This window comes from Mucilaginibacter sp. PAMC 26640, assembly GCA_001596135.1.
Taxonomy (GTDB): Bacteria; Bacteroidota; Bacteroidia; order Sphingobacteriales; family Sphingobacteriaceae; genus Mucilaginibacter.
On record CP014773.1, the window covers coordinates 692,058 to 1,614,803 of the forward strand.

Genomic DNA, 922,746 nt, shown 5'->3' on the forward strand with positions numbered 1-922,746 from the left:
AGTGGTTACACCGGTGGCTATCACATAGTCTTCTGCCTGCTCCTGCTGCAGCATCAGCCACATAGCAGCAACGTAATCCTTAGCATGCCCCCAATCCCGCTCAGCAGATAAGTTCCCCAGGTAAAGCACCTTTTGCATACCCAGTGCAATTCTGGTTACCGCGCGGGTAATTTTGCGGGTAACAAAGGTTTCACCGCGTACCGGGCTTTCGTGATTAAACAGAATGCCGTTGCAGGCATATATACCATATGCTTCGCGATAGTTGACGATGATCCAGTAGCCGTATAATTTAGCAACTGCATAGGGTGAGCGTGGATAAAAAGGGGTGGTCTCGCTTTGCGGCACAGCCTGCACCAATCCGTATAATTCTGAGGTTGATGCTTGGTAAAGGCGTGTTTTTTGGCTGAGGCCCAACAAACGGATAGCTTCCAGGATGCGCAGTACGCCAACGCCATCGGCATTCGCAGTATACTCGGGCATCTCAAAACTTACTTTTACATGGCTTTGTGCACCCAGATTGTATATTTCATCAGGCTGAGTTTCCTGGATGATGCGGATAAGATTGGTAGAATCGGACAGGTCACCGTAATGCAGATGAAAGTTTACTCCCTGCTTATGCGGATCGTGATAAAGATGATCTATTCTATCGGTATTGAATAATGATGACCGGCGCTTAACACCATGCACCTCGTACCCTTTTTTAAGCAAAAATTCAGCTAAGTATGCGCCGTCCTGCCCGGTTATACCTGTGATTAAAGCCTTTTTCATTAAGGAAAATTAGGGTGAAGATGATTTACCTGCAATATTACCAAAATAATCTAAATAGCGGCTACGGACTCCAAACCAGATTAAACTATTCTCAAATGCCGGCTACGGTATCTTCCAGTTCGCGGTACCATTCCTCGCCGTATTTACGGATCAGCGGTCCCTTTAAAAATTCATGTACCGATACTTTCAATTCGTTACCAAAACTACAAGCGGGGCTGCAAATGCTCCACCTGTCGTAATTCAACACATCGAACTCGGGGTACGCCGTGATACGGATAGGGTATAAATGGCAAGAGATGGGCTTTTGCCAGGTAATTTCGCCCTGCTCGTACGCTTTTTCGATAGCACATTTAGTGATGCCGTTCTCCCAGGTAACGTAGGCGCACTCTTTATTGGTATCAACACAGGGAGTGGTGTAGTCGCCTTCAAAATCGGTAACGTGGGTACCTTCGCGCTCTATGGTAGCAATGCCTTTAGCAGTCATAAAAGGTTTTACCTTGGGATAGATCTCCGCCAGGATCTCCAGCTCATCATGATTCAGCGGCGCGCCGGAATCACCTTCCAGGCAGCATGCGCCTTTGCACTTATTTAAATTGCAAACAAAATTTTCGTTAACCACGTCTTCGTGCACAAGCACGCTGCCTACTTCTATCATAATTATTTTTTTACAGGGTTTAACGGATATTTCAAGCCGCTTGCCTGTGTAAGATCCATCACTAAACTCCCCACAATCAGTTCAACATGCGCTTTTACGGGGATCCGGTTCTTATCGTCGGTAATCCACAAATATAGCTTACTATTCTTTTTGAAAATGCGGCCCGGGATAATTGTTGGGTTAAATTTTAAACAGTTAAAAGTACCCAACCCGCAACTAATCTTTTCCTTACCCAGGTAAGTTATGGTAAGGGTATGAATACCATCCTCGAGGAAATAACGCAGATCCAGCGTTTGATTTATCTTGAGGTTGGCTACATCTATATTGCGGGCAAAATAATACGCCGATAGAAAATCAAATACATTCCCCTTGAAAGGGTATTTACCATTATTGGCGGTAATAATATTCTTTTCATGATCAAAGGTTACCTTATCGGTGTGCTTATAGCCCCCCTCCTTCCTGTCCTCAGCATAATAATAAGGTAGCAGCGTATGCGGATCAATAAAGGTTTGATACAGGTTACGTACCTTAAAAAGCAGATTAAAGGTGCCGGAAGTATTGGCGGTGGAGTAAATGCGCAAAGCCGGCTTACCTTCAAAATTCTGCGCGCTGTTTTCTACCTTTATAACGGCTTCGGCGGCGGTAAAAATACCGTACCTCAGTTTGTAAGTGATCTGCTCCCCCGGTTGAAAAACCACCTCTTCCTTTTTGGTTACCTCCTGGCTGTAGGCGCAGTTGAAACTTACAAGCGACAATAATAGTAAAAGGTATTTTCTCATTTATTTAATGGTACGCTCCATAGACTGTAAACCGGCAAGCCGGTTTAGTCCCTGCGTTTATATATCGGAACAGTAGAGCAAGGTTCGCCAAACATCAGGCTTTTGGTAACTGGTGTAAGCCTCTTGGTAAGCTCTACATAGGCTGATACCGGTACAGGGATATCTCCACAACCTTTTAAAACGATGCGCTGATCGCGATATTGCTCTACATCCATACCCGCTATTTGCTTAATGAATAAAACAGTTTCCAACACCTCCGCATCGCCAAAAACAACCTCTTTGGCATAAGGTGCCAGCTTATTGGAAAGCAACATATAGGCCCACGCCGGAACGATAGCATCTGCGGTGCAGGTTAGTGCTACAAATTTATCCTGATACTGTGCCCAATCGTGGGCTTTTACAAAATCTCTAAAGTCCTTCTCGCGCAGCATTAGTCCATGAAATAAATTATCTTTTATGTCATAAACCACGCGTTCGCCCTGCGGATAAAACGAAGCAGGATCAAGCGTAACCAAGCCGCTTTGGGCTACTTTATTCACAATATTTTCCTGTATTTCCATGGTGTGGTAAAACCCTTTAAAATAAAAAAATCCGGCAAAAGCTTTAACGCTGTTGCCGGATGTAAAATTACTTTAAATTTAGCTTATAAGAACTTGGCTCTGTTATCTTTTACATTCGCCTTATCTTTCAGCGCATCAAGCACCTGGCCTTCCGCACGCTGAGCCAATGCCTGGCCAAGGGTTTGTTTCTCTCTAACAGAATTTGTAAGCGCCGCAGGATTTACAAAGCTATCTAATGAGAAAACATAAACGCCTTGTACACCTGCAATAGGCTTAGATATTTTATTTGGCTGCGAACCAAAAACAGTACCTATAACTTTATACTCCGCATTGGCGCCTGGTATAACAGGGTTAGCAAAAACAATGTTCTGAACCGGCACTACCTTGCTGCCTGCTTTTGCAGCAACCTGGTCAATTGAAGATGCACCATTCAATGCAGCCTGGAATTTCTCGGTCAACTGTTTGCCTTTTACAACAACTTTCACAGCCGGCTCAATTTGCTTTTTAACCGCATCCAAGCTTAAGAAACCAATCGGTTTAATTTCCTGAAGGCGGGCTATAACATATTGATTTCCTACCGGATAAACTTCTTCAGAGAAATCACCTTTCTCGGCTTTGAAAGCCCATTTAACCACAGTGCGTGCATTGTCTAGACCTTGAACCGCTGCTGCTGTTCCATTTACATCCTCTGCTTTTTTAACAGTTAAACCTGCTTTTTTTGCTTCGGCATCAAAGTTATCTTTATTTAAAGAGGTAAGGAAAGCTTGTGCTTTACTGTAAACTGAGGTTTGAGTAGTCTGGCTTGCATCTAAAGGCTTATCAACCATCGCAACCTTAACCACTTTAGAAGTGCCTTTTTGATCCTGGATCTCTATCAGGTGTACACCGAATTGAGTTGTGATAATTTTTACATCACCTTTCTTGCCTTCAAAAACTGCATCGTCAAAAGCAGGCACCATAGCACCACGTGCAAATGTGCCCAAGTCTCCGCCTTTTGCGCCTGAAGCCTTATCTATTGAAAAAGTTTGTGCTAGGTCTGCAAATGATTTTCCACCTTCAATCAGCTTCTTTAATGAATCTGCCTTAGCACGTGCCTTATCGATTCCGCCTGCTGTTGCAGGGTCAATTAAAATGTGGCGTGCTTTAACCGAATCAGGGCCTACCTTAGCATCTACCAGTTTAGCTAATTTATAGCTTCCGTTTGACAAGTATGGACCAAATACAAAACCTTTTTCTGCATTGAACATTACCGAATCAAGCTTAGGCTCTAACTGACCTTTGTGCAGGTAGGTAATTGGCGATTTGGTTTCTGAATTCACCTGTACAAACAATGAATCGTTTGTAGAAGCTTTAAAGTCGACAGCCAGTTTATCAACCTGCGTTTTTATAGCGGCTGAATCTGCGGCAGATGGTGCAGCGTTAAAACTTACATAATCAAAGCTGCGTAACTCCTCTTTATTTTTAAACTCGCTTTTGTGCTCGTTATAGTAGGTGCTGTAATCATCGTCCGTTAAAGTAACCTTACTATCAGGGATAGATGCATAATCAAGCACGGTATACTTAAAGTTGGCCAGCTTGTTTTTTGCCTGATAATCATCCTGCGCATCAAGCGAGTTCACATACAGGCCATTAGCGATTAACGTAGTATATTTTTGCTCTTTTTTAGCTTTTATCAATTCCTTTACAAAGGTACCCCACGCGTTTGACTGCGCCGTATCTTTGCTGGTTTGCAAATAAGTTAAAAACTGGTTCAGCCTCGCCCTATCAAACTGGCCGGTTTGCTGGTTGCTAAACTGGCGCATGATCTGCGGATCAGGGTTAGCACCGCTAATCATCGACTGGCTTTCTGCTTCGCCCACAACTATCCCGAGTTTTTCAACTTCTTTAGTTAAAAGCCTGTCTCTCAAAAACTGGTTCCAGGTTGTTTCCTGCAGATAGTTAGTTATTTGAGGCGTTATGCTCTGGCCCGACTGCTGTTTGAACTGCGCCGTAGTTTGATCTAACCTTTGGCTAAAATCAGCATAGCTAATGGCATTGCCATTCACTTCGCCAACTTCGCTTGCGTTGTCCTTAAAAAAAGAACTACCCGACTTTAAAACTTCGCCCGCCACGAAGGCAACCAGCGCAAAACCAATAACAATTGCGAGAATTCTTCCCATCCGGTCCCGCAAATAACCCATTATGCCCATATAACTCTATATATTTTATATTCCTCAAAAAGAGGCGCAAGATACAACTTTTACTAAAATTCTCTAATACAATTTTTTGCGCGATAGGTTTGCGTTATTGTTGCGAAAAATTACTCCCGTTTACGTGTATTACCGCGGTGGAATTTTGAAATATCGGGTGCTGCAATTTATCATCGCTGGTAAAACTACTTCCGCGCATGATATCGCCCCCTACCTTAGTCATCTCTACCGGCTTATTTGAATAGTAGATCTTCTTGATCTGATCCCAGATCAATTCTTCAGATTTATACACAGTTCCCTCAGCGTTCTGAGCAACCACATTCCTATGGAATTCGATGAACTTATCGTCCTTCAGCATAATGGCCGAGTCTGCCACTATCTGCCCTGCGGGCTTCACATCTTTATCTAAAAATACAATTTTGACGCCTTTTGGGAGTACCTTATAAGGATTTTTGATCGCATACTCCAGCATGAGAGGTGATTGCATCTGGAATTTAACAAAGCCCGAATCGCTAAAAATAACATCGAGCCCTGTGGTGCGCTGTACCGGCTTGGTGGCATCGGCGGCGGCAATAGCTTTAATTTTATTAATATCGTTTTCGCAGGCTGTCAGGAACGCCATGGCGAGGATTGCCACAGCGACAGGAACAAAGGAGAACTGCCTGCCGACGGTATGCATAAAGTTGCTATTAATCATACTTGTACTTCACAAACCAAAGATCGTTCAGTGTGAAGGATAAGTGCAGGTTAAGATAGTTTTCTTTTACCAGGCTGTTGGTTAGCGTACCGCGTACGCCGTATTCTGCTGCAAGGTTTATCTTGTAAAAAGCAGTGTTGTTACGCGGCAATGGTAAGCCGATACCAAAAGTACCTGCGTACTTTTTAATGTTAACGCTGTTAAGATTTAAATACGTTTGATCGTAAATGAAACCAAAGCGGTAATCCACACGGGCAAAGTAATTGGATAACGAGTTGGCATTTGGTGTAATTTGGCCACCCACGTTAAATGTTTTGCTGTTTTGCAAGCCTTGGTTCACACCTGCAATTGTCAGGGTAGACCAGTTGCCGATGCTGTAATCGGCACCTATTAAATATTTACCATCATACTGGTAACTTAAACCAAACCGGTTGATCTGCGGAAGTTGAATTTTACCTTTTGGCGTTTGCCTGTTAATTATACTATCAGTAGCTATATCCTGGTTACCACTGGCATCTGTAAAATATTGGCTAACTATATAGCTGTTCTGTGTATTGATCTTGGTATTTGCAGATCCTGAATAGCCCAAAACAAGGTGTTTACGATCTGTAAAATCGATGCTGTATTGCACACCGTAATCATAATTTAAACCCCTAACGCTGTTGCTTTCTTCAACTCTGGAGTTTAACAGACCAAATAAATTTGGTACTTCTGTTGATTGGGTTTCTTTGAGATTACCAAATATATATGAACCGTTAGCACCCACCGAAAGATGTTTGCCTATCCTTACACCGTAACCAAGGCTAAATTTAGTTAACCCGCCGTCGCCGCCATATACGTAATTAACGGCATTTGTATCTGCAGGTAAACCAGTACCGAAATTCGTTAGTTTTTGCCTGTAATCATAACCCAGCTCTGTATACGGCCTTAAACCGAATGTAAGCGCGGAGTGCTTGGTAAGTGGAATACCGAATGCGATGTGGCTAAGTCTGAAATTTGAATTGGTTTGATTGGTTTGACCTGTCTTGCTAAGGGTATTGATATTGCTGGAGATCCCCGCATCGATAACGGTGTAGTTTATCGAAGAATAAGAAGCCGGGTTTAAAAAGTTCACATAGTTAAAACTATTGATTTTGTTGATGGCAGTACCTATCCCTCCCATACCGATACTTTGCGGCAACACGGGTGAAGTAAGATCACCAAGGCCATATCTTGAGTAAGGCGAGCTTGTAGTTGCAGTAGACTGCGCATTGGCGCCAATTGCCGTTACCGTAATAGAAAGTATGAGTAAGAAGAACCTTATATATCTAATCATTATGCTTTTGTATAGCTGCGTTTAAACCTTTGAGAACCAGATAAGGCTCATTTTTTATATAGGGGGCAAAGATGCTATTTTTTAATAGCGTATCAAAAAAAATACTATCCCCCCCGTGTAGTATGATATTGTACGCTTTTTGTGTTTTTATGTACTCGTTTATGAAGCCCGTAAGCTCGTATTTTATACCATTTTGTACGCCGGATATAATGGCCGACGTGGTATCATTACCATAGGCTTCGTTAAATTTATTATCAGCCGAAATCAGCGGTAAACCGCCTGTATAATAATTTAAGGCTTTATAACGCATATTCAACCCCGGCGATATGCTGCCGCCGAAATAATTTGCAAAGGCGTCAACATAATCGTAAGTGATGGTAGTGCCCCCGCCGATGATCATGTTTGCTACATCGGGGTATAAATAACTGGCACCTATAACTGCTGCCAGCCGGTCGGGCCCTAAGGTTTTTGGCGTTTTGTAATGGTTTTTAATCCCGGTAGCTACGCTGCTGTTAAAATGTAACACTTCAAACTGAGCTTGCAGCAAACGCTGCCAGGGCTGCTGTTCGTTTCTAACCGATGACAATATCACTTTGCTGATCGTATATTTATCCAGCAACACGGATAGTTCATCAATGGTTGGTTGTTGATACTGCTGCACTTCGGCCAAATCGTCATTTGTAAAAACGGCAAATTTGGTAAGGGTATTACCAATATCAATAACCAGGTTTGCCATTAAGCTTTCGCCAGCGCTAATATCGATTCGAATATTGTAAGGCCATCTTCATTGCCAACCAATGATTCTGACGCTCTTTCGGGATGTGGCATAAATCCAAACACGTTACGTTCCGCGTTACAAACACCGGCAATATTCTCTACCGAACCATTAGGGTTGCTGTCGTCGGTGATATTACCTGCCTCGTCGCAATAACGGAATAACACCTGGTCGTTATCATTAAGCGCTTTAATTACATCGGCATCAGCAAAATAGTTGCCTTCGCCATGTGCAATCGGGATCTTTAACGCGCGCTCCGGATCCAGCTGACGGGTAACCAATGAATTGGCCGTTTGTGGTTTGAGGTAAATGTTGCGGCAAATAAATTTGCGGTTTTTGTTATGCAGCAAAGCGCCCGGTACCAAGCCTGCTTCTGCCAGGATCTGGAAACCGTTGCAGATGCCCAGCACCTTGCCACCTTTAGCGGCAAACTGGATAACTTCCTGCATGATTGGTGAAAAACGGGCTATCGCGCCAGAGCGCAAATAATCGCCAAAAGAAAAACCGCCCGGCAAAACAATGAACTCTGCACCCTGCAGGTCGTGGTCTTTATGCCACAACCTAACCACTTGCTGGCCCATTACATTTTGCAGAACGTGGATGATATCTTCATCACAATTGGAGCCGGGAAATATTACTACGCCAAATTTCATGCTACAAAACTAATATATAAGCCGAAACTTGAACGAATGTAAAAGTTAAAAAGTGTTAAACTGGAAATATATTATACTGATCAGCAGTAATAAATACAGGCTTTCATAAAACCATTTGGTAGTGGCATTGATGAAATAATAAGAGAAAAACACCGCTGCGGGTACTGCACACAATAAAAAATGATTTAAATTGAACTCTGCACGTACATAAAACGACAATCCCGCAATTAAAAACATAATGAATAATAGCTGGAACGATTTACGCACGTGCACATAACTTTTATAGAAATTCTGCTGCAGTTTTACAAAATATAGGGCGATGATAACGATGACAGGAATCAAAACCAGGTAATCCAGGTATTCGATATGGATGCGGTTTGGAAACTTGCTGCCCAACGGCGCCCAGATCTCATAAAAGCCCGCAAACCGGCCGTTCAGATAATAGAACACCGCTAAAAAGAAGAATACAGTAAGGTAGCCCAACACGCCGGAGATCCACTCGCGCCAGTTGAATGGCTTAAATATGATAAGCGCCACCCAGATAGCCAGGAACAAATAAATGAAAGGGAAGTAAATAAGTGATCCCAAGGCTACGATCATCCCCAGGTCATAGGCGATAGACTTGGCATCCTCGCTTTTATAAAAGCTCAGCAGTTTAAACAGCATCCAAATGAGCAGGAAATTGCAGATGAGCGGTGCGCTCAACACCATGAACGGGGCAAAAAGGGCCGTAAGTGTAACATACATCAGCGCAGGCAAAAAACTGGGTTTGCCCAACAGATTATGATGGTTTACCAGGTAATTAAGCAAAACCGCCTGCCCCAACACCAGCACACCGGCTAAAAACATATTTAAAACAGGCGAAAATGCGTACTCATAAGCCACAGGTACCAGCAGGCGGGCAAATGGCTCAACAAAAACAAATTCCAGTTTATCCGGCACCTGTACCAGGTAACCTATGCGCAGCGCAAACAACAAAATGGCAAGCCATAAAACATTGAGCGGATTATACACCTTAAAAATATTTACCATAGCGGCTTGCTTGTTGCGGCAAAATTAGCAGAAAAAGCGTTTAGGTTGTAATTGATTATTTGAAGGTAAAATATACTGTCCTTTTGGCTATTTTACTCACCCCGACATCGCTGCCGCTCGTCACCCCTCTCTGCTTCGCAAAGAAGGGTTGGCAAAAAAATCCGTCATATCAGACCGGCCTACCGCGCGTATTTTCTCACCATATCATCCACAATTTTTGCGGTTTCATCGGGGAAGTTCACTTCGATGCGTTTTGGGTCGGACAGCCAGCTGTTAATGTGGGTGGGGAAATCATCATTAATGGTGCTCACCACTTTTACCCCCAGCCGCGAAGCGGCCAGCGCATTACATTGCTGTTCGTATTGTCCCCGCATGGGGATCATCATCACCTTTTTGCCAAGGAATAAAGCTTCAGCGGGTCCTTCAAAACCGCCGCCGGTAAGCAGGCCCGTACAACTTGCCAGGCTGGCATTAAAACCTTCGTTATTAATGGGCGAAACCAGCACATTGCCTTCGCGATAACCGGTTTTGGTTCGCTTACTAAAGATCTGCCATTCGGCATCTTTTGCCTGGCCCAGGTATTTTACCAATGTTTTGTCGCTGTAAGCCGGAAGGTAGACACTGTAGTGGCCCAAATTAGAGGTTTCCATCCGTCGGATGTCGCTGCGGATCACAGGAGTATGGATAAAATCATCGTAGCGCTCAAAATGAAATCCGATATGATGTGTGGTTGGCGAATAATATTTAAAAAGCCACTCGGCCCAGTTCCATTTATTGGGGCGGGGCGTTTTCGGGGAAACAAACGAGCACTGGTGACTTAACGATACCGACGGTACACCCTGCAGACGGCACGCCCAGGCACTCACAGGTTCAAAATCGTTAATGATCAGATCGTATTGTTTCAGGGGTAAACTATGCATATCCTTCCACAGTTGCGGCAGGTTCATGATCTTAAAGGTGGCCCAGTTGTCAACTCCTCCTTTTTTACCGAAGACAAAGCTAAAGCCGTGGAATTTATGCGCAAGCGGCTGACTCAGGCTTACTTCAGCCTCGGTACCGCTTACTACAATATCCACTTCGCCATATTGCTGCAGCAGGGGCACAATTTCACGGGCACGGCTAATATGGCCATTCCCTGTACCCTGGATCCCGAACAATATTTTCATAGGCGTAGAATTGCGGGCAATTTAGCAAAGAAAAGTTTATCGGGTGTTATTAAATGATGAAATGGGCGTAAAGTATGGGGAGCATAAACGGTTTGGAATTTTTACAACCGTAGCAAGCACACCACTTCTACTAGCTGCTTACGGATTTAAAATAAAGTTGATGGCCGTTGTGGTACCCACATTTACCGGGCCAACCTTTACTACTTTATCATATTTATCAACTACACCATCCCTGTTAATATCAAGGTGTATATCATCGCCTAAATTGGCAAGGGGCGTTTGGCGTGGAGAGCCATTAATTTGCTCTTGTGTGGTAAACTTGCCGGTAACGATAAATATTGAGGTAGAATTATCCGGTGATCTTTGATCGGATCCGTAGTGATACAGGTAATAGGTGGTAGCGGGTTGTACTATAAACGTTATTTTACCATCCGCACCAGCCACCTCAGTTGCAACGGCATTGATCGATTTTTCGGGCAATAACTTAACCGATACATCACTTAAGGCCTGACCACTAACCGACCGGACATTTACGGTTATGATGGTTGGTTTATTTTCTTCTTTTTTACATGCGGCTACTAATAAAATTCCGCAAATGATAAGGCTGGCTCTGGTAGTCATACCCAAATGTACAATTTGCTGGTAATCCGACTCTTTGATTCAAACAAAAAATTCGCTTCCTACCCCGCTTCCTGCTTAAACCGTTCCAGCAGTTTGTTTACATCCAGCTTGGCATCCAGGTCTTCGGCATCGCTGATGTCGTCTTCGTCGTTGTCGGTATGGAAATTTTCGGGGAGATATTTAAACACCGTCCATTGTTTATCATGGTACTCCAGCGAAGTTAGGCTTTCCACCCAGTCTCCGCTGTTGAGGTATAACACGCTACCGGTTTGCTCTGTAGACTGAATGGTGCGGATCTCGGCGTGGTGGATATGCCCGCAAATTACATAGCTATACTCTTTTTCAATGGCCAGGTCGGCAGCGGTTTGCTCAAATGCGTTGATGAACTTTACAGCATCTTTAAACTTAGCTTTCACCTTTTGCGAAAAACTCATCTTGGGCCTGCCCATTGCGGTAAGGAACCAGTTAGTCATGCTATTGATGAGGATCAGCGTATCATAACCGATCGCACCCATTTTGGCCAGCCATTTAGAGTGCTGCATGGTTACATCAAACACGTCGCCGTGGAAAATCCAGGCTTTTTTGCCATCTATATTGAGGACTATTTTATTAAGGAGTTGGAAGGTACCCAGATCGAAATCGGTAAACTTACGCAGCATTTCATCGTGGTTGCCGGTGAGGTAGTAAACAGGAATACCTTCGGTAACAAATTTAAGGATGCGGCGCACCACTTTCATGTGTGTTTCGGGCCAGTAAGATTTGCTGAACTGCCAGATATCGATGATATCGCCATTCAGGATCAGCATTTTCGGCTTGATACTTTTTAAATATTTAAGCAATTCTTTGGCGTGGCAGCCATATGTGCCTAAATGCACATCAGATATGATAACGATATCAACTTCTCTTTTAGCCATTCCTACTGGGTACAATTGTGCAGCCCGGTATCAAATACCGGTATAAAACAAGAGCGTTGCTATATGCCGGCCGGCTATTCGTCGTCCTCGTCCTCATTAACTTTGAGTTCGTAAGGGCTCAGATAGAATGCGCCAAGCAACACCAGCAAACCTACAACAAACAAATAGGTAAATTCAAAATTCATCTTTCCTTGTTTTTACAAATGTCAGATAATCAGATTATATATTTGTTAAGACTATGTTAAATGTCAAAGGTTACTTTTTCGCGAAATTATTTTTAGATTTCGATATTCTTTACCGAATCAAAATTGTAAAAGTGGCTGTAATGTTGATGATATTGGTTGCTTTTACTTTTGATGTGAGCAACGTTTTTATTTTCATCAACTGAAACTATTATTGGATTAAATATCTCCATGCCGTTTTCACCCAACGTAATTTCTTTACCGAACAACTTAATTTTTACCGTTTCCCCAGTTTTAATAAATAGTGAAGTTATATTATCGGGAATTTTCGTAAACGCAGGACTTCCTAAGCTTTCTTTTCGATGCAGTAATACACCTTTGGCAAGGTTTAAATTGAGAAATCCGATATCAATTAAATTCGAAATTTTATTTACTTTATTTATGTTTTCTTCAGAAAAATCAAATCTTTCTCCTGAAAAGGTTACCGAAAATTTATTTTCAATTTTTTTCAACGCCAAAAAAAAATTCAATGTGGCCGTCGTAGGGCCTAAATCGAAATTTAAATGTTGACTAGTTATATCCAGAATATCTCCATTAAGATATATCAAAACTTTCCTTCCATTACCAATATTTAAAATTGCATTTTGGAATTGAATACATTTTAGAACCGAAGGTAGTATTTTGGGAAATAAATAATTGACTTTAAATATAGATCCATCTTTACTTAGGATTTGATCTATTTTAACTTCGAATCCTCGGACATTTGAACTTATTTTAATTAGGTTTTTACTAGCTCTATAAATTTCAAATTCAATATTTTCTAAAATTAAATTATCATCAGGGAACTCAATTGAACAACTATGCTTTTTTGGCAATCGAGCGATAAACAATTCGTCAATGACATCTGTGTTCAAATTAAAACCATCTACTGAACGCTTAAATGACATTAAATGTTCCTTGGGAATCTTAATTGATTTACCATATCCTTGGGTGAATTGATCTAATTTCTTAATCAGTTTTTTATCCGCAATTTCAAAATTGATTGTCGAAACTGATTTATTACCAGATTTAAACAAGGATTCAAGTTTTGTCTTCCCATCCTTATAAATTATATTCGAGTTTAAATCATGAAATGAAACATATTCGTTAAAAGTGGTTTGCGAAACTATACCATTTTCCAAATCACTAACAATATTATCTTTAAAATACTGATTCAATTCTTCTAAAAAACATTCTGCTGTCATATCAAAATATTTGATATGTCTTTCTTCTAACTGTTTAACCTTTAATAACGGCCAGTCCGGGGCAACCAAAAATCTTTCTTTGCGGTCAGCGCCAATTGCGTTGTCAATCAAATCCAGCCATGACCAAACGTTTTCATCTTCAAATCCATAGCCCAAAAAAAGAATATTTTTTTTAATCACTATATCTAAAACTGAAATCCAAAAAGGTTGATCTCGTTTTATGTTATGAAAACTTGCATAGTCATTTTCAGTAATTACTATTTTATCAGGAGACTCTAAATCACCATGTGGTTTATAGATCGTTACACCCAGGGATTCGATGTAAGGAACGTCTCTATCATATTTAATAACATTAGCTCTGCGCGTGTAACTTCTTTCTATCAAAGAGTCATAATTAGTAGTTATTATGGATCTAAAATGCGGTATCCTACTTAATAAGTCATGATTATGAGTATCTAAAGGTTTCTGCCCAAATTCCCTTCTTAAAATCCGATTAAGTTCATTCCTTGATCCATTTCTAAGTGTTACAAAAGCACCGGCGGTCTTACGCAAAGAAGAGTTTTTATCTAATTGTTCTTTTTCCTCAGTTGACAATTCATTATAAATAATTTGTTGCAATTTAACCCCTGAGGGATATCCCGCATATAATGAAAATCCAGCACCAACCCAAACGGCAGCGTCTTCTCTACTTATAATTTTAAATAGATTGTTTAAACTCATTTTAGGAAATTATTTTTTATCCGTTCCAATTGCTTTAGGTGATGCTGCAGATGGATGCGGATAAATTTAAACCACTGTGCGGCATTCAGCATGCCCATACGCGGGTGCTGCCAGCGGGCGTTGGGTGGCGCCTGGTTAACCAATCCGGCATTTGCCTCTACCCGCTTACGTATTTTTATGATGAGATTTTTAGCTTCTTCCTTTTCGATTTTTTTAGGAGTCATTTTTTCGGCCACCGATTCGGGCACTTTCAATTTTACGGGCGGGAAGGTGCCCAATAGCAAAACATACCAGCCGGCCAGGGTTACCCTTTTTTTTGATGGCGGGCAGTTGTTATTGGTGCAACGCTCCAATGCAATAGACGAGCCGAGACTGGCTTTCATAATATGATCGTAAACTTCCGCATAACTCCAGCCACCCATGGGCGGGGTGGTAGTAAAAGCATCGTCGGTAAAAGTATCCAGCAATTTCCGGTAGCTATCTAATGCTTCCTCTATGGCACGGCGTTCTTTGGTTACGTTCATAGCATTAAAGTTAGCTCTTTTAAATGATTGATCTGTACCGGCACATCGGCTGGTTTATCGATATTGGCTGGATTAAAATAAATGGCATCCATACCAAAGCCCAGGGCACCGCGTACGTCAGCCTCTATACTGTCGCCAATCATCAGGCTTTCCCGTTTGGTAGTCCCGGCCAGGTTAACCGCGTGCTGAAAAATTAAAGGATCGGGCTTGTTAGCGCCTACAACCTCCGAGATGATCACGTTTTTAAAATATTTGCCTATCCCGGTACCGCTTACTTTGATCTCGGTAGATTCTTTAAATCCGTTAGAGATCAAATGCAGTGTATACTTGCTTTGCAGGTAGGTTAATGTTTCGTGTGCGTGCGGAAACAGGTTGGTTTTATAGGGACCAAGCTTTACATAGTCGTCTTCAAACGCATCCGGCACCGCATCGGGGTGAACGCCCAAATCTAAAAAGGTTTTTTTGAACCGCGTTTCGCGCAGCGTTTCTTTATTGATCTTACCTAAATGGTAATCGGCCCAAAGCTGGTGGTTGTTACGGGTATAGGTTTCAATGAACAAATCGGCCGAGTGCAAACCAAGATCGGCCAGTCTATATTCGCTGTAAAGCTCAGTAAGTGTTTCTTCAGCATTGCGGTCAAAATCCCAAATAGTATGGTCGAGATCGAAAAATATGTGTTTGTATTTAAGTTCAGTTGGCGAAGGTTCTATTTCGGAATTTGACATGGAGCAAAGTTATTACTTTATGATTGCTGGCTTTAACAGGAGTTACGCAATTATTGTTTAAAGATTGAGCGGGATGCAATAACCTTGCCTGGCGATCAATCCAAAATCACAGATCTCAAATCTGGATCCCCTCCTACACCTTCTTTCCAAATGCCAGATCGCCGGCATCGCCCAGCCCCGGTACAATATAGCTTTTGCTGGTCATTTCCTCGTCTATGGCACAAACCCAAACATTGGCATTAGGCAGGTTGGCCCGCACATGCGTAACACCTTCGGTACTGGCAATTACTGCTGCAATGTGCAATTCTGCAATTTTATATTGCGCCAATAATTCCTTGCATACATTTACCACGCTTTGCCCGGTGGCCAGCATAGTATCTATCATGATCAATACTTTTCCATCGAGGTCGGTATTGGAAATGTGATCTACCTGGATAGTAAAACTGCCGCTCTTTTTGGTTTTACGGCAGGCCGTTATAAAGGCCGATTCCGATTGTTCAAAAAAGTTCATAAAACCCTGGTGAAAGGGCAGCCCCGCCCGCAGGATGGTAGCTAAAACCGGCTGGGCCACGGGCAGGCTGATATCGCAAATACCCAACGGCGTCTGCACATCATGATTTTGGTAATGCAGTGTTTTGCTGATCTCGTACGCCATTATGGCCCCCAGCTTTTCCTGGTTCCGGCGAAAACGCGCCTTATCCTGCTGAATGTTTATATCGCGCATTTCGGCAAGGTAAAGGTTAGCGATCGAGTTGGTTTTATTGAGGATGAAAGTCATATTTTAAATAGGAGATTTGAGATGCTTGCTTTGAGCGAATAATTATTAAAAAGACCAATGCGGTAAAATCAAAGTCGCGAATCGCCCAAAAAGGTGCGTTCGCGGCGTGTTCGGGCTTGTTCGGGCTGCCCGCGAGTGTTGGAAATCGCGAACGCGAACAAAAACACCTGGCGCTACAGCCTTAAATACGCGTATCAATCTTTTGTTAAAGGTTGGTAAATCAACTGAAAATAGCAATGGCTCTTTAAGAAATTCTTAAAACTAAACCTGCTGACATAGGGTTGTCATCACCAGGGTGTAGCTTTGATCTAATAACACGAAATGGCATTGTATTTTTTAACTACTATGGAAGCTCATCTCCAATCTCATATCTAACATCACAAATCTATACCTTTGTATAAATGGATTTTAAAATAACTTCCCAATACGTTCCTTCCGGCGATCAGCCAACGGCGATCAAGCAATTGGTGGATGGTGTAAACAATGCCGATCCGTTTCAGACCCTTTTGGGGGTCACCGGCTCGGGCAAAACTTTTACCATTGCCAACGTTATCGAGCAAACGCAAAAACCCACACTGATCTTAAGCCATAACAAAACGCTCGCGGCGCAGCTGTACGGCGAGTTTAAGCAGTTCTTCCCGGATAACGCGGTAAACTATTTTGTATCCTACTACGATTACTACCAGCCGGAGGCTTTTATCCCCTCCTCTAATACCTATATCGAAAAAGACCTCCAGATAAACGAGGAGATTGAAAAGCTGCGTTTGCGCACCACATCGGCCCTCATGAGCGGCCGCAGGGATGTGATTGTGGTATCCTCTATATCCTGCATTTATGGTATGGGTAATCCGGAAGATTTTGCCAACTCGGTTTTTAAGTTTGCCGTGGGCACGCGCATCAGCCGCAACGCTTTTCTGCACCGCCTGGTAGAGATTCTGTACGCCCGCACCACTGCCGATTTTAAGCGTGGTACCTTTAGGGTAAAGGGCGATACAGTGGATATTTTTCCAGCCTATATGGATTATGCCTACCGCATTTCCTTTTTCGGCGATGACATTGAGGAACTCAGCACCTTTGATATCACCACCGGTAAAACCATTGAGAAGATGACCCATATGGTGGTTTACCCGGCGAACCTTTATGTTGCTCCGCGCGAGCGTTTTCAGCAATCGGTTTGGGCCATACAGGAAGAACTGGAAACCCGTAAAAAGCAGTTTATTGATGACGGCCGCTTTATAGAAGCCAAGCGACTGGAAGAACGGGTTAATTACGATCTGGAAATGATTCGCGAGTTGGGCTATTGCAGCGGCATCGAGAACTATTCGCGCTTTTTTGATGGCCGGCAACCGGGCATGCGCCCCTTTTGCCTGCTGGATTATTTCCCGGACGATTACCTGATGGTGATTGATGAGAGCCACGTAACGGTACCGCAGATTCGTGCCATGTATGGCGGCGACAGGTCGCGGAAGATCTCACTGGTGGATTATGGCTTCCGCTTGCCTGCAGCGATGGACAACCGCCCGCTTAATTTCCAGGAGTTTGAGCGTTTGGCACCGCAAACCATTTATGTAAGCGCTACCCCTGCCGATTTCGAACTGGAAAAATCCGGAGGAGTGGTGGTGGAGCAGGTGATCAGGCCAACAGGGTTGCTGGATCCGGTTATCGAGATTCGCCCGGTGATAAACCAGGTGGATGACCTGCTGGATGAGGTAGATAAAACCATTAAAATGGGCGACCGCATCCTGGTAACCACACTTACGAAGCGCATGGCCGAAGAACTGGCCAAATACATGGACCGCCTCGGTATCAAATGCCGCTATATCCACTCGGAAGTGAAAACGCTGGAAAGGGTGGAGATTTTACGCGGATTAAGGCTCGGTGAATTTGATGTGCTGATAGGTATTAACTTGCTGCGGGAAGGACTGGATCTTCCGGAAGTTTCTTTGGTAGCTATATTAGATGCGGATAAAGAGGGGTTCCTGCGTTCCGAGCGATCGTTGATCCAAACGATAGGCAGAGCTGCGCGGAACGACCGTGGACGGGTAATTATGTATGCCGACAAGATCACCGATTCCATGGCCATAACCATGTCTGAAACCAACCGCCGCCGCGACTTGCAAATTAAATATAATACCGAACACGGCATTGTGCCGAAAACGGTAGGTAAATCTAAGGAGGAGATCATGGAGCAAACGTCCGTGGTTGACTTTAAGGGCGGTGTACAAAAGGCTTATGTGGAAAACGACGTAATGACCCTGGCTGCCGACCCGATTGTACAATACATGACCAAGCCCGATCTGAAAAAATCCATCGAAAGTACACGCAAGGATATGGTTGCCGCCGCCAAGAATATGGATTTCCTGCTGGCTGCCAAGTTGCGCGATGAAATGTTTGCGCTGGAAAAGATGATGGAGGAGAAATTTAGTTAGAGCTGATCAATGAGGTGTTTTTAAATATGCACGCCTGAATTCTCTGCAACCATTCTACTCGCCATTGAACATACTGTATCGTCGACAAGTGGCAATTGATTAAGTTTAAGTGAAGAGAATTATAACATAATAAAGGCCCTCCGGATCCGGAGGGCCTTTATTATGTTATAACTTAGTTTAACTATACAGCATCTATCGCTTCGCGCAGTGCCTTTGCAGCTGCCGCCGGGTCTTCAGCTCCATAAATGGCCGCACCTGCAACCGCTACCTGAGCGCCCGCTTTAATAACTGAAGCAACGTTGCTCAGGTTTACACCGCCCGCTATTGAAACAGGTACACCTGCTCTCGCTGCCTCATCAATCAGCACCTGGATAGAATAACCTGCAGTCCATTGCTCGTCCAGTCCGGCGTGCAGTTCCACAAATTCAACACCTAATTCAGTTACTTCCTGCGCACGTTTAACACGATCCGGGTAACCTATGGTATCTACCACTACCCCCTTACCATGTGCTTTCGCTGCTTTAACGGCACCAATAATGGTGGCGTTACCTGCGGCTCCCATTACGGTAACCAGGTCTGCCCCTGCTTTAAAAGCGATATCTGCTTCCAACTCTCCGGCATCAGCCGTTTTCAGATCAGCAAACACCAGTTTATCAGGATGCGCTTTCTTCATAGCTGTAATAACGGCGGATCCCATGTTCTTGATCAGCGGGGTACCCAGTTCGATAATGTCCACGTAAGGTGCAACTTTTGCGGCAAGCGCTAATGCTTCCTCTGTTGTTAATAAGTCTATTGCTACTTGTAATTTTGCCATTACTTGATTTATTGATTTGAATTGATATGATTAACTATTTTATTATTCCATGTTTGCGTGACGTTTCCAGAGCTCTTCAGCAGGTGTGCCGTCAATTTTCCATAACTGCATAAATACCGCATCGCCTACCAAAAGGACGGCTTGCTCAAATAGGCTCCCGGCATATTGCTTTGATATACCCCCGTTATGATCTTCTTTCTCAGCAGCAGGTATCAGAATGTTAATATCTGCAATCCCGGCCAGTAAAGAGGATGAATTGGTAGTCATCGCAGCTACACGTGCGCCAACCTTTTTAGCCTTTTCGGCTGCTTTAACAATAGTACTGGTAGTTCCCGAGCCTGACGCGGCCCATAACAAATCTCCCGCTTTAATAGCGGGCGTTGTAGTATCACCTATAAAATAAACTTTTAATCCCAGGTGCATCAAACGCATAGCTATGGAGCGCATAGAAAAGCCCGAACGGCCGGAAGCGATCAGGAAAATAGCAGATGCCTCGTTTATACTACTAATCAGTTCTCCGAAATTGCGGTAGTCGATTTTCTCTGCTAAGTCGGTATTCTCATACAACACCTGTATCATGTCTGCTTTAATGGCAGCGGCGGTTTCTTGATTGTATTGCTTTGTTAACTCCATTTCAAAGATTTTAATTCATCGGCAAAAGTATGCTCATACTCGTCGATAAGGTTATACAAATAGCCACATTAGGTGGACTATTTGGAAATAACATCAATTAAAAGTCATAATAGGGCAGCTCCATAGAGATCAGTTCAGAATAGTCCACCTAACTACTTGATTATTTAATTCGTTAATGCCTCAGTAGCTATCTTTACAGGATGGCAAATGATACAAAAGACAATCGCCTTGCAACAGCAATGATCTATATCAGAAACTTAAATAACTGCCCGCCCAGTTATTTAAATGATCCCGGCAGAAAAGACTTTTTTGAGATTGTATGGTTGAAAAACGAAGATCCTTTACATGCTTTAAAAACAAACGATTTTGACACTAAAGGAGATTGGATCTACCTGATCCCCCCGTATCGGGTACACCAGTTAAATAAAGCCGGCAAGAACGGGGAGTTGATATCCTTTAAAAGAGAGATCCTCGAAGAAGAAGATAAAGAGTTCTTACTTGATATTTTCAAGATATTTAACGTACAAGGGGAGTTCTCCTGCCTGCGATTAGACAAGGCTGCCGCAGATGATCTGAGTGGTATTTATACTTTGTTGATTGGTGAATACCAGAAATCACCAGAGGACCTCGTAATCTTAAAAACGCTATTGAAAGTGTTTCTGCTAAAGCTGATAAAGGTAAAAGAGGAAGAGTTTACCACTCATGATATCCAACAGAAACGAGTTTACGAGTTTTTAATGCTGCTGGAAGGAAACTACCTACTTGTACGCAACATTGACTTCTACGCCGGCAAACTGGACGTTAGCTCCAAGCGACTGAATCAAATACTGAAAGAGAAATTAGGCAAGACCGGAACGCAGATCATCCATGACCGGATCATACTGGAGGCCAAACGGCTGATCATACACAGCGAACACACTATTAAAGAAATTGCCTTTGAACTTGGATTTTCTGACCGCCCTTATTTTAGTCGTTTCTTTAAAAAGCAAACAGCACAAACGCCGGATGAATTTCAGAAACAGGCACAGAATCATTTAAAACTAAAGTCTAATACCTTAATTTAAGCCTACCCTAGAAATACTTAAGCCAAAAACATACTGCTAAAACCACAATCCGGATAAATATTTCGGCATTTATAAAATATGCCCTCTCCATTTTGCTGCCCATCAGTTTGCATCTTTCCTTACGCAAACTTTACCTAAGTTGAACCGATCATAGAACCAACGGCTATAAATGCCCGGCACCTATTTTTGATCCGCTTTACAAAATCACCGACTATCCTACATGAAAAGCATTTGTGGTGTTAAAGACCCGTGTCAAATAGTCTGTAAATAAATAAACGGGAATTAGTTACGGTTTATTTATTGGCGGTGTCTAATTAATATAAAGTAAATAGCGGTTAGCACATAACAATACTAACACAGTATCGATGATAAATTTTATTGATACAATCTTGAATAAATTATTAGTTTGAAATTTTACTTAGAAAGGCGATTTAATTTGCTTCAGGGTGAAATTATCTAAATGAAGCAACTCAAACTTGTTTAAACACGTAATTAACTGCAACTTGAGAGTCGATTCCCCGATCACACAATAACCTTAACATTCAAAATGTCTAAACATCACGGTCAGATAATAGAATATGCCGTTCGCAGGGCTGGTTACAACCTAAGTGAGCTTGCAAAGGCACTCGGTGTAAATCGCAGAACTTTATATAATTGGTTTCAAATGCCTAGATTAAGACCAGACCTTATCTATCGCATCGGAAAAATCGTAAGACACGATTTCTCAACAGATTTCCCTGAATTGCTAACTTCAGATCTGGTAGCCAGCGCCTCCCCCAGAATACAAGAATCTATACTTAACGATGAGATATGGAAAGACAAATACATTTCCTTACTCGAAAAGTACAATCATCATTTGAGCCAAAAAATCAAAACCGATATTAATAGTTTTAAATTTCCGGATTGAAGGCTAAATTTTTTTATTTGAAGGATAAGGGCCAGAATTGGCGTCAAGCATAGCTAATCTGACATTTATGATCTTTGAAATTTCGTCATTTGACTGAATCTTTTCGCTTAAGGAAATAATACTTATTTCTTCGTTGGTCAACATCCTCCGTGCTATCGCAACTTTTAAATTCTCAAGAAATTGGTTCATAATATGGTATTTGACTATTTATACGTTAACATTAACTAATTGTTACAACTAATTTGAGTAATGCAATATTTCTTATCGAATTGCAAAAGTTTTTTAACTTCATTCAATTCGGCAAAAATCAAATAGACTTTTATGGAGAAAAATATGCTAGAGTGCATTTATCGGATGCCGGATATTGGCATATTAATTTAATGTCTTAACGGTTAAAAACGAAATGACAAAATTTGAATTTGTGAATGGCTTAGGCAGGGAATTTAATTCACTGATAAGTAAAAGTTTATATTGTTAATAAATACCTGGAAACCTTATTTAGCAAAGTGATTGGTTAAGCATTTACGAAATTTCCGTGCAATGCAATAGGACCGGGTATATCGTTGAAATTAACCATACTTCGTAAACTATTTTCACATTTGGGTATACAATTAACAGGAATAAATCCAGACTCAGCCTGGTTTGAGTAGATTTGATATAGGGCACATCCCCAGATGCTTAACCAATTTTACAGCATGAAATATGAACCTGTCTACATTGCTTGGCATCAGTTGCCATCTTTTTAAACAATTGTAAAGGGGTTGACGGTTTAAGGCTCACCAATGCCCTTTAGCATAGCGTACTCATCTATCCAGTAATAAGTTCAGTTAGGAGTCTCCGAAGAGCGAGTCTAAGGAGACTTTATTTCGTGGTGAGCGAAACGCTGTTCCTTAATAACCTAAGAAGCTACTAATTGCTGATCATTAAGTTTTTTCGATATTCTAATTCTCAAAGCTTCATTGTAGTCTTCAAGTAACTGGATATATTTATCCTTCCACTGCTCAGCATCGCCATCTGTTTTAGTGACAGAGTCAAAACTTTGATTTTGCGGCTTTTTAACCTCAAACTGTTCGCTGGTAAATAATTCAGGAAATTCTTTTGAAAAGTCATGGCGTACGGTGATACCAATTTTGTAGATGATATCGTACTTTAAATTAGGGTTTTGAAAGTAGTTATATATGGACCTTCTATTGACATTTAATTCAGAAGCCAAATCGGTAATACTGTAACCGTTTCTCCTCACTATATACTCTACAATCTGCCCGTGATGATTTCCCATTGCTATTAATTGAGTGATCGCCTAAACAATTTGCGAGCCAAATTAGGGAAATACAACCTAAGGGGGTAGGTTACTCTTATTTTTCCAGAAAACCGTATAAATTTTCAAGATTTGAGAGATCATGTGCTTCTAAAGCAATAACACCCTTGCTGCAGGCAAAGAAATTTTGATCAAATTAAAGGACAGTGTGTGTAAAAACTACACATTTACGATTCTCAAAAATTTCACGGTCGGGGAACGGTCTATTATGTATTGCTTTAGCTTAAAAATAACATCATAATTTGATAACTGAGAAGTGCTAAATTTCAATCGCGAAAGGAACGATTCAGCAGCGACTTAAATTTTAAAATGCATATTTAAATCATATGCATTATGCCATATCACAGCAAGTGGCCCTGCCGGTCGTATTAAATTAAGCAAGCGGAGAAAAGTGCGCGTTCACTGACTGACGAACGACTAATCAATTGTTTTGAGCAAAATTTGAAAATGCGAATACATCTGTGATTGATAGTTGATCCATTCCATAAGACATCTTTTCCATTCGGACCAACTTCAAGATACGCACATTTCTATGATACCTGATGATTGCTAACATTCTTTTTCTTGATCTCCTCATTTGCTTAGTAACATTTATCTATTGGTTTCCATTTATACAGGCTGGTTGTATAAATCAATTGGTTCAATTAATAAAGTTGGTTAAACGCGCCAACTCAACTTCGGGTTACAAGTTAACGCATTTATTATTTAAATAAGTTGTTGAACCGAATCACGTTCCGCTTTTGAGAAATAAGCTATCCCAAAATGGTATAACTGGACATTCAAGGGGACATGTTTTAAATCAGTATTGGCTACTGTTTTTTTAGAATATTTTTACCTGATAAATTAAAAGTTAAAAAATGTCCGATAAAAAACCAATTATTTGGGTCATAGACGATGTGCAGCTCGATAGATTGATTTGCAAGATGGTAATAGACAATGTATTAGAAAACACCATCATAGAAACACTTGAAAACGGCCAGGAAGCAATTGACAGACTCGTTAAAATTGGCTTAACTCAGCCTGATATTTTGCCGGATTACATTTTTCTAGATATCTACATGCCGGTTATGAACGGGTGGCAATTGCTTGCTGAACTGGAACGGTTAGACATATTTTGCGACAAGCAGGTTCATATTTTCATGCTTTCATCATCAATTATGGCAAAAGATATCCAAAATGCCCGTGCAAATTTATTAGTTGAAGATTTCATCAGTAAACCGATTACTCCGAAACTGGTCGAGAAAATTTTTTGTGCGGCCTAGCGCTAAACAAATCGTTTCAACCCTATTAGCTCGAAAGTCGAGCTACATTTCAACACTTTCTTTCATACGAGTTTCACTAAGCAACGTTTCGGTATACTTTTCCAACAGATTAATATATTTTTCCTTCCAGGCATTTGCTTCATCATCTGCGGGATCGGCAGCGAAAGCTTTAGTCTTCGTTCCCGGATTTTTAAAAGGAAAATCATTTTCGGTAAAGTGTTCGGGAAATTCAGTGGAAAAATCATGTCTGATCGTTTGACCCACAACTTGAATAAACACCCTTTTTAAATGCTTTTGTCGAAACAAATTATAAATCGTTCTTCTGTTTACGTTCGCTGCCGTGGCTAAATCAGTTATACTGAAACCGTTCTTTCTTACCACATATTCTACAATATTTCCGTCGTGTTTTTCCATATAAATTATGTTATTCGTATTAATATATCACTCGAACGTTGCTATTAAACGTAGTGTAGAGCGTTTCTAATTCAAATGGTTTAAGCAAAAAATCGTCAAACTTAAATTTGCTGTGGCGTGTCAGGAAATAAACATGTGTAGAATAAGTGATGAGGTTTAGGTCATTTATTGAAATTTAAGTGGTTTCAGCGCAAGGACACAGTCAATCCCTGCTTAATTATCATGCAATAACATGAAATCAGGCTTAATAAAATCAACCCTGATTTCAATATATTTTTACATTCTTTAAAGGAGCAAATTTTACAGTCAGCTTCTTTTTACCATATCACTAAGGATACAAACTTCTTCATCGGCATCCTGAACAGATATCGTATTTACAGCCCTGGGGCTGTAAAATGTAGGACAATTTGATGGGCTCATGTTTGCGGGCAGCTATCTCAGGATGTAAAACTCCGCCAGTCATTAATATTTTAGCCTTCATTGGCTATTTTAGAAGCCGCTATCATCCAACGCAAATGTATTTTTACGCTCTTTCCATTTTCCTTTTGTGAAATCAGGGAACTTTTGCGGCATGTTACCGTCTGCTATTGATTTTTCTGAGAGCGGGGTAATTACGCTCATAGTTAACGAATCGTAAATATCTATCGGAGTTTGTTTCTTTTGTTTAACGGCTTCAACAAAACCATTAAATACAAACCAGTCCATACCGCCGTGACCTGCGCCTTCGGCAAATTTTTCAAATTTCTTCCAAAGTGGGTGGTCGTATTTCTCAAACCAAAGGCTCGCTTTGTCCCACTGGTCATAACTTTTTGATTTGCCCTCAATATAAACTGATTCATTTACATCCATCCAGATCCCCTCGGTACCCTGTACCCTAAAGCCTAGTGAGTACGGGCGCGGCAAGTGGGTGTCATGGCTTAGGGTCACCGTTTCGCCATTTGCACAGTTGATCATGGTAGTGGTTACATCCCCGTTCTTAAATTTGATCTTTGAATTTTTATTGCCGGGAGATACTTTGTCGATATACTTATTCAACCCGATTGATTTTGATGAAAACGACACCAGGTTATTAAAGCTGTTGCCGCGGTTGATATCAATATAATTCATCAGGGGGCCGGCCCCGTGGGTAGGATAAATATCGCCATCGCGGTCAACATTCCACTGCGTGCGCCATTGGGCTTCGCCAACAGTACCGGGGCCAAACTCGGCTCCCTTACCGCTAAAGTTTTTGCCATCATTAAATAATACGCCGCGCAGGTCATGCTGGTATCCCCCCTCCAGGTGCACCAGTTCGCCAAATACATTCTGGCGTGCCATATTTAAAGCAGCCATTACATCGCGGCGATAGCAAACGTTTTCCAGCGTCATGTATGGTACTTTGGTCGTTTCGTAAACCTTTAAAATATCCCAATGATCTTCTTCGGTTATTCCGGCAATAACTTCGCATCCTACATATTTACCAGCAAGCATAGCATCTATTGACTGCTGTTTGTGGAACTGCCACGGGGTAGCTATGATAACGCCATCTATATCCTTACGATCTAGCAGTTTTTTGTAGGCATCCAGCCCACCGGTATATTCTGCAGGGAGTTTCTTTTTTGCTTTTACAAATTGCTCGCGGCAGTATTTCAGGGAGCTTTCCTGTATATCACAAATGGCTATAATCTCCACATCATCGCGAAGCAAACCCTCACCTATATGGTTGCGGCCACGCAAGCCTACACCTATATAACCCAACCTTACCTTACTAGCACTACTTGCAAATAATGACTTTGAAGGCAAAATTGTTAAACCCGCTAATCCAACAGCAGTGTTCCAAACAAATTGTCTGCGATCCATAATTTTTATTTTTTATTTATTGATGTTTTGTAATTGTATTTGTGCCGAAGTTTTTGTTGCCATCCCGTTCCGGCTGACGGCAGTATATAAAATAATGAGGCAAGCTGGTATAAGATTGCTGCTTTGGCTTTTGTTGCTTAGTTCGGTTGTAATATCTGACATATTCGGGGGATCAGGAGTGGTTTATAAAGCTTCCGGACTAAAATTGATCTCTTTAAAAAACTGGCTCAAATGAAACTCGGGCTCAGGTGCCTCTATATTGCTCCAGCACAGATAGTGCGGTTCGGGCAGGCCGTCGCCGCATTTAAAAAAGTTAACCCGTGCCCTACTGTTTTCGAACGATAATGCCGGATGAAACTTAAATATTGTTTTGGGGATGCATAAAGTAAGCTCCCAATGTACATTGCCAATAGTAGTGTTCCTGATCAGCGTTTGATGAGCGATTGTTTTTAATAAGTTCACCGGTATAAAGGTACGCCCTGTTTTGTGTTGCCCGTATTGCACTCTGCTGTTGCCCATACAGTTAAACTCCAGGTTGTAATAGTTGGGATCATCGTCAAACGCAATAAAAAATTCCACGCAGCTATCCTCGAAAACCGGATCATTAAACTTATTGTACTCGGCTTTAAGTGTGTGTTCGGTAACGTAGTATTTTAAATAGATACCATTTGCGTTATGGGTCAACACAAATGATGCCTGCGGCTGCTTTGCCCCTGCCGACCAAGGCGCATATTGAATCTGCCTACGCTCATAGGTATCCAATCTGGCTGAGATATGCTCAACCGCGTGCTGGTCATCGACACCATTAAGCGACAAAATGTTTACTATCAGAGCGGTCTCCATTAGTGTTGCGTGGTCTTGTAACTGTCCATTTCGTTCAAGATGGTCTGGTGCATTTGTGCTGCATTGGCGTCCAGCATCTTCAATAACTGGAACTGCGCTCTTGCCCTTTGTAAATTATGACCATCAAACTTTACTTTAAAATAGGTATCGCCATTAATATGATCTGTTAAGAAACGTACTGCCTGCATGTAGGGTAACAGTAAGGCACCTTTCATCAGCGAATTCACTTCGGCATCCGTCAGGAACTGGTAGGCTTCTTTTAAATATCCTTGCACATAGGCATTAAACAGCGGCATATTCAGCAGAATTTTGCTCAGGTCAGCTTCATCTTCGGTTGTCGTGTTAATGATGGTACGGATGGCATCACCAAAATCGTACGCTACATAACCGTCCATTACGGTTTCCAGGTCTATAACGCACTGGGCTTCGTCGTTACTATTCAGCAATACGTTATTGAACTTGGTATCGTTATGGATAACCCGTTTTGGCAATGCAGCCATTTGCGCAGGCTGCTGAAAATATTGCATGCTATCTTTGTATTGCTTTACAATAGCTAATTCCGCGGCAACCGATACCACCCTGCCCTGCACATCGTGCTGTACGGCTTCGTCCAGCTGTTTAAGCCTTACCTGTATGTTGTGAAAGTTTGGAATCACCTCGTATATTTCACCGGCCGGAATATCTGATAGCATCGCTTGAAATTTACCGAATGCCTTGCCGCCCTCGTAAGCCTGCTTTGGGGTTTCAACTACATTGTAGCTTTTAGTATTACTTAAAAAGTAAAACATGCGCCAGTAGTCACCAGCGCTGTCCTGATAAAAAAAACGATTGCTATCCGTCGGGATTAGGGTCATTACCTCTGTAAAAGGATCTCCCGTACCCAGATCCTTCATTTTGCTTTTAAGATGCTCAGTTACCCTTTGCATGTTATCAGTAAGCTTTTCTACATTAGTAAAAATATGTTGATTTATACGCTGCAACAGGTAGTCGGTTCCACCGGCTGATAGATTTTTTAACTTAAACGTATCGTTTATATGCCCCGAGCCGTAAGGGACTTGTGAACTTACATCAGCCGCACATTTAAAGTGGGATACAACCTCAGCTATGTTTTTAGAACTTTGCACTATTTTTTAGAATTTTATGTAAAATATATCAATCCACACCAGGTAAGGATCATTCACTAAATTATTGAGAACCTACCAATAAACAGAATCATCTGCCCCAATATCGATCCTTAAATTTACATGCCTCACCGCTTTATCATTACCAAATGAACCGGTTTGCCATGTATATGCCGGCATATAGCTCCGTTAAAAGTAAGTTGCCCATCGTAGTAGCTTAAGGTTTTTGTTACTATTTAATTAACTCAAACACCGGCAACCTGTCGGCCGCTACATCCATCTCTATTCTGGAGGGACCCTTAACCGTTTTGCCCAAATCACTTTTCCATTTTCCTTTTGGCAGGTATATCGTTTTTTTATTGCCATTGGCTAGCATAGGTGCCACCAAGTATTTATCGCCCAACATAAATTGGCCTTGCACACCGGCTAAACCCTGGTTGGGGAACTCATACTCCATGCTACGGGCAATAGGCTCGCCTGTTTTGGCGGCTTGCTTTACCAGCTGCATAATGTAAGGCGTGTATTTGGCCCTAACATCCACTGCCTTTTTTACTGCTGCAAGGTTTTGTTTTGATAACACCCTCCAGGGCGCTACCGAGAACTGCATCATGGGCATCAGCGCCGAGCATTGCGCCGAACGCACTACCAGTTGTTCATCCAATTTATCCCTGCCAATGAATGATCCATACTCGCCGCCGCCAATCATATCCGGGCAGGTGAACTGATAACCCAGCAGGCCGGCAGTTGTCAGATCCGGGATCAGCTTTTGCAGATCTTCCCAGTTGTGTTTTTTATCGCGCAGCCGTTGTACCAATGGCTCACCTCCCATTTTCCACATCGCACGATATTCATTCAGCGGGTAATACAAGCCTAATTCACCCCAAAGCCGGCTTTGCTCGTTTGGTGTTGCCGGTTTAAACGATACCGCGTTTGGCGGGTAAAAATCAGCGTCGCCGGCATCAAACTTAAAGCCATCCAAATGATAGGTGGTCACCATGTGATCTAAGCGGCCTTTAAACCATTTTACAGCTTCAGGGTTGGTAAAATCAAGCACCACGCTGTAACCGTTCCACCAGGAGATTATTGCTGGCTCATCCGCATTTTTTTCCGGGTCACCGGTTTTCACTTTGCCAGCCACCAGCAATAGTTTTTTTGCAAGTAATTCTCTTGCAACTTCGGTATCGGGCGATACAAACGGACTAATCCAAAGCATTACTTTAAAACCCATGGCATGCAGGGTATCAACCATAGCCGCGGCGTTGCTGAACCTATCCGACCGGAAATCAAACCTGCCATAGTAATCAGCCCAGTTGTCATCTATCATGATCACTCCTGGAGGGAAACCATTATCGATAATTGAGTGGGCATACTTTAAAATATCCTTTTGATTTTGGTTATAAACCAACTCAATCCAGCTATTGTACTGCGGCTTGCTGAACAACAGCGTATCCGGCAGTTTACCCTTAGCCGGGAAAAAACGCTTAGAAGCGTTGCTGAATGCCTCGCGTAAATTTTTACCTGCCGAATCTATAGTTACTACGCCTTTTGCATTGCTGATGATCAGTTTAGCATCAGCGATCGTAAATTTAAAAGGTTCCTCGCTCCAAATAAAACGGCCTTTGGTAGATAGCAATAGCGGCGCAGCCTGGTTGCCTTTGGTATCGCCGTACATGTCGTAACTGTAACCATCTTTAAAAGGGGCCAGGTGCGCTTCATTGGAAGCACCGCCGAACCATTTTTCCCCATCTTTAATAGTTATGCTTGTTTGTGCGTATAGCAAGGCACCGTGGGTGCATAGCATCGCGGTAAACAAATATATTTTAATGCCCTTAATCATTTAGCTGGACGTATATTTAGTTAACTTTTATTGTGTGGTTTAACTTGTTGTAACCTGTTGCAGCTTCCCATGTATCGTTGTTGGCTAAACGGATACTGAACTCGGGTTTGGCAGCTATACTTGCGTAAGCATCCGGCAGGTTCAACAACATTTCATAATCGCCGGCAGGAAAGTCTGAAGGGATCTTCACCGTTTCGGTAATGGTGTTTGCGCCGCTGTACCATCTTCTGATATCGGTGGCCAGGTCTAACGATTTCACTTCGTTTGTTTTAGTGTTACGCAGTAATAACTTCACTGTACGCTTATTGTATGGCGATGCATAACCCGCGTTTTTAATATTTAAAGTGATATTGAGATCAGTGCCTTTAACAACGTTATCCGGTAATACGGCGCTTTGTAATACAAAACGGTAACCCAGGTTGCGTTTGATGTTATCCATACAGCCACCATCCTGCCAGTCGTTGGTAACATCGGTATTGTAGTGGGCGTTTATAAAGCTATAGTGCAATGCAGCAAACTCTGCCTGGATCTTTCCTGCAGGCTCACAATCATTGGTTGGGCTGTACCCATCAGAACAGGTTTCTCCACCTACTACTACAAATTTGCTATCGGCTTTAAAGTAATCTTTCAGGGTACTCAAAGCTGCGCCACCAGATTCGCGCAAACTTGAGCTATTTCCATAATCGGTATACGTACCAAAATCATCTGCACTAGCCATAAAGCAATCGTTATGATAGCCTAACCGGGCAATATCAGTCGCGGTGAAAGCTCCGCTTTCCGTTAATGGCGCCGAAGTTACCGGGGCGTTAACACCGTAGATATAACGTTGTTTTAGCTGCGGATAACGCAGCTGGATCATTCTATCAGCAGGTACTGCATCAAGCATGGCTTTAATCACTTCTATCCTGTCTTTCCAGTTTTGGTCAAGCAGCTTTCCCTGGGTAGCATTTGATGAAGCATCGCCAAAAAAGTCGCTGTAATATTGCTCGCCCCAGGTACCTATGAAGCCTAATTGCACACAGGCTACAACATCTGCATTATCATGCAACACCGGTTTTAGCTGCGCGATATGGCTTAGTATGATCGCTTTTGGCGCATCGCCGTAAAGCGGACAAATAAAACCTTCAGGACAGTTACCCGGCTTAGCAGTTGCGGTATAAACAAAGCGTGGAATCAATTTAACCCCAGCGGTACGCGCAGCCTCAAAATCCTTTTTAATGTTGGTAATGAAACTGGCGGAGATAGCCGTGTTGACTACGTCATCCAAAACATAGTATCTGAAAACAAGCGTACTGGCAACCTGATAGTTAGCCGACTGGATAGATTGCGGCGAACGGTAGCCTTTTAATTCATCGGCCGTTAATACCGTATAGTTACTTGAGTGCACCTCCGAGTACCGGTAGAAACCACGCTCGGGGTTAGGAAAATCTTCAGCACTTTCGGGGTAAGTAACATTTACCTTTTCAATCTGGACCAGGTTTGCAACTTTATCTGCACACGATAATGAAAGCAAAAGTGCTGCTAAACAGGTGCATAGGACATAGCCTTTAAATTTTTTGATCATGATCTCTTATTTTAAGAGGAGTTTTATAGTTTAAAAAAGATTCTCTGTTTATAAAGCCAGTAGCATAGGCCCCATTCCAAAACCAGCGCTGCAATAGCTGATATTACTGCCGCGATACTGAGCGGTAGATGGAAGAATAGGTGTAGCAGGTCGCCGGTAAAAATGGCCACCCTGGCATTTACCCATTGTGCACCAACGGTTTCGAAGAATAAGTAAATAAATATGGCGTTCATGCCTACCACCGTAAAGATCCATGCGTATTTAGTGTTGCGTTTCACATCCACTAGCCAATAAACTGCGGCCAGTATCAGCAATACCCATCCTGCTGACGCAAATGCGAACGAACTTGTACTGATGCGTTTAATGATCGGCGTAACTCCCAACCAATCTAACCCAAAGCCGATTACCAGTGCTAATATGCCTGTAATTACCAGCGCCTTTATTTTATAGCTGCTAGTTTTGTTAGATATTAGGAGTTTCCCGGCCAATACACCCCAAATGGTATGTGCTGATGTAGGGATACAGTTAATGGTGACCCAACCATCGCTGTTTATTTTGCCCATGAGCAGCGTATCCGCATAGGCCCCAAAATTTTTCCCTTCTACGAATGGCTGGTCGAAACCAGGCACTAATATGATGCGGTACATAACCTCGGTGAGTAATAACAGACCGAGCGTAAATACAAGCTGCCAACGATATGACCTTTCAATTATCAAATAAGCTACGATAGTGGTAAATGATAATTGAGTAAGCACATTCCAAAGCTCCCAAACGGGCTTGCCGGCATAAAAGCAATGCAGGCCAACACCGCATACCAATAGTTTGAGGCTGCGGATAAGCACATGTTTGAGGTTGTGTCCCCAGCTTTCACCTTTAGCAAGTTTCCGGCTGTAAGAAATATACATCGCAGCGCCCGCCATAAACATAAACGCGGGCTGCACCAGATCCCAGAAACGTAGTCCGTTCCAAGGATGATGAAAAAATTGCATGATCAATCCGCCCATGGGCCGGGCCGGATTGATCTGTTTGATTGCTTCGTAAAGCATGCAACTTTCGCCGCAAAGCAGTATCATAATCAGGCCACGCATCACATCTAACGATACTAAACGACCATTAGCTAATTGATGAGTATTCGAATCATTAACCATAAAACACCATGATATAAATACTTATTTACCGCCTCTACTAATTAATTATCCCGCTATTCACTCATGTCTAAGAAGTAGCTTGATGTACCTGTGTCAGGCGCGCTACCGAATAGTACCGAGTAATCATTTTTAGTTATTTGTATCGCCAAACGTGTACCGGAACCTGTTAAGCCTTTTAACTTGCCACGGGCAATACGCATCTCAAATTTGGTTATGCCGCTTGCCTCTTGCACCGTACCCACGGTTATCGCATCAGCTATTGATTGTTGGGCAAACGAGAAAGCATTCTGATCTGTGCTGTTGTGATAAAATATATCAATGCCGGTTGTAAGCAACTGGCCTTCCAGTAATATATCATACCCACCATCAGGATAGGTCCCGGTAAGTAGCCCTGTAGCCGGGTTGTTATCAGCATCAATATAAAAATCGAAAATATCTGCATCGCTTACTTTCCTGGCCATTTCCACATATGCGTAAATGTAATTACCATCATAATCAAACTTAACCTTGTTAAAAACACCTTTATTAGGGCCCAGGGCTATTACATCTTTGGTAACCGCATCCCAATCAGCCAGCGAATTATCGTTTATTTTAACCGGGGTTATTTTAGCAATACGCAATACGGTTGAGGCTTCGGCACTTTTGCCGTTCACCGATGCAGTAAGCGTAGGCACATATTTTCCTTTACCCGGGTATACATGAGTTGGTTTGGCATCGGTAGATGAAGTCCCATCGCCGAAATCCCATTTATAATTTGTAACACCTTCTGTTTTTACGGTAAAGGTTGCCTTGGCACCGTCAACCTCTACCTCGTAAAGCAAATCAGTTTTAGGAGTGTAATTATCTTTTTTACATGAGCTGATCACCGAACTTGCCACGGCTAGCAACAGCATCAACCGGTAAGCTTTAAATTTTTTCATATCCAATTGTATGTTAATGTGTGATAGGTAATTATGGATTTTGGGTTGCTAAGGGGTTACTTAGTGTTTCATCCACCGGGATATAGTAAATAGTGCGCGGGCTGGTGTACGGCACAGTTAGGTTTGGATAACCTGCCGGCGTTTTTGAAAGGTCTACATCGCTTTCTTTCAAACCTGCAATATGATAGCCCCAGTATGCTTTGTTCAGGGGGCGTTTGTTACGGAAAACATCATAAGTACGGTGGCCTTCAAAAGCCATTTCTATGCGTTTTTCATCTAACACCACATCTAAAGCGGTTTTACCGGCAGGCACTATTTTATTGTAAAGTGAGGCTTCCAAACCTCGGTTTTTGCGAATTTCGTCAACATCATCAAGAGCGGCGGCGGTAGCACTGGTTTTTGCTTCAGCTTCGGCACGTATCAGGTACATTTCTGCCAGCCTGAACATAATTGGCGAACTCAGATTTGGCAGCCCGCCCTGGAAAGAGAACTTACTAATGTAATAAACCTCAATTCCATTCCTCTTTTGAACATTGCCGCTGCCATCTTTTGACGGAACTATGTACGACCAGCGTACATCCTCAGGATGGGCTGACATTAAACCCCGTAATGATGATGAAGCATATTCTTCGCCCCAACCCGAATTACCATCTGAGTAAATCATAGAGGCTATAGAGCCGAATTTCCCATAATCATCTACCGGGGTAAATGCTACACACCAAATGGTTTCACTGGCCGTTTGCGCGTTGGCAAACATAGTTGGGTAGGTAGCTTTGGTAGTTAACGTATACGTGCCGGAATTGATGACCTTATTAGCATACTCAATAGCTTTCGCATTGTCCTCTTTGTAAAGGCTAACCCGCGCCAGCAGTGCATTTGCAGCAGCTTGTGAAGCATATTGAACGCCCCGCGGCTGTGTCATTAAACCTGCAGCTTTCTCCGCATCGGCCAATACAGCGTCGTAAACTTCACTAACCGTTGAACGTGCCTTTTTTGAATCATCTGTAAGGTTTGTACGTAATATGATGCCCGGCGAACCTGGGTCGGTTGTGTACGCCTTACCAAATATCCTAACCAGGTTAAAGTGGCAAAATGCGCGTAAAAAGTAGCACTCGCCCAGTAGCTGGTTAGTAGTCGCATCTGTTTTTCCCGATTTTTCTACCGCGGCTATTACGGTGTTGGCGCCGGTGATTATTTTGTAGGATATATACCAAAAATAACGGGTGTTACCCTGTGCCGGTGAATGATCTAAACTAAAGCTATAATACAATGGATCTGTTGTTACCTGGCCACAAACAATATCATCGCTGGCAAAATCGCTCAGGTGATAAAATTGACGCAAGTACATATTATTTTGATCTACTGACCCACCAAATTCAATATGATCTTTTAATAAAGCGTAAGCCCCGTTTAGCGCATTTGTTAAACCATCAGTTGTGGTAACAATTGTGCCTGTGCTAATGGCATCGCTTGGGTTTACATTAAGGTTTTTACAGCTGCTTGCTGCAACAACCATAAGGGTAATGAAGGTGAATATTTTCTTTTTCATATACTTAATTTTGAAAGGCTGCAGCCTGCTTAAAAGTTAAAATTAACTGTTAATAGATATTGACGGTTGTTAGGATATTTAAAATCGGATATGCCGGGCATTGCAAAACTGCCTGGTGTAATGGTAGTTTGCGGATCCTGCCCTAAAAATTTAGAGAAGGTAGCCACGTTATCAGCAGTTACACCCACGCTTACTCCCTTCATTGCTATTTTTTTAGCCCACACAATAGGGAGGCTGTACGAGAAAGCGATGTTCCGGATGGTAAAGTAGCTGCCATCCTTTAAGTAACGGGTGGACGTTTCTGTAGAATTTGCATTATTTTGCGGGCTGGGCTCGGTGGCTTGGGTATCACCCGGGCCTGTCCAAACGCTGGCACCGTCAGGTAGTTTAATTTGGTTATAATAAGGTTCATGCCCATCGTTCATCATATACCTTAAGTTATTACTAAACACCTTATTACCTACACTAAAATAAGTGCTTACCCGCAAATTAAAGTTTTGGTATCTAAAGCTGTTGTTAAAACCACCCTGAAATTTAGGTAAGGCCGAACCCACTTCCTGGTTAGTAGCTTCTGCATAGTTAAAGGTGCGTTCTTTGGCAACTGCCTTACCATCCGTATTGTAAATTACCTTTTCCCAGGTAGGTGCGCCTGTCTGCGCATCAACACCTGTCCACTTTTTCATGTAAAACTCAAACAGATTACCGCCATTGCGATAAATCTGCGATACGTTTGTAGTACTTGGGCTGGTTTTTACGATATCTGAAGGGAAGGCCGCCAGTGTGTTTTTATTATAGTTGATGGTGAAATCGGTAGTCCACTCAAAGTTTTTGGATTTTAGGTTCGTCGAGTTAATGCCCAATTCGATACCCTTATTGATGACTGTACCGGCGTTTTCCCATTTGGTTTCGAAACCAACGGAAAGCGGTTGCGATACCTGTAGTAACAGATCTTTGGTATCATTGCGATAAACATCTATTGTCAGGTTTACACGCTTAAATAAACCGATGTCGATACCGGCATTAATCTGGCGTTTACTTTCCCAGGTAAGGTTAGGGCTCTCTAACTGATAAGGGATAGCGCCAACCAAACCATTGTATTGCGTGGTTAATGAGAACAAGCCAAGAAAACGTGATGCACCTATATCCTGTGTACCGGTTATACCGTAGCTACCGCGGATCTTTAAATTGTTTATTACACTATTATCCTTCAGGAACTCTTCGCTGCTGGCTAACCATGCAGCAGATACTGATGGAAAACCACCGTAATGCTTACTTGGTGCAAAGTTTGATGAACCATCGTATCTGTACGAGCCCGAAAGAAAGTATTTGTCTTTATAGCTATAGTTAACCTGTGAGATTAATGACTGCAACAAGTATTTGTTATTAGCGCCATTAACCAGCTGGTTATTAGATACTACGTTCAGCACGCTGAGGCCTTCAGGTAATCCCTTACCAGAACCGCCGGAATATTCGTTCTTACTGCTTTCGAACGCGCCACCAACCAAACCACTAATATTGTGATCACCGAGCCTGAAATCGAATTTAAACAACTGGTTACTTACAAGGCCGTAGTTTAGGGTGTTCAACTCATCAAGGTAACCTGTGCCGTGGTAGGTACCAGCGGCCAATGGCGATACAAAGTTTCTGCTTTTATCAAATGATGCTGCCACCCTATTGGTACTTGCAAAGGTTAACCAATTGGTGATGTGGAGATTGATACCCAAATCGCAATTAAGATTAAATCCTTTGTAAGAGTGATCGGAATTTTGAACGGTATTGATCGGATTAATTTTGTCTCTTGACCACCATATGAATTTTGAATTACCGTCTACATAAATTGCGTTACCTGCGGCATCGTAGGGGTTATCCCAGGGCAAATTCAGGAACGAGTAATACACGTCCATATAATCATAGCTTTTGCCTTGCGATGCGCTTAAGTTAATATTATTGGTAACATTCAAAATTTTAGAGAAATGGTAAGTTGAATTACCGCGTAAGTTAACCCGCTCAAAATTGGTGTTGATGAACGTACCCATTTCTTTATAGTAGGACGCTCCTACATAATAATCGTTCTTTTCGGTTTTGCCACTGGCCGACAGGTAGAAGTTATACACCGGTGCTTTTTTGAATGACTCTTTGGACCAGTTATAATCCTGGTTGCGTAAGGACAAAGGGCGCTCTGTGTAAAACTTTGCTAAGTCGATCTTATAGGAGTTGTCAGTAGCGCCTACAATATAATCACGGTAGAACTCCTTTTGGTAGTCGTAAAGTTCATTACTGTTCATCACGTTGAGCTTACCAAAATCCGCAGTCCTGAAACCGGTAGAAACTTTGGCCTCAAACCTGGTTTCGCCAGATTTTGCAGTTTTAGTGGTAACGATAATTACCCCTGCGTTGGCCTGCGAACCGTACAAAGCCGTAGCACCTGCATCTTTCAATACCGTAACGCTTTCCACATCATTAGGATCGTAGTTACCGCCAATGATACCATCAACCACAAAAAGCGGGCTTTGGCTGGCGTTAACAGACGACACTCCACGCAGCCTGATCTCAGCAACGGCACCCGGCGCACCAGAGCTGTTCACCACGTTTAAACCTGCTACTTTACCTTGCAGCATTGTACCAATGTCATTTGAAGTAACGTCCTTAAGTTTGCTGGCCGATACCACGCTTACCGCACTCGTTAGTTCGTTTTGCTTTTTGCTGGTATAACCTACTACAACAACATCGTTTAGTTGCTGTACATCTTCTGTTAACTGAACCTGGATACCGGTTTGGCCACCGGTCACCGGAATTTCTTTAGGCAGGTAGCCTACAAAGCGTACCACTAAAGTTGCTTTGCCCGCCGGTACGTTTACAGTAAAATCTCCGTTAACATTTGTTATAACGGCGGTGTTTGTGCCTTTAAGCGAAACGGTTACGCCTGCCATAGGTAGCTTGTCCAGCGCAGATACTACACGCCCCGTAACCGGCAAAGATTGCGAGAAACCATGCAGGCAAAACATGATAGCGCAAGAACAGATAAGTAAAATTTTCCTGGTCATATTTGTGTGGTTTAGTTTAAAAGTTGATCTTCAGATTGTTGCATATTGTAAAAGTGATGTAAAATTATTGTTAACGAAAGGGTGCCATAAGATGCAAAAGCACTACAAAGACTACGCAAACGGTTGCGCCGGGTACGCAACCGTTTGCGCTATTTTACGCACCCGATTGCGTAAAATACATTTAAGCGCACATTAGCAGATTATTATTGGCTGTTTAACACCAATCACGCCATTTAATATATGGCAAACAGGAAGTAGAGGATTAATTATTTGGCAGAAGTGTAATCGATCATTTCTGAATCGATAATGTGTTGCAAAAATGGAAGTTCGCGGGCATTTGGTCGCGTCGCGTTATTTATCATCTCGAAAAGAAAGCCAGCTGCCATAGTGGCCTGCTTGTTTGCAAATTGTTCGATAGAAGCCAAAGGCACACTGTCCATATATTCCCAAATAGGTAAGTTGGCAAAACTGATAAAGCTTATGTCTTTATTTACCACCAGGCCTGCAGACTTTACGGCGGCTATGCAATCCAGCAAAACATAATCATTAAATACTATAACTGCGGTTGGTGGCTCGTCCAGCCCAAGAAGTTTATCAATTGCCTTAACATTATCGGCTTTGGCCAGGGTTGTGGATACAATAATATCCTGGTCTATCGGCAGGTGGTTCTCTTTCAAACACCTAAAATAAATCTCCAGTCTTTGCAGCGTGGCAGCAAGTTTAGCGGGGCCATTGATCAAGCCTATCCGGCTATGGTTCATTTGCACCAGCTTGGTTATGGCCTGCAGCATACCTGATACGAGGTTGCAAGCCACGTAATTAATATCTTTGCGGTTGGGCACCCTATCAAAAAACACCACAGGGATATTGTATTTCTTTAGGCTGTCGAAATGCTCGTAGGTGGACGTTTCTTTGGTGAGCGATACCAGCACGCCATCAACGCGGTGGTGTTTCATATTTTCCACTATCTTTTTCTCACGCTCAAAGTTATTAAGCGATTGCCCGATGATCACATTGTAATTGCTGGCTTCGGCGGCATCCTCTACACCTGTTAGTGCTGCCGAAAAAAATGGTTCAGAGAGATCAGGGATAATAACACCGATAGTATAGGTTTTACGCTCTTTAAAGTTAATGGCCATTTTGTTAGCCTCGTAACCCAGCTCTTTGGCCACTTTATGCACCCGCATGGTAGTTACCAACCCAATGCTCGGATGGTCATGCAGCGCCCGCGACACGGTAGATGCAGCTACATTGAGCCTTTTAGCTATCTCTTTAATAGTAGGTAACTTGTTGTTCAACATAGGTTTCTGGCGGTGCATTACTTATAGTTTGGTAAAGCTAACAATTTACTTTAATGAATATAGTTTTGCAGTCCTTACTTATGGCCGTAATACATGCTATAAGCGGTCATCGAACACATTAGCTGTTTACCATTACCGGAAAGCGCTACCGGCCCCCTTGGTGAGCTATTGTTTAATCCAGAATAACTTGGTCTCCCTGATGATAATAAGGTGTGAATCATGTAATTAATTAAAAAAATTGTGTAATAGATCGGCTGCTGAAATGGCGCAGATTTGTTAGGTTCTGTATAAAGAATGATGCAGAGCCTATTGACTGGAATGCCCCCCCAGCGATTGCTATTACAAACGTATACTTAGTTCTACACAACGCGCAAATACGGCGTATAAATAACATCTATTATTCAAGAGTAATTACACATGATTAAAACTTCTACCAATGATTAAAAAAAACCTCGCAAGCACTATGGCCCTTTTATGTGCTGTTGGCTTAACAATCGGATCGTGTAAAAAAGACTCAGCAATTCTGTCGGAAGCTTCTTCCGCAAATCTAACGGCCCAGGCGTTAGCAGCAACAGGAAACATTTCAATGGCTGGTTTATCACCTGGTTTTACATTAGGTATAAATGGCCACCCTCTTGGGGACGCTGCTTACCTAAGTGTATCTGCAGCAGATCAAATTAATTTGATCAAGAAAATGGGCATGGGCATTTATCGTATAAACGTTATGTCAACAAGTGATGGTACGGTCACCGTTCCAGAAAGGTTGCAGCCATTGCTGGATGCAGCTGTAGCAGCTGATATTACCTTACTACCTATGCTGTATACAAGTACGCTTGATTTCGACGATACAGAAGCGATTGCATATACAAAGGGTAATAACGTTGGTGGTAACTTTGCTGCCAAATACGCATCGGTATTTAAGTATTACGATATGGGTAACGATTTAGATATTGGCATTATCAATGATGGCAAGGATGGCCGTGTTGCGGAGGACTATGACCAAAAAAAATTATTGATTACTGCGTCCTATCTTAAAGGTATGAATGATGGTATTCACGCCAACGACCCAGATGCGCAAACCATGATGTCGTCCAGTTGGGTGCATTGGGGCTTCATCAAATTCTGTGAGAATTATGGTGTTAACTTTAATATTTTGGCTTACCACTGGTATTCTGACATGGAAGTTGAGATTCAGAATTCAAATAATTTAAACATCACAGATATTACCCTTACTTTGAACGACCTATTCCCCGGTAAACCCATTTGGATCACCGAAGTTAATTTAAGGCCGGGCAACATGAGCGTTTTTGAAGCTGACCAAAACTCGTTCTTAACCAGCTTTATTGCTAAATGTAAAGCTAACCCCACCGTTAAAGCATTTTTAATATACGAGCTGTTTGATGAACCTTACAAAACCGGGGGCGAAGAATACTATGGAATAACTAAATGGGCAACGCCGTTTACCGAGTGGATCAACAGACCTGCCGCTAAAAATTTCATCAAGGTAGCCACGCCTGAACTAATAACTGATATAACCACAGCTACAGGCGCTAAACCGAAGCTAAACAACTTTATTGCAGGCGCTACCTATTATACTGACAGGCTTTATAGAATAACGAAAAAAACACCTGGTTATTTACTTAAAAACCCAATAATTGAAACAGTTAATGATGATAAACTAAACACATTAAGCTCTTACCTATCTTTTAATCTTAACCGTGCATCTACCATATATATTGCATACGATCCGCGTGCCAAAAAAATTCCTACATGGCTGCAAAGCTGGACTAAAACTACAGATAAAGTAGGAATTACTGACCCTAAGGTGTCCTCCTTGGATTTATATGCTAAAGAGTATGCAGCCGGACAAGTCACATTAGGCGGAAATCTTTCAAATTCTGCCACGGGCGCTCAAACCCATTATTTGGTCATAGTGAAGGAAAAATAGGTTCAGCTTTTGCTATAAACCAACAAATTTCAATTTAAGGGTGAGCATTATGTTCACCCTTTTAATATTATCATTCCAGAGTGCTTATTTTATAATTGATCTGCATCAGGTAATATAACCGTACGAATACTTCTATCAAATGTAAACATCGGTCACATACTGGTACTCCTAAAATACCAAGCTGGTTCCGCAGCGCAGTCTACAACCCTCTTTAAACCTCAATAACAGGCCATAATTACAGGATAAATTATGCCAGGGAGAGATCATCAATTGTTGTAGCAACACCCACCCATATCACAACTTATTTACAAACCAGTTGTTGTGATTTAAGCTCTTCAGGGTTTGGATAGTGGATGATGTTTTAAATCAACTGTTATCTCAATCCCTGTTTTGATGAGTTTAAAATAATCGTAAAATCAAAATTTATAATAGATGGTTAAGCGCGGATTGGTTTGGTTTAAAAATGATTTGAGGCTCCATGATAATGAGGCTTTGACAAAAGCGCACGAAGAATGCAGTGAATTGTTACTCTGTTATTGTATCGAGCGGACAGACTTTGAAATGCTGGATCTCGGATTTCGGAAAATGGATATCAACAGGTTCAAATTTTTGGAACAATCTGTAGTCGATTTACAACATCAATTAGAGTTGTTGGATGGTCACCTGTTTATCGGTTTAGCATCTGCATCCCTCACATTGCCCGAACTCGTTGAAAAGTATGGCATTACAGACATTTATGCAGAAGAGCAGTATGCCAGCTACGAACATGAGCTTGTTAAAGTAGTTATCGCTGCTTTGCCTGAAACGAGATTTCATTTTTTTTGGGGCAAGACGCTATACCACAAAGACGATATACCATTCAAAATTGACAATATCCCCCTAACAAGCAAAGCTTATCGTATTCCTGCCGCGAATGAGGCAGAGCCACGTGATACTTTTGACGCCCCCACCAAAATCAATTCAGTAAAAAAAATAAAAAGTGTCCGTTTTCCCTCCTGTACCGACTATGGTTTCGACAAAGAGGAGTACAAGCAAGCAACCCCATTTATAAAGGGCGGCGAATCTGCGGCTTTGGAAAGACTGGAATACTACACATTCAAATCGGAACTTTTAACCGGGTACAGATGGAGCAGAAACCGGTCTGACGGAATGGACTATAGTTCAAAATTCTCACCATACCTGGCATTGGGCTGTATATCTCCCAGAGAAATTTACAAAAAGGTGAAAGCTTACGAAAAGGATGTCAAAAAGAATCAGAGTACCTGGTGGCTTATTTTTGAATTAGTTTGGAGAGACTATTTTACTTTTAAAGGAATGCGTTTTGGAAACCAGATTTTTAAAACGTCTGGCTACAAAAACAAAGAGATTGTTTGGGAGAATGATCCCGTAAAGTTTGAGCGATGGTGCTCGGGAACTACCGGCATTCCGTTTATAGATGCACATATGCGCCAGTTGAATCAAACCGGATTTATGAGCAACAGAGGCAGGGTAAACTGTGCAAGTTATTTCGTACATGATCTTAGGTTAGACTGGACCTGGGGTGCCGCTTATTTCGAATCAAAATTGATAGACTATGATGTAAGCTCAAATTGGATGAACTGGCATATGCAGGCTTTCGAGATCTGGTATACAAACCCGGTTCACCAATCCAACAAATACAAGGCGCAGGACTTTATACGCCATTGGATTCCCGAGCTGTCGTCCTGTAATAATATGGAAGTGCTTATTCCGTGGGAATTGGAAACACCCGCATATATTGAGCCAATAGCAGTATATGGTAAATGGAGCCGGGCTATCAACCTGATCAAAAAACTTAAGCCTTGAGTATAAAAATTTCAAACAAGCGCTACAAAAACTAAGCCTTAGCAGCATAGCAAAGTGCAGTATTTACGTATATAGTTTTTATGCTAATACAGTAACAATCAATCTTGGAAAAAAAATGAATTTTGGGTTACAATATTTACATTAGCGGATACTAATGAAAAAATGCCATCGTTGCGTTTGTTTACCCGTAATTTATGCAAAAATACTTCTGTGTTGTTATTGTAATTTGCCTGTCGAGCATCTGGCTCTCCTGCAAAAAAACGCACCAGCCTGCGCCTGATGTGCCTGATACACCTGGTGGAGGCGGCGAACCTGTTGTTGACAAGGGCATCTACGCCGACTCCGTATTTTACGTACAAGCCAACCGCAATACGGTTGAACCCCTAATAACAGATGCCGGGACCTATTCCAGTGCACCAGATGGCATGAAACTGGACGAGCGTACCGGCGAGATAGATGTAAATGCGAGCGAAACAGGGCTGAAATATAAAGTAACCTTTTCCCCGGCAAACGGTGGTGACGCCATTACTACAACGGTAATTATATCCGGCATAAATTACGAGGATAAGATTTACAACCTTGCCAAGGGCGACAGTATTGCCGCGCCTATTTATAACGCAGACCCAAAATTACAGCTGCCGGCAGGGAGTAACAACACCTTTGACCAGGGCGGTGGGTGCAAAAAAGCAGGCATTGATGTAAACAGGGGTAATGCGCTCATCAACCTTGCATCATCTGTTCGTTCGCAAGGGATTGATACCGGCGCTACCGAACAAGTGAAACTTGAATATCGCCTTGGCGATGGCAGCAAAAGCTCCTTAAACGGGTTGGATGTTAAAATATACTTTTACCGTACCGCAAGCGAAATACCTAAGTATCTTACAGAGCTGCTGGCCACAAGGAAAGCACAGGGACTTAGTGTGGCCAGTCAGCAAACAGGCTTAATTCCAGGGAATTTTTCGTTAGCAAGCTTAACGCGGGTTAACAGGAACGTTGTTAGAGCAAGGCCGCCCTGTATTATTGTTGTAAGCCGCTAAGCCGGCCATTTTAATTACCTTTAAACATGTTTTTGAGGCGTGTTTTTTACTGGTATATTTCTATTTTGGGCCTTGTGCTGCCTACGACAAATGCATTTTGCCAGCAATTTGATTACAAAAAAGTATTTAAACTTACCGAAAATCGTTCGCTGGTAGATGACCCAAATAATGCTTTAACCCATGAGGTTTTGCAGGGGTATGACGACGTAATTGCTTTTTTAGCTAAAACTAAAAAAGACCCTCCTCTGTTATTAAAAGCTTGTGTTAACGCAGGTGCCTACCTACAGGTATTGGGACAGGAAAAAAGTGCCGCGATTTACTACCGGAAAGCCTTTGCCGTCCAGGCTGCCATTCCTGCTATACCCGATTCGGCCATTTTTAAACCCCTGGTTTATTGCGGTAACAGTTATTACCGTTTGGACAGGCTCGACTCAGCAGCATATTTTTATGATCGCGCAAAAACAATAGCTGAGAAGTATCCGCAATTGGAAGAATTAGAACGGCTGTATAATACTTTAGGTGTTATGGCTTACGCAAGTGGCAACTATAGCAAAAGTATTATTTACTACGAAAAAGCGCTTGCGGTACTCAATAGCCATAAGATAGCAGACCAAACGCTATTGGTGCCTTACAAAAGCAACCTTGCTTCGGCTTATCGCAGGTTAAAAAAATACCCACAGGCCCTAAGTCTTTACAAAAGCATTTTGCCCGCCCATATCGAAAGCGACAAGATCAATCACAATATTGGGTCGCTTTACCTGGCAATGGGTAACTATAAAGAAGCGCTACTTTACCTGAACAAAGTGGGCTACCAGGACATTCGCAAACTAAACGACCTGGGCAACGCCTATCTGCAACAGAACGACACGCCTGGCTCTTTGCTTTATCTTACAAAGGCAATTGAACGCAATAAAAAAATGAACGGGCAACAAAAAAGCAGCGATCACGGCATTACGCTAAAGTATCTCGGCGACCTTTACCTGCGGCAAAACCAATTTGCTAAAAGCCTGAATTATTATCAACAGGCCATTCAAAACTTATTGAGCGATTTTAATTCAGCTGATATTTATACTAACCCAAGTAATTTTAATACGGTTTTTAATATCACCGAGTTGTTGGGCGTTTTACAAGCTAAAGCCGAAGCATTTGGCAAAATGTACCGGCATGAAGGCCAGCTAAAATCACTCGAAGCATCCCTTGCTGCATATTTGTCCTTTTACAAATTGGCTGGCCATATTGAACGATTTTACGAAAGCGACGAAGCGCGGCTTGAAATTGGTGAACGAAAATTCCTCGCAAGGTTACGCCCGATAACTATTTGCTTAGAACTATTCAAGCTTACCCATAATAAAGCATTTATTCAGAAAGCCTTTTTCCTCGACGAACAAAATAAAGCAAACACCTTGTTCCTCAGTCTAAAAGATGCCGCCTTGAGGTTAAACAGCCACATACCCCTAACTCTGCTAAAAACAGAAACAGAGTTGAAGCAAGCCATTACCCGGGCCTCGTTACGGGCCGCCCAGGAAACAGACAGTAAAGCTGTTACCCGCCTTAAACGAGAGGTGAATGATCTGTCGGTTAAATTGATTGCGGTTCAGCAAAAAATCAATCACACGATAGGAGCCGGTCAATTTAATAACGCTGAACAGCAGGTGGATTTAAAATCTCTTCAAAACATGATACCGGCCACAGCGGCACTGCTTTCCTATCACATCGGCGAAAAAGAGTTAGTTTGCTTTATAATCACCAATAATAATTTTGAATTTGCAACCGCACCTTTAACGGGAAATTATCAAACACTCATTAAAAATTTCTACGAAAACGCGCAAACCCGTGGGCGTAACAATACGGCAATACTGCAGGCCGAAGGGGAAAAACTGTACCGGCAATGGATAGCCCCGATAAGCAGCTTTATAGCCGGCAAAAAAAGTTTAATGATCATCCCTGATGGTGAATTAAACTACCTGCCCTTTGAAGTTTTACCTGATGAGCGCGGGGAGCTATTGCTCAAACAATATAATATCAGCTATAACTACTCATGCGCTATTTTGCGAAACAACCAGGCTGGTCCGGCTGCGCGTCACGAGGCAAGGCTGAGCATGGCGCCATTTACAGCAGAACAAGGCGAAAATGGTAAAAAACTTGGCCTGGTGCAATTAAGAGCATCGGCGGATGAAGTCCGCGTGGTTGGCGGAACAGTTTTAACCGGGCGCATGGCTACCAAACAACGATTTTTAGACTTGGCGGGGAAGTATAATATCATTCACCTGGCCACACATGCATCCGCTAACGATGCCGACCCTAAACATTCTTACATCAGTTTTTACCCAACACAACCAGATTCAGCCTTAAGTTATCAGCTTTTTGAACCGGAAATATATAATCTGAAACTAAGTAAAGCAAAATTGATTGTATTAAGCGCCTGTGAAAGCGGCGCCGGGAGATTAAAACAAGGGGAAGGCATAATGAGCTTATCACGCGCATTTTCATTTGCAGGCTGTGCCAATATTATTCCGGCCATGTGGAAAGCAGATGATGCGGCAACCGCCTACATTTCTGAAAGGCTACACCACTATATTGCTGAAGGTTTTACCCAAAGCCGTGCACTGCAGCAAGCTAAAATAGACTATCTGGATGATGATTCGGTATCACCGGCAAAAAAGCAACCCGGCTATTGGGCAAATATGAGGCTGATAGGAAATTTTGAGGAGCCTAAAAATGAATACGGTTTATGGTATTTGATCATTGGAGGAATAGTGGTTGCCGGAATCATCCTGCTGGCATCAAAAAAAATGGGGCTCTTTTGAGCCCCACACCTATCCCACTTATCCCTATCCTTAATATTTTTTATTTATGGTCATCGCTGCCGTTATCGTCATCAGATCCATCGTGCCCATGGTGTTCTCCCTCTATTTCGTGCCCGCCTATGTTTGCCACATTTGCTTTGATCTTATTGAACAGCGCGGTGTTGGAAGTACTTGATATAATAACGGTACCTGATGTGGCGGTGGCCATTGCAAGGTCTGCAGAGGTTATACCGCTGAGTAATTTATTAAGGTGAAGCGTAAAAGTGGTTTTCAAATCGGTGTTGGCATCAATAACCACATTTTTTATCTCCGTTTTTAAAACCATCGCTTCGTTAACATCCAATTCAACAGGCATAACCGTTCCGTCGGTTTTCATAAACGAACCTTTCAGCTGAAGCGGGATATTATTGCCGGACGGTGCAGCCAAGGCAAGTTTAACTTCGATTTCGCTGTAAGTGCCGGTATCTATTTTTGCAGGAAACAATGACGGTGATACAGCAAACAGGTCGACTGTACTTGCGCCTTTTACTTCGAGTTCAGTTTTTACGCCTGCCTTTTTAGCTTCAAATTGAAACTTACTTACATTAGCCATGCCTGATGTCCAGGTAATTACCGATCCTGTAGCATTGGTACCAACGCTGTTAATTACCGGGCCTGATGTAGAGGCAAGTGCTATTGAAGCATTATCCGCTTTAAGCCCAAATGATATCTGCGCAGCTGCTAACGGTGTTACACCACTATCTTTTTTGCAGCTAAATAATCCGGTAACAACCGTTATTGCAACTAATGCAACATATACCTTACGTGTTTTTAAGTGTTTCATATCTTATCGATTTTTATATTTAGTATCCGCTGCGAATAAGATTGTAACCAGATTTTAATTTTTTTATAAAAAAAGTCCCGGCTAATTTCCGGGACTTTTTAAGATGAGTAATTTGAGCCGGAGCATAGTCCAATAACTTACTTTACTGTGGTATAAATGGTTTTTGTTATGGTAAATGCGTTCAAATATTGTTTCTGCATTTGCGGGTTGGCGGTTAGCCAGGTAGCTCAGGGCTAAATAATATTCTGCATCTTCAACATTGGCGTAGCTGCCGGGCCTGGCTGCCAGCACCATATTAAAAGCCTTGATGGCTTCAGGCGCATTACCTGCATTCAAATAAGCCTGTGCGGCAATAAAACGATCATTCGTTGTAGGCGATTTGATGCTTTTGTACACACGTATTGTTTTGCCGTAATCACGATCGGCAAAAGCTTGTTCTACAGGGGCCATTGCGTTACTCCCTCTTTCCACACTCGTGCTGTACGATATGTACTTATCTTTAAATACACCCTGCGATGATACAGAAGCGAATTCATAACCGGCAAACGCAATTACTGCTATTAACAATACGGCAGCAATGCGCATAAAATTACGAACCATAGGGTAAATTAACGTGGCGGCAGGTTTAGTCCGGCTTACTCTTAATTCTTCCATGATCGTCTGGTGCACTTCGGCAACCTGGTTTGTTAAGCCATAATGCGCAATTGCTGACCGGGCTATTGATAAGTTTTCCAGTTCGGTTTGCAGTTCTATATCGTTTGCAAGCAATTGCTCAAAAGCTACTTGCTCCTCCCCGGCTAGTTCCCCGTCCAGGTACAGCATCATCCGGCTGTTCATTTCTTCATTATTGTCCATATGCCAATGCACTTTTGAAACGCTTTGCAAGCCCGGGGTTAGCAGACAGCATTTGTTCCAGGTTTTTTAAACATTTATATTTTTTGTTACGCAGTACTTGCTCGTTATCATAATCCACCAAAGGTAAAATCTCCTTCATCGGCAACCCTTCGTAATAATAAGCCGTCAGTATCCTTTTGCAGATGTCGCCCAGCTTTTCAATTAAACTATTCACCAGGTTTTTAGCATCGCGCTCAATTAAAAAGCTACTTACATCGCGTTCATCTTCATCCCGTTCGCTTTCATACTTCTCTTCGCGTAGCGAAGCCCGGGTTCGCTTCTTCAATTCGTTTAGCCATGCGTACTTATTTAAAGTGAACAGGAAAGTTTTAATGCTTGATTCGCCCCTGAATTTCTCTTTCCTTACAATCTCAATAAACGTTACGATCACTTCCTGAAAAATATCCTCCGCATCCTGTTCGCTTCCCTGGTTTTGGCGGATATGGTTACTCAGCACAGCAAAATAACTGCGGTACATAAAGCTGATGGTTTGGTTACTTATATGCTGATTTTTAAGCGTTTCAATCAACTCCTTATCGGAGAAATTTAATACGGCTTTCTTCATATCGATATACGGTTATTTGTAAAAGCTGGGGTTATTAATGTAACCAAAGTAACCAATATTTTTAGGAACTGTACAATCGGGAGCCAAGGAAAAAACATAAAGTAAAAGCCCCCAGGGAAATTAAACCTGCGGGCTTTTACTTAACTGAAGTATTGTGCTTAGTTGGACACTTTTACAAATATGAAGTGGGTGTCCTCCGCCGGGTTAATACTATCCATATAAACGTTGGTGGTGGTTTTTTTGCTGACGAATAAATTTTTAGACAGTAAGCTCAATGGTTTTTTAGTTCCGAGAAAAATCTTAAATCCATTAGGCGAATATCCGTAGCTCGGGATGCCGTAATAAAAAATCGCCGTTAAAAAAAGCCATGTACCACTTGTGATTTGCCCGTTGTTATCAACAGTTATAGCGCCCGATTTATCAAATACAAACGTGTAACCATTGAATTTTGATGTGCTAGCAGAGGTTCCTTCCCTGTATAGCGCTATCTTCCATTTGCCTTTAGTTACAATAGAGGCAACAGGGAGCGGAGACGTAACGGTATCGGTTACCGGAGCTGGAGAAGCTGGCGTTGGTGTTGTTACGGGTACTCCGACAGGCTTTTTTTTGTTGCTTTCTAATACGCTAACGGATGCGGAAGGGTTTACTTTGGCATCTTTTTGGCAGCTAAAAAGTGCGCACGCAACCATAAATGCAGAGATGATAAATAGATTTTTCATGTTACTGGTTTTTTAGTTTATTTATTTTCACTCATTTGTAATTCCCGGTAGCGGAAATGTAACCGGATAAATAAACTTGGCCAGCCTTGTGCAACAACTTGGTCGTAAAAAGGCACCAGATGATCCTTCCTAAATATATTTTAAACTTGGATAGATGTTAAAATATCATCCTGCAATCTTTTATGGGCTTAACTACCTTTTCTATAAGGGCTAAAAATCGATCATAAATCAATAAAATTTATTAGCTTTAAATATCGTAAACAAGCACTTATGACATCCGCCAAATTAACCAATGATCTATCCGATAAGCTGCAAGGCATGGGAAAGACCAGCGATACGCTCCGGGTGGTGCTTGAGCTTTACCCTAACCCTGATGAGACGTCACCAAACGCCGCCTCCCGCCAGGAAAAGATCCGGTACCAAAAGCAGCAGTTCCAGGCAGGCCTCGATGCGGTCTCCGAAGTGATTCACCAGGATGGCGGCAAATTACTGGACTCCGCCTGGATCAACCGCACGGTATTGGCAGAAGTGCCGGTTTCCGCGCTGGGCCGGATCACCGATATGCCAGAGGTTGCTTCGGTCGATACGCCGCGCCCCCTCACCACCGACTGATCAGACCACGCCGGTCTTGAGCAGTTCCGCCAAAGAGACAAATCCGTACCCCTGATCGTCCAAACCGGCTGTCGGCAATTGCTGGCAAAGCTTGATCATGAAATTTCGCTGTTCGTCCGGAGACAGGTCCTGGGCTTCGAGGATGAGCGCCAGCAGGCCCGTGACATGTGGGGCGGCGAAACTGGTACCGTAACCGACCTGACCGAGCGCCCCAGCGACATTAGCGGTAAATATCTTTTCGTTAGACGCTGCGCCCGGGGCCACCATATGCGGGCGGTAGGGCCGGCCGGCGATGGGTCCGCGGCTGCTATAGTCGCACACGAAACTGCCCGCACGGTTTGTTGCCCCTACCACGATCACGCCCTGGGCATCCGCAGGTGCGGTCAAGGTGCTTCTCCCTTTTTTACCCTCGTTACCGGCGCTTTTCACCAGGGTTAGGCCAAGGTTCCAGGCATTATCAAAGGCCAGGGCCCCGCGGGAGCTACCGTTGCCTGCCGGGCCTGTCCCCCAGGAGCAATTGGCGATATTTGCACCGTCCTCCAGCGCGTCCTGGATGGCTTTAAAACCCTGAAAATCGTTCGCATTCAGTGTGGAGACCGGGGTAAGCACTTTATAATTATAAATGGTTGCCCCTGGGGCCATCCCGGGATATTGCGGGTCATCAGCGGCAATGATGCCTGCCACAGCAGTTCCATGGTAATGAGGGTTACCCCAGGCTTCCAGCGTATAATTCTTTCTTTGGATCACGCGGCCCCCGAAAGCCGGGTGCGCGGCAAATACCTCAGAATCGATAACAGCCACGACGATACCTTTGCCGGTTTTTGAAAATCTGCTGCGGTAATCCGGGGCTTTAACCGCCGGTCCGGTAACGTCAACCTCAGCGACCAGCTGTCGCGGCAGGTCGAGCGCTACCACTTGCTCGTCGGCCGCCAAGTCGGCCAGAATGTCCGGCGAGGCAATCGAGCGGATGGTTTGGTTCAGCCAGCACAGTTCGTTGGCTTCGGGGGCTTCAAGCAGTGAACGGTTCTTCAGTGCGTAGCTGTTCGCTACGCTTTTGCCCAGGAAAGCGACCAGTTCATTGGTCCTTTTAAGCACACGGTCCCGGTGATGGGTCAGGTGCTGCTGCCGGACGATCTGACGGGCGTTCAACACCAAGTCGATGGGCGAGTCATTCACGCCCTTGATGGCCTGCAGAAGTTGCGCCCAGGCGTTCGGGTCCTTCAGTCCGGCCTCCGCCGGTTCAAAGCTTTCACCATTTAATTCGATGACGCTCGAGGCGGCGCGGTCGGGCTGGTTGGACACGGCGGCGGCATCTTCCAGGAAATCGGCCGCAGACTGGCGCAAGAGTGAAAGGTTGGCGTACAGGGAGACACAAAACTCGTCTGTAGCTTTTTGATGAAAGCTTTCGCCGTATTTGTTTTGTACGAAAGCGCGGGCTTTTTGACGGAACAACTGTTCTGGGTTTAAGGTAGGCATACGCGGATAAGTTAAGGTAAAAACGGCCGCCCCGGGCCAGGGCTAATGAAGGCGGCAGCAGGCTAAAAATAAGATTAAATATTTAAAAAAATAATCTTTTAATCGTTTGTTTTCAATAACTTAGGCATTAATATCGGCTCATATTACGAACCTAATATTATCACATGACCTATTCGTTGTCACCTTCGGAATCAGCCACCGTTTTGGTGGATTCCGCAGCTTACTATTCTGCAGATGAGCTGGCCGTTACGGCTGGTGAACCCTATGAATTTTCCTGTGATCCGGGCGAGACCTGGACCGACTGGTGGGTGAAAACCAATGCCGATGGCTATTGCAATCCCCTGGCCTCCCTTTGGGGCCAGCGCCTGCGCGGTACCAAGTGCTTTTGTATGTGCGGGGTTTATGACGAGGATGACCAAACGGCCTTTGCTATCGGCAGCCGCTTGCAGCTAACCGCCGGGCAGACCGGTAAGATCCGGTTCTTTGCCAACGACGCCCGGCATTTCTATTTCAACAACACGGGTGCGCTGCACCTGACCATCAAACGCATTTAAACCCTTCACGAAATATGAAAAATGCATTTTTTATTCAGCAAAGCGATGGCACGGCCAGGTATACCGATACGGCCGGTTTTTTAGAGGATGCCTCCAACCCCTGGGATCAGGCGCACCAGCTGCGCGTTGACGACCCGACGATCCGGTATGCAGAGCCAAACCTGGCCGACAATAACCCGCTGTTGAGGCAGGTTCAACAATTGCCCAATGAACCCGGGCTGGAAAGCGATCTGCCGGCCGATGAATACGACCAGGTATGGCCGTTCCCTTCTAAGCCTGGCCGGCCCTCGCAGCCGGATAAGATGATTTGGCACCTGCAGGATGCCTTCGCGCAATTGCGGTCGGCTTGGGTTAAGGAGGATACGAGCAACCAGTTGATTCGGGTGGCACACTTTGATACCGGTTACGATCCTAAGCATATTAGTTTTCCTAAGGATAATATCGAGTTCGACCTGCAATGGAACTTTATTGAAGATCAGCAATCCGCCGAGGACCTGGGTTCTGAAGGCTGGCTGAACCAGACTGGACACGGAACGGGGACATTGTCAATCCTGGCCGGCAAAGAGGTCGACCTCCCGAATTATGGGGAATTTAAAGGTTTTTTAGGAATTCATCACAATATTAAGATCGTGCCGTTCCGCATCTCGCGCAGTGTAATCCTCTGGAAGAATGATGCTTTCGCGGAGGCCCTGAATAAGGTGATCGATTATTACGACGATGAAAGCAAGCGCTGCCATGTGGTGACAATGAGCATGGGAGGGCTGCCGTCCAAAGCCTGGGCCGATGCGGTAAACCGCGCCTATGAGAAAGGAATATTTATCGTGACCGCGGCGGGCAATAATATCAACCGCATGACGCCCAGCACGCTGGTCTATCCGGCGCGTTTTCCAAGGGTAACGGCTGCTTGCGGGGTAACCTATGATTATTCGCCCTATTATAAACCATTTGGTGTATCCACGCTCAAAGTAATGGAGGGCAATTTCGGGCCCCGGGCGGCAATGGGTAAGGCCATGGCAGCGTTTACGCCAAATGTGCCCTGGGCCGAATGGCACCAGGAGGCAACGGTACGCATTAATGGCGCAGGCACTTCTTCAGCTACCCCCCAAATCGCTGCGGCGGCCGCGCTGTATTACCAACGCTATTATACCGAGCTAATGGCTATGCCAAAGGGCTGGCAGCGGGTGGAGACGATCCGCGGGGCAATGTATGGTTCGGCCGCCAAAAAGATCAAGGCGGGTTACCAGAATGATGTAGAACTTTACTTCGGTAATGGTATTCTACAAGCCAGCGCCATGCTGGAGGTCAAGCCGGCAGATGTCAATATTCAGGAAACGCCGCCAGTGGAGGTATCCTGGGCCTTTCTCAAGCTGATCACAGGGACAGGTTTGCTGTAGGATGCGGGGGATGAAATGGCCCTGGAGATGTTTGGCGTGGAGATCCTGCAACTAATTGCCAAATCCATGTCACTGCAAAACTTACTGGAGAATGAGGAAAAGGACTATACTGACCTGACACCCAAAGAGCAGCAGACTTTATGGGCAATTATCCTGGAACTGCCGGACAGTTCGCAGGCATTGAAGCAGTTCATCCTGAAAAACGGCCTGGTATCGGTGGTGCCGGTGAAAAAGTAGCCAGGTGACGATAAGTTACATTAAATAAAAAATCTAGTCACGTAACAACATCATCACCCAAATAGAATCGACGTTAGTTGAGTTACGGATCAGCGCCCCCCCCCCGCGGGGGGGCGCTGATTGTTGCTATTGTAGGATTTTTGCCAAACGCTATGCATAATCTAGTACTTAATTAGATTATGCAAGCTGGTTGATGCCACTTGGCCAATTTTAAACTGAACCCCTTTAATGTTTAAGTTCTGAATGCTTATTGATACCCTGGCAATTCAGGTGCCATTGACTACCTCGTTCCGAGGAGGCAATAAATCGATTCCGTAATATTTTGATCAGCCTGATTAATTGATTTAAAAAACGATTTGAAGAACCAACCACACAAATCGGCGCTTTAGCGCCTACAGAATTGCATGGTCAAGCCTTCCGGAATCTCCAACCATATGCTTATGCTCCGCTAAACATGACGTATGTTATTAGGCCAAATGCGGGCTTCTACTTTAATATTAGCTTTCTAACCATTCTGCTGTCGGTAAAATAGATCGTGCTTTCGTCTTTTGAAAGTGCAAGATAAAGTGCATGCACATCAGCACTGCTTCCAACGCCATCGCGGCCATCACTTACGGTACGCGGGCCTACCAGAAGGGTTACCTTATTGTTTGTGATGCTGTAGATTTTACCGCCACTGGTTAAATAGAGCGTACGACTATCTCTATTGGCTATGATATCTTCTACCCCGCCCTCAAAAGCAGGTGCAACTCTTGATAGCTGGCCGGAAGGCGTATACTTATACAAATGCGAATTGTTGACTACAAGATATTTTACACCGTTGTATGCCGAAAATATTTTTGAAACCACCGGGAAATTGCGATCATAGCTATCCAAACTATCAAGAGGTAGATAATATGTATTTACGCCTTGCTTACCATTCGGCAAAAACTGCTCAATAAATCCCTTAATGCCTTTGGCGGTATACTCCAGCCCGCAAGTCCAATAATAGTTGTGGTAAGGATCATCAGAAAACCCTCCATAATTCGCGTTCTTGCTTGCTTTCACTGCAATGGTTGCCCCACCTGGTTTCCAAATCCAAAACTTATATTTATAATCATAGTGCGATTGGAAGGCAAAAATAGCCACGGTGCCATCCTCAGCCTGTTCTACATCATAGGGGTTTAATAATTTTGAACCATCCCTTGCGCTGGGCACACCAAGTGTTGATACCAACCCCTCCTGCGTAACCACCCTGATTTTATTGTTCCTTACATCAGCTACAAAAAGTTTGTTGTCGTTTGTTAAAGTGATCCCGAACAAGCCTGTAAACAGCGCTTGTTGCCCGGGGCCATCCCGGTACCCGTCGATATTCCATTTACCTGCCATTGTTACAACAGTAAGTGGTTTTACCCCTGTGGATGATAAGGGTTGGGCTGCCTGCAATGCCATCAACCTCTCCGGTTCAGCAACCTTTGGAGCATCTTTTTTACAAGCGCTTAATGCGATGAGCAACAGGCTAAAAATTGTATAGGTAACATTTTTTTTCATGGGTTTACTTATTGGTAATGTAAGTTACCGCGAATAGAACCACCTTACAAGATGCAGGAAGATAATGTATACCAGATGACCGTTTTGTGTAAACAAATGTTCCGCCACTATGGGCAGATAAAAAGAGGAGATTAAAAAAAGATCTGCAATAAGCAGGCCTTTAGAAGACTTTAGCGGATGCCTATAAACAAGCTGCTCCAGCGAATCTACCGTTAGCAGTTGAACCCATCCAATTACCGAACCTTACAGCACAGGCCTTAATTGAAGAATTTACTTGCAATTTTGGTAGTTATTCCTGTGCAGACCTATTGAACGTGTCAGACTATGAAATAAATCCTATAATAACGGTTATTTTTCGGGCTACCATCCGTTCAGGAAAGGATATAACCTTCAATTTACCTTAGAACCTGCGATAAGCCGTGTGCCCAAATTTAAAATACTAATTGCAAAAACTTTGTTCACAGGACATCGAACTATATGGAAATTGTATGTAAATAAAAAAAGCACCTACAATTTTCATTGTAAGTGCTTCAAAATGTGTGGGAGTTACTGGGTTCGAACCAGTTCCTGTATATCATTGATTATCAAAACCCTTTGAAGAAATCCTTCGAGCAGGTAGTCGATTAGGTGAACCATTTATTGACAATAGCAAATATAGGCAAAATGAATTAAATTGAATTGTTAAGTAAAATAATTTAATACGGGGTGGACGTGTCCATAATTTTCGACAATAACTTTACAAGGAAGAATTTTGCCAAGGTGTTACTTGTTTCCCAGTTTCCGGCCAATATGATATACATGCTTAAGTATAAGCTTCCGATTGTTGTTTATGATCGCTCAATTTACTTCATAAACCAATTTTATGAAACCAAATATTTACACACTGCTTTTCTGCGGATTACTGGCGCTAAGCGCCTGCCGGAAAGATGCGTTCAAACAACCATCGATCACACAAAATGTTAACGGCTCTGACGACCAGTCGATAATAGCGGCTGTAAACGAAAATTACCTGCCGTTAACCGTTAAAACCATCGCCGGGAATGCCGGAACTAAAGGTTATGTGGACGGAACGGGTAAAAATGCATTGTTTAACCCGTTGTGGGGCATTGAGCTTACCGATGACGGCAACCTGTATGTGGCCGACATATTTAATAATAAGATACGTAAGGTTACCCAGGAGGGTGTCGTAACTACTGTAAAGATACCGCTGCGGCCCGACCGTACATCATTGCGAAACCCGGCTGTGATTAAAATCTCGAAGGATGGAACGATGAACATTTTGGCATTGGAATACACCCATCAATTTAAATATAAGATATGGATTGTAAAGCCTGACGGCAAGCTTTTTAACCCAGAGGTACGAAGTAACGAATTTTTTTGCGATATGTCTAAAGATCCCTATAACGACTTTTACTGGATATGCGGCGGAATTGCAGATTTCGGCGGGACGCATGGCGGAACTAAAGGGGTGATAGCGAAGTTTTTGCTCGATGCTAAAGACAGTTTGGGTACAGACCCTTATAGCCCGGATAAAGATAAGCTTGTGCAATATTACGACCAGCAATACCCTGACATTACAAGCATTTTTTGCGGATATAATGGCGTTAAGTACTTAGTTGTAAATCAAAAGCATATCTACAAGCTTACAAAGTCGGGAGAATTTACGCAGTTATTTAAAAATTATAATTTTGAGGGTATTTACAGCATCGTGGCGAATAAGGATAGCCGTACCTTATATGTTGCAGACGGCGGGCGTATAGTGGCCATCAGCAACAATAAGGTTCAATACCTTGTAGGTCCGCACCCGGACTATAAGGGTCGCGACGGCGTGGGCAGCAGCGCAGACATCAGGGCTCACCACATGGTTTTATCCCCGGATGAAAGAACCCTTTATTTTACCGACTATGCCTATTGCACCGTCCGCAAGCTACTGTTAAGATAAAAACCCCAGTCAAATGGCTGTTCGAATATCTTTAATAAAATGTAACAGCACTTTAAACGATTACTTAAGCATTATCTTACGGATAGTGTTTGTCACGTTGTCGGAAAAATAAAGGCTGTTTTCATGATCTCCCAACGCCAGGCTGAAAGCATGCACGTCTGCTTTAAGGCCCACACCATCTCGTCCATCAGGTGTAGCACTGTTCGGCCTTGCAAGTAGTGTTAACTTACCATTCTCGATCTTAAAGATTTGTCCTTCGGATGCTAGGTACATACTACGGCTATCGGCGTTTAAAACAAGACTGGTAATGCGTTTAAATTTAAAGTCGGGATAAAGCTGTGCGGTTACTCCCCCGGGTGTGTATTTAAAAATGCGGGAATCTGTAGCAAAATATATTACTTTATTTCTGCCAACGAATAATCCTCTGAAGCTTGACCCTCTTCCTCGTTCATTTGAGTTCAGCAAACTACTGTTAAACGGAACAATATCCCGTCCGGTTGAACCATTGGTATTGGCTATATGTTTTTCAATTATAACGTATTCCGAAAACCAAAAAAAGTCTTCGTAAGGGTCTTTTGCCAATGCACCAAGACCCGTATAAGTGTTCCCATCTCCTGCTACAAAAACACCATTTTTATCGAAAATGTAAGATAAGCCTGCCTGATCAACGAGATAACTGAGAATATGTACACTACCAGCATTATCTATGCCAACAGACGTCGGACCTTGAACTGGAAAATTTTCTGGGGCTTTCAAATTCAGTGTTGTAACGTTGCCATCTGATGTTAATTTACGGATAGCATTATTGTTTTTGTCAGCAATGTAAAGAGTTCCATCAGTAATCATTTGTATACCGAGGGGTGTGTTGAAATGAGCAGTTCTTGCAGTCCCATCCGCGAAGCCAGGACTGTTAGGCACGCCCGCTACCGTACTTACCATATTTGATGCCGTTAATTCGCTTATTGATAATATACCCGACTTAGTTGTCTTTTCTAAAGGGCCCGATAACTGGTCTTCTTTTTTACAGCTTTGTGTGATAAATAACCCACAAGTAAATGAGGTTAGAACTGCTATTTTAATAAATGTGTATTTCATATTAAATTTAACTGGTAGGTAAATTTAACTGCAAAATTGCTAGTTTTTTTGGCACATCATCGAGTGTGCAAATTATGTACTTATTGGTCTATTTATGTGATAAGCTTGAGTTTAAATGTAAATTATTAAGCTTCAATAACATTTTCTTTTATGGGCAATCAAGAATATGGAATACAAGCAATGAGCTTCAGGAAGTCAATCTTACAAGTTAAAGATAAAGTTACAATCAAAATAACGGATAGAAGCAAGAAAAATATTGCAGAAAAGGGTTCGCAAGAAGACAATCATATATCAAATCAATACTGGCAAGCAAAATTAACCAGTTTAGCCAGAAACGGTATTTAACACTCACGTACCTCTCCCTCTAAGGTAGTATCAAAAACTTTAGAGCTTTCACGGCATAAATCCGCGATGCCTACGCTCCCCCCCTTTGTTCCATGTCCCTAAAAGTTTGTTAATCGCCAAATTACCGTTATTCCAGCAACTCTGCGTGAAAGACAATAGAACATTATTATTTTAAGAGGGCGAAGTAAAATCCGCTGAAGGGTTGAGTAACGGATTCAAAACCCTGCTTAGGTTTAATATTTTCATCACAACATTATATATAATTATGTATTAAATAGTAACAAGCCACTAAGTAAGGAAGTAAGCAAGCCATGTTTTCGCCATGCGAAAACTAAGCTTGTCGGGACACCCGAACCCGAATACTTCACTTTGTTCAGCATTTAAAAGGCGGTTAGGCGACATCAATCGACATGTTCTAGAAACACGAATTGAGTCGGCATGTGTAAAACCGTCTCGGCTGTAGTAATTCTCCGGGAACAATAAGGCCATTAATGGAAGCCTGTGCGGAATGGTGTCGCAGTAATTTGAGGTTACTGCGACCAGCCATCGCAGGGGGCTGCAAATCTTTTTATTATCCAAATACAATTATAAAAAGCGGATTGGAACGATAGGTATTAACTGATCTCACCGTCTCCGATACCGCTTTGAGGGGCGTGCCAACCAGCTCAGCTTGTAATGATGCAGCAAAAGCCTATGATTGCGGGATAATTTTTTACAATTAATGTCTTTTTTGGAAAGGGCGGGGGCAGATCCAAGACACTCCTATAAATTTGAGTGTTATTCTGGCATTGTTTTGTTGCAGGGAAAGAAAGTAATGGCAGATATCGGTCAGAATTCCAAGAAAATATATGAAATTGTCGCGGAGCAATTCAAAGGCTAGTTATTACAAATGCATAAGAGAGATGATGGAAACCGGCTTCATTATTTGGACTTAGTTACGATTCTTTAAAGGGAAGTACTTTTCAGTTGCTTTTTAATAAGCCCTTAAAGTGGGCCGGTTTATTTATTTGAAGGCTTATTACAAAGAGCAAACCGGCGCTTCTGGCAATCCAGTCAGTAAAATTGTAATTGGCCTGGAACCTATGATTTTACCGTTTTCTCTAACAGTCAAGGTTGGTTTAAAAATGGACCTGCTTCTTAAATAACAACTCTCAAATACGAAAGGTTAATTTCTGTAAATTACTCTCCTAAATCTTAAGCTGATGGAGAAATTTGCAATCCAACTAAATAATGCCCGTAACGGAGAGATTATCCTCGAAAAAGTAATGCATACCGATGCACTTGATCATCGCCAGGAATATCTGCGTGATTTTTCACGCATTACCTGCCATTACCTCAGCTGACTGCCGGGGATAAAAAGACTTGTGCAGCCGTTGTACTAAAAGCTATTGGACCGAACGGGGACCTGATATATGATATGCATCTGCTTTATAAATACTGCAGCATGGGCGGCTTCAAATTCCTGAAAAATTGTACCATAAAAGTAACGCCTCCGAACAAATTTACGACCCGCTTGAATTTGCCGTGCATTCTAAAGGTAGGGTTAGTTTAGAATTTATCAGGCGGGTGGTTTTGGCATTGGAAGAACGATTTGACCAGTCAGAAGGTAGTATTGAATTTTTTGCTTTTAAAGTCGAACAGGCTGCATTGCTGGAAGATAAGGTCTGGTTTGGGAATACAATTGAACAGGTCACTGCACTTCATGAGGAATGGGCTGAAGGCTTTGTCGACCAGGTCAGCAAAAAAGGCGGTAGTGTATGTTTGACCCTGGATAAGGCAAATATATTGGTCTCATATGCTGATAACAAAGAAGATATAATGATCAGATTTGACGTGGACCGCCTTGCGTGCCTTCATGGCTCCGGAACGTACGATCAGGCTCCCTTTTAAATAAGACATGTTGGTTGCCACGTACATCACACCCAGGTTAAAACAAAAAACCCTGGTACAAGTACCAAGGTTATTAATCCAATCTAACTTAACTAATTTCGCATTTTCTTTTACGCAAATGTTAATGGAAAGTTACATCTTAGTTTATTTTATTAATTCTAGCTTGTCAGTTTTGACATGACATAAAATTCCATTGCGCAGGGTCAACTTTTTATAAATCAGCTAAGAAGTGTTACACTTTATACAGAATATATTCTGCTACAGTATATATGAATTTTATTGATTGAAAAAGAGATTCTACCATTCTTTGGCATGAAAGTGTGCACATTTCACAATATTGTTTCTGTTAAGGAAAATCCATCCGTGATATTTGTTGAATGCGTATGTTTACTTTAACCAAAACGATATCAAATGAACCTCAAGAATTATGTCCTCCTTATCTATGGATTAGTAATAATAAGCGCAGGTTGTAAAAAAAATGACGAGAGGTCAAATACCAAGGAATCTGCGTCTGAATTAATGGGAGTTGATGATGGATTTCAGGCCAAGCTAACAAGTATAAATACTGGTTATCAAGCAAAGCAAGTTATAACAATAGCCGGCAGAGCGTTTGAACGTGGCTTTCAGGATGGCAAGGGTAGTCAAGCCTTATTTGAATCACCATGGGGTATAGAAATGACGCAGGAAGGAACCTTATTGGTCTGCGATCCCGCAAATGACAAGATACGAAAAGTAACAACTAAAGGGGTTGTTACACCTTTAAATATTCCATCAGCCGCAGATGGTTCTAATCTTTTATCACCCCAATATATAAGACAGGGAAAAGATGGAACATTGGCTATAAAGGCTTCTGAATTTAAGGCTAGATATTGGATAGTGAAACCAAGCGGACGATCAACTGTAACCACCGGTACACGGAATGGCTATTATGGGTCATTGGCAAAGGATCCTTACACTGATTATTACTATACCTTTGGCTTAAATATCGGCACTAATAACGTTCTTACGGGATTTTTAGAAAAGGTATTACCATCTGGTCAAATTGGTGTTGATGCTCAGGATTTTCCAGCTTCATCTCTAAATGGCGACGAAAATACAAGAAATCCTACTATAACACCTTTATATGTAGGCTACAATAAAGTTAAGTATATGGTTGTCAACGGCAACCATATCTATAAATTAACCCCAACGGGTGAACTGAAGCAGTTATTTACAAACTTCAATTTTGAATCGTCAATAGATGATCTTATCGCTAACAAAGATAGTCGTACACTCTATATCGCATCGGGTGGGAGCATATACAGCATATCAAATAATAAATTAATGCGTTTGGTCGGTCCTAATATTGCATTCGATGGACGTGATGGAATCGGGAAGGACGCTGATGTTCGGGCATTTAACCTAGCCTTGTCGAACGATGAAAATTCCCTATATTTCACTGATGCTCGCTATACGGTAAGGAAACTAATATTAAAATGATCAGAATTTAAAGGAATCCAGCTTTAATAATTTAAATGGGCGCTGCTTAATTATTCCTATGAGGATCTAGTAATTGAACTGAGGGCTAAATTACACAGATTTCGTAGGGACTTAGAACAAGACAGCGACCTCAAAACTGCAATCAAAACAATTGATTTGACATGAGATTTAATGAATTTTGGTTTAATCATAAGATCATGAAATTTTGCTGTAGGGATTTAATAGAAGTTCTAAGCGTAATATAAGACCCAAACTATAAACCATCTCCTATAACTCGAAGACCCAACTCTGATGTAATTAAATACACCTCCCCATCTTCAAATTACAAACTCTTCCAACCTCTAAAATTTTCATATAATATTTTTTTTAAAGGCTTGAAAGCGGTCTTGGAGCTTAGACTTTAGCCCTGGCCTTTTGACGATGTAAAAGAGGATATATATATGTTAATGTTCATCCTGACAGGCAGGAACGAACACGCCAATATTCATCCTCTCGGAAGAAATCAACAAGTGCTGCGCACGTTGCTAAGAATGCTGCCTATCTACCTTTCCTCAAACCTTTTCAATCCCAAAACTTATCCATAAACGACCATTAAAATCACTCAAAACGCATGAAAGAGATCTCAGAAACACCCAAATCCCACAAACGACTATTATAACACCTCGACGAAACACTATGGGAAAACGTTGGAAAATGGTTAAGTCCAATACACACGCTAATAATCATAAACAGTACATTGCAACCAAGATGTTGCAATTTCAATTCGTAATTAAGGAAATCATACAACAGGGACTAACCAGTGACCAGCCTTACTTCAATCGTGATTACAAGGACGAAGGCAGTGAGCCATTCCTGATACATTATTTCCTGACGGAAACATTTCTATTGCGGATCGAATGCACCCTTAATTTTGATACTGTAGTTGAATACTCGTTCGAGAACTGTCCTCATGAGGAGGCAATACGGGCAATCATCAAATCAACCGGCTGAATGACATTGCTACATCAATTATCAAAAAGCCATCATTAGCTGCTCATTACAAAGGCGTGGTAGCTTATCAGGATCCGAAGCATTTCTATAGCATTTAGAGGCCATTTCCTTATTTATTTAAAAGTTACTACACTTCAGTGCCACCTACAACTAAATTAAAATGCTTGGTCTATTCGACCAGGCATTCTTCATTTAAACATAAATTACTTAAAAACGCATAAGATGAAAACAGACAGACAAACAGAAACAGGGCGAAGAGCCTACAATGAGGCTGTCAACAAAGCCTATTTAAGAATTGTTGAAACCTTTAAACAAATGATCGGTAGCCTGCCGAGGTACGAAGCAAAGTGCGTAGTTGATTAGAGGAACAGCTCAACTTGTCCGGCTTTAAAACCCATCAGTTTGTTTCACCGTTACTTTTTCTAGGCCTGGAATTGAGCGTTGATCTTTTACAAATTCAATTTGGTTACGAGAATTTGATGTGAACAGCGATCTTGCTGATTTTTCATCTCAGTTTGTTAGGCAGCTTTACAAATTTACATCTCGATAGTATGCGAAGGTCGACATAGAGGATTGTGTCCACACCAACCATTTGATGCATGACTGTTCTAAATTATATATAGTTATTAAGGAAAGTAAGTACAAGCGGCATGTCTTTAAAGAAATACCTTTTCAGGCACCAAAGACCAAAAAAAAGTGCTGCTTGAGGTAGCATAACTAAGTGGGAGATTCGGATCTCACTTCAAAGGGTCATCAGGGAGGGAATGTTTTCACTGAGCAATTAAATATGACTGCCAATGTTTTGAAATAATTAATTTTATATTACGAGCATCACGCATAAAAATCAAATTGACAGTCAAAGTATTATGACCATAATTAAATATTTGAATAAAATATTTAATTAACCTATTATAAATTAATATTATTAATAGCTTTAAGGATTCGAAATATATACGATCGTATGATTAGTAATAAATTCCTCGTATTGCTATTGGTTTTGAACCAATTGGCAGGTTTCAAAAGCGTAAAGGCCTCCACCTCTTCGAGAGATACTTTAATCGTAATAGCTTTGAACAAACTGGCCTACGATAATCGTTTCGATAATCCAGAGCAAACTATAAATAATGCTAATAAAGCCCTTACCATTGCTAAGAAAATAGCATTTAATAGTGGGGTTGGCGAAGCTTACCGGCTATTAGGGATAGGCCACTATTATCTTAACCAATCGAATAAAGCCATTGATGATTACTTAAAAGCTTTACATATTTTCGAAAACCTCAAAGACTTTCACAGCCAGGCCAAGGTTTTGAATAACATTAGTAATCTTTATATAGATGATGATAACAACAAAGCCCTTGATTATCTTAAACAAGCCTTAGTAATAATCCAAAGTACACCAGACACTAAATTACGTGCGGTGTTGTATATGAACATTGGAAATTTGTATTATAGAAAGAAAAGCTTTCACGAAGCAATAAAATATTATGACAAAAGCACGAGTATGTTTTCCCAGCTTCAAGACTCGATTAATCTTGTAACCGGGTTACAAAATAGTGGTCTGATATATCTTAACCTCAAGCAATATGACATAGCCGAAAAACGTTTGATCGCAGCCAACAACGCTGGTAAAAAACGCGATTTGAATAAGCCTGTTGCCAGTAGTAGCCTTGCTTTAGCTGCATTATATAATTTAACTGGTAAATTTGATTATGCTTGCCGCGCAGCTCGAGAAGGTGAGGCTTACGCTATTGCGGTAAACGATGATAAGCTAACAACTGACTACAATTATACTATTTATCAAATAGAGTCTAAGCGTAAGAATTACAAACGCGCACTTCAATATTTTCAACGTATTGTTCAGCAGGATAGTGCTGGTCGGATCAAAAACGAAATTGCCCACATAAAAATGGCGCAACGGAAATTTAGTTTGGGTGCTACTCAATTCAATAAAGATTTAATTATTGAGAAACAGCGAACAGATCGGATTAAATTTGTTTCAATTACTATAGTTAGTGGAGTTTCCCTAATTGTGATAATTATGCTGTTTTTTGAAGTTGTGGGTATTATTAAGTCGCGATCTCCTTTTCAAAGAGATCACTAACTTGCGAAAACGCTAGCATATTTATCCTCTATAAACAAATTCCAGAGCAGAGTAAGTATTCCATACTTTAAGATAAGGTCACAGGTCTTATTGAAGTTATACATGATTTTAGATCGATGCACATTTGCGACACCATTGAAAAGGTGATCGATTTCAACTTTTCTTATCCGCATCAGTTTGAATCTTCATTTGCAGCTTACTTGACACCATCTGATCTACAGGCTTATGAAACTTTTTTGGTAAGTGATCTGATAGAAGATGTGGTTAGCGGCAATTGGAACCAAGGAGATTGCTACCGTTTGAAAGAAAGTGAAGCAATTTGGGACGGAAAGGAGTTCTATTAACTTACAATTCAAAAAGTGATAAAATGTCGATAATAGGATAAATGTTTTATACTTTGCGTTTAGATACAAGTATATAATATTGTACCCCTCTTAAAAACTGGACTGGTTGAAGGACGAAAAGTCTTAACTTTAACCAGTCAAACGATGAAGAACTCGATTATTACCGAAGCACAGATTGTCAAGGCCATCAAAGATTATGAAGGAGGCCGAGAGCTAAACGATGTATGCCGTGAACTGGGCGTACACAAATCCACCTTTTATAACTGGCGTAAAAAGTATGCCGGTATGGACAGCCAGGAGTTGAAGCGTCTGAAAGAGCTGGAGGATGAGAACCGCAAACTGAAGCATATGTATGCGGAGCTGGCCTTAGATCATAGCCTTTTAAAAGACGTACTCTCAAAAAAGTTCTAAAGCCCTGCCAGCGCAAGGAGTATCAGCAGGGCTTGCCGGGTGGTAAAGCTGCCCAAATCCATGTATTATTATAAGAACGTCAGAGACGATTCAGAAACGATCGATAAACTGCTTGAACTATCGGAACGGCATCCTACTGAAGAGCAGGATCTATTACAGTAGAATCCTCCAGCAGGGCCTCATGTGGAACTACAAACGTGTAAGAAGTGTTTACCTGTTGCTGGGCATGAATCGCCGCAGAAAGGTCCGCAGACGTGTACCTGCCAGGATAAAAGTGCCGTTGATGGTGCCTGAACGTGCTGGACATATGTGGTCTATGGATTTCATGAGTGATGTATTAACCAGCAAAAGGAAGTTCAGGACGCTGAATATTATAGATGATTATAACCGGGAAGCAATTACGGTAGACGCTGCGTATACCATGCCGGCCACCAGAGTAACCCAAATCTTGGAGCGAACCATTCATGAGCAAGGCAAACCAAGCTGTATCTGGGTAGATAATGGCCCTGAGTTTATCAGTAAGGAGTTCAGGGATTGGTGTGAAAGCAAAGGTATCACAGTACAATATACGCAACCAGGCAAGCCAATGCAGAACGGCTACATTGAGCGGTTCAACAGAACGTTCCGCGAGAATATACTTGACGCCTACCTTTTCGAAGATATTTATCAGGTACAAATCTTAGCCGATGAGTGGATGGAAGATTACAATTACAGCAGGCCGCATGAAGCACTGGGAGGTACAACGCCAGACCTGTACAAGCGGCTAAACTGTGGAAATATTGAAAACTCTATCGAGTTTCCAACATCTCCACAGTTACAACAACAATAATTATATTTTTGAATTAAATAAGTCTATAAAACACCAGTCCGAACTAAGGGAGGGTTACAGTTATTCCAAAATACGCTCTCAATATCAATAATACAATGGCATCTTAAAACGAAACAAAAAGTAATAAGACTAATAAATATTACGATTATTGCCCGACTCACAATTGGGAAGGTTATAGGAGAGATGAGTATAATGAAGCACAAAAAGATTTGTCGGGCCATATTGAGCTGTATGCAGTCGAAAGTCATGTTGTAAATACCTATCCTAAATCAAGTTGATAAAAATTAAACGCTAGATCTACTTAGCCTGCCGTTTATCCTTAATGGACATTCTCCATTTTATACTCAACTTGGGCGTTTGATAAATTTCTTAACTCAAGATATTACATACTTCATTAGCACAGTCAGTAATGAGTACGATGTTGAAGCAAAGTTTGCATGCAGAGCAGTGTGTATCGCGACCGTATGTCTAAAATCAAAATACAAGCACTAGTCGATTTGGTAATGATTTATTAAAAGGTCACAAAGATAATTAAACCCTGTCTAGCCATCTGGCTGAGTGCAGTCTAACTTTTAAATACATTAGATAAGATTGCAACACCCAATCCTTCCCCATAGGATAACAGATAAGGACTTGATGCCATATCAACATCCTTTCCAGAAATTTACAATTTTTGTAAAACTTCTATACTGAATACAATTTATCATTTTTGGGAAAATGAAATTAGTCAATTCAGGATTCAGACGACCTGTGTAAACATGAAATTTTCAATTTTTCTTAATTGAAGAGAAAGGACTATTGTTCTTGCACCTTTTCATACAATCCAATGATCTGACGTTGCAATTTCAGTACTAAAAGATCTTGCTCTTTCAATTTACTTTTAGCAATTTCTAAACTATCAAGTAAATCACTAGCCGGTAGATATTCCTTAAACGTTAAGAGATCACTTAACCTTACCCCAAAGGCTTCTGAAATTTTGTCCAAACTAGCGGAATCGATGATAGTTCTACCTGCTTCCATATTCGAAATCGCAAAGATGGAAACACCAATAATTTTTGCAAGAGTTGTTTGGCTCATTTTACGTTGATTACGCAATTTGCAAATATTCAAACCCACTACGTTATTGCTCTTACTTGTCATAATATTCATTTGCAATGCCTTTCAAGTAATATAGCAATAATATTTAATTTTTAATCTATAATATGGAGATTTTAAGTGGATATGCAAACTAAATTATCAATCATCGAATGATCATAAATAATATTAGGAGTTGCTATCCCTAAACCGACAACAGCCAGCATATGTCAAAATAAGATAGAATAATCCCCGGCTTCAAAACCGGGGCTGAAAGTTTTTACTATTGACTAAAGACCACCCGGCTACTATTCCGCTATCTTCATACACACAATTCATTAAAAATTAGTTTAACGAGCAAAATAATTAATAATTAAGCAACGGACTTTACTGTATCCCAAATTCGCGCTCTCAACGCTTCATTATAATCCTCAAGTAACTGGACGTATTTGTCCTTCCATTGTTCAGCGTTAGCCTTCATCTCGTCAACAGTTATAAGACTTTGGGTTTGACGGTTTTTAATCTCAAACTCATTACACGTCAAGACCTCAGGAAATTCTTTTGAAAAATCATATCTAATGATCAGACCAATTTTGTAGATAACGTCATATTTAAGATTTGAGTTTTGAAAGTAATTATAGACTGTTCTTCTATTAACATTCAACTCGGTAGCTAGATCGGTTATACTATAACCATTTCTTCGTACTATATATTCTACTACTTGCCCTTTATGATTATCCATTCACTTTGATTGAATATTGTTGTATGCAATTTGTTGGCCAGTAGTCAATTTAGCAGGGAATGAGTAAAAATACCTTATTTGTTGAGCTTATATTTAATTAGATTTAATGCAAGTGGTGCATTTGTTTAATTTGCTGTAATGATCACTGTAGATATATTTGCCCAATAGGTGGTATTATGCGTAGCAATCGCACAGTTTTATGCGGCTGGAATCTGAGCATGCGATAATATTTTGAAAGTCGAACATTGAATTCTAGTTTCGTGTCGTTTAACGTTTAACTCGTCTACAAAATTTATAGTATTTACAGAGCCTTCCAAATATACCAGCATGCCATCCAAGAGAACAGTATGGGCAGAAAAACCAACGTAGTTGTACATTATTATATGATGAGTTTCGGCATGTTGTAAGTCATTTCTATACTTCTCTATTGTTGTAAGTTCGAATGAAAGCTTACATCGATTGTTTTGACCTGCCTCAAACAGCGGTTTACCTTTTATGTGACCGAATAGAATAACTTTATTAACTCCTGACATATTAAATTGATATAGTTGCGTAACCGTGATTTGGGACGATTTAGTTAGTGGTGTAGTTGAAATGCTTAGTTTAGGAGAAACAGATTGTAAGCCTCCAACAGAGCAATATACTTATCCTTCCAACTATTAGCATCGTCGACCAGTGGATTCTCAATAATAATCACAGTTTTATCATCCCAAGCGTTAAATGTAAAATCACTCCTGGTAAAGTGTTCTGGAAACTCATTGGAAAAATCATGCCTTATTGTCTGACCTACTCTGTGAATAAATACCTTTTTTAAAATCCTTTGTTGAAACAAATTGTAAATTGTTCTTCTGTTTACATTTGCGGCTACGGCTAGTTCAGTTATACTAAATCCGTTCTTTCTTACAACATATTCAACAATATTGCCATCGTGTTTTTCCATATTGTTTATGCCGTTAATTGTTAGTTTATTACTTGAAGATTTCGGATTATCGTGCTGTAAAGTGTTTCTAAGTCGAATGGTTTTAGCAGATAATCGTCGAATCCGAATTGACTGCATAGGTCCTGGATATCATAATTAGTAGAGATAGCTATTACAGGGATTTCACTATTGGAGGTTTTAATTTCTCTAAGGGCATCTATGCAATCGAGTCCACTTAACTTAAAATCCAGTAGGATTAGATCAGGTTTGTGAAGAGATATCAAGCTGAAAAATGTTTTATTACACTCTTCAAAGGAGTAAACTTTGTAATTAGCGTCTTCTAAAATGGCAGTAAGAATATACAAAATCTCCTCATCGGAGTCTTGAACAAATATCGTTTTCATAAAAATCAACCGTAATTACATTTGACGATAACACCAGATATCTAATAAGTCACAGACGAATTACTGTATAATAGTAAAACCAAGAACATTATAATATGATTGGAAACGAAGCGTCAATAGCTTCAACGTAGTATCGGCGGGAAGTATAGAATAGTGTAATTGTATCTTGACAAATCTATAGTAAACTGAATACAAAGAAGCTAATATCTAAACTTGGTTCTATTCTGCTGCAAATAGCTAAAAATACACATAAAATAACCAATACTGGCAAGTAAAGTTAGCCATTTCAGCCGGAAACGGTGTCCAGCCCTCCTGTACTCATCCTCCAAGATAGTACCAAAACTTTAGAGCCTTCACGGCATAAACCTACTATGCCCAAGCTTTGCCCATTTATTTTATGTCCTAAAAGTTTGTTCATCTCCACCTTGCACTTATTCCGTCTTCCAGGCTGCAGTGGCTGCCATAACTAATTATTTATCAACTAAATCATTAAGAACATGGTACTACTACAGTAAAGTCAACAGACAAAGCATCATTTAAGGACACCTACCAATAGGTAACAGATGCAGTAATCGAAGCATTAGAAGAAGGCACAATCATCTGGCAGTGTCCCTGGAACGGAGTCAGACTACCTAAGAACATCACCACCAACGTAAATTACAGAGGCTGGAACATCTTCTTACTTAACTTTCATTCGATGATTAAAGGTTATCCTAGTCCCTACTACATCACGTTCAAGCAAGCTGCACATCTTAAAGGAGCTATCAAGAAAGGTGAGAAAGGTATTAGGATCATCTACTGGGCAACAATCAATTCTAAAATTTCCGGAACAGACAGCCCTCAACCAATTGTTGACGAACCATCAAAGGCTCATACCATCATGGTTCCTAAAGTCTACACAGTGTTTAACATTGCACAAACAGAAGGAATTGATTTCCCTTACATCGAGTTTGAACAACGAAGTGAATACGAAAAGATCGAAGCATGTGAAAATGTCATTGCTGAAATGCCTAATAAGCCGACTATCAACACCAATGGTATAAATGCATACTACCGACCATCTACTGATACCGTTGTCGTACCAAGCCTTAAATTATCAAAATCTAATGAGGAATATTACAACACATTATTCCATGAACTGGCACACAGTACCGGCCATACAAACAGATTGAACAGAAAAGAGCTTATGCAATCAGATGGCTTTGGTAAAAGTGACTATGCTAAGGTAGAACTTATCGCTGAAATGACTGCAGCATTCCTGTCTGCCATAACTGGCATTGGTTAACCGACATTTGATAATAGTGCAGCCTACATTCAGGGTTGGTTAAAAGCATTGAAGAATGACAAAACATTAATCATTAAAGCAGCTTCACAAGCTCAATGTGCCGCTGAATATATCATATCAGTTAAATAAAATAGCAAGGCTCTTTTCTGGGTTTCCTTTTAAGTAGTCAGAGTACCTTTTAAAACTGAGATGACTTTACAGGAGATGAAACCTTCATTTAAATACTTAAAGTGCAAAATCAATCTGGTATGGTTCGATCTACAAAAGATTTGCTATTTAAATAGCGTCAACGTATTTATTTAAGCATGATCTTTCGAATAGTATTTGTGCTATAATCCGAGAAATAAAGGCTATTTTCATTATCACCTAAAGCTAAGCTGTTGGCATGAACGTCAGCGTTTGCACCTTTGCCATCACGACCGTCAGGTGTTAGAGTGTTGGGACCCGCTAATACACTCAATTTGCCATTTTCAATCTTAACAATTTTACCACCACTGGCAAGATACATTGTACGACAATCTGCATTTAAGACAATACTACTGATATTACTTAAAGCGAGATTTGGAAACAATTGGGCAGTTGTTCCTGAAGGTGTATATTTAAATAAGCGAGGTCCAATAGCAAAATATATTACACGGTTCCTGCCAACAAACAAACCACGGAAACTTTGACCTCTTCCTTGCTCATCATCAGTAAGTAGATTGTTGTTATAAGGGATATAATCTTTACCTGTAGAGCCATCAGCGTTGATTACATGTTTTCCTATACTGTTGTGGATGGAAAACCAAAGAAAATTTTCATAAGGGTCTTTAGCCAGTGCGCCAAATGCTATATACTGGAGGCCATAGCCAGTTAAAAGGTTGCCTTTATTGTTAAATATATAGAACAGCCCTTCCTGATCTACAAGGTAACTTAGTACATGTACGTTTCCTATATTATCTACCCCTACGGAAGTAGGGCTTTGCAGAGGGTAATCTCCTGTAGTCTTAAGCGGAAGCGTTGAGACAATACCTCCAGCAGTCAGTTTCCGGATTGCGTTGTTGTTTTTATCTGCAATGTATAACGTTCCATCAGATGTTAACTGAATGCCTGATACTCCATTGAACATTGCAGTTTGAGCCGGACCATCGGCGTAACCTGGAGTATTTCTAACACCTGCTAACGTAGTAACCAAATTAATGGTTGATAATGCGCTTGTTGCTAAAGGTGTTGTCTCGTTCGTAGTCTGTGTTAAGGATTTAGGTAATTCAACATCTTTTTTACAGCTTGGACACAAGAGAACAACTAACAAAACCGAATTTAAGATTACTAGTTTGAAAATGTCTGATTTCATAAAGATGTATTTGGTTGATCAAACTTAACTACAAATAACATCATCTTTCGTTTCTGTTGAAAACGGTCCTTCGATTGTGAAAATAATAGTAAAAGTTGTGACTTAGTTGTGGTTTAAAGAAATAATCAGATTAACGAATAAGTTTGATGTAAATACTAGTATTGGCAGCATGATTAAACCTAACTGATTCTATTACTTGATAGTTACTCAGCTTGGTTGCCTTTTGAGAAGTCATAAGGTAGTTATCTAATAGTAAACTACAAAGAATAACACATAAGCTCAACGAGCTGCTTATTACATTATAGCTGCAGTTACGAATCGGCATAGTTCTAAAGCCCTAGTGGGCTTTTTAGTTAATAATATTGGTTTAAAATCGTAATTTTCACTGATTTCATGAGTGATGACTGAAACGAAAAATGTAAAGATTACATTTGTGCCTACCATTCCAGCAGCAATTGCTTTTATTTTAATTGAGCTTGTAACGTTCTACTTATTTTTTGGACGCAATGTGCCTTCTCTACGGCTACCTTTTTTTTTAACCATTGCTCCGGAGTTTTATACTCATGTGTCCAACTTCTCACTTAGCTTAAGTACTCTAGTAATATTTTCGTTTATATGGCTGTCTTTAGGTGTCCCATTTCGCTATATAATAGCATTGGCTGGTATGATCTTGGGGCTTAACTTTCTTGTTGAAACCTGGGTGTTCGTTCTGAACATTCCTGACCTAATTGATGCTTATTATGGAGCAAGTGGTGTCACCATTGGAGTTTTATTTTTAGTATGGGTCAAATTTTATGGATTGAAACTCTTCCAACCGTAGAACAAACTAACCGGTTCAAGAAACAGGCGTTGTTCATAAATATACCATAATTGCGATAGTTCAATTTCTTAAAAGGTATCTAGGCAATTCACTCACTGAAGGTTCACTTATCATACTCAATTTATTCCTTAAAAGTAGGTATTGCAAAGATCTAATTAAAGAAGGTTGATTAGATCTTTGCAATAGGATAGCCAATTAATTGACAAGATGCTCACTAACAAGATGTTAAAAGACTTCTGTCAGAATAATGTGGCTGAACTTCATTTACTATTTCGGCGGCAAAAACCTGATATTCGCATCTATTTTAGGAGTTATATTAAAGTTGGGTAAATTAGCAAATACTATAGTTGTATCCTTCAATTTATACCAGCCATTACGTTTTAACGAGGCATCTGCATAACGTCAAATTGCATTCAATAAGCCAGGATACTTATTTCCATAGACATTATAGATTGAAGCTTTATCCTTACCATAATAAACTATAGCATTAAATGACAGCGCGTCTTGTATATGAGTATCTTCATATTTCTTGTGAACTGTTGATTCACTTAATTTACCTATAATTTCTTCTAAGTCTTTCGTATTTATCTGATTGTTAATGTAGAGACTGTTAACCCCTGATACACTTTTAATCAAATAAGCTCTATGATTGGCATAAACTTTTAGGGAATATGAATGCGTCCAACCGCTATGGAATGAATAATCCAATAGGAGCCTATTATCATCTGCAATTTTATTGCAGCCATAACAGAATACGTTTGTAATAAACAATAAAATATAGTTATTGAGCCTTGCCATTTAGATTTAATTGAACGCCCCCAGATTAATTCCACAATTGTTTCATAACCTGTGCCGGTGTTCTGCCTGCATTACCGAGTAACCGATAGTATAGCGGCAAAATCGGTGAAAAAAGCAAAAAAGCTAGGCGAGGGTTATTCAATATAGACAATCAAAAACCTATTGTGGCGACTTTTCTAAAAAAATGTAACCGACTACCTTCAAAATCTATTTTTTTATTATTTCTGAGAAGCATTGACACCAAATATAAAGCCAGCAAGTGGCAATAGTGCCTTAGTGGTTACAGAAATGCCTAAAGTCACACCCAGTTCTATGTGGTGTAATCAAATCATTTGATAATCAATAATTTCGAGCTTGTCGGTTTCATTCTGCCATGAAGCACACTATCTGCTGTTGAACATTTTTGTTTGTTTTATTTTGGCAGCAACTTTAGCTTCAAGGCTTGCATATCAGCACTAATTTTATTCTCTAAAACTTTAGCATATATCTGCGTTGTGGCAATTTTTGTGTGTCCTAAAATTTTGCTAACGGTTTCTATGGGCACACCATTAGATAGGGTTATGGTTGTAGCAAAGGTATGCCGAGCAAGATGGAACGATATTGTTTTACTTATGTCACAGAGGTCAGCGATTTCTTTTAAATAGCTGTTAACCTTTTGGTTTGAGATTATTGGGAATAATTTACCGGAAATTAGGGCACGTTGGTTGGTGCGATATTTTAGAAGAATTTCCATAGCCTTCGGCAATAATGGTGTACTCACTGGTGTATCAGTTTTTTGCCTGCTTGTCTTGATCCAATATTCGCCATCATTACCTTTTACCAAGTGCACCGCTGATAGGCTGGCCAAATCGATATATGCCAGGCCGGTATAACAACTAAAAATAAATAAATCTCTAACCAAGTTTAAACGATCTAAATAGAAGACTTTATTTTCAATAATTGAAAGTTCGTGTTGAGATAAACACTCCCGATTGACCTTTTGTGCTTTAATAGAGTATCTGGCAAAAGGATCTTTTTCTATCCATTCCAACTTGACCGCCAAGCCAATCATCTTCTTTATCCTTACCATGTGTTTTACCACGCCATTAGTATGGATTGGCTTCTGATGGTCAACTGGTTTATGATTGTATAGAAATGTTTCGAAATCATGAATGAATTTATAATTCAACTCATGTAAATAGATATCCTCTTTTTTAAAGTGCTGCTTTATAAATTGTAAAAGATAACGCTGCGTAACAAAATAATGCTTTAATGTTGTTGGCTTAATTACTGCAAGAGCTGTTTCATTGTGGTAATTGAATAAATCTGAGAGTTTGTGAATCTGAACATCCGTATTAAAATAAACATCTTTTATAGACTCAGCGGTCACGTACAGGCCCTTTAGCTGCATCTGTTGATATATATTACCAAGCGACCGCTTAAGTGTTTCAAGGTAGCTATTAATAGCTTTAATTTCTTCTTTGCTTCCTTTTGCTGCGCCTTTACGAGCATCCCAACTTTTTGACTCGACAGTTTGCTTGACGGCAAAAAAGCATTTTTTACCGTTTACTGTTATGCAGGCGTAAATGGGAGATTTTCCTCCTTTTTCTTTGTCGGTACGAGCTGTGAAATGGATACCGAATGACTGTGTTGCTTTCATGTAATTTTTGATTATTAATAAAATACAGCAAAATGATCCGTTCTCAGGTATCAATTTGAGATCCTAAAGGAGCTTTAACTCAGTCAAAAACACTCGTTTTAAACCGTAATTTTTAATTTGTAAATACATGATTTACAGACTAATAAGCCACTTTTAAATACCTCAAAGTTAAAAACTAAAAACAGGTAGTCGAATAGGTATCCTAAATTTTGACTTTCCTCGGTTGGATTTGGGAGGGCTAAAAACATAAAAGCCTGTAAATCATACGATTTACAGGCTTTTGGAGAACTTTGAATTCCCATTTTGTGGGAGTTACTGGGTTCGAACCAGTGACCCTCTGCTTGTAAGGCAGATGCTCTGAACCAGCTGAGCTAAACTCCCCTTTTTTGTTTCCCTTTAAACTTCCGAATATCTCCGTCGTTTTGGGATTGCAAATATAGAGTTTACTCTCAAATCTTCAAAAATTATTTTAAATTAATTTTAAGGCTCTGTAAAACAGCTAAATAAAATTACGCTCTTCATATTTCAGGCACATGCTTAAGCTTATCGGTAGGTATATCGCCCCGCAGTCGAACTAACCGTACCCTCTCGGCAGCAAATATTGCCAATCAGGATTACGAAAGCAATTTCACTATTACGAACGGAAAAATATTACCGAAGGCGGCCACTGCCCCTGGTACCAAATTAAAAACCGACTCTACTATCTCGAGATCCAATTTAGCGATGACCCGGTTCCGGGTGCTATTCAAAAAATTGGCGGCTATGCACGCACCCGGTTTGATGCGGATGACCATTATTAACGATCGGGTTTAAATAAACATTAATGCCGGGTAAAGCCGGCATTAATGTTTATTCTTATTTTGGTGAATATGGCATATCGCCAATAGCTTTTAAGGGGTAAATTTGCAGCTTATTATAATCGTTTGTCGAATTATAACATCAGTTAACAGTTAGTTTAAAGGGTCATTCGCGCGAGGTGAGTAAGTCTTTGCATTATTACGAATTAGTAGCAGATAATTATTTACAAATAGCTTCGAGCAGTAAAATCATATTAAGCACTTCGAATAAATGCAAGATATCGGCTTTTTAAGATCACATCGCTATTTCCTGCCCGGCACGCGGGTCTTCCGGTAAAATTTCCATTTCCGGGAAATCTATATAATCAGCGTACCATTGAATTGCACCCACTACATCCAGTGCATCGTCTGCCGATATATTTATAGTTTCAAATGCATATAGTTTTTCGTGGGCGTATCCATAAAGTTGTATCTCGCTTTCCTTCGGGTTAAAGCGATCATGATTTAAGCAATAAACGCGTATCTTCAAACGGGTGTCTCTTGAATGAATAACGTCCCGGCACGGATCACCAGGATCTGTTGCCAATAAATATACGTTGTAATCCATACCGGCTAATATTGGGGAGTTATAATATAGTAGTTCACAATTTTCATATGGATAACTATTGAGCAGGCATTGTGTTTTTTTTTAATTTATAAGCCATGGGGAAGTTTCCCCAATTAATGAGCATTACTTTCCACGACTGAAATCTAATAAAACTAAAAAAGCCTCATTACCTATTAATTAAGCGCATTTTGACAAAGGCACGTAATTTGAATAGGTATTGATACCCTTCTCATAGGGTGTTTTTCATAGGTAGATGTAAGGCCGAAATACTGCGAGAGCATTTCGGCCTTTTTTTATTTTGTTTTAAATTTTTCACTCTTTTTTTAGCTACTCCGTTTTCAGCTAATAACTTTTTCAACAGATTCAATCCAATTGCCCTTCTACGTCGTTTATCTCTATAATTAATTATCTACAAGCAAAATATCTTAAGTACTTATGAAAACAGAAACTAACTTAATTACAGGCGGAGCGAATATGGCCAGAAGGTCATTCCTGCGTTATGCCGGGGCCAGCGCGGCAGCGGTGGCTGTGCTTGGTGCATCTTCTTGCAGTAAAGACTATATCAAAAATCCGGATGGTTCTTACATTGACATCGGTACAGGTGATATTGGTATCCTAAATTATGCTTACGCATTGGAGCAATTAGAAGCGGCATTTTACTTACAAGTAATCGCTACACCTTACAGTGGTATCAGCGCGGCAGAAACTGCTTACCTGACCGACATTAAAGATCACGAGGTTTTACACCGCGATTTCTTTAAAGCTGCGATTGGTTCAGCAGCGATTGGTACATTAACCACAGACTTTTCGTCTATCAATTTTAGCGACCGTACTTCGGTACTTGGTGCAGCGAAATTATTGGAAGACACAGGTGTTAGAGCGTACGACGGAGCAGGTTACCTGATCAAAAGTGCTGATTACCTAACGATAGCAGGTAAAATTGTATCGGTAGAAGCCAGACATGCCGCATTAATATCAAATTTGATCACGCCGGGTAGTTTTGCCTCAACAGATCAGCTTGATGAAAATGGTATAAATAAGTCAAATACTATTGCTGAAATTTTGGCGGCTGCAAATGGCTTCCTTAAAACCAAAGTGTACGCAACCAACTTTAATTACCCAATCCAATAATACCACATCGCCATGAATTTATTCGAAATAATAGACGAAATAGAAAAAGTTGATCCGGAAATACACGAAAGATTAAACCCTCGTCGTGCCGCTATCAAAAATATAACCAGCTTTGGTTCAAAAGTGGCTTTAGCCGCAATGCCATTTGCCTTAGGTACCATGTTTAAAAAAGCTTACGGCCAAACATCTTCATCGGTTGTTGATGTGTTGAACTTTGCGCTTACACTGGAATATCTGGAGGCTGGCTTTTATAACCAAGGTACTGCCACAAGCGGCTTAATTCCGGCTGCTAACAGCACTTACATTGCAGAAATTACCGGTGATGAAAACGCCCACGTAACTTTTCTTCAAACCGTAATTAAATCTTTGGGTGCAACCCCGGTTACTGCTCCAACAGTAGATTTTACAGGTGGTAACAACAAAGGTAACGGCCCTTTCGCGAATGTATTCAGCAGCTATGACACCTTTTTAGCAGTAGCCCAGGTATTTGAAGATACCGGTGTACGTGCTTACAAAGGCCAGGCACCTGCATTATTGGGTAACCAGGTTGTATTAACAGCAGCTTTAGGTATCCATGCAGTTGAAGCGCGCCACGCATCTGCTATCCGTAAATTGCGTAATGACCGTGCCGTTGGTACAACCGCTACACCTACCATTAAACCATATATTGTTAGTACTGCTTCATTGGGTAATGATACCGGTGTTGCTGCAGCTAATGGTAACTATGCAGGTGAAGAAAATGTTACACAGGGTGGTGTTAACTTAGTTAGCGCATTAGGTGTATCTGTAGGAGTTGCTACAGCATCTTTTGACGAACCATTAACTAAAGACCAGGTGTTGGCTCTTTTAGTAGGCTCGTTCATTGTAAACTAATTCCAAAAATCAACAATAAGAAGAGGTCCGGATTTCCGGGCCTTTTTTTGTGCAATAAAGGTTTTTGAATGACTTCTTCTTACCGGGATAGCCAATAAGCCACAAACTTGCAGGGAAATCGTCTCAAGAAACCTTCCGGCACACGATGTAATAGCTACAAGTTTTATACTCATAATTAGGCGATGAGTAACTCACCCCCTGCCCCCTCTCTACAAGTAGAGAGGGGAAACAAATCCGTAGTTATTATTTCAACCTTCTTTCCGCGGAGCGGAGAGAGGGTCGGGCAGCGATAGCGAACCCGGGGTGAGTTTACGCTGCGAGCGATAAGTAGGCGAAGAGTAACTCACCCCCTGCCCCCTCTCTACAAGTAGAGAGGGGAAACAAATCCGTAGTTATTATTTCAACCTTCTTTCCGCGGAGCGGAGAGAGGGTCGGGCAGCGATAGCGAACCCGGGGTGAGTTTACACTGCGAGCGATAATTTGGCATCCTTTCTAACGCAAACACGGATGTGGGTTTCCTTCCCGCATCCGTGTTGCTATTAATCTTGTACCGAAATATAATTACGGCCTGGCAGGTCTGCCAGACTGTTGTTGGCGTTGCTGTTGTTGCTGCTGGCGTTGTTGATCTTGCTGTTGTCGTTGCTGCTCTTGCTGCTGCTGTTGTTGCTGGCGCTGTTGCTCCTGCTGCTGCTGGCGTTGCTGCTCTTGCTGCTGGCGCTGCTGATCCTGTTGCTGCTGGCGGGCCTGCTGCTGTTGTTGGCGCTGTTGCTCTTGCTGCTGCTGTTGTTGCTGGCGTTGCTGATCCTGTTGTTGCTGGCGGGCCTGCTGCTGTTGTTGGCGTTGCTGCTCTTGCTGCTGCTGACTGGCCTGTTGCTGCTGTTGGCGTTGTTGCTCTTGCTGCTGCTGATTTTGCTGTACACGCTGTTGCTGCATTTGCTGGCGCTGCTGTTCGCGGGCTTGTTGTTGCTGCTGTCTTTGTGCATCAGTTTGCTGCTGATTTTCCTGCATTCGCTGTTGCTGCATCTGCTGGCGTTGTTGTTCCCGGGCTTGTTGCTGCTGTTGTCTTTGCTCATTAGACTGCTGCTGATTTTGCTGGCCCCGTTGCTGCTGCATTTGCTGGCGTTGCTGTTCACGCGCCTGTTGCTGCTGTTGTCTTTGCGCATCAGTCTGCTGCTGGTTTTGCTGGCCCCGTTGCTGCTGCATTTGCTGGCGTTGCTGTTCAAGCGCCTGTTGTTGCTGTTGTCTTTGCTCATCAGTCTGCTGCTGATTTTGCTGACCACGTTGCTGTTGCATTTGCTGGCGTTGCTGTTCGCGGGCTTGTTGCTGCTGTTGTCTTTGCTCATCAGTCTGCTGCTGATTTTGATTACGATCATTCCTGTTGGAACGATCTGAACCATTTTGCTGCGCTGGCTGTGCAGGATTCACATTTTCCGCCGGCCTGCCGTTATTACGTCCGCGGCCTGTTTGCTGATTGCCCTGATTTGGTTGCCCGGGTCGATTATTTTGCGCCGGATTGTTTACACCTGCACCATTGTTAACCCTTACATATCTGCTATCGGGATTATTGGAGCGGGCTTCATTTGACAGATTCCTGATATTATCACGTTGTGTAACCCTACCGTTACGGCGATCTATCCCACCAATGCGCTGGTTTGGGTTTTGTTGCTGATATGCGGCTCCGTCTATTACCCTGCTTGGGCGGGCTCCGGCAGATCTGCGAACATCCGGCCGGTAAAAATTAACCGTATTCCGGTTGACCGTATTGCGACTTGGCCGGTTCACATTATTGATATTATAAACCGTAACCGGGCGGTTGGTATAGCGTTGAATTTCTTCGCGCCTTGGGCCGGTTATGTAAGTGCGGTTATTAAAATTATACGTGTTACGGATAAAATTACTGCGGCCATAAATGCTCCTTACCCTGGCGTATGGAACGCAATAGTTATAAATACCAGGTGAATTGATGTATGCATAGGGGGCAAATGACCAATAGGTATCCGGTAAATAATAGTCGCTGCCGAAAGATACATCAAAGCTGATCCCCGGAGTTAAGGGAGCCCAGCCATAATAACCATCGCCCTGGCGCCAGTCTACCCAGGCTGGCGCCCATTCGTTACCGGGCACCCATTCCCAGCCATAATAATCATCAAAGGCCCAGCGGCCATAGTGGAAAGCCGCCCAGCCCCACTCATAGTCGGATACCCAGGTATTGCCATATGTGGTGTACACCCAGTGGCCGTTCGTTACGTAGGGGCGAAAATTCTGATCTACATCCGGGATCCATACATCTCCATATTTGGCATCGGATACCCAGGTACCATATTGTGATAACTCATCATAAAAATCCTGGGTGGAGATATATTGCCCTTCGCCCTGGGCAAAGGTGGCTTTAGGGGCGGATGCTACCAGCATAAATGCCAGCAATGCCACGCCGTATATTTTGGTTAAGAGTTTCATAATATTGATACTTATCTTAGGTTTATATGTATATGACTTGGAGTACTATAAAACGTTTAAACAATAAATAGTTTTATAGCTTATTTAATAGCGCATTGGCCAAACAAGAATTTTTGGCCCGGTACTATCACATCTACCCGATCTTTTAATAATTTTGAAAGCATTTTGAATAAAGCATATGAGCACTATAAACATCCCACGCCTCGATTTAGATACTTATATAAACGGCACGGCCGAAGATAAAAAACAATTTTCTGACAGCATAGGTAAGGCGTTTAACGAAACCGGCTTCGCTACCATCACCAACCATGGTTTAAGTAAGGATTTGATGGACAAGCTATATCAACAGGTTAAAGCCCTTTTTGCATTACCTGAAGATGTTAAAAGCAAATATGAGCTTCCTGAACTGGCGGGACAGCGTGGCTATACCGGTAAAAACAAAGAAACTGCTAAGGGCTTTAAAGTGCCGGATCTGAAAGAGTTTTGGCAAATTGGCCAGGTAGATCCTGAAACCACCGCAACCAAGGCAGATTACCCGGACAACATTGCTGTAGCGGAATTGCCCGAATTTAATACTACTACCGAAGAAGTTTACCAAAAGCTGGAAGCAGCCGGAAAACATCTTTTACGCGCAATTGCCGTGTACCTTGAACTGCCGGAGAATTACTTCGACGATAAAGTAGCGCATGGTAATTCTATCTTACGCACGCTTCACTATTTCCCTATAGACAACCCAGATGCTTTACCTGATGACGCGGTGCGGGCAGGTGCGCACGAGGACATTAACCTGATCACCTTATTGATAGGTGCCAGTGCCGACGGGCTGGAGCTGCTAACCCGAGAAAATAAATGGTTCCCGGTTACTGCATTCGGCGAGGACCTGGTAGTAAACGTAGGCGATATGCTGCAACGCTTAACCAATAACCAGCTAAAATCTACCACGCATCGTGTAGTGAACCCACCGCGCGAGCAGATGAAGAATTCCCGTTTTTCGGTGCCGTTTTTCCTTCATCCCAAATCAGACATGGATCTGACCAGCTTGCCATCCACCATTGATGCCGAACACCCTAAACTTTACACGGATATTACTGCCGGCGAATACCTTGATGAAAGGTTGAGAGAAATTGGTTTGAAGAAGTAATGATAAAGTGATTGCCTGCGGTAAAAAAGATAAGGCCAAATTCGTACTAATCAATAAAAGTGTAAACTTTTTTCAATCAGACATACTATACGAGGTGATTCACTCCAGGTGATTCACCTTTTTTTATATTTAATTTTTATTGAAACAACTCACTGATAAACAATACTTTGCAAAAGCAAAACCGAAACCCGGGTGTTTCACCAAAAACTGCAAAGTATTGATTTTTAGTATTTTAGGTGTTTCACCCGATTCACATTTGCGGAGTGAAACACCCTGTTTAAAATCGGTAGTTTAGACCCTGATAGCAGCGGGAATGGTTTGTAGTGCAGGAAGGAAATGTATCGATAATATCCGAATGTAAACAAGAGATTAGTCATTGGTGCGCCGATGCACGAGCCAATACCAGCTCATATTAAAAGCGATGACAGCATGATTAAAGATAGTGGGGAACAGGCCATAATGTTTCTTCATAATATCAAAACGCTCTAAGAGGCTCTGCTTGTGTTTGGCTTTAGACATGCCCCCAACCAGGTATTTGGCCACATAACCGTGTACCCTAACTACTTTTTTTGCTTTTTTTGCTGCCCGGATGATCCAATCAATATCTGCGCTCAATTGATACGCCGGATCGTATGGCTCAACCAATGCACGTTTGATGTATATGGCCTGATGACTTACGCTCATTCCATAATTAAAGCTGCGCCAGCTGAAGTTGTCGGGTGCTTTATGCCGGCGTTGCCCAAGGCTTTCACGCTTGTCATTCACCATTTCGGTTTCACCGTAATAAATGTCGGCGTTACTAGCCGTTACAAAAACCTTTTCTACAGTGGTACTTTCATAAAATTCATCGCCCGAATTCATAAAGATGACGTAATCGCCGGTGGCTAAAGCCAGGCCCTTATTCATTGCATCGTAAATGCCCCGGTCCTTTTCGCTGATGAATTTGCTTATGCGGCTCTGGTATTTGCTGATGATATCCACCGTCCCATCGTTCGAAAGGCCGTCGACAACGATGTATTCAATTTCGGCATACGTTTGCCCCAATACCGATAACATTGTTCGTTCAATATCCCGTACGTTGTTGTAAACAATGGTAACTACCGAAAGCTTGGGGTTCATATCCGCTCCCTCCCTAACATCGATCGATAAACTTCCAGGTACTGCCCTGCGACCTTTTCGAAATTGAATTCCCGCAAAACCTTTTCGCGCGCTGCGCTTGCCAGCCTGGCGTGCTCATTTAAAACATAGTTTACCCCCGCCGCCAGGTCGGCGGCAGATTTAAATGCAGCCAGATATCCGTTTACCTGGTGATCAATCAGATCGGGCAGGCCACCGGTATCAAATGCAATTACCGGTGTACCGCATGCCATGGCTTCCATCACCGTATTGGGTAAATTATCTTCAACCGATGGCAATAAAAAAACATCTGCCAAACTGTATAGCTCCGCCATTTCAGCCGGCGACGTAATCAAATTGAGCTGGTGTACTGGGAACGGCAATGTTGAGGTGTCAAATCTTTTGTTTTTGCCAAAGATCATCACTTCCAGATCCTGCATTCCGGCATAATTTTTCAGGTACTGCAGCGCATTAATTAAATAACTGAGACCCTTACGGCGATCGGCAATATTGGCCGCCCCAAATAGAATAATTTTTTTCGAAGGGCCGATCCCGCGTTTCATCCTGGCAGCAGCTTTATCTTTTGGCGAGAAGATCGCGGTATCTACCGGATTGGGAATAGCCTGGATATTTGCCCCTTTTAGCAGTGAGCTTTCTTTTGCCACGGCACCAAGCCAATTGCTGCAGGTTACAAATTTTAGGTTACGATTATCGGCCAGCATTTTGCTTTTACGCAGCCATCCACTGTGCGATATATCATCCGGTTTGGGCTTGCGCAGGAAATAACAATTACCGCACTCGTTTTTAAAATGGCTGCAATCACCTGCGTAATGGCAGCCGCCGGTAAATACCCACATATCGTGCAAGGTCCATACAATGGGTTTATTTAAACCAATAAGTTTCTTGAGATCAGAAATGGATAGAAAACCGGAGTTAGTCCAATGGATGTGCAGAATATCTGCCTCTTTGATCACCTGCTCATCGCTGATATCAGTACCTGCACCGGCAGTTGAAAATGCAAACCGAACAGATCTGTCATTTGCCTGAAAGGCGATAAATGGCAGTCGCTCGTACAAAAAAGTAAAGCTGGAGTGCGCCTTATCCAGTTTGGTTCTATCAACAGCGTAAACATTTGGGTCATTCCGGTTTTTATTTTGCACCACCATGGTTGCATCCACCTGCTGTTGCTGCAACGCTTTTAACAAGCGAATGCAAGCTTCGGCGGCACCTCCGCCCGAGTCAGATGTATTGATCAGGGCTACCTTCATCCGGAAATTCATTTATCGGGGCAAGTATAATGATATCAAAATTAAAAATTTTACTTTTGAACGCTAAATTCATACAGTGAAGAATTGATCTGGCAAATGCATAAAAATAATGCAGAAGCTGAAATTGATGAGCAAGCATAGCTAGATAACTTATTTTTAAACATGAACCCTTTAGCTTATATATTCCAGGATTGGAAAGTCAACAGGGGAAATGTAAAGGCACGTATAGTGCTTACCATGTTTAGGCTGGTAAATGCTATTAACCATAATATGGTGGCCAAGATCATCCTTTTCCCTTACCTGATGTTCTACCGTTTTTTTGTAGAGTGGAGCCTGGGGATCGAGCTCCCGCGAAAATTAAGGGTTGGCAAAAACCTGGTTTTTTATCATGGACAGGGGCTGGTAGTAAATTTCGGCACTATCATTGGCGAAAGTTGCGTATTGCGTAACGGAGTGACTATTGGGCACAAGAAACTGGCAGATGGCACCCTGAGTCGTTGCCCGCAAATTGGCAACTATGTAGATATAGGCGCAAATGTATGTATCATTGGCGATATAACCATAGGTGATCATGTAACCATAGGTGCCGGGGCCGTGGTTGTAAAAAGCATCCCGGCTAATAGTGTAGCTGTGGGCAACCCGGCAAGAGTGTTAAACAGCAAAACCGCAACCGCGCAAAGCGGAGCAAATAATAATGGAGAATAACTTAACTGACCGGTCCTTCTGGAAATCTTTTTGGGAATCAAGGATCGGATTGATATTTAAAATTAAGCCTAATTATGTTTTTGGGGATCTCCTCGGAAAGATCATTACCGAAACAAAAGCCCAAACAGCTATTGAACTTGGTGGTTTCCCGGGTTATTATGCCATCTACCTCAAAAAATACAAAGGGCTAACCACTACCTTGCTGGATTACTTTATACACCAGGAGCTGGTAAATAAACTACTTACCGCCAATGAATTGAAAGAGGGCGATATTAAAATCATAGAGGCGGATCTTTTTAAATTTATTCCTGCAGAAAAGTATGATATGGTGCTTTCCTTTGGGTTGATAGAGCACTTTAACGATACCAAATTTATCATTGGCGAGCACTTGAAGTTTTTAAAACCCGGCGGCACCTTATTTATTACACTGCCTAACTTTAAAAGCGTAAATGGCTGGGTGCAGCGCAATTTTGATAAAGAGAACTACGACAAGCACAATATCAACAGCATGGACCTGGGCCTGCTTAAAAGCAGTTGCGAAGCTTTGGGCTTAAAAAAGGTTGAGGCTTATTATCATGGAAAGTTTTCCGTTTGGCTGGAGAACAAATCTGAGCAAACCGCAATAGCTAAATTACTCATGAAAACCATCTGGCTTGCGGGTAAAGTAGCCACTAAACTGGTACCGGTAGAGAGCAAGGCACTATCTCCTTATATTGTAGTTAAGGCGAGTTTGTAAAAAAGCGGCGGCAGATCTTGCATCCACCGCCGGCAGGTTTATAACTAACTTTGTAAGTTAAATCGCTTTTAGGCCTCTCCCTCAAATAAGAGAGTTTTAATAAAAAATTTTATTTTGCCTTTTTCAAGGTAACTAATATTACCCCATTTTTGCCTTTATCCCCGTAGATCGTTGTGGCACCGGCATCCTTCAGTACATTGATACTTTCAATATCATCTGGCTTCAGCGTTTCCAGGCCGTCCACTTCCTTGCCATCAACAATGTATAAGGGTTTATTTTTACCTTTCAATTCAATAAAGGTTTTGCCGCCATCCGTTTTTATGGTGTTCACCTTTACGGTTTGATCAACAGGCTGAATTAGGTTCCTGTCTGTTTTACCTAATAGGTTCAATTGCTTTCCGCTCAGCGCAAAATTGATCGGTACTGTATATTTTACGTTAACAGGGTGGCCGTTTTGCATGCCAGGGTACCATTTGGGCATGGCTTTAACAACCCTTATGGCTTCTTCGTCGGCACCATGGCCAATTCCATTTAACACCTGTACATCGCTGATACTGCCATCTTCGCGCACAATAAAGCTGGTGATCACCCGGCCCTGAATTTTATTTCTGCGTGCATCAGCCGGGTACCTGATGGTTTTGGTTAGGTATTTGGCAAAGGCCGCATTACCGCCCGGAAAACCAGGTAGCTGCTCTACTTCGCTGAAGACTATTTTTTGAACAGCCTTACCGGATTGATCTGCTTTTCCAGTTTTCTTCGCTTTATCGCCCGGCTCATCACTCAGCGCAAAGTTTATAGGAATGGCATATTGCACACGTACCTTGCTGCCTTTTTCCGAGCCTGCAACCCATTTTGGTGAACCCTTTAATACGCGTATTGCTTCAGCATCAACGCTATGCTCCACAGACCTGATCACTTTAATACCAGACAGCGTACCGTCTTTCTCTACAACGAAACCCATTACTACGCGCCCCTGGATCTTATTGTCGCGTGCTGCTTTTGGATACCTGATATTTTTGGCAAGATAGGCAGCGAAGCCTGCTTCTCCCCCCGGGAACGTAGGTTGCGTGTCAACCGCGCTGTAAACTTTACCTTTTGTTGAATCACCAACACTTGAGTCCTTTTCCAGAGCAATAAGCCTGTTAGCATTAGGATAAGTTTCCGGTGATGCCGTCGTACCGATTGAATCGGCAGGTGTCAAAAATAACTCTTCAGCGTTTCGATTGATGCTGGTTACCGCCTTGCTGTTGCTGATGGTAGCAGATGATAATACCAGCATTAAAATAAATAAGGGTGCAGATAAGCCATACTTTAACAGCTTGATGCGCTGCGATTTGTTTTTTTGTAACATCATGATGCGTTGTTTCAGTAAACTATGGTTGTAGAATGGATTAACCAGTTGATGCGCGGGTGTGTTAAAAGTATGGCTAAGCAACAACAGGGCATATTCTGCCTTATTATTACCCGCCTGGATAGCCTGCCGGTCGGCTATATATTCATGAATATGCCTGATAGAAAAGCGGTATAAATAAACCACCGGGTTAAACCAGTTGAGAATCATTACCGCCTCTATGATCAAGACATCGGCGGAATGCCATTGCTGTGCGTGGACTTCTTCGTGCGCCAAAATAACGTCTTTAGCTTCCGTATCGTCATCCACATTAATTTTGTTGAAGAATGAATATGGAACCGAAGGCCCTGTTTGCTTAATTACCCTGCGCAGCTGAACAAATTGCCACATTAACCGCAGGGCCAAAACAACTACCCCAGCCAGGTAAAGCATAACCAGGATTTCGCCAAACGTATAAGCGCTGTTTTCGATAGGTGCGAATGCTGTGATATTAATTTCGCTCCCTGTGCCGTAAACGGCATACTGCACCTTTTTTGTAATAAAAAGATCCTTTATCCAATCGGATTGTACCAATGGGATAAAAAAGGACAGCAAAGCCGCACCTACCAGGTAAATGCGGTTTAGCTGAAAAAATGTTTCGCGGCGTAAAAGCAACGCATAAAAACCATAAAACAGGGTGAGGTAAATATTTACCAGCAATAAATAATTCCACCAGGTCATCGTTATTTGTCTTTAAGTTTTTCAATCAGTTTCATGATCTCATCGGCCTCCTTTAAGTCAATTTTCTCTTTCTTCACAAAAAAGGATAGCATCCGGTTGACCGAATTATCAAAGTAGCCGCTAAGCAGCTTATCGGCGGCAAAATTTTGGTATTGATCCTTGCTTACCACCGGGTGATATTCGTGGCTTTTGCCATACGCTGTATGGCCAACAAAACCTTTCGTTTCCAAAATCCTAATAATGGTTGATACCGTGTTGTATGCCGGCTTAGGCTCGGGCAAAACATCTAAAACATCTTTTACAAACCCCTTTTTCAGTTGCCAAAGCACCTGCATAATTTGCTCTTCAGCACGGGTCAAATCTTTAATTTCCATAACAATAAAATAAACTAACTTACTAGTTGAACGAAGTTATAATTTTAAAACAAAATTTCCAACTAAATGTTTAGTTTTTTAATATCTAAGGCATTTTGAGAGTGACATGCTATAATTCCGAGCAAAGAGCTTGCATATTAAGTGTGGCTAAATCTTGGATATCGCTCTTAGAGCTGACTCACCCCGACATCGCTATGCGTATCCATTGCGCCACATCTACCAATTATCTAAACTTTTATGCGCATGTTTGGTTGTAATAGCCACAACCAATTACCATGGAAATAACCTTTCACGGCGCCGCCCGTAATGTAACCGGCAGCAAGCATTTACTCAGATTAGCAGACGGTACAAGCGTTTTATTAGACTGCGGTATGTTCCAGGGACTTGGAGAGCAAACCGATGATATGAACGAGCATTTTGGCTTTAATCCTACCAAACTGGATTACCTTATTTTGTCGCACGCACACATTGATCATTGTGGACTTGTCCCACGGCTGGTTGCTGAAGGATTTGAAGGTCAGATCTTTTGTACCGCCGCCACTATGGACCTGTGCCGGATTTTGCTGATGGATTCTGCCAAGATACAGATGCAGGATGTGGAATACAGTAATAAGCACCGCGCAAAAAAGAATGAGCCGCTTTTAGATGCGTTGTATACAGAAGATGATGTGACCAAAGCCCTTGCCTTATTTAAAATAGTGGACTATCATCAAGAATATGCTATTACACCCAGTATAAAATTTCAGTTTACAGATGCCGGGCATGTGCTGGGCAGTGCTGCCGTACATGTCACCGTATTGGAGAATGGCAAAGAAACCCAAATTACTTTTAGCGGGGATGTTGGCCGCTATGGCGATTTGCTGCTGAAAAACCCGCAAACCTTTCCGCAGGCCGACTATATTTTATTGGAGTCGACCTACGGCGACAGCCTGCATAAAGATATTGGTCCTATTGAAGATGCATTGCTGGAAATTATAAAACACACCTGCGAGGAAAAAAAAGGAAAAGTTATTATCCCGGCATTTAGCGTTGGCCGTACCCAGGAACTATTGTATGCGCTTAATTCGCTGGAATTAAAAGGCGAACTGCCCGATCTAAGCTATTATGTGGATAGCCCACTTTCTGAAAAGGCAACGCAGGTACTGAAAGACCACCCGGAAGTATATAATAAAGATGTAAAGGAAGTGCTGAAGGTAGATGCTGATCCATTTGCCTTCAAAGGGTTAAAATTTATTCAGTCCACGCAAGAATCAATAGCGTTAAATGACGATGCAAGACCCTGCGTGATCATTTCTTCGTCGGGCATGGCAGAAGCCGGCCGCGTTAAGCACCATATCAAAAACAACATCAGCGAACAAAAGAACACCATTTTAATGGTGGGTTATGCCGAACCAAATTCTTTAGGTGGCAGGTTAACAAGAGGTGAAAAAGAAGTCTATATTTTTGGGGACCAATACCAGGTAAATGCCGAGGTACAATCTATCAAAAGCATGAGTGCCCATGGGGATTACGAAGACTTACTGCATTTTTTGTCCTGCCAGGATCCTAATTTGGTTAAACAAGTGTTTTTGGTACATGGCGAATACGAGGTACAGCAACACTTTGCCGAAAAATTAAAAGAGAACGGTTTCCCAAACATTGAAATACCTTATCAGCACGAAAAAATAGTATTGGAATAGCTATGGCCATGGCTACCGTATCCATAAAAAAAAGCGATGAGCGTAATGCTCATCGCTTTTTTTGTATCAGTAGATATCTATTAAGCTTTCTTAAAAGCAACCTCTGGTTTTCTCTTTTTAAATTCAACAAATAAGGCACCGCCCAGGGCAAGCACCAGTAAAACCGAACCCGCCATTGAAATTCCTTCACCGGTATAATAAGATGCCGGGTGGAAATCAAACTGAATAGTATGGTTACCTACGGGGATCGTGGCTGCACGCAGCAAGTAATCTGCACGGTAATAAGGTTGCTCTACACCGTCGATGCTCATTTTCCATCCCTTGTTGTAGTAGATTTCCGAAAACACGGCAACCTGATTGGCAGCAGAGCTGGATTGGTAGGTTAAATGGTCCGGATTATATTTGGTTAATTTGATGGTAGCGTTTGTATCGATACCAAGGGTTTTAGCCTCCACAACACTTTTGTATTTGCCATCTATCATGGCTTCGTTTTTTGGGGAGAAGCTACTGATAGCCAACATTTCTTCATCCGCATCTTTCACATACTTAACACTCTTTACAAACCAGGCATGGCCGCACGCTGTAGGGTTAACACGCATGTTAGAGGTGCCTGTTTTTTGATCGGCAGTAATAATGTATTTGGTGTTGAGCATATCCAGCACGTCCTGGTTAATACTTTTAGTAAATTGATTATCCATCAATTCCTCATATCTTTTTAGGCGGGCAGCAGAGTAACCACTGATAGATTTATGGAAGAACGGATTAAAAAGATCGTATTTAATTGAGGCTCCATTATCATAAACACGGAAATTTGGATCGGTATCCTTCATAATAAAGGTATCAACCTCACGAGGTGCTATCGCCTGCGCCGCCTCTACTTTATCCTGAAAGCTCGCTTCCTTTAAATAGCGTTTATCAACCTGCCAAAGATCTACCAAAATAACGACAAGAAAAGCAACCGATAAAATGGTAGCATTAATTTTTTGTTTGGTAAATGCCCATAACAACCCAAAAGCAATAGCCACAAATACTAGCGATCGCCACGCATCGGCTTGCTCTAAATTTGTCCTGTCTTTAATTATAGCGCTGCTTACAGCGTTAGCGGTGCCTTCGTCGCCTTTCATGGCGTTGGCAAGCGTGCTGATACCTTCTGTTTGATCAAAGGCCCTGAAGCTGAGGATCAATGAAGGGACAAGTGCAAGTATCAATGTGATCCCACCGGTAATAAAAAACGCGATCTTTAATTTCTTAAATAAATCTGCCTTGTTTGGGTTGGTAATAAATTCGTTTACCGCTAATAAGGCCAGGATAGGGAAGCATAAGCCGGTTACTGCCAAAATAGATTCGGTAGCACGGAACTTATTGTATAATGGCACATATTTGAAGAAAATATCTGACAGGAACGGGAAGTTGCCGCCCCATGATAACAGCACGGTTAAAATAACGGTACCCAACAGCCACCATTTTAAGCGGCTGCGTACAACAAATAAGCCAAGCACAAACAAGAAAAATATTGCGGCTCCAAAATAATAAGGACCATAGGTAGAAGGGCGCTTTGGTCCCCAATACATGCCGAGCCCCGGAAAGTTGGAGATTTGACCGGCAATGTTTACGGCCTGATCGGCAGGTACGTCTTTAGCAGAAAATACTTTAACAATCTCTTTATCCTGGTCTATGCTCTCGCCACCAGAACCACCGCCCGCTGCATTTGGAACCAGAAAGGTAACCGACTCTGCAACACCCTGACTGTACTGGTAAGCATACTCTCTATCAAGCCCGTCCACAGGTTCTTTAGCGCTGGCTTTTAAGTTTGATTTACCACGGATAGTTTCTGTACCGTAATCATAAGTACTCCATAATAAAGAAGCATTTACAGCTAAGGCAAGCAAAGTAGCAACCGCTAAAAAGCCTATAGCTTTAAAAAAAGGAGCAGTAGCTTTAGCTTTCACCGCATGGTATAACTCGATGCAAACCAATATGATGATGGCCATCATCAGGTAGTAGGTCATTTGCACGTGGTTGGAGCGAATTTCCATAGCAAGGAAAAAAGCCGTTAGTGCAGAGCCGCCAATGTAGTTGCCGCGCAGTGTAAGGATAATACTGGCAATAATAGGCGCAAAAAAAGCTATCGCAAAGGCTTGGTTAGAGTGCCCCGCTACCAGCAATATCATATTATAGGATGAAAAAGTAAAGGCCACGGCACCTGCTGCTGCCAGCCATGGGTTCATTTTAAGCACGATAAATAAAAAGTAGGTACCCAATAAAAGAATCAGGATCGTATCAACCGGGTTTGGGAATGTGGCTTTTACAGCAGATACCACATGCGTGGTGATATTATTTGGATAAGGGGCCCAGATCTGGAAAGCGGGCATCCCGCCGAAGATTTGGTTGGTCCATAAAACGGTAGTGTCTTTAGCGCGGTAATCATTGATCTCCTTTTGGGTAGATTGTGCACCAATTACATCACTCTGCCCTAATGTTTTACCTTGAAATGCAGGCGTAACGAAGAAAAAGCATATTGCTAAGAAAATTCCTATAACGGCCAGGTGCGTACCGTTACGTTTAAACCAATTGTTCATTTAAATTATTTAAAGGGAAATTTATAATAATCTCCAAAAATAGAAAATTGAACGACAATACTAAGGATATGTTAGCCGAAACAATTTAATTAACAGTTGTGGGGTTGGCTGTTAACATAGAAAAACACTAAACCCATGCCTACGATGCTTACGATATAGATAATGGTGTTTAACTTATTGTATTCTTCGCGATTGCGACGGATGGTGTATGCGTTGTATAAAGCCAGCAGCGCAATGGCTGCCCAGAAGAAGTTATTGATTTTATCGCAGGAGGTAAACATTTGTATCAGCACGGCCAGCACAATGCAATTGGTAAAGATCAGCAACACAGATGGCGGGGTGTTGTTATGTCCTTTTCTGCGCTTATACAAATTCTCCGGAATCATGGATTTTGTTTTATTTCTTCGTAGTCAACAAATTCACCTTCCGTATCAGGCACCTTGCCTTTTTGCCCGTCGGGTATATAATCCACCTTCACGCGGCCATCCGGGCGTTTTTGCTGCTGATAGTTTTGCTGCTGACCAGCCTGCTGCTGCGCATTGTTGATCACGGTTCTGAATATCGCGGGCAGCAACATCTTAAAGAGGTAGCGCACGATATACAGGATACAAATTATTATAATTAAAACACGTAGCATCTTTTAATATTTTGGCTTACAAATATAAGTAGTATAACGTATTAATTGTTTGCTTAGTTTGCTGAAGTGAGGCGCTAATAATAATTCGAGTCAAACAATTCAGAGTTCATTATTGTAAAAAAGCACCTACGGCCCAAGCCATAAGTGCTATAATTCCAGCCTGTACATAGTGCCGAAATTTACAGATCAACGATCAATATACTGGTGATAATCATTCCAGCTTGAGTACCGTAAATTCTGTACGGCGGTTCAGCTGCCTACCATCGGGATTGTCTTGTCCGTTGGGTAAGGTATTTGGAGCAATGGGCCTCCGCTTGCCGTAACCTTTGGCGTAAACCCGGCTCTCGTCAATGCCGCTGGCTATAATGTAATCCACACAGGCTTGCGCACGGGCTTGCGACAGTTGATTATTGTATTTGTCGCTGCCAATAGCATCCGTGTGCGCGGCCAGCTCAATCTTGATCTTTGGGTTATCCTGTAAAATTTTCACTACCCCGTTCAATACCATTTTCGATTCGGCACGCAGGCTTGCCTTGCCGTAATCATATAATACATTTTTGATGACCATGGGCTTATCTACCTTGAAAGCCTGCAGGCAAATCTCCGGGTTAATTAAGGTATCACTGTGCATTTCTCCGGTTGCGGGTGCCGGCACAACTTTGGTGAAGTAACCGGCTTTTTCGAATACCAAATTATGAGGCCGCCGGGTGGTTACATCAAAACTATACCGGGCGGATTGCCCCAGCACCATCTGCTTAACGGTTTGCTTTGTTAGCGAATCCACAAAGCTTACTTTAACACCGCTTAAAGCTTTATGGGTATCGCAATCCGTGATTAATCCGCTCAGCACATGCCGTTTGTCGACAACCTCAAAAAGGTTCAAGCAGCAGTCCGATTCCCGGTCAGAGCTGATATAGAACTTATTATTGTTGGCCGGATCCGGCATGTAATATAAATCATCTTTTGCGGAGTTCATGGGGTAGCCCATGTTTATCGGAGCAGTCCATTTCGTGCCATCAAAATTCGATTCATAAAAATCAAATCCGCCTAAACCTAAAAAACCTTTTGAGCTATAAATCAGGCGCTTATCGCCAATACTATAATATGGTGCCTGTTCGTTTAACGGTGTATTAATTATTTTGCCCGGGTTAATAGAGTTTACCGGCATGCCGCTGCTATCCAAATCGCTGTACCAGATATCGTCGCCTCCCTGGCCACCCGGTTTATTGGATACGAAATACATACGTTTGCCATCGGCCGTAATAAACGGCTGGATACTGTTGAACCCTTCAGCATTGATATTCGCGTTTAATTTCACCGGCTGCTGCCACTCGTTATTAGCAAGCTCGCTGTAGTAAATACCATGGATAATTTTACTGCCAACTTTATACCAGCGAGTAAAATATATCCGCTGCCCGTTAGGGCTCAGAGCCGGCGTGCCATACTCTACATCCTTATCCTTCACATCACTCTTAAAAGTTAGCACGGCCGGCTCTGACGTTTTCCCCCCTGTTAAAGTGTACACACGGTTGCGGTGTATTTTCTCATTTTTTACAATCCGCGAGGAGGTAAAATAGCTATTCGCGTCCCGTTTGATCAGCGCATAGTCAGACCCATCCGAATACCAGGCACCCTTCATTTTGACTATATCCATCAGCAGTGGATATTGATATTGCTCTTTGGCAAACCGGCAATTGGCAATTTCTTTTATTGCGGTAGTTTTGTACCTCCCATCGACTTTATAAGCAGCAATAAACTGTTCCAATTGAATAATGGCCTCATCAAAATGCTGATTGGCTCGCAGGCACACACCATACCACAAACGGGTAAGCGGATATTGCGCTTCATAGTTCTCGTTCAGTACTTTAAAATACCAGGGCTCGGCCTCCAGGTAATTTTCATACAACCGGTACGATTCCGCCAGCTGGAAAGCCACATAGGCCCGATCTTCCGGTTTCCCTTTCTTCCCTCCCTTGGAGGAAGCATTGTACGGGATGGCCTCGTTAGTTACTAAACTTAGCCCTTCTGCTGCTTTGCGGTAGTAAAATGCGGCTTCATAATAATCCTTATTGGCAAATGCCTTATCACCAAGCCCTCTCGGATTTTCTTTGTACTGGGCATTCACCACGCTGGTGATCAGCAATAATGCGGCTATGACAGCTGTTATTTTCATCATGGTGGTACGTGTTAAAGGCGTGGACAGATGGGCTCCGGCTCGTCTACATGTTTGCGGAACACATAGCTGATAGAAAGCTCCAGCCCGCCCTGCCCGAATGTTGCACGATTGAGAGAAGAGGTGTTGAAATCATAACTCGCACCGATGATGAGGCTTTTTACGTGATAGCCCACATTAGCAATTGCTGCATCTTTGAAGCGATACATGGCTCCCAGTATCAAGCCCTTATCATCCGGTAATTTAAATTCGGTGTAGGCGCCCACCGCTTTCTCCTCTGCCTTTTGCTGCTTCATATAAATAGCATGCGGAATGATATCAAAGTAGTCTGACGCCTTGATCCGTACGCCCGCATGGGCGGTCCACCTCACGGGGATCTTACTCCGTACCCCATCTACCGCGAAGGGGTCTTTCGATCGCGATAAATGCGCGGCACTCACACCACCAAAAACATTTGCAGTATGCAGCGGATCTCCGTCATAATAAAACACACCAGCACCGGCATCAAAAACTGTGGCGTTTGTATTCAGGAAATTCTCGTTACTCGGCAAAGAAGGATCGAACCCGCTGCCGGGATTAAACTGACTGCCAAATTGCGCTTTGGTGGCATTGAAACTGCGGTTGATTAGACCCGCATTAATCCCGAAGCTTAGCTTCTTATAACCATCGTTAGAGATCGGCACTGCGTAGCCGAATGACCCATAAGCGGCAAAATAATTATAGCCAATATCTCCGGCTGCCTGGTTGATCACATTAAAGCCAAGTCCCACTTTTTCCGACGGACGATAATCTACCGAAAGCGCCCCGGTTTGATACGCATTATTGATGTTGGCATATTGATTTTTAAAATTTCCGTTAACCCGCAGGTCTCCATTGACAACTCCGGTTAAGGCCGGGTTTAAATAGATAGGATAGGCATAATATTGCGAAAAATGCGGATCGATCTGCGCCTGCAGCTTGCATACCGCCCCTAACTGGAGCAGTATGCTTATGGTGATGATGAGTAGTTTTTTCATTGGAAGATGATTTATAGGTTGCTGGATCTTACTATTACCTTAACAGGGTTACGGTGCCTCTCTTTTTAATTACCTGCCCGCCATTTAAGGTTACCTCGGCATAATAAACGTATACCCCGGCAGGCTGTGCCCGGCCTTTATAGGTACCATCCCATCCGTTTGATTTGTTGACAGACCTGAATTGCTGCTCGCCCCACTGATCGTACACAGAGAATGTGGCACTCTGAATGTTTGATCCATAGATGTAAAGCACATCATTATTGCCATCTCCGTTTGGCGTAAAGGCATTAGGAATAAACAAACCTGCATCCAGTAGATTAACGGTGGCAGTTGCGCGTTGGGTTGATTTTAACTGGCTCACCGGATCGGTAGCCTCAGCATAATAAATAACATTAGCGGTTGCTGCCGGGGTTGTAAATGTAGCCCCTGTGAAGATAGGAGTGCCACCGGTTGCTTCGGTATACCAATTAAACGTTGCATTGGCAGTAGTGCTGGTTGCCGTAAAAGTGGTGGTTTGACCAGCAATAACATCGCGCGATGGTGGCGTTACGGCTACATCCGGCGGACTAACCGGCGCAGCTAAAAGCACTGTTCCGGTAGCCCTTGGCGATATCAAGCCGCTCACCGGATCGGTTGCCTCAGCATAATAGATAACGCCGGCACTTATTGGCGGCGTGGTGAACGTTGCCCCGGTAAATATCGGCGTACCTCCGGTTGGGGTGGTGTACCAATTAAAGGTTACGTTAGGCGTGGTGGACGATGCCGTGAACGTAGTGGTTTGTCCCGATGCTACCGTGCGGGTTGGCGGGGTTACCGCTACATCCGGCGCAATTGCAGGTGTTCCAAGAATCACTGTTCCGGTGGCCCTTGGCGATGTTAAGCCGCTTACCGGATCGGTTGCATCTGCGTAATAAGTTACCCCTGCAGTTACCGGCGGCGTGGTGAATGTTGCCCCGGTAAATATCGGCGTACCACCGGTTGGCGTTGTATACCAATTAAAGGTTACGTTAGGCGTGGTGGACGATGCCGTGAACGTTGTGGTTTGTCCTGCTGCAACGGTGCGTGTCGGCGGTGTAACGGCTACATCCGGCGCAGTTGCGGGAGTACCAAGGATCACTGTTCCGGTAGCCCTCGGCGATGTTGAGCCGCTCACCGGATCGGTCGCCTCGGCATAATAGATTACATTAGCCGTTACTGGCGGCGTGGTGAACGTTGCCCCTGTAAATATCGGCGTGCCACCGGTTGGGGTGGTGTACCAATTGAAGGTTACGTTAGGCGTGGTCGACGATGCCGTGAACGTTGTGGTTTGTCCCGGTGCGACGGTGCGTGTCGGCGGTGTAACCGCTACATCCGGCGCAGTTGCGGGAGTACCAAGGATCACTGTACCGGTAGCCCTTGGCGATATCAAGCCGCTCACCGGATCGGTTGCTTCAGCATAATAGGTTACATTAGCCGTTACCGGCGGCGTGGTGAACGTTGCCCCTGTAAATATCGGCGTGCCTCCGGTTGGGGTGGTGTACCAATTAAAGGTTACGTTAGGCGTGGTCGACGATGCCGTGAACGTTGTGGTTTGTCCTGCTGCAATGTTGCGTGTCGGCGGTGTAACCGCTACATCCGGCGCAGTGGCAGCGTTCACCATAATGGTAACCTCGCCACGGGTCGGCGATGCACAGGCAGCACCAACTGCTTCAACATAATAGGATGTTGTTGTAAATAGTGGTGGTGTAGTGTACGAATTACCGGTAAATACAATTGCTCCACCTGTAGCCACCGTATACCAGTTATAAGTTACACCATTTTGCGCATTAATTATTGTTATAGTAGCAGTTTGGCCAGTGGTAAGGGTAGTTTGCGGCGCAGTTAAAACCGGCGTAACCGGCGGAGGGGTAACCGAAATGCTCACCGCAGTGCGCGCGGCAGATACACACCCGCCATCACTTACAGCCGCTACATAATAGGTGGTGTTTGCACTGATATTACCAGTAGTAAAAGCGGTGCCGGTAAATACAGGTGTACCACCTGTTGCCGCAGTAAACCAGTTATAAGTAAAACCGATTTGCGGGTTGTCAACAGTAAGGGTTATCTGTGTACCTGTACATGCGGCAACTGCATTGCCGTTAGCAACAGCCGGAGCATCCGGTGCTTGGCTGACAGTAACCTGCACCTGTGTAAGATTATTGCTGCTGCAACCGCTGGCATTTAACGCAGACACATAGAAATTAGTAGCCGCAGATATTGGGCCTGTTGTATAGGTAGTGCCCGTAAACAATAAGTTATTCATAGTGGGAGAATCGTACCAGCGGTAAGTAATACCTGCAACCGGGTTACTTACGCTTAAAGTGGCACCATTACCAATACAAACCGAAATGTTGGCAGCATTTACGGTAGGATCGGCGGGCAAAGCATTTACAGTAACCGGCACAGCGGTGCGTGCAGATGGATTACAGTTGCCGGCACTTGCAGCCTCTACATAATAAGTGGTATTAGCAGTTATTGCAGGGGTGGTAAATTCGGTACCGGTAAACAGCAGCGTGCCGTTTGTTGCGGCATCATACCAGCGGTAAACCAGGTCTGCCTTTGGGTTGCTGATGTTTAAGGTGATTGTGGCTCCATTACAAGCGTTTAATCCTACGGCAGGAGTTCGTACCACCGGCGCTACGGGAACTGGAATTACCGTAATATCAGCTTGTGTGCGGGTAGCGCTGGCACAGCCACTTGCAATTGCTTCCACAAAGTAGGATACACTGGCGGTTAAGTTATTTATTGTAAAGCTGGTACCTGTAAATACAGGCGTGCCACCTGTTGCTGCAGTATAGAAGTTATATTGCAAGCCCGCCACAGGATTGTTTATACTGATGGTAGCGGCGCCGCCATTACAAACTTGTGTTGCTGTGGCGTTTAGGGTTGGCGCAGCAACGGCGCCGTTTACCGTAACAGCTACCGGTGTACGGCCCCCGTTATTGATACAACCCGAGCTGATAATGGTTGCCTCTACATAATAAGTAATATTAGCGGTAATTGCTCCTGTAGTAACCGTAGCGCCTGTAAATGCCACAGTGCCGCCTGTTGCTGTGGTGTACCAGCTATAGGTTACACCCGTAACCGGGTTGGCTACCGCGAGGGTGGCTGTACTGCCCTGGCAAACCTGCACGGCGGCAGCTTGTACGCCAGGTTTAGCCGGCCCAGGGTTTACTACCACGGTACCTAAAGTGCGGGCAGGGCCGCTACAATTTCCGTTAGTTATTTCGGCATAGTAGTTCATGGTAGTAACCGGGGTTACAGTGATGCTTGGGCCGGTAAACAGCAGGTTGCCGTTCGTTGGTGCGTCGTACCAATTTACGGTAGCTCCCGCGGCGTTGCTAACCGTTAAGGTGGCATTTTCGCCGGAGCATATCTGCACATTGTTTGCTGCCAGCACAGGGTTAACCGGTGCCGGTGTAACGTTAGCCGTAGCTGACTGCCGGTTAGGGTTGGCGCAACCGTTGGCTGTGCGGCTGGCCTCTACGAAATAAATAGTGTTAGCTGTAAGTGCGGCGGTGCTAAAAGTTGCACCTGCAAAGATGGGTGAGCCACCGGTTGGAATGGTATACCATTTATAGGTTACGCCTGCCCGGGCATTGGCAACCGTAAAGGCAGCAGTGTTGTTAGCGCAAATATTTACGGTGCTTGCAGCCAGTACGGGTAACTCCACCTGTTTACTGGCAAAAAATACATTGAGCGAACTTAAGGCAGATGTTACGGTACTGTTCAAGCGGACCTCCACCCTATCGTAAACTGTTCCGGGAGCAAATTTTACAATTGCGGTAGTCCCCCCGGCCAATAATTGGATCCCGATGATGCTGTTTGATAAATTAACCCGATCATTATTATAGTTTGTACCATTGTAAGATGCGATCTGGATCTGGTCTAAAACAGCGGCAGAAAGCAATCCCGAAGAGACCCCTATTTTAACTTTTACAGTATCGCCAACAATACCACCATCACCAAATATGATCGTTTGCGATGCATTTGCACCCACCAAACTTAATGGCACATTGATCTGGCTGGCGGTAGTCGTATCTGTATCAACTGCACTGTTTGGTGCAGTAACATTACAACCGGCACACAGTCCGTTGATATCGATCGTTTGCGTAGACCCAAAATCGCAGGATGTAGAAAAGATCGGGTTTACGGTTATTGTTACCGGCGTGCGGGTGGTACTTATACATCCTGTTGCGGCTATAGCACTTTCAACATAGTAAGTGGTATTTGATGAAAGTACCGGGGTAGTAAATATTGAGCCGGTAAATATCGGTGTGCCACCACTTGCAGATGTATACCAGTTAAAGGAGGCACCAATAGTTGTAGAAGTTGCGGTTAATGTTGCGGTTTGGCCGGAATTTATTGTTGCATTAGCCGGTGTAACGGCAATTGCTGGCGCAACTGGTGTTGGGTTTACGGTAACATTGGCCTGTGCCCTTGTTGGGCTGACGCAGCTGCCAGCTGATGCTTCTACAAAGTAAGAGGTGCTGGCGGTGAGTGCAGGTGTGGTAAATTGCGCGCCCGTAAATACCGGGGTACCGCCGGCTGCAGTGGTATACCAGTTAAAAATAACGCCCGGCTGGATTGATGTCGCATTTAAAGTAGCCGAAGAGCCCAAGCAGGTTTGAACGGGCGTTTGTGATACTACCGGAACTAATGGGGTGGCTGAGACGTTAGCTGTAACCTGTGTACGGGTTGAACTTCCGCAGGCACCTGCGCCTGTAGCTTCTACATAGTAAATTGCAGTTGCGGTGAGCGGGCCAGTAGTGAACGAATTACCGGTGAATAAGGGGGTGCCGCCGGTTGCAGTTGTGTACCAGTTAAAAGTAACGCCAGGTATAGCAGAGGCAGTGAATGTAGCGGGCGCGCCTGTGCATACGGTTACTGCTGGTACGGCAACCACAGGGGCTGCAGGTACCGGGGTAACGTTTACCTGGATTGGTGTACGCACGGTTTGGCTGCAACCATCAGCTGTGCGGCTGGCTTCGGCATAGTACGTGGTACTGGCCGTTAATACTGGGGTGTTAAAGGTTGCTCCTGTAAATACCGGGGTACCACCTGTAACACTGTTGTACCAGTTTACAGTAACATGATCCGGTACGGTAGCAAATAATGTAGCCTGCGTGCCTGCACAGGCAGAAACTACCGCTGCAGCTACAACCGGTGCGGCAACTCCCTGGGAGGCATCATAAATGTTAAGCTGACTCAATACACCGGCAACGCCCGAATTTAACCGGATCTGCACCCTGTCAAAATCGGCCGTTGCCTTGAAAGCTACCCGGAAACGGTTGGTACCGCTAATGGCGCTGATGTTAAGTAGCGAACCGTTTAAGGCAAAACTATCGTTGTTGAAAGTTGCACCGTTATAAGTTGAGAGGCTTATTTGGGATAATGCTGAAACACTGGCAAGCGTTCCTGGTACACCCAGCTCCACTATTACGCTATCGCCTGCCCGGCCCGTGCCTGCAAAACGCAGCGTTTGTTCGGAATACCCTCCCAATAATCCTACCGGAGTATTTAATTGTGAGAAACTATCCCGGTTGCCATCTACCGAACCAGCGGCATTGTTTATCCCGCACAATACGCAAAGCGTGCCACTTACCGTACTGGTTTGAGCAATCGCCGCATCGCAAGGCACAGGGCTATTATTGATCGCGTTTACCGTAACAGCGCCCGCTGCCCTTATTGCCGATACGGCCCCGGTAGCCGGAATACTGGCTTCAGCAAAATAGGTTGTATTCGCCAATATAGCTGGCGAAGTGAATGTTGGCCCGGAAAATATGCTGGCGCCGCCCGTTGCGGTGGTAAACCAGTTAAAAACAGCACCCGGCGTGGCTGAAGAGGCTGTTAACGTTGCCGAAGCACCCGGGTTTACGGCTTGGGTAGGCGGATTAACAGCTACATCCGGAACAACTATAGCGGTTACGGTAACCGGGGCGGGCGTTCTGTCAACAGATAAACAATTGCCTATGGATGATTCTGCATAATACGTTTGATTAGCCGATAGCGGCGCGGTGGTAAATGTGGTTCCGGTGAAGACCAGGTTGCCGGCAGTTGGCGCATCATACCAGCGTACTGTAACGTTATTGGCCACCTGGGATGTGAAGGTGACTGTTTGCCCGCTGAATATTGTTGCCGTTGCAGGAGCAATAACCGGGCGAACAGGCGGGTCGTTAACCAAAATATCCACCGGATACCTTACCGGGCTAACGCATGTACCACGGGTGTAATCTACATAGTAAGTAGTGTTGGCAGTGGCCGATGTAGAAAAAGCTGCGCCTGTAAATACCGCAGTGCCACCAGTTGGCGCAGTGTACCATTTATATGTGCCGCCATTTGCCGGGGTAGTAATGTTAAGCGTAGCTGTACTCCCTTTGCAAATTTCGGCTCCAGCCGGATCGAATACGATTTTTGGATATTGTTGAACTGCGTAGTAAAGCTGTAACGAGGTAAGCAAGCCGGCCGCACCTGAATTAAGGCGAACGACTACCCTATCGTAATTTCCCGTTGCCGGTACATAAACTGCATACCGGGTTCCTCCACCTAAAAGCCTCAACTTTATCAAAGCGTTATCCAGCGGGTAGCGGGCTACCAATGTTGTGCCGTTATATAAAGCAACCGAGATCTGCCCCAGGAGGTTCACATCTGCCAAACTCACAGGTGTGCGTAGTACTACTTTAACTGTATCACCACTAAAACCGGGCTGCTGAAACTGCAATTGCTGCTCCGCATAGCCGCCGATTAACCCAGCGGTTACGGTAATAGTTGATGCGGTGGTTGTATCCGCATCGATAGCAAGGGCATCATTATTCACCAAACATCCGATGCATATCCCGTTCACCGCACTTGTTTGCGTACTGGCAAAAGTACAGGGTGAATTATTATTTATGGCAACACTGATAGTAATAGATATACGGTTAGCCGACAAACATCCGGTACTGTTTACCGCTGCTATATAATAGGTTGCAGTAGTAAATAGTGCAGGCGTAGTATAATTAACGCCGGTAAATATAGGGGTGCTGGCAGTGGCCGATGTATACCAGTTATAACTGATGCCGGTTTGTGCATTACTCACTTGGATAGTAGCAGTTTGGCCGGCGTTAATAGTAGTGGTATTCACAGCCAAAACAGGATCGGCTGGTTTGGGTACTACAGTAACGGTAGCCTGGGTACGGGTTCCGCTTAGGCAGCCTGTTGCATTAATAGCCTCGGCGTAATAAATGGTATTGGCATGCAAAACCGGAGTGGTAAAACTAACACCGCTAAATACAGGAGAACCACCGGTTGGCGTAGTAAACCAATTATAAAGGATGCCTGCACCGGGTGTGCCTATTGAAAGCACAGCAACATCACCATCGCAAACAGTCACACTGGCGGCGGCTAAAACGGGTGCGGCAGGCAACGCGCTAACAGTAGCGGTGACCTGTGTACGGGCCGGGCTAATGCAGGTACCGCCAACTATAGCTTCAGCAAAATAATTGGTAGTTTGAGTTAACGCACCGGTTGTAAAATTATTTCCGATAAAAATTGGTGTGCCACCCGTTGGGGTTGTATACCAATTTACAGATACACCGGTTACCGCTGTCGCGCTGAAGGTGGCTGGCGAGCCTGGGCATACCGTAATATTATTGTTAGTTATTAATGGTGCAACCGGGATTGGGTTCACAGTTACGGTGACCGGTGCACGCTCAGATTCATCGGTACAATTCGGCCGCATGGCAGCTACATAATAAGTAGTAGTTGCATTTATTGTGGGGCTAAAGGCTGCACCGGTAAATACTGGCGCACCTCCCGTTGCTGCATTGTACCAGTTAAAGGTAGTATTTGCCACAGATGCCGATGCGGTAAGCGTTACCGGGCTGCCGACGCAGATATTTGTATTGCTAACCGCTAAGTTGTTTATTTTTATAGTGGGCCGTGGAATTAACTTTTCGGCTTCAAATAAATTAAGGGTTGATAAAACGCTTGCAATGCCTCCGCCAAGGCGTAGCTGCACCCTGTCAAAAACCATGGAAGGGGCGTACGTTACGGTAACTTTGCGACGGTTATTGGTAAGGTCTAACAAACGCAACCTTAGCAATGCATCGTTAAAAGAATGCGTATCGTTATTGCTGGTATTGCCATTATATGTAGATAGCCCGATATTGGCCAGCACACCCGCATCGATAAGTGTCTGCGGGATAGACAAGGTTAACCTAACCGAATCGCCAATGATGGATGGGGATTGAAATATTACGGTTTGCTGGGCATAAGCACCAACGACAGCAACACCCGCGTTCAAAGTAGAGGCGGTGTTAAAGTCGCCGTCGATAGCATTTTGCGGATTTGCTACACCACCAACGTTTACACCCAGCCCTAATAATGTGGAGGAGATCCCATGTAACTCGTCAAACGCTGCATTACAGGCCAGCGGACTGGGTCCGTTATAAAATGCTCCATAGACATAAATACTGCTTAATGCACCAACTAGTCCACCGTTAAGTGTTACCCTTATCCTGTCATAAGTCTGGCTTGGGCTTATGGTAAGCTGCAACTGGTTATTATTGCTTAAAGCACTCACCAGCGTTGCGGCTGAAATGGATGCTCCTGCCGCCGAACTGCCATTATATGGCCGAATCGAGATCCCTCCCAGTGCGGTAAGGTCCAGCAGGTTATCACCACTGCCCAACTTGATAGTAACCGGAGTGCCTGCGGCTACTTTTCCTGCTGCCGGGAAAATAAGTTCCTGATAAGTTTGAGCGATCACCCCGGTAGTGACATTTAAAACCGAAGCAGTTTGCAAACTCCCGTCAACTGCGGCGGCCTGGTTGGTAACTAAGCACCCTACGCAAAGTAAGCCACCGTTGCTGCTTACCTGGGTTGTTGCAAAATTGCGTTGTGCAAAAAGATTACTTGCAAAGATCAACAGGAAGCATATTAGGAGAATAAGCCACCTATGAAAGGTAAAGGTTTTCATCATGCTGTTAGTTAAAGTAGATGTATCGTGTTAGTAAACACCTAATCTACGGGGCATGATCACCAATCGATTTAAGCAGTTCGTTCAGTAAAAATCTTACAAAAACCTACGTTCATAAGTGAATGAGCTGTTCATCTTATTCATAAAATAAATTACATAAAACAATCAGATAGTGAAACGACATTAAAATTCGCGATCGTTATTTAGCTCTTTTCAAAGACCTTCAAACGTTGCACAAAGCCAAATATTAATTGCAATAAGAAAAAAAAAAATGATGCAAACTCCAGGGCCATGCCCCAGATATGTGCAATAAACCAGAAGATGAAGGGGGAAATTACCCGGAATAATGAACAGGCCATTATTCCGGGCATATTTTAAATCTGGAAACAGTCTCTGTCTATACCGCTCCGGGTAAGGATCATGTTGTAATCGTAGCCCGCCTGCTTTTTAAAGCTGGGGTTTTCTGAAAGAAAAGTATCGTTTTTGAGCAATATCATTAAAATGTACACGCGGCTAAACTTATTTCCACAGTCTTCGGCTACAGTATTTACGCTTTTGAGGTCGTTTAATATTGAGTTGCTGGTGTTTTTATTTATAAAAAGCTTTATTTTTAAACTAAAAAACAGCGCTTTCATATAAGGGGTCATGCTGCCATCACCACTCTCATAAACACGGCAAATTGAATCGTACCAGCTTTTTACTTGGCTTTTATTTTCCAGCTTGAAGTAGGCATCCGCTTTTAAAATAGATGTAAAAAAAGCAAAATTGGAGCCCGTAGCGAGGTTTTCATTATGGTAAACCCTATCTATGCTCTTTGCAAACCGGATGACTTTTTTGGGATTATCAGCCAGCCACAACGTGTATATACCTAATATGAACAGCAAATCATTTATGGCACATTTTTTAAACGGTGCGTTTGCCGATTGGCCCATAGCGAAGGCCGTTTTTGTTAACTCAACCAGCGCTTCGCGTTTTATAAACCCAAATTTAAAATAGTGAAAGATAGCATCCAGGCAATTAAGCGGATCTATAGGGAATGAATAATAGTCTGCAACCTGCATACCCGACATTTGATCGAGCGTATGCTCAAGCTCTTTCATATCCAGCTGAATAACTGCAATAATGGCCAGAGATGTATACACGACTATTTTTTGCTGTGGCGATAATTTAAACATCAGCAAGGTTTGCAGGGTAGCTTTGTATTCCGAACAAATAAATTCAAGGCCGAAAAAGAAATTGAATATTGTGTCACCCGCGTCACCTTTAAAGATTTTGATCAGATCAGATTGCGCTGGGTACATTGTCATTTCCTGTTTAAGCAAATCGCTTATAAAGGTTATCAATTCCGCTTTTTGTACTGTTGTAATTCCGGCAGCCGGCAAACACTGCAAATCCTGAAACCGTCCGCTTTTTACAGCATCTAAAACACACCATTTCAAAACGGTCAATTTATCTTTACCATTTTTTAGCAATCGGTTAATTTTATTAATAGCTTCAGAATCAAATACGCCTCCACTTTCTTCAATGATAGACTGGGCAATAAAATGACTTAAAATTTTAGGATCAGCAAATCGGATGTAGTTTTGATAGCGGGTAGTGCTGCTGCTATTAATTTCTTTCAAAATGCCGATGCTTAGCAGCTCATGGTACGTACAGCTACTTTGTTTGATCAAACTATTCACTTTAAGCTTATCTATATGAAAAGCGTCCTGCTGAAAGTCCAACTCATTGATCAGCGCATAAATTAAGCTCACGGTTTCAGCAGAATTTGCACTGTTGTAGATCTTTGCGGAGATAAAGGCGGATAGAATCTCAAATAAGGTGTTACTGTTCACTCGCTTAAGAGAAAAATCGACCTTATTCAATTTATAAAAATATTGAAAATAGAGCGGATGGTGAACTACCTGCGAAGCTTTAAGGCTAATTGCACCTGCATCTGCAGGATTAATTTTATTGCGTAGTTCGGTCACCTCGCGAGGTGTTAAAACGGGTATATTTATGTAATCATTTTCGTTGGTTAAAGTATTAAACCAAGAGTACTTCTCATCCTCCCACTCAAGCCGGTTGTTTATCCAGGTAGCAGAACGCATAGTTAAAACCACCCTAAAAAAATCTAATCCCTTGCTCAAAAGTAATATGTCGCACAGTTGGCTCATCAAAATATTGAAATCATCTTTCTTCAGAAAAAATGGATCAAATCCATCGATGATAAGGTAGAACTTATGCTCCTGTTGCTGAATTAAATTCTTAAGCCCTATTACACCTGTATCGCCCCCATAACCTAATAAAGCCAAAAACCAGTCCATCAGGTTTTTTCCGCTATGCAAAACGCTCATCAACGCATGGCTGCTAAAAAAAAGCAAAATATCGTCGTTGCCAGTTGCATAGTTTAATTGCTGTTGCTTTTGTACCCAGTGGCACAAAGCAAGCGTTTTACCATAACCTGCCGGTGCCGCAAAGATGGTCCCGACATAGTCCGACACCTTAAAGTCATCCATATGGTTATCAAAAAAAGACCTGCTTATGGTCTGATTGAATGGGATTCCGGATCGGTTTCGTAATGCCTGAAGTGTAAAGTCGGTTATCTTGCCGGCTTCGTTTTTCAAATTTTGCCAGTCAGTATCAACCTTCATTCCTGCTGAACTAAGAACGTTTACTGCCTCTGTTTCACAAAAATTTCTCCAGCCAGTATAGCCACAGTATTTTGCCAGCACGTCTACGGTGTATTGAGATGGGTTAAATTTACTCAGCGCAAATCCAAAGATGCGTTTAATAGTGGTTTCGCTGGTAACCTGTTGGGTTGCATGGCTAATCTTCAATGAAATTATCCTACAGTCAGAAGGAATGATATCTACTATCCCTGCCTGTTCCAGAATTTTGGCTTTTAGCAACTTGAAATGCGGTGAAGAAAACGAATTCATAGTGATGTCATTTTAGGTTTTTTGTCAACAAAATGTTTCGCAAGGGGTAAGCTTCAAGCAATTAATTAAAGCTTGGAACTATTACGTATACATAGGTACGCATAGTCTTCGGATATTGTTTTTAATTACAAAGTAAAGTATTCTCATAAGTTTTAAATTCACCTAAATGAATGAAATGAACAGAAGTGTTTAAAAGACAGCAATTTCTTCTGGGGAGGGCATTTATACCAAGGGGCTGTTAACGCCTATGCAGAATAAAGAGACATTAATTCATCATTCAGCACATTGTCGCCGTCTTCGCAAATTTGGTTTATCAAAATTGTTATTTCCGGACGGTATAATTTTTCAGATAATAATCTCAACAAACGACAAGAGTTCATTCGCGTGCTTTTTACGTTTTGCAGGTAAGATAAAATGAGCATATAGGATAAGTAAGGCATATCGGTATATTGACGAAATGATGTAAAAGAGTCTTCCAGAAAACTTATTAAGCCGGCGCAATTATCAAAGTTGTAGGTAACATCTAATGCAGCGAAGATCTGATCTAATAATTTACTCTTTCTTTCCGAAGAAATTATCGCGTTTTTAATTGTAGAAGTAAGTGCAGCAAAAGCAGGTTCGTCATTAATTTCTTCCAGGCGTTCAACCAAGTGCGCCTCAGCACAATAAAGGCTATTTAACTGTTCTATAAAAAAAGCTTGAACTTGCTGGGATGATGTTTCCATAAATATAAACGCAGACAGAATTGATTGATAAATAGACTAATAACGCCCGTCGCACTTTTAATTGTATAAAAATAATTGTTAGCCAAGTATAAAATATACGCAAAGGCAATATTTATTATTCCAGTCCATTTTCGCGATGCCTCATGTAAGCGAAACTAGTGCCAAACAATACGATTTTATGATAACCAATGCAATTTAAATTCAAATTTTGCAACATAAAACGATTTAGCATTATTTTCATACTTTAGCCTTATAGTAGAGATCGATTTAGCATTGTTAAATTTTACTTACTCATGAAAAGAGGTATACTGTTAATTACATTAATACTTGTAAGCAAGCTTGCATTAACGCAAGGGCTGGAGCCCAAATTAAATTGGCAACTATCGCCAATGGAAGATAATATCAATACTGCGGCCCAAATTTCCACGCCGGGTGCCAGCAAAGGCAGCTGGATAAAAGCTGTGGTACCCGGCACAGTCTTTCATTCGTACGTTGTAGCCGGGGCGGAGAAAAACCCGGATTATGCCGACAATATATACCTGGTAGATAAAGCGAAATACAACCGGCCCTACTGGTACCGAACCGAGTTCGCTACCAAGCGAATGCCTGCCGGTAAGCGAACCTGGCTTAAATTTAATGGTGTTAATAAAATGGCCGAAATCTGGTTTAATGGACATCATATCGGCACATTAAAAGGTTTGATGCAACGGGGCAGATACGATCTGACAGATCTGCTGCAAAAAACAGGAAATAATGCCCTGGCCGTATTGGTCACTCCGCCTCATGAAGGAGATCTGGCAAACAGGCAGGCGCCTACCTATTTAAGTAGTGGCAGTTGGGATTGGATGCCAGCTGTACCCGGCCTCAATAGCGGCATTACCGATACGGTAGGTATTACCACAACAGGACCTGTGACCGTTGAAGACCCATGGATCAAGTCAAACCTGGTCAATAAAAAGCTGGCTGAACTAAATGTTAACATAACGCTGCACAATGCTTCGGCTTTACCGGTATCCGGCAGACTCAGGATCCATATCCAACCTGGCAATATCTTGTTCAGCGGCCCGCAAATAACGCTTGCTGCTAAAAGCGAACGGGTTGAAAATTATAACAAAACTCAATTTCAACAACTCAGCATTGCCAACCCAAGACTCTGGTGGCCAAACGGCTATGGAGGCAACGCCAATGGTACACAAATACTTTACACCTGCACTGTAAATTTTGTTGCCGATGGAATAGGTGTTACCGATAAAGCGACGAAAACCTTCGGCATCCGAAAAATCACCTCAGATACCACCTCGCTTGGCGGCCCGCTGCGGCTTTTTGTAAATGACGTACCCATTTTGGTGAAAGGCGGCAACTGGGGCATGAGCGATTACATGTTAAAAGCACGCGGCAAAGACTATGATACCCGCATCAGGTTTCACCAGGACATGAACTTTAACATGATAAGAAACTGGACCGGCGAAGTTACCGACGAAGCCTTTTACGCTTACTGTGATAAATACGGCATTATGGTTTGGGACGATTTTTGGCTAAACAATTTTGGCCCCATAGATAGCCTTGCCATATTTAAAGCGAACGCCATAGAAAAGGTAAAAAAGCTTAGGAATCACCCGTCCATCGTAATCTGGTGCGGGGCAAATGAAGGCCTACCCGGAGGTGATGTGAATGGCCCGCTAAACCAAGCCATAGCAAACGCGATCAAAGACAACGATGGTGACGACAGGCTGAACCTGCCACGTTCAAACGCCGGGGTAAACAATCCCAATTTCTCCATCCATGGTGGCAGCCGCAATCTGTCGGGCAGCGGCATTTGGGGCAATGTGGATCCTAAAACCTATTTCACAGACCCTCATAACGGCTACCTTTTCTCAACAAATAGTTACGGTATGCGAAGCGAACTTGGCACAGCAACTTTTGTAAACATCGAAAGTTTTAAAAAATTTATGCCGATAGACTATTGGGTTGCGCCAACCGCCGCATCGGTAGATAGCAAAACAAATATGTGGGCAAGGCACTATTTTAGTACAGATGGCGCCCTGGGTGGCGGTTCTGCCCCTGTCAACTATATCAAATCTATTAACAACAGTTATGGGGAGGCTACCTCACTGGCAGACTTTTGCAGGAAGGCCCAGCTCCTCAACGTAGAAACCACAAAAGCCATGTATGAAGCCTGGAACGATCATATGTGGAAAGATGCATCCGGATTGCTGATGTGGATGAGCCAATCGGCCTATCCATCTATGATCTGGCAAACTTATGATTACTATTACGACCTCACCGGCGCCTACTTTGGTGTAAAAAAAGCCTGCGAACCCATCCATATTCAATGGAACGCAGCAACTAATTCAGTTAAGGTCATAAATAACAAACCTTACGCTATTGAAAACCTAACTGCAGAAGCTATGGTTTATAATGCTGATGGCAAATTGGTTTTGGCCTACACACAGCGCAAAAAAATAAGCGTGAGTGCCACTTCCGCGTGCGAAGCTTTTATTGCGTTTGAAGCTGAACAAAACCGCCCGGCACTATCCGATGTTCATTTCTTAAAGTTAAAACTAAGCAACCAGGCAGGACAAGTGCTATCAGATAATTTTTACTGGGTAGGCAATACCTACCTCAACTATACCGCATTAAACAAATTAGCCCCCGTTGGAAAAGATTTGTCCACTGGACGACCGGTGATCACAACAGCCGCCAATGGTGTTAATAAAATTCTGACGTATCACTTAACCAACAAATCAAATAAAACGGCGGCCTTTGGTGTAAGGGCACAGTTATTAAATGGTTCCGGCAAGCAGATTTTACCCGCTATTTACAGCGACGGTTATTTCTCGCTTATGCAGGGCGAATCAAAATCATTGGCAGTTGAAGTGGATCCAAAACTGTTGGGCACAAAGTACACACTTTCGCTAAAGGCTTATAATGAATAGCGGATAAATATTGATAGCGGATGTTTAAAAGAAAAAAATATTTTGATATAACAAATGTCTGCGCATTCTTGTCCATTATGGGCTAATGGTTATCCAAATTGTATAACCACAGAGAGATTTCATTATTATCTGCTTTCAGGATCAGCCTTCGGTCGACACAAAGCTGGTATTCATCGATAGTATTTGTCTCAAAAAATCAAAGCATGTAGTTTAGCCTTCATATTATCAGGGCTACAGCCCACGTAATGTGATATGGTTTAGGTTTGAAAGCCTCTGAGCAGCGAGTGCAAAGAGGCTTTTATTTTTTTATTAAAAATATTGTCGGAAAGAATTGTCGACAGATTTTATTCGCTGTAGAATAGCAGCAGTTCTTTTTTGTCTTCGGTTAAATAAGTCCCAGCCTGTTTAAGCCCAAGCTTCTCTATTAGTTTAATGGATGACAGATTTGTTGGCATTACTATCGCACAGATTTTCGGAATATTCCATTTAGATTTGGTTCGTGCAAGCAGGGCGCTTGCTATTTCATACGCGTAACCCTTGCCGTCAAAACCGGGCAATAAAGCAAAGCCTATATCAGGCATTTGTAATGTAGGTCGCTTGAGCAGGCCACATAAACCTATGGGTTTATCATCTGCCCTGGTTGACACTAGCGACAAGCCAAAACCGTTTTCATGGTAGCTCTTGATGGGGCCATTCAATAGATAATCAGTAGCTTCTTGGTTAGTGCGCACATTACGGTCGCCGATAAAATTTAGCCAGCCCGGAGAGTTTAATAATTCAATGATGAACGCGGTATCACCAGTTGTGAGTTCCCTTAACGTTAACCGCTCTGTATGCAAAATCTCATCCATTGCCCGCGAACGTTAAAGTGCTAATCTACACTTACGGTTAGCCCCTCCTGCTGAAGAATTTTACGGTAAATCTCCATTTCGGTGAAAGAACCTTCCAGTACGGCGCATTTGCCTTCATTGTGGACTTTCCAGGCAATTTTTTCACCTTGCGCTTCGGTATAATCCAGATACTTTATCATACAATGAATAACATGTTCAAACGAATTATGATCATCGTTCCACAAAATAAGGCGGTGCATTTCCTTGAGCCCGGCCAGAATCTCTTCAAGAGTAAGCGTTTCTTCCTGTATTTCAGTTGGCATATATAACGGCAAATTTACTCAAAAAAGCTTAAAACTACATCGTTAGCTACAATTATTCAACCTGGTAGCGGTACACTTTGCGACCAAGGTTTCCTTCCCCATCCACCCCTTCCACAGTTATGCGGTAAGTACCTTTAGTATCTGCATTAAAATAATCAAACGAAACTTTACCATCTTTGCCAGTAATTACATCGGGTTTCCAATAGATGCCGGAGCGAAGATCGAGCGTGCTGTTGTTGATATTTGCCGAAGTATACTTAGGTGTATAGTAAACCCTTGCATTATAGAAACCTTTAAACGGATAAGTAATTAAGCCCGATGGGGAAGCGCTGGTTACAAAACTACGCTCACTGCCATTCTTCATGGTAATTACCAAAGCCCCCCCTTCTATACTACTACCATAAATTGATTTTGCAAAGGTACTGCGCAATACTTCAATACTAAGCACGTCGTTAGCATTTACATTATTCAATTCACTGCCCTGCAATTGATTACCATCTACAATGATCACCATATCCTGGCCACTGCCTCGGCTTATATTCACTGGCGTGCCATCAGTTTTAAAAGATATTCCAAATAACTTGCCTCTCAAACAATCAGCCAGTGAAGCGCAGTTTACTAACTTTTCACCCAGTAATACTTGGTCAGCATTTCCGGGCCCATGTAAATTGGAAGATCTCGTAACCTCATTTTTCCTTACTTTTTTACCTACTACCGTAACCTCTTTCAATATTGTTGTGTCTGTACCTGCGAGTCTTTTAGTGGTAATAACCATATAACTTCCTAACTTTTCTCCTCCCTGAATATCGCCGGAGGCTCCAAGTTTTAAATTATCGACTTCTGACGGCAAATAAGCAGTTAAATTATCGAGGGTAACAAATGTTCCGTCAAGTAAAATATCTGTTGGGGCACCTGTCCGGTCTTTAGTGTAAAACCCACCGGGCGGCTCTTTAAAACCTGGGTTAATACTCAAGACCACCTCCCTCATAGATGGGAATCCCAAATATTTAGTCATCTTAAATGTTCGCTCAGGAACGGCGCGATTATCCCTGAAAGGGTCTCCCTTACTTGTTCTTTTTCCTTTAACGGTTATCTGCAACAGCTGCCGCCCGTATTTTAAAGAGTCGTCGACTAATTGCTTTTGGTAAAGTGCATAATTTTTAATCAGCGTTGCTTCCGGCAAATCATTGCTAGCCAGGTCGCCGGCTACACTTTTAATGATATTCGGATGGTCAGGTTGTTTTACAAAAATAGCAACCCGTTTGCCATCGTTTTTTTTGCGCGCCTGCAGTACGATCTTGGCTGTATCGGACAAGCCCAAATTCACGAATTTAAAATTACCAAGGGCATCGGTAACAGTATCTAAAATTGTATTCTCCCGGCTAGCCGTTAGCGTAAGCTTTCCATTTGGCACTATATCCCCGCCGTTAGTCTTGATCGTCCCTTCAAGGGTGAGCCCTTTTTCCGGTTGATTCACAATCCGGGTATCCGGCGCGTTCAGGATTTGCTTCCATTCAAACCGGCGGTAACCTTGCGTAAGCATCAGCACGTCTAATTCGCCCCGCTTTGAAGCTGTGGGATCAACAAAATAGTAATTTGGCTTTTCGATGTATCCTTTCAAATCTGACGTTAACAACAAATGACTAAATATAGATCCTTCATTAATTTCATCAGCACCAACCCGGCTTTCGTTAATAACCGATATAGAGAAACTTCCCTCCACCGGAGCGTTAGCATCATTTCTAACATTAAGATCCAGCTTCACTATGCCCCGCTTAGGATAGATTTTGTTTAAAGAATTAATACTCATTTTTAAGGTATCATCAGCCATGATGAAAGCAATTCGTTCACAAACCGGCTTACCGTCGGCAAATAGCGTGAATTGCACAATACCGGACGGAAACCGATTCCTAGCTATAGCTGCGCCAAACACCAGGCTTTTGAAATTCCCCCCGGCACTATAGTATACCTCACCTGCAGCCTGCCCAACTATAAAAAAGCTGCTGTTTTGTTTAGTTTGTAACGTTTGGCTGTTAGTAGTCACTTTTAAAACAATGCTGTCCTTACGCGAATTGTTTATGGATAAAGTATAGCCCTCCTCCTGTACTTTCGGCATGGCCACCGGGAAAGTACTCCCGTCTTTAAGTGTAATTTTTGCAGTATAGGTTTCACCCAGCTGCGGCAATAAGGCAAATATGCCCATACCTGCATGTGTAGCTTGAAATTCAGCTGCTACATTGCCTAGTTTATCTAATACCGTACCTTTTATAAATTCGCCGGCACCGCTGGTTGCAACTGCTTTAAACGCCACCTTAGAGCGAACGCCGGCCAACAGATCGCCCCCTTCCGGAAAGAATTGTACGTCCGGGTTAGCTTTTGCTACCGGGAGCACCAAGTCAGCGGGTGATATACCACCAATATTTACGCGCTGATCATAAAAATAATCGGGCCCGGCGTTCCGCATCCATGCGGTGTAGGCACGCACATGATAGTTGCCTGGTTTAATTTTGCCTGGCAAGGCAAAATCTCCCCAGGCCACGCCGGCAATCAGTTCCAGATTTATTCTCCGGATCAATGAATCCTGCGGACTTAATAACTCAACATATAAAACACCGCTTAGGGCCGAAAGCCCATGGGTATACCCTACAACGGTGTAAGCTTTAAACCAAAGGGTATCGCCGGGTATGTAGTTGGGTTTATCTAAATGCAGGTAAACCTTTTCAACAGGCTTCGCCGCGTAAGTGGCCTTGAGATTCCCGACTGCCGTTGCCAGCAACGAACTATCCTTTTGGGCATAAACCGTAGGCCCTGATAAAAAACCAAATAAGAGGAATAAAAGAACTAATATTTTCATGATCGACGGGGCTTTCTGAGTTTGTACAATTTTTTGAGAGGTTTAATTATCAAATTACTCCACCTTATACCGATACACTTGCCTGCCAAGGTTACCATCGTCATCAATACCTTCTACTACTACCCGGTAGGTGCCCTTTGTATCCGCATTAAAATAAGTAAACGAGGCTTTACCATCTTTACCCGTTAACACATCCGGATTCCAGTAAATGCCGGAACGCAGGTCTGCATTCCCGCCGGTTTGATTGGCTGCTGTATATTTAGGCGTGTAATAAGTGCGGGCTTTGTGATAACCTTTGAACGGATAAGTAATTAAGCCGGTAGGCGAATCGCTGGAGGCATACGTTTTTTCGCTGCCGTTTTTTAAAGTGATAATCAAAGCGCCACCGCCAATGCTGCTACCGTAGATAGATTTGGCAAAATTCGTTCTTATCACTTCTATACTTACCACATCGCTTGCATTAATATTATTGAGTTCGCTGCCCTGAAGCTGAACACCTTCAACGATAATAACCATATCCTGGCTGCTTCCCCTGGAAATGTTTACAGGGGTACCATCAGCCTTAAAGCTTACGCCAAAAACTTTACCACGAAGGCAATCTGCAAGGCTGGCACAGTTACCCAATTTATCATCAAAAATCACCTGGTCGGCGTTACCGGCACCGTGCAGGTTGGCAGAACGGGTAGGCACAGTTCTCTTAAGTTTTTTAGCAATAACCGTTACCTGTTTTAATACGGTTGTATCAGTGCCGGCTATGCGCTTGGTAGTAACAACTATATAGCCGCCTGAAGGCCGCCCGCCCGGCGTACCTCTCTTCTCTCCATCTACAATATCACCCGGCAAGCCTATGGTAAGGCTTTCTACTTCCGACGGAAGGTAACCTATCAATGCATCTAATGAAGATATCCCCCCATCAAGGTAAATATCAACCGGCCCCCCTTGCTTGCCGGTTTTCACTAACTCCCCCTCAACTTCCCGGTAAAATGGTTGCTGTAAAACAAGCGCCTTTAAAGAGGCTATACCATCGGCTCTTTTCATATCAACATTGCGCTGTGGCATTACACGCCCTGCCGCATACGGGTCACCCTTATTTATCCTTTTAGCAGTAACGGTTACCCCGTTTAACTGTGATCCGTTTTTCAATGAGTCCTGATTTAGCTGTTCTGTGTAAACGTCAAATTTCTTTTTCATCTCTTCTGCAGGCAGATCATTTGAAGATGAAAAACCTCGGCTACTTTTTATTATTTTAGGATAAGCAGGCTGCTGAATAAAGATAGATACCCGCCGGCCATTATTTTGCTTGCGGGCCTGTAAAACAATTTTTGAGGTATCTGATAATTCCAGCTTACTAAACTTAAAATTCCCTTGTGTATCGGTTACTGTGTCAAGCACTACGTTTTCCCGGGGAGCAGTGAGCATCAGTTTGCCTTTTGCAATCATGTCCCCTCCGGTAGTCTTTACGGTTCCTTCCAGGCTCAGGCCTTTTTCGGGCATATCGGTAATCCGGCTATCCGGGGCAGTGATCACTTGCTTCCATTCAAATCTCCGATAGCCCTGTGTAAGCATCAGCACATCCAGCTCAGCGCGTTTTTGATCATTAGGATCGACAAAATAATAATTTGGCTTTTCAATGTATCCCTTTATATCAGAGGTCAGCAACAGGTGGCTCAGAATGGAACCTTCGGCCTGCTCGTCTACATCTAACCGGCTCTCATTTATTACAGCGATAGAAAATGTACCGGCAACAGGTTCATCAAGAGCATTTTTCACCAAAACATCCAGCTTTACGCCACTCCGGGCACCATAGGTTTTTGCAGCAGAAGCAAGATCTATTTTTAACCCATCATTGTTTTGGATGAATGCCACCCGTTCACAAACCGGTTGGCCTCCTGCAAAAAGTGTAAACTGCACTACCCCTGTCGGGAAACGTTTTTTATCTATTGCCATGCCTAAAACAGGGTTTTTCAACAAGCCTTCGGCCGTAAAATAACTTTTACCACCGCTTTGCGCGATAATAAAAAATGGAGTGTTCAATTTGGATTGAAGGAACTTACCGTTTACAGCTACCTTTATAAATAAGCTGTCTTTGCGACTGTTGTTAACCGAAAACGTGTACCCTTCATCCAGTATTTTTTGAATTGGAACCGTGAATGTACTGCCATCTTTCTGAATGATTTTTGCTGTATAAATTTTCCCGGGCTGGGGCACCAGGGCAAAAACCCCCATCCCTGCATGGCTGCTTTCAAATTCGGCAGCTACATTGTTGTCATTATCTAAAATACTACCTTTAACGCTCTGGCCGGCTCCATTCTGTCCGATGGCCTTAAATGCTACTTTGGACCTGATACCTGCAACCAAATCGCCCCCTTCCGGAAAAAACTGAACATCAGGATTTATTAGAGTAGCAGCAGGTGCAATTGCGTTGGGAGCAAGACGGCCAATATTGATGCGCTGGGTATAAAAATAATCGGCGCCTGCATTTTTCATCCAATTGGTGTAGGCTCTTAATTGATAGATACCGGCTTTAAGATTGTTAGCTAATGTAAATTCCCCTTTGGAAATGCCGGAAGTTAGCCTTAAAACCAATCTCCGCATAACGGAATCTTTAGGATTGATCAATTCCACATACAATACTCCGCTTAATGCAGAAAGATTGTGTGTTTCACCTACAACGGTGTAAGCTTTGAACCAAAGGGTATCGCCAGGTATGTAGTTCGGTTTATCTAAATGCAGGTAAACCTTTTCAACAGGCTTTGCCGCGTAAGTGGCCTTAAGATTCCCTACTGCCGTTGCCAGCAACGAACTATCCTTTTGGGCATAAACAGAAGAACTAAGCAGGAAGAATAAAAAACCGGAGACACTAAAAGAACGGCATAGGATTTTCATAGATGATAGTTAGGTATAGGTGAGATTGACTAAGTGTTGAATAGTTTAACCAGCGTATAAATAATAAAAATAAATCACTCAACGCGAAAGCGATAAAGCTGCCGGCCCAGCCGGCCATTATCATCAATACCTTCTACTATCAATTGATAAATACCTCTTGTATCATTTGTAAAAAAAACTGAATTAGTACGGTCGAGATGCAGATATACTTTCTCAACAGGCAACTGCTTTTCAATTGATGCCGAAATAAGGTTGCTAAATGAGGTCTCGCCCTGAGCGAAAACAGCCGAACCCAAAAGCATGATTGCGAAAAATGACAGTATTGGCAACACTTTCATAGGTAAGGTTTAAGTACATGCAATATACAAACCTTGATTAACCAATACTTTAAAAAAATAAAATTTATTGCACTTTATAACGATACACCATTCGCCCAATATTGCCATCAGTGTCTATCCCTTCAATCACTACACGATAGGTACCCCGGCTGCCGCCGTTAAAATACTCGAAAGAGGTTTTACCGTCTTTATCGGTTACTAAACCAGGATTCCAGTAAATGGTGCTCCGCAGATCGGCCAGTTGCTTATTGGTTTTAGGCTGATCATATAACGGAGAGTAAAAGCTGCGCGCTTTGTAGTATCCTTTGGGCTCATAGGCTTTTATACCACGGCCGGTAACCGGTCCATCGTAAGCATTATCTCTATCGTCGCCACGTTTGGTGGTTACTATAATTACGCCGTTACCGGCTCGGCCGCCATATATGGCTGAGTTGGCACCACTGCGCAGTATTTCAATAGCGGCAACATCATTCACGTTTATAGAATTCAGGTAATTACCATCTACATAAACGCCATCCAAAATAATTTGCATAGGCCTAAAACTGCGGGTACTGTAAGGGATGCCATTGCGAAAGATAACGCCAACCAAGCGCCCCTGCAAGCAATCCGACAGGTAAATGCAGCCATAATTTCTAAAATCGCGAGCCAGCATTACCTGGTCAGCGTTGCCCGGGCCGTTTAAATTAGCCGAATGTTTCAGCGCGATCTTCTTCTCCCTTACGGTGACTTCCTGCAAAGAAATAACATGGTTGCCCACGCCATAACGCCGCTGCATATCGTACAGCTGTTTACTGCTCCGGCTATAAACGGTTAGGGTATCGGTAATCCTCACCGAAAGCGCAGGTGCATTTTTGCCCCGGGCCGTTGCCGGCGGCGCTATCGAATCCAGGCGAATTATTACGTCTTTTTTGTTTTTAGCTGTGCGGGCCTGTATAATCAGCCGGATGCTATCGTTAAAGGCCAGGTTGGTAAAGGCAAAACGCCCGCGGGCATCGGTTAAGGTATCCAGCGTATAGGTGGCATCGTCAATATCAATTAACTGAACTTTACCATTTGGTACCGGTTTACCGCCTGGGGTAGTAACCGTCCCTGAAACCTGTAGTGCCTTTTCGGGCTGGAAATTATCTGCGCCAATCTTGTCACCCAGCAAATCCCGCCAGTTAAACCGGCGGTAGCCTTGGGTAAGCATCAGCATATCACGGTCGGCACGGGTTTTATCACTTACGTTGTTAAAATAATAGGCAGGCTTTTCTACGTATCCTTTCAAATCGGCAGTTAGCAGCAGGCAGGCTAATATATTGATACCACCGTCCTCGTTTACCGGCAATCTCGTTTCATCGGTAACCGATACGGAAAAACTACCGATCATGGGTTTTTCCAAACCGCTTGCCAATATATTCATTTTAACTTTTTGCTGCGGTGAGTAGCTTTGCCTGTCGGCAGATAAATTCAGCTTCAGCTTTTCGGGATGATGAATAAAAACCAGCCGCTCGTTTAGCGGTTCGCCACTGTCGGAAAATAAAGTAAATTGGATAATCCCTGCCGGAAACTTGCTTTTAGCCACCCGGGCAGTGAACATAGTGCTGCCTGGTTTACTTTTAGCTGCATAATGCACCTTACCACCACTTTGAGCCATTAAGGTTACTATGCGGTTTGGATCTTCCAATAAGGTTGCCTTTGCTATCGCAATTTTTATGTCCAGATTACCCTCGTCTGCGTCGGTAATGTGCAAGGCATATCCCTTATCCTGTGCTTTTGGCAACACAATGTTCAACGAGGTACCGTCGGCCGTTGTTACTTTAGCCGTGTAGCTAGTTCCAGCCTGCGGCGAAAAAGTAAATGTACCCATCCCTAAATGTGTACTGTTAAAACTTGCCACTTGCTTACCGGCAGCATCTACAACAGTACCCTTGGCATCCATCCCGAAACCATCAGGGCCTATCGCTTTAAATGCCACCTGGCAATCAAAGCCGTTTAGTAAATAGCCACCTTCAGGAAAAAACTGAACATCGGGTTTAGCGGGAGCAACCGCGGGCAAAATACCTTTTTTTGAAACCGCTTTTGCAGGAACTTTTGTGTTGGGGCTGATGCTGTTTATGATGCTAATAGCTTCGTCAAAAAAGTAATCATTGCCTGTATTGCGCATATAGTTGGTAAAAGCCCTGATGCGGTAATTGCCGGCGCTTAAAGTATCGGGCAGCGCAAAATCTCCGGCAGCGGTACCATTGCTCAGCTGAAGTTTAACGTATTGCTTAACGGCGCCCCGGGCATTTAACAATTGCACGTGCAACACACCGCTAATAGCCGAAAGCTGGTTGTTGCCGCCGGTTGTAACATAGGCCTTAAAAAAAACATCATCACCTGCGCCGTAATAGGGCTTATCCAGGTGGAGATAAACTTTTTCTATAGGGTGATTATCAGCCCATTTGGCAAGTTGCCGGGTTATTTTGGGAATAGGATCCTCAACTATAACAAAGCCGCAAACACCGGCAATACCGGCAAAAATAATCAGCCCGAAAAAAAATCTTTTAAATGCCATAATTGGTAATGGAAATATACAGCTTTAAAACGCTAATTACCTGCTTTCCTTATACCTATAACTACAATGTATCAAAACTTGTTCTTCCACATCATACTTTCTACCGGGCGGGTGGTAGGTTTGTTGTATTTGGCGTTGCTTTTGGTGTTGTACATGGTTTCTATCTCGCCTTCAACAACAAAATAGATCAACTGGCCAATGGGCATGCCTGCATAAATTTTAACAGGCTGCGCGCAGGAGATCTCCAGCGTCCAAGTATTACAGAAACCAACATCGCCTTTACCTGCTGTAGCATGGATATCAATACCCAGGCGGCCGGTGCTCGATTTACCCTCCAGGAAGGGAACGTGGGCGTGCGTTTCGGTATACTCCATTGTTACGCCGAGGTACAGCGTGTTTGGCTGCAGTACAAATCCTTCTTTAGGGATCTCGAACCCGATGATCTCGTTATGAAGTTTGGCGTCCAGCACACGGTCTTTGTAGGTTGCCAGGTGCTTGCCCAGGTGTACATCGTAAGAGTTAGTGCCCAGGCATTCCCGTTCAAAAGGCTCTATAATGATGGTACCTTTATCAATTTCTTCGAGGATGCGTTTGTCTGAAAGTATCATGGGCAAGTAATTAGGGTCCTAAATTACCCCTAATTGGGCTAAGCGACAAGGATGTTTTTTGAACAAATGGCTAAAATTCGCCTAAACCGCTCTAATCAACAATCAGCTTACACAATGCCGGAATATCATCTACACGCTTAATTTTTCTGTGCGCGTTTTTGTTTCCGCTGCGAATTGTAGCTTGCGGCAACTTTCTGTTAACGCCACAGCTATTAAAATAGCGGCTGCTATATAAATTTTTTTCATTGTTATAATACGCTCTTTTTTCTTACCAGTATAACGTAAGATATATGCAATATGTAACAGGCAAGTCTTCGGCAAATTGAATTATTATATTTATTTGATATAAGTTTGTTAACGTTTTTGCAATTTTACTTTATGGCGATAGCATACCGGCACCAGATAGATGAAGATACAGAATTTGCGCTATGGCGAATTGAGGAAGGTGCCGAAGAACTCTACAAACAACTGCAGCTTAATGATACCGAGAAAGCATTTACTAAACAACTGAGCAAAAGCAAACGCTACCTGCACTGGCTGGGTACACGGGTATTGCTGCGTAAAATGCTGGGGACCGAGGAATACATCGATTGTACGGTGGATAGCCATGGCAAACCTTACCTGGTAAGTTTACCGTATCATATTTCGCTTAGCCACTCTTTTGATTATGCCGCGGTGATGATCAGCAAAACAAGCCCCGTTGGAATCGATATTGAACAGATAAAAGAAAAGGTGGAACGTATTGCAGGCAAGTTCCTGAGTAATGCGGAACAGGCTTTTATTGATAAAAAAAATAAAATAAACCAGCTTTACGTTTGCTGGTGCGCCAAGGAAGCTATTTATAAATGCCACGGGCAAAAGGAGGTTTCGTTTTTGGATAATATTATGCTGCAACCATTCGGTTTTGAGGGGCATGGCGTAGTAGATGCCCGGTTAAAAAAAGGCCCTATCGACAGAAATTATGAGGTAAACTACCTTAAATACGAGGATTATATGATTGGATACGTGAAGGCTTAACGATGAAAAATAAAAAAGTTACAATACAAGACTGGGGCCTCACCGATTATAAAGAAGCCTGGGAACGCCAGGAATCCATTTTTAGCGAAACCGTAAAATTAAAAACGGAGATCCGCAACCGGCTCGTAGCCGTACCTGCTGGAGAAGAGTTTTGTGAAGATACTTCGACCCCTAACTATCTGATCTTTTTAGAGCATCCGCATGTATACACGCTTGGCAAAAGCGGCAAGCCCGAGCACCTTTTACTGGACGAAGCCGGGCTGCAAGAAAAGGAAGCAGTTTACTATACCATTAACCGTGGCGGCGATATCACCTATCACGGCCCGGGCCAGATTGTATGCTACCCCATACTGGATCTTGATAATTTTTTTACCGATATTCATTTATATCTGCGCACGCTGGAAGAGGCAGTGATTCTTACCCTGGCAGATTACGGCCTAACTGCCGGCCGCTACCCTGGCTATACAGGAGTTTGGTTTGATGGAGATAATGAAAAAGCCCGAAAGATCTGCGCTATGGGTGTGCGCTGCAGCCGATGGGTTACCATGCATGGCCTGGCTATGAATGTAAATACTAATCTGGACTATTTTAAAAACATTGTTCCCTGTGGGATAGATGACAAGGCCGTTACCAGCATGCAGCAGGAATTGGGACATGAGGTAGACCTAAAAGAAGTTCAAAAAATCCTTACCAAACATATTTCCGTATTGTTTGATATGGAGATCCTATGAAGAATATTTTTACATCGATGATAATAGCAGGCGCCTTTTTCGCCTGCAGCAAACAAACAGCAGTTACACCCGTGGCCAATACAACCAGCACGACTACCCCGGTTACCTATTCCGATACCTTAACTTACCTTGCATTGGGCGATAGCTATACTATAGGCCAGTCGGTGGAGTTAAATCAATCGTTCCCATACCAGCTTGCATCACAATTAAAACAGGCAAAGCATTTTGTAAGCATACCAAAAATAATTGCAACCACTGGCTGGACGACTGATGATTTGATAAAAGCAATTAGCGCCAGTGATATTACCGACAAGAAGTATAATATAGTAACACTGCTAATTGGTGTAAATAACCAATACCGTGGTTACAGCAAGGAGGATTACCGTACCGAATTTACACAACTATTGAATACTGCCATTGCTTTTGCAGGAGGCAACAAAAAACAGGTGTTTGTATTGTCTATTCCCAACTGGGGCGTAACACCCTACGCGGCGAGTTTTGATCGTGATAAGATCACCGCAGATATCAATGCTTTTAACGTCATCAACAAGCAGGAAACAGATAAACAAGGCGTGACTTATGTAAATATTACTGGTGTATCAACCAAAGCAGCTACAGATGCCAGCTTAACGGCGCGCGACGGCCTGCATCCATCGGCGGCTATGTACGAGTTGTGGGTGAAAGAATTATACCCAGCCGTATTGCAAGGTATAAAATAACAACTGCTATAGTTTATATTCTACTACAACAGTTGGCAGTAAGGTAGCCGCATTCAGCGGGATTTGGTCTTTAGCTGTGATAGGCCTGCGATGTACATAAAAGTCATACGCTGCCTTCTGCACTTCACCCGTGCCCGCAGAAGGGTTTAAATAGCCTATAGAGAAGGGGATAATAAAATCATGAAATTTTTCTTTATTGGGAATGATCCACTTTTTGCTGGATCTTTTCAATGCATCAATTACCGGCAGTGCTAACACGTAGTCATCCGCATAGTAGATCACTATTCTTGATATATTACCGTTAATATCAGCGGTAAACTTAATTACTGCCGTGCCTGTAGCTTTTTTACTTTTCACATCGGCGCTCACTTGCAGGCTATCTTTAAAAAACCTGGTCATGACGGGGCTGCCACCCTGAAACGGGAACGCCAGATCGCCTTCCTGTGCTTTGCAATAAACAGACGATAAGAGCAGGGCAATAATTAAGAGCTTCTTCATTTAATCTATTTTAGGTTCGCGTTTGCTTCCCTCATACAACTCGTACTCAAACAACCGGCAGTCAAGCTTGCCATTATAAAATTCAATTTTGCGACTAGGGCGCAGGCCTATTTTTTTCGCCAGATCAGGATTACCGGTAAAAACATATCCACGGTACCCCAAACATTGTTTTTTCAGATAGTCGCCAATGCGGGCGTAAGTAATCTCCAGTTTAGTGTGAACGCCAAGTCGCTCGCCATATTCAGGGTTAAACATCACCACTCCTGCCTCTGCAGGAACTTCTGTATCTGCAAAATCACAAACGCTAAAATCAATTAAATGTTCTACGCCGGCAGTGTTCGCATTTTTGCGGGCAATATCCACCGCATCGTCAGATATGTCAGTCGCGATGATCTTGAACCCAAGGGCTTTTTTTGCTTTATCTTTTAATTTGCGGCGCTCCACAAAAAACACCTGTTCATCATAACCCATAATGTGCATAAAACCGTAATTCATGCGGAACAAACCCGGGTGTTTATCAGTAGCTAACAATGCTGCTTCGATTGCCAAAGTACCAGAACCGCACATTGGGTTGATAAATGTGCTATTCATATCCCATTTGGTAGCAATAATGGTAGATGCAGCCAAGGCCTCCAGCATAGGTGCTTTGCCGGGTATTTTACGATAGCTGTGTTTAGCCAAAGTTTCGCCGGATGTATCGATATAAATATCAGCTTTATCATCCTGCCAGTACAGGCTGATAACCGTTTTGTTAGCATCAGCGCCACTGTTAGGCCGGATACCCTTTTGGGCTTTAATCCTATCTACTATAGCATCTTTAACCTTTACGTTGGCAAACAGCGGCGTAAGAATATGCTCGTTATTTACGTTGGAGGTCACCGAAAAATAGCCGGTAAAATCTATTAGCTGCTCCCATTCAATTTGAACCAGTTCTTCGTAAAGATCGGCAGGGGTAGCGGCTGTAAAGCTTTTTAATAAATATAGCACCTGGCTTGCGCAGCGCAGATTCAGGTTAAGGCTAATTGTATCGTTAACGGTACCCATCAGCTCTATGCCGGTTTGGAAAACACGTGTAGGCTTAAAGCCCAGTGCTTCAACTTCCTGCTGCAGGTAAGGCGAAAGCCTTTTGTTGCAGGTGATTATGATTTTACTCTCGGTGTGGAAAACTTGCATGATATATTTTGCGAATTTATGAATAAATAACCCCGTTTTTAATTCCTTACTCTTAACTTTACACTTTAAATATTTTCGGAACTATGGAAATTAAAGGTAAAGTGTATGAAGTGAGCCCAACCACACAGGTTACGGAGTCACTAAAAAAGAGAGAATTAATACTTGAATATATCGAGAACCCACAATATCCCGAGTATTTGAAGTTTGAAGCCATACAAGATCGTTGCAATTTGCTTGATAGTGTAAAGGTAGGCGAAGATGTTGAAGTTTTCTTTAACCTGAAAGGCCGCCCATGGACAGACAAAACAGGCAAGAAATCATATTTTAACTCATTACAACTTTGGAAGGTTAATGTATTGGGTGGTGCCGGTGCAGCAACTACACCAGAATATGCAGCCCCTGCAGATATCAGCTCAACCGCTGATGATGATGATTTGCCTTTTTAATAAATTGGCAGCTTAGCATCTGAGGAATAGCGATGGATTTTTATATCCATCGCTATTTTTTATGCCTCTTTAATCGCTTATTTATTCTTCTTCTAATCATTGGCCAAACGCTATGAAAACAGAAGTTAGGGCAGATGAAGCTACTCGCGAAACTTCTTTGTGCCCCAAAGGAAACCTAACCTTTCGTAAGCCTATAAAACTGCACAGGCAAATTGTTAAAATTTGTTAAATCAAATGGTTATCCGTTTAATTAAAATATTTTTGTGTAGAGATGAAGAAAAGAAGTATCGGTTTGATTATCGGCCTCATGGGTTTTGCGCTTTTGGGTGTGGTAGGCATGCAATACAACTTTTTGCGCCAGTCCTATCAAATGCAGTCAGACGTTTTTAACCGGTCGGTAAATGAAGCACTTGGCAGCGTGGTCAGCAAGCTCGCTAAACAGGATGCCATCACTTTTTTAAATGCAAAAACAAATATCCGTACCCTAACGGTAAAAAATACAGCAGGCGAAGAAACCACCAAGATAAGCATCAACGGCAATAGCTTTAAAGCCTACGATTCATTAAAAGCAAAAAAAAATCAAAGCAAGCGCGAGCGTAAATTGGCCATGCTGCGCGATAGTTTAAAGCGAATGATCCTCCATAAAAAAATGGACGATGAAGTATCCAGCCTCACCCAGCAGGGCACACTAAATTTAAGGATCCGCATTGAAGAGGTAACAGATGAGTACGGCAACGTACAAGGCCGGATGATTCCCGAAGTAATAAAAACGCCCCGCCCCGTAACATCCAGGCTTTACAAATATGATACGATCCGTGGCACCTATATTGATCCGCAGTTTGGCCCGCAGGTAATAACCATTGCAAAGCTAAATCCTTTATGGGTACAACAGCAGCTTCGGCTGCAAAAAGCTAAGCAGTTTAGGCAGGTGAAAAAAATGCTGGAGGCTGATTCTTTGGAAAACATCAGTCGCAGTTCTGCAAAATCCAATGTGATAGCCAACCTAGCAGAAGAGTACCGAAAATCTAATGAGCCACTTGCCAAACGTTTGAATGGCTTTTGGATAGATTCTTTGCTGCGTTTCGAACTGCACAACCGTGGCATCTTTTTGCCATTCAGTTACGAAGTAAGTACCGCAAACAGCGATTCCCTGATATTTGCCAGCGCATTGGATACAGAAGGTAAGAAGCCGGAATTTATTGAGGCCAATACTTACCAGAAAGCCATCTTTAGCAACGAAGTGATCAATGATCCCGGGCGGATCAAGATCGCCTTCCCGCAGAAGAATTCTTTTATTTTGGGTAATATGACTGCTACAATGGGTACAACCGGCGGCTTACTGTTTGTGTTGATATTTTGCTTCGGTTACACAATTTTTTCTATCCTGCAGCAAAAAAAGATCTCGGAGATGAAAATTGATTTCATCAACAACATGACCCACGAGTTTAAAACCCCAGTATCTACCATAATGATAGCCAGCGAGGCTTTAAAGGATGATGAGATAGCGGATGATAAAACAAGGGTGGCGAGATTGGCGAATGTTATTTATGAAGAGAATCTTCGCTTGGGTAGCCATATTGAACGGGTGCTAAACATTGCCCGAATAGAAAAAAACGACTTTAAGCTGGATAAAAAACCGGTTGATGTAAATGAAATGGTAAGTATTGTACTGGATAGCATGGCACTCAAACTGCAAAAATGCAATGCGGTAACTACCCTTAATCTTACCGAAGAGGATGCCATTATTACCGGCGACGAATTGCATTTCAGTAATGTATTGTACAACCTAATAGATAATGCCATTAAGTACAGCAACGAGATACCTGATATTACCATCAGCACAATAAAGCGTGGCGGGTACGTTTGTATTAAAGTATCCGATAAAGGCATTGGAATGAACCGCGACCAGCAAAGCAAAATATTTGAGCAGTTTTACCGCATACCAACAGGCAATCTGCACGATGTAAAAGGCTTCGGCCTGGGCTTGAGCTATGTAAATACCATAGTGAAAAGGCTTGATGGCACCATTACCGTAAAAAGTGAAAAAGAAAAAGGCTCTGAATTTGAATTGAAGTTTCCTGCCGCGTAGCAGCAGAGTCGGGAAGACGGTAAGTCTGAAAGACGGAAAATAATCAGAGGTTCAAGTACAAAATAACTTTCCGGACTTTCGGCATTTCCGACTGCCGGACTTAACACCTATCATGAAGAAAATACTCCTTGTTGAAGATGATGCAAACCTTGGCCTGTTATTACAGGATTACCTGCAGTTAAAAGGTAAGTTCGATGTAGTACTTTGTAAAGATGGCGAAGAAGGTTTACGGGCATTTACCAAACAGGTTTATGACCTGCTGATCTTAGATGTTATGATGCCCAAAAAAGATGGTTTTACTTTAGGCAAAGAGGTTAGAAAGATCAACGCCAATGTGCCTATTATCTTTGCTACAGCTAAAGCGATGATTGAGGATAAGACACAGGCCTTTAACTTAGGCGGCGACGACTATATTACCAAGCCCTTTCGTATTGAAGAATTATTGTTACGTATAAATGCCTTACTAAAGCGTACCGATAAGACTGACAAAAAAATAGCGGACGATAATCCTACGCAATTTAAACTCGGCAGCTACAGCTTTGATTATACCATGCAAATGGTTACCCGGGGTGATGCCCAGCAAAAGCTATCTACTAAAGAGGCCGAGTTACTTCGCCTGCTCTGCCTTCGTAAAAACGAAGTGCTTACCCGCGAGGAAGCCCTTTTGAACATCTGGCACGATGATAATTATTTTAACGGTCGTAGTATGGATGTGTTCCTGAGCAAAATTCGCAAGTATCTTAAAGATGACTCCACCGTTGAGATCATCAATGTACATGGAAGGGGCTATAAATTATTGATCAATTGATGGCAATTGAGCGTCTGCCTACCCGATTGTTTATCTAAAATTAACTCTTTATTTACTTTAGCGCGAGTTTCGTTGTTAGTTCACACAAAAAACAGCAAAATCATGTTAAGTGTGTTTACTACACTATGCAGTTTTAAGCAATGGCTATTTGTGGAAACAGGAATTTTAAAGACCCCTATCAATTTCTTGATTAAATATCTTTTTTAATTTAAACCTATAGTGCTGTTAATCAATTAGAAATAAATTTTTCTTATATCAGCTTTCAATTTTGTTTGCAAATATTTTTGAGATGGCATGGCTATTGCAAAAACTATGAAAACACAACAATTTATGAAAAAGATTACTTTATTATTGATTCTAGCCGCAGCATTCACATTTTCAGCGTCTGCGCAAATCCAAAAAGGCAATGTTTTGGTTGGCGGTAACTTCGCAAACATCAACTTAGGCTTGGATGACCCTCAAATTTTTAGTTTTGATGTAACTCCAAAGGCAGCATGGTTTATTCAGGATAACATTGCATTGGGTGGTTACGTAAACTTAGGCATTCAAACAGCTAAAAGGTCTAATACAACAACCAGCTATGGTGTTGGTGCTTTAGGCCGTTACTACACAGGTCAGGATGTTGAAGTATTGCGTCACGGTCGCTTTTTTGGTGAGGCTACAGTAGGTTTAGGTGGTGTAAATGTTAGCAACGGCGGTGGCAGCACCAACGGGTTAAACTTAAGTGTAGGCCCAGGTTTTGCTTACTTCATCACTCCAAACATTGGTTTGGAAACCCTTTTAAAATATAATGGCTTAGTTGGTTTCGGTAGCCAAACTACGCAGAACAACCTAAACTTATCTTTCGGTCTTCAGATCTACCTTCCAGGTCGTAGCACTGCAAGAAAAGTACAGAGTGACATTAGATAATCATTAGTACAAATATTACTAAAAGGTTTTGCAGGCTATAGCTTGCAGGACCTTTTTTCGTTTGGTATGCCCCGGTCACAACATCCTCAGAATTCAGACATTCCCTATAACGATGTAACAACTTTGTTAAAGCAACAGCCCGGCATTTGCAGTTAAATTTAGATAAGTTTGCTCATTACTTAATTAACTAACTGACCATGAAATTAAAACTACTCTACACATGTATTGCTTTTACGGGCATTACGGCGGCGGCTTTTGCGCAGGAGACCGTTGATCCTGCCGCGGTCGCAAAAATCCGCGAGGAAGGCCTCAACCACTCCAAAGTAATGGAAATTGCTTTTAACCTTACGGACGTATCCGGACCACGATTATCTGGCTCCCCGGGTTTAAAACGCGCCCAGGACTGGGCCGTTAACCAGCTGAAAGAATGGGGCATGAACAATTCTAAATTAGAAGCATGGGGCAAATTTGGGAAAGGCTGGGAAGTGAAAAAGAACTATGCTGCCATCACTGTGCCATACTATCACGCTATCATTGCAGTACCCAAAGCATGGACCCCAGGCACCAACGGCCCTATAACCGGCGACGTTGTTTTAGTAAAGGCCGATAGCGTACCAGAACTGGCTAAATACAAGGGTACCCTTTCAGGCAAAATTGTAATTTTCGATACCAAACCCCTCACCGAGCGCACGTACAAGGCAGATGCCGTGCGTTATACAGATGAGGAACTTGATAAAATGGCGCAAGCCCCTGCTCCTGCCCGCGGCGGTCAGCGTGCATTTGATCCTAACTCACCAGCAATGGCAGCCAGGCGCAAAGCAATTGCAATGCGCGGCGCCATTAACACCTTTCTTCTTGATGAAAAGGTTGGCTTGATCTTAACCCAGGCGCGCGGCACAGACGGTACCTTATTCACCACCAATGGCGCTTCATATGCCGATACCGCAAAAGCAGTAGCACCAGAACTGGAAACCAGCAGTGAAGATTTTCAACGGATCTTGCGTTTGGTAAAAGCCGGTAAAAAAGTAGCTGTTGAAGCAGATATCAAAACCGAATTCTTTACTAACGATATGCAGGGCTATGATGTAGTTGCTGAGATTCCGGGTACCGATAAAAAATTAAAGGACCAGGTAATTATGATTGGCGGCCACCTGGATTCATGGCATGCGGGTACCGGTGCAACAGATAACGCTGCAGGCAGCGCCGTAATGATGGAGGCCATGCGCATCCTTAAAACCATTGGCTTTAAGCCAAAGCGCACCATCCGCATTGCACTTTGGAGCAGCGAAGAGCAGGGATTGTTCGGGTCGCGCGGGTATGTGCTGAACCACTTTGGTGATCCGAAAACGATGCAGCTTAAACCGGAGCAGGCTAAACTCGATGCTTACTATAACCTGGATAACGGCACAGGCAAAATCCGTGGTATCTATTTACAGGGCGATTCTGCTGCAGGACCAATCTTTAAAGAATGGCTGGCACCATTTAAAGACCTGGGCGCAACAACCGTTACCATTAGCAACACCGGCGGTACCGACCACCAGAGCTATGATGCGGTTGGTTTACCGGGCTTCCAGTTTATACAGGATGGGATGGATTACAATACCCGTACTCACCACAGTAACCAGGACACTTATGACCGGCTTGTAGAAGACGACTTGAAACAATCAGCTACCATAGTAGCATCTTTTGTTTACAATACATCGGAGCGCAAGGAGATGATCCCGCGCAAACCCCTGCCGGTTGTAGCAGCGGCTACGCCTCCGGCGCCAGTTGCAGCACCGGCGAAGAAGTAAAAATCAGAGCACAACAAAATAAAAAAAGCGACCGGCAAACACCGGTCGCTTTTTGGTTAAAGAGGGTTTATCTACTAATCCGAACCCGCATTTTCGGCGGGGTGATTCACTTTGCGAAAGTGAATCACCTGAATCATGTTTACCATTGAAAATCAACGCCTTAGCGTTTTTACCGAATCGCCCTTTTTAATATACACTTTAATTTAAAATATTGACTATAAAGTACTTAACGGCTTAAAAATGCATCCATTTTTTGGGATAAAAAATACTTGAAACACTTTTTGTGAAACAGGGATCATCCGGGATAGTCGCCAAAAAAAGACGCCCTGTTTACATCTGCAAACAGGGCGTTATTCATTATAATACAGGCGCTATCGTTATGACGCTATCGTATGCTTATTGCATTTAATATCCTGGCTTTTAACTTTAGCAGCAATAGAGGCAGCATCGTATCCGCATTCTGCCCAAAGCTCCGGCTGTTCGCCATGTTCAATGATCCTGTCAGGGATTCCTAAGCGGATCACGTTTGTTTTTTGGTATTCGTTATCGGCCATAAATTCAAGTATCGCCGTCCCCATGCCACCTTCCACACAACCATCTTCCACGGTAATTACGCAGCTGAATTTGTTGAACACTTCGTGCAGCAATGCTTCGTCCAACGGTTTTACAAAGCGCATATCATAATGAGCCGGGAAATAACCTTCTTCGTTTAGTGCAGCGGTAGCTTTCACCACTTCGTTACCAATGGTACCGATAGATAAAATCGCAACGTCTTCCCCATCGCAAATCTTGCGGCCCTTACCAACAGGTATGGCTTTAAATGGGCGTCGCCAGTCTACCATCACACCATTACCGCGTGGGTAACGAATACTGAACGGCCCCATGTCATCTAACTGGGCCGTATACATCAGGTTACGCAGTTCCTCCTCATTCATCGGGGCAGAAACCGTCATATTAGGGATACAGCGCATATAGGCCAAATCGTACGCACCGTGGTGTGTTGGACCATCGGCACCGGCAATACCGGCACGATCAAGGCAGAAGATCACGTTCAAATTCTGTATCGCTACATCATGTATCACCTGGTCGTACGCGCGCTGCATAAAGCTGCTGTAAATATTACAAAAGGGTACCAGCCCCTGTGTAGCCAGCCCCGCAGAAAACGTAACGGCGTGCTGTTCGGCAATACCTACGTCAAAAGCGCGGTGGGGCATTGCCTTCATCATTAAATTAAGGGAGCATCCAGACGGCATCGCCGGGGTAATACCCATAATTTTAGCGTTGGCTTCTGCTAATTCTATAATGGTATGGCCAAACACATCCTGGTATTTAGGCGGCTGTGGCTTATCATATTTTGTCTTTTTTATCTCACCGGTTATCTTGTCAAACAAGCCGGGTGCATGCCACTTGGTCTGGTCTTTCTCTGCAAGCGAATAGCCTTTGCCTTTCACCGTAATGCAATGCAGCAGTTTAGGGCCGGGAATTTCGCGCAGATCCTGCAGCAATTTTACCAGATGTTCCACATCGTGGCCGTCAACCGGTCCAAAGTAGCGGAATTTCAGTGCCTCGAAAAAGTTGCTCCGTTTAAGCAACGTACCTTTGATACTTTTTTCCAGTTTCTTGGCTATTTTAAAAGCATCGGGCCCTATGGCAGATATCTTGGTTAGTACCGTAGCAATATCGTCCCTAAACCTGTTATAGGGCTTCGAAGTGGTAATATCGGTTAAATATTCTTTCAGCGCGCCTACGTTAGGATCTATCGACATGTTATTGTCGTTCAATATGACCAGCAGGTTGCTGTTCTCTATCCCGGCATGGTTAAGCGCTTCAAAAGCAAGTCCGGCTGTCATGGCACCGTCGCCAATTACGGCTACGTGCTGCCGGTCGGTTTCGCCTTTATATTGCGATGCCACGGCCATACCCAATGCTGCTGAAATAGAAGTAGAAGAGTGCCCTACGCCAAACGTATCATATACGCTTTCAGATCGCTTCGGAAAACCGCTGATACCATTGTGCACCCGGTTGGTATGAAACTGATCGCGGCGGCCGGTGAGTATTTTATGGCCGTAGGCCTGGTGCCCAACATCCCAAACCAATTGGTCGTAAGGGGTGTTCAATACATATTGCAGGGCCACAGTAAGCTCAACCGTGCCAAGGCTTGCAGCAAAATGCCCCCCGTTTACCGATACAACATCAATAATATACTGGCGCAGCTCCTCGCAAACCTGCTTAAGTTCTTCCTCTTTAAATTGCTTTAAATCAGATGGATTAATAATCCTTTGTAACAAATCACCTGCGGGTACCTGCATGGACATTCTTTAGAAGTATTTAACTTACAAAGTAAGCTATTTTATTTATAAGATTTAGAATACAGTAAAGTTAAATATTGTTTTGAAATTTATCGCAACTTCCCGTAAAATTGGTTGGTGCCGTTTTCTCATTCGCATCGGGTAGCTACTGCCTTGAAAATTTTAACCGCTATATCATGCCAATTACCCTCCAAAATAATATCTTTATTCAATTAAGCTTTTTAATGAAAATTAAATCACCAACCCGCCTTGTCCAATCTGCTTAACCCAACCAAACCGACAACTACAGGTGCTATAAGCCGCAAGCTGGCTGTACTGGTATTTTTAGCATCGCTACTATCTGTAAATAATGTAAAAGCAAGCTTACTGCTCTCTATAACCGGGAAGGTTGTAGATGAAAAAGGACAAAGTTTGCCGGGTGCCACGGTTTTCATTGCAGGCAGCCAATCCATCACCGCGTGTGATATCTCAGGTAACTTCCATTTAGATAATCTGTCGCCAGGCTCCTATGTGCTTACCGCAAAAATGATGGGTTTTATTCCCACAACACAAGCAATAATCCTTAAAGACCAATCGGTTAAACTTTCTTTGAAACTTATGCCCAACGTTAACCAGCTCAAAGGTGTTACGGTGCGGGCACAATCTAACTGGGCGGACCGCTACGCCATCTTTAAAAAACATTTCCTGGGCACTACCCCAAACGCTGCAGAATGCAAGGTCATCAATCCAAAAATACTCCATTTTCAATACGATAAAGGCACAACTGTATTATCGGCAAGCGCCGAAGATTTTTTGGTGATCGAAAACAATGCCCTTGGCTACCGCATTAAATACCTGCTCACAAATTTTGAATATAACGAAAGCAGCCAGGTGCTTAAATACGAAGGCTACCCATCTTTTGAATTGCTAACCAGCAAGTCTGAAAAAACCAGCACCTACTGGCGCAAAAACCGGGAGGCCGCCTACAGTGGCTCCATCGCTCACTTCATTAAAGCAGTTTATGAGGGTAAACCGTATGCTTACGGTTACGAAATTTTTAAGGTCATTAACCGCCCCATGCCCGGCGAAGAGTCCGACCCGAAAAAGCCGCCGTATTTTGACAGGCGGCCGGTGGCTTTAGATTCCCTGGTGACCATGGTTGACGAGAATTTTAAAACGCTGAGGTTTAATGATTGCCTGTTTATACTAAACACGCATGATCGCGTAGCACCGGAGCTGGCTGCCAGTGGCTACAAAATAGAAAAGCCGGAAGGATACAAACTCCCGAACGGGCAGATCTCGGTGGTAAGATTGCTGGATACCAGTGTTACTATTGATGCAAATGGTAACTTTGCCAACCCCGGAGCCCTATTTTTTGAAGGATATATGGCATGGGAGCAAGTAGCAGAACTGGTACCATTGGAATACAACAAAGAGTAAGCCGGATGACACATCATGACCGACGATAGTTTTGCCATAAAACTGCCCCAGTTTGAGGGCCCTTTTGACCTGCTGCTTTTTTTTATCGAGCGGGATGAGCTGGATATCCACGCCATTTCCATTGCTAAAATTGCCGATGATTTCCTGAACTACATCCACCAGATGACCAGCCTGAATATGGAGCTGGCCAGTGAGTTTATATTTGTGGCCGCCACCCTGATGCGCATTAAGGCTAAAATGCTGCTGCCCCGCCATAACACAGGCGAGGAAGAAAACGAACTGGACACCAGGGAGGGCCTGATTCGCAAGCTGATTGAATATAAAAAGTTTAAGGAACTCTGTGACGAAATTCGGCCCTTTGAAGATGAGCGCTTTAAGCAGGAAAAACGCGGCAACATTAAACAGGACCTGGAGCAGGTAGAAAAAGTGGTAGTGCCCGGTGAGGAACTGTCCGAAATTAACCTGTATAAACTGATGATGGTTTACAACCGGGTGATGCGCCAGTACGCCACGCGTACCGAAGAAGTTACCCATACGGTGGTACAATACCCGTATACCATCGAAAAACAAAAGCAGGCGATCCAAAACTTGCTACAGATCAACAAGCGGCTTGATTTTAAAAGCATAGCCGGTAACAGCGAAAACAAAGTGCACTTTGTATACAACTTCCTGGCCGTGCTGGAAATGCTGCAACAGGAACTGATAGACATCCAAATTGGGTTGGGGTTTAACAATTTTTGGATAGCGCCGAGGGAGATTTGAGATATTAGATTTGAGATATTAGATTTGAGACAGACATTTCGAATTGATATCTCGTAAAGTCCACTCTCTACACTATGTCATCCGCCATTATCAGGCGTTATAACCCAATTTCTAAAATCAGTATTGTCCTTGCAAATCGAATATTCAATATTATAATTGCAAGGATGATTAGGCGATATGCGCAAGACGAAATAGCTTTATTTCCCGCCTTTGTTGGGTGTTATCACCAATAACCCCGCACTGCTTATGATAAAAACATTACGATTGCAGCACTATCGCTAGCAAAATGTATTCAGAGCACTTTCCGGCTTTTTGGTGTTATTACAAACAACTCCGAGCCGGGAGCGAATATGGAGCATCATCAAGCGGGCAGCGTATAAGGGCCTACCATCATGCCGCACGCATAGCTATTATGGTTTGTTAGCGAATCGATTAATTTTAATTGAGGCACTTCCAAGATGGGCGAAAGGCACGAGTACGCCCCGCTCTTTTCCGACGCGGTATACGCGCGCTAATTGGGGAATAGACTGCGCCAACCATAGACAAAACGTTGCATACCCGCGCCAAAATGGGCGTTAAAAGCAACAATACGCCGTATTGCTAAATTGCGCTAAGTATTACAAATAAGGAGAATTGGCATTATTATTAATTATATTATATATTTGATTCAATAACCTAAACGAGCGCATAGTCAAACAGCAATCTACTTCTTATCAAAAGAATCAATTATTTAATGGGAGAATTATCAAAAAAAATCGGAGAGTTTGGAGAACAAGTGGTTGACAATTTCTTACAAGAAATTGGTTGGGGGCAAGCTCAAAAAGGAATTCAATTAAAAAATCTTTTCAAGGACAATTACAACAAGCTAACTTATGGAATAGATTTTTTAGTATCATATGAATGCCCTTTGATTGATAATTCAATCAAAAATATAATTATATCGGTTAAATATCACAAAGAAAAATACCCTGACAATTTAAGAACATTAGCTAAAACACATCTTGTGGAGATATCTGAAATGATGCACTCATTTGACTTTTCTAAAGAAAAATCCAATGCTAATCAAATGCTCGACGGAAACATTGTTGAAGACATTGGATTGTTGATATGGTTATGTCATAAGGATTCAACAACAGATTTACGAGATGAGATAAAGAATATCCGCGTTGACCTCCCTTTTGACCGAACGAAAATTATACTACTTGATAATCTACAAGTTGACTTCATTCTTTCTGCCATTTTTTTTATAAAAAACACATTTAACACAGACACAGCGGATTTCTACTATCCAAATACAGGTCAAAATATAAATCCCTTGACAAAGGCTAACTCGGGCGGTTTATTACCAATTGAATTTATTTCCAGTCCAATACTTCCGTTTAAAACAAGTGTCAAAAACATCATAACTCTATCAATTGTAACTTCAGAATCATTCAATAAAAACAACTTGCGAAGGATAATTGGGCTCGTTCAAGAATTGTCGACAAACCTATCTAATCAGATACTGATAGCCTTTCCCGATTATGATGACTTAGAGCACAGCAACGACTTTAATGCTGTCAAAGCTGAATTTTCGAATACCGATTTAACGAGAAAACTTTTTATCGCCAATCATAATAATAATCGCTTCAAATTATAATGAAAAAAAAATTAAAATCTGTTGATAAAATACTCCCATTTGGCGAGTCAATTAGAGGTTTTTTAAATCAATCTTTTCTAACGGAAACAGACATTAAACTTTTTTTAAGAAACAGGGGCGTTTTTTTATACGATTATTCGAAAGGCAATTCTGTCTCCTTTATCACTTCTACATTGATTAGTCCTGTAGAGTTTGATTCGTTGAAAGAGTCTCAAGGCACCCGTGAGGACAATCCTAAAAGAACTAACGAAATTTTCGTATGGGAAGGCGACAAAACTTTGAAAGATGCCATTAACGAGAATAAGACTGAAATATTAAGTGCGCTAATTCCGAACAGTTGTAACTTCAGACTTCTCACCACACCAATTATTCATTTCGACTCAACAAACAACAATGAAGCTAAAATCATAATAGAGATTGAACGAGATGATTTGAATAAAAGCTGGTATGAGTCGAAAAGTTCTTTTAAAGCTGAAGTGTCCTTAAGCTTGGATGTAGAGAAAAAACAATTGCGGCTAACAAAGACTCATACGTCCGACGAGACAAAGCAGGTTCTTTCAATTCTCAGCAAAAATTTAAAAAGCTCCTTCAGCGATAAAGGTTACCTTGATAAGTTTAAGAAAGCTGAAAGTATCCTATTCAAAGACTTTACTAACGAAAGTCGCTTTTATTTTTTATTCAGTCTCGCAAATCAATTGAATAACACGCTAATAAAAGTTGAATACAAAGATATTAGCGATATTGAATTCAGGCCCGATCCCAATATTAGTCTACCCGGTGAGTTAAAATGGATGAATGATAAATCCAAAGTAATATTAAAAGGTAAGTCAATCCAAAATACAGATTTTTTACTAAAAATAGATAACTATCAGTTGCTTGTACTATGGAGTGTCGAGGCTTTGTACAGATTTGACATTGGTGGAATTCAAGGGACATTTACTTTACAAATTGGCTTTCCTGACTATTCAAGAAATAATCAGGAGGAAGCTGAACTAATAATTGTATCTAATCAGTGTTATATTTTCGACCGCAGCCATGTCATGAAAAAAACAGAAATTGTTAAAAAATTGCTCGATGAAATGGATAGAATAAAGTTCGATATTTACGATTTACATCGAACCAAATAATGTAATATGTTGATAAATAAGACAGTAGTAATTAATGCTGATTTTTAAACCATTTTGTATCAAAAACAAGTAATAATGCAAATCGAAGATATTTTAGCAAAAGTTTTAAATGGTAGTCCGAGAGACTTCTACTCTTTTGAAACCTTTATTCTAAATTTACTTAAATTTCATATCGAATCACAAGGCAAAACACTTTCTATAATAAACACTGTACGTAGGATAGGAGATGCCGTTGCGGACGATGGATTTGACTCATTTCAAGGAAAAACCCTGATTGAAATCAAGTATAATACACAAGTGCTTACCAGTGTGTATAGCTTAGAGTTATTTTTCAATAAATTAATCACGTCGAAATCAATTGTTGACCTGAATGAGATACTGATTATAAGTTTCAAGCCGATATCATTAACGTTAGCAAAAAAACTTTCCGCTGAACTATTTAACGATAAGTCTGTTAAAATAACTATTTGGGGACTTGAAGATATTAATAAAATCGTCAATAAACACAAAAAAAAAGCTACTGAAATTTCAGACAATTTATTTTCTCTTCGGCTAGAGAATGCTGTCACCAAAGAAATTAATTGGGAAGAAGAACGAGATGAGAAAATTCAGCTTTTGCAAGAAGTATATGAAAAAGGTCAATTTTCATTTTTTTTGGGCGCCGGTGTATCAAGCAGTGCTGGCATGCCAGATTGGAATACACTTCTAAACTCGCTGTTTGTCTCTTATCTCACCAAGGAATTCGACAAACAGGTTGACGTCACGGATGAAGACATTAAACAAATTGTTTCGCGATTGAATAAAATTGATGAGCCTTCGGCCTTGATGGCTGCAAGATACCTTCGTAAAGGACTTTCGCACCAAGCGTCAGAAATTAGAGAATTTACAAAAACGATCACAAATAATTTATATAAGCTTCGGGATAATACGAAAAAAATCAATTCAGATTTATTGACTACAATCACTGACTTGTGCATGCCAAAACGTACTGGAGCAAAAGTAAGATCAGTTGTAACGTATAATTTTGACGATTTGTTGGAAAGACAATTAGAGTCGAAAACTATAATGCACCGTAGCATTTACAACGAAAATGAAAATTTAGATCCTGATGAACTTCCAGTTTATCATGTTCATGGTTTTCTGCCCGAAGATGCAAGCAGCTATGAGAATCTAGATAAAAGCACCTTAGTATTTTCTGAAGAGGGATATCATCAAATTTACACCGATGCTTATCATTGGTCTAATTTAGTTCAATTAACTAACTTAAGAGAAAACAACTGTTTAATGGTAGGATTGTCCTTAACAGATCCCAATCTAAGGAGATTGTTGGATATTGCTGCACGAAATATTGCTCGCCCCCGACATTTTGCACTTTTGAGGAGAATGTCAATTGAAATGTTCGCTTATACAAAAGATGAAACAGGAAATAGTATTCAAGTTATTGAAAACATGAAAGGGGCAGAAGATTTTTTAAATCGTCATCATAAATTAAATGAGGAAATAATGAAAGAATTGGGCGTTTCAATTATTTGGTTTAAATCATTTGAAGAAATTCCAGAAATCTTAAAGAAATTGTCATGACACTTCATCCCCCCCGCTGCCGTAATCGCCCCCCGCTGGTGCACGCATGTCGCGTGTTCCCCAAACGCTAAGCAGCCACCTTGCAAAGCCCCACGATGCTAACGCGCATCACCTGATTCAAACTAATTCCCCGCAGTAGGGGTAGTAGCGGATACCGGCCTTGCGCTTAAGGCCTGTGGCGTATGAGCGGATAACCCGGGCCGGAGGTACTGCCCAAATTATTCTGCCATACAGCTGTTGACCTTGCTCCGGGAGATGGCTTTAAAAGCGAAAGGAATTGCACGACCGCAAGAAAAATTCCCTTCGCTGGCTCTTAAAAAACACCCGCTAACCTTCCCGTAACATCATTTTGACGCTTCAATGAAAATCAAATTACCAATTATTACGTTATATGTCGCATAACATGGATAATACTAATGAACGTTCAACAAAAGAAAATACTGGTACTTGATGATACTGAAGACATTATAAATTTAATAAAAGATATTCTTTCGGAAGAAGATTACGAAGTAAAAGGTTTCACGCATACCGATGACATCATTAAACTGATAAAAGCCGAAAAACCAGACCTCGTATTGATCGACTACCTGCTTACTGGTATTAACGGCGGAGAATTTTGTCACCAGATTAAAAAACACGAAGACACTGCGCATACACCGGTCATCATGCTATCGGCCCATGCCAGGGTATTGAACTCATTGGGTAATTATGGCTGGGATGCTTTTATTGAAAAGCCTTTTGATATAGATGACCTGAAGCAAACAGTAAAGCATGTTTTAAACCATAATGCCGAACTGAGTTTAACCATGAAAGCAAGTTAAGCGTTAAGAATTATAATATATAGCGTAAATTATGGGTAAGCAACATCAAACCTTTCCGGATGAACCACAGGAAATACCTGCACAAAAACCGGCTACAGAAATTATCCAGCCAACTGATCCGCAACGGCCGGCAATTCCTGAAGAAGCACCAGACAACATCCCGCCGGAGATTGGCCCGGAAGATGCTCCCGTAACCACCGGCTAAAACGATGAATCAAATAGTTGGGGACCTGTATATCAGCTTGATAATTTACAGTGTACCACCTGCTGGCTTGCCCAAATGATAAAAATTGGTGGCTTAGTGCCTGGCCAACCTGGCAGGTATTGACCGAACCCTCTCATCCGGCTTGATAACGCTGCTGGAAGCTACCAAATGTAATGCTTGCCAACTAAGGCGTTACCACTTGATACAAGCAGTTTATTAATGGCTGCTAAAATATTATTTTCCGCTTCTTGCGCAACTGGTTCATCTCAAATCTAATAGGTTAATTTGAAATCTATTAGTTATTTTTACGCGCTTTACACACAACAATGAAAAGAGATAAACTAATATTCAAATTACTCGACGAAGAACAACAGCGCCAGGAGGAAGGCATAGAGCTGATTGCATCAGAAAATTTTGTTAGCAAGCAGGTAATGGAAGCGGCAGGCTCTGTTGCGACCAACAAATATGCCGAAGGCTTACCCGGTAAACGCTATTATGGCGGCTGCGAAGTGGTTGACGAAATAGAGACCATTGCTATTGAGCGCGCTAAACAACTTTTTAATGCCGAGTGGGCCAATGTGCAGCCACATAGCGGTGCACAGGCAAACGCAGCGGTTATGCTGGCCTGTTTACAGCCGGGCGATAAGATATTAGGCTTTGACCTTTCTCATGGCGGGCATTTAACGCACGGCTCGGCAGTAAATTTTTCTGGTAAATTGTACCAGCCATTTTTTTACGGGGTTAAAAAAGATACCGGTTACGTTGATTATGAGCAGCTTAAGGAAGTTGCCCTGCGCGAAAAACCAAAATTGATCATCTGTGGTGCATCTGCTTACTCGCGCGATTGGGATTACGAATTTATCCGCGCAGTAGCTGATGAAATTGGTGCGTTGGTGCTGGCAGATATCTCACACCCTGCCGGCCTGATTGCCCGCGGATTACTAAGAGATCCGCTACCACATTGCCATATTGTTACTACCACTACCCATAAAACCTTGCGCGGCCCGCGTGGCGGCCTTATTTTGCTGGGTAAAGATTTTGAAAACCCATGGGGCTTAAAAACACCAAAGGGAGAAGTAAGAATGATGTCGGCCCTATTGGATATGGCGGTTTTCCCGGGCACACAGGGTGGCCCGCTGGAGCACATTATTGCTGCTAAGGCTATTGCTTTTGGCGAGGCCCTGAGCGATAGCTACATGAAATATATTTTACAGGTAAAGCTGAATGGCGCGGCCATGGCCAAGGCTTTTGTAGACCGGGGATATGACATCATATCTGGCGGTACCGATAACCATTTGATGCTGATAGATCTGCGTAATAAAAACATTAGCGGTAAAGCTGCAGAAAAAGCATTGGTTGCTGCCGATATAACCGCAAACAAAAACATGGTGCCTTACGATGATAAGTCGCCGTTTGTTACTTCAGGTATCCGGGTGGGTACCGCAGCGATAACAACCCGCGGTTTAAAAGAAAAACACATGGATACCATTGTTGAGTTGATTGACATGGTAATTAACGACCCCGAAAATGAAACTACTTTAAAGAAAGTACGTAAAAGGGTACATAAGATGATGGAAGACCATCCTCTTTACCGTGATAAACATCTCGACTAATAAATGTCCATAACGCATCATACTCCTTCGGAACTGGAAAACAGCCGCTTAAACGCACTGAAATCCTATGATATCTTAGATTCATTACCCGAAAAAGAGTATGATGCTATTACACGCCTTGCATCCTACATATGCCAGGTACCGCTTGCCTTTATTACTTTTATAGATGAGAAAAGGCAGTGGTTTAAATCAAGCGTCGGGCTAAGTGTCGACTCCACGCCGCGGTCTGACTCATTTTGCCGTAATACCATTTTGGGCGACAGCCTGGTTGAAGTGCCGGACGCTTCACAGGATAACGAATTCTGCGATTCGGAGATGGTGACCGGCCCGTTTGGCATCCGCTTTTATGCCAGTGCACCGCTTATTGATCCTGAAGGCTACCGTATTGGCACATTATGTGTATTCGATCAAAAGCCCAAACACCTTACGGATGAACAGCGCGATGCCTTACTTACGCTGGCCAGTGAAGTGATGTCGCACCTCATTTTGCGTAAGCAAAAAAAAGAGCTGGAAAAGAATCTTGAAGCGCATAAGGAGTTTCATACGCTTTTTAATAATTCATCTGAGATCCATTTTATTGCTGATGCCGAATCCAATATCGAGCTCATTAATAATTGTGTGTTGGATATTTTAGGCTATTCTCCGGAGCAGGCTATCGGCAAATCCTTATGGAGCTTTGTTGCCGGCCAAAACCGCGAGCAATTTGCGCCGCTGATAGAACAAGCGGTTATGTCACAAAAGCCCTTTGAGCTGGAAACGCAAACTACTACCCGTACCGGCGAAATTAAATGGATCAGCTGGACGGCCGTAAACAAAAATGGTAAGTGGTATGCCAGCGGCCGCGATGTTTCCTTACAAAAAAATCTGCTTAGCCAAACCGAACAGCTTTCGCTGGTGGCCAGTAAAATAAAAAATGGCGTAGTTATCAGCGATTCGAACGATAAAGTGGTTTGGGTGAACGAGGCCTTTACCAATATTACGGGTTATGATTTCGCGGATGTTAACAGCAAATTCCTGGGTGATGTTTTAAAAGGCAGGCCAAAAGACGATAAGGCGGAGCGGGAACTGCTGGACGCCGTAAAAAATAAACGCTCGTACGAGGTTGAATTATCCATGTTATCAAAGCATGGTACGCCATTATGGGTATCGGTAACCAATTCAATAATCTATGCGGCCGATGGCAGTATTGAAAAATCGATCCGGATAATCATCGATATCACCACCCGTAAGCGCGCGGAACAGGATGTTGAGATCCTATCCTTTGCCGCCCGTAAATCGCCAAGCGGCACCATGATCCGCGATGCGGAGGGCCGGATCATCTGGATGAACGAATCGCTGGAGCATATCATAGGTTATACGCTGGAGGAACTTAAGGGCCACACGATAGGTACGCAGCTGGTTGGAGAAGAAACAGACCTGGAGGTTTTTAAAGGAGCTGTACAGGCTGTGAAAGAAAATAAGCCCTACGAAGTGGAGATAAAAATTTACAAGAAAGACAGATCCACCGCCTGGGTATTTATCTCCAACAGCCCGCTTTTTAATGAGATAGGCAGCGTGGAGCGGCAGATTGCTGTAATGGTAGATATTACCGCACGCAAAATTGCTGAAGAGCAATTAACCCTTCTATCTCTGGTGGCAAGCAAAACCACCAGTGGTGTGGTCATTAACGATAGCCAGGGTAAGGTGGAATGGGTGAACGATGCTTTCGAAAGAATTACGGGCTATACCATTGCTGATGTAAAAGACAAACACCTTGGTGATTCGCTCAAGGGTGAACTAACCGATATATCCATCATTTCCAGAGCACGGGAACTATCGCAACAGAAACAATCCTTTGAAGTTGATCTCCTCATCTACCGCAAAGACGGGCAACTGGCCTGGATCTCAGTCATCAATTCGGTTATTACCGATAGTGCGGGTAAGGTTGAAAAGTATATTGAAGTAATTATAGATATTACTGCGAAGAAAAAAGCCGAGCAGGAATTAGTGGCCGCCAAAGAAGAAGCGCTGCAATTGAACAGAGCAAAGGATATGTTTATCGGCGTAATGAGCCATGAGATCCGGACGCCGCTAAACGCGGTGATTGGCATGTCGCACCTGCTGCTGTATGATAATCCGCCGGAATCGCAAAAAGAAAATTTGAGTATCCTGAAATTTTCGGCAGAAAACCTGATGACGTTGATTAATGACGTACTGGATTTTACCAAAATTGAGACGGGGAACGTTGTATTGGAAAAAGCGAATGTAAACATCCGTGAAATGATCCAGGGCATCACCGCCTCTATGCAATACAAGGCGCAAGAGAAAGGGATCTATCTAAAAAGTAATATAGAAGAAGCAATTCCGGCAGTGGTGATTGGAGATCGCGCACGGCTGGTACAAATTTTACTGAATTTGGTGAGTAATTCTGTTAAATTTACACCGGCAGGTGGTGTTGAAATAGACTTAAAAATAATTGAACAGAACCAAAAGTCTGTACGGATACGGTTTGGTGTAAGTGACACCGGCATTGGCATTGCAAAGAATAAGTTGAATACCATATTTGAGTCGTTTAAGCAAGCTGAGGAAAATACCACCCGCGAATATGGCGGAACCGGCCTGGGTTTGGCCATAAGTAAACGATTGATTGAGCTGCATGATTCGCGAATAAATGTAGATAGCATACCGGGGCAGGGTTCAACATTTTGGTTCACCATAACTTTTAAAAAGTTAGATGACCATACTATAAATAATCACAACAAAGTGGAAACAGGACTAAATATCAATGTATTGGTAGTTGATGACAACCAGATTAACAGGTTATTGATAAACAAGGTATTAAAAAAATGGGGCGCAACCGCCGATTTTGCCGAAAACGGCCAGGAAGCAATTGATAAAATTGAAGCTTTTAAAAACTATGACGTGGTGTTAATGGACATCCACATGCCTATTATGGGCGGGCTGGAAGCCGCAGGGATCATTCGCAAAAGTAACGACCCATATTTTCAGCAACTCCCTATAATAGCACTTACTGCCTCTATGCTAAGCAATCAAATGGGCGAGATAGAACATGCAGGGATGAACGATTACATTCTGAAACCATTTGACCCCACTACCCTGCATATGAAACTCAGCAAATATCAGAAACAGTAAAAAGCCGGAGTGGTATTAAAAAGGTAAAGCTGGCTTGCTTAGCTATCACCAAAATTTAAACTTCCTTTTTTACAGTTGCAATGCTAAACGGCATAAGCAATTGTAGCTATACTTAGCTTTATACCCGGCACTGTCATTAGTATCTGACCGCAGGCTTCCAGGGTGGAGCCGGTTGTTACAATATCATCTACCAGCAAAATGTGTTTGCCGGCCAATTTTTCAGGATCAGCAACTTTAAACACCTCCTGCATATTTTCAAACCTGGCAAACCGCGATTTATGCGTTTGCGTTTTAGTTGCTACCACACGCACCAGGTTTTCGTACTCAACAACAGCATCAAGTTTTTTCGCCAGTCCTTCTGCAAAGCAGGCACTCTGGTTATAACCGCGCTCCTTCAGGCGTTTTTTATGGAGCGGTACCGGGATTATGTAATCTGCCGTTTTAAATACTTCGTTTTGCAGTAACTGCTTGCCGGCTATGCTTCCCAGTAAATTGCCAATATGCTGCATGCCGTCGTACTTAAAATGGTGCATCATCTTTTGTACTTTGCCGCCTTTGTTGAAAAAATACATCGCATAGGCGGCCTCTACCGGGAGCTTACCCCAAAATTGCTGTGCTACAATATTTGCCGGCTGCAGGTGAAAGTTGGTATAGGGCAGGTTGTACAGGCAATCGGTACATAAAACCTCTTCGTTAGCCACAAGGCTGGCATGGCAGGCGGCACACAACTCCGGGAAGATGAGCGATATAAAATCTGACAGGTATGTGCGCAGCGGATTCACCTAGGAAAGGTAGAAGAAAAAAATAATTAAAAAAACTAGCTTTAAATGAAAAATAGCGATGGGTTTAAAACCCATCGCTATCCCTCTTATACGATTTAATATTTATACTTCTTCTGCTACCGCTTTATCTTTTTCTTTTATGGCCAATTGGCCACAGGCTGCATCAATATCCTTGCCGCGGCTCCGGCGCAGGTTAGTATTTACACCCTGGCTGCGCAGGTAATCTGCAAAGGCTTCTACTTTATCTTCCCCGGCATTAATATAACTGGCAAAAGCAATGGGGTTATATTCTATAATATTCACCTTGCAGGGCAGGTGCTTGCAAAACTGGGCCAGCTCTTTGGCATCCTGAATATTATCGTTCACACCGTCGAATATGATATACTCGTAAGTTACGGCGTTCTTGGTTTTAGCGTAATAGTATTTCAAAGCATCTGCCAGTGCTTTTAACGAGTTTTGCTCGTTGATGGGCATAATAGTATTGCGCTTTTCGTCGTTAGCGGCATGCAACGACAGCGCAAGATTAAACTTCACCTCATCATCTCCCAGCTTACGAATCATCTTGGCTATACCCGCAGTTGAAACCGTGATCCGTTTAGCCGCCATGCCTAATCCGTCGGGCGATGTGATCTTCTCTATTGACTTCATCACGTTGGCATAGTTAAGCAATGGCTCGCCCATACCCATGTACACAATGTTTGATAACGGGATCCCATAATGCTCACGGGCCTGCTTATCGATCAGCACCACCTGGTCGTAGATCTCATCAGGGTTGAGGTTGCGTTTACGCTCCATATAACCTGTGGCGCAAAATTTACAAGTAAGGCTACAACCCACCTGGCTGGATACACAGGCGGTCATTCTTTCACTTGTTGGAATTAAAACACCCTCAATTAAATGGGTATCATGTAATATAAAAGAATTTTTTATAGTTTTATCAGCACTAATCTGTGAAGTATTTATTTTAACATTGTTGATAATAAATTTCTCGTGCAGTTTTGTACGGAGTTCTTTTGAAATATTGCTCATGTCATCAAAGGATAAGCATGATTTTTTCCATAGCCATTCATAAACCTGTTTGGCTCTGAAGGCCTTTTCGTCCATCTGGACAAACTGCGCCTGAAGTGCCTGAATATCAAGGCTGCGGATATCTACCTTATCTTTTTTTGCATTCACAATACAAAAGTACTTAATTTTAAAATTTCCGTCGCTTTTTTAAAGTCATTCTTTTATAACATTAAAAACAATAACCAAAGGTTAATTGTAACTAATTATACAAAGAGGGGTTTAATTTTTTTTTGAAGATGCCATTATTAACTAATGAAAAGTTTTAGAGCCGATTACGTTTACCCTGTTTGTGCCGATCCGATTAAGAATGGAATAGTAACCGTTGATGATAACGGGAAGATAATTTCTGTAAGCGATACACCATCAACCGATTCACAACTTCCCCCACCAGAACAATTTAAAGGTATTATTGTGCCCGGGTTTATCAATACCCATTGCCATACCGAACTTTCACATCTTAAAGATAAAATAAAACCCGGCGACGGACTCATCAACTTTATTCAGGATGTGCAAACTTTCAGGAACACCGAAAAGGAGTTAATTACAACAGCCGCGGCTAAGGCCGATGACGAGATGTATAACAATGGAATAGTTGCCGTAGCCGATACGAGTAACAGCGAAATCACCATTGATATTAAAGCAAAGAGTAAAATTCATTACCACACTTTTGTTGAGATCTTTGGATTTCTACCTGAAAACGCAGAAAGTCTTTTTGAAAAAGCGCTGCGTTTAATGGAAGATTTTAAACCACAGTCTGTTTCCATCACTCCGCATGCTCCATACTCCGTGTCGAAAGAGCTGTTTAAGCTTATTAAACGTCACACCGACTCGGGCACCAACTTGCTGAGCATCCATAACCAGGAATGTGAAGAAGAGAATAAATTTTACCGTTATAAACTGGGTGGATTTGTTGAAATGTACCAGCATTTTGATATCGATATTGATTATTTCCGCCCCCAGGCGCGTAACTCTTTGCAGTCTGTTATACCGCTCTTAACCAACAGGCAAAAGATCTTAATGGTGCATAATACCTGCACCAATTTGAAAGACATTTACTTTATTAAACGTTTTGACAGGAAGATCAATTGGTGCTTTTGTCCAAATGCCAACCTGTATATTGAAAAAAGGGTACCCAAGGTAGAGCTTTTTGTTAACCAGGGATTGAACATCACACTTGGTACAGATAGCCTGGCTTCAAATTCGGGTTTGTGTATCATGAGCGAGATGCGCACCCTGCAGGAAAACGTCCCATCGCTCAGTTTCGATACACTGTTGCAGTGGGGTACGCTCAATGGTGCCCGGTTTATGGATCTGGATGCTGAAAAAGGCAGCATAGAAGTGGGCAAAACTCCCGGGCTCAACCTGATTACCGGGATGGACGGCACTAAACTAACAGCCGCGAGCAAGGTAACCAAACTCATTTAACTAAAAGCCAATCATAACCGGGCGATTTAGATCTAGATCAGGCAAGAATTTCCAGTATTTACGCCGCCGCTTTTCAATACCAGCAACATTTGGCTATTTTTGTAATGTTACTTGATTAGTGCCCCGCAATTATTACGGGGTTAGCTATCGCAACGTTCAAAAAATGAAACATCATAAAATAACGGTTAAAGGAAAAGTACAGGGCGTTTCATTCCGGGCGGGCGCAAAAGCCGTTGCCGACCAGCTGGGTATAAAAGGCTGGGTAAAAAACCTGCCCAATGGTGATGTTTACCTGGAAGCCGAAGGTGACGACACCATGATGGAAATGTTTGTGGAATGGTGCCAGGAAGGCGCCGAGCATGCCGTAGTTACCGGTATTGAAGTGCATGACGGCGAATTAAAAAACTATCGTAATTTTGAGGTAGTTAAAAAAAGTTCATAACCCTGTAAGCTCCCTCCATTTGTCAACCGCTAAAAAATTTGCCGGGCAAACCGCTATTTATGGCTTAAGCACCATGGTATCCCGGTTAATTGCATTTGTTCTTACTCCTTTTTATTCACGGGCGCTCCCGGTAGCAAGCAACGGTATATTTACCGCAATGTATGGATATGCATCTATCATCAATCCAATACTTGCGTTCGGAATGGAGACCACATTCTTCCGGTATCTTAACAAACACGAAAATAATAAACAACAGGTTTACAATAATGCATTCGGTGCAATAATCGCTACTACAACCGTCTTCCTCGTTTTTTCTTTATTGCTTTTAAACCCTATTATCAATTTTTTGCAGGCTGGCGTTGTTAGAGATCATAGTGATTATGCGTTTTATGTAAAGTGTTTTCTAATCATATTGGCAACAGATGCCTTTTGCGTAATACCATTTGCAAAGATCCGGGCCGATGGACGCCCTATGAGATACGGACTAATCAAATTTTTAAACGTTTTGATGGTCCTGTCCTTCAATTTGTTCGTTTTATTTGCAATTCCCTATATTATTGAACACAATATGCCTGGCGCGGAATGGTTCCGGGGGTGGTACAGGCCCAAATGGGTGGGCTATGTATTTGTTTCAAATACATTAGCCAGTATTTTAACGGTTTTTTTATTGTTGCCCGAGATTTTTAAATTAAGGCTAAAATTCAGCACTGCAATGTTTAAAGATATGTTCGTGTACAGCTGGCCTGTGCTGATTGCCAACATATCATTTATCATAAACGAATCGTTAGATAAAACGATGCTGAAGCAGATGCTTCCGCACGCCGATCAGGAAGTTGGTATTTACGGCATGTGTGCTAAAATTGCTTTGTTCCTTAGCATATTTGTACAGGCATTCCGCCTGGGTGCCGAACCATTCTTTTTCAGTCATTCTAAAAACAAAAATGCAGGCGAAACTTATGCCCGTATTATGAACTATTTTGTGATAGCGGTTGCCGTTATCTGCTTGGCCTTGGTTGCCAACATAAACATTTTGGCTTATATAATTGTAGGTAAAGAAGTTATCGGCACGGGCGTTCATGCACATCGAAATATCTATTGGTCGGGTTTGGGTGTCGTACCGCCATTGCTATTCGGATATTTAAGTTTGGGTATTTATATGAATTTGTCCATTTGGTATAAATTGTCCGATCAAACAAAGTATGGCCTCTATATATCAGGAATTGGAGCAATCTTAACGATTGCATTAAATTACCTGCTCATCCCTAAATACAGCTATATGGCTTCGGCATGGATTTCTTTAGCTGCCTATGCAGTGATGATGATATTGTCATATTTATGGGGACAAAAGAACTACCCTATTCCATATAACATTAAAAAGAACCTTGCATATATTTTTATCGCAGCCTTACTCGTTTACCTATCGTTTAGCGTGTTTAACCGCAATATATTTATAGGCAATGCCCTCTTTATTTTATTTGCACTGGGCGCCTTGTACACCGAAAGGAAAGAACTAAAAGCTATATTTAGCAAATAACCGCAGGCATATTCAAAGCTTACTTGCGGATAAACTGTCAAAAAATGAAGAAAGCGGCATTTGTGATTCTTTTGAGTGGATTAGCCTCCGCCGCGCTGGCACAAACAAACGGCACCTCAATCGTAGCGCCCAAATCGCTCAGCAATGCTGATAGCGTTCGGATCAAGGGTATGTTTTTTTCTGCCATCCGCGAAAAAACCATTGAAAACACCAAACGTGCCGCCGATCTTTTCAGCCAGGTTTTATCCGTAGACCCCGCCAACGATGCAGCGATGTACGAACTGGCCAACCTGCAAAAATCACAGCAAAATTATCTAGCGGCTGCCCCCTTGCTGGAGAAAGCCGTTACCATTAAACCCAATAACGAATGGTACTGGATGGCCCTGGCCGATAGTTACGAAAAAACTAATGATGTTGCCCGGCTGGAAAATGTTTTCAATCAGCTTATCCGTATCAACCCAGATAAACCCGAATACTACTACGACAAGGCAAACGTATATTACCAGCAAAAACGATACGACGAAGCACTTAAATTATACGAAAAAGTTGAGGTGATCACCGGCCCTACTGATGAGTTACAAGGCGCCCGCCAACGGATTTTTTTAAGGCAGGGCAAAGTAGACAACGCCGCCGAAGGCACCGAAAAGCTGATTGCAGCTAATCCCGGGCAGGTAAAATATTACCTGATGCTGGCCGAACTATATAATTCTAACGGTTTAAATGACAAGGCAATTGCCGTATTGAACAGGGCTAAAAAAGCCGGGGTTACCAGCGGCTTGCTGCACATGGCTATGGCTGATATTTATCGCGATACCAAAAATTATGAAAGCAGCTTCGCTGAGCTCAAACTCGCCTTTGCCGATCCGGATATTGATATCGATCAGAAAATAAAGATCATTTTAAACTATATCCCGCAGTTTCCGGATCCGAAGGCTAAAACAAGCGCACTGGAGTTAAGCCGCACTCTCACCATTACACACCCAGCCAGCGATAAAGCTTATGCGGTTTATGGCGACATGCTGGTGCAAAACGAAAAATACCGGGAGGCGCGGCCTGCTTACAAAAAATCGGTGGAACTCAATGCTCAATCTTACGCCGTTCAGGAGCAGCTGGTACGAATGGAAATGGCCGAAAGTGATTTTGATGCAGCAATAAAAGATGGCGAAATTGCCTTAAGCTACTTCCCCAACCAAGCCTGGATGAATTACCTGGTAGGTGTAGCCTGGCAGCAAAACAAAAATTACAACAAGGCTTTAAGTTATTTGAAAAATGTAGCCGGGCTGGAACAGCAGGACAAAGATTTGCTATCCTTAACGTATTCAGCCATGGGCGATTGCTACCATGCCATCAGCAATACCAAAAATTCAGACGATGCTTATGAGAAGGCCCTCACCTATAATCCGGATAATGCCTTTACGCTGAACAATTACGCCTACTATTTGTCGTTAAGGAATGAAAGGTTGGATATCGCAGCTGCCATGAGTAAGCACAGCAATGATTTGCAGCCTAACACAGCCTCTTTCGAAGACACGTACGCCTGGATCCTTTTTAAGCAAAAGCAATATACAGAGGCAAAACTCTGGCTAGAGAAATCATTGCAGCACGATAATAAAAGCGCTGTGAAGATGGAACATTATGGCGATATTTTATATTTCACCGGGGATGTTAGCGGCGCTGTACAAAACTGGGAAAAGGCAAAAAAGCAAGGTGGGGCTTCACCGGTTTTAGATAGAAAGATAAATGAAAAAAAATATTCAGAGTAAAATAGTCATCATACTTTTAGTGGTTACAGCATTAAGCTGCAAGTCTAAAAAGCTGGTTGTGGTTAGCCGGCCCACAAATGATAGCACTACCGTAAAAACAACCGATGTCACCGAAAAGTTAAATACCATCCGTTCCAGGCAGGCAACTTTTAACACCTTCAGCGGGAAAGCTAAAACAAAACTTGCCATCAATGGCGATGCTAATGATGTTACCCTTAATATCCGCATTAACCGCGATCAAAAGATCTGGATCTCTATCACTGCAATTGCAGGCATAGAGGTTGCCCGGGCACTCATCACACCGGATAGCATCCAGGTGGTGAATCGTTTTCAAAGCGTTTACCTCAAAAAGCCTTTTAGCTACGTATACCGCTATGCCGGCAAACAGGTAAATTATAAAACACTGCAATCATTAATAGTGGGTAACGCCATTGGCGAATTGCTTAACCCAGGCAGCAAATTTACACCGGAAGGTTTTAATACCGCTATTACCGGAAACCTACAGGGCCTTGTTTATAAATTGCTTTTAGGCCCAGACATGAAGGTTACGCAAACTAATTTAAATAACCCAGTGGCCGCGCAGACCCTGCAGGTAGCCAACAAAGTATTCATCCAGGCCGATAACCGGGTAATTCCATCACAAATTGATATTACTTCTACTGCTCCGGGCAATAAAGTACTGGTAAACCTGCGTTATACACAAGCGGAATTTGACCGCGTTTTGGAGTATCCTTTTAGTATTCCAAAAAGTTATGAACCAGCTGATTAAAAATCATATTTTTGGTGGATGAAATTTTTTAGAGCAGCTCTTGTTATTTTTGGTGTTTTTATAGTTTCCGGTGCATTTGCACAAAGCAGCGCCGACTTAAAACGCCAAAAAGATAGACTTAACCAGGAACTGGAGCAATTAAACCGCGAATACCAGGAAACCGCCAGCAATAAAAAAGTTTCGCTAAAACAACTCAACATCCTAAAAGTGCAGATCAACCTGCGCCAGGAAAAGATCCAGAACATCAACTCCGAAGTAAGAAATTTAGATAATCAAATCTCTGAGAGCAATAATACCGTACATAGCTTACAAAGCCAGCTGGACCAATTAAAAAAGGAATATGCGGGCATGGTAATGTTTGCCTATCGTAACCAAAGTGCTTACAATAAGCTTATGTTTATTTTCGCTTCTAAAGACTTTAATCAAGCCTACCGGCGTTTAAAATATTTGCAGCAATTCGGCACTTATCGCGAGCGGCAGGCAGGTTATATCCAGGGTACTCAAAATGAGCTGCACGTTAAAATAAACGAACTGGATAAGGATAAAAAGCAAAAAAATAACCTGCTTACCGAGCAGGAAAAGGAAAAAGAGGAATTAGGTAAAGCAAAGAATAACCAGGTAAAGGTTATTGTTGATTTGAGCAAACACCAGGGGGAGCTAAAAAAGCAGCAAAAATCGGTACAGCAAAAAATAGCTAAAACCAATCGCGAGATTAGTAACGCTATACGCAGGGAGATTGAAGAAGCCCGGCGCAAGGCCGAGGAAGAGGCACGCAGACGTGCAGAAGAAGCTGCCAGGATTGCTGCAGCAAGGGCCAAAGCCGACGCTGCGAATAATGTACCTTCCGCACCTGTCAAAAAACCGGTTGCAGTGAAAAGGGCAACAGATAGCGAGGCGCTGAATGCAACACCAGAAGCGGCCAAACTCTCAAACGACTTTTTGGGTAACCGAGGCCGTTTACCATGGCCGGTTGCTAACGGTAATTTACTGCACGGATTTGGTATTTATACTGAAGATGGCATTCGTAACGATAACAACGGTTATGAGATCCGTACCGCATCTGGGGCCGCCGTAAGGGCGGTATTTGAAGGTACGGTAAAAATGGTAAAAGATATAAGCGGTACTTACCTGGTTATTATTAACCATGGCGAGTATTTTACATCATACTCAAACTTAAAATCGGTTAACGTGTCTATAGGTCAAAAGGTTAACACCAAGCAAAACATTGGCACCGTGGCAACCGATCCATCAAGCGGCGAGTCTGAAGTGATATTTATTTTAAACAAGGGATCTAACTTTGTTAACCCTGCACTGTGGCTTGCACCACAAAACTAAAGTTGGCGCTAAAGCGTTGTAATTGTATATATTTGTAACCTTAATTGTGAGATAAGATGTTGAGTTCGATTTTTTTATTCCTGAACATTGGTACAGGCGAGATGATCTTAATAGTTTTTGCCGCGCTGATGTTATTTGGCGGTGAAAAATTGCCTGAGCTTGCACGTGGACTAGGAAAAGGTATCCGCGATTTTAAAGATGCATCTGAAGATGTTAAGCGCGAGATTAACAATCAGATCAACAACTACGATGTAAAAACGCCGGACACTAAACCGAAAGAACTGGCAGAAGAAAACCAGCCGGAAGAAGATACCACACCGAAGTATGAGCCCGTTACCGGCACGGTACCGGCATTTGAAGGCCACGCTGCTACCGATGTAATTGATGAAACCGAGATCCGCAACCCGGAAGCGCCGGAGACTTATGCAGACGAGCCGGAGTTAAACCACCCGGTTACCGGTAAAAAAACTGCTATAGATTTAAGCAAGCCGTCCGACGAGCAAACTATTGAAGAAGAATATAATCATAACAAGAATATTTAACATAACATAAAATTTAAAAATCATGGGTGGATTAGGCGCACCAGAAATTATTCTGATCATCATCGCAATACTGATATTGTTTGGTGGTAAAAAAATTCCTGAATTGATGAAAGGTCTTGGTAAAGGCATGAAGGAATTTAAAGATGCTCAAAACGGCGAAAACAATACTACCGCAACAACACCTCCTGCAGAAGAAAAGCCGAAATTATAAGCTTTCTTTTTTCTTTAGCAGCCCGGTAGCTGTTTAAACTTATAAACTTATCTGTTGAAATATTTATGCTTCAACAGATAAGTTTTTTATTTTAGGCCCATGTCTAAAAATTATTCCTCTTACAGCAAACTCAAAAGAGGGTTACAGAACGGAGAAGTTACTGCGGAAAGTATTGTAAAAGGTTATTTAAAGCAGATAAAAGCTAATACCCGTTTAAACGTATTTAATGAAGTATTTGAGCAGGATGCTTTGGCAGCTGCAGAAAATATTGATGTGCGTATTAAAAATGGTACGGCCGGCAAACTCGCTGGTATGGTTATCGCCATTAAGGACAACATTTGTTATAAAAACCATAAGGTGAGCGCATCCTCGCGCATTTTAAAAGATTTCACCTCTATTTATTCATCCACCATTGTTGAGCGCCTATTGGCTCAGGATGCTATTATAATTGGCCGCTGCAACTGCGATGAATTTGCAATGGGCGGGGCTAATGAAAACTCTTACTTTGGCCCGGTAAAAAACTTTGCCGACGAAACAAAAGTTTCGGGTGGCTCATCAGGTGGTTCGGCTGTTGCCGTGCAGGCTGGCATGTGCCATGCAGCCATTGGTACTGATACCGGCGGCTCGGTAAGGCAGCCCGCTGCTTTTTGCGGGGTAATTGGTTTTAAACCCAGCTATGGCAGAATCTCGCGCCATGGCATCATTTCCTACGCTTCATCGTTTGACCAGGTGGGTACGATGACTAATTCTATTGAAGATGCAGCCCTGTTATTTGAAGTAATGGCCGGGGAAGACGAGTACGATAGTACCTTATCACATCAACCCGTTCCTGCTGCCGGCAACCTGAAAGTTGATACCGGCAAAAAAAAGATCGCCTATTTACAGGAAGCGCTATCCAGCTCAGGCGTGGATGCAGAAGTGAAGAACACACTGATTAATTATATTGAAAAATTGCGCGCCGAAGGGCACACCGTTAAGGCAATTTCCTTTGATTACCTGGAATACCTGGTACCCGCTTATTATATTTTAGCAACTGCAGAGGCATCATCCAATTTGGCCCGCTATGATGGGGTGCATTATGGTTACCGGAGCCCCAACGCAACCGATTTAACCTCTACCTATAAGCTTTCCCGCTCTGAAGGGTTTGGTAAAGAAGTTAAGCGACGCATTATGCTGGGCACTTTTGTGTTAAGCGCCGGTTATTATGACGCCTATTACGCCAAAGCCCAAAAGGTGCGCAGACTCATTAAGGCCCAAACCCTGCAAATATTACAGGAATACGATTTTCTGCTTACCCCAACCGCTCCTGAGCCTGCGTTTGATATCGGCAAAAAAGAAAAGGACCCGGTGGTTACCTATCTGCACGATATTTTTACGGTACAGGCATCGCTTGCAGGTTTACCGGCCATTTCACTTCCGGCAGGCAATAACAGCAAAGGTTTGCCGTTAGGATTGCAGCTATTGGCTCCCGGATTTGCCGAAGAAAAACTATTGAATTTTTCCGAATATTTCCTCCAGCTATAGTTGGTATGTTGGTAGCCGCGTCAATTTTTAACAGGGTTCAGTTTGGGGCTCTGCCTGTTAAAAGTATTCCTTTGTACAACGAACAAAATGAATAGCGGTTAGTCATCTAAAACTTTTACTTTAGTGAATATTTTTCCGGGGAACCCTTACCGGCTTAGTCTATTTTATGAAGAGATTTTTTACTTTCATTATCTGCATTTTATTATTGCAGGTAGTCAAAGCATTTGCCTTTCAATCGCCCGGTTATAAAACAGATACCACTTCGCTTTTACCTGTTAAAGAGGTGGCGGTATCTAAATATCAGAATGTAATTTTTAAACGCAGGTTAGATTCTATTCAAAAGGACGTTCCCTTAGATTATAACGAATACGTGCAGGGTTATATAGAAAACTATATGAGCCGCCGGGACGAAATGGGCCGTATGCTTGGCCTGTCTAAATATTACTTCCCAATTTACGAAAAAGCCTTCCGCAGTGCCGGGGTGCCCGAAGAAATCAAATATTTATCCATCGTAGAATCGGCCCTTAACCCAAATGCAAACTCTCGGGTAGGTGCTGCAGGCTTATGGCAGTTCATGGGCGAAACAGCCAAGATCTACAACCTGAAAATGACCGACTATGTTGATGAGCGCCGCGACCCGGTGCAAGCCAGCAATGCCGCAGCTGCGTATTTAAAAGATGCTTACCAGCAATTTGGCGATTGGCTGTTAGCCATTGCATCCTACAACTGCGGCAAAAGCAATGTAGAAAACGCCATGGCCCGTACCGGCGCTAACGATTACTGGAGCATCCGCCAATACCTACCTGCCGAAACACGGGGTTATGTACCGGCCTATATTGCGGTTAGCTACGTAATGAATTACTATAAAAAACACAATATTATGCCACAAACCTGCGATATCCCGCTATTAACGGATACCGTTATGGTGAACCGTATAGTACCCATGAGCCGGATGGCCGCCGCATTGGGGCTGGATCTGAAGGATATGGTGGTGCTAAATCCCTCCTACCGCATGCTGATCGTTAACGGCTCAGCTGCCGTGCCCCGGAGAATAATTGTACCCCAAAACCGTAAGGACCGTTTTGCGGTGTTAGCCCAGGCGATAGATAACCCCAATATGATTATCCCGCCTTACCGCCCCGTTTATGTGGCTCCGGTACAGCCCCAACCGGTTTTGCAAGGTGCCACAGCCAGTAACCAGCAGGCAGCAGGGTCAGAGCAATTACCCGGCAGAGCTATCCCGGCGTATCATACTACTATTAAAGGCGAAACCTTAACTCAGATAGCAAACAGGTATGGTTTAAAAATAGATGACCTTTTGCAATGGAACAAACCGCTTGGCGGCAATAAAAACATCCCGCTTTTGGGCGGCTTAACCGTAAATTTAAGCCACGGATAAATAAGCAATTGGCACTGCCCGGTAATGGCACCTATTAAACCGGGCTTTTTTTATTAACGGCTTTCAAAAAAAGTAATTGTAATTTTGGGGGCTTGAATTATAGAAGATGAACAAACAAAATCGTAAACAGGACGCCTTAAACTATCACGCTAAAGGCCGCCCGGGTAAAATACAGGTGGTGCCCACCAAACCTACCAATTCTCAGCGCGATCTTACTTTAGCATACTCGCCTGGCGTTGCAGAACCCTGCCTCCGTATTGCCGAAAATGTTGATGATGTTTATAAATACACCGCAAAAGGCAACCTGGTAGCGGTGATCAGTAATGGTACTGCCGTACTGGGCTTGGGTAATATTGGCCCTGAAGCCAGCAAGCCGGTAATGGAAGGTAAAGGACTGCTGTTCAAGATCTATGCAGATATCGACGTGTTCGATTTAGAAGTGAATGCCAAAAGTGTTGACGACTTTGTAAATATTGTAAAAGCCCTGGAGCCAACCTTTGGCGGGGTAAATCTCGAGGATATTTCTGCTCCTACTTGTTTTGAGATCGAGCGCAGGCTAAAAGCTGAAATGAACATCCCGGTAATGCACGATGATCAGCACGGCACGGCCATTATTTCCGGCGCTGCGTTGATGAATGCCTGCGAGATCCAGGGCAAGAAACTTGATAAGATTAAACTGGTAGTGAATGGAGCAGGTGCCGCTGCCGTCTCCTGCTCAAAAATGTACCTCTCACTTGGGGTTAAAAGAGAAAACCTGGTGATGTTTGACATTAATGGAGTGCTGGATAAAAGCCGTACCGACCTGGACGAGATTCGCATGGAGTTTGCTACCGATCGTACGGATGTGAAAACTTTGAGCGATGCGATGAGAAATGCCGACGTATTTGTGGGCCTTTCTGCGGGGAACGTTGTTACGCCAGCGATGCTGGTAACTATGGCTAAAAACCCTGTTGTGTTTGCCATGGCCAATCCCGAACCGGAGATCAATTATGATTTGGCCATTGGCGCCCGCAAGGATATAATCATGGCTACCGGCCGGTCGGATTTTCCTAACCAGGTAAATAATGTACTGGGCTTTCCGTATATTTTCCGTGGTGCGCTGGATGTACGTGCAACCGCCATCAACGAAGAGATGAAAATTGCTGCCGTGAAAGCGATAGCCGAAATGGCGAAAAAGCCGGTACCCGAGGCTGTTAATTTAGCCTATAACATCACCAACCTTAAATTTGGAAGGGATTATATCATCCCTAAACCAATGGACCAACGGTTAATTACCGAGGTATCATCCGCAGTAGCAAGGGCGGCCATTGAATCTGGCGTGGCCCGCAAGATCATTACCGATTGGGATGCCTATAATGAAGAATTGTTATCGCGACTTGGAACCGATAACAAGCTGATGCGTGATATCACCAATAAAGCCAAACAAAGCCCTAAACGGGTGGTGTTTGCCGAGGCTGATACCTATAAGATACTCCGCGCAGCGCAAATTGTAAAAGACGAGGGTATTGCAACCCCTATCCTGCTGGGTAATATAGAAAAGATCAAACAGATCATGCGGGAAAACGAACTGGATCTGGGTGATGTGCAAATGATAGATACCCGCGATGAGTGCGACCGCAAGCATGATTTTGCCGAATACCTGTTTAAAAAACGCCAGCGCCGCGGTATTACTCTGCTGGAGGCTAAAAAACTGGTAACTGACCGTAATTATTACGGCGCATGTATGGTGCAGTTTGGCGAGGCTGATGCATTAATTTCGGGGCTCACCAAAAATTACGTTGACACGATTAAACCGGCCTTACAGATCATCGGTACCGAAGAGGGTGTAAACCGCGTTGCCGGGATGTACCTGATGCTGACGCAAAAAGGGCCCGTATTTTTTGGTGACACTACCGTAAACATTAATCCAACCGTGCAAGAACTCGTGGATATTACAGTCTTGGTAGAAAAAGCGGTATCCTATTTTATTCCTAAGCCACGTGTGGCCTTATTATCCTACTCCAATTTTGGATCGAATAAGGGAGAGATACCCGAGAAATCTGCTGAAGCAGTACGCATTCTGCACGAGAAATATCCCAACATGGTTGTGGATGGCGAAATGCAGGCCAACTTTGCGCTTAACCCCGAATTATTGAAGGATAATTTCGAGTTTTCTACGCTAAACGGTAAACCCGCAAACACACTGATCTTCCCGGGGCTGGCATCCGGTAACATCGCTTATAAATTACTACAGGAGATTGGCGGTGCCGAGGCGGTAGGCCCCATTTTGCTGGGCCTGAAAAAACCTGTACACGTATTGCAGCTTGGTAGTTCGGTACGGGAAATTGTAAACATGGTCACCATTGCCGTACTTGATGCACAAGAAAAAGCCCGTACACAGGCTGCCGTTAAAAAAGTAAAAGTTAAATAGTTTATGTACGATTATATTGATGGCCGACTTGCCTTTAAAAGCCCCGCGCACGTTGTTATTGATGCCGGCGGAGTTGGCTATCATCTCAACATATCGTTGAATACTTTTTCCCGCCTTGGCGATACTGAAAGGGTTAAATTGTACGTTTGGTTGCATGTGAAGGAAGATGCGCACACTTTATACGGCTTTGCCGATGAAGGCGAGCGGCGGTTATTTCTTCACCTGGTATCCATTTCGGGTATAGGCCCAAATACAGGGAGGATGATGCTATCCAGCATTACTCCTGCCGAAATCCAGGCTGCCATTGTTCAGGGTAACGTAACTTTAATTCAACGGATAAAGGGCATCGGTCCCAAATCTGCACAACGTATTATTTTAGAACTTCAGGATAAACTGAAGAAAGAGGGACCGGACACTTTAACAACAATGCCGGCGCTAAAAACGGTGAAGGACGAAGCGCTATCGGCATTAGTTATGCTTGGGTTTGCCAAAAATGTTGCAGAAAAAGTACTGGACCAGCAAATTGACAAAAACACCGGCGTTTTAACTGTAGAACAATTAATTAAATTTGCGTTAAAAAGCTTATAATTACCTGAAATAAATAACAGCCCTTGGTTAGAAATTTTACCTTTAAACTTTTTACGGGTACTCTTTTGTTATTCACGTTATGTGGATCGGGGAAACTTATTGCGCAGACCTTACCATCGCAACAACAACAAATTCCGGGGCAAACGCCCATACCAAGGCCTCCGGGGCAGCAAAACGGCACACAGCAGCTCCCGGGGCAGCAGCCACAACAAGTTAATAACCAGCCACCGACAGTGGCGCCGGCAGACACTACAAGGCCCAGAAATACGGCACCGTTAAGTAACGCACCTAAACTTACACAAACCCGCAATCAACTGGCCCGGCAGGGAATTTTTGATTTTGATCCTCCCGGCTTGGTGCGCACCATTGAATATGATGCAGCAACCAACAAATATGTTTTGTATGAGCGTGTAGGGAACCTGCTTTACCGCCCCCCTTTGTATTTAACTTTTGATGAGTATTTAAAACTGCAGCAAAAAGGTGTGCAGCGCGAATATTATCGGCAGCTGGCAGATAATTACGCGTATGATTCGCAGCAGCCGGGTTTCATCCCGCAGATAAAGGTGCGCAGCAAAACGTTCGAGCAGATCTTTGGCAGCTCGAATATCAACATTCGTCCGCAAGGATCGGCTGAAGTTATTTTGGCGGGGCAGATCAATAAAAACGAGAACCCGCTTTTCAATACCCGACAGCGCAGCCAGTTCAACTTCAACTTCGATCAGCGTATTCAACTCAATGTAACCGGCGATATCGGCGACAAATTAAAGATCAGCACTAATTACAATACCGAGGCGCAGTTCCAGTTTGAGAACCAGATCAAGCTGGATTACACCGGCCATCCGGATGAGATCATTCAAAAAATAGAAGCCGGTACCGTAAGCATGCCGCTTAATACCACCCTTATTACGGGCAGCCAGGCTTTGTTTGGTATCAAAACCAAGCTGAAGTTTGGCAGGCTGGATATTACCAGCATTTTATCGCAGCAGCGCTCGCAGTCCAAAAACATAACCATCACCAATGGGTCGCAACAGGGTAACATCGCCCTTACCCCGGCAGATTATGAGTCGAACAAGCACTATTTCCTGTCGCAGTATTTTCGCAATAATTACAACCGGGCGCTGGCCAATATCCCCATCATCAGTTCCAACATCAACATTACTAAAATTGAAGTCTGGACCACCAACCGTACAAACGTTACTACCGACAGCCGGGACATCTTAGCCTTTTTAGATTTAGGTGAGAACAGGCCTTACAACACATCATTAGTGCAGGGGGGCGGCGGTTTCAGTGGTTTGCCGGCAGGTTTCCAGGGGCCGGGCTTTACGCAGCAGTCTAACTCATTATTACAGGGTTTACCGGCTAATGCCCGTATCACCAATGCTAATGATGTGGCCAACTACTTCCGCGCTACCGGCGGTACCGATAACTATTCAAAGCTAACCTACGCCCGTAAACTAACCGATAAGGAATACACGCTACATCCGCAGTTAGGTTATATATCACTCAACTACCCCTTAAACAATGATGAGGTACTGGCAGTGGCGTACCAATATTCATACAACGGCCAGCAGTACCAGGTGGGTGAGTTCAGCAGCGATGTGCCTGTAGACCCAACCACCCCCAAATCCCTTTTTGTAAAGTTACTGAAGAATGAGCTGCTGAAAACTAATTTGCCCACCTGGGATCTGATGATGAAAAACATCTATTCCCTGGGAGCATTTGGGATCAGTCCAACCAATTTTAAACTCAACATCAGCCGTCTCGATGATAAATCGGGCATAGAAAAAACGATTATGGACGAGGGCGCGAATACCAGGAGCAAGCGCTGGCTGCAGCTTACCGGGGTAGATAACCTGGATCAGCAAAGCGATAAACGCCCGGATGGCTATTTCGATTTTTTAGAAGGGATCACGATCGATTCGCAAAACGGCCGCATCATGTTTCCGGTGCTGGAGCCCTTTGGATCTGACCTGGCTAAACAATTTACCGCTACGGAAACGGACCTGGTGAGCCGCTACGTATACCAGCCACTTTACGATTCTACTAAAACTATTGCGCAGCAGTTTTTTCCCAAACTCAACCGCTATCTCATTAAAGGCACTTACACTTCAACCCAGGGCTCAGAGTACCAGCTCAACGCTGTAAATATCCCGCAGGGATCGGTGGTGGTTACGGCAGGTAATTTAAAACTCAGCGAGGGTGCCGACTACACGGTTGATTACAGCGCCGGCCGCATCCGGGTTTTAAACCAGGCATTGTTATCATCAGGCCAACCCATTAATATTAAGATAGAGAACAACGAGCTATTCGGCGTACAGCAGAAATCCCTGTATGGTACCCGGCTGGACTATCGCGCAAGTGGCAAACTGGCACTTGGCGCCACGTACATGCACCTTACCGAGCAGCCCATTACCCAAAACGAATTGGTAGGTGAAGAATCCATTTCCAACTCCATTTTTGGTTTTGATGCCAACTACAGTTCCAGCTCCAGGTTTTTAACCCGGTTGGTTGATAAAATTCCATTTATTAATACTAAAGCGCCATCAACTATCAATTTAAGTGGTGAGTTTGCGCGGCTAATGCCGGGTAGCCCTAGTGCCCTAAACTTTGCAGGATCAAAGAATGGCACTTCCTATCTGGACGATTTCGAGAATAGCCGCTCGGTGATCGATATCAAGAGCGCCAATGCCTGGCAGATCTCTGGTACCCCGCAGATGTTTCCGGAGTCGCAGCTTTTTGACGACTTAAGCTATGGCTTTAACCGCGCCCGATTGGCCTTTTACAATATCGACCCGATATTTTATACCAACTCTAACACCATCCCGGTAACCCGTACCGATCTTTCTAACCATTATGCAAGGCAGGTAATTGAGCAGGAGGTATTCCCTTACAAACAATCGGTAACAGGGCAGCCATTAACCCTGTCTACGCTTAACCTTGCCTATTATCCAAGCGTTCGTGGTCAATATAATTATAGCACCAGCGGCATCAATTCAGACGGTAGCCTGCAGAATCCTAAAACCCGCTGGGGCGGTATGTTCCGCAAGCTGGAAACCAACGATTTTGAATCGCTGAATGTGGGCTATATCGAATTCTGGGTGCTGGACCCGTTTATTTACAAACCAGCCTCACAGGGTGGTGATCTTTATTTCAACCTGGGCAGCCTCTCCGAAGATATTTTAAAAGATGGACGCAAAAGCCTGGAGAACGGTCTCCCGGTTGATGGTTCTACCGATAAAACTGACGAAACCAACTGGGGCCGGGTATCTAAATTGCAGCCGGTGATCAACGCTTTCGACAATAACCCCGACTCCCGGCGCTTACAGGATGTTGGTTTAGACGGGCTGAATGATACCGACGAGCAAACCAAGTTTGCGCCTGTGGTAAACCAGGTTACCACCGTTTTGAACCCGCAGGCTGCCACTGCTTTTAAAGCAGATCCTTCATCAGATGATTACCAGTTTTACCAGGGCCCGGCACTGGACCAGGCCAGAGCGGGTATTTTAGAGCGTTACAGCCGCTATAACGGCACTGATGGCAACTCTAAAACAGCCGAACAATCACAGGCAGAACTGGGTCTGCAAACATCTGCTTCTACTTCCCTGCCGGATGGTGAAGACATTAACCGCGATAATAACATGAGCCAAACCGACGAGTACTTCCAGTACCGCGTCTCTATCCGCCCGCAGGATATGCAAGTTGGCCAGAACTATATCAGCGATAAGGTAACTTCGAATGTAAAATTACCGAATGGCCAAACTGAACCGGTTACCTGGTACCAGTTCCGCATCCCCATTACCGATTACCAAAGCAAAGTAGGCAACATCCAGGATTTTAAGGCCATCCGTTTTATGCGGATGTTCATGACCAACTTTGCCGACACCTCTATTTTGCGTTTTGCCACTATGCAGCTGGTGCGTGGCGAATGGCGCAGCTTTAATGCCGAAAAAAACCCGCTAAACGTTATTGCCGATCCGGCTATTGCCAACCCGGTGGTAGATAATTCTGTGCTGGACGTGCAGGCAGTTAATATAGAGGAAAATGGTAACCGTACCCCCATTCCTTACGTGGTACCGCCGGGAATTAACCGCCAGCGGAATTACAATAACCTGCAATCAGATACCAGGCTGAACGAGCAGTCGCTCTCTTTAAATGTGAGTGATCTGCGCGATGGTTATTCAAGAGCCGCATTCCGTACTTTTTTTAACGATCTGCGGTCATACAAAAAGATCCAGATGTTTGTACATGCCGAAGGCGACCAGCTGAAGGATAAAGATATCAATGCTTTTGTACGTTTGGGGGTCGATTATCAGGACAACTACTACGAATACGAAATTCCGCTGGCTATTACCCCATCGGGCACCCGGGATCCCGGCACCATTTGGCCGGCTACTAACGAACTTAACTTAACGCTGGACCTGTTAACCAGTGCCAAGCTGGCCCGTAACAATGCCAAGCTCAACGGCGTGCCATGGCCATTTACCACACCGTTTGTTTACACCGATGGCCAAAATAAAGTAACCATAAAGGGGCAGCCGGATCTGAGCCGACTGCGCACCATCATGATGGGCGTACGCAACCCATACAGAGGCACTAATACCAGCGCGGACGACGGCCTGGATAAAACCGGTACGGTTTGGTTTGATGAGCTGCGACTAACCGATTTTGACCAGCGCGGCGGCTGGGCAGCAACAGCGCGTGCCGATTTCGCCCTGGCAGATTTTGCCAACATCACCGTATCAGGCAGTAAAAGTACCATAGGATTTGGTTCGCTGGATTCACGGGTGAGCGACAGGAGCCGAAGCGACAACCAGATCTACGATGTATCGGGCAGTGTAGAGCTCGGCAAATTTTTCCCGGCAAAAAGCGGCATCAAGATCCCGGCTTATGTCAACATCAGCAACGCCGTGGCTACCCCGCAGTACGATCCGCAATCGCCCGATGTGGAGCTGAAAAAAACATTAGCTGCCGCGCCAACCTCTCAGGCAAGAGACTCTATCCGTAATGTATCTGTGGATTACACCATGCGCAAAAGCATCAACTTTACCAACGTACATAAAGAACGTACCAACCCAAGCGCACCGGTAAGGGTTTATGATATTGAAAACTTTAATGCTACTTACGCCTACACCGAATATACCCACCATGATTTTATAGTAGCCAACGATTATGCGAAAACCTACCGGGTAAGCCTGGCCTACAATTATAGCAACCAGCCTAGGTACTACTCGCCTTTTTCCAAGATCATTAAAAGTAATTTGCTGGCGCTGGCGCGGGATATCAACTTCAGCATATTGCCATCAAGGTTAAACTTCAGCATTAATTTCGACAGGTATTATTCGGAAAATACGCTCCGTAATAACGATCCGAATAATTTTATTCCTATCCCAACCACCTTCAACAAGAACTTTAACATTACACGTGTTTATGGCATCGGCTGGAACCTATCCAAATCGCTGCAGATGGATATTGATGCAACAAATCTTTCGGTAGTAGATGAACCGGCCGGGCGCATCAACGGCTTAAAACGTGATACGCTATGGGAAAATTTAAAACGACTAGGCCGCACCACAAACTATAATCACACCATTAACTTTAATTATACCACGCCAATAAATAAGGTACCTGGCTTAGACTGGACGGCCCTGATAGCGCGGTACAGCACCCACTTTAACTGGCAAACACAACCGGAATTTGCGATCAGCAATCCCGACTACAACATCGGTAACAGCATCCAAAATTCGCGCACCATACAAATGAACCCAACGCTGAACTTTGTTACCTTATACAACAAGTTTGTAGCGTTGCGTAAAACTAATACCAGCAATGGCGGCGCCAAGGGTTTGATCTTAGGGCTGCTCACCAGCATAAAAAGTGTAACCGGTACTTATACGCGTACGGAAGGAACCTTCCTGCCCGGTTACCTGCCCCTTTCCAACTTTTTTGGGCAGGATTTTAATTACAGTGCTCCGGGCATTGGTTTCTTGCTGGGCAGCCAAACAGACTTGCGGGATAAAGCCGTGGCAAATGGCTGGATAACTACCGATACGCTGCAAAACCAGCTATTCGTGAGAACTTATAACTCAGACTTACGCCTGCGGAGCATTATTGAACCCATAAAAGACCTGCGGATTGAACTCATCGGCTTTAAAACGCAGGATCGTAATTATCAAACTAACTTTAAATACCTGGCCACAACCAACAGCATAGAAAATTTAAGCCCCGTAACCAGCGGCACATACAGTGTATCTATTCTATCATTATCAACTGCTTTCTCCAAATCCAGCGGCGTTAATAATACCTCTACTACGTTCCAGCAATTCCTGGCTAACAGGACCGTCATCTCCAAACGGTTGGGGGTTACCAATCCAAACTCTACAGGTGTAGTTACCGATGGATATGTGGATGGTTACGGGCCAAATGCGCAAAACGTTTTGGTTCCTGCTTTCCTGGCGGCTTATACCGGCAAAAGTGCAAGCGGCTCATCATTGAGCCAATTTCCGGATATCCCAATCCCAAACTGGCAGATCACCTATAACGGCCTAAGTAAGATGCCATTTTTTACAGAGCTTTTCGATTCTTTCGATTTAAGGCACGGCTACCGTTCATCGTATAACGTAAACGGGTACACTACGCTGCTGCAATACCAGGCGGCAAATGGTGCAGTAAGTTCAAGGGATGCCAATACCGATTTCCTTCCGTTTTACCAAATGACCCAGGTAAGCATTTTCGAACAGTTTGTGCCTTTGTTAGGTGCCGATGTTCGATTCAAAAACAGCATGACGGCCAATCTTGAGTTCCGCAAAACCCGCTCGCTGAGCTTGAGTTTACTGAACAGTCAGCTTGCAGAGCAGGCAGAGAACATTATTGTTTTCGGCTTTGGTTATCGCCCCAAGAACTTCCGGATGCCGTTTGGTCTTTTCGGCACAGGCGCCAAAACCAATAATGATATAAATTTTAAATTGGATGTGGCGGTACGTGATAACAAAACGCTTATTTACCGGGCAGATATTGCAGCGGCAGAGATCTCATCCGGTGCCAAGAATATTACCCTGCGCCCATCGATAGATTATGTAATTAATCAGCGCTTTAATCTAAGCCTGTTTTACGACAGTAATATCACCAAGCCGTATACCTCGCAAACGTTCAATACATCGTTTACTAATTTTGGGATAAACCTGAAGTTGTTGTTACAGTAGCATGCCGAAATGAAACAGCGGCTTCGACTGCCGGTATTTAGTCTTCCCAACAATCTCAACTCTTTTTCTTAGCTTCTTTTCGCCGTTTCTCTAGTTCCTTTTTAAAATCTTTATCCAACTGCTCCTTTCGCTTCGTGGCATCCTTAAGCAATCTCTCCTGCTCTTTTTCGGTTTTACCGTTAGTTTGCTCGTCGAATTTCTTTTCTTCAGACTGGCCAATGCCAGCACAAGGCTTTATACCGCTTAATAATGACTGCCATACCGTTTTAAAAAAGGGGAAGTTTTTTGGCCGGATAAATAAAAAATTTGCTGTGCGTGGAGTAGTGCTGCCGTCATCAGGGTTGTCGTGCTTTAAAATTATCGTGTTGGCGAGTGCACTAAGCAGCGTTTTTTTAGAATAGTCGGCATTTAGCAGGTCAACTTTCAGATCATTATACAAAAACGAAACTTTGCCCGAGGACACGTTTTGATTGCCATGAATAGCGAAGTACAAGCTTTTGGCTCGGCCCGACGTTATTTTGGCCAGGGATAAAGGCATAATTGCCGGGTTAACAAGTTTCATATCCATTGGCGCTAAGCCGCCGTTGAAACTATAACTGTAAGCAGAATCGCGTAAATTAAAATCAAAGCGCAGCTTAAATTTCGCCTTACCCATAAAATAGCTGGTTAGGTTAGCTGTACAGTTGGCATTCCTTTTTAGTAACTCCTGTTTATTGGTCATATTTAAGAACCGCCCATTAGTGCTGGTAAAAAAGATAACGCCAGTCTTTTTTGACTTTTTATTATATTCTTTATAGGTAAAGCGGAGCTGCTTCAGATCCAACGTATCTGCATTTACATTTGTCTTTACCAGGTTCCGGAGTGCCCAGTTGGGGAAAGTAACCACCCTGTCTGATGATTTTAGCTGTCCGTTATAATTACTGAAAATCTCAAATTCACCCTTATCAATTACAATGCGGGCAACATCCAGTTCCTGGCTTTTCTGGAAGTTCAGGTAATCGAAATTATTAAAACTGACCGTGTTCAGTTTCAACAGCATCAGATCGTCCTGCCGTTTCTTGAAGAAGGTCATATGATCTGCGGGTTGTAAGTTGACCCCTGCAACGGTTAACAGCGCTGTTTGGGTAGAAAGCTTTACCGATTTAACACTAAAATTATACATGCCATCGGCAGACCGGCTCTTATAATTATGCAGTTCTGCTATTACATCTTTGCAATAAAAAAAACGGGAAGTGTCGGTTTGGGTGGCGGAATCAATTAGCAGATCAACCGCCTTTAAATTGAGTTCTTTAAACTGCGATACAGCAACTTTAGGTAGAGCGTAGTCTTTATACACCAATTTTACTTCATCAAACCGTATTTCACCAACATTAATTACTTTAAGGGATTTGGAGATCTTTTGCCAAAGGGTACGGCTATCTTTTGTATCCTTATTAGTTGTCTGATTGCGATGGTAAGTCAGGATCAGATCAGGCTTATTTAAAGTGATAAGGCCAATGTTTAGTTTCTTTTTAAAGTAAAGCGTAAACGGATGCAGATCGCTAATTACCAAGCGGTCTACATGCAGTTCATACAGGTTATTGGGCGCATTACCCGCCAGTTTTTTCCGGTTGTACACATTGGTATCAGCTTGCAACCTGATATCGTGCAAAACTGCTTTGCCTTTAAAGAGGCTAAAATCCAGACTTTTGATATCAATATGATAGAGATTATCGCTGCTTTTTGCTACCTCGGCCTTGATCTTACCGACTAGTATAGGCGAAAGATAAAAGTTTATAAAAGCGCCGACCACAAGCGTTAGGCCTAATAGGGAAAGCAAAATAATTGCCGCAATTTTTTGCCACCTGTGTGCGAATAATCTATTGCCCATTATAGTTGTTTTGTCGGTTATTTGATAGCTGGCTTTTTGATGTATTAGTATTTAACAACAAATTATTCATTTTGTTAACCGCTGACAAACTGTCACATCTTTATCTAAAAATTTGTATTTTTGCTCCTCAATTATGATGGATACAATGGATTTGCTTATTCCGGACAAGGCGCATGACGAAAGCAGGCAGGGCGAAGCTTTGGTGCTGGAACCTGTTATTGGTAAAAACAACGGTCGAAAACTGTATATAGAAAGTTATGGCTGCGCCATGAATTTTTCTGACAGTGAGATCGTTGCTTCGATACTTTCTGAAAAGGGTTTTGAAACCACTAATGATTTTAATAATGCCGATGTGGTTTTTATTAACACCTGCTCTATTCGCGAAAATGCCGAAGTACGGGTGCGTAACCGGTTAAAAGAATTTGCCGGTGCCAAGTTTAAAAATCCGGGAATGGTAATAGGCGTTTTGGGCTGCATGGCCGAACGTTTAAAAGCAAAGTTTTTAGAAGAAGAAAAATTGGTAGATGTAGTAGTTGGCCCCGATGCCTACCGCGACTTGCCTAATTTGATAGAACAGGTAGATGGCGGGCAGCGTGCGGTAAACGTTTTACTGAGCCGCGAAGAAACCTATGCCGATATCAGTCCGGTGCGTTTAAACAGCAACGGCATCAATGCATTTGTATCAATTATGCGGGGATGCGACAACATGTGCTCGTTTTGCGTGGTACCATTTACCCGCGGCCGCGAACGTAGCCGCGATGCCGTATCTATAGTTGCCGAGTGTACCGACCTTTTCAATAAGGGCTACCGTGAGGTAACCCTGCTGGGGCAAAACGTGGATTCATATAAATGGAGCGGACAACCGGCAGAAGGCATTGAGCAAATTAAAGTTGGTGAGGAAATAAAGATTGTCAACTTCGCAAATCTGCTGGAGATGGTTGCACTGGTTAGTCCGGAACTTCGGGTGAGGTTCTCTACCTCGCATCCAAAAGATATTACCGACGAGGTGCTTTATACCATAGCCAAATACGATAACATTTGCAATTACATACACCTGCCTGTGCAAAGTGGCAATAGCCGCGTGCTTGAGCTGATGAACCGTACTTATACCCGCGAGTGGTATATCAACCGGATAGATGCTATCCGCCGGATCATACCGGAATGTGCCATCTCTACAGATATGATCACCGGTTTTTGTACCGAAACAGATGAAGAGCATAATGATAGCGTAAGCATGATGGACTACGTAAAATATGATTTTGCGTATATGTTTAAATACAGTGAGCGCCCGGGAACGTTAGCAGCCAAACGCTATGCAGATGATATCCCGGAGGTAATCAAACAATCCCGCTTAGCGCAGATCGTTGCCAAACAGCAGGAGTATTCGTTCTACCGGATGCAGGCACGTATCGGCAGGGTGGAAAAAGTACTGATAGAAGGCTTCTCCAAAAAATCTAACAATGATTATTGCGGCCGAAGCGATCAAAACGCGATGGTGATCTTCCCGGTACGGGAAGATTACAAACCGGGGCAGTATGCAAACGTTTTAGTTGAACGCACCACATCTGCAACGCTGATAGGAAGAATATTGGAATAGAGGGAAGAGGTCAAGAATCAGGAGTCAAGAAAAGGAAGTAGATAGATCAGCAAAAACTAAAGGATAAATATCTGAAAAAAGTTGAGACATAATTTTAAGAGTTTGAAAATATGGCAAAGATCCATGGACTTGACCGACTTTACCCATGTATATTGCAAGGGTCTGCCGCCCGACGAACGCTTTAATCTTATCGATCAACTCAACAGATGTTCCTGCTCAATCCCATCCAATATAGCGGAGGGATCTGGAAAAAGGACGAAAATTCATTTTGGTGAATTTTTAACAACAGCCTTAACTTCAGCATTTGAAGTAGAAACACAATTACTGATTTGTGAAAGAAGAGCATATGGCTCAAAAGAAAAATTAAATGAATGTTTAGCGTTGGTGGTTGAGGTTCAAAAGATGATATTTTCTTTTAGGGAATATATTTTGAATGGAAACGATTAACTCAATCAAGATTGGTGGAGCAAGTCTTTTTTTCTTGTCTCTTGGCTTCTTGATTCTTGCATCTTATTAAGCATGGAAATACAAGAAATTAAACAGCGCTTTGGGATCATCGGCAATTCGCCGCTGCTTAACCGGGCAATAAATATAGCTAACCAGGTAGCGCCTACCGATATTTCGGTTTTAATTACCGGCGAAAGTGGTAGTGGTAAAGAGGTGTTTTCACACATCATCCACCAAATGAGCCCGCGGAAACATGGCCCGTTCATAGCGGTTAATTGTGGAGCCATACCTGAAGGCACTATCGACTCTGAATTATTTGGGCACGAAAAAGGGGCATACACCGGTGCCGTTGGCGAGCGTAAAGGTTATTTTGAAACCGTAAACGGCGGCACCATATTTTTAGATGAAATAGCCGAAATGCCTTTGGGTACCCAGGCACGCTTACTGCGCGTTCTGGAATCGGGGCAATATATCCGGGTAGGATCATCCAAAGTAGAAAAGACTAATGTGCGTGTTATTGCTGCTACCAATGTAGATGTATATGATGCGGTAAAAGCGGGTAAATTCCGTGAGGATTTGTACTACAGGCTAAACACTGTGCCTTTGCGCATTCCACCACTGCGGGACAGGAAGGAAGATATATTTTTGTTGTTCCGTAAATTCACATCAGACTTTACTGCTAAATACCGCTCGCCGCCTATCCAGCTGGATGAAGATGCACAGCAGGTACTAACCAACTACACCTGGCCGGGTAACGTGCGCCAGTTAAAGAACATGGCAGAACAACTTGCTGTGCTGGAACGCGACCGCGTAATTACGGCAGCTACCCTGCTTACCTATATTCCGCATGAAACCGGCCGCAGCAACCTGCCAATGCGCCTGGATAACCAGCCTAAAGAAGACTTTTCTGAAAGGGATATCCTGTACAAAGTACTTTTTGATATGAAACGTGACATGGTGGAGCTAAAAAAGCTGGTAGCCGATATTATAGAACACGGCGGCGTTAGCACCAACTATCAAAACCATTCGCAAACCATAAACCAGTTATACCGCGATATAGAATTGCCGCCGAGTAACTTTAAAGAGCCACAATTTACTTTACAACAACCCGTTAATAACAACACAGCCAGCAATAATAACACCAGCAATACCGATGCTTTCAATATTACGCAGGATGCGGAAGAAGTAGAAGAATCGCTGTCGTTAATAGATAAAGAGTCGGACCTGATTCGTAAGGCGTTAAAAAAACACAAAGGAAAACGTAAGCTTGCCGCCAATGAGCTGGGCATATCAGAACGTACTTTGTATCGTAAAATTAAAGAGTTAAATTTATAGTTATCGATAGTATATGATAAGAAGACTCTTCTTTAGCGCGCTGTTGTTAGGTGCAATCATGATGGTATTTAACTCATGCTCGTACAAAATATCGTTAAATGGTTCGGCTATCCCGCCTGATCTCACTACCATCAACATCCAGTATTTTGAAAATAATGCTCCGCTGGTTGTAAATACGCTCAGTCAGCAATTCACCGAAGCGTTAAAGAACCGCATTCGTACGCAAACCAATATCAGCATTGTGCGCGGTGAGGGTAAGGCAAGCCTATCAGGTGCTATTGTCGGCTATACCATTGCACCAATATCAATCGAGGCAACCAATAATAATACAGCGCCAATAGCAGGTGCCAGCCGCTTAACCATTACGGTAAACGTAAAATTCGTTTATGATGCCGATAAAAAGCTTAGTTTTGAGCAAACATTTAGCCGATTTGCAAATTTCACAGGCGATATTAATTCCCAGGAGCAGGCGCTGATACAGGATATCAATAAGCAGCTAACTGAAGATATTTTCAATAAGGCTTTTAATAATTGGTAAGCAATTTATAGTTTTAACGAAGTGGATCAAAACATAAATAACAGGCATAAAGAAATTTTGTGGGATTTGCTGGCCAATCCGGCCGAAAATGGCCAGTTGTACAGAACCACGCTGGAACGTTTGGTACAGGATAACCCGCAAAGCGGTTTGCTGCAGGTTATGTTTGCCCGGTCTGCAGCAACAGCCGATATGAATAAGGCCTCAGCTTATTTCAGCCCTAAAGCGCTTCACAAGATCATGTATGATCCGGATGGCTTGCTGCCCGTATCACGCGAAAGGATCAACATCTCGTTAAATGACAAACAATTTTCCAATCCTGAAAACTACTTTAATATTGGCCAGATTGCCGAGGCCGAACCGTCTGCACAGCTAAGCGAAGCACCGGTTGCGGAAAACGAAAGTTTAATTACGCAGGATCTTTCCCAACCCGCCGCCCTGGTAATGTTAAATGAAGAAGTAGCAGCAGAAACAGACAATCCTCCTGCACTTCCGCCACATACCGAAGACGATAATTACCAGGAACCTGTACAGGATTATATTGCCCCGGTGACTTTAGAGGCTTATGAAGCTATTACAGCCGAACCGGCACAGCCCGAAACCGAAATACCGCAGCAGATTGAAAGTAAACCAAACACTGACACGCAAAACTTAGGGTTAAACTCACCGGAGGTTGAATCTTTTGAGCCAGAAGAAGCTGAGACAACGTCGCCGGTGACGGAGGTAGAACCGCCAAATATTGCTCCGGAACCTGTGATTTATCAATGGCATCAGCCATCGAATGAGGCAGAGGATGACGAGGATCCGTTTTACGATCCTTGGGACATGTCAAAGTTGGAAGACGCACCGGAAATTGCCGTACCTGTATACCAATGGCAAACAGAGCCCATGACAGAAATTACTATCGATGAGGCAACGGGCGTTGAAACTGCTGTGCAGCCGGAACAAACTTTAGAACCTGTAGATGCAATAACCCCGCAAGCCCCTGTAACGCCAGTGGCTGTTGAAGCCTTTAAAGTGGCAACTTACGATCATTCGCTTTCCGGTTATGAGCAGGCCGGATTTGATGCCGCACTGCAAGCACCCGATAATGAAAAACTTGGAGAAGTATCTTCATTTGATCACTATCGTACCGAAAATGTATTCCATCATTCCGATGATATTGATGATGAGGTTTTTGACGAGATTGTAAGTATTGATGAAATAGGTGTTGTAACGATTGGAAACAAATTTGCTGAAGATTCTTCAGCCGGCAATGAAATTCCATTAGATGCGGGCTCAGGAGAGATAGCAACCCAGCAAAGCTTTATAGACGATGAAACTGAAAGGCTGATCTATGGCAATATAGCTGCTACTGACTACCTGTCTTTCGATAAAAAGCTTGATGAGTTACGCAGCGGGATCAAGGCACCGCGCACTGCAGATGTACCGGCAACCCCTCCAGCTGAAGAAAATGCACCGGCAGCTGACATTCCTGTTGCACCCATCGCTGAGGTTGCACCACAGGCGGCTGCCATATCTGTTGCGCCAGCAGAATTACCTGCTCAGCAGGCAGCCTTACCAGAACATGAACCTGATGTGGTTGCCAAATATAACGATGAATCGCTGCCGTACAGTTTTATGTGGTGGCTGGATAAAACCCGTAAGGAACATGCCGGCACAACGCAGCCTTATGTAGCCGCTACGCCGACACCGCCCAATAGCCCATTTAGGCCTGAGTTTAATCCATCGCAGGAAACTTTGGTGCAAAAGCCAATTCCGGATGAATTGCAGCAGCAGTATTATGCTAATATATTCAGCCTTACCTCGGTTAGCAGCATCGGCGATGCAGAACCACCTCAAATTGCATTTGATCCGGATAAAAAAGAAGACGTGATCATCGAGCGTTTTATTCATACCGATCCGCACATCAAGCCATTAGCCGCCGACAAACTGGATAATGAAAACAAGGCCAAGAAGAGTTCCGAGGACCAGGATATTATGGTGACTGAAACACTGGCCCGTATTTACGGCGACCAGATGCTATATCATAAAGCCATAGCTACTTATAAAAAATTGCAGTTGAAAATCCCGGAAAAAAAGCTTTACTTTGCATCCCGGATTGAACAGTTAGAAAAGAAAATCAATTAATAAATAAAGAAATGTACCTAGTTTTAATCATTATCACCATCATTATATGCGTGCTTTTAGGCCTTATTGTTTTGATACAGAACCCTAAAGGCGGTGGTTTATCATCAAATTTTGCAGGCTCATCTCAATTAATGGGTGTACAAAAAACCGGCGATTTCCTTGAAAAAGGCACCTGGGTTTTGGCTATCAGCATTATGGTTTTATCATTGATCATTAATGTATCTGTTAAAGGTGGCGCACAAAGAGGTGATGATTCAGAAACAAAGAAACTAATTCAGAACGCATCTAAGCCAAGTGCATCAGCTCCGGCAGCTGCTCCGCTGAACTTGCCGGCTACAACACCAGCACCGAAAAAACCATAATCATTACGTTTTTAAAATAGCTTTTAAAGGCCCTGAATATTCAGGGCCTTTATTGTTTACGCCCTGACACGATGACACGCGGCTATTAACTTAATGTTACGGTCGGCTGGCAAGCAGACAAATGGCTGACAATACAACAGAAAAACATGCCAATCAAGGCCTTTTTAAACCCTTGGCATAATTGATGTGATTCCCATCAACGTAAACTAAAAATTATAAATTCAAATTAATAGTACTATGTCATTAAACATTAAACCCTTTGCAGATAGAGTGGTTGTTGAGGCCGCAGCTGCTGAAACTAAAACCGCTTCAGGTATCTACATTCCTGAAACAGCACAAGAAAAACCACAAAAAGGAACTATCGTAGCAGTTGGTCCGGGCAAATATGCAGATGTGTCTGGCGTATTGATCCCAATGACCGCCCAGGTTGGCGATTCAATTTTATATGGCAAATATGCCGGTACCGAGATCACTCTTGACGGTAAAGAGTATCTTATCATGCGCGAATCTGATATTTACGCGGTGCTATAATTAGTGAATGCCCGAATGACTGAATTAGTGAGTAAGCTTCCTAATTCATTATCCGGAACAAAGTCAATCACTAATTCAATAATTTACTAATTCAAAACTTAAAACAAATATGGCAAAGCAAGTTAAATACAATGTTGAGGCACGCGACGCTTTAAAACGCGGTGTTGATATTTTGGCTAACGCAGTAAAAGTAACGTTAGGCCCAAAAGGCCGTCACGTAATTATCGATAAAAAGTTTGGCTCACCAAGCATCACTAAAGATGGTGTAACTGTAGCTAAAGAAATCGAATTAAAAGACCCTATCGAAAACATGGGTGCACAAATGGTTAAAGAAGTTGCATCAAAAACTGCTGATATTGCAGGTGATGGTACAACTACTGCTACCGTTTTAGCACAAGCTATTGTTACAGCAGGTATCAAAAACGTTGCAGCCGGCGCTAACCCAATGGATTTGAAACGTGGTATCGACAAAGCTGTGGCTGCTGTTGTTGCTGATCTTAAATCTCAAAAACAAGATGTTGGCGATGATTTCGGTAAAATCAAACAAGTAGCATCTATCTCTGCAAATAACGATGAAGTTATTGGTGAGATGATTGCTGATGCAATGAAAAAAGTTGGAACCAGCGGTGTTATCACTGTTGAAGAAGCAAAAGGTACGGAAACTGAAGTTAAAACTGTAGAAGGTATGCAGTTTGACCGTGGTTACCTTTCTCCTTACTTCGTAACCAATTCAGATAAAATGGAAGTTGAGTTAGATAACCCATACATCCTTATCTACGATAAAAAAATCTCTTCAATGAAGGAATTGCTTCCTATCCTGGAGAAACAAGTTCAAACCGGCAAACCATTGCTGATCATTGCTGAAGACTTAGATGGCGAAGCATTAGCTACATTAGTAGTAAATAAGATCCGTGGCTCACTGAAAGTAGCTGCTGTTAAAGCACCTGGTTTTGGCGATCGCCGTAAGGCTATGTTAGAAGATATCGCTGTATTAATAGGCGGTACCGTGATCTCTGAAGAAAGAGGCTACAAATTAGAAAGTGCTGACCTGAGCATGTTAGGCCAGGCTGAGAAAATTTCTATCGATAAAGACAATACTACTATCGTTAACGGTAATGGTGATGCAGAACTGATCAAAGCCCGTGTTGGCGAGATCCGTGCGCAGATAGAAACTACTACTTCTGATTACGATAAAGAAAAATTGCAGGAGCGTTTAGCTAAATTAAGCGGTGGTGTTGCTGTATTATACATAGGCGCTGCTTCTGAAGTGGAAATGAAAGAAAAGAAAGATCGCGTTGACGATGCTTTACATGCAACCCGTGCGGCTGTTGAAGAAGGTATTGTTGCAGGTGGTGGTGTTGCTTTCATCCGCGCAGTTGCTGCTTTAGCTGAATTGAAAGGTGCTAACGACGATGAGAACACTGGTATCCAGATCATCCGTCGCGCTATTGAAGAACCACTTCGTCAAATTTGCCAGAACTCTGGTATCGAAGGCTCTATCGTGGTTCAAAAAGTTAAAGAAGGTACAGGTGACTTCGGTTACAATGCCCGTACTGATGTTTACGAAAACTTAATTGGTGCCGGTGTTATCGACCCAACTAAAGTAAGCCGTGTAGCATTAGAAAACGCTGCGTCTATCGCTTCAATGCTGTTAACTACCGAGTGTGTGTTAGCAGATGATCCGGAAGATGAAAAAGGTGGCGGTATGCCTCCAATGGGCGGCGGTGGCGGCATGGGTGGCATGATGTAATCATCCCCCTCGTCCTGCAAAGGATTTGTTAAGACCCTTGTATACAAAAGTATACAGGGGTTTTTTCTTTTAAAGGGACTTTAACTGAAAATAAACGTTTAAACACATTATCCACAAGCTTTTTGCTCTGTTAATAGATCCGTATAAGAGAATTAAGCGTAATTAGGTTAACACAGGGGCTAATGCTGTAATTAGGCACAGCATTTGAATACCCCACAGTATTATGAAAAACCTCAGAAATAAAAAGACACAGATTCATAGCCGCATTGTAGAATGGGTGCTGTTTAAAGGCCCTGAGCTATTCGTGGCCATGTATAGCTAGTCAACAAAAAAACATTAATTTTGGCTCCTGTTATGGAGCTAAAAGAATTTTATCACACCATCCACATCTGGCTTGTGGAAAGCGGACCAAAGTACGTAGCCGGAATAATTCTTTTCTTTGTCGGCATTTGGGTGATCTCCTTCATGAGGATGCGCATCACCAAAAGAATGAGTACCCGCAACGTTCATTCTTCATTGCAACCCTTTATTTTAAGCCTTTCCATCACCGCGCTATATTTTATACTGGTATTTTCAGTATTGAATATCGTAGGTATCCAACTCACTTTCTTGAGCACTGTAATTGGCGCGGCAGGCGTGGCAGCAGGTCTGGCATTATCAGGAACCTTACAGAATTTTGCCGGAGGAGTGTTGATCTTGCTATTAAAACCTTTTGAGATAGAAGACAGCATCGTGGCACAGGGGCAGGATGGCAGAGTAACCTCCATCCAGATTTTTTATACTGTGCTGATCACAGCAGACAATAAAACGGTAATTATCCCCAATGGTAAACTGTTTAATGAAGTGATCGTAAACGTTACGCGGGAAGGCAAGCGACGACTTGATTTTGAAATAAAACTGGGTTACGCCGCACCGGTAAACCAGGTAAAACAAGTCATTAATGATGCGATAAAAACTATCCCGGCCATACTACCCGATCCGGCCCCACGTGCAGGCGTGGTAGCGCTGGAAATCGACGGCATCAAGTACACCATCAATGTTTGGGTGCAACCCGCAAACTTTCTGACTACCAAAATAGAACTTCAAGAGAAAATAGTAATAGGTTTAGCCGCCGCCGGCGTTAAACTGCCGGGAACCTAGGAGAGAAGAATCAGGTAGAAAGAATCAAGATAGCAAGAGAGAAGACTGCAAAAAAGAAGAGTCAAGATACCAAGAGCCAAGAATCAAGAATCAAGATCAACACTGCTACCGATTCTTTCCTCCTGATCTTGCCTCTTGGCTCCTGATTCTCGGCTCCTGATTCTTGCCTCCCGCTCCCCGCTCCTCACTCCCCTATATCCGCTGCTTGGCTTTCAACTCTAAATACCTGTTAATGGTGTTGATGGTCAAATTTTGCGGGGTACTTAGTATAGACTGTATGCCGTGTTTAGCTAATTCTTTTACAATCAGCTTTTTATCGTACGCAAATTTTTCCGCAATTGTTTTTATGTAGACTTCCTCCACATCTGAGGCAGGGGTCTCGGTTAACTGCTTCAATTCGGTGTTCTCGAAAAACACCACCAGTAATAAATGAAAGCGGGCAATCCGTTTCAGAAAAGGTAGTTGCCTGTGCAGGGCGGGCATACTTTCATAATTGGTGAAGAATACCACCAAACTACGCTGCTTTATAACCCCGCGAATAGTTGTGTAAAGTGCCTCCATATTGGTTTCGAGATATCGGGTGCGCTCTTTGTACAGCACCTCCAAAATCTTATTGATCTGCGAATGCTTTTTATCGGCAGGTAAAACCGAACCAACTTTTTCGGCAATGGTGATCAACCCGGCCTTATCCTCCTTTAGCAATGCTACATTGGATAGTACCAGGCTGGCATTAATAGCGTAATCCAGCAGGCTCAATTTTTCAAAAGGCATCTTCATCACCCGAGATTTATCAATAATGCAATACACCTGCTGCGATTTCTCGTCGGTATAGGAATTTGTCATCAGCGTACCCTGCCTGGCCGATGCCTTCCAATTGATGTTGCGGTAATCATCTCCCGCCACATAAGTTTTAATCTGTTCAAACTCCAGGCTTTGCCCCAGCCTGCGGATCTTTTTGATCCCTATCTCATTCAACCTGTTAGATATCGCCAGTAATTCATATTTGCGCATCTGCAAAAACGATGGATAAACCGGCAGCGTTTCTGCCTGGTCGAAATTATACCGCCTGCTGACTAACCCCAGCGGACCACAGGCAAATACCCTTATGGCGCCAAACACATATTCGCCGCGTTTAAGCGGCCTTAGTATGTAGTTAATGAGTTTGTGCTCGCCTGCCGTTAAAGTGGTTTTAAACCACACATCACGCTTCTGGAACTGCACAGGTATCTCATCAATGATCCCCACTGAAATGCCGAATGAATACCTGTTCTCAATATAAATACCCAATTCATTATCATCGCTGTTGCTCAACCGCTCCGGCGCATGCCGTTTGGCAAAAACAGCATTGGGTAACCGATATAGCATCAGCAGATCTACAAGCGTCAACAATACAATGGCCCAAAAGAAGATTCCAGGAAGATCGCCCAGCCAAGGGAAAAAGAACGAAAAAACAAAGAACACCACACTGCCTGCCAGTGCCGCAAACAAGCGGTTGGTTAAAAAAAGATTGGTATAAAACAGATCGATCAGCTTTTTCACCGGCAGTTATCGTGGGATCTCAATTTTTTGGATGATCTGCGCTATCACATCATCAGGCAATACGCCTTCCATTTCTTTATCCGGCGTAAGCATAATACGGTGTCGCAATACCGGGGCGGCCACTAAAATAATATCATCGGGTGTTACGAAGTCGCGCCCTTTTATAGCGGCAACGGCTTTGGCAGCATTAACAACGGCTAATGATGCTCGCGGCGAACCTCCCAAATATATCGACCTGTTACTACGCGTTTCGTGGATGATCTGCGCAGCAAAGGCCAGGATCTTTGGCTCTACATATAGCGACCGCACCTGCTGCCGTAGCGCCACAATATCTGCAGCACTTAAAACAGGCGCTACATGATTGAGCTGATCGGTGGTTTTTTGCTGGTGCTGTTGCGTTACAATGGCAATCTCATCCTCCAGCGTTGGGTATTTGATCTCTATTTTAAACAGGAACCTATCTAACTGTGCTTCGGGCAAGCGGTATGTACCTTCCTGCTCAACCGGGTTTTGGGTAGCCAGTACAATAAATGGCTCATCCATTTTATAGGTGTGCCCATCAATTGTGATCTGCCGCTCTTCCATCACCTCAAACAGCGCCGACTGCGTTTTTGCCGGTGCACGGTTGATCTCATCGATCAGGATGATATTGCCAAAAACGGGGCCGCGCTTAAACTCAAACCCGCCGTTTTGCGGGTTAAATACGGAAGTACCTAAAACATCCGACGGCATGAGATCCGGCGTAAACTGGATGCGTGAGTATTTAGCATCGATAGCTTTCGCGATCAATTTAGCCGTAAGCGTTTTGGCAACACCCGGCACACCTTCTATCAGGATGTGGCCGTCGGCCAAAATACCGGCTATCACCAAATCTATTACATGCTGCTGGCCTACTATGATCTTAGATAGCGTGGCCTTTATTTTTTCAACGGCACTGCTCAGCTTGCCCAGGTCTGTCCGTTGTTCAAAGTTTTCATTTTCCATAAGAGCCGGATTGGGAATAAAATTTTTCTATTAGTTGGTTGAGTACAATAAGTTCATGATCGGTAATGTGATTTTGCGGCAGCAGGTAATTGATGTGCCTGAGTAATTCGCCTGCAAACATTTCGTTTACACCTGTTTTACCGGCGAATTGGGTAATACTTTCGGGGCTGTAACTATTAGTTTTCAGCCCAAAGTTATTCCGAACGTTCTCCGCAAAATACAGGATCTTTTTTGAGGCGATATTGGCATTATTACGCTGTTCGTAATATACCTTGCCTACCACGGTAACAAATTCCAGCGTAGAATTTTTCAGCGGCTCTACAACGGGAATAATGCGTTGCCTGCGCTTAACTTCATAAACAATAAAAAGAAGCAGGCTTGCCAGTGCCACGTAGTAAGCCCACTGCAGGGCAGGATATTTAAAAAACACCCGCATCGGCGATTCATCCACCGGGATATCATGATTTTGGAACTGATCCCAATAAACATTATCTGCATCTGCAGGGAGGCAGGATAATACCCGGGCTGCATAAGCCGCTCCCTGCGGAGTAAGCAGGCTGTAATTGCTAAACACTAAAGGATCGGCCATCAGGAATAATTTACCCTTACCAAATTGATAGCTGATAAAGTTTGCCTTTCCATCGGAGTTTTGGCCAATAACGGTTGCTTTAGCGGTATCCAGCTTACTAAAGTACGGGTCGCTGATGTGTTTATCAAAATGGTAATCCTTAGCCTGCCTGATTTTGACATTGCTAAAATTAAGACCCGGGCTTTTCTTATTGAAATCGCTTTGGGTATTTAATTTAAGCGTATCGGGGAGCTTTCCGCCTAAATCAAAGGTGCTGATAAATACCGCGTTGCCCGCGCTTATGTATTTCACCATGGCAGTATAGTCCTCTTTGCTGAATGCTACACTTTTAGCGACAATAAAAAAAGTGCTTTTGCCGGCAACACTGTCGGTCACTGTCGAATCGGAAAAAAAGCGGTAGGCCGACCTGTTGCTCCTGTCAATTTCCGCCTCCGGGAAAACATCATTCAGCCGGTTGTACAGCACATAGGTGCCAAAGGGGATCTTATCATTAAAATACAAGGTGCTGCTCCAGTCTACGGGATTGGGGCGGTTGTACTGCGCAATTAGGTATAGAAGGAGGCATGCAGAGGCAACGGCAATATATATTTTAAAATCCTTCATGCCGCTTTGGTTTTAAAACTGCCAAACAATTGGCTTATCCGTTTATAGGATTCGCCGGTTATTAAAAAATCGCCATACCAGGCATACTCAAACTGCAGCGTAAGTTGCTTAAATTCGGCTCGCTGATCTTCATCAGCCAGTTCGCTCACATAGTCGGTATTCGTTTTATCGATCTTCCAATTGATGAGGCCGTTATCACTCAGCTGTTTAAGGCTTCGTAAATACAGCAGGCGCACGGCCAGGCGGTAATTCTTAGCGGCTACTGCTTTTTCTATCTCAGTCTCAAAATTAATTTCATGGATGTTTTCTTCGGAAGTTGTATAGGCCAGCGGACTATAAGCTTTTTTACGAAACAAGCCCAGCATGTTAATCCCTGAAAGTTTCAGGATCAAAAACACAAGGGCAGCCGGACCACCAATAATAAACAGATATTTTAGAATGCGCCAGAACCAGGTAGTTTTGCCGGCATTTTTGCCACCCAGATCGAGCCATTTCCAAAACCAATCCCAAAAGCGTGTCCAAAGCGATGAGCCGGTATAGCCTGCTTCCGCGTATTTAAACTCGGGCCGCTTTTTATAATTTTCAAGCGCGGTGCCGTTTAGTTTGCGCACGTCTACGCTGGTAGTATCTAATACCAGAATTAATTTGGCTTTTGATTTGGTTTTGACGGTAACTGTATCAACCGCCCGTTTAAGTTTTGGCACCTTTTGCCCGGCAGTAGTATCAGGCCCGGCAAAAAGCACGCAAGTCGTCAGCATGAAAATAAACAGGCAGGCAGTTTTCAGCATTAGTACTCCTCGGTTGGCTGGTCTGGCTGGGTATTGTGCTCGCCGAATTTATTGATCCGGTCCAGCAGGCTGGTACCCTCTTTTGTCTCCGCAAGGTTAAAGTAACAAAGGCAAAAACCGATGGTAGGGATCATCAGCAGAATTTGCAAAAATTGCTGCAAAACGGCCGATAATATAATGGTGACCAGTGATAATTGAGGCATAGCCTGCCCCGGCTTTAAAATGGCCTGCAAAACGTTAACCGCCTGCGCCGGGATACTGACTACGGCCATCATGATGTAAGCGATAAGCCACAAAACAAATACGCTTCCAGCAGTTACCCACCAGTTATTGCTAATAAGGCTAAACGCACGACTAAAAGCAAAACTAAAGCTGCCATTCTCAATGATCATGATCGGAAAGATCAAACCAAAGATAGGAAACAGCCAGATTCCTGGTGCCAAACAAAGAATAAAGCCAATACCTAATAATACCCAGGTTACAAAAGCAGCCAGGATTGTACGCAGAAAATAGTACTTAAAGTAGGCCCAAACCTCCTCCGTGCTCGGTGCAATACTGCCCTTATGCTTATAAAGGCTTACAAAACAGGTTACAATTGTAATGTTTGCACAATAGCCCAGCACGCCAAATATAAATAAACCAACTAAACTCAGCCACATATTTGATAAGCCACTAAAGGTTGTTGGCCCCTGCCTCATAATCTCGTTTTGCAAACTCATTATCTTATACTGGCTCAGTGTGGTGGCCAGTATGCCTGCTATCATAAAAAATCCGCAGAATACGAAAAAGTTCTTTACCAGGCTTTTAAAGTTCTGGCGAATAAAACCAAAGGTGTCAGCAACTATTTCACCAAAATCACGCGGTTTAGCCAGTTCGATATTCGGTTCTTTATAAGGTTCCATATTGTGTTCTATTAAGTTTACGGGGGTAGATGATTACATACCAAATAATAAAGCAGGCCGAAGATGCCAAAATACCGATGCTTAGCCACAGTGGCATTTTGGTATGGCGGGTTACAAAACCCTCAAGAAATGCGGCCGTAATAAATATTGGTATCAGCCCTACAGCAATCTTCATACTATCGGCGGCACCTTTCTTTAGAGACACCAACCGGGTATAGGTTTTAGGGAACAAAAAGCTGTTGCCCAATACCAGCCCAGCCGCACCGGCAATAACAATTGCCGAAATTTCCAGCGTGCCGTGAATCCAGATCACCAGCACCGATTGCATCCCAAGGCCCTTGCTAAAAAAATAATATTGAAAAGCGCCCAGCATTACACCGTTATTGAAGAGTTCATAAATGGACCCTACCGAAAATATGATCCCGAAGGCATAAGTGCGCAACGATACATAGATGTTATTAACGGCAATCATAAAAAACATTGAAAACTCCGATTCTGAATTATAGACACCAAACGGTTCGCCGCGGGCAATGTTGGCATTGGTTGTATCCACGTAGCCATCGCCCATGATCAGCCGCACAAAATCTTCATCGTACATGGCTGATAATATCCCGATGAGTACAAAAACCATAAAAAAGCAAAAGGCATAAAGCAATTGCTTGCGGTAAGTGTAAAACAGCAGCGGTAATTCATATTTCCAAAACGTAACGAACCGGTTGCCTTTTTCCGTTCTGTTTTTATAAATGGATTGATGGAACCGCCCGGCCAGGCCGTTTAAATAAACCGTAGTTTTTGATTTTGGGTAGAAGGTTTTGGCGTAGGCCAAGTCATCGGTTATCTGGATAAAGCTGTCTGCAAGTTCGTCTGGGTCGCCTGTTGCAGATTGGTCAAAGCGTTCCCACTTTTTGGCGTTCTGCTTTACAAAAATGGGTTCGCGCATTAGTGGTTCAGGGCGTTTTTAATATGGCGTTAAAATAATTACAAAAGTTTTATAATTCAACAAAAAACCAGCAAATTGACCATATATATTTCTTAACATGCAAACCATCCGTATCACTACATCCCAAAACATCGATATCGACTATGAACTGGCCGGCCTGGGAGAACGGCTCGTAGCCAGTATTATCGATTTCGGGATTTTTTTTGTGATCTATCTCTCCACTATCATTTTAGGGATTAGCCTCAACATGGCGGATGCATTGGGGATGGTGTTGATTATTCTTTACGCCGTACTATACGTTTTTTATGATCTTGCCTGCGAGCTATTCATGAACGGGCAATCCGTTGGCAAAAAAGTGATGAAAATTAAAGTAGTAAGCCTTGATGGCGCGCAACCCCGCCTAAGCCAGTACATTTTACGCTGGCTGTTCAGGATCATTGACTTTGGTATCACCTTCGGGGCTGTGGCCCTGGTGGTTGCAGCCATCAGCGAAAAAGTGCAGCGCGTAGGCGACCTGGTTGCAGGTACCATACTTATAAAAACCCAGCCCCGCACAAATTTGACCCAGCTGGCCTTTATGCCCGCCTACGATGGATATGAGCCTGTTTTTGCATCGGCCGGGCAACTGAGCGAAAAAGATATAGAACTGGTGAATGAGGTCATCAATACCTACTCAAAAACGCAAAACAATGTAGTGGTATATAACATGGCTTACCAGATAAAGCAGCATTTAAATATCAGTACCCCGCCCGAGATGAATGATATGCGTTTCCTGCAAACCATTTTGAAAGATTATAGCCACCAGGTAGCACATTCGGAAATGTTGTAGCTTAACCCGGTAAGCTTAAAAGTTTTATACTGTAGCTTATTAGGATTATACCAGCCAACGTTAGATAAATTCCGTTTTTTATTACACTAATATATTTGAGTGGCACCTTGGTTTGAATGATTAGAAAAACTGCGGCAGCCAATATGGGTATGGTTGCTGGGTACAAATGCACACTATCCCGCAGGTTGCCAGCAAGCAGCGCCAAAACCGATCGCTGAAAACCACAGCCAGGGCAATCGATACCCGTAAAATATTTAAAGGGGCAGGTGAGCAAATGGGCGTTGAGCCAATCCATCGTTTTTTATTTTGAGCTGTTATTAACTTTGGTTTAAGTTATAAAACCATCCGCGATAATTAAACACTAATAAAATATTTATTCTGTGAGTATGAGTAGTTTTGTGCCGATGCAAAGAGAGCAAATTTCGGTTTTTGATATGTTTAAGATAGGCATTGGCCCATCGAGTTCGCATACGCTTGGCCCCTGGCGGGCCGCCCAGCAGTTTGTGCAGCTTTTACAGGAGCAAGACGTATTAACGCTTGTTGCCGAAGTAAAGGTTTTGCTTTACGGCTCGCTGGCAAAAACCGGCCGCGGCCATGGCACCGATATCGCTATCCTGCTTGGCCTGAGCGGTGACGACCCCGTAACCTTTGCTGTGGACCAGATAAATACCAAAATTGGGCAGATCAATTCCAGGCGCAAACTGCACTTAGGAGGGGTGCAAGAGATCAGCTTTCAATTTGATGAGGATATGCTGTTCCTGTACACCGAAAGCCTTCCTTTTCATCCAAATGCCGTCACCTTCCAGGCTTTTTTAAACAATGGCGAAGGCGTATCGGCTACGTATTATTCCATTGGTGGCGGGTTCGTCGTAAAAGAGGGTGGCCAAAGTCATCCTAAAGCAGAGGTAGATCTTCCCTTCCCGGTAGATACGGCCGGAGATCTTTTACATTGGTGCCTTAAAACGGGACTCAAAATTTCGGAAGTGGTAGCCGAGAACGAACTGGCCTGGCGAAGCGAAGCTGAAACACGCAACGGTGTGCTGCAAATATTCAACGTGATGACCGAATGCATGTATCGCGGCAGCCATACCCCCGGCAACCTCCCAGGCGGCCTAAATGTTGGCCGCCGTGCATCCAAATTAAATCAACGCCTGTTGGGCAACCGTACCTATAGCAACTATACCGAGTGGGTGGCTGCTATCCGGGAAACCGGCAGCAGTTTCCAGAATATTTTAGATTGGGTAAGCTGCTTTGCACTTGCCGTTAACGAGGAAAATGCCAGCTTTGGCAGGGTAGTTACAGCGCCCACCAATGGCGCAGCGGGCGTTATCCCGGCTGTACTGCAATACTTTATTTGCTTTTGCGATGGTTACGACGAGGATAGCATTATGCAGTTTATGCTTACCGCATCAGAGGTTGGCAGCATTTTCAAAAAGGGGGCTACCATATCCGCCGCTATGGGTGGCTGCCAGGCAGAGATCGGCGTATCATCAGCCATGGCAGCAGCAGCTTTAACCGAAGTATTGGGTGGCAGCCAGCGCCAGGTATTAATGGCCGCAGAAATTGCGATGGAGCATCACCTCGGCCTTACCTGCGATCCGATAGGCGGGTTAGTGCAGGTACCCTGCATCGAACGTAATACCATGGGTGCCATCAAAGCAATCACGGCTACGCAGCTAGCCCTGCAAAGCAACCCGGACAAAGCAAAAGTAAGCCTTGATGCGGTGGTACGTACCATGTGGCAAACCGCACTGGATATGAATTCTAAATACAAGGAAACATCCGACGGAGGGTTAGCTATTAATATCCCGATCAGTTTGCCGGAGTGCTAGGGAGGGATCGTCCGGTTTGATTGTAAAGAAGATATTAGCATATTGCAAAAGGTAACATTGTCTTACTAATCAAAACAAATCAATGACCCAACAAAAAACCGAACTCCAAAAAATGCTTGACGGCGAACTTTACATCGCCAACGATCAGCAGCTAAGCAACATGCGTGCAAATGCCCGTACGTTAATGGCGCAATACAACCAAATGATAGCCGAGCCACTGGAACCTCGCGTAGCGGTTTTGCAACAGCTGCTCGGTAAATGCAGCACGCTGGATATTCAGCCACCCTTTTATTGTGATTATGGCGCGCACATCCGTGTGGGCGAAAACTTCTTTATGAACTTCAATTGCGTGATACTGGATTGCGCCATGGTGACCATCGGTGATAATTTTATGGCTGGCCCATGTGTGCAGATCTACACGGCTTATCACCCGGTTATCGCCAGCGAGCGCATCAAAGGTCCGGAACTGGCCAAACCCATTACTATTGGCGATAACGTTTGGATAGGCGGCGGTGCTATCATTTGCCCCGGCGTAACTATTGGCAGTAATACCACTATTGGTGCGGGTGCGGTAGTAACAAAAGATATCCCGGATAATGTGTTTGCCGGCGGCAATCCCTGCAAGGTGATCCGTACGCTTTAACGGCAGGGGATTATCAAGCTACTATCGAGCTGGTTAAGTAGAAGGCAACCTCTGTACGATCGTTTAAGAGATATATTGAATTGTAAAAAAGTGTTAAAACAGGGTTTAAATGCAATATATTTAAACAACACGGGTTATTATAACATACCGGAAAGCTACTGCCCCTGGCCCCGGAGTTTAAGGTTTAATTTTAAATTAAAACGTAAAAATCTACTATGAACAGTTTAATGACAGGCGTTTTCAGCCGGCTTTTCACCATCAATTTTAAGAAAGAGAATGAAGTAACCTACTGGGCAAATAAATGGGGCATTACCCCTGCCCGGCTCAAAATGGCAGGCAGAAGATCTGTTAACAACACCGTAGCTGCCGTATACAACACGCTGATTCAGTTGGGTTATTTGGAGGTTGGGTATTAAGAAATAGTTTTTGAGATTTTTGTTTGCGCCTGCTTTTATTTAGCGCCCGAGCATATCGATATTTATGTCTCGCATATGTTTAAACCCGAAAATAAAATAATTCCTATCTTTCGGCCCAAATTAAAAATACCGCCATGCAAGAGCCCAACGCGTTAAACCAAGTCGCCGAATTTCATAAAACGTTTAAACACCCGGTGGTTGACGGCCCGGCCATCCCCTCTCCGGAACGTTGTGCCTTGCGTGTATCCTTACTAGCCGAAGAGGTAAAGGAACTACAGGAAGCTATCGCCGATAACAACCTGGTGGAGATTGCCGATGCGCTTTGCGATATACAATACGTATTGGCAGGTGCAATACTTGAGTTTGGACTTGGCGAAAAATTTAAAACTTTGTTTGATGAGGTGCACCGTTCTAACATGAGCAAGGCCTGCAAAACTATTGAAGAAGCTCACCAAACTATAGCGCATTATAAAGCTAAAGATGGCAGCGAAGCACATTATAAAGAAGAAGAGGATTTGTTTTTAGTGTACCGCACACAGGATAACAAAACGTTAAAATCCATCAATTATTCCCCGGCAGATCTGGGCGGGATCTTATTGTAAATTTTTACCCTTCTAAAGTGCCCGAACTTTTGTGTTCGGGCTTGTTCGGGGCTGTTCGGATTGTTTAGGGACGGTTTACCTAGTTTGCGCGCGAACGCGAACAAGGTTCACCAGCTTGTGATCATCCAAACAAATCGCTGCTTAAATACCTGTCGCCCCTGTCGCAGGCAATAAACACGATGGTGCCGCTCTCCAGTTCTTCCGCAAGTTTCAGCGCCGCAGAACATGCCCCGCCACTACTCATGCCCGCAAACAAACCCTCTACACGGGCCATTTTGCGGCTCATTTCGGTAGCAACGGCCTGGTCGATATCCATTATCCGGTCTACCCGGCTTGGGTCGAAGATCTTTGGGAGATATTCCTGAGGCCAGCGGCGGATGCCGGGGATAGAAGAGCCCTCGGTTGGCTGGCAACCAACAATCTGGATCTCCGGATTCATCTCCTTTAAATATTTTGAGCAGCCCATAATGGTACCGGTAGTCCCCATTGAGCTTACAAAGTGGGTAACGCCACCTGCAGTATCGCGCCAAATTTCCGGACCAGTAGTTTTATAGTGCGCCATATAGTTATCACTGTTGGCAAACTGGTTCAGCACATAATATTCGCCCGATAGCCCTCTTTCATCTGCATAATCCCTGCAGGCTTCTATACTTTCCAGCAAGGTAACCTTAGCGCCAAACGCTTCCATGGTAACCTTACGCTCCCGGGTTGAATTTGATGGCATAACCAGTTCAATTTCCAAATCAAATAGAGCAGCTATCATCGCCAGGGCTATTCCGGTGTTACCGCTGGTGGCTTCTACCAGTTTCATCCCGGGCTTAATTTCTCCGCGCTCTATCGCACTCCTGATCATATTCAGCGATGCGCGGTCTTTAACACTGCCGCCTGGATTATTGCCCTCCAGTTTGGCAAAAATCCGCACGTTGGGGTTGGGGTTTAGTTTGGTAAGCTCCGCCAGCGGCGTATTTCCAATTAGATCTATAATGCCTGCCATAGGTTGTAAGCTATAAAAGTTCGTTGAGGGTACGCACGTTAATATTTGGTGAGTGGTAAACGGTAGAGTATGGCGCTATGCTTTGCGTAAGCCAAACATTACCGCCAATGGTACAATCATGCCCGATCACAGTATCACCGCCCAAAATGGTGGCCCCGGAGTAGATCACCACATGATCTTCCACCGTTGGGTGCCGCTTGCTACCTGCATGATGCTTATGAACGCTCAGCGCCCCAAGCGTAACACCCTGGTAAAGCTTTACATGGTTGCCAATAACGGTAGTTTCACCGATAACGATCCCGGTACCATGATCGATATAAAAATACTCGCCAATTTGAGCAGCGGGATGAATATCAATACCGGTTTTGGAGTGGGCATATTCCGTTAATATGCGCGGAACCAACGGTACGCCATAGTCAGACAAGATATGCGCCATACGGTAAAAGCAAATGGCGAAAAAACCCGGATAGGTGCGCACAACCTCAAATTCGTTATGCGCAGCGGGATCACCTTCATAAATCGACTGGATATCGGTATTTAATGTACGATAGAGTTCGGGAAGTTCATCGAAAAAACGTTCTGACAGCGGATCGGCAACACCAGATGCACAACCCGTTGCCAGGCAAATTATTTCGCGCAGCTCTCTTTGCAAGCCAAGCGCATAGGTCTTAAGTTCCTGCGGATCTGCAAAGCCATTGTTGGCAACCTCCGGATACAACAAGCCTATAACATTCAGCGCCCAATGTGCTATTGCTTTATTAGGCGGAACGTTCTTATTATGATTTGGCTTCTCAAATAAATGCCGGTAAAAATCATCATTCATGGTATAGGGTAATTGGGCTTTTTTTGTTGTAAAACCAACAGCTGTTGCCGCAGCGGAGGTTCTCTATACAATAATCGACAGTCGACACTAAAGTTTTGTTTGCAAAAAGCAATCTTGATAAATAATAGGTACAAAATAGGCATTCACAACCATTATATTCGTGTTTGATAAAACGATATTTATGAACTCGAAAATATTCTCTTACAAAGTAGAAGGCATACTACTGGGTGTAGAAAAAGACAACCTGAAAACAAGCCCAAATTTCGACAGGAAGGCGATTATAGAGCAACTGAAAACTTTATTTGCATCAGACAATTTTAAGCCTGACGAACGGACACTTAGCTTTAAAATAAAAGATGGGCAACTTTTTATAGAAGGCCTGGCTACCGAGACTGAAGCGCCAAAGACTATCGGTTTTTTTAGCGGTAAATAACAACCTCGCTTTGCTCCAATTTTTACAATCATTCAGCTTTTTTTGGTGATGATATTGCGGGCGGTTTTGTAAATTAGCCATTCAAACTGGCGATGTCTCACCCTTAGGCCATTTGAATTAGCGTTGGCTAATTCAAGCCGTTTTTGAAGTTACTTCCTGTTTATAAACGGGAAAACGCATCTTGAAGAATTTTTCCAAAATTTTCACTATCATAATTAAAACACCATGAGCAAAATCACAGTAAAAGACGGAACCGAAATTTATTACAAAGACTGGGGAACCGGCCAACCCATTGTTTTTCATCACGGCTGGCCATTATCTGGAGATGACTGGGATGGGCAGATGATGTTCTTTCTTGAGCATGGCTACCGGGTTATAGCACATGACCGCCGGGGCCACGGCAGATCTACCCAAACTGCGGTTGGCAACGATATGGACACCTACGCTGCTGATGTAGCCGAACTGACTGAGTTTCTGGATCTGAAAGACGCCATACACGTTGGCCATTCAACCGGCGGCGGTGAAGTGATTCGTTATGTTGCCAAATACGGCAAAGGGCGCGTGGCAAAAGCTGTACTCATTAGTGCGGTTACGCCGACAATGGCAAAATCCGAAAGTAATCCGGATGGCGTACCGATGGCAATATTTGATGAGATCCGTGAGCATACTGCAACACAACGCACCCAATACTTTCAAGATTTTACGATTCCTTTTTATGGTTACAACCGCGAGGGTGCAAAAATATCACAGGGCGTAAAAGACAATTGGTGGCGCCAGGGTATGATGGGCGGCATCAAAGCGCACTATGATTGTGTAAAGGCTTTTTCAGAAACCGACTTTACGGAGGATTTAAAAAGCGTAGATGTGCCTGTGCTGGTACTCCATGGGGAAGACGACCAGATAGTACCGTTTGAGCTCACCGGAGCGAAAGCAGTAAAATTGGTTAAGGATGGCAAACTTATTTCATACCCAGGTTTTCCGCACGGCATGCCAACTACTGAAGCTGCTACCATTAATAAAGATCTGCTGGAATTTATAAAAGGATAATTCATCGGCAATTGCTAAAAAAAAAGCTGCCTCGCATTAGCCGGCAGCTTTTTTTTGTACTTGGTTTTTGTTGTACCAACCTTGCATCGAGCACTATTTCTTGATTAGTGGATACAGATTTTTGCTGCCCGGTTAGCTCAACAATTATTCTTTCCTGAAATAAGCATGGTTATATTGGTTACCGAACAGGCAGATGATCTGTTCCGGCTTATCAGCAAAAAACTCATCATAGGCTAGCTTTACGCCCGGGTTAATATCAAGCCCGTCGGCATTTTCTGCTTTATCGTAATAATCCATTAAGATGCAAATAGCCCCTTTTGGCATACGCGGATAGATACTTGCGAAACAATGCAGCATTACCGCCTTATGCTCAAATTTATCTCCCCCATAACCGCAATCGATGTGTACAAAAGCAATTTCGGCAGGCAGTTCATCAGGCAGGGTGGTTTTAAAATCACCTTTATGGATAACGGGGAGTTTAAGTCCGGCTTTCTTAAAATTCAGCTTCAATTCATCTTCTACACTTCCTTTATGTTTAAAGCTGGCGAAGAAGCTATCGTAAAGGTGCAATTGTTTTTTAGACTGCCGTTGTTCTATTACTTTCTCAAACAAAACGGCACACTGCCCCGTGAAACAGCCCAATTCAATCACATCGCCGGGGATACCGCTCATTATCACTCCATCTAATAAATGGTAGTAATTGATACGCTGCTCCACGGTGTTCATATCTACGCTGGTATCAAGTTGCTGTATCTGGTAGCCCGTTTTAAGAAAGCGTAAACCTTTATTAGCAATATCTATCAATGCTGATTTTTTGCGTTGATGTACAGAAAACGGCTGTGTAGTAATGAAATGATTGTTCATAAGGTCGGATTAACTACCCAAATTTAATTATTGTTCGCAATTAAAAAATAATATATCGCAGCAAGGTGCAGATAAATAAATAGCATAGACAGCCATCGGAAAAGCAATGGCTGGCAGATTTAAAATAATCCTAACTGATTAAAACGAGCGTAGGACCAGATATACTAAACGCACGCTTACGGGCATAGCAAACGTTAAATAAACGAGCATAAAAAATGCCGCCCGGATGCGGGCAGCTTTTGCAAATATTTGTTAAACTTTTTATTAGATAGCAGTGATTTGCTTGGTTGTAACAACCGCATTTTTATTTTCGAACAGTTGTGTTACCGCGAGGTTATTGCGGGTAACATTTTGGTCAACTTCGCGGTTCAGGTTAAATTCTCCAGCAACCCCATTGATTTCTGCTTTAGCATTGTTCCTTACCAGCAAATTCAATTTAAAAGCATCGAGGCTTAAGTTTGCAAGGGCGTTATCATGCAGGTCTACACTAAATTCTATTTTAGCCAGTGTACCGAAAGATTTGATCTGTGCGTTATCATATAATGATACCGATCGAAGGTCTTTAGCCTTTACCCAGATAATTAATTTTTCGCTTTTGTAAGAAGAAATGCGCAATACGCCACTCTTGTTTTGTATAAGTGCGCCTTCAGTATAATACTTATTATAAACCTTTATCATGTCGGCAGGTGCATCTGTCACAAAAAGCGTTACGTTGCCGTGAACTTCTATGCTGTTGATAGAGCCCACATCACCTAATATGGTAAATGCGTCGTCGTTTATGGTATTAGCGTAGGTTGATTTGAATGATCCTGAGGCAATAATAATTGTTGCGATAAGGAATAAATTTTTAATTTTCATTGTGTGTGTTTTTTATTTGGGCTTCTTCGTCAATTGTATTAACCGCTTTAAATACAACTAAATTAAAGGGACTTTTGCTCCATCATCGGGCAGTACTTTTACCCCTTTTAATTCTCTGCAAAGGTGAAATTAAATTAGCATCCACACATCATCTTAGTGTAATAAATACACTAATGAATAAAATCAAAATTTTTTGATTTAAAAATCATAAAACCCTATTTTAAAGCTATTTACAATTGCAAGAAAACAAGAAAAATCTATTTCACTTACTTAAAATCTGTTTACTCCAGAACTTTGAACAAAATTTGGCGGCGTAAAAAACAGGCTTGTCGAAAGGTTTTTCTGCCGCCGTCTCAAGTAAAAACGTTACTTTTCTCTCTTGGCTGTGGCAATAAATTGGCTTATCAACTTAAACAAGATAATTATCTTGTGCGTTAGCAATAAAATCAACACATCGCCTGTCTTCTTGCAAAACACAACCAAAGAAAAGCTGACGCCTCCAAGTCTCCTAACAAGAATGTTTCTGATGATGCCAATGCATATTTGAAAAGATCCCAGATGCTGGTATTTCAAAATAATTCCCTTTAACAATTGGTATTCGACATACCCGCAAGGCCTACGCCTGCGCTGATTAAGGGCAATTAACTTTGTAGCGGAGGAGGTATTTCCATCAATATGCCGGAGAAGGCTTTATTTTCAATCGGTTCTTCTGAAGATACTTTACCGATAGCTCTTAACCAGACCAACTTCCCATCATTAAATCGTTTTTGACAATAAATAATGTCATACTGCCCACCTTCATCTACCGCCTTATTGATAGCATCTATAACAGCCTGCCTATACTCGGCTGTAACCTGCTCAATTCCTTTTTCATAAGGCATAGGGTATTCTCTGTCCCATCCTGTTATTTTTGCAAACATAGGATTGTATTTCACGGTATTGTACTTCATATTAAATGACCATATGCCAATATTTGCTGCCGACACAGCCAGCCGCAATATCGTTTCAGACTCCTCTAACTTTTGGCGGGCTATCACATGTTCCGTTATATCAATAGCAACAACGTAAATACTATCAGTTATGCCAGGCACCAATTGTATGGGTTGGTAAACCATATCATAGTAGCGCGGCTGCAAAATTCCGTCAAAAATTAGCATTGCCCGTAATTCCGGATTGCTGTAAGGCTTTCCAGAAGTCCTCACCTCATCTAACATCCTGATGAAAGACTGGCCTCTCAATTCGGGCACTGCTGTAGTCAATGGCTTATTGATCACAGGATTAATTTTGCCCCAGTAGTCCATTATTTTTTTATTCGCTATTTCTATAATATAATCTGGTCCGCGTAAAAAGGCAATGGCGACAGGTGCATTGTCAATTAACTTCCGCTGTTTTGCTTCACTTTGAAAAAGCTTCTTACTTCGCTCAAAAACGCGTTGTTCCAAATCGCGGTTAAGGGCTTCGAGTTCACCTTTTGTTCTAATCAGTTCGTCATGGCTCTCTGTTATATTTTCCAGCGCGGCACTTAGTTTTACGTTGGTTGAAGCGAGGTCTTCTGCCATCGTCAGCTCCTTCATAATGGCCTGCTCAATGGCATCCTGATGCACCATTCTTTCGGTGATGTTTTTTGTGTTCACTACTAAGTATTTACAAACGCCGCTGTAGATCACGGGTACAATCCTCATATCCCACCAACAAACGGAATCCATATTTGGCAATGCCGACGGTATATTATATTGCAAGGGTTTCATCTCAACTATTTTTTGCGAATAGATGGCTTCATGAAAAGCTTCCAGCAAAAGCGTTGGCCCCAAGCCACCTGCGTTTTTTGGACTAAACACTTCCCACAAGGTTAAACCGGTTATCTCCCTATTGGCTGTATTAGTGGCTTCCAAATAAGCGCTGTTTTGGGCAAGGATGGTAAAATCCGGCGCATTAGCTTTTAAAACAACCGTTGCCACAGGCGTTTCCAACAATAATTGCAGCAAGGGATCTTTTAAGACTTCCACATCCGCACTACTATCTATCGATACCGCGTTGAGATGTAGTTGGCAGAATGCATCCCAACCAATGTAGCCACAAAAAACAGCAAGCGCGTTAAGCGTAAAAAGTGATGGGTTGAATTTACTCTCGGCGAAGCCATACAGCCTTTTTAGGGTAGTTTCGCTTATCCCTAACTTGGTATTTGACATGATCAAAAATGAAATTGTGCGACAATCCATTGGCGACACGGCAGTGATTCCAGCTGCGGAGAGCGTAAGAGATTTTATCGCTTCAAGGCAGCGACTATTGACAGTGGCATTCATCGTGCGGGCATCATTAATAAATTAATAAAACAATTTAATAACCAGCAATGAAAACAAAATATGTCCGGATACAGTGGGGATCAGCATCCGGTAAGGTTTGCGAAACATACAGGTTGTCCATTAATAAGTAAATATTAATAATAGGCTATGAAGTAATACTTTTTAAATAAAAAATGTTTCAAGTATTAAACTTTTTATTAACTCAAAAAAGGCGTTAGGATTTGTATCGCTTTTAAGAAATTGGGTTTAACTTTTGTGGCGGATAAATGCAGCAAAATCAAACGCTACAGTTGCGACAAATGCATTCAATTTTTGGTAGTCTGCACGGCTGCGGATGTCATCTTATTTCATTTGATCAGCTTTGTTGTTTTAGGTAATCAGCTATTACCGCTTTATGGCAGAACTGCACCAGTTCGTAACAATTAAAATACACCGCTACGCTATTATTAATGTTGCGGTAACATAAACGTGAAACGCTTCACGGAGATTTGAGCCAGTATAAGCAATTTGAGCTTTCTTCTATATATCAAATATACCCCACGCATGAAACGCAGAGATTTTGTAAAGCAAACCACCCTAACTACCCTTGGCGCATCGTTAATAGCACCGCTCAGCGCACTAGCCGGCCCCGCAGTTACTCATCTCGATAGTGACGACCTTTCGCCCAGTGCATCGCTTAAAAACGGCTACCCTTTAAATTTCCTGGCTATTGGAGATTGGGGCCGCAATGGCGAATTCGACCAAACAGAGGTGGCCAAACAAATGGGCTTATGGGCAGCTACTAATCCTAACAATTTTGTAATCTCTGTGGGTGACAATTTTTATCCGCTAGGGGTGATAAGCGAGAATGACCCGTTGTGGCATTACTCTTTTGAAAGCATCTATACAGCGCACTCCCTGCAATGCGACTGGTACCCCATATTAGGCAATCATGATTATGGCGCTGACCCCGATGCACAAATCCGCTACGGCAAAATAAGCCGCCGGTGGAAAATGCCTGCACGCTATTACACCAAAGAAGTGGCCCTGGCAAAAGATGCCAAAGCTTTGTTTGTAATGATCGATACCGACCCCTTTCTTTTTGAGAGCAAGAAGGATTACGTGGCCGAACAGATGGCCTGGCTCAACAACACCCTTGCCAATGCAACTGCCGATGTAAAATGGAAAATTGTGGTTGGGCACCACCCCTATTATACCGTTGGCCCGCGTATGAAAAATTATGATACGCTAACTTTGCGCAAAGCTATGACCGATGTTTTTGAAAAGCACAAAGTAGATGTTTACCTCTCCGGGCATGATCATTCCCTGCAGCACCTTAAACCGGATGGTTATACGCACCAGTTTATATCCGGTGCAGGTTCTGAACTTACTCCTGTCACTACCGGAATTCCGTACAGCCGCTTCGCAGCATCAGAACATGGCTTTATGTACTTTTCAGTAAGTGCTAATAGCTTTAAAGTAAGTGCGATTAACATGGCGGGCAAGGTGCTGTATGAAACGGAGCTTAAGAAGTAAAAACTACTTACCTGCATTCACCACTGCCTCCGGCCAATCATCTGTTCTAAACGGTACTGCAGGCAAGTCTACTCCGTTTTGCAAATTAGTTGTTGGGTAATTGGTGAATGCATACCGAACCGCCACCGGATGTTTTACAGATTTGCAGGTTAATATGATAGTATTGCCTTCTATACGCGCATCGGCATAGTGGAATACCTGGTCGGTATCGGCTACAAAGAAATGGCGCGGTACTTGTCCGTCATTAGTTTTCAGGCCACCTGCCATAGTGCCTTCGCCAAAATAAATGATAGCTTGATGCCTGGTAAATATGGCATGGTGATAATGCGGACCAAGGTAAGCCACATCCTGCATATCGTACGTACGGTTAAGGGCGGTATAGGCCAGTCTTAAGCCAACCGGCTTTTTATTTTTGGGGTGGATATCGTCCTTGTCTCCTATATCCATCGTTACCACCATAGCAGTATTGGAGCGTTTAGCAATCTTCTCCTGTGCTTCGCGGAAGAAAGCACAATCATTGAGGGTAGAATCAAGTTTTCCGTACGCATGCGGCGCAACCTGTACATAGTAAAAAGGCAGGCTGCCTTGTGCAAAGCTTTTGCGCCAGCTTTCAATCAGGGTATAATTGAGTTTTACGTACTCGTCGCGCTGCTCGCGGTTAGATTCGCCCTGGTACCAAAGAATGCCTTTGATTGACAAATTAAAGAAGGGGTAGATCATCGCATTGTATATGAGATAAGGGTAGGAGGTAGTACTCCAGCTAAAACCATTCAGTTGATTGTTCTTGTAGGCATCGGTTTTGTAAAAGGGTTCCAGATATTTTGCCTTCAGTACCGAATCGGCCTCCAATACATCACGAGCCACGTATGCCTGGGTTACAGACCCGCCGATGCCCGAGTAGATAACACCGATCGGAATATCCAGCCGTGCCTGGATCTCATTGGCAAAATAATAGCCAACAGCGCTAAAATCTTTTAAAGTTTTCGGGTTACATTCGGCCCATCTGCCCGCGATGGTATCAACCGTTACCGACTTCCAATTAAAGTTAACCGACAACAGCCGGATATACGGGTTATTTACCGAATCGATCTTTTTGGCACCGTCCACCAAATCCCGCATGGGGAACTGCATGTTAGACTGCCCGCTGCAGAACCACACATCGCCGATGAGCAGGTTTTGCAGCACTACTTTATTGGGCCCGGAGATTACGGTTAGCCTTTGCTTGGTGTAGTCGCCTTTTTTAGCAGCCGGAACATTAATGATCCCGAGGAAGTTTTTAGCACTATCAGCCATAACGGTCACCGGCTCATTCAGCCAGCTTGCTTTAATGGTTACCACTTTTCCGGCCGGTGCATGTCCCCAAACTTTAAATGGCTTGTTCTGCTGCACCACCATGCTGTTTTGCAAGGCATCGGTAATGATCAGGCCCGCTGTGGTGTCCCGGGAGATGGTCGATTGTGTGGGATACTTCGCAAAAACGAAAACAGGCAAGGTTACAAAAAGCAATAACAGCTTGAATTTAGCATTAGTCGGCATGAATGATTGGTTGAAGTAATCAATCGAAATTAAATAAAAAAATCGATTTAGCAAATGGTGGAACTAAAAGGATCTTTTAAATCAGGCCACAAAATAATGAGCGAAAAAGATTTTATGATTTCCATACCTCTTACTTTACAACGCGGTACACAATCCAGTTCTCGGTCTCAAACACCCTGTGCAGCAACATTTGCGGCAGGGTTTGTTTTAAGCTAACCAAATACCGGTTATTCAGCTGGGTATAGCCAGTTACCAAATTCCTGGCGGTGGCTATCATAATGTAGTCGGCATACTTGTCAGGCGATTCCAGTGCGCTAAGGAACTTGTCCTGATACGGCATGGTAAGGCTTTTGATCTTCTCCTGGCGCACAAAAGCTACTACCGGGTAAGCCGTAGCATCATCCAAAAGCACGGTTGCATCATCGGGCAGGCTATTGAGGTAATTGGCCACCTCGGCACTTTCATTCTCGGTAGGATCCTCCTCGCGATTGGTAAGTACAGTAAGAAAATTGCGTTCCTCCTGTATCGGCGATGATTTAAGATAGTACCAGCCGGTATACAACTCGATAACCACCGTTAATACCAGCAATATGCGAAAGCCTCTCACATTCTTCACTGTTCGCGATTTAAACATTACGCACAGGAATGCCAGTATCACAAATATCATGTAGTACTGGTAGGCAAGGTAAACCTTATCGTACTTAAGGTGCAAAAACTCGATGAATGCAAATGGTGTAAGTATGGTTAATGCCTGGTAGGTGCTCGCTCTAAAAAGGTAAATAGCGATCAGGATCATTGGGCAAAACAAAACTACCCGCGCCGATAGTAACAGGCTGATCTCTGGGATCTGGTAGCTAAAACTGGCAGTCTGCTGATCAAAACTTAGCTTGTCTACCAGTACGTTCCAGGTAGCATACGGGCTCTCGTTAAAATAGTTTAGATCACTTGCGTGGGTAAGGTTCAGCAATTTGTAGCAAAGTACCGCTACCAGTGGCAGGGCAAATAGGATGATGTATAAACTGAAGGTTTTGTTTACCAGTTTTCGCCTTAAGCTTGGGCTGTTAAAACTCAAAAACAATCGGAAGATACTTTCCTGCTCGCCCAGATTAAGGCTATGAATGGTAATAGTTAACACTAATGGCAGAAAAAACAAGGTAAGCCACACGAATTTGTAATCGCAAAAAATAAGTGTGACCAAACAGATACTGGCGATAGATACGTGGAATGTGGTGTTACTGCGATAAAACTTAAGCAAGTTTAAAAAGAAAAGGAAGAAGAATATCAGCACCACATAGGTGCTTTTGCCGCTGGCTGCTACATATAGAATACCAGGATGCAGGAAGAAAAGGGTAAGTAAGATATACAGGAAAAAATCATCATCGAGCCGTTTGATGAGGGTTGATGCAATAACATAAAACAGCATTGCTGTACCAATTGCCGAGGCAAGAACGGGTGCCATTGTATAACTAATAGATGTGAAAAAGAAAGTTGACAAAAAAGGTATCATAGGCGAGGTAAGGCCCATCACTTTTAAGCGGGCACCTACGCCATCAAACACAATATGTGCCTTCTCAATATAAAATAGCGATTCGTTGTTATAGTACCCCAGTTTATTCAGGAAGATGGCTGCAACCAGGTAGTATACAACCAGGATACAGGCGAGTAAAAGTATAAACAGTGATTTGCTAAGTCTCATTTAATAACATTTGTAGGGTTATTCACTTTGCTTAGGCCGTGGTTAGTTTTTTCCCAGTAGAAGGGGTTGGTAATTAATTGCCACAATCCTTTGTATGCCGCTATGGAGTGCATTAACCAATAGATGGGGTTGGCAATAGCAAACAAAATCAGTTCATAATAACGCCTTTTAAAAACCGCCATCATATTAACGTAAATCATAAGAATGTTGCCTACCATGAGGTTGAAGATAGACATGAACAACACCCAATCCGGAAAAAGGGTGCGAATGCTGGAAAGATCAAAGATGATATAGCAGATGAAAAAGGTAAGCAGCAGCGGATAAACCAAAAATATTACCGGTGTAGCGCCGATAAAGAAGTTAAACCCCAGGAAGCCTTTCCAGCCAATTTCACGCACCAGCTTGGCCGGGTTGCGCATATGAACCAGGTAAGTTTGCATGTAACCCTTGATCCAGCGGGAACGTTGGCGGATCCAGTTGAAAGGCTCGTTATTTGCCTCCTCATAAGTAGTGGAGTTGATAATGGCTATTTTGTACCCTTTTGCATAAGCACGTACGCCCAGGTCGGCATCTTCGGTTACGTTAAATGGATCCCATGCCCCTAGTTCAACCAGTTCATCTAGTTTGAAGTGGTTACTTGTTCCGCCAAGGGGAATAGGGATATCCAGCGTATCCAGCCCGGGGAGCATATAATCAAACCAATAAGAATACTCCAGCGTAAACATACGAGTAAGGAAATTTTCGTTCCGGTTGAAGTAATTTAGTGCGCTTTGTACACAAACGTATTCTTCAGGCAATTTACCAAACAGGGACACCACTTTTTTAAGCTGATCGGTGTCTGGAATATCTTCGGCATCATAAATTGTAAGGTATTTACCGCGGGCAAAATGCAGGCCGTAGTTACAAGCCTTAGGTTTGGTTTTTGGCATATGAAATGGCACGATGATCACTTCAAATATGGCAGGGAAATCCAGGTTTCTAACCGCATTTAATGTTTGATCATCATCCTCCTCTATCAGCAACTTCACATCCAGGCGGTGGCGCGGATAATCAATGGCCTGCAGGTTCCAAATCAGTTTTTTAATGAGCTTATCTTCCTTGTAAACCGGCAGCAGGATCGTGTAAATTGGCAGTTCATCATCAACAACCAATTTCAACTCATCCTTAGTTACTGCCTGGTGCAGCTCAAACCTCGACCCTACCAGTGCTAAAAAAAGCTTGAAAATGATAGCTACCAGGAAAAATGAACTGATGATAACGTTAATAATGATAGAGGTATTTTTAAAACTCAACACCATACCTATCGCTACCAGGCCTATTAATATAAAGGTAAATACAAGCTGAGAGGAGGAGAACGTAACCACTGCAGAACTTTCCGGATCGCGTTTCATCAATTCAAACACGGCCGATTTAAGATACTTATCACCAATGAGCTTATTGCTTAACCAGGTAATATCCAAATCAGAGGCAATAATGATCTCGGGCTCCATATCGTAGGTAAACTTTATGAAGTCTTTAAACAGCTCATCGTCGGGGCTGGCCATTATGGTTACCACCTTACCGTTAGCTATCCGCAAAGGCAGGGCGAGGTGATCATTAGCAAAGCTCAGATCAATTTGATCTAAAACAGCCTGATCATATGCCATCTCCCTGATAGGCGCGAAGGAATATCCCGCATTAATCATCGATCGCTCGTAATTTTTGCGGGATATATAGCCTAAAGTAAGCGCTATCTTGATAAATGAGAGGCCGGATTCCTTTGAAAAATTTTCAATTTTTTCACGGTCGTTGGCAGTAATAAACCCGTCATTAATCAACAACTCAGGAATAGACATCGTCATGAAAAAATTAATATGTTATTGAATGCATGTACACCAGGTACATTAGTCATTAAATAATTCCTGTGATTTTTGAACTTTAGACCGGATGTACAGGAACGATAGTAATATCAACACTAATATACCTAACAATATGTACAGGTTGTAGCTATCCCAAAACCTGGTTAGCGCACTCTTAGTATCTATATACTCCAGATTATCGCTGGATTTATTGATATTGAACAAGTACTTATTGTTATTTACATCAGAGATACACACGTTGCTGCTAAGTGTTGACAGCTGCTCGGTGATGGATTTGGAGGCCGACAAGAACGCCTCAGACAAGTGCTTGCCGGTGGCAGTTAATACCAGTGTTGCGTTATTGCTTCGCCCGTAGAAAATCTGGGCTAAGCCGTTGGATGTGGTATCAGACAGGGAATAAACAACCGTATTATTATCCGTATTGTAAAGCCTGAAGTTTTTATTGAACTTAATTGGTGCATCGGGGAACTGATTCATCAGCTTGTCATCCTTAGATAACAAGGCGATTACGTTATTCTTTTTAAGCTCGGTTGCCTCAACCTCGTCAGAGTACATAAACTCTGGGAAATTATTGGCGTTGATATTGTTATTTAACTCATAAATAATCTCGCCCATGGCGCCTGCAGCATATTTGGCGTAGGGTTTAGAAACGATGATCTTTGTTGTACCGCTGTTAAATGCTTCCGGGTATTGGTAAAAGCTCAGATCGCTGGTGATGAAAGGATTTTTAGATTCAAGATAAGATTTATCTACGTCAACCTCGGCAAAGAAATTGGTAAAGCTATTTTTACAGTTACCATTATTAGGATAAAACCTAAACTCGGCCTCCAGCGTGTTGTATTTGTGATGCTGATAGCGGTTGATCGTTACCGTTGTATTGAGCTTGCCGGAAGCATCCAGTTTTTCGCTGCTGAGTAATAATCCATTCAGGTAAATGTTGAAGAAACCTCTGTCGCCCGGGTTGAGACTGCTGTAATTGGCCACAATGCGGATCTCCACCTCTTTCGGCGTAAAGCTAAAATCGGAGTTTTTGAAATTGTAAGCACTTTTAAGTGAACCGATACCGGATAAAAAATCGCTCACGCCCCCAATTTGCTTTAACGATAATTTTGAGCGATTCTCATCAATAGTTTTAAAGAATTGGTTTTGTGCTTTATTGATTAAAAGGAAATCCCCAAAGGTTGAATTCAGGATGTTCATATTACCCAGGGATGTGATGGTTTTTTCGTAACCGGCATCATCGCCACCTGTAACAAATAAAATCTCGCTTGGTATTACCTCCTGCGCAATTGACTTTATCGGCATAACCTTCCCCTTAACATCTACCATGCGGGTCAATGTATCAGTTACGGTAATGATTGATTTATTAAGAAATAATAACCCCTGGTTATTTTGAGGCGTTACTTTTACCAAAGCACGCTTTTCCGGGCTCAGGGAAGCCATTGTACCCACCAAAATGTAATTACGGACACTGTCTGGCAATTTATCTGCCTCGTACACACCAATATTTTTTTGCTGTGTTTTTTTCATTCGCGAGTATGCCCATGCTACTGCCTTTAAATCATGCAGGGTGGGGTTAACCGGGTAAACAATAGCGCGTTTGCTGTCAAAGCAATTACTTATATTGATGTTGCTGAAAAAGTTTTTATTGCTTTTCACCAGCGACAGATAGGAGTAGTTTTTTATTTTTAACCACATAGCAGGGTTATCCAGATCACGGCACTGATCGTCTGTAATGGTCAATAAGGTTTTAACGCCAATTTTAAGGTAGTTATCAGCCGATACATCATTCTTTGTAAGATTGATAGAGATCTTTTGGATAGAATCTTTTGTTAAGCGTGCGCTGTAAACCGGCTTCGAACCAATAAAAAGATTCACAAAAGATTTCTCCCTGATCAACGCTTGCGATGGCTCGAAATAAATCACAAGCTTGCTTCCTGTAATTTCATACTGAGGAGTGATCTTAAAGTAGAATGACGTTGCCCCGCTCATACCATATACCGGTTCATCATCATCATGGCCCATAGCTTTAAACGAAATGATGCTTTGGGCAAATGACGTTGTACTCAGCAGTATAAAAGCTAAAAAGGTAAAAATTCTATTCATGGGGTTATCAGTATTAGTTTATTACGTAAAATTCTACTCTAAAATAGTTGCCATTATCATCGCTGCGGTATTGCAGTTCGCCACCAAGTTCCTTGGTCATCAACTTGGCTATAGAAAGGCCTAAACCCAGGCGACTCTCTATACTGCCAGAAGCGTCATTGAGGGTTTTGAGCTTATTAAACATCATATCAAGTTCCTGCTGGCCAATAGCTACGCCTTCATCTATGATCTCGAACACAAATTTCTGGCGCTGCAAACTGGTTACAATTTTAATATTGTTGTTGGTTTGCGAAAACTTAATAGCGTTGGAAAGCAGGTTCTGAAAAACCTGCCCGGCAAATACCCTATCCAGCTTTACATTCAGGGGTAGCTTCAATATATTATCAACCAAATGAATGTTTTTCATCTGGGCAGTTTCCTGCAGGCCCCTGAATACGTGTACCACCTCTGCATTAATATCAAATATCTCCAGGTTAAATTTCATCTCTGGTGATTCGATCTCCTTAACATCCATCAGCTTGTTGAGCATGTACTGCATTTTATCGGCAGACTCTGATATAAAATTAGTAAACTCCTTCTGATCGGCGCTAAGGCGATAGTCTTCTTCCTTAAGCATGTTATTACTCATCACTATCTGGCCAATGAGGTTTTTAAGATCGTGCCCAGCAATGTTAATGAAGCTGTTTTTTTGATCGTCCAGCTTGCGAAGCTGCTCGTATTGGCTGTCGATAATGTTATTTTTCTCGTTGATGTCGCGGTTTTGCTCTTTCAGCTGATCGTTTGATTTTTCGATAAGTATTTGCGAACGCACCTCCCGGCCAATAACTTTATAGCGAGCGTTTGGTATAAGGCAGGATATAAATGCAATCACGAAAAAGAAGTTACCGCCATTGCTAACAACCAGGTCCAAAGAGTAATCACTTAATAAATTATAAAATATTGCTAGCAGCAACAGCGCAATTAAGGTTTGAATTATGGAGTTTATCGGCTCCCAAAAAACTTGCAGATTGAAAAACAAAAGAATAGCCGAATACATTAAAAAGTAGATCAGCTGCTCCTGAAGGCTAACTACAATACATAAGATAGCCGATGTAATGGAAAGAAAGAAAAAACAGAGATGAAGCAGTATGCGGTAATTGTATTTTTTGGTTTGAAAAAAATTATACAAACCCAGTATAATAAGTACTGTTATAATACGGACGATCAAAAATTGAAGCCAAATATTGTTAGCGTAAATAAAATCTACTATACTAAAGATCGGATATAAGAAAATGATAGACCAAATAATATTGTTAGTTTGGTACCATGCCTTTTTAAGGATCTCTCTTTTATATTCTTCTTTTGATATTTGAACAAACATTACTTTTCCTTAAATTGTAGATAAGATTTTCAGAACAGTTAGTAGTATTAGCAGATTGAAACACGAGTGGAAAATACACCTTTCTTAGCAAATTCGTCTTCCAAAAGAGTGCTATTTATAGCATTAATTATATTTACCCTGTGTATTAATGCAAAAAGCAAACCAATGCCGTTAAACGAAAGATTGGTTGCATTTAAGCGTGCAAATAGCCTCAATAACGGGGTTAGTGTTTCCTGGCTGGAGCAGTGGTGGAACAAAGATATTTTAAGCACAAATCCCATAAAAAGAGCTGATTATGAATTGCTGAAAAAGTTAAAATTTACCACCATCAGGCTACCTGTAGCGTTTGAATATTTCGAAACCAGAAAGATCCCTGATGAGAAAGTATTTACTCACATTGATGATGTTTTGAAACATTGCAAGTTATACGGGATAAAGCTGATTTTAGATTACCATTATGGGAAAATAAATAATAATAATTTTTTAACTGAAACTCCAAAAGTAATTAACCAGTGGTTATTATTAACTAAAAGGTACGCAAGGGAAAGCCCGGATGTGTTATTTTTCGAAATTTATAACGAACCACCTCATATTAACCCCAAAGTGTGGAAAGATGCTGCTTATAATATTGTTACCGCGATACGCAGGGTAGATAAGCGGCGAACGCTGATTGTAGGTGCATCCAACTATAACAGCATTTACGAGCTTAGCCGCATGGAGCGCCTCGCCGACGAAAACATCATATACACTTTCCACTTTTACGAACCCTTTCTTTTCACCCACCAGGGTGCAGACTGGGTTGGCGACCAGGTTGCCACAACCGGGATCCCGTTTCCATATGCTGTTAATAAAATGCCCCCCATCAATCCATCGGTCATTGGCACCTGGGGCGAAAACAATTACTTTCAATATCGTAATGATGGGAACGCCCAATCAATAAAGGACAAAATGCAGATAGTAAAAAATTGGGGCAATAAATATGATGTGCCTTTACTATGCGGTGAATATGGCGTGTACAGAAAATACACACAGGAAGATAGCAGGGTAAAATACATCAAATCGGTTAGGCAAGCGCTTAAAGCGTTGAATATTCCGGGAATCATGTGGGATTACAATTCTAATTTTTCGGTCTTTAATGGTGATCCCTGTATAAAAAACCTTTCTGAGGGAATGAAAAAGGCTATCGATTATTCTCCTGCAAAACAATAATGAATTTAAATCCTTAGCTTTGTAAGCTAATACTGTACTATGCACTTTTTTGAAGAAAAACGTAAAGAGGTTATGTCACATATCGAGCAGTATATGCTTGAAAAAATGTTTGAATACCTCAAACCTATCGATACCATATGGCAGCCGTCAGACTTTTTGCCTGATGCATCCCGATCGACGTTTTTCAGCGAGATAAAAGAACTTCAGGAAAGTGCCAAGGGCCTTTCTTATGATTTAATTGCAGTACTTATCGGCGACACCATTACTGAGGAGGCTTTGCCGACTTACGAATCATGGTTAACAATGGTTGAAGGTGTATCGCAAAACGAAGAAGGTGGCTGGATGAAATGGACCCGCCATTGGACTGCCGAGGAAAACCGCCACGGCGATCTGTTAAATAAATACCTTTATCTGTCTGGCCGCGTAAACATGCGGATGATGGAGGTAAGCACCCAGTACCTGATAGCAGATGGGTTTGATATTGGCACCGGCCGTGATCCATACCGCAATTTTATATACACGTCTTTTCAGGAGTTAGCTACTAACGTATCTCACCGCAGGGTGGCATCGCAGGCTAAAAAAGATGGTGATACGCTATTGTCTAAAATGTGCGGTGTTATTGCCGGAGATGAGGCCCGCCACGCTAAAGCCTATAAATATTTTATCGAAAAAATATTTGAAGTGGACCCTAACGAGGCCATGCTTGCCTTTGAGGACATGATGCGTAAAAAAATTGTAATGCCGGCTCACTTCCTGCGCGAAGTAGGTTTAAAAATAGGCCAAACCTTCGGCCACTTTACCGATGCTGCCGAGCGCCTGGGTATTTATACCGCTTTAGATTACGTAGATATCTTAAAAGAACTGATAGAAGACTGGCATATTGAAAGCGCCACCGGCCTGGAAGCAAACGGCGAAAAAGCGCGTGATTACATCATGAATTTACCAAACCGTTTACTGCGGGTTGCAGAACGGATGAAAAACCCAATGCTGGAATATAAGTTTAGCTGGATAAACGGGTAAGTTTTTGCCTAATGACATTGTAAAGGCCTGCTGCAAAGCGGGCCTTTTTTATTGCGTATGCTGATCTGCTTTTCCTGACGCTTCATCTACAAACCTTGCTGCTGTTTTATCCTTCTAAAACCAAATCCGTCCCCAACCCATCCGACAAGTCATCAAACAGGCTGTTCAGTATCGATTCAAGCGTTATCGAATTAACATCATCCACATAGTGCTCATTACGGGTGATCCAGAGCTCGTCATTCTGCACAGCAATCGTGAATAAAATACCCTCATATAATTCCGGCTGACTAATCGCTACGCCTTCCGGGGTGTTTTCAATTACAAAGCTGATATCACTTTGCCGTTGTTTTTGGAAAATAGGGTTTAGCCGTTCTTTAACATGATGATATAATTGATCAACGTTAACTGGTTTATGCAGGGTAATAATCTTCATGACTTTGTTTATTTAATATATTTACAAGTGGCATTCCGCTTTGTTTCCAAAGCATTTTTATTTGCGCCAGCAAAACACCAGCTTTGCTAAAATCGTTTATCTAATTACACTACCACAAATACTATGAATTACAAATTATTAGGAAGATCGGGCTTGAAAGTTTCTGAACTTTGCCTTGGCACTATGGGTTTCGGAACCGAAGGCGGTTGGGGCGCAGACGCCTCCACCAGTTTCGAAATTATGGATGCATATGCTAGTGAAGGCGGTAATTTCCTGGACACTGCAAATGTTTACAAATTGGGCACCAGCGAAAAGATCATTGGCGATTATATTAGCCACCACGACCGCGATTATTTTGTTCTTGCCAGCAAGTACACGTTAAAAGATAATACCACCAACCCTAATGCCAGCGGCAATAACCGCAAAAACATGATGCGTAGTGTGGAAGAAAGTTTAAAACGCCTCAAAACAGATTTTCTGGACGTTTTGTACCTGCATATATGGGACGATCTTACCCCGATTGATGAAGTACTTCGCGGAATGGACGATCTGATCAAACAGGGCAAGATCACCTATGCCGCTATAAGCGATACACCTGCCTGGATAGTAGCAAAAGGCAATACAATGGCCGAGTTAATGGGCTGGAGCCAATTTATTGCCCTGCAAGTAGAATATAGCCTGCTGGCCCGTACACCGGAGCGCGAACTGATCCCGATGGCCAAACACTTCGGAATGACGGTTACACCATGGGCACCCTTAGCGGGCGGCGCACTAACCGGCAAATATCTCAAAGGCGATAAAGGCCGGATAAAACCGGAAAGCAACCGCTTGAATGAGCGCGCAGAAAAGATTACCCGGGTGGTGATGGAGATTGCAGAAGAACTGGGTGTTTCAGAAAGTCATGTGGCACTGCAATGGACCATGAGTAAAGGCTTCAGCTGTATTCCTATCGTAGGTGCTACCAAGGTGGACCAGCTAAAAGACAATTTGAAAACGGTTGACGTGAAACTGAGCAAGGAGCAGATCCGGAAATTGGATGAAGCCAGCAAGATAGAACTGGGCTTTCCCGGCGACTTCTTTAACGAAGATGCCGTTAAGATGAACTCGTTCGGCGGATATTATGACAGGGTGGAAAAGCGGTAAGTCATGAAATGGCTTTTGGCTGTTTTAGTCCTTTGTTGGTTAGGATTTGTACCCGATTTCAAACTTCGGAACGATCTGAAAAAAGACCGGCTTATTTTGAGTCAGCATGGATCACTGATAACTATGGCTGATAAAGCCAAGCTAAAATTTTTCGATCAGTACGCGAAAATGGATTTGTCGCGATTCGATTTTTCCCGGCGTAAACAGGGCAGACACACCATCAGCCATTGGCAACAATCGGGGGGAAAGAAACTGAATATCTATATGGTGGTGACGCCAGTAAAGCTTGACACTGTTTATGAAGAAGACCAAAAAAAAATGCCTTTAAAAGTCGGATTTAGCTTCCGAACTTATATTATTAAGTCAGCAACCAGGCAACTGATATATCTGACAGAGGAACATCAGGGCCTATGCAATTTTATAGTTGACGGAAAGTCCTTCTCAATCGCTTACGAAGACATACCCATTGGATTTACATGTCCTGATATTAAAGAAATAATGAATTTGACTGCTGAAAATTAATCTTGTTCGGGCTTGTTCGGGTTGTTTTTGGCGTGTTCGGGCATGTTTTTGATGTTTGGAAATTATTAGAGCGTAAACAAAACAATCAGCCAACCAGCCCTTATTCGGCGTAATCGTATAAAATGGTTAAATTTGATAAAACTGTAAAGTTAACTCTAATTTATGCTACATGCCTGCGTGTGTGTCCCTAGCCCTTCATTAAAAGCTATGGTCAAATAATAAATATCCATTCCATGCAGCTCAATATCAAGCCGATTAGAATTTTCAGTATTCGTAAATACCATTTGTAAATTTAACAAATAGGCGTATCTTTGCAGTCCCGTAATTACGGGGTATAGAATACGTTTAATAAATTTAAATTAAAGCAAGTGAATACGTTAAGTTACAAAACTGTCTCAGCCAACAAGAAAACCGTTAGTAAAGAATGGGTTGTTGTTGATGCAAACAATGAGATTTTGGGGCGCTTGTGTACTAAGATCGCGATGATGATCAGAGGTAAGCACAAGCCAGGGTTCACCCCACACGTAGACTGCGGAGATAATGTAATTGTTATCAATGCAGACAAGGTAAAACTGACAGGAAACAAGTTTAGCGATAAAACTTATGTTTCTTACACCGGTTACCCGGGTGGTCAGCGTTTCATTTCTCCAAAAGAGTTAATGGCAAAGCATCCTGAGCGTGTGATTGAAAAAGCCGTACGTGGTATGTTACCTAAAAATCGTTTAGGCCGTGCTATTTATGGTAACCTGCATGTTTACGCAGGTGCAGAGCATCCTCATGCAGCTCAAAATCCAACAACCATTTAATTATTTAAAGGAGAAAAAAGAAAATGCCAACAACTAACACTTCGGGCAGAAGAAAAACAGCCGTTGCGCGCATCTACTTAAATGATGGCACAGGCGTAATTACCGTAAACGGTAAAGATTACAAAGAGTACTTCCCTACCTTACCTTTACAATACATCGTTATGCAAAGCACAGAAGTTTCTGGCCAGGCAGGTAAATTCGATGTTAAAGTAAACGTAGCAGGTGGCGGCGTTAAAGGACAGGCAGAAGCCGTTCGTTTAGCGATTGCGAAAGCTATTGTTGAACTGGATCCGGAGAAAAAACCGGCTTTACGCGCTAAAGGTTTAATGACACGTGATGACCGTATGGTTGAGCGTAAGAAACCAGGTCGCAGAAAAGCACGTAAGAGATTCCAATTCAGTAAACGCTAAAATTTTAGGAGGACAACAACAATGGCAAGAACAACATATCAGGATTTACTGGATGCAGGTGTACACTTTGGTCACCTTACCCGCAAATGGGACCCGAAAATGTCACAATACATTTTTATGGAGCGCAACGGTATCCACATTATCGATTTAAATAAAACCTTATCTAAGGTTGAAGAAGCTGCTGCAGCTATAAAACAAATTGTAAAATCAGGCCGTAAGGTATTATTCGTAGCTACAAAGAAACAAGCGAAAGATATCGTAGCTGAACATGCAAAAATGGTAAACATGCCTTTCATTACCGAACGTTGGTTGGGTGGTATGTTAACTAACTTTGCTACTGTACGTAAGTCAATCAAAAAGATGTCAAACATCGACAAGTTGACTAAAGACGGTACTTACAGCAACCTTTCTAAAAAAGAAAGACTGATGATACAGCGTGAGCGTATCAAATTAGAAACTTTGTTAGGTGGTATCTCGGACCTTAACCGTTTACCGGCTGCATTGTTCCTGATCGACGTTAAGAAAGAGCACATCGCTGTTTCAGAAGCATTGAAATTAAACATCCCGACTTTCGCGATGGTTGATACCAACTCCGATCCTTCTAACATCGATTTCCCTATTCCTGCAAATGACGATGCTACCAAATCAATTTCATTGATCACTGGTATTATCATCAAAGCGATTGAAGAAGGTTTGGAAGAACGCAAACGCGATAAAGAAGACGAAACTGAAAAAGAAGCTGCTGCTGCTAAAGCAAAAGCTGATGCGCCTGAAGTAGCAGATCGTTCTGCTTCAACTGATGGTGGCAAAAGAAGAAGAACTGCAGATGTTACAGCAGAAACTGCTGAAAACGAAGCACCAGCTACTGATTCAACAGAGGAATAATAATATTTGGTTGTAAGGGTTGTAAGAGTTGTAAAGGTTTTTTCCTTGCAATTTTTACAACCTTTGTAACATCTACAACTTTTAAAAACTAATAAAATGTCTACAGTACAAATATCTGCATCTGATGTAAATAAACTGCGCCAGCAAACCGGTGCCGGCATGATGGATTGCAAAAAAGCTTTAACTGAAACTAACGGTGATTTTGAAGCTGCTATTGATTTTTTAAGAAAAAAAGGTGCTAAAGTTGCTGCAAGCCGCCAGGATCGCGAAAGCAATGAAGGTGTAGTAATTGCACGTACTTCAGAAGATTTCAAACGTGGTGTTGTGATCACTCTTAACTGCGAAACTGATTTCGTGGCTAAGAACGCTGAGTTCGTTGCTTTTGCAAACCAAATTGCCAACGCAGCAGTTGAAACCAACCCGGCAAGCATCGAAGAGCTTTACGCTTTAGATATTGATGTTGAAAATAGCCGTGTAAAAATTGGTGATGCGATCATTGATAAAACAGGTAAGATCGGCGAAAAGATCGGCGTATCTAAATACGAAGTGATTGAAGCTGAAAAAGTGGTTGCTTACATCCACGGTAACTACCGTTTAGGTGTATTGGTAGGTTTAAGCAAAAACGTTGAAGGTGCTGATGAAGCAGGTAAAGACGTTGCCATGCAGATTGCTGCCATGAACCCGGTTGCTATCGATAAAGACGGTGTTGACTCATCGGTTATCGAACGCGAAATGGAGATTGCAAAAGACGTTATCCGTGCAGAAGGTAAACCAGAAGCTATGGTTGAAAAGATCGCCGCTGGTAAACTGAATAAATTCTACAAAGATTCTACTTTATTAAACCAGGAGTTTGTAAAGGATTCATCTAAGAGTGTTAGCCAGTTCCTGGATAGCATTGATAAGGGCCTCACCGTTACCGCATTTAAGCGGGTAGCTTTAGGAGCTTAATTTATTATCCCCCTCGTTTTTAGCGAGGGGGATTTTTTTTGCAATATTGTTTCATAATTGTAGAGACGCGATACTTCGCGCCTCATATAGGACGGGCGCCTTAAAGTAATCTATGATAACAGCACTACATCATTTACAACTCATCACCAACGGTACAATTACCAATGGTAAAGCTGTTTTAATATCCGGAAATAAGATAACCGCAGTTATTGATGAATCAGCTATCCCGGAGCAGGCTGAAAAAAATGACCTTAACGGCGCTTACCTTGCACCAGGGTTGATAGATCTGCAGATCTATGGCAGTGGAGGCAAACTGTTCGCCGGTACGCCGGAGGTTGCTGCGCTTGAAAGAATGGAAGACGATCTGCTTAACCAAGGCACCATCGGCTTCTTTGCTACCATTGGTACCAACACTAACGAAATTGTTGAGCAGGGCATAGCAGCAGCAAAAACCTACCGTGCAACAGCTAAAGGAAATTGCTGGGGGCTGCATTTGGAGGGCCCTTATCTCAATGCGGCAAAAAAAGGCGCACACCCGGAAAAATATATTAAAAAGGCCACGTTAAACGAAGTAAAGGGCTGGGTAGATCACGCTGATGGCGTGATAAAAATGATGACCATTGCGCCCGAGCTGCAGGACCAGGAGGTAATTGACTATTTACATGCTCAGGGAGTCATTATTTCATCCGGGCATAGCAACGCCACTTATGAACAGGGAAAAGCGTTTTTAAATAAGCCCATACCAGCGGTTACACACCTTTTCAATGCCATGCCGCAGATGCATCACCGTGAGCCCGGGTATATTCCTGCTATTTTTGAAGAAAAGCCATATACCAGCATTGTAGCCGACGGGAACCATGTGGATTGGCCAATGATCCGTTTAGCAAAACGAGCGCTTGGGAATAAATTGTTCCTCATTACAGATGCCGTTACCGCTGCAACAGAAGGAGCCTACCAGCATCGTTTGGTTGGCAATAAATATGTGATGCCGGATGGCACCCTATCCGGTTCGAGCCTAACGATGCTAAAAGCAGTACAAAATTGCGTTGAAATGGTAGGCATTGATCTTGCGGAAGCAATTAATATGGCATCCTTATACCCGTCGGAATTGGCAGGTAGGCCACTAAATGGCAAAATTGAAGCTGGTTGCTATGCGGACCTTATTATTTTTAATGAAGGTTATGAAGTATTGGGGACTATCCTTAAAGGCAATTTCTTAACGAAAAAAACATAAAATTTTAACAATACTATTTATTATCTATTTTTGACAAATCACCTTTCCAAATGAAATACAAAAGAGTTCTCTTAAAGCTTAGCGGCGAATCCCTGATGGGCCAAAGACAGTATGGTATTGATAACAACCAGGTTTTGCAATATGCGCAAGACATTAAAGCTGTAAAAGAACAAGGTATAGAAATAGCAGTAGTAGTAGGCGGCGGCAACATTTTCCGCGGCTTAAGCGCCGAAAAAAGCGGCATGGAACGCGCCCAGGCAGATTATATGGGTATGCTGGCAACTGTAATTAATTGTATGGCATTGCAAAACGCGCTGGAAAGTGTAGGCGTAGAAACCCGTTTGCAGTCTGCTATTAAAATGGAACAGATCTGTGAGCCTTATATCCGTCGCCGGGCAATGCATCACTTAGAATGCGGGAAAATAGTGATCTTTGGTGCAGGTACCGGTAACCCCTACTTCACTACAGATACAGCAGCATCTTTACGCGCTATCGAAATAAAGGCCGATGTAGTTTTGAAAGGCACACGGGTAGATGGCATTTATACTGCCGACCCGGAGAAAGATCCATCTGCTACCCGTTACGATGAGATCTCGTTTCAGGAAGTTTACGACAAAGGATTAAATGTAATGGATATGACCGCCATTACGCTTTGCCAGGAAAACAAACTCCCGATTATTGTTTTTGATATGAATAAAGAAGGCAACTTTATGAAAATTGCCCAGGGTGAGCCAATTGGCACACTGGTAAAATAATATTCGATTTATAAAATGAAAGGCCTGCCGAATTAATTTCGGCAGGCCTTTTCTGTTATAATCTTTTGTCCGGTTAGTGTTACGCCTCTACCGCAAACTTTTCGCCGATCTGCTGCCTCCACATGGCATAGTATAGTCCTTTCTGGTCTATCAGGTCAAGGTGCTTGCCCGATTCGATGATGTGGCCTTTCTCCAGCACAAAAATCCGATCAGCATGCATAATGGTTGATAAACGGTGGGCAATCAGAATAGTGATCCGGTCGTTTAGTACCGATACATCACGAATGGTTGCGGTGATCTCTTCTTCGGTAATTGAATCCAGTGACGATGTGGCTTCATCAAACACCAGTATATCCGGTTTACGTAATAACGCGCGCGCTATAGAGAGGCGCTGTTTCTCACCGCCTGATACTTTCACCCCACCTTCACCAATCACGGTATCCAGCCCCCTATCTGCACGGGCCAGCAAAGTTTGGCATGCCGCGCGTTGCAGAACGCTCATGCACTCCGCGTCAGTTGCCTCGGGGCGTACAAATAACAAATTTTCACGAATAGTTCCCGAAAACAGTTGAGTGTCCTGGGTTACAAAACCGATCTTCTCCCTTAGCTGATCGAGATCAATCTCATTGCTTGGGATTTCGTTATACAAAACGCCCCCCTCGTAAGGCTGATAAAGCCCCACCAGCAATTTAACAAGTGTACTTTTACCAGATCCTGAAGGACCAACAAAGGCTATCGTTTGCCCGCTGCTGGTTTCAAAGCTAATATGGTTAAGTGCATTACGGTTAGCAGTAAGATGTTTAAAGCTTACATCATTAAAAGTCAGCGTATCCACTTTTGCAAGTAATACAGGCTTCTCCGGTTTCCTATCAATAGGAATACTCAGGATACGGCTAAAGTTAGCAAGTGACACTTCCGCCTCGCGCCATGATAAAATTACATTACCGAGCTCCTGTAAGGGATTAAAAAGGAAAAACGAATAAAAAAGCAGACTTAAATATTGGCCGGGAGAGATAGTTTTTTCGAAGATGAGTAAAAGTAGCACGACAACCATGCTGCTCCGTACCAGGTTTACGGTAGTGCCCTGTACAAAGCTCATGCTGCGTACATATTTCACTTTCTTAAGCTCCAGATCAAGGATCTTGTAAGTGGTGTTATTTAACCTTTGTATTTCTTGCTTGGCCAGGCCAAGGCTCTTTACCAGTTCAATGTTACGCAGCGATTCTGTTGTAGAACCGGCAAGTGCAGTGGTCTCGCCTACTATCTTTTTCTGAATCACCTTTATTTTCTGGCTCAACACCATACTAACAATCGCAATAATAGGTATAGCCGCCAAATAAACCAGTGTTACTTTATAACTGATGCTTAAAGAGTAAAAAATAACAAATATCATCCCCGTAAGGCTAACAAACAGGATCCCGATAAAAGAGGTGATGAACTTTTCGCAATCCAAGCGCACTTTTTGTAAGATGCCTAATGTTTCGCCGCTGCGTTGATCTTCAAAAACCTGGTAAGGAAGTTCAAGCGAGTGTTTTAAACCATCGGCATACATTTTTGCACCAACTTTTTGTGTAATGATGCTGGTAAAATAATCCTGAAAGTTTTTAGCAATGCGGGATACCATGGCCACACCAATTGCAGCACTAACCAATTTCAATGCGGCCATCAAATAATCATGATATTGATAATGATCGCGGTTACCAATCACCTCATCAAGAATTCGACCGCTTATATATGGATCTAGCAAGGAAAAACCAATGTTCAGACCTGCGAGAACGAGTGCCAACACCACCGTTAATCGGTAGTTTTGGAGATAATTTAAGAGTATTTTCATGTTTCGACGCAAAAATAAAAAAAGGGAATGGCTAAGAAGCTCATTCCCTTTAATTTGACAATAGCGTTAATGTTGACCTACACCAGGGCAAGCTATCAATTAAAAATAGTAAATACTGACATCCAGTAATTGGAATACTAGCGTTTAAGCCCCGTAACTACTATATCTATCTTGGCCCCAAATCCGAGTTGTCGCCAAAATTTAAAAAGTATTTTTCACAAAAAAAGAGGGAACTAATTCAACTAGTCCCCTCTCTAACAAATTGTTTAGTAACCTAAACTGTCATAATATCTTTTTCTTTTAAATCTGATAACTGGTCTACTTTGATGATGTAAGCATCTGTCAGTTTTTGCACTTCTCCCTCCCCAACTTTTATCTCATCTTCAGAAACACCTTCTGTTTTCAATTTTTTGATCTTCTCATTAGCATCCTTGCGAATATTGCGAACAGCAATTTTGCCGGTTTCTGCTTCGCCCTTTGCTTTTTTCACAAGATCGCGACGGCGCTCTTCTGTAAGTGGGGGTACGTTAATGCGGATGATGACACCATCATTCTGTGGATTTACACCCAGGTTAGCTTCTTTTATAGCCTTTTCGATAAGCGGCAGAAGATTTTTCTCCCATGGCTGCACAACAATTGTGCGGGCATCCGGTGTATTTATACTACCTACCTGGCTTAAAGCAGTAGGTGTTCCGTAATAATCAACGGTAATGTCATCCAGCATACTTGGATTAGCCTTACCTGCGCGGATCTTTGATAATTCACTATCTGCGTGCGCAATGGCCTTATCCATTAAAGCCTTTGCATCATTTACTTGTTTTTTAATGAGTTCGCTCATCGTTTAAGATTTTTGACAAAAATAACAAAAAGTATCAAAGCCCATAATTAACCTTGATTACACTTTGGCACAGTTAACTATCTATTTATTAAATTTATTTTTCACAAGCATCCACACCCCTCCGTGCTTTTGCGACACGAGTTGATCTACCGGGTATCTCATCGCCTTGCATTTGGCAATCACATCGTCATCAATTTTAATACTGATAATTAGCATCCGGCACAAAATAAACAGAATTTTAGGATTGGGCGGCCTGCCAATACATAGTAATAATTGTTGGCCAGGTCAATTAACAGGTGATCTACCTTAAACGGCCGCACGAACTGAGCTTTCATCTCAGCATTATTGCTACCCTCTACCTGGAAAGTTTGGAATTTACAGTTGTAAGAATATCGCGCCGCTATACTTTGGAGAGCGACTAGCAAAATTTAAACTTCTTCTAAAGGAGTTTGGAAAAAGCGATAACGAAAAAAATCACGCTACCTGGTTGATGAAAGCGTGCAAACAAAAATTTCAGCAAGCCACCGGTTGAAACGATGCCTTGCTGAAAAATTTAAAGAACTACCAACGGCTACCGCCGCCGCCGCCACCGCGGTTATTATCTTTTGAGTAGCCGCCACCGCCGCCACCTCTGCTGTCTCTTGAGTAGCCACCGCCGCCACCACCGCCACTGCGGTTGCCGCCACCGTAACCGCCGCCGCCGCCACCGCTGCTTCTGCGATCACCTGGCTTTTTGTCTTCAGCCTGGCTAACCGCAATTGAACGGCCGCTAACTTCAGAACCATTCAGACCTGAAATTGCTTTTTGAGCAGCTTCATCGTCAGACATTTCAACAAATCCGAAACCTTTGCTTCTGCCGGATTCTCTGTCAATAATAATTTTCACGGTGGTAACTTCACCATAAGCTTCAAAAAGCTCTTTCAAATCTGCTTCCTCTAATGAGTAAGGAAGGCTTCCTACGAATATGTTCATCAAAAAATTAGTTTAGTAATGATCAGTTTTTCTTGCTGTCATTTTATTGTTTACACCAAATATAGAATAGATATTAATCACTTGTACAATAATTTATCAAACTATCTTCTTTATTTTTACAAATAGGTGCTTTTTAGGGCGTTTTGTTACAAAATCGTACTTATTTGATACGCTTTACCGTTCAAGTTAAATTCCTCCCCTGCTTTTTTACCCTTTAATTGAACACCTATTGGAGATGCAGGCGAAACAGCGATATACTTTTTGCCATCCAATGTTAACACACCTGCGCTTATGGCTACGTAAAACTCTCCGTTATTGGTAGTTACGAGGCTGCCGATTTCAACAGCTGTCGAAGTTCCTTTGAAACTTATCTGATTTAACGCAACCATCAGTTTGTTGGCTTCGTTTAATTGCCCCAGGTTTCGGTTGGTTTCCTGCTGTGCCATTTCCCGGCCGGTTTCATACTTATCACCGGCACTACTCTTCGTATCGCTGTTGGCAGATTGTTGTGCTTCGGCAATTGCCTGCTCTGCAGCATGCATCCTCCCCTGTACATATTCCACACACAACCGATGCAGCTCTTCCTTTATATCACTCATTAATTACAAAAAACGAATATGGCTAAAATGCTTCACAAACAGATAGCTCCAAAAAATAAAAGTCCCGGAGCACTCGCTGCCCGGGACTTTCAACCTAAACCTTATCACAATTGTAAGTGCGATTGCACTTATGCATTTATTAACGACCACAATTGTCAATTTGGTATAATTACCTTTTTCAATATTACCTCCGGATGATGTTAATAAACTAAGTTCTCCAAAAAAAACGAATCGGCTGTTACATTTCGTAAAGAACCCCCGTATTGGGTTAACATATCTTTCGCAATATGACGCCTCACTTCAAACACACTTACTTTAAAGGCTACCCATACACGCTTTTATTGTTGTCGATACTACTGCTATTGATTGGCCTTTTTGCTGTTATTCCGTTTAGATAGGGGTAAGCCCGGCAAACAAGCATTTAGCTGTTGCATTTGTAAAACAAATCGCAGCACGATGGGTTAATAAGTTTACATTTTAAACTTAAACATTTAAACAGCTAAAAACCATGAACTTAAAAAGAACTTTCGGCACAGTGCTTACCGTATTAGGTATTATAGGATTAATTTGGACCGGTATTCAAGTGATAAACCACACAGGAAGTGTTACTACTCAAATTGTGGTTGGGATCATTTCTATAATTTTCTTTTCTACCGGTATTAGCCTGGTAAGGAATACTAAAGACGAGGCTTAATTTACGTTTACTGCCGTTATTGCACCAAGTGGTGAAATTGAAAGCCCCGGATTTTCTAAGTCAGTCTCCGTTAATTCCTTTATGCGTAAAGCTGCTTTATTGAGTGTATCTAATACTAATCCGTTATCGTGCGATTGTTTATACGATATAATCTGGCCACTTAAAAACTGGCCATTTTTGTTTATTTTCATTTTAAGCATAGGCGCTAGTCCGCACACTCCTGCCACACTAACACTCCGGTAGGTGCAAAAATTACCGAGGCTATAAGCTATCAGGCGGTTTTTGTACAACTCCATCCCCCGGCTTACATGGGGGCCATTACCCAGCACTACGTCGGCGCCTGCATCTACTACCGTATGTGAAAACAATTTTACATTTCCCCGTCGTTCGCCATTAAAAGATTCATCAGCTAACGGTACATGTTCAAATCCTATACCTTCACCACCGCCATGAAACGATACCACTACAACATCGCATTGCGCTTTTAATGCGGCAACTATAGAGGCCGCACCTTTTAAATCAAGCAAGGATACGGTTTGGCTATTGGGAGAAAATGCACAAAACCCATATTTAATACCCTTGTTAACAAATATTTTTGCAGGATAGGTTTTCAATCCCGCATAATTAATACCCAGGCTATCCAGCAACTGCATGGTATTGCTACGGCCCTTTACGCCAAAATCGTTACTATGATTATTTGCTAAACTTAAAATATTGAAGCCGGCTTTTTTCAAAATGCCGCCATAACTTTCCGGCATTTTAAACAAGTAGGGTTTGCTGCGAAACTTCAACTTTCTGGCAACAGGGGCGCCGGTATTAAGCAGCACACCTTCGAGATTGCCAAAAGTTATATCTGCGCTGCGCAAATTTTCTGATGCAGACCTGAAACTGTTTATACCGCTATGGGGCGGTAAAAATGAACTATCCGGGTAAGCGGTACCCAGCATTATGTCGCCCACTGCAACTATGCTGATAATTGTATCAGCCGGCAAGTTCACCTTTGCATCTTGCGCATGTTTAACAGCCTTATTTGTAACCGCCTTCTGCACGCCACTATTAATACAGCCGGTAAATACCAGGCAGCTAAATGCGCAGACGATGTAGATCGTTCCGGTTTTCATGGGCAAAAAAAATCCCCCCATATTAGGATGGAGGGAATAGAGAAATATAATAATTTAGGTTTAATCAATTTGCCTCTTTGTCGGTATTTGCGGTACTATTTGCCAATTCACTTTTAAAAGATTCCAGCATACGGCCACCTTTATAAAAATAGCGGCTGTAATAAGCATCATCCAGGCTGCTGATAGCAACACCACGGGATGAAGCGTGCGCAAACCTGTTATTACCCAGGTATATCCCAATGTGCGAAATACTGCGGCTGTGTATTTTAAAGAAAACTAAATCGCCTTCTTTTAAATCATCTTTACCAACCGGGTTAACCATGCTAAAAATATCACGTGAATTGCGCAAAATATTTAAATGGAAAACATCACTATACAATTGTTTAGTAAAGGCAGAGCAGTCAATACCATTTCTAGAACTTCCGCCAAATCGGTACGGAGTACCAATCCAATCATGTACAAAATTAAAAAGCTTCATGTTTGAAGTTGCTGATAACGCTACTCCCATAATTTGAGAAAGGTAATCCTTCGCTAAGCTTTCTTGATCATCTGCTTCAACTGCGGGGGTTGGAACACTTTTTGTTTGAGCCTGAGCGGCTAAAACGCTCATAAATAGTGCAATAGCAAGTGCGATTTTCTTCATTTAATCTTGTTAATTGTTGTAAAATGAACAACAAATGTATATTAAATTGGACGTTGTGTCTATTGTTGGATACAAATCTATATATTATTTGCAAACCACCAAACTAATTGTGAAATAAATTTCATGTTCGTTAGTGTAAAAAATATTAACCCTTGTTAATAAAACTATCGTCAAAGTAAACCCAAACAGCCTAATTAAATCGATAAACAAGTATTTATCAGATCATTAAAAACAAAGTTAAAAACCTGCTGACTGATTCACTATCGAGATATATTTCAAACTGCGAAACATTTTGAACCCTCATTTGCAATTTCAATTAAATGGCACTTAAAATTGAAATAATGCGAATTCTGCAAATTTCATTTTACAATACCCGACAGGATGGTTTGCATTGGTGTATGCCGCTTAACTTGTAATTTAACGCAAGTTTAGAGCAAAAGCTGCAATACCGTACAACAAGCGCTTAAGACATGCACGTAATACAAACAATTAGGTGATTTAAATTCGTGCTTCCCAAATCTTCACAAAACAAAAAGAATATTGAACTTGAATAATAAAATTAAGCGAAAAGATTATTGTGGGAAATCAAGCTATTACACCTTTATAAAGGGTACATTTTACACCCTACCCAAATCATATTTTGCTTTTGGGGATTTATAGCTTGTTACCATAAAAAACTATCCGGTTTTGTAAATAATTCTTACAACAAATTCGTTGCAGTTTCGGTTATTTGCAGGATATAATTAGATTTGCACATTCTCTTAGAATTGTTTTTAATAAATGAGTTCAATCGAAATAACTAAAGACACCTACCTGATGTGGTATGAGTCTATGCTTTTAATGCGGAAATTCGAAGAAAAAACTGGTCAGTTATATGGCCAGCAAAAGATCCGTGGATTTTGCCACCTGTACATTGGCCAGGAAGCAGTATTAGCCGGCGCTATGTCGGCTATGCGTCACGAGGATAGTATGATCACCGCTTATCGTGATCATGCCCACGCATTAGCAAAAGGCACACATCCAAACGCTATCATGGCCGAGATGTATGGTAAAGCAACCGGATGCTCTAAAGGCAAAGGTGGCTCTATGCACATGTTTGATAAAGCCAACCATTTTTATGGCGGGCACGGCATTGTTGGCGGACAGGTACCTATGGGTGCAGGTGTAGCCTTTGCCGAAAAGTTTAAAGGTACCGATAACGTAAACATTACCTATATGGGTGATGGTGCTGTTCGCCAGGGTGCTTTAACCGAAACTTTTAATATGGCCGCATTATGGAAACTCCCCGTAATTTTTGTTTGCGAAAACAATGGTTACGCCATGGGTACTTCTGTAGAGCGTACCACCATACAAACAGATATCTATAAATTAGGTTTACCGTACGGTATTCCGTCATCACCAGTTGATGGTATGGACCCGGTTGCGGTACACAATGCAATGGATGAAGCCATTTCTCGTGCACGCCGCGGCGAAGGCCCTACATTCCTGGAAATGCGTACTTATCGTTTTAAAGGTCACTCTATGAGCGATCCGCAAAAATATCGCACTAAAGAGGAATTGGAAAGCTATAAAGCTAAGGACCCTATTGAGGTTGTGAAACTTGCTATCCAGAAAGAAGGTTATGCTGATGATCAATGGTTTGAAGAAATTGAAGCCAAGATAAAGGGACAGGTAGATGAAGCAGTAAAATTTGCTGAAGAATCTCCATGGCCTGAAGCATCGGAACTTTATACCGATGTTTACGTGCAACAGGATTACCCATATATCCGCGACTAATTATTACACCTAAAATATTAACAACAAACAGTATATGGCTGAAGTAGTTAAAATGCCTAAGATGAGCGATACCATGACCGAAGGGGTATTGGCAAAATGGCATAAAAAAGTTGGCGACAAGGTAAAATCTGGCGATGTTTTGGCCGAGATTGAAACCGACAAAGCCACTATGGATTTTGAATCGTACCAGGACGGCACCTTGTTATATATAGGTGTAGAAGAGGGAAACGCCGTACCTGTTGATGCTGTTATAGCAGTTTTAGGTAAAGAAGGCGAAGACTACAAAGCACTTTTAGATGGCGGTGCTACCACGGCAGCACCTGCTGCAGAAGAAAAGGCACCTGAAGCTGCACCTGCTGCAAAGGAAGAAACAAAACCTGCCGCTGCTGAAGATAAAAAACCTGCGGCTCCGGTTGAGGCCAAACCAAAGGTTGATCTATCCAGCATCCCGGCTGCGGTGATCCGGATGCCTTTGCTAAGCGATACCATGACTGAAGGCACCATTGAAAAATGGTACTTTAAGGTAGGTGATAAAGTTAAAGCGGATGATTCATTAGCGGATGTGGCAACCGATAAGGCTACCATGGAAGTTGTTGGGTACGAAGAAGGTACTTTATTATATATAGGCGTAAAAGAAGGCGAAGCCGCTGCTGTAAACGGCATTATTGCCATTGTTGGAAAAGAGGGTACCGATATTACCCCGTTATTACAGGATACCGGTAGTGAAGCAGCACCAGAAAGCAGCGATAGCAGCGAGAAACCTGCGAATGCTGAATCTCCAGAAACTGCAGCTGCCACCAGCGAAACCGGCACATCTTCTACCGAAGATGACAGCCGCGTGAAGGCATCCCCGTTAGCGCGCAAAATTGCAAAAGATAAAGGCATTAACCTTAATGATGTAAAAGGCAGCGCTGATGGCGGCCGCATTATTAAGAAAGATATTGAAAGCTTTACACCAGCTGCTGCTAAACCGGCTTCAGCACCGGCCACTGCGCCGCAAGAACAAGCTGCCGCGCAACCAGCGGCTGCCCCGGCCAAAGCAGCAGTTGTATTGCCAACTTACACCGGCGAAGAGAAATTCAGCGAGCGCCCGGTTACGCAGATGCGTAAAGCCATCAGCCGCAGGTTATCCGAAAGTTTATTTACTGCTCCTCACTTCTACGTTACCATGTCAATTGATATGGACCAGGCGATGGCCGCACGTGTTAAAATGAACGACGTTGCGCCGGTTAAGATCTCCTTTAACGATTTTGTGGTTAAAGCATGTGCAGTTGCATTAAAACAGCACCCTGTTATCAATTCATCATTCCTTGGTGATAAGATCCGCACTAACGAGCATGTACACATTGGCGTAGCCGTAGCGGTTGACGAAGGTTTATTGGTACCGGTTATTAAATATGCTGATGGCAAATCGTTGAGCCACATTTCACAGGAAGTAAAAGAATTTGCAGGTAAAGCTAAAGGTAAAAAATTACAGCCGGCAGAAATGGAAGGCTCTACATTCACCATATCCAACCTGGGCATGTTCGGTGTAGACGAATTTACCGCCATTATCAACACGCCAAATGCATGTATCCTTGCTGTTAGCGGCATCCAGGCAGTTCCGGTTGTTAAGAACGGTGCAGTTGTACCGGGCAATATCATGAAGGTAACACTAAGTGCAGATCACCGCGTGGTAGATGGCGCATCAGCTGCAGCATTCCTCCAAACATTAAAATCAATGCTGGAAGAACCGGTAAGGATGATGATATAATAAAGTCGGAAAGTCCGGTAAGACGGAAAGTCCGCAAGACGAATAGCGATGGGTTTAGGCCTATCGCTATTTCTGTTTTAATACTTTTAGATGATATGATTAAGTCGGAAAGTCCGGTAAGACGGAAAGTCCGCAAGACGAATAGCGATGGGTTTAGGCCTATCGCTATTTCTGTTTTAATACTTTTAGATGATATGATTAAGTCGGAAAGTCCGGTAAGACGGAAAGTCCGTAAGACGAATAGCGATGGGTTTAGGCCTATCGCTATTTCTGTTTTAATACTTTTACCTAATCATAAATGCTTATGGGCGTTGCCTTCGGCCCAGGCTTTTCAGGGCTGCGCTTTGCTCCGGCCACGTTGCCCCCCTTAAGACAGCGCACCGTGGCTAAACCCTTACAATCCTTAACGCTAAACGGTGCGATATTTGTAAATTTATACGCTTTCAGCTCTAACCAATCCCGTAATATGATTCCGATTATCATCATACTCTGCTGTGCCATCATCTTTTATGCCTCAAAGCGCATGCGTAAAAAAAACGTACCAATGCTCAATATAATAGGCCCTGCGCATCAAAAAATCCTGATCGACCACATCCGCTACTACAATCAGCTTACCGAGCCGGATAAAACCAAATTTGAAGATAAAATAGAGCAGTTCTTAGATGACGTACGTATAGAAGGCGTTGGCCTTGAGCTTACGGATACCGACCGGATCATGGTGGCAGCAAGCGCAGTAATCCCCATCTTTGGATTTAAGGACTGGCGCTTTCAAAACGTTACCAATGTGCTGCTCTACCCGGATACCTTTAATAAAGATTTCCAGTTTGAAGGGAATGATGGTGAAGGCCGAAATATCATGGGCATGGTAGGAAGTGGCTATATGAACGGGCAAATGATCCTCTCGCGGGCCGCCTTAGTTAAAGGTTTCTCTAAAAACGCAGGTAAAGAAAATACAGGCATCCATGAATTTGTGCACCTGCTGGATAAAACAGATGGCGCAACCGATGGGGTTCCCGAAAATTTCCTGGAGCATGATTATGTTGACCCATGGGTAAAAATGATGCATCAGGAGATCCGGAAAATAGAAGCGGGCCATTCGGATATTGATCCTTACGCCGGCACCAATGAGGCAGAGTTCTTCGCGGTAGTTTCCGAATACTTCTTCTCTAAACCAGAGCAGTTCCAAATCAAGCATCCAGAATTATATGATATGCTGAGCAGGATATTTGGGCAAAAACCAGCGTAGTAAATTTTAACAGGTCATGACATTCGCCGAAAAGGTTATCGAATTTAACAAGCAGCTGGAATACAAGGGGCCTAAATTACCTAACGGTATCCGCATCATGAACCCATTCCAGGAGGAAGATCAGGCATTTAAAATTTCATCAGCATTCTATCGCAAATACTACAGCGACGAAAACAAACGGCACCTGGTGCTGGGCATAAATCCGGGCCGGTTTGGTGGCGGCTTAACAGGCATCCCCTTCACAGATCCTAAGCGATTGATAACCGAATGCAATATTGCTTATGAAGGCAAGCTCACCCATGAACCGTCCTCGGTTTTTGTGTATGAGGTAATTAATGCTTATGGTGGACCCGAGGCCTTTTACAAAGACATTTATATCAACTCGCTCTGCCCGCTGGGCTCTACAACCGTTGATGATAAAGGAAAGGAAAAAAACTACAACTATTACGATAGCAGGGAACTCTGCGCAACCGTAACCCCTTTCATAGTAGATAATGTTCAAAAACAAATAGCATTAGGTTGCCAAACGGATACCTGTTTTTGCTTCGGCACCGGGCAGAATGAGAAATTCGTTAAAAAGCTAAACGAGCAATTTGGCTTTTTTAATAAAATAGTAGCACTAGAGCATCCAAGGTTTATTATGCAGTACAAAAGCAAAACAAAGCAGGCATATATAGATAAGTATATAGAAGCATTTGCTGCGGTTAAATAAAAATCCCTTTTCCTGATTCACCTTGGTGAAGCTACCTTTTAATCTGTAGGTGGTTAGTTACCATTATTGCCAAACGCAAGAAAAAACCAGATTTCCATAAGCCACAAAAAAAATATATTTTGTGGCTTTTAATGAACTTCATCAGAAAACCAATTAGGCCAGAGGATACCGCAGATGAAGAGCTGGTTAACAGCTATCGTTTAAACGCCGATATAAGCGTACTGGGGAAGCTATATGAAAGGCACATGCCACTTGTATTTGGCGTTTGCCTAAAATACCTTAAAGATGAGGAATTAGCCCGCGATGCCGTTATGGGTATATTTGAAGAGCTGGTAACCAAAGCTAAACAGCACGATATAAAACAATTCAGGAGCTGGCTTTATGTAGTGAGCCGCAACCATTGCTTGATGCAATTAAGGGCTGATAAAAAATTGCCTACTGTTGAACTGGAGGAGTTTATGGAATTCACTCCGGTTTTGCATCCTGAGGATGATAAGGAAGAAGCACTGCAGGCATTAGAGCGTTGCATAAATAAATTAGTGCCTGCACAAAAACAAAGCGTACGCTTGTTTTATTTAGATGAAAGGTGCTATAAAGAAATTGCAGAAGTAACAGGATATACCTTAAACGAAGTAAAAAGCTACATACAAAATGGCAAACGCAATTTAAAGCTTTGCCTGGAAAAATACGGTGGATAAGCCAAGGGCCAACATATCGCAAATCAGGAAGTATCTCAACGGAGAGCTTGATGCTAAAGCTATGCACCAGCTGGAGCGAGAGGCACAGGACGATCCATTTTTGTTGGATGCACTGGATGGTTACGAAATGGCCGGGAAGGACCAAGATGCAAACCTTTCTTTATTACAGGAGCGATTAATCAATAGAACTGCTAAAAAAGAACGCCGGATTGTTCCCTGGATGATGATCTCAATAGCGGCAGGGCTTATCGGTTTTATGATCGTGGTTGGTTTGCTGTATAGAGCAAATGACACCGGCACCAATCCTGCTGCGAAGACAGCACAATTGATGCCTGCCACAAAACCCGCTGCTGATACAATCGCTCCCAAAACAGAATTGCCTAAGCAATATAATGAAGCGGCTGTATCGCAGCCAAAAGCACATTCGGCAAACTCCGTACCTATAAAGATTAAGCATAACAAAACTGTTCCCAATGAACATGTTATAGCCGAACCAGCTGCTTTATCCGAAATTGCAAGTGCACCGGTTGGCAATGCGGGCGCAAAGCAGGATACTGCATCACCAATGGCGGATATGATAATGGGAACGATTGCCAGGCAAAAAGATAGTGCCGAAACTCCGCTTACCGTAGCCATTGCCAAACGGCCGATATCGCAAGCACTTAAAGGCAAGGCCGAGGGCGTGGTAACCAACGAAAGCAAGAGCCAAAACAATAACTATAAGCTCAATAGCCTCAACCTGCCTGCTGCAGAGGCTGGCTACCTGGCGGGTGTTGTAGTGAATAATAATGGATTGCCAATGCCCGGTGTAACGGTTAAAATTGCCGGTAAACCGGAAGTTACCCAAACCGATGCTAAGGGTGGTTATTCTTTACCGGCTACCAAAGACAAAGAAACATTGGATTTTAGTTATAAAGGCTATTATGGCAAAAAGGTAACTGCAAGCAGCAAAGACAGTTTAAAAGTAGAATTAAATGCCAATTCTGATGGGTCAAATTCAGACTTGAATTTAGCGGCGACTAATACCGGCGCTCATCCTATAAGCGGCTGGGAAAGTTTCAATGCTTATGTTAAAAAAAGTGCCGTACTGCCAAAGGGGGCAAAAACCGGAAGCGTAACTATTAAATTTAATATAATGGCTAATGGTACCGTTGCCAATATACTAGTGCTGAGAGGCCTCAGCCCCATTGCAGACGAGCAAGCAGTAAGTATCATTCGCCAAAGCGGTAAATGGATCGGCAACCGAAATGGTAAAACCGAAACGTTGACCAAAGTAATTAATTTTACCACGGGTAATTGATTCACTAATTAAAGATCGATATCGCAACTTAAACCCAGTTTGCGTTTACGATCGCTAACTAATGCATTCCGATCAACCCGAGCCCGCTCAATACGATTTTTTTAATCGGATATATCACGCTAAAGTACATAAAAAGGCCCGGTTCCTAATAAAGATCCCGGGCAGTAATTAAAAGGAACTATATCTTATTTTTTATTTTTATCGTAGTACCCAAATACTTTTTGTAGTAACGGTGTGGTACGCGCAGACAGGTTTTGGCGAATGTTCAGTTCCTCCTTAGCTATCTCAAAAAATAAACCGTCAATAGCTTTTTGAGTTACATAATTGGTGATATCAGGATTAATCTTACTCACAAATGGCACCCTGTTATAAGCAGTTGCGGCATCCGTATAGTACTTTGTAGCGCCTACTTTATTTAAGCTGGTTTGTATCACCGGGCTAAACTTGGCCGACAATTGCAAGGTGGTAGTCCGCTTAAAATAGGTTGTCGCGGCATCCTGGCTTCCTAAAAGGATGTTTGTCACATCCTGCAAGGTCATTTGTTTTATAGCTGTTACAAATATGGGTTTTGCCTCTTTAGCGGCATCTTCGGCAGCGCGGTTAAGGGATAGGATTACATTATCAGCTAGCTTGCCCAAGCCTATACTTCTTAATGTGCGTTCAGCCTTCTGTGCTTCCGGTGGGAATAGTATTTTAACTGCTGCGTTTGCAAAAAAACCATCTACAGTTGAAAGCTGGTCGGAACTTTTGCCTGTACCAATTTCAAGCGCTTGCTTAAGTCCGTTGCCGATTTCTAAATTGGTGGGGTTACTATATTGCTTTACGGTAGTTTGAGCTACCTGACTAAGTGTATCGCAGCCAGAAAATAACAAAAAGATAAAGGGGATAAAGAGCAGGACTTTTTTCATACCCTTTTAACGAAATTACTTACGGTATGTTTCGTTAACCTATCAAGTGGATCAGCACAAATACCAAACCGGCAATTAGTGCAGAAATAGGAATGGTAATGATCCATGCCCAAACCAAATTTATAGTTACGCCCCAGCGCACAGCAGATACGCGCTTGGTTAAGCCTACCCCGATAATAGAACCCGTAATAGTGTGTGTAGTAGAAACAGGTATTCCAAAACGCTCGGTGATAAATAGAGTAACGGCACCGGCAGTTTCTGCAGCAACACCTTCCAGCGGAGTAATCTTGGTTATTTTAGATCCCATCGTTTTCACGATCTTCCAACCTCCGCTCATGGTACCTGCAGATATTGCAGTGTAACAGGCAAGTGGGATCCACTCCGGCATAGGTGAACCTGCGCCGATTATTTTAGCTGCTATCAGCGCAACGTATAAAATACCCATTACCTTTTGTGCATCGTTAGTACCGTGTGCAAAGCTTAATGCCGCTGCCGAAACAAGTTGCAGGCGTTTAAACCAGCGTTCGGCTGTTACGGGCCTGGCCTTTTTACATATATGCAGAATAAGGATAGTAATAAAATAAGCGATAATTAAACCAATAAAAGGCGCTAGTACAATATAGGCAATAATGGTTAAGATGTAGTGAGCGTTCACCGCACTTAAAGCTGGTGCACCCAGGTAGATGGCATTACAAACACCGGCACCTGCAAACCCGCCGATAAGCGTGTGGGATGAACTGGAAGGAATACCAAACCACCAGGTAGCTAAATTCCAGGTAATTGCCGCTATAAGCCCGGCAAGGATAACATGAAGTGTGATATACTGTTCTACCACAATTTTTGCTACCGTGTTGGCAACCTTATGGTCTTTGATAAAAAAGTAAGCGGCAAAGTTAAATACAGCAGCCATCAACACCGCCTGGAAAGGCGTTAGTACCTTGGTTGATACGATGGTGGCTATAGAGTTTGCTGCATCATGAAACCCATTGGTATAATCAAATATAAGGGCCAGGGCAACTACAGCAACTAATAAAGTGGTAACCATTTAAAAATAAATAAGGTATGCTTAGGCGTTCTTAACTAATATCGATTCCATCACGTTGGCGGCATCTTCGCACATATCGGTAGCAGTTTCAAGAGCAGCCAAAATCTCTTTGTATTTAATCAGGCGGATAGCATCTGTTTCATAAAGGAACAAATCAGCAACGGCACGGTCAAAAACATAATCGGCCTGGTTCTCAACGCTGTTAATACGGATGCAGGAATCTGCAATGGCACGTACGTTTTTAAGGTCTTTTAATTCGCGTACGGCCTTTTCCAAATCGCCGGCCGCCTGCAGGATCAAATCGCTTAACTTACGAATATGCTCGTTAAAATCATCGATCTTGTATAAGCTCATGCGGTTAGCCGCACCATGGATATAATCAGCAACATCATCTATAGCAGTTGCCAAAGCGTGGATATCCTCACGATCGAAAGGAGTAATAAAGTTTTTGCCCAGCTCCAGGTAGATCTGGTGGGTAAGCTCATCGCCTTTATTCTCTAATTTATCAATCTGCCTAAACAGCTCATCCTGCGTTGCCGGGTTATTGGAATTTACGGCTTCTACCAGAATAGTAGCCATGGTTACAACGTTACTTGCTGCCTGCTCAAATAGCGGGAAGAAAGTTTTTTTATCTTTTGGGACAAAGTACTGGAAGATACTGTTGAGTGACATTGTGTTAAATTATTTTGGTAAAGGTACGCAAGCAATGTTAATTTAATGTTAACTTTTTAGTACCGGGATATTTGGAAAAGGTAAAATCTGCTTTGTTTTTTGCAAAGTGAATCCAAAAGTTGAGCCTAAGCCTTCGGTACTACGCACATTAATGGTTTGCTGATGAGCTTCGATGATGTGTTTTACAATTGCTAAACCTAAGCCAGAGCCGCCAATCTGACGCGAACGACTGGTATCAGTGCGAAAAAAACGCTCGAACAACCGAGGCAGAAATTTTTCTTCAATACCCATACCATCGTCGGTAACTTCTACCAGCACCTGCTCATGCAGTGTAAAAATACTGACGGAGGTATTGCCACCCTCCTTACCGTATTTAAACGAATTGTCTATCAAATTAACCAGCACCTGGCGGATCTTCTCCCTGTCGCCATTTACATAGATACCATCATCATATTTTTGCTTGAAAGTAAGTTTGATATGATGATGCTTTGCCTTTAACTCCAGGGATTCAAACACCTCCTTAATCAGATCATTTATCTTAAACTTGGTGTAGTTGATCGGAATCTCGCCAGATTCGAGTTTAGAGATCTCGTCCAGATCTTTGATGAGGTAACTCAGCCTGTCTACATTTTTTGATGCCTTATCCAAAAACTTGGTGGCCATTTCTTTATCCTCAAAATCATCATCCTGAAGTGCTTCAATGTAGCCCTGGATGGCAAAAAGCGGCGTTTTAAATTCGTGAGAGATATTGGACAAAAAATCCCTGCGGAACCGTTCCTGCTTCTTCAGATCATCAACCTCTATTTTTTTCAGCCTCGCCCACTCTTTAACTTCATCTTCCACATCTTTGATCGGGTTGGCGCTAACATGCTCACCCAGTGCATCGCGAAGATCTCTACCTAGTTTCAAATTATGGATCAGTTTGTAGATCAGCTTAATTTTGGAGTAGATGTATTTTTCGATAAGATAGTAAAAAACGATATAGCTGCTGATGAGTGTCACCAGGAAGGTGATCATCATATCGTACCATTTATGCTGAAAATAATAATTTACGGCCGAAAGACTGATGGCTACCGCTGCCGAATTGATCAATACCAGTACGCGCAAATTCATGCGGTAAAGTTACGCTTTGTAGGTGAAGAATTGACTACAGGCTACGCGAGCAGGCATTAAATAATTGTTACCAATTTCTGGCAGCTTATTTAGCTGGTAAAGTCTGGATATCAATGGTAACATCGTTACTGAGTGTGAAGCTGTTTCCACCAACGCCAAAGTCTTTACGGTTAATCTTAAAGTTTCCTTTAAACAAGCCCCCGTTGTCACTTTTAGTATAAGTAAACGGCACGGTAACTGCCTTCGTTTTATCTTTTATAGTTAAATTGAATTGCCCAACATAATTATCGCCCCCCTTTTTAGTAAAGCTTACCGATTTCATGATGATCTTCGGATACTTGGCCACATCAAAAAACTCCTCTTTTTTGAGGTGGTTATTCCGCATGTCGTTATCGGTATCAATCGTGTTGGCGTCGGCAACCGCATCAATTTTACTTTCTGCAAGTTTAGCCGGGTCAAACATAATGGTAGCCTGGGCAGCGGGGATCACACCACTGGTGTTCAAACCCAAATTTTTGATCTTAAAACTAACCGTTGCTTTTACATCATTACTTTTTATCTGTGCAAATGTTGCAGCACTAATCATCAGGAACAGAATTACAGAGAATGCCTTTTTCATTGAATATCTTATAATGGTTTTATGACCTGCTGAAAGTCAATTAGTTTAATCAACCTTAAATAAACGCTGCAACAAACTTAATAGTTTATTGCAGCCTTCCGATATTAAAATTCTACATGCGCCCTCAGCGAGAAAACATTTACCGGGCCCCGGTCTCTATTATACGCCGGGTTGGCTATAAACTGGTAATCGGGAGTCAGCCATAGCTTCCCCTGGTAGGCATTTATCTTATAATAAAGTTCTGCTATCAGTTCATGAGCATAGTTAAGTTTGCCATCACCGATGATAAAACCATAACCACCTGCAGCCAAATAATCGCGGTGCGGCCCGGAGATCCCGTTAGCGACAAAGGCCAACGCCAGTTCATCATCCTTACGATGCCATTTGCCACCCCTTAGCACAGCGCCGAAGCTTAAAGAGCGGTCGATCTCCGTAAATGCCCAGGTTTCTGTTTTGCCATCATTGTAACTCAGTTTGGCAAATACACCAAAGTATTTGCTCAGGTACTGGTCGGCACTAATACCGAAACCGTATTTGTGTTTGCCATAGGTAAGGTTGGTATCCACCACCGGGTTAACCGGATTTTGCGCCAGAGCCAAACGGTAGTTGCCCATTTTACCATTATTGCGAAAGCCCAGTATCCGCACATTTCCGTTTCTTCCGTTTACCTGATAGCGCTTTTCGTATTCCAGCGTTTGTGTGTTGGCGTGCGCAATGCGTTCATCCCAAATAGCGCCATTGGCCGATGTTGTGGTCATGGTGAAGGCAAAGCGTAGGGCCCAGGAAGGTTGCCCCAGTTCTGCCATGGCACCCATCACATAGCCGCGCGTATTTGCAGGGTAATCCCAGGCGGCATTATCCATCAAACTCCAGTTCATGAATTGCGACCGCGGGTCGTGGCTAAATTCGTTGCCGTCGAAAAAATCAGCCATACCAAACTTACCAATGGTAAAATTCAGGTATCGCTTGCTCCTGAGGCCTGCCAGGCTCTTCCCATTGTCAGGCAGCGTATCTTTCTCATTTCCCCACTCAAAATTCTGCGACAAGTATAGCCTGGCGATATAGATCTTCGGCTCGGCGCCACCTACCCGGAATGTTTCGCCGTTGGGAAAACCGGCTACACCCAAAGTTTTACTCAGGCCGGATCCACCCGACATCTCCGGATTGAAAAAAGCTGACGCACCTTTCCATAACCGGGCACCCCCAAAAAATGTTGTAGTTATTGACGACTGCGTTTCTTTACCCGTTAACAAGCTGTTGTTACCGGTATAAGCAGCGCTGAACGCAGGCTTAAATTGCGTAATTACCGTTTGCTGAAAATGGAAATTAAACCGCTGTTGTTTTAAAGTATCCTGCGCGTGGCAAAATTGGCCTATAGCCATTGCCGAAATGAAAAGTAAGGTTTTACACATAAGGGGGGCTTATTTGTATAGAATTATTGTTTATTGTACTTCGCTGTAAAATTGGTCCAGGTAGGTTTCCATAAATTCATGCCGCTGCAACGCCATTTGCTTGCCGGTAGCCGTGTTCATTTTATCTTTAAGTAAAAGTAGTTTTTCGTAAAAGTGATTGATGGTAGGCGCCGTGGTGTTTTTATACTCCTCTTTGCTCATGTTCAGGTTCGGTTTCAATTCGGGGTTGTAGATCTCCCGGTTTTTAAACCCGCCGTAGGTAAATGCACGCGCAATGCCTATAGCGCCAATGGCGTCCAGCCGGTCGGCATCCTGAACAATGGCCAGCTCCGGCGAGTGGAAGGTTACTTTATCAAAACTAGCCTTGAAAGACATATGCCTGATGATCTGTTGCACATGCACCACAATCGGTTCATCTACCCCAATAGCCGTAAGGAAGTCGCCGGCCGTTCTGGGTCCTATTTCCTCATCTCCGTTGTGGAATTTGCTGTCGGCTATATCATGGAGAAGGGCGGCAAGTTCAACCACAAGCAAATCGCAGGCCTCCGTTTGGGCCAGCTTTTGGGCATTGATGTGCACCCGCTGAATATGCCACCAATCGTGCCCGCCCTCGGCGTTTTGCAGGGTTTCCTGCACAAAGGCAGTCGTTTTTTCAATGATATCTGCGTTACTCATTCCTCTGAATTTGCCGCAAATATATCACGTAAAAATTACACCGACTAATTAAAAAGCTTTATGCAGCCTGTTCGCTTTCTGTTTTGATCAGTTCAATCAAATCGGCATCCAAAACTTCGGCGATCTGGAAAAGGCGCTCCAGGGTTATTTTAGTATAACCCAGCTCAATTTTGCTGTATGCATTCTGAGAAATATTCAGTTTGGCAGCGAGGTACTCCTGCGTGTAATTCAGTTCTTCGCGTTTAATACGGATGTTAGCAGCAACGGCTTTTACTTTAATATTTAGCAAATTTTTCATCGTCTCGTTATTTCGGGGTCAATAATTATAGTATAAACGAGAATATTTATCCTGCGGATTTAGAAAATCTGCTATTTTAGTTAATTTTTTTTCTGTGTTATTAAACGCAGATACGGAGATACCGGCGCAGCAACAACACGCGGCAGTAGCAATTTTGGAAAGGACTTTTGCCAGATTATCCATACCACCTTCAACCATTTTCCAATCCTGTTCCACATTGCGAATGTGGAACACCCGAAATACGTTTCGAATTGACAATCAACTGTTTACAGACTTAAGGTGGAACAGATTGGAACATCCCTGTTCTTTAAGTAACTTAATCATCTGCCTTATTAATAGCTACTTAACAAAATAAGCATGGATTAAAAACAGCACCATGGAACACCCCTTTGGAACAAGTTGGAACAGCCAAACACGCCTACAATCCGACTGAAGGTTTACACTTTTGAGCGTTAGCTCCGGCAGGCGTTTACTTACCGCAAAACCACCCGACCGGCCCCGGCAAGCCTCCGTAAAAGCTCTAGTTTGAAAAGGTGCTGCAGCGTCCATCGGGAAGGGCTGGCCCCGCTTTCTGTACAAGCCGCCGGTAGAAGCGGCTTTTCCGCCAATCGGGTTTAGGTGGGAGGGGTTCGGAGCTCGAAGAGTGAACCACAATAAAGGAGTTGCTGCATTGCGATCAAAACGTAAGATTGCGCCGGCCCAAAGTTTGCTCCGGTTGTTTGTGCATTTTACAGTCTATTGCACAATAGGTATAAATTGTAATAAAACCCTCAAAATACTAATATTTTTAGCATAGCTTTGTGATTAAAAATAGAGCGATGGAAGATTTTACAGTGAAGATGGATGGAGGGGTGACGATAATCGAAAGCCATAAGCGTCAATTTAGGATGAGTGTGCAGAAGGACCGGCAAGTAAATGCAGACCGAAATACGGCACTTATGGACGCTACACTCTACAAGGAACAGGGCTCGTTCGTGAGGGATTGCAGCTACATATTCGAAGCACTAAACATTCATAACGAGCCGCTGGTATCAGTTGACATCGAACTGTTTAAGAACGCCGTTGATTTCTTCTTTACGTCTGTTTTAGGAACCGATCTTTACGTAAAATCAATACCAAGATCCTCCAGCCTGTGCGGGCAACACTTAAAGGCCTTTCAGTTCGACATCAGATAACCCCCACCATCATAGCGAACTTATCGGTTTAGTAAGGTTTATTCTGTTTGGACGAATTAGGAAGTGCTCCCGGCCAACGCGAATGATACAATTGATTACAAGTAAGAACCTGATGCTGCCCGGGATACAGAAAATCAAACCGCAATCTATGCCCCCTATTTCGATAAATACGGTTCTGGAAAGCGCCCGAATTTACCGTCAACCGATTTTACCTGGTTCACGAAAGTTTATATAACGAAGTTATTGAGCCAAATTAGAAGTATACGATGCGGTGATTATGTAGGCGGATTTTGATCGGATTACTTGCAGATAACAAACGGCATATGTCAGCAGAGAACGGTGATAATTCGCAACTTCGAAGCAAGTAACTTACTACTGCGATAATTTTCTTAATTTCCCCAATAACTTAGACCAGCAATATGAGCGAGTTAAAAGAACTTCAAAAAAAATTTATCGATTTTAGGGATGAACGAGATTGGGCACAATTTCATAATGCTAAAGATCTAGCCTTGGCTTTATCTATTGAAGCTGCCGAACTTAATGAATTATTTCTCTGGAAAAAGGCAGAAGATGTTAATATAGAAAAGGTTAAAGACGAATTGGCTGATGTCTTTGGCTACGCATTGCTCATTGCGGAAAAATTCGATCTCAATATCAGCGAAATTATCACCAACAAGATCACCAAGAACAACGAAAAGTATCCGGTTTCTAAATCGAAAGGAAGTGCTAAAAAATACAACGAACTATGATGCCAGTCGCAGGCTTTGAAATTAAAAGGTATGATTTCAATTCGAATTTATTCAGTAGTTTCCAGCATACACATTTCGCTACAGACCTCTGGCCAATTGTTTACATAATAAGTGATGGTGCAGTAAAGGAAGCATACGTTGGCGAAACAACAGATACCTACGCCCGGATGACTGCCCATTTGAAAAGCCATACGAAAAGTGTGTTATCCACCGTCCACCTCATCAGCAGCGAAAAATTCAATAAATCTGCAACGCTGGATATTGAGTCAAATTTGATCAAGTATATATCCGGCGACGGTCAGTACAAATTACTTAATGGCAATATCGGATTAGCCAACCACAACTACTATCAGAAGAAAGAAATCTACTGGGATCTGTTTAAGGCTGTCTGGAATAAACTCAGGGCAGAAGGAATTACTAAACATTCTATCGAGCACATCAATAATTCAGACTTATTTAAATACTCTCCATATAAAACTTTAAGTAATGAGCAAAAGGAAGGCTTGATGACGATCATCACTGCCTTGTTGAATAATAACTTTAAAAATGTGATTGTTGAAGGAGGCGCGGGAACCGGAAAAACCATCCTGGCAATCTTCTTATTCAAACTTCTTCACTCCAAAAATGAGGATTTTAATTATAAGGAATTCGGCGATGATGAATCCGATTTTATTAAAGCTGTAATTGAACTAAAAAAGAGATTTCCTAATCCGAAGATGGCGCTGGTAGTTCCTATGTCATCGTTTAGAAATACGCTGAAAAAAGTATTCAAAAATATAAAAGGACTAAACGCCAATATGGTCATTGGCCCCGCCGATCTAAAAGATCAACGGTTCGATATTGTAGTAGTTGATGAATCCCACCGATTAAGAAGACGGGTAAACTTAGGGGCTTACTTCCGCGCTTTTGATGTGGCATGTGAAAAGTTAAGCTTTGACAAAAACACCTGCAGCGAATTGGACTGGGTTAAAAAACAGTCTGATAGGGCGATCCTATTTTATGATGAAGGCCAATCCATTAAACCGTCTGATGCCCGGAAAGAAGATTTCGACAGGCTCAAACTTTTACCGTCAACCAAAATTGAAGCACTAAAGTCCCAATTCAGGGTGAAGGGCGGTAACGGCTATGTTGATCACATCAGCAATCTTTTGAACAACAATCCGCCATTGCAAAAGGTCTATCTATCCAAGGACTACGAATTTGTTCTTTTCGACTCTATCGAAGCAATGGTAAAAGAAATAAAATTAAGGGATGAAGAAAGTGGATTATCAAGAACTGTCGCTGGCTTCTCGTGGCCCTGGGTATCTAAAAAAGACAAGACCGTTTACGATATCGAAATAGACGGATATAAATTAAAATGGAATAGTGTTTCAATCGATTTTATTAATTCTGCCAACGCAGTCAATGAGGTTGGATGTATTCACACAACTCAAGGTTATGACTTAAATTATGCGGGAATAATATTTGGCAACGAAATTAGTTACGACAAGAATAAAGACGAAATTGTAATTGTAAAAGAAAACTACTTCGATGAAAATGGAAAGCGGTCCATTTTAGATCCTTTCGAACTAAAAAAATACATCTTAAATATTTATAAGACTATGATGCTAAGAGCTATTAAAGGCACTTATGTATATGTCTGCGATAAGAACCTGAGAGAATATTTTGCAGGCCATATTGAAAAGGCGACTGCTACCATATCACCTACCAACTACCTGCCGCTAACCAACGTCATTCCTTTTGTAAATTCAGTTCCAGTAGTTAACCTAAAAGCAGCGGCTGGCAACTTCAGCGAATTGCAAATAGCAGACACAAATGCCGAAGATTTTGAATGGGTAGAAATACCGGCCCGATACAAGCCGTCAAAAGATTTATTTGCTTGCAGGGTTATTGGGGAATCAATGAATAAAATTATACCCAACGGATCGCTGTGCCTTTTTAGGAAAGACGGAGGCGGTTCACGAAATGGCAAGATAGTATTGGTTGAATATACCAGTATCCAAGACCCTGACTTTGGCTCGAGCTACACGGTTAAAGAGTACACGAGCCAAAAACGTGAAAGTGATGGACAATGGAGTCACCAATTGATTATCTTAAAGCCTTTGTCATATAGTTCAGAATATAGCGACCTTGAAATATCTGATGATGAGTTGGCTTATTTAAAAGTGGTTGGGATTTTTGAATGTGTACTATAACTGATCTATCCCAGTCAACTCGCATAACGTAAACGCTTATCAACCGTGCTTACACTAATCGAAACTTTGAATTCAATGAAAAAGTTGGAATGTGCTATAATAAATTACCTCCAGTTTACTTGGTATTCTACAATAGTAAATCGGAAATTTGCGAACATTTATTTTTAAAAAGCCACAAAAAATTATTTAACGCTAGGCTCGCTAAAGCTTATTTTAAGGCGCGGGGCGGCTTTTGCATATCTATGCCAGCCTTGAAATCTCAAGTTAGTTAAAATACAATTTAACGATTAAACAATTCACTAATCCTAACACTTGGTCCTACTTAACAAATTCATCTCAAAACTTACCCGGCTAAACCGCGCCAATACGGTATACGGTAAAGCACCGCATAAACCTGTTTTGCTTATCTCGATAATTGAGCTTATTGAAAAGGGTATCATAATAGATAATCAAATATATGTAGACACCAATTTGGTTGGCTCCTTCTGCGAAAATTGGCAATTGCTGGTGAGCACTCTTCATCATGAAGATTTTACCCAACCATTTTATTACCTGCAAAGCGAAAAAATAGACGGACAGGGTTTTTGGTTTCTAAAAACCAAACCGGGTTGCCTGGTAAATGCTTACATCCGTAGCGTTAATACCTTGGCCAATGTAATAGCATATGGGTATTTTGCTGATGACATTTACTTGCTTCTGTGTGATAAATCCTCGCGCGAAATGATCAAAGCTGTATTGCTGGAAACTTATTTCGCAGGCACTAAAGATGCCTACCTGCAAAACAAACAAACCGGGGATGGTTATCTGCACAACCTGGAAAGTTATATACTTAATGAACCGGAAGTAAAATACCGGTCCGCTATTGTCGAAACTGAAGAGGAGCAATTTGTAAGAGGCGGTTTGTTTAAAAGATTAGTGCCAAAAGTTTACAGTAGTACCTGTTGCATCACCGGCATGCAGTTGCAGTCGCACCACGGGCATAGCTTTATTGATGCCTGCCATATTGTGCCCTTCAGCCTTACGCATGATGATACGGTAAGCAATGGCATTGCACTTTGCCCAAACCTGCACCGTGCTTTTGACAGGGGTTTGGTAAGCATCGATAATGATTATAAAGTAATGGTTTCGGGCCAGGTAATGGAAAGTTCAGATCACCCGTACAGCCTACAACATCTTAATGGGGTTAAAATTAAACTCCCTGCACAGTCGTGGCATCATCCCGAACAAGCCAATTTAGATTGGCACAGGGGTAATGTGTTTAAGAGGTAGCCTATTTACTTAAATACATTAAAGAATGAAAACGCTTTTCTTGGCTGCCTATTTAGGTTAATTTCTAGAATTTCGGTTATGGTATCGGCAGTTTCTTCGGGACATTGATGCACCAAAGAATTTGGTATTCGCAGTGTAACGTATCCTTTTTTAAAGGCGTGATATGTTCTCTTTAAATCGGCTAGCGCTTGGCGATGACTATAATTATGATGCCCCCCATCAACCTCAATGTGTACCTTTGCTTCTTCAACAACAATATCAACAGATTTATATCCATCGTGCTTTTCTAGTTCGGCGGGAACGCCATTTTGTTTAAGTAGAAAGTAAAGGTGAATTGCTTGTGGCGTAGCTTGATGACCTCTAATCCAATCCTGATGATTTCGACATAAGGGTATTCCTATATTTTTGATTGAATAACGATACACTACCTCTGGGATTGAGCAGTCACACTCTAAGCAATTCATACTGATAAGGGTTTAAGAATGGAAAAATAGTCTTTTATTTGTGTAAAGTCAAGGGCTGATGATATCACGGTGCGACTATACCTCAAAATGTTGCCTTGGTCACGCGCGCACTAAAGCCTCTGCTAGCACACACATGCCGCGTGTGTTTCTTCACTATCACACGAAGATGTCCATATGGCAAAGCCATTGCCCACTGGGTTACGCGCAGCACCGGCGCGCCAGCCTGTGATTGCGATCATTGCTATCTGTATAACCTTTACATCATGCTACACTTATTTAACCATTGCTGGCAAAGGCCCGCAGGGAAATGAATCTGTTACCCACAAAAACCACTACCTGATAGACGGCCTGGTGACCCTTAAAACGTCGGACTTGAAAGCTATGGCCAGTGACGCAAAAGATTATACAGTGACTACCCAACATACTTTGTGGAGAGTTAGCGGGCGCTGATTACCTTCTGGATCTATTCTACTACACCTACTACCGTTACTAAATAAAAACATGAACCCGGTAACAGCAATTGTGCCGGTGCAGGATTTAGGTTTAGCAAATGTCAGCAAACGGCTTCAGCCAAAAACGTCATCAAAAGACGGCAACTTGTCCTATGAGGTTGCCGCGCTATCGCTCGCAATGACAGGTTGGTAAGGGGAAAATAAGCATGTCTATTTCATGCTGGCAACATGTCCTGTGGGGCCCCGAAACAAGTTCGGGATGACGGCGGGGGAATGTATGCTGGCAGCCTGTCCTGTGGGGTTGCCGCGCTATCACTCGAATGACATGGTGGTGAGGAAGACAGTTGATGCATCCGCGATTGCTGCCAGGTCACGCGCGGCACGCGCGAGCCAACAATCAGTTCCGAAATGCAATGTTACGGGATGTATACAGCATGTCAGCAGAGCAGCTTCGGCCGAAAGCGGGCAGAATAAGGTGGACTGAGGGGTGGCAGGGGCATAGCAAACTTGCAGAAGCGAGGGGTTTGCGGGAACGCCAGTGGGGCAAGAATTTGCAGCCCGTGATGCTGCCCGCTTTGCAGGGTAAAGGCCTGTGCGTAAAGAAGCCTCTCTGCTGAAAGCGCTTTTGCTTCTTTTGGCGCAGCAAAACGGCGCAGCCCTCTTGAGTACCTTTAAAAACAACAACAGCGAAAAACTAATAGCCTCCGCGGCAATGAGCGGAACGGGTTTAGTTAATTTGCGAGATATAATTAAAAGACGGCAACCTGTCCTGTGGGTTCCCGAAACAAGTTCGGGATGACGGCGGGAGTAGGGAATGCATGCTGGGGGCGTGTCCTGTGGGGTTCCCGAAACAAGTTCGGGATGGCGGCGGGGGTATTAGTTGGAAAAAAGGGTATAAATAAAGAAACCCCCAGGCTTTCGCAAGGGGGTTTAACTTTAAGATTGGGCACCGACCTACTCTCCCACATTTTACTGCAGTACCATCGGCTCTGGCGGGCTTAACTTCTCTGTTCGGAATGGGAAGAGGTGGACACCGCCGATATAGGCACCTGAATACCTTTTTGTTAGTATCAAGTAGTTAGTATCAAGTATCAAGACTTGATCTTAGCTACATCGCTAACGGTTTTTTATTTGTTTCTATCCATGCAGGGTAGTTATATCTTGATACTTGATACTAACTACTTGCTACTGATAGCAAACAATGACATATTATTGAAAGAAGTAAGTTTTAAGAGAAAACAACAGCTTTGTGTTGAGGTGTCAGAGGCAAGAGATCGGATTTCGGTCTTAGGATTGCTCCTGGTTCCCGGATCTTACGGTCTTGTATCTCTAACACCTTTAATTACCTGCTATGAGAAAGCTTCGGATTATTAGTATTACTCGGCTTTGATGTCACCACCTTTATACCTGTAACCTATCAACGTAGTAGTCTGCTACGATCCTCAATGGAAGTCTCATCTTGTGGCTAGTTTCGCACTTAGATGCTTTCAGCGCTTATCTATTCCCAACGTAGCTACTCTGCAATACAGCTGGCGCCATAACAGATTCACCAGAGGTTAGTCCAACCCGGTCCTCTCGTACTAAGGTCAGCCCCACTCAAACTTCCAACGCCCACAACAGATAGGGACCGAACTGTCTCGCGACGTTCTGAACCCAGCTCGCGTGCCACTTTAATGAGCGAACAGCTCAACCCTTGGGACCTTCTCCAGCCCCAGGATGTGACGAGCCGACATCGAGGTGCCAAACCTCCCCGTCGATATGAGCTCTTGGGGGAGATCAGCCTGTTATCCCCAGCGTACCTTTTATCCTTTGAGCGATGGCCCTTCCATGCAGAACCACCGGATCACTATATCCGTCTTTCGACCCTGCTCGGCTTGTCTGCCTCACAGTCAAGCAAGCTTATGCTATTGCACTCCGCGTACGGTTACCAAGCGTACTGAGCTTACCTTTGAAAGCCTCCGTTACCTTTTTGGAGGCGACCACCCCAGTCAAACTACCCGCCAAACAATGTTCGCCGTTTCCAGCGTTAGACACCAAATACAGAAAGGGTGGTATTTCAACGTTGACTAACATACTCCTGGCGAAGCATGATCACAGTCTCCCACCTATCCTACACATCCTGTATCCGATATCAATGTTAAGTTGTAGTGAAGGTGCATGGGGTCTTTCCGTCCCGTTGCGGGTAACCGGCGTCTTCACCGATACCACAATTTCACCGAGCTCATGGCTGAGACAGCGCCCAGATCGTTACACCATTCGTGCAGGTCGGAACTTACCCGACAAGGAATTTCGCTACCTTAGGACCGTTATAGTTACGGCCGCCGTTTACCGGGGCTTCGATTCAATGCTTCGAATTGCTCCTAACATCCCCTCTTAACCTTCCGGCACCGGGCAGGTGTCAGGCCATATACGTCATCTTTCGATTTTGCATAGCCATGTGTTTTTGTTAAACAGTCGCCTGGGCCTTTTCACTGCGGCTGATATTGCTACCAGCGCCCCTTCTCCCGAAGTTACAGGGCCATTTTGCCGAGTTCCTTAGCCATGATTCACTCGAGCACCTTAGGATCCTCTCCTCGACTACCTGTGTCGGTTTACGGTACGGGTTTTTATAACCTGAAGCTTAGCGGGTTTTCTTGGAAGTCTGATTACCTGAACTATTACCTTACCCGAAGGCTCAGTATACTATCAGCTTTCAGCAAGTCTGGCGTACTTAACTACCAAACCTATACCTACGGCCTTTAACGAACTATTCCGTCAGTTCGCGTCAGTGTCACTACTCCGTCACCGCATCGCAGTTATAAAAAGTACTGGAATATTAACCAGTTGTCCATCGGCTACGCCCTTCGGCTTCACCTTAGGCCCCGACTAACCCTGATCCGATTAGCGTTGATCAGGAAACCTTAGTCTTTCGGTGGGCGGGTTTCTCTCCCGCCTTATCGTTACTTATGCCTACATTTGCTTTTCTAATTCCTCCACAGTCAATTGTCTTTCCTGCTTCACCGGCAATTAGAATGCTCCCCTACCAGTATATCGTGAGATATAATCCATAGCTTCGGTATAACGCTTAATGCCCGTTTATTATCCATGCCCGATCGCTCGACTAGTGAGCTGTTACGCACTCTTTAAATGAATGGCTGCTTCCAAGCCAACATCCTAGCTGTCTGTGCAATCGGACCTCGTTAGTTCAACTTAGCGTTAATTTGGGGACCTTAGCTGATGGTCTGGGTTCTTTCCCTCTCGGCCATGGACCTTAGCACCCATAGCCTCACTGCAGTGTATATTATACAGCATTCGGAGTTTATCTGGATTTGGTAGGATTTGACTCCCCCGCACCCAATTAGTAGCTCTACCTCTGTATAACTTTACCACCACGCTGTTCCTAAAAACATTTCGGGGAGTACGAGCTATTTCCCAGTTTGATTAGCCTTTCACCCCTACCCACAAGTCATCCGGAAACTTTTCAACGTTTATCGGTTCGGTCCTCCAGTACCTGTTACGGCACCTTCAACCTGCTCATGGGTAGATCACAAGGTTTCGCGTCTACCTCCTCTGACTATACGCCCTATTCAGACTCGCTTTCGCTTCGGATCCGTGTCTTAAACACTTAACCTTGCCAGAGAAGAGTAACTCGTAGGCTCATTATGCAAAAGGCACGCCGTCACGGAACATGTCCGCTCCGACCGCTTGTAAGTACACGGTTTCAGGTTCTATTTCACTCCCCTGTTCGGGGTTCTTTTCACCTTTCCCTCACGGTACTGGTTCACTATCGGTCTCTCAGGAGTATTTAGCCTTACCGGATGGTGCCGGCAGATTCCCACAAGGCGTCTCCGACCTCGCGGTACTCAGGATACCACTATCCTATCATTCATTACCCGTACGCAGCTCTCATGCTCTATGGCCGGGTTTCCCACCCCGTTCCGGTTTTGTTTGATATTCATGTTGTGGTCCTACAACCCCGGATATGCCGTAACATATCCGGTTTGGGCTTCTTCCCTTTCGCTCGCCACTACTCAGGAAATCATTATTATTTTCTCTTCCTCTGCTTACTTAGATGTTTCAGTTCAGCAGGTTTGCGCATATTTGCAACTAATCTTCAATTAGTTAGGTTTCCCCATTCAGAAATCTGCGGATCAATTCATATTTGCTGATCCCCGCAGCTTATCGCAGCTTATCACGTCTTTCATCGCCTCTGAGAGCCAAGGCATCCCCCGTGTACCCTTTCTTACTTTCTTCTATACTTGTGATGCTTTTGCTCACCACTGTATGCTTTTTGATTATGCTGCCGTTTATCGTATCAAGTAGTTAGTATCAAGTAGCAAGACCGAAGTCCTGGTTACCTTTCAACCTTCCGTTGATCTTTTAAAGCCTGCAACAGTCCTCTACTGTTGTTTTCTCTTTAATTTACTTCTTCCAATATGTCAAAGAACGTTTTGCTTGTTCGTATCAAGTCGTTAGTATCGTATCAAGACTTATCTTGCTACTTGATACCAGCTACTTGCTACTGCGAAGCATCGTGGAGAATAACGGATTCGAACCGTTGACCCCCTGCGTGCAAGGCAGGTGCTCTAGCCAGCTGAGCTAATCCCCCTTTCAGATTCGTATGCAGTGCCTCGTATTGCGTATTCACACCTGTTGGTGTCTTGATACCTGATACTTGCTACTTAATACTCGCCTATCGTAGTCCCGAGCAGATTTGAACTGCTGACCCCTACATTATCAGTGTAGTGCTCTAACCAAGCTGAGCTACAGGACTGTTTTTTACCTACAATACTGCCACTCTAATGGCTGAACCACTGATGGCTTCATCTTCCGGGTTGTTTTTTAGAGTTAATAAGAAAATAATCATGCAGGTAACAATTCGTTACCGTTTACTTCTGAAAAAAGATTTTGTTGCTTTAGATCTGCGGATAATGCTCCAGAAAGGAGGTATTCCAGCCACACCTTCCGGTACGGCTACCTTGTTACGACTTAGCCCCAGTTACCGACTTTACCCTAGGACGCTCCTTACGGTTACGCACTTCAGGCACTTCCAGCTTCCATGGCTTGACGGGCGGTGTGTACAAGGCCCGGGAACGTATTCACCGCGTCATTGCTGATACGCGATTACTAGCGAATCCAACTTCACGGGGTCGAGTTGCAGACCCCGATCCGAACTGTGAATGGCTTTACGAGATTGGCATCCTGTTGCCAGGTAGCTGCCCGCTGTACCATCCATTGTAGCACGTGTGTAGCCCCGGACGTAAGGGCCATGATGACTTGACGTCGTCCCCTCCTTCCTCTCTATTTGCATAGGCAGTCTGTTTAGAGTCCCCACCTTAACGTGCTGGCAACTAAACATAGGGGTTGCGCTCGTTGCGGGACTTAACCCAACACCTCACGGCACGAGCTGACGACAGCCATGCAGCACCTAGTTTCGTGCTCCGAAGAGCTGATCCGTCTCTGGATCATTCACTAACTTTCAAGCCCGGGTAAGGTTCCTCGCGTATCATCGAATTAAACCACATGCTCCTCCGCTTGTGCGGGCCCCCGTCAATTCCTTTGAGTTTCACCCTTGCGGGCGTACTCCCCAGGTGGAATACTTAACGCTTTCGCTTAGACGCTGACCGTATATCGCCAACATCGAGTATTCATCGTTTAGGGCGTGGACTACCAGGGTATCTAATCCTGTTTGATCCCCACGCTTTCGTGCCTCAGCGTCAATCACACTTTAGTAAGCTGCCTTCGCAATTGGTGTTCTGTGACATATCTATGCATTTCACCGCTACTTGTCACATTCCGCCTACCTCAAGTGTATTCAAGCCCGTCAGTATCAAAGGCACTGCGATAGTTGAGCTACCGTCTTTCACCCCTGACTTAACTGGCCGCCTACGCACCCTTTAAACCCAATAAATCCGGATAACGCTCGGATCCTCCGTATTACCGCGGCTGCTGGCACGGAGTTAGCCGATCCTTATTCTTACCGTACATTCAGCTCTCTTCACGAAGAAAGGTTTATTCCGGTACAAAAGCAGTTTACAACCCGTAGGGCCGTCTTCCTGCACGCGGCATGGCTGGTTCAGGCTTCCGCCCATTGACCAATATTCCTTACTGCTGCCTCCCGTAGGAGTCTGGTCCGTGTCTCAGTACCAGTGTGGGGGGTCATCCTCTCAGATCCCCTAAACATCGTAGCCTTGGTAAGCCATTACCTTACCAACTAGCTAATGTTCCGCATGCCCATCTTAATCCTATAAATATTTGATCACTCTGCAATGCCGCAATGTGATGTTATGCGGTGTTAATCTCTCTTTCGAGAGGCTATCCCCCAGATTAAGGTAGGTTACATACGTGTTACGCACCCGTGCGCCACTCTCATCAGGAGCAAGCTCCCAAATCCCGTCCGACTTGCATGTATTAGGCCTGCCGCTAGCGTTCATCCTGAGCCAGGATCAAACTCTCCATTGTATAATGTTGTTGTTTGCTCCAAGCCCTATTAAACTCAATCAATAGAAACTTGTAAAAAAAAATATTCTCTTACATTATCCGCTATTTGATCTTTTAAGCTTCTTTTTTCTTCAGCTAACCGTCTCTCAACCGTTACGCTGCATAATTTTATTTTCTATCTCTTTTAAGAACTTGTTGAGTAGTCTGTCGCAGACTCCCTATATGTCATTACATCATTGCGATGCTTAAACTTTCATTATTTTGTTACCAGGAATTGCTCCCGGTCCCTAACTCCTTTTCCAAAACCGCTTCCGATTTTTTCTCCCTCGTTTTGGGATTGCAAAGGTAAGAACCTTTATTCTAATTCCAAACTTTATTTTTTTTAATTTTTAAAGTCTGTTTTTCAATGTACTTCCCACATTTTCGTTGCCTCATTTGCGGGTTGCAAAGGTGCAAATATTTTGAGTGTTTGTCAAGTGAAATTTTCACTTTTCTTTAACTTTCTTTTATTTGCCTGATCTTCAAAAAACAACGCCCTTTCGTTTGAGCGGATACAAATGTAAGCAGAAAGGCACTCTCCGTCCAAAAGAAATTTGAAATAATTAAAACAATGATTTAACTGGCTGAAAGTGAACCAACTTAAAGTATAGCAACATGTGCCAATAACTGATAAAGCAATCCGTACATGCAAACAACCATTATTAAATGTACGTTAAGAGCGCGTAAATTTGATTACAGGCAAGCCCCATTTCTGCCCAAAAACACAAAAGCGGCCAGATTTTTTTTGCGTAAGTTTGAAATTGATATGGATAATTACACATTCCCACCCAATTTTCTCGACTCATTAACTAACGAACCCGGTTTCGACAGGACCAATTTTGTGCGCGAACATGAGTCTGGTGCAACAATTACGTCAATAAGAATGAATCCTTTTAAAGCTTCTGCGGCTAAAAGTGACAAACGGGTACCCTGGTGTGCAGAAGGTTTCTATCTGGATACCCGGCCATCCTTTACTTTCGACCCCCTCTTCCACGCAGGAGCCTACTACGTACAGGAAGCATCCTCCATGTTTATTGCTCATATCTTAAATTTCATCCGCCCCGAAAAAGATGAACCCATTAAAGTGTTGGACTTGTGCGCGGCGCCCGGGGGCAAAAGCACGCTTCTAAATTCTGCGCTGGAAAGCACAGACCTGCTGGTTGCAAATGAGATTATTAAAACACGGGTACCTATACTAACAGATAACCTGAGCCGGTGGGGAACAAGCAATGTGATCGTCACCAATAACGATCCTAAAGATTTTAACGCTATACATAGTTTTTTTGATGTGGTACTGGTTGACGCGCCCTGTTCAGGATCGGGCATGTTCCGTAAAGATGCCGCCGCCATGAATGAGTGGAGCGAAGGCAACGTGAACCTTTGCCACCAGCGTCAGGAACGCATCCTGGCTGATATTTACCCTGCATTAAAAGAGGACGGCTACCTTATATATAGTACCTGCTCCTATTCGCACCAGGAAAATGAGGACATACTCGATTGGCTATGCACCGAATTCGACCTGGAAAGTGTGCGGATCCCTATAGATAAGGAGTGGGGTATTGTGGAAACGCAATCTGCCGTTAAAGGAGCATGGGGCTATCGCTTTTACCCCGGTAAAGTGCAGGGCGAAGGTTTGTATGCCAGCTGCCTGCGCAAAAAAGCCAGCAGCGGTGGCTTATCCAATTATAAAAACAATGGCCAGCAAAAACTGCCCGCGAAAGAAATGGACCTGGTTAAAATGTACCTTAAAAGTCCCGACGATTTTTACCTGTTTAAAGTAAATGATGACTGGCTGGCCATGAACCGCGAGCATAAGGAGAGCCTTAATATTCTACACCGGCATTTGTATATCAAAAAGTCGGGGGTGCGCATTGGCAAACTGGCCGGGAACGACCTGATACCCGACCATGAACTGGCTTTGAGCCTGGCTATTAATAAAGACAAGGTTTTAATAACTGATTTAACCAAAGAACAGGCCATACAATACCTGCGCCGTGATCATATCGCTATTGAAGTTACCGAAAAAGGCTGGAGCCTGATGGCTTATGAGGGCCTGGCTTTGGGCTGGGCTAAATTACTGCCGAATCGTATTAATAATTATTATCCGAAGGAGATCAGAATAATGACGAGCCCCCCAACTGCCTAAAGGGAGTTTTGATTTACAGTTTTACCTCTTGATTCTGATTTGATACGCTGAGATGACAAGCACACGTTAGCGATTGCAAGGGTTTAGCCACGCCGGGGTGGGTAAGGGCGGGGCGGGTGTGGCCGGAGCAAAGCGCAGCCCTGGAAAGCGCGGGCCGAAGGTAACGCCATAAAAAATACTAATTAAGGCGATTATTTAACTAATGATACCTAAAAGCCTTTCCTTCTGGTAACGCCAGCCTTTCGTGGTTTTGGGGCAATTTTTTCTGCATCGCTTTCATCAACATCGTAGCGGCGGGCCATTTTGGCAATCCGCTTTTCCATGGTTTCAGTGGTGAGTTTTTCCCTGCCCATGCTATCCACTAAAATGGGAAAGGCAAAAGGGGTGGGCCGCTCGATCGTCTTGAGAATAATGCTTTGGGTTTGGATGCGCTGCAGGGCCGCTCTTAAGCGAAACTCTTCCAGTTGAAAGGCCAATGCCTCATTATATGCCTGTCGCACCAGCAAGTTATCCGGCTCGTACTCGTTGAAAACTTCAAATAACAATGATGTGGATGCCTGAAGGTGCTTGTTCTTAACCTGCTGGCCCGGGTAGCCGGTAAATATCAACCCGCCGATGTGGGCGATGTCCCTAAACCGGCGGCGCGCCATTTCATTCGCATTCAAACTGTTCTGAATATCGTCTATCAAATTATCGATAGAGAAAAAAGAGGCATCTTCCAGGGCTTCTTCAATCGGGATATCTTCATCGGTAAGCAATTCAAAACCATAATCATTCATGGCGATGGAAAAGCTGGAGGGCCTGATCTTAGCAATACGATAGGCCAGCAAACTTGCCATCCCCTCGTGTACCAATCTTCCTTCGAAAGGGTAAAACAGCAGGTGATGCCCTTCGCGGGACTTGAAAGATTCAATCAAAAACTCGTGGCTTTCGGGCAGGTGCGATAATTTCTTTTGCAGATCGAACAAAGGTTTTAGGGCCTTTACTTCAACGTCTGCTTCAATACCGTGTGCTACTTCATCCAGTTTATCGCGGAATACTGCAGAAAGTTGAGATGAAAGCGGCATCCGTCCACCCGCCCAGCTGGGAATCAATCCTTTTGTTTTGGTGGATTTTTTAACGAACGCACTCATCTCCTTCACTTTGATAAACTCTAAACTCCTCCCGGCAAACCAAAAGGTATCACCAGGCTTCAGTTTAGCAATGAAACCCTCCTCCAAGGTACCGAGGCTGCCGCCGCTGAGCCACTTTACCCGGATACTGAGTTCGCTGGTGATTGTTCCGATACTTAGGCGATGGCGCATGGCTACCCTTCGGTTATTTACTTTAAACAGGCCGTTCTCTACCTCTACCTTTAAAAACTCATCGTATTGTGCAAGCGTTTTGCCGCCGTTGGTAATAAAATCCAGCAGCTGGTTAAATTCATCCCGGCGCAGATCGGCAAAGGCAAAGGTGGATTTTACTTCTTTGTAGAGTTCGTCGGCACGAAACCCATCGGATACCGCCAGCGTAACCATATATTGGATCAGTACATCCATCGTCAGCAACATTGGATCACGACTTTCAAAGACGCCATTTTTTATAGCCTGCTTCAATGCCGCGCCTTCTAACAGTTCTAAAGAGTGGGTTGGAACAAAATAAGCCTTGGATATCGCCCCGGGATGGTGCCCGCTTCGGCCCGCACGCTGCATAAACCGCGCAACACCTTTTGGGCTGCCCACCTGTACCACCGTATCTACCGGCCGGAAATCGACACCAAGATCGAGACTTGAGGTACAAACCACAACTTTCAGCGCTTCGGCATGCAGGGCCTGCTCTACCCAATTGCGTAATTCGTTATCCAGCGACCCATGGTGCATGGCCATAATGCCGGCGTACTCGGGGTAGTTATCTATAATGGCATGATACCAGATCTCCGCCTGCGAACGGGTATTGGTAAAGATGAGCGTAGTTTTGCTCTTAGCAACGATTTTCATCACCTGAGGCAACAGCTTAACACCGATGTGGCCCGCCCAGGAATAGTTCTCAATATTTTCGGGGATGACGGATTCGATCAACAGTCGCTTTTCAATATTCGCCCTTACCATTTTAATGCGTTCCGGTGGAAAATCATTGCCTAAAAGCACCTCGGCGGCTTGCTCGAGATTGCCAATGGTGGCAGAGATCCCCCAAACTTTGAGATTGGAGATCTGAGATTTGACATCCGAGACCGGAAGCGCACCACCCGCCGTTGGCGACGCTAATACCTTCAACTTGCTTAACCCCAGTTCCACCTGCACGCCGCGTTTGGTGCCGAGCAATTCGTGCCACTCATCGCATACAAATACTTGCAGGCCCTTAAATACTTTGTCGTATTCTTTTTGGGCGAGCATTAAATGAAGGCTTTCCGGTGTGGTAAGAAGCACCTCGGGCAGGCGTTTTTTTAGTGCTGCTTTATCTGCTGCGGAAGTATCCCCCGTGCGGGTCATGATGCGCCAGGGCATGCCCAACTCATCGCACACTTCCTGCATGGCTTTGCGAATATCGTTGGTTAACGCCCGTAACGGGGTGATCCAAAGCATTTGTAAGCCGTTGTTGCTTTTAGTTTGATAGGTATCCGGATTTTGATTGATATAACCCGCCAGGAACGGCAGGAACAGTGCAAAGGTTTTACCGCTGCCGGTAGGTGCGTTTAGCAAACCAGAAAAGCCGGAAAGGTAAGCCTCCTCCATTTCTTTTTGAAACGGGAACTGCTTCCATTGCTTTTGCTTATACCATGTTTGGATAACCTGCTGCCCTTTTGTAACCATGCCAATAATATACAACAGAAACTGCAATAAGTTGCATTATGATCTACTGCCGGGATGGTTTATTTATGATGCGCTTTAATCCGGGATAATCAATTCGGCCGGCTGCCCCTCAATAAATTCATCTTTATTCAACAAATTTAATGGCCGAAAGACAAATAGATCCAAATGGGGTTCGTCGTGGCCGCCGATTATTCGTGGCATTTCGATATACGTATCGATGGCTATTCCACCAAAAGATGCCCCTTCCTTCATCTCAAAACCGGCTATGCCGTTTGATAAACGAGCCAAAATATACTGGCCACAGCTATGCACATTAAAAACTTTTAAGAATTCAAAAGTCAATACCATAAGCGTAATGTGTAAATTGATCCATAACAATCAAATAATTCCGGCGCGACCCTACGTACTAATACGCAAAGTATTGCGTCTCTACCTGATCGTCTGCTTTACCATAAATTTTAATGCGGCATCATCCGGCAGGGTGGTGGCTGCTGGTTTTTCGCCTAAAATCATTACCTGCTTCCCGGTGGTATTATAGGCAGGCCATACGGGTAGGTTATTGCCGTTAGGATTACCGGTTTTAGCAAAGTTTACCCAGTAGGACGAGATCTGATCTGCCAGTTGCTGGTCTACTGGCTCGAAAGGGCGGTTCAGGAATTTGAGGTTATTAAATACATACCCAACTTCGCCGGTATGGAAAGCACCATATTTTTTAAAATCTTCGGTAGCAGGCAAACGGCGGGTAAAACGGTACAGGTAAACTTTGGCCGTACCTTTCGTACTTTGTACATTAGCCCAGGTATAATTTTGAACCCCAAAGGTGATATCCCGGGATATATTGATCTGTGACCGTTCCGCTTCGGCATCTGTGTTTCCCGGATAGTTTTTTAAATAGGCTGCAGCATCTGCCGGGTATCGTTTTTCGATATCAGCCTTGTATTCAGCGGCGCTTTTTAGTTTACCAATGAATGCGTCATCTGTATTCCAGCCGGTTAATACAGCCACCTGGTTTTCTTTCCCGGCCGCAAATATTGCCGATATGGATTGAGGCACTACATAGCCATCTATAATTGGCCGCCCGCCATTTTGTTTAAGCAATTGGTATGTGGATAATTTCCGCAGGTCGGCCAAAGATTTGGCGCCAAGCCTGGAAGCTGTTTTAACGCCCTCTTCTTCGGCCTGCTTTAAGTTTACGCCACCAAAGGGACCATCCAGAAAAACCGCACCGCTTTCGGCAATGGCACGTTTAAACAAGCCTTTGCCTAATGGCGACGCAACCAGGTAATTTACGCTCATTGAACCGGCGGACTGGCCCGCAATGGTAACATTGTTTGGATCTCCTCCAAAGGCTGCGATATTGTTCTTTACCCATTTTACCCCGGCCAGCTGATCCATCAAGCCGTAGTTACCGGAAGCGTGATTGGGCGATTCTGCCGATAATTCGGGATGTGCCAGGAAACCTAAAACACCTACCCTGTAATTTACACTTACCAGTATTACCCCTTTTTTGGCCAATGCCTCGCCATCATAAATCGGCACGTTGGTACCGCCGCTGCCGAAACCGCCGCCATAGATCCAAACGATAACCGGGCGCTTTTCTGCCGGTGATTTGGCTCCTGTCCAAACATTCAGGTACAGGCAATCCTCGCTTAGTGCTTCATCTTTGATCAGGAACTCGCGGGTGTAAACACCAAATTCATTTGGTTTGCCCTGGATCGGCATCTTAGAAAAGTCGGTGCAAGTCTTTACGCCTGACCATGGCTTTAACGCCTGCGGGGCTTTCCAGCGCAGATCGCCAACCGGCGGGGCAGCAAAGGGGATACCTCTGTATACGCTGATGGTTTCATCAGCATTCATCGAACCGGAAAGTAAACCGGCATCTGTTTTAATAACTTTTGGCAGGCTCTGCGCCATTACGCCGGCAGCAAACAAAATAAGCGGCAATAAAAGTAAGCGTTTCATAGCGTTTAATTGACGTTCATATTTGTAAAGTCAGGTGCACACTTCCCGTCTAGCCAGCTGGCGCTATGCAACATCTGCCTCATCTTTTTTAGGTAAGCTCATATTATAAAAGCTTTTGAGAAAACTCAGCGCAACATTGAGCCGCTGCAATTTTCCACTTTCCAGAAAAGCGTCGTTCAGTTCAAAATGCCCTTCTTTGGCTTCAAATTCTTCTGTAAATAGTGACTCAAAGCCCATCTGCCAGTTTTCAAAATTTCTCTTTTTTATGACTCCCTGTTTCAAAACGGTGATAGCCTGATGCCTTTTGTCTTTATTGATCCTTTCAAAAATGTATTTCACCTCATCTTCAGGGCCCTCAATCACCTGGATAAAACGCCCCTCAATATGGCTGAGGATATGGCCCCGGATATAGAGTAGCATACCTGTGAGTTCATGAGTTTTATTCCAATCCCGCGATTCTTTCAGTACCGCATTTAAATCTTCTTCCTGCATCAGCTTTACAGCTTTGCTCATATAAATTATATAAAACATAGAGATACCTACAGTATGTGATTAACTAATATACTAATTAAAACAGCTTTATGTTTGTTACAAGGGCTGTTTACTGCATATTAATCTAATCTTTCACTGTGCCTGTTTTAATCCTAAGCTATCGAAAGTCTGAAGATTGATATGGGGCCAGGGCTATGGCTTCAGATTATACTTAGCTGTGCGCGCATCTTTAATAACGCCCTTCCAGTTCAATCCGTAACCAAAATCATACTTGTGCCCTTCGCTGTCAACAAATACTTTCATATCATGCGGTACATCTTCAAATTGGGCTTCCACGGTTATCATATCAGCCGGCATTTGCAGTGGCAGTAAGGCAGATGGTTCTGCTTTGCCGGTAAGGATATCCAAACTGGCCTGTCCCTGTACGCCAAAATCCGCGATGATCGCGCTGGCTTGCTTTTCCAGCTCGGTAAACACCATTGGGTTGTTTACGTTAACCGATACAATCACCGGCTTGCCTTTCATTTTCGCATAAGTATCGTTTACCATGGCCAGGTCGGTAACATTGGTCGTGGTTTCCGATTTATCTTTATAGCTCCTGTTGGTAAAAGTTTCTAATGGGTCGCCGCCGGCAATACTGGTAGCCCGGGCGGTTGTTGCGGTATACGGCCCGTATTGCAGGGATACCGGTAAATAGCCGTTGCCACCTGCTTTCACATCATCGGCACTGTAACCGCCGTGGCCTATCGGACTAGCGATAAAAACCAGCGCATAATCAGCTTCATCCGGATTGTCGGTGACCTTAAAATATTTTTTAACGGTCTCCATGTTTACCGGGTATTCCAGGCGCTCCGGCGTTTTCATCCCCAGGAAGTTCACCCCCGCCGGTGTGAATTTTTTAGGCACGTAAACCGTTTTGCCGGTTTGCAGCGGCAATACACCGCCTTTGTTTTTTAACAGCACAATTGATTTTAACTGCGCCTGGTAACCTGCTGCCATAAACTCCGGGCTGCCTACTGTTTTTTTGGTAGCTTCGGCATCCAGGTACGGATTCTCAAATAATCCCGTACGGAATATGCCCCTTAATAAGCGCACGGCAGATTGCTCGAACCGGGCACGCATAAACACTTCACCATGTTCTTTAACCCCCATTTGATAGGCCGCCATTACCGGCACCATATCGTTGTTACCGCCAAACTGGTCAACCCCAGCCATCAGGATCTTGTAATGGCGCTCCGCGATGGTTGCTTTCTCCATTCCCCATGATTTACCGGAAAGGAAACTGTTGAGCACGGTTTCGTCGCCGGTTACCAGCCAGTCGGTACATACCACGCCGTCGTAATGGTATTTGTTGCGCAACAGATCGGTAATGATATACTTATTGTAATTATTGGCTACGTTCTCCTGATTTTTGGTATCCTGTTTCCAGCTGATGGTATAATACGGCATCACTGCAGCAGCCATCCCGGTTTTTCCATTAAGCTTAAAAGCACCTTGTGTAAATGGTATCATGTGCTGGGCAAAATTATTGCCGGGATATACCGCATATTTACCAAAACCGTAATGCGCATCGCGCCCGCCCTCGCCGGCACCGCCGCCGGGCCAGTGTTTAACCATAGCGTTTACGCTGTTGTATCCCCAGCCATTGGCCAGTTCTTTATCGCCGGTTGATGTTTGGAAACCATCGGTATAAGCACGTGCCATATCGGCGGATAATTGCGGATCCTCGCCAAAGGTACCGCTGAAACGGTTCCACCGCGGATCGGTTGCAATATCTACCTGTGGCGATAAGGCAGTAGCAATACCTAAAGCCCGGTATTCCTGCGCGGCAATGTGCCCGAAGTTTTGGGTAACCGACGGATCAAATGTAGCGGCCATGCCTAATGAGCCGGGCCACATGGAAATATTGCCGCCCGCACCTGCATTAAATTCGGCCGTGGCCAAAGTACCGTGGCGCGGATCGGAGCTGTTATTGTTTGGGATGCCCAGGCCAATTCCCTCAACATAGGCCTGTGCGTTGTTATTCCATTTTGCGGCAACCTCGGGGCTTTGTACCGAAGTGATGAGCACATGGCGAACGTTATCTTCTTTCAAAAATTTCTTTTGCTGATCTGAAAGATCCCAGGCATTGGCGCCGCTTTCGGCAAATACCTTACCGCCGTAAGTGCCCGCAAACGGACCAGCCGGAGCGGAAGGGATTGGCTGGTGGCGGCTATACAACATCAGGCCGGCAATTTGCTCAACGCTCATTTTGGCCGCCAGATCTTTTGCACGCACCTCAACGGGTAAACGCCAGTCTTCATACTTATCCAGCTTGCCGTTTTTGTTGAGATCTTTAAATGCCAAACCGCCTACCGTTAAAATTTTAACGCCGGATGTTGCAGAATACCCCAGCTTTTGCCCGCCGGAATTGGCAACGGTTACCACATCGCCATTTTTAGTTTCGGTAAATTTTGTTTGTGCCGATGCCATTACCGGGAGGATAGCGATCAGCAAAAGGTATTTTTTGCTCATATTTATGTTAATGAATTTTTAAAATAGGGCATTACAAGTCGCCGCCACCCTGCGGTTAAACCCTAATGCCTGCTGACGAAAATTATATTTATTAATTGGTTCATAATCAACAACAAAAAAGACTATGTGTCGATACTACACAATGGTAGATATTTATTTTTTAAATAGCAATAGCTGAAGCAATTATCCGCTTAAATAAATTCGGATATTTATAGCAGCACTATTTTTGCTGATATCGCTTACATTTACCCCGGAGAATTATACAATGCTAGCAGATAAATTAAAAGAAGAAACCAAAATCAACCATCAGATCCTTGAAAAAGCACTGGTTGGCAACTTGAAAGCGATCCGGTCCGAAACGGAATATGCTGATCTCCTGAAACTGTTCTATGGTTATTTTGGCGGCCTGGAAACGCGGATAAATGAGTTTATAGACACCGGATTGCTGCCGGATAGTCACCAGCGCCGAAAAACAGCTGCGCTTGGCCATGACCTGGAAGATTTGGGTAGTGATTTACCTGCCAAAGCTTCCGGCGAATGGCTACCAACTATAAAGATGCATTTGCAGGCACTCGGCGCTTTATACGTAATTGAGGGTTCAACCCTTGGCGGCAAGATCATCAGTAAAATGATGCAGCAACACCTCGGCTTAACAGACAAGGGCTTATCCTTCTTTGCAGGCTATGGCGAGCAAACCGAGCAAATGTGGGATACTTTTAAAGAGGTATTGAACCAACAGGCTCAAAACCCCGAGGAGGAGGCCGTTGTAATAGCCGCGGCGAACGAAACTTTCTTAAAATTTGGAGAATGGTTCAGTAGCAAGCACTAAAAGCAAGCACTTTATATGCTAGCTTGACATAGGGCTGACTCCATCCCAGCCATGCACGGTACGATATACCCCTCCCGGGTGACGGGGAATATCGTACAGTTATTTATTAAATGAAAGGTTAAAGGTAGAACCGCTGCCTAATTCGCTGTCTACCCAAATTTTTCCATTGTGCTTTTCAATGATACGCTTTACAATGGCCAGTCCAACACCTGAGCCTTCAATGTCGGTAACATTATCCATCCGCTTAAATAGCTCGAAGATGCGCGGCAAATTTTTTATATCAATCCCCAAACCATTATCTTTAACGGTGTAAACCACCTCAGTTTCGGTTTCTGTGCCGTTTATGGTTACCCGTGGTGGCTCGCTTTTCATCGAATATTTAATAGCGTTACTCAGGATGTTGGAAAACACCTGCGACAGCATACCGGGATCTCCATATATTTTGGGTGTATCCCCGATGATGATCTCAGCATGTTCAGCACCAAGAGCAACCCGCAGATCGTTCACATGATCAGTAATGAGTGCTTTTAGGTCAACCTCTTTCAGCGCAAGCTCAGACCGGCCAATTCTCGAATATTCCAGCACTTCCTGGATCATCTTATTCATTTTATCAGCACCGCCGTTTATCCGCCCTAATATTTTGGCAGCAGTTGGTTTCATGTCAGGGTCACGCATCAGGATCTGGGCGTAACTTTTAATGGCAGTGATCGGGTTCTTCAGGTCATGAGATATGGTATAGCTGAAGGTATCCAGTTCCTCGTAAGCCAGCTTAAGTTTCTCGTTGAGCAGGCGGATGGCACCCGCTTTTTGGTTGATCGCGTAAGTGATTTCGCTTTTTAACCTGATGGCAGATTTCACCTCCTCGCTGCTCCATGGTTTGGATGCCCCGCTTACTGTTTGCGACCATGCCTCAAATGATTTCCTCGGCGAAAGCTGCATCATACCGTTTGCATCCGGCTCAACAGGTTTGTCGGGGTTGCCCGCCCAGGTAATCGTTTCCAATTGCTCGGGCTTAAACCATATAACGTATTCTCCCATTTCACGGGAAAGCGTTAACACCATTACACCCGATGCCAGCTGCTTAAATGCTTCGGCGGGCGCATATTGATCAGGGAAACGGTCGGTAAAAAACAGTGACTCGTTAACGTTGCTTTTTAGCCAGTTGGCTAATGCGGTCAGCTGTTCATCGTTCGGTGTGTTCCCAAGTTTCCTGATACCGTTTTCGAACGATAAAACAGCACCTGCCGCATCCACTGCGTGTAACAAGTTAACCGCGTGCTCTGTTAGGGCCGATTCGATCTCGTTATCTTTCAGCATCAGGCGGCTTAGCTGATCAACTGTGCTTTTGTATTTTTCCTGGATTTGCTGATTCTCTTCATCCTGCCTAAATTCTAAAGCAGATGAGAGGATCTGACCGATCAGTTTAGCGGATTCGCGCTGGCGGTAGTCAATAAACCGCGGGCTATAGTTATGACAGGCGATCAGCCCCCAAAGTTCCTTTTTATAGATAAGGGAAATGCTGAAGCTGGAGTCGACCCCCATGTTCTTCAGGTACTGAATATGGATAGGAGATACTGCCCGCAAGCTGGAATTGCTCATATCCAGCTCAATACCACCGGCATTATCTTCTGCAATAATGGCTGAGGGTACTGTATGGATATCAGCTATGAGCCGGGTAAGGTTGTGTTTGTATAACTCGCGTGCCTGTTTCGGTATGTCAGATGCAGGGTAATGCAAGCCGAGCCATGAAGGCAACTCTTCCGTTTTAGATTCGGCAACCACCTCACCATGGCCGTCTTCGGCAAAGCGATAGATCATCACCCTATCATAACCGATGATGTTCTTTACTTGTATTGCGCTGTTGTTTAACAGGTTCTGCAGGTTTTTATCTGCCAGCATTTCAGATATGGAGCGGCCTATCATCCGCTGTACATCTGATGAGCTATCAGACCGCGCCGGCTCAAATTCCAGCATATAATAATCGCCCGCTGTAGAAATGATAAGATGGAACGGCATGTTATTGACATCCGTTTTAAAAGGATTGATCTGCTCAAACCCGTTTACCTTGCCCAAATTGATCAATTGCCCAATAAAATCCGGCGATTCGTTATTACCAACCAATGCTTCTATCGTATTGATATGAACACCCAGGATATTAGCCGGGATATCATCCATAAACTCAACCAGGTTTTCGCTGTGGAAACGAACAATGCACTTCCTATCTATCACGATGATAAAACCATGCGATTGGATTTTGCCGGGAATATGAATAGGTTCTCTATCGCAGTTAGTTAAATCGACGAGGAATGATGACATTGCTTTACTTAAAGGTAATTATATAAACAAATATGAAAAAATAATCTCGGTTTAAAATAGTAAATGGTAAACTGGCCACCGTTCAGAGCCTCATCCTGCTGATGTATAAATATATAAACTAAGCACAATAAAAGAGCAGCCAGCAAAAATTCCGGTACCTGCAACCTGATCACATTCCCGGGCGGCATAATGCTGCAAATTAGGGTAACAACTTGTTCGCCATTGCATTAGGCACAGACTAGCCTGAAGGAATCGTTGTAGTTACACCCACGTCATATTTTTACCGTTTTATACCCTTTGCACTATTAGCTGACCGTTTGGCCCGCATTTTTAAATTCAACATCTCTACCAAAATAGAGAAAGCCATTGCGAAATAAATATAACCTTTAGGAATATGTTGCTCAAATGCTTCGGCTAACAGAGAAACGCCTATTAGAAGCAGGAACGACAAGGCCAGCATTTTTACCGTTGGATGCTTGTTTACAAAACCAGCTACCGTATCTGATGCCCACATCATAATACCTACAGCAATGACCACTGCTGCTATCATGATCTCTACGTGCTGGGCCATGCCTACGGCGGTGATAACAGAATCGAGCGAAAAGACAATATCCAACAGCATGATCTGGAAGATGGTTCCCCAAAATGGGTGCGCTTTTACCTTGCCTTCATCTTCCTCCTCGCCTTCTATTTTTTGATGAATTTCGGCCGTGCTTTTATAGATCAAAAATAACCCGCCAACGATGAGGATAAGATCGCGGCCACTTATGGCCAGCTTTTCTATCCAATCCGGATCTGTTGCGCCTACTAATCCCGAAATATTGAATATCGGGCTGGTGAGGGTCATCACCCAGCTAATAGAAAGCAGCAATAGTATACGGGTGATCATGGCCATTCCCAAACCTACCCTCCGCCCCTTTGATTGCTGGTCTACCGGCAGCTTATCAGCCAGAATAGAGATGAAGATCACGTTATCTATGCCCAGCACGATTTCTAAAACGGTGAGCGTAACGAGCGAGATCCAGGTTTCCGGTTCGGTAAATATTTCCATCGTGGTAATTTGCGTGTGCCCTAAAAATAACAAAACCCCTGCCGTTTATAGCAGGGGCTTGCAAAAACCTGATATTTGGCAATCTAATAAAAGCTAACGCCGGTATAACTGGCGGTAATAGATATTTTATTAGCAGAACCACTGTTGCCAATATAGCCTTTGTAGTTTTTTGTAGATGACCAGCCGCGGTCTTCATCAGAGGGCGTTTTGGATGTAACTTTCATATTGTTATCATCATAATCGAATCCTCCAAACCGGGTGGTTACATCAAATGTATAATTTCCCAGTTGCCTAAAATCGAAGTTGATCTTTGTGAATTGCGCATTAACATATATGCTTTTAACAGTTTTTTCTACCGTACCAATGCGAAACCCGTCGCCATATTTTACAGTAACATCTGCAGAACCTTTTAGACGATCGATATTAATTGATGAAAACTTAATGTCCGCCTCAATATTATTAACGGTACCTGTTTTTAATTTACCGTACGCTACCTCAACTTTGCCGCTATTGAAATTACCGATATTAGCATCACCAAACTTCACAGTTACATCGTTTTCACTATTGGTAAGCGCCCCCGCGGTTAACCCCCCGTACGATACCCTGATGGTTGCTTTGCCTGATAAATCTGGCAGGACCACAGAGCCAAATTTATTTTCGATGTCCACAGGATTACCAGCTGGCATGTAAACGGTATAGTTAATCTCCATGCTTTGGTGCCTGTTACCGTTGTTATTACTGCTGGGCAAGTTTGTTTTGAAAGATACCGTAGAGCCTACCTTGCTATCGCTCACGCTAGCCCCTTGGATCATATTGTTTACATAATCGGCATTCTCCGAACTGAATTTCATCTGCACATCCACCTTAAATTCGTTCTTTGCCCAGGTATTGACGGTTATTTTGCCGAACCTATTATCTAACTCCAATAAATCGTTGCCATCTACACTGTAGCTTTTGCTGTAGTTCTTTATTTTTTCGGTGATCTCGCCGCTGGCAATTTTCTTCCTGTATTCTTCATTATCGGTATTGTTTTTAACCGATCCGTTAAAGCTTTCGCTCACATCTGGCACCAGGCCATCAAACGCCCCGGCAAAGTTTTTACCAAAATCGCTACTGAACGTTTTACTAAAATCCTTCATTACCAGTTTGATATCAGCTTTTTGCTTTATGGTAAGTTTTTTCATCCTCACCTGCAGATCTTTCATCTTTAGTTGTACATGTGCCATACTTTTTTCAAAGGCTTTGGTATCAAAATCTACATGTATGTCTTCATCCTGCACCGGCGGGGTTGGCGGTAACGGTGGCGTTACCTGCGCAAATACGGTGGTGCTAAGTACAATGCCTGCAAGTAATGCAAGCGCCCGGTTAAATATCTTTGGTGCCATTTTGATGTTGCTTTTTACTTTGATTAAATTGTTCTATCACACTCAATTGCTGATTAAGCACCTCGGTTTGTACCTGCAAGTTCCGGATCATTGCACGTAAAACACGTTCCTGGTTAGGGCTGGTGGCCAAGTCACTACTTAGTTTTTTATAATTAGCCTGCATTTTTACCAGCTCGCTGTTAAACTCGTTGTACAGCTGCGGGTCAAATTTGGCTACTTGTTTTAATTCTACTCTTTTAGTTTCTATCAGCGATGCATAGTGCACTTGCTGTTTGGCATAGGCTGGGTTTATATCGGCTAAATTAACTTCCCCCGCGGCGCCTGCCGTTTTTTGGCTTTGTATATATATACCGAACCCTATGCCCATAACAACTATGATCATGGCGGCTACTCTTAGCACAAAGCCAAGGGTAAACGTTTTTGCTTCGCGCTTTTTTGGCAATTGCTCCGCCTCCCAGGCATCCAGTTCGTTTGAAATATTGTTCCAGATATCAGCACGTGGCTGCAGGTCGTCAAATTCTTCCTTGTGCCCGTCCATAAAATCTTCCAATCGCTTGCTCATCTTGTTATTCCTTTCCTTATTAATATCTCGTTCAATTTTCGTTTAGCTCTCAGGAACTGGGTTCTGGATGTGTTTTCTGTTATGCCCAAAACCTCGCCTATCTCTTCGTGATCGTACCCCTCTAATAAATAAAGCGATAATACAACCCGGTACCCATCTGCCAGTTCTTTCATAGCATCCTTTACCTGCGCTACTTTGTATTGTAAATCGTCATCATCCCAGGGCTCCTCATCGGCAATGTTATCCATGTGCCCATCTTCAACTTCCACCAGAACCAACTTTCGTTTGCGTAACAGGTTAATTGAGCGATGTACCACAATTTGTTTGAGCCAAAGGCCAAATGTTGTCTCCTGTCTGAAATCTTTCAGCCGTTTAAAAGCATCTGTAAATGATTCCTGCAAAACGTCCTCCGCCTCGCCAACATTACCCACTATCCTAAAGGCAATGTTCAACATTGCTTTAGAATATAATCGATACAACTCGTAGCAGGCTTTTTTACTGCCCTGCTTACACTCAACTACCAGTTGATAATGTTTATCTATAAATACAGCTTCCAAATTATTGACAGGTTTCGAACTAAATGACGCGCAGGAAATACGAACGTTGCACTGTGCTTAAAAATTAATGCGTTTGCAGGTTTTATATGGAGAGAAGACGCCAATCAGAGGATCATGCATCATTTTGAAATACACCTATCGAATTTCCATCCGGTAAAATTAAATACGCACTTGGGTCAGCTGTGCTAAGTAACCACAAGTGATTCTGCTTTTGCCTGCTAATGGGCGTTTAAATAGGCATCTATCGCTTTCACGGCGTGCTCATATCTTTCATGCCCTGTGCCCGAGATGAGGATGTAGTTGGCACCGAGATCATTTAGTTCCTTATACCAAACATCCATGAAATGATCGCGCATGTCCGGGAAATCGCGCAACGGGTCATCCTCCCAGGGTAAGTCAATATTAAGCAGCAGGTACAGGTCATAAGGGTGCTTCGGCAATTCATCCAGTACCTCCTGCGGCGAACTACCAAACATCTGGTCGCTCCATACCTTAACCGTTATAAACGTGGTATCGCAAATAAGCAATTGATTTGCCTGCGGCAGCATCGCTTCTTCCAGTGCCAACTGGCCATAAAACATATTGATCTCATCCTGCCAGGTGGGGGCTTCGGTTAATGCAGCACAATAGCCGCGGGCGTATTCCGGCACCCAAACCGTATGATATTGCTTGGCCAAAAAAGCCGACATGGTAGATTTACCGGTAGATTCCGGGCCAACGACTGCTATTTTAATAATTAGTTTCTCTGGCATTGGGGATTATGCATTAATTGCAGCAAACTGGTTCTTGTATTCCTTTTTCCAATCGATGTAACCTAAAGCGGCTATAACAATGAGGATAAAAAACATGCCTGATGTAAACTGAAGATCTTTTTTAAAGTAAATAACGGTATAAATAATATCTACAAAAACCCAGATGAGCCAGTTCTCCAGTATTTTTTTGGTGAGGAAGTATTGAGCTACAAAGCTACATGCGGTACAAAAACTATCCAGGTAAGGGTAAGCTGGCGGGTTGTAGTTTAATTTTTTTGTAAATGTGATGAGGGTGAAACCCAGAGCAGGTGTTGTAATGAGTATAATCAGCACCGATACGATTATTTGCTTGCTGGTTATCAACATTATCGGCGTTTTATCCTCCACACTTGGGCGGCGGTTCCAGTTATACCATCCATACATGCTGGTAATGCACAAGTATACGTACTGAAGCATATCGGCATATAAAGCGGCCCCATGATAAATGTATATATAAATAGCGGTGCTGATAATGGCAATTGGCCAGTTCCAGATGTTGTTTTTGGCTGCCAGGTATACGCAGGCAAGGCCGGTTATCACCCCGGTTATTTCTAACCAGGACTGATGCCGCCACCACTCCTGCACCAGAGGTAAAATTTGCATGGGGGTAAATATAAGCAAGCGGATGACATATTGCTATTTACGAAACAGGGCACGAAGAAAATTCTTCGTGCCCTGTAAATATTTCTTGTAAACTTGGTGATCAGAGCCTACCAAATCTTTACCCGCTTATCCGGATCAAGCCACATTTTGTCGCCTTTTTTAATACCAAATGCTTCATAAAATTCAGGCACATCCGTAAACGGACCGTTAACCCGCATAAAACCCGGTGAGTGTACATCGGTAAGCAACTGGTTAGCTAAAGATTCTTGCCTGTCATGGCCCAGCCATCCCAGGGCATAGCCCATAAAATAGCGTTGTACAGGCGTAAGGCCGTTGATCTTTTTGCCTTCTTTGTACTGCCTGGTCTTTTTGAATGCATCCAGGCCAATAACAATTCCACCGAGGTCGGCTATGTTCTCGCCCTGAGTAGCTTTACCATTAACATGCTGATCTCCTATTTTGTAGCCGTTAAACTGGTTTACCAGCATTTGTGCCCTTTGCGTAAACTTGGCCGAATCCTGCTTGGTCCACCAGGCCTTCAGGTTTCCTTTTTCGTCGTACTGGCGGCCCTGGTCGTCAAAGCCGTGGGTAATTTCGTGGCCGATGGTTGATGCTGCCCCATAGCCGTAAACAATAGCGTCATCAATATTTTCATCGCGCACACCAGGTACCATAAATATAGCAGCGGGTAATACAATCTCGTTGTTTGACGGGTTGTAGTACGCGTTATAGGTTTGCGGGGTCATGTTCCACTCGGTACGGTCAACCGGTTTGCCCAATTTGGCTGCATTAAATTTATGGCGGAAATTGATGCCCCGGGAAACATTCTGTACGTAAGAATCACGGTTGATCTCCAGATCCGAATAATCTTTCCAATGATCCGGGTAGCCAACTTTAGGGTTTACTTTAGCCAGTTTATCGTAAGCACGTTTTTTGGTTTCCGGGCTCATCCAGTCCAGCTTATCAATATGTTCTTTAAAGGAGGTACGCACGGCCTCTACCATATCCACATACCTTTTCTTGGTTTCCTCGGGGAAGTAATCTTTCACAAAGATCTGCCCTAAAACTTCACCCATCAGGCTGCTCTCGGTATCCAGTACACGTTTCCACCGCGGCAGCTGTTCTTTCCTGCCGGATACTACTGTTCCATAAAACCTGAAATTTTCCAGATCGAATGATTTACTAAGGTATGAACCGTAATCATCGGCCAGGTTTTTCTTCAAATAATTTTTCCAGTCATCAATACTAAAGGCTGTCAGTGCCTTGTTAACCGCCCGGTAATATTCCGGCTGACCAACAATTACGGTATCAACATTCTTATAATCCATTTCATTAAACGTGGTTACCCAATTAATGCCCGGTGCAAGCTTGGTTAAGCCAGCCAAGGGCATTTTGTTGTAGTTATGATACGGATCGCGCAGGTCTTCCAGTTTGCGGGAGCTATCTGCCAGAAATTTTTCTATCGCATATGTTTTATTACTGGCTGCTGTGGCAGCATCCGGTGCAAAACCCAGCAATTTAAATAAAGTGGGCAAGTGCTTTTGCTGATAATCTGTCCTAACGGCTACGGATTGTTTATCGGTATTAAAATAGTAATCGCGGTTGGGTAAGCCGAGGCCTGATTGAGACAGTTGCAGCACAATTTTATCGCTGTTACGGTCGTCCTGCCCTGCGTATGCGCCAATGGGTGTAGATACGCCTATCGTTTCAAAATAAGCAAAAGCATCCACCAGGCCCTTAGTATCTTTTATGGCATCTATTTTTGCCATTTGGGGGTTTACCGCGGCGATGCCCTGTTTTTCAATATTAACGGTATCCATTCCGCTGAAATAAAAGTCGCCAATCTTCTGCGCATTGGTGCCTTTATCGGCATTCTCTTTTAAGGCATCTTCATTAATCTTTTTCAGCTTATTGCGCAGATCTTCCTGTACCAGGTTCCCGATACCCCATGAAGAGTAAGCCCCCGGGATCGGGTTATTTTTTAGCCAGGTACCATTAGCATACTGGAAAAAATCATCGCCGGGCCTGGCAGATTTATCCATGTTTTTTACTAATGGATCATTCTCCGCATAAATTTTTGACTTGTCTGCATCAGCACCGGTATTACAGGCCGATGTAAATAAGGCGATGCCGGAAAATACCGCCATAGCGTACTTGTTTACTTTATTGATCATATTTTAGATGTGTCTTTTATAAAATACATGCGCTGTATTAAAAAACAGAATAATTATTCTGCATTTACCTACAGGGTAAAGTTAATTTGTAAATGTGTGCTTTTAATTATTATCTAACGAAAAAGATTTGAATTTAATTTAGACAAAAAAACCTATCCCGCCATAGGCCTGCCATGTTAAATTTAAAATACCTGCCCGAACATGAAGCCATAATCACCTCATCGTCAGTATCTAACGTAATTATTATAGAATTAATTAGCTGCCCAGCGTATTTGTATCCGTCAGCACTCCCTAAATTGTAAGTCTTCCGTTTCAAATATGGCTTTACTTTTGTTAAATTGATAACAGCCTTGCATACATCTTTGAAAACATAAATTCATCTACCTATGTAAAAACGTTTTAACAGGTGTTCAGGCTTACCTTGAATTCTCAGTAGCCCAAGTTGAGATGAATTGTTCTTTTTTTTGGGTTTAATCAATAGTTTAAATTAATTAGGGGAAAAGGGAGCTTCGCAATAAGCTCTCTTTTTTTGTGCCTATAATTTTGCTATGCGTGCATAATATTTTACATTTATCTTTTTGATTATAACCATGCATTTTGAACTTACAGAAGAACATTTAATGATTCGGCAGGCAGCACGGGATTTTGCTCAACACGAACTTAAACCTGGCGTAATTGAACGTGACGAGCACCAGAAGTTTCCGGCTGAACAAATTAAAAAGTTGGGTGAGCTAGGCTTTATGGGGATGATGGTATCCCCCGATTATGGGGGCAGTGGCATGGATGCAATTTCCTACGCGATAGTGATGGAAGAATTATCAAAAGTTGACGCATCCGCCTCTGTGGTGGTATCGGTAAACAATTCACTGGTTTGCTACGGATTGGAAAAATACGGCAGCGAAGAACAAAAACAAAAATACCTGGTACCACTGGCACAAGGGCAGGTAATTGGTGCATTTTGCCTAAGCGAACCAGAAGCCGGAAGCGATGCAACCTCACAGCGCACTACCGCCATAGATATGGGCGACCACTATCTGTTGAACGGTACCAAAAACTGGATCACTAACGGAAGCACCGCATCTACCTACATTGTAATGGCCCAAACCGATGCTGAAAAGAAGCACCGCGGTATTAATGCACTCATCATAGAAAAAGGTATGGATGGATTTACCGTGGGCGCTAAAGAAAATAAGCTTGGCATCCGTGGCTCAGATACGCATTCGCTGATGTTCACCGATGTAAAAGTGCCAAAAAAAAACCGCATTGGTGAGGAGGGTTTTGGGTTTAAGTTTGCCATGGCCACACTTGAGGGCGGCAGAATTGGGATCGCATCGCAAGCTTTGGGGATTGCCGCAGGCGCGTACGAACTGTCGGTACAATATGCTAAAGAACGTAAAGCCTTTGGCAAAACACTGGGCGATTTGCAGAACATCCAGTTTAAGTTGGCTGATATGGCTACGGAGATTGAAGCGGCCCGCCTGCTTTGCTACCGGGCTGCATGGTTAAAAGACAATAAATTGCCCTACGCGCAGGCCGCATCGATGGCTAAACTATTTGCATCGGAAACAGCGATGCGGACTACTGTAGAGGCGGTACAAATTCACGGTGGTTACGGTTTTGTGAAAGAGTACCATGTAGAGCGGTTGATGCGCGATGCCAAGATCACGCAGATCTACGAAGGCACTTCCGAAATTCAACGGATTGTCATTTCCCGTGAAGTTTTGAAATAGTGGCTCGCTTTTATTACTTTTGACAAAGTATATAGAACTAGTAGACTATTTTTTATGATCAAAAAAATCGCATTCGGCGCATCACTTTTTATTGCGCTGACCCATATAAGTTCGGCACAAACTAAACTGGCAACTGGCATTTGGCGCGGCGCACTAAAAACCTCATCCGGAAATGACATCCCGTTTAATTTTGAAGTTAGAGGCAAAGGCCGGCAATCGCTTTCCATATTGAATAGCAGCGAACACTTGCAGGTTACAAACGTAACCGGGCAGGGCGACTCGGTATTTATTAAAATGCCCTTGTTCGATTCTGAATTCCGCCTAAAGCAGGTGGGCACTACTTTAACAGGCAACTTTATTAAGCATTTGGGAGTGCGCGATGCGGCGATTGAATTTACTGCAACCGCAGCCACTCCCTATCGCTTTTTTAAAGATGCTGAAAAACCCAAACACAACGTAAGCGGTCGCTGGTCGGCTATATTTGGCGAAGGCGACGGGCGTGATACCACAGTTGGTGAATTGAAACAAACCGGTGCAAGGGTAACCGGCACATTTTTAACCACCACAGGAGACTATCGCTTTCTGGAGGGGACTGTAGCCGGAGATCAATTATATTTAAGCTGTTTTGATGGCGGCCACTCTTTTTTATTTACCGCAAAAATCAGTGACGATAAAACATTAACAGAAGGCAAGTTTTTTTCGGGGGCGACAGGTAAGGATGTTTGGACCGCAGTGCGGGATGAGAACGCGAAGTTACCCGATGCTTATTCGCTATCGGCCTTAAAACCGGGTTTTAAGAAACTTGCTTTTAGCTTTAAAGATGTTACCGGCCAGCCGGTATCGCTGGATGATGCAAGGTTTAAAAATAAGGTGGTCATTGTACAGATCATGGGTTCGTGGTGCCCCAACTGTATGGACGAAACAGCGTATATGGTAAACTATTACAAAAAATACCATAAAAAGGGCGTAGAAGTAATTGGGCTGGCCTACGAGCGTACGACAGATTTTGCTAAATCACAAAAAACGGTCGCTCAGATTAGTAATCGTTTTAATGTGCCTTACCCACTGTTGATAACCGGCTATACCAGCAACAAAAATGAGACAGCGAAGAGCTTACCAATGCTGACCAAGGTAGTGGGCTTCCCGACTACTATTATTATTGATAAAAGCGGGGATGTACGTAAGATCCACACCGGCTTTAGCGGACCGGGAACCGGCGACCACTATACCGAATTCATCAGCGAGTTTGAAAAGCTAACAGATGACCTGTTGGCCGAGAAAGCCATGTAGGTATACATGATATATAAACAAGAACGCCGGGCAACACCCGGCGTTCTTGTTTATGCTAACGGCGGATTAAGAAACAAATTCTCGCTTATCGCCGGGATAATGCCTTTCTCCAGCGCCGTATCAAAAAGCAGTTTTACGGCTTTTTTTCCTTCAATTCCTAAATCCACAGAAAATTGGTTAACGTATAGGTCGATATGTTTGTACATCACCTCTTCGCTCATTTCCTGCGCATGAGACCGGATGTACTCTAACCCTGATTTAGGGTTTGCAAACGCAAATTCTACCGAAAGCTGCAAAACCCGGTTTACTTTATGCTGAACATCCTGGGGTAAGCTTCGGTTAGCTACTATGCCGCCCAACGGTATCGCGCAGCCGGTTCGTTTTTCCCAATAATCACCCAGGTCTATTATTTTGTGCAACCCTTTATCCTGATAGGTAAACCGGTTTTCATGGATAATAAGGCCAATATCAACCCGGCCATCTAATACAGCGTTCTCAATATCCGAGAAAACAAGCTCCTGTTTATCGGTCGCATCCGGAAAAGCAAGGCTCAGCAAAAAGTTAGCAGTAGTATACTTGCCCGGAATGCCGATCTTAAGATGTGAGAGATTTGCTTTAAGTGCCGATACATCGGCTTGCCGGGTAATTAAAAGTGGCCCAACACCAAAGCCTAAGGCGCTGCCTGCATCCAACAGGATGTATTTATCAGCCGCATAGGCAAAAGCATGATAGCTGAGTTTTGTAATATCCAGTTCGCCGCGAAATGCCTTTTGATTCAGCGTTTCAACATCATCATAAAACACCTCAAAGTCCAGCCCCTCGGTATCTATTTTATGATGGATCAAGGCATCGAAAATAAAGGTATCATTAGGGCAGGGAGAAAATCCGATAGTTAGTTTCATCATGTTTGAAATTGATTGCCAACGGCGCCTAATCATTAGGCAATTGACCAGGCCTGTTAAAGCGACTCCAGCTGCTTCAGCAAATCCACCGCAAATCTATCCAGATTTTTTACAGCAAGCCCTATCTGCCAGTTATCACGGTTACGCCTTTCCACATAATTTGACACAGCCCTGATCTGTATGCAAGGCACGCCGGCCTGGCTGCAGGCATAAAAGAACGCTGCACCTTCCATGCTTTCAATTTGCGGGTTAAGGCGTTTGATCACCCGCTCTATAGATTCTTCATCGCCATGTACGGTATTTACCGTTATGGATTTAGTTTGCTTAAGCGTTTTGTAAAGTGCAGCCGATTTAGACCCACCAAAAATATTAGCTATGGTTTCCGAAGCTTTGAAGGCGCTTTCGCCCAGCCCCATTAAGCTGATGGGCAAAAAGGCATCCGCATCCTCGGCACCCAATTCAGATAATGTATCATAAACCACTTCCACCACTTCTCCAAGCGCTATCGACCTGTCAAAACTGCCTGCTATGCCCAAATTAACAACCAAATCGTATTGATTAAGCGCCAATTCTTTGCCCAGGGCAAAAGCGGTTGCCACCATACCTACGCCCGTAATCAGTAAAGAGTGACTGGTGCCCTGCTGCGACCTTGGCGTAACAAACACACTCTTTTTTTCAGCATCCAGAATGCGAAAGCCGTAGTCCATAATAAAGCCGCCCACTTCCATTCCAGTAGCGGCCACAAATAAAACTTTCATTATTACCCGTATTTTGAGGGCTAAGTTAAAACAACTCGCCTATTTTTGTTTTGTATATTTGCACCATTAATTGCTATGATGATACATATAACGCGCAAGGAACATTTTAACGCCGCACACCGGATGTACCGCGAGGAATGGAGCGCAGAAAAAAACCAGGAAGTATTTGGTAAATGCGCCAATCCAAACTGGCACGGGCATAATTACAACTTGTTTGTAACAGTTAAAGGCGAGGTTACCCATGCTACCGGCTACCTGATGGATTTGAAAGACCTGAAGGTAATCATTAACGAATATGTGATAGAAAAGCTGGATCATAAGAACATTAATCTTGATGTGCCGTTTATGGCCGGAAAAATGGCCTCGACCGAACTGCTCACGATTGAAATTTTCAACCAGCTGAAGGAGCCGATTGAAGCCTACCCGGGTGTATTTCTGCACTCGGTAAGATTATTCGAAACCGAAAATAATTCTGCCGAGTACTTTGGCGGTTAATTCATAAAAATGGATATCGACAACAACATACCCGACAGGGATGAGGGTATAAACGGCTATCAAAAGATAGACAGGTATAATCCGGAGCTGATAAAAAACCTATCCGGTAACTACCACGAAGTTTTAAAGCAAATTGGCGAAAACCCGGAACGGGAAGGCTTGCTGAAAACGCCGGAGCGGATGGCCAAAGCTATGCTGTATCTTACGCATGGATACGATTTAAACGCCAAAGAGATCCTCAACTCGGCTATGTTCAAGGAGGATTACAGCCAAATGGTCATTGTAAAAGACATTGAGGTGTATTCCATGTGCGAGCACCATATGCTGCCATTTTTTGGCAAGGCTCATGTGGCATACATCCCGAATGGCTATGTGGTAGGTTTAAGCAAGATACCGCGGATAGTTGACGTGTTTGCTCGCCGTTTACAGGTGCAAGAACGTTTAACCAATGAAATCCGCGATTGCATCCAGGAAACGCTTAACCCGATAGGTGTTGGCGTAGTTATTGAATGCAGGCATTTGTGCATGAGTATGCGTGGCGTACAAAAGCAAAATTCGGTCACCACCACTTCTGCTTTTACAGGTGAATTCCTGAAAGAGAAAACAAGGACTGAATTCTTAAATTTGATCAGCGCTAAATTAAGCTAGAGCCGCCGTTGCCGCATAAGGTATGATGGGCAGTAACAGGGAGTAGAAAGCAAAAATTATAATTATAACCATTAAAAATTACCCTTCAGAGGGAGACGGTACATGAAAGCATATATTTTCCCTGGACAGGGCGCCCAGTTCCCGGGCATGGGTAAAGACCTTTACGAACAAAGCGAGCAAGCTAAAGAACTGTTTGAAAAAGCAAATGATATTTTAGGCTTCCGTATTACAGATATTATGTTTGAAGGTACCGAAGAAGACCTTAAACAAACGAATGTAACCCAGCCCGCAATTTTTCTGCATTCGGTGATTATGGCCAAAGTCATGACCGGTTTTGAGCCGGAGATGGTTGCCGGGCATTCATTGGGTGAATTTTCATCGTTAGTGGCAACAGGGGCCTTATCTTTTGAAGATGGCTTACGTTTAGTTGCTGCCCGCGCTAATGCTATGCAAAAAGCCTGCGAAATACAGCCGGGTACAATGGCTGCTATTTTAGCACTGGATGATTTTACGGTTGAGGATATCTGCCACCAGGTGAGCGACGTGGTAGTCCCCGCAAACTATAATTGCCCCGGGCAATTGGTTATATCTGGTAGTATTGCCGGTATTGACGCCGCATGCGAAAAAATGCTGGCAGCAGGCGCTAAACGTGCACTTAAATTAAATGTTGGCGGCGCGTTCCACTCACCACTGATGGAAGCAGCGCGCGTTGAGCTGCAGGATGCCATCATAAAAACCGAATTCAATGTACCTGCCTGCCCGGTATATCAAAATATAGATGCCAAACCGCATACCGATGTGGAAGACATCAAGAAAAACCTGATAGCGCAACTCACGGGCCCCGTACGGTGGACACAAACGGTTGAGCAAATGCTGCGCGACGGTGCAACCTCTTTTACGGAAGTTGGCCCGGGTAAAGTGCTGCAAGGCCTGGTTAAAAAAGTAGATAAGAATGTGCCCACGGCGGCCGCAATGCTGTAATTAGTTTAAAGCCATCTCAAACAGATGGCTTTACTGTTTGTATGATGATTGACTAGTATTATAACCCCCTTGACTACCGCAGGAAAAATACGTGCTTTGCTGGCCCTTCTATTCGTCAGCCTATTGATTACAGCAGTTATTGTTGAGAAGACGTATTCTCCTGAAAATAATTTGTCGCAAACGGCGCGTAAACTCGAAGACAGGCTTAATCGTAAGGAAAGCTACATTTATGGTTTGCTTAACGATGCGGCTACTTTTAAACAAATTAAAGGCTTAGCTGATAATCACGGGGCCGCAATTAATTTTTTAAACAAAAATACACTTGAAAAAAGTATTTGGTTAGTCACCTTAAAACGTGGGCAGGTGAGCTTTTGGAGCGGCGCAAAAGTTATCCCCAATAATCTGGAAAAATTTAAAGATGGCTGCTCGTTCATCAAGGCAGCCAACGGCTATTACGAAGTAATTAAACGCAGCGACGGAGATTTCTCCGCGGTGTTTTTCATACCGGTAAAAAGCGACTACGAGTTTCAAAATAAATACCTGCAAAACATATTTTCTTCAGATTTAACCGGCGATCGCAATATTGATATCGCTGATTTTACTGATAAGGGCATTTTTGCAATTCATGATATTAACGGCGTATACCTTTTTTCGGTAAAGCTAATTGGCAACGGCGTTAACAACCGGTTTTTTTATTTTGAATTGGGTATTTGGCTGCTGGCCCTGGGCAGTCTTTTTGTGCTGGTGCATGCCATGATCACTTACCTTGCCAATAAGGGAATGGTGTATCTTTCTATATTAGCGCTGGCTCTTTTTATCGTTGGGTTACGATTTTTAAACCTTCACTATGGCTGGCCATCTGTTGCGCAACCACTCAATTTGTTTAATCCCCAGTTGTATGGATCCAGCTATGTTTATCCGTCGCTAGGCGATTTTTGCATTAATATACTCGCTATATTTTGGTTTGTAAGTTACTGCTATTCACTGCGTAACAAATTAATTAAAACTCCACCAAGTAAGCTGCAAAGTTATGGTATATTAACATTCTGTGTCATAACACTCCTGGTCACTTCCGTTTCCTTCCTCAAATTATTTTTTGGTTTAGTAGTTAATTCAAAGATCAGCTTTGATGTAAATAACGTATTGAATCTTACAGGATACAGCATGATCGGCGTGTTAATGCTTTGCTTTAGTTTTTCAGCATTTGTATTACTTACCGAAATATTTTTAACCATTTGTTTCAGCTTAAACATCCGCTTGCGTACCCAGGCTTATGTATTTGCCATAGGTATGTTGCTCGCTACTGGCTTAACCTACTGGCTGCATAATTTTACATTTTTTTATATATTTTGGGGAGGCCTGGTATTTATACGGGGCTACTGTTATTTATACAAGGATCGCAGACTCACCTCAACATCTTTCATCGCCATTATATTAGTCTGCGCAATTATATCTTCAATCAAGCTCAACCAATTTGAGCGATTTAAAGAAGAGCAAACCCGCAAGGCATTTATACAACGCCTGGAAGTACCTGACGATGCAACGGCCGATACCATATTCAAATCAATAGAGCAGAAAATAATAACGGCCCCTACGCTTGTAGCGTATTTTAAAACCCGCCAATATACCGACCATTACCTTACAACCCGCCTGCAGAAACAGTTTTTTGACAGATATTTATCTAAATATGAGTTCAAAGTGCATGAGTTTGATGCGCAGGACAAACCAATATCTGCCGACACCAGCTACACACTTAGTGTATTTAAAGACATGGTGCTGTACAGCTCGTTCCAGGTATCGCGTTATTTTTACCGCGAGAATGAGTCATTCGGCTTCCAGAGCTATTTTGCCATATTACCGGTGATAGATAACGGCACAACGCTGGGCACTATCGTTATTGAACTAAAGGCACGGCCATTCTTTACTGACGGCACTTTCCCCGAATTACTGATAGATAAGAGTATTAAACCGGAAAATGAATATAAGGACTATTCATATGCCTTTTATACCGATGGTAAGCTGATAGGCCAAAGCGGCAATTATGTGTATAGCGTGTTCAACAATGAGTTTAACAGCCCGGTAAAAAAATACACCAGATACGTTAACAGCGGCACCCGCCCGGGCTTGTTTGACAGTTTTACCAAGTATAGTCATTTACTTTACCGGCCAAGTAACCGTAACCTCATCGTAGTTACGCGCGAAATTAATTCTGTATCTGCTATTGTCACCGCATTAACCTTCTTTTTTGTAGTGTTCCTCGCCTTTGCAGCGGTTATTTTACTGGTTCGCTTGCTTTGGATCAAAATTAAAATCTTCAACATTAATAATAACCGCATCAACTGGAGTATCAATCTCAACTTTGATAAAATACTTTATAAAACCCGCATACAGTTCTCTATGATATTTGCGGTAGTGATAACGCTTATACTAGTTGGTGTGATAACATTTGTATCTATCAGCACGCAATACCAGGCTCAGCAAGACCGAACCATCCGGACCAAGATAACCCATATCACCGGTATTTTAGAACGTGGGCCAATCAACCAATATACGCATGGCATTACCGAGGAAGGCCGGCTTACTTTCGATAAAATAGCAGAGAACTATTCGGCGGATATAACCCTTTACGACCTACAAGGGATTCCGTTAATTTCCACCCAGCCTAAGATATATGAATCGGGATTGCTTGCTCCGCGAATGAACGGCAGAGCCTTTATCGCTTTAAAAGACAAGCAAAAATCCGAATTTGTTAATGCAGAACGGATAGGTGGCCTGGCCTACAAAGCGGCCTATGCTCCGCTCCGGAACGATAAACATGAAATTATCGCCTACCTGCAATTGCCATATTTTGCTAATGCGGCCGATTACAACGAGCGTATAGGATCATTATTAAACATTATGATCAACTTATATGCGCTAGTGTTTATCGCTATTGGCTTATTTGCAGTTTTTATTGCCAGGCAAATTACCGCACCTTTAAATTTCATCCAATACAACCTCAGCAAAACTATTTATGGTAAAAAGAATGAGCCTATTATATGGCAGCGTGATGATGAGATTGGGGCACTTGTAAAAGAATATAATAATATGATTGCCGCACTGGAAAACAGCGCGCAGAAACTTGCCCAGTCCGAAAGGGAAACGGCCTGGCGCGAGATGGCTAAACAAGTTGCTCATGAGATCAAAAACCCGTTAACTCCTTTAAAGCTGGGATTGCAGTTGCTTGATAAATCCTGGCGGGATAAAGACCCCAAATTCGATCAGAAATTTGAGCGGTTTAGTAAATCATTTGTAGAACAGATAGAAAGCCTTTCTAACATCGCATCTGAATTTTCGGCATTTGCCAAAATGCCCGATACCCGGATAGAGCGTATTAACCTGTTTGATATGCTGGGACAGGCAGTAACCATATTTAAACAGATGGATAATGTAGTTATAGATATGAACGCCCCTGCTTCGCCATTTTTTGTAGCTGCGGATAGAGACCAATTGTTGCGTTGCTTTAATAACCTGCTAAAGAATGCCATTGAAGCCACACCGCCGGAGCGAAGCTGCATGATCAATATTAATTTTCTCGTTACCAGTAAAAACGTGCTGCTTACGATCAAAGATAATGGCAACGGCATACCCGAGAATATGCGCGAGAAGATATTTGAGCCAAACTTTACCACCAAAAGCTCGGGCACAGGTCTTGGCCTTGCCTTTGTTAAAAACTCTATAGAAAATGCAAACGGCAAAATTTGGTTCGAAACAAATATTGGCGTAGGCACCACCTTCTACTTAAACTTCCCTACTGAAACGCTCGACGCTTAATTATTTATATTGGATTACCAGTGTGTTTCAGCACAATGCCAGTTATAACGCTACTAGGCTTACTTTGCTGGTGGTTTAAGCCGTGCCGATACCCACATTATTAAAGCTCGAAAAGCTAATGGCCTGCGTGTAGAAAGCTAACGATAACTTTTAACGGTAACCATTACTGATACCATCAACTAAGCGATGATCCGGGCGTAATGGATCTTAATGAATTAAGAATCTGGCATGCATTATTTAATTTGTAATGGAAGCACTACTTAAAGCAAAAAAGGCGAAACCAGTAGTTTCGCCTTTTTTGCTTGCTGCCATTTATCTGATGGCGTTATATAACCTATTTTAAAGTGAACGATGATTTACCCATTGTATAACCATCGGCATACAATACTACTGTGTATGTGCCTTTTTGGAATGGTGAATACAACCAATCAATAGTATATCCACTGCCATCATCTTTAAAATCTATAGCAGTTTTATAGGTGTATTGCATTTCCTGGCCGTCGGCAGTAAATGCGCCCGAGTCTGTGGCGGTAACCTGATTGCCTGTAGGGTCAATTACGCGGACGTAAATATCATGCAGCCCTTTTTCGGCAACGGTATTGCTGGCTACCGTAAAGTTGATCTTTATTTTCTGAGCATTTTTTGCTTTTTTCTCTTCAACTTCCTTACCGCTGTTCTTAATTTTATAGGCCACCACACCAGCGCTTCCTACTTTTATCGCCGATGCCTCTTTCACTTTGCTATCCAGCTCCTGATTTTGCTTTTCAAGGGTAGCGGCTTTATCGCTGACCGTAGCCAGGTTAGTTTTCAGGGTATCCCGTTCTACAGAAAGCGTAGTATTCTCTTTTTTAAGCTCCTCTATCTGTGCGGTGTAGTTGGTAACAAAGTAGCGTAATTGCTTTATATCTTCCTGTGCTTTTGAAAGCTCTGCAAAAGTAAGTTTCCCTTTTGCCAGCTCTTTTCTCAATACTTTTATCTTAACTTTTAACGAGTCATTCTTGGCCTGCATCTCCGTGGTCATTTTTGCATGGCCGGCATTAACCTGCTCTATCTGTGCTTCCAGGCTATCTAATTCGGTTTGCAGCCTTGTTTTTTCATCGTTCTGATAAACTATCTTCGTATCCGATTTATTTTTCTGCATATACAGGTATACGTCAGTGCCTAACAAAGCAACTACCACTGCTATTAAAAAATAAATTACGTTCGAATTCTTTTTAGAGGATTGTCCGGGTTCTTTTTCCATATTTTATAATTTAAAGTTAATACAGCTTACCCAAAGTTATCACTTTGCTCAGCTATGGTTCTTCGTCGTTATGTAATAAATGTAGCGGTAAAAATTACACTAAGGTATAAAAATCTGTTTAAGCGCCTAATATAAGGCCTGCGTTAAAATTAAACACAATAACATTAAAACAGAAATTGGGCTCAAATATTATGATTAATAATAAAACGGCTTAGTAATGAGTTTATATCTTTGCACCTTTTATTAAAACGACTGCTTAATGCCTTTACATAGATACTTGTTCTCCCTGTTTGCTTCTGTTCTGATCACCACTATTACCTTAGCGCAAACCATTGTTCCACAGGACACGCTATTACCGGCACCTAAGCACGAATTCAGAGGGGTATGGATAGCCACCGTAGTTAATTTAGACTGGCCACAAAATGCCCGCGCGACAGCAGAAATGCAGAAAAAGGATCTGGTGACTCAGTTAAACTCGCACCAGCAAACCGGTATCAATGCGATCATGTTCCAGGTGCGGCCGGCAGCAGACGCCTTTTATGCCAAAAGCCGCGAGCCATGGTCAAAGTATTTAACCGGCAGGCAGGGCCAAACGCCCGATTACGATCCACTGCAATTCGCTACCGAAGAAGCACATAAGCGCGGCATGGAATTGCATGCCTGGTTTAACCCTTACCGGGCAACGTTCGATAATAAGTTCAGCACTATTGCACCAGATCATATTACGCGCACCAAGCCGGAATGGTTTTTTATTTACGAGGGAATTAAACTGTTTAACCCCGGGTTGCCGGAAGTACGTGAGTACATTGTGCAGGTAATTTTGGATGTAGTTAAAAATTACGATGTGGATGGTATCCATATGGATGATTATTTTTACCCTTACCCGGCTAAAGGGCAGGTAATAAACGATGCCGATGCTTATAAGCAATACGGCGGCGATTTTGATAATATAAAAGACTGGCGCCGCAGCAATGTAGATACGCTGATAAAAATGATGGGGGACAGTATTCATAAATACAAACCCCGCATGAAATTCGGGATCAGTCCGTTTGGGATCTGGGCCAACCAAAGCCAGCACCCCGATGGTTCCGACACACATGGTGGCTCATCTTACATTGAAAATTTTGCCGATACCCGCCAATGGATGCAGGAAGGATGGATAGATTACATTAACCCGCAGTTGTATTGGCACATTGGCAATCGTGCTGCGGCTTTTGACAAGTTGCTGAGCTGGTGGAGTAACAATACTTACAACCGCCATTTATATGTAGGGCAGGCACCCTATCGCTTTTACGAGCAGCGCAGCCCTGCATTTAAAAACCCCTCCGAAATTCCAAACCAGCTGCGGCTTATCCGTGCCAACCCGCGTGCACAGGGGAGCGTTTATTTCCGTTCTTTATCATTGCTAGGCAATGCCAATCACCTCGCCGATTCGCTGAAGGATAATTTTTACAAATACCCTGCACTTCCGCCGCCCATGCTTTGGCTGGATTCTATCCCACCGAATGCGCCTCAAAATTTTATCGGCAAAGCCGAAAACAAGAGCGTGGTTTTGAAGTGGACGGCACCGTTACCCGCTAAAGATGGAGAACCTGTTTATGGTTATATCGTATACCGGTTTACAGCGAACGAAAAATTTGACATGAGTAATCCTGCTAATATTCTGCATATTCAATATGATACAGAGCCGGTTTATGTGGATAGCAATGTAAACGCGGGGAAAACCTATTTCTATATTGTAACAGCTATAGACAGGCTAAAAAATGAGAGCGAACGAACGCCAACCATGGCGGTAGTCGCCCAATAGTTTATTGCAGACCGATCAACTTTCTATCTGTAAGTTGTTGTAGATAAAGGTCTAATGCGTTATCAGCCATGCCATAGATCTTTTCGGTTTTCCAAAAATACCGGTAGATCTCGGGCCTGGTTCTTATACCGCTGCTATAAGCTTCCAGTAGTTTAAGGTGAATATAATTGAGCCCGTCGGCGTTTGTCCCGAGGCGTTTGAGGTGAGCCTCCATAGCGGGTTTTAGGTTATGCATGTTGCCCCAAAACGGCGTCTCGTTCAGCCATGCCTGTAGTTTGCCGGCATCAGCTCCAACATATAGTTCCCAGGCTTCCAAAGCCAGCCGGAAATCATATTCGCCCAGCTGTAAACGGACGTTATCATAAAGATAGCCCATCTGCTCACCATTGAGTTGGCCCATCCCGGTAAAATCCAGCATCTCCGGAAATTCGGCCGGGCTGATCAAATACACATCCGGTGCAGAAAGGTTAGTTTGGCGATTCAGCATATTCATGATGCCCAGTAAATTTACCTGGCAATGCAGATCATATTCAAACCAAAGGTTAATCTCCTCATAAGGCTCGGCAAGCTTTTCCAACTGATTAACAACACCTGTGGAGTAGTTATCCGGCGTTTCAGCAAAGGCTGCGCAGATCCACTCAGACCGATCCTGCCAAAATTTAGCCGACTGCACATTCCGGCTTACTGGCCCTTCCGATAAAACCTCCCGCCAGATCATGATATCGCCATCTATATCAGCCTGCTGAAATCCGGCAAGGGTGGCATCGCCATTTAAAACGTGAAGGGTATTATTCATTTAACAATGCTTTTAAACTATCTAAAGTATCGGCTTCTTCTTTGGGTTTATCGTGCCGCCAGCGTAAGATCCGCGGAAAACGCAACGCTATACCCGATTTATGGCGGCTTGACTTATTGATTCCTTCAAAGCCTATCTCAAACACCAACTCGGGTTTTACGGTGCGTACCGGCCCGAATTTTTCCAGCGTATTTCGTTTTACAAAATAATCTACTTTGTTAATTTCGGCGTCGGTGAGGCCGCTGTAAGCTTTGGCAAAGGGCACCAGCTTATCGCCATCCCAAACGGCAAAGGTGTAATCGGTGTATAGGTCTGCCCGGCGGCCGTGGCCCTTTTGCGCATAGATCATTACCGCATCTACCGAAAGCGGGTCTATCTTCCATTTCCACCAGTCTCCCCGGCGGCGGCCAACCTGGTAGGTGGCACTCTTGCGTTTCAGCATAACGCCTTCGGCAATCATGGCGCGGGATTGTTCCCGGGTTGTTTCCAACTCGTCCCAACTATTAAATTTTATAAGCGACGAGATGCGAAAAACCTCCGGAAATGGTGTTTCACTCTGAAGTGCTTCCAGTATCTCCCTCCGTTCTGATTGGGTTTTGTAACGGATATCCTCGCCGTTAAATTCCAGGCAATCATAAACTATGGTAGCAACCGGGCTATCGGTAAGGATCTTTTTGCTTAGATTTTTACGGCCGATACGCGTTTGCAACACACTGAACGACATGGGTAACCCATCCTGAAAACTCAGGATCTCACCATCCAGCACCGTACCATCCGGAAGCGCATTTAAAAATGGGTGCAGTTCCGGAAATTTTTCAGTTGCCAGGTCCTCACCGCGGCTCCATATAAAAATCTGCCCGTCGCGTTTAATCATTTGCGCGCGGATGCCATCCCATTTCCACTCGGCCTGCCATTCATTAGCTCCGCCTAACGCGGTGCCTACCTCTTCAGCAGATTTCCTTTTTTCTGAAGTTTCCTGGATAGGATAAGCCAAAAAGAAGGGATAGGGGCGAGAGATATTGTCCGATGCCGTTTGCTCCTGCACCAGTTGCTCATAGGTATAGTTCTCCGGCATCCAGCTGCCCATAATACGGTGGGTTAATGCGGGAGCGTCTATTCCCGTCACATCAGCCAGCGCTTTAATCACCAGGCTTTGCGATACACCCACCCGGAAACTTCCGGTGAGGAGTTTGTTGAACACAAAACGCTCCTGACTATCCAGCATAGCCCAGGAATCCATTAGCCAAAGCTTCTTCTCCACTTCGGTCTTATCTGCCAGCGCATTTATTTCCGCTATCCATTCGGTTAGCGTTTTGCTGCTGCTATTTTGACTCTCAGGCATCAGCAGTGACATGGTTTCGGCCAAATCGCCCACCACATGGTAGCTTTCTTCAAACAACCACACCGGGATGTTGGATACCTCCATGGCCCAGGTACGCACCAGCGTAGAATTGATCTGCCTTTTGGGTTTGCGGCCCGAGAACAGGGCCAGCATATGCATTTTATCGGTATCGGGCACATTGGTAAAATAATCCTTCAGCACCTTAACCTTTTCGTTGGTTTTGTTGGTTTCATCTAGTGACAGGAAGAGTTGGGCAAATGCTTTCATAGCGTAACCTCCTCTTCCGCATCTCCGGTTTTTGTCGTTTCTTTCTTTTCTTCTCCTTCGGTTACAGGCGCATCTTCCTCCTCACCGCCATACAGGGTATGAACTTCGCGGGCATCGAAACCAATTTCGGATAAGTAACGGCTAAATGAGGCTGTATAGCCATGGGTAAGGTAAACGCTTTCGCACTGGGTAGCATCAATGGCGCTAATGAGACCGGGCCAGTCGGCATGGTCAGACATGACGAAGCCACGGTCGGCAGCCCTTCTGCGCTTTGCCCCACGGATAGCCATCCAGCCACTGCAATAACCAAAACTGTAAGGCGCAAACTTGCGCATCCAGGGTGTACCTACCGATGAAGGAGGTGCAATGATGATGCCCTTGCGCACTTCCTCTTTCGGGGAGTCGAGCGTGATACGTTCTGTAGGATTCAGAATAACCCCGTTGCGGCGGAGGGCTTCATTGGTGTTCTCTATCACCCCATGGGTATACACTTTGCCGTTATCCAGCTCCAGGTTTTGCAGTATGCGTTGCGCCTTACCCAATGAATAACCTACAATGATAGTCGCCACGCCGTTTTGTTGATTGGTGCGCCACCAGTTGTTTACATCTGTAAACATCTCACTTTGTGGTTTCCACGTATAAACGGGCATACCAAAGGTACATTCAGATATAAAATGGTGGCATTTTACCGGCTCAAAGGGGGTTGATATGCCGTCATCCTCTACCTTATAATCTCCGGAAACTACCCAAACCTCGCCTTTGTATTCTACCCTGATCTGCGCTGAGCCAATAACATGGCCGGCCGGGTACATGGAGATCAGCACACCGTGTTTGTTTACGGTTTCGCCATACTCAATAGTGCGCAGGTTAATATCGCCAAGGCGGTACAACATTACTTCGCGTGAAAGGTGATGAGCCAGGTAGTTGTTATGCCCGAAATAGGCATGATCTGCATGTGCGTGGGTAATCACTGCATCGTCCACCGGTTTCCACGGGTCGATATAGAATTTACCTTTTTCGCAATAAATTCCCCTGTCTGTAAATTCGAGCAACGGTTTGGCCATACGTACAGCATATAACCTTTAGGATGGTATTTAGTTTGATACCCAGTTTATGATTCAATCACCTCACCGGTTTAGGTAGTACCGGTAAACTTTCGTGCCCGGCGGCATCTACCGACTGCACGGCGAACAGGTAATTATCCTTTGAATAGCCAATGGTTGCATCTGTGCCCGTTATATAAAATTTCTTTTCCCAATAAGGGCTGATGGTTTCACGCATCAGGATGTAATAACCTGCCGGGACTTTCCCTTTGGGTGCTTCCCACTTCAATTTGGTTTTGTTCGTCAAATCGCTGGTGATAACGCCCACGTTTCGAGGCTGACCGGGGGCAGTAGCCAGGTTGGCCAGGATAGAGAGATTCATCCGTGCTATTTTCTGAATGTAATCGTAATCCGCAAAATCGGGCATGTCGCCATAGTCAACGCCATTCTCTTTGCGCACGTCCTGGTGCTGGCGATCGAAGTTTTCATTCATCTCGGTGAAGCGTACAGCCGCAAAACCCTGTTCTAGAAAAGGCAGGTGATCACCGCCGCGCAGGTAGCGATCTGTGCGGTAGATGAGTTTTACATCAAGTTGATCAACGTAGCGCTCACCTATTTCTTTGGCATACCGTGCTAGCTGCCGCGATTGCCCGTCGTTTTCTCCACCTAATGATTTCAATGCGGCGATATCTTTTTCCGTTGCGGCATTCGGCACGCCATCGCTAAACACCCGGATGCTGCGGTTATCTTTCAAACCGGTTTCCATGCCTAATGTGTTGCCTACGATATCGTTATTCAGCATCGCATCAACCTGCCAGGCTTCTGCCTTTGCGCGTTTAGCAACGTTGGTGGAGCCGTACAACCCCTGCTCCTCCCCCACAACTGCCATAAAAATAATGGTAGCCGGGAAAGATCTCCTGGCCATCACCCTCGCCAGTTCCATAGATACAGCTGTACCGGAGGCATCATCCACGGCACCCGGCGCAAAGGAGGTAGAATCCATTGCTTTGGTAGCCCGGGAATCATAATGACCGGAAACAATGTAAACGCGATGGTCGGCCGTATCGGTCCCTTTTAATATCGCCAATACATTTTTCATGGTAGTTGGCTTGCTTAAGCGGCGGCCCTGGGGTTGCACAAATACATCAAATTGCACCGTCATTCGGCCGTTACTGGCTGCCGCATATTTTGTGTATTCGCCTTTAATCCAGTTGCGGGCAGCACCAATACCTTCGGTTTTGCTAAGGGTATCACTCAATGTATGCCTTGTTTTAAAGCTGACCAGTTTACGTACAATGGCCTCAATATTTCTATTAGATACCTCATCTGCCATTTGCTTAATGGCAGCATCTTGTTTGACGATGGTTTGGGCCGAAACGGTTAACGCGAAGAATGACAAGGAAAGAAAAGCGATGTATTTCATAATTATTTTTTATTGTAAAGACACGAAGTATCGCGTCTTTGGCGTATTAATTAATTTCATTACTGTCCTAAGGCAGACGCGAAGTATCGCGTTTCTACAGTTTAATCCGTTTCTTCCTCTCCTTCTACTGTTTCTAAAATATTACCAGACTGTTTGAAATTGCTTTTTACAAAATGGCACCAGTCGCAGTCTTTTTTGCCGCAGCCTTCATTAAACTCATGGTTCAGGATCTTTTGATAAACCGATGTGATCTGGCCGGTTACCTCTTCGATATCCTGCGGACTGATCACTACTTTCTCTTTAAAATATTCTTCACTTACCGGTTCTACAAAATCAAATACTGTGTTTACCACCTGCCAGTCGTTGGTGCGGTCGTTATCGATTAGGATCTTATAGAACACCGCCTGCCGCCAGTAATCACCGCCATGCGGCTCGTCGTTGGTGGGCCGTTGAAACTTGTCTTTTGCGTTGCGGTACTTGCCGGTCTTATAATCCACTATGGTAACGTCTTTACCATTAAATTCTATTTTATCTAGGTTACCTTTTATGGGCACCCCCTGCACTTCAATGTTTTTTATGCTGCGTTCGGTTTGCGCAACTTTATTCCACAGCGGCACGTTCAGCTCATAGTAGGGCGGCAGTATCTTGTCGCCATAATCTATCCTTAGCTTAAAGTCAGTTTTGGTGAACGAATCGCGGTTACGGTACATATACCAACGGAATTCCTTTACAAAATCTTCTGTCGGCATAAACTCGTTGCCATATTCCGGCAGTTTGCGATAAGCCTTATTAAGCGCCCAGTGTACTGCCTGCCCGAAGGTAGCCGATGGACTTTTACCTGATGGCACCCGGATCAAACTTTGAAAATAAAACCGCAGCGGGCAATCTAAATAGTTGCTGAGGTGCGTAACCGAAAGGGTATAATTCTGCAGGAGCTGGTTGATGTAGTTCGTGTCCAGCAATTCTACTACCGGCTTTTCCGCCTCGCTGAACTGCGTAGCAAAAAAACCGAACATATCCGCATCGTTTACCTTCGGGAATTTGAGCTGCAGGTGTGTATCTGCCAGTATCTCTCCAATAAACTGCGAGGGTTCCTGTTCTTTACCTTTTGCATCCTTGCCTGCAAAAGAAATATTGAGGCATTGCTTGGCACGGGTAATTGCTACATAAAATAACCTGCGGGCTTCTTCCTTCTGGGCAATATCGTCACCGGCCGAATTGGTCAGGGTGTCCGGGTAACTGAAACCGTAATTCCGCCCCTTGCCATCCCAGGTTTTTTTATCGCAGCCAATAAAGAACACATGCTCAAACTCAAGCCCCTTGGAGCCATGCGCAGTTAAAAAGTTAATGCCATTATCAGAAAAGATCACCTTATTCAGTTCCAGCCTGATGTTGTTCTTTTTCATCAGTTCTATCGTAGTGATGAGGTCTGCTAATTTGATCTCCGGGTTCTTGCGGCTCTCATCTTTCAAAAAATCGAAGAAGCTGGTCAGGATCTGCATGTGGGTACCTTTATCCTGCTGATGCATGATATATTTAAGGATCCCCATCTTGGTCACCACATCCTGAAAAAACTGCTGTACAGTTACGCTAACGGCAGATTTAAGCAGCTCATCGATATCATTAATGAGGTACTTCATCTCTATATTGGGCTGCTTGTTAAACAGATCTGTTTGCGCAACCAGCTTGGTTTCGTGAAGGTGCCTGCGTAAAGATGTTTTGGGCTGATTATTTGCTGCCGTTGCAAAATTTTCTTTGGCTACCGCGATACTGGCCTTTGCAATTTCAATAGGTGCTATATTGAACAGATCATAGTGCAGGATCTCAAATAACAGCTCATCCCCGCTGTAAGGAGAATCCAGTTCCATAGCGAGATAGCGCAATATGTTCACGATCTTTTCGCCGAAGGGCACCGTCAGGATATCAATCTTCCGCTTGGTGTTTACGGCTATTTTTTGCGCCTCCAAATAAGTAAGCAGCTCTTCTACCTGGCTATGATTGCGGTAAATCACCGCTATCTCACCGGGCTGGGTGCCATCGGCCACTAATTGTTTTATCTGCAGGGCAACATTAACCAGCTCCTGCGCGGGGTTCTCGTATTCCTGGATGGTGGGTTCTATTACCAGCTTATCAAAGCGCGGGTGCGAAGCCTTCAGGTTTTTATCCAGTTTAAGCTGACTGGTTAAACGTTCGCGATTGTTGTTGATGAGTGCCCCCGATATATCTAAAATGTGCTGGTTGGAGCGGTAATTATGCTTCAGCACCACGGTGTGCAACGTATCTACATAGTCGCCGGCAAAATCAAGAATATTCTTCATGTTTGCCCCCTGGAACTTAAAAATAGACTGGTCATCATCGCCCACGACAAATACGTTTGGCGTTTCCCAGTAATTGAGCAGGAACTTGAGCAGTTCGTTCTGCGACCCGCTGGTATCCTGGAACTCATCCACCAAAATATATTGATAGCGCTCCTGGTATTTGCGCAGGATCTCATCGTTCTCGCGGAAAGCCTTCAGCACCCAAATGATCATGTCGTCATAATCATAAAAGCTTTTGGCTTTCATTTTACCCGTGTAGTTATCGTACTCGCCAACGGCAGCCAATAGCTTGGCCATGGTATCTTTGGCCTTATCAATATCTTTTTGCTTGGGGTCTCCTATTTTAATGCCTGCCTTGGCATTGGCTCTTTTGTAAACAAACTCCTCCCGGTTGGGCAGGTCGTCCAGGTATTCCTGCACGGCTTGTACAATCATATCTTTTGTCCAGTTCTCCCTTTTCATGGTAGAGAACAGGCTTTTTAAGCGCGGAGCATCGTAATAAATGTCGCCGGTAAACCGCTTCAGCAAATGGTCTTTGCCAAATTCATCCACTAATTCGCGGAACAGCATAGCCGATTCCAGATCAGACAGCGACTCCAGGTTCAGCTTGCCGAAATAGTCGAGGTTCTCCTGGATGATCTCATTACAAAAAGCGTGAAAGGTATAGATGTTGATGCGGTAAGCATCGGGGCCTATAAATTCAAACAGGCGTTTGCGCATGGCCACTGCACCGGCATCGGTGTAAGTTAAACAAAGGATCTCGCTAGGCTGGGCATCGGTATCCGTCAGGATCTTCCCGATACGGGCCGCCAGGATCTGCGTTTTACCCGTGCCCGGGCCAGCTACTACCAGCACCGGGCCATCCATTTTATTTACCGCAGCCAACTGTTCGGGGTTTAAGCCGGCAAGTGCTTCGCGGAATTTGAGGTTATATTTATTGAGGGTTGGTTGCATCATTTATAACGTAAAATTACTAAAAATTATAGCGTTGCGGCAGTTAAAATAATGCAGCAAAGATTTGATTGTAATAGACAGAACACTACTTTTATGACCAACTAAAACCAACAACCTTTTACGATGGAAAACCCTTACTCAGGCCGCGCAATCATAAACGATAATTTCGACACGGTGGAGATTGAAATACCCGGAAAACGAAACTATTTTATCTTGCTATTTTTTTCGGCATGGATGGTAGGTTGGTTTTTTGGCGAAACAAGTGCGGCATCATCTATAGCAAGTGGCGATGGGCCTGGGTGGTTTTTAACAATCTGGCTAGCAGGATGGTCGCTCGGTGGTATATTCGTAATTAGCACTATACTATTTATGCTGCTGGGCAAAGAAATTATAGCGGCGGGGAAAGGAACTATTTCTATCCGCAATCGCGTCTGGTTTTTCTTACCAGCAAAAGTTTACGATTTGAATGAGGTAAAGCATATCCGGGCATCAGAAGAATTTTCAATGTACAATAGTTTTCGATTTGGCCGAAGTCAAAGCGGCGTTCTTAGCAATTTCAATTCGGGCACTGTAAAATTCGACTACGGGCTCAAAACTGTGAGGTTTGGAAATGATTTGGATGAAGCTGAAGCACGGTACATTATTGAGAAATTAAAAAGCAAAAAGATATTAACTGAAAAGAATTTTTAAGATTTGTCTTTTGAAGATATGCAGATCCGGTATTCAGGCTCCGGGCGGTGCCCTCGCTGCCGCTTTGCCGTTTCCGCATTAGCGATTGCAGCGGATACTGGCCAAGGTGCCTAAGGCCTGTGCAGTATGAGCGGAAAGCGCGGGCCGAAGGCAATGCCATAAACCAGGATAGCGGCGAATATACTTACCCCGGGTTTGCTTACGCTGCCCGGCCCTATCTTTGCTGCGCAAAAAGAGGGCAAAATTCATGTTTGCCGCTAAGGCTCTCTGTCCCGCCGAGAGGCTAAAAAAAATAGCGATGGGTTTTTAAACGCATCGCTATCCAAGATATTAAATTGATCACTACTTCTGCCTGAACCACACCTGGATGGGGGCACCGGAAAACTCAAAATGCTCGCGCAGCTGGTTTTCTATAAAGCGGTAATACGGTTCTTTTACGTACTGCGGCAGGTTACAGAAGAACGCAAACATGGGCGACTGGCCCGCTATCTGGGTAATGTATTTGATTTTTACGTATTTGCCTTTTAATGATGGCGGCGGATAGTTCTCGATGATCGGCAGCATTACCTCATTTAATTTAGAGGTTGGGATCTTGCGGGCGCGGTTAGCGTAAACCTGGTTCGCCACATCAATCACTTTTAGTACACGCTGTTTCTCGGTTACCGAGGTAAAAACGATAGGTACATCAGTAAAAGGTGCTATTTTCTGTTTGATCTGGTCTTCAAATGCTTTAACGGTTTTATTATTTTTCTCTATCAAATCCCATTTGTTCACCACGATAACAATACCCTTTTTATTTTTCTCGGCCAGGTGGAACAGGTTTACATCCTGAGATTCCAAACCTTCTACCGCATCGATCATCAGGATCACTACATCAGCTTCTTCCAAAGCTTTGATGGTACGCATTACCGAGTAAAATTCAATGTTCTCTTTTACCTTGGTCTTTTTCCGCATCCCGGCGGTATCGATCAGCATAAAATCATGACCATACTGTTTATAATGGATGTGGATACTATCACGGGTGGTGCCGGCAATGGGCGTAACGATATTACGGTCCACGCCTATCAAAGCATTGATAATAGATGATTTACCAACGTTAGGGCGGCCGACTATGGCATATTTAGGGCGCTCGTTCTCATCAAACGGAACATCTTCAAAATGCTTAACCACTTCATCCAGCAATTCGCCGGTGCCGCTGCCCGTCATAGATGATAACGTATAGATCTCGCCCAAACCCAGGCTGTAAAACTCGGTGGCATCAGCCAGCTGGGCGTTATTATCCAGCTTGTTCACCACAACAAATACCGGCTTTTTGCCTTTACGCAGGATATTGGCTATCTCGTCGTCCAGATCGGTAATGCCTGTAGTAACATCTACCATAAAAAGGATAACGGAGGCTTCCTCGATTGCGATCAAAACCTGCTCGCGAATGGCCACTTCAAACAATTCTTCCGAATTGGCTACATAGCCGCCGGTATCAATAACGGTAAATTTCTGGTCGGTCCATTCGCTGGTACCGTAATGCCTGTCGCGGGTTACACCGCTAAAATCGTCAACAATAGCTTTACGGCTTTCGGTTAAACGGTTGTATAAAGTGGATTTGCCAACGTTGGGCCTGCCTACTATAGCTACTATATTGCTCATTTTGTATTAGATATGAGATGTGAGATAGGAGATATGAGACCGGAGGAAAGTCCTGTCTGATCTCTTTCTACATCTAAATTAAATGTTTTTTGAATACTGGATGCTGCTTTATCTCAAATCTCACATCTAATATCTCAAATCTGTTTTATTATTCGTACCCGAATTTTTTCAGGTAATTTTTTTTGCTGCGCCAGTCGGGGATAACTTTTACAAACGTTTCCAGGAAGATCTTCTTCTGGAAAAAATCTTCCATATCGCGGCGGGCGTAAGTGCCAACTATCTTCAGCATTTTGCCGCCTTCCCCAATGATGATATTTTTTTGCGAATCGCGTTCTACAATGATCTCGGCACTTATGCGGTGCAGTTTTTCGCCTTCTACAAAAGCGGTAACTATTACCTCGGTACTGTAAGGAATTTCTTTTTTGTATTGTTTAAAGATCTGCGCACGAATCATCTCCGATGCAAAGAAGCGGTCATTACGGTCGGTAAGCGCGTCTTTCTCGTAATAGGCCGGGTGCTCGGGCAGGTTCTCTAATATAAAATCCATGATGGCTTTTATGTTATGATCATGCAGGGCCGAGATGGCAAACACCGCTTTGGGGTTTAGCTTCTCCTGCCAGTAATCCACCTTTTCTTTTACTTCAGCTTCCTCGCTCTGGTCTATCTTATTTACCAGCACTACCAGGGGCGCGGTAGAACCGGCCAGCTTTTTAAGTACGTCTTCTTCATTGTACTCCTCGTGAATATCGGTCACCATCAATATCAGGTCGGCATCCACAATGGAGCCATCTACCTGGTGCATCATACTTTCGTGCAATGCATAATGCGGTTTAATGATACCCGGCGTATCCGAGAATACAATCTGGTAATCCTCTTCGTTCACAATACCCAAAATACGATGACGGGTTGTCTGTGCTTTTGGGGTGATGATAGACATTTTTTCGCCCACCAGGGCGTTCATAAGGGTTGACTTACCCGCATTGGGTTTACCAATTATACTTACAAAACCTGCCCTGTGTGCCATAAAAAAAATAATTAAAATATTATTTGGACTGCAAAGAAACGAATTATATCTTTGCAGTCCAATAAAAAACGGCATGCAAATGCATTTTCACATTTGGAAAGAAAACATTTCGGATGTTATGACCGTTATGTAACCAACAAAAATAGTGCGGGATGGAGCAGTTGGTAGCTCGTCGGGCTCATAACCCGAAGGTCGTAGGTTCGAGTCCTGCTCCCGCTACCCAAGATAAGAGAAGGCCTTGATCGAAAGATTAAGGCTTTTGATTTCTTAAAGCGGGAAGGCCTAAGCGGCTAAACCGGATTTCTGCCCAACAGGATCAAACATTTCGGAGTTATGCCCGTTATGTAATTAATAAAAATAGTGCGGGATGGAGCAGTTGGTAGCTCGTCGGGCTCATAACCCGAAGGTCATAGGTTCGAGTCCTGTTCCCGCTACCCAAGTTTAGAAAGCCTTGAATCGAAAGATTTGAGGCTTTTTTGGTTTAACATGCTAATTGTATTATCCCTCATCGTTTCCTATCAGTGTTAAGACAACTTTATACGCTGTGTTTTTCTCCAAGCGTGCTATTAGCCAGGCGATAAAACTTAAAGAGAAGATATCATTATTCTCTTTTTGGGTGAGTTGGTTTACAACAGTAGCTTTGTACCTGGGGTCAAAAGCTACATCGGGTTTCAACAGATATTTTTCAACCAGCCCCAGATACTGTAACACCCGTTCCTCGGAGGTCTTCAGCAGATATTTTTTGTACCGTCTCCGGAAGCTCATGAGCCGTGATAAGGCAAGCTCAATATTAGAGAATTGTGCCTGTACCAGTATTTCCATCAGGTTTTTACGGATAGTCCATAACATGCCCATCTTTTTTTCGTACCATGCATCGGTCTGTGTCAATAGTGCCAGCTGTTTCAAACTCGCCCGGTCATCACAAAGGGCTAAAAACATCGCCAGGCTTAAGCGTACATCCGCTAGATCTTCCGGCTTGGACGTACTCTTTTTGTTGGAGAGCGATTCCTGCAATAGCGCGATAGCCCTATCAGAAAACCCTGTAAAAAACAGATTTAGTGAAGTGAGTAACTGATGGCGTAAATAAAACAGCGCATAATACCGGCTGTCTGCTAACATTAAATGCATCATTTCCTTTAGGTAGGATGCACTCTTCCCGAACCTTCTTTGCCGTAAATGAAAATTGGCCAAAAAATACAAAATGGATATATGATAAAAACCATACGTCTGTTTGTGCTGCACCTGGCCTTTCATAAATTGATTGGTTCGGTTAATGTATCGCTCTATCAACCCATAGTTCTGCTGAATGGCTGCGTATTCATTCGCTATGAAAAGAATTTGGTAAATAGACTTGTAAGTCATTAAGTCCTGTTTGGAAATCTTGTATTTCCGGATGGTAGCCAGCATTAAAGTGGTCAGATTAACAATCTTGCCGTTCAGGTGTATCTCCTGCAATTCCTGCCTTAAATAGGCGTAAGCCATATTGAGCCTGGCTTCGCGCTGCATTTCCGCCTGGTTCCGCAAAAAGCGAGCGGTTAAAGTGTCAAGGTCCTCCGCTCCAGGCATATGAGCATACTGCAGCCTTAACAGCAAAAGTTCGTTCAATAAGTTAAATTGCTCCAAAGACTCCGCTATCGCTTCAGCCTTGTCCATACACTTGAACGCAATTTTAACCAGCTCATTTTCCGAGAGGAAACGAGCTACCACAAGCAGGCGCAAAGCCTCATAGCTATCTGAATGATTGCTCTCAAAGGTTTTCTGCGATAAGAATAACAACAAATTATCCTGCAGCCTTTTTCTTAAGGCATAGTATGCATCTTTATTTTTGTAAGATTTGTAGAGCTTGTCGAAAGCAGTTATATCGTCAGTTTCTACCAAATTGAATAGCTGTAAATTTTTTACATCCTCTCTTTTATTCTTATCCCGTAAAAACTGCTTAAACAGCTTTCTGTCTGTATTATTAAGAAGGCTGGTCAACTCTAAAAGTCCGTCCATGACTGGGTTGTGATTGCTATAAAAGTAATATATTTTTCATTTATATATCATCAGTTATCTGAGAATCCTGACTTTTCAAGGTTTGTTTTATACCCGACATTTGGTTCAACAATAATCACAAAAACAAAAAATCATGGAATCGCTACAACACAGAACTGAAGAAAATTTGAATACCCTAAAAGCAGGTGAAAAAATCAGAAGCCCGTTTAAACCAACTGCCGCATTTATAGGGGCATCATGGTTTGCATTATTAGCCGGAGCAGTGGGATACTGCATAGGCTTATGGAATGCGGGTATGGCATTGAATGAAAAAGGCTATTATTTCACCATTTTATTATTTGGCCTGTTTGCTGTGATCTCCGTACAGAAAAGCGTGAGAGACCGGGCTGAAGGGCATGCGGTTACCGACCTTTACTACGGCCTGAGTTGGTTTGCCACTATTGCGGCAATGATCTTACTCACTATTGGATTATGGAACGCAGACCTCGCCAGAAGTGAGAAAGGCTTTTACGCTATGGCCTTCTGCTTAAGTATGTTTTCGGCCATTGCTGTGCAAAAGAATACCCGCGACGCAAAAATGTTAGCCGACAAAGAACTGTAACGTAGCGGTTACCACCCCGCAGCGCCTTGCCTGGCAAGCCTGCGGGGTTTTATGGCAACAAGATTTGGTTGTTTTGGCACCAGGTTTATAAAAGCTTGCTTACGCTTGCTCCATTAATTCATCATGCGCCTGGGTCATATTCAACTATCCATTCAATACCATATTTGTCTCTGAACATCCCGGCGTAGGTGCCCCAGGGGCTATCGCCTATCGGCCCTTCCACTTCCCCGCCTGCAGATAATCCGTTAAATACCTGCGTGGCTTCTTCGCGGCTCTCTGCACTCACCGCAATTTTAGACCTGTTTTCACGTTCGTTTACCCTCCCCATAAACTCTGGAACATCATTGGCTAACAACACATTGTTACTCCCGATAGGCAGCGCTATGTGCATAATTTTGTTAGCCTCATTTTCGGGCACCTGAAATTCATCGCTCGCAAGGTCTTTAAAGCGAACGACCTTTTTAAACTCTCCGCCAAAAACTGATTGGTAAAATGTAAATGCTTCTTCGGCATTGCCATTAAAGTTGATCCATGGATTAATTGCTTTCATGATATTTATTTTTAATTGTGAATGTTTTTTGATTAAGGTATTCCTTAAATTATTCTAAAATTTTCATACGATTACTTCCGGGATAAATTAGCAAGCAAATCTTCCAGGTTTTTAAGGGTCATATTGAAACCTATTTTAAAGCCTTCCAACAATTTCTCCAACCGCTCGAATGATTCATTGTAAATGGTAATGTCAACTTTAGTTATGCCATTTTTTTCACTGAAGTGGTAGTCCCACTCCGAACCCGGCAGTTCACGGTTTTCGTCCTTATCGGCAAAAGCGTTATACATTTTAAAATTAGTTTTCGGGGTAATTGCAGTAAAATCCTGTACTGCCCAACGCTCCTGCCCGTCGGGGCTTACCATTGCGTAAACCCTGCGCCCCCCAACTTTAAATTCCATATACCTGGTTTTTGCGCGCATGGGTGCAGGTGCGCCCCATTGGTCCAGCAATTCGGCTTTGGTGAAGGCATCCCATACCAAAGATTGTGCGGCATTAAACTGCCGGGTGATATAAACCGTTTTGGCTTTTTTATCAACGTTAAAATCAAATAGCAAATCGTTGTTCATTATTTCTGTTCTTTAATTGTTGTCAATAATTGGTCAAGCTGATTAAATTGCGTTTCCCAGTTCTGCCTGAACTGGGCCAACCAGTTGTCAAACTCCAACATTTTTTTGGCGTTGAAGTGATAATAAATCTCTCTGCCTACGGGCTCGGGTCTAATCAGTTCGCAGGCTTGTAACACTTTTATATGTTTTGACACAGCCTGCCGGCTCATATCAAATTTTTCTGCCATCGTATTTGGCGTTAAAGCCTGTATTGCAATTAAAGTTAAAATAGCCCTGCGTGTTGGGTCGGCTATTGCCTGAAATATATCCTGTTTCACAATTTAAATTTTAATTAAGCAACCTTTCGGTTGCAAATATATATGCAACTTTTGAGTTGCGCAAATTATTTTAACTATTTTTTATCAGCCCTTGAATCTTTAAAATTTACCCCATAATCAAATATTTATTTATTTACGCTTTATTGACATTACAATCTAAATCATTGCTCATTTTTGTCTGACATTTTTGTCAAACTAATCTAAAGCGATGGCCATCCGCGATACCGGTACAGAACAACATATAAAGGATACTGCAAAAAAGATTTTTTTCGCGGAGGGACGGTTCAACGCTACCACCCAGGATATTGCCGATGCCGCAGGTGTGGCTCGTACAGTCATCAATTATTACTTCCGTTCGAAGGATACGCTTTTTAAAACCGTGTTTGAGGAAGCGATGCAAGAGACTGCGATGACTTTGGACAAAGTATTATTATCTCCCTTACCCTTTAGGGAGAAGGTAATTAAGTTTATCGACGTTTTTTTGCGGGAATTGAGCCGATATCCGTACAAGGAGTCTTTCATGATCAGCGAAATCAATGCTAATGGATTTGTTGCGCCCGAGAAAGGTGCGTCTCCGGCATTAGTTCACTTTTTTAAAGAAATAGAAACCGCTATGGATAAAGGCGAGATAAAAAAAATGTTGCCAATAAATTTTATGCTTAATCTATTTTCATTGACCGCATACCCTTTGCTTGTCCGTCCGCTCTTCAAACAATTATTTAATATTAATGATGTTAAATTCCGGGAACTGATGACGGAACGTAAAAAGGTCATTATCGAAATGCTGTTCACTTAATTTTTTTGCCAAAAAACTGACATAAACGTCAAACTAATTCGTCTATTATAATTTTTAATTCATCATGAATCATTATCAACTCCATACCAAATGAAAACAAATGCAATAAATTGCACAATTTTAAGCGCGGCAATAATCATTCTTTCCTCGTGCGGGGATAACAATAAAGGCGGACAGGCAGCCCCCGGCCAGAACCCACCGCCTCCTGCAAATTATCAGGTATTTGAAGTTACTCCCCAGGATGCTACTTTGCACACCAGCTACCCCACCGTTCTGCAGGGACAACAAACGATCGATATCCGCCCTAAAATTGATGGCTATATCGACAAAATTTACGTTGATGAAGGGTCAGTTGTAAAAAAAGGGCAGCCGCTTTTTAAATTGAGCGCCCCCCAATATGAGCAAACTGTACAAAGCTCAATTGCCGCTATCAATAGTGCCAAAGCAGATATCAATTCTGCCGAAATTGCAGTTAATAAAACAAGGCCCTTGGTTGATAAAGGCATCATCTCCCGCTACGAACTGGAAACGGATCAAAACACACTGAATACCAAACGTGCCGCTTTAGCGCAGGCCCAAACTAATTTAGCCACAGCCAAAGTAAACCAGGGATATACATTGGTTACCAGCCCTGTTGACGGTGTTGTAGGTACAATTCCATACCGCTTAGGTAGTTTGATCACCAGCACAACATCCAGTCCATTAACTACGGTAGCTAACATTGGTAACGTTTATGCTTATTTCTCACTCAACGAAAAACAACTTTTAGATTTTTCGAGGACAGTGAAAGGCTCCACCCTGGATCAAAAAATTAAAAATACCCCGCTAATCAACCTAACCTTAGCTGATGGTTCTACCTATCCGGAAAAAGGAAAAATACAAACCATCAGCGGTTTATTAAACACAGCAACAGGTACGGCCAGCTTGCGTGCTGCATTTCCAAACCCTCTTCATTTGCTGCGAAGTGGTGCCACCGGCAGCGTGGATGTACCACAAGCATTAACCTCCGCCTTATTGATTCCACAAAAATCTGCTTATGAGCAGCAGGGTAAATACTTTGTATTTGTACTGGAGCAAAATAACATCGTAAGAAGCCGGGAAATTAAAATCATGGAACTTACTGCCGGACAGTATTACGTGGTAACGGAAGGCATAAAAGCAGGAGAAAAGCTGGTGCTTGACGGATCAATATCGCTAAAAGACTCTACAAAAATCATCCCGCAGGCACTGGTTGCCAGTAAAGTTTACCAGGACGTTAACTAAGCTTAAAAACAAGCAGCTCCCCATTAATAAATATAGCGCATACTATTATGTTAAAAAAATTTATAGAACGGCCGGTATTATCAACGGTAATATCGGTGATACTGGTCATCCTGGGTTTAATAGGCTTGCTAACGCTCCCTATTACCCAATACCCGGATATTGCACCGCCGCAAGTGGTGGTTTCTGCAGGATATTCTGGCGCCAATGCCGATGTGGTGTTAACCAGTGTTATCGTGCCCCTGGAAGAACAGATCAATGGTGTGGAAGGCATGACCTATATGACATCCACCGCGAGCGATGATGGCTCGGCACAAATCACTGTTTATTTTGCCTTGGGTACCAACCCGGATATCGCTGCTGTAAACGTTCAAAACAGGGTATCTAAGGCTACTCCGTTGTTGCCTGCTGCCGTTACGCAAGCTGGTGTTACTACCCAAAAGCAACAAAGCAGTAACATCATGATCTTCTCGCTCTCCAGCACCAATAAGTCATACGATCAGACATTTTTACAAAACTACGCCAACATTAATTTACTCCCGCAGATAAAACGGATAAGCGGAGTAGGTGATGCAACCGCATTTGGTTCTAAAGATTACTCCATGAGAATCTGGCTTAAGCCGAGCGTGATGGCGTCATACCATTTAATACCGGATGATATTAATGCTGCCCTTGCCGAGCAAAACGTAGATGCTGCACCCGGTAAAGTAGGCGAGAACGATAACCAATCATACCAATACACCCTCAAATACAAGGGTCGTTTAAAAACCGTTGCCGACTTCCAGAACATCGTTATTAAATCAACCAGTACGGGGCAAACCCTACTGTTAAAAGACGTTGCCCGTTTGGAGCTTGGATCTTTAAATTACACGGGAAACACCTATACTGATGGTCACCCCTCAATAGGGATAGCAATATCCCAGGTTGCAGGCTCCAACGCACACTCACTCATTCAGCAATGTGAGGCAACTATAAAAGCAGCATCAAAATCGTTCCCTCCGGGTGTGCATTATACCTCATTGCTCAACGCCAACGACTTTCTGGATGAATCGATCAGCAAGGTTATACATACCTTGATCGAAGCTTTTATCCTTGTGTTTATCGTAGTATTGATTTTCCTGCAAGATTTCCGCTCGACTTTAATACCGGCAATTGCGGTTCCGGTCGCCATTGTGGGTACCTTCTTTTTCTTAAACCTATTTGGGTTTACCATTAACTTGCTCACCTTATTTGCGCTGGTTTTGGCCATCGGGATAGTGGTGGATGATGCGATAGTGGTTGTTGAAGCAGTACACGCCAAGCTGGATGCCGGGGCAGTTTCCGCTAAAGAAGCAACAGTTAGCGCTATGAATGATATTAGTGGTGCCATTGTATCTATAACATTAGTAATGGCAGCTGTATTTATCCCGGTATCATTTATATCCGGTTCGTCAGGCGTTTTTTATAAACAATTTGGTTTAACACTGGCTATCGCCATCATCATTTCTGCGGTAAACGCCCTTACGCTTAGTCCGGCGTTATGCGCCCTTTTCCTCAAACCACATCCGGAGGGTGAGCATAAAGACGCTGGTTTTCTGCAGCGGTTTTACACGGCCTTTAACACCGGGTTTGAGTCGGTAACAAATAAGTACAAGAACTCGGTTCACTTCCTTATCGGCAAAAAATGGATAGCCGGCTTAATTATTTTAGTTTTCTCGGGTATCTTTTACATCCTCATGAAAACTACCGCAACGGCTTTCGTTCCCAATGAAGATCAGGGTGTGTTATTCGCAAATATCAGTTTACCGGTAGGATCATCTTTAGACAGAAGTGCAGCCACTGCTAAAGAAGTGGAAGGGATCATCAAAAAACTGCCGCAAGTAGCCTCGACATTAACGATAACCGGGCAAAGTTTTATTGCCGGAGCAGGTGGTTCATACGCAATGATCGTCGTTAAACTTAAGCCCTGGGATCAACGAAGAGGTAAGGGCGAAGATATCGGCAGCATTACAGGCCAGCTTTTTGGAATGACCGCGGGCATTAAAAATGCGCAGGTGATATTCTTCGCCCCGCCAACATTGCAGGGCTTTGGCACCAGCAGCGGGTTTGAATTTCAGCTGCAGGACAAAACTGGTGGCGATATCAATAAGTTTAGTAACGTTAGCACCAGTTTCTTAGCTGCATTAAGTAAACGGCCCGAAATTCAATATGCTACCACATCTTTCAATACAACGTTTCCACAATACATGATCAATGTAAATGTGGCCAAATGTAAACAGGCAGGTGTAACTGTCAGTCGCGTATTGAGCACCCTTGAGGGCTATTACGGTGGTGTATATGCATCTAACTTTAATGAGTTTGGCAAGCAATACCGGGTGATGATACAGGCTGATGCCACTTATCGTGGTACCACGGCCAGCCTTAATGATATTTACGTACGGGCAGATAGCAGCAGCACCATGGCACCAATATCTGAATTTGTTACACTGAAAAAAGTTTACGGTCCGCAGGCTATCAAGCGATTTAACCTCTTTACATCTATTGCTATACAGGGCGCGCCAAATGCGGGCTTTAGCTCTGGCGATGCAATAAAAGCGATTGAGGAAGTAGGCGCTAAAACTTTACCGGTGGGGTACAGCTATGAATATTCGGGCTTAACGCGGGAGGAAATAGCCGGAGGCAGTCAAACGGTTTACATCTTTATGCTGTGTTTAGTTTTTGTGTACTTCTTACTAAGTGCACAGTACGAAAGCTATATTTTGCCTTTCGCTGTATTGCTTTCGTTGCCCGTAGGCTTGGCAGGCGCTTTTGTTTTTGCCAAGCTATTTAATGTACAGAATAACATCTACTTGCAAATAACGCTGATCATGCTGATTGGTTTGCTGGCCAAAAACGCCATCCTTATTGTGGAGTTTGCGGTTGCCCGCCGTAAACATGGCTTAAGTTTGGCAGATGCAGCCATTGAAGGTGCAACGGCCCGTTTAAGACCTATCCTGATGACTTCATTCGCATTTATACTCGGCCTAATGCCGTTGATGCTTGCTTCCGGGGCAGGTGCGGTGGGTAACAAATCTATCGGTACGGGTGCAGTGGGCGGCATGCTCTTCGGCACATTGTTCGGGGTGTTTGTTATCCCGGTACTGTTTATTGTATTCCAGGGTTTACAAGAAAAAATAAGCGGTAAACCACCGGTTGAACCAGCTACTGATACCCCGGCAGCTGCTCATTAATGATCTTCATATTAACAGAAATAATGAAAACAACATATTATTTATTCATGCTGGCAGGGTTGCTCACCATTGCATCCTGCAAAGTTTCAAAAACTTACAAGCGACCTGATGTTAAGGCTCAAAATCTATACAGGGATAGTACCACATCTGATACAACATCGATCGCTAAATTGCCCTGGCGAAAATTATTTGCTGATACCGTGCTGCAAAATTTAATACAGGAAGGCATTGACCACAACCTGAACCTCCAAAATGCGGTGCTGAAAATAGCGGAGGCGGATGCTACTTTAAGGCAGACCAAAGCTGCCTATTTCCCTACCTTGGATGCAGGGGTGAGCGCAACTAAAACCAAAACCTCACAGGCTGCTCTTAATTTTCCGGCAGGGGTGGGTATAAACCTTAATACGATAACGTACCAGGCACAATTCAGCGCCAGTTGGACGGTTAATGTATGGGGACAACTCAGCAGCCTGAAACGCCAGGCGATAGCTAATTTTTTACAGAGTGATGCCTCTAAACGGGCGGTGCAAACGCAACTGATTGCTGATATTGCTACGAACTATTATATACTATTATCTTACGACCAACAATTAGCCATCACTAAACAGAGTGTAAAAAACTATATCCAGGATGTTGAAACCAACAAAGCGCTGTTAGAAGGCAATGTGGTTACCGGAGCTTCAGTGGTACAAAGCGAGGCCAACCGCTACGCAGCAGAGATCACGATACCAGACTTGGAACAGCAAATACGGGAGACAGAAAACGCGCTTTGTATTTTACTTTCCCGCCCTGCGGGCGCAGTTAAACGCGCTACCCTGGCCGATCAAAAACCGCTTGAAAACATCACTGCGGGTTTATCTACCCAGCTATTGCGTAACCGCCCGGACATTCAGCAATCGGAATTTTCTTTTATGGCAGCTTTTGAAAATACGAATGTGGCACACTCTTATTTTTACCCAACGCTAACCATTACTGCCGAGGGTGGCTTATCCAGTTTGCAATTAAAAAACTTGTTTGATAATTCCATTTTTTACAACCTGATTGGCGGATTAACCCAGCCTATATTTAACCAGGGGAAAAACAAGTCTCGTTACCGCATTGCAAAAGCACAACAACTGGAAGCCCTTAACACCTACCAGCAAACTATACTAACGGCAGGGCAGGAAGTAGCCAACGCGCTTTACGCTTACAAAACTTCAATTAAAAAGCAGGAACTACGGAAAAAGGAACTGGATGCCTTACAGAAATCTGTAGAATATACGAAGCAGTTACTTACCTATAGCTCGGCTACGAATTACATAGATGTATTAACATCCGAACAAAACTTACTGGCAGCGCAGCTGGCCGGCGTAAACGACAGGGCGCAGCAGGTGCAGGCAATTGTAACCTTGTATAGCTCCTTAGGCGGAGGGTGGCAATAAGCCTAATACAAATTTTAGCTATCTAAATCCGGTCTAGCTAATCCCGAAACCAAAAAGGCCTTGAATCATTAGATTTGAGGCCTTTTTAATACTCCGAAATTCAGCATAAATAATAAGAGTTCTGTTTTGGCATTGGCACATTTGACAGGTTGTTACGAAACACCAATAAGCACCAAGCAAAAAGGGACAGCTTTCGCCGTCCCTTTGATATGATCTAAACAAATTCGATTAAGCCAGCTTGCGCTTCACTTCTACATTTTCGTATGCTTCTACTATATCGCCTACTTCAATGTTGTTATAGTTGTTGATGTTCAAACCGCACTCGTATCCGGTTGCAACTTCTTTCACATCATCTTTAAAGCGTTTCAATGATGCCAGTTCACCAGTATGGATAACCACACCATCACGAATGATGCGGATCTTACTGTTACGGGTGATCTTACCATCTAACACCATACAACCTGCAATGGTACCAACCTTGCTGATCTTGAACACATCGCGGATCTCCACGTTGGCAACAATCTTCTCTTCAAAGGTTGGTGCAAGCATACCTTCCATCGCCGCCTTGATCTCGTTGATCGCATCGTAGATGATTGAGTATAACCTGATGTCGATCTGTTCGGCTTCAGCCAGTTTACGCGCACTTCCCGAAGGACGTACCTGGAAACCGATAATGATCGCATCTGATGCAGACGCTAACAATACATCGCTTTCGGAGATCTGACCAACTGCTTTGGAAATGATGTTCACCTGGATCTGCTCGGTAGACAGTTTCAGCAATGAATCTGACAAGGCCTCGATAGAACCATCCACGTCACCCTTAACAATAATGTTAAGTTCCTTAAAGTTACCCACTGCCAAACGGCGGCCGATCTCATCAAGTGTAATGTGTTTCTGGGTACGTAAACCTTGCTCGCGCTGTAATTGTAAACGTTTATTTGCAATTTCACGTGCTTCAACTTCGCTTTCCAGTGCGTTAAACTTATCACCCGCCGTTGGTGCTCCCTGCATACCCAGCACCTGTACCGGTGTTGATGGGCCTGCAGATTCTACCCGCTGGCCACGCTCGTTGGTTAATGCCTTAACACGGCCGCTGTAGCAACCTGCTAATATTGGGTCGCCCACTTTTAAGCGTCCTGCCTGTACCAATACTGTTGTAACAATACCACGGCCTTTATCCAGTGCAGATTCAATTACCGTACCTACGGCGCGTTTGTTAGGGTTAGCGGTAAGCTCCAGCAATTCTGCCTCAAGCAATACTTTCTCTAACAACAACTCAATATTTAACCCTGTTTTGGCCGATATTTCCTGGGTTTGGTATTTACCACCCCATTCTTCCACCAAAATATTCATGGCTGATAACTGCTCACGGATCTTATCCGCATTAGCACCCGGCCTGTCTATCTTATTGAATGCAAAAATGATTGGTGCGCCGGCAGCCTGTGCGTGGTTTATGGCCTCGCGGGTTTGCGGCATCACGCTGTCATCAGCAGCAATTACAATGATAACAATATCTGTTACCTGTGCACCCCTTGCACGCATGGCGGTAAACGCCTCGTGACCCGGTGTATCCAGGAAGGTGATCTTTCCTTTATCATCCGGCAATGTTACTTCGTATGCGCCGATGTGCTGGGTTATACCCCCTGCTTCACCACCGATAACGTTTGTTTTGCGGATAAAATCCAATAAAGATGTTTTACCATGATCCACGTGACCCATAATGGTTACGATAGGAGCACGAGAGATCAACTGCGCCGGATCATCCGGTGTATCTAAATTGGCCTCTTCATCCTGTGGTTTTACAAACTCTACCTGGAAACCAAACTCATCAGCAACAATGCTTAAAGTTTCGGCGTCCAAACGCTGGTTGATGGATACGAACATACCCAAACTCATACAAGTTGAGATGATCTGCGTAACGGATACATCCATCATGAGAGCCAATTCGTTTGCCGTAACAAACTCGGTAACCTTCAACACTTTGGATTGAGCATCCTGCTCCATTGCCAGTTCCTCTGCAGTAGCAGCAACATCGTCACGTTTTTGACGACGGAACTTAGCGCGCTGTGCAAATTTACCGCTCTTACCTGCACCGCTTAAACGTGCAAGGGTAGCTTTGATCTGATCCTGGATATCTTTTTCTGATGGCTCTTCCTTAGGACCTGTACTTGGGGCCGCATTTCTGTTACCACCTCTAAAGTCCGGACGATTACCAGCGCCACCACCCGGAGGGCCTGCCGGCCTGTTCCTGAAATCGGGGCGATTAGGGTTGATTGGCCCGCTTGGCGGTGCCTGCTGCCCGGTTGTGTTGTTACCACCACCCGGACCGCCTCCCTGGCTATCTTTACGTTTACGTTTACGTTTTTGGTCTGCAGCGCTGCCGGCCGCACTTGATGATGAAGCAACCGGACCGCCACGTTTAGGGGCGCTAACCGGTAACTGGATCTTGCCGATGATTTTCGGCCCGCTTAAGCGCTCTGCACTGGCACGGATCACATCGTCGCCCTCCTCTACAGGTGCTGTTACTACCGCCGCAGGTTCGGCCTGAACCGGAGCCGGAGGGGTGACAACTACAGGTGCTTCTGCAACCGGGGCAGGTTCGGGTGCTTTTGGCGCTTCAACCTTTGGTGCTTCTGCAACCGGGGCAGGTTCGGGCGCTTTTGGCGCTTCAACCTTTGGCGCTTCCGCAACAACTGGTGCCGGAACTTCCGCAACAGGCTCAGGCGCTTTCGGCACCTCTACCTTTGGCACTTCAACTTTAGGTGCTTCAACTTTAGGCGCTTCAACCTTGGGTACTTCTGCAACCGGGGCAGGCACCTCTTTAACAGGTTCAGCCGCTTTCGGTGCTTCTGCAGGTTTGCCGCTTAAATTGTTAAGGTCAATTTTACCCACAATCTTAACTCCGGGTAGCCCTTCGCTACTGCGCTCTTCTGCTTTTGGCTGCACAGTTTCTGCCGGCTTTGGCTTCTCAGCCGGTGCCGAAGAAAAATGACCTGTATTTTTGATCAGAATTTCTTCGTTCTCGAAATCTCTCGAACGGCGGTTTTCCACAGGTTTTTCAGGAGCCTGTCCGGGCTCATCTTTCCTGATCTTACCAATGCTGATCTGTTTGGCCTCTTCCTTAATAATTTTATCAACAGCAAACTCCTTCAACAAGGTAGTGTACATGTCGTTGTCCAGCTTGGCCATCGGATGTTTATCAACCTTGTAGCCTTTAGTAGCTAAGAAATCGACAAGGGTACCCATACCGATGTTCAGTTCTTTTACTGCCTTAATTAATTTTATTGATTTGTCTTCTGACATTTATTATTATTTCTCTGCTAATTATCGCAAAAATACGATTTTATTTTGCTATTTCTGATTATTCAAACTCAGCTTGCAGAATTGATAGCACATCTTTTACTGTTTCTTCTTCTAAATCGGTACGTTTTACCAATTCGCCAACGGATAATGCCAAAACCGATTTCGCGGTATCTAAGCCTATACGTTTAAATTCATCCAGTATCCAGCTTTCAATCTCATCTGAGAATTCTTCAATATCCACATCCTCATCGTGTTCATCAGCCTCCCGGTAAACATCGATTTCGTATCCTGTCAATTTACCTGCCAACTTTATGTTATGGCCACCACGACCGATAGCTAATGATACCTGATCAGGTTTTAAGTATACTGCAGCGGTTTTTTTCTCATCGTCTAATTTGATCGAAGTGATCTTGGCAGGCGATAAAGCACGCTGTATGTACAGTTGTATATTATTTGTGTAGTTAATAACGTCAATGTTCTCGTTTTTCAGCTCGCGAACAATACCATGGATACGAGACCCTTTCATACCTACGCAGGCACCAACCGGATCGATACGGTCATCGTAAGATTCTACCGCAACTTTAGCTCTTTCACCCGGTTCGCGAACGATCTTTTTGATCGTGATCAAACCATCAAAGATCTCCGGAACCTCCATCTCGAACAAACGCTGTAAAAATTCAGGCGCTGTACGTGATATGATGATCTTGGGATTGCTGTTCAGCATATCAACCTTACTGATGATGGCACGTACGCTGTCACCCTTCTTAAAGTAATCTGCCGGGATCTGCTCGGTTTTAGGCAATAATAACTCGTTGCCTTCATCATCCAAAACTAAGGTTTCCTTTTTCCAAACCTGGTAAACTTCGCCGGTAACAATTTCACCAACGCGGTCTTTATATTTCTTGAAGATCTCGTCTTTCTCCAGCTCCAGAATTTTTGATACCAGGGTTTGGCGCGCAGCTAAAATAGCGCGGCGGCCAAAGCTTTCTAAAGTAATCTGCTCAATCTGCTCATCACCAATCTCCAGGTCGGCATCAAATGCTTTAGCTTCTATTAATTCAACCTCAAGGTCATCATCTTCGCTAAAACCATCTTCAACTACAACACGTGTGCGCCAAATTTCTAAGTCACCGTTGTCGGTGTTTACAATTACGTCGCAGTTTTCATCCGTACCGTACTTTTTCCTGATCATGCTTCTGAAAACGTCTTCCAGTACGCTCATCATGGTTGGGCGGTCGATGTTCTTGAAATCTTTAAATTCCTGAAAAGAATCAATTAAATTAATATTGCTCATTTTTCATTTAAATTATTTTCTCTAATAGGTAATGAAGCTAGCATGAGCCTGTTGATTCGGCTGCTCATGATGGTTCTTACTTAAATGATATTAAAACTGTTGCCTCTGTTATTTTATCTGTAGGGATAGTGCTTTCAACAGTCTCCGCCTTTTTCCCTTTTTGTTTTATGGTTTCGTCAATCGTAATCGTTTCCTCACCAGCTTCTTTCAAAACACCTTCGCGCTTGGTGCCATCATCCATTTTGATAGCCAGTGATCTGCCGATATTTTTAGCGTATTGCCTTTTCAATGTTAGCGGGGTCTCGATGCCGGGCGATGAAACCTCTAAATTGTAAGCCTCTTCTATCACATTCTCCTCTTCCAGGTGGAAACCCACATGCCTGCTTATTGCTGCACAATCGGCAATCCCAATCCCGTTATCCCCATCTACCAAAACAATCAGCTTGCCGTTTGAATGCATTTTTACGTCAACCAAAAATAAATTTGGCATATCGGCAATTTTCTCTTCAACCAGCTCTTTTACTCGTTTTTCAATATTCATTATCGGTTTTGATAATTTGATTGATAAAATAAAAGAGGGGACAAATGCCCCCTCTTTTTTAATTCAGATGCAAATGTACAAAATATTTTCCAATCCAAGCGCTTATTGCTTAAAAATCAAATCGGTAAATTGAATTTTGCCGAGCTGCCTGCTCCCGCTCAGGAAGCTGGTGGGCTTTGCATTATCATCTACATGGTGCCAACGCACAAAGTAGTTTTGCCCTTTAACAAAAGGGGTATCTGGCGTAAAAACAAGCGCGTTACCCGCCACCCGGTATTGCCCGGGTTGTTCGGGCTGAAAAGTTTTTAAATCAGTATCGGCAGGCATCCGGTAAACCGGCACCAGGCCCAGCCATCCATTTCCCGTGCTATCACGGCTGATCTCCCCCATAACAGATGGATCGAGCCCTGTAAATTGCAGGGATTGTTTGTTATTGATCAGGGCTATGTGGATATTTACATGCGTCTTCTGGGGCGAAGAGCAGCAACTTAATCCAAATACTAAAATAGCTATCAGTAAACTCTTTATCATTGTATAATCTGGACTAATTGCAATCCAATTAATTCAAAGTGTTTATCTGTAGTAAATAAGGGCAAATTGTTGGCTAAGCTAACTGCTGCAATCCAGATATCATTTTCAGGTATTGGTTTACCTCGTCGTTTTAAATCCGCTTTTATCTCGCCGTAAAGTATCGCTGTAGCAGTGTTTACTGCCGTTATTGTGCAGCTTTCTAAAAATGACACGATCTGATTAATATGCTTCGTATGGTTTAAAGAGACGTATGCACCATAATAAAGCTCACCAACAGCTATATCGCTAATATAAACACTATCGAATGATTTAATGGTATTAACCACAGCCGCATTACCTCTAAAAAAATCAATAACGACACTGGTATCTAAGAAACACTTATTTCCAATCATCTTTATTTATTTGTTCGCAACCATCCCTGATGTTTTTTTCGAACTCATTCAGTTCTTCCTGAGTTAACACATTAGAAAAGTCGCCAAACTTACGCATTGAAATATCTGTGGATTTTGTAAGTATATTTTCAATTTCTTTTAACACTGCATCGTCTTTTTCTTTGATTAATGATTCTATGAGATGCAGTTTTTTACTTTCTGTGTATATCATACAAATAATTCCTAACACAAATATAAAGTATAAATTTAAAAATAATATCTATTTGATAGATCTGGGCTTCACTCGTTGCTTTAACAAACAAATGAACCGATGACATCGAGATTATACTGGCTACCGAGACTTAAACAGTTTTTATTTTATCTTTTATGACACAAACCAGTTCCCAAATAATAATCTTCTGTTCTCAAATCTCATTTTTAGGCGGTTTTGAAAGTGGGATTTTTCACGAACTTGTTTTTGGTAATGCTACTCCTGTAATATCTATCGTTGAGAAAGAAACTAATCGCTTTCAGGTGTCGGCATCCTCTTACACGCTCTATTTACAGGCGATAATTTACAAATTAGCTTTAAGTCGGCATGCTCATATTAAATTTCATTGTTTGCCTATTTTTTGAGTAATTAGAGCAACTAAACCAATATCATGAAATTACGCTACATAGTCCCTCTTCTGTTAATAATTACCGCCTGCAATAAAACACCAAAATTAGAATTGACAGTCAAGGCACCGGAAATTGCCGATGGCCTTGTTACTTTAAAACAGGCCGGCACGTTGGCTTTTAACGAGCCTTTTAAAAACGGCGAACTTTCTGCAAATAAGCAGTTGCAGTCGCCCGGGTATTATCAGCTGAATATTATAAATAACAATGCGGCGATCACCACCAGGCCCGGGTTTGATGTTTACCTGGAAAACGGCGCCTATACCATCGAGCTGCAAAAAGGCAAACCGGATGCTTATCCCAATATCACGACCACTTCTGCCACGCAAAAAGAATTGACCGAGTACTACAAACTGGACAACCAAATGGCTGGAGCGGTGGACCAGCAGATAGATTCATTAAGCCGCTATCTCAAAACAGCAGCTGCGGCAAAATTATCTAAAAATGACCGGGCCGACATTTATACCCATACACGTGCCATCCAAAAACAGCGCCGTGAACTGGATCTGCAGATCTTGCAAAAATATATTTCAGAACACCCCAACAATAAAATTGCCGCTCATATCATGAATCAGCAATATGTTGCGGAGAACCCCACCGGGTACAATGCTGTTTTCCAGAAATTTAGTGCAGATCTGAAAACAAGCGATGACGGATTAAAGATCGGCAATAAACTAATGCCTCTGCTGGGCGTGCTCACCAATGCTGCTGCTCCTGAAATTGTTGGCAGCACCCCGAAAGGCGCTCCCTTCAGTAAATCGATGGTGAACAAAAAAGCAATTCTAGTAGAATTTTGGAAACCCAGTAACAGTACCAGCCGCCTGTTGCATCAACAATTGATACAGGGCATTATTCTTACCCCTGCAGACCAAAAAAACCTTGCCATACTAAGTGTATCTATCGACGAAAACCGTGCCGCCTGGATGGAAGCGATAAAAGACGAGCATAAGGAGTGGCTGGATATATCCGACCTGAAAGGCGACAGCTCGCCAAACGTAAGCGCATGGGGAATTAAAGCCGTGCCGGCATTTTATATACTGGATAACAACTGGCACATGATAAAGGCCGGCGTAGATTTTGCCGACATAGATACCGAAGTACATGAATACCTGAAGAAACATTAAAGTCGAATGGACCGGATATCTCATCCCTATACCGGTATTGGGATAGGTTGCTGTAGAACCGGCTAATGGATAGCGATCACCTTATCCTTCAGCACCCCAAAAATGCTGTCATTTTTTTGGCTGCGGATAGCCACCTTACCGGTAAACTTGCCGAAAGAGGGCAGTATGGCCATGTTTTTACCAAAAGCAAAACATGGCAAAGTAATGCGCTGGCGACCGCGGCCCACCAAACTTACACCAGGGTGAATATGGCCGCAAAGCACATAGCCGCCTTCAGCCCTAACAGCGGGTTCCGCAAGGGGATGATGCAGCATGAGAAATGGACCAACGCTTAACTTTTCGGCCAGCACAATACCTAATTCCAGGTAGTGGTTATCTTGTATAATATCATGATTGCCCTTTACCAGGATGATCTGCAACCTGGGGAACTGGCTGCGCCACAACACAAACCAATCCCAGTCGGCATTGAGGTCACTGTGGAAAAAATCGCCCAAAAAAATGATCTTTTCGGGTTTGTGTTCATGGATAAGATCTGATAGCATGGCGAGGTCATCCTGCTCCATATCCCTCGGGATGGCAATCCCCGCTTTGCGGAAATGCCCCACCTTACCCAAGTGCACATCAGCTGCAATTAGCGCCTTTTCCTGCTGCCAGTAAATGGCCTTTTGCGGTAACAATAAAAGATCCTGGTCTAAAAAATTAAATGGGGTACCCGCACTCATCGTCATATCGGGGCAAAGATAAGGCTTAAAATTTAATGGCGATGAACAGCCCCACCCCAACGCTACCGTAGAGCAACTGGCCCGCGCCCCGGGAGTTTGGTCAGGATTCTAAAGAATCATTACCACCGTGCTCCCAACTAAAGAATTTTGATTGCACTAGCTCTATTTCACGCTTTTACGTTGCACAATGAAGTACCCTGCTACAAAAACAACAACAGATATGATAAGTGCTACAAAAACATCCTTTGTAAATACATCTATCACGATATCGTGCGCCGGGCCTTTTTTATTCTTTATCATACTGCTTAGCGCCACCATAGGGTGCGAATAAGGGAGCAGGTAGGCGTATTCCCAGTGTTTGGTTGCTGCCGTTACGCCAACTATAGTGAGCACGAAACCAATGCCCATCGGCTTTAAAAAATCGCTCCACAAAAGGCTAAGCAAAAACTGGATAGACAGGATCCCTAATGAAGAAAGCAAAAGTTTAAAATATACCTGCGTAAGCTGCCATTCCAGATGATAGCTGTTAAACTGCAGTTCGGGCTTTAATACACCCAGTAAATTGCCAAACCCAATGGTAAACAATACAAACAGGGAAAGGCATAACAGTATCAGAAAAACGGCATAAAAAAATTTAGCCCCGTAAACAGACCAGCGCGAGATGGGTAAACTAAACAAGCTTTTCCAGGTATCGGCTTTATGCTCTATGTTGTTTACGGAGTAAGCAATAAATATGGTGTACATGGGTAATAATAACGAACCCATTATACCCAGGCTAACAGACGCAAACTGCAGCCACAGCATTATGGGCTGCATGGCAACAAATTTTTCGCTCTTAAAATAAAATATAGCCATCGCCAGCAAACTGATCAGCAGCGGCAATATAATGGCACTCCAAAAACCCAAAGTTTTGCGGCTCTTGTAAAATTCCGACCGGAATGATAATAAAAATCCTTTCATCGTGATCAGGCGTTTTGGGTAATGGACAAAAACAGATTTTCCAGGTCTTTATGCTGCTTGTTGATCGCAAATACGGTAATGCCATTCTGGTTTAGCAACCCGTTAATGGCACCCATTTGCTTTTTAGAAGTAAATGGCACCGTTAAGCTTTCATTGTTGATATCAGTAACGTCATAGTCGTTTCGCCTCAACAGGTTTGCCGCATCCACCGGGTTATCGGTATCAATAAACACCTGCGGCTGGCTTATGGCTTCCAAATCTTTCACACTCCCCTGAAATAGCAGCTCGCCATGGTTGATGATACCTACATGGGTAGCCATCCGTTCAATCTCTGCTAATAAATGACTGCTGATAAATACGGTTTTGCCATGATCTTTTACAAGCCGCATCAGCAGTTCGCGGATCTCGATGATACCATTTGGATCTAAGCCGTTAGTGGGCTCATCTAATATCAGGAGTTTCGGGTCGCTTAGCAGGGCAAGGGCAATACCCAATCGCTGTTTCATCCCCAGTGAATATTGGCCTGCCTTTTTTTGGGCGGCGGCGGTTAGTTTCACCAGGCCCAGCATTTCATCAACACGGGCCTCTTTTACACCCAGCAACATGGCTCGGTTCAATAAATTTTCGCGCCCGCTCATGTGGGCATATATAGCAGGCTGCTCTATCAGCGAACCAATTTGTGATAATATAGCGATGCGGTTGGTTTGCAGCTCTTGCTCAAAAATAAAAATGCTGCCTTCGTCTGTTTTTAACAGGTTGAGCAGCATTTTAATTGTAGTGGTTTTACCGGCACCGTTTGGCCCCAAAAAACCATAGATACTTCCCTGCGGAACTTGTAGTGATAGTGATTTAACAACCTGCTGGCTGCCAAAGCTGAACGACAGCCCTTCGGTGCGAATTACCATACGTTCTCTTGCGCTACAGATACCACCGTTTTTACCAGGCTAACTCCTTTTATAAAAAGTGATTTAGCTTGCGAGGCCGAAGTATGGGCAGCAGTAAATTGTTGTGTACGTTGTTCAAACTGGTAACTAACTCCCATTACTATGGCAAATAATACAGGTGCCAATAATAAGATGAATGGATTTGAGTTGGAAACTAACTTTTTCATTACTGTGATTGTTTTGATAGAACAAAGGAATACTAAATAACTTGCCCCCTAAAAACATTTAGACCAACAGCCTGCAATTGTAGATGAACGGTACTTTTTGGCATTAAACCTTTTCATCGGCTAAAAATGCCCGTTGGTCGAAAACCGGGCTGCTTAGATATAATACCGGGCCGCCTTTGGCAGCAATGTATTACATTAGGTGCTTTTAAAGAATTGGATATTTAATGAAAAGAAGCTGGCAAATATTCTGGCATGTGTTTTTTTGGCTCAGCATGATCTCGTTCTTCGTGTTCGTGGCGCATAGCAACGGCAAAACCAGCTTCAAAAATCTGCTGATCATTTTTGTTGTTTTCGGTGTAATTAATATCGGGCTTTTTTACCTTAACTATTTGGTATTTATCCCGCAATATCTCGATACCAAAAAATACAAATCGTACGCTGCTATCATAGCGGCTACGGTAATGGTACTTGGAGTTGTTAAGTACGGAGCGGCGCTGCTATTTAAATCTACCATTTTAGTGCGCGCGGGTATTCCAATTGGGTTTTGGCAATACCTGCTTAGTTCTGCATTTACCAGTATTATTTTTGTTTTTTTGAGTACGGTATTGAGGTTTACCGTAGATTGGTTCTTGAACGAACGCGTACAGCGCGATCTCGAAAACCAGCGCCTTACGGCAGAATTGTCTTTTCTTAAATCGCAGATCAATCCGCACTTTCTCTTCAACTCCTTAAACAGTATTTATTCGCTGGCCTATCAAAAATCGGACACTACGCCCGAGGCCATCCTTAAGCTATCGGAAATTATGCGCTACATGCTATATGAGTGTAACGACAATAAGGTAGAATTAACCAAAGAGTTGCAATACCTGCAAAATTACATCGATCTGCAAAAGATCCGCTTCGGCAATAAGGCGTTCATCAATTTCGAAGTGAATGGTGAAGTAACCGATCAGTCGATTGTCCCATTATTGCTTATCTCTTTTATCGAAAACGCCTTTAAACACGGTGTGGCAAACGATCCCATTTCGCCAATTTTATTAAAGATCAACCTGAGTGATGGCCGCCTTTACTTTTTTGTACAGAATAAGAAGCATACGCATAACCGGGATGCATCAGGTGGTATCGGTTTAATCAATGTTAAACGCCGGCTCGATCTGCTATATCCTAATAATTATAATTTAGAAATTCGCGACGAAGCGGATACTTACACTGTGCAATTATCCTTAGTTTTATAGCCATGATCAGATGCCTTGTTGTTGACGATGAGCCCCTGGCCCTCCACATAATGGAAGATTATATCTCCAAAATCCCTTTTTTGAAATTGGTTAAATCAACCACTAACCCAATAGAGGCATTAACCCTGGTACAGGATGGTGGTATCGACCTGGTATTTCTGGACGTTCAGATGCCCGAGTTAACCGGCATCCAGTTCCTCAAGATCTCAAACGGTAAAGCGAAAGTTATCCTTTGTACCGCCTACCCGCAATATGCGCTGGAAGGGTATGAGCTGGATGTGATTGATTACCTGCTTAAACCCATTGCTTTCGACCGGTTTTTTAAATCGGTACAAAAGGCCCAAGCAGTATTAATACCTGTGGCTAAACCGGCGGTTACGGCAGAACCGGCCAGGCAGGATGATTTTTTGAGCGACTTTATCTTTGTGAAAACCGAGCACAAAATTCAGAAAGTATACCTGCACGATATTTTGTTTATAGAGGGCCTGAAAGATTACATATCCATATTTACCCCGGCAGAGCGGATCATTACCCTGCAAGGCATGAAGAAAATGGAAGATGCCCTGCCCGAAAAGCATTTTATGCGGGTGCATAAATCCTACATCGTATCCATCAACAAAATCGATAGCATCGAACGCAGCCGGATCTTTATCGGCGAAAAGATCATCCCCGTAGGCGATACCTACCGCGAAGATTTCTTTAAAATTGTAGACGGGAAAAATATTTAATCCGCTTAGCTGTTCGCAGTTACTAACCCACTAGATCAGCTCCAAAACTTCGATCAAATTATTAATTACCTTATCCGGATTTGCGGTTAACAATTGCTCATGCGTGTGTGCGCCGGTAGTAATACCGATGCTTAATCCACAACCGGCATTTTGCCCCTCTTCAATATCGATGATAGAGTCGCCAACCTTGGCCACACTATTACTATCTGAAACGTTGAATTTCTTCATTGCCAGGAGGATCATATCGGGGTTTGGCCTGTTGTTACTTACATCAGATGCTGTTATCAGCGCATCAAAATCCAAGCCTTCTTTCCATGCCAGTTTATCGATAATGGATTGTGCGGTTGTTCTGTCATACCCGGTATTTAATACCCGCAGAATATTTTTCACTTTCAATGCCCGGAACAATTCAATAGCATTTGGCTGCGGCAAAATTTCAGCCGTATCATAGGCGGTCTTTAGCTGGCCCATGAAATTTTGAAAAATAGTGTCGATCAGCGCTTCATCAGTGGAATTGCCGAAAACCGATAATATAGACCGGATAGCTTGCTTTTTTTCCTTACCAGCTCCTTCTAACAGCACCTGATCTAGCGTGAAATCAAACCCGGCTTCGTTGATCGCCTTCTGTAAAGTTTTGTAAACCAGGTTATCCTCATTAACCGTTGTACCGGCCATATCAAAAACCACCAATTTTATTTTGCTATCCATCCTAAATATGCGCTTGTATCAATTTAATTTGTGCTCCTGCCAGCTGATCAGTAAATTCACACCAGCTAGAAGCCACAAACAATGTTTAGCAAAACTAAACAAAGTTTATCCCTGTTGTTATTATTGGATTATTAAATTTTTGTTAATTGCGTGGCCGACTGGTTAGTCTTAGCAAACTTTCGGCATACCAGCAGCATGGTTTTTAAACAGTAGTTTATGTTTAGCCAAATTTACCTCACCATAAATTGTTAGTCGTATTGGATAATACCTTTCGGCTATGACATTCAACAACCAACGCTCCCTACACATCTGCCATTTCCACATCGTCCCAACTCCGCTTTTTATACTGCCTGAACATTATCCAATTGATCAGCAGTGCAGGTATGATACAGATCCAGATCACCATTTCCCAGCGGGCCAACAAGTAGTGCCCATAGGCCAAAGCTCCGATAAAACCGATAATGAGTAACGAGGTGATCATTTTACCCCCGCCTTGCTTTACCACTACCGGGTTAGAAAATGGCAGCCCCTTCACCATGAACAAAGCCATGAAAATGCCGTAGATAAGGCTCACCACAAACGCTAATAAAATATCGTTAATGGCCTGCGGCCCCCAAACGGCCACGATACCTATGCCCAGCACCAGGCAATACGGCAAAAAATATAGTGCAACAATAGCCTTGTACATGCCCGAAAGGATTTTCCCCGGTTCGCTGATGGGCATGGCGTAATATACCCAGGCCGACTTATACTTCTCCGACATAGAAATATTCATCAAAATAGACGAAACAATAAATGTACACAGGTAGGTAATAAACACGTAAGTATGGCCATTTTGCAGCTGGTACCAGCGGTCTTCCAGCGAACTGCCTTTTCCGTTGAGTGCAAAATACAGGAAGTATATGGGCACATAGGCAAAAGCGGGGTACACCTTCATTTTAAATTCCCGGGTACGGGCGGCTAATTTCCAGGTAATGCGGAAACCGGCATTTTCCACAGGATCCGGCGCCAGGATGTTGGAGAGTTTTTCAATAAAGTTAAACTTGCCGGCTTTTTTTGGCTTGTCGGTGGCATTGCTGTTTCCATCGGACGTAGCAATCACCGAAAGCCGGCGGTTAAAGCCCGGCGCCAGTACCTTTGCAACCAGCCAGAGGCCTGCTACCGGCAGGGTTAGCCCAAGGATAGCAAGTAAACTGGTGATGAGGCTGGAGCGGCCGGCATGCAGCAGGGCTTCATTCATGGCAGCTATCCATACCGGCGGCAACAAGTAGGCCCACCAGTGGGTTAGCAGATCAATCTTACCCAGTACGGATACATTGATAAATCGCGGCAACAAGTAGTACGAGGCGAAAATGATCACCGAGAACCCGATCTGGAAATAACTGATCACATCCTTAAACTTCTGCGGACTCACCGAGCGCATAAATACCAGGTAAATAATATTTACAAAAAAGATGCTGAGAAAAGTAGCTTCCATCAGTTGGATAAAGAACACCGGCACAGCCAATACGCCATCCACAAAACCAACAATGATCAACGCAGGGAAACCCTGTACCAGGGCCAGCCGCAACACATAAATACTGATATGCAAAATGCGCGAAACCGCTACCGTACGGTCATTCACCGGGCGGGGCAGCAGGATGAACTGGTCGCGGGTATCAATTAAAACAGTGGTAAAATCGGAGATAAGCGTGAGTGCCATCAGCACCATAAATATCAAAAAGTAGTAGGTTTGCCCTACATAAGGCATGTCGTTCAGCAATAACAGTAAGCCCATAAATACGCCTGTCAGCAATTGGAAAAACCCCACCAGCCAGGGCGATTGCTGCCCGTTATTTTTTGCTCCCTTTTTTACCGCAAACATGGCCTTTGGCCTGCGGTTATCCATCAGGAGTTTTACCTTCAGGATCTCTGCCAGCTGATCTGTATCCACACCCGTACGTGCAAGCAATGGATATAAAAAGGATGCCGCCTTTAAAAATAGCTTATCCATAGTTATTCGAAGGCATTAATAATGGCATCTGTTTCATGCGTGGATTCATCCCTGCCGGTTAGTTTGGAGAATATCAATTCCAGGGTATCGCTGTGGTTTTGTTTAAGTGATTCAAAAGTACCATCGGCAATGATCTCCCCTTTATTGATGAGCAGGATCCGGTCGGATACTTTCTCCACCACATCCATCATATGCGAGCAGTAAAAAATGGTTTTACCCTCCTGGGATAAGCGCATGATCAGCTCTTTGATCATGATCACCGCATTTGCATCAAGGCCGGAAAGTGGTTCATCCAGGATAATGATCTTAGGGTTATGAATAATGCCGGAGATCAGCAATACTTTTTGTTTCATCCCTTTAGAGAAAGTATCCATCCGGTCGTTCCCATTGGTGCCCAGGCCAAAAGCGGCCAGCAGTTTTTGCGCCCTGGAGGTTAGCACGGCTTCCTCTAACCCGTAAAGCTTGCCAATAAAATCAAGGTACTCCATAGGGGTAAGCACATCATAGATCTCGGCATTCTCGGGCACATACCCAATCAGCTTTTTAATGGCCAATGGATTCTCAGCCATTGAAATACCATTAACTTTTACCGTTCCCTCAAAATCGGGGATCAGCCCGGTGAGTATCTTTACGGTGGTAGATTTACCCGCACCATTGGGGCCGATGTAGCCGATCACCTGGCCGGGATATATATCAAGCGAAAGGCCCTTTAGCACCTGTTTGGCTCCGTATGATTTTGTTAAATTACTGATATGTATGAGCGGTTCGCCTTCCATGTAGGTGTAAGTTTTATTGGCGGTAAGTTAACAAAAAATCAGTGGATGGTTGTACAACAAAACGGCGGAGTGATTGAAAGTTAGGCGACAGACAAGCCACCCGGCACACGGTTTCCTAACTTCTTAATACACTGTTAACATTCCATACCGTTTTAGTTATTGCGGCCGGGTTAATTTTGCACTGGCTGGATATAGCTCAAGATAATTTATGGAAAGAAGATCGGCATTAAAAAGTCTGGGTGGCTTATTGTTGGCACCCGCATTAACCTTTGGCAGCAATAAGCCAGGTAAGGCAAAACCCGTTTTACGCGTTGCGCACCTCACCGACGTACATCTCAAGAATAAATTCAAGGCTCCGGAAAAATTTGCAAAGTGCCTGCACCATGTGCAAAATCAATCGCCCGGGGTAGATTTTATACTCAACGGCGGCGACATCGTTTTCGATATGAATAAAGAAAACCTAGATGTAATCAACGCCCAGTGGAAACTGATGCACGATACCCTTAAAGCAGATTGCAGTTTGCCGGTACATTATTGCCTGGGGAACCACGATATCTGGTGGAATGAGAACAACAAAGGACAGGCAGTTTATGGGAAACAGTTTTCATTAGATCAGCTTCATTTAACCAGGCCCTATTACAGTATGATGAAGGGGGGATGGAAGTTTATTATACTGGATAGCGTACACCTTGATATAGATGGCACCTGGTACATTGGCAAGCTGGGTGATGAACAATTTGCATGGCTGGAAAACGAATTGAAAACCACCAACGCAGCCACCCCCGTGCTGATCATGTCGCACATCCCTATTTTAACGGCGACGAACTTAATTGAAGAGGATATTGTAAACAAATGGGTGATGCTTGGCGGCGACATGCACACCGATACCGCAAAGATCATCAAACTATTTTATCAGCACCCCAATGTTAAACTATGTCTTAGCGGCCATATTCACCTGCGTGAAAAACTTGTTTATAATAATGTAACCTACATTTGCGACGGAGCCGTAAGTGGTGCCTGGTGGGAGGGAAACCGCCGGGAAACAGCGCCCGGCTACGGACTGATAGATCTATATGCCGATGGCAGTTTTGAGGAGCGGTATGTAAATTATTAAAATCGACGTTTGATAAGATATAAAATTGCGTTAAATCCGCTAAATAAGTAATAATTGCTTTTCATAACGGGGTACTGGCTAAGTGCGCGTGTTGTATGCTTCACGCTTGAAACCTTGCGTATTCGACATGCTGCAGTGCGCCTGATTACGGCTCGCAGAGAAAACTCACCCACAACCCCTCTCTGCTTCGCAGAGAGAGGAGTTCTTATGCTAATTTAATAATTTTTACGCTCTTCCGCAGCACGGAGGAAAGGTCGGACAGCGATAGCGAACCCGGGGTGAGTTAATATGCGGGCGGACCAATCGTTTCGAACACGAAAGTTTTTTACCTATAGCTATCCGCCCGCGTTATTTTTGCTACTTATTTGCGCCCTACTTATTAACCCCAAAGGCTTCCCAGCCGGAGGCCGTTGCGCGTGTGCAGGTCATGGCCTGGGTGCCGTTTTCGCTGGAGATAAACTTCCCATTGTTGCCGCGGAAGGTAACCTTACCGTCAGCGGTTGGCACCCAGTCGAATTTCTCCCAATCGCTAATGACTGTACGGTTACAGGTAATGGCTTGTGTACCATTTTCGCTGCTTACATATTTACCCTGGCTTTGCAGCGCAACTTTGCCTGCGCCCGCATCAACTACGGTAAATTGTTCCCAGCCGCTGGCAGTTGCGCGGTTACAATTCATAGCTTGCGTACCGTTTTCACCGCTTACATATTGGTTATTGATGCCTTTTAACGTAACTGTTTGTCCAATTGGCGCGGTAGATCCTGTGCTGCCGGTAATATTATACACACGCACATAATCAACATACATGCTGGCCGGTAAAGCGCCGTTGTTAATGGTATTGCCCGGCAGATCGCCACCTACTGCCAAATTGAGAATAATATAAAACGGGAGCTGAAACTCTTCGGTGCCATTGATATTGTTCTGGATATTTCCCGTATTGAACAAAGTACCGTCTACGTACCATTTGATACTGTTTGCATCCCACTCAACAGCGTAAACATGGTAATCGGTTGCTGTAGCGGTAATGCTGTTGCCATAATACACGTGCCCATTGTTGTTCCAGTGCATCGTGCCTAAAATAGTGTTATTAGTATTTACCTGCTCCATAATATCAATTTCACCACATTGCGGCCAGCCTACCTGGCCTATATTTTGACCCAGCATCCAAAAAGCAGGCCAGCTGCCCTGGAATGCCGGCAGCTTGATCCTCGCCTCGATTCGGCCATATTTGATACTGAACTTTCCAGAAGTGTTGAGCTTGGCTGATGTATATGGCTGACCGCCGACGCTTTGGTTTTTAGCAGTGATGACCAGGTTACCGCCGGTTACAGCAGCATTAGCCGCCTGGTAGTATTCTTTCTCGTTATTCACGTTGGGATTACCATTATCAATGTTCCATTTGCTGCCGTCAACTCCGGTACCGTTAAACTCATCCGACCATACCATGGTTAAAGCCCTCGGTGTGGTGGTGGCTACGGTGGTTTCCTTCGGCACAGCTACACTATCTGCACCTGTAGATTTTATATCCTTTTTGCAGGAAACAGCCATGATACAGATCGCCAGGCCCATCCCGGCAATCCTCAAATAGGTAAATAATTGCTTTTTCATAATATGGTGTTTTTGGTAAAGTGTGTTTTTTCGCCTGCATTAATTTTGCCAGCTAAATCAATGTTTACTGATTCACGCCAAAGGCTTCCCATCCCGATGCCGTTGCGCGTGTGCAGGTCATGGCCTGGGTGCCGTTTTCGCTGGAGATAAACTTCCCATTGTTGCCGCGCAGGGTCACTTTGCCGTCTGCTGTTGGCACCCAGTCGAATTTTTCCCAGTCGCCAAACGTAGTGCGGTTACAGGTTATCGCCTGTGTACCATTTTCGCTGCTTACATATTTCCCCTGGCTTTGCAACGCAACTTTGCCTGCGCCGGCGTCTATTACAGTGAATTGTTCCCAGCCGCTGGCAGTTGCCCGGTTACAATTCATGGCTTGCGTACCGTTTTCGCTGCTTACATATTGATTATTAAATCCTTTTAGGGTGATAACCGAGCCGACAGGCGCGCCGGTACCAGAACTTCCGCCGGGCGTACCGGCCCATTTAAAGGTGACTACTGCACCGGCAGCAAGGCTGTACGTGAAAGATTCGGTACCCCATTTCAGTTTAAAAGTAACGGTGCTGCTACCGTTGTTCAGGGCAATGACTACCTTGGTGCCGTCGCTGTTTTTGAAGGCCACGTTTTGGATAGAACCAGAGAGGTTGGAGGCAATGCGCACCGCTCCCGGCCTGACAAATTTAGAAGCATGGGCAATAATGTAGTAGCCCACGTTGCGGGTAACCGAAGTTCCGCTTACGGTAATGGCTCCCAAACAAGTGCTGCAACCCCCATTGGTATGCGGATTGTAACCCGGATCTGCCGCCAGGTTCCACTCCAAAACATTACGGCTCCAGTTACGGGTGCCGCCGATGATCAAATTATTCATATGCCAGCCCAGGTCTCCCCCAAAATTACTTGGCGCACCAACCCATTGCTCGGTAAAGTAAACGTTCTTGTTTGGGTACGCATCATGCACGGTTGACAGTGCACTAATATCACCGGCATACAAATGGAAAGCGGATCCATCCACATAAGAACTTGCCTGGCCAACTACGGTGGTGGCGTAGCTCGGCACATCGGCATTATGATCGTAAGCGATAATCTTGGTATTAAAGCCTGCGGCCCTTATTTGCGGCCCCAGGTTGTTATTAATAAACGTAACCTGCTCGTTAGCCTGCATCACCATACTGGGGTTATTATAAGGGTTAAGCGGTTCATTTTGCGGAGTAATAGCATCTATCGTAATCCCCTGCGCTTTCATGGCTTGCAAGTATTTGACAAAGTAACGGGCGAAGGCATCATAATAAGCCGTATTTAAACTACCGCCGGTATAACCATTATTCCCGGTGGTGTTAACCTTCATCCAGGTTGGGGCTGTCCAGGGAGTGGCAATAATCTTGATAGATGGGTTAATGGCGAGAATCTTTTTCAATATGGGCAGAAAATCGGTACTCTCCTGCGCCAGGCTAAAATTGTTCATATTAACATCGCCGGCTGTTTGGTTGTAAGTAAAGTCAGACGAACTTAAGTCGGACGCACCGATACTGATGCGCAGGTAACTGATTCCAATTTGCCCGGCAGCAGTACCAAACAATTCGTTAAGCACATTAGCCTGGTTGCCGCCGAGGCCGTTTAACAGGCTTGCACTACCACCTGTCAGGGTAAAACCAAAGCCGTCAATACCCTGATAGGTGACACCTTCATCAACAGTGATGGTAGTGGCATTGGTGCCTGCATCCGGCGCAAAATTCACACTACCCTGTGCCAGCAGGCTGGATTGATTGGAGGTGGTGAGCCAGGTACTCACCGGGCCGGTAGCGGCACGGGGCGTGGTACCTACCGGACCCGGGCCACCTGCAATTTGCGACCGAACGTCTTTTTTGCACGCATTTACCAACAGGGCAAAGGTGAGCATCACCGAAACCAGCAGCTTAAATTTGTAATTGATTTTCATAATTGGTATTTGATTTGGTTAGTAATTGGTTTGCATAACTGTTTATAAATCAGTCGGTAAATGCTTTGTAATTATTAACTTTTAGTAAACAAGCCTGCTGGCAAACAAACTTGAAATTTGCAGCTTAGCGGTTTTTTCCAGGAAATAAGCAGATGCCGGTAAAATTGGTTAAGCAAATTTAAAGCAATTTAATGCTTACAAACAAGTGATTAAATTTATAATTTACTGATAAATAAGCCATTATACATCAGTTGATACGGTTACTTCACACGCCCTAAACAGGCAAAAAGGTATCCAGTGCATTTAAAGCAGGTTTTGTAAAAAAGAAAAAATAGTTGCGATACGCTTACTTCACAATTTACTTTTTAAGCAATATAGCTTTGAGGAATAACGTATCAGGGTGCGGGAAATGCAGCAGCCAGTTAATTACAGGGTGCTACGAACATTGCTAAGGTTTAAGTGCTTTAGCATTCTTAATTTAATTAGATTTGAAGGATAGGCCGTTTTTAAAACATGCTTAAAGTAAGTTCTGATACATTGCCGTCATATCTTCGCGGCTTTGCGTGCCTAAGTCTAACCACCAAGCAGGATGCGGCAAATTAATATGGTTATTTTCATTTGAGCTATCAATATTTTAAGCTTGCTATTTCAATTAGGGTTTTTTATTCGGCCGGGGGTTCGATCACCAATTTACTCCAGCCTTTGCTACCTGCATTTTTAATTTCCTTCTTCCTGCTTTCCATTGCTTTTTTTATTCGGCTGCTGTAAGCCCAACAAGTACTTTGGCGAATGGATAGAATTTCCGATAGCTTATGAGATGAGATTTTTCCCTTGGTGCTGTACATCAAAAAGATCATGTAAAAAGCTTTATTGATAGGGATGCGTGTGTTTTGCAAAATGGTATAAGCAATAACCGATTCCTCATACCCGCACTTGGAACACCTTCGGCTGTAAGGCAAATGCCCGTTTCCGTAGCTGGTATTGCAACATTTTTTGCACGCGTAACCGTGCTCCCATTTCAAATCGGACAGGAATTTAAAGCAGGTTTCCCGGTCGGGATAGATTTTGCTGAACTCCTCAAAATCCACTTCGGCCGACATTACCCTGTCGTGTGTTACTTTCTCTATGTCATGATGTAGGGTAATGTTGTCACTTTCCAGCAGTACATTCATCCGGGAGATCTCTTCAGCTTGCTGCTGCAAAAGTTGGTTTACAGCCACCAACTCCTCGTTCTGCTGTTCAATGAGGGAGGATTTTTCGATCAGTTCCCCGGTGCGGGCTGCTACTTGATCTTCCAGGTTTCTATTCAGCTGATCTTTCAGCTCTTCGTTTTGCTGTAGTTGTTTAATCATCCGCAGCTGGGCTTCATCTTTCTCCCGTTTCAGCATCCGTACCCGGTCACCAATAGCGAAGGTGATAAAGAGCATCTCCATAATAAAACAAAAACTTAGACTATAAAAATTAATTGCTGTAACCGGGAACCATCCTAAATTTAACGCGATAAGTGATTTGATAATAAAACCCGCGAACAGGAAGCTATACCCGATTACAAAAAACCGCGCAGGCCGGTAGCCTTTATACAAAACATAGCAACCCGACGCAAAAGCTACCGAAAGCGGAACAATCTCGATGATTTTGTAGCTGAACCAGTTTTTATCGATCAATAAGCACAAAACAAAAAATACGGTTCTCACTGTAACAACTGCAATTAATATTTTATTGAATCGTGGTGCATTCTCTTTTAAGTTGAGCAGGCTCTGCGCAAAGAGCATTGCAAAGGTACTGGCCAAAAACAAAGAGATGCCGTAAGCGTAATGGTTCCATTGAGGCGCCATCTCCCATAGGTATTGGTAAGCAATACCATCCGTACACATTTCATACAAGCCAATGCTAAGGTTGTAAACAACGTAATATAGGTATTGCCGCTGGCGCATGGCAATAAACATCGTTAAATTATAAAGCCCGAATACAAGGATCATCCCGTAAAAAATACCGAAGAAAAAATATTCATCCAGCGCGTAGGCTATAAACCAGTTTACAGATTTAAGTACAATAATAACATTCGCAGACTGGTGGGAACGCAGGCGGAAATAATATACGTTTTCGGTTTTAGGCCCATGGTCTAAATCAAGCGTAAAGTTTTTATGGCGGTATAAACGCTTCGAAAAAGGGCGATTGCTCCCTAGCAGCGTGGCTTTGTAAGTGTTGTCTTTATCTGGTTCGTATACGGCAATGCTATCAATGGTTTGGTCAAAAAACTCCAGCACCCAATTATTGCGGGTTGATAGGCGCTGATCTAACTTGATGCGATACCAATAGGAAGCAGTGGCATCCGTTATTTGTGGAGTAGGTGCCGTATTTTTACTAAACTCACTGCCGTAGCTCTTTACTATATCATCAAAGGTAAGTTTGTTGCTGGTGTCTTTAAACCACTCCAGCTCGCCGTATCTGAATACATGCTGTTTGGCGGAATCCACTACAGGCACGATATTTTGAGCGCTGCCACTCATCACTGCGCCGCTCAACAAAATGAAAAGGCATATAATCCGGCAATAAAATTTAAGCATGCGTATACGCTAAATTCAGGTTATAATTATTTGAGCAATGTAAACGATTTAAATATCCAATCCTATTAAAGGTAGACTTGCAGTTTAATTACCAGGCACTTTTAAACCCAGTGCCTTGATATAACCCTTCTGAGGGAAGCAATTGGCAAATTTACAGTTCTCTAAAAACCCGTAAAGTGCTGCCTTTATTTTTGCCCTGTCGGTAGGTGCTGCCTTTCGGATATCTTCAAAACTGCCGCGATCTTTTTCGGTATAGTCAATCACTTCCTGGTAGCCATCCGGCACGTTGAAACTCATAACTCCTTTATCATTATCCAGCTTTTTATAGGGCCAGTAATGCCAGCCTATATTATTCTTTTCGCATACCACCCGGAAATCATGGACCCATAGGTCGGTGTTCTCACCCGTTTCGCCTACGTAGATCGGTACGTTATATTTGTCACGAAAATCAATATAATCCTGGATAACTTGCTGAGTGGGATCCGTCCAGTACTTGTGGAAAGTATAAACCAGCTTGCTGTCGAACGGCTTGCCAAACGGCTTAAAGTTGCTGTCCCATTGCGCACCACCCAGGAAAAGGAGGTGATTTTTATCTACCAGGCGGATAGCGGCGGTGATCTCTTTATAAGTTGGTTCCAGTTGCGGGTTAATCTCATCCACATTAAAATAATGAGCAATGGGCTCGTTCAGCAGATCGTAGCCTAAAATAATACCTTCGTTTTTGTAATGGTCAGCAATGCGTTTCCAGATGTCGGCGGTTTGCTTGCGGTTTGCAGGGCTGGTAAACAAGAATGGGTAGCCGTCGCCATCATCGATATTATCCCCCGTTTGTCCGCCGGGAGCGCAATGCATATCCAGTAATACATACAGGTTTTCCTGCTTGCACCAGCCAATTACCCTGTCCAGCAGTTCGAAGCCACGGTTAGGATTGTTTTGGCCCATATAACTCTCGCTGGTAAAAAGCTTATAATTAAACGGTATGCGGATGGAGTTAGCCCCGGTAGCCTTCAGAAACCTGATATCACCCTGGGTAATATAGGTATCCTGGAACTTTTTCCAGAACAGTTTAGTTTCTTCCGGGCCGATCAACTCGGTAAATGCCTGGTTAATGAGCCTTTGCGAGTTTACTTTTTTAAACTTAAACATATAGCCTTCCGGCACCAGCCAGTTACCCAGGTTTGTACCACGGATTAAAAAAGGTTTACCATTGCTACCGATGATCTCTTTACCCCTAACAGAAATGAATTTTGCGGTTTGGGCCGATAGATTACAGTCGCCGCCAAAAAGCACCGCTAAAAGGATAAGTAATTTTTTCATCACAGGAATTGGTTTATATTGGTTTATAAGCAAAACAAATGTAACAGATTTCTGTCGGGATATTTGTGCGTTATATTTGCAAACAGGCCCATATACACGTATTTTGTCTGCATAGGTTACGCAATACAACATGAAGGAGTTTCAACAAACCACTTGCACCCGCAGATGTGGGTACAGAATAATCGCAGTGATGATGCTGTTGGTATGCAGTGCCGGTTTAGCCCATGCACAAAATTTGCGGATAGCTATTGCGGCCAATCTGCAGCCGGTAATGAAAGTTTTACAAAAAGACTTTAAGCAGCGCAGCGGCCTAAATATAGATGCCATTTCGGGCCCATCGGGTAATTTGACTACACAAATAAAAAACGGGGCACCCTTTGATGTTTTTTTATCTGCCGATACCGGATTCCCCGAGGAGCTTTTCAAAAGCGGTTTTGCAGTGAACAAACCTGTGGTATATGCACAGGGTATTTTGATATTGTGCAGCAGGCACAAACTTGGGGCCGAAAGCTGGAAAACGACACTGCTAAATAAAAACGTCAGCCGGCTGGCAATTGGCAACCCGGCAATAGCACCCTATGGCAAAGCCGCAAAAGAAGTGCTGACCCATGAAGGGATTTACAAGCAGCTTAAACCTAAACTAGTTTTTGGTGAAAGCATTACGCAGGTAAATACCTACATAGCAACGGATGCGGTAGAGGCAGGATTTACGTCCCTATCTTTTTATAAAGAAAACAGCAGCAGGATGACGTTGTTCAGCTGGCCAATTGATCCTGCAACTTACTCCCCCATACTGCAGGGTATGGTGTTGCTTAAACATGCCAAAAACAACGCCGACGCCAAAAAATTCTACGATTATATCCTGAGTCCACCGGCCAGAAAGATCTTTGCACAGTATGGTTATCACCTACAATAAACAGCTATAGAATGGATCTTACACCAATATGGCTCACGCTAAAACTAGCAAGCATTACCACCTTACTGCTGCTGGTACTGGGATTGCCCGTGGCCTGGTGGCTCTCCGGGAGGCGGTCGTTTATCAAGATCATCATTGAGGCCTTTATTACTATGCCACTGGTTTTACCCCCATCGGTGCTGGGCTTTTATTTGTTGCTGGCTTTTAGTCCGCAGCGTGGGGTGGGTAAATGGCTACACGATAACTTTAACCTGCAATTTGTATTTTCTTTCGAGGGGTTGGTGCTGGCCTCGGTCATTTATAGTATGCCGTTTATGATCAGTCCGGTAAAATCGGCGTTTCAGCAACTGCCAGCATCCCTGGCGCAAGCATCCGCCACGCTGGGAAAAACAAAGTGGCAAACTTTAAGATGGGTGCTGCTGCCCAACATCAAACCATCGTTACTAACGGCTACCGTTTTAACTTTTGCGCACACCCTGGGCGAGTTCGGCGTAGTGCTGATGATCGGCGGCAATATCCCGGGCATTACCCGGGTAGCCTCTATCGCCGTGTACGATTCGGTAGAACAGATGGATTACACCTCGGCCAATAACTATTCGCTCATCCTGTTTGCCATTACTTTTGTGCTGGTCACCGGGGTGTTCATCTACAATAAATACCAGGTAAAAACCCCCTTAGTATGATCCGCATCCATATCGAAAAAAAGCTCAGGGCATACCAGGGGGTACAGGTGCTCAAGATCCGGAAGGAGATGGCCGCCGGCAGTATTACCCGCGTTACCGGCCCCTCGGGTGCGGGCAAAACCACGTTGCTTAAAATGATAGCCGGACTCATAACACCAGATGCCGGACAGATCACGATCAACCAAACCGTTTGGTTTGATGCCGCTCAACAGATCAACCTGCCTACGCGCTTACGGATGCCCGGTTTTGTTTTCCAGGACTATGCGCTGTTTCCCAACATGACGGTGCAGCAGCATTTGGCCTACGCAACCACCGATACCGCATGGATCAACCGTTTACTCGCTATCGGGCAGCTGGAAACCTTTGCAGCTCATAAACCCGAACACCTTTCCGGCGGCCAACAACAGCGACTGGCTATTTTGCGCGCACTGGCCATTAAACCGCAATTGCTGCTGATGGACGAGCCCTTTTCCGCGCTGGATGTGAAGATGAAATCGGCGTTGATTGCTGATTTGCTCACCCTTTTTACAGAATTAAAGGCCACCGTACTCATCGTGAGCCATAACCCGCAGGAGCTGGATGGCATTTGCAATGACGAATTAGTGCTGGACTAACCCCCCATTCTAAAAAAAAACAGCCGGTTTTACCTGGCTTGTTCCACATTACGAAGGTGGAACAAGGTTTATTGTCTATGCATTGACTATCAATACCTTACAGACTTCTAGTGGAACAAATTGGAACATCCCTGTTATTGAAGTAAAATAAGGTAACAAACTATCTGCTAAATACTTATCAAAATTCAGTTACAGATTTCTGAAACACTTTGGAAATGCCTTTTGGAACAAGATGAAACGCTCCGCCGGCGGGTACTGACAAAACACTGTCACCACTCTTTTGGCGGCTTCCGGGTATCTTTGTTACATCCATCCAATCAATTTCATGACGCATTACAAAACTCCCGGCCCCACGCTCCGGATGCCACTTGAGCTGGAACTTGCCCGCGCCCGCGAGCGCGGCACCATTACCGCCCGCCAGCGTAAACAGCTGCAGCGGATAGAAGCCCAGCAATTAAAAGACCTCCGCGACTTAGAAGCCAGCCAGGTGACCGGCGACGAAGCCTTTATCATTAAAAAAGCCGGCGACTGGCTTACCCTGCCCGCCGGCGAAAACATGGGCGACAGGCTCTGCGGCGACCTCTGGTTTAAAAACGAACTTTGTATCATGTTTGCAGATACCAACGCCGGCAAATCTATCCTCGCCGTGCAAATTGGTGATGCCATTGGTCGCGGGGAGGCCATGGGTAACCTGGCGGTAAAACAGCAGACCACCCCCGTGCTGTACTTCGATTTTGAGCTCAGCGCCGAGCAGTTTGCCACACGCTATGCCGGCACCGGGGGCGAAACGCACCAGTTTGCGCCCAACTTTTACCGCGTAGTCATTAACCCCGATGCCAGCCGCGAAGGTAAATTTGCCACCTATCACGATTACCTCATCAACTCGCTCGAAAACATTATCATCAGCACCGGCTCGCGTACCATCATTATTGATAACATTACCTGTCTGCGCAGCGGTACCGAAAATGCCGCGGCCGCCATCAAGCTCATGCGCAGCCTGCAAAACATCAAAAACCTGTACAAGGCATCGCTGCTGGTACTGGCCCATACGCCCAAGCGGAACCCTGCCCGGCCCATCACCCGGAACGATCTGCAGGGCAGCAAAATGCTCATGAACTTTGCCGACAGCGCATTTGCCATCGGCGAGAGCCAAAGCAGCCCCGGCCTGCGCTACCTCAAGCAGGTAAAACAGCGCAGCAACGGCCCCATGCAAAGCAACGGCACCGTACAATTTTGCCGCATCGTAAAGGAAGGCAGTTTCCTCAAATTCGTGTTTGAGGGCCAGGGCAGCGAAGCGCCCCACCTGCTGGCCTATACCCAGCAGGTACGCCGAAACCTGGAGGACCACATCATGCGCCTTAATGCCCGGGGCCAAACCCTCCGCCAGATAGCCACCCAAACCAATATGCCCACAACCAGCGTTTACCGGGTAATTCAAAAAATGAACGAGGCAGCAAAGCATGAAGTATAAAATAATGGCGGTGCCTCCGGCCCGGGTCATCCGCTCATACTGCGCGAGGCCTTAGCCACCGGCCGGTATCCGCTACTACCCCTACCGCGGAGCTGCGGGTGGGTGGTTAATTGTACGGGCTAGAATATGAGGCTTGCGGTCGCGAGGAGATAAATTACTATGGTAATTTTTGCAAACACGTTAGCATAGACGCTTACAAATTTATTTGTTCCGGTGTGGACGCTTGGGCAGGCGGCTTAGTAACGAATTTTAACAATTGAATATGCTCTTTAATTAAATTGTTCTGAATCTTAAGTAACTCCGTTTGTTCTAATTGATTTGCCACTATAAGATTAACTTTCCAGTACCATAACACAACGCTTCGGAGGACGAAAAAAATAAGGACAAAGAAACCGAAAGCTAAGAGTATCATTATAAACTCTGGTGCCCCGACACTGCTGGCTTGCAGTAAAATAGTTAAATTATTCATCTGTTTGAGGTTTAGTTAATGAGTCCAATATACAACAATTTAATTTACAAATTAACTGCTTCACAGGTCACCCTTCAACTAACGCCAGCAATCGCTCCTGTAAGGAAATGTAAAATTTGCTTGCAGAGCCTTTGGGCATGCGTAGAGATTGCTTCGTACCTCGCAATGACGAGGCGGCCTTAGCCGCCATTATTGCTGCCCCGCCCGGCAAGGTTTACCTCCCCGCCTACCCAGGAGTCCACACCTGGACAGGCGCGAGCCACCAGAAGTCAAACATCTTTGCCCGGAGAGCAGGCTACTCTACGTCTGTATATGCATAACCGCCAATAAAGATCAAGGCATTGTCTGGCCTGATGGGACCGCCTTTGGCACCAAACGCAAAAGATGTCTTTACAACTTTGCCACTGTTATAAGTAAATTCAATGGAATGGCCGGAGATGCGGTAGGTGCCGCCGCTCGCTGATTTTTTCCAGGCAGCGGCGTTGCCTGTTGACATTCCTGCGTTTAAGCCTTCAGTAAAATGGGTCGCATCCAAAAATGTGATTTGTTTAACAGATAAGGCGTTCAGTCCATTACCATAGTCCCCGCCGCTTACTTTTTCGTAAGCCGGTTTAAGTTTAACCGAGCCTGTATAGGCATATTCCGGGAACCAGTTACCCTCGCCAAGTTTATAATCGCTTGCTTCGCCTTTATTATTGGTCAGTAAAAAGGTCTGGCCCTGTTTTTTCCATTTACCCCAGGCTTTAGGGTGTTTACTTTTATCAGCAGAGATATTTAAGCCTTCGAGTGTTTCCGCGCCTGCTTCCCAATAATCACCGTTTTTGAACAGTACTACCGGCTCAAATGTAATAGCAGTTGGATAGCCGCTTATGGCCCTGAAATACCAGCCCTCAACAGCCGGAGCAACCGCTATTGAATGCCCAGGGTTTGACCTTAAGGATTTGGCATCGGCATGCGATAAAGCTAATAACGCAAAGGAGATAGCCAGGCCACTCAAACAGATTCTTAATTTCATAATGCACAGATTTAGTGTGACTTTGTTTTTTATAACAGATGGCTTGTCTTTAAGGTTTGTAAAAAATGTAAGATTTAGCTATCAGTAAGCACAACCGCCTGTCCAAGTGTCCACACCTGGATACCAGCCCGGGTAAGCGTCCACGCTTGCCCGCGTTAATTAATCATCTTCAAAGGGGCATATGAATCGCCGTCTTAGGGTTCCAAAATAGATCTTGTCGGTTGAGGGGCTGTGGAATATGAACTAAATATCGTAGTTTGGGCATACACGTATGCGTGGACGCTTACAAATTTATTTGTCCAAATGTAACACTTGGACAGTCGAGAGGTATGTGGAAATTTTGGCTGTCAAAAGTCGTCTTTTGCAAGTAGGAGTCTCGATACCACTGCTATAGTTATAAACTATTATACGTTTTGGCGTGATTCTGGACTTTACCCAACCTAAGAGAAAATGATTGAAAAAAAATTCATAGCAGACCCTTCACTTGAACAAAATTATATAAATAGAAAAGTAAGAGAATCGAAATATTCAATAACCATCGGCTTGACTATTTTTTTAATTGTCGGTACAGCCTTTTATTTGAATTTAGACAACACCCTTCTAACGCTATTTAATGTAATAATAATAGCCGTACCCATTAGCATCTACATTCATATGTCGACATTTAAACAAGCAATATACATGAATAGAATTATTTCGTCTATTGTTGTCAACGATAATGATTACCAAATAAGTACGTTCGCTTTTAAAACATGGTTTATAAACATACCTGCAGTTAATAAGTTAAAACCTAAAAATACCGTAAGTTTAAAAAGAGTAGACTTTCCATTTAACGAGGACGGTTTGAAAGTTGATAAAATGTCGACCATGTGTTTAATGGTCGACGGACAGGACTTTTATCTTTTACATCAATATTTTTCCGCAACTTTAAATGAAATTTTGAATTTTTCAGGATAAGTAAACGTAGTAGAACTATGATCCCGCCTATCCAAGTGTCCACACTTGGATACCTAACTTGTAAGCGTCCACGCTTACCTGCATCAATAAATAATTTTTAAAGGGCTTTCCGGGTTAGCGCTGCTGTACCAAAACTCATGGGCCGCTCCTACAAAACCCGCACTAACCGGGTTATCATGTATGTAATCTATTTTCTGCTGAATTACATCCGGTGAGTAAAGCAACACCGGATGATTGCCGTTTTGCCAGAATTGATTGTGGGTATTTAAAGAGTTGTATTTGCCAGCCAGCTCAAATTGTTTCAGCATCCACTCCTTCCGGCTTTCCTGCGAATTACTAGCAATCATCTCCACCATGCGTTTCGATGTAAAAGTTTTAAAATCTCCCAATACATCACCTAGTGACCCCTCGGTTACATTGGCAACCATATGAATATGATTGGTCATGATTACATAAGCATATATGTTCAGTTTTTTGTGCTGCTGGCAATACTGCAGGTTTTTCACGATAAAATCATTGTATTGCCGCCTGGTAAAAACATCTATCCAGTTGATAACGGTTAAGGTTACAAAAAACAGCTCGTCAGTTGAGGCATTGCGTGACATGAAATAAATATCGCAATTTTGCGTACAAGTAAGCGTGGACGCTTACAATTTATTTGTCCAAGTGTGGACACTTGGACAGGCGGGGGCAGTATGGCCATGTTTACGCCTGTACCTAATGATGAGTGTCAAGGCTAAGATGTATATACCTTGAAAAAATAATAGTTCAGGTGCGTCGTTAGGCATTGCTATAAAGATTAAACTTAATCAATTCAGAAAAACTCAATTTCTTAACTTCATAGGGGCTACACAAATTCTGAATTATGACTTGAGCTAATGTGCTTTGGTATAGGAAATAGTATTGCCATCATAGTCAAATACATACTTGCTGTAATCAAAGTCTATAACAACAATGCTATCTTCAAACAGGATGATCTCGCTGCTTCCTTCAGGTGTGACAAATATATCTGAACCGCTTTGTTGCCAAACAATGTTGCCTGATCTGTCCAATCTTGAAAGCTCAACTTCTCCATGTATGATATAGTCTTGTTGGTATTGATAGACCGCAAAGCAAGTAGCCCAATCTGCTTTTGTTTTCCAAAGCATCTCTAATGACTGCACAGAAAGACTGAAGACTGTATTGGAACAGCAAGTAATTAATCGGTCACCATCTAACAGGGCTGTATTGGCATATACTCCTGTTCCTCCACAATTAGCACCGAGCAGTATGCTTTTTAATGGTACTCCATCCCTATGTAGGTGAATGGCTTGCATAGAGTTAGGTTTATAACCGTCATCATTGAGATATAATGCATCGTAATCTGACAGGTTATCCAAGTCTTGAGATGTAGCATCTTTGACTGTTATAGTGTATTGATTGACATTGAAGATTAGCATAGTGTGAACAAGCTTTCTATTTAGGAAAGTTAAGAATTAAAATTCTGAATTGACAATCTCTAAAACTACTACCCCGCCTATCCAAGTGTCCACACTTGGATACCAAACTTGTAAGCGTCCACGCTTACTTGCATCAATTAATCTTCTAAGGGCATTTGAATTACGCCTTAAGGTTACAAAATATAGCTCGTCGGTTGAGATATTGCGGGATATGAACTAAATATCGCAATTTTTGCATACACGTAAGCGTGGACGCTTACAATTTATTTGTCCAAGTGTGGACACTTGGACAGGCGGGTACAACAGCTTGACGACGATGATAAACAAACCATCTTCAAACTTATTGAGAAAATGCTCACTAATAAGAAGTTTAAAGACTTCTTTCAAAAGAATGTAGCTACGCCATAAAAAAACTTTAAAACCTATTATATTTTATCCCATAATTATAAACTACTTACTGACAAGTCAAATCTTCTACATTATACTATCGTTAAACGAATTACATGAAGTATTATCTTTTATCAGCATCTACAAACGAAAAAGAAATTGGGGCTTACTTTCAAACTGAAGGCCTACCTAAGGGTTATACTTCAAAATGGTATGACGAACCTAATTCTATGACTAAGTTGGTAGATACCTCTTTACCTTCATTTACTCCCGATTTAAAATGGGAACTTAAGACTGAAGCTATATTAACCGATATAATTAGCGCAGGTAATATTACTGCTACAGGTCTTTTAATGAGTACAAAAGCAAGAAATGTTTTCCAAAAGCATAATTTAAATCAACACAAGTTCCATAATTCAGAACTAATTGTAAATAATAATACAATAGATTATTACTATTTACAATTAGTTAATCGTGATTTTCAAGATATAGACTTAGAAAAATCATCATTTGGCATAACAAACGCTTTTAGAATGAAAGAGGGTGATATTATCATAACTTCCTATAACGACTTAGTCGAAAAACAAAAATCACTAGAGTTTGGCAGCATAATAAATGCAGAAGAAATTTATATTAAAAACAACCACTTTGATCTCTTTTTTTTTCCTCTTATTCACAATGATATTTTTGCATCCGAAAGGCTTTTAAATAATCTAAGCAATAATGAAATAACTGGCTATGATGCGAAAGAACAACATATTTTATATGTCAATTAATTGATCTTTTACTGTCCAATCTTATTTATTTTACCCGCCTATCCAAGTGTCCACACTTGGATACCAACCTTGTAAGCGTCCACGCTTACTTGCATCAATAAATCTTCTAAGGGCATTTGAATTTATGCCTTAAGGTTACAAATTATAGCTCGTCGGTTGAGATATTGCGGAACATGAACTAAATATCGCAATTTTTGCATACACGTAAGCGTGGACGCTTACTATTTATTTGTCCAAGTGTGGACACTTGGACAGGCGGGGAATCAAATTTGGTAGTTCAACCCACCCCCAAAATTCAACGAGCGACACTCAATGACGAAATCTGGAAAGACAAGTATATTTCCTTACTTGAAAAGTATAATCATCATTTGAAACAAAAAACTATAATTGACGCTAATAGTTTTCAATTGTAAACTCGAGTACTGTATAACTTATCATTGTTAAGTGATTAATTTTAAGCAGAAGCTCATTTCCATTTTATTTTATTGAATGTCTTTTATAGGGAGATTACAAAGATTTAAGATTTTTTGGAAATGATGATATAGTAAATGAAAACGATGATGAATGCTTTGTTTAGCTAGTAGTGAATCCAATTTTCCATTTATACTTTAAAACGTGCTATTGAGCTGCTTCGCTAATTCATTGGGCCAAAGTTGTAACTTACACCATTTAAATTATGGTTAGAACAGCGCTGTATTACAGTTTAAAAGTATGGCTTACAAGTATTATTATAAGCCCTATATTGTTTCTCCTGATCGATCTTTTTACAAAGCACAATCAAACCAATTTAGAAGGGGGTGTTCTCTTCATAATCTTGTCGACCCTTTATGGATTAGTTCTTTCTTCAATTAGCTGGCTATTGTTCTGGCTTTGGTCTTATTTTTTATTAAAACTTTCTATCTCGCTAATTGCATTTAAAACTGTTTTAAGTTTTTTTGGCAGTGCTTTAACCATACTGCCATTCGTGCTATTTAGCAGGGATCATGGGTTTCCAGACGCATCCACAATTATGTGGGCGTTGAACTACAACGTCGTTATCGTAGCAGGTGTATGGTTTTATAAAATAAACTCTTCCCTTCACTTATAACATCTAGGAATATGATGAAAAAGTTTATCTTGTTTTTTACCATACTTGTCGCATTATTCAGTTGTACGAATAGGAGCAAGAAAAATCTAATCTCTACCTTTAAAAGAGGAGACAATTCAGAGTCTATTTAGGCACATTTGATGATGAAAATGGCTTTATATACTGTAAAATCGATGGAAATAATGTCTACGTTGAACAAAGAGATCATGGGAAAGGTTCAAGTCCTCAATGGGATACACTTAAAGTTGTTTCCATAAAAACTTTTAGTTTACAAGACTTGAAGAAACAACACAAGTTTGAGTAATTTGAAACTTACATCAAATAACAAGTCAACTCTGATATTTGAATAAACTAATAATATGATGATTAACGAGAGCGATCAAGCCATATTAGACATAGATTGGTTCTTCACTAATGGCAGCGAAATTGGATTTATTGCTTCTGCAGGCGGTAGATTACCTGCGTCAGTTGCAAAGTCAAAAGAAAATATTGAAGCGTTAGCCACTTACTTTAGAAGCCTACCACAAACAAGAAATATTGTGATCAATCCTGACTTAGAGACGAAACTCGCAAAAAGGTCTATAAATGATAATTATCTTTCAGATTTCGTAGATATGGCTAAAAAAGGTCTTTATACATTTGACAAAACGATTTTAGGTAATTATTCAGCGACGCAGTATCATTTAGTGGCCAAGCCAATAGTCTCTTTGAAAATAGAAGAAATTCCTTCAGCGATAGTCGAAATACTACTTCAAACACAAAAGGTCGGCTCTATTGAAGGAAGTTTAAATATTGAATCATTTAGTAGCTAACCAAAAGGTTTACTACCCGCCTATCCAAGTGTCCACACTTGGATACCAACCTTGTAAGCGTCCACGCTTACTTGCATCAATTAATCTTCTAAGGGCATTTGAATTTACGCCTTAAGGTTACAAAAAAACAGCTCCTCGGTTGAGGCATTGCGGGAAATGAACTAAATATCGCAATTTTTGCATACACGTAAGCGTGAACGCTTACAATTTATTTGTCAAGGTGTGGACACTTGGACAGGCGGGTTCGTTATAATCAAAGTCATTTGTTTTATAATTTTGAAGTTTCCAATTCCCCTTTCGCCAGATAATACATTTGTTCCAGATAAGAATTTGGTCCGTAACTGATGCAATCCATAAGCTTTTTGTAATACTCATCTTTATTCCCAGTTTCCAATATTTTAATAGCAGATACGAAATGCGCCTGACATAACTGCCTTTCTTTAAATATAGGAATGGCAGACACATAAGAGAACAACTCAATATCAGTAATATCATTTATCAAATAATGACCAAGCGGGCCAGGCCAGTTGGTTGCGCGCTTAGATTTCAGAAGTTTTTTAACAGTTTTTACCGCTTCTGCCTTTAAACTATCTTGCCCGGTTTTTATACCAGAAAAATATAAAAATAACTGGATTTCTACCCCTCCAGAAGCATCTTTGTATAAACAATTTTGTGACTGCTGCCATACTTCCATTGCTTTAGCTGTATTTCCAAGAATCCAGTTTGCAATGCCTGATGATTTAAATGCATTCTCTGATTCTGCCTTTTGAAACCCAATAAGTTTCTCCGATAATATTATAGCATCTTCATATTTGTTCAAATGAAATAATGCAAATATTTTATTTTGAAGCACAAAAGGATTTCGATTTTTTTCAAAATCCAAGTCAATTAATTTAATCGCTTTTTCAAATTCATTGTTCTGAATAATCAGCCAAGGATCTAATTGATTAATTTCATTCATTTATTGCAATTTTCCCGTAGTCGGGTCAAAAGTTAACTTTTGAGTATTTGCCCGCAATTTACCTGACTTTACTTCACTATTGAATTTAGTATCGTTAGTTGTGTCCACACTTGGATACCAACCTTGTAAGCGTCCACGCTTACTTGCATCAATTAATCTTCTAAGGGCATTTGAATTACGCCTTAAGGTTACAAAATATAGCTCGTCGGTTGAGGCATTGCGGAATATGAATTAAATATCGCAATTTTTACATACACGTAAGCGTGGACGCTTACAATTTATTTGTCCAAGTGTGGACACTTGGACAGGCGGGTTTGCCGGTGATGGGAGGGTGCCCTCGCCTTTGCGTGTTTCGGCAGTGCATTATTGGTTACCCTGGCAAATAAATGGATCTGATGAGGCTTGAGCCAAATGGCTGTTATTTATGCAGTTTTCTTTTCCGGAGATAGGCGAGCAGCTGTTGCGGCCGGTCGGTTTGTATCACCGTTGCTCCATGGGCTACGATCCAGTCCCAGCTATCCTTTAAATTGCCATCCTCTACCGCGGTATCGTCATCATGGCCCGCATTGAGCGATGCCCACAGGGAGTTGATCCAAACCTTTGCACCCTTGTTGCTGATGAATTTGTTATCGGATAGCACAGCAGCCGTATCCTTTGTGAAGTTCAGCTCAAAAGCGTAAGGTTTCATGTTTTTTAAATAGTCGGTAATTACCTGTTTGGCACCGGGTTTATCCAGGTTTACCACGGGCATATAGGTAATACTGTCTATCAGTTGCGGATATTTTTGCTTGAGTTCGGCATAGGTGACCTCGGCTTTAAAAACGGCCTGGCTAAGTGTGCCTGTTTCTTTTAAAATGGCATAAGCTTCCGGGTAATACGGATAGCTTTTATCCAGGTTCACCAATACGCCTGTGCCTTTAAGAGCAAGCATTACGTCGCGAAATTTGGGGATATGGTTATTGGTTACCCGGCCCAGCCCGTTTTTTAAACCAAACTTACTGATCTCTTCCCAGGTGTAATCTGCCGGTTTGCCCTTGCCATTAGTGGTCCGGTCGATAGTGACATCGTGCATGATCACAATTTCGCCGTCGCTGGTTTTCTTCAGATCGAGCTCTACCATATCCACCCCCATGGCAGCGGCCGCCTGAAAGCCACGGAGGGAATTCTCGGGGTTGTTACGCCAGTCGCCGCGGTGGGCGGTAACCATTACTTTATTTTGTGCCGAAGCCGCAAGGCTGGTTAGGGCCAGCAAGCAGCCGGTAACTATACTTTTCATAATTCTCATTTAAGTTGATTAGTTGATGAACAAAAAAAAGGAGGAAAAAATCCTCCTTTTTAAGTTACTTATTATCTGATTAATAGCCGGGGTTTTGATACATTTTCACCGGGTCGAGCTTGTACTCATCAAACGGGATGGGGTAAAAGCGGTCCTTAGTGGTAAAGTTTGCCAGCTGTGCCGAACCGAAGTTAGCCTGCGACTTGCTTTTAAAATACGTCACCAATTCGTCGGTAGTAAAGAAACGCTGCAGATCAAACCAGCGGTGGTGTTCAAACGCCAGTTCTACACGGCGCTCGTGCAACAGGGCCAGTTTTAAGGTTGGGAACTGGCTGCTGTAGGCCGGGTTGGCCATAGCGGTTGCGTAAGGTACCACACCGGCACGGGCACGCACCATATCCATATACTGTATGGCCGATGCGTTATCGCCCAGGTACAGGTTCACTTCTGCCAGCATCAGGATCACATCTGCGTAGCGCATCAGGATCCAGTCGTTACCGCCGTAGCCTAATTTACCTGCGGCATCGCTTGCATCACGAAATTTGGTAACAAAGTAATCCTTTACAATCGGGTCGTTGGCTAATTTTACGGAGAAGGCCATACGCGGGTCGCCGGTTTCGTATTCGTTCACCAGGTCGCGGGTTACGTTGTAACCAACACCGGATGCTGTTTTCTGCGAGTTGATGGTTTCGCCCTTGGCCTGGAAATTGGCGGCTATGCCGGAGCTGTAAGTAATATCTCCCTGTTTGTTGACGATCTGGAAGATCAATTCCGGGCAGGTAGATTTTTTGTTGACATCAAATACATCGGTATAAGGAATACTGCTGAGCGCACCGAAGGATTTCATGTTATAAGCAGCCGTTAAAAACGTTTTTGCTTTAGTCAGATTATCGGTACGGTTGGCGGCATCCTGGGTGGTGGCCATGGTTAAATAAACCTGCCCCAGCAGGGCATTAGCCGCCGCTTTTGATACCCGGCCAATACCGGCACCGCTTTGCAGGTTGGGCAGCGGGCTGTTGTTGATCACTTCATTCAAATCGGCAACGATCTGGGCGTACACTACGGATTGCTTTTCGCGGAAGGTAGCTGCAGCCACTTCGGTAGAGGCCAGCTGTTTAGTTACCAATGGCACATCGCCCCAAAGGCGCACCAGGTGGAAATAAACCAGCGCACGCAGAAACTTTGCTTCGGCAGCGTATTGCAGCTTCAGGTTGTTATCGGTAAACGGCACGGCATCTATGTACGTTAACACCACGTTGGCGCGGGTTACTGTTCCGTATAAAGATACCCAGTGGCTTTTTAAATAGGTGTTGCTGGGCAGTATAGAAAAGTTGTTGAATTGGAAAGGCTCACCTGCGTTACTCTGGTTGTCGTTGGTGCCGGTATCGTCAGACCGCTGATCGGTCCACAGGTCGCTGCTTTCGCCGATGTTGTTACCGCTGCGCAAGGATTCATATATGCCGTTAACCGCCAGCAGGATATCGTTCGGCGTTTTAAAGTTATTGGCCAGCGTAATTGCGTTGGGGTCGGTTTGCTCTAAAAAGCTTTTTTTACAAGCCGGGCTTATGGTTACCAATGCGGCCAGGCAAACTATAGCTATTAATTTCTTTTTCATCTCTGTGATCTCCTTTAATAATTAAAAAGTAACATTTACACCCAGGTTGAACGAGCGTACGAGCGGGTAGGCACCATAATCGATACCAGGCGCCAGGTTGGCCGGCTGGGTATTGTTTGATGCACTGCCCGAGTAGTTATAATCAACATCGGGGTTGTAACCTTTGTATTTGGTGATGGTAAATGCATTGACTACGCTGGCAAAAATGCGGGCTTTGGTAATACCCAATGCACTTTGCAGCCCTGTTGGCAGGCTGTAACCCAACTGCAGGTTGGTACAACGCAAGTACGAACCGCTTTGCAGGTAAAAGGTGGATAAGCGCGTGCTGTTACTTTGCGTACCCCCGCGCGATGCACGGTATACCAAACCGTTACCCGGGTTGGCCTCGTTGATGTAGCGGTTGGCTACATCTGCATACTGGTTGCCGGATCCTTCCATGTTGTACAAATAATAATCCTGCCCATCCAGTATTTTGTTACCGTACGAACCATTGAAGGATGCGCCGATATCAAAACGCTTGTAGGAAGAGTTTAACGAGAAACCGTAAGTGAACTTAGCGTAAGGTGAACCGATAACGGTTTTATCCGCATCGTTTACCTTGCCATCGCCATTGGTATCTACAAAATAAAGGTCGCCCAGTTTAACGGAGTTAGTTGAAGAAGCCGAAGGTGCAACTTTAGCAATGTTCTCCGGAGTTACGATACCGCCTACGGTGAAGCCATAGAACATACCCACCGGCTGGCCCTGCGTGGTAATGTTGGTTAAGTAAGAACGCTCCGCACCGTTAATGATGATGGTGTTATTGGAAGGCAATTTAACCACTTTGTTGCGGTTAAGCGAGATATTACCGCTCATGCCCAGGGTGAAATCTTTCGACTGGATGATACGGCCATCCAATTGCAGATCGAAACCGGTGTTGCGGATCTTGGAATCGCGCAGGTTGGTTAGGATGGTGGTGCTGCCCGATATAGCCGAAATAGGCTGGTTATACAGCAGGTTGTACGAGTAGCTTAAGTAGTAGTTGGCAAGGATAGACAAACGGCCGCGGAATAACCCGATATCGATACCGGCATTATACTGCGAGGTGGATTCCCAGCTCAGTTTCTGATCTTTTATACCGCCTGCATAGGTTGCTGTAGTAATGGTGTTGTTACCGAACACTGCGCCTGTAGGGTTGGCCAGTGTTTGTTGTACAGCATAGTTAGGGATGTTATAGTTACCGGTGAGGCCCCAGCTGGCGCGTACCTTAACGGTAGACTGGTCGCCCAGCCAGTTGTGGTAAAACGGCTCTTCCGAGAGTGTCCAGCCGGCAGCTACCGATGGGAAATAACCGTATTTGTTCAATGGACCAAAACGTGAAGAACCATCGGCACGGAAGGAACCGGTAAGGAAGTATTTACCTGCGTAGTTGTAGTTAACACGGCCCAGGTAGGATAGCAGCGTATAAGCCGATTTACCGGTAGTATTATTTAGGGTAAAGAAGCTGGCATCAGCACCTTTGCCGGTAATCTCCGGGATGTTATCATTCTGGAACCCTTTAGCGCTTACGCTGATCACGTCGTTGTTGGTAATTTGGGCGGTATAACCGGCCAATGCATCCAGGTGATGTTTGCCAAACTCTTTTTTATAGTTCAGGGTGAACTCCGCCAGGCGATCTGACTGGGTAATATTTTGTGCCGTAGCCGTTGCTGCCGCGACAGATTGCGTAGAACCCGGAGCGAAGGCTCCGCTGCTTAGGCTGGTAGGCAGGTAATAATCGTACTTTTCGTTGTAGGTTTGGGTACCCAGGTTAACTTTAGCATTAAAGCCCGGCAGGATGTTATACACTGCGTTAGCGTTGTAGGTGCTGCGGTAACCTTTGCGGGTAATTTTAGTACGGGTAACCAGCGCCAGCGGATTTTCTATACCCTGGTAACCGTAGGCAGCAGATTGTGAAGCCTCGGCGTTGGTAGCGTATGAGCCATCGGCGTTGTAGGCCGGCAAATATGGCATATAGATCAGGGCTCCCAATACGGCTCCATGATCAAAACGGCCTTCCTGCGCTTCGCGATTGGTGTTTTGCGTGTAGGAGATGTTAGCGCCAACATGTAGCTTCTTGCTCACATCGCCATCGATGTTGGTCCGGAAGTTAATCCGTTCCTGACCGGTGGAGATGATGATACCGTCCTGTTTCTGGTAACCACCGCTTACGTAGTACCGGATATCTTTTGAAGCACCGGAGAACGAAAGGCTGTGTTTTTGAGTGAAGGCATTGCGATAAAGCTCATCCTGCCAGTCGGTGTTTACCGTTTGGTGGATCAGCGATTGCGTGCCGAAGTTATACAGGTCTGTAGGGATACTTACACTGCCCGCGTTACCCACATTGGTGATACGGGTGGCATTGGCATCAGAAAACATGGCATCGTTCCAGGTTTTGCCGGCGTTTATCCAAAGGTCTTTATAACTGTTGTTACGGCCATCGATAAGTAATTGTGCAGCCTGGTCCGAGTTGAGCAATTTTACTTTTTTGCCTAACTGGTTAATGCCCGTTTGCCCGGCGTACTCAAATTTACCTTTTCCTTCTTTCCCTTTTTTGGTAGTGATCAACACCACACCGCCAGACCCGCGCGAGCCGTAAATGGCAGCAGAGGCGGCATCTTTCAATACGTCGATACTTTCCACGTCTTCGGGGTTGATAAAGATATCGTTACCGGCAGGGTAACCATCAATCACATATAAAGGATCGGAGCTGGCATTAAAAGAGCCTACCCCTCTCACCCTGATTTTAGTGCTGGCATATGGTGCACCACTGGTTTGCGATACCTGCACACCCGCTACTTTACCGGCCAATGCCTGGCCCAAAGTTGGGGCAGATAAATTCAGATCGCTGGCTTTAACGCTGGCGATAGAACCGGTTACATCACTTTTGCGGATGGTTTGGTAACCAATGGCCACAACCTCGTTCAGCATGTTTGCCTGAGGCGCCATTTTTACATTCATCACACCCGAACTGTTTACCGGCAGCTCCTGGGTAACATAGCCAATAAACGAATAGGTAAGGATAGCACCCGGTTCGGCAGTGATGGTATATTTACCGCTTACATTGGTAGTTATACCTGTGGTGGTGTTTTTTACCCTTACGGTTACTCCCGGCAAAGGCTGGTTGGTTTCGTCGGTAACGGTACCGGATACCTGGATGGCGGCACTGGCGTTAAAACTGCAGGTGATGAGCAGGAGCGAGAAAATAAAAAGGAACCGTTTTACGGTAACCGAATTAAAAAGATCATGAGTAATCTTTTTTTTCATAGTTTTAAATGTTAATTGTTTGAAAATGACAGAAAAGCATGCGAGCGCTTTTAGTTATTCAGATGGTTGACCTCAATCGGGGGATGTTGACGCATTCTCCGGTTTTTTCTGTTTTAAAGGGCAGGGAAGTAGTTAGTGTTACATAGGCAATCGCTTAATTTCCAACCGGATAATTAATATTATTTAAATAAAAAGCCGCTTCTGTTAAAATAATAGTAAGCGGCGACAAGTATTAGTGTAAATATTGCGACAAAGCTAAACCACCCATCTTAAGCAAAGGCTACCTAATAGTTAAGTTTATATTAACTTAAAATAAAAAAGACCAACCTTTTGAGTTAGTCTTTTTTATTAAAGGGCAATCAGCATTACCAATCCGTGGCGGTGAAATTTACATTATTTTTTCGTGCCGATGTTACAGCTATACCCTTGTTCCGGCTGCCCGTAAAAGCAAAACCCTCCAGTTCATCAGCGCGGTCAATGCCGTCGGTAACTTGTACAACTACCTGGCTTCCTGTTGCTATTGATTTTTCAAGGTTTATATAAGTAAATCGCCATTGGCGGCCTTGCATTTTATTTTGTACCAGCACCAGTATGCCCCTATCAGCTACCCAATGCAGGTTTTGTACCCATGGGGTGCAGGTGAATTTTTTGTACAGCACGCCGGGGTCGCTGGTTTTTTTGGCGGTCTTTAGCTTTTCGGGGTCATAAAGCCTTACCTCGTTGCCGTGGTCGCCATAGTCTGCCGTGGCAACGTACCACTTCCCATTATACTTAACGTATTCCGGGCGGGTTCCCTGTATGCAGGCATCATCATCTATGGTATTTAGCAGCGTACCGTCCAGTGTGCCGGTTTTAAGCAACGCGTTCCAGTCTACACAATAAATAACGGCCCGCCATTTGGTGCCCTCTTTATTCAGGCGGATAGAATTCCCGATAAACGTGGGCGAGCTGCCGTTATAAGCAATCCCGGTTGGGTGGTTAATTACATCCCGGCCGTTTTGTGTAAACTTTACCTCGCGGTGCAGATCCACCAGGCTATCGTTCATCAGCCTATACTCGCGGAGCATCCCCACTTCGCGGTCGCCGTATAAAAAAATGCGGCCCTTTTGGTAGGAGATACCCTGGCTGGCACCAACCGAATCTACCGTGACCGTTTTGGTTAGCTTAGTAACAATACCCGCATCGGTAAAAGCGCACAATACGGCGAACAGCAAAGTAATCAGGGGCAGTTTATTTTTCATGGTGCTGGGTCTACGGATCAAGCGGCTCGTCCTGGTCTATCTGTAAGGCAGCCACCAGCGGGTAAAATTCCAGTTCGGTTTCGCTGATGCGCTTGCCCAGTTTATAGGGTACGTAGTTCAGTTCTTTCTGGCAGCGGGGGGCCATCGTCATGATAAAATCCATCTGCGACTTATCGGTAACAATATACCCCGGTTTATCAAACGGAATCCCATAACGGAACACCAGCCGGGCATCATTACGGATATTGGTGGTGGTATGGCGGGCATGCGGATCTATAATAATGGCACTTTCGGGGATGTGCAGGGTTTTTAACAGGTAAAGCTTCATCTCCACCGCTTCGTTATTTTTGGTTTTGAAGGGATGCACCGCCCCGCCCGATACCACGATGAACGGCGCTTTGCCCAGCCGGTATTGCACAGCGGCCAGCCGGCAACGCAGCATACCCTCGCCGCTTAAAGGCGTGGTTAAGTTATCCGGCCCGGCGCCCGGCACCAGGATGTGCGTGTACGCAAATTTCGCCCACTGAATGGTCTTCACGCGGTCGGCAGCTGCTTTATTAGCCGTGGCAGCCATTGGTTCATAGCCCGCAGCATCCCATCTTTCGTTGATATCCAGGTAAGTTAATGCGGCATTAAGGGCGGGTTCAAAAAACAGGCGCGTGTTTTTAACATCGGCCAGTACAGCGGTGCTGCAATCATACATCAACGTGTAGTAGGCCCTGGCATTAATGTTATAACTAATAGAATCTATAGCCGGGTAGTTGGGCTTTTTCCCTTCGGCATAAATGGCAATGGTATTATTAACGGCAGCGGCATCCTGCTCCCAGGCTTTCACCAGCAGATCGGCAGGGGTGCCCGTGTTATATAAAATGTACGTACCCGATGGCGCCAGTTGTGTTTTCACCAGCTGACCCAGCGCGTTGCCGGTTTTATACAAGCTGCGCAGGCGCTCACCAACGGCCTTGATCTCTTCATCGGTAAACTTTAACTGTGCAGGCAGGCAAAGCGCATCTTTACAGGTAGTCAGCGATGTTTGTAATGCACCAAGCTTTTTTTGTGTCAGCAGCGCCAGCTCCGGGTCGGCTTTGAGCAGGGCGTTTGTTGCTGCATCCTGCTCCAGCAGCGTAAGCAAGTAGTAATTTTTAGCTTTTAACCAGTTGCCGCCGGTAATTAAGCTGTAATTGGGGTTGGGTGACTGTGCAAATGCAAGGCTTGTGCCCAGCACGAAGGCCGTAAGGGCCAATAGAATTTTACTCATAGTAGTTGTTTGCTAAAAACGCTATTAAATGTAAACTGTGGGTTAGTTGCAGTATATGTTATTGTTAAAATTATAAGCGCCATGGTTAAAACATGCTTATTTAAACAGGTAATTTGTAACACCGGCAGCAAACCGGTGTCTGTTTAAACAAATATCCAAAACTGAATGAAGTACTTTCTACCCGCCCAAAACAAAAAAACCGTTTTAAGGTCCGCATTTTGCTCCCTTATTCTCCTGTTAACTGCTATCTGTGCCAGCGCACAGGAAAACAGCCCTTTCAACACCGGGTTTGAGGAAACTTTACCGTCTAAGATCCTGGGGCAACAGCGTAAAATCTGGATCCATATCCCTAACAGCAATGGCGGAAACAAAATTAAAGACCGGGGGCATTACCCCGTGATCTATGTGCTGGACGGAAGCGAAAACTTTAATACCGTTGTAAGCATTACCGAACACCTCGCCGAATCCAGCCTTTGTCCGCCCCTGATCGTGGTGGGTATCATCCCTATCGACAGGCTGACCGAATTAACCATCGGTACCGACAAAGAATTACCCGGCGTGGTGGGCAATGGCGAAAAGTTCATGGCGTTTGTAGCGAAAGAACTCATCCCCTATATCGATGCCACCTATCCTACTACCAGCTATAAAACTTTGATCGGCCATTCCCTTGGCGGCCTAACGGTGATGAACACCTTCCTGCATCAGCCCAATTTATTTAATGCCTATGTTTCCCTCGAAGCCTCCCTGTGGTGGGATCATAATAAAACAGTGAGCGATGCCCAGACCATCCTGCCCATGCAAAATTACAAGGGGAAAACCTTGTTTATGGCCATGGCCAACCGGATGGAGAAAGGCGTAGACACGCTGATGGTTCAGAAAGACACCAGCGGTACAACCGCACTTATCCGCAGCAGCTTAGCATTTATTAAAGTGCTGGCTAAAAACACAAAGAACCAGTTGCGGTTCCAGGAAAAGTTTTACGAAGATGACAACCACCCTTCTGTGCGGCTGATTGGCGAATATGATGCGCTCCGGTTTGTTTTCGGCTTCTACAAACTCAAAATTTACGAGAGCGAACTAAAAAATCCTGCTTTTAAAATAGACTCCGTATTGGTTGCACATTACCAAAACGTTTCCCGGCAAATGGGCTACCCGGTTAAACCCGACGAAACCCAGGTAAACACTCTCGGCTACCAAATGCTGAATAACAACCAGTTTGCAAAGGCCGAACGCCTATTTAAACTCAACATTGCCAACAACCCCGGCAGCGGCAATTGTTATGACTCACTGGGCGACCTGTACCTTAAAACCGGCGATAAAGCAAAAGCCATCGCCAGCTTCCGAAAGGCCCTTACGCTGGCCGCCATCCCTGAAAGCAAACAGAAACTGGAGAAGTTGCTGAGCGGGAAGTAAAAGTGGGTTGGGGTCCCCAGGGTCATTTTTCAAGAGACCTTTCGGGGCCAGGAGAGACAGGTGTATAATGTTAGTATTTAATATTAAATAACCACAATTAATATTATAGCTTTACAGTACCTAATCGTCACTAATTATACCTTTTTAGATCATCTCGATAACTTTTGTGCTTAATTAAAGCGGATTTTACATTCTCCCGAATTTATTGACGGTGGGTTGGTATGTCTTTATTATTAAATAAAAACTGATTTTACTTATGAAATGGATTGACACTACTCATATCAGAAACTGGGCTCAACGCCGGGATTGTCAGGAGTATTTGCCGTTGTTGGTAAGAAAATTAATTCGTGCAACCTCGGATTCTATCACAAGTATCAGCTTTCCATCCGGTGAAAATGTATTAATTGGTGGTTGGGATGGAATTCTTGAGGTTTATGAAGAAACTGATCGTCTCCCGCTCGGATTGTCAGTTTGGGAATTTGGGGCCAATTCTGACATTAAAGGTAAGGCTGACGACGATTATACCAAGCGGTCAGCAGCTCCATTAGGTGTCGACACCAAAAATACAACTTACATTTTTGTTACACCAAGGTTATGGACAAAAAAACAGGAATGGATTGATGCGAGAAATGCCGAGGGTGTTTGGAAAGAGGTCAGAGTTTATGACGCGCAGGATTTAGAAGAATGGCTCGATCTTGCCCCGACGGTCGGATCTTGGCTTGCTATTAAGCATTTAGGCATATTGCCGTCCGAGGGCATCCAACCTGCCGATGATTTTTGGGAAGAGTGGTCTACAGGAAATCGAATCAATTTTGTGCCGGATGTAGTTCTTGGTGGACGAAGTGAACATTCGAAAACACTTGTTGAGAAGTGTAGTGTGCCCGATATTATCGCTATTCAGGGTAATTCGAGGGAAGAAGCACTAGCTTTTATTGTTGCCACCTTCTTAAACGATCCACAACGCACGGAAGATTTTTTTTCAAGGAGTATAATCGTCGACAGTGTAGAGGCTTTCAGAGAATTATTGATCATTGGTAAGCCTCTGTATTTGATTTGCAGATTCGACGATGATGGAATTTTGAACCGCGCGAAGCATAAAGGTCATACTGTTATTGTGCCGATTGGCCTTGATCGTACTAATGCATGGTCTGACAAAATCATATTGCCGCCGTTACAACGTGACGCTTTTGTTGCGGCAATGGTAAAATCGGGAATGACCGAAGCTGAAGCTGAGGAAGTTTCCAAAAAATCCGCACGTAACTTAATTGTCGTTCGCCGACAGCTGGATTTTCAGCGCCTTAACCCGCAATGGTCGCTATCGGAAAATGTGAACGTAATTCTACCGGCTATTCTTGCTGGCAGATGGAACGAAGAGTTTGAGGGAGATCGGAAAATGATTGCCATGCTTGCAGGTGAGGAATACGAGGTTTACATCAAACGCTTACAGCCATGGTGTTTCAGCCCTGATTCACCCGTTGTAAAAATTGGTAATACGTGGCGTTTAACATCGCCCATGGATGCCTGGACACATGCTGGCCGATATTTAACAAAAGACGATTTTAAAAGAGTAGCTGAAGCATTTTTGACGGTGCTTACAACTATCGATCAAAAGCTTGATTTATCTGCTGAAGATCGGCATAAGGCAGGTTGGTACCGTATTAAAGCCATTTATTCGCGATGGTTGAGAGAGGGTCTGATACAATCTTTGATATTGAGTTCCCTGTATGGCGAAAAATTAGGTTTAGATGTACCAGAGCAAGCTGGTAGCTGGGTGGATGGTTTGATACATAAATTATTAAACACCGACAAATTAGATATGTGGCGTTCGCTTGACCATGACCTCTCTTTAATTGCCGAAGCATCGCCGAGCGCTTTTATGACTTGCGTTGAAGCCTTGCTTAAACTTGACCCTTCGCCGATTATTCAGCTGTTTGATGAAGAGCCTGGGTATTTCGATAATCAAACCTATTATACAGGATTATTATGGGCATTGAAAGGCCTTGCCTGGATGCCGGAGTACTTATCCAGGGTGACCTTAGTTTTAGGGCATCTGTCAGAGAAAGACCCTGGCGGCAGATTACAGAACAGGCCGATCAACAGCTTATATGGTATTTTCAGGTCTTGGTTTCCGCAAACCTTTGCTCCACTTCACGCACGAACTGATGCGCTGCGTCTTTTGCAAAACAATCACAAAGAGATCAGTTGGACGATACTGACCCGAATGTTGCCCGAAGGCGGCAGAAGTTCAGCGGGGCATATTCATAAAATGCGGTGGCGGTTAAGCGATCAGCCACGCCGGCACAGTATGGAATATGAAGAAATTTATAATACTTACAAACAAGTGCTGGAGTTATTACTGGAGAAGTTCGACGATTCTGAAACCCAATTTATTTGCTTGGTTGAAAAATCGGTGAACATTGAATACTTCGGCCGGGAAAAATTACTGGAATTTATGCAAGAGCGGATGGCTAAAATTAAATTTGAAGGCACGGAAACCCGGGATAAATTAAGAAAACTAATTGGCCATCATCGGTCTTATCCAACCGCGGAACGGTCACTACCCGAGGAGATTTTGAAGCGGTATGAAAAACTTTACGAAAACCTTGAACCCGAGGACGATATAGAAAAAATATGGTGGCTTTTCAAAGATAACTGGCCTCAATTTTTAGAGGGTAAAATAAGAAGTGTATCACACTCTGAGCAAGCGGAAGAATTGCAGCTAAAAAGAAATGATGTTTTAAAAGAGGTTTATACAAAGTATGGTTTCGCGAAGATCCTTGAGTTAATTGAACGCGTGGGCGACCAACAGGCTCATATTTTGGGTTTTACCTTAGCGAACGTTATTACCAATATTGACGAAATTTATCACTTAGCTCAATTTTTAAATGCCGAGGATAAAAAACTGGTCTTATTTCAGACTTTTTTACAACGTAAATTCTTCAGCGAATCTAAAGAGTGGGTATTTGCGCTATACGATGACCTGCAAAAACAGGAATTTAGTTCAGAAAACCTTGCCAAAATGTTCTTGAAGTTGCGGGCCGAAGAGGCTATTTGGGAATTTATCGAAAGCACTAAAGACCAAAATTTGATAGATACATATTGGAAATTAGTTGATTCCAATATGTTTTACATCGCCGAGAAAAGCTGGGACTTTGTAATCAGAAAACTGATTCAATATAAACGTTTCGCAAGCGCCATTTATGGCATCAGCCACAATGTCGAACACATCACCACCGAGTTAATTATTGAGGTGTTACAGAATTATCTAAAAAATGAACCGGAGCCAAACGTCCACTTGGATAGTTACGATATCAACCATCTGTTCGAGGAGCTAGAAAAACGAAACGAGGTGGATAATTCAGTTATGATTCCGCTGGAATGGTTGTACATGCCATTATTAGGTTCATCCTATGGCGATACCAAAACACCTCGATTGAGTAAGGCAATGGCAGAAGATCCCGATTTTTTTATAGCGGTGCTTTCTTTACTATATAAGCCTGATATTACTGAAGGTAAAGAAGAAGTTGAGGAAAATAAAGAAGATGAATCAGAAGCGTTGTTAAAACGTAGCATGGCCCAACAAGCCTCCAGCTTACTTTACCACTGGAAAACAATACCTGGCGTAAATAAGGATGAAACAATTGATGAGGCAAAATTAAATTCTTGGGTAAATACAGTTCGGGAAAAGGCTGAGAAAAGCCATCTCTTAGGAATAGCAGATGATCAGATTGGCAAAATTCTTGCAGAATATCCCGAACCTAATATACAAATGAAAGAAGGGATCGCTATCAGTTGGCCACCTGAACCAATATGTCATGTGATTGAAACAATTAGTACCGAGGAAATTTTATCCGGTTTTAGCGTTGCTTGCTATAATAAACGGGGTTTTTCCACTCGAGGGCCTTTTGACGGCGGCATAAGGGAGTGGAATTTAACGGAGTATTTTACAAAACTGGCGGCAGAGAAAGCCGCAAAATACCCTAAAGTTGCGGCGGTTTTTGGAAGCCGCGCACGAGGATATGCAACCGAGGCCAAGCAGGAAGATGAAAGAGCAGAACGCGATAGGTTGGATTATTAAACATTGACAGATAAATTTCATTAGCTTTTAAGCTGCTATTTCCTTCTGCCTTTTTTCTCCCGCTACCTAAAGCAAATACTGCCCGTTGCTGCCGCATGCGTATTTAGTGTGTTCTACACGCTAACGAAAGCATATTCACTTATATGCCTGCAAAGCCGCTCGCCACACGCCTATAGATTGATTAGTGCCTCGCAATTACTGGCTGTTGAGAACGCGAACTACTACTACCGCCAGCATCCCCGCTCATCAGCCTGCATGCAACGTGGCAACCCTGCCGATACCCGCAAAGCTCCCCCAACGCAAGCGCAGCTCCAGCAATAGGGATTGTAAGGGTTTAGCCCGAAGGGCCGGAGCGCAGCGGAGCCCTGCAAAGCCCGGGCCGGAGGCATTGCCCAACAGCTTAAATAATAGCATGCCTAATTTTCGGAATCTTTGCCTTCCTTCTCCGCCACAACAAACCATACTTGGACACCAACATTGGTAAGCTATCCCGAGAACCGCATACTACTAACAAACGATTTTAATAAATCGACCCGTAAGCTTGGAAGCTTACGGGTCGATTTCTGCTGATGGACAGCTTCACCCGGGGGTGAAGTGCCTGGATGCTTAAATTTTAACTTATTTAATAACCAGTACCGGCTTGTTGCCGGCATTTTCCTTACTGTTAAACTGTACGGTGATATTTTTATTTGCAGCGTCTTTGATAACAAAGCTCGCATTTTTATCTCCGGCAAGCTGCGCTTTTACAAAGGCGGTAACATCAAAATCAATCCGTTTTGCCTGGCCGTCCACTACGGCAACGCTTAACGCGCCGGGTAAGGGCTGCGGTGCGTTGGTAAATGACAGGGTGTTCTCCAACCAGTTATCATCGTCGACACCGAAACTGGATAAAGTAAGGCTGTTGGTATTATCGGTGTTTTTGCCATAAATACTCAGCGTAGCTGAATTAACCACGCTGATATCAGCCAGTGAAAATTTTAAATAGGCAGACCGCAGGTAGTTATTCGAGGTAGCGCCTTTGATGTACAGGGAGGTATCGCTTCCGTAATTAGCTGCGCCGAAACTGCCGTTTCGCACAAACGCATCTGCCGAAGGAAATATTTCGGTAGCAACGGTATTGGTAACCGGAATACCTTTATAGTTGATAGCAGAAAAGTTGCCCCCGGTATAGTAAATATTGCCGTTAAATATGGCTGCTACTCCTGCAGATTTTGCTGCACGCATCGGCGACAATACCGACCATACATTGGTTGCCGGGCTATACGCAAAAACTTGCTTTCCCGGTGTGTTGTGTGCGGTTTGGCCGCCAAGTACAATGATACGGTTGCCGTACACCACCACTGAAGATAAGATATGATCGATAGCGACTGGCATATCGGCTAGCTTTGTCCAGGTGTTTGTTTGTTCGTCGTAAACCTGGAGCGTTTTCTGTGGTACCGAATCTTCATTTTGATTATGGGAGCCACCCATAATATAGATTTTGCCGTTAAAAATAGCCGCTCCCGGGTGGTTTACCGCATTGATCAGCGGTGCCAGCGTTTGCCATCCGGCACTTAAATTATTCAGATCTAACACCAAATGAATATTGGTATCTAAACGGGACATGTTGGCCCCGCCGATATAATGCAGCTTGCCATTTAAAAAACGCAGCTGCCCGGCAGCAAGGCCCTGTGGCAGGTCGGGCATTTTGCTGTAATCATTTTGGGCAACGTTGTATTTCCAAACCTGTTTGGTACCAAATATTTGGCCGGTACCTGCGGCGTTGGATGTATATCCCCCCGCCAGGTAAATATCTACCCCATCGGTTGTAACCGCAACGTGCGTGCCACCGCCAAAGTTAGACCCGGAAGGTTCATGCGGCATGCTCTTGATAGCCGCCCATGCGTCGGTAACCGGGTTATAAACATAGGCGCGTTTAGTTGGCGTCCACTGTGGCCGTTTGTTGACATCGAACCCACCAAATATATAGAGCTTGCCTTGCACCACCTCGCCCTGAAGCTCATGTGTAGCTATAGGTTGTGCTTTTGCCGTCCCCCAGGTAATTGTCGAGAAATCATCATTTGCAGTTTCGAGCGAGTTCACTTTGGTAACGCTCATCAGCTTTACATTTGCCGGCGCATCTGGCGCATCGGCTTTTTTACAACATGGCAGGCAGGCTATAGTGGCCAGCATAGCCATTTGAACAGATAATTTGAGTACGTTTCTAGTCATATCGCAAAAAGTAAAATTTTAGTTGCAGGGTAAAAATAAGGAGAAATTGCAGGGAGCTGGCAGCACAACGGTGATTGGCCTGAATATGTGAATAGTTGCGCAAATTTGCCAGCTTAGCTGCTCAATTCATTGTACTGAGGGGCAGTACATCAGGCGTTTATGGGCAAAATACACCCCGAGTGCTATAAAAAAGCAAGGCCCTGGTACTGATACCCGGGCCTTAACTTAACAAAACTGAACTGCAACTAACTCTTAAACTACCTTTTATACGAAAGATAAAAATATTTAGTTACAGTTAATTTTATTTGCCTTACTCCTTTTTCGAATGCTGCATTAATTTTATCTTTTCCTGGAGGCTGCAGGTCCGGGATACTGTTCAGATAGCAGCTATAATCGTTATTCAAACCGCTATAAATTAGTCCGGTAACTTAATGACAAGCATCATGGGTGTTAATCTTCCTGATCTTTGTCTTCTTTTTTACCAGCCATGGCCAATACAGGTTTGCCAATGACTTTGAAGCTACCTTCGCCTTTGAGGATGGAAGCCAGCTGGGTTTTATCCTGCATGGTTTTTACAGCCTGCGCCAGTTCTTTATCGTACTTAAAGTTGGTTTCGTACCGACCCTTTTCGTAATAGTATCGGGAGGCGATCTCGTTTTCGAGCACCTGTTTTATTTCGTCTTTATGGATCTGGAGGTCATTCTTCTTGCTGGCCGCCATTTTAGCTTTTAGCACATCATACTCTGCCTGGATCTCGGGGAATTGCTTTTCTTTGGTGGCTTCAGTTTTCAGCTGGGTCAGGATCTTTTCCGACGCGGTACTGTACGTGTAATTTTTATTCGACAGGTATTTGGTAAAGTCGGCATACTCGGCATCTTTTAAGGCAAAGGCATGCGGGTCGCCAATTTGCGGGTGCGCATTACGGTACTGGGTAGCATAATCAAAAATGAGCAGCTTGCCTACCAGCGCGGTGGTGATATTGGCAAAACGTTCCTGCTTTACCAAAATATCCGGGTAAACGCCGCTGCCATCATAAACCGAGCGGCCGTTTTTGGTTTTGTACTCGTGCAGCAGCGAATCTGCAAATTTGATCACGCTGCCATCGTCTTTACGATGGGCGTAATCCAGTTCCTGCACGCAGCGGCCCGAGGGCACAAAGTATTTGGCAATGGTAATTTTTACGAGGCTGTTATAGGGCAGCGGGAAAGTTTGCTGCACCAGGCCCTTACCGTAACTGCGCTGACCAATGATAATGGCCCTGTCGAGATCTTGCAAAGCTCCTGCAACAATTTCCGACGCGGAAGCCGAGCGACTATTCACCAGCACTACCAGCGGCAGGTTGGGCTCCATAGGCGTAGCCACGGTGTTGTACGTAAAATTCTTTTCTTTGATCTTACCCTTTTGCGATACGATGGTGACATCCTTGGGCACAAAAAGGTTTACTATTTTAACGGCTTCCTGCAAAATGCCGCCGCCGTTGGAGCGCAGATCCAGGATGATCCCGTTGGGATTGTTCTTTTTAATGGCTACCAGGGCGCTGGTTACCTCGTCGGCAGAGTTCTCCAGGAATTTATTGAGCTTGATATAGCCCATGTTGCCATCCACCATGCCCGAGTAAACCACATTGGGCTGCTTGATCTCATCGCGCATCAGGTTTTTTTCAACCGGCGCTTCGTTATCGCGCTTTAACTGGAGCTTGATGGTTGCGCCTTTACTGCCCTTAAGCAATTGGCTCACCTGGTCGTTATTTTTGCCGCCCAGGTCGATGTCGTTGATCTTCACCAATTGGTCGCCAGGGCGGATATCTGCCTTTTGAGCGGGGAAGCCGGTGTATATATCAGAGATAAAGACCTTTTTATCGCGCACAAAAATGCTGGCGCCGATGCCCCCGTACTGGGTGCTTACATAATGCAGCTTGTACTCTTCAATTTCAGATTCGGGCACAAACTCGGTGTAGGGGTCCAGCCCATCCAGCATGGCATCCACACCGGTCTTTACCAGTTTTGCGGAGTTGATATCATCCACATAGTTGATGTTGACCTCTTTATATACCGAGACAAAAACATCCAGGTTTTTACTGATCTGGAAAAGATCGTCGGTAAAGCCAAATGTTACTACGGCCAATGCAAATGCGCCTGCAATAATTGCCGGTTTTTTGTAACTATTCTTAGTGCCTTTTTCCATGATCGTTCTAAATGCCTTTGTGCCTCACCTAAATCCTATCCAAAGGAGAGAACGTTAATCGTCCCGGTTAATTTTCAGCCCTTCTCCTTTGGACAAGGCTCCTTTGTAATTAACTGATTTTAAAGGCGGTTATTATCGATGTTCGCCAAAGCTTTTTTGAGGGTGAACACTATATAGTTCCGGTCGCGGTTTACCAGTTCCATCATACGGGTAATCAGGCTGTCCTCCTGCCCTTCGGTATATTGTAACTGCTCGTCGGTAAGGCTGTTATACTTGCGCTGAACCTTTATCTTAATGCGTTCCCACTCTTTATTGCTGATGCTGATCTCTGCCATAAAACAATTTATTTTAGCAAAAATATAAAAAATACAGTGGGGCATGCGTTAATTATGCAGCTTACGGTTAAACTTTTAGCATTAAGCGGCATCAAACCGATTATTAACTAAACTACAAATCCATGAAAAAGTGTTTATTGAGCATAGCTATTATGATCGTGGCGGCAGTAAGCGCCAAAGCGCAGTTCTCGTTAGGAGCAAAAGCGGGCGTAAATTTTTCTAAAGTAAATACCGACAACCTGAAAGAATCGAGTATTGCAGGCTACCAGGTAGGTGCCTGGGCACGCATAGGCACCGGTTTTTACCTGCAGCCAGAAGTTTACCTCAGCAGCAGCGGCGGTAAGTTTGAAAGCAGCAGCAATGGCACCGACTACAACGGCAAAGTACGGTTCACCAATTTGAACGTGCCTTTATTATTGGGCAAATCGTTTGGTGGCGATAACTTGAACATACACTTTAATGCCGGGCCTATTTATACGTATATACTGGATAAGAATACCAGCTTCTCCAACAATCTCAGCACCGCCTATAAAGATTTCGGCGATTACCGCAACAGCACGCTGGGCTACCAGGTAGGCGGCGGTTTAGACCTGGGGCATATTACCGCTGATCTGCGGTATGAAGGCGGCCTCACCAAAGTGAACCAAAACTACGGTCAGCGCCAAAACCTATGGGCACTTACGCTTGGCTTTAAGTTTTTTTAAGGGGAAATAGTTATTGTATTTGAAAAGCTTCGGTTGATGCCGGGGCTTTTTTTGTGGATTTTACATTAGATTGAAGATGGGTATGTTCTTAAATTGCGCCTTAAGGCACTAAGAAGTAAAAAATCTTTAAAACAGCAAAGCCCCCTGATGGGCAGGGGGCCTTTACTAACCAATTATAAACCTAAATTATGAGAAGAGCTGTAGGAGAAGGGGTCGAACCTCCACAGAGTGGTTATTCTTATTGCTAAGAGTTTCCCATATTCTCCGCCACCGCGACAAGGAGGTGTGTCTGCCAAAAATTTCACCATCCTACAGGATAAAAACTAAACCTTGCGTTTAGCGTGCTGTTGGGGAAGGGATCGAACCTTCACAGAGTGGTTAGCCCGCGTCGGGTTTCCCATATTCTCCGCCACCGGGACAAGGAGGTGTGTCTGCCAAAAATTTCACCACCCAACAATGTTTTTCTTTAAAGAACAACCAGCAATTGTCATTTGCTTTCTACAAATCTAAAGGACTTTGCTATTCCTTGCAAATATTTCAACAAAATATTTTTATTTTTACTTTAATTTTAATTAAACTTGTATTTGAATAAAGATATCTAAATATATGCCTCACAGGAAACCCCAAAATTTAGAAATTGACAATCTTGACATCCAGATTCTGTCGATTTTGATGAAAAATGCAACAACTCCTTACACGGAGATCGCAAAAGAGTTGATCGTTTCCGGCGGAACTATCCACGTAAGGATGAAAAAGCTGGAAGAGCTGGGTGTAATTAAGGGTGCAAGCCTGGAAGTTAACCCGCAAAAGCTTGGTTATGACGTTACTGCCTTTTTGGGGATCTTCCTGGAAAAGGGATCACAATATAATGAAGCGGTTAAACAGCTGAAGATGGTGCCCGAAATTGTTGAGTTGCATTATACCACCGGCAGCTGGAGCATCTTCGCTAAAATTGTTTGCCACGATACCAATCACCTGCGCGAAGTGTTAAACGAGCAGATCCAGAGCGTAAAGGGGATTCAGCGCACCGAAACGTTCATATCCCTGGAAGAAAGCATCAAAAGGCAGATCACTTTGGAATAACGCTTACCTATAGTTGTCCTGTGGACCGGCAACCGCATAAAGCCATTTAAAAACATCGGGTAGCAAGGTGAAAAGCCCTGTTACCCGATATTTTTTGCCGGACTTTTACCAAACCCTGCATAATAAGCCTTTTAAATATTCTCCTTCGGGGAACGATGCCCGCACCGGGTGATCCTCTGGCTGGTGAAACTGATGAATAAACTGCACCTGTTTACCGGCATCAAGCGCGGCCCAGGCTAATACCTGTTTAAAGGTTTCCATATCCATTGCGCCCGAGCAGGAGAACGTGGCCAATAAGCCGCCACTATTCAACAGCTGCATACCCAGTCTGTTCAAATCTTTATAGGCACGGGAGGCTCGATCAAGCGCTGACCTTGATGGTGCGTACTTTGGCGGATCCAGCACGATGATATCAAATTTCTCCCCCTCATCTCTAAACTTACGCAATTGTACGTTTACGTCGGATTTGATTGCGTTGTGTACCGTTCCCTCAAAACCATTTAACCGGATATTCTCAGCCAGCGTTTCAATGGCTAGTGCCGAGCTGTCAACACTGGTTACGGATGCTGCACCTGCCAGAAAACTATTGAGTGTAAAACCACCGGTATAGCTAAAGCAATCCAGTACTTTTTTGCCTTTGGCGTAGGTTGCCAGCACTTTCCGGTTATCCCGCTGATCGCAGTAAAATCCGGATTTTTGGCCCTCGGCGATGTTGATTCCGTAGGCAATGCCATTTTCTTTTACCATCACCAATTCGGGTGGCTGGCTACCGGCTAATAAAACGTTGGTGGTTTCTAAACCTTCATGGGCGCGGGAGGTAGCATCGCTTTTGTCAAATATGCTTATTGGTTGAAGCAAATTGTTGAGCTCATCGATAATCACCGGCAGCGCATTCTGGATGCCGGAGGTAAGCACCTGCACCGCTAAATGACCGGCGTATTTGTCTACGATCAACCCGGGCAGGTAGTCCGACTCGCTGAAGATCAACCGGCAGGTATCGGTACTGCCATCGGCCAGAATATGTGCGCGACCGGCAACTGCCGTCTGCACTTTTTGCCGAAACCAGGCTTCGTCAACTGCAAAGCTTTCGTCCCACTCCAGCAATCGCACTGCAACACGCGATTGATCGTTATAAAAGCCGTAAGCCAGGAAAGCATCCTGGCTGTTTAGCAATCGAATTACCGCTCCGTTTGCCGGTTTGCCTTTTAATTTATCAATCGCACCGGAAAACACCCAAGGGTGCCTGTGCAGCACTGCCTTCTCTTTTCCCTTCTTTAATACCACGTCAATCATGGTGCAAAGTTAATAAACATAGCATTGTTGCGCCATGTTTATTAAAAGGGCCCCAAAGGCCATGATAACTTAATCCTGTGTAATAGGCTGGTGATCCGCATGGCATGCTTCGGCACATTCAAAACATGCAGCAGCGCATTTTTGGCAATGTTCGTGCTCATGCAAGCCGCATTCAGCAGCACACATGCGGCAAATTTCTTCACACAACACCAGGAATTGATGAGCCAATTCAGAATTACGCTGCAATAACCTTGCTGCAAGGCTGCAAAGGTCGGCACAATCCTTGTCAAGGCTGATGCAGCGCACCATCGGCTTTACTTCGTCTTCGTTCAAACATGCCGTTGCGCAATTTTCGCAGGCCGCCACGCAGGCGAGTAATTTGTTGATCAATTCGGTGTGATGGTGATTTTCCATAGTAGTTTATGTAGTTTATATACATTCAATACGCATTGCGACAAAATGTTTACTAAAAACTAAATATTGTCACCGTTCGCAAGTCAACCCAAATCCAACAAAAAAAGCAACCGGTAAACCGGCTGCCCTTTCAAATCAAAATAATGAATTTATATTACTTATCGTCATCGGCTGGCTGCTCATCTGTTGGCAGGCCCACAACCTTGTAAACTTTGTTATTATCTTCATCAAGCGCTTCCTGGAAATAGGTTCCGTCTGGTGCTACGTAAAGCTTTTCTCCGTTCACTTTTATCTTACGGCTATCCTGCGGCAATTTATCAACTATATCACCAACTTTTAAAGGCGCTTCATCTGCAGCGTAACTACCCTGGTCAGTGGCGTTGGCGTCACTGGTATTCAGCTCGCCATCTTTACCGGTTACTTCATACACCTGGGTACCATCATCTTTAGTAAACAAACGGTAGTATACACCATTAGCCTCATAAAACTGCTCGCCATTAATGGTAATCGGCTGTGCATTTGATGGCAAAGCGTTGATCTGGGCACCCACAGGTGGCTCTACCACCGTATACTGGTTGTTGTTTTGCTGATAGTATAAACCGTCGCTGTAATAATATTGGTAATCGCCAAAGTAAAACGGATAGTAACCAAATGGCAATACACCAATACTGAAACCTATTCTAGGCAGGTAGTAAGAGTTGTAGTAGCCACGATAGTTATAAAAACCCCGGTTGAAATAACGTGGACCATAATAGCCCCTGCCATAATTACCGCGATAACCTCCGTAAGCACCACCACGATAACCATAAGCACCGCGGCCATAGCTATTGCCGCCACGGTATGCATAATTTCCGCGGGAGCCTGGATAAACGTAGCCACTGCGATTCCCCGGCCTTCCCTGGAAACCACCTACCCCGTTTGTGCGCGGCCCTTGTGAAAAACCACCTCGCTGAGGTGATACGCCAACGCTATTGGGCCTTGAAGCAAAACCTGACGAACGGTTAAAACCGCCGCCGGAAGGCCTGCTAAAGCTACCTCCGCTGCTACCGGATGGCCGGCTGAAACCACCGCCACCGCCACTTGAAGGGCGACTGAAACCTCCGCCGCCACCGCGACTGCCACCACTGAAACCGCCACCGCCACCACCACGGCTAGAGCCGCCGCCGCGCTGGGCTAGTGCAGGCAACGCTAAAAAGAGGCCTAAAAGCCCCCCAAAAGCTAATGAAAGAAATTTTTTATGTATCATTTTGAACTATTATATTTGATCAGCACTAGTACTGATAGGGTTATAGACTAAGAACATTGCCAACGGTTTAATGCTGCTATTAATTATTATAACAAAAAACAAGCCGTGATTAAATTCCTTAGTTGGCTACCTAAGCTTTAATCACCAGGTCTGATCTACGCTTCTGCTTAGATCTCGATCAAGAGGGTCTTGTAAACAGATGCTTATGCCGTTGGTAATTGAACAACGATAAAGTATTTTCTTATTGAAATACTTCAAAAGCCTTATACCTATTGAAGAAACGCAAAGATGCTCGAAAAATTTTCAACGTAACTTCTAAATGTCATTGCTTCAGACCATTGAAATAAATGAAACGATGATAAAATAAACGAGCAAATTTTTACAAAAGCATTTACCAATGCAACCTTTTTATACCGGCCAACATCTTTTAGAAAAAATTATCCCAATGAAACACATTTACCTGTCAGCCCTGGCGGTTTTATGCGCTATCAGTGCAATTGCCCAGCAACAATCTGCAACAGATGATTTCGGAGTGTTTAATACAACAACCGAAACGGAACGATTTACTGCTACGGAAAAACACGAATATGCAAAAGCCGATCACCTGTTAGAAACCTGGATAGATAAGTATAACAAGGCCGATGCAGCAACTAAACAAAAATATAAAGGCTATCAGCCCAGTATCTATTATAATCATGCCTGTTATGAAGCGCTCCTGGGCAATAAGGAAAAAGCGCTGGCCGCCCTTGAGCAGAGCTATACACTTGGTTACAACAATTATCAAAGCATTATGGCCGATACAGATTTGAATAGTTTGCATGCCGAAAAGCGCTACCAGGCTGTAATAGCGCGCATGCGCGAAAAAAGCGACTATGCTTATTTGCTGCAACATTCCGGCCCGTACAACAATTCGATTGATAAAGCCTGGCCGGTATTTTCTTATCAGGAAGCAAGCACCCCTGAACTGGAGGGAATGAGAAAAAAGTTCAATCTCGATTCTGTAAGCGGGAACGGTGACGAGATCAGTAAGCTAAAACGCTTAATGTTTTGGGCACACAACGCAGTACGGCACGATGGTAATTCCAATAACCCTGCCTTGAAAAATGGGATCGACCTGATTGCCGTTTGCCAGAAAGACAGCCGGGGTGTTAACTGCCGCATGATGGCCACCATTTTACGGGATGCCTACCAGGCCGAAGGGTTTAAAGCCCGGATGGTTACCTGCTTCCCTAAAGATACAGCTGATAACGATTGCCATGTAATTAACGTTGTTTGGGCAAACACGCTAAACAAGTGGGTTTGGATGGACCCAACCTTTAACGCCTATGTTACCGATGCCAAAGGCAACCTGCTGAATATTGAAGAAGTACGGCAGCGAATGGTTGATGGCAAAGACCTGGTTATTAGTGAGCATGTAAACTGGAACGGCAAGCCGTTGAGCCAGGATTATTACCTGGGTTACTATATGCGCAAAAACCTGTACTGGCTGCAATGCGCAGTAAAAAGCGAGTGGGATCTGGAAACCAGCAAGCCTGGTAAGCCGGTATCCCAATACCTGAATTTATACCCAGGCACTTATAACACCTTACACCAAACTAAAAAGATAACGCGCGGCAGCGAACAGTATGCCTTGAACAACCCGAAATACTTTTGGCAAAAACCGGTGGAGAAGTAGCCCATTTGGAAAAGAAGAGACCGTGATGCGAACCCCTGAAAATTGTGATGAAGCGAGCAATTTTTAACCCGGATGATCGTAACTCGGGGTATGTATGGGCCTTCCGTTTAATAAAATTAGTTAATCGTATGAATCGGGTTCCAAACAATTTGTAAAACGTTTTTTCGTTTCGCATCTTAGCACTCTCATTCCTAATTGATTTATGAACTTCAACAGAAATTTTTCTGTAACCGTACTGGCATTCGTGGTTGCTACTGGCAGCACTTTTGCGCAGGTTAAAAGAAAAGCCAACCCATCACCAAAAAGCAAACCAATTCCGGCAGCGCAGCAGATCCGCCCAACTTTACTCCCGGTAGATCCTGAGGTACTAATCGGCAAACTTCCAAACGGATTAACTTATTACATCCGCCATAACGAGCAGCCAAAAAATCGCGCCGAACTTTACCTGGTTGTAAAAACCGGCTCGATACTGGAAACCGATGCACAGCAGGGCCTGGCGCATTTCACCGAGCATATGGCCTTTAACGGCACCCGCGATTATCCAAAGAACGCACTGGTGAACTACCTGCAAAAATCGGGCGTTCGTTTTGGTGCGGATTTAAATGCATACACCTCTTTTGATGAAACCGTTTACCAACTGCCTTTACCTACCGATAGTGCCGCGGTTTTCGAAAATGGTTTTAACATATTGGCTAACTGGGCCGGTTACATCACATTTGACCCGGCTGAAATTGATAAGGAGCGTGGCGTAGTGCTGGAAGAAGCCCGGTTGCGCGGCAAAAACGCCCAGGAACGCCTAAGCCAGCAAACCTTACCAGCTATCCTGAATAATTCTAAATACGCATCGCGCCTGCCTATCGGCCAGGAAAATATCATCAAAACCTTCGATCAGGCTACGATAAAAAGCTTTTACCATGACTGGTACCGGCCAGATCTGGAAGCCGTTATCGTAGTGGGCGACTTTGATGTAAAAACAGTTGAGACCTACATCAAAAACAAGTTCTCATCGCTGGCCAACCCGGTGGGTGAAAAACCGCGTACCGAATTCAGCGTACCACCAACCCCCGGTACAGTTGTTAAAATAGCCACTGATAAAGAATTCCCCTATACGCTGGCGCAAATTGTTGTGAAGCATCCGCAGTCGGTAGTAAAAACAACCGGCAGTTACATGCAGAGCCTGCGGGTTAACCTGTTTAACTACATGATGGGCGAGCGGCTTAACGAGTTGCTGCAGAAGCCGGAGCCGCCATACCTGTATGCAAGGGCTAGCTATTCCGCACTAATTGCTAAGCAGGATGCCTTCTCAACGGTAGTGATTGCCAAGCCGGGCGATTTGGAAAATGCACTTAAAACAATGGTTGCCGAAACAGAACGCGCCCGTAAGTTCGGATTTACCTTAACCGAGCTGGAACGCGCAAAACAGGCTATGCTGGTGCAAATTCAAAACGCCTATGCGGAAAAGAACAAAACCAACTCGGCCAATTTTGTAAGAGAGTACAGCCAGAACTTTATTAACGGCGCAGCCGTACCCGTGATAGATTTTGAGTATAGCTTTATCGCTGGCAATATCAATAAGATCTCTACCACCGAGATGAATGCGCTGGCCGGTCAGTTTATCAGCGATCAAAACCGGGTGATCATTGTTGAAGCACCCGAAAAGGATAAGGACAAACTGCCCACCGAAAAAACAATATTGAGCTGGATAGCTACCGGTGGCGCAAATGTTACCGCTTATGTAGATAACGCAACTACCCGCCCGCTATTGGAAAAAGTGCCCGAGCGCTCAAAAGTTGTAACCGAAACAAAGGATGATGCCATTGGCACCACTACTTATGTTTTAGAGAACGGCCTTACCGCTATTTTAAAACCAACTACCTTTAAAAACGATCAAATACTGATCAATGGCTACAGCCTGGGTGGGACTTCGCTGGCCAGTGATAAAGATTTCACCTCGGCCAATTTAGCTGCACCTATCATCAGCAACAGCGGTATTGCCGATTTTAACCAAGGCATGCTGGATAAGCTGCTTGCCGGTAAAAATGTAACGGTTAATCCATATATCAGCGATGTGGCTCAGGGGATAAGCGCAAACACTTCACCGCGCGATTTTGAAACCACCATGCAAATGATTTACCTGTATTTTACCCAGCCCCGCAAAGATGAGGACATCTGGAAAGGTAATATCAGCCAAACCAAATCTATCCTGTCAACCCGTGGGCTGGATCCGGGCAGTGTTTACCAGGATACGGTTTCAGCAGCTCTGGCAAATAACAATTTCAGATCGATGGTAACCACCTTACCAAATCTTAACGCAGCAACTTTAGACAAAGCCTACAGCTTTTACAAGGACAGGTTTGCAGATGCGAGCGGGTTCACGTTTACCTTCGTGGGCAATTTCGACCCGGAGGTGATCAAACCATACATTGAATCTTACCTGGGCGCATTGCCATCTACCCATAAAAAGGAAACTTATAAGGATCTGGGCATCCACCCGGCCGATGGGCAGCTAACCAAAACTGTTTATAAAGGCATTGATGATAAAAGCACCGTGCAGTTGGTTTTTAGCGGTAAGTACGAATACAGTGAGGCCAATAACCTGCAAATGGACGCACTGGAAGAGGTGATGAACATTAAACTTACTGAACGGCTTCGCGAACAGGAAAGTGGCGTTTACTCGCCGGGCGTCAGGATTAGCTATGCTAAGATCCCATCCGGCAGGTATTCTGTAAACGTTTATTTCAGTTGCGCCAGCGCTAACGTAGATAAACTGATCGCCTCCACCATGGACGAAATAAGCAAGCTTAAATTGAACGGTGCACAACCGGCAGATATCCAAAAGTTTGTTGCCGAAGAAGCGCGTTCAACCCAGGTGCAGCTGAAAGAAAATGTATTCTGGGCGGGTTACCTTGGGTCGGCATCGCAAAATGGCACCAATCCCGATGATGTACTGAGCCACGTAAGTCACCTGGATCAGATCACCGTTCAAAGCACAAAAGAAACTGCCGCCAAATATTTAAACACCAGCAACCTTATTAAACTTATATTGATGCCGGAGAAAAAATAAACCAATTGTAATGCTTCGTGCCTCAGCAAGACAATGTTGTCATCCTGACGAAGGAAGGATCTACTAAACGCCATGCACAGTGTGACGTGCGTGTCGGTTAACAGATGCTTCGTGCCTCAGCAAGACAAGGTTGTCATCCTGACGAAGGAAGGATCTATTAAACGCCATGTATCATGTAACGTGCGTGTCGGTTAACAGATGCTTCGTTCCTCAGCAAGACCAATTTCTTTGTTTCCCCACCTTGTCATCCTGACGAAGGAAGGATCCATTATGCGCCATGCTTAAGCGTTTCGGTTAACAGATGCTTCGTGCCTCAGCAAGACAAGGTTGTCATCCTGACGAAGGAAGGATCTATTAAACGTCATGCATTGTGTGACGCGCGTGTTGGTTAACAGATGCTTCGTGCCTCAGCATGACAAGGTTGTCATCCTGACGAAGGAAGGATCTACTAAACGCCATGCATTAAGCGTCTCTCGGTTAACAGATGCTTCGTTCCTCAGCAAGACAATTTCTTTGTTTCCCTACCTTGTCATCCTGACGAAGGAAGGATCTACTATGCGCCATGCTTTAAGCGTTTCGGTTAACAGATGCTTCGTGCCTCGGCAAGACAAGGTTGTCATCCTGACGAAGGAAGGATCTGTTAAACGCCATGCATCATGTAACGTGCGTTTCGGTTAACAGATGCTTCGTGCTTCAGCATGACAAGGTTGTCATCCTGACGAAGGAAGGATCCATTATGCGCCACGCTTTAAGCGTTTCGGTTAACAGATGCTTCGTGCCTCAGCATGACAAGGTTGTCATCCTGACGAAGGAAGGATCCATTATGCGCCATGCTTTAAGGTTTCGGTTAACAGATGCTTCGTGCCTCAGCATGACAAGGTTGTCATCCTGACGAAGCCTAACCAATTCATCAATGCATATCCAAATACGTACCAGCCGTTGAGTTTGGCTGGTGCACGAGGATGCCTACACATTTCCCCTGCGCATCAATCTCAAAAGAAATACCCTTCGGGATATCCGAATAGGTTTTTATTTTTTGCCCCCCGGCGGTATAACTATTCCCTTCTTTAAGCGTGTAAAATTTGGCAATGTCCTGCCTATTGTTGCCTGTACTAATGAAATCGGCAGTTTTAAACCAGGGAGAGGTAACCAGTATTTTTTTGATGTGCTGAATGTTTTCATCGGCACCACCCATGGTGCGACTGGCAAAAATACTGGTACGATAGCCTGTTGTATCATGATTGGCATACCAGGTAGCTAAAGCGCTGCCCATTGCGGCATCACCCCCGTCTGGCTTGCCAAGCAGTTTAATAGCATCGGCCAAATTACCATCCAATTTTATCTGGCCAATACTTAGTCCGGGGCTAATAAGTTGTTCCGGAGAAATGGTACTTGCATCGGTGGTATCGGGCGCGTCAGCAACTTCCTGATCTGTAGATTTTGCCGCCTTTTGCTCGCAGGCCACTATCAAAAAGACTGCTACAAGTAACACGATGTATTTGCAAACCTTCATAAGCTAAATTTGATTTGTTAATGCTATAACCTCAAATACGGGATATTGTTGATAAATGGTTGCTGTAGTTTTTGTTATGATAAATTATCTACCTTTAAAAACCAGAATAATACCTTTAATCATGACGTTGATGCTAAAATCTATATCCACGGTATGTTTATCGCTGCTGAGCCTGCTAGCCGGTGCGCAAAACATTAACCCCTTGCTGTTATCAAAACCATGGAAAGCCTACTGGATCACGGCGCCGGGCGCGCCGCCACGCGAGTATGGTGTTTTCTACTTTCAAAAAACGGCAACGCTGCAGGAGAAACCCGCTCACTTTGTTATCCATGTATCGGCAGATAACCGGTATAAATTATATGTAAACCACCAGCTAGTTTCCCTCGGCCCTGCCCGTGGCGATACCTATTACTGGAACTTTGAGACCATAGATATTGCTCCTTACCTCGTGGCCGGCAAAAACAGCGTTGCCGCCACTGTTTGGAACGAGGCAGCATACCGCCCCGAAGCACAGATCTCCGAGCGCACCGCTTTTATTTTACAGGGCGATACCAAAGCGGAAGAGATACTCAACAGCGACTGGACCTGGAAGTCTGCACAAGACATGGCGTACAAACCGCTTACGGGTGTAGGCTACAGTACTTATTACGTAGCCGGCCCCGGCGAAATGGTGGATATGCACCAATCCGTAAAAAACTGGCAGGATAGTACCAGCCACTGGGTAAATGCCGCCGGAATTGAACCCGGCAACCCAAAGGGTATTGCCAATGCCTTTGGCTGGATGCTGGTGCCATCTTCGCTCCCTCAAATGGAGATGAAACAGCAACGCCTTTCTTCGCTCAGAAAAGCTACGGGTGTTACCGTTCCGGCATCGTTCCCTATCTCAAAAACCGCGTTTACGATCCCGGCGAATACAAAAGCATCATTACTGCTCGATCAATCATTTTTGACGAACGCTTACCCTACGCTCAATTTTAGCGGTGGCGATAATGCAGGCATCTCGCTTACCTACTGCGAATCACCGATGAAAAACACGGGCAATACCTATGAGATTGTAAAGCCTAACCGCAACGAGGTGGAAGGCTATAAGTTTGTGGGCAGAAAGGATAGCATCATCTCAAACGGCTCCAATGCACAAAGCTTTACCACATTGGCATTTCGCACTTACCGGTATATTTTGGTAAACATTTCTACTAAAAGCCAGCCGCTCACCATCGATGATATTTATGGCACGTTTACAGGCTATCCGTTCAGGTTCAACGCCAAATTACAAACCGGCCTGCCCGAAATGCAGCAGATGCTGGATATTGGCTGGCGTACCGCCCGCTCCTGCGCGGTAGAAACTTACTTTGATTGCCCCTATTATGAGCAACTGCAATATGTTGGCGACGGCCGCATCCAGGCGCTGGTATCCTACTTCAACAGCGGCGATGACAGGCTGGCGCGTAATGCTCTTAACCTGATAGATCATTCGCGCGTGGCCGAGGGGATTACACTGAGCAGGCACCCTTCTTATAGTCCGCAGATAATTTCCACGTTTTCGCTTTGGTACATTGCCATGCTGCATGATTATTGGATGTATCGTAACGATGCGGCTTTTGTAAAAGATAAGCTAAATGGCACCCGACAGGTGCTGGCATTTTTTGCCAAATTTCAACAGGCCGACGGGTCGCTAAAAAACACACCGTACTGGCGCTTTGCCGATTGGGTATCTACCAAAGGCTGGGATTTTGGGCAGCCACCGCAGGATGCCGGCGGCAACTCGGCCATACTGGATATGCAATTGCTTTGGACCCTGCAGCAAGCCGCCGAAATGGAAAGCAAACTGGGCCTGCCCGTGTATGCACAAATGTATGCAGCCAATGCCGCCAAGCTAAAAGCAACTATTCAAAGAAAATACTGGGATGCAGCCAAAGGCTTTTACGCCGATACGAGGGATAAAGAAACCTGGTCGCAGCATGCCAATGCACTGGCTATCCTGAGCGGCGTGGCGGGACCAAGCACTAACACGCTCGCTATAAAGCTGGAGGCGGATACCAGCCTTGTAAAATGTACCATTTACTTTAAATATTACCTGCACCAGGCCCTCGTGAAAGGCGGCCGGGGTGATAATTATATGAACTGGCTGGATGTTTGGCGCAAAAACATCACTACCGGGATGACCACCTGGGGAGAGATAAGCGATCTGGAACATACGCGCAGCGACTGCCATGGCTGGGGTGCCAGTCCGAATATTGAATTCTTCCGTACGGTGCTGGGGATAGATAGCTACGCACCGGGTTTTAGCAAAATAAAAGTGGAACCACACTTAGGCAGCCTCAAAACTGCCTCGGGCGAAATTCCGCACCCCAACGGTACGATTGCAGTAAACTATCAACTTAAGGGGAGCAAATGGGCTGTGAGTATCCATCTGCCTGCTGCCACACATGGCGTTTTTATTTGGAGGGGTAAAAGTTATGCGCTAAAGGCAGGGACAAACAATTTAGCTATTTAATTCAGCCAGCGCCCGCTCCGCCAAAAAGGCTTAATTTAGATGATGAGGGAATGATTTGGCGTTGTTTAGTCAATGTCATAAACAGCCCAATTGCTTATCCGTTAAAACTTTTTCGACTATTTGTGGGTTATGAAATCATCCGTTTCGAGATAAATTGGGTTAATATTTTGAACCGAAACGCTTGCCCCAAATAATGTATAGTGTATTAATATACATTTTATACTTATTTATTATTAAAAATGTGATATTTACAAACTCAACCCGCATACATCTTATTATCACTGGTTAATGAAAACTACACCCAGCCAATTAAAAATCCTCTCCATTGATATCGGTGGATCAAGCATCAAAGCCACAATTTTAGATAGTAAGGGCAACCTTAAAATGGATTATAAAAAGGTAGTTACCCCAAATCCTGCCAATCCAGAAAATGTTATTAAATCTATCAATGTGCTGGTAAAAAGTTTTCCCGGTTATGATAAGGTCTCCGTGGGGTTCCCCGGTTATGTACGTAACGGCGTTGTTAAAACTGCTCCTAATCTTGGTAACGATTTTTGGAAGGATATCAACTTTAAATCGAAGCTGGAAGAAGCTTTGGGTAAAGATGCACAGGTGGTAAATGATGCCGATATGCAGGGCCTCGGCGTAGTTAGCGGCAAAGGACTAGAGATGGTGATTACCCTGGGTACAGGTTTTGGTACGGCATTGTTAATGGATGGGCACCTGTTGCCGCATTTAGAAATTGCACATCACCCGGTATCAAAAGGCCGCGATTACGACGAATATATAGGTGATATAGCGCTGGATAAAGAAGGCGTTAAAAAATGGAACAGCCGTATAAAAAAGGTTTTCAAGATTTTAAAAACCGTTTTTAATTACGACTATTTATATATAGGTGGAGGCAACTCCGACAAGCTGAACTTTAAGCTTGATAAGAACATGAAAATAGTAACCAATGCCGATGGCATAAAAGGCGGGGCAAGATTGTGGCAGGAAGATAAACACCCGGTTACGCACGTTGCAATGGCAACCCCAACAAAATAATAAACTTTTCTTTGATAAAATGATGGAAAAACCAAATCAAGAACTCGAAACATTAGCAATAGATACCGTAAGGATTCTCTCAGCAGATGCGGTACAAAAAGCAAACTCGGGCCACCCGGGTACCGCAATGGCGCTGGCACCAATGGGCCACGTACTTTGGACCAAGTTTTTAAATTACAATCCAAAAAACCCCGATTTTGTAAACCGCGACAGGTTTATCCTATCTGCGGGCCATGCTTGTATTTTACAATACAACTTTTTGTATCTAACCGGGTACGATCTAAGTTTAGATGATATCAAAGCTTTCCGCCAGTTAAACAGCAAAACCGCCGGTCACCCGGAGTATGGTTTGGCACCGGGTGTTGATGTAACGACAGGCCCGCTTGGCCAGGGTTTTGCCAACGGTGTAGGCTTTGCTATTGGAAAAAAGCATTTGGCTGCCCGCTACAATAAACCAGGTTTCGACCTGTTCAACTATAATATATATTCTATCGTTAGTGATGGCGATATGATGGAAGGCATCACATCTGAGGCGGCATCATTAGCAGGCCACTTACAGTTAGGTAACTTGATCTACCTGTACGATGATAACCACATCTCTATTGAAGGTAGTACTGACATTGCCTTTAACGAAGATGTATCGGCCCGCTTCCGTGCATACGGATGGCATGTGCAGGAAGTACCAGACGTAAACGATACCCATGCTTTAGAGCTGGCGTTGATCAATGCTAAAACCGAGACACAAAAACCATCATTGATCCGTGTTCGTTCATTGATCGCTTATGGCAGCCCTAATAAATCAGGCACTGCAGGTTCACACGGTTCGCCGCTGGGTGCCGATGAAATTAAACTGGTAAAAGAATTCTTTGGATTCGACCCGGAGCAATCATTTAACGTACCTGCCGAAGTGTTGGAATATTACCACAAAAAAGGTGCACGCGGAGAAAAAACAGAAGCTAAATGGAATGAGCTCTTCGCTAAATACAAAGAGAAATTCCCGGAACTGGCTGCCGAGTATGAAACTGCGCTAGCAGGCGACCTGCCAACAGGCTGGGCCGATAAACTGCCAACCTTTAAAGCATCAGATCCTAAAATGGCAACCCGCCAGGCATCAGGTAAAGTGCTAAATGCAGTTGCAGCTAACCTGCCAAACTTAATAGGTGGTGCAGCAGATTTGGCCCCATCTACAGAAACCAACTTAAAAGAATACGATTCGTTCACGTCAGAAAACAGGGCAGGCCGCAATTTCCACTTCGGGATCCGCGAGCACGCCATGGGTGCAGCGTTGAATGGTATGTCGCTTACTAAAGGGGTGCTGCCATTCGGTGCAACATTCTTGCAATTTGCTGATTACATGCGCCCGCCGATCCGTTTGGCCGCCATTATGAAGATCAACCCGATATTCGTTTATACACACGATAGTATCGGTTTGGGCGAAGATGGTACTACTCACCAGCCGGTTGAGCATTTAGCATCGCTGCGTGCCATTCCAAATGTTACCGTGATCCGCCCGGCGGATGCCAACGAAACATCTTACGCATGGAAGATAGCGATTGAGAAAAAAGGCGGACCTACTGTGCTTGTATTCACCCGCCAGGGTTTACCAATCCTTGATCAGGATAAATATGGTAAAGCAGCGGGTGTTGAAAAAGGCGCTTATGTGCTTTCGGAAGCAAGTAAAGGTGTGGATCTGATCCTGATGGCAACCGGTTCTGAAGTAGCACTGATCATGGATGCACAGGCTAAACTGGAAGCAGACGGTATCTCTACCCGTGTGGTAAGTATGCCATCATGGGAGCTGTTTGAAAAACAGGATGCAACTTACAAAGAGTCGGTGTTCCCTAAAGCGAGCCGCAAACGTTTGGCAGTTGAAATGGCATCCCCAATGGGCTGGCATAAATACACTACCGACGAAGGCGATATGCTGGGCATGACCACCTTTGGTGAATCGGCCCCTGCGGATGACCTTTACAAACACTTCGGCTTTACAGTTGAAAACGTAGTAAACAAAGCTAAAGCGCTGTTGAAATAGATATGAGATCGTAGATATGAGATTTGAGATTAAGGCTGCTTCGGTCTCAAATCTCAAATCTCACATCTAAAATCTAAAAGAATGAGTTTAATAAGCGAGTTAAAATGGTCCGCCGATATTATTAATCAAAGCGGCAAGCAAAAGGTAGCGCAGCAAATTGCCGGTATGGTGAAAGATGGCGATATCCTTGGCGTTGGCTCGGGCTCTACCGTGTACCTGGCACTGCTGGCGATAGCAGAGCGCATAAAAGCAGAAAAGCTGCATGTAATGGCTATACCAACCTCGCTGGAGATCTCGATGTTTTGCAGCAAGCTGGGCATCCCGCTAACTACATTGTTTGAACATACGCCAGATTGGTTATTTGATGGTGCCGACGAAGTCGACCCTAAAAATAGCCTGATCAAAGGCCGCGGCGGGGCAATGTTTAAAGAGAAACTACTAATAGCCAGCAGCCCGCTGAATTATATCATTGTAGATGACAGCAAGATGGTGCCCAAAATTGGCACAAACTTTCCTGTACCGATAGAGGTATTTCCGCAGGCTTTATTGCATGTGGAGAGCGGATTGAAAGAGCTGAAAGCGAACAGTATCGTAATCAGGCCTGCTAAGGGTAAAGATGGCCCGGTTATTACCGAAAATAATAATATGATACTCGATTGCTATTTTGATGATGTACCTGATAGTTTGGAGCGCGACATTAAGAGCATTACGGGTGTGATAGAGAGCGGATTGTTCATTGGTTACGAACTCAATATCTTAATGGCGGCTAATAACTGATCAATTTTACCTGATTGTAGCAAAACGATGAGATTGGCTTAACACTATAACATTTAATAATTAAGACCTTTACATAACAACAGGGCAATTGCCTTGCAAAACACAACAATTAAAATCAATATTCCTGAATATGGCAACTAACAACGTTAAACAAATACATGATTTCGGCCAGAGCATCTGGTTAGATTTTATCGATAGGCAAATCCTTTCAACTGGTAAGCTAAAGCAGATGATTGATGAGGATGGTTTAAGAGGTGTCACCTCTAACCCGGCTATTTTTGAAAAAGCAATTAGCAGCAGCAGCGATTATGATGCAGACATTGCGGCTTTAAAAAAGGAAGGTCAAACCACCGAAGAATTGTTCTTTGAATTAGCTGTAAAAGATATCCAGGATGCCTGCGATGTGTTTGATAGTGTTTATAACGACGAGGTTGTAGGTGCAGACGGTTATGTCAGCCTGGAAGTGTCTCCTTTCCTGGCATTGGATACCGAAGGCACTGCCAAACAGGCGGAGTTGCTTTGGGAAAAAGTGGACCGGAAGAACGTCATGATCAAGATTCCGGGTACACAACCGGGTTTAGCGGCTATCAGACAGACTATCGCAAAAGGCATCAACGTAAACGTTACTTTGCTTTTTGGTTTAGAGCGTTATGAAGCCGTTACCGAAGCTTATATTTCTGGTTTGGAAGATCATTTAGCTGCAGGCCATAAAATTGCACACATCTCATCAGTAGCAAGTTTCTTCTTAAGTCGTATCGATGTAATCGTTGATCCGCTTTTGGAGGCAAAAGGCGAAAAAGACCTGGTTGGCGAAATCGCGATCGCGTCAGCTAAAAAGGCTTACGAAATTTACAAAAGAGTATTCAGCACCGAGCGCTGGAAAAAGCTGGAAGCAGAAGGTGCAAAACCACAACGTTTGCTTTGGGCGAGTACCGGCAGCAAGAACCCTGCATTTAAGGATACCAAATACGTAGAGGCTTTGATCGGGCCGGATACCGTTGATACAGTTCCATTGGAAACTGTTGACGCTTTCCGCGATCATGGTGTTGCTGCCAATACGCTGGAAAATGGTTTGGATGAGGCTACCGCCGCTTTAGCCAAATTGAAAGAACTGGGCATAGACCTGGATGCTATTACCCAGCAACTGGAAGATGAAGGCATCGAGAAATTCAACAAGCCTTTTGAGAAGCTGTTAAAAGCTATTGAAGACCAAAAAGATAAGGTTTAACCTAAACACAAAAGGGGGAGTTGCAGGTTGCAAGTCCCCCTTTTGATAGTATTGCAATTTTCAAAACAAATACGTTTAACCGCTACTTATAATTACTAGGTTAACCATATATGAAATATAACGATCTCAAGATACTTTTCTTCGATATTGGCGGCATTTTGCTCACCAATGGCTGGGGGCATGAATCGCGCAAGGAGGCCTCCAAAAAGTTCGGACTGGACTATGACGAAGTGAACGTCCTCCATAACTTTATCTTTAACGTATATGAGATTGGCAGCATTTCGCTGGATGAATACCTCGATACGGTTATTTTTAATCACCCCCGTGATTTTACCCGCGAAGATTTTACTGCTTTTATATACGAGCAATCAAAGGAATTGCCGGAGATGCTTGCCTATTTAAAAGAATGGAAAAAGGATTGCGGTTTCCGCATTATTTCTGTGAATAACGAGGGTAAAGAACTGAACGATTACCGGGTCAGAAAATTTAAGCTGCATGAGGCTTTTGATGCATTTGTTTCCTCATGCGAGGTGAAAATGCGCAAGCCAGACCCTGGTATCTGGCAGCTGGCAATGGGTATCGCCCAGGCTACGCCAGAGCAGTGTGTATATTTCGACGATCGGATCATGTTTGTAAAAACTGCCGAAAAGCTGGGCATCCGTGCCTTTCAGCATGTCGATTTTGAAACAACCAAAAAAATATTAAACCTCCTTAAAGAAGAAAACCGCAATTAACATGAGCGACACAACAGATAAATATGCCTTTGGCATGATCGGCTTAGGTGTAATGGGCCGCAGCTTACTATTAAATATGGCAGATCACGGCTTTGCAGTAGCAGGCCATGATAAAGATGCCGCAAAAGTAGAGTCATTAAACAAGGAAGCGGGCGACCGCAAGGCAAAGGGCTTTGGCGATGTAACGGAATTCATAGCCAGCCTGACCACGCCCCGCGCCATAATGATGCTGGTACCGGCCGGTAAAATTGTGGATGCCGTAATTGAAGAGCTTACACCGCTTTTGGAGAAAGGCGATATATTGATAGATGGCGGGAACTCCCACTTTACCGATACTAACCGCCGCGTAGACCAGTTGGAGGCTATAGGCCTGCATTTCTTTGGCATGGGTGTATCCGGTGGTGAAGAGGGTGCACGTAAAGGCCCGAGCATGATGCCGGGCGGCGATAAAGACGCCTACAATGTAATGAAGCCTATATTTGAAGCCATTGCCGCAAAAGTGGATGGCGTGCCTTGTGTAACCTACATTGGTCCCGGTGCATCCGGTCACTTTGTAAAAATGGTGCATAACGGAATTGAGTATGGCATTATGCAGCTATTGGCCGAGACCTACGAGATCATGAAAAAGGGCCTGAAGATGGATAACGATACCATAGGTAAGGTTTTTACCGATTGGAACAACGGTCGTTTACAATCTTTCCTTTTAGATATCACTAAAGACATTTTCAAATACAAAGCTCCGGGAACCGACCACCTGTTGCTGGACGATATTAAAGATGAGGCCCGCGCTAAGGGCACCGGTAAGTGGACTTCTCAAGGCGCTATGGATCTGCAGGCTCCTATCCCAACGGTAGATACGGCCGTAGCTATGCGCGATCTGTCTAAATACAAGGCCCTGCGTACAAAAGCAGCCGGCATTTACAGCACGGAAGATCACCAGGCCATACCCGGCAGTGCAGAAGAGTTATTAGCCGCTATGGAACAAGCTTTCTACTTTACAATGATCATCAGCTATGCACAAGGCATGCACATGCTTTCGTTAGCGTCTGCCGAGTATAAGTACGATCTGAAGCTTGATGAAATTGCCAAGATCTGGAGAGGCGGTTGTATCATCCGGTCTAAATTCCTGGAAAATATTTATGGCGCTTACGGTAAAGATAAAACACTTGAACACTTGTTGCTGGATAGCGACGTGGCCGCATTAGTTGAAGGTACTTTACCGGGCATCCGTAAAGTGGTTGCTGCCGCGGTTACTGCCGGCATTTCAGCGCCTGCTTATGCATCATCTTTAAGCTATTTTGATGCTTTCCGCAGCGAGCGCATGCCATCAAACTTAACCCAGGCACAACGCGATTATTTTGGTGCGCATACCTACGAACTGATCGGCAAAGAAGGAACGTTCCATACACAATGGGCACCAGCTGAATAATAAGATTCAAGAAGTTAAAAGACAAGAATCAAGCATAAATAACAGCAGGATGAAAGAATTAAGAACCACGAAAGATCAAATATTTCTGGCTCTTAATTCTTACCCCTTGCTTTTAAAACATCCCCAATGAGCACAACGAGCAAAACAGAGCCTACTATATTCATCATCTTTGGTGGTACAGGAGATTTAAATTCGCGCAAAATAGCACCGGCCCTCTATAATCTTTTTTTAGATGGCTGGCTGCCTAAGCAGTATTCTATCATCGGCACCGGTCGTACTAAATTAACCGATGAAGAGTTCAGAACCAATTTACATAATGATATCGACCAGTTTTCGCGCAGTGGCAAAACCGACCCCAAAAAATGGGAAGAATTTGCAGCTAACATCTATTATCAGGTATCGGATGCTACCGATGCAGTTACCTACAGGGAGTTTGGTAAACGCATAGATAAACACAACGCCGATTGGAAAACAAAGGCTAACGTATTATTCTATCTGGCGGTTGCGCCTAACTTCTTCCCAATCATCGCCTCCAATATTTCCAAAGCCAAACTGGCCGAAGATAAAGACCGGGTGAGGATCATTATAGAGAAACCGTTTGGTCACGACCTGGAGACAGCCAAAGAACTAAACGCCTTGCTTTCGGGCATTTTTGATGAATGCCAGATCTACCGGATCGATCATTACCTGGGTAAAGAAACCGTGCAGAATATTATGGCGTTCCGCTTTGCAAACTCCATTATGGAACCATTGTGGAACCGTAATTATATCGAGCACGTACAGATATCGGTTACCGAACAGTTGGGTGTGGAAGAACGCGGCGATTATTATGACGGATCAGGCGCAATGCGCGATATGATTCAGAATCACTTATTGCAGTTGCTTTGCCACGTTGCAATGGAGCCACCTGTAAGCTTTAGTGCCGACGAAGTGCGCGACCGTAAAGTAGATGTACTAAGAGCGATGCGCAAATTCACACCGGAGGATGTACGCAATTCTGCTGTTAGGGGCCAGTATGGCAGCGGCTGGATGAAGGGCCAGGAAGTACCCGGATACCGGGAAGAAAACAAAGTGAATCCGGATTCGAATACCGAGACCTTTGCAGCCATCAAATTCTTTGTGGATAACTGGCGCTGGCAAGGTGTTCCTTTTTATGTGCGCACCGGCAAAAGACTGCACCAGTCATCATCTGTTATCACCATCCAGTTTAAGGATGTGCCGCATTTGATCTTCCCTACCGAAGCTGCCGAAAGCTGGCAGCAAAACAGGCTTATTATCAGCATCCAGCCGGAGATGAGCATCCGTTTACAGGTACAGGCTAAGCGCCCGGGGATAGATATGGTGCTGAACGTAGTAGATATGGTGTTCGATTATAAAGGTACCTATTCCACACAGGCTCCCGAAGCGTATGAAACGTTGTTACTGGATACCATGCTGGGCGATCAAACCCTGTTTATGCGCGGCGACCAGGTGGAAGCTGCCTGGGAACTGGTAATGCCGATCTTAAATACATGGCAGCACAAAAAGAGTTTAAACTTCCCTAACTATTCTGCAGATTCATGGGGCCCTGAGGCTGCCGAGGCTTTGATAGCCCGCGATGGTTACAATTGGTTCACACTGCCGGTAAATGGTAAAAAATAAGCATAGCTATGAAGCTTAATATATTTGAATCGCCGGATGAGGTGATAAGCCAAATGGCAGAATTCTTTGCGAAAATCGCTAAGGAATCTATCGAGAAACATGATCGCTTCAGTGTTGCGCTGAGCGGCGGCAGTTCGCCTAAGAAATTGCATGAGCTATTGGCCAGTGAATACCGCGATAAAGTAGAATGGGAAAAGGTATGGTTCTTTTTCGGCGATGAGCGCGATGTGCCTTTGACTGACGCACAGAGCAACTATTTGATGGCTAAGCAAACTTTGTTTGATCCGCTGGAGATCAACCCTGCGCACATCTTCCCGGTGCAAACCAACTTGGGAGCTGAAGAAGCTGCTAAAGATTATACCAGCAACCTCATCAACTTTTTCGACGGGCACAATGCCAGTTTTGATTTGATCATCTTAGGCTTGGGCGATAACTCGCACACGGCGTCCCTTTTCCCGCATACATCAGTTTTGACGGATGAAAGCGCTTCGGTGCAGGCACTCTATATTGATGAAGTCAAAATGAACCGGATTACCTTCACTGCTCCGTTGATCAACAATGCATGCCACATAGCCTTCCTTGTTTATGGTAAAGGGAAAGCGGAGGCCGTAAAGCATATCCTGGAAGATAAAAAGGATATCCAGCTATACCCGGCACAGCTTATTGAAGAAACCGACAACGGCGACCTGCAATGGTTTATGGATGAAGCCGCTGCTGGAGAGTTAAAGAAGTAGCATAAAATCTGCTAAAATAATAAAGCCGATAGCAGTTATGTTATCGGCTTTATTATTGGGTATGTTTCGCCTCCCTTTCCATGTCTTAATTTGTTTCAGAGCGTAAATACCATCGGCGGCAGTCTGCTATTAAGTTGCCTGCATACCCGGGCATTCAAGTGGCAATTCTCTCCTTGGTTCTTAAATTCATTCTTTCTTCACGTCGTCCTTAAACGCATCCTGCAGCATTTGCTGCAATTCCACCTGGTGGCTTTGCACGGCTTGCTGGCCCAGCTCGGCCCCTTTCTGGAACAGGATGGGTTGCTTCTCGTTTAACTTTTTCCCCAGTGGCGACTGGTAGAAAATTACCAGTTCCTTAAGATCTTTTTCGGTAAACTCTTTTGCGTACATAGCCGCCATCTGGTCCTTCAATAGGTCCCAGTTCATGTACTTGTTTACAAAAGCGCCTGTAACTGCTATAAACTTAGTGCGTTTATCTTCGGGTACGTTGGCACTGGCCTGCTTCAGCATCGTATTAATATTACCCTGCAATTGAGCCTGTGCGCCAGAAGCAACTAACAAATCTTCAGCGGCTTTTAAATGAGCGGGGGTAATTACAGGCGTTTGTGCTTTAATAGTAAAACATGCCAGTAAAAAAGCAATGGTGCAAAAAGCGAAAGTCTTCATTCAATTTTTAATTTAAAACTACAAATCAGCCACTAATTATATGTAGTGGCTGATTTGTATAAATGGTTCGATTAATATGGACTTTAGTATACTTGTTTTACCCTCGTATCACCAGATCCATAATAAAAGTTAACAACTTTCTTATCTCCCTTGTTGGGTAAAAGATAAGTTGTATTTACATACGTGTTAGATGTCGTGTTTAGTGCAGCGTTAAAACCTAAGATATACTGCCCTGAATACGAGTCATATAAAGAGGCTTTTAAAATAGCTCCTCTGGCATTAGCAGCCAGATTACCAGAAGCATCTCTGGTTAAATGAACATATCCGCTGCCTCCTTCCGGAGAATTGTAACTCATTAATTTTCCGTTCTGATCCGTTTTGGCAGTAAGTATGGGGGCTGTTTGAACTATGGCCCCGGTAATATCAACAATTTCTACATTCAAACTTGTATTTGGATCGTAATTGTAAGCGTTAAAGTCAAAATACACACCGTTATTGTTATTATAAGAACTGGTGTAAAGGCGATCTACCTGAAAATGCCCATCGGTTCCAGTAAGGAATATTTGGTTGTAATAATAGTAGTAGTAATTTGAATTTGAAATAGGGATATAAAGGTTTTTACCGTTTTTATCTTTAGAAACTTTTAAGTAGGTAGCGGTATAAACAGTGGGTACCGGCGCGTTAAAGGTGTTAACGTTGAAATAAGTTTTTATAGTTGCAAGAGATGGTAAGGCAGAAGGAAAGGTTTTTACCGCATCATCTTCAGAGGCGTTGATGAATAATTTTTGATCTGCGGCAATTTGGTCAAACGTTAGTGAATACCCATTTGGAGCAGCAGGTAATTTTAAAGAATAAGCACCGCCAGCTGTAGAATAGGTAGGGAAAGAAACCGAATAGAAGCTATTAAACCCATTGTCGATTCTTGATGTAGCAGAAACCAATACATTTGCCCCGGCTTTCTCGGGTAAGTTGTTGGTCAGGTCCGTTTCAATGTAAAGTGTGCCCGAAATCTCATTGGAGAGGTCTGCAGTGTTCCATAATTTAGCAGAAGTCAACGTTATATCCTTTCGGAATAATTGGGTGGCTGCGTAGCCTGTTTTTGATACAAGAAATGCACTTGTTGGAAATAAATACAACGAAGTAAATGCTGCAATACCCTGTGCATTGGTTTTCGCCGCAAATACCTTACCTTCTGACGATACCGTAACATCGGCGTCAACAATCGGCGCATTGGTAACAACATCAACCACGCTAACGCTGTAGTCTTGTTTATTGGCAGCAACTGCACTTGCACGCGTTAAACTGTCACTTATCCTGAGCTGATTAAGAGCTGCTGTGTTTACCATCTGCTGTAAGGCACTTGCCCCTTTTTGTTTAAGTGTTTCCAGATCAATTTCATGCTGATACTTGAGATTGAGCAACTCTTTTTGTGCTTCTACGGCATCCCGCTCATTGAAGTCGTTTTTAGAACAACTGGAAATAAGTATGGCCAAGGCCATTGTAATTAAAATGGTAAATTTTGATTTCATATGTAATTTTAAAAAGATTGTGAATAGGTAGGTGAGTGCTATTAAAGCGGCAAAACGAAGCCGACTTTTGCTATGAAGGAGTTTGCATATATATCGCTGCCAAAGCCAATTTTTTCTATGTAAGAATAGTGCTGCCGGGCTGCTGACAAACCTGCGGAATATCTAAAGTCGATAAGCATCTTCACGCTGGCAAATAACGGAAGCTTTACCTTAACTCCGGCAACAAAGTTGGCCCTGTTAGTGGTGTAAACACTGCTAACGTTTTGATGATCACTAACAGTAGCGATCACATCTTCTCCGGTGAGCAAATTGCCGGTTTTTTGGTAACGGTCGGTAGCATTAAAGTTGTATATATAACTCGCCCCCGCGTAAAATGCCGGTTGCCAGGTTTGTTGAATAGGTAAATGATAACTAATCAACAAGGGTAATTCCAATCCTGTTAACGTAACCAAACTGTTTTTAACATTCTTTGTAGAAAAGCTTTCCGGCAAGCCGATCCGGGTATCATCTTTAAAACTGATCAACTGCCCCCCTTGTTGCAAGATGCTTGCTTCCACCTGTAAACTTAAATGTTTACTGAGTTGATAGGCAAGTGACAAGCCAGCGGTAAACCCGGTGTTAGATCCTGTTTGAGGTTGTCCTTTTGTAAATCTGTTTAAGCTGGGTCCTCCGGATATCCCTGCTTCGAATTTGCTTTCTTTAAAATTTTGTTTGACTTCGTCAGTTTTATTTTGTGCCGATAAAACACACGGAAGCAACATAAACAAAATAACTGCTGGTAGATACAGACAACGGATATTCGAGGCGCGGCTGCGGAATGATAGAAAAAGAGGCATTATGTGATAAGGTTTCTGCCCCAAATATAATTATTTTAATAAGCATTTCGATTAAATAAAATTTTTAACCGAAATGCCTATTATTAATTAAATTTTGATAAAAATCTTTCGAACATAAAAAGCCCACATGACCACCCATAGTAGCAACACAATTAAGATAGCGCCACAAAGCGAGGCATTTACCGGAGAAAAATATGGAACGAACAAGTTCTCGTACAATGATTTACCACCAATGGTGATCTTGTTCCAGTAGTGAGGAATAAAGCCAGATAAAACATAAGCTGCAATGGCGTTGGTGCCGAACACAACTAACGGGTAGGTGAAACGCTTATGGCCCTGCACATCTATAAGCCAAAAGCAAATAGCCAGGCCGATGGTTGCCAATCCACCGGTGTAAAGCACAAAGGAGCTGGTCCAAAGCGCTTTGTTAATCGGGAAGAACAGGTCCCAGATTAAACCCAGTAATACAGCGATAATGCCATAGGTAAACATCCAGCTTACTTTAACACTGTCGTCCCGGTCGCGGCGTTTGAGCCAGCTTCCTACACGGATGCCAAAAAGCCCGGTGCCTATCGCCGGTAAAGTGCCCAGTAAACCTTCCGGATCCCAGGTGCGTGACGAGCTCCAAAGATGATTGGGCGTTAATAAAACGCGGTCTATCCAGGCACCCAGATTCGTTTCGGGATTGAGGTTGGCAGAACCAACACCCGGTACCGGCACAAAGGTCATGAGTATATAATAGCCGATAAGTGCGCCGGCAAAAATCCAGTCGCGGGTTTTTTGAGAGGTCTTTAAGTATAATATCGTGCAGATAAAATATACAAGCGCTATCCGCGGCAGGACCCCGGGCAGGCGTAATTCACCAATATTAAAGTTCCATCGAAGGATCATTTGTGTACACCAGGTGATCAGCAGCAATACTACCGTACGGCGCAAGGCTGTCAGGATCATTTTTGACTGATTTACACCACTCGCTTTTTTACTTTCCATAGCATAAACAATGGATACACCAACCATGAAGAGGAAAAACGGAAACACGAGGTCGGTAGGTGTGCAACCATCCCATACGGAATGCTCCAGCGGGGCGTAAATATGGCCCCAGTCGCCGGGGTCGTTAACTAAAATCATCATTGCGATCGTCAAACCGCGAAAAACATCGAGGGAAAGCAGGCGGGGGGATTTGGTAAGCGTTTCGGCCATTGCAATAGTCGTCTCTTTTTTGGGAGCAGATAAAAGTAACAAAAAGAGCCGACCAAATGCAACAGCCCTTACCGGCGGCCTGTATTATTTAAAATTTAATAGGTTTAGGAACCATTGTAGTTTACCGCACGGCCTTAATTCTTCTAAAATGAATTATTTGTAATTAATCTAAATAAGGATACATTTGTATATCAAACTTTACCACCATGAAAAGGCCTTACCTATTTACCACAATTCTACTGCTTATCAGTTCAATGTTAACGTATGGGCAATCAAAACCCGAGATGGACAGGGCTGCTATACGAGCGTTGGGTGGATTTTACAAGGTAACATTCGATTATGCTGAAACTTTTGCTACGGATACGGCCTATAAGTTCCACCCACGGTATCATTCATGGGGATATGAATGGGCTGTGGTTGAGGAAGAGTCGCCTAAAAAAATAGTGATCCAGCATATCTTGGTTACTGGCGACAGCTCCGTCATTAAGCATTGGCGGGAAGATTGGGTATATGAGGAGAAGAACTTATTGCTATTTGATAGAGAAAATACCTGGAACAATACAACTTTAAAAGCTGCCGATACAAAAGGCCGATGGGTACAGAAGGTTTTTCAGGTAGATGACAGTCCGCGTTACGAAAGCATTGGCACCTGGGTACACGTAGATGGCCGCCATGAATGGCACAGCGAATGCGATTCGCCCTTACCGCGCCGTGAGTTTACTAAACGCAGCGATTATAACATTTTACGCCGTGGCAATCGCATTTATTTAACCGCTAACGGCTGGATGTTTGAACAGGACAATCAAAAGATAATAAGATCTGCAGGCGGCGACAAATTGCTGGCAAGAGAAAAAGGCTACGAAGAATTCACCAGAGCAGATGAATCCCGGTTTGCTTTTGCAAAGGGCTGGTGGAAAATTCAGCAGCCGTACTGGACTGCTGTTCGCCAGGTTTGGGATGATGTTTTTGCCGGCCGAAAAATAGTGAAGATAACTGCAAAGATAGATGGCAAATTATTGTTTGAGCGGCTTTTTGACCTGGCAGATCAATCTGCAAAAGAAAAATGGGATGCTGCTAAGAATAAAGCCGAAGCCCGTAAAGTGATAGATAATTACTTGGTAAATGTGGCCATTTAAACTCCATTTGCCCGGCAATCCGGTTTAATAGTATATTTGATATCGTGATTAAATGAAACGCGCAGTTGCCATAGTATTGCTTACTATCCATTTTTTTAATTTGGGTGGCTACCTGCTGTTGCAAATGTATGCGCTCTATCAGTCGGACAAGTTCATGAACGAACTGATCAGCAGGAACCTTTACAATCCCAATTCGCTGATAGAAATTAAGATTAAACAGGATAAGCCGATAGCTACCGACTGGACCGATTTTAAAAACATCAACGGGCAGATCCAGCTGAAGGAAACTTGCTACAACTACGTTAAATTGAAATATGCGAAGGATACGCTTTATGTAAAGTGCGTACCCAATTATGAAAAAACCAAGCTTATCCAAAGCAATATCATTTATGCCAAACAGGTTAATGATACCCCTCAAGATGGGAAGGACAACAACTCTTTATTAAAAAAGGGCGGGGCCGATTCCAAATACGATCATGATACAGCCGAATTTAGCTTCCTGTGTTTTAGCAACCTGCCGCCGCTGGTTATTAAGCCACGTTGTTTAGCTATACCCTCTCCATTTATCGCTGTACAAGGCCGCCCACCAGCTTTATTAGGCTAATTCTTATTTTATTTAATTGCTCTATTCACCTGCAGGCGAGCCTGTAGCGTATGGGCTGTTTATATTATTTACCCTAATAAAATTCACATGAAATATATTTATACAACGCTGCTGGCTTGTATTTTAAGCACCTGTGCATTTCAGTCGCTGGCGCAAACAATAAAAAAAGACACCGTAAAATTAGATAGTGTTATTGTTAAAGAATCGCGCAGCAAAAGCCTGCCCGATGTTAGCGGCACCTACTTGTTTGCAGGTAAAAAAACCAACCTTATTTACGCCGACCCTGGGAAAGCAAACCTGGCGGGCAACACAGCCAGAATGCTATTTTCGCAAGTGCCGGGCATCAACGCCTGGGAAATGGATGGCGCCGGCCTGCAGATAAACATTGGCACCCGCGGCACAGATATGCACCGCTCCATAGAAACCAATATGCGCCAAAACGGCTACGCTACCAATTCAGATGCTTTCGGCTACCCCGAAAATCATTACAACGTGCCATACCAGGCTATGGACCAGGTGCAAATTGTGAGAGGCGCGGCTGCCCTGCAGTTTGGCCCCCAATTTGGCGGCATGTACAACTTTAAAATAAAAGAAGGGAACAGCAGCAAAGTATTCGGCTTTGAAACCCAACAGTCGGCAGGATCTAACCGTTTCCTTAACTCGTACAACGCGGTAGGTGGCAAAGTAGGAAAGATAAGTTACTACGCCTATTTCAGCGCCCGCAGCGGTGATGGCTGGCGGCCGGATGCTGCGTTTAACTACCACGCTTATTATGCCAATATCAAATACCAGTTCAACCGCAAGGGCAGCATTGCCCTCGAATTTTCGCGGTCGGACTATGTGCAGCAAATTGCGGGTGGCTTAACAGATGCACAGTACAATGTAACCAGCAGGCAATCTAACCGGTTCCGTAACTTCTTTAACCCGGTTATCAATATCCCTGCATTATTGTTCAAATACAATTTCAGCAATGACACCAAACTGGAGTTTACATCGCACATGGTGATCGGGCAGCGTAACAGCGTACAATTTATAGCACCATCCAATGTAAGTGATACGCTGAATACCACGCTTAAAACCTTTAACCCGCGCCAGGTAGACCGCGACTATTACACCAGCTTTGCTACCGAGGCCCGGCTGTTGCATAACTATACCATCGGCAAGCTAAAAAGTACGCTGAGTACAGGTGTGCGGTTTTCAAATGGCTTAACCAAACGCGAACAAAAAGGAACGGGAACCACTGCTACCGATTTCGATTTGAGTTTAACCAAGCCTTATGGGATAGACCTGCGGGCACGTACTTACAATTACGCAGCCTTTGCCGAGAACCTCTTTCGAATAACGTCTAAATTCTCTGTTACGCCCGGCATGCGTTACGAGATCATCAAAACAGACCTCACCGGGTCAATTGTTAACCGAACTGTACAGGTAAGCTATCAGGCCAGGCGAAGCTTCCCCCTCTTCGGTACAGGCCTGCAATACCAGGTAAATAACAGCAGCCAGATTTATGGAAATATTTCCCAGGCTTACCGCCCTTACCTTTATGCGGCCGTTACCCCTGCCGATCAGCTGACCGTTGTTGACCCAAACCTCAAAGATAGCCGTGGTTACGATATTGATTTTGGCTACCGCGGCCACGTCAAAAACATTTTTAGCTTTGATGTAAATGCCTTTTATGTTTACTACGGCAACCGGGCAGGTACGCTTACGGTAAAAGATGCGGCCAATGCCAACCACCTGTATTTAACCAATATTGGCAACGCTGTTGCAAAAGGTATGGAAGCTTATGCTGAGGTATCATTACTCCGGTCATTCAGCCCGGAATCGGGCAGTGATCTGCGCTTATTCAACACGCTGGCTTATACCCATGGCCGGTACATCAGCGGCGCTATCAACAATGCCGGGACAAATGCCAGCCTGGTTGGCCATCAAATTGAAGGCACGCCAACCATTACCAACAGAACGGGGCTTACCTACTTAAACAACCATGTCACTACATCATTACTGGTGAGCTTTGTTGGCAAAAACTTTAGCGATGCCAATAATACTATCTTTAATCCAACGGGTGCTACCGGTATAGTGCCAGCTTACCATGTAATAGACTGGGCCGTAAATTACCGTTTCCTGAAAAGCTATAATGTAAACTTTAACCTAAACGATGTACTTAACGCCAAGTACTTTACCCGCCGCATTAACATGTATCCAGGCCCGGGCATTTTACCTGCGGATGGAATCTCGTTCAACATCGGCATAGGGATGAAAATTTAATATAGATACTCAATTGTTACAAGGAGCCCCGGTCAAGCGATTCGGGGACTTTTTTTTGGCTGATATTTGGATTAAAAGCAGGTCGACCCAAATCTCCTATAACAAAAGAGCCTCCCGGCATACCGGAAGGCTCTTAAATATTTAAGCGTTACTAACTATTTGGCAACGTACATTACTTCTTTAACTGCTTTTACCACACGCTCCGGATTTGGCAGGTATTCCTGGATAAGGGTTGGTGCGTAAGGCAACGGAACATCTCCGCCGGTGATCCGCAGGATAGGGGCATCTAAATAATCAAACGCATCTTTCTGCACTTTAAATGCAATTTCTGTAGCGATTGAACCTAAAGGCCAGCTTTCCTCAACAATAACCAAACGGTTAGTTTTCTTAACCGATTCGATGATGCAAGGATAATCGATAGGGCGTACGGTACGCAGATCGATAACTTCAGCATGGATGCCTTCTTTTTCCAATTCAGCAGCAGCAGCATTAACCACTTTCATAATCTTACCGAAACCTACCAAAGTTACATCTGTACCTTCTTTAGTTACGGCAGCTTTGCCTATTGGGGTATAGTAAGTTTCTTCAGGTACTTCACCTTTATCACCATACATCAGTTCCGACTCCATGAAAATACAAGGATCCGGATCGATGATACATGATTTTAGCAGCCCTTTTGCGTCAGCAGGGTTTGATGGAACAACCACCTTTAAACCCGGGCAGTTAGCATACCAGTTTTCAAAGCACTGGCTGTGCTGTGAGCTTAGCATCCCTGCGTTACCGGTTGGGCCGCGGAAAACAATTGGCACAGAGAACTGGCCACCGCTCATGCTCATGATCTTGGCAGCGCCGTTGATGATCTGGTCGATAGCTACCAGTGAGAAGTTAAAGGTCATGAACTCGATGATCGGTTTTAAACCATTCATGGCCGACCCTATACCTATACCGGCGAAACCCAATTCAGAGATAGGTGTATCGATGATACGTTTAGCACCGAACTCATCCAGCATACCCTGGCTTACTTTGTAGGCACCGTTATATTCGGCAACCTCTTCGCCCATTAGATATACGTTCTCATCATTGCGCATTTCTTCCTGCATGGCTTCTCTAAGCGCTTCCCTGAATTGTATTTCTCTCATTATTATATAAAATGAAGTTTTTTGCGATGGCAAATATAAACACTAATTGGTAAAATGCAATCCACGCTATGGATAATAAAGTGGTTACATTAAGTGCCTAAGCGTTAATGGCATCAGGCAGCCTGAGTAACAGTTGCGGGTTGGGAATGTTCTGGAGCAATTCCGCTTTTTGCGAGTATTTGCCTACACCGGGATAGTCGCCATTTGCATTGCCGATTTCCAGCATCAGCTGAAAGTGCAGATGAGGGGGCCAATGCCCGTTCTGGGCTGAATTGCCGAGAGTGGCAATCTTTGATTGGCTGAAATAAGTTGCCCTATTTTCAGGCCCGTCAAACTTTCGCGGCTTAAATGCCCGTATAAACTGTAAAGGACTAAATCATCCAGTTGGTGTTCCAATAGGACGGTAGGCCCGTAGTCGCCAAAATTATCGTTATCCTGAAAGCTATGCACCCGCCCATCTAACGGCGAGTAAACCGGGATCCCGGCGTCGCCCCAAATGTCGATGCCAAAATGGAGGCGCCGCGGCTCGTCTTCGGTATCAAAATGGCTGCTGCGCGAATAGATAGTGCGGTGCTCCATATAGCCGCCAATGCCATACCGGCAATTATTGGCGACTAATTTCTGGTCAATGTACCGGGTAAAAGCGTCGGTATCTGAAACAAGGGCCTGCTCTAATTCAGTATTGGCCGAGGTAAGATCCAGTTGATAGAGCTGGTCAGTTGCGGGGTTAAAATCGACTACTTTACCAACCGTACCTTTATATTTGGCAAGGCACGCGGCTAATGTTTCGGTAGCACCCATTAGGTTTAACTCTCTTCGGTGGTATCCGGCTGGCGTTCTTCTTTGCTTATTTTATCAAAGATCTTGTCCATCCGTTCCACGTATTCACTGGTGTCATCCACAAAAAATTCCAGTTGCGGTATTACACGTACCTGGTCTTTTATCCGGGCGCCCAGCTTGTAGCGGATCTCTGATGCGTGTTGTTTAATGGTTTGTAAAGCTACCTGTGTATTCACACCGTTGAAAAAGCTTAGGAAAACGCGTGCGATGGCCAGATCTGGCGTAACACGTACTTTTGTGATGGTTACCAGGGTATTGGGCAAATAGTTCATGCCCTCGCGCTGAAATATTACTGCCAGGTCCTCCTGGATTACTCCGGCAAATTTTTGCTGACGTTTTGATTCCATGATAATTGATAACGCCGGTTAGGCAAATGAGTTTAATTTATTATGTATTGCAGCGTTAGAAGTAAAGCTAAGGAATTGCCCTTCGTCTGCAAATTGTTTTTAAAATGAATTGGCTGGGGATTGGTTACAACTCCTTCACAAATTCGCGCATGGCCTTACCAGGGTCCGCCTGTTTCATGAAATTTTCACCGATAAGGAAGCCATTGAATCCCGCTTTTTTAAGTTCCTTGATCGTCTGCGGATCGCTGATGGCGCTCTCGGAAATCTTTAGGAACTCAGCCGGAATATGCTCTGCCAGCCGGTAAGAGTTTTCTACCGATACAGTAAAATCGGCCAGGTTGCGGTTGTTCACCCCTATTGCATCTACATTACTATCGATGCTGCGCTCCAGCTCTTCCAGGTTGTGCACCTCCAGCAGTACATTCAACTCCAGGCTTTTTGAAAGCGCCGCGAATTGTTTGATCTCAGCCGGGGTTAGGATCGCTGCAATCAGCAGGATGATATCGGCACCTAAAGATTTGGCTTCTACAATTTGATATTCATCAATCATAAAATCCTTCCGCAGCACCGGGATGGTGTTAGCCTTCCGCGCACGTTTCAGATCCAGTTTGCGACCGCCGAAAAATTTGCGATCTGTTAATACCGACAGTGCCGAAGCTCCTGCATCGGCATAGTCTTTAGTTACTTCTTTTACCAGCGCATCATTATTGATCACACCTTTGGAAGGCGACTGGCGTTTAAATTCTGCAATGATACCGGTGCGATCCTCTGCCAGTAAAAATTCTTTAAAAGAATAGGTTTCCCGGTGAAAAAATTCAGACTCTTCCAGTTCGGTAAAAGTAGTTTCACGCTTATCGCGGTCCACCTCCCATTTCTTATGTGCTACTATTTTATCAAGTATGTTCATTACGCCCCCTAACCCCCTGAGGGGTAATTTGTGATTTGCATGCAAAGTTAGTGATTATCCTTTTAGCCAATTCTGCATCATTTCCTTACCGTACTCGGTTAGTACCGATTCGGGGTGGAACTGTACACCGCGTACATCATAATGCTTGTGCCTTAACGCCATTACAGAATTATCCTGTTCATCAATGGCGGTAACAGTCAGTACTTCCGGCAAGTTTTTCTCTACCACCCAGGAGTGGTAGCGGCCAACTTTAAAGCTTTCCGGCAAGCCGAGGAAAAGCTTTTCAGTTTCATCGGTAACCTTGATCGGCGTAGCAATACCATGCATAGGCTGCGGCAGGTTGTATAGCTTTCCGCCAAACACTTCAGCAATAGCCTGCTGGCCCAAACACACCCCAAACATGCTTTTAGTAGGCGCATATTTTTCTATTACCTGTAACAGCAATCCCGCTTCTGATGGAATGCCTGGTCCGGGCGAAAGGATAATATGGCTGTAAGCATCCACATCGTCGATATTGAATTTGTCGTTCCGCCACACGTCGCATTCCAGGCCAATCTCGTTAACCAAATGCACCAGGTTATAGGTGAAAGAGTCGTAATTATCTATGATGAGGATGCCCCCCAACCCCCTGAAAGGGGAGTTTTTTGAATTGCTATTTGTCATTGTATCCTATAAGTCCCAATCGGGAATTTAATTGTAATTATCTTTAACTTCCGTCACCCCTTCAGGGGGCTAGGGGGCCAACTTCCGTCACCCCTTCAGGGGGCTGCTAGGGAGCCGCCCTACAGGCTCTCCGCCAGTTCTATTGCCTTCCTTAAAGCCGCTATTTTGTTATCCACTTCTTTCAACTCACTTTCCGCAACCGATCCTGCTACTATGCCGGCCCCTGCCTGGTAGTGCAACGTATTGTTTTTACTGAGGAACGAACGGATCATGATAGCATGATTAAAATCGCCGTTGAAACCCAGGTAGCCGATAGCGCCGCTGTAAAAGCTCCGTTTACTTTTCTCATTCTCATCGATGATCTCCATAGCACGAAATTTTGGTGCGCCGCTCAATGTACCGGCCGGGAAGGTATCTGCCACTATTTTAAATGAGGATACCCCCTGCTTCAACTTCCCGCTTACATGCGATACCAAATGAATGAGGTGTGAATAGTACTGCACTTCTTTAAACGCCTTAACATACACCTGTTCGCAATGGCGGCTCAGGTCGTTACGGGCCAGGTCAACCAGCATAACGTGCTCTGCCGACTCTTTAGGGTCGGCTTCCAACTGGCGGGCTATCTCCGCGTCTTTCTCGTCATCGCCGCTGCGTTTAAAGGTACCCGCAATCGGGAAAATGCTGGCTATATCGTTTTTAACGGTGATCTGGGCCTCCGGCGATGATCCAAAAATGCGGAAATCGCCAAAATCAAAATAGAACAGATACGGAGATGGATTAATAGACCGCAGCGCGCGGTAAACGTTAAACTCATCCCCAAGGAATTTCCTGGAGAAGGCACGCGAAGGTACGATCTGGAAAACATCTCCCCTGTAAATATGCGTTTTCATCTTTTCCACAATGGCGATGAATTCCTCGTTGGTTAGGTTAGATTTTTCTGCCTCGTTGCTCTGAAAGGTATATTCGGGGAAGTTTTTGTTTTTGATGAGGTACTCCAGTTTCTCCAATCCGTTGGTTTCCGGCTGGCCCTCAATCTCATTATGAAAAATATACAACTCGTTTTTAAAATGATCTATAGCGATGATGTAGGCGTAGATATGGTACTGCATCACCGGGATCTTACGGGTTTGGTCGTCGCTTTTCTTTAGTTTGATCGTTTCAAAATGCTCAACAGCCTCGTGTGTAAAATAACCGAACAAGCCGTTGGAAATGATTTTGGAGGTTTGAGCGTCGGTCTCAAAACGACTTAAAAAATTGTTAATCTCATCGGTAAGTTCAAAAGTATTCGGGGCGCTTACCTCTTCGCTGCCATCCGGGAATTTCTTTTTCAGCTCATCATTTTCCAATACCAAACCGCTAATTGGCGAACAGCAGATGTAGCTCAGACTGTTTTCCCGGCTGTGGTAGTCCGAGCTTTCCAGCAGCAATGAATTTGGGAATACATCCCGCAAACGAAGGTAAATGCTAACCGGGGTGGTCGTATCTGCCAGCAGCTTTCTTTGAGTTGTATTTATTTTAAAAGTTGTCATTTTTCAATAGCTCGTTAAACGAAAAAACCCGGCGAATGAGAGTTCGCCGGGTTTCAATATAGGTTTATATTTGATTAGTAATGCATGTCAAAAACTATCCGGCTGCCAAAGTTTGTTTGGTGCCACCAATAAATATTGTTCAAAGTTTTTTTCATGATCGGGGAGCAAATTTATAAAGAAATTTGAATTACCAAACTTTTTCTCATCTTTTTTAAGCACTTACGCCAAAAAAGCTCCTTTTACTCATTACGATAGCCATTACAATCACAATTAACGCTACCGAATAAAACATCCCGATAACCCGGTGCTTACCTTCCGGCAGGGTGATCCGTTTAGATTTAGCGTGGCCGATGGTGATCAGCACCAAAGCCAGTATCATTAGCGTAATGTGCTCCACCGTCCAGTACCGGGCCTGCGGATCTTTCATCACACCAGGTGCAAATTTTACGTAGGGACTTAAAAAATATAATACCAACCCTATTAAAAGCTGTGTATGAGCCGAGATCATGGCGAAGAGGTTAATCTTACGGTTACCTTCGGTATAAGCTTTTTTACGAAACCAGGCGGGGATGGCTTGCAGGATAGCTAATAATATCAGTACCAATACGATGTACCGAAAGCCGGAGTGCAAAAGCAGCACAAATTTATATAATGTCATAGATGTTGAATTTCGGTCCGAATATAAGCATTGTTTTTTTAGGTAGGTTGTTTTTTAAACACGGAGAGCACTGAGAAGACACTGAGGATGGGCTCATGATCTAAGAGAAATCGCGTTTAGAATTTCTACCATCATACCGAATAGCCAACGGGTTTAAACCCGGCACTATTTTTTAATCGGAAGCACATTTACAATCAATTTTTAATCTATCTTCAGAAATTAAGTTTGTTTTTTCTATAGCGATGGATTTAAAACCCATCGCTATCCGGTAACCGCATTCGGGAATTTTAAAATGCGATTTCCCTGTTATAAATAATCGTGTTAAAAAATATTTGCATTTCCTGGCTCTGCGAACCTCAGTGCCTTCTCAGCGTACGCTGCGGTTAAATCACAAACAACAAATTACCCCGGAAAGCTAAATTTCCCCATTAGTACTGCCGGGTTATTTCCTATCTGCATGGGTTCCCCACAAAGGGCCTCGTTACCTAGTAGTGCAAACAATATCGCTTCCTTTGCATCGGGATCGATCCCTAATTCGCTTGTATCCCCAAATGACGCGCCGGGTAATGCATGTTTAATATATCCCGTGATGAACGGGTTCCTGGCGCCGCCGCCGCTTGCAAAAATCTTAAGAGCCGGCGATTTTAAATTTGCAGCGATGAACTGCGCTATGCTCCGCCCGGTACAAGCACTCAGGGTGGCTACCAGGTCAGCTTTAGAGAGGTTAAGGGTACGGGTTGCCTGTTGCGCATCGGCTACCAAATCAAGGTTAAATAGTTCCGGTCCGGTAGTTTTGGGCAGCGATTCCTTAAAAAAGGGATGATGCAGCAGCGCATCCAGCAGGTTTTCATTTACCTGGCCCGAGTAAGCTATGGCCGAATCCTTATCATACGGCGTATCAAAATATTTTCGGCACGCAGCATCTATCAGCGTGTTACCGGGCCCAATATCGGTACATAGTACTTTACTGTAGTTGGCATCGGCAGGCAGGTAGGTAAGATTGGCAATTCCACCGATGTTGAGGAGAATGCGGTCCTCACCGGGTAGGCTGCCTAAAAGCACGTCGCCGTATAAGGCCAGCGGTGCGCCCTCCCCACCGGCAGCAATGTGTTTCTGGCGAAAATCGCTGATGGTGATGATCCCGGTTTTTACAGCTATATGATCTGCATCGCCAATTTGTAAGGTGCCATTGCCGTAGTTGTTTTGTTGATGCAGGCGTTTTGGTGCGTGGTAAATAGTTTGGCCATGACTGGCAATAAAATCCACCTCCTCCGGCTTAACATGCCATCCGGCCAGCGCCTGTATTATCAGCTCCGCATGAAAATTGCCAATGTATGCATTTAGCAAGGTGACCTTTTCCAGGCTTACCTGTTTTTGGGCAAACACTTCCTGCACCTGTGCCTTAAACGGCTGCTCATACGGAATTGTAGTGAAACTGATCAATTTAAGCCGGGTTTGCAAACCACTGCCAATGAAACGACAGAGCGCCACATCCAGCCCATCCAACGATGTGCCCGACATCAGGCCGATCCCTAACCGCTCCTGTTTTTGGGCAATGGTAAATAATTTCTGCAGGTTTTGGTTTAATGGCGGCATGTGTGTAATTTAAGCCTTTAGGCAGGCATACAAAAGTAAATTAAAATAGGGGGTATATAAATATCCTATATATTTGTTTAACCCATTGTATCCCAATTACAACCTTTATCGATTTTATGGCAAGATTAAATTTACTGGAAGAGACCCGTTACGAAAAGCTGCCGGTGAGCGTTTATGCAGACCAGAAAACTGCATCAGTGGCGGTGGCCGCAAGGATAGCTAAACTCATCCGCGATAAGCAGGCCGCTGGTCAGCACACCGTTTTGGGCCTGGCAACAGGCGTTACACCCATTGGCGTTTATGCCGAACTGATCCGCCTGTACAAAGAAGAAGGTTTGTCCTTCCGTGATGTCATCACTTTCAACCTGGATGAGTATTTTCCTATGAAGCCCGATGCCGTGCAAAGCTACGTGACCTTCATGCACGAGCATCTCTTCAACCATATCGATATTGACAAAAGCTCGGTACATATTCCTGATGGCACTTTAGCACAGGAAGATGTTGCCTCTTTTTGTTTGGATTACGAAAGACAGATCTCCGAACTCGGCGGGCTAGACCTGCAATTATTAGGAATCGGCCGTACCGGCCACATCGGGTTTAACGAGCCGGGTTCTGCACCTAACTCAGGTACCCGCCTGGTTACGTTGGATGACCTTACCCGCCGCGATGCTTCCCGCGATTTTGGTGGCAAGCAGAATGTGCCAACCAAAGCCATCACCATGGGTGTGGGTACCATCTTTAAAGCACGCGAGATCATCCTGATGGCCTGGAGTGCTAAAAAGGCGCCTATTGTGGCCAAAGCTGTGGAGGGTGAGATCTCCGGTGACGTGCCCGCTACTTTTCTGCAGTTATCCGAGCATGTGGAGTTTGTACTGGATGAAGGCGCAGCCTCCGGGTTAACCCGTTTTGACACCCCATGGCTGGTGAAAGATTGTGTTTGGAATAACACCCTGATCAAAAAAGCGGTGATCTGGCTCTCGGGTACGGTGGGTAAACCGATCCTGAAGCTGACCGAAGAAGATTACAATAACCATGGCATGGCACAGCTTGCCGTAGAGCAGGGGCCGGTATACGATATCAATATCGACATTTTTAACCAAATCCAGCATACCATTACCGGCTGGCCGGGTGGCAAACCAGGCGCGGATGATTCGCAGCGCCCGGAACGTGCCGAGCCTGCCCGCAAGCGTTCTATCGTATTCTCCCCCCATCCGGACGATGACGTGATCTCCATGGGTGGTACTTTCATTCGTTTGGTTGACCAGGGGCATGATGTGCATGTGGCTTATCAAACCTCCGGCAATACCGCTGTTTGGGATGATGATGTACTGCGTTATGTTGAATTTGCTATCGATTTTAAAAACAGCGTTGGCGAGGATACCGCCGAACTGAAGAAGCTTTATGATGAAATGCGCCACTTTATCGAGAACAAGCTCCCTAACCAGATCGATACCCAGGAGATCCGTAACGTGAAAGGCTTTATCCGTAAAACGGAAGCCATCTCGGGTGCAAGGTTCTCCGGCGTGCCGGACAGCAACATCCATTTCCAGGCTTTGCCTTTTTACGAAACGGGTAAAACCAAAAAGAATGCCGTGGGTGAGGAAGATATCAAACTTACCATGGAGCTGTTACAAAAAATTAAACCCCACCAGGTTTTTGCTGCAGGTGACTTTGCCGACCCGAACGGTACGCACATCGTTTGCTTCAACGTTATCCTGGAAGCCTTAATCCGGCTGAAGGAAACCGAGGACTGGGTAAAAGATTGCTGGATGTGGCTGTACCGCGGTGCGTGGCATGAGTTTGCCACCCACGAGATTGAGATGGCGGTACCGCTTTCCCCTGCCGAGGTACTGCGCAAGCGCAGCGCCATCTTCAAGCACCAAAGCCAAAAGGACCGTCCGGTTTTCCCGGGTGATGACGAGCGCGAGTTCTGGGTACGTGCCGAAGACCGTAACCGCGAAACGGCCGTTTGTTATGATAAACTGGGCATGGCTGAATATGCTGCGATGGAAGCTTTTGTGAGGTATAAGTTTTAGCGTTTTGGTTAGCGCAATGCAACCTGCCTATCGTTAACAGATGCTTCGTGCCGCAGCATGCCAGTTTGTTTCTTTTCCCCAATTGTCATCCTGACGAAGGAAGGATCTGCTAAACGCCATGCTATTTGCGCGATGCCTATAGGTTAACAGATGCTTCTTTCTCAGCAAGGTTTGTATACGCGATACTTCGCGTCTCTTATCCGAAATTAGTATCGACTTTAAGAACAGAACAATGTGTTGTTTATTACGGGTAATTAGGTAAGATTTCGCTGTGGACGGCTTCCCTGAAAAAAGCGGGATCACTCCTGAAGCCACATTTTATAAGGGTCGGCCAAAACTGACGACAAAGCCAGATGGCCCCAAACGCAAGTATTCAGGCTGCGCCTTACCAGCCAATGATGCAGATGTTGGCGAGTTTAACAAACAGGTTGAAGATGTTGTAAATTTTCTCACCACAAACTATTCAAAATTGAAGTACATCAATTCCACTCCGAAAATTCAGTTTGCCTCATTGGATTTTGAGATAACCTATGATTCTGGTAAATAGTGCAGTCAAAATATCTGCCATTAGAGCTGGTTATATTATGCGGCTAACTAGGTCTGGGGATTGAAATTTCGATATATCAGCCGGGCGAGGATTGATATATATGTTGAAATAACTAAAGGTACGATACAAGATTGAATTTCAACAATAGCATCTAAAATGTGAAGCAATCGCTGCTTGTCTCCTATCCTACCTTTCATAGATCAAAACTTTGTCTTTGTCAATAAAGGGGTTAAGATGCGGAGAAACGCCCCCCGACGAAATCAAATCAACTGGCCTTTGAAGCTTATTCTCCAAATCAGACTGCATTGTTACAAAGCCAAGGCCTATATGTGCAGTGTAATCCAGATCTACCAAAATATCCACATCGCTGCTCTTGTTGGCTTCATTACGGGAATAGGACCCAAAAAGATAAGCCTTTAAAACTGGTTGGCTTTTAAAGTAATTACTAATTGTGTTGATATCTTTGGCTGATAACTGCATGATCAAATATATAATCTAAAATTTCCGGCCAAGCTTATATTAATCATAACTATGCCTACCCAAATCGTATGCAGATTGGCCGGTAATGATCTGCTTTCGCCGGTTTACATCCTCATCGAGGTTGTGATCATAGGTGTTATCGGTAACGGCAATATCGCGGTCTTTATCCTTTTCGGCAAAGTGTATATTGGCCTCCGCAATTTTGGCAATAGCCATATCGTAAGGCCCTTTTGGCGACATCAGCTTTACAAATACCGGTAAACACTCAAACAGGATAAACAGATAGCCTATAAAAGATATAGCCATATATGTATCTATATCTCTGGTGCCGTTTACATTATAGGAGAGTTGCCCCAGTGCCCAGTTACGATCTGCGAAGCCGGCCACATTGGCTAGGCTATCCAGTTGGTGCTCACTGAATAAACGGGTGCTGTTAAGTCCTTCATAATCTTTGCGCCTACCCAGGTAAGTGTCCATCTGCCCCAAATTATCAGTAACGGTTTTTAGGCGGTCTTCTTTCTCTTTTAACACCTGTTCTTTTTGTTTGGCATAAGTACCATAGCCGGTGATGCCCGATGTTTGATTTGTTTTGTCGCCAAAAACTTCCTGGTTCAACTGGTACCGGGAGCGATTGATATCGCGCTCCAGCGAATCCTTTTCCTTTTTCAGATCAGTGTTCTTGCCCAGTTCCTGCGCGTACTTTTGCTGATAAGTTTTTTGCAGCGTATCTATCTTACTGTGCTGCCCTTTGAGATAGGCGGTTTTGAGTTTTTGGCGGATCTCCTTATCGAAGATCTTAAGCTCCAATGGACGCGAAATTACCACACCGATCATGATAGCAAGTAAAATACGGGGCGATGCCTGCAGGATCTGCGAGTTGGTGCTGCCCTCTTTGTTGATACTGGATACGATATACCTATCCATATTAAAGATGGCCGTACCCCAAAGCAAACCAAATAATATGGCAAAGCCAACAGCAAAAGCATTGCCGCTGAATACAAAGTACATGGCATACCCGCCTGACAAAGAGGCAAATAGAGCCGTGAAAAATATAGTAGCACCAATACCCACATATTTATTATGTTCTATAGGGTATTTCTTTAAAGTATCTATATGTGCTCCCGAACAGAACCAAAAAAACCGGGTAACTTTCTTCATTTAAGTTGTTTATGTACTAATATACACGTATATATGAAACGCGCGGGCACACGTATTGTTACAAAACACTGGCAACTATTTGATTGAGAAAAAGCATACCTTTGGCTTATAATTATAATACGATGAAAGAAATAAGCGTACAGGAACTAAAAGAAAAGTTAGATAGCGGCGAAGATTTCCAGCTGATAGATGTTAGGGAAGATTTTGAATATGAAACTTCCAACCTTGGCGGCAAGCATATTCCACTAGGTGGCATCCTGATAGAAGCGGACCAGGTGGAAAAAGACAAACCGGTTGTTTTAATGTGCCGCAGCGGCAAACGCAGTTCGGTGGCGCTTTACCAGCTAGAGCAGCAGGGCTATACCAATCTGTATAATTTGAAAGGCGGCATTTTAGCCTGGCAGGCCGAAATAGACCCGACTTTAAGCGTTTACTAATACCATGGGCAAGAAAATAGCACTAAATGTGCTGTATAACCTCGGCATTTTTGTCGCCATACTGGCAGGTTATTATGGCTTTCAGCACGCACGCTACGAATTTTTATTAGGCGCCATTTTTATTGCCGCCGTCTTTGTGTCGCTAAAGCTGAAGCTGATAAAAGAAGTGAAGGAAACAACACGAAAGCCGTAGAGGAAACTCACGGCTTTTTTTATTAGTGCCTGTTTAGTAACAATCTGCGCATTTGATATTCTAATCAAAAACGCTTCTTATCACAATTATAATTAATCCCTAAAATCATGTTCTTAGCAATTGTTGGCATAATTATATTTTTTGTTGGCATAACACTTAAACGCTCCAATGAACCTGCCGGCCGTTTTGGCGGCCTGGTGAGTATTGTTGGCGGGGTTATTATCGCCATTGGGCTGGTAACGTCTATGTTTAAAGTGATAGAACCGGGCAAGGTTGGCGTACAGGTGCTGTTTGGTAAAGTGCAGCCGGATGTGCTGGAAAGCGGGCTGCATGTGATAAACCCGTTTGTTGATGTTACGCTGTTCAGCATCCAAACACAAAATTATACCATGAGCGCGGTGCATAGCGAAGGTGATGTGCAGGGCGACGATGCAATCAGAGTGCTATCTTCCGATGGGTTGGAGGTTATGGTTGATCTTTCTGTACTCTACAAGGTCAACCCGGCAAAAGCGCCTTTTATCTTGCAAAATATAGGGTTGGATTATGTAGACAAAATCGTTCGTACCGTATCCCGCACAGCTATCCGCGATAACGCTGTAAACTATGCAGCTGTGGACCTGTATTCTGTTAAAAGGCAGGAGTTTCAGGACCGGATTAACCGTACAATACAGTTGAGTTTTGCAAAAAGGGGCTTAGAACTACAACAGATCCTTGTCCGTAATATTTCCCTGCCGGCTTCCGTCAGGGCCAGCATCGAATCAAAGATCAACGCCGAGCAGGAGGCTCAGAAAATGACCTTCGTTCTGCAGAAAGAACGCCAGGAAGCAGATCGTAAACGGGTAGAAGCACAAGGTATTGCCGATTACCAAAAGATCCTCAGCACCGGCCTATCCGACAAGCAGTTGCAATACGAAACCATTAAGGCCCAAAAAGAAATTGCCTTGTCGCCAAATGCCAAAGTGATAATTATCGGCAATGGAAAAGGTAACCCGATAATGCTGAGCGATAAGTAAAAGCCATCGCTTCTAAATCAATAGGCTCGCGTAAAAATTAAAATGCGTAACAGTGATTTGTCCAGATAGGTCTTCTAAAAAGAAAATGTTAGCCCCCCCAAAAAGCGGTACCCGGATCGGACCACACTATTCAATTGCGTTTTATCCGATCCACCGGAGTTGAGGTACAGCTCATCAATACCAGTGCCCGTATGCCAGGTGTAATATCCGCCGCCAATGTTCACTGCAATTTCAGGTGTGATAGAATAGACAAAACCCGCATTTGCATCTATCCCGTAGCCTTTGGCAGTGTGCCGGTAACTTACCGGATGTTGAAATGCAGGGACCAAATTCCAGTCGGCTGTGGCATTATAATTAACCTGGTTATAGGCAACAGCAGCAACTACCTTTAAATTTTTGACCAGCCTTGCCAATGCGGCCGCCTTTACATATGGACCCTTCCAATTGGTTTCGTAGGTGCTGTTCAAATCAGGAAACTGCCCGCTCCTGTCCAGCAAATGCAATGACTGTTTGGAAGCACCATACCCCAAATAGGACGTGAGGCTAAGTTTATCGGTATTGACCAACCGGTAACCCAGGCCGGCCCGAAGTTCCCTTGTGAAACCCCTATCTGCATCAAAAAGTTGATTGTATGCCGGGTCGGTGCGGTTGTCGCCATTATAATCATTATCGGTTACCGTTCCTGATCTGATAAATATCCGTGAGTAGTCGCCCATTAAAACCAACTTATTCCAGAAATTCCATTGGAGGGATGCGCTTACCGATTGGCCGCTCACTTTTTTCCACTGCAGCTCCGAATAAATGTTGGGGCTTTGCCCATTCTGGTTACCAGCGATAGACCAGTTCAGGCCCTGCCGTTCATAACCGGTAACAACACTAATCTCCAGTTTTTTCTGAAGCGGCTGCGCACGAACTAAGCCTGCACTTAGCAGTACCAGCAAGCATTGGATGAAAATTGATCTCATAGGTATATTAGGCCCAAAATAGCAGTTTTTATCATTACTTTTGGTTTATAACCCTTGTTGGCTGATACAATTAATAATACCGCAGCCAATTCCCTTTATCGCTGATGAAAATAAACACCTTATCCATCATTATTCCTGCTTTTAACGAAGCGGCCACCATCCACCTTATTCTAGATAAAATCAACAGCGTTGTTTTGATGAATGGGATACAAAAGGAAATTATCATTATTGATGACTGCAGTACCGATGGCACCGAACAGGCTGTTAAGGCTTACCAGGAGAGCAACAACAAACTCCAAATCCATTTCTACAAGCATGACATAAACAGGGGCAAAGGCGCAGCATTACATACCGGAATTGCAAAAGCTACCGGCGAATACTTAATCATACAGGATGCTGATTTAGAATACGACCCGGAAGAGTATAATCACCTGCTTAATCCGGTTTGCAAAGGCGTTGCCGATGTGGTGTACGGCTCCAGGTTCATGGGTAGCAACCCGCACCGTATCCTTTTCTTTTGGCATACCATTGGTAACCGCTGGCTTACTTTTTTTTGCAATATGTTAGCTAACCTTAACCTCACGGATATGGAAACCTGTTATAAATTATTTAACACCAGCCTCATTCAATCTCTTTATTTGCAAGAACAACGTTTTGGTTTTGAACCCGAAGTTACTATAAAGGTGGCCCGCATCCCCCGTATACGCATTTACGAGGTGGGCATAAGCTATTACGGGCGCACTTATCTCGATGGCAAAAAAATCAGCTGGAAAGACGGCGTGCGTGCCATATTTTGTATCATCAGATATGGCCTGTTCACTTCCGGCCCTCAAACCAAAACGGAAGCAAATCAGGTGCCGGCAGTTGTAAAATTTGACCAAATTTAATCTGAGTGTGTTTGAATCATAGGAACATTTCGGAGGGTTATCCGCCAAAACCCCTATCCTTTACGCTATTACACTGAAACATTTACAAACTGCGATGCCTGGATAATGAATTAGCTTGCAGTCAATAAAAAATGCTGATAATATTACTTACTTATGAAAGTTTAATTTGAAAGGTGAAATTAGATTTACCTAATTTTAAAGAATTAAACCAAGATATCTTTAACTATGCAAGACAAACCACAGCACGGCATTTCAGGCGGCGACAATCAGCCTGGCGATGCAAGCAATTGCCCCTTTTTAAACGGTGCGCTTGAGCAAAGCGCAGGCAGCGGTACCCGCAACCGCGATTGGTGGCCAAAACAATTAAAACTTAATATACTTCGTCAACACTCGGCGTTAACTAACCCGATGGGCAGCGATTTTAATTATGCAGAAGCCTTTAAAAGCCTTGATTTAGCGGCTGTAAAACAAGATCTGAATGTATTGATGACGGACTCGCAAGATTGGTGGCCGGCAGATTTTGGCCACTATGGTGGTTTATTCATCCGTATGGCTTGGCATAGTGCCGGCACTTACCGTATAGGCGATGGCCGCGGTGGCGCAGGTGCTGGTTTGCAGCGTTTCGCACCGCTTAACAGCTGGCCTGATAACGTGAGCCTGGATAAGGCCCGCCGGTTGCTTTGGCCTATCAAGCAAAAATATGGCAACAAAATTTCCTGGGCCGATCTGATGATCCTTGCCGGTAATGTTGCACTGGATTCAATGGGCTTTAAAACCTTTGGTTTCGGTGGTGGCCGTGCCGATGTTTGGGAAGCGGATGAATCAGTTTACTGGGGTGCCGAAACTACCTGGCTGGGTAACGATAAGCGTTATGCAAATGGCCAGGAAGGTGTTGAGGGGCACGGCGTGCTGGTATCTGATGAGGATGCCGACGGGCAGATCCACGACCGTATCCTGGAACAACCGCTTGGAGCAGCGCACATGGGCTTAATTTATGTGAACCCTGAAGGACCGGATGGTATTCCTGACCCGGTTTTGTCGGCAAGGGACATTCGCGAAACCTTTGGCCGTATGGCTATGAACGACGAAGAAACCGTTGCCCTGATAGCAGGCGGCCACAGCTTTGGTAAAACACACGGTGCATCCACATCAGAGCATGTAGATAAAGAGCCGGAAGCGGCAGGCCTGGAACTGCAGGGCTTTGGCTGGGCAAATACATTCGGAGCTGGCAAGGGGCCGGATACCATCACCAGCGGACTGGAAGTAACCTGGACCACTACCCCAACTCAGTGGAGCAATAACTATTTCGAAAACCTGTTTGGCTTTGAATGGGAACTGACCAAGAGCCCGGGCGGCGCACACCAATGGGTGGCTAAGGATGCCGAAGAGATCATCCCGGATGCTTACGATAGTGCAAAAAAGCACCGCCCAACCATGCTTACTTCCGATATTGCCCTACGGGCAGACCCGGCGTACGAAGCAATCTCACGCCGCTTTTTAAATGATCACGAAGCTTTTGCAGATGCGTTTGCACGTGCCTGGTATAAACTAACCCACCGCGACATGGGCCCCGTTACCCGCTACCTCGGTGCCGATGTACCGCAGGAAGAACTGCTTTGGCAGGACCCACTTCCGGCCGTAGAACATCAATTAATTGACGACAATGATATAGCAAGCCTTAAATCAACCATTCTGGCTTCCGGACTCAGTGTATCCGAATTGGTAGGTACTGCCTGGGCATCTGCTTCTACCTTCCGGGGATCTGATAAACGCGGTGGTGCAAATGGTGCGCGTATCCGTTTAGCGCCGCAGCGTAACTGGCGGGTAAACAACCCAACCCAGCTGCAAAAGGTGCTGGGCATACTGGAAGGCATCCAGAATGATTTCAACGGCGCACAGAATAGCGGCAAAAAAGTATCTCTTGCCGATCTGATTGTGCTGGCAGGTAATGCAGGTGTAGAAAAAGCTGCTGCTGATGGTGGCAACACCGTCACCGTTCCATTTACTGCGGGCCGTGCAGATGCTTCACAGGAGAAAACGGACGTGGAATCTTTCGGTTACCTGGAACCTATTGCTGATGGCTTCCGTAACTATAATAAAGGCCGTTCCAATTCTTCTACAGAAGATTTGCTGATAGATAAGGCACAATTACTCAACCTTACCGCGCCGGAATTAACCGTCCTGATGGGTGGCCTGAAGGTCATCAACATCAACTTCGATGGATCCAACAAAGGCGTGCTTACCTCTACCCCTGGCAAGCTAACTAACGACTACTTTGTTAACCTGCTGGATATGGCAACCAGCTGGAAGGCGACAGGAGTGGACAAGGAACTATACCAGGGTAGTAACCGTATAACCGGCGAAACCAAATGGACCGGCACCCGTGCCGACCTGGTTTTCGGGTCTAATGCCGAGCTTCGTGCTATTGCAGAAGTTTACGCCGCTTCAGATGCCAAAGAAAAGTTCGTAGCGGACTTCGTAGCTGCCTGGACCAAAATAATGAATGCTGACCGTTTCGATCTGAAATAGTACCGGCTGATTATATTTATTGCCAGAGGCGACCTTAACCAGGTCGCCTCTTTTTGGTTAGATGCCGCCTTATAAGCCATAGGTTTGGCAAAAAAATAACAATTCAAAGTTATATAACTAGGTGCAACACACCCCCTGCTACGCTTTGTGCGCAGCCAGCCCTTTGTAACATCCATGTTATTACCCAAACGATATTAAACTATAGGTGCCAACTGCATGTCATACCTGCAAAACAAACGAATATGAAAAAGATTATTTTAACAACCGCAATATTATTAAGCGCACTGTCTTTCCAGGCAGCAAAAGCGCAGGTAAGCTTAAGTATCAACATTGGCAGCCAGCCTGAGTGGGGGCCCGTAGGCTACGATCGTGCAGATTATTACTATATGCCTGATATTGATACCTACTACGATGTACCCGCCCATCAGTATGTGTATTATGAAAATAATGCCTGGGTGCACCGCGGTGCCTTACCCGCAAGATATAGCAATTACAACGTTTATAACGGTTATAAGGTAGTAGTTAATGAGCGTAACCCATGGGTTCGCAACACTGCCTACCGCGCTAAATACGCTGGCTACAGGGGCCGTCAAGGTCAAACCATTATCCGCGACACCAAGGATTCTAAATACCGTAACCATTGGACCGGCGACCGCAGGGAAATAGCCAACGATCGCAGGGAGGTACGTAATGACCGCAAGGAAGTGCGCCAGGACAGGAAAGAATTAAAACGCGACCGGAAAGAGGACCGTCACGACCGCAAACACTAATATTTACACTAATAAAAGAAAAAAGCTTCCATATCCGGAAGCTTTTTTGGGTTGTGATAAACTTTTATACTAATACTTATTCATACTCTAAAACTCCTCTGGCCAAAGATTTCCATTGTGGAAATGATAGGCCTGCACGGGCAGTAAGGCCAAGGATGGTGTTGCGTACCGTATCGTAAAGATTAGTATCGGTGTTAGGCACTTCATTTCTGCCGTGGATGGCAACGCTGACATTGTTCTTATACCGCTCTACAATAAATGTGTTGGTTGATGTATGTTTAAAAAAGTGCGCCGGCGCCCCGTCTGTTTTACCATCAGGGTTTGCAACCGGGCGTGCAGTCATCGTAAAATATTCGCTTTCGGCTTCCGGGTCTTCGGCAAGCTCGGTACTTTCTATCCGTACCCACTCCTTACCGTCGCCGGCAAGAGATCCGGGTGCCGGGAGATCAATGTAAAAGATATCACCCTTCTCGGCCATTTTATAAATTTCCTGTCCCTGCGCATCAGTAATGGCAAACCGGGCAGAACCAGGTCCGCTAAACCGGTGCCACATGGCCACGTCTTTAAGCCTATCCTTCGCCAGCAAAAATAAGTTATGGGCCTGCTGCTGATCGGGGCATTCGGTGATATGAATTGTATCACTATGCTCACCCTCTACTTGTAGTGGGATATTTTCAAATGAGTTTGTCATGGTTGCCTAATTGATATTAATACAACCCCCGGGAGTACATTGTGTTTTATAAATGCTGTTAGTAACAGGCTTAAAAAAATACAAAAAAAGCGGCCGTGTATGGCCGCTCTGAATATCTTGCTATTATTGATTTTACCAGAAGAATGAGTACAACGCTACGATAATACCACCGATGATGAGTGTACCGGCAGTAAATGCACGGGATGTTTTGAACATGGATGCATCAATTTCAAGCCCGTTGGTTTTAACACCTTTGGACTCGTCAATTTTAGAAATGATGTACATGCCAATAACACAGATGAGGAACACGAAGCCCATCCTGTCGATAAACGGAATTTCATATACATTTTTGTCGTTCAGTTTAGAGAAACCGTAAGGCGAAAGGAAAGCCAGGTTTGCATAGTATGGCAAAAATTTAAAAACTACCGAAAATACAAACCCGCCGATGGTAGCAAAAAGTGCCGCGTTTGATGAGGCCTTTTTCCAGAAGAACCCAAGAATAAACATGGCAAAAATACCCGGCGACACAAAACCGGTATACTCCTGAATGTATTGGAAACCTTGCTTGCCTTCGCCCATCAGCTGCTCGCCGATCACCAATGACATAATTACACCCAGTGCCATGGCTACAACAACGGAAATTTTACCCAGGTTTACCAAATTTCTATCGGTAGCTTGTGGATTAATGGCTTTTTTGTAGATATCTAACGTGAAGATGGTTGCAATGCTGTTGGCCTTACCAGCCAGAGATGCCACAATAGCTGCTGTAAGCGCCGCAAATGACAATCCCTTTAATCCGGTAGGCAGTAGATTTAAAAGGGTAGGGTAAGCCTTATTGTAATCGATAACGCCTTTTGAGCTCAGCATTTCCTGTTGAAACATCCCCCGTTCATGCAACACATAGGCGGCAATACCAGGTAACACCACAATTACCGGCATCAACAATTTTAAAAATGCCGCGAATAAAATTCCTCCGCGGGCAGTTTTGAGGTTAGCACCCAGTGCCCGTTGTGTAATGTATTGGTTACAGCCCCAGTAATTTAAATTCACAATCCACATACCGCCAATCAGCACAGAAAGACCAGGAAGATCCATATAGTTTGGGTTATCCTTCTTAAAGATCATGTGAAAATGGTCGCTGGCTTCGTTATGTAAGGTTCTTAAACCTGCCAAAATAGAATGGTCTGCCGTGTTTTTAGTTAGTTCGCCTAAACCGATATAAGTGGCTGCTAAACCGCCTATAATTAGCACCGCTACCTGTATCACATCGGTATAACCAATAACCTTCATACCACCGAGTGTAATAAAAACAGCGAATATTGCCAGCAGGCTGATACATAAATTAATATCCAGGCCAGATATGCCACTAATAGCCAAAGCTCCCAAATAAAGGATAGACATTAGGTTTACAACGATGTAAAGCAGCAGCCAAAATATTGCCATTACCATCGCTACGGTTCCGTTGTACCGCTGATTCAGGAATTGCGGCATGGTGAAGATTTTATTCTTCAGATAAATGGGGATAAAAAATACAGCTACAATAACAAGGGTGGCAGCAGCCATCCATTCGTAAGTAGAAATAGCCAGGCCCATTTTAAATGCCGATCCACTGGTGCCGATAAATTGCTCTGCCGAGATATTTGAGGCGATAAGTGATGCACCAATGGCCCACCAGGTAAGTGATCCTTCGGCCAGGAAATAATCTTTAGAGGTGGCATCGGCATTATGCTTTCGTCTGTAGATCCAGTAACCGTAAGATGATACGATGATGAAATAGATAAAAAATACGATATAATCGCGGGTGGATAAGGAGTTCATTTATCTGCTCTGTTTAAGTTTTATTGGTTGGATGATTTGGGAGGCTAATAATACGCCTTATAAACGTGTTTATCAAATTTCACCGGCATTCTTATTCCGGAATAGGTCGCGCTGACGGGTACTGTTTCGGTTTATAAAATCAGCTGTGTAATTCGCCGGGAACAATTAAAAGCTGGACAAGTGTTGCTCCAGTATCATTTTCCAATCTGCATATATCTCCTCAAATGAACCTATAACCGGCTCAACATAAGCCACGGACCTGGTATTGCTAAAGGCTTCTGCGGCAGATGCGAAAATTTCCGCTCCTATACCGGCGCCTATAGCTGCACCCAGGCTACCATCGTTATTAAAAAGCTCAACGGGTACGCCCGTGCTGTTAACAAAAGTCTGCGTGAACAAATCGCTCAGGAACATATTTGTTCTACCTGCACGGATAACCGTAGGATTCATCCCATTCCCGCGCATAATATCCAGTCCGTATCTAAAAGCACAGGCAATGCCCTCCTGTGCAGCCCGGTAAATATGAGCGGGCGAATGCAGGTTAAGATCAATATGATGAAGATGAGCCCCTACTTGCTTATTATTCAGCATCCGCTCCGCACCATTGCCGAAGGGCAAAACCCGTAGGCCGTTGCTACCTGGCGGAGCTTTTTGTGCTTCAGCATTCATTTGCTGGTAGCTAATATGGGGGGCGAAACTATTTTTTACCCAGCGGTATAAGCTTCCTGTGCCGTTAATGCATAACAATAAGCCGAGCCTGCGGCGCTCATTGGTGTAGTTGACATGTGCAAACGTATTAACCCGCGATTGCTGATCGTAAGTAAGCTGGTCGCTAACACCGTAAATAACACCGGAAGTGCCAGCGGTGGCTGCAACCTCGCCCGGATTTAGCACATTAAGCGACAAGGCGTTGTTGGGCTGATCACCTGCTTTATAAGTTACCGGAGTGCCGGCATTCAATTGTAAAGCTGCAGCCACTTCTGCTGTGATCCTGCCGTGAGATGAAAAAACGGGTTTCACCACCGGGAACAGGCTATCATCAAAATCGAAGTAATCTAAAATATCCTTAGATAGTCCATTGAACTGGAAATCGAAAAAGATGCCCTCAGACATAGCGGACGCGGAAGTTGTGATCTCACCCGTTAGCTTCATGGCAATATAATCGCCTGGCAGCATTACTTTATCAATTTTACCGTAAATTTCCGGTTCGTTTTTCTTTACCCATGCCAGTTTAGAAGCCGTAAAATTGCCCGGAGAATTAAGCATATGCGATAAACAGGTCTCATGCCCAATGTCTTCAAAAGCTTTATCACCTATTTCTACCGCCCTGCTGTCGCACCATATAATGCTGTTTCGTAATACACGCTTGTTTTTATCAACTAAAACCAGTCCATGCATCTGGTAGGCAATACCTATAGCAGCAATATCTTGGGGGTTATAGCCGCCTCTTTTATGGCACAAAGCTATAGCCTTGCCGGTATGCTGCCACCACATCTCCGGCGATTGCTCGGCCCAGCCGGTTTGCAGCGATATTATAGCCGCCTCGTGATCAGGGTATTGCGCCGATGCAATAACCTGCTGCTTTTCAGCATCAACTACACTTACTTTCACCGAAGAAGTACCCACATCAACGCCCAGTAGCAGCATATAAAAAGTTTAAATAAATAAATCAGGTTTGTACTGGAAGTGCAGAAACGAAATTAATTTAAATTTTTAATTTGTTGCATCTTGCTGTAAATAAGGCACTAAAAAAATAAATTACATTAATTTTAAAAACAACTTGTGTAAAAGAAAAAGGTGCGTATATTTGCAATCCCAAACGGAGTGGTAGTTCAGCTGGTTAGAATGCCTGCCTGTCACGCAGGAGGTCGCGGGTTCGAGTCCCGTCCATTCCGCAACAAAGTGACAAACAAAAAAAGCTTAAATCAATGATTTAAGCTTTTTTTTATGCCAAATCACCATCTTTTATACAAAAGAAATGAAAGTAGCGACCATATTAGCTAAATAGATTAAAACAAATTTACCGCACAGAAGGTCTACCGCCGCCATTTAATCTCTCTCGAAGCTTTTGATGACCATAATGCGCTGTTGGAAGCTTGGTAGGCAATGTTACGCTAACTAAATAAGAATTAAGATTAACGACGATATCAACCACCAATACCGTAAAAGACGATTTATACTTGAAGAGCGTGATATATGCCTCATAAGCAATTGCCAGGATTTCTAAAAATAGCGGCAGCAATTCGGCATGTCAAGGTGATGGGAACTTTCACAGCAATAGTTTTATTTTAAAACAATTAATAAAGTTTTAATTGACCGGTGGGCAGAGTTGCATAAACGTTACAATACTGCTGGCATCGTATGAGGAAATTTCGCCTTCAGGGCAAATTATACGGTAATCACGATATGTTAAATTTCTTTTAGTGTCCCGGTTCTTCCAACCGGTATTTATGTTGGTTTGTATCCACGGCAAGTACTGTGTTTGCCCCCCCTCCTTAATTAACTGCATTACATATTGTGCAAAAATTGATTTTAACACACCTTGTTCATTGAAGCTTGCTTCGGCGGGTAGGATAGCATTTGTGCACAAAATATTTTTAACGTAATTTGTGTAAAGCTTTGCATCATTTAGGTAAGTTGCCTTGGATGTTGCTTTATACAATGCAAATGCTGCACCAATGGCCGTGCCCGAATTATACGTATAATCTTGGCCTCCCGGGGGATTTTTCCTAATTTTGTTATCAAATACTTGACCTGTTTGGCTGTCAACTAAATTATTCCTGGACCAGCCATAAATTAGTTTGGCTTTATTAAGATAACTTGTATCCCCTGTAATGGTATATAACCTGATAGCCGCTATCACAGTTGGGAAGTTAATACAAGAATTTTTACCACTGTGTTTAAAATCCCAAAACATCCCGCAGTCTACAGGGTCATATGATCCGGCCCACACATGATCAAAGCCCTGTTTGGCTTTTTCCAAATAGATTGCTTTACCAGTTAATTTATTAGCTCTGGCTAAAGCAACTACCCACCACATTATATCGTCATAAATAAACCATTTGGTTTTATTGTTCCAATTATAGCCATCGTATTCTTTGTAATTACCTTGATAAATATCCTCGATCAGTTTTAATTGATCAGGGGTTTTTCTTCGTTCGTACACGTCCATAGCCATATCCCAGTATACGGCTTGCGTCCAAATAGCAGCCACGCCTGCCTTTTTTGTTGTACTGTAGTACAGTTTAGCTTCAGGGTTATAAAAAGCAGTGTTGAAAGATTCATAGGCAAGGTCTGCTTTACTGCCGTAATGTTCATCGACAACTGATTTGAAAGCTGATGAATGTTCTTTCGGATAAACAGTTTGCGCATCAACACAATTCATAGTGCTGATGAAAATGCCAATATTTAAAATACAAGTTAATTTAATCATAACGCTATTTGAAAAAACAATGCGTACCCTAAATCCCATTGATGACTGAAATGTGCAGCAGTTACAACCAGCTCTTTAATTGCCTGTAAGTGCCGCCTATGTCCAAATTGAATAGTTGCAACTCTATATTAATTCGTTACCGGGAAAGATGATATTCTTAATCTTGCACCGCCCATTGGTACCAAAGTTAAATGAGTGGTAACGCCCTTAACGCTTACGGGGCTTTGTGGCAGTACGCTGCATAAACCATATTGATCGACAGCCCATTCAGGGATTTTCTTTCCCATGGCCATCAGCTGAATAGGCGCATTGCTGTTAGTAAATGGATTATTGTCTTTCGGCCATTCACGATGCACCACTTTAAAAGATCGTTCGGGGTGTTGTTTGTTTAACATCAACCCAAAGTTCCATGCCGATGCGGGATGGATCTCAAAAGATGGCCATTTTTCCGGGTCGGCACCTGCTTGCCACCGCGAATCGCCTATGGCCGTTGTCTTACTGTCTTGCTTAATATACTGCTCGCTGATCTTTAAGGAATACGTTAGCGGGCCGTAATTTACACTAACGCTATTTTTGTTTTTGGCCCACTCACGCACTACTATCTTCATCGGCAAGTGCAGGGTAATTAAGTCGCCATTTTTCCAGGTTTTACTTAGCCTGATGTAATTACCGCTAGTATGAGTTATATTAACCGGCATGCCGTTTACGCTAACAGCGGCCCCTGTGCACCAGGCCGGGATACGTAAATAAAGTGGGAATTCATCTGATTTTGATGCGCTTACTTTAAAGTTTATCTGATCTGAAAAAGGATAACGTGTAGTTTCAGTAATATTTACCATTGTACCATTGCCAACTTTTGCATTAACTTGCCCTTCGGTATAAAACTGTGCTGCCAAACCGTTATCCGGGGTGGCCATCCAGCTATTTTCAGCATAGTAAACCCAGCCTGCGGCATGGTTGTGCTGGCAGCAACGGCTGCTGAATGGGTTCATCATTAAAAATGGGCCGTTGTTATCAATACCGGGGCTATGGTTTTTACCATCGCTGAGCACCATATTTGGAGCAGTTAAATAACGTAATGACCGATAATCCGGCATAAAAGCAGCCGAGAAGGTATTAAAGGCCACATCTTCGCAATTCTCTGCCCAAAAACTGTCACCGGTAATGCCCAGCAACATTTGGTCGGAAGTCATTTGCTCTACCATCCCACAAGTTTCTACTGCCTGCCTCGGATCATCATAACCTTTGCGGGCATTTTCATCGGCTCCAAACATTCCACCGGGTACCTGGCCATAAATATTGCGGACCAGCTTAAAGTTGCTGTAGGTTGCTTGCAGATCCTGAGGGCTATTGCTTTGCAGAAAAAACGTAGCGGGTTCTCTAAAACATTGCGCAACGTTCACGTTATGCCAATTGGGCAAATTATTTACCTGGCGCCAGTCGGCCGTATTTTTATCAAGTTTTACAGCCAGATCAAGCAGGTATTTTTCCCCTGTATGATTGTATAGCCAATAAACACTCGCAATATTATCACCGCCGCGGCTTTTCTCCCAGTAATCTTCTAACAGCTTACTATCCGGTAACGATAATTGAAATTTAAAGTATTTGTCCATAAAGGGAATCACCCGCGGATCCTTGCTGTATTCGTAGTAGGATTGCAGGCACCAAAGCATTGGCATATTGGTCCACAGATCCCGGTTGCCATTATGCTCGATGGCTGGCCCAAAGTCGCCATTATCTCGCTGATTGTTCAACACAGCATCTATCCAAAACTTAGCTTCGGTAATCATTTTTTGATCGCCAAGCATATAACCTATGTTGGCATAGCCCTTAAGCCAGTATGGCAATTCCTCCCAGCCGTATTCGCCCCTGCCTTCTTTATTAAGCCATGCATTATTTGTTTTAGACAGCCAGATGCTGATCTCACCCAGATTGCCGGTAAGTCCATCCCGCTGCAATTCCAAAGCTTTTTTCAGCCAGCCGCCAGCCTTGATGCTTCCTACCGGCAGTTTAACAAAGTAAGCCGCTTGCAGCGGGGCACGGTTGCTTACGTAGTTTGCATTGGTCTGCCCGTTGTTGATCTTTTTTAATACGGTGGCTTTAACAGACTGAGCGGAGGATGTTACCAGCGCCGCCCAGTTTAGTAATAGCGATAAACAAAGCAGTTTACCTATAGCGTTTAAATGCTTCATTCAAAAGTTTTATTTTGAAAACTCCGGGTTATATAATTTCAGGTTCTCCTGGCGTAACTTCTCTACCTGCATTTTAATAAACTTACGATCGTATGTAATAAATCCGTTTACTTCGCCTTCCACATCCGTTGTTTGTGTGTAAACAGCTGCCGATAAACCAAGCTTGATCAATTCCTGGAGCCTGTTTGTAAAAGTGACATATTTTTTAAAGAGGTCATCACCATTTTTAAAGTTCTGGTAACCCCAATTTTTGTTGGATTGCCAGTTATGCCCATCAACCGGCCAGCCTAAACCACCAAATTCTCCCAATACTACAGCTCTTGTTTTGCCAAAAATATCCGGGCTTGGCATAGCAGGATTAGGGTAGTTATGCAGATCTACAATGTGGCCCGTGGTGTAAAAATTACCCCCGCTGGCACTGTTTACCAATCGCGACGGGTCATTTTTCATTGTCCACTCGGAAATTTCTACTGTTTTAAACTGACCCCAGGCTTCGTTAAACGGTGTCCAAACTACAATGGATGGATAGTTATGCAGCGCTGTCATTATCGCTTTCCATTCCTTGCGGTAGTAACCTTCAGATTCGGCAGTACGCGCCTGATCAGTAGCACGGTCCAATACCCCCGGGCGATTTTCCCAGCCGTTACCTAAATCGCCGCTTGGCATATCCTGCCAGAGCAACATGCCCATTTTATCGCAATAGGTATAGTAACGTGCCGGCTCAACTTTAATGTGCTTGCGGATCATGTTAAAGCCCATTGCCTTTAACTGATCTATATCATAAATCATTGCTTCTTCTGTTGGGGCGGTATATAAACCATCGGGCCACCATCCCTGATCAAGCGGGCCATATTGGAACACGAATTTATCATTAAGCATCATCCTCTGGATGCCGTTTGCATCGGGAGCTAATGAAATTTTGCGCATGGCGAAATAGCTTTTCACCTCATCAATCTCTTTGTTGTTGCGCGTTACTACGACCTTCAAATTGTAAAGGAAAGGATCAGTAGTTGACCACAACTTTTGGTTTTGAATAGTTAAAATTGCGGTAGCGCCTGCTTCAACCGTTTTTTGATCCACCACGGTGGCACCGTCTAAAGCAGTTATTTTAAGTTTATCACCAGGTAAAACATTTGCTACTTCAGCAGATATAGTAAGTGTCTTATCGTCGATATTTGGTGTTTGTTTAGTAGCGGCTATATGCGTTTTTGCAACGCCTTCTAACCAAACCGTTTGCCATATTCCGGTAACAGGTGTGTACCAAATGCCTTCAGGTTTGTTTACCTGTTTACCACGCGGCTGCGGGCCATCATCTGTCGGGTCCCAAACGCTTACGGTGATATCCTGCTTACCAGACTTTAAATATGGGGTAATATTAAATGAGAACGGATCAAAGCCGCCCTCGTGAGTGCCTGCGCTTTTGCCATTAACAAAAACTTCTGTACGCCAGTCTACCGCACCAAAATGCAGTAATACATCTTTACCTTTAAGTGCATTGTTAAGCGTTATGCTGGTTTTATACCAAAGCATGCTATCCTTACCAACTGTTTTGCCAACGCCTGATATTGACGATTCTACCGCAAATGGCACTAATATTTTACCGGGATACGTTGCCGGGGATTTTTGAGCTTTAGGAACGATTGTATAGTTCCACAAGCCATTTAAATTTTGCCAGTTTCCCCTTACCATTTGCGGCCTTGGGTATTCAGGCAACGGGGCTTTAGGGTCAACCTTTTCGGCCCATGGCGTTATGATCCTATTCTTAATGAGGTGCCAGTCACCCTGCTGGGCATTGGCTTGCAAATACGCGGAAAGTAACAGCGATAAACAGAGTGTAATTTTCTTCATAATGTTTTTAGCGGCAGGTAGTTAAATAGACTTTGGAAAAAATTAAATACCAGGAAGGCCGCTGCCGCAGATGCGGCCTTCCTGGTGGTGGGTTAGAATGTTACTTTAGTAACCGGTGAAAAAACCATGTCCTCTACCCCGGCTATCTTAATACCTATCCGGGCAAAAACATAATTTTGCGTTGGTGTGATTGACGGAATAGCATCGGTTATAGTAACACCATTCATATTGACAATGGCAGAACCACTTAATATAGCCGGATCGTTGTTGTTATCTTCGATGTTAATTTTATCGGCTCCGGAGACGAATTGTGTTTTATTGATATAGAGTATAACCCGCTCAATATCTTTGGCGTTATTATCTGTTACTACCTTTTCGATATTAAAAACGGCCGTTAATTTACCACCAGTAGCGGTAAACACCGGCTGGCGAACCATATAGAAGGGAGTAACCTCAATATCAAGCGTTTGATCACCATTCACTGTTACGGCAACAGTGTCTCTTTTGCCTCCTGCTATTTCCTTCCATAAAAAAGGACCCTGGTTGGTAGACATTGTAAATTTGTAATTACCGTTAAACAGTAACGTGGAGTACGCCCCATCCTGATCGAATGTTCCGTCTATCGCCCCCGTTTTACCAAACCCGGGCTGGAACAACTGAAATGGCACCTGGTTGAACTCTACGTTTACGTGTTCTCCTTTATACACCAAATGGCCGCTTAGCTTGGACGACGGCGCATCGTAATTATCCTTTTTGCAACCTGTGGCCGCAATAAGAAGCGCTATGATTATATAATGAAATTTTATTTTCATGATCTTAAGTTAAAATGGGCTATTGATTTGGTTGTCTTACAATCTTTGGGTTAGCCGATAAGATGTCATTGCCTATCTGCGAATAATAATTACCCAGCTGGAACCTGTTGGCCCCGGTAACCTGGCTTGGCTTAACTTCTTTAAAGATCCATTTACCATTGTTTGCACTATTTGGGTTATAGTATTTATAAGGCCATAAACCAAAAGGCTGTGTATTCCGCTTACGGGCGTCGCCAATATTGGTTACCAGATCAGCAACCGTCATTTGGTTACCATCCCAAACTACATTTGCCAGTCTCCAGCGTTTCATATCAAACAAAGTGTGACCTTCAAACACCAGTTCTACACGGCGCTCATGCACAATCCTGTCAAAAGTGACCTGGCCCACGGTAAGCGGGGTAGTTAGGCCAGCCCTGGAGCGAACCTGGTTAAGGTAACCAACCGCTGCACCAGCGTCGCCAAGCTCAAAAGCAGCTTCTGCCGCATTCAGCAAAACTTCTGCATAACGGTAACGGATAAAGTTAACATCGCTGCCACGGCCACGGCGACCTGAACCAACTGTTGGATCGAGGTACTTGCGGATATAAAACCCTGTTTGGGTACGAAACTCACCACCATTAACAATACCATCTTTACCTACAACCTGGATCCTGCCTAAACCGGGCACATCCTGCGGTTGCGTGGCATCGCCGCTGGCAACAACGGTACCATCGGCCAACTGATAGCCGGCAAACACTTCTGTACGTTTGCCTTTAAACAAGCCGTTTGGTAAAAGCACCGTCCCTGCAAGGCGTGCATCCCTGTCAGCAAAAATATCAAGCTGGTTAGCGTAATAAATAGGGTCACCACCCGCTGTTTTTGTTGGGATAGGTGCATAGGTATTATCCAATTTCTCAAAAGCTTCCACCAGATTAAGTGATGGGTTTAAACGGCCTGCGTCAAGGCCTTCATCTGAGATAGAAAAAGGCTGATTGTTTGTTGTAAAACCGTGTGTTTTACCCCCGTTTGCTTTAAAATCTTCCACGAAGATAGATTCTGAACTGTTTTTATCAAGGAAAAGATTGGCGTAATTATCGCTCAGATCAGGCAATTGCCTGTATAGCGAATAGCTGCCTCCGGCAATAAGTTCCTTTGCAGCTGCCAGCGCTTTAGTGTAATAAGCAGTAGCCATAGCCGATGGTATGCCAACTTCACCGCCGGGCAGGGTTACCTGCGGGGTGCTTACGCCATATTTGGCAATCGAAGCAGCGTACAAGGCAGCTCTCGCTTCCATGGCCAGTGCTGCACCGCGTGTTGCTCTCGATTTATCAGTAAGCGAAGGATTAAATAGTCCTTTTATCGCTTCTGCTTCGCTGATGACAAAATCGTATATATCAGATTCTTTAGCCCGCGGTTTTTGCAATACACTCACGTTCCCGGAAAAATCATAATCTAAAGGATCGGTAATTAAAGGAACACCACCCATTCTCTTCACCATTTCGAAATAGTAGTTGGCACGGATAAAGCGGCCTTCGGCTATAAACTGGTTCTTTTGCTCGTCGGTAAGGGCTGTGGATGCTGTTGCGCGTTTTATAAATAAATTTAGCTCGCGGATATAGGTATAATCCCATGTACTCCATTCACCATAGCCCCATCCTGTACGCTGTACAAAATAAGAGCTTCCGTTTTCTGAAGGGAATGCTTCGCTAAAATCTACAAACGATGCCCAGCCATTATCTAGGCCCGAAAAATCTACAGTACGGTTGTAAAGGTCTCCTAAGATCGATAGCACGAGGTTTGGATCTGAAAAGGCTAGATCTGAGGCAACAATAGCCTTAGGTGGTACCTCTAAAAAATCGCTGTCTTTCCGGCAGGATCCTGTAATCAACAGGCCTGCGCATATTAATAAAAGAGTTGTTTTTTTCATTTGGTTTGAACTTAAGGGATTAATTAAAAAGTTAAATTAACGCCGAAGTTGAGTACTTTACTTTGAGGATTCTGAAGCCCGTTATCGTCCGTAGTTTCAGGATCAACAGCGTATTGCTTTAAATTATCAAACGAGAACATGTTATATCCATTAACATAAACCCTTGCTTTTTTAATTTTCACTTTTGCAAGCAATCCGGATGGCAACGTGTAGCCAAGCTCGATCGTCCTGGCTCTCAGATATTTTACGTTATGCAGCCAGAAAGATGAATTGCGCTGTCCGTTAAGCTCATAATCCGCGTGGCCAAAACCAGGATTAACCCGGTTGGCCGGATATTTACCCGGAATCCAGGCGCTGTTGACATCATATGGATCTGTTCGGTGCCATCTATCAGCAAATATTGTATTAAAGTTACCGTTGTTTTGGAACGCCCATCTTGTTTCATAATTCTGGAACCAGGTATAACCGGCACCACCAGAGAAATCGGCATGGAAATCCACCCCTTTATAAGCGGCACCTATAGATAATCCGAAGTTAATATTAGGCTGCTTGCCGTAACCAAAACCGATTGGCCGTTCATCATACCCATCAATCTTCCCATCACCATTCTGGTCTTTGTACATCAGGTCGCCCGGTAGCAGTGTGCGGTTACCTTTATTATCATTATTAATAGTATAATTGTTTATCTGCTCCTGCGATGTAAACTGCCCTATCACCTCGTAACCCCAGTCGATGTTTGCATACCGGTTCCTGATATCGTTTCGATACTTATCCAATGAATTGTTAAACAATGGCTTATAGGTATCCAGATTTTTTTGTCGGCTATAAGAGAAATTGCCACCAACATTGTAAGTAACCTCACCAGCCTTGCCATTATAATTTAGCGAAAATTCCGCACCATATTGAGCGTCGCTATTTAAGTTTTCCGCTGGTAAACCGTATCCCACTTCTGCTGGCAGTACCACATCGGTTTTGCTGGCAAGTAACCCGCTGCGTTTCCGATAAAAATAATCCACCGTACCCGATAATCTGTTGTTAAGGATGGTGAAATCCATACCAATATCGGTTATTTTACTTTTTAGCCAGGAGATATTGGTAGTTACCAAACCTTTATCTGCCGATGTTACCAATGCATTGCCACCTATAATAGCTGTACCCGTGTTATAGTTATAGCCCGGTAAATAGGCATACGGAGTTACAATTGGATTTCCTGAGCCGTCGGGGTTACGATCGTCTCCCAATACACCGTAAGATGCACGGAACTTGATATCATTAATGAAACTGTTTTGACCAAGCAAGTTTTTCATGAAGCCTTCCTGGGTAATTCTCCAGCCTACCGAGGCGCCCGGAAAGTAACCTACCCGTTTATCAGGAGCAAAAAGGGATGATGCATCGCGCCTTGCGGAAGCCTCAAAGTAATATTTGTTATCATAATTATAATTGATTCGCCCAATGTAACCTATGCGGGTTTCTTTATTATCGCTATCCTGGTACTGATCTGCCGTTGGGAAATAGATTAATGGCAGGTTGTTAGATACCGGTGAAGCATGGATCCAGTTACGCAGGTGCTGTAACTCTATCCGTTCGGTTACAAACGTTGCACCTATAGTACTTTTACCAAATGAATTATTGTAATTGAGTTGTACCTGCTGCGTTTTTGCAAACTCTTTTCTTTGCTCGCGCTCTCTCCATGGGTTTGTACTGCCACCTGTTACATCGTAGGTATCTGTTGCAGGCCTGTAAGTGTAAGCATTGTAGGTATACTCCTGGTTGTTAAGCAAATAATCAGCAACGTAGTAGGAATATAAACCTTTTAAGGTTAAACCTTTTATACCGGGAATCTGGTACTCGGCACCAAAATTTGTTTGCAATACGCGCCAGTCGCTATGATAAACACCAGATAGCTTTTTGTTTAGAAACGCGTAGTTGGATTCGGTGTGGCCGATATCGTTCAAGTAATCGGGATTGTCATTTGCATATGGGCGTTCCAGCGGCGTATTCCTTAAAACCGCAAATTTCGCCAAGCCGTAATCATCGCCCCCAGGTACACCTGGGTTTTCGCGCGTTTCCACCCGGCCATTAATGTTCAGGTTAACTTTTAAACCATTGGCAACTTTTACTGATACGTTTGACTGGATGTTGGAGCGGCTGAACATATATTCTTTACCCAACTGCGAGCTTTGAAATAAATGTGTTGCTGATACATAATAGTTAACCCTGTCGGTTGCACCGGTAAAGTTTGCATTTACCGAGTTTAGCGGTGCGTTATCGTGTGCTTTAAGGATATAGTCGCGCCAGTTAAAACTGCGGTAAGCAGGATCTGTACCTGCCTGGTATTTATCCAGCTCAGCCTGGGTAATGGTAGTAGAACCATTACTGTTCACTTGAGCATCGGCCAGGTAGCGCATGTAATCGTAGGAGTTGGTGGCTACGTTAGGGAAGCGGTAAAAATTTTGATAGCCAGTGTAGGCGTCAATATTAATGCGTGCATCGCCGGCACCTTTCTTAGTTGTTACCACAATTACGCCGTTTGCCGCACGAACACCATAAATAGCAGCCGAACCGTCCTTTAATACCGAAATGCTTTCGATATCATTTGGCGCCAGATTGTTGAACTGGCCCTCATCCTGTTGTATCCCATCAATAACATATAGTGGCGTACCCATGTTCCTGATCTGGATGGCTGCACTGGCACCCGGCCTGCCTTCAGACTGCCTGAAGGTTACGCCCGGAATTTTACCCGCGAGGGCGGTACTTACCGTTGAACCGGCATGCACACGATCAATATCCTTGCTGGTAACGCTTGAGATAGCGCCCGTGATCGACTCCTTTTTCTGGGAACCATAACCCGTTACCACAATTTCCTGCAGTGATGAGTTAAGCACTTTAAGCTTAATGTTGAAATTTGTTTGCCCGTTTAAGGGTACTTCCTGATTTGCAAAACCAACATAGCTAAATATCAGCACACTACCAGCAGCAGGTGCTTTAAAGCTAAATTTGCCATTCCCATCGGTAGTAGTGCCTGCCTGCGTCCCCCGGACCCTTACGGCAACGCCCGGCAGCGTTAAGCCGGTGGTATCAGTAACCGTACCGGTTACCTTAACCTCCTGAGCAAAGGCGCTTCCTGCTAACAATGTGCCAAAAAGAACAAAACACATAATTAACAATGATTTGGGATACCGCAAGCCATAGCGCCAATGCGTGCAGACATACCCCTCCTGTGTAGGTAGTAAAGATTTTCTCATAAGTAATATTGTTTGGTTAAATTGGTTTTAAAGGGGCGAGAGTGCCCGCTTTAATTAAGTTCAAAGAAAGAGGATTTATTATTCAGCAATTAATCAAATCATATCAATAATTGGTCGAAAAGTATCAAAGTGTTTTTCGCCGAAAACCTGGGGCCAGATTAAGTATATTTGTTTTAAGCCAATTGATTTGAAACCGTTTTATCTGATTTATGTACTGCTAACGCTGCCTTTTTTTTGCAGCGCCCAAACCTATTATTTTAAGCACTACCAGGTAGAGCAGGGTTTGTCTAATAACACCGTTTACACGGGTACCCAGGATAAGAACGGATTTATGTGGTTTGGCACAAAGGATGGGCTTAACCGATTTGATGGTTATTCGTTCAAAACCTTCCGGCATGATGCCACCGACCCTAAAACCATATCAAACAATATGGTACACTGCCTTAGCCTTGATATCGACGGCAGCTTATGGATTGGTACTGACCAGGGTGTAGACCATTACGACCCCATCACAGAAACCTTTGCTCACCTTAAAATAGGCGGCTACGATGGTGTGCGCTGTATAGTACAGGATAGTTTTAACAATTGCTGGTTTATCACCGGGCCGGCGTTGATGAAGTACGATAAAAAAACTAAAAAGATCACCAATTACCGCCCCTTTCAGTCATTCGAGGCCACATCAATTGTGTTCAACAACGGCGATTTGTGGTTATCCACCACCGCCGGCGAACTTAAACGCCTCAACAGATCCAGCCGCACTTTCACCAGTTACAATATGTTTGGGCACTCCCGGCGGGTGGCATCTAATTATATCGAAAAGATATTTGGTGCAGGCAACAATAAAATATTTGTAGGTACCACTAACCAGGGCTTTAAAGAATTTGATTGCATCAGCGGAAACTACCGTGACATGCTTATTTATAACTCAAATAAAACTGAAATATTTGTTCGCGATTTTGTAAAATACAACGACAATGAATATTGGGTAGCTACAGAATCCGGCTTGTTTATCTACAATGTAAGCGAAGGTACCTTTACCAATGTGAAAAAACATTATAACGACCCTTACTCTTTATCAGATAACGCCATCTATGCATTGTATAAAGATAGGGAGGGCGGGGTATGGGCCGGCACCTATTTTGGCGGGGTAAATTACTACCCCAAACAGCATTCATTATTTACTAAATATTACCCCGGTGAAAAAAACACACTTAAGGGTAATGTTGTGCGGGAGATCTGCAAAGACACATTTGGCAACTTATGGTTGGGTACAGAGGATAATGGCTTAAATAAACTCTCGCCCGATAAATCAACCTGGACACATTATTATCCGGGCGCTTCCAACGGCATATCAAACTCCAATATACATGGTTTACTGGCCGATGGCAAATACTTGTACATTGGCACATTTGAACGGGGCCTGAACGTTTTTAACATTAAAACCGGCAAAGTAAAACGCGTATTTATAGCCGGAGCTGCAAAGAACTCCCTAAAAAGCAACTTTATTATTTGCTTCCTTAAAACCCGGGCCGGTGTTATCCTGGTAGCCACCACCCACGGCTTATACCGCTTTAATTTGGATAAGCAGGATTTTACTTTGATGGATAAACTTCCTAATTATGATTTTGTATACGCTATGATTGAAGATCATAATGGCAAAATATGGTTAGGGACCGTTCGTGATGGTATTTACTGCTATGACATTAAAAACAATTCCTGTACCAAACTAACCGATACTTATAAGGTAAAAGATGCTTTAAAAATTTCGGTGATTAACGGCATTTTTGAAGACAGCGATCATAACCTTTGGTTTGCTACCGATGGATTAGGTTTATGGCGTTATAATACTAACGCCCATACCTTTGCTTACTACGATTCCAATAATGGATTACCCAGTAATTACATTTTTAAAATGCTGGAAGATGATGACAAAAACCTTTGGATAAGTACTACAGGGGGCCTTGTATCCCTAAACCTTAATAACAATGCTATTAAGGTTTATACCAAGGCAAACGGCCTGCTAAGCGACCAGTTTAATTACAATTCTGCCTTTAAGGATACCGACGGTACCATGTACTTTGGATGTGTGCGTGGTTTAATCAGTTTTAATCCCTCACATTTTACCCGCAATGATTTTGTGGCTCCGGTTTATATTACCGGTTTCCAGGTTCACAACCGCGAAATTTCGGTTAATGGGAAAGATTCGCTGCTTAAACAATCAGTAATATTCACTAAAAATGTCCGCCTTAACTACGATCAATCATCGTTTAGTATCGATTTTGCCTCACTGAGCTATCCCGCACCAGAGATGACGCAATATAAGTATATGATGAAAGGACTTGACAAAGCTTGGATAAATTTAAAAACTAACCGTAAGGTTTACTTTACCCAGCTGGCCCCCGGCCGTTATACTTTCATAGTAAAAGCAGCCAATAATAACGGAGCATGGACAGCGAAGGAAACTACCATTGAGATAGATATATCCCCGCCTTTTTGGAAAAGCATCTGGGCCTATTTCTTATACACCATTTTGGTTGTGTTTACTGCTTACTATCTTTTTAAACGATATCATAAAAACATCAGGCAAAATAACGAGCGCTTGATACAGCTACTGGAAAACGATAAGGAGAAAGAACTTTACAACGCAAAAATTGAATTTTTTACTAATGTTGCCCATGAGATAAGAACGCCGCTCACTTTGATAAAAGGCCCCATGGAAAAGGTGATCAAGAAAGCGCATCAGGTCCCGGAGATCTTTGGGAACCTAAAAATAATGGAACGTAACACCGACAGGCTGCTGGATCTAACCAATCAGCTGCTCGATTTTAGAAAAACGGAGAGCAGTGGCTTTAGCTTAAATTTTGTAAAGACAGATATTACCGAAATATTAGCTAATACCTACCTGCAATTTAAAACCATGGCCGAACAAAAAAATATTTTCTATGAACTTAAACAGCCCGAGACACCTTTGTATGCTTACGTAGATCTCGAGGCTTTTACCAAGATCATCAGTAATCTCATCAATAACGCTATTAAATATGCCACATCAATTGTTAAGGTAGAACTAGCAGAAGAGCAGAAAAATGACGAATCATTTAAGCTGATCATAAAAAACGATGGCTATCTGATTCCTTATGAACTGCGCGAAAGGATTTTTGAACCTTTCTTCAGGATGAAGGAATCTGAGAAGCAAACCGGTACCGGCATCGGGCTATCTTTGTCACGCTCACTTACCGAGTTGCATAAAGGCTCACTTTTATTGAACGATTCTGCTGATAATTTTAATACCTTCGAGTTAATATTACCAATTCACCAGGAGAAAGAGTTTGATCTCCAAAGTAAGCCGAATGACTACGAGCATCACGGTGTTGTAAACCACAACGACAATTTTGACTTTATGAAACCGATTATACTTTTGGTAGATGACAACCCCGAGATATTGGATTTTGTTGCTAATGAACTAACCGAGAAATACTCGGTCATCAAAGCATTTAACGGGCAGGAAGCGCTCGATATGATTGATATTGAGAACATCCAGCTTATTATTTCTGATGTAATGATGCCAGTTATAGATGGGTTTGAACTTTGCAAGCGCGTAAAAACCAATTTTGATCACAGCCATATTCCTATCATCCTGCTAACGGCTAAAAATACTTTACAAAGTAAAATAGAGGGCTTGGAAGTAGGGGCAGATGCCTACATCGAAAAACCCTTTTCGCCAGAGCATTTACAGGTGCAGATAGCCAACCTGCTTATCAATCGTAATAAAATAAAAGATTATTTTGCAAGCTCTCCGCTGGCTCATATCAAAACCATGGCTTATTCTAAGCCGGATGAAAGCTTTTTAGATAAACTCAACGCCGTAATTTATAAAAACATTCAAGATGTTGATTTAGATGTGGAGCACATTGCTAACCTCATGAATATGAGCAAGCCCACCCTCTACCGCAAGGTAAAGGCTATCTCGAACCTTACCATAAATGAATTGATTAATATTACCCGGCTTAAAGCGGCTGCCAAACTATTGGAAGAAGGTGATTATAAAATTTATGAGGTGGCCAATATGGTGGGCTATAGTTCGCAATCACATTTGGGGCGAAACTTTTTAAAACAGTTTGGCACTACCCCTACCGAGTATCAGCAAAACAAGCGGGCAGCCAAGGTAAAGTCATATTGATGCTATTGATGAGTCTTTAGCTTTTTTAAAGCAAACTGCCCAATCCGCCGGCCTTCATCAATACCGTTCACAACTGATGGCATATAGTGGATCCCTCCGTAAAAGCGACTGATGGATGCCTCATTTGCCGCAGCCGTAAATGATGCGAAGGTGCGTGCCGGGATATTAAACGCTACCTCGGTAGAATCTGTAAACGATATCTCTCCAAACAATTTACCCAATACAACTGCCGAAGCATTGGATACTACGCTATGACCGCTGGTATATTCCGGGAATGGCGGCGTTTGTAGCAGCGGTGCCCAGGCCAGGTCTATATACTCGTTGATATAGGTCTCCGGCCTTATCACTTTGCTTTTGTATTTTTCATCCCAGCAATTAATAAAGCTATCGGCAATTACCACGGCAAGGCAGGCGTAGGTTTCTGCGGTGCGCACATAACCGGCTTTTGCTTTACGGCAAACCTGCCCGGCTATATTTATCCAGTGCCCCCCGGGTGAGATTTTTTTGATGGCAAACATGGTATGGCCGTTATTATTTACTTTGAATGGATTATCATCCCAAAAAGTAGCGATTGCGGTCTGCTGCGTTGTTAAGTGCAAGCCGGTGTCTCTCACGGCAAGGGCAAGTTTATAAAAATAGCTATCGGGCTTAAGTGAAAAATCAACTGCCCGGGCAGGTTTAAACTGTTGCGCAGAATCTAATAAGAAAGGGCGGATTTCGTTCCAATGCGGTTCAACGCCTTTCATGTAAGCCGGCGGAGTGGGCTTCCAGGTGGCATCATCGGTTTGGATATCGTATTTGGATAACGACCGGGTATGTTTATAATTATCTGTCCCTGCCCATTTCAATATCCGGTCTGCAACAAGTTTTCCGTACACAATCGAATTATTATAAACACTATCGGGCATACCCGTTTCTTTAAATTCGGCCATTAGCTGATCATGAAAGCGTTCGATGCGCCCTTCAGAAATCAATAAAATTTTACTAACAGTAAGCGCTGCGTGGGCTGCTGCCAGGTTATAACAATACTGCTTACCAGCCACCGGCCTGGGGATAGAGTCGAGCCCGTTCAGCTGCCCCGATAAAGAAAGGTATTGTTTGTCGCCATTCGCCGCGGCTTCATACGCTGCAACACTAACGTACGCATAAATACGGCTGGCTACCGGCGGCGAATAGATATCGTGGACCATTACATCTGTAACCTGCCTAACCGAGCGGTGTATAAACTCCGGGTTTTCGGCAAGCTTTTGCCAATTGCCTTTGTTATGGCAAGATGTAAATAACAACATCGCCGCGAAGGCAACTATTATTTTCTTCATAAATCAGATACAATTATCAGGTTTACCCGGCTGGACAGTTTTAAAATTATAGCAAATATATATTCTTAAACAATGATTATCCCCTGCGATACATTTCTGCTAACTTTTGAGATTATTTGACGAAAGCCACGTTTTAAAATACATTTTCTTTACATTTAGATACCCATTATTTACCGGCCCAACAATGCGTTAGCAAAGTACAGATCAAAGCTTAGCGTTACACGCCGCCAATACAATTTTTAGATCCTTATTCATTACCAAATGTTTACCTGCAAGCGTAACCCTTATATAAACTTGTTAACTGCGGCGCTTTTTTTATTAACTGCATGTTCAAGCAAACAAAACGGAAACACTTTATTCAAACTATTGCCAGCCTCTGAAACAGGTATCGACTTTAAGAATACAATTACCGAAAGTGACAGCATAAATATCCTCAACCACCCATACTTGTATAACGGCGCAGGTGTGGGAATAGGCGATTTTAACCGCGACGGCAAACCCGATATTTATTTTGCCGGCAACATGGTACCAGGCAAGTTATTTTTAAATAAAGGGGCTTTAACATTTACAGATGTAACCAGCCAGGCCGGCGTTAGCGGCGAAGGTAAATGGTGTACCGGCGTATCGGTAGTAGATATTAATAATGATGGCCGGCCCGATATTTACGTGAGCGCATCATTTAAAAACGATCCAAACCAGCGTAAAAATATGCTCTACATTAACCAGGGCATCAATAAGGACAGCATCCCAACTTTTAAAGAATCAGCTCAGGCTTATGGCTTGCAGGATACCGGCTACAGTACACAGGCGGTTTTTTTTGATTATGACCGTGATGGTTTTTTAGACATGTACCTACTTACCAATGTGCTTGGTAAAACTACCCCGGTTGCTTATCGCCCTAAAATAGCCAATGGAAGCGCCGAAAACAATGACCGCCTTTATCACAATAATGGTAACGGCACCTTTTCCAATGTTACTAAAGCTGCAGGCATTTTATTTGAAGGCTTTGGCAACTCAGTTTCTATAACAGATATTAACAACGATGGCTGGCCGGACATTTATGTGGGGAATGACTTCATCTCGAACGATGTGCTCTACGTAAACAATAAAAACGGCACGTTCACCAATCAGTCCTCAGCGTATTTTAAGCATACGGGCTGGTCGGTAATGGGGTCTGATGTGGTAGATATCAATAACGATGGTTTGGCCGACCTCATCTCGCTGGAGATGCTGCCCGAAGAAAACCTACGTAAAAAAACAATGCTGGTTGGCGACAACTATATCACCTACATTAACAACAGCAAGTTTAAATACGAGCATCAGTACATCCGTAACGTATTACAGCTAAACCAAGGGCAATTACAGGGCGGGCACCCGCTATTTAGTGAGGTTGCTTACCTGGCCGGCGTTTACCAAACCGACTGGAGCTGGACCCCCCTGGTAACCGACTTTGATAACGATGGATACCGAGACATGATGATCACCAACGGCTACCCGCGCGATGTTACCGATCTGGACCACGCCCTATATACCAACGGACAGGGACGTACGGTTAAAGAAAACACAACCGTTGCTGCTGCAGATTCATTCCCGGTGGTAAAAACCGCCAGCTATGCCTTCAGAAACAAGGGCGGGTACCTGTTTAACGATGAATCGAAAACCTGGGGAATTACGAAGCCCACCTTCTCCACCGGGGGTGTTTATGCTGATTTGGATAATGACGGCGATATGGACCTGGTGATCAACAACATCGATGACGATGCCTTTGTTTACGAGAACACAACCAATACCAAAACACAGGTAAGCAAGGCACATAACTATTTTAAGGTGGCCCTTGAAGGCGATGAAAAGAATAGAGGTGGCATCGGGGCCACCATCCGCATTTATTACCAAGGCAAACAGCAACTGTATGACCAGCAACCTTGCCGGGGATACATGAGTACTGTTGATGCAGTGGCTCACTTTGGCTTGGGTACTGCCACAAATATCGATTCGCTTAGAATTAGATGGGCGGATGGCAAAACCCAGCTATTATCCAATCTGAAAGCCAACCAAACCTTACGGCTGCTCTATAATAAGAGTTCGGGAAATTATCCGCCGGGCATACCTGCCACTGGCAACCCAATATTTAGTTCGGCTAATAACCAAACCGGCATAAACTATCTCCACCGGGAAAAAGATGCTATCGATTATAACATTCAGCCAACACTTCCCCACAAATTAAGCCAATACGGCCCGTGTATTGCCGTTGGCGATATTGACAAGAACGGGTTAGATGATTTTTACATTGGCGGTTCGGCAGGCAACAAAGGGACCTTTTATATGCAGCGCCCGGGCGGGCACTTCACTATGGATAACAAGCGCTTTTTGCACGAGGACCAAAAAGAAGAAGAAGACATGGGGGCTCTTCTTTTTGATGCCAATGGCGACGGCCATCTGGACCTTTATGTAGTTAGCGGCAGTTACGAATTTGCAAATGGCCACACATCAGCGCAAGATCGTTTGTACCTAAATAATGGCAAAGGGCAGTTTGAACGTAATTACAACGCTCTACCCGTTGAATATGATAATGGGTCATGTGTGCGCGCAGCTGATTTTGATGGCGACGGCGACCTTGACCTATTCGTTGGCGGGCGCTCGGTTTCCGGTGTTTATCCGTCGCCGCCGGCTAGCCATATATTTCAAAATAATGGTGGCGTATTTACAGATGTTACCGCAAAACTTTGCCCGCAGCTTAGCCATGGTGGCATGATTACCGATGCCCTCTGGAGCGATTTTAATGGCGATGGCAAACCCGATTTAGTTGTAGTGGGCGAGTGGATGCCGTTGACCTTTTACCAAAACAATGGCAATGGGTTTACCAATGTTACGGCCTCATCGGGTATTGACAGCCACGTGGGCTGGTGGAACAGCATTGTTGCAGGCGACTTTAACAATGACGGTAAAATAGATTATGTAGCCGGCAATCTTGGCCAAAACTCCAACTACAAAGCATCGGCTACACAGCCTATGACTATTTTGGGTAAGGATGTTGATGGCAACGGTTCATTTGATGCCATGATTTTTTGCTATATGAAGGCAGAGGACGGCTCTCAAAAGGCTTTCCCGATGCATACCCGCGACGATCTGATCAGTCAGGTAATCGGTATTCGGAAAAAATACCCTACCTATAATGGTTTCGGCCGCGCCACCATGCAAGATCTTTGGAGCGGTAAGGATAAACAAAACGCGATTGAATTAAAAGCTACAGACATGAACACCAGCTTTATTCAAAACAACGGAGGCGGCAAATTTAGTATAACCCCTTTGCCTTTAGCTGCCCAGATGGCGCCGGTATATGGTATTTTATCCGAGGATATTGACCTTGACGGCAACCTTGACCTGATTATGGTAGGCAACGATTTTGGTATGGAGCCATTTACCGGCAGGCACGATGCTTTTATGGGCCTTTATTTAAAAGGTAATGGCAAGGGCGGCTTTGCAGATGTAAAAATGGCACAAAGCGGCTTATGCATTAATGGCGACGGAAAAGGGCTGGCATCTGTACTTTGCGCTAACAAAGAGCTGCTTATTGCAACGCAAAACCAGGATAGCTTAAAGGTTTACCAAAAACCGGGAAACAGCCAATCAAAATGGATCAAATTAAATCCCGGCGATTTTTATGCGGATATTGCTTACAAAAATGGTGGCAAAAAACGAATAGAGTTTTATTATGGTTCAACCTATCTTTCGCAATCATCAAGGGCCTTAAAAGTTGCTCCGGGCATCGCTAATATAATTATAACCAGTTTTAATGGTAAAAAAAGAACGGTTAAAAATTGAGCCCAGTTAAAACAGGGCGTTGAACAACCCGGAGTTACTTAACAAAATCTCACCTAATGAAATTAATAAAAAACACACTATTTTGTCTTTTTGCATTTACAACAAACGCCGTTGTAGCCACCGCCCAAATTGCGCAATTGCCTACAGAGTGGACGGAAGCGGCTAGCAAGGCTGGTGTACCGTTAGCTGAATACCCGAGGCCGCAGCTGCAACGGGAAGATTGGCTTTGTTTGAACGGCAAATGGGATTATCGTGGAGGCAAAGAGGCTCCCGATGCACTTGACCCACAAATAGCGGCTTCATTTGATGCCGCCGGGGTAAAGATCCTGGTGCCTTATTGTCCCGAATCTGTACTATCTGGCATCCAGCGGAAACAAGAGATCAACATGTGGTATCGTCGCACATTTCAAATACCTTCAAATTGGCAAAACAAGCAGATCATCCTTCATTTTGGTGCAGTTGATCATGATGCTACCATATTTATAAACGGTAAAAAAACGGGTAAACACGCAGGCGGTTATGATTCGTTTAGTTTCAATATTACCCCCTTTCTTAAAAACGGCACCAATACTATTATTGTTGCAGCGCAAGATTTGAACAATGGCCGGGCACCATCCGGCAAAAACGGCCCCCGCGGCGACTATACTTTTTCTTCGGGGATTTGGCAAAGCGTTTGGATCGAGCCGGTGAACAAATCCTTTATCAAATCCATCCGCCTGTTGCCTGATCTTGAAAACAGCCGGTTAAAAGTGCTGGTTATGACCGGTGGCGGCGGAAAGGTATCTGCAACAGCCCTGGCTGGCAGAAAAATAGTGTCGCAGGCAAGCTCTGCCGCCGGCACTTACTTTTATTTACCGATTGATCATCCTTTACTGTGGTCGCCGGATACGCCTTTCCTTTACGACCTGAAACTTACCTTATACGGCGCTGACGGGCGTGTTGCGGATGAGGTGAAAAGTTACTTCGGCATGCGCGATATTAAGCTCGGAAAGATTAATGGTGTGGTACGCCCGCTAATCAATGGCAAATTCATCATGCAGCTTGGCCTGCTAGACCAAGGTTACTGGCCAGATGGCATCCTGACAGCCCCTACCGAGGAAGCCCTGAAATTTGACATGGAGTACACCAAGAAAGCGGGTTTCAACCTTATCAGGAAGCATATGAAAACTGAGCCCCAGCGCTTCTATTATTGGGCAGATAAAATGGGGCTGTTGGTTTGGCAGGATATGCCCGCCATTTGGTACCAAAATGAAGATACGCTAAAAACCCGTAAAGTATTCCGGCAAGAGTTAAAAGCCATTATTGACGACCATTACAATTCTCCTTCGATAATTACCTGGGTACCATTTAACGAGAATTGGGGTGCCTTTGATGTAAAAAACATCACCAATTGGGTAAAGCAGTATGATCCATCCCGCCTGGTTAACGGCAATTCCGGTTTCAACAACAACCCTGATTACCAAAAACCTTATGGCGATCCGGGCAATGGTGATTACGTAGATACCCATATTTACGTTGGGCCCAACGGTGCATCTGTACCCGATGGGAATCGCGCTGCTTCACTTGGCGAATTTGGTGGCGTTGGCCTGTTTACCCGTGGCCAAATGTGGCCGGTAGAGAACAATGCTTATGATTACTCCGCAACTCAAACAGCACTTACAGACCGATATGTGCTGATGCTAAACCAAGTGGAACAATTGATGAAATATAAAGGCCTTAGTGTTGCCATTTACACCCAGACTACAGATGTAGAACATGAAGTGAATGGTGTGTTAACATACGACCGCGCGGTTGAAAAAATGCAAACCCAACGGATGACTGAGGTGAACGAGGCCGTGATTAAGGAAAGCTATAAAATGACCAAATAAGTTCCCCTTAGCTTGCGGAAGAAATTGATAATGCGCTCCTTTGTGTACATAATTAAAGCCTCAAATCTTTACGATCTGAGGCTTTAACGGTTTAGGTTATTGTTCGTTTAGCTTGTCTGATAACACCTTCATATAGAAGCCGCCAACCACACTTCTTGCTTTAAAGTTATCGCGGATGCCGGTGTTGGAATCATAAAAATCGTTGAGCGGTACGCGCGATTCCGTTTCTATAGCATGCCTGTACACCGGCTTTACCAACGCTTCAAATTCTTGCCTGGTAGGGGCAAAGGTTGCGGTCCACAAGATCCAGTCGTTCTTCGTGTAAGCTTTGCGGCTGTCCAGGGGGATGCCAAATTTATTCTGCTTGGTGAGGTAGTATTTAGTTTCGGTATCATACACCTTTTTTGGGAACAGGTTTAAATTCAAAACCTTATCCCAAACCAGGTTATATTTTTGGCTCCAGGTATTTTTATTATCAAAAGTGAGGGCATAATGGTCGCCGGCATCTGCCATTGCGATCCATTTGGGCACCATACTTTCGGCTATGGCACGATACTTTTTTGCTGTTGCAAAATCACCAAGTTTTTCGGCCATTTGTGCATAACAGGCTATTCCAACAATTGCCTTAACCGATAAGTTGGCGTTGCGCGCCAAATGGCCGGCGAAATCATCGGTACACAATTGAGTTTTAGGGTCCAGGCCTTCTTTAGTTAAATAATCAACCCAGGTAGTAAGCGTTTTCCAGTGCAATTTGGCAAAATCGCCATTGCCCTGGGCCTTGGTTATCGCAGCGGTAAGAATGATCATATTTCCGGATTCCTCTACCGGCATAGGCTCACCGTAAGTTTGCCCGTTAGCTAGCGGATAAGTACCCAGGTCATGTGCTGCCCATGGGTGCGCATACTTTCCGCTTTCGCTGAAATAAAAGATACCGTTTAGCATGCCCTGAAGCAATTTAGGGTTATAAATAAGATAAAGTGGCGCAGATGGATAAGTAACATCCACCGTGTTAATAAAACCACCGCTGTTATTTTCTTTAGATAACCACAGCACTTCGCCTTTCGGGCTCTTTATCAATGTGTGGGCCGCAATACTTTGCCGGTAGGCTAGTGCACACAAACGGGCGTAATCTTCACCACCCGATTTCAGTGCCGTAGAATAAACTTCCTTGTTCAAGGCCTCGCATTTCTGCATTATAGCCTTGTATTCGCTTAAGGCACTGGTTAATTGCCCGTCCATAGTTGCCTTGCCAGATGTATTCCACCATGGCCTCAAGTTAGTTTTAAAATACTGAATAGCATATATTTCGTCATAACCGAGTTCAATGAAACGCTCGACTGCAGTTTTACCAACTTTACCAAAGGTAACCACAGTATTAAGAGACAACGACTTTCCGCGGGAAGCAGAAGAAGCAGTAGAACCGTTTCTGAAGGCATCAGCAGCGGCGCTGCCTTGGGTAATAAACTGCACTGCTTGGCTGGATTTAGGTGCCGCAACATAAAAATATCCCCAGTCTATCCGCATGTCATCAGCGCCTTTTTGCAGAATTGGCTGCTCTGCGGTACCTGTTTTTAAGATCGCTAATTTATCAGTCGTATATTTTTTTGCTGTTACTTCCTGTGAAGGTTGATAAACAGCAATGTCTGACGATGCACTCAACAACACTTTTACCGCGTGCAACTGGTTATCTTTCGCTTGCACCTTATAAGTAATGTAAGATACGGGGCGCGATAACACGTTAAGATCCCTCATCAAAAGCGGCGATGTGAAAGTAAGTTTAAGATCTACCTTGCCGCATGAAAAATTGTATATGGTTTGTGTGGCCGTAACATCCACATTGTTTTGCTTAGCAAGCTGCATCTTATCGGCATTATCTTTTTGTTTGTCAACCAGGCCAAAATCAAGGTACCTGCCGCCTGCCGTATTTAGCAAATGAATAGCAATAATATTCTGCCCCGTTTTTAGTTCATTTTTGCTGATCGGAAAATATTGGAAAGTGCTGGTCCAGCCTTGTTTCTCATAAACCTTCTTACCGTTCAAAAACACTTCAATGTTATCGTCGTGATTGATCTTTAAAAACAGGTCATTGATATTGGAAGGGTTTGCCAACGAGAATATTCTCCGCACCCAAATGTCATGAGATTTCCAGGTTGTTTTTACAAGGCTGGCATTATCCCCGATAGGTGCAACACCTGATTTCCAGTCGCCTGCTGCATAGGCTGCCGATTGCCAGTCACCTTGAGGTACCGTTTCAGTGTACTTTACGGTATAAGGTGTTACATCGGATGCGCTTAGCACCTCTTTATACTTTACTTCTTCTTTACCCAAAAACCGGTAAATTGTGCCATCCACATTGATCAGGCCAAGCAAAGACTGATCTGCACCCGTCCAATGAGCGGTAGTAGATGTCTGCAACTGATCGGTGTTAGACCATATACTAAAATTAGGATTGTGTGTGATCAACGGGTATGCCGGTGCTTTTCTGTCCTGCGCCTGGATCTGGCCAACGCCGAAGGCGCAGCACAGCAAGCCCCAAAACTTTAACTTGATAAATTGATTCATATAAAATAAGTTCGATAATTGAACCGGTAAAATTAAGCGACCGGCATCTTACAGTAACATCTTTTCGTATCAAGCTTTCGACTATTCGTATCAATTTGCTCCTAAAAACAAAAAATATCGCGCCTGCAATTGGTCATTAGGCAAAAACCGAAAATCAATTTGGCCGGAAAGGTCGGCTTTAAGTAACAACCCGGTCTTTTGTTTTAACCACACTACCTTAATGATGGCTTAACACCCTTAAACTATCTTTGCCTGTCTAAATTACTAATGAATAGTACCGACAAGGAATTGATTGAATCAATAGCAATCGGGAATCCGGATGCCTTCCAAATTCTTTTTAACCGACACTGGAAATCTTTATATGCTTTTGTTTTTCGTTTAACAAGAGACGAAGACCAGAGCAAGGATATCGTACAGGATGTATTTATGTACATCTGGAATAATCGCGAAAAATTGTATACCTCTGAATCTTTTCTGCCATATCTGCATACCGTTGCTAAAAACAGTGTGATGAGCAATTTTCGAAAAGATAAGGTCCGGCTTGAAGGTGTTGATAAACTGCTTAATGATATGCAAGCACCTGCTAACAGCGATGATCGCCTGTTGTTTAGCGAGGTACAAGTAGCTGTTGATACCGAACTTTCCAGAATGCCATTGAATATGCAGCGATGCTTTAAACTGAGCCGTTTTGAAGACAAATCCATTAAAGATATCGCTGCCGAACTCAAACTATCCGAACAAACTGTAAAAAATAATATTTCTGAAGCTTTGCGCCGGCTAAGACATTCCGTTGAACAGGGTTCGTTATTATATCTATCGATCTTAGTGCTCAAGTTGATCGTAAAAGATTAACGGAAGCTTAACATTAGCTTAAAGTACTTTTTAGCGTTTCAGGCGCTATATGTATGAATGAAGATAAAGAATAACGCTCTCATTAAGCGGCTGTTTGCCGGGTATCAAGACGGTACCCTCTCTAATATTGACAAACAACTAATTGATAACTGGTTCAGTAGCCACCATGAAGATGCTGCCAACGATATTTTTAGCAGTCTGGCAGATGAAAGCAGGATACACACTGAGCTTACCGAAAGACTAAACCGGCGTATTAATGATCAGCAGGTGCGCAGGTTATGGTACAATTCTTTCTGGCTAAAGGCAGCATGTATAACAGCTGTCCTATCGGTTACAGCAATTCTGGTATTAAAGAACAGGCAACAGGCTTTGGTAGTACAACAGCTTACGTATCAAACCATCACTACCCAGAACGCACAGATCAAAAATATTTTGCTTGATGACGGAACGCGGGTATGGCTAAACTCGGCCAGCCGGATAAGGTTTGCCCAATCATTTAATACCGGCAAGCAACGTACAGTATACCTTGACAAGGGCGAAGCCTATTTTGAAGTAAAGCACGATGCTCATCGCCCTTTTGCAGTACTGTCCGGGCGTTTCCAAACAACCGTTTTAGGCACAGCCTTCAACATTAGGGCATATAATACCGAAAAAGAATATAAAGTTGCAGTGGCCTCGGGCATGGTAAGCGTTGGTGTGGCTGGTGAAAACGGCCAATACGTGGCTTTGAGTAAAAGCCTGATAAAAGGCCAGATACTTAAGTTTAATTCCGCGAATAAAAAGCTGGCAATATCACAAGCCGCTATTCCACCCCAATTATCATGGATTGCCGGTCGTGTCATCAACATTGACGGCCTTAACTTAAGATCCATCGGAGAGGAACTCGCACGCGCCTACAACCTTAAAGTTAGTTTATCTCATCCTGAGTATGATAGGAAACAGTATACGGTTACCCTTAACCATCATAATCTTGCCTTGACCCTTCAGCAATTAACGCTTAAAACGGGCGTGAGCTACAAACTGGAGAACTATCACTTAACCATTAACCCACAAAACCCGCTTATGAAATAAAGTTTCAATAACGTCAAAAGCCGAAAGTGTTGGCGCACTTCCGGCTTAAGTCAGGGCTGTAGCAGCCAGGGCTATTAATCAACTCTATCAAAATTTAATTAAAGCAACTCAATATGCACCTTTTTATTCAATTATTAAAAGACCGGAAGGAAATAAATATTTTAAAAAAAGTATTCCTCCCGGTTATTGTACTTATGTTATTAGTAAATGGCAATCTTTACGCCCAGTCTACCGATGCCTCCATATCAGGTTTGGTTAAAGATGCCAAAGGCGCAGCTATACCCGGCGCTACCATTTCCATTCAAAATGAGACTAACGGTTTTCGTGCGGTGAGTAGTACCAATGCACAGGGCCGCTATATTTTTGCCCAATTGCCATTAGGTCGTCAGTATGCGGTTAAAGTTTCTTATATAGGTGCAGCTACGCAGATTAAGAACGAAATTTCTTTAAATCAGGGTGATAAACTGGTGGTTGACTTCAACTTGTCAAGTACTTCAACTGATTTGAACGAAGTGGTGGTAAAAGCTAACGGGCTCAATAGCCGTACCGACCGTTTAGGCGGAAGTACAGCTATTAATTCCCGTACTATTCAGCAGATCCCGGCGCTTAACCGGAATTTCACCAACCTGTTATCGCTGGCGCCAACCTCAAATGGTGGTTCCATTGCGGGTCAGTTGCCGTCATCAACCAATTACTTGATTGATGGTACCAGCGCGCGCAGTAACCTTACATCGGGTGCAGTAGGCAGCGGTCCTTATTCATTGTCTCTCGAAGCCATACGAGAATTCGAGGTGTCAACCAATATCTATGATGTATCCCAAGGCCGTTCCGGTGGCGGTACAGTAAGTGCTGTAACCAAATCTGGTACAAACACCTTTACCGGTGCGGTTTTTGACTACTACCGGTCTGATGCACTGGCCAGTCCATACGATACACGAGGTAACAAACGAGTGCAAAATTTTACGACTAACCAATATGGTTTTGCGGTAGGCGGTCCTATTGTTAAAAACAAAGTTTTCTTTTTTACCGCTTTCGACCGTCAAAACCAGGCCGCACCCTTCCAAATCGCCGATATTCGTTCCGATGCAGATGCAATCTCTTTGCGTATTAGTAAAGGAATGCTGGATAGCGTAGTTCGGATAGGTCAGCAAAAATACGGATTGGCTAGCAGTCCGCAAGTAGGCGAATTTCCGCGTAATACGGTTGCCAACACTTTATTTGCCCGTATCGACTGGCAGCTTAATGACAAAAACAGATTGACCATTCGTAATAATTATAGTGACTGGAACAACCCTAACAGTACCGATGATAACTCCAGTATCAACCTGTTTGAAGTTTATGGTGATTTTAAATCGCATGAGAACACCACGCTGGCATCGTTACGTACACAGTTCAGTTCTACATTCTTAAACGAATTAAAACTGCAGTTCCAAACCGCCAAACGCGATTACCTGCCTAACAGCCAATTACCTTTGGCTAATATTCCACGTGCAATTGTGACTGTACGCTCAACCTTGCCAAACGGTACCATAGGCAGCACATCGGTACAACTAGGTGGTCAGCGTTTTACACCAGAAAGTGATTTAGAAAATCAATTACAATTGGTGAACACCAGTTACCTTACAAAAGGCAAATACAATTTTACCTTCGGAACCGATAACACGCTGACTTACCTGAATACCTATATTTCTAATGAGCAAAATGGCCGGTTCCTTTTCAACAGTATTCAGGAATTTGATAATTTGAACCCAACGCGTTTTGTACGCGAGGTACCTCTTGCCGGTATTCCATCGGTACAGCAATATGTATTGAATTTATCGGCTTTTGGCCAGGTACAGTTTGAACCCGTTAAAAATGTAAGTGCAAGCTTTGGCCTGCGCTGGGATTTAACCAGTTATCTTAATGCTGGAGAGTATAACCCGGCTGTGGATAAAACGCTTGGTTTAAAAACCAATAACAACCCTACTGATTGGAATAATTTTCAGCCGCGTATGCAAATTTCATGGGATGTGCAGGGTAAGAAAACAGATATCATCCGTTTAGGCGGTGGTATATTTTCATCAAACCCTATTAACTACGCGCAGGTTAACAACATTCAAAACAGCGGCACCAAAGTGGCCTCTATAGATGTAACCCGCCCGGCTACCGGTACCAATCTAGTTCCGGTGCCTAATTTCCCGGCTTACCGTAATGATCCATCAACTGTTCCGGGCCTTATCGCAGGCGCACCTACGGTTTCAACCATCAATCTTAACGATCCTAACCTGCAGATCCCAACCATTTACAAAGCCAACTTAAGCTACAACCACCTGTTTGGCGATTGGCTGCGTTTGGGCGTAAACTTATTAGTAAGCCACACGAAAAACAATTATGTTTATTTAGATCGCAACCTGGTAGATCAGCCATATTTTACTTTATCAAACGAAGCTAACCGCGGTGTATTTGTTCCGGCAGCAACCATCACAGCGGCCGGTATCACTGACAATGTTAAGGGGCGTAAAACGCAGGCGGTTGGCCGTACTCTTGAACTTACCAATGGAGCCAAAATCAACTCCCAGGCGATCGTATTTGACGGTGATGTGCGCTATTTTAAAGATGGTTTCCTATCGTTCAGCTATACGTATAACAATACCAAGGATAACACCTCTTATAATGGTAACGTAGCCAACACTTCAACTTTCCGCCCAATAAAATCGGATCCCCGTGACTTGACCGAGCTAAACTACTCGGACAATCAGTTTAGAACTAAAGTAGTTGTATTTGGCTCTACGCCAACCTGGAAAGGTTTCTCTTTAAGCGGCCGGTACACCGGTACAGGAGGAACGCGCTACTCGTTAACTGTTGATGCCGACATCAACGGTGACTTTGTGGGTGGCCCAAGTACCGATAACGATTTGGCTTTTGTATTTGATCCAAATGACCCCAATACCTCTGCCGCCGTTAAAGCCTCGATGGAAAAAGTGCTGAATAACCCGGATAACCGCGCTAAAGATTATATCAAAAAGAGTTTAGGCAAAATTGCAGACCGTAATGGTGGCAGCAATCCGTTCTCGGGAACTATTGATCTTAGATTAGCCAAAATCTTCAAGTTTTACAAAAAGAATGCACTTACCGTGTCTGTAGATGTATTCAACTTTGCAAACCTGCTCAACAAGAAAAACGGTGTGAATTATAATTTGGGTCAGCAAACCTTGTTAACCGTAACCGGCTTTAACCAAACCACCAAACTATACAACTATCGTGTAAACGAAAATGTAGGCGTAACAACCGCTGGTGGTACGCCATACCAGATACAACTAGGAGCCCGCTATACATTCTAAAAAACAATTACCATGAAAAAATTATTCTTTTCAATCATATTCGCGGCCGTTTCGGCACAAGGTTTTGCCCAGCAGGCCAAACATGTGATCATCATCAGTATTGATGGTTTCAGACCCGATTTCTATCGCGAGGATAAATGGCCTACGCCAACCCTGCACAAATTGGTAGCCGAAGGTGTTTCGGCAGATGGCGTACGTGGTGTATTCCCAAGTGTTACTTACCCGTCGCACACCACCATTATAACTGGCGCTAAGCCCTTAAAACATGGCATTTACTACAACTCACCGTTTGAACCTGATGGTGCAACCGGCCGTTGGTATTGGGAAACCAGCTCTATTAAGGTGCCAACCCTTTGGGATGCAGCGGGGAAGGCCGGCTTAAAAACAGCTTCAGTGATGTGGCCGGTATCTGTTGGGGCAAAGGTTGATTACAACATCCCCGAATACTGGTCGCTTGATAAAAATGTGGAACGTACAGCTCCTCAGCGCGAAAATGCAATGCCTAAAGGATTGTTCGAAGAGATTGAAAGGGAAGCAACCGGCAAGCTGGATGCCCAAAAGCTAAGCAGCGATTATTCATCGGCTGATGAAAACGGGAGTCGTATGGTAGCTTATATTATTAAAAAATATAAGCCAAACCTGCTGACCTTCCACATTTTTGCGGTTGATCATGCTGAGCACGGCGAGGGCAGAGACGGTGAGCACGTACGGAAAGCCATTGCAGGTGCAGACCACGCGGTTAACAACATTTTAGAAGCCATCGAGCAGGCTGGCATAAAAGATAGCACGGCGGTGATCGTAACGGGTGACCATGGTTTTGTTAATGTTCACACTGCGCTGGCGCCTAATGTATGGCTATCTCAAAATAACATCTATACCAAAAATGGCGATAAAGCACTATGGAAGGCACAGTTTCACACCTCGGGTGCTGCTGCATTCCTGATGTTGAAAGATGCCAAAGATCAGCAAACCATTGCAAAGGTGAAAGGCATCTTAAATGCTCTGCCTGAGTCGCAAAAGAAACTGTTCCGTGTAGTTAACCGGGCAGAATTGGACCGGATCGGTACTGATCCGAATGTAGCGCTGGCATTGGCCCCGGTTGAGGGAGTATCCATGAGCAGTGCACTTACAGGTGATGCTGTCAGAGCCGCATCTGGCGGTACCCATGGTTTCTTCCCCGATTTTCAGCACATACAAACCGGCTTTATTGTAGCCGGAACTGGTGTTAAAAAGGGAGTTAGCCTGCCACTTATTGGCCTGGAGGATATTGCGCCTGTAGCCGCTAAATTACTGGGCATTGAATTTACTGCGCCCGATGGAGTTTTATACCCGGGAATACTGGTTACCAGCCGTAAAAACACAACAGAATAATAAAATCATAAAGGGTGGGTGCATACCAGCTATCCACCCTTTATTTAAACTAAATGTTATCGCATATATTTTTACTTATCACTACCTAGTTAATTAACATGAACAAATTTTGGTTCATTGTAATCCTGATATCGGTTTTAACACCGCGGTATCTAATTGCCCAAACTACCAGAAGTAGCTTATCAGGAATTATTTGCGACCAAAATAAAGTTAGTATTGAAGGAGCCACCGTTAATTTAACTTATCTGTTTACGGGTACGCAGTACGGATGTTCTACGAATAAAGACGGACGGTTCACGCTGCCCGACCTCAAACCCGGCGGCCCCTACCAGCTACAGATCAGTCACACTGGATATACCACTTATACGCTAAAAGATATTTTTTTGCGACTTGATGAGCCCTGGATCTTAAACATCGTTCTTGATGACAGCGCGCCAATGCTGCTTCCCGAGGTATCTGTAACAGCGCATCCCATAAAAAACGCCCTGAGTGCGCAGCGAACAGAGCCCGGATTGAGAATAGACCCAAATACACTGCATACCCTGCCTACCATTAAACGCAGTATCAATGATTATGTACGCCTGGTACCACAATCATTCGGTTCATCAATTGCAGGGGGAAACTATCGTCAAAATTTCATTACAATTGACGGCTCGGAATTTAACAACAATTTTGGCGTAGGCGATAACCTGCCCGGTAACGGTGCCCAGCCTATCTCGCTGGATGCCATCGAACAATTATCTATTAATATTGCCCCTTATAACAGCATCTGGCAGTCTGGCTTTATAGGTAGCTCCATTAATATAGTTACCAGGCAAGGAGGCAATGCATTGCAGGGGTCGGCTTATCGTTATTTTCGTAACCAGGCCCTCAATGGTTCTCGCGTTGGAAATGACCGCATAGAAAAGCGAAACTCCAATTATTATCAAAACGGCTTCCGATTAGGTGGCCCTATAGTTAAAAACAAGCTATTTTATTTTGTAAGTGCCGAATTTGAAGAAGAACGCTACGATCCGCAACCATTAACTGCAGCTACCATCAATGTTCCTTACGGTGTAACGTCAAATACTGCCCGGCCAACCGTTACTGAACTTGAAAATATCAGTAATTATTTAAACACAACTTACCAATATGATGCCGGCCAGTATAAGAATATCGCCTTCAAAAATACGAGCGTAAAATTACTTGCACGTTTTGACTGGAATATTGCCGATAATAACACTTTCAGCATCAGGTATAATCAACTTAACAGCACCCGCCCCGAATTAGTTAACGGGTCGCGCAGCCCATTGCCTTCGTACCCCGCAAGCATGGGGCGGAGGAACGCTAACGCACTTCCGTTCAGTAACTCAAATTTCAGCACGCGATCCAACTTTTATTCACTTGCTGCCGAATGGAACTTCAAAGCAGCAAAAAACCTGTTCAACACATTACGCACTTCTTATACCCGCCAATACGAACCACGTGAATCAGAAAGCGCCATATTTCCGTTTGTTGACATACTGAAGGATGGGGTACCTTTTACGTCGTTTGGCTACGAGCCTTTTACTTATGGCAATAGCCGTGATGTTAGTATTGTATCGGTTACAGACCACCTAAGCTGGAACCATAAAAAACACAACTGGCTGGCTGGCATACAAACCGATTACAGCAATACCAAAAACACCTATATGCCATTTGGAACGGGCTACTATACCTTTGCCTCATGGGAAGATTTTACACAGGGACAAAACCCGGTTGATTATGCGTTGACCTATTCAACCGTGCCCGGAATGAAGCAGCCCGTTTACAGCTTTAATTATCTTAATGTGTCAGCCTTTGCCCAGGACCATTTTTTAGTGAATGACCGTTTTAGTTTTACAGCAGGCTTACGGGTAGATCTTCCGGTGTTTCCGGAGCCGCTCATTGAAAACCCGCTTGCCGCAAGTTTAACTTTTGCCGGGGGGCAGCATTTACGTACCTCGCAATTGCCTAAAGCCACCTTTCTGTTTTCGCCACGTGCGGGCTTCAATTTATACCTGGATCATCAAAAAAACTGGCGATTGAGGGGCGGAACAGGCATCTTCACCGGTCGTATTCCGTTTGTATGGATCATCAGTCAGGCACGCTATTCGGGTATGCAGCAAATTACGCAAACCTGGCAGGGTAAACAAAATACGCCTGGCCCTTTCAACCGTGATCCGCAACACTTTTCACCTACAGTTTTACCGGCACAGGGAACAACGTTACCATCTTTGATCAGTGTTATATCTAAAGATTTTAAAATGCCTCAAACCTGGAAGGTTAGCATGGGAGTAGATGCCCGTTTACCTGGTGAGATAATTGCCTCGGTTGAGGCGCTGTATAATAAAGATATCTATGCAATCGGTTTTAAAGATGTTAATTTAGTTGATCCGCAGCCGCTGAATATTCCCGGCTACCCAGATCACAGGTTAGTATACCCTGCAGCCGCAAACCAACGATTTATCAATCCGCTCAATTCATCGGGCCTGCCTGATCAAGCCGGCCGTTCACCGTTGAATGCTGTCGTAGTCGACAATACCTACAAAGGTTATTATTGGTCCGTTACGGCTCAAATCGAAAAAAAGTTCCGCAAAGGCTTTGGGTTTACAGCCGCCTTTATACAAAGTATGGCCAAAAGCTATAATGACGGCGATGGCGACCAAACCCTATCGGCACTGAACGCTACACCAAGTGTTAATGGCATTAACCAGGCCGAATTAAGTTATGCCGGGTATGTAAGCCCGCAGCGTGTTGTGGCTACCTTTACTTATCAGAATTTATACTTAAGGAAATTTAAGTTAGGCGTTACGTTGGTTTATCAAGGTGCTTTTGATGGCCGGTTTTCATATACTTACTCTCAAGACCTGACCCATGACGGTACTAACCGTTCGCTAATTTATGTACCTAAAGACCCTACTGAAATAACATTTGTTCCCATTACTTCGTCATCGTCAGGAAAGGTTATTTATACAGCACAACAGCAAAGCGAGGCCTTTTTTAGATATTTAGACCAGGACAGATATCTGCAGACCCGTAAAGGTAAGTACGCAGAGCGCAATGGTGCTGTTTTACCATGGCGTAACCAGACAGATCTTAAATTTAGTCATGATTTCATACTTAACACCCAAGCGGTAAAGCACACGCTGCAGTTATCACTTGATATTTTTAACATTTGCAATTTGCTAAACCCTAATTGGGGCGTGCATAAGCTGGTTAATGCCAGTTCCATACTGGTGCCCACAAACCTCGATTTTGTACAACCGAACGGTACAACAAAACCAAACTTTCAAATGGCTACCATAGGTGGCAAACTTGTCTCCGAAACTTTTAGAAACGATGTCAGCCTTGGTTCTACCTATTCAATTCAATGTGGTATCAGGTATTTATTTAATTAGCGGCTAAGCTTATCCGCCTTTGGCCTACATTATAAATCCATGATATCTCCCAGTACTTTATTCAAGCGTACTCGTTGCCGCAGTTTTTAATCCTTCATCAACACCGACGATATGATTGTTAGTTTAAGTTTTAACTCGCAGCATGTAAAATTGTTGACGCTTTCTATCTTTAAAAGACCACGGATTCGCATGGTCATTATCGGAAATATCCACACCTGTAAATAAATCGTGCCATACTTAACAACAATTCAATCAACGGGTATATAACCATTTACCAGCAAACTAAGTGCAGATGCGTCTATTATCTTGTAAAATCATACGCTCCTGCATTCACATTTTTCTTTTCATAATTTGTACCGCCAGCATTCGGCACAAACACCTCGGCAGTGGTATTTGGCGGGATGGAAACATGAAGCTGGAGTTTGCCACCTGCTAACTGCCACCTGCTTTTTATTAACCCGTAGGGGCTTTCAAAAGTGGCCTCGGCCCAGGTGAGGTTACCACCGATAACCGGCTTGATAATTATTTTTTTATAGCCGGCCAATGCAGCCTGGATACCGGCAATGTTCTGATACATCCAGTCGCCAATGGCGCCGTAGGAATAGTGGTTGTAAGAATTCATCGAAGATTCTTCAAAGGTTCCATCGGTCTTTATACCATCCCAGCGCTCCCAGATAGTAGTTGCCCCCTTTTTTATGGGATACAGCCAGGAAGGGTAGGTATCTTGCAATAGCAGTTTATAGGCGACACTAGCATAACCAAACCGGCTTAATACATGGCACAAGTATGGCGTACCCAAAAAACCGGTGGTCAAATGGTTTTCATAACGGGCTACATTTTTAGCGAGCCGGTCTGCGGCTTGCTGCCTGAGATTTTCTGGTAACATGTCAAATTGCAGCGCTAGCGCATATGCGGTTTGGGTATCAGAAGAGATAAGGCCATTGGGCGTAACGTACTCGTTTATAAATGCAGTTTTTATCTTTTGCACCAAAGCCGTGTAATAGGCTGCATCGGCTTTATTTCCCAGCAATTTGGCCGCGTCGGCCAGTATTTGGGTGGAGTGGGCATAAAAGCACTGGGCAATGAGGTACTTGTTGGTAATGGCAGATGAGCCATCCCGGTCGTTATTCACGCTGTAAAAAAGCCAGTCTCCAAAATGCTCACCTGTTGCCCAGAGGTTGTTTTTGGCTTGTTTTTGCATATGATTTACCCAGGCTTTCATGCTTGGATATTGATCTTTCAGTATCCGTATATCGCCATAGCTCTGGTAAATATTCCATGGCACTATCGTGGATACGTCACCCCAGCCGGTTGCCCCACCTACTTCGCTGCCGTTTGTTGTAAAGATATCCGGAATAATAAACGGAATACTGCCACTTTTATACTGATCCGCGGCAACATCTTTCATCCACTTAACAAAGAAGTTATGTACATTCATATTGAAAGCTGCGGTATGCGCAAATACCTGTGCGTCACCCGTCCAGCCTAAGCGTTCGTCCCTTTGGGGGCAGTCTGTAGGCACATCCAGGAAATTACCTTTTTGGCCCCATTGAATATTGTGCTGTAATTGGTTCAGCATGGGATCCGAACATGCAAAAGTACCCGTAGGCTGCATATCAGAATAAATGGCTATAGCTTCGAAATCAGCAGGATTTAAAGCGCCTTTTATTCCTTCCACTTTAATATAGCGAAAGCCCTGCCATGTAAACTGCGGCTCGAAACTATGTTGTTCTTCATCGCTTAAAATATAGGTATTTGTTGCCTTTGCTGCCCTTAAGTTTTCTGTGTAGAAGTTGCCAGCCTTATCCAGCACTTCCGCATGCGCTATTTTAACAGAGTCGCCGGCGCGGCCTTTTACAGACACCTTAACCCAACCCACCAGATTCTGCCCAAAATCAATCACCTTTTCGCCCTTTGGGGTTGTAATAATTTTGACCGGCCTAAAGCTTTCATGCTTGGTTACGGGCTCGTTATACGTTGCGATCAGGTTGGTTTTGGTATACGAAAGTAATTTAACCGGTTGCCATTTTGCTTCGTTATAGCCGGCTGACAGCCAGCCTTTTTGATCGAGGAACATATCTATCGTGCAGCCATTATATATTTCTGCCATCCGCAAAGCACCTGTTGCTGATTTCCAGTTGCCATCCGAAGCGATTGTTTGCGCTGTACCATCAGTATAGCTGATTTTAATCTGCATTAACAGCCCCAGCTCTTTCCCATAAAAATTTGGCCTTGGAGTATAAGGGCCAAGCGGGCTGCGGTACCAGCCGCTGCCCAAACTTACACCAAGTGCATTTTGTCCGGATTGCAGCAAACCCGTAACATCATAAGTTTGATATTGCAGCCTTTTGTTATAGCTGGTCCAGCCGGGCGTTAAAAAACCGTTACCAATTTTTTTCCCGTTAATGGCAGCTTCATAGAATCCCCGGGATGTAATGGAGGCTGTGGCTTCGCGTATTGTTTTATTTACGCGAAATTCTGTGCGGAGTAAGATAGCCGGTCCATTAACAGAATCCGCTCCGGGCGAGCCTATCCAACTGCCTTGCCAGTCTGCCGGCAAGAGCAAGCCCATTCTCCAGGAGGCAGTTTCACTCCATTGCGATGCCTTTCCGTTTTGATCCCATACACGCACGCGCCAGAAATAACGCTTAGCTGATTTCAAGGCCCTACCATTATAGCTGATAAAGATCGATTCATCCGAAACCACTTTTCCTGTCGACCAGTAATGAACACCTTTGGCTCCCTCCGCTTGATTAACGGTGTCTACCACTATTTCGTAGGCTGTTTGAGCGAAATCTGACTTCGTGTTTTCGGCCATCCGCCAGCTGAAACGCGGCACAGCTGCGTCGATACTGTTAGGATTTTTTAAATTCTCTACGGTTAGCCCGGATGGCTGGGGCTGTGCCACACCCATTTTAATGATCAACAGGCAGGCTACGCTTAGCAATATTTTAGTCATGCGATGTGTTTGGATGTATTCAGTTTTTAATTCATTCAGGAAAGCCTAATGAGGCGGGCCAAACTAACACACCTGGACGGTGGCTATCTTCAAGATCTCTCCCAGCTTCTTTACTTTCGAGGCAACGTGGCCCCGGCCGATGGCGCAATGATGGGCAGGCCCTTGTGCATTCCAGGCCTCAACAAAGCCCCTTGCCCCTATGCTGAAACGGTACCTGCTGTTAGTATTGCCTATCTCCAAAATCTCACCAGGCACAGATTCGCCTTCGGCAACCAGTAATTTAAGTTCGCCATTACCAGCCTCTACAACAGAAAGCAGGGTTACCGGCCCGTAAGTTACGGACATTTCTACCGACAAACCGTTACCCACTTTACCATGGTATACCTGCAGCGGTTTCACTTTTATTTTTCCTTCGGCTATACCCGGATGGCAGGGTCCATCGTGGCCCATCAATACCACATCGGCATTAAAATCCATGGCGTAATATTCTGTAAAAGAGCCTCCTGCGCCAAAGCTATCCATTATCTTCATGGCCTGGGCATTTTTTATTTCGTATTCACCAGCCACAGGGACGTTCCTGCCTGTAAGCAAAGAATTACCAAGGATAACCGAGCTCACTGTGTTCTCATTGGCCGCATTGCCTGTTCCTTTATGGTAATACGCCAGCGATCCCAGTTGATGCCGGCTGACCAGCTTATCCAGCGCAACAGCGGTGTGAGCAGCCCGGTGGAGCTCTGCGGTTGAACAATCAGCCTGCACATCAAACTCATGCGCTATCTCTGTCAGTTTTGCTGTTATTTCGTCTTCCGAAACGGTTTCTCGCAGCTGCGATAGTTCGTCCACTTCTATTATTTCAATATGGCCACCAAAAGTTGCACACTGCAGGGTGAGGTCAGTGTAGATATCCATCATGCCGCCATAATAATTACCCATTAAGCCCAGCCTGTTGCTGGCCATTGTGCGTGCCACTCGGGCGGCATCTATCCAGTCATTTACTTCATTCCAAACGTGCGCATCGCAGGTAAGCATACCCGTAATTTGGTAAAATGGTATTTTGCAGCGCTTAAAAACATTGGCTATTTCGGGTACCGAACAGGAGGAACAATGGGCAAGCCATTCACCTGTCATTGCGGTTCGATCGCTCATATTATTAAAAGCAACATAGTTTATGCTTGCCTCCGGCGATAGGTTTAACACGATGACTGGCACATTGGCTTTCCTGACCACCGGAATTACGGTGGCTGACAGTGCATAAGTAGATACGTATAAGAAAATGATATCGACGTCTTCGCGCCTGAATGTGCTGCCCCCTTCAAACGCTTTCTCCGGGGTATCAACCAGTCCAATATTTATTATGTCGGCATCCAGGCACTCCATGCCCTTAGCCACTATATCTAAGTATCCTGTCAAACGATCTTTTAAGCCGGTGAACTGCTCCCAATATGCCTCCAGCCCAATACCAAATAACCCGGCCTTTACTTTTGTTTGTATTTTCATTTCGAACTTCTATTTATGGTTAGTTTGGCCGGTTATTGTTACCGGGCCAATTAGCCCTGACTCCAGCAAGGGCGAGTTTTTGCTGTATTGGCGCGTGCTGGTAAAGGTGAACCTGCCACTGGAACGCGGTTTGCCTTGCAATAACCAATCAGGCCATCGGCCATCAATTATACCGTCGTCGGGTTTGTACTCATCCCCTATGAGTCGGTTAGGCCAAAGATTTACCACATCTATTGTTAGCTGATTGTTATTGGGAAGCAGGGCAGATGAGATGTCAACCCGCCAGGGCGCAGTCCAGATAACGCCAAGATCATGACCATTGAGCGTTACCCGCGCCATATTTTTCACCTTACCCAGATCCAGGTATAAAGGCCCGGCAGGCATCTTTTCCATGTTAAATTGATAGTGATAGTTTGCGGTGCCGGAGTAATACTTTATTCCATCGTTTGCGTTTTTACTCCAATCGTCAAGTGTATCAAATGTTGTATTGGCCGGGCCGCCCCATTGAGGGTCGAAGTTTACCTTCCAGGACCCGTTAAGGGTGAGTAATGTGGTAGCAGTAGTATCATTTACTGTAGCAGCGTTCCAATTATTACCGCCGTAAAATACCACGAATGCACTTGCATAGGGTGCCAGTCGCATAGGCACTTCTGTAGTTCCCTTACCGGTTTTAAATTCTGTAATCTGAGATGTTTTACCGCTGATGCCATCCCATAGTTCGGGTGAGCCTTTTATACTGCGAAACTTGACTGTGGTATTTACCTGGCGGGATGTTTTATTGGAGACAAAGTAAATATCCCAATTGGTACCGGTACGGTGGGTATAGCGCAGGTCGCCATCCTCCGCAAAATCTTCCGGGATACCTTCATGCTGTAAAATCTGGGCAGTAACAGCATATTGCGGGTAAAGATGATCTTGGTTTTTGGCTATTGCGCTGCCCCAAATCAAGGTGCCTTCGCCATAGTTGCGTCGGCTAATGGCATCGGGAACCGCTGTGCTGCCCCAAATTTGCTTTACCATCGTTACAAGCTGTTGGTCGCAATACGGATAATTGACCAAACTTGGCGACCGCAACGGTGGGTTGCCGACTACCAGGGCGCCTAATTTAACCAGGCTGCCTATTTTGGCTAGCAATTGCGGTGTCATCGATTCGAAAACAGGTAACACCAGCAAGCGGTACTCAGCGCCTCCTGGAAATATTATGTTGTGGCCCTTCACCGTGGCTTTCATTAATTGGCCTGGCGAGCAGCCATCAAAATTATAACCCTTCCTGTCACCAATGGTGTCGCCGGTAAGGGCAGATGAAGGGGGCACAAACACGTGGGGAGCACCCTCTGGTGTAAGGTAAAGCACATCTGCTACGGTACGACCTTGCTGAAGTAAGTACTGGCAGCGCGAAACATAATCGTGATAGGCGCTCACCATTGGCCACCATGTTTGGCTCCGGTCCCAATGTACACCATAGGGCCCCATGGTCGCGCCTGGTTTAAGAGAGTCGGCCAGGAACTGATTTTGAAAAGTGTGGTACACAAATCTATTCACACCGGCTGCAAAGGCCCAATCCCCCTGATTTTTCATACTGCCGGGGTGTTGTTTCCAGCCCTCATTATCCTGTGCCGTAAAAGCTTCGGCCGGCACTTGCGATTTTCCCATTACATGCCCTATAGAAGTGGCCTCTATTACACTATAAGTAGAATTGAAGCCAAAACCCTTGCTCCAAAACTCGCCCATAGGTATATCGGCTACAGCGCCCAGTTCCAGATCAGCCGTTGGTGTCATATCATATGGTTCTATGGACAAAAGCAAGTTGTGCCGTTTTGCGTAAGCTTTGACGTGGCTGGCATGGTTTTCCAGCACCAGCTCCTGCGAGGTTTGCCTGAGGTCCCATAAAAAGCGCTCACTTTCCTGCAGGCTGCCTACTACATTGCCCAGGTAAACCGGGTAGTATTTTAAAGGGTCGTAACCTCGCCTTTTAAGAAATTCCTTCCGGAACACGCCGGTCCAGTTTTGGGCTCCCATCTCCCAGCTATCCATATGCAGGCGTTTGAGCCCACCAGCCTGTGCCGGATTTATCTTGCCTATTTTGCTGAGCAGTTTACCTACGTAGGCATTTAAATGTGCGTCCAGCGCAATGGTGTCAAATTTGTCAGATTCCAGCCCCAGGCCTGGCACCGGGGCGGGCCGGGTAATAGCACCATTGTTGCGGCTCACAAAGCGCATTACTATCCATTTACCCGCCGGGGGCGTCCAGTCCAGCTTACCATCTGCCTGCATTTTTCCGGTCAGATCAATTATTGTGTTTTTTGCTATCGCCGGGCCAGTCGCATTATCAGCTGCCGGCGAAGTCAGGTATGAGCGTACCACACCCGAGCTGTATGGCGCACGGTAATACAATGCTTTCTCGTCGATGTCTTTCAAGGGCTGGGCTTTTTTGCCTGCCGGGTAGGCCAGCACAGCAACATCTTGATAGTAGGCCAACCATTCCTTTTTTACTTCCGGACTTAGTCCGCCTTCGCCAAAGAATGGTTTGCGCGGCGGCGGAACGGGTAAAACTATCGTTTTATCACCCGCACTGACTGTGGTTTCACTGGCTACCAGATGCTGCATGGATTGGCTGCCTTTCACCCAGGGGCCGCCGCTGCCGGTCCATCCCGGGCCTATGCCCAGCGTAATTTCAATACCCAGGCGCCTTGCTTCTTTTTCGGCGTGCACAAAGAGCGTAGTCCATTGCGGACTCAAAAACTTCACCGGCCCGCTCGGGATACCGACGTTCACTTCTAAAAAGATAAGATTACCGATACCCGCCTTCTTCATCGATTCTAAATCCTTTGTGATAGTTTCGGCCGACATGTTGCCATCCATGAAATACCAGTAAACGCCAGGTTTGTACTGGTCAGGCGGCGATTCGAATGCGCTTTTCGAGGGGCGCGGCTGCGCATTCGCTGGCGGCCAAAAGCAAGCTAAACATCCGAATAGCAATAGGTAGTTCCTAAGTTTAGTGTATTTAATATCCATTTAAATGATTGTCTAAAGTTCTGCATGCGCACATTTCAATTTGTTGCGCGAATAGTATTTATGCCAAATAAAAACCCCCCTGCAAAGGCGCTGCAACGGGAGAATTGTCAGGGTTTGTTTCCATTATATCCGCCATGTATTCCCACCATTGCTTTGGTTGGCTGCCTCAACAATATCCAATCACCACTCTTGCATAAATAGAACATTGGATAAATGAGATACGGTTTTTTCACAACTAAGCTGCACTTTATACATTAGCTCTCAAATTAATATTTTGATATTTCGACTGTGGTTTTTGACATTATCTTTAAAAGCTTGAAAATGATCCCTAATTTTATTTAACCATCGCATTGTGCACCTTTGCACTAATTGTAGACCCGGTTTAGCTATTTTTAATAAATTCATTTGCGAACCGTTAGGCGGTATTGCTTCACTGATTTTGGTTATACATGATAAATTTTTACAAGTATTTGCCTGTTAGTAAGGAAGACGAGGATTGGGGACTAACTGTTCTCAACGCCGGGTGTACGCATATAGAAGCATCCAAGGCCTACCCATTTGAGAATCACCCTGCGCATCATAACTTCAATTGGAGCAGTTGGCGGATATTACAGGAATATCAAATTATTTACATTACCAAGGGCCAGGGGATATTTGAGTCGGAAAGTGTTAAGCAAACAACTGTAAGAGCCGGCACGCTCATCGTTCTTTTTCCTAATGAGCGGCACCGGTATAAACCGGACAATCAAACAGGCTGGGACGAATACTGGGTTGGTATTAAAGGGGAAATTATAGATAAACTACTTATTTCAAGCTATTTAAAGCGCGATACACCGTGCCTGTATATTGGGTTTAACGAGAGCATTTTCAACTTGTATAACTGCATTATTGAAAAAACCAAACAGGAGCGCCCGGGTTACCAACCGCTCATATCGGGCGCTGTTCTGCATTTAATAGGTACCAGCTATGCCATTATTAAACAAAATGCGGTAGAAACCAAGGATGATGAAAATATTATTAACCGGTCGCGCTTGCTATTCAGGTCTAACATCAGCAACCCTTACTCAGCGGAGCAGGCAGCACAGGAACTTAACGTGGGTTACTCCTGGTTTCGAAAACTATTTAAAAATTATACAGGACTATCGCCAGGCCAGTACTACCTCCAACTTAAAATAGAAAAGGCAAAAGAATTACTGAGCAACAGCAACGTGCCAGTCAAGGAGGTTTCCATAGTGCTAAACTTTGAATCAAGCTTTTATTTTTCCACAATATTTAAAGAAAAATCCGGTCTAACGCCTACTGAATACCGAAAAAGAAACCATGATCTACAATAAAATATTCGCCAGATACCTTGCCTTTAAAAAGGCAGTCGTTGCCTCAGCAATCCTGCTTTGTAGCTTATCCTCCTTTGGCCAGATCACTAATTTCAGCCGGGACGGCCAACAAGCTATCCGGTTTAGTGCGGCCGGGGATGCAATAGATGCCCACGATGGTGAAATTGCTTTTTTCAAAGGAACTTATTACCTGTATGGCACCAGTTACGACTGTGGCTTTCAATGGGGTAATAAAGAGGCGCCTTTTTGCGGGTTTAAGGTCTACGCTTCTAAAGACCTGAACAACTGGACTGACCGCGGTTTTTTGTTTGACGCTAAAACACCCATCTGGCAATCTCGCTGCGACGGTAAAACTTATGGCTGCTTTCGGCCCCATGTTATTTATAATGCCAAAACGCATTTATATGTACTTTGGATAAACGTGTATGATAATGTTGTTGGCTATCGTGTCTTTACAGCCAAAACACCTGTAGGGCCATTTAACGAGGTTGGTGAGCCGCACCTGGCGGTCAACAGCGATATGCCTGCCGCTGGCCTCAATAACGGCGACCATGATACTTTTGTTGATGACGATGGCACTGCTTACCTGGCTTATACCGACTGGCGTGCCAAAGGCGCCATAGTAATTGAAAAATTAAGTGCAGACTACCTTACAGGCACGGGTGAAGTAGTAAAATCGGTAACTTCAGGAGATACCGAAGCACCCGGTTTGTTTAAGCGTAATGGGGTATACTATATAGTCTATTCCGACCCGAATTGCGGCTATTGTTCGGGCACAGGCTCCTCTTATAAAACAGCGACAGCACCGCTTGGGCCCTGGTCAGCGGGTAAAAGAATAAGCGACAACTCCTGCGGCGGACAGCCTTCTTTTGTCTCGACCATTAAGATTAACGCGCAGACCGTATATCTATATGGAAGTGACCTTTGGAACAACGCGGCTAAAAACGAAGCATTGGCCAACTATTACTGGGCGCCATTAACCTTCGCCCCTGATGGCTCCATTAACCCTTTAAAATGTGCCGAAGTGTACCAGCATCCGAAATACGCAAAGCCTGCTGATCGGCCCGGACTTGACAATACATCGGGTGATGCTAACTTCTTTGCCAAATGTGATATTGTCCGTTCGCTTCAAAGAGCCCAGGCTTTCACTGCAAAACGAAACGGAACCCTATCTAAGATAACAGTAACAGCTTTTAAAAACAACCACCCAAACAAGGATCTGGTCATGGCTCTTTATGCTGCCACCGAACTTGATCTTCCAGCGGGTACGGCATTATATTCAACAACCATACCGGACGCGGCGCTTGGCTGGTCGGCAAGAAACGTTGCTATCCTACCAAATTTGAAAGTTAAAAAAGGAGAACGATTTGTGATAGTTATCAGTTCTGAGGCGACAGCTGGCTGCTTCGGCGTTTCCTACAGCAACAACGCAAGAACTACTATCGGCCAAAGCAGCGAAAGCAATGATGGAGGAAAAACGTTCAAAGCTATTAATGGTGCGGGCATTAAGTTTCAAACCTTTATCACTGGCGGCAAATAGCCAAACGGCTCCCAATTCGCGCCAATGGCTTAAATTCATTTTCATCTATTGCTTGGACGTATGAGCGCTATCGTGCCTGCTCCCCGTTACTGCTAATTATAGAAATTATATTTTATACCAGTTAGATTCGCGTAGAAGCTGTATTTATGTAAATTTGCGATGATAAAGCAAAATTGTATCCGGCTAAGTCTTTCCCGCCCTTGTTATCATACTATTGCTAAAACACCGTGAAAATTAATTTTCAAAAAGATAAAGTGCGCTTTAAAAGCGTCGATCCACCTGTTAGCAATATGCAATCGCCTGCCAATAGCGATGGTCAATTTTTATACAATAAGGTGCAAGTAGCTGTAAAAATTGAACTTTCCCAAATGGCATCTGATACGCAACGATGTATAATTTAAGCCATTATGATGACAAATACATTAATGCTAGTACATCAGACTTCTAATTATGAAACATATCTTGGATAACCCTGCCTGGAGTGCTTTAACTTCCGGCAATAAAAATTTATCTAACGGGTCCGATACCGTTAAATACTTTAATAAAGATGTATCGCCCTTCGTCGGTTTTAAAGAAAATAACGAGGAAAGTTTTGATCAGCTATATCAATTGATCACGCAAGAACGTACTTTAGGCTTTATCTCACCCGATGAAGTTGACATCCCCGCAGCATGGGAGGTAATACTTGCACTGCCATGTTTCCAGATGATCTACGCAGGAGAAGTTGCGCAACCTGATGCAGCCATTAAGATTGTCCCGCTTACAGATAGCCATATCCCGCAAATGCTGGCGCTAACTCAGCTCACCAACCCCGGCCCGTTTGCAGAACGTACCATTGATTTTGGCCACTATTACGGCGTTTTCGATAAAGACCAGTTAGTAGCAATGGCGGGGCAGCGGATGCATATTTTTAATTATGCCGAAATCAGTGCAGTTTGTACCCATCCCGATCACCTAGGCCGTGGATATGCTAAAGCGCTTTTACAATACCAGGCGAACCGAATTTTAAATGCAGGCGACACACCTATGTTACATGTGCGTTTTGATAATCACCGTGCGGTGCAGGTTTATGAAAGCCTGGGTTTCTATAAACGGAAAGAGATCTTTTTTTATATTATAAAAAAATAGCCAGAGGCGCTACCCAAACAGCAGTCCAAAAACTTCCTCAATCCTTCCCACAGTTTTTACATCGATCGTGTAACGCGACAGATCCAGTCGGTTTTTGTCTTTGGCACCTGATGGCATGTTATATTTTGAGATAAAGATCTGCTCGAAACCTAGTTTCTGCGCTTCGGCAATACGTTGTTCCACCCGGTTCACCGCGCGGATTTCTCCTGATAAACCAATTTCGCCGGCAAAACAGGTTTTGGCGGGAATGGGAATATCCTCATGAGATGAAATAATAGCCGCTGCCAGGCCCAGGTCAATTGCCGGATCCTCCACCCGGATGCCGCCCGTAATATTCAAAAACACATCTTTGGCCCCTAACCTAAAGCCACAGCGCTTTTCCAACACCGCCAGCAGCATACTCATTCTTTTGGTATCAAAGCCCGTGGCGGTACGTTGTGGTGTACCATAGGCCGATGTGCTTACTAGCGCCTGGGTTTCAATCAGCATTGGTCGCATGCCCTCTAAAGTGGCCGAAATAGTAATACCGCTCAGTGGTTCATCGCGTTGTGATAATAAAATCTCTGATGGATTAGATACTTCACGCAGGCCTTCGCCAAGCATTTCGTAGATTCCAAGTTCAGATGAAGAGCCGAAACGATTTTTAATTGTGCGTAAAATGCGGTAAACGTGGTGCCTGTCTCCTTCAAACTGCAAAACGGTATCTACCATGTGCTCCAGGATCTTAGGCCCTGCAATCATCCCATCCTTAGTGATGTGGCCGATCAAAAACACCGGGGTGGCGGTCTCCTTGGCAAAACGCAGCAATTCTGCAGTACATTCCCGCACCTGCGAAACGCTCCCCGGCGTAGATTCCACATGCGAAGAGTGCAGCGTTTGTATAGAATCGATCACCACCATATCCGGCTGCAATTCTTCTATCTGCTTAAATATATTTTGGGTGGAAGTTTCTGTAAGGATGTAGCAGGCTGCAGCCCCCCCTGAAGCCCCCCGGCCCCCTGAAGGGGGAGTAGAATCACTTTGCAAATCAAAGGCTCCCCCTTCAGGGGGCGGGGGGGGCTGAGTTAGCCTTCCCGCCCGCATTTTTATCTGGTGATCGCTTTCCTCGCCGGATACATAGAGCACCTTGATATTGGGCATATTCAATGCCAGCTGCAGCATTAAGGTAGATTTGCCGATGCCCGGCTCACCGCCGATGAGCACCAACGATCCGGCCACAATACCGCCGCCAAGTACCCGGTTAAATTCTTTATCAGGCGTAAGCAGGCGGTGTTCTTCCTTAAAAGTTATATCGGCCACCTGTACAGGTTTGTTAGCCCGCACGGACGAACCGGGGCTAGCTTTCCAGGTGGGAACAGAGGCATTGGATTTTTCTAAAATCTCTTCAACAAAAGTATTCCATTGCTGGCAGCTCGGGCATTTGCCCAGCCACTTAGGCGATTCGTAGCCACAGCTCTGGCAGAAATAGGCGATTTTGGATTTGGCCATGTTTGGATGTGCAGATGACAGATATGCAAATTTTAATTGCCAATAAAATTAGCATTTTTTGGCGGGGTTTGCAAGTGCGATGGTTATCTGCTCTATAATTGCTTAAACTTATCCAAATATTTAAAATTGTCTGCCGTTATTTCCATCAGATTGCCGGCAGAAATTATCGAGTGATATAACCGCTCGTTTAAAGGAATAGCGAATTCAAATAACTGCTCGGCCAGGTGTTCCAGAGCAAGACCATATTCGTTAACTTTTATATACTTTTCGGCAATTGAAATATCAGTCTCTGGCAAATCTTTGTCTTTTAAAAGGCTTATTATTTCTTTAAGTGCTATTCTGATCTTTAGTGAGCCTATCATAATGTAAACATACAAAAGAGCCTACGCTAATAGATACACGTCAACTCTTTCAAATCCAAGCCTACTCACTCCGCAAACTTTTCACCGGGTTTACGGTGGCAGCCTTTATCGCCTGGAAACTTATGGTGAAAATTGCAATCCCGCATACTGCTAAGGCAACCAAGGCAAAAACCCACCATTCTGCATTTATCCGGTAGATATAATTTTGAAGCCATTTGGATGTGATGTAGCTTGCAATCGGTATCGCAATTAGGATGGCAACGGCTATCAGCTTTAAGAAATCTTTTGAAAGCATGGTAACAATTGATGCCAGGCCAGCCCCTAGTACTTTACGGATGCCGATTTCTTTGATCCTTTGTTCGGCCGAAAACACGGTTAAACCAAACAAGCCCAGGCAGCCAACAAAAATGGTTAGTATGGCAAACAGTAATATAAAACTAGCTGTTCGCTTATCATTTCTATAAGATTGATCGATTGCTTCATCCAAAAACGAATACTGGAAGCTAACATTGGGCTCATAACTCTTGTAAAGTTTTTCGACCTGTTTAATCACATGTTCTGCTTTGCCAGGCATTACTTTGATAAACACACGAAAATAGCGGTCTTTGGGTTGGTAGCGTAAAATCAAAGGCTCGATGCTGGTGTTAAGGGGTTTGTAATTAAAGTTATGTATTGTGCCAATAATCGTTCCCTTTGCTCCCCAAAAAGTAACGCGTTTGCCTACTGCGTTATCATTGCTATACCCCATGCGCCCGGCAGCTGATTCATTTACAATGAAATTGGCTGTATCATTTGTAAGCTGTGGCGAAAAGTTACTTCCACTTATCAACTGCATCCCCAATGTGCCAATAAAGTCGGGGTCAACGTTTGCCTGCGTTATCAAAAATTTATCATCTTTTAACATTCCTTCCCACTCCATATAACTTGTGTTTTGATCAATAACAAGCGATGCAGTTGTTAGTGATACCGATTTGACACCGGCGGTATGCTCCAGATCTTGCTTAAGGTTGGCGGCCTCTCCCATCAGCTTACCCCCTAGGCCCACGCTTAAAACCTGTTCTTTATTAAAACCAAGGTCCTTTTGCTGTATGAATTTTAATTGCTGATACATAAAACAAACACATAAGATCAATATTACTGAAATTGAAAATTGACCAACGACGAGGGATTGCCTAAAAAAGCTACCTGATGACAAGCCCGCCGTGCCTTTTAATACCCTTGATGGCTTGAACGATGACAGCACAAAAGCCGGGTAAGAGCCTGCTAAAACCCCTATGATCAGTATGAATAGCAGGAAAAAAGGGATAATCATAGATTCAGACAGGCTTGTGTTCAGCTCTAAACCTATCAGAATAGTTAACCAGGGTTTGGCCAGAGCAATGATGAACACGGCTAAAAGCCCTGAGATTAGCGCCAGTAAAACAGATTCTACCAGAAACAGTAATATGAGTTGTTTTCTGGAAGCACCCGTTACTTTTCTGATGCCAACCTCCACCGAGCGCTTAAGCGACCTGGCGGTGGATAGATTGACAAAATTTACGCACGCAATTATCAATAAAAGTGAACCAACACTCAAAAAGATCCTGATGTATTTAATGTTGCTTCGCTTGCCCCAATCTGTATTAAAATCAAACTCAGAATATAAATACTGATCCTTAAGCGGCTGCAATCGCATCTTGTCGCTACTCTCCTTATTGTAACTGTGCAGGCAATTTTCAATTTTGTTTCCAAATGCAACCGGGTCGGTGCCTGGTTTAAGCTGCACATAAGTGTGGTAATTATTACTGTTCCATTTGTTAGAGAACGGATCGGAATTAAACAGATAAGCAATGGGCAGTAGTACATCAAACTGAATGCTGGAATTTGCCGGCACATTCCTGGCTACTCCCGTGAGTTTAAAATTAAATTCTTCGTTTAATAGAAAATTTTGCCCAATGATATTGGGGTTGTTTCGCCATTGTTTACCAAAGTATTGTTCCGCTACTTTTTCTGTGATCACTATACCGTTTGGTTCGTTCAATGCTGTTGCTGCATTACCTTTTACCAACGGAAAGTTAAATACGGTAAAGATGCTGTTGTCTGTAAGTTGAATATCGGATTGCTCAGCACTGCTTTTTCCATTAGTTAATACTCCGCTCCATTTCCCAAACCGCACGGTATGTGCAATCTCCGGGAAATCATTTTCAAGGGCGGGGGCCAGCGGGCCGGGTGTTACAGCTACGTTGTACAGCTTGCCAGCCTGGTCTTGACTTTCTGTGAGACGGTAAATATTTTTGATATCATTATGAAAAGTATCCTGCTGCCATTCGCCCCAAACATAAAGGCTTATTAATAGGCAGCTTGCCATGCTCAATGCAAGCCCAACCACATTTAACGCTGAAAAAACGCGATTTTTAAGCAAGTTACGAAAAGCTATTTTAAGGTTAAATGAAATCATATTGCAATACGGTTCTACTTTACCGTCAGTGCTTTAACTGCACCAATAGGTATGCCAATGAAAGAAAACATTGTTTTTGCATAATTTGCCAACCGGTGCTACAACAGACTGTGCGAAAACGAACAATAAACGTACGCTAACGTACAGAACCGACAAATGATTCGAAGTAAAAAAAAGAGCAGATGTTAACTAAAACACCTGCTCTTTTTCATTTGCATAACTGCACATTTACAACTTTATTTCCTCGTCTTTAGCTGACAGGAAGTGGAATTCGGTGATCTGGTAAGCAGGGTTGCTTTTCACTTTTATCCACTGGTTATATTTAAAGTACCATTTCATCTGGCGGTTAAATATTCCTTTTTTGATGTAGGCCTCTATGTACGGGTGTACGCTAAGGGTAATATTTTTCTCGTTTTGCTCTTCCAGAATGAAGTTGAAATTTGTCTCGATATCATCCAGCAGCAAAATTGTTGGTCGTATGGTACCGGTTCCATTACAGGCCGGGCATACTTCAGTAGTTACAATGTTCATCTCCGGGCGCACGCGCTGCCGGGTGATCTGTATCAGTCCGAACTTACTTGGCGGCAAAATGGTGTGCTTTGCACGGTCATCTGCCATTTGTGCCCGCAGATAATCAAAAAGCTCCTTGCGGTTGGTTGGCTTGTGCATGTCAATAAAATCAACAACCACTATACCGCCCATATCGCGCAGGCGCAGCTGGCGGGCAATTTCTTTAGCCGCCTCTTTATTTACCTGGTAAGCGTTCTCTTCCTGGTTTTCTTTACTAGCTGTGCGGTTGCCGCTGTTCACGTCAATAACGTGGAGGGCTTCCGTATGCTCAATAACAAGGTAAGCGCCGCCAGCAAGGTTCACTGTTTTGCCAAATGCACCTTTTATTTGCTTATCCACACCGTGGTGCTCAAACAAAGGGTCTTTGTGTTTATGCAGGCGAACAATGCCTTCCAACTCCGGAGAAATGTCACGAATGTATGATTTTACATCTTCAAACATTCCTGCATCGTTCACATAAATATTCTGAAATTCCGGGTTCAAGATATCCCTCAGGATAGTTGATGTTCTGCCAATCTCGCCTAAAACTTTTTTAGAGGGCTCGGTACCGTGTAATTTAGTTACAAAAGTTTCCCACTTGGAAATCAGATCCAGCAAGTCTTTTTGTAATTCTTCCACTCCCTTGCCTTCAGATACAGTGCGAATGATCACACCGAAATGTACCGGCTTAATACTTTCAACAACCTTTCGTAAACGGTTGCGCTCGGTGTTGCTTTTGATCTTTTTAGAGATCGAGATCACTTCAGAAAAAGGCACCAGCACTACGTAACGCCCTGCGATAGACAGGTCGGAACTTAGGCGGGGCCCTTTTGTTGAAATAGGCTCCTTAGCAATCTGGACCGGCACAAGCACTCCCTTCTGTAAAACATCGGAGATTTTGCCCCCTTTGTTTATATCAGCTTCAGGCTTAAAGTTGTCTAAAAGTTTCGATTGGTATCCCCCGCTACGCACCAGTTTGGTAAGCTTAAGCAGGCTTTGTACCTGCGGCCCCAAATCCAGATAATGCAAAAAGGCATCCTTCTCATATCCTACATCCACAAAAGCAGCATTTAGGCTGGGCATTATCTTTTTGATACGGCCCAGGTAAAGATCTCCAACAGTATAATTATTGGTGATTTGCTCTTTATGGAGTTCTACAAGTTGTTTGTCCTGTACTAATGCAATAGTAGTCCCGTTAGGGGATGAATCGATAATTAGTTCTTTTATCAATTGCTACTCCATTTCTTAACGGCGCGGTAATGCGCCGCGTATTGTTAGGTGGATAAAAACATTACATAATGAAAACAGTCCCGCAATTTTAATGCGGGACTCTAAGCTAAGCGAATAGCTTATTTTTTCTTATGTCTGTTTTTTCTTAAACGCTTTTTGCGTTTGTGGGTAGCCATTTTATGTCTCTTACGTTTTTTACCGCTTGGCATGATAGTAGTTTTTAAGTGTTACGTTATTTTTTTAATTCCTTTATATACTCATCTATGCGCTGCCCTGCAACAGGGTCGCCCATTAAATCCTTGCATTTTTCATAAGCTGCAATCGCTTCTTGTTTTCGGCCAAGCTGTTTATAGCTTTCTGCCAGGTAAAAGTAGGGTTCTACTTCTTCCTTTACCGCAAGCATATTTTTAAAACGGGTCACCGCTTTATCAAACTGACCGCTCTTCATGGCAAACATGCCTAAGTTAAGGTTAGCTGCATGATTCTTAGGATCCTGTTTTACTACATCAAGCAGTAAAGTAATACCCTGCATGGGCATGCCGCCACCATTTACATAAGCTACACCCAAACCTGTTTTAGCTTCCAGATCTTCGGGTTTAATTTTAGTAGCTGCCTGGAATGCTTCAACAGCATTTGCTGTGAAAGTCATTTGCGCCGCCGTATCCTGTGATGCCTTATAAGCTTCATTAAAACGGTTACCAGCGTTTACCCAGTCGGCAAACTCATTATTTTTCTGCGCAATAGCCTGGTAGTAAAATGCAGCCGGTGCGGGTTGCGTAGCAGCATCCCAAAGTGTGGCAATTGCTCTTTGCAACGCAGGTTTCGCAGCATCAGGCGCTGTTTTGATCTGCGCTTCGAGTGCGTTTACCTGCTGAAGCTGTGCAGCAGCTAAACCCGGTTTTGCCAGAGCCGATACCGACTCTTCATTTATATTTGCCTGCTTTGCAGCTGGAACCATGTTAGCTGCACTTTTACCCGCAGCCTCTTTAGCTTTTGTTAAACCTTTAACAGGTTGCAGGTACAAATAGCCCATAGTAACAACTACTATTGCACAAACGGCTATCTGTTTTGTATTCATGCTTTAATTATTTGGCTGCTTTAGTAGTAGTTTTGTTACCCGAACGAACTTTTTCTACGAAGGTCTTAGCTGGTTTAAAGCTTGGTACAAAATGCTCAGGGATAATAATGGCAGTATTTTTCGAAATGTTACGTGCGGTTTTCTTAGCTCTCTTTTTTACAACAAAACTTCCGAAGCCTCTTACATAAACATTCTCGCCACCTACCATTGAGCTTTTCACTACTTTGAAAAATGCTTCAACGGTTTCCTGCACATCCACTTTCTCGATACCTGTTTTAGAAGAGATTTCAGCTATAATTTCTGCCTTGGTCATATCCTTGTTTTCTTTTATTTAATGTATAAATACTTAACTGTTTTGGGGTTGCAAAAGTATCGCTTTAAAATTAAAGATTAAAATAAATAGCGCATTTTTTTTATGCGTGCTCCGAAACCCTATTTATAACGTTAAATTATGATACTGAGATGGATAATGTATTTTTGTAACGGATGGAGTTTTCAAGAGAATTAGTGGGCTGGTATGAGGAAAACAAGCGCGATTTGCCCTGGCGCAAAACCAATGACGCGTACATTATTTGGCTTTCGGAAATCATATTGCAACAAACCAGGGTAGAGCAGGGCATGCCCTATTTTTATCGATTTGCGGAAAAATACCCTACAGTAAGCCACTTCGCTGTGGCACCAGAGGATGATATATTGAAGTTATGGCAGGGGCTAGGCTATTATTCACGGGGCCGAAATATGCTCAAAACAGCGCAACTGGTACAAGCAAATTATAATGGCGTTTTCCCCGTACAATACGATGAGCTTATTAAACTGAAAGGTATAGGGGAATATACTGCTGCGGCCATATCATCGTTTGCTGCTAACGAAGCCCGTGCAGTAGTGGACGGCAATGTGTACCGCGTATTGGCCCGGTATTTTGGGATCGACGAGCCCATTAACTCGCCAAAAGGTAAAAAGCTTTTTCAGCAATTAGCGGATGAAATGCTAAACAAGCAGCAACCTGCTTCGCACAATCAGGCTATGATGGAATTTGGCGCAATGCTATGCAAGCCTAAAAACCCAGCGTGTGGCATTTGTCCTGTAAGGCTTGGTTGCCTGGCTTTCAAAACTAACGCAACTTCGTATCTGCCAGTTAAATTGAATAAAGTAAAAATCCGCAAACGCTATTTTAACTATACGTTAATAATGGAAGACGATAAATTACTCATGAACAAGCGGGGAGAAAACGACATTTGGGCCAACATGTATGATTTACCCATGATTGAGACCGATGAGCCAATGACTGCCGATGCTGTGATTTCACTACCCCGTGCACTACAACTCTTTGAGGGAATTACAGGCATCAAGGACCATTATATTGCAGCTAAACATGTACTTACACATCAACATCTGTATATTCAATTTTTAATTTTAAACGGCTCACCAAAAAATTTACAAGCATCCTGGTTTTATACCGATTTAGAAAATCTGAAGAATTTAGCTATGCCGAAAAGCGTTTTTATATTTATAAAAGATTTTTTTAATTTCTAAATAATTCTCCGTTAATTTATAGCATGTCTGGAATTAATAAAGTAATACTTGTAGGTCATTTAGGAAAAGACCCGGAGGTTAGGCATCTTGAGGGTGGCGTAGCCGTGGCAAGTTTTCCGCTGGCTACATCAGAAACGTTTAACAAAGATGGCCGTAAGGTTGAGCAAACCGAATGGCATAATATCGTTATGTGGCGCGGACTGGCTGATGTAGCGGCAAAGTTTTTACAAAAAGGTAAATTGGTTTACATAGAAGGAAAATTACGTACCCGTTCTTTTGAAGATAAAGAAGGTATTAAAAAATACACTACTGAAGTGGTTGCGGAGAATTTTACGATGCTTGGCCGCAAAACCGACTTTGATAATAACGACGGCGCTCAAAGAAATGCTTTGAAAACTGATGATAGCACACGCACCAACGATGCTGACGATCTTCCCTTTTAACCTTAATTATTTTGACCAAAAAACTCCCGAATAAATTGGGAGTTTTTTTTTGAGCCCTTTCATAGATTTTTAAAGAGTGCCGCCAGAAACTGATCGGGTACCTCAATATGCGGTATGTGCCCGCAATTTTCAAATTCCACCAATTTACATTCGGGAATTTGCTTTGCTGTTTGCCTACCCAGAATTTTATACTGCCCATGTTTTGCTTTCTCCACATCGTTTAGCAGCGATTTGCCAACTATTGTTTTGTCTTCCTTTCCGATGAATAAAACAGTTGGCATTTTTAGCAATCCAAATTCGTAGCATACGGGCTGCTCGTAAATCATTTCAAAAGTTAATGCGGCAACCATCGCATACCTCGGAAAGTCGGCACTCCCGGAAACACCGGCACCAATTTTAACAAGGTAATCATACTCCGGCTTCCATTCTGCAAAATAAGAGGTTTCATAGTACCTTTTTACGCTTTCAAAGGATGTCTTCAATTCAGATTTATAATCGTCGGCCGCGCTATTATAGGGCACAAAGGTGCGATAATCTTCGAGGCCTATCGGATCCTCCAGCAAGAGCTTATTTACTTGGGCCGGATACAATAGCGCGAACCGGGTGGCCAGCATGCCGCCCATAGAGTGGCCCATCAAGCTAACGCTTGACACTCCGAGTGAATCCAGCAATTGCTTATTAAACCTTGCCAATGCATGAAAACTATAATGGATAAAGGCCTTAGATGATTTGCCAAAGCCAACCTGATCCGGAACGATCACCCGATAGCCCTTTTCTGCCAAAGCCTTGATCACATTTGCCCAATAGTAACCCCCAAAGTTCTTGCCATGAAACAACATCACTGTTTTGCCATTAGGCGACGTGGGCTTAACATCCATATAGGCCATACGGATGTCCTGATTTTCTACCCTGATGGAAAAAAAGCTTACCGGGTAGGGGTATCTAACATTCTCCAATGTGATAGACAGCGTATCCTGCCCCTTAGATCTCACTGCACCTGCCAGAAGTAAGATAATGATCGCCGTTCTTTTAAACATGTAAACAGTACATCAATTCACAAAGAAAGGTTTGAAAAGAGGTGAATTTGACTATACTGCAGTTTAACTTTAGATAACTGCGGAATTGAGCCCTCAATAGATCTTCCTGTAAAACTCCTTCACTACACCGGCAGGGTCAAAAGACAAATTAACGGCAGAAGATACGGCTATACCATAAATACCTGTCCGCATTAAATGGTCCGTATCTGCTAATTGCACACCTCCTACGGCAATTACCGGGATCTGAATATTGTGTTTTTCCAATTGCCGGTATCCTTCAAAACCCAGTAATGCGCTTTTATTTGGCTTGGTATCGGTATGCGCAAATGGCCCATAGCCGCAATAATCTACCACACCGGAACCTTGAATCTGTAAAAGCGAATTAACATTGGTAGCTGATGCTCCCAAGGTTTTTTCGCCGGTAATGATCTCACGGATAGCTGCAAGATCGGCGTCGAAATCTTCTATATGCACACCTTGTGCATCTACCTTATCCAGCAGGTGATAGTGATTGGTAAGGATAAGCGTTGCGCCCCAGTCGTCGCAGGTAGCTGCTATTTGGTGTATCTCGGCTACCAATTCTTCGTCGCTTTTGGTCATGCAGCGATACTGCACCCAGTTGGCACCAGCCTCGCAGGCTATTTGCGCCTGTTCTGCATGGCTGCGATTAGGCAGATCCTGAGTGATATAGTGGAATTTGGAAATATATTTGCGCATGCTAGTGAATCCGGATGTCGGAAAAGACCGAAAGTCCGATAGACGAAGGTAAAAATATTATCTGCTTCTCTCACGGACTCTCGTTCTAAATGCCTTTCGGACGGCGTCCTACTTTAATACTTCTGCTATAGGTGTCCCGATGTTTCCGTTCGGTGCCTGTATGTGTAACAAAGCGGCAACTGTTGCTGCAATATCTGTCATGTGAGTTTCGCGGTTAAGGCTACCATGCTTTATTCCCCAGCCCATAAACAGTAACGGAATGTGGGTATCATACGGGTTCCAGGTGCCATGGGTGGTACCTGTTGTGCCATGCCCCGAGAAATAGGCCGGTTTTAATATAATCTGGATGACACCGCTATGCGCTACACTGTAACCGTTAATAATCCGGCTTCGTAAGGTTTCGGGAATATTGGCGGACTGTGCCCTTTGCATGTCAACAGCAAAAGCTACTTCTGGAAGTTGCTGCAGATAATTAATGCAATCAACTTTAATAGCCTCTTCGCTTATTTTTTCTCTTTTAATAGCAATATTGTTCAAATTAACCTGGTAGTTATCCATGCTGATCACCAACTGCTTTATCTTATACTTCTCCTCCAGCATTTTATTCATCTCGGCCATTGCTTTGCCATCGTTAAAAGTCCCCGCGGGGATACCATGGTCGCTAAGAAAAGCGGGGTTGTGTGCCGCGGCATGGTCTGCAGTTAAAAATACGCTGTAATTACCTTTACCAACAGTTGCATCCAGGTAGCTAAAGAAAGAAGCCAGGTCGCGGTCTAGCCTCAGATAAGTATCTTCAGTTTCTACCGCATTTACGCCAAACTGGTGGCCAATATAATCGGTAGATGATAAACTCACCGCTAAAAAATCGGTGACCGTGTTTTTACCCAGGTTTTCGCTGGCGATAGCAGCTTTTGCCAGATCAAGTGTCATACTGTTTCCGTAAGGCGTGCTCCGGATCATCCCTAATCGGCCTTTGTATAGTTCGGAAGTTTTAACCGGGAAGGTCGGCGCTTCGGCACCGGCAAATTTACCCTCATATTTAGAGCTATTATCGGGTGCGCTTTGCAAGTAGGTATTTATTGGATAAAGGGTGTTCCAATCCTGCTTTAAATATTTTTCCGGGATCTTCTGGTCGTTAAATGCTTTTACCCAGGCAGGTAACTGGCTCATATAATAGGTGCTGGTGATCCAGTTACCGCTGGCATCATCAAACCAATAGGCGGCATTGGCGGAGTGCCCGGCCGGCAGTATACCGCCCCTGTCTTTTAATGCAATGCCAATTACCTTAGCACGAAAATTGGTAGCCAGGCGCAATTCGTCTGTAACAGTAGTAACCAGTAAATTACGCGGCGACATTTTACCTGCTATAGAGGTACTGCCAACGGCAGTAACCGTACTATCATCCGTACAGTACATCGATTTGCCGGTAGCCTGTATAATGAAATCGTTGCCGGCAATACCATGTATAGCTGGTACCGACCCGGTATAAACACAACTGTGACCGGCTGCCGTGACGGTAGGAATATAATCTACCTGGGTATTGTCGCAGGTAAAACCATCATTAATGAGGCGTTTGAAACCACCCATCTGGTAACGGTCATAATATCTGAAAAGATAGTCCCAGCGCATTTGATCTACCACCAGGCCGACCATTAGTTTTGGCCTCGGTAATGTTGCTGTGGCTGGTGTTAAGGTTTTTTTTGTTTGAGCCGATACGGTAACTACAGCCGCGGCAAATGTTAGTGTAAACAGAAGTTTTATCTTCATCTAAAATGTTTTGAGTTGGCAAATATCGGTAATGCTTGTTAATTGCAATGTGATATTTGTGTTATAATAACCCTAACTAATCACACAAAAAAGCCGCCTGATTAGAGTCAGACGGCTTTTCCAATTAAAAAATGTATTTTAACGCTAATAGCTGTAATCTATTTTTTAAATGCAGTGAAGATGGTCTGGGCTATTAATTCGCCTCCTTTTGGCCCAGGGTGAACTCGATCCGCATTCATCAGCCCCTGATCGACGGAGCTTTGTGTAAACTTTGGAAAGATTTTTTCGAAATCAATAAATGCCGTATTATTGGCAAGTGCAAGTTTGTGCATTGCATCGGCATATTGCGATAATTTGTACTTGTGATTTTCTTCGGTTGCATATTTCGTTTCGGGTGGAGAAATAAGCATGATATCACAAGCCGGATTGTAATGCCGTAGGTGATCGATCATGAACTGCACATTCAGTGTTAAACTTTCGGGGTCCAAATTAAGGAGTTGTTCATTAGTCCCAAACATTATCACCGCTCCATTTGGTGCCAAAGCTTCTACTGCACTCTCCCAGGGATAATCCTGGCCAAAGAAAACAGACACCCCGCCAGACATTCCTGCTTTATCAACCGTTAAAAAACTGCCCCATCGCTGGCCAACTACGCCGCAGAACCTTTGCCCCACCGATAGTGACTCAATTTCAATAGCTATTTTATCGCCTAGCTTATCCGTTTCTATAGTGTAGGTATTAGTAGATTGCACATCTGCTGAAATACTCACTGTTACCCAGGCGCCGCCGTTTAACCGGTAACGGAAATCCCCCGCATCTGGGTGCTGCTCAAATATTATTGTGACCGCATCAAGTGGTACTGTAGCAGTTACATTTATGGTTGCGTTAGCAACAGCACTTATAACATCGCCACACGGGCCAACCGTTCTTTCCTTATTTAACGTCCACTTTAACGGGTCGTAGGTAAATGTTAACTGTTCCGGGTCAATAGAACTGTCTATTGAATATAATCCTGTAGGATCATAACGTCCAAAACTGCAATAGCCCGGGCCTCCATCCTCATTGCCATCATTTAATAGCTTATTGCGCAGCAAAGAGGTGAAATAATTGCCCTGGACGTAAGAATCACCAAAAACCGCAAGGTTGTAGGGGGTACTATGATTGGTTTTGTAAACCTTCCAAGCTGTAAGTTTCTCAAAATTTTCCGTGCCAATGGTGTCGGCAGGTGCCGGGCTGGGCAGTTTAAGTGGGTCTCCGGGCTTTTTACAACTTTCAGATAAAATTAATACCGTGATAATTAATGATAGATGTAAAGCTGCAGATCTTAAAAGATTAATGATGGCAGGTAAAGGTTTCATGCAAACGAGGTATAGGTTTTATAATATTTTACAGCCCGTCTCAGGTTTTCTCCTGAACTCATGATGCTAAACCGTACACTCGAACTGTTAAAGACAGGTAATGACGCATTTTCCCGGCGAAAATCTGTTCAGCAGCGGTGTTATCACGCTTTTGTGTACGGTTGCAAATTGAGCCTTAGCTGTGACTAAAAATAGGAAATATACCTCAAAAAACTAATTATTAATATACTTATATCGGATTTGCGTATTTACTCCAGAAAGGTAAGCAAAGCGTGCTGACTGGCGGTATGCAGATCGCGCCAAACACGGTTAATTTCAGTATCTGGTGAAGCCGCCAAAAGGCCGCAATAAGGGTACAGCAGATCCACACATTCTCGCGCTGCTTTAGCAAGCAAGCGGCTATTGGCGCTAACTATTTTAAGAAGTGATACATCATTGGGGTTTTGCCACGCAAGCTCAACCGAGTTGAAAAAATCAAACCTGACCTGGTCAATAAATTCTTTAGCTTGTAATAATGCATCACCCATTACCGCTATGTTGGATGGGTTGACTCTGCGCAGGTTAGTTGCTTTGTTTGCGAACGCAGGTACGCACAGATCCATAAAATGAATGGCCATGCCCGATAGATTAGCTGCAAGGGTTGCTTCGGCCAATTGCAGAAAGGGGAAGCTATAAAGTTCGTTGTCAATTACAGCATCTCCTGGTTCAATTTTAAAGCATCGTGCACGCTCAACATATAGCTCACTAACTTGATAGGCATCACTTCCGGTAGCGGTCATTCCTATATATTTCCAGCCTGCCAATAGGGTGACATCGCCGCGGTCTAATATAAACGGGAGGATAAGTTCTGTGCCATCCGGATTTAAAACCGGCCCTCCTTCGTTCGTGATAACACAATTGACAGTGATATGAGTAGCGTGGTGTACGCCGCTGGCATATTTCCAGCTGCCATTAATCAGGTATCCGTTGCCATACACAGTAGCCGTGCCGGTTGATGCACCGCTGCCCGCTATACATGCTTTGGTATTCTTATAAACCTGGTGGGCTATATCCGGCTGTAAAAAACCGCCAAACCAACCTGCGCCGCAACATAGCGTAACTACCCAGCCGAGGCTGCCATCAGCCCAGCTGAGGGCCTCTTCCATTTTTACCAGCTCCGGAAGCGGTGTTTGCAATCCGCCGTAAACCGCCGGACTAAGCAAATTGAACCATTGTTGTTGGTAAACCAGCTCCAATTGACCGGGATGTAACTGACCAAGCTTCTCGGCACCGGCCGCGTATTTTCTGATGACAGCGATCCATTCTGCCTGCAACAGGGAAGAGGGGTGCAGCATATTCTTTGTACTAACTGGCATATTTGGCAGATTTTTCTTTGGCGATAATTTTTCGCCAATCGATATAACCGAAAATGGCAACTACAAAAAGCACGATGGTAAGCACGGCAAACAGGACCAGATTTTTATGGTACAACAAGGGTATTGCAAACAAGTTGCTGATATTCAGCAGCAACCAGTTTTCTATTTTGCGCCTGGCCAGCAGCCACATCCCCGCCCAGGCGGTAGATGATACCCAGGCATCCCAAACTGGTACCGTAGAAGATGTAAAATGAGCCAGCAGCAGGTACAAAATACCCCAGCCAACGAACACGATGAGCAGTGTTACTACCCATTCGTGTTTATTGGAGTAACTTACCTTAACAGGTGGCTCGTTTTTCTTTGTAACCCAGTAGTACCAGCCATAAATGCTCATGACTACATAGTAACCATTAAGCAGGCATTCGGCATAGAGGGCCACGCTCAGTAAAAGATAAATAGAAATTATAGTAGAGGCTATACCAGTTGGGTATAGCCACACTTTATTTGCCTTTGCCAAAAACACCTCCGCTACGCCCAGTATTACAGCAAGCCATTCTAAAAGCGAAGTAGCTTTAATTTGCTCTATAAATAGTTGTGCCCAGCTATTCATGTAAGTTAAAAGCTTAAGCTAAGCGATGCCATGAAATTGCGCGTAGCCTGAGGGAAAAAGTAATTATAGTTTATTACCTGGCCGCCCTCAATATCCGGGTAGGTAGCACCGTTGGCTTCGTATTGTTTACTGAAAATGTTATTTACCTGTAAACCGATGCCAATATTTTTTACCGAGCGAACACTAAAGTTGTAGCGCATTCTTACATCAGTTACGAAGTAGCTATTTAGCTGCCTGTTCTGGATATAGCGATTGCTCGCCGCAACCGGGAAGCCTGCCGGGTTGGTATTTGATGTGTTATCAAGGAATTGACTGCTTACGTAACGATTGATCAAAGCAATCTCAGCGCCTTTTACCGGTATATAGCTTAAGTCGCTGGCGGCCGAAAAAGATGGGGAGTAAGCAATATTGGTTTCCTTTAAAAATAAAGAGACGAGGGTGTTGTTATCGTAATTGGCAAAAAATTGCCCGTAGTTTTTTATTTTATTGGCACTCAAAGTAGCAGTAGCACCCCAGGTAAGTTGCTTAGCCAAGTTCACCTTGCCATCAAACTCGATACCTGCGCGGTAGCTATCTTTCACGTTCTGCCTGATCTGCGAGCCTACGTCATTCAATGCACCTGTTAAAATCAACTGGTTTTTGTAGAGCATGTAAAACAGGTTAATACCGCCCCTGAATACATCGCCGCTGGTACGGTAACCCGCTTCAAAATCTTTCAGGTTCTCGGGTTTGGGCCTGTTAGCCGGGGTAGAGTTAGTATAGTCATCCCGGTTAGGCTCGCGGTTACCCACAGCAAAGGAAGCATAAACATTATTATGCTCATCCAGCTCATAGGTAACCCCTGCTTTCGGATTGAAAAAATTCAGCTTTGCATTTTGCTGGGTATTATTCAAGTTTCTGTCGAGGCCGAAAAAAGAATAATAAACGCTGCGATATTGCATGTCGGCAAACAGCGTAATATCGCCAACTTTGTATTCGCCACGGCCAAAAATGTTAAAATCGTTCTTTTTGGCGTCGTCACGATAATATTCATAATTCGGCGTAATGCCTGCGCTTTGGGCTGTGTAAATGATGTTACCATAGTGTGCGCCGGCATACCGATTGTATGCCCCGCCTAAAGTAAAATTAAGGTTGGATTGCGGCTTGTATTTTAAGGCATAAGTAACACCATAGAAATCATTATCCAGCCAGCGGCGGCGGGCCAGATCGGTCCTTGCTATCGTATCTGTGTTGTAGATTACTGGTGCTAAACCATAATCGGCTACCTTTGCGTTTGTTTTAAATTCTTCATAATAGCCTTTTCCTTTAGTATAATGCAACGCACCACTAAAAGATAGCCTGGACGAGATCTTTTGATCATATAGCAACTGGTAATGGTTTTGCAGGTAATCATCAACCTGATCTTTATAATAAGTGCCATCGGGCATCAAACCCAGCTCGTTATAAGTACGGTGATTAGGGATGCTTTTATCGCTGATGATATAATCGGGAATGCCATTCCAGGCCTGGTAGGTGCGCTCATAGCCCGAAAAAACATTTGCTCTTAACGTGCTGTTTGCGCCATAATAAGCGCCGCTTACAAAAAACGACTTCAAATCGGCAGAGGCTCTATCGATGTAACCATCCGATTTAATGCGTGATAGCCGGCCGTCTACACTGAATTTACCACCCAACAAACCAGTACCCAGGCTAACTGTGTTCTTAACCGTACCGTATGAGCCTACTGAATTGTTGATATCCGCATATCCGGTATCGCGACGGGTTGCCGTTTGTACATTTATACTCCCACCAAATGCACCGGCGCCATTGGTTGATGTACCTACACCTCGCTGCACCTGTATATTGTTTACAGACGAAGCAAAATCCGGAAGATCTACAAAGTAGGAACCCTGGCTTTCCGCATCGTTGTAAGGGATACCATTAATGGTAACATTTACCCGGCTAGCGTCTGATCCGCGAATGCGGATTCCTGTATAACCAATGCCTGCGCCGGCATCTGAAGTGATTACAGCGGAGGGCGTCTGACTAAGCAAAAAAGGCAAATCCTGGCCGAAGTTATTTTTCTCCAGATCTTTTTTACTTAAGTTGGTAAATGCGGTAGGCGAGTTTTTGCCGGCCCGGGTAGCAATCACGGTAACCTCTTCTACGCCAAGTGTGCCGTTTGTAAGTGTTAAATTAAGTACAACATCGCTGTTTACCTGCACAGCCTTGCTTAAGGTTTGATAGCCGATAAAACTAATCCGCAGCAGTCGGCTACCTGCGGCAATATCGCTTAGTTGGTATTTGCCGTTTACATCTGTTTGCACATTTTTAGCCGGGCTGGCCAGGCTAACGGTTGCGCCGGGCAATACCTCGCCGGATTGACTAGTGATTTTTCCGCTGATGGAAAATTGAGCCGACGCCAAAACTGGCAGCAGCAGGGCGAAGAGCGCCGCAAATAAATTTTTCAAAATTTTTTGAACAAAAAATGAGTTAAACCATCTGCTCGCCGGGATAAAACGGCAGTACACTTAACTTGTTACCTCTCCCTACGCCGGCATTACCCGGATCAGGTGCAGATCCCCCGGCCGCCTGTGAGAGGAGCAATTGTTCCTAAAGATGGACTTTAAGATTTTTTTGCTCCCCTTTAGGGGTCGGGGGATCATGGGTTTGATCTCAGCCTGTCTTTCAGTTTGGTAAAATAACCTGCAGATTATTTTTAGTACACCAAAGCAAGGCACCCCTTGAGAATTATGCTGCAAAGATAGAATTAGATGTGAGATTTAAGATATGAGATGTGAGAAAATGCGCTTTTTAGCGTATTCCTGCGGGTTTCTCTAAACTTCTTCTTTCTCAATACTCAAATCTCACATCTCATATCTCAAAAAAATGTACTTTTGCAAACTTTTTAAAAAGGAATTATGCTTAGAACACACACCTGCGGGCAATTAAATATCAGCAATTTAGGGGAAACAGTTACCCTTTGCGGATGGGTGCAAAAATCACGCGATTTGGGCGGTACCACTTTTATTGATGTACGCGACCGATACGGCTTAACCCAATTAGTTTTAAATACAGACACTGATGCCGACCTGCGCGAAGCAGGCCGCCAGTTAGGGCGCGAGTTTGTTATTAAAGTTACCGGCAAGGTAGTGGAACGTTCTAACAAAAACACAAAAATCCCAACCGGTGAAGTAGAAATTACCGTTACCGAACTGGAAATATTAAACGCCGCCAAAATTCCTCCGTTTTTAATAGAGGATGAAACGGACGGTGGCGAAGAGTTACGTGCCAAATACCGCTACCTGGATCTGCGCCGTAATCCTATCCGGAATAACCTGGTTTTGCGCCATAAAATGGCACAGGAGATCCGAAGATATTTATCTGACCTGGATTTTATTGAAGTGGAAACCCCGGTGCTGATCAAATCTACCCCGGAAGGTGCACGTGATTTTGTGGTGCCAAGCCGCATGAACCCGGGAGAGTTTTACGCGTTGCCGCAATCGCCGCAAACTTTTAAACAATTGCTGATGGTAAGCGGGTTCGACCGTTACTTTCAAATTGTGAAATGCTTTCGGGATGAGGATCTGCGTGCCGACCGCCAGCCGGAGTTTACCCAGATAGACTGCGAAATGTCTTTCATCACGCAGGAGGATATCCTGAATATATTCGAGGGCCTTACGCGACATTTATTCCGCAACGTAAAAGGATTGGAACTGGGTGATTTTCCGCGTATGCAATATGCTGACGCGATGCGTTTATATGGTTCTGATAAACCCGATACCCGTTTTGGGATGGAGTTTGTTGAACTGAACGATATGGTAAAAGGCAAAAACTTCAGCATTTTTGATAATGCGGAACTGGTTGTAGGCATTAATGCCAAAGGCTGCGCCGGCTATACCCGCAAACAAATTGATGAACTTACCGAGTGGATGAAACGCCCTCAAATTGGCGCTACCGGTTTGATCTATGCACGCCATAATGAAGATGGCACCATCAAATCATCGGTAGATAAGTTCTATAACGAAGAGGAACTGGCTAAATGGAGCGCTGCTTTCGGTACAGAAAAAGGTGATTTGATCCTGATCCTTGCCGGCTCCACCGACAAAGTACGCAAGCAACTGAACGAACTGCGCCTTGAAATTGGCGGCAGATTAGGCCTGCGCGATAAAAATAAGTTTGCTCCGCTTTGGGTGCTGGATTTTCCGCTTTTAGAGTGGGACGAAGAAACAGAGCGTTACCATGCTATGCACCACCCATTTACCTCGCCAAAGCCGGAGGATATAGCAATGCTGGATACCGACCCTAAAAATGTACGCGCCAACGCTTATGATTTGGTGATCAACGGAACAGAAATTGGCGGCGGCTCTATTCGGATCCACGACCGTGCACTACAATCCCTGATGTTTAAACACCTGGGCTTTTCTGCAGAAGAAGCGCAAAAACAATTTGGCTTTTTAATGGATGCCTTTGAATACGGCGCACCTCCGCACGGTGGTATAGCCTTCGGTTTCGACAGGTTGACCTCCATTTTTGCAGGCCTTGATTCGATCCGTGATGTGATCGCTTTCCCTAAGAATAACTCGGGCCGCGATGTCATGATCGATTCGCCATCAACCATCGCTGATGCCCAACTGAATGAATTAAAAATCAAAACAACTGTATCACAAAGCTAAAAATGCCCGTTTACCTTTATATGAAAAGAATTTTATTAGTACTCAGCCTGGTGATCATTGGATTTTCGGCATGTAAAAAAGAAAAAACGGTCAATGCATCAGAGCAAGCCGCTATCGATGATAAAGCTATCCAGGCTTACCTGGCAGCAAATCCGAGCATTACAGCTACCAAAGATGCTTCCGGTGTTTATTACCAGGTTATTACTGCGGGCACAGGCAATTTCCCAACGGCTACATCAACCGTTAGCGTTAATTATTCAGGCAAATTACTTAGCGGCAGCCAGTTCGATGCGGGCTCAATTTCTAAGTATTCATTAACAAGTCTTATAAAGGGCTGGCAATATGGCGTTCCGCATGTGCAGGCAGGAGGCCGTATTTTGCTTATTATCCCATCGGGTTTGGCTTATGGTACATCATCGCCGGGTGCATCCATTCCCGCAAATTCAGTATTGATATTTACTATTGATCTGTTGAGTTTTACCTAATCAATATTTAATCAATTATTATAAAAGAGGCGCACCATTATACAGTGCGCCTCTTTTTCGTTTAGTTTGTCATGAACTACTTTTTATGTTTTTAAGTGCAAATTTTTATATTTAGGGAAAATCCAACCTTCCCAATATGAAAAGACTTTTACTCTTTGCATTTACGATTGCCAGTTTAGCTGCTTCGGGGCAAACCAAAGCGGTAATCTCCAAAAAAGCCGATGCTTTGCAGGATAAAATTGTAAACTGGCGACGCGATTTTCATGAACACCCCGAGTTGGGCAACCGTGAAATCCGAACCAGCGGTATCATAGCCAAACATTTGCAGTCGCTCGGGATAGTTGTGCAAACAGGGGTAGCAACTACAGGCGTTGTAGGCGTACTTAAAGGCGGCAAACCAGGCCCGGTTGTAGCCCTTCGCGCCGACATGGACGCTTTGCCGGTTATCGAGCGGGTGCCCTTACCCTTTGCATCAAAAGTAAAAACCCAATACGGTGGGCAAGAAGTTGGGGTAATGCATGCCTGCGGGCACGATTCGCACATGGCTATACTGATGGCTGTGGCAGAGGTGTTATCATCCATGAAAAACGACCTGCACGGTACCGTTAAATTCATATTTCAACCGGCCGAGGAAGGTGCCCCGCTTGGTGAAAAAGGCGGCGCGGAAGAAATGGTCAAACAAGGCGTATTAGAAAACCCAAAGGTTGACGTGATCTTTGGCCTGCATATCAATTCACAAACCGAAGTGGGTAAAATTGTTTACCGCCCCGGAGGCACCATGGCAGGCGTAAGCGATATGCAGATCACGGTGAAGGGCCGCTCGGCCCATGGCGCTTACCCATGGAGCAGTGTTGATCCGGTTGTGGTATCGGCACAAATCATCAGCAGTTTACAAAGTATAGTTAGCCGGAATGTAAACGTTACGGAAAACCCTGCCGTAGTTACGGTTGGGCTGATACAGGGCGGCACGCGTTTTAACATCATACCTGAAAGCGTGAAAATGCAAGGCACCTTACGCTATTTTACGGAAGCCGACCAGAAACTGGTTACCGATAATGTGCGCCGCATCGCTATTAAAACAGCAGAAGCTTATGGCGCAACAGCCGAGGTAATGATCCCTTTCAGTAACCAGTACCCGGTTACCTATAACGACCCGGCCCTTACCGCTAAAATGCTACCAACGCTGGAAGCCACTGCCGGAAAAGAAAATGTATTGTTAAAACCACCTGTTACCGGCGCAGAAGACTTTAGCTTTTTTGAGCAGAAGGTACCCGGCATATTTTTCTTTTTAGGCGGGATGCCAAAAGGCGGGAACGCACTAACCGCACCATCGCACCACACGCCCGATTTTTACCTGGATGAAAGCGGCTTTGCATTGGGTGTAAAAGCGTTATGTAATTTGACACTGGATTATATGAATGGGGCGAAAGGGAAGTAAGTCTTGAATGAAAAATGGATTTTACGTATCATATTACCGGGATAGCTTTTTTTACAATTGGCTTATTCATGTTTTCGACATTAGAAAGAGTAGACCTGCGTCTGTGGAAACAAATTGGAATGGCCAGTTATTACCGCAATATATCCAATTTTGGATGTGGACAATTATATCTTTAGTCACAGGGATAGTATTTATTCTAAAAGCATTTATAAATTAATCTCCCTATAAAACACCCACCAATGAAATCCCTTTCCCCCGAACCATTCATTCCACCGGGCCCAGATTTTGAAAAAGCTAAACAGTTTCTTATGGCTGGGCTAAAACGTATCTGGCAAACGAGTAACCTCAAGCAGGGCTATGTCGAAACAATACATTTCCATATGGGATCATGAAAAGGATACGCTTCCTGTACTCACCAGGCAAGGCTGGAACAGGATAAAACAAGAAAAAAAAACATGGAACCCGATAAACAATAAGATTTTGCCCAACCTACTCTTCATCTGCAGTAAAAACCAATGGCGCAGCCCTACTGCCGAACTCCTTTTTAAAAACCACTCGCTGCACCGGGCGCGTTCGGCCGGGACAAGCGACAAAGCAAGGGTCCGGCTAAATCAAAAAATGATCGACTGGGCAGACGAAATCTTCGTTATGGAAAACCGGCACCGCGAAATGGTTAAGCAAAACTTCCGGCTGAATGGCCGGGTACTTACCGTGCTTGATATTGATGACCTTTACCAGTTTAACGATCCCGAGCTGGTGGAGATATTGCGGATAAGCCTTGCTGAGTATTTGTGATCTCTAGAATCAATCCACCTTCCTAAAATCATAAAAATTGTACTCTACAAAGTCGGCCACTTTTACCCTAACACCCGTTACCTTGTTGTTAGTTACATAGAACGGGAACACAGCCTTGCCAAAGGTAGGATCGCTGAAGGTAACGTAAAAACGATTGCCGCCAAGTGGCTGCAATTTGGCGTACATTTTTGGATGGTGTTCAAAACGCATCTCCAGATTATTATTTTCTCCGGCACTGATGGTCATGTTGCCATAAAAATCGTTTAAATATTTGCCGGTATAATCATTTAAAGACAGTTTTGGTTTCGGCATGGTAGCTACCGTGTCGCGCAGCTTGCGGTCGGCGGCTAATTGCTGGATAGCATTGGCTCTAAACTGGGTGAGATACACATCGCTGTAATTTCGGAATTTGTCTTTAAAGTAAGCATCCAATATCTCCCAGCGCAGGGCATCAAAAAATTCATTTTGGTCGGTATTGGTTAGTATCACAATGCCCAGCTTATCCTGCGGCACCAGCGTAACCGATGACAGGAAACCATTAACGCCACCATCATGCATAATAAGGCGATGGTTGCTGTAATCCTGTATCATCCAGCCCAATCCGTAAAGTTCGTAATTGGTTTCGCCGTTTAAGTGTTTTACGCTGCGCATAATATCCTGTGGCTGGCGTGTAGCCTGGATTGCTGCGGCGGGGATCACCTGGCGGTTGCCCACTTTACCGTCATTTAGCAGGGCCATTACCCATTTGCCCATATCATTGGCTGATGAACTGATTGATCCTGCGGGTGCAAGTCCGTCGATATTGCAATAAGGAATAGCGCTTAGTCTGCCATCTATCAGTGTATGTGCCACCGAACGATTAATGGCTTTTGGCATGTCGGCGGTCAATGCCAGCGTATTGCCCATCCCCAGCGGGGCGAAAATGCTTTCTTTTAGATAAGTTTCCCACTGCTTGCCAATTACGCGGGGGATGATCTCACCCGCTGTTAAAAAAGCAGCATTAGTGTAGCCCCAGGTAGTTCGGAAAGGGTAAGTAGCTTTAAGTTTGCCCAACTTATCTATCACCTGGTAACGGCTGAGGTTGGTGTTATAAAAAGTAAAGTCGCCCTGAAATGTGCGGAACCCTAAACGGTGACAAAGCAGATCTTTTATAATAGCTATATCGCCTGCAGGTTTGTCATCAAGCTTAAATTCCGGTATGTATTTGGTCACCTTTTCATCCAGCGAAAGCTTTTTATCAGCCTGCAGCATGGCAAGCGCTGTTGCGGTAAATGCTTTGGTATTGCTGCCTATCATAAACAAAGTGTTTTCATCCACCTTATTCATCAGGCCAAGTTCTTTTATGCCGTAACCTTTCATCAACACGGTCTTGCCGTCTTTTACAACACAAACAGCCGCGCCTGGAATGCGCCAATTAGTTAAAGCGCGATTAATATAATTCTCCAGGCTATCTTTGATGAACTTGCTTCTGTCAATATTCTGAGCATTAACGGTTAACCATGTAAAAAAGCTGAGAAACAGCAGAAACGTTTTTTTCATACGGAGGCGGTGTAATTAAAAGGCATTAAAATGCTAATTTAACGCAAAATTTATCAAGGCATTATTTAATTACAAATAAAGCCGGGCAAACAATTAATTAAAGATTTTTTTATGAAAATTTATCGTTGGGGCGTACCTGCCCTTATGCTATTATTACTCCTGCTTGCGCAGAACCCTGCTTTTGCACAAATACCATCTACCCATTGGGCCAAAGATGGTTATCAGTACTACAAAGCGATGAGCGGTGAAATTGTGGTATTGGATGCCCGCGATGCTGCTAAAAAAACGGTGTTAGTAAGCAAAGAAATGCTGACCATTCCCGGTCAAAAAGCTATCATGCCAAGAAATTTTTATCTGTCGGAGGATGGGCAGAAAGTGCTGATCTATACCAACGCCAAAAGAGTTTGGCGCTACGCAACCCGCGGAGACTATTACGTTTACGATTTCTCTACCAAAAAATTAAGTAAACTTGGCGGCAATCTGCCCGAATCATCTTTGATGTTTGCCAAGTTTTCTCCCGATGCTACCAAAGTTGGCTATGTAAGTGAGCATAATATTTATGTAGAAACTTTGGCTGATCATGCGCTTAAGCAATTAACCGCTGATGGCACTACCAAGCTAATCAACGGCACTTTCGACTGGGCCTACGAGGAAGAATTCTTTTGCCGTGATGGTTTCCGCTGGAGCCCGGATGGCAAGCAACTGGCTTATTGGCAAATTGATGCCAGCAAAACCAAAAACTATTTAATGCTGAACACAACGGATTCCATTTATCCGTTTGTAAAACCGGTAGAGTACCCAATCGCCGGTGAACCGCCTTCTCCTTTTAAAATTGGAGTAGTTAGCGCCGAGGGCGGTGCAACCAAATGGATGGATATCCCAACTGATCCGGTATTGCAATCCTACGTTCCGCGTATGGAGTGGGCCGCAAATAATACAGACCTCATCATTCAGCATTTAAACCGCGCGCAAAATCAAACGGATGTAATGCTTTGTAATGTTGCTACAGGTAAAGCAACAAGCATTTACCACGAGGAAGATGCTGCCTGGCTGGATATATTACCCGAATGGGAAGCCCACTACTATTACGGTGGCTGGGACTGGTTTAATAAAGGCAAAGAGTTTTTATGGGCTACCGAAAAGGATGGCTGGAGACATTTGTACCGTATTAGCCGCGATGGCAAAAAGCAAAAGCTGATCACCAGCGGTAACTATGATGTAATGCAGATCAACGCTATTGATGAGGCTTCGGGCTATGTTTATTTTTCTGCATCGCCAACAAATGCTACGCAAAAATATTTGTACCGCACCAAACTGGATGGAAGCGGCAAAGCCGAACGCTTAACACCAATGAGCCAGCCCGGAACACACGAATATGATGTATCACCAAATGGGAAGGCAGCTACCCATGCTTTCACTAATTACTATACCGAAGGTGCAAATGAGGTAGTTTCCCTGCCGGAGCATAAAACGTTCGACGGTTCTGAAAAAGCTGCTAAGGCTGTGATCGCTTCCGCTGGCGCCAAAGAAAAATCAAATGTTGAATTTTTCAAGGTAAAAACTGAAGAAGGCGTGGAAATGGACGGCTGGATGCAAAAGCCAGACAATTTTGATCCAACTAAAAAATACCCGGTTGTGTTGTATGTGTATGGAGAGCCGTGGGGCCAAAATGTAAAAGATGAATTTGGCGTTACCAACAACTTTCTTTACACCGGCGATATGGCTAAAGATGGGTACATCTACATGTCGATAGATAACCGGGGCACACCGGTGCCTAAAGGCCGCGAGTGGCGCAAATCTATTTACAAAGGCATTGGCACACTTAATATCCGCGATTTGGCAATGGGTACCAAACAAATGCTAAAACAACACGCGTACCTGGATTCATCCCGGGTAGCTGTTTGGGGCTGGAGCGGTGGTGGCTCATCAACCTTAAACCTGATGTTTCAATACCCGGAGATCTTCAAAACCGGGATTTCTGTTGCAGCAGTAGGCAACCAGTTAACGTACGACAATATTTACCAGGAACGTTATACCGGCGTACCGGTAGATGATGCAAGCAGAGCGGTATTTACAAAGGGATCGCCTGTTACTTACGCCAAAAACTTAAGGGGTAACCTGTTGTACATTCACGGCACAGGCGATGACAATGTGCACTATACCAATGCCGAGCAATTGATAAATGAGCTGGTTAAAAACAATAAGCAGTTTCAGTTGATGCTATATCCTAACCGTACCCACGGAATTTCCGAAGGGCCGGGCACAGGTATGCATCTTCGTACACTTTATACCGATTATTTAAGAGAGCATTGCCCTCCAGGAGCCAGATAGCAACTTATAAAAATGCCGGATAGACAAAATTATCCGGCATTTTTAATTAAGCGTGTAGCATTGGAGCTTGGTTGTTCGTAATAATGATCATGAAACCAACCTATAAACCGCATTTTTTATCCGGCATACTTGCCGTTATATTAAGTATTACGCTTTATGCCTGTAGTAAGGACTCCGCCCCGGCCGTTGCATCCCTGGTTGGCAACTGGTCCAAATCTTCCACGGGCAACCTGTCAACGTTTGAGTTCAAAAGCGACATGACCTATCAGTCCACCACATTCACTACAGATGCTACAACCGGTAAAATACTTGGCTATAGCTTTAAAACCACAGGTAAATACAAACTGATTGGTAAAGCGCTAACTTTATATGCCGCTATAGCTTATGCGAACGCTAATGATAGCTACGGTACGGAAGCTGAATTAACCAAAACCAGCACCCCGGTAACGGAGGAGTATACGATAGCGGTAAACAACAGCCAACTGCAGCTCTATTTTACCTGCCCGCCAAACGCCAATTGCATCGCTTCGCCCATTGTTTATTTTAAGCAATAAAAAGGTCAAAAAAAGTAACGGCCCCTAAGTAAAAACTTTGGAGCCGTCCTGATGTAAACAGTAGTATAAATTTAGTCTCTGTAGTAGCTGCGGCTGTACCGCGCTTTTTTGTACCTGTGACGATAGCTTGTTTCATAGTTACCGGATGAACGGTAATTTGAGTTCCTGTAAGCTGCAGCGTAACCGTTCTGATAAATGTTAGCACGCTTTTGTACTGCGCGCTGATGCTCGTTACCAACAATATAGCCGCCGCCTGCACCAATAGCTGCACCAATTAAGGCACCCTGAACATTGTGCCCTAAAATGCCGCCCAATAAAGCACCACCAGCACCACCTATAATAGCACCCTTAGCCTGCGGACTAATTCTCCTTTGTGCCTGTGCGTTAAAATTAACGGCGAATACACATATTATTAAACTTAGTGCAAAAATTATCTTTTTCATAACCTTATAGTTTAGTAACATTCATACTATATCAGAGAGTTATTGGAGAAAAAGGTTTAATATGAAGTGGAAGTAGCCAAGGCCGTGACTACAGTCCCCGCAGTTATACGAATATTAGCCAGTTAGAATTATTTATGGTTTCCATTCCAGCCTATTTTCAATTTACCATTTTCTTCATGCGCGCGAATGTGTACCACAATCCCTTTAAAACGCCTTTTTGACAATTCGGCGGCATCGGTGATCTCTTTATCTTTTTCGGGGTTTCTTAGCGGTATATCCAGTGCAATGTCTGTACCGCTGGTTAGCCCGTATATACCGGCAACATCAACGTTAAGCACACTTGAACTAATCTCCATCGGGTTAATAACGATCTTATCACCCTTAATGTCAAAATCTCCCTGCAGTGGTTTCAGTTGTATATTATTCAAATCGCGGAAAGGGAATACAAATTTACCAACACTCTTGATCGCACCGTAATTAATCAGTGCACCATTTCTCAGATCTATTTTTACTTTACCTCTGATAGAGTGTTTCACCACATCGCCGGTATTGGTAATAGATCCCGTGGTACTGGTCTTAGCCGATAAAAAGCCTCTTAAATTCTGGCTCGTTAAATCTTTCAGTCCAAAATTATCAAAGGATTCAAAAAATGAGCGAATATCCACATTATTAACATCTGTAGCCATGATAAAATCGTTCAGGTTACCTTTTTGAACCAGGTTGCCGGTTAATTTTAAAGAGCCTCCCGCATTTTTAAGGCTTACACCGTTTATCCTGATACCATCCTCCGACATCAGCAGATCGGCATTCACATCGGTTGCCAAAAATTTCCGGTAATGTAATTCGTTAATCCGCATGTGCATATCTGCTTTAGCCGTATTTAAAACTTTTGCTAACTGATTGACTACATTGCCGCTGTTGGCCGTTTTGAATGTTGGGGCAGACGGCTTGGTTGCGCCCAAAAAGCCAATGAATTCTGCTAAATAAATTTGCGGACTTGTCACCTGCCAATTGATCAGAATTTTTTCCGGCGCACTATAGTACAGGTTCAAAAAGTTTTTTACCTGGCCTTCCATCCTCACAATGCTTTTGCCGCTTTGCAGGCGGATATTTTTAAGTAGCAGATCATTACCAACGAATAACATTGAGATAGAAGTATTGGTTAAATTAAGATTACGCGGGATGTATTTAATATTAGCGTTTTTTAAATTGATGGCGCCTTTTACCACCGGTTTGTTCAATTTTAAATTGATTACGTCTGCCTTGTATTGCAGGTTCATATCAACCGTACCGTTGCTAAGTTGCGCAACGCCGCTGCCTACCGTATTTAATTTTGATACCGGAAAATTAGCACGGAAGTTACCGGTAGCAATAGGAACCGCGAGATTCGTGATGCTTCCGCTATCGATATTAAATGGCAGATCGCTGTAGGTACCGCTGAACTTCGTCAACCGGATCACTGAGTTTTCATCAGTTAAGCCCTTTCCTTTAACATTCTCATTGGTAAACAACGCGTTAAAATTACAGTCATCTATGATAGCCCCGGGAACCGTAACCCTGTTGTCTTTAATTTCGCTGCTAACCCGGAAATACGGATCGCCGCCACCAAAACTACCAGATATCAGGGCATCCACCTTAATAGGTTTTTCGATATTAAATCTATTCAGTGTTTTGGATATATTGGCCGCCAGCAAGGATGAGGCACTTCGCCATTGGAGTTTGTCATTTGTAAAATGAAAGGTAAAGCTATCTGCACCTTTACCGGTTACAAATAAGGTATTCATTCCAAAAGAATCGTCACCTATTTTAAAGGCGTCAGAGTGAACATTAATTTTACCACTCGCCTCATTATACCCGCCTTCCAAATCGCTCACAACTCGCCTATCCTTGATAAAACTACCCTTTTTAGTATTAAATGCGAGGCTTTTTGCCAGCACATCCAAATGTACCGAGGCATGCCAGCCAGTATCGGGGTAAGTCATTTTCCCCTCTAAGTCATTCACCTGAAAGTTGAAAAGTTTATTGGCTTTTTGGTTATTGATGGTGAAGCTAACATTATTTAATCCGAACTTTTTCAACTGGGTCGACGAATTACTGTTTTCGCCGGCATGCGCTTTAACCGTGTCTTTTTTGTTTTTCTTGAAAACAGCTGTATTACTATAACCTGTACTATCGGTATACAAATCGATCGCTGCATTGTGAATACTTACATTATTTATGCTGACTACGCCATGGAGTAATGCACCGGCATTAACCGATACATCAAAATCTTTTGCATTCAGTAAAGTGTGCTTGTGGCGTGGGAATTGCCTGTCGCGGATCACTACATTTTTCAGCTTCAAAGAAGCATCCGGAAAGTTTGAAAAAAATGATGTATTGATATCACTAACGGAAAGCGTGCCATCAATATTTTCATTTAGCTTTTGGGTAACCTTAGCAAGCACTTCTTTTTTATTATTGGCTATATAAACAGATACCCCAACTATTATCAGGATTAAAAGCAGCAGTAGCGCTCCGAGGATCTTCAATGATATTTTTAACCACTTAGGCATCGTAAAACAATTTTATTAAGAAAGGATTTGAGCCTGATTTGTTTTAGCTTATGCCTTGAGAAGCAGAGATTATTTCATAACCATAGCGGCTTTAGGAATAGACGCTTATGAAAATACCATTAAACCTGAAAAGGCAGCCTCAAAGACTGCTTGTTTCAGCTATCTGTAAGTGAATTAAAATACACGATCTACGGGGTAGCTCCCTTACTTATTTACTTGTTATTTTAACCGCACTAGTATTTTCTTTCAACCGGAAAGCTATTATCCGCTTGATAAGATCCAGGGGCATGGGTTGATTTAACGGGAATTGAATAGAGCCTTTTGCACTTTTAAAGCCGGCAATATCTTTGGCAAAAACTTCAACAGCCAATGCACCGGGATAAAAGCCGATATGTTTATCATACGCTGCAAAATGCGCCAGCAAACCCCTGTATCTATAAGTTGGCATTGCATAACTTATGCTCTCTTTTGCATCAGGAATAGCATTTAAAATAGTTGCCTTAACCAAACTCATTGCATCCTGCGTTTGCTGTGGAAACCAGGAAAAATATTCTTCAACATCTTTGGGGACTGCCCGCATGTTAATCATTGTTATAGGCAGCTTCCAAACCGGCTACCTCTATTTTTACCATTTTCATCATGGCGTGCATTACGCGCTGTGCCTTTTCAGGATCAGCATCTCCCATTAATTTGCCCAATGCATCAGGAATGATCTGCCAGGATACGCCAAATTTATCGGTGATCCACCCGCATCGCATTGGTTGGCCCTCTGCACCAAGTTTATCCCAAAGTTCATCAACTTCGGCCTGGTCTTTACATTTTACAAAAAACGAAACGGCGGGGTTTAATTTGTAATAATCGCCGCCATCCAATATCATAAACTCAATACCCTCCAGTTCGAAAGTTGCGGTTAGCACTTTTCCCCTGCCGGTCAAATCGTCCGGAAGGCGGTTTACATTCTTTATAGCGGAATTTTTGAATACTGATGTATAAAAATCTATCGCTTCGCCTACATTACCATTGAACCATAAAAACGGGGTGATCTTTTGCATAATGCTACAATTTATATCCTAACCAAAGTTAACGTTACTTGAAAAAATAACCGGGGTGCCAACGCGACTGTATACAGGGGCAAATAAGACATCATGCCTGCTGATTATGGTAATTTGCCAAAATCAAGCCTAAGTTATCCACAGCAAACTATTTTAGGTGAATATAAGTTGTTGGCTTATAATAACTGCTATTTGTAGTAATTTTATCCGGCCTCAAAAATGTACCCCGCTTGATTAAGGTTGGTCCATAAGCGGAATATATATCCCGGAATCATGACCGAAATAAGATTAGAAGAGCTAAAAGCCATCCCTGTACTAAGTGAAGTACCCGATAACCAGCTGCAATGGCTAATGGAAGCCGGTGAAATGATGGAGCTGCAACAGGGCGAACGGATGTTTGATGTAGGTGAGCCTATTGATAAAACGAGCATTATTTTGGAAGGACGCATCCGGATGTGCGTTTTACAAAACGGCAAACTACGTGAGCTTGCCGTAATGAAAGAGCAAGGTATTACGGGTTATCTTCCGTTTTCGCGTGCAAAAAACACTCCAGGTTTCGGCGAATGTGTTAAAAAGGCGCGCATCTTCCGGGTTCCTGCCAGTAAGATAAAAGAAGGCACTCAACTTCATTACGAACTTACCGAAGCGCTGGTTCACACCATGACCAGCCGCATCCGCGATTTCACTTCGCTGCAGCAGCAAAACGAAAAGATGTTTGCCCTGGGTAAATTGTCGGCCGGGCTGGCGCATGAACTTAACAACCCGGCATCGGCCATTGTTCGTGGCGCATCATCCCTGCAAAGCCAGGTACAAAGGCTGCCCGTAATATTTAAAGATGTAGCGGCACTCAGCATCGCACCCGAAAAAATAGACACCATTAATCAGATCCTCATTAGTAAAACCCAGCAAACCGACCGGCCGGCATTAACCATGATGCAGCGAGCCGACCAGGAAGATGCTTTAGCCGATTGGCTGGGCGAACACGGCATCAAAGATTTTGATATAGCCGAAAACTTCACCGAATTTGGCTTTACGCCGGATGATTTGGAACATATGAACAACTGCACGCCTATGCCGCAGCTGAATGTAGTTTTGGAGTGGATGAACAATTACCTGCTGGAAGAGAAGATGATCTCGGACATAAGGGAATCATCGCAGCGAATTTCTGAGCTGGTGAGTTCGGTTAAAACCTTTACCCATATGGATAGGGATACCGACAAGCAATTGCTGGATATCCATGCCGGCATTCGCAACACATTAACCATGCTTAACTACAAGCTAAAAAAAAATAACATTAAGTATGTTGAAAAATTTGACACCAGCCTGCCGCAGGTAAAAGCAATGGCCGGCGAACTGAACCAGGTTTGGACCAACATTATTGACAATGCTATTGATGCGATGGAAACAAATGGCGGCGGCGAACTGGAGATTCGTACGCAGCAGGATGGACCTTTTGTTTGTGTATATATAAAAGATAATGGCCCGGGCATCCCACAGGAAATACAATCGCAGGTCTTCGACCCGTTTTTTACTACAAAAGATATGGGCAAAGGAACCGGGCTAGGGCTGGATGTGGTAACGCGCATTATTCGCCAGCATAATGGCACCGTAAAAGTGAATTCGGTACCAGGCGTTACAGAATTTACGGTGTGCTTCCCTATAAACGATAATTAAAACTTAAGAACAACAATGAGCCTACCCATCATATTTGTTATAGACGATGATCAGCAGGTGCTGCGGGCAATAAGCCGGGACCTGAAAAATCACTACCGCGAAAACTATCGCATCCTGAGTACAGACTCGGCCAACGAGGCTTTGGAAAGCCTTCTGGATCTAAAGAATAAGGGCGAGATTGTGGCCTTGTTTTTATCAGACCAGCGGATGCCCGAAATGGAAGGGGTAGATTTTCTGTGCAAAACCACCGGCTTTTTCCCCAATGCCAAAAGGGTATTGTTAACCGCTTATGCTGATACGGATGCGGCTATCAAAGCCATTAACGAGGTTAAACTGGATTATTACTTAACCAAGCCATGGGACCCGCCTGAAGAAAAGCTTTACCCTATTTTAACAGATTTGCTGGAAGACTGGCAGGGTAACTACAGGCCGGATTTTAAAGGAATAAAAGTGATCGGCTACCAGTTTTCGCCCAAATCACACGATATCAAAGAATTTTTATCTGGCTACCTGGTACCCTATATGTGGTTGGATGCCAATTCTGATGAGGCCAAAAAGCTGTCGCAACTAAACACTTTGGATGCGAAAGACCTGCCCGCCATAATTTTTGCTGATGGAACTTTGCTGAAAACACCAACAGTAACCGATATTGCTACAAAGATTGGGCTGAGCCAGTCTGTAAAGAATGAACTATATGATGTAGTGATCATTGGTGCCGGTCCTGCCGGGCTGGCGGCCTCTGTTTACGGCGCATCCGAAGGGCTAAAAACTTTGCTGATAGAACGGAAATCGCCGGGCGGCCAGGCGGGTACCAGTTCAAGAATTGAAAATTACCTGGGCTTTCCTGCGGGTTTAAGCGGGGCAGACCTGACCAGAAGAGCCATTACCCAATCCACCCGTTTTGGTACCGATTTTTTAACGCCAAAATCGGTTAAAGAAATCAAACTGAAAGACAATTACAAAACCGTTGTAATGGATGATGGCAGCGAAGTAGTAACCAAATCTGTAGTGATCACTACGGGCGTTGACTACCGGCAGCTCACCACCCCGGGCGTAGAAAAATTTACCGGCGCAGGCATTTATTACGGTGCTGCCATGACCGAAGCCGCATCCTGCAAAGACGCTACAGTATACATTGTGGGTGGCGGTAATTCTGCGGGCCAGGGAGCAATGTACCTTTCTAAGTTTGCAAAGCAGGTGTATATTTTAATCCGGAAAGAAAGCCTTGCAGCTACCATGTCATCCTACCTGATAGACCAGATAGCCGGGGTAGCTAATATAACCTTACTTCCTTGCAGCGAAATTACCGAAGCCATGGGCGAGAACCGTCTCCAACAGCTAATGATTAAAAATTTAGATAATGGCGAGGTTAGCGCTAAAGACGCAGATGCGCTTTACATTTTTATTGGCGCCAAACCATTTACCGAGTGGCTGGGCAAGGATGTGATAAAAAATGATAAAGGCTTTGTAGAAACCGGTCGGGATTTAAATAATTGCCAGGATTTTGGTAAAATGTGGAAAGCCAACCGCGACCCGTACCTGCTGGAAACCAGTATACCCGGCATTTTTGCTGCTGGGGATGTACGGGCCGGAGCGATGAACAGGGTAGCTTCCGCTGTGGGTGAAGGATCCATGGCCATAAGTTTTGTACACAAATATTTAAATGAGATCTAAAACAAATTCAAATAAATTAACGGGATTCTGTGATTGAATTTGCACCGGATTTTTAGCATGTTATTATTTAAAGGAGTTCCAAAACCAATACAGGTAACCTTTTTGTAAAGAATCCGTATCCATTGGTAATGATAAACCCCTGCAAATAAAACAATGAGAAAATCAGCCCTTAAAATCAGCCTTTTTGCAATTGCAATTAGCTGCACCGCTCTTTCCTGCAAAAAAGACAGCACCTCTGCAACCGCAACCAGTTCAGAAGTTGCATTTGATGTTTCATCGGATAATCCGGGTACTGTTGTTGCCGCCGTAAATTCGCCTGTAGTTCAAAGTTTTGGAACTGCGGCTATTGCTAACAATTTAGTTTGGACGGCCGGCGTTGCTAACATTAGCACCTTTAAATTGGAAGCGAAGAAGAACGGTGTGCAAGCGGAAATTATCACTAAAAACTTAACTGTTGATTTGTTTGCGCTCACACCAGCAACGATAGCTGCGAAAATCGATACGGGCACCTATAAAGAAATAGAAATTAAGGCGGTGCTTCAACAATCGGCAGGCAACGATATACCATTGAAGTTGAACGGTACGTTCACAACTCCAGGCGGTGTTTTAGTACCGATTGAATTTGATTACAATGATGCCGCTGTAATTAAAGTAGAGGCCGAAAACGTAACCGTAGATGGCACCAATAATATCTCTGCACATTTAGGCTTACACTTAAACAGATTATTAAGCAGTATTTCTTCAGCAGAGTTAGCTAACGCAACCCGTACGGGCGGGGCTATTGTGGTGAGCAGCACCAGCAATACTGCTATTTATAACAAGGTACGGCTAAACATACTGCTTGCGTTTATATCAAAAGGCTGGGAAAAACGCCGTAAATAGAATAGTTAAACCTTATGATGGAGGGCCTTTACGTTAATGCGTAGAGGCCTTTTATTTATTTAGGCCTATTATCGCTGCTTGAATTTATTGAACAAACGTTTTATCGAATGTAAATCATCAGATTTAGCAATTAATCCCAAATCATCTTCCAAAAAAATAACGAAACGCACTTTTATTTCAAAAAAATATAAAACCTATATCATTTCCCCCAACTATTTTATAATTTACCAAAATTATTAGGCCTTTGATGTATTTATCGGATATAATTAATTTTCGAAGAGCACTGGTCGGTATTTTAGGGAATAAAGGAGGGTTTTATGTACAAATCGCAGCATTTTGAAAAATATAACGTCATCAACGGCGTATGGGACGAAATGTACAATCAAAACAGCATAGTCCGCGATCATTATCAGAAGGTAATAGCATATTTGGCGAAAGAATCGCCGGACGACTTGAATAGGAAAGAAGAGCTGGCCAGGCGTTTGTTCATGACGCAGGGCATTACCTTCACCGTTTACAATAGCGGCGAGGGTATCGAAAAGATATTTCCGTTCGATATAATACCCCGGATTATCACTTCGGCCGAATGGGCGTTCGTAGAAAAAGGTATTAAGCAACGCCTAACCGCACTCAACCTTTTCCTGAAAGATATTTACCATAACCAGTTTATTGTAAAAGACGGCATTGTGCCGATAGATATTATCTACTCCTGCCCGCATTTCCTGCGCGAAATGTACCAGGTGGATGTGCCCTATGATGTTTATGTCCACATAGCCGGAATCGACCTGATCCGTGACCATGACGGAACTTTTTATGTGCTGGAAGATAACCTGCGCACACCATCCGGCGTAAGTTATATGCTCGAAAACCGGGAGATTACCAAACGTTTATTTCCGGATTTATTGCCGAATTGCGGCGTCAGGAGCGTTACCGAATACCCTTCCATCCTTTATAAAAACTTGTTATCGCTATCGCCAAGGCAAATCAGTAACCCTACTATCGTGCTGCTAAGCCCCGGTATATTTAACTCTGCTTATTTTGAGCATACCACGCTGGCCCGCCTCATGGGTGTTGAGCTGGTAGAAGGTAGAGACCTCGTAGTGAACAATCACAAAGTTTACATGAAAACCACCACAGGTTTGCAGCAGGTAGATGTGATTTACCGCCGGGTGGATGACGAGTACCTGGATCCGCTGGTATTTAATCCTAACAGTGTATTGGGTGTCGCCGGGTTGATGGGTGCTTATCGCAAAGGCAACGTGGCCATTGTAAACGCCATTGGCAATGGTGTTGCTGACGATAAAGCTACTTATATTTATGTGCCGGAAATGATCCGGTACTACCTAAATGAGGAACCGATATTAAAGAACGTTCCAACACATCGCCTCTCCAATCGTGACGAGCGCGAGCACGTTTTTGAGAACATCAATAAAATGGTGGTCAAAAAAACAAATGGCAGCGGTGGTTATGGTATGTTAATGGGACACGCCGCTACCGAAGAGGAAATAAATGAGTACAAGCTGGAGATCTTAAAAGATCCGAGGAACTTTATCGCCCAGCCAACTATCAGCCTGTCAGCAGCGCCTTGTTATATAGGAGGAGTACTGCAACCACGCAGAATAGATCTTCGCCCCTACGCCTTGTGCGGGCCCGATGGCATTGAAATTGTACCGGGTGGTTTAACACGTGTGGCACTTACCGAAGGCTCATTGGTAGTGAATAGCTCCCAAGGTGGCGGCAGCAAGGACACCTGGGTGCTGAGCCCCCCTGCTCCCTGATAGGGAAGCAGGAATTGGATGCAAGACTGTAACAAAGGGAAAATTAAACCAGAAAATTGAACCAGAAATAAATGCAGGATATACTTACAAATATTACGCTATCATTCCTTATTCAAGTAGTTAGTGAAACAAAGCGCCCCCTTCAGGGGGCTGGGGGGGCCATATGTTAAGCAGGGTAGCAGCAAGTTTTTATTGGTTAAGCCGGTACATCGAACGGAGTGACGGGATCTTAAGAATGCTTAAGATCAACTATAACTCGTCCCAGGATTCTTCCGAAGGCTTTACATGGACTCCCGTGATCCGGATTTTTTCGGGACTGGATGAAGAACTGGAAGCGAGACTGGGTAATGATAGTCGCGCGGTACTGAGGTACATGGTAACCGACAAAAGCAATCAGAACTCTATCCTCAACATTATCACCTTCGCACGTGAAAATGCGCGAAGCGTGCAGGAGCACATACCTAAAGACCTCTGGCAGTGTTTAAACGAGTATTACCATACCGTTAAAGACCCTAAACTGGACGAACGCCTGCAAAAAGAAGACCCTATAACCGTACTGGATGTAATCATTAAGCAGGTGATGCTTTACTATGGTACTGCAGAAATTACCATGGAACGTGGCCAGGGCCGGAGTTTTATGAATATAGGCAAGTATCTTGAACGTTCTATCCAATCTATCGATATCCTGGATATCAAATATAAGCCTACCGACAGCAACCCAACCTTGCTTACCGATATTACTTACTGGAAGCACTTATTGCTATCTATAGGCGGGTACGAACTGTATCTTAAAACTTACCGCGACGGGCTGGAAGCCCAGAATGTTATAGAGCAGATCATCCTCAACAATGATTTCCCGCGGTCGGTGATCTATTCGGTGAATAACATTCAGCGGTATTTCGACAGGCTGAAAAACAACAGCAATGTGAACGATTACCGGGAGATTTCGTTTCAGATAGGCAAGTTGCAAAGCAGCATTAAATACAGTTCTGTAAAAAGCATCACCAACCAGGGCCTCCACCAGTTTTTAACCCTGATAAAAGATGATTTGTATAAAATTGGCAATTCGCTAAATGAATACTACTTTGCAAATTCCTGATTAAAGAATTACACCCCTAATTGATTTCTTATGCCCGAATTTAAGATCCAGCACGTTACTAAATATTCTTACGATAACTTTGTACGTGATAGCGCCAACAAGATCATTTTGTTCCCTATTGTTGACATTTATCAGGATGTTTTAAAACACGACCTGGTTATTACCGGCCACCCGCAAGTTGATACCTACATTGACTACTATGGCAATGAAGTGGGTAGCTTTACCTATAGCGAACCGCATAATCTTTTAGTGATCAATTCCCAGGTATCCGTAAACACCCATCACCGCCCGCTGCCAACAGATGCAGTAGATGCCCTTACCCAATGGGATGAGTTATACAGCATTAAATACATTGTGCCCTATATAGATTTTTTGAAACAAGAGTATTTTGAAGGGCTGAGTGAATTGTTCCCCATAGTGGAGGGTGAGCGTAAAACCAATGATACCCCCTACCAGGCTGCCCTAAAATTTACCGAGTATGTATATCGGAACTTTGAATACATAAAAGGGGTAACAACAGTAGAAACTACACTTGATGAGATCTGGGGGCTTAAAGCCGGTGTATGCCAGGATTTTGCCCATATTTTAATGGTGATGTTGCGTTTGGTTGGCATCCCGGCGCGCTATGTAAGCGGCTATATTTGCCCTAACCGCGATGGTATGCGTGGCGAAGGTGCTACCCATGCCTGGGCAGAGGCGTATTTACCAGGTTACGGCTGGCTTGGATTAGACCCCACCAATAATTGTGTTGCCAACGAAATGCACGTACGCCTGGCAGTTGGCCGCAACTTTAGCGACTGTTCCCCGGTTAAAGGGGTGTATAAAGGTTCGGCCCGCCATATCCTGGAAGTGAAAGTATCCGTTGGTTATGAAGACAGCCATTTACCCGCAGAAAAAGATATATTTATCGTTTCAACATTTCCAAAAGCCGAAGAAAAAACGGTGTCGAGAAACAGTTATGAACGGTACATGGAAATAATTCAGCAGCAGCAACAACAGCAGCAATAAGGGATTAGACTATTTTAGCATGACTTACTGTTTAGGAATTAAGGTTAAGGAAGGATTGATTGCTATTGCTGATACGCGTATTACTACCGGTACAGATATCACCATAAAGAAAAAGATCACGATTGTTCAAAAGGAACATTATTCTTTGTTTATAATGACCAGTGGTTTGCGGTCTGTGAGGGATAAAGCGATAGTTTATTTTGACGAGCTATTGGAAACTGCGGAATTTGGCAAACTTTACCAGGCTGTAAACGCTTTCGGGCAGCAAGTTAGGCGGGTAGCTGACGAGGATCGCGCTACTTTGGAGAAAACTGGTTTTAAGTTTGATCTGCATACCATTATAGGCGGCCAACTAAAAGACGACGATGAGCACAAACTTTTTTTACTGTATCCTGAAGGCAACTGGGTGGAATTAGGACTCGGCGCCCCCTTTGTAGTAATAGGCAATTCGGGGCATGGTAAGGCCATACTAAACCGGGTTCTTCACGAAGATTCGGATATGAGGCTGGCGCTAAAAGCTGGCTTTTTATCGTTCGACAGCACCCGGGTGAGCAGTAATAATGTAGATTTCCCAATTGACGTGGCTCTTTATAAAAAGGGAACATTTGACCTGGTGGAACAACGCTATACGCAAAAAGACCTGGAAGATATTTCTGCCAAGTGGGATGAAGAACTAAGAAACGCCCTGATGAATATCCCGGGGGAATGGATGGATAAAGCATTTAAAAAACTACCAGTATAGCACAATGAAACTTAAAGTATCGGCCGAGTTGGAATATGATGTAAAAGCTCCGAGCACCTTAATATTAAACGTACATGCACTAAGAACCGCACATCAAACTGTTATCACCGAGCAACTGGAGATATCCCCCTATGTTAAAATTGAAGAACTAAATGCCGTAAACGGTGAAAACCGTTTTATCAGGCTGGATATCCCGGATCCCGGCCTCATCAATATTAAATACGATGCACTGGTTGATAATTACTACGAGGTTAAAGATCATTCTAACGTGCTTGAGATACCGGTTGCCAAGTTTGATCCATCTGTATTGCCATACCTCAATCCCAGCCGTTATTGCCAGAGCGATAAATTATACCGTTTAGCAAATAATACGTTCGGCCACATCCGCACCTCTTTTGAACAGGTGTTTGCTATCACAGACTGGATTTATAAAAACGTAGAATATTTAAGCGGCTTCACCAATTCCGAAACATCAGCCTACGATACCGTTACGCAGCAAGCAGGCGTATGCCGGGATTTTGCGCATTTAGGTATCGCGCTTTGCAGGGCGCTAACTATTCCGGCCCGTTACTTTACTGGTTATGCCTACCAGTTGCGCCCGCAAGATTTCCATGCCTGTTTTGAAGCTTATCTCGGTGGAGATTGGGTATTATTTGATGCCACACGGCTTATTCCGCTGAATGGCTTGGTTAAGATTGCAACCGGCAGAGATGCTGCAGATGCCGCCATTGCCAGCATCTTCGGTGATGTTTTTTGTACCAATATAAAGGCTGCCTGCGAATATGCCGACGAAAATGCCTTTAAACCGATTTATTATACCCGAAGTATTTTTGACGGCGTTACTTATTTATAATCGTTTACCTTAAAGCCCGACGGATTAGGTAATGGTACAAGTTAACCAGCGAGTTCCATTTCTACCTTCTCAATCACATCACTTAACTCTTCAGCCCGTTTACCCCAGGTATTGCCTTCTGCTATTTCTAACCGGCTCTGGCGCTTTTCTGTAGAATCGTAATTAATCTCATCCAGCAGACACTGTAAAAAGGTTTCTTTATTGTCCGTGATCTTTATCACCCCCTCAAAATCAGACAGGTCACTAAAATCAGTACTTACCACAGGGAGCCCGGCAGCAAGGTATTCGTTTATCTTCATGGGGTATATGCCCTTTGTAAATTCGTCTTTTATAAACGGAATAATACCGGCAGAGAATTGCCTGGAATAAGCCGGCAGTAATTCAGGCGCTTTAGCACCCTCCAGTTTTACATTCTTGTGCTTTTTGAGCTCGGTTTCAGACCGCTCACTCAATATCCGCCCAACAAATGTGAATGTGGTGTCCGGCATATTTTTAAACAAATAGGTAAGGATATCCAGGTCCAATCGGTCATCCACGCTGCCCACATATCCAATGTTTTTTTGTTGAGGGTCAACCTCAGGATTAAATCCCTGCCTGAATAGCGAAGCCTTGACCGCATTATTTACGATATAACACCGATCGGCCGCGGCGCATTTACTGTGATAAAGGCCTTTGGAGGTTACGATAACTGCATCAACCATTTTCATAAAGGTATCTTCTAGGCGTACGCCATGCTTGCTGAGCCAGTAAGCTGCGCCTTTAATCTCGTCGTAACAATGATAAATAAGAGTTTTTTCATTAAACCTGCGCCCCGTTTGTACCCCCATACCAGGGTTAAAGGATACAAAATTAATTAGGTCGTGATTCATATCCAACTGCTTCAACGCCTTCCGAATGGTGCGTCTCAGGATCCAGCCGTTGTAATTCAGCATGGCATCATAAATTCTACCGGGCGGTAGAAAACTAACCGGAAAAACCAACGGAGGGGTAAGGATATACACGGAGCCGCCTGTTTCTGGATGAATAGCGCTGATACGGGTTTTTAGCCCAAGCGCCTGTACATAGTCTACCTTGTTTTTATTGTTAACACCGGCAATAGCATCTTTATAGGTGTACGCATTTTCTACAAACAATATTTTGTTTGTAGCCGATAACACCTTCATTAGTTCAACAACAGCCTTTATGTAATTCCCGTGCCATTCGGTTCCGCTAATGCACAGTATGTTGCGGTTAGTTAACATGCCGGTATTTGTTTTTGCTAAACTAGTAATATTATAACAAGTTATAAGTGTATGCCTTACAATATCCTGCAAAAATCCTTTATATTTACTAAAATGATTTACCTTTAAAACGGCAACTACATCATTCTTATTTTTGATATAAAACCTACATACAATGCCCACAGAACAAAAATTGTACGTACACTACGGATGCGGCCAGGCTGCACCGCCTGAATGGAAAAACTTTGATGTATCGCCTACCCTGCGCATTCAGAAAACCCCTATTCTGGGCGCTATTTTAAAAAAAGGGCTGGGCCAGGTGTTTGATAAAAACGTACAGTATGGCGATATTACAGATGGCCTGCCTGGTATAAAAGACGGAACGGTTGACGGTGCCTACTGCTCGCATGTGCTGGAACATATGTCTTTGGAGCACTTTAGAATAGCCTTACGCAATACCTATAAAATGCTTAAACCGGGTGGTATATTCCGGATAATTATGCCCGATTTGGAGGTTTTGGTGCGCGACTACGTAAACGACAAAGATGTTAAGCACGATCCGGAAGCATCAATAACCCTTATAAAAAGGATGATGATGGGAGTGGAAGTACGTCCGCGTAATTTTATGGCAGTTACAAAACATTTGTTTGGCTACCTGGACCACTTATGGCTTTGGGATTGGGAATCTACAGAGAAAGAACTGCGTGATGCTGGATTTACAAATATTCGCCGCTGCGAATTCAATGATTCTGCCGACCCAATGTTTAAACTGGTTGAAAATAAAAAACGCTGGGAGTTGGTGGTGAAGTTTGAAGCAATAAAGTAGTGTACGGCATATATTATTCCGTAAGCAACGAGAATTACCCTAACTATTTCAATGGCGTTTTACGTAAATCTATAGAAACAGAGCATCTTAACCTCGCAATGCTGGAGGTATCAGTGAGTTCGCGCGAATAAATAAATTATAAGATTTCATCCATTGTTGCTAATATTACCGTTAAGTATTGTAGGCAGTAAACAACATAATATCGGCAGCAGATGAAAAAATACGGACTGATCGGCTTTCCCCTTTCACACTCGTTTTCTAAAAAATATTTCACAGAAAAGTTCACGGCAGAAAAAATAACCGACACGGAATATGAGCTTTATCCGTTGGAGGATGTTAAAGATTTGCCCGCCTTATTGCATCAGCACCCGGGTCTGTGCGGGCTTAATGTAACTATTCCACACAAGGTGAATGTGATGAAATATCTTGACTGGATAGAGCACGATGCTAAAAATGCAGGTGCTGTAAACTGCATCAAAGTGATTTCGGAGAGCCCTGTTTCAGCAGCATTTTCAGGCGAAGTAGGTATTGCCGGGCACGATTTCAGGCTTGAAGGGTACAATACTGACCTCTACGGTTTTGAACAATCGTTAACGCCACTATTGAGTAGATACCATGATAAGGCATTGATACTGGGTGATGGCGGCGCGGCCAAAGCCGTAAAATGTGTATTAGAGAATAAGGGAATAGATCATATATCTGTAACGCGCAAACCAGGGCGTGGCAGTATTCTCTTTAGCGATCTGACTGAAAAACACATTAGAGATTACAAACTTATTATTAATACCACACCGCTCGGCACTTTCCCTAATGAAGATGAATGCCCGCCGATCCCGTATGAAGCAATAACCAGCGATCACCTGTTATTTGACCTTGTTTACAATCCGCCGCAGACGCTTTTCTTACAAAAAGGGGCCGAGCGCCGGGCAACCACTAAAAATGGATATGAAATGTTAGTTTTGCAAGCCGAAAAGGCCTGGGAAATCTGGAACTCAAAAGAATAACAATTTGAAATTTTTAGCTCTTTTTATTGCTGTACTATTCATTGCATCCTGCGGTGGCTCAAACGACTACTCGCCAAAACCACGGGGATTTTTCCGCATTGTATACCCTAAAAAAGAATACCAAACCTACCAGGAGGGCTGCCCGTTTACTTTTGAATATCCAAAATATGGAAAAATAGAACCGGATAAATCGCATGGTGCAAAGCCTTGTTGGCAAAACATTCAGTTCGATCAATTCAACGCTACCCTCCATTTAAGCTATCAACAGATCCATTCTAAAGCAGAATTTAATGAGCTGATAGAGGATGCCCATAAGCTTAGCTTTAAGCATACGGTTAAGGCCACATCAATTGATGAAGGAATAATTGCTTACCCGGCAAAAAAGGTATATGGTATTTATTACACTATAGACGGCAATGCCGCCTCATCGGCGCAATACTTTTTAACCGATAGTACGCAACACTATCTGCGCTGCGCACTTTATTTCAATTCCGAACCTCGTTTAGATTCTATCCAACCGGTGTTAAACTTCCTCAAAAAAGATGTTGATGTGATGATCAAAACTTTTCAATGGAAGTAAGCTTCACTACTTTATTTTACGGGCCGATACCCCTGTATTGGTTATTTTAACCGTCTTAATCAGGCCACTAGCGTCGAATTCCATTTTATCTATACAGGTTACCCGGTGGTTGCCATCGGTTTCTGTTAATGGGCGGCGGTGATATACGATGTAATATTCATCTTTACCCGGCACTTTAATCACCGAATGATGCCCCGCGCCAGTAGCCACGGCAGGGTCCTGCTTTAAAATGGTGCCGATTTTTTTAAATGGCCCGTTAATGCTATCGCCTATAGCATATGCTACCCGATAATCCGGACCTGTCCAACCACCTTCCGACCACATGAAGTAATATTTGCCGTTACGGATAAACATAATTGGCCCCTCTACATAGCCTTCAGGCGTTATTGATCTGAAGGTAGTCCCATCTGCAAAAGGCTCCAATGCGGTAAAATCATTTTTAAGCTTTGCAATGTTGCAATGGCCCCAACCACCATAAATGATGTAATACTGCCCGTCTTTATCTTTAAACACAAACTGATCTATCGGCTGTGCACCGTTCACTATTTTATCTATCAAAGGCTTACCCAAGAGGTCTTTAAAGGGGCCTTCCGGTTTATCTGCCACGGCTACACCAATACCGCCAACGGTTTCGTTGTTCTGGATATCATTTGCTCCAAAGAAAAAGTAATACTTGCCCCCTTTTTGTACCAGAGCGGGCGCCCACATGGCGCGTTTTGCCCATTTAACGTTTGAAGAATCAAGCACGTTTGCGTGCTTGGTCCAGGTAACTAGGTCGGTAGATGAAAATGCATCAAAATGTACCTGATTATTATACTTGTCAGAAAAAGTGGGATAAACCCAATATTGTTTGCCAAATATGGTAGCCTCGGGGTCGGCATACCAGCCGGGAAAAATAGGGTTGCCGGATGTTTTCTTAACAGGTGCTGTTTGAGCAATTGCACCCTGCAGGCATACAATAGCACTAATAAATAATAGTAATCGCTTCATAGTTGTTATTTTAGCATGGTTATCAGATAACCAATTAATTCTTTAATATATAAATTCCAATTGCCGTATGTTTCACTTGCCGGTAAAAGATCAAACACTGAAAATAGACCTTTGTAAGTTTTATAATCGCACGGAAATGGAACGACTTCCAGCCCTTCTTTCTTAAATACCATTAAAGCGCGGCGCATATGGAAACCAGATGTAACCAGCAAATACGGCGGCTTTAAACCGGTTTTCTTTAATATCGCATGCGAAAGTGCAGCATTCTCAAAAGTATTGCGTGCTTTGCTTTCTATCAATATACTACTATCCGGAAAGCCCATCTTTTTAAGTTCCCCTTTAACAAACGCGCCCTCAGAAAACCCATCCGGGGTAAGGCTGCCGTTACCGCCCGTCATTAACAAATGGGTTATTGTATGGTTTGCAAGCAGTTTGGTTGCCTGCACATACCGGTCTTTAGAATCATTAAAATAGCCTTCGCCTGTTTGATCCTGTGAGATAAATCCGCCGAGTAAAATTGCAAGGTCATATTTTTTGCCATTTATTTGGTAGGGGTCAATATCCCAGGCTTTTGCATAAAGATTGTACAAGCAAGGGTTGCCGAACAAGTAAAGTAGTAACAAAGCAGCAATTAACAAATTTCGGCGCCGCTTTTGTTTCCTGGTAATAAGCGCATAAACCAGCATGGCAAAGGCCCACATGAATGGGAGCATAAAAATATAGAGGACCTTTGATAGTACAAAATACATACAGTTGCTAATGGCGGCTCAATTAACTCATCTTTTTCCCGGCATTAATAACAAAGCCCGGCGTTAAATCCGGGCTTTGTTATTTAAATGTATAAGCCGTTTGTTATACCACTACATTTTCCATTCCATACTGCTTCAATACGTCAGCGGGTACTCCGGTCCATTTGTTTGGGGCATTACCCACAAAACCCAGATCTTTGATCCCCATTTCGGTAGTGAAGAAACCGGTTGCTGTTAAATCCCGCATACGGTTAAAAAAGGCTACGCCTTGCTGCATATCAGGTGTAGCTTTGGCCGGATAGGCAATCAGGTCCACCAGTTGTATTTGCTGTGCAGGTGTAGAGGCTACAAAGGTTTTACCAAAACGGTTCAAAGTTTGCAGATCCAGCCAGCGCAGTCCGCCGCGCATAGGCAACTGATGATCCGGAATATCTTTAACAATAAACTCGATAAATTCCGGCACCTTGGCCTCCGTAGCGCTGCCCGATTTTGAATCTTTTGGAATAATTATATCTGCCAGCACAGCAATGGTCGCCATTTCGTGCTCGGTAAAATATTTATCGGCCATTAATTTTTTATCCCGTTCTATCTCTTCCGGCTGGCGGCCGGCGGCGGCTTCTTTAGCTGCTTCTTCAGATTCGGGAACGTTTTTATTATCCGGGGTTTTGCAGGCCTCCAGCAGAACGCCTGCTGATAGGGTGCCGAAACCAAGTGCTTTAAGGGAATCGCGTCTGTTCATGATGCGTTATACGTTAAGTTTTTTACGTTGAGCCAAAATGTATTCTGCGGTACGCATGCTAAGAGCAAGAATTGTCCAGGTGGCATTTTTATCGCCTTGCTGCACAAAAGGAGCGGCATCAACCACAAAAAGATTTTTACAATCGTGGGCCTGGCAATATTTGTTCAGGGCAGATTTGGATGGATCATCACCCATACGGACAGTGCCCACTTCGTGAATGATCTTACCTGGTGCTTCTAAGCCGTAATTAGTTTCCGGCCCTTGTTTAGGGCCATGTATAGCACCCATATTGTGTAAAACCTCCTCAAAAGTATCCTGCATGTGCTTAGCCTGGTTCACCTCGTCATTGGTCCATTTGTAATGGAAACGCAATACAGGGATACCATACTTATCCACAACGCTAGGGTCTATTTCACAATAATTATCTGCACGGGCAATGGCGGTACCACGGCCGGCCATTCCCACACTACTGCCGAAGAAGCGGCGGTAATCATCTTTTAGCGATGCACCATAGCCACCGGCCTCCTTTGTTTTACCATCACGGCCGGGAACTGCGCCATTTTGGTTTTGCATACCGAAACCAAAGCCATATGATGGCATATGTAAACCACCACCATATTCGATATGGTATCCGCGCGGAAAATTCAGTTTTTTGTTATCCAGCCACCACGGCGAGTAGATATGCACGCTACCTACGCCGTCTTCGTTGTAACGCTTACGATCCAGCAGTTGCGGCAGAAAACCACCAGCACTTGAGCCGGTAGAATCATGCAGGTATTTACCAACAACGCCACTGCTATTGGCCAAACCGCCCGGATGTGCTGATGATTTGGAATTGAGCAGGATGCGGGCAGATTCTCCCGCGCTTGCGCCAAGTATCACTGTTTTGGCATTTACCTGGTATTCCTGCATATCTTCTTTATTAATGTAAGATACGCCTGTTGCCAGTCCGTTTTTATCCGTCAGTATCTCGCGCACCATTGCATTGGTGATCACTTTGAGATTGCCGGTTTTAATAGCAGGGATAACCAGGCAAGAAGAAGCCGAGAAATCGCCGTAAATTTTACAGCTACGGCCGCACTGCCCGCAGAAGAAGCATGCACCCCGTTCTTTATTGCCGGGCAATGCCTCTGTTAGTACCGAACCACGCCCCGGGATAACCTTTACACCGGCCTTGCGCGCGCCCTGCGTAATAAACAACTCGTTCAACCTGGGCTTTGGCGGCGGTAAAAAGATGCCATCCGGTTCGCTTTCTATGTTTTCCTTGGTACCGTAAATCCCAATCAAACGGTCAACCTTATCGTAAAAAGGTTTTACATCCTCATAAGAAATTGGCCACTCATCGGTCAGGCCGTCTTTCGGTTTAAAGTCATCCGGACCCATTCGCAGGGAGATCCTCCCCCAGTGATTGGTACGACCACCCAGCATCCGCGAGCGGAACCAATAAAATTCTGTTTTGTCTTTTGTAGTATACGGCTCGCCATCGATATCCCAACCGCCAAAAGCAGCGTCGAAATCACCAAACGGGCGCGTAGTGCTTGCCCCGCGGCGAGCCGATTCCCAAGGCCACTTTAATTGGGCCGAATCTGTTTTTGGGTCAAAGTATGCACCGGCTTCAAGCATTAAAACTTTAATACCTGCATTAGCAAGCACATAACCTGCCATACCGCCCCCTGCACCCGAGCCTACAATAACTACATCATAGGTTGTGCCTGATTTTTTGATCTGCAAATCTTCCATAAAGAATATTACCCCGGCGCTGGTTAGTGCTCCGGATTTGACTAGCTTATAATTGTTTTAAACTGATATTTTTGTATGATACTACTGCGCCATGGCCCTGCAAAGCAATGTGGCCTTTAGGATACTTGGCAAAACCTGCCCAGGTTTTAAATTTGCTGTTGTTCAGCATTTCTATCCATTCCGGGCTGCCAATTTTTACATTAACAGTTTCTACACCATTTAGTGAGAAAGTAAGCTGACCATCTTTTTTGCGGATCTTAACCTTGTTCCATTCGCCAGCCGGTTTAGCAGCTGTCGCAGGGGCAGGTTTCAAATCATATAATGAACCCGCCAGGTGGCTTGGTTTTTTATTATCTTCCGCTTTTACGTTATCGAGCACCTGCATTTCTATGCCGGTAAGGTAGGTAGCACCTAATGCAGGGTCTTCATGCACGCCGAAAATAATACCGCTATTTCCACCTTCAGCAATCTTCCAATCTATACTTAATTCAAAGTTTTCATACTCACCATCAGTAAGCAGATCTGCTGCTTCCGGAGATTTTGGATCCAGCTGAAGTGCCCCATCAACTACAGACCAGGCACCGACACCAGTTTTGTTATAAGTATGCCAGCCTGTGGTGGTTTTACCATCAAATAGTTTTACTGTTTTTTGCGCAAATGCTGCGTAGCTTACGGCCGTTAAAGCCAGTGCGCCCAGGATCATTTTTTTCATGAAGATAGTTTTTACAATGCAAGATGCACTGTTTAGTTATAGTTTGGATAGTAAAAGTAGTATTTATTTTGATTGATGCTACTTTAACGCTTAATCAATCAAAAAAATTACAAGGCTCAGGTTTGGCAATTAAGAAACGAGAAGCAAGAAATCAAGAAGCAGGAAATTGAGATACAGGAAATCACGAGGCAGGACGCCAGAATCCAGGAGGCAAGAATTTAAGAAGTACGAGGCAGGAAATCGTGAACCAGAAAATAAGAACCGGGAGGCATAAAAACTAATCGACAGAGCATAATAGCGCCCCCTCACTATTTGCAAATAGGAGCTTGCTTACCGGCTCAACATAAAAGATAATCCAGATGCCAATCCTATAGTTGCATAGCCATAACTATCCTGGAAAGAGATATTATAATCATCCTGGCCGCGATAGCCACCACCGGCTATAACCGATACATCGTACAAAAAAGGTAAATGGTAATAGTATTTCAGGCTAACATTCAGCCGTTTTTTGAGGTTGAAGGCGTTATAGTCATTATACTTATCAGCGATGTAGGTAAAATCAAACTGCAGACGCTGCCAGTTGGCAAATAATTTGCGATTTTTTTTGATCGGGTCTTCATAAGCCTTGGCCAGGTTGATCATATAGGTACCGTTTGCCCTGATCCAGCCGTAGTGGCCCGGCAGGCCAGCTGCGGCACCAGTGCCAAACAAACCCGCATGTACTTCTACACCAATGGTTTTATATTGATTAATGACCAGGTCTGGCTTGTCGATCCGCTTACCAACAGTATAGTTAAGTGTGTAGAAATTGGTAGAAAACTTGCCACCATCAACATTAAAGCTGCCATCTTCCAGTAAGGTTGGCCCGCGCACGCCGTTAGAGTGGTGTGTATATCCGCCTGATAAAAATTCCGGGCGATACACATCATGGTTTAGCCGGTAAAAGAACTGGATGCCTGGCATATAGCTTGGCGACTTTACCGGCGCGCCGGGTGATGAAAGTAACCGGATCTTTACCCTTGTAAAGGCATTTACAAACAGGCGGGATTTGGGCGTGTTGTATATAACAAAGTTTGCTACAACATCTGCCACCAGCTGTGTTTTTACCGGTTGGAAAAATTCCTGCCCAAAAAAGGAAGTACGCAGATTCTGTACGTATATATCGTTAAAATCCTGGTTGGTCAGGCGCCTGGCAATTAGGGATGTGATGGTATCCTGTATAACAGGGGTACCTTTAACATGAATGGTATCTGGCGAGATGGATGCGAAGCCGTTAATGGCTGAAAGGATTAAAATAAATAAGGCAATTAATATTTTAAAACGTGATTTAAAAGGGGTAAACATTCTGTCGTATGAAGCTATTTTCTTAATAGTAAAAATATATTACAGTGTTTTAACCTGATTGTTTTGCTACTCTTAGCCTAAGTCAGAATCCGACTTTACGCTGACATAAGGGATAATGTAGTGCAGCTTCAGTTATAGTAAAATCTGCTTTGATGAAGCCGCTACTATCCGGTATCTAACATTCAGCAGCATCCCAGCAATGACGAAAAACGGAGTTGACATTACTTAATCAAATTTGATGATGATCTAATGCACAAACCTGACTTTCAGGTATTTAAAATTTATCTTTAAACAATATTTTAACCATGCTCTTTCGGAGGCCAACGATCGATGGCATTTGCCGGGGGAGGTGATACTTTAACAACCGTACGCCTTATAAACTTGTCAGCTGAAATGATGGAATTGATATCAACATTTCTTCTGGCTGTACTTCGTTTTAGTTTCGATGCTCATGATGGTAGTTAAGTTGCCTGTAGTATCTGAGGCATCTAAGTGAATTCATCCGGCTCATATAGCCGAGTTTACACGGTATTAGAAACAAAATGCTTACCTTGCCAACTCATCTATAAGAACATAGTGACTTTTCAGGATTTCAATTTCAACGAACAATTATTAGAAGGCGTACTTAGCATGGGTTACACCAAAGCTACACCTATTCAGGAAATGACCATACCGGTTATCATGAATGGCGACGACCTGATCGCCTGCGCCCAAACGGGTACAGGTAAAACAGCTTCCTACTTGCTGCCGGTTTTAAATTATATCGCGAATAATAACAGCCATCAGACCACTGCATTGGTGCTGGCGCCCACACGTGAGCTTGCCCAGCAGATAGATCAGCAGGTGGAAGGGCTAGCCTATTTTACTGGTATTAGCTCACAAGCAGTTTTTGGCGGTGGTGATGGCATGGCTTACGAGCAGCAGCGCCGCGGCATTCAAAACAGTGTTAATATTATTATCGCCACACCTGGCAGGCTCATTGCCCATCTTACCTCCGGCGTGCTTAAATTTAACCACATTACTCATTTGGTATTAGATGAGGCCGACCGTATGCTGGACATGGGTTTTAGTGACGACATTATGCGCATTATAAGTTACTTGCCCAAAAAACGCCAAACGCTTTTATTTTCGGCTACCATGCCGGGCAGGATCCGCAACCTGGCCAAGGCCATCCTAACAGATCCGCAGCAGATCAATATTGCAATCTCGCAGCCCGCTGCCGGTATAGATCAGCAGGTTTACCGCGTGCACGACGGACAAAAGACTCCTTTGCTAAAAATGCTTTTAAAGGATGGCGGCTATTTAAGCTCCATTATTTTTGCATCCCGTAAGGAAATTGTAAAATCGCTTTACAAAGAATTGAAGCAAGCACACTTAAATGTGGCGGCCTTTCACTCAGATCTGCAGCAAAACGAACGTGAGGAGATCTTGCTTAGATTTAAAAACAAACAACTGCCCGTTATTATTGGTACCGATGCCTTATCACGTGGTATAGACGTAGAGGGGATAGACCTGGTAATTAATTACGATGTGCCGGGCGATGCAGAAGATTATGTACACCGCATTGGCCGTACTGCCCGTGCAGCTACAACGGGTACCGCTATTACTTTTGTAAATGACAGGGATTTGAAAAAGCTGAAAAGTATAGAACAGCTGATAGACCGCCCCGTAGCCCAAAAGGAATTGCCTGAAGAGTTAAAAGGTATTGAGGCCGTAAAAACTGAACAGCCGCATGGCAGTGGCAGGAACGATCAGCGCCGTAAACCTAACCGCTATAAAGGCAGCAAGCCGCGCCCTGCTGCAAATTAAACCATGTATTATTTGTTCGGTCTATTTGATTGTATTTGTCAATGCGTTACATTTACACAACAAACCAATTAAAAAACCAAACATGACTTCAAGACGTTCGTTCCTGAAAACCTCAGCGGTGCTGGGTACAGGGCTCTTAATGGCGCCCGATGTATTATTTGCGCGTAACAAAAAATATATAGGCGTTCAACTTTACACCGTACGCGATGCGATGGCTAAAGACCCTGTGGGTACTTTAGCGAAAGTAAAAGCAGTAGGCTTCAATACGCTGGAAGGTGCCACCTATACCGGCACCCAAAAATTCTACGGCATGGAGCCTGACCAATTTAAGCAAGTGCTTAAAGATAACGGGCTGATGATGCCAAGCGGCCATTATATGCTGGGCGAAGGTATGGCTACAGCTAAAGGTACCATTACAAACGAGTGGCAAAAAGCGGTTGATGATGCTGCTGAAGTAGGTTTAAAATATATGGTTTGCGCATATTTGCTTGATACAGAGCGCGGCAGCCTTGAACATTACAAACAAACAGCCGATAAATTAAATACTGCCGGCGAGATCTGTAAAAAAGCAGGCATTCAGCTTTGCTACCATAATCACGATTTTGAATTTAAACAGGAAGACGGTAAATACCCCTATGAAGTGCTTTTAAACAGCACCGATAAGGACCTGGTAAAAATGGAAATGGATATATATTGGATGTACCGGGCCAAACAGGATGTTGTTGCTATGTTTAACCAACACCCGGGCCGTTTCCCACTCTGGCATGTAAAAGATATGGATAACACGCCTAAACAAATGTTTACAGAAGTTGGAAATGGCGTAATACCATTCAAAAAGATTTTTGAACATGCTGATAAAGCCGGGTTAAAATACTTTTTTAATGAGCAGGATATTTGCCCGGGTGATCCATTCAACAGCATTACCCAAAGCTACGCTTACATTAAAAAGAACCTGGTTTAACCACCGTATAACATCATAAAGCCGGATTTTGTCCGGCTTTTTTTGTGACTAAATATTAGCAAAACTAAATAAATCGACATTCGTTAGTATTCCCGTATATAGGTTATGAGCAACTCAATGATCAAATATTTTCTGGTAGCTGTATTGGCTATTGGATTTACAAATAACGTTAAGGCACAAAAACATGTGGGTCCGGGCGATAAGGTACCAGCCTTTTCACTTACCGATCAAAATGGCAAGGTGTTTAACATTGCCAGCGAAATAGGCAAGCACAAAATGGTTATCTATTTTTATCCTAAGGATGAAAGTATGGTCTGCACCAAGGAGGCCTGCGCGTTCCGCGATAGTTTTAACGATTTTGTTAAAGCCGGAGCTGTGGTAATAGGCGTAAACGGTGGAACTGTTGCCAGCCATAAAGCATTTACCGATCATTATAAATTACCTTTCATCCTGTTAAGCGATCCCGGCGATAAAATTTATAAACAGTTTGGTGTAAAAAATAAGCTCTTCATGAGCGGCCGCGAAACTTTTGTAGTAGATACAAAGGGCGTTATTGTTTACTCACATGCGGCCATGTTGCAGGGTAAAGAGCACGCTGAAGAAGCCTTAATAGCTATAAAAGCAGCCAAATAATTCGGTATGCACTACAAAAAAAAGCTGATGCCTGGCTGAGCAATATGGATAAACACAAAACCAAAACTATATCGCTGTTCGAGCGGATCTATGTAAGGACCAGGCGGTACAACTGTGATTTACTGGCGCAAATTTTATTTAGCATGCGCAAAGTGTGGAACTACAACAACGGCAACGAGTGGATCGTAAGACATCAATTATTTCATAAAACCGGCGCATGATCAGGTTAATTATTATCATACTACTTTTTTTTATCTCCTTGTTATCCGTATTTAAGGCTCCGGCTTATTACCTGTGGCTTTTGGCCATTGGGGTAACAGAATATCCGCTGGTATTTGCGGTGATCACTTCGCTATTTTTAATCGCAGGTTTTTGGGTGCATAAATATCAGTTAGCGAGTACCGTAATCGGGATATTAGCCCTTTTATTGTTCCTTTCACCAATCTTCAGGGCTTATATTGTTGCATCGTCATTAAAGCAAAATTTCACAGCCACCTTTGGCCCCGGCAGTGCTGAAATGCAGGGGGACAGTACCCAGGCGCCATTTAGCTTCTTTAAACTGCTTAAAGACCCTCCTGTACGCCCCTACAAAACCATTACCTATAACACCGATAAACATATGCCTTTAACCATGGACTACTACCCAGCGGCTAAGCCGGGTAAAAAGCCTTGTGTTATAATAGTACATGGCGGCTCCTGGAGCAGTGGTGACAGCAGGCAGTTACCGGAACTAAACAGCCACCTTGCAGCAGAAGGATTCAATGTAGTCTCCATCAATTACCGGATGGCACCCAAGTATCAAACACCTGCGCCGGTGGAGGATATTAGCCAGGTCTATGCGTATTTAAAAAAGCATGCTGATACTTTACAAATAGATACCGAAAAATTTGTGTTGGTTGGCCGTTCTGCAGGGGCCCAGATAGCACAGCTATCTGCTTATACACAGAAAGAACCCGGTTTACGGGGGGTGGTAGATTTTTACGGACCCGCCGATATGGTTTGGGGCTATTCTCTCCCATCCAGCCCCTTAATAATGGATTCCCGGAAAGTGATGGTGAATTACATAGGCGGCGATTACGCAACTGTCCCGCAAAAATATGTGGCCTGCTCGCCGATAGAATTTGTTAACAAAACAACCGTGCCAACGCTGATAATTCATGGGGATAACGATGTGCTGGTGTCGCCCGGGCACAGTCGCAGGCTGGATAAAAAATTAACCGAGTATAACATTAAGCACTTTTGGCTAAAATTGCCATGGGCAACGCACGGCTTTGATTATAATTTGAACGGACCCGGCGGCCAGTTATCAACTTACGTGGTAGAACGCTTCATAAACACAGTAACCAAATAATAAGCACAAAACAGCCATCATTCGTAATTACCTTACCTGCTTAGCGCTATAAAGTTTGCGGAAAGGGGCAGACTCGATTAAAAACCTCTAATCCCATGATCGCTACGTTAAACTAACTAGGCTGCTAGCTGGAGTTCTACTTTGTTAAGCAACGAATTCATATCGAACGGTTTGCTCAATATATCATTTGGTGCGCCTTCTTGTTTAAGAGAATCTTCTATATCATCATTTGCTGAGCAAATAATAATTGGTAAATTTTGAGTTGCTTTATTGTGCTTCAAAATTCGGCAGATATCACGCCCGTCCACACCCGGTAACATGATATCCAAAATCAACAGATCAGGAAGGGTATCTTTTATTTGAGCTACTACGCTATCGCCACGATGTAAAGTAGTAACCTGATAACCACTATTTGTAAGAATGTATCCCATAACCTCGGCTATAAGCTCATTATCGTCTACAATTAATATCTTCTTGGTCATGGCGATTGTTTTTCAACAGGTTATGCAAACCCCGTGCCGCTCATTAACTGTTACTTAAAATAATTATGCCGTGCTAAATAATGTGCAGTATATCCTACACTTTTTGATATTATAGAAGAATAAAGCACCGTTTTGGAGTGGCGGGTCTGGTGCAAATATCCTTAAAGAACAAAAATTAAAATGATCTGCAATATTTTCTTTGGTGGGCCAGTCGCCGCGGAACTATTTCGTCCTTACCAATGCTTGCCTATCGTTCTAATCCAATGGAATGCCCTATCGGCACCGGCAATTTGTCGTTAAGCTTTTTTTGCTTTTAGTAATTTTAAATCGTTCGTCAAAAGGTGTAATAGTTCCCTGTCGAATTGGATCGTCAATTTACCGGCGTTGATTTTTTTTAGCGTTTTCATATTTATTGTGATGTAGGGTAGTTATTCCTTTATGGCCATTTTGGTGATCTGGAAGCTTTCGTAAGCCATCTTCTGGTTATACTCGTTCGCAAGTGATTTGTAATTTGCCAAATCCACAATTGAACCAACGAAACACAAGCCAATAGTAAACAGATATAAGATGCCCATGCCAATTTGCCCGATAATAAAGCGCTGCAAACCGGGAACGAGGAACAAACCAATAAGGCAAAAGATGAGCATATCCTGGTGGCTTTTGCGTTTGCTTTGGTAAACCATAAAAAAATATTGCTTTTGCGCATCGCTAAGATCGTTTGTAGCTTGTTGCAAAATGCTCATCTCCTCAGTGCTAAGGTCCGCGAAGCCCATATACGGATTTTGTTGATACATGTTCATTGTATTGATTTTTAATTTGTTAGTGTTAATTTCTGATGTAAAACTACTATCAAATCAAGGGCAACGCAATAAGAATTAGGCAGTTTGTAATAAACTATCGGTAAACACTGGAGAAACTACGGTGAACTGCCGCGTGGTTTTTTTGGCCGACTAGCAACAGGCCGGTGAACAGTAACTATTTGCTTTTTACGATAAGGTATAAACTTGCGGATTAATCAATCGGTATATCCGGTACAGAATAATAAAAACAGCAGGAATACCCAGCCAGTGCGCTTGAAAGGATCTTGAAATATCTCCGTGAAAGAAATAAGCGATAGAGTGCCCAAGGCCGCAACCGGGGCACCAGGTTATGCCGATTTGCTTAAGAGGGCACAGGCTAAAATGCGAATGGTTTGCCGGGTTAGTAAACGCCAGGCAAACCATTGCAGTTGTCCAAAATACGAGTTCGAAATATTTATCGAAAAGTTTTTTAATCAACTTTGTTACTTTTGGTTGTCAGTAATAAAGATACAGCAAATGCCTCTATTATCCCAACCAATAACGCACCGAAAATTCGGCCGCTAAAACTCTGAAAGCTAGTCTCGGTCCCGGTCGGTAGTATCCAGTTAATGTATACCACACCGGCAAAACCTGCCACAACGCCGCCAATCAGCAGAATTTTAAAACTCTGGATCAGAGCCTCCAGAAAACCCATATTGCCATTAAGCTCACCATCCCTAAAGTTTTTAACCCCAAAAAACAAACCGATAAGCGGTATAAGTATGGAAACGTATTCGATAGGCGACACGATGCTGTCCCCCAGATTGTAGCCGGTTTGGCGCATCACGAAAAGCCAGATAATGCTAAGTACACCTATTAATAAACCGAAAATTACTGAATTCTTCATGATAGTTATAAAGTTTGGTAGCTAAGTTTGTTAGTTTAATCTCCGTTACCCGGAATATCATTTAAAAGTAAACAATAGGCGTTTTTGTTTGCTATAATTTTTGATAAAAAAATCCCGGGGCCTCAAAGGCTCATTTTTAATTATATTTGAAACGTTTTGAACATTCGTGATATATTAGATAGGTATAAGGCCGACGAGCGGATAAAGGCACTGGCGCAGGCGCTTAATGCCAGCAAAAATCCCAGGGTTCAGCTGAGAGGTTTAGTTGGATCGGGTGATGCGGCCATGGCGGCAGCATTGTATTTTTTGCAGCACAATCATATGATCTTCGTGCTGCCAGAACGTGAAGAAGCTTCTTATTTCCAGGCCGATCTGGAAAACCTTACCGGGAAAGAGGTTTTACTTTTCCCGTCGTCCTATCGCAAAGCATTTGAATTTACCCAGCCCGATAGCAGCAATGTGCTGGCCCGGGCAGAGGTTTTGAATGAACTGAACCATTCCACCGAATATGGTCAGCTGATTGTTACCTACCCCGAGGCAATTGCCGAGAAGGTTATTGACCGGGCATCGCTGGAAAAAAATACACTTGAAATAGCTGTAAACAATAAGCTCAATATAGAATTCATCAGCGAATTTTTGGTGGAGTACGATTTTGACCGCGTGGATTTTGTTTACGAACCCGGGCAATTCTCCGTACGCGGCGGCATTGTAGATATCTTCTCATTTTCGCATGATCTGCCTTACCGGGTAGAATTCTTCGGTGATTTTATCGAGTCGATCCGTACTTTCGAGATCGAGAGCCAGCTATCGGTAGAAAAAGTGAAGAACATCACGATAGTGCCAAACGTGCAATCTAAATTTCTTACAGAGAATAACATTTCCCTGCTGGAATATGTGGATGCCGGTACGCAGGTCTGGCTTAAAGATGTACAGTTTACCCTGGATATTATCCAAACCGGGCACAAAAAGGCTACCCAACTGTGGAAAGCCTTATCTGCCGAAGAAAAGAATCAAAACCCCGACTGGATTGACCCCAAGTTTAGTTTTACAGACGAAAAGCTGATCGCAGATCAGCTGCACGATTTCCCGCTGGTAGAATTCGGCAAGCAGTTTTTTTACAATGATGCTACCCCTATCAATTTTGAAATGCGGCCGCAGCCATCCTTCAATAAGGATTTTAGCCTGCTGATCCACAATTTTAAGAATAACGAGGCAGAGAAAGTTGAGAACTACATTCTTACCGATAGTGCGAGGCAGGTAGAGCGCCTTTATGCGATACTGGAGGACCTGGATAAAACGGTGAAGTTTACGCCGATCAGTGTCTCCATCCGCGAAGGTTTTATAGATAAAGAACAAAAGCTGGCCTGTTATACTGATCACCAGATCTTCGACAGGTACTACAAATACAAACTTAAAAAAGGCTATCAGCGTTCACAGGCGATTACCCTGAAAGAGCTTCGTGAACTGAAACCCGGAGATTTCATCACTCACATCGATCACGGCATCGGCAAATATGCCGGACTGGAAAAAGTAGAGGTGAATGGTAAGGTGCAGGAAATGATCCGCCTGATCTACGCTGATAATGACCTGCTGTATGTGAACATCAACTCCCTGAACCGCATCAGCAAATACAGTGGCAAGGAAGGCACGCAGCCCCGCATGAATAAACTGGGTACCGACACTTGGGAGCGCCTCAAAAAAACCACAAAAAAAAAAGTTAAAGACATTGCGCGCGACCTGATCAAACTTTACGCGGTACGTAAGGCTCAAGACGGTAATGCTTTTTCTCCTGATAGTTATTTGCAAACCGAATTGGAGGCCTCTTTTCTTTACGAAGACACCCCCGACCAGGAGAAGGCCACCGTTGACTTTAAAAAGGATATGGAAGCCCCGCACCCTATGGACCGCCTCATTTGCGGCGATGTGGGCTTTGGCAAAACGGAGATAGCTGTACGTGCGGCGTTTAAGGCCGTTGCGGATAGCAAGCAGGTAGCCATATTAGTGCCAACCACTATCTTGGCAGCCCAGCACTACAAAACCTTTAGCGAGCGGCTGAAGGGTTTCCCGGTGAACATTGATTATGTTAACCGTTTTAAAACCAGCAAGCAGATCAAAGACACCCTTACCAATCTTAAGGATGGCAAGGTTGATATCATCATCGGTACGCACCGTTTGGTAAGTAAGGATGTGAAGTTTAAGGATCTCGGCCTGATGATCATCGATGAAGAGCAGAAGTTTGGCGTATCTACCAAAGAAAAGCTGAAACAGATGCGCGCCAATGTGGATACGCTAACCCTAACCGCTACCCCAATTCCCCGCACATTGCATTTTTCATTGATGGGGGCCAGGGACCTTTCTATTATCTCCACGCCACCGCCCAATCGCCAGCCGGTAGTTACCGAGCTGCATGTATTTAACGATAAGTTAATTAAAGAAGCCGTTGAACACGAGATAGAGCGGGACGGCCAGGTGTTCTTTATCCATAATCGCGTAGCTGACCTGCCGCAGTTAGGCGGCATGATCCATAAACTGGTGCCTAAAGCGCGTATCGGTATTGCCCACGGGCAATTGGAAGGTGATGCACTGGAGGATGTGATGCTGAAATTTGTAAACCACGAATATGATGTATTGGTGGCCACTACCATTATCGAAGCTGGCCTTGACATTCCGAATGCCAACACCATTATCATTAATCACGCCCACATGTTTGGCTTGAGCGATCTACACCAGATGCGCGGCCGTGTGGGACGGAGCAACAAAAAAGCATATTGCTATTTGCTGAGTCCGCCCTTATCTACGCTCACCAACGAGGCCCGGAAACGCCTGAGTGCCATAGAAGAATTCAGCGATTTGGGCAGTGGTTTTAACGTAGCTATGCGGGATCTTGACATCCGCGGCAGCGGAAACCTGTTAGGTGCCGAGCAAAGCGGCTTTATTGCTGAGATCGGCTTTGAAATGTATCATAAGATTTTGGATGAAGCCATACAGGAGTTGAAAGAAGATGAGTTTAAAGGTGTATTCCCCGAGGAAAAGCCGAAACCATTTATCAGCTTTACCCAGATAGATACCGACCAGGAGATTCTGATACCAGACGAGTATGTAACCAGCATAGCCGAGCGCTATAACCTGTACACCGAACTGAGCAAACTGGAAAATGAAACCGAACTGGAAGCATTTAAACAACAACTGCATGACCGGTTTGGCCCTATCCCACGACAGGTAGATGATCTGCTGAACTCTATGCGCCTCCAATGGCTGGGCAAAGCCATCGGTTTTGAAAAGGTTTCGTTAAAGAAGAACGTACTACGCGGCTACTTTATCACCAATCAGCAATCTGCCTATTTCGAAACTGACGCCTTCCGTGAAGTACTTAATTTTGTGCAGCGCAACCCAAAGCGAACTAATCTGAAAGAAGTAAAAAACACTCTTCGTTTAAGTGTAGAACGGGTGGGCAATATTGACGAGGCTCTGGAGGTTTTGGAAGAGTTGATGGTGGTTGGGGTATAAGCAATAAAGTCGTCATGACGATGAATATCGGCATCCCACACGCACAGTGGGACTTTGCGTGTGAGATACTGAAATAAAGTCAGCAACGCGTTTAGGGTTAGCTCTCCTTTGTCTTACTCACCATTTCTGTAAAACTCTTCGCTGCGTTCGTAAAGTCTGATGGTACTAAAACAATAGTAGTAGTGTTGTTATCGATACCGATCTCCGAAAGCATCTGCATACGGCGGAGTTCCAAAGCAATCGGGCTGCCTTCCATTTGTTTGGCCCCCTGCGTAAGCTTGATAGAGGCTTCCAGTTCCGCTTCTGCTTTGATGATCCTGGCGCGTTTCTCGCGGATGGCTTCTGCCTCCCGGGCCATGGCACGCTGCATCGATTCCGGTATCTCCACATCTTTCATTTCTACCATTACGATCTTAATGCCCCATGGTTCAGTGGCTGCATCTACGATCTTTTGCATGGTAGCATTGATCTCTTCCCGCTCGCGGAGTACCTCATCCAAATGGTGCTGACCGATGATATTACGTAATGCCGTCACCGCAAACTGGTAAACTGCCATGTTGTAATTGGCCACTTTAATAATCGCATCCTCTGGGTTGATCACCTTAAACCACAGTACGGCATTTACTTTAATAGTAACACTATCCTTGGTAATGGTTTCCTGCTGCTCCAGGTCTACCGTGCGGGTACGCACATCCACAGTGATCTGTCTGTCTACAAACGGAATAATAAAGTATAGTCCCGGCCCGGCGGTGCGGTGGAAACGGCCCAAACGAAAAACAATAGCGCGTTGATACTCCTGTGCAATGTGCGCACTAATAACTACCAGCACAATGGCGACAGCTAATACAATAAGTAAATACATGATGTTGATTTGTTTAATTTTTATCGCCTGCCTGTAGGTTCCTGGGAGGGTTTTTAGGACGATCGGGGAAGATATCCGGTATGCGATTTGCGCGGTAAATGTAGAATAGATTTCGGGATTTGCAAAAATATATTTTAGTGGGAAGCTATCCTTTTTTGATAGCATTTTTTAAAAAAGCTTGGTGTGTAGCACTATAATGGACACTAAGATTTCTTAAAAAAACGCAAAGGATATGCATAAGGTCTAATTAAAACAATCTGCTTTGAACTACTAAGAAGTAAAAGAATCGACCAATAATAAATCTTACATGCTTTATCATCTTAGTGGGTCCCTTAGCGCACCATCTTACCCAATCTTCCTGTAAATCCCCTTTAGGTTCCTGCCCAACTCCCGGTAATCAAGGCCGTAACCCACCACAAAATCGTTCGGAACCTGGAACGCTACATATTTTAACTCCTCAATGCTATAAACCACCGAATCTGGCTTAAAAAGCAGCGATACCACGGTAATGGAAGCCGGCTCACGCAGCGTCAATTTTTGGATGAGATAGCGAATGGTATTACCGGAATCGATAATATCTTCTACCAGTATAATATCGCGGCCTTTGATATCCCCCGTCAGGTCGAAATCGTCGCGGATAGTTTGGGTACTGGATACGCCGCCAAAATAAGAGGACAGCTTGGTAAATGTAATTTCACAGGGCAGGATGATCTCTTTAAGCAGATCGGCAAAAAACATGAAACTTCCATTGAGAACACCCACAAATATTGGCGACTTGCCTTCAAAATCCTCGTTGATCTGTTGTGCAACTTCCGCAACCCGCTGAAGTACCTGTTCATAAGAAATCAGCGGTTCAAATTCCAGGTCGGCTATTTGTAGTTTCATCTCACTAAAATAAACTAAATCCGGATATCAGCGTGTAAAATTATCGTCATGAACATGAAAAAACCAAGCCGCGCAACCTAAACATTTGTAAACCCTTTGTTGGGCTTACTTATCGGGAATAATTTAAACATTATCTTTGCAGCCTCAATGATAGATCACTACGTACACGCGCTGCCCAATGGCATCCGCATATTATTTAAACATTCACCCTCGCCTATAACGCATTGCTGCTTTGTGCTTAACGCCGGATCGCGCGATGAGCAACCCGAGAAAGAAGGCCTGGCTCACTTTATAGAGCATATGCTTTTTAAAGAAACCGAAAGACGCAGCACCACTCAGATCCTTAACCGGCTGGAATTGGTTGGTGCGGACCTTAACGCTTATACCACCAAAGAATATACCTGTATCCACGCGTCGTTGCTTCAGCAACACCTGGAGCGGGCTGTAGATCTTTTTGAAGATATCCTGTTTCATTCCACCTTTCCGGAAGAAGAGATTGAAAAGGAGCGCGGTGTGATTCAGGATGAAATCGCGTCATACCTGGATCAGCCGGAGGAAGCCATTCAGGATGATTTTGAGGAGTATCTGTTTAAAGATCACCCCATCGGTAAAAATATTTTAGGCACCCCGGAAACGGTTGCTGCATTAAACGGTGCCGACATCAAACAATTTATGCTGGCCAACAACAATACCCACCAAATGGTATTTGCTGTATTTGGCGATTATGACTTCAACAAACTGATAAAGCTTTGCGAAAAGTATTTTGGTAACGTGCCCGGGAATACTGCGGTAAAGAACCGGGTAGCACCTTCGCCCATCACGGTTGCCGGGCACTACGTTAAACAACTCCCTATCTCGCAAACGCATTGCGTTTTGGGCAGCCGGGCCTATCCTTCGGCACATGAAAACAAGTATGGCTTATTACTGCTAAACAACCTGCTGGGTGGCATGGGTATGAGCAACCGGTTAAACCTGGAGATCCGGGAAAAATATGGCATCGCTTACACCATCGAAAGCAATTACACATCCCTTACCGATACCGGTATATTTTCCATTTACTTTGGCACCGATGCTGGCAAGGCCGATAAAGCATTGAAGCTGGTGCATAAAGAACTAAAAAAACTGCGAGATAATAAAATAGGGTCTTTACAGCTAAAACAAGCAAAGGAAAAGTTTATCGGGCAAATTGCTTTGGCCGAAGAAAGCCGCATGAGCCTCATCATCAGTATGGCTAAAAGCCTGCTCGATTTTAACCGGATCGATTCGCTGGAGGACATCTTTGAGAAGATAAATGGAGTAACAGGCGAAAAGTTGCTGGAAATTAGCAACGAAATATTTGATAATGACCGTATGATCACCTTATTATTTGAGCCTAAATAATAAAACCTGTATTTTTGTATAATGAAATATCCTATTGTGGCATATGGCGACCCGGTTTTAAGGCGCAAGGCCACTTCTATAGAGCCGGATGAGTATCCTCATATTAAAGAATTGGTTAATAACATGTACGAAACCATGTACGGTGCACGTGGTGTTGGTTTGGCCGCCCCACAGGTAGGTATGAGTATGCGCCTGTTTGTGGTGGACTGTACGCCCTTTGACGATGATGAACCGGAGCTAAAGGATTTCAAAAAGGCTTTTATCAACGCATCTATTTTAGAGGAGAGTGGTAAAGAGTGGTCTTTTAACGAAGGCTGTTTAAGCATCCCCGATATCAGGGAAGATGTATCCCGCAAACCAGAGATTCGCATATCCTACTACGATGAGGATTGGAAGCACCATGAAGCTACTTTTAAAGGTATGGCTGCCCGGGTTATCCAACATGAATATGATCATATAGAAGGTAAATTATTTACCGATAAGTTAAGCCCGTTACGTAAACGCCTAATAGAGAAAAAGCTCAACGATATCTCCAAAGGTGCTATTGACGTTGACTACAAAATGAAGTTCCCGGACGCGAAGAAAGGACGCTAAAAAAGAGAGGCAAGAAATCAAGAAGCAAGAAATCAAGATTTAAGAGCCAAGAAAGAGTGGATTCAAGATATCAAGACCTGAGAGCCAGGAGAGAAGTGATAGGGGAAGATTAGAATAAGATTCAAGAAATCAAGATCCAAGAGTCAGGAAATACCTGATATAATAAGAAAGCCGCAACAAATGTCGCGGCCTTCTTATTTGTAGGATATTTTATTTTGTCTCTTGAATCTTGATCTCTTGCTTCTTCTTTGTTCTTAATTGGCTTTTTTCTCCCCATCGGTGATCGACTTGATCAGACTACCCCAGGCAAGCGGGTTAAGCAACGGATTGGTTATGGAGTGCGAATTGACAATATTGGTATGCATTTGCTGGGCATTGGCCGACTGGATCTCCTGCCCGTCTCTCGGCAGTGATGTGTTCAGCGCGGCAAGGGTAGCTTTGCTTACGTTTTTTCGGGCAATTTCTAAATCGTCATCCGCTAGCTTCGCAGTGACAAAATCCCTGCGGAATTCATCAGTTGTGGCCCATGGAAATACCCTGAATACGGGTAAATTTGTAATAGCGGGTTTTATTTTTATCTGGGTGGTATAACTTTTATTTAAATTAGATGGAATGACAACTGTTACTGGGCTGTAACCCACCGCTGTAAAACTTACCGTATCCTGCTCATGAACAACAAATGAAAAATAGCCATTATAATTAGCTACGGTAACCGCGTTGTGATAACTTTTATTGGTGATGCTTACATAAGGCACAACGATACTGGCACTGTCGGCATTGTAAATAACGCCGGTAAATTGCACCAACGGTTTCTCCTTTTGGGCAAATGCCGAAAACGACACCAACAAAAATAATATGCCAACTAATCTTTTCATTTACAACTCGTACCTATTATACGGCCCCTGTTTTAAATTGTTTGTAAACAGGAACGCAAAAATACGCCATTCGAATACATCAGGGTGTAATTTAACAATCCTTAACACTACCTCAAGTTTTCAGGCAGCACAGCGTTAGGGTCGTCAATATCTGTGAGGTTTACCGCTTCTACGCTGGTTATATCCGGCACAGCCTTTTTGATGGCCTGCTCTATTCCCGCTTTCAAAGTCATGATGCTCATCGGGCAAGACCCGCATGAACCCAGCAATTTTAGCTTAACAACTCCTTCAGGCGTAATTTCTTCTACAGAAACGTTACCGCCATCTGCCTCCAAATATGGGCGAATGGTATCTAACGCTGCTTCCACCTGTTCAATTAAACTCATTTTGATCTTATATATACGTAAAGTTATTAATTATTTGCAACATTCATAACATTCGCCTTTTCAGCGTTAGCTATGGATACCTGCTGCGCAACGCGGCGGGCCATTTCCATAAATGCTAAGCTCATTTTGCCGTCCTCTTCCAGTACAATGGGCTTGCCGGCATCGCCGCTGTCGCTTATCCCCTTTATCAAAGGGATCTCTCCCAAGAATGGAACGTCTAAGGTTTGCGCCAGTTTCTGGCCGCCGCCCTGCCCAAATATGTAATACTTGTTATCCGGCAATTCAGCAGGGCTAAAATAGCTCATGTTCTCCACAATACCCAGTATTGGCACATTGATGGCATTCATCATAAACATGCCAATTCCTTTTTTAGCGTCGGCCAGCGCAACATTTTGTGGGGTGGTAACAATCACAGCACCAGTAACCGGGAAGCTTTGCGTTACGGTGATGTGAATATCGCCGGTACCCGGCGGCAGATCTATCACCAGGTAATCCAGCTCACCCCAGTCGGCATCATTAAACAATTGCTTAACCGCTGTTGATACCATTGGCCCGCGCCATGGCACGGGTTGATTAGGATCTGTAAAGAAACCTATCGATAGTAGTTTGATCCCGTATTTCTCAATTGGTTCAATGCGCGTTTTTCCGTTTACGTTAGTCGCCATCGGTCGCGCACCCTCCAGCCCGAACATGATTGGGATAGATGGCCCGTAGATATCTGCATCTATCAGGCCCACTTTAGCACCAGTTTTTGCCAGTGCAAGTGCCAGGTTAACTGATACCGTTGATTTACCTACACCACCTTTGCCTGAGGCTACGGCGATGATATTTTTAACACCGGGAACACCAGTGTTTTTTTGCGATGTAACACGCGAAGTCATGTTAACACTCACCTCAATCTCCGGGCTGATGAAATGCTTTATTGCGTTGCGGCAGGCATTTTCTATTAATGCCTTTAGTGGGCAGGCCGGGGTGGTTAAAATCACCGAAAAGCTCAACTTATTGCCATCGATAACAATATCCTGTATCATGTTTAAAGTAACCAGGTCCTTTTTCAGGTCGGGTTCTTCTACGTTGCTAAGCGCTTGTAAAACTTGTTCTTGCGTAATGCTCATATTATTATTGTTGCAAAAATACGAAAACAGGGGTCGGATAGCGTTGTTAATAAAACAAATAGCTGCAACCACGCGTTGCACCGCTGCATATTTAGTTTAGTTTTGAAGTAAATTTTTCAGATGCGCCGTATCAATCCTAAGTATATTCGTATTGCTGGTATAGTGGCTGCCGTGTTGGTGATTATCGTTTTAATTGGAGGATATATTGCTTACTCCAAACGCGAAGCCATACTGCAAAGTGCCATTGGCAAAGCTAAAGCAAAAGCAAAAAGGGATTATAATTTAGATGTAAAAATAGGTTCGGCACGGTTTACAGGACTGGCTACAGTTGCGTTTACCGATATCTCAATAGTTCCGGATCAGCGTGATAGCCTGCTATCTATCAAAACTTTTGATGTAAGCGTAAAGGTCCTGCCGCTCATTTTTGGCAATATTAAACTTGGTGATGTGGTATTGCAAAACGGGCACCTGAATTTAACCAATATTAAAGGGGTAAAAAACTTTGATTTCCTGTTTAAAAAGAAAAAAGACAGTACGAGCACTTCCAAAAAAGTAGATCTTGCCGACCTGAGCGATAACCTCATTAACCAGGTACTTTACAAAATCCCGGATAATCTCTCTCTTACCAATTTCTTGATATCGGCAACCGATGATAGTACCCATATCACAGCGCTTGCACAAACTGCCTTGATCCGTGACGGTAAGTTAGCCTCTACCATCAAAATAAACGATGGCATTGCAGCATCTACCTGGCACTTCGATGGCAAGATGCACCCATCAGATAAAGATATTGACATTCGCCTGTATGCAGACGGCAAAAAAGTGGAGCTGCCGATCATCGAAAAGAAGTTTAAAGTTAAACTGAACTTTGATACGCTAACCACCAAATTAACTAAAGTGCGCAACAGCGATGGTGAAACTAAAATTTACACTTATTGTGCCGTTCGCAACTTATTGATCAACCATGCCGGCCTGTCTACAACAGATATTATTGTACCTGCCGGGTCAATCGACGCAAATGTTTTTGTGGGATCAAACTACGTATCGCTGGATAGTTCATCGGTTATTCATTTGAAAAAGATTACCGCCAATCCTTATCTGAAGTATACTTTGAATCCTGTTAAGATCTACGAAATGAAGATCCATACCGGCTGGCTCAACGCTCAGGATATTTTTGATTCCTTTCCGGTTGGCATGTTTGAATCACTTGAAGGAATGCAGGTAGCAGGAAAGCTAAACTATAGTTTGAATTTTTTCATGAATTCCCAGCACATCGATGATCTTCAGTTCGATTCGAGGCTGGACCAAAATAACTTCCGAATAGTCAAATTCGGCAAAACCGATTTTGACAAGCTGAACAAAACTTTTGTATACGTGCCTTATGAAAAAGGCAAACCAATGTCGCCACATACCATCGGGCCCGAAAACCCTGAATTTACACCCCTTAACCAAATTTCACCTGATCTGCGTAACGCGGTAATGACTGCTGAAGACCCCTCATTTTATCGCAATAAAGGTTTTGTGGAAGAATCTATCCGCAAATCATTGGCTACCGATTTTAAAGACAAGAAATTCAAACGCGGCGGCAGCACCATTTCTATGCAACTGGTCAAGAACGCTTTTCTCAGCAGGAACAAAACACTTTCGCGTAAAATAGAGGAGATTCTGATCGTATGGATGATAGAAAATACCCGTTTGATGAGTAAAGACCGGATGCTGGAGGTGTACTTTAACATTATTGAATGGGGCCGCAATATTTACGGTATCAGCGAGGCATCACACTATTATTTTGGAAAATCACCATCAGAACTAACTTTGGGCGAAAGTATTTACCTGGCCAGCATTGTTCCTAATCCTAAGGCAGGACTTTATTCCTTTCAGCCCGATGGCTCCTTGCGCCCCGGCTTACATGGTTATTTTAACCTGATCGGCAGACTTATGGCGGGCAAGGGTTTAACGCAACGGGATAGCAGTGCTTACGGGTTTTATAATGTTCGGCTAAAAGAAAGCCTTCGCCGCGGTATAGCGCCAGCAGACACCGCTATTGCTGACAGTCTCCTTAAACAAAATGATGAAAATGCCGGAGTAGGCGTGGCACCGCCGGTTTTTGACGAGCCTGCCAAAAAGCCCAATTTCTTCCAGCGGCTATTTGGTAAAAAAGATACCGTCCAAGCCAAAGCTGAAGAAAAGATTAAAGAAACTAACGAGATGATCAAAACGCGTATAAAAGCCGACATTGAGAAAATGAAGGCTGAATATAAGCTGAAGATAGATAACGTTGATACCGCGGGCCGAACCAAAAAAGAAGTGAAAGAGGAAAAAAAACGACTCAAACAAGAGCAGAAAGATAATGAGCGGGATTTGAAGGATAAAATGCCTTAACCCATTTGTCATTTAAATATCTAAAAGCCTATCAGTTTGATAGGCTTTACTTATTTATGACTATTTTGAGTGTTTAAACATATATGTTTGAACAAAAGATTACGAAATGTCTATAATTGATCAACTACACTGGCGATATGCCACTAAAAAATTCGACAGCACTAAAAAGATTGCTGCTGATAAATTAAATACTTTACTGGATGCTGTGCAGCTATCGCCATCATCTTATGGATTGCAAACCTACAAGATCCTCGTAGTGGAAGATGCTGATATAAGGCAACAACTGCGTGCTGCAGGTTACGGTCAGGCGCAAATTACAGATGCATCACAAGTGATCATCTTTGCTTCAGAAACCACTATTGACGAAGCCCGGGTTAATGAGTATGTGGACCTAATTGCCGAAACCCGCAATATGGACCGTAGTTACCTCGCCGACTATGAAAAAATGATGGTAGGCGCTATAAACAACATGCCACAGGATAAAAAAATTAATTGGTCGCATAAACAGGCTTACATCGCATTGGGCGTATTGTTAACCGCTGCTGCTGAACTAGAAATAGATGCCTGCCCTATGGAAGGTTTTGACGGGCCAAAATTTGATGAAATTTTAGGTCTTAAAGAAAAAGGCTTAACCGTAAGCGTTATTGCACCTATAGGTTACCGTGCCGAAGATGACGACTATGCGAAATTAGCTAAAGTGCGTAAATCTAAAGAAGATCTGTTCATTCACATCTAAATAGTTTGCTTCAAACATATTTTATAAAAGGGGTAGCTAGTCTGCCCCTTTTGCATTTGCTGAAGTTGCTATGTTATTCCTATTTTTAGGTTTAAGCTATTAAAACCTATCTTTGCCCCCGCAATGTCTGATAAAAAAGTAAGAGTTCGTTTTGCGCCGAGTCCAACAGGTGGTTTACACCTGGGTGGCGTGCGTACCGTGTTGTTCAATTATCTGTTCGCCAAAAAACATGGTGGTGATTTTGTTTTACGTATTGAGGATACCGACCAAAATCGCTATGTGGATGGGGCCGAAAAATATATAGCCGATTGCTTGCAATGGTGCGGAATAATCCCTGATGAAAGCCCTGCCAAAGGCGGCCAATATGCACCTTATCGCCAAAGTGAGCGCAAGCCTATTTACCGCGAATATGCCGAACGGCTGGTTTCCCAGGGCCATGCATATTATGCTTTTGACACGCCCGAAGAACTGGATGCCAAACGTAAAGAAGTGCCTAACTTTCAGTATGGGCACGCACACCGTAATGAGTTGCGAAACTCGCTCAGCCTGCCATTGCAGGAAGTAGAGACCTTATTGCATAACGGTACGCCCCACGTGATCCGCATAAAAATGCCCGACGACGAAACGATCAGTTTTAATGATATGATTCGCGGCTATGTAAGCTTTGAAACCGCCCAGGTGGATGATAAGGTATTGCTTAAGGCCGATGGTATGCCAACCTATCACCTAGCCGTGGTTATTGATGATTACCTGATGAAGATCTCACACGCCTTTCGCGGTGAAGAATGGCTGCCATCTGCTCCTGTGCATTTATTGCTATGGGATTATTTAGGCTGGAAAGAGGAAATGCCGAAATGGGCACATTTACCGCTGATATTAAAGCCAGACGGGCATGGCAAGCTGAGCAAACGCGATGGCGCACGCTTGGGTTTCCCGGTTTATGCCATGAACTGGTTTGATGCTAAAACAGAAGAGTTAACCCTAGGCTTTCGCGAGTTAGGATTTTTGCCGGAGGCTTTCCTGAACTTACTGGCCATGCTGGGCTGGAACGACGGTACCGACCAGGAGATTTTTACGCTGCCCGAAATGATAGAGAAATTCTCCATTGACCGGATCAGCAAGGCAGGCGCTAAATTTGATTACGAAAAAGCCAAATGGTACAACGCCGAGTGGATAAAAACGCAGCCTGCAGAAAACCTGAAGCTTAAAGTAGCTGAAGTTTTAAGATCAAATAGCATTACTGTTAATAACGAGGCTTATTTGCTTAAGATCATTGATATTGTAAAAGATCGCTGCGTACTGCTAACTGATTTTTATTTGCAGGCAGGCTATTTCTTCCGGGCTCCCTTAACCTACGATGCCGCATCGGTAAAGCCGAAGTGGAATGATGCTAAAACCGCTTTTTTTAACGAGTTGAAAGAGGTGTTCAGCCATACCGATACTTTTGAAGCTGCAGGCCTGGAGGCCGCATTTAAAGCTTTGGCAGAACAAAAAGGATTAAAATTAGGTGACTTGATGCTGCCCTTCCGCATTATGCTGGTAGGCGGAAAATTTGGCCCGCATGTTTTTGATATTGCTGCGATATTAGGCGAAGCCGAAACAATGCAGAGAATAGATAAAGGACTGGAAGTATTTACCGCCCCTGCTGCTTAATTATTGAATAGCCCGATGACCATTCCGGATCACTAAGGATACAAAGCTTAGTCGCCCGAAATGGCACCAATAACGAATATGCAAAAGCATCAGCACTCCTGCTGGTGCTTTTCTATTTACTAGCAGTCGCTATTGCATAATAATGCAACATCATCCCCAAACTTACAGGTAACGAGAGTGTTACAACAATGCACAGCAGCCATTAGTTTGATTGCTTAAATTTGATTAAAACCAAAAATTATGAGCCAGATAAAAAAGGAAGACATTAAGCAGGAGGTGTTTGACCTGTACGACGATTATGCACACGATCGCCTGGACAGGCGGGCTTTTGTAGAGAAACTTTCGCTGTATGCAGTAGGTGCCATAACCGTACCTGCCTTAATGAGTTTCCTGATGCCCGACTATAAAACTACCACACAGGTAAAAGCTGATGATCCACGCCTCAAATCAGGATATATTACTTATCCCTCTCCGAAGGGCGGCGGTAACATCAAAGGCCTTTTATCAATACCGGTAGATGCAAAGAAAAAGCTGGGAGCTATTATAGTAGTACACGAGAACCGTGGTTTAAACCCCTATATTGAAGATGTAGCAAGGCAGGCGGCGCTGGCCGGATTCATTACCCTGGCACCAGATGCTTTAACGCCACTTGGCGGTTATCCCGGCAATGACGATGCAGGCCGCGAAATGCAGGCTAAGCGCGATAAAGGCGAAATGGAACAGAACTTTATTGATGCCTTCGAATATTTGAAAGCCCATAAAGATTGCAACGGCAAAATTGGCGTGGTTGGTTTTTGTTACGGCGGCGGTATTGCCAACATGATGGCGGTACGCGTGCCGGATCTGGCAGCGGCCGTTCCTTTTTATGGGGGCCAACCCGCTATAGAAGACGTGCCTAAGATAAAAGCACCGCTGATGCTGCACTATGCATCGCTGGATACCCGCATTACCGGTGGCTGGCCCGCTTACGAAACCGCATTAAAAGCCAACAATAAAAAGTACCAGGCCTTTATTTATGAGGGCGCTAATCACGGCTTTCATAATAACACTACGCCAAGATATGATAAGGCCGCAGCCGAGCTATCCTGGCAGCGTACTATTGATTTCTTTAAGGCCAACCTGGCTTAATAAAGCTAACTGCCGGCTCTTGGGCTTCGGGTGTTCCACTTTGTGAAGGCGGAACACCCAAATTGCCTTTCACGCTGATTGACAGCAACTTGCAGGTATGCGATGGAACAAGTTGGAACATCCCTGTTATTGAGGTAAATATTGTAAAATACTACCGGTTAAATACTTATCGAAAATTCCATATTCCTTAAAAAAAGAAGTGGAACACCCTGGTGGAACAGGCTGGAACGCTGCGCTGCACTGTACTGAAATAGGTTTACACTTTTCAACTATTGTACTGGCTTAGCTTTACACTTTTCCATGTTCTCAATTAAAAACCAAAAGAATATAGATCAGGGTGTAACCTAAGTAGGCTACCGGTAGTCAGAGAGGTTGTAATATATGCAAAGCAAGCTTTCAGATATCGAGTTGATACAACAAACCCTGGCGGGGAACCAGTCGGCATATGCTGATCTGGTAAAGCGGCACCAGCGTTTTGTATTTACGCTGGCGCTGCGGTTTACCAAAGCCCGTGAGGATGCAGAAGAAGTTGCTCAGGATTGCTTTATAAAAGCCTACCGGTCGCTGGGTTCATTTCAGCAGCAATCTAAATTCAGTACCTGGCTGTACAGCATTGTTTATACTACCGCAATGACTTTTTTACGCAAAAAACGGGTGGATACCACCTCTATTGATGGCGAAGACAGTTATTTACAAATAGCACAGGTGCCCGGTTCTTATGAAACTGATGATATTGAATATAAATCACGATCGTTTTATTTGAACCAGGCAATTGAGCAGTTGCTGCCGGATGATGCAACCATCATTACCCTGTTTTACAAAGGCGAGCAATCACTTGAAGAAATTGCTCAGGTTTTGGGCATAGAGGCCAATACCGTAAAAGTGAAACTATTTAGGGCGCGCCAGCGTTTGAAAGATAAGCTGGAGCGTAATTTAAAACACGAAGTTAAAGAACTGATATGAACAGTATAGAAGAACAACTTTGGAACTACATTGACGGTTTTTGTACGCCCGAAGAAGAGAAAACTATTGCCGCTTTAATTGCCGGCGATGAACGCTACAGCAGTAAGTATGCGGAGTTGCTTCAACTGAACCAGGAATTTGGCGCGCAGGAACTCGACGAACCATCAATGGCCTTTTCCTATAAGGTGATGGAAACCATCCGCACCGAAAATTCACGCCAGCCGCTTAAAGCAGCCATCAATAAGCGAATCATCTGGGGTATTGCCGGTTTCTTTATTGTAACGATAGCCGCGCTGGTATTATTGAGCCTGGGTAGCGTAAACTGGACTGGTGCCGGTGCTGTATCCTTTGATATTAAAATGCCGGAGCAACTCAATTTCAACCAGGTTAAAAACATGTTTACAGCGCCAGTGCTCAAAGGGTTCTTATTCTTTGATGTAGTAATGGGCCTGTTTCTGCTGGATGCTTACCTCCGCAGGAAACCACTGGTGAAAAACTAGCCGATCTGATGCAAAATCCCTTAACGGATGTATATTATTCTATACAGCAAAAGGCCCTCTGAGGCCTTTTTCACTTTTAATTACACTTGGCTAAAATCTGGCATTGTTATTAATATAAGTATAGTATCAACATCTTAAAAATTATGAAAACTTCACTACAAACTACCATCCTGTTAAAAGCTTTCGACATCGAATTGAAAAAGATTATTGACCAGGATCTGACTAAATTTAAAGCCGAGCAACAACGCAAAAAGAATTTGCAGTTTATTCAGCAGTTACTTGTCGCTGCATAATAACAATACGGACTTTACAGCCGCTACACAGTGGCCCACATATAACCGTGGCATGCAGGTTTGCTGCATGCCACTGGTTTTCTTAAATATAATCGCTAATTTTTATACGCGGTTTCTTCCATTCTCAATAAAATCCTTTATTTCCTTCACGTCGCTTTTAGAAAAGCCGTGCGCCTCCACTTTATTGCCGCTATGGTAAAACCTTATGGTGGAGTATCCTATTAACGGCGTGTCAATCTCCACAGCTGAAATACTTCCGTAAGCGATGGTGGTAGTGTCCGAACTAAACAATCCCGGCAAGCGAATCGTAATTCCATTTTCTTCAGTTGTAATTTCAGCAGGAAAAACCTTGTTGCCTTCTGAAAGGCGGGATGCTACATATTTCATAATAATTGTGTTGGTGTTTTAAACGGTCAGGCAAAATGCCTGGTGTGCAAAGATAAAAGTATTTGTTTGGTGATTTTACAGCATTGGAATCCGAATCGGTGGAATTTACTTTTTTAATTAACACGCGGAAGTGGTATCTATGGAGCCGTTCTGTCAGGGTTATCTTGCTATAAACACGCTGCTCCTCCGGAGCGTCTGAGATGATTTGTTGTTTAAATACTAAAACTCACCCCTTCTGGGTTGGCCAGCGCTAGGCCCGCTACCAGCATATTTTCCTGTTAGCGCTATTGGAGCGTTTTAAATGAATGTTAGGGTTGAAATGTATAAACCCAACACCTTCTGGTTGATCAGCACAAAGACCAGTTGCTGCAAAATTCCCCTATTGGCGCTGCAGGAGCGTTATTAATTAATGTTGAACTTAATATTATAAAAAAGCGCTCCTCTTTGGTTGATGCGTGGCATGCCTGCCGTCTAACCGTTTATATCTTTTGGCTCCATCGGAGCCTTGTGTTTATAGAAAAATTGCAACATGAATACCGGGCTCCGTAGGTGCCCCCTGTTGTAAAGCGAATGCCCTTAAAAGGTTTTTTATCTTTTGGCTCCATCGGAGCCTCGTGTTTATAGAAAAATTCCATCATGAATACCGGGCTCCGTAGCTGCCCCCTGTTGTAAAAGTGATTACCCGCAATATGGATAGTTCAACGAATGAATTTAGTACTCCATTCGTTGAACTATTCAAATTGGTTAGCATCACCTCGTGTCAGATTCCCTGGTATTCGCTAGTCCGTTATCTTCTGCGCGTTTTACGACACATCTTCATGCCCGGTATCATGTGTTTTAATTGCCGCTTCCCGCTGCAGTTTCTTAAGCATTTCGTTGCCTATCAGGGCATCTATCATTCCGTTACCACCGCCATTTTGGCCATTTATCAAAATCTCAGGCACTAATTTAATACCGTTCATGGCCAAAGTTTCAGCTACACGCACAATCGCATATTGCTCGGTACCCATGGCTTCGGTCTTCTGTTTGGTAACTTCAGCTTCCGCCAAACCAATCGCCTTGATTTTACCTGCATCGGCATTACCATTTACTTCGGTTGCAGCAGCATCGGCTTTCGCATTAATTGTTTTGGCTTCAGCATCGGCACGGGCAATAATGGTTTTATTCTCTGCATCGGCTTTCGCATTAATTATCCTCGATTCGGCATCACCCCTTGCTGAGGCAACTTTTGAAGCGGCCATCTGCGTATTAATTTCAACCTGCCGGGTTGATTTTACCACTTCAGGCTGCATGTCAGCACCCGCCTTAGCACTTTCAAATTCTTTACGCTCTACCTGTGCACTCTTTTGTATCTCGTAAGTAACGCGCTCCTGCTCGGCAATCTTACGGTCGGTAAGGGTTTTCATCAATGCCTCCGGCGGCACAATGTCACCAATTAAGGTATCCACACCCTCTACATTATATTCGCCCAACACCTTACTTATCTGGGCGCGGGCATCTTCCTGTCTTTCAGACCGGTTGGTCAAAAATTCTATAACACCACTTTTTTGCGCTGAATTACGGAAATAGTTGGCGATAGTAGGCTCCAGCACCTGTGATACCAGGTTCTTCATGTTCCCGAAACGGGCTATCACCTTAGGGGCATCATTACGCGGTATGTGGATGATCTGCGATACATCGAGGTTAAAAGTAAAACCATCATAAGAACGCACGCTGATGGTACAAAGGTTTTTATCCAGCTCGTGCGATTCGGTGCGGCTATTGGCCCAGTTCAGCACAATATTGGTGGTGGGTACAATTTCTACCGTGTGGGTATAAATATTCACGGGGTGCTTACCCGGGTCTAACGGTTCGTCCCAAACACCTTTGTCGTATTTTTTCACAATATTACCATGCGTAAAACCTACGCCACTGGTGTCTTTACCTTCCGGCCCGACGAAAGAGTTAACAACGCCAACATAACCAATATGGATATGGGTCATCTCCACCTGTTCCACCACGGCAAACCATGGGTTAAGGTAGTAGGTACCTGCTAATATTACATCTTCCTGCAAGCCTTTTTTACCGCCCGAAGTGATGAAGGCCATCGGGTCCTGATAGTTGCGGTGCCCGGCAACAGAGCCACCGGCAATCTCACCTTTTTCAAGTGGCTCACCATCCAGCGTGGTAACAATACCCACCTTATTTTCGTGTACGCTGGTGATAGGCACCATAACAATCTCAAACAGGAACGTGTTGATCCGGTAGTTACCCGGGGTTAGGAACGCAGCCTGCGGGCCTTTTTGCCCGTTATTTTCGAGGAAAGCCTGCGAATCCTGGAATTTATCGCATGGCACAGGCTTGCCCAGTACACGGCCGATATCCATCGGCGCACCATCTTTAGCTTTTACCAGGCCCAGTTTATCCTGCGGCACTACGGTGAATTGCTCCATTACAATGGTGTACTGCCATGGCCACATATGCCAGTACAAACCCGGGGCCAATGGTTTGCCCTGCATACCGGCCTCGCCGTTAATGGCAATGATACGGCCATCGGGCATGCGTTTATCCCCGTAAAGGGTGAATTTTTTAACAACCAGGCCTATACGGTCATCCGGAACGATGATCATACCAAAAAACACCTGCAATACAAACTTGTACGCAAAAAGGGCGGCAACAAGCGGCAGCACCCACCAGAATTGGAGAATTGGAATAGATTCAGACATTATGTTTTTGATTTATTTAACGGTGCCCTTAAGGTGCGGGCTCCTCACAATAACTTATAGCTTTATTGAGACCTTGGCTATATAGCGTTTGATTAGATGGAGGATAGCTAATTCTTGTTACAAAAACTGCGGGATATATTTTACATCACCTTGCCGCTGAAAGCACTTTCCACGATCAGGCGGATCACTTCATCTATTTCTTTTCCAACGGTTAAAAGGTGGCCTATCGTTTCCTTATTTTCGGGGTTGTTGAAGTTCTCAAAATCGATAACATTGATCAGCCCCAGCAGGCTGGCCACCGGGCGGCGCAATTCGTGGGAACTGATAGACGCAATATTCCTGAGCCGGGCGTTTTGATTGCGAATCTCCTTTTCGTGGTTCAAATGCTGGGTAATATCACGGGCAAAACAACCCATGCCCACCACCTCGCCTTCGGTATTGTATATTGGGTTAAAGCCAACTTCATAATACTGCTGCTGGTTGTTTACTGCATTTAAATGCTCATAAACAACATCAAAATGCTCGCCCGACAGGGCTCTTGCATAGTAGTTTTGCCAAAGGGACTGTTGCTCATTTGTGCCAAATACTACCAAAGGTTTCCCCCGGCGGGGCACTTTCCCTGTCTCTGCCAATACCGCCTCCTTATAGGCAATATTAGTGTACATATAGTTTAATGCAGTATCTATCGACCAAATATGATCCCTGGTATTATTGATCAGCGACTCCAGGTTGGCCCGTGCGCGTTTCAACTCTTCACCGGTAGGCGTACTGTCCTGTGATGCCTGCTCATTAAACAAACTCCAAATCATTTGGTGCCCGGTAATTGCATCTGTATAAATACTTCTCTTTTCGGTAATATACCTGTACGAATGGGAGCCAACCGGCGTTATGCGATAGCTAACTTCTGTAGTTTGACCAATGAGCTGACTAGCGTGCACGGCCTTAACCTTTTCTACATCAGCATGGTGTATAACAGGGTACCAAAAATTGGCCTGATCCGGCACTTGCTTATTACTGTACCCGGCAAGCAGCCCAATACCAGTACCTATGGTATTATATTGGTGCAGGCTCAAATCAAAAGCAATTATACATTCGCTTATAACGGGCCAATTGTTTTGTGGCATGGATGCAAAGCTTTAAATATAATTAACACTAATTCTACTGCAAAACTACATTTTACACTTGATATAACATGCGGTAAATGAACCCGGTAAGTATTTTATTAAACCTGTTTTATTTTATTATAATTATGTATACCTTTGCATCCCCGCAGAACAGACTCCGGGGACAATGTTGAATACATAAAATAAAAAAATGGCAACTAAAATCAGACTGCAAAGACACGGTAAAAAAGGAAAACCTTTTTACTACATTGTAGTAGCAGATGCCCGTGCTCCAAGAGACGGTCGTTTTATTGAGCGTGTAGGTTCATACAACCCTAACACTAACCCGGCTACTATCGACATCAATTTCGAAAAAACTCTTGAGTGGGTTAACAACGGCGCACAGCCAACAGACACTTGCCGTGCAATACTTTCTTACAAAGGTGTATTATACAAGAAACACTTAGAAGGCGGTGTAAAAAAAGGTGCTTTAACAGCAGAACAGGCAGACGCTAAATTTGCTGAATGGCTGGATCAGAAAGACAGCAAAATCACAGGTAAAAAATCAAACCTTAACGCTACAAAAGATGAAGCCCGTAAATTGGCTTTAATTGCTGAAGCTAAAAAGAAAGATGATAAAGCTGCTGCCATTGCTGCTAAAAATGCACCAGTTGCAGAAGAAACAGAAGAAGCTCCTGCTGATGATGCAGCTGCAGAAACTGAAAGCGCTGAATAATTTATTATAGACGACAAACATCAGGAACCGGGACACAAGATTTAGATCTTGCTTTCTGATCTCTTAAAATGTTTACGCTAAACAATGGCGAAGCCCCCTAAAGGTCTTCGCCATTTGTTATTTAAAAGCAATAGAAGGATGAAAGCAGAAGATTGTTTCCGGATAGGTACCGTATTAAAAACAAAAGGATTAAAAGGCGAAATGCAGTTGTATATCGACTTTGAAGGCGCAGAGAACATTAAGGTTACCTCGCTGTTCCTGGATATTGCCGGCAAGCTGGTGCCTTTTTTTGTTGAATCGATAAAATTCAATCAGAAAAATAGTGCATACCTGTATTTAGAGGACATAGATACCATAGAAAAAGCAGCGATGCTGGTTCGGAAAGATATTTACCTTCCCAATAAGGCAAAGCCCAAAAAGAAAAAAGAAGAATTTACGCTTAAAGATTTAAAAGGCTTTATTGCTGTTGATATTTACGAAGGCGAGCTGGGCGAGATCACGGAAGTTCACGAATTCCCCCAGCAGCTGATTGCTGCCGTTACTTACAAAGGTAACGAGGTGCTGTTCCCCTTAAATGAAAGCATTATCCAGGGGATAGATGTGGTAAAGAACATCGTATCTGTAGACCTACCGGAGGGTTTGCTGGATATTTATATGGAGTAAAACTAATTCCCGGCGAATACAACTGATTTTGCCGCCATTTTTTTATTCACCCTGGTGATGTCCTTTCTATTCCCGGGGGTAAAGCTATAACTGGAAACCGTATCACCGGTTTTGGTAGCAATCAGGCAAATATTGTAATCCATATCGTTTGCCTTAACGTATTTCAAACGCGGCGGAGCATTCTCAGCGGGTGGCGGCAACAAGCCGTTTAATACCGCGAAGCCAATATTGGCCCATGCCGCTTCCTTAGCCGACATGTACCGCTCCCTGTCCATCTGCACTTTAATGACCAGGTCAGCGCCTATCATCCGGCCAACGCTGTCGGCCGGCATTGTCCAGGCCGTGCGCAGGTCAGCCATCTTCATTAATAGCAAAGCGTTGACGCTATCAGCACCCATCAGTTGCACAGGATATTGCCTGGAATGGCGCTCGTGGGTGTTCTTGTAATCAAAAAAAGTTTGAACCACCTCTGCCTGCAACTGGCGGCTTGCCTTTTGCTCTTCTGCATACCAGTCTTCTTCCTTTGGCTTTTCACCGCTGTAAAAAACATCAACAGGTAAAACAGCCAGTTTGCCGCCGATGGTATGTGAGGCTAAGTAGGCACGATTAATGTAAACCCCGCTACTGGCGCAAGAAGATGCAAATGTAGCTAAAGTGATCAGCAGGTTCAGGAGCTTTGTTTTCATTATTTGGGTAACTGTAACCAATACGAATAAAAGGGCTTGATTATTACCGGCAACGAAGAATAAATTGAACGGTAATCTATTAATCTTTCCAAGACCCGAAAAAGGCAATATTTTTAACTCAACCATAAAAGATAATTGAGTTTGCTTAATTTCGCCAAAATGGGAAACACCGCAGCAGCGTTTTTGGCAGCCTCCGAAGAGAAGGCATTCGAGATGGACCACCGGCGGATCATCAATCATAACATAGATAAGTATGATACGGCTGTTGTTCGTGGTCAATCGCGGATGATCAACCTGGATAATTCCAAAAAAAAGGGCCATGCCATTAAATGGAAAGTAATGGAAAATCTGGATAAATTCCTGCCGGAATTCGAAGCCAATTTCCAAAAGCGCGGAGGTAAGGTGATCTGGGCCAATGATGCTGAAGAAGCCAACCGCGAGATCCTTAGCATTATTCAAAAAGCCAACGCCAAAACGGTTATCAAATCCAAATCAATGGTTACCGAAGAAATTCAGTTGAATGAATTTTTAGAAAGCAACCAAATTGAATCATTGGAAAGCGACCTGGGCGAATATATTGTACAATTGCTTGGCCAAAAGCCATATCATATTGTTACCCCGGCCATGCACCTCTCCAAAGAGGATATTGCCAAGCTATTTAATGAAAAATTTGGCACACCGCCGGATGCCACGCCAGAGCAGCTTACCCAAAAAGCCCGTGAGCTGTTGCGCGAAAAATATTTAAAGGCCGATGTTGGCGTAACCGGGGCCAATTTCATCATTGCCGATACCGGCAGCATTGCCATCAGCGAGAATGAAGGCAATGCCAGGCTCACTACATCGTTCCCCAAGATCCACATCACGGTTGTAGGGATAGAAAAGCTAATTCCATCCATTACCGATCTCGATCTCTTTTGGCCAATGCTGGCAACCCACGGCACGGGGCAAAACCTTACGGTATATAACACCATACTGAGCGGCCCGCGCCAGCCTGACGAAACTGATGGCCCCGAAGAAATGTACGTAATACTGCTGGATAACGGCCGCACCAACCTGCTGGCTCAAAAAGACCAGCGCCAGGGTTTATACTGCATTCGTTGCGGCGCTTGCCTTAACGTTTGCCCGGTTTATAAAAACATTGGCGGCCATACGTATGATACGCCATACAGCGGGCCTATAGGATCTGTAATCACCCCGCACATGCGCGGCATGGAAGAATTTAAACACCTCAGTTACGCATCTACCCTGTGCGGCAAATGTACCGAGGTGTGCCCGGTTAAAATAGATATCCATAAAATGCTGCTGCTTAACCGCCGCGATGCGGTTACAGAAAATCTGAGCCCCAAATTAGAACAATGGGGCTGGGCCCTCTGGAAAAAGGGAATGCTTAAACGCAATTTTACCGATTTTTTTGGCGGCAAAGTGAAGAACTTCATGCTGAAAACATTCTTTAAAAAAGCCTGGGGCAATTTTAAGGAAATGCCGGTAGTGGCTGATAAATCGTTCAGTAAACAATGGATAGAACGGGATAAGGCCGACAAACAAAACGACTAATGCGTAAGATCATACTGAATGTGGCCGTGAGCCTGGATGGGTTTATTGAAGGGCCCGCCGGCGACTACGATTGGTGCCTAACCGACCAGGATTATGGAATGGCTGCTTTTTTTGAAGAAACAGATGCCATATTTATCGGCCGCAAAAGTTATGAGCTGATTGGTGCGCAAACCGATAGCTTCCCGGGCAAAAAGATGTATGTTTTCTCCGATACGTTACAGCCGGGTAAAAACGAGGATGTGGAGGTGATCCCCTCTGCCAGGTTTGACCATGCAGTTAATGGCATTGTGAACGAAGCGGGGAAAAGTATCTGGCTTTTTGGCGGGGCCGGTTTAACAACAGCCTTTATCAACAAGAATCTTATCGGGGAGTTGCTGCTTGCTATCCACCCGGTTATTTTAGGCAGTGGCAAACGTTTGTTTGACGAGCTAAAAGAACAGGCAGATCTGCAGTTTGTATCGCAGCAGGTATATAGTACAGGGCTGGTACAAGTACGCTATGCGGTTAAGCCAAAGTTCGATATGGAAATGCTTAAACTTTTATAGTCGCATTTATCCCGCCACTGCTACCGTTACTGGCAATTCTCCGCATTGCAAAGCGGTTAATGTTTATTGCCGAAGCCAAATTCCCTGTAGGTATTGGGTAACTCGTCCTGGTTGCTAAACGCGAATGAGAAGGTAGACACCCAGGTTTCAAAGTCGGCATCATTTTTTACAGAAGGCTCTATGCGGATGCAGCGCAGCATGTATATCCCGTCGCGGCTCGGGCTAAAAAACACCTGTCCGTTGGCATCGGTAGCCAAAAGTTGCGGATGCACCGTGCCTGATGCCGTTTTTATGTACAAAAACACGTTGCTGGTTTTTAAGGGTTTACCTTTAAAATAAACTATCGCGGTAATATCATCGCCATAGCTCTTTTTATAGGGGTTTTGCTTCAACACAATTTCCAGTTCGCTCCCCATTACTTTGCTGTAAGCATTACCGCCACCGTTATCCACATTAACAAGGGTTTTTAAATAGTAGCGATATTTTTCAACCAGGTTAAGTCTGGTATCGTCCTTTACCTTTTCCGCTAAGTTATCATACCCCTGTTTGCTCAAATAGGCTACAAAATCTTCGTGAGGCAACTCATTCATCTCATCTTTTGTGTTCATCTCTACCATCACCATACCGCTGCCATTTACGGTATAATCCAAAACCGGGGTAGCGCTGTCTTTAGCAACCTTCAGCAGGTCGGTCATCTTGCTGCCTTCGTAAATATTGAATTTGGTTGTTTTTTTGGAATTGTAGCGGCTTTCGTCTTCTTTGTTCAGGTTGTCTCCGCTCAGCAGGTGTACGCTCATTTTATCGCCTTTATGCAGGTAGAAACTTTCGGGCAATAAAAAACTGTCGGGTGCGAAGGCGGTAAGGCCCAAAGCGACAAATATTACGAACGATATAGCATATAGGTTCTTCATAGCAAAAAGATGGATTGCTCAAACATACAAAGTTTTAAAAACTTCTTAGCTTTACCACATGACTTTCGACCGTAAACATATCGATAATGACGGTTTAATAACTTTTTACAAAAAATTATTATTGCCCCGGTTAGTTGAAGAGAAGATGCTGATCCTGTTGCGGCAGGGCAGAATTGGCAAATGGTTTTCGGGGATCGGGCAGGAGGCAATTGCCGTAGGCAGTACGCTGGCTATGGAGGCCGACGAATACATTTTACCTATGCACCGTAACCTGGGTGTGTTTACCGCGCGCAATGTTCCAATCTCCCGTTTAATGGCGCAATGGCAGGGTAAGCTGTCTGGTTTTACCCGCGGTCGCGACCGTTCTTTCCATTTCGGCACACAAGAATTTAAGATCATCGGGATGATCTCTCACCTGGGCCCGCAAATGGCGCTGGCTGATGGTATTGCCCTTGCCGATAAACTCAGCGGGAAGCAAAAAGTTACCCTGGTGTATTGCGGCGAGGGGGCAACCAGTGAAGGGGATTTCCACGAAGCCATTAATATTGCCGCCGTTTGGGATCTGCCCGTAATATTCCTGATCGAGAATAATGGCTACGGCCTCTCCACCCCCACCAAAGAACAATACCGTTGCGAATCTATCTCAGACCGGGCCATTGGTTACGGTATCGAGGGCCGGAAGATTGATGGCAACAACATCCTGGAGGTTTACCACACGGTAAATCAGCTGGCAACAGCAATGCGCCAAAACCCCCGCCCGGTTTTACTGGAATGCATCACGTTCAGGATGCGCGGGCATGAGGAAGCCTCGGGCACCAAATACGTTCCGCAGGAACTGTTAGCGGAATGGCAAAAAAAGGACCCGCTGGACAACTTTGAAAAATACCTGCTGAGCGAACAAGTATTGCGGCCGGAATGGGTGCCTTACCTGCGCAATGAGTTCACCAAGCTGATAGATGCAGAGATAGAAAAGGTTTTCAGCGAGCCGGACATCATTCCCCACCTGCAAACCGAACTGGATAGCATGTACAGGATGTTTAACATCCCTAAGCTGCCGCCTTATGAAGCTTTAACAAACAAGCGATACATAGATGCCATTAGCGATGGCCTTCGCCAGGGCATGCGCAAACACCCCAACCTGGTGGTGATGGGGCAGGACATTGCCGAATACGGCGGTGCCTTTAAAATAACCCAGGGATTTTTAGAAGAGTTTGGCAAAGAGCGGGTACGCAATACGCCCATTTGCGAATCGGGCATTGTAGGCACGGCCATGGGCCTTGCATTGAACGGCTACAAGGCAGTTGTAGAAATGCAGTTTGCCGATTTTGTAACCTGCGCATTCAACCAGATCATTAACAACCTGGCCAAAACTTATTACCGCTGGGGCCAGGCGGTAGATGTAGTGATCAGGATGCCGGCAGGCGGCGGTACCGGTGCAGGGCCGTTCCACTCGCAAACCAACGAAGCCTGGTTCACCAAAACGCCCGGCTTAAAAGTGGTTTACCCCGCCTTCCCTGATGATGCCAAAGGTTTGCTGATGGCCGCCATTGCCGACCCAAACCCGGTGATGTATTTTGAACATAAGGCCTTATACCGCAGCATTTCCGGCAACGTGCCGGATGAGGATTATTATGTGGAGATCGGCAAGGCTAATATAGTTCGCCCGGGTACAAAGGCCAGCATTGTTACTTATGGCATGGGGGTGCACTGGGCCATGGAATATGCGGAGAAACATCCCGAACATGCTATAGAGATCCTCGACCTGCGCAGTTTGCAACCCTGGGACAAGGAAGCCGTGGTAAAAACGGTGAAGAAAACTTCCAGAGTACTGGTTCTGCATGAAGATACCCTAACCAGCGGCTTTGGCGCCGAAATAGCCGCATACATCGGCGAACATTCTTTTAAATACCTGGAGGCACCGGTAATGCGCTGCGCCAGCCTGGATACCGCCATCCCAATGAATAAAGACCTGGAAGACCAGTTCCTGGCCAAATCAAGGCTGGAAGAGTGCATGGATGCTTTATTGAAATTTTAGCATATCTTAGTGTTATGGTTACCCTTGAAGAAATATATAAGCAAGAGCCTATAGAAAAAGGTATAGATGAAGATGCCGGCTTAGGTGCCGAAGCTATGCTTAAGGCAGGTATCCCAATTTTTTACCGGGATGAATTATACCCCGAAACATTGAAAGGCGAGTTATTTGTTAAGGAGTATACAAGTGGGGCAAAGTTTATTGTACGCAAGCACCTCACCGAAGATCTCCGTTTAATAGAAGAAACAATCAGAGCTATAAATCCATTATAATGCCGTTATTAGTAGTTGTTGGAGGGCCCAATGGTTCCGGTAAAACAACATTGACTGCTCAATTGATAAAACGCGGAAGGATAAAGACTGCGGTCATTAATCCGGATGATATCGCCTTAACTGAATTTGGAAGTTATAAATTTCATATTCCTGCTTCTAGGGAAGCATTGCAAAGGCGAAAAAATGCGCTCGTTTCAAAATCCGATGTGGCATTCGAAACTACTTTTTCAGGAAAATCTGAAATTGCCGATATCCGGGCGGCTCACAAAGGTGGCTATAGAACTATTTTATATTTTGTTGCTTTGGAATCTCTAATAGACAATATAATAAGAGTAGAGGAACGGGCACATAATAATGGCCACAAAGTTGAATTGGAAGACATGATAAGGCGATATAATAAAATTAAACTCGCCCTGCAAAATCATATTGCGTTGTTTAACAGAGCCTACCTGTTTGACAATTCAGGGACCAGACGTTCACGTGTAGCCATATTTGAACACGGCAATTTAGTATGGCTTAATACGAAGCATGAAAACCACCCTTTTTACCAGCACTTATTCAGCCCTCTACCAACTCCACCTCCGCTACAGGGCTAAACAGGTAAACCCGTTTGCTGCTGATCTCAATACATTTGTAACGTTTGCGCAACTTTTCTTCTTTGCGAAATACCCGGCCATCTTTCAATTTAAAAACCGATTGTAACGGCAGTTTTTCTACCGTATGCACAGATTCCTTAACCGGGTCATATTTGCGCAGGGAACGGTAAAGTGTTAAGTCCGAACAGCTGGAAGCGGCCGGATTGTTCAAATAGCTCGTGATGGCTTGTTTAATATCCGGCGGGAAAACATCCTTTTCAAAAAAGGGCTGCATCATTTTTTTGAAGTTTGTTTTCCACTCAATGCCATGGGGTTTTGCTTTTTGCTGATGCTCGTTCCAAGTATGGAGGTGCGCAAATTCATGCACGGTGGTTACCAAAAAAGCGTAAGGGTTTAAATCGAAATTTACAGAGATGCGGTGCCCTTTACCATCAAAAGGTGCCCGATAATCGCCAAACTTAGTACCGCGGTTTCGCGAGATCTTGAACTCGCATTTAAAATAATCGATCCAGCGGCCTATTAAAGGTGCCGCTTCCTTCGGCAAATATTTTTCGAGAATTTGTACTTTATCCAATGTTTACCTCTGTATCAAAGATAGTTTATTGCGTTTAAAGGTGGAAACAGAATGGCAAAAGGTTAGGAACAGATGACAGATTAAAGTTTGCTACCGCAGCAAATGGTAAACCAAAAACGCTGCTCCGTAAGCAAGGGCGGTCATATACGCGAATTGCGCGGCGGGCCAGCGCCAGTCTTTTGTTTCACGGTAAACTACCGCTACCGTGCTGGCACACTGCATAGCGAAGGCGTAAAACATCATTAATGAAAAGGCTACCGCCAGGGTAAAAACAGGTTGCCCGGTTGCCGGATTTTTTGCATGGCGCATTTTATCCTGTACCGAATCTATTTTATCGGCATCGCCCTCTACACTGTAAATAGTGGCCATGGTGCCTACAAATACTTCCCGGGCGGCAAAGGATGTAATGAGCGCTATCCCTATCTTCCAATCGAAGCCTAATGGCCGGATAGCAGGTTCGATGGCATGCCCTAATACCCCGGCGTAGGAGTTCTCCAGCTTTTCTGAGGATACCATGCGCTTCAGGTCATCCGGCTTAACGGTGGTGGTATAGGTTTTTGCACTATATTTTTGCTCGATCTTTTCGAAACGGTTCCCCGGCCCGTACGACGACAGAACCCATAAGATCACCGATACCGCTATGATCACTTTGCCTGCCTCAAACACAAAGGTTTTAGCCCGCTCATACATCGAAAATAAAACATTGTTCCAGCGTGGCATACGGTAAACGGGCAGCTCCATAATGAAGTAGCCACGTTCGCGGGCTTTTAGCAGGTGTTTCATCACCCAGGCTACAATTACTGCTGATATCAGGCTCAGCACATACATACCGGTTAATGCAAGGCCCTGCAAATTAAAAATCCACCAGATGTTACGGCTGGGTACCACCAGGGCGATAAGTAAAGTATAAACCGGTAACCGGGCCGAGCAGGCCACCAGCGGCGTAACCATAATGGTGATCATCCGGTCCTTCCAGTTCTCAATAGTGCGGGTACTCATGATAGATGGCACCGCACAGGCAAAACCGCCTATCAGCGGCACTACCGATTTTCCGTTAAGGCCAACCTTACGCATGATCTTATCCATCATAAACGTAACCCGCGACATATAGCCGGTATCTTCCAGTATAGAAATAAAAGCAAATAAAATAGCAATCTGCGGGATAAACACCATCACACCACTTAACCCGGCAACAACGCCGTCTATCAGCAGATCGGCCAGTGGCCCTCCCGGTAAAACACTACGAAGCCCACCCTCTATCCAGATAAAAAGATCTTCAATGAGCGACATAGGGTACGCCGACCAGGCAAAAATGGCCTGGAACATAAACAGCAGGATACCCATGAAAATGATAAAGCCAAATACTTTATGGGTAAGTACCTTATCTATCTTATTGCTGTGGCTTTCGTCATATGCGGTTACCGGTGTTTTAACCGTATCGTAAAGTACATCATTAATATAGTTGTACCGCGCAATGGTTTCCGTGGCTTGTGCCTTTTGCGAATGGAAGGTGTACTCTTTCTCAAGTTCCTCTATGCGGCTGCTTTGGGCAGGCGTTAAAAATTTAAGTGTTTCGTGCTGGTGTGCAAGCTGAAGTGCAAAGTAAGGGTTATCGATGTTTAATTCAGCACTTATGGCTGCTATCAGCCCGGGAGCTATCCCCTTTACATCTATGCTTTCCAGCTGCAAGGCAAACTTGTTAGCAAAGGAGATTCCCTCCTTCAATTCAGCTATTCCTTCCAGCCGCCTTGCCGAAACCGGAATAATCGGTACCCCCAGCTTTTGGGAGAGCAAATTGATATCGATGCTGATCCCCGCTTTTTTGGCAAGGTCGCTCATATTTAAAGCGATGATCACCGGGATCTTCAGATCGGCAACCTGGCTGTAGAGTAAAAGATTTCGTTTAAGGTTTGTTGCATCCAGGATCACCACTACCAGATCGGGAGCAAGCTCACCGCCCTTTTCGGCAAGTACCGAAAACACGATCGATTCGTCCTGACTTTTTGGGTATAAGCTGTATGTACCCGGCAGATCAATAATTTCCGCACGGCGGCCATCAGGCAGTTGGGAATAACCTACTTTTTTATCAACAGTAACACCAGGAAAATTTCCTATTTTTTGATTGAGTCCGGTTAATGCGTTAAATAACGTGGATTTACCGGTATTGGGATTGCCTACTAATGCTACTCTGATATCAGCTTTCAATGGCTAACGGGGGAACTATTGCAAAATAATGGTTGATGCTTCAAACCTGCGCAAACTTAACTGATACCCCGAAACATGAATAGCGATAGGATCGCCAAGCGGGGCAACACGTGATACTCTAACTTCTTCACCGGGGAGGCATCCCATCTCCATCAATTTAACAGACATTTCCATATCAGTAAATTCCTTTACTATTCCGGTTTGTCCTGGCTCAAGCTGTGAAAGTGTCATCTGCGAAAATATTGAGCACAAATGTAGCTTTATTTATATTAAATCCAAATAAGAAGAGTGAAATTTTTGAACAGTAAAGTCTATGCTCTGTAAACTTTAGCCGGGGTGGCTTTCATACTGAAATGCGGGCATCCACAGTCTTTTTTAAAGATACCGCAGGATGAGATGCTAAACAGTGTCACGATGATGGCGAGATATCTAAATGCTTTCATGTTTTATCGCGTTTGTGGTTACTAAAACTGCAAATATGCCCATACAAGCGCCAACTGTATCTGCAAAAAGATCTGTTGCATCACCTGTGCGCCACGTAAATACATACATCTGCAGCACCTCTATCAAAGCACCGTAACTAATAAGCACAATGGTATTCTTAACGGCAATTTCAATGCGCAATTCTTTGGTTTTATACTTACGGATACTACCGGCGCAGTAAAATACCGCCAGTACAAAAAACAATCCGCAATGAACTAGTTTGTCAAACCCCGGGAAAAACATTGGTGCGTGGTCTACCCCACCCATGCGGATACTGCAAATAGTCAAAATAAAGAGGGCCCACAAAATAGCGGGCCCGTAATATTTAAATCGGCCATTCATTAAACACCGATAACGGATTTATAATCATCAGCGGATAAAAGGCTTTCAGCTTCTGCAGCATCACTCAGGCTGATCTTCACCATCCAGCCATCGCCATATGGGTCTGAATTTACCAGTTCCGGCTGGCTATCCAGCAATGGGTTTATTTCCAATACAGTTCCGTTCAAAGGCATAAACAGGTCAGATACTGTTTTTACCGCTTCCACTGTTCCAAAAACGTCTTCCTTAGCAACTTCCTGGCCTACGGTATTGATATCGATGTAAACGATATCGCCCAGTTCGCCTTGTGCAAACTCAGTAATTCCGATAGTGGCGGTATCACCATCCACCTTTATCCACTCGTGGTCCTTTGTATATTTTAACTCGGCAGGGAAATTCATGTTGTTTATTTTATATGTCCCAAAAATAATAAAACTTTAAGGTATAACAATAATTGCCACCATTTTAAAAACACCTCAGACAAAATGCATCAAAACCAAATGGGCCTAATTGTGTTACCTTAAAAACAAAAAACAACCTACAAAATGAAAAAGATTAGTTTAGCGGCAATGATTGCGCTCGCAGCGTTATCGTTCCAGGCTTGTAACCAGGCACCAAAAGACACAAAAGATGCAGCCGACAGCGTAAATGCAGTAAAAGACACAACCACCAATGGCTCTACAGGTATTGCAGTTGATGAAAATGATGCAAAATTTGCGACAGGGATTGCAAACGCAGGTATGACAGAAGTTGCACTTGGTAAAATAGCTGCAGAAAAAGGCGTAAATGCACAGGTAAAAGAGTATGGCGCTATGATGGCAACAGACCATAGCAAAGCCAACGAAGAGTTGATGGCTATTGCCAAGACTAAAAACATTACTTTACCTGCATCACCAGATGAAGAGCACCAAAAAGAAATTACCGAAATTTCTGGTAAATCTGGTGCCGAATTTGACAAAGCATACGTTGATGCAATGGTAGATGGCCATAAAAAAGTAGCAGATATGCTGGAAGATGGTTCAAAAAACTGCAAAGACACAGACTTAATGGCATTTGCTACCAAAACTTTACCGGTAGTAAAAGCTCATTTAGCTAAAATAGAAGCGATTCAAAAAAGCATGAAATAAGCTTAATTTGATTTAAGCGGAAAAGGGAATAGGCGAAAGTTTATTCCCTTTTTGTTTTTTACGTTGTTTGGGGGGTTGCAAATGAATATATTGGGCATCCAAAGCCTTTCAGATGAAAAAACATTACCTGCTCTTTGCGCTCTGCCTGCTGGCCATTCAAATGTTAAAAGCCCAAAAGGCAGAAACGATCCAGGCCAAAACGCAGGGACTCACTAAATATACCGGCTACTTTAATTTTTACTGGGATGAAAAAACCGGCAAGGTGTATTTAGAGATTGCCCAACTGAACCAGGAGTTTTTATATGTTAATTCGCTCCCGGCGGGTGTAGGTTCCAATGATCTTGGGCTCGACCGCGGGCAGATAGGTAACAGCCGGATAGTAAAATTTATCAGGGTTGGCCCAAAAGTAATGTTGATACAGCCGAACTATAATTTCAGGGCAGTAAGTAACAATGCCGATGAGCGAAAATCCGTAGCCGAAGCATTTGCACAATCGGCTATATGGGGTACCACCGCCATTGCCGAGGAGAACGGGCGGGTGCTGATAGACCTTACCCCATTTTTGTTGCGCGACAGCCACAAACTGGCCGACAGGTTAGCCGGCAACGACCAGGGAAATTTTAGCGCCGATGACAGCCGCTCGGCCGTTTACCTGCCTAATACCAAAAGCTTTCCTTACAATACAGAGTTTGAAGCGATGATCACCCTGGCCGGTAAGGCAAGCGGCAGCGAGATTGCCTCAGTAACACCGGATGCCAATTCAATCACTGTGCGGATGCACCAATCATTTATAAAACTGCCAGACGATACCTATAAGCCGCGCAATTATGACCCGAGATCTGGCTATTTCAGTATCGATTACCTGGATTTTGCTACGCCGATAGACCAGCCTATTGTGAAGCGGCTTTTGGCCCGGCACCGGCTGACTAAAAAAGACCCGACTTTGGCCTTGAGCGAACCTGTAAAACCTATTGTTTATTATGTAGACCGCGGCGCACCCGAGCCGGTGCGTTCGGCGCTGATAGAAGGCGCATCCTGGTGGAACCAGGCTTTTGAAGCCGCAGGGTATAAAAATGCCTTCCTGGTAAAACTACTGCCGGAAGATGCCGACCCGATGGACGTGAGGTACAATATTATCCAGTGGATCCACCGCTCCAGCAGAGGATGGTCATATGGCTCATCCATTACCGATCCGCGCACCGGCGAGATCATTAAAGGCCAGGTATCACTGGGATCGCTTCGCGACAGGCAGGATTTTTTAATTGCCGAAGGCCTGGTACAACCCTATGAGGATGGCAAGCCCACCAGCGATAAAATGATGAAACTGGCCCTTGCCCGTTTAAGGCAGCTTTCTGCCCATGAGGTGGGCCATACACTTGGTTTGCAGCATAACTTTGCTGCCAGTACCAAAGATAGGGCCTCTGTGATGGATTACCCGCCACCGGTTATCAGCCTCAGCACCGATGGCACTATCGACCTCAGCGCAGCTTACAAAACTGAAATCGGTGGATACGATAAACGCGCCATATTATATGGCTACCAGGATTTCACGGCGGGAACAAATGAGGATGAAACCCTAAAAGGCATCATCGGCGAAACGTTGAAACAGGGGTACCAGTTTATTTCTGATGATGATGCCCGCGCCGCGGGCGGCGCGCACCCTCAGGCTCACCTTTGGGATAGCGGCGTAAACGCTGCCGAGGAGCTAAACCGGCTGATGATTTTACGCAAACACGTGTTAGATAACTTCTCGGCAAAAGCCATTCGGCAGGATGCGCCAATGGCTACCATAGAAGAAGTTTTGGTGCCGATGTACCTGATACACCGCTACCAGGCAGAGGCCGCCTCAAAAATGCTGGGCGGTTTAAACTATACGTTCGCTTTAAAAAATGATGGGCAAACCGTTACTAAATTTATTCCCGCTGCCGAACAGTGGAAAGCCTTTGACGCATTGATGGGTACCTTAACGCCCGATGCCCTGGCTATTCCTGAGAAATTGCTGGCGATGATCCCTCCGCGCCCACCGGGCTATCCGCGTACAAGGGAGCTTTTTAAATCACGCACCGGCCTAACGTTCGACCCAATGGCAGCGGCAGAGTCTGTGGCAGGCACCACCCTGTTGTTTATGCTGCAGCCAGAACGCGCCGCCAGGCTGATAGAATACCAGTCGCGGGATGCAGGCCAGCCCGGCCTTTTGCCGGTATTAAATAAGCTGATTGCCCGAACCTGGCAGGCGCCACAACCAACCGGTTACAAAGGTGAACTACAACGCTTAGTAAACATTTTAACGTTAAAACAGCTGCTGGCACTCGCCGCTAACACAAGTGCTGCAGATAACGTACGGGGTATTGCATTGTTACAAGTTGATGAACTGAAAAATTATATGAAAGGTGCTTTAAAAACATCAGCCGGCAATACAAAGGCCAACCTGCTGTTTGGCCTATCGCAAATTAACCAATTCGAAAAAACCCCGGAGAAATTTCAGCAAACCCGGCCAATAGCCATGCCGGATGGTTCGCCGATAGGAATGGATGATGAGCCGGCTTACTAATTTGTAAATAAAAGCATTTATCTTGCGGTTCCTAAAAAGAAAAACATGGCAGCACCAATAGTTACAGGCTTAATGGCCTTCGGGATGTCGGGCAGAATATTTCATGCACCGTTTATCCATACCCATCCGGGCTTTACCCTAAAAGGTATCGTAGAGCGTAATCAAAAAAAATCACCCGCTATTTACCCGGAGATCATCAGTTACAATAACCCCGATGAACTACTTAACGACCCCGAAGTAGAACTGATCATCGTTAATACACCCAACAACCTGCACCTGGAGCAAACCATTGCGGCCATGCGGGCGGGTAAGCATGTATTGGTAGAAAAACCTGCCGCTGCTACTGCTGCACAGGTAAAAGAACTTTTTGATGTTAGCCGAGAAACGGGCAAGCACCTTATGGTATATCAAAACCGCCGCTATGATAGCGGGTTTTTATCTACCAAAAAAATTATTGAAGGCGGCCAACTGGGCAACCTGCAAGAGGTGATCTTCCGCATGGACCGTTACAAGGCGCAATTGGGTGTAAAAAGCTTTAAAGAGACGAAAGATACCCCGGCGAATGGATTGGTATACGACCTTGGTCCGCATTTGATTGACAATGCTATTGCCCTTTTTGGCAAACCGCTCTCTTTCCATAAAACCACCGGAATCTATCGTGAAGGCTCAGAAGTGCCGGATTATTTTCACTTCCATCTGTTGTATCCAAACCAGCTCAATGTTTATTTAACAGCCGGATTACTGATGGCCGAGGAGCAGCCAGGCTTTGTGGTGAACGGCACCGTAGGCAGTTTTGTAAAAGCCCGTACCGATGTGCAGGAAGCGCAATTGGATAAAGGCATGATGCCGGACGACGAGGCGTATGGCGTAGAGCCCGCCGGAAGCGAAGGCAAGTTGGTAACAGTTGGTGCGGATAATAAAAAGACTGCAGAGCCTGTTGCATCAGATCGTGGCGATTATATGCAAATATTTGACGCTGCTTATCATACAATCCGCAATAATGCGTTATTTCCTGTAACAGAAGAACATATTGCCTGGCAACTTGAACTACTGGAAGCATAATCATATTTATTAAGCCCGCATGCTATTATACCAAATGAAAAAAATATTATTCGCTCTTTCCCTATTTATCGCCGTTGGATGTTCTGCACAGCCGCCTGCAATTGCCCCTTATAAGATCCTGAAGATCGATAACTCGTATACAACTAATGCCGATCTGAAAAAGAATAAGCCAACTATGCTTATCTATTTTGCACCGGATTGCAGCCACTGCCAAAAGCTGGTATATGATATGAAGCCAAAGATGAACAGCTTTAAAGATCTGCAGATTGTGATGGTTACCTTTTCCGACATTAAAATGGTAAAACCTTTTTATGACGAATATAAGCTGGCATCATTTCCAAATATTACGATCGGCTCAGAAGGATACGGCGGATCGGTGCAGAAGTTTTACCAGATCCGCACCACACCGTTCATAGCTTTTTATAACACAAAGGGCAACTTGGTTAAATCTTACGAGAAAGTGCCGGTAATGGCTGAATTGCAGGAGAGTGCTGCAAAAGCCGTTAAAGGTGAAAACGCAAAATAGATAAAAGCATAAAGACCAAAGCTTAAAGCTACAATGGTTTAGAACTGAAAAGTCCCGGTTACAAATGTAGCCGGGACTTTTTTATATCAAATAGCTGCTATTACTCGCCGCCGGTATGGTCGTGGGCGTGTTCCTCGCGGAATAGCTTTGCACTGTAATAATCATTGTTCATACGGCCAATGTTCATCAGCGTAATCTCTTTAGGGCATTCTGCTTCGCAGGCACCGGTATTGGTACAGTTACCAAACCCTTCTTCGTCCATCTGGGCAACCATTGCCTGTACACGGCTGTAACGCTCGGGCTGGCCTTGCGGTAATAAGCCCAACTGGGTGATCTTTGCCGATGTAAACAACATGGCCGAAGCATTTTTACATGCCGCTACGCAAGCACCGCAACCGATACAGGTAGCGGAGTTGAAAGCCTCATCAGCAATCACCTTCGGAATAAGGATAGCGTTGGCATCCTGAGCTGCACCGGTGTTTACCGAAATAAAGCCACCAGCCTGCTGTATCCTGTCGAACGCAGAGCGATCTGTACCCAGATCTTTTACAACCGGGAAAGCAGCCGCGCGCCATGGTTCAATAGTGATGGTTTCGCCATCACTAAAAGTACGCATGTGCAGCTGGCAGGTAGTAATTGCCTTTTTTGGACCATGAGGCCGGCCGTTGATATATAGCGAACAAGACCCGCAGATACCTTCGCGGCAATCGTGATCAAAATGGATTGGCTCACCGTTATTTTTAGTCAGGCTTTCGTTCACCACGTCCAGCATTTCCAGGAATGACATGTCCGGAGAAATACCTTCTGCTTTATAAGTTACAAACTTACCTGCCGTTTGTGAATTTTTTTGGCGCCATACTTTCAGCGTCAGATTCATGTTTCCGCTCATCTTAATATTAGATTGGGTATCAAGTATTTAGTATCAAGTATAAAGACAGAATCTTGCTACCTGATACTTGCTACTAAGTACTATTTATAGCTTCTTTGTGATAACTTAACATTTTCGAAGATCAGCTCTTCTTTATGCAATTCCTCTTCCTGGTTTTCACCTTTGAACTCCCAGGCAGCAACGAAGGCGTAATTATCATCGTCGCGCAGTGCCTCACCTTCCGGGGTTTGTGATTCTAAACGGAAGTGACCGCCGCATGATTCACGGCGCATCAAAGCGTCATCAATCATTAATTCGCCCAGTTCAATAAAGTCGGCAACACGACCGGCTCTTTCAAGCGCTGCGTTAACCTCATCATTTTCGCCGGTTACAATTGCATTCACCCAAAAATCAGCCTTCAGGGCCTTGATCAGTCCTTTTGCTTTTATCAGGCCCTCTTCGGTACGCGCCATGCCGCAATACTCCCAAATAATGTGGCCCAATTCGCGGTGATATTCAACCACTGTTTTATTGCCCTTTAGAGCAAGCAATTTGTTATTGTATGCAATTACTTCCTGTTTGGTTTTCTCAAAAGCAGGGTGACTGGTATCAATGGCTTTAGGGCCAATAGTTGCCAGGTAATCACCTATTGTGTAAGGGATAACAAAATAACCATCTGATAAACCCTGCATCAATGCCGAAGCACCCAAACGGTTTGCACCGTGATCGCTAAAGTTACACTCGCCCATGGCGTAAAGGCCCGGTACGTTGGTGCTCAAGTTATAATCCACCCAAAGGCCACCCATGGTATAGTGCACCGCCGGGTAAATACGCATTGGCTGTTTGTAGGGGTTTTCGTCGGTAATTTGATAGTACATATCAAACAGGTTACCATATTTGGCCCTTACGGTATCTTCGCCCAAACGCTGGATAGCTTCTGCAAAATCAAGATATACTGCTAAACCGGTAGTGCCAACGCCTTTACCTTCGTCGGTCATCTCCTTGGCATTACGAGAAGCTACGTCACGCGGAACCAGGTTACCGAACGATGGGTACTTACGCTCCAGGAAATAATCGCGCTCATCTTCTTTCACTTGCGCAGCAGTAATTTCCTTTTTGCGCAGTTTCTCTGCAACCTCAGCAGTTTTAGGCGCCCAAACACGTCCGTCGTTACGCAACGATTCGGACATCAGGGTAAGCTTGCTCTGGTGATCACCGGTTACCGGGATACAAGTTGGGTGAATTTGTGTATAACAAGGATTGGCGAAGAACGCACCACGTTTATGAGCGCGCCATGCTGCCGTTACGTTTGAACCAATTGCATTGGTTGACAGGTAAAAAACGTTACCATAGCCACCGGTAGCCAATAGTACGGCGTGGCCGCCGTGAGACTCTATTTCGCCGGTCTTCAGGTTACGGGTAATAATACCTTTTGCCTGTCCGTCAACAACCACCACGTCCAGCATTTCTGTACGGGTATACATTTTCACCTTACCCAAATGGATCTGGCGGTTAAGTGCAGAATAGGCACCCAGCAACAGCTGCTGGCCAGTTTGACCACGGGCGTAAAACGTACGTGATACCTGTGAACCACCGAATGAACGGTTATCCAATAAGCCGCCGTATTCGCGGGCAAATGGTACGCCCTGTGCAACGCACTGGTCAATAATGTTTACAGAATTCTCAGCAAGGCGGTAAACGTTAGCTTCACGTGCACGGTAATCGCCACCTTTAATGGTATCATAAAACAAGCGATAAATACTATCGCCGTCGTTTTGATAGTTTTTTGCTCCGTTGATACCACCCTGTGCAGCAATAGAGTGCGCACGGCGAGGGCTATCCTGGAAACAAAACGCTTTAACGTTGTAACCAAGCTCAGCCAATGATGCCGCTGCTGATGCACCAGCCAAACCGGTACCAACAATGATCACATCATATTTACGCTTGTTAGCAGGGTTAACCAGCTTTAAGTTAAATTTATGCTTGCTCCATTTTTCGGCCAGCGGGCCCTGCGGAATTTTAGCATCTAAACTCATATTCTTATTTTAGATTAAAGAGTTGAAAACAAAGTGCCTTGATAACGTGGCCTGATGTCTCATCTCTGTCTTATGTGCGTTTATTGAAGTCTTAAATCTCGATTCCTGAAATCTTGATTCGTATTACTATTTTGATAAACTCTGTATAAAATATACAACCGGCATCAGGGCAAAGCCCAGCGGTATAATTACACCAAAGAACCAGGTGCCGATGAAATGTACTACCGGTGTGTACTTACGGTGTCTCCAGCCCATTGTTTGAAATGCACTCTGGAAGCCATGCAGCAGGTGGAAGGATAAAGCACCCATCGCGATCACGTAAAATACAACGTAGATAGGGTTGCTAAAGCTCTCCTGCACACGTGCGTGGATGTCTTTAACCCGCATAATTTCCACATCCCCATCGGTAGTGAATGATCTTTCGAACTCCTGGTTTGGCGGGGTAAATGCTTCTACTTTTCTTTCGCCGGTTACCTGGTTGGTGGTATACTGTTTAAAGCCAAGAATATGCTTGTATTTATAAGTTAACCAAAAATCGCCCATGTGGATTACGATGAACACCAACAGGATAGAACCCAGCAGCCCCATGTTTTTTGATGACCATGACGCAGGCGATTTAGTTTGCACAGCATAACCTACCGGCCTTGCCCTGCGGTTTTTAACCGTTAAAACCAGCGCATATACCGCATGGATAATAATGCATAGATACAAGATGTAAGCAATAACTTCTATCGGCGGGAAATGCGTTAAAAAATTTGCATAGGCATTGAAAGAGTAACCGTCATCATTACTAAAAAGTAACAGGTTACCACCAAGGTGCACAATTAAAAAAGTACACAAAAACAAGCCAGTTAAAGCCATGATCAGCTTTTTTCCCAGTGATGAGTTAAAGGTTTGTTTGAATTCGCTCATTGATTATCAGATTTATTAGGCAAAAGTATTTATTAAAAGCCAAATGGTATAAACGGTTTTGGTATTATGAAGCATAATCGGCTATTTAGAAACAATCTAAAAGAAATGTTTTTTAATAAGTCGGTCTCAACTTTGTAAATTTTCAAGGTTGTTTTCGCAGAGCTGAGCGAGACAGCTCCATTTATTTCCCCTTCAGTGTTTCTTCAAACAGTTTATAGATCCGTTTGTACTCGTCTGTCCAGCTGCTGGGTTGCACAAAGCCATGGTCTTCTACTGGGTAGGAAGCCAGTTCCCAGTTTTCTTTATGCAGCTCTATCAGTTTTTGCGTAAGGCGGATGATATCCTGGTAGTTTACATTCTGGTCTACCATGCCATGCAGCATCAACAACTTACCTTTTAAACCGTCTGCAAAGTAAATGGGCGAACTTTGGCGGTAGGCTATCTCATCTTCAAAAGGCTGGTTCAGGATATTGGAGGTGTAATTGTGGTTATAATGCGCCCAGTCGGTAACCGAACGGATGGCACCGCCCGAGGCGAAAACGTCAGGCTGGGTAAACAGGGCCATCAGGGTAATAAAGCCGCCGTAGGAGCCGCCATACAAACCAACATGCTTTGGGTTAACGCCGTATTTCTCTACCAGGTATTTCACACCGTCGGACTGATCGGTTAGATCCTTGCCACCCATATGCCGGTAAATCCCGGTACGCGTGTCCCGCCCATAACCCGAGCTGGCGGTATAATCGATATCCATAACGGTATACCCATTATCTACGAGCATATTGTTAAACATGTACTCGCGGAAGTAGCTGCTCCACCAGTAGTGTGCGTTTTGCAGGTAACCGGCGCCATGCACAAATACTACGGCCGGTTTACCTGGATCAGGGGTTTTAGGCTGGTAAACCCGCGCGTAAATATCGCTGCCATAACGGTTCTTAAAGCTGATCACCTCCGGTTGCTTCCATGGGTACGAATTAAATTCAGCCGTGGCGGACCGGGTTACCTGTACAGCTGTTGCGCCGGCCCGGTTAGGCTGGATAAAAAGTTCCCATGGTTTGTTGGAGTAGGAGTAACGGATAGCGATCCACTTTTCATCGGGCGAAAGAGAGATCTCATTACCGCCTTTCATCGAAGTGAGTTTCAACGGTGTACCGCCAGTTACCGGGATACGATAAAAATGAGTGATGCCCGGGTGATCGATATTGGCGGTAAAATAAAAATCCTTTTTATTGACAGAAAGGTGCAGCGTTTGCACCTCCCATCGGCCGGAGGTTAGCTGCTTCTTTACGCCGGTTGCCACATTTACCACGTATAAATGCGAATAGCCACTTGCCTCGCTCTGATAGTAAAAGTTTGTATTATCGATAAAACCCAGGCTGCCGCTGCTAAAAAAGCCGCCGGTACCGGGTCCGCCAATCCAGGCTTCGTCGCGCTGGCGGTCTAAAAGGCTTAGGGTACCTTTTGCTGCATTCAGCTTCATGATCCAGCGGTCTTTATTATCCAGTGATTCTACCACTACCACAGCATATTTGCCGTCTTCGCTCCAAACCGGGGCGCCTACGTCTACCAGCCGGTCCGCATTGGCTTTTTTGCGCGCTTCCAGCACTTTTGGATAATCTTTCAGGTAGTCGGGCAGGTCTTTAATCCCCGGCAGATCTTTCGTATTGATGACATAAACGCTATCGCGCAGCGTATCGAAAACGTAGCTAACCGATGTAGATTGCGCTGCGCCAACCTTCGTCCGGTTGGGGATGTCTTCCGTAAAGCCCGATGCGGTTACATAGTTGGGCACAATTGCTCTTTTGTCACCTTCAGCAGGCTGCACCAAACGATAGGTGATGTATCGCCCATCCGGACTTGCCTTTACGGCCGTAACCCGTTTATCGCCAAATACCAGCTCCTTCAGCTTATCGGGCTGCGTAAGTTTACTCTCAGCGCTATCCAGCTTGCGGTCCTTTTCGTTCACTTTGATGATATCAAAAAGTTCCAGCTGCTGTTGTTTCAGGAATTTCTCCTGTTGGTTATCAGTATTTTTTTTGGGAGCAGAAGCCGTTTTTACGAAGTTGGTCAACTGCACCAACTCACCCTTAGCAAGGCTAAGCTGGTAGAGGTTACTACCCTTTGTGAATATAATAGCTTTTTCGTCTCCGGTAAAAACCGGGTTTGCTTCCTGGTCGGTTGTGCTGGTAAGTTGCCTTACCGCGCCGGTTTTGAGGTCCTCCAGAAAAATGTCATCGTTACGCTCAAACGTTTTAAGGGTAAATTTCTTGTTGAAACTGCCGTTTTCAGATACCAGTTCGCGCAGCTCATCTTTGGCAACTTCGCGCGGTTTGGTGTTGGTGGGCGTTATAAAATAGCGGTCGTCGCGCTCAGTATTTTTGGGGTTCCAATCGAAATAGAGCTTTTTGCTATCGTCGCTCCAGCGAACGTTTGACGGCGATACGCCCATCCATTTCGGATCGCGCATGATTTTTTCGATGGTTAAGGTTTCCAGTTTTTGTGCCGAAGCGCCGGTAAACAGGAACAGCAGGATGGGGGCGAAGCGTTTTTTCATGAATGGCTAATCAGGCGCAATTTAGCAGTTTAACCAATATTACTGTTTTTAAACAGCAGATTATCGCAAAAAGAGGTTTGATGGAAATTTTATACCTAAAAACGATTTTGCCCGGGGTTTACATCGTTAAGTGCATCAAAGTGGGAAGATGCGGTTTTATCTGTGTAGATTTGCCGCCAAACAATCACAATGGAAGAGTTAATCGTAAAAGACAGCAATGGCAATCAATTGAAAGATGGCGATAGCGTAACGCTAATCAAAAGCCTGAAAGTAAAAGGCGGCGGCACTACGCTGAAACAAGGCACGCTTGTAAAAAAGATTCGCCTTACCGATAACGAGGAAGAAGTAGATTGCAAGATTGACGGAATGAGCATTGTGCTGAGAACGGAATTTTTGAAGAAGAGATAAGCTTTCCGGATCACCTCACTATCATTGGGTTATAAAAAATTATTTTATTTTAATCCAAATTTTTGTATACCTTTAAATTATGGCAACTCCCGAAAACCGGAAACTAATCTTCCCGCTGATGATCTTCATCGGTATGGTTGCGGTGGGTGTGAACACCATTAATAAGGCTATTAATTCGCACCAAACCTGGCGCCTGATCATAGCCGTGATCCCTACGCTGATGTTTAGTGCCGCCACCATCCTGGTCATTATGCAGTATAAATACCACCATAAAGAGTCGGAAGAAGAAACTACCGATCACCGCCTGGATTAAAACCCCATGTAGATTTTATTGAGTGAATACGAATTTTTCGAATAAATCGAATTTCACGAATTGAAGTTATGTCTGTAATATTGGCAAATGGCGGTGTAATTCAAACGTACTTACTTCAAACAGCTTCTTGCCAATTGCAGACCCTGTGATGCTCTGCGTCATTTCCGTTTCCTCTGCTGTTTAAAAACCAGTCTTTACAAGTCCACCAAAATATTCTCTCCAAATTTTTGCGATACCGTTGTGTTGGCGCCATCGGCAATGCTGATCACCAGTGAACTGTCATACTGAATCTTTTCTACCAGCTGCACCATGGTGCCGATGTTGATATCAAGCTTTTGCAGGTATTGCAAAAAAGCACTGCTGGTGTCTTTAACGGCAGAGATACGGCAATGGGTTCCCGGCTTTAAATCAGCCAGGGTAGTTGATGATCTTTTGGCCATTTTACCGTTAGCTTTCGGGATAGGATCACCATGCGGATCGTACTCCGGGAAGCCCAGGAATTTATCCAGCCTGTCGGCCAGGGATGTATCTTTAATATGCTCCAACTCTTCGGCAATATCATGGATCTCATCCCAATGGTAGCCCAGTTTTTCTAATAGAAACACCTCCCAAAGCCGGTGGCGGCGAACAATCAGCACGGCATCTTTCTGCCCCTGGGTAGTAAGTTCAACGCCTTTCTTTTTATCATATGCTATCAATTGCTTATCCGTTAGCTTGCGGATCATATCCACAACCGAGGCCGGGTTGTTACCCAACGATTCGGCAATGGCCGTAGGCGTTATTTTCTCACCCCGATCCTGCCAAAGGCGATAAATACATTTTAAATAGTTCTCCTCAGATAGCGTATGCATATTCATTTATTGGGTATTACAAACATAAACAAAATTGGCCCGTTATAAATATAATTAGTCTGCCCTAATTATATTTATATGTTTTGTATAATTTAATTTATACGTTTGTACAATAAATAATATCATGCGTAACCTCCTCCTGGCTATATTGTTATTTTTCATCGCCGGAAATTCTTTTGCACAAACCGGCAGCCTGAGCGGAAAAATCACCGCAGGCAACAGCCCCCTGGCCTATGGCACAATCACCCTGGCCGGCACCCGGCATGGCACCACCGCCAATGAGCAGGGCTTTTACGAGATCAAAAATCTGGCTCCCGGTGAATACCTTGCTCTGTTTTCCCGCCTGGGGTATTATTCCGAACGAATTAAAGTAACCATCGTTGCCGGGCAGGCAGCCACCCGTTCTGCAGATCTTAAGGAGGGTAGTTCAGCCCTGAGCGAGGTAGTGGTTACCGGGGTATCGCGCGCAACACAGCTCCGTAGTAACCCCGTGCCTATTGTAGTGCTGACTAAAAAGGAGATCGACCAAAACGTGAACAATAATATAATAGATGCCATTATTAAAGGGGTGCCGGGCGTTACAGCGGTTACTACGGGGCCAAATATCTCCAAGCCTTTTATCCGTGGACTGGGGTACAACCGTGTGTTAACCCTGTATGACGGCATTCGCCAGGAGGGGCAGCAATGGGGCGATGAGCATGGCATCGAGATAGATCAGTATGGCATTTCCCGTGCAGAAGTGATCAAAGGCCCCGCCAGTTTAACCTACGGATCGGACGCCCTGGCAGGGGTGATCAACCTTATTCCATATATTCCGAATGGAGAGGACGGGAAGCTGAAAGGTGACTGGGTAACCGATTATCATACCAATAACGGTTTAATCGCTTCGTCACTGGGTTTATCGTACAAAAAAAACGACTGGAAGTATGCGTTCCGGGCAAGCGGCAAAATGGCCCGCGATTACCAAAACACGATAGATGGCCCTGTTTATAATTCGGGTTTCCGCGAATACATTGTTTCCGGCATGCTTCGTACTGATAAAAAATGGGGTTATTCACAACTGGCGGCAACGGTTTACAACAATCAGCAGGAGATCCCCGATGGCAGCCGCGATTCGCTTACCCGCAAATTTACCATGCAGGTTGCAGAAAGTGCTGCCGATGATATTAAAGACCGGCCAGTGGTTTCTGCAGCCCGGCTCAGTTCATATGCCATTAGTCCGTTGTATCAGCATATTCAACATTACCGGATCTATAATAAAAACGAGTTTAAGCTGGGCGATGGCATCCTGGACCTGTCAATCGGTGGGCAGCAAAGCATAAGGCGCGAATACAACCACCCAACCCTGCCGCAACAGGCCGGGCTATACGTTACCCTGAACACTTTTAATTACGATCTGCGCTACAGTCCGCCCTTATTTGCCGGGATAGAAACCTCGTTTGGCATCAACGGCATTTATCAAACTAACCGCAGCAAGGCCGCAACCGATTTCCCTATCCCGGATTACAACCTGTTTGATGCAGGCGGCTTTTTCTTCGCCAAAAAAACGCTTGGCAAAGTGGATATATCAGGCGGCATCCGGTACGATACCCGTAACATTCGTTGGGAAGATTTTTATGTAGGCCCAAATGCCGCCAATGGCTTCGAACAAAAAGCAATACCTGGTTCACCAGGCGCCAAACTGCAGTTCCCCAATTTTGATTATCACTATCATGGCGTTTCAGGAAGCCTTGGCCTCACTTATAACCTGAGCGAACGCTTATTGCTAAAAGCCAATATCGCCCGCGGTTACCGGGCACCAAACATTACCGAAATTGGCAGCAACGGCCTTGATCCGGGTGCACATATTGTTTACCTCGGCAACCGCAGCTTTGTGCCGGAATTTAACTTACAGGAAGACCTGGGCTTCATTGCATACCTGAAGGATGCCGATATCATGGTGGAGCTATTTAATAACCAGGTGCAAAACTTTATCTACCAATCCCGGCTGGACGATGCCAACGGCAACCCGGTAATTATTGTTGCGGGGAACAGCACCTACCAATACCAGCAATCTAAAGCCAGGCTCTACGGCGCAGAATTCAGCCTGAACCTGCATCCCCATGGTATCAAATGGTTATCGCTCAACAACAGCCTGGCCTGGGTAACGGGGATCAACCAAAACGAGGCACTTATTAAACAATCTGGCGGGGCGGCCAAATACTTACCCTTTATCCCGCCCCTGCACCTGCGCTCGCAGCTGATGCTAAAACTCCAGGGCACCTATGGCATATTCAGTAAAATCTATTTACGGGCCGAGGCAGATGCTTATGCAACTCAAAACAATTTTTATGCCCTTAACAATACCGAAACAGCAACACCCGGCTACACGCTTATCAATACCGGTATTGGTGCAACGCTTACCCGCAAGGGCGGCAAGCCCTTTTGCGAGCTCTTTTTACAGGCCGATAATTTGTTTGATGTGGCATATCAATCTAACCTGAACCGTTTAAAATATTTTGAATATTATAATAGTTCGCCGAATGGCCGCCTGGGCATCTACAATATTGGCCGTAATTTAAGTTTCAAGGTGATTGTGCCTTTCTAAGCCCCCCTGCGCCCTCAAGGGGAAGCAAAACTTTATATATCCCAAAATCATTGTGCTGTTTTGAATTACAGTAATACATTTAGTTGCTCGTCTGGCGCGGAATGGTTAGTAACCTTATACATTGCCTAAATCCTTCGGATTGGTCAAATCTAAAAAGCTGACCAATCTTGTTTCCGCTTTTTCACCGACTCCAATCTGCCGTTTACCGATATAAATCCGCCGTACATCTATTAGGCCGGATCTGGCTGTAACGTTTCTCGTTTGAGGTCGTCATATGGGTGTATTTAATAAATAGCGAAAACATAATAACACTCATAATCAAAATATTAATCATCATGAAAACTCAAATATTCACCATCGCCACCATCTTCACTTTAGCCTTAGGTACAGTAAGCAGCACCTTCGCCGGCACCAATGATAAAGCCAAAGAAGAAGTAACCACTTTAAACAATGTAAGCCAGATCAGCAGGATCGAGATCCGCGGTAATGTGCAGTTGTTCGTTTCAGACGGCAGCGCCGACCAGGTAAAGGTTTACAATAAATTCTATGCAGAAAATGCAGTAGTAAAAAGCGATAACGGCACATTGAGCATTGCCTCATACGACGCCAGAACTTTAGTAGTTTGGGTAACCGCTGCCGACCTGCGCACCATCAACGCATACGATAATGCAGAAGTTAAATCTTTCGGTAACCTGTCAAAGATCGATCTGGATGTTAACCTGTATAACAATGCATCAGCCAAACTCAACCTGGATGCCTACAAAGCCAGCATTACGGTAAACGACCGGGCTAAAGCCGATGTAAGCGGTACCGTAACCGAGTATAGCGTAACCCGCGACCAGTCGGCCAGTGTTAACGCCAGCACCTTAGCTGCTACTAACAAAACCGAAAAGGTGACCAACAAATTCACTCCGGCTAAAAACGAAGTAGCCACGCTGTAAGCATTTACTTTTGCAAAAGTTCAACATATAGTTCACCAGGAGCCATCGCGTAAGCGGTGGCTTTTTTGGTTTTAAATCCTGGAATGCGCTGACCAACTTGCTACTGAGGCACGAAGCATCTGTTAACCGGTAGACATCACGCACAATGCAGGGCGTTTAACAGATCCTTCCTTCGTCAGGATGACAATTGGGAAAAAAACAACCTTGTCATGCTGAGGCACGAAGCATCTGTTAACCGATAGGCATCACGCACAATGCAGGGCGTTTAACAGATCCTTCCTTCGTCAGGATGACAATTGGGAAAAAAACAACCTTGTCATGCTGAGGCACGAAGCATCTGTTAACCGATAGGCATCACGCACAATGCAGGGCGTTTAACAGATCCTTCCTTCGTCAGGATGACAATTGGGAAAAGAACAACGTTGTCATGCTGAGGAACGAAGCATCTGTTAACCGATAGGGATCGCGCACAATGCGGGGCGTTTAGTAGATCCTTCCTTCGTCAGGATGACAATTGGGAAAAAAACAACCTTGTCATGCTGAGGCACGAAGCATCTGTTAACCGATAGGCATCACGCACAATGCAGGGCGTTTAACAGATCCTTCCTTTGTCAGGATGACAATTGGGAAAAAAACAACCTTGTCATGCTGAGGTACGAAGCATCTGTTAACCGATAGGCAAACTAAGCATGGCGTTTAACGGATTCTTCCTTGCTGAAGCAACCTTGTCATGCTGAGGCACGAAGCATCTGTTAACCGATAGGCAAACGTAAGCATGGCGTTTAACAGATTCTTCCTTCGTCAGAATGACAATTGGTGACTCTTGGGTAGTAATCGTAAGGTTTACCAGCTTTCGCTTTAAGAAGACCCCCAGTTGCTGCCGCTCCCCCCCCGGCATGACAATTGGTTTTCCATTGTCAATTGACCGATCTCACAGGAGATAACGGGCAAGATGTAACTGTTTGTTAACAACCTTTTTTTGGCTTTCTCCGCAAATACCCTCAACTTCGCAATCCTGAAATTGAATGTATGATCAATCATGATATTAAAATAGCACAGGAACTTGCTGTAAGCTCCAAACAAGTTACTGCCACTATAGCCCTTTTGGATGAGGGTGCAACTGTGCCTTTTATCTCCCGCTACCGCAAAGAGGTTACCGGCAGTTTAGATGAGGTGCAGGTAGCCGCCATCCGCGACCGCGTGCAGCAACTGCGCGAACTGGATAAACGCCGCGAGGCTATCCTTAAATCGCTCACTGATATGGCTAAGCTTACACCGGAATTGACGGCGCAGATCAATGCAGCAGAAACCATGGTGCAGCTGGAAGACATTTATTTGCCTTACCGCCCCAAACGCAAAACCCGTGCAACCGCCGCCCGCGAAAAAGGCCTGCAGCCTTTGGCGGATGTATTGCTGGAACAAAAGAATTTGGATCCCGAACTGGAGGCAGGCAAATATATTGATGCCGAAAAGGGCGTTGCCAGTATGGAGGAAGCTTTAGCCGGAGCCCGCGATATCATAGCAGAACATATATCTGAACATGCCGAAACCCGCGCAAAAATGCGCCAGCTGTTTACCGAAAAAGGCACTTTTCAATCAAAAGTGGCGGATGGTAAAGAAGTGGAAGGCATCAAATACAAAGATTATTTCGACTGGACCGAGCCGGTTAAATCAGCCCCCTCTCACCGCATCCTGGCCATGCGCCGGGGTGAAAAAGAAGAGATCCTGTGGCTGGATATTAAACCAACCGAAGAAGATGCATTGCACCTGCTGGAAAGTGAATTTATAAAAGGGCGTGGTGCTGCCTCATCACAGGTGCAGCTGGCTATTGGTGATGGCTATAAGCGCCTGCTTAAGCCCTCTATGGAAACAGAGATTCGCCTGCTCACAAAAAAGAAGGCCGACGAAGAAGCGATCCGTGTATTTGCGGAGAATGCCCGCCAGTTATTATTAGGTGCACCGCTCGGTCAGAAACGTATTATGGCAATAGATCCGGGATTCCGTACAGGATGTAAGCTGGTTGTTTTAGACGAACAGGGGCAGTTATTGGAAAATACGGCCATTTACCCACATACTGGTGCGGGCCAGGCAAAGGAAGCAGAGAAAACTGTTCAGCATTTATTTGAAAGATATAAAATTGAGGCCATTGCCATTGGCAACGGCACCGCCGGCCGCGAAACAGAGGTTTTTGTAAAAAACCTTAACCTCCCGGGGGCAGTCATCGTCATGGTGAACGAAAGCGGTGCTTCTATCTATTCGGCATCGGATGTGGCTAGAGAGGAGTTTCCGGATAAGGATATTACGGTAAGAGGCGCTGTTTCTATCGGCCGGCGACTGATGGATCCGCTTGCCGAATTGGTAAAGATCGATCCAAAATCTATCGGGGTGGGCCAGTACCAGCACGATGTGGACCAGAACAAATTGCAAACCTCGCTGGATGATACCGTTGTAAGCGCGGTAAATGCGGTAGGTGTAGAATTAAATACGGCATCCAAACAGATCCTGGCTTATGTATCGGGCCTTGGCCCGCAACTGGCGCAGAACATTGTGGAATACCGAAACGCCAATGGTGCTTTTAAACGCCGCGACCAACTGAAGAAAGTGGCCCGTTTAGGCGATAAAGCTTATGAGCAGGCGGCAGGTTTCCTGCGCATCCGCGGAGCGGAAAACCCTTTGGATACCAGCGCAGTTCACCCGGAGCGCTATGCTTTGGTGGAGCAAATGGCCAAAGACATCAATTGCAAAGTACTGGACCTGATGCGTGATGAGAAACTGCGGAAATCTATCCCGCTGCAAAAATATATTTCAGACACGGTTGGATTACCGACTTTGAATGATATAATGGCCGAACTGGCCAAACCCGGGCGCGACCCGCGTGAGCAATTTGAAGCATTCAGTTTTACCGAAGGCGTAAACGCCATCGGCGACCTTAAGGTTGGGATGAAACTGCCGGGCATTGTAACCAATATTACCAACTTTGGAGCCTTTGTTGATATAGGTGTACACCAGGACGGGTTGGTACATTTGAGCCAGATCACCAATCGTTATATTAAGGACCCTAACGAAGTTTTAAAAGTACACCAAAAAGTAGAGGTAACCGTAACTGAGGTAGATGCTAACCGCAAGCGCATTTCATTATCTATGAAAGAAAACGAAAAACGCGAAGCGCCTGTGGCTAAAAAAACCGCAGGATCGTTTTCAAGTAACCCTGCCGGAACTAAAACCAAGCCCGCTCAAAAGCCAATTGCCCAACGCCCCGCAAAATCACAGGCCGAACCGGAAATGGATATGATGAGCAAACTGGCTGCATTGAAGAATAAATTTAAGTAAAGCATGCCGGCAAAGAGGTAATTGATTATAGGTTTAGTTCACTGCTTTACCAGTTCCGGCGGCAGCTGACTGATGGGCTGAATCTTTATCTGCCGGTAAAAGATCTCGGCCCCTTCCGATTGGATCTGGATCTTGCCTTTTGTTAGGGGCAGCATTTTGCCATTTTCAGGTTGTTTAAGGTGGTAAAGTACCATCATCACCTTATCATTGATCACGTGGATACTGGTATCGCCGCTGCAATACAGGTCCAGCGTGTTCCACTCGCCAGTGGGGGTTTCAGCATTGCCACACTTTGTGCAATGCCTTCCGGCTTTGCCACCCTCGGCAAAGGTTGTCAGTATACCACCTACGTTGTAAACATATTCTTTACCGTAGCGCACTATCACGGGGATTTCGGCAGTTGCGCCAGCTACGCCCCAATAATCACCGCAGTTACCTTCTTCTACCTGGAACTCCTGCGAGCGCATCCATGCGCCATAGTCGGCACCGTGTTTGCCGGTTGCGTGGTACAATACGCCGCTATCCATCTTCTGGCCTTTCTTTTGCCCCCAGGATAGTTTGCCCCATTTAAATTCCAGCTGCAGGTGGTAATTCTGATATTCCTTTTTGGTGGAGATGCCGCCCCAGTTTTCGCCCGAGATGCGGATGGCACGTTCGCCGTCTTCTTTCACAATCGTAAAAACGCCTTTAGGGTCGTTGTTCAAACCGATAGGCACATTGTTTACCGGCTTTCCTTTATCGTCCAGATCTGGACCAATATAGGTATCCCAACCAGTGAGGTCTTTCCCGTTAAAAAGCTTTTCCCATTTGTCAGTTGCTTCCTTTTGGGTAAAAGCAAGAATACCTGCACAAAGCACTAGTAGAAGCAGCAATTTAGCGGTTTTCATAATAAGGCGATTAACCATATAAATATATTAAATATCTGTTAGAAATTAGCTGTTTAACCCTTTCCTGATAGTAGAAAAGAATAAATTTGCTGGAATTACATCAACCCATCTGCTATGAAATTCACCCTGCTGATACCAGCCCTCCTATTAACCGCATCCTCTTTTGCCCAACAGTCTAAAACGGATATGGTAAAACCCGCGCCGAGCGTAGCCGCAAAGGAGGATTTTGCAGATGATTGGGCCGATCTGCGCCATTATGCAGCAGAAAATTCGGTTTTGCCTACCCCGGCGCGAGATGAGCACAGAGTGGTGTTTTTAGGCAGTTCTATTTTTGAGCGTTGGAAAGTGCTGGTACCCGAATATTTTAACAATAAAAACTATATAGACAGGGGGGTAAGCGGGCAGATCTCACCGCAACTCTTGCTGCGTTTCAGGCAGGATGTGATCGGTCTTAAACCAAAAGCGGTAATTATTTTGGCGGGAAGTAATGATATTGCCGGCACAACCGGCCATGTTACCAATGAAAGAATTATGGATAACATCCGGTCGATGACGGAACTGGCCCAGGTTAACCACATTAAAGTGATCCTGTGTGCATATTTGCCGGTATTTGATTACCCCTGGCGCAGGGGCCTTGAACCTGCCGGGAAGATCATTGCACTTAATAAGCTTATTAAAACCTATGCCACCGCAAATAACCTCACACTGCTGGATTATTTTACCCCGCTTGTTGATAGCCAAACTAACGGCCAAAAAGCGGAGCTGACACTAGATGGCGTACACCCCAATGTAGCAGGCTATAAAATTATGGCGACGGTAACGGATGCTGCGATCAAAAAGGCATTGAGATAGCACCCGCGTTGAAAATTTTTTTTTCGCACGGGGCATGATATGGCTCAGGTTTCTTTATCCGGCTGTAAAGCCCTATCTTGATCTTATTAAATAATTAGACCGTTTGGCATACTAGAGATCGATCGTTTTGCCTGGTTTTGCCATATATCGGCGTAATAGCGCACACAAAAAGCATATTCCGCTGTACATCTTTACTATATGCTTATCTTTGCATGTTAATTTATTTATGAAGCAAAAATTTTATGATACTGCTGTGAAGCAGGAGAAGGTAGTGCTGGTAGGTGTGATCACCCCCAATGAAACCGAAGCACGGGAAAAAGAGTATTTGGAAGAACTTGAATTTTTGGTTGCCACCGCCGGCGGCCTCACTGTGCATACTTTTACCCAAAAATTACAGCGCCCGGAGCGTGCCACTTTTGTGGGTACCGGTAAACTGGAAGAAATTAAAGAATATGTTACCGCTGAGGAGATAGATATTGTTGTTTTCGACGACGAGCTAACGCCTTCGCAATTGCGCAACATTGAGCGGGAATTGCAGGTGAAGGTTTTAGACCGAAGTAACCTTATCCTGGATATTTTTGCCGGGCGGGCACAAACCGCACAGGCCAAAACACAGGTGGAGCTGGCACAATTACAATACCTGTTGCCACGCCTAACCCGTTTGTGGACTCACTTAGAACGCCAGAAGGGTGGTATCGGGATGCGCGGACCCGGTGAATCGCAAATAGAAACCGACAGGCGTTTGATCTTGAATAAGATCTCGTTATTAAAAGAACGCCTTAAGCTGATCGACCGGCAGAATGAAACGCAGCGCAAGAACCGCCAGCAGCTGATCCGTGTGGCATTGGTTGGATATACCAACGTGGGTAAATCAACCATCATGAACATGCTCGCCAAATCTGACGTATTTGCCGAGAACAAGCTGTTTGCTACGCTGGATACTACCGTGCGCAAAGTGGTGATAGAAAATGTTCCCTTCCTGCTATCGGATACGGTTGGATTTATCCGCAAATTGCCTCACCATTTGGTAGAGTGTTTTAAATCTACCCTGGACGAAGTACGTGAAGCTGACATTTTGATCCACGTGGTGGATGTGTCGCACCCAACTTTCGAAGATCAGATCCGTACGGTTAATGAAACGCTGAAAGAACTAAAGGTGGTTGATAAAAAAACCATCACCGTTTTTAATAAGATAGATGCCTTTAACCCGGCAGATCATAACATCGATATTAAAGAAACGCCATTGACCATGGACGACTTTAACCACAGCTGGATGGCGAAAAATAATGCACCGGCAATATTTATTTCTGCTACAGAAAAAGAGAATGTAGAGGAATTTAAAACCATGCTGTACGATGCCGTGAAAACTATCCATACCGAAAGGTACCCGTATGATAATTTACTCTATTAATTTCGGTTTGTCATGCTGACGAAGGAAGCATCTGTTGATGAACATGGCGATCCTATATACATGGCAGGATTGGCGCTTAACAGATCCTTCCTTCGTCAGGATGACAAATTAAAAAGCGCGTACTAGGCCGCCAAACCGAAAGCTCCCTTTATAAGGCTGAAGGGCTATTCTCTTCCCAAATCATACACAAATGCAAAATGGTTTCCACGGCTTTTTGCATATCCTCCACGCTTACCCATTCCTGTTTGCCATGAAAGGCATGTTCCCCGGCAAAAATGTTTGGGGTTGGCAGGCCCATGAACGATAGTCTTGAGCCATCGGTACCGCCGCGGATGCTGCACAGCCTGGCTTCCAGTCCAGCGCGGCGGATGGCTTGCATGCCGTAATCAACTATCTGCGGATGCTGTGCCAGCACATTTTTCATGTTGCGGTATTGTTGTTTCACCTCCAGTGTATACGTAGAATTTGGATAGGCATCCAAAACTTCCTCAGCGGTTTTCCTGATCACGTTGGCGTGACTCAGCAATAATTCTTCTTCAAAATCCCGGATGATAAAATCAATCGTAGCTGTTTCTACATGCCCTGCCATATCTACCGGGTGCACAAAGCCCTGCATACCTTCGGTTGCTTCAGGCGATAATCCGGCGGGTAAAGCAGCAATGATCTGGCCGGCTATTTTGATGGCACTCTCCATTTTACCTTTGGCAAAGCCCGGGTGCGAGCTAACACCGTTGATCGTTAAACGTGCACCGTCTGCAGAAAATGTTTCATTCTCCATGTTGCCTGCGCTTTCACCATCTATAGTATAACAGGCAAAAGCGCCAATCTTTTCTATATCGGCCATATCCACACCCCGGCCAATTTCCTCATCGGGTGTAAATAATATTTTAACTGTACCGTGCTTTAGTTCGGTATGGGTCATCAACTGGTAACAGGCATCCATAATTTCGGCAACGCCGGCCTTGTTATCGGCCCCAAGCAAGGTACTTCCAGATGCGGTGATGATGGCATTACCGAGCTGATTTTGCAGGTCGGGGTGATCCGCCATCCGGAGTATTTGGGAACTATCGTCCGGCAAAACGATATCGGCACCATCATAATTCAAGTGCACCAGCGGCTTTACATCCTTTCCGCTGCAATCTGGCGCGGTATCCATATGTGAGCAAAAACAGATCACCGGCACCTGCATTTTATCAGAATTAGCAGGTATGGTAGCATACACATAACCATGTTCATCCAGGTGAGCATCGGTTACGCCCATTTGCAACAATTCCTTAACCAGCAGTCGCCCCAGGTCCTTTTGCTTTTCGGTAGAAGGGCAGGTGAGCGAATTTGGGTCGGACTGCGTATCGATGGTTACATAACGCAAAAATCTTTCCGTTGCAGTGAAACTTAAACCTGTGTGAAAATCCATATAAAGCCTATATTAGTCAAAAATTTTGGTGAGGGTGTTTAGTGCGCAAAATTGGAAATAATCTTAACTTAATCACGTTGAAAAAGTACATATTATTGGTTGCCGTTACGATAACATCGTTGGCAGCTAAAGCCCAGGGCGGGTACAATTATAATTCTTTTGGGTTTGGTATAGGCGTAAGCTATTTAAAGCCGCTTGCCGACTTAAAAAAGAACTATAGTGATCTGGGTTATCATGCAGATTTTACATTTTACTACAACCCCTACATACCTGTTGCACTTGAATTTCAAACGGGTACGCTACGCGGCGGCGGCGACAATATTAGTGATGACCTGTATACCCGTAAATTTAACAACAAATACAAAGCTTTATTGCTGCATGTGGATTACCAGTTGGGGGATGCCTTAGATTACGAGCGAAATGGTTTTTTTAATATCCTAAAGAATTTTTATGGGGGAATTGGTGCAGGCATAGTTTTTAACAATGTTACAACTAATCGCTACAGCCTTGTTGTACCCAATTATAAATTTCCGGGGGTAGATAAAAGTATGAGTTTTGCAGTGCCGCTGCGGGTGGGGTACGAATTTAAAGTTTTTGATTATTACGGAGTGCCTAAATTTGGCATCACGCTAGGTTATGAACACACCTTTACAATTGGCGAGGGCCTTGATGGCTATAATGACCCGACAGGACAGTTTAAAAATAATGCGGCCGACCAGTACCGCCAGGTAACTATTGGCCTGAAGTATAATTTTGGTTACGAGAATAGCTACGATAAATCGATTAAGGGAAATTAATTTGAATATAGAAGAGCTGCGCGATTATTGCCTGGAAAAAAAGGCGGTGACGGAAACGTTTCCATTTGGAGAGGACACGCTGGTATTTAAAGTGGGTGGTAAAATATTCCTGCTGGCGGGGTTGGAAGACGGGCACCATTTTAACGCAAAATGCGACCCGGAACTTGCCAGCGAACTAAGAGAGCACCATACCGAGGTAAAACCCGGATACCACATGAATAAAGCGCACTGGAACACGGTTTACATGAGCGGCACTTTAACCCGTAAACAGCTCTGCGAAATGATAGATCATTCTTACGGCCTGGTTTTGAAGAGCCTCCCAAAAAAATTACAGGCGGAAATTTCATCTGCAAATAAAACGGGCTAAGGCCAATTTGACATGAAAAGAACTATTGCATTATTATTTAGCTGCTTTTACGCTATCGCTTCATATGCCCAGCTTACCCCCTTTGAATTAAGTAAGAACAAAAACTACTCCGCAACGCATGCCGAGGTTATTGCTTATTACAGCAAACTAGCCAAATTATACCCGCAAATGCGGATGATAGATTATGGAATGACGGACGTTGGTAAGCCCCTAACTTTGATCGTTCTTTCAAAAGATAAAGTCTTCGACCCGGCTGCTGTCAAAAAGCAAAATAAACGTGTACTGCTTATCAACAACGGCATCCATCCTGGCGAGCCGGAAGGGATAGATGCCAGCATGATGCTTTCCCGCGATCTTTTAAAAAATAATACCCTGCCAAAGGATGTGGTGATCTGCATGATAGCCGTTTATAATATAGATGGCAACATGAACAGGGGGCAGTCGCGCGCTAACCAGAACGGTCCGCAGGCATATGGTTTCCGCGGTAATTACCGCAACCTTGATCTCAACCGCGATTTTATAAAAGCCGATAGCCGCAATGCCCTGGCTTTTGCGCAAATCCTGAATACCTGGCAGCCGGAAGTGCTGTTAGATAACCACGTAAGCGACGGTGCAGATTATCAGTATGTAATGACGCTGATAGAAACCCAAAAGGATAAACAGAACCCTTTGTTAGCCGCCTATACCGCCAATACGATGACCGCTGACCTATACAAAGGCATGAAAAAAAGCGGATTCGAAATGATCCCCTATGGTGCGGGGGAAAGTGGGTTGCCGGATAGTGGTATTGTAAGTTTTATGGAAACGCCGCGTTTTTCTACCGGCTTTGCCGCCCAGCACAACATGATCAGTTACATGACGGAGACGCACATGCTGAAACCATTTGATAAGCGCCTATACGCTACTTATAACTTTATGCAGCAACTTATCGGCATTTGCCAGCGCGATGCCAGGGTAATAGGCGATCTGCGTAAAAAGGTAGATGCAGAAGTAAGTAAACAAACAACCTTTGGCCTGGCCTGGGCGCTTGATGAAAAAAAGGTGGATACGATCACCTTTAAAGGCTATGAAGCGGCTTACAAAACCAGCGAGGTGAGCGGCCTCAACCGCCTGTATTATGACAGGACCAAGCCTTACACCAAAACCGTAAAATTCTTCAACACGTACAAAACCACCGCTGCTGCAGATAAACCGGTTGCCTACATCATCCCGCAGGCATGGGGTAAGGTTATTGATCTGTTTAAACTGAATAACGTGGCTATGCACCGGTTGGCGCATGATACTACGCTCAGCCTGCAGATGTATTACATCGCCGATTATAAAACGGCACAACGCCCTTATGAGGGGCATTATATTCACACAGGCGTTAAATTAAACCCGGTGGAAAGTAACATTAAATTTTACACCGGCGACTATGTGGTATATACAAATCAGGCCATTAACCGTTACATTGTAGAAACATTAGAGCCACAGGGCGTCGATTCGTTTTTTGCCTGGAACTTTTTTGATTCGGTACTGGGGCAAAAGGAATATTTTTCTGATTATGTGTTTGAAGATATCGCAGGCAACCTGCTGAAGAAAGACCCTGAGCTGCGTAAAAAGCTGGATGACGAAAAAGCTAAAGATCCTAAACTTGCGGCAAGTGGCGCTGCCCAATTGAATTTTGTGTACCGAAACTCGCCTTACTTTGAAAAAACTTACCTGCGCTACCCTGTAGGCAGATTATTAACCGATACTAAACTCGACCTGAAATGATGGAATACCTGATGGTTGCCCCCGTGGCATCCATAATATTTGTAATTACCCTGGCAACTTCGGTTTACGCTTTCTCTAACGAAAACATCTACGCTAAATTTATTCTCAATCCGTACGAAGTATCACGGGGGAGCCGTGTTTGGACAGTTATTACCAGCGGCCTGATCCATGCAGACTGGAACCACATGTTCTTTAACATGCTGTCCTATTACTTTTTTGCTTTTAACCTGGAGCCGGTTTTGGGTCACTGGCAATTTGGGGTGCTATATCTGGTAAGCATGATCCTTGCCGATCTGCCATCTATTCAAAAGCATCGTGATGATTCCTGGTACAATACACTAGGAGCTTCGGGGGCAATAAGTGCGGTGGTATTTAGTGCAATTCTATTCAATCCAAAAGGAGAAATGGGGCTGATATTTTTGCCCTTTACAATACCAGCCTGGATCTTCGGGATCCTGTACTTAATCTATTGCCACTTTGCATCGAAACATGCCCGCGACAACATCAACCACGATGCTCACTTGTTTGGTGCTTTAAGCGGTATCCTCATCACTATAGCCTTGCACCATAGTGTCATCAATGATTTTGTAGCGCAGTTTAAATAGGCAGGGAGATTTCTGCCGCCGGGATGCGGTTGCCGGCGTCGTCGAACAAAAAGCTCATTGGCTTTTCAGGGTTCTTGATGATCTCCAGCAACAGGAAACCCCAGTTCTTCCAGAAATTTTCCAGCACCTGTCCGTAGGTTTTGTTCATCCAGTCGTCAAACAAAGGTTTACTGCTGATGCCCCTTAGCGGCATAGCTTCTATGAAGATCTCGTCGTTCAGCGGCATAACCTCATACTCCGGCAGGCGGTTAAACAGGTAGGCTGAATAAAACACCCGGCCGGAGAATTCTTCAAACTGGATAGGGTGCAATACATCTTCTTTTATCTTATTATAAATCTCCCGGTGGTAGCTACCGTTTGCGCCGTTATCCTGCAGGCACATTACCAGGCCAAAATCTTTTATGCGCAGGGCAAAAGTTTGGGTGTTGATCTCATCGCGGTAGCCAAATTCCTTTTCGTTATTGTCAACCTTAAATAAAAACAGGCTGTAGGGCTTAAAGTCCTCAAAAACAACCGGCAGGTTAATGCTTTGCAGCATTAAATGCAGGTAGCTGAATTTGTGGATGATGGATTGTGAAATATTGAATTCCTCGCCCTGTGCATGCTGCATTTTAATGCCCGCCTGCAGTTCGTTAAATATAATGCCGTATAACAACTTGGCCACCCATTGAAAAAGGCGGAGATCATCCAGCGCTTTTACGCCGCCATACCCTTTACTGAAAGCTTCGGCTATTTCAAGTTCAAGGGCTTCCAGATAGGTGTTGTTAATTTCGGCAGAGCAGGGTATCTTGAGGTCTTTGTAAGTGGCTACACTTTCGTCAAGTAGTTTAAAGGGCTGGTCCTCCAGTCCGTAAAGGCTCATGAGCCACTGCGGAAAAACCTGGATCTTTTCTTCGGAGCTGCTAAGCGGCTGCCCGGTTAAAAAGCATTTGTTATTACTGAAATTAAAAGTACTAAAGGGGTGGTAAATTTCGGCCGCCATAGGCGCAAAGATAAGCAGCTTTTAGAAGTATTATTTTAGCTTTGAGTTTTATGTAGTAAAAATGACTTTATCCCTTTTAGCCTTACCGGACAATGAGCACTGGATCTACAAGCGGATTCAGCATCAGTTGAACAGCACAGTCATTACAAAAAGCGACCGGGGGATTTAATGATCAAGACGGATAAATAACACATGAAACTTACCTATCAACCATTTGATCTGCAGCTAAAGCATACATTCACCATTGCCAAATTCTCGCGCACATCTACCCCGGTAATGCTGGTGCAAATTGCGCACGAGGGATTAACCGGCTATGGCGAAGCATCTATGGTGCCTTATATGGGCGAGAGTTTTGAAACCGCAGCCACTTTTTTAAGCAGGGTAGATGCCGGTCAGTTTCAGTATCCGCTTAATTTCCCGGCCATCATCAGCTACCTGGATAGCATCGCCCAGGGGCAGCCTGCTATTAAAGCCGCTATAGATATTGCCCTGCACGATCTGGATGGCAAACTACAAGGCAAACCCTGCTGGGAGCTATTGGGAACCGACCCGGCTAAGATGCCGCTAACCAGTTATACTATTGGGATAGATACCGAAGAGGTCATCATTCAAAAGCTAAAAGACGCAGCCGAATTTAAAATAATAAAGGTAAAACTTGGCCGCGATAATGATAGAGAATTGATCCAAACCATCCGCTCGGTTACCAGCGTACCCTTATTTGTAGATGCTAACCAGGGCTGGACCGACCGCGAAAAAAGCCTCGACCTGATCTATTGGTTAAAAGAACAGGGCGTGGTACTGATAGAGCAGCCCATGCTTAAAACGGATATCGACGGCAATGCCTGGCTTACTGAACATAGTCCTATCCCCCTCATTGGCGATGAAGCAGTACAGCGATTGCCGGATGTAGCAAAAGCCAAAGGTGTGTATCATGGCATCAATATCAAACTGATGAAATCTGCAGGGATGTATGAGGCTAAACAAATGATCGACAAAGCCCGTGAACTCGGTTTAACGGTGATGATCGGCTGCATGAGCGAAACCAGCTGTGCCACTCTTGCCGCCGCCGCACTCGCACCGCAATGTGACTGGGCAGATTTGGACGGGCCTTTCTTAACAGTCAACAACCCCTATCAATTGCCTGCATTCGAAGATGGTAAATGGATATTAAATAATGCGGCTGGGTTAGGCTTAGAGAATTTTTAGCCATTTATGACTGAGGGGTGCGCAGAAAAAAGAGCACATGCCATATGTGACCTCGTTCTTCGCAACGGCCCGGGTGTCAAAATATCCACGGTGTTCTGTTTGTCGACATTTACACCGCAAATAAAAAAAGGAGCGCCTAAGCACTCCCTTTTTATAAACATGTTCAATGTATTTTTATAGCTCTTCGTCGTGCTGGCTCATATCCAGACCAGCCATTTCGTCGGCTTCAGACACACGCAACTTGCTTATCATATCTGTTACCTTCAATAGAAGGAGCGACCCGAAGAAAGCAAATGCGGAAACAGCAACCAATGCAATAAGGTGTTTAACAAACAAAGCAGTATCGCCATAAATGAGGCCATCTGCACCTGCGCTGTTAACACTCTTTGTAGCGAATACGCCGGTAAGCAGCATACCCATCATACCTCCAACACCATGGCAAGGGAACACATCCAATGTATCATCGATGTTTGTTCTGGAACGCCATATAACTACTAAATTACTTACCACTGCGGCCACTATACCAACGATCAGCGAACTTGAAACGGTGATAAAGCCGGCAGCAGGTGTAACTGCTACCAAGCCAACCACAGCGCCAATACAAGCACCCATTGCAGATGGTTTCTTACCTCTCAAAATATCAAAAAACACCCATGACATGGCTGCAGCTGCAGATGCTGTTGTAGTGGTGGCTAATGCCGTTGCAGCCAGCTCATTAGCGCCTAATGCAGAACCTGCATTGAAACCAAACCAACCAAACCAAAGCAAACCGGTACCCAATATTACGTAGCTGATACGGGCAGGTGTGTGAGCCGCCGGTATTTCATTACGCTTTTTAAGATATAAGGCAGACGCTAAAGCAGCCCATCCTGCGCTCATGTGTACCACAGTACCTCCTGCAAAATCCAAAACGCCCATTTTAAAGAAGTAACCTTCCGGGTGCCAGGTTGCGTGCGCAAGCGGCATGTAAATGATTACGATAAACAGGGTGATGAAGATGAGGTATGAATTGAAACGGATGCGCTCTGCAAATGCTCCGGTAATTAGCGCAGGGGTAATAACTGCGAATTTCAATTGGAACATTGCAAAAAGTACTACAGGGATGGTTCCCCAGGATACACCCAAAGTGTTCTGCATCATGAAGAAGGTTTTCGGGTTACCAATAATTCCATAGCCGCCAACATCTTCGCCAAAGGCCATGCTGAAACCAAATACTACCCATATGATCGTGATCAGACCCATACAAACAAAACTTTGCAGCATGGTTGAGATTACGTTTTTCTTTTGAACCATCCCGCCATAAAAGAAGGCCAGGCCGGGGGTCATCAAAAGTACTAGTGCAGTTGATATCAACAGCCAGGCTGTGTCGGCTTTATCTATAACGCCCGGCTTGGCGGCCGTTGAATTGCCGGGAAACATAAACGCCAGGATTACTACGATTATAAGTATGCCAAATGGTACAATTTTTTTCATTGTGAGTTGTAATAAGTTATTTTAAATAAACAGTCAGTTGCGTAGGATGGATTGGAGTTTTGCAATGGGCTGTACCGAAAGCTTGTCAGTCGGCTTCGCGTAAATCATCAAATTATCAATCTGCATTACAAAACCGGTGATAGTTTAAATTAGACAGATCATGAATTAAGCGAGAACAGCCTGTGTTTTACCAAAAGGAATGGTATGGAAACAACATCAGTTTAGTTAAACGCAAAACATTTAAATCATACCGATGGAAATCACTCTGCAGGTAAGAAAAACCTGAGTTAAAAATTACGAAAGCTTCCTTCATGAAGAAAAAGGAGCGAGTTCTTTGATTTTGAAAAGTCCTGGATCTATTTTTTAAATAGAAAGCAGCACTAACATGCCTCTTTTCCTGATTTAGCCTATAATTTGTGATTGAATTAACCGAATAATTCTCTCTTTGCTCAAAACAGGGAACAGATAATAGAAAAAGCGCCTCGATTAACAAGAAAGAAGCGAAAATATTTCTAAATTTCCTTAGCGACATAAGCTAAAAATAGAATTTATAAATCAATATTGCAAAATTTGATTTATAAACGTGATATTATTATACATTTTTTCTGCTAAAATATCAATCTTGATAAAAATTTAACGGAATAGTATAACGTTACACGTAATGAATTGGCGGAAAGATCATTTAAACGACAATAATTTAAATACAGCAGATCGTTGAAACTAAAACAGGGAAAGCTGAGACGACTCGCCTTTGACCGTGATTTCAACTGCATTAAAGTTTGATACGGTAATACCTAATAGCCTAATGCGGCTATCATCCGTATCGGTGCTCAAAAGAAGACTTTTTGCGGTATTCAATATCGTCTGGAGATCATTGACTCTTTCGGGAAGAGATTGGCTCCGCGTTATCTGGCGAAAATCGCTGTATTTTATTTTGAGGGTGACGGTACGGCCCAGGAGTTGATATTTTAACAAGCGCTCATGAACTGTTTTAGCAATCTTTTCCAGTTCTTCATCCATCTCTTCAACCGATGTGAGGTCATAGGCGAAGGTATCTTCGGCACCCATCGATTTAGTTTCGCGATGGGGCTGCACTGCCCGTTCATCTATCCCCCTCACAATGCGGTAATAAAACGAACCGGCTTTACCAAAGTGCTGCCGCAATTGCTCCTCTGTCAGTAGCTTTAAGTCGTAGCCGGTAAATAAACCCAGCTTCTTCATTTTGGCGGCAGTAACCTTACCCACACCATGAAATTTGTCTACTGCCAGGTTACCAATAAAATTCTCTATGGTTGATGGGCCGATAAAAGTTAGTCCGTCGGGCTTCTTTAAGTCTGATGCAATTTTTGCTACAAATTTGTTGATGGATACGCCCGCTGATGCCGTTAGGTTCAACTCATCCTTAATAGCTTGTTTAATTTGCTTTGCGATGTCTATGGCTGAGCCAATGCCGAGTTTGTCTTCAGTAACATCCAGGTAAGCCTCATCCAGCGACAGTGGCTCTATCAAATCGGTATAGCGGCTAAAGATCTCGCGGATATGTTGCGAAACCTCCTTATAAGCAGCAAACCGGGGCCGTACAAAAATGGCATGCGGGCAAAGCTGTAAAGCCTGTTTGGATGACATGGCGGAGCGAATGCCAAATTTGCGCGCCTCATAACTGGCGGTGGCAACAACGCCGCCCCTGCCCTCGGGCAAGCCGCCTACAACAAGCGCCTTGCCCCGGTATTCGGGGAAATCGCGCTGCTCTACCGACGCGTAAAACGCATCCATATCAATATGAATTATTTTCCGCCTTGGTTGTACCTCTTTTTCTTCCACCACAAATACCCTAACAAATATTAAGCTATTTATTTAAATTATCTTTGCTAAAAGTATCGTTTAATAAAATGTCATCTCACCACATCGTTCGCGAAAAACAAGAACCTGCTTTGTTGCTGCTTAATATTGACGGCTTCGACGATGAACTATTGGGCCAGTTATTGGAGTGGAGCCCTACGGTGATCACTACACCCATAACTGCTGAGCAAATAAGCGCTTTTGGTATAAAGGTTGATTTCATTATTACCAACGAGCTTAACCAAGGATTACAATCCGATATCAAACTCATCCCAACAGGTGTCATCAGCGCTACCAATGCAGCCATGCATCACCTCATTAATGCAGGCTACACTTCTGTAAACGTAGTAACCGCTGAGATTATTTTAGATGAGTTACTGGCATATGCCGATAAAATCAACCTAGTTATATTCTGTAAAGATCAAAAGATCTTCCCTGTAAAATCGGGCTTTAGTAAATGGAAACCTGCCGGTGAGGACATCTTCTTGCTCAGTTCCGCAACAAACCTTATTACCGAAGGGCTTGCGGTAAACAGTAATGCCCGGTTTTTAACGCAGCACGATGGTTTTTACACACTATGGTTCGATGAACCTTTTGTATTTATTGCAGAGTTTATTTAATCTGCTGCCAACCAGGCCGATGCAACTCTCCCAAACAAAAAACCCGGCTTTTGGCCGGGTTTTTAAGATAACTACTTATACTAAATTATTGTACTTCGAAAACGTTGCTGAAACTGCCACCGTTTGGATAATAACCGCTGATAATCAACCGGCCATTCTTTAAGTTGGTGATTACCCTGTCCATATCTTCTACACTGCCTATCGACTGCTTATTGATCGATGTAATTACAGAGCCGACTGGAATTTCGGTATCATCAAATATACCACCCGGGCGAACTTGTGTTACTACCACGCCAGAAGTTACGTGGAACTTGGCTTTTAGTGCCTGGCTTATCGGCTGGAAACTCGCGCCCATCTTGTTAAATAATTCAGACGCTGATTTAGATATTGCAGCTGTTTTGGCAACCGGGGCTTCTGCTTTAAGGGTCACATCAAAATTCTTTTCGCTGCCGCTACGTAAAACGGTAATGTTGATCTTATCACCTGGTTGCAATCTGGCCACGCGCTCCTGCAAATCGGATGATTCAAAAACGGGATTACCTTCCACTTTAGTGATAATGTCACCAGGCTGAATGCCGGCTTTCTCTGCACCGCCGCCTGCTACCAGGCTATTTACATATAAGCCGTTAGTCTTGTCGGTTTTTAAGCCTTGTGCGGCTTCCGGGTCGCTTAGGTCAGCAAAGCTGATGCCGATGTAACCACGTTTAACCGATCCGAATTTTTTGATGTCGTTCAGCACCTTCTTAGCTAAGTTCACAGGAATAGCGAAGCCGTAGCCTTCATAAGAACCGGTATGAGATGCTATAGCGGCATTGATACCGATGAGTTCACCGGCTGTGTTTACCAATGCACCACCGCTGTTTCCAGGATTAATTGCTGCATCTGTCTGGATGAAAGATTCGATGCCTTTTCTTAAAGTAGGCGTTTGCTCTTTTACCGGCCCAAAAGGATTCTGCTGGTCATCATCATCATCTTTACCAATGATGTTGATGCTGCGGCCTTTTGCACTAACAATACCCGCAGTAACGGTTGAAGTTAATTTAAAAGGGTTGCCCACTGCCAAAACCCACTCGCCTACGCGTACCGCGTCGGAATTGCCTAACTTTACTATAGGCAGATTAGTGGCGTTGATCTTGATCAACGCTAAATCTGTATTTGGATCGGTACCGATCACTTTAGCCTCAAACTGACGGTGATCGTTCGTAACAATCGTAATTTTCTCTGCCTTTGCGACTACGTGGTTATTGGTTACAATGAACCCGTCGGGCGAGATGATAACACCAGAGCCTGATGCCATTTGCGGCCCCTGCGGGCGCATGCGCTGACCGAACATCTGCCCGAACATTTGCTCAAACTGGTCCTGGTTACCCTCGCTTTTTGAGGAGTAGGTAGTGCGGATGTAAACCACCGCTGGGGTTACCTCGGCTGCAGCCTGTGTAAAATCAGCTGCCCCGGCAGATGATACCATGGGTGCCGCCGAACGATTGCTGGCAAAATAAACTTTTTGTTTGTCTTCGAAACTCATGCCCTGGTCATACTTGTTTTCTGCAAACTTGTAAACGCCCAACGCCAAAGCGCCACCAGTAAAGGCGGTCAATAATGTTAAACCAAACTTTTTCATATTTCTATTCACTTTCTTTTTTACAATTATGGTTGTGATGTTCTGTATTCAAATTTAATACCATATAGACGACATAAACAATGATAAGTTATATGCAATTTTGTTAAAAATTGTTAAATGAATGCTAACGGACCAAAACTTTTGTTACGATCTGTTAGTCTTATCAAATTACGGGCCTAATACACTCAATCATTGTGAATATAAAATTTTATAAATACCAGGGCGCGGGCAACGACTTCGTTTTGATAGACAATCGGGAAGAAATTTTAAATACGCCTGCTAAAGAGGCAGTTGCACGCCTGTGCGACAGGCGTTTTGGCATTGGCGGCGATGGCCTGATGCTGCTGGAAAACCTGGAGGGGTACGATTTTAAAATGGTATACTATAATGCCGATGGCAATGAAGGCAGTATGTGCGGCAACGGCGGCCGCTGCATAGTGGCTTTTGCCAAACACCTGGGCATTATAGCCGACACGACAAACTTTCTGGCTACAGATGGCCCCCACTATGCCAAAATTTCAGAAAATGGCAATTGGGTGAGTCTGCAAATGATAGATGTTGCCGAGATCACTAAAGATGGGGATGCCTACGTATTGAATACGGGCTCACCACACTATGTTAAACTGGCCAGCGATCTGGAGATAAAAGATGTTTATAACGAAGGTTATGCGATCCGTAACAATGCAACCTATAAGGCTAACGGCATTAATGTAAACTTCACCGAAAAAAACGGGGAGGGATATTTTGTGCGCACCTTTGAACGCGGCGTAGAAAACGAAACTTATGCCTGCGGCACGGGTGTTACAGCAGTTGCACTGGCAATGGCTAAGCATAACAGTCAATTCGGCACCATTAGCACGCCGATTAAAGTTTTAGGCGGCGATTTAAATATCCGCTTTGATCACGATGGCGAAACGTTTAGCAACATCTTCCTGGAAGGGCCTGCGGAATTGGTGTTTGAAGGTGAGATAGTGATATGAGGCAATTAAATTAGCGTTAGCTTCTGCAATGGGCTTGATTGAAAAATCATCTTCAAAAATTTTCGCATATCAACTTTTTAGTTTACGTTTGAATTTTTTGCTGATGTAGCTTTCATTAATTTTTTACCTGAGAAATTGATGTTACGCGTAGACAGCAGCAAACCGTGCCAAATTATTTATGCCATTGCCCGGCACGATTACCTGTCGTATGTTATTGAGCCGCACATCGTTCAGCTCAACCCGAACGGAGAATTTTCCTTTACGCACCAGCGCCTTTTTAGCAATACTGCGGTAGAATTTGTTCATTGCATAGATGATACCGACCGTAAGCTCATCAAGATCCTGGAGGACATGGAACAGGGCAACGTTATCAAAAAATTCTACAAGAAACCGATCCGTCCTTTTGAGTATTTCGCCAAGATTTTCAACGACCAGCTTTTTGATACCATACGCCCAAAAATAGAAAAGAAGATTGTAGAGGCACTTGGCCTGTTAGGTAGCGGCAACAAGCAGCTTTACCTGATGAGTAAAGAAGGTTATCCGGCCGGGCGCAAAGTGCATATAGCAGCAGAACCCGCTTCTGTATTGTTTCACTTTCGCCGCAATGAGGAGGAGATCCGTTATTTCCCTACCATCAAATATCAGGGCATGCGGATCGAGTTCATGTTTAAAGATGCCGAGATCATTTGCAACCACCCCGCATGGATGCTGCTGGATGATACCCTATATTACTTTGATAAAGAGATTGAAGGCAAAAAATTACAGCCTTTTTTAAATAAGCGGTTTATATCGATACCAAAATCATCCGAGCAATCTTATTTTGAAAAATTTGTTGCCCCGCTTATTGAAAAACACAACGTTTATGCTGAAGGGTTTGTCATAAATACCGAAAAGTACGATGCTACACCTTTTTTGAAACCTATTTATGTAGAAGGCGGCACGTCTCAGTTACAGCTTTATTTTAAATATGCCGGGTATATTTTTCCTTACGGAGATGGCAGAAATGTATCTGTCCGGATGGAAAAAACAGGAGATGATTACCTTTTCCATCGCATTAGACGTTCGGTTACCTGGGAGAAGGGCAAACTACAGCAATTGGAAGCGATGGGTTTGCAAATCACCTCATCGCTGTTTCAGAATTTAGAGGTGGCCACTGCGGATGATGATACTGATAAATCTTTCCCCGTTTTTGAATGGCTTAACCAGCACCATGACGAGCTGATAGAAAAAGGCTTTGAACTGGAGCAGCCCGACGGGCAAAAGCGGTACGTATTTGGCACCACTAAGATTGATCTGGAGATAAGTGAAAATAACGATTGGTTCGATATCAACGCGGTGGTGTATTTCGGCCCGTACCGCATTCCCTTTATCCAGTTAAAGAACCATATTCTCAACCATAAAAAAGAATTTATACTGCCCTCGGGAGAGATAGCCGTTATCCCGGAGCAATGGTTTTCGCAATACGGTAACCTGCTGCATTTTAGCGAAGGGGGCGACGGCTTGAGACTTCGCAGGCACCACATTGGCCTGGTTGGCGAGCTAACCGATGGTGAAATGGCCGAAACCGCCATGAACCGTAAACTACAAAAGCTTACCAATTATGAAGAAACCGAAGATGTGCCGATGCCGGTAAACTTTGCTGGCAGCTTGCGCCCTTACCAAAAGGCAGGGTATAACTGGTTTCATTTTTTGAAAGAATACCACTTTGGCGGCTGCCTGGCAGATGATATGGGCTTGGGTAAAACCATTCAAACCCTGGCACTGCTGCAAAAGCACAAAGAGGATACTGAAGCTTCGGGAAGCAAGAGCACTTCACTTGTGATCATGCCGACATCGCTAATCTATAACTGGCTCAACGAAGCGCATAAGTTTGCACCGCAATTGCGGCTGATGGTACACACCGGAGCCTTTCGCTATAAATCTGCTGAGGTATTTGCCAATTACGATGTGGTGATCACTACCTACGGAATCAGCCGGATAGATATAGAAATGTTTAAGGCTTACTACTTTGATTACGTGATACTGGATGAGAGCCAGAACATTAAAAACCCGTCGTCAAAGTCGTTTCAATCTGTCAGGCAGCTAAAATCGCGGTTTAAGCTGATACTGAGCGGCACGCCGGTAGAGAATTCGGTTAACGATTTGTGGACACAGATGTCGTTCATCAACCCGGGGCTGCTTGGCGCACAAATCTATTTCCAGAACGAATTTGTAACACCCATAGAAAAAAAGAAAGATGAAGAAAAGGCCCGCAAACTGCAGGCCATCATTAAGCCTTTTGTGTTACGCCGTACCAAGGAACAGGTTGCCACCGAGCTGCCACCAAAAACAGAGAACCTTTTTTATTGCCAGATGAGCGAAGAGCAGGCTGAGGTTTATGACAAGGTAAAATCTGAATACCGAAACGAATTACTTAGAAGCATTGAGGATGGTAGTTATGCAAAAACGCAGATCCAGGTGTTGCAGGGGCTGATTAAATTGCGGCAGATTGCCAATCACCCGCTGATGATCGATAAAGATTACGAAGGGGATTCGGGTAAGTTTGAAAACGTAGTACACACGTTGGCCAACGTGCTGGATGGCGGGCATAAAGTTTTGATCTTTTCTCAGTTTGTAAAGCAGTTAACGATTTACCGGGAGCATTTTGATAGGGAACACATTCCGTATGTTTACCTGGATGGCAGCACGCAAAACCGTGGCGATGTAGTAAAGCAGTTCCAGGAAGATGTTAAAACACGGGTGTTCCTGATCTCGATCAAAGCCGGTGGTGTTGGTTTGAACTTAACCGAGGCTGATTACGTTTTCATTTTAGACCCATGGTGGAACCCGGCGGTAGAACAACAGGCGATAGACCGCACGCACCGTATCGGCCAAACTAAAAACGTGTTCATCTACAAATTCATTACAAAAGATACAGTAGAAGAAAAGATCCTGGCGCTTCAGCAGCGTAAACTGAGCGTAGCGCGTTCTTTGATCACCACAGAAGAGAGCTTTATCAAGTCACTTTCAGCTGATGATATTAAGGAAATATTAGGGTAGCCATGAAGTCCGTACAACGCTCAGCTGGCCACAAAACAAAACAACATAATTTTCGTATAGCTAAATAAAAAGATTCATCATGAAAAAAATCCTACTCCTCACATTACTTACCATCAGCACTATTACCACATTTGCTCAGCGCAGGGTGGTTTGCTGCAGTAATCCAACTGCTACCCAACGGTTTGCCATGCTGGCATCTGATGAGAAATTTAAAGCATCGCACAAAAACCCGCTGGCTTTTCATTTTCAGAGTAGTATTGGCAAAACTGTTTCCTATAAAACAGCAGATGGCAAAACGTCAACGGGTTGGGAATTAAAGGCTAAAAAGCCTACCAACAATTATCTGTTAGTAATACACGAGTGGTACGGGTTAAATGATTATGTAAAACGAGAAGCAGAACGTTTATACAACGATATTGGAAATGTAAATGTAATTGCATTAGACCTTTATGATGGTAAAGTTGCCGACAATAAGGATGATGCTGGTAAATACATGCAGGCCGTAGTAGAAACCCGGGCACAAGCCATCATTAAAGGGGCAATTACCTACGCGGGTGCAAAAGCACGTATAGCAACCGTAGGCTGGTGCTTTGGCGGCGGATGGAGTTTGCAGGCAAGTTTACTGGCGGGTAAACAAGCTGTGGCTTGCGTAATGTACTATGGCATGCCGGAACAAGACATAGCTAAATTAAAAACCCTCCATACCGATGTTTTAGGCAATTTTGCAAATAAAGATCAATGGATAAACACCAAAGTTGTGGGCAAATTTGCAACCGATATGAAAGCTGCCGGTAAGAAACTTTACCTGCACCAATACGATGCAGACCATGGGTTTGCCAACCCCAGCAACCCTGCCTACGATAGTAAGGCTACAAAAGATGCATATACATTTACTACCGCTTTTTTAAAGGCGCGCTTAAAATAATCCGCCTGTTAAAATAATATTAATGGCAAGCTAATAGCTTGCCTTTAATATTATGTAATCTTGTACAAATTTTAGTTGTTGACAGCCTCCGCCAAAAAAATTCTTTCTTACCTGCTCAAAGCGGTTATTCTTTGCCTCGCTTTTGCTTTTATATACCACAAATTTTTAGGCAAAAACAATGATTTGCATCAGTTTATAACCCAATTAGCTCACATCAGCCGGCGCGGGGTAGTCATCACCCTTGTTTCTGTAGTACTGCTGATGTTTGTAAACTGGCTGTTAGAAAGCCTAAAATGGCAGTATCTCTCAAAAAGACTTGTCAATATTTCGGTATGGGAAGCTGTTGAGGCCGTATTTTGCGGGCTTACCTGGGCTATTTTTACGCCCAACCGCATTGGCGAATTTGGCGGCCGGGTGATGTTTTTGCCTGGCAGGAAACGCATCCACGGGGTATTTGCAATGGCGGTTGGCGCTTTGGCGCAAAACGTAGTAACCAACATTACCGGGGTATTGGCTACCCTATGGTTTATCTGGCGTTTTTTACCCATTAACTCCTGGTTGTTTATCGGCATAGTTGTATTGGCGATAGTGTTTTTGGGCTTGCTGACCCTATTTTACTTCAATATAAAATGGATGGTTCAGCTTTTAGATAAAGTTCGATTCCTGAAAAAATATCACCGCTTTTTTGATATCATGGCGCGGTATAATTACCGTGAGCTTACGATTGTTATAGGCTACAGCATTGCGCGCTTTTGCGTCTTTTCCTTTCAATATTATCTGGTGATCCACCTGTTGCTACCAACGCTACAGTTTTTACCGATGATGCTTACACTGCTGGTGTTTATTTTCATCCAGTCGGCCCTGCCATCATTAGATCTGCTGGATATTGGCGTACGAAGCTTTACAGCAGCGCACCTGTTTTTTTATATTACCCATCAGCAAATAGCTATTATTGCAGCGGTATCGGCAATCTGGCTTATTAATTTAATCATTCCGGCCATAATAGGTTCTGTTTTTGTTCTTAAACTCAAATTCTTTGATCGTACATAGCGTTATTTCCCTGTTTTTAACCAGCCTTTATTTGCTGGTGCTCGTCTATCTGATAAAGGGCTGGGCTGCTCTAAGACGGCCCACCACTGATGGCGCTCCGCATACTACCAAAGTAACTATCCTGATAGCTGCGCGTGATGAAGAGCAGCGGATTCGTTATACGATAGAAGATATTATAGCCCAGGATTATCCAAGGCATTTGGTAGAGGTGATCATCGTTGACGATCACTCTTCCGATAACACTGCAGATATCATCCGCAGCTACGCAGCTGATGGTATAAAGCTCATGCAGTTACAAGCCGATAAACCCCTCAACTCCTATAAAAAGAAAGCTATCGCCGAAGCCATTGCCCTCTCTACCGGAGAATTAATGGTAGCTACAGACGCAGACTGCCGTATGGGTACAAAATGGCTCTCGTCTGTTGTGGCTTATTATGAAACACATCACCCGGTAATGATCTCCTCGCCGGTAACCTACTTTGAGGAACGCAGCCTTTTTGAACGGTTGCAAACATTAGAGTTTTCATACCTGATAGGAATTGGTGCAGCATTTATTGGCAACGGGCGGGCATCAACTTGTAACGGGGCTAATCTGGCATATCGCAAGGATATCTTTTATGAAGTAGGTGGTTTTAAAGGAATCGATGACCTCGCATCGGGCGATGATGAGTTGCTGTTACAAAAAGTAGCTGTAAAATATGCCGACAGGATTGGTTTCCTCAAAAATAGCGAAGCGGTAGTTTATACGCACGCCAAGCATACCTTGCAGGAGTTTTTACAGCAACGCCGCAGATGGGCATCCAAATCTACCCGGTATAAGGATAAATGGGTGGTAGCGCTGGCCGTATGTATTTGGTTGTTTAATTTATCCCTGTTGGTTAATGCCGCATTAAGCTTTTACGACTTGTTTTTTTTCAGACTGTTTCTGGTGCAGTTTGTTTTAAAGTATGTATTTGAATTAGCCTTTTTGCTGCCTATCATGTCCTTTTTTAAGCGTACCGGTTTGGTAGGTTTGCTGATTATCCTCTCGCCAATCCATATTATTTACTTTGTTTATGTAGGACTGATCGGTAACACGCGAAAATATTCGTGGAAAGGGCGGGTGGTACGATAACATTCGTATTAGCTATAAATAGCAAACAAATCCTTATTACCAGGAATTATTGATTATTTTAGGCTGTCTATTAACATAATGCAAAATAAACAAGATAGTTCCGGCGAAGAAGAACTGATCAGATTACTGCTGAAACGGCAATCCGAGTTAAATTCATTATTGGAGATTACCCGTGCTATTAATAAAAATACGGCCACCAATGTATTGATCCAGATGCTGGAAGTAATTTTGCAAAGCTACTTGCAAATAGGCAAATTTCGCTTCCTGATAGCTAAAGACAAAGTTTACACCTGCATCTCCAAATACGGCGGGGTGATAGAATCCCCCTCGGTACTGAACAACACCTGGGAGCCCCTGAGCAAGATCAAATCACCAACGGCTCTTGCCGGTCATCCACACCCCATCATTAGCCGGTATGAATATTTTATCCCTATCTACCATAAAAATAAAGCTTTGGCCTATGCGCTGATAGGGGAGTTTGATACCAGCGGCGAAATGCTGAGTAACGATTTAACGTTTATTCAAACATTGATCAATGTTATTGTTGTAGCACTTGAGAATAAAAAACTGTTCCGCGAGCGCTTGCAGGCCGAACGGTTTCAGCGTGAAATGGAATTGGCTGTAGAAGTACAGAATATGTTGATTCCTGTGCGGGTTTTTAAAGAAGATGGCGTTGAAGTTGGTGCCAAGTACCTGCCCCATCAAAACATCGGCGGCGACTATTTTGATTTTTTCAGGCTTAATGAAAACGAGTTTCTGTGGTGTATAGCAGATGTATCGGGCAAAGGAATTTCGGCGGCGCTGCTAATGGCCAATTTCCAGGCAAGCCTGCAAGGCTTGGCCGCAATAGAGGATGACTTAACCAACATTGTAGAGCGCCTTAACAAGATTGTGATCAACAATACAAAAGGCGAGCGTTTTATTACCTTGTTCCTTGCGCGATTTAACCAAAAAACACGTAAGCTTAATTATATCAATGCCGGGCACAACGCTACTATCTTATACTGCAATGGAGAAGCGTTCCCATTAAGGTTAGGCACCACTATGATAGGTGCCTTTGATGAATTGCCTTTTTTAAATGAAGGTGAAATTGATATCGAGCCAAACAGCCTGTTTTTTAATTATACAGATGGCCTGATGGACCACGAGTTGCAAAACTTTAAAGCCTGGAGCGAGGAAAAATTGTTAGAATTTGTCATCTCCAACGGCGAACTATCTCCCGATAAATTTAACGAGGCCATGATGGAGCACATTAATGTAGTTATAAAGGGTAAGCCAATTGACGATATTACACTGCTTACCGTGAAGATCTCTTAAACGGTATAACAATTCCTTATCAACAGTTTATCTTAATTTTCTTGATGCGGCTTGCAATGCTGCATGTTCGCTTAAAACCCATCCTTGTATCTGTGTATAATTGATGTAGTAATTTGCATATCCAATGCTTTGATTTACTAATATTAGCACTGTATATTTGCGCGCCGCGACTTCCGCTACCAAAAAGCGCCAGCCCATACGGTTAGGTAAAAAATGTCTTTTACGGTAATAAAACAAGGTAGTTTTCTTCCGTTTACTACATCAATTTTAGTAACAATTGGTGGCAGCATCAATCCAAAAAAAGATCATCTAAGATCTTCCGCATTGTATTTTCACAATAACAATAATAATATATCATGGCTATTAATTTAAGGAAAGGGCAACGCATAAATATTGGCCTTTCGAAAATAAGCGTCGGCCTTGGCTGGAATCCAAACGAGGGAACCGGTTACGATTTCGACCTTGACGCATCGGCTATCATGATCGGCACCGACCGGCTGATCCCATCAGAAGAATTTTTCATTTTTTATGGCAATACCGATTCGCCCGAAGGGTCGCTTCACCACTCGGGCGATGATCCAACCGGGGGCAACAGTGATGGCGGAGATGACGAAGTAATTAATGTAGACCTGGATAAGGTGGACCCGCGCATCAACGAAATACTGTTTGTGGTAACTATTCACGAAGCTGCACAAAGGCGGCAGAATTACGGGCAGGTTAGAGAGGCTTATATCCGCATTGTTGATGAAGCCAACGGCGCAGAGATAGCAAAGTATGAACTGGACGAAGATTTTTCGATAGAGACCGGTATTGAATTCGGACGCCTTTATAAAAGGGATGGCAATTGGAAGTTCGAAGCATCGGGCATCGGTTACAGGGAAGATCTTGCTTTCTTCCTCAGTAAATATTTCAAAGGGCAAATCATTAAATAAAATGGCAATTAACCTAATCAAAGGGCAGACCATCGATCTGCGTAAAAATGAAAAAGGCGCTGATTACAACCTATCTGCCGTAACAATTGGCCTGGGCTGGGATGTCCGGAAAAAAGAAACGGGCTTTTTCAGCAAATTGTTTGGTAATGACAAAGAAGAGGAAGAGTACGACCTGGACGCTATCGCTTTTTTGCTGGATAGCAATGGAAAGGTGGCAAATCCCGGCAGAACAATTGAAAAGCCTAACGGCACCAGCGTCAGGTTTTACGGGGGCGATATCGTCTTCTTCAACGCTATGCATCATCCGTCCGGTCACATCTGGCTTACCGGCGATAACCGGACGGGTGCAGGCGATGGCGACGATGAGCAGATCATTGTTAAATTAAACGACCTTGACCAAAAATACCAGCGGATAGTTTTTTTAGTGGCCATTTATCAGGGCAAGGCAAAGTACCAGCACTTTGGGTTAGTAGAAAATGCTTTTATACGGGCGGTGGATAAAATGGGTCATGAAATAGCCAAATTCAGCTTATCAGGCAACAGTACTTATAACGGTATGTGTTCTATGATTTTTGCGGAAGCCTACCGAAAAGATAATTCATGGAGTTTCCGGGCCATTGGTGAACCTCACTCTACCGATAATTTTGTAGAGCTACTTAAAAACTACAGGTAGCACCTACAGGTTCGGCAAGGCAGGTGCGTATTATTGGCTGCTTTAATTAACCTTAAGCCAGCCGGTAATGCTCATCCGCGCTTTAGCGGTTACCAGTACCTCATGCTCCAGCTCGGTACTTTTAAAAAAAACGCTTTTGCCGTTCATGGGCGAAATGCGCTGCTCATGATCCGGGTGATGGATGCATAATTCTCCGCCGTCTGCCAAAACCCAGCCTGCATTTAAGTACATGATCATGGAGTATGCCCGCTTGCCATTATTTTGAAACTGATCAAGGTGCTTTTTGTAATACCGGCCCTTTTCATAAAGCGTGTAGTGGAATTCATACCCCGTGATACCCGTATAACAGGTGCGATTGAGGTAAGCGATAAAACTGTCCATAAAATCGAAAAAGGCATTCTCGTACGTATCGTTGTGCTTGCGGTCCAACCAATAAATACGGTCGCCCCTTATTAGTTTGTTGTGTGATACAAGGGTATTATTACCCGTCCCTGCTGCTTGCAGTAATTTGCCTGCAAACAATGTTTCAAGGTTATTTTTGAGGTGCCCGGATAATGCCGCGGTTAAAAAATCTTCTGAAATACCTACGTTCGTATCCAGGTAACTATCTATAAAATTGCTAAAGATCTCTTCCAATAAAGGGTGCATCACAAAACGTGATCGTGCATTTTGGTGAAGGTATGCTTAATTACCGGGTTAAAACCATTCTGCCGCTAATGAGTTGTGTTACCTATGCGATACTTATCAAAACAGCAAGCTACGCCCATAATGATTGGTGCCGAGGTTTTTATAGAACCCGGCCAAACACCCGCAGAAATAGATACTTGGTTTTTGCGGTTAAAAGAGGCCGGGATGAAAGTAACCCGCATACGGCTGTTTGAAACGTATCTGCGTAAACCGGATGGCAGCTGGGATTTTGACTTGTTTGATGCCGCTTACCAGGCTGGTGATAAATACGGCATTAAAATCTATGGCAACCTATTCCCCGCAACTGCTTTTACCGACCTTGGCGGTTTAAAGTTTCCGCGCGACGAGGATCATTTGACAGCTATTGCCAACTATATCAAACACGTAGTATCCCATTTTAAAAATTTTGATTCATGCTATGGCTGGGTACCGGTGAACGAACCGGGAGTGGGTAGTTTTCCACAGGACCCTTATGCAACAAGTAAATACCTGGAATGGAAGGCCGCCCAGGCCCATCCGGATTATAACAGCAATGGTTATGATCATTTCGACTTTGCAGATGAGCGTTTCCTGCTGTATTACAACACCTGGTTCTTAAAATGGCTAACCGATGAGATTCACCGGTACGATCCTGGCAGCATTATCCACGTAAACAATCATGCTATATTTAAAAACGCAGCGGAATATAACTTTACCGACTGGCGCGAATTCCTAACCAGCCTGGGAGGATCCGCTCATGCCAGCTGGCATTTCAGCTATTTTAACCGCAGCCAGTACACACTTGCGGTTGCTGCCAATTGTGAAATGCTCCGCTCCGGCGCGGGAGAAATCCCTTGGTTTATGACCGAGTTGCAGGGCGGCAACAATACCTACAGCGGGTTTTTGGCGCTATGTCCCACAGCCGAAGAGATCAGTCAGTGGTTGTGGACGGCCATTGCTGCAGAAAGTAAAGGCGCTATTTTCTGGTGCCTCAACCCGCGTTCATCCGGTATTGAAGCCGGCGAATGGGCGATGCTCAACTACCATAACCAACCATCAGACCGGCTGCTAGCAGCTACAGATGTGATGCGCACCATTAATCAGAACCTTAATTTATTTGAAAATGCCAAAGTGGTTGAATCTGGCATTAACATTCTGTATACCCGCGAATCGTTGTGGATAGAAAAGAAACTGCAAACCGGGGGCAAAAGCTACGAGGGGAGGGACGAGGGCGGGGTAATGCAATCAGCAATAGCCTATTTTGAGGCCTTGAGCGAAGCCGGGATACAAGCCAACTTTAAAGAAATAAGCGAATTTGATTTTTCAGGGGATAACTATCATGGAATTGCTATCATCCTGGCCCACCAGATCGCTATCCCTTCTAAATACTGGCCAGTACTGAGCTCGTTCGTGGAAATGGGCGGTAAATTACTATTAGATGGCTTGAGCGGCTATTATGACGAAAATGCGGTAGCAACTACACGACTGGGCTTCCCGCTTCGTGATTTGCTTGGTGGCGATGTTTTAGAGTATAAAGCAATAGATGAGATAGATATTTTGCAGCTAGGCAGGAATGTACTGCCGGCGTACCAATGGAAGGGCTTACTCCATCCTACAACCGCCCAATGCCTATCTGCAGAGCAAGGGCAGGCCGCTGCCATGAAAAACTCTTTTGGCAAGGGTACGGTTTGGTGGTTACCAACACTTGTTGGTTTAGGCAGCCGGATCTCTGAAGACTACAACCATCTGAACGTATTCCTCAAAAGTATCCTGGAGTATAAATCTTTAAACATCCCATTTAAATTTAACGCGCCTCAAAAGCTAGTGCTGATGAAAACGATGAGAAGCGGCACCGATCTGCTAACCGTCGTTATCAATAAATCCACGGTGCGGCGTGAGTTTACACTTACCATCACCCCCTTTGCTTTACAGCCTGATGTATTGTTTGCCAATAAGGGTGGAAAAATAGGCGGCAATCATATCAGTATAGACCCCGAAGAAACAATGGTTATTAAATGGAGCTAAAATGCAGCTTTTTGATTGCTGTTACTACAGTTTCTTCCGCATTACGTAATCATTCATCCAATAAGGTCCGATAGCAATATCCTCTTCATAAGCAATTTCGAATCCCATTTTTTCATAGAAAGTTCTGGCCTTATTATCCCTGTTTACGTTGAGATCCAATGTAGATTTTCCCGCTTCTTTGGTTTGTTCAACCACAGCATTAATTAACATTTTGCCATAACCCTTGCCTTGAGTTACCGGCAGGCAGTATAGTTTGTGCAGTTTGTAAATTTCCGGATCTTCCCCTCTTGGAGAATATGCAGCGAAAGCTACAGGTTGCCCATCGGCTACCAGTAATAAAAAAGTCTGCGATCCATTTTTTACCTGGTCTGTTATTTTATCAGGTGAATAAATAGTGCCAAGCATATAAGCAACCTGTTCTTTACCTAAAAGCGGCTCATAGGTTGGCCACCAGGTTTGTTCTGCTATTTGCAAAATGCTGTCAACGTCGGCTTCTGTGGCTTTCCTTATTAAATACATGCAATTCTCTCTCTTTAAATACGGTAAGGCAACTTAATATTTATACCGATCGCCCCAGAGCTTTTTTAATTTTTCTTTCGATTCGTTTTCTTTGGCGTTATTACCCGGCTCATAAATTTTTGTTCCGCGTATTGCTTCGGGCAAAAAGTCCAGGTCGGCAAAGTTGCCTTCAAAACTGTGGGCGTACTTATAATTTTTGCCATAGCCTATGTTTTTCATCAGCTTGGTTGGGGCGTTGCGCAAGTGAAGCGGCACGGGCAGGTCGCCGGTTTGCCTTACAAGAGCAATGGCAGCGCCAATGGCGGTAGTAGCTGAATTGCTTTTGGCCGATGTTGCCAGGTAGATGACCGTTTGTGACAGGATCAGCTGCGACTCGGGCATGCCGATCACCTGCACCGCATTGAAACAGCTTTGCGCGAGCAGTAACGCATTCGGGTTGGCGTTACCAATATCCTCTGATGCCAGGATCAGCATGCGGCGGGCAATAAATAAAGGGTCTTCCCCGCCAACGATCATCCGTGCCAGCCAGTACACCGCTCCGTTAGGGTCACTGCCCCGCATGGATTTGATAAAGGCCGAGATAATATCATAATGTTGTTCGCCGGTTTTATCATACAGCGCCATGTTTTGCTGTACGTGCTCCAGCACTACATCATTGGTGAGCACTATTTTTTTACCATCAAATGCGTTTACCAGCAACTCAAAAATATTAAGCAGTTTGCGGGCATCACCGCCACTAAGGCGAAGCAGCGCTTCGTGCTCCTTTACAGTAATGTTCTTGTTTTTTAATACTACGTCTTCTTTTTTCGCCTTATCGATCAAATCCAACAGATCCTGTTCTTCTAAAGGTTTCAAAATATAAACCTGGCACCGGGATAGCAAAGCGGAAATCACCTCGAAAGAAGGGTTTTCTGTAGTTGCGCCGATCAGTGTTACAATGCCCCGTTCAACCGCCCCTAATAGGGAATCCTGCTGCGATTTGGAAAAACGGTGAATCTCATCGATGAAAAGGATCGGTAAAATTTCTCCCTGCTCTTTTAGTATAGAGGCCTTTTCTATTACCTCCCGTACATCTTTCACACCCGAATTGATAGCGCTAAGCGAAAAGAAAGGCCGGAACAATGATTGCGAAATAATATAGGCCAGCGTAGTTTTACCAACCCCGGGCGGCCCCCAAAACAGCATAGATGGCAAAGAGCCGGATTCAATGGCCTTGCGAAGTACCGCACCAGGCCCCACCAAATGTTTTTGACCCACATAATCATCCAGTGATTTGGGGCGCATGCGTTCGGCTAATGGCGGCAAATTATTCATAAATGTAAAATTCGGAAATGGAAACGCCAAATCCTAAAATGATTAGTAAGTTAGTTGGCGGTTATTTGTTTTATATCTGGTGAAGAAAAACGATCTCTTGTATTGTTTCAGTTTAGTTACTGCACCGGGGATGTTGATAACTATTATATCATAGGATCTATTGGCTCCGGGCCGAACCTTGTACATAAGGTTAATTTGCTGGCGCTTATCTTTAGTTTAAGTTTGGAATTTAATGGAAGCCTGGCAAGATAGGTTTAAACCATACATGGTACCATTTTTAGTTATAATTGTTACTTAAATTACTTGTCAATAGATCCGAATGCCAAAACAGTTCACCTCCGCTACTTACCATCCCATTTGTGATGAACTCGCTTTGATGGATCCTGATTTTGCCGATGTTATCCAAACTCACGGCTACCCGCCACTGTGGAGCCGGCCCAATACTTTCGAAACCCTGGTACATATCATTTTAGAACAGCAGGTATCACTGGCATCGGCGCTTTCGGCATTAAACAAATTGCGTGAGCGTGTACAGGAAATTACACCAGCTAGGGTTTTGTTGCTTACAGATGCAGAACTGCGAGACTGTTATTTTAGCCGGCAAAAATCTGCCTACGTCAAATATCTGGCAGAAGCAATCATCGGTGGGCGTATTGATCTTGCGGCTTTTGAGCAAATGGAGGACCAGGAGATTCGCAGCAGTTTATGTGCCCTCAAGGGCATTGGCAACTGGACGGTTGATGTTTATCTGATGTTTGTGCTGAAGCACCCGGATATTATGCCGCTTGGCGACCTGGCAGTTGTCAACGCCATGAAACGGTTGAAGAAGCTGCCCAGGGAAACAAGTAAAGAAGAGCTAATGTCAATTGGCGAACAATGGAAACCCTATCGCACCGTAGCAAGTATGTTGTTGTGGCATTATTATTTATCGTCGCCGGCTCCAAAAAGATCTAAGACAAAAAAGCAAATACTTTAAACACCCTAATTAACAGGGGCTTTTAGCTAACTGAAGCGCGTTTACTCAAACACTTCTACCTCACCATCGTGTAAAGCCCAAACCATATAAGGGTGCGTATCGGCGTGGTAAATATCTCCCATATTGCTGATGCCGATTACGCCGGCAAAGCCGTCGTAAGGTTTCATTTCGTCTAATGTTTTTTCTGTAGCCAGCGAGAGTGGCATACCATCAGTTACGCGGGTAACTATTTTGGTAGCAACAGATCCGCTTGTAATATCTTCGCCCACGCCGGTACACGAAATGCCCGCAAAGGCGTTGGCATAATTGCCTGCCGTTGTTGCCGAATCGCTTACTCTGCCCGGAATTTCAAAGCCTTTACCACCTGTTGAAGTAGCGGCGGCAATGTCTCCATAAATATCAAGTGCTACGCAGCCAACGGTACCGAGGCGAATGGAGTCGCTGAGTTTCTTTTCGTATTCTTTCCGGCGCTGTGGAATTTCTGTATTAAAATAGGCAAAGCCATTTTGTTTAGCAAAGTTACAGGCACCGCTTCCACTTAGCACACGGTCGTCATACTCCATCAGTTTTTCAGCCACACAAATAGGGTTCCGGATATCTTCTATATTGATCACGCCAGAAAATCGTTGGGTTTTGCCATCCATAAGCGCTGCGCTTAAACGGATCTTACCATCGCTTTGGATCTGTGAACCGGTTCCTGCGTTAAAAAGGTCACAATCCTCCAGCAGGCGCACCGTATAAACAACGGTTTGGGCAGCCGTGTGGCTTTCCAGAAATTTATGGCCAAGTACAACAATTTCATGCAGAGCATCTTGCTTAGCTTTTTTAACTTCCTGATTGGTCCCCGATTCGCTGAAAAAACCTCCGTGAATAATTAGCTTCATTGTAGTAGATCGTTACTGCTATCCTGGGTGGAAATAAATACACCCTCCTCAACCTTAACTGCTTGTTTGATGATCATTTTGTGCTGTTCGAGATCGTATTTATCAAATATCGACATCACATGCACTTTCAAATTTTCTATAGAGACCGGGCTGCCAATTTCTACATCATAAACATTAGTTTCCACAATATTAGTGCCATCAACCAGCATTACCAGGCCAGAACCAATAGCTTCCATCATACTGCCTTCCGTTACCAGCAAACCGGCATCCTCGCCCAAGCCAATTCCAAGTATGCCGGGGTTGGTAGCTACCGCATATAATAACCTACCGATGCGGCCGCGCTGCACAAAGTGCGTGTCAACAATAACCGAATCGATGAAACCAAGGCCAGCTGTAATTTGCACCTCGCCTTTAATAAGCGCTTCGTTGCTTTGCCCACGGTAAATCATGTGAGTAGATGCAGCAGCAGCGCCTGCAGATGTGCCGGCAATTACAAAGTTCTCTTCGTTATAACGCTTTTTTAAGATCTGAAGGAATTGTGTGCCGCCAAAAATAGCGGTAAGCCGCAGTTGGTCGCCCCCGCTAAACATCACTACGTCTGCTCTGCTGATCCGGTCAAGATATTCCGGATTGGTAGCATCTTCGCGGCTTTTAATATGTAAAATATTTACATGGGTTACATTCAGCTGGTTAAAAGCCTTAGTATATTCATTGCCCACTAATTCCGGGATTTGCGAGGCTGTGGTGATCACCTCTACCAAAGAAGCTTCCTTTTTTGCCGATTCATTGATAATGCGGCGAAGGATCCCCTTTTCGAAAAATTTAATATAATGCGGCTGTGCGATATGTTCCAGCACACTTACGTTACTGCCCATATCAACAGCACCACCAATTATCACTAACTTTCCTTTTGGGCTACTCATTTTTTACATCAATTTATACAAATTAAAATAAAAATCATTAAAATGGTGGCAATTAATTAATAAAAACGCATTTTTCCGCCTAAAGATTTTATTAGATTGATAAGTTTTTTAGATTTAAAAACTTATTATCCCTCTTACTCCTTTTGATACTACACCTATGAAGATAGAAAACATACAAGTACTGCGCGGCCCCAATATTTGGAGCATCAGCCGCAAAAAGTTAATTCAAATGCGGCTGGATCTGCTGGAGATGGAGCACCGCCCCACCAATGAAATTGATGGCTTTTACGAACGGATGAAAGCACTCATTCCTTCGTTATACACTCACCGCTGCTCACCAGGTGTTCCGGGTGGTTTTTTTGAGCGGGTAATTGCCGGCACCTGGATGGGGCACGTAATTGAGCACATCGCTTTAGAAATTCAAACCCTTGCCGGTATGGAGACAGGCTTTGGCCGTACCCGCGAAACCAAAACACCAGGTGTGTATAACGTGGTTTTTGCTTACCTGGAAGAAAAAGTGGGCGTTTTTGCAGCAGAATCTGCCGTAAATATTGCGCAGGCATTAATAGACGGCACCGAGTACGATCTGGAAAAAGACATCCAGGAGATGCGCGAAATACGTGAGAACACCCGCCTTGGCCCTAGTACGGGCGCTATTGTTGAGGAAGCTATCGCACGGAACATCCCCTGGATCCGCCTGAATAAGCAGTCGCTGGTACAGCTGGGGTATGGCAAAAACCAGGTCCGCTTCCGCGCTACTATGACGGAGAAAACCAGCAGCATTGCTGTAGACATAGCCAGCAATAAAGATGAGACGAAGCGCCTTTTGCAGGAGCAGGCTATCCCGGTTGCTAAAGGCATGACCATTAGCAGCGCCGAACAGGTGATAGAAGCGATAGACCGGATAGGTTTCCCGCTGGTGTTTAAACCGCTGGATGGTAATCATGGCCGTGGCATCAGTATCAACATTCAAACCATACAGGATGCAATCGCTGCTTATGAATTTGCTGCCCGCATCTCGCGCCGTGTCATTGTAGAACGCTTTGTAACCGGATACGATTTCAGGGTGCTGGTAATTGATAATAAAATGGTAGCCGCCGCCCTGCGCGATCCGGCGCACGTAGTAGGGGATGGAGAACTGACCGTTCAACAGCTGATCGATAAAGAAAACACTGATCCGCGCCGCGGTTATGGCCATGAAAACGTGCTAACCCTGATAGATATCGACCGTGATACGTTAGACTTGCTGGAGAAAAAAGGCTATACACTAGAAACCGTTCCGGAAAATGGTGAGAAAGTGTTTGTAAAATCTACCGCCAACCTCAGTACTGGCGGCACCTCCGTTGATGTTACCGACCATGTACACCCGCAAAACGTTTTTATTTGTGAACGTATCTCCAAAATCATTGGGCTGGACATCTGCGGCATCGACATCATGGCACGAAACCTTACCGAGCCATTGACCGAAAACGGTGGTGTGGTGCTGGAAGTAAATGCTGCCCCGGGCTTCCGGATGCACATAGCGCCAAGCGAAGGTTTGCCGCGCAACGTAGCAGGCCACGTAATAGATATGCTTTATCCTACTGGTAAATCAGCACGCATCCCGATTATTGCAATAACGGGCACCAATGGTAAAACCACTACCACACGTTTAATAGCCCATATTGTTAAAAATAATGGCCACAGGGTAGGATTTACCACATCTGATGGTATTTACGTGCAAAACACCATGATGATGAAGGGCGATACCACAGGCCCGGTTAGCAGTGAATTTATACTAAAAGACCCGACGGTTGATTTTGCCGTGCTGGAGACCGCCCGGGGCGGCATCCTGCGCTCCGGCCTTGGCTTTGGTTTCTGCGATATTGGTGTAGTAACTAATATACAGGAAGATCACCTTGGCTTATCAGATATCCACACGCTGGATGACCTTGCCCGGGTAAAAAGCGTGGTGATTAATTCGGTAAAAAAAGATGGCTGGGCAGTACTCAACGCCGACAATAAGTATTGTGTTGAAATTGGCAAAAAGGCTGATTGTAATGTGGCCTACTTTAGCCGTGATGAAAAAAACCCGGTCATTGTTTCGCATTGTAAAAAGGGCGGTATTGCCTGCGTTTGCGAAAACGGCTTTATCACTATTCAAAAGGGCGATTGGAAAATCCGCGTACAACGCACCATTTTGATACCGCTTACATTTGGCGGCACTGTTGCGTTTATGATAGATAACGTAATGGCAGCAACCTTAGCTACATTTTTACACGGATTCAAAACGGAAGACATCAAAATGTCGCTGGAAACCTTCATCCCTTCGGCCGCTCAAACCCCGGGGCGGATGAATATTTTCGAGTTCAAGGATTTCCGCTTTATGATTGATTTTGCTCACAATCCGGATGGCTTTAACGGGATCAAACAATTCCTCAGCCATATAGATTCTCCGCTGAAAATCGGCATTATCGCCGGTACCGGCGACAGGCGCGATGAGGATATTGTGGAACTTGGTAAAATTGCTGCGGAAATGTTTGATTACATTATCCTCCGCCAGGAAAAACACCTGCGCGGCCGAACCGAAGAGAACATTCTTGATCTGTTGAAGCAAGGAATTGCCTCTGAAGGTAATAACACACCTTTTGAAGTTGTGCCAAAAGAAGTAGACGCGATTAAACACGCCATGAGCCTGGCTCAACCGGGCGCATTTATCACCGCCCTGAGCGACGTGATAAGTAACGCGATAGAAACGGTACAAAACTACCAGGAGCAGGAAAGAAATGGTTTATTCAATGTGTAACATTAGCTTGTTTAGACAGCTTTAATTGCACACTGCCTGATTCCTTGTTTCATAGAACGAATATCCCCATAGCTGGAAGCTGTTGGGGATATTCGTATTTTAGGTATTCTTATATCCATTTGTTATCTTGTAGTTAAAGCTTATACCTTAATGGCATAAATTACGTTTACAAAACTGAAACTGTCAACCTGTTAAGGTAGCAATGTGCGGATTTTGCATTTCCTGGATTTTGCATTATCTTTATATACCAGTTAATTTAACTATATCCGGGCGAAAAAATAATGCGATATCTTATATTATTCCTTTTTTGCACGCTTCATCTCACGGCATCGGCGCAGTGGTGGCGCGGTGATTTTAAAAACCATCCCAGATACCCGGCTATTGCTCTTGTGCAGATGCATTCTGTTAAGCGCATCCCCAGTGCCGCTGCGATAGTTAAAAAACTACCCATGTATAAGTTTCCACGCACCGTTTACAACTTACAGCTTAGCGAGGGCGTAGTGATGAGATCGGCCCAGCATCATATGCGCTATCGACAATATGATTTGGCAAGTTATAATTTTAGTGAACTGGCAGAACTGTACGTTCAGGAAAACCGCTTATCTGAAGCCAAGTGGTATTATCTGCAAAGCATCCAAATCTCAAAGAGAATGGCAGACGACCAGCATACTATTAAAAGCCTGATTAGCCTGGCCATGGTTAAAGCTGATCTTGGCGATTTACCTCAAGCAGGACAGGACCTGTCAGAGGCGAGAACACTGGCAGTAGCCACCGGCAGGATCGAAGATATCATTACGGTAGATAAAAAAATAGCGTACGTAAAAAGCAACAAGATCTGGCTGGATAAGAGCGAGTGGCGGTATGCCGAGAATGCAGAAATAAAAGATAAGAAAAAATAAACCGTCTTTTGGCTCATAATGTAACATTTACGTAAAATGCGGGTCGTATTATAAAACAACCCAAACATTATTGTAATATTGTTATTCAATATATTAGCGGGACAGCCTTAAGCTGTCTCTTTTTTTATAAAGCAATTTAAAACAGGCATAAGCACTGATGTTTCACCAGGATCCCGATTTAAAGACTGTAAAAGATATGTGTAAAAAAATTTATTTGATGCTGGTTTTAGCGGCTGCGCTTGCCTGCAACGCCTCTCCATCTAAACCGGTAGCTATGAAAAAAGCCGGGCCGAATGACATCCAACCGGATGAGCAGCAAAGTATTGTGATGCAAAAGGTGGCCGGCCTTGTGGGCACTTACAATTACAAAAAGGTGGATCTAAATGATTCTATCTCCGCTATCATCTACACAGAATACTTAAAAAAGATTGACGAGAATCATAATTACCTAACTGCAGGTGATATAAAGGGCTTTGAACAGTACAAAACCACATTAGATGACGATATCAAAAGTGGCGATCTGAGCCATGTATTCTACATCTTTAATGTGTTTCAAAAAAGGTATAATGAATACGTAAATTATTCAATAGCCCAGCTTGGTCAGTCTTTCGATTTTACAAAAAACGAAACCTTTACGTACGATAGGGAAAAGTTGCCTTACGCTGCAACGGAAGACGATTTGCATAAGCAGTGGACACAACGTGTAAAATACGACCTGCTTAACTTGATGCTTACCGGCAAAACGCTTGAAGCCAATAAAGTAACTTTGAAGAAACGCTACAGCAATGTGCTTTCACAATCAAATAAGTTAAACAGCCAGGATGTTTTCCAGGTGTTTATGGATTCTTTTACGGGCGCTATCGATCCGCATACCAATTATTTTATCCCGTCTGCGGCAGCTGCATTTAATATTGATATTTCCCGCTCTCTGGAGGGTATTGGAGCTACACTGCAATCACAGAATGAATATGTTACGATCACCTCTATCGTACCGGGCGGCCCCGCAGATAAAAGCAAGCAACTAGCGGTAGACGAACGTATAATAGGGGTTGCACAAGGCAAAGCCGGAGAGTTTCAGGATATTGTTGGTTGGCGGATAGAGAATGCCATCGCCTTGATCCGCGGTACGAAGGGTACTGTTGTCAGGTTACAGATCCTCCCAAAAGGAACTGGTGCCAACGGTAAGCCGAGAGTATTAGAATTGGTTAGGGAAAAAATAATACTTAAAGATATATCTGCGAAAAAAGAGATCCGCACATACAATAACAATGGTAAAATGGTGAAGATCGGGATCATTAATGTACCCGCTTTCTACCTTGATTTTAATGAATATAAAGCTGGTAACCCCAACTATAAAAGTACAACCCGTGATGTTAGGCTGATTTTGGATACCCTGAAGCGCGAAGGTGTAGATGGTGTGGTACTTGATCTTCGCCAAAATGGTGGCGGATCGTTAATGGAAGCCACAGAACTAACAGGTTTATTTATTAAAACCGGCCCGGTTGTGCAGGTAAGGGATCCGCGCAATTCCGTAGAAGTTGAAAAAGACGACGATCCTGCGGTTGCGTATGCAGGTCCACTGGCGGTTTTGGTAGATCGCTTTAGTGCTTCGGCATCAGAGATCTTCTCCGGCGCGATACAAGATTACGGCCGTGGATTGATTATCGGTACTCAAACGTACGGTAAAGGTTCTGTACAGCGCATTATTGATTTGGATGAGGTGATCAGCCCAACACTAAAAGAGCGGCTTTCAAAACTAGCCGGTAAATCCACCACTGTTGCAACCGGCAGCCAGAACAAGTTTGGTCAGTTGAATTTAACCATCGGCAAATTCTATCGCATCAGCGGTGGCTCTACCCAGCACAAAGGGGTATTGCCAGATTTAGAATTTCCATCGGTTATCCCTATGGATAAATATGGTGAAGACACCGAGCCATCTGCGATGCCTTATGACGTGATCCCGAAAACAGAGTATACGAAAGTTGGGGACTTTACAGCCGTTTTGCCACAGTTGAAAAAACTGCATGACCAGCGCATGAGCAGCAGCGACAGCTATAAATACCTGATGCAGGATATTACGGAACTGAAAGCACGTGATGCGGAAACCAGCATTACCCTCAACGAAGCACAATTGAAAGCCAAACGTGATGCGGATGAGAAGAAAGCTTTAGAGCAAAACAATCTTCGCCGTGTAGCACTGGGTCTTCCCGCTTTGAAAAAGGGCGATACAAAACCCAAGAATGAAGACCTGGATTTCCTTAAACGAGAAGCCGGTCAAATTCTGACAGATTACCTTACTTTAGATAACAAAGTGTCTACGACCATCAAATAGATAATACTTAATTCGAAGCCCGGTTAGCAACGCTAGCCGGGCTTTTTCATGGGCCATCCCTAAGGCGTCTATGATATAACTTTCTTCCCTGTAGTATGCGGTTTTTATAAAAAAAGGGGGGCTGTTACGCCCCCATCCTTTAAAACAAAAACAACCTCCCAATTATTTATTGCCTTATCTTTTGGTCATTACATTTTACTCATGGTGTCTTTTTCCATTTTCATTTTGCCTTTCTTCATTTTGGCCATTTTCTTCTTTTCCATTTTCATTTTTTCATTGTGCATTTTTCCGGTATCAGGTGCCGTTTTTTGTTGTAGTACCGCCGCCGTGCCAGCGTTTCCGTTAAGGCTGCAAAGTGAAATGGCTCCTGCCAATAAAACAGATGATAAAAGTGTTTTGCTGTAAGTTTTCATGTGCTTAATTTAATTTCCTGCTTGGTCGATACGGGTCACTAAACCTTACACCTTTTTTAATTTTTGTTTAACTCATCTTCTATCTGTAGCTGCAGTTTGTTTTTGAAGGCATCATCCAGTCCTGTTGCTGCACTTGCCGCCCCGTTAAGCAACCTGCTAATCATCAAGCCGATCTTTTCACTTTGCTTTACATATAACTTACAGGCATCGCAGCCCGTAAGGTGGATCCGGAGTTCTATCTGCTCTCTAAAACTTATTTTTCCCGCCAGCTTTTTATCCACTAAAAAAGTGGCTTGGCGGCAGTTGTAAATTATTTTCTTTAATCCATCCATATCATAACCAATTTTTTTGAAGGCAGGCCCTCAGATTTAATTTTGCCCGGTGGATGATTACCCAATAATTCGATGCGGTTATCCTTAGTTCGGAACAAACCATATCGGTAGGCGCATCATCAAGGTGCTTCATCATAAAAACAGTGCGCCATAAGGCCGGCAGTTTTTCCATACATCGTTGCAGGATCGTGTTAAATTCCTTTCCTGCAAGCGGGTCATAGTTATCTATACCAAAATGTTTGGGGCTGTGCTCTTTTTTCCAATGCCCGTCATCCTCCCTAAAAAAATCCGCCATGTCCCCTTCTGCGTTTATCAGCTCCAGGGTTTTTAATCCCGATGCCTTTTTACGGTAAACATCAATGATCTTATTTTTCAATATGCCCGTAAGCCAGGTACGCTCGGAGCTTTTACCGGCGAAGTTGCGCATGCTTTGCAGCCCCGCCAAAAAGGTCTCCTGCACCAGATCACGCGCCTGTTCTTCATTGCTAACACGGGTTACCGCGTACATATAAAGGTAATCTGCATAAGCCTTTACCCATTTTTTGGGTTCCAGCTTATGATCGTTGGGAGGTGTGATCATTTCTTAGTTATAAACAAGTGCTTTGTCGTTAGGATATGCAAAACCTTACAACGAGATTTACATTAAATTTGTACCCGGATTCTCGCCCTATGTATAGCCAGTTGTAAAGCTATAGCCTGTGTTGATAAATATAATTTTATTTGTAAGGAAATCTGCCGAACACCTACTAAGCACGAAAAGATTATTGTTATGAAAGCTATCAAACTATTCACCTATGCAGCTATCCTGCTTGCTGCTGGGCTTGCATCGGCCGCATTTATTAATCCAAAGCATACTCCTGCCGTAATGGGCCATAAAGTGATGGCAGGGGATGAAGGCTTTGCTGTAGTGGAGCTGTTCACTTCCGAAGGTTGTTCCAGTTGCCCTTCGGCAGATGCCGTAGTTGCTAAAATCGACAAAGAAACGACTGGCAGGCCGGTTTACATCCTGGCCTATCATGTTGACTATTGGAACCGCCTGGGTTGGAAAGATGTTTTTAGCAATGCCGATTATTCGCGCAGGCAAAGCATTTACGCCAATTGGCTAAAGCTAGGTTCGGTTTATACGCCGCAGATCATTGTAAACGGCCATACAGCATTTGTTGGTTCGCAGGAGGGCACCCTCCGAAACGCTATAACAACCGGCATCAATAAAAAAAGTAGATCACAGCTTTCGTTTGAAGGCTTAAAAGCAACCGGCAGCCAGGCATCTGTAAAATATTCAACAGCAGGAATTACTGCCGGCAACGCTTTGGTACTTGCGCTGGTAGAAAAGAATGCCAGTACGGTGGTAAAAAGCGGTGAAAATGGCGGCAGGACGCTATCACATGTACAAATTGTAAGCCAACTGCAGAGCATTAACCTAAACGGAGATAAAAGCGGCGAGGCTAAGATCACTTTGCCGGGTTCATTTTCGGCAAGTAACTATGAGGTAATTGGCTTTATACAAAACACCCAGACCGGCGAGATCAAAGCTGCCGCGCGTACCGCTTTTCCTGCAATGGTTAGTGCAAGTAATTAACCCCAGAAGATTAAAGCCTCCCACCATATGAAAGCTATAAAAGAAAAACACTCCCTGCTGATGCGCTGGACGCATTGGGTCAATTTTCCTATCCTCACCATTATGATCTGGAGCGGGATGCTGATCTACTGGAGCAACGATGTGTATACGCTAACACTGTTTGGCCATACCTTTTTTAAATTCTTCCCGGATTGGTTTAATAAAGCCCTCAATATACCCGCCCGTTTACATGAAGGCATGGCGTTCCATTTTCTGTTTATGTGGTTCTTTGCACTGAATGGCGTTATCTATGTTATCTATACCATCATCTCCGGGGCCTGGCGTGAAATAGTACCCCAGAAGAGATCTTTCAAAGAAGCATGGCTGGTACTATTGCATGATCTGCACATCCGCAAAATGGCTCCGCCTCAAAAAAAATATAATGCAGCGCAGCGAATTGCCTACACGGCCATTATCATTATGGGGTTCGGGTCGCTGTTCACCGGACTGGCCATTTATAAACCCGTACAATTCAACAAACTTACCTGGCTGTGCGGAGGCTACCATGCTGCACGGATAGAGCACTTTGTTTTAACGCTAGGCTTTGTGTTTTTCTTTTTGATCCACGTATTACAAGTAGTACTGGCCGGATGGAATAATTTTCGTTCGGTAGTCTCGGGGTTCGAAATTGTGGAAACGTCTTCGGCGCCCGGGCCTTTTGTAAAAGAACCTACAGCTATAACGCCCTCAACCCCAGATACCGATGGAAAATAACAAAAAGCCAAAAAAAGCGCTTACCGTTGATCAACAGATCAAAAGGCGCAACTTTATATCATTCGGCGTATTCGGGGTGATGAGCGCCGCGGCTTACACTGGTTGGCAAAAATTGTATCATTCACCAAAAGAGGTTGCGGGGATAACCGCCAATGAGCATGCGCCACTGCGCAGGGCCTTGAATAAAACCGAGCTGTTCTTCAGGAATTTTTTTAGCAGCAACCACCTTGTTAAAACTTATCCTAAGGAAATGGCCGCCAAAAACGTGCGCCAAAATAGCAACATCGGACTCAAAACCCCGGTTGACCTGCCCGGCTGGAGCCTTTTTGTAAAAAAACAGAACGGCGAAGTTTTCAACATTACCATGGATCAGATCCGGGCACTGCCAAAAACTGAGATCGTGTTTGATTTTAAATGCGTGGAAGGCTGGGACCAGATCCAACACTGGGGCGGATTAAAATTTATCGATTTTATAGATCATTTTGGGCTGGCAAACGAAACCACGGCAGGCTACGTAGGGATGATGACACCTGATAAACAGTATTTTGTAGGGTTGGACATGCCAAGCGCGGTGCACCCGCAAACCATACTGGCCTATGAAATGAATGGCAAACCAATACCGGTAAACCACGGCGCACCGCTGCGCCTTATTATACCGGTAAAATATGGTATCAAAAACCTGAAACGAATTGGCAGCATTACTTTCAGCAATAAGCGACCGCCCGATTACTGGGCCCATGCAGGGTATGATTATTATTCAGGACTGTAGACAAACACATCGGCGCTTGCGAAATCCCCTTAGTCAACACATAGCTTATGTTTAATGGAAAGAATTATTAATTGCGCAAACTGCATGATGGTTCAACAGAAACTACCCACGGCTTTATTACTTGAATATACTTTTCGCTTTCGTTATCGTTTTCTCCAGGTCTATTCCTTCATCCAGTACGCCTTTAAACAAGTCGCCTTCTTTTTTGAGCCGCGCTATAGCGTTATGAATGGTAAAATCTTTCATCGTTAAGCCCGGCTTTACTTCGTCCCAATGCAAAGGCATAGATACCGTTGCGCCTGGCTTTGGCCGTAGCGAATATGGGCCCGCAATGGTTGCGCCCGGGCGGTTTTGCAGAAAATCGAGGTACATTTTGCCGTCCCGGTTTTTAATCATCCTCTCCAGGGAAGTATACTCCGGAATTTCCTTGTGAACAATGTTTACGATTAACCGGGCAAACATTTGCGACTGGTCATAGTCGTATTTTGCACCGAGCGGGATATAAATATGCATCCCGGTGGATCCGGATGTTTTGCAATAGCAAGGCACATCGATGGCATCCAATACTTTTTTTACCTCTAAAGCGGCCGAGATCACCTGGTCGAAGGTGTTTTTATCCGGGTCGAGGTCGATGATGCAATAGTCCGGATTATCGGGCGACTGCACACGGCTAAACCAGGGGTTCATTTCAATACATCCCAATGATGCCATCCACAGCAGGGTAGCTTCATCGTGCCCCACAAGGTAGTCCTTTTCTTCGCCATCGCTGGTAGTATAAGGGAAAGTGCGCACCCAATCCGGCGATTTGCCTTTTACATCCTTCTGGTAAAAACTCGGCCCGTGAATGCCCCCCGGGAAACGGTTGAGCGATTGCGGCCGGTCTTTCAAATATGGTAAAATATACTCGGCTACCTGGTAATAGTAATTGAACATATCCCGCTTGGTGATGCCATCCTCGGGCCAGTATACTTTGCTGAGGTTAGTAAATTTCAGATCGTGCCCGCAGATCTTTTTAACCTGCGTTTCTTCCTTAGGATTAAGCAGCGTACGCTTTGCCGATTCTTTTGGCGCTTTAACTAAGCGGTGTTTATGCTCTTTTGGCTTTGCTGCTTTTTCCGGCACTTCATCTGCTACTAACTCATCGGTATCCACTTCCGTTTCCCGAACAACATCTTTCGCTTTTTTGTCATCCCGCATGCCCTGAAAAGAGGGGTGGCGAAATACACCGTCGCTGGTTACTTCCGTAAAACTTACTTCGCAAACCAGCTCCGGCTTTAACCAGGTAGCTTTCGCCTTTGGCGGATTAGGCCTGAAGCGCGATGGCTTGTTTACATCCGGCTCGGTGTCAAATGGCGTTTTATCAACAATTAACGGCTTAAATGATGCCATCATTTCCTTTTGCAGCTTATCAGAAAAGCCGGTGCCAACCTTGCCTACATACTGAAAGCGGCCACCTTCATAAACGCCTAACAGCAGTGAGCTAAATTGCTTGGCTGTGCCTTCATTTTTTGTAAAACCACCAATCACCACTTCCTGGCGTTTGTTAATCTTGATCTTCAGCCAGTCTTTGGAACGATTATCGGCGCTATAAGTACTATCGGCTTTCTTTGCCATAATACCTTCCAAACCAATCTTTTCAGCAGCTTCAAAAAACTCAATTCCGCTGGCCGTAAACACCTGGCTCATTCGGATTCGGTCATCGTTAGTTGGTAGCACTTCTTTCAGAATAGCCTGCCGTTGTGTAAGAGGCAGGTCCATCAGGTTTTTACCATCATACCACAATATATCGAATACGTACAGCATCAATTCGCCGTCTGCTTCACTTCGCCAGTTTTGCAGTGCACCAAAGTTAGATACGCCTTTGTCGTTCAGCACCAAAATTTCACCATCTATCACAGCGTTGATCTTCCAGCTTTCCAATAGCTGGGTAATGGGGTAATATTTTTCGTTGAACGACTTATTATTACGGGAGAGCAATTGTACTTCGCCTTTGTTAATAAAGCCAAGTGCACGGTAACCATCCCATTTTATTTCGTAGAGCCAGTCGGGGTCATCAAATGGTTTATCAACCAATGTAGCCAGCATGGGTTTCATTCCTGTAGGGATAGCGCCTTTGGGTGCCTTTTTTAATACGGCTTCAACATCAACTTTCTCTGCGGGTTTTGCTTCTTCAATTACGTCTTCTATTGCTTCAACCTGAGGTTTTATTTTACCTGCTTTTTTTTTACTATTAGTCTTTGTATCGTCCACATCTTCCTCGTGGCCGTGCTGCCAAACCTTCTCACTGGTTTTTTCCATCTTTTCAATGGTTTTACCGGTAAGTACCGATTTATCTTTTTTGGTAATGTCGGCAGCCGACGCAAAATCGTCTTTATGCTTGATCAGCAGCCAGCCATTCTCGCCCATGCCATGGGTTTTTACCAGCGCGTACTCGCCCTCTAATTTTTCCCCGTGGAGTTTTATTTTGAGGGAGCCATCTTTTAGTTGCTTGAGCAGATGCTTTTCTTGTGCTTTCTTGCCCTTAATTTCCTCAATAGGCTCGTAGGTGCCTTCATCCCAAACAATCACCGTACCGCCGCCATATTCGCCCTGAGGGATAATACCTTCAAACAAGCGATAGTCATACGGGTGATCTTCCACCATCATAGCCAGCCGTTTGTTTTTGGGGTCGGTGGATGGGCCCTTAGGTACCGCCCAGCTCTTAAGCACGCCATCCATCTCCAGCCTGAAATCATAATGCAAACGGCTTGCGTCGTGCTTTTGGATCACGAAGCGCAATTTATCCTTCTCGGGACTTTTACCACCCTTGGGTTCTGCGGTTTTAGTAAAGTCCCGCTTCTCTGCATATTTTTCCAGGCTCATGATGTTGCTTATTATTTGTTTAAATAAGCTTCAACAGCTTTTGCAGATGTACCAACTGCCTTAACAGCTTCCCGCAATTCATCGCGGGAAATGCCAAACTTTTCGCTCCAATACTGTAATTCGTAATCCTCATTCACGTTGATCAAATCGCGATCTGGGGAACCTGTTTGTTGCTTGTTATCCATGGCTTGCCTGTTTGTTTGTTTTACTAACACGCTTACCCTTATATGGTTTGAAAGCAATTTAATTAGTAGGAAAATCTATTTATGAGGGTTATTCTCAATTACTGACAAAATATTCCCTGCCGGATCCGTGAACCAAGCGATATCAGGTCCGCCGTTACCTCGGGCGATATTATTCTCATCCGTTTTTAAATAAGCGCTGTCGTAGCTTTCAAATTTCACGCCTTGATCTTTCAGCGCTTTCACCGTTTCTTCAATATTTTCCACCGGGAAGTTCAAAACCGTGTAGGTTGCAGGTTGATGGTTCGGTTTCGGATAAATGATCAGGTCATTACTTCCGCTGATCTGTACATGAAGAATACCGCCCATTTCATTGTTCTGCGATACCGGCAGGCCCAATGTTTCGCTGTAAAATTTTTTGGCTGTCTCGATATCGTTTACCGAAAATCCGCCGAATGCCTTCGAGTCTTTTAACATGATCCGCTTTATTGGTTAATATATACCCTCAAAAGTGCGGCCAATAACTTGATTAATAAGGGGTTATTGCGACAAATTAATGGTACAGATGCGACTCACAGTAATTTAAACACAATTTTTTTTCCGGGCTTGTTTGAAGATGCCAATAGTAATCACGCCCATTGTGACTTAGCGCTGATTAATTTTGAATTTCTGTCACTTCTTCACCTCATAAACATTATTCCCCTTGTTGACATCCGGATAAATATCCCCTGCATCGATGATAACTTTTATCACCCGCCCGGGTTTGTCTGCGGTAAAAGTGTATTGATGATCGTACTCCCAGATCTCCACCGGGAATGCCCGTTTTTCGATCGACCCATCGGCATACGTAAGCTCAGCTAACAGGGGCATTGCAGCCTTATCCAGGTTTTCAATGGTGATTTCTGCCGGGCCGTTTGGTTTGTTCTCAATAATTTTTACTGATTGGTCCAGCCGGTAGTTCTCTAAAAACATCGACTTCCAAAACCAGGTCAGGTCTTCTCCTGACGAACTATCCATACTCCGGAAAAAATCCCATGGGGTAGGGTGCTTGTACGCCCAGTCGCTGATGTATTTCCGAAAAGAACGGTCGAACCTGTCGGGACCAAGGATTTGTGTGCGCAACAATGTTAACAGGTAGGCTACCTTTTGATATTGCAGCGTGTAAACCTGGCTGCCGGGGATGGCATCGGGCCGGCTAACTATAGGCAGCAATTTTGGAGAGAAGAGCGCAAGCCGCGGACTATCGATTTCCGCGTAGCCAATGTACTCACCTTTATTAAATGCTTTTGTAGCCATATTATCGATAAACAGGTTAAAGCCCTCATCCATCCACGCATATTTCCGTTCGTTGCTGCCAACTACCATCGGGAACCAGGTGTGCCCTAATTCATGATTCACCACCGCCCAGTACATATTACCGGTATCCTTCGCCGAGCAGAACACCATGCCCGGGTACTCCATCCCATCCAAATTGGAGGCTACGTTCACGGCTTTGTTGTAGGGGTAGGTAAACCATCTCTCGGAGAAATGCTGTATGGTAAATTTGATATATTCAGATGAGCGTTTCCAGCTGTTTTGCTTTGCAGATTCTTCCGGGTATAAAGAGCTTGCTATAACTTGCTTGCCATTGGCTAGCGAAAAACTTTGCGCCTCCCATATAAATGACCTAGACGCCGTCCAGGCAAAATCACGGGTGTTATCCATTTTATATTTCCAGGTACAGGTTGCAGCGGCGGGGCGGGAGGATGCCTGGGTGACTTCTTTAGCCGTACGGATCTGCACCGGCTTAGCGCTGCCATTTACCGACCGCCAGCGCTGTAACTGCACGGGCGTTAAAACTTCCTCCGGGTTTTGCAGATCACCGGATGCTTCTACCAGGTAAGCCGAAGGCACCGTAATGTTAACATTAAAACTCCCGTACTCCAGGTAAAACTCCCCGTTGCCGAGGTAGGGCAGGGTATTCCAGCCCTCTGCGTCATCCAATACACACATGCGTGGATACCATTGTGCCACGGCATAAATGTCGCCGTTTTTGGTGGGTAACAAATCTGTACGGTTCACCAGGAAATCGGCATTTTTATAATTCAACGGAAACTGATAACTGTAGGCAATACTAAAGGTGATAAGTTCGCCGGTTTTTAGGGGTTGTGGTAACTCTACCTGCATACGGGTATCATAAATATGATAACGCAGCGAATCGGCACCGCTACCGGTTAACTTAACCGACTTCACCTTATAGCCGCCATCTGTCGTCTTTTTAGCCGGATCTTTATAAAGAAACAGCTTTGCCTGGACGCCCCGCGAATCTTTTTTAAATACATTTTGCTCCAGCTGCATCCATAAAGCCGAAAGAGCTTTGGGGCTGTTATTGGTATAGGTTATGATAGCTACACCTGTTATGGTATTGGTTTGCTCATTAAGTGTTACGTTCAGCTGGTAGTCGGCGCGGTTTTGCCAATAGTTTGGGCCGGGCTCGCCGTTCGCCATCCGGTACTCGTTGCCGGGCGGCAATAGCGGCAAAGCAGGAAAAAGGTCTGACGGGTTATATGTAGATTGTGCGGAAGAATAATTAACGCTGAATAGCAATGCGGCGGCAATAGCAGCTTTTATTCCTTTTAATAGCTGTGGCATAGCGGTGCAGGGGTTTTGTATATGCTAATATAAAAAAAGCCCCAGCATTTCTGCTGAGGCCGTATCAATTCTGCTCCCCCTTGAGGGGGTTGGGGAGCGTCTTACATCTTTGGCATTCTCCGCATCATGCTGGCCATGGCTGCCGGATTGCTCATTTGCTTCATCACCTTTTTCATATCGTCGAACTGCTTCATTAAGCGGTTTACCTCTGCCAGATCACTGCCCGAGCCTTTAGCGATGCGCATGCGGCGGCTTTGATTGATCAGGTCGGGGTTTTCCTTCTCCTTCGGTGTCATGCTCTGGATGATCGCTTCTATGCCCTTAAAGGCATCATCGCTCACTTCCACATCCTTCATCATTTTACCAACACCCGGTATCATGCCCATCAGATCTTTCATGTTACCCATTTTTTTGATCTGCTGGATCTGGCTGTAAAAATCGTTAAAGTCGAACTTATTCTTGCGGATCTTCTTTTGAAGCTCAGCAGCTTCTTTCTCATCGAACTGCTGTTGCGCACGTTCTACCAGGGAAACCACGTCACCCATGCCCAGGATCCTGGATGCCATACGATCCGGGTGGAAAACATCCAGCGCTTCCATTTTTTCGCCGGTACCGATGAATTTGATAGGCTTGTTAACAACCGATTTAATGGACAGCGCAGCACCACCGCGGGTATCACCATCCAGCTTGGTTAAAACCACACCGGTAAAGTCAAGGCGGTCATTAAAAACTTTAGCGGTGTTCACAGCATCCTGCCCGGTCATGGAATCCACTACAAAAAGGATCTCATGCGGTTTAGTAGCATCTTTTACCTTTTCTATCTCCACCATCATGGCCTCGTCTATGGCTAAACGGCCAGCGGTATCGATAATGACTACGTTATGCCCGTTTTGCTTCGCAAAAGCAATACCTTCCAATGCAATTGCAACCGGGTCTTTAGAATCGCGGTTAGCATACACCGGGATGCCCACCTGCTGGCCCAATACCTCCAGCTGATCTATCGCCGCGGGGCGGTAAATATCATCAGCAACCAGTAAGGGTTTTTTGTTCTTTTGCGTTTTAAGGTAGTTTGCCAGTTTACCGGTAAAGGTGGTTTTACCCGCACCATTTAAACCTGCAATCAAAATAATGGTTGGCGACGCTTTCAGATCAAGATCTGCAGTAGTACCACCCATCAAAGCGGTAAGCTCATCGTTCATGAGCTTGGTAAGCAGCTGCCCCGGCGAAATGGAGGTCAATACATTCTCGCCCATTGCCTTTGTCCTCACATCATCTGTAAAGGTTTTGGCTGTTTTATAATTTACGTCGGCATCAAGAAGGGCCTTGCGGATCTCCTTCATGGTTTCAGCCACGTTGATTTCAGTAATTGAACCCTGGCCTTTTAATACTTTAAACGCCCTGTCGAGTTTATCCGATAAATTTTCAAACATTATCTATTCCTAATTTTTGAGGACACAAAGTTATCATTTTGAAGCATAAGCACCTATCACAATATTGCATTTATAATCGGGTATGCAGCAGGGGTTTCTTACGAAGTACTGGTCAGGTCTCGATTAAGGTGCATTTTCGCTTAGTATAACGATCAAAACACCCAAAAATGAACGGCTTGGATTCAACCGGCAACCGGGTATTTGCCTTGCTTAAAGTGCACACGGTAGAAAATATTTTCAACCTAAAGTATACCTTGAGCCGTATTATGGGTTTGAATTTGCGACTGAGACATTACTGGATTAAGCTCAATAATGAGGAGATTTTTATCCTGGCGAAGGATGGTGCGTTAGCCACACTTTCCTCATCAAAAGCGCAGGGTTTAAACCCTCAACATTTACGGAAACTTGTATAACACGCCCAGCGATAAGCCCTCTGTTCCCTGTACGCTGTTAGACGTGTTTTTGTCAAACAGCAAAGTGCCGTTGACAGAAACATTGATAAGCCGGTTTACACGTGCCGCTAAAATAGCATCCAGGCGATGGCGGGTAAAAGCGATGGGCTGGCCATAGGGTACAAACATATCATAACGGGCATTCAGGTGCATGTTTTTTGCAATATCCTTATCAAAAATCGCCACCATCTGGAACGCGATATCATTACGGATGGTTTTTCCCGGCGTTACACCGTAATTGCCCGGTATGTTACGATAAATGGTGGTATCCAGCACAAAGGTTTGGCGGGCGGTACCGGTACCTAAACGCAGATCAAAATATTTGGTTGGCTTATACTCAAAACCTATAGACTCGGTTAAATAACCTGGCGACATTAAATTAGAGATGAGCTGTGGCGGGGTTAAATTGGTAGCATCGTATTGAAAGCCTTTATCAAATTGCGATTCAAAACTCAATGAACCGAAAAAGAACCAATTCTTAGATAGCTGGGAAGCAACCTTGTTATCGTAAAAGATGCGGTCGTTACTCTTGCGGGCACCCTGGCCTTTGTTTTTTGATTTACCGTAAAGCAGGTTCAATTCTGATGTGTAACTGAAGGGTGCCTTATTATACTCTAACCTGTAGATGAAGTTTGAGCTCAACGCTACTGCGGTTATACCCCCGGCTGCATAGTTGTTACTAAATGCCGACTGGCTAAAATTCAACCCGAATGTAATGTACTTGCGCCAGTAGCTCACCTTGTAATCCATCATGGTTACGGGTATCAGCTCTTGCTGTATAGTCACTTGCTTGGATGGTACAGGTATCGAGTTGTTTTTTGGATAGATACGATACTTGTTAAGCATATTTGTATCTATTTTAACTGTATCACGCTTAAGGGTGTCGGTGTTTTGGGCTTTGGCAGATAGGGCAGCAGCTAGCGAAAGCAGGAAAAACAAATACTTACCGGTTTTCAACATATCGCAAAGAAAAAGCAAAATTCTGTTATTTCAACGTTCTATTTTTAAATGTTGTATGCGTATTTAAAAAAACTTTGCCCAACTGTACCATTTTCTGCTTGATAGATAGGTCATCTCTGTTTCTTTCTGATACGCCTCACGCTCAAATACAATGTTGAAATACGCTTTGTAGTGCTGCCGGTAAATTGCCAGGTTACAGAGGTAATTGAGCAAGTATAACACGTAAAAAGGTATTACCAATAGCTCGGCCTGCTGCCTCAGGTGGATGCGCTCATGATTAAGTACAACCTCATCATTTAAAGCCTTGCTATCGCTTACCAATATGAACGGCCACAAAGCCATGCCACTTACATTTAAAAAACGGACAATAACTACGGGATATCTCATTTGCTCATAAAGATACTGGGCAGGGGCGAAAGTTCAAAAGCTTTCGGGTTGCGTTTGTAACGCTTAAGGCTGCTGCGAATGTAAGATATGAAATCGTACTCATTAGTTGTTGTGACCAGGTAGTACCCGGGCCGGTATTTAAACATAAAATCGCTCAGCTGCGGTTCCTTTAAAAAGGTTATACCAGCAACAAAAGTTTTGTTAAAGCGGTAATCAACAACCGACTGCTTGTAATCCCTGTCGATGATAATTTTAAGGTGTTCCGCATTTCGGCCGCTTTTACTAAACATGTTGTAAAGGGCATCAATACTAAAGCCAACAATTCCCTGCCCAATGCTAAGTAAATCGCGGTTGCCTATAGGTCCGTAGATTTTGCTGTATTCGCTTTTAGTAGCCAAATAGCGGCGCTGCGGATTCAGTAAGGTATCCCTCACGGTTACTTGCTGTAATTGAATAGCCAACGGCCGCAGGTAAACAGCTAGCGGCGAATAGTTTTTAATAACAAGTGTGTCGGTATGGTGATCGGGTTTGCTAAAAACAAGCTGATCGCCGGAGGTGGCATTAATACTAAACTCACCTTTTAAGTTATTGTAAACCGACTGGCCAGTTCCTATATTACGCACATTTACTTTAGCAATCCGGGCGTTGCTTTCTTTGTCAAATACAATTCCTTTAATCTCCTTTTGCTGAGCAAAGGCTGATGTGCAAAGGATGCAGAACAGAAGCGGGAACCATAATTTCATTAGAGGGGTTAAAACTACACGTTTAAACGTACTGCGCCATTAAATTAACAGTATTTAACATGCTATTTAACTACTACAAGCTTCTGGCCAATTTTTATGCCATTGTCGCCCATGCGATTCAGCGCCTTCAGTTCGTCAACGGTGATACCAAAACGTTTGGAGATGTTGTATAGTGTATCACCTTGTTTTACGGTGTAAATTTTTTCGTCGGGAGAGGATTTTGCAATGCTGTCTGTAGCCGGTTTGCCTATTTTATCATTGATCTCATCCAGCACCCTGTCCTCGCGTTTAATCTTGGCCGCTTCGCCCTCGGGCCTGTCATATTGGTCCAGATTGTATTTAATGATCAGATTGATCAGCAGCTGCGGATATTTTGGATTCGTGGCGTATCCGGCAGCTTTTAGGCCATAAGCCCAGCCTTTGTAATCGTCTTTATCCAGCTCAAATAAACGGGCGTAATTTTTTTTCTTTAAGAATTCAGAGTGGTCGCGGTAAGAGTCCTCCGGGTTTTCATACACCCGGAAGCAATCGTTGGTATTGTCATCGTCTTTGTAGTAAGACTCCCCCATCCAGGTTGAACCGCATTTAATTCCAAAATGGTTATTTGCTGCAACAGCCAGATCGCTGTTGCCGGCTCCCGATTCAAAAAGACCCTGCGCCAGCGTGATACTTGCAGGAATACCGTAGGCATTCATTTCCTGAATAGCTATGCCCTTAAACCGGTCAATGTATTCTAGCGATGTGGATGATTTATGGCTGGCGATGCCAAATTTGTTGCGCGACCTGATGGCATTATTATTTCTGCGGGCCTTACCGCTGCTAATGGCGCTTTTGTGAGCTGAGCAGGAATTGAAGAGTATAGCAAGTATAAGAAGCAGGTATATTTTCCGCATTGCAGGATAACCATTTAACCCCAACGGGCTGTTAATACTAGAAATTATTTTTGGTTATCTGCCAGTTCGGTTTTATCAGCAGCAGGTTTTTCATCAAGGTCGTTCAGGTTATATTTTTTGATTATCCCCATTACCTGAGATGCCCAAACGCGGCTGCTGCAATAACCGCTGCGCTGGATGCCTTTTGCCCAGCCGGCGTAGTCATACTGGGTAAGCTTATCTGCAAGATGGCTGAATTGCTTGCGCTCAGTCATGATGCGGGCAAAATCCTGGAATGAATCCATAACAGAATCATAACGTTTGTAGGAAGTTGTCACTTTCTTATTGTGTTTATAATAAACTACAGAGCCTCCACCTTTTACTCCAAACTGATTGTTGAGGTTTTGAGCAATATTGCTTTTGCCGCTTGCAGATTCATGCATGGCCACACCTAAAATGATGCTTGCCGGTACGCCTGTTTCGTGCATAATACGAATGGCATTATCTTTGAACTTCTCTATGTAAGATTGTGAAGTTGTTTGTGCCGATACGGCTGTTGATGTTGCAATAAATGCGGTTGCCAACAGTAGAGTAGCAGTAAAGAGTTTCTTCATAATTATTTCTTTCTGATGAGCAATAAGCCATCACGAACGGGGAGAATAAGTTTCTCCACTTTCGTATTAACTGTTATTAGCTCATTTAGTTTGCGAATGTTTGTTGTGTCAGCGTCCTTATCGTTGCCATACACCTTCCCTTTCCACAAAACATTATCAATTATTATTAACCCACCGGGCCTTACTTTATCAATTACTAACTCGAAATAAGTAAAATTATTTCGTTTATCGGCATCTATAAAAACCAAATCAAAGTTATCTATCTGTAAATCTGCTATTACAGCCTCTGCAGGGCCAAAATGAAGCTTTATTTTTTTATCCACATTTGTTGAGGCAAAGTGTGAATTGAGCATTTCTTCAAATTCCCGGTTTACTTCGATCGTGTGTAAAACCCCCCCTTCCAACAATCCTTCAGCCAGGCAAATGGCCGAGTAACCGGTAAAGGTGCCAATCTCCAAAATGAGTTTCGGCTGCATCATTTTGCTCAGCATACTCAACAAGCGCCCCTGGTAATGCCCCGAAAGCATGTGCGGTTTAAGTACTTTAACATACGTTTCGCGATTGATGGCCCGAAGCTCGGTTGTCTCCGGATCAAGGTGGGCATCGAGATAGTCCTGAAGGTCTTGAGGGAGAATTTCCATGGCGCAAAAATAAGGAATTTATTTTTGCACTAATTTACCCGTTACCTCACCAGTCTAGAAGACCACATTACTCCCCGAAAAATTCTATAATCGGCCATTGCTGTTGTGCAAACAAGGTGCCGGCAATTAAAAATATAAATGCCGCTGTAAGAATAGGTTTTAACATTGGGTTCTAAGTTTGAACCTAAGTTAATTATTTAATAAGATGGTAAGGGACGGTTTAACATTCTTTAACAAGGATTTTGTCTGAACCTTGCTTTTCCTGATAAAGCATTCCTCGATGAAAATTAATTTTTAAATCCTTCTTCAAAAACTTTTACTCATCCAGCTCTGCAGCAGTATCACTGCCGAAATGGTATCCACCAATTCTTTATTCTGCCGGGCTTTCTTACCCATGCCGCTTTGGGCAATAGTGGCCGAGGCCATTTTTGAGGTGAAACGCTCGTCGAACATTTCTACCGGGATTTCCGGGAAAGTTTTTTTGAGCAGGTTACCAAAGCCTTTTACATGGCTGGCAGATTGGGATGGCGTATTATCCATTTGCTTTGGCTCGCCTAAAACAAAGCGCTCCACTTGCTCGGTTTGCAGGTATTTCTTTAAATAATCAATTATTTTTAACGGGTGGATAGTGTCCAGGCCGGTTGCGATGATCTGCATAGGGTCGGTAACCGCAATACCTATGCGTTTGGTGCCATAATCGAAAGCCATTACCCGCATCAGATTTGAGATAGAAGATAGGAGATGTGAGATTTTTGCATATAGAATAGTTATAAAATAACTTCCTCAAAGATAGACGAAAGCGAGCTTCGTCTCAAATCACATATCTTATATCTCACATCTAAATACAAAATCTCATATCTAATTTTTACCTTGCACCAATGCAGTTTAAGCAAATTACCGGGCAGGATGCTGTTAAGCAACGATTGATCACCTCTGTAAATGAGAACAGGGTGAGCCATGCGCAGCTTTTTTTAGGCCCGGAAGGGAGCGGCAGCCTGGCGCTGGCCGTAGCTTATGCCCAGTATGTTTCCTGCGAGAATCGCCAGCCGGATGATTCCTGTGGTGAATGTTCCTCCTGCCGAAAATACGGTAAACTAATGCACCCCGATTTGCATTTTTCGTACCCCAACTTCGGTACACCCAAAGAAACTTCTATCGATTTCATAGAACAATGGCGCGAAGCATTTACCACCAACCCGTATCTTAGTTTAGATACCTGGCGCGGATACCTGGATGCGGGGAACAAGCAAGCCAACATCAATATCGCCGAGTGCCATCAGATTCTGAAGAAGCTTAGTTTTAAGCCTTTTGAGTCGGCCTATAAAATATTGATATTGTGGCTGCCCGAGTTTTTGGATAAGCAGGGTAATGCCCTTTTAAAGGTGATAGAGGAGCCACAGCCCAACACTTTGTTTTTACTGGTGGCCCAAAATCAGGATCAGATCCTGAATACCATCCTGTCCCGCACGCAGCTGATCAAGATCCCTTGTTTACATTACGAGGAAATCCGGAGGTACCTTATCGAAAACCATAAGCAAACAGAAACGGCGGCGGCTGAAATTGCTTACCTGAGTAACGGCAATTTAACCGAAGCCCTGCAAATGCTGAAGCATGATAGCAAAGGCTACCACAGTATGTTTGTACAATGGCTGCGCCTGTGTTTTGGCAACAAGGTGCTGGAGATTCTGCCGTTTGTAGATCAGTCGTCCAAAATGGGGCGCGAGAATCAAAAGAATTTTATCCGGTATGGCATCAACTTTATCCGCGAATGCTGCCTGATCTCTGCAGGTGCAGAGCGGATGGTTCACTTACCGGATCAGGAACTTGAAACTGCGCGGAAAATGGCCAAAGTGATGAACATTGCCCAATCCGAAACGATCATCGCCGAACTGGAAAAGGCTCATTATCATATAGAACGCAATGCTAACCCTAAGATCTTGTTTTTAGATGTATCTTTGCAGATTATAAAAGTACTAAATTTGAAAATTGTCCCCCCGGGGAATCATTATATACCGAATTAATTATGGGATGCGGAAGTTGCTCAACAGGGGGCGGTTGCTCACCTGCGGGCTGCAAAAGTAATGGCAGTTGCCTTACTAACGGTTGCAGTAAATTAGATGTTCACGATTGGCTTTCCCACATGGATATGCCAACTAATTATAAGCCTTTTAGTATTGTTGAAGTAAAATTCAAAGGATCCAGAAAGGAATTTTATCATAACAACGATAATATATACCTGGAAGCGGGCGAACTGGTAGCGGTAGAAACTACCACCGGCGGTTACGATATCGGCCACGTATCTATCACCGGCGAACTGGTGCGCATGCAAATGACCAAGCGCCATGTAAAGGAAGCAGATGTGGTTAAAAAGATCTATCGCCGCGCTACCCCTGCAGATGTAGATAAATGGAAAATGGCAAAAGACCTGGAGTGGGAAACGATGCACAAATCGCGCACCCTGGCTTTGGAACTGAAGCTAAGTATGAAAATTAGCGATGTAGATTACCAGGGCGATAAAACAAAGGCCACCTTTTATTATACGGCGGAAGGCCGCGTAGATTTCAGGGAACTGATTAAAAAGATGGCGGAAAGTTTCCGTATCCGGATAGAGATGCGGCAGATAGGTATGCGCCAGGAAGCAAGCCGTTTAGGCGGTATAGGTTCCTGCGGCCGCGAATTATGCTGCAGCACCTGGCTTACCGATTTTAAAACCGTATCTACTTCAGCTGCGCGATACCAAAATCTGTCATTAAATACCTTGAAGCTTGCCGGCCAGTGTGGCAAACTCAAGTGCTGCTTAAACTATGAGTTGGATACTTATATGGACGCGCTAAAGCACATTCCGGATAACGTAAACTACTTAAAGACTGAAAAAGGAGATGCCCGTTTGCAAAAAACCGACATATTTAAAAAGATCATGTGGTTTGCTTATCCGCGCGAAGAATCATGGATCCCGTTGCCAATTAGCCGTGTAAAAGAAATTCAGCAAATGAACCGCGATGGCGTTTTGCCGGAAGACTTGGGAGAAATTGTTGAAATAGAAAGCGCACCGGTAAAAGTATTAGATTACGAGAATGTTGTTGGCCAGGATAGCTTAACCCGTTTGGATGAGCGCCGAAGTAATAACAACAAAAATAAGAACAAGAACAAAAGCCGTAACAAAGGCCCTAAGCCTGAAGGTGGCGAAGACAGGCCGGTACAAGCTGGAGGCAGCCGCCCACAGGGACAGCCGAATACACCAAAAGCTAATGTGCCTAACCAAGGCGGCCAGCAAAGGAATGCACCACGGCCGGAGGGCGGCGAAAATCGCAGGCGGGGGAATAATCCAAACAGGGGTGCTGCGCAACAAGCAGGACCAAAACAAGAGAGTGAAAGCAGGCCGCAAGGTGAAAGCAAACCACAGGGGAATAACCGCAGACCTAACCGACCGCGGCCAAATCCAAATAACCCTAACAGGAACAGTAATAACCCACCACCACCCCAGGCAGAATAATGAACCGGAGTTTTAAAATGATGCTGGGCGGGTTAATCGCTTTTTGTTTGCTAGGGGCACAGGGCTGCAGCGATCCGGCAGGTGTTTTTGATCAGAATGCGGAAATAAGCAACCATAACTGGTCGTACACTAACCGGGTTAAATTTGATGTTAAGATTGAGGATGCATCCATCCCCTATAATCTTTATATGAATCTACGCGTATCCGGCAGTTACCGGTATGCTAACATCTATGTGCTTTTGATACAGGGTCACTCCGGCAAAACAGCAACTACACGGTACCAGGTACCCTTAGCTAACCCCGACGGAGAATGGTTGGGTAGCGGCAGCGGTAATTTATACAGTTACCAGTATCCGCTCCGTAAACACTACAAATTCCCTGCAAAAGGCACTTATCATTTTGAATTTGAACAGAACATGCGAGATAATCCGCTGCATGAAGTGAGCGATGTTGGCTTAAGAGTAGAAAAAGCTAATTGATATCTTATATCGTTTTTGTTTGTTGTTTTCTGTTAGTATATTACCCAACGTAAACCTAAATTTTCAAGCGTGAAAAAAATCTTACTAATATTCCTTATCTGCCCGCTTTTTTCACGGGCGCAAACTACTACAAAAAATTCAGACAGCGTCAAATTTGCCGGATCGGTAAAGTATTATTCTAAAATAATTATTAAAACACCTACGGATGCAGATGCTTACTATAAACGGGGCAGTGCTAACCTTAATCTACGAAACTACAAATTAGCCTTAGCCGATTTTAATAAAGCTTTAGCCATCAATCCAAAATATGTGGAAGCTATTTTAGACAGAGGCCGGGCATACCAGTCGCTCGAACAATATGCATCTGCTATCAAAGAATATAATGCCTATCTCATCTTAAATCCCAATAGTTCTGCGGGATACTATAACCGCGGCATGGTTAAGCGCCTTCAAAAAAATTATACGTCTGCATTAGAAGATTATCAAAAGGGTGTATTGATAGATCCGAAAGATCCTGACTTTTATAATGAAATAGGTATTTGCAAAAAGCGCCTTGAAGATTACAAAGGAGCCTTAGTTGAATTTAAGAAAGCGATAGACCTGGCCCCGGCAGACTATAGCGCCTATTACAACTCCGGCCTTACTCAAAATCAAATGGAAGCTTATAAAGATGCTATCCTCTCATTTAATCAGGCAGCAGAAAGATCGCCTAATAATGCAGATATTTATTACAGCAGAGGCGATTCCCACCGTTATATGGAAAGTTATGATGAAGCCATTTCAGACTATTCCATTGCAATAAAACTCGACCCTAAATTTTTAGATGCTTACAACAATCGTGGTATAGCTAAATATGGCAAGAAAGATTATGAGGGAGATATTGCCGATGCAAATCTTATTTTAGCAATTGATCCAAAATATGCAAATTCTTATTATAACAAAGGGCTGGCTAACGATAAACTTAACAATTATGCAGATGCTGTAGAATGTTATGATAGCTTCATCAAACTGTCGCCTACCGATCCCGACGGTTTTTTTAAAAGAGGAAACGCAAAATTAAATCTTGAAGATTATAAATCAGCTATTACCGACTATAATGAAACCATCAAACTTGACGTAAAGTATGGTAATGCCTATAACAACAGAGGAGTAGCTAAACGGTATCTATCCGACTATAAGGGAGCGATTGCAGACTATGATCAAACGATTATGCTTGATCCAAAAGATGGTGCTGCTTACAGTAATAGGGGTTATGCCAAACAAATGCTCGGAGATAACACTGCTGCATGCATCGATTGGAAAAAAGGTTTAGAATTAGGTGATACAGATGCTGCGGATTACATTACTCAGTATTGTAAATAGGCGTTAATTCACCGTATAATCCGCAGTTAGCTTGCTGAAGGATCCCAGTTCCCGCCCGTTTTCGCTTGTGCCCGGCGCGCCATTATCGGTAATGCTGTAGCTGATCGTATTGGCTAATGATGTCTGAATTTCAAGATGAACAAGGTCTCCCGGGTTTAAAGAGGTGCTGTAATCATAAGATCCGCCGCTAACCGGTTTTGTCTCCAGCGGGGTGCCCGTAGTTGCATCGCTTTTAATTACACTTAATACAACGGTATAGTCTGCTGTTCCTGTTGCGGTAACCTTGATGGTATGTGCCATTGGCGCCGGGTTGCTCTTTTTTGAGCAGGAAAGCATTGTGCAGCAAATCATCATGGTTGCTATTGCGTATAGGTATTTCATAGCTTTGTTTATTTTAAGATAATTTAAACTATGTAAAGATGCTGATTGTAGTTAACTGTAACAACCATACTTTTACTATGAAAAATTTCCATTCTTACCTGCTGATTTTACTTGCGTCCGTTTTACTTTGCTTTTCGGCATGCAAGGGTACCACCGGACAAACAGGGGGCGCACAGGCAGATTCCGGACAGACACACGTTGGTAACTCCGGACCGGCAGACAGCAGCGGTTATAAAACATCTCCAAATGAAACAGGCGGTAAGGACACCAGCGGGAATAGATCAGGTACTACCAACGCGCCAACAGATACGCTGAAGCAGTAAATATTCTTGGCATAAAGCCGTTTTTAATTCAGGTGTTTCACTCCGCGAAAGTGAATCACCTGAAACAGGTTTATAACTGATAATCAGTTTATTGCTGTTTTTGGTGAATCGGCCTTTTTAATATACAAATAATTTTAAATTACTGAATATCAATTACTTGTTACTTGATAGATTTTGCAGGCTTGAGAAATTGAACACGCTGAATCACTTGCAGTGAAACACTTTTTATACACTATTTACAGACTATTGAACCGCCAGATAGTTCCCTTATGTAATCCAATAACTCTTTTATTTTTTAGTAAATTATAAATTACTACATTCGTTTTGCTAATATTATTATCAAATGGATGTGCCTTTAATATTGATTGTGCTCAGTGTAATTATACTCGCTGTTGCTTTGTTGCTTTTTATCAAACGGCCTGCTTCCGGACTGGTCTCTTCAGCAGAGTTAACCGGCTTAAAGGCAGAGAACGATCATCTCAAAATATCGCTGGCCAGGGCAGAAGAAAGGGCGGTTAACCTCCTTTCCGAAAAAGAAAACATCACCAACCATTTGAAGGCCGAAAAAGTAGTACTGGCCGATGAAACCTTCGATCTGCGTGATCAATTGGCGCAGGCTCATCAGTCATTGGAGTCGGCCAGGGCTAATTTCCAGGCGCAGCAGGAGCGGCTGCTGGAACAAAAAGCAGATGTTGAACAAACCCGCGGCCATTTCCAGAAAGAGTTTGAGAACATTGCCGAAAAGCTGCTAAAGGAAAAATCCCGGGAATTTACCGATGTAAATAAGTTGAGTATCGATACCATCCTTAACCCGTTAAAAGAGAATATAAAATCATTTGAGGAAAAGGTTGAAAAGGTATACAATGCAGAGGCTGCCGAACGCCATGTTTTACGCGGCGAGATTGGCAAACTGATGGAATTGAACAAACTTATCAGTACTGAGGCATCTAACCTCACCAAAGCGCTAAAAGGCGACAATAAAAAACAAGGAAACTGGGGCGAGGTGATCCTGGAGAAAGTATTGGAACGCAGCGGCCTGGTACGCGACCGGGAGTACCGCACACAAGCCAGCCTGAACCACGCAGAAGGGGGCAGGATGCAACCCGACGTGATCATTGACCTCCCGGATGAAAAACATTTAATAATTGATGCCAAGGTCTCCCTGATCGCCTATGAGCGCCTGGTAAATTGTGAGACCGAAGAAGAGCGCCGGTTGTACTCAAAAGCGCACGTAGAATCTATCCGCGGGCATGTGCATGGTTTATCCTCTAAAAACTATCATGACTTGTACCAAGTAAATTCACCAGATTTTGTATTGCTGTTTGTGCCGATTGAATCATCCTTCAGCTTTGCGGTACAACTGGATGCCGATCTGTTTAGCGATGCCTGGGATAAACGCGTGGTAATTGTTAGTCCGAGTACCTTGCTGGCCACCCTGCGCACCATTGCCAGTATATGGAAGCAGGAGCGTCAAAACCGCAACGTTTTAGAGATAGCCCGTTTAAGCGGTGAAATGTATGATAAGTTTGTTGGTTTTGTAGGAGATATGGAAAGCATCGGCAAAAACATCAAACAAAGCCAGGACAGCTACGATAAGGCGCTTAATAAATTAACCGATGGCAGAGGTAATTTGACCATTACGGCCGAAAAAATTAAAAAGCTGGGAGCAAAGGCAAATAAACAAATAGATGTGAAATATATTGGGGAAGGCGAAGCGTAGCCCCCTAACCCCCTGAAGGGGGAACAAAAATTTATATTGTGTATACTTTAAGAGCTCCCCTTTCAGGGGGTCGCGGGGCATCGTTTTCCATCAAAAGCTCCCCCTTCAGGGGGCCGGGGGGCTAAACGCATTCCAGCCCTGTGCTTTTAATGGATGCACATTATTGCTTTTGGTGATCAAATTACAACCGGCACCTGGTTCTGTGATGTATCCGATAATGGTAAAATCCATTTTAAATTTGATCTTATCGTACTCCGCCTGTTTTACGGTGAAGAGTAACTCATAATCTTCGCCGCCGCTTAGGGCACAAATCGTTGGATCAAGTCCGAATTCACGGGCAGTTTCATAGGTCATCGGATCGATAGGGATCTTCTCTTCGTATAAATTACAACCCTTATTGCTTTGCTTGCAGATGTGCAGCATCTCCGAAGCGAGGCCGTCTGATACATCTATCATCGCTGTTGGCTTTACACCGAGCTCTTTCAGCAGATCTATAATATCTTTACGGGCCTCCGGTTTTAACTGGCGCTCAACAATATAGTCCTTTCCTTCCAGGTCTGGCTGAATGTTAGGATTTTCCAGGTAAACCAATTTCTCCCGCTCAAGAAGCTGCAGCCCGGTGTAAGCACCCCCCAAATCTCCGGATACACAAATAAGGTCGCCCTCTTCGGCCGTATTGCGGTATACCACATCATTTTCATCCGCATAACCTAATACCGTAACGCTAATCACCAGGCCCTGTTTAGAAGCCGTTGTATCACCGCCAACCAAATCAACATTGTAGTTGCCGCAGGCCAGGTAAATACCCTCGTATAATTCCTCTATCGCTTCCAGCGGGAATTTGCTGCTCATGCCGAGTGAAACCGTTACCTGGCTTGCTGTACCGTTCATGGCATAAATATCGCTCAGGTTCACCTGGATAGCTTTATAACCCAAATGCTTTAATGGCGTGTATGCCAAATCAAAATGGATGCCTTCCAAAAGCATATCGGTGGATACCAGCACTTTTTTACCGGCATAATCCAGCACGGCAGCATCATCACCCACACCCTTTACCGTGCTTTTTTGGGTTAGGTTAATATTTTTTGTCAAGTGACTGATCAGGCCAAACTCACCTAACTCTTCTAAATTGGTTTTCTCTTCGTTTTCAAACATATTATTTTCCGATTACACCGATTGGATAAGACTACACTGATTGCTTGTAAAAAAAGATGAGATCATCTGCAACCGGTGTAATACGCCAGGCCAAAATTACCAATAATAAATTAATCAAATACCAGGTCCGCAACGCTGTAAAATATATCTCACATAAAACTAATTAACACATAGTTAATACAGAAGAGTTAGTTTTGCTTTTTTAAAAATATTTACATGAAAATCAGAAATTTACTTATTTACCTCGGTTCAGCAATGTTATTTTTAGCAGGTTGCGCCAAAGAGTACACAGCCGGCATCAACATTAACCCTGCCCTACCAGTTGAGGTGGTTGTACCAAAACCTTATACCATTATTGAAGGATTTGAGACAGGTACTAAAGGCGATTACAAACAAAGTGACGTACAGTTAAATACCGGCTTATGGACATTTAGTGACGCTCTTATAGGCAATTTACCTGCCGATCTTAAAAACGGTACAAAATCTGTCCGCTTACGCGCAGGCAATCTGACTATGAAATTTGATGTTGCCGGCGTGCAGCAGATCAGCATTACTCACGGTAAATATGGCAACGATGCCAATCAAACCTGGCAGCTGCTAATGTCGGTAGATAGCGGTAAAACTTTTACGCAATTGGGGAATGATATTTTAGAAACCAATACTACTTTAGTTACCGATTCTTTCAAAGTAACCACCACCAAAAGAGTGCGTTTCCAGATAAAAAAAGTTGGTACTGCTACCACCAGAACTAATATTGATGATATTACCTTCCAGGGACTCGGTGATGCCGGCATTATTGTAGGGGGTAGTACCGATAACAGCGGTGCGGATACGACGACAACCACAAGCCCAGAAACAGCCGAAAGAGATGTAACCGCGGGTGCTGATGCGCAGCCAAGCAATGGCGACAATAGTAATCTCTTGTTTGGTAACCCTTCGGGCGCACAACCTTCTGTTGTTATGCTGAACGATTACCTGATCGATCAAAAATACTACGTAGAATCATATAGTGCAAACCGTGGTGAACCAAATTGGGTTAGCTGGCATTTAGATGCTACCAATATTACCAATGCATCTCCGCGTTTAGACAATTTTGCAGGTTTTATTGGGCTGGATGCCAGCTTTTACCATGTAGAAAGCAACAGCTACCAAAATTCAGGTTTTGACAGGGGCCACAACTGCCCCTCGGCTGATCGTACAAGTTCGGCGAATGCCAATTCAGCTACATTTTTAATGACGAATATGATACCGCAGGCACCGAATAATAACCAGCAAACCTGGGCCAATATGGAAAATTATTTGCGCGGAGAGGTAGTTGCAGGTAACGAGGTTTACATTATCATGGGTGCTTACGGCCAGGGTGGTACCGGTTCAAAGGGTGTAGCCAATACCATTAATAACGGGCGCGTTACCGTACCTGCAAACGTTTGGAAAATTGCAGTCATCGTTCCAACAGGAGATAGCGATCTAAGCCGGGTTTCTACGGGTACCAGGGTAATTGCAGTTAACACGCCTAATAATAATGTGATTAACAGCGATTGGAAACAATACCGCGTAACCGTGCGTGACATTGAAAAAGCCACGGGTTATAATTTATTAAGCAGCTTACCGCAATCAGTACAGGATGTAGTAGAGATAAAGAAAGATAACTTGTAATAAATGAGGCTATCATTGGTAAAATGATAGCCTCATTTATTATATTAGCGTTATGAAAACTAAAATATTATACCTAAACCTTGCATTGCTTTTTGTTGGATATTTTGGCTACGGTCAAAAAGTTCCCGCAGTAGCATCTTTAAAATTTGATCAGATTTACATTGTATCAAACAATCATTTTATTAAATTAAGTGACCTCAAAAATTCAAACATTACTAAATTTTTAGGTAGTCCCGAAAAAATAAAAAACGAAAAGTGGGAAACAAATGATTCCAAAAACAACAAGACCTATGTATATAAACTTGGCGAATTGGTTTTAGAAGATAACCAGCTTTCTTTTATCGAGATAAATAAAAAGGGTTGGGCATTTGCGTTCAAAAATGGAAAATCACTTAGTGCCCCAATCACTATCGGTAGTAGTAAAGTTGAATTGGAAAAACTATTCCCTCTTTCATCTAAAAATGGAAAGAATGGTTTACAGGTCATTATCAAGACGAATACGGGTAAAATAACCGAATCAAGTCTTATATTTAAGTACGCCGGAAACGCTATATCATCTATGGAGTTGTTTACAGATGAATCTTAAATATAAAAAATAGCTATAAAAAGAGGTACCGTTTTTTAATAATTGATACCTCTTTTTTTTGGTTCCTACTATAATCCTAAATTTGCCGAGATCTCCAGCATCCGCTCGATTGGCTTCACAGCGCGTTCGATGATATGCATTGGCACCTCAATTTCCGGCATCTCATTTTTCATACACAGATATAATTTTTCCAGTGTGTTGCGCTTCATATGCGGGCAATCATTACAGGCACAGGAATTATTCGGTGGCGCCGGGAAAAATTTCTTGTTAGGATTTTCCTTCTCCATTTGGTGGATAATCCCCGCCTCGGTTGCCACAATAAATTCCATTTCGGGGCTATTCGTCGCATATTTTAATATTCCTGTGGTAGAGCCTATGTAATCCGCCATTTGCAAAATCACCTCCTCACATTCCGGGTGCGCTAAGATCTTTGCATTTGGGTAGCGTTCCTTCAGTTTGGTTATTTTCTCCCGGCTGAAGATCTCATGCACCATACAGGCTCCATTCCACAGTACCAGGTCTCTGCCTGTTTTCTTGGCAACCCATGCACCAAGGTTTTTATCCGGCCCAAAAATGATCTTTTGATCTTTTGGCAAGCTCTCCACAATTTGCACGGCATTGCTGCTGGTACAAACAATATCGCTCAAAGCCTTCAATTCTGCGGTACAATTCACATAGGTGATCACCAAATGATCAGGGTAATTTTCCTTAAACTTTTTAAATAAATGCGGCGGGCAGCTATCGGCTAATGAGCAGCCCGCTTTCAGATCCGGTAACAGAACTTTCTTGTTTGGCGATAAAATCTTGGCGGTTTCAGCCATGAAATGCACACCGGCGAAAACAATAATATCCGCATCGGTTTTAGCAGCTTGCTGAGAAAGCCCAAGGCTATCGCCAATATAATCGGCAACATCCTGAATATCTCCTTCCTGGTAATAATGGGCCAGCACAACTGCATTTTTTTCCTTTTTAAATTTTTCTATTTCGGCAAACAGGTCAAGCGACGGGTTGATGTATTCGTCGGCAAATCCTTTCACTTTTATTTCTTCGAAGGTATCCATTCCACAAATCAATTAATAATAACTTCTTTTTATATATAAAATAAAACTATTGTTATTAAGGTGTTAGTAATGTTAAAAGATTGAGATGAGTTTTAGTAAAAAAGTTGTTTTTACAATTTTACTAACATTTATAAACATCCTTTTATTTTTTATTTTATTGATCTTAAGCATAATCCAACAAACAACTTTTTGTTTCCAAACTTTAATGTTAATATTTACTTGCTCAATAAAATGTTAGTTTCGTTGTTAAATCGTCTTACAAATCGCTCAAAAGTATTGTAAAAATTGGTAAAAATCCGAGTTGTTAACTATCTCATCTATTTCCTACTTTTTACTTACACAAAATTAACACGTTTTATACTGCTTATTAACATTGCTACTAATTTTACACAACATATAGATAAAACATGACCAGAACTGTGGATTTCCTGGTGGTAGGTTCGGGCATTGCCGGCCTAAGTTTTGCACTGAAGGCTGCAAAACACGGTAAGGTACTGATAGTTACCAAAGCCAACGAAGACGAAAGCAATACTAAATACGCCCAGGGAGGCGTGGCGGTGGTTGTGGATAAAAAAGAAGATTCCTTTGAAAAGCACATTAATGATACCCTAATTGCCGGTGATGGGTTGTGTGACCTTGAAGTTGTGGAGGCTGTTGTTAAAGAGGGACCGGAGCGCATCCGCGAGATTATTGACTACGGAACCAATTTCGACAAGACGAACGAAGGGATATATGACCTGGCAAAAGAGGGGGGTCACTCCGAATTTAGGGTATTGCATTACAAGGATATCACCGGTTTTGAGATAGAAAGATCATTGCTGGAAGAGATCCACCGTGAACCCAATATTGAGATACTAACCCATTACTTTGCGGTTGATTTGATTACCCAGCACCATTTAGGGCAGCTGGTTAAAAAATCATCGGAAGATATTGCCTGCTATGGCATTTATGCTTTTAATACCGAGAATAACCAGGTAGAAAAGATTTTATCTAAAGTTACGGTAATGGCATCCGGTGGTGCAGGTCATATTTATTCAGTTACCACAAACCCTACTATCGCCACTGGCGACGGTGTGGCAATGGTTTACCGTGCTAAAGGAAAAGTTAGGAATATGGAGTTTATTCAGTTCCATCCCACCGCTTTATACAATCCGGGTGAATATCCTTCCTTTTTGATCTCAGAGGCGGTACGTGGTTTCGGTGGCATACTTAAACGCACTAATGGCGAAGAGTTTATGCAGGAATATGACGAGCGTAAATCGCTTGCGCCACGTGATATTGTTGCGAGGGCAATTGATGCGGAAATTAAGAAGTCTGGTGAGGATTATGTTTACCTAGATATCCGCCATCGTAAGAAGAAGGATATTTTAGAGCATTTCCCTAATATATATGCCAAGTGTTTGGATATGGGGATAGATATGACCAGGGATATGATCCCGGTAGCGCCTGCCTGCCATTATATGTGTGGCGGTGTATTGGTTGATCATAGCGGCCGATCATCTATCAAGCAGCTGTATGCCTGCGGTGAATGTTCTTCAACAGGTTTACATGGGGCCAACCGGTTAGCTTCTAATTCTTTATTAGAAGCATTAGTGTTTGCACACCGCATCTATCAGGATGCAGTAGTTGAATTTGCCCAATTTGAGATTCCGGATAATATACCCGATTGGAATGAGCATGGTGTAAAACTTTCAAATGAAGATATCCTGGTTACCCATAACATCCGCGAAATGCAAAAGCTGATGAATGATTATGTGGGTATTGTTCGGTCCGACTTTAGGCTGGAGCGTGCCATGCGCAGACTACGGTTATTATATGAAGAAACGGAGGAGTTTTATAAGCAAACCAAAGTATCTGTAAAACTTTGCGAGTTAAGGAATCTGATCCAGGTAAGTTATTTGGTGGTAAAATCAGCCACTGCCAGGCACGAAAGCAGGGGACTGCATTACACTACGGACTACCCGGAACATGCGGATATTTTGGAGGATACAGTTTTATAGCATGGTGGAACGTCTGCACCCGTCATTGCGGGGATAAAGTGGGCTTTGAAGTTTTTGAGCGGAAAACGGGATTCGAACCCGCGGCCTTCAGTTTGGGAAACTGACGCTCTACCGACTGAGCTATTCCCGCTAAATTTGTGTTCAAACATAATGAATATTTTAATCACTAAGTCAGTCATTCAGCAAATCATTAATTTATTACTATGGCATTAATACTTCCTGTTAAAGACAAAAGTCCTATGTGGGGCAGCGATTGCTTTATTGCTGACAATGCTACTATTGTTGGCGATGTGGTGATGGGGGATAACTGCTCTGTCTGGTTCAATGCAGTGATCAGGGGAGATGTGCATTACATTAAAATAGGCAATAATACCAATATCCAGGATGGGGCAGTTATTCATGCTACTTATTTGAAGGCGCCTACCCATATTGGTGATAATGTATCTGTTGGCCATAACGCTATTGTGCATGGCTGTACAGTACACAATAATGTTTTAATAGGAATGGGCGCCATTGTAATGGATGATGCTGTAGTGAACGAATATGTGATCATTGGGGCAGGCTCCGTAGTGCTTGAAAAAACTATTTGTGAGTCCGGTTATTTATATGCCGGTACGCCTGCTAAAAAAATGAAGCCTCTTACTGGTGAGCAAAAGACTTTATTAAATAAATTACCACAGAATTATATCCTTTATTCGGGTTGGTTTATGGAGTAGTCTCCTTTGGAATCTCCAGCAGTTCTTCTGCCTCCCAATTAGCCCTTAGGGTGATATCTTTTGGGCTAACCCATATATTCTCCGGTTGTTGCCTTAATTTTACGTTACCGCTGTCTAAACGGCCGTTGTGATTGGCGTCATAAATAACCCGCACATTATATTTACCGGTAATATAATTTTTGTAGGTAAGTGTCGTGTTTTTAGAAACCACATCACTTCGTAACACGGTTTTATCCTCTCCTAATAACTCTACTACATAGGTTTTGTCGGCGTCTGCAGGGAGCACAACTTTGAGGGTTAACTGACTGTAGTTTTCGGGTTTATCACCTGTAAACTGACGCGTGCTCCGCTTATTTTTTTCGCCGTATAGATCCGTAAAAGCTCCTTCGTTTAAAAGCAGCTGGTATTTGCTATTCGCCCTCCAGCGGTATTTTAGCAGGTAAGTTTTTAATGCCGAACTATCTTTTACAATGGTAAAATTGCTCATGGTCACCGAGTCTTCGGTCAGCACCATTTTTGACTGATCGAAGCTGGTAATTGGAAAATTTGCAGTTATGGTGAGGTCGGTATTTGGTTTTAACCGGTTATCCTTATTGATGTTGTATGCAAAAGTTAGGTTATGTGAAAATGTTTCTGATTTGCCTTTTCTGAGGAAAGTAGTATCTAATGCTTTGTTATTCTCATAAAAAGCAACGCTAACGGAATCATAGTCCATGTTACGGATAAATAGAAACGCACTGTCGCGGGTTTTGTTAATGTCGAAAGCTTTTTGACTATCAAAGGCAGCGGGGTACAGTATTTTAACAGATGGCTTTTCTACCGGTCTGTTAAATACAAATGACAATTTGCCGTCGGGCGTAAATTTCTTTTCTGCTATCCTGAATTTTTCAGGCACCTGTTTAAATAATTTTAGTACGACATTAGAAGAATCTTTGTTTACAACAATTGGTTTGGCACTGAAGGCTATTAATTCCGCGTCGTTATTAAAAATCTTGTCTGGGCTTTGCTCTTTTAAAGCATAGATGCGATAGGTATCTTCACGCAGGTTGTTTAAAGAGAAATTTCCGGCAGAATCTGTTGTAGCAAAAATGCTTGGTTTCTTTTTGCCAAACAGCAATGAATCCTGCTTTATTGGGAAAAGGAATACCGTTGCATCTTTCTCTTTTAAATTTGTTGTGGAGTTGATCACGTTACCGGAGATGCTGAGTGAATCTATATGCGGACCGGTTGAAAAAACGTAGGTGAAGTTTTTCATGATGTTCCCCTCGTTTACGTCTACAATGGCTTTACCAAAATTGACAACGTAAGTTGTGTTTTTTTGGAGCGTATCTTTAAAATCGATGATTAAACTTTTTGCGGTGACTTTGTACTCTGGTTGTTTTTCCTGAGCAGGGGCGAGGCTGATCTCCTGGTATTGGTTGCTAAGTTTAAAATACTCATCAAAATCCAGCCGGATTTGTTTTGCTCTAAAATTTCTCGTCTGATCTTCCGGCGTCGCTTTCAATAATTTGGGTGGCGTAAGATCTCGTGGCCCACCCTGAGGCTTTTGCTGGGCAGCGCAGCCACAAATGATCAAAACGACGGTGAGATAGAACGACAACTTATAAAAAAAAGCCGGTTTTGGTTTTAACATAGTTTTTTTGGCCTTTAAGCAACTTTAATGTTTTGATGAACGCTGATATAAAAAGTTAGAAATAATGCTTTAAAACAGATATTTTGTAAATAATTGATTTATAGTTACTTAGCGGTTATCTGGATACATGAACCATTAAAACCGATACATCTGATGGTGAAACGCCCGAAATCCGGGATGCCTGCCCTAATGTTCTTGGTTTAATCTTTCTTAATTTTTCGCGTGCTTCTTTCGATAATGAAACCAGTGTGCTATAATCAAATTCCGGATTGATCTCTCTATCCTCCATTTTTTTCATACGCTCAACAATTTCCATTTCCTTGATAAAGTAACTCTCGTATTTAATTTTTATTTCAGCCTGTTCTATAGTTTCTTTATCATAGCCTGCCAGCTTATCCTTTAGTGCCGGATCTATGCTTAGCAGATCTTTAAATCCTAATTGGGGCCGGGTAAGTAAATTAAATATACGTGCACTTTGATTTATCGGGCTGGTTCCCAATTCTTCTAACAGGTTATTTACAGCGGTTGGGTCAATGCTCTTAGCCCGGGTAAAGGCTACAATGTCATCAGAGTTTTTAATTTTCGCATTTACCTTAGCTAATCTTTCATCGCTGATTAAACCCAGATCATGGCCCAACGGGCTCAGCCGTATGTCAGCATTGTCTTGTCTGAGTAACAATCTGTGTTCGGCGCGGGAGGTAAACATTCGGTACGGTTCTTCCGTACCTTTGGTCACCAGGTCATCTATCAGTACGCCTATATAAGATTCTGATCGTTTCAGGATCAATTCATGTTGATCATTAATTTTTTGATGCGCGTTGATCCCTGCAATAAACCCTTGCGATGCTGCTTCTTCATAACCTGTGGTACCATTGATCTGTCCGGCAAAATACAGATTGCTGATTAGTTTAGTTTCCAGGGTTAATCCCAACTGGGTAGGTGGGAAGTAATCGTATTCTATTGCATAACCGGGACGAAACATCTTTGCTGTTTCGAAACCAGGAATTTGGGTAAGTGCTTTGTACTGCACATCTTCCGGCAATGAGGTAGAGAATCCGTTTACATAGATCTCGCAAGTGTTCCAACCTTCGGGTTCTACAAAGATTTGATGTCGGTCACGTTCGGCAAACCGGTTTATTTTATCTTCTATAGAAGGACAGTATCTCGGTCCTAAGCCTTTGATTCTGCCGGTAAACATTGGAGATCTTTCGAAACCTTCTTTAAGCGTTTCGTGCACTTTAGTATTAGTGTAGGTTATCCAGCAACAACGCTGGTCTTTCGCTAATGCCACATCGGTGTAAGAAAAGCGTCCGCGCTCTTCATCCCCCCATTGCTCTTCCATCAAGGAATAGTTTAAGCTCCTGCCGTCAACTCGAGGTGGGGTGCCAGTTTTCATTCTTCCGGAATCAAAGCCTAAAGTAATTAATTGCTCTGTAAGGCCTGTTGCAGACTTTTCTCCTGAACGACCTCCGCCAAATTTCTTCTCGCCAATATGGATTACACCATTTAGAAACGTACCATTGGTCAGTACGACGGCATCTGCTTCAATTTCTACACCTATGGAGGTTTTAACACCGGCAATACTATTTCCCTTTATTAACAGAGAGGTTACGGTATCCTGCCAAAAGTCGACATTCGGTGTTTTCTCTAAAGCGATTCGCCATTCTTCAGCAAACCTAGCCCGGTCACTTTGGGCTCTTGGGCTCCACATCGCGGGACCCTTCGACAGATTGAGCATTCTGAATTGAAGGGATGTTTTATCTGTGATAATGCCAGAGTATCCGCCCAGTGAATCAATCTCTCTTACAATTTGCCCTTTGGCTACTCCGCCCATTGCAGGATTACAACTCATTTGAGCAATTGTGCCCATATTCATCGTAATTAACAAAACAGAAGAACCCAAGTTTGCAGCGGCTGCTGCAGCTTCACAACCTGCATGTCCTGCGCCAACTACAATTACATTATATTTCTTAAACATATAACCTCCATGTTCCACGTGGAACATTGTTTACTCATTATTGAAATGTTCCACGTGGAACTTATATTTCTATTTAACCAATGTTCCACGTGGAACAATGAAAGAATAAAGTGCAAAAGCCGCCCATATGCTTTCTAATACAATAAAAGGATAGAAGCCGATCAGGTACGATGAGAACGCACATAAACCAGCTCCAATAAAGTTCATTCCACTGTACCATCTGCTGTGGGAAGGCAGTCTTTTATATAAATTTAACAAAAACGCTATTAACAATATTATGACGCCAATAGACGCGATTGCATCGGAAAGATTCATATTATGCTTCCTTTAACTCGGATAATTCAATCCAGCGCAAACTTTTTGCATCTAACTGTTTGTTTAAGTACACGATCTTATCAGTTAGCTGCTGCAATTTCTTAGGATCGATGTTTATGGTATTTAACTCCTCGGTGGTTGATTTCAAGTTATTTTCAATATCAGCTATTTCTTTTTCCAACCCCTCATATTCTTTTTCTTCTTTAAAGCTCAGTTTGGCCTTTTTTGGAGCCTCAATTTGTACAGAAGGGGTAGGCATTGGTTTTTTATTTTGCTGTTTGCTTTCTTCCAACTCAATTCTATAGGAGGAGTAATTGCCATTATAGATTTTGACACTTCCGCCCACTTCCATAATGAAAAGCTGCTCAGCCATTTTATCCAACAGATATCTATCGTGCGATACGATCATTAAAATGCCGGGGTACGTCAACAGAAATTCCTCCAAAACGTTGAGCGTATCGATGTCCAAATCATTTGTAGGCTCATCCAGGATAAGGAAATTTGGATTCTTCATCAGGATGCTCATCAGATGGAGTCTTTTCTTTTCACCACCACTTAGCTTTGCAATCATTCCGTATTGCTTTGCAGGTGGAAATAAGAATAAGGTGAGCAGGGCAGAAGCAGAGATCATCTTACCATCCGCCATAGTAATAAACTCTGCGACGTTTTTAACGACGTCAATTACGCGCTCGTCATCTTTAAATGTTAAACCTGCCTGGTTGAAATAACCCATAACGGTTGTTTCACCTTTTATGATTTGCCCGCTATCTGGCTGCAAGTTGTCAGTGATCAGGTTGAGCAGGGTTGATTTACCACTTCCATTTTTACCCGCGAGGCCAATGCGATCACCTTTTTTAAAGATGTAGCTGAAATCGTTTACGTAAGTATTCCCGTTGAACCCTTTTGTAACGTTTTCCATCTCCATGATCTTGTTACCCTGGCGCGCTATTTTTACGCTTAGTTCAACATCAAGTTTTGGACCGTTGTTTTTGGTTTTAGCCTCCAGGTCATAGAACGAATCAATTCTTGATTTAGATTTTGTTCCACGTGCTTTAGGTTGACGGCGCATCCACTCCAGCTCTTTCTTTAGCAAATTTGAGTTTTTTGCAAATGTTGCTTCGTCAGAAGCCTCACGTTCTGCTTTCTTTTCAAGGTAATAACCGTAATTCCCAAAATAGGGGATGATCTTACCTTTATCAATTTCAAGGATCTCGTTGCAAACGTTATCCAGGAAGTAGCGGTCGTGCGTTACCATTAATATGGTTTTGCTCCCCTCCGTCAATAATTTCTCCAACCACTCTATCGTGTCTATATCCAGGTGATTGGTAGGCTCATCTAAAATGTATATTTCGGGGTCTTCAATTAGCAGCTTAGCCAATGCCAGGCGTTTCTTTTGCCCGCCCGAAAGTGTGTTGATATGCTGATTAAGATGATGAATATCCAGTCGGCCCAGAATGGTCTTGATCTTATACTCATATTCCCAGGCATCAATCTCGCTCATCTCCTCCATCACTTTATCCATCTCTTTCATATTCTCCGGATCGTTCTCTAACAGCTCCTCGTAACGTCGGATCAATTGCTGCTGGATATTATCAGCATGGAAAATGTAATCACTGATGGTAACCGCATTTTTGAAATAGGGATCCTGCTCCAGATATCCTACATTCAGATCGCGGCTTTGCGCCACTTTGCCTTCTGTAGGTTTTAATGAACCTGACAGAATTTTCAATAGCGTTGATTTACCTGCGCCGTTGATACCCACTAGGGCAACCCTGCGGCCGCGGTTAATGCCAATGGTCAGGTTTTTAAACAGCCAGTTATCATGAAAAGAGTGGCCCAAATTTTCGGCCGAGATGTATGTACTCACTAAGTATGTATTATATTGTCGTATGTATGTATAAATATGCCTGACTCTCCGTTAAGAGAATTTTTGTACATGGCATGGGCAACGCTATCGGCAGGAATGCTTCTGAATTTTCGCCATCCACCTAATAGCAGCGGATTGATCACTTTAAAAATTCCTACAAATACGGTCTCTAATGAACGTTGCTCTTTTCGATCGCCATATAACATGGACGGCTGATAGATATGCAAAGTTTGCAAGCCAACCTTTTGCAGGTCTTCTTCCAACTCGCCTTTTAGCTTAAGGTAAAAGGTAGAGGAAGTTTTGTTTGCGCCGATAGCCGAAACCAAATGGCAATGTTTAACGCCGTTCTTTTTGGCAAATTGCGCCAATTGGAGCGGATAGTCATGATCAATTTTCCTGTATCGCGCTGCATCGGGGGTTTTACTTTTAGTTGTGCCCAGGCAACAAAATAAAGCGTGACCAGTTATCGCATCGCTATGCTTATCCAGGTTATCAAAATCAACCACCAATTGAACCAGCTTTTTGTGCTGTAAAGGCAACTCTTTGCGCACCAACACCAAAACCTCGTCATACTCTGCATGGTTGAGCAACATGGTCAGTAAGCTACTGCCAATAAGCCCGCTTGCGCCTACTACTATTGCCTTATATGCCATTGATGGTCAGTTTAAAACGCAAAAATACGCATAAAATAAATAGTGGATAATTAGAAATTGTTAGTTTACCGTTTAACTACAGAGTAAATAGGTATGGTAGCTTAGGTATAAACTTACGCGGATTTACTGTTTCATTCTCAGGTTAGCCAAAACTCTTTAAGTAAATGATAATCAAATTGTTGTATTAGGCGTACTTGGATTGCCTGGCTTCAAACCTATAGTTTTTTTGAATACTTTTGTGGCATTAGTAGATTAAATCACAAGTTCAGGAAGGGGCTTGATAACCAAAGCCATTTGAAGCAAGGTTTTTAAGCGTAAGATTGATTCGGAACAACCGTTGAATAAGGTAATAAAACCCACAGGGGAGGCTCGAAATCCGAAAAATTTCCGGACGAACGATTTTCACCACCTTTAAAGCATATGGGTTCTAATCGCGTTTAAAAGCGCTGTAACGGCCCTATCCATTACATTGGTGCTGTTTGATGGCGTCGCTAAGCTGAACACCTGCAATGGAATAAAAATGAACAAAAAAGGGGAGCAAATATTTTGCTCCCCTTTTTTTATAAGGTATTTTATAATTATAACGCGCTGGTTATAGCCGGGTCCAACGGTTTAGTTTGTGAACGGTACCTGTGAATTAGTTTGCCATTTTCATCGATCAGAAATTTTTCGAAATTCCATTTAACATCGCCGGTAAAATCTGGGTTAGCAGTTGTTGTTAGATACTTAAACAACGGGTCGATGTCTAATCCACCCACGCTAACTTTGCCACTCATTGGGAAAGTAACATTAAAGTTATCGTGGCAAAAAGCTTTTATATCCTGGTTTGTACCCGGCTCCTGGCCGCCAAAATTATTCGCCGGGAAACCCACAACAACCACTTTATCTTTGTATTGTTCTGCAAGTTTCTGTAATTCAGTGTATTGTGGAGTAAAACCACATTTAGATGCCGTGTTAACAATCAATACCTTTTTGCCTTTGTATTTGGCTAAGGAGAAGTTTTTGCCATCAATTGATTTTAATTTAAAATCATAAACGGATGATGGCGCCGAAGTTACGAACAGCAGCGACAGTATAAGTGCAAGTGTTTTCATTTGGTTAAAAAATTGGAGATGAATAATTTATGATGGTAAAAATAGGTATTAAAAGCCTCTTTTATCCAAATAGAAATCTTCTTTTAAAGTCATTTTTTTCTTGTCGGCTGCCGATTTATCCTTGTAGCCAAGCAGGTGCAAAGCGCCATGGATCATCACCCGATGCAGCTCCTTTTCTACCGAAACCGTGAATTTTGCGGCATTCTCTTTTATACGGTCAACCGAGATAAAAATATCACCGATGATCAAACCTTCTTCTTCAGAATTATCAAAGGTGATTATATCAGTATAGGTATCATGATCAAGATATTGTTGATTGATCTGCAACAGATACTCATCCGAGCAAAAAACATAAGTAAGTTCTTCCAGCTGAAAACCCTCTTCAATTATAGTGCTGGTAATCCATTTGCGCACATTAGCTTTGTTTTTGAGTTTGTAGCTAATGTCTTCCTCAAAAAATTGAATTGCAGGCATTAAATTTTAAAATGAAGTTCAACCTCGTTACCGGTGGCATTAAAAATGCACTGGTCTGCCAGGTGTTTTAATATAAATACACCCCGGCCGGTCAGCTCTTCCAGTTTATCCGGGGCTGTAGGGTCGGCAAGGTTGTTATAGTCAAAACCCGGTCCTTCATCCGTAACCGTCCAGATGATCCGTTTACTTTCCACATCAGCATTTACGATCACCATTTTATTGGCGTCCAGCTTATTGCCATGCACAATAGCATTTACGGCTGCCTCATTAAGGCAGGTCATCATGTTAGCGAAAGTATCTTCACTTATTTGGTACTTATCTGCTATTTCTTCAATCAATGTCTCCAGCTTGGTTATGCTTTCGTACTTTGAAGGAAGCTGTAAGGTATATAATTGCCCCGTTTGAAGCTGCTCCATATCATTTCCCATTAAGTTGATCATAGTATAATTTAATCTTTTGCCTGTAATACAAATTCAGTGCCGATGGAACAGTTTTCAATTGTTCTGTTTGCTTTGTCTTCACCTGCTCATAATCCTGCAAAGCCTTTATATACCCTGGAGGCTGGTTTGTAGCGGCACGGCTTTCTCTCTTGTTATCCTGGTCGCGCTGCTGTTCTGCCTTCTCTGCCTCCAGTAATCTGGTTTGAATTTGTTGCTGCCGTTTCAGTGATTCCGATGTAATTTTCCTGTTTACGAGATCGTTCTCAGTTTGTTCCATTTCTTTTGCAATTTTATCCAAACTGCCATCGGCACCCGTTCCACTTTTAGCGTCTTTATTAAGCTGTTGTAGCGCCTGCCGAATGGTCTGCTGCTCGCGTGCCATCCGGGCCATTTGTTCGCTTGAGCCCATTTTGCCCTGCTGCCCGCTATTACCCTGGCCCTGGCTGCCCTGTTTTTGCATTTGCTCGCGGGCTTTTTGCATGTTATCATTAAGCTGCTTTTGCATTTTGCTTAGTTGCGATAACGACGGCTGGCCACCTTTGCCTTTGCCGCCTTTGCTTTTGTTCATCGCTTTTTGTAATTGGTCTAGCGCCTCGCTCAATAATAAGGCCAAATTATTCATGGAGGTCATCGCATATTGCTGATTTCTGATCGCTTCAGCTGTACGGCGGTCGCCAAGCTTATCCAGCGCCTGATCGATCATACTATTGATAGCCGTTACCTCCTGGTTTACCGTGGACTGTATTTGCGGCACTCTGCGGCTCAATGCATATAAGCTGTCCTCAGCAGTTTTAAGATTGTCCTTGATATCCTTTTGCTGCTGCGCTAATTTAGTATAATTAGGGTCAGACGGGCTGGTGCCCCGCAATTGCTGCATTAGCTTTTCCTGGCCAAATGAACTGTTAACCAACGATTTTAAGAGCTCCCGCAGCTGTTTTGCATCTACCGAGTTCTGGCTGGTTTCACTTTCAGCTTCTTCTTGCGACATTTTTTGTGCCAGCTCTTTCAATTGTTTTGCGGCCTCCTGCTGAGATTTGGCTGCTTGCTGGCGATTGTTCTTTTTCAGGTTGTCGCTGCTTTTGTCCATCTGCTCATTAATGGCCTTTTTTTCTTTTTCCGGGTTTTCAAAAGATTCCTTTTTTCCGTTTTGGTCATTGGTTGCTTGCAGGTCGTCGAAGGACTTTTTAACATCCTGGAACTCTTTACTTAATTTTTGCTGCTGTTGTTGCAGGTCCTGGTTGTTTGCCTTTTCCTGCTTAGTTTGCTCCGCCAGCTTTTGCTGATCGTCCGACAGTTTATTGAGCTGGTTAATGTTCTGATTCAGCTTTTGTTCAAACTCCAGCTTTTTGTACAGGTCCAGCATCCGGTCCAGCTCTTTCTTTAACGATTTGTTATCGTTTTGCATCTTTGAAAGCTCATTGCGCGTCGCATCTTTCTGATCCTGATCCATTAGCTGCTGTAGTTTCATCAGCAGCTCTTTTGTTTTATCGTTCAGCACATTGTTAAATAAGTTTTCAATTTGCTTTTGTTTTTCTAATAGTTCTTCGTTCTGCTGTTGGTTTTCCTGGCGATTATACAGGTTTTTTTTGTTATCCTTTTGAATTTCCTTTACCAGTTCGTCCAAATCTTTCCGTTTTTGCAATAGCTCCTCCACCTGTTTTTTTTCGTCGAACGACAGGTTGTTTTTATCTAGCAAAGCCTTATTTAATTTCTGGGCATCTTTCTCCAGTTGGCCTGCCAGTTTTACCGCTGATGCCATTTTTTCTTTAACCGCCCGGGTACCGGCATTTAACTGTTCTGCCAGTGCGGCAGCATCCGGTATAGTAAGTGTTCGTTCGGGCGTGCGCGCCGTTTTTGGGCCGTTAACACCATCATTATCTGCCACTTCAAAATAGTAAGTTACCTGGTCACCCGGTTTAATTCCGGTTTCTTTAAGGTCCCAAAAATAGAAAAAGCCCGACTGAGAGGATGTCAGATCTGCCTTAACTGCTTTAGTAAACGACTTCTCCTGATTTTTAGTGCCTGTTTTGTAACGGAAGGTAAGCGTAGAAAAGCCATGATCGTCCTGTATTTTTCCGTTGAAGTAAATGGCTTTAAGGCTTACACTATCCGGTTTTTCTTCCACAGCAATTAAAGGGCTTTCGTCTGCAATTACATTGATCCGGTAGGCTGCAGAGTCGCTGCGGTTTACTGCTTCATTTAGTGGGCTTATACTATAAGTGGTGTTTTTTAAAATCCGTTGCTGGTGTTCAAATTTATTGTTCGCCAATGGTTGCACTTCTGTTGTACTGCCATTGCTGTTAAATTTAAGTGCGGTGGTATTTTGTGTAAAAAACGTCCATTTAACCATTGTTCCGGCTGGCAGTGTCAAATCGCCGGCATTCTTAATCGTTTCGTTTTTTTTATGCAAATAGGGTGGGTAAGCCAAATCGGCGTCGAAATGCTGCAGCACCGGTTTAAAATTTACAGTTATTTCGTATGGAACTGATGAAAACCCATTGCCTGATAGCCTGAAGCGGGTGTTTTTTTGTAAATTGGTAAACAGGTAGCGGAAACGGCTGATATTCTCTTTATCAAGCTTAAAGGTGCTGGCAGCGGTTTCCACGTAAACATCCGCGGGAATCTTGTCACCCGTTATTTTTAAATCTAACTTAAAATCTTCTCCCTGTACGGCGGAAAGACTTTTGTTTAGGATAACAAAACGGAAGGGTGCAGCAGGGGCAAAGTATTGATTATGGTGGATTAGCCTTTTAGTACTTTCGGTTAAAATGGAGGGCGCTGCAAATGCAATAATGCAAATAAGAGCCGCCGGCGGTATAATGTATTTTAAGTATTTATTATTCTCCCGGATGTTTACCGCTGAAGGGAAGCTTACCGGTTTTAGTGTTTCGATCTTTTGACTGATACTGGCTTCAATCAGCTCGCGATGGGCAGGGTTATCCAGCGATTGTCTTTTTAACTGGAGTGTGTTTAGCAGCTTATCGTTGATATCATGAAAGTGCCGGCCGATGATTTCCGCAGCCTGGTCATGGGTAAGCGTTTGGCCCAATTTGAGTCTGGCCAACAAAGGTGGAACAACCAGCCAGGCTATCAATGCAACGTTTAACAGGATGAAAAAGTAGAAAAGGATACTGCGGAGGGTGGTATTAAAATTGCCGAAGTACTCGCTAAGCGTAATAACCACATATGCCGAGAATATACCCGCACCCAAAAATATCAGCCCGCGCAGCAGGTTGTTATAGTGGTATTTACGAATAAATGTGTTGATCTTATCGATCAGCAGATCATAATTTTCAGCGGATGTCATAAAAGCCTAAGCTACCATTTCTGGCATTTAAACGAAAATAACTAATAATTATGGTGTTTGAAATTGATTTGCGAAATGAAATAAATAAAAATGTACTTATGCCGCATGTACTCCCACGGCCGGTTGCTCCATCAGGTGCTCTTGCCGGGCTTTTAATTTTTCTTTGTGCAGGTAACGCCAGTGGAGCCCGGCAATAATTAAAGCCGCCACGCCCTCCAACAGCATGGTGTTTGTGGTGCCGATCCATTTTGAGACCGACCCGATAATGAGCCCGCCGACAGGTTGCATGCCAAAAAAGGCCATGGCGTAAAAACTGATTACCCGGCCGCGCATATCGGGTGCTACGGTGGTTTGGATGATGGTATTACTCACCGTAATCTGAGACATCATTCCAAAACCCGCAATGGTGACAAACACCAAAGCCAAGGGATAGCTTTTTTCATGTGAGAAGAGAATGAGGCCAGCGCCAAACACGATGGTATTGATAAACAGGATCTTTTTTAGATTACTGCCTTGTTTTTGGGAAGCCAGGAAAATTGCGCCTGAAAAAGCACCGAGCCCAATAAAGCTGTCGATAACGCCGAAAGTAGACGCCGAACCATGGAAGATATCCTTAGCATAATAGGGTATCAGCGTGCTGAATGGCAACACGAATAAACTAATGAGCGCTAACATAAGGATGATAAACCGGATGGATGGCGTTTGCCGGATATAAGCCAGCCCTTCCTTTAATTCACCAAAAGCATTTTTAACATGCGTTTTGGCTTCGTATTTAGGTAGCCGCATCATGAGCAGCGAACCGATAACCGCAATAAAACTGGCGGCATTGATTCCGAAACAGATATCATCACCAAATTTTTCCAGCACCAGCCCCGCTATTCCAGGGCCTATTAGCCGGGAAAGGTTCACCATTGAAGAGTTGAGCGCGAGTGCATTTGGCAGATCTGCTTTATCCTCCACCATTTCATACACCAATGATTGCCTGGCCGGCACATCAAATGCGTTGATGATGCCTAGCACTACGCTTAGCGCCAGGATCTCCCAAACCTGGTAGTTTTTGGTAAAAATGAGGATGGTTAGTAAAATAGCTTGTATCATTGATGCCACCTGCGTGCCGAGCAATACCCGGAAGCGATTGTACCTGTCTGACACCACGCCTCCCCAAAGGGACAGTACAAATGAGGGAAACTGGCTGGCAAATAAAGTAAGCCCAAGCATAAAGGTGGAGTGCGTATGCGTATACACCACCCAGCTAACGGCAGTTTTTTGCATCCATGTGCCAATGAGAGAAATAGATTGACCAGCAAAATAGAGCTGGTAGTTGCGGCTTCGGAAAGCCTTGAATGTAGTAATAGTCATACTTTGAACCCTTGTGTGCAAACTTATGGGCTACTCAAAATCAAGCAGTTTTGTTAAGGGGCCTATTGCCTTTAACAATATCTCCTGCTCTTGGGGCGCGCAAGTGTCTGCAATGGCTCTGCTTAGCCAATGATTACGCTCTTCCCGCATCTTTAAAAGGAGGTCTGTTCCTTTGTCGGAAATCGAAACAACCACTTTGCGTTTATCCGTTTCCGATGCCTTACGATTAATCAATTCCAAATCTTCCAGATGGTTTAAGATCTGCGACATAGATTGATTTGTGATTTTTTCTAATGCAGCCAGTTCACTTGGCAACATTTCCTTTTGATAAAGCGTAGCCAATGTTGAGCGCTGTGTAAGGGATAGTTGCTGCCCGATCTCTGATTTCTTACGTAGTTTTTTAACCAGCCGTGTAATCACCGTACGAAGTTCGGCCGCCAAAAATTCTCTATCGATACTGAACATTTTATAAGTTAAACTAATAAGTTTGCCTTACAAAAATAGATTATGAATATATTATTAATATCATAATTATGTCATAAAAAATACAGGTCGATTAAGCTATTTAAGTCCAATCAAGATATTTAGTATGCCTAAATGTGTGGTTTTCAAGTATCTAAACCACGTAAATATTAAAGAGCTTAAAAACGCCTGGTTTTTTGTGTGTCAATAACACGCAATGTGCATGATAAATTAATTAAATGTAATATATTTGTTACATCTACTGGGTTTCTATACCCATTGTGATAAGGTTTAGGTTTAAGTCCCCAAAGAGCAAGTCTAAGGGGACTTTATTATTTGCTTGATCCTAAGCCTGCTAACAAAGAAAATTGATTAACAATTAAATAATTGTTAATTTATGATTAACCGGAGTTGCTTTTAAGCATATGATATTAATGTTTTGGAAAACAAATTGAGCAAACCGTCGTTTAAATGCTCATGACTATTGGTAAACGACCTAAGAGCATTTTTGTAATTGATGACGAGGCCCTCGATATCATGATTTTTAAATTGATGGTTAAGAGGGTAGATGAGTCGCTTGATGTGGATGCTATAAGCAGTGGGCACAATGCGATTGATAAACTCAACCAGATTGCTAAAACGCAACCGGAACTTATGCCTGATTATATATTTTTGGATTTAAACATGCCGGGAATGAACGGTTGGGAATTTCTGGATGAATACAAACGCTTAAATATGGATAGGATCAAAAAAACCCATATCTATATCTTGTCATCTTCTGTTTATAACAACGATCTGGCAAAATCGCAAGCCAATTCGTTGGTTGAAAATTTTATTTATAAACCAATTAATTTAGATAACCTTCGTGAAATTTTTGCGGCCGCTTAGATTTTATAATTGCAAACCAGTTTAAGCCGACCCATAGAGAGCAGATGAAAAAAAAGATACTTGTCATAGAAGATGACAGCGACATACTGGACATAACCACCACCGTACTAAATATCAACAACTTCGAAGTTTTTGGTGTAGATGGAACCGAAGACATTTTAGGCTTAGTAAAAGATCAGCAACCAGACCTTGTTTTAACGGATTATATGCTGCCTGGTTTAACAGGTGGGCAAATCTGCAAGCTTATTAAAACCAATAAAGATACTAAAGACATTCCTGTGGTGTTGATGTCTGCATACAGCAAACAGGCTATCGCAATTGGTAATTTCCAATATGATGCTTTTATAAAAAAGCCATTTGATATTAATTACCTGGTAGCAGTGATCAATAAATTCGTCAACTGATTAAGACTGTAAATTTTAGATAAACGTGTTTCATCCTAATAGTTCTCAATTACTGATTTGCGCAGCACCTATATGAAGTTATTAGGTTGATTGACTTATCAGGTATCTGGGGAATTGAGAATTATATTGAATTGGGTTTGCGGTTTCTTAGCGTAGCATGTTGAACGAAAATGATGCAGATGACGATAAAAAGACAGAAATAGAAGAGTATGTTTTGGTATGCTGTGCCAACATCTAATTGTTTAATTATATTATCGTACATTTCGTCCATTTGAGTTCCTTTCCACAACAATTTGACTATCAGCCAAAACTAAGGCGGAAAAATGAAATTTTTAATAGTGACTACGATATTGACCGGTTATCGTGTATGTTTCCCGTATTTGCTCATATTGATGATTATTGTTTGATAACAATATTTTGTGGGTGGTTGTGTAACCTGTTACTTGAAGGCTATCAAACTTATCTGAAAGATCTTAATGAGTACAAAATAAATTTAACGGCTTAGCGAACGTGCGAACAAACCATTTATATTTGTAACCCCAAAGTTCGGGATGTAGCGTAGCCAGGTATCGCGCCAACATGGGGTGCTGGAGGCCGGAAGTTCGAATCTTCTCATCCCGACATAAAAACAAAAGCCTTCAGAGCAACGTGTGAAGGCTTTTGTTTTTATGGATCCTTATATGATCAAATCGCTCTTCTGGGCCTTTTGGTCCGCTCGGCGCTACCGGCACTACCACTATTGCGCGAGGTAGAAGAAGGCGCCCGGAAACCACCGGTTCTGGGCCCGTTGAAGGGTTTTCTAACCGGTGCAGCAGGTTCTTCTTCGCGGATGCTGACACTTAAACTTTTTCCTTCCAGCATCGTGCCATCCAAAGCTTCTATGGCAGTCTCGGCACCGGTACGGTCAACCATTTCTATAAAAGCATAGCCTTTGCACACGCGCGTTTTTTTATCACGTACAATTTTTAATGTACTGATATCTCCATGAATTGCAAATAGCTTTGCTAACTCCAGTTCTCCCATTTCCAGTGGAAAACCTCCTACAAATAATTTAATCATCTAATAATACTCCTGCACAAATATGCGCCTCAAACTATAATAACGCTAATATGTTTTGAATGTTTTAAAGTAATTCTAAGCAAATTACCTGACTAAAGTTATTAATTTTTTGCCAATCCTATAGCGATCATGAATTATTTTCCGCATGTGCTTTTAAGTACATTTCGCCGGCAAAATAACCAATAGCGCAAAAAAAGACGGGCAATCGCTTCCCGCCTTTAAGCTATCGTTTAAACACCTGTTATTGTTTCTCAGGAGCTTTATTGATCAGTTCCATAAACTGGTCGAGTTTTGGGGTAATAATAATTTGGGTGCGCCTGTTTTGCACTTTACCGCTTTCGGTTGCGTTATCAGCAACAGGGTTATACTCGCCGCGACCACCGGCGGTTAAGCGTTTAGGATCTACCTGGTAGGTGTTTTGCAGGGCCTGCACTACAGAGGATGCCCTTAAAGCACTCAGATCCCAATTGTTACGGATGTTTTTTTGGCTGATAGGGATATTATCGGTATTGCCCTCTACCAATACATCATAGGTGCTGTAATCTTTAATGATCTTAGCTATTTTGCCTAACGTAGCACCTGCCTTGTCGGAGATTTCGTAGCTGCCTGATTTATACAGCATATTGTCAGATAAAGAGATGTAAACCACACCCTTTAGTACCTGTATATTCACGTCCTGTGTTTCCTGAGCGCTTAACGAGCGGGTAAGATTGTTGGTTAATACCATGTTAAGCGAGTCGCTTTTGTTTTTGGCATTTACCAGTTGTTGAATATACTTGTTAGAGCTGTTGATCTCATCAACCAGTTTTGAGATATTTACGTTACCCTGGCTGCTGGAGTTTAAGCATTTGTTTAAAGCCTCTTGTAACTGTTTCGCGTTTGACCGTTCTGATGCTAATTGTTCTTCCAGGCTGGTTACGCGGCCACTTGCTACAGCCAGGTTGCGTTCGCTTAAAAGGTATCTGCCTTTTAAATCGCGGGTGTTGCTGTCCAGCTGGTTATAGTTGGTTTGTAACTCTTTATATTTTTTTGAGCTTACGCAACTTTGCGTCGCCACTGCCAAAACAAGCAATGCCGGTATAATTAATTTGATTTTCATATACTTATGTTTTTGATATTAAATTAGTTAAGGGTGAGGTTTACGTACTTAACGCTTTTTAGTTGTAGATAGTGCATCATAGCTCATAAATGAGAAAAGGAGAATGCGGTGTAATAATGTCTGCAGCGTAATTGCGCAGCTCTCAGTATTTAAAAAATACGCCAGATTGCAGCAGTGGCATCTGGCAAAATATATTTACCTTATCAGAAACTTTTATAAGCGGTGTTTTCGTATAACGCTACGTAGTTAAAATCAATCAAATTAATGTATATCAATCACATACGCTTTTTTAAATTAAGCGTAGCTTTTTTAGTTTTACTAAATTATGCGCCACTTCGGGCTAGTACCCCTGGTGTTCGGGTTGATAGCATTAAGAATTTATTGGCAACGTCATTAAAAGCACAGGCGCCTGCAGATACCTCCACCATCAATAGCCTTAACAAACTTGCCGAGGATTATTTTCAATCTAACCCGGACAGCGCATTTTACTATGGCCAAAAAGGTGTTACCCTTTCTCGCAAAATTAAATACGATAAAGGCATTGCAGATGGTTTGTTGCAAACGGGGCATGTAAACTATTTTAAGGGCCGATCAGACAAGGCGCAGAAAGATTTTGATGAGGCGATAGTTATTTTTAAACGGTTGGGAAACTATAAAGGGTTAAGCGCTTGCTATGTTTACCTCGGGCGTATGTATACCCTGCTGGCGGATTATAGGCAGGCCCTTATCTACCTCAACCAGGCCTTGCTTATAACCCAAAAAATTAAAGACGAAAAAGCCCTGACTGATATTTACAAAAACATCGGTGTGGTTCATTACAGCAAGGGTGACCTATCCAAAGCGCTGGACTTTTATTATAAAGCGCTGTTTATAGCTGTAAAAAACCACTACACCGGGCCATCTGCCGAGCTGTACAATGATATAGGCCTGGTACTGCAAAACATGGAGGTGTATCAAAAAGCTATTGACAATTATCAACGGGCACTTGATCTGTTTGAGGGTACAAAGAATTACCAGGCCATTGCTACCATAAACGAAAACATTGGTGAAGTGCTGTTGGCTCAGAAAGAATACACAAAGGCTATTGGTTACCTGAGCACCTCCCTAAAGGTTGCAAAAAGCCAGGGAGATATTGATGGCTTGTGCTCATTATATACCGATTTAGGATTGTGCTACGCCAATCAGGGCCGGGGTGAGTTGGCTATCAAATACCTTGATACTGCGCTAAGCATATCAAGCAAGTACAAATATGTGTTTAACCAGGCGTACGCGTTAATTGGTTTGTCTACTGCGTACAACATGCAAAAAGATTATAGTAAAGCCTACAGCCACGCTATGAGAGGCCAGGCGCTGGCCATTCAGCTGGGAAATTTACAGGTAAGAGCAAATGCCGCGCTGCAACTAAGCAAAACGCTGGCCGGCCTGGGGCGGTTTGATGATGCCTATTTGTATCTCAATCAGTATATGGAGCTCAAAACCAAGCTCAAGGCTAATGAAAGTATCCAAAAACTCACCTCGTATAATTATGAGTTAGATTTCAGCACCAAAGAACAGCACTTACAGGAACAGCAGAGGGAACAGACACTGCTTTATAAGCAAAAAATTTCTGAACAGCGGTCACTCAATATCATTTTCGGGATCATCATTTTAGCGATGGTGATCATCCTGGCAAGTTACTACCGGCAAAAACGTCAACAGCAAAAAATAAATGCGCGGCTCGAAGAAAAGAACAGGGAAGTGGTGCTGCAAAAAATAAGCCTCGATGAACAAACCTACGAACTAAACGATCTGAATAAATTAAAAGACAGACTGATTTCAATACTGGCACATGATCTCCGGGCGCCGTTAAGTACGCTCCGCGGGATGTTTGATCTGTTAGTAGATGATTCTATCACCCATGAGGAAATGCTGGCGATGATTCCCGAAGTGCTAAAGAAACTGGAGTACACGTCTGACTTTTTAGATACGCTGCTTTTTTGGATCAATAGCCAAATGGAAAGTTTTGTGAGTTCGGTAACAACCTTTTCGGTATCCGATATAATAAATTGCGAGATAGATAATTATCGCGATGCGGCGAACCATAAGGGCGTAACGTTAATCGGGACTGTTCCGCAAGGGCTAATGGGCTCCGCAGATCCTAATTCTATCCGGATCGTTATCAGGAATTTAATTACCAATGCCATCAAGTTTACGGGTAAGGGTGATACTATTGAAGTGTCTTCGGGTTTTCAGGATGATGATACTATAATGGTAACCATAAAAGATACAGGTGTGGGCATGCCCGTGCAACAGGCCGCCAAACTATTCAAAACCAAAGTAGACAGTAAAACCGGAACTAATAACGAGCTTGGAACCGGCCTTGGCCTGCTATTTTGCAAAGATCTGGTAGAAAAATGTAACGGCAAGATCTGGGTAACCAGCGAACCGGGCATTGGTACGGTGTTTTCGTTTACCCTCCCTGCAGGTAAGCACATAAACTAATTATAAGCACCCCAAGCAGGCCGCTTTATATTAAATTGCTTTCGTTTTCTGCATCGTCCTCGCTTTTCTTTTTATCAACTAGCTCAATCAAGATTTCACTATCAATAAAGTCGTTTTGTTTCTTAGAAGGAGGCGGGGCTGCACCAGTTACGGCAATGCCTGTAAGGGCCAAAAATAAGAAGAGCACAAGGCTGCAAAGCCTCAGAAATTGCTTGAATTTTTTCACATGAAATAAAATAAAGCATTATAGCCGGGTAGGTATTAAACCAATTGAAGAAGGTGGTGTAACTTGGGCTAACTTAATCCCGCGGCATATTGCAGGTGCTTCACCTGGAAAGCAAGTGAAGGTTTAATATTAAGAGCGCGCTGCACCTGGGTGCGCGATTGATGGCCAATGTACCGGGTAAACAGTATCGGCTTTGGATAAACAGATAATTGGGCATTAATCAGGATATGGTGTTTAACCTGAAACTGCGGCCACTCTTGACCGCATTGTAGTTTGGGGGCACTCTTTATGCAAAGTTCAATTTGATGAACTGAAGTGCTTTCATGAACATGGCGCACTTTTTTGATGTGCCCCGAAATAAAAAACAGGCCCAACAATAGCGCAACAGTAATCGTTGTGCGTTTAACGTAGCCGTACAGGCTATTATTTATTGTGCCGGTTAGCATTGATATAAAGATATAATATTTTTTTAGTTTACTCATAATTGATCTTCTCAGCCTTTTATATGGTAAATGTTGTATTTGTCGGAATTTAATTTTACTTTGCGTAACAAAACAACTTTCCCTGCGTTAAACTATATTATACCGGGGCAGTCATAATAACAATATTGTTAACCTTAAACACCGCATGTTATGTTAAAAAGCTATCAATCCATTTATGTATCTTTTTACAGGTGGAACTTTAAAAACTTTGGGCAGGGTAGAAGCTTGCCAGAATTTAAATCAATTTTTAACGTAAGTTTTTTGCTGGTTGTGCTGCTTACCAACGCTATGTTATTCACCAAGCTAATGATCAAAGGCCAGTTCATCAACATTGGGATGGGCACCTGCCTGGCTATCGTTGTAGGCGCGGTTTTTTTCTTGCTCATCAATCACCTGATCCTCTTAAACAACAAATGGTTTAGTAAAGTTAATTTGCACATGGCGCACATTACTACCCGCCGTAATATGAACCTATGTTCTGCAGCTTTGCTGCTTAACGTTTTTATAGCCTGTGGGTTAAGTTTTATCTGCTAAAACTACCCATGCTCAGGATTTTTAAGGCCCACATTTTGCGCCTTTTTTATTGCAATGCTTTTTGGGTATGATGAGCAAGCATTGTTTGTGCAATTCTTTTTGCGAATTGTATTTCTGAATAGGCTTCCGCAGATAAAACATCAGTCTATTATCAAAACGAAGTTTTATTCTATATCTTTCGCTGAGATATCCCGGTTAATTAATGAGCGACAAGCGAGACTTCAGGTTGAACAATTTTGATTTGCTACGGTTACTGGCGGCAATAGAAGTGATTTTCGATCATTATTTTGAGCATCTTAAAATACCTTTGAGTCACACCTGGTTAAAAATCATTTACTTGTTCCCGGGGGTGCCCGTTTTTTTTATTATTAGCGGTTATCTTATCTCGGCATCCTATGAACGTAACAGCGGGTTAAAAAACTATGCCCGTAATCGTGCGCTTAGAATTTACCCTGGCCTTTGGGGCTGTATAATAGTCACACTAGTTGTTTTTACTTTAACCGGAGTGAATTTTCTCAATAAGGAAACAATAGCCTGGCTGCCGGCTCAGTTGACGGGTCTTATTTACACACCCCACTTTTTGGCCAATTACGGCTTCGGTTCCTACAACGGTAGTTTGTGGACCATCCCTATCGAACTACAGTTTTATATGGTGCTGCCTGTTTGCTTTTTGCTGGCACCGAAACGTCAAATGAATTTTTGGTTCATTACTTTATTTTTAGGGTTTGTAGTGCTGTATATCGCCTGCAGCCTGCTGCCGCTTAGCAGCAAGTTAACAAAGCTACTCGACTACACCTTTATACCGCATTTCTACCTTTTTTTACTGGGCGTTATTTTCCAAAGGCTGCGCATCTATCAATCCGCGTTTATTTATGGCAAGGCGCTTTACTGGATAGTTCCATACGTTGCTTTTACCTTGTTCTTTTTCGACAGGATAGAGGCGGTTTACTTTACACTTATGCAGTTTATATTCCTCGCTTTCACGTTGCTGTCCATGGCGTACACCTTGCCTGGTTTGGCCGGTAAACTGCTGCGGCGAAACGATATTTCTTATGGTATTTATATGTATCACGGGCTCATCATTACCATAGCCGTTGAATTAAAATGGGTAGGTTACCTCAGCATTCCCGTTCTGATATTACTAACCGTTGTGCTTGCTGCCTTATCCTGGTTCTTTATCGAAAAGCCCTTTATTAAGCGGAAAGAGCGAACGATACATACGGTGGATTGACATATTCCCTAAAACGAGGTTAGTTCTTAGTGGCTGATAATACCTGCAAAAAAGCTGGCATTTTGACTGGTGTGAGGTTAATTTTCTGGTTTGGAAAGGTTTAAAAAAGCACCTGATCAACTCGGCTAAGCGGTTATCCTCCTCTCAAAAAAAATCTATATCTTTCGGTTTATAAAAACCTTATCAATTGTGTTAGTTAAAACCTTTGGGAGTGCGGTTTATGGGATCCAGGCGATAACCATAACCGTGGAAGTGAATATTGCATCCGGCACCAAATACTTTGTAGTGGGCCTCCCGGATGTAGCCATTAAGGAAAGTTATTTCCGCATAGATTCTGCCCTGAAGAATTGTGGCTACCGGATGCCACGCCAGCAGGTGGTGGTTAACATGGCCCCTGCGGATATCAAAAAAGAAGGATCCTCTTATGACCTTACCATTGCCGTTGGCGTATTGGCAGCCTCAGGGCAGATAGAATCTGACGAGCTGGATATATACCTCATTATGGGCGAGCTGTCATTAGATGGCAGTCTGCAGCCGATAAAAGGTGCTTTGCCGATTTCTGTACAAGCCCGAAAAGAGAAATATAAAGGCTTCATCCTTCCCAAGCAAAATGCCAGAGAGGCCGCCATTGTAAATGAACTTGAGGTTTACGGTGTGGAAAATATTAAACAGGTTGCCGACTTTTTTAATGGCACCGGCTTGTTAGAGCGGGAGGTAGTTAATACAAGGGAAGAGTTTTATGACAGCCTTACCAATTACGATAGCGATTTTAGTGACGTACGCGGGCAGGAAAATATCAAACGCGCGTTGGAGATTGCTGCTGCCGGTGGCCATAACGTAATACTGATCGGCCCGCCGGGGGCTGGAAAAACCATGCTGGCCAGGCGCCTGCCATCTTTATTGCCGCCACTGAGCTTACATGAATCTTTAGAAACCACCAAGATCCATTCCGTCGCAGGGAAATTATCCGCTGCCGATGCGTTGGTAACTACCCGGCCATTCAGATCGCCGCATCACACCATTAGCGATGTAGCACTTGTGGGCGGAGGGAGCAACCCGCAGCCCGGCGAGATTTCGCTGGCGCATAATGGCGTGTTGTTTTTGGATGAATTCCCCGAATTTAAACGCAGCGCACTGGAGGTGATGCGCCAGCCACTGGAGGAACGCCGGGTAACCATATCCCGTGCTAAATTTACGGTAGATTATCCGAGCAGTTTTATGCTGATAGCCAGCATGAACCCATGCCCTTGCGGTTATTATAACCACCCGGAGAAAGAGTGTATTTGCCCGCCCGGTACGGTACAAAAATATTTAAGCAAGATCTCTGGCCCGCTGCTGGATAGGATTGATCTGCATGTGGAAGTTACCCCGGTGAATTTTAGCGAATTATCATCTGACCGGCTTGCGGAAAAAAGCGAGTTTATTCGCGACAGGGTGATCCTGGCCCGGGAAAAGCAAACCGAGCGATTTGGAACCAAGCCAGATTTGCATGCAAACGCGCAGATGAGCCCGCAAATGGTTAGGGAGATTTGCAAAATAAGCCAGGCCGGGCAAACTTTGCTAAAAAAAGCGATGGAAAAACTGGGGCTTTCCGCGCGTGCTTATGACCGTATATTGAAGGTATCGCGCACCATTGCGGACCTGGCAGGCAGCGACGAAATTTTACTGGAGCACCTGGCAGAAGCGATCCATTTTAGAAGTTTGGATAGAGAAGGGTGGGCGGGATAAGCCCCTCATTAAATGCTTTGACAATAGGCCGTTTGATGTAACATGTTTGTTATAGTGCTTTTAATGTGTTCATTTGATTGCAGTTACCTTATTTTTATAAGGGCAAACAAATGGGCCTGTCCGTCAAATTGGATGTTTAAACACCCTTGGCGTTTTAATTAAAAAATTTGCATCTTTTAAAAGTAATTTATAGCTTCACCCGCTCATCCCCTATGAATAAAGTGCCCAAAAAAATTATTATTTTCGATGATGACGAGGATATCTTGTCAATCTGCAGCTACATATTAGAGGAACAAGGCTGGGAGGTAAGCACCTTTACCGATTGTAATGATATTATAGAAAAAGTTTCTGGTATTATGCCAGACGTGATCCTGATGGACAATTGGATCCCGGATGCAGGCGGCATTGTTGCTACACAAACGTTAAAGAAAGATGATAAACTGAAAAATATACCCGTTGTTTATTTTTCTGCTAACAGCGATATCCAATTATTGGCAGACCATGCCGGTGCAGAAACATACCTTGCTAAACCGTTTGATCTGGAAGAATTGGAACGAGTGATCAGTACCGTTTTGATAGATCAGTAGGCATTCATATTATTTATTTAAAAAGCCATCTGGAATTTCCAGATGGCTTTTTTTTTTAGCATTACATCGGCGGTCCACCTGGTCCGCCGCCACCTGGTCCGCCACCGCCTGGTCCGCCGCCGCCATTTCTAAAACCGCGACCCGGATCCTGGCTTGGGCTTTTGCCAGAGAATTTTTGCAGACGCAAGGTAAACGTTACCAGGAAATATCTGCCCAACCGGTTTACATTGGTTTGCGTTACGATGCTACCGTTTGTTGTGGTAGAAAAACCAGTGTTTTCATTGAAAATATCATAGGTAGCAAATCTTAAGGTGCCTCTGTGATCTTTTAAAAAACGTCGTTCTACGTAAGCATTAAACAGATTGGGGTTTTTAACGTTGAGGCTGCTTGCATAGCCATAGTTCAATTGTTTGGTGTAATCGTAACTAAGCGTCCAGTCTTTCCAGAAATAATTTTTACCACTGAGGCCTAAGTTCCATACCCTGATATCGGTATTGGCACTGTAAAGGGCAGTGTTTAAAGAGTTTGTAGTTTTGTTGATGGCATAGCTGGTGCTTGCTTCAGCATCAATAACATCGGTAATATTGGTCCTGAAACGCAAGCTTGGCGTTAATGTCAGTGTCTTGGCGATGTTTTTTTCTATCGGTGTCAGGATATCAGAATTTGTACTATCTGCCGATTGAGAATAACCTATATTATTGGTGTAAGTTAAATTGGTATTGAGAATAAGGGTGTATTTACGCTCGCTCCAGGGTTTTGCGTAAACCACGCCACCATTTATCTGGTAATAGCCGTCGGCGTTTAAATACTGCGTTAAATTGGTGTTTTGCAGTCTTTTTTGTTGCTCGGTAGCTGTTGCTAAAAAAGCCTGTGTGTATTTTGGATATACGATGGTGTTAGAAACGATCTTATTGTCAGTTTGGGTAACAGAGAAATTAGTGAAGAAGATGTTACCCGTTTGAAAGCTGAATTTGTTATAACGAAGTTGCAGGCTATTGGTAAACTCCGGGTTCAGGTTGGCATTACCCTGTACAGGATAAAGCGCGTTGGAAAAATCAATAACCGGTTGTATTTGATTGAAGGCCGGCTGGTTACTGCTGCCATTGTAGTTTACACTAAAAGACTGGCTTCTTGAGAAGTTATACACATATCTGGCGGTTGGTATAATGTTAAAGGTAGTGACTTTTGTAGGCTGTGTAGTGCGTGAGGAGAAACCTTCTAAAGTAGCTGGTTGTGCACCCACGCCCAGCGTTAAATTGTATTTAGCTTCTACCAGTCGGTAATTTAAACCAAAGCGGTTGGTGGTGAAAGTATAATTGTACTGGTTGCTAAGCAGCGCATCGCGGGAAAATGAGTTGGATATGGTGTCCAATACGTCAGTCCGTTTGTCGCTGGTGTTATAATTGTGGTTATACGCGTAGTTGGCTTCTAAAAAGCCGTGTTTGCTTATCGGTTCCAGGTAGGAGAAATTTACGCCATAGGTATTGGTACGGCTGTCTGTGTTGATCACCTGGTTAGCAGGCGCGGTGCCGGTGCCAATGGTGTAATTATAAATTGGATTATCGTATTGGTTGGTTTTACTCGTGGAAGCGTTAAAGTTGATACTTAGATTTCTTCCATGGCCATTAAAACGGTGATTGTACAACCCATTGATACCGTAGTTTGGAGCAGAAGAATTAGTGATAGAAGTTGAGGTGTAAGCCAGGTTGGTAATGCTGTTACGGGTAGAAGTAACATTATCGAAGCTATTTACATCGCTGCCGGAATAGGAAAAGTTAGGTGTTAACTTTAAATAGTTTACGGTGTCGGGCTTCCATTCTATATTAAAATTAAACCGGTGATTGATGGGGTTGCTGGTTTCCTGGCTGATTTGGTTACTGGTACTGGGTGTTTGAAAATTATTGGTTTGTAAAATGGTAGAGTTGGTAAATGTGGTGTTGTTGCTAAAGCTATAGCTGCCATAAACCGATACATGTTTACCCCATTGATCCCTGAAATTAAGGCCAATAGAACGTGCATTGGTTATACCATTGGCATTGGTGGTAGAGCCATTGTTTCCGCCTCTCAATGCATTGCCACGGCCACCGCCGCCCCCGCCGCCAAAACCACCACCGCCTGCGGCTCCGCCTGTTGCAGAACCAAAGCTAAATGTATTAACGTTAGTATTGTTGATGCTACCCAAAACGGAGATCTGCTGATCGCCCTTAAATTTAAAGAAGTTTAGCAGGCCTACGTACCGGTTATCATTTGTTACTCCGGGCTGTTTAGGCAATAGGTCAGATCCGTCGCCGGCAGTGGCCTGGCCAAAGTAACCGTAGTTTTTATCTTTACGGATAGTGAAGTTCAGCACTTTAGTTGGCTCACCTGTTTTTACGCCGGTTAAATTTGCCTGATCACCGTAATCATCCACTACCTGTACACTTTCTATCACATCTGCAGGTAGGTTTTTAGTTGCGCTAAGTACGTCACCTCCAAAAAAGTCTTTGCCATTTACCCTAACTTTGGTAACCTGTTTGCCCTGGGCAGTAACGGTTCCGTCTTTAGCTACATCTATCCCCGGGATCTTTTTCAGGACATCCTCAATAGGTGCGTTTTCCCGAACTTTGTATGCTGAGACGCTGTATTGGATGGTATCCTCTTTAAAAACAACGGGGTTAACGCCCACAACGGTTACACCGTTGAGTTGCCTTACATCAGATTTTAGGATGATTGGTGGCAACGATACAGGTTTGGCATCGTTATCAAGTGTGTAATGTTTAATTAAGCCCTGGTAGCCGATTGATGATATGGTTAGGGTGATTTTGCTTCCCTTAACAGCCGGGAAAACGAAGGCCCCGTTCACATCGGCTGTAGTTGTCAAATTGTCGCCCTGGTCCGATTCTATTTTAATACTGCTACCAGGCAGCGTAATTTTAGTGGAATCTATTACCGTTCCGCGCAACGTGCGGGTGGCCTGCGCATTTGATCTGATGGCGGTGCAGGTTAAAATGGCAACAAGTAAAAAAATGTATTTCATAATATTTTTAACAATTGGTGGTAATATCCCCACCACTAGTACACAGATAGTATACAAATGTTCACTTTAATGTGGTTAATTGATTATCAATCATATCATTGTTACATATTATAATAGCCATAGCAATATTATTGTTACATCTGCAAACAAAAAGCCCCGCATTTGCAGGGCTTTGATGATTGTTGATAAGAAAATTAGTAGTAGGCTATATTACTGGTTAGACAAGTGTATTGCCGAAGCCAGTTGCGTGTAATTGTTTACGTTTACACCCGGGTGCGATGCAGAAAAGCCGGTTAGGGTGGTACCTTTAAGTATAACTACCCTAAAATCTAAACCGCTTGCAGTGAAATTAGATTTTACACTAATGTATCCAACGTCATAAGATGACAGTGCTAAAGTTTGTCCTGCTTCAGAATATGGCAATGCGTAGTAGCCGGTGTTGCTGCCCGAAATCCGGAAGAAAATCAACACCACGCCTTTATCTACAACGTCTTGTGTGATAGCAGATACGCTGAAGGTGGTAAAACCGGTTAAAAATACACTTTGATTAGTTAAGAGATAGCTGTCAACGTTAGCGTTTCCATCAGCACCTGCCGCGCCGGTAGCACCTGCAGCACCTGTTGCACCTGTTGCTCCTGTTGCTCCTGTTGCTCCAGTCGCTCCTGCCGGCCCCTGTGCGCCTGCTGCGCCAGTTGCACCGGTTGCACCGGTTTGTCCGGTTGCACCAGCCGGTCCTTGCGCACCTGTTTGCCCTGTAGCTCCGGTAGCGCCTGTTGCACCTGCCGGTCCAGCCGGTCCTTGTGCGCCGTCTGCTCCATTAGTACCATTAGTTCCATTCGCCCCGGCGGGCCCTGTTGCACCTGTTGCACCTGTTGCTCCGGTTGCTCCGGTAGCTCCAGTTGCTCCGGGTGTGCCTGTACTTGAGCCCGGCGCGCCCGTGGCACCGGTAGCTCCGGTAGCACCCTGCGGGCCTTGTGGACCTGCCGCCCCGGTGGCTCCTGTAGCCCCAGTGGCGCCATCGGCCCCTGTTGCACCAGCCGGACCAGGCGTTATCGTTTTTTTGCAAGCGCCAAGGCTTAATAAGCAAGTTACTGAAATTACAAAAAGAGTATTGGTTATCTTCATATTGGTGACGTTAGAGTGTCCTTGTACGGGGGAAATGTTAATAAGTTTCAATATTAGATTGCCATAAATACAATTACTAATATGAGTAATCTGTGTATAAGTAGTTGTTGCTAACAAACCTTATGCACCGGTGTGCAAAATGAACATTTTTATTGCTGCAACTTTTATGTAAATCTTTTCGTTTAACATTAAAACCAATTAACCTATGGACAATATCGGGAAGAATCTCCACGGCAAAATACATGCCTGGATTGATGCTATTGGCTTCACGCTCAATGCATCACAAACAAATCTTAAAAATAAAGTCACGACCAGTCATTATTTTTTTGAGACTTTCAATTTTTTTGAGAATTCCAAAAGTAGTGACCCAGCCAGCGTCAGATTTCTTTGTTTTGATACCTATGGTGAAAAAGTGAATGTTAATTCATTATTGGATCTTCAGGCGGCTTTTTTTGAAAATATCAGCCAGTTAAAATAAATTTTCAATCTTCCCGTCGAATTTTTTTCCACATAAAAAACCCCCGCTAATTCAGCGAGGGTTACAATTATTCATCCGTGGCTTTTTAAAGCCACAAAGTACTTAATAATTTATTTCTGTTTCCGGCTGTTCAATTTCAGTCAGCCTACCCGGAGTTGCCCCTGCAATATTTACAATCGGCCTGGTAGGGTTAAGCGCTTCTTTTATTCTTATGCGCAGGTCGGCGTAGTGTGCGGCCGTTAACTCGTCCCCACCTTTTGGCAAGCTTGCAGCTATTTTAGTCAGCTCGATCCTCACCAATGGGCGGATATCAGATAGCGCTATGTTGATCGGCGTTAAGCCATAGTTGGCCAACTGAGCAGAAGTAGCACCAGGGATAGACTGGCTTGCATCTGTATTTAAAAACATCTTCAAATTATCAACGTAACCACGTTGCAGGTTGCGTTGAAACTGGTCTGGCTTGCCTGCCGGGAAAATGCCCGGGCGCAGATCTGCAAATAAATTATTTACTGTGTAGGCACCCGCGCCTGATTTTGCTTCATTATCAAACATGCGAGCCATCCGGGATGGGCTTAGCACATTTGCCAGGGCATTTACCTGTACAGATTTTATCCGGCTGATCACAACACCGTTATCAAATTTGCTCAGCTCCGGTGTATATACTAACCAGCTTGGTGTTTTAAACAATTGCTGATCAAGAAAAACAACGGCATCATGCTGCAGCGATTTACTTACAAAACCATAAACCGGTCCTTTTTGATCGTACGTTTTAAAGTTCTCGTTCATGCCGCCAATGTTCATGGTAACATGGCCTATATAACGATTGAATTGCCCGATAACTTCATTGTATAGCGCTTGCACATCATCAAAATCCTCTCCTTTCTGAAAGGTCCATTTTTCTATATTCGGTAAAATGCGTTTCAGGTTGGCAATGCCATAGGTGCTTGCTTTCATTGCATTGTCGCCCAAATCCTCGTTTTGCAAACGGGGATCAATAGACGTTCCCTGGCGGCCGAAGTAATATAAGGGATTGCCGGCACGTTCTTTTGTCCAAACATCCAGCATTTCCTTTTCCTGCTTAGGCGTTTTGCTGCCGTTAAAATAGCTGTAGCCCCATTTAACCGACCATAGGTCATACTCGCCGATTTGGGGGTAAAACCGGGTTACACCATCACCCGGTTGCGCTATATAATTGAAACGCGCATAATCCATTATAGACGGTGCCGTACCATGCGTGGTTGTAAAGGTTTTAGAGCGTAAAGAATCTACTTTATAAGCATAGCTGGAACCGAAATTATGCGGAAGGCCCAGCGTGTGACCTATTTCATGCGAAGAAACAAAACGGATCAGCTCGCCCATTTGGGTATCGGTAAACTTAGGGTTGCGAACGTTGTTATTGGTTGCAGCTGTTTGAATGAAATACCAGTTGCGCAATAAGCTCATCACATTATGATACCAGCCAACATGGCTCTCCAGGATCTCGCCCGTGCGCGGATCTGAAATATGAGGCCCGTAGGCGTTCTGTACATCTGATGCAAAATACCTGATCACACTGTAACGTGCATCTTCGGTACTAAACTCAGGATCTTCTTTAGCCGTTGGCGCGGCTTTACCAACAATGGCATTTTTAAAGCCGGCCGCTTCAAAAGCTTTATTCCAATCGTTAATACCAGCAATTAAGTAGGGTACCCATTTTTTCGGTGTAGCCGGGTCTATGTAGTAAACAATTTGTTTTTTAGGCTCAACCAGTTCGCCGCGGGCATAAGCAGCCTCATCTTTTGGCTCCAGCTTCCACCGGTGGATGTAGGAGGTCACCTCTGCTTTTTGTGCATCGGTACCATAGTCTGTTTGTGCCTGGCCAAAATAGCCAACACGAGCATCCATCAGGCGCGCCTTCATTGGTGTTTTCGGCAGTAACAGCATAGAGGTGTTCAGCTCGAAAGTTAACGCCGCGTTGGTATTATCGGTTGGAGATTCTGTTGCACGGAAAGTTTTTAAGGTGCGCACTTCAACGTTGATAGGGAAGCTCTTAATGGTATCGATGTAAGAACGGGTGTTATCGATAGTGCTCACCTTATACGCTTTTTTGATGTTATCGGGCAGACTGATGGCGGGTATATCACCATTGTACATGTCGGTTACATCTACCAAAACACCGGTGGTATCTTTATTATACGCTTTAATATCAAAGGAGGCCAGTACTGCATCCAGGTTGGAGTTCTTAACAGACTGATACATATCACTGGTGCTATCTGCCCGTACGGAGTAGCTCGGCACGCGAATAAAAACTTGCTTATCATGACGTTCCCATTTCCAAACCTGGTTGTTAACTTCTTCACCACCATACTGCTGGCCAAAAGATTTTAAGCCTACAGGGGTTTTCACAAAGCGCGTAACTACGAGCATTTCGCGGTTCTGCAAAGTGTCGGGGATTTCAAAATAGTATTTGCCGTCAACCTTATAGGTTGGGAAAAGGCCATCGTCTGCTTTCACTTTACCCACCAGGTCGGCAAATTTTTTGATGCCTTCTTTTTTCGCGGGGCCAACGGTAGCGGTAGCGGTTGAGCCGCGCGGGGTGGTTGTGGTTTTTAGGGTAACTGTTGATGCGGTTTGTTTTTTTGTAGCGCATGAACCGGCCAATACGGCAAGTATCACAATTGCTACGCGCAAGCGGATGCCTGCCCGTAAAGGTGTGTTCATTTAAATCGTTAAGTTAATCGGTAAAAAGCAAGCGCTAAAAATATGCAATAATATAGCAATTGCAACATGGCAACAGGTTTATTACAAAGACATTAAATTCGGCGTTTGAGGGTAAGAATCACTTTGTCGTAACGTTTATCATGATATATCTCTAGCAGGATGCTGCGGTCGCTTCTTGATTTTAAAAGATTATCAACTTCCTCTATCCCCATTTTTGATACCGGCTTAAAGTTGATGGAGACTATTTCATCATTTTTTTCTAACCCGACTTCATCTGCCGGGGAATTTGGTTCTACCCGGCTAATGATCAAATGGTCCAGCGCGTTGCCGGCAGAGTAGTATTCAATGCCGCTCATATCGTGTTCAAAGGGTTCATTAAAAGTGTTGTTCGGCTTTAGGTAGATGGCGCTGTTGGTATAGTCAAATATCACATTGAATTTTTTGAGGATGCCAATGCCCAGGTTACCATCGCGCGGAACCGTATATGTTCGCGAATTGTAATTGTCATCCGGAAAGGATGTGATCACATTTTTGACTTTGTATTTGCCTAGTGCGATTTCTTTTATCCGGCTAATGTAGCCAAAAATGGGGCCGTTCAACGCTACCCCCAGGTTGGCTTTAATGTAGTTTTTGGGGAGCCCGTTGACCTTAATCAGGTTCTCTAACGACAAAGGGTGCCCCGCACCCAAATCTATTACCAGCTTGTTTTTTATCTTTTTGCCATCAGGGAAAGATACCATGGTTTCCAGATAAGGCTTTTTATCTTCAATGGTAATGGGTACCCGCTGGCTTTTCTTTGTTCCTTTCAGGTCTTTAGGGCGGCAAACGGTCAGGGTGCTATCGCTAAAACTTATTTTAACAGCCAGGTTATTAAAAAAATCCCAACCTAACAGGCCATGCACGGGCATTCCTATGTAGGAGGAGAGGTTAAAATAGTCTTTCTTTAGGATAGCTGCCGATATGCCGTTGCTGAAAAGGCCAGGGATAACCAGCTTGAGCGGCGGGGTTACAAAAGCTTCATAATCGCCATCGGTACCTAACCCGGTAATTTTGATGCTCCGTTTGGTGGTGAGGTTGATCGAATCAACCATTGCCGGATCTGTCATGATCATGAGGCCCACACCAGTATCCAGTACAAAATTAAATGGCCCCCTGTTGTTGATCTGCATTTTGATAACAACCATATTGCGGATAACCCTAAAGGGGATATTAACATTCTTGCGGCCGGTGTCAACATCAAAAAACTGTGCAGAAACCGACAAGCAGCAAAAGGAAAGTACAGCGATAAGCCATAAAACCTTTGTATTTATGATATGGATGGCAGCAAACAAGCCGGTATAATTGGTAGCTAAATGTACAGTAATATTTTATCAAAAAATATACCGCCATCGCGCTAACAAATTAGCCAGCACTTACCTAAACTTTCAAACAGCGGGAGTTAGCCTTTTTTACTGCCTTCGCCGTTGTTGCAATTTGCATCTTTCGGGTCATCACATTTCAGGTTACCTTTAAGCTCGGGGTTTTGCGCCGGTAAGGTAGTTACAGACCGTTCCACTTCTGTTTGCTGGATATGCACAGCGTATTCAGCCGGCTCAATATGGCTACCGATTGCTTCAGCATAAACTTGCGTAAACTCAGCACCGATGTATAGTATAGCAGCGGTATAATAGATCCAAACGAGGATAACAATTAATGACCCTGCCGCCCCGTAAGCCGATCCCTGTGCGGTATAGGTGATGTAAAGGCTGATAACGTACTGGCCGATCATAAATAAGATAGCAGTAAAGATAGCTCCTGAGCGTACATCCTTCCACCTGATCTTCACGTCGGGCAGGAATTTGAATATGATACCGAACAGGGTAGAGATGACCATTAGGGTAATACCCAGGTTAATGATCTCGATCAGCTTACTGGTAATGCTTGGTAAAAAGTGAGTGATCTGATTTTGAAGGGCTGCGATCAGTAAATTTATGGCCAGGGTAACCAACAATAAAAAGCCAAGACTAATGATCAGTGAAAAAGACAAAAATCTGTTTTGTAACAATTTTACCCAACCCCTTTTTGGTTTAGCCTTAACCCGCCAAATTCTGTTTAAAGAATCTTGAATTTCTATAAAAATACTGCTGGCACCGAGCAGCAAGGTAACAACACCAATTACTACGGCTGTCCAGGTTTTGCCAGAGAGTTGTAAGTTTTTTAGCATGTCCTGAATTTGAACAGCAGCTTGAGCGCCTACATAACTTTCTATTTGCGGATAAAGCTTTTCTGTAGCTGCATCATGCCCCAAAAAAAGGCCGGCGAGGGAGATAATTAAAATCAGCAACGGTGCCAGCGAAAACACCGTATAATATGCCAGTGATGCGCTTAGTTTTAGGCCATTATCATCAGAAAAATTACTAAAAGTGGCTACTAAAACCTTCCAGAACTGTTTTAAATATTCTTTGCTAAAAAACTTCATATCAATATATAATGTAAATACCTTTATCGTAAAACTGCTTTAATAAATTGCAATGCAAAAAATTCTCACTCCCTCTAAAGCGTTAATGATATTCTTTGTCTGTTTATCCCTTAGCAATTATAGTGCCTTTGCTCAAAAAACTACAATTTGGTTTGTACGGCATGCCGAAAAAGAGGCCGGAACACCACAGTTTGCCAATGATGCCAACCTTTCTCCCGATGGACTCAAAAGATCAGAAGCGCTTGCTAAGATGTTAAAGCATGAAAAGATAAAAGCTATTTATGTTACTAAATTTAAGAGGGCAGGCCAAACCGCCAGACCGCTCGCCGCGCAACTCAAATTGCTACCCAGGCTGTATGGAGATAGCGTAAAAATGTTTGCTGCAGCCGTTCTTAAAAACTTTCGTGGCAGTAAATTAGTTGTCATTGGCCATTCTAATACATTGATGCCGCTATTGGGGGCCTTTGGGTCTAAAGTGCCATTTGAAACACTGGACGATGATGATTATGATATGGTCTTCAAATTAACCATTCAGGATTCGGGAGAAAGACAACTGGAGATCAGTTATTACGGCATGTTACACCATCAATCAGAACTGCCGCAGAAATATAAAGAAGATAACCGCCCGGTGCAGCAATTTATCGCCCCGGCCACCCATTATTAACCGGGGGCTGGTTTAATGATTGGTTACCACTAACAGTTCAAGATCTTTGCAGGGGATGCTGAATCGCTCACCCATATGTTTGTTGGTGAGGTGCCCCTGGTAAATGTATACCGCATTGCGGATGCCGGCCTTTTTCCAGATCACATTTTTTAGGCCGCCATGTTCGCCGATATCTAATAGAATTGGTGCAAAAATATTGGTTAGCGCATAAGTTGCAGTACGCGCAACGCGCGATGCGATGTTGGGCACGCAGTAGTGGATCACATCATACTTTCTGAACACCGGGTGCGTGTGGTTAGTTACCTCTGAGGTTTCAAAACAGCCACCCTGATCTATACTTACATCTATAATAACCGAGTTGGGTTTCATGCGGCTCACGGTAGCTTCAGATACCAGGCATGGGCTGCGGCCATCATCAGCGCGGATTGCGCCAATGGCTACATCACAGGTCGTAATGGCTTTTTCTAAAACGATAGGTTGCACAACCGACGTAAATACCCTGGTGCCGATATTATTCTGCAAACGACGCAGTTTATAGATGGATGGGTCGAACACCTTTACTTCTGCTCCTAAAGAGATTGCAGTACGTGCGGCATATTCGCCAACCGTACCAGCACCAAGGATCACGATTTCGGTAGGGGGAACACCGGTTACCCCACCCAGCATCAGGCCCTTACCTTCAAAAATATTACTGAGGTATTCGGCAGCTATCAGTATGGAGGTGGCACCTACAATTTCGCTCATGGCGCGTACAACGGTTAATGTACCGCCTTCATCTTCTAAATGCTCAAAGCAAATAGCCGTTATCTTTTTGGCTAACAGGGCATGCAGGCATTCTGCTTTTAAGGTTGATACCTGCAATGCGGAAATAAGCAACTGCCCGGGTTTCATCATTGCAATCTCGTCCATAGTGGGCGGTGCAATCTTAATGATGATATCGGCCTCGTAAACCCGCTTGGTGTCGTAAACAATTTGGGCGCCTTGTTCGCTGTAATTATTGTCAGAAAAATTGGCGGCTTGCCCGGCATTGCTTTCCAGCAGGATATCATGGCCGTTGTTAACCAGCAGCGCAACTGAAAGTGGTGTAAGCGGAATGCGGTTTTCCTGGAAGGAAACTTCCTTTGGAATGCCGATGTAAAGTTTATTCTTCTTGCTTTTAACCTCCAGCATCGACTCCTGTGGCTGCATCATTGCCTGCCTGGCAACATCAGAAAACCCGCTATATTTCCCTGAACTCATGATATTTTATTTCCGGATGATGAAGATAAGAAAAACAACGGGTATGAACGTCAAATGTTTTCCACAGTTAGTTGCCGCTTGCTGTTACCTAAAACAGCAATGCGTACACTGGTGTACTGATCCGGTATCAGCCCGGCTATTTTTTCGGGCCATTCAATGAAGCAGTAATTGCCCGAATAGAAGTATTCTTCGTAACCCATATCAAGGGCCTCGTTCGTATCCTTTAAGCGGTAAAAGTCGAAATGGTAAACAGGGTCACCAGCACTTTCATATTCGTTAACGATAGAAAATGTTGGGCTGGTTACTTCATCATTAACGCCCACAGCAGCACAAAGCGATTTAATGAGCGTTGTTTTACCTGCCCCCATATCGCCATAGAACAAAAATATACTACTGCTGCCTGCAAAGGAAATTATTTCGTGTGCAGCTTTGCCGAGGTCGTCTAACGAGGTGATTTGGATATCCATTCCCTTAAATATGTTCGTACAAAAACAACTCCAATTCCGGAATTTTTTTAAAGTTTTTGTCAGCAGTAATAAACGGTAGTTGCTTCGTTAATGCAGATGCCGCAATAATACTATCTGGCAACTTTAATTTGAATTGTTTTCTGATGTGTATGGTTCTATGCTTGATGTAATGGGTAACGTCAAATACGGTTACAGAGCTAATAAAATCATTTAATACCTTTTCGGACTCGTTGGTTTGTCCATGAAAAGCATACAGCTCAATTTCTGTAATAAAAGAAATATGAATATTTTGATCTTGTAAAAGGTTAGCTAACTTAACATCACCATTTAGTAAATAAATACAGATGTTAGTGTCAATAAATAGATCAACTCCATTCATTACGCAATCGCAACTGAATTTCTAATCCATCTTCATCAGTTTTTAAAACCCCACAAAATTTTTTGGCATCAAATTTTTTAGATTGCCTTGCTGCCAGAATTTTTTTGGTTTTGGCAATATCTTTGGCCGTTTTTATTACTACTACCATACTCAAATATACACAATACTAAGAATAAACTTCAAGCCTCCATGTTCAGGTCTTGAAGTTTATTTTTGATATTATTTCGGCCCGTATGTAACAATCGGGATGATCATTTCTTCCAGCGATATACCACCGTGCTGGAAGGTTTCATTGTAAAAATTCACAAAGTGGTTATAGTTATTTGGGTATACAAAATAACTATCGCCTTTGGCAAAAACAAAGCTGCTGCTTACATGCAGCTTAGGCAGCATGGCATCATGCGGGTTGCGGATGTGGAATACTTCCTTTGCGTTGTAATTTAAGTTTTTACCTTGTTTGTAACGCAGGTTGGTATTCGTATTCCTGTCGCCGATGATCTTGCTTGGATTTTTCACTTTAATGGTCCCGTGATCGGTCGTAATAATTACCCTTACCTGTTTTGATGCCAGGAATTTAAGCAGATCAAATAACGGGGAGTGTTCAAACCAGGATAAGGTTAACGATCGGTAGGCCGCATCATCACTCGCCAGCTCGCGGATCATTTGCATATCCGTACGGGCATGGCTCAGCATATCTACAAAGTTGTAAACCACCACATTCAGGTCGTTACCCATGAGGTTATTTACCGACTCATTCAAAGCGCGGCCCTCATCAATGTTGAGGATTTTGTGATACGAGTGTTTAATCTCGCGTCGCAGCGTCCTTTTTAACTGATCGGCGATAAAATCTGCTTCATATAAATTTTTCCCACCCTCATCTTCATCATTCTGCCACATTTGCGGATATCGTTTTTCCATATCCAGCGGCATCAGCCCAGAGAAAATGGCGTTACGTGCATATTGTGTTGCCGTTGGCAGAATACTGAAATAAGTATCTTCTTCTTCCAACCGGAAATACTCGGAGATGATGGGGTTGATGATCTTAAACTGATCGTACCTTAAGTTATCTATCAGGATAAAAAATACCGGGCCATTACCATCCAGCTTAGGGAAAACTTTTTTCTTGAATAATTGCGGTGATGAAGTTGGTGCAGTATCCGGGTTTTTTACCCAATCGAGGTAATTACGTTCTACAAACTTACAGAACTGCACATTAGCTTCTGCCTTTTGCAAGGTGAGGATCTCGTGCATGCCCGCATCTTCCAGTGTTTCCAGCTCCAGCTCCCAATAGATCAGTTTTTTATAAACATCTACCCATTCCTGAAAACTCAGATTGTCATTCAGCGTCATCCCCAGCGTACGGAAATCCATCTGGTAGGCCATGGTAGTTTTCTCGGTAACCAAACGCTTGTTTTCGGTAAGCTTTTTTATGGTGAGCTGGATTTGTTTAGGATGCACCGGTTTAATAAGGTAGTCATCAATTTTCGATCCGATGGCATCTTCCATCAAATACTCTTCCTCGTTCTTGGTGATCAGAACAATAGGGACATCGCTGCGTATATTTTTTATTTGCGACAAGGTTTCCAGTCCGGTTAAGCCGGGCATGTTTTCATCAAGGAAAACCAGGTCGAAGTATTGTTTCTTGAATTCGTCTAAAGCATCGTGGCCATTAGTTACCGTAGTAACTTTATAGCCTTTTTCAGTTAAAAACATTATGTGCGGTTTCAACAAGTCAATCTCGTCGTCGGCCCATAAAATGGAAGTATCCTGCATAATCATTTATTTTACCCTATTATAACCCCTTGGTAGTACTATTTGTTGTAAAAATATAGAAACGTTTAACATATATTAACAATAACATGGTGCTTGTTTTGTCATAATTAGGCACTTTTGCAATCTTAAATGCCGCTTTGAATAAAAAGAAAATAATAAACGACCCGGTTTACGGGTTCATCACCATTCCTTCCGAGCTGGTGTTTGACCTTATCGAACATCCCTACTTTCAACGGCTGCGTTATATTAAACAGTTGGGAATGACACATTTGGTGTATCCCGGCGCGCTGCATACACGCTTTCATCATGCCATTGGCGCCATGCATTTGATGAGTACCGCAATAGAAACGCTTTGCAATAAAGGCTGTGAAATTACCGCTGAAGAAAAAGAAGGGTTGATGATTGCCATTTTGCTGCATGATATAGGCCATGGCCCATTTTCGCATGCTTTGGAGCAAACCATTATAGAGGGTATCGATCATGAGGATATTTCTATTTTACTAATGGATAAACTGAACCAGCAATTTGAGGGCAGGTTATCATTGGCGATAGAAATTTTCAGAGGCATTTATCCAAAAAAGTTTTTGCACCAGTTGGTTTCCAGTCAGCTGGATATGGATAGGCTGGACTACCTTAACCGCGATAGTTTTTTTACCGGCGTATCAGAAGGTGTGATCAGTTCAGACCGGATCATTAAGATGCTGAATGTAAAAGATGACAGTATTACGGTGGAAGAGAAGGGTATATATTCGATAGAGAAGTTTCTGATAGCACGCAGGCTGATGTACTGGCAGGTTTACCTGCATAAAACAGTAATAGCAGGGGAGCAGCTGCTTTGTAAGATATTTAATCGCAGCAGGGAGCTGGCCATGCAGGGCCAAAAGTTTAACATTACTCCTGCGCTGAACCATTTCCTGGATAACATCGTATCTATAGAAAGTTTTATTAATGACGAGCGCCACCTGGAGGTTTTTGCCAAACTAGATGATAACGACGTGATGGCTGCTGTAAAAATTTGGGTGGACAGCGATGATTTTGTACTAGCCAAGCTTTGCACTAATTTTATTAACAGAAGGTTATTTCATGTAGATATAGCTGCCGAAAAGCCCGACGAAGCATTTATTTTGGAGTTGCGGCGCAGGGCGGTGGACCGCTACAACATCAGCGAGCATGAGGCATCATACTTTGTGTTTACAGATATTATCCGCAACAATGCTTATACCAAAGGCGATGGCAACATTCATATCTTAATGAAGAATGGCGACACAACAGATATTGCAATGGCGAGCGATAATTCTAATTTGGAGGCTTTAACGAAAACAGTTAAGAAATATATTCTTTGTTATAGTAAGGATTTGATATAGCTCGCTTAAAGCGGCAGCGAAGAGAACCCGGGGAGCGTGCAAAGCGCAGATTCAACTCACCCCCGCCCCCTCTCTGCTACGCAAAGAGGGGAGAAAGAACGGCCATTGTGTTTTACCCTCTTTACCGTAGGTAGAGAGGGTCGGGCAGCGGAGCGAACCCGGGGTGAGTTAAAAAGGGAGAAATAACGGCCATTGTGTTTTACCCTCTTTACCGTAGGTAGAGAGGGTCGGGCAGCGAAGCGTACCCGGGGTGAGTAAAAAGCGCGGATTCAACTCACCCCCGCCCCCTCTCTGCTGCGCAAAGAGGGGAGAAAGAACGGCCAATGTTTTACCCTCTTTACCGTAGGTAGAGAGGGTCGGGCAGCGGAGCGAACCCGGGGTGAGTTAAAAAGGAAGAAAGAACGGCCATTGTGTTTTACCCTCTTTACCGTAGGTAGAGAGGGTCGGGCAGCGAAGCGAACCCGGGGTGAGTAAAAAGGCGCGGATTCAACTCACCCCCGCCCCCTCTCTGCTACGCAAAGAGGGGAGAAAGAACGGCCAGTGTTTTACCCTCTATACCGTAGGTAGAGAGGGTCGGGCAGCGGAGCGAATCCGGGGGGAGTTAAAAGTGCGGATTTAACTCACCCCCGCCCCCTCTCTGCTACGCAAAGAAGGAGAAAGAACGGCCATTGTGTTTTATCCTCTTTACCGTAGGTAGAGAGGGTCGGGCAGCGGAGCGAATCCGGGGTGAGTAAAAAGGGAGGCACAAACGGCCTTTTTGATTTACCCTCTTTACCGTAGGTAGAGAGGGTCGGGCAGCGAAGCGAACCCGGGGTGAGTTAAAAGGCAGGCACAAACGGCCTTTTTGATTTACCTTCTTTACCGTAGGTAGAGAGGGTCGGGCAGCGGAGCGAACCCGGGGTGAGTTAAAAGGGAGAAAGAACGGCCATTGTGTTTTACCCTCTTTACCGTAGGTAGAGAGGGTCGGGCAGCGAAGCGAACCCGGGGTGAGTCCACTCAGCATGCGCTGTTGGGGCCTATTAACAAACCTAAATAGCAGTATTGAAACCTATAATTAAACCGTTATACAGAAACATAAAATAAACTTAAATTCGCAGCATGCAATTTACCGCTAAGGATATCGCCTTAATGCTGAACGGAACCGTTGAGGGTGACCCGCTCGCGGCCGTTAGCAAGCTAGCCAAAATTGAGGAAGCGCAGCAGGGCTCTTTATCGTTTTTGGCTAACCCCAAGTATGAGCAGTTTTTGTATACCACAAACGCATCTATTGTTATTGTTAATAACGATCAGCAATTAACCGGCCCGGTAAGCGCCAGCCTGATCAGGGTGGAGAATGCCTATACGGCCTTTACCTTATTACTAGAGCAGTACAATAATATAAAACTGAGGAAAGCTGGCATAGAGCAGCCATCATTTATTCATGAAACGGTGCAAATGGGCGAGCATGTTTATATCGGGGCTTTCGCCTATATTAGTCAGGATGTAAAGCTTGGCAAAAACTGCAAAATATACCCTAATTGCTATATTGCCGATAATGTAACCCTTGGCGATAATGTTACTTTATTCCCCGGAGTAAAAATATATTTTGATTGTGTAATAGGTAATAATGTTACTATTCATTCCGGGGCAATCATCGGTAGCGATGGTTTTGGATTTGCCCCACAGGCAAACGGAACCTTCAATAAGATACCGCAAATAGGCAATGTTGTAATAGAAGATGATGTTGAAATTGGTGCTAATACAACTGTTGACCGTGCCACAATGGGTTCTACTTTGATACATAAGGGCGCCAAGCTTGATAATTTGGTACAAATAGCCCACAATGTTGAGATCGGTGAAAACACAGTAATCGCTGCGCAAGCCGGCATTGCTGGCAGCACCCGCCTGGAAAACAATGTAATGCTTGGCGGCCAGGTTGGCATAGTAGGCCATATTAGTATTGCAAAAGGCAGCCAGGTGCAGGCACAATCTGGCGTAAGCCGGCCAATTAAAGAAGAAGGTAAAAAGTGGGGAGGGTCGCCTGCATTGCCCTATGGCAGTAATATGCGATCTAACGTAGTGGTAAGCCGCTTGCCAGATCTTGAAAAAAGAGTTTTAGAGTTAGAAAATATAATTGCTGAATTAAAGAAAAGTATTCATTAATTGGTCACTCCCGTATGCGGGGCTTTGGTCCGTAGCACCAAAATGGCAATTGAATTAATGAACCAATGAACATTAAGATGAACGTAAAACAAAGAACTATTAAGGCACCTGTTTCCATCTCAGGTACCGGTTTACACACCGGCGAAAGCGTTACCATGACCTTTAATCCGGCGCCAGAAAAGCACGGTTATAAATTCCGGAGAGTGGATTTACCGGGTCAGCCTATCATCGATGCCGATTGTGATAACGTAACCGATACATCACGCGGTACCACCCTTACCCAAAACGGGGCAAGTGTAAGTACGGTTGAGCATGTGCTGGCTGCCTTAGTTGGTTTGGAGCTGGATAACGTGCTGATTGATATGAACGGGCCCGAGACCCCTATTATGGATGGCAGTTCTATCCAGTTTATTGATGCCATTGAAGCCATTGGTTTTACCGAACAGGATGCCGACCGGGAGTATTACCACATCCCATACAACATTCACTATTCTGAACCGGACCGCAAAGTTGAAATGGTGGCCATGCCTTTAGATGCCGATTATCGTTTTACCTGTATGGTTGATTATAATTCGCAGGTGCTGGGCAGCCAGCATGCTACCATATCAACCATTGGCGAGTTTAAAAAAGAAATAGCATCGAGCCGTACCTTTTGCTTTTTGCACGAGTTAGAAGCATTGCTTAAGCATGACCTGATCAAAGGCGGCGATTTAAATAACGCGATTGTAGTAGTTGATAAGAAGGTTGATGAAGCAGAGCTGGCGCACCTGGCTAAACTATTTAACCGTAAGGATATCAGCGTAGCACCGCAAGGGATATTGAACAATATCGAGCTGCGCCACCAGAACGAACCAGCCCGCCATAAACTGCTGGATATGATTGGTGACCTGGCGCTGGTTGGTGTACCCTTAAAAGGGCACATTATGGCAGCAAGGCCGGGCCATGCAGCAAACGTTGCCTTTGCTAAAAAGATTAAAACACTCATCAAGAAAGAGCGGAGCCGCAAGCACGTTAAAGTGTACGATCCCAACATGACACCGGTATATGATACTGTTCAAATTATGAACATATTGCCGCACCGCCCGCCAATGCTGCTGGTTGATAAGATCCTCGAGCTCACCAAAACACACGTGGTAGGTTTAAAGGCAGTTACCATGAATGAGCCATTTTTTGTGGGCCATTTCCCCGGCGCACCGGTAATGCCAGGAGTTTTGCAGATAGAGGCCATGGCGCAAACGGGCGGTATTTTGGTGCTGAACACTGTGCCCGACCCTGAAAATTGGCTAACGCTGTTCCTGAAAATAGAAAATGCAAGGTTTAAAGATAAGGTATTGCCCGGCGATACGTTAATATTCCGTTGTGACCTGGTTGCTCCTATCCGCCGTGGTATTGCCCAAATGAAGGGTATTGGTATGGTAGGAGAGAAGATAGTGGTAGAAGCCGAACTGATGGCGCAAATAGTTAGATATAAATAAGATGATACAACCCCTGGCATATATCCATCCGCAGGCCAAAATAGCCGACAATGTAGTTATTGAGCCTTTTGTTACCATCCATAAAGATGTAGAAATTGGTGAGGGCACGTGGGTGGGGTCCAACTCGGTAATTATGGATGGTGCCCGTATTGGCAAAAATTGCCGTATATTCCCTGGGGCGGTTGTATCTGCACCACCGCAGGATCTGAAGTATAAAGGCGAAGCCAGCACTGTTACCATAGGCGATAATACCGTTATCCGCGAATGCGTTACCCTTAACCGCGGTACCGCCTTAGACAAAAATACTACGACCATTGGTAACAATTGCCTGCTGATGGCTTATGTGCACGTGGCTCATGATTGCGTTATTGGCGATAACGTGATCATAGCCAACTCGGTGCAGCTGGCCGGGCACATCAATGTTTACGACCACGCTTTTATCGGCGGTACATCTGCCGTACATCAGTTTGTTGAAATTGGTGCTCATAGTATGATCTCCGGCGGGTCGCTGGTGCGTAAAGATGTTCCGCCATTCACCAAGGCTGGCCGCGAGCCGCTTTCTTACATCGGGATCAACTCGGTAGGTTTGCGCAGGAGGGGTTTCTCAGCCACTACCATCAACGAGATCCAGGAGATTTACCGCATCATCTTCCTCAAAAAATATAATGTTACCAAAGCCCTTGATATCATAGAGGCCGAATTTAACCCAACAGTGGAGCGCGACGAGATCATTAATTTTGTGCAAAATTCACAAAGAGGTATTATGAAAGGATTTGGGGCTTTATAAGGTTTCGGAATCGGAATTTAAAGAATTTTAGAATGAGCAGAATGTTCTTCACCAACCTTCCTGTCAGACATTAAATCTTACCGTATTAAGCATAAGCAAAAAGTCTTTACGCGCTCATTCATTGAACTATTATTCTGAAAATCCTTTAATTCTGAAAATTCTGATTCCGATAGACAAATGAAAATCTCCCTTCAAAATATTGGGCGCCGCTTTAACCGGGAATGGATCTTTAAGGGGGTTGATTATACTTTCGAAAATAAAGATAGCTACGCCATACTGGGATCTAACGGGTCGGGAAAATCTACTTTACTGCAGGTGCTGAACGGCAGCCTGGCCCCATCAACCGGAGACCTGGGCTATACTTATGAAGATAAAAAAGTAGAGCCAGAGGGCGTTTTCACGTACCTCAGCCTGGCCGCACCATACCTGGAACTGATTGAGGAGTTCAGCCTGGCAGAGATCATCGATTTTCATTTCAAATTCAAGCTTTATAGAGCCGGTTTGGATAAAGCAGCCATCATAGCAATGCTGAACTTGCCGGGCAGCCCTAATAAGCTGATTAAGTATTTTTCATCCGGCATGAAACAGCGGTTAAAGCTGGCACTTGCCTTTTGCTCGGACACGCCTATGCTGATGCTCGATGAACCTACCTCCAACCTGGATACACAGGGCATCGACTGGTACCTCAGCCTGATTGAAAAATATAGTGCCGACCGCTTAACTATCGTATGCTCCAACCAGGAGCACGAGTACAGCTTTTGTAAGCACAGGTTGAGTATAGCAGATTACAAAGTGTAGCTTGCCAAATTTCAGATCCGGGGCAGCTTCACGCTCGGTCAATCTCAAATCTCCTTTCTCAAATCTCACATCTAATAATTATTTTTGTCACCTCAATTGTAAAATTTATGGCAAAGGCATCTGAAATAAAGAATGGCAATATCCTGCGATTTAATGGCGAACTGGTACAGGTAGAAGACTTTTTACACCGCACACCCGGCAACCTGCGCGCGTTTTACCAGGCCAGGATGCGTAACGTGAGATCGGGCAAATTAGTAGAGTACCGTTTTCGTACGGATGAAGAGGTGGATATTCGCCGTGTAGAAACCAGCGACTATCAATATTTATATGAAGACGGCGATTCATTGGTGATTATGGATAATGCCACTTTCGATCAGCATAATGTGCCTAAGTTTTTATTTGGCAGTGCGGTTAAATTCCTGAAAGAGGGGGCAAATGTGGTGGTAGCTTTTGAGAGCGACGAACCTATTATGGGTTCTGTTCCGGGTTCTGCCGAGTTAGAGATCACCTATACGGAACCAGCCGTAAAAGGCGATACCTCAACCGGCGCACAAAAGAATGCAACTGTGGAAACCGGTGCAGAGATCCGCGTGCCATTGTTTATCAATATTGGCGATAAAGTAAAGGTTGATACCGCTACCGGCACCTATGTAGAACGCGTGAAAGGGTAGGCGAAGCCGCCAGGAAATTTCAAACTTGATTCACCGAAAGTACATCTGGCATACCTACGGCATGCGAATATAGACGTTTTAATTGCCTGCCGACCTGTTGCACCTATAGGCGCAAATTGAAAATTGCTTAACTAAACAACATTGATGCCCGGATACTAATCGGCCAAATCAATCGTTGCAAGCAAGTCTACGTTTGGATCGAACACCACATCATCCGAACTGGCGCCTAATTTAATGCTTGTTTCCCTTTCTGTTACCTGGATTAGCCCGGGACGTCCTTCAATCGTAAACGCTAACGGAAATTCATAAAGCGCATCTTGTTTTTGTATGATCTTCAGTGCTATGGTTTTTGATGCCTTATCAAAAGTTTTCTCAATCTTTAAAACAGGGTGTCCTGCTGTATAGAGCCATTGTTTAAAAAATTGTTTAAGGTCGGTGCGGCTGGTTTGCTCCATCACCAGTTTCAGGTCATCGGTATGGGCATTTTTGCCGTTGTATTTGGCAAAATAAGCGCGGATACCCATCCAGAATAACTCATCTCCCAACTTTCGGCTTAGCATGTGCAAAACCCAGCCGCCTTTTTGATAGCTGTTGGCATTTAGCAGCTGCATGTAATTACCCGTTACCGCGGTATCAACAATAGGGGTGAGGCGTTTCTGTTCAAACGCTATCACCTGTTTACGGTCGGCAGCCAGGCGGGTTTTCAGCGTATCGGCACCATATTTATTTTCGAGGTACAGGTTAGTCATATAAGTGGCGAAGCCTTCGCTGAGCCACAAATTGGCCCAGCTTTTTTCGCTGGCGGCATCGCCGAACCATTGGTGGGCTATCTCGTGCGCCATCAGCTCCTCTATCCCTTTGCTATTTACCGATTCTTCAAAATAGAAGATGGCACTGGCATTCTCCATGCCCCCGAAAATAGTTTTAGACTGCACATTAGCCAGTTTCTCATAAGCAAACGGACCCACATGATTGATGAAATAGGGTAGGATCTCTTTGGCAACAGCATAGCTTTTAAAGCCGGTTGCCTTATCTTCCGGAAACACATAGGTATAAACCGGAATGCCATTTACATTTCCGGTATGGTCGATCACAAAATCGGCCACGCCGATAACCATCACCTTGGTAGAGATCTGTGCCGATTCGTTCCAGTGGGTGAGTTTGAGGTGCCTGGGCAGTTGCTGCTCTTTTTGCTTTAAACCATTGGCTACAACATTATAATGATCCGGTGCGGTTACCATAAATTCAACGGTAGCTTTATCTGCTGGATGATCTACACAGGGCAGCCAGTTTTGGGCACGATTGGGCCAGTTATCGCCAAAAAACGTGCGGTGCTTGTAATTATTGGTAGAGATGATGAGGCCATCGGCAGGGACGCCATTATATTTTATTATATAGGTATGCGTGCTGTTGAGTTTACCACCCCTGTTGATAACCAGGGTAATACTATCCTGCCTAAATTTAAGGGGTTTGCCCAGCTCTGTTACCGAAGTAACCAGCATGCCTTTTCCGGTGGCATTCTTTTTTACCAGGTTTAAATAAAAACTCCCAGAGGGCTTTAAAAACTTAACAGTTACCGCGGCATGCCCTTTAATGGCGTTATTGTTATCGTTTACCTGCAATGCGAATTTATAATGCTGGACATCTATAACTGCGTCCGGCTGCTGAGCTACCGTGATTTGATTAAAAGCGATTAACAGACAAGAAAGGGCATAATAAAATGGACGCATAGCTCAAATGATTTTCTGACTAAATTAACAAATTTGGTTTCCCGGAACGTCAAATTCCACAAGGCGATTCATCGTTAAATATCTAACTTCTTTTAGGATGACGCCGTTTTAATGGTGTTCCATCAATTTGTTCCAAGTCGCTAAAAGGTGTTCCACCGAAAAATGCATATAATTGAAAATCAATTATAAAGGTGTTTCAGGGTGTTTCATCAAAATTATATAATGCCTTGATAATCAGATTTAATGCTATTTCGGGTGTTCCACATTTTCGAAGTGGAACACGGGGCCTAAAATTCCAGCTCCAGTAATACCGGGCAATGATCTGAGTGCTTTGCTTCCGGCAGGATAGCGGCGCGTTTGATATTGCCCTCCAGCTCTTTGCTCACCATGGCGTAATCGATGCGCCAGCCCAAATTCTTGCCGCGGGCACCCGAGCGGAAACTCCACCAGGTATAGTTGTGCGGCTCTTTATTTAAATGCCGGAAAGCATCCACAAACCCCGACTCGATAAAGTTCTCCATCCATTCGCGTTCCTCGGGCAAAAACCCGGAGGAATTGGCATTTGATTTTGGGTTGTGAATGTCGATGGCCTGGTGGCATATATTGTAATCACCGCAAACCACCAGGTTGGGATGGTCCACTTTTAGCAGGGTGAGGTATTTACCAAATTCATCCAGGAACCGGTACTTGAAGATCTGCCGTTCATCGCCGCTGGAGCCCGATGGAAAGTAAACACTCATCACCGATACCTCGTCAAAATCAACCCGGATACAGCGGCCCTCGCGGTCAAAATCCGGAATACCGCAGCCATACTCCACATGGTTGGGCAGGATCTTACTAAAGATAGCTGTTCCGCTATATCCTTTCTTTTCTGCCGGGAACCAAAAATGCTGGTAACCCAAAGCATCTATCAAACCAAGGTCGGTTAATACATCAGGCGTTGCCTTAATCTCCTGCAGGCATACCACATCTGCATCAGTAGCCTGCAGCCAGGCCAGCCAGTCTTTACTAATCGCCGATCGAATTCCGTTAACGTTATAAGTAATAATTTTCATAAGGCTTGGCTCCCGGCCCCGTAAAGGGGGAGTAATAGTTAAATTATAGGCAAATATATAAATTTGCCGGTCAAAGGCTCCCCCTTCAGGGGGTTGGGGGGCTCGGCATCAGGATTTTATCCAGTTGCTTACACGCTCCTTTACTTAGCAATGCTACCGTCATCGGCACATTGGCTGTTGGCCTGTCGCGTTCGTCTTTTTTAACGGCGGCTATGCGGTCAACCATATCCAGCCCGCTTACAACTTCGCCATATACCGTATAGTTTTGGTCAAGGTGGGGTACGCCGCCAACAGTTGTATAGATATCTCGCTGCCAAGTTGGGATCTTGCGCCCCTTCAGCCGTGTCATTTCAAGGGTATCTAACTTACCCGGCGTAAAACGCTTGCCCTCTACCAGGTAAAACTGGCAGCCGCTGGATGCTTTTTGGGGGTTGTCGTCTCTCGCGGCGGCCAACACACCCCGTTTGTGGAACAGGCTGTCGCGAAACTCTGCCGGGATAGTATATTTAACATCGCCGTTGCCTAGTTCGGCACCGGGTTTTGCCTTGCTGGTATCCCGCGAATCCGGATCGCCGCCCTGGATCATGAAATTTTGGATTACGCGATGGAACAGTGTGCCATTGTAAAAACCCGATTTGGTGAGCTTGATAAAGTTGTCACGGTGCAGGGGCGTTTCGTTATACAGCCGGATGATCACACTGCCATAACTGGTGGTAATGCGCACATACTGATTTTTTGGTGGCTTGGCAAATGCCATGCTGACCACCAGCAGTAAAATACAAAGTGTAAAGATTTTCTTCATCTGGGTTGTGTAAAGTTTAAAAATACCGTAACGATTGAAAATTTGCTAGCGGTTAAGAAAAGCGTAAAATAAGTTAGTAAGCAAATTGGGAATGCTACCACCATTTTTTCCTTTCAAACCTTGGCGAATCTTTTATGCTTTCTTAATCAATAGCCATTTTCTTCAAAATAAGTAACTATCAGTGATTTTATCAGAAGCTCCTGTTCCAATATATTATAACTCGGGATGGTTTTGATGAGTTTCCAGTGCGGCCAGCCGTCCTGATCTTGCCCCTCCAGTTCGTAAAAGCCCATTTGACTAAAGAGTTTACAGTTCGCTATGTGCATCAACTCTTCCTTTTGCCGTTTATTAAATTTACGCGGTCCCTGGCCCAGCTCCTGTACCCCAATTAAAAATAACAGTACTTTGATATCCGGCTTTTCATTGTCAAAATCCGCGGCTATGCGATCCTGTAAGGCGGCGAACTTTAAATTAACTCCAGCTGGTTTCATAGCGGCAAATATACGTACCTAACCTTGTTTTAAATTCCACTGTTCGCACGCTATTAACAATATTGTTACGTTTTAAACATAACACTGGCTTTTTATTAATTAGCTTTGTAGAATATTGCAAAAACAATACTTGTAGTTGTGAAAAAAAGCATTTATCGTATAATTTCCTCGTGGGCATTGCTGCTATGCTTTGTCACAGGCCAGTATATGGTTTATGCCCATCAGCATAACCAGGTTAAGAACATTCATGCTTCCGCAAATCACGATTGTAAAAATTCGCAACACACCATTGTTAAAGAGAAATGCGAACTATGCGATAGTATGCATCACAGCGCGATGGAGCTTGCAAGTAATCCAACCTATCATGCCGCGCTGGTAGGCACCAATCGTATCTATAAACCTTCGGAATACAGTTTTACCAGTATCGCCCTCATCTTAGCTGCGGGGCGCGCTCCTCCTTTCGCTTCATAATAAGCTGTTTCAATTAACGCCGCATTCGTGGCACTTTATCGAATTTCAAATTATTATTATGAAACTAAAACTCATTAGTTGCTTCTTCTTGCTGTTTATTCAATTTGCGGCATTTGCCGATATTACTATTATAAAGGGAAAAGTTATCGATGCCAAAACCAACGAAACCTTGCCTGGTGCTGTTGTAAGTATTCCCGATCTTCATGTATCGGTAGGTACAAATGCCAATGGCGAGTTCATTTTACACTCTGTTCCTTCCCAGGGCCGGTACGTAATACAAGTAAGCTATATCGGTTATAAAACATTAACACAAACCATTGATTTTTCCTCGAACGCCCCCATGGTTTTTGCTTTGCAACCGAGCGTTATCGAAGCGCATGAAGTGGTCATAACCGGCACACCAATTACAGCCGGCAGCAAAAGCAACAGTACATCGGCCAGTGTGGTTAGCAAAGAGCAATTGCAGGGTACATCAACTAACCTGATCGACGCGTTGGCCAGGCAGGTTCCCGGTGTCAGCCAGATCTCAACCGGCCAGGGTATCTCTAAACCGGTTATTCGCGGTTTAAGTTACAATCGGGTAGTTACGCTAAGCGATGGCGTAAAACAGCAGGGGCAACAGTTTGGTGATGAGCATGGGATAGAAATTGACCAGAACCAGGCCGAACGTGTGGAGGTGCTCCGGGGCGCGGCATCCTTGCAATACGGATCTGATGCACTTGGGGGTGTGATCAACATTATCGAGCCATCATCGCCTGCCGAGGGTAATATAAAGGGGGAGGTGCTGAGCAGTTATTCTACTAACAGCGGCTTAGTTAACACATCGCTGATGCTTGCCGGTAATCAGGATGGTTTTGTATGGCGCGGTCGCGGATCTTATCAGAATGCACATTCATTCAACACGCCCGCGGGCTACTATCAAAACAGTGGGTTTAACCAAACTAATTTTAGCGGGATGCTGGGTGTCAACAAATCCTGGGGTTACTCGCATTTAAATTTCTCCTACTTTAAAGATAATATTGGTTTTTTTGATGCAGAACCGGGAGATGAGCTATACAGCACATCTACCAGCCGAACAATTGAATACCCTCGCCAGGATATCAGACACTACAAACTTGCATTGAATAATAACTTCATATTTCATGGCAGTTCATTAAAGCTTGATCTTGGTTTTCAAAAAAACCAGCGCCGCGAACTGGAGAGTACACCCGTGCCTTCATTGTTTTTTGATCTGAACACCTACTCATTGGATGCTAAATATTATATGAGGGAATTTAGCGGATGGCATCCTGTTATTGGCATAAGTGCCAGCCTGGGGCATAGTGTTAACCTTGGCGAAGAGCTGTTGGTGCCCGCCTATGACGAATACAGCACCGGCGCATTTGGCTTTATTAAAAAAGTGTGGGATAAAAACACCTTCAGCGCAGGTTTAAGGTTTGATTATATCCAAAATAAAGGTAAACAACAGTTTGTAGCTGGTGAGGAGGTATTCACGGGCTTTGATAACAAGTTTGGCAATATAAGCGGCGCGCTGGGTTATACCCACGAGTTTAACGATGCCTTAAGTTTTAAAGCTAATGCAGGTACCGCATTCCGCGCACCCAACCCGGCAGAACTTGGCTCAAATGGCGTGCACGAGGGAACATCGAGGTATGAAATTGGTTCGGGCAACCTTGCACCGGAGAGAAGCTACCAAGCTGATGCTACACTTGAATACGGTACCGGATTCGTAACAGGCAGCTTCGGCATTTATGAAAATTATATTCATAATTACATCTATGCTTCCAACACCAATAAAGAGCAAATAACTGTTACCGATCCGGCAACCGGTTTACCGCGAGGATATGATGCTTACCGCTATGGCCAGGTAAACGCTAATCTTTACGGTTTTGAAGGTAATTTAACGCTGCACCCGGTATCATTCCTGCATTTTGAAAATACCTTTAGCTATACCAGGGCACAAAATCAATCTTTCGACAAGCCTTTGCCGCTAATACCGGCGGGGGTATTGCATAATACCCTTCGTTTTGAGCCGAAGATTAAAGGGATAAAAGATTTTTACATATCCGCGGGACTGGATAATTACTTTAAACAAACCCGCATTGATGCAACGTTTGAAACACCAGCCGATGCTTATACGCTAATTAACGCTGGCATAGGCGCAACGTTTAAAATAGGTGCCCAGCCGCTTAAGGTTTATATCGCCGGAGCCAACTTAACCAACAAACGTTACTACGATGCGCTGAGCCGTTTAAGGCCGGGCCGTTACAGCCAGGAAGACCCAACCTTTGGAGTTTATAACCCGGGTAGGAACATAACCTTTGGGTTTTATTTGCCCTTTGGGACAAATAAATAGTTGAGACTTTAATACGCGAACTATAAGGCGCGAATTTAAGACGCGAAGTATCGCGTCTCTACATTGGAAATCTTTGTAGAGGCGCGATACTTCGCGTCTATTTTACAGGACCTGTTTAGCGATGAGTTCCTCTCTTAATTGCTCCGGGGATGTAAAGTGGATACAATTGATACCCATTTTTTCAGCAGCTAATATGTTGCGGTAATTATCATCGATGAACAAAGATTGCTGCGGAATTACATGATACCTGTCCAGCAGGATCTGGTAGAATTCCGGTGCCGGTTTACGCATTTTTTCTGCTCCCGATACCACAACACCATCAAACCAATTTAAAAAGTCAAACCGCTCCTGTGCCAACGGAAAAGTTTCCGCAGACCAGTTGGTGAGCGCATAGATCTTGTATTTACCACTCGCTTTTAACTCTTTAAAGATCTCCACCGATCCCTCGAAAGCATCCCCAAGCATTTCTATCCACCTGCCATAAAATGCACGGATGTGCGCCTCATGCTGCGGGTGCTGTTTAACCAGCAGTTCGGTACCTTCCTTAAGCGAGCGACCTGCATCCTGTTCCTCGTTCCAGTCGGAAGTTGTAATGTTGTTGAGAAAGTCGCGCATTTCCTGCTCATCGTCAAAAAGCGTACGGTACATGTAATCGGGGTTCCAGTCGATAAGTACTGCCCCAAGGTCGAATATGATTGTGTTGATCATGATATTTTTAGCTAATTAAGTGCTTTTAATTAAATACTCATTTAGTATATTTAAATAAATTTAAGGATATGCTAACTAGAGATGATGTTTTAAAGACAGTGAGTGATTTGCCGTTGGAGTTTAGCTTTGATGATATTGTTGACAGGCTGTTATTGTTAGATAAGATAGATTTAGGCGTCGAACAATCTGATAACGATGAAACAGTATCAACACCAACGGCTCAAATACAGTTGTCTAAATGGTTAAAGTAAATTGGACTAAGCAAGCTATAAATGATATTGATAAAATTGCCGAGTTTATTGCTAAAGATTCCGACCACTACGCTAAAGTACAAGTGAAAAGATTTTTTGATAGCGTGAAAATATTAGAGCGACACCCTTCTTCAGGGAAAATAGTTGCTGAAAAAGCAGACGATTCAATAAGAGAACTTCAGCAAGGCAATTATAGGATAATCTACCGTATTGTATCAACATTTCACGTTGACATTATAACCGTTCACCATAGCAAGCGCCTCTTGTCCAGTAATCCCAATTTAAAGTAAAATACTATTTCTTTTTGGTTTTTCGTTCGTAGTTTTTCTCTGTAACCTTTACATCAGTTACTACCGAATCTTTATTAAGATACAGCACCAGGTTCTTAGCGTATAGGGTATCTATGCCATCCATTTTCCGGGTGATCTCGTAAGAAAAACTCCTGTCGGTATGGCTGTTGCGTTGCGGGTAATGCAGCAGGTTTATTGCCTGTTTATAGGTGAGGCCTTTCAGTTTATGATTAGCCATCAGATCATCCACCATCATATAACGCTTAGGGAAATCGATGCCATCGCCATCATCCCATCCCCAGCGGTCAAAAGGTTTTTTGTTGCTGCAGCCAGCCAGGCTAACCAATGCCAGCACCATTACAGCCAGGAAACGTGCATTACTGCGTTTAATCATGCTTAACTATTTTTCAGCAAATATCTTTTAAATTCGTCAAACTCCGTACTTAAAGCGGTTGCTTTATGATCTTTTCGTTCCAGCGCTTTTACCTGCTCTGGTATAGCAATATGGCCCGCAATTTCATCTGTAAACGCATCCGGGAATTTACAAGGATGAGCGGTTGCTAAAAATACGCCAGAGGTATCGTTTGCGGCGTGTTCCTGCTGGTACGCCTTTAATGCTTTCCAGGCAATGGCAGTATGCGGGCAAACTACATACTTGTATTGATCATACACCTCCTGAATTGCTTTCACGGTTTCTTCATCGCTATACGTATAGCCGGTAATAAGCTTTTTTAAATCTTTTGGATCTTCTTTAAACAGGTCAGCAATGCGAACCCAGTTGCTTGGGTTGCCCACATCCATCGCATTAGATAATGTGGCTACCGATGCTTTGGGCTGATAGATACCGGTCTTTAAAAACGCTGGCACAGTATCATTGGCGTTGGTGGCAGCAATAAATTGCTCCACTGGCAAGCCCATTTTCCAGGCTAATAAACCGGCGCCAATATTGCCAAAGTTGCCACTTGGTACTGCAAATACCACTTTATTAATGCCCTGTTTAAGCAACTGTGCGTAGGCATTGAAGTAATAAAAAGTTTGCGGGATTAAACGGGCAATGTTGATGGAGTTGGCCGATGTAAGGCGCAATTTGGCATTCAGATCGGGATCTGTAAAAGCCAGTTTTACCAGAGCCTGGCAGTCATCAAAGGTGCCGTCGATTTCCAGGGCGCGGATGTTTTGTCCGTTGGTGGTTAATTGAAGCTCCTGAATTTGGCTAACTTTTCCTTTGGGATACAGAATGGTTACCCGCGTGTTAGGAACGCCTAAAAAGCCCAGAGCCACTGCGCCGCCGGTATCACCAGATGTTGCCACCAGTACATCCAGCTGCTTTTCGCCATCTTCTAAAAAATAACTCATCACGCGGCTCATAAACCTGGCGCCGAAATCCTTAAATGCCAAAGACGGTCCATGAAAAAGTTCAAGTACGCCTATGTTTTGCTCCAGTTTTACCACTGGCGCGTAAAAGTTAATTGCATCGTTGATGATAGCTTTGAGATCATCTGCCGGGATATCATCGCCTAACAGGTTTTGAGCAATATGGTATGCAATTTCCGGAAGTGTATACTGGTCCAGGTTGCTGATGAATTTTTCACCTAAAACCGGGATCTCTACGGGCATATATAAACCCTTATCCTGGGGCATGCTGTTAAAAACGGCTTCTTTAAAACCTACTCTTAAATCGGTATTGTTGGTACTGTAGAATTTCATCTGCTATTATTCAAATCATTACCCACGCGTTATTGCGGGGGATGAAGCAATCGCTAAATTTCAAATAATTCCCACGCCTGTCGAGAGATTGCTTCATTTATCGCAATGGCGTGGTAAAGAACTTAGCCTATTACTCGGGGCCCTTTATCATTGATGGTTGAAACATAACCATTCGAGCCTATTTTTATACTGGTTAAATGTTTTTGTAGTTTTTGAGTGATCCGCTTAGCGGTATCCTCATCGCGGGTAAAGGCAAACACAGATGGCCCTGATCCGGAGATGCCAAAGCTTACCGCGCCGAGGTCCATGGCCATTTCCCGCATAGCATAAAAATCCGGGATCAGCATGCTGCGCACAGGCTCCACCAGTACATCTTTCATACTACGCCCAATCAAATCGATGTCCTGCATAAATAAACCGCTCACCAGGCCTGCAATATTGCCCCATTGGGTTACGGCGTCCTTCATAAAGATCTTATTACGGATGATCTGCCGGGCTTCCCTGGTAGGTACATCCACATCCGGGAAAACGATGGCACACCACAAGCCGGCGGGGTGCGGTAAACGCACTACATCCAATGGCTCATAACTGCGGATGAGCACAAACCCGCCCATCAGCGCGGGTGCCACATTATCGGCATGGCCGTGTCCGCAAGCCATTTCCTCACCTTTCATAGCGAAAGGTAACAAGGTAGAAACATCGGTATCATCACCCAAAAGGGTCTTAATGGCAAACAAACCGGCTACCGTACTGGCAGAGCTTGAACCCAGTCCGCTGCCAATGGGCATTTTTTTATGCAGTTCGATGTCTAACCCGATATCCGGCCTGTCTATACTCTGCAGGTAATGCTGAACGCTTACACTTACCGTGTTTTTAGCCGGGTTAAGCGGCAGGCGCCCGTCATCACCGGTAATCTTACTGATGGTAATTCCCGGTTTATTGGTTAGGCGCATAATAACCTCATCGCCCGGCTCATTCACCGCAAAGCCCAGTACGTCAAATCCACAGACGACGTTGGCAACGGTGGCCGGCGCGAAGACATGGATACCCTCCCCGCCCCCTGAAGGGGGAGTTTTCCCCCTGACCCCCTGAAGGGGGGAATGAATATTTTTTTCTAAGCTATTTTCCATATAATTTTTCACTTTTACTCCCCCTTCAGGGGGCTGGGGGGCTTCCCCTAATTCGCTCCTACGTTTATCAGATCCGCAAATACGCCAGCTGCGGTTACTTCGGCACCTGCCCCGGGGCCCTTAACTACCAGCGGGCGGTCCTTGTACCTATCGGTAGTAAACGAGATGATGTTATCGCTACCGCTAAGCATATAGAAAGGGTGGTTCTCATCAACCATTTGCAGGGTGATAGCGGCTTTACCGTCTTCCAGTTTGCCAATGTAGCGCAATACTTTTTTATTCTTTTCTGCTGTATCTTTCAGGTTGGCGAAGAATGCGTCTTCGTTTTTTAATGCAGCATAGAAATCCTCCACCGTTTGCGCATCCAGGCAGCTTTGCGGCAGGATGCTATCAATCTGCACATCTGCTGCTTCCATTTCGTAACCGGCATCGCGGGCCAGGATCAGCATTTTGCGCATAAAATCCTTTCCGCTCAGATCGTCACGCGGATCTGGTTCGGTATATCCCTTATCCTGTGCTTCTTTCACCACATCGTGAAAGTTGGCATCGCCCTTAAAATAATTGAAAATAAAGGAAATGGTACCAGATAGAATAGCTTCGATGCGCTGCACCCTGTCGCCACTGCTCATCAGGTCTTTTAGGGTACGGATGATTGGTAAGCCCGCACCTACGTTGGTTTCATAAAAGAAATCAACCCCGTGTCTGCGTGCCGTATCTCTGAATGTTTTATACTGGCTGTAGCTGGCCGAGTTGCCTATTTTATTACAGGTAACTACCGAGATGTTCGATTTGAAGATCTCCTCATAAAACCCGATAGGAGCTGGGCTGGCAGTATTATCTATAAACACGCAGTTGGGCAGGTTCATTTGCTTCATATGGTGAATAAAAGTCTGCAGATCTGCCGTATGGTGCGAATCCTGCAGTTCCTCTTCCCAGTTATCCAGCGATAGGCCATCGGTGTTAAACACCATTTTACGCGTATTGCTGATACCTGCAATTTTTACTTGGATGCCGTTGTTTTTTTGCAGGAACTCGCGGTGTGCGTTCAACTGGTTAAACAGGGTTTTGCCAATGTTGCCGGTGCCGAGGCAGAAAGCATGCAGCGTTTTGGTTAGCTGGATAAAGAAGGCATCATGTACTGCATTCAGCGCTTTTGCCAGGTCGGTTGCCGAGATGATTACGGAAATGTTATACTCGGAAGACCCCTGTGCAATGGCGCGCACGTTTATACCGTTACGGCCCAGTGCATGGAATAGTTTGCCGCTTACACCCGGCGTTTGTTTCATATTTTCGCCCACTATAGCCAATATAGCCTGGCCTTTTTCAACCACTATAGCTTCCAGCTTATTGGCCAGCAGTTCCAGTTCAAACTCTTGTTCTATCAGTAATTGTGCTTTATCAACATCATGTGGCTGTACCGCGAAGGTAATGCTGTGTTCTGATGAAGATTGGGTGATCAGTATGATGTTGATCTGCTCTCTCGCCAGCAAAGAAAACAACCTGCCGCTAAAACCGGATTTGCCCACCATACCGCTGCCTTCCAAACTCAGGATGCTGATGTTATTGATAGAGGAAATCCCTTTGATGGGCAGGGTAGAAGCCTTGCAGTCGTGACGGATAAATGTGCCCACAAACTCCGGCTCAAAGGTGTTTTTGATCACAATGGGGATCTTCTTCAAAAATGCCGGGATCATGGTTGGCGGGTAGATCACCTTGGCGCCGAAATACGATAGTTCCATCGCCTCGGTATAAGTTAGCTCCTCTAATGAGAATGCTTTTTTAACCATGCGCGGGTCGGCGGTCATCATGCCGTTTACGTCCGTCCAGATCTGGATCTCCTGCGCATTTAGGGCCGAGCCGAAAATGGCGGCGGTATAATCACTGCCGCCTCTGCCAAGCGTGGTAATCTGGCCGGCATCATTACCTGCAATAAATCCGGTAACGAAAAGCATTTTATCGTTGTTCTCATTGTAAAAGCTGCGGATCAGTGTTTCGGTCAGGTCCATATTTACACGCGCCTGTCCAAAAGAATTGTCTGTTTTGATGAGCGTGGATGCGTCAACAAACAATGCTTCCGGGAAGTATTGGGCGGCAATCTTACTGATCATCAGGGTAGAGCAACGTTCGCCGTAACTCAGGATGGTATCCCTTGTTTTTGCAGTGAGCTCGCGCAGGGTAAGTACGCCTTGCAACAATTCTTCCAGTTGGTTAAAGTGGATCTTAAGGCGGGTATAGGCCGGGTTTTGGTTTTGAATTTCCAGTAAAGCTTTCACCACTTCAAAATGCCGTTTCTCCAGCTCTGCCAGTTCGGCGGTAAATTCGTTACCCGCGGCGGCACCTTCCGCCATGGCAATCAGCAAATTGGTGATGCCGCTCATGGCAGATAAAACTACCACCGGGCGTTCGCCATTTTTGTGTTGTTCTTTGAGTATATCCAGCAGGGTTTTGATGCTGCTTACCGATCCTACGGAGGTTCCTCCAAACTTAAATACTTTCATTATTAGTGGTAAAAAATAAAAAAGCCTTCCTCTTTGCGGAGGAAGGCTTTCATTTGGTTTTTCTTTATGTTTTACACCATACGATTATCTTCCTCCAAGTTTTATCCCGGTGGTAATAATGGTAATAATTGTGGTGTTGTTAATTGTCATATATTATGTTGGTAAAGTAAGTGGAATATTTTCTAATAAACAAATACCCAAACGATTTTATTTTTAATAGGTTGTTTATCTTCCTAAATTGCGGCCGTATGCAGGGGCTCGTAACAAAATCAACCGGAAGCTGGTACCAGGTAAGATCTGGTGAGGAGACAATAGATTGCCGGATCAAAGGAAAATTCCGTACGAAAGGAATTACTACTACTAACCCGCTGGCAGTGGGGGATGTGGTTGATTTTGATATGGAACCGGAGCAGGGCACAGGTGTAATTACCAACCTGCACCAGCGCAAAAATTATATCATCCGCAAATCAATCAACCTGTCTAAACAGGCGCAGATCATCGCCGCCAACCTTGATCTGGCACTTTTGGTAGTAACGCTGGCTTCCCCGCGTACTTCATTAGGGTTCATCGACCGGTTCCTGGTGACTGCCGAAGCCTACGGCATTACCGCCTGCCTCATCTTTAATAAGCTCGATTTGTTTAGCGATGAAGGACTGGAGATCTTGTCGGAATACCAGGCGGTTTACGAAAATATCGGTTATTCGTGTTATTCCGTATCTGCACTGGAAGGTACCCATATAGATACTGTACAGAATTTGCTGAAGGATAAGATAACCTTATTCTCGGGCCACTCGGGCGTTGGTAAATCCAGTTTGATCAATCGTTTATTACCCGATCTCGACTTGCGCACCCACATGATCTCCGACTGGAGCGATAAGGGGATGCACACCACCACCTTTGCCGAAATGTTTGAACTGCCGCAAGGCGGATATATCATTGATACGCCTGGCATCCGCGAATTGGGTGTTATTGATATAGAAAAACAAGAGCTAAGCCACTTTTTCCCGGAGATGAGGGAGCTGATGAATCAATGCCGCTTTAATAACTGCCGGCATATTAATGAGCCCGGATGCGCGGTATTGGCGGCAATTGAACAGGGGGATATCGCCTTATCGCGTTACGATAGCTATTTGAGCATTTATAACGGTAACGATACGAGAGCGTAAGGCGGAGAGGCAAGATGACAAGAGTCACGAAACAAGAAAAATCCTGATAACGCGTCCTGATTGTTGAGTCTAGACATCTTTATTCTAATTATGCGAGCAGTTATACAACGTGTCAGCCAGGCATCATGCACAGTCGACGGGAACATCACCGGTCAAATAGCAGCCGGTTTTTTAGTTTTGTTGGGGGTGGAGGATGCCGACACCCTTCAGGACGTTGATTGGCTTGCCCCCAAGATTGCCAATATGCGCGTTTTTGGTGACGAGCAGGGTTTAATGAATAAAGCATTGGCCGATATTGATGGTGGCATTTTGCTGATATCGCAGTTTACCCTATTCGCTCAAACTAAAAAAGGAAACAGGCCATCGTTTATCCGCGCGGCTAAGCCGGATAAGGCTGTTCCGTTGTATGAATATATGATAAATGAGCTAGCTAAACTTGTCAACAAACCGATACAAACGGGGATTTTCGGTACGGACATGAAAATAAGCCTGCTGAATGATGGGCCGGTAACTATTGTGATGGATACGAAGGATAAGCAATAAACGTACGCCCTGCATAGAGGCGAATTGAGTGAACACGAATTTGATCGAATAGAACGAATTTCACGAATTTTAGGAAATTGGCATAGAGGCGAATTGAGTGAACACGAATTTGATCTAATTATGTCGAATTACACGAATTTTAGGAAATTGGCATGGAGGCGAATTGAGTGAACACGAATTTAATCGAATGGAACGAATTTCACGAATTTTTAGGATTGGCATTGGGGCGAATTGAGTGAACACGAATTGTATCGAATAGAATGAATTTCACGAATTTTTTAGGATTCGAGATGGGATGAATTGAGTGAACACGAATTTGATCGAATGGAACGAATTTCACGAATTTTTAGGATTGGAGGAGGAGGGTTTACTAATTACAAATTTTGATTCATGGCAGAGATTTTATTTAAAGAAGAGTCTTATAAGATAATTGGGGCTTGCTTTGAGGTTCACAAAGCGCTAGGGCATGGATTTAAGGAGGTTGTTTATAAGGATGCATTAGAGATAGAGTTTAGGCGAATTGGTATTCTGTTTCAAAGAGAAAAACTTTATGATATTTATTATAAAGCCCAAAAGCTGAAACATTGCTTTGTTGCTGATTTTGTTGTTTATAACAGCATTGTTCTTGAGATTAAAACCGGCGAGTATATTGGAGATCCCTATTTGAAGCAAACGCTTAATTATTTAAAAGCTTCTGGTCTTCGTCTTGGATTAGTTGTCAATTTTGGGGCTCCATCAGTCCAATATGAACGTGTAATTATATAGCTTTTAAAAAAATGAAAAATTGTTTTCTGTGACTTAGGCAATGAATTTGTGAAATTCGTTTTGTTCGATACAATTCGTGTTAACTTAATAAAAATCGTGTTAACTTAATAAACTATGACAATTGAAGAAGCTCAGCAAGCGGTTGATAACTGGATAAAAACTACCGGTGTCCGTTATTTTAATGAACTCACCAATACCGCTATCTTGATGGAGGAGGTGGGAGAGGTTGCCCGCATTATGGCCCGGCAATATGGCGAGCAATCGTACAAAAAATCTGATACAGAAGTTAACCTGGCGGATGAGATGGCCGATGTGCTTTTTGTGCTGATCTGCCTTGCTAACCAAACGGGGGTTGATCTTACCGACGCTTTGGAAAAAAACATGGTGAAGAAAAGCATTCGCGATGCTGATAGGCATAAAAACAACAAAAAATTAAAATAACCCAGGATACACATTATTTCCCCTATCCCGTAGAGACGCAATATTTTGCGTCTCCCGCATGCTGTCTCCCGCATGCTGTCTCCCAAAATTCCACAATGCAAATCCAATAATGCAAATCGGATATGCATAGCTGAGACGCAAAATATTGCGTCTCTACGGACAGATCTTAAACCAATTTCACCAGTCTATCGCCATCCAAAACCGGGATGGCGGTAGTTACATCCACCTGCAGGCAAAAGGCAATGTCTTTTTCGATGCCCAACTTTTTTAGGCGCTCGCCGTGAGATGTTTTGCTGAGGTATTGGGCTATGTCATTCTTTCCTAACTGGAAGAGGTCGTTAGCGGCCAGGGAGGGGTCATCCAAAATATAGCCATCGCCCTTTAGTTGTTCTATTACGGCCCCCGCAAACAGCGTGTCTTCCAAGTTGAAGTTGTTTTTCCAGCCGGCGCACACCAGTAAGATACTTTCGTTCTGCGTTTTAAGCCAGTTACAAAGTGCGGTTAAATTCAAGAAAGAACCGATGACGATTCTTTTTGCTTTGCGTGATAAATGGAGCGCGTGGGTCCCGTTTGTGGTAGTGAGGACAACAGTTTTGCCTGCTACTTTTTCGGATGTATAGGAAAAAGGGGAGTTACCGAAATCGAAGCCCTCAACTACTTTACCGTCTCTTTCTGCGGCTAATAAATAATCAAGCCCCTTTTCACGATAGGCAGCACATTCTGCTACTTCTGATACCGGAATAATTGCTTCTGCGCCATTCTCAACGCCATAGCAAATTGATGATGTGGCGCGAAAAATATCAATCACCACAACAATATAATCTTCCACGTTGTAAAGTGGGATAAGGGCAGGGCTAAGGCAAACGTCGAGCCCAAGCCCTGCCCCCCGGCCCCCTGAAGGGGGAGCGGAATTTGTATATTTTTTAGTCATTATTTTAATTCTGTTCCCCCTTCAGGGGGTTAGGGGGCCGCGGCTGCCAGGCTTCTTATTTATAAAAAGGCGGCTTTACAACCTTTGCTTTTACTTTATTATCACGGATGCTGATGTAGATCTCGCTGCCTTCTTTGGCAAAGTCGTTCTTTACGTAACCCAGACCAATGGCTTTTTGCAGGGATGGCGACTGGGTGCCGGATGTTACACGGCCAATTTTGTTGCCATCGGCATCAACAATAGCGTAGTCGTGCCGGGGGATGCCGCGGTCTATCATTTCAAAGCCAATCAGCTTTTGGCTCACACCGGCGGCTTTCTGCTGTTGCAGCGCCTCAGAATTAGTAAATGATTTACTGAACTTCGTTACCCAGCCTAAACCGGCTTCCAGTGGCGATGTTTTATCATCAATATCGTTACCGTAGAGGCAAAAGCCCATTTCTAAGCGCAAGGTATCACGGGCAGCCAGGCCAATAGGTTTTATACCGAAAGGCTCGCCGGCATTGAACACCTCGTTCCAAATAAATTCGGCATGCTCATTATCAAAATAGATCTCGAAACCACCTGCCCCGGTATAGCCCGTTGCTGAAACAACTACGTTGGGGATTCCAGCAAATGTGCCTTTTTTAAAGGTATAGTACTCCATCGATGCCAGGTCGATGTCGGTAAGGCTTTGCAAGGCTTCGGCCGCTTTTGGTCCCTGGATAGCCAGCAAAGAAGTTCGGTCGCTGATATTTTTCATATCAACGCCTTCGGTGTTAAATTTAGAGATCCAGTTCCAGTCTTTTTCGATGTTAGATGCATTGACTACCAGCATATAGGTTTTCTCATCCATGCGGTAAACCAGCAAATCGTCCACAATGCCGCCGTCTTCGTTTGGCAGGCAGCTGTATTGTACTTTGCCGTCATACAGTTTAGCCGCATCGTTACTGGTAACTTTCTGGATCAGAGCAAGGGCGTTTTCTCCCTTTAAAATAAACTCGCCCATGTGGCTTACATCAAACACACCCACGCTTTTGCGTACGGTATCGTGCTCAGCATTGATGCCGGTATATTGTACAGGCATATTGTAACCGGCAAACGGCACCATTTTAGCACCTAAATTGGTATGCACGTTAGTTAAAGCAGTATTTTTCATGGTTATTTATTGTGGGGGCAAAAGTAGCAAAATAGCTTCAAATGCCCGTTGTTTAGATAATTGATTGGTAGAAAGCAATCAAGCCCGCTGTAACGGTATCTACATCATGATTTTGCTCGATCAAACGGCGTGCATTAGCACCAATTTGGTAGCAGTATTCCTCGTCGGTAATGCATTTCAGCATGGCACTGTAAAATGCATCGGCATCATTGGCAATGATAATATGTTCGCCATCGGTAAATGTGATGCCCTCAGCACCAATGGAGGTAGAGATGATACATTTCTGCATAGCCATGCCCTCTACAATTTTTACGCGCATGCCCCCGCCGGAAAGCAGCGGTACGATCATGATGGATTTGCTGTTTACAAATTCCATGGCATCATCTACCTCACCTTTTATAAATACCTTACCGGGTACGTCGTACTCGTCAAATGCTTCGGGGATATTGTTGCCGGCCACGTAAAACTTGCATTTGAGGTCACCATCCACCAGTTCTTTGTGAAAGTTATCCAGAAACCATTCAATACCCTCTCGGTTGGGAAGCCAGTCTAAAGAACCCAAAAAGAACAAACTGGGGCATTCGGTTTTTTCGGGGTCGGGCTGGTATTTGGAAAGGTCCACTCCAATTGGTAACACGCTTACAGGAATTTTGGTACCGAAGGATAGTAACAAGGCCTTATCCTGCCCGGTAAACACCACAATTCCGTCGAACCGGTTAAGTAATTCCAGTTCATACGCTTTTACGCGGCGTGCAAGCAGGTTGAGGTACCAACGTTTGAAAGGATCGGATTTTTGTTGTGCCAGTCTTTGCCATACCTGGTGCTCGATATTGTGGGCGCGGTATAATATTTTGGCTTTGGTGCTTTTGCGAACGATAGCCAGGTAGGGCGCCACAAACAGGCCTTCCAGTTGAATTACATCGTATGTATTGTCTCTCAGATTTTGGATCAGCAGCTTTTCAAACCCGGTGTTATAATATTTGTCAATGTTATAAGGGTTTTTTGTGAACAGGTTGCTGAAGGCCTCTATCATAGAAACGCGGGTATCAATATCATACTCGGTATAATTGATTTTACTGAGGAGTTCGTCGCGCTCCAGGATCTTATCGGTATGCTTCTTAACGTTTAAGGAAATCAGTGAAACCTGGTGCCCGTGAGTTAAAAGTCCTTTGATGGTATTGCCCACCACAATGGGGTACCCGCCATTCTGCGGAAACGGTACTCGGTGGGTTAAAATGAGGATCCTCAAGGCGAGCAAATAATTGGTTCGGTTAAAGGTATTAACCTTGCGCGGTTTGGCAAACTAAAGCTTAAAAAATACGGAGCTGAGGATCCGTTACCCTAAAAGTTTTACGATGATATGGCGTATGGCCGAGGTCCATCACCATTTTGCGGTGCGCTGTTGTTGGGTAGCCTTTGTTGCTGTGCCAGTTATACTCGGGGTGTTCGGCGGCAATTTGCTTCATGTAATCGTCGCGATAAGTTTTAGCCAGGATGGATGCTGCCGCTATACTGAAATATTTTCCGTCGCCCTCAATAATGCAGGCATGTGGCGTAGTACCATATTTGTTGAAACGGTTGCCATCGATTATTAAAAATTGTGGGCACAAATGCAGCTTTGCGATAGCGCGGTGCATGGCCAGGAAAGAAGCATTAAGGATGTTGATCTCGTCTATCTCGTGGTTATCGCACCAGGCAACAGCATGAGCAATGGCCTTTTGTTCTATCTCGATACGTAAAGCATACCTCACTTCTTCGGTAAGCTGTTTGGAATCGTTCAATAAATGGTGATCAAAATCATCGGGCAAGATCACCGCTGCTGCAAAAACAGGACCCGCTAAACAACCACGACCTGCCTCATCGCAGCCCGCCTCAAGCAACTCATACTGATGTCTCGCTAATAATGTTCTGGTAACCCTGGCCTTCACTTTCATTTGTACAAATATCCTAAATTGTAATGCTGCAACAACTGCTGTTTATAAATACCCGCGAAAATCAATTACAGCAAACTAACAACTTAAACGAATGTTATTGTTTTATGCGGATAATTAAGGGACTATTTATTTTCAGTTTGATTTTCACGGCGGCAGTTTGCTTTGCACAAAAGCCGCCGCCATTGCCTCACGGAATGGTTTTTGGCATTAAGCCGACCGGTATAGCGCCAACGGATGCGGCCCTGGTTGAAAGCAATATGATGAAAAAAACGCGTATTACCACGGCCATTAGGGGACGAATTATCCGTGTGACCAGATCCAAGGGCGGTTGGTTTGAAATGGATGCCGGAAAAGGCAAGATAATTGACGCTCACTTTAAGAATTTTGATGTAGACCTGCCAAAGGCTTTGCGTGGGCGGGTAGTTATATTGCAGGGCGTGGCGCAAAAAGAGTTTATTGCAGATGACAGCCAGCATTTTGCCGGCGACACGGTTAGCGGTAAAAAACAGCATAAAGTTAATGCAGACCCAAAGCAAAGATTAACTTTTGAGGTGACCGGGCTAATGGTGGATGAGTAGATGGAAGTCAGCAAGGCAAAAAAATAGCGATGAGTTTAAACGCATCGCTATAAGCAGTAAATTTTTGAAGCAACCTTAGTTAAGCAAATCTTGCCTCTTTAGTTAAAGCAGATGGCGCCAACTGCAAATAATCAGCAAATAATCCTTTTACCTTTTGAACAACATCTGCGCGGTTAACGGTAGCAGCATCTTTACGGCATTTGAAATAATGCTCGCGGGCTATTTTTTCGGCCAGATCACCAATGGTTTTTACTTTCAGTTCTTTACCAAAACGACCGGCTAGTCTTAAGCCAGCAATGGAAATAATCAGGCCTACGGTTGCTATGGTCGTGTTAACCCAAAACAAGCCTAAAGATAAGATCAGAAGCAACGCAAAACTCCAAACGATCACTGGTTTGGGCTGCAGCAGGTTCATGTGCAAACCCATTTCGTTCTCTATATCTGCAACTATCTCAATACGGTTATCACGCGGAAAAAGCTCACAAAGCTTCGTTTGCGGTTTAACCAGGTATTTTTCTGCGGGGTTTTTAGCATTGATGGCGTTGCGCAATTTATAAAAAGCCTGCTGCGTTGTGCAGCTATCGGCTTGCGCGTGTTTTACTTTGGCAACCACCACATCGCATAGCTGACCAAAGGTTTTAGCCTCCTTCAGATCTTCATCCGCAAAAGTAATGTCGAATGACCGTTCGATCTTTAGCAACACATCGCCAATATCCTCAGCGTCGAATTTGTTTAAATTAACGCCGGGGGCGGCGCTTTTTATGTTTAGTTTCAATACTTGCTTACTAAATTAAACCATGGTTTATTGCAGCAATTGCTCGCTGCAATAAACAAGTTATACTGCCCAAACAGTAGCGTATTATTTACTCAGGTACATTGATTTTTCTTTGTACAAGTGCCTGAAGTACGGATCCTGCAGATCAGGAATAAATCTGATCGCTTCACCTGTAGATTTCATTTCCGGCCCCAGTTCCTTATTCACCTCTGGGAATTTATCGAAGGAGAACACAGGCTCTTTGATGGCGTAGCCCTTTAATTTGCGCTCTATGGTAAAGTCTTTGATCTTGGCAACCTCCAGCATTACTTTTGCTGCGATATTGATGTAAGGCACATCGTATGCCTTAGCAATAAAAGGAACCGTACGTGATGCACGTGGATTGGCTTCAATTACATAAACCTTATCGTTTTTCACTGCAAACTGGATGTTCAGCAAGCCGCGAACGTTTAGTGCACGGGCAATTTTTGCGGTATATTCTTCCATCTGGCTGATCACGTTATCGCTCAGATCAAATGGTGGCAACACAGCAAATGAATCTCCAGAGTGGATCCCCGCGGGTTCAATATGTTCCATCATACCAATAATGTGCACATCATCACCATCATGGATTGAGTCTGATTCGGTTTCAGCAGCGCGATCCAGGAAGTGATCGATCAATACCCGGTTGCCCGGTAGATTTTTCAACAGATTAACTACTGCTCGCTCCAGGTCCTCATCATTGATCACGATACTCATTCCCTGGCCACCTAAAACGTAGCTCGGACGAACCAGCACCGGGTAACCTACCTCATGTGCTACAACCAATGCTTCTTCTGCGCTTTCCGCAACACCGTATTTAGGATAGGGGATACCAAGATCTTTCAACAGATCGCTAAAACGGCCGCGGTCTTCCGCAATATCCATATTATCGAATGATGTGCCGATGATCTTGATACCGTGCTGATGTAATTTCTCAGCCATTTTTAAAGCTGTTTGTCCGCCAAGCTGAACGATAACACCGTACGGTTTTTCCAGCTCAATAATTTCGCGTACATGCTCCCAGAATACAGGCTCAAAATATAACTTATCGGCCATGTTAAAGTCGGTAGAAACTGTTTCCGGGTTACAGTTGATCATGATGGCTTCAAAACCGCTTTCCTTAGCAGCTAACAAGCCATGCACACAACTATAGTCGAATTCAATTCCTTGGCCAATGCGGTTAGGGCCGGATCCTAAAACAATGATCTTCTTTTTATCAGATACGATGGATTCGTTCTCTCCTTCGTAGGTTGAATAATAATATGGCGTTTTAGCGGCGAATTCTGCAGCACAGGTATCTACCATTTTGTAAACGCGGGTAATTTTCAGTTCCTTGCGGCGCTGATATACATCCTCTTCGGTTACATTACCCAATACATAAGAGATCTGGGTATCAGAGAAGCCTTTTTGTTTAAGCGTGAAGAAAAAGTCTTCCGGGATGTTATTTAAAGAATAACGGCGCAGTTCATTCTCCATGTTCACCACTTCAAGGATCTGGTTCAGGAACCAGCGATCTATCTTGGTAGCTTTCCGGATAGACTCCAATGGTACGCCGAGGCTCATTGCATCATAAATGTGGAAAAGTCTGTCCCAGCTTGGGTGCTCCAGGCTGTGCATGATCTCTTCCAAGTTACGGCTCTGGCGGCCATCGGCACCCAGGCCGGCGCGACCGATCTCTAAGCTCTGGCAGGCTTTCTGCAGGGCCTCGATAAAGCTGCGGCCTATACCCATTACTTCGCCTACCGATTTCATGGTTAGGCCCAGCTCGCGGTTGGCACCTTTAAATTTATCAAAGTTCCAGCGCGGGATCTTTACAATAACATAATCAAGCGTTGGCTCAAAGTATGCTGATGTTGTTTTGGTGATCTGGTTCTCTATTTCGTCCAGATTATAACCGATAGCCAGTTTTGCAGCAATTTTAGCAATGGGGTAACCGGTTGCTTTTGATGCTAATGCAGACGAGCGCGATACACGCGGGTTAATCTCAATAGCGATAATACTTTCGTCTGCAGGGTTTACAGAGAACTGTACGTTACAGCCTCCTGCAAAATTACCAATGGCGCGCATCATCTTGATCGCCTGGTTGCGCATCTCCTGGTAGCAGCGGTCGCTCAGTGTCATGGCAGGCGCAACGGTGATAGAGTCGCCTGTATGGATGCCCATCGGGTCGAAATTTTCGATAGAGCAAATGATAATAACGTTATCGTTGCTATCCCTTAATAGTTCGAGCTCATATTCTTTCCAGCCTAAAACAGCCTGCTCCACCAATACCTCGTGTGTTGGCGAAGCTTGCAGGCCGCGGCTTAGTGCGGCATCAAACTCTTCCTTTTTGTGTACAAAGCCTGCACCTTTACCACCTAAAGTATAGCTCGGGCGGATAACCAGCGGATAGCCGATCTCCTGTGCGGCCTCTTTACCCTCTAAAAAGGAATTGGCAATTTTTGACGTGGCCACGCCAACGCCGATGTCAACCATTAACTGGCGGAACGCTTCGCGGTTCTCTGTCTTCTCAATTGCGGCTAAATCAACACCCACAATTTTAACACCGTACTTTTCCCATATACCGCGCTCTGCAACGCTGATACAAAGGTTAAGGGCAGTTTGGCCGCCCATGGTAGGCAGTACTGCGTCAATTTGCTGCTCTTGCAGTATTTTCTCAATACTTTCCGGTTCCAGCGGCAAAAGGTATACGTTATCAGCAATAACTTTATCGGTCATGATAGTTGCCGGGTTGCTATTGATGATGGTAACAGTAATTCCTTCGTCTTTTAAGGAAAGGGCAGCTTGTGAGCCTGCGTAATCAAATTCGCAAGCCTGACCGATGATGATTGGGCCAGAGCCGATAATGAGTACGGATTTGATGGAGGTGTCTTTGGGCATAGGGCTTTTTTTTAATTAAAAAGTTCTAAGTAAGAAGTCAAAATTTATCAAATTGATAACGATTTTTCCTATGCGCTGAAAGCGAAAATCCCGACTTCAGCGTCGGGGTGCAAAGATAGTAATTTAGAGGTATTTGAAATTTTAATTTGAAAATTTAACGTTGAACGCTTTTAGCCAATAAAAATGCCTGATAAATTGCCGGGAATAACAGTGAAAAATCCGTTAAGCACCTGCTGTTCAGTCGCGTTGTTTTGCAGGTTGTCATACTGATTTAAACCAGCCAATAATATTTCCGGCTATTTAATAAGCTTATTGTTAGCATCAGGAAAAATGAGAATAGGTTCGTATTTGCGCGCTTCTTCGGCTTCCATATACGCGTATGACATGATAATAACGATATCACCCACCTGTGCGAGGCGGGCAGTTGCACCGTTCAGGCAAATTGTTCCCGTGCCGCGTTCTCCCCTGATTACATAGGTTTCAAAGCGGGCGCCGTTGTTATTGTTAACGATCTGTACCTTTTCGTTAGGGATGATATTGGCCGCATCTATCAGATCCTCATCTATAGTGATGCTGCCAACATAGTTAAGTTCTGCCTGGGTAACCCTAACGCGGTGTAACTTTGATTTTAAAATCTCAATGATCATAATAATGCTTTCCTTCAATAATCCGGCGGATTGATAAAACCAGCCAGGTACAAAATGACGCCGCAAAGATACGGGTATTTTTATCCCTTGGTCAATAGTTGATCGTCCACGGATTGTAAAAGGTTGTTGATGGAATGGCTTAGCTTTTTATACTACTAAAAAACCAGGGAATATCGGCCCTCGTCATCAGTCTACCTGATTAGCACATTATCTATCAGCCTGGTTTTACCAACTTTAGCAGCGGTTAATGCAACAATGCTTTCAGAATGCGTATCAGCCGGCAGCAGTGTTTTGCCGTCGGCAATCTCAATGTAATCAGGTTCAACACCCGGTTCGCTTTGCAGCATAGCCATGGCTTCCTGTTCCAGTTCAAAGATATTGGCCGGGTCAAAATTTGTTTTCAACCAGTTGAGGGTTCTTGATAAAACAAGGGAGTGCTTGCGGTCGTCGGTTGTTAAATGGATGTTTCTGGAACTCATGGCCAACCCATCGGCTTCGCGGGCAATGGGGCACATAACCATTTCAACCGGCATCTTCAATAGTTCAACCATGCGGGCTACCACCATAAATTGCTGGTAATCTTTTTGCCCCATGTAGAGCTTTTGTGGTTGCACAATATCCAGCAGTTTGTAAACCACCTGGGTTACGCCCTGGTAATGCCCTGGCCTGAATTCCCCCTCCAGTAAAAATTCCAGTTGCCCGATGTTTAAATGCCAATGCTCATCCGTGTCATAAATTTCTGTAACCGGCGGATTGAACAAAATGTGGCAACCTGCCGCCGATAGTTTGGCTATATCCGCTGCGATTGGGCGCGGGTAAACCTCCAGGTCCTTAGGATCGTTAAATTGCGTAGGGTTTACAAAAATACTGCAAACTACCACATCGTTTTCCTGCAGGGCCTGTTGTATCAGCGAAATATGGCCGGGGTGTAAAGCGCCCATCGTAGGCACAAAGCCTACTGTTTTGTTATTTAAGGCGGTTAAATGTTGCCGTAAGGCGCTTCGGGTGCTGAATATTTCCAAGTTATTTTTGGTTGAAAAAATTTGGTAAAGGTGTACAATAGATTAAAAATTACCAAATACCCTTGCATAATTGGTTGTCAGTTCATATTATAATGCTTATATTTGCAGACTCAAATTTTTTGACTTCTTACATTTTAAAATTCTGATTTAGTGATGGGTAAATCTAAGCTTTTGTTCATAACTCATGAAATGTCTCCTTTTCTCGAACTTACAAAAATTGCCGAAATAACACGTCAGCTTCCGCAAGCAATGCAGGAGAAGGGGTTCGAAATTCGCATTTTGATGCCACGTTTTGGGAATATCAACGAGCGCAGGAACCGCTTGCATGAAGTTATCCGTTTATCAGGGATGAATATTATCATTAATGACAACGACAACCCGCTGATCATTAAAGTTGCCTCGATCCCGGCGGCCCGCATGCAGGTTTATTTCTTAGATAACGAAGAGTATTTTCAGCGTAAGCACGTCTTTAATGATAAAGACGGTAAATTTTATGCCGATAACGATGAGCGCATGATTTTCTTTTGCAAAGGCGCATTAGAAACCGTTAAGAAATTAGGTTGGGCACCGGATGTTATCCATTGCCATGGCTGGATGAGCGCTTTAGTGCCGGCCTACTTAAAAACCACTTATAAAGACGACCCTACGTTTAAGCATTCAAAAGTTGTTTACTCTATTTACGAAAACGACTTTACAGAAAAGATGGATGCTGATTTTGCCCGTAAAGCCATTATGGGCGATATGAGCGAGGCGCACACCGAAGTTTATAAAGAAGGCACTAACGCTGCCATGTACGCAGGTGCAATTCAATACAGTGATGGCATAGTTCTGGCCAGTGAGCATATTGATGCAGATGTGTTAAATAATGTTAAAAACAGCAATAAATCAGTCTTAGAGTTCGTTTCCACTTCAGATTACGAAAATTATTACAATTTTTACGACGAAATCACCAACGATGAGTTGGTGGATGTTGCATAAGCTTTAAAACTAAATATGAAATTTTCCAAATTAGGCTTATTAACCCTGTTAATAAGTCTTTTTATTTTGAATAGCTGTAAACGCCAGGATGGTATCGGTTTAGGCGTAGATGGGAACACCCAATTAAACGGGACTTTAATTGCGGATACCAATATTACTACCACAACGGTACTGGAGGATTCGGTGCTAACATCGGCCTTGGCTAAAACACCAATCAGCTATTTTAATGACCCGGAGCTTGGCGTTACCGAATCTAACATTGCCATGCAGCTTACCCTGCCAGGCAGTGCAGCTTATACTTTGCCTACCGGCACCATTACAATAGATTCAGCGCTACTGGTGTTACCCTACGCTGCTACAGGTTTCTATGGCGATTCTCTTACCACTAAGTTTAAGGTTGATATTCATCAGTTAAATGATAAATACGTTTCTGCAAACTACTATAGCAACAAACAATGGAGTGCAGGCGCCGCCTTACTTGGTACAAAAACATTTGTTGCGCGGTCGCACGATACGCTTAGGCTAACAGATATTGTAGCAGGAAAACCCGATACTTTAAAAAAGGTTGCGCCGCAAATTCGGATTCCTTTTAGTAAAGATTTTTTAACGGACAACCTTTTTGGTGCACCAGCTAGTTACCGGAGTTCGATTCTTGGATTTCAGAATGCAATAAAGGGCCTTTATTTATCTATAGACAAAAATGGTACAACAGGCCCCGGCGGAAATATTTTACTGACGATGGATTCTGTGCGGATTGCGGTGTACTGCAAAATTAATAACGGTACTACCATCGATACATCGTTGATCAATGTCCCTATCGCTACAGGCCAGCACATGGCGTCAGTTAAACATACCTACAGTACTAAAGTGCAGGCGGCATTGGCAAATACGTCTACAGACGGTTTGGTATATCTGCAGGGCCTTGCGGGCTTAAGGGCCAAAATTAGTTTTCCTGATATCAAAAATACATTTGCTTCCCTCGGCAGCGATGTGGTTATTAACCGGGCAGAACTGGTTGTCACCGCTGCGCCCGGCACCATAATACCCTATGTACCAGCTGCGCGTTTAACCATGTACCAATTGGATATTGCTAAACAACGCCTAAGATTACAGGACGCAAGTACCACCGACCCACGGGGCGTTAATGCATTAAGTTATTTTGGTGGCTATTACAATAAACTAAACAGCGAATATCATTTCCTGGTAACTGCTTTTGTGCAGGACCTCGTGCGTGGAAAAACGGTTGATTACGGTACTTACATCGCACCGGTAGATCCAACGGCACCGACAACGGTTTTGGATATAGCTCCAACGGCAAGTTATACCGAACGTACCATTACGCCGGGTAAAAACTCGCCATACCGGATCAAGCTGAATATTATATACACCAAGATAAATCAGTAAATAGCCTTCAATAATATAATCAGCCAAAACCAGTGTTAATTTTTATAACACTGGTTTTGCTGCTTTAAGCTTACTTTTGCTGCAATACATCCAAATCTTAATTTGAATTTATGTGCGGCATAGTTGGTTATATAGGCTATAGGGATGCCTACCCTATTGTTATAAAAGGCTTACACAGGTTAGAATATCGCGGGTACGACAGCGCCGGTATTGCGCTTGCTGATAACGGGCTTAGAGTTTACAAAAAGGCAGGTAAGGTTAGCGATCTTGAAAGTTTTGTAAAAGATGTTAAGCTGACGGGCACCGCGGGGATGGGCCACACCCGATGGGCTACCCATGGGCCCCCAAGCGACCGCAATTCGCATCCGCATTCCTCCGGAGACCGCAAACTCACTATTATCCACAACGGTATTATTGAAAACTATGTAGTGCTTAAAGAAGCACTTTTGGCAAAGGGGCATGTTTTTAAAAGTGATACAGACACAGAGATCCTGATTCACCTGGTGGAGGATATACAGAAGACTACCGGTCTGGAGCTCGATGAATCTGTTCGCCTGGCATTGAACAGAGTTGTAGGTGCCTACGCTATAGTGATCATGAGTGCCGATGAACCGGATAAGCTGATCGCCGCACGAAAAGGCAGCCCGATGGTTATTGGAGTAGGCAAAGGTGAATATTTTATAGCTTCTGATGCCACGCCGATAGTAGAATATACTAAGAACGTTATTTATTTAAACGATAACGAGATTGCCTATATCAAACGGGATGACCTGCTGATTAAAAATATAGATAATACGATCCAGATCCCATATATCCAGGAACTTTCCTTAAAGCTGGAGATGCTGGAAAAAGGCGGGTACGATCACTTCATGATGAAAGAGATCTACGAGCAGCCGCGCTCTATCCGCGATTGCTTACGCGGGCGCATTTACCCTACTAAAGGCCTGGTGCAGCTAGGCGGTATCAAAGAGTATGTTGAAAAGCTAAAAAACATTGATCGCATTATTATTGTAGCCTGTGGTACTTCATGGCATGCGGGCCTGGTTGGTGAATATTTAATTGAAGAATACGCGCGGGTACCGGTTGAAGTGGAGTATGCCTCTGAATTCAGGTATCGTAATCCTATTATTACTGCTAAAGACCTGGTGATAGCCATATCACAGTCCGGTGAAACTGCCGATACCATGGCTGCTATCGAGTTAGCCAAGGAACGGGGCGCTACTATATTTGGTATTTGCAATGTGGTAGGTGCCTCCATCCCAAGATTAACACACGCTGGTGTTTACACGCATGCCGGTCCCGAGATAGGGGTTGCATCTACCAAGGCATTTACCGCACAGGTTACCGTACTTACGCTCATGGCCTTTTACATAGCACAGCAAAGGGGTACAATTACACAGGGTAAGCTGGTTGAATATTTAACGGAGCTTAATGAGATACCGGATCTGGTAGTGAAGGCGCTGGAAAGTAATGAGCAGGTTAAAACAATTGCCGAACGATTTAAAGATTCTCCAAACTGCCTGTTCCTGGGTAGGGGAAGTTCATTCCCGGTTGCACTGGAGGGTGCTTTAAAACTGAAGGAGATCTCCTATATTCACGCGGAAGGTTATCCTGCCGCTGAGATGAAACATGGCCCGATAGCCTTAATAGATGCAGAAATGCCGGTAATATTTATAGCGACTCAAAATTCGTCGTACGAAAAGGTAGTCAGCAATATCCAGGAAGTTAAAGCCCGCGGCGGTCACGTGATTGCGATTGTTTCTGAAGGCGACACCCATGTAAAGGAGATGGCAGAATATGTGATTGAGATTCCGCAAACGGGGGAGGCCTTTGTTCCCTTATTGGCCACCATTCCATTGCAGCTGCTGGCCTACCACATTGCTGTGCTGCGTGGATGTAATGTGGATCAGCCAAGGAATTTGGCAAAATCGGTAACGGTAGAATAAAATTTAAGCGATTTTGATAATCAGTATATAGTCGGCACTAGCCGGCTTTTTTTATGGATTACACTGTCCGGAGCTATAGGTTCTCTCGATAAACACATCAATCAATATAGAAAAAAGTAATATTTGTTATCTTTGCATAATTTTTATCTATAGCATTATGACCATCACCCAACTGGAGTATATAATAGCGGTTGATACTTACCGCAGCTTTGTGGGCGCTGCGGAAAAGTGTTTTGTAACCCAACCTACTTTGAGCATGCAGGTGCAAAAACTGGAGGATACCCTCGGCGTAAAGCTGTTTGACAGGAGTAAGCAGCCTGTTATTCCCACAGAGATAGGTTCGGAAATTATTGCCCAGGCCCGCGTATTGATGGCAGAAAGTGAAAAGATCAAAGAGATTATCAGCGACAGGCAAAAGGAACTTTCCGGGGAACTAAGGGTGGGCATTATCCCCACGGTAGCACCTTATATTTTGCCGAAGATCATCCAGGGCTTTATCGAAAAGTACCCGGGTGTAAAGCTGATTGTGTGGGAGCAAACCACCGAGCTGATCATACAACAGCTTAAATTAGGCACGCTGGATTGCGGTATTTTATCAACACCGTTGCATGAAAGCAACTTGACCGAATTGCCTGTATTTTACGAAAACTTTGTTGCCTATGTATCCAAAAACAGTAAGCTCTCTAAAAAGAAGAACATTGTGCCGGATGATATAGATATGGAGGAGATATGGGTGTTGAACGAGGGCCACTGTATGCGGGAGCAGGTTTTGAATATTTGCCAGCGGCGTAAGGCTACAAAAGGTTACCAGCACTTTGAATACAATACCGGTAGTGTAGAAACGCTGAAACGAATGGTAGATATGAACAATGGCGCTACTATTTTACCGGAGCTTGCCCTTGCCGAACTGAGCGAAAAACAGATGGATAGGGTGCGTTATTTTAAAAGCCCCGAACCGGCCCGTGAAGTAAGCATTGTAATTCACCGTAACTTTTTAAAGCGCCGAATGATTGAGGCATTAAAAAACGAAATTTTGAATTTTGTGCCGAAAAGGCTGCGGAGCAAGAAAAAGAAAGAAATAATGGAGATATAACATAGTTTGTCCTGATGCACACCAGAACTGGCGCCGCTATGGTGACAAAGTCCTCTTAGAAGAAATGTGAGATCAGCTAAACTGGCTCACTTAGTCAATAGTTGAATAATTCTTCAGCACGACGAAAAGGAGATTTAATCCTCCGCCGTTACCACCTTAAGTGCTTCGCGAATTTTTTCAGCGGTTGTTGCTAGCTCTTCCTGGCTGGGTGATAATTTGGGCCTGGAGAAATTCATATCGTCCACCCGGTTCATGGGGATGAGGTGGATATGGGCATGAGGCACTTCCAAACCAATGACTGCAACGCCGACCTTTTTGCAAGGAATAGCTTTTTTTACGCCGATAGCCACGATCTTGGTGAAGATCTGCAGCTCATTATAAGTGATATCATCCAGATCGAACAGGTAATCAACTTCCTTTTTAGGGATAACCAAAACGTGCCCTTCTGCTAATGGACTGATATCTAAAAACGCTAAAAAATCATCAGTCTCAGCAACTTTATGCGCGGAGATTTCACCTGATATGATTTTGGAAAAGATGGTCATGGTGTTATTAGTGATGTAATGAATTAGAGATTCGGTGGATCTAAAAATCACCGAATCTCTAATTCACTAGCTGTTATCTGGAAACTTCAAGTATTTCAAATTCTATTTTGCCGGCGGGTACGGTAATTTCTATGGTCTCACCAACTTTTTTACCAAGCAGCCCCTTTGCAATTGGCGATGCAACAGAGATCTTGCCGGTTTTCATATCAGCTTCGCTTTCAGATACCAACTGGTAGCTCATTGTTGCGCCGTTTTTCAGATTCTTTATTTTTACGATTGACAAAGCCAATACTTTAGATACATCTAATTTAGATTCATCCAGCAAACGTGCGTTGGCCAGCGTTTCAGACATCTGGGCAATTTTGGCTTCGTGCAGGCCCTGTGCCTCCTTAGCGGCATCATATTCTGCGTTTTCAGATAGATCGCCCTTATCCCGCGCTTCGGCAATCTGTTTAGATATATCAGACCGGCCGGTTGTTTTTAATCGTTGTAATTCTTCTTTTAGTTTTTCTAAACCTTCTTTGGTATAGTACGAAACATCTGCCATAGTACACTAATTAATAATATTCATTTACGGTATTTGCCAAAAAAAACCGCCCTACTATTTATTAATAAAATAGAAGAGCGTGATGGCCTTAAAAACAAACAAGACTACGTCGGCCGGGCCTGCATAGTCTTGTTTGATGTAAAACGAAGATAAGATATTTAAGTTTTAATATCCAAATATTTGTTTTTGGATTCCGCCGATGGGGATTTATTTTACCGAAGGAAAAACATTCGTCATTTTCTAATCGCCTATTGATCCCAGCCCTTTAAGTTTTGCTGCCATTACTTCACTTATTTTGCGGTAACTGTCAAACGTCCACCCGGCAACATGTGGGCTTAAGATCACTTTGCCGGAAGTGCGCAACTCTTCAAACCATTGCTGCTCGGCCAGGGCCGGGAATTTCTCTACTTCCAAAACATCCAAGCCGGCGGCCAGGATCTTATTTTGTTTAATGCCGTTTAATACTGCGCTTGTTTTTACCACTTTGCCCCGCGAGGTATTGATTAAAAAAATAGGCTTGCGAAAATGGAACAGGAATTCATCATCCACCATGCCATTGGTTTCTTTGGTAAGCGGTACGTGTAAACTTAGCACATTGCTGTGTTTTACAATTTCCTCCATACTCACTTCGCGGGCATATTTATCACTAAAGCCGGTTTTGTATTTATCGTAGGCAATAACCTCCACCTGGAAGCCAGATAATTTGCGGGCCAGGCTTTGCCCCATATGGCCGTAGCCGATAATACCAACCACTTTTCCCTTCAGTTCGTGCCCGCGGTTTTCTTCGCGAAGCCAGCTGCCTGCCCGGATCTCTGCATCAGCCCTGTTAAGATTATTCATCAATGATAGTAGCAGGCCGATAGCATGTTCGCCCACCGCATCCGAGTTGCCTTCAGGCGCGTTGATTAGCGAAATGTTTTTAGATAGGGCATAAGCCTCATCAATGTTATCCATACCCGCACCGGCCCGGCAAATAAACCGCAGGTTTGGGGCAAGGTCAATAACGGCTTTGTCCACCTGGAATTTTGACCGGATCACCAAGCCATCATAATTATTTAGGATCTCAAAAGCGTTTTGCGCTTTTATGTGTGGCTGATAATCACAAGTGTACCCAAGAGTTTCCGCTTGCTCTATAAATATCGGATGGATATCGTCAACGATGAGGATGTTGTTTTTCAATGGTAAATATTTATGAAGCAAATTTACAAAAATAGCACTACTGAATAAGCGCTATCTCCACCAGCGCATTAATTATGACATTATGTCGTTCATCGTTTGATCGGATTCGCGCCGGCTTGAGCAGGGAATTAAATCTGGCACGTAAATAGCAACAAGAACACAGACGATATTAAACCGCCTCATAACAGATGAAATTACCATTCAGGAAACAGCAACTAGATATAAAGCAATACGCCGAAAAACTTTCGCACGACGGATTCAAAAAGATCTTTGATCATATAGATCAGTTTAATATCAAGCGCGGCGTTGATAAAATGGGTTTGGATAAGTTTATCAACCAGTGTGCATATTTAGCTGCTGGTTCCGGGGCCATATCCGGTACTGGCGGTATTATCACTATGGTAGTAGGTATGCCGGTGGATTTTGCAAATTTGATTACCCAGCAGTTTAGGGTTACTATGGCTATTATGTATTACAGCAGGGGCAGTTATAAGATCACCTTTGATGAGTTTATGGCATTGGTTGCTACATCTTTTAAAATAGAGGCAGGCGTAGCCATGAGCAAAACCGTAATGGAGAGCGTAGCCGAAAAGCTATTATTGGCTTTCGGCGTGCGCACTGCCGAAAGATTAGTACCAGTGGTTGGGGCAGTAATAGGTGGTACTGCCAACTATATCTTTATTAAACGCATGGCCGATAAAGTAAAAGAGATCCATCATATTCATGGTCCCGTTGAGGTTAAAGTGTATTAAGGTAAACGGTACAATTCCGGAATTGAATCTTAAAAAATAGGAGATGCACCTGCTTAGCATATTCATCTGCGTTTGACATTAGCAGCCGGTTTATTTAGCCGCCGTTATCTCATTGGTCAACTTCACAAAATCCGCTACACTTAATCGTTCGGCCCGCAGTTCGAGTGTTTTGTTCTCGGCCAGGTTTTCTTTATTGATGAGGGATGACAGTGCATTGCGTAATGTTTTGCGGCGCTGGTTAAAGCCTGCCTTTACCACCTGCCAAAATAGTTTTTCATCACAACCCAATTCTGCTGTTTCATTCCGGGTTAAGCGGATCACTGCCGACAAAACTTTTGGCGGCGGATTGAACACCCCTGCTTTAACGGTAAACAGGTACTCCACCTTATAATATGCCTGCAGGAAAACGCTGAGAATGCCGTACTCTTTACTGCCGGGTTTGCTGGCACAACGCTCGGCCACTTCTTTTTGAAACATGCCCACCACTTCAACAACCTGCTTACGGTTATCCAGGATCTTGAACAGGATCTGGCTCGAGATATTATACGGGAAATTGCCGATCACCGCCATCTGCCCCTGAAAAACAGCCGGGAAATCAAGTTCCAGGAAATCGGCATTAATTAAACGGCTGCCTAACGCCGGATACTTCTTTTGAAGAAAGGTGTAAGATTCGGTATCGATATCAATCAAAAAAACTTCGTAATCGGTCGTTTGCAGCAAGAAATCAGATAGGATCCCCATGCCTGGTCCAACCTCCAGCACTTGCTTGTACTGCCCCGCCGGTCGCAAGCTCTCTACAATTTTTTGTGCTATATTTTTATCAGTAAGAAAATGTTGCCCCAGATGTTTTTTTGCTCTTACTAATGTCATTATCAGTTTTTATTTAAGCAAATTAAGGCATATTTGCGCTTTATTAAGTAATTATAAACTTAAAATCTTTTAATTTGCATATTAAGCCAAGCCGCAAAGGTCAAGGCTTAAAGCATTTATAACCGGTTATCCCTTCCGTTGGTCGCAAAGTAACTTGTGAATTTTAAATCGGTGGAAGCAAGCAAAAACCGGTGAAACCATAAAATCATGAGCGATAAACCTAAAATAGGAATAAGTATTGGCGACGTTAACGGGATTGGATTAGAAATAATTATCAAGACTCTGGCCGACACAAAAATATTTGATTACTGTACCCCAATTGTTTACGGGCATACCAAGGTGGCATCATTCCACCGCCGTTCTACACATATCAACGAGCTTAACTTTAATGTAATCGGCGATGCCGGGCAAGCGCTGGTAAAACGTGCCAACATGATCAATTGCTGGGAAGAGGATGTGAAGATAGAGCCTGGTACCGTTACGGCCGATGGTGGCAAATACGCTTTCCTGTCGTTGCAGCGCGCTACCGACGACCTGCTGAGCGGCGTGATAGATGGCCTGGTTACAGCACCTATCAACAAAGATAATATTCAGAACGCTGATTTTAATTTCCCCGGGCATACCGAATATTTGCAATCCAGAGATAATGCAGCGGAATCGCTGATGTTTTTGGTGAGTGAAACCCTACGTGTTGGAGTGGTTACCGGTCATATCCCGGTTTCAAAGATCGCTGAAAGTGTTACTACAGAAAAAATTATTGCCAAGTTAAAATTAATGCATGCCAGCCTTCGCGATGATTTCTGGATCCGCAAGCCTAAAATTGCTGTTTTGGGTTTAAACCCCCACGCCAGCGACAACGGCCTGATCGGTTCGGAAGAGAAGGATGTGATCATCCCGGCGATAGAAGAAGCACGCGCTAATGATGTACTGGCCTTTGGACCATATTCTGCAGATGGCTTTTTTGCTAATGGTACTTACCTGCAATTTGATGCCGTGCTGGCCATGTATCACGATCAGGGGCTGATCCCATTTAAGCAGATTGCATTTGAAACCGGTGTGAACTATACAGCCGGATTAACCTTTGTGCGTACTTCGCCGGATCACGGCACGGCTTACGATATTGCAGGCAGAAACATGGCTTCGGAGATCTCGTTTCGGGAGGCCTTGTTCACCGCCATACATATCATTAAGCATCGCCGGGAAACGGCAGCGCTTAATGAAAATCCGCTAGTATTTAGTAAGCTAAGCCGCGACCGGGACTAAAAGCGCCTTTGAGAATACTGTTTTAAAAAATTCACCGTTTATTTAAAACATTTATCTCTTGAAATACATTTTCTTGTTTAATGAGTAATTTAATTAACCGCATTAGGTCAATTGATGCGTTTCGTGCGGTTACCATGTTCCTGATGATCTTCGTGAATGACCTCGACGGTGTGCCTAACACGCCCTTGTGGCTCAAACACGCCGCGGTTAATGCCGATGGATTAGGGCTTGCGGATACCATTTTCCCTGCTTTTTTATTTATAGTGGGGCTGGCCATACCGTATGCCTTTGAGCACCGTCTTAAAAAGGACGATGCAAAAATACCGATGCGCATCATCACGCGTTCGTTCGCACTGGTTTTTATTGGATTTTTCCACGCTAATATGGAAACTTACGACGAAGTGCATGCCATTTTGCCAAGGCCGGTGTGGGATAGCCTGGCAACCTTCAGTTTCTTTTTTATTTTTATTGATTACAGTAAAAGTACCTCTTTACTCAAGCGCTATCTGTGCCAGGGTTTTGGTATAGCGTTGTTAATTGGTGTTTGCGCAATTTACAAAAGTTCTGATCCGGGGCATTCCTGGCTGCACTTAACCTGGTGGGGTATATTGGGCCTTATTGGCTGGGCCTACCTGGTGTGTGCCTTTATTTATTATTACTCAAATGGGGTGTTGTGGGTGCAGGCCGCTGCCTGGCTCTTCTTTATGTTTTTCAATATCGATGTACATTTTGGCTTCCTGAATTTTTTGGCACCCGTGCAAAAATATGTGTGGCTCTCGGGCAACGGGGCCATGCAGGCATTTACCATGGCTGGGATCTTTGTGTCGGTGCTGTACATCCGGCTTACGCAAAATGGTGAGATAAAAATGCTTTGGGTGGCTATGCTGTTAATGGCTGTGATTTTGTTTAATCTTGGTTTTATAGTGCGCTACTTCAGCGGCGGCATCTCCAAAGCAAGGGATACCCCTTCATGGGTGCTCATTTGCATCGGTATCAGCTTAGTTATTTATGCGCTGTTTGTTTTTGTGGTAGATACCTGTGGCAAGTACAATTGGTTCAAGGTAATAGAGCCTGCGGGCACCAACACTTTTACCTGTTACCTTTTGCCCTACCTGTTTTACCCCATGTACCAAATGTCTACACTGAACTATCCGCAATACTTTGACCAGGGTACGGGCGGACTGATCAGATCGTTGCTATTCGCATTGTTCATTGTGTGGCTAAGCGGCCTGCTGCAAAAAATCAATGTAAGGCTTAAAATATAGACTTCGGTCAGAAGTCAAGAATCAGGATTAAAGAGTCAAGAATCAGGAATCAAGAATCAAGAATCAAGACATTTTATAAGGTAGAATTTTTTTTTGCCTTGCCTGCTGAATCTTGACTTCCTGCATCGTCTTCCTGAAACACTCCTGCCTTGTCTCCTGGTTCTTGACTTCATGCATCTCTTCTGCCTTGCCTCCTGATTCTTGCCGTCCTGCATCTTCTCTCGCGCTGGATAGCGCGCCTGCCTTGCCTCCTGATTCTTGCCATCCTGCATCTTTCCCAAGGGGTGTTAATAACCTCTTTTCTAATTAAAAAAAACAGTTTCCAGTTTTGGTAATTTTACCTACATTTGCGGGCTAATTGTTGCTCATTGAAATCGCTTAAAACATATGCCATTCCTTTTACCGGCTTAAAGCTTGGTAAACATCTGTTTGAATACGAGATAACAGATGAATTTTTTGGTGAATTTGAATATTCACTGGTTAAAAAAGCAAATCTGATATGCAAGGTTGAACTGGAAAAACAGGAAACCATGCTGATTTTGGACTTTGATATCATTGGCAGTGTAACCGCTACCTGTGATAAATGCCTGTCGGAATATCAGCAGCCTATTGATATCCGGGAACAGCAGATGGCTAAGTTTAGCGAGGAAGAGATGGGCGAAGATGACGAGGTAATTACCCTTGGTAAAAATGATCATGAGATCAATATTGCCGGGCTGATATATGAGTATGTTAACGTTGCCATGCCGTTTGTTGCTTTATGCAGTAACCAGGGCGACGATAAACAGTGTGATGAAGAAATGCTTGATAGCTTAAATAAGCTATCGGTAAATGATGAACAAGCAGAGAAAATAGACCCAAGATGGGACGCTCTGAAAAAATTAAAGTAATAAACATAGGAAGTTATGCCACATCCAAAAAGAAAAATTTCGAAATCGAGAAGAGATAAACGTCGTACGCATGATAAAGCGTTAGCGCCAACCTTAACTACTTGCCAAACCACTGGTGCAATCCACTTGCCACACCGTGCTTACACTGTTGACGGTAATGTATACTTCAACGGTAAAATTCTTATCGAGAAAGCAGTAGCTGTATAAGTTAATTTTCTGAAATGAAGATTGGCTTAGATATAATGGGGGGGGATTATGCCCCCAAAGCAGCCGTTTTAGGAGCGATAGAAGCACACAAAGTGCTCTCTGCCGGCCAAAAGCTGGTGCTTATAGGCGATAGAGATATTGCAGTTACTATTCTTCAGGAAAATAATTATAGCCCGGATAATTTTGAGTTTGTACACACAACCGAAGTTATCTCTATGGGCGAACATCCTACCAAAGCCATCGTACAAAAGCCCGATTCGAGCATCTCGGTCGGCTTTAAAATGCTGAAGGAAAATAGCATACAAGCGTTTTCTTCGGCAGGTAATACGGGAGCTATGCTGGTAGGCTCGATGTTCAGCGTGAAAACTATACCGGGTGTTCTGCGCCCGGCCATGACAACCATTGTACCCAAACTTAAAGGCGGTTTGGGTATTATTTTGGATGTAGGTGCCAATGCCGATTGTAAGCCGGATATGCTTTTACAGTTTGGTGTGCTTGGCAGCCTGCTTGCCGAATCGGTTTACAACATTCCAAACCCCCGCGTCGCTCTGATGAATATTGGGGAGGAGGAAGAAAAAGGTAATTTGCTCGCTTTGGCCACTTACCCCTTAATGCGCGATACGGAGCTTTTTAACTTTGTAGGCAATATTGAGGGGCGCGACCTGTTTGAGGACAATAACGATGTGGTGGTTTGCGATGGATTTACCGGTAATGTAATTCTTAAGCTCTCCGAGTCGTTTTATGTTATTACCTTGAAGAAAAGATTAAAAGACGAATTTTTTGATCGTTTCAACTATGAGCAATATGGCGGCAGCCCTATTTTGGGTGTTAATGCGCCGGTTGTAGTGGGCCATGGTATTTCCAGCCCCGAAGCCATTAAAAACATGGTGCTTTTGTCTAAGAACATGATCGAAACCAATCTCATCGATAAAATTAAACAGGCTTTTCAGTAAAAATATGAGTAAAATCCATGCCGCTATTACCGCAGTAAATGGTTACGTGCCCGATTATGTCCTCACAAACCATGAACTGGAGTCGATGGTGGAAACCAACGACGAATGGATAATGAGCCGTACCGGAATAAAGGAACGCAGGATATTAAAAGGCGCAGGACTTGGTACCACTGATATGGCTGTACCGGCTGTGCAGGGTTTGCTGAAAAAGCGGGGCATTAGTGCAGACGAGATCGATCTGATCATCTTCTGTACAACTACGCCGGATTTGCCTTTCCCTGCCTCGGCAAATATTCTGGCACATAAAATTGGTGCAACTAAAGCATGGGGCTATGATCTGCAGGCCGCTTGCTCGGGCTTTGTATTTGGTTTAGCTACGGGTGCGCAATTTATTGAGAGTGGCAAACATACCAAGGTTTTAATAGTTGGGGGTGATAAAATGTCGTCGATCATCAATTACGAAGATCGGGCAACCTGTATCATTTTTGGCGATGGCTGCGGTTGTGCTTTGTTAGAGCCCAATACCGAAGGCTATGGTATAATGGATTCTGTACTGAAGAGCGATGGCGCAGGTGCTCAGCTTTTATATCAAAAGGCTGGCGGTTCGGTAAACCCGGCTACGCACGAAACGGTTGCTAACAAAGAACATTACGCTTACCAGGAAGGCCAGGCAGTTTTTAAATTTGCCGTAACTAACATGGCCGAGGTTGCTGCCGAGGTGATGGAACGTAACAACCTTACCGCTGACGATATTGCCTGGCTGGTGCCTCACCAGGCAAACAAGCGTATCATCGCCGCTACTGCAAACCGTACTGGCATCAGCCCGGAAAAGGTGATCATCAACATAGAGCGTTTTGGCAATACCACTAACGGCACCATCCCGTTATGTTTATGGGAATGGGAAAGCAAATTTAAAAAAGGTGATAACCTTATATTAGCTGCTTTCGGTGGTGGCTTTACCTGGGGGTCTATCTATTTAAAATGGGCATATAATGCGTAATATTTCAGTTGTGAAATTTTAAATTTGGCCCAAGGCGGATTTTTAATCAAAACATCTTAAAAATATACCTGTTAAATAATTAATTCGTAAATACATTTGCACATCTGCATATTGCACATCTGCACATTATCATATACTTTTATCCAAAACCAATTAGCTCCAACATGGATATTAAACAAATTCAGGATCTTATACGCTTTGTTTCAAAATCTGGCGTGAACGAAGTATCGATTGAACAGAAAGATTTCAAGATCACGATCAAAACAAACGAAACGGTAGCACCGGTTATCAACGCTACCGTGCCTGCGCAAACCTTTGCTGCTCCGCCGGTTACACCACTACCAAGTGCAGTAGCCCCGGAACCTGTTGCAGCAGCAGCCCCTGAAGCCACAAACTACATCACTATAAAATCGCCAATGATTGGTACCTTTTACCGTTCAGCCGCACCGGAAAAACCATTGTTCGTAAACGTTGGTGACGAGATAAATACCGGTAGCGTGCTTTGTATCATTGAGGCGATGAAACTGTTTAACGAAATAGAATCTGAAGTATCGGGCCGTATTGTAAAAATACTGGTTGATAATGCTTCCCCGGTGGAATATGACCAGCCTTTGTTTTTGGTTGAACCTAAATAATGTGCAAATATGCGGATGTGCAGATGTGCAGTTGAAGCACGTTTGACGATCGTCCGCACATCTGCACATTTGAAATTTGCACATCGAAACTATGTTTAAAAAAATCTTAATTGCCAATCGTGGTGAAATTGCTTTGCGGATCATCCGTACCTGCAAGGAAATGGGCATCAAAACCATAGCTGTGTATTCAACAGCCGATAGAGATAGCCTGCACGTACGTTTTGCTGATGAAGCCGTATGTATTGGCCCGCCTGCAAGTCGCGACTCTTACCTCAACATTCCTAATATAATTGCTGCTGCCGAATTAACCAATGCCGATGCTATTCATCCAGGCTATGGTTTCCTTTCTGAGAATGCAAAATTTTCTGCTATTTGCGCAGAATACGGTATTAAATTTATTGGTGCCACTGCAGATCAGATCAACCGGATGGGGGATAAAGCGTCGGCTAAGGAAACCATGAAAAAGGCCGGGGTGCCTATCGTACCGGGCTCGGAAGGCTTACTTGCTGATATCAAATCGGGTATCGCGATAGCAAATAAAATTGGCTACCCGGTGATACTTAAAGCAACTGCCGGTGGTGGTGGCCGCGGGATGCGCATTGTTTGGAAAGACGAAGAGTTTGAAAATGCCTGGGATAGCGCACGTGCAGAATCTGGCGCAGCCTTTGGAAACGATGGTTTGTACCTGGAAAAATATGTACAGGATCCCCGCCACATCGAGATCCAGGTGGTGGGTGACCAGTATGGCAAAGTTTGCCATTTGTCTGAACGTGATTGCTCAATCCAGCGTCGTCACCAGAAACTGGTAGAAGAAGCGCCGTCTCCGTTCATGACCGATAAACTCCGTAAGAAAATGGGTGAGGCTGCTATTAAAGGTGCCAAGGCCGTTAAATATGAAGGAGCAGGTACAGTAGAGTTTTTGGTTGATAAGGACCGTAACTTCTACTTTATGGAAATGAACACCCGTATCCAGGTAGAACACCCGGTTACCGAAGAAGTGATCAATTTCGATTTAATAAAAGAACAAATTAAAGTTGCTGCTGGCATCCCTATCTCGGGTAAAAACTATGAGCCAACCATGTGTGCTATCGAATGCCGCATTAACGCCGAAGATCCTGCTAATAACTTCCGCCCCTCGCCGGGCAGAATTACCAACTTTCATTCTCCGGGTGGCCACGGGGTGCGTGTAGATACGCATGTGTACAGTGGATATGCTATCCCGCCAAATTACGATTCGATGATTGCCAAGGTGATCTGCATGGCTCAAACACGTGAGGAAGCGCTGGCTACTATGGAGCGTGCCTTAAGCGAATTTGTTATTGAGGGTATTAAAACCACCATTCCATTCCATTTAAAGTTACTTAAGGATCCAAATTTCAGGGCGGGTAATTTTACCACCAAGTTTATGGAGACCTTTGAATATTAATAAAACCTTTGGGCTACTTTAAAACGTAAGTAGCATTCCGGGGTTACAAGCTTGGTAGTTACAAAAACATAAATGAGCGACAATAAACTTATAAAGGCAATAAAAGAAAAAGGCCAGAACATGGAAGCCGAAATGTCATTCTTTGACCATTTGGAGGCTTTGCGCTGGCACCTTATCCGCTCGGCTATTGCCATTGTTGTTATTACTGTTGGTGTTTTTTATTTTTACGATACCATCTTCAATACCGTAATCATGGGGCCGGCGAACCCCAATTTTTGGACATACAGAATGCTTTGCAAACTGGGCGATTTACTGCACAGCCCGGGTTTTTGTATCAACAAAATAAACATCAACCTTATTAATACCGAGATGGCGGGGCAGTTTACCCTGCAAATCAACTCGTCACTTTTAATAGGTGTAACGCTTGGTTTCCCTTATTTACTTTATGAGATTTGGCTGTTTGTAAAGCCTGCACTGCACGAAAAGGAGCGTAAAGCCGCAAGTGGCTTTGTATTTTATGCCAGTTTCCTGTTTGTGCTGGGTATTTTATTTGGTTACTATGTAATCACGCCGGAGTCTGTTAACTTTTTATCCAGCTATACCGTAAGTGATAAGATTCAAAACCTGTTCGATATCGATTCGTATATATCCTCGGTGGCTACCTTAACCCTGGCAACGGGCGTTGTATTCCAGTTGCCTATTTTGGTTTACATTCTTTCCAGTCTGGGTATTTTGACACCTAAATTTATGCGTAATGGCAGGCGGTATGCAATCGTTGTTATCCTGGTGATTTCCGCGGTAATTACACCCACGCCCGATATGATGACCATGACCATTGTAAGTATCCCTCTTTTTGTATTGTATGAGGTTGGTATTGTGGTAGCTGGTGTGGTAGAAAAGCGTAAGCTCAAACGCGCTGCTGAATTAGACTTGTAATTTGTAGCATTTTTTGTATCCCGTTTTACTCGTGACCTAAATTAGCGATCATTTAAACAGCGCTAGCACAGAATAAATAACGAGTTGCCGTGCTTATACTTAATAAGTACGGCAACTAGTTGATCCAACCTTTGCTTTTCCCAATTTGCGGCTGCTGTGCTTAATTATTTTAGGTTAAAATATAGGCACCAATGATACCTCCTTTACCACTCCCCCTTCCTAACAAAATATTTACTTTCGGCCTTATTAATTTGTTATACATTTGAATAATGAAAACAGCGTTTAAGATAGCCATTGGTGCAGACCATGCCGGCTTTGAATATAAACAGGCCCTGTTAGGCATGTTTGATCATATCACTTTTAAGGATTTTGGAACCTACTCTACTGCATCTGCCGACTATCCCGATTTTGCCCATGCAGTAGCTTCTGCTGTTGAAAGCGGTGAATTCGATTTTGGTTTCCTGCTTTGCGGCAGCGCCAATGGTGTGGCCATGACAGCTAACAAACACCAAAATATCCGGGCAGCGATCTGCTGGAAAGAAGACGTTGCCATCCCGGCACGTACCCACAATGATGCCAATGTGTTGTGTATCCCTGCCCGCCATGTTACGCTTGAGGAAGCAAAAACAATCATAACAAGATTTTTAAGCGAAGAATTTGAGGGCGGCCGCCATGCAAGGCGTGTGGAAAAAATAGGCTGCTAATAAAAACCATAACATAAATTTAAATAAATGAAGAGAGTATCACTTTGGATAACCGCGCTGGCCATAACAACTAGTGCATGTGCACAGCAAAATGCCACAGCGGTTAAATACAGTAAGCTGATTACGGCAGATGATGCAAAAAAGCACCTGAGCATTTTAGCGTCTGATGAGTTTGAAGGCCGCGAAACCGGCAAACCCGGCGCAGAAAAAGCCGCCAATTACATTGCAGACCAGTTTAAGAAACTGGGTTTGCAGGCTCCTGTAAACGGATCATACTTTTTTAATGTGCCTTTATCAGAAAGTATGTTGAAAGTAACCGCCTTCAATATTAATGGGCAGGCGTTTGGAAATGGTGAAGACTTCTTTTTAAACGGCTCATTCGCCGATAAGAAGATCGTATCGCCTGATATCATCTTTGTTGGCTATGGTACCGATGCTGAGTTGGCCGGAACCGATATTGCAGGCAAAGTTGTGCTTTGGATAAACGAAGACAAGCCAGAGGCCGGTAAAACAACCAACACAAGTTACCGCATGAATAGCACCCGCCAGGCGATAGTTAAAGCTATGCAGGCCAAAAACCCTGCCGCTATTTTGGCTGCAAACGGTGAACTTGGCCCACTACTGAAACGTTTTGGCAGCAGCGTTAGAGGCGGCAGATTAGTCATTAAAAAGGAAACCGCCGAAAAGGTAAATCCGAATGCCCCAGTATTTAATGTAACCCTGGCAGTTGCTGATCAAATTGTTAAACCAAGCGGTAAAACCTATACCGACCTGAAAGCGGCTGCAGCCACTGCATCGCAAACTCAAAGCGTTAAATCTATCGCGACCATATCTTACGCCACAGAAATGAAGGACGTAAAAGCGGTTGATGTGGTAGGTTTTATGCCGGGCAGCGACCCTAAACTCAAAGATGAGGTGCTGATATTCTCTGCACACTATGATCATATTGGTTTAGTAACCACCCCGGGTGCAAAAGATAAAGTAAACAACGGTGCCGACGATGATGGCTCCGGCACTACCGGTATGCTGGAAATTGCTCAGGCATTTACGAAAGCAAAAAAAGATGGCCACGGCCCTCGCCGTAGTGTACTATTCCTGGGTAACGTTGGCGAAGAAAAAGGCCTTTTAGGTTCTGAATATTATACCGATCATCCTATCTATCCGTTGGCTAACACTATTGCCGATTTAAATATCGATATGATTGGCCGTGTAGGGGAGGAGTACATCGGAAAGCCGGATTCTGCAAACTATGTGTATTCCATCGGTTCAGCAATGTTAAGTACCGATCTGAATAAAATTGGGGAGGATGCAAACAACACCTATACTAAAATGAAGCTGGATTACAAATACGATGATCCTAATGATCCTAACCGTTTTTATTACCGCAGCGATCATTACAACTTTGCCCGTTACGGTGTGCCGATCATATTTTACTTCAACGGCGTACATGCTGATTATCACCAGCCGGGTGATGAAGTAAGTAAAATCAACTTTCCGTTATTGGCAAAACGTGCCCAGCTAGCATTTTTCACCGGGTGGGAACTGGCTAACCGCGATGCCCGGCCTGTAGTTGATAAGAAACCAGCCGGCGGTACCCGCTAGCCCTAAAAAATACATTTCAAGAGCGCCTCAAAAGGGCGCTCTTTTTGTTTGTAAATCATTGCTTTTTAGTCTAAATTTATCGGTAGGTAATTGAATATGAAGGTCCAAATATTTGATCATTTAGTAGAAAGTCCGGGTGCCGGCGGAGTGGCTTTTGCACCGATGCTTTACATTCCCAGCGGCATTACCGATGTAAGTTTTTATGAAAACGCATTTGACGCGCGGGAGCTGCGTCGCTTTATAAATGAAGATGGTACTATCCATGTATCTGAATTGATCATCGGTAACGCCATCTTTCATTTACACGAGCCAACCAATAACACTTCCGCATCAAACCCGGCAGCTATGGGATATACTACCGTAGTAATAGGTTTATTTGTGGACGATGTGCATGCCATTGTAACACAAGCGGAGGCCGCAGGGGCGAGGATTGTGTCGCCTGTTGAAGATTACGATTATGGCTATCGGCAGGGTGAAGTAATAGATCCGTTTGGCCACCGGTGGCAGATTCAAAAGGCGATTGCACAAAAACCAGATCTGCAGTAAGTAAATTTATCCCTATTAAAGATCCGGTAGGCTGTGCCTTCTTTAGCTTCTGCTGAAATGTTTCTTGAGCCGGAGAAACCTGTTTTCGTAAAAGGTATAGGATAGGTATGAAACCAGCAACATTGCCGGCAAATTGAGCCACAGCGAGTCTGCATATTTAAAATAGCCCGCCCATGGCTGGTGCAGCGTGAATATTTGCTGCCAGATATAAATGCTGTAAGATAATATGCCGGTCTTCACCAATATGGGGTTGCTTAATAGCTTTGTTAGTAAATTATCAGCCACTAAATTTAGTCCGATAACAGCCGTGATTAACACGGTGGAGGCTATCGCCGAAAAATACGGTATTACAAATAAGTTACCGGTAAAGGGGTAATGGATAACAAGAGCCAGGCAAAACAAGATAGAACTTAGATAATATGAGTTGCTCAGCTTTTGTAAGTTCAACACATTTTTAAATAGCAATACAGCTAAGAGCGAACCAGAAAGGATGTAAAGCGCCCCTCTATCTAAAATGGCAAGTATAATGTAAATAACTACATGCAATACCCGGTTAGTGTAAAAAACGCTAATGTTATTAAAAGCCAGGTAATTTAATAAGGGTACCGCAATACATAAAAAGACGATAACTTTCAGATAACGGTTTAAGCTTGTAATCAAAATAATTGGCGCGAATAAATAAAATTGCTCCTCGATAGATAGCGTCCAGAAATGACCTGTATACCAATCTAATGGTACCGGAAAGTTTTTTAAATATAGAGCGGCTCCTATAAAGCTGAGTGGTACTATCTGCAATTTGAACGCATAATTCAGGATGATCAAAACTAAAATATACAAATAAGCTACAGGGAAAATCCGGAGTGCCCTGCGGGCATAGAATTTTTTTAGCGATACTGTGCCGTATTTGAGTTTTTCTTTGATCAGCAAAGTAGTGATCAAAAATCCGCTTAGTATAAAAAAAATATGCACCCCAATAGTGCCGTCTAAATACCCGGACCAGGGCTGGTCTCTCGTAACATGTGCCAAGATAACGGTTAAAATAGCAACTCCCCGCAGGCCATCCATAAATGGATAATAAGATGCTTTAAGTTCTTCAGGAACAGAAGTTATATCTGCAAACAATTGGTTTTTAAATTTCCGGAATGCAGCAAAGGCCATCGATCAAAATAAGGGAGGCTAAATATATATATTTTGAACGATATAGAAATGTGCTTACGAGGGTGCTATGTACCACTCTGCTGGGAATACCCCTTTTGAAATGTGCATTTCCGCACATGTATAAAACTGTATCTTTGCAGTATGCGTTTTGATATCATTACCGTACTGCCTGGCTTGCTGGAAAGCCCTTTCGCTCATTCCATTTTGCAGCGTGCTCAAAAAAAGGGGATCTCCGAAATTGTAGTGCATAACCTGCGCGATTATGCCAGCGGTAAACAAAAAAGTGTAGATGATTATCCTTATGGAGGTGGTAGCGGCATGGTGATGACCATACAGCCATTTGCTGCCTGTATAGAAAAACTAAAAGCGGAGCGTGAGTATGATGAGGTAATCTTCATGTCGCCTGATGGCGAAACACTTAATCAGAAGATTGCTAACCAGCTGTCTATCAAAAAGAACATTATTATTCTGTGCGGGCACTACAAGGGGATAGACCAGCGCATCCGCGATATTTATGTGACCAGGGAAATCTCTATCGGCGATTATGTCCTCTCCGGCGGTGAGTTACCCGCAGCTGTTCTGGTAGATGCAGTAGTCCGGCTGATCCCGGGTGTTTTATCAGATGAAACATCCGCCTTGTCTGATTCCTTCCAGAATGATCTGCTGGATGCCCCGGTTTATACCCGCCCTGCGGATTGGAATGGCCATAAAGTACCTGATATTCTGCTGAGCGGCGATACCCCAAAAGTAGAACAATGGCGCTTTGAACAAGCTGTGGAACGTACCAAACAAAGGCGGCCTGATCTGTTGGACTAGCATAGTGGCAATGAGGAAATTGTGTATAAAACACAAAATGTTGAAATTTTTAAAACATACTTTTTTATTTCAAATAAAATCCCTATAATTGCACTCCGATTTTTACGGGTTAAAAGTCGCTTTAAGAGCTAAAAATCATGGATTTAGTAAAATTTGTAGAAGAACAATCAATAGTTAAGAATCAATTTCCCGCTTTCAAAGCAGGTGATACTGTTAGCGTTTATTATAAAATCAGAGAAGGTAACAAAGAGCGTATACAGCTTTACCAGGGCGTTGTTTTGCAACGTAACAGTGTTGGCAACAGCGAAACTTTTACCGTACGTAAAGTATCTAACGGTATTGGTGTTGAGCGTATCTTCCCTTACAATTCTCCTAACATCGATAAAATAGAAGTAAATAGTGTTGGTAAAGTACGCCGCGCTAAATTATTCTACCTGCGTGCCCTTACCGGTAAAGCAGCCCGTATCAAATCAAAAAGAGTTTAATTACATTTTATGTATATTGGAGCCTTTCTGCAATGCAGAAGGGCTTTTTTTGTTTGATTACAGCGCAATGAGAAAATCTATACTGTTGGTACTGTTTTTTTTAGCTGGCGGCCTGGCCTTTGGCCAAAACCTCACCGGTAAATGGCAGGGGGAGCTACCCCAGGGCAACCGCGATGTAAAGTTTAAGCTGGAGATAGATCTTGTGCAAACCGGTAAAACGCTGAGTGGTACTTCTACTTTTGTTACCGTTGATAATCATAAAGTTATTTTTGCGCTTACCGGCACAGTAGATGGGAGGAACATTACGCTGGAGGAGTATAAGGCCGTTTCCTGCGATTGCGATGATGGGCATTACGAGTTCTGCCTGAAGAAAATGAAAGGCGCTTTTAGTGTAGATTCCTTAAATACGCTTTACGCCATAGACGGAACCTGGACCAGCGACAAGTCTTACAACGGTAAGCAATACCTGGCCAGTGTTTGTACACCGGGCAGGTTTACTATTTTGCGGCCTGCATTCATCCGCCCGCTTGACGGGGCATATCGTAAAACGGATATGCCCAACGCCACAAAAATTTCGGCTTATGCCAACCTGCGCGAAGGTGACGCCTCGTTTGTAAAACGCATCTGGCGTGAGATAGATCTGCGCGAAAAAATGAACCAATATATTGCATCGCCAAAACAAGGGCTGATGAAAATATTGATGGACGGGATAGAGAGCCGGGATATTGTAGCCTATAACGCAACTGCCACGAAAGATAACCCGAACGGGGACACATTTAATAGCCGCCTAACCGCCGCACAGGCAAGGCAGCGATTGGCCGATAGCTCGGTTGTTGATATTTTCGACAAAAAATCGGGTGATAAAACTGGGTCAAAGGTTGTTGCGGGAGAATTTAACCCGGATGACGTACTGAAGTTCCGTATCAAAGAAGATTGGTATTTTGACAAACAACGGGGCATTTTTGAGCCACGGATAATCGGGATAGCGCCACTGATTAAAGTTAAAACCTCTGCAGGGGTGGCAAATAACGAATTTCAACCCGCTTTTTGGATCTACTTCCCCGAGGTGCGCACCATACTGGCTACAAAGCCTGTTGTAAACAGAAACAGTGATGCAACCGGATTGAGCTATGACGATGTATTTATGAAAAGATTGTTCACCAGCCATATTGTTAAACAATCTAATGATAAGGACGAACGTATCCGCGATTATACAAAAGGCATTGATCAACTATACGAGTCGGAACGCATTAAAAAAGGTATAGCCGACTGGGAGCAAGCCAACTGGCAAAATTAGTAGCTGTCAGGCAAAATGCTGTTGTAATGAGGGGATATCGAACCTAATACACAAAGGCTAAGACTCATCACCAGCTACTCACAACTTGCTTTTGCAACTTTACTTCTTAGGTCTCGCGAATTTTTCGTTTGGAGCCTGCTTTGCGTTGGCGGTTCTTTTTACTTTTTTAGGTACTTCCTCTCCGGAATGATCAACCACCATAGTTGCGCGGCCATGTTCATTAGATAACGGAGCGTTGGCGTGTTCGTCAAGTTCGGGAACCTGCACTACATCCGGAATATCGTCGATGTCTACAAAGCTGCCAACGGATGGTAATTCGGCCAATATGGTTCGGCCTCCTTTTACAACCTCATTGATAGCAACGTTGATCTTTGAGTTAAGTGGTAAAAAGATATCTACCCTTGATCCAAATTTTATAAAGCCGAACTGGTGGCCCTGATGTACCCTGTCGCCTTCTTTTACATACCAAACTATCCTGCGCGCCAAAGCGCCTGCAATCTGGCGAAATAATACGGCAACGCCTTCACTGTTTTCGGTAACAACGGTAGTGCGCTCATTCTCAGTAGATGATTTTGGATGCCAGGCTACCAGGTATTTACCCGGATGATATTTAAAGTATTTGATTACGCCACTGATGGGGTTACGGTTAATATGCACATTGATAGGAGACATAAATACCGAAATCTGGATGCGCTTATCTTTGAAATATTCAGTCTCTTCAGTTTCTTCTATCACCACCACTTTGCCATCTGCAGGGCAAAGTACCTGCGTTTCTGCCGAATTCAACATCAGCACCGGGCTGCGGAAGAATTGCAGAATAATAAAAAACAGTAATGCTGACAGGATATATATGATCCACTTCCATGTATGTGCATCAGGAAAATAAAATTGCATCAGTGCGTTCACAATGAATATGAACAGCACACACAAGGCGATAGAGGTGTATCCTTCTTTATGGATAGTCATACTGGCTTATATATGGTTAAAAATCTTATTACAAAACTAAACATTTACAACAAAGTACAGATAGGTATAAACAATTGGGGCGGCCATTAAAAACCCATCGAACCTGTCCAGTAACCCCCCGTGGCCCGGTAGTAGGCCACCTGAGTCTTTTATATTGATACTGCGCTTAAACATAGATTCCACCAGGTCTCCCAATGTACCAAAACTGCCTATAATTACGCCGATGGTTATCCATTGGGCGGGTTGTAATTCCGGGTAATACCTGCTGATGATATACCCAACCCCGGCCGCTATTAAAACGCCGCCGACAAAGCCCTCCCAGGTTTTTTTTGGCGAATGCCTTTCAAACAGCTTTGTGCGGCCAATGGCCCGGCCCACCAGGTATGCCCCGGTATCGTTACTCCAAAGCATTAACAAAAACGCAAGTGGAAAATGAAAATTGAACGAACCCTTTATATATGCCAAAGCATGAAAAAACGTAAAAGGCAGGCACACTAAAATCAACCCGGCAAATGTGTAGGCAATATTGGTGAATGGCGCTATAGAGATTTCAAACAGTTCCCCAACAAAAATAGCTGCCATGCTAATGGTTAACAGGAAGAGCAGTTTATGCAGCATTGGGCTATCCTGGTAAGTGATAAAAGCGAATAGGCCATAAATAAGCACGGCATTTAAAAAGCCGGCCACCCGGTTGGGTTGTACGCCGCTTTGTATGTTAAGCCCGTAAAACTCATGGAGGCAAAGCAGACTTAACGCCAGGTAAAAAATTCCGAAAGTATAGTGGCCCAACAACACAGAGCCTATCATTACGATAATAAAGAAGAAGCCTGTAATGGCGCGTGTTTTCATAAGTTCAGTTGGTTCAAGATCATTATCTCAACGGCAGTGCTAAAATTTTCCTGGTGAATGTAAACTTCAATATCGCCGAAAGCCTGGTGAGATGATGCCTGCCGATTGAGCAAAACTGCATCAATATGGTGGCCCGTAAGCATTTGCTTTACAATTTCTGATTGATAAAAGTTGGATGATGTAAAAATTTTAACCCAGTTCTTCTCCATTAATATTCACTGCCTGCTTTTTGCTTAATGCTACGTTTTTATAAACTAACAGCAAAATTATAATAATTATAACGCATAATACATAGACCCCGTAACTAAATGTATGCCCATCATCCAGGTTTACCGTTATTTTTTTTTGCTGATACAAATAAGTTGCAACAACTGCGGCGCCATTATTTAAAAAATGCCCCCATATTGCCGGCCAGATGCTGCCGCTCCAGGCTACAAAATAGCCAAACAGGCCACCTAATAACATTCGGGGTAAAAAACCATAAAATTCCATGTGGAAGGCGCTGAATAATGCCGCGGTAACCCAAATGGCTGCATGCGTGTTTTTCGTCCACCGCAGCATAATGGTTTGCAACACACCGCGAAACGTAAGCTCTTCCACAATTGCCGTAAAAAGTCCTATCAGGATTACATTTTTCAGCACATCGCCTACGCCGTTCATCTTCAGTAAAAGCACAATCAACTTTTGAGCCTGGGCTTCGCTCTCTTTCATCCACCTTTCCAGCCCGCTTAAAAATTTGGGCAGCACCATTTGCTGGTTAATATTGCTTAGCATTTCAATCGGCGGCATGCTCACCATCATGATTAAAAAGGCAACTGCAAAAAGCAGCAATGGGGCCTTTAAATATGGTTTTAAATACGTCACCGGTTCCTTTACTACGTAACGGGCAAAAATAACCGGCGCAACAAAAAGCGGTACGGTGGTGCTAATGATCTGCAAAATATATAGCACCTGCGGTAATTGAGGGTTGTCCAGGTTGCCCTTCATCAGATCTGTAAGTACATCAATGCCGTATATACCTACAATAACACCCACGCCGAGGAGGTTAAAAAGCAGCAGTATGCCAACAGTTATGCCCAGGAATATAGCAAACTGCATGAGTGGGGAGAGCTGGTTTACAGGCCGTTTTAGCATTTAGCTTAATTTTTGTAAATTTGCACGAATATAATCCATGTCTGTACAAATAGGAAATATTGATTTAGGGGAGTTCCCGCTGTTGCTGGCGCCGATGGAAGACGTTAGCGACCCGCCGTTCCGGTATGTGTGCAAGCAAAACGGTGCGGATATGATGTATACCGAATTTATTTCTTCGGAGGGCCTCATCCGTGATGCCGCTAAGAGCCGCCAAAAGCTGGACATATTTGAGTATGAGCGCCCGATTGGCATCCAGATCTTCGGCAGTGATATTGATCACATGCGCGAAGCTACCGAAATTGCCTCTTTAGCCGGCCCCGATCTGATGGATATTAACTACGGTTGCCCGGTAAAGCAAGTAGCCTGCCGTGGTGCCGGTGCAAGTTTATTACAGGATATTGATAAAATGGTAGCTATGACCAAAGCGGTTGTAGGGGCTACACATTTGCCGGTAACGGTAAAAACCCGCCTGGGCTGGGATGATAATACTAAAAACGTTTACGAAGTAGCCGAGCGCCTGCAGGATGTTGGCATTAAGGCGCTAACTATACACGGCAGAACCCGGTCGCAGATGTATAAAGGCGTGGCCGACTGGAGCCTGATCCACGATATTAAAAAGAATCCGCGCATTAAGATCCCTATTTTTGGTAACGGTGATATTGATTCGCCGGAGAAAGCTGCCGAATGGCGGATGCAGTACGAAGTTGATGGCATGATGATTGGCCGTGCTGCTATTGGTTACCCTTGGATCTTCCGCGAAATAAAACATTATTTTAAAACCGGCGAACATTTAGATAAGCCCACCATTGCCGAACGCATTGAGGTTTGTAAAACCCACCTTGAAAAATCAATGGAATGGAAAGGCCCGCGTACAGGTATTTTCGAGATGCGCCGCCACTACAGTAACTATTTTAAAGGGGTGCCTGATTTTAAAGAGTTCCGGATGAAACTTGTTACCGCAGGTACCGTAGAAGAGATTATGGATATTTTAGGAGAGGTAGATAAAAAATATGCGTTTGAAATGGCGTAATATCTCTCCGGATGCTATATATTTGAAATAAAAGAGATTAACAACAATGGCTACTACCATAACTGAAGGTGTTAAGGTTTCAGTTGAAACAATTTACCAGCCCGAATATTCTAACCCGGCAAACGATCACTTTATGTTTGCTTACCGGGTGACCATTGAGAACCTGGGCAATTATGCCGTGCGGCTTGTTAGTCGCCATTGGTATATATTTGATTCTAACGGCGCTAAACGCGAGGTAGAAGGCGAAGGCGTAGTAGGCCAGCAGCCGGTTATCGAACCCGGCAACTCCCACGAATATGTATCGGGCTGTAACCTGAAAACCGATATGGGCAGCATGAAAGGCGAATACCAAATGGAACGCCTGTTAGACGGTCAGCTTTTGGATGTGCAGATTCCCGAATTTTATCTGGTAGCCCCTTACAGGTATAATTAATTACTGATTACTTAATTACCGATTGAGTGAGCACGAATTTTTCAGATAAGCATTTGTATGCTAAGCTTTTTCTCTGTCGGCAATAAACTTTAAGAAATTACACTGACCCGGGAAATTCGTGTATCTAATTTACCTTTCCAGCCTCACTCCAGGGGCAGATCCACTTACGTCCTTTAATGCCCCGATCCGGTTGCCGCCATCATACCTGTCATAGTATACCAAGCGCATATTTCCTATCGATTTTATCTTCCCCAAATTGTCTTGGCCGTCATACCTGTCGTAATAGGTAATGAGGTTTGCGCCTACCTGTTTTAATTTACCAATATTATCAAAGCCGCCAAACCGGTCGTAATACTCAAAATTAATGTCACCTATCGATTTTACCCGCCCAACCTTATCAAAATTGCCGAAGTGATCAAAGTAAGTGATTTGCACACTCCCTACCCTTTTGATATTACCATCATAGTCGCCAAAAATATCGCTGTAATATTCAATCTGCGTACCTCTTATAGAGCTGGGTTTATCCTGCTCAAAACCATTAGGTGTTGAAATATCATCCCGGTAATTATAAGCGCCTGCATCTATAGCATAAACACCCCCATCAGGATCAACGGACACCATTACATTGTCTACCAAAAATTCAATTTGCCTGACCGTCTTTTGGTGATGAGACAAACGAATAACTATTTCGGGGCTGTTTTGTGCGGTACAAAAAAGACCGGTAGTTAGTAGTGCCGCAAGGAAGACCAAGGTTTTAAGATTCATGTAATTCGGGTTAGTACCGGTTTGATCGGTAATCCGCCTTAAAGTTTAAAGTACTTACAAGTAATTTCAAAAAACCTTAATCCATTATTAGCCGAGACCCACTTGCGGGTATTTGAGCCTTAGCTCCGCCGGTTAAAAAGGAATGATGCATAATAAACCAACGTAGCCAAGGATGATAAAGCAGCAACCACATAGGTCATAGCGGCCCACCAAAGGGCATCTTTGGCCTGCTCGTGTTCGTTGCCGGTTTGCATAATGCTGTAGTTGTTGTTTAGCCAGGCTAACGCGCGGTTGCTGGCATCAAACTCTACAGGCAACGTAACAAAACTAAACAGGGTAACCAGCGCCAATGCGGCCACACCAATAGTTAACACAAAAGTGTTGTGGCTATAGATCATCAGGATAATGCCCAGGAACAACGTCCATTGCGTAAGCGTACTGGCTATGTTTACGGCAGGCACCAGGGCAGAGCGCAAGCTTAGCCAGTTGTAAGCTTTGGCATGCTGCACAGCATGCCCGCATTCATGCGCCGCAACGGCGGCGGCGGCAATGCTCCGGCTGTAGTATACATCCGCACTTAGGTTAACGGTTTTATCAGCCGGGTTGTAATGATCGGTCAATTGCCCCTCAACAGAGATCACCCGCACGTTATAGATGCCGTTATCACGCAGCATACGCTCTGCAACATCTTTGCCGGATAATCCTGATAGGAGGGGCATTTCCGCGTATTGCCTGAACTTGCTCTTAAAGCGCATCTGCACCAAAAAGCTGACCAGTGCTATAATGATCATCAGCAGCCAGGCAGAACCAGTGCCGATGATTCCGAGTATAAATGATAAGTGGAACATCTTGTTGTTTTTGTAAATGCTATTTCAAAAAGTATTCCACATTAAGCCAAAACGCCCTGCGGAATGAGTCGATTAGCTACATTTGGTTGTGGAACCAACATTTTCCTATTGGGAGCGTACTTCGTTTATCGATCATGCAGATGTGATCGTCATCGGCAGCGGCCTTGTTGGCCTAAGCGCGGCCCTGCATCTCAAAAAAAAGCAACCGCACTTAAAAGTTTTGGTATTGGAGCGGGGCTTTTTGCCCAGCGGCGCAAGTACAAAAAACGCCGGATTTGCCTGTTTTGGCACTGTTTCCGAGCAGTTGGCTTCACTGGAACAATCATCCGAAGCGGAAGTTGCACGGATGGTAGCCTATAAATGGCGCGGGTTGCAACGATTGCGGGAAAATCTTGGCGACGCTAATATCGACTTCTATCAGCATGGTGGTTACGAGCTGTTTATGAACGATGAAACTACGCTGGCTGATAAAAACATTGCGCAAATAGACCGGCTCAATGAATTATTGAAAAATGCGATCAGCGGTACTGACATTTATTCAGTCGCTAATGAAAAATTGCAGGTTTCGGCTTGGGCAACGTTAGCCGCATGATCTACAATCCTTTTGAAGGCCAGATCCATACCGGTAAAATGATGCGCACCTTGCTGCATAAAGTTTATCAGCAGGATGTGATGGTTTTAAATAAGTGCGAGATCAAAGCGATTCATCACGAAGCTAATAGTGTGCACCTTGCAACATCGCAGGGCAGCTTCAGGGCGGACAAGGTAATTATGGCGACTAATGCATTTGCCAATCAGTTATATCCGCAACTTAAAGTTGTTCCAGGTAGGGGCCAGGTGCTGGTAACCAAGCCGATAAAAGGGTTGAAACTGAAGGGCACCTATCATTTTAAGGAGGGATACTACTACTTTCGGAATATAGATAACCGCATCCTTTTCGGCGGGGGGCGCAACCTTGATTTCGCAGCAGAGGAAACCAGCGCGTTCGGGCATACGGAGCGGGTAAAGCAAAGTCTGCTGAATTATTTAAAAGAGGTGATCCTGCCGGGGCAAAAGGCAGAAGTTGATTACTGGTGGAGCGGAATCATGGGCTTTGGTGACGACATCAGCCCCATAGTAAAACAGGTTGAGCCCCATATTTATTGCGCAGTGCGATGCAATGGCATGGGTGTAGCAATGGGTAGCCTGGTTGGCGAAGAAGTGGCGGAACTGGTGATGAAACAATAGAGCGTTTAATTATAAAGAAGGAGGCTCTTGCGCAGCCGTGGTTTTGATGGAATTGCTATAAACAGGCAACTCCGCCCGAATCAAAAGAGCAGCATGCTTCGAAGGAGCATGCTGCTTATAAAGAAAGATAAAAACAGGATCCGCTCCGTAGGTTCTTCCGGATTAAATATGGTGCATGCTATAGATGAGCCTCGTTATTAAGAACTTAAAAATACTTGGGCTTGTCTTTGGTCCAGAAAGATAAATTTAGAACATCGGGTGATATAAGGGGTGTTGGAAATCCATATTGTTGTACACTCTCTAATGGTTCATTAACAGTGAGTTAAAATAATTCCACCAATCGTTCCAGTGCCATTCCTCTCGAGCCTTTTATCAATACAGTAGCGTTCGTGATCGGATTCATCTTTAATCCTGCCATGGCATCTTCTGCGGTTAAATAAAAAGTGGCGCTACTCATATCTGCCGCTATTTCAGTTTGCTGGCCGGAGAAATCTTTACCAATAAAGATCCTTTCGGTTACCTCTGCATCCATGGCCTTTCTCATCACCGAAACATGTTCAGCAGCAGATTCTTCTCCCATCTCAAACATATCCCCTAATATCAAAACCTTTTTACCTGCCTGCATTTTATCCATATTATCTATCGCTACGAACATACTGCTGGGGTTGGCGTTGTAGAAATCACAAATAAGAGTATTACTATTGGTCCGCATAATTTGCGAGCGGTTATTTTTAGGTTCGTAACCGGCAATGCCATCACAAATCTCTTCAGGTGCCAGTCCGAATGTTGACCCGATACAAACCGCTGCCAAAATATTATCCAGGTTGTAAGCACCCGTTAAGTGTGTGGGCACTGTAAAGGTCTTCGTCTCTAAATTGTCGGTCCATTCAATCATCAAAAGCGGCGAACTATCCAGCAGTTTGCCACTAACCAGGTTACCCGGGTGCTCGTTTTTACCGTAGTAAATTGCATTGGTCAGGTTACGTTGCTCCTGCATGCTAACCAAAGCAGGGTCATCGCTATTAATGAATGCCACCCCCTCGTTATGTTCAAGACCTCCCCCTGTAGCGCGCTGGGGGGTAACCAGGTAATCATACATTTCTCCCTTACCTTTCTTAACACCTTCCACACCGCCAAAGCCTTCCAGGTGTGCCTTGCCTACATTGGTGATCAAGCCATGGGTGGGCTGGGCAATACTGCACAAAAGCGCTATCTCTTGCTGATGGTTGGCGCCCATTTCAATCACCGCCATTTCGTGTTCGTTTGTTATTTTTAATAGTGTTAAAGGCACGCCAATGTGATTGTTTAAGTTCCCTTCGGTAGCAAGCGTTTTAAAACGCTGCGACAGTACCGCGTTGATCAACTCTTTGGTGGTGGTTTTGCCATTAGTACCGGTAAGGCCAATCACCGGGATATTTAACTGGCTGCGGTGATGGGCCGCTAACTTTTGCAAGGCAATCAGGCTATCTTCAACTAATAAATACTGTTCGCCCAATGCAAACGCTGAGTTGTCTACCACGGCATATGCGGCACCAGCTTCAATCGCTTTTTGTGCGAAAGTGTTGGCATCGAATTTATCGCCTTTGAGGGCAAAGAACAGGCTGCCGGGTGCTATTTTGCGGGTATCGGTGCTGATAACAGAATGCTGCAGATACAGGTCGTAGATTTCTTCAATGGTGTACATATGATATAGTATTAATCCCAGATGGCCGGGCGATCAATGTTTAGTGTTCTTAAATAGGTGAGGATATTGCCGGCGTGGATGCTCTCGTGATAAGCAATGCGCAGTAGATAGTCGCCCAGTTTGCGGCGCTGGTTTAAGTCTGCCCGGATAATTTCAATTTCAGAAAGCTGGGGCGTTGTGTAGGTGCGGATATCAGCCAAAAAACTTTCGTGAAATCCTTGGGCAAATGCAATTTCGTCTGCAATGGTAGTATAAGGGCGCTCATCCCAGGGTGTTATAAAATCTCCGCCTTCCCAACCCCTGTTTTTGATGATCAGATTATAGATATAGGGGCTTTGAAGCACATGGCGAATCATCTCTATCATCGACATGGCCTCCTCATCAGGTTTCCACCCGGCCACTTCGTCAGGGATGCCTTTCCACAAAATCAGGCTTCGGCGCCTTACCTCCTCCATGTTCAGTATCAGCAGTTCTATCGGGTTCATTGCGCTGTTGTTTTTTTATTCATCCACGAAACTACTGCCCTGATCTCCCCGTAGGTGTAATCTTCGCCCAGCACTTCTTTTAAAGGTGCCAGTCGTTCATTACCATAGCTTGCAATGGCATCTTTTATAGCGGGGATCTTATCTTCCTTAACAAGGGCAAGCACATCCAGTTCTCCGGTTTGTACAAAATTTCCTAAATGATTTTCAATCGTGATGGGACTAAGACCGCGTTCCTTTGCAATTTCTGCGATGGTACGCCCCTGCCTAAATAAAGCCAGGGTAGTTTTTGCTGTTTCCGGCACCTTATCCGTGCGGGGTTTCCTTTCGCGTTTGACCGATTTTTGACCCATGCGCGATTCCAGACCTTTGGCCTTGCAATAATCAGTAACAATATCTAAGAATTCCCGGCCATAACGCGCCAGTTTGATGTCACCAAAACCCGAGATCAGCCTAAGCTCATCCAGTTTTTGCGGCAGGTAGGTGGCTATTTCCAGTAGGGTGGGATCAGATAAAATAATGTACGCCGGCAGGTTTTCCATAATGGAGACCTCCTGTCGCCGTTGGTGAAGGTTGCTGAGCAATTCTGCCTCAAAATCAAGCGTTTCTGCTTGCCTTTCATCCGTTGTTTGTGAAGAGATCAGGGCTACTGTTTCCAGTCCTTTTAAAACCGGTTCAGCTTTTGGTGTAAGCTTTAAAGTAGCGTAGCCATCATCCGTAAGCCGGAAGTAACCCATCGCAATCAATTCGCGCACGTAACGCTGCCAGTCGGCTTTGGCAATATCTGCACCAGCCCCATAGGTTTTTAACTGCTTATGTTCCTCGCGGATCTTCTCGCTGCGCGATCCCCTTAAAAAATCAACTACATAGTTGGCGCCGAAGCGCTCTTTCAATCTTGCCACTGCCGAAAAGGCTTTCTGCGCGATCAGCGTACCATCAAATTTTACAAATTCGCTGAGGCAAAAATCGCAGGAGCCGCAGTTGTCCGGGAAAGCCTCATCAAAATATTGCATCAGGTATTGGCGGCGGCATGCATGCAACTGGCAATAATCAACCATATCGTCCAGCTTTTTCAGCATAATTGCGCTTTGCTCCGGGTTATTCTCCACTTGCGCAAAACCTTTCAGTTTCATAGCGTCACCGGGAGAATAAAGCAGCAAGGCATCAGAAGCCAAACCATCCCTGCCAGCACGACCGGTTTCCTGGTAGTAGCCCTCAATATTTTTGGGCAGGTCTACGTGCACTACCCAGCGCACGTTTGATTTATTGATACCCATCCCAAAAGCAATGGTAGCTACAATGATCTTTACATCATCCCGCAAAAATGCTTCCTGGTTTTTGGCTTTAGTTTCGTTTGTTAACCCGGCATGATATGCTTCGGCAGCAAAACCGGCATGCTTCAGATCATCGGCCAATGATTCTGTTGATTTGCGCGACAGGCAGTAGATAATGCCCGATTGGTCCTTGCGCTGGTCCAAGAAATTAATGAGCTGGTTAAAGCTATTCTTTTTTGGGTTTACGCGGTAAGTAATATTAGCACGGTTAAATGAGGATACAAATACTTTGGGTTGGTGCAGGTTGAGCTTATTAAGGATGTCCTTTTGTGTAAGCTTATCAGCAGTAGCCGTTAAGGCAATTACCGGTACACCCGGAAACTGTTTTTTCAACCCCGCCAGCATGAGATATTCCGGCCGGAAATCATGCCCCCATTGCGAGATACAATGCGCTTCGTCGATAGCTATCTGCACTACGTGCAATGTTTTCAGAAAAACCATTAGGCGGTCGTCTTTGCCGAAGAGTCGCTCCGGGGCCACATAAAGTAAGCGGAGCTCGTTATTTTTTAAATGGATGGCGATGTCTTTCTGCTCCTCGGGCGATTGGCTGGAGTTTAAAAATGCTGCAGGGATGCCACTCAGATTCAGGCTGTCTACCTGGTCCTTCATTAAGGCGATCAAAGGGGAAATCACGATAGTTAAACCGTTCAATAAAACAGCGGGCAACTGGTAGCATAAAGATTTCCCACCCCCGGTGGGCATCAGCACCATCACATCCTGTTTGTTTAAAACATGCTGAATAATGGCCTCCTGGGAGTGCCTGAATTTGCTGTAACCAAAATATTTTTGAAGGGCTTCTAGTGGTGTCATAGATCTGTTTACAAATGTGCAGATTTTTGTTTATCCGCCTGAAGTGATGTTTAGGTTTGCTGATTTTTAAATAGAAGCTACCTGCATCAAGTAAAAATCATATTGAAATAGGCTGTAATTTATAAAAAACGCTTTGGATAAGTAAGTACAATGGGATTTATTTTTAGATTAGCCTTCGCTACTATCCTCATCAATATTATGATAAAAAAATTACTCCTGATTTTCCTGGCTGTCGTTTCGATGTCAGCAACCTTTGCGCAAAGCATTCAATCGCCCGAGGCGTTTTTGGGTTATAAGCCCGGTGAGCAGTTTACACCGCATTACCGCATTGCAGAATACTTTAAATATATTGCTACGGCATCAAAAAATGTTAAGCTACAGCAATTTGGTACCACCAACGAGGGGCGGCCGCTGCTGGCCATGTTTATTGCTTCTGATGAAAACATAGGCCGGCTGGAAGAGATCCGTCATAATAACTTAAAACTGGCTGGTTTGGAGAGCGGTGCAGCAAACCTGCCCGAGGCTCCGGTGATTTTATGGCTAAGCTATAACGTGCACGGTAACGAGCCGGCATCCAGCGAAGCAGCCATGTGGACGCTGTATGACCTGGTTGATCCGGCAAATACCCGTACCAAAGCCTGGTTGAAAAACATGCTGGTGGTTATCGACCCATGTTTGAACCCGGATGGTCGTGACCGCTATGTGAACTTCTACAACTCGGTTAAAGCAGGTAAGCCCGACCCAACGCCTACCGCGCGCGAACACTCGGAACCATGGCCGGGTGGCCGGGTAAATCATTATTACTTTGATTTGAACCGCGATTGGGCATGGCAGGCACAAAAGGAAACGCAGGCCAGGGTTGGTTTATATAACCAATGGCTGCCCGAAGTACATGTGGATTACCACGAGCAGGGGATAAATGCACCTTACTATTTTGCACCCGCTGCAGAACCCTATCATAAGGATATTACGCAATGGCAGCGCGATTTCCAGGTAACCATTGGCAAAAACAACGCTAAAGATTTTGATAAAAATGGATGGATGTATTTTACCAAGCAAGAATTTGATCTGCTTTATCCATCCTACGGTGATACTTACCCCTTATATAACGGCTCCATCGGGATGACGTATGAGCAGGGGGGCATCGGTGGCGGCCTTTCGGTAATTACCCGAAGCGGCGATACGCTAACGCTGGTGCAGCGGGTGGCGCATCACCATTCAACAGGTATCAGTACCATTGAAACGGTATCAAATAATTCGGCTAAGCTGCTTTCTGAGTTTAAGAAATTTTATAACGACGGTAAAACCAATCCGCCGGGCCAGTTTAAAACCTACGTTATCAAAAATGATAACAATGAGAAGGTTGATCAGCTGGCGAAAATGCTGAGCAGAAACGGTATCCAGTTTGGTTATGGCCTGGCCAGCAAAAGCGTAACCGGCTATGATTACTTCAGCGGTAAAACCGGAACCTATAATGTAGATGGCAACGATTTGGTGATCAGCGCCTATCAGCCCAAAGCAGTTTTGTTAAATGTGCTGATGGAGCCAACCACCTTTATTGCCGATTCGGCTACCTATGATATTACCGCCTGGGCTTTGCCTTACGCTTACGGTTTACGCGCTTACGGTGTGAAAGCATCATTCAAACCGGCTAGCGCCAGCTGGAATGTGGCTAAACCACAGCCGTTGGTCAACACCCATGCCTACGCCTATGTATCAGCATGGCAATCTGTTGCAGATGTTAAATTCCTGGCAGCGCTTTTAAATAAGGGCATTAAAGTGCGTTATTCTGAAAAGCCGTTTGAGGCAGGCGGCAAGAAATTTACAGCCGGATCTTTACTGGTTACCCGTGCCGGCAACAACCGCGCAGATTTTGACCAGGTAGTAACGCAATTAGCCGCCGATATGGGGCATGAGCTTACGCCACTGGCATCGGGCTTTGTGGATAAAGGCAATGATATCGGTTCAGATGCGGTGCACGCAATTCGCCAGCCGCGGGTAATGCTGGTAGCCGGCGACGGGGTGAATTCTGAAGCGATGGGCGAGGTTTGGCACTTGTTTGAGCAGCAGATCGGCTACCCTGTTTCCCTTGTTAAATACCAGGACCTGGGCCGCACCAAACTATCAGACTTTGACGTAGCTATTTTTCCCGATGGCAGATATGAGAATTTCCCATCCGAAAAGTTAATTGGTTGGGTACGCGACGGCGGCCGTTTGATCGCCATAGACAATGCAGTATCGCTATTGGCTGATAAAAAAGACCTGTCATTAAAAAAGAAAGAAGATAAAAAGGACGATAAAGGCAAAGAGAAGCCGGCGGAAGTTAAAGTATATGCTAACCGCGAACGCGACGCAATTTCTTCCAGTATCCCGGGTGCTATTTTCAAGCTAAACCTGGATAACACCCATCCGCTGGGTTTCGGCTTGCCAAACTACTATTACTCCCTTAAAATGAACGACGACGTTTACGAGATGCTCGGCGATGGCGGCTGGAATGTGGGTACGGTAAAAAAAGATGCTTATGTATCCGGCTTTGCCGGTGCAGCATCAAAGGCCAAAGTAGCTAATGGGATGCTGCTGGGCGTTCAGTCGCTTGGGCGCGGCTCGGTAGTGTATATGGTAGACGACCCCTTGTTCCGCAGCTTCTGGGAAAATGGCAAGCTGCTGTTCAGCAATGCCGTTTTTATGGTAGGGCAGTAGCGCAGGCCCCCCAACACCCCGAAGGGGGAGTAGAATTAGAAGCAAGAAGCTAAGACCAAAGATGCAAGAAAATCAAAGGCCAACCGGATCACCCGGTTGGCCTTCATGCGTTTAAAAAGCTCCCCCTTCAGGGGGCGGGGGGGCCGCCGCTGCGCTTAGTTGGCTCCTTTCACCCGGTTGCTTTCTTCATCGGCGCCGGTACGGTGTTGGCGGGCCTTTATTTTATTGTTACCAAAATTGTAGGTGAGGGTTAGTCTGGCAACACGGCTATCGTTCCGTTGGCGGATATCGAAATTATTGTTGGAAATGTGACTGCTCAGGTCATTCCTGCGGAGGAAAAAGATATCATCACAAGCGAGTTTAACATTGAGCTTTTTATCAACAAATGAATGGCTTACACCGGCATCTATCGAATACCTGGCTTTTATGCTGTAGATACCATAGGTTAAAGGTGATCTGTAATCGGCCAGTATCTCAACGCGATACTTGCCGAGCATAAAAGTTTGTGTAAGTTTTGCCTGTGCGGCCAATTGGCCATTATTGAAATTCACGATAGAAAGCGAATCGGTTTTGAAGCCCAGGTAAAAGGCGTTAACGTTGATGTTACCTGTCCACCATTTGGTGAAGGTAAAAGGCGTATTAACGTTTAAATTATAACTTTTCTGGGTTTTTAAATTCTGGTGGGTTTCAAAAGACTTATTGCCCTGCGTGAGGATCAGTTCGGTGATGGCATCGGTGGTAAGGCTATAACCCAGGCTCAGATTTAAGTTATGGTTATAGGTATAGTTCAGCTCAAAGCTTTGGGTGTACTGCGGGTTTAAAAAAGCATTGCCCTGGCTGTAAGTGTAAGGATCCAGGTAGTAGATAAACGGGTTCAAATCGTCGTACCCGGGGCGGTCAATGCGGCGGCTGTAAGAAAAGTTGACTTCGTTCTTGTCATTAATGGTTTGGTTGACAAAAACACTTGGGAAGAAGTTCAAATAGCTGCGGGTTACCGGGCTGCTGCCGATCAGGTTACCGTTTGATTTTGTTTGCTCTGCGCGCAGGCCCAGCTGTACCGAGGTTTTCTTAAATTGTTTGTTCAGGTTAAGGTATCCCGCGTTTATTTTTTCATCATAAATAAAGCGGTTGGAACGGCTGGTGTCATTAATAAACTCGCCGTTACTCACAATTTGTGCCTGCAGATCATTATCCGTTTTTACATTGCTGAACTTTGCACCCGCCTCCAGTTTGATGGTTTTCGTGATGGGCTTTGCGTAATCAACTTTGCCGGTATATATTGTAATAGATGAGGGCGTTTGGTTGCGTAGCACTTGCGGTGTGTGCTGGGTGCTGCCATCCGGTAAAAAATAATCGGTATGGTAATCTGCGTTTGAATTGTTTCTGAACTTAGAGTAATCCAGATCTACGCTGATCTCCTGGCCGCTGGTGTCAATCTTATAGCGGTCGTTTAAATTCAAGGCAAAGTTCCTAAACGTTTGGTTTACAATCGACGTCGTACGAAGGGAAGAGTCGGCTACGCCAAACTGCTTGCCAATGATGGTGGTGTTATTGTTATCGTTCTTGTCAGAATTGGCGTACCCGTTTAAAACAAAGCCAATGGTGTGTTTTGGGGTAAGGTCATAGTCGGCACCAAGGCGATAATTATTGTAATGATTGGTGTTGGGCATTGTAGATACCTGGTTAAAATAAGTTTTATTGCCCAGGCTATCCGTTATAATACGGTTGAGGCTCAGGTCGTGCCCGCGTTTGATGTCGCCATGGCTAAAAGAACCGAACACATTCAAATTGCCTTCTTTGTGATTAATGTTTAGATTGGTGCTCTCCCGCCAAAAATTACTGCGCGCTACCGCTGCGGTAAGGCTTCCATTAGTGCCCGACTGTGTATTCTTTTTTAGCTTGATATTGATGATTCCCGAATTGCCTGCCGCATCATATTTAGCAGAAGGGTTGGTGATGATCTCTATCGACTTAATGGTGCTGCCATCTGTAGAGCGCAGTAATGTGGCCAGCTGTGCTGCCGATAGATAGGTCAGCTTGTCATTGATCATAACGGTTACACCTTCCTTACCCTTTAAACTGATATTATCGTCTTTATCCAACGATACACCCGGCGCCCTGGCCAGGATTTCCAGCGCTGTGTTTCCCGCCGCCAGAACGCTGTTTTCTATGTTCATTACAGTACGGTCTATTTTGCGTTCTATCAGTGGCTTTGCTGCGGTAACCGTAACCCCCTGGAGGCTTTTACTGCCCTGCAGCATTTTTATAGCCGGCACGTTAAAAATAGCGCGGTCGCCGGTGACTTCCACCGCGGGGCTAATTGTTCTTTGATAACCTACAATGCTAACCGATACCAGGTAGTTGCCCGGCGCAACATGATCAAAAATATAAGTGCCGGCGTCGGTGCTCAAAGTTCCCTTTACTACCGACGAGTCTTTTACGCGCAACAGGGTCACGCTTGCGAAATCCATGGGTTTACCCGCTTCGTTTAGTAGTTGGCCGTTAATGCTTACAAACGGAGGGCTCTTAGGCTGGGCAATGGCCGCCACCGGGATAAAAAAGATGAGTAGTATATAAAAATATTGGAGGATAGATTTCATGGTTTAAAAAAATTTGGGCAATAAAATGCCAGGGAAGGTCGCCCTTCATTTTTTTTGCTTTAGTAAATAAAAGTGTTTAGTAAACTGCTATCAAATAACAGCGGGTTTTGCGGTGATTGTTATATAAGTTTTTATCATAGGTTCTTCGTGTTGTTTTTTTTAAATAGTGGCTGTTATCAGCATAGTTTTGTACAGATAAGATGTATAAACAGGTGTCAAGGTTACATTTTATTAAAAATTTAATACCGGTAGCATTGTACCAGCCATATTCAGCTGGTTAATAAAAAGGCCATGGCAGGTTTTTTGGACTTCCGCTCGCTGCCGGCCCGGCAATTCAACAATTCAAAGCTATCGCTACAGGCAGGGATTTTCCACTGCAAGCAGTTTTATAATAGGCCTGCTGATAATCAGCAGGCTTATAGTTGATACATGGGTGTTGTTACTCCGCGTTTTGAGCGGTATCGGGTGCAATAACGGGCTTGGTGGTATTTGGTAATACTAAAGTATCAACCTTGCATTGCAGCCCATTTTCGGTCATGATAAATTTGGCAGAGGTGGCACTTTCCTGTTTGTTGATCTCTTTGCAATCATACACACTCACGCCCCTTACAAAACGGTCCATCTGGTTATCAATTACCACTTTGGAGTTCATTGGGATGCGCAATACCAGGTGCAGTTCCTGTGCGCGCCAAAACCGGTCGGTTTGCTTTTCCATTCGGCGGTTAAAACGCAGGGTATTACCTTCCTGTACAAACTGGTAGCTGATGCCCCGGGCATTAAATAGCGCATCCTCATAATCACGGCCACGTGCACTAAAAGATTCCACCAGCTCCGGTTTTGCCACATCGCTTCTTTCAATATACAGGTCGATGTTTTTGTTGGGCATATCCATGTTATTATCCTCGTCGTCATCCAGAATAATGCGGCCGTTAAACTTCTCATTTATCTTCAGGCGCACGCTATCATCGGCGGTCAAATATTTGATATCGTTCAGCTTTAAGTAGTAAGTGCTGTCGGCAGCTGGTTTAATGCTGACGGTTTGACTGAAGGTTGCACCGGTCCTGAAATTAGCGCTCGCCTTGGCACTATAGTAGATCACCACACTCAATGCAATTACCCATACCATAAACAGGGCAGATCCTGTTGTACGGCCAACGGTGTTACCTTTAAACACGTAGCCGATAATAGCCAGGATGATCGCCAGCAGCGGCATGGCCAGCATCAGGAACGCGCAGACTAAAAATATGGTGTTAGCTTCCTGGTTAACAATATTGAAGGGGAAAACATGCGCCAGGAAAGTACTGCCGTAGGCGGTAAACATCACAATGGCAATAACCAAGCTTATTAATGCGCCGAAGCAGGAGACCAGTAAAACCAATCCGATAAATTTGAGGAGCAGTTTACTGGCACCGCCTGCAAAAGAGCCCACATGGCCAAATACATCACCGGCAAAATCGCGGGTTTTGTATACCAGGGGTTTAGCTTCATGGCCAAGGCTGTGCAGGTTGCCTTTTACATTGCTGATCTCCTGCTCAAAGTTCAGCTTAAAACCCTGCAGGTCCAGCTTTTGGCCTTTCATCGCCATACGGTCGGCGCGGGTATTGGCTTTGGGCACTACAATCCACAAAACAATGTATAATAAGAAGCCAACACCACCGGCGCCGCTAAATAAAACAAAGGCCAAACGCACCCAAAGGGCGTCGATATCAAAATAATTGGCAATACCTGCAGCTACGCCGCCAACCAGGTGATCGTCGGCATCGCGGAACAGCCTGCGGTTTTCGGTTGTGTACCCAAACAGGTTGCCGGTTTTAATACCGTCTTCCTCGGCCGATTCAAAATCAGCTACCGAGCCCATTTGTTCCACAACGGCCTTAACATCCTGTGCAATAATAACTTGTTTGCCTTCGCGGGTTAAAATATCTGCAAACATCTCTGCAATGCGGTTTTCGATATCGGTGGTGATCTCCAGGCTATCGGCAGAGTTCATAAAATGACGCGTTACATCGGTCATATAAGTTTTCAGGAGCTCGTAGGCATCTTCTTCTATATGAAAAACGGTGCCGTTTATATTGATGATAATAGTTTTATTCATGATGGGTGATAATTATAGGTGATTAATTTTTTCGGTCGCCGATAGCGGTTTGTACGGCGAACGCCAGTTCCTGCCAGGTGTTATCCAGTTGCTCCAGTACCTTGCGGCCTTCGTCGCTCAGCACATAGTATTTTCGGGGCGGGCCGGAGGTAGACTCTACCCAGTTGTAGGAGAGTAAGCCGTTGTTTTTCAACCGGGTTAGGAGAGGATATAGCGTACCCTCAACAACAAGCAGGCGCGCTTTCTTTAGCTCGGCAATGATATCCGAAGCATAGATCTCGCCCTTTGCAATAACAGAGAGGATGCAATACTCCAGTATGCCCTTTCTCATTTGGGTTTGTGTGTTCTCAACAATCATAGCACAAAGATATATGTTTAAGAATGTATTATGCAATACATAGTACTATAATTATTTACTTTTTTACACTTTTTAACTTATTTTAACAAAACGGTGCTTTTTTTTACAAATCATTTGATTTATTGATAGCGTAACACTACTTTAGTAATTAATTAACTATTAACTGATCTTATTTATTAACAAACATGAAAAAACTTCTACTAGTAAGTTTGTGTTTCCTGATGTTATGCGTAACACAGGTATTTGCACAAAATCGTACGGTATCCGGTACAGTAATGGCCAAAGATGATGGCTTGCCTGTTCCAGGAGCTACTGTAAAAGTAAAAGGGACCACCATCGGTACCCAAACTACAACAACCGGTAAGTTCACCCTTAATGTTCCTGCCGGGGCTACTTTACAAGTATCTTTTTTGGGTTATTCAACCCAGGAAATTAAAGTTGGTTCCAGCGATGTGATCAACGTTACGCTTGAGTCTTCAATGAACACCATCAGCGAGGTTGTTGTAACCGGCGCTTTGGGTGTTAAGCGTGCTGCTAAAGAGTTGGGTTATGCTACTACCCGTGTTAGCGGTAAAGAAATCAACCAGACTAACGTTACTAACTTTGCAAATGGTTTAACCGCGAAGGTTGCTGGTTTGGCCGTACAAACTATCGATAACAGTATCGATCCGCGTTTGCGTATCACGCTTCGTGGTAACCGATCATTATCCGGTAACAATACTGCATTGATCGTATTAGATGGTGTGCCGATCCCGGGTGGAACCATTTCTTCCATCAATCCTGATGATATTGCTGAAACACAAATCCTGAAAGGTGCCGGTGCTGCTGCTATCTACGGTTCTGAAGCATCAAACGGTGCAATCATCATCACCACCAAACGTGGTACAGGTGATGGCAAACCGGTTATCACTTATGGTAACTCTTTTCAGTTTAAAACTGTAGGCTTTTTCCCTGAGTTGCAACGTAATTACGGCCCTTATGGCGGTGAAGGCGATCCTTATGTAGATCCGGTTACCGGCTTCTCAAGATACACCCCTTATGAAAACCAATTGTACGGGCCTGCTTTTGATGGCAGCCAGGTTCAGGTTGGTTATCCTGCCGGTGGCCCAACAGCTACTGTTGCACAAGGTAATGCTGCAAACAACGGTTTCCCGGTATTAACCGCAACCTATTCAGCTTTAAAACAAAATCCTATTACTTCTTTCTTCAACAGAGGTATAGTTGAACAAAACCAGGTTGCATTTCAACAGGGTGATGCAAAAAACTCTTTCTACTTTTCTGCTCAGAATGTAATCGACAAAGGTGTTGTTCCAAAAGATAAAAGTACCCGTACAGCGGTAAGCGTAAGAGGTGCAAGAACTTTCGGGATCTTTAAAGTAGACTATTCTGCTTCATACACCCGTAGCAGCATCAGCACCTATGGTGTAGGTTACAACGGGGCTTTACTTTATACTACTGTTTTACAGTGGCCTGCGTTTTTGGATATCAAACAATTCCAAAACTCTACCACCGGTACATTCTCTAACCCTAGCGATTTTTATGATGCTTACGCAGTTAACCCATACTGGATCACTGATAACGCACGCAGCAACAGGCAAAAAGATGTGTTTCTTTCTAACTTGAAATTAACACTGAGCCCAACAAAATGGTTAGATGTACAATACAACGTCTCTCAAAACTTTGGTAACTTTCAGCAACGCAATACTGCTGCACAGGTTAATTTTAGCCCGTATTCAGTAAGCGATCCTTACGGAGCAGGTAGTGTACAGGGTAGCTTCGCTTCAGGCAGTCGCCCGGGCCAGGTATCAGATGTTTCTGTTTTTGGTGATGGTACAGGCGATGGCGATGGTTACGCCAGGTTGCAAGGTGATGCAACAGCCAATCTGCATTACACTTTCTTTAAAGATTTTAAAACCAGCTTATTATTAGGTAATACTATTTATCAGCGTGGTTTAAGCGTTATATCCGCAGGTAGCAATAACTTGCTGATCAATGGATTCTATAATATCAATACCATTTCTGGTTTTGCAAGTGCAAGCACTGGTTATGCTAAGATCCGCCAGATAGCTTACTTTGCTGATTTGAACATCGGTTACAAGGATTTCTTATTTTTAGAAGGTACGTTAAGAAACGATCATGATTCTCGTTTACCTGAGGTTAACCGTTCTTTCTACTATCCATCAGGTAAGGTATCCTTTATCCCTACCGAAGTTATCCCGGGCTTAAAAGGCAGTAAGATCTTAAACTACGCTAAGCTTTACTTATCGTTAAGCCGTGTAGGGAATATCTCTGTGGGCCCGTACAGCATTTTCAACAACGTGGGTGTAACCGGCGGTTTCCCTTACGGTGCACTGGGTGGTTTAAGTTTAGGTACACGTAACTACAGCCCAACGCTTAAACCGGAGATCATCTCGGAAATTGAAACAGGTGGTGAGTTTTCGTTCTTCGATAGCCGTTTAAACGTTAAAGCTACTTACTACAAGCAAAACAGTAAAAATCAAACTTTAACGGTTAACACTTCCAGTTCAACAGGTTTCAGCTCAACGGTAATTAATGCAGGTGAAATTCAATCAAGCGGTGGTGAATTTGAGGCAAGAGGCTTCATCGTTCAGCAGCCAAGAGGGGGCTTTACATGGGAACTCGGCGGTAACTTCTCTATCAATGATTCAAAGGTTTTATCTCTTATCCCTGGTATCGACCAGTTAGATCTTGGTGGCGGTATCACCGCAGTGGTAGGCCAGCCTTTCCCCGTTTACAAAGGTACCGATATGAATCGTGACCCTAACGGTAACGTTATTGTAAGCGCTACTACCGGTTTGCCATCATTAAACCCAACCCAGGTAAACTTTGGCCGTACTACGCCTAAGTATATCTTTGGTGTAACCAACACTTTCGGCTACAAATTTGTTAGCCTTGGCGCAACCGCTGAATACCGCGGTGGAAACATCATTTATAACTCTATTGGTGGCACCCTGAACTTTGCAGGTTCTTCATTGATCTCTACATTAGCAGGCCGTCAGCGTTTCGTTTACCCAGGTTCTGTTATCAACACAGGTACTGCTGCTGCGCCGGTGTATACACCAAATACTAACATCACCGTTCAGGACGGTAATTACGGTTTCTGGCAGAGTTCTGCTTACAACTCCACCAATCAGCCTCGTGTATCGAGCGCTGCATTCTGGAAACTGCGCGAAATCAACCTTAACTTTAACTTAACCCAGTTTGTTAAAAACACCCGTTACATCAAAGGCTTAAACCTTTCATTCACCGGTCGTAACCTGTTCTTGTGGAAACCTAAGAACAATCCTTGGAGCGATCCTGAATTTAGCGATACTGCAGGTAACGCAGTGGGTGTAACAAGTGCAAACCAGGTTCCGGGCCAGAGAATTTATGGTGCCGATCTTAAAGTAACATTTTAAATAATACGAAAATGAAAAAGTATACATCAATCATAGCAGCTTTTCTGGCAACGGGTGCCATATTATCCGGTTGTAAGAAAGACTTTCTAAGCCAGGAGGTGAATCCAAACACACCTTCGGTTACTACTCCGCAATTCGCATTGTCAGGTGCTGAAAAGGTTGCGGCAGATATTCCTAACCTGAGCTTTAACGTGTACGGGATTTGGGTTGGCTACGCAGCCCCAAGCGGTAACTTTGTGCCAAGCCCTGCTTTACAGCAGTACCAGTTTACAACGGATAACTTTAATGTTTTTGGAACCTTATTTGGAAATGCAACGAATTTTAACAACTTAGAGGTCATCAGCGCCGATCCTGCTTTTGCCAAGTTCAAGGCGATCGCCATGATCATGAAGGCTTATGACTTTCAGCAACTGGTAGACGTTTATAATAATGTGCCGTATACCCAGGCTTTCCAGGCGAGTACTTACCTGTTCCCTAAATACGATAAAGGCGCCGATATTTACGCCGATCTGGTAGTTCAATTAACGGCTGCAAAGGCCCTTATTGATGCCAATGGCAGCGCTACCGATCCCGGTGCATCCGACATCATTTTTAAAGGTGATATGGCTAAATGGAAACGTTTTGCAAATACGCTGATCTTACGCCTGGCCATTCGCCAAAGTAAAACCAATGGTGCTACTGCAAAGGCTGCATTACCAGCAGCAGCAGGCAACGATTATGTTACAGATGACTTTACCGTTGCAGCTAACCCTGGTTATACCGGCAGTGGTTTCGAAGGACAGCAAAGCCCTTTCTGGAGAAACTTCGGTACTGATATCAGTGGTAACCCAGTTGGTACCAGTGTACGCGGCGGTGCTTTCGCGTTAGAATTGTTAAGAGGCTTTAATGACCCAAGGTTGGGTAAAGAGTATGCTTTAACAACTAATGATAATGTTTATCGCGGTATTGTTCTAGGTGATCCAAACGCGCCTCAAAATCCTAAGTCTAGTAACTTTGGCCCGGGTTTATTAAAAGGCCCAACCCAGGATGCTGTCCTTTTAGGTAGTGCACAGTCTTTGTTTTTACAGGCTGAAGCAGTTACAAGAGGATGGATCACAGGTGATGCACAAGACCTTTATCAACGCGGCATCACTGCCTCATTTGTTGCCCTTGGTTTAACGGCAGCAGATGCAACTACTTACTATACCCAAAATCTGGCAAATGTAGGCTGGACAGCTTCTACAGATAAGTTGCAGGCAATTATTACCCAAAAGTATATTGCGATGAACGGTTACAGTTTCTTTGAAGGCTTCAATGAATTTAAAAGAACCGGTTTCCCGGCAGGCGTTCCACGGTCAATTGATACTAAAGCAATTGGTAACATCATCCCTAACCGGGTGTTCTATCCAACTTCAGAATATCAGCAAAATTCCGCTGCGGTGGGTGCCGAAGGTACTATTGATCCCTTTACTTCAAAAATATTCTGGCAACCATAAAGATTGCTTTTTGTAAGTGATCATAATGCTGACAATAGTATTTATATTTTAAAACATTAAAAATGAAAAAGAGATTATTAATAAAAAACCTTGCCATTATATTAGGCCTTTTGGCAATGGTAAGTTTTAGCTCTTGCCTTAAAGACAAGAACTTTGTAGACTTTGCCGCGGTAGGTACTACAATTGATATACCGTTGGGTGGCCTTTCAGGGGTTAGTTCTTTAACCGAGAATAAGGATACAATTGTACGGCAGTTTGCTGTTAACGTGTCATCACCAAAGCCACTTACCACAGATTTAACAGTTTCCTTGGGTGTGGATCAGGCTAACATCGACGCCTATAATAAACTGCAGACTGCGGTTGTTTATGAGGCATTTCCAGCCGGTTCTTACGTGATGGACAAAACTTCGGTTGTAATTCCTGCGAATACACGAACACAGATAATTACGGTTACTTTTTACAAGAACAAATTAGATCCTGCTAAAAGTTACCTGTTACCGATTGCTATTAAAGATGCCCAGGGGCAAGTGATCAGTGGTAACTTTGGTATTAAGTATTATAATGCGATTGGAAATGATTTTGCCGGCCCGTATGATCACGCTTTCACAAGAACACCAGCAGCTGGTAACTATGGCTTTGGTGAAGGGCATACGGCAGTATTTATACCAAACACTCCTCGCCAATTTGAAGTTGCGGGCGGGTATTTCACCGGGACAATCAGATATCGCGTGTCGTTTACTAAAACGGGTACAGGTGCTGGTGCAACTTACTCGCAGTTTTCTATTGTTGTAAATCCGGATGATGTGAAGGACATTTTAGCGGTTCAGTCAACCCCTATCTCGGTTACTGTTCCAGCTTTCATTGTAGACTATGTTGAGAAACAGTATACATTCACGGAAGCTCTTGCCTTGTTTAAGGGTGGGTTTAGCTACTCCGTATTTGGTTCTGCTGCACGGACAAACCTTGATCAGTATCAAAAATAGTCTGTCACCGACCGATCATTAAATGTAAAGCCGTCTTGTAGAAATATGAGACGGCTTTTTTGTTGAGTGGAGTGTAAACGGATATATTAATGAAATATAATCTGGGGATACTTTTGGAGTTATTATGAAGCTAGTGGTGGATATTGACCACGTGACCGGTCAATTTGAAAATTGATAGATTTGATCAATTTTGGTCCACCCTGTAATAGATTTACCCCCTCGTGTCACAACTATTTTCTTACTTGTTATTCAGAATTGATTTATTACTCGTTTAACTTTGGTAATGCTCAAACTAGCTTTGCGTAATCAAATAAAAACTTAATTTGCGGTTGGAAAAAGGGTATATTGTTTTGCAGTGTTTCCGGCTGTTTTAACAGAGTGATGTTTATTGTTTCAAGAATTTTGGGCGTCGGTTGCAGTAGTTTATTATTTTGGTAAGCCAACTAAACCTTTAAGATCTTTTATCGTCTAAACAGAGAAAATCATTATAACCTTAGCCTTATTTAAACCAAAACCACACCACTCATGAAAAAAATCAACATTTTACTTGCCTCAATTTTATTTGCAGGAGTTTCTTTCGGCCAAACGGTAGCCGTACAAGGTATGGTAGTTGATGGAGCTGGCAAGCCCGTACCTTTTGCCTTTGTAAGAGATGCACAGCACAGCTACGCCACCTACAGCGATCCTGATGGTTCTTATATGCTCAGGGCCGATCCGGCATCTAAACTCGTGGTTACCGCAAAAGGTTATGGCGAAGCCACGGCCGCTATTAAAGAGGGCGGCGTAAACGTTACACTGCCGGCCGGGGATGGCGCAGTTGCTACCACAAACAGCGGGAATATTTTTAGTGTGCACAGTGATGCAGGTACGTCAACGGTAATGGGCAGTTTCCAGGCAACTACGGAAGTGCAGGGCAACCGCTACTTATCTGAAGGCTGGATGCATGGTTTCGCTATTAATACCGAGGGTGCTGTTGTACAAAATCCGGCTATGCTGTTTAATTATGATATGATGGGCGGGGATATTATTTCTACCACTGATGAAAAGAGTGTTACTAAAGTAGCCCGTGCAAGCATAATGGAAATAAGCCTGTTTGACAGCAAGGGTAAAGCCTACACCCTGGCTTTTGTACCCGCGATAGATCCATCCCATTATGTGCAAGTGTTGGCGAATGGTGCGAAATATAAGATCTACAAGCAGATCATCATTCGTTACATGAAAGCCAATTACCAAACCAACGGCATGACCTCTACCGGGAACAAATTCGATTCTTACGAGCCAACCTACTTTTACTTTATGGCGAATGGAAGCAATGCACCGGTTAAATTTAACCCCAAAAAGAAAGTATTGAAGGAGCTGTTTGCTGCCGATGCCGAGAAGCTGAATAAATATATGTCCTCAGCCTCCGGTGATATCGATGACGCCTATTTGAAAGGCCTTGGCGATGCTTTAAATTAATCGCAAATAGTTTTTAGTTACGTAAAGCGCATAAATAGACACGAAAAGCGGAAATAAGATTCAGGTAGTGAGGTTTACCCTGAACCACAAAAGGTGAAAAGAGTTAACTTGCCTTGCACATTCAAAGCTTTGTGTTCCGTAATAGCGCGCTTTGTGTTAATTAACAGCCGAAATGATTTAGCCCTGCAAACAGGGCTTTTTTATTTCTTATCCACGCTATATTTCCCCGGCCCGATAAAGAATAAGCCGACAAACATGATCGCGTCTTCAACGGCATGTGCTGCGCCGTCCATGCCGTCGCCCTTGCCGAAGTGCATTGCGGCGGCTACCATAAGGTTGACAACCAGCAACAGGCACACCGGGCGAAAGGCAAGGCCAAGCATGATCAGCGCACCGCCAACAGCTTCGGTTACCGCAGCCAGGAAACCCCAAACAACCGGAAGGAAATGGATCCCTACGTACCTGGTGGACGCGCCTAAACCGGCCCAGGCGGCAGGGCCGCCTATCAACTTTGGATAGCCGTGGTAAACAAACATGGCGCCAAGGCCAATACGGGCGATGAGGATGCCAAAATCGCGGTACTTGTTTAAGCTGCTGAAATATGCCATAAAAATATTTGTAGGTTTGTTACTGATAACTTAAAGTGGCGCCGTCTTGTTTCACCGTGAGGTTAATTGCCTCACCCAGAACCAGGCTGCAGTTATTGGGCACGTGCCCCGCCGGGAAATCAAAACACACAGGATAGTTGTACTCGCCGACTACATCCATGATCAGCTCCGGGATAGTTTGACCGAAGGGGATCTCGTTATCCTTCATATCGGAAAAGCTACCAATAACAAGCCCCACCAGTTGCTTTAATTTTCCGGCGCGCTTTAAACAGCGCAGCATCCGGTCGATAGCGTACAGGTATTCGCCAACATCCTCCAGGAACAAGATCTTGCCGCTGTAGTCCATATCGCTTACCGAGCCGTTTAAGGCCACTAACAGGGATAAGTTGCCCCCGATGAGCATGCCGTTTGCATCACCCATCCGGTTAAGTGCGTTAGGGGCTATTTGATAAGATAGTTCATCCCCAAACAGGGCCATGCGCAGGGTCTCTAGCGAGTAAGCGGAGGCATCAGGGATATTGAGCGGCATTTGCCCGTGGATACAAGGCAGCCCGTAGTTAGCGATTACATGCGCATGCAGCAAAGTAATATCACTAAAGCCGACCAGCCATTTAGGATTTGTACTTAACCGGTCGAAATCTACCAGGTCAATCATCCGGATGGTGCCGTAGCCACCCCGGGCGGCTATGATGGCTTTGATACTGTCATCGTCGATAAAGCGCTGCAGATCTTTAGCCCTTAGATGATCGTCGCCCGCAAACTGGTGGTGAGCCGCGCTAACGGTTTCGCCCAAAACCACCTCAAGGCCCCAGCTTTCCAGCAAATTGATAGCATCCGTCATGGGGATGGGCAGCTTTTTAGCCGGGCAGGTAATGGCAATTTTATCGCCTTTTTGAAGGTAGGGGGGATTTTGGTCCGATAGTCCGAAAGTCCGCATAAGTCAGTAAGATTTGTTAAAGCGAATAAACAAAAAATAAGTCAGGTATAGCGGATTTGATAATTTCCGTTCAAGGTGTTGATAGGGATACAAAGCTAACCCGGATTGATCAGCAAAAGTTTAAACTATTTGCAGGACGATACACCTTTACAAGAGTAAAATTAAAATGTAAACCTATAACAGGATTAACCATCAACAGTGTCAACTTTTGTCAGGACGACACAGGGAAGTTTTTGTTCCAACTTGTTCCACCAGCGTGTTCCACTTTGCTTTTTTGAACTATCTAAATATTGAATAAGTGTCTGACATTTAATTAATTACGGGGTTTAATTAAAGATCAGGGATGTTCCAATCTGTTCCAGGTTAATCGTATAAAGCGCTGACAGTCAGTTATAAACGAGATTTGCGTGTTCCACTATCACGAAGTGGAACACGCGGCGTTTTTTAAGAATTTTATATCTCAGCCTTTCGCGCGGCGACTTCCTTTTTTTCCTTGCTTCCCGTCATCGCATTTTCGGACTTCCCCAACCGCTCCCAACTTCCCGACTAAAAACTTATCTTTGCGAAATAATAAACATCCCCGTTTAATGTCGCAACTTAATAAGTATAAAAGATACACCATTACCTCGGCTTTGCCTTATGCAAACGGTCCGCTGCACATAGGCCACCTGGCCGGTGCGTATTTGCCTGCAGATATATTTGTGCGCTACTTGCGGTTGATGAAAAAGGATGTGGTATACATTTGCGGATCCGACGAGCATGGCGCAGCAATCACTATAAAAGCTAAAAAGGAAAATACTACCCCAACGGCTATCATCGATAAGTATCACAAACAAATCAAAGACAGCTTTGAAGAATTCGGGATCTCATTTGATATCTATCACCGCACCTCATCTGCTATTCACCATGATCTTTCACAGGAGTTTTTCCTGAATTTATACGAAAAAGGCGAGTTCATTGAGAAATTCTCGGAGCAATACTACGATGAAGATTTCGACCAGTTCCTCGCCGACCGCTACATTACCGGTACCTGCCCCGTTTGCAGCTACGACCGCGCTTACGGCGACCAGTGCGAAAACTGCGGCACCTCACTCAACCCAACGGATCTGATCGACCCGATATCTACCCTGAGCAGTAAAAAGCCCGTGCTAAAACCTACCAAACACTGGTACCTGCCCCTGGACAAATACCAGCCCTGGCTGGAAAAATGGATAGACGAGAAAGAAGGAGAGTGGAAGGTGAATGTATTTGGGCAGTGCCGCTCCTGGTTAAAATCGGGCCTGCAGCCCCGCTCCATGACCCGCGACCTGGATTGGGGTATTGATGTACCCCTGGCAGAAGCGAAAGGCAAAAAGCTTTACGTTTGGATGGATGCCCCGATAGGGTATATCTCGGCCACCAAACAATGGGCTATTGATAACGGTAAAGACTGGCAGCAATACTGGAAAAAGCAAGCTAATACCGAAGACGATGCCTGCCTGATGCACTTTATTGGTAAGGATAATATTGTGTTTCATTGTATCATTTTCCCGGCGATATTAAAGGCCCACGGCGACTATATTCTGCCGCAAAATGTGCCAGCGAACGAGTTTTTGAACCTGGAGGGTGATAAACTATCTACTTCCCGCAACCACGCTGTTTGGCTGCACGAATACCTGGAAGAATTTCCGGGTAAGCAGGATGAGTTGCGCTATGTGCTCACATCCATTCTCCCGGAAACCAGCGACAGCGAATTTACCTGGAAAGATTACCAGGCCCGTGTAAATAACGAGCTGGTGGCCATTTTAGGTAACTACGTTAACCGGGTAATGATCCTGATGCATAAATACTATGAAGGGAAGATAGAAAGCGAAAATGCTGCTCTTAAATTAACCGATGCTAAATTGGAGGCTGAACTCGGCGTGCATTATGGCGAGCTGGGGAAAAACCTGGAGAGTTATCGTTTCCGCGCGGCCATGCAGAATGTAATGGATATTGCCCGTTTGGGCAATCGTTACCTTACTGAGCAAGAGCCCTGGAAAACAATTAAAAATAATCCTGAAGCGGCCAAAACTGCCTTGCACAACAACCTGGTATTGATTGGCCACTTAGCTACCTGCCTGCAGCCATTTCTACCCGCCACCGCTAAAAAGATCTTCAATATGCTAAACCTGGGCGTTGATAATGTGGCTTTTAATGAACAACTCACGTTTGCAAATGGACATCAACTGAATCCTGCCGCCTTATTGTTTGAGAAGGTGGAGGATGAGGCGATGGATGCCCAAATTCAAAAACTAGCGGACAAAAAGAAAGCAGCCGTTGTGCCTGTAGAAGTAAAAGTAACACCGGCAAAAAGCAACATCACGTTTGATACCTTCGCTACAATGGACATCCGTACCGGTACGATTTTAACGGCCGAGAAGGTTGCCAAAACTAAAAAATTGTTAAAATTGACGGTCGATACCGGAATAGATCAGCGCACTGTGGTATCTGGCCTGGCGGAGCAATACGAACCGGAAGGCATCATCGGTAAAAAAGTAAGCATCCTGGTAAACCTGGAACCGCGCGAGATTAAAGGTATCCTTTCACAGGGAATGATCCTGATGGCAGAAGATGCTGAGGGCAAGCTAAGCTTTGTAACCGCTGCTGATGAAATGCCAAACGGATCGGGCATAAGATAGTAAATGTGGAGCGTTGCAGATGATGCACAAATGGCTTTGACAAATGAGGTATAATTTGCACCTTTGCAATTCAATTTGCAGATCTGCATTTCCACGCGTTTGCACGTTAACAGGTCCCGTAGTTCAACGGATAGAATAGGAGTTTCCTAAACTCTAGATATGAGTTCGATTCTCGTCGGGACCACAAAAAAAGCCTCTCATGCTAACATGAGGGGCTTTTTACATAAATTAAAACAAGTTAGATGCGGATCTGTAGTTTATTCTTTAAATGCTTCTAATTTGGAGTAAGAGGGTTCCCTAAAACTTGATGAAATCCAGTATTCCACCATTGCCCCTTTTTCGTAATTTGATCACTGTGCCGGCGCGTAATATTTTAGCCCTGCAATGCCTATCATGATTAGTAGTATGAACAAAGCTTCGGGTAGGGAAATCGACTGCTTTAAAAAAAACATCTCTGCTAGTTTAATAAATGTGAGACTAATGGCTGTCCACACGGCAAAGGCCATGGCCATAGGTAGTTGCTTAACTGCCTGCGAAAAAAAATAGACGTTGATAATACCAAATACAATATAACCAGCAAATGGTAAAATGATAGGCAGGCTCACGCTTAAATTAAACGCAGTACTGCCGTTCAGTTTTATAAGGTCGTTAAACTTCATGAGCTTTAACGAAAACGTCCATGCTGTTTCACAGGCAGCAGCTATAATTAAATATATCCAGGCCACAGTATTAATTGTTAATAATTATAATTGTTTAGTGACCCACCAACGGGTTACTAAATGTGTTGTTTACGTCTGAGTTTGCTTATTTTTTCCATACAATAAGGCCGAAGTTCATAATACCATTTAAACCACCGGTATGTTAGTAACTTCTGTTCATCAAATCGCCTGACAGAAAACGCATGCTGTAAAAAATAATCACGTGGGTAAGAATACGGTAGCCCCCAATTTTCAGGTCTGTTACCGGGAGCATGATGGGGATCATAAATTGTTCCGAAAAGATAATCCCAAACGGAAAATTTGGTAGAGAAGTTAGCGTGAAATACTTCTTGGTAATTGGCATGATGCCATAAATGTAGTTGTGGCGTATTGAAAAAATATTTAAACTTACCCAGGTTCACACGAATATTGGCGTGGATGAACATTCCAAAAACGGCGTCGAGCAAAGCCTTTATCGGTATCACTTCAGGTGCCGCACCTAACAAGATAATGGGCGCGAACTCTATGGTTTGGTTGATAACTATCTCCATAATATGCGACCGCGACCCGGCTAAGAAGTCCACCTGTTTACCAGAATGATGCGCTTCATGAATGCGCCAGAATAGCTTATTTGAGTGCTGGAAGCGATGGAAAAGGTAAATGTATAAATCATGCGTAAACAGAAAGAACAAAACTTGCACGATTACCGGCCAATGACTTACAAACTGGATCTTCGAAAAATCCAAATGTTGGCTTAACGGCGAAATGAGATAATCAAAGATCAGGATCTTTAAAAAGTAACTTTGAATAATGGTATACCAAACCAAATCAACCCAAAAGCCCTCCCTGAAAAAAGGAAGGCCTTTACGGTAAGGCAGAATTCTTTCCCATGCAATTAAAATAGTTGCACAATTAAAGAGTATTATAGTGGTAATGGTTACAATGTTCTCTTGCGGCATTAGCTAAGTGGTGTCTTTTCTTTAAACTCCTCGCTGATATTTACGCGCAGCCTTCTCATAGGCGATAGTTCAGACTCATACACTTTTTTGATGCCGTCGCCAATAGCTGTTTCCACATCACGGATATCGCGTACCAAACGTTGCAGGCCCTGTGGCTCTACAGAAGCCGCGTGGTCTGATCCCCACATGGCACGGTCAAGCGTAAAGTGGCGCTCTACAAATGTGGCTCCCATTGCAACTGCACTTATGGTAGTAGCCAAGCCTGTTTCATGGCCCGAATAGCCGATTGGTACTCCCGGGAATTTATTACCAAGCGTTTCGATCATTTTCAAATTCAATTCTTCGGGCCGGCACGGGTATGCCGACGTAGCGTGTGCCACAAATAAAGGGTAAGCCGAATCGTAATCATTTATAAACGCCATGGCATTTTCTATCTCTTTCATGGTAGACATACCTGTCGACAGCATCAGCGGACGGCCCGTTTTTAAAATCCGTGCTATCAGCTTATAATCGGTTAATGACGCGGAAGCTAGTTTATATATAATTGTATCAAACTGTTCCATAAAATCAACCGAAGGGACGTCCCATGCTGAAACAAACCAATCGATGCCCGCTTTTTTACAATATTGGTCGATTGTAGCATATTCGGCCACCCCAAATTCTGTTTTGCGTTTATAGTCTATGTATGACATACGTCCCCACGGGGTGTCTCGCATTATTTCCCATTGATCTTTAGGTACACAGATTTCAGGGGTACGTTTTTGAAACTTTACGGCATCCGCACCGGCAGTTACGGCTTCATCTATCAATTTTTTTGTAATTTCAAGCGATCCGTTATGGTTTATACCGATTTCGGCTATGATGTAGCAAGGGGCACCATCGCCAATATTACGGCCATTACGCAAAGTAACAACGCCATTTTTCATAGAGCCGGCTGGCACGAAGGCCTCTTTCGCTTCAATGATCAGTTCCGCAAACTCGCGGAAACAGCCTTCACCGCTTTTGATATGGCAAATATAGTCCGCAATAGCTTTGATGCCGGGTAACGCGTCCGCCGGGCAGGCAGCCAGTCCTACCAGTTTCATTATCTCTGCGTCGTTATAATCATCGCCTATATAAGCCACCTCATCTGGTTTTAAGCTTAGTTTTTGGATGATGCCCGCCAGCACAGCTGGTTTATCTTTTACAAAAAGGTGAAGCTCAGTGATGTTTAATTTTTCGGCGCGTTTAATCACTGACGGTGATTTTTCGCCGGTAATAATCGCGGTATCTACCAATGCCAGTTTACGCAGGCGCTCAACACCCATGCCATCGCGGATGTTGAACTTTTTCAGGGATTCGCCGTCCTCACCGTAATATACACCACCATCGGTTAGTACACCATCGCAATCAGTTATTAGTAGCTTAATGCGAACTGCTTTTTGTTGTAATAGGTCTTTCATGTTTTAGGGTTTTAAATAGCTGTCCATCCACCGTCAACCACCAGGTTGGCGCCGGTCATATAAGCCGATGCATCGCTGGCCAGGAATATTAAGGCGCCCTGGTAATCGTCAGCGGTAGCCATGCGGCCCAATAAAGTTTTTGATGAATAATTTTGAATGAAAAATTTGTCTTGGCCGTTTTCAACTCCTCCGGGTGACAACGTATTTACTCTGACACCTTTATTACCCCAATAAGCGGCCAGAAAACGGGTGAAATTGATCACTGCACCTTTAGTAACCGGGTAAGCGGCAGATTTATAAAAAGTCTGTTCGCCCTCAGCATTGCGGTAAATAGTTTGGTCGGGGCCAACTATGCCATAGGTTGATGCTACGTTGATAATGCTGCCGCGGCTTTGTTTGGCCATTTGTGCGCCAAAAACCTGCGCACATAAAAATACGCCGGTAACGTTAACATCCATTGAACGTTGAAAAGCTTCAAGCGGGTAGTTCTCAAATGCAGATAACTCTTTGGCCAATGCCGGGTTCTCGAACATGTCGTTAATGGCGGCATTGTTAACCAGGATGTCAATAGCTTGATATCGGCTCAGTATTATAGTCAATGCAGCCTTAACAGACGCTTTAACTGTCACGTCCAATAAAACACCTAAGTGTTTTGTGCCAAGCTGTTTAGCGTATTCCTGCGCTTTTTGCTCGTTGATATCTGCAACTACCACATTTGCTCCGGCCATTGCCAGCGCCTCGCAATGCTTGCGGCCGATAAGCCCCAGTGCCCCCGTTATAATGGCTGTTTTGCCTTTCAAGCTGAATAATTCCATTACATTACCGCCTTAGGCTTGATATTATAGTTGCTCACCTTTCGAAATACGGTTTCGAGTATTTCGCCCTTCAGATACGATTTAATATTACCGCCCAAAATGGCTTCTTTTAATATCGGCAACACATCGCGATAAGCAGATAAAGTGTAATTAATATCGTCCAGACTATGGCTAAAGCACACGTTATGAAAACCAGCCCAAAGGATGCCTCGTTTAATCATCTCCTGCTGCATCAGTGTTTTTAGTTCCAGGCCGTTACCTGCTTCAGGAGTAAAGGTCACCATGGTGCGGCAGTTGTAACCTACACAGCGGGTGTATTGATCCATACCCAGTTCTATTGCAATGCTGTTATAACCATCTTTTAAAAAAGCCCCTTTTTCATCAAGATATTTTGGAACATCACAATCAATCAGTTCATTTATTGTGGCGATACAAGCTGCCATAGAAAGCGCCTCACCACCAAAAGTTGTGTAACTAAATACCTCCGTATTAAATAGTTCCATTACATCGGCACGGCCTGTTAATAATGCCAAGGGCATTCCATTAGCGCATGCTTTTGAGTAAACAGCCAAGTCAGGCTTCACACCAAAGTATTCTTGGGCGCCACCAATAGCAATACGGAAACCGGTCCACATTTCGTCAAATATCAGTAGCGTACCGTTGGCCTTACATACATCGGCCAGTTCCTGCAGGTAGCCGGGTTTTGGTGTTTCAAAAATAAAGGGCTCAAGTATTAAAGCTGCAACAGTTTCATCAAGTGCGGCTTTCACTGCCTTAATATCATTGTACTCAAAAGTATAAGTCATCTCCTGAATTGCTTCAGGAATACCTGCGTTACGGCTGGTGATCCCGATGTACCAGTCATGCCAGCCATGATATCCGCAGCAAAAAACTTTATCGCGCTTAGTAAAAGCACGCGCAACCCTGATCGCCGCAGAGCAAACGTCGGCACCGGTTTTTGATATTTTTACAGCTTCGGCATTAGGAATAACCTTTTGTATCAACTCTGATAACTCCACCTCAAGGGGGTGCATTAGTGAAAAGGTGATACCGTTTGTTAATTGGGCTTTAATGGCCTCATCAACTGCGGGATAAGCGTATCCCAAAGACAGTGGCCCTATGGCCGCGTTAAAATCGATATATTCATTTCCGTCAACATCCCATACATGTGATCCTGTTCCCTTGACCAGGTATTTAGGCGCTATGCCCCTGGTAAATTGGCCCGGACCTTTAGCCAGTGTTTGGGTAACAGGTTTTTGTACCTTAAGTGCCCTTTGATATAATATATCAGACTGGCTGATGTCGGGGTAGTTCTCGTTAAAAGCTACTTTATTTGCCATAACTTTATTCTGTAAAATGTGGTGTTGAAATCAGGGGTTGTTTATATTGGGTTTGATAGCCCAGTATTTGCTCGGCTATCTGTTTGCCGGTAAAGCCTTCATACTCCAGTACGGCTGGTAATAAGGCAGGCCTAAACCATCGCTCATTAAGTGCGATAGCTAATACGTTGGCGGTTTTTTGGTGTTTTAGCAGCACTTCTGCAACAATAGTGTAAAGGCCGCCAGTTATAAAATGATCCTCAAGTGTAACCACTAAATCGCTTTGCGAAGCTTTTAATATTGCTGATCCGTCAACCGGTTTCAAACTGCGCATATTTACCAGGCCTACAGACATTCCCTCAGCCAATAGTATTTCCCTGGCGATCAAGGCTTGTTCAAACAAAAGGCCGTAAGTCAGAATAGTGACATCACTACCCTCGCTAATCACTTCCGCTTTACCTAATGCAAATTCGGCATGTATATAATCGGTCTTACGGGTATTGATACGCGTATAAGCCGGCGATGCGGATTGCCAGATATACGGAAGCATTTTTACCAGGTCATCTTCATCTGCGGGTGCAAACACCGTCATGTTGGGGATGCCGCGCATTAAAGCCACATCCTCAATAGCCTGGTGGGTAGGTCCGTTAGCATCCGACAAAAAGCCCGGTATAAAACCACTGAGTTTTAAAGGCAGATTAGGTATGCCAGCATCAGTACGTACAAATTCAAAAGCACGCATCGTTAAAAATGATGCAAGTGCGTGCACCACAGGGATGCGTCCGCGCAAGGCAAGGCCTGCGGCTGCACCTACCAAAGTTTGTTCTGTTATGCCGGTATCAATAAAGCGGTTACCCAAAATACCCGGAAGGTTGCGTACCAACGCGCGGTTCTCAGCAGTCATTACAACCACTTGTTCATTGGCGCTGGCAATGGCTGTTAGAAGTTCTTCGTAAGTCATTATCTTACAATTAAGGTTTCAGAGGTTAATTCAGTGTTATTGTTGCCGTGCAGCTCTTCAAGTAATTGTTGTACTTCATTGGGGGTGAAATTGCAGAACCATCTATCGGCACGCTCCTGTATACTTGGCAGGCCTTTGCCACGAATGGTATCAGCTATTAATACATTTAAGCGGCCCTTGCCGAACGGAAAGCGGGAAAATGCTTTGTGCAATTCATCAAAATCATGCCCGTTGATCCGGGTAACCGCGGCCCCGAACGCGGTGAATTTATTATGCAGTGGCTCTAATGGGATCAATTCTTCTGTACGCACGTTCGCCTGGAATTGGTTGCGGTCAATTACAAACACAAGGTTATCCAGTTCATAGGCATTTGCAACCAAAACCGCTTCCCAACAGGAGCCTTCATTGAGTTCGCCATCACCTAAAATGCAAACTACGTTGTTACTGCCTTTACGCATTTTTATATCCATGGCAACACCTATAGCAACTGATGGTAAGTGCCCAAGGGATCCGGAATGAAATTCTATACCCGGGATATGCGTGTTGGGATGCCAATAAATGTGATCATTGGTGGTAAGATGATTAGCCAGGCGCTCTTTTTCCAGAATACCTAATTCGGCTAATGTGCCGTATAAGGCCGGGACATCGTGCCCTTTTGATAAAAAAAGGTAATCGCGGTTTTCATCGTTTAAATTACCCGAGTTGATGTTTAGAAAGTTCGTGTACAGGTATACGATCAGGTCTACCGCCGAAAGCGATGCGCCGGTAAAGCAGCCGCCATTGGTAGACAAGCGTACTATGTGTTCACGTACTTTTAATGCAGTTTTTTCAAGCTCTTGTTTGTTCATCTCTCTTTTTTAGGCCAGTTTGGTTTGTGCTGCCGATACTGTTTTAAGCTCATTTAGATGGTGCCGGTACCAGTTAACACCGGCATATTTTTTATTGATGTTAAATAGCTCAGGCTTGGCAGCTAGTAGCAGTAATATGTCTTCGCAAGAAAAATTAGGGTTAGCAGGGTGCAATTCTTCGTATATACGGGTGATAAACTCATAGTCTTCCGGGTAATCAATGGTAAAACGGTGACTCATGGAATAGTCAAAACCCGTGGCCCACGCTACATTACCTATGCTGAATTTTTGAGTGTTTTCCCAGATATATGGAGTGGTATGCTCCAACTCCAATTTTGAAGATGCTTCATGCCATGTTTTTTCAAGGCAAGGCATCGTCATGATCTCAACATCGTTGCCATCGGGCCAGGTTGCCGGGTGCAGGTTACTTACAAAGTCGTAATTATTAGCAAAAAAATAACCGAGCGACTGATCGATCGCCTTTGGATCAATTAACGGGCAATCTGACGGAATTTTTAATACAACATCAGCATTAAAGGCTTTGGCGGCCCGGTAGTGCCTGTCCAGCAAGTTATTCATATTGCCCCGGAAGCATTGGAGCCCCAACCGATGCACCTCCTGTTCAATGATATTATCTTCAATCGCATCAGGTATCGCTATGACAATGGTGGCTGGATAACCCGACTGTTGTAAGCGTTCCACCATTCTTGCTAACAGGGTTTTACCTAATACGGGCATCATCACCTTGCCGGGCAATCTTGTCGACGACATCCGCGCCTGTACAACAATTACGATGTTCGATGCGATGTTCATGCCGTAACCAATTCAATTTGCGGTACAGATATTTTTTCTTCAGCTGGCTGCGATAAACAAAAGGTTTTTTTATCTCCGGTATGTAAAGCATATTGCCGGCAGATATTGGCAATGTTTCTTGCCGATAGGCCATTATTCTGTATTGGCATAAGCTTTTTCAGTTCATCTACATTAAACCACGAATACACCTTTTTCCCCAATGCGATACCGGTATAAACAACAGTTGAATATTGTGTGACCAACTCACAGCAGTTTGCAATCATTTCGTTGGTGCTACCGTTAGAAAATATCAGCGTACCATCCGGCGCATGTTTTTCAATTTCCTTTTTGGCGCGCTTTACATTTTCATTAGGGTGGAGTTTAAAAAGTAGTTGCCTGCCATCCGCAATTTTCACTGCTGCACGGATAAATGCAGGTCGATTTTCATAACGAAGGGTTTCACGCATGTCAGTGGTAGCAACCATCACGTAGCCCTGATGCGGGAAATTGTTTTTGACAGATTTTTGTAAATCATCATAGTTAGGCATGCCGGTAACTACAATTTTTTCTAACGCAGTGCCGCCTTTTGCAAAAAAGCTTTTATAACCTGCAGATGCAGCGCAGTATATATCACAAAGGTTCGATGCGCCATTCAATGACGTGTTGCCCGTAAACCAGGGAGGCAGGCCCAGGGCTTTAACTATACGTGTGGCTAAAGTTTGCTTATCGGTCATGCCTTCCTGCACCCACACTGTTTTGTAATGTCGCATTCGGTGCGGAATCAGCATATCTGAACAATACACCACCAAGTCATATTGATTAAGCCTTGCGCCATAATCTATCTGCAAACCGTGATCACTGAGATATTTTTCTGAGTTTTCTTTAAACTGCCCGGTAAGAACGGTGCCATTTAAAAGTCCGGTGTATTTAATCAAAAATTTTGTAGAGGCGGTGTCAGTAAAAACCTGGCTAAACCAACAGTCAAACCCAGGTAGCTCATCGGCTATCTGGTGCATTTGTGAGGTTTGGTTAATAGAGCCTGTGATGAATAAAATCTTCTTCATAAAACTCAAGGCAATTTGCCAGTGTTTGTCAAACTTAAACAATGGGTTAGCTTATGTTTTACACAATCAGCAAACTTCACGAAGATTTAATGCGGGCAAAATGTATGCTTAGTAAAGCGCCCGCATTGTTAGGTTTAACTTAATTTATTCTTAAAAAGAGATTAATAGAATCTTCCGGTAAACTACCATTTTGTTGAAATCAACCGCCCAAAAAATTAAGTTGGGTGTGTTGCCCGTAAACTACAATTGCGATTTTTTAACGCAATGCCCTTTAAATACCCCTTCATTTTACTGGTTTACCCCTCATGGCTTATAAATAATAAGCCTTATTTCGAGCACATAATTGTTAATCACGGTTAGCAATAACAACCCCCAACATTTGATTAAATACTATATGAAAATTAAACAGCTACCACATTGGTTTATTTTATTCTGTTTGACGGCTATTTCTATTCCGCTCATTTCAACTGCACAGCGGGGGCAATCTGTCAAAGCAATCTCTTTTACACCTGGCGATATCTGGCCGGATAATAATGGCGTGCACATCAATGCCCATGGCGGCGGCTTACTTTTTGATAAGGGCAGATATTATTGGTTTGGAGAACATAAAATAGCCGGGGATGCTGGGAACCGTGCTATGGTAGGTGTACATTGCTACTCGTCAAAAGATTTGTACAACTGGAAAGATGAAGGTATTGCCTTGCCGGTATCGGCCGATGCTACCAGCGATATCGCGAAAGGCTGCATCCTGGAACGCCCCAAGGTGGTTTACAATGCAAAAACCAGAAAGTACGTAATGTGGTTCCACCTGGAATTGTTAGGGCAGGGTTATAAAGCCGCCCGCACTGGCTTGGCCACAAGTGATAAGGTCACAGGCCCCTACACATTTGTCAAAAGCTATCGCCCCAACGCCGGGTTTATGCCTTTTTATCCGGCGGGTAGTACCGATGCCGATCAAGTGAATTGTGCTGTTCCTAAAGACAAAAGCGAAGGCTTTTTTTGCCGTGACCTGCCGGGCGGCCAAATGGCGCGTGATATGAATGTGTTTGTGGATGACGACGGTAAAGCCTATCATATTTTCTCTGCGGAAGAGAATTTCACGCTGGATATTGCCGAACTGGATGCTAATTATACCGCCCATACCGGCAAATTTGCAAGGGTTTATGCCGGGCATCAAACTGAAGCACCGGCAATATTTAAACGTAAAGGAATTTATTACCTGATTGGTTCGGGCACTACCGGTTGGGATCCGAACCCTGCGCGGTGGTTTACGGCTAAATCTATTTATGGCCCCTGGACCTATCACGGCAATCCCTGCAAAGGCGCCGGTTCAGAAATCACGTTTGGTGGCCAAAGCACCTATGTGTTGCCGGTGGCTGGTATAAAAGATGCGTTTATATTTATGGCTGATAAGTGGGCACCTAAGGATGCGATTGACGGGCGGTACTTATGGTTGCCTGTTACCTTCAAAGGTGACGAGATCGAAATAAATTGGGCAGAAAAATGGGATCTGAGTGTTTTTAAACAGAAATAGAATTTTAAATTAATCATAAGGCCTGGTCGTTATCAGCGATACGGCCTTATGATTATCTGATATCCATTCAATCGTAAAGTCGGTTATCTTTTACCCGAATCCGTTGACCCAAGTTGGTTATTTTCCTTTTTCTGATACACCCTTACATAATCGATCATGTATTCTTTTGGGAATGAAGTTAAAGCCGGGTCTCCACCGTTGTCGCCACCTACAGCCAGATTTAATAAAATATAATGCGGCTGTTTAAAAGGATTGATGTTGCTGCCATCCCGGTTTACAAGATCTTTGAGCGGTACACGGTTCAACAGTTCATCATCTACAAACAAGCTTATCGCTTCGGCGTCCCAATCCATGCGCCAAATATGGAACCTATCTTTCCATTTTTTATCTTTAAAGGTGGCTAGGTCCTTGGTTTTACTGTACCACAACGCTTTGTAAGCGGTGCCCGTGCCGCAGGCAATATTGGCTAATAGCTTATTCTTATAAAATTCCATAATATCAATTTCCCCGTTGGAGGGCCATTGCCCGCTTACGCCAAGCGTCCAAAACGCTGGCCATAACCCTTTTTCTGTAGGTATCTTGGCGCGCATCACAAAGCGCCCGTATTGCCAGCTATGAAGCCCGGAACTATTGAGACTCGATGAAGTATAGGTAATAAGTGAATCTTTTGTCTTCCAATCAGAACTACCTGCGCTGTAGGCAGGGTTTGGTAAATGTACTCTTTGCGCCTTTATAGTAAGATATCCGTTTTGGCAGCGAGCATTTTGTTCCTGGTACCATTGCAGTTCATGATTACGTTGAAATCCCTTTTCAAAATTCCAACTGGCAGAATCGGGTGCTCCGGCTGTATTAAATTCATCCGCCCAAACTAATTTATAAACATCCACGGGTGTTTTCGACTGACCGAGCGATTGTAGATCAGATGCAAAAAACACCAGGATGCACAGGCAAAAAATCTGTAGGTTTTTAGGGTTTAAAGTAGCAAAACAATCAGGCATATCTAAAAGGTTTTTAGGTCAGAAAGGTCACTAAATTAAAATATAAAACAAGCAATTTTTACTCATTACTTGTCACTTGACCCTATTTATGCCCAAAATAGCTGTTTTTACCCCCGAAAATTATTGTTTTACCCCCCTTGTGTAAAATGAAATATCCTTTAATTAGTTTCCAACAATGGCATTAACGAATAAGTGTATTGTCAACAGTTATAAACTTAATAGAATAAAAATTTCTTTAGCGGCTTAGGCCGGTCTGATAGTTTCGGTAAACGATACTATATCGGCTACAATTTACTTTGCTTCAACATTGGTTGCGGTTTAGGTAGGCTGTGCTTGAAATTGATTTGACTAGTACTACCAATTAACATACTATATAAACCTAATTAAGCCAATGAATAAAAAAAAGACTGAAACATTCCTCCCGAAAGCACAACAAAGCTTAGCAATGCGCTGTAATTTTTAAATTTTAACCAGACCCAATTATGCAATACATTTTACTTCAAAAATCATTCTTGCAGAAAAACTTTAAAAGCCTCCTTATTTTAGTAACGGGGATGCTCTTATTATCAAACATATCTTATGCTGATAATTCAGGAGCGGCTTTTTTGCACGAATTACATACATTTCCCGGTGTTTCAACGCCGCTGCCGCCAATCACTGTAAAAGGTAAGGTGCTCGATAAAGTAACGGGCGAAACCGTTGTCGGTGCATCCATTTTAATCAAGGGCACCAACCAGGGCGCCGTAACGGATGTAAACGGTGTTTTCAGTGTAACCGTTCCGGATGATGCCGTGTTGGTGATCTCCTACATCGGTTACGAAACCATTACAATTCCGGTAGCGGGTCAAACTGCTATTACGGTACGCATGCAGCCTTCAGGTAAAAACCTAAACGAGGTGATCGTAGTGGGCTACGGTACCCAAAAGAAAACATCTACCACTGCGGCGGTATCTACCATAAAAACTAACGAAATTGCCAAAAAACCAGTTGTAAACTTAACCAACAGCTTGGTAGGCCGCGCCGCTGGTTTAATTGTTACCCAGGGTAGTGGTGAGCCGGGCTATGATGGCTCAAATATCCAGATCAGGGGTATCGGTTCAACAGGCGGAAGTTCTCCATTGCTGATTGTTGATGGTGTTCCACGCGATTTCAGCCGATTAGATCCAAGTACGGTAGAAACCATATCGATCTTGAAAGATGCTGCGGCTGTTGCGCCCTACGGTGTAGCCGGTGCAAACGGTGTAATTTTAGTAACTACTAAGAGAGGGAAAATTGGCAAGCCAACACTAACCTATAATGGTTATTACGGTATCCAAAATCCTACTAAGGTACCAAAGTTTATCGGTTCGTACCAGTATGCGCTTTTGCGTAACGAGGCAAACGCCAACGATGGCCAACCTGCTGCTTACACGGCTGATGACATTCAGAAATTTAAAGACCGTTCTGATCCAGACGGACATCCGGACGGTCATCCGTTGGATGAAATCATTATGCCTAACAGGCCTATTACCTACCATAACGTTACTTTATCTGGTGGTACAGAAAATGTTAAATATTTTGCAGCTTTGGGCTACAATCACCAGGATGGTATGTGGAGTACAACGTATTTAAACAAATACAACGGCTCGTTAAATATTACGGCAAACGCTACAAAAAGTACTGTTGTATCTTTATCTGTTAATAGCTACGTTGAAGATCAAAACTTTCCTTCACAAAGTGCAGGTACTATTATTGGGCAGGCCCAACGCCAGGCTCCAACTACGCCAATTTATTACAGCAATGGCTTATGGTCTGGCTACATTGGCCAGTCTCTTATTGGTGAAATCTACCATAGCGGCTATCAAATTAACGAGAATACAGCAGTTCTCTCCCAGTTTACGATAGATCAGAAATTACCTATAAAAGGTTTAAGTGTAAAGGGAGTATTAAGTTACGATAATGGTCCTGATCCGTTATTCACCGGAAACCAAACGTCTTTTCAGCGTACGTACTCAACTCCAATACCTTTTTACAATGTTGATGTAACTACCACCCCATACACCTACAAAGAAGGTATCCAGGGTAACTCCAAAGCAACATTTACAGAATCCTATAGCCAAAATCACTCACTAACAATTCAAGGCTTATTAACGTATGCCCTTAAACTTGGAAAAAGCGACATCAGTGCATTAGCTGTAGTAGAAAGCCGCAGGGTTAAATATGCTACATTTGGTGCCACCAAATTTAACTATAATCTAGATATAGATGAGTTGAATTATGGCGGGCCGGCAGCTGCAGATGCGACCAATAGTGGGTATTCTAATGGACAAAAGCAAATTGGTTATGTATACCGGGTTGGCTACACTTATGATAACAAATATTTGTTAGAAGCTGCAGGTAGATATGATGGTAGCTATTTATTTGGTCCTGGACACAGATATGGGTTTTTCCCGGCGTTTTCTGCCGGTTGGAGGCTTTCTGAAGAAAAGTTTATTAAAGATAACCTAACATTTGTTGATAATCTTAAATTAAGAGCATCGTGGGGCCAGTCTGGTGCTTATCCAAGGTCTAACGGTAGCATCCTTACCTACCAGTATTTAAGCCCATATAACCCTTATGCAAATTCTGCTGTTTTAAATGGCAGTGCTACACAAGGCATCAACGAATCTCTGCAGGGAAACCCTGAAATTACCTGGGAAAAAGCTACTAAAACTGATATAGGCTTCGAGGCAACATTATGGAAAGGCGCTTTAAGCATAGAGGCTGATTATTTTTATGAGAAAAGAGCTAACATGCTTGTTAGCATAGGTAATACATTGCCTGGCGAATATGGTATTGGTACTGGCCTGGTTAACGGTGGTATTATGAGCAATCATGGTGTGGAACTTACGCTACAAAGCGGCCATAGTTTTTCTAACGGATTGAGGCTGGATGTTACCGGAACCTTTACATTTGCCAGAAACAAACTATTACAAGTTTACGAAACAAATGCAACTGCCAATAATCCTAACAGAAGGCAAACCGGCAGACCTATTGGTACACCATTTGGTTACCAGGCACTGGGCTATTTCAAAGCTGATGATTTTAACGCAGACGGCTCTCTAAAAGCGGGTATACCGGTTCCATCATTTGGAGCTGTAAAAGCAGGCGATCTTCAGTATGCGGATTTAAGTGGGCCAAACGGAACACCTGACGGCAAGATCGATGCAAATGACCAAACTGTTATTGGTCATCCTCAAACACCGGAAATTATCTATGGTTTGGAGCCCCGGATTTCTTACAAAAACTTTGATGTTGATGTGTTATTTCAAGGTTCGGGAAATAGCGATTTTGGAATCAATAACTATTTTGCATTTCCATTCAACGCATCTGGCTCCGTGTCTCAACTTGTTTATGATGACCACTGGACACCTGCTACGCCAAATGCTTTATATCCAAGGGTAACCGGTACCCCTACGTCAAATAATACGCAGTTTTCAAGTTGGTTTATGAGGAACGCGGCTTACGTTCGTTTAAAAAGTTTCGAGTTAGGTTACACCGTATCTAATAAGGTATTGAAGAACAAGATCCAGTCGCTCCGCATCTACGTTGCCGGGCAAAACGTATTTACCTGGTTACCTGGCACAAGAGAAATTATTGACCCTGAAAACAGCGGAAGTAATACCAACTATTATCAGCAGCGCGTATTATCGGTAGGTGTTAATGCTACATTTTAATCATCATAATTATGAAAGCGATGAACATGAAATATAATAAATACATAACGCACTTTTTATTGGCATTACTGGTAGTAAGCGTAGGAGCGTGTAAAAAAGACAATGGATTAACGGTAACGCCAAAAGGGTTTTTAACTGACGCGACTACCTTCAGTTCACAAAGCAATGCCGACCTTTTTGTAAATGATATTTACAATCAATTACCAGACGTTAACAACGATTACCAGTTAACGGAGCAATATGCTGACAACAGTTTTTGCGGTGCTGCCTGGGAAACCGGTCAAGCCACAGTTAGGGCAGGCTCAATAGGGCCGAGTAACGTACCTACCGGTCCGGGGGGTATGTGGGACTGGGAAGGCACTTTCGGCAAAATCAGAAAATGTAACGTGTTTTTGGAACAGGCTGCAGCAAAAAAAGCCAATTTCACAGACAGCTGGTATACCCAGCGTGTTGCAGAAGTAACTTACATGCGCGCCTACTTTTACTCGTTGCTGTTTACTTCGTACGGTGGTGTGCCTATTATTAAAACTCCATTGAACAACGCAGATGGAAGCGATATTTTTACAGCGCGTGCTTCAATTGATGAAACAGTAGCATTCATTGAAGCTGATTGTGATGCCGCTGCTGCAGTTTTGCCTAATAAGGCGACTGAAAGCGGTCGCGCCTCAAAAGGGGCTGCTTTGGCATTGAAAGGTTGGGTAGAACTATTTGCTGCCAGCCCATTAGTTAACACCGGTAACGACGCTGCTAAATGGTCAAAAGCTGCTGCAACCAATAAGCAAGTAATGGATCTTGGTACATACAGCCTGTTTAATGCTAGTGCAACATCCTATGCTGATCAGTTTTTGAGCGCCAATAACTGGAACTCTGAAACTATATTTGCCCGTGGCTACGCTACCGGTCCTGCGAAAGGCAGTCACCGCGAGGGTTATTTAGGCCCGGTTTATGTAAACGGTGTGCAACAATCATGGGGAAACCTGGCGCCAACACAGGGTTTGGTTGATGATTATTCAATGGATAATGGTTTGCCAATTACAGACCCTGCCTCTGGATACAATCCGCAGAAACCCTATGAAAAACGCGAACCACGCTTTTACCAATCTATCTTGTTTGATGGTGCAGCCTGGCAGGGAGATGTGTTTAAATCGAGAATTGGCGGTAGCAACCAAATTGATTTAGGTTCATCAAGCGATATCACCAATACGGGTTACAATGCTCGTAAAACACTGGATGAATCCATCACAGGGCAAACCAGTATAAACCTGGCACCAAGTTTCGCTAACTATATCATTTTCCGTTATGCGGAGATCTTGTTGAGCTATGCTGAGGCGCAAAACGAAGCAGTAGGCCCGGACAATACGGTTTATGAAGCGGTTAATAAAGTGCGCACGCGTTCCAATTTGCCGGGTTTACCCGTTGGGCTTTCCAAAGACCAAATGCGCGGATATATCCACCGCGAAAGACGTATAGAACTGGCGTTTGAAGACAAGCGATGGTTTGATATCCGCAGGTGGCTGATAACTACCGGAACGAATGGTGTACTAACATCACCTGAATACGGTATGAAGATAGAATCTGTAGGAGGTGCGTTAACCTACACTCCGGTAAAAATCTTCACCAATATCTTTTTCGACCGTCAAAACTGGATGCCTATTCCGCAATCGGTTATGGATAAAAACAAAAAGCTGGTACAAAACGCAGGCTATTAATTGTTGATTAATTGATTAAGTAAAAACACACTTTGGGATTCGTTCCGGGTGTGTTTTTAGTTTTATAGAATACCTGGCTACAATAAGATCGGTTATCGAACAAAATTTATAGATTTAAACACTGATTAAACCTAAAATAAATTCAATGCAATTTTTGGGAAGTGCTACACCGCTGAAGCAGATTGTTTTTCTTTTTTTGATTGCCCTGGCTTTCTTCGGCTGTAAACGCAATAACCCAACCGGTGAGACCGCAAAGGAAAATACCTTGTTTACTTTACTGCCTTCAGAAAAGACACATATTGATTTTGCGAATACTTTAACCGAGGGGCTCAATACCAACGTGCTGATGTACGAGTATTTTTATAACGGCGGGGGAGTTGCAATTGGCGATGTAAACGGCGACGGCAAACAGGATATTTATTTTACCGGTAACATGACCGATAATAAATTATACCTGAATAAGGGCAGTATGCAATTTGAAGATGTTACCACTTCAGCAGGAGTAACCGGCAGGCCGGGACCCTGGAAAACAGGGGTGACCATGGCTGATGTAAATGGCGACGGCAAAATAGACATCTACGTATGCTACTCCGGAAAAATTGGACCTGCTAAAAGAAAGAATCAGCTTTTTATCAATTTAGGCAACGATGCCAAAGGCCTGCCGCAATTTGAAGATCAGGCTGCTAAATTCGGCCTTGATTTTCCATCCTTTAGTACACAGGCCTATTTCTTTGATTATGACCGGGATGGTGATCTGGACCTTTTGCTGGTAAACCACAACCCACAGCGCATCAGTAGCCTGGATGATATTTCGGTAAGTACTTTAATGAAACAGCCGGATGAGCAGGCAGGTATCAGGATGTTTAAAAATGACAACAATCATTTTGCGGATGTTACTGCACAGTCGGGTATTATCAACACTTCGTTATCTTACGGACTGGGTGCCGGTATTGCCGATGTGAATAACGATGGCTGGCCGGATATCTACGTATCCAATGATTATAACGTGCCCGACAGGCTTTATATCAACAAAGGCAATGGCAAGTTTGCAGACGAGTTGCAAACCAGCATTGGCCATACCTCTTTTTACTCAATGGGGAATGACATTGCCGATATCAACAATGACCTTAACGCAGATATCTACACGCTGGATATGCTGCCCGAAGATAACCGCAGGCAAAAGCTTTTGTTCGGTGCCGATAATTACGATTCGTTTAACCTTAACCTGCGTGTAGGTTTTTATTACCAGTACATGCGCAATATGCTGCATGTGAATAACGGTAACGGAACTTTCAGCGAAGTTGGCCAGCTGGCAGGCATCTCCAATACCGACTGGAGCTGGGCGCCTTTATTTGCAGATTTTGATAACGACGGGTGGAAAGATTTGTTTGTGAGTAACGGCTACACCCGCGATTATACCAACATGGATTTTTTAAAATATATGGGGGATAATCTGCGCGACAGGAGCGTAATGCGGCAGGACCTTTTGAACATTGTAAAAGAAATGCCTTCATCTGATGTGCAGAGTTACTTTTTCCATAACAGTGGTAATTTAACCTTCAGTAATACCAGTATCGCGTGGGGCATTACCCAGCCATCAAACAGTAACGGTGCCGCCTACGCAGATCTGGATAATGACGGCGACCTTGATCTCGTGGTCAATAATATCAACAAACCAGCCTTTATTTACGAAAACAAAGCGAACACCTTAAGTAAGAATCGGTTTCTGGAGGTAGAGCTAAAGGGCAAGCCTGGAAATACCCAGGGCATTGGTGCCAGGATAATGCTTTATGCCGGCAAGCAAACCCAACGGCTGGAACAAATGCCGACAAGAGGTTTTCAGTCCAATGTGTCGCCCGTGCTTCACTTTGGTTTAGGAAGCGAAAAAAGTATCGACTCACTATTGATCATCTGGCAGACCGGAAATAGCCAGCTGCTGAAAAACATCACCGCCGGGAAAAGCCTGGTGCTAAAGGAAACAGATGCGTTAGCAAAAATAGTGCTTCCGAAAAGTAAGCAACCGGTATTTAAAGAAGTAAAGCCACCGGTAAATTTTACACAAAAAGCGACTCACCAAAACGATTTTAAACGGCAGCCATTATTGACCAATCCCTTATCTTTCGCCGGGCCATGCATGGCCAAAGGCGATGTAAACGGTGATGGATTGGAAGACCTGTATATTGGCGGAGCCAACGGTAAAGGGGCCGTGTTGTATCTGCAACAAAAAAACGCATCTTTCCTTCAAAAAAATGTAGCTGCTTTTGCTGCCGATAATGCTTTTACGGACGCAGCGGCTGTATTTTTTGATGCAAACGGAGACGGAAAAACAGACTTGTACGTAGCATCCGGGGGGTATGGCAATTTAAACCCTAATGACCCGCTGCTGCAGGACAGGCTGTACCTAAACGACGGTGTGGGTAATTTTACCAGGGCAAAAAACGCTTTACCAGCAATGCTGAGCAGTAAGAGTTGCGTAAAAGTGGCGGATATCAACGGCGACGGGCATCCCGACCTGTTTGTAGGCGGAAGAGTTATACCTGGCCGCTATCCGGAGGCGCCGGAGAGTTATCTCCTGATCAATGATGGCAAAGGCGGGTTTAAAAACGAAACGTCGAGTTACAATCCGGCAATCAAAAATATTGGCATGGTAACAGATGCTGCCCTGGTAGATATGAACCACGATAATAAGCCCGACCTCGTATTGGTTGGCGAATGGATGCCCATCACTGTATTTATTAATAAAAGTGGTAAGCTGGTGGATGAAACAGCCAATTACTTCGACAAAAAATATGCGGGCTGGTGGAACTGCTTAAAAGTAGCAGACATTAACAGCGACGGTCATCCGGACCTGATAGCCGGTAACCTTGGCCTCAATACGCAGTGCAGAGTATCGGATGCAGAACCGGCTGAACTTTACTATAAAGATTTTGATGATAACGGATCGGTTGATCCTATCCTGTGTTTTTATATCCAGCACAAAAGCTATCCCTACATTACCAGGGATGAGCTGCTTGATCAGATGAGTATGATGCGCGGCCGGTTCCCTGATTATAAAAGCTACGCGGATATCACCATTGATAAGCTTTTTACGCCTGAGGAAATTAAGGATGCACCTAAATTAACCACCAATTACCTGGCAACGGCTTGTTTTATAAGTGATACTAAAGGTAAATTGCAAGAGGTAGTGTTACCTGTAGAGGCCCAGTTTTCACCGGTGTTTACGATCAATTCCCTGGATTTTGACCACGATGGCATTCCTGACCTCCTGCTTTGCGGTAACATCACTCAGGAACGGTTGCGGTTTGGCAAGTACGATGCTAATTATGGCACTTTATTAAAAAGTAATGGCAAGGGACATTACACTTACATCCCTCAACAACAGTCTGGATTTAAGATCGCCGGAGATGTACGTAGTGTGGTTGACATAAACGGGCTTTTATTATTCGGGATCAATCAGCAAGCCCTAAAAGCCTATAAATCAAAATGATGAAAAAGCTTATTGTCTTTTTAATTTTAAGCGCTATTGGTATCAACGGGTGCAAAGATCGTATTATATCACCACAACTTACTGCCAAAGACATTGGTAAGGTGGTTGATCAGATGACCGAAACAATGGTGCATGATGTAACCAACCCTCCGCTTGCCGCACGTTTTTTTGCCTATGCCTGCCTGGCTGGTTATGAGGTGGTTGCAGAGAATGACAATAAGACCCCGCAGCTATACGGACGCTTAAATAGTTATCCGCACATAACTAAACCCAAAACTGTATCAGGTTACGACTACCGGTTGAGCGCTGTTTTAGCCATGCTGAAAACCGCCCAAAAACTACAGCCGTCGGGTTCGTTGTTGGTGAAATATGAGGAAACGCTGCTTGATTCTTGTCGTAAAACAGGTTTTAGTTCCAGCGTGATCGATAGCTCTGAGCATTATGCAAATATCATTAGTAAGAAAATACTAGCCTATGCCAAGGCCGACAAATATAACCGGATAAGCAACTACACCCGCTACCAGGAATCAAGCGGAGAGGGCGACTGGAAAGCTACCCCGCCATCGTATATGGTCCCTGTGGAGCCCTACTTCAATACCATCCGGCCCATGACACTGGATTCCGCTTCCCAGTTTTTGCCCGAACCACCTATCCCTTTTTCAACAGATAAGCGCTCTGTATTTTACAATTACCTGCAAATGAGTTATGCAAAAAGTGGTAAGGCGCTCAGTACAGAAGAGCGTAATGTTGCTAACTTTTGGGACTGTAATCCCTTTGCCGTTCAAAATGACGGTCACATGCTGTTTGGCCTCAAAAAAATTTCCCCGGGCGCACACTGGATGGGTATTACCGGCCTGGCATGCAGCTTAAGTAAAAAAGACTTTGCCAAAACCATGGAGATCCACACGATGGTAGCCATTAGTTTGATGGATAGCTTCATTTGCTGCTGGGACGATAAATATAAGACCAACCGTATCCGCCCGGAAACAGCCATCCGCAGGTATATTGATCCAAGTTGGAAGCCGCTACTTCAAACACCGCCTTTTCCGGAATACATCAGCGGTCATTCCGTTGTCTCCACCTCTTCAGCGGTGGTGTTAACACATTATTTTGGCGACCATTTCTCGTACACAGATGGCATCGAAGTAAAATACGGTGTCCCACCAAGACATTTCACTTCTTTTAGCCAGGCAGCTAAAGAGGCCGCTATCTCCAGGTTTTGGGGAGGCATCCATTTTATGGATGCTATAGATAACGGGGTGATACAGGGGGAAAAAGTTGGTCATTGGGTTTTAAGTACCATTAATGGGCAACCAAAACCTACCAGACAACCGGCATCAAAAATATGAAGGCAAAAAGTCAGGGTATAAATGCATCCAGCAGCAAGCCGGTATCCAAAATAATATTGGTGGTTACGGTATTGTTGATGCTAGTTGCCGCGACTGCCTATTTTCTGCTGAAGAATGATGCAACTGACGCGAATACAATAGTAGGTGACGCATATCAGCAACCGGCAACCGAACAGGAACTGGCCGAAGGGGCTATGCTAGCCAGGCAATATTGCCAGTCGTGCCATTTACTGCCCGATCCGCTTTCGCTTAACAAGAATAAGTGGAAGAATATTCTGCCGCAAATGGGTATCAGGCTGGGCATCAAACAGCACTATGGGGAATCCTATGAGGAATCTATCAAAAGTGTTGATTTGGTAGTGCCTGCAAAGCCCCTGATTACCCATAAACAATGGCAAAATATTTTGGCCTATTACATGGGCCGATCCCCTATATTTTTACCAGCGCAGGCAAGACCAGATCAAATTGAACGATCAATGCCTTTTTTTTCTATTAAATCTCCGGGTAAAGAATTTTCGGGTAAACAGGTCCTGGCAACTTATGTAAAAATAGATACCAGTGTAAAGCCTGCAAGATTATTTGTGGCCGATGGGCAGGCGCACAAGCTTTTTTTGCTAGATAGAAGCTTAAGTGTAATAGATTCTATCCGCACGGCAGGCCCGGTGGTAGATATTTCTTTTGAAAAAGAACGGATATTGGTTTGCATGATTGGCACTGAACTGGGTGCCAATGATGATAAGGCCGGAACTATAGCAGAGCTAACGATCAATAAGGATGGAAAAATGAGCCTGGGGCAGCAGCCTGTTTTTAGTAATCTGGCACGCCCTGTTCAGATCATGGCAGCAGATTTAAACGGCGATAGCCTGGCAGATTACTTGATTTGCGAATTCGGTAACTTAAAAGGTGCACTATCGTGGATGGAAAATAAAGGCAATGGCGCTTACGTAAAACACATCATTAGTAATTTGCCAGGTGCGGAAAAAGCATATATCGATTACCCGCAGGGTAGCAAACTGCCCGACATATGGGTGTTGTTTACCCAGGGACAAGAGCGTGTTTCACACTTAAAAAACCTGGGGAATGGTCACTTTTCAGAAATTCCCGTACTGCGCTTTCCTGCAATCTACGGGTCATCATTTTTTGAAATGGTTGACGTTAATCAGGATGGCCTGAAAGATATTGTTTACACCTGCGGAGATAACGGAAACGCCACACTTGTATTGAAGCCGTACCATGGTGTATATCTTTTCATCAATGATGGGCACGGTCAGTATGTGCAAAAATACTTTTACCCCATCAATGGATGTTATAAAGCACTGGCGAGGGATTTTGACGGTGATGGCTATATAGATATTGCAACAGTTAGCCTTTACACCGATGCGCATCAGCCTGAGGAGGGGTTTGTATATCTAAAAGGCAACGGTGGATTTCATTTTAAACCTTTCTCCGTGCCACGCGACACGAAATTTGAGCGTGCGGTAACAATGGCCGATGGTGATTTAAACGGGGACGGGAAAACAGACCTGCTTATCGGCAACGCTTTTTTTGATATTGGGCCTTTTGCTTATAATATCACCGAGCCCCTTTTTTATTTGCTACAAAACAAAAGTGGTAATCATCAATAAATGGTACGGGTACCAATGGACATGTTTTGGTTTTTACCGTTTTTACCCCCTAAAAATCACGTTTTGTCCCCCGCTGGTTTGTTGCCATTAATGGAATTTTGATTTTATGTAATAAATATTGTGGGGCGGAGGTGTTTTTTAGATGCTGCCAACAAATTTATCTGATCGGAAAAACTGTTGTTATATAATAGTTACAATCCGAACCGGTACAATAAATTACATAAACTTTATATTGTGCTTCTTTTGAATTAATATACCAAAACCAATTATGCTGAAGTTTTCCTTTACATTTTTTTTCGTCATCATTTGCCTGGGTGCCGTTAAATATTTTAGTGGCGCCCAAAATGACAGGCAAAGCTTGTCGATTAAAAAAGATGTAGTCCATACAAATCAGGCTGCCAATGCGCCACAACAAAAGCTCCTGCAATGGCCGGACGGTTTGACGGTAACCACCTTTGCTGGTCCGGAACTTACGCCAAGCCCGGCCTGCCTGGCAACTGCACCCACAGGTGAAGTGTTTGTTGGGGTAGATATGATGGGATCGTTGGGTAAAGCACCCGGCAAGGGTAGTATCCTGAGACTGGTGGATACCGATAACGACGGCAAAATTGATCAGCATACTGAATTTGCCCGGGTGGATAACCCCAGAGGTATTTTCGTACTGGGCGATAAGGTTTATGTGCTGCATACTATTTTCTCTCCAGAAACACAAAAGGCAACAGGGATGGACCTAGTTGTATTTGAAGATAAGGATCACGATGGTATTGCCGACGGCCCTGCTAAACCTATTATAGAACATTTAAGCAACCCGAACATGCTGGCGGAGCGCGGTACCGACCACGCAACCAATGGTATCAGGCTGGGAATTGATGGCTGGATCTATATTGCAGTGGGCGATTTTGGATTCCATGACGCTATAGATCGTTCGGGTAAAAAGCTAACCATGCTGGGCGGCGGAATTGTTCGCGTTAGGCCGGATGGCACAGGCATGGAAATCTTTTCGCATGGAACGCGGAATATTTACGATGTAGCGATAGACTCCTACATGAATGTTTACACCCGCGATAATACAAATGATGGCGGTGGCTGGAACATTCGTTTCTCGCATCACCTGCAATCGGGCGAATATGGTTACCCGCTATTATTTCAAAACTTTACGGATGAGATCCTGCCCGCGCTTGCCGATCTGGGTGGCGGATCGGGTACAGGGGCTTTGTTTATGGATGAGCCAACCTGGCCGGCAAAATACAACCATGTACCCATGATGGCCGATTGGGGAAGAAACGAACTATACATTCACCGTTTAACGCCGGATGGTGCAAGTTTTAAGCAACAGCAGGAAGAATTTATACAACTACCGCAAATTACAGATTTAGATGTGGATGGCTCCGGCAGGTTGTATATGTCTGCCTGGGATGGTGCGGGTTACTCCGGCGACCCGGCGAAAGGGTATGTGGTGAGGGCAGTTCCTAATGGCTGGACTTACAAAGCCTTCCCTGATCTGAAAGCTGCTTCAGTTAAGGGCCTTGCCGATCTGCTTAAGTCTGAAAGTGCGGTAACGCGCCTTTATGCTTCGCAGGAATTACTTTCCCGTTCTGCAGGCGAGGCTGGAACAGCAGCGCTGACGGTAGCATCAAATACTAGTATACCATTGTATGCGCGTTTAGCTGGTCTGTTTACTTATGCCCAAATTGCAGGAGCAAGCGGGGTGCCGGCATTGGTGCAACTGGCGGATGATAAAGACCTGAAGGAATATGCCCTGCGGGAACTGACCGATAGAAAGGAAAACCTGGCGGGTGTGCCGACAGCGTTATTTGTTAAGAATTTAAAGGATCCGTCTCCACGCGTACAAGCAGCAGCAATAATTGGTTTAGGCAGATTGGGCAGGGCGGAAGCGGCTTCATCATTGTTGGAGACCCCGGTGCCTGCATCGTTTGCTGCCCCTGCAAAAGGTACCGAAGGCCCGCATGCTACGCCAAATTCAGGTATTATTCCTGCTCACCTGGCAGTACGTGCCCTGGTAAGCTTAAATGCAGTTAACACCTGCGTAGCAGCGATTGGAACTCAAAATTCAACATTAGCCCTTTGGGCATTGCGCTATATGCACAGCCCGGAGGCGGTTAACGGTCTCATCAAAGCCTATCCGTTAATAAAAAACGAAAGAACGAAGAAGCAGATCCTGGTAACCCTGGCCCGTTTATACAAAGAGGAAGCCCCGTATGATGGTTCATGGTGGTGGAGCACGCGTCCGGATTCTCATGGCCCATATTACAAAGCGATCACCTGGGGCTCATCTGCAAAGATCAGCGCTTTTTTAAAGGGAATACAAACCAAGGCTACTCCTGCTAAAAAAGTGTTCTTTGGCGAACTCAATGCCCGGAATCGCATGGAAATCACTTCATTTGGCGGGGAAGAAAAAGTAGCGGTAGTAAAGGAGGCAAAAATCGACCTGGAGAAGATAAGGAGCAAAAAAGGGCAGATCGGAAAATCATCTATTGAGGATATTATGCTTGCTCTTGCTAAAATTAAAGGTGATCCGTTTAAAGGTAAGGCACTATTTACGCAGCAGGGTTGTATCGCCTGCCATAGTATTAAACGTGGCGAAAAACTAAAAGGTCCATTCATGGGGCAAATCGGGTCTATCATGACGCGCCAGCAAATTGCAGAATCTATCCTGAAGCCAAGCGCTTCTATTTCGCAGGGGTTTGCTACCGTGATGATTACCGCAAAGGGAAATAAAACGTATATGGGCTTCGTAACCGAAGAATCTGCCCAGAAAATGGTGATGCGTAATATATCAGGAGATGTATTTACGATTAAAACGTCCGACATCGTTTCCCGGAAGGAATTAAAAACTTCCATGATGCCAACCGGAATGGCGAGTGCGTTATCTTATGACGAATTTGCATCGCTGGTTACCTTCCTGTCTCAACAAAAAAACTAGGAAAACTATTCATACCTGTTCCGTGGCACCTCATGCCCGGAGCAGGTTTTTTTTGGTTTGTTATAATAACGTTCGCTTGCTTTCCACTTTATTTATACATAGTATTATCAAAAACTTATATTCCATTATGAAAATAATACATGCTGCACCTTAGTGTATTGGAAATTTAGCAGTAAAAATCAACGGTAGATGTAAATCATTCTTTTCTTAACTATTCGGCAACCAGCCGGTTTGTTTTTTTGCCAAATGATTAGCTTTGTGTATCTCCGATACCAATTTATACCACATTGAATGAAGATACTTTTATCTGGCAGGTGTATTTATAGCTTACTAAGTGCAGTGTTATTATTTTGTAATACAGCTTTTGGATTCCAATCCATTCAATATTTAGGTATTGAGCAGGGGCTTTCAAACAATGCTATTACCAGTATCTATAAAGACCACCACGGCTTTGTGTGGATTGGTACCTACGATGGTTTAAACAAATACGACGGCAGTAAAATAACCACGTTCAGGAACGTTTGGGGCAACGCAGCGTCGTTAAGCGATAATCATATTAACCGCATCATCGGCGTGGCCAACAAGATCTTTATTGGCAGCATGAAAGGCCTGGTGTATTTTGATTATGATAATTCAAGGTTTCACCCGGTATGCTACAGCACTAATAAAAACTCCGGTGTTAAAAAAATCACCAATAACGTTACCGCGCTCCAAACAGATGCCAATCAAAACCTATTTATAGGTACAGATTATGAGGGACTCTTCATTTACCACAAAGGCGATAAAGTAGGCCGGCAAGTAGCGTTTGGTAACAGTAGTAAAGGATACAGTGTACAGTCCATCTCTATCGGCGCAGAAAACACCGTTTGGTTGTTTATTCGCAATACGGGCCTTTGCCGGTATAACCAAAAACAAAACCGTATAGAGGTTGTCAACACCGATTTGAAGTATGCCAACTGTATTTTGGCAGATACAAAACGCCATATCTGGATAGGTACAGATAACGGGCTTTTTTCATTTTCTTCCGCAACAAAGACTGTCTCTGCGAGTGCTGCCATCAATAGCAAACTGAATAATGATAATATCATCGATATTAAATTCTCAAAAAAAGCGGAGTTATGGATCGGCACTAACGGTGGTGGCGTTAACATTGTAGATACGCTTCATAGCAGCATCAGATATTTGGTGAGCGGGAAGATCAACAATGATCATCTGCATAGTGATGCCGTGAGCATGATTTATGAGGATAATGAAAACCGCATGTGGATAGCAACGCTGAGAGGCGGCGTTAATTACCTGGACAGCAAACCGAATCCGTTTAAGCTTATCACGCACGATCCGTTTAACAACAATAGCTTAGTCAATAATTTTGTCTTGTCTTTTTGCGAAGACAATGCTCAAAACCTATGGATTGGCACCGATGGCGGTGGATTAAGTTATTGGGACAGGAAGGCAAATACTTTTACCAACTATGTTCACAGCGCAAAGCCTTCCTCATTACGCAGCAACTTTGTAGTTAGTGTAGTGGAAGATCATGATAAGCAGGTCTGGCTGGCTTTATTTGGCGGGGGGATAGATCGCTTTGATGCTAAAGCAAACCGGTTTGTACATTATGACTGTTTTAACACGTTTACCAAAATTCAGGATAGAAGCCTATGGAAGCTGTTAGTTGACAGCCATAACACTTTGTGGGTAGGCGCAACCCGTGGCGGCGCCTTATACCGTTATAACAAACAGGCAGATAAATTTGAACTTTTTGATGAACAGCTAACCAATATACATGCTATTTATGAGGATAAGAACGGAACACTTTGGGGCGGCGATTATGCACGCTTAATCAAGATAGATCCGCTTGGAAAGCATCACCATTACATTAACATCAAAAACCCCGTAAGGTCGATTACCGAAGACGGATACAATAATCTCTGGATCGGTACAGAAGGCGGAGGGCTATTAAGATATCACCTGCCTACTAAGTCGTTAAAACGGTTTACTCAAATTGATGGTTTGCCCGGTAATTCATTACTCAATGTTTTAATAGACGACAAAGATAAATTATGGGCAAATACTTTTAACCGCCTTACTGAGTATGACATTGGAGCTAATGTTTTTAAAAACTACGATGCATCAGACGGCTTGCAAAGCAATCAGTTCAACTTTAATGCAGCACTGAAATTGCGATCGGGCGAACTGGTGTTTGGGGGCATCAATGGCTTCAACATCTTCTACCCGGATAGCATCCGGCTACCCATGCATCAGCCCGACTTAAAGTTTACGGGGGTATATGTAAACAACAAAGCTGTTGAAAATAACACCGAATTTACCGGTAACCAGGCCGTGGTAGATCTAAAGCAAATTACCCTGCCGTATAATGAGGCCACGCTTGCAATTGATTATACCGCCCCGGAGTATTCCTATCCCGATAAACTGAGCTACGCTTATTACCTGGAGGGGTGGGACCACGGCTGGAACGATGTGGGTAAATTAAAAACAGCCTACTACACCCGTTTGAACGAGGGGAAATATACGCTTAGGGTTAAAGTTACCAACAGCTCCGGTTCCTGGAATCCGCGCCAGCTAACACTGCAAATTACTGTTTTGCCGCCATTCTATCGCACGTGGTGGGCTTATATGTTATATGTGGCATTTACAGTTTCGGTTGTATATTGCCTTTGGCTTTACCGCATCAGGCAAACCAGGCTGAAATACGAAGTGCAAATAGCTAATATGAACGTAGAGCGTGAAAAAGAACTGAACGAAAAAAAGCTGTCGTTTTTCACCAATATATCGCACGAGTTCCGCACGCCGCTTACATTGATTATTAACCCGATCAAGGATTTGCTGCGTACCGAGAACACCAAGAACAATGAAGAGTTGCAAACCATTCACCGTAATGCCCGCAGGCTGCTGGGTTTAGTAGATCATTTATTGCTGTTCAGGAAAACGGAGAGTGAAAACGATTCTCTAAACAAAGTGAATTTAAACTTTACAAAACTTTGTAATGAGGTTTACCTGTGTTTTACGCAACAGGCAAAGATAAAACAGATCAAGTATCATTTTAACTTTGGTGACTGCCCTGTTTATTTATGTGCTGATAGAGCGAAGATGGAGATTGCGATTTTTAATTTGATCTCTAATGCGATTAAATTCACTCCGCAAGGCGGCGAGATCAATATTCAGCTAACTGAACAGGAACATAAAGTTTTATTAACGGTAGAAGACGATGGCTGCGGAATTGCAGAAGGTACCGGTGAAAGGCTCTTTGATAAATTCTACCAAATAAAAGACAGTACAACCCTTAAAACAGGCTTTGGCATTGGCTTATACCTGGTAAAAAGCTTCGTGAAGAGCCATGGGGGAGAAATTACTTACGTTAAAAATGCAGAAAAGGGCACACGGTTCATAGTAGAACTGCCGAAGACCAGCCATGAAGAAGTTCACTTGCCGGCTGAGACGGACCAACCCGCAGAACGCCTTTTTGATGAGCTGATGGGAGAGATCAAAAATGTACAGCCGGCTGAAGAAGAAGTAACTAATTTTGAACTCCTTATATCAGATCGTCAGTCTGTATTGATTATTGACGATAATGTGGATATGCGGGATTATATCATAAAGATCTTTAAAGACCGGTACAAGATCTACGAAGCCGCAAATGCTGAATTGGGACTAGAGCTTGTTAAAAAAATTCTTCCCGATCTGGTCATCAGTGATATCAGTATGGAAAGTATGTCAGGGATTGATCTGTGTACTATTATGAAAAAAGATTCGTCGCTGAGTCATATCCCGGTGATACTGATAACCGGTGATCCTAATCTGGAAATACAGCTCAAAGGGATTGAAGTTGGCGCGGTTGATTTTGTAAGCAAACCTTTTGAAAAAGATCTGCTGCTGGCACGGGTACAGGGAATTCTGAAAGACAGGCGTGAGTTGCAGCGCTATTTTTATAACGAAGTTACGTTAAAATCAAACTCGAGGAATATCTCCGAAAATCACAAAGAGTTTCTGTATAAATGTATCAGCATCATCGAAAACTATCTGATAGATCCGCACTTTGATGTAAAAACGATAGCCGATGAAATGGGCATGAGCTATTCCAGCCTGTTCAAAAAAATTAAGGCCATCAGCGGGCAATCGGTAAACAACTTTGTAAGGTTTGTGCGTTTGCGAAAGGCCGCCGAAATGATGATCAATACCCATTGCAACGTGAATGAAGCGGCACTAAATTGCGGCTTTAACGATATTAAATATTTCAGGGAGCAGTTTATCAAATTATTCGGTGTAAAGCCTTCCGAATTTATCAAACAGCACAGGCAGGCTTTTAATAAGACTTACTTGGTGGAGCAGTCTTTCCGATAGTACTTTTTATTGTAAGGGTTATCTATCTGGTAATGTTACCAAAACATTAAACGTATGATCCCCGGCAGAAATAGCCATACTCCCGTTGTGCGCGCTGATGATTTGTTTGCAAAGCCACAGCCCGAGCCCTGATCCTGCTTGTAACGATTGATTCGCAGTAAATGCGTCGGTTAAGTTATCAGTACGGACTTGTTCTTCAGCTGTTGTGTTTTTAAAAATGATTTCCAGGCCGGTTCCCTGCTGCTCTATTTCGCAAATGATGATGCTCTGTTTTGGCGCATGTTTTAAGGCGTTTTGCAGTAGGTTTTGCCATACAACCTCCAGTTTATCACTATCGCCATCAATATTAAAACTTTGGATATTATTGCCGAAGTGGATAGTAGTTTTGATCTGTTGCCTATCAGCGGCAAAACGGTTCCGTGCGAAAACTTTAAGCAGTTGATCCGATAAGTCTGTAGATCGCTTGTTGATGATTAAACCTTTGTGTTTAAACTGGCTGATGAGCAAAAACTGCTCTACAATTTGCTGCAGCCGGTTAATTTCCTGTATCTGACTAGTTAATAATTGTTTATCTGTTTCGCCGCCTTTATTGCTTAAATGCATTTCGGTTTCGGCCTGCAAAATGGCCAAAGGGGTGCGCAGTTCATGTGATGCAGCAGCAAAAAAGTTGTTTTGCAATTCCTGTTCGTGCGCAATGCGTGCTATCATCGCATTGATAGTTTCGGCTAGCTGTTGCAATTCGTCGTGGGTTTGCGCCACATCTAAACGCTTATCGAGCTGGTTAGAGTTGATTTGTGTGGCCTGTTTAACAATGGAACGGATGGGGCGCAATAACCACCCCGCGGTTAGGTAAGCTGCAATGGAACTAACTAATACACTACCGATAGTGGCGAGCATCATTAACAACGATAAATTGGCTAATTTGCTCATCAGCGGGAGGTTGGAAACGGTAAGGAACAATTCAACAGGGCGGCCATCAAAATCTTCTTTCTTAATATAAACGCCGTGTTGCCCAAGGCTGTCCACTATGCCGGTTTGATAGGGTGTCTTAAGTTTTGAAATAATACCCGGGGACTGAAACACGGTAACCAGTTGCCGGGCATTGTTATGATAAAAAACGCGAATTGACTCGCCGGAATCCGGCAGCGCAATCAAGTCGGGGTTAATCTCGGTTCTGTTGATAATGGTTTGTGCACGGGTATATAGGTATTTGTTATAATTCCCTACATAAGCGCTCTTAAAGTTTTGATAAACAACCCTGCTAAAAATTACGTTAATAACCATAAACACCAGGCAAAATAGCAAGGTTATTTTAAACTTGAGGCCCTTGTAAAAATAGCGGTGCATAGCTTTAGCTTAGAGATTTTAGAACGTACCCCCTGTTGATCACCGTTTGGATATGCTGATGGGTAAAGCCCTCATTTATCTTTTTACGCAGCTGGTATAAATGCACTTCAATAACATTACTGCCAGGGTCAAAGCTCATGTTCCACACCTTATCCAAAAGCTGTGCCTTGGTAATAACTTTATCAGCATTCAGCATCAAATGCTCCAGTAGTAAAAATTCGCGGTTACTCAGGTTAATGTCTTTATCCTGCCGTTTCACCTGGCGGGTATGCAGGTTTATTTCCAGGTCGTTTACTTTTATAGTTGCATTGCTTTTTGGCGTTTGCTGCCGTTGCAAAACCCTTACCCGTGCAAGTAACTCCTGCATTTCAAAAGGCTTTTTAAGGTAGTCATTAGCGCCGGCATCCAGCCCCTTAATAATTTGGTCCGTACTGCCTAAAGCGCTGATGATAATTACCGGCACATGGTTATCAAAAGCCCTCAGATTTTTTAGTACATCAAACCCATTTTGCGATGGCAGCATCAAATCCAGCAATATAAGGTCGTAACTATTAACCATGGCACTTTGCAACCCTGCTGTTCCGTCGGCTTCATGGTCTGTTACATATCCGGCCTGCTCCAGCGCCATCTTTATAAATCCGGCCAGTTTTAGCTCATCTTCTATCAGTAGTATCTTCATGTAAAAATAATGGCGGTATTATGCAATGCGCTACAAACGGTAAACGTTTGCAGCGCATTTTTTTTATCTAACTAAATAGGCCTGGCCGTTAATGGTAAGGATCTGCGCCCTTATCATTTTTACACTTTGGCTATATACCACGCCCTCCCTTTTTGGCTCTGCAAAACCGTTTACAGTTATTTTTTCGCCTGGTTTTAATTGGGCTGATAATTGCCGGGCAATGTGCGGTGGTATGCCAATCCGTTCTCCGGATGACAAAGTAAAACCATTGACGTCTTTACGCGGAGAATAATTTAGCTCCTTTACAGTAGCCGTAATGCTTTTTTGTTCCTGGGTGCCGGGTACAGGTGGTGCAACTGGAGGGGTATCAGTTATGGTACTGCCATTTACATCCATTCTTACCAGGCGGAATTCTTTTTTTCCTTCCGGATCGGTGCGGTCAAACCCCGTTACGGTAATTGCGGAGCCATTTTTTGCCTTGCCGAGGATCTGTTCGCCCAGGTGCGGCGGAAACATAACTGTAACATTCCCGGTGTTTGTTTTAACCAGCAGGCTGTTATACTCAAACCGGTCGTTCGCAACCGGGTTCAATACGGTGCCTTTAATCGCGGTTAATTTAATGGCTTCGTCTTTTGGTCCCCGGTCTTCTCCGGGCCTACTGTCATCACCAGGCCGTTTGCCTGTTTTTGGCGGGCGTGGTGGCGGCGGCGGGCCGCCTGCCAGCATTGCTGGCGGGCCCTGTGCAGGGGCCGGAGGTTGTGGTAATTGCTGTGCGTTTACTGCGTAGGTGCCGGTTAACAACAACGATGTCAGCCAAACTTTATTCATGTGATTCTTCATGTGTTTTTTAATTATTTAATACTTCAAAAGTACCGGCACCTGATAAGCTGCGGATGAATGCCAAATTAATTTTTCTTCATTTCGCGGCTGCAACCTAAACATTTATTTATGCCTTTGGTTGTCCTCTCAAATAATTTGATAAATAATATTAAAGTTGTTATGAGTAAAGCCCCCCTCAAAAAACACAGCCTGAATTGCCTTAACTGGCTCAATTTTTCGGCGGCAGATGTAGCCACCGGTCTTGGCCCATTTTTGGCTGTTTATCTTGCATCTAATCTGCATTGGAATCCTTCTCAAATTGGCATAGCCATAGGTGCCATGAGTTTTGCCACCGTTATTGCCCAATCTCCCGCCGGCTGGCTTTGCGATGTGAGTAATAAAAAGCGGCTCGGAATTGTGGTGGTGTCTGTTACTATCGGCGTTGCAGGATTTTGTATGTTGTTTTTCCCCAATTTTTATGCGGTGATAGCCTGCCAGATCGCAATAGGGGTATCAGCTGCGTTTTTTGGCCCGGTACTCATCGCATTGGCTATGGGCATAGCAGGGCGCAGCAGTTTCGACACCACTATTAGCAAGAACCAAACTTTTAATCACGCAGGTAACGTGGTATCGGCCATTTTAATTGGTGTGCTGGGAAAGCTTACCCACAATGCCGGCATTTTTTATGGCCTGGCCATTTTCTGTTTGATGAGCATCGTGTTTTCGCTCTCCATCAGAGAAGAAGACATCGACCATGACGCTGCAAGTTCGGCGGATGAAAAAGCAGGTGAAAAATCGAAAAAAGAAACCTCGGTTTTAGACCTGCTGAAAAACAAGGGTTTTCTCATCCTACTGTTTTCTGCTGTGCTGTTCCACTTTGCCAATGCGGCCATGTTGCCGCTGGTAGGGCAGGAGCTTGGTAAAGCGCGTACCTCCAACGCATCGCTGTACATGTCGGCTTGTATTGTGCTGGCACAGCTGGTAATGGTGCCAATGTCTTTTATGAGCGGTAAATGGGCAGCAAATGGCCGTAAAAAGCTCATGATGATCGCTTTCTTTATTCTGCCTATCAGGGGTATTCTTTATACATTCGCCAAAGGTGCGGTTTACCTGGTAAGTATCCAGGTACTGGATGGCCTTGCCGGCGGAATCTTTAGTGTAGTATCGATCCTCATCGTGTCCGATCTGTTTTACGGTACCGGGAAAGATAACTTTGCACAGGGAATATTGGCTGCAGCAGTAGGATTAGGGGCATCACTAAGCAATGTGATCAGCGGTTATATTGTTAAGGCCAGCGGCTTTAATTATGGCTTCTATATGTTGTCGGCCATTGCGCTGGTGGCCTTTATTGTTTTTTGGACGATGATGCCCGAAACCGTTGCTTCTGCCGGTGAGAGCCCGGAAATAAAAGATGCTAAATTAAAAATAGCCGGATAGCATGAACCATACACCAATGCTATATGCGCATATTGGCGATTTGCATATCACCAATGCCCGGGAACAAAACTATATCGATTTTTTATCCATTGTTGCCCAAATTGAAACGGAATGCCGTACAAGGCTCGATTTTGTTTATTTACCGGGCGATAACGCAGATAACGGATTACTAGCTCAATATAATTTGGTTGACACCGCTTTGAAAATGCTGAGCGCACCTGTGTACGTAATTACTGGCGACCATGATATGGAGCAAGGCAGCCTGGCTAATTTTTATACGATGCGGCATGCACGGCAACTGCCTGCAGCGGCGAATATAAAAGGGCTGCATTGTTTATTTTTAGATGTGAGTGGCCCCGGCACGGGCGGCCCCGATTTCAGGCTTGGCCGGCAACAGCTGGATTGGGTGATTGCCGAATTGGCGGACGCCAAAAGCCTGGAACAACGCTCTGTGATTTTTACGCATACCTATCCGGCAGATTTAAAAGATCAGCAGGAAATGCAGGTCCTCAACACGCTGATTGCGGACAATCGAGTAGTACTTGTTGATATGGGCCATACCCATTATAACGACTTAGCTAATAACGGGCAAACCATTTTTGCAGCTACCCGCTCCAGCGGGCAAATTGAAGAGGGGCCGGTTGGCTACTCCTTAGTTTCGGTGGACAAGGGGGTGGTAAGCTGGCGGTTTAAGCCCTTGCATGACGCTTTCCCCTTTGTATTGATCACCTCGCCCGCTGATTATCGTTTACAGCCCGATGAAGTGCCACACTTGGATGGGTGGATAGAGATCCGTGCGGTAGTTTTTGGCGGCCGGGCAGTGCATCATGTGAAATGCAGTGCCGACGGCCAAACCTGGGTGGCAATGACGCTAGGTCATGATCAGATCACTTGGTCGGTGCAAATAAATGCTGATCCGGCCCGTAGCCTAACGGTGATGGCAACCGATGAAACCGGCAGGCCGGGAATGCACAGCATCGACCTTAAAGCTCCCGCGGGATATCAGCCGGTAAGGGTTGCCGAAGGAAGCGATGGCGATAGCATTGGTGCATGGCCACAAAATGGTTTGTTTGGCACGCAACTGGGGCCAAACAGAAACGGTAAACCCTCCTCATAAATTTTGAACGACAACACATGACAAATATCTATATCTGGATCATTTCTTTTTTAGCCATTGCCGGAGTGATCATCCGCCCGTTTAAAGTAGCCGAGGTGATCTGGGCTGTGTCGGGAGCATTAGTTTTATTGCTGTTCGGCTTTATCAATTTGAACGACGGATTTGCAGGCATCGCAAAAGGCACCGATGTTTACCTGTTTTTAACCGGCATGATGCTACTGGCAGAAACCGCCCGCAATGAAAAATTATTCGACTGGCTGGCTGCCCATGCTACCCAAATGGCTAAAGGTTCTCCCAAACGTTTGTTTTTTTTGATTTACCTGGTAGGCGTAATTGTTACCACCTTCCTGTCAAACGATGCCACTGCCGTAGTGCTTACGCCCGCTGTTGCCGCAGCCGTGAAAGCAGCAAAGGTAAAGAACCCGTTACCTTATCTTTTTATCTGCGCTTTTATAGCCAACGCGGCTTCGTTTGTGCTACCGATATCTAACCCGGCTAACCTCGTGATCTACGGCAACCACATGCCTGCCTTACTGGTTTGGATGTCGCATTATTTGGTTCCATCAGTAGTATCCATCGTAGTTACTTATTTGGTCTTATTTGCTACACAGCGGGATCAACTGAAGGAGGATATCGAAACCAATATCAGGCTGCCTCAATTATCGCAGGGGGGTAAAACGGCGCTTATCGGCATCGGCGCAACTGCCATTATCTTACTCGTGTCGTCGGCTTTGGATATACAGCTTGGTTTACCAACCGCTATTACCGGCGTGCTCACCTCTGCTATAGTGCTATTGATGGCAAGAAAAAGCCCTTGGGAGGTAATTAAAGGGGTGTCCTGGGCTGTGCTGCCGCTGGTTGCAGGTCTGTTTGTGATTGTAGAGGCCCTGAACAAAACCGGGTTGACCGAACATCTCGCCGGGTTGCTGCAGCAAAGTGCTGCTGAGAATGTAAACTATGCCACCTGGTACGCCGGACTAAGCACCGCTTTTGCCTGTAATTTAATGAATAACCTGCCGGCGGGATTAATTGCCGGTAACGTGATCCAAATTGGGCATGTGCCGGAAATGGTGAAAAGTGCGGTACTCATCGGCATCGATCTTGGTCCCAACTTGTCGCTCACCGGCTCACTGGCCACTATTTTATGGTTGGTAGCGCTCCGCCGCGAAGGCCAGGAAGTAAGTGCCTGGGCATTTTTAAAATTGGGTGCGGTAGTGATGACAGTAACGCTGCTGGCGGTGCTGGGTTCGTTGTTTATTTAAACAATTGCTATTGATCACAGTTTACCCAATCGGCATTTTGAAAATAGGGTGATTAAACGAAGTTGATTTTAGTACCTCGATAATTATTCAGGTCCCGCTTACCTCGCAAGCTTCCCGTTTACCACTCTGTCCATATAATCCTGGATCAGTGCCTTGCAATCTGCAATCCCTTTGGTCATTTCAGAATTTAACACGGCGGTTTTTAGGTTTTTCTGGAAACCTTTGTCGGCTGCGGCGAAAATACCGGTGATATTTTTACCGTCGAAAAGGTAAGTATAATTGCCCTGCATAAACTGGTAGATATCACCCGTGGAGTTGATCACCCTTGGTGTTTCGGTGGCGAGGTTGCTGATAAGGCTGCGGCCCCAGGAACGAAAGGGTTTATTATACCCAATCAGATCGACAATGGAGGGGTAAATATCCATCTGTGAAGCGAGGTCTGTACGTACCCCCTTCAATGCATAGTTTTTATTTGCGCTAAAGAACAGGATTGGCACTGCAAAACGGTTTACTTCTTTGCTGTATTCAGGGTAGTAGGTAAGGCTGGTATGGTCTGCAGTGATTACGAAAATGGTGTTGTTGTACCAGGGCTGCGTTTTGGCGTAGTTAAAAAACTCGCGAAGCGAATTATCCGTATACTGTACACATTTATCGATAACCAGCGGTCCGCCTTTAAAGCGATCAACATATTTTTCGGGCAGGGCGTAGGGATCATGGGAGGAAAGGGTAAACAGCGTAGCCATAAATGGTTGCTTTTGCTGGCCGAGTGTGCGCCCCATGTATTGGAAGAATTGCTCATCCCAAATTCCCCAGGTGCCGTCGAAGTCTTTTTCGTTATTATACTCATTTCGGCCGTAGTAATGCTGGTAGCCTAAAATATTGCCAAAACCCTGGAAACCCATAGAACCATCAGCAGCGCCGTGGAAAAAAGAGGTTTGGTAACCCATGCTATCACAAACGGACACAACACTCTCTATCTTTTGCTTGGCATACGGTGAGGATGTAAACGCCCGTTTAAAGGTTGGGATGCCTGCCAGTACCGAAGACATTGCATGGATAGACTGGCGGCCGGTAGCGTAGGCATTGGTAAAAAGGAGGCTGCTATCCGACAGCGAATCCAGGAACGGGGTATAGGATTTGAAACCCGGGATACTGCTGCCACGGTTCATGCTGCCCCAGAACTCGCGCGCCATGCTCTCTAGAATGATCACCACTACGTTCGGCTTTGCCTGTAATTGCCTATTATACTGTTTTATAGGTTTAATGTTGGTGTTGATATATTGTTCGCTGGTCCAGTATTCCAGCTTGTAATTGTTACTGCCTAAAGTGCGGAAAAGGGCAAAGGGGGTGTTGAGTACGATATCGCCCTGGTTAGGTATGGTTACATGTTTATAAGCATCCACCATATTGATGGGCCTGGTACTGTGTTTAAAATCGCCCCGGATACCGCCTACCATCAGTACTATAGTTACGATGAACATAGCTGCGGAATACAAGTAGTAAATGCCTGGCTTTTGCACTGGGGCTGGCTTAACTTTCACCAGCCTGTACAGCCAAACCCAGCACATACAACACAAAATAAAAATAGCGATGATGTACCAGTAAGCCCATGTGAAATGGGCAAAGAGCGCTTTCTTATTGGTCTCGTCGCTGAGCAGATCCAGCGTGGAAGAATTTGACCGCACCTGGCTGAAGCGGTAATAAATGATATCGATAAAATTGGTTGCGTAAGCCAGCAGGTTAGTAATAAAATACAAAATGCCCAGCCCTTTTTGAAAGCCGGGGTTGGTATTGACTGTCAGTGGCAGGATGCTGAGCACAATAAACAAAATATTGATATATAGCAATGCAGTGGTATCAAAAGCAATCCCATAATAACAGAGTTTGAGGAAAGCCGTTATGGAGTTAATGTCGAAAAGATGAGTGTTGAAAGAAAAGAAAAGTACGCGTGCGATTGTATAAAAAAAGTAACACAGCAAAATGCGATAGCATAATGCCCTGTACTCGGCCGATCGAAATGGATTGTTCATTAAAGTATTGCCTGCTGTTAGCAGGCGGTAATGCTAATAAGTAATATGGTTATGGCTGACTTTACATCTACTTAATACTGGCGTAAAGTTATGTTAACAAAGTTAGGAAAACTGCAGGTAAATTATTGTCGGGAGATTGTAAGCATTACCGGAGTGCCGGGAGCAAACAGCGCTTTTAAATTAATGTTCCTGGTGCTTCAGTTACAATAGGCTTGGCCTCTGCTGTTTTACTGTAGTAATTATTGCTTTTATAATGCCGATATTTGCGGATTAGAATAATTGACATGCCTGTAAACGCCAAAGCCCAAACTCCCGTAAAAGAAACCCTGCACCCACGTAATTTGCATCGCACCGGGTATGATTTTGACAAGCTGATAAAAGTGTCGCCGGAATTGAAACCCTTTGTGCAGGTAAACCAGCATGAGCTGAAGTCGATAGATTTTAGCAACCCGGATGCTGTTAAAGTATTAAATGGGGCGTTGTTGAAATTCTTCTATGGAGTAAAGTCCTGGGATGTGCCTGCTGGTTACTTGTGCCCGCCTATTCCCGGCCGGGCAGATTATATCCATTATATGGCCGACTTGCTGGCAGATGGTAATGGCGGCGTTGTGCCAACAGGGCCAAACGTAAGAGTACTGGACATTGGCGTCGGCGCAAATTGCGTTTATCCGCTAATTGGCAACAGCGTATATGGCTGGCAGTTCACCGGTACCGATATCGACCCGGTTGCCATTAAATCCGCCAACCAGAACATTTTCCAAAACGGGTTGGAAGGTGCTATAAAAAGCCGACCTCAAACCAATAAGGCCAATGTTTTCAAAGGAGCAATTACCCAGAGTGAGATCTTTGATCTCACCATCTGCAATCCACCCTTCCACACTTCATTAAAAGAGGCACAGGCCGGTACATTGAAAAAGCTCCAGAACCTCAATAATGGTAAGCCGCAGGAAGCGGTGCTGAATTTCGGCGGTAAAAACAATGAACTTTGGTGCCCCGGCGGCGAGGTTGCCTTTATCCGCAACATGGCAGATCAAAGCGTATTATTTGGTGATAGAGTTTTATGGTTCTCTACGCTCGTATCCCGGAAAGATTCATTAGAGGCAGTTTACCGCGCGCTGAATAAAGTAAAAGCCCTTGAGGTGAAAACTATCAGTATGGCACAGGGACAAAAAGTAAGCCGCATTGTAGCCTGGACCTTCCTCAACCCGGTTGATCATGCCGACTGGCGCAAACTTTTCTGGGGTAAAGAATAATACCCGGCGGATAGGGCAGGTGTGTTTTATTTGTTAATTTTAACATTAACTAATTAGCCTGGTTAAGTGAAACCCCGCGCTTTTGCAACTTTATCCTTCTTGTTTTTCTGCTTTTTTGCGCTTATTGGTGCAGGGCATTGCTATGCCCAAAAAACAATCCCCTCAGTAAGTATTGGTCAACGCGACACGTTTAGTAAAACCAGGCCAAAGAATTTGCACGGCTGCACCACCATTGCCATCCTCACTGGTAATACTTGCATCGGCAGTGAGCTAATAGCCAGCGCAACAGAGCCCATCGCCTCGGTAGAGTGGTTCTATGAAAATCCGGAAACACATATTAAGCAAAGTCTCATTAAACAAACCGGTAGCGGCCCATTCATTTACAAGGCTGATGTAGCAGGTGGATATGTGTTGAACTTAATTACCTCAGGGGGATGCGAGGTAAACTCCAATGCTATTACGGTGACTGATCTAAAAGTGCCACTGATTAAGATCTCCACCAAATCTAGTGTGGTCTGTCCCGAATTCCCCAACCCGGTTTTTACCGGCGTTCCTACGTATAATGGGGAATTCCCTAAATATCAGTGGAAGGTTAATGGCATAAATGCAGGTGCAGCAACATCGGTCCTCTCCCCATTCTCTGTTTCAGGCTTAAAAAAAGGTGACGTAATTACTTGCGAGATGACCAGCAGCGATATTTGCATCACCACCCCAACGGTGCTCAGTAATCCCATCACTATAGATGATATCCCGGTTGAAAAGCCATCTGTAACAATTGATTTAACCGGCGGGGAATTATGTGATGGCGGGTTGCTTACGTTTACCGCGACAACTATCAGCGCGGGCGACGCCCCAGCTTACCAATGGATGGTGAACGGGGTTGATGTACCCAATTCAAACGCTGCCAGGTTTACGTCAGGCCAGTTGAAAACCAGCGACCAGGTTTCCTGCAGTATTATTGGCAATGCGCAGGTGTGCCAGGTAACCCGCGCTGCTGTAAGTTTGCCTTACCTGGTGGTAACCACTCCCCTGATAACCCCCGCAATAGCTATCACTGCAGATCATACAACTGCAGATGCAGGCAGCAGCATCAGTTTTACGGCAACGGTACAAAATTCCGGGGATCATCCCCTGTATCAATGGATGGTGAATAATGTAGCGGTTGCTGCAACGGGTGGCACATTCTCTTCAACAGATTTTAAAGATGGCGATGAGATCACCTGCACCTTAATAAGTGATGCGGCGTGTACAAGCTCTAATACGGTTATATCAAATCTGGTATCCGTACGAATAGTTCCTAAAACCCAGGTAATAATTCCAAGTACATTTACGCCCAATGGCGATGGCGTTAACGATACATGGGTAATAAGCGGGATTGAAACTTTCACAAATTTAAAAGTGAACATATATGACCGCTACGGTCAGCGGGTATTTCATTCTAACGGTTACCCGAAGGCGTGGGCCGGAAACAACAACGCCGGCAGCTCCTGTGCTTCCGGCGTTTATTATTATTTAATCAACCTCGACGATAAAAAGGATATCTCAGGTTCGGTTACCGTTTTACGATAATTACGATGCTGCCACTTCTGCTTTTGGCTCTTGAGCTGTTTTTTTAGCTGGTGCTTTGGTTGCTTTTACAGGTTCGGCAGGTTTAGGCTCAGTAGTTGGCGCAATTGTAAGTGCTATAGCTTCTTTATCAATCTTAACTTCTGACGATAATTTTTTTGCTAATTGCTTTGCAGCTTTATCTATTTCTTTATTAACCTTTTTTGAGGCAAGGCCCGATTTGGCAGCCATATCCTTCAATTGTGCGGCAATGCCTGCGCGAAGGCTTTCTTTAGCTGATTTACGTGCTGTTTTTACTAAGGCTTTAAGTTTGTTCTTTTTCATATCTGCTATTATTCTGCAAATATATATGAAGAACAGGTTAATTCAATGTTATCATTGTGTTAAGCATAATATAAATACTTAACATTGAACTTATTATGGAGTTAGTTTAATGCGCCTAAACAAGTAGGCTTGCCATCTACTTATTTTTGATAATTATACTTTCAATCACTACCGTGGCATGTTCGCATTTATCAGTGGTACGTTCCAGGGCAGCCAGGATCTCGGTGTATTTCAACAATTCTACCGAGTTTTTTTCGGTAGCCATAATGGTGCCTATAGCTGTACCGTAAATTTTGTCGGCAGCGTCTTCCAGTTCTTTTATCTTATTGCAGTGCTGTATAATTGTATCAGATTCGTCAAGGTCGTTCAAGCCTTTTACCGCAGCCTGCAATTCTGTACAGGTTTCAATGATGATACCCGCCAGTTGTTTGATGGCGGGTGCAGCAGGTTCCGACTGAAAAAGGCTAAATCTGCGCGAACAAATATAAAGGTAATCGCAAATATTATTTATAGCCGATGCCAATGCGTACATATCATTGCGTTCAAAAGGTGCTACAAAAGCTTTAGCCGAGGATAGATATACCTTGTGCTTTACCTCGTTGCCTATTTGCTTCAGCCGGCTTATCTGGTTAAGTTGTGTATGATCATCACTCTCTGATGTGCCCTCAATTAGGTGGTATAATAATTCTGCCATTTGCAGGTTGTTGGCACAGGATTGGTCAAATAATTTGAAAAAAGATTGGTCCTTTGGAAGTACAAATTGCAGGAATTTTGATGCCATCGACGAGCTGTTTGCTGCAAACGTACATAAAGCATATTAAGCCAGTGTTATATCGCTTTAATATTTTAGCAGATGTAACACTTAGCTGACAGCCTGCACCATCTGTTATGTTAAGTGTTTTCTTTGCTTGTGATCAAAGCAGCAATATTTCGCGTCGCAATCAACCCCTAACATGTCGTTAACACACCCTTGCGGATAGTTTACTGCCATGCACCTTTGTGCACTGCCGAAGATGATAGAAGTATTTAAAACCAACGTAGATGATGTAGGCCGATCGCGTATGCTGATCCGATTAATTTATGAACGTTTTACAGTAAGTAAGGTAAATTTCGATCTAGAGGATTGCGATAACGTACTCAGGATAGAGGGCCGGGAATTTTGTGCGGGCAGCATAATTGAATTTTTAAAAGCAAATGGGCATTGTTGTGAAGTGCTTATCTAACAACCTAAATTCATTTACCATATAAACCAGCATATCATGTCGAAAATTAGTGCGTACATCAATTTTAATAACAATTGTAAAGAAGCAATGGGTTTTTACCAGGCTTGCCTTGGCGGTGAGTTAACAATAACCATTGTAAAAGATTCGCCGATGGCAGCAATGTTCCCGGCAGATGCCCAGGATACGGTGCTGCATGCCGACCTCACCGCCGGGAACCTAAACTTGCTTGGCTCTGATATGCAGGATAAAAACGTTCCCGAAAAATCTGCGGGGTCCGTATCGCTGGTACTTACTTGTGATAATAAAGCTGCCCTGATGGATGCATTTGAAAAGTTAAGTAACGGTGGTTTGGTAACTTGCCAGCCGGAAAAGTTTTTTGCCGGAACAATGGGTAACCTGGTTGACCAATTCGGCATCAGGTGGGGCATATTTACGGGTGAAAAGTAATCCGGCTATTACATCAATTAAATAACATGAGTTCCAAATCAATTAAAATTACCTATTGGGTGCTTACAGGGGTATTCAGTGCTTTTATGCTAATGGATGGTAGTGCGGGTGTAATGCAGGAAAAAACTGGACGTGAAGTAATGGCACACCTGGGTTTGCCCGTTTATATAATGATCATAACCGGGGGGTTCAAAATACTGGGGGCGTTTGCTATATTACAAAACAAATTTAATATGATAAAGGAGTGGGCTTTTTCCGGCTTTACAATTAACTTTATAGGAGCGTTTGCGTCAAGGGCATTTGTTGGGGATAGCGTCGGGTTGCTTGTGCTTCCGCTGATCATATTGGCCATCATGTTTGTAGTATACTATTTTTGGAAAAGATACCAACGATTACAGAACTAACTGCCTAACCCACGCTTCATGAATATCGTAATCATCATTTTAATAGTTATTGCAGCCATAATTGGCGTTCTACTTATCGTAGCTATTTTTACTAAAGCCGATTATTCGGTTGAGCGCGAGATTGTGATTAACAAGCCTGCTAACCAGGTGTTTGATTATATTAAATGCCTGTGTAATATGGATTACTATAACAAATGGGTAATGCAGGACCCGATGGCGCGCAAAGATTACAAAGGTGAAGATGGAACGGAGGGTTTTATTTACGCGTGGGATAGCGATAACAAAGGAGGCAAAGGCGAGCAGCAGATCATGAAAATAGAGGATGCGAAAAAAATAGATATCCGGATTACTTTTGAAAAGCCTTTTGCAGCCGTATCTGATTCTTATCTGGAAACCACGCCCGCAGATCAACGCACTACTTTACTAAAATGGGGCTTCGACAGCAAAATGCCTTACCCAATGAATGCAGTATTGATATTTATAGATATGGGTGAGATCCTTGGTAAAGACCTGGATATAAGTCTTGGAAACTTAAAGCGGATTTTAGAAGATCAAGCGTAAGCAAACGGACAATTTGAGTTAATTAGATAAAGAATTATAAGTTTAATACTAAACCAATAAAACCAGAACATATGAAAATCACAATGATTGTTATTCGCACACTGATGGGTCTGTTACTGCTATATGCGTCAATAGCTTATTTTTTCAACTTAAATGGTAAACCGCCGGTAATGCCGCAACCTGCAATTACCTATAATGCCGGGTTGGCAGTAGTGCACCTCATGACTGTTGTTAAGGCAGTAGAATTGCTTTGCGGTATCATGTTTATTACCGGCAGATTTGTTACACTGGCTGTGGTACTTCTATTCCCTATCTCGGTAAATATTGTATTATTTCATGCGGTGGTAATGCCTGCGACGATCGGCGCCGGGGTGTTTATTTTATTGGGGAACCTGTTCCTGGCCTGGTATTACCGTAAAAATTATGTGCCGCTGTTTTCTATGAAATAAGATCATCCAAAACCGGCTATATTTACAGCATGAAAAGAATTTTGCTGTTTATCTGTTTGCTATCCGTAACCGCTGTTAACAGTAAAACTGCACCGCGCACAGATGTTGCGCCCGAGTTTATGCTGGGGAAATTTAAAGATGATTACGGCATTAAATACGAGATCAGCGATACGCTGTGGGTACAGTTTCCGCACACCAAATACCGTATTGTAAAGTGGAACGCAAAAGAGCAATACCTGGTAGCACGCAATGGTGACGGAAACCCGGGCGAAGGCGGTTTGTATACCCGGATAGATTTTATGGAGTTTAAGTATATGTCGCCCTGGAAATGGGGCTATTGCCTTACGGCTTATGATGCTAAAACCGATGTAATTGCTGAAAGCATGGCCAAAGCCGATCGGAAACATCCCAAAACGGGCTGTAATGGATTCCCATTTTCCCGGATGAAATTGATTGAATAATTTCTAGAAACGATTAGCAGGGGTTAAGTGATACTAATCTTACACAAAGCAGTTAAACAAGCTTGGCCCAATCAGCCACTAATATTCTTAAAAAGGCCACGAGTTTAAACTTCGTGGCCTTTTGTTTAAAATTTAATTGTGCTCATGGATGATTTGCAAACTACAAACCGGCCCGGCAATGTACTTACTGTCCCGCTCTTTTGTTTAGCTCGGCTACGGGCATGGTCACCATTCTGCCGATAGGTTGTTTGCGTTTGTAGGTTATTACCCTAAACTGCGTAGCATCAATCGGTACATTTAAAGTGCCGGCATACTTAGGATAGAATCTATCGGGGTAAGAGTTGTCGAAACTGTAATAGATATCTAATCCAGGTACTTCTGTTTCCAGGCTTACGCTTAAAGATTTGTCGGCGTTGCGCTTGGCAGTGAAAATTGGGTCGTAAACACTTGGTGCATACTTGGTTTCCGCCTCGTCAAAGCGTTTAAAATGTTTTTCGACCTTGGGGAAGAAAGTTGCAAAATTCTTTTTTTCCTTTGGTGACCACACAGATTCTGCCACTGCAAGGCCGCGCGGCCAGGTCATGTATTCTGCCTGGCGCAAATTGTAAACCTGTTCGGTCCATAAGTTTGCCTGCCCGCCTTTGATGTATTTAGCATCGGCACCATCTGGTACGGGTTCAAACTCATAGGTCTTATTCAGGCGAAGTGTTGCATAAACCACCGGTTCCATGATCTTGTCGCTTTGCATATAATCAAGGTACACAAAGGTTGTTGGGCTCATTACTACATCATGCCGCTGTTTGGTTGCTTCAATGCCCCCCTGTGTTCCGCGCCAGCTCATCAGCGCAGCATTAGGGCCAATGCCGCCTTCAAGGATCTCATCCCAGCCCATAAATTTTTTACCCTTGCTTTCTACAATTTTTTCCAGGCGCTTTTCAAAATAGCTTTGTACCTGCTCCATCGTAGTTAGCTTTTCTTTAGCCATCAAAGCTTTTACCTGGTCGCTTTGCTCCCAAAAGTTTTTAGCACACTCATCGCCCCCCATGTGGATGTACTGAAACGGAAAGAGTTGAGCAACCTCCGTTAATACTTTATCCAAAAACTCGTAGGTATATTCGCCTGCCGGGTTCAACGTGTTATCAACCAAGGCCGGGTGTCCTGGTTTAGACCAATCCATGATCTTTTCGCCGGATCGTACCACATATTTGTCAGCACCCGGTGTGGCAGAAAGTTGCGGGTAAGCAGCAACTGCTGCAAGGCTATGACCGGGCACGTCAACTTCGGGCATAATGTTTACAAACCGGTCCTGGCCGTATTTCACCAGCTCGCGTATATCATCCTGCGTGTAAAAACCGCCGTAAGTACGCGGTTCTCCCGGTAGTGGGGGAATAAAATCACCAAATGATCCTTCTCTTTTAACGTTAAAAGCACCAACACTGGTTAAGCGCGGCAGGCTTTTTATCTCAATCCGCCAGCCCTCGTCATCGGTTAAATGCAGGTGCAGCAGGTTAAACTTATATTTAACCATGTCATCAATGTAACGCATAACCTCTTTTTTAGTAAAAAAGTGGCGGGATACATCAAACATTAATCCTCTCCACGCAAAGCGGGGATAATCATAAATATCAACAACAGGAACGGTCCATTGAACATTTTTGGATATTACGCTACCTTCAATTTCTTTAGGTAGTAGTTGCAGCAACGTTTGCACACCATAGTATAGCCCGGCCGGTTCGTTGGCGCTTATGGTAATTCCTTTTGGTTTTACTGATAAAAAATACCCTTCCTTGCCCAATACCGCATCCTGTTTTTTATTGATGATGAGTTTTAAGGCTGCAGTTGCAGCACTTGTGCGGATAACTGTCATTTTCCCGGTTGCAGTTGAGATTTTGCTCCGCAGCAGGTTTAAAACAGGTGTCATCTCAGGCTGCGATTCCGCCTGCACAACAACGGCACCCGGTAAGGTAAATACACCGGTATGTTTGGTGATTTTTACAGGTTCCGGAATAATGGCAATGTCGGGTGCTGTTTGCTGGGCATAACCTAACGCACTAACAAGGCACGAGCATACCAATAAGGATAATTTTTTCATAAATAATTTTCGGTTTAAAAGAGGGATACCAATGTGCAATTTATAACTTTTTAAATAAAATTAATAAGTTAAAGTGAGCTTTATTTAAAGGATCAAAAGGCCTATAAATTAACTGATATACAAAGATTTGAACTATTTTTTTATTAGATTGCCTCCTGTAAATCTCACAATTGCGCCTGCAATTTTATAACCAATTATTAAACTTAATTAATTTCCAATGTCAACAGATCGCAGAAAATTTCTCAAACACCTGGGTACTTCAATGCTCCTTACGTCGGCTTCGCTCACCAGCCTTGCAGCCAAAGAAGAGAATGAGGTACGCTTGCTAAGGGCCGAAAAGCGGATTATGCCAAACGATAAGATCCGTATAGCGACCATAGGTATGGGCATTATGGGTTTCAATGATACCAATTCGGCGCTATCGGTGCCGGGTGTAGAGCTGGTTGGGGTTTGCGATTTGTATAAAGGCAGGCTCGCCCGTGCCAAAGAAGTATACGGAGCGAACATTGTCACAAGCATGGATTACCGGGAACTGCTGGAACGTAAAGATATCGATGCAGTAATAATTGCGACCAGCGATAACTGGCACAGCCAAATAGCCATTGATGCCATGCTAAAAGGCAAGGCAGTTTACAGTGAAAAACCAATGGTACACCAGATAAGCCAGGGCCTGGCCGAAATAAAAACCCAGCAGGATACAAAAATGATATTCCAGGTGGGCAGTCAGCGGGTAAGCAGCATCGCTTATAAAAAAGCAAAAGAGATGTACGAGGCCGGAGAGATAGGCAAGATCAATTCCATTGAAGCCTCCTTTAACCGCCAGGACGCGCTCGGTGCATGGCAGTATACCATACCGTTGGATCAATCGGTACAAAGTGTAGACTGGGCTAAATTTCAGGCTAATGCCAAATCAAAGTATGATTACGACCCTAAACGTTTCTTTCGGTGGAGAAACTACCGGGAGTATGGGACTGGTGTGGCCGGCGACCTTTTTGTGCACCTGCTGAGCGGGATCCATTTTATAACCGGTTCAAAGGGCCCTGAAAGGATCTATTCCATTGGAGACCTGGCGTACTGGAAAGACGGCAGAAACGTGCCGGATGTGATGAGTGCCGTTGTGCATTACGGCGACACCAAAGAACACCCGGCTTTCCAGGTTACTTTAAGGGTGAACTTTATCAGCGGTGAGGGCGACCGCACCACCACAAAAATTGTAGGGTCGGAAGGAGTGATGGATCTTGGCGGCGAGGGCGATAGCTTTAGTATCCATAAAAATAAAATGGCAGAGGCGCCTGGTATCGGCGGATGGGATTCTTTATTTACCTATACAGAGGCTCAGCAAAAAGCACTGCTGGAGGATTACGATAAGAAGTACACCGAAGCACAAAAGGTAAGACCAAAATTTCAGGATATCACCTACCGGGCACCGGAGGGCTACAGCGCTTCCAAAGATCACTTTGCTAATTTTATGGATTCGGTGAGGCATGGTACACCTGTGGTAGAAGATGTTGTGTTTGGGTTTAGAGCAGCAGCGCCATGTTTAGCCTGTAACGATAGCTATTTTGAGAACAAAGTTATCCGATGGGACGCTGAAAACATGAAAGTAGTGTAAATGTATTAGGTTGAGTTATGTTACCCTTTCTGAACTGCAGAATCGGGAGATAAACAATTCGGCAATCACAAATCCTCCGCAAAGATAACAAGGAGGGGGGGTAGGAAGATGTGTATAGAAAGCGCCACTAGACTTTTGTGGCCCAAAGTGTACTTTCATGCAAAGCAAAATGCCTCTCTGTTATTAAACAAAGAGGCATTTTTAGTTTGCGGCAGAATTTTAATTTATAACAGGCGATATAAATTACAATATTGAGCATTGGAACTATATCGATAAAATCTCTACTATCTTAAGGAAATTGGCGTTGATCTCTACATGATGTTTGCAGGCATGCTCAAACGGTGTGTAAGAGATCTCGTTGTGTACAATACCGATCATTTCGTTTCTGTGCCCGTCGCGGAGGGCCTCTACGGCAGCAACGCCAATTCGGCTAGCTAATACCCTATCCATACAGGTAGGTTTACCACCACGCTGAATGTGCCCTAATATCGAAACACGGGTATCGTAATTCGGGAATTTTTCTTTCACCTGGCGGCCAATATCAAATGCACCTCCGGGTTCTTCACCCTCGGCAACAATAACTATCTTGGAAGATTTATCTTTACGGCCATGTTCCAAACGGTCCATCAGCGCATTAATGTCTCTTTTCGTTTCGGGGATAATAATCGCTTCCGCGCCAGATGCAATGCCGGTACGCAAAGCAATCAACCCGTTGTCGCGGCCCATTACTTCTACTATAAATACCCGGTCATGAGATTCTGCCGTATCGCGAATCTTGTCAACGGCATCTATCACCGTATTGATAGCGGTATCGTAACCGATTGTAAAATCAGTCCCGTAAAGGTCATTATCTATAGTGCCGGGTAAGCCTACAACAGGCATGTCATATTCGGTACCAAAAATGCGTGCACCGGTAAAGGTTCCATCGCCACCAATAGCAACTAATCCTTCAATGCCCTGGCGCATTAATTGGTCGTAAGCAAGGCGTCGGCCTTCGGTAGTTTTAAATTGTTCGCTACGCGCGGTTTTTAAAACAGTACCACCTCGCTGAATGATATTTGCGACGGATTTCCCGTCCATCGGAAAAAATTCACCATTGATCATCCCTTCGTAACCACGACGGATGCCAATCACTTCTATATTGTAGTATTTTGCTGAGCGGACAACCGCGCGGATTGCGGCATTCATTCCCGGCGCATCACCGCCCGAAGTAAAGAGTCCTATTGTTTTGATCTGCGTCATATAATCAGGGAACGCTAAAAGCTGTAAACTAATGTAAGTTTTGTACTTGGTTAACGATACACATAAATTGCTGTATATACCGCCTTAAAAGTTCGGCGAAGTTAAGCTTTTTTGCCAATTGTGGCTCTTATAAATCGTGAAGCCTGTTGAATGAACAAAATTGTTTGCCTATTTGCCTGCTTTGTAAGCGGCCAGTCCGCTATCCAGGAACTTGATGTAGTTAGCTACATTATAGTTGGCACCCTGCGGCGGTACAAGCACGTTGCCATTGCTATCCATTATAACATAATTAGGCTGCGAATTTGAATTGAATTTATCTGCCTCCATGTCGCTCCATTTTGCGCCAATGGTTGTAATTTTTCTGCCGCTGAATTTCGAAACATAAAAATCTTTAGGGTCCAGATCTGCTTTATCGTCCACAACCAGTTGCAACATTACAAAATCATCGCGTAAGCGAGTGAATACTTCGGCGTTTGTCCAAACATCTGCCTCCATTTGGCGGCAGTTCACACAATTGAAACCCGTAAAATCTATAAGGATAGGCTTATGCAGTTCTTTCGAAACCTGCAGGGCCTGGTCGTAATCATACCATGCATCCAACCCACGTGTTTTAATCCGGTCGTAATTACCGGCGTATTTTTTGGTTTTGATACTGGTTTGTTGTTGAACAGCTGCGGGTGCAGCCGCGCCACCACCTGGTATAGCCGATAAGTTAAAGTCTTGCGTTGCCTCCGGCGGCAAAAATGCGCTGATAGATTTTAACGGAGCACCCCATAGTCCGGGTACCATATATATTACAAAGGCAAACACGCCCAGCGATAAAAATAAACGTGGAATACTTAAGTAAGGTACATCGCTATCATGCGAAAACTTGATCTTACCTAAAAGGTAAAGCCCCAGCATTAAACCAATAGCGATCCATAAGGATAAAAAGATCTCCCTGTCAAACCAGTTCCAATGATAAGCCAGGTCTACATTGGACAGGAATTTAAGTGCAAATGCGAGTTCCAGGAAACCCAGAACCACCTTAACGCTATTAAGCCATCCGCCGGATTTTGGCAGGCTTTTAAGCATCGATGGAAACATGGCAAAAATGGTGAAAGGGAGGGCAAGCGCAAGAGAAAAACCAAACATACCCATTGCCGGGGCCAGGCGTTCGCCCTTGGATGCCGCGTCCACCAGTAGTGTGCCTATGATAGGCCCTGTACATGAAAATGACACCACAACCAATGTTGCCGCCATAAAGAAGATCCCGGCCATGCCACCCTTATCAGAATTTTGATCTAGCTTATTTGCCAGCGAGCTGGGAAGTGTAATTTCGAAAGCGCCAAGAAATGATATCCCGAAAACGATCAATAACAGGAAGAAAAATATGTTAAATATGCCATTGGTTGCCAGCGCGTTTAATGCATCGGAACCGAAAGCAAGTGTGATAATTATACCTAATGCAACATAAATTACAATAATAGAAAGGCCATATATCGCCGAATTCATAATACCCTTGGCCTTACTGCCGGCTTTCTTGGTGAAGAAGCTTACGGTTAGCGGTAACAAAGGGTAAATACAAGGAAGGATAACTGCAGTGAGCCCTCCTAAAAAGCCTTCTAAAAAAATCTGCCAGATAGTTTTAGGGATAGAGAGCTGCTTGGTTTTTGCCGTTTGCGTATCTGCCTGTTTTTTAACTTTAACAACTTCCGCATCCGCTTTCTTCTTAGCTATCAGTTTTTCGGTATTACTTGGTGCATCAGTAAACTCAACATCGCCTGCAGCTGTATCGGCTTTTTGAATAGCCTTTACCGTTTGTGGCATAAAAGCCAGCACAGCAATAATAGTAACTAATAAAAAGAGCGATTTCCGCAGCATGCCACGGGTAGTAAGTAATTTCATGAAAGTGGCTATTATTTACCTAAAGGGATAGAAAATTCAACCTCATCTGGTGGCAGGCATTTAACATTATTACAAGTCATGAACTCTAACTTGCCGTTTACTGCACTGGCTTTAGCCGATTTTAATTTGATTTTTTGAGTAAACATAACCGTGTTCTCAAAATAGCTTACGTTCATTTTAAAAGCATCTTCATACTTGGTTACCGGCGTAGGCTCTGTTGCTTTGCCAACTATCGCATAAAGTTTCGATGGCGTGAAAGTAAAAGATGTTTTGATCGGCCCGCCTTCTTTAACGTTTTGCGAATAAATATGCCAGCCTTTATCTATAGTAGCCTTGAAATAAACTACCGCTTCTGTTGCATTCACTTTTTTAGAGGCATACGCCCATTTCACATGCGATTCGATTTGTGCGCTTGCACTAAGTGATATCGCTAAAGCAGCTACTGCTAAAAATAATTTCTTCATCATTTATCTGTTAAAAATTCTATTCCTTTTAGGTTATATGATTCCTCAATGTCATTATGCTGTACAATCAGCATCCCGGTCTCAGAAACATTTTTAATTGTCCCGGTAAAAACTACATTATTCGACCGGAATTCTTTCGCTTCGTTTAACCGGTAAAGCCGGCTTAAATAGCTATTTCTTATCAGCTCCGTTTGGCCTCCTTTTAATTTGAGGTACCAGCCCTCAACATGGGTGCTAATTTCGAATAATATATCTTTTAAATCATAATCCCTTTGTAATATCTGCTTAACAGAAATCGCACTTCCGGCGGTTTCCGGATAGTTGTCCTGGTTAATGTTAATGCCAATGCCAATTACCGAATTGCGGATTTGTCCTCCTTGTATCATATTTTCTATTAACATGCCACCAAGTTTCCGGTCTTTGTAGTAAATATCATTAGGCCATTTGATTTTAAGCGCTTCGCCCAGCAGCGGCGCTAAAGCATCATAAACCCCTAAACTAACGGCTCTTGTGAGATCGAATTGTAAAGGTGGCGCAATAAAGGAGGGCTTAAGTAACAGGCTGAATGTTAAATTTTTGCCTGGTTCGGCATGCCATGTGTTTTGGTGCTGCCCGCGGCCTGCAAATTGGGCTTCTGCCATAATGACCGTTCCTTCAGGTACTGGCTTGGAATTTGACAATAGGTTCTTGAGGAAATTGTTGGTAGAGTCAACTTCTTTTAGTGTCACTAAATTTTGTCCAACAAATAATCCTGAATTTATGTTATTTTGCAACGTATAATATTTTATAAACCAAAATCGTTCAAAACTAATTCTTTTTGATGGTAAAAAGTAAAGTGATAAATGAATCCACCTATATCTCCGAATTGGCCATACACGGCATGCAGGAGAAAAAGGGTAATGAACTCGTAAGGCTAGACCTTCGTAATATCAAAAGTTCGGTTGCAGACTATTTTGTAATCTGCCACGCCGATTCTGCCACACAGGTAAAAGCAATTGCAAACAGTGTTGAGGAAGAAATTTACAAAGCTATGCAGCAAGACCCATGGAGAAAAGAGGGACTTGAGTATGGCGAATGGATACTGCTGGATTATGTTGATGTAGTTATACATATTTTCAGAACTGATAAACGGGAGTTTTATGGTGTTGAAGATCTTTGGGGCGATGCTGAAATTAAAAGCTATAAAAGCGCTTAATTATTTGAAAACATAAAGGCCCTTTAAATTATTGATAGATTGAGCTGAGATAAAATGGAGATTAAAGATAAAAAGGCCGATGGCCAGAAACCGTTAAGAAAGATCCCTAATAAAAAGATAACGCCCAAACCACCTAAGTTTAACCTGATGTGGCTTTATGCCATTGCAATTATTGGTTTGCTGGTTGTTCCTACTTTTATTGGCGGTAATACCGGGAAGCTGATAGACTTTCAGCGTTTTAGTACAGACATGCTTAAAAAGCGCGATGTAGCCAAAGTTGTTGCTTACAAAAATGGTGATTTAGTGGTCGCTGAGGTTTACATTAAAAAAGATAGCTTAAGCAAGCCAGAGTACAATGATGCCAACAAAAACCAGCGCGGTTTAAGCATGGCAGCAGATGGCCCGCAATATTATTTTACTGATGCTTCGTACGAAAGCCTTAAGCAATCTATCAGCGGTGCTGAAAAAGACTTGAGCGATGCTGCAAAAACGCCGATACTCTATGAGCAGGGTAAAGAAAACCTGCTGAGCAATTGGTTGGTACAGTGTATTATTATGGCTGTATTGTTGGTTGGGGTTTGGTTGTTTATCATGCGCCGTATGGGCAGTGGTGGCGGCGGTGGCCCGGGTGGACAAATCTTTAACATAGGTAAGTCTAAAGCTACCTTATTTGATAAAGAAGCACAGGTATCGGTAACTTTTAATGATGTTGCCGGTTTGGAAGAAGCCAAGCAGGAGGTGATGGAAATTGTTGATTTCCTTAAGAATCCTAAAAAATATACTAACCTTGGTGGTAAGATACCTAAAGGCGCTTTACTGGTGGGTTCACCGGGTACAGGTAAAACCTTGTTGGCAAAAGCCGTTGCAGGCGAGGCGCAGGTGCCATTCTTCTCCCTTTCGGGTTCAGATTTTGTAGAGATGTTTGTAGGGGTTGGTGCATCACGCGTTCGTGATTTATTCCGCCAGGCTAAAGATAAGGCTCCTTGTATAATTTTTATCGATGAGATCGATGCGATTGGCCGTGCACGTGGTAAAAATAATATGATAGGCGGCAATGATGAGCGCGAAAATACCTTAAATCAGTTATTGGTTGAAATGGATGGTTTTGGTACAGATTCTGGTATTATCATTCTGGCAGCTACCAACCGCCCGGATGTACTCGATTCGGCATTAATGCGTCCGGGACGTTTCGACAGGCAGGTATCTATCGATAAGCCAGATTTAATCGGCCGTGAGCAGATCTTTAAAGTACACTTAAAGCCCATAAAATTGGCGGAAGGTGTTGATCCTAAAAAACTTTCTGCACAAACGCCTGGTTTTGCCGGTGCAGAGATTGCTAATGTTTGTAACGAGGCTGCTTTGATAGCTGCCCGTAAGAACAAGGAATCGGTGGATATGAAAGATTTTCAGGATGCTATTGATCGTGTGATTGGTGGTCTTGAAAAGAAAAATACACTTATATCACCAGAAGAAAAAAAGGTTGTGGCTTATCACGAAGCCGGCCACGCCATTGCAGGCTGGTTCCTGGAGCATACCGATCCATTGGTGAAGGTATCCATAGTTCCGCGTGGTGTTGCTGCATTGGGTTACGCGCAGTATTTACCGAATGAAAGGTTTTTAGTTGCCAAGGAAGAACTGATAGATGACATGACACTTTCTATGGGTGGCCGTGTGGCAGAAGATATTGTATTCGGTAAAATTACCACAGGCGCATTAAGCGATTTGGAACGTATTACCAGGTTGGCGTATGGCATGGTTAAGATCTATGGTATGAATGATAAGGTGGGTAACCTTTCATTCTATGATCCGCAGGGCGATAATCAGTTTGTTAAACCATATTCTGATGCTACAGCAGAGTTGATTGATGCTGAAGTACGTAATCTGATTGAGTCTGTATACGAACGAACCAAGCAACTGCTGATCAAACATCGTGAAGGACTGGAAAACGTAGCAGCAAAGCTCTTGGAAAAGGAAGTACTGTTTCAGTCTGACCTGGAGGAGATTTTGGGTAAACGACCATTTGAGCACCGTACTGCTTATGATAAATTCGTAAACGGCGAACCGAGTCTTATCCCTGATAACAACGCTATCCCGGATAATCTGATCAATCCAGAGGTGTCACGTATAGATGGTGGGAGCGATACAGCCCCGGAAAGATAGTTTATAGAAATCGCGAAGTCGCAAGCCAGTTCAGTTATGAATTGACTTGCGACTTTTTTGTTAATCTTGTCTAATATGAGGGATATTACAACATCAAAGGAAAAGCTGCTTAAAAAAGTGCGAAAGGCGCTTTTGGAGAAACGCGATAATCCCTATCCCAATCTGGAAGATTTACCTATGTACCCTCCAAACGAGGAGCTACTAGAGGTTGTCTTTGCAGAGCAATTTACAGCTGTAAGCGGGCAGTTTATTTTTTGTGAAGATGAGGTGCAGTTTATAGAAAACCTGCTGGAGTTGGCCGAAGAACGCAAATGGCATAAAATATACTGCTGGGAGCCGGCATTGCAGGAAATTCTTAGCGCCTACGAATATCCTTATTTTGAGACTGACAAAGATTTTGACATGGCTGATGTTGGCTTTACTTTTTGCGAGGCGCTTATCGCCCGCAACGGTAGCGTTCTGCTCTCTAATGGCAACGCGGCAGGGCGCAGGCTAAGCATCTACCCGCCGGTACATATTGTGCTGGCTTATACATCTCAGTTGGTGCTCGATCTTAAAGATGGCTTTAAATTGTTGAAAGATAAGTATAACAATCAACTGCCTTCAATGATCTCTAATGTAACCGGGCCAAGCCGCACTGCAGATATCGAGAAAACATTAGTTTTAGGCGCCCATGGGCCGAAAGAACTCTTTGTTTTTCTGCTTGACGGATAGGCGGCGGGAAGCAGGATTTCGAAACTCAAGAATCAAAATTCATTGAGCTCTTGTATCAAGGCGTTTTCATGAAGCCTGGAATTTGGTTATCATCCTAATTTTTGCTCCCAGGTAGGCTAAATGCCACCCTTGTCCAGGTTAAGATCTTCAAGCCTGCATTCTTCCAATACCACCCGCGTGCTAATCTTTTTGTGGTAACTCCATTTAGTAAGTCGGATGAAGCCCTCAGCAATTTCTATCCCGGTAATATCACCATCGTCGAAACAGCAGCAGCCGCAATTAAAATAGGTATCCAGATAGCCATTGAAATCAGGCTGAGTATCGCCGTTTAAGTGCAAGCTCGTAATTTTTTGCTCCAAATTGGCAGTTTGTGCAACATCATCATTCTGTTTGGCTTTATCCAGGGCAATGTATAGGCCCTCCAGTTGGGTAAGGGAACGAAACACCGGCTGATGCGTGTGCCCGGTAATGAGCAACAGATCTTTTTTTTGGCTGCTCCATTCATACATAATTCGGTTATGGTCTGTTTTTAGCTGGTTATTGAATGCCGGTGTGTTTGGATTTATCCTCAGGTAGCCTTGCAGTGGTCCCCATATATCAGAAACAAACCATTTGCTAAACCAGTTCCCATCGCTTTGTAAATCACCCTGGTGACCATGTGTCATGAAAATTGAAAGTGACCTACCATTTACCAATGTTTGTAAAACTATCCCCTCATAGATGCGGATGGCCTTGCCATAAATTTGTGTGAGGCTCACCATTGCAAGCGGATCATTTCCCCAGTATAAGTCGTGATTGCCAAAGATCTTCACAAAGCTATCACGGGCAATAAATAGCTTTTCTTTCTCAAACGTATTTTTGTTGTGTCGTTTTACCGTTTGGAAAAGATTTTCCCATAGTTCTTCACTGTCGCCAAGATTAATATAAAAATAATCGTGGGCGTTGTAATGGTTAAGGGCAGCAATATAATTTCTGGAGGCTTTGGCAAACATATCTCCCCCGTCGCGTGCGCCTTTATGCTGATCGGACAGGATAATGAATTTATCGCTATGCTGATTAAACGGCAGCACTAAACCTTTCTTACCAGGCTTATTAATAATGCTGTTATGCAGTGCATTCAGTGCCCGAAACACCCTTTTTTTATCGGGGCGAGACGAGTATTTATCGGCCAACCTAACGATGGGTTTGTAAAAGAGGCGTTGTAAAAATCGGCGCATTTGTTGGGAACATACAAAGGCCGAAAAAGTTGCATGGTAGATGCAGGGTTGGTGAGATGATTGCTGGAAGGAGGCGGAAGGGGGAATAGTTCCCCCTTGCCAAAATCCTTCCTACCCTAAATTCCCCCGAAGTAGGGATTTTTTTATAACGTAATTTAAACTATACGTTATCAACACATTTTTTTGCCCTTCACCAGCGGTTTACTGACTAAGGCTGCAGTTAACTATTTATCTTATGTCAAATTTCGCACTTACGACGCCTCGTTAAAAGCGTTAATTCACCCTAATGAAAGGGTGATTTCACGTTACCTATACCGTTAAAACACTCATTGTAATTCTTTCCTAAAACTTATATTAGCACAATATTAAACCCTTAGCATAATTATCGATGTCTTCCCCAGCAGTTTCAGCAGAATTGATAAAATTATTATCAGACAATTATTTTAAACACGTGCATATTACCCGCGAAAGTGGTAAAGTAGAGCCGCTTGATAAAGATATAGACAGTACGTCTATTTGGTTTTCAAAAGAAAATATAGATCAGTTATTTGCTGATAACGGATACAAGCCAGGTGATACTGATTACGGTTTGCGAATTTATTTTGGCGTACATGATAAGTCAAAGTTACTTAAAGATATCCCTGAAGAAGACGATAACCGGTTGATGACTATATTGGTAGCAACTAAAGGCCCGGCTGATAAACCTGTGGATCTGTTAAAAGGAATTTCCGCAGACGATCAATTAACAGCAGGCGGTGAATTGAGCGGTGAAGGATTAGATAGCGGAAAGATTTGCCCGCCTATGGTGTGCGGAAGCATATAATTGCTTGTTTCAATCTGGGCCAGGCTTGTTATCACCTCTGAATTGTAGGGTGGTACAGGCTTGGTGTTTTTAAAATAGATCCTACAGCTTAGTAATGATAATGGGTTGCTTCAACAACCTGTCGCATTCATTTAGTGCTGCCCAACTCGTATCTAACTTGCGAATTGCTTATAATCGCTTAATATGTATATTAGTGGCAATGCTGGACCAGGTATATTTGTTTTTTGAAGCGCTGTCGTTTTTGATTGCGGTAATACAATATCCTAAACTAAAAAGTACCCCCTATAAATTTTTTGTGCCGTATCTTTTTTGTGTAGTGATATATGAAATTGCAACATCATTAGGATGGGTAGGGATAAATGGCAGTAATCTCTTCGCTACAAACATCGCCATGTTTGTGTCTTTTTTGTTTTATAGCTTTTTTATTTTAGCGCTCATCAGGACGCCAAAATTAAAAAAATGGATATATAGAATAATTTGGCTATCCGTTACCTGTTCAGCGATAAACATGGCATTTTATCAAGGTTTTTGGCAATTGGATACGATTACCATACTTATCGACTTCGCCATTCTTATCGTGTTAGCGTGCCTTTATTTTTACGAGCTCATGAATTATGCCCAACTTCAAATTTCCATAATTTCGCTACCCGGGTTTTGGGTGAATACCGGGCTTTTATTTTTTTGTCTTGCCGAGTTCTTGCTATTTGCATCATTCGCGTTTTTAGCCGATAAAAAACTTCTGGTGTTTTTAGAGTTATTCGCTGTAATTGTCAATGTGGCTATCGGCATCCTCTATTCCTGTTTAACCGTTTCATTTTTATGCTTCAGGAAAACCAGCAGTCAATCGTAATTGTTATAGTTGGCACAATTATGCTGCTGCTATTGGGGTTATTTATAATCGGCTTTCTGTTTTTTTATCAGCGGAAACACAATGGCCATATTGCCGAACAGGAACATTTAAAATCTGTATTTCAGCAGGAATTGTTGAAAACACAGATTGAAATGCAGGAACAAACGCTGAACTATGTGAGCCGGGAGATTCACGACAATATTACCCAAGTACTCAGTTTTGTAAAATTAAACCTTGCTATGGCAGGCAACATTACCGAAAGCCAACGTGCAATTAAGGTAGATGAGAGCCGTAAGCTGGTTTCACAGGCAATTACTGATCTGCGTGACCTATCCAAAAGCTTGAGTTTTGAACATATTGCCCAGCTTGGATTGGCTAAAACAATTACCGTAGAGGTAGACCGTTTGAATAAAAGCAGCATTATGGAGGCCAGTATTACAGTTGATGGCCAGGTAATTGCGTTAGGGGATGAGCGGGAATTAGTATTATTCCGAATTTTTCAGGAGGCCCTTAACAATAGTCTCAAGCATTCTGGTGCCAAACAATTTAAAATTGGGTTGCAGTATTCTCCACATTTGTTTAATTTAACCATCGCGGATAATGGGGCTGGCTTTGCTTACAATGCACTTGAAAATGGTGGGTCGGGCCTCAGAAATATGCAAAACAGAGCAGCCTTGATCGGTGGTGTTGCAAAAATAAGCAGCGAACCGGGAAAGGGTTGTTGTATTACAATAACAATTGACCCCCTCTTACAACAATCTTATGCCGACGGACGCTATTCAAATAGTTCTGGTTGATGATCATCGCCTGTTTAGAAGTGGGCTCGTATCACTCATCAGTACGCTTGGTGATTATCAAATTCTTTTCGAAGCAGGAAATGGTGAAGAACTGATCCGTAAAATTTCGCCCCAGCTTAAGCCAGATATTGTTTTACTGGATATTAATATGCCGGTTATGGGTGGTGTAGAAACGGCACAGTGGCTAAAAGCAAACTACCCCGATGTTTGTGTGATCATATTATCGATGTTTGAGGACGCAGACAAAGTATTAACGATGGTTAAGCTTGGTGTGAAGGGGTACCTTTTAAAGGATGCAGAGCCCGAGGAGTTTCAGCAGGCACTGGAGAAAGTCGCACGCGGAGATTTGTACTATCCAGATTTTGTAACCCGACACATGGTTAACAGCTTTAATCGCAATGTTGATGAATTGAAGTTAAATGAGCGCGAATTGGAGTTTTTGCGACTCTCGGCTACCGAACTTACCTACAAAGAGATTGCTGATGATATGTGTGTAAGCACACGTACTGTTGATAACTACCGCGATGCGCTATTTGAAAAACTACAGATAAAGAGCCGGGTTGGCCTGGTGCTATATGCAGTAAAAAACAATTTGATCCGGTTGTAGAATGCTAAAATAATTAGCATTTTTGTGGTATGTCCCATGAAGATAATCCGGATTTTTTTAAAGGCAGAGGAGCCCAGGTAAATACCCATAACAAGTTTTTAACGAGCAAGTATGTGCTCGAACACGTTGAAGGCCTTGACGAGCAGTTGCTGGAAAATACCCACACCCAGCTTTTTGAAGAAAACGCTAAAAAGATCGTTAGCGAATCTAACAGTCCGGACCTGAGCCATTTTGTTTCTATCAACCCCTATCAGGGCTGCGAGCATGGCTGTATTTATTGTTACGCCCGCAATACCCATGAATATTATGGCTTTAGCGCCGGCCTTGATTTTGAACGAAAGATCATCGTAAAGCGCAATGCTGCAGAATTGCTGGAAAAATACTTTAATAAGCGCGGCTATCAGCCCGTACCCATCGTGTTATCCGGCAATACCGACTGCTATCAACCCATCGAGCGTAAGCTAGAGATCACCCGTTCCCTGCTGGAATTATTTCTGAGATACCGCAATCCGGTAAGTATCATCACTAAAAATAACCTGGTACTGCGCGATATAGATATCCTGAGCGAAATGGCCAGGATGAATCTTGTTCACGTAAATATTTCCATCACTTCCCTAAATGAATCGCTGCGCCAAAAGCTGGAGCCTCGTACAGTTACGGGCATGGGGCGGTTGGCGGTAATTGAAAAGCTAAGCGAAAAAGGTGTCCCGGTACGGGTGATGGTGGCGCCAATCATCCCCGGTTTAAACAGTAACGAAGTGCCGGATATTATAAAAGCGGCGGCAGGCAGGGGGGCATTATCTGCAGGTTTTACCATCGTGCGCCTCAATGGCAGCATTGCAGAGATCTTTACCGACTGGGTACACAAAGCCTATCCCGACCGGGCTGAAAAGGTTCTGAACATGATAAAGGCTTGCCATGACGGTAAATTAAACGATAGCAATTTTGGCCGCCGCATGAGCGGAGACGGGCATGTGGCTAATTCTATTCACCAACTGTACCGCATGGCCTGTGTGCGCTTCCTTTCTGGCAGAGAAATGCCTGTGTATGATCTGAGCTTGTTTACGCCAAAAGGAGGGAAGCAGATGGGGATGTTTTGAACAGCAGGTATGATTAAACAGCGATAGGCCAAAATGTAAAAATTGATTACAGATGTTGCTTGTTTAATATCCATTTTATTAGTTAGAATGACTGATTCTATCCAACAAAAAAGGCCCCATAGCTGGAGCCTTTAAAATATAAATTTATAGTTGGTTTCTTATTGAGCGTTTTCTTCTTCCAAAGCCATTTGCTCATCAACCAGGATACGGCCGCAATGCTCGCAAACAATGATCTTTTTGCGTTGACGGATATCAGACTGGCGCTGCGGCGGGATCTGGTTAAAACAACCTGAGCAAGAATCGCGCTGAATGGTTACTACTGCCAGGCCATTTTTTGCGTTGCCGCGTAAACGGTTGTAAGCAATAAGCAAACGCTCATCTATATTAACGGTAGCTTTTTCAGCTTGTGCGTTAAGCTCGTTTTCTTCTTTTTCAGTTTCAGCGGTAATGGTACCCAACTCATCTTTCTTTGCATCCAGGTCGCTGCGGCGTGCATCTAAATCAGCTAAAGCTTTTTCGTAGATAGTGGTCTTTGAAGCGATCTCGAAACCAAACTCGCGAATTTTTTTCTCGCTCACCTGTATATCTAAACCCTGAATTTCAATTTCTTTTGAAATAGCATCATACTCGCGATTGTTTTTTACCTCGTTAAGCTGTGCTTCGTATTTTTTGGTATTGCCTTGTGAATCTTTGATCAGGTTCTTGCGGGTTACAATTTCATCCTCAAGATCATCAAGCTCATTTTTTATTTTTTGTATACGGGTCTCTAATCCGGCAACGTCATCTTCCAGATCGGCCACTTCCATAGGTAATTCACCACGTACCTGGCGTATTTTATCAACTTTGGTGTGGATGGTTTGCAGGTCGTATAAAGCTTTAAGCTTTTGTTCTACGGTTTGTTCCATTAAATATAATATTTGACGGGGTTTGTATTCACTTTTGTTAAACGGACCGCAAAGCTAACAAATTTATTTTGAATAATTTCATACAATAATTGCTGCGTAAATTGCTCACTTTCAAAATGTCCGATGTCGGCAATCACTATTTTTCCTTCAGCATCAAAAAACTCGTGGTATTTGTAATCCGCGGTGATAAAAATATCTGCACCGGCGGCTATCGCCTGCTTTAAAAGAAACCCGCCCGAACCTCCGCAAACCGCCACTTTTTTAATTGGTTTATCCGTTAAAGCGGTATGGCGGATAACGGACGCATTCATCTTTTCTTTTACGAAGCCCAAAAAGGAGCTGGCATCCATTGCGCTTTCCAGTTCGCCTATCATGCCGCTACCTACTTGCTGGTTTTGGTTGGTTAGTGCGAAAAGGTCGTAAGCTACTTCCTCATAAGGGTGATTAAGTACTAAGGCCATGATGATCTTACTCTCCAGGTTGGCGGGGTAAATACTCTCTATCCTGATCTCGTGCTCGCGGTGCCGTTTACCCGGCGTGCCTACATATGGATTGGTATGTTCGTTGCCCTTAAAGGTGCCAAAGCCTTCCGCATTAAAGCTAACCTCGCTGTAGTTGCCAATTTTGCCCGCTCCGGCCTCAAATAAAGCCGTCCGCACAGCTTCTGCCTGTGCCACAGGTACGTAAGTAACCAGCTTTTTTAATAACTGATGCTTAGGTGCCAGTATCCGGCTGTTTTGTAGGCCCAGGGTTTGGCAAATGCGCGCGTTAACCCCTGTCATGATATTATCCAAATTGGTGTGGATGGCGTAAATAGCAATGTTATTTCGGATAGCCTTCTCAACTACGCGCTCCACATAGGTTTTACTATTGAATTTTTTTAAGCCCTTAAAAACAATAGGATGGTGAGATATAATAATCTGGCAGCCGGTAGCAATGGCTTCATCTACCACTGCCTCGGTGCAATCGAGCGAAATGAGTGCCTGGCTGATTTCCTGATCTGGATGCCCTACGATCAGTCCCGAATTATCGTATTCTTCCTGATAGGCCAGCGGGGCGAGTGTTTCCAGGTACGTAGTTAGCTGTGCTAATTTCATATGGATAAAGGTATACACGATTTATACATTTAGAAAATTTTATTGGAAAGGTAGGAAGAACAGATAAGGCTTGCCCGGATTTTATTTAGTTTTTGCTCGCAGAGTGAACTCACCCCCTGGTCGCTGCGCTGCCCGACCCTCTCTACCTTCGGTAAAGAGGGTGTAAAAAAGGCAGCCCTTCGCTTCTTTGCGGAACAGAAAGGGGGGATACCCGGTAGCGATGTCGGAGTGTGTAATTTTCTAACGCGATGTGGTAATTTCCTTACTGGAAAATTTTCCGTTATTTAGAGGTATCTTATATGAATCCTTACCAACAAAAACGTCGCTGGAAATATTCGCTGCTCGCCTTTGCTGTAGTGATAGCAAGCGGATCGTTACTTTATACGAGTTACCTGGTGCGCAATATTGCAAAGTCCGAACGCACCCGCGCGCAGGTATGGGCGCTGAGTATGAAACAGCTTACCTCATCGGATGACAATGACTTTATTGACTTTGTGCTGGCCGTTAGGGATAGTTCTGTGGTACCGGCGATCATTACGGATGAGCAAGGCGATTTTAAGTTTACCCGCGGCCTGGATAGCGCCAAGACCTTTATCAAACTGGATGCCGCAGAGCTAAAAGAGCGTAAACAGATATATGATATCGCTTATTTTAAAGAAGAGCTGGCTTTTATGAAGTCACAGCACGAACCTATCCGGCTGAGTATTTCTAACCTGAACGAACATTGGCTGGTTTACTATAAAGACTCACCATTGCTCACGCAGCTTAAGATCTTCCCTTATATCCAACTTTCGGTTATCGCTATATTTCTGTTAGTGGCCTACACCGCTTTTAGTTCCTCCCGTAAATCGGAACAAAACCAGGTTTGGGTGGGGCTAGCCAAGGAAACCGCGCATCAGCTGGGTACGCCCATTTCCTCACTGATGGCTTGGATAGAGTTGATTAAAGATAAATTCAATGCTGAAGATGATCCTTTAATGGCCGAGATGGAAAACGATGTAAAGCGACTGGAAATTGTAGCCGACCGTTTCTCTAAGATCGGATCTAAACCAAAACTGGAAACCAATAACGTTTATGAGGTGGTGAAAGATTTTGTAGATTACTTTAGCGTGCGGGTAAGCGATAAGATAGCTTTCGAATTAACGGGCAACCGGCGCTTATTGGCAGGCTTAAATGTGCCACTATTTGATTGGGTGCTGGAGAATTTACTGAAAAATGCGGTTAATGCCATCGATGGTACCGGCAGCATTAAGGTTAATATTAGCGGTAGTCGCGTAAAAAAACTCATTTACATCGATGTTACCGATACAGGTAAGGGAATACCCCGCTCTAAATTCGAAACCGTTTTTCAACCGGGATATACTACACGTAAACGCGGTTGGGGGCTGGGGCTATCGCTTACCAAAAGGATGATCCAAAACTACCATAACGGGCAGATCTTTGTACGCGACTCGGAAATTGGCAAAGGCACTACGTTTAGAATTGTATTAAAAAGCTTAACAAATGATATCACGCCCACAACCTGACGAATACCCCGTATTTGCTGAAACTTATGTATCCATGGTTCCCCAAGGGGCTGATGTTATGCGGATTTTAGTTGATGCGCAAGCTTCCAGCTATGACCTGTTTACCAGTTTAAATGAACGCCAGGCGCAATATGCATATGCTGAAGGCAAATGGACAGTGAAACAGGTACTGGGCCATATGGCTGATACAGAACGTTTTTTTGGATTCCGGGCGTTTGTTTTTTCCCGTGAACAAACATCTCTGCCCGGATTCGAGCAGGATGTTTATGTTAACAATACTAATTATAACAGCCGTACACTGCAAAGCCTTGCTGAGGAATTTAAAGTAACCAGGGAAGCTAACTTATTTGTGTTTGGTAATCTAACAGACGAACAAATTAATTGCGAAGGCACGGCCAGCGGCAACCGGGTTACAGTGAGAGCGCTGATATATATGGCGGCAGGCCATGAAATGCATCATTTGCGGATCTTAAAAGAAAGATATCTGTAGAGACCATCCTGGTAAAATTTACAACCCTGATAACGCAAAAAAGGTACATCGGCGCACCAATGACTAATTCTTGTTTACATTCGGATATTATTGATACATTTCCTTTCTGCAATACAAACAATTCCCGCTGCTATGAGGGTTTAAACTGCCGTTTTTATACAGGGTGTTTCACTCCGCGAATGTGAATCGGGTGAAACACTTAAAATATTAAAAATCAGTATATTACGGATTTTGGTGAATCGCCTTGGTTTCGGTTTATATTTTGCAAAATATTGTTTATCAGGCAGTTGCCTGAATAAAAATTTATTGTGAAAAAAGGTGAAACACCTGGAGTGAATCACCTTGTAATAGCATATTCTTGATGATAGTCCACTATTTTAATTGAGGCAAAAGCTTCTGTCACATCACCTTCCTTCAGATTACCTTTTTACTTGCGATCAGATCATTCACTATCCTTGCCGCTGTAGAGATCTTTTTTCTCAATGCGGTAAGATATTACTAAACCAGCACCTCCGAAAATGGCGATCAGGCCAAAATAAATAGCCTCGTTCTCATCCTGTGTAGCCGAGAAAGCAGTGCGATCCAAAAGGCAGGCGATAAATAAACCCAATCCGGCTCCGATTAATAACAAACCCCATTTTAAGTTTTGATAAGGAGCGGGTTGCGCTTTGTAGTTACGAGGGTCCATGCCGCGTTCTATCATGGCCATTTTCTCGCGTTTGTGTAAATAGATAGCACCGAATATAGTGCCGAAGGTGCTTAAGATTGCAATAATGCCGGCTAATACGCCTAAGTTATCAGTATTCATGTTATAATTTTTAAATGTGTATATTTTGTTTTAACCACCAATGTGGTGTGTTTGTAGGTTATGACTACTTGTTTTTAAACCAGGTTACACCTCTTGTTGATTATTTACAGCAAACTAGAAAACTTTAATTAGGCTAATGTATTTGTTGGCGCAAACGGCGGGTGTTTGATGATTAGATTGTACGAGGCTGGTTTACGCACATGCTAATAGGTGCAATTTCTTAAAACCTCCAACTCTGGTTTTTCGCCGGATGCGCAACCTCTCATCAGGCATAAATACAAGGGTGGTTTCATTAATCGGTTACTAAATCAAAAGGTAAATTTTTAGGGAGCAACTATGCAATTGAATAGGAGCACACTATGCTAAATAAAAATCTTAACGCTATAGTTTCCCTCTATACCACATAGATATTTGAGATAAGGTTCCCAAAGTTTTAAGATTACCTTTGTTGTGTAAATTTTAATAAAACAACAATTATGTTAACAATAGGACAACAATTTCCGCAATTTTCTAAAATAGCCGTAACAAGCTTGGAGAAGGGTAAAGAGTTTGAAACCATCACATCGGATTATTTGGTTAATGATGATAATGTTTGGACGGTAATGTTCTGGTGGCCAAAAGATTTTACTTTTGTATGCCCAACAGAAATCGCGGAGTTCAATAACAATTTCGGTGAATTCCGTGATCGGGAAACCCGTTTGATCGGTGCCTCTACCGATTCTGAATTTGTACATGCTGCATGGAGGAGAGATCATGACGATTTGCGCGGGTTAAAATTCCCGATGCTTGCTGATACGTCAAAATCTTTGGCAGAAGAACTTGGCATTTTAGAGCCAAATGAAAAAGTGGCTTACCGTGCAACTTTCATTATTGACCCTACAGGCATTATCCGTTGGGTTTGTGTTAACGATTTAAGCGTAGGGCGTAACGTTAAAGAAGTTTTACGCGTGCTTGATGGCCTGCAAACCGACGAGCTTTGCCCATGTAACTGGGAAAAAGGACAAGAAACGCTAAACGTGTAATTTAGCTTAATAGCTACTCTTCAACCACAGATAGGACGGTGATGGTATAGGGACGCAGTTTTTTTCTGTATGCCTGCCAAAACGCATTGCTATCTGTGGTTAATTTTTATAACCAACTGCCACAAGCATAGGCGTTGAATCATTTGCATTTATGATTTGATCTCTTTTAAACTATTGCTTGCCCTGTGGAAAAAAACTAAACAAATGAACGAAAGTACCGAAATTATTCAGGAGATCCTGCAGAGTATGGGTTTGGAGCCCGAATATCGCACCGCAAGTTTAACCTTGTTAGAAAAAGGCGAATCGCGCTATCTGCGTGATTTTAAGTTGAACTTTACGAGCACTCTGTCATCTGCTCATCTTACCGAGAAAGAATGTGCCCTTTTAGGCTTAAGCACCGCTATCAACAATAATGTCCTGCCGCTAACTACCTATTACACCAGGTACGCCGAAGAGCAGGGTGCTACAGCCGCGGAAATTGCCGAAGCTGCCGGTTGTGCATCTTTGCTGGCATCCAATAATATTTTCTACCGTTTCCGCCATTTCACGCAAAAGGAGAAATATACGCAAATCCCGGCGCGCATCCGGATGCAGCTGATGATGAAGCCTGTAACCGGTAAAGAATTTTTCGAGCTGATGAGCCTTGCTATCTCTGCTGTTAACGGCTGCGAGATGTGTGTAAATGCCCATGAAGATTCATTAATTAAACTGGGTACTACCGAAGAACGTATTTTTGATGCAGTACGTATTGCTGCACTGGTAACTGCAACAGGTAAGATTATTTTTTAGATCTCCAGTAACTAAATAGAAAAGGGGCATGTTCAACATGCCCCTTTCCTATAAAAAATTTATCAAGATGAAATTTTTATGAAATTAAATTTGTGTTTCTTAATTAAAAACAACTAATTTTATAGCATAAGATTATAACACCTCTCTTAATCATAATTTTTAATTTTATTTATTATTTGTGAGCCTGGAGAGGGACTACAAATTTAATTGTTGATTTTTTTGGAGAAACCGTTCAGTTTGCAAGAACTGAACGGTTTTGTTTTTTTAATGCGCATCTGTAACCGCCTTCATATTCTTGCGGAATGGCTGCAGGTACAATAGCGGTATCGAGAACAGCATCACCAGCCCCGAGATCCAGTAGGCATCATCATAACTCAATAACATGGTTTGCCTGATCACAACACCTTCAATCGCACCGTACGCCATATGCGTAGCATCGATAAGCGATTTGCCCTTAGCAACAAACGCATGCTGATATTGACTAAAACGTTCTGTGAATGCCGGGTTATACGGATTAATGTAAGTAATTAAATCACTTCGATGTTTGCCCTGGCGAATGTGAATGATAGTTGTTAAAGCCGCTATACCGAATGAACCACCCAGCTGCCTCATCATATTATTTAACCCCGACCCCTGGCCTATTTCCGGCCCTTTAAGGTCGGCCATAGCTAAGGTAGTTAGCGGTACAAATAATAATGCCATCCCTACACCACGAACCAATAACGGTATCAATACATCATGCTCGCCTGTTGCAAGGGTAGAATTGCTCAGCATCCAGGTGAAAACAAAGAACAGAAACATGCCAGCAGTAGCCATAAACTGGGCCGGCACACCCTTATTAAGCATTTTACCTATAAAAGGCATCATAACAATAGTACATAAACCACCAGGGAAGAGTAGCTGCCCTGTTTGCTGTGCGTTAAAGCCCAGCAGGTTCTGGCAAAACACAGGGAACACAAACACGGAGCCATACAGCCCGAATCCGAGTATAAACGACGTAAACATCCCTACTGAAAAGCTCCGGTGGCGCATAATACTGAAATTAACAATCGGGTGATCTGTACTCAGTTCGCGCCATATGAAAAGGATAACACCTAGCACCGCCATAACCGTTAAAACCAGAATATAAGTTTTTGCAAACCAATCTTCAGATTCACCTTTTTCCAGAATAGTTTGCAAACTGCCTACTGCCACTGCAAGCAGGCCAATACCCCACCAGTCAATCGGCTTCTTTTCCTCCTTGGGCGTTTCCCGTACAAAAGTGTACGTTAAAAATATCGCCAATGCACCTACCGGAATGTTTACATAAAAAATCCAGGGCCAGGCATAATTCTCGGTGATCCAGCCACCAATGGTAGGGCCTACAGTTGGGCCTACTACCGCTCCTAATCCAAACAATGCAGTAGCTGTACCAATTTGCTCGCGCGGCCAGGTTTCCAATAAGATGGTTTGGCCGGTTGATATTAATCCACCACCCGCAATACCCTGGATGATCCGGAAAACTACCAGTTCATCTAAAGTTGTTGCGTTACCACAAAGGAATGAGGCTATGGTAAATACAATTATAGAAGTAAGGAAATAGTTTTTACGGCCAAAGCGCCCGCCAAGCCAGCCGGACATCGGCAGGATGATAACGTTTGCTACCGCATAACCGGTAACTACCCAAGCCACATCTTCAAGTGTAGCACCAAGGTTACCCTGTATGTGTGGAATGGCCACATTTACGATGGTCGTATCTATCAGCTCCAGCAGCGAGGCCATGATCACCGTAATGGTGATAATCCATTTTTTAAAGCCAGTTTCAGCCATTTTAATTAGTCTTTTGTGATTACCGAAACATCTACGCTCATACCAGGGCGCAGTTTGGCAAGTTCTTCCTTGCTTCCGGTTATTTTAATTTTTACGGGTACGCGCTGTACCACTTTAACAAAGTTACCTGTTGCATTATCTGGTGGCAGTAAAGAGAACTTTGCACCTGTAGCAGGGGAAAAGTTATAAACTGATCCTTCTACTTTCAAATCCGGGTAAGCATCAACCTTCAGGTCAACCTTTTGGCCGTTTTGAATTTTCTCCAGTTGAGTTTCTTTAAAGTTAGCGGTAATGTAAAGGCTGTTATCGTTTACAATTGAAAACAGGGTTTGGCCTGCCTGTACTAACTGGCCTATCTGTACATTCTTTTTAGATACTATACCCGTAGCCGGTGATTTAACATTGGTATAGCTTAACTGTAAATTAGCATAATCAATATCAACCTGTTTTTGGCTTACGCCTGTGTTAACAACTTTTAACTGGCTGCGGCTGGTGGCTACCTGCTCTAAGGCTGCTTTATACCTGTCCTGTGCGGCGCTGTAATTAGCTTGTGCCACTTCAAGGTCGGCTTTTGCCTGGTCGAATTGCTGGCGGGTTACCGATCCGTCTTGCACCAGGTTGGCGTAACGTGCATAATCTTTTCGTACTTTATCTAAACGTGCAGCGGCAGATGTTACATCAGCTTTGGCACTTGATGAAGTTGCTGCAGTTGTAGAGATCTGGGATTGACCAACGCCAATGTTCGCACTGGCCCCCGTCTGCGCGGCTTGCGCTTGTTCTACTTTTAATTTATAATCGCGGTCGTCTATTTTAACCAGCATCTGGCCTTTACCAACGTGTGTGTTTTCCTCAAACGTAATGCTATCCACATAACCGCCAACGCGTGCCACAACCGGGCTGATGTCGCCGTCTATCTGTGCGTCATCGGTATCAACATGCTTGCTGAAGTAGATGTATTCTTTTACACCGAAAATTAAACCACCGATAAGTACGATACCTAATATGATAGGAAGAACTTTGTTTGGTTTCTTTTTGGTTTCTGTTTCCTGAGTTGCCATTGTATTTTGATTTTTGTATTATTTGTTAAGTGTTCCGGTTGATTTTAATAAGTTGTAGTAAGCCAGGCCAGCATCGGCTTTTGCCAGTTCCAGATTAATTTCGGCCTGGTAAAGCAAGGTTTGTGCATCGGCACGGTCTGTAGCAGAAGAAATATTGCTTTTGTATTTCGATTCCAAAATGCGGTTGTTTTCTGTTGCCTGATTAATAGATGTTTGTAACAGGTTAATTTTATCCACCGCCATTTGATAGTTCTGATAGCTTTGATTTACCTCGTTCTTCACATTGTCTATCGTAATCCCTTTATTGATGACTACTTCTTCGCGCTGTAAACGTGCCTCGTTAACCTTGTTTTTATTGGTCCAAAGCGTGCCAAAATCCCAGCCAAGGGTTAAGCCGACAGAGATAGGGGTTATGAAGTTGCCGCTTTTGGGTATCGGGTTACCAGAGATGCCAACATAGTAGGCGCTGCCGGATGCAGAAAGCGTAGGAGATGTATTTGCCTTTATGCTTTTAATATTGGTTTCGGCTACCTGAGTGCGCAAGTCAAATTGTTTCAGCTCCGGGCGGTGTGCCATTGCAGAATCAATATAGGCTGTGAATGGTGCCGGTGTTCTTTCCGCTTCGGTAATCTGGGCGATGTTTAACTGTGTAGATTCGGGCAAGCCCAGCAGGATATTCATGTTGTAATTGATGATCCTGCGGTTATTTTCGAGGTCGATACCGTTTAACTGGATATTGGAGCGCTGCAACTGGAAACGAAGTACATCATTTTTAGTTACCAAGCCTTGATCGAAAAAGCGCTGTGATTGTTTGATCTGGGCATCGATGGTGGCCAAATTCTGCTGAACAACTTTTTGGCTCTGCAAAACTTTATACAGGTTGTAATAGGAATTAATTACGTTGATCGCTATCTCATCACGATTATTCACTGCATCCAGCCGTGCCACTTGTGTAAGCAGGTTTGTGCTTTCGCGGGCATAGCGTAGTTTGTTACCCGCCCAGATGATCTGGTTTAATGATAAAGTACCCAGATAAGCATTGGCACTCCCGGGAAGTCTCAGATCTTCCTCACCAAATTTTAAATGGTTGGCCGGAATCTGAGCGCGGTTATAACCGAAGCTGGCTTTACCAGTAGGCAATGCACGGTCTTTGGCTTGCTCGTACTGTGATACGGCCTGGTCTATTCTGGATTGAGATGCTTTGAGCATTTTACTGTTTTCCAATCCAAGCTTAACAGCTTCGTCAAGCGTGATTGTTCTGTCTTGCGCGGCGGCGGGGTTGGTTACCAGCAGAGCTATAATCAAGATAGCCATACTGCCCGCAGCCTTAACAGCTTTGTTGAGTAGATGAGGGTTCAAGGGACTTTTATTTATGGTTGTCATTTTAATTCTTTAAATAAGCTTTCAAAAGGGTCTTTAAATACGTTTTGAGGCGTGGCTTAAGCAACTCTTCCTGGGCTTGATCGCTCATCACATCGTAACCTAAAACTACTGATGAAATGTGCGGGGTATTGATGATATAGTTTTTTGTGCCAAATACTGTGGCAACCAGCATTTGCTGATCAGTGTTCTTACTGAACTCTCCGCTTTTTATGCCATCAGCTATAATATCTTGAAAAACGGTTACGTTCTTCATTATGATAGCCGTTATCTGGTCGGTCAGGTCTGTTTTTTTCGTTTTAGAGATCTCGCGGTTTAGCATAATATGAAAGCAATTATTATTTACCACTTTCTCTACATAGCTCTCCAGGTATTTATCCAACTTGGTCCAGGCGGAGATGCTGTTGTCATTTCCAATTTCTGCTAATACTTTTTGAAAGGTAGAAATGCGGCGCTCAAATATGGCCAGGAACACACCCTCTTTAGAACCGAAGTAGTAATTAAGCATAGCCATATTTACACCTGCTTCGCCGGATATAGCTCGGGTGGAGGCACCATCATAACCAAATTCCGCAAAGATCTTTTCAGCAACATCCAGGATATGATCTTTTTTATCTGTTTTATCTTTTTCCATTACTGTCGTTATCACGGCGCAAAATTAATCAAACGATTGATTAGTTAAAATAACTTTTGTCAAATATTTGTAAGACGTTGATCCACAATTACAAATAACCGATCAAACGTTTAACAAGAGCGTTAAAAATTAGTTTCGCATGATATAATATTGTTGATACAGACTATTGCAAACAGCTGTTTATAATATATTTGCTGCTATGAAGCGTACTTTGCTCTTTACCCTCGCCTTATTTTTAACGGTTAAAAGCCTTAGGGCGCAAACTTCCCCACCGGCGGATATCGCTGCTATACAGCAAAATTTAAATAAACTAAACGTTTTGAGTAGCGTATTGTACATCGCTGCGCATCCCGATGATGAAAACACCCGGTTGTTGGCCTACCTGGCACAGGAAAAGCATTATCGTACAGGATACCTAAGCTTAACCCGTGGTGATGGAGGCCAAAACCTGATTGGGACAGAACAGGGCGAATTACTGGGACTCATTCGCACACAGGAATTATTGGCTGCGCGCAGGGTGGATGGAGCTGAGCAGTTTTTTAGCCGCGCTACTGATTTTGGTTTTTCTAAAAACCCGGAGGAGACTTTAAAATTTTGGGATAAGGATAAAGTACTGGGCGATATGGTTTGGGTGATCCGGAAGTTTAGGCCGGATGTAATGATCTGCCGTTTCCCTACTACCGGCGAAGGTGGTCATGGTAATCACACTGCATCAGCCATCTTAGCTCAAGAAGCGTTCAGCGCTGCGGCCGATGAAAAACGCTACCCCGAGCAGTTGAAACACGGTGTTTCTACCTGGCAGGCCAAACGCTTGCTTTGGAACACGTTTAACTTCGGCAATACTAATACTACGTCCGAGGATCAGTTTAAAATAAACGTAGGTAACTACAACCCTATATTGGGTAAAAGCTACGGTGAAATTGCTGCTGAAAGCCGGAGCAATCATAAAACGCAGGGTTTTGGCTCGGCCAAACAACGTGGCGATGCTTTTGAATATTTTAAAACCATTTTAGGTGATGCCCCTAAAGCCGACCTTATGGATGGTGTAGTTACTAACTGGAGCCGTATACCGGGTGGTGGACCTATTGGCGAGGCGATAGCAGTTATGCGCAAAAATTTCAACGACGATGCTCCTGAAGCGTCGGTGCCCGCATTAGTAAAATTGCTGGATAAGGTTGACATGGATTTTGTTAATGATAAGGCGATGCAAACGGTAAGGTTAAAACCAGGCGCAGTTGATGACTATACTTACTGGCACCAGTTGAAAGCCAAAGAATTAAAAGATCTGATAGCCGCCTGCGCGGGGTTGTGGTTTGAAAGTTACGCGGCTGAACCCAGCTATGCTGTAGGTGATAATATAGCGATCAATAATCAGCTCATTAACCGCAACAACGCTGATATTACTGCCGTTACCGTAAACGCCGGGCAGGGCATAAGCAAAGCTTTGAACGGGTTAGATAATTATCGTTTGCCTTCCGGAACAGTTACCAATATCACTTTAACAGAAAATGATATTTCCGCACCGCTAAAAAAAATATCACAACCCTATTGGCTTGAAACAGCACATAGTATAGGCTCCTATCATCTTGCCAACGACACACTCGCTGGGCCTCCAGAAAATACCGATGTACCTAAGGTGACTTACACATTTACAATCAACGGTAAAAAGATTAGTTACCAGCGCAACATTGTCTTTAAATACGTAGATCCCGCCCGTGGCGAGATCTACCAGCCATTGGAAATTACGCCGCCTGTTACTGCTAATGTTGCTGAACTGGTTTACGCTTTTAACAAAACACAGCCACAAACCGTACAGGTAAAATTAAAAGCTTTCACTAATGCTAACGGCAGTGTCAGCATCAAGCCGGTTGCAGGGTGGAAGCTAAGCCCCGAAAAAATTGATTTTACCGGGAAGAAAAAAGGCGATGAATGGACGGTTGCGTTCAGCGTTTCCCCTACTGACAGTAAGCCCAATACCAGCACCCTGGAAGTCATCGCGACTGCAAATGGTAAATCTTTTTCCCAGGGCTTGCTTAACATCAAATACAACCACGTACCGGCTATAACCATCTTTCCGCCGGCGCAAGCAAAACTGGTAAATATCGACCTCAAGACAGCGGGCAAAAAAATAGGCTATATTGCCGGCGCAGGTGATTTGGTACCCGATGCCTTGCGCGAAGTTGGCTATGATGTACACACGCTTACGGAGAACGAGGTACTTAATAGCGACCTGAGCGGCTATGATGCCATCATTACAGGTGTACGTGCTTATAATGTTAATCCCCGCCTTAACTATGAGCAGCCTAAATTACTGGAGTATGTAAAAAATGGCGGCAACCTGGTAGTGCAGTACAATAACAACAACGGATTAGTTACCAAAGAGATTGGTCCGTACCCGTTTACGGTAGTTAATCAGCGCGTTACCACAGAAGACTCGCCTGTTATTATTTTGGATGAAAGCAGCCCGGTATTAAACTATCCTAACAAAATAACGCCGGATGATTTTAAGGGCTGGATCCAGGAGCGGAGTGTTTATATGGTAAGCAATATAGACGGAGCATACAGAGCGCCGCTGCAAATGGGGGATCCCGGCGAAACGCAAAGCAATGGATCCTTAATCGTGGCAAATTATGGGTCGGGCAGGTTTGTTTACACGTCGCTGGTATTTTTTAGGGAATTACCTGCAGGTATCCCGGGTGCTTACCGCCTGTTTGTGAATTTATTAAGCAAGCCAAAGAAATAAATTAATTCTGAAGGTGCGGTATTTTGCAGATCCTGCAGGGTAGCCAACATTAAGTTGCCGACGAGTTTCGGCAACTGACCAAAAGATTGCAGCTTTACATTTAAAATGCTTAAATGCCTTTTTGTATCCGGCGGTTAAACAAATATTTTAATAACAAAACACTAAAATTAGGCAGCAATGGTTTATTAATATAAATTTGCGACTATTACTTTAATAACAATTACTATGTCTCAACATCACCACGAAGAAGAAACAAATCTGGACTACATATTTTACCTTATTGCAGCATTGAGCGGCATGTTTGTTGGCGCAATCGTCGAAAGAGGATTTATCTGGATACCTGTTGGCGGTGTTTTCGGCTTATTGACCGCGATAGTGTTCATTAAGTTTTTGGTTAAAGGCCGTGAAAACGCCTGATAGCAGCCTCCCTTCATTTATAAAAAACTGGAACCAGTTTTACGGCCTTGTGGTTGTATGGCTGGTTTTTTTAATCTTCTTTTTTTGGCTCATTACCCATTATTTTGAATGAGCTTAACCGACTGGATAGTATTAGGCTGCACACTGCTGGCCATAGTTGCCTACGGCGTTTTTAAAAGCGGCAGCAATAAAAATATCGACCAGTACCTTGGCAGCCGCTCATTGCCATGGTACCACGTGGGCCTTTCGGTAATGGCTACGCAGGCCAGCGCAATTACTTTTCTTTCAGCACCTGGCCAGGCTTACAGTGATGGAATGCGCTTTGTGCAGTTCTACTTTGGGCTGCCACTGGCCATGATTGTGTTGTGCATTACTTTTGTCCCCATATTTCATAAGCTTAAAGTATACACGGCTTACGAATTCCTGGAACAGCGCTTTGATCTCAAAACCCGCACGCTCACTTCTCTGTTATTTTTAACCCAGCGAGGGCTGTCTACCGGGATAACAATTTATGCGCCGTCCATTATCCTCTCGGGTATTTTACATATTAATATTACTTATACCACCTTATTTATTGGCGGCTTAGTGCTGTTTTATACCGTTTATGGCGGGTCTAAGGCAGTATCTTACACCCAGTTGCTGCAAATGACTATCATCTTTTCGGGGATGTTTTTGGCCGGAGTGTTTGTAGTGATATTGATGCCAAAGGACGTAGGTTTTATCAAATCCATAAAACTGGCGGGCAACCTTGGCCGTATGAATGTGATTGACTGGAAATTTGACCCCAATAATCGTTATAATATCTGGAGCGGAATCATTGGGGGCTTTTTTTTGCAACTGGCGTATTTCGGTACCGATCAGAGCCAGGTAGGCCGGTACCTCACCGGCAGCTCTGTTGAGCAAAGCCGGTTGGGGCTGATCATGAATGGTTTACTGAAAATTCCGATGCAGTTTCTGATCCTGCTGGTTGGCGTATTAGTTTTTAGCTTTTATCAATTTACCCGGCCTCCTGTGTTTTTTAACAATTACGAGGTGGAGCAGGTAAAAAGTAGTCCGTATGCAACTCAATACAACTACCTGGAACAGGAATATGCGCAGGCCTTCAAGCAAAAGAAAGAAAAGGCAGCCGCACTAATCAGTGCCTTTGACACCGACGATAAAGGTAAGATATCCCGTGCGCAGGATGCTTTAAAAGTAGCCAATGTGCAGGCGGGTATTATAAGGCAGGACGCCATAGCCGTGATAAAAAAGAACAACGCCAATGCTAATGTTGACGATACCAACTACATATTTCTCACGTTTGTTACGCAGTATTTACCAAAAGGCTTAATCGGGCTACTAATAGCAATTATCTTTTTGGCCTCCATGGGATCAACGGCCAGCGGCTTGAACTCACTGGCATCAACCAGCGTGGTTGATCTGTATAAGCGAATTATTAATCCCAATGCAACTGATAAAAACTATGTAATTGCATCGCGGGTGGCCACTATCTTTTGGGGCCTGGTTTGTATCATAATGGCACTGTATGCAAGTAAAATAGGAAATTTGCTGGAGGCAGTAAATCAGCTGGGATCTTATATTTACGGAACGGTGCTGGGCGTTTTTGTTGTTGCCTTTTATTTAAAGTGGATAAAGGGTACGCCGGTATTTATAGCTGCGGTTATTACCGAGATTATTATTTGCGTTATGGGGTATTTTAATGTAGTAGCCTACCTGTGGCTCAACGTTGTAGGCTGTCTTGGAGTGATGATCATTGCAGCGATTTTAAACGCCCTGATAAATCCTAAATCTTCTGTTTCTACTAATGGCTGATAATATCCGGGTTTTGGACACTAAACTTTACGGACTTGACCACCTGCGGGCATTCGCTATAATGTTTGTGCTGCTTTTTCATTACCAGTTTTTTGGCGCACCGCAATGGGTACATGACATAGCTAAATTCGGCTGGACCGGCGTAGACCTCTTTTTTGTTTTAAGCGGTTACCTGATCTCTTCCCACCTTTTTGCTGAGGAAACTACCACCGGTACGATCTCGTTACGTATCATTGAAAAATCATTCCTTCGCCTGCGCAATATGATACTTTCCAATGTCAAACTCAGCGCGAGGAAGGCCCCTCACCCTGCAGTTTTGAACCACCGTAGGCATAAATAAAAAGAGACGCGATTTTCGCGTCTCTTCCAAAATATATTTGGTTGAAAACTAGTTTTTTGCCTGGGTAATTACAGCTTCATTCAAACGTACGTATTCCTCGTCTTTGGCGGCTTTGGCCAGCTTAATGCCTTCCTTCGCGGTAGCAATCGCTTTGGCTTTATCACCCATTTTGAATTGGATGCGTGCTTTCCACAATTTATACCAGGGTGCACCTGGTTCCTGCTTTTCAGCTTCCAGGGCCCAGGTCATCGCCTTGTTTAAATCTTTGTCGTTTTCATAGTAATACTGGATAGCATTAAAATAAGGGCGTTTAGTTTTGTCGCCGAGCATTAATTTCTCAATGTTGGCGGTTATTTGTGCATCATCATCGGTCTGCATATGTATAGTGACCTTGGTATGGTCCCAAACCAGATTCAAATCGTTTGATTTGGTAGTGCAATTCGTGAACTGAATAGTAAAAGTCTCTCTTTTTTCATCTACTGTAATTGGCTTCACAGTAAAACGCAGGATGTCATCGGCCTGTTTGTAAGTATAAGCACCCCATTGCTTGAAGGTCTTATTAAGGATAATGGTCCACTCTTTTTCGCCGGGTATGCTGAATAGCCCATAAGTGCCTGCCGGAACTTTGTGGCCTTCCATAACAATGTTTTCGCTGAAAGTAATAACGGTAGCGGAGTTTGCGCCAGTGCGCCATACTTCGCCATATGGGTTGATGCCACCAAATATTTTACGGCCCTTAACATTTGGTCTTGAGTAGGTTATCGTGATCTTTCCGAGTCCGAAATCCTGGATGATCGTTTGAGTCGAGCTGGCTTCGGGAATGCGTGGTTCCTGTTGTGCAAAAGTTTTAATAGTTATACAACACGCCATCAGCAGGCTAAAGATATAGATCGGAGTTTTCTTCATGAGCGTAGTAAAAATTTACTACTAAGGTAATGATAGTTGTATGAATTTTTAATGAAATACCTAAGAGACCGATTTGCATTAAAAAATAAAAGCCTCCCAACCTTGCGTCGGGAGACTTTCAACCTAAACCTTATCACAATTAACCAGCAAGAATTGCTGGTCCGTTTATACCAGAACAAATACTATGCCAAACCTATGATGTTGCTATTCACTGTACCTCTAATTCATTTGACCCCATTTTACACCGTTAATAAAAGCGTTAGCAGGGAGTTAAGGGCCAATACGCATGTCAGGAAAATTATACAAGAGTGTATACTATGTATCATACCCTGGTAATATCTCACCATTTATAAATATTTAATGGTTGTAACCAATTACACAAATAGGGGTGTACTGTCAACAATTGTATCTCAGGCAGTTATGCCAATTTAATTAGGTTTTGCTATTTCTTCGTTACCAGGATTGCCAACGATACGGGATTGGACAGCGACAATTAGATGTTGACGTTTATTATTAGCTATTTTTACTGCAAATAATTTGAGGAAATTGCGTTATTATTTCCATATCGGCTACCTTGGATCTAACTATAAAGGTTGGCAAAAACATCCTGACGGCATCGGCGTACAGCAGGTTTTAGAAATAGCCTTAAGCCAGATTTTTAAAACCCCAATGTTTATAACAGGTTGCGGCCGTACTGATGCCGGTGTGCATGCATGCCAGTTTTTTTTTCATGTTAATATAGAAAAGGCCTGGGATTTCGACCTGGTGTTCAGGCTGAACAACGTGTTGCCTGATGATATTTCGGTTTTCGATATTATACCCATTGATGCAGGCGCTCACGCTCGCTTTGATGCGGTAGAACGCTCGTATGATTATTTTATCCATACCTATAAAGATCCATTCCTAAATGGCTTCAGTTCTTATTACGAAATAAAAAACTGGGATTTGGAGCCGATGCAGCGGGCCGCTGACCTTTTATTGCAATACGAGGATTACCGCGCTTTCTGCAAAATGCCGGACCGAAATGAACACACCATTTGCAGGATAAGTGAAGCGCAGCTTTTTACAGATCTTTCTGGGAAAAGGTTGCGTTTTCATATTTCCGCCAATCGTTTTTTGGGACGGATGGTGCGGGTTATTACCGGTAAGCTCATCGATATAGGCACCGGGAAATTAACGGTTGATGAATTTGAGTCGCATTTAAAAGACCCCATGTTGCCGCAAGTAATCAAGCCGGCCTATCCGCAGGGCCTGTATCTTAGTAAAATAAAGTACCCTTATCTTGATATCCCGGTGCAAAGTGATTTTCACGGGCAAATGGTTGGGATAGTTCAAAAGGCGGTTGGATAATAGCAGCTTGGACTTCACCGGGAACTTTGACACCCCCCGACTTTCGCTGCTGTACAATAAGGGCGAAAAATCAGCAACATTGGTTTTACCTTAAAATGAGTGCGCTCGCACCTGATACGCTGCGCAATTTAACCTTCTCTGCAAAACAATGGGGGTGAAGTAGACTAGCTAACCCACCAGGCCTGTTCCAAATACAATGTTTGCCTTGCACGGGTAATAGACGTGTACCACCATTTGCAAAGTTCCAGCCGGTCCATACCGTACATGCTCTTCTCCAGGAACAGAAATACATTGTTCCATTCGCCCCCCTGTGCTTTGTGGCAAGTAACCGCGTAGCCATAAGTTGCTTTTAGGCATCCAAGGTACTCGTCGTCGCGCATGGCCTTTAAATAGGCGGGCGAATTTGGCTTCATCTTTTTATCATCCATCCGCATACTAAAGTCGATCATCAGCTCCCTGGTCTGGTCTTCAGTAAGATTGCCTTTGATGTGGTTTACGGCATCCAGGGAAAGCATCAGTGTAAACTCTATCTCCGAGGATACCGGCCTCACTTTTACTTTTTGAAACTTCATCCCTGCCTTTATCGCAATGGCACCCAGCTCGCGGATCTCTACAAAATCGCCGTTGGAAAGGGGTACAGTATAATTGTTTTGCGTTACCAGCAGCACCTCACCTATTTGTAGCGGCATGTATTCGTCACCAAATAATTCCCTGCGCATATCCTGGTTTATTTGTTGTACCGCCTTGTTACTGCGTGCTATTGCGAGGGTTTCGTTAGCGCCGGTGGCTTTGTATAATTTTACGTATTCGGCGAACAGCACGTTATAAGCGGGCAATAGCTTTACATTGTTTAATCCGGTTGCCGGGATTCGCGGGAACCGTTCCCATTCCGTTTGCTGGCTCAACTCTCTAATGGCAGTGGCCAGGCGCAGGATATCATTACCCGCAGTCACGCGTTCTATCTTGTTGAGCGAGAATGACACAGCCACCCTGTTCTGTTTAGCCAGCCAATCCATATCCAGTGCCGGGCTGATATTTTGCCCGACAGGCGGCAGCTGGCAGGGGTCGCCTACAAAAATAATCTTGTTATTGCCGGCTACCAGGAAAAAGTCGTTCAGCAAATTACCGGATCCGAAATTGGTAAATGAAGTATCTTTGGATGCCTCACAGGAGAGCATGGACGATTCATCTACTATATACACCCGTTTATCCTCATCGGTAGCACGCACCAAAAATTCCAGGCTCATTTGTCCTGCCGCCACCTTATCTATATCGCGCTGAATAATTGTGTCCAGGCCGTCCACTTTACTGAAATTATAAAGTTCGCCATGAACTGTTTTGGTATCGAAACCTGTTTTTCCCCTCAAAACGGTGGCTGCCCGACCGGTAGATGCCAGCAAACAAAATTCCTGTTCGTTTTCTGTAAGGGTTTTAGCCAGGCGCTGCATCAGGAAGGTTTTACCTGTGCCTGCGTAACCCTTCAATACAAAAACATTGGCTGAGGGGTGCTCCAAAAATTTTTCAATTGCTTTGAAAGCAGCATTTTGTTCAACGTTTAATGTGATCTCGGCAGTCATTTGCTGCTAAGATATTAAAACTAAAAATGTTAGCAATGTAATGAGCTAAATTAATTTGGAAGATTGTGGTTAAAGGTCCTGTTTAATATCATCCAGCCCTTTGATGCTTAACCGCGCACTAATGGCCGATGCAATAATAGCGATGAATGTAACGGTAGCAAACACCAGCAGGAAATCGCTTGGTTTAAAATCTACCGGGTATGCATCCAGAACCGACATTTTTGCGCCCATCTTCACCAGCTTAAATTCCAGCTGAACAAAGCATACAATGGTGCCGATAATGATGCCTATTATACAGCCAATAAGGGAGATCATCATCCCCTCGCAAAAGAAGATACCCTGAATAAGGCGCTTTGCAGCACCAAGGCTGGTAAGTATAGCGATGTCTTTCCGTTTATCCATCACCAGCATGGTAAGCGAGCCGATGATATTGAAGATAGCGATGATGAGTACAAAAACGAGAATCATGAATATCGACCAGCGCTCGTAATTTATGGTTTTATACAATTCGGTGTTTTGTTCCTTACGGTTTTTGATGATATAGTTATTGCCTGCCTTTTCTGTTATCTCTTCCTGCACGTCTTTCAGGTTGGTGCCTGGCTTAAAGTTTATCTCGACAGATGATACATTTTTAGGTTGATCGAGTAAGTCGCGGGTGAACTCTATGGGGGTGATCACCATATCGTCGAAATCCTGTTGGATAGAAAACACTCCAACCGGTGTAATCGGCCGAAATACGAAATCGTTCATAGGGTTATTTGAATTACCTGCAGTACGCCTTGGCGAATAGATCTGCAGTGGCGTAAACTGGTCTACTATGCTAACCCCCAGGCTCGCCTGGATAGTGGTGCCGATAACAGCTAGATTATAACGACCATCCTTTAAAGTAAAGGAGCCACCATGAATCGTACTGTCAAGGTCCTTGTTCTTCAAAAAATCATCGCTCACCCCTTTAATCGTGCCAATAAAAGGCTTGTCGCCATATTTGATAAGTACCTTTTCCTGCAAAACGCGGGTATAAGAAAAGATCCGTCCATCTTTGCTCAGTGCCGTTAAATATGCTGTATTTGGATCGAAAGTTTTGCCGAGCCGGGGCTCTATTTTGATCTCGGGTGTAAAGTCGCTATACAGCGAAAGAATTACCTTTTCAAAGCCGTTGAATACCGATAGGATAATAATAAGCGCCGCACTACCCACCAAAACCCCAAGCATAGAGATGCTGGAGATGATGTTAATGGCATGAGTCTGCTTTTTACTAAACAGGTATCGTTTGGCTATGTAGATAGAGGTGTTCAAAATTATAGATATGGGTTAAATTGTTTCTCGTACCCAATGGTGGTCGCGGGTCCGTGACCGGGATAAACCGTGCAATCCGGATCAAGTGTGAAAAGGTTTTCTTCAATGCTTTTAACAAGTTGCGAATAATTGCCGCCGGGCAGATCGGTCCGGCCGATGCTGTTACGGAAAAGTACATCACCACCGATAAGGATATTCGCCGCACGGTCATAATAACACAAATGCGCTGGTGAATGTCCTGGCGCAAAAATCAGTTCCAATTCGGTATTGCCAAATTTAACACTACCAGTTTCGGGCAGGTACTCATCAGGCAACGGAGAAGCATCGTACCTGAAACCCATAGCCGGTGCATAAGCAATTACGGCCTCTAATACATCCGATTCTCCTTTATGGAATTTAGGCTTTAGGCCGTACTGATCAAAAACAAAACGGTTACCCAAAACATGGTCTACATGGCAGTGGGTATTCAATAGCAATACGGGCTTTAACTGGTTATCTTTTATGAAATTGACTACCGTGTTTTGCTCGGCCGAAGTGTACATTCCCGGGTCGATAATTACACATTCGCGGGTATCGTCGTATAAGATGTATGTGTTTTCCTGGTAAGGATTATTTTCAAATGCTTGAACGGTCGCCATGTTGCAAAGCTACTTTATTAAGGTTAAAGGCGAAAGTATTCTAGGTGCTGATTTCTACAGCAACGATTGAAGGGGCCGCAGTACGCAGTTTGCTTTAGTGCGTAATGAAATTGATAGAAAACATTTAGTTATTAAATGTTAATTTCATCGCCATAAAATACGCATCAATGAAAAAAATATTTACGCTTGCAGTAGTCTCTTTAATAGCAGCGTCGGCATTTGCGCAAAAACAAAGGCCGGTTTATTATACCATTTCGTTTCCTAATGCAGTACACCATGAAGCGGAGATTGTGCTTACGCTACCACAATTAACGGGGAGCACGCTTAGGGTTCACATGAGCCGCTCATCTCCGGGGCGATACGCTACCGCAGAATTTGGGAAAAATATTTACAATTTGAAAGCTGTAGGAGCAGATGATAGGCCGTTAATTATAAAACAACTGGAGGGTGAGGTATATGAAATACAGCAGACTACAGAAACGGTAAAAATCAGCTATACCCTATTTGGGAACTGGACCGATGGTACCTACGCCAGTATAGATGCGAGCCATGCCCACCTGAATATGCCCGCCACTATTATGTGGGCAGAGGGACAGGACGAGCGGCCGATTAGGGTGCAATTTAATGATGCCAACAAATACGGTTGGAAAGTGGCCACCCAGTTGAAAAGCGAAGGTGATAATGTTTACAGCGCCCCCAATCTGCAATATCTGATGGATAGCCCTGCAGAGCTATCGGCTTACAAAACAAACAGCTGGACGGTTAATAATAACGGCAAAGATGAGAAGATCAACTTAACGGTACACGCTGATGATGACCAGGCAGTTGTGGATAACTTTGCGAAAATGGTGCAGAAGGTAGTGTTGGAAGAAAAAGCGGTTTTCGGCGAATTGCCAACCTATGATTATGGCGAATACACATTTTTGCAGGATGTTCATCCTAACACATCCGGCGACGGAATGGAGCACCGTAACTCTACAGTTATCGTACAGCCGGCGCCAAAAATTGCAGGTTTTGAGACCAGACTGATCGGCACATTTTCGCATGAGTATTTCCACAGCTGGAATGTAAAACGCATCCGCCCCAAATCATTGGAACCGTTTAACTTTACGCACGCCAATATGAGCAGTGAGCTTTGGTTTGCAGAAGGCTTTACCCAATACTATGGTGAAATGCTGCTGGCCCGGGCCGGGATAAATAGCGTTGACGAATACACCCGCACTATTGCCGGCTTAGTTAACCAGGCCGTCAACACTCCCGGGGCCGCTAAATATTCCCCTGCTGAGGCAAGCCGCTACGCGGTATTTGCGGATGCAGGTGTATCAATCGATCCAAATAATCAGCCTAATATGTTTACCAGCTATTATACTTACGGCGGTGCAACAGCTTTGGCGCTTGATCTGCGCCTGCGCAGCGAATTCAATTTAACATTGGATGACTACATGCGCAAAGTGTGGCTAAGCCGGGGGAAGGTTATGAAACCCTACACTATTGCTGACCTGCAGAGTGACCTTGCCGCTGTAACTAATAATCCAAAATTTGCTGCAGACTTTTTTAAACGTTACATTAACGGAACAGAAAAAAATAATTACGAGGCTTTGCTGGCCAAAGCGGGGATGGTATTGCGCAGGTCGGCACCGGGTAAAGCCTGGGTAGGTTCAGTTAACTCATTTGGAGGGCGCGGGCGGTCGGGCCAGGCACGTACCACAACTGAAGGGCTGGCGATCAGCGCTAATTCAATAGCGGGTACACCAATTTACAAAGCAGGAATTGATGCGGGCGATGTAATCATACAGGCCGACGGCAAGGAGACAAAAGACGAAGCCACTTTTATGGAGGTTGTGAATAGCAAAAAACCGGGCGATAAAATTAGCATTACTTACAAAAATCGCGCGGGTGAACATACTGCCACTATTACCACCGAAGAAAGCCCGGCCTATGAAGTATTGACTTTAGAGAAAGCTGGCAAAACACCAACGGCAGAACAACTTACTTTCCGCACAAACTGGTTATCATCAAAAGTAAAATAAAATGAAAAAATATATCGCAGCATTCGTCCTTTTAGCAGTATCGGGTTACAGCTTTGGACAGGACGTAAATAAATTAATTAAACAGGATGACGTAGAGCGCATCATCAAAACTCTTAGTGCAGATGAGATGCAGGGCCGTGGTACGTTTACCCCCGGTATTGATAGAGCCGCTACTTTCATTGAGGGTGAATTTAAAAAAGCAGGCATTCAGCCGCTTACCGGGAATACCGGGTTCAGGCAAAGTTTCAGTCTTACCCGCGTAACACCTGTAAATAGTAAAGTAACTTTTGATGGCGTAGAGGTACCTGCAAACAAGGTTTCGGTTTCGGCGGGTGCATCTTTCAACTGGAAAGGCGACGAAGGTGTGCAGGTGGTAAATATTGGGTCAGGTAAAAATTTAAGTACTGAATACCGCTCAATCGTGCGCAGCGGTAAAAAATCCTTAGTACTGATTGATACTTCTTTTGCAGATATGTTTTCGCGCCTTCGCGATAGGAATAGTGGGGGCAAAATCGGCGAGAAAGTAAGCGATGCCGCGCCGGTGGTTTTTGTGCTATCGTCTGCAATGCCAAAAAGCTTTGAAGTAATAAGCGAAGCAAAAGAGGAAAAACTGCCGCTATTCAATGTAGCCGGGATGATTCCGGGTAAATCAAAAGCGAATGAGTATGTGGTTTTTTCCGGGCATTATGATCATTTGGGGATGATTAAACCGGTTGCCGGAGATAGTATTGCCAACGGTGCCGATGACGATGCATCTGGAACAACGGCAGTCATCGAATTAGCCAAATATTATAAAAAATTAAACAACAACGAGCGCACTTTGATCTTTGTGGCTTTCACTGCCGAGGAAATTGGCGGCTATGGCTCACAGTATTTCTCTAAGCAAATGGAACCTGATAAGGTTACGGCTATGTTTAATATCGAGATGATTGGCAAGGCTTCCAAATTCGGTGAGAATTCTGCCTTTATAACCGGTTATGAAAGGTCAGATTTTGGGAAAATCCTGCAAGGTAACCTGGAGGGGACAGCCTTTAAATTTTATCCTGACCCATATCCGCAGCAAAATCTATTCTACAGGAGCGATAATGCCACACTGGCCGCTTTAGGTGTACCGGCGCACACCATCTCTACGGATCAGATCGACACTGATAAGTTATACCATTCTGTTAAAGATGAATTCAGCAGCATGGATGTAAACAATATTGTAGCTACCATACGCGCCATAGCGCTGAGTTCGCGCTCAATAGTAGCGGGCAAGGATGCCCCAACCAGAATTCCGAAGTTGGAGAGGTAGATCATCTACTCTTTGAAATAAGGTTGCAAAGCTGGTCGGCTTTAAAAACGACCCGCTTTGCAGCCATTTTTTTTGCGGCAAGATCATCGGCTTTTTAAAAAATTTTTACAGTAACAAACATTTGTCGCTATAACATCGTTAAGCTAAATTAAATTGGAATATTATGCAATGGTTTGGCAGGCGCGAAAGCAGTAATACAGAAGAAGGCAGCGGCGGCGGCGGCCGTGGTATGGCAGTAGGTGGTGGTGTTTTAGGTTTGATAGCTGCGGCTATCTACTTTTTCACCGGGATCGATCCCTCGCAGGTGCTGAACCAAACGCAGCAAGGCAATACCCAACAAGCCAATACAGAAACTGCCGGGCCGGATAATAACCAAAAGAAGTTTGCGCGCGTGGTACTGGCTGATACGGAAGATATTTGGGGTAAGCTTTTTAAAGATATGGGCAAAACTTACGAGCCTACGGTTATGCATTTTTTTACGGATGGCGTGAGCACAGCCTGTGGCGATGCTTCATCGCAAAGCGGACCTTTTTATTGCCCGGGCGACCAGAAGGTATACATCGATGTTACTTTTTTCGACGAATTGACAAACAAGTTTGGTGCCGGCGGCGATTTTGCCCAGGCTTACGTAATTGCGCATGAGGTAGGCCATCATGTGCAGGATCTGCTGGGCGTAAGTGCCAAAATGGACCAGGCCAGGCAACAGCTAAGCCAGGAAGAATATAATAAGCTATCTGTTAAATTAGAACTTCAGGCAGATTTCTACGCCGGTGTTTGGGCGCACTATGAAAAGAATACGAAGAACGTATTGGAGGAAGGCGATATAGATGAGGCTCTAAATGCAGCCAATCAAATTGGCGACGACCGCCTGCAACAGGAGTACCAGGGCAATGTAACGCCTGATACATTTACACATGGCAGTAGTGCCCAACGTAAGTTTTGGTTTAAAAAAGGGTTTGATACCGGGGATATGAGTCAAGGTAATACCTTTGCAGCCGGAGACTTGAATTAAAGGTTATTCCACTACCAACCTGATTTTTTCCTCAATTTGTTTTACCAGCTCATCAACCGGGGTTTTGCCGGGCTCGATAGGTTCAAGCACCTCCCAGCTCATAGGTGTAAAGGTGTTGAGCGGATATAATCCGTAGCGGATCATTTTCCAGGAGTCTTTAATAGCTACTGGTACCAATAAGGCATCGGGGCATTTTTTTAGCAGCGTGGCGACACCGGCTGATTGAAATGCCTTTACTTTGCCATCTTTAGACCGGGTGCCTTCCGGGAAGATCATTGCCGACCATTTGTTGTCTTTCATCCTTGTACCAAACTTCACAAGCTCGGTAATAGATTGCCGCGCATCCTTCCTGTCGATATTGGCGCCGCCACCAACTTTGAGATTATATGATATAGATGGGATACCTCGGGTGAGCTCTACCTTGGAGATGAATTTTGCATGATACTTCCTCAGGAAATAAATCATTGGGGGGATATCAAATGTGCTCTGATGGTTGGCGATGAAGATCATGGGCCGGCCAATTGGCAGGATTTGCTTATTTGTGAATTTTACCCTGTTAAATAGAATATAAAACGTGCCCACCAGGAAAAAGTTAAGGATATCAACACTGCGTTTATGAGCAGCATAGCCAAACCAGTGGTAGCAGATCCATTGTATAGGGTGAAAGATCACCAGCGCTAAAAAAAACGCAACAATTGCAAACGGCGACAGAATGTAACCTAAAAACTTTTTCATCAACCGCACAAAGTTATATTTTTTTGAGATAATGATTAATCTTACACCTATAATCTGTTCTCCAACAGCAGTAGCTTAACCTTCAGCACGGCGGCAATAGTTATCGAATCTGTTATTTCGCCTGAGTTGATCATCTCATATACTTTTTCAAAGGGAAGCTTGTTAACCAATAGTTCTTCCGTATCCTCCGGCTCAGCTTCATGCTGCTCCAGGCCGCGTGCCAGGTAAATAATGCTTAACTCGTCGCTTACCGAATTGGATAGATGCATTGTCAAAATCTCCGTCCATTCAGATGCTTTTAAGCCGGTTTCTTCCAAAAGTTCCCGTTTGGCTGATTCCAGTGGGTCACTTCCTTCTGGTCCTCCCCCCTCAGGGATCTCCCAGCAGTACCTGTTTATAACATAGCGGTACTGCCCAACCAGGTAAGTATTTAGCTCACCATCCAAAGGGATTACGCCAATGGCCACATTTTTAAAATGCACTTTTCCATAAATACCCGGGTTGCCAGATGGATTAATTACCTGGTATTCGGTAACGTTGATCCATGGGTTGTCATAAACGTTGTTTTCAGAAAGTGTTTTCCAGGGATTTTCGTTAGGATATTCCATGCGATAAAGATAATTTTCTAAAATTAAATTAATTTAGCTTACTGCGTTGTTTCAGTTCTACGCTGAAAATACCCAGGCAAGTTCACGAGCAGAATTCCTGCCAATATTACTATTAAGCTTAAAAGTTGAGGGGTATTTACATCCTCGTGGATAAAAAGCCACCCCAAAAAAACGGCCACTACCGGGTTTACATAGGTATGCGTGCTGATAATTGCAGGTGGTTTAAAAGTAATGAGCCACACAAATGATAAATAAGCCACTAATGATCCCATTACGATTAAAAAAATAAGCCCTGCCCAGGCTTCAGGTTTTATATTAGCAAAGGAGAAGCCAACCTGCTCACGTTTGCAGAATGCGATGACGAATGCTGCAACACCGGCAGACAGCAACTGGATACTTGCATTCATGACAGCCGAACTTTTACCCTGGCTGCTCTTGGTGATGAGTGAGCCAAACACCCATAACATAGCGCTGAATAACACTGCGATACTCGCGATAGTAACCATTGGTGATGCGCTGGTATCTGTAACTCCTAATTTTAAGAACAAAAATATTCCGGTGAAGCCAACAGCCAGCCCGCAGAGGATATACCAGTTTGAAAAATATTCCGGCCATCGTTTCCGGTCGATGATTAAAAACATCAAGGGTTCTGTGGCAACCAATATAGCCGCCTGGCCGGAGCTGATATATTGCTCTGCCCAGGCTATCATACCCGTGCCGCCTATCAGCATTAATATGCCGCTTACTGCCTGGCGCCCAAACAATTTGCGCTCCGGCAAATGCTCACCTTTAAGTTTGGCCCAGGCCAGCATTAAAAAGCCTGCAACCAAATAGCGTAAGCCGACGAGGATAAACGGCGGGAAACTTTTTAAACCAACAGCTACAGCAAGATAGGTGGACCCCCATACGATATAGATGTTGAAGAAGGCGAACAATACCAGCCAGGGCGACTGGGAATTTTTACTATTCATGGGGGCAATCATTATAGCCAATTGGCGCGTTGTTGTAAAAAAAAAGCGGCTGATGTTGCAGCCGCTTTAAGTTTTATGTGCAGAATTATTACAATCCAAACTCGGCTTTTACTTTATCTACGTAATCCAGCTTCTCCCATGTAAACAGTTCTACTTCGCGTTCAATGGTGCTGCCATCATGTGCGTTAAAGGTTTTAGTAATGGTTTCACTTGGGCGGCCGAAGTGACCGTACGCTGCAGTTTCGCTGTAAATTGGGTTACGCAATTTAAAACGGGTCTCAATTGCATATGGAGTCATATTGAAAATAGATTCAACTTTTTTAGCTATTTCTCCATCATGTAAATCAACTTTGCTGGTACCGTAGGTGTTGATGTAAATACCCATTGGTTGCGCTACGCCGATTGCGTAAGATACCTGCACCAACACTTCGCTGCAAACACCGGCAGCTACCAGGTTTTTAGCAATATGACGGGTAGCGTAAGCGGCAGAGCGGTCAACCTTTGAAGGGTCTTTACCGCTGAATGCACCACCACCATGGGCACCTTTGCCACCATAGGTATCAACAATGATTTTACGGCCGGTTAAGCCGGTATCGCCATGCGGGCCACCGATTACAAATTTTCCGGTTGGGTTAATATGGTATTTAATGTCGCTATTAAAAAAGTGCGCGTATTTTGGATATTTAGTTTGAATACGTGGAATAAGTATACTGATGATGTCGTCACTGATCTTTTTCAGCATGGCTGGTTCTTCATCAAAATCATCATGCTGGGTAGATATTACAATGGCATCGATCCGTTGTGGTTGGTTATCGTCACTATATTCTAAAGTAACCTGTGATTTTGCATCCGGGCGCAGATATTTGATATCGGTGCTTTCGCGGCGGATAACGGCCAGCTCTTTTAACAAAGCATGAGCAATATCCAAAGCTAGCGGCATATAATTATCCGTTTCGATCGTTGCATATCCAAACATCATTCCCTGGTCGCCTGCGCCTTGCTCTTCTTTAGCCGCCCGGTCAACACCCTGATTGATATCGGGAGATTGTTCATGAATGGCAGAGATCACAGCACATGAACCGCCATCAAACATATACTCCCCTTTGGTATAACCAATTTTGTTGATTACTTCGCGGGCTATCTTTTGTACATCTAAATAAGCCTTGGATTTTACCTCTCCGGCTAAAACAACCAGGCCGGTTGTTACCAGTGTTTCGCAGGCCACTTTCGATTCCGGGTCGAAAGCTAAAAAATTATCGATTAATGCGTCTGATACCTGGTCGGCAACTTTGTCGGGGTGCCCTTCTGATACGGATTCTGAGGTGAATAAATATGACATATTTGTTTTTAATGAACGATAAAAACGAAAGTATGGATTTCTTTCAACTTGTAAAAAGAGAAGCAGGTATTAGCACTTTTTTACGTGGTTGCAATAGGTGAGGGGCAGGCCCATACACTCAAATCAGTCCACTTTCGCGAAGCAAAAATAAAACAATTTTTTACAAAGCCGAAAATACATTTACTTTTGCCCGCTGTAAACCTATATAGTTGAAAAGGAAAGCGTTATTTATTATAAACCCGGTGTCGGGAGGGAAGAAGAAGGATGGGGTGCCGGAGCTGATTAAGAAGCACCTGGATCACACTATATTTGCCTACGAAACCATTTTTAGTACTGGTGTGAAGCACGCTCGTGATGTAGCCCGCGAACGCGCTGCCGAGTACGATGTGATTGTGGCCGTGGGAGGCGATGGTACCATCAACGAGGTAGCCTCAGCGATAGCAGGAACCGATACAGTATTAGGCGTAATTCCCTATGGATCAGGTAATGGTTTATCCCGTTTCCTGGATGTACCCATGGATGCGGCAGGTGCTATCAAATCCATTAATAATTTCCGTGTGATTACCATTGATGCCGGCCAGATGAATGGCAAGTGGTTTTTTAATATGGCAGGGATGGGTTTTGATGCCCACATTAGCCATGTTTTTGCAAGCGGCAGTGATAAGCGGGGTTTTTTAAGCTACCTTAAATCATCTTTACAGGAAGTTGCGAATTATAAGGCGCAGACCTATAGTATAGATATAGATGGCGTAAAATACCAGCGGGAAGCATTTATGCTGAGTATGGCCAATTCATCTCAGTACGGCAATAATGCCCATGTATCGCCAACGGCATCTGTGCAGGATGGTTTGCTTGATGTTTGCATCATTAAGCCATTTCCATTATACCGTTTTCCGGAGATGGGCATCAGGATGTTTACCAAAACATCAGCAAGCTCTAAATTTGTAGAGATCATTAAAGGTAAGCATATCGTTATCTCCCGCAGTGAGCCCGGCCCCATTCACCTGGATGGTGAACCACGTGAAGCAGGTATCGATATAGATATTGCCGTAATTCCTGCTGCGCTAAATATAATTGTTGGTCAATCTTACAAGGGCTAATAAAATATGGCTAAGAAAAATTTCACCGGCATTATGTATTCAACAGATCCTGATTTTCAATACCAGGAACAGCCTGATCATTCGCAAACTACTTTGCCGCCTCAGCAGCAAAACCTAAAGATTTTTCTCGATCGGATTAAGGGCAATAAGCTGGTAACCCGTATCAGTGGGTTTATTGGTGCAGAAACCGACTTAGAAACGATTGGCAAAAAATTAAAAACTAAGTGTGGCGTTGGCGGCTCGGTAAAAGATGGAGAAGTATTATTACAAGGCGATTTTAGAGATAAAGTGCTCACTTTATTGCAAACAGACGGATATAAAGCAAAGAAAGCCGGTGGATAAACCTGTTAGATTTTATATTCTATTTTTACTCCCAAGGTTTTTTGCCTTTACATCTTACTGATTAGCAATAGCTTGTGGTTTTTTAACTTTCAAGCGATAAAGCTGTAAAATTGAAGAAGCTTCCAGCAAACAATGCAGTCATTTTAATAGTTGCTAGAAACGGATATGCTAAATAAACTTACAAGCAATGCGTTAATATGACACATTGAGGTGTAATTGCAGGACTACAACATTGCCTTAGACAACCACATATCATTTTAGTTACACACTTTTTATGCGGTAATGCTTGCAATTCTTAAAAAAAATGGGTTTCATTGTAAAATATTATTTGGCAAAAACACAATTTATGTGTTGAATAGCGTTATGTATTACCAATTTGCAAAATGCTTAACGGCTTTATTAAATTATTATAAAGAATTACATAAATAGTTTTTTTAATTCATTTAAATTCTATTTTTGTTATTCGCTTAGTTCGCACACATTTTTTATTAACTTATATTACAAACAAAACGAAAACTAAAAATTAAAAGTAATGGCAAACGCACCAACAAAACCAACTACTCCTGTTAAACAAGAAAGCTCAAGTGCATCCGGCGCATTTGCATCTTTAACTATCCCAATTTGTATAGCTGTAGCTATTTTGATATTCGTGTTCATTTTAGGCGACGGCAGTCATTACAAAGGCGGAGATTCTGCAAACGAACCGGTACCTGGAGATTACTTCGGTACAGTACACAAAGGTGGGGTTATCGTACCTATCATCATGTCATACTTATTGATGGTGATCGTGTTTTCTATCGAGCGCTTTGTGGTTATCGGTAAAGCATCTGGTACAGGAAACGTAGAAACATTCGTTAAAAAGATCCAGTCTTTGCTTAACGCAGGCAATATCGATGCAGCTAGCGCAGCATGTGATACTCAAAAAGGATCTGTAGCTAACGTAATCAAATCCGGCTTGAAGAAATACAAAGAAATGGAAGTTGACCAAAGCATGGATGTTGACCAAAAAACATTGGCTATCCAGAAAGACATCGAAGAAGCAACTGCTTTGGAAATGCCTATGCTAGAGCAAAACTTAACGATCATTGCTACTTTGGTATCAATTGGTACATTAACAGGTCTGTTAGGTACGGTAATCGGTATGATCAAGGCCTTCGGTGCATTAGCAGCATCAGGTGCTCCAAATCAATCGGCTTTATCAAACAGTATCTCTGAAGCATTGATCAACACTGCATTAGGTATCGGTACTTCAGCTGTGTCAATTGTAATGTACAACTTGTTTACTTCTAAGATAGATAAATTGACCTACGCTATCGACGAAACTGGTTTCAGCATTGTTCAAACATTCGCTGCATCACACAAAAACAGCAGGTAGTAAAATATTAGTGCTTGCTTCCACGTTATAGCAAAATATAATTTGGAATTAGTTGTAAATTGTAACACTAAATATTTATCTTTACAAAATGCCAAGAGTAAAAGTCCAAAGAAAGAGCACCTCGATAGATATGACCGCCATGTGCGACGTAGCTTTCCTGCTGCTTACTTTCTTTATATTAACAGCAAAGCCAAAAACAGAAGATCCTGTTCCGGTGGATATCCCTGCTTCGGCTACGGAGGTTCCAATTCCGGATGATAACATGTTGATGTTGACCGTCGGCCAGGGTAAAGTATTCTTTTCTGTTGATGGTAATGATATCCGTAAGCAAACGCTTCTCCAGATGGGAGAAAAGTACAACGTTAAGTTCACTCCAGAGCAGCAAGAAAAGTTTTCCGGCTTACCTATTTTCGGTATGCCACTTGGTCAACTGGCGGGCTATTTGGATTTGGATGCTGAAAGACGGAAAGAGTTCAAGCAAAACGGAATTCCTGCAGACACCACTGCCAATAATGAGCTGGCAGATTGGATTCGCGAAGCGCGTAAGGCTGATGTAGCCTTGCACAATAAATCTTTGCGCATCTCTATCAAGGGTGATAATAAGGAGGAATATCCAACTATCAAGAAACTGATAGCGTTGCTTCAAAGACAAAAAATTGACAAGTTCAGCCTGATCACTACGGTCCGGTCTGCACCTAAAAAGTAAAACAATGGCAGAATTAGATACCTCCGGCGGGGGTAAACATAAAGGCGGGAAAGTAAGAAGTAAAAAAGCCTCCACACGCGTGGATTTAACCGCGATGGTGGATTTAGCCTTCTTGTTGATTACCTTCTTTATGTTGACCACCACGCTATCGAAACCAAAGGCAATGGACCTGACCATGCCTAACAAGGATGAGAAAAAAATTGACCAGTTACCGGTAGCTGCATCCCGCTCTATGACCATATTATTGGGTGCCAATAATAAAGTAGAATGGTTTATTGGTGAGCCAGGTAAATCGCAGCCAACAACTGATAATTATGGTAAAGATGGTTTGCGAAAAACATTGTTAGAGAAAAGCGCGGAAATTCAGCGTACTACAGGCAAGCCTATAGTGGTATTAATCAAGCCGAGTGATAAATCCACTTACAAGAATGTGGTAGATGCGCTTGATGAGATCAATATCACCAAAATTCAAATTTACGCAATCGTAGATATTTTGCCTGCAGAAGTAGAGTTGCTGAAACGCGATGGTAATTATTAATAGTACATTAACGTTATAAAACAATGTTCGGATCAAAATTAGACATACTAAACCAGCAGTGGATAGACGTTGTTTTTACAGGCCGTAACAAAGCTTATGGTGCATACGATCTTAGAAAGACCAACCCTCGTAATACGAATAAGGCCCTTTTTATCGGAGTTGCAGTATTTGTTTTCCTTATTTCCTTTAAAACAATCCTCAACAAACTTGAGGGGTTTATTCCTAAGGCTGATGAAAAGGTGAAGGTTACCGAAGTGGTATTGCCTCCGCCACCGGTTGATGAAACCAAAAAACCACCCCCACCTCCTCCGGAGCCACCTAAACCAAAGGTTGACCAGGTGCGTTTCCCTCCTCCGGTAGTAAAGCCGGATAACGAGGTGCGTGAAAAAGATCCGCCTACTGTTAAAGAGTTGGAAGTTGCGGATCCTGGTCCAAAAGATCAAAAAGGTGACCCTAACGCTGATATCAAAATTGATGAGCCGGTAGGAAACTCAGATGTAAAGCAAGTGGTGGAGGAAAACCCTAACCAGATCTTTACAGCCGTTGAAAAGCAACCTACGTTCCCTGGTGGTGAAGGCGGTTTTGGTAAATATTTATCAAAAAACCTTCGTTATCCTGCAATTGCACGGGAAAATAACGTGCAGGGCCGTGTGGTATTAACCTTTGTGGTAGAAAGAGATGGTTCTTTAACTGACATCAAAGTGTTACGTCCATTAGGCAGCGGTACCGATGAAGAAGCAATCCGTGTACTGAAGAGCTCACCAAAATGGTCTCCTGGTATTCAGAATGGCCGTCCGGTACGTGTTCAGTACAGTATTCCAATTAACTTCGCTTTAGCATCAGAGGAGTAATACCAATGTTGCCAAGAGATATTGACAAGCAAAAATCGCCCAAAAGGCGGTTTTTGCTTATTTTGGGAGTTACTGCATTTGCTGGTTTTTGCGCACTGGGCTTAATGATTATCTTTTGGGATAAGTTCCCTTTGGATTTGCCAAAAACGCAGCGCACTATATTTGGATCGGTTATATTAGTATACGCAGTTTTGCGCTTTTCCCGCTATTTAAGAAAGGAGCCTGATGAAAATTAATTTGATCTTATTTTTAGCTGCTATAACAGCTACAGTGTTTTTGCAAAGTTGCTCTGATAGTAAAAAGAACAAGAAAGCCGTTCCGACAGACGGCTATACTTTTGGGACAGCAACCTTTGTGGCTGATGAATCATTTTCGCCTATAGTGGATGAGGAAGCGTTTGTATTTAAAGCCCTCTATCCGGAAGCCAAACCGAAAATAGATTACAAGCCGGAAAGTCAGGTTGTAAATACCCTTTTAAACGATAGCTCGCGCGTAGCTATATTGGCCCGTGAGTTGGATACCACAGAAATGGGGATCCTTAAAAGACGGGCACTGGCCCCTGATGTAAATAAATTTGCGGTAGATGCCGTTACACTTATTGTAAACAAAGCATCTAACGACACGCTTACCTCAGTAAAGGAAATTATCAATATGCTGAATGGAAAAGCCAAAACGGAGAAAAGCATCGTTTTTGATAATCCGAACTCCAGTTTGGTAAGATATTTGAAGCTAATATCAGGTAATAAAGATTTTAAGCAGAAGAACATTTACGCGTTAAAATCTAACAAGGAGGTTATTAAATATGTCGCCTCCCACCCTGATGCAATTGGTATAACGGGGTTCGCCTGGCTCAACGATCCGGACAAGGATTACGCAGCCGCAGTTGATGGTGTAAAAATAATGGGTGTAAAAGATGAAAACAATAAAACGGTACCGGGGGTTTACTTTAAACCTTCACAAGAAACGCTCGTCCAACATACGTATCCGCTAAGCAGGTCGTTATATATCATCGATTGCACGGGAAGAAAAGGATTAGGAGCGGGGTTTGCATCGTTTTTAGCAAGCGACCGGGGACAGCGAGTTATATTGAAATCAGGTTTGCTTCCTGATTCTATTCCGCCGAGGGAAATAAACATAACACATTAACACTATATATAAACTAAGTAACTAAGATGAAAATGATCAGTAAGATAAGTAAACTAATATTAGCGCTGATGTTTGTTGGTTCTGCGGTTTTTGCACAGAGTTTAGATGATGCAAAAAAAGCAATTGATGCGGAGCAATATCAAAAAGCTAAAGCGATGCTTAAAAACCTAACTACTACACAGGCTACAAAAGATGAGAATTTCTTTTACCTGGGTTGGGTTTATGTATTGCAGGAATATACCGACTCCGCTAAAACCGTTTTTAACAAAGGTATTGCTGTAAACCCAAAATCCGCTTTAAACTATGCTGGATTAGGTGCTGCTGCTATTGTTGACAAAGACAAAGCGGGTGCAACAACCAATTTTAACCAGGCCGTTGCGTTAGCCGGTAAAAACAGCAAGCCTTATATATATATAGGTAAAGCATACTTGCTTAACCCGGTAAATGATAAGGTAGCTGCAGCTGATGCCGATGCCGCTATTGCTGTTCTTAATAAAGGTAAAGCCGTTAACCCTAAAGATGCCGAATTATTGGTTGCCTTAGGAGATGCTTACCGTTCACAGCTGAAAAGTAATGAAGCTTATGAAAACTACTCAGCAGCAACAACATTAGATCCTAAAAACGCGGGTGCTAAGGTTGCTACAGGTGTACTTTGGAAATTTGCCAATAACTTCGAAGACTCTGAAAAACAATATAAAGAAGCGCTAGCTATCGACCCTAACTACGGTCCGGCTTACCGCGAATGGGCAGAAACAGATGTACGTTGGGCTTTTACCGACCCTAAAATGGCTTCAGTAAAAATTAAAGAAGCTACTGATCAATATCGTAAATACCTGGCTTTAACAGACCTTTCGGTAGAGTCTCGTTTACGTTATGCCGACTTTTTGCTGTTATCTGGCGATTACAAAACACTGCAAACAGAAACAGCAGCATTGTCTAAAGTATCAAACAACCTTAGGGTTCAACGTTACCTGGCCTACTCAGCGTACGAGAACAAAGATTATCCTACGGCTCTTACGGCGATGAATACCTGGATCACCAAGGCTGAACCTAAGCGTATCATTCCTCGTGATTACTTGTACCTGGGCCGTATCCAGATTGCATCTGCTCAGGATTCTGTGGGTATCGGTTCTTTGCAAAAAGCTTATACTATGGATACCACTCAGGCGGATGTTTATGCTGAAATTGGTAAATCATTGTTTGCCCAGAAAAAATACAAGCTGGCTGGTGATGCATACCGCTCTTATTTAACAAAGTCGCGCAAAGGAACGCTGAACGATTACCTGCGTGAAGGAATGAGTTATTATTTTGCTTACGACGATAAGAAGAACCCGGATACTACTTTGTTAACAAAAGCCGATTCGGCGTTCAGTTATATCCAGCAAAAAGCAACTACCCCAGTAGCTGCAGTGCTTTTATATCGTGCCTATGTTAATGACTCGAAAGATGCAGACCGTAACAACATAAAAGGTTTGGCTAAGCCTTATTATGAGCAGTACATACAGGTACAAGCTGCCAAAACAGGATTGACAGATGCTGACAAGAAAAGCTTGGCTGCTGCATATGCCTATTTAGGGACTTATTATGAGTACAAAGAGAAGGATGATGCTAAAGCGGCTGAAAACTTTGGGAAAGCTAGAGAAGCAGATCCGGCAAACAAGCAGGCCACGGCTTACTTCGCCCGAAAAGGCGGTGCCAAAGGGAAATAACTTACCCTTATAAATATTAATTTAAGCCCCTTGAAAAAGGGGCTTTTTTATTATATACGCATTTGTATATTTGCACCATGGAATTACAAAGCACATCGGTTGATTATTTACCAATTATATTCCAGATGCTGGTTGCATTGGGGTTTGTTGTTACCACGATGTTCGTAACGCATAAAATCGGGCCCAAGCGCGTAACGAAAGACAAGCTTACCCCATTTGAATCGGGGATTGAGGTTATTGGTAATGCAAGGCAGCCTATGTCTATCAAGTATTTCCTCGTTGCCATCCTGTTTGTACTGTTCGATGTGGAAGTTATTTTCATGTATCCATGGGCCGTTAACTTCCGTGAATTAGGTAAAGACGGTTTAATAGAAATGTTCATTTTCATGGCAACTCTATTGGCAGGCTTCATTTACATCATTAAAAAAGGTGCGCTAAACTGGGATTAGTCCGTTAGCAATTAATTTGCGAATAAAAGAGTTCATTATCGTACTGCCCCTTCTTTCGGAATTTGGCTTGCCGATATTTGTTTAGATTCATTCTAAATATTGCTGTCAGCCATACCGGTGTATTTGTTACAACGTATTTTAATTAAATTTGTAAATCAGTTTTAAGCTGATGGTATAATTTATTTGATAAAGATTCAATGAGTGATATTCAATTAGTTGATGCGCCGGCTGGTTTAGAAGGATCAGGATTCTTTGCCACTGCGCTTGATAAGGCAGTAGGACTTGCCCGCGCGAATTCTTTATGGCCATTACCTTTTGCTACATCATGCTGTGGTATCGAATTCATGGCTACCATGGCTTCGCATTACGATTTAAGCAGGTTTGGGGCAGAGCGTTTAAGCTTTTCGCCGCGCCAGGCCGATTTGTTAATGGTAATGGGTACAATATCAAAAAAAATGGGTCCTGTTTTGCGCCAGGTTTACCTGCAAATGGCCGAGCCCCGCTGGGTAATGGCTGTTGGTGCTTGTGCATCGAGCGGAGGCATCTTTGATACCTATTCTGTTTTACAGGGTATTGATGAGGTGATCCCGGTAGATGTTTACGTACCAGGTTGCCCGCCCCGCCCCGAAGCGATCATTGATGGCTTTATGGCAATACAGGAATTAGTGAAAACAGAAACGGGCCGCCGCAGGGAGGAGCCTAAATACCAGGCATTATTAGCTCAATACGGAATTCAATAATGAGTAAAATAGCTAACGAAGTATTGATAATAAAGCTTGGTGATCAATTTGCCGGACAAGTGACGGAGTTGAGCCAGGATTACGGAATGCTTTCGGTTGAAACAGGCGTTGAGCAGATTAGCGAGGTATTGGCGTATTTGAAGAACGATCCCGAACTGAAATTCATATTTCTGACCGATATTACCGCTGTTCACTACCCTGAGCTAGAGAAGCCTATAGGTGTTATTTATCACCTGCATAGTTTAACAACTAATACCCGTATTCGGGTAAAAGTATTTCTTGCCGGTGATAATGTTCATATCCCCACCGCAACCACATTGTGGAATGGTGCCAATTGGATGGAACGTGAAACATATGATTTTTTTGGGGTAATATTTGACGGTCATCCCGATCTGCGCAGAATATTGAACGTAGATGATATGACGGTGTTCCCGATGCGGAAAGAGTTCCCACTGGAAGACCCTAACCGTATTGATAAAAAAGATTACTTTTTCGGAAGATAATGCAGAACCATCCCGTATATACCGATAACGACCCGCAAAGCGAGTATTCTACGCTGAACCTCGGCCCAACACACCCGGCCACGCATGGCGTGTTTCAAAATGTATTGCAGATGGATGGCGAGCGCATCGTAAGCGGCGTATCAACCATAGGTTACATACACCGGGCATTTGAAAAAATTGCCGAGCACAGGCCTTTCTACCAGATAACTCCGCTAACCGACAGACTCAACTATTGTTCGTCGCCTATAAACAATATGGGCTGGCACATGACGGTAGAGAAACTACTTGGCATCCAAATGCCAAAACGTGTGGACTACATGCGCGTCATCATCATGGAACTTGCCCGTATTGCCGACCATATTATTTGCAATGGGGTATTAGGTGTGGATACCGGTGCGTTTACCGGTTTCTTATACATGATGGAATATCGCGAAGATATTTATGAGATCTACGAAGAAATTTGCGGATCCCGTTTAACTACTAATATTGGCCGTATCGGTGGATTTGAGCGTAACTTCAACACCATCGCTTTTAATAAGATCCGTGCATTTACAAAGAAATTCCCTGCAGGTTTAAAAGAGTTTGAAAGCCTTTTTAACAGAAACAGGATATTTGTAGATCGTACACGGGATGTTGCAGCCGTTACTGCAGAGGATGCATTAAGCTACAGCTGGACAGGCCCGATCCTTCGTGCTGCAGGTGTAGATTATGATGTACGCGCCATGGAACCGTACTCATCTTACGAAGATTTCGACTTTGAAGTACCGGTAGGCGAAAATGGAGATGTTTATAATCGTTTCCTGGTTCGCAACGAAGAAATGTGGCAGAGCCTTCGCATTATAGAGCAGGCGCTTGATAAACTGGAAAAAGAACCTTCGGATATTTTTCATGCGGATGTGCCGGCATTTTACCTGCCCCCCAAAGAAGAAGTATATAACAATATGGAAGCCTTGATCTATCACTTTAAAATTGTGATGGGCGAAGTGGAAACTCCAACCTCCGAAGTTTATCATTCTGTTGAGGGTGCAAATGGCGAGTTGGGATTTTATTTGGTAAACGATGGCGGACGCTCACCATACCGTTTGCATTTCCGCAGACCAAGTTTCATCAATTATCAGATGTATGCGCCAATGAGCCGGGGCATGCTTTTATCTGATGCGATTATTAACATGAGTAGTTTAAACGTAATAGCAGGAGAGTTAGATGCTTAGCGTACAGGATACCAATACACCGGTTACATTTTCGCCGGAACTGATCGGTAAGTTTGCCGATGTGGTTAGCCGCTACCCGGAAGGTAAGCAGAAATCTGCATTGCTGCCGGTTTTGCATTTGGTGCAGGCCGAGTTTGGTTGGGTAAGCCCGCCGGCGATGGATAAAGTTGCCGAATACCTTGCTATTCAGCCTATCGAAGTTTATGAGGTGGCATCGTTTTACACCATGTATTTTTTGAAGCCTCAAGGTAAGTACATGCTGGAAGTGTGCCGTACTGGCCCATGCGAAATTGTAGGTGCTACACCGATAATGGAACATATTGAAAAGACACTTGGCGTTAAAGAGGGAGATGTTACCGAAGACGGCTTGTTCAGCTGGCGAGGTGTTGAGTGCCTGGCAGCGTGTGGGTTTGGCCCGGTTTTGCAGATTGGCCCTGAGTATACTTTTTACGAAAACTTAACTACGACGTCGGTTGACAAATTGATTAGTGACTTAAAAGCAAAGGCGAACAACTAATGGGACGCAAACTTTTACTCGAACATATAAACGTACCCGGCATCAACACCTTTGATGTATACCGTTCTAAAGGCGGTTACGCAGCAGTTGAAAAGGCCCTTAAAACCCTTACGCCCGATGAAGTGGTGGAAGAGGTGAAGAAATCGGGCTTGCGTGGCCGGGGTGGTGCAGGATTCCCTACGGGGATGAAGTGGAGCTTCTTGGCCAAGCCGGAAGGCGTTGCCCGCTACCTGGTTTGTAATGCGGATGAATCTGAACCCGGAACATTTAAAGACCGTTTCCTGATGACCTATATCCCTCACTTACTAATTGAGGGAATGATTGTAGCCAGCTTTGCGCTCGGTGCTAAAACATCATTCATCTACGTACGTGGAGAGATGATGCCGCAGATCCGTATTTTGGAGAAAGCCATCGCTGAGGCAAAAGCAAAAGGATTTTTAGGAAAAAATATATTAGGCACAGGGTACGATCTGGAGCTTTACGTACAACCCGGTGGTGGTGCTTACATTTGCGGTGAAGAAACTGCATTGTTGGAATCGCTGGAGGGTAAAAGAGGTAACCCGAGGATTAAACCTCCGTTCCCGGCAATCGCAGGGCTATACGGATGCCCAACGGTAGTGAACAATGTTGAATCTATTGCAGCTGTAGTACCCATCATTAATGAAGGTGGTGATGAATACGCTAAATTAGGGATAGGTCGCAGCACTGGTACAAAGTTAATATCAGCCGGGGGTAACCTTAAAAAACCGGGTGTTTATGAAATTGATTTAGGCCTCCCTGCAGAGGAGTTTTTATATAGTGACGAATATTGCGGTGGTATTGCGAATGGCAAACGCCTGAAAGCAGTAGTTGCAGGAGGTTCTTCTGTTCCTATCCTGCCCGCTAACCTGTTCCTTAAAACCATAAATAATGAGCCTCGCTTAATGAGCTATGAATCGTTATCAGATGGTGGCTTCGTTAGCGGCACAATGATGGGGTCAGGTGGTTTTATTGCGTATGACGAAGACCAATGTATTGTGCGCAATACCTGGAACTTTGCAAGATTTTATCACCATGAAAGCTGCGGACAATGTTCACCATGCCGTGAAGGTACCGGCTGGATGGAGAAAGTTTTACACCGCCTGGAATATGGCCATGGTAAAATGAGCGATATGGATCTGCTGGTTGATGTGTCGAAAAAAATTGAAGGTAACACAATTTGTCCATTGGGTGATGCAGCGGCATGGCCGGTTGCCAGCGCTATCCGTCACTTTAGAGATGAGTTTGAATGGCATGTAACGGACGCCGCGACGGCAGTTACAAGAAATTACGGAATTGCACATTACGCTGATCCGTTGACAGTAGAGGTATAGCATTTGAGTTAAACAACAGGGAATATTTAAAGTATCTTTGAATATGCAAAGCATAGATGATTTAGATTTCTCGAAAACTTACACTTATGCTGATTATTACTCCTGGCACTTTGAAGAGCGGCTTGAATTAATTAAGGGTAAGATTTTTAGAATGAGTCCCGCGCCAGGGGGGAATCATCAAATTATATCAGTCAATATTTCAGGAGAATTATATACTTTTTTAAAAGGCAAGTCTTGCAAAGTGTTTGCTGCGCCCTTTGATGTCAGGCTTGTAAGGAACGAAAAAAGCGATAAAAAAGTAAAGACTGTTGTTCAGCCGGATGTGTGTGTGATTTGTGATTTAACAAAAATGGCTGATCCGCGAAGCTGTCTTGGGGCTCCCGAGATAGTGGTTGAGATTTTGTCTAAGGGTAACAACAAAAAAGAGATCAAAATCAAATACGATCTTTACGAGGAGTTTGGGGTAAAAGAATACTGGGTGGTTTATCCTGATGAGCAATCACTGATTAGGTACATCCTGAACGATGAAGGTAAATTTACCACCAATGGCGGTGCACTTACAGTTGGTGATACATTAACTACCCCGATTTTGCCGGGTTTTGAATTAGCAATGGACGATGTATTTGCTAATTTGTTTGAACAAGAATAAGGAATTAAACATACTTTGATAAGTAGTATATTTTAATGAAAGTTACAATTGATAATATAACCATTGAAGTAGAAGCCGGGACATCCATCCTGAATGCCGCAAGGATGATAGGTGGAGATATTGTCCCGCCTGCTATGTGCTATTACTCTAAGCTGGAAGGCAGTGGCGGTAAGTGCCGCACCTGCCTGGTACAGGTAAGCAAGGGTTCTGAAAAAGATCCTCGCCCCATGCCAAAGCTGGTAGCGAGTTGCCGTACTACTGTAATGGACGGTATGGAAGTAAAAAACATTTCATCACCGGAAGTGATTGAAGCGCGAAAAGGTGTGGTAGAAATGTTGTTGATCAACCACCCGCTTGATTGCCCGGTTTGCGATCAGGCCGGCGAATGCCACCTGCAGGATCTTGGCTATGAGCATGGCGCGGCTAAGACCCGCTACGAATTTGACCGCCGCACGTTTGAACGTATTGACATCGGTGACAAGATTCAACTGCACATGACCCGTTGCATCCTTTGCTATCGTTGCGTATTTGTTGCTGATCAGATCACGGATCACCGTATCCACGGTATTTTAAACAGGGGCGATCATTCTGAGATCTCTACTTACATTACCAAAGCGGTTGATAACGATTTTAGTGGAAATGTTATAGATGTTTGTCCTGTTGGAGCGTTAACCGATAAAACTTTCCGTTTTAAAAATCGTGTATGGTTTACCAAACCGGTAGAAGCACACCGCGATTGCCAAACCGAGGGCTGTAATGGTAAAGTAACATTATGGTATAAAGGTGAAGATGTACTGCGTGTTACGGCTCGTAAAGACGAATATGGTGAAGCAGAAGAATTTATATGTAATAGCTGCCGTTTCGACAAAAAGAAAACAGCTGATTGGGTGATAGAAGGTCCGCGTAAAGTATCCCACAAATCGGTTATCAGCTCTAATCATTACGATATGCTTAAACCATTGCCGGTTGTTAAAACCAACCTGGTGCTGCAGCAAGCAAATAAAGAACAATTTGAAAGGGAGACCCGCCTGTAATGCAACTTACTATAGCAGATATCGCCATAAAATTTGGGCTTATTATCATCATCTTTTTGATAAGCCTGGTAATCGCCATGTACTCTACTTACGCCGAGCGTAAAATAGCAGCATTCTTTCAAGATAGGGTAGGACCTAACCGCGCAGGGCCATGGGGGATTTTACAGCCTCTTGCCGATGGCGGAAAGATGTTTCTGAAAGAAGAGATCATCCCAACCAACGCAACACCGTTTTTATTCATCGTAGGTCCATCACTGGCTATTTTAACAGCCTGTATCGGTTCTGCCGTTATACCATGGGGACAAAACCTGGTGGTTAATGGCAAAGTAATTCCTTTGCAGGTAACTGATATCAATGTAGGTATCCTTTATATTTTTGGCGTTGTATCACTGGGTGTATATGGGGTAATGATAGGGGGCTGGGCATCGAATAATAAATATTCGTTGTTAGGCGCTATCCGCGCAGCATCACAAAACATTAGCTACGAAATTTCGATGGGCCTTTCCATCATCGCGTTATTGTTGGTTACCGGTACGCTCAGCCTGGGCGAAATCGCGCAGCAACAGCATGGCTGGCACTGGAATGTCATTTATCAACCGGTTGGTTTTATACTATTTCTGGTTTGTGCTTTTGCCGAAACTAACCGCACACCATTTGATTTACCAGAGTGTGAAACCGAGTTGGTTGGTGGTTATCATACCGAATATTCATCAATGAAATTAGGTTTTTACCTGTTTGCTGAATACATCAATATGTTCATTTCATCGGCGGTAATGGCTACATTATACTGGGGTGGATATAATTATCCGGGTATGGATTGGGTTACCGCGCACGTTGGCCCGGTAATAGGTCCGCTGATAGGTACGGCTGTTTTATTTACAAAAATATTTTTATTCATCTTTTTCTTTATGTGGGTTCGCTGGACTATCCCGCGTTTCCGATATGATCAATTGATGGACCTGGGCTGGAAGATTTTGATACCTTTGGCCATTGCTAACATTGTTGTTACCGGTATAGTTATTACTTTTTTATAATCGAGAGGGAGTTTTAGATCAATGGAATCATTAAGTAATAGAAAGAAGCAACTAGAGGTAAAGCCGCTCAATTTTTGGGAAAAGGCTTATCTTCCTGCTATTGTAAAAGGCTTGAGTATTACCATGGGCCACTTTTTTAAGAAACCGGTCACCATACAGTATCCGGAGCAAAAGCGGGAATTCTCTGAAAATTATCGTGGATTACATTCGCTGAAACGCGACGAGAATGGTAAAGAGCGTTGCACCGCTTGTGGCCTTTGCGCCTTATCGTGCCCTGCAGAAGCAATCACCATGACTGCTGCAGAGCGCCAAAAGGGTGAAGAGCATTTGTACCGGGAGGAAAAATATGCCGCTGTTTATGAAATAAATATGCTTCGCTGTATTTTTTGCGGTTTGTGCGAAGAAGCCTGCCCTAAAGAAGCTATTTATCTGGATGGCGACATCGTACCTTCAGATTACTTGCGTAAGGATTTTATTTATGGTAAAGATAAATTAGTAGAGGCTCCTTTAAATCAATAACAGAAGTTTTATACCTTTGCCCAGCTTTTGGCGACAGCACAGGTATATTGTAAAATATAAACATGAGTACATTTTACTTCATCGCGTTTTTATCAATATTTTTCTCGATACTGGTTATCTCTGCGAAGAACCCGGTACATAGTATCTTGTACCTTATCCTTACCTTTTTTACTTTCACCATCCATTACATTTTACTGAATGCGCAGTTTTTGGCCATCGTAAACTTTATAGTTTACATGGGTGCCATACTGGTGTTATTCCTTTACACGCTGATGCTCATCAATCTCAATAAGGAAAGTGAGCCTGTTAAACCATTTATGGTGAAGCTGGCAGCAGTTGTTGGGGCTGGTGTTTTACTTGTCGCGCTGGTTTCATCATTAAAGTCTCTTGGAGCCTCGGAGCCAGTGGTATTGAAGGACCCCGGGTTGGGATTGGTAAAAAATCTGGGAAAAGTATTATTTCATGAGTTCCTGTTGCCATTTGAAGTATCATCAGTATTGCTGTTATCGGCAATGGTTGGCGCTGTTTTACTGGCAACAAAAGATCCTAAAGAACAAAAAGCAACCATCTGATGGAAAGTTTAACCAATACCATGCACGCGGTACCGCTTAACCACTATATTTTGTTAAGTGCAATAATTTTTTCTATTGGGGTAATGGGCGTATTGCTGCGCAGAAACGCCATCGTAATATTTATGTCTGTTGAGCTAATGCTTAATTCGGTTAACTTACTCCTAACTGCATTTTCTGTTTATCGCGGCGATGCAGCGGGGCAAGTATTCGTGTTTTTTATTATGGCTTTGGCCGCTGCTGAAGTTGCAGTTGGTTTAGCGATTATCGTAATGATTTATCGCAATACTAACTCGATCGACATCAATGTATTAAACAGGTTAAAATGGTAAGCCCCCCAACCCTCTGAAATGAGGCTGGAGAGCGCAAAATAAAAAAAATTAAACTTTCTATTCACCCTTTAGGGGCTTAGGGGGCTAACGAACTATACAAATGGATAAATATATCTGGCTTATTCCTATATTACCTTTAGCCGGTTTTGTTATAAACGGACTTGGGCGTAATAGCTTGTCGAAAACGATCATCGGCGCTATTGGAAGCCTGATGGTACTAATTGCTTTCGGAATAAGTGTCACTGCTTTTTTTCAGATCAAGTCTACAGGTGTACCGATAAACGTGACCATTTTTGATTGGATTAGTGTTGGCGATCTTAAAATTCCATTTGCGTTCCTTATTGATCAGCTAAGCGCTATCATGCTTTTGATCATCACCGGCGTTGGTTTTCTCATCCACTTGTATTCTATTGGATATATGCATGATGATGCAGGCTTTGGTAAGTTTTTTGCCTACTTAAACCTGTTTGTTTTCTTCATGCTACTGCTGGTTATGGGCAGTAACTATGTCATCATGTTTATTGGATGGGAAGGTGTTGGTTTATGCTCCTACCTGCTTATCGGATTTTGGTATACCAATGGCAGCTACGCCGATGCTGCTAAGAAAGCGTTTATCATGAACCGTATTGGTGATCTAGGTTTCCTGCTTGGCATATTCCTCATCTCTAAATTTTTCGGTAGTATAGAATATACCAACGTATTCCACCGCGCGGCTTCTTTGCCTGGCGAAATCGGAGGCACGATGTTTACCGTGATCACGCTGTTGTTATTTGTTGGTGCAGTGGGTAAGTCTGCTCAATTGCCATTGTTTACCTGGTTACCAGATGCAATGGCTGGCCCAACACCCGTTTCAGCACTGATCCATGCAGCTACCATGGTTACTGCTGGTATTTATATGATCGCCCGCTCTAATATCCTCTTCAGTATGGCGCCGGATACAATGGAGGTTATTGCTATCATCGGCTTAGCCACTGCTTGTTTCGCAGCGCTGATTGCTTTAACGCAAACTGATATCAAGAAAGTCCTGGCCTATTCTACGGTATCTCAATTGGGATATATGTTTTTGGGTTTAGGCGTTGGTGCTTATACCGGTTCTTTCTTCCACGTTTTAACACATGCTTTCTTTAAGGCCTTATTATTCCTTGGTGCAGGTTCTGTGATCCATGCGATGGGCGGTGAACAGGATATGCGTAAGATGGGCGGACTCAAAGGAAAGATCAAGATCACTTTTATTACGATGCTGGTGGGCACGATCGCTATTGCTGGTATCCCCCCGTTCTCTGGCTTCTTTTCTAAAGATGAAATATTAGCAGCAGCTTTTGCACATAGCACTACATTCTACGTAATAGGTGTTATCACTGCAATGCTTACTTCTTTTTATATGTTCCGGATGATGTATCTTACCTTTTGGGGTAAGTTTCGCGGTACGCACGATCAAGAACATCATTTGCATGAGTCCCCACCAAGCATGACTATTCCTTTAATCGTCTTAGCAATCTTATCTGCTATCGGCGGTATTATTGGTGTACCGGCAGTAATGGGTGGGCATCACGAATTAGGCGCTTTTCTTGCACCAGTTTTTGAAGGATCCGCTAAAATTTTAGGCGAACATGAGCTGAGCCACAATACAGAAATTATTCTAATGGTGATATCAGTCGTATTAGCACTTGTTGCGATGGTTTACGCTTATATCAAATATGTAAAAAATGTAAGCCTTCCGGTCTCTGATGAAGAAGAACGTCCGGCACTGGCCAATCTATCCTATCATAAATTTTATGTGGATGAATTGTATGATACTATTATTCGTAAACCGCTGGATGCTATATCGGTATTTTTTTATAAAGTAGTTGAGTTAAGCGGAATAGATGGATTTGTGAATGGCCTGGGTAAAGGGACTTTAGAAACAAGTAAAGGCCTGCGCCTTTTGCAAACAGGTAATGTAGGTTTCTACATATTTATGATGGTGATTGGCATTATTGCCATTTTAGTGTACAGTTTAATTAAAATATAAAACGGTAGCGTTTTACCCAATAAAATGACGGTTAGCATTTTAATTTTTTTGCCAGTAGTTGCAGCTCTTTTAGTGCTGTTATTTAAGAATGATACAGCAAAGCATGCCGCCATGCTGTTTTCTGTTATCGAGTTTGGTTTAGCGCTTTATTTCCTGAGCGGTTTTGTAGCCGATGCTTCAACACAATACACCATTGACGCTCCCTGGATCCCGAAATTTGGGGTGTATTTTACTGCAGGAATTGATGGCATCAGTATGGTAATGGTATTGCTTACAACATTGCTGGTTCCGATTATCATATTAACAACTTATGAACATCAATATAAAAATGCTCCGGCATTTTATGCATTGATCTTATTCATGCAGGCAGGTTTACTCACCGTTTTTACAGCACTTGATGGTTTCCTCTTCTATGTAGGCTGGGAAGCTGCATTGATCCCGATTTATTTCATTTGCGCCTTGTGGGGCGGCGAAAACAGGATCCGTATCAATATTAAATTTTTCATATACACATTTGCGGGTTCCTTATTTATGCTGGTAGGTATCATTTACCTGTATCTGCAAACTCCGGATAAGGTTTACGATATTCATCATTTTTATAATCTTACACTGGATGCTAGTCGCCAGTCATGGGTTTACCTGGCGTTCTTCCTGGCTTTTGCTATTAAGATGCCGCTGTTCCCTTTCCATACCTGGCAGCCGGATACTTATACGGAGGCACCAACTGCCGGTACCATGATGCTTTCGGGCATAATGCTTAAAATGGGCATCTATGGTGTTATCCGTTGGATGATCCCAAATGCTCCGCTTGGTTTTTTAAGCTGGGCAAACGTGTCGATCATATTAGCGATAACAGGAATTGTATACGCATCACTGATCGCCTTTAAACAGATTGATGGTAAACGTTTGGTAGCTTATTCTTCAATAGCTCACGTTGGTTTGATCGCTGCCGGAATCTTCGCCTGGAACATTTACGGTGTACAGGGCGCCATGATCCAGATGTTGAGCCACGGTATAAATGTGGTTGGAATGTTCTTCATCTGGGATATTATCTCTCGTAGATTAGGGACAAGGGATATTAGCAAATTGGGCGGTATCGCAAAAATTGCTCCTAATTTTTCTATCGCATTTTTAATCATCGTACTCGGTACTGTTGCCTTGCCATTAACCAACGGCTTTGTTGGTGAGTTTTTATTGCTAAGAGCGGTATTTCAGATCAGCACTTATGGTTTGCTTTATTCGGGAATTGCCGGTTTGACAATTATTTTTGGTGCAGTGTATATGCTTAGGATGTACAAAAATGTTATGCAGGGCGAATTGAATACCCTCACCGCCACATTTACCGATATCAAAGGTTCAGAGAAGCTGGCGTTAGGTATCATCTGCGCATTGATCATCGTCATCGGTGTATATCCGCAACCATTATTGCATATATCAGAAGCAGCCGTAACCAATCTTGTGGATACAGTGAACCATAAATTCATTACAACGAAATTTTAGAATACAGATATACCCTTAAGAAATGACTACATTAATTATCATATCTGTTTTGCCGATAGTATTGCTGTACTTAGGTTTATATAAAGCGCAGAAGGCACTCTTACCGGTTGCCATAGCGGGTATGTTGCTTGCTTTAGGTGCTGCGGTAATGCAATGGAATAACAATGCAGAGGCTATTTATTCCGGAATGATGCTATTTAATAACTTTTCTATCGCATTTTCGGTAGTAAGCATCATTTCAACTATCCTTATCATGATGTTATCTAAGGGGTACTTTGAAAAGATCAGCAGTCATATCGCAGAATATTACGCGATCATACTTTTCTCGTTAGCCGGGATTATCGTTATGGTGAGTTATCACAACTTAACTATGCTGTTCATCGGCATCGAAATCATGTCGGTAAGTTTATACATCCTTGCCGGAATCCGTAAAAATGATTTTGCATCAAACGAGTCTGCCTTAAAATACTTCCTTATGGGAGCGTTCTCTACAGGCTTCTTGTTGTTCGGTATTACCCTGATCTACGGCGCATCCGGTTCTTTCGACCTTGATGCTATTCGCGATTACGTAGTCACAAATCCCCATACTATTGATCCGATCTTTTATACCGGTGTATTGCTGATCATTGTCGGTCTTTGCTTTAAAGTAGGTGCGGCGCCGTTCCACTTCTGGACACCTGACGTGTACGAAGGCGCACCTTCGCTGATTACTGCATACATGTCTACTGTGGTTAAGGCAGCTGGCTTCGCAGCATTTTTGCGTTTGTTTTCTGCATGCTTTGCTCCTATTGCCGAATTCTGGTCGCCGGTATTGCTGGTTATTACCATTATTACGTTATTGCTGGGCAATATCACAGCATTATATCAGCAAAGCTTTAAAAGAATGCTGGCTTTTTCCAGTATCTCCCATGCAGGTTATTTGATGTTTGCTATAGTTGCCCTTGGTGCAGCATCCGCTAATTCGGTATTTGTATACGCTACTGCGTATTCAATAGCATCTATCATTGCTTTCGGCGCATTGGTTTTGGTAAGGCAACAAACGGGCAGCGATAATTTTGAAGGCTTTAATGGTCTTGCCCGTAAAAATCCCTTTCTTGCGTTGGTGCTTACCATAAGTATGCTTTCTTTAGCGGGTATTCCACTAACGGCAGGCTTCATTGGTAAGTTCTTCATGTTTTCAGGGGCATTGTTGCAATACAAATACCTATTGGTGATCATTGCAGTGGTGAATGCTATCATTAGTATATTTTACTACTTCCGGGTTATTATTGCAATGTATTTCCGCAGTGCAGAACGTACAGAATTGGTTATACCTCCGTATTATAAATTCGTTCTGGGTTTTTCGGCAGTGATAACAATAGCTATTGGCGTGTACCCTTCATTGATATCCAGTCTTATTTAATTCAACCCTAAAGAACTTTTCCGTTTAATATTTGTAGTTTTACGGATAGACTTAATGGAAGATTTTTGGGAATACCTGCGAACATTAACCGACGCACAATCCATTATAAGCAGTGGCGGGTTCTACCTATTGCTTATCGTGGTTTTTGCTGAGACCGGCTTATTTTTTGGTTTCTTTCTGCCAGGCGATTATTTGTTGTTCCTGGCAGGGATACTCAGCGCGGCCGGGATTATACAAGTTCCAATTTATGTTTTGGTGCTTTCATTAATCGGGGCAGGTGTTTTGGGCAATTTTGCAGGGTACTGGTTTGGGTACCGAACAGGGCCCGTTCTATTCAACAGAAACGATTCTTTGTTTTTTAAAAAGCGCTATATTGCAGTAGCTGAACAGTTTTACGCAAAATATGGCGGAATGGCCCTCATTTTAGGCAGATTTTTCCCTATTGTTAGAACTTTTGCTCCTATATTTGCAGGAGTTGTTAAGGTTGACATAAAAAAGTTCACCCTATATAACATAATTGGCAGTGTTGCGTGGGTTACCACACTAACTCTGGCCGGATATTTCTTAGGCAGGCGGTTTCCGCAGCTTAAAGATTATATGCAATACATCATACTTGGACTAATAATAATAACAACTGTGCCGCTTATTGCAACATTTGTAAGGAATAAATTTACGAAAACGGACGACCAATAAACAACACATATACCAAAATGAGTACTCAACATCCTTGGCACCAGGTTTCACCGGGCGAAAATGTTCCTGAAATAGTGAATGCTATAATTGAGATCCCTAAAGGATCTAAAGCAAAATATGAGATAGATAAAGACTCTGGTCTTTTAAAGCTGGATCGTGTTTTGTTTTCTTCTGTAATGTATCCTGCCAACTATGGCTTTATTCCTCAAACTTATTGCGACGACAAAGATCCGCTTGATATCCTTGTATTATGTTCTATCGACGTTTACCCGATGAGCATCATCGAAGCAAAAGTTGTTGGTGTAATGCATATGGTGGATAACGGAGAGCAGGACGACAAGATCATCGCGGTTGCGAAAAATGATATGTCAGTAAACTACATTAACGATTTGAACGAGTTGCCGCCACATGCGATGACGGAAATTGTGCGCTTTTTCAAAGATTATAAAAAATTGGAAGGCAAGAACGTAACAATTGAACATTTGCTGGGTTTACGTTACGCACACAAAGTAATACAAGAAAGCATGGAACTTTATAAGTCCACTTTCCCTGTTTACCAATCATAACTTGATGGACCCCGCGCATTACGAAATAAATATTTTCTACATTTTCCTGACCATATTTTTGGTTTTGCTCAACGGTTTTTTCGTTGCTGCGGAGTTTGCAATGGTGCGGGTACGTGGTTCTCAAATAGAACTAAAAGCAAAAAGCGGCAGCGGCGTTGCTAAAATTGCCCGCGGCATTTTACACAATTTGGATGGATACCTGGCTGCAACGCAGCTAGGTATTACCATTGCCTCGCTTGGCCTTGGTGTGGTTGGTGAAGAAGTAGTAACCAACATTGTCCTGACCGGTTTTTTAAAACTGGGCATAACGCTATCCCCTGGTTTTATCACGGCCAGCCACGTAGTGGCTTTCTCGGCCATCACCATATTGCACATCGTATTTGGTGAACTTGCTCCAAAATCATTAGCTATTCAGAAATCAGTACGTACAACGCTCGCGGTGTCATTACCGTTGCGATTTTTCTTTGTGGTGTTCCGTCCCTTTATTTGGTTGCTTAATGGCTTTGCTAATTTTATTTTAAAGTTACTCGGGATTCAAACCCTGGAAGGTGGCGAAGCGCATCACAGCTCTGAAGAATTGCAATACCTTTTAGATCAGGGTAAAGAGACCGGTGCGTTGGATTCAAACGAGCATGAGCTGATCCAGAATGTGTTTGATTTTAACGAGCGGGTAGTGAAGAATATCATGGTTCCGCGAACCAAAATTTCGGGTATTGAAATTGATACGCCAACAGAGGAGTTGCTGGAAATACTGATTACGGAAGGATATTCGCGCATGCCCGTTTACGATGAAGTGATTGATAAGATTATTGGTATTGTGCATGCCAAAGATATTTTGCCTTTGTTAGCACGTGGCGAAGAGATTGTGCTGAAGAATATTATTCGCAAACCATACTTTATCCCCGAAACTAAAAAGATAAACGATCTGATGGCTGAATTGCAGCAGAAACGCATCCAGATAGCCATTGTATCTGATGAGTTTGGCGGCACTGCCGGTATGGTAACTCTGGAAGATATTGTTGAAGAATTGGTAGGTGAGATTCAGGATGAGTTTGATGAGGAAAAACCGATTGTAGAAAAGGTGAACGAACGCGAGTTCATAGTGAACGCCCTGGCACCAATTTACGATGTAAATGAACACCTGCCCCACGACTTACCAGAGGATGGTGACTTTGATACGGTATCCGGGTGGTTGGGGCATATCTTCGGTAAAATTCCTGACGTTGGCGAGCAAAAAGAATCTAATGGGTATAATATTACCGTGCTTAAAAAATCTGACCAAAACATTGAATCAGTTAAGCTGGAGTTACTGATCAACGAGGAAGACGCAGTAGACCTGCACTGATAATTTAAATTTTATTAATCGGAAGATTTAATCATAGCTTTGTGTTATTGGCTTACGCTTTTAGCTTCAACTATGCATTTGTTTTACACGCCCGGCATTGACCCTACATTATCCCAATACTTTTTAAGCGAGGAAGAAAGTAAACATGCTGTGCGCGTTTTGCGTATGGTTAATGGCGAACCCGTTACCTTGATTGACGGTATGGGAGGCTTGTACAGTGCTGAGATAAAAGATGCGCACCCCAAGCGCACTATCCTGCAGATAAATTCAGTAGAAACTGATTTCAATAAGCGCAATCATTACTTGCATATCGCAATCGCTCCAACAAAAAATATTGAACGTATAGAATGGTTCCTGGAGAAGGCTACCGAAATAGGCATAGATGAGGTCTCGCTGATCATCTGCCAGCGATCTGAACGAAAGGACGCTAAGGTTGAGCGTTTGAACAAGATCATTACCTCAGCTATTAAGCAATCCCTTAAAGCATACCATCCAATACTAAACGAAGCCTTATCTTTCAGTCAGTTTCTTAAAAAAGATTTTGACGGGCAAAAATTTATAGCGCATTGCGAAGAAGGTGTTAAAACCGGCCTTGCGCAAACTTTAAACAAACAAAGCCGCTATTTAATATTGATTGGGCCCGAAGGTGATTTTAGTCCGCAGGAAATAGAATTGGCTTTGCAGAATGGGTATAAACCCATAACTTTAGGTAACAGCCGCTTGCGTACCGAAACGGCAGCACTGGAAGCCTGTTTTGAAGCTAACTTTTTAAACCGGATATGAAAAACGCTATTTACGTGATTGTGTGCATATCACTGGTGTTTTGCATCTGTAGTTTTACCGCTCCGTCATATAAAATGGGGCGTATTAAATATAATGGAGGCGGCGATTGGTACGGTGACCGTACAGCTTTAGTTAACCTGATTAAATTTTGCAATGAAAATTTAAAAACCAATTTCCAACCGGATGAAGAAACGGTAGAGGTTGGCAGTGAAGAGTTATTTAATTATCCATTTGTTTTTATGACCGGGCATGGCAATGTGGTCTTCAACGATCAGGAAGCTAAAAATCTACGCAAGTATTTAACAGGTGGTGGCTTTTTACATATTGACGATAACTACGGCTTCGATCAGTTTATCAGGCCGCAAATGAAGAAGGTGTTCCCCGAATTGGACTTTGTGGAGTTGCCTGCTAATTATGCCATTTATCACCAAAAATATAACTTCCCGACGGGCCTTCCAAAGGTTCACGAACACGATGGCAAACGCCCCCAGGGATTTGGCCTGATATATAAGGGACGGTTAGTATGTTTTTACACTTTCCAATGCGATTTGGGTAATGGATGGGAAGATTTGGGCACTTATGCAGGCGATAGCCAGCAAACCCGCCTTAGAGCCCTGCAGATGGGCGCTAACTTGGTACAGTATGTATTTACCAAATAATTAAATATATGCTGATTTTTATGATGATTAATTCCATAGCATGTACAAATTAAAAGTTAACAACAAGCACAGTTTTGAAGTTGAAATGCAAAACAGGGAATTGCAGGTTGATGGCCTTACAATTGATGCTGATGTAAAAAAGATTAATGTCAATTCATATCATGTCATTAACAACGATACGTCGTATAGTGCTGAAATTGTGAGCTTTAACAAGGCAAATAAAACAGCTGAAATTAAAGTCAACAATAATATATACTCGGTGACTGCAAAAGACCAGTTTGACGTGCTGTTGGATAAAATGGGCTTGAGTAGCTTAAATACCGTAAAAATAAGTGATATCAAAGCGCCTATGCCCGGGTTGGTGTTAAAGATGTTGGTTGAAGTTGGGTCGGAAGTAAAGAAGGGCGATAACCTGTTTGTACTTGAAGCGATGAAAATGGAAAACATTATAAAATCGCCGGCAGATGTAATTGTTAAGGCAATTAAGACAAAGCCCGGTGATAAAGTGGAAAAAGGCCAAATATTGATGATATTTTAACCTCAGTTACCTTATATTTCTATAATATTGAGATTTCTTTAACGAAAGCCGTAATTTTTTGCGCCTCTTGTTGTTTTTTTGCTTTTTTATTAAGAACTTACTTTTGATTAACTTAATAGATATATCGCATGAAGAAAATTCTACTCTCATTCCTGCTGTTATTTGCTTGTTTTACCTTGGCTTTCAGTCAAAGTAATGTTATTACAGGTACAGTAACAGATCAGAAGGATGGATCAGCGTTACCGGGGGTAACCGTATCCGTTAAAGGATCACCAGCCATTGGCACCCAAACTAATATTAATGGTAAATACAGTTTGTCTGTACCTGCAGGGGCGGTGCTCGTGTTTAAATTTATCGGCTACAAGGAGCTGGCATTAAGTGCAAATGGCGGCGTAGTAAACGCCAGTTTAGTAACCGATTCGAAGCAGCTAAATGAAGTTGTAGTAGTGGGTTATGGAACACAAAAGCGGCAGGATATTACGGGCTCTATCGCTTCTATCTCTGCAAAGGAAATTGAAAATACCCCGGTTACCTCGCTGGAGCAAGCTATCCAGGGAAAATCTGCAGGGGTTTTTATTCAATCTGATAACGGTAAACTTGGTCAGGGTATTTCCATAAAGATCCGCGGCGCCTCATCAGTTTCTGCAGGTACGCAGCCATTGTATATATTAGATGGTATTCCTATCACAACTGATAACCAGTCTTCCTCCGGCGCTCCAACCAATCCTATTGCCGATATCAACTTTAACGATGTAGAATCTATCCAGATCCTAAAGGATGCATCAGCGTCTGCCATCTATGGTGCCCGTGCATCTAATGGCGTTGTGGTAATCACTACCAAAAAAGGTAAAGCCGGCGCGGTTAAAATCAACTTCAATTCTCAGTTTGGTAATAGTAAACCTTCACGTCACCGCCAGTTTTTAAATTCAACACAATTTGTTCAGTTGGAACAACGTGCGGGTGTTGGTGCCGCAACCCAGGATTTTAACCAGGGCTTTTACGACACCATAGATAATGCGGTAGCGGATTATAAATCCTTTGTTGACGGAACCCTTACCACTTTATCAGCCGGAACAGATGATTGGCAAACCGGTAAGATCAATACTAACTGGGAGAATCTTGCTTACCAAAATGCTCCTCAACAGCAATATGATCTAAACGTATCTGGCGGTAATGATAAAACTACCTATTATATAGGCGGGCAATACCTGAATCAGGATGGTATCTTATTTGGTAATAGCTTTAAACGGTACTCCGGTCGTTTAAATCTGGATAGTAAAATTGATAAGAATCTTACCATTGGTATGAACTTGAGCTTTGGTAACACCATTAATAATCGTGTTTCTAATGATAACGCTTTCAGCACGCCCTTGCAGATTGTTGCGCTTTCGCCAATAACACCATCTATCGATCCGCGTTCCGGATTAATCAGCGGTAGTTTGCCGGGCGAGGCAGAGGATTTCCCTCTATATTACAATCCTTTACTCAGCAGGGATAATGCTTTTTATAAGGCCACAGTGTTCCGTACAATTGGTAACGTATATGCCAACTGGGATATCTTCAAGGGTTTTACTTTCCGGTCTGAATTCGGTATGGATCAGTTGAACCAGGCCGAAGACAGCTACTACGGTCGTCTTACTTTCAGAAACACTGGTACTAATGCGGGTTTTGGAGAAAATACGACCACCCAGGTATTAAATTTTAACACCAATAACTACTTTTCGTACAAAACCGTTTTCGGAAGCAGTACATTGGATGCTACCTTAGGTACCAGCTATCAAAACTCACGTACAGTGGGTAACGATATCCAAGGGCAAACCTTTCCGTCTGATGCTTACAAAAAATTAAATGCAGCAGCCGTAAAAACAGCGGGTACTTCATTTGATAATGGTTTCCGTTTCCTATCTTACTTTTTAAGAGCCAATTATGCATTTAAAGGCAAATACCTTTTATCGGGTAGTGCCAGGATAGACGGATCATCCCGTTTTGGACCTAACAACCGTTATGGTTTCTTTCCGTCTGGATCTGCAGGCTGGATCTTATCTCAGGAGGATTTCCTGAAAGACAGTAAATTTGTAAGTAATTTGAAATTAAGAGTTAGTTACGGTTTAACAGGTAATGCGCAAATTGGCAATTACTCGTCATTAGGCTTATTTGCCCCGGCTAATTATAATGGTGCAGCCGGCCAAAGATTTACCCAGATTTTAAACCCGGATTTAAAATGGGAAAACACTGCTCAATTTGATATCGGTACTGACTTTGGCTTTTTCAACAACAGATTATCAGGTAGTTTTGACTATTACAGAAAAAATACCCGCGATCTTTTGCTTGACGTAAACTTGCCAGGTACTTTAGGTATAGCCATACAAACTCAAAACCTTGGCAAACTATACAATACTGGGTTGGAACTTGAGCTATCAGGCGATATACTGGTTGGTAAATTTAAGTGGACGTCCAGCATCAATGCTGCCTACAACAAGAACGTTGTAACGTTTATAAACAACCAGGTATTGGGCACCAATGATTTGAACCGCGTGATTGAAGGACAGCCTATCGGTGTGTTTTATGGCCGTGAGTATGCCGGTGTTGACCCTGCAAATGGAGATGCACTTTATTATGTAAATACCAAAGATGCAAGCGGAAATCTGGACAGGACAAAAACTAACGATTATAATTCAGCGCAAAACGTAGTATTAGGTAACCCAACACCTAAATATACAGGCGGCTGGACAAACACCTTTTCTTATGGTGGTGTAGACCTGTCGGTTACTATGCAAGGTGTACAAGGCAACAAGATCTATAACAGCGGTGGCCAGTACATGTCTGCAGCGGCCAGCAATGGCTTTGATAACCAAACCGTAGATCAGCTTAATTATTGGAATAAGCCTGGCGACATTACCGACGTGCCGGAACCACGTTTATTTTACGGAAATGGCGTTAATCCATCAAGCAGGTTCCTTTCAAATGGTTCTTATATCCGTATGAAGACAGTTGCGCTGGGTTATACGCTGCCAAAATCAGTGGTTAATAAGGTGAAACTTCAACGTGTAAGAGTATTTATGAATGCATATAACCTGTTTTTGATAACCAAATACAAAGGATGGGATCCGGAAGTAAATTCCGATTACCAGTCGGGCAATATCAATTTGGGTGTTGATTTCTACTCAGCACCTCAGCCACGTACAATCACTTTTGGTTTTAACATAGGCTTATAAAATTAAAATTACGGATATGAAAAAATTAAATTATATATCTATCTCAGCCCTTGCTTTAACGCTATGCTTAACCGCATGCAACAAGGCGCTGGATCTGAAGCCTACCGGGTCTATCGATCAAACGCAGGCTATCTTAACATCAAATGATGTACAAAGCACGCTGGTGGGTACTTACAACAGGATGGGGCTTTCGGACGTTTACGGCGGTGGGGTTTTCGTTTACGAAGATCTGCTGGCTATGCAAACCGTTGTAAACTTCGCCGGTACTTTCCAGGGTCTAGCACAAATGGCGAATCAAGCCATGACAAATGATAATGGTTTCGCGGAGAATACCTGGCTTGGCGCTTACGAAGTTATCAATCAAACTAATAACGTTATTGCAAATTTAGCGAAAGCTGACGCGGATAAAGTAGACAGGATTGAAGGTGAAGCGAAATTTATGCGCGGTTTGATGTATTTTGACCTGGCGAGAATTTACGGAAAAGCCTGGAATGATGGCGACCCTTCTGTTAACCTAGCAGTGCCATTGGTATTAACGCCAACTACTGTTGTTAGCGCGGCCTCTTTGGTTCCCCGTAACACGGTAAAAGAAATATACGCACAGGCGATAAGTGATTTAAAAGTGGCAGAGACTAAATTGCCTGAAAAAAATGATTTTTACGCTAATACTTACTCCGCCTCGGCCATATTAGCCAGGTTGTATCTACAGCAAGGTGATTATACCAATGCACTTGCAGAAGCAAATAAGGTTATTGCAAGCGGCACATTTGCACTGGTTGGCAATTATGCTGATGAGTTTGGAGGAACTGCCGCACATGTATCTAATTCAACCGAAGATATTTTTGCGATCCAGGTAACCGAGCAGCAGGGCACCAACGCTTTAAATACTTACTATGCATCTTCGGGCTTTGGTGGTCGCGGTGATATAAGAGTAAAAGCGAGTTTTTTGGCGGAGTTTGAGGCGGACGATGTACGTGGTAAATTCTTTACCGGAACAACTACTATTCGTACCCGCAAGTTTAATAATCAGTATGGAAACGTCCATGTAGTGCGCCTTGCCGAAATGTACCTGATCCGTGCGGAAGCAAATATCCGGTTAGCATCTGCTGTTGGTGATACACCTGCAAATGATGTAAACCGGATTAGAAGACGCGCTGGCTTGGCTAATTTAGCAACCGTAAACTTGGACAGAGTATTGACGGAAAGAAGGCATGAGCTTTACTTTGAAGGTGGCTTTTTTCTTCATGATGCAAAGCGCCTTGCTACTGCAGGCTCCCAGATACTCGGTCCAAACTTGATTTTCCCTGTACCTCAGCGCGAAATAAACGCTAATTCGAAATTGATACAGAACGAAGGGTATTAATTATCCCTCAATAATGCAAAACCCCGGAGTTTCAATTCCGGGGTTTTTGTTTTTTTGTGGAGGGGTGAATTAATGATCAATCTCCATTTTAAAGAAAGCGAGTTGTGAAATCCTCCAACCACTACTTTAATTCACCAATAGCCATTAGCGCATAAAATAACCCCGTGCAATGCAAAGATTGGGCTATCTTGTTATCTGCTAGTAGTTGTTTTACCTCTGCAATGGTATATTCTATTACCTCTATCTGCTCATGCTCATCCAGATTTTGTTTGCCCACTTTTTTGCCGCCCCTGGCCAGGTAGCAATAGGTTTTATTACCTGCGGTTGATGGGTTAGCGTAAACAGTACTTACCAATTCCAGGCTTTGGAACTGATAACCGGTTTCTTCCATCAATTCGCGCATAACGCCTTCTTCAGGTTTTTCACCCGCTTCAATTACGCCTCCCGGAATCTCTAAAGAAACCATTCCCGCAGCGTGGCGATACTGGCGCACCATCACAATTTTATTATCCTCGGTAAGGCCAACGGCATTTGCCCAATCGGGGTACTCTAGTACGAAATATTCGTCGACAATAACGCCGTTGGGCATCTCGCATTTATCAACCCTCAGCGTGGCCCAGGGGCCTTTGTGTACATATCTGCTGGAAAGGGTTTTCCACTTAAATTCAGTCATAATTATTTTTGAAAAAACTATAGATCTTATTGCGTTTACTTAGGTTATCAAAAGATTCATAGTGATGCTCGCTTTCTAAGAGATTAAATAGGATAAGCACCTTTTTGAGTAAAAGGGCAGTGTGATCATTAATAGTGAAGGGCTCGGCAAATACATATAACATTTGACTAAGCGCGTTGAGCTTTTCGCTGCTGTATTTTGCCGTGGAAATTTTTTCCGCAAATTCATTTTCTGATAACTCGAGCAACTCCGCCAGTTCGGTTTGGTACTCATCGTGCAACACCTCGTTAAAATATTGCTGAAATTCCTCGTTACTCTCTTCGGTTTTAAGGCCCATTAGCTTTGCCAGCATCAATGCAATCTTACGGGTTTCGTTCAATATATAATCTCGCTGCATTGTGTTGAGGTTATAAGTTTGATCAAGGTATAACAGAAGCTCCCCATTTTAAAGGGGCTTAAGATTTACTGCTACCAGCTACCGCTGCTACCGCCGCCACCACTGCTACCTCCGCCAAAACCTCCCCAGCTGCTACCGCCGCCACCTCCGCCGCCAGAGAATCCTCCCCAGTCGCTGCCGCTGCTTCTGCCGCCGCCGCCCAGTAGATTACCGGCCAATAGCCACCAAAAGGGATTGGCGCCACCGCGGCCGCCAATTACACGCTTGCCGCCGCCACCACCACGGTTACGGAAGATAAGTATGAGCACGATGATAACTATTATAACTACAAACCCGATACTGCCGCCGCCTTTGCCATCACCTTTATTGGTCGCTTTTTTTTGCGCTTTGTACTCACCTTTGGTATACTTGATGATATCCGTAGTAGCCGCATCTAAGCCACCATAATAGTCCCCCTCGCGAAAGCGGGGCTTCATGTCATTTTGAATGATCTCCTGGGTAACAATGTCTGGTAATGCACCTTCCAGCCCATAGCCGGTTTGTACCGACATCTTGCGATCATCCAGCGCCACCAATACCAATACACCATTGTTTTTGTCTTTAGTACCTATTCCCCATTTACGGATAAGCCCATTACCGTACGATATGATCTCATAGTCGCCTATCGTTCTGACCAGCACCACCGCTATTTGATTGGAGGTAGAATCTTCAAAAGCCTTTAATTTTGTATCCAGCTGTTGTTTTTGAGCATCCGAAAGTGTGCCGGTGAAATCTGCCACTGGGCTATTGGTTGGTCTTGCAGGATAGTCCTGCCCAAACACAGCGTTGATGCAAAGCACCAGGCCGATAAATAATATTATTTTCTTAAACATTAGGTGAGGTTTATTGGCCATCCATAAAAGCGATATCATCCGGCAACTCATTCTGATCATCCAACAGATGAGGGAAGTATTTTTTTAACTGATCACCCGCTTTAGCAACTCCGGTGACAATTCCATCCACTAAATTTCCATATTTAAAATGGCTCATCATTTCTTCTTTTGTGCTATCCCAGAAATCAGCAGGTACAACCTGGTTAATGCCGGCATCTCCGATAATGGCAAACTTGCGGTCAACTGTTGCCAAATAGATCAAGACGCCGTTGCGGAGTTTGGTCTTGTGCATTTCCAGTTGTGTAAAATATCGTGCCGCACGATCTAGCGCCTCGTCACTGCAGGTTTTCTCAATACAAACGCGGATCTCGCCCGAGGTGTTCTTTTCGGCCTTTGCTACAGCTTTTTGGATGCGCTGCTGTTCTTCTTCAGTAAATACTGCCATCTGTTAATGAATGAATTATAGAATCAGTGATTAAGTGAACAAATTAGCGGGTTAGCAAATCTATCTGTGTTAAAAACTCAGTAATTCACTAACTCGCTAAATCACTAATTAAAACTTAACGGTTGGCGCTTTATCAGAACCAGGCTCTGCGCTAAAATAGCCTTTCTCTGCAAAGCCGAACATTTTGGCAGTGATATTGGCCGGGAATGAACGGATCTTGCTGTTGTAAGCCTGTACCGATTCGTTAAAATCTTTACGGGCGATGCCGATGCGGTTTTCTGTGCCCTCCAACTGTACTTGCAATCCTCTGAATGCATCGTTAGCCCTAAGGGTAGGGTAGTTTTCGGTAACGGAAAGCAGGCGGCCCAAAGCGGTACTCAATTGACCTTGTGCTTCCTGGTATTTCTGAATGCTTTCCGGCGTAAGTTTGCTGGCATCAACCTGTACAGACGTTGCTTTGGCTCGGGCCTCGGTAACTTCGGTTAATGTACCTTTTTCAAAATTAGCTTCGCCCTTAACAGTTGCAACCAAATTAGGGATCAGGTCGCTCCGGCGCTGATATTGTGTTTGTACTTCGCCCCATTTACCTTTTACATTTTCATCGGCTGTAACCATACCGTTATAACTGCAGGAGCTTAAAGACATGGCCCCAACCATTATTGCTATTGCGAAGAATACTTTTTTCATTTTTTGCTGTTTTTAGTTTATGGTGATGTGAATTTACAAATTAGATTACAAAAGCCATACCGATGTTACAAAACGTAACAATTACGCCATAATGGCAATATTTGCCCCCCAGCTAGTGCATTTTAATAGGGTTAACCAAGATATGCTTTTATATTTGCTTTCATCAATCTGTTTTACTGATCATACACCGCTTCGCGATAATGAAAAAATTAATAGCTGCTCTATTGCTTTTCCCGGGTATTTACGCATCTGCCCAATCTGCCAAACACGAAAATTTGGTTCAATACGTAAAGCCTATTATCGGCACACAACGCATGGGGCACACCTATCCTGGTGCCACGGTACCTTTCGGTATGGTGCAGCTGAGCCCCGAAACCGATACTGCCAGCTATGAGCTTAATGGCAAATACAACCCCGATGTTTATAAATATTGCGCAGGTTACCAGTACGATGATAAAACGATAGTGGGCTTTAGTCACACCCATTTTAGCGGTACGGGCCACTCAGATCTGGGCGACTTCCTCATTATGCCTACCGTAGGGGCCTTAAAGCTCAATCCGGGCACGGCAGATAAACCAGGCAGCGGCTACCGGTCGGCATTTTCACATGCTAACGAAGTAAGCGAGGCTAATTACTATAAAGTTAAGCTGGATGAAAGCAATATCACAGCCGAGATGACTACCAGCGCCAGAGTTGGCTTTCATCAATATACCTTCCCAAAAACCGACCAGGCGCACATTGTGCTCGATTTAATGGCCGGCATCTATAATTATAGCGATAAAACGGTTTGGACCTATGTAAAGGTATTAAACGATAGTACGCTGGTAGGGTACCGCCAAACCAATGGCTGGGCACGCACCCGCACCTTGTATTTCGCGCTGGCATTCTCTAAAAAGTTTGATCAGTATGGCTTTAAGAAATACGATAAACGCCAGGTTTACGGTGGTTTCTGGGGTAAATTCAATCAAAGCAAAAACTTTCCCGAGATAGCGGGCAAGCAGATCCGTGCTTATTTTGATTTTAAAACCATAGCGAACGAAAAGATCAAAGTAAAAATGGCGCTATCGCCGGTAAGTATGGATGGCGCAATGGCCAACATGCAGGCCGAGGTACCGGGCTGGGATTTTGACAAAGTGAAATCTGACGGGCAGGCCCTTTGGGAAACTGAGTTGGAGAAGATCACCGTGAGCAGCAGTACCGAGCGCAAGCAGGATTTTTATACGGCCATGTACCATACCATGATTAACCCTACGGTTTATATGGATGTGGATGGACAGTATAAGGGCCTCGACCAAAATATTTATAAGGCGGATGGGTTTACCAACTACACTACTTTTTCTTTGTGGGATACCTACCGCGCATTGCACCCGCTATTTAATATCATACAGCCGCAGCGCAATGCCGACATGATTAAATCCATGCTGGTGCATTACGAGCAAAGCCCGGAACACATGCTGCCGGTTTGGAGCAATAGCGGGAACGAAAACTGGTGTATGAGCGGTTACCACAGCGTATCTGTTTTGGCAGATGCCGTTGTAAAAGGCAACGCACCGTTTGATGCCAACAAGGCTTTGGATGCGGCAGTAACCACCGCCCGCCACCGGAGTTACGAAAGCATAGGTGAATATATCGATAAGGGCTACATAGCTGATGAGAAAACCGGGGTATCCGTTTCTAACACGTTGGAGTACGCTTATGACGACTGGGCCATAGCACAGATGGCCAAAAAACTGGGCAAAACAGAGATCTACACCGAATTTATTAAAAGGAGCCAGAACTGGAAGAACGTGTATGACCCATCGGTAGGGTTTATGCGCCCCAAACTGGCTAACGGAACTTTCCGTGCTAAATTTGATCCGCTGAGTACCATCAACGAAGGTTTTATAGAAGGTAACTCCTGGAACTATACCTTGTTCGCTCCGCAGGATCCGGAAGGGTTGATCAAAGTAATGGGTGGCAATAAACGTTTTGTGCGATACCTGGATTCGTTATTTACAATGAACCTGCCGGATAAATATTTTGCGGAGACGGAAGATATCACCCGCGACGGGATCATCGGCAACTACGTGCACGGTAACGAACCATCGCATCACGTAGCATACCTGTACAACTGGACCGATCAGCCCTGGAAAACGCAGGAGCGGATCCGCATGATCCTGCCACGGATGTATAAGCCTACGCCGGATGGTTTGGGTGGAAATGATGATACTGGCCAGATGAGTGCCTGGTACATCTTCAGCTCATTGGGTTTTTACCCGATTGCTCCAGGCTCGGCAGATTATGCTATCGGCAGCCCGGCAATTAATAATGCAACCATCCAGGTAGGCGGTGGCAAAACGTTCAACATCACCGTTAAAAACCAAAGTGAAAAGAATGTTTACGTGCAAAAGATCACACTAAACGGCAAGCCGCTCACCGGCTTGTCCATCAACCATGCCGATATCATGAATGGCGGCGAGATGGTATTTTTTATGAGCAATAAACACAAATAGAGTTTGTTGCTTAAAGAACAGCAGGTGGTTGATGGAGTTGGTTATCCGGCTTGATCAGCCATTTTTTTTGATGGACATTTGATGCTCATCATGCTGTATATCCTGCAAATCATTTGATTCAGACAACTTATCCAGCCAAGCAGTGGCGCTCTCTGATGGTAAGCTGGCTGAGTCTTTCTTTTAGTATAGCCCGGGCGCGGTGCAGGGTAGTGCGGGATAGCAGTTCGGTCATGCCCAATGTGCTGCCAATTTCCTGGTGCGAGTAACCTTCAATAGCATACATATTAAATACCGACCGGTAAGTTTTGGGCAACTCATCTACCATTTGCATCAGTTCGCGGGCCTCTAGTCCGTTGGCGTTGTAGCTGCTGCTTACCGGGATATTCTGCCCGGCAAAGTCATCTACCAAAACTATAGCTTTAGCTTTACGGTAACGCGAGATGGCGCTGTGTACCATGATCCGGCGGATCCAGCCTTCAAGGCTCCCTTCGCCGCGGTAGCTGTTCATGCTTTTAAACATCTTGATAAACCCTTCCTGCAGGATGTCCTGGGCCTCATCTTTATCTTTTGCGTAACGCATGCAAACAGCCAACATTTTTGGGGCTAGCATCTTGTAAAGCATTTCCTGTTGTTTCCTGTCGTTTTGTAAACAGCCTTCCCAAAGGGTGTTTAAGCGGGTATCGGTATCGGGTGTCATTGCGGTATTGTTGTGATTGGGGATATGCCAAAACTCAACCGTTTTTATATTTTATTGACTATCAGTGTAATATAATTTGATAGCAAACAGGAACTGTTCGTATTCGAACGGTGTACCGTGCTATAGCGGACAATGATCTATAAGTAGCAACTTCTTCAACCGCTGCTAATTCTCCTTGTTTGCTCCGTTTGCTTTGTGTTGCTATCATCGCCCTGCAATCCACTTAAAACTGCCGCTCAAAATATTTATCTTTGCCCTATCCGGGATAAAAACCCGGCAATCTATATGATCAAAGAAGTAGAAATTGTATGCCCTCCCGGGCAGCAGGAAGACGAAGCGGTTTTAAAAAGCCTGGCAGCAACCGCCGCCAATATTTCCCAAAAACGAATTAATAATATCAAGATCCTTAAGCGCTCGATAGATGCGCGGGGGCGGAAGGTGCTGTACCGGATGCAGGTGGCTGTTTATATAGAAGAACCATTATCGCCCGAAACCTATACCGTTCAGTATAAAAATGTAAAGGATGCCCAACGCGTAATTATTGTTGGTGCTGGCCCTGCCGGGCTGTTTGCTGCTTTGCAGTGTATAGAACAGGGCTTAAAACCCGTTATTTTAGAGCGTGGGAAAGATGTAAAACAACGCCGCCGCGACCTGGCCAACATCAACAAGCAGGGCCTGGTTAACCCCGAATCTAATTATTGCTTTGGCGAGGGTGGGGCGGGTACCTATTCTGACGGGAAGCTTTACACCCGCAGCACCAAACGCGGCGACGTTACCGGCGTGCTGAAAACCTTTGTTGCCCATGGTGCTACCGAAGATATCCTGGTGGATGCCCGCCCGCATATTGGTACCAACAAACTGCCGCAGATTATTACCGCTATGCGGGAGAGCATCCTGAATGCCGGGGGCGAAGTTTTGTTTGATACCAAAGTCACGTCCCTGGTAATAGAATTTGGTAAAATAAAGGGGGTGCAATTAGCCGATGGGGAGAAATTGCCGGCTGATGCGGTGATCCTGGCGACGGGGCATTCGGCGCATGACGTATTCCGGATGCTGCATGCACAAAACATTTTGATCGAAGCCAAACCGTTTGCCCTCGGTGTACGCATAGAACATCCCCAGGAGATCATCGACCGTGCCCAATATCATTGCGAGTCGCGTGGCCCCTACCTGCCGCCTTCTTATTATAACCTGGTAGAACAGGTAGACGACCGCGGCGTGTTTTCTTTTTGCATGTGCCCCGGTGGTATTATTGCCCCCTGCGCTACCGCTGCCGATGAAATTGTAGTGAACGGCTGGAGCCCTTCTAAACGCAACAATCCTTTTGCAAACTCGGGCACCGTGGTGCAGATTAATATGGAGGATGTAAAAGGTGATATGAACGACCCTTTCCGAATGCTGAACTTTCAGCAGCAGGCAGAGCATCTGGCCTTTAAAGCTGGCGGCGGTAACCTGGTTGCCCCGGCACAGCGTATGGTTGATTTTGTAGAAAGGCGCATCTCTGCCGATCTGCCCCTCAACTCCTACCTGCCCGGCTGTAAAAGTGTCGACTTGCTGGAAGTATTACCCGACTGGATCCACGCCCGCCTGCGCAAAGCATTGCCAGCCTTCGGCCTTAAAATGAAAGGGTATTATACCAACGAGGCTATACTGGTTGGTGTCGAGTCGCGTACGTCATCGCCTATCAAATTGCCCCGCGACCGTGATACTTACCAGCACCCGCAAGTAGCCGGTTTGTTCCCCTGTGGCGAAGGTGCCGGGTATGCAGGTGGCATTATCTCCGCTGCAATAGATGGGGTGAACTGTGCTAATGGGGTACAAAAGTATTTTGGGTAGAATCAACCTTGTTGTTGCGAGGAGTGAAGTAGGGCGAGCGCTGTGCGGCAATCTCTTACTTGCCCGGTTAGTGCCATGCCAGGAAAGGGTTACCGGGTTGCGGCGGTGCAAATCAAAAGCTCCCCCTTCAGGGGGCTGGGGGGCTTCGCCTAATATTTCTTATAAACGTTATACAACACATCCATATCACACGGTGTAAGCACCGGCGTATCATCTGCCTGCACAAAGTGGCGTTTAAAGGCGCTAATGGCAGCCGGCAGGTTGCTGGTATCATAACCAATCAGGCGCAGCGCCATTGCCGTATCAAAGTTTTCCGGAGCCGGTACCAATACAGCATCCTGCCACTGGCCGAAACCTTTTTGCGCCAGCAGCTGCCACGGAAACAATATACCCGGATCCGGCTTGCGAACCGGCGCTATGTCCTGGTGACCAATAAAGTTATTGGCGGGGATATTATAGGCCTTTTTTAGCTGTGCCAGCAGCAATAGCAGGCTTTTTACCTGCAGGGGGTTAAAAGCTTCTTTACCATTGTTATCAATCTCAATCCCTATCGAGCAGCTGTTCATATCACTAATGCTGCCCCATTTGCTGATGCCGGCATGCCAGGCACGCAGGTAATCATTCAGCATGTGTACAATGCGGCCATCTTTGCCCACCACGTAATGGGCGCTTACCTGCGGCTTTACCAGCGTAAAGGTTTTGAGCGTTTGCGCGAGCGAATCCTGCGCGGTATAGTGTATAATAACATAGTTGGGTTTGCGCAGGTTAAAGTTAACCGTACCAACCCACTCGCTGGCTACGGCTTTGCCGAGGCTATCTGCCAGTGTAAGTGTGTCCTGCTTTTGAATAACCGCTATCAGGCTGTCGGTTTGGGTGGCGTAAACTTTATTGGTGGCGGCAAAGGGTATAATCTTTTTAGCACACGAGGAAACGGCAAGGGCAGCCACAAACAGCAGCGGGTAGATGATTTTTCTCATTCAAAAACGGGTTCAGTTATAGTACAACGCAGTTGCCGGCCAAAGGTGTTATTTATTAATGATCAAACAATATTCCGGTTCGTGCTGGGTTCTTTAATGGCAGGTGGCGTTGGCTGCCCTAAAATAGGGATAAATTGGCAAGCCGCAAACTATGGCTCCGGGCACGAAAGTGTAAACTAATAGCGGGATTTTACAGTAGGTGTTTCACTTTGCGAATGTGAATCGGGTGAAACACCATCTATTTTGATAATCAATGCTTTACGTTTTTTGGTGAAACACTTAGGAATACCCGCATTGTTTAAATAATTGTTGTAATGTATTTATTATAAGTTAATTATGAAAACAGGAAAATTGTGTTATAATTAGTGAAACACTTTGATGAAAAACCTGTGGAACAGGTTTTCCGGTAAAAACATTAGAATTACATCTGTTGTTTTGCCCTGAAATTACCAGACGATCATTTTCGTGGTATCAGGAAAATGGTAATTGTTTAATCACTTCTATAAACTCCGGCAGGCTCAATCCGGAAGTCGCAGCCTCATTAGTATGTTCTATACTTTCAAACTCGTGCCAGGTATGGTCCAATTCATTATCCCATGTGCCGAAATGCAAATCTGTTACTTGCCATTCATGATGGTAAAACCAGGTTTCATCAAAGAGTTTGGAACGGATGAGGATCTTTAGGGCTGCCAAGTCTATTTCGCTTGGACTGGCGAAGATCACCGATCCATAATTTTTGTAGTTGCCTGCGTCGCGGTAGAGGTAGTTGAATTTGATGTTCGGCATGCGGCTAATTTAGCCGGATGGATCGGGGCGGGCAATTGGATATAAGTGAACTTATCCAATTGCTAATTTACCGCTTTCTTTCCAAAGATATGCAGGCATAGGTTCACACAACTGCCACTCTACATTCATCGGTTTAGTTCCATTCGATTTTATATAATTGGCTTCTCCCAAAAACACATAAGGCATGGTAAAGCCATATTGATCATCGTTTTGCTCGCGGACGAATAGCAAAATTTTCTTGTCTTTCGAATTGTGATTTATGTAAGATAGACCTTTAGAGGAGGTTGGTGATGTTGCGTTTTGAGATTGCCAATGAAAAAGATATTCATTAATTGCGTAATCATCGTAAAGCGTTGATGGCGAATACTCTTTCTCCGACTTTTTTAATGTGATAAATAGTGATTCGATATTTAATTCTTTATTTTCAGCTACTCCTTCTCGATTCGACGAAGCTTTATCAAATTTGTGCATACCTGTTGCTACCAATATTTCGCCTCTGTTATATCGGCTGTGTATCCGTAATGGCATTGGGATATCCAACTCAAACTTTCTCTCCACAAAATCTATTTTGGACATGAGGTAGTCCGTGATTTCAACAAATTCAGCCAACATCGTTGGGTTTTTGGCAACCTGATTAAAGCTTGCCTCCAATGAAACAAAATCTAACATCGGGCCAGCCTTTTGCCAAATATCGTAATGAAGCATTAATAACATTAGATTCTTTTCATCATTCAGATTGTGGATGTTAAAATCATCTACAATTAAATCTTTGATGAATTTGAGGTACACCATCGAATTGCATCTCAATAATCGCTTGATGCATCCAGTAATTTCAACTTCGTTAGGTTCGATAAAGTTTGGAATTACGTTTGCCTCCGTACAAAGCCGCTTCCAACTGCCTTTTTTGTAAATTAATTGCAATTCAATGTGCTGGAATTCGATGAAGTTTTTTAAGTTTAGTGGTAGTGTTGACTGATGTTTGAAGTTTTGAATTTTGATGACAAGTTGCTTTCGATTGAAGCCAATGGCTGCGTTTATATTTTTTAGTATTACTTCCTTTGCCTTTTTTTCTAATACGATAGAGCAACCCAAAGGTAAATGTGGGAAGTCATCTTCAATTTCTTTAATGATAGATGTTTGAGTTTTACCAACCAACGCTCTGAATTTATGTTCAAAATCGTATTCTGGTCTTGCGTTACCCACAAAATCTAAAACTGTTAAACAGTCTTTATTCGAAGCAATCCTCAGTCCTCTTCCTAATTGTTGTAGGAAGATTGTTAAACTTTCCGTCGGCCTTAAAAAAAGCACTGTATCTATTTCTGGTATATCTACGCCTTCATTGAAAATATCTCTAACGAATAAATAGTTGATTTCTTTATTGCGAAGTCTTTCCCTTATCTCTGATCGATTAACTGAATTTTCACTTGTCAAATAATCTGCCTTCAGGCCGGCTAATATGAACTGCTCCGCCATATATCTGGCGTGATCTATACTTACACAGAAACCTATTGCTCTAACATCCTGAATGTCGGTTAGATATTTTTCGCAGTTTTTTAAGATATCTCCAATTCGCCGATCATCTTCAGTGTAAAGTTTTGTAAGTTCATTGATTTCATATCTCCCGTTTTTCCAAGAGAGTTTAGATAAATCAACATAATCTGATACGGCGAAATATTGAAACGGCGAAAGTAGTTTTCTGTTAAGAGCTTCTGGCAATCTAATTTCAGCAGCAATTACGCCGCAAAAATCTTTCAAAATATCCTCGCCATCTCCACGCTCTGGCGTAGCAGTTAAGCCGAGCAATATCTTTGGTTCGAAATGGGCCAAAATAGGTCGGTAACTTGATGCTGCAATATGGTGTACCTCATCTATTATAATAAAATCAAAAAATCCTGAACTTAATTTTAACTTCATGATTTGATTAGCTAACGTTTGAACTGAGGCAAAAACAAATTCATAACTGGCAGGCTCCTGTCCATCAACCCATAATTCGCCAAAGTTTGCGTCTCTCAATACGTGTTGAAAAGCTTGTTGTGCTTGTTCTAAAATTTCTTTTCTATGGGCTACAAAAAGTAGCCGCGCTCGTTGATTTCCATTTTTGAAATTGCGATAATCGAAAGCAGAAACTATAGTTTTTCCTGTTCCTGTAGCGGCAACAATTAAGTTTTTACATCTTTCGTGTACTATCCTTTCTGACTGTAATCTTTCCAGAATTTCGTCTTGGTAAGGAAAAGGCTTCAAATCAAAAAAGGTAGTTATGCCTTGTCTGTCGAAGGATCGTTGTTGTTTTAAAGCTGCTATAAGCCTTGGTTTATCTTTGCCAAATTCATAGTTTTCGAAATCTTTATCTACCCAATAAGTTTCAAAGGTTTTTTTAAATTTATCAATGATGTGGTTAATTTCTTTTGATGTCACCTTTAGGTTCCATTCTAAGCCATTTGTGAGCGCTGATCTTGAAATATTTGACGAACCAATATAGCCAGTTGTAAAACCGGTGTTCCTTAGAAATAAATATGCTTTAGCATGTAACCGTTCATGATCGGAATTATAGGAGACTTTAATTGCCGTGTTCTTTAAATTTGAAAGAAATTCAATCGCTTTTACATCAGTTGCTCCCATATAAGAAGTTGTAATGATTCTTAATTTCCTGCCACTGTTTGTGAACTCCTCTAACTCGTCCTTGAAAATTCTTATACCGGAGTATTTTATAAAGGATACCAACCAGCAAATTTCATCCGATGAAAGAATTTCTTTCTTAATTTCACTTTCTAACGAAATGCCAACGTTGTTTCCAGTAAATAATTCGCTCTGACTTAGGCGAGTGTACGGAGTGATTTGTTTAATTCGATCATTAAAATCTGCAAAGGGGGTATCTAATTTTGAAAAAACGGCATCAAGGATTTTTCCCTCATTATCGATTAAATTATCCGATAATCCTAAATCAGGGAGTTCGGTTATGAGTAGCTGAATTATTTTGTTTGAAAGCTCAATTTGTTTGAGCGTTTTGTCCTCATCTTTAATTTCATTGAGAGCAAATTTAATTGTCTCAGACAAGTATAAACTCAGATATCTTGATGCCTCTTCCTTGTCGAGTTTAGCTTTCTTAATAAAAAAGGATTCGGTATTTAATAAGCTTAATTTGTTAGCGATGAGCTTGTTTATCAATTGTTCGTACAGGCCTAATTCAATTACCGACATTGGAAAGGTTTAGATAGTTATAAAGAATAGGCACATCTGCATCCGCCCAATCCAAAGCTAGCAAATCATCTTTAGGAAGCCACCTGAAATTTGCGTGTTCTCTAAGGCTGATTTCTCCAGTTAGGTATATGCACAGAAAGGGAATAAGTTCAATGGAGATGTGCGGATAACTGTGATTGTTGCTAGGCAACTGCTTTACAATCCGGATATCTATATCTAACTCTTCTTTTATTTCTCTGACTAAGCAATCGTTTGGAGATTCGTTTGGTTCAATCTTACCTCCAGGAAATTCCCATTTTAACGGTAAACTCATTTGTGTACTACGTTGTGCCACAAGGACCTTTCCTTCGTTATTGATTATAAGTGCACACGTTACTCTAATGGCCATATAACTTTTATTTTTCTACTTCGGAAAATACATATTTACAACCACTATTTAAACATCGCTCAATCCGTAGCCGATTATTGAGATGCGAAAAATCCGCAATCAATTCAGTCCTCGCACCGCAAATTGGGCAATTAGTCGGCTGATCGGTAACTAGATAAAAGGTATTCATTCAGCAAATCTATTTATTATGCCTACGATAGGCAATCGGAGATAAGTGAGCTTTCAAAATTAATCAAGCGAATTTTCAAAGTTCAAAAAACACCCATTTCCCCCGCACTACCAATTTGTCAATGCTTTTCCACTGGTCCGCACTATTCCGATTAAGCATGCGGACGGACAGTTCCGACCTAAACCTGATAGCAGCGTAAAGCCGGCAAAAGGAGGGCTTGCATCGACGGTACGCCTGCCATCTTCCAATGTGTGCAAGCAAACAGCAGATAAAACAAACCTTCTAATGTAGAGACGCAATATTTTGCGTCTCCCGCCATGCAGGTGAACGCGATATTGTTAGTCCCCTAATGCCTTAACCAATACGCGATGAGGTAAATCGGAAAGGGACAAAGTTTAAAATATTGCGTCTGTGCGGTGGGGTAAATACGCCAATCATGGTTGATTTGTATGTGTGAGACATACGGTGGAATAAATCCGTTAATCATGGTTGCATTTGCATGGGGGAGACGCAAAATATTGCGTCTGTCCGGGGTAAATCCGGGTAATCATGGTTGCATTTGCATGGGGGAGACGCAAAATATTGCGTCTGTCCGGGGATTAAATCCGGGTAATCATGGTTGCATTTGCATTGGGGAGACGCAATATTGCGTCTCTACAGGAATTGAATCCGCTTTCATGGTTGCATTTGCATGGGGGAGACGCAAAATATTGCGTCTCTACGGGAATTAAATCCGTTAATCATGGTTGCATTTGCATGGGGGAGACGCAAAATATTGCGTCTCTACAGGAATTGAATCCGCTTTCATGGTTGCATTTGCATAGGGGAGACGCAAAATATTGCGTCTCTACGGGGATTAAATCCGGGTAATCATGGTTGCATTTGCATGGGGGAGACGCAAAATATTGCGTCTCTACGGGGATTAAATCTGGGTAATCATGGTTGCATTTGCATGGGGGAGACGCAAAATATTGCGTCTGTACAGGAATTGAATCCGCTTTCATGGTTGCATTTGCATAGGGGAGACGCAAAATATTGCGTCTCTACAGGAATTGAATCCGCTTTCATGGTTGCATTTGCATGGGGGAGACGCAAAATATTGCGTCTCTACGTTGGGGTAATCCGCTAATCATGATCTTAAGGCGTATCAAAATTCGGTAGAAAATCATTGGAATTGTCGCCCTTACACAGCCATTGCTGGGGATTGTTGGCAATATACTGCTGGATGTTAAAATATTCTTTTTCGTTTCTGATGACGTGATCGTGATATCTGCTTTGCCAACTGAATTCAATGTTGTTTGTGGTTGCATATGTCTTAACCGATGCTTTGAACCCCCTTAATACCGAAGCCAGGTTTCCGCTTTGTACGCCAAATCTGTTGGGTGTCCAGTCTGTTTTTTGTGGTTTATTAAAAAATAAAATACCGTGGATATGATTGGGCATCACCACATATTCATCAAGTTCCACAAAATCAAAGTGATCAGGTATGTTTTGCCAGTTTCGCTCGGCAATTACTCCCATTTCGGTAGATTGGAGGCCTGCTTCTTTTTCCTTTCCGGAAGAAACTATATCGCCAAAGTAATTAGTGCGGTTTGCTGTACATATTGTAATATAATATAAACCATTTGCGCCATAATCCCAATTTGCAAGCCGGGTAGGTAGAATTCGGTATTTATTTTTGAATAGGTTTTCCATGTTCCAATGTAAGAAACCTGCATATTAAAAAGAAGGAATAGGAATATTATCAAATTTAAAATACGTAATGTTTTACGTCCCGGTTTAGTAGAGCAACGCTGATGCTAGTGAGGCTTAATTTGCATGCTTGTAAAAGCAAAATATCGCCGTTATGCCAGGGGGGTATATCATACAGTCAAACATTCGCCCTCCTTTTTCCTTTTGGTACTATGCGGTTGAACAGCGGTTTGTGTTTGGTTTTTATTGGGCTGGCGGCTTGCAGTGCGCCGGAGGAGCCTGCTTATGTAATTACGGTGAAGGATTCGGCCGGGAAACAGGTTACGCGCAAAATTCCGGAGCATACGCCCATTGCACCTACCGACGGTACGCCGCAGATGAACAAAATTAACACGGGCAGCACTACGCCGGCAGAACTGGTTGCTTTTGCCCGCACGGCTACGGGCATTCCCTACCAATACGGCTCTACCGACCCATCGGTGGGGTTCGACTGCTCGGGCTTTATTACCTATGTGTTTAACCATTTCGGTATCGCGGTGCCGCGGTCGTCGGTTGATTTTACACATGTGAGCAGAGAGGTGCCGGTGGGGGAGTCGCGCCCCGGCGACCTGATCCTTTTTACCGGCACCAACCCGTCCGACCGCACAGTTGGGCATATGGGGATTGTGGTATCGCCCGCTGCTGCCGATACGGTGAAGTTTATTCATGCTACATCGGGCAAAGCCAAAGGTGTGGTGGAAACGCCGCTGACTAGTGGTTATGTGCAGCGGTTTGTAAAGGTTCTGAGGATATTTAAGTAGGGATGGAGGGATGTTTGTCGGTTAAAAGATGCTTCGTGCCTCAGCATGACAAGGTTGTTTTCCCCAATTGTCATCCTGCGAAGGATGGTCTGCTAAACGCCACGAATCACACGCCATTCTATCGCTTAATAGATGTTTCGTACCTCAACATGACAACTTCTTTTTTACCAATTGTCATCCTGACGAAGGAAGGATCTATTCAACGCCATGCGGTAAGCTCCATGTCATACGGTTAGCAGATGCTTCGTGCCTCAGCATGACAAGGTTGTTTTCCCCAATTGTCATTCTGCCGAAGGAAGGATCTGCTAAACGCCACTGATCACACGCCATTTCTATCGGTTATAGAGGTTTCGTGCCTCAGCATGACAATTTCTTTTTTTTACCAATTGTCATCCTGACGAAGGAAGGATCTATTCAACGCCATGCGGTAAGCTCCTTGTCGTACGGTTAGCAGATGCTTCGTGCGTCAGCAGGACAAGGTTGTTTTCCCCAATTGTCATCCTGACGAAGGAAGGATCTGCTAAACGCCACGGATCACACGCCATTTCTATCGCTTAATAGATGCTTCGTGCCTCAGCAGGACAATCTCTTTTTTTACCACATTGTCATCCTGACGAAGGAAGGATCTATTCAATGCCATGCGGTAAGCTCCATGTCATACGGTTAGCAGATGCTTCGTGCCTCAGCATGACAAGGTTGTTTTCCCCAATTGTCATCCTGACGAAGGAAGGATCTGCTAAACGCCACGGATCACACGCCATTTCTATCGCTTAATAGATGTTTCGTACCTCAACATGACAACTTCTTTTTTACCAATTGTCATCCTGACGAAGGAAGGATCTATTCAACGCCATGCGCTAAGCTCCTTGTCGTACGGTTAGCAGATGCTTCGTGCGTCAGCAGGACAACCGACCTAATACTGACCTATGCTCAACAGCACCAGCGTACAGGCGTAATCCGTTTCGATGCCACGTTCTTTGGCCATGCGGCGGAGGTCGCTGTTTTCGGTGCCTGGGTTAAAGATGATCCGTTTGGGGTTGGTGTTCAATATATAATCGTACAATGGCGGCTGGTTTTGCGGACCAACATACAGCGTTATGGTATCAATATCGGTATGGATAGTTTCCGGTTTTTCAATAGGTACACCTGCTACTTCGCCGGTTTTGATGCCTACGTTTACAATAGGATGCCCGTAACTGATTAAGCGGTTAGCAGCCAGGTAAGCGTAGCGGCTAGCATCTGGCGTAGCGCCTAATATGAGTGTTTTTTTATCAGCCATGCATTTATAACGTTGGGGAGGGCGTAAAAGTTTGTTAGCAACTCACCCCTGCCCCCTCTCTGCTACGCAAAGAGGGGTGGCACAATTCTTCCCCTCTCTACAAAGTAGAGAGGGGTGGCGAGCGATAGCGATGTCGGGGTGAGTAAATTTACCGGGATGCAGTATTCTTATCAACTCACCCCCTGCCCCCTCTCTGCTACGCAAAGAGGGGTGTAGCACAATTTTTCCCTTCTCTACAAAGTAGAGAGAGGTGACGAGCGATTGCGATGTCGGGGTGAGTAAACTTCCGGCACGCTCCACCCTTAACAATTTTAATTTTTTTTAAAATGTATTCCCACCACAGTCGTCTTTATATTTAAACAATCATACAATTGACTACCACCGCGCTAATGCCCCAGGATAAAAACAGCCATATCATACAAACCATTACGGCGTATGGTAAAAGCTTGCTGGGCTTTATCCGCCGCAGGGTGAGGAGTGATGCCGATGCCGAAGACATTCTGCAGGATGTATGGTACCAGTTCAGTAATGTGATCAATTCTGAACCTATCGAGCAAACCAGCGCCTGGCTGTACCGCGTTGCCCGCAATAAAATTTTAGATAAACATAAAAAGCATACCGAAACGCTGCTGGACGATATGCTGCCTGATAACGGTGAGGATGGCGACGATGCGCCGGATTTCCAGGCGATACTGATGAGCGAAACCCGTACGCCGGAAACCGAGTATATTCGCAACCTGTTTTGGGAAGAGCTTTTTACAGCGCTGGATGAATTGCCCGAGCAGCAGCGGCAGGTGTTCATTTGGCAGGAGCTGGAGGACGTACCTTTTGATGAAATTGCCAAACGTACGGGTGAAAACATCAATACGCTGGTATCGCGCAAGCGCTACGCGGTGCTGCATTTACGCAAGCGGTTAAAGCAATTGTATAATGAAATTAATGATTATTGAAAAAATCTATTGAAATGATTACCAAGCATAGAAAAAAACTATTTCTAATTCCGCTGGGAGTAGCGGCATTATTAGCCCTGATAAGTTACGTGGTGATGCAGTTGTGGGACCACCTGCTGCCGGATATAATCCATGTAAGTACCATTACTTACTGGCAGGCCATGGGCATATTTATATTGTGTAAGATCCTGTTCGGCTTTGGCAAGGGCGGCGGTGGCGGTGCCCCATGGATGCGCCGCAAGCAAATGATGAACGAGCGCTTTAACAGCATGTCGCCCGACGAACGCGAACAATTTAAACAACAGTGGAAAGACCGCTGCGGCTGGGGCCGCCGGGGCAACCGCGACTGGATGGGGCGGGAGAAGGAGAGTCAGGAGTTTAAGAGCCAGGAAGTCAAGAATCAGGAGCCAGGGGTTTAGGAATTACGAATCAAGAAGGAATCAAGAGTCAAGACGTCAAGAGTCAAGGCGTCAGGAGTAAAGCCGTCAGGAATCAGGAGTTTAAGAATTAAGACTTCAAGAAGGAGTCAAGAGTAAAGCCTTTTGGTATCAGGACTTCAGAAATCAGGAGTAAAGACGCGGGCTAAAATCTCCCTGTTATTTCGAACGAGGCGCGGGAAGGAATCTTATATTATTTGCAAACGTTATGCATCTCGTAAAGATTTCTCCTCGCTATCGCTCGTTCGAACGACAAGGGTTATTAAAATTAATATATCATCACCTTAAATAGCAACCTTATGGATGTGCTGATCTTTAAAACAAGTGTTACTACGCCGCGGCAGGCGAGCCGGTTGCAACCCCTGCTCTCGGCCCTGGCAGATATCAAACAATACAACTTCGACCTGGAAGATTGCGATAAGGTGCTGCGCATTGTAAGCAGCCGCATAGAACCGCAAACCATTCGCCATATTTTGCAGGTTGCAGGGTTTATGTGCGAGGAATTAAAATAATTGAGCCGGGCCCCAACCGGCTGATGTGGCTTAAAACTTTTTAATCGTTTCGGTTAGGTGCGCCAAATGGTGGCGGCTGTGCCAGGCATAAAGCGCAAGCCCTTTATTCAGTGTTACCGTATCGCCAGATGCGGGGTGTATAAAGCTGCGGTCCCATTCGTTTTCGGTAAAGCTTTCAAAAAGTGCCACCATGTGGATGTGGATCCCCTCCAGCATTTTTAAAGATGATTCTACCGGCAGGCGATAGTCAGGCAGCAGGGCCCAGTCGGCTTCTTCATAAGGTTTTATAGTGGGGCTGTTTTCGGTAAGTGCCAGCTTAAAGCGCACCAGCGAATTCATGTGGCTATCGGCCAAATGGTGTACCACTTGTCGCAAGGTCCAGCCGCCGGTGCGGTAGGGGGTATCCAGCTGCGCGTCATTCAGCGGCATAATGGCATTGCGCACCTTGCCGGGCAGGCTGTGCAGGTCGCTGATCCATTTGCGCTTATCTTCTATAATATAGGATACGGGGGCTACAAAATTACCAATGGGGTAACGCATCTGCTCGTCTGTCATGGTTTTTAATTTTCTTGAGGGATTAAAATTTAACGGATCCATAAGGATTTGCTCTAAATTAGCGTTTTGTACTTGTTTTATAAACTGATGATCAAAAAAATTCTCTCCATCCTGCTGCTGCTGATTGCTAATTTTACCTATGCCGATACCATAAAAACCGATGTACTTGTAGTAGGCGGGGGAGCAAGCGGGGTGGCTGCGGCTATCCAGAGTGCACGCAGTAACGTAAAAACCTTGCTGATAGAGCAGGGCCCTTTGCTGGGCGGCAGCATGACGGCCGGCGGTTTCTGTATCCTGGATGCCAACCGCAATTTACCCACAGGCATTTATGCGGAGTTTAGGGGGAGGGTTGTCAGCTATTATAAAAGCCGGCTGGGGTATGATACTACAAAAAATGCCCCACTCAATTTCGAGCCCGCAATAGGTGCCTCAATCCTGAAGAAACTGACAGACACGGTAAAAAACCTGACCATTAAAATGAATACACCTTTCACCGCCATTAAAAAAGATGGTACGGGCTGGGAGGTGAGTATTACCGCAAATGGTAAAACCGACGTGATAAAAGCGCAGGCGGTTATTGATGCGACCGAACTGGGGGATGTGGCTGCAAAGGCGGGTGTAGTGTTCAATACTGGTTTTGATAGCCGCAACGATACGGGTGAGGCACTCGCTCCGGCAAATGCCACCAACCAGATCCAGGACATCAGCTGGATAGCTATTTTAAAAGATTACGGCAAGGGCGCCGATAGTACCATCGTTAAACCCGAAGGATATGAAGCCAGCCAGTTTGCCTGCCTTAAAAAGGCCGACATCAAAAAGCTGCTGAAAGCCGGTGCTTTGATGAACGATAAGTATCTGGTTAACTGGAACGATTGCGCCAGTCAGTATTCGGTAACCTCTAACGATCTGCTGCCCGAGAACCGGGAGGCTACCTTTCGGCAATCGCGGTTGCATACGCTGGGCCTCATCTATTACCTGCAAACCGAACTCGGGTACAAGAACCTTGGCTTAGCCGATGAGTTCCCCACGAAAGATAAACTTCCGCTGATTCCCTATATCCGCGAAAATAAACGTGCATACGGCGAGTTACGCATGGTTTTGGGGGATATATACACCCCATACGAGCGGCAATCCCGGTTGTATCGTACCTGGATTGGGGTGGCAGATGCTTTACCCGGGCAGCACTATGTAGTACCCGGTGCACCGAAGATCAACTACCCGCCCTTTCCGGCGTTTGGAATTCCGCTGGGTGCTGTAGTGGTAAAAGATCAAACCAACCTTTTTGTTACCGAAAAGGCGTTGTCGGTTACCCACCTGGTGAACGGCAGTATTACCGACCCGGCCGTGCAGATGACGCTGGGGCAGGGGGTAGGTGCCTCCGCTGCCTGGTGCGCATTTTTTAAAAAGACCACCAAGCAGCTGGATGTCCGCAAGATCCAGGATGAGATCCTGGTATACAGTGGTTCGATCATGCCATTTAACGATATCCCAAAAGCAGACCCGGCCTACCGGGCGGTACAACAGGTGGGGGCAACCGGAATGCTGCGCGGCTTTATTAAACCAACCGGCAACGCCGCTCAGTTTTTGTTTAAGCCGGATACCATTGTTTATACGGCGGAGGTAAAGCCGTTTTTGAACGAGATCTACGCACGGTCGTTCCTGTGGTTTAACAAAACAAATCCGGGGGAAACCTTTACTGTGGGCAACCTGCTATCGTACATCAGCGAGATGTCGCTCACCGATCCGGAGACTTTACAGAAGATGATGCGGGCAGCCTGGCAAACCAAATACAAGTTTAACACCGCTTTTGATATTAAACGCCCGGTAACACGAAGGGAGTTTGCCGTGCTGGCCAACAAATATCTCAATCCATTTTCGCGAAAGGTGGATATCAGCGGGAAGCTGGTGAATTAGCTGGTTACAGGGAGTGCGTGTGAGCACAGCGAACGGTAGGATTTAAGCGGATGGGGAAATGTTTAATTCGTTTAAATGATTTTTATTGTCGCCTCCTGTTTTGCTTAATACCTTTATACCTTTGCCGTATGGAAACCATCAGCTGGAACGATTTTGAAAAGGTAGAGTTGCGTGCGGGTACCATCCTGGAAGCGTCAGATTTTCCGGAGGCACGGAAGCCTGCTTATAAGCTCCGGGTGGACTTTGGCCCGCTGGGGATTATGCAATCCAGCGCGCAGATCACTAAACACTACACTAAAGAAGAGCTGCCGGGCAGGCAGATCCTGGGCGTTGTGAATTTCCCAAAAAAGCAGATCGCCAATTTTATGTCGGAGTTTTTGGTAACCGGCCTGGCTGATGAGAACGGCGACATTGTGCTGACTGCTATTGATAAACCGGTACCAAACGGAAGCAAACTGATTTAATGAGATACTATAATTTCGGCGAAGAGCCCGCAATATCGCCCGATGAATTCTTTATGAAAGAGGCTTTGAAAGAAGCGCGGCTGGCCCTGCAGGAAGATGAAATTCCTATTGGCGCGGTGGTGGTATGTAAAGGGCAGATCATCGGCAGGGGCCATAACCTTACCGAGCGGCTGAATGATGTATCGGCGCATGCCGAAATGCAGGCGCTTACTGCTGCAGCCAATTTTATGGGCGGTAAATACTTGCCGGAGTGTACGCTGTATGTTACGCTGGAACCCTGCGTAATGTGTGCCGGCGCATCCTACTGGTTCCAGGTAGGGAAGATAGTTTTTGGGGCCT

At 43.8% G+C, this 922,746-nt stretch carries 762 protein-coding genes, 9 tRNA genes, 3 rRNA genes and 10 pseudogenes (2 of these 784 running past the window's edge); 387 read left to right on the forward strand and 397 right to left on the reverse strand.

Annotated elements, in window-relative coordinates; genetic code table 11:
- The 17 genes from A0256_03075 to A0256_03155 form a co-directional block, all read right to left on the reverse strand.
- Positions 1 to 768, reverse strand: the 5' portion of a protein-coding gene (locus A0256_03075; GenBank protein AMR30473.1) for a GDP-mannose 4,6-dehydratase. Its footprint begins 369 nt before the window's first position; 768 of the gene's 1,137 nt are visible here — the first part of the coding sequence; its start codon is at positions 766 to 768; its stop codon lies beyond the left edge, outside the window.
- Positions 769 to 859: 91 nt separating this feature from the next.
- Positions 860 to 1,423, reverse strand: coding sequence for a hypothetical protein (locus A0256_03080; GenBank protein ID AMR30474.1), 564 nt, complete (start codon positions 1,421 to 1,423; stop codon positions 860 to 862).
- A 2-nt stretch (positions 1,424 to 1,425) separates the two neighbouring features.
- A complete protein-coding gene (locus A0256_03085) occupies positions 1,426 to 2,202 on the reverse strand; it encodes an ATP-dependent exodnase (exonuclease V) alpha subunit - helicase superfamily I member (GenBank protein ID AMR30475.1) in 777 nt (258 codons plus the stop codon).
- 44 nt (positions 2,203 to 2,246) lie between these two features.
- Positions 2,247 to 2,762, reverse strand: coding sequence for a hypothetical protein (locus A0256_03090; protein AMR30476.1), 516 nt, complete (start codon positions 2,760 to 2,762; stop codon positions 2,247 to 2,249).
- Between the two features lie 83 nt (positions 2,763 to 2,845).
- Positions 2,846 to 4,951: a peptidylprolyl isomerase gene (locus A0256_03095; protein ID AMR30477.1), complete on the reverse strand. Its 2,106-nt coding sequence runs from the start codon at positions 4,949 to 4,951 to the stop codon at positions 2,846 to 2,848.
- A 94-nt stretch (positions 4,952 to 5,045) separates the two neighbouring features.
- On the reverse strand, positions 5,046 to 5,648 hold the full coding sequence (locus A0256_03100; GenBank protein AMR30478.1) for a hypothetical protein: 603 nt from the start codon (positions 5,646 to 5,648) through the stop codon (positions 5,046 to 5,048).
- Positions 5,641 to 6,963 (reverse strand): hypothetical protein, encoded by a 1,323-nt coding sequence (locus tag A0256_03105; protein ID AMR30479.1) that lies wholly within the window; start codon positions 6,961 to 6,963, stop codon positions 5,641 to 5,643. Before A0256_03105 ends, A0256_03100 begins: the two co-directional genes overlap by 8 nt.
- Positions 6,956 to 7,699 (reverse strand): hypothetical protein, encoded by a 744-nt coding sequence (locus tag A0256_03110; GenBank protein AMR30480.1) that lies wholly within the window; start codon positions 7,697 to 7,699, stop codon positions 6,956 to 6,958. Before A0256_03110 ends, A0256_03105 begins: the two co-directional genes overlap by 8 nt.
- On the reverse strand, positions 7,699 to 8,391 hold the full coding sequence (locus tag A0256_03115; protein AMR30481.1) for a phosphoribosylformylglycinamidine synthase I: 693 nt from the start codon (positions 8,389 to 8,391) through the stop codon (positions 7,699 to 7,701). The genes A0256_03110 and A0256_03115 overlap by 1 nt, the downstream gene beginning before the upstream one ends.
- A 45-nt stretch (positions 8,392 to 8,436) precedes the next feature.
- On the reverse strand, positions 8,437 to 9,423 hold the full coding sequence (locus A0256_03120) for a beta-carotene 15,15'-monooxygenase (protein AMR30482.1): 987 nt from the start codon (positions 9,421 to 9,423) through the stop codon (positions 8,437 to 8,439).
- A 179-nt stretch (positions 9,424 to 9,602) separates the two neighbouring features.
- Positions 9,603 to 10,589 (reverse strand): glycosyl transferase, encoded by a 987-nt coding sequence (locus tag A0256_03125; protein AMR30483.1) that lies wholly within the window; start codon positions 10,587 to 10,589, stop codon positions 9,603 to 9,605.
- Positions 10,590 to 10,727: 138 nt separating this feature from the next.
- The gene (locus A0256_03130) at positions 10,728 to 11,210 is read right to left on the reverse strand and encodes a hypothetical protein (GenBank protein ID AMR30484.1); all 483 of its coding nucleotides are present in this window, start codon (positions 11,208 to 11,210) and stop codon (positions 10,728 to 10,730) included.
- Between the two features lie 59 nt (positions 11,211 to 11,269).
- Complete coding sequence (locus tag A0256_03135; GenBank protein AMR30485.1) at positions 11,270 to 12,124, reverse strand: UDP-2,3-diacylglucosamine hydrolase; 855 nt, start codon at positions 12,122 to 12,124, stop codon at positions 11,270 to 11,272.
- Between the two features lie 277 nt (positions 12,125 to 12,401).
- On the reverse strand, positions 12,402 to 14,270 hold the full coding sequence (locus tag A0256_03140) for a hypothetical protein (GenBank protein AMR30486.1): 1,869 nt from the start codon (positions 14,268 to 14,270) through the stop codon (positions 12,402 to 12,404).
- Positions 14,267 to 14,794, reverse strand: a complete 528-nt coding sequence (locus A0256_03145; protein AMR30487.1) for a hypothetical protein — start codon at positions 14,792 to 14,794, stop codon at positions 14,267 to 14,269. The genes A0256_03140 and A0256_03145 overlap by 4 nt, the downstream gene beginning before the upstream one ends.
- Positions 14,791 to 15,519 carry a haloacid dehalogenase gene (locus A0256_03150; GenBank protein AMR30488.1) on the reverse strand — a complete coding sequence of 243 codons (729 nt, stop codon included), beginning with the start codon at positions 15,517 to 15,519 and terminating at the stop codon, positions 14,791 to 14,793. Before A0256_03150 ends, A0256_03145 begins: the two co-directional genes overlap by 4 nt.
- A gap of 133 nt (positions 15,520 to 15,652) precedes the next feature.
- Positions 15,653 to 16,297, reverse strand: coding sequence for a uracil phosphoribosyltransferase (locus A0256_03155; protein ID AMR30489.1), 645 nt, complete (start codon positions 16,295 to 16,297; stop codon positions 15,653 to 15,655).
- Between the two features lie 401 nt (positions 16,298 to 16,698).
- Between A0256_03155 and A0256_03160 the strand changes: the two genes are divergently transcribed.
- Entirely contained in the window at positions 16,699 to 18,726 is a 2,028-nt protein-coding gene (locus tag A0256_03160) for an excinuclease ABC subunit B (GenBank protein AMR30490.1), read from the forward strand.
- 181 nt (positions 18,727 to 18,907) lie between these two features.
- Here the strand turns inward: A0256_03160 and A0256_03165 are convergent, their stop codons facing one another.
- A complete protein-coding gene (locus A0256_03165; protein ID AMR30491.1) occupies positions 18,908 to 19,540 on the reverse strand; it encodes a 3-hexulose-6-phosphate synthase in 633 nt (210 codons plus the stop codon).
- A gap of 42 nt (positions 19,541 to 19,582) precedes the next feature.
- Entirely contained in the window at positions 19,583 to 20,173 is a 591-nt protein-coding gene (locus A0256_03170; GenBank protein ID AMR30492.1) for a 6-phospho 3-hexuloisomerase, read from the reverse strand.
- Between the two features lie 200 nt (positions 20,174 to 20,373).
- Here A0256_03170 and A0256_03175 point away from each other — a divergent pair, with 200 nt between their 5' ends.
- Together A0256_03175 and A0256_03180 are read left to right on the forward strand one after the other, a co-directional pair.
- The gene (locus tag A0256_03175; GenBank protein ID AMR30493.1) at positions 20,374 to 21,237 is read left to right on the forward strand and encodes an AraC family transcriptional regulator; all 864 of its coding nucleotides are present in this window, start codon (positions 20,374 to 20,376) and stop codon (positions 21,235 to 21,237) included.
- A gap of 547 nt (positions 21,238 to 21,784) precedes the next feature.
- Entirely contained in the window at positions 21,785 to 22,144 is a 360-nt protein-coding gene (locus A0256_03180) for a hypothetical protein (protein ID AMR30494.1), read from the forward strand.
- A gap of 3 nt (positions 22,145 to 22,147) precedes the next feature.
- Here the strand turns inward: A0256_03180 and A0256_03185 are convergent, their stop codons facing one another.
- Both A0256_03185 and A0256_03190 read right to left on the reverse strand, forming a co-directional pair.
- Positions 22,148 to 22,333: a hypothetical protein gene (locus A0256_03185; GenBank protein AMR30495.1), complete on the reverse strand. Its 186-nt coding sequence runs from the start codon at positions 22,331 to 22,333 to the stop codon at positions 22,148 to 22,150.
- A 709-nt stretch (positions 22,334 to 23,042) separates the two neighbouring features.
- Positions 23,043 to 23,423 (reverse strand): hypothetical protein, encoded by a 381-nt coding sequence (locus tag A0256_03190; GenBank protein ID AMR30496.1) that lies wholly within the window; start codon positions 23,421 to 23,423, stop codon positions 23,043 to 23,045.
- A gap of 896 nt (positions 23,424 to 24,319) precedes the next feature.
- On the opposite strand from A0256_03190, the gene A0256_03195 reads away from it, so the two are divergent.
- Positions 24,320 to 24,724, forward strand: a complete 405-nt coding sequence (locus tag A0256_03195) for a hypothetical protein (GenBank protein ID AMR30497.1) — start codon at positions 24,320 to 24,322, stop codon at positions 24,722 to 24,724.
- Positions 24,725 to 24,766: 42 nt separating this feature from the next.
- Here A0256_03195 and A0256_03200 read toward each other — a convergent pair whose 3' ends face one another.
- From A0256_03200 to A0256_03245, 10 genes are all read right to left on the reverse strand, one after another.
- Positions 24,767 to 25,138, reverse strand: coding sequence for a hypothetical protein (locus tag A0256_03200; GenBank protein ID AMR30498.1), 372 nt, complete (start codon positions 25,136 to 25,138; stop codon positions 24,767 to 24,769).
- Between the two features lie 489 nt (positions 25,139 to 25,627).
- The gene (locus A0256_03205; GenBank protein AMR30499.1) at positions 25,628 to 26,977 is read right to left on the reverse strand and encodes a glycosyl hydrolase; all 1,350 of its coding nucleotides are present in this window, start codon (positions 26,975 to 26,977) and stop codon (positions 25,628 to 25,630) included.
- A 183-nt stretch (positions 26,978 to 27,160) separates the two neighbouring features.
- A complete protein-coding gene (locus A0256_03210) occupies positions 27,161 to 27,820 on the reverse strand; it encodes a hypothetical protein (protein ID AMR30500.1) in 660 nt (219 codons plus the stop codon).
- Entirely contained in the window at positions 27,820 to 28,944 is a 1,125-nt protein-coding gene (locus tag A0256_03215; GenBank protein ID AMR30501.1) for a desulfatase, read from the reverse strand. Before A0256_03215 ends, A0256_03210 begins: the two co-directional genes overlap by 1 nt.
- Before the next feature lie 229 nt (positions 28,945 to 29,173).
- A complete protein-coding gene (locus A0256_03220; GenBank protein ID AMR30502.1) occupies positions 29,174 to 30,778 on the reverse strand; it encodes a glycoside hydrolase in 1,605 nt (534 codons plus the stop codon).
- A gap of 16 nt (positions 30,779 to 30,794) precedes the next feature.
- On the reverse strand, positions 30,795 to 32,342 hold the full coding sequence (locus A0256_03225; GenBank protein ID AMR30503.1) for a hypothetical protein: 1,548 nt from the start codon (positions 32,340 to 32,342) through the stop codon (positions 30,795 to 30,797).
- 23 nt (positions 32,343 to 32,365) lie between these two features.
- Positions 32,366 to 33,430 (reverse strand): N-acetylglucosamine transporter, encoded by a 1,065-nt coding sequence (locus tag A0256_03230; GenBank protein ID AMR34412.1) that lies wholly within the window; start codon positions 33,428 to 33,430, stop codon positions 32,366 to 32,368.
- A 113-nt stretch (positions 33,431 to 33,543) separates the two neighbouring features.
- On the reverse strand, positions 33,544 to 34,410 hold the full coding sequence (locus A0256_03235) for a cell surface protein (GenBank protein ID AMR30504.1): 867 nt from the start codon (positions 34,408 to 34,410) through the stop codon (positions 33,544 to 33,546).
- A gap of 31 nt (positions 34,411 to 34,441) precedes the next feature.
- On the reverse strand, positions 34,442 to 35,959 hold the full coding sequence (locus A0256_03240; GenBank protein AMR30505.1) for a glycan metabolism protein RagB: 1,518 nt from the start codon (positions 35,957 to 35,959) through the stop codon (positions 34,442 to 34,444).
- 29 nt (positions 35,960 to 35,988) lie between these two features.
- On the reverse strand, positions 35,989 to 38,955 hold the full coding sequence (locus A0256_03245) for a SusC/RagA family TonB-linked outer membrane protein (GenBank protein AMR34413.1): 2,967 nt from the start codon (positions 38,953 to 38,955) through the stop codon (positions 35,989 to 35,991).
- Between the two features lie 7 nt (positions 38,956 to 38,962).
- On the opposite strand from A0256_03245, the gene A0256_03250 reads away from it, so the two are divergent.
- The gene (locus A0256_03250; protein ID AMR30506.1) at positions 38,963 to 39,199 is read left to right on the forward strand and encodes a hypothetical protein; all 237 of its coding nucleotides are present in this window, start codon (positions 38,963 to 38,965) and stop codon (positions 39,197 to 39,199) included.
- 70 nt (positions 39,200 to 39,269) lie between these two features.
- Here A0256_03250 and A0256_03255 read toward each other — a convergent pair whose 3' ends face one another.
- The gene (locus tag A0256_03255; GenBank protein ID AMR34414.1) at positions 39,270 to 40,304 is read right to left on the reverse strand and encodes a LacI family transcriptional regulator; all 1,035 of its coding nucleotides are present in this window, start codon (positions 40,302 to 40,304) and stop codon (positions 39,270 to 39,272) included.
- A 436-nt stretch (positions 40,305 to 40,740) separates the two neighbouring features.
- Between A0256_03255 and A0256_03260 the strand changes: the two genes are divergently transcribed.
- The 4 genes from A0256_03260 (at position 40,741) to A0256_03275 (ending at position 47,920) form a co-directional block, all read left to right on the forward strand.
- Positions 40,741 to 42,252, forward strand: a complete 1,512-nt coding sequence (locus A0256_03260; protein ID AMR30507.1) for a hypothetical protein — start codon at positions 40,741 to 40,743, stop codon at positions 42,250 to 42,252.
- Positions 42,253 to 42,684: 432 nt separating this feature from the next.
- Entirely contained in the window at positions 42,685 to 44,076 is a 1,392-nt protein-coding gene (locus A0256_03265; protein ID AMR30508.1) for a DASH family cryptochrome, read from the forward strand.
- 194 nt (positions 44,077 to 44,270) lie between these two features.
- Positions 44,271 to 45,113: a hypothetical protein gene (locus A0256_03270; GenBank protein ID AMR30509.1), complete on the forward strand. Its 843-nt coding sequence runs from the start codon at positions 44,271 to 44,273 to the stop codon at positions 45,111 to 45,113.
- Positions 45,114 to 45,139: 26 nt separating this feature from the next.
- The gene (locus tag A0256_03275; GenBank protein AMR30510.1) at positions 45,140 to 47,920 is read left to right on the forward strand and encodes a hypothetical protein; all 2,781 of its coding nucleotides are present in this window, start codon (positions 45,140 to 45,142) and stop codon (positions 47,918 to 47,920) included.
- 40 nt (positions 47,921 to 47,960) lie between these two features.
- On the opposite strand, the gene A0256_03280 is transcribed toward A0256_03275, so the two are convergent.
- The 4 genes from A0256_03280 to A0256_03295 all read right to left on the reverse strand — a co-directional run bounded on the left by A0256_03280 (position 47,961) and on the right by A0256_03295 (position 50,891).
- A complete protein-coding gene (locus tag A0256_03280) occupies positions 47,961 to 48,743 on the reverse strand; it encodes a hypothetical protein (protein AMR30511.1) in 783 nt (260 codons plus the stop codon).
- A gap of 81 nt (positions 48,744 to 48,824) precedes the next feature.
- Entirely contained in the window at positions 48,825 to 49,598 is a 774-nt protein-coding gene (locus tag A0256_03285; protein AMR30512.1) for a hypothetical protein, read from the reverse strand.
- Positions 49,588 to 50,202, reverse strand: coding sequence for a hypothetical protein (locus A0256_03290; protein ID AMR30513.1), 615 nt, complete (start codon positions 50,200 to 50,202; stop codon positions 49,588 to 49,590). The genes A0256_03285 and A0256_03290 overlap by 11 nt, the downstream gene beginning before the upstream one ends.
- Positions 50,203 to 50,360: 158 nt before the next feature.
- Positions 50,361 to 50,891 carry a hypothetical protein gene (locus A0256_03295; GenBank protein AMR30514.1) on the reverse strand — a complete coding sequence of 177 codons (531 nt, stop codon included), beginning with the start codon at positions 50,889 to 50,891 and terminating at the stop codon, positions 50,361 to 50,363.
- 300 nt (positions 50,892 to 51,191) lie between these two features.
- Here A0256_03295 and A0256_03300 point away from each other — a divergent pair, with 300 nt between their 5' ends.
- The gene (locus tag A0256_03300) at positions 51,192 to 51,533 is read left to right on the forward strand and encodes a hypothetical protein (GenBank protein AMR30515.1); all 342 of its coding nucleotides are present in this window, start codon (positions 51,192 to 51,194) and stop codon (positions 51,531 to 51,533) included.
- Here the strand turns inward: A0256_03300 and A0256_03305 are convergent, their stop codons facing one another.
- Positions 51,534 to 53,009, reverse strand: coding sequence for a hypothetical protein (locus tag A0256_03305; protein ID AMR30516.1), 1,476 nt, complete (start codon positions 53,007 to 53,009; stop codon positions 51,534 to 51,536).
- 164 nt (positions 53,010 to 53,173) lie between these two features.
- Between A0256_03305 and A0256_03310 the strand changes: the two genes are divergently transcribed.
- Genes A0256_03310 through A0256_03320 form a run of 3 tightly spaced genes read left to right on the forward strand, consistent with a single transcriptional unit; the run spans position 53,174 to position 55,194 of the window.
- Positions 53,174 to 53,563 (forward strand): hypothetical protein, encoded by a 390-nt coding sequence (locus A0256_03310; GenBank protein ID AMR30517.1) that lies wholly within the window; start codon positions 53,174 to 53,176, stop codon positions 53,561 to 53,563.
- Positions 53,564 to 53,577: 14 nt separating this feature from the next.
- Positions 53,578 to 54,957 carry a hypothetical protein gene (locus A0256_03315; GenBank protein AMR30518.1) on the forward strand — a complete coding sequence of 460 codons (1,380 nt, stop codon included), beginning with the start codon at positions 53,578 to 53,580 and terminating at the stop codon, positions 54,955 to 54,957.
- 15 nt (positions 54,958 to 54,972) lie between these two features.
- A complete protein-coding gene (locus A0256_03320; protein ID AMR30519.1) occupies positions 54,973 to 55,194 on the forward strand; it encodes a hypothetical protein in 222 nt (73 codons plus the stop codon).
- A gap of 486 nt (positions 55,195 to 55,680) precedes the next feature.
- Here the strand turns inward: A0256_03320 and A0256_03325 are convergent, their stop codons facing one another.
- A complete protein-coding gene (locus A0256_03325; GenBank protein ID AMR30520.1) occupies positions 55,681 to 56,724 on the reverse strand; it encodes a hypothetical protein in 1,044 nt (347 codons plus the stop codon).
- A gap of 862 nt (positions 56,725 to 57,586) precedes the next feature.
- Here A0256_03325 and A0256_03330 point away from each other — a divergent pair.
- Entirely contained in the window at positions 57,587 to 58,666 is a 1,080-nt protein-coding gene (locus tag A0256_03330; GenBank protein ID AMR30521.1) for a hypothetical protein, read from the forward strand.
- 60 nt (positions 58,667 to 58,726) lie between these two features.
- Here the strand turns inward: A0256_03330 and A0256_03335 are convergent, their stop codons facing one another.
- Positions 58,727 to 59,761 (reverse strand): hypothetical protein, encoded by a 1,035-nt coding sequence (locus A0256_03335; GenBank protein ID AMR30522.1) that lies wholly within the window; start codon positions 59,759 to 59,761, stop codon positions 58,727 to 58,729.
- A gap of 150 nt (positions 59,762 to 59,911) precedes the next feature.
- Between A0256_03335 and A0256_03340 the strand changes: the two genes are divergently transcribed.
- From A0256_03340 to A0256_03375, 8 genes and pseudogenes are all read left to right on the forward strand, one after another.
- A complete protein-coding gene (locus A0256_03340) occupies positions 59,912 to 60,106 on the forward strand; it encodes a hypothetical protein (GenBank protein AMR30523.1) in 195 nt (64 codons plus the stop codon).
- 1,470 nt (positions 60,107 to 61,576) lie between these two features.
- Positions 61,577 to 61,996 carry a hypothetical protein gene (locus A0256_03345; GenBank protein AMR30524.1) on the forward strand — a complete coding sequence of 140 codons (420 nt, stop codon included), beginning with the start codon at positions 61,577 to 61,579 and terminating at the stop codon, positions 61,994 to 61,996.
- A 411-nt stretch (positions 61,997 to 62,407) separates the two neighbouring features.
- Positions 62,408 to 63,475 (forward strand): hypothetical protein, encoded by a 1,068-nt coding sequence (locus A0256_03350; protein AMR30525.1) that lies wholly within the window; start codon positions 62,408 to 62,410, stop codon positions 63,473 to 63,475.
- Positions 63,476 to 64,150: 675 nt separating this feature from the next.
- The gene (locus A0256_03355; GenBank protein ID AMR30526.1) at positions 64,151 to 64,465 is read left to right on the forward strand and encodes a hypothetical protein; all 315 of its coding nucleotides are present in this window, start codon (positions 64,151 to 64,153) and stop codon (positions 64,463 to 64,465) included.
- A 961-nt stretch (positions 64,466 to 65,426) separates the two neighbouring features.
- Complete coding sequence (locus A0256_03360; protein AMR30527.1) at positions 65,427 to 66,566, forward strand: hypothetical protein; 1,140 nt, start codon at positions 65,427 to 65,429, stop codon at positions 66,564 to 66,566.
- Positions 66,567 to 66,682: 116 nt separating this feature from the next.
- Positions 66,683 to 66,910 carry a hypothetical protein gene (locus A0256_03365; GenBank protein ID AMR30528.1) on the forward strand — a complete coding sequence of 76 codons (228 nt, stop codon included), beginning with the start codon at positions 66,683 to 66,685 and terminating at the stop codon, positions 66,908 to 66,910.
- 144 nt (positions 66,911 to 67,054) lie between these two features.
- Complete coding sequence (locus A0256_03370) at positions 67,055 to 67,321, forward strand: transposase (protein AMR30529.1); 267 nt, start codon at positions 67,055 to 67,057, stop codon at positions 67,319 to 67,321.
- 60 nt (positions 67,322 to 67,381) lie between these two features.
- Positions 67,382 to 68,084 (forward strand): annotated as a pseudogene (locus A0256_03375) (transposase).
- A gap of 861 nt (positions 68,085 to 68,945) precedes the next feature.
- Here A0256_03375 and A0256_03380 read toward each other — a convergent pair.
- The 5 genes from A0256_03380 to A0256_03400 form a co-directional block, all read right to left on the reverse strand.
- Complete coding sequence (locus tag A0256_03380; GenBank protein AMR30530.1) at positions 68,946 to 69,299, reverse strand: hypothetical protein; 354 nt, start codon at positions 69,297 to 69,299, stop codon at positions 68,946 to 68,948.
- Between the two features lie 298 nt (positions 69,300 to 69,597).
- Complete coding sequence (locus A0256_03385; GenBank protein ID AMR30531.1) at positions 69,598 to 69,966, reverse strand: hypothetical protein; 369 nt, start codon at positions 69,964 to 69,966, stop codon at positions 69,598 to 69,600.
- 197 nt (positions 69,967 to 70,163) lie between these two features.
- The gene (locus A0256_03390; GenBank protein ID AMR30532.1) at positions 70,164 to 70,499 is read right to left on the reverse strand and encodes a hypothetical protein; all 336 of its coding nucleotides are present in this window, start codon (positions 70,497 to 70,499) and stop codon (positions 70,164 to 70,166) included.
- Between the two features lie 65 nt (positions 70,500 to 70,564).
- Positions 70,565 to 70,906, reverse strand: a complete 342-nt coding sequence (locus A0256_03395; protein ID AMR30533.1) for a hypothetical protein — start codon at positions 70,904 to 70,906, stop codon at positions 70,565 to 70,567.
- A gap of 20 nt (positions 70,907 to 70,926) precedes the next feature.
- Complete coding sequence (locus A0256_03400; GenBank protein AMR30534.1) at positions 70,927 to 71,289, reverse strand: hypothetical protein; 363 nt, start codon at positions 71,287 to 71,289, stop codon at positions 70,927 to 70,929.
- Between the two features lie 697 nt (positions 71,290 to 71,986).
- On the opposite strand from A0256_03400, the gene A0256_03405 reads away from it, so the two are divergent.
- Positions 71,987 to 72,574 carry a hypothetical protein gene (locus tag A0256_03405; GenBank protein ID AMR30535.1) on the forward strand — a complete coding sequence of 196 codons (588 nt, stop codon included), beginning with the start codon at positions 71,987 to 71,989 and terminating at the stop codon, positions 72,572 to 72,574.
- Positions 72,575 to 72,869: 295 nt separating this feature from the next.
- On the opposite strand, the gene A0256_03410 is transcribed toward A0256_03405, so the two are convergent.
- Entirely contained in the window at positions 72,870 to 73,907 is a 1,038-nt protein-coding gene (locus A0256_03410; GenBank protein ID AMR30536.1) for a hypothetical protein, read from the reverse strand.
- Positions 73,908 to 74,307: 400 nt separating this feature from the next.
- Here A0256_03410 and A0256_03415 point away from each other — a divergent pair, with 400 nt between their 5' ends.
- On the forward strand, positions 74,308 to 74,727 hold the full coding sequence (locus tag A0256_03415) for a hypothetical protein (protein AMR30537.1): 420 nt from the start codon (positions 74,308 to 74,310) through the stop codon (positions 74,725 to 74,727).
- A 402-nt stretch (positions 74,728 to 75,129) separates the two neighbouring features.
- On the opposite strand, the gene A0256_03420 is transcribed toward A0256_03415, so the two are convergent.
- From A0256_03420 to A0256_03440, 5 genes are all read right to left on the reverse strand, one after another.
- Positions 75,130 to 75,525 (reverse strand): hypothetical protein, encoded by a 396-nt coding sequence (locus A0256_03420; GenBank protein ID AMR30538.1) that lies wholly within the window; start codon positions 75,523 to 75,525, stop codon positions 75,130 to 75,132.
- Positions 75,526 to 75,937: 412 nt separating this feature from the next.
- Positions 75,938 to 77,164, reverse strand: a complete 1,227-nt coding sequence (locus A0256_03425) for an integrase (GenBank protein ID AMR30539.1) — start codon at positions 77,162 to 77,164, stop codon at positions 75,938 to 75,940.
- 303 nt (positions 77,165 to 77,467) lie between these two features.
- Positions 77,468 to 77,545: transfer RNA gene (locus A0256_03430), tRNA-Val, on the reverse strand.
- 233 nt (positions 77,546 to 77,778) lie between these two features.
- Positions 77,779 to 77,958, reverse strand: a complete 180-nt coding sequence (locus A0256_03435) for a hypothetical protein (protein AMR30540.1) — start codon at positions 77,956 to 77,958, stop codon at positions 77,779 to 77,781.
- A 298-nt stretch (positions 77,959 to 78,256) separates the two neighbouring features.
- Positions 78,257 to 78,568, reverse strand: coding sequence for a hypothetical protein (locus tag A0256_03440; GenBank protein ID AMR30541.1), 312 nt, complete (start codon positions 78,566 to 78,568; stop codon positions 78,257 to 78,259).
- A 435-nt stretch (positions 78,569 to 79,003) separates the two neighbouring features.
- On the opposite strand from A0256_03440, the gene A0256_03445 reads away from it, so the two are divergent.
- Both A0256_03445 and A0256_03450 read left to right on the forward strand, forming a co-directional pair.
- Positions 79,004 to 79,699 carry a Tat (twin-arginine translocation) pathway signal sequence containing protein gene (locus A0256_03445; protein AMR30542.1) on the forward strand — a complete coding sequence of 232 codons (696 nt, stop codon included), beginning with the start codon at positions 79,004 to 79,006 and terminating at the stop codon, positions 79,697 to 79,699.
- Positions 79,700 to 79,711: 12 nt separating this feature from the next.
- On the forward strand, positions 79,712 to 80,572 hold the full coding sequence (locus A0256_03450) for a hypothetical protein (GenBank protein AMR30543.1): 861 nt from the start codon (positions 79,712 to 79,714) through the stop codon (positions 80,570 to 80,572).
- Between the two features lie 561 nt (positions 80,573 to 81,133).
- On the opposite strand, the gene A0256_03455 is transcribed toward A0256_03450, so the two are convergent.
- Entirely contained in the window at positions 81,134 to 83,029 is a 1,896-nt protein-coding gene (locus A0256_03455) for a hypothetical protein (protein AMR30544.1), read from the reverse strand.
- A gap of 178 nt (positions 83,030 to 83,207) precedes the next feature.
- On the opposite strand from A0256_03455, the gene A0256_03460 reads away from it, so the two are divergent.
- Positions 83,208 to 84,170: a flavonol synthase gene (locus tag A0256_03460; GenBank protein ID AMR30545.1), complete on the forward strand. Its 963-nt coding sequence runs from the start codon at positions 83,208 to 83,210 to the stop codon at positions 84,168 to 84,170.
- A gap of 369 nt (positions 84,171 to 84,539) precedes the next feature.
- Here A0256_03460 and A0256_03465 read toward each other — a convergent pair whose 3' ends face one another.
- Both A0256_03465 and A0256_03470 read right to left on the reverse strand, forming a co-directional pair.
- Positions 84,540 to 85,289: a glycosyl transferase gene (locus A0256_03465; GenBank protein ID AMR30546.1), complete on the reverse strand. Its 750-nt coding sequence runs from the start codon at positions 85,287 to 85,289 to the stop codon at positions 84,540 to 84,542.
- Complete coding sequence (locus A0256_03470; protein AMR30547.1) at positions 85,286 to 86,566, reverse strand: hypothetical protein; 1,281 nt, start codon at positions 86,564 to 86,566, stop codon at positions 85,286 to 85,288. Before A0256_03470 ends, A0256_03465 begins: the two co-directional genes overlap by 4 nt.
- 150 nt (positions 86,567 to 86,716) lie before the next feature.
- Here A0256_03470 and A0256_03475 point away from each other — a divergent pair, with 150 nt between their 5' ends.
- Both A0256_03475 and A0256_03480 read left to right on the forward strand, forming a co-directional pair.
- Positions 86,717 to 87,259 (forward strand): serine acetyltransferase, encoded by a 543-nt coding sequence (locus A0256_03475; protein ID AMR30548.1) that lies wholly within the window; start codon positions 86,717 to 86,719, stop codon positions 87,257 to 87,259.
- Positions 87,249 to 87,995 carry a methyltransferase type 12 gene (locus A0256_03480; protein AMR30549.1) on the forward strand — a complete coding sequence of 249 codons (747 nt, stop codon included), beginning with the start codon at positions 87,249 to 87,251 and terminating at the stop codon, positions 87,993 to 87,995. Before A0256_03475 ends, A0256_03480 begins: the two co-directional genes overlap by 11 nt.
- 109 nt (positions 87,996 to 88,104) lie before the next feature.
- On the opposite strand, the gene A0256_03485 is transcribed toward A0256_03480, so the two are convergent.
- Positions 88,105 to 90,066, reverse strand: coding sequence for a hypothetical protein (locus tag A0256_03485; protein ID AMR30550.1), 1,962 nt, complete (start codon positions 90,064 to 90,066; stop codon positions 88,105 to 88,107).
- A 2-nt stretch (positions 90,067 to 90,068) separates the two neighbouring features.
- Positions 90,069 to 90,440, reverse strand: a complete 372-nt coding sequence (locus A0256_03490; GenBank protein ID AMR30551.1) for a transcriptional regulator — start codon at positions 90,438 to 90,440, stop codon at positions 90,069 to 90,071.
- 275 nt (positions 90,441 to 90,715) lie between these two features.
- Here A0256_03490 and A0256_03495 point away from each other — a divergent pair, with 275 nt between their 5' ends.
- A complete protein-coding gene (locus A0256_03495) occupies positions 90,716 to 92,119 on the forward strand; it encodes an MBL fold metallo-hydrolase (GenBank protein AMR30552.1) in 1,404 nt (467 codons plus the stop codon).
- 80 nt (positions 92,120 to 92,199) lie between these two features.
- Here the strand turns inward: A0256_03495 and A0256_03500 are convergent, their stop codons facing one another.
- From A0256_03500 to A0256_03535, 8 genes are all read right to left on the reverse strand, one after another.
- Positions 92,200 to 94,698, reverse strand: a complete 2,499-nt coding sequence (locus A0256_03500) for a hypothetical protein (protein ID AMR30553.1) — start codon at positions 94,696 to 94,698, stop codon at positions 92,200 to 92,202.
- Between the two features lie 89 nt (positions 94,699 to 94,787).
- Positions 94,788 to 95,084 (reverse strand): hypothetical protein, encoded by a 297-nt coding sequence (locus A0256_03505; GenBank protein ID AMR30554.1) that lies wholly within the window; start codon positions 95,082 to 95,084, stop codon positions 94,788 to 94,790.
- The gene (locus A0256_03510) at positions 95,081 to 95,275 is read right to left on the reverse strand and encodes a hypothetical protein (GenBank protein ID AMR30555.1); all 195 of its coding nucleotides are present in this window, start codon (positions 95,273 to 95,275) and stop codon (positions 95,081 to 95,083) included. Before A0256_03510 ends, A0256_03505 begins: the two co-directional genes overlap by 4 nt.
- 271 nt (positions 95,276 to 95,546) lie before the next feature.
- Positions 95,547 to 97,508: a hypothetical protein gene (locus tag A0256_03515; GenBank protein AMR30556.1), complete on the reverse strand. Its 1,962-nt coding sequence runs from the start codon at positions 97,506 to 97,508 to the stop codon at positions 95,547 to 95,549.
- A 14-nt stretch (positions 97,509 to 97,522) separates the two neighbouring features.
- Entirely contained in the window at positions 97,523 to 98,524 is a 1,002-nt protein-coding gene (locus A0256_03520) for a hypothetical protein (GenBank protein ID AMR30557.1), read from the reverse strand.
- A gap of 34 nt (positions 98,525 to 98,558) precedes the next feature.
- A complete protein-coding gene (locus A0256_03525) occupies positions 98,559 to 107,501 on the reverse strand; it encodes a hypothetical protein (GenBank protein AMR30558.1) in 8,943 nt (2,980 codons plus the stop codon).
- A 374-nt stretch (positions 107,502 to 107,875) separates the two neighbouring features.
- Positions 107,876 to 110,422, reverse strand: a complete 2,547-nt coding sequence (locus A0256_03530; GenBank protein ID AMR30559.1) for a hypothetical protein — start codon at positions 110,420 to 110,422, stop codon at positions 107,876 to 107,878.
- Between the two features lie 245 nt (positions 110,423 to 110,667).
- Positions 110,668 to 111,147: a hypothetical protein gene (locus A0256_03535; GenBank protein ID AMR30560.1), complete on the reverse strand. Its 480-nt coding sequence runs from the start codon at positions 111,145 to 111,147 to the stop codon at positions 110,668 to 110,670.
- 293 nt (positions 111,148 to 111,440) lie between these two features.
- On the opposite strand from A0256_03535, the gene A0256_03540 reads away from it, so the two are divergent.
- A complete protein-coding gene (locus A0256_03540; GenBank protein ID AMR30561.1) occupies positions 111,441 to 114,083 on the forward strand; it encodes a hypothetical protein in 2,643 nt (880 codons plus the stop codon).
- Positions 114,084 to 114,427: 344 nt separating this feature from the next.
- On the opposite strand, the gene A0256_03545 is transcribed toward A0256_03540, so the two are convergent.
- The 7 genes from A0256_03545 to A0256_03575 form a co-directional block, all read right to left on the reverse strand.
- Positions 114,428 to 114,934 carry a GCN5 family acetyltransferase gene (locus A0256_03545; protein ID AMR30562.1) on the reverse strand — a complete coding sequence of 169 codons (507 nt, stop codon included), beginning with the start codon at positions 114,932 to 114,934 and terminating at the stop codon, positions 114,428 to 114,430.
- 20 nt (positions 114,935 to 114,954) lie between these two features.
- Positions 114,955 to 115,236, reverse strand: coding sequence for a Clp protease ClpS (locus A0256_03550; protein AMR30563.1), 282 nt, complete (start codon positions 115,234 to 115,236; stop codon positions 114,955 to 114,957).
- Between the two features lie 52 nt (positions 115,237 to 115,288).
- A complete protein-coding gene (locus tag A0256_03555) occupies positions 115,289 to 118,090 on the reverse strand; it encodes a hypothetical protein (protein AMR30564.1) in 2,802 nt (933 codons plus the stop codon).
- Positions 118,091 to 118,144: 54 nt separating this feature from the next.
- Positions 118,145 to 120,889 carry a hypothetical protein gene (locus A0256_03560; protein AMR30565.1) on the reverse strand — a complete coding sequence of 915 codons (2,745 nt, stop codon included), beginning with the start codon at positions 120,887 to 120,889 and terminating at the stop codon, positions 118,145 to 118,147.
- Between the two features lie 161 nt (positions 120,890 to 121,050).
- Positions 121,051 to 121,314, reverse strand: a complete 264-nt coding sequence (locus A0256_03565) for a hypothetical protein (GenBank protein ID AMR30566.1) — start codon at positions 121,312 to 121,314, stop codon at positions 121,051 to 121,053.
- A 64-nt stretch (positions 121,315 to 121,378) separates the two neighbouring features.
- On the reverse strand, positions 121,379 to 123,853 hold the full coding sequence (locus tag A0256_03570; protein ID AMR30567.1) for a hypothetical protein: 2,475 nt from the start codon (positions 123,851 to 123,853) through the stop codon (positions 121,379 to 121,381).
- Positions 123,854 to 123,924: 71 nt separating this feature from the next.
- Entirely contained in the window at positions 123,925 to 124,461 is a 537-nt protein-coding gene (locus A0256_03575) for a dCTP deaminase (protein AMR30568.1), read from the reverse strand.
- A 378-nt stretch (positions 124,462 to 124,839) separates the two neighbouring features.
- Between A0256_03575 and A0256_03580 the strand changes: the two genes are divergently transcribed.
- The 3 genes from A0256_03580 to A0256_03590 are packed head-to-tail and all read left to right on the forward strand — an operon-like array spanning position 124,840 to position 126,928.
- The gene (locus A0256_03580) at positions 124,840 to 125,478 is read left to right on the forward strand and encodes a 4'-phosphopantetheinyl transferase (GenBank protein ID AMR30569.1); all 639 of its coding nucleotides are present in this window, start codon (positions 124,840 to 124,842) and stop codon (positions 125,476 to 125,478) included.
- A gap of 2 nt (positions 125,479 to 125,480) precedes the next feature.
- Positions 125,481 to 126,209 carry a lipoyl(octanoyl) transferase gene (locus A0256_03585; GenBank protein ID AMR30570.1) on the forward strand — a complete coding sequence of 243 codons (729 nt, stop codon included), beginning with the start codon at positions 125,481 to 125,483 and terminating at the stop codon, positions 126,207 to 126,209.
- Positions 126,206 to 126,928 (forward strand): hypothetical protein, encoded by a 723-nt coding sequence (locus A0256_03590; GenBank protein ID AMR30571.1) that lies wholly within the window; start codon positions 126,206 to 126,208, stop codon positions 126,926 to 126,928. The genes A0256_03585 and A0256_03590 overlap by 4 nt, the downstream gene beginning before the upstream one ends.
- A 6-nt stretch (positions 126,929 to 126,934) precedes the next feature.
- Here the strand turns inward: A0256_03590 and A0256_03595 are convergent, their stop codons facing one another.
- Entirely contained in the window at positions 126,935 to 127,426 is a 492-nt protein-coding gene (locus A0256_03595; GenBank protein ID AMR30572.1) for a hypothetical protein, read from the reverse strand.
- Positions 127,427 to 128,599 (reverse strand): RNA methyltransferase, encoded by a 1,173-nt coding sequence (locus A0256_03600; GenBank protein AMR30573.1) that lies wholly within the window; start codon positions 128,597 to 128,599, stop codon positions 127,427 to 127,429.
- Positions 128,600 to 128,682: 83 nt separating this feature from the next.
- Here A0256_03600 and A0256_03605 point away from each other — a divergent pair, with 83 nt between their 5' ends.
- The 5 genes from A0256_03605 to A0256_03625 all read left to right on the forward strand — a co-directional run bounded on the left by A0256_03605 (position 128,683) and on the right by A0256_03625 (position 134,644).
- Entirely contained in the window at positions 128,683 to 129,045 is a 363-nt protein-coding gene (locus A0256_03605; GenBank protein ID AMR30574.1) for a hypothetical protein, read from the forward strand.
- Positions 129,046 to 129,316: 271 nt separating this feature from the next.
- Complete coding sequence (locus tag A0256_03610; GenBank protein ID AMR30575.1) at positions 129,317 to 131,134, forward strand: hypothetical protein; 1,818 nt, start codon at positions 129,317 to 129,319, stop codon at positions 131,132 to 131,134.
- A gap of 112 nt (positions 131,135 to 131,246) precedes the next feature.
- Positions 131,247 to 131,942 (forward strand): two-component system response regulator, encoded by a 696-nt coding sequence (locus tag A0256_03615; protein ID AMR30576.1) that lies wholly within the window; start codon positions 131,247 to 131,249, stop codon positions 131,940 to 131,942.
- A gap of 330 nt (positions 131,943 to 132,272) precedes the next feature.
- A complete protein-coding gene (locus tag A0256_03620; protein ID AMR34415.1) occupies positions 132,273 to 132,851 on the forward strand; it encodes a hypothetical protein in 579 nt (192 codons plus the stop codon).
- Between the two features lie 197 nt (positions 132,852 to 133,048).
- Positions 133,049 to 134,644, forward strand: coding sequence for a peptidase M28 (locus A0256_03625; protein AMR30577.1), 1,596 nt, complete (start codon positions 133,049 to 133,051; stop codon positions 134,642 to 134,644).
- A gap of 377 nt (positions 134,645 to 135,021) precedes the next feature.
- Here the strand turns inward: A0256_03625 and A0256_03630 are convergent, their stop codons facing one another.
- A complete protein-coding gene (locus tag A0256_03630) occupies positions 135,022 to 136,953 on the reverse strand; it encodes a 1-deoxy-D-xylulose-5-phosphate synthase (GenBank protein ID AMR30578.1) in 1,932 nt (643 codons plus the stop codon).
- Between the two features lie 249 nt (positions 136,954 to 137,202).
- Here A0256_03630 and A0256_03635 point away from each other — a divergent pair, with 249 nt between their 5' ends.
- The 8 genes from A0256_03635 (at position 137,203) to A0256_03670 (ending at position 149,252) form a co-directional block, all read left to right on the forward strand.
- Positions 137,203 to 138,372 (forward strand): hypothetical protein, encoded by a 1,170-nt coding sequence (locus A0256_03635; GenBank protein AMR30579.1) that lies wholly within the window; start codon positions 137,203 to 137,205, stop codon positions 138,370 to 138,372.
- Positions 138,373 to 138,387: 15 nt separating this feature from the next.
- A complete protein-coding gene (locus tag A0256_03640; protein AMR30580.1) occupies positions 138,388 to 139,134 on the forward strand; it encodes a chromosome segregation protein ScpA in 747 nt (248 codons plus the stop codon).
- Between the two features lie 733 nt (positions 139,135 to 139,867).
- Positions 139,868 to 140,773, forward strand: a complete 906-nt coding sequence (locus tag A0256_03645; protein AMR30581.1) for a hypothetical protein — start codon at positions 139,868 to 139,870, stop codon at positions 140,771 to 140,773.
- Positions 140,773 to 141,900, forward strand: a complete 1,128-nt coding sequence (locus A0256_03650) for a hypothetical protein (GenBank protein AMR30582.1) — start codon at positions 140,773 to 140,775, stop codon at positions 141,898 to 141,900. The genes A0256_03645 and A0256_03650 overlap by 1 nt, the downstream gene beginning before the upstream one ends.
- A gap of 75 nt (positions 141,901 to 141,975) precedes the next feature.
- Positions 141,976 to 143,481: a hypothetical protein gene (locus tag A0256_03655; GenBank protein ID AMR30583.1), complete on the forward strand. Its 1,506-nt coding sequence runs from the start codon at positions 141,976 to 141,978 to the stop codon at positions 143,479 to 143,481.
- 416 nt (positions 143,482 to 143,897) lie between these two features.
- The gene (locus A0256_03660) at positions 143,898 to 144,302 is read left to right on the forward strand and encodes a hypothetical protein (protein ID AMR30584.1); all 405 of its coding nucleotides are present in this window, start codon (positions 143,898 to 143,900) and stop codon (positions 144,300 to 144,302) included.
- Between the two features lie 531 nt (positions 144,303 to 144,833).
- On the forward strand, positions 144,834 to 146,120 hold the full coding sequence (glyA, locus tag A0256_03665; protein AMR30585.1) for a serine hydroxymethyltransferase: 1,287 nt from the start codon (positions 144,834 to 144,836) through the stop codon (positions 146,118 to 146,120).
- 3 nt (positions 146,121 to 146,123) lie between these two features.
- Positions 146,124 to 149,252: a hypothetical protein gene (locus tag A0256_03670; protein AMR30586.1), complete on the forward strand. Its 3,129-nt coding sequence runs from the start codon at positions 146,124 to 146,126 to the stop codon at positions 149,250 to 149,252.
- Positions 149,253 to 149,335: 83 nt separating this feature from the next.
- On the opposite strand, the gene A0256_03675 is transcribed toward A0256_03670, so the two are convergent.
- Positions 149,336 to 150,034, reverse strand: coding sequence for an amidophosphoribosyltransferase (locus A0256_03675; GenBank protein ID AMR30587.1), 699 nt, complete (start codon positions 150,032 to 150,034; stop codon positions 149,336 to 149,338).
- Positions 150,035 to 150,136: 102 nt separating this feature from the next.
- A complete protein-coding gene (locus tag A0256_03680; GenBank protein AMR30588.1) occupies positions 150,137 to 151,210 on the reverse strand; it encodes a 23S rRNA (adenine(2503)-C(2))-methyltransferase RlmN in 1,074 nt (357 codons plus the stop codon).
- A gap of 144 nt (positions 151,211 to 151,354) precedes the next feature.
- Here A0256_03680 and A0256_03685 point away from each other — a divergent pair, with 144 nt between their 5' ends.
- The 13 genes and pseudogenes from A0256_03685 (at position 151,355) to A0256_03745 (ending at position 172,243) form a co-directional block, all read left to right on the forward strand.
- Positions 151,355 to 152,527 (forward strand): amidohydrolase, encoded by a 1,173-nt coding sequence (locus A0256_03685; GenBank protein ID AMR30589.1) that lies wholly within the window; start codon positions 151,355 to 151,357, stop codon positions 152,525 to 152,527.
- Between the two features lie 163 nt (positions 152,528 to 152,690).
- Positions 152,691 to 152,969: an acylphosphatase gene (locus A0256_03690; protein ID AMR34416.1), complete on the forward strand. Its 279-nt coding sequence runs from the start codon at positions 152,691 to 152,693 to the stop codon at positions 152,967 to 152,969.
- A 73-nt stretch (positions 152,970 to 153,042) separates the two neighbouring features.
- Entirely contained in the window at positions 153,043 to 154,503 is a 1,461-nt protein-coding gene (locus tag A0256_03695) for a polysaccharide biosynthesis protein (protein AMR34417.1), read from the forward strand.
- Between the two features lie 44 nt (positions 154,504 to 154,547).
- A complete protein-coding gene (locus A0256_03700; GenBank protein ID AMR30590.1) occupies positions 154,548 to 156,266 on the forward strand; it encodes a hypothetical protein in 1,719 nt (572 codons plus the stop codon).
- Positions 156,244 to 157,035, forward strand: a complete 792-nt coding sequence (locus A0256_03705; protein AMR30591.1) for a hypothetical protein — start codon at positions 156,244 to 156,246, stop codon at positions 157,033 to 157,035. The genes A0256_03700 and A0256_03705 overlap by 23 nt, the downstream gene beginning before the upstream one ends.
- Positions 157,036 to 157,053: 18 nt before the next feature.
- Positions 157,054 to 158,370, forward strand: coding sequence for a peptidase M23 (locus tag A0256_03710; protein AMR30592.1), 1,317 nt, complete (start codon positions 157,054 to 157,056; stop codon positions 158,368 to 158,370).
- A 56-nt stretch (positions 158,371 to 158,426) separates the two neighbouring features.
- A pseudogene (locus A0256_03715) lies at positions 158,427 to 158,621 on the forward strand (hypothetical protein).
- A gap of 313 nt (positions 158,622 to 158,934) precedes the next feature.
- A complete protein-coding gene (locus A0256_03720) occupies positions 158,935 to 159,123 on the forward strand; it encodes a preprotein translocase subunit TatA (protein ID AMR30593.1) in 189 nt (62 codons plus the stop codon).
- 99 nt (positions 159,124 to 159,222) lie between these two features.
- Entirely contained in the window at positions 159,223 to 160,647 is a 1,425-nt protein-coding gene (gene gatA / locus A0256_03725) for an aspartyl/glutamyl-tRNA amidotransferase subunit A (GenBank protein AMR30594.1), read from the forward strand.
- A gap of 166 nt (positions 160,648 to 160,813) precedes the next feature.
- Complete coding sequence (locus A0256_03730; GenBank protein AMR30595.1) at positions 160,814 to 162,046, forward strand: hypothetical protein; 1,233 nt, start codon at positions 160,814 to 160,816, stop codon at positions 162,044 to 162,046.
- Positions 162,047 to 162,152: 106 nt separating this feature from the next.
- The gene (locus A0256_03735) at positions 162,153 to 164,456 is read left to right on the forward strand and encodes a malic enzyme (GenBank protein ID AMR30596.1); all 2,304 of its coding nucleotides are present in this window, start codon (positions 162,153 to 162,155) and stop codon (positions 164,454 to 164,456) included.
- 3 nt (positions 164,457 to 164,459) lie between these two features.
- Positions 164,460 to 165,044: a Holliday junction ATP-dependent DNA helicase RuvA gene (locus A0256_03740; GenBank protein AMR30597.1), complete on the forward strand. Its 585-nt coding sequence runs from the start codon at positions 164,460 to 164,462 to the stop codon at positions 165,042 to 165,044.
- Positions 165,045 to 165,193: 149 nt separating this feature from the next.
- Positions 165,194 to 172,243, forward strand: a complete 7,050-nt coding sequence (locus A0256_03745; protein AMR34418.1) for a cell surface protein SprA — start codon at positions 165,194 to 165,196, stop codon at positions 172,241 to 172,243.
- A 55-nt stretch (positions 172,244 to 172,298) separates the two neighbouring features.
- On the opposite strand, the gene A0256_03750 is transcribed toward A0256_03745, so the two are convergent.
- Complete coding sequence (locus tag A0256_03750) at positions 172,299 to 174,113, reverse strand: hypothetical protein (protein ID AMR30598.1); 1,815 nt, start codon at positions 174,111 to 174,113, stop codon at positions 172,299 to 172,301.
- Positions 174,114 to 174,258: 145 nt separating this feature from the next.
- On the opposite strand from A0256_03750, the gene A0256_03755 reads away from it, so the two are divergent.
- The 9 genes from A0256_03755 to A0256_03795 all read left to right on the forward strand — a co-directional run bounded on the left by A0256_03755 (position 174,259) and on the right by A0256_03795 (position 183,940).
- Positions 174,259 to 175,710, forward strand: a complete 1,452-nt coding sequence (locus A0256_03755) for a tRNA-2-methylthio-N(6)-dimethylallyladenosine synthase MiaB (protein ID AMR34419.1) — start codon at positions 174,259 to 174,261, stop codon at positions 175,708 to 175,710.
- Between the two features lie 123 nt (positions 175,711 to 175,833).
- Entirely contained in the window at positions 175,834 to 176,157 is a 324-nt protein-coding gene (locus tag A0256_03760) for a hypothetical protein (protein ID AMR30599.1), read from the forward strand.
- Positions 176,158 to 176,229: 72 nt separating this feature from the next.
- Complete coding sequence (locus tag A0256_03765; protein AMR30600.1) at positions 176,230 to 177,492, forward strand: sigma-54-dependent Fis family transcriptional regulator; 1,263 nt, start codon at positions 176,230 to 176,232, stop codon at positions 177,490 to 177,492.
- Between the two features lie 13 nt (positions 177,493 to 177,505).
- The gene (locus tag A0256_03770; protein AMR30601.1) at positions 177,506 to 178,030 is read left to right on the forward strand and encodes a hypothetical protein; all 525 of its coding nucleotides are present in this window, start codon (positions 177,506 to 177,508) and stop codon (positions 178,028 to 178,030) included.
- Between the two features lie 21 nt (positions 178,031 to 178,051).
- Positions 178,052 to 180,157 carry a hypothetical protein gene (locus A0256_03775; GenBank protein AMR30602.1) on the forward strand — a complete coding sequence of 702 codons (2,106 nt, stop codon included), beginning with the start codon at positions 178,052 to 178,054 and terminating at the stop codon, positions 180,155 to 180,157.
- An 11-nt stretch (positions 180,158 to 180,168) separates the two neighbouring features.
- On the forward strand, positions 180,169 to 180,519 hold the full coding sequence (locus A0256_03780; protein AMR30603.1) for a preprotein translocase subunit SecG: 351 nt from the start codon (positions 180,169 to 180,171) through the stop codon (positions 180,517 to 180,519).
- Between the two features lie 237 nt (positions 180,520 to 180,756).
- Complete coding sequence (locus A0256_03785; GenBank protein ID AMR30604.1) at positions 180,757 to 181,050, forward strand: co-chaperone GroES; 294 nt, start codon at positions 180,757 to 180,759, stop codon at positions 181,048 to 181,050.
- A gap of 109 nt (positions 181,051 to 181,159) precedes the next feature.
- A complete protein-coding gene (gene groEL, locus A0256_03790; protein AMR30605.1) occupies positions 181,160 to 182,800 on the forward strand; it encodes a molecular chaperone GroEL in 1,641 nt (546 codons plus the stop codon).
- 354 nt (positions 182,801 to 183,154) lie between these two features.
- On the forward strand, positions 183,155 to 183,940 hold the full coding sequence (locus A0256_03795; GenBank protein ID AMR30606.1) for an Ion channel protein: 786 nt from the start codon (positions 183,155 to 183,157) through the stop codon (positions 183,938 to 183,940).
- A 192-nt stretch (positions 183,941 to 184,132) separates the two neighbouring features.
- Here the strand turns inward: A0256_03795 and A0256_03800 are convergent, their stop codons facing one another.
- Genes A0256_03800 through A0256_03825 form a run of 6 tightly spaced genes read right to left on the reverse strand, consistent with a single transcriptional unit; the run spans position 184,133 to position 190,285 of the window.
- Positions 184,133 to 185,479: a cell division protein FtsB gene (locus A0256_03800; GenBank protein AMR30607.1), complete on the reverse strand. Its 1,347-nt coding sequence runs from the start codon at positions 185,477 to 185,479 to the stop codon at positions 184,133 to 184,135.
- A gap of 6 nt (positions 185,480 to 185,485) precedes the next feature.
- Positions 185,486 to 186,463, reverse strand: a complete 978-nt coding sequence (locus A0256_03805; GenBank protein AMR30608.1) for a magnesium chelatase — start codon at positions 186,461 to 186,463, stop codon at positions 185,486 to 185,488.
- On the reverse strand, positions 186,453 to 187,655 hold the full coding sequence (locus A0256_03810) for a hypothetical protein (protein AMR30609.1): 1,203 nt from the start codon (positions 187,653 to 187,655) through the stop codon (positions 186,453 to 186,455). Before A0256_03810 ends, A0256_03805 begins: the two co-directional genes overlap by 11 nt.
- Positions 187,652 to 188,413: a hypothetical protein gene (locus tag A0256_03815; GenBank protein AMR30610.1), complete on the reverse strand. Its 762-nt coding sequence runs from the start codon at positions 188,411 to 188,413 to the stop codon at positions 187,652 to 187,654. Before A0256_03815 ends, A0256_03810 begins: the two co-directional genes overlap by 4 nt.
- 29 nt (positions 188,414 to 188,442) lie before the next feature.
- Positions 188,443 to 189,345: a hypothetical protein gene (locus A0256_03820; GenBank protein ID AMR30611.1), complete on the reverse strand. Its 903-nt coding sequence runs from the start codon at positions 189,343 to 189,345 to the stop codon at positions 188,443 to 188,445.
- Positions 189,332 to 190,285: a hypothetical protein gene (locus A0256_03825; GenBank protein AMR30612.1), complete on the reverse strand. Its 954-nt coding sequence runs from the start codon at positions 190,283 to 190,285 to the stop codon at positions 189,332 to 189,334. Before A0256_03825 ends, A0256_03820 begins: the two co-directional genes overlap by 14 nt.
- A gap of 97 nt (positions 190,286 to 190,382) precedes the next feature.
- Between A0256_03825 and A0256_03830 the strand changes: the two genes are divergently transcribed.
- Positions 190,383 to 191,114: a hypothetical protein gene (locus tag A0256_03830; GenBank protein ID AMR30613.1), complete on the forward strand. Its 732-nt coding sequence runs from the start codon at positions 190,383 to 190,385 to the stop codon at positions 191,112 to 191,114.
- Position 191,115: 1 nt separating this feature from the next.
- On the opposite strand, the gene A0256_03835 is transcribed toward A0256_03830, so the two are convergent.
- On the reverse strand, positions 191,116 to 191,409 hold the full coding sequence (locus A0256_03835) for a hypothetical protein (protein AMR30614.1): 294 nt from the start codon (positions 191,407 to 191,409) through the stop codon (positions 191,116 to 191,118).
- Positions 191,410 to 191,518: 109 nt separating this feature from the next.
- Here A0256_03835 and A0256_03840 point away from each other — a divergent pair, with 109 nt between their 5' ends.
- From A0256_03840 to A0256_03855, 4 genes are all read left to right on the forward strand, one after another.
- Entirely contained in the window at positions 191,519 to 192,946 is a 1,428-nt protein-coding gene (locus A0256_03840; protein ID AMR34420.1) for an L-serine ammonia-lyase, read from the forward strand.
- A gap of 82 nt (positions 192,947 to 193,028) precedes the next feature.
- Positions 193,029 to 193,589 (forward strand): maltose acetyltransferase, encoded by a 561-nt coding sequence (locus A0256_03845; GenBank protein ID AMR30615.1) that lies wholly within the window; start codon positions 193,029 to 193,031, stop codon positions 193,587 to 193,589.
- 227 nt (positions 193,590 to 193,816) lie between these two features.
- Complete coding sequence (locus tag A0256_03850) at positions 193,817 to 194,005, forward strand: hypothetical protein (GenBank protein ID AMR30616.1); 189 nt, start codon at positions 193,817 to 193,819, stop codon at positions 194,003 to 194,005.
- Positions 194,006 to 194,139: 134 nt separating this feature from the next.
- Entirely contained in the window at positions 194,140 to 194,607 is a 468-nt protein-coding gene (locus A0256_03855) for a hypothetical protein (GenBank protein AMR30617.1), read from the forward strand.
- 121 nt (positions 194,608 to 194,728) lie between these two features.
- Here the strand turns inward: A0256_03855 and cysM are convergent, their stop codons facing one another.
- Together cysM and A0256_03865 are read right to left on the reverse strand one after the other, a co-directional pair.
- Positions 194,729 to 195,601: a cysteine synthase gene (gene cysM, locus A0256_03860; GenBank protein ID AMR30618.1), complete on the reverse strand. Its 873-nt coding sequence runs from the start codon at positions 195,599 to 195,601 to the stop codon at positions 194,729 to 194,731.
- 10 nt (positions 195,602 to 195,611) lie between these two features.
- On the reverse strand, positions 195,612 to 196,424 hold the full coding sequence (locus A0256_03865) for a serine acetyltransferase (GenBank protein ID AMR30619.1): 813 nt from the start codon (positions 196,422 to 196,424) through the stop codon (positions 195,612 to 195,614).
- Between the two features lie 181 nt (positions 196,425 to 196,605).
- Between A0256_03865 and A0256_03870 the strand changes: the two genes are divergently transcribed.
- Both A0256_03870 and A0256_03875 read left to right on the forward strand, forming a co-directional pair.
- Positions 196,606 to 196,857 (forward strand): hypothetical protein, encoded by a 252-nt coding sequence (locus A0256_03870; protein AMR30620.1) that lies wholly within the window; start codon positions 196,606 to 196,608, stop codon positions 196,855 to 196,857.
- A gap of 225 nt (positions 196,858 to 197,082) precedes the next feature.
- The gene (locus tag A0256_03875) at positions 197,083 to 197,904 is read left to right on the forward strand and encodes a chloroperoxidase (GenBank protein ID AMR30621.1); all 822 of its coding nucleotides are present in this window, start codon (positions 197,083 to 197,085) and stop codon (positions 197,902 to 197,904) included.
- A gap of 144 nt (positions 197,905 to 198,048) precedes the next feature.
- Here the strand turns inward: A0256_03875 and A0256_03880 are convergent, their stop codons facing one another.
- The 3 genes from A0256_03880 to A0256_03890 form a co-directional block, all read right to left on the reverse strand.
- Positions 198,049 to 198,768, reverse strand: coding sequence for a hypothetical protein (locus A0256_03880; protein ID AMR30622.1), 720 nt, complete (start codon positions 198,766 to 198,768; stop codon positions 198,049 to 198,051).
- A 264-nt stretch (positions 198,769 to 199,032) separates the two neighbouring features.
- Complete coding sequence (locus A0256_03885; GenBank protein AMR30623.1) at positions 199,033 to 199,626, reverse strand: hypothetical protein; 594 nt, start codon at positions 199,624 to 199,626, stop codon at positions 199,033 to 199,035.
- 641 nt (positions 199,627 to 200,267) lie between these two features.
- The gene (locus A0256_03890) at positions 200,268 to 201,815 is read right to left on the reverse strand and encodes a hypothetical protein (protein AMR30624.1); all 1,548 of its coding nucleotides are present in this window, start codon (positions 201,813 to 201,815) and stop codon (positions 200,268 to 200,270) included.
- A 657-nt stretch (positions 201,816 to 202,472) separates the two neighbouring features.
- Here A0256_03890 and A0256_03895 point away from each other — a divergent pair.
- A complete protein-coding gene (locus A0256_03895) occupies positions 202,473 to 203,444 on the forward strand; it encodes an acid phosphatase (protein ID AMR30625.1) in 972 nt (323 codons plus the stop codon).
- Positions 203,445 to 203,447: 3 nt separating this feature from the next.
- Here the strand turns inward: A0256_03895 and A0256_03900 are convergent, their stop codons facing one another.
- The 5 genes from A0256_03900 to A0256_03920 form a co-directional block, all read right to left on the reverse strand.
- Positions 203,448 to 204,980 carry a hypothetical protein gene (locus tag A0256_03900; protein AMR30626.1) on the reverse strand — a complete coding sequence of 511 codons (1,533 nt, stop codon included), beginning with the start codon at positions 204,978 to 204,980 and terminating at the stop codon, positions 203,448 to 203,450.
- Positions 204,981 to 205,110: 130 nt separating this feature from the next.
- On the reverse strand, positions 205,111 to 206,676 hold the full coding sequence (locus A0256_03905) for a hypothetical protein (protein AMR30627.1): 1,566 nt from the start codon (positions 206,674 to 206,676) through the stop codon (positions 205,111 to 205,113).
- Positions 206,673 to 208,517, reverse strand: coding sequence for a glycosyl transferase (locus A0256_03910; GenBank protein ID AMR30628.1), 1,845 nt, complete (start codon positions 208,515 to 208,517; stop codon positions 206,673 to 206,675). The genes A0256_03905 and A0256_03910 overlap by 4 nt, the downstream gene beginning before the upstream one ends.
- A gap of 42 nt (positions 208,518 to 208,559) precedes the next feature.
- The gene (locus tag A0256_03915; protein ID AMR30629.1) at positions 208,560 to 210,641 is read right to left on the reverse strand and encodes a hypothetical protein; all 2,082 of its coding nucleotides are present in this window, start codon (positions 210,639 to 210,641) and stop codon (positions 208,560 to 208,562) included.
- Positions 210,642 to 210,654: 13 nt separating this feature from the next.
- Entirely contained in the window at positions 210,655 to 212,001 is a 1,347-nt protein-coding gene (locus tag A0256_03920) for a hypothetical protein (protein ID AMR30630.1), read from the reverse strand.
- A 165-nt stretch (positions 212,002 to 212,166) separates the two neighbouring features.
- Here A0256_03920 and A0256_03925 point away from each other — a divergent pair, with 165 nt between their 5' ends.
- Together A0256_03925 and A0256_03930 are read left to right on the forward strand one after the other, a co-directional pair.
- On the forward strand, positions 212,167 to 213,210 hold the full coding sequence (locus A0256_03925; protein AMR30631.1) for a hypothetical protein: 1,044 nt from the start codon (positions 212,167 to 212,169) through the stop codon (positions 213,208 to 213,210).
- A 39-nt stretch (positions 213,211 to 213,249) separates the two neighbouring features.
- Complete coding sequence (locus A0256_03930; GenBank protein AMR30632.1) at positions 213,250 to 214,230, forward strand: fatty acid desaturase; 981 nt, start codon at positions 213,250 to 213,252, stop codon at positions 214,228 to 214,230.
- Between the two features lie 106 nt (positions 214,231 to 214,336).
- Here A0256_03930 and A0256_03935 read toward each other — a convergent pair whose 3' ends face one another.
- The gene (locus A0256_03935; protein ID AMR30633.1) at positions 214,337 to 214,663 is read right to left on the reverse strand and encodes a hypothetical protein; all 327 of its coding nucleotides are present in this window, start codon (positions 214,661 to 214,663) and stop codon (positions 214,337 to 214,339) included.
- A 123-nt stretch (positions 214,664 to 214,786) separates the two neighbouring features.
- Between A0256_03935 and A0256_03940 the strand changes: the two genes are divergently transcribed.
- From A0256_03940 to pyrH, 8 genes are all read left to right on the forward strand, one after another.
- Positions 214,787 to 215,806 (forward strand): aldo/keto reductase, encoded by a 1,020-nt coding sequence (locus tag A0256_03940; protein AMR30634.1) that lies wholly within the window; start codon positions 214,787 to 214,789, stop codon positions 215,804 to 215,806.
- A 3-nt stretch (positions 215,807 to 215,809) separates the two neighbouring features.
- Positions 215,810 to 216,328, forward strand: a complete 519-nt coding sequence (locus A0256_03945) for a hypothetical protein (protein ID AMR30635.1) — start codon at positions 215,810 to 215,812, stop codon at positions 216,326 to 216,328.
- A 368-nt stretch (positions 216,329 to 216,696) separates the two neighbouring features.
- The gene (locus A0256_03950; protein ID AMR30636.1) at positions 216,697 to 217,134 is read left to right on the forward strand and encodes a 50S ribosomal protein L13; all 438 of its coding nucleotides are present in this window, start codon (positions 216,697 to 216,699) and stop codon (positions 217,132 to 217,134) included.
- Between the two features lie 23 nt (positions 217,135 to 217,157).
- A complete protein-coding gene (locus A0256_03955) occupies positions 217,158 to 217,544 on the forward strand; it encodes a 30S ribosomal protein S9 (GenBank protein ID AMR30637.1) in 387 nt (128 codons plus the stop codon).
- A 21-nt stretch (positions 217,545 to 217,565) separates the two neighbouring features.
- Complete coding sequence (locus tag A0256_03960) at positions 217,566 to 218,429, forward strand: 30S ribosomal protein S2 (GenBank protein ID AMR30638.1); 864 nt, start codon at positions 217,566 to 217,568, stop codon at positions 218,427 to 218,429.
- 96 nt (positions 218,430 to 218,525) lie between these two features.
- A complete protein-coding gene (locus A0256_03965; protein ID AMR30639.1) occupies positions 218,526 to 219,377 on the forward strand; it encodes an elongation factor Ts in 852 nt (283 codons plus the stop codon).
- A 112-nt stretch (positions 219,378 to 219,489) separates the two neighbouring features.
- Positions 219,490 to 220,611 (forward strand): hypothetical protein, encoded by a 1,122-nt coding sequence (locus A0256_03970; protein AMR30640.1) that lies wholly within the window; start codon positions 219,490 to 219,492, stop codon positions 220,609 to 220,611.
- A gap of 50 nt (positions 220,612 to 220,661) precedes the next feature.
- On the forward strand, positions 220,662 to 221,366 hold the full coding sequence (gene pyrH / locus A0256_03975; protein ID AMR30641.1) for a UMP kinase: 705 nt from the start codon (positions 220,662 to 220,664) through the stop codon (positions 221,364 to 221,366).
- Between the two features lie 79 nt (positions 221,367 to 221,445).
- Here pyrH and A0256_03980 read toward each other — a convergent pair whose 3' ends face one another.
- The 4 genes from A0256_03980 to A0256_03995 all read right to left on the reverse strand — a co-directional run bounded on the left by A0256_03980 (position 221,446) and on the right by A0256_03995 (position 225,609).
- On the reverse strand, positions 221,446 to 223,200 hold the full coding sequence (locus A0256_03980; GenBank protein AMR30642.1) for an ABC transporter ATP-binding protein: 1,755 nt from the start codon (positions 223,198 to 223,200) through the stop codon (positions 221,446 to 221,448).
- A 274-nt stretch (positions 223,201 to 223,474) separates the two neighbouring features.
- Complete coding sequence (locus A0256_03985; GenBank protein ID AMR30643.1) at positions 223,475 to 224,038, reverse strand: ribosome recycling factor; 564 nt, start codon at positions 224,036 to 224,038, stop codon at positions 223,475 to 223,477.
- Positions 224,039 to 224,599: 561 nt separating this feature from the next.
- The gene (locus A0256_03990; GenBank protein AMR30644.1) at positions 224,600 to 225,010 is read right to left on the reverse strand and encodes an RNA-binding protein; all 411 of its coding nucleotides are present in this window, start codon (positions 225,008 to 225,010) and stop codon (positions 224,600 to 224,602) included.
- A gap of 146 nt (positions 225,011 to 225,156) precedes the next feature.
- Positions 225,157 to 225,609 carry a 3-oxoacyl-ACP synthase gene (locus tag A0256_03995; GenBank protein AMR30645.1) on the reverse strand — a complete coding sequence of 151 codons (453 nt, stop codon included), beginning with the start codon at positions 225,607 to 225,609 and terminating at the stop codon, positions 225,157 to 225,159.
- 508 nt (positions 225,610 to 226,117) lie between these two features.
- Here A0256_03995 and A0256_04000 point away from each other — a divergent pair.
- Positions 226,118 to 226,303 carry a hypothetical protein gene (locus A0256_04000; protein AMR30646.1) on the forward strand — a complete coding sequence of 62 codons (186 nt, stop codon included), beginning with the start codon at positions 226,118 to 226,120 and terminating at the stop codon, positions 226,301 to 226,303.
- Here A0256_04000 and A0256_04005 read toward each other — a convergent pair.
- Positions 226,300 to 227,424: a hypothetical protein gene (locus A0256_04005; protein AMR30647.1), complete on the reverse strand. Its 1,125-nt coding sequence runs from the start codon at positions 227,422 to 227,424 to the stop codon at positions 226,300 to 226,302. The genes A0256_04000 and A0256_04005 overlap by 4 nt on opposite strands.
- A gap of 64 nt (positions 227,425 to 227,488) precedes the next feature.
- On the reverse strand, positions 227,489 to 228,067 hold the full coding sequence (locus tag A0256_04010; GenBank protein AMR30648.1) for a glycoside hydrolase: 579 nt from the start codon (positions 228,065 to 228,067) through the stop codon (positions 227,489 to 227,491).
- 780 nt (positions 228,068 to 228,847) lie between these two features.
- Between A0256_04010 and A0256_04015 the strand changes: the two genes are divergently transcribed.
- The 6 genes from A0256_04015 to A0256_04040 all read left to right on the forward strand — a co-directional run bounded on the left by A0256_04015 (position 228,848) and on the right by A0256_04040 (position 235,552).
- On the forward strand, positions 228,848 to 229,843 hold the full coding sequence (locus A0256_04015; protein AMR30649.1) for a pyruvate dehydrogenase (acetyl-transferring) E1 component subunit alpha: 996 nt from the start codon (positions 228,848 to 228,850) through the stop codon (positions 229,841 to 229,843).
- A 34-nt stretch (positions 229,844 to 229,877) separates the two neighbouring features.
- Positions 229,878 to 231,596, forward strand: a complete 1,719-nt coding sequence (locus A0256_04020) for a pyruvate dehydrogenase (GenBank protein AMR30650.1) — start codon at positions 229,878 to 229,880, stop codon at positions 231,594 to 231,596.
- A gap of 466 nt (positions 231,597 to 232,062) precedes the next feature.
- Complete coding sequence (locus A0256_04025; protein ID AMR34421.1) at positions 232,063 to 232,842, forward strand: peptidase; 780 nt, start codon at positions 232,063 to 232,065, stop codon at positions 232,840 to 232,842.
- Between the two features lie 16 nt (positions 232,843 to 232,858).
- Entirely contained in the window at positions 232,859 to 233,554 is a 696-nt protein-coding gene (locus tag A0256_04030; protein AMR30651.1) for a hypothetical protein, read from the forward strand.
- Between the two features lie 131 nt (positions 233,555 to 233,685).
- On the forward strand, positions 233,686 to 234,252 hold the full coding sequence (locus tag A0256_04035) for an RNA polymerase subunit sigma-70 (protein AMR30652.1): 567 nt from the start codon (positions 233,686 to 233,688) through the stop codon (positions 234,250 to 234,252).
- Complete coding sequence (locus tag A0256_04040) at positions 234,245 to 235,552, forward strand: hypothetical protein (protein ID AMR30653.1); 1,308 nt, start codon at positions 234,245 to 234,247, stop codon at positions 235,550 to 235,552. Before A0256_04035 ends, A0256_04040 begins: the two co-directional genes overlap by 8 nt.
- 185 nt (positions 235,553 to 235,737) lie before the next feature.
- Here the strand turns inward: A0256_04040 and A0256_04045 are convergent, their stop codons facing one another.
- The 10 genes from A0256_04045 to A0256_04090 form a co-directional block, all read right to left on the reverse strand.
- Complete coding sequence (locus A0256_04045) at positions 235,738 to 236,460, reverse strand: hypothetical protein (protein AMR30654.1); 723 nt, start codon at positions 236,458 to 236,460, stop codon at positions 235,738 to 235,740.
- 34 nt (positions 236,461 to 236,494) lie between these two features.
- The gene (locus tag A0256_04050; GenBank protein AMR30655.1) at positions 236,495 to 237,505 is read right to left on the reverse strand and encodes an inorganic phosphate transporter; all 1,011 of its coding nucleotides are present in this window, start codon (positions 237,503 to 237,505) and stop codon (positions 236,495 to 236,497) included.
- Between the two features lie 21 nt (positions 237,506 to 237,526).
- On the reverse strand, positions 237,527 to 238,177 hold the full coding sequence (locus tag A0256_04055; GenBank protein AMR30656.1) for a phosphate transport regulator: 651 nt from the start codon (positions 238,175 to 238,177) through the stop codon (positions 237,527 to 237,529).
- Between the two features lie 48 nt (positions 238,178 to 238,225).
- Positions 238,226 to 239,290: a two-component sensor histidine kinase gene (locus tag A0256_04060; protein AMR30657.1), complete on the reverse strand. Its 1,065-nt coding sequence runs from the start codon at positions 239,288 to 239,290 to the stop codon at positions 238,226 to 238,228.
- Positions 239,291 to 239,375: 85 nt separating this feature from the next.
- The gene (locus tag A0256_04065; GenBank protein ID AMR30658.1) at positions 239,376 to 239,909 is read right to left on the reverse strand and encodes a hypothetical protein; all 534 of its coding nucleotides are present in this window, start codon (positions 239,907 to 239,909) and stop codon (positions 239,376 to 239,378) included.
- A 104-nt stretch (positions 239,910 to 240,013) separates the two neighbouring features.
- Positions 240,014 to 241,291: a porin gene (locus A0256_04070; GenBank protein ID AMR30659.1), complete on the reverse strand. Its 1,278-nt coding sequence runs from the start codon at positions 241,289 to 241,291 to the stop codon at positions 240,014 to 240,016.
- A gap of 60 nt (positions 241,292 to 241,351) precedes the next feature.
- Entirely contained in the window at positions 241,352 to 241,996 is a 645-nt protein-coding gene (locus tag A0256_04075; GenBank protein AMR30660.1) for a phosphohydrolase, read from the reverse strand.
- Positions 241,997 to 242,054: 58 nt separating this feature from the next.
- Positions 242,055 to 242,294 (reverse strand): transcriptional regulator, encoded by a 240-nt coding sequence (locus A0256_04080; protein ID AMR30661.1) that lies wholly within the window; start codon positions 242,292 to 242,294, stop codon positions 242,055 to 242,057.
- An 18-nt stretch (positions 242,295 to 242,312) separates the two neighbouring features.
- On the reverse strand, positions 242,313 to 242,492 hold the full coding sequence (locus tag A0256_04085; GenBank protein ID AMR30662.1) for a hypothetical protein: 180 nt from the start codon (positions 242,490 to 242,492) through the stop codon (positions 242,313 to 242,315).
- 141 nt (positions 242,493 to 242,633) lie between these two features.
- Entirely contained in the window at positions 242,634 to 242,948 is a 315-nt protein-coding gene (locus A0256_04090; protein AMR30663.1) for a hypothetical protein, read from the reverse strand.
- Between the two features lie 164 nt (positions 242,949 to 243,112).
- Here A0256_04090 and A0256_04095 point away from each other — a divergent pair, with 164 nt between their 5' ends.
- The 4 genes from A0256_04095 to A0256_04110 all read left to right on the forward strand — a co-directional run bounded on the left by A0256_04095 (position 243,113) and on the right by A0256_04110 (position 247,682).
- Positions 243,113 to 243,469 carry a hypothetical protein gene (locus A0256_04095; protein ID AMR30664.1) on the forward strand — a complete coding sequence of 119 codons (357 nt, stop codon included), beginning with the start codon at positions 243,113 to 243,115 and terminating at the stop codon, positions 243,467 to 243,469.
- Positions 243,470 to 243,888: 419 nt separating this feature from the next.
- Positions 243,889 to 244,218, forward strand: coding sequence for a nucleotide pyrophosphohydrolase (locus tag A0256_04100; GenBank protein ID AMR30665.1), 330 nt, complete (start codon positions 243,889 to 243,891; stop codon positions 244,216 to 244,218).
- Entirely contained in the window at positions 244,215 to 246,413 is a 2,199-nt protein-coding gene (locus A0256_04105; protein AMR30666.1) for a hypothetical protein, read from the forward strand. Before A0256_04100 ends, A0256_04105 begins: the two co-directional genes overlap by 4 nt.
- Positions 246,414 to 246,725: 312 nt before the next feature.
- Positions 246,726 to 247,682, forward strand: a complete 957-nt coding sequence (locus A0256_04110; protein ID AMR30667.1) for a hypothetical protein — start codon at positions 246,726 to 246,728, stop codon at positions 247,680 to 247,682.
- Between the two features lie 5 nt (positions 247,683 to 247,687).
- On the opposite strand, the gene A0256_04115 is transcribed toward A0256_04110, so the two are convergent.
- Positions 247,688 to 248,107, reverse strand: coding sequence for a hypothetical protein (locus A0256_04115; GenBank protein ID AMR30668.1), 420 nt, complete (start codon positions 248,105 to 248,107; stop codon positions 247,688 to 247,690).
- 282 nt (positions 248,108 to 248,389) lie between these two features.
- Between A0256_04115 and A0256_04120 the strand changes: the two are divergent.
- Both A0256_04120 and A0256_04125 read left to right on the forward strand, forming a co-directional pair.
- A pseudogene (locus A0256_04120) lies at positions 248,390 to 248,586 on the forward strand (hypothetical protein).
- A 604-nt stretch (positions 248,587 to 249,190) separates the two neighbouring features.
- Positions 249,191 to 249,397 (forward strand): hypothetical protein, encoded by a 207-nt coding sequence (locus A0256_04125; protein AMR30669.1) that lies wholly within the window; start codon positions 249,191 to 249,193, stop codon positions 249,395 to 249,397.
- A 142-nt stretch (positions 249,398 to 249,539) separates the two neighbouring features.
- Here A0256_04125 and rrf read toward each other — a convergent pair.
- The 5 genes from rrf to A0256_04150 all read right to left on the reverse strand — a co-directional run bounded on the left by rrf (position 249,540) and on the right by A0256_04150 (position 255,040).
- Positions 249,540 to 249,651, reverse strand: a 5S ribosomal RNA gene (rrf, locus tag A0256_04130).
- Between the two features lie 299 nt (positions 249,652 to 249,950).
- Positions 249,951 to 252,834, reverse strand: a 23S ribosomal RNA gene (locus A0256_04135).
- A gap of 275 nt (positions 252,835 to 253,109) precedes the next feature.
- A tRNA-Ala gene (locus tag A0256_04140) sits at positions 253,110 to 253,186 on the reverse strand.
- 87 nt (positions 253,187 to 253,273) lie between these two features.
- A tRNA-Ile gene (locus tag A0256_04145) sits at positions 253,274 to 253,351 on the reverse strand.
- Positions 253,352 to 253,510: 159 nt separating this feature from the next.
- Positions 253,511 to 255,040, reverse strand: a 16S ribosomal RNA gene (locus A0256_04150).
- The 16S, 23S and 5S rRNA genes sit together here with 2 tRNA genes alongside, the layout of an rRNA operon.
- 783 nt (positions 255,041 to 255,823) lie before the next feature.
- Here A0256_04150 and A0256_04155 point away from each other — a divergent pair.
- Positions 255,824 to 257,203: a hypothetical protein gene (locus A0256_04155; GenBank protein ID AMR34422.1), complete on the forward strand. Its 1,380-nt coding sequence runs from the start codon at positions 255,824 to 255,826 to the stop codon at positions 257,201 to 257,203.
- A 209-nt stretch (positions 257,204 to 257,412) separates the two neighbouring features.
- Here A0256_04155 and A0256_04160 read toward each other — a convergent pair whose 3' ends face one another.
- The 5 genes from A0256_04160 to A0256_04180 form a co-directional block, all read right to left on the reverse strand.
- Entirely contained in the window at positions 257,413 to 259,992 is a 2,580-nt protein-coding gene (locus A0256_04160; protein ID AMR30670.1) for a DNA ligase-associated DEXH box helicase, read from the reverse strand.
- Between the two features lie 75 nt (positions 259,993 to 260,067).
- Entirely contained in the window at positions 260,068 to 260,340 is a 273-nt protein-coding gene (locus A0256_04165; protein AMR30671.1) for a hypothetical protein, read from the reverse strand.
- Positions 260,341 to 260,421: 81 nt separating this feature from the next.
- Entirely contained in the window at positions 260,422 to 261,954 is a 1,533-nt protein-coding gene (locus tag A0256_04170; protein AMR30672.1) for an esterase, read from the reverse strand.
- Between the two features lie 63 nt (positions 261,955 to 262,017).
- Entirely contained in the window at positions 262,018 to 262,467 is a 450-nt protein-coding gene (locus tag A0256_04175) for a hypothetical protein (GenBank protein ID AMR30673.1), read from the reverse strand.
- Positions 262,468 to 262,638: 171 nt separating this feature from the next.
- Entirely contained in the window at positions 262,639 to 264,960 is a 2,322-nt protein-coding gene (locus A0256_04180) for a beta-glucosidase (GenBank protein AMR30674.1), read from the reverse strand.
- A 265-nt stretch (positions 264,961 to 265,225) separates the two neighbouring features.
- Between A0256_04180 and A0256_04185 the strand changes: the two genes are divergently transcribed.
- Entirely contained in the window at positions 265,226 to 265,789 is a 564-nt protein-coding gene (locus tag A0256_04185) for a hypothetical protein (protein AMR30675.1), read from the forward strand.
- 99 nt (positions 265,790 to 265,888) lie between these two features.
- Here A0256_04185 and A0256_04190 read toward each other — a convergent pair whose 3' ends face one another.
- The 9 genes from A0256_04190 to A0256_04230 all read right to left on the reverse strand — a co-directional run bounded on the left by A0256_04190 (position 265,889) and on the right by A0256_04230 (position 275,228).
- Entirely contained in the window at positions 265,889 to 268,105 is a 2,217-nt protein-coding gene (locus tag A0256_04190) for a histidine kinase (protein AMR30676.1), read from the reverse strand.
- A gap of 8 nt (positions 268,106 to 268,113) precedes the next feature.
- A complete protein-coding gene (locus A0256_04195; GenBank protein AMR30677.1) occupies positions 268,114 to 268,293 on the reverse strand; it encodes a hypothetical protein in 180 nt (59 codons plus the stop codon).
- A 92-nt stretch (positions 268,294 to 268,385) separates the two neighbouring features.
- On the reverse strand, positions 268,386 to 269,156 hold the full coding sequence (locus tag A0256_04200) for a hypothetical protein (GenBank protein AMR30678.1): 771 nt from the start codon (positions 269,154 to 269,156) through the stop codon (positions 268,386 to 268,388).
- A gap of 83 nt (positions 269,157 to 269,239) precedes the next feature.
- Entirely contained in the window at positions 269,240 to 270,541 is a 1,302-nt protein-coding gene (locus tag A0256_04205) for a hypothetical protein (protein AMR30679.1), read from the reverse strand.
- Positions 270,522 to 271,103, reverse strand: coding sequence for a hypothetical protein (locus A0256_04210; GenBank protein ID AMR30680.1), 582 nt, complete (start codon positions 271,101 to 271,103; stop codon positions 270,522 to 270,524). The genes A0256_04205 and A0256_04210 overlap by 20 nt, the downstream gene beginning before the upstream one ends.
- Positions 271,100 to 271,660 (reverse strand): RNA polymerase subunit sigma-24, encoded by a 561-nt coding sequence (locus tag A0256_04215; protein AMR30681.1) that lies wholly within the window; start codon positions 271,658 to 271,660, stop codon positions 271,100 to 271,102. Before A0256_04215 ends, A0256_04210 begins: the two co-directional genes overlap by 4 nt.
- 218 nt (positions 271,661 to 271,878) lie before the next feature.
- Entirely contained in the window at positions 271,879 to 272,412 is a 534-nt protein-coding gene (locus tag A0256_04220) for a NadR (GenBank protein ID AMR30682.1), read from the reverse strand.
- Positions 272,413 to 272,418: 6 nt separating this feature from the next.
- Complete coding sequence (locus A0256_04225; protein AMR30683.1) at positions 272,419 to 273,054, reverse strand: nicotinamide mononucleotide transporter; 636 nt, start codon at positions 273,052 to 273,054, stop codon at positions 272,419 to 272,421.
- Between the two features lie 107 nt (positions 273,055 to 273,161).
- Positions 273,162 to 275,228: a metalloendopeptidase gene (locus tag A0256_04230; GenBank protein AMR30684.1), complete on the reverse strand. Its 2,067-nt coding sequence runs from the start codon at positions 275,226 to 275,228 to the stop codon at positions 273,162 to 273,164.
- Between the two features lie 590 nt (positions 275,229 to 275,818).
- Here A0256_04230 and A0256_04235 point away from each other — a divergent pair.
- Positions 275,819 to 276,958, forward strand: coding sequence for an acyl-CoA dehydrogenase (locus tag A0256_04235; GenBank protein ID AMR30685.1), 1,140 nt, complete (start codon positions 275,819 to 275,821; stop codon positions 276,956 to 276,958).
- 54 nt (positions 276,959 to 277,012) lie between these two features.
- A complete protein-coding gene (locus A0256_04240; GenBank protein ID AMR30686.1) occupies positions 277,013 to 278,248 on the forward strand; it encodes a redoxin in 1,236 nt (411 codons plus the stop codon).
- 50 nt (positions 278,249 to 278,298) lie between these two features.
- On the opposite strand, the gene A0256_04245 is transcribed toward A0256_04240, so the two are convergent.
- Entirely contained in the window at positions 278,299 to 279,150 is an 852-nt protein-coding gene (locus A0256_04245; protein AMR34423.1) for a 1,4-dihydroxy-6-naphthoate synthase, read from the reverse strand.
- A 56-nt stretch (positions 279,151 to 279,206) separates the two neighbouring features.
- The gene (locus A0256_04250; protein AMR30687.1) at positions 279,207 to 279,908 is read right to left on the reverse strand and encodes a hypothetical protein; all 702 of its coding nucleotides are present in this window, start codon (positions 279,906 to 279,908) and stop codon (positions 279,207 to 279,209) included.
- Positions 279,909 to 279,986: 78 nt separating this feature from the next.
- On the opposite strand from A0256_04250, the gene A0256_04255 reads away from it, so the two are divergent.
- From A0256_04255 to A0256_04270, 4 genes are all read left to right on the forward strand, one after another.
- On the forward strand, positions 279,987 to 280,403 hold the full coding sequence (locus tag A0256_04255; protein AMR30688.1) for a 6-pyruvoyl tetrahydrobiopterin synthase: 417 nt from the start codon (positions 279,987 to 279,989) through the stop codon (positions 280,401 to 280,403).
- 9 nt (positions 280,404 to 280,412) lie between these two features.
- Positions 280,413 to 281,051 carry a GTP cyclohydrolase I gene (locus A0256_04260; protein ID AMR30689.1) on the forward strand — a complete coding sequence of 213 codons (639 nt, stop codon included), beginning with the start codon at positions 280,413 to 280,415 and terminating at the stop codon, positions 281,049 to 281,051.
- A 102-nt stretch (positions 281,052 to 281,153) separates the two neighbouring features.
- A complete protein-coding gene (locus tag A0256_04265) occupies positions 281,154 to 282,032 on the forward strand; it encodes a malonyl CoA-acyl carrier protein transacylase (GenBank protein AMR30690.1) in 879 nt (292 codons plus the stop codon).
- Positions 282,033 to 282,155: 123 nt separating this feature from the next.
- Entirely contained in the window at positions 282,156 to 285,845 is a 3,690-nt protein-coding gene (locus A0256_04270; GenBank protein AMR30691.1) for a hypothetical protein, read from the forward strand.
- 334 nt (positions 285,846 to 286,179) lie between these two features.
- On the opposite strand, the gene A0256_04275 is transcribed toward A0256_04270, so the two are convergent.
- Positions 286,180 to 287,088, reverse strand: a complete 909-nt coding sequence (locus A0256_04275) for a hypothetical protein (GenBank protein ID AMR30692.1) — start codon at positions 287,086 to 287,088, stop codon at positions 286,180 to 286,182.
- A gap of 259 nt (positions 287,089 to 287,347) precedes the next feature.
- Between A0256_04275 and A0256_04280 the strand changes: the two genes are divergently transcribed.
- Entirely contained in the window at positions 287,348 to 288,895 is a 1,548-nt protein-coding gene (locus A0256_04280) for a glycoside hydrolase (GenBank protein AMR30693.1), read from the forward strand.
- A gap of 1 nt (position 288,896) precedes the next feature.
- Here the strand turns inward: A0256_04280 and A0256_04285 are convergent, their stop codons facing one another.
- The 5 genes from A0256_04285 to A0256_04305 form a co-directional block, all read right to left on the reverse strand.
- Positions 288,897 to 289,691: a hypothetical protein gene (locus A0256_04285; GenBank protein AMR30694.1), complete on the reverse strand. Its 795-nt coding sequence runs from the start codon at positions 289,689 to 289,691 to the stop codon at positions 288,897 to 288,899.
- Positions 289,684 to 291,300 (reverse strand): ATP-dependent DNA ligase, encoded by a 1,617-nt coding sequence (locus A0256_04290; GenBank protein AMR30695.1) that lies wholly within the window; start codon positions 291,298 to 291,300, stop codon positions 289,684 to 289,686. Before A0256_04290 ends, A0256_04285 begins: the two co-directional genes overlap by 8 nt.
- The gene (locus A0256_04295; protein ID AMR30696.1) at positions 291,297 to 292,364 is read right to left on the reverse strand and encodes a DNA ligase-associated DEXH box helicase; all 1,068 of its coding nucleotides are present in this window, start codon (positions 292,362 to 292,364) and stop codon (positions 291,297 to 291,299) included. The genes A0256_04290 and A0256_04295 overlap by 4 nt, the downstream gene beginning before the upstream one ends.
- A 58-nt stretch (positions 292,365 to 292,422) precedes the next feature.
- Positions 292,423 to 293,766 carry a peptidase M28 gene (locus A0256_04300; GenBank protein AMR30697.1) on the reverse strand — a complete coding sequence of 448 codons (1,344 nt, stop codon included), beginning with the start codon at positions 293,764 to 293,766 and terminating at the stop codon, positions 292,423 to 292,425.
- A gap of 101 nt (positions 293,767 to 293,867) precedes the next feature.
- Positions 293,868 to 297,038 carry a DNA helicase UvrD gene (locus tag A0256_04305; protein ID AMR34424.1) on the reverse strand — a complete coding sequence of 1,057 codons (3,171 nt, stop codon included), beginning with the start codon at positions 297,036 to 297,038 and terminating at the stop codon, positions 293,868 to 293,870.
- Positions 297,039 to 297,161: 123 nt separating this feature from the next.
- Here A0256_04305 and A0256_04310 point away from each other — a divergent pair, with 123 nt between their 5' ends.
- Positions 297,162 to 297,728, forward strand: a complete 567-nt coding sequence (locus A0256_04310) for a hypothetical protein (protein AMR30698.1) — start codon at positions 297,162 to 297,164, stop codon at positions 297,726 to 297,728.
- Positions 297,729 to 298,070: 342 nt separating this feature from the next.
- On the opposite strand, the gene A0256_04315 is transcribed toward A0256_04310, so the two are convergent.
- Positions 298,071 to 299,372 carry a ribosome biogenesis GTPase Der gene (locus tag A0256_04315; GenBank protein ID AMR30699.1) on the reverse strand — a complete coding sequence of 434 codons (1,302 nt, stop codon included), beginning with the start codon at positions 299,370 to 299,372 and terminating at the stop codon, positions 298,071 to 298,073.
- Positions 299,373 to 299,520: 148 nt separating this feature from the next.
- Positions 299,521 to 300,396 carry a GTPase Era gene (locus A0256_04320; protein AMR30700.1) on the reverse strand — a complete coding sequence of 292 codons (876 nt, stop codon included), beginning with the start codon at positions 300,394 to 300,396 and terminating at the stop codon, positions 299,521 to 299,523.
- Between the two features lie 146 nt (positions 300,397 to 300,542).
- Here A0256_04320 and A0256_04325 point away from each other — a divergent pair.
- Both A0256_04325 and A0256_04330 read left to right on the forward strand, forming a co-directional pair.
- Positions 300,543 to 300,618 (forward strand) — tRNA-Met (locus tag A0256_04325).
- Positions 300,619 to 300,757: 139 nt separating this feature from the next.
- Positions 300,758 to 300,833 (forward strand) — tRNA-Met (locus A0256_04330).
- Between the two features lie 61 nt (positions 300,834 to 300,894).
- Here A0256_04330 and A0256_04335 read toward each other — a convergent pair.
- Positions 300,895 to 302,391, reverse strand: coding sequence for a hypothetical protein (locus tag A0256_04335; GenBank protein ID AMR30701.1), 1,497 nt, complete (start codon positions 302,389 to 302,391; stop codon positions 300,895 to 300,897).
- Between the two features lie 133 nt (positions 302,392 to 302,524).
- On the opposite strand from A0256_04335, the gene A0256_04340 reads away from it, so the two are divergent.
- On the forward strand, positions 302,525 to 302,992 hold the full coding sequence (locus A0256_04340) for a hypothetical protein (GenBank protein ID AMR30702.1): 468 nt from the start codon (positions 302,525 to 302,527) through the stop codon (positions 302,990 to 302,992).
- A gap of 121 nt (positions 302,993 to 303,113) precedes the next feature.
- Here the strand turns inward: A0256_04340 and A0256_04345 are convergent, their stop codons facing one another.
- The 3 genes from A0256_04345 to A0256_04355 form a co-directional block, all read right to left on the reverse strand.
- Positions 303,114 to 303,542 (reverse strand): glyoxalase, encoded by a 429-nt coding sequence (locus A0256_04345; GenBank protein ID AMR30703.1) that lies wholly within the window; start codon positions 303,540 to 303,542, stop codon positions 303,114 to 303,116.
- 71 nt (positions 303,543 to 303,613) lie between these two features.
- Positions 303,614 to 304,111 carry an ATPase gene (locus A0256_04350; protein AMR30704.1) on the reverse strand — a complete coding sequence of 166 codons (498 nt, stop codon included), beginning with the start codon at positions 304,109 to 304,111 and terminating at the stop codon, positions 303,614 to 303,616.
- Positions 304,111 to 304,428 carry a transcriptional regulator gene (locus tag A0256_04355; GenBank protein ID AMR30705.1) on the reverse strand — a complete coding sequence of 106 codons (318 nt, stop codon included), beginning with the start codon at positions 304,426 to 304,428 and terminating at the stop codon, positions 304,111 to 304,113. The genes A0256_04350 and A0256_04355 overlap by 1 nt, the downstream gene beginning before the upstream one ends.
- A 208-nt stretch (positions 304,429 to 304,636) precedes the next feature.
- On the opposite strand from A0256_04355, the gene A0256_04360 reads away from it, so the two are divergent.
- The 4 genes from A0256_04360 (at position 304,637) to A0256_04375 (ending at position 311,114) form a co-directional block, all read left to right on the forward strand.
- The gene (locus tag A0256_04360) at positions 304,637 to 305,224 is read left to right on the forward strand and encodes a TetR family transcriptional regulator (protein AMR30706.1); all 588 of its coding nucleotides are present in this window, start codon (positions 304,637 to 304,639) and stop codon (positions 305,222 to 305,224) included.
- 90 nt (positions 305,225 to 305,314) lie between these two features.
- The gene (locus tag A0256_04365; GenBank protein AMR30707.1) at positions 305,315 to 306,487 is read left to right on the forward strand and encodes an efflux transporter periplasmic adaptor subunit; all 1,173 of its coding nucleotides are present in this window, start codon (positions 305,315 to 305,317) and stop codon (positions 306,485 to 306,487) included.
- Positions 306,488 to 306,534: 47 nt separating this feature from the next.
- A complete protein-coding gene (locus tag A0256_04370; GenBank protein AMR30708.1) occupies positions 306,535 to 309,693 on the forward strand; it encodes a multidrug transporter AcrB in 3,159 nt (1,052 codons plus the stop codon).
- Between the two features lie 23 nt (positions 309,694 to 309,716).
- Entirely contained in the window at positions 309,717 to 311,114 is a 1,398-nt protein-coding gene (locus tag A0256_04375; protein ID AMR34425.1) for a hypothetical protein, read from the forward strand.
- Between the two features lie 228 nt (positions 311,115 to 311,342).
- Here the strand turns inward: A0256_04375 and A0256_04380 are convergent, their stop codons facing one another.
- The 6 genes from A0256_04380 to A0256_04405 form a co-directional block, all read right to left on the reverse strand.
- Positions 311,343 to 314,417 carry a translation initiation factor IF-2 gene (locus tag A0256_04380; GenBank protein ID AMR30709.1) on the reverse strand — a complete coding sequence of 1,025 codons (3,075 nt, stop codon included), beginning with the start codon at positions 314,415 to 314,417 and terminating at the stop codon, positions 311,343 to 311,345.
- A 58-nt stretch (positions 314,418 to 314,475) separates the two neighbouring features.
- Complete coding sequence (locus A0256_04385; GenBank protein ID AMR30710.1) at positions 314,476 to 315,711, reverse strand: transcription termination/antitermination protein NusA; 1,236 nt, start codon at positions 315,709 to 315,711, stop codon at positions 314,476 to 314,478.
- A gap of 76 nt (positions 315,712 to 315,787) precedes the next feature.
- Positions 315,788 to 316,252: a ribosome assembly cofactor RimP gene (locus A0256_04390; protein AMR30711.1), complete on the reverse strand. Its 465-nt coding sequence runs from the start codon at positions 316,250 to 316,252 to the stop codon at positions 315,788 to 315,790.
- Positions 316,253 to 316,354: 102 nt separating this feature from the next.
- The gene (locus tag A0256_04395; protein ID AMR30712.1) at positions 316,355 to 316,783 is read right to left on the reverse strand and encodes a hypothetical protein; all 429 of its coding nucleotides are present in this window, start codon (positions 316,781 to 316,783) and stop codon (positions 316,355 to 316,357) included.
- Positions 316,780 to 317,175: a hypothetical protein gene (locus tag A0256_04400; GenBank protein AMR30713.1), complete on the reverse strand. Its 396-nt coding sequence runs from the start codon at positions 317,173 to 317,175 to the stop codon at positions 316,780 to 316,782. Before A0256_04400 ends, A0256_04395 begins: the two co-directional genes overlap by 4 nt.
- Positions 317,162 to 317,386 (reverse strand): hypothetical protein, encoded by a 225-nt coding sequence (locus tag A0256_04405; protein ID AMR30714.1) that lies wholly within the window; start codon positions 317,384 to 317,386, stop codon positions 317,162 to 317,164. Before A0256_04405 ends, A0256_04400 begins: the two co-directional genes overlap by 14 nt.
- 430 nt (positions 317,387 to 317,816) lie before the next feature.
- Here A0256_04405 and A0256_04410 point away from each other — a divergent pair, with 430 nt between their 5' ends.
- Entirely contained in the window at positions 317,817 to 318,956 is a 1,140-nt protein-coding gene (locus tag A0256_04410; protein ID AMR30715.1) for a hypothetical protein, read from the forward strand.
- A 62-nt stretch (positions 318,957 to 319,018) separates the two neighbouring features.
- On the opposite strand, the gene A0256_04415 is transcribed toward A0256_04410, so the two are convergent.
- The 4 genes from A0256_04415 to A0256_04430 form a co-directional block, all read right to left on the reverse strand.
- On the reverse strand, positions 319,019 to 319,684 hold the full coding sequence (locus tag A0256_04415) for a metallophosphoesterase (protein ID AMR30716.1): 666 nt from the start codon (positions 319,682 to 319,684) through the stop codon (positions 319,019 to 319,021).
- A gap of 156 nt (positions 319,685 to 319,840) precedes the next feature.
- Positions 319,841 to 320,638: a hypothetical protein gene (locus A0256_04420; protein ID AMR30717.1), complete on the reverse strand. Its 798-nt coding sequence runs from the start codon at positions 320,636 to 320,638 to the stop codon at positions 319,841 to 319,843.
- A gap of 5 nt (positions 320,639 to 320,643) precedes the next feature.
- Entirely contained in the window at positions 320,644 to 321,543 is a 900-nt protein-coding gene (locus A0256_04425; protein AMR30718.1) for an ABC transporter ATP-binding protein, read from the reverse strand.
- Positions 321,537 to 321,749 (reverse strand): hypothetical protein, encoded by a 213-nt coding sequence (locus A0256_04430; protein AMR30719.1) that lies wholly within the window; start codon positions 321,747 to 321,749, stop codon positions 321,537 to 321,539. The genes A0256_04425 and A0256_04430 overlap by 7 nt, the downstream gene beginning before the upstream one ends.
- 224 nt (positions 321,750 to 321,973) lie before the next feature.
- On the opposite strand from A0256_04430, the gene A0256_04435 reads away from it, so the two are divergent.
- Entirely contained in the window at positions 321,974 to 322,984 is a 1,011-nt protein-coding gene (locus A0256_04435) for a hypothetical protein (GenBank protein ID AMR30720.1), read from the forward strand.
- Between the two features lie 2 nt (positions 322,985 to 322,986).
- On the forward strand, positions 322,987 to 323,712 hold the full coding sequence (locus A0256_04440) for a DNA-binding response regulator (GenBank protein ID AMR30721.1): 726 nt from the start codon (positions 322,987 to 322,989) through the stop codon (positions 323,710 to 323,712).
- Between the two features lie 30 nt (positions 323,713 to 323,742).
- Here A0256_04440 and A0256_04445 read toward each other — a convergent pair whose 3' ends face one another.
- From A0256_04445 to A0256_04455, 3 genes are all read right to left on the reverse strand, one after another.
- Complete coding sequence (locus A0256_04445; protein AMR30722.1) at positions 323,743 to 324,420, reverse strand: HAD family hydrolase; 678 nt, start codon at positions 324,418 to 324,420, stop codon at positions 323,743 to 323,745.
- A gap of 301 nt (positions 324,421 to 324,721) precedes the next feature.
- Entirely contained in the window at positions 324,722 to 326,413 is a 1,692-nt protein-coding gene (locus A0256_04450) for a hypothetical protein (protein ID AMR30723.1), read from the reverse strand.
- Between the two features lie 2 nt (positions 326,414 to 326,415).
- Positions 326,416 to 327,189 carry an ABC transporter gene (locus A0256_04455; protein AMR30724.1) on the reverse strand — a complete coding sequence of 258 codons (774 nt, stop codon included), beginning with the start codon at positions 327,187 to 327,189 and terminating at the stop codon, positions 326,416 to 326,418.
- A 208-nt stretch (positions 327,190 to 327,397) separates the two neighbouring features.
- Here A0256_04455 and A0256_04460 point away from each other — a divergent pair, with 208 nt between their 5' ends.
- Positions 327,398 to 328,303 (forward strand): metallophosphoesterase, encoded by a 906-nt coding sequence (locus tag A0256_04460; GenBank protein AMR30725.1) that lies wholly within the window; start codon positions 327,398 to 327,400, stop codon positions 328,301 to 328,303.
- Between the two features lie 372 nt (positions 328,304 to 328,675).
- Here A0256_04460 and A0256_04465 read toward each other — a convergent pair whose 3' ends face one another.
- From A0256_04465 to A0256_04480, 4 genes are all read right to left on the reverse strand, one after another.
- On the reverse strand, positions 328,676 to 329,911 hold the full coding sequence (locus A0256_04465) for a glycoside hydrolase (GenBank protein AMR30726.1): 1,236 nt from the start codon (positions 329,909 to 329,911) through the stop codon (positions 328,676 to 328,678).
- Between the two features lie 64 nt (positions 329,912 to 329,975).
- The gene (locus A0256_04470; GenBank protein AMR30727.1) at positions 329,976 to 331,844 is read right to left on the reverse strand and encodes a glucan endo-1,6-beta-glucosidase; all 1,869 of its coding nucleotides are present in this window, start codon (positions 331,842 to 331,844) and stop codon (positions 329,976 to 329,978) included.
- A 662-nt stretch (positions 331,845 to 332,506) separates the two neighbouring features.
- Positions 332,507 to 334,411, reverse strand: a complete 1,905-nt coding sequence (locus tag A0256_04475; GenBank protein ID AMR30728.1) for a chromosome partitioning protein ParA — start codon at positions 334,409 to 334,411, stop codon at positions 332,507 to 332,509.
- Positions 334,412 to 334,495: 84 nt separating this feature from the next.
- The gene (locus A0256_04480) at positions 334,496 to 335,728 is read right to left on the reverse strand and encodes a glycosyl hydrolase family 5 (protein ID AMR34426.1); all 1,233 of its coding nucleotides are present in this window, start codon (positions 335,726 to 335,728) and stop codon (positions 334,496 to 334,498) included.
- 130 nt (positions 335,729 to 335,858) lie between these two features.
- Here A0256_04480 and A0256_04485 point away from each other — a divergent pair, with 130 nt between their 5' ends.
- The 4 genes from A0256_04485 to A0256_04500 all read left to right on the forward strand — a co-directional run bounded on the left by A0256_04485 (position 335,859) and on the right by A0256_04500 (position 339,412).
- Positions 335,859 to 336,644: a molybdenum ABC transporter substrate-binding protein gene (locus tag A0256_04485; GenBank protein AMR30729.1), complete on the forward strand. Its 786-nt coding sequence runs from the start codon at positions 335,859 to 335,861 to the stop codon at positions 336,642 to 336,644.
- Between the two features lie 11 nt (positions 336,645 to 336,655).
- A complete protein-coding gene (locus A0256_04490; GenBank protein ID AMR30730.1) occupies positions 336,656 to 337,327 on the forward strand; it encodes a molybdenum ABC transporter permease subunit in 672 nt (223 codons plus the stop codon).
- Positions 337,324 to 337,941: a molybdenum ABC transporter ATP-binding protein gene (locus tag A0256_04495; GenBank protein ID AMR30731.1), complete on the forward strand. Its 618-nt coding sequence runs from the start codon at positions 337,324 to 337,326 to the stop codon at positions 337,939 to 337,941. Before A0256_04490 ends, A0256_04495 begins: the two co-directional genes overlap by 4 nt.
- Positions 337,942 to 338,266: 325 nt before the next feature.
- The gene (locus A0256_04500; protein ID AMR30732.1) at positions 338,267 to 339,412 is read left to right on the forward strand and encodes a hypothetical protein; all 1,146 of its coding nucleotides are present in this window, start codon (positions 338,267 to 338,269) and stop codon (positions 339,410 to 339,412) included.
- A 193-nt stretch (positions 339,413 to 339,605) separates the two neighbouring features.
- On the opposite strand, the gene A0256_04505 is transcribed toward A0256_04500, so the two are convergent.
- Positions 339,606 to 339,881, reverse strand: a complete 276-nt coding sequence (locus tag A0256_04505; protein AMR30733.1) for a hypothetical protein — start codon at positions 339,879 to 339,881, stop codon at positions 339,606 to 339,608.
- A gap of 295 nt (positions 339,882 to 340,176) precedes the next feature.
- The gene (locus A0256_04510) at positions 340,177 to 340,896 is read right to left on the reverse strand and encodes a hypothetical protein (protein AMR30734.1); all 720 of its coding nucleotides are present in this window, start codon (positions 340,894 to 340,896) and stop codon (positions 340,177 to 340,179) included.
- 450 nt (positions 340,897 to 341,346) lie between these two features.
- Here A0256_04510 and A0256_04515 point away from each other — a divergent pair, with 450 nt between their 5' ends.
- On the forward strand, positions 341,347 to 341,853 hold the full coding sequence (locus tag A0256_04515; GenBank protein ID AMR30735.1) for a hypothetical protein: 507 nt from the start codon (positions 341,347 to 341,349) through the stop codon (positions 341,851 to 341,853).
- Between the two features lie 83 nt (positions 341,854 to 341,936).
- On the opposite strand, the gene A0256_04520 is transcribed toward A0256_04515, so the two are convergent.
- Positions 341,937 to 342,458 (reverse strand): hypothetical protein, encoded by a 522-nt coding sequence (locus A0256_04520; GenBank protein ID AMR30736.1) that lies wholly within the window; start codon positions 342,456 to 342,458, stop codon positions 341,937 to 341,939.
- Between the two features lie 270 nt (positions 342,459 to 342,728).
- Positions 342,729 to 343,292 carry a hypothetical protein gene (locus A0256_04525; GenBank protein ID AMR30737.1) on the reverse strand — a complete coding sequence of 188 codons (564 nt, stop codon included), beginning with the start codon at positions 343,290 to 343,292 and terminating at the stop codon, positions 342,729 to 342,731.
- Between the two features lie 503 nt (positions 343,293 to 343,795).
- Here A0256_04525 and A0256_04530 point away from each other — a divergent pair.
- The 3 genes from A0256_04530 (at position 343,796) to A0256_04540 (ending at position 346,354) form a co-directional block, all read left to right on the forward strand.
- A complete protein-coding gene (locus A0256_04530) occupies positions 343,796 to 344,455 on the forward strand; it encodes a hypothetical protein (protein AMR30738.1) in 660 nt (219 codons plus the stop codon).
- Between the two features lie 676 nt (positions 344,456 to 345,131).
- A complete protein-coding gene (locus A0256_04535) occupies positions 345,132 to 345,542 on the forward strand; it encodes a hypothetical protein (GenBank protein ID AMR30739.1) in 411 nt (136 codons plus the stop codon).
- A 359-nt stretch (positions 345,543 to 345,901) separates the two neighbouring features.
- On the forward strand, positions 345,902 to 346,354 hold the full coding sequence (locus tag A0256_04540; GenBank protein ID AMR30740.1) for a hypothetical protein: 453 nt from the start codon (positions 345,902 to 345,904) through the stop codon (positions 346,352 to 346,354).
- Between the two features lie 268 nt (positions 346,355 to 346,622).
- Here A0256_04540 and A0256_04545 read toward each other — a convergent pair whose 3' ends face one another.
- From A0256_04545 to A0256_04570, 6 genes are all read right to left on the reverse strand, one after another.
- Positions 346,623 to 347,315 carry a hypothetical protein gene (locus tag A0256_04545; GenBank protein ID AMR30741.1) on the reverse strand — a complete coding sequence of 231 codons (693 nt, stop codon included), beginning with the start codon at positions 347,313 to 347,315 and terminating at the stop codon, positions 346,623 to 346,625.
- A gap of 418 nt (positions 347,316 to 347,733) precedes the next feature.
- Positions 347,734 to 348,591, reverse strand: a complete 858-nt coding sequence (locus A0256_04550) for a glycerophosphodiester phosphodiesterase (protein AMR30742.1) — start codon at positions 348,589 to 348,591, stop codon at positions 347,734 to 347,736.
- A 79-nt stretch (positions 348,592 to 348,670) separates the two neighbouring features.
- Entirely contained in the window at positions 348,671 to 350,206 is a 1,536-nt protein-coding gene (locus tag A0256_04555; GenBank protein ID AMR30743.1) for a hypothetical protein, read from the reverse strand.
- Between the two features lie 21 nt (positions 350,207 to 350,227).
- Positions 350,228 to 353,491 (reverse strand): SusC/RagA family protein, encoded by a 3,264-nt coding sequence (locus A0256_04560; GenBank protein AMR30744.1) that lies wholly within the window; start codon positions 353,489 to 353,491, stop codon positions 350,228 to 350,230.
- A 365-nt stretch (positions 353,492 to 353,856) separates the two neighbouring features.
- Positions 353,857 to 354,732, reverse strand: a complete 876-nt coding sequence (locus tag A0256_04565) for a hypothetical protein (GenBank protein ID AMR30745.1) — start codon at positions 354,730 to 354,732, stop codon at positions 353,857 to 353,859.
- 10 nt (positions 354,733 to 354,742) lie between these two features.
- The gene (locus tag A0256_04570; GenBank protein ID AMR30746.1) at positions 354,743 to 355,990 is read right to left on the reverse strand and encodes a hypothetical protein; all 1,248 of its coding nucleotides are present in this window, start codon (positions 355,988 to 355,990) and stop codon (positions 354,743 to 354,745) included.
- 165 nt (positions 355,991 to 356,155) lie between these two features.
- Here A0256_04570 and A0256_04575 point away from each other — a divergent pair, with 165 nt between their 5' ends.
- Both A0256_04575 and A0256_04580 read left to right on the forward strand, forming a co-directional pair.
- Positions 356,156 to 357,403 carry a hypothetical protein gene (locus tag A0256_04575; protein ID AMR30747.1) on the forward strand — a complete coding sequence of 416 codons (1,248 nt, stop codon included), beginning with the start codon at positions 356,156 to 356,158 and terminating at the stop codon, positions 357,401 to 357,403.
- A 256-nt stretch (positions 357,404 to 357,659) separates the two neighbouring features.
- The gene (locus A0256_04580) at positions 357,660 to 361,481 is read left to right on the forward strand and encodes a hypothetical protein (protein AMR30748.1); all 3,822 of its coding nucleotides are present in this window, start codon (positions 357,660 to 357,662) and stop codon (positions 361,479 to 361,481) included.
- Positions 361,482 to 362,099: 618 nt separating this feature from the next.
- On the opposite strand, the gene A0256_04585 is transcribed toward A0256_04580, so the two are convergent.
- The 3 genes from A0256_04585 to A0256_04595 form a co-directional block, all read right to left on the reverse strand.
- Positions 362,100 to 363,692 carry a hypothetical protein gene (locus tag A0256_04585; GenBank protein ID AMR30749.1) on the reverse strand — a complete coding sequence of 531 codons (1,593 nt, stop codon included), beginning with the start codon at positions 363,690 to 363,692 and terminating at the stop codon, positions 362,100 to 362,102.
- Positions 363,693 to 364,142: 450 nt separating this feature from the next.
- On the reverse strand, positions 364,143 to 365,876 hold the full coding sequence (locus A0256_04590) for a peptidase S41 (GenBank protein AMR30750.1): 1,734 nt from the start codon (positions 365,874 to 365,876) through the stop codon (positions 364,143 to 364,145).
- Between the two features lie 119 nt (positions 365,877 to 365,995).
- Complete coding sequence (locus A0256_04595; protein ID AMR30751.1) at positions 365,996 to 366,211, reverse strand: hypothetical protein; 216 nt, start codon at positions 366,209 to 366,211, stop codon at positions 365,996 to 365,998.
- A 122-nt stretch (positions 366,212 to 366,333) separates the two neighbouring features.
- On the opposite strand from A0256_04595, the gene A0256_04600 reads away from it, so the two are divergent.
- Both A0256_04600 and A0256_04605 read left to right on the forward strand, forming a co-directional pair.
- Positions 366,334 to 366,915, forward strand: coding sequence for a hypothetical protein (locus tag A0256_04600; GenBank protein ID AMR30752.1), 582 nt, complete (start codon positions 366,334 to 366,336; stop codon positions 366,913 to 366,915).
- 606 nt (positions 366,916 to 367,521) lie between these two features.
- On the forward strand, positions 367,522 to 367,998 hold the full coding sequence (locus tag A0256_04605) for a transcriptional regulator (protein AMR30753.1): 477 nt from the start codon (positions 367,522 to 367,524) through the stop codon (positions 367,996 to 367,998).
- A 105-nt stretch (positions 367,999 to 368,103) separates the two neighbouring features.
- Here the strand turns inward: A0256_04605 and A0256_04610 are convergent, their stop codons facing one another.
- The 3 genes from A0256_04610 to A0256_04620 all read right to left on the reverse strand — a co-directional run bounded on the left by A0256_04610 (position 368,104) and on the right by A0256_04620 (position 370,951).
- Complete coding sequence (locus A0256_04610) at positions 368,104 to 369,291, reverse strand: pseudouridine synthase (GenBank protein AMR30754.1); 1,188 nt, start codon at positions 369,289 to 369,291, stop codon at positions 368,104 to 368,106.
- Between the two features lie 69 nt (positions 369,292 to 369,360).
- Positions 369,361 to 369,705, reverse strand: a complete 345-nt coding sequence (locus A0256_04615; protein ID AMR30755.1) for a ferredoxin — start codon at positions 369,703 to 369,705, stop codon at positions 369,361 to 369,363.
- A 154-nt stretch (positions 369,706 to 369,859) separates the two neighbouring features.
- Complete coding sequence (locus A0256_04620; GenBank protein ID AMR30756.1) at positions 369,860 to 370,951, reverse strand: hypothetical protein; 1,092 nt, start codon at positions 370,949 to 370,951, stop codon at positions 369,860 to 369,862.
- A gap of 397 nt (positions 370,952 to 371,348) precedes the next feature.
- On the opposite strand from A0256_04620, the gene A0256_04625 reads away from it, so the two are divergent.
- Complete coding sequence (locus A0256_04625) at positions 371,349 to 372,626, forward strand: hypothetical protein (GenBank protein AMR30757.1); 1,278 nt, start codon at positions 371,349 to 371,351, stop codon at positions 372,624 to 372,626.
- A gap of 202 nt (positions 372,627 to 372,828) precedes the next feature.
- A complete protein-coding gene (locus tag A0256_04630; protein ID AMR30758.1) occupies positions 372,829 to 375,690 on the forward strand; it encodes a peptidase M16 in 2,862 nt (953 codons plus the stop codon).
- A gap of 910 nt (positions 375,691 to 376,600) precedes the next feature.
- On the opposite strand, the gene A0256_04635 is transcribed toward A0256_04630, so the two are convergent.
- Positions 376,601 to 377,203, reverse strand: coding sequence for a hypothetical protein (locus A0256_04635; GenBank protein ID AMR30759.1), 603 nt, complete (start codon positions 377,201 to 377,203; stop codon positions 376,601 to 376,603).
- A 130-nt stretch (positions 377,204 to 377,333) separates the two neighbouring features.
- Here A0256_04635 and A0256_04640 point away from each other — a divergent pair, with 130 nt between their 5' ends.
- The 9 genes from A0256_04640 (at position 377,334) to A0256_04680 (ending at position 389,316) form a co-directional block, all read left to right on the forward strand.
- On the forward strand, positions 377,334 to 379,697 hold the full coding sequence (locus A0256_04640) for an alpha-rhamnosidase (protein AMR34427.1): 2,364 nt from the start codon (positions 377,334 to 377,336) through the stop codon (positions 379,695 to 379,697).
- Between the two features lie 288 nt (positions 379,698 to 379,985).
- On the forward strand, positions 379,986 to 380,741 hold the full coding sequence (locus A0256_04645; protein ID AMR30760.1) for a chromosome partitioning protein ParA: 756 nt from the start codon (positions 379,986 to 379,988) through the stop codon (positions 380,739 to 380,741).
- 22 nt (positions 380,742 to 380,763) lie between these two features.
- The gene (locus A0256_04650; protein AMR34428.1) at positions 380,764 to 382,773 is read left to right on the forward strand and encodes a transketolase; all 2,010 of its coding nucleotides are present in this window, start codon (positions 380,764 to 380,766) and stop codon (positions 382,771 to 382,773) included.
- Positions 382,774 to 382,854: 81 nt separating this feature from the next.
- Positions 382,855 to 383,550: a ribose-5-phosphate isomerase gene (locus A0256_04655; protein ID AMR30761.1), complete on the forward strand. Its 696-nt coding sequence runs from the start codon at positions 382,855 to 382,857 to the stop codon at positions 383,548 to 383,550.
- 130 nt (positions 383,551 to 383,680) lie between these two features.
- Positions 383,681 to 384,778, forward strand: coding sequence for a transaldolase (locus A0256_04660; protein AMR30762.1), 1,098 nt, complete (start codon positions 383,681 to 383,683; stop codon positions 384,776 to 384,778).
- A 110-nt stretch (positions 384,779 to 384,888) separates the two neighbouring features.
- The gene (locus A0256_04665; GenBank protein ID AMR30763.1) at positions 384,889 to 385,512 is read left to right on the forward strand and encodes a hydrolase; all 624 of its coding nucleotides are present in this window, start codon (positions 384,889 to 384,891) and stop codon (positions 385,510 to 385,512) included.
- Between the two features lies 1 nt (position 385,513).
- Positions 385,514 to 386,941, forward strand: a complete 1,428-nt coding sequence (locus tag A0256_04670) for a phosphogluconate dehydrogenase (NADP(+)-dependent, decarboxylating) (protein AMR30764.1) — start codon at positions 385,514 to 385,516, stop codon at positions 386,939 to 386,941.
- Positions 386,942 to 387,067: 126 nt separating this feature from the next.
- Positions 387,068 to 388,582: a glucose-6-phosphate dehydrogenase gene (locus tag A0256_04675; protein AMR30765.1), complete on the forward strand. Its 1,515-nt coding sequence runs from the start codon at positions 387,068 to 387,070 to the stop codon at positions 388,580 to 388,582.
- A gap of 8 nt (positions 388,583 to 388,590) precedes the next feature.
- The gene (locus A0256_04680) at positions 388,591 to 389,316 is read left to right on the forward strand and encodes a 6-phosphogluconolactonase (GenBank protein AMR30766.1); all 726 of its coding nucleotides are present in this window, start codon (positions 388,591 to 388,593) and stop codon (positions 389,314 to 389,316) included.
- Positions 389,317 to 389,502: 186 nt separating this feature from the next.
- Here A0256_04680 and A0256_04685 read toward each other — a convergent pair whose 3' ends face one another.
- From A0256_04685 to A0256_04700, 4 genes are all read right to left on the reverse strand, one after another.
- Complete coding sequence (locus tag A0256_04685; protein ID AMR30767.1) at positions 389,503 to 389,982, reverse strand: hypothetical protein; 480 nt, start codon at positions 389,980 to 389,982, stop codon at positions 389,503 to 389,505.
- Positions 389,983 to 390,065: 83 nt separating this feature from the next.
- A complete protein-coding gene (locus A0256_04690) occupies positions 390,066 to 391,511 on the reverse strand; it encodes a hypothetical protein (protein AMR30768.1) in 1,446 nt (481 codons plus the stop codon).
- Positions 391,512 to 391,552: 41 nt separating this feature from the next.
- On the reverse strand, positions 391,553 to 392,272 hold the full coding sequence (locus A0256_04695; protein AMR30769.1) for a hypothetical protein: 720 nt from the start codon (positions 392,270 to 392,272) through the stop codon (positions 391,553 to 391,555).
- 162 nt (positions 392,273 to 392,434) lie between these two features.
- Positions 392,435 to 393,547: an N-acetylglucosamine transporter gene (locus A0256_04700; protein AMR30770.1), complete on the reverse strand. Its 1,113-nt coding sequence runs from the start codon at positions 393,545 to 393,547 to the stop codon at positions 392,435 to 392,437.
- A 206-nt stretch (positions 393,548 to 393,753) separates the two neighbouring features.
- Here A0256_04700 and A0256_04705 point away from each other — a divergent pair, with 206 nt between their 5' ends.
- The 3 genes from A0256_04705 (at position 393,754) to A0256_04715 (ending at position 397,555) form a co-directional block, all read left to right on the forward strand.
- Positions 393,754 to 394,683 (forward strand): hypothetical protein, encoded by a 930-nt coding sequence (locus A0256_04705; protein ID AMR30771.1) that lies wholly within the window; start codon positions 393,754 to 393,756, stop codon positions 394,681 to 394,683.
- Positions 394,684 to 394,735: 52 nt separating this feature from the next.
- On the forward strand, positions 394,736 to 395,287 hold the full coding sequence (locus A0256_04710; GenBank protein AMR30772.1) for a hypothetical protein: 552 nt from the start codon (positions 394,736 to 394,738) through the stop codon (positions 395,285 to 395,287).
- Between the two features lie 87 nt (positions 395,288 to 395,374).
- Positions 395,375 to 397,555 carry a hypothetical protein gene (locus A0256_04715; protein AMR30773.1) on the forward strand — a complete coding sequence of 727 codons (2,181 nt, stop codon included), beginning with the start codon at positions 395,375 to 395,377 and terminating at the stop codon, positions 397,553 to 397,555.
- Positions 397,556 to 397,710: 155 nt separating this feature from the next.
- Here the strand turns inward: A0256_04715 and A0256_04720 are convergent, their stop codons facing one another.
- The 8 genes and pseudogenes from A0256_04720 to A0256_04755 form a co-directional block, all read right to left on the reverse strand.
- Complete coding sequence (locus tag A0256_04720) at positions 397,711 to 398,694, reverse strand: pyruvate dehydrogenase (protein ID AMR30774.1); 984 nt, start codon at positions 398,692 to 398,694, stop codon at positions 397,711 to 397,713.
- A gap of 97 nt (positions 398,695 to 398,791) precedes the next feature.
- Positions 398,792 to 399,495 (reverse strand): annotated as a pseudogene (locus tag A0256_04725) (hypothetical protein).
- 5 nt (positions 399,496 to 399,500) lie between these two features.
- Positions 399,501 to 399,881 carry a ribosome-binding factor A gene (locus tag A0256_04730; protein AMR30775.1) on the reverse strand — a complete coding sequence of 127 codons (381 nt, stop codon included), beginning with the start codon at positions 399,879 to 399,881 and terminating at the stop codon, positions 399,501 to 399,503.
- A gap of 124 nt (positions 399,882 to 400,005) precedes the next feature.
- The gene (locus A0256_04735) at positions 400,006 to 400,788 is read right to left on the reverse strand and encodes an indole-3-glycerol phosphate synthase (protein AMR30776.1); all 783 of its coding nucleotides are present in this window, start codon (positions 400,786 to 400,788) and stop codon (positions 400,006 to 400,008) included.
- Positions 400,789 to 400,842: 54 nt separating this feature from the next.
- Positions 400,843 to 401,451 (reverse strand): anthranilate synthase component II, encoded by a 609-nt coding sequence (locus A0256_04740; protein AMR30777.1) that lies wholly within the window; start codon positions 401,449 to 401,451, stop codon positions 400,843 to 400,845.
- Between the two features lie 119 nt (positions 401,452 to 401,570).
- Positions 401,571 to 402,980 (reverse strand): anthranilate synthase, encoded by a 1,410-nt coding sequence (locus A0256_04745; GenBank protein AMR30778.1) that lies wholly within the window; start codon positions 402,978 to 402,980, stop codon positions 401,571 to 401,573.
- Between the two features lie 211 nt (positions 402,981 to 403,191).
- Positions 403,192 to 403,638, reverse strand: coding sequence for a cytochrome B (locus A0256_04750; GenBank protein AMR30779.1), 447 nt, complete (start codon positions 403,636 to 403,638; stop codon positions 403,192 to 403,194).
- A 402-nt stretch (positions 403,639 to 404,040) separates the two neighbouring features.
- Positions 404,041 to 405,234 (reverse strand): anhydro-N-acetylmuramic acid kinase, encoded by a 1,194-nt coding sequence (locus A0256_04755; GenBank protein AMR30780.1) that lies wholly within the window; start codon positions 405,232 to 405,234, stop codon positions 404,041 to 404,043.
- Positions 405,235 to 405,350: 116 nt separating this feature from the next.
- On the opposite strand from A0256_04755, the gene A0256_04760 reads away from it, so the two are divergent.
- Together A0256_04760 and A0256_04765 are read left to right on the forward strand one after the other, a co-directional pair.
- Positions 405,351 to 407,270, forward strand: a complete 1,920-nt coding sequence (locus tag A0256_04760) for a glucosamine-6-phosphate deaminase (GenBank protein AMR30781.1) — start codon at positions 405,351 to 405,353, stop codon at positions 407,268 to 407,270.
- A gap of 271 nt (positions 407,271 to 407,541) precedes the next feature.
- Positions 407,542 to 407,817 (forward strand): hypothetical protein, encoded by a 276-nt coding sequence (locus A0256_04765; protein ID AMR30782.1) that lies wholly within the window; start codon positions 407,542 to 407,544, stop codon positions 407,815 to 407,817.
- Between the two features lie 186 nt (positions 407,818 to 408,003).
- Here A0256_04765 and A0256_04770 read toward each other — a convergent pair whose 3' ends face one another.
- Complete coding sequence (locus A0256_04770; GenBank protein ID AMR30783.1) at positions 408,004 to 408,297, reverse strand: nucleotidyltransferase; 294 nt, start codon at positions 408,295 to 408,297, stop codon at positions 408,004 to 408,006.
- A gap of 39 nt (positions 408,298 to 408,336) precedes the next feature.
- Positions 408,337 to 409,455: a hypothetical protein gene (locus A0256_04775; GenBank protein ID AMR30784.1), complete on the reverse strand. Its 1,119-nt coding sequence runs from the start codon at positions 409,453 to 409,455 to the stop codon at positions 408,337 to 408,339.
- Between the two features lie 122 nt (positions 409,456 to 409,577).
- Here A0256_04775 and A0256_04780 point away from each other — a divergent pair, with 122 nt between their 5' ends.
- From A0256_04780 to A0256_04790, 3 genes are all read left to right on the forward strand, one after another.
- On the forward strand, positions 409,578 to 409,892 hold the full coding sequence (locus tag A0256_04780; GenBank protein ID AMR30785.1) for an NADH oxidase: 315 nt from the start codon (positions 409,578 to 409,580) through the stop codon (positions 409,890 to 409,892).
- 4 nt (positions 409,893 to 409,896) lie between these two features.
- Positions 409,897 to 410,085 carry a hypothetical protein gene (locus tag A0256_04785; GenBank protein ID AMR30786.1) on the forward strand — a complete coding sequence of 63 codons (189 nt, stop codon included), beginning with the start codon at positions 409,897 to 409,899 and terminating at the stop codon, positions 410,083 to 410,085.
- Between the two features lie 107 nt (positions 410,086 to 410,192).
- Entirely contained in the window at positions 410,193 to 411,098 is a 906-nt protein-coding gene (locus A0256_04790; GenBank protein ID AMR30787.1) for a band 7 protein, read from the forward strand.
- 74 nt (positions 411,099 to 411,172) lie between these two features.
- Here the strand turns inward: A0256_04790 and A0256_04795 are convergent, their stop codons facing one another.
- On the reverse strand, positions 411,173 to 412,063 hold the full coding sequence (locus A0256_04795) for a hypothetical protein (GenBank protein AMR30788.1): 891 nt from the start codon (positions 412,061 to 412,063) through the stop codon (positions 411,173 to 411,175).
- Between the two features lie 104 nt (positions 412,064 to 412,167).
- Between A0256_04795 and A0256_04800 the strand changes: the two genes are divergently transcribed.
- From A0256_04800 to A0256_04810, 3 genes are all read left to right on the forward strand, one after another.
- Complete coding sequence (locus tag A0256_04800; protein ID AMR30789.1) at positions 412,168 to 412,950, forward strand: glycosyl transferase; 783 nt, start codon at positions 412,168 to 412,170, stop codon at positions 412,948 to 412,950.
- A gap of 225 nt (positions 412,951 to 413,175) precedes the next feature.
- A complete protein-coding gene (locus A0256_04805; protein AMR30790.1) occupies positions 413,176 to 415,479 on the forward strand; it encodes a hydroperoxidase in 2,304 nt (767 codons plus the stop codon).
- Positions 415,480 to 415,721: 242 nt separating this feature from the next.
- On the forward strand, positions 415,722 to 416,249 hold the full coding sequence (locus tag A0256_04810) for a hypothetical protein (protein AMR30791.1): 528 nt from the start codon (positions 415,722 to 415,724) through the stop codon (positions 416,247 to 416,249).
- A gap of 76 nt (positions 416,250 to 416,325) precedes the next feature.
- Here A0256_04810 and A0256_04815 read toward each other — a convergent pair whose 3' ends face one another.
- From A0256_04815 to A0256_04825, 3 genes are all read right to left on the reverse strand, one after another.
- Positions 416,326 to 416,940: a hypothetical protein gene (locus A0256_04815; GenBank protein AMR30792.1), complete on the reverse strand. Its 615-nt coding sequence runs from the start codon at positions 416,938 to 416,940 to the stop codon at positions 416,326 to 416,328.
- Positions 416,941 to 417,072: 132 nt separating this feature from the next.
- Entirely contained in the window at positions 417,073 to 418,758 is a 1,686-nt protein-coding gene (locus A0256_04820; GenBank protein AMR30793.1) for a sodium transporter, read from the reverse strand.
- 165 nt (positions 418,759 to 418,923) lie between these two features.
- Complete coding sequence (locus A0256_04825) at positions 418,924 to 420,405, reverse strand: carbohydrate kinase (protein ID AMR30794.1); 1,482 nt, start codon at positions 420,403 to 420,405, stop codon at positions 418,924 to 418,926.
- A 174-nt stretch (positions 420,406 to 420,579) separates the two neighbouring features.
- Here A0256_04825 and A0256_04830 point away from each other — a divergent pair.
- Positions 420,580 to 420,656 (forward strand) — tRNA-Asp (locus A0256_04830).
- Between the two features lie 410 nt (positions 420,657 to 421,066).
- On the opposite strand, the gene A0256_04835 is transcribed toward A0256_04830, so the two are convergent.
- The 6 genes from A0256_04835 to A0256_04860 all read right to left on the reverse strand — a co-directional run bounded on the left by A0256_04835 (position 421,067) and on the right by A0256_04860 (position 432,107).
- Entirely contained in the window at positions 421,067 to 422,191 is a 1,125-nt protein-coding gene (locus A0256_04835; protein AMR30795.1) for an alpha-1,6-mannanase, read from the reverse strand.
- 128 nt (positions 422,192 to 422,319) lie between these two features.
- Positions 422,320 to 424,383, reverse strand: a complete 2,064-nt coding sequence (locus tag A0256_04840; protein AMR30796.1) for a hypothetical protein — start codon at positions 424,381 to 424,383, stop codon at positions 422,320 to 422,322.
- A 9-nt stretch (positions 424,384 to 424,392) separates the two neighbouring features.
- Positions 424,393 to 426,231 carry a beta-galactosidase gene (locus A0256_04845; protein AMR30797.1) on the reverse strand — a complete coding sequence of 613 codons (1,839 nt, stop codon included), beginning with the start codon at positions 426,229 to 426,231 and terminating at the stop codon, positions 424,393 to 424,395.
- 92 nt (positions 426,232 to 426,323) lie between these two features.
- Complete coding sequence (locus A0256_04850) at positions 426,324 to 427,043, reverse strand: hypothetical protein (protein AMR30798.1); 720 nt, start codon at positions 427,041 to 427,043, stop codon at positions 426,324 to 426,326.
- A gap of 19 nt (positions 427,044 to 427,062) precedes the next feature.
- Complete coding sequence (locus A0256_04855; GenBank protein ID AMR30799.1) at positions 427,063 to 428,949, reverse strand: hypothetical protein; 1,887 nt, start codon at positions 428,947 to 428,949, stop codon at positions 427,063 to 427,065.
- A gap of 23 nt (positions 428,950 to 428,972) precedes the next feature.
- Positions 428,973 to 432,107, reverse strand: coding sequence for a SusC/RagA family TonB-linked outer membrane protein (locus tag A0256_04860; GenBank protein ID AMR30800.1), 3,135 nt, complete (start codon positions 432,105 to 432,107; stop codon positions 428,973 to 428,975).
- Positions 432,108 to 432,375: 268 nt separating this feature from the next.
- On the opposite strand from A0256_04860, the gene A0256_04865 reads away from it, so the two are divergent.
- Positions 432,376 to 436,371, forward strand: coding sequence for a hypothetical protein (locus tag A0256_04865; protein AMR30801.1), 3,996 nt, complete (start codon positions 432,376 to 432,378; stop codon positions 436,369 to 436,371).
- A gap of 2 nt (positions 436,372 to 436,373) precedes the next feature.
- Here the strand turns inward: A0256_04865 and A0256_04870 are convergent, their stop codons facing one another.
- Entirely contained in the window at positions 436,374 to 437,690 is a 1,317-nt protein-coding gene (locus tag A0256_04870) for a phosphatidic acid phosphatase (GenBank protein AMR30802.1), read from the reverse strand.
- A gap of 261 nt (positions 437,691 to 437,951) precedes the next feature.
- Between A0256_04870 and A0256_04875 the strand changes: the two genes are divergently transcribed.
- Positions 437,952 to 441,512: a hypothetical protein gene (locus A0256_04875; protein ID AMR30803.1), complete on the forward strand. Its 3,561-nt coding sequence runs from the start codon at positions 437,952 to 437,954 to the stop codon at positions 441,510 to 441,512.
- A 539-nt stretch (positions 441,513 to 442,051) separates the two neighbouring features.
- Positions 442,052 to 443,380: a hypothetical protein gene (locus A0256_04880; GenBank protein ID AMR34429.1), complete on the forward strand. Its 1,329-nt coding sequence runs from the start codon at positions 442,052 to 442,054 to the stop codon at positions 443,378 to 443,380.
- Between the two features lie 96 nt (positions 443,381 to 443,476).
- Here the strand turns inward: A0256_04880 and A0256_04885 are convergent, their stop codons facing one another.
- Positions 443,477 to 445,942 carry a glutaminase gene (locus A0256_04885; protein AMR30804.1) on the reverse strand — a complete coding sequence of 822 codons (2,466 nt, stop codon included), beginning with the start codon at positions 445,940 to 445,942 and terminating at the stop codon, positions 443,477 to 443,479.
- Between the two features lie 267 nt (positions 445,943 to 446,209).
- Between A0256_04885 and A0256_04890 the strand changes: the two genes are divergently transcribed.
- The 5 genes from A0256_04890 to A0256_04910 all read left to right on the forward strand — a co-directional run bounded on the left by A0256_04890 (position 446,210) and on the right by A0256_04910 (position 455,954).
- A complete protein-coding gene (locus tag A0256_04890) occupies positions 446,210 to 446,794 on the forward strand; it encodes a hypothetical protein (protein ID AMR30805.1) in 585 nt (194 codons plus the stop codon).
- Between the two features lie 57 nt (positions 446,795 to 446,851).
- Complete coding sequence (locus A0256_04895) at positions 446,852 to 447,865, forward strand: hypothetical protein (protein AMR30806.1); 1,014 nt, start codon at positions 446,852 to 446,854, stop codon at positions 447,863 to 447,865.
- Positions 447,866 to 447,978: 113 nt separating this feature from the next.
- Positions 447,979 to 451,185 carry a hypothetical protein gene (locus A0256_04900; GenBank protein AMR30807.1) on the forward strand — a complete coding sequence of 1,069 codons (3,207 nt, stop codon included), beginning with the start codon at positions 447,979 to 447,981 and terminating at the stop codon, positions 451,183 to 451,185.
- 12 nt (positions 451,186 to 451,197) lie between these two features.
- Positions 451,198 to 452,556 carry an AP endonuclease gene (locus tag A0256_04905; protein ID AMR30808.1) on the forward strand — a complete coding sequence of 453 codons (1,359 nt, stop codon included), beginning with the start codon at positions 451,198 to 451,200 and terminating at the stop codon, positions 452,554 to 452,556.
- A gap of 98 nt (positions 452,557 to 452,654) precedes the next feature.
- Positions 452,655 to 455,954, forward strand: coding sequence for a hypothetical protein (locus tag A0256_04910; GenBank protein ID AMR30809.1), 3,300 nt, complete (start codon positions 452,655 to 452,657; stop codon positions 455,952 to 455,954).
- A gap of 301 nt (positions 455,955 to 456,255) precedes the next feature.
- On the opposite strand, the gene A0256_04915 is transcribed toward A0256_04910, so the two are convergent.
- The 3 genes from A0256_04915 to A0256_04925 all read right to left on the reverse strand — a co-directional run bounded on the left by A0256_04915 (position 456,256) and on the right by A0256_04925 (position 463,425).
- Entirely contained in the window at positions 456,256 to 458,913 is a 2,658-nt protein-coding gene (locus tag A0256_04915; protein ID AMR30810.1) for an alpha-L-rhamnosidase, read from the reverse strand.
- 63 nt (positions 458,914 to 458,976) lie between these two features.
- Positions 458,977 to 460,410, reverse strand: a complete 1,434-nt coding sequence (locus A0256_04920) for an arabinose isomerase (protein AMR30811.1) — start codon at positions 460,408 to 460,410, stop codon at positions 458,977 to 458,979.
- A 9-nt stretch (positions 460,411 to 460,419) separates the two neighbouring features.
- Positions 460,420 to 463,425, reverse strand: coding sequence for a glycosyl hydrolase (locus A0256_04925; protein AMR30812.1), 3,006 nt, complete (start codon positions 463,423 to 463,425; stop codon positions 460,420 to 460,422).
- A 449-nt stretch (positions 463,426 to 463,874) separates the two neighbouring features.
- On the opposite strand from A0256_04925, the gene A0256_04930 reads away from it, so the two are divergent.
- The 3 genes from A0256_04930 to A0256_04940 all read left to right on the forward strand — a co-directional run bounded on the left by A0256_04930 (position 463,875) and on the right by A0256_04940 (position 467,427).
- Positions 463,875 to 464,759: an AraC family transcriptional regulator gene (locus tag A0256_04930; protein ID AMR30813.1), complete on the forward strand. Its 885-nt coding sequence runs from the start codon at positions 463,875 to 463,877 to the stop codon at positions 464,757 to 464,759.
- Complete coding sequence (locus A0256_04935) at positions 464,746 to 466,299, forward strand: hypothetical protein (protein ID AMR30814.1); 1,554 nt, start codon at positions 464,746 to 464,748, stop codon at positions 466,297 to 466,299. The genes A0256_04930 and A0256_04935 overlap by 14 nt, the downstream gene beginning before the upstream one ends.
- Positions 466,300 to 466,749: 450 nt before the next feature.
- The gene (locus tag A0256_04940; GenBank protein AMR30815.1) at positions 466,750 to 467,427 is read left to right on the forward strand and encodes a hypothetical protein; all 678 of its coding nucleotides are present in this window, start codon (positions 466,750 to 466,752) and stop codon (positions 467,425 to 467,427) included.
- A 9-nt stretch (positions 467,428 to 467,436) separates the two neighbouring features.
- Here A0256_04940 and A0256_04945 read toward each other — a convergent pair whose 3' ends face one another.
- From A0256_04945 to A0256_04970, 6 genes are all read right to left on the reverse strand, one after another.
- Positions 467,437 to 468,915 carry a DNA repair protein RadA gene (locus A0256_04945; GenBank protein ID AMR30816.1) on the reverse strand — a complete coding sequence of 493 codons (1,479 nt, stop codon included), beginning with the start codon at positions 468,913 to 468,915 and terminating at the stop codon, positions 467,437 to 467,439.
- A 92-nt stretch (positions 468,916 to 469,007) separates the two neighbouring features.
- Complete coding sequence (locus tag A0256_04950; GenBank protein AMR30817.1) at positions 469,008 to 469,277, reverse strand: hypothetical protein; 270 nt, start codon at positions 469,275 to 469,277, stop codon at positions 469,008 to 469,010.
- Positions 469,278 to 469,338: 61 nt separating this feature from the next.
- Positions 469,339 to 471,714 (reverse strand): hypothetical protein, encoded by a 2,376-nt coding sequence (locus A0256_04955; GenBank protein AMR30818.1) that lies wholly within the window; start codon positions 471,712 to 471,714, stop codon positions 469,339 to 469,341.
- Between the two features lie 228 nt (positions 471,715 to 471,942).
- On the reverse strand, positions 471,943 to 473,493 hold the full coding sequence (locus A0256_04960; protein AMR30819.1) for a ribonuclease G: 1,551 nt from the start codon (positions 473,491 to 473,493) through the stop codon (positions 471,943 to 471,945).
- Between the two features lie 232 nt (positions 473,494 to 473,725).
- Positions 473,726 to 474,526, reverse strand: a complete 801-nt coding sequence (locus A0256_04965; protein AMR30820.1) for a hypothetical protein — start codon at positions 474,524 to 474,526, stop codon at positions 473,726 to 473,728.
- A 52-nt stretch (positions 474,527 to 474,578) separates the two neighbouring features.
- The gene (locus A0256_04970; GenBank protein ID AMR30821.1) at positions 474,579 to 474,884 is read right to left on the reverse strand and encodes an integration host factor subunit beta; all 306 of its coding nucleotides are present in this window, start codon (positions 474,882 to 474,884) and stop codon (positions 474,579 to 474,581) included.
- Between the two features lie 173 nt (positions 474,885 to 475,057).
- Here A0256_04970 and A0256_04975 point away from each other — a divergent pair, with 173 nt between their 5' ends.
- Positions 475,058 to 476,104 carry an A/G-specific adenine glycosylase gene (locus A0256_04975; protein ID AMR30822.1) on the forward strand — a complete coding sequence of 349 codons (1,047 nt, stop codon included), beginning with the start codon at positions 475,058 to 475,060 and terminating at the stop codon, positions 476,102 to 476,104.
- Positions 476,105 to 476,127: 23 nt separating this feature from the next.
- Positions 476,128 to 476,547 (forward strand): single-stranded DNA-binding protein, encoded by a 420-nt coding sequence (locus A0256_04980; protein AMR30823.1) that lies wholly within the window; start codon positions 476,128 to 476,130, stop codon positions 476,545 to 476,547.
- A gap of 59 nt (positions 476,548 to 476,606) precedes the next feature.
- On the opposite strand, the gene A0256_04985 is transcribed toward A0256_04980, so the two are convergent.
- The 7 genes from A0256_04985 to A0256_05015 form a co-directional block, all read right to left on the reverse strand.
- Complete coding sequence (locus tag A0256_04985; protein AMR30824.1) at positions 476,607 to 477,584, reverse strand: alpha/beta hydrolase; 978 nt, start codon at positions 477,582 to 477,584, stop codon at positions 476,607 to 476,609.
- A gap of 93 nt (positions 477,585 to 477,677) precedes the next feature.
- Complete coding sequence (locus A0256_04990) at positions 477,678 to 478,301, reverse strand: thiamine phosphate synthase (protein ID AMR30825.1); 624 nt, start codon at positions 478,299 to 478,301, stop codon at positions 477,678 to 477,680.
- A gap of 108 nt (positions 478,302 to 478,409) precedes the next feature.
- A complete protein-coding gene (locus A0256_04995; GenBank protein AMR30826.1) occupies positions 478,410 to 480,068 on the reverse strand; it encodes a nucleotide pyrophosphatase in 1,659 nt (552 codons plus the stop codon).
- A gap of 158 nt (positions 480,069 to 480,226) precedes the next feature.
- Positions 480,227 to 481,426 carry a hypothetical protein gene (locus tag A0256_05000; GenBank protein ID AMR30827.1) on the reverse strand — a complete coding sequence of 400 codons (1,200 nt, stop codon included), beginning with the start codon at positions 481,424 to 481,426 and terminating at the stop codon, positions 480,227 to 480,229.
- Positions 481,427 to 481,674: 248 nt separating this feature from the next.
- Positions 481,675 to 482,760 carry a hypothetical protein gene (locus tag A0256_05005; GenBank protein ID AMR34430.1) on the reverse strand — a complete coding sequence of 362 codons (1,086 nt, stop codon included), beginning with the start codon at positions 482,758 to 482,760 and terminating at the stop codon, positions 481,675 to 481,677.
- A 10-nt stretch (positions 482,761 to 482,770) separates the two neighbouring features.
- Positions 482,771 to 483,391 (reverse strand): hypothetical protein, encoded by a 621-nt coding sequence (locus tag A0256_05010; protein ID AMR30828.1) that lies wholly within the window; start codon positions 483,389 to 483,391, stop codon positions 482,771 to 482,773.
- 5 nt (positions 483,392 to 483,396) lie between these two features.
- Positions 483,397 to 485,841 (reverse strand): TonB-dependent receptor, encoded by a 2,445-nt coding sequence (locus A0256_05015; protein AMR30829.1) that lies wholly within the window; start codon positions 485,839 to 485,841, stop codon positions 483,397 to 483,399.
- Positions 485,842 to 486,291: 450 nt separating this feature from the next.
- On the opposite strand from A0256_05015, the gene A0256_05020 reads away from it, so the two are divergent.
- The 4 genes from A0256_05020 (at position 486,292) to A0256_05035 (ending at position 490,764) form a co-directional block, all read left to right on the forward strand.
- Positions 486,292 to 488,046: an aspartate--tRNA ligase gene (locus A0256_05020; GenBank protein ID AMR30830.1), complete on the forward strand. Its 1,755-nt coding sequence runs from the start codon at positions 486,292 to 486,294 to the stop codon at positions 488,044 to 488,046.
- A 2-nt stretch (positions 488,047 to 488,048) separates the two neighbouring features.
- Positions 488,049 to 488,531, forward strand: coding sequence for a hypothetical protein (locus A0256_05025; GenBank protein AMR30831.1), 483 nt, complete (start codon positions 488,049 to 488,051; stop codon positions 488,529 to 488,531).
- A 136-nt stretch (positions 488,532 to 488,667) separates the two neighbouring features.
- Positions 488,668 to 489,969 (forward strand): N-acyl-L-amino acid amidohydrolase, encoded by a 1,302-nt coding sequence (locus A0256_05030; protein ID AMR30832.1) that lies wholly within the window; start codon positions 488,668 to 488,670, stop codon positions 489,967 to 489,969.
- Positions 489,970 to 490,449: 480 nt separating this feature from the next.
- Positions 490,450 to 490,764 carry a protein tyrosine phosphatase gene (locus tag A0256_05035; protein AMR34431.1) on the forward strand — a complete coding sequence of 105 codons (315 nt, stop codon included), beginning with the start codon at positions 490,450 to 490,452 and terminating at the stop codon, positions 490,762 to 490,764.
- Positions 490,765 to 490,773: 9 nt separating this feature from the next.
- On the opposite strand, the gene A0256_05040 is transcribed toward A0256_05035, so the two are convergent.
- Complete coding sequence (locus tag A0256_05040) at positions 490,774 to 492,303, reverse strand: hypothetical protein (protein AMR30833.1); 1,530 nt, start codon at positions 492,301 to 492,303, stop codon at positions 490,774 to 490,776.
- A 144-nt stretch (positions 492,304 to 492,447) separates the two neighbouring features.
- Here A0256_05040 and A0256_05045 point away from each other — a divergent pair, with 144 nt between their 5' ends.
- Entirely contained in the window at positions 492,448 to 494,634 is a 2,187-nt protein-coding gene (locus A0256_05045) for a peptidase S9 (protein ID AMR34432.1), read from the forward strand.
- An 83-nt stretch (positions 494,635 to 494,717) separates the two neighbouring features.
- On the forward strand, positions 494,718 to 495,188 hold the full coding sequence (locus A0256_05050; protein AMR30834.1) for a hypothetical protein: 471 nt from the start codon (positions 494,718 to 494,720) through the stop codon (positions 495,186 to 495,188).
- Between the two features lie 71 nt (positions 495,189 to 495,259).
- On the opposite strand, the gene A0256_05055 is transcribed toward A0256_05050, so the two are convergent.
- The 4 genes from A0256_05055 to A0256_05070 form a co-directional block, all read right to left on the reverse strand.
- Positions 495,260 to 495,652, reverse strand: a complete 393-nt coding sequence (locus tag A0256_05055) for a hypothetical protein (protein ID AMR30835.1) — start codon at positions 495,650 to 495,652, stop codon at positions 495,260 to 495,262.
- A 107-nt stretch (positions 495,653 to 495,759) separates the two neighbouring features.
- Complete coding sequence (locus tag A0256_05060; protein AMR30836.1) at positions 495,760 to 498,183, reverse strand: AsmA family protein; 2,424 nt, start codon at positions 498,181 to 498,183, stop codon at positions 495,760 to 495,762.
- Between the two features lie 208 nt (positions 498,184 to 498,391).
- Positions 498,392 to 498,763, reverse strand: coding sequence for a hypothetical protein (locus tag A0256_05065; GenBank protein ID AMR34433.1), 372 nt, complete (start codon positions 498,761 to 498,763; stop codon positions 498,392 to 498,394).
- A gap of 1 nt (position 498,764) precedes the next feature.
- Entirely contained in the window at positions 498,765 to 499,235 is a 471-nt protein-coding gene (locus tag A0256_05070) for a hypothetical protein (GenBank protein ID AMR30837.1), read from the reverse strand.
- A gap of 273 nt (positions 499,236 to 499,508) precedes the next feature.
- Between A0256_05070 and A0256_05075 the strand changes: the two genes are divergently transcribed.
- The 8 genes from A0256_05075 to A0256_05110 all read left to right on the forward strand — a co-directional run bounded on the left by A0256_05075 (position 499,509) and on the right by A0256_05110 (position 508,945).
- Complete coding sequence (locus tag A0256_05075) at positions 499,509 to 500,909, forward strand: cyclic nucleotide-binding protein (protein AMR30838.1); 1,401 nt, start codon at positions 499,509 to 499,511, stop codon at positions 500,907 to 500,909.
- Between the two features lie 15 nt (positions 500,910 to 500,924).
- The gene (locus tag A0256_05080; protein ID AMR30839.1) at positions 500,925 to 502,583 is read left to right on the forward strand and encodes a fused response regulator/thioredoxin-disulfide reductase; all 1,659 of its coding nucleotides are present in this window, start codon (positions 500,925 to 500,927) and stop codon (positions 502,581 to 502,583) included.
- A gap of 153 nt (positions 502,584 to 502,736) precedes the next feature.
- Positions 502,737 to 503,465: a hypothetical protein gene (locus A0256_05085; GenBank protein AMR30840.1), complete on the forward strand. Its 729-nt coding sequence runs from the start codon at positions 502,737 to 502,739 to the stop codon at positions 503,463 to 503,465.
- A 317-nt stretch (positions 503,466 to 503,782) separates the two neighbouring features.
- A complete protein-coding gene (locus A0256_05090; GenBank protein AMR30841.1) occupies positions 503,783 to 505,243 on the forward strand; it encodes a hypothetical protein in 1,461 nt (486 codons plus the stop codon).
- A gap of 163 nt (positions 505,244 to 505,406) precedes the next feature.
- Positions 505,407 to 506,342: a hypothetical protein gene (locus A0256_05095; GenBank protein ID AMR30842.1), complete on the forward strand. Its 936-nt coding sequence runs from the start codon at positions 505,407 to 505,409 to the stop codon at positions 506,340 to 506,342.
- Between the two features lie 30 nt (positions 506,343 to 506,372).
- Complete coding sequence (locus tag A0256_05100) at positions 506,373 to 507,350, forward strand: transglutaminase (GenBank protein ID AMR30843.1); 978 nt, start codon at positions 506,373 to 506,375, stop codon at positions 507,348 to 507,350.
- Positions 507,351 to 507,369: 19 nt separating this feature from the next.
- Entirely contained in the window at positions 507,370 to 508,092 is a 723-nt protein-coding gene (locus A0256_05105; protein ID AMR30844.1) for a peptidase, read from the forward strand.
- A gap of 4 nt (positions 508,093 to 508,096) precedes the next feature.
- Positions 508,097 to 508,945: a transglutaminase gene (locus A0256_05110; GenBank protein ID AMR30845.1), complete on the forward strand. Its 849-nt coding sequence runs from the start codon at positions 508,097 to 508,099 to the stop codon at positions 508,943 to 508,945.
- 41 nt (positions 508,946 to 508,986) lie between these two features.
- On the opposite strand, the gene A0256_05115 is transcribed toward A0256_05110, so the two are convergent.
- Positions 508,987 to 510,348, reverse strand: coding sequence for a hypothetical protein (locus tag A0256_05115; GenBank protein AMR30846.1), 1,362 nt, complete (start codon positions 510,346 to 510,348; stop codon positions 508,987 to 508,989).
- 10 nt (positions 510,349 to 510,358) lie between these two features.
- Here A0256_05115 and A0256_05120 point away from each other — a divergent pair, with 10 nt between their 5' ends.
- The 3 genes from A0256_05120 (at position 510,359) to A0256_05130 (ending at position 512,575) form a co-directional block, all read left to right on the forward strand.
- The gene (locus tag A0256_05120; GenBank protein ID AMR34434.1) at positions 510,359 to 510,991 is read left to right on the forward strand and encodes a hypothetical protein; all 633 of its coding nucleotides are present in this window, start codon (positions 510,359 to 510,361) and stop codon (positions 510,989 to 510,991) included.
- Positions 510,992 to 511,203: 212 nt separating this feature from the next.
- The gene (aroE, locus tag A0256_05125) at positions 511,204 to 511,995 is read left to right on the forward strand and encodes a shikimate dehydrogenase (protein AMR30847.1); all 792 of its coding nucleotides are present in this window, start codon (positions 511,204 to 511,206) and stop codon (positions 511,993 to 511,995) included.
- Between the two features lie 4 nt (positions 511,996 to 511,999).
- Positions 512,000 to 512,575, forward strand: a complete 576-nt coding sequence (locus A0256_05130) for a gliding motility lipoprotein GldD (GenBank protein ID AMR30848.1) — start codon at positions 512,000 to 512,002, stop codon at positions 512,573 to 512,575.
- Positions 512,576 to 512,581: 6 nt separating this feature from the next.
- Here the strand turns inward: A0256_05130 and A0256_05135 are convergent, their stop codons facing one another.
- The 6 genes from A0256_05135 to A0256_05160 form a co-directional block, all read right to left on the reverse strand.
- Positions 512,582 to 513,565 carry an arabinan endo-1,5-alpha-L-arabinosidase gene (locus A0256_05135; protein AMR30849.1) on the reverse strand — a complete coding sequence of 328 codons (984 nt, stop codon included), beginning with the start codon at positions 513,563 to 513,565 and terminating at the stop codon, positions 512,582 to 512,584.
- A gap of 5 nt (positions 513,566 to 513,570) precedes the next feature.
- Entirely contained in the window at positions 513,571 to 514,278 is a 708-nt protein-coding gene (locus A0256_05140; GenBank protein ID AMR30850.1) for a hypothetical protein, read from the reverse strand.
- A 139-nt stretch (positions 514,279 to 514,417) separates the two neighbouring features.
- Positions 514,418 to 515,053: a transcriptional initiation protein Tat gene (locus tag A0256_05145; protein ID AMR30851.1), complete on the reverse strand. Its 636-nt coding sequence runs from the start codon at positions 515,051 to 515,053 to the stop codon at positions 514,418 to 514,420.
- Between the two features lie 6 nt (positions 515,054 to 515,059).
- Positions 515,060 to 516,793 (reverse strand): GMC family oxidoreductase, encoded by a 1,734-nt coding sequence (locus A0256_05150; GenBank protein ID AMR30852.1) that lies wholly within the window; start codon positions 516,791 to 516,793, stop codon positions 515,060 to 515,062.
- A 46-nt stretch (positions 516,794 to 516,839) separates the two neighbouring features.
- Complete coding sequence (locus A0256_05155) at positions 516,840 to 517,505, reverse strand: glycosyl hydrolase (protein ID AMR30853.1); 666 nt, start codon at positions 517,503 to 517,505, stop codon at positions 516,840 to 516,842.
- Positions 517,506 to 517,835: 330 nt separating this feature from the next.
- Positions 517,836 to 518,849 (reverse strand): hypothetical protein, encoded by a 1,014-nt coding sequence (locus A0256_05160; protein ID AMR30854.1) that lies wholly within the window; start codon positions 518,847 to 518,849, stop codon positions 517,836 to 517,838.
- 576 nt (positions 518,850 to 519,425) lie between these two features.
- Between A0256_05160 and A0256_05165 the strand changes: the two genes are divergently transcribed.
- The 4 genes from A0256_05165 (at position 519,426) to A0256_05180 (ending at position 523,603) form a co-directional block, all read left to right on the forward strand.
- Positions 519,426 to 520,658, forward strand: coding sequence for an RNA helicase (locus A0256_05165; GenBank protein ID AMR30855.1), 1,233 nt, complete (start codon positions 519,426 to 519,428; stop codon positions 520,656 to 520,658).
- Positions 520,659 to 520,740: 82 nt separating this feature from the next.
- A complete protein-coding gene (locus tag A0256_05170) occupies positions 520,741 to 521,619 on the forward strand; it encodes a xylose isomerase (protein ID AMR30856.1) in 879 nt (292 codons plus the stop codon).
- 120 nt (positions 521,620 to 521,739) lie between these two features.
- A complete protein-coding gene (locus A0256_05175) occupies positions 521,740 to 522,252 on the forward strand; it encodes a peroxiredoxin (protein ID AMR34435.1) in 513 nt (170 codons plus the stop codon).
- 217 nt (positions 522,253 to 522,469) lie between these two features.
- Positions 522,470 to 523,603, forward strand: coding sequence for an alpha/beta hydrolase (locus A0256_05180; GenBank protein AMR30857.1), 1,134 nt, complete (start codon positions 522,470 to 522,472; stop codon positions 523,601 to 523,603).
- A 116-nt stretch (positions 523,604 to 523,719) separates the two neighbouring features.
- On the opposite strand, the gene A0256_05185 is transcribed toward A0256_05180, so the two are convergent.
- The 4 genes from A0256_05185 to A0256_05200 form a co-directional block, all read right to left on the reverse strand.
- Positions 523,720 to 524,085 carry a hypothetical protein gene (locus A0256_05185; protein AMR30858.1) on the reverse strand — a complete coding sequence of 122 codons (366 nt, stop codon included), beginning with the start codon at positions 524,083 to 524,085 and terminating at the stop codon, positions 523,720 to 523,722.
- 428 nt (positions 524,086 to 524,513) lie between these two features.
- The gene (locus A0256_05190; GenBank protein ID AMR30859.1) at positions 524,514 to 524,879 is read right to left on the reverse strand and encodes a hypothetical protein; all 366 of its coding nucleotides are present in this window, start codon (positions 524,877 to 524,879) and stop codon (positions 524,514 to 524,516) included.
- A 192-nt stretch (positions 524,880 to 525,071) separates the two neighbouring features.
- Positions 525,072 to 525,308, reverse strand: coding sequence for a hypothetical protein (locus tag A0256_05195; protein ID AMR34436.1), 237 nt, complete (start codon positions 525,306 to 525,308; stop codon positions 525,072 to 525,074).
- 46 nt (positions 525,309 to 525,354) lie between these two features.
- Positions 525,355 to 525,771 (reverse strand): hypothetical protein, encoded by a 417-nt coding sequence (locus A0256_05200; GenBank protein AMR30860.1) that lies wholly within the window; start codon positions 525,769 to 525,771, stop codon positions 525,355 to 525,357.
- A 156-nt stretch (positions 525,772 to 525,927) separates the two neighbouring features.
- Between A0256_05200 and A0256_05205 the strand changes: the two genes are divergently transcribed.
- The gene (locus tag A0256_05205; protein AMR30861.1) at positions 525,928 to 529,278 is read left to right on the forward strand and encodes a transcription-repair coupling factor; all 3,351 of its coding nucleotides are present in this window, start codon (positions 525,928 to 525,930) and stop codon (positions 529,276 to 529,278) included.
- Positions 529,279 to 529,375: 97 nt separating this feature from the next.
- Here the strand turns inward: A0256_05205 and A0256_05210 are convergent, their stop codons facing one another.
- Together A0256_05210 and A0256_05215 are read right to left on the reverse strand one after the other, a co-directional pair.
- Entirely contained in the window at positions 529,376 to 530,143 is a 768-nt protein-coding gene (locus A0256_05210; GenBank protein AMR34437.1) for a hypothetical protein, read from the reverse strand.
- Between the two features lie 342 nt (positions 530,144 to 530,485).
- Positions 530,486 to 531,025 (reverse strand): hypoxanthine phosphoribosyltransferase, encoded by a 540-nt coding sequence (locus A0256_05215; GenBank protein ID AMR30862.1) that lies wholly within the window; start codon positions 531,023 to 531,025, stop codon positions 530,486 to 530,488.
- 147 nt (positions 531,026 to 531,172) lie between these two features.
- On the opposite strand from A0256_05215, the gene A0256_05220 reads away from it, so the two are divergent.
- Positions 531,173 to 532,405: a zinc protease gene (locus A0256_05220; GenBank protein AMR30863.1), complete on the forward strand. Its 1,233-nt coding sequence runs from the start codon at positions 531,173 to 531,175 to the stop codon at positions 532,403 to 532,405.
- Between the two features lie 21 nt (positions 532,406 to 532,426).
- Entirely contained in the window at positions 532,427 to 532,999 is a 573-nt protein-coding gene (locus tag A0256_05225) for a peptide deformylase (GenBank protein ID AMR30864.1), read from the forward strand.
- A 254-nt stretch (positions 533,000 to 533,253) separates the two neighbouring features.
- Here the strand turns inward: A0256_05225 and A0256_05230 are convergent, their stop codons facing one another.
- From A0256_05230 to A0256_05240, 3 genes are all read right to left on the reverse strand, one after another.
- Positions 533,254 to 533,874 carry a hypothetical protein gene (locus tag A0256_05230; GenBank protein ID AMR30865.1) on the reverse strand — a complete coding sequence of 207 codons (621 nt, stop codon included), beginning with the start codon at positions 533,872 to 533,874 and terminating at the stop codon, positions 533,254 to 533,256.
- Between the two features lie 107 nt (positions 533,875 to 533,981).
- Positions 533,982 to 534,260 carry a hypothetical protein gene (locus A0256_05235; GenBank protein AMR30866.1) on the reverse strand — a complete coding sequence of 93 codons (279 nt, stop codon included), beginning with the start codon at positions 534,258 to 534,260 and terminating at the stop codon, positions 533,982 to 533,984.
- Between the two features lie 26 nt (positions 534,261 to 534,286).
- A complete protein-coding gene (locus A0256_05240; GenBank protein AMR30867.1) occupies positions 534,287 to 535,375 on the reverse strand; it encodes an ATP-binding protein in 1,089 nt (362 codons plus the stop codon).
- 120 nt (positions 535,376 to 535,495) lie between these two features.
- Between A0256_05240 and A0256_05245 the strand changes: the two genes are divergently transcribed.
- The 6 genes from A0256_05245 to A0256_05270 all read left to right on the forward strand — a co-directional run bounded on the left by A0256_05245 (position 535,496) and on the right by A0256_05270 (position 542,737).
- Positions 535,496 to 537,757 carry a penicillin-binding protein gene (locus A0256_05245; protein ID AMR30868.1) on the forward strand — a complete coding sequence of 754 codons (2,262 nt, stop codon included), beginning with the start codon at positions 535,496 to 535,498 and terminating at the stop codon, positions 537,755 to 537,757.
- Between the two features lie 106 nt (positions 537,758 to 537,863).
- A complete protein-coding gene (locus A0256_05250) occupies positions 537,864 to 538,493 on the forward strand; it encodes an NAD(P)H-dependent oxidoreductase (GenBank protein ID AMR30869.1) in 630 nt (209 codons plus the stop codon).
- A 123-nt stretch (positions 538,494 to 538,616) separates the two neighbouring features.
- Entirely contained in the window at positions 538,617 to 540,146 is a 1,530-nt protein-coding gene (locus tag A0256_05255) for a glutamate--tRNA ligase (protein ID AMR30870.1), read from the forward strand.
- A gap of 240 nt (positions 540,147 to 540,386) precedes the next feature.
- The gene (locus A0256_05260) at positions 540,387 to 541,274 is read left to right on the forward strand and encodes a dienelactone hydrolase (protein ID AMR30871.1); all 888 of its coding nucleotides are present in this window, start codon (positions 540,387 to 540,389) and stop codon (positions 541,272 to 541,274) included.
- Between the two features lie 381 nt (positions 541,275 to 541,655).
- Positions 541,656 to 542,237 (forward strand): RNA polymerase subunit sigma, encoded by a 582-nt coding sequence (locus A0256_05265; protein ID AMR30872.1) that lies wholly within the window; start codon positions 541,656 to 541,658, stop codon positions 542,235 to 542,237.
- Entirely contained in the window at positions 542,234 to 542,737 is a 504-nt protein-coding gene (locus tag A0256_05270; GenBank protein ID AMR30873.1) for a hypothetical protein, read from the forward strand. Before A0256_05265 ends, A0256_05270 begins: the two co-directional genes overlap by 4 nt.
- Before the next feature lie 395 nt (positions 542,738 to 543,132).
- Here the strand turns inward: A0256_05270 and A0256_05275 are convergent, their stop codons facing one another.
- The 3 genes from A0256_05275 to A0256_05285 form a co-directional block, all read right to left on the reverse strand.
- On the reverse strand, positions 543,133 to 543,417 hold the full coding sequence (locus tag A0256_05275; protein AMR30874.1) for a hypothetical protein: 285 nt from the start codon (positions 543,415 to 543,417) through the stop codon (positions 543,133 to 543,135).
- An 803-nt stretch (positions 543,418 to 544,220) separates the two neighbouring features.
- Entirely contained in the window at positions 544,221 to 546,122 is a 1,902-nt protein-coding gene (locus A0256_05280; GenBank protein AMR30875.1) for a band 7 protein, read from the reverse strand.
- A 140-nt stretch (positions 546,123 to 546,262) separates the two neighbouring features.
- A complete protein-coding gene (locus A0256_05285; GenBank protein AMR30876.1) occupies positions 546,263 to 547,246 on the reverse strand; it encodes a hypothetical protein in 984 nt (327 codons plus the stop codon).
- 190 nt (positions 547,247 to 547,436) lie between these two features.
- On the opposite strand from A0256_05285, the gene rpsP reads away from it, so the two are divergent.
- Positions 547,437 to 547,961 carry a 30S ribosomal protein S16 gene (gene rpsP, locus A0256_05290; protein ID AMR30877.1) on the forward strand — a complete coding sequence of 175 codons (525 nt, stop codon included), beginning with the start codon at positions 547,437 to 547,439 and terminating at the stop codon, positions 547,959 to 547,961.
- Between the two features lie 138 nt (positions 547,962 to 548,099).
- Positions 548,100 to 548,624, forward strand: a complete 525-nt coding sequence (locus A0256_05295; GenBank protein AMR30878.1) for a 16S rRNA processing protein RimM — start codon at positions 548,100 to 548,102, stop codon at positions 548,622 to 548,624.
- Between the two features lie 2 nt (positions 548,625 to 548,626).
- On the opposite strand, the gene A0256_05300 is transcribed toward A0256_05295, so the two are convergent.
- Positions 548,627 to 549,436, reverse strand: a complete 810-nt coding sequence (locus A0256_05300) for a hypothetical protein (protein ID AMR30879.1) — start codon at positions 549,434 to 549,436, stop codon at positions 548,627 to 548,629.
- 33 nt (positions 549,437 to 549,469) lie between these two features.
- Here A0256_05300 and A0256_05305 point away from each other — a divergent pair, with 33 nt between their 5' ends.
- Positions 549,470 to 550,864 (forward strand): [Fe-S]-binding protein, encoded by a 1,395-nt coding sequence (locus tag A0256_05305; protein AMR30880.1) that lies wholly within the window; start codon positions 549,470 to 549,472, stop codon positions 550,862 to 550,864.
- Positions 550,864 to 551,409, forward strand: coding sequence for a hypothetical protein (locus A0256_05310; protein AMR30881.1), 546 nt, complete (start codon positions 550,864 to 550,866; stop codon positions 551,407 to 551,409). Before A0256_05305 ends, A0256_05310 begins: the two co-directional genes overlap by 1 nt.
- A 56-nt stretch (positions 551,410 to 551,465) precedes the next feature.
- On the opposite strand, the gene A0256_05315 is transcribed toward A0256_05310, so the two are convergent.
- The gene (locus tag A0256_05315; GenBank protein ID AMR30882.1) at positions 551,466 to 552,320 is read right to left on the reverse strand and encodes a hypothetical protein; all 855 of its coding nucleotides are present in this window, start codon (positions 552,318 to 552,320) and stop codon (positions 551,466 to 551,468) included.
- 58 nt (positions 552,321 to 552,378) lie between these two features.
- Here A0256_05315 and A0256_05320 point away from each other — a divergent pair, with 58 nt between their 5' ends.
- From A0256_05320 to A0256_05330, 3 genes are read left to right on the forward strand one after another with little or no spacing between them, the layout of a single operon-like run.
- Positions 552,379 to 554,355 carry a dehydrogenase gene (locus A0256_05320; GenBank protein ID AMR30883.1) on the forward strand — a complete coding sequence of 659 codons (1,977 nt, stop codon included), beginning with the start codon at positions 552,379 to 552,381 and terminating at the stop codon, positions 554,353 to 554,355.
- Between the two features lie 14 nt (positions 554,356 to 554,369).
- Positions 554,370 to 554,624, forward strand: a complete 255-nt coding sequence (locus tag A0256_05325) for a hypothetical protein (GenBank protein AMR30884.1) — start codon at positions 554,370 to 554,372, stop codon at positions 554,622 to 554,624.
- Positions 554,624 to 555,220, forward strand: coding sequence for a hypothetical protein (locus A0256_05330; GenBank protein ID AMR30885.1), 597 nt, complete (start codon positions 554,624 to 554,626; stop codon positions 555,218 to 555,220). Before A0256_05325 ends, A0256_05330 begins: the two co-directional genes overlap by 1 nt.
- Here A0256_05330 and A0256_05335 read toward each other — a convergent pair.
- The 5 genes from A0256_05335 to A0256_05355 form a co-directional block, all read right to left on the reverse strand.
- Positions 555,183 to 555,794, reverse strand: coding sequence for a hypothetical protein (locus A0256_05335; GenBank protein AMR30886.1), 612 nt, complete (start codon positions 555,792 to 555,794; stop codon positions 555,183 to 555,185). The genes A0256_05330 and A0256_05335 overlap by 38 nt on opposite strands.
- A 90-nt stretch (positions 555,795 to 555,884) precedes the next feature.
- Complete coding sequence (locus A0256_05340) at positions 555,885 to 557,999, reverse strand: ferrous iron transporter B (protein AMR30887.1); 2,115 nt, start codon at positions 557,997 to 557,999, stop codon at positions 555,885 to 555,887.
- A gap of 15 nt (positions 558,000 to 558,014) precedes the next feature.
- On the reverse strand, positions 558,015 to 558,230 hold the full coding sequence (locus A0256_05345) for an iron transporter (GenBank protein AMR30888.1): 216 nt from the start codon (positions 558,228 to 558,230) through the stop codon (positions 558,015 to 558,017).
- A gap of 198 nt (positions 558,231 to 558,428) precedes the next feature.
- Complete coding sequence (locus A0256_05350) at positions 558,429 to 558,824, reverse strand: hypothetical protein (protein AMR30889.1); 396 nt, start codon at positions 558,822 to 558,824, stop codon at positions 558,429 to 558,431.
- Positions 558,824 to 559,204 carry a glycine cleavage system protein H gene (locus A0256_05355; GenBank protein AMR30890.1) on the reverse strand — a complete coding sequence of 127 codons (381 nt, stop codon included), beginning with the start codon at positions 559,202 to 559,204 and terminating at the stop codon, positions 558,824 to 558,826. Before A0256_05355 ends, A0256_05350 begins: the two co-directional genes overlap by 1 nt.
- A gap of 144 nt (positions 559,205 to 559,348) precedes the next feature.
- Between A0256_05355 and A0256_05360 the strand changes: the two genes are divergently transcribed.
- The 4 genes from A0256_05360 (at position 559,349) to A0256_05375 (ending at position 564,069) form a co-directional block, all read left to right on the forward strand.
- Positions 559,349 to 559,930 (forward strand): DUF305 domain-containing protein, encoded by a 582-nt coding sequence (locus A0256_05360; protein ID AMR30891.1) that lies wholly within the window; start codon positions 559,349 to 559,351, stop codon positions 559,928 to 559,930.
- 112 nt (positions 559,931 to 560,042) lie between these two features.
- The gene (locus A0256_05365; GenBank protein ID AMR30892.1) at positions 560,043 to 562,481 is read left to right on the forward strand and encodes a peptidase; all 2,439 of its coding nucleotides are present in this window, start codon (positions 560,043 to 560,045) and stop codon (positions 562,479 to 562,481) included.
- Positions 562,482 to 562,526: 45 nt separating this feature from the next.
- Positions 562,527 to 563,543, forward strand: a complete 1,017-nt coding sequence (locus tag A0256_05370; protein ID AMR30893.1) for an oxidoreductase — start codon at positions 562,527 to 562,529, stop codon at positions 563,541 to 563,543.
- 34 nt (positions 563,544 to 563,577) lie between these two features.
- A complete protein-coding gene (locus A0256_05375; protein AMR30894.1) occupies positions 563,578 to 564,069 on the forward strand; it encodes a hypothetical protein in 492 nt (163 codons plus the stop codon).
- A 100-nt stretch (positions 564,070 to 564,169) separates the two neighbouring features.
- On the opposite strand, the gene A0256_05380 is transcribed toward A0256_05375, so the two are convergent.
- The 4 genes from A0256_05380 to A0256_05395 form a co-directional block, all read right to left on the reverse strand.
- Positions 564,170 to 564,958: a fumarate reductase gene (locus tag A0256_05380; protein ID AMR30895.1), complete on the reverse strand. Its 789-nt coding sequence runs from the start codon at positions 564,956 to 564,958 to the stop codon at positions 564,170 to 564,172.
- A gap of 80 nt (positions 564,959 to 565,038) precedes the next feature.
- Positions 565,039 to 566,973, reverse strand: coding sequence for a succinate dehydrogenase (sdhA, locus tag A0256_05385; GenBank protein AMR30896.1), 1,935 nt, complete (start codon positions 566,971 to 566,973; stop codon positions 565,039 to 565,041).
- A gap of 126 nt (positions 566,974 to 567,099) precedes the next feature.
- Entirely contained in the window at positions 567,100 to 567,885 is a 786-nt protein-coding gene (locus A0256_05390; GenBank protein ID AMR30897.1) for a succinate dehydrogenase, read from the reverse strand.
- 181 nt (positions 567,886 to 568,066) lie between these two features.
- Positions 568,067 to 570,436 carry a peptidase S9 gene (locus A0256_05395; protein ID AMR30898.1) on the reverse strand — a complete coding sequence of 790 codons (2,370 nt, stop codon included), beginning with the start codon at positions 570,434 to 570,436 and terminating at the stop codon, positions 568,067 to 568,069.
- A 189-nt stretch (positions 570,437 to 570,625) separates the two neighbouring features.
- On the opposite strand from A0256_05395, the gene A0256_05400 reads away from it, so the two are divergent.
- Together A0256_05400 and A0256_05405 are read left to right on the forward strand one after the other, a co-directional pair.
- Positions 570,626 to 570,844 carry a PhnA protein gene (locus tag A0256_05400; GenBank protein ID AMR30899.1) on the forward strand — a complete coding sequence of 73 codons (219 nt, stop codon included), beginning with the start codon at positions 570,626 to 570,628 and terminating at the stop codon, positions 570,842 to 570,844.
- Between the two features lie 79 nt (positions 570,845 to 570,923).
- On the forward strand, positions 570,924 to 571,157 hold the full coding sequence (locus A0256_05405) for a hypothetical protein (protein ID AMR30900.1): 234 nt from the start codon (positions 570,924 to 570,926) through the stop codon (positions 571,155 to 571,157).
- Positions 571,158 to 571,351: 194 nt separating this feature from the next.
- Here A0256_05405 and A0256_05410 read toward each other — a convergent pair whose 3' ends face one another.
- Positions 571,352 to 572,008, reverse strand: coding sequence for a hypothetical protein (locus A0256_05410; protein ID AMR34438.1), 657 nt, complete (start codon positions 572,006 to 572,008; stop codon positions 571,352 to 571,354).
- A gap of 124 nt (positions 572,009 to 572,132) precedes the next feature.
- Here A0256_05410 and A0256_05415 point away from each other — a divergent pair, with 124 nt between their 5' ends.
- Together A0256_05415 and A0256_05420 are read left to right on the forward strand one after the other, a co-directional pair.
- A complete protein-coding gene (locus A0256_05415; protein AMR30901.1) occupies positions 572,133 to 574,595 on the forward strand; it encodes an energy transducer TonB in 2,463 nt (820 codons plus the stop codon).
- Between the two features lie 335 nt (positions 574,596 to 574,930).
- Entirely contained in the window at positions 574,931 to 575,536 is a 606-nt protein-coding gene (locus tag A0256_05420; protein ID AMR30902.1) for a hypothetical protein, read from the forward strand.
- Between the two features lie 667 nt (positions 575,537 to 576,203).
- Here the strand turns inward: A0256_05420 and A0256_05425 are convergent.
- A complete protein-coding gene (locus tag A0256_05425; protein ID AMR30903.1) occupies positions 576,204 to 576,434 on the reverse strand; it encodes a hypothetical protein in 231 nt (76 codons plus the stop codon).
- 131 nt (positions 576,435 to 576,565) lie between these two features.
- On the opposite strand from A0256_05425, the gene A0256_05430 reads away from it, so the two are divergent.
- Positions 576,566 to 578,866 (forward strand): RNA-binding transcriptional accessory protein, encoded by a 2,301-nt coding sequence (locus tag A0256_05430; GenBank protein ID AMR30904.1) that lies wholly within the window; start codon positions 576,566 to 576,568, stop codon positions 578,864 to 578,866.
- Positions 578,867 to 578,904: 38 nt separating this feature from the next.
- Here A0256_05430 and A0256_05435 read toward each other — a convergent pair whose 3' ends face one another.
- Positions 578,905 to 579,753 carry a hypothetical protein gene (locus tag A0256_05435; protein AMR30905.1) on the reverse strand — a complete coding sequence of 283 codons (849 nt, stop codon included), beginning with the start codon at positions 579,751 to 579,753 and terminating at the stop codon, positions 578,905 to 578,907.
- Positions 579,754 to 579,867: 114 nt separating this feature from the next.
- Between A0256_05435 and A0256_05440 the strand changes: the two genes are divergently transcribed.
- Together A0256_05440 and A0256_05445 are read left to right on the forward strand one after the other, a co-directional pair.
- The gene (locus A0256_05440; protein ID AMR30906.1) at positions 579,868 to 580,605 is read left to right on the forward strand and encodes an acylhydrolase; all 738 of its coding nucleotides are present in this window, start codon (positions 579,868 to 579,870) and stop codon (positions 580,603 to 580,605) included.
- Positions 580,606 to 580,831: 226 nt separating this feature from the next.
- Positions 580,832 to 582,016: a GTPase HflX gene (locus tag A0256_05445; GenBank protein ID AMR30907.1), complete on the forward strand. Its 1,185-nt coding sequence runs from the start codon at positions 580,832 to 580,834 to the stop codon at positions 582,014 to 582,016.
- Between the two features lie 148 nt (positions 582,017 to 582,164).
- Here A0256_05445 and A0256_05450 read toward each other — a convergent pair whose 3' ends face one another.
- Positions 582,165 to 583,430: a peptidase T gene (locus tag A0256_05450; GenBank protein AMR30908.1), complete on the reverse strand. Its 1,266-nt coding sequence runs from the start codon at positions 583,428 to 583,430 to the stop codon at positions 582,165 to 582,167.
- A gap of 41 nt (positions 583,431 to 583,471) precedes the next feature.
- On the opposite strand from A0256_05450, the gene A0256_05455 reads away from it, so the two are divergent.
- From A0256_05455 to A0256_05470, 4 genes are read left to right on the forward strand one after another with little or no spacing between them, the layout of a single operon-like run.
- A complete protein-coding gene (locus A0256_05455; protein AMR30909.1) occupies positions 583,472 to 584,227 on the forward strand; it encodes a hypothetical protein in 756 nt (251 codons plus the stop codon).
- Between the two features lies 1 nt (position 584,228).
- On the forward strand, positions 584,229 to 584,594 hold the full coding sequence (locus tag A0256_05460) for an MmcQ-like protein (protein ID AMR30910.1): 366 nt from the start codon (positions 584,229 to 584,231) through the stop codon (positions 584,592 to 584,594).
- A gap of 12 nt (positions 584,595 to 584,606) precedes the next feature.
- Positions 584,607 to 586,349, forward strand: coding sequence for a hypothetical protein (locus A0256_05465; protein ID AMR30911.1), 1,743 nt, complete (start codon positions 584,607 to 584,609; stop codon positions 586,347 to 586,349).
- Entirely contained in the window at positions 586,346 to 586,954 is a 609-nt protein-coding gene (locus tag A0256_05470) for a rhomboid family intramembrane serine protease (protein AMR30912.1), read from the forward strand. The genes A0256_05465 and A0256_05470 overlap by 4 nt, the downstream gene beginning before the upstream one ends.
- Here the strand turns inward: A0256_05470 and A0256_05475 are convergent.
- Positions 586,947 to 587,936 carry a hypothetical protein gene (locus A0256_05475; GenBank protein AMR30913.1) on the reverse strand — a complete coding sequence of 330 codons (990 nt, stop codon included), beginning with the start codon at positions 587,934 to 587,936 and terminating at the stop codon, positions 586,947 to 586,949. The two genes, A0256_05470 and A0256_05475, sit on opposite strands and share 8 nt — an antisense overlap.
- Positions 587,937 to 588,128: 192 nt before the next feature.
- Here A0256_05475 and A0256_05480 point away from each other — a divergent pair, with 192 nt between their 5' ends.
- Positions 588,129 to 589,142, forward strand: a complete 1,014-nt coding sequence (locus A0256_05480; protein ID AMR30914.1) for a dipeptide epimerase — start codon at positions 588,129 to 588,131, stop codon at positions 589,140 to 589,142.
- A 174-nt stretch (positions 589,143 to 589,316) separates the two neighbouring features.
- On the opposite strand, the gene A0256_05485 is transcribed toward A0256_05480, so the two are convergent.
- Both A0256_05485 and A0256_05490 read right to left on the reverse strand, forming a co-directional pair.
- Positions 589,317 to 590,615: an ammonia channel protein gene (locus A0256_05485; protein ID AMR30915.1), complete on the reverse strand. Its 1,299-nt coding sequence runs from the start codon at positions 590,613 to 590,615 to the stop codon at positions 589,317 to 589,319.
- A 720-nt stretch (positions 590,616 to 591,335) separates the two neighbouring features.
- A complete protein-coding gene (locus tag A0256_05490) occupies positions 591,336 to 592,436 on the reverse strand; it encodes a DNA polymerase IV (protein AMR34439.1) in 1,101 nt (366 codons plus the stop codon).
- Between the two features lie 68 nt (positions 592,437 to 592,504).
- Between A0256_05490 and A0256_05495 the strand changes: the two genes are divergently transcribed.
- Positions 592,505 to 593,074: a hypothetical protein gene (locus A0256_05495; GenBank protein AMR30916.1), complete on the forward strand. Its 570-nt coding sequence runs from the start codon at positions 592,505 to 592,507 to the stop codon at positions 593,072 to 593,074.
- An 85-nt stretch (positions 593,075 to 593,159) separates the two neighbouring features.
- Here the strand turns inward: A0256_05495 and A0256_05500 are convergent, their stop codons facing one another.
- Positions 593,160 to 594,695: a serine protease gene (locus A0256_05500; protein AMR30917.1), complete on the reverse strand. Its 1,536-nt coding sequence runs from the start codon at positions 594,693 to 594,695 to the stop codon at positions 593,160 to 593,162.
- A gap of 194 nt (positions 594,696 to 594,889) precedes the next feature.
- Here A0256_05500 and A0256_05505 point away from each other — a divergent pair, with 194 nt between their 5' ends.
- The 8 genes from A0256_05505 (at position 594,890) to A0256_05540 (ending at position 604,725) form a co-directional block, all read left to right on the forward strand.
- Complete coding sequence (locus tag A0256_05505) at positions 594,890 to 595,675, forward strand: diaminopimelate epimerase (GenBank protein AMR30918.1); 786 nt, start codon at positions 594,890 to 594,892, stop codon at positions 595,673 to 595,675.
- 138 nt (positions 595,676 to 595,813) lie between these two features.
- Positions 595,814 to 598,714 (forward strand): helicase SNF2, encoded by a 2,901-nt coding sequence (locus A0256_05510; GenBank protein AMR30919.1) that lies wholly within the window; start codon positions 595,814 to 595,816, stop codon positions 598,712 to 598,714.
- Positions 598,715 to 598,793: 79 nt separating this feature from the next.
- A complete protein-coding gene (locus A0256_05515; GenBank protein ID AMR30920.1) occupies positions 598,794 to 599,639 on the forward strand; it encodes a dienelactone hydrolase in 846 nt (281 codons plus the stop codon).
- A gap of 78 nt (positions 599,640 to 599,717) precedes the next feature.
- The gene (locus A0256_05520) at positions 599,718 to 600,689 is read left to right on the forward strand and encodes a hypothetical protein (protein ID AMR30921.1); all 972 of its coding nucleotides are present in this window, start codon (positions 599,718 to 599,720) and stop codon (positions 600,687 to 600,689) included.
- Entirely contained in the window at positions 600,676 to 601,803 is a 1,128-nt protein-coding gene (locus A0256_05525; protein ID AMR30922.1) for a glycosyl transferase, read from the forward strand. Before A0256_05520 ends, A0256_05525 begins: the two co-directional genes overlap by 14 nt.
- Before the next feature lie 78 nt (positions 601,804 to 601,881).
- Positions 601,882 to 603,120, forward strand: a complete 1,239-nt coding sequence (locus A0256_05530) for a serine/threonine protein phosphatase (protein AMR30923.1) — start codon at positions 601,882 to 601,884, stop codon at positions 603,118 to 603,120.
- Between the two features lie 356 nt (positions 603,121 to 603,476).
- Complete coding sequence (locus tag A0256_05535) at positions 603,477 to 604,052, forward strand: chemical-damaging agent resistance protein C (GenBank protein AMR30924.1); 576 nt, start codon at positions 603,477 to 603,479, stop codon at positions 604,050 to 604,052.
- Position 604,053: 1 nt separating this feature from the next.
- Positions 604,054 to 604,725 (forward strand): tellurium resistance protein TerX, encoded by a 672-nt coding sequence (locus tag A0256_05540; GenBank protein ID AMR30925.1) that lies wholly within the window; start codon positions 604,054 to 604,056, stop codon positions 604,723 to 604,725.
- Positions 604,726 to 604,767: 42 nt separating this feature from the next.
- Here A0256_05540 and A0256_05545 read toward each other — a convergent pair whose 3' ends face one another.
- On the reverse strand, positions 604,768 to 605,373 hold the full coding sequence (locus tag A0256_05545) for a proline hydroxylase (protein ID AMR30926.1): 606 nt from the start codon (positions 605,371 to 605,373) through the stop codon (positions 604,768 to 604,770).
- Positions 605,374 to 605,457: 84 nt separating this feature from the next.
- On the opposite strand from A0256_05545, the gene A0256_05550 reads away from it, so the two are divergent.
- Complete coding sequence (locus A0256_05550; GenBank protein ID AMR30927.1) at positions 605,458 to 607,416, forward strand: hypothetical protein; 1,959 nt, start codon at positions 605,458 to 605,460, stop codon at positions 607,414 to 607,416.
- 24 nt (positions 607,417 to 607,440) lie between these two features.
- Here A0256_05550 and A0256_05555 read toward each other — a convergent pair whose 3' ends face one another.
- Complete coding sequence (locus A0256_05555; GenBank protein AMR30928.1) at positions 607,441 to 607,935, reverse strand: GCN5 family acetyltransferase; 495 nt, start codon at positions 607,933 to 607,935, stop codon at positions 607,441 to 607,443.
- A gap of 33 nt (positions 607,936 to 607,968) precedes the next feature.
- Positions 607,969 to 609,249, reverse strand: coding sequence for an AAA family ATPase (locus tag A0256_05560; GenBank protein AMR30929.1), 1,281 nt, complete (start codon positions 609,247 to 609,249; stop codon positions 607,969 to 607,971).
- A gap of 319 nt (positions 609,250 to 609,568) precedes the next feature.
- On the opposite strand from A0256_05560, the gene A0256_05565 reads away from it, so the two are divergent.
- The gene (locus A0256_05565; protein AMR30930.1) at positions 609,569 to 610,225 is read left to right on the forward strand and encodes a 3-methyladenine DNA glycosylase; all 657 of its coding nucleotides are present in this window, start codon (positions 609,569 to 609,571) and stop codon (positions 610,223 to 610,225) included.
- Positions 610,226 to 610,266: 41 nt separating this feature from the next.
- On the opposite strand, the gene A0256_05570 is transcribed toward A0256_05565, so the two are convergent.
- Positions 610,267 to 611,109, reverse strand: coding sequence for an asparaginase (locus tag A0256_05570; protein ID AMR30931.1), 843 nt, complete (start codon positions 611,107 to 611,109; stop codon positions 610,267 to 610,269).
- Positions 611,106 to 612,032: a cyanophycinase gene (locus A0256_05575; protein ID AMR30932.1), complete on the reverse strand. Its 927-nt coding sequence runs from the start codon at positions 612,030 to 612,032 to the stop codon at positions 611,106 to 611,108. Before A0256_05575 ends, A0256_05570 begins: the two co-directional genes overlap by 4 nt.
- A 157-nt stretch (positions 612,033 to 612,189) precedes the next feature.
- Between A0256_05575 and A0256_05580 the strand changes: the two genes are divergently transcribed.
- The 3 genes from A0256_05580 (at position 612,190) to A0256_05590 (ending at position 618,048) form a co-directional block, all read left to right on the forward strand.
- On the forward strand, positions 612,190 to 614,817 hold the full coding sequence (locus A0256_05580) for a cyanophycin synthetase (GenBank protein ID AMR30933.1): 2,628 nt from the start codon (positions 612,190 to 612,192) through the stop codon (positions 614,815 to 614,817).
- A 281-nt stretch (positions 614,818 to 615,098) separates the two neighbouring features.
- On the forward strand, positions 615,099 to 615,716 hold the full coding sequence (locus A0256_05585; protein ID AMR30934.1) for a hypothetical protein: 618 nt from the start codon (positions 615,099 to 615,101) through the stop codon (positions 615,714 to 615,716).
- 196 nt (positions 615,717 to 615,912) lie between these two features.
- Positions 615,913 to 618,048: a tail-specific protease gene (locus A0256_05590; GenBank protein AMR34440.1), complete on the forward strand. Its 2,136-nt coding sequence runs from the start codon at positions 615,913 to 615,915 to the stop codon at positions 618,046 to 618,048.
- A gap of 188 nt (positions 618,049 to 618,236) precedes the next feature.
- On the opposite strand, the gene A0256_05595 is transcribed toward A0256_05590, so the two are convergent.
- Genes A0256_05595 through A0256_05605 form a run of 3 tightly spaced genes read right to left on the reverse strand, consistent with a single transcriptional unit; the run spans position 618,237 to position 619,373 of the window.
- Positions 618,237 to 618,461 (reverse strand): hypothetical protein, encoded by a 225-nt coding sequence (locus A0256_05595; GenBank protein ID AMR30935.1) that lies wholly within the window; start codon positions 618,459 to 618,461, stop codon positions 618,237 to 618,239.
- 56 nt (positions 618,462 to 618,517) lie between these two features.
- A complete protein-coding gene (locus A0256_05600; GenBank protein ID AMR30936.1) occupies positions 618,518 to 618,793 on the reverse strand; it encodes a hypothetical protein in 276 nt (91 codons plus the stop codon).
- A 1-nt stretch (position 618,794) separates the two neighbouring features.
- Positions 618,795 to 619,373 (reverse strand): RNA polymerase subunit sigma-24, encoded by a 579-nt coding sequence (locus A0256_05605; GenBank protein ID AMR30937.1) that lies wholly within the window; start codon positions 619,371 to 619,373, stop codon positions 618,795 to 618,797.
- Positions 619,374 to 619,562: 189 nt separating this feature from the next.
- On the opposite strand from A0256_05605, the gene A0256_05610 reads away from it, so the two are divergent.
- The 3 genes from A0256_05610 to A0256_05620 are packed head-to-tail and all read left to right on the forward strand — an operon-like array spanning position 619,563 to position 621,894.
- Complete coding sequence (locus tag A0256_05610) at positions 619,563 to 620,372, forward strand: hypothetical protein (GenBank protein AMR30938.1); 810 nt, start codon at positions 619,563 to 619,565, stop codon at positions 620,370 to 620,372.
- 27 nt (positions 620,373 to 620,399) lie between these two features.
- Positions 620,400 to 621,125 carry a thiosulfate reductase gene (locus A0256_05615; protein AMR30939.1) on the forward strand — a complete coding sequence of 242 codons (726 nt, stop codon included), beginning with the start codon at positions 620,400 to 620,402 and terminating at the stop codon, positions 621,123 to 621,125.
- Positions 621,115 to 621,894 (forward strand): molybdopterin-binding oxidoreductase, encoded by a 780-nt coding sequence (locus tag A0256_05620; protein ID AMR30940.1) that lies wholly within the window; start codon positions 621,115 to 621,117, stop codon positions 621,892 to 621,894. The genes A0256_05615 and A0256_05620 overlap by 11 nt, the downstream gene beginning before the upstream one ends.
- Before the next feature lie 117 nt (positions 621,895 to 622,011).
- Here A0256_05620 and A0256_05625 read toward each other — a convergent pair whose 3' ends face one another.
- From A0256_05625 to A0256_05645, 5 genes are all read right to left on the reverse strand, one after another.
- Positions 622,012 to 624,756: a DNA ligase gene (locus A0256_05625; protein ID AMR30941.1), complete on the reverse strand. Its 2,745-nt coding sequence runs from the start codon at positions 624,754 to 624,756 to the stop codon at positions 622,012 to 622,014.
- 11 nt (positions 624,757 to 624,767) lie between these two features.
- Positions 624,768 to 624,971, reverse strand: coding sequence for a hypothetical protein (locus tag A0256_05630; GenBank protein ID AMR30942.1), 204 nt, complete (start codon positions 624,969 to 624,971; stop codon positions 624,768 to 624,770).
- Between the two features lie 45 nt (positions 624,972 to 625,016).
- Positions 625,017 to 625,415 (reverse strand): glyoxalase, encoded by a 399-nt coding sequence (locus tag A0256_05635; protein ID AMR30943.1) that lies wholly within the window; start codon positions 625,413 to 625,415, stop codon positions 625,017 to 625,019.
- Between the two features lie 195 nt (positions 625,416 to 625,610).
- A complete protein-coding gene (locus A0256_05640) occupies positions 625,611 to 627,569 on the reverse strand; it encodes a hypothetical protein (GenBank protein AMR30944.1) in 1,959 nt (652 codons plus the stop codon).
- A gap of 101 nt (positions 627,570 to 627,670) precedes the next feature.
- Positions 627,671 to 628,999: a signal recognition particle protein gene (locus tag A0256_05645; protein AMR30945.1), complete on the reverse strand. Its 1,329-nt coding sequence runs from the start codon at positions 628,997 to 628,999 to the stop codon at positions 627,671 to 627,673.
- Positions 629,000 to 629,166: 167 nt separating this feature from the next.
- Between A0256_05645 and A0256_05650 the strand changes: the two genes are divergently transcribed.
- A complete protein-coding gene (locus tag A0256_05650; protein AMR30946.1) occupies positions 629,167 to 629,412 on the forward strand; it encodes a hypothetical protein in 246 nt (81 codons plus the stop codon).
- Here A0256_05650 and A0256_05655 read toward each other — a convergent pair.
- The 7 genes from A0256_05655 to A0256_05685 form a co-directional block, all read right to left on the reverse strand.
- Positions 629,395 to 630,411 (reverse strand): hypothetical protein, encoded by a 1,017-nt coding sequence (locus A0256_05655; protein ID AMR30947.1) that lies wholly within the window; start codon positions 630,409 to 630,411, stop codon positions 629,395 to 629,397. The genes A0256_05650 and A0256_05655 overlap by 18 nt on opposite strands.
- 63 nt (positions 630,412 to 630,474) lie before the next feature.
- Entirely contained in the window at positions 630,475 to 630,798 is a 324-nt protein-coding gene (locus tag A0256_05660) for a hypothetical protein (protein ID AMR30948.1), read from the reverse strand.
- Complete coding sequence (locus tag A0256_05665; GenBank protein AMR30949.1) at positions 630,795 to 631,541, reverse strand: hypothetical protein; 747 nt, start codon at positions 631,539 to 631,541, stop codon at positions 630,795 to 630,797. The genes A0256_05660 and A0256_05665 overlap by 4 nt, the downstream gene beginning before the upstream one ends.
- A gap of 62 nt (positions 631,542 to 631,603) precedes the next feature.
- On the reverse strand, positions 631,604 to 632,434 hold the full coding sequence (locus A0256_05670; GenBank protein ID AMR30950.1) for a hemagglutinin: 831 nt from the start codon (positions 632,432 to 632,434) through the stop codon (positions 631,604 to 631,606).
- 44 nt (positions 632,435 to 632,478) lie between these two features.
- Positions 632,479 to 633,027 carry a hypothetical protein gene (locus A0256_05675; GenBank protein AMR30951.1) on the reverse strand — a complete coding sequence of 183 codons (549 nt, stop codon included), beginning with the start codon at positions 633,025 to 633,027 and terminating at the stop codon, positions 632,479 to 632,481.
- 2 nt (positions 633,028 to 633,029) lie between these two features.
- Entirely contained in the window at positions 633,030 to 633,668 is a 639-nt protein-coding gene (locus tag A0256_05680; protein AMR30952.1) for a methyltransferase, read from the reverse strand.
- Between the two features lie 306 nt (positions 633,669 to 633,974).
- Positions 633,975 to 634,385 (reverse strand): crossover junction endodeoxyribonuclease RuvA, encoded by a 411-nt coding sequence (locus A0256_05685; protein ID AMR30953.1) that lies wholly within the window; start codon positions 634,383 to 634,385, stop codon positions 633,975 to 633,977.
- Between the two features lie 161 nt (positions 634,386 to 634,546).
- Here A0256_05685 and A0256_05690 point away from each other — a divergent pair, with 161 nt between their 5' ends.
- The 4 genes from A0256_05690 to A0256_05705 all read left to right on the forward strand — a co-directional run bounded on the left by A0256_05690 (position 634,547) and on the right by A0256_05705 (position 639,002).
- On the forward strand, positions 634,547 to 635,689 hold the full coding sequence (locus A0256_05690; GenBank protein AMR30954.1) for a hypothetical protein: 1,143 nt from the start codon (positions 634,547 to 634,549) through the stop codon (positions 635,687 to 635,689).
- A 2-nt stretch (positions 635,690 to 635,691) separates the two neighbouring features.
- Entirely contained in the window at positions 635,692 to 637,161 is a 1,470-nt protein-coding gene (locus tag A0256_05695) for a hypothetical protein (GenBank protein AMR30955.1), read from the forward strand.
- Positions 637,161 to 637,640 carry a gliding motility lipoprotein GldH gene (locus tag A0256_05700; GenBank protein AMR30956.1) on the forward strand — a complete coding sequence of 160 codons (480 nt, stop codon included), beginning with the start codon at positions 637,161 to 637,163 and terminating at the stop codon, positions 637,638 to 637,640. Before A0256_05695 ends, A0256_05700 begins: the two co-directional genes overlap by 1 nt.
- Before the next feature lie 69 nt (positions 637,641 to 637,709).
- Positions 637,710 to 639,002: a hypothetical protein gene (locus A0256_05705; protein ID AMR30957.1), complete on the forward strand. Its 1,293-nt coding sequence runs from the start codon at positions 637,710 to 637,712 to the stop codon at positions 639,000 to 639,002.
- A gap of 3 nt (positions 639,003 to 639,005) precedes the next feature.
- On the opposite strand, the gene A0256_05710 is transcribed toward A0256_05705, so the two are convergent.
- A complete protein-coding gene (locus A0256_05710) occupies positions 639,006 to 639,383 on the reverse strand; it encodes a hypothetical protein (protein AMR30958.1) in 378 nt (125 codons plus the stop codon).
- 38 nt (positions 639,384 to 639,421) lie between these two features.
- Here A0256_05710 and A0256_05715 point away from each other — a divergent pair, with 38 nt between their 5' ends.
- Positions 639,422 to 639,706 (forward strand): hypothetical protein, encoded by a 285-nt coding sequence (locus A0256_05715; protein AMR30959.1) that lies wholly within the window; start codon positions 639,422 to 639,424, stop codon positions 639,704 to 639,706.
- Positions 639,707 to 640,049: 343 nt separating this feature from the next.
- Positions 640,050 to 641,426, forward strand: a complete 1,377-nt coding sequence (locus A0256_05720; protein ID AMR30960.1) for a DNA polymerase V — start codon at positions 640,050 to 640,052, stop codon at positions 641,424 to 641,426.
- A gap of 105 nt (positions 641,427 to 641,531) precedes the next feature.
- Here the strand turns inward: A0256_05720 and A0256_05725 are convergent, their stop codons facing one another.
- Positions 641,532 to 642,581 (reverse strand): thiamine-phosphate kinase, encoded by a 1,050-nt coding sequence (locus A0256_05725; GenBank protein ID AMR30961.1) that lies wholly within the window; start codon positions 642,579 to 642,581, stop codon positions 641,532 to 641,534.
- A gap of 255 nt (positions 642,582 to 642,836) precedes the next feature.
- On the opposite strand from A0256_05725, the gene A0256_05730 reads away from it, so the two are divergent.
- On the forward strand, positions 642,837 to 644,237 hold the full coding sequence (locus A0256_05730) for an endonuclease (GenBank protein AMR34441.1): 1,401 nt from the start codon (positions 642,837 to 642,839) through the stop codon (positions 644,235 to 644,237).
- Positions 644,238 to 644,289: 52 nt separating this feature from the next.
- Entirely contained in the window at positions 644,290 to 644,823 is a 534-nt protein-coding gene (locus A0256_05735; GenBank protein ID AMR30962.1) for a hypothetical protein, read from the forward strand.
- A 68-nt stretch (positions 644,824 to 644,891) separates the two neighbouring features.
- Here the strand turns inward: A0256_05735 and A0256_05740 are convergent, their stop codons facing one another.
- On the reverse strand, positions 644,892 to 645,884 hold the full coding sequence (locus A0256_05740; protein AMR30963.1) for a quinolinate synthetase: 993 nt from the start codon (positions 645,882 to 645,884) through the stop codon (positions 644,892 to 644,894).
- Positions 645,885 to 646,291: 407 nt separating this feature from the next.
- On the opposite strand from A0256_05740, the gene A0256_05745 reads away from it, so the two are divergent.
- Positions 646,292 to 647,884 carry an L-aspartate oxidase gene (locus tag A0256_05745; protein AMR30964.1) on the forward strand — a complete coding sequence of 531 codons (1,593 nt, stop codon included), beginning with the start codon at positions 646,292 to 646,294 and terminating at the stop codon, positions 647,882 to 647,884.
- 54 nt (positions 647,885 to 647,938) lie between these two features.
- Here A0256_05745 and A0256_05750 read toward each other — a convergent pair.
- Positions 647,939 to 648,014: transfer RNA gene (locus tag A0256_05750), tRNA-Gly, on the reverse strand.
- A gap of 73 nt (positions 648,015 to 648,087) precedes the next feature.
- On the opposite strand from A0256_05750, the gene A0256_05755 reads away from it, so the two are divergent.
- A complete protein-coding gene (locus A0256_05755; protein ID AMR30965.1) occupies positions 648,088 to 648,600 on the forward strand; it encodes a gamma carbonic anhydrase family protein in 513 nt (170 codons plus the stop codon).
- Here the strand turns inward: A0256_05755 and A0256_05760 are convergent.
- The 10 genes from A0256_05760 to A0256_05805 form a co-directional block, all read right to left on the reverse strand.
- Positions 648,590 to 650,233, reverse strand: coding sequence for a hypothetical protein (locus tag A0256_05760; GenBank protein AMR30966.1), 1,644 nt, complete (start codon positions 650,231 to 650,233; stop codon positions 648,590 to 648,592). The two genes, A0256_05755 and A0256_05760, sit on opposite strands and share 11 nt — an antisense overlap.
- Before the next feature lie 115 nt (positions 650,234 to 650,348).
- The gene (locus tag A0256_05765; protein AMR34442.1) at positions 650,349 to 652,211 is read right to left on the reverse strand and encodes a tRNA uridine(34) 5-carboxymethylaminomethyl synthesis enzyme MnmG; all 1,863 of its coding nucleotides are present in this window, start codon (positions 652,209 to 652,211) and stop codon (positions 650,349 to 650,351) included.
- A gap of 316 nt (positions 652,212 to 652,527) precedes the next feature.
- Complete coding sequence (locus tag A0256_05770) at positions 652,528 to 654,393, reverse strand: ABC transporter (GenBank protein AMR30967.1); 1,866 nt, start codon at positions 654,391 to 654,393, stop codon at positions 652,528 to 652,530.
- Positions 654,393 to 655,046, reverse strand: a complete 654-nt coding sequence (locus A0256_05775) for a nucleoside-diphosphate sugar epimerase (protein AMR30968.1) — start codon at positions 655,044 to 655,046, stop codon at positions 654,393 to 654,395. The genes A0256_05770 and A0256_05775 overlap by 1 nt, the downstream gene beginning before the upstream one ends.
- Positions 655,047 to 655,624: 578 nt before the next feature.
- A complete protein-coding gene (locus tag A0256_05780; GenBank protein ID AMR30969.1) occupies positions 655,625 to 656,140 on the reverse strand; it encodes a glutathione peroxidase in 516 nt (171 codons plus the stop codon).
- A 48-nt stretch (positions 656,141 to 656,188) separates the two neighbouring features.
- Positions 656,189 to 656,614, reverse strand: coding sequence for an rRNA maturation factor (locus A0256_05785; GenBank protein ID AMR30970.1), 426 nt, complete (start codon positions 656,612 to 656,614; stop codon positions 656,189 to 656,191).
- Positions 656,614 to 657,030, reverse strand: coding sequence for a serine/threonine protein kinase (locus tag A0256_05790; GenBank protein AMR34443.1), 417 nt, complete (start codon positions 657,028 to 657,030; stop codon positions 656,614 to 656,616). The genes A0256_05785 and A0256_05790 overlap by 1 nt, the downstream gene beginning before the upstream one ends.
- 1 nt (position 657,031) lies before the next feature.
- Complete coding sequence (locus A0256_05795) at positions 657,032 to 660,361, reverse strand: hypothetical protein (protein ID AMR30971.1); 3,330 nt, start codon at positions 660,359 to 660,361, stop codon at positions 657,032 to 657,034.
- 96 nt (positions 660,362 to 660,457) lie between these two features.
- Positions 660,458 to 661,720 carry an MFS transporter gene (locus A0256_05800; protein AMR30972.1) on the reverse strand — a complete coding sequence of 421 codons (1,263 nt, stop codon included), beginning with the start codon at positions 661,718 to 661,720 and terminating at the stop codon, positions 660,458 to 660,460.
- Between the two features lie 30 nt (positions 661,721 to 661,750).
- Complete coding sequence (locus A0256_05805) at positions 661,751 to 662,185, reverse strand: hypothetical protein (protein AMR30973.1); 435 nt, start codon at positions 662,183 to 662,185, stop codon at positions 661,751 to 661,753.
- 474 nt (positions 662,186 to 662,659) lie between these two features.
- Between A0256_05805 and A0256_05810 the strand changes: the two genes are divergently transcribed.
- From A0256_05810 to A0256_05820, 3 genes are all read left to right on the forward strand, one after another.
- Positions 662,660 to 663,070 carry a hypothetical protein gene (locus tag A0256_05810; protein AMR30974.1) on the forward strand — a complete coding sequence of 137 codons (411 nt, stop codon included), beginning with the start codon at positions 662,660 to 662,662 and terminating at the stop codon, positions 663,068 to 663,070.
- 44 nt (positions 663,071 to 663,114) lie between these two features.
- Complete coding sequence (locus A0256_05815; protein AMR30975.1) at positions 663,115 to 663,474, forward strand: hypothetical protein; 360 nt, start codon at positions 663,115 to 663,117, stop codon at positions 663,472 to 663,474.
- Between the two features lie 547 nt (positions 663,475 to 664,021).
- A tRNA-Pro gene (locus A0256_05820) sits at positions 664,022 to 664,095 on the forward strand.
- Between the two features lie 63 nt (positions 664,096 to 664,158).
- Here A0256_05820 and A0256_05825 read toward each other — a convergent pair.
- Together A0256_05825 and A0256_05830 are read right to left on the reverse strand one after the other, a co-directional pair.
- Positions 664,159 to 664,533 carry a hypothetical protein gene (locus tag A0256_05825; GenBank protein AMR30976.1) on the reverse strand — a complete coding sequence of 125 codons (375 nt, stop codon included), beginning with the start codon at positions 664,531 to 664,533 and terminating at the stop codon, positions 664,159 to 664,161.
- 241 nt (positions 664,534 to 664,774) lie between these two features.
- Positions 664,775 to 665,632 carry a hypothetical protein gene (locus A0256_05830; GenBank protein AMR30977.1) on the reverse strand — a complete coding sequence of 286 codons (858 nt, stop codon included), beginning with the start codon at positions 665,630 to 665,632 and terminating at the stop codon, positions 664,775 to 664,777.
- Between the two features lie 264 nt (positions 665,633 to 665,896).
- Between A0256_05830 and A0256_05835 the strand changes: the two genes are divergently transcribed.
- On the forward strand, positions 665,897 to 668,113 hold the full coding sequence (locus A0256_05835; GenBank protein ID AMR30978.1) for a hypothetical protein: 2,217 nt from the start codon (positions 665,897 to 665,899) through the stop codon (positions 668,111 to 668,113).
- Between the two features lie 25 nt (positions 668,114 to 668,138).
- Here the strand turns inward: A0256_05835 and A0256_05840 are convergent, their stop codons facing one another.
- Positions 668,139 to 668,339, reverse strand: coding sequence for a hypothetical protein (locus A0256_05840; GenBank protein AMR30979.1), 201 nt, complete (start codon positions 668,337 to 668,339; stop codon positions 668,139 to 668,141).
- Between the two features lie 68 nt (positions 668,340 to 668,407).
- A complete protein-coding gene (locus A0256_05845) occupies positions 668,408 to 668,821 on the reverse strand; it encodes a hypothetical protein (protein ID AMR30980.1) in 414 nt (137 codons plus the stop codon).
- Between the two features lie 150 nt (positions 668,822 to 668,971).
- Between A0256_05845 and A0256_05850 the strand changes: the two genes are divergently transcribed.
- The 5 genes from A0256_05850 (at position 668,972) to A0256_05870 (ending at position 672,901) form a co-directional block, all read left to right on the forward strand.
- Positions 668,972 to 669,355, forward strand: coding sequence for a hypothetical protein (locus A0256_05850; protein ID AMR30981.1), 384 nt, complete (start codon positions 668,972 to 668,974; stop codon positions 669,353 to 669,355).
- Between the two features lie 54 nt (positions 669,356 to 669,409).
- Entirely contained in the window at positions 669,410 to 669,595 is a 186-nt protein-coding gene (locus tag A0256_05855; GenBank protein AMR30982.1) for a hypothetical protein, read from the forward strand.
- Positions 669,582 to 670,586 carry a hypothetical protein gene (locus A0256_05860; GenBank protein AMR30983.1) on the forward strand — a complete coding sequence of 335 codons (1,005 nt, stop codon included), beginning with the start codon at positions 669,582 to 669,584 and terminating at the stop codon, positions 670,584 to 670,586. Before A0256_05855 ends, A0256_05860 begins: the two co-directional genes overlap by 14 nt.
- A gap of 189 nt (positions 670,587 to 670,775) precedes the next feature.
- Positions 670,776 to 672,314, forward strand: coding sequence for a magnesium chelatase (locus A0256_05865; protein AMR30984.1), 1,539 nt, complete (start codon positions 670,776 to 670,778; stop codon positions 672,312 to 672,314).
- Between the two features lie 212 nt (positions 672,315 to 672,526).
- Complete coding sequence (locus A0256_05870; protein AMR30985.1) at positions 672,527 to 672,901, forward strand: response regulator receiver protein; 375 nt, start codon at positions 672,527 to 672,529, stop codon at positions 672,899 to 672,901.
- 61 nt (positions 672,902 to 672,962) lie between these two features.
- On the opposite strand, the gene A0256_05875 is transcribed toward A0256_05870, so the two are convergent.
- Positions 672,963 to 675,917, reverse strand: a complete 2,955-nt coding sequence (locus A0256_05875) for a hypothetical protein (protein ID AMR30986.1) — start codon at positions 675,915 to 675,917, stop codon at positions 672,963 to 672,965.
- 579 nt (positions 675,918 to 676,496) lie between these two features.
- Positions 676,497 to 676,994 (reverse strand): annotated as a pseudogene (locus A0256_05880) (hypothetical protein).
- A 253-nt stretch (positions 676,995 to 677,247) separates the two neighbouring features.
- Here A0256_05880 and A0256_05885 point away from each other — a divergent pair.
- Complete coding sequence (locus A0256_05885) at positions 677,248 to 677,520, forward strand: hypothetical protein (GenBank protein AMR30987.1); 273 nt, start codon at positions 677,248 to 677,250, stop codon at positions 677,518 to 677,520.
- A 186-nt stretch (positions 677,521 to 677,706) separates the two neighbouring features.
- Here A0256_05885 and A0256_05890 read toward each other — a convergent pair.
- The 3 genes and pseudogenes from A0256_05890 to A0256_05900 form a co-directional block, all read right to left on the reverse strand.
- Positions 677,707 to 680,220, reverse strand: a pseudogene (locus A0256_05890) (hypothetical protein).
- 92 nt (positions 680,221 to 680,312) lie between these two features.
- Positions 680,313 to 681,551 carry a hypothetical protein gene (locus A0256_05895; GenBank protein AMR30988.1) on the reverse strand — a complete coding sequence of 413 codons (1,239 nt, stop codon included), beginning with the start codon at positions 681,549 to 681,551 and terminating at the stop codon, positions 680,313 to 680,315.
- A 188-nt stretch (positions 681,552 to 681,739) separates the two neighbouring features.
- Positions 681,740 to 682,678, reverse strand: a pseudogene (locus tag A0256_05900) (ribonuclease BN).
- A gap of 85 nt (positions 682,679 to 682,763) precedes the next feature.
- Here A0256_05900 and A0256_05905 point away from each other — a divergent pair.
- Positions 682,764 to 683,342: a hypothetical protein gene (locus A0256_05905; protein ID AMR30989.1), complete on the forward strand. Its 579-nt coding sequence runs from the start codon at positions 682,764 to 682,766 to the stop codon at positions 683,340 to 683,342.
- Positions 683,343 to 683,354: 12 nt separating this feature from the next.
- Here the strand turns inward: A0256_05905 and A0256_05910 are convergent, their stop codons facing one another.
- The 4 genes from A0256_05910 to A0256_05925 all read right to left on the reverse strand — a co-directional run bounded on the left by A0256_05910 (position 683,355) and on the right by A0256_05925 (position 687,200).
- The gene (locus A0256_05910; GenBank protein AMR30990.1) at positions 683,355 to 684,581 is read right to left on the reverse strand and encodes an alanine dehydrogenase; all 1,227 of its coding nucleotides are present in this window, start codon (positions 684,579 to 684,581) and stop codon (positions 683,355 to 683,357) included.
- Between the two features lie 50 nt (positions 684,582 to 684,631).
- Positions 684,632 to 685,048: a tRNA threonylcarbamoyladenosine biosynthesis protein TsaE gene (locus A0256_05915; protein AMR30991.1), complete on the reverse strand. Its 417-nt coding sequence runs from the start codon at positions 685,046 to 685,048 to the stop codon at positions 684,632 to 684,634.
- Positions 685,049 to 685,052: 4 nt separating this feature from the next.
- Positions 685,053 to 685,427 (reverse strand): twitching motility protein PilT, encoded by a 375-nt coding sequence (locus tag A0256_05920; GenBank protein AMR30992.1) that lies wholly within the window; start codon positions 685,425 to 685,427, stop codon positions 685,053 to 685,055.
- A gap of 219 nt (positions 685,428 to 685,646) precedes the next feature.
- Positions 685,647 to 687,200, reverse strand: a complete 1,554-nt coding sequence (locus tag A0256_05925) for a two-component system response regulator (protein AMR34444.1) — start codon at positions 687,198 to 687,200, stop codon at positions 685,647 to 685,649.
- A gap of 137 nt (positions 687,201 to 687,337) precedes the next feature.
- On the opposite strand from A0256_05925, the gene A0256_05930 reads away from it, so the two are divergent.
- From A0256_05930 to A0256_05955, 6 genes are all read left to right on the forward strand, one after another.
- Positions 687,338 to 688,564, forward strand: coding sequence for a phosphohydrolase (locus A0256_05930; GenBank protein AMR30993.1), 1,227 nt, complete (start codon positions 687,338 to 687,340; stop codon positions 688,562 to 688,564).
- Between the two features lie 1,098 nt (positions 688,565 to 689,662).
- Complete coding sequence (locus A0256_05935; GenBank protein AMR30994.1) at positions 689,663 to 690,706, forward strand: UDP-3-O-(3-hydroxymyristoyl)glucosamine N-acyltransferase; 1,044 nt, start codon at positions 689,663 to 689,665, stop codon at positions 690,704 to 690,706.
- A gap of 65 nt (positions 690,707 to 690,771) precedes the next feature.
- On the forward strand, positions 690,772 to 692,181 hold the full coding sequence (locus tag A0256_05940) for a UDP-3-O-[3-hydroxymyristoyl] N-acetylglucosamine deacetylase (protein AMR30995.1): 1,410 nt from the start codon (positions 690,772 to 690,774) through the stop codon (positions 692,179 to 692,181).
- 1 nt (position 692,182) lies between these two features.
- Entirely contained in the window at positions 692,183 to 692,968 is a 786-nt protein-coding gene (locus A0256_05945; protein AMR30996.1) for an acyl-[acyl-carrier-protein]--UDP-N-acetylglucosamine O-acyltransferase, read from the forward strand.
- A 177-nt stretch (positions 692,969 to 693,145) separates the two neighbouring features.
- The gene (locus tag A0256_05950; GenBank protein ID AMR30997.1) at positions 693,146 to 693,766 is read left to right on the forward strand and encodes an ABC transporter ATP-binding protein; all 621 of its coding nucleotides are present in this window, start codon (positions 693,146 to 693,148) and stop codon (positions 693,764 to 693,766) included.
- A gap of 107 nt (positions 693,767 to 693,873) precedes the next feature.
- Complete coding sequence (locus A0256_05955; GenBank protein AMR30998.1) at positions 693,874 to 694,437, forward strand: elongation factor P; 564 nt, start codon at positions 693,874 to 693,876, stop codon at positions 694,435 to 694,437.
- 155 nt (positions 694,438 to 694,592) lie between these two features.
- On the opposite strand, the gene A0256_05960 is transcribed toward A0256_05955, so the two are convergent.
- The 4 genes from A0256_05960 to A0256_05975 form a co-directional block, all read right to left on the reverse strand.
- The gene (locus A0256_05960) at positions 694,593 to 696,167 is read right to left on the reverse strand and encodes a peptidase M1 (GenBank protein AMR30999.1); all 1,575 of its coding nucleotides are present in this window, start codon (positions 696,165 to 696,167) and stop codon (positions 694,593 to 694,595) included.
- 287 nt (positions 696,168 to 696,454) lie between these two features.
- Positions 696,455 to 697,222 (reverse strand): exodeoxyribonuclease III, encoded by a 768-nt coding sequence (locus A0256_05965; GenBank protein ID AMR31000.1) that lies wholly within the window; start codon positions 697,220 to 697,222, stop codon positions 696,455 to 696,457.
- Between the two features lie 85 nt (positions 697,223 to 697,307).
- Positions 697,308 to 698,024: a peptidylprolyl isomerase gene (locus A0256_05970; protein AMR31001.1), complete on the reverse strand. Its 717-nt coding sequence runs from the start codon at positions 698,022 to 698,024 to the stop codon at positions 697,308 to 697,310.
- Between the two features lie 146 nt (positions 698,025 to 698,170).
- Entirely contained in the window at positions 698,171 to 698,515 is a 345-nt protein-coding gene (locus A0256_05975) for a hypothetical protein (protein ID AMR31002.1), read from the reverse strand.
- Positions 698,516 to 698,722: 207 nt separating this feature from the next.
- On the opposite strand from A0256_05975, the gene A0256_05980 reads away from it, so the two are divergent.
- Both A0256_05980 and A0256_05985 read left to right on the forward strand, forming a co-directional pair.
- Positions 698,723 to 698,986 carry a hypothetical protein gene (locus tag A0256_05980; protein ID AMR31003.1) on the forward strand — a complete coding sequence of 88 codons (264 nt, stop codon included), beginning with the start codon at positions 698,723 to 698,725 and terminating at the stop codon, positions 698,984 to 698,986.
- Between the two features lie 58 nt (positions 698,987 to 699,044).
- Positions 699,045 to 701,342 carry an energy transducer TonB gene (locus A0256_05985; protein AMR31004.1) on the forward strand — a complete coding sequence of 766 codons (2,298 nt, stop codon included), beginning with the start codon at positions 699,045 to 699,047 and terminating at the stop codon, positions 701,340 to 701,342.
- Positions 701,343 to 701,444: 102 nt separating this feature from the next.
- Here A0256_05985 and A0256_05990 read toward each other — a convergent pair whose 3' ends face one another.
- Positions 701,445 to 702,050 (reverse strand): HAD family hydrolase, encoded by a 606-nt coding sequence (locus A0256_05990; GenBank protein AMR31005.1) that lies wholly within the window; start codon positions 702,048 to 702,050, stop codon positions 701,445 to 701,447.
- A 68-nt stretch (positions 702,051 to 702,118) separates the two neighbouring features.
- On the opposite strand from A0256_05990, the gene A0256_05995 reads away from it, so the two are divergent.
- Positions 702,119 to 702,301, forward strand: a complete 183-nt coding sequence (locus A0256_05995; protein ID AMR31006.1) for a hypothetical protein — start codon at positions 702,119 to 702,121, stop codon at positions 702,299 to 702,301.
- On the forward strand, positions 702,289 to 702,591 hold the full coding sequence (locus A0256_06000) for a plasmid stabilization protein (GenBank protein AMR31007.1): 303 nt from the start codon (positions 702,289 to 702,291) through the stop codon (positions 702,589 to 702,591). The genes A0256_05995 and A0256_06000 overlap by 13 nt, the downstream gene beginning before the upstream one ends.
- A gap of 4 nt (positions 702,592 to 702,595) precedes the next feature.
- Here the strand turns inward: A0256_06000 and A0256_06005 are convergent, their stop codons facing one another.
- The 4 genes from A0256_06005 to A0256_06020 form a co-directional block, all read right to left on the reverse strand.
- Positions 702,596 to 702,985: a hypothetical protein gene (locus tag A0256_06005; protein AMR31008.1), complete on the reverse strand. Its 390-nt coding sequence runs from the start codon at positions 702,983 to 702,985 to the stop codon at positions 702,596 to 702,598.
- Positions 702,986 to 702,987: 2 nt separating this feature from the next.
- Positions 702,988 to 704,298 carry a threonine synthase gene (locus A0256_06010; GenBank protein AMR31009.1) on the reverse strand — a complete coding sequence of 437 codons (1,311 nt, stop codon included), beginning with the start codon at positions 704,296 to 704,298 and terminating at the stop codon, positions 702,988 to 702,990.
- A 122-nt stretch (positions 704,299 to 704,420) separates the two neighbouring features.
- Positions 704,421 to 705,404 carry a homoserine kinase gene (locus A0256_06015; protein AMR34445.1) on the reverse strand — a complete coding sequence of 328 codons (984 nt, stop codon included), beginning with the start codon at positions 705,402 to 705,404 and terminating at the stop codon, positions 704,421 to 704,423.
- Between the two features lie 71 nt (positions 705,405 to 705,475).
- Positions 705,476 to 707,926, reverse strand: a complete 2,451-nt coding sequence (locus tag A0256_06020) for a bifunctional aspartokinase I/homoserine dehydrogenase I (protein ID AMR31010.1) — start codon at positions 707,924 to 707,926, stop codon at positions 705,476 to 705,478.
- 248 nt (positions 707,927 to 708,174) lie between these two features.
- On the opposite strand from A0256_06020, the gene A0256_06025 reads away from it, so the two are divergent.
- From A0256_06025 to A0256_06040, 4 genes are all read left to right on the forward strand, one after another.
- The gene (locus A0256_06025; protein ID AMR31011.1) at positions 708,175 to 709,092 is read left to right on the forward strand and encodes a ribosome small subunit-dependent GTPase A; all 918 of its coding nucleotides are present in this window, start codon (positions 708,175 to 708,177) and stop codon (positions 709,090 to 709,092) included.
- Positions 709,093 to 709,182: 90 nt separating this feature from the next.
- Positions 709,183 to 709,635, forward strand: a complete 453-nt coding sequence (locus A0256_06030) for a D-tyrosyl-tRNA(Tyr) deacylase (protein AMR31012.1) — start codon at positions 709,183 to 709,185, stop codon at positions 709,633 to 709,635.
- 390 nt (positions 709,636 to 710,025) lie between these two features.
- Positions 710,026 to 710,400: an NADH:ubiquinone oxidoreductase gene (locus tag A0256_06035; GenBank protein ID AMR31013.1), complete on the forward strand. Its 375-nt coding sequence runs from the start codon at positions 710,026 to 710,028 to the stop codon at positions 710,398 to 710,400.
- A gap of 114 nt (positions 710,401 to 710,514) precedes the next feature.
- Complete coding sequence (locus tag A0256_06040) at positions 710,515 to 710,841, forward strand: pyrophosphatase (protein AMR31014.1); 327 nt, start codon at positions 710,515 to 710,517, stop codon at positions 710,839 to 710,841.
- 166 nt (positions 710,842 to 711,007) lie between these two features.
- On the opposite strand, the gene A0256_06045 is transcribed toward A0256_06040, so the two are convergent.
- The 4 genes from A0256_06045 to A0256_06060 form a co-directional block, all read right to left on the reverse strand.
- A complete protein-coding gene (locus tag A0256_06045) occupies positions 711,008 to 711,772 on the reverse strand; it encodes a 2-phosphosulfolactate phosphatase (GenBank protein ID AMR31015.1) in 765 nt (254 codons plus the stop codon).
- A 55-nt stretch (positions 711,773 to 711,827) separates the two neighbouring features.
- Complete coding sequence (locus A0256_06050) at positions 711,828 to 712,907, reverse strand: glycine cleavage system protein T (GenBank protein AMR31016.1); 1,080 nt, start codon at positions 712,905 to 712,907, stop codon at positions 711,828 to 711,830.
- Positions 712,908 to 712,959: 52 nt separating this feature from the next.
- A complete protein-coding gene (locus A0256_06055; GenBank protein ID AMR31017.1) occupies positions 712,960 to 714,156 on the reverse strand; it encodes a hypothetical protein in 1,197 nt (398 codons plus the stop codon).
- Positions 714,157 to 714,217: 61 nt separating this feature from the next.
- The gene (locus A0256_06060) at positions 714,218 to 714,841 is read right to left on the reverse strand and encodes a ribonuclease HII (GenBank protein ID AMR31018.1); all 624 of its coding nucleotides are present in this window, start codon (positions 714,839 to 714,841) and stop codon (positions 714,218 to 714,220) included.
- A 23-nt stretch (positions 714,842 to 714,864) separates the two neighbouring features.
- Here A0256_06060 and A0256_06065 point away from each other — a divergent pair, with 23 nt between their 5' ends.
- A complete protein-coding gene (locus tag A0256_06065) occupies positions 714,865 to 715,419 on the forward strand; it encodes a hypothetical protein (GenBank protein AMR31019.1) in 555 nt (184 codons plus the stop codon).
- Between the two features lie 79 nt (positions 715,420 to 715,498).
- Here the strand turns inward: A0256_06065 and A0256_06070 are convergent, their stop codons facing one another.
- The 4 genes from A0256_06070 to A0256_06085 form a co-directional block, all read right to left on the reverse strand.
- A complete protein-coding gene (locus A0256_06070) occupies positions 715,499 to 716,194 on the reverse strand; it encodes a hypothetical protein (protein AMR31020.1) in 696 nt (231 codons plus the stop codon).
- Positions 716,195 to 716,278: 84 nt separating this feature from the next.
- A complete protein-coding gene (locus A0256_06075) occupies positions 716,279 to 719,095 on the reverse strand; it encodes a carbamoyl phosphate synthase large subunit (protein AMR31021.1) in 2,817 nt (938 codons plus the stop codon).
- A 296-nt stretch (positions 719,096 to 719,391) separates the two neighbouring features.
- A complete protein-coding gene (locus tag A0256_06080; GenBank protein AMR31022.1) occupies positions 719,392 to 719,742 on the reverse strand; it encodes an aspartate 1-decarboxylase in 351 nt (116 codons plus the stop codon).
- Between the two features lie 191 nt (positions 719,743 to 719,933).
- On the reverse strand, positions 719,934 to 720,764 hold the full coding sequence (locus tag A0256_06085; GenBank protein ID AMR31023.1) for a pantoate--beta-alanine ligase: 831 nt from the start codon (positions 720,762 to 720,764) through the stop codon (positions 719,934 to 719,936).
- A 153-nt stretch (positions 720,765 to 720,917) separates the two neighbouring features.
- Between A0256_06085 and A0256_06090 the strand changes: the two genes are divergently transcribed.
- The 4 genes from A0256_06090 (at position 720,918) to A0256_06105 (ending at position 726,185) form a co-directional block, all read left to right on the forward strand.
- Positions 720,918 to 721,742 (forward strand): starch synthase, encoded by an 825-nt coding sequence (locus A0256_06090; GenBank protein ID AMR31024.1) that lies wholly within the window; start codon positions 720,918 to 720,920, stop codon positions 721,740 to 721,742.
- 15 nt (positions 721,743 to 721,757) lie between these two features.
- On the forward strand, positions 721,758 to 723,146 hold the full coding sequence (locus A0256_06095) for a hypothetical protein (protein ID AMR31025.1): 1,389 nt from the start codon (positions 721,758 to 721,760) through the stop codon (positions 723,144 to 723,146).
- Positions 723,147 to 723,256: 110 nt separating this feature from the next.
- On the forward strand, positions 723,257 to 725,092 hold the full coding sequence (locus A0256_06100; protein ID AMR31026.1) for a glutamine--fructose-6-phosphate aminotransferase: 1,836 nt from the start codon (positions 723,257 to 723,259) through the stop codon (positions 725,090 to 725,092).
- A 157-nt stretch (positions 725,093 to 725,249) separates the two neighbouring features.
- On the forward strand, positions 725,250 to 726,185 hold the full coding sequence (locus A0256_06105) for a transcriptional regulator (protein ID AMR31027.1): 936 nt from the start codon (positions 725,250 to 725,252) through the stop codon (positions 726,183 to 726,185).
- A 134-nt stretch (positions 726,186 to 726,319) separates the two neighbouring features.
- On the opposite strand, the gene A0256_06110 is transcribed toward A0256_06105, so the two are convergent.
- The 3 genes from A0256_06110 to A0256_06120 form a co-directional block, all read right to left on the reverse strand.
- Positions 726,320 to 726,730 (reverse strand): HIT family hydrolase, encoded by a 411-nt coding sequence (locus tag A0256_06110; protein AMR31028.1) that lies wholly within the window; start codon positions 726,728 to 726,730, stop codon positions 726,320 to 726,322.
- A gap of 73 nt (positions 726,731 to 726,803) precedes the next feature.
- Positions 726,804 to 727,277 (reverse strand): transcription elongation factor GreA, encoded by a 474-nt coding sequence (locus A0256_06115; protein AMR31029.1) that lies wholly within the window; start codon positions 727,275 to 727,277, stop codon positions 726,804 to 726,806.
- Positions 727,278 to 727,517: 240 nt separating this feature from the next.
- A complete protein-coding gene (locus tag A0256_06120; GenBank protein ID AMR31030.1) occupies positions 727,518 to 728,456 on the reverse strand; it encodes a phosphoglycerate dehydrogenase in 939 nt (312 codons plus the stop codon).
- Between the two features lie 188 nt (positions 728,457 to 728,644).
- Between A0256_06120 and A0256_06125 the strand changes: the two genes are divergently transcribed.
- Entirely contained in the window at positions 728,645 to 729,208 is a 564-nt protein-coding gene (locus tag A0256_06125) for a hypothetical protein (protein ID AMR31031.1), read from the forward strand.
- 90 nt (positions 729,209 to 729,298) lie between these two features.
- On the opposite strand, the gene A0256_06130 is transcribed toward A0256_06125, so the two are convergent.
- Positions 729,299 to 730,078 carry a 16S rRNA (adenine(1518)-N(6)/adenine(1519)-N(6))-dimethyltransferase gene (locus A0256_06130; protein AMR31032.1) on the reverse strand — a complete coding sequence of 260 codons (780 nt, stop codon included), beginning with the start codon at positions 730,076 to 730,078 and terminating at the stop codon, positions 729,299 to 729,301.
- Between the two features lie 207 nt (positions 730,079 to 730,285).
- On the opposite strand from A0256_06130, the gene A0256_06135 reads away from it, so the two are divergent.
- On the forward strand, positions 730,286 to 731,341 hold the full coding sequence (locus A0256_06135; protein ID AMR31033.1) for a 4-hydroxythreonine-4-phosphate dehydrogenase PdxA: 1,056 nt from the start codon (positions 730,286 to 730,288) through the stop codon (positions 731,339 to 731,341).
- 80 nt (positions 731,342 to 731,421) lie between these two features.
- On the forward strand, positions 731,422 to 732,606 hold the full coding sequence (locus tag A0256_06140; protein AMR31034.1) for a hypothetical protein: 1,185 nt from the start codon (positions 731,422 to 731,424) through the stop codon (positions 732,604 to 732,606).
- A gap of 56 nt (positions 732,607 to 732,662) precedes the next feature.
- Here A0256_06140 and A0256_06145 read toward each other — a convergent pair whose 3' ends face one another.
- Positions 732,663 to 732,878, reverse strand: a complete 216-nt coding sequence (locus tag A0256_06145; GenBank protein ID AMR31035.1) for a hypothetical protein — start codon at positions 732,876 to 732,878, stop codon at positions 732,663 to 732,665.
- Positions 732,879 to 732,974: 96 nt separating this feature from the next.
- On the opposite strand from A0256_06145, the gene A0256_06150 reads away from it, so the two are divergent.
- From A0256_06150 to A0256_06190, 9 genes are all read left to right on the forward strand, one after another.
- Entirely contained in the window at positions 732,975 to 733,496 is a 522-nt protein-coding gene (locus A0256_06150; GenBank protein AMR31036.1) for a hypothetical protein, read from the forward strand.
- 221 nt (positions 733,497 to 733,717) lie between these two features.
- The gene (locus A0256_06155; protein ID AMR31037.1) at positions 733,718 to 734,656 is read left to right on the forward strand and encodes a phosphate acyltransferase; all 939 of its coding nucleotides are present in this window, start codon (positions 733,718 to 733,720) and stop codon (positions 734,654 to 734,656) included.
- 4 nt (positions 734,657 to 734,660) lie between these two features.
- The gene (locus tag A0256_06160; protein AMR31038.1) at positions 734,661 to 735,656 is read left to right on the forward strand and encodes a 3-oxoacyl-ACP synthase; all 996 of its coding nucleotides are present in this window, start codon (positions 734,661 to 734,663) and stop codon (positions 735,654 to 735,656) included.
- Between the two features lie 164 nt (positions 735,657 to 735,820).
- Positions 735,821 to 736,291: an acetyl-CoA carboxylase, biotin carboxyl carrier protein gene (locus A0256_06165; GenBank protein ID AMR31039.1), complete on the forward strand. Its 471-nt coding sequence runs from the start codon at positions 735,821 to 735,823 to the stop codon at positions 736,289 to 736,291.
- A gap of 91 nt (positions 736,292 to 736,382) precedes the next feature.
- Positions 736,383 to 737,717 carry an acetyl-CoA carboxylase biotin carboxylase subunit gene (locus tag A0256_06170; protein ID AMR31040.1) on the forward strand — a complete coding sequence of 445 codons (1,335 nt, stop codon included), beginning with the start codon at positions 736,383 to 736,385 and terminating at the stop codon, positions 737,715 to 737,717.
- A gap of 72 nt (positions 737,718 to 737,789) precedes the next feature.
- Positions 737,790 to 738,653: a preprotein translocase subunit TatC gene (locus tag A0256_06175; protein AMR31041.1), complete on the forward strand. Its 864-nt coding sequence runs from the start codon at positions 737,790 to 737,792 to the stop codon at positions 738,651 to 738,653.
- A gap of 269 nt (positions 738,654 to 738,922) precedes the next feature.
- Positions 738,923 to 739,357 carry a ribose-5-phosphate isomerase gene (locus A0256_06180; protein AMR31042.1) on the forward strand — a complete coding sequence of 145 codons (435 nt, stop codon included), beginning with the start codon at positions 738,923 to 738,925 and terminating at the stop codon, positions 739,355 to 739,357.
- Positions 739,358 to 739,384: 27 nt separating this feature from the next.
- Positions 739,385 to 740,959: a hypothetical protein gene (locus A0256_06185; protein ID AMR31043.1), complete on the forward strand. Its 1,575-nt coding sequence runs from the start codon at positions 739,385 to 739,387 to the stop codon at positions 740,957 to 740,959.
- A gap of 96 nt (positions 740,960 to 741,055) precedes the next feature.
- The gene (locus tag A0256_06190; protein ID AMR31044.1) at positions 741,056 to 741,505 is read left to right on the forward strand and encodes a bleomycin resistance protein; all 450 of its coding nucleotides are present in this window, start codon (positions 741,056 to 741,058) and stop codon (positions 741,503 to 741,505) included.
- 42 nt (positions 741,506 to 741,547) lie between these two features.
- Here the strand turns inward: A0256_06190 and A0256_06195 are convergent, their stop codons facing one another.
- Complete coding sequence (locus tag A0256_06195; protein ID AMR31045.1) at positions 741,548 to 742,663, reverse strand: hypothetical protein; 1,116 nt, start codon at positions 742,661 to 742,663, stop codon at positions 741,548 to 741,550.
- A 141-nt stretch (positions 742,664 to 742,804) separates the two neighbouring features.
- On the opposite strand from A0256_06195, the gene A0256_06200 reads away from it, so the two are divergent.
- The 3 genes from A0256_06200 to A0256_06210 all read left to right on the forward strand — a co-directional run bounded on the left by A0256_06200 (position 742,805) and on the right by A0256_06210 (position 745,261).
- On the forward strand, positions 742,805 to 743,479 hold the full coding sequence (locus A0256_06200) for a tRNA (guanine(37)-N(1))-methyltransferase (GenBank protein ID AMR31046.1): 675 nt from the start codon (positions 742,805 to 742,807) through the stop codon (positions 743,477 to 743,479).
- 137 nt (positions 743,480 to 743,616) lie between these two features.
- Positions 743,617 to 743,964, forward strand: coding sequence for a 50S ribosomal protein L19 (locus A0256_06205; GenBank protein ID AMR31047.1), 348 nt, complete (start codon positions 743,617 to 743,619; stop codon positions 743,962 to 743,964).
- A 466-nt stretch (positions 743,965 to 744,430) separates the two neighbouring features.
- Positions 744,431 to 745,261 (forward strand): gliding motility protein GldN, encoded by an 831-nt coding sequence (locus A0256_06210; GenBank protein AMR34446.1) that lies wholly within the window; start codon positions 744,431 to 744,433, stop codon positions 745,259 to 745,261.
- A 321-nt stretch (positions 745,262 to 745,582) separates the two neighbouring features.
- On the opposite strand, the pseudogene A0256_06215 reads toward A0256_06210, so the two are convergent.
- The 4 genes and pseudogenes from A0256_06215 to A0256_06230 form a co-directional block, all read right to left on the reverse strand.
- A pseudogene (locus tag A0256_06215) lies at positions 745,583 to 746,227 on the reverse strand (phosphatidylserine decarboxylase).
- Positions 746,228 to 746,263: 36 nt separating this feature from the next.
- A complete protein-coding gene (locus A0256_06220) occupies positions 746,264 to 747,076 on the reverse strand; it encodes a phosphatidate cytidylyltransferase (GenBank protein ID AMR31048.1) in 813 nt (270 codons plus the stop codon).
- Positions 747,073 to 747,285 carry a hypothetical protein gene (locus A0256_06225; GenBank protein ID AMR31049.1) on the reverse strand — a complete coding sequence of 71 codons (213 nt, stop codon included), beginning with the start codon at positions 747,283 to 747,285 and terminating at the stop codon, positions 747,073 to 747,075. Before A0256_06225 ends, A0256_06220 begins: the two co-directional genes overlap by 4 nt.
- A complete protein-coding gene (locus A0256_06230; GenBank protein ID AMR31050.1) occupies positions 747,266 to 748,210 on the reverse strand; it encodes a hypothetical protein in 945 nt (314 codons plus the stop codon). Before A0256_06230 ends, A0256_06225 begins: the two co-directional genes overlap by 20 nt.
- Positions 748,211 to 748,247: 37 nt before the next feature.
- Between A0256_06230 and A0256_06235 the strand changes: the two genes are divergently transcribed.
- Complete coding sequence (locus tag A0256_06235) at positions 748,248 to 749,240, forward strand: nitrogen fixation protein NifR (GenBank protein AMR31051.1); 993 nt, start codon at positions 748,248 to 748,250, stop codon at positions 749,238 to 749,240.
- Positions 749,241 to 749,286: 46 nt separating this feature from the next.
- Complete coding sequence (locus A0256_06240; GenBank protein AMR31052.1) at positions 749,287 to 749,673, forward strand: Co2+/Mg2+ efflux protein ApaG; 387 nt, start codon at positions 749,287 to 749,289, stop codon at positions 749,671 to 749,673.
- A gap of 129 nt (positions 749,674 to 749,802) precedes the next feature.
- Here the strand turns inward: A0256_06240 and A0256_06245 are convergent, their stop codons facing one another.
- Both A0256_06245 and A0256_06250 read right to left on the reverse strand, forming a co-directional pair.
- Positions 749,803 to 750,438, reverse strand: coding sequence for a hypothetical protein (locus A0256_06245; GenBank protein ID AMR31053.1), 636 nt, complete (start codon positions 750,436 to 750,438; stop codon positions 749,803 to 749,805).
- 119 nt (positions 750,439 to 750,557) lie between these two features.
- Positions 750,558 to 751,286, reverse strand: coding sequence for a hypothetical protein (locus tag A0256_06250; GenBank protein ID AMR31054.1), 729 nt, complete (start codon positions 751,284 to 751,286; stop codon positions 750,558 to 750,560).
- An 88-nt stretch (positions 751,287 to 751,374) separates the two neighbouring features.
- Between A0256_06250 and A0256_06255 the strand changes: the two are divergent.
- Positions 751,375 to 752,513 (forward strand): annotated as a pseudogene (locus A0256_06255) (FAD-dependent oxidoreductase).
- A 322-nt stretch (positions 752,514 to 752,835) separates the two neighbouring features.
- Here A0256_06255 and A0256_06260 read toward each other — a convergent pair.
- Genes A0256_06260 through A0256_06270 form a run of 3 tightly spaced genes read right to left on the reverse strand, consistent with a single transcriptional unit; the run spans position 752,836 to position 756,823 of the window.
- Positions 752,836 to 754,197: a UDP-N-acetylmuramoyl-tripeptide--D-alanyl-D-alanine ligase gene (locus A0256_06260; protein ID AMR31055.1), complete on the reverse strand. Its 1,362-nt coding sequence runs from the start codon at positions 754,195 to 754,197 to the stop codon at positions 752,836 to 752,838.
- Between the two features lie 11 nt (positions 754,198 to 754,208).
- Complete coding sequence (locus A0256_06265) at positions 754,209 to 754,682, reverse strand: hypothetical protein (GenBank protein AMR31056.1); 474 nt, start codon at positions 754,680 to 754,682, stop codon at positions 754,209 to 754,211.
- Positions 754,679 to 756,823, reverse strand: coding sequence for an ATP-dependent DNA helicase RecQ (locus A0256_06270; GenBank protein AMR31057.1), 2,145 nt, complete (start codon positions 756,821 to 756,823; stop codon positions 754,679 to 754,681). Before A0256_06270 ends, A0256_06265 begins: the two co-directional genes overlap by 4 nt.
- Before the next feature lie 198 nt (positions 756,824 to 757,021).
- Between A0256_06270 and A0256_06275 the strand changes: the two genes are divergently transcribed.
- Positions 757,022 to 759,523 (forward strand): zinc carboxypeptidase, encoded by a 2,502-nt coding sequence (locus A0256_06275; protein AMR34447.1) that lies wholly within the window; start codon positions 757,022 to 757,024, stop codon positions 759,521 to 759,523.
- 155 nt (positions 759,524 to 759,678) lie between these two features.
- Here A0256_06275 and A0256_06280 read toward each other — a convergent pair whose 3' ends face one another.
- From A0256_06280 to A0256_06290, 3 genes are all read right to left on the reverse strand, one after another.
- Positions 759,679 to 762,123 (reverse strand): hypothetical protein, encoded by a 2,445-nt coding sequence (locus A0256_06280; protein ID AMR31058.1) that lies wholly within the window; start codon positions 762,121 to 762,123, stop codon positions 759,679 to 759,681.
- A gap of 439 nt (positions 762,124 to 762,562) precedes the next feature.
- Positions 762,563 to 764,218, reverse strand: coding sequence for a hypothetical protein (locus tag A0256_06285; protein ID AMR31059.1), 1,656 nt, complete (start codon positions 764,216 to 764,218; stop codon positions 762,563 to 762,565).
- A 22-nt stretch (positions 764,219 to 764,240) separates the two neighbouring features.
- Positions 764,241 to 764,576, reverse strand: a complete 336-nt coding sequence (locus A0256_06290; GenBank protein ID AMR31060.1) for a PadR family transcriptional regulator — start codon at positions 764,574 to 764,576, stop codon at positions 764,241 to 764,243.
- A 221-nt stretch (positions 764,577 to 764,797) separates the two neighbouring features.
- Between A0256_06290 and A0256_06295 the strand changes: the two genes are divergently transcribed.
- The 4 genes from A0256_06295 to A0256_06310 all read left to right on the forward strand — a co-directional run bounded on the left by A0256_06295 (position 764,798) and on the right by A0256_06310 (position 771,911).
- Positions 764,798 to 767,995 carry a hypothetical protein gene (locus A0256_06295; protein ID AMR31061.1) on the forward strand — a complete coding sequence of 1,066 codons (3,198 nt, stop codon included), beginning with the start codon at positions 764,798 to 764,800 and terminating at the stop codon, positions 767,993 to 767,995.
- 11 nt (positions 767,996 to 768,006) lie between these two features.
- Positions 768,007 to 769,470 (forward strand): hypothetical protein, encoded by a 1,464-nt coding sequence (locus A0256_06300; protein ID AMR31062.1) that lies wholly within the window; start codon positions 768,007 to 768,009, stop codon positions 769,468 to 769,470.
- Between the two features lie 62 nt (positions 769,471 to 769,532).
- A complete protein-coding gene (locus tag A0256_06305) occupies positions 769,533 to 770,453 on the forward strand; it encodes a hypothetical protein (GenBank protein ID AMR31063.1) in 921 nt (306 codons plus the stop codon).
- Positions 770,454 to 770,978: 525 nt separating this feature from the next.
- The gene (locus A0256_06310; GenBank protein ID AMR31064.1) at positions 770,979 to 771,911 is read left to right on the forward strand and encodes a hypothetical protein; all 933 of its coding nucleotides are present in this window, start codon (positions 770,979 to 770,981) and stop codon (positions 771,909 to 771,911) included.
- A gap of 200 nt (positions 771,912 to 772,111) precedes the next feature.
- Here the strand turns inward: A0256_06310 and A0256_06315 are convergent, their stop codons facing one another.
- Positions 772,112 to 772,519, reverse strand: coding sequence for a DoxX family protein (locus A0256_06315; protein AMR31065.1), 408 nt, complete (start codon positions 772,517 to 772,519; stop codon positions 772,112 to 772,114).
- Between the two features lie 19 nt (positions 772,520 to 772,538).
- On the reverse strand, positions 772,539 to 773,456 hold the full coding sequence (locus A0256_06320; GenBank protein ID AMR31066.1) for an LD-carboxypeptidase: 918 nt from the start codon (positions 773,454 to 773,456) through the stop codon (positions 772,539 to 772,541).
- A 587-nt stretch (positions 773,457 to 774,043) separates the two neighbouring features.
- Here A0256_06320 and A0256_06325 point away from each other — a divergent pair.
- Both A0256_06325 and A0256_06330 read left to right on the forward strand, forming a co-directional pair.
- The gene (locus A0256_06325; protein AMR31067.1) at positions 774,044 to 776,116 is read left to right on the forward strand and encodes a methionine--tRNA ligase; all 2,073 of its coding nucleotides are present in this window, start codon (positions 774,044 to 774,046) and stop codon (positions 776,114 to 776,116) included.
- A gap of 112 nt (positions 776,117 to 776,228) precedes the next feature.
- A tRNA-Arg gene (locus tag A0256_06330) sits at positions 776,229 to 776,303 on the forward strand.
- Between the two features lie 163 nt (positions 776,304 to 776,466).
- On the opposite strand, the gene A0256_06335 is transcribed toward A0256_06330, so the two are convergent.
- The 9 genes and pseudogenes from A0256_06335 to A0256_06375 all read right to left on the reverse strand — a co-directional run bounded on the left by A0256_06335 (position 776,467) and on the right by A0256_06375 (position 785,014).
- The gene (locus A0256_06335) at positions 776,467 to 776,841 is read right to left on the reverse strand and encodes a hypothetical protein (protein AMR31068.1); all 375 of its coding nucleotides are present in this window, start codon (positions 776,839 to 776,841) and stop codon (positions 776,467 to 776,469) included.
- A gap of 50 nt (positions 776,842 to 776,891) precedes the next feature.
- Positions 776,892 to 777,773 carry a fatty acid hydroxylase gene (locus A0256_06340; GenBank protein AMR31069.1) on the reverse strand — a complete coding sequence of 294 codons (882 nt, stop codon included), beginning with the start codon at positions 777,771 to 777,773 and terminating at the stop codon, positions 776,892 to 776,894.
- Positions 777,773 to 778,699 carry an N-acetylneuraminate synthase gene (locus tag A0256_06345; GenBank protein ID AMR34448.1) on the reverse strand — a complete coding sequence of 309 codons (927 nt, stop codon included), beginning with the start codon at positions 778,697 to 778,699 and terminating at the stop codon, positions 777,773 to 777,775. The genes A0256_06340 and A0256_06345 overlap by 1 nt, the downstream gene beginning before the upstream one ends.
- Positions 778,700 to 779,226: 527 nt before the next feature.
- A complete protein-coding gene (locus A0256_06350) occupies positions 779,227 to 780,030 on the reverse strand; it encodes a short-chain dehydrogenase (GenBank protein ID AMR31070.1) in 804 nt (267 codons plus the stop codon).
- Complete coding sequence (locus A0256_06355) at positions 780,030 to 781,370, reverse strand: aminotransferase class III (protein AMR31071.1); 1,341 nt, start codon at positions 781,368 to 781,370, stop codon at positions 780,030 to 780,032. The genes A0256_06350 and A0256_06355 overlap by 1 nt, the downstream gene beginning before the upstream one ends.
- Positions 781,371 to 781,374: 4 nt before the next feature.
- A complete protein-coding gene (locus tag A0256_06360; protein AMR31072.1) occupies positions 781,375 to 782,310 on the reverse strand; it encodes a transketolase in 936 nt (311 codons plus the stop codon).
- Positions 782,310 to 783,158 carry a transketolase gene (locus tag A0256_06365; GenBank protein ID AMR31073.1) on the reverse strand — a complete coding sequence of 283 codons (849 nt, stop codon included), beginning with the start codon at positions 783,156 to 783,158 and terminating at the stop codon, positions 782,310 to 782,312. Before A0256_06365 ends, A0256_06360 begins: the two co-directional genes overlap by 1 nt.
- Positions 783,159 to 783,167: 9 nt before the next feature.
- Positions 783,168 to 783,971, reverse strand: a complete 804-nt coding sequence (locus tag A0256_06370; protein ID AMR31074.1) for an acylneuraminate cytidylyltransferase — start codon at positions 783,969 to 783,971, stop codon at positions 783,168 to 783,170.
- Positions 783,972 to 784,030: 59 nt separating this feature from the next.
- Positions 784,031 to 785,014 (reverse strand): annotated as a pseudogene (locus A0256_06375) (hypothetical protein).
- Between the two features lie 394 nt (positions 785,015 to 785,408).
- Between A0256_06375 and A0256_06380 the strand changes: the two are divergent.
- The gene (locus A0256_06380; protein AMR31075.1) at positions 785,409 to 786,548 is read left to right on the forward strand and encodes a beta-glucanase; all 1,140 of its coding nucleotides are present in this window, start codon (positions 785,409 to 785,411) and stop codon (positions 786,546 to 786,548) included.
- Positions 786,549 to 786,631: 83 nt separating this feature from the next.
- Here the strand turns inward: A0256_06380 and A0256_06385 are convergent, their stop codons facing one another.
- A complete protein-coding gene (locus A0256_06385) occupies positions 786,632 to 787,546 on the reverse strand; it encodes a beta-glucanase (GenBank protein AMR31076.1) in 915 nt (304 codons plus the stop codon).
- A 512-nt stretch (positions 787,547 to 788,058) separates the two neighbouring features.
- Between A0256_06385 and A0256_06390 the strand changes: the two genes are divergently transcribed.
- From A0256_06390 to A0256_06420, 7 genes are all read left to right on the forward strand, one after another.
- Positions 788,059 to 791,241: a SusC/RagA family TonB-linked outer membrane protein gene (locus A0256_06390; GenBank protein ID AMR34449.1), complete on the forward strand. Its 3,183-nt coding sequence runs from the start codon at positions 788,059 to 788,061 to the stop codon at positions 791,239 to 791,241.
- Positions 791,242 to 791,252: 11 nt separating this feature from the next.
- On the forward strand, positions 791,253 to 792,950 hold the full coding sequence (locus tag A0256_06395; protein AMR31077.1) for a hypothetical protein: 1,698 nt from the start codon (positions 791,253 to 791,255) through the stop codon (positions 792,948 to 792,950).
- Positions 792,951 to 793,095: 145 nt separating this feature from the next.
- Entirely contained in the window at positions 793,096 to 796,437 is a 3,342-nt protein-coding gene (locus A0256_06400) for an RNA-binding protein (GenBank protein AMR31078.1), read from the forward strand.
- Positions 796,437 to 797,786 carry a haloperoxidase gene (locus tag A0256_06405; protein ID AMR31079.1) on the forward strand — a complete coding sequence of 450 codons (1,350 nt, stop codon included), beginning with the start codon at positions 796,437 to 796,439 and terminating at the stop codon, positions 797,784 to 797,786. Before A0256_06400 ends, A0256_06405 begins: the two co-directional genes overlap by 1 nt.
- The gene (locus A0256_06410; protein AMR31080.1) at positions 797,783 to 799,411 is read left to right on the forward strand and encodes a hypothetical protein; all 1,629 of its coding nucleotides are present in this window, start codon (positions 797,783 to 797,785) and stop codon (positions 799,409 to 799,411) included. The genes A0256_06405 and A0256_06410 overlap by 4 nt, the downstream gene beginning before the upstream one ends.
- Positions 799,412 to 799,679: 268 nt before the next feature.
- The gene (locus A0256_06415; GenBank protein ID AMR31081.1) at positions 799,680 to 802,355 is read left to right on the forward strand and encodes a heme-binding protein; all 2,676 of its coding nucleotides are present in this window, start codon (positions 799,680 to 799,682) and stop codon (positions 802,353 to 802,355) included.
- Positions 802,356 to 802,646: 291 nt separating this feature from the next.
- Positions 802,647 to 806,711: a hypothetical protein gene (locus A0256_06420; GenBank protein AMR31082.1), complete on the forward strand. Its 4,065-nt coding sequence runs from the start codon at positions 802,647 to 802,649 to the stop codon at positions 806,709 to 806,711.
- Positions 806,712 to 806,729: 18 nt separating this feature from the next.
- On the opposite strand, the gene A0256_06425 is transcribed toward A0256_06420, so the two are convergent.
- From A0256_06425 to A0256_06435, 3 genes are all read right to left on the reverse strand, one after another.
- Positions 806,730 to 808,058 carry a hypothetical protein gene (locus A0256_06425; GenBank protein ID AMR31083.1) on the reverse strand — a complete coding sequence of 443 codons (1,329 nt, stop codon included), beginning with the start codon at positions 808,056 to 808,058 and terminating at the stop codon, positions 806,730 to 806,732.
- 4 nt (positions 808,059 to 808,062) lie between these two features.
- Positions 808,063 to 808,737: a DNA-binding response regulator gene (locus A0256_06430; protein ID AMR31084.1), complete on the reverse strand. Its 675-nt coding sequence runs from the start codon at positions 808,735 to 808,737 to the stop codon at positions 808,063 to 808,065.
- Between the two features lie 63 nt (positions 808,738 to 808,800).
- On the reverse strand, positions 808,801 to 809,565 hold the full coding sequence (locus A0256_06435) for a hypothetical protein (GenBank protein ID AMR31085.1): 765 nt from the start codon (positions 809,563 to 809,565) through the stop codon (positions 808,801 to 808,803).
- Between the two features lie 120 nt (positions 809,566 to 809,685).
- On the opposite strand from A0256_06435, the gene A0256_06440 reads away from it, so the two are divergent.
- Genes A0256_06440 through A0256_06450 form a run of 3 tightly spaced genes read left to right on the forward strand, consistent with a single transcriptional unit; the run spans position 809,686 to position 813,372 of the window.
- Positions 809,686 to 810,993: a hypothetical protein gene (locus A0256_06440; GenBank protein AMR31086.1), complete on the forward strand. Its 1,308-nt coding sequence runs from the start codon at positions 809,686 to 809,688 to the stop codon at positions 810,991 to 810,993.
- A gap of 1 nt (position 810,994) precedes the next feature.
- Entirely contained in the window at positions 810,995 to 812,110 is a 1,116-nt protein-coding gene (locus tag A0256_06445) for a hypothetical protein (protein ID AMR31087.1), read from the forward strand.
- A gap of 17 nt (positions 812,111 to 812,127) precedes the next feature.
- Positions 812,128 to 813,372, forward strand: a complete 1,245-nt coding sequence (locus A0256_06450; protein ID AMR31088.1) for an arsenic transporter — start codon at positions 812,128 to 812,130, stop codon at positions 813,370 to 813,372.
- Between the two features lie 98 nt (positions 813,373 to 813,470).
- Here A0256_06450 and A0256_06455 read toward each other — a convergent pair whose 3' ends face one another.
- Complete coding sequence (locus A0256_06455) at positions 813,471 to 815,402, reverse strand: sulfatase (GenBank protein ID AMR31089.1); 1,932 nt, start codon at positions 815,400 to 815,402, stop codon at positions 813,471 to 813,473.
- Between the two features lie 284 nt (positions 815,403 to 815,686).
- Here A0256_06455 and A0256_06460 point away from each other — a divergent pair, with 284 nt between their 5' ends.
- Together A0256_06460 and A0256_06465 are read left to right on the forward strand one after the other, a co-directional pair.
- The gene (locus A0256_06460) at positions 815,687 to 816,655 is read left to right on the forward strand and encodes a 23S rRNA (adenine(1618)-N(6))-methyltransferase (protein ID AMR31090.1); all 969 of its coding nucleotides are present in this window, start codon (positions 815,687 to 815,689) and stop codon (positions 816,653 to 816,655) included.
- Positions 816,656 to 816,721: 66 nt separating this feature from the next.
- Positions 816,722 to 818,224, forward strand: coding sequence for a hypothetical protein (locus tag A0256_06465; GenBank protein AMR31091.1), 1,503 nt, complete (start codon positions 816,722 to 816,724; stop codon positions 818,222 to 818,224).
- Here the strand turns inward: A0256_06465 and A0256_06470 are convergent, their stop codons facing one another.
- Together A0256_06470 and A0256_06475 are read right to left on the reverse strand one after the other, a co-directional pair.
- Positions 818,225 to 818,545, reverse strand: coding sequence for a hypothetical protein (locus A0256_06470; protein ID AMR31092.1), 321 nt, complete (start codon positions 818,543 to 818,545; stop codon positions 818,225 to 818,227).
- Positions 818,546 to 818,681: 136 nt separating this feature from the next.
- Positions 818,682 to 819,326 carry a hypothetical protein gene (locus A0256_06475; GenBank protein ID AMR31093.1) on the reverse strand — a complete coding sequence of 215 codons (645 nt, stop codon included), beginning with the start codon at positions 819,324 to 819,326 and terminating at the stop codon, positions 818,682 to 818,684.
- Between the two features lie 232 nt (positions 819,327 to 819,558).
- On the opposite strand from A0256_06475, the gene A0256_06480 reads away from it, so the two are divergent.
- From A0256_06480 to A0256_06505, 6 genes are all read left to right on the forward strand, one after another.
- The gene (locus A0256_06480) at positions 819,559 to 819,768 is read left to right on the forward strand and encodes a hypothetical protein (GenBank protein AMR31094.1); all 210 of its coding nucleotides are present in this window, start codon (positions 819,559 to 819,561) and stop codon (positions 819,766 to 819,768) included.
- A 36-nt stretch (positions 819,769 to 819,804) separates the two neighbouring features.
- Positions 819,805 to 820,215 (forward strand): hypothetical protein, encoded by a 411-nt coding sequence (locus A0256_06485; protein ID AMR31095.1) that lies wholly within the window; start codon positions 819,805 to 819,807, stop codon positions 820,213 to 820,215.
- Positions 820,216 to 820,241: 26 nt separating this feature from the next.
- Complete coding sequence (locus A0256_06490) at positions 820,242 to 820,619, forward strand: hypothetical protein (GenBank protein AMR31096.1); 378 nt, start codon at positions 820,242 to 820,244, stop codon at positions 820,617 to 820,619.
- 18 nt (positions 820,620 to 820,637) lie between these two features.
- Positions 820,638 to 821,180: a hypothetical protein gene (locus A0256_06495; GenBank protein ID AMR31097.1), complete on the forward strand. Its 543-nt coding sequence runs from the start codon at positions 820,638 to 820,640 to the stop codon at positions 821,178 to 821,180.
- A 71-nt stretch (positions 821,181 to 821,251) separates the two neighbouring features.
- On the forward strand, positions 821,252 to 821,629 hold the full coding sequence (locus A0256_06500) for a DoxX family protein (GenBank protein AMR31098.1): 378 nt from the start codon (positions 821,252 to 821,254) through the stop codon (positions 821,627 to 821,629).
- Between the two features lie 29 nt (positions 821,630 to 821,658).
- A complete protein-coding gene (locus A0256_06505; GenBank protein ID AMR31099.1) occupies positions 821,659 to 822,090 on the forward strand; it encodes a hypothetical protein in 432 nt (143 codons plus the stop codon).
- 184 nt (positions 822,091 to 822,274) lie between these two features.
- On the opposite strand, the gene A0256_06510 is transcribed toward A0256_06505, so the two are convergent.
- Entirely contained in the window at positions 822,275 to 824,182 is a 1,908-nt protein-coding gene (locus A0256_06510; GenBank protein ID AMR31100.1) for a beta-N-acetylhexosaminidase, read from the reverse strand.
- Positions 824,183 to 824,399: 217 nt separating this feature from the next.
- On the opposite strand from A0256_06510, the gene A0256_06515 reads away from it, so the two are divergent.
- A complete protein-coding gene (locus A0256_06515; GenBank protein ID AMR31101.1) occupies positions 824,400 to 825,794 on the forward strand; it encodes an oxidoreductase in 1,395 nt (464 codons plus the stop codon).
- 264 nt (positions 825,795 to 826,058) lie between these two features.
- Here the strand turns inward: A0256_06515 and A0256_06520 are convergent, their stop codons facing one another.
- From A0256_06520 to A0256_06535, 4 genes are all read right to left on the reverse strand, one after another.
- Entirely contained in the window at positions 826,059 to 827,036 is a 978-nt protein-coding gene (locus A0256_06520) for a 6-phosphofructokinase (protein ID AMR31102.1), read from the reverse strand.
- 168 nt (positions 827,037 to 827,204) lie between these two features.
- Positions 827,205 to 828,896 (reverse strand): hypothetical protein, encoded by a 1,692-nt coding sequence (locus A0256_06525; protein ID AMR34450.1) that lies wholly within the window; start codon positions 828,894 to 828,896, stop codon positions 827,205 to 827,207.
- A 38-nt stretch (positions 828,897 to 828,934) separates the two neighbouring features.
- Positions 828,935 to 829,387 carry a sugar transporter gene (locus tag A0256_06530; protein ID AMR31103.1) on the reverse strand — a complete coding sequence of 151 codons (453 nt, stop codon included), beginning with the start codon at positions 829,385 to 829,387 and terminating at the stop codon, positions 828,935 to 828,937.
- Positions 829,387 to 830,160 carry a biotin--[acetyl-CoA-carboxylase] ligase gene (locus tag A0256_06535; protein ID AMR31104.1) on the reverse strand — a complete coding sequence of 258 codons (774 nt, stop codon included), beginning with the start codon at positions 830,158 to 830,160 and terminating at the stop codon, positions 829,387 to 829,389. Before A0256_06535 ends, A0256_06530 begins: the two co-directional genes overlap by 1 nt.
- 47 nt (positions 830,161 to 830,207) lie before the next feature.
- Here A0256_06535 and A0256_06540 point away from each other — a divergent pair, with 47 nt between their 5' ends.
- The 3 genes from A0256_06540 (at position 830,208) to A0256_06550 (ending at position 833,456) form a co-directional block, all read left to right on the forward strand.
- Positions 830,208 to 830,582: a ribosome silencing factor RsfS gene (locus A0256_06540; protein AMR31105.1), complete on the forward strand. Its 375-nt coding sequence runs from the start codon at positions 830,208 to 830,210 to the stop codon at positions 830,580 to 830,582.
- Positions 830,583 to 830,636: 54 nt separating this feature from the next.
- Positions 830,637 to 832,742 (forward strand): peptidase M41, encoded by a 2,106-nt coding sequence (locus tag A0256_06545; protein AMR31106.1) that lies wholly within the window; start codon positions 830,637 to 830,639, stop codon positions 832,740 to 832,742.
- Between the two features lie 75 nt (positions 832,743 to 832,817).
- Positions 832,818 to 833,456: a hypothetical protein gene (locus A0256_06550; GenBank protein AMR31107.1), complete on the forward strand. Its 639-nt coding sequence runs from the start codon at positions 832,818 to 832,820 to the stop codon at positions 833,454 to 833,456.
- Between the two features lie 116 nt (positions 833,457 to 833,572).
- Here the strand turns inward: A0256_06550 and A0256_06555 are convergent, their stop codons facing one another.
- Positions 833,573 to 834,673: a metallophosphoesterase gene (locus tag A0256_06555; GenBank protein AMR31108.1), complete on the reverse strand. Its 1,101-nt coding sequence runs from the start codon at positions 834,671 to 834,673 to the stop codon at positions 833,573 to 833,575.
- A gap of 388 nt (positions 834,674 to 835,061) precedes the next feature.
- On the opposite strand from A0256_06555, the gene A0256_06560 reads away from it, so the two are divergent.
- From A0256_06560 to A0256_06580, 5 genes are all read left to right on the forward strand, one after another.
- A complete protein-coding gene (locus tag A0256_06560; GenBank protein ID AMR31109.1) occupies positions 835,062 to 835,496 on the forward strand; it encodes a hypothetical protein in 435 nt (144 codons plus the stop codon).
- 199 nt (positions 835,497 to 835,695) lie between these two features.
- Positions 835,696 to 836,346 (forward strand): hypothetical protein, encoded by a 651-nt coding sequence (locus A0256_06565; protein ID AMR31110.1) that lies wholly within the window; start codon positions 835,696 to 835,698, stop codon positions 836,344 to 836,346.
- Positions 836,316 to 837,143 (forward strand): hypothetical protein, encoded by an 828-nt coding sequence (locus tag A0256_06570; protein AMR31111.1) that lies wholly within the window; start codon positions 836,316 to 836,318, stop codon positions 837,141 to 837,143. The genes A0256_06565 and A0256_06570 overlap by 31 nt, the downstream gene beginning before the upstream one ends.
- Positions 837,109 to 837,750, forward strand: a complete 642-nt coding sequence (locus A0256_06575; GenBank protein AMR31112.1) for a DNA-binding response regulator — start codon at positions 837,109 to 837,111, stop codon at positions 837,748 to 837,750. Before A0256_06570 ends, A0256_06575 begins: the two co-directional genes overlap by 35 nt.
- Before the next feature lie 29 nt (positions 837,751 to 837,779).
- Positions 837,780 to 838,850, forward strand: coding sequence for a radical SAM protein (locus tag A0256_06580; GenBank protein ID AMR31113.1), 1,071 nt, complete (start codon positions 837,780 to 837,782; stop codon positions 838,848 to 838,850).
- A 158-nt stretch (positions 838,851 to 839,008) separates the two neighbouring features.
- Here A0256_06580 and A0256_06585 read toward each other — a convergent pair whose 3' ends face one another.
- Positions 839,009 to 839,755 (reverse strand): hypothetical protein, encoded by a 747-nt coding sequence (locus tag A0256_06585; protein ID AMR31114.1) that lies wholly within the window; start codon positions 839,753 to 839,755, stop codon positions 839,009 to 839,011.
- Positions 839,755 to 840,852: a Nif3-like dinuclear metal center hexameric protein gene (locus A0256_06590; GenBank protein AMR31115.1), complete on the reverse strand. Its 1,098-nt coding sequence runs from the start codon at positions 840,850 to 840,852 to the stop codon at positions 839,755 to 839,757. The genes A0256_06585 and A0256_06590 overlap by 1 nt, the downstream gene beginning before the upstream one ends.
- A 299-nt stretch (positions 840,853 to 841,151) precedes the next feature.
- Here A0256_06590 and A0256_06595 point away from each other — a divergent pair, with 299 nt between their 5' ends.
- Together A0256_06595 and A0256_06600 are read left to right on the forward strand one after the other, a co-directional pair.
- Entirely contained in the window at positions 841,152 to 842,378 is a 1,227-nt protein-coding gene (locus A0256_06595; protein ID AMR31116.1) for a histidine kinase, read from the forward strand.
- Positions 842,356 to 842,868, forward strand: a complete 513-nt coding sequence (locus A0256_06600) for a hypothetical protein (GenBank protein ID AMR31117.1) — start codon at positions 842,356 to 842,358, stop codon at positions 842,866 to 842,868. Before A0256_06595 ends, A0256_06600 begins: the two co-directional genes overlap by 23 nt.
- A 442-nt stretch (positions 842,869 to 843,310) precedes the next feature.
- On the opposite strand, the gene A0256_06605 is transcribed toward A0256_06600, so the two are convergent.
- Positions 843,311 to 843,643 carry a hypothetical protein gene (locus tag A0256_06605; protein ID AMR34451.1) on the reverse strand — a complete coding sequence of 111 codons (333 nt, stop codon included), beginning with the start codon at positions 843,641 to 843,643 and terminating at the stop codon, positions 843,311 to 843,313.
- A gap of 509 nt (positions 843,644 to 844,152) precedes the next feature.
- Between A0256_06605 and A0256_06610 the strand changes: the two genes are divergently transcribed.
- Both A0256_06610 and A0256_06615 read left to right on the forward strand, forming a co-directional pair.
- Entirely contained in the window at positions 844,153 to 844,698 is a 546-nt protein-coding gene (locus A0256_06610; GenBank protein ID AMR31118.1) for an alkyl hydroperoxide reductase, read from the forward strand.
- Between the two features lie 204 nt (positions 844,699 to 844,902).
- On the forward strand, positions 844,903 to 845,487 hold the full coding sequence (locus tag A0256_06615) for an alkylhydroperoxidase (protein ID AMR34452.1): 585 nt from the start codon (positions 844,903 to 844,905) through the stop codon (positions 845,485 to 845,487).
- A gap of 264 nt (positions 845,488 to 845,751) precedes the next feature.
- On the opposite strand, the gene A0256_06620 is transcribed toward A0256_06615, so the two are convergent.
- From A0256_06620 to A0256_06635, 4 genes are all read right to left on the reverse strand, one after another.
- Positions 845,752 to 847,296: an MFS transporter gene (locus tag A0256_06620; GenBank protein ID AMR31119.1), complete on the reverse strand. Its 1,545-nt coding sequence runs from the start codon at positions 847,294 to 847,296 to the stop codon at positions 845,752 to 845,754.
- Between the two features lie 5 nt (positions 847,297 to 847,301).
- Entirely contained in the window at positions 847,302 to 848,354 is a 1,053-nt protein-coding gene (locus A0256_06625; protein AMR31120.1) for a secretion protein HlyD, read from the reverse strand.
- 18 nt (positions 848,355 to 848,372) lie between these two features.
- Positions 848,373 to 849,668: a transporter gene (locus tag A0256_06630; GenBank protein ID AMR34453.1), complete on the reverse strand. Its 1,296-nt coding sequence runs from the start codon at positions 849,666 to 849,668 to the stop codon at positions 848,373 to 848,375.
- Between the two features lie 70 nt (positions 849,669 to 849,738).
- Positions 849,739 to 850,368, reverse strand: a complete 630-nt coding sequence (locus A0256_06635; protein ID AMR31121.1) for a hypothetical protein — start codon at positions 850,366 to 850,368, stop codon at positions 849,739 to 849,741.
- Positions 850,369 to 850,567: 199 nt separating this feature from the next.
- Here A0256_06635 and A0256_06640 point away from each other — a divergent pair, with 199 nt between their 5' ends.
- From A0256_06640 to A0256_06655, 4 genes are all read left to right on the forward strand, one after another.
- A complete protein-coding gene (locus tag A0256_06640) occupies positions 850,568 to 853,111 on the forward strand; it encodes an LmbE family protein (GenBank protein ID AMR31122.1) in 2,544 nt (847 codons plus the stop codon).
- Between the two features lie 225 nt (positions 853,112 to 853,336).
- Positions 853,337 to 853,528: a hypothetical protein gene (locus A0256_06645; GenBank protein ID AMR31123.1), complete on the forward strand. Its 192-nt coding sequence runs from the start codon at positions 853,337 to 853,339 to the stop codon at positions 853,526 to 853,528.
- A gap of 108 nt (positions 853,529 to 853,636) precedes the next feature.
- Positions 853,637 to 855,340 carry a sodium:solute symporter gene (locus A0256_06650; protein ID AMR31124.1) on the forward strand — a complete coding sequence of 568 codons (1,704 nt, stop codon included), beginning with the start codon at positions 853,637 to 853,639 and terminating at the stop codon, positions 855,338 to 855,340.
- Complete coding sequence (locus tag A0256_06655; protein AMR31125.1) at positions 855,333 to 855,680, forward strand: hypothetical protein; 348 nt, start codon at positions 855,333 to 855,335, stop codon at positions 855,678 to 855,680. The genes A0256_06650 and A0256_06655 overlap by 8 nt, the downstream gene beginning before the upstream one ends.
- 48 nt (positions 855,681 to 855,728) lie before the next feature.
- Here the strand turns inward: A0256_06655 and A0256_06660 are convergent, their stop codons facing one another.
- On the reverse strand, positions 855,729 to 856,586 hold the full coding sequence (locus A0256_06660; protein AMR31126.1) for a hypothetical protein: 858 nt from the start codon (positions 856,584 to 856,586) through the stop codon (positions 855,729 to 855,731).
- Between the two features lie 51 nt (positions 856,587 to 856,637).
- Here A0256_06660 and A0256_06665 point away from each other — a divergent pair, with 51 nt between their 5' ends.
- Positions 856,638 to 856,922, forward strand: coding sequence for a hypothetical protein (locus A0256_06665; GenBank protein AMR31127.1), 285 nt, complete (start codon positions 856,638 to 856,640; stop codon positions 856,920 to 856,922).
- 210 nt (positions 856,923 to 857,132) lie between these two features.
- Complete coding sequence (locus A0256_06670; GenBank protein ID AMR31128.1) at positions 857,133 to 857,936, forward strand: pseudouridine synthase; 804 nt, start codon at positions 857,133 to 857,135, stop codon at positions 857,934 to 857,936.
- A gap of 164 nt (positions 857,937 to 858,100) precedes the next feature.
- Here A0256_06670 and A0256_06675 read toward each other — a convergent pair whose 3' ends face one another.
- The 3 genes from A0256_06675 to A0256_06685 form a co-directional block, all read right to left on the reverse strand.
- The gene (locus A0256_06675) at positions 858,101 to 859,513 is read right to left on the reverse strand and encodes a hypothetical protein (GenBank protein ID AMR31129.1); all 1,413 of its coding nucleotides are present in this window, start codon (positions 859,511 to 859,513) and stop codon (positions 858,101 to 858,103) included.
- Positions 859,514 to 859,582: 69 nt separating this feature from the next.
- Entirely contained in the window at positions 859,583 to 860,809 is a 1,227-nt protein-coding gene (locus A0256_06680) for a hypothetical protein (protein ID AMR31130.1), read from the reverse strand.
- A gap of 2 nt (positions 860,810 to 860,811) precedes the next feature.
- Positions 860,812 to 861,447 carry an MBL fold hydrolase gene (locus A0256_06685; GenBank protein AMR31131.1) on the reverse strand — a complete coding sequence of 212 codons (636 nt, stop codon included), beginning with the start codon at positions 861,445 to 861,447 and terminating at the stop codon, positions 860,812 to 860,814.
- Between the two features lie 167 nt (positions 861,448 to 861,614).
- On the opposite strand from A0256_06685, the gene A0256_06690 reads away from it, so the two are divergent.
- From A0256_06690 to A0256_06700, 3 genes are all read left to right on the forward strand, one after another.
- A complete protein-coding gene (locus A0256_06690) occupies positions 861,615 to 863,477 on the forward strand; it encodes a peptidase M61 (protein AMR31132.1) in 1,863 nt (620 codons plus the stop codon).
- Position 863,478: 1 nt separating this feature from the next.
- Positions 863,479 to 864,771 (forward strand): peptidase M28, encoded by a 1,293-nt coding sequence (locus tag A0256_06695; GenBank protein ID AMR31133.1) that lies wholly within the window; start codon positions 863,479 to 863,481, stop codon positions 864,769 to 864,771.
- 163 nt (positions 864,772 to 864,934) lie between these two features.
- Entirely contained in the window at positions 864,935 to 865,783 is an 849-nt protein-coding gene (locus A0256_06700) for a metalloprotease (GenBank protein AMR31134.1), read from the forward strand.
- 3 nt (positions 865,784 to 865,786) lie between these two features.
- Here the strand turns inward: A0256_06700 and A0256_06705 are convergent, their stop codons facing one another.
- From A0256_06705 to A0256_06720, 4 genes are all read right to left on the reverse strand, one after another.
- The gene (locus A0256_06705) at positions 865,787 to 866,518 is read right to left on the reverse strand and encodes a glycerol acyltransferase (protein ID AMR31135.1); all 732 of its coding nucleotides are present in this window, start codon (positions 866,516 to 866,518) and stop codon (positions 865,787 to 865,789) included.
- Positions 866,519 to 866,565: 47 nt separating this feature from the next.
- Complete coding sequence (locus tag A0256_06710; GenBank protein ID AMR31136.1) at positions 866,566 to 867,126, reverse strand: DNA mismatch repair protein MutT; 561 nt, start codon at positions 867,124 to 867,126, stop codon at positions 866,566 to 866,568.
- 38 nt (positions 867,127 to 867,164) lie between these two features.
- Positions 867,165 to 868,109: a hypothetical protein gene (locus A0256_06715; protein ID AMR31137.1), complete on the reverse strand. Its 945-nt coding sequence runs from the start codon at positions 868,107 to 868,109 to the stop codon at positions 867,165 to 867,167.
- A gap of 76 nt (positions 868,110 to 868,185) precedes the next feature.
- Positions 868,186 to 869,436, reverse strand: coding sequence for a methionine adenosyltransferase (locus tag A0256_06720; protein ID AMR31138.1), 1,251 nt, complete (start codon positions 869,434 to 869,436; stop codon positions 868,186 to 868,188).
- 209 nt (positions 869,437 to 869,645) lie between these two features.
- On the opposite strand from A0256_06720, the gene A0256_06725 reads away from it, so the two are divergent.
- From A0256_06725 to A0256_06880, 32 genes are all read left to right on the forward strand, one after another.
- Positions 869,646 to 870,536: a diacylglycerol kinase gene (locus A0256_06725; protein AMR31139.1), complete on the forward strand. Its 891-nt coding sequence runs from the start codon at positions 869,646 to 869,648 to the stop codon at positions 870,534 to 870,536.
- 6 nt (positions 870,537 to 870,542) lie between these two features.
- Positions 870,543 to 870,878 (forward strand): SUI1 family translation initiation factor, encoded by a 336-nt coding sequence (locus tag A0256_06730; GenBank protein AMR31140.1) that lies wholly within the window; start codon positions 870,543 to 870,545, stop codon positions 870,876 to 870,878.
- A 532-nt stretch (positions 870,879 to 871,410) separates the two neighbouring features.
- The gene (locus A0256_06735) at positions 871,411 to 872,253 is read left to right on the forward strand and encodes a flagellar motor protein MotA (protein ID AMR31141.1); all 843 of its coding nucleotides are present in this window, start codon (positions 871,411 to 871,413) and stop codon (positions 872,251 to 872,253) included.
- An 88-nt stretch (positions 872,254 to 872,341) separates the two neighbouring features.
- Positions 872,342 to 872,959 (forward strand): biopolymer transporter ExbD, encoded by a 618-nt coding sequence (locus A0256_06740; GenBank protein ID AMR31142.1) that lies wholly within the window; start codon positions 872,342 to 872,344, stop codon positions 872,957 to 872,959.
- Positions 872,960 to 872,963: 4 nt separating this feature from the next.
- Complete coding sequence (locus tag A0256_06745) at positions 872,964 to 873,497, forward strand: biopolymer transporter ExbD (GenBank protein AMR31143.1); 534 nt, start codon at positions 872,964 to 872,966, stop codon at positions 873,495 to 873,497.
- A 23-nt stretch (positions 873,498 to 873,520) separates the two neighbouring features.
- Positions 873,521 to 874,348 (forward strand): energy transducer TonB, encoded by an 828-nt coding sequence (locus A0256_06750; protein ID AMR31144.1) that lies wholly within the window; start codon positions 873,521 to 873,523, stop codon positions 874,346 to 874,348.
- 8 nt (positions 874,349 to 874,356) lie between these two features.
- The gene (locus A0256_06755) at positions 874,357 to 874,584 is read left to right on the forward strand and encodes a hypothetical protein (protein ID AMR34454.1); all 228 of its coding nucleotides are present in this window, start codon (positions 874,357 to 874,359) and stop codon (positions 874,582 to 874,584) included.
- 22 nt (positions 874,585 to 874,606) lie between these two features.
- Positions 874,607 to 875,494, forward strand: coding sequence for a hypothetical protein (locus tag A0256_06760; protein AMR34455.1), 888 nt, complete (start codon positions 874,607 to 874,609; stop codon positions 875,492 to 875,494).
- 26 nt (positions 875,495 to 875,520) lie between these two features.
- On the forward strand, positions 875,521 to 877,203 hold the full coding sequence (locus A0256_06765; GenBank protein ID AMR31145.1) for a hypothetical protein: 1,683 nt from the start codon (positions 875,521 to 875,523) through the stop codon (positions 877,201 to 877,203).
- Positions 877,204 to 877,280: 77 nt separating this feature from the next.
- Entirely contained in the window at positions 877,281 to 877,652 is a 372-nt protein-coding gene (locus A0256_06770) for an NADH-quinone oxidoreductase subunit A (GenBank protein ID AMR31146.1), read from the forward strand.
- Between the two features lie 197 nt (positions 877,653 to 877,849).
- Positions 877,850 to 878,392 (forward strand): NADH dehydrogenase, encoded by a 543-nt coding sequence (locus A0256_06775; GenBank protein AMR31147.1) that lies wholly within the window; start codon positions 877,850 to 877,852, stop codon positions 878,390 to 878,392.
- Complete coding sequence (locus tag A0256_06780; protein AMR31148.1) at positions 878,392 to 878,895, forward strand: NADH dehydrogenase; 504 nt, start codon at positions 878,392 to 878,394, stop codon at positions 878,893 to 878,895. The genes A0256_06775 and A0256_06780 overlap by 1 nt, the downstream gene beginning before the upstream one ends.
- The gene (locus A0256_06785; GenBank protein ID AMR31149.1) at positions 878,895 to 880,106 is read left to right on the forward strand and encodes an NADH dehydrogenase; all 1,212 of its coding nucleotides are present in this window, start codon (positions 878,895 to 878,897) and stop codon (positions 880,104 to 880,106) included. Before A0256_06780 ends, A0256_06785 begins: the two co-directional genes overlap by 1 nt.
- Positions 880,099 to 880,623, forward strand: a complete 525-nt coding sequence (locus tag A0256_06790; GenBank protein AMR31150.1) for an NADH-quinone oxidoreductase subunit E — start codon at positions 880,099 to 880,101, stop codon at positions 880,621 to 880,623. The genes A0256_06785 and A0256_06790 overlap by 8 nt, the downstream gene beginning before the upstream one ends.
- Entirely contained in the window at positions 880,623 to 881,975 is a 1,353-nt protein-coding gene (locus A0256_06795) for an NADH-quinone oxidoreductase subunit F (GenBank protein AMR31151.1), read from the forward strand. The genes A0256_06790 and A0256_06795 overlap by 1 nt, the downstream gene beginning before the upstream one ends.
- 43 nt (positions 881,976 to 882,018) lie before the next feature.
- Positions 882,019 to 882,624, forward strand: coding sequence for a hypothetical protein (locus tag A0256_06800; protein AMR31152.1), 606 nt, complete (start codon positions 882,019 to 882,021; stop codon positions 882,622 to 882,624).
- Positions 882,625 to 882,659: 35 nt separating this feature from the next.
- A complete protein-coding gene (locus A0256_06805; GenBank protein AMR31153.1) occupies positions 882,660 to 883,658 on the forward strand; it encodes an NADH dehydrogenase in 999 nt (332 codons plus the stop codon).
- Positions 883,658 to 884,692, forward strand: coding sequence for an NADH:ubiquinone oxidoreductase subunit H (locus A0256_06810; protein ID AMR31154.1), 1,035 nt, complete (start codon positions 883,658 to 883,660; stop codon positions 884,690 to 884,692). Before A0256_06805 ends, A0256_06810 begins: the two co-directional genes overlap by 1 nt.
- A gap of 21 nt (positions 884,693 to 884,713) precedes the next feature.
- Positions 884,714 to 885,211 (forward strand): NADH-quinone oxidoreductase subunit I, encoded by a 498-nt coding sequence (locus A0256_06815; protein AMR31155.1) that lies wholly within the window; start codon positions 884,714 to 884,716, stop codon positions 885,209 to 885,211.
- Between the two features lie 62 nt (positions 885,212 to 885,273).
- Positions 885,274 to 885,783 (forward strand): NADH dehydrogenase, encoded by a 510-nt coding sequence (locus A0256_06820; protein AMR31156.1) that lies wholly within the window; start codon positions 885,274 to 885,276, stop codon positions 885,781 to 885,783.
- Positions 885,783 to 886,112 (forward strand): NADH-quinone oxidoreductase subunit K, encoded by a 330-nt coding sequence (locus A0256_06825; GenBank protein AMR31157.1) that lies wholly within the window; start codon positions 885,783 to 885,785, stop codon positions 886,110 to 886,112. Before A0256_06820 ends, A0256_06825 begins: the two co-directional genes overlap by 1 nt.
- A gap of 100 nt (positions 886,113 to 886,212) precedes the next feature.
- A complete protein-coding gene (locus tag A0256_06830) occupies positions 886,213 to 888,123 on the forward strand; it encodes an NADH-quinone oxidoreductase subunit L (protein ID AMR31158.1) in 1,911 nt (636 codons plus the stop codon).
- A gap of 24 nt (positions 888,124 to 888,147) precedes the next feature.
- On the forward strand, positions 888,148 to 889,623 hold the full coding sequence (locus A0256_06835) for an NADH dehydrogenase (GenBank protein AMR31159.1): 1,476 nt from the start codon (positions 888,148 to 888,150) through the stop codon (positions 889,621 to 889,623).
- A 22-nt stretch (positions 889,624 to 889,645) separates the two neighbouring features.
- Entirely contained in the window at positions 889,646 to 891,025 is a 1,380-nt protein-coding gene (locus tag A0256_06840; protein ID AMR31160.1) for an NADH dehydrogenase, read from the forward strand.
- Between the two features lie 54 nt (positions 891,026 to 891,079).
- A complete protein-coding gene (locus A0256_06845; GenBank protein ID AMR31161.1) occupies positions 891,080 to 891,718 on the forward strand; it encodes an alkaline phosphatase in 639 nt (212 codons plus the stop codon).
- A 17-nt stretch (positions 891,719 to 891,735) separates the two neighbouring features.
- A complete protein-coding gene (locus A0256_06850) occupies positions 891,736 to 892,284 on the forward strand; it encodes an inorganic pyrophosphatase (protein ID AMR31162.1) in 549 nt (182 codons plus the stop codon).
- A 4-nt stretch (positions 892,285 to 892,288) separates the two neighbouring features.
- Positions 892,289 to 893,629 (forward strand): hemolysin, encoded by a 1,341-nt coding sequence (locus tag A0256_06855; protein AMR31163.1) that lies wholly within the window; start codon positions 892,289 to 892,291, stop codon positions 893,627 to 893,629.
- Positions 893,630 to 893,701: 72 nt separating this feature from the next.
- The gene (locus A0256_06860; protein AMR31164.1) at positions 893,702 to 894,412 is read left to right on the forward strand and encodes a 16S rRNA (uracil(1498)-N(3))-methyltransferase; all 711 of its coding nucleotides are present in this window, start codon (positions 893,702 to 893,704) and stop codon (positions 894,410 to 894,412) included.
- On the forward strand, positions 894,409 to 895,071 hold the full coding sequence (locus A0256_06865; protein AMR31165.1) for a hypothetical protein: 663 nt from the start codon (positions 894,409 to 894,411) through the stop codon (positions 895,069 to 895,071). Before A0256_06860 ends, A0256_06865 begins: the two co-directional genes overlap by 4 nt.
- 40 nt (positions 895,072 to 895,111) lie before the next feature.
- Entirely contained in the window at positions 895,112 to 895,609 is a 498-nt protein-coding gene (locus A0256_06870) for an acetyl-CoA carboxylase biotin carboxyl carrier protein subunit (GenBank protein ID AMR31166.1), read from the forward strand.
- A 128-nt stretch (positions 895,610 to 895,737) separates the two neighbouring features.
- Positions 895,738 to 898,824 carry a SusC/RagA family TonB-linked outer membrane protein gene (locus A0256_06875; protein ID AMR31167.1) on the forward strand — a complete coding sequence of 1,029 codons (3,087 nt, stop codon included), beginning with the start codon at positions 895,738 to 895,740 and terminating at the stop codon, positions 898,822 to 898,824.
- 16 nt (positions 898,825 to 898,840) lie between these two features.
- On the forward strand, positions 898,841 to 900,187 hold the full coding sequence (locus A0256_06880) for a hypothetical protein (protein AMR31168.1): 1,347 nt from the start codon (positions 898,841 to 898,843) through the stop codon (positions 900,185 to 900,187).
- Positions 900,188 to 900,308: 121 nt separating this feature from the next.
- On the opposite strand, the gene A0256_06885 is transcribed toward A0256_06880, so the two are convergent.
- From A0256_06885 to A0256_06905, 5 genes are all read right to left on the reverse strand, one after another.
- On the reverse strand, positions 900,309 to 900,860 hold the full coding sequence (locus A0256_06885; GenBank protein ID AMR31169.1) for a DNA mismatch repair protein MutT: 552 nt from the start codon (positions 900,858 to 900,860) through the stop codon (positions 900,309 to 900,311).
- Positions 900,853 to 901,257, reverse strand: coding sequence for a hypothetical protein (locus A0256_06890; GenBank protein ID AMR31170.1), 405 nt, complete (start codon positions 901,255 to 901,257; stop codon positions 900,853 to 900,855). Before A0256_06890 ends, A0256_06885 begins: the two co-directional genes overlap by 8 nt.
- Before the next feature lie 71 nt (positions 901,258 to 901,328).
- Complete coding sequence (locus A0256_06895) at positions 901,329 to 902,129, reverse strand: methanol dehydrogenase (GenBank protein ID AMR34456.1); 801 nt, start codon at positions 902,127 to 902,129, stop codon at positions 901,329 to 901,331.
- 10 nt (positions 902,130 to 902,139) lie between these two features.
- Positions 902,140 to 902,574: a hypothetical protein gene (locus A0256_06900; protein ID AMR31171.1), complete on the reverse strand. Its 435-nt coding sequence runs from the start codon at positions 902,572 to 902,574 to the stop codon at positions 902,140 to 902,142.
- 108 nt (positions 902,575 to 902,682) lie between these two features.
- The gene (locus A0256_06905) at positions 902,683 to 903,261 is read right to left on the reverse strand and encodes a LemA family protein (GenBank protein AMR31172.1); all 579 of its coding nucleotides are present in this window, start codon (positions 903,259 to 903,261) and stop codon (positions 902,683 to 902,685) included.
- Positions 903,262 to 903,461: 200 nt separating this feature from the next.
- On the opposite strand from A0256_06905, the gene A0256_06910 reads away from it, so the two are divergent.
- The gene (locus tag A0256_06910; protein AMR31173.1) at positions 903,462 to 905,753 is read left to right on the forward strand and encodes a sugar hydrolase; all 2,292 of its coding nucleotides are present in this window, start codon (positions 903,462 to 903,464) and stop codon (positions 905,751 to 905,753) included.
- A 127-nt stretch (positions 905,754 to 905,880) separates the two neighbouring features.
- Here A0256_06910 and A0256_06915 read toward each other — a convergent pair whose 3' ends face one another.
- Positions 905,881 to 906,450: an RNA polymerase subunit sigma-70 gene (locus A0256_06915; protein AMR31174.1), complete on the reverse strand. Its 570-nt coding sequence runs from the start codon at positions 906,448 to 906,450 to the stop codon at positions 905,881 to 905,883.
- A 285-nt stretch (positions 906,451 to 906,735) separates the two neighbouring features.
- Between A0256_06915 and A0256_06920 the strand changes: the two genes are divergently transcribed.
- Entirely contained in the window at positions 906,736 to 908,286 is a 1,551-nt protein-coding gene (locus tag A0256_06920) for an FAD-binding protein (GenBank protein AMR34457.1), read from the forward strand.
- A gap of 149 nt (positions 908,287 to 908,435) precedes the next feature.
- Here A0256_06920 and A0256_06925 read toward each other — a convergent pair whose 3' ends face one another.
- The 5 genes from A0256_06925 to A0256_06945 form a co-directional block, all read right to left on the reverse strand.
- A complete protein-coding gene (locus tag A0256_06925) occupies positions 908,436 to 909,263 on the reverse strand; it encodes an N-acetylmuramoyl-L-alanine amidase (protein AMR31175.1) in 828 nt (275 codons plus the stop codon).
- 471 nt (positions 909,264 to 909,734) lie between these two features.
- Entirely contained in the window at positions 909,735 to 910,049 is a 315-nt protein-coding gene (locus tag A0256_06930) for a hypothetical protein (GenBank protein ID AMR31176.1), read from the reverse strand.
- Between the two features lie 51 nt (positions 910,050 to 910,100).
- Complete coding sequence (locus tag A0256_06935) at positions 910,101 to 913,247, reverse strand: restriction endonuclease subunit R (GenBank protein ID AMR31177.1); 3,147 nt, start codon at positions 913,245 to 913,247, stop codon at positions 910,101 to 910,103.
- Entirely contained in the window at positions 913,234 to 913,635 is a 402-nt protein-coding gene (locus A0256_06940; GenBank protein AMR31178.1) for a hypothetical protein, read from the reverse strand. The genes A0256_06935 and A0256_06940 overlap by 14 nt, the downstream gene beginning before the upstream one ends.
- A 1,306-nt stretch (positions 913,636 to 914,941) precedes the next feature.
- Positions 914,942 to 915,499 (reverse strand): hypothetical protein, encoded by a 558-nt coding sequence (locus A0256_06945; protein AMR31179.1) that lies wholly within the window; start codon positions 915,497 to 915,499, stop codon positions 914,942 to 914,944.
- A gap of 209 nt (positions 915,500 to 915,708) precedes the next feature.
- On the opposite strand from A0256_06945, the gene A0256_06950 reads away from it, so the two are divergent.
- Entirely contained in the window at positions 915,709 to 916,296 is a 588-nt protein-coding gene (locus A0256_06950) for a hypothetical protein (GenBank protein AMR31180.1), read from the forward strand.
- Positions 916,297 to 917,209: 913 nt separating this feature from the next.
- Here A0256_06950 and A0256_06955 read toward each other — a convergent pair.
- Positions 917,210 to 917,575, reverse strand: coding sequence for a CoA-binding protein (locus tag A0256_06955; GenBank protein ID AMR31181.1), 366 nt, complete (start codon positions 917,573 to 917,575; stop codon positions 917,210 to 917,212).
- Between the two features lie 389 nt (positions 917,576 to 917,964).
- Between A0256_06955 and A0256_06960 the strand changes: the two genes are divergently transcribed.
- The 3 genes from A0256_06960 to A0256_06970 all read left to right on the forward strand — a co-directional run bounded on the left by A0256_06960 (position 917,965) and on the right by A0256_06970 (position 919,474).
- Positions 917,965 to 918,525: an RNA polymerase subunit sigma-24 gene (locus tag A0256_06960; GenBank protein ID AMR31182.1), complete on the forward strand. Its 561-nt coding sequence runs from the start codon at positions 917,965 to 917,967 to the stop codon at positions 918,523 to 918,525.
- Positions 918,522 to 918,944: a hypothetical protein gene (locus A0256_06965; GenBank protein AMR31183.1), complete on the forward strand. Its 423-nt coding sequence runs from the start codon at positions 918,522 to 918,524 to the stop codon at positions 918,942 to 918,944. The genes A0256_06960 and A0256_06965 overlap by 4 nt, the downstream gene beginning before the upstream one ends.
- Positions 918,945 to 919,261: 317 nt before the next feature.
- The gene (locus A0256_06970) at positions 919,262 to 919,474 is read left to right on the forward strand and encodes a hypothetical protein (GenBank protein AMR31184.1); all 213 of its coding nucleotides are present in this window, start codon (positions 919,262 to 919,264) and stop codon (positions 919,472 to 919,474) included.
- Between the two features lie 30 nt (positions 919,475 to 919,504).
- Here the strand turns inward: A0256_06970 and A0256_06975 are convergent, their stop codons facing one another.
- The gene (locus A0256_06975; GenBank protein AMR34458.1) at positions 919,505 to 920,029 is read right to left on the reverse strand and encodes a metal-dependent hydrolase; all 525 of its coding nucleotides are present in this window, start codon (positions 920,027 to 920,029) and stop codon (positions 919,505 to 919,507) included.
- A 72-nt stretch (positions 920,030 to 920,101) separates the two neighbouring features.
- On the opposite strand from A0256_06975, the gene A0256_06980 reads away from it, so the two are divergent.
- The 3 genes from A0256_06980 to A0256_06990 form a co-directional block, all read left to right on the forward strand.
- A complete protein-coding gene (locus A0256_06980) occupies positions 920,102 to 921,943 on the forward strand; it encodes a hypothetical protein (GenBank protein AMR31185.1) in 1,842 nt (613 codons plus the stop codon).
- Positions 921,944 to 922,071: 128 nt separating this feature from the next.
- Positions 922,072 to 922,407 (forward strand): tRNA-binding protein, encoded by a 336-nt coding sequence (locus tag A0256_06985; GenBank protein ID AMR31186.1) that lies wholly within the window; start codon positions 922,072 to 922,074, stop codon positions 922,405 to 922,407.
- Positions 922,407 to 922,746, forward strand: partial view of a tRNA-specific adenosine deaminase gene (locus A0256_06990; GenBank protein AMR31187.1) — the 5' portion only. The gene runs 128 nt beyond the window's last position; 340 of the gene's 468 nt are visible here — the first part of the coding sequence; it begins with the start codon at positions 922,407 to 922,409; its stop codon lies beyond the right edge, outside the window. The genes A0256_06985 and A0256_06990 overlap by 1 nt, the downstream gene beginning before the upstream one ends.

Excerpts from the sequence above, each read along its gene's own strand:
- A0256_03080 (AMR30474.1), bottom strand. The coding sequence starts at position 1,423 with ATGATAGAAGTAGGCAGCGTGCTTGTGCACGAAGACGTGGTTAACGAA.
- A0256_03085 (AMR30475.1), bottom strand. The coding sequence starts at position 2,202 with ATGAGAAAATACCTTTTACTATTATTGTCGCTTGTAAGTTTCAACTGC.
- A0256_03090 (AMR30476.1), bottom strand. The coding sequence starts at position 2,762 with ATGGAAATACAGGAAAATATTGTGAATAAAGTAGCCCAAAGCGGCTTG.
- A0256_03095 (AMR30477.1), bottom strand. The coding sequence starts at position 4,951 with ATGGGCATAATGGGTTATTTGCGGGACCGGATGGGAAGAATTCTCGCA.
- A0256_03100 (AMR30478.1), bottom strand. The coding sequence starts at position 5,648 with ATGATTAATAGCAACTTTATGCATACCGTCGGCAGGCAGTTCTCCTTT.
- A0256_03105 (AMR30479.1), bottom strand. The coding sequence starts at position 6,963 with ATGATTAGATATATAAGGTTCTTCTTACTCATACTTTCTATTACGGTA.
- A0256_03110 (AMR30480.1), bottom strand. The coding sequence starts at position 7,699 with ATGGCAAACCTGGTTATTGATATTGGTAATACCCTTACCAAATTTGCC.
- A0256_03115 (AMR30481.1), bottom strand. The coding sequence starts at position 8,391 with ATGAAATTTGGCGTAGTAATATTTCCCGGCTCCAATTGTGATGAAGAT.
- A0256_03120 (AMR30482.1), bottom strand. The coding sequence starts at position 9,423 with ATGGTAAATATTTTTAAGGTGTATAATCCGCTCAATGTTTTATGGCTT.
- A0256_03125 (AMR30483.1), bottom strand. The coding sequence starts at position 10,589 with ATGAAAATATTGTTCGGGATCCAGGGTACAGGGAATGGCCATATTAGC.
- A0256_03130 (AMR30484.1), bottom strand. The coding sequence starts at position 11,210 with ATGACTACCAGAGCCAGCCTTATCATTTGCGGAATTTTATTAGTAGCC.
- A0256_03135 (AMR30485.1), bottom strand. The coding sequence starts at position 12,124 with ATGGCTAAAAGAGAAGTTGATATCGTTATCATATCTGATGTGCATTTA.
- A0256_03140 (AMR30486.1), bottom strand. The coding sequence starts at position 14,270 with ATGAGTTTAAACAATCTATTTAAAATTATAAGTAGAGAAGACGCTGCC.
- A0256_03145 (AMR30487.1), bottom strand. The coding sequence starts at position 14,794 with ATGAACGTAACCAAAGAACGCCGTGCCATAGAGGAAGCATTAGATAGC.
- A0256_03150 (AMR30488.1), bottom strand. The coding sequence starts at position 15,519 with ATGTCAAATTCCGAAATAGAACCTTCGCCAACTGAACTTAAATACAAA.
- A0256_03155 (AMR30489.1), bottom strand. The coding sequence starts at position 16,297 with ATGACTTTCATCCTCAATAAAACCAACTCGATCGCTAACCTTTACCTT.
- A0256_03160 (AMR30490.1), top strand. The coding sequence starts at position 16,699 with ATGGATTTTAAAATAACTTCCCAATACGTTCCTTCCGGCGATCAGCCA.
- A0256_03165 (AMR30491.1), bottom strand. The coding sequence starts at position 19,540 with ATGGCAAAATTACAAGTAGCAATAGACTTATTAACAACAGAGGAAGCA.
- A0256_03170 (AMR30492.1), bottom strand. The coding sequence starts at position 20,173 with ATGGAGTTAACAAAGCAATACAATCAAGAAACCGCCGCTGCCATTAAA.
- A0256_03175 (AMR30493.1), top strand. The coding sequence starts at position 20,374 with ATGGCAAATGATACAAAAGACAATCGCCTTGCAACAGCAATGATCTAT.
- A0256_03180 (AMR30494.1), top strand. The coding sequence starts at position 21,785 with ATGTCTAAACATCACGGTCAGATAATAGAATATGCCGTTCGCAGGGCT.
- A0256_03185 (AMR30495.1), bottom strand. The coding sequence starts at position 22,333 with ATGAACCAATTTCTTGAGAATTTAAAAGTTGCGATAGCACGGAGGATG.
- A0256_03190 (AMR30496.1), bottom strand. The coding sequence starts at position 23,423 with ATGGGAAATCATCACGGGCAGATTGTAGAGTATATAGTGAGGAGAAAC.
- A0256_03195 (AMR30497.1), top strand. The coding sequence starts at position 24,320 with ATGTCCGATAAAAAACCAATTATTTGGGTCATAGACGATGTGCAGCTC.
- A0256_03200 (AMR30498.1), bottom strand. The coding sequence starts at position 25,138 with ATGGAAAAACACGACGGAAATATTGTAGAATATGTGGTAAGAAAGAAC.
- A0256_03205 (AMR30499.1), bottom strand. The coding sequence starts at position 26,977 with ATGGATCGCAGACAATTTGTTTGGAACACTGCTGTTGGATTAGCGGGT.
- A0256_03210 (AMR30500.1), bottom strand. The coding sequence starts at position 27,820 with ATGGAGACCGCTCTGATAGTAAACATTTTGTCGCTTAATGGTGTCGAT.
- A0256_03220 (AMR30502.1), bottom strand. The coding sequence starts at position 30,778 with ATGATTAAGGGCATTAAAATATATTTGTTTACCGCGATGCTATGCACC.
- A0256_03225 (AMR30503.1), bottom strand. The coding sequence starts at position 32,342 with ATGATCAAAAAATTTAAAGGCTATGTCCTATGCACCTGTTTAGCAGCA.
- A0256_03230 (AMR34412.1), bottom strand. The coding sequence starts at position 33,430 with ATGCGTGGCCTGATTATGATACTGCTTTGCGGCGAAAGTTGCATGCTT.
- A0256_03235 (AMR30504.1), bottom strand. The coding sequence starts at position 34,410 with ATGAAAAAATTTAAAGCTTACCGGTTGATGCTGTTGCTAGCCGTGGCA.
- A0256_03240 (AMR30505.1), bottom strand. The coding sequence starts at position 35,959 with ATGAAAAAGAAAATATTCACCTTCATTACCCTTATGGTTGTTGCAGCA.
- A0256_03250 (AMR30506.1), top strand. The coding sequence starts at position 38,963 with ATGATAGCGCAAGAACAGATAAGTAAAATTTTCCTGGTCATATTTGTG.
- A0256_03255 (AMR34414.1), bottom strand. The coding sequence starts at position 40,304 with ATGTTGAACAACAAGTTACCTACTATTAAAGAGATAGCTAAAAGGCTC.
- A0256_03260 (AMR30507.1), top strand. The coding sequence starts at position 40,741 with ATGATTAAAAAAAACCTCGCAAGCACTATGGCCCTTTTATGTGCTGTT.
- A0256_03265 (AMR30508.1), top strand. The coding sequence starts at position 42,685 with ATGGTTAAGCGCGGATTGGTTTGGTTTAAAAATGATTTGAGGCTCCAT.
- A0256_03270 (AMR30509.1), top strand. The coding sequence starts at position 44,271 with ATGCAAAAATACTTCTGTGTTGTTATTGTAATTTGCCTGTCGAGCATC.
- A0256_03275 (AMR30510.1), top strand. The coding sequence starts at position 45,140 with ATGTTTTTGAGGCGTGTTTTTTACTGGTATATTTCTATTTTGGGCCTT.
- A0256_03280 (AMR30511.1), bottom strand. The coding sequence starts at position 48,743 with ATGAAACACTTAAAAACACGTAAGGTATATGTTGCATTAGTTGCAATA.
- A0256_03285 (AMR30512.1), bottom strand. The coding sequence starts at position 49,598 with ATGGACAATAATGAAGAAATGAACAGCCGGATGATGCTGTACCTGGAC.
- A0256_03290 (AMR30513.1), bottom strand. The coding sequence starts at position 50,202 with ATGAAGAAAGCCGTATTAAATTTCTCCGATAAGGAGTTGATTGAAACG.
- A0256_03295 (AMR30514.1), bottom strand. The coding sequence starts at position 50,891 with ATGGTTGCGTGCGCACTTTTTAGCTGCCAAAAAGATGCCAAAGTAAAC.
- A0256_03300 (AMR30515.1), top strand. The coding sequence starts at position 51,192 with ATGACATCCGCCAAATTAACCAATGATCTATCCGATAAGCTGCAAGGC.
- A0256_03305 (AMR30516.1), bottom strand. The coding sequence starts at position 53,009 with ATGCCTACCTTAAACCCAGAACAGTTGTTCCGTCAAAAAGCCCGCGCT.
- A0256_03310 (AMR30517.1), top strand. The coding sequence starts at position 53,174 with ATGACCTATTCGTTGTCACCTTCGGAATCAGCCACCGTTTTGGTGGAT.
- A0256_03315 (AMR30518.1), top strand. The coding sequence starts at position 53,578 with ATGAAAAATGCATTTTTTATTCAGCAAAGCGATGGCACGGCCAGGTAT.
- A0256_03320 (AMR30519.1), top strand. The coding sequence starts at position 54,973 with ATGGCCCTGGAGATGTTTGGCGTGGAGATCCTGCAACTAATTGCCAAA.
- A0256_03325 (AMR30520.1), bottom strand. The coding sequence starts at position 56,724 with ATGAAAAAAAATGTTACCTATACAATTTTTAGCCTGTTGCTCATCGCA.
- A0256_03330 (AMR30521.1), top strand. The coding sequence starts at position 57,587 with ATGAAACCAAATATTTACACACTGCTTTTCTGCGGATTACTGGCGCTA.
- A0256_03335 (AMR30522.1), bottom strand. The coding sequence starts at position 59,761 with ATGAAATACACATTTATTAAAATAGCAGTTCTAACCTCATTTACTTGT.
- A0256_03340 (AMR30523.1), top strand. The coding sequence starts at position 59,912 with ATGGGCAATCAAGAATATGGAATACAAGCAATGAGCTTCAGGAAGTCA.
- A0256_03350 (AMR30525.1), top strand. The coding sequence starts at position 62,408 with ATGAACCTCAAGAATTATGTCCTCCTTATCTATGGATTAGTAATAATA.
- A0256_03355 (AMR30526.1), top strand. The coding sequence starts at position 64,151 with ATGGGAAAACGTTGGAAAATGGTTAAGTCCAATACACACGCTAATAAT.
- A0256_03360 (AMR30527.1), top strand. The coding sequence starts at position 65,427 with ATGATTAGTAATAAATTCCTCGTATTGCTATTGGTTTTGAACCAATTG.
- A0256_03365 (AMR30528.1), top strand. The coding sequence starts at position 66,683 with ATGCACATTTGCGACACCATTGAAAAGGTGATCGATTTCAACTTTTCT.
- A0256_03370 (AMR30529.1), top strand. The coding sequence starts at position 67,055 with ATGAAGAACTCGATTATTACCGAAGCACAGATTGTCAAGGCCATCAAA.
- A0256_03380 (AMR30530.1), bottom strand. The coding sequence starts at position 69,299 with ATGAATATTATGACAAGTAAGAGCAATAACGTAGTGGGTTTGAATATT.
- A0256_03385 (AMR30531.1), bottom strand. The coding sequence starts at position 69,966 with ATGGATAATCATAAAGGGCAAGTAGTAGAATATATAGTACGAAGAAAT.
- A0256_03390 (AMR30532.1), bottom strand. The coding sequence starts at position 70,499 with ATGTCAGGAGTTAATAAAGTTATTCTATTCGGTCACATAAAAGGTAAA.
- A0256_03395 (AMR30533.1), bottom strand. The coding sequence starts at position 70,906 with ATGGAAAAACACGATGGCAATATTGTTGAATATGTTGTAAGAAAGAAC.
- A0256_03400 (AMR30534.1), bottom strand. The coding sequence starts at position 71,289 with ATGAAAACGATATTTGTTCAAGACTCCGATGAGGAGATTTTGTATATT.
- A0256_03405 (AMR30535.1), top strand. The coding sequence starts at position 71,987 with ATGATTAAAGGTTATCCTAGTCCCTACTACATCACGTTCAAGCAAGCT.
- A0256_03410 (AMR30536.1), bottom strand. The coding sequence starts at position 73,907 with ATGAAATCAGACATTTTCAAACTAGTAATCTTAAATTCGGTTTTGTTA.
- A0256_03415 (AMR30537.1), top strand. The coding sequence starts at position 74,308 with ATGACTGAAACGAAAAATGTAAAGATTACATTTGTGCCTACCATTCCA.
- A0256_03420 (AMR30538.1), bottom strand. The coding sequence starts at position 75,525 with ATGGCAAGGCTCAATAACTATATTTTATTGTTTATTACAAACGTATTC.
- A0256_03425 (AMR30539.1), bottom strand. The coding sequence starts at position 77,164 with ATGAAAGCAACACAGTCATTCGGTATCCATTTCACAGCTCGTACCGAC.
- A0256_03435 (AMR30540.1), bottom strand. The coding sequence starts at position 77,958 with ATGGTCATCCGCATCAAACCGGGTGCGTGCATAGCCGCCAATTTTTTG.
- A0256_03440 (AMR30541.1), bottom strand. The coding sequence starts at position 78,568 with ATGGATTACAACGTATATTTATTGGCAACAGATCCTGGTGATCCGTGC.
- A0256_03445 (AMR30542.1), top strand. The coding sequence starts at position 79,004 with ATGAAAACAGAAACTAACTTAATTACAGGCGGAGCGAATATGGCCAGA.
- A0256_03450 (AMR30543.1), top strand. The coding sequence starts at position 79,712 with ATGAATTTATTCGAAATAATAGACGAAATAGAAAAAGTTGATCCGGAA.
- A0256_03455 (AMR30544.1), bottom strand. The coding sequence starts at position 83,029 with ATGAAACTCTTAACCAAAATATACGGCGTGGCATTGCTGGCATTTATG.
- A0256_03460 (AMR30545.1), top strand. The coding sequence starts at position 83,208 with ATGAGCACTATAAACATCCCACGCCTCGATTTAGATACTTATATAAAC.
- A0256_03465 (AMR30546.1), bottom strand. The coding sequence starts at position 85,289 with ATGAACCCCAAGCTTTCGGTAGTTACCATTGTTTACAACAACGTACGG.
- A0256_03470 (AMR30547.1), bottom strand. The coding sequence starts at position 86,566 with ATGAATTTCCGGATGAAGGTAGCCCTGATCAATACATCTGACTCGGGC.
- A0256_03475 (AMR30548.1), top strand. The coding sequence starts at position 86,717 with ATGAACCCTTTAGCTTATATATTCCAGGATTGGAAAGTCAACAGGGGA.
- A0256_03480 (AMR30549.1), top strand. The coding sequence starts at position 87,249 with ATGGAGAATAACTTAACTGACCGGTCCTTCTGGAAATCTTTTTGGGAA.
- A0256_03485 (AMR30550.1), bottom strand. The coding sequence starts at position 90,066 with ATGACCTGGTGGAATTATTTATTGCTGGTAAATATTTACCTCACCCTG.
- A0256_03490 (AMR30551.1), bottom strand. The coding sequence starts at position 90,440 with ATGGAAATTAAAGATTTGACCCGTGCTGAAGAGCAAATTATGCAGGTG.
- A0256_03495 (AMR30552.1), top strand. The coding sequence starts at position 90,716 with ATGGAAATAACCTTTCACGGCGCCGCCCGTAATGTAACCGGCAGCAAG.
- A0256_03500 (AMR30553.1), bottom strand. The coding sequence starts at position 94,698 with ATGAACAATTGGTTTAAACGTAACGGTACGCACCTGGCCGTTATAGGA.
- A0256_03505 (AMR30554.1), bottom strand. The coding sequence starts at position 95,084 with ATGATTCCGGAGAATTTGTATAAGCGCAGAAAAGGACATAACAACACC.
- A0256_03510 (AMR30555.1), bottom strand. The coding sequence starts at position 95,275 with ATGTTGCTGCCCGCGATATTCAGAACCGTGATCAACAATGCGCAGCAG.
- A0256_03515 (AMR30556.1), bottom strand. The coding sequence starts at position 97,508 with ATGAAAATAACAGCTGTCATAGCCGCATTATTGCTGATCACCAGCGTG.
- A0256_03520 (AMR30557.1), bottom strand. The coding sequence starts at position 98,524 with ATGAAAAAACTACTCATCATCACCATAAGCATACTGCTCCAGTTAGGG.
- A0256_03525 (AMR30558.1), bottom strand. The coding sequence starts at position 107,501 with ATGAAAACCTTTACCTTTCATAGGTGGCTTATTCTCCTAATATGCTTC.
- A0256_03530 (AMR30559.1), bottom strand. The coding sequence starts at position 110,422 with ATGAATTCGTTTTCTTCACCGCATTTCAAGTTGCTAAAAGCCAAAATT.
- A0256_03535 (AMR30560.1), bottom strand. The coding sequence starts at position 111,147 with ATGGAAACATCATCCCAGCAAGTTCAAGCTTTTTTTATAGAACAGTTA.
- A0256_03540 (AMR30561.1), top strand. The coding sequence starts at position 111,441 with ATGAAAAGAGGTATACTGTTAATTACATTAATACTTGTAAGCAAGCTT.
- A0256_03545 (AMR30562.1), bottom strand. The coding sequence starts at position 114,934 with ATGGATGAGATTTTGCATACAGAGCGGTTAACGTTAAGGGAACTCACA.
- A0256_03550 (AMR30563.1), bottom strand. The coding sequence starts at position 115,236 with ATGCCAACTGAAATACAGGAAGAAACGCTTACTCTTGAAGAGATTCTG.
- A0256_03555 (AMR30564.1), bottom strand. The coding sequence starts at position 118,090 with ATGAAAATATTAGTTCTTTTATTCCTCTTATTTGGTTTTTTATCAGGG.
- A0256_03565 (AMR30566.1), bottom strand. The coding sequence starts at position 121,314 with ATGAAAGTGTTGCCAATACTGTCATTTTTCGCAATCATGCTTTTGGGT.
- A0256_03570 (AMR30567.1), bottom strand. The coding sequence starts at position 123,853 with ATGGCATTTAAAAGATTTTTTTTCGGGCTGATTATTTTTGCCGGTATT.
- A0256_03575 (AMR30568.1), bottom strand. The coding sequence starts at position 124,461 with ATGATACTTTCAGACAAACGCATCCTCGAAGAAATTGATAAAGGTACC.
- A0256_03580 (AMR30569.1), top strand. The coding sequence starts at position 124,840 with ATGGCGATAGCATACCGGCACCAGATAGATGAAGATACAGAATTTGCG.
- A0256_03585 (AMR30570.1), top strand. The coding sequence starts at position 125,481 with ATGAAAAATAAAAAAGTTACAATACAAGACTGGGGCCTCACCGATTAT.
- A0256_03590 (AMR30571.1), top strand. The coding sequence starts at position 126,206 with ATGAAGAATATTTTTACATCGATGATAATAGCAGGCGCCTTTTTCGCC.
- A0256_03595 (AMR30572.1), bottom strand. The coding sequence starts at position 127,426 with ATGAAGAAGCTCTTAATTATTGCCCTGCTCTTATCGTCTGTTTATTGC.
- A0256_03600 (AMR30573.1), bottom strand. The coding sequence starts at position 128,599 with ATGCAAGTTTTCCACACCGAGAGTAAAATCATAATCACCTGCAACAAA.
- A0256_03605 (AMR30574.1), top strand. The coding sequence starts at position 128,683 with ATGGAAATTAAAGGTAAAGTGTATGAAGTGAGCCCAACCACACAGGTT.
- A0256_03610 (AMR30575.1), top strand. The coding sequence starts at position 129,317 with ATGAAGAAAAGAAGTATCGGTTTGATTATCGGCCTCATGGGTTTTGCG.
- A0256_03615 (AMR30576.1), top strand. The coding sequence starts at position 131,247 with ATGAAGAAAATACTCCTTGTTGAAGATGATGCAAACCTTGGCCTGTTA.
- A0256_03620 (AMR34415.1), top strand. The coding sequence starts at position 132,273 with ATGAAAAAGATTACTTTATTATTGATTCTAGCCGCAGCATTCACATTT.
- A0256_03625 (AMR30577.1), top strand. The coding sequence starts at position 133,049 with ATGAAATTAAAACTACTCTACACATGTATTGCTTTTACGGGCATTACG.
- A0256_03630 (AMR30578.1), bottom strand. The coding sequence starts at position 136,953 with ATGCAGGTACCCGCAGGTGATTTGTTACAAAGGATTATTAATCCATCT.
- A0256_03640 (AMR30580.1), top strand. The coding sequence starts at position 138,388 with ATGACCGACGATAGTTTTGCCATAAAACTGCCCCAGTTTGAGGGCCCT.
- A0256_03645 (AMR30581.1), top strand. The coding sequence starts at position 139,868 with ATGGGAGAATTATCAAAAAAAATCGGAGAGTTTGGAGAACAAGTGGTT.
- A0256_03650 (AMR30582.1), top strand. The coding sequence starts at position 140,773 with ATGAAAAAAAAATTAAAATCTGTTGATAAAATACTCCCATTTGGCGAG.
- A0256_03655 (AMR30583.1), top strand. The coding sequence starts at position 141,976 with ATGCAAATCGAAGATATTTTAGCAAAAGTTTTAAATGGTAGTCCGAGA.
- A0256_03660 (AMR30584.1), top strand. The coding sequence starts at position 143,898 with ATGAACGTTCAACAAAAGAAAATACTGGTACTTGATGATACTGAAGAC.
- glyA (AMR30585.1), top strand. The coding sequence starts at position 144,834 with ATGAAAAGAGATAAACTAATATTCAAATTACTCGACGAAGAACAACAG.
- A0256_03670 (AMR30586.1), top strand. The coding sequence starts at position 146,124 with ATGTCCATAACGCATCATACTCCTTCGGAACTGGAAAACAGCCGCTTA.
- A0256_03685 (AMR30589.1), top strand. The coding sequence starts at position 151,355 with ATGAAAAGTTTTAGAGCCGATTACGTTTACCCTGTTTGTGCCGATCCG.
- A0256_03690 (AMR34416.1), top strand. The coding sequence starts at position 152,691 with ATGAAACATCATAAAATAACGGTTAAAGGAAAAGTACAGGGCGTTTCA.
- A0256_03695 (AMR34417.1), top strand. The coding sequence starts at position 153,043 with ATGGTATCCCGGTTAATTGCATTTGTTCTTACTCCTTTTTATTCACGG.
- A0256_03700 (AMR30590.1), top strand. The coding sequence starts at position 154,548 with ATGAAGAAAGCGGCATTTGTGATTCTTTTGAGTGGATTAGCCTCCGCC.
- A0256_03705 (AMR30591.1), top strand. The coding sequence starts at position 156,244 with ATGAAAAAAAATATTCAGAGTAAAATAGTCATCATACTTTTAGTGGTT.
- A0256_03710 (AMR30592.1), top strand. The coding sequence starts at position 157,054 with ATGAAATTTTTTAGAGCAGCTCTTGTTATTTTTGGTGTTTTTATAGTT.
- A0256_03720 (AMR30593.1), top strand. The coding sequence starts at position 158,935 with ATGGGTGGATTAGGCGCACCAGAAATTATTCTGATCATCATCGCAATA.
- gatA (AMR30594.1), top strand. The coding sequence starts at position 159,223 with ATGTCTAAAAATTATTCCTCTTACAGCAAACTCAAAAGAGGGTTACAG.
- A0256_03730 (AMR30595.1), top strand. The coding sequence starts at position 160,814 with ATGAAGAGATTTTTTACTTTCATTATCTGCATTTTATTATTGCAGGTA.
- A0256_03735 (AMR30596.1), top strand. The coding sequence starts at position 162,153 with ATGAACAAACAAAATCGTAAACAGGACGCCTTAAACTATCACGCTAAA.
- A0256_03740 (AMR30597.1), top strand. The coding sequence starts at position 164,460 with ATGTACGATTATATTGATGGCCGACTTGCCTTTAAAAGCCCCGCGCAC.
- A0256_03750 (AMR30598.1), bottom strand. The coding sequence starts at position 174,113 with ATGGGCAATAGATTATTCGCACACAGGTGGCAAAAAATTGCGGCAATT.
- A0256_03755 (AMR34419.1), top strand. The coding sequence starts at position 174,259 with ATGGATTTGCTTATTCCGGACAAGGCGCATGACGAAAGCAGGCAGGGC.
- A0256_03760 (AMR30599.1), top strand. The coding sequence starts at position 175,834 with ATGGACTTGACCGACTTTACCCATGTATATTGCAAGGGTCTGCCGCCC.
- A0256_03765 (AMR30600.1), top strand. The coding sequence starts at position 176,230 with ATGGAAATACAAGAAATTAAACAGCGCTTTGGGATCATCGGCAATTCG.
- A0256_03770 (AMR30601.1), top strand. The coding sequence starts at position 177,506 with ATGATAAGAAGACTCTTCTTTAGCGCGCTGTTGTTAGGTGCAATCATG.
- A0256_03780 (AMR30603.1), top strand. The coding sequence starts at position 180,169 with ATGTACCTAGTTTTAATCATTATCACCATCATTATATGCGTGCTTTTA.
- A0256_03785 (AMR30604.1), top strand. The coding sequence starts at position 180,757 with ATGTCATTAAACATTAAACCCTTTGCAGATAGAGTGGTTGTTGAGGCC.
- groEL (AMR30605.1), top strand. The coding sequence starts at position 181,160 with ATGGCAAAGCAAGTTAAATACAATGTTGAGGCACGCGACGCTTTAAAA.
- A0256_03795 (AMR30606.1), top strand. The coding sequence starts at position 183,155 with ATGGAGCTAAAAGAATTTTATCACACCATCCACATCTGGCTTGTGGAA.
- A0256_03805 (AMR30608.1), bottom strand. The coding sequence starts at position 186,463 with ATGGAAAATGAAAACTTTGAACAACGGACAGACCTGGGCAAGCTGAGC.
- A0256_03810 (AMR30609.1), bottom strand. The coding sequence starts at position 187,655 with ATGAAGGATTTTAAAATATATATTGCCGTTGCCTCTGCATGCCTCCTT.
- A0256_03815 (AMR30610.1), bottom strand. The coding sequence starts at position 188,413 with ATGCTGACGACTTGCGTGCTTTTTGCCGGGCCTGATACTACTGCCGGG.
- A0256_03820 (AMR30611.1), bottom strand. The coding sequence starts at position 189,345 with ATGGAACCTTATAAAGAACCGAATATCGAACTGGCTAAACCGCGTGAT.
- A0256_03825 (AMR30612.1), bottom strand. The coding sequence starts at position 190,285 with ATGCGCGAACCCATTTTTGTAAAGCAGAACGCCAAAAAGTGGGAACGC.
- A0256_03830 (AMR30613.1), top strand. The coding sequence starts at position 190,383 with ATGCAAACCATCCGTATCACTACATCCCAAAACATCGATATCGACTAT.
- A0256_03835 (AMR30614.1), bottom strand. The coding sequence starts at position 191,409 with ATGGATTGGCTCAACGCCCATTTGCTCACCTGCCCCTTTAAATATTTT.
- A0256_03840 (AMR34420.1), top strand. The coding sequence starts at position 191,519 with ATGCAAAGAGAGCAAATTTCGGTTTTTGATATGTTTAAGATAGGCATT.
- A0256_03845 (AMR30615.1), top strand. The coding sequence starts at position 193,029 with ATGACCCAACAAAAAACCGAACTCCAAAAAATGCTTGACGGCGAACTT.
- A0256_03850 (AMR30616.1), top strand. The coding sequence starts at position 193,817 with ATGACAGGCGTTTTCAGCCGGCTTTTCACCATCAATTTTAAGAAAGAG.
- A0256_03855 (AMR30617.1), top strand. The coding sequence starts at position 194,140 with ATGCAAGAGCCCAACGCGTTAAACCAAGTCGCCGAATTTCATAAAACG.
- cysM (AMR30618.1), bottom strand. The coding sequence starts at position 195,601 with ATGGCAGGCATTATAGATCTAATTGGAAATACGCCGCTGGCGGAGCTT.
- A0256_03865 (AMR30619.1), bottom strand. The coding sequence starts at position 196,424 with ATGAATGATGATTTTTACCGGCATTTATTTGAGAAGCCAAATCATAAT.
- A0256_03870 (AMR30620.1), top strand. The coding sequence starts at position 196,606 with ATGAACTCGAAAATATTCTCTTACAAAGTAGAAGGCATACTACTGGGT.
- A0256_03875 (AMR30621.1), top strand. The coding sequence starts at position 197,083 with ATGAGCAAAATCACAGTAAAAGACGGAACCGAAATTTATTACAAAGAC.
- A0256_03880 (AMR30622.1), bottom strand. The coding sequence starts at position 198,768 with ATGAACAATCATTTCATTACTACACAGCCGTTTTCTGTACATCAACGC.
- A0256_03885 (AMR30623.1), bottom strand. The coding sequence starts at position 199,626 with ATGAAAATTAAAAATTTATTCCTTATCGCAACAATTATTATTGCCTCA.
- A0256_03890 (AMR30624.1), bottom strand. The coding sequence starts at position 201,815 with ATGTCAAATACCAAGTTAGGGATAAGCGAAACTACCCTAAAAAGGCTG.
- A0256_03895 (AMR30625.1), top strand. The coding sequence starts at position 202,473 with ATGAAACGCAGAGATTTTGTAAAGCAAACCACCCTAACTACCCTTGGC.
- A0256_03900 (AMR30626.1), bottom strand. The coding sequence starts at position 204,980 with ATGCCGACTAATGCTAAATTCAAGCTGTTATTGCTTTTTGTAACCTTG.
- A0256_03905 (AMR30627.1), bottom strand. The coding sequence starts at position 206,676 with ATGAGACTTAGCAAATCACTGTTTATACTTTTACTCGCCTGTATCCTG.
- A0256_03910 (AMR30628.1), bottom strand. The coding sequence starts at position 208,517 with ATGACGATGTCTATTCCTGAGTTGTTGATTAATGACGGGTTTATTACT.
- A0256_03915 (AMR30629.1), bottom strand. The coding sequence starts at position 210,641 with ATGAATAGAATTTTTACCTTTTTAGCTTTTATACTGCTGAGTACAACG.
- A0256_03920 (AMR30630.1), bottom strand. The coding sequence starts at position 212,001 with ATGTTTGTTCAAATATCAAAAGAAGAATATAAAAGAGAGATCCTTAAA.
- A0256_03925 (AMR30631.1), top strand. The coding sequence starts at position 212,167 with ATGCCGTTAAACGAAAGATTGGTTGCATTTAAGCGTGCAAATAGCCTC.
- A0256_03930 (AMR30632.1), top strand. The coding sequence starts at position 213,250 with ATGCACTTTTTTGAAGAAAAACGTAAAGAGGTTATGTCACATATCGAG.
- A0256_03935 (AMR30633.1), bottom strand. The coding sequence starts at position 214,663 with ATGAAGATTATTACCCTGCATAAACCAGTTAACGTTGATCAATTATAT.
- A0256_03940 (AMR30634.1), top strand. The coding sequence starts at position 214,787 with ATGAATTACAAATTATTAGGAAGATCGGGCTTGAAAGTTTCTGAACTT.
- A0256_03945 (AMR30635.1), top strand. The coding sequence starts at position 215,810 with ATGAAATGGCTTTTGGCTGTTTTAGTCCTTTGTTGGTTAGGATTTGTA.
- A0256_03955 (AMR30637.1), top strand. The coding sequence starts at position 217,158 with ATGCCAACAACTAACACTTCGGGCAGAAGAAAAACAGCCGTTGCGCGC.
- A0256_03960 (AMR30638.1), top strand. The coding sequence starts at position 217,566 with ATGGCAAGAACAACATATCAGGATTTACTGGATGCAGGTGTACACTTT.
- A0256_03965 (AMR30639.1), top strand. The coding sequence starts at position 218,526 with ATGTCTACAGTACAAATATCTGCATCTGATGTAAATAAACTGCGCCAG.
- A0256_03970 (AMR30640.1), top strand. The coding sequence starts at position 219,490 with ATGATAACAGCACTACATCATTTACAACTCATCACCAACGGTACAATT.
- pyrH (AMR30641.1), top strand. The coding sequence starts at position 220,662 with ATGAAATACAAAAGAGTTCTCTTAAAGCTTAGCGGCGAATCCCTGATG.
- A0256_03980 (AMR30642.1), bottom strand. The coding sequence starts at position 223,200 with ATGAAAATACTCTTAAATTATCTCCAAAACTACCGATTAACGGTGGTG.
- A0256_03985 (AMR30643.1), bottom strand. The coding sequence starts at position 224,038 with ATGAGCGAACTCATTAAAAAACAAGTAAATGATGCAAAGGCTTTAATG.
- A0256_03990 (AMR30644.1), bottom strand. The coding sequence starts at position 225,010 with ATGAACATATTCGTAGGAAGCCTTCCTTACTCATTAGAGGAAGCAGAT.
- A0256_03995 (AMR30645.1), bottom strand. The coding sequence starts at position 225,609 with ATGAGTGATATAAAGGAAGAGCTGCATCGGTTGTGTGTGGAATATGTA.
- A0256_04000 (AMR30646.1), top strand. The coding sequence starts at position 226,118 with ATGAACTTAAAAAGAACTTTCGGCACAGTGCTTACCGTATTAGGTATT.
- A0256_04005 (AMR30647.1), bottom strand. The coding sequence starts at position 227,424 with ATGAAAACCGGAACGATCTACATCGTCTGCGCATTTAGCTGCCTGGTA.
- A0256_04010 (AMR30648.1), bottom strand. The coding sequence starts at position 228,067 with ATGAAGAAAATCGCACTTGCTATTGCACTATTTATGAGCGTTTTAGCC.
- A0256_04015 (AMR30649.1), top strand. The coding sequence starts at position 228,848 with ATGAGTTCAATCGAAATAACTAAAGACACCTACCTGATGTGGTATGAG.
- A0256_04020 (AMR30650.1), top strand. The coding sequence starts at position 229,878 with ATGGCTGAAGTAGTTAAAATGCCTAAGATGAGCGATACCATGACCGAA.
- A0256_04025 (AMR34421.1), top strand. The coding sequence starts at position 232,063 with ATGATTCCGATTATCATCATACTCTGCTGTGCCATCATCTTTTATGCC.
- A0256_04030 (AMR30651.1), top strand. The coding sequence starts at position 232,859 with ATGACATTCGCCGAAAAGGTTATCGAATTTAACAAGCAGCTGGAATAC.
- A0256_04035 (AMR30652.1), top strand. The coding sequence starts at position 233,686 with ATGAACTTCATCAGAAAACCAATTAGGCCAGAGGATACCGCAGATGAA.
- A0256_04045 (AMR30654.1), bottom strand. The coding sequence starts at position 236,460 with ATGAAAAAAGTCCTGCTCTTTATCCCCTTTATCTTTTTGTTATTTTCT.
- A0256_04050 (AMR30655.1), bottom strand. The coding sequence starts at position 237,505 with ATGGTTACCACTTTATTAGTTGCTGTAGTTGCCCTGGCCCTTATATTT.
- A0256_04055 (AMR30656.1), bottom strand. The coding sequence starts at position 238,177 with ATGTCACTCAACAGTATCTTCCAGTACTTTGTCCCAAAAGATAAAAAA.
- A0256_04060 (AMR30657.1), bottom strand. The coding sequence starts at position 239,290 with ATGAATTTGCGCGTACTGGTATTGATCAATTCGGCAGCGGTAGCCATC.
- A0256_04065 (AMR30658.1), bottom strand. The coding sequence starts at position 239,909 with ATGAAAAAGGCATTCTCTGTAATTCTGTTCCTGATGATTAGTGCTGCA.
- A0256_04070 (AMR30659.1), bottom strand. The coding sequence starts at position 241,291 with ATGGCTATAGGCCAATTTTGCCACGCGCAGGATACTTTAAAACAACAG.
- A0256_04075 (AMR30660.1), bottom strand. The coding sequence starts at position 241,996 with ATGAGTAACGCAGATATCATTGAAAAAACGACTGCCTTTGTGCAGGAA.
- A0256_04080 (AMR30661.1), bottom strand. The coding sequence starts at position 242,294 with ATGAAAAATTTGCTAAATATTAAAGTAAAAGCCGTTGCTGCTAACATC.
- A0256_04085 (AMR30662.1), bottom strand. The coding sequence starts at position 242,492 with ATGGTTGAAGGTGGTATGGATAATCTGGCAAAAGTCCTTTCCAAAATT.
- A0256_04095 (AMR30664.1), top strand. The coding sequence starts at position 243,113 with ATGGAAGATTTTACAGTGAAGATGGATGGAGGGGTGACGATAATCGAA.
- A0256_04100 (AMR30665.1), top strand. The coding sequence starts at position 243,889 with ATGAGCGAGTTAAAAGAACTTCAAAAAAAATTTATCGATTTTAGGGAT.
- A0256_04105 (AMR30666.1), top strand. The coding sequence starts at position 244,215 with ATGATGCCAGTCGCAGGCTTTGAAATTAAAAGGTATGATTTCAATTCG.
- A0256_04155 (AMR34422.1), top strand. The coding sequence starts at position 255,824 with ATGGATAATTACACATTCCCACCCAATTTTCTCGACTCATTAACTAAC.
- A0256_04160 (AMR30670.1), bottom strand. The coding sequence starts at position 259,992 with ATGGTTACAAAAGGGCAGCAGGTTATCCAAACATGGTATAAGCAAAAG.
- A0256_04165 (AMR30671.1), bottom strand. The coding sequence starts at position 260,340 with ATGGTATTGACTTTTGAATTCTTAAAAGTTTTTAATGTGCATAGCTGT.
- A0256_04170 (AMR30672.1), bottom strand. The coding sequence starts at position 261,954 with ATGAAACGCTTACTTTTATTGCCGCTTATTTTGTTTGCTGCCGGCGTA.
- A0256_04175 (AMR30673.1), bottom strand. The coding sequence starts at position 262,467 with ATGAGCAAAGCTGTAAAGCTGATGCAGGAAGAAGATTTAAATGCGGTA.
- A0256_04180 (AMR30674.1), bottom strand. The coding sequence starts at position 264,960 with ATGAGCAAAAAATACCTTTTGCTGATCGCTATCCTCCCGGTAATGGCA.
- A0256_04185 (AMR30675.1), top strand. The coding sequence starts at position 265,226 with ATGCTAGCAGATAAATTAAAAGAAGAAACCAAAATCAACCATCAGATC.
- A0256_04190 (AMR30676.1), bottom strand. The coding sequence starts at position 268,105 with ATGTCATCATTCCTCGTCGATTTAACTAACTGCGATAGAGAACCTATT.
- A0256_04195 (AMR30677.1), bottom strand. The coding sequence starts at position 268,293 with ATGCCGCCCGGGAATGTGATCAGGTTGCAGGTACCGGAATTTTTGCTG.
- A0256_04200 (AMR30678.1), bottom strand. The coding sequence starts at position 269,156 with ATGGAAATATTTACCGAACCGGAAACCTGGATCTCGCTCGTTACGCTC.
- A0256_04205 (AMR30679.1), bottom strand. The coding sequence starts at position 270,541 with ATGGCACCAAAGATATTTAACCGGGCGCTTGCATTACTTGCAGGCATT.
- A0256_04210 (AMR30680.1), bottom strand. The coding sequence starts at position 271,103 with ATGAGCAAGCGATTGGAAGATTTTATGGACGGGCACAAGGAAGAATTT.
- A0256_04220 (AMR30682.1), bottom strand. The coding sequence starts at position 272,412 with ATGCCAGAGAAACTAATTATTAAAATAGCAGTCGTTGGCCCGGAATCT.
- A0256_04225 (AMR30683.1), bottom strand. The coding sequence starts at position 273,054 with ATGCAAATTTTACCTCTGGTGCAGGAGTGGTGGCGGCATCAGTCCTGG.
- A0256_04230 (AMR30684.1), bottom strand. The coding sequence starts at position 275,228 with ATGATCAATAAAGTAAACAAGTACGCTATGGCGGTATTTTCCGGCATC.
- A0256_04235 (AMR30685.1), top strand. The coding sequence starts at position 275,819 with ATGCATTTTGAACTTACAGAAGAACATTTAATGATTCGGCAGGCAGCA.
- A0256_04240 (AMR30686.1), top strand. The coding sequence starts at position 277,013 with ATGATCAAAAAAATCGCATTCGGCGCATCACTTTTTATTGCGCTGACC.
- A0256_04245 (AMR34423.1), bottom strand. The coding sequence starts at position 279,150 with ATGAAACTAACTATCGGATTTTCTCCCTGCCCTAATGATACCTTTATT.
- A0256_04250 (AMR30687.1), bottom strand. The coding sequence starts at position 279,908 with ATGAAAGTTTTATTTGTGGCCGCTACTGGAATGGAAGTGGGCGGCTTT.
- A0256_04255 (AMR30688.1), top strand. The coding sequence starts at position 279,987 with ATGATACATATAACGCGCAAGGAACATTTTAACGCCGCACACCGGATG.
- A0256_04260 (AMR30689.1), top strand. The coding sequence starts at position 280,413 with ATGGATATCGACAACAACATACCCGACAGGGATGAGGGTATAAACGGC.
- A0256_04265 (AMR30690.1), top strand. The coding sequence starts at position 281,154 with ATGAAAGCATATATTTTCCCTGGACAGGGCGCCCAGTTCCCGGGCATG.
- A0256_04275 (AMR30692.1), bottom strand. The coding sequence starts at position 287,088 with ATGGAAAAAGAACCCGGACAATCCTCTAAAAAGAATTCGAACGTAATT.
- A0256_04280 (AMR30693.1), top strand. The coding sequence starts at position 287,348 with ATGCCTTTACATAGATACTTGTTCTCCCTGTTTGCTTCTGTTCTGATC.
- A0256_04285 (AMR30694.1), bottom strand. The coding sequence starts at position 289,691 with ATGAATAATACCCTTCACGTTTTAAATGGCGATGCCACCCTTGCCGGA.
- A0256_04290 (AMR30695.1), bottom strand. The coding sequence starts at position 291,300 with ATGAAAGCATTTGCCCAACTCTTCCTGTCACTAGATGAAACCAACAAA.
- A0256_04295 (AMR30696.1), bottom strand. The coding sequence starts at position 292,364 with ATGGCCAAACCGTTGCTCGAATTTACAGACAGGGGAATTTATTGCGAA.
- A0256_04300 (AMR30697.1), bottom strand. The coding sequence starts at position 293,766 with ATGAAATACATCGCTTTTCTTTCCTTGTCATTCTTCGCGTTAACCGTT.
- A0256_04305 (AMR34424.1), bottom strand. The coding sequence starts at position 297,038 with ATGCAACCAACCCTCAATAAATATAACCTCAAATTCCGCGAAGCACTT.
- A0256_04310 (AMR30698.1), top strand. The coding sequence starts at position 297,162 with ATGGAAAACCCTTACTCAGGCCGCGCAATCATAAACGATAATTTCGAC.
- A0256_04315 (AMR30699.1), bottom strand. The coding sequence starts at position 299,372 with ATGAGCAATATAGTAGCTATAGTAGGCAGGCCCAACGTTGGCAAATCC.
- A0256_04320 (AMR30700.1), bottom strand. The coding sequence starts at position 300,396 with ATGGCACACAGGGCAGGTTTTGTAAGTATAATTGGTAAACCCAATGCG.
- A0256_04335 (AMR30701.1), bottom strand. The coding sequence starts at position 302,391 with ATGGACGGACTTTTAGAGTTGACCAGCCTTCTTAATAATACAGACAGA.
- A0256_04340 (AMR30702.1), top strand. The coding sequence starts at position 302,525 with ATGGAATCGCTACAACACAGAACTGAAGAAAATTTGAATACCCTAAAA.
- A0256_04345 (AMR30703.1), bottom strand. The coding sequence starts at position 303,542 with ATGAAAGCAATTAATCCATGGATCAACTTTAATGGCAATGCCGAAGAA.
- A0256_04350 (AMR30704.1), bottom strand. The coding sequence starts at position 304,111 with ATGAACAACGATTTGCTATTTGATTTTAACGTTGATAAAAAAGCCAAA.
- A0256_04360 (AMR30706.1), top strand. The coding sequence starts at position 304,637 with ATGGCCATCCGCGATACCGGTACAGAACAACATATAAAGGATACTGCA.
- A0256_04365 (AMR30707.1), top strand. The coding sequence starts at position 305,315 with ATGAAAACAAATGCAATAAATTGCACAATTTTAAGCGCGGCAATAATC.
- A0256_04370 (AMR30708.1), top strand. The coding sequence starts at position 306,535 with ATGTTAAAAAAATTTATAGAACGGCCGGTATTATCAACGGTAATATCG.
- A0256_04375 (AMR34425.1), top strand. The coding sequence starts at position 309,717 with ATGAAAACAACATATTATTTATTCATGCTGGCAGGGTTGCTCACCATT.
- A0256_04380 (AMR30709.1), bottom strand. The coding sequence starts at position 314,417 with ATGTCAGAAGACAAATCAATAAAATTAATTAAGGCAGTAAAAGAACTG.
- A0256_04385 (AMR30710.1), bottom strand. The coding sequence starts at position 315,711 with ATGAGCAATATTAATTTAATTGATTCTTTTCAGGAATTTAAAGATTTC.
- A0256_04390 (AMR30711.1), bottom strand. The coding sequence starts at position 316,252 with ATGAATATTGAAAAACGAGTAAAAGAGCTGGTTGAAGAGAAAATTGCC.
- A0256_04395 (AMR30712.1), bottom strand. The coding sequence starts at position 316,783 with ATGATAAAGAGTTTACTGATAGCTATTTTAGTATTTGGATTAAGTTGC.
- A0256_04400 (AMR30713.1), bottom strand. The coding sequence starts at position 317,175 with ATGATTGGAAATAAGTGTTTCTTAGATACCAGTGTCGTTATTGATTTT.
- A0256_04405 (AMR30714.1), bottom strand. The coding sequence starts at position 317,386 with ATGATATACACAGAAAGTAAAAAACTGCATCTCATAGAATCATTAATC.
- A0256_04410 (AMR30715.1), top strand. The coding sequence starts at position 317,817 with ATGAAATTACGCTACATAGTCCCTCTTCTGTTAATAATTACCGCCTGC.
- A0256_04415 (AMR30716.1), bottom strand. The coding sequence starts at position 319,684 with ATGACGATGAGTGCGGGTACCCCATTTAATTTTTTAGACCAGGATCTT.
- A0256_04420 (AMR30717.1), bottom strand. The coding sequence starts at position 320,638 with ATGAAAGGATTTTTATTATCATTCCGGTCGGAATTTTACAAGAGCCGC.
- A0256_04425 (AMR30718.1), bottom strand. The coding sequence starts at position 321,543 with ATGGTAATTCGCACCGAAGGGCTGTCGTTCAGCTTTGGCAGCCAGCAG.
- A0256_04430 (AMR30719.1), bottom strand. The coding sequence starts at position 321,749 with ATGAAAAAGTTAGTTTCCAACTCAAATCCATTCATCTTATTATTGGCA.
- A0256_04435 (AMR30720.1), top strand. The coding sequence starts at position 321,974 with ATGAAAAGAAGCTGGCAAATATTCTGGCATGTGTTTTTTTGGCTCAGC.
- A0256_04440 (AMR30721.1), top strand. The coding sequence starts at position 322,987 with ATGATCAGATGCCTTGTTGTTGACGATGAGCCCCTGGCCCTCCACATA.
- A0256_04445 (AMR30722.1), bottom strand. The coding sequence starts at position 324,420 with ATGGATAGCAAAATAAAATTGGTGGTTTTTGATATGGCCGGTACAACG.
- A0256_04450 (AMR30723.1), bottom strand. The coding sequence starts at position 326,413 with ATGGATAAGCTATTTTTAAAGGCGGCATCCTTTTTATATCCATTGCTT.
- A0256_04455 (AMR30724.1), bottom strand. The coding sequence starts at position 327,189 with ATGGAAGGCGAACCGCTCATACATATCAGTAATTTAACAAAATCATAC.
- A0256_04460 (AMR30725.1), top strand. The coding sequence starts at position 327,398 with ATGGAAAGAAGATCGGCATTAAAAAGTCTGGGTGGCTTATTGTTGGCA.
- A0256_04465 (AMR30726.1), bottom strand. The coding sequence starts at position 329,911 with ATGAAAAAGCAATTATTTACCTATTTGAGGATTGCCGGGATGGGCCTG.
- A0256_04470 (AMR30727.1), bottom strand. The coding sequence starts at position 331,844 with ATGAAAATCAATTACAAATTTAAGCTGCTGGTTTCGGTGATGCTCACC.
- A0256_04475 (AMR30728.1), bottom strand. The coding sequence starts at position 334,411 with ATGCTTAAATTTTATTGCCGGATTATATGCCTTTTCATTTTGTTGAGC.
- A0256_04480 (AMR34426.1), bottom strand. The coding sequence starts at position 335,728 with ATGAAAAAATTACTTATCCTTTTAGCGGTGCTTTTTGGCGGCGACTGT.
- A0256_04485 (AMR30729.1), top strand. The coding sequence starts at position 335,859 with ATGAAGGAGTTTCAACAAACCACTTGCACCCGCAGATGTGGGTACAGA.
- A0256_04490 (AMR30730.1), top strand. The coding sequence starts at position 336,656 with ATGGATCTTACACCAATATGGCTCACGCTAAAACTAGCAAGCATTACC.
- A0256_04495 (AMR30731.1), top strand. The coding sequence starts at position 337,324 with ATGATCCGCATCCATATCGAAAAAAAGCTCAGGGCATACCAGGGGGTA.
- A0256_04500 (AMR30732.1), top strand. The coding sequence starts at position 338,267 with ATGACGCATTACAAAACTCCCGGCCCCACGCTCCGGATGCCACTTGAG.
- A0256_04505 (AMR30733.1), bottom strand. The coding sequence starts at position 339,881 with ATGAATAATTTAACTATTTTACTGCAAGCCAGCAGTGTCGGGGCACCA.
- A0256_04510 (AMR30734.1), bottom strand. The coding sequence starts at position 340,896 with ATGAAATTAAGAATCTGTTTGAGTGGCCTGGCTATCTCCTTTGCGTTA.
- A0256_04515 (AMR30735.1), top strand. The coding sequence starts at position 341,347 with ATGATTGAAAAAAAATTCATAGCAGACCCTTCACTTGAACAAAATTAT.
- A0256_04520 (AMR30736.1), bottom strand. The coding sequence starts at position 342,458 with ATGTCACGCAATGCCTCAACTGACGAGCTGTTTTTTGTAACCTTAACC.
- A0256_04525 (AMR30737.1), bottom strand. The coding sequence starts at position 343,292 with ATGCTAATCTTCAATGTCAATCAATACACTATAACAGTCAAAGATGCT.
- A0256_04530 (AMR30738.1), top strand. The coding sequence starts at position 343,796 with ATGAAGTATTATCTTTTATCAGCATCTACAAACGAAAAAGAAATTGGG.
- A0256_04535 (AMR30739.1), top strand. The coding sequence starts at position 345,132 with ATGGTTAGAACAGCGCTGTATTACAGTTTAAAAGTATGGCTTACAAGT.
- A0256_04540 (AMR30740.1), top strand. The coding sequence starts at position 345,902 with ATGATGATTAACGAGAGCGATCAAGCCATATTAGACATAGATTGGTTC.
- A0256_04545 (AMR30741.1), bottom strand. The coding sequence starts at position 347,315 with ATGAATGAAATTAATCAATTAGATCCTTGGCTGATTATTCAGAACAAT.
- A0256_04550 (AMR30742.1), bottom strand. The coding sequence starts at position 348,591 with ATGAAAAGTATAGTTACCGGCTGCTTGCTGGCCCTAACCAGCCTTGCG.
- A0256_04555 (AMR30743.1), bottom strand. The coding sequence starts at position 350,206 with ATGAAAAAGAAATTAATAGCTATAGTTTGCCTGGCCGCATTGGTAACC.
- A0256_04560 (AMR30744.1), bottom strand. The coding sequence starts at position 353,491 with ATGAAAAAAAAGATTACTCATGATCTTTTTAATTCGGTTACCGTAAAA.
- A0256_04565 (AMR30745.1), bottom strand. The coding sequence starts at position 354,732 with ATGAAAAATAAACTGCCCCTGATTACTTTGCTGTTCGCCGTATTGTGC.
- A0256_04570 (AMR30746.1), bottom strand. The coding sequence starts at position 355,990 with ATGAGTAAAATTCTATTGGCCCTTACGGCCTTCGTGCTGGGCACAAGC.
- A0256_04575 (AMR30747.1), top strand. The coding sequence starts at position 356,156 with ATGAAGTACTTTCTACCCGCCCAAAACAAAAAAACCGTTTTAAGGTCC.
- A0256_04580 (AMR30748.1), top strand. The coding sequence starts at position 357,660 with ATGAAATGGATTGACACTACTCATATCAGAAACTGGGCTCAACGCCGG.
- A0256_04585 (AMR30749.1), bottom strand. The coding sequence starts at position 363,692 with ATGACTAGAAACGTACTCAAATTATCTGTTCAAATGGCTATGCTGGCC.
- A0256_04590 (AMR30750.1), bottom strand. The coding sequence starts at position 365,876 with ATGGAAAAAGGCACTAAGAATAGTTACAAAAAACCGGCAATTATTGCA.
- A0256_04595 (AMR30751.1), bottom strand. The coding sequence starts at position 366,211 with ATGGCAGAGATCAGCATCAGCAATAAAGAGTGGGAACGCATTAAGATA.
- A0256_04600 (AMR30752.1), top strand. The coding sequence starts at position 366,334 with ATGAAAAAGTGTTTATTGAGCATAGCTATTATGATCGTGGCGGCAGTA.
- A0256_04605 (AMR30753.1), top strand. The coding sequence starts at position 367,522 with ATGCCTCACAGGAAACCCCAAAATTTAGAAATTGACAATCTTGACATC.
- A0256_04610 (AMR30754.1), bottom strand. The coding sequence starts at position 369,291 with ATGATTGACGTGGTATTAAAGAAGGGAAAAGAGAAGGCAGTGCTGCAC.
- A0256_04615 (AMR30755.1), bottom strand. The coding sequence starts at position 369,705 with ATGGAAAATCACCATCACACCGAATTGATCAACAAATTACTCGCCTGC.
- A0256_04620 (AMR30756.1), bottom strand. The coding sequence starts at position 370,951 with ATGATACATAAAAAATTTCTTTCATTAGCTTTTGGGGGGCTTTTAGGC.
- A0256_04625 (AMR30757.1), top strand. The coding sequence starts at position 371,349 with ATGCAACCTTTTTATACCGGCCAACATCTTTTAGAAAAAATTATCCCA.
- A0256_04630 (AMR30758.1), top strand. The coding sequence starts at position 372,829 with ATGAACTTCAACAGAAATTTTTCTGTAACCGTACTGGCATTCGTGGTT.
- A0256_04635 (AMR30759.1), bottom strand. The coding sequence starts at position 377,203 with ATGAAGGTTTGCAAATACATCGTGTTACTTGTAGCAGTCTTTTTGATA.
- A0256_04640 (AMR34427.1), top strand. The coding sequence starts at position 377,334 with ATGCTAAAATCTATATCCACGGTATGTTTATCGCTGCTGAGCCTGCTA.
- A0256_04645 (AMR30760.1), top strand. The coding sequence starts at position 379,986 with ATGAAAACTACACCCAGCCAATTAAAAATCCTCTCCATTGATATCGGT.
- A0256_04650 (AMR34428.1), top strand. The coding sequence starts at position 380,764 with ATGGAAAAACCAAATCAAGAACTCGAAACATTAGCAATAGATACCGTA.
- A0256_04655 (AMR30761.1), top strand. The coding sequence starts at position 382,855 with ATGAGTTTAATAAGCGAGTTAAAATGGTCCGCCGATATTATTAATCAA.
- A0256_04660 (AMR30762.1), top strand. The coding sequence starts at position 383,681 with ATGGCAACTAACAACGTTAAACAAATACATGATTTCGGCCAGAGCATC.
- A0256_04665 (AMR30763.1), top strand. The coding sequence starts at position 384,889 with ATGAAATATAACGATCTCAAGATACTTTTCTTCGATATTGGCGGCATT.
- A0256_04670 (AMR30764.1), top strand. The coding sequence starts at position 385,514 with ATGAGCGACACAACAGATAAATATGCCTTTGGCATGATCGGCTTAGGT.
- A0256_04675 (AMR30765.1), top strand. The coding sequence starts at position 387,068 with ATGAGCACAACGAGCAAAACAGAGCCTACTATATTCATCATCTTTGGT.
- A0256_04680 (AMR30766.1), top strand. The coding sequence starts at position 388,591 with ATGAAGCTTAATATATTTGAATCGCCGGATGAGGTGATAAGCCAAATG.
- A0256_04685 (AMR30767.1), bottom strand. The coding sequence starts at position 389,982 with ATGAAGACTTTCGCTTTTTGCACCATTGCTTTTTTACTGGCATGTTTT.
- A0256_04690 (AMR30768.1), bottom strand. The coding sequence starts at position 391,511 with ATGAAATCAAAATTTACCATTTTAATTACAATGGCCTTGGCCATACTT.
- A0256_04695 (AMR30769.1), bottom strand. The coding sequence starts at position 392,272 with ATGTTGCTTCCGTGTGTTTTATCGGCACAAAATAAAACTGACGAAGTC.
- A0256_04700 (AMR30770.1), bottom strand. The coding sequence starts at position 393,547 with ATGGCCGAAACGCTTACCAAATCCCCCCGCCTGCTTTCCCTCGATGTT.
- A0256_04705 (AMR30771.1), top strand. The coding sequence starts at position 393,754 with ATGAAAAGGCCTTACCTATTTACCACAATTCTACTGCTTATCAGTTCA.
- A0256_04710 (AMR30772.1), top strand. The coding sequence starts at position 394,736 with ATGAAACGCGCAGTTGCCATAGTATTGCTTACTATCCATTTTTTTAAT.
- A0256_04715 (AMR30773.1), top strand. The coding sequence starts at position 395,375 with ATGAAATATATTTATACAACGCTGCTGGCTTGTATTTTAAGCACCTGT.
- A0256_04720 (AMR30774.1), bottom strand. The coding sequence starts at position 398,694 with ATGAGAGAAATACAATTCAGGGAAGCGCTTAGAGAAGCCATGCAGGAA.
- A0256_04730 (AMR30775.1), bottom strand. The coding sequence starts at position 399,881 with ATGGAATCAAAACGTCAGCAAAAATTTGCCGGAGTAATCCAGGAGGAC.
- A0256_04735 (AMR30776.1), bottom strand. The coding sequence starts at position 400,788 with ATGAACATACTTGATAAAATAGTAGCACATAAGAAATGGGAGGTGGAC.
- A0256_04740 (AMR30777.1), bottom strand. The coding sequence starts at position 401,451 with ATGACAAATAGCAATTCAAAAAACTCCCCTTTCAGGGGGTTGGGGGGC.
- A0256_04745 (AMR30778.1), bottom strand. The coding sequence starts at position 402,980 with ATGACAACTTTTAAAATAAATACAACTCAAAGAAAGCTGCTGGCAGAT.
- A0256_04750 (AMR30779.1), bottom strand. The coding sequence starts at position 403,638 with ATGACATTATATAAATTTGTGCTGCTTTTGCACTCCGGCTTTCGGTAC.
- A0256_04755 (AMR30780.1), bottom strand. The coding sequence starts at position 405,234 with ATGCCGCCATTAAACCAAAACCTGCAGAAATTATTTACCATTGCCCAA.
- A0256_04760 (AMR30781.1), top strand. The coding sequence starts at position 405,351 with ATGGCAAGATTAAATTTACTGGAAGAGACCCGTTACGAAAAGCTGCCG.
- A0256_04770 (AMR30783.1), bottom strand. The coding sequence starts at position 408,297 with ATGCAGTTATCAGCCAAAGATATCAACACAATTAGTAATTACTTTAAA.
- A0256_04775 (AMR30784.1), bottom strand. The coding sequence starts at position 409,455 with ATGAAGAAAGTTACCCGGTTTTTTTGGTTCTGTTCGGGAGCACATATA.
- A0256_04780 (AMR30785.1), top strand. The coding sequence starts at position 409,578 with ATGAAAGAAATAAGCGTACAGGAACTAAAAGAAAAGTTAGATAGCGGC.
- A0256_04785 (AMR30786.1), top strand. The coding sequence starts at position 409,897 with ATGGGCAAGAAAATAGCACTAAATGTGCTGTATAACCTCGGCATTTTT.
- A0256_04790 (AMR30787.1), top strand. The coding sequence starts at position 410,193 with ATGTTCTTAGCAATTGTTGGCATAATTATATTTTTTGTTGGCATAACA.
- A0256_04795 (AMR30788.1), bottom strand. The coding sequence starts at position 412,063 with ATGAGATCAATTTTCATCCAATGCTTGCTGGTACTGCTAAGTGCAGGC.
- A0256_04800 (AMR30789.1), top strand. The coding sequence starts at position 412,168 with ATGAAAATAAACACCTTATCCATCATTATTCCTGCTTTTAACGAAGCG.
- A0256_04805 (AMR30790.1), top strand. The coding sequence starts at position 413,176 with ATGCAAGACAAACCACAGCACGGCATTTCAGGCGGCGACAATCAGCCT.
- A0256_04810 (AMR30791.1), top strand. The coding sequence starts at position 415,722 with ATGAAAAAGATTATTTTAACAACCGCAATATTATTAAGCGCACTGTCT.
- A0256_04815 (AMR30792.1), bottom strand. The coding sequence starts at position 416,940 with ATGACAAACTCATTTGAAAATATCCCACTACAAGTAGAGGGTGAGCAT.
- A0256_04820 (AMR30793.1), bottom strand. The coding sequence starts at position 418,758 with ATGAACTCCTTATCCACCCGCGATTATATCGTATTTTTTATCTATTTC.
- A0256_04825 (AMR30794.1), bottom strand. The coding sequence starts at position 420,405 with ATGCTGCTACTGGGCGTTGATGTGGGTACTTCTTCGGTGAAAGTAAGT.
- A0256_04835 (AMR30795.1), bottom strand. The coding sequence starts at position 422,191 with ATGATTAAATTAACTTGTATTTTAAATATTGGCATTTTCATCAGCACT.
- A0256_04840 (AMR30796.1), bottom strand. The coding sequence starts at position 424,383 with ATGAAGCATTTAAACGCTATAGGTAAACTGCTTTGTTTATCGCTATTA.
- A0256_04845 (AMR30797.1), bottom strand. The coding sequence starts at position 426,231 with ATGAAGAAAATTACACTCTGTTTATCGCTGTTACTTTCCGCGTATTTG.
- A0256_04850 (AMR30798.1), bottom strand. The coding sequence starts at position 427,043 with ATGAAAATAAAATTTCATTATATAATCATAGCGCTTCTTATTGCGGCC.
- A0256_04855 (AMR30799.1), bottom strand. The coding sequence starts at position 428,949 with ATGAAAAAAACAACTCTTTTATTAATATGCGCAGGCCTGTTGATTACA.
- A0256_04860 (AMR30800.1), bottom strand. The coding sequence starts at position 432,107 with ATGTGTTTTGTTCTTTTTGGCACATTGTTAGCAGGAAGCGCCTTTGCT.
- A0256_04870 (AMR30802.1), bottom strand. The coding sequence starts at position 437,690 with ATGAAGAAAATAATAGTTGCCTTCGCGGCGATGTTGTTATTTACATCT.
- A0256_04875 (AMR30803.1), top strand. The coding sequence starts at position 437,952 with ATGTTTACCTGCAAGCGTAACCCTTATATAAACTTGTTAACTGCGGCG.
- A0256_04885 (AMR30804.1), bottom strand. The coding sequence starts at position 445,942 with ATGAATCAATTTATCAAGTTAAAGTTTTGGGGCTTGCTGTGCTGCGCC.
- A0256_04890 (AMR30805.1), top strand. The coding sequence starts at position 446,210 with ATGAATAGTACCGACAAGGAATTGATTGAATCAATAGCAATCGGGAAT.
- A0256_04895 (AMR30806.1), top strand. The coding sequence starts at position 446,852 with ATGAAGATAAAGAATAACGCTCTCATTAAGCGGCTGTTTGCCGGGTAT.
- A0256_04900 (AMR30807.1), top strand. The coding sequence starts at position 447,979 with ATGCACCTTTTTATTCAATTATTAAAAGACCGGAAGGAAATAAATATT.
- A0256_04905 (AMR30808.1), top strand. The coding sequence starts at position 451,198 with ATGAAAAAATTATTCTTTTCAATCATATTCGCGGCCGTTTCGGCACAA.
- A0256_04910 (AMR30809.1), top strand. The coding sequence starts at position 452,655 with ATGAACAAATTTTGGTTCATTGTAATCCTGATATCGGTTTTAACACCG.
- A0256_04915 (AMR30810.1), bottom strand. The coding sequence starts at position 458,913 with ATGACTAAAATATTGCTAAGCGTAGCCTGCCTGTTGATCATTAAAATG.
- A0256_04920 (AMR30811.1), bottom strand. The coding sequence starts at position 460,410 with ATGAAAATACAAACAAAAGTAAAGGCCGGGTTATTTGGTATTGGGCTG.
- A0256_04925 (AMR30812.1), bottom strand. The coding sequence starts at position 463,425 with ATGGATATTAAATACACTAAACTTAGGAACTACCTATTGCTATTCGGA.
- A0256_04930 (AMR30813.1), top strand. The coding sequence starts at position 463,875 with ATGATAAATTTTTACAAGTATTTGCCTGTTAGTAAGGAAGACGAGGAT.
- A0256_04935 (AMR30814.1), top strand. The coding sequence starts at position 464,746 with ATGATCTACAATAAAATATTCGCCAGATACCTTGCCTTTAAAAAGGCA.
- A0256_04940 (AMR30815.1), top strand. The coding sequence starts at position 466,750 with ATGAAACATATCTTGGATAACCCTGCCTGGAGTGCTTTAACTTCCGGC.
- A0256_04945 (AMR30816.1), bottom strand. The coding sequence starts at position 468,915 with ATGGCCAAATCCAAAATCGCCTATTTCTGCCAGAGCTGTGGCTACGAA.
- A0256_04950 (AMR30817.1), bottom strand. The coding sequence starts at position 469,277 with ATGATAGGCTCACTAAAGATCAGAATAGCACTTAAAGAAATAATAAGC.
- A0256_04955 (AMR30818.1), bottom strand. The coding sequence starts at position 471,714 with ATGATTTCATTTAACCTTAAAATAGCTTTTCGTAACTTGCTTAAAAAT.
- A0256_04965 (AMR30820.1), bottom strand. The coding sequence starts at position 474,526 with ATGGGCTATTTGTACCTGCAACCTGTTAAAGGTTTAACAAAAGCTAAA.
- A0256_04970 (AMR30821.1), bottom strand. The coding sequence starts at position 474,884 with ATGACCAAGGCAGAAATTATAGCTGAAATCTCTTCTAAAACAGGTATC.
- A0256_04975 (AMR30822.1), top strand. The coding sequence starts at position 475,058 with ATGGAGTTTTCAAGAGAATTAGTGGGCTGGTATGAGGAAAACAAGCGC.
- A0256_04980 (AMR30823.1), top strand. The coding sequence starts at position 476,128 with ATGTCTGGAATTAATAAAGTAATACTTGTAGGTCATTTAGGAAAAGAC.
- A0256_04985 (AMR30824.1), bottom strand. The coding sequence starts at position 477,584 with ATGTTTAAAAGAACGGCGATCATTATCTTACTTCTGGCAGGTGCAGTG.
- A0256_04990 (AMR30825.1), bottom strand. The coding sequence starts at position 478,301 with ATGCGCAAATATATTTCCAAATTCCACTATATCACTCAGGATCTGCCT.
- A0256_04995 (AMR30826.1), bottom strand. The coding sequence starts at position 480,068 with ATGAAGATAAAACTTCTGTTTACACTAACATTTGCCGCGGCTGTAGTT.
- A0256_05000 (AMR30827.1), bottom strand. The coding sequence starts at position 481,426 with ATGAAACCTTTACCTGCCATCATTAATCTTTTAAGATCTGCAGCTTTA.
- A0256_05005 (AMR34430.1), bottom strand. The coding sequence starts at position 482,760 with ATGCTGCACCCCTCTTCCCTGTTGCAGGCAGAATGGATCGCTGTCATC.
- A0256_05010 (AMR30828.1), bottom strand. The coding sequence starts at position 483,391 with ATGAATAGCTGGGCACAACTATTTATAGAGCAAATTAAAGCTACTTCG.
- A0256_05020 (AMR30830.1), top strand. The coding sequence starts at position 486,292 with ATGCTTAGAACACACACCTGCGGGCAATTAAATATCAGCAATTTAGGG.
- A0256_05025 (AMR30831.1), top strand. The coding sequence starts at position 488,049 with ATGCCCGTTTACCTTTATATGAAAAGAATTTTATTAGTACTCAGCCTG.
- A0256_05030 (AMR30832.1), top strand. The coding sequence starts at position 488,668 with ATGAAAAGACTTTTACTCTTTGCATTTACGATTGCCAGTTTAGCTGCT.
- A0256_05040 (AMR30833.1), bottom strand. The coding sequence starts at position 492,303 with ATGAAAAAAACGTTTCTGCTGTTTCTCAGCTTTTTTACATGGTTAACC.
- A0256_05045 (AMR34432.1), top strand. The coding sequence starts at position 492,448 with ATGCTATTATTACTCCTGCTTGCGCAGAACCCTGCTTTTGCACAAATA.
- A0256_05050 (AMR30834.1), top strand. The coding sequence starts at position 494,718 with ATGATCATGAAACCAACCTATAAACCGCATTTTTTATCCGGCATACTT.
- A0256_05055 (AMR30835.1), bottom strand. The coding sequence starts at position 495,652 with ATGTTACTAAACTATAAGGTTATGAAAAAGATAATTTTTGCACTAAGT.
- A0256_05060 (AMR30836.1), bottom strand. The coding sequence starts at position 498,183 with ATGCCTAAGTGGTTAAAAATATCATTGAAGATCCTCGGAGCGCTACTG.
- A0256_05065 (AMR34433.1), bottom strand. The coding sequence starts at position 498,763 with ATGCGGGCAGTCCCCAAAGATGTTGAAGAATATTTTTCCTGGTTTCCA.
- A0256_05070 (AMR30837.1), bottom strand. The coding sequence starts at position 499,235 with ATGCAAAAGATCACCCCGTTTTTATGGTTCAATGGTAATGTAGGCGAA.
- A0256_05075 (AMR30838.1), top strand. The coding sequence starts at position 499,509 with ATGACCGAAATAAGATTAGAAGAGCTAAAAGCCATCCCTGTACTAAGT.
- A0256_05080 (AMR30839.1), top strand. The coding sequence starts at position 500,925 with ATGAGCCTACCCATCATATTTGTTATAGACGATGATCAGCAGGTGCTG.
- A0256_05085 (AMR30840.1), top strand. The coding sequence starts at position 502,737 with ATGAGAAAATCAGCCCTTAAAATCAGCCTTTTTGCAATTGCAATTAGC.
- A0256_05090 (AMR30841.1), top strand. The coding sequence starts at position 503,783 with ATGTACAAATCGCAGCATTTTGAAAAATATAACGTCATCAACGGCGTA.
- A0256_05095 (AMR30842.1), top strand. The coding sequence starts at position 505,407 with ATGTTAAGCAGGGTAGCAGCAAGTTTTTATTGGTTAAGCCGGTACATC.
- A0256_05100 (AMR30843.1), top strand. The coding sequence starts at position 506,373 with ATGCCCGAATTTAAGATCCAGCACGTTACTAAATATTCTTACGATAAC.
- A0256_05105 (AMR30844.1), top strand. The coding sequence starts at position 507,370 with ATGACTTACTGTTTAGGAATTAAGGTTAAGGAAGGATTGATTGCTATT.
- A0256_05110 (AMR30845.1), top strand. The coding sequence starts at position 508,097 with ATGAAACTTAAAGTATCGGCCGAGTTGGAATATGATGTAAAAGCTCCG.
- aroE (AMR30847.1), top strand. The coding sequence starts at position 511,204 with ATGAAAAAATACGGACTGATCGGCTTTCCCCTTTCACACTCGTTTTCT.
- A0256_05135 (AMR30849.1), bottom strand. The coding sequence starts at position 513,565 with ATGAAGCGATTACTATTATTTATTAGTGCTATTGTATGCCTGCAGGGT.
- A0256_05140 (AMR30850.1), bottom strand. The coding sequence starts at position 514,278 with ATGCTCCCATTCATGTGGGCCTTTGCCATGCTGGTTTATGCGCTTATT.
- A0256_05145 (AMR30851.1), bottom strand. The coding sequence starts at position 515,053 with ATGAACAGACGCGATTCCCTTAAAGCACTTGGTTTCGGCACCCTATCA.
- A0256_05150 (AMR30852.1), bottom strand. The coding sequence starts at position 516,793 with ATGGAAGATTTGCAGATCAAAAAATCAGGCACAACCTATGATGTAGTT.
- A0256_05155 (AMR30853.1), bottom strand. The coding sequence starts at position 517,505 with ATGAAAAAAATGATCCTGGGCGCACTGGCTTTAACGGCCGTAAGCTAC.
- A0256_05160 (AMR30854.1), bottom strand. The coding sequence starts at position 518,849 with ATGTTTACCCCTTTTAAATCACGTTTTAAAATATTAATTGCCTTATTT.
- A0256_05170 (AMR30856.1), top strand. The coding sequence starts at position 520,741 with ATGACTTCAAGACGTTCGTTCCTGAAAACCTCAGCGGTGCTGGGTACA.
- A0256_05180 (AMR30857.1), top strand. The coding sequence starts at position 522,470 with ATGATCAGGTTAATTATTATCATACTACTTTTTTTTATCTCCTTGTTA.
- A0256_05185 (AMR30858.1), bottom strand. The coding sequence starts at position 524,085 with ATGACCAAGAAGATATTAATTGTAGACGATAATGAGCTTATAGCCGAG.
- A0256_05190 (AMR30859.1), bottom strand. The coding sequence starts at position 524,879 with ATGTATCAACAAAATCCGTATATGGGCTTCGCGGACCTTAGCACTGAG.
- A0256_05195 (AMR34436.1), bottom strand. The coding sequence starts at position 525,308 with ATGGTTTGCCTGGCGTTTACTAACCCGGCAAACCATTCGCATTTTAGC.
- A0256_05200 (AMR30860.1), bottom strand. The coding sequence starts at position 525,771 with ATGAAGAATTCAGTAATTTTCGGTTTATTAATAGGTGTACTTAGCATT.
- A0256_05215 (AMR30862.1), bottom strand. The coding sequence starts at position 531,025 with ATGAAACTACAAATAGCCGACCTGGAATTTGAACCGCTGATTTCTTAT.
- A0256_05220 (AMR30863.1), top strand. The coding sequence starts at position 531,173 with ATGATAGATCACTACGTACACGCGCTGCCCAATGGCATCCGCATATTA.
- A0256_05225 (AMR30864.1), top strand. The coding sequence starts at position 532,427 with ATGAAATATCCTATTGTGGCATATGGCGACCCGGTTTTAAGGCGCAAG.
- A0256_05230 (AMR30865.1), bottom strand. The coding sequence starts at position 533,874 with ATGAAAAGATTAGTTGGCATATTATTTTTGTTGGTGTCGTTTTCGGCA.
- A0256_05235 (AMR30866.1), bottom strand. The coding sequence starts at position 534,260 with ATGAGTTTAATTGAACAGGTGGAAGCAGCGTTAGATACCATTCGCCCA.
- A0256_05240 (AMR30867.1), bottom strand. The coding sequence starts at position 535,375 with ATGAGCATTACGCAAGAACAAGTTTTACAAGCGCTTAGCAACGTAGAA.
- A0256_05245 (AMR30868.1), top strand. The coding sequence starts at position 535,496 with ATGCGCCGTATCAATCCTAAGTATATTCGTATTGCTGGTATAGTGGCT.
- A0256_05250 (AMR30869.1), top strand. The coding sequence starts at position 537,864 with ATGTCTATAATTGATCAACTACACTGGCGATATGCCACTAAAAAATTC.
- A0256_05255 (AMR30870.1), top strand. The coding sequence starts at position 538,617 with ATGTCTGATAAAAAAGTAAGAGTTCGTTTTGCGCCGAGTCCAACAGGT.
- A0256_05260 (AMR30871.1), top strand. The coding sequence starts at position 540,387 with ATGAGCCAGATAAAAAAGGAAGACATTAAGCAGGAGGTGTTTGACCTG.
- A0256_05265 (AMR30872.1), top strand. The coding sequence starts at position 541,656 with ATGCAAAGCAAGCTTTCAGATATCGAGTTGATACAACAAACCCTGGCG.
- A0256_05270 (AMR30873.1), top strand. The coding sequence starts at position 542,234 with ATGAACAGTATAGAAGAACAACTTTGGAACTACATTGACGGTTTTTGT.
- A0256_05275 (AMR30874.1), bottom strand. The coding sequence starts at position 543,417 with ATGAAATATGTAGCATCCCGCCTTTCAGAAGGCAACAAGGTTTTTCCT.
- A0256_05280 (AMR30875.1), bottom strand. The coding sequence starts at position 546,122 with ATGTCTGAATCTATTCCAATTCTCCAATTCTGGTGGGTGCTGCCGCTT.
- A0256_05285 (AMR30876.1), bottom strand. The coding sequence starts at position 547,246 with ATGCCACAAAACAATTGGCCCGTTATAAGCGAATGTATAATTGCTTTT.
- rpsP (AMR30877.1), top strand. The coding sequence starts at position 547,437 with ATGGCAACTAAAATCAGACTGCAAAGACACGGTAAAAAAGGAAAACCT.
- A0256_05295 (AMR30878.1), top strand. The coding sequence starts at position 548,100 with ATGAAAGCAGAAGATTGTTTCCGGATAGGTACCGTATTAAAAACAAAA.
- A0256_05300 (AMR30879.1), bottom strand. The coding sequence starts at position 549,436 with ATGGTTGAGTTAAAAATATTGCCTTTTTCGGGTCTTGGAAAGATTAAT.
- A0256_05305 (AMR30880.1), top strand. The coding sequence starts at position 549,470 with ATGGGAAACACCGCAGCAGCGTTTTTGGCAGCCTCCGAAGAGAAGGCA.
- A0256_05310 (AMR30881.1), top strand. The coding sequence starts at position 550,864 with ATGCGTAAGATCATACTGAATGTGGCCGTGAGCCTGGATGGGTTTATT.
- A0256_05315 (AMR30882.1), bottom strand. The coding sequence starts at position 552,320 with ATGAAGAACCTATATGCTATATCGTTCGTAATATTTGTCGCTTTGGGC.
- A0256_05320 (AMR30883.1), top strand. The coding sequence starts at position 552,379 with ATGACTTTCGACCGTAAACATATCGATAATGACGGTTTAATAACTTTT.
- A0256_05325 (AMR30884.1), top strand. The coding sequence starts at position 554,370 with ATGGTTACCCTTGAAGAAATATATAAGCAAGAGCCTATAGAAAAAGGT.
- A0256_05330 (AMR30885.1), top strand. The coding sequence starts at position 554,624 with ATGCCGTTATTAGTAGTTGTTGGAGGGCCCAATGGTTCCGGTAAAACA.
- A0256_05345 (AMR30888.1), bottom strand. The coding sequence starts at position 558,230 with ATGACACTTTCACAGCTTGAGCCAGGACAAACCGGAATAGTAAAGGAA.
- A0256_05350 (AMR30889.1), bottom strand. The coding sequence starts at position 558,824 with ATGAATGGCCGATTTAAATATTACGGGCCCGCTATTTTGTGGGCCCTC.
- A0256_05355 (AMR30890.1), bottom strand. The coding sequence starts at position 559,204 with ATGAATTTCCCTGCCGAGTTAAAATATACAAAGGACCACGAGTGGATA.
- A0256_05360 (AMR30891.1), top strand. The coding sequence starts at position 559,349 with ATGAAAAAGATTAGTTTAGCGGCAATGATTGCGCTCGCAGCGTTATCG.
- A0256_05365 (AMR30892.1), top strand. The coding sequence starts at position 560,043 with ATGAAAAAACATTACCTGCTCTTTGCGCTCTGCCTGCTGGCCATTCAA.
- A0256_05370 (AMR30893.1), top strand. The coding sequence starts at position 562,527 with ATGGCAGCACCAATAGTTACAGGCTTAATGGCCTTCGGGATGTCGGGC.
- A0256_05375 (AMR30894.1), top strand. The coding sequence starts at position 563,578 with ATGAAAAAAATATTATTCGCTCTTTCCCTATTTATCGCCGTTGGATGT.
- A0256_05380 (AMR30895.1), bottom strand. The coding sequence starts at position 564,958 with ATGAGCGGAAACATGAATCTGACGCTGAAAGTATGGCGCCAAAAAAAT.
- sdhA (AMR30896.1), bottom strand. The coding sequence starts at position 566,973 with ATGAGTTTAGATGCTAAAATTCCGCAGGGCCCGCTGGCCGAAAAATGG.
- A0256_05390 (AMR30897.1), bottom strand. The coding sequence starts at position 567,885 with ATGAGCGAATTCAAACAAACCTTTAACTCATCACTGGGAAAAAAGCTG.
- A0256_05395 (AMR30898.1), bottom strand. The coding sequence starts at position 570,436 with ATGAAAAAACGCTTCGCCCCCATCCTGCTGTTCCTGTTTACCGGCGCT.
- A0256_05400 (AMR30899.1), top strand. The coding sequence starts at position 570,626 with ATGGAAGAGTTAATCGTAAAAGACAGCAATGGCAATCAATTGAAAGAT.
- A0256_05405 (AMR30900.1), top strand. The coding sequence starts at position 570,924 with ATGGCAACTCCCGAAAACCGGAAACTAATCTTCCCGCTGATGATCTTC.
- A0256_05410 (AMR34438.1), bottom strand. The coding sequence starts at position 572,008 with ATGCATACGCTATCTGAGGAGAACTATTTAAAATGTATTTATCGCCTT.
- A0256_05415 (AMR30901.1), top strand. The coding sequence starts at position 572,133 with ATGCGTAACCTCCTCCTGGCTATATTGTTATTTTTCATCGCCGGAAAT.
- A0256_05420 (AMR30902.1), top strand. The coding sequence starts at position 574,931 with ATGAAAACTCAAATATTCACCATCGCCACCATCTTCACTTTAGCCTTA.
- A0256_05425 (AMR30903.1), bottom strand. The coding sequence starts at position 576,434 with ATGCCGGGGGGGGAGCGGCAGCAACTGGGGGTCTTCTTAAAGCGAAAG.
- A0256_05430 (AMR30904.1), top strand. The coding sequence starts at position 576,566 with ATGATCAATCATGATATTAAAATAGCACAGGAACTTGCTGTAAGCTCC.
- A0256_05435 (AMR30905.1), bottom strand. The coding sequence starts at position 579,753 with ATGAAAACCGCTAAATTGCTGCTTCTACTAGTGCTTTGTGCAGGTATT.
- A0256_05440 (AMR30906.1), top strand. The coding sequence starts at position 579,868 with ATGAAATTCACCCTGCTGATACCAGCCCTCCTATTAACCGCATCCTCT.
- A0256_05445 (AMR30907.1), top strand. The coding sequence starts at position 580,832 with ATGAAGCAAAAATTTTATGATACTGCTGTGAAGCAGGAGAAGGTAGTG.
- A0256_05450 (AMR30908.1), bottom strand. The coding sequence starts at position 583,430 with ATGGATTTTCACACAGGTTTAAGTTTCACTGCAACGGAAAGATTTTTG.
- A0256_05465 (AMR30911.1), top strand. The coding sequence starts at position 584,607 with ATGAAAAGAACTATTGCATTATTATTTAGCTGCTTTTACGCTATCGCT.
- A0256_05470 (AMR30912.1), top strand. The coding sequence starts at position 586,346 with ATGATGGAATACCTGATGGTTGCCCCCGTGGCATCCATAATATTTGTA.
- A0256_05475 (AMR30913.1), bottom strand. The coding sequence starts at position 587,936 with ATGGCGGCCGAAATTTACCACCCCTTTAGTACTTTTAATTTCAGTAAT.
- A0256_05480 (AMR30914.1), top strand. The coding sequence starts at position 588,129 with ATGAAACTTACCTATCAACCATTTGATCTGCAGCTAAAGCATACATTC.
- A0256_05485 (AMR30915.1), bottom strand. The coding sequence starts at position 590,615 with ATGAAAAAAATTGTACCATTTGGCATACTTATAATCGTAGTAATCCTG.
- A0256_05495 (AMR30916.1), top strand. The coding sequence starts at position 592,505 with ATGTCATCTCACCACATCGTTCGCGAAAAACAAGAACCTGCTTTGTTG.
- A0256_05500 (AMR30917.1), bottom strand. The coding sequence starts at position 594,695 with ATGAAAAAGTTTGGTTTAACATTATTGACCGCCTTTACTGGTGGCGCT.
- A0256_05510 (AMR30919.1), top strand. The coding sequence starts at position 595,814 with ATGTTACGCGTAGACAGCAGCAAACCGTGCCAAATTATTTATGCCATT.
- A0256_05515 (AMR30920.1), top strand. The coding sequence starts at position 598,794 with ATGAAAAAAATCCTACTCCTCACATTACTTACCATCAGCACTATTACC.
- A0256_05530 (AMR30923.1), top strand. The coding sequence starts at position 601,882 with ATGCAAAATAAACAAGATAGTTCCGGCGAAGAAGAACTGATCAGATTA.
- A0256_05535 (AMR30924.1), top strand. The coding sequence starts at position 603,477 with ATGGCTATTAATTTAAGGAAAGGGCAACGCATAAATATTGGCCTTTCG.
- A0256_05540 (AMR30925.1), top strand. The coding sequence starts at position 604,054 with ATGGCAATTAACCTAATCAAAGGGCAGACCATCGATCTGCGTAAAAAT.
- A0256_05545 (AMR30926.1), bottom strand. The coding sequence starts at position 605,373 with ATGCACCCTTTATTGGAAGAGATCTTTAGCAATTTTATAGATAGTTAC.
- A0256_05550 (AMR30927.1), top strand. The coding sequence starts at position 605,458 with ATGCGATACTTATCAAAACAGCAAGCTACGCCCATAATGATTGGTGCC.
- A0256_05555 (AMR30928.1), bottom strand. The coding sequence starts at position 607,935 with ATGTATTTAATAAGGAAAGCCACAGAAGCCGACGTTGACAGCATTTTG.
- A0256_05560 (AMR30929.1), bottom strand. The coding sequence starts at position 609,249 with ATGAATAATTTGCCGCCATTAGCCGAACGCATGCGCCCCAAATCACTG.
- A0256_05565 (AMR30930.1), top strand. The coding sequence starts at position 609,569 with ATGCCAAAACAGTTCACCTCCGCTACTTACCATCCCATTTGTGATGAA.
- A0256_05570 (AMR30931.1), bottom strand. The coding sequence starts at position 611,109 with ATGAAGCTAATTATTCACGGAGGTTTTTTCAGCGAATCGGGGACCAAT.
- A0256_05575 (AMR30932.1), bottom strand. The coding sequence starts at position 612,032 with ATGAGTAGCCCAAAAGGAAAGTTAGTGATAATTGGTGGTGCTGTTGAT.
- A0256_05580 (AMR30933.1), top strand. The coding sequence starts at position 612,190 with ATGAAGATAGAAAACATACAAGTACTGCGCGGCCCCAATATTTGGAGC.
- A0256_05585 (AMR30934.1), top strand. The coding sequence starts at position 615,099 with ATGCGATATCTTATATTATTCCTTTTTTGCACGCTTCATCTCACGGCA.
- A0256_05590 (AMR34440.1), top strand. The coding sequence starts at position 615,913 with ATGTGTAAAAAAATTTATTTGATGCTGGTTTTAGCGGCTGCGCTTGCC.
- A0256_05595 (AMR30935.1), bottom strand. The coding sequence starts at position 618,461 with ATGAAAACTTACAGCAAAACACTTTTATCATCTGTTTTATTGGCAGGA.
- A0256_05600 (AMR30936.1), bottom strand. The coding sequence starts at position 618,793 with ATGGATGGATTAAAGAAAATAATTTACAACTGCCGCCAAGCCACTTTT.
- A0256_05605 (AMR30937.1), bottom strand. The coding sequence starts at position 619,373 with ATGATCACACCTCCCAACGATCATAAGCTGGAACCCAAAAAATGGGTA.
- A0256_05610 (AMR30938.1), top strand. The coding sequence starts at position 619,563 with ATGAAAGCTATCAAACTATTCACCTATGCAGCTATCCTGCTTGCTGCT.
- A0256_05615 (AMR30939.1), top strand. The coding sequence starts at position 620,400 with ATGAAAGCTATAAAAGAAAAACACTCCCTGCTGATGCGCTGGACGCAT.
- A0256_05620 (AMR30940.1), top strand. The coding sequence starts at position 621,115 with ATGGAAAATAACAAAAAGCCAAAAAAAGCGCTTACCGTTGATCAACAG.
- A0256_05625 (AMR30941.1), bottom strand. The coding sequence starts at position 624,756 with ATGAGCCTGGAAAAATATGCAGAGAAGCGGGACTTTACTAAAACCGCA.
- A0256_05635 (AMR30943.1), bottom strand. The coding sequence starts at position 625,415 with ATGTTAAAAGACTCGAAGGCATTCGGCGGATTTTCGGTAAACGATATC.
- A0256_05640 (AMR30944.1), bottom strand. The coding sequence starts at position 627,569 with ATGCCACAGCTATTAAAAGGAATAAAAGCTGCTATTGCCGCCGCATTG.
- A0256_05645 (AMR30945.1), bottom strand. The coding sequence starts at position 628,999 with ATGTTTGAAAATTTATCGGATAAACTCGACAGGGCGTTTAAAGTATTA.
- A0256_05650 (AMR30946.1), top strand. The coding sequence starts at position 629,167 with ATGAACGGCTTGGATTCAACCGGCAACCGGGTATTTGCCTTGCTTAAA.
- A0256_05655 (AMR30947.1), bottom strand. The coding sequence starts at position 630,411 with ATGTTGAAAACCGGTAAGTATTTGTTTTTCCTGCTTTCGCTAGCTGCT.
- A0256_05660 (AMR30948.1), bottom strand. The coding sequence starts at position 630,798 with ATGAGATATCCCGTAGTTATTGTCCGTTTTTTAAATGTAAGTGGCATG.
- A0256_05665 (AMR30949.1), bottom strand. The coding sequence starts at position 631,541 with ATGAAATTATGGTTCCCGCTTCTGTTCTGCATCCTTTGCACATCAGCC.
- A0256_05670 (AMR30950.1), bottom strand. The coding sequence starts at position 632,434 with ATGCGGAAAATATACCTGCTTCTTATACTTGCTATACTCTTCAATTCC.
- A0256_05675 (AMR30951.1), bottom strand. The coding sequence starts at position 633,027 with ATGAAGAAACTCTTTACTGCTACTCTACTGTTGGCAACCGCATTTATT.
- A0256_05680 (AMR30952.1), bottom strand. The coding sequence starts at position 633,668 with ATGGAAATTCTCCCTCAAGACCTTCAGGACTATCTCGATGCCCACCTT.
- A0256_05685 (AMR30953.1), bottom strand. The coding sequence starts at position 634,385 with ATGCGGGTAATGGCTTTCGATTATGGCACCAAACGCATAGGTATTGCG.
- A0256_05690 (AMR30954.1), top strand. The coding sequence starts at position 634,547 with ATGCAGTTTAAGCAAATTACCGGGCAGGATGCTGTTAAGCAACGATTG.
- A0256_05695 (AMR30955.1), top strand. The coding sequence starts at position 635,692 with ATGGGATGCGGAAGTTGCTCAACAGGGGGCGGTTGCTCACCTGCGGGC.
- A0256_05700 (AMR30956.1), top strand. The coding sequence starts at position 637,161 with ATGAACCGGAGTTTTAAAATGATGCTGGGCGGGTTAATCGCTTTTTGT.
- A0256_05710 (AMR30958.1), bottom strand. The coding sequence starts at position 639,383 with ATGAAATACCTATACGCAATAGCAACCATGATGATTTGCTGCACAATG.
- A0256_05715 (AMR30959.1), top strand. The coding sequence starts at position 639,422 with ATGCTGATTGTAGTTAACTGTAACAACCATACTTTTACTATGAAAAAT.
- A0256_05720 (AMR30960.1), top strand. The coding sequence starts at position 640,050 with ATGGATGTGCCTTTAATATTGATTGTGCTCAGTGTAATTATACTCGCT.
- A0256_05725 (AMR30961.1), bottom strand. The coding sequence starts at position 642,581 with ATGTTTGAAAACGAAGAGAAAACCAATTTAGAAGAGTTAGGTGAGTTT.
- A0256_05730 (AMR34441.1), top strand. The coding sequence starts at position 642,837 with ATGTTATTTTTAGCAGGTTGCGCCAAAGAGTACACAGCCGGCATCAAC.
- A0256_05735 (AMR30962.1), top strand. The coding sequence starts at position 644,290 with ATGAAAACTAAAATATTATACCTAAACCTTGCATTGCTTTTTGTTGGA.
- A0256_05740 (AMR30963.1), bottom strand. The coding sequence starts at position 645,884 with ATGGATACCTTCGAAGAAATAAAAGTGAAAGGATTTGCCGACGAATAC.
- A0256_05745 (AMR30964.1), top strand. The coding sequence starts at position 646,292 with ATGACCAGAACTGTGGATTTCCTGGTGGTAGGTTCGGGCATTGCCGGC.
- A0256_05755 (AMR30965.1), top strand. The coding sequence starts at position 648,088 with ATGGCATTAATACTTCCTGTTAAAGACAAAAGTCCTATGTGGGGCAGC.
- A0256_05760 (AMR30966.1), bottom strand. The coding sequence starts at position 650,233 with ATGTTAAAACCAAAACCGGCTTTTTTTTATAAGTTGTCGTTCTATCTC.
- A0256_05765 (AMR34442.1), bottom strand. The coding sequence starts at position 652,211 with ATGTTTAAGAAATATAATGTAATTGTAGTTGGCGCAGGACATGCAGGT.
- A0256_05775 (AMR30968.1), bottom strand. The coding sequence starts at position 655,046 with ATGGCATATAAGGCAATAGTAGTAGGCGCAAGCGGGCTTATTGGCAGT.
- A0256_05780 (AMR30969.1), bottom strand. The coding sequence starts at position 656,140 with ATGAAAACACTTGCACTTATACTGTCGCTGCTGTTCGTAACTTCGGCG.
- A0256_05785 (AMR30970.1), bottom strand. The coding sequence starts at position 656,614 with ATGCCTGCAATTCAATTTTTTGAGGAAGACATTAGCTACAAACTCAAA.
- A0256_05790 (AMR34443.1), bottom strand. The coding sequence starts at position 657,030 with ATGGAGCAGCTTCAAACGGGGCAATTATATACCTTACAGCTTCCTTCA.
- A0256_05795 (AMR30971.1), bottom strand. The coding sequence starts at position 660,361 with ATGACATCCGCTGAAAATTATGATCTGCTGATCGATAAGATCAACACA.
- A0256_05800 (AMR30972.1), bottom strand. The coding sequence starts at position 661,720 with ATGACTATTACTACATTCAAGGCTTTCCGAAGCCGCAACTACCAGCTC.
- A0256_05805 (AMR30973.1), bottom strand. The coding sequence starts at position 662,185 with ATGTTCAGTATCGATAGAGAATTTTTGGCGGCCGAACTTCGTACGGTG.
- A0256_05810 (AMR30974.1), top strand. The coding sequence starts at position 662,660 with ATGACTATTGGTAAACGACCTAAGAGCATTTTTGTAATTGATGACGAG.
- A0256_05815 (AMR30975.1), top strand. The coding sequence starts at position 663,115 with ATGAAAAAAAAGATACTTGTCATAGAAGATGACAGCGACATACTGGAC.
- A0256_05825 (AMR30976.1), bottom strand. The coding sequence starts at position 664,533 with ATGATTAAATTATTTGTAGGAGGTTTTCCACTGGAAATGGGAGAACTG.
- A0256_05830 (AMR30977.1), bottom strand. The coding sequence starts at position 665,632 with ATGAAAATCAAATTAATTATACCGGCATTGCTTGTTTTGGCAGTGGCG.
- A0256_05835 (AMR30978.1), top strand. The coding sequence starts at position 665,897 with ATGTATATCAATCACATACGCTTTTTTAAATTAAGCGTAGCTTTTTTA.
- A0256_05845 (AMR30980.1), bottom strand. The coding sequence starts at position 668,821 with ATGAGTAAACTAAAAAAATATTATATCTTTATATCAATGCTAACCGGC.
- A0256_05850 (AMR30981.1), top strand. The coding sequence starts at position 668,972 with ATGTTAAAAAGCTATCAATCCATTTATGTATCTTTTTACAGGTGGAAC.
- A0256_05855 (AMR30982.1), top strand. The coding sequence starts at position 669,410 with ATGCTTTTTGGGTATGATGAGCAAGCATTGTTTGTGCAATTCTTTTTG.
- A0256_05870 (AMR30985.1), top strand. The coding sequence starts at position 672,527 with ATGAATAAAGTGCCCAAAAAAATTATTATTTTCGATGATGACGAGGAT.
- A0256_05875 (AMR30986.1), bottom strand. The coding sequence starts at position 675,917 with ATGAAATACATTTTTTTACTTGTTGCCATTTTAACCTGCACCGCCATC.
- A0256_05885 (AMR30987.1), top strand. The coding sequence starts at position 677,248 with ATGGACAATATCGGGAAGAATCTCCACGGCAAAATACATGCCTGGATT.
- A0256_05905 (AMR30989.1), top strand. The coding sequence starts at position 682,764 with ATGATATTCTTTGTCTGTTTATCCCTTAGCAATTATAGTGCCTTTGCT.
- A0256_05910 (AMR30990.1), bottom strand. The coding sequence starts at position 684,581 with ATGAGTTCAGGGAAATATAGCGGGTTTTCTGATGTTGCCAGGCAGGCA.
- A0256_05915 (AMR30991.1), bottom strand. The coding sequence starts at position 685,048 with ATGGATATCCAAATCACCTCGTTAGACGACCTCGGCAAAGCTGCACAC.
- A0256_05920 (AMR30992.1), bottom strand. The coding sequence starts at position 685,427 with ATGAATGGAGTTGATCTATTTATTGACACTAACATCTGTATTTATTTA.
- A0256_05925 (AMR34444.1), bottom strand. The coding sequence starts at position 687,200 with ATGCAGGATACTTCCATTTTATGGGCCGACGACGAGATTGACTTGTTG.
- A0256_05935 (AMR30994.1), top strand. The coding sequence starts at position 689,663 with ATGCAATTTACCGCTAAGGATATCGCCTTAATGCTGAACGGAACCGTT.
- A0256_05940 (AMR30995.1), top strand. The coding sequence starts at position 690,772 with ATGAACATTAAGATGAACGTAAAACAAAGAACTATTAAGGCACCTGTT.
- A0256_05945 (AMR30996.1), top strand. The coding sequence starts at position 692,183 with ATGATACAACCCCTGGCATATATCCATCCGCAGGCCAAAATAGCCGAC.
- A0256_05950 (AMR30997.1), top strand. The coding sequence starts at position 693,146 with ATGAAAATCTCCCTTCAAAATATTGGGCGCCGCTTTAACCGGGAATGG.
- A0256_05955 (AMR30998.1), top strand. The coding sequence starts at position 693,874 with ATGGCAAAGGCATCTGAAATAAAGAATGGCAATATCCTGCGATTTAAT.
- A0256_05960 (AMR30999.1), bottom strand. The coding sequence starts at position 696,167 with ATGCGTCCATTTTATTATGCCCTTTCTTGTCTGTTAATCGCTTTTAAT.
- A0256_05965 (AMR31000.1), bottom strand. The coding sequence starts at position 697,222 with ATGAAAATTATTACTTATAACGTTAACGGAATTCGATCGGCGATTAGT.
- A0256_05970 (AMR31001.1), bottom strand. The coding sequence starts at position 698,024 with ATGAAGAAAATCTTTACACTTTGTATTTTACTGCTGGTGGTCAGCATG.
- A0256_05975 (AMR31002.1), bottom strand. The coding sequence starts at position 698,515 with ATGAAACCAGCTGGAGTTAATTTAAAGTTCGCCGCCTTACAGGATCGC.
- A0256_05980 (AMR31003.1), top strand. The coding sequence starts at position 698,723 with ATGGTTTATGCCCATCAGCATAACCAGGTTAAGAACATTCATGCTTCC.
- A0256_05985 (AMR31004.1), top strand. The coding sequence starts at position 699,045 with ATGAAACTAAAACTCATTAGTTGCTTCTTCTTGCTGTTTATTCAATTT.
- A0256_05990 (AMR31005.1), bottom strand. The coding sequence starts at position 702,050 with ATGATCAACACAATCATATTCGACCTTGGGGCAGTACTTATCGACTGG.
- A0256_05995 (AMR31006.1), top strand. The coding sequence starts at position 702,119 with ATGCTAACTAGAGATGATGTTTTAAAGACAGTGAGTGATTTGCCGTTG.
- A0256_06000 (AMR31007.1), top strand. The coding sequence starts at position 702,289 with ATGGTTAAAGTAAATTGGACTAAGCAAGCTATAAATGATATTGATAAA.
- A0256_06005 (AMR31008.1), bottom strand. The coding sequence starts at position 702,985 with ATGATTAAACGCAGTAATGCACGTTTCCTGGCTGTAATGGTGCTGGCA.
- A0256_06010 (AMR31009.1), bottom strand. The coding sequence starts at position 704,298 with ATGAAATTCTACAGTACCAACAATACCGATTTAAGAGTAGGTTTTAAA.
- A0256_06020 (AMR31010.1), bottom strand. The coding sequence starts at position 707,926 with ATGAAAGTATTTAAGTTTGGAGGAACCTCCGTAGGATCGGTAAGCAGC.
- A0256_06025 (AMR31011.1), top strand. The coding sequence starts at position 708,175 with ATGCAGGGGCTCGTAACAAAATCAACCGGAAGCTGGTACCAGGTAAGA.
- A0256_06030 (AMR31012.1), top strand. The coding sequence starts at position 709,183 with ATGCGAGCAGTTATACAACGTGTCAGCCAGGCATCATGCACAGTCGAC.
- A0256_06035 (AMR31013.1), top strand. The coding sequence starts at position 710,026 with ATGGCAGAGATTTTATTTAAAGAAGAGTCTTATAAGATAATTGGGGCT.
- A0256_06040 (AMR31014.1), top strand. The coding sequence starts at position 710,515 with ATGACAATTGAAGAAGCTCAGCAAGCGGTTGATAACTGGATAAAAACT.
- A0256_06045 (AMR31015.1), bottom strand. The coding sequence starts at position 711,772 with ATGACTAAAAAATATACAAATTCCGCTCCCCCTTCAGGGGGCCGGGGG.
- A0256_06050 (AMR31016.1), bottom strand. The coding sequence starts at position 712,907 with ATGAAAAATACTGCTTTAACTAACGTGCATACCAATTTAGGTGCTAAA.
- A0256_06060 (AMR31018.1), bottom strand. The coding sequence starts at position 714,841 with ATGAAAGTGAAGGCCAGGGTTACCAGAACATTATTAGCGAGACATCAG.
- A0256_06065 (AMR31019.1), top strand. The coding sequence starts at position 714,865 with ATGCTGCAACAACTGCTGTTTATAAATACCCGCGAAAATCAATTACAG.
- A0256_06075 (AMR31021.1), bottom strand. The coding sequence starts at position 719,095 with ATGCCCAAAGACACCTCCATCAAATCCGTACTCATTATCGGCTCTGGC.
- A0256_06080 (AMR31022.1), bottom strand. The coding sequence starts at position 719,742 with ATGATCATTGAGATTTTAAAATCAAAGTTACACCGCGTTAGGGTTACC.
- A0256_06090 (AMR31024.1), top strand. The coding sequence starts at position 720,918 with ATGGGTAAATCTAAGCTTTTGTTCATAACTCATGAAATGTCTCCTTTT.
- A0256_06095 (AMR31025.1), top strand. The coding sequence starts at position 721,758 with ATGAAATTTTCCAAATTAGGCTTATTAACCCTGTTAATAAGTCTTTTT.
- A0256_06100 (AMR31026.1), top strand. The coding sequence starts at position 723,257 with ATGTGCGGCATAGTTGGTTATATAGGCTATAGGGATGCCTACCCTATT.
- A0256_06105 (AMR31027.1), top strand. The coding sequence starts at position 725,250 with ATGACCATCACCCAACTGGAGTATATAATAGCGGTTGATACTTACCGC.
- A0256_06110 (AMR31028.1), bottom strand. The coding sequence starts at position 726,730 with ATGACCATCTTTTCCAAAATCATATCAGGTGAAATCTCCGCGCATAAA.
- A0256_06115 (AMR31029.1), bottom strand. The coding sequence starts at position 727,277 with ATGGCAGATGTTTCGTACTATACCAAAGAAGGTTTAGAAAAACTAAAA.
- A0256_06125 (AMR31031.1), top strand. The coding sequence starts at position 728,645 with ATGAAATTACCATTCAGGAAACAGCAACTAGATATAAAGCAATACGCC.
- A0256_06130 (AMR31032.1), bottom strand. The coding sequence starts at position 730,078 with ATGACATTAGTAAGAGCAAAAAAACATCTGGGGCAACATTTTCTTACT.
- A0256_06135 (AMR31033.1), top strand. The coding sequence starts at position 730,286 with ATGAGCGATAAACCTAAAATAGGAATAAGTATTGGCGACGTTAACGGG.
- A0256_06140 (AMR31034.1), top strand. The coding sequence starts at position 731,422 with ATGAGTAATTTAATTAACCGCATTAGGTCAATTGATGCGTTTCGTGCG.
- A0256_06145 (AMR31035.1), bottom strand. The coding sequence starts at position 732,878 with ATGCAGGATGGCAAGAATCAGGAGGCAAGGCAGGCGCGCTATCCAGCG.
- A0256_06155 (AMR31037.1), top strand. The coding sequence starts at position 733,718 with ATGAAGATTGGCTTAGATATAATGGGGGGGGATTATGCCCCCAAAGCA.
- A0256_06160 (AMR31038.1), top strand. The coding sequence starts at position 734,661 with ATGAGTAAAATCCATGCCGCTATTACCGCAGTAAATGGTTACGTGCCC.
- A0256_06165 (AMR31039.1), top strand. The coding sequence starts at position 735,821 with ATGGATATTAAACAAATTCAGGATCTTATACGCTTTGTTTCAAAATCT.
- A0256_06170 (AMR31040.1), top strand. The coding sequence starts at position 736,383 with ATGTTTAAAAAAATCTTAATTGCCAATCGTGGTGAAATTGCTTTGCGG.
- A0256_06175 (AMR31041.1), top strand. The coding sequence starts at position 737,790 with ATGAGCGACAATAAACTTATAAAGGCAATAAAAGAAAAAGGCCAGAAC.
- A0256_06180 (AMR31042.1), top strand. The coding sequence starts at position 738,923 with ATGAAAACAGCGTTTAAGATAGCCATTGGTGCAGACCATGCCGGCTTT.
- A0256_06185 (AMR31043.1), top strand. The coding sequence starts at position 739,385 with ATGAAGAGAGTATCACTTTGGATAACCGCGCTGGCCATAACAACTAGT.
- A0256_06190 (AMR31044.1), top strand. The coding sequence starts at position 741,056 with ATGAAGGTCCAAATATTTGATCATTTAGTAGAAAGTCCGGGTGCCGGC.
- A0256_06195 (AMR31045.1), bottom strand. The coding sequence starts at position 742,663 with ATGGCCTTTGCTGCATTCCGGAAATTTAAAAACCAATTGTTTGCAGAT.
- A0256_06200 (AMR31046.1), top strand. The coding sequence starts at position 742,805 with ATGCGTTTTGATATCATTACCGTACTGCCTGGCTTGCTGGAAAGCCCT.
- A0256_06205 (AMR31047.1), top strand. The coding sequence starts at position 743,617 with ATGGATTTAGTAAAATTTGTAGAAGAACAATCAATAGTTAAGAATCAA.
- A0256_06220 (AMR31048.1), bottom strand. The coding sequence starts at position 747,076 with ATGAAAACACGCGCCATTACAGGCTTCTTCTTTATTATCGTAATGATA.
- A0256_06225 (AMR31049.1), bottom strand. The coding sequence starts at position 747,285 with ATGGAGAAGAACTGGGTTAAAATTTTTACATCATCCAACTTTTATCAA.
- A0256_06230 (AMR31050.1), bottom strand. The coding sequence starts at position 748,210 with ATGCTAAAACGGCCTGTAAACCAGCTCTCCCCACTCATGCAGTTTGCT.
- A0256_06235 (AMR31051.1), top strand. The coding sequence starts at position 748,248 with ATGTCTGTACAAATAGGAAATATTGATTTAGGGGAGTTCCCGCTGTTG.
- A0256_06240 (AMR31052.1), top strand. The coding sequence starts at position 749,287 with ATGGCTACTACCATAACTGAAGGTGTTAAGGTTTCAGTTGAAACAATT.
- A0256_06245 (AMR31053.1), bottom strand. The coding sequence starts at position 750,438 with ATGAATCTTAAAACCTTGGTCTTCCTTGCGGCACTACTAACTACCGGT.
- A0256_06250 (AMR31054.1), bottom strand. The coding sequence starts at position 751,286 with ATGTTCCACTTATCATTTATACTCGGAATCATCGGCACTGGTTCTGCC.
- A0256_06260 (AMR31055.1), bottom strand. The coding sequence starts at position 754,197 with ATGTACACCATTGAAGAAATCTACGACCTGTATCTGCAGCATTCTGTT.
- A0256_06265 (AMR31056.1), bottom strand. The coding sequence starts at position 754,682 with ATGAACCCGATAGAACTGCTGATACTGAACATGGAGGAGGTAAGGCGC.
- A0256_06270 (AMR31057.1), bottom strand. The coding sequence starts at position 756,823 with ATGACACCACTAGAAGCCCTTCAAAAATATTTTGGTTACAGCAAATTC.
- A0256_06275 (AMR34447.1), top strand. The coding sequence starts at position 757,022 with ATGATAAAAAAATTACTCCTGATTTTCCTGGCTGTCGTTTCGATGTCA.
- A0256_06280 (AMR31058.1), bottom strand. The coding sequence starts at position 762,123 with ATGAAATCTATCCTCCAATATTTTTATATACTACTCATCTTTTTTATC.
- A0256_06285 (AMR31059.1), bottom strand. The coding sequence starts at position 764,218 with ATGAATAAAACTATTATCATCAATATAAACGGCACCGTTTTTCATATA.
- A0256_06290 (AMR31060.1), bottom strand. The coding sequence starts at position 764,576 with ATGATTGTTGAGAACACACAAACCCAAATGAGAAAGGGCATACTGGAG.
- A0256_06295 (AMR31061.1), top strand. The coding sequence starts at position 764,798 with ATGTTATGCGTAACACAGGTATTTGCACAAAATCGTACGGTATCCGGT.
- A0256_06300 (AMR31062.1), top strand. The coding sequence starts at position 768,007 with ATGAAAAAGTATACATCAATCATAGCAGCTTTTCTGGCAACGGGTGCC.
- A0256_06305 (AMR31063.1), top strand. The coding sequence starts at position 769,533 with ATGAAAAAGAGATTATTAATAAAAAACCTTGCCATTATATTAGGCCTT.
- A0256_06310 (AMR31064.1), top strand. The coding sequence starts at position 770,979 with ATGAAAAAAATCAACATTTTACTTGCCTCAATTTTATTTGCAGGAGTT.
- A0256_06315 (AMR31065.1), bottom strand. The coding sequence starts at position 772,519 with ATGGCATATTTCAGCAGCTTAAACAAGTACCGCGATTTTGGCATCCTC.
- A0256_06320 (AMR31066.1), bottom strand. The coding sequence starts at position 773,456 with ATGCGGACTTTCGGACTATCGGACCAAAATCCCCCCTACCTTCAAAAA.
- A0256_06325 (AMR31067.1), top strand. The coding sequence starts at position 774,044 with ATGTCGCAACTTAATAAGTATAAAAGATACACCATTACCTCGGCTTTG.
- A0256_06340 (AMR31069.1), bottom strand. The coding sequence starts at position 777,773 with ATGCCGCAAGAGAACATTGTAACCATTACCACTATAATACTCTTTAAT.
- A0256_06345 (AMR34448.1), bottom strand. The coding sequence starts at position 778,699 with ATGAAAAATGGCGTTGTTACTTTGCGTAATGGCCGTAATATTGGCGAT.
- A0256_06350 (AMR31070.1), bottom strand. The coding sequence starts at position 780,030 with ATGGAATTATTCAGCTTGAAAGGCAAAACAGCCATTATAACGGGGGCA.
- A0256_06355 (AMR31071.1), bottom strand. The coding sequence starts at position 781,370 with ATGGCAAATAAAGTAGCTTTTAACGAGAACTACCCCGACATCAGCCAG.
- A0256_06360 (AMR31072.1), bottom strand. The coding sequence starts at position 782,310 with ATGACTTACGAAGAACTTCTAACAGCCATTGCCAGCGCCAATGAACAA.
- A0256_06365 (AMR31073.1), bottom strand. The coding sequence starts at position 783,158 with ATGAACAAACAAGAGCTTGAAAAAACTGCATTAAAAGTACGTGAACAC.
- A0256_06370 (AMR31074.1), bottom strand. The coding sequence starts at position 783,971 with ATGAACATCGCATCGAACATCGTAATTGTTGTACAGGCGCGGATGTCG.
- A0256_06380 (AMR31075.1), top strand. The coding sequence starts at position 785,409 with ATGAAAATTAAACAGCTACCACATTGGTTTATTTTATTCTGTTTGACG.
- A0256_06385 (AMR31076.1), bottom strand. The coding sequence starts at position 787,546 with ATGCCTGATTGTTTTGCTACTTTAAACCCTAAAAACCTACAGATTTTT.
- A0256_06395 (AMR31077.1), top strand. The coding sequence starts at position 791,253 with ATGAAAGCGATGAACATGAAATATAATAAATACATAACGCACTTTTTA.
- A0256_06400 (AMR31078.1), top strand. The coding sequence starts at position 793,096 with ATGCAATTTTTGGGAAGTGCTACACCGCTGAAGCAGATTGTTTTTCTT.
- A0256_06405 (AMR31079.1), top strand. The coding sequence starts at position 796,437 with ATGAAAAAGCTTATTGTCTTTTTAATTTTAAGCGCTATTGGTATCAAC.
- A0256_06410 (AMR31080.1), top strand. The coding sequence starts at position 797,783 with ATGAAGGCAAAAAGTCAGGGTATAAATGCATCCAGCAGCAAGCCGGTA.
- A0256_06415 (AMR31081.1), top strand. The coding sequence starts at position 799,680 with ATGCTGAAGTTTTCCTTTACATTTTTTTTCGTCATCATTTGCCTGGGT.
- A0256_06420 (AMR31082.1), top strand. The coding sequence starts at position 802,647 with ATGAAGATACTTTTATCTGGCAGGTGTATTTATAGCTTACTAAGTGCA.
- A0256_06425 (AMR31083.1), bottom strand. The coding sequence starts at position 808,058 with ATGCACCGCTATTTTTACAAGGGCCTCAAGTTTAAAATAACCTTGCTA.
- A0256_06430 (AMR31084.1), bottom strand. The coding sequence starts at position 808,737 with ATGAAGATACTACTGATAGAAGATGAGCTAAAACTGGCCGGATTTATA.
- A0256_06435 (AMR31085.1), bottom strand. The coding sequence starts at position 809,565 with ATGAATAAAGTTTGGCTGACATCGTTGTTGTTAACCGGCACCTACGCA.
- A0256_06440 (AMR31086.1), top strand. The coding sequence starts at position 809,686 with ATGCCTTTGGTTGTCCTCTCAAATAATTTGATAAATAATATTAAAGTT.
- A0256_06445 (AMR31087.1), top strand. The coding sequence starts at position 810,995 with ATGAACCATACACCAATGCTATATGCGCATATTGGCGATTTGCATATC.
- A0256_06450 (AMR31088.1), top strand. The coding sequence starts at position 812,128 with ATGACAAATATCTATATCTGGATCATTTCTTTTTTAGCCATTGCCGGA.
- A0256_06455 (AMR31089.1), bottom strand. The coding sequence starts at position 815,402 with ATGAACAATCCATTTCGATCGGCCGAGTACAGGGCATTATGCTATCGC.
- A0256_06460 (AMR31090.1), top strand. The coding sequence starts at position 815,687 with ATGCCTGTAAACGCCAAAGCCCAAACTCCCGTAAAAGAAACCCTGCAC.
- A0256_06470 (AMR31092.1), bottom strand. The coding sequence starts at position 818,545 with ATGAAAAAGAACAAACTTAAAGCCTTAGTAAAAACAGCACGTAAATCA.
- A0256_06475 (AMR31093.1), bottom strand. The coding sequence starts at position 819,326 with ATGGCATCAAAATTCCTGCAATTTGTACTTCCAAAGGACCAATCTTTT.
- A0256_06480 (AMR31094.1), top strand. The coding sequence starts at position 819,559 with ATGATAGAAGTATTTAAAACCAACGTAGATGATGTAGGCCGATCGCGT.
- A0256_06485 (AMR31095.1), top strand. The coding sequence starts at position 819,805 with ATGTCGAAAATTAGTGCGTACATCAATTTTAATAACAATTGTAAAGAA.
- A0256_06490 (AMR31096.1), top strand. The coding sequence starts at position 820,242 with ATGAGTTCCAAATCAATTAAAATTACCTATTGGGTGCTTACAGGGGTA.
- A0256_06495 (AMR31097.1), top strand. The coding sequence starts at position 820,638 with ATGAATATCGTAATCATCATTTTAATAGTTATTGCAGCCATAATTGGC.
- A0256_06500 (AMR31098.1), top strand. The coding sequence starts at position 821,252 with ATGAAAATCACAATGATTGTTATTCGCACACTGATGGGTCTGTTACTG.
- A0256_06505 (AMR31099.1), top strand. The coding sequence starts at position 821,659 with ATGAAAAGAATTTTGCTGTTTATCTGTTTGCTATCCGTAACCGCTGTT.
- A0256_06510 (AMR31100.1), bottom strand. The coding sequence starts at position 824,182 with ATGAAAAAATTATCCTTATTGGTATGCTCGTGCCTTGTTAGTGCGTTA.
- A0256_06515 (AMR31101.1), top strand. The coding sequence starts at position 824,400 with ATGTCAACAGATCGCAGAAAATTTCTCAAACACCTGGGTACTTCAATG.
- A0256_06520 (AMR31102.1), bottom strand. The coding sequence starts at position 827,036 with ATGACGCAGATCAAAACAATAGGACTCTTTACTTCGGGCGGTGATGCG.
- A0256_06530 (AMR31103.1), bottom strand. The coding sequence starts at position 829,387 with ATGAAGAAATTATTTTTAGCAGTAGCTGCTTTAGCGATATCACTTAGT.
- A0256_06540 (AMR31105.1), top strand. The coding sequence starts at position 830,208 with ATGGTAAAAAGTAAAGTGATAAATGAATCCACCTATATCTCCGAATTG.
- A0256_06545 (AMR31106.1), top strand. The coding sequence starts at position 830,637 with ATGGAGATTAAAGATAAAAAGGCCGATGGCCAGAAACCGTTAAGAAAG.
- A0256_06550 (AMR31107.1), top strand. The coding sequence starts at position 832,818 with ATGAGGGATATTACAACATCAAAGGAAAAGCTGCTTAAAAAAGTGCGA.
- A0256_06555 (AMR31108.1), bottom strand. The coding sequence starts at position 834,673 with ATGCGCCGATTTTTACAACGCCTCTTTTACAAACCCATCGTTAGGTTG.
- A0256_06560 (AMR31109.1), top strand. The coding sequence starts at position 835,062 with ATGTCTTCCCCAGCAGTTTCAGCAGAATTGATAAAATTATTATCAGAC.
- A0256_06565 (AMR31110.1), top strand. The coding sequence starts at position 835,696 with ATGCTGGACCAGGTATATTTGTTTTTTGAAGCGCTGTCGTTTTTGATT.
- A0256_06570 (AMR31111.1), top strand. The coding sequence starts at position 836,316 with ATGCTTCAGGAAAACCAGCAGTCAATCGTAATTGTTATAGTTGGCACA.
- A0256_06575 (AMR31112.1), top strand. The coding sequence starts at position 837,109 with ATGCCGACGGACGCTATTCAAATAGTTCTGGTTGATGATCATCGCCTG.
- A0256_06580 (AMR31113.1), top strand. The coding sequence starts at position 837,780 with ATGTCCCATGAAGATAATCCGGATTTTTTTAAAGGCAGAGGAGCCCAG.
- A0256_06585 (AMR31114.1), bottom strand. The coding sequence starts at position 839,755 with ATGGAACAAACCGTAGAACAAAAGCTTAAAGCTTTATACGACCTGCAA.
- A0256_06590 (AMR31115.1), bottom strand. The coding sequence starts at position 840,852 with ATGAAATTAGCACAGCTAACTACGTACCTGGAAACACTCGCCCCGCTG.
- A0256_06595 (AMR31116.1), top strand. The coding sequence starts at position 841,152 with ATGAATCCTTACCAACAAAAACGTCGCTGGAAATATTCGCTGCTCGCC.
- A0256_06600 (AMR31117.1), top strand. The coding sequence starts at position 842,356 with ATGATATCACGCCCACAACCTGACGAATACCCCGTATTTGCTGAAACT.
- A0256_06610 (AMR31118.1), top strand. The coding sequence starts at position 844,153 with ATGTTAACAATAGGACAACAATTTCCGCAATTTTCTAAAATAGCCGTA.
- A0256_06615 (AMR34452.1), top strand. The coding sequence starts at position 844,903 with ATGAACGAAAGTACCGAAATTATTCAGGAGATCCTGCAGAGTATGGGT.
- A0256_06620 (AMR31119.1), bottom strand. The coding sequence starts at position 847,296 with ATGGCTGAAACTGGCTTTAAAAAATGGATTATCACCATTACGGTGATC.
- A0256_06625 (AMR31120.1), bottom strand. The coding sequence starts at position 848,354 with ATGGCAACTCAGGAAACAGAAACCAAAAAGAAACCAAACAAAGTTCTT.
- A0256_06630 (AMR34453.1), bottom strand. The coding sequence starts at position 849,668 with ATGGCTATCTTGATTATAGCTCTGCTGGTAACCAACCCCGCCGCCGCG.
- A0256_06635 (AMR31121.1), bottom strand. The coding sequence starts at position 850,368 with ATGGAAAAAGATAAAACAGATAAAAAAGATCATATCCTGGATGTTGCT.
- A0256_06640 (AMR31122.1), top strand. The coding sequence starts at position 850,568 with ATGAAGCGTACTTTGCTCTTTACCCTCGCCTTATTTTTAACGGTTAAA.
- A0256_06645 (AMR31123.1), top strand. The coding sequence starts at position 853,337 with ATGTCTCAACATCACCACGAAGAAGAAACAAATCTGGACTACATATTT.
- A0256_06650 (AMR31124.1), top strand. The coding sequence starts at position 853,637 with ATGAGCTTAACCGACTGGATAGTATTAGGCTGCACACTGCTGGCCATA.
- A0256_06655 (AMR31125.1), top strand. The coding sequence starts at position 855,333 with ATGGCTGATAATATCCGGGTTTTGGACACTAAACTTTACGGACTTGAC.
- A0256_06660 (AMR31126.1), bottom strand. The coding sequence starts at position 856,586 with ATGAAGAAAACTCCGATCTATATCTTTAGCCTGCTGATGGCGTGTTGT.
- A0256_06665 (AMR31127.1), top strand. The coding sequence starts at position 856,638 with ATGAAATACCTAAGAGACCGATTTGCATTAAAAAATAAAAGCCTCCCA.
- A0256_06675 (AMR31129.1), bottom strand. The coding sequence starts at position 859,513 with ATGACTGCCGAGATCACATTAAACGTTGAACAAAATGCTGCTTTCAAA.
- A0256_06685 (AMR31131.1), bottom strand. The coding sequence starts at position 861,447 with ATGGCGACCGTTCAAGCATTTGAAAATAATCCTTACCAGGAAAACACA.
- A0256_06690 (AMR31132.1), top strand. The coding sequence starts at position 861,615 with ATGAAAAAAATATTTACGCTTGCAGTAGTCTCTTTAATAGCAGCGTCG.
- A0256_06695 (AMR31133.1), top strand. The coding sequence starts at position 863,479 with ATGAAAAAATATATCGCAGCATTCGTCCTTTTAGCAGTATCGGGTTAC.
- A0256_06700 (AMR31134.1), top strand. The coding sequence starts at position 864,935 with ATGCAATGGTTTGGCAGGCGCGAAAGCAGTAATACAGAAGAAGGCAGC.
- A0256_06705 (AMR31135.1), bottom strand. The coding sequence starts at position 866,518 with ATGAAAAAGTTTTTAGGTTACATTCTGTCGCCGTTTGCAATTGTTGCG.
- A0256_06710 (AMR31136.1), bottom strand. The coding sequence starts at position 867,126 with ATGGAATATCCTAACGAAAATCCCTGGAAAACACTTTCTGAAAACAAC.
- A0256_06715 (AMR31137.1), bottom strand. The coding sequence starts at position 868,109 with ATGATTGCCCCCATGAATAGTAAAAATTCCCAGTCGCCCTGGCTGGTA.
- A0256_06720 (AMR31138.1), bottom strand. The coding sequence starts at position 869,436 with ATGTCATATTTATTCACCTCAGAATCCGTATCAGAAGGGCACCCCGAC.
- A0256_06730 (AMR31140.1), top strand. The coding sequence starts at position 870,543 with ATGGCTAAGAAAAATTTCACCGGCATTATGTATTCAACAGATCCTGAT.
- A0256_06735 (AMR31141.1), top strand. The coding sequence starts at position 871,411 with ATGGCAAACGCACCAACAAAACCAACTACTCCTGTTAAACAAGAAAGC.
- A0256_06740 (AMR31142.1), top strand. The coding sequence starts at position 872,342 with ATGCCAAGAGTAAAAGTCCAAAGAAAGAGCACCTCGATAGATATGACC.
- A0256_06745 (AMR31143.1), top strand. The coding sequence starts at position 872,964 with ATGGCAGAATTAGATACCTCCGGCGGGGGTAAACATAAAGGCGGGAAA.
- A0256_06750 (AMR31144.1), top strand. The coding sequence starts at position 873,521 with ATGTTCGGATCAAAATTAGACATACTAAACCAGCAGTGGATAGACGTT.
- A0256_06765 (AMR31145.1), top strand. The coding sequence starts at position 875,521 with ATGAAAATGATCAGTAAGATAAGTAAACTAATATTAGCGCTGATGTTT.
- A0256_06770 (AMR31146.1), top strand. The coding sequence starts at position 877,281 with ATGGAATTACAAAGCACATCGGTTGATTATTTACCAATTATATTCCAG.
- A0256_06775 (AMR31147.1), top strand. The coding sequence starts at position 877,850 with ATGAGTGATATTCAATTAGTTGATGCGCCGGCTGGTTTAGAAGGATCA.
- A0256_06780 (AMR31148.1), top strand. The coding sequence starts at position 878,392 with ATGAGTAAAATAGCTAACGAAGTATTGATAATAAAGCTTGGTGATCAA.
- A0256_06785 (AMR31149.1), top strand. The coding sequence starts at position 878,895 with ATGCAGAACCATCCCGTATATACCGATAACGACCCGCAAAGCGAGTAT.
- A0256_06790 (AMR31150.1), top strand. The coding sequence starts at position 880,099 with ATGCTTAGCGTACAGGATACCAATACACCGGTTACATTTTCGCCGGAA.
- A0256_06795 (AMR31151.1), top strand. The coding sequence starts at position 880,623 with ATGGGACGCAAACTTTTACTCGAACATATAAACGTACCCGGCATCAAC.
- A0256_06800 (AMR31152.1), top strand. The coding sequence starts at position 882,019 with ATGCAAAGCATAGATGATTTAGATTTCTCGAAAACTTACACTTATGCT.
- A0256_06805 (AMR31153.1), top strand. The coding sequence starts at position 882,660 with ATGAAAGTTACAATTGATAATATAACCATTGAAGTAGAAGCCGGGACA.
- A0256_06810 (AMR31154.1), top strand. The coding sequence starts at position 883,658 with ATGCAACTTACTATAGCAGATATCGCCATAAAATTTGGGCTTATTATC.
- A0256_06815 (AMR31155.1), top strand. The coding sequence starts at position 884,714 with ATGGAATCATTAAGTAATAGAAAGAAGCAACTAGAGGTAAAGCCGCTC.
- A0256_06820 (AMR31156.1), top strand. The coding sequence starts at position 885,274 with ATGAGTACATTTTACTTCATCGCGTTTTTATCAATATTTTTCTCGATA.
- A0256_06825 (AMR31157.1), top strand. The coding sequence starts at position 885,783 with ATGGAAAGTTTAACCAATACCATGCACGCGGTACCGCTTAACCACTAT.
- A0256_06830 (AMR31158.1), top strand. The coding sequence starts at position 886,213 with ATGGATAAATATATCTGGCTTATTCCTATATTACCTTTAGCCGGTTTT.
- A0256_06835 (AMR31159.1), top strand. The coding sequence starts at position 888,148 with ATGACGGTTAGCATTTTAATTTTTTTGCCAGTAGTTGCAGCTCTTTTA.
- A0256_06840 (AMR31160.1), top strand. The coding sequence starts at position 889,646 with ATGACTACATTAATTATCATATCTGTTTTGCCGATAGTATTGCTGTAC.
- A0256_06845 (AMR31161.1), top strand. The coding sequence starts at position 891,080 with ATGGAAGATTTTTGGGAATACCTGCGAACATTAACCGACGCACAATCC.
- A0256_06850 (AMR31162.1), top strand. The coding sequence starts at position 891,736 with ATGAGTACTCAACATCCTTGGCACCAGGTTTCACCGGGCGAAAATGTT.
- A0256_06855 (AMR31163.1), top strand. The coding sequence starts at position 892,289 with ATGGACCCCGCGCATTACGAAATAAATATTTTCTACATTTTCCTGACC.
- A0256_06860 (AMR31164.1), top strand. The coding sequence starts at position 893,702 with ATGCATTTGTTTTACACGCCCGGCATTGACCCTACATTATCCCAATAC.
- A0256_06865 (AMR31165.1), top strand. The coding sequence starts at position 894,409 with ATGAAAAACGCTATTTACGTGATTGTGTGCATATCACTGGTGTTTTGC.
- A0256_06870 (AMR31166.1), top strand. The coding sequence starts at position 895,112 with ATGTACAAATTAAAAGTTAACAACAAGCACAGTTTTGAAGTTGAAATG.
- A0256_06875 (AMR31167.1), top strand. The coding sequence starts at position 895,738 with ATGAAGAAAATTCTACTCTCATTCCTGCTGTTATTTGCTTGTTTTACC.
- A0256_06880 (AMR31168.1), top strand. The coding sequence starts at position 898,841 with ATGAAAAAATTAAATTATATATCTATCTCAGCCCTTGCTTTAACGCTA.
- A0256_06885 (AMR31169.1), bottom strand. The coding sequence starts at position 900,860 with ATGACTGAATTTAAGTGGAAAACCCTTTCCAGCAGATATGTACACAAA.
- A0256_06890 (AMR31170.1), bottom strand. The coding sequence starts at position 901,257 with ATGCAGCGAGATTATATATTGAACGAAACCCGTAAGATTGCATTGATG.
- A0256_06895 (AMR34456.1), bottom strand. The coding sequence starts at position 902,129 with ATGTTTAAGAAAATAATATTATTTATCGGCCTGGTGCTTTGCATCAAC.
- A0256_06900 (AMR31171.1), bottom strand. The coding sequence starts at position 902,574 with ATGGCAGTATTTACTGAAGAAGAACAGCAGCGCATCCAAAAAGCTGTA.
- A0256_06905 (AMR31172.1), bottom strand. The coding sequence starts at position 903,261 with ATGAAAAAAGTATTCTTCGCAATAGCAATAATGGTTGGGGCCATGTCT.
- A0256_06910 (AMR31173.1), top strand. The coding sequence starts at position 903,462 with ATGAAAAAATTAATAGCTGCTCTATTGCTTTTCCCGGGTATTTACGCA.
- A0256_06915 (AMR31174.1), bottom strand. The coding sequence starts at position 906,450 with ATGACACCCGATACCGATACCCGCTTAAACACCCTTTGGGAAGGCTGT.
- A0256_06920 (AMR34457.1), top strand. The coding sequence starts at position 906,736 with ATGATCAAAGAAGTAGAAATTGTATGCCCTCCCGGGCAGCAGGAAGAC.
- A0256_06925 (AMR31175.1), bottom strand. The coding sequence starts at position 909,263 with ATGAGAAAAATCATCTACCCGCTGCTGTTTGTGGCTGCCCTTGCCGTT.
- A0256_06930 (AMR31176.1), bottom strand. The coding sequence starts at position 910,049 with ATGCCGAACATCAAATTCAACTACCTCTACCGCGACGCAGGCAACTAC.
- A0256_06935 (AMR31177.1), bottom strand. The coding sequence starts at position 913,247 with ATGTCGGTAATTGAATTAGGCCTGTACGAACAATTGATAAACAAGCTC.
- A0256_06940 (AMR31178.1), bottom strand. The coding sequence starts at position 913,635 with ATGGCCATTAGAGTAACGTGTGCACTTATAATCAATAACGAAGGAAAG.
- A0256_06945 (AMR31179.1), bottom strand. The coding sequence starts at position 915,499 with ATGGAAAACCTATTCAAAAATAAATACCGAATTCTACCTACCCGGCTT.
- A0256_06950 (AMR31180.1), top strand. The coding sequence starts at position 915,709 with ATGCGGTTGAACAGCGGTTTGTGTTTGGTTTTTATTGGGCTGGCGGCT.
- A0256_06955 (AMR31181.1), bottom strand. The coding sequence starts at position 917,575 with ATGGCTGATAAAAAAACACTCATATTAGGCGCTACGCCAGATGCTAGC.
- A0256_06960 (AMR31182.1), top strand. The coding sequence starts at position 917,965 with ATGCCCCAGGATAAAAACAGCCATATCATACAAACCATTACGGCGTAT.
- A0256_06970 (AMR31184.1), top strand. The coding sequence starts at position 919,262 with ATGGATGTGCTGATCTTTAAAACAAGTGTTACTACGCCGCGGCAGGCG.
- A0256_06975 (AMR34458.1), bottom strand. The coding sequence starts at position 920,029 with ATGACAGACGAGCAGATGCGTTACCCCATTGGTAATTTTGTAGCCCCC.
- A0256_06985 (AMR31186.1), top strand. The coding sequence starts at position 922,072 with ATGGAAACCATCAGCTGGAACGATTTTGAAAAGGTAGAGTTGCGTGCG.